Source organism: Rhizobium sp. BK529 (assembly GCF_014194105.1).
In the GTDB taxonomy this organism is placed as follows: Bacteria; Pseudomonadota; Alphaproteobacteria; order Rhizobiales; family Rhizobiaceae; genus Rhizobium.
Window position 1 is genome coordinate 393,611 of sequence record NZ_JACIAU010000001.1, and the last position, 888,175, is coordinate 1,281,785.

Annotated in this window: 915 protein-coding genes, 2 tRNA genes, 2 other RNA genes, 14 pseudogenes and 3 riboswitches (2 of these 936 cut by a window edge); of the genes and pseudogenes, 518 read left to right on the forward strand and 415 right to left on the reverse strand. The window is 60.8% G+C overall.

Annotation, left to right across the window (positions count from 1 at the left end; translation table 11 throughout):
- The 4 genes in view from FHX08_RS01920 to FHX08_RS01935 are tightly spaced (at most 13 nt apart) and all read right to left on the reverse strand, a layout consistent with a single transcriptional unit that may run on beyond the window.
- On the reverse strand, positions 1 to 1,503 hold the 5' portion of the coding sequence (locus FHX08_RS01920; protein ID WP_132653624.1) for a hypothetical protein. It extends 570 nt beyond the left edge of the window; only the first 1,503 of its 2,073 coding nucleotides appear in the window; its start codon is at positions 1,501 to 1,503; its stop codon lies beyond the left edge, outside the window.
- A gap of 1 nt (position 1,504) precedes the next feature.
- Complete coding sequence (locus tag FHX08_RS01925; RefSeq protein WP_132653625.1) at positions 1,505 to 4,318, reverse strand: DUF4159 domain-containing protein; 2,814 nt, start codon at positions 4,316 to 4,318, stop codon at positions 1,505 to 1,507.
- Positions 4,315 to 5,235, reverse strand: a complete 921-nt coding sequence (locus tag FHX08_RS01930; RefSeq protein WP_132653626.1) for a DUF58 domain-containing protein — start codon at positions 5,233 to 5,235, stop codon at positions 4,315 to 4,317. Before FHX08_RS01930 ends, FHX08_RS01925 begins: the two co-directional genes overlap by 4 nt.
- A gap of 13 nt (positions 5,236 to 5,248) precedes the next feature.
- Positions 5,249 to 6,259 (reverse strand): AAA family ATPase, encoded by a 1,011-nt coding sequence (locus FHX08_RS01935; protein ID WP_132653627.1) that lies wholly within the window; start codon positions 6,257 to 6,259, stop codon positions 5,249 to 5,251.
- A 160-nt stretch (positions 6,260 to 6,419) separates the two neighbouring features.
- Between FHX08_RS01935 and FHX08_RS01940 the strand changes: the two genes are divergently transcribed.
- The 3 genes from FHX08_RS01940 to FHX08_RS01950 are packed head-to-tail and all read left to right on the forward strand — an operon-like array spanning position 6,420 to position 8,940.
- Entirely contained in the window at positions 6,420 to 7,043 is a 624-nt protein-coding gene (locus FHX08_RS01940) for a DUF1285 domain-containing protein (protein WP_132653628.1), read from the forward strand.
- Positions 7,040 to 7,690 carry a CoA pyrophosphatase gene (locus FHX08_RS01945; protein WP_132653629.1) on the forward strand — a complete coding sequence of 217 codons (651 nt, stop codon included), beginning with the start codon at positions 7,040 to 7,042 and terminating at the stop codon, positions 7,688 to 7,690. Before FHX08_RS01940 ends, FHX08_RS01945 begins: the two co-directional genes overlap by 4 nt.
- The gene (locus tag FHX08_RS01950; protein ID WP_132653630.1) at positions 7,687 to 8,940 is read left to right on the forward strand and encodes a CCA tRNA nucleotidyltransferase; all 1,254 of its coding nucleotides are present in this window, start codon (positions 7,687 to 7,689) and stop codon (positions 8,938 to 8,940) included. The genes FHX08_RS01945 and FHX08_RS01950 overlap by 4 nt, the downstream gene beginning before the upstream one ends.
- Before the next feature lie 2 nt (positions 8,941 to 8,942).
- Here the strand turns inward: FHX08_RS01950 and FHX08_RS01955 are convergent, their stop codons facing one another.
- From FHX08_RS01955 to hemF, 3 genes are all read right to left on the reverse strand, one after another.
- Positions 8,943 to 9,128 (reverse strand): DUF1059 domain-containing protein, encoded by a 186-nt coding sequence (locus tag FHX08_RS01955; protein ID WP_132653631.1) that lies wholly within the window; start codon positions 9,126 to 9,128, stop codon positions 8,943 to 8,945.
- 125 nt (positions 9,129 to 9,253) lie between these two features.
- Positions 9,254 to 9,529, reverse strand: a complete 276-nt coding sequence (locus FHX08_RS01960) for a hypothetical protein (protein ID WP_132653632.1) — start codon at positions 9,527 to 9,529, stop codon at positions 9,254 to 9,256.
- A 186-nt stretch (positions 9,530 to 9,715) separates the two neighbouring features.
- Entirely contained in the window at positions 9,716 to 10,627 is a 912-nt protein-coding gene (gene hemF, locus FHX08_RS01965; protein WP_132653633.1) for an oxygen-dependent coproporphyrinogen oxidase, read from the reverse strand.
- A gap of 133 nt (positions 10,628 to 10,760) precedes the next feature.
- Between hemF and FHX08_RS01970 the strand changes: the two genes are divergently transcribed.
- Positions 10,761 to 11,021, forward strand: a complete 261-nt coding sequence (locus tag FHX08_RS01970; RefSeq protein ID WP_132653634.1) for a hypothetical protein — start codon at positions 10,761 to 10,763, stop codon at positions 11,019 to 11,021.
- A 2-nt stretch (positions 11,022 to 11,023) separates the two neighbouring features.
- Here the strand turns inward: FHX08_RS01970 and FHX08_RS01975 are convergent, their stop codons facing one another.
- Together FHX08_RS01975 and FHX08_RS01980 are read right to left on the reverse strand one after the other, a co-directional pair.
- Positions 11,024 to 12,670 (reverse strand): Na/Pi cotransporter family protein, encoded by a 1,647-nt coding sequence (locus FHX08_RS01975; RefSeq protein WP_132653635.1) that lies wholly within the window; start codon positions 12,668 to 12,670, stop codon positions 11,024 to 11,026.
- A gap of 188 nt (positions 12,671 to 12,858) precedes the next feature.
- On the reverse strand, positions 12,859 to 13,320 hold the full coding sequence (locus FHX08_RS01980) for a tRNA (cytidine(34)-2'-O)-methyltransferase (protein ID WP_132653636.1): 462 nt from the start codon (positions 13,318 to 13,320) through the stop codon (positions 12,859 to 12,861).
- A 379-nt stretch (positions 13,321 to 13,699) separates the two neighbouring features.
- Between FHX08_RS01980 and FHX08_RS01985 the strand changes: the two genes are divergently transcribed.
- The gene (locus FHX08_RS01985) at positions 13,700 to 15,556 is read left to right on the forward strand and encodes an ABC transporter ATP-binding protein (RefSeq protein ID WP_132653637.1); all 1,857 of its coding nucleotides are present in this window, start codon (positions 13,700 to 13,702) and stop codon (positions 15,554 to 15,556) included.
- A gap of 61 nt (positions 15,557 to 15,617) precedes the next feature.
- Here the strand turns inward: FHX08_RS01985 and FHX08_RS01990 are convergent, their stop codons facing one another.
- Entirely contained in the window at positions 15,618 to 15,869 is a 252-nt protein-coding gene (locus FHX08_RS01990; protein ID WP_132653638.1) for a CopG family ribbon-helix-helix protein, read from the reverse strand.
- A 162-nt stretch (positions 15,870 to 16,031) separates the two neighbouring features.
- Between FHX08_RS01990 and FHX08_RS01995 the strand changes: the two genes are divergently transcribed.
- Positions 16,032 to 17,930, forward strand: coding sequence for an ABC transporter ATP-binding protein (locus tag FHX08_RS01995; protein WP_132654298.1), 1,899 nt, complete (start codon positions 16,032 to 16,034; stop codon positions 17,928 to 17,930).
- On the opposite strand, the gene FHX08_RS02000 is transcribed toward FHX08_RS01995, so the two are convergent.
- Positions 17,901 to 18,830: an endonuclease/exonuclease/phosphatase family protein gene (locus FHX08_RS02000; RefSeq protein WP_132653639.1), complete on the reverse strand. Its 930-nt coding sequence runs from the start codon at positions 18,828 to 18,830 to the stop codon at positions 17,901 to 17,903. The genes FHX08_RS01995 and FHX08_RS02000 overlap by 30 nt on opposite strands.
- Before the next feature lie 287 nt (positions 18,831 to 19,117).
- On the opposite strand from FHX08_RS02000, the gene petA reads away from it, so the two are divergent.
- The 4 genes from petA (at position 19,118) to FHX08_RS02020 (ending at position 22,546) form a co-directional block, all read left to right on the forward strand.
- On the forward strand, positions 19,118 to 19,693 hold the full coding sequence (petA, locus tag FHX08_RS02005; RefSeq protein ID WP_132653640.1) for a ubiquinol-cytochrome c reductase iron-sulfur subunit: 576 nt from the start codon (positions 19,118 to 19,120) through the stop codon (positions 19,691 to 19,693).
- 14 nt (positions 19,694 to 19,707) lie between these two features.
- Positions 19,708 to 20,994, forward strand: coding sequence for a cytochrome b (locus tag FHX08_RS02010; RefSeq protein ID WP_184326825.1), 1,287 nt, complete (start codon positions 19,708 to 19,710; stop codon positions 20,992 to 20,994).
- A 25-nt stretch (positions 20,995 to 21,019) separates the two neighbouring features.
- The gene (locus FHX08_RS02015) at positions 21,020 to 21,889 is read left to right on the forward strand and encodes a cytochrome c1 (protein WP_132653642.1); all 870 of its coding nucleotides are present in this window, start codon (positions 21,020 to 21,022) and stop codon (positions 21,887 to 21,889) included.
- A 114-nt stretch (positions 21,890 to 22,003) separates the two neighbouring features.
- Positions 22,004 to 22,546 (forward strand): adenine phosphoribosyltransferase, encoded by a 543-nt coding sequence (locus tag FHX08_RS02020; RefSeq protein WP_132653643.1) that lies wholly within the window; start codon positions 22,004 to 22,006, stop codon positions 22,544 to 22,546.
- Between the two features lie 9 nt (positions 22,547 to 22,555).
- On the opposite strand, the gene FHX08_RS02025 is transcribed toward FHX08_RS02020, so the two are convergent.
- Entirely contained in the window at positions 22,556 to 23,023 is a 468-nt protein-coding gene (locus tag FHX08_RS02025; RefSeq protein ID WP_132653644.1) for a MaoC family dehydratase, read from the reverse strand.
- A complete protein-coding gene (locus FHX08_RS02030; RefSeq protein ID WP_132654300.1) occupies positions 23,020 to 23,490 on the reverse strand; it encodes a MaoC family dehydratase in 471 nt (156 codons plus the stop codon). The genes FHX08_RS02025 and FHX08_RS02030 overlap by 4 nt, the downstream gene beginning before the upstream one ends.
- Before the next feature lie 80 nt (positions 23,491 to 23,570).
- Here FHX08_RS02030 and FHX08_RS02035 point away from each other — a divergent pair, with 80 nt between their 5' ends.
- Positions 23,571 to 24,641, forward strand: a complete 1,071-nt coding sequence (locus tag FHX08_RS02035; RefSeq protein WP_184326826.1) for a hypothetical protein — start codon at positions 23,571 to 23,573, stop codon at positions 24,639 to 24,641.
- Between the two features lie 78 nt (positions 24,642 to 24,719).
- Here FHX08_RS02035 and ychF read toward each other — a convergent pair whose 3' ends face one another.
- Positions 24,720 to 25,823, reverse strand: coding sequence for a redox-regulated ATPase YchF (gene ychF, locus FHX08_RS02040; RefSeq protein ID WP_132653645.1), 1,104 nt, complete (start codon positions 25,821 to 25,823; stop codon positions 24,720 to 24,722).
- 228 nt (positions 25,824 to 26,051) lie between these two features.
- Between ychF and clpS the strand changes: the two genes are divergently transcribed.
- Complete coding sequence (gene clpS / locus FHX08_RS02045; RefSeq protein ID WP_132653646.1) at positions 26,052 to 26,363, forward strand: ATP-dependent Clp protease adapter ClpS; 312 nt, start codon at positions 26,052 to 26,054, stop codon at positions 26,361 to 26,363.
- A gap of 19 nt (positions 26,364 to 26,382) precedes the next feature.
- Here the strand turns inward: clpS and FHX08_RS02050 are convergent, their stop codons facing one another.
- The 5 genes from FHX08_RS02050 to FHX08_RS02070 form a co-directional block, all read right to left on the reverse strand.
- The gene (locus FHX08_RS02050; RefSeq protein WP_132653647.1) at positions 26,383 to 26,838 is read right to left on the reverse strand and encodes a GNAT family N-acetyltransferase; all 456 of its coding nucleotides are present in this window, start codon (positions 26,836 to 26,838) and stop codon (positions 26,383 to 26,385) included.
- A 5-nt stretch (positions 26,839 to 26,843) separates the two neighbouring features.
- Positions 26,844 to 27,560 carry an aminoacyl-tRNA hydrolase gene (gene pth / locus FHX08_RS02055; RefSeq protein ID WP_184326827.1) on the reverse strand — a complete coding sequence of 239 codons (717 nt, stop codon included), beginning with the start codon at positions 27,558 to 27,560 and terminating at the stop codon, positions 26,844 to 26,846.
- 94 nt (positions 27,561 to 27,654) lie between these two features.
- A complete protein-coding gene (locus tag FHX08_RS02060) occupies positions 27,655 to 28,377 on the reverse strand; it encodes an ABC transporter substrate-binding protein (protein WP_132653649.1) in 723 nt (240 codons plus the stop codon).
- A gap of 26 nt (positions 28,378 to 28,403) precedes the next feature.
- Positions 28,404 to 30,761: an EAL domain-containing protein gene (locus FHX08_RS02065; RefSeq protein WP_132653650.1), complete on the reverse strand. Its 2,358-nt coding sequence runs from the start codon at positions 30,759 to 30,761 to the stop codon at positions 28,404 to 28,406.
- A gap of 186 nt (positions 30,762 to 30,947) precedes the next feature.
- Complete coding sequence (locus FHX08_RS02070; RefSeq protein WP_184326828.1) at positions 30,948 to 31,565, reverse strand: 50S ribosomal protein L25/general stress protein Ctc; 618 nt, start codon at positions 31,563 to 31,565, stop codon at positions 30,948 to 30,950.
- Between the two features lie 417 nt (positions 31,566 to 31,982).
- Between FHX08_RS02070 and FHX08_RS02075 the strand changes: the two genes are divergently transcribed.
- Complete coding sequence (locus FHX08_RS02075; RefSeq protein ID WP_132653652.1) at positions 31,983 to 34,772, forward strand: EAL domain-containing protein; 2,790 nt, start codon at positions 31,983 to 31,985, stop codon at positions 34,770 to 34,772.
- Between the two features lie 164 nt (positions 34,773 to 34,936).
- Positions 34,937 to 36,484: a hypothetical protein gene (locus FHX08_RS02080; RefSeq protein ID WP_132653653.1), complete on the forward strand. Its 1,548-nt coding sequence runs from the start codon at positions 34,937 to 34,939 to the stop codon at positions 36,482 to 36,484.
- Positions 36,485 to 36,625: 141 nt separating this feature from the next.
- On the opposite strand, the gene FHX08_RS02085 is transcribed toward FHX08_RS02080, so the two are convergent.
- From FHX08_RS02085 to lgt, 6 genes are all read right to left on the reverse strand, one after another.
- Positions 36,626 to 37,558 (reverse strand): ribose-phosphate pyrophosphokinase, encoded by a 933-nt coding sequence (locus tag FHX08_RS02085; protein WP_132653654.1) that lies wholly within the window; start codon positions 37,556 to 37,558, stop codon positions 36,626 to 36,628.
- Between the two features lie 105 nt (positions 37,559 to 37,663).
- Positions 37,664 to 38,515, reverse strand: a complete 852-nt coding sequence (locus FHX08_RS02090) for a hypothetical protein (RefSeq protein WP_132653655.1) — start codon at positions 38,513 to 38,515, stop codon at positions 37,664 to 37,666.
- Between the two features lie 101 nt (positions 38,516 to 38,616).
- Complete coding sequence (locus FHX08_RS02095) at positions 38,617 to 39,768, reverse strand: Xaa-Pro peptidase family protein (RefSeq protein WP_132653656.1); 1,152 nt, start codon at positions 39,766 to 39,768, stop codon at positions 38,617 to 38,619.
- A 5-nt stretch (positions 39,769 to 39,773) separates the two neighbouring features.
- Complete coding sequence (pgeF, locus tag FHX08_RS02100; protein WP_132653657.1) at positions 39,774 to 40,568, reverse strand: peptidoglycan editing factor PgeF; 795 nt, start codon at positions 40,566 to 40,568, stop codon at positions 39,774 to 39,776.
- 106 nt (positions 40,569 to 40,674) lie between these two features.
- Positions 40,675 to 41,775 carry a class I SAM-dependent methyltransferase gene (locus FHX08_RS02105; RefSeq protein WP_132653658.1) on the reverse strand — a complete coding sequence of 367 codons (1,101 nt, stop codon included), beginning with the start codon at positions 41,773 to 41,775 and terminating at the stop codon, positions 40,675 to 40,677.
- A 19-nt stretch (positions 41,776 to 41,794) separates the two neighbouring features.
- The gene (gene lgt, locus FHX08_RS02110) at positions 41,795 to 42,649 is read right to left on the reverse strand and encodes a prolipoprotein diacylglyceryl transferase (RefSeq protein ID WP_132653659.1); all 855 of its coding nucleotides are present in this window, start codon (positions 42,647 to 42,649) and stop codon (positions 41,795 to 41,797) included.
- A 192-nt stretch (positions 42,650 to 42,841) separates the two neighbouring features.
- On the opposite strand from lgt, the gene FHX08_RS02115 reads away from it, so the two are divergent.
- The 4 genes from FHX08_RS02115 (at position 42,842) to FHX08_RS02130 (ending at position 45,186) form a co-directional block, all read left to right on the forward strand.
- Entirely contained in the window at positions 42,842 to 43,102 is a 261-nt protein-coding gene (locus FHX08_RS02115; RefSeq protein WP_132653660.1) for an accessory factor UbiK family protein, read from the forward strand.
- Between the two features lie 401 nt (positions 43,103 to 43,503).
- Positions 43,504 to 44,004, forward strand: coding sequence for a YbjN domain-containing protein (locus tag FHX08_RS02120; RefSeq protein WP_132653661.1), 501 nt, complete (start codon positions 43,504 to 43,506; stop codon positions 44,002 to 44,004).
- A gap of 1 nt (position 44,005) precedes the next feature.
- On the forward strand, positions 44,006 to 44,833 hold the full coding sequence (gene proC / locus FHX08_RS02125) for a pyrroline-5-carboxylate reductase (RefSeq protein WP_132653662.1): 828 nt from the start codon (positions 44,006 to 44,008) through the stop codon (positions 44,831 to 44,833).
- An 11-nt stretch (positions 44,834 to 44,844) separates the two neighbouring features.
- Positions 44,845 to 45,186 carry a tRNA-binding protein gene (locus FHX08_RS02130; protein WP_132653663.1) on the forward strand — a complete coding sequence of 114 codons (342 nt, stop codon included), beginning with the start codon at positions 44,845 to 44,847 and terminating at the stop codon, positions 45,184 to 45,186.
- Positions 45,187 to 45,226: 40 nt separating this feature from the next.
- Here FHX08_RS02130 and FHX08_RS02135 read toward each other — a convergent pair whose 3' ends face one another.
- Together FHX08_RS02135 and FHX08_RS02140 are read right to left on the reverse strand one after the other, a co-directional pair.
- Positions 45,227 to 45,796, reverse strand: coding sequence for a DUF1349 domain-containing protein (locus FHX08_RS02135; RefSeq protein ID WP_132653664.1), 570 nt, complete (start codon positions 45,794 to 45,796; stop codon positions 45,227 to 45,229).
- Positions 45,797 to 45,798: 2 nt separating this feature from the next.
- Positions 45,799 to 46,443 (reverse strand): MBL fold metallo-hydrolase, encoded by a 645-nt coding sequence (locus tag FHX08_RS02140; protein ID WP_132653665.1) that lies wholly within the window; start codon positions 46,441 to 46,443, stop codon positions 45,799 to 45,801.
- A 278-nt stretch (positions 46,444 to 46,721) separates the two neighbouring features.
- Here FHX08_RS02140 and FHX08_RS02145 point away from each other — a divergent pair, with 278 nt between their 5' ends.
- The 5 genes from FHX08_RS02145 to FHX08_RS02165 all read left to right on the forward strand — a co-directional run bounded on the left by FHX08_RS02145 (position 46,722) and on the right by FHX08_RS02165 (position 51,135).
- On the forward strand, positions 46,722 to 47,339 hold the full coding sequence (locus FHX08_RS02145; protein ID WP_132653666.1) for a DUF1236 domain-containing protein: 618 nt from the start codon (positions 46,722 to 46,724) through the stop codon (positions 47,337 to 47,339).
- Between the two features lie 279 nt (positions 47,340 to 47,618).
- Positions 47,619 to 47,885: a hypothetical protein gene (locus FHX08_RS02150; RefSeq protein WP_132653667.1), complete on the forward strand. Its 267-nt coding sequence runs from the start codon at positions 47,619 to 47,621 to the stop codon at positions 47,883 to 47,885.
- Positions 47,886 to 48,539: 654 nt separating this feature from the next.
- On the forward strand, positions 48,540 to 49,031 hold the full coding sequence (locus FHX08_RS02155) for a MarR family winged helix-turn-helix transcriptional regulator (RefSeq protein WP_132653668.1): 492 nt from the start codon (positions 48,540 to 48,542) through the stop codon (positions 49,029 to 49,031).
- On the forward strand, positions 49,032 to 49,733 hold the full coding sequence (locus FHX08_RS02160; protein ID WP_113428340.1) for a response regulator: 702 nt from the start codon (positions 49,032 to 49,034) through the stop codon (positions 49,731 to 49,733).
- A gap of 25 nt (positions 49,734 to 49,758) precedes the next feature.
- Positions 49,759 to 51,135: an ATP-binding protein gene (locus FHX08_RS02165; protein WP_132653669.1), complete on the forward strand. Its 1,377-nt coding sequence runs from the start codon at positions 49,759 to 49,761 to the stop codon at positions 51,133 to 51,135.
- Here FHX08_RS02165 and FHX08_RS02170 read toward each other — a convergent pair.
- Positions 51,132 to 51,509, reverse strand: coding sequence for a winged helix-turn-helix transcriptional regulator (locus FHX08_RS02170; protein WP_245508264.1), 378 nt, complete (start codon positions 51,507 to 51,509; stop codon positions 51,132 to 51,134). The genes FHX08_RS02165 and FHX08_RS02170 overlap by 4 nt on opposite strands.
- Before the next feature lie 98 nt (positions 51,510 to 51,607).
- On the opposite strand from FHX08_RS02170, the gene FHX08_RS02175 reads away from it, so the two are divergent.
- Positions 51,608 to 52,480, forward strand: a complete 873-nt coding sequence (locus FHX08_RS02175; protein WP_132653671.1) for an oxidoreductase — start codon at positions 51,608 to 51,610, stop codon at positions 52,478 to 52,480.
- A gap of 68 nt (positions 52,481 to 52,548) precedes the next feature.
- Here the strand turns inward: FHX08_RS02175 and FHX08_RS02180 are convergent, their stop codons facing one another.
- The 3 genes from FHX08_RS02180 to FHX08_RS02190 form a co-directional block, all read right to left on the reverse strand.
- A complete protein-coding gene (locus tag FHX08_RS02180; RefSeq protein WP_132653672.1) occupies positions 52,549 to 53,022 on the reverse strand; it encodes a BA14K family protein in 474 nt (157 codons plus the stop codon).
- Positions 53,023 to 53,166: 144 nt separating this feature from the next.
- Positions 53,167 to 53,382: a cold-shock protein gene (locus tag FHX08_RS02185; RefSeq protein WP_007824341.1), complete on the reverse strand. Its 216-nt coding sequence runs from the start codon at positions 53,380 to 53,382 to the stop codon at positions 53,167 to 53,169.
- 489 nt (positions 53,383 to 53,871) lie between these two features.
- Entirely contained in the window at positions 53,872 to 54,762 is an 891-nt protein-coding gene (locus tag FHX08_RS02190) for a DMT family transporter (protein WP_132653673.1), read from the reverse strand.
- A gap of 121 nt (positions 54,763 to 54,883) precedes the next feature.
- Between FHX08_RS02190 and FHX08_RS02195 the strand changes: the two genes are divergently transcribed.
- Together FHX08_RS02195 and FHX08_RS02200 are read left to right on the forward strand one after the other, a co-directional pair.
- Positions 54,884 to 55,429, forward strand: coding sequence for a DUF1176 domain-containing protein (locus FHX08_RS02195; RefSeq protein WP_132653674.1), 546 nt, complete (start codon positions 54,884 to 54,886; stop codon positions 55,427 to 55,429).
- Positions 55,369 to 55,851, forward strand: coding sequence for a DUF3052 domain-containing protein (locus FHX08_RS02200; RefSeq protein WP_132653675.1), 483 nt, complete (start codon positions 55,369 to 55,371; stop codon positions 55,849 to 55,851). Before FHX08_RS02195 ends, FHX08_RS02200 begins: the two co-directional genes overlap by 61 nt.
- On the opposite strand, the gene FHX08_RS02205 is transcribed toward FHX08_RS02200, so the two are convergent.
- The 3 genes from FHX08_RS02205 to FHX08_RS02215 all read right to left on the reverse strand — a co-directional run bounded on the left by FHX08_RS02205 (position 55,848) and on the right by FHX08_RS02215 (position 57,730).
- Positions 55,848 to 57,002 (reverse strand): PQQ-dependent sugar dehydrogenase, encoded by a 1,155-nt coding sequence (locus FHX08_RS02205; protein ID WP_132653676.1) that lies wholly within the window; start codon positions 57,000 to 57,002, stop codon positions 55,848 to 55,850. The genes FHX08_RS02200 and FHX08_RS02205 overlap by 4 nt on opposite strands.
- An 88-nt stretch (positions 57,003 to 57,090) precedes the next feature.
- Entirely contained in the window at positions 57,091 to 57,441 is a 351-nt protein-coding gene (locus FHX08_RS02210) for a hypothetical protein (protein WP_132653677.1), read from the reverse strand.
- On the reverse strand, positions 57,431 to 57,730 hold the full coding sequence (locus FHX08_RS02215; RefSeq protein WP_132653678.1) for a hypothetical protein: 300 nt from the start codon (positions 57,728 to 57,730) through the stop codon (positions 57,431 to 57,433). The genes FHX08_RS02210 and FHX08_RS02215 overlap by 11 nt, the downstream gene beginning before the upstream one ends.
- 385 nt (positions 57,731 to 58,115) lie before the next feature.
- On the opposite strand from FHX08_RS02215, the gene FHX08_RS02220 reads away from it, so the two are divergent.
- Positions 58,116 to 59,318 (forward strand): pyridoxal phosphate-dependent aminotransferase, encoded by a 1,203-nt coding sequence (locus FHX08_RS02220; protein WP_132653679.1) that lies wholly within the window; start codon positions 58,116 to 58,118, stop codon positions 59,316 to 59,318.
- Positions 59,319 to 59,441: 123 nt separating this feature from the next.
- Here FHX08_RS02220 and FHX08_RS02225 read toward each other — a convergent pair whose 3' ends face one another.
- Positions 59,442 to 60,539: a calcium:proton antiporter gene (locus tag FHX08_RS02225; RefSeq protein ID WP_132653680.1), complete on the reverse strand. Its 1,098-nt coding sequence runs from the start codon at positions 60,537 to 60,539 to the stop codon at positions 59,442 to 59,444.
- Between the two features lie 237 nt (positions 60,540 to 60,776).
- On the opposite strand from FHX08_RS02225, the gene FHX08_RS02230 reads away from it, so the two are divergent.
- Complete coding sequence (locus FHX08_RS02230) at positions 60,777 to 61,058, forward strand: DUF2188 domain-containing protein (protein WP_132653681.1); 282 nt, start codon at positions 60,777 to 60,779, stop codon at positions 61,056 to 61,058.
- 34 nt (positions 61,059 to 61,092) lie between these two features.
- On the opposite strand, the gene FHX08_RS02235 is transcribed toward FHX08_RS02230, so the two are convergent.
- Positions 61,093 to 62,001, reverse strand: coding sequence for a LysR family transcriptional regulator (locus FHX08_RS02235; RefSeq protein ID WP_132653682.1), 909 nt, complete (start codon positions 61,999 to 62,001; stop codon positions 61,093 to 61,095).
- 89 nt (positions 62,002 to 62,090) lie between these two features.
- On the opposite strand from FHX08_RS02235, the gene FHX08_RS02240 reads away from it, so the two are divergent.
- Positions 62,091 to 63,110 (forward strand): NAD(P)H-binding protein, encoded by a 1,020-nt coding sequence (locus FHX08_RS02240; RefSeq protein ID WP_132653683.1) that lies wholly within the window; start codon positions 62,091 to 62,093, stop codon positions 63,108 to 63,110.
- On the opposite strand, the gene FHX08_RS02245 is transcribed toward FHX08_RS02240, so the two are convergent.
- The 6 genes from FHX08_RS02245 to trxB form a co-directional block, all read right to left on the reverse strand.
- Positions 63,107 to 63,904 carry an aminoglycoside phosphotransferase family protein gene (locus FHX08_RS02245; RefSeq protein WP_132653684.1) on the reverse strand — a complete coding sequence of 266 codons (798 nt, stop codon included), beginning with the start codon at positions 63,902 to 63,904 and terminating at the stop codon, positions 63,107 to 63,109. The genes FHX08_RS02240 and FHX08_RS02245 overlap by 4 nt on opposite strands.
- A gap of 73 nt (positions 63,905 to 63,977) precedes the next feature.
- Positions 63,978 to 65,102 carry an alkene reductase gene (locus tag FHX08_RS02250; protein WP_132653685.1) on the reverse strand — a complete coding sequence of 375 codons (1,125 nt, stop codon included), beginning with the start codon at positions 65,100 to 65,102 and terminating at the stop codon, positions 63,978 to 63,980.
- A gap of 24 nt (positions 65,103 to 65,126) precedes the next feature.
- Positions 65,127 to 66,293, reverse strand: a complete 1,167-nt coding sequence (locus tag FHX08_RS02255; RefSeq protein ID WP_184326829.1) for an MFS transporter — start codon at positions 66,291 to 66,293, stop codon at positions 65,127 to 65,129.
- Positions 66,294 to 66,296: 3 nt separating this feature from the next.
- Positions 66,297 to 66,590 carry a helix-turn-helix transcriptional regulator gene (locus FHX08_RS02260; protein ID WP_184326830.1) on the reverse strand — a complete coding sequence of 98 codons (294 nt, stop codon included), beginning with the start codon at positions 66,588 to 66,590 and terminating at the stop codon, positions 66,297 to 66,299.
- Positions 66,591 to 67,160: 570 nt separating this feature from the next.
- Positions 67,161 to 68,057 carry a LysR family transcriptional regulator VtlR gene (locus FHX08_RS02265; RefSeq protein WP_132653687.1) on the reverse strand — a complete coding sequence of 299 codons (897 nt, stop codon included), beginning with the start codon at positions 68,055 to 68,057 and terminating at the stop codon, positions 67,161 to 67,163.
- 22 nt (positions 68,058 to 68,079) lie between these two features.
- Positions 68,080 to 69,054, reverse strand: coding sequence for a thioredoxin-disulfide reductase (trxB, locus tag FHX08_RS02270; protein WP_184326831.1), 975 nt, complete (start codon positions 69,052 to 69,054; stop codon positions 68,080 to 68,082).
- Positions 69,055 to 69,284: 230 nt separating this feature from the next.
- Here trxB and FHX08_RS02275 point away from each other — a divergent pair, with 230 nt between their 5' ends.
- On the forward strand, positions 69,285 to 69,752 hold the full coding sequence (locus FHX08_RS02275; RefSeq protein WP_112564538.1) for an Lrp/AsnC family transcriptional regulator: 468 nt from the start codon (positions 69,285 to 69,287) through the stop codon (positions 69,750 to 69,752).
- Positions 69,753 to 69,810: 58 nt separating this feature from the next.
- Here the strand turns inward: FHX08_RS02275 and FHX08_RS02280 are convergent, their stop codons facing one another.
- From FHX08_RS02280 to greA, 3 genes are read right to left on the reverse strand one after another with little or no spacing between them, the layout of a single operon-like run.
- Positions 69,811 to 70,605 carry a hypothetical protein gene (locus FHX08_RS02280; RefSeq protein ID WP_184326832.1) on the reverse strand — a complete coding sequence of 265 codons (795 nt, stop codon included), beginning with the start codon at positions 70,603 to 70,605 and terminating at the stop codon, positions 69,811 to 69,813.
- 53 nt (positions 70,606 to 70,658) lie between these two features.
- Positions 70,659 to 71,708: a glycosyltransferase family 4 protein gene (locus tag FHX08_RS02285; protein WP_184326833.1), complete on the reverse strand. Its 1,050-nt coding sequence runs from the start codon at positions 71,706 to 71,708 to the stop codon at positions 70,659 to 70,661.
- Between the two features lie 31 nt (positions 71,709 to 71,739).
- Positions 71,740 to 72,216 carry a transcription elongation factor GreA gene (greA, locus tag FHX08_RS02290; protein ID WP_132653691.1) on the reverse strand — a complete coding sequence of 159 codons (477 nt, stop codon included), beginning with the start codon at positions 72,214 to 72,216 and terminating at the stop codon, positions 71,740 to 71,742.
- A 249-nt stretch (positions 72,217 to 72,465) separates the two neighbouring features.
- On the opposite strand from greA, the gene FHX08_RS02295 reads away from it, so the two are divergent.
- A complete protein-coding gene (locus tag FHX08_RS02295) occupies positions 72,466 to 73,698 on the forward strand; it encodes a putative DNA modification/repair radical SAM protein (protein ID WP_184326834.1) in 1,233 nt (410 codons plus the stop codon).
- Entirely contained in the window at positions 73,698 to 75,143 is a 1,446-nt protein-coding gene (locus FHX08_RS02300) for a UdgX family uracil-DNA binding protein (RefSeq protein ID WP_184327347.1), read from the forward strand. The genes FHX08_RS02295 and FHX08_RS02300 overlap by 1 nt, the downstream gene beginning before the upstream one ends.
- Before the next feature lie 122 nt (positions 75,144 to 75,265).
- Here the strand turns inward: FHX08_RS02300 and carB are convergent, their stop codons facing one another.
- From carB to FHX08_RS02315, 3 genes are all read right to left on the reverse strand, one after another.
- Complete coding sequence (gene carB / locus FHX08_RS02305; RefSeq protein ID WP_184326835.1) at positions 75,266 to 78,751, reverse strand: carbamoyl-phosphate synthase large subunit; 3,486 nt, start codon at positions 78,749 to 78,751, stop codon at positions 75,266 to 75,268.
- 172 nt (positions 78,752 to 78,923) lie between these two features.
- The gene (locus tag FHX08_RS02310) at positions 78,924 to 79,949 is read right to left on the reverse strand and encodes a zinc-dependent alcohol dehydrogenase family protein (protein ID WP_132653694.1); all 1,026 of its coding nucleotides are present in this window, start codon (positions 79,947 to 79,949) and stop codon (positions 78,924 to 78,926) included.
- Positions 79,950 to 80,027: 78 nt separating this feature from the next.
- The gene (locus FHX08_RS02315) at positions 80,028 to 80,798 is read right to left on the reverse strand and encodes a LytTR family DNA-binding domain-containing protein (protein WP_132653695.1); all 771 of its coding nucleotides are present in this window, start codon (positions 80,796 to 80,798) and stop codon (positions 80,028 to 80,030) included.
- An 85-nt stretch (positions 80,799 to 80,883) separates the two neighbouring features.
- Between FHX08_RS02315 and FHX08_RS02320 the strand changes: the two genes are divergently transcribed.
- Together FHX08_RS02320 and FHX08_RS02325 are read left to right on the forward strand one after the other, a co-directional pair.
- Complete coding sequence (locus FHX08_RS02320) at positions 80,884 to 81,372, forward strand: DUF2306 domain-containing protein (RefSeq protein ID WP_184326836.1); 489 nt, start codon at positions 80,884 to 80,886, stop codon at positions 81,370 to 81,372.
- A gap of 84 nt (positions 81,373 to 81,456) precedes the next feature.
- A complete protein-coding gene (locus FHX08_RS02325) occupies positions 81,457 to 82,380 on the forward strand; it encodes a neutral zinc metallopeptidase (RefSeq protein ID WP_132653697.1) in 924 nt (307 codons plus the stop codon).
- Positions 82,381 to 82,432: 52 nt separating this feature from the next.
- On the opposite strand, the gene FHX08_RS02330 is transcribed toward FHX08_RS02325, so the two are convergent.
- Positions 82,433 to 83,425: an aldo/keto reductase gene (locus FHX08_RS02330; RefSeq protein ID WP_132653698.1), complete on the reverse strand. Its 993-nt coding sequence runs from the start codon at positions 83,423 to 83,425 to the stop codon at positions 82,433 to 82,435.
- Positions 83,426 to 83,534: 109 nt separating this feature from the next.
- Here FHX08_RS02330 and FHX08_RS02335 point away from each other — a divergent pair, with 109 nt between their 5' ends.
- The 3 genes from FHX08_RS02335 to FHX08_RS02345 all read left to right on the forward strand — a co-directional run bounded on the left by FHX08_RS02335 (position 83,535) and on the right by FHX08_RS02345 (position 87,366).
- Positions 83,535 to 84,440, forward strand: coding sequence for a LysR family transcriptional regulator (locus tag FHX08_RS02335; RefSeq protein WP_132653699.1), 906 nt, complete (start codon positions 83,535 to 83,537; stop codon positions 84,438 to 84,440).
- 133 nt (positions 84,441 to 84,573) lie between these two features.
- Positions 84,574 to 85,821, forward strand: coding sequence for a TCR/Tet family MFS transporter (locus FHX08_RS02340; protein ID WP_132653700.1), 1,248 nt, complete (start codon positions 84,574 to 84,576; stop codon positions 85,819 to 85,821).
- A 141-nt stretch (positions 85,822 to 85,962) separates the two neighbouring features.
- Positions 85,963 to 87,366 (forward strand): MATE family efflux transporter, encoded by a 1,404-nt coding sequence (locus FHX08_RS02345; RefSeq protein WP_132653701.1) that lies wholly within the window; start codon positions 85,963 to 85,965, stop codon positions 87,364 to 87,366.
- Positions 87,367 to 87,391: 25 nt separating this feature from the next.
- Here the strand turns inward: FHX08_RS02345 and FHX08_RS02350 are convergent, their stop codons facing one another.
- Both FHX08_RS02350 and carA read right to left on the reverse strand, forming a co-directional pair.
- Entirely contained in the window at positions 87,392 to 87,712 is a 321-nt protein-coding gene (locus FHX08_RS02350; RefSeq protein ID WP_132653702.1) for an antibiotic biosynthesis monooxygenase, read from the reverse strand.
- Between the two features lie 129 nt (positions 87,713 to 87,841).
- Positions 87,842 to 89,047, reverse strand: a complete 1,206-nt coding sequence (carA, locus tag FHX08_RS02355; RefSeq protein ID WP_132654304.1) for a glutamine-hydrolyzing carbamoyl-phosphate synthase small subunit — start codon at positions 89,045 to 89,047, stop codon at positions 87,842 to 87,844.
- Between the two features lie 271 nt (positions 89,048 to 89,318).
- On the opposite strand from carA, the gene FHX08_RS02360 reads away from it, so the two are divergent.
- On the forward strand, positions 89,319 to 89,771 hold the full coding sequence (locus tag FHX08_RS02360; protein WP_132653703.1) for a GatB/YqeY domain-containing protein: 453 nt from the start codon (positions 89,319 to 89,321) through the stop codon (positions 89,769 to 89,771).
- On the opposite strand, the gene FHX08_RS02365 is transcribed toward FHX08_RS02360, so the two are convergent.
- Positions 89,752 to 90,648 (reverse strand): hypothetical protein, encoded by an 897-nt coding sequence (locus FHX08_RS02365; protein ID WP_132653704.1) that lies wholly within the window; start codon positions 90,646 to 90,648, stop codon positions 89,752 to 89,754. The genes FHX08_RS02360 and FHX08_RS02365 overlap by 20 nt on opposite strands.
- A gap of 725 nt (positions 90,649 to 91,373) precedes the next feature.
- Between FHX08_RS02365 and dnaG the strand changes: the two genes are divergently transcribed.
- From dnaG to FHX08_RS02400, 7 genes and pseudogenes are all read left to right on the forward strand, one after another.
- Positions 91,374 to 93,350, forward strand: a complete 1,977-nt coding sequence (gene dnaG / locus FHX08_RS02370) for a DNA primase (RefSeq protein WP_132653705.1) — start codon at positions 91,374 to 91,376, stop codon at positions 93,348 to 93,350.
- Positions 93,350 to 95,215 carry a DNA helicase RecQ gene (gene recQ / locus FHX08_RS02375; protein WP_132653706.1) on the forward strand — a complete coding sequence of 622 codons (1,866 nt, stop codon included), beginning with the start codon at positions 93,350 to 93,352 and terminating at the stop codon, positions 95,213 to 95,215. Before dnaG ends, recQ begins: the two co-directional genes overlap by 1 nt.
- 74 nt (positions 95,216 to 95,289) lie before the next feature.
- Positions 95,290 to 95,750 (forward strand): annotated as a pseudogene (locus FHX08_RS02380) (cupin domain-containing protein).
- Positions 95,751 to 95,811: 61 nt separating this feature from the next.
- A complete protein-coding gene (locus FHX08_RS02385; RefSeq protein ID WP_132653707.1) occupies positions 95,812 to 96,540 on the forward strand; it encodes a class I SAM-dependent methyltransferase in 729 nt (242 codons plus the stop codon).
- Positions 96,541 to 96,607: 67 nt separating this feature from the next.
- Complete coding sequence (locus tag FHX08_RS02390) at positions 96,608 to 97,795, forward strand: glycine C-acetyltransferase (protein WP_132653708.1); 1,188 nt, start codon at positions 96,608 to 96,610, stop codon at positions 97,793 to 97,795.
- A gap of 21 nt (positions 97,796 to 97,816) precedes the next feature.
- Positions 97,817 to 98,854, forward strand: coding sequence for an L-threonine 3-dehydrogenase (gene tdh / locus FHX08_RS02395; protein WP_132653709.1), 1,038 nt, complete (start codon positions 97,817 to 97,819; stop codon positions 98,852 to 98,854).
- Positions 98,855 to 98,864: 10 nt separating this feature from the next.
- Positions 98,865 to 99,212: a GFA family protein gene (locus tag FHX08_RS02400; protein ID WP_132653710.1), complete on the forward strand. Its 348-nt coding sequence runs from the start codon at positions 98,865 to 98,867 to the stop codon at positions 99,210 to 99,212.
- A 9-nt stretch (positions 99,213 to 99,221) separates the two neighbouring features.
- Here FHX08_RS02400 and FHX08_RS02405 read toward each other — a convergent pair whose 3' ends face one another.
- Positions 99,222 to 99,764 (reverse strand): murein L,D-transpeptidase family protein, encoded by a 543-nt coding sequence (locus tag FHX08_RS02405; protein WP_132653711.1) that lies wholly within the window; start codon positions 99,762 to 99,764, stop codon positions 99,222 to 99,224.
- A gap of 501 nt (positions 99,765 to 100,265) precedes the next feature.
- On the opposite strand from FHX08_RS02405, the gene rpoD reads away from it, so the two are divergent.
- From rpoD to FHX08_RS02445, 8 genes are all read left to right on the forward strand, one after another.
- The gene (rpoD, locus tag FHX08_RS02410; protein WP_132653712.1) at positions 100,266 to 102,320 is read left to right on the forward strand and encodes an RNA polymerase sigma factor RpoD; all 2,055 of its coding nucleotides are present in this window, start codon (positions 100,266 to 100,268) and stop codon (positions 102,318 to 102,320) included.
- 270 nt (positions 102,321 to 102,590) lie between these two features.
- Complete coding sequence (locus tag FHX08_RS02415) at positions 102,591 to 102,884, forward strand: GYD domain-containing protein (protein WP_132653713.1); 294 nt, start codon at positions 102,591 to 102,593, stop codon at positions 102,882 to 102,884.
- 105 nt (positions 102,885 to 102,989) lie between these two features.
- The gene (locus FHX08_RS02420) at positions 102,990 to 103,703 is read left to right on the forward strand and encodes a DUF930 domain-containing protein (RefSeq protein ID WP_132653714.1); all 714 of its coding nucleotides are present in this window, start codon (positions 102,990 to 102,992) and stop codon (positions 103,701 to 103,703) included.
- A 47-nt stretch (positions 103,704 to 103,750) separates the two neighbouring features.
- Positions 103,751 to 104,848, forward strand: coding sequence for a DUF930 domain-containing protein (locus FHX08_RS02425; RefSeq protein WP_132653715.1), 1,098 nt, complete (start codon positions 103,751 to 103,753; stop codon positions 104,846 to 104,848).
- Between the two features lie 97 nt (positions 104,849 to 104,945).
- A complete protein-coding gene (locus tag FHX08_RS02430) occupies positions 104,946 to 105,107 on the forward strand; it encodes a hypothetical protein (protein ID WP_165911888.1) in 162 nt (53 codons plus the stop codon).
- 48 nt (positions 105,108 to 105,155) lie between these two features.
- Positions 105,156 to 105,953 (forward strand): APH(3')-II family aminoglycoside O-phosphotransferase, encoded by a 798-nt coding sequence (locus FHX08_RS02435; RefSeq protein ID WP_132653716.1) that lies wholly within the window; start codon positions 105,156 to 105,158, stop codon positions 105,951 to 105,953.
- Between the two features lie 53 nt (positions 105,954 to 106,006).
- A complete protein-coding gene (locus tag FHX08_RS02440; protein ID WP_132653717.1) occupies positions 106,007 to 106,807 on the forward strand; it encodes an AraC family transcriptional regulator in 801 nt (266 codons plus the stop codon).
- Positions 106,808 to 106,887: 80 nt separating this feature from the next.
- The gene (locus FHX08_RS02445) at positions 106,888 to 107,769 is read left to right on the forward strand and encodes a DMT family transporter (RefSeq protein ID WP_132653718.1); all 882 of its coding nucleotides are present in this window, start codon (positions 106,888 to 106,890) and stop codon (positions 107,767 to 107,769) included.
- On the opposite strand, the gene FHX08_RS02450 is transcribed toward FHX08_RS02445, so the two are convergent.
- Positions 107,766 to 108,629 carry an AraC family transcriptional regulator gene (locus tag FHX08_RS02450; protein WP_132653719.1) on the reverse strand — a complete coding sequence of 288 codons (864 nt, stop codon included), beginning with the start codon at positions 108,627 to 108,629 and terminating at the stop codon, positions 107,766 to 107,768. The genes FHX08_RS02445 and FHX08_RS02450 overlap by 4 nt on opposite strands.
- A gap of 135 nt (positions 108,630 to 108,764) precedes the next feature.
- On the opposite strand from FHX08_RS02450, the gene FHX08_RS02455 reads away from it, so the two are divergent.
- The 8 genes from FHX08_RS02455 (at position 108,765) to FHX08_RS02490 (ending at position 114,386) form a co-directional block, all read left to right on the forward strand.
- A complete protein-coding gene (locus FHX08_RS02455) occupies positions 108,765 to 109,700 on the forward strand; it encodes a phytanoyl-CoA dioxygenase family protein (RefSeq protein WP_132653720.1) in 936 nt (311 codons plus the stop codon).
- A 208-nt stretch (positions 109,701 to 109,908) separates the two neighbouring features.
- Complete coding sequence (locus FHX08_RS02460; RefSeq protein ID WP_132653721.1) at positions 109,909 to 110,307, forward strand: DUF427 domain-containing protein; 399 nt, start codon at positions 109,909 to 109,911, stop codon at positions 110,305 to 110,307.
- Positions 110,308 to 110,444: 137 nt separating this feature from the next.
- Positions 110,445 to 111,101: a hypothetical protein gene (locus FHX08_RS02465; RefSeq protein ID WP_246698278.1), complete on the forward strand. Its 657-nt coding sequence runs from the start codon at positions 110,445 to 110,447 to the stop codon at positions 111,099 to 111,101.
- A gap of 123 nt (positions 111,102 to 111,224) precedes the next feature.
- A complete protein-coding gene (locus FHX08_RS02470; protein ID WP_184326838.1) occupies positions 111,225 to 112,448 on the forward strand; it encodes an MFS transporter in 1,224 nt (407 codons plus the stop codon).
- Between the two features lie 107 nt (positions 112,449 to 112,555).
- Positions 112,556 to 112,909 (forward strand): DUF1428 domain-containing protein, encoded by a 354-nt coding sequence (locus FHX08_RS02475; RefSeq protein ID WP_132653724.1) that lies wholly within the window; start codon positions 112,556 to 112,558, stop codon positions 112,907 to 112,909.
- Between the two features lie 72 nt (positions 112,910 to 112,981).
- On the forward strand, positions 112,982 to 113,404 hold the full coding sequence (locus FHX08_RS02480) for a secondary thiamine-phosphate synthase enzyme YjbQ (protein WP_132653725.1): 423 nt from the start codon (positions 112,982 to 112,984) through the stop codon (positions 113,402 to 113,404).
- Between the two features lie 158 nt (positions 113,405 to 113,562).
- Complete coding sequence (locus tag FHX08_RS02485) at positions 113,563 to 113,871, forward strand: hypothetical protein (protein WP_132653726.1); 309 nt, start codon at positions 113,563 to 113,565, stop codon at positions 113,869 to 113,871.
- Positions 113,872 to 114,023: 152 nt separating this feature from the next.
- A complete protein-coding gene (locus FHX08_RS02490) occupies positions 114,024 to 114,386 on the forward strand; it encodes a hypothetical protein (protein WP_132653727.1) in 363 nt (120 codons plus the stop codon).
- Positions 114,387 to 114,491: 105 nt separating this feature from the next.
- Here FHX08_RS02490 and FHX08_RS02495 read toward each other — a convergent pair whose 3' ends face one another.
- Positions 114,492 to 115,235, reverse strand: coding sequence for an SIMPL domain-containing protein (locus FHX08_RS02495; protein WP_132653728.1), 744 nt, complete (start codon positions 115,233 to 115,235; stop codon positions 114,492 to 114,494).
- Between the two features lie 231 nt (positions 115,236 to 115,466).
- Here FHX08_RS02495 and FHX08_RS02500 point away from each other — a divergent pair, with 231 nt between their 5' ends.
- From FHX08_RS02500 to FHX08_RS02510, 3 genes are all read left to right on the forward strand, one after another.
- Positions 115,467 to 116,204 carry a glycosyltransferase family 25 protein gene (locus tag FHX08_RS02500; RefSeq protein WP_132653729.1) on the forward strand — a complete coding sequence of 246 codons (738 nt, stop codon included), beginning with the start codon at positions 115,467 to 115,469 and terminating at the stop codon, positions 116,202 to 116,204.
- Entirely contained in the window at positions 116,198 to 117,541 is a 1,344-nt protein-coding gene (locus FHX08_RS02505) for an O-antigen ligase family protein (protein WP_132653730.1), read from the forward strand. The genes FHX08_RS02500 and FHX08_RS02505 overlap by 7 nt, the downstream gene beginning before the upstream one ends.
- A gap of 606 nt (positions 117,542 to 118,147) precedes the next feature.
- The gene (locus tag FHX08_RS02510) at positions 118,148 to 118,846 is read left to right on the forward strand and encodes a hypothetical protein (RefSeq protein ID WP_184326839.1); all 699 of its coding nucleotides are present in this window, start codon (positions 118,148 to 118,150) and stop codon (positions 118,844 to 118,846) included.
- A gap of 60 nt (positions 118,847 to 118,906) precedes the next feature.
- On the opposite strand, the gene FHX08_RS02515 is transcribed toward FHX08_RS02510, so the two are convergent.
- A tRNA-Ile gene (locus FHX08_RS02515) sits at positions 118,907 to 118,982 on the reverse strand.
- 192 nt (positions 118,983 to 119,174) lie between these two features.
- Here FHX08_RS02515 and FHX08_RS02520 point away from each other — a divergent pair.
- Positions 119,175 to 119,543 carry a response regulator gene (locus FHX08_RS02520; protein WP_132653731.1) on the forward strand — a complete coding sequence of 123 codons (369 nt, stop codon included), beginning with the start codon at positions 119,175 to 119,177 and terminating at the stop codon, positions 119,541 to 119,543.
- Positions 119,544 to 119,555: 12 nt separating this feature from the next.
- On the opposite strand, the gene FHX08_RS02525 is transcribed toward FHX08_RS02520, so the two are convergent.
- From FHX08_RS02525 to FHX08_RS02540, 4 genes are all read right to left on the reverse strand, one after another.
- Positions 119,556 to 119,780 carry a DUF2934 domain-containing protein gene (locus FHX08_RS02525; RefSeq protein WP_132653732.1) on the reverse strand — a complete coding sequence of 75 codons (225 nt, stop codon included), beginning with the start codon at positions 119,778 to 119,780 and terminating at the stop codon, positions 119,556 to 119,558.
- A gap of 140 nt (positions 119,781 to 119,920) precedes the next feature.
- A complete protein-coding gene (locus tag FHX08_RS02530) occupies positions 119,921 to 120,112 on the reverse strand; it encodes a hypothetical protein (RefSeq protein ID WP_132653733.1) in 192 nt (63 codons plus the stop codon).
- Complete coding sequence (locus tag FHX08_RS02535) at positions 120,109 to 120,774, reverse strand: acyl-homoserine-lactone synthase (protein WP_132653734.1); 666 nt, start codon at positions 120,772 to 120,774, stop codon at positions 120,109 to 120,111. Before FHX08_RS02535 ends, FHX08_RS02530 begins: the two co-directional genes overlap by 4 nt.
- 265 nt (positions 120,775 to 121,039) lie before the next feature.
- On the reverse strand, positions 121,040 to 121,765 hold the full coding sequence (locus tag FHX08_RS02540) for a LuxR family transcriptional regulator (RefSeq protein ID WP_132653735.1): 726 nt from the start codon (positions 121,763 to 121,765) through the stop codon (positions 121,040 to 121,042).
- A 126-nt stretch (positions 121,766 to 121,891) separates the two neighbouring features.
- Here FHX08_RS02540 and FHX08_RS02545 point away from each other — a divergent pair, with 126 nt between their 5' ends.
- Positions 121,892 to 122,077, forward strand: coding sequence for a hypothetical protein (locus FHX08_RS02545; protein WP_113300036.1), 186 nt, complete (start codon positions 121,892 to 121,894; stop codon positions 122,075 to 122,077).
- Between the two features lie 19 nt (positions 122,078 to 122,096).
- Here FHX08_RS02545 and FHX08_RS02550 read toward each other — a convergent pair whose 3' ends face one another.
- Positions 122,097 to 122,417 (reverse strand): hypothetical protein, encoded by a 321-nt coding sequence (locus FHX08_RS02550; protein ID WP_132653736.1) that lies wholly within the window; start codon positions 122,415 to 122,417, stop codon positions 122,097 to 122,099.
- Between the two features lie 373 nt (positions 122,418 to 122,790).
- Between FHX08_RS02550 and FHX08_RS02555 the strand changes: the two genes are divergently transcribed.
- Positions 122,791 to 124,719: a DUF5054 domain-containing protein gene (locus FHX08_RS02555; RefSeq protein ID WP_184326840.1), complete on the forward strand. Its 1,929-nt coding sequence runs from the start codon at positions 122,791 to 122,793 to the stop codon at positions 124,717 to 124,719.
- A gap of 8 nt (positions 124,720 to 124,727) precedes the next feature.
- Here FHX08_RS02555 and FHX08_RS02560 read toward each other — a convergent pair whose 3' ends face one another.
- The 3 genes from FHX08_RS02560 to FHX08_RS02570 all read right to left on the reverse strand — a co-directional run bounded on the left by FHX08_RS02560 (position 124,728) and on the right by FHX08_RS02570 (position 125,630).
- Entirely contained in the window at positions 124,728 to 124,976 is a 249-nt protein-coding gene (locus tag FHX08_RS02560; protein WP_132654306.1) for a DUF2934 domain-containing protein, read from the reverse strand.
- Between the two features lie 222 nt (positions 124,977 to 125,198).
- On the reverse strand, positions 125,199 to 125,414 hold the full coding sequence (locus tag FHX08_RS02565; protein ID WP_132653738.1) for a hypothetical protein: 216 nt from the start codon (positions 125,412 to 125,414) through the stop codon (positions 125,199 to 125,201).
- A gap of 9 nt (positions 125,415 to 125,423) precedes the next feature.
- Complete coding sequence (locus FHX08_RS02570) at positions 125,424 to 125,630, reverse strand: hypothetical protein (protein ID WP_132653739.1); 207 nt, start codon at positions 125,628 to 125,630, stop codon at positions 125,424 to 125,426.
- Between the two features lie 319 nt (positions 125,631 to 125,949).
- Between FHX08_RS02570 and FHX08_RS02575 the strand changes: the two genes are divergently transcribed.
- Positions 125,950 to 126,333, forward strand: a complete 384-nt coding sequence (locus FHX08_RS02575; protein ID WP_184326841.1) for a hypothetical protein — start codon at positions 125,950 to 125,952, stop codon at positions 126,331 to 126,333.
- A 95-nt stretch (positions 126,334 to 126,428) separates the two neighbouring features.
- On the forward strand, positions 126,429 to 126,833 hold the full coding sequence (locus FHX08_RS02580) for a DUF4174 domain-containing protein (RefSeq protein ID WP_132653741.1): 405 nt from the start codon (positions 126,429 to 126,431) through the stop codon (positions 126,831 to 126,833).
- On the opposite strand, the gene FHX08_RS02585 is transcribed toward FHX08_RS02580, so the two are convergent.
- Positions 126,830 to 127,540 (reverse strand): GntR family transcriptional regulator, encoded by a 711-nt coding sequence (locus FHX08_RS02585; protein ID WP_132653742.1) that lies wholly within the window; start codon positions 127,538 to 127,540, stop codon positions 126,830 to 126,832. The two genes, FHX08_RS02580 and FHX08_RS02585, sit on opposite strands and share 4 nt — an antisense overlap.
- Before the next feature lie 265 nt (positions 127,541 to 127,805).
- Between FHX08_RS02585 and FHX08_RS02590 the strand changes: the two genes are divergently transcribed.
- The 8 genes from FHX08_RS02590 to FHX08_RS02625 all read left to right on the forward strand — a co-directional run bounded on the left by FHX08_RS02590 (position 127,806) and on the right by FHX08_RS02625 (position 134,805).
- Entirely contained in the window at positions 127,806 to 128,894 is a 1,089-nt protein-coding gene (locus tag FHX08_RS02590; RefSeq protein WP_132653743.1) for an ABC transporter ATP-binding protein, read from the forward strand.
- 29 nt (positions 128,895 to 128,923) lie between these two features.
- Entirely contained in the window at positions 128,924 to 130,222 is a 1,299-nt protein-coding gene (locus FHX08_RS02595) for a PotD/PotF family extracellular solute-binding protein (protein WP_132653744.1), read from the forward strand.
- A gap of 165 nt (positions 130,223 to 130,387) precedes the next feature.
- The gene (locus FHX08_RS02600) at positions 130,388 to 131,299 is read left to right on the forward strand and encodes an ABC transporter permease (protein ID WP_132653745.1); all 912 of its coding nucleotides are present in this window, start codon (positions 130,388 to 130,390) and stop codon (positions 131,297 to 131,299) included.
- 1 nt (position 131,300) lies between these two features.
- Positions 131,301 to 132,122 (forward strand): ABC transporter permease, encoded by an 822-nt coding sequence (locus FHX08_RS02605; protein WP_132653746.1) that lies wholly within the window; start codon positions 131,301 to 131,303, stop codon positions 132,120 to 132,122.
- 1 nt (position 132,123) lies between these two features.
- Positions 132,124 to 132,867 carry an aspartate/glutamate racemase family protein gene (locus FHX08_RS02610; protein WP_132653747.1) on the forward strand — a complete coding sequence of 248 codons (744 nt, stop codon included), beginning with the start codon at positions 132,124 to 132,126 and terminating at the stop codon, positions 132,865 to 132,867.
- Positions 132,868 to 132,869: 2 nt separating this feature from the next.
- Positions 132,870 to 133,481: a flavin reductase family protein gene (locus tag FHX08_RS02615; protein ID WP_132653748.1), complete on the forward strand. Its 612-nt coding sequence runs from the start codon at positions 132,870 to 132,872 to the stop codon at positions 133,479 to 133,481.
- An 89-nt stretch (positions 133,482 to 133,570) separates the two neighbouring features.
- Entirely contained in the window at positions 133,571 to 134,059 is a 489-nt protein-coding gene (locus FHX08_RS02620; RefSeq protein WP_132653749.1) for a heme-degrading domain-containing protein, read from the forward strand.
- A gap of 122 nt (positions 134,060 to 134,181) precedes the next feature.
- Positions 134,182 to 134,805, forward strand: a complete 624-nt coding sequence (locus tag FHX08_RS02625; protein WP_184326842.1) for a DUF2799 domain-containing protein — start codon at positions 134,182 to 134,184, stop codon at positions 134,803 to 134,805.
- Positions 134,806 to 134,815: 10 nt separating this feature from the next.
- Here the strand turns inward: FHX08_RS02625 and FHX08_RS02630 are convergent, their stop codons facing one another.
- Positions 134,816 to 136,060 (reverse strand): AGE family epimerase/isomerase, encoded by a 1,245-nt coding sequence (locus FHX08_RS02630; RefSeq protein WP_132653751.1) that lies wholly within the window; start codon positions 136,058 to 136,060, stop codon positions 134,816 to 134,818.
- 171 nt (positions 136,061 to 136,231) lie between these two features.
- On the opposite strand from FHX08_RS02630, the gene metH reads away from it, so the two are divergent.
- Entirely contained in the window at positions 136,232 to 140,005 is a 3,774-nt protein-coding gene (metH, locus tag FHX08_RS02635; RefSeq protein ID WP_132653752.1) for a methionine synthase, read from the forward strand.
- Between the two features lie 113 nt (positions 140,006 to 140,118).
- Here metH and FHX08_RS02640 read toward each other — a convergent pair whose 3' ends face one another.
- Positions 140,119 to 140,883, reverse strand: coding sequence for a GntR family transcriptional regulator (locus FHX08_RS02640; protein WP_132653753.1), 765 nt, complete (start codon positions 140,881 to 140,883; stop codon positions 140,119 to 140,121).
- Positions 140,880 to 141,764 carry an N-acetylglucosamine kinase gene (locus FHX08_RS02645; protein WP_184326843.1) on the reverse strand — a complete coding sequence of 295 codons (885 nt, stop codon included), beginning with the start codon at positions 141,762 to 141,764 and terminating at the stop codon, positions 140,880 to 140,882. The genes FHX08_RS02640 and FHX08_RS02645 overlap by 4 nt, the downstream gene beginning before the upstream one ends.
- 531 nt (positions 141,765 to 142,295) lie before the next feature.
- On the opposite strand from FHX08_RS02645, the gene FHX08_RS02650 reads away from it, so the two are divergent.
- The 5 genes from FHX08_RS02650 to FHX08_RS02670 all read left to right on the forward strand — a co-directional run bounded on the left by FHX08_RS02650 (position 142,296) and on the right by FHX08_RS02670 (position 147,652).
- Complete coding sequence (locus FHX08_RS02650; protein ID WP_132653755.1) at positions 142,296 to 143,555, forward strand: ABC transporter substrate-binding protein; 1,260 nt, start codon at positions 142,296 to 142,298, stop codon at positions 143,553 to 143,555.
- A 217-nt stretch (positions 143,556 to 143,772) separates the two neighbouring features.
- Positions 143,773 to 144,720: a carbohydrate ABC transporter permease gene (locus FHX08_RS02655; RefSeq protein ID WP_132653756.1), complete on the forward strand. Its 948-nt coding sequence runs from the start codon at positions 143,773 to 143,775 to the stop codon at positions 144,718 to 144,720.
- Between the two features lie 13 nt (positions 144,721 to 144,733).
- Entirely contained in the window at positions 144,734 to 145,576 is an 843-nt protein-coding gene (locus FHX08_RS02660) for a carbohydrate ABC transporter permease (RefSeq protein ID WP_132653757.1), read from the forward strand.
- On the forward strand, positions 145,573 to 146,640 hold the full coding sequence (locus FHX08_RS02665; protein ID WP_132653758.1) for a Gfo/Idh/MocA family protein: 1,068 nt from the start codon (positions 145,573 to 145,575) through the stop codon (positions 146,638 to 146,640). Before FHX08_RS02660 ends, FHX08_RS02665 begins: the two co-directional genes overlap by 4 nt.
- Positions 146,641 to 146,650: 10 nt before the next feature.
- On the forward strand, positions 146,651 to 147,652 hold the full coding sequence (locus FHX08_RS02670; protein WP_132653759.1) for an ABC transporter ATP-binding protein: 1,002 nt from the start codon (positions 146,651 to 146,653) through the stop codon (positions 147,650 to 147,652).
- 52 nt (positions 147,653 to 147,704) lie between these two features.
- Here FHX08_RS02670 and FHX08_RS02675 read toward each other — a convergent pair whose 3' ends face one another.
- The 6 genes from FHX08_RS02675 to FHX08_RS02700 form a co-directional block, all read right to left on the reverse strand.
- Positions 147,705 to 148,010, reverse strand: a complete 306-nt coding sequence (locus FHX08_RS02675) for an NIPSNAP family protein (protein WP_132653760.1) — start codon at positions 148,008 to 148,010, stop codon at positions 147,705 to 147,707.
- Between the two features lie 163 nt (positions 148,011 to 148,173).
- On the reverse strand, positions 148,174 to 149,235 hold the full coding sequence (locus FHX08_RS02680) for an ABC transporter ATP-binding protein (protein WP_132653761.1): 1,062 nt from the start codon (positions 149,233 to 149,235) through the stop codon (positions 148,174 to 148,176).
- A gap of 12 nt (positions 149,236 to 149,247) precedes the next feature.
- A complete protein-coding gene (locus FHX08_RS02685; RefSeq protein WP_132653762.1) occupies positions 149,248 to 150,036 on the reverse strand; it encodes an ABC transporter permease in 789 nt (262 codons plus the stop codon).
- Positions 150,033 to 150,926, reverse strand: a complete 894-nt coding sequence (locus tag FHX08_RS02690) for an ABC transporter permease subunit (RefSeq protein ID WP_132653763.1) — start codon at positions 150,924 to 150,926, stop codon at positions 150,033 to 150,035. Before FHX08_RS02690 ends, FHX08_RS02685 begins: the two co-directional genes overlap by 4 nt.
- Positions 150,927 to 151,002: 76 nt before the next feature.
- A complete protein-coding gene (locus FHX08_RS02695) occupies positions 151,003 to 152,106 on the reverse strand; it encodes an ABC transporter substrate-binding protein (RefSeq protein ID WP_132653764.1) in 1,104 nt (367 codons plus the stop codon).
- Positions 152,107 to 152,296: 190 nt separating this feature from the next.
- On the reverse strand, positions 152,297 to 153,169 hold the full coding sequence (locus FHX08_RS02700; RefSeq protein WP_132653765.1) for a MurR/RpiR family transcriptional regulator: 873 nt from the start codon (positions 153,167 to 153,169) through the stop codon (positions 152,297 to 152,299).
- 177 nt (positions 153,170 to 153,346) lie between these two features.
- On the opposite strand from FHX08_RS02700, the gene FHX08_RS02705 reads away from it, so the two are divergent.
- The 6 genes from FHX08_RS02705 (at position 153,347) to FHX08_RS02730 (ending at position 160,882) form a co-directional block, all read left to right on the forward strand.
- Entirely contained in the window at positions 153,347 to 154,117 is a 771-nt protein-coding gene (locus FHX08_RS02705) for an N-formylglutamate amidohydrolase (protein ID WP_132654308.1), read from the forward strand.
- 117 nt (positions 154,118 to 154,234) lie between these two features.
- Positions 154,235 to 155,782: an amino acid permease gene (locus tag FHX08_RS02710; protein WP_184326844.1), complete on the forward strand. Its 1,548-nt coding sequence runs from the start codon at positions 154,235 to 154,237 to the stop codon at positions 155,780 to 155,782.
- Positions 155,783 to 155,926: 144 nt separating this feature from the next.
- A complete protein-coding gene (locus tag FHX08_RS02715) occupies positions 155,927 to 157,291 on the forward strand; it encodes a glutamine synthetase family protein (RefSeq protein WP_132653767.1) in 1,365 nt (454 codons plus the stop codon).
- 97 nt (positions 157,292 to 157,388) lie between these two features.
- Positions 157,389 to 158,774, forward strand: a complete 1,386-nt coding sequence (locus FHX08_RS02720; protein WP_132653768.1) for an aldehyde dehydrogenase family protein — start codon at positions 157,389 to 157,391, stop codon at positions 158,772 to 158,774.
- Positions 158,771 to 159,925, forward strand: coding sequence for an iron-containing alcohol dehydrogenase (locus FHX08_RS02725; RefSeq protein WP_132653769.1), 1,155 nt, complete (start codon positions 158,771 to 158,773; stop codon positions 159,923 to 159,925). Before FHX08_RS02720 ends, FHX08_RS02725 begins: the two co-directional genes overlap by 4 nt.
- Before the next feature lie 246 nt (positions 159,926 to 160,171).
- Positions 160,172 to 160,882, forward strand: coding sequence for a ParA family protein (locus FHX08_RS02730; protein ID WP_165911889.1), 711 nt, complete (start codon positions 160,172 to 160,174; stop codon positions 160,880 to 160,882).
- Positions 160,883 to 160,999: 117 nt separating this feature from the next.
- Here the strand turns inward: FHX08_RS02730 and FHX08_RS02735 are convergent, their stop codons facing one another.
- Entirely contained in the window at positions 161,000 to 162,385 is a 1,386-nt protein-coding gene (locus tag FHX08_RS02735) for a L,D-transpeptidase (protein ID WP_132653771.1), read from the reverse strand.
- Between the two features lie 257 nt (positions 162,386 to 162,642).
- On the opposite strand from FHX08_RS02735, the gene FHX08_RS02740 reads away from it, so the two are divergent.
- From FHX08_RS02740 to FHX08_RS02750, 3 genes are all read left to right on the forward strand, one after another.
- Positions 162,643 to 163,479 carry a DUF4432 family protein gene (locus tag FHX08_RS02740; protein WP_132653772.1) on the forward strand — a complete coding sequence of 279 codons (837 nt, stop codon included), beginning with the start codon at positions 162,643 to 162,645 and terminating at the stop codon, positions 163,477 to 163,479.
- A gap of 102 nt (positions 163,480 to 163,581) precedes the next feature.
- On the forward strand, positions 163,582 to 163,920 hold the full coding sequence (locus FHX08_RS02745; protein WP_132653773.1) for a TIGR01244 family sulfur transferase: 339 nt from the start codon (positions 163,582 to 163,584) through the stop codon (positions 163,918 to 163,920).
- Positions 163,921 to 164,089: 169 nt separating this feature from the next.
- On the forward strand, positions 164,090 to 164,434 hold the full coding sequence (locus FHX08_RS02750; RefSeq protein WP_132654310.1) for a RidA family protein: 345 nt from the start codon (positions 164,090 to 164,092) through the stop codon (positions 164,432 to 164,434).
- Positions 164,435 to 164,493: 59 nt separating this feature from the next.
- Here FHX08_RS02750 and FHX08_RS02755 read toward each other — a convergent pair whose 3' ends face one another.
- The 4 genes from FHX08_RS02755 to FHX08_RS02770 are packed head-to-tail and all read right to left on the reverse strand — an operon-like array spanning position 164,494 to position 169,314.
- Positions 164,494 to 166,152: a thiamine pyrophosphate-binding protein gene (locus tag FHX08_RS02755; protein ID WP_132653774.1), complete on the reverse strand. Its 1,659-nt coding sequence runs from the start codon at positions 166,150 to 166,152 to the stop codon at positions 164,494 to 164,496.
- A 13-nt stretch (positions 166,153 to 166,165) separates the two neighbouring features.
- Positions 166,166 to 167,365 (reverse strand): CaiB/BaiF CoA-transferase family protein, encoded by a 1,200-nt coding sequence (locus FHX08_RS02760; protein ID WP_132653775.1) that lies wholly within the window; start codon positions 167,363 to 167,365, stop codon positions 166,166 to 166,168.
- Between the two features lie 46 nt (positions 167,366 to 167,411).
- On the reverse strand, positions 167,412 to 168,368 hold the full coding sequence (locus FHX08_RS02765) for a DMT family transporter (protein ID WP_132653776.1): 957 nt from the start codon (positions 168,366 to 168,368) through the stop codon (positions 167,412 to 167,414).
- A 1-nt stretch (position 168,369) separates the two neighbouring features.
- Positions 168,370 to 169,314 carry an alpha/beta fold hydrolase gene (locus FHX08_RS02770; protein ID WP_132653777.1) on the reverse strand — a complete coding sequence of 315 codons (945 nt, stop codon included), beginning with the start codon at positions 169,312 to 169,314 and terminating at the stop codon, positions 168,370 to 168,372.
- Positions 169,315 to 169,471: 157 nt separating this feature from the next.
- Here FHX08_RS02770 and FHX08_RS02775 point away from each other — a divergent pair, with 157 nt between their 5' ends.
- The 4 genes from FHX08_RS02775 (at position 169,472) to metF (ending at position 174,054) form a co-directional block, all read left to right on the forward strand.
- Positions 169,472 to 170,209 (forward strand): ribonuclease T2 family protein, encoded by a 738-nt coding sequence (locus FHX08_RS02775; protein ID WP_132653778.1) that lies wholly within the window; start codon positions 169,472 to 169,474, stop codon positions 170,207 to 170,209.
- A gap of 109 nt (positions 170,210 to 170,318) precedes the next feature.
- Positions 170,319 to 171,968, forward strand: a complete 1,650-nt coding sequence (gene ettA, locus FHX08_RS02780; protein ID WP_132653779.1) for an energy-dependent translational throttle protein EttA — start codon at positions 170,319 to 170,321, stop codon at positions 171,966 to 171,968.
- Between the two features lie 157 nt (positions 171,969 to 172,125).
- Entirely contained in the window at positions 172,126 to 173,151 is a 1,026-nt protein-coding gene (locus FHX08_RS02785) for a metalloregulator ArsR/SmtB family transcription factor (protein ID WP_132653780.1), read from the forward strand.
- Positions 173,152 to 174,054 (forward strand): methylenetetrahydrofolate reductase [NAD(P)H], encoded by a 903-nt coding sequence (gene metF, locus FHX08_RS02790; protein WP_132653781.1) that lies wholly within the window; start codon positions 173,152 to 173,154, stop codon positions 174,052 to 174,054.
- Between the two features lie 428 nt (positions 174,055 to 174,482).
- Here metF and FHX08_RS02795 read toward each other — a convergent pair whose 3' ends face one another.
- The 5 genes from FHX08_RS02795 to FHX08_RS02815 all read right to left on the reverse strand — a co-directional run bounded on the left by FHX08_RS02795 (position 174,483) and on the right by FHX08_RS02815 (position 179,690).
- The gene (locus FHX08_RS02795; RefSeq protein ID WP_132653782.1) at positions 174,483 to 175,388 is read right to left on the reverse strand and encodes a DMT family transporter; all 906 of its coding nucleotides are present in this window, start codon (positions 175,386 to 175,388) and stop codon (positions 174,483 to 174,485) included.
- A 155-nt stretch (positions 175,389 to 175,543) separates the two neighbouring features.
- Positions 175,544 to 176,770, reverse strand: a complete 1,227-nt coding sequence (locus FHX08_RS02800) for a lytic murein transglycosylase (protein ID WP_132653783.1) — start codon at positions 176,768 to 176,770, stop codon at positions 175,544 to 175,546.
- A gap of 83 nt (positions 176,771 to 176,853) precedes the next feature.
- Positions 176,854 to 177,651: a GH25 family lysozyme gene (locus tag FHX08_RS02805; protein WP_132653784.1), complete on the reverse strand. Its 798-nt coding sequence runs from the start codon at positions 177,649 to 177,651 to the stop codon at positions 176,854 to 176,856.
- Positions 177,652 to 177,777: 126 nt separating this feature from the next.
- Complete coding sequence (locus FHX08_RS02810; protein WP_132654312.1) at positions 177,778 to 178,431, reverse strand: class I SAM-dependent methyltransferase; 654 nt, start codon at positions 178,429 to 178,431, stop codon at positions 177,778 to 177,780.
- Positions 178,432 to 178,445: 14 nt separating this feature from the next.
- Positions 178,446 to 179,690: a DUF3419 family protein gene (locus FHX08_RS02815; RefSeq protein ID WP_132653785.1), complete on the reverse strand. Its 1,245-nt coding sequence runs from the start codon at positions 179,688 to 179,690 to the stop codon at positions 178,446 to 178,448.
- A 195-nt stretch (positions 179,691 to 179,885) separates the two neighbouring features.
- Here FHX08_RS02815 and FHX08_RS02820 point away from each other — a divergent pair, with 195 nt between their 5' ends.
- Positions 179,886 to 181,277, forward strand: a complete 1,392-nt coding sequence (locus FHX08_RS02820) for a serine hydrolase (protein WP_132653786.1) — start codon at positions 179,886 to 179,888, stop codon at positions 181,275 to 181,277.
- Positions 181,278 to 181,302: 25 nt separating this feature from the next.
- On the opposite strand, the gene FHX08_RS02825 is transcribed toward FHX08_RS02820, so the two are convergent.
- The 3 genes from FHX08_RS02825 to FHX08_RS02835 form a co-directional block, all read right to left on the reverse strand.
- Positions 181,303 to 182,271 (reverse strand): lytic transglycosylase domain-containing protein, encoded by a 969-nt coding sequence (locus FHX08_RS02825; protein WP_132653787.1) that lies wholly within the window; start codon positions 182,269 to 182,271, stop codon positions 181,303 to 181,305.
- Positions 182,272 to 182,386: 115 nt separating this feature from the next.
- Positions 182,387 to 183,022 carry a LysE family translocator gene (locus FHX08_RS02830; protein ID WP_132653788.1) on the reverse strand — a complete coding sequence of 212 codons (636 nt, stop codon included), beginning with the start codon at positions 183,020 to 183,022 and terminating at the stop codon, positions 182,387 to 182,389.
- Between the two features lie 57 nt (positions 183,023 to 183,079).
- On the reverse strand, positions 183,080 to 184,291 hold the full coding sequence (locus FHX08_RS02835; RefSeq protein WP_132653789.1) for a pyrophosphate--fructose-6-phosphate 1-phosphotransferase: 1,212 nt from the start codon (positions 184,289 to 184,291) through the stop codon (positions 183,080 to 183,082).
- 374 nt (positions 184,292 to 184,665) lie between these two features.
- On the opposite strand from FHX08_RS02835, the gene FHX08_RS02840 reads away from it, so the two are divergent.
- The 17 genes from FHX08_RS02840 (at position 184,666) to murB (ending at position 202,932) form a co-directional block, all read left to right on the forward strand.
- Positions 184,666 to 185,373, forward strand: a complete 708-nt coding sequence (locus FHX08_RS02840) for a DnaJ family molecular chaperone (protein WP_132653790.1) — start codon at positions 184,666 to 184,668, stop codon at positions 185,371 to 185,373.
- Positions 185,370 to 186,131 carry an N-acetylmuramoyl-L-alanine amidase gene (locus FHX08_RS02845; protein WP_132653791.1) on the forward strand — a complete coding sequence of 254 codons (762 nt, stop codon included), beginning with the start codon at positions 185,370 to 185,372 and terminating at the stop codon, positions 186,129 to 186,131. Before FHX08_RS02840 ends, FHX08_RS02845 begins: the two co-directional genes overlap by 4 nt.
- Before the next feature lie 261 nt (positions 186,132 to 186,392).
- Positions 186,393 to 186,968 carry a lytic transglycosylase domain-containing protein gene (locus tag FHX08_RS02850; RefSeq protein ID WP_132653792.1) on the forward strand — a complete coding sequence of 192 codons (576 nt, stop codon included), beginning with the start codon at positions 186,393 to 186,395 and terminating at the stop codon, positions 186,966 to 186,968.
- An 80-nt stretch (positions 186,969 to 187,048) separates the two neighbouring features.
- On the forward strand, positions 187,049 to 188,224 hold the full coding sequence (locus FHX08_RS02855) for an NAD(P)/FAD-dependent oxidoreductase (RefSeq protein WP_132653793.1): 1,176 nt from the start codon (positions 187,049 to 187,051) through the stop codon (positions 188,222 to 188,224).
- A 56-nt stretch (positions 188,225 to 188,280) separates the two neighbouring features.
- Positions 188,281 to 188,675: RNase P RNA component class A (gene rnpB, locus FHX08_RS02860), an RNA gene on the forward strand.
- A 430-nt stretch (positions 188,676 to 189,105) separates the two neighbouring features.
- Positions 189,106 to 189,543, forward strand: a complete 438-nt coding sequence (mraZ, locus tag FHX08_RS02865; protein WP_165911890.1) for a division/cell wall cluster transcriptional repressor MraZ — start codon at positions 189,106 to 189,108, stop codon at positions 189,541 to 189,543.
- Positions 189,544 to 189,560: 17 nt separating this feature from the next.
- Positions 189,561 to 190,586 carry a 16S rRNA (cytosine(1402)-N(4))-methyltransferase RsmH gene (gene rsmH, locus FHX08_RS02870; protein WP_132654314.1) on the forward strand — a complete coding sequence of 342 codons (1,026 nt, stop codon included), beginning with the start codon at positions 189,561 to 189,563 and terminating at the stop codon, positions 190,584 to 190,586.
- A 1-nt stretch (position 190,587) separates the two neighbouring features.
- Positions 190,588 to 191,019, forward strand: coding sequence for a hypothetical protein (locus FHX08_RS02875; RefSeq protein WP_132653795.1), 432 nt, complete (start codon positions 190,588 to 190,590; stop codon positions 191,017 to 191,019).
- On the forward strand, positions 191,019 to 192,767 hold the full coding sequence (locus FHX08_RS02880; RefSeq protein WP_132653796.1) for a penicillin-binding protein 2: 1,749 nt from the start codon (positions 191,019 to 191,021) through the stop codon (positions 192,765 to 192,767). The genes FHX08_RS02875 and FHX08_RS02880 overlap by 1 nt, the downstream gene beginning before the upstream one ends.
- Before the next feature lie 64 nt (positions 192,768 to 192,831).
- On the forward strand, positions 192,832 to 194,292 hold the full coding sequence (locus FHX08_RS02885) for a UDP-N-acetylmuramoyl-L-alanyl-D-glutamate--2,6-diaminopimelate ligase (protein ID WP_132653797.1): 1,461 nt from the start codon (positions 192,832 to 192,834) through the stop codon (positions 194,290 to 194,292).
- Positions 194,289 to 195,722 (forward strand): UDP-N-acetylmuramoylalanyl-D-glutamyl-2,6-diaminopimelate--D-alanyl-D-alanine ligase, encoded by a 1,434-nt coding sequence (locus FHX08_RS02890; protein ID WP_132653798.1) that lies wholly within the window; start codon positions 194,289 to 194,291, stop codon positions 195,720 to 195,722. The genes FHX08_RS02885 and FHX08_RS02890 overlap by 4 nt, the downstream gene beginning before the upstream one ends.
- A 19-nt stretch (positions 195,723 to 195,741) precedes the next feature.
- Positions 195,742 to 196,842, forward strand: coding sequence for a phospho-N-acetylmuramoyl-pentapeptide-transferase (mraY, locus tag FHX08_RS02895; protein WP_132653799.1), 1,101 nt, complete (start codon positions 195,742 to 195,744; stop codon positions 196,840 to 196,842).
- A gap of 7 nt (positions 196,843 to 196,849) precedes the next feature.
- On the forward strand, positions 196,850 to 198,262 hold the full coding sequence (gene murD, locus FHX08_RS02900; protein ID WP_132653800.1) for a UDP-N-acetylmuramoyl-L-alanine--D-glutamate ligase: 1,413 nt from the start codon (positions 196,850 to 196,852) through the stop codon (positions 198,260 to 198,262).
- Between the two features lies 1 nt (position 198,263).
- The gene (gene ftsW / locus FHX08_RS02905; protein ID WP_132653801.1) at positions 198,264 to 199,418 is read left to right on the forward strand and encodes a putative lipid II flippase FtsW; all 1,155 of its coding nucleotides are present in this window, start codon (positions 198,264 to 198,266) and stop codon (positions 199,416 to 199,418) included.
- Positions 199,419 to 199,424: 6 nt separating this feature from the next.
- A complete protein-coding gene (gene murG / locus FHX08_RS02910) occupies positions 199,425 to 200,549 on the forward strand; it encodes an undecaprenyldiphospho-muramoylpentapeptide beta-N-acetylglucosaminyltransferase (RefSeq protein WP_132653802.1) in 1,125 nt (374 codons plus the stop codon).
- Positions 200,546 to 201,961: a UDP-N-acetylmuramate--L-alanine ligase gene (gene murC / locus FHX08_RS02915; protein ID WP_132653803.1), complete on the forward strand. Its 1,416-nt coding sequence runs from the start codon at positions 200,546 to 200,548 to the stop codon at positions 201,959 to 201,961. Before murG ends, murC begins: the two co-directional genes overlap by 4 nt.
- Entirely contained in the window at positions 201,958 to 202,932 is a 975-nt protein-coding gene (gene murB, locus FHX08_RS02920) for a UDP-N-acetylmuramate dehydrogenase (RefSeq protein ID WP_132653804.1), read from the forward strand. The genes murC and murB overlap by 4 nt, the downstream gene beginning before the upstream one ends.
- Here murB and FHX08_RS02925 read toward each other — a convergent pair.
- Positions 202,919 to 203,860 carry an NAD-dependent epimerase/dehydratase family protein gene (locus FHX08_RS02925; protein ID WP_132653805.1) on the reverse strand — a complete coding sequence of 314 codons (942 nt, stop codon included), beginning with the start codon at positions 203,858 to 203,860 and terminating at the stop codon, positions 202,919 to 202,921. The two genes, murB and FHX08_RS02925, sit on opposite strands and share 14 nt — an antisense overlap.
- A 115-nt stretch (positions 203,861 to 203,975) precedes the next feature.
- Positions 203,976 to 205,271, reverse strand: a complete 1,296-nt coding sequence (locus tag FHX08_RS02930) for an MFS transporter (protein ID WP_132653806.1) — start codon at positions 205,269 to 205,271, stop codon at positions 203,976 to 203,978.
- A 259-nt stretch (positions 205,272 to 205,530) separates the two neighbouring features.
- Between FHX08_RS02930 and aqpZ the strand changes: the two genes are divergently transcribed.
- The 10 genes from aqpZ to ligA all read left to right on the forward strand — a co-directional run bounded on the left by aqpZ (position 205,531) and on the right by ligA (position 218,279).
- A complete protein-coding gene (aqpZ, locus tag FHX08_RS02935; protein ID WP_132653807.1) occupies positions 205,531 to 206,217 on the forward strand; it encodes an aquaporin Z in 687 nt (228 codons plus the stop codon).
- Positions 206,218 to 206,490: 273 nt separating this feature from the next.
- The gene (locus FHX08_RS02940) at positions 206,491 to 207,417 is read left to right on the forward strand and encodes a D-alanine--D-alanine ligase (protein WP_184326845.1); all 927 of its coding nucleotides are present in this window, start codon (positions 206,491 to 206,493) and stop codon (positions 207,415 to 207,417) included.
- Entirely contained in the window at positions 207,405 to 208,337 is a 933-nt protein-coding gene (locus FHX08_RS02945; RefSeq protein WP_132653809.1) for a cell division protein FtsQ/DivIB, read from the forward strand. The genes FHX08_RS02940 and FHX08_RS02945 overlap by 13 nt, the downstream gene beginning before the upstream one ends.
- The gene (ftsA, locus tag FHX08_RS02950; protein ID WP_132653810.1) at positions 208,334 to 209,665 is read left to right on the forward strand and encodes a cell division protein FtsA; all 1,332 of its coding nucleotides are present in this window, start codon (positions 208,334 to 208,336) and stop codon (positions 209,663 to 209,665) included. The genes FHX08_RS02945 and ftsA overlap by 4 nt, the downstream gene beginning before the upstream one ends.
- A 56-nt stretch (positions 209,666 to 209,721) precedes the next feature.
- On the forward strand, positions 209,722 to 211,434 hold the full coding sequence (gene ftsZ, locus FHX08_RS02955) for a cell division protein FtsZ (RefSeq protein WP_132653811.1): 1,713 nt from the start codon (positions 209,722 to 209,724) through the stop codon (positions 211,432 to 211,434).
- A 262-nt stretch (positions 211,435 to 211,696) separates the two neighbouring features.
- Positions 211,697 to 212,653: a UDP-3-O-acyl-N-acetylglucosamine deacetylase gene (gene lpxC, locus FHX08_RS02960; RefSeq protein WP_132653812.1), complete on the forward strand. Its 957-nt coding sequence runs from the start codon at positions 211,697 to 211,699 to the stop codon at positions 212,651 to 212,653.
- A gap of 272 nt (positions 212,654 to 212,925) precedes the next feature.
- Positions 212,926 to 213,795, forward strand: a complete 870-nt coding sequence (locus FHX08_RS02965; RefSeq protein WP_184326846.1) for an outer membrane protein assembly factor BamD — start codon at positions 212,926 to 212,928, stop codon at positions 213,793 to 213,795.
- A 5-nt stretch (positions 213,796 to 213,800) separates the two neighbouring features.
- Entirely contained in the window at positions 213,801 to 215,474 is a 1,674-nt protein-coding gene (gene recN, locus FHX08_RS02970; protein ID WP_132653813.1) for a DNA repair protein RecN, read from the forward strand.
- A 195-nt stretch (positions 215,475 to 215,669) separates the two neighbouring features.
- Complete coding sequence (locus FHX08_RS32015) at positions 215,670 to 215,828, forward strand: DUF6886 family protein (RefSeq protein WP_409527401.1); 159 nt, start codon at positions 215,670 to 215,672, stop codon at positions 215,826 to 215,828.
- Positions 215,829 to 216,122: 294 nt separating this feature from the next.
- Entirely contained in the window at positions 216,123 to 218,279 is a 2,157-nt protein-coding gene (gene ligA, locus FHX08_RS02975) for an NAD-dependent DNA ligase LigA (protein WP_132653814.1), read from the forward strand.
- A 155-nt stretch (positions 218,280 to 218,434) separates the two neighbouring features.
- On the opposite strand, the gene FHX08_RS02980 is transcribed toward ligA, so the two are convergent.
- Positions 218,435 to 218,965 (reverse strand): GNAT family N-acetyltransferase, encoded by a 531-nt coding sequence (locus FHX08_RS02980; RefSeq protein ID WP_132653815.1) that lies wholly within the window; start codon positions 218,963 to 218,965, stop codon positions 218,435 to 218,437.
- Between the two features lie 268 nt (positions 218,966 to 219,233).
- Between FHX08_RS02980 and FHX08_RS02985 the strand changes: the two genes are divergently transcribed.
- Positions 219,234 to 219,824 carry a 3'-5' exonuclease gene (locus tag FHX08_RS02985; RefSeq protein WP_132653816.1) on the forward strand — a complete coding sequence of 197 codons (591 nt, stop codon included), beginning with the start codon at positions 219,234 to 219,236 and terminating at the stop codon, positions 219,822 to 219,824.
- Between the two features lie 63 nt (positions 219,825 to 219,887).
- Positions 219,888 to 220,376, forward strand: a complete 489-nt coding sequence (locus FHX08_RS02990) for a CreA family protein (RefSeq protein WP_132653817.1) — start codon at positions 219,888 to 219,890, stop codon at positions 220,374 to 220,376.
- A 216-nt stretch (positions 220,377 to 220,592) separates the two neighbouring features.
- On the opposite strand, the gene FHX08_RS02995 is transcribed toward FHX08_RS02990, so the two are convergent.
- Together FHX08_RS02995 and FHX08_RS03000 are read right to left on the reverse strand one after the other, a co-directional pair.
- Positions 220,593 to 221,060: a chemotaxis protein CheW gene (locus FHX08_RS02995; RefSeq protein ID WP_112568976.1), complete on the reverse strand. Its 468-nt coding sequence runs from the start codon at positions 221,058 to 221,060 to the stop codon at positions 220,593 to 220,595.
- Between the two features lie 2 nt (positions 221,061 to 221,062).
- Positions 221,063 to 223,030, reverse strand: a complete 1,968-nt coding sequence (locus FHX08_RS03000) for a methyl-accepting chemotaxis protein (RefSeq protein WP_132653818.1) — start codon at positions 223,028 to 223,030, stop codon at positions 221,063 to 221,065.
- 430 nt (positions 223,031 to 223,460) lie between these two features.
- Here FHX08_RS03000 and FHX08_RS03005 point away from each other — a divergent pair, with 430 nt between their 5' ends.
- Together FHX08_RS03005 and FHX08_RS03010 are read left to right on the forward strand one after the other, a co-directional pair.
- On the forward strand, positions 223,461 to 224,063 hold the full coding sequence (locus tag FHX08_RS03005; RefSeq protein ID WP_184326847.1) for an SCO family protein: 603 nt from the start codon (positions 223,461 to 223,463) through the stop codon (positions 224,061 to 224,063).
- 59 nt (positions 224,064 to 224,122) lie between these two features.
- On the forward strand, positions 224,123 to 225,001 hold the full coding sequence (locus FHX08_RS03010) for a 50S ribosomal protein L11 methyltransferase (protein ID WP_132653820.1): 879 nt from the start codon (positions 224,123 to 224,125) through the stop codon (positions 224,999 to 225,001).
- 188 nt (positions 225,002 to 225,189) lie between these two features.
- Here the strand turns inward: FHX08_RS03010 and FHX08_RS03015 are convergent, their stop codons facing one another.
- Together FHX08_RS03015 and FHX08_RS03020 are read right to left on the reverse strand one after the other, a co-directional pair.
- Positions 225,190 to 225,363 (reverse strand): hypothetical protein, encoded by a 174-nt coding sequence (locus FHX08_RS03015; protein WP_007814367.1) that lies wholly within the window; start codon positions 225,361 to 225,363, stop codon positions 225,190 to 225,192.
- A gap of 88 nt (positions 225,364 to 225,451) precedes the next feature.
- Complete coding sequence (locus FHX08_RS03020; protein ID WP_184326848.1) at positions 225,452 to 225,628, reverse strand: hypothetical protein; 177 nt, start codon at positions 225,626 to 225,628, stop codon at positions 225,452 to 225,454.
- 13 nt (positions 225,629 to 225,641) lie between these two features.
- Between FHX08_RS03020 and FHX08_RS03025 the strand changes: the two genes are divergently transcribed.
- Positions 225,642 to 227,477, forward strand: a complete 1,836-nt coding sequence (locus FHX08_RS03025; RefSeq protein WP_132653821.1) for an aminopeptidase P family protein — start codon at positions 225,642 to 225,644, stop codon at positions 227,475 to 227,477.
- A gap of 24 nt (positions 227,478 to 227,501) precedes the next feature.
- Here FHX08_RS03025 and FHX08_RS03030 read toward each other — a convergent pair whose 3' ends face one another.
- Positions 227,502 to 227,810, reverse strand: coding sequence for an AzlD family protein (locus FHX08_RS03030; RefSeq protein ID WP_132653822.1), 309 nt, complete (start codon positions 227,808 to 227,810; stop codon positions 227,502 to 227,504).
- 1 nt (position 227,811) lies between these two features.
- Positions 227,812 to 228,543, reverse strand: coding sequence for an AzlC family ABC transporter permease (locus FHX08_RS03035; protein WP_132653823.1), 732 nt, complete (start codon positions 228,541 to 228,543; stop codon positions 227,812 to 227,814).
- A 132-nt stretch (positions 228,544 to 228,675) separates the two neighbouring features.
- Between FHX08_RS03035 and FHX08_RS03040 the strand changes: the two genes are divergently transcribed.
- Positions 228,676 to 228,921, forward strand: coding sequence for a DUF2164 domain-containing protein (locus tag FHX08_RS03040; protein ID WP_132653824.1), 246 nt, complete (start codon positions 228,676 to 228,678; stop codon positions 228,919 to 228,921).
- A 98-nt stretch (positions 228,922 to 229,019) separates the two neighbouring features.
- Entirely contained in the window at positions 229,020 to 230,612 is a 1,593-nt protein-coding gene (locus FHX08_RS03045) for a hypothetical protein (protein ID WP_184326849.1), read from the forward strand.
- A 16-nt stretch (positions 230,613 to 230,628) separates the two neighbouring features.
- Here the strand turns inward: FHX08_RS03045 and pncA are convergent, their stop codons facing one another.
- The 3 genes from pncA to FHX08_RS03060 form a co-directional block, all read right to left on the reverse strand.
- Positions 230,629 to 231,255, reverse strand: a complete 627-nt coding sequence (gene pncA, locus FHX08_RS03050) for a bifunctional nicotinamidase/pyrazinamidase (protein WP_132653826.1) — start codon at positions 231,253 to 231,255, stop codon at positions 230,629 to 230,631.
- A 366-nt stretch (positions 231,256 to 231,621) separates the two neighbouring features.
- The gene (locus tag FHX08_RS03055; RefSeq protein ID WP_132653827.1) at positions 231,622 to 232,119 is read right to left on the reverse strand and encodes a hypothetical protein; all 498 of its coding nucleotides are present in this window, start codon (positions 232,117 to 232,119) and stop codon (positions 231,622 to 231,624) included.
- Between the two features lie 161 nt (positions 232,120 to 232,280).
- Positions 232,281 to 234,776, reverse strand: coding sequence for an ATP-dependent helicase (locus tag FHX08_RS03060; protein ID WP_132653828.1), 2,496 nt, complete (start codon positions 234,774 to 234,776; stop codon positions 232,281 to 232,283).
- A 171-nt stretch (positions 234,777 to 234,947) separates the two neighbouring features.
- On the opposite strand from FHX08_RS03060, the gene FHX08_RS03065 reads away from it, so the two are divergent.
- Positions 234,948 to 235,217: a hypothetical protein gene (locus FHX08_RS03065; RefSeq protein WP_132653829.1), complete on the forward strand. Its 270-nt coding sequence runs from the start codon at positions 234,948 to 234,950 to the stop codon at positions 235,215 to 235,217.
- A 9-nt stretch (positions 235,218 to 235,226) separates the two neighbouring features.
- Here FHX08_RS03065 and FHX08_RS03070 read toward each other — a convergent pair whose 3' ends face one another.
- The 6 genes from FHX08_RS03070 to FHX08_RS03095 form a co-directional block, all read right to left on the reverse strand.
- Entirely contained in the window at positions 235,227 to 235,904 is a 678-nt protein-coding gene (locus FHX08_RS03070; protein WP_132654318.1) for a YoaK family protein, read from the reverse strand.
- 155 nt (positions 235,905 to 236,059) lie between these two features.
- The gene (locus FHX08_RS03075) at positions 236,060 to 236,881 is read right to left on the reverse strand and encodes an alpha/beta fold hydrolase (RefSeq protein WP_132653830.1); all 822 of its coding nucleotides are present in this window, start codon (positions 236,879 to 236,881) and stop codon (positions 236,060 to 236,062) included.
- A gap of 130 nt (positions 236,882 to 237,011) precedes the next feature.
- On the reverse strand, positions 237,012 to 237,440 hold the full coding sequence (locus tag FHX08_RS03080) for a DoxX family protein (protein WP_184326850.1): 429 nt from the start codon (positions 237,438 to 237,440) through the stop codon (positions 237,012 to 237,014).
- Positions 237,441 to 237,450: 10 nt separating this feature from the next.
- Entirely contained in the window at positions 237,451 to 239,337 is a 1,887-nt protein-coding gene (locus FHX08_RS03085; RefSeq protein WP_132653832.1) for an amidohydrolase, read from the reverse strand.
- A gap of 27 nt (positions 239,338 to 239,364) precedes the next feature.
- Positions 239,365 to 239,634: a XapX domain-containing protein gene (locus FHX08_RS03090; protein ID WP_132653833.1), complete on the reverse strand. Its 270-nt coding sequence runs from the start codon at positions 239,632 to 239,634 to the stop codon at positions 239,365 to 239,367.
- A gap of 67 nt (positions 239,635 to 239,701) precedes the next feature.
- Positions 239,702 to 240,391 carry a hydrolase gene (locus FHX08_RS03095; protein WP_132653834.1) on the reverse strand — a complete coding sequence of 230 codons (690 nt, stop codon included), beginning with the start codon at positions 240,389 to 240,391 and terminating at the stop codon, positions 239,702 to 239,704.
- A gap of 308 nt (positions 240,392 to 240,699) precedes the next feature.
- Here FHX08_RS03095 and FHX08_RS03100 point away from each other — a divergent pair, with 308 nt between their 5' ends.
- The 5 genes from FHX08_RS03100 to FHX08_RS03120 all read left to right on the forward strand — a co-directional run bounded on the left by FHX08_RS03100 (position 240,700) and on the right by FHX08_RS03120 (position 248,072).
- Positions 240,700 to 241,182 carry a VOC family protein gene (locus FHX08_RS03100; protein ID WP_132653835.1) on the forward strand — a complete coding sequence of 161 codons (483 nt, stop codon included), beginning with the start codon at positions 240,700 to 240,702 and terminating at the stop codon, positions 241,180 to 241,182.
- Between the two features lie 192 nt (positions 241,183 to 241,374).
- Positions 241,375 to 242,163, forward strand: a complete 789-nt coding sequence (locus FHX08_RS03105; RefSeq protein WP_132653836.1) for an AraC family transcriptional regulator — start codon at positions 241,375 to 241,377, stop codon at positions 242,161 to 242,163.
- A gap of 244 nt (positions 242,164 to 242,407) precedes the next feature.
- Positions 242,408 to 243,640, forward strand: coding sequence for an efflux RND transporter periplasmic adaptor subunit (locus tag FHX08_RS03110; RefSeq protein ID WP_132653837.1), 1,233 nt, complete (start codon positions 242,408 to 242,410; stop codon positions 243,638 to 243,640).
- Positions 243,637 to 246,792: an efflux RND transporter permease subunit gene (locus tag FHX08_RS03115; RefSeq protein ID WP_132653838.1), complete on the forward strand. Its 3,156-nt coding sequence runs from the start codon at positions 243,637 to 243,639 to the stop codon at positions 246,790 to 246,792. Before FHX08_RS03110 ends, FHX08_RS03115 begins: the two co-directional genes overlap by 4 nt.
- Positions 246,793 to 247,073: 281 nt before the next feature.
- Positions 247,074 to 248,072 carry a flagellin gene (locus tag FHX08_RS03120; RefSeq protein ID WP_132653839.1) on the forward strand — a complete coding sequence of 333 codons (999 nt, stop codon included), beginning with the start codon at positions 247,074 to 247,076 and terminating at the stop codon, positions 248,070 to 248,072.
- A 58-nt stretch (positions 248,073 to 248,130) separates the two neighbouring features.
- Here the strand turns inward: FHX08_RS03120 and FHX08_RS03125 are convergent, their stop codons facing one another.
- Positions 248,131 to 248,724: an NADPH-dependent FMN reductase gene (locus tag FHX08_RS03125; protein WP_132653840.1), complete on the reverse strand. Its 594-nt coding sequence runs from the start codon at positions 248,722 to 248,724 to the stop codon at positions 248,131 to 248,133.
- 77 nt (positions 248,725 to 248,801) lie between these two features.
- On the opposite strand from FHX08_RS03125, the gene FHX08_RS03130 reads away from it, so the two are divergent.
- Together FHX08_RS03130 and FHX08_RS03135 are read left to right on the forward strand one after the other, a co-directional pair.
- Positions 248,802 to 249,212: a helix-turn-helix domain-containing protein gene (locus FHX08_RS03130; RefSeq protein ID WP_132653841.1), complete on the forward strand. Its 411-nt coding sequence runs from the start codon at positions 248,802 to 248,804 to the stop codon at positions 249,210 to 249,212.
- Positions 249,213 to 249,368: 156 nt separating this feature from the next.
- Positions 249,369 to 250,034, forward strand: coding sequence for an OmpA family protein (locus FHX08_RS03135; protein ID WP_132653842.1), 666 nt, complete (start codon positions 249,369 to 249,371; stop codon positions 250,032 to 250,034).
- Positions 250,035 to 250,099: 65 nt separating this feature from the next.
- Here FHX08_RS03135 and FHX08_RS03140 read toward each other — a convergent pair whose 3' ends face one another.
- Positions 250,100 to 250,507 (reverse strand): DUF2000 family protein, encoded by a 408-nt coding sequence (locus FHX08_RS03140; RefSeq protein WP_112541292.1) that lies wholly within the window; start codon positions 250,505 to 250,507, stop codon positions 250,100 to 250,102.
- 32 nt (positions 250,508 to 250,539) lie between these two features.
- Here FHX08_RS03140 and FHX08_RS03145 point away from each other — a divergent pair, with 32 nt between their 5' ends.
- Together FHX08_RS03145 and FHX08_RS03150 are read left to right on the forward strand one after the other, a co-directional pair.
- Positions 250,540 to 251,457 (forward strand): AraC family transcriptional regulator, encoded by a 918-nt coding sequence (locus FHX08_RS03145; protein WP_132653843.1) that lies wholly within the window; start codon positions 250,540 to 250,542, stop codon positions 251,455 to 251,457.
- A gap of 222 nt (positions 251,458 to 251,679) precedes the next feature.
- Complete coding sequence (locus FHX08_RS03150; protein ID WP_132653844.1) at positions 251,680 to 252,633, forward strand: NmrA/HSCARG family protein; 954 nt, start codon at positions 251,680 to 251,682, stop codon at positions 252,631 to 252,633.
- A 294-nt stretch (positions 252,634 to 252,927) separates the two neighbouring features.
- Here the strand turns inward: FHX08_RS03150 and FHX08_RS03155 are convergent, their stop codons facing one another.
- Positions 252,928 to 253,848: a LysR family transcriptional regulator gene (locus FHX08_RS03155; RefSeq protein WP_132653845.1), complete on the reverse strand. Its 921-nt coding sequence runs from the start codon at positions 253,846 to 253,848 to the stop codon at positions 252,928 to 252,930.
- Positions 253,849 to 254,423: 575 nt separating this feature from the next.
- On the opposite strand from FHX08_RS03155, the gene FHX08_RS03160 reads away from it, so the two are divergent.
- A complete protein-coding gene (locus FHX08_RS03160) occupies positions 254,424 to 256,214 on the forward strand; it encodes an ABC transporter ATP-binding protein (RefSeq protein WP_184326851.1) in 1,791 nt (596 codons plus the stop codon).
- 151 nt (positions 256,215 to 256,365) lie between these two features.
- On the opposite strand, the gene FHX08_RS03165 is transcribed toward FHX08_RS03160, so the two are convergent.
- Together FHX08_RS03165 and FHX08_RS03170 are read right to left on the reverse strand one after the other, a co-directional pair.
- Positions 256,366 to 257,451, reverse strand: a complete 1,086-nt coding sequence (locus FHX08_RS03165) for an AbrB family transcriptional regulator (protein WP_184326852.1) — start codon at positions 257,449 to 257,451, stop codon at positions 256,366 to 256,368.
- Between the two features lie 161 nt (positions 257,452 to 257,612).
- Entirely contained in the window at positions 257,613 to 258,515 is a 903-nt protein-coding gene (locus tag FHX08_RS03170; RefSeq protein ID WP_132653848.1) for a LysR family transcriptional regulator, read from the reverse strand.
- A gap of 93 nt (positions 258,516 to 258,608) precedes the next feature.
- Between FHX08_RS03170 and FHX08_RS03175 the strand changes: the two genes are divergently transcribed.
- The 3 genes from FHX08_RS03175 (at position 258,609) to FHX08_RS03185 (ending at position 264,980) form a co-directional block, all read left to right on the forward strand.
- Positions 258,609 to 259,661: an aldo/keto reductase gene (locus tag FHX08_RS03175; protein ID WP_132653849.1), complete on the forward strand. Its 1,053-nt coding sequence runs from the start codon at positions 258,609 to 258,611 to the stop codon at positions 259,659 to 259,661.
- A gap of 100 nt (positions 259,662 to 259,761) precedes the next feature.
- Complete coding sequence (locus FHX08_RS03180) at positions 259,762 to 261,174, forward strand: FAD-binding oxidoreductase (RefSeq protein WP_184326853.1); 1,413 nt, start codon at positions 259,762 to 259,764, stop codon at positions 261,172 to 261,174.
- A gap of 89 nt (positions 261,175 to 261,263) precedes the next feature.
- On the forward strand, positions 261,264 to 264,980 hold the full coding sequence (locus FHX08_RS03185) for an AsmA family protein (RefSeq protein ID WP_184326854.1): 3,717 nt from the start codon (positions 261,264 to 261,266) through the stop codon (positions 264,978 to 264,980).
- An 8-nt stretch (positions 264,981 to 264,988) separates the two neighbouring features.
- Here FHX08_RS03185 and FHX08_RS03190 read toward each other — a convergent pair whose 3' ends face one another.
- From FHX08_RS03190 to ssrA, 4 genes are all read right to left on the reverse strand, one after another.
- Entirely contained in the window at positions 264,989 to 265,237 is a 249-nt protein-coding gene (locus FHX08_RS03190; RefSeq protein WP_132653852.1) for a ribbon-helix-helix domain-containing protein, read from the reverse strand.
- 82 nt (positions 265,238 to 265,319) lie between these two features.
- Positions 265,320 to 265,508, reverse strand: coding sequence for a DUF4169 family protein (locus FHX08_RS03195; RefSeq protein WP_184326855.1), 189 nt, complete (start codon positions 265,506 to 265,508; stop codon positions 265,320 to 265,322).
- Between the two features lie 47 nt (positions 265,509 to 265,555).
- Complete coding sequence (locus FHX08_RS03200; protein WP_184326856.1) at positions 265,556 to 266,068, reverse strand: SspB family protein; 513 nt, start codon at positions 266,066 to 266,068, stop codon at positions 265,556 to 265,558.
- 131 nt (positions 266,069 to 266,199) lie between these two features.
- Positions 266,200 to 266,577: a transfer-messenger RNA gene (gene ssrA / locus FHX08_RS03205) on the reverse strand.
- A 114-nt stretch (positions 266,578 to 266,691) separates the two neighbouring features.
- On the opposite strand from ssrA, the gene FHX08_RS03210 reads away from it, so the two are divergent.
- From FHX08_RS03210 to FHX08_RS03235, 6 genes are all read left to right on the forward strand, one after another.
- Positions 266,692 to 267,486, forward strand: coding sequence for a thymidylate synthase (locus tag FHX08_RS03210; RefSeq protein ID WP_184326857.1), 795 nt, complete (start codon positions 266,692 to 266,694; stop codon positions 267,484 to 267,486).
- A gap of 114 nt (positions 267,487 to 267,600) precedes the next feature.
- Positions 267,601 to 268,122: a dihydrofolate reductase gene (locus tag FHX08_RS03215; protein ID WP_184326858.1), complete on the forward strand. Its 522-nt coding sequence runs from the start codon at positions 267,601 to 267,603 to the stop codon at positions 268,120 to 268,122.
- A gap of 145 nt (positions 268,123 to 268,267) precedes the next feature.
- On the forward strand, positions 268,268 to 269,338 hold the full coding sequence (gene hflK, locus FHX08_RS03220) for an FtsH protease activity modulator HflK (protein ID WP_184326859.1): 1,071 nt from the start codon (positions 268,268 to 268,270) through the stop codon (positions 269,336 to 269,338).
- Between the two features lie 8 nt (positions 269,339 to 269,346).
- The gene (gene hflC, locus FHX08_RS03225) at positions 269,347 to 270,306 is read left to right on the forward strand and encodes a protease modulator HflC (RefSeq protein WP_184326860.1); all 960 of its coding nucleotides are present in this window, start codon (positions 269,347 to 269,349) and stop codon (positions 270,304 to 270,306) included.
- An 11-nt stretch (positions 270,307 to 270,317) separates the two neighbouring features.
- Entirely contained in the window at positions 270,318 to 270,503 is a 186-nt protein-coding gene (locus FHX08_RS03230; RefSeq protein WP_184326861.1) for a DUF2065 domain-containing protein, read from the forward strand.
- A gap of 103 nt (positions 270,504 to 270,606) precedes the next feature.
- The gene (locus FHX08_RS03235; RefSeq protein WP_184326862.1) at positions 270,607 to 272,373 is read left to right on the forward strand and encodes a Do family serine endopeptidase; all 1,767 of its coding nucleotides are present in this window, start codon (positions 270,607 to 270,609) and stop codon (positions 272,371 to 272,373) included.
- Positions 272,374 to 272,449: 76 nt separating this feature from the next.
- Here FHX08_RS03235 and serB read toward each other — a convergent pair whose 3' ends face one another.
- Positions 272,450 to 273,340 carry a phosphoserine phosphatase SerB gene (gene serB, locus FHX08_RS03240; protein WP_132653861.1) on the reverse strand — a complete coding sequence of 297 codons (891 nt, stop codon included), beginning with the start codon at positions 273,338 to 273,340 and terminating at the stop codon, positions 272,450 to 272,452.
- Between serB and miaA the strand changes: the two genes are divergently transcribed.
- Positions 273,339 to 274,235: a tRNA (adenosine(37)-N6)-dimethylallyltransferase MiaA gene (gene miaA, locus FHX08_RS03245; protein ID WP_184326863.1), complete on the forward strand. Its 897-nt coding sequence runs from the start codon at positions 273,339 to 273,341 to the stop codon at positions 274,233 to 274,235. The two genes, serB and miaA, sit on opposite strands and share 2 nt — an antisense overlap.
- A 76-nt stretch (positions 274,236 to 274,311) precedes the next feature.
- Positions 274,312 to 274,569 carry a hypothetical protein gene (locus tag FHX08_RS03250; RefSeq protein ID WP_132653863.1) on the forward strand — a complete coding sequence of 86 codons (258 nt, stop codon included), beginning with the start codon at positions 274,312 to 274,314 and terminating at the stop codon, positions 274,567 to 274,569.
- 7 nt (positions 274,570 to 274,576) lie between these two features.
- On the opposite strand, the gene FHX08_RS03255 is transcribed toward FHX08_RS03250, so the two are convergent.
- Positions 274,577 to 276,634: an ATP-binding protein gene (locus tag FHX08_RS03255; protein ID WP_132653864.1), complete on the reverse strand. Its 2,058-nt coding sequence runs from the start codon at positions 276,632 to 276,634 to the stop codon at positions 274,577 to 274,579.
- A gap of 342 nt (positions 276,635 to 276,976) precedes the next feature.
- Between FHX08_RS03255 and FHX08_RS03260 the strand changes: the two genes are divergently transcribed.
- Both FHX08_RS03260 and ilvN read left to right on the forward strand, forming a co-directional pair.
- Entirely contained in the window at positions 276,977 to 278,770 is a 1,794-nt protein-coding gene (locus tag FHX08_RS03260; protein ID WP_132653865.1) for an acetolactate synthase 3 large subunit, read from the forward strand.
- Between the two features lie 26 nt (positions 278,771 to 278,796).
- Complete coding sequence (gene ilvN, locus FHX08_RS03265) at positions 278,797 to 279,369, forward strand: acetolactate synthase small subunit (protein WP_132653866.1); 573 nt, start codon at positions 278,797 to 278,799, stop codon at positions 279,367 to 279,369.
- Positions 279,370 to 279,404: 35 nt separating this feature from the next.
- On the opposite strand, the gene FHX08_RS03270 is transcribed toward ilvN, so the two are convergent.
- Entirely contained in the window at positions 279,405 to 280,250 is an 846-nt protein-coding gene (locus FHX08_RS03270; protein WP_132653867.1) for an aldo/keto reductase, read from the reverse strand.
- A 151-nt stretch (positions 280,251 to 280,401) separates the two neighbouring features.
- Between FHX08_RS03270 and FHX08_RS03275 the strand changes: the two genes are divergently transcribed.
- Entirely contained in the window at positions 280,402 to 280,995 is a 594-nt protein-coding gene (locus FHX08_RS03275; RefSeq protein ID WP_132653868.1) for a LysE family translocator, read from the forward strand.
- Here FHX08_RS03275 and FHX08_RS03280 read toward each other — a convergent pair.
- Both FHX08_RS03280 and FHX08_RS03285 read right to left on the reverse strand, forming a co-directional pair.
- Positions 280,987 to 281,457, reverse strand: a complete 471-nt coding sequence (locus FHX08_RS03280) for a DUF2269 family protein (RefSeq protein ID WP_132653869.1) — start codon at positions 281,455 to 281,457, stop codon at positions 280,987 to 280,989. The two genes, FHX08_RS03275 and FHX08_RS03280, sit on opposite strands and share 9 nt — an antisense overlap.
- Positions 281,457 to 282,737 carry an SDR family oxidoreductase gene (locus tag FHX08_RS03285; RefSeq protein WP_132653870.1) on the reverse strand — a complete coding sequence of 427 codons (1,281 nt, stop codon included), beginning with the start codon at positions 282,735 to 282,737 and terminating at the stop codon, positions 281,457 to 281,459. Before FHX08_RS03285 ends, FHX08_RS03280 begins: the two co-directional genes overlap by 1 nt.
- A 261-nt stretch (positions 282,738 to 282,998) precedes the next feature.
- Here FHX08_RS03285 and nthA point away from each other — a divergent pair, with 261 nt between their 5' ends.
- Genes nthA through FHX08_RS03300 form a run of 3 tightly spaced genes read left to right on the forward strand, consistent with a single transcriptional unit; the run spans position 282,999 to position 284,585 of the window.
- The gene (nthA, locus tag FHX08_RS03290) at positions 282,999 to 283,571 is read left to right on the forward strand and encodes a nitrile hydratase subunit alpha (RefSeq protein WP_132654320.1); all 573 of its coding nucleotides are present in this window, start codon (positions 282,999 to 283,001) and stop codon (positions 283,569 to 283,571) included.
- Positions 283,568 to 284,227 (forward strand): nitrile hydratase subunit beta, encoded by a 660-nt coding sequence (nthB, locus tag FHX08_RS03295; protein WP_132653871.1) that lies wholly within the window; start codon positions 283,568 to 283,570, stop codon positions 284,225 to 284,227. The genes nthA and nthB overlap by 4 nt, the downstream gene beginning before the upstream one ends.
- Complete coding sequence (locus FHX08_RS03300; protein WP_184326865.1) at positions 284,196 to 284,585, forward strand: nitrile hydratase accessory protein; 390 nt, start codon at positions 284,196 to 284,198, stop codon at positions 284,583 to 284,585. The genes nthB and FHX08_RS03300 overlap by 32 nt, the downstream gene beginning before the upstream one ends.
- Positions 284,586 to 284,600: 15 nt before the next feature.
- Here the strand turns inward: FHX08_RS03300 and FHX08_RS03305 are convergent, their stop codons facing one another.
- From FHX08_RS03305 to FHX08_RS03315, 3 genes are read right to left on the reverse strand one after another with little or no spacing between them, the layout of a single operon-like run.
- Positions 284,601 to 285,386: an anti-sigma factor gene (locus tag FHX08_RS03305; protein WP_132653873.1), complete on the reverse strand. Its 786-nt coding sequence runs from the start codon at positions 285,384 to 285,386 to the stop codon at positions 284,601 to 284,603.
- The gene (locus FHX08_RS03310) at positions 285,383 to 285,898 is read right to left on the reverse strand and encodes an RNA polymerase sigma factor (protein ID WP_132653874.1); all 516 of its coding nucleotides are present in this window, start codon (positions 285,896 to 285,898) and stop codon (positions 285,383 to 285,385) included. The genes FHX08_RS03305 and FHX08_RS03310 overlap by 4 nt, the downstream gene beginning before the upstream one ends.
- A gap of 10 nt (positions 285,899 to 285,908) precedes the next feature.
- Positions 285,909 to 286,289, reverse strand: coding sequence for a hypothetical protein (locus FHX08_RS03315; protein WP_132653875.1), 381 nt, complete (start codon positions 286,287 to 286,289; stop codon positions 285,909 to 285,911).
- Positions 286,290 to 286,514: 225 nt separating this feature from the next.
- Positions 286,515 to 286,595, forward strand: a riboswitch (ZMP/ZTP riboswitch).
- A 21-nt stretch (positions 286,596 to 286,616) separates the two neighbouring features.
- Between FHX08_RS03315 and FHX08_RS03320 the strand changes: the two genes are divergently transcribed.
- The 3 genes from FHX08_RS03320 to FHX08_RS03330 all read left to right on the forward strand — a co-directional run bounded on the left by FHX08_RS03320 (position 286,617) and on the right by FHX08_RS03330 (position 290,088).
- Complete coding sequence (locus tag FHX08_RS03320; RefSeq protein WP_312862099.1) at positions 286,617 to 287,918, forward strand: glutamate ligase domain-containing protein; 1,302 nt, start codon at positions 286,617 to 286,619, stop codon at positions 287,916 to 287,918.
- A 155-nt stretch (positions 287,919 to 288,073) separates the two neighbouring features.
- On the forward strand, positions 288,074 to 288,835 hold the full coding sequence (locus FHX08_RS03325) for an alpha/beta fold hydrolase (protein WP_409527402.1): 762 nt from the start codon (positions 288,074 to 288,076) through the stop codon (positions 288,833 to 288,835).
- A gap of 125 nt (positions 288,836 to 288,960) precedes the next feature.
- Positions 288,961 to 290,088 carry an ATP-dependent RecD-like DNA helicase gene (locus tag FHX08_RS03330; protein ID WP_132653878.1) on the forward strand — a complete coding sequence of 376 codons (1,128 nt, stop codon included), beginning with the start codon at positions 288,961 to 288,963 and terminating at the stop codon, positions 290,086 to 290,088.
- A gap of 45 nt (positions 290,089 to 290,133) precedes the next feature.
- Here the strand turns inward: FHX08_RS03330 and FHX08_RS03335 are convergent, their stop codons facing one another.
- On the reverse strand, positions 290,134 to 290,826 hold the full coding sequence (locus tag FHX08_RS03335; protein ID WP_132653879.1) for a MerR family transcriptional regulator: 693 nt from the start codon (positions 290,824 to 290,826) through the stop codon (positions 290,134 to 290,136).
- A gap of 447 nt (positions 290,827 to 291,273) precedes the next feature.
- On the opposite strand from FHX08_RS03335, the gene FHX08_RS03340 reads away from it, so the two are divergent.
- On the forward strand, positions 291,274 to 292,026 hold the full coding sequence (locus FHX08_RS03340) for a pyridoxine 5'-phosphate synthase (RefSeq protein ID WP_132653880.1): 753 nt from the start codon (positions 291,274 to 291,276) through the stop codon (positions 292,024 to 292,026).
- Positions 292,027 to 292,087: 61 nt separating this feature from the next.
- Here FHX08_RS03340 and FHX08_RS03345 read toward each other — a convergent pair whose 3' ends face one another.
- Positions 292,088 to 292,969, reverse strand: a complete 882-nt coding sequence (locus FHX08_RS03345; protein ID WP_184326866.1) for an SDR family oxidoreductase — start codon at positions 292,967 to 292,969, stop codon at positions 292,088 to 292,090.
- Positions 292,970 to 293,088: 119 nt separating this feature from the next.
- On the opposite strand from FHX08_RS03345, the gene FHX08_RS03350 reads away from it, so the two are divergent.
- On the forward strand, positions 293,089 to 293,502 hold the full coding sequence (locus tag FHX08_RS03350; protein WP_132653882.1) for a winged helix-turn-helix transcriptional regulator: 414 nt from the start codon (positions 293,089 to 293,091) through the stop codon (positions 293,500 to 293,502).
- A gap of 41 nt (positions 293,503 to 293,543) precedes the next feature.
- Here the strand turns inward: FHX08_RS03350 and FHX08_RS03355 are convergent, their stop codons facing one another.
- From FHX08_RS03355 to FHX08_RS03370, 4 genes are all read right to left on the reverse strand, one after another.
- Complete coding sequence (locus FHX08_RS03355) at positions 293,544 to 294,752, reverse strand: MFS transporter (protein WP_184326867.1); 1,209 nt, start codon at positions 294,750 to 294,752, stop codon at positions 293,544 to 293,546.
- Positions 294,753 to 294,845: 93 nt separating this feature from the next.
- Positions 294,846 to 295,472, reverse strand: a complete 627-nt coding sequence (locus FHX08_RS03360) for a TetR/AcrR family transcriptional regulator (protein WP_132654322.1) — start codon at positions 295,470 to 295,472, stop codon at positions 294,846 to 294,848.
- 60 nt (positions 295,473 to 295,532) lie between these two features.
- On the reverse strand, positions 295,533 to 296,450 hold the full coding sequence (locus FHX08_RS03365) for a helix-turn-helix domain-containing GNAT family N-acetyltransferase (RefSeq protein ID WP_132653884.1): 918 nt from the start codon (positions 296,448 to 296,450) through the stop codon (positions 295,533 to 295,535).
- 62 nt (positions 296,451 to 296,512) lie between these two features.
- Positions 296,513 to 297,235: an aspartate/glutamate racemase family protein gene (locus FHX08_RS03370; RefSeq protein ID WP_132653885.1), complete on the reverse strand. Its 723-nt coding sequence runs from the start codon at positions 297,233 to 297,235 to the stop codon at positions 296,513 to 296,515.
- A 154-nt stretch (positions 297,236 to 297,389) separates the two neighbouring features.
- Between FHX08_RS03370 and FHX08_RS03375 the strand changes: the two genes are divergently transcribed.
- Positions 297,390 to 297,851: an Lrp/AsnC family transcriptional regulator gene (locus tag FHX08_RS03375; protein WP_132653886.1), complete on the forward strand. Its 462-nt coding sequence runs from the start codon at positions 297,390 to 297,392 to the stop codon at positions 297,849 to 297,851.
- Between the two features lie 88 nt (positions 297,852 to 297,939).
- The gene (locus tag FHX08_RS03380) at positions 297,940 to 299,205 is read left to right on the forward strand and encodes an NAD(P)/FAD-dependent oxidoreductase (RefSeq protein ID WP_132653887.1); all 1,266 of its coding nucleotides are present in this window, start codon (positions 297,940 to 297,942) and stop codon (positions 299,203 to 299,205) included.
- Between the two features lie 56 nt (positions 299,206 to 299,261).
- Here the strand turns inward: FHX08_RS03380 and FHX08_RS03385 are convergent, their stop codons facing one another.
- On the reverse strand, positions 299,262 to 300,308 hold the full coding sequence (locus FHX08_RS03385; RefSeq protein WP_132653888.1) for an NAD(P)-dependent alcohol dehydrogenase: 1,047 nt from the start codon (positions 300,306 to 300,308) through the stop codon (positions 299,262 to 299,264).
- 199 nt (positions 300,309 to 300,507) lie between these two features.
- Between FHX08_RS03385 and FHX08_RS03390 the strand changes: the two genes are divergently transcribed.
- Positions 300,508 to 301,416, forward strand: a complete 909-nt coding sequence (locus tag FHX08_RS03390) for an AraC family transcriptional regulator (protein WP_132653889.1) — start codon at positions 300,508 to 300,510, stop codon at positions 301,414 to 301,416.
- Between the two features lie 2 nt (positions 301,417 to 301,418).
- Here FHX08_RS03390 and FHX08_RS03395 read toward each other — a convergent pair whose 3' ends face one another.
- A complete protein-coding gene (locus tag FHX08_RS03395; RefSeq protein WP_132653890.1) occupies positions 301,419 to 301,775 on the reverse strand; it encodes a DUF4087 domain-containing protein in 357 nt (118 codons plus the stop codon).
- Positions 301,776 to 301,948: 173 nt separating this feature from the next.
- On the opposite strand from FHX08_RS03395, the gene FHX08_RS03400 reads away from it, so the two are divergent.
- The 4 genes from FHX08_RS03400 (at position 301,949) to FHX08_RS03415 (ending at position 304,454) form a co-directional block, all read left to right on the forward strand.
- Complete coding sequence (locus FHX08_RS03400) at positions 301,949 to 302,614, forward strand: TetR/AcrR family transcriptional regulator (protein ID WP_132653891.1); 666 nt, start codon at positions 301,949 to 301,951, stop codon at positions 302,612 to 302,614.
- Between the two features lie 46 nt (positions 302,615 to 302,660).
- Positions 302,661 to 303,680, forward strand: a complete 1,020-nt coding sequence (gene ilvC, locus FHX08_RS03405; protein WP_132653892.1) for a ketol-acid reductoisomerase — start codon at positions 302,661 to 302,663, stop codon at positions 303,678 to 303,680.
- A gap of 100 nt (positions 303,681 to 303,780) precedes the next feature.
- Positions 303,781 to 304,038 carry a type II toxin-antitoxin system Phd/YefM family antitoxin gene (locus FHX08_RS03410; RefSeq protein WP_132653893.1) on the forward strand — a complete coding sequence of 86 codons (258 nt, stop codon included), beginning with the start codon at positions 303,781 to 303,783 and terminating at the stop codon, positions 304,036 to 304,038.
- Positions 304,038 to 304,454 carry a type II toxin-antitoxin system VapC family toxin gene (locus tag FHX08_RS03415; RefSeq protein WP_132653894.1) on the forward strand — a complete coding sequence of 139 codons (417 nt, stop codon included), beginning with the start codon at positions 304,038 to 304,040 and terminating at the stop codon, positions 304,452 to 304,454. The genes FHX08_RS03410 and FHX08_RS03415 overlap by 1 nt, the downstream gene beginning before the upstream one ends.
- A 51-nt stretch (positions 304,455 to 304,505) precedes the next feature.
- Here FHX08_RS03415 and FHX08_RS03420 read toward each other — a convergent pair whose 3' ends face one another.
- From FHX08_RS03420 to FHX08_RS03435, 4 genes are all read right to left on the reverse strand, one after another.
- Positions 304,506 to 305,093, reverse strand: a complete 588-nt coding sequence (locus tag FHX08_RS03420; RefSeq protein ID WP_132653895.1) for a bifunctional 2-polyprenyl-6-hydroxyphenol methylase/3-demethylubiquinol 3-O-methyltransferase UbiG — start codon at positions 305,091 to 305,093, stop codon at positions 304,506 to 304,508.
- 20 nt (positions 305,094 to 305,113) lie between these two features.
- A complete protein-coding gene (locus FHX08_RS03425; RefSeq protein ID WP_132653896.1) occupies positions 305,114 to 305,416 on the reverse strand; it encodes a type II toxin-antitoxin system RelE/ParE family toxin in 303 nt (100 codons plus the stop codon).
- Positions 305,403 to 305,651, reverse strand: coding sequence for a type II toxin-antitoxin system ParD family antitoxin (locus FHX08_RS03430; RefSeq protein WP_132653897.1), 249 nt, complete (start codon positions 305,649 to 305,651; stop codon positions 305,403 to 305,405). The genes FHX08_RS03425 and FHX08_RS03430 overlap by 14 nt, the downstream gene beginning before the upstream one ends.
- 201 nt (positions 305,652 to 305,852) lie before the next feature.
- On the reverse strand, positions 305,853 to 306,950 hold the full coding sequence (locus tag FHX08_RS03435) for a branched-chain amino acid aminotransferase (RefSeq protein WP_132653898.1): 1,098 nt from the start codon (positions 306,948 to 306,950) through the stop codon (positions 305,853 to 305,855).
- Positions 306,951 to 307,263: 313 nt separating this feature from the next.
- Between FHX08_RS03435 and FHX08_RS03440 the strand changes: the two genes are divergently transcribed.
- On the forward strand, positions 307,264 to 308,481 hold the full coding sequence (locus FHX08_RS03440; protein ID WP_132653899.1) for a PLP-dependent aminotransferase family protein: 1,218 nt from the start codon (positions 307,264 to 307,266) through the stop codon (positions 308,479 to 308,481).
- A gap of 23 nt (positions 308,482 to 308,504) precedes the next feature.
- Here the strand turns inward: FHX08_RS03440 and FHX08_RS03445 are convergent, their stop codons facing one another.
- From FHX08_RS03445 to FHX08_RS03455, 3 genes are all read right to left on the reverse strand, one after another.
- Positions 308,505 to 309,548, reverse strand: coding sequence for a DUF2278 family protein (locus FHX08_RS03445; RefSeq protein WP_132653900.1), 1,044 nt, complete (start codon positions 309,546 to 309,548; stop codon positions 308,505 to 308,507).
- 95 nt (positions 309,549 to 309,643) lie between these two features.
- Positions 309,644 to 310,702 (reverse strand): aldo/keto reductase, encoded by a 1,059-nt coding sequence (locus FHX08_RS03450; RefSeq protein WP_132653901.1) that lies wholly within the window; start codon positions 310,700 to 310,702, stop codon positions 309,644 to 309,646.
- A 167-nt stretch (positions 310,703 to 310,869) separates the two neighbouring features.
- Entirely contained in the window at positions 310,870 to 311,208 is a 339-nt protein-coding gene (locus FHX08_RS03455) for a hypothetical protein (protein WP_132653902.1), read from the reverse strand.
- Positions 311,209 to 311,444: 236 nt separating this feature from the next.
- Between FHX08_RS03455 and FHX08_RS03460 the strand changes: the two genes are divergently transcribed.
- The 9 genes from FHX08_RS03460 to FHX08_RS03500 all read left to right on the forward strand — a co-directional run bounded on the left by FHX08_RS03460 (position 311,445) and on the right by FHX08_RS03500 (position 319,166).
- Positions 311,445 to 312,422, forward strand: coding sequence for an ABC transporter substrate-binding protein (locus FHX08_RS03460; protein ID WP_132653903.1), 978 nt, complete (start codon positions 311,445 to 311,447; stop codon positions 312,420 to 312,422).
- 7 nt (positions 312,423 to 312,429) lie between these two features.
- A complete protein-coding gene (locus tag FHX08_RS03465; RefSeq protein ID WP_132653904.1) occupies positions 312,430 to 314,124 on the forward strand; it encodes an iron ABC transporter permease in 1,695 nt (564 codons plus the stop codon).
- Entirely contained in the window at positions 314,112 to 315,131 is a 1,020-nt protein-coding gene (locus FHX08_RS03470; RefSeq protein ID WP_132653905.1) for an ABC transporter ATP-binding protein, read from the forward strand. Before FHX08_RS03465 ends, FHX08_RS03470 begins: the two co-directional genes overlap by 13 nt.
- A gap of 129 nt (positions 315,132 to 315,260) precedes the next feature.
- Positions 315,261 to 316,370 carry an endonuclease/exonuclease/phosphatase family protein gene (locus FHX08_RS03475; RefSeq protein ID WP_132653906.1) on the forward strand — a complete coding sequence of 370 codons (1,110 nt, stop codon included), beginning with the start codon at positions 315,261 to 315,263 and terminating at the stop codon, positions 316,368 to 316,370.
- Positions 316,367 to 317,101, forward strand: a complete 735-nt coding sequence (locus tag FHX08_RS03480; protein ID WP_184326868.1) for an NUDIX hydrolase — start codon at positions 316,367 to 316,369, stop codon at positions 317,099 to 317,101. Before FHX08_RS03475 ends, FHX08_RS03480 begins: the two co-directional genes overlap by 4 nt.
- A 63-nt stretch (positions 317,102 to 317,164) precedes the next feature.
- Positions 317,165 to 318,076: a PhzF family phenazine biosynthesis protein gene (locus tag FHX08_RS03485; RefSeq protein WP_132653908.1), complete on the forward strand. Its 912-nt coding sequence runs from the start codon at positions 317,165 to 317,167 to the stop codon at positions 318,074 to 318,076.
- Between the two features lie 126 nt (positions 318,077 to 318,202).
- Positions 318,203 to 318,278 (forward strand) — tRNA-Lys (locus FHX08_RS03490).
- Between the two features lie 18 nt (positions 318,279 to 318,296).
- Positions 318,297 to 318,440, forward strand: a complete 144-nt coding sequence (locus FHX08_RS03495; protein WP_165911891.1) for a hypothetical protein — start codon at positions 318,297 to 318,299, stop codon at positions 318,438 to 318,440.
- Between the two features lie 111 nt (positions 318,441 to 318,551).
- On the forward strand, positions 318,552 to 319,166 hold the full coding sequence (locus FHX08_RS03500) for an O-methyltransferase (RefSeq protein ID WP_207896876.1): 615 nt from the start codon (positions 318,552 to 318,554) through the stop codon (positions 319,164 to 319,166).
- 13 nt (positions 319,167 to 319,179) lie between these two features.
- On the opposite strand, the gene FHX08_RS03505 is transcribed toward FHX08_RS03500, so the two are convergent.
- Positions 319,180 to 319,869: a methyltransferase family protein gene (locus FHX08_RS03505; RefSeq protein WP_132653910.1), complete on the reverse strand. Its 690-nt coding sequence runs from the start codon at positions 319,867 to 319,869 to the stop codon at positions 319,180 to 319,182.
- Positions 319,870 to 320,053: 184 nt separating this feature from the next.
- On the opposite strand from FHX08_RS03505, the gene FHX08_RS03510 reads away from it, so the two are divergent.
- The 9 genes from FHX08_RS03510 to FHX08_RS03550 all read left to right on the forward strand — a co-directional run bounded on the left by FHX08_RS03510 (position 320,054) and on the right by FHX08_RS03550 (position 332,960).
- Entirely contained in the window at positions 320,054 to 321,133 is a 1,080-nt protein-coding gene (locus FHX08_RS03510; protein WP_132653911.1) for a glycosyltransferase family 2 protein, read from the forward strand.
- A gap of 165 nt (positions 321,134 to 321,298) precedes the next feature.
- Positions 321,299 to 322,744 carry an MFS transporter gene (locus FHX08_RS03515; protein ID WP_132653912.1) on the forward strand — a complete coding sequence of 482 codons (1,446 nt, stop codon included), beginning with the start codon at positions 321,299 to 321,301 and terminating at the stop codon, positions 322,742 to 322,744.
- Between the two features lie 265 nt (positions 322,745 to 323,009).
- Complete coding sequence (locus tag FHX08_RS03520; protein ID WP_184326869.1) at positions 323,010 to 324,065, forward strand: sensor histidine kinase; 1,056 nt, start codon at positions 323,010 to 323,012, stop codon at positions 324,063 to 324,065.
- A gap of 18 nt (positions 324,066 to 324,083) precedes the next feature.
- Positions 324,084 to 324,641, forward strand: coding sequence for a DUF924 family protein (locus FHX08_RS03525; protein WP_132653914.1), 558 nt, complete (start codon positions 324,084 to 324,086; stop codon positions 324,639 to 324,641).
- Between the two features lie 90 nt (positions 324,642 to 324,731).
- Positions 324,732 to 327,320: a mechanosensitive ion channel family protein gene (locus FHX08_RS03530; RefSeq protein ID WP_132653915.1), complete on the forward strand. Its 2,589-nt coding sequence runs from the start codon at positions 324,732 to 324,734 to the stop codon at positions 327,318 to 327,320.
- A 103-nt stretch (positions 327,321 to 327,423) separates the two neighbouring features.
- Positions 327,424 to 327,699 carry a hypothetical protein gene (locus tag FHX08_RS03535; RefSeq protein ID WP_132653916.1) on the forward strand — a complete coding sequence of 92 codons (276 nt, stop codon included), beginning with the start codon at positions 327,424 to 327,426 and terminating at the stop codon, positions 327,697 to 327,699.
- 234 nt (positions 327,700 to 327,933) lie between these two features.
- Complete coding sequence (locus FHX08_RS03540) at positions 327,934 to 330,447, forward strand: FAD-dependent oxidoreductase (RefSeq protein WP_132653917.1); 2,514 nt, start codon at positions 327,934 to 327,936, stop codon at positions 330,445 to 330,447.
- Between the two features lie 146 nt (positions 330,448 to 330,593).
- On the forward strand, positions 330,594 to 331,424 hold the full coding sequence (locus FHX08_RS03545; RefSeq protein WP_132653918.1) for a response regulator: 831 nt from the start codon (positions 330,594 to 330,596) through the stop codon (positions 331,422 to 331,424).
- 204 nt (positions 331,425 to 331,628) lie between these two features.
- Positions 331,629 to 332,960, forward strand: coding sequence for a diguanylate cyclase (locus tag FHX08_RS03550; RefSeq protein WP_132653919.1), 1,332 nt, complete (start codon positions 331,629 to 331,631; stop codon positions 332,958 to 332,960).
- Between the two features lie 108 nt (positions 332,961 to 333,068).
- Here the strand turns inward: FHX08_RS03550 and FHX08_RS32020 are convergent, their stop codons facing one another.
- From FHX08_RS32020 to FHX08_RS03575, 5 genes are all read right to left on the reverse strand, one after another.
- Positions 333,069 to 334,091 carry a GlxA family transcriptional regulator gene (locus FHX08_RS32020; protein WP_132653920.1) on the reverse strand — a complete coding sequence of 341 codons (1,023 nt, stop codon included), beginning with the start codon at positions 334,089 to 334,091 and terminating at the stop codon, positions 333,069 to 333,071.
- A 301-nt stretch (positions 334,092 to 334,392) separates the two neighbouring features.
- Positions 334,393 to 334,596, reverse strand: coding sequence for a hypothetical protein (locus FHX08_RS03560; protein ID WP_132653921.1), 204 nt, complete (start codon positions 334,594 to 334,596; stop codon positions 334,393 to 334,395).
- A 116-nt stretch (positions 334,597 to 334,712) separates the two neighbouring features.
- The gene (locus FHX08_RS03565) at positions 334,713 to 334,880 is read right to left on the reverse strand and encodes a hypothetical protein (RefSeq protein WP_165911892.1); all 168 of its coding nucleotides are present in this window, start codon (positions 334,878 to 334,880) and stop codon (positions 334,713 to 334,715) included.
- 128 nt (positions 334,881 to 335,008) lie between these two features.
- On the reverse strand, positions 335,009 to 336,910 hold the full coding sequence (locus FHX08_RS03570) for a potassium transporter Kup (protein ID WP_132653922.1): 1,902 nt from the start codon (positions 336,908 to 336,910) through the stop codon (positions 335,009 to 335,011).
- Positions 336,911 to 337,056: 146 nt separating this feature from the next.
- The gene (locus FHX08_RS03575) at positions 337,057 to 338,361 is read right to left on the reverse strand and encodes a hemolysin family protein (protein ID WP_132653923.1); all 1,305 of its coding nucleotides are present in this window, start codon (positions 338,359 to 338,361) and stop codon (positions 337,057 to 337,059) included.
- 286 nt (positions 338,362 to 338,647) lie between these two features.
- Here FHX08_RS03575 and FHX08_RS03580 point away from each other — a divergent pair, with 286 nt between their 5' ends.
- The 3 genes from FHX08_RS03580 (at position 338,648) to FHX08_RS03590 (ending at position 341,295) form a co-directional block, all read left to right on the forward strand.
- Positions 338,648 to 340,018: a DUF882 domain-containing protein gene (locus tag FHX08_RS03580; protein WP_245508267.1), complete on the forward strand. Its 1,371-nt coding sequence runs from the start codon at positions 338,648 to 338,650 to the stop codon at positions 340,016 to 340,018.
- An 84-nt stretch (positions 340,019 to 340,102) separates the two neighbouring features.
- Complete coding sequence (locus tag FHX08_RS03585; RefSeq protein ID WP_409527387.1) at positions 340,103 to 341,044, forward strand: LysR family transcriptional regulator; 942 nt, start codon at positions 340,103 to 340,105, stop codon at positions 341,042 to 341,044.
- Between the two features lie 95 nt (positions 341,045 to 341,139).
- On the forward strand, positions 341,140 to 341,295 hold the full coding sequence (locus tag FHX08_RS03590) for an entericidin A/B family lipoprotein (RefSeq protein ID WP_007813980.1): 156 nt from the start codon (positions 341,140 to 341,142) through the stop codon (positions 341,293 to 341,295).
- 6 nt (positions 341,296 to 341,301) lie between these two features.
- Here the strand turns inward: FHX08_RS03590 and FHX08_RS03595 are convergent, their stop codons facing one another.
- Positions 341,302 to 341,652: a hypothetical protein gene (locus FHX08_RS03595; protein WP_184326870.1), complete on the reverse strand. Its 351-nt coding sequence runs from the start codon at positions 341,650 to 341,652 to the stop codon at positions 341,302 to 341,304.
- A 33-nt stretch (positions 341,653 to 341,685) separates the two neighbouring features.
- Complete coding sequence (locus FHX08_RS03600) at positions 341,686 to 342,684, reverse strand: glycine betaine ABC transporter substrate-binding protein (RefSeq protein WP_132653926.1); 999 nt, start codon at positions 342,682 to 342,684, stop codon at positions 341,686 to 341,688.
- Between the two features lie 659 nt (positions 342,685 to 343,343).
- Between FHX08_RS03600 and FHX08_RS03605 the strand changes: the two genes are divergently transcribed.
- Positions 343,344 to 344,801 (forward strand): cobyric acid synthase, encoded by a 1,458-nt coding sequence (locus tag FHX08_RS03605; RefSeq protein WP_132653927.1) that lies wholly within the window; start codon positions 343,344 to 343,346, stop codon positions 344,799 to 344,801.
- Here the strand turns inward: FHX08_RS03605 and FHX08_RS03610 are convergent.
- Complete coding sequence (locus tag FHX08_RS03610; RefSeq protein ID WP_132654326.1) at positions 344,798 to 346,588, reverse strand: chloride channel protein; 1,791 nt, start codon at positions 346,586 to 346,588, stop codon at positions 344,798 to 344,800. The genes FHX08_RS03605 and FHX08_RS03610 overlap by 4 nt on opposite strands.
- A 207-nt stretch (positions 346,589 to 346,795) precedes the next feature.
- Positions 346,796 to 347,189, forward strand: a riboswitch (cobalamin riboswitch).
- Positions 347,190 to 347,533: 344 nt separating this feature from the next.
- On the opposite strand from FHX08_RS03610, the gene cobU reads away from it, so the two are divergent.
- From cobU to cobO, 4 genes are read left to right on the forward strand one after another with little or no spacing between them, the layout of a single operon-like run.
- Complete coding sequence (cobU, locus tag FHX08_RS03615; RefSeq protein WP_132653928.1) at positions 347,534 to 348,043, forward strand: bifunctional adenosylcobinamide kinase/adenosylcobinamide-phosphate guanylyltransferase; 510 nt, start codon at positions 347,534 to 347,536, stop codon at positions 348,041 to 348,043.
- 4 nt (positions 348,044 to 348,047) lie between these two features.
- Complete coding sequence (gene cobW / locus FHX08_RS03620; RefSeq protein ID WP_132653929.1) at positions 348,048 to 349,094, forward strand: cobalamin biosynthesis protein CobW; 1,047 nt, start codon at positions 348,048 to 348,050, stop codon at positions 349,092 to 349,094.
- Between the two features lie 9 nt (positions 349,095 to 349,103).
- Positions 349,104 to 353,225 carry a cobaltochelatase subunit CobN gene (gene cobN, locus FHX08_RS03625; protein ID WP_184326871.1) on the forward strand — a complete coding sequence of 1,374 codons (4,122 nt, stop codon included), beginning with the start codon at positions 349,104 to 349,106 and terminating at the stop codon, positions 353,223 to 353,225.
- Complete coding sequence (gene cobO / locus FHX08_RS03630; protein ID WP_132653931.1) at positions 353,188 to 353,820, forward strand: cob(I)yrinic acid a,c-diamide adenosyltransferase; 633 nt, start codon at positions 353,188 to 353,190, stop codon at positions 353,818 to 353,820. Before cobN ends, cobO begins: the two co-directional genes overlap by 38 nt.
- A gap of 93 nt (positions 353,821 to 353,913) precedes the next feature.
- Here the strand turns inward: cobO and FHX08_RS03635 are convergent, their stop codons facing one another.
- Both FHX08_RS03635 and FHX08_RS03640 read right to left on the reverse strand, forming a co-directional pair.
- Positions 353,914 to 354,708 (reverse strand): helix-turn-helix domain-containing protein, encoded by a 795-nt coding sequence (locus tag FHX08_RS03635; protein WP_132654328.1) that lies wholly within the window; start codon positions 354,706 to 354,708, stop codon positions 353,914 to 353,916.
- Positions 354,708 to 355,073 carry a nuclear transport factor 2 family protein gene (locus tag FHX08_RS03640; RefSeq protein ID WP_132653932.1) on the reverse strand — a complete coding sequence of 122 codons (366 nt, stop codon included), beginning with the start codon at positions 355,071 to 355,073 and terminating at the stop codon, positions 354,708 to 354,710. Before FHX08_RS03640 ends, FHX08_RS03635 begins: the two co-directional genes overlap by 1 nt.
- Before the next feature lie 199 nt (positions 355,074 to 355,272).
- On the opposite strand from FHX08_RS03640, the gene FHX08_RS03645 reads away from it, so the two are divergent.
- Positions 355,273 to 355,926 carry a cysteine hydrolase family protein gene (locus tag FHX08_RS03645; protein ID WP_132653933.1) on the forward strand — a complete coding sequence of 218 codons (654 nt, stop codon included), beginning with the start codon at positions 355,273 to 355,275 and terminating at the stop codon, positions 355,924 to 355,926.
- Between the two features lie 99 nt (positions 355,927 to 356,025).
- Here the strand turns inward: FHX08_RS03645 and FHX08_RS03650 are convergent, their stop codons facing one another.
- Both FHX08_RS03650 and FHX08_RS03655 read right to left on the reverse strand, forming a co-directional pair.
- Positions 356,026 to 359,892, reverse strand: coding sequence for a hypothetical protein (locus FHX08_RS03650; protein ID WP_132653934.1), 3,867 nt, complete (start codon positions 359,890 to 359,892; stop codon positions 356,026 to 356,028).
- Positions 359,893 to 360,226: 334 nt separating this feature from the next.
- Positions 360,227 to 361,012 (reverse strand): TSUP family transporter, encoded by a 786-nt coding sequence (locus FHX08_RS03655; RefSeq protein ID WP_132653935.1) that lies wholly within the window; start codon positions 361,010 to 361,012, stop codon positions 360,227 to 360,229.
- A gap of 122 nt (positions 361,013 to 361,134) precedes the next feature.
- Between FHX08_RS03655 and FHX08_RS03660 the strand changes: the two genes are divergently transcribed.
- From FHX08_RS03660 to cbiB, 7 genes are all read left to right on the forward strand, one after another.
- Positions 361,135 to 361,545 (forward strand): cobalamin biosynthesis protein, encoded by a 411-nt coding sequence (locus tag FHX08_RS03660; protein WP_132653936.1) that lies wholly within the window; start codon positions 361,135 to 361,137, stop codon positions 361,543 to 361,545.
- Between the two features lie 86 nt (positions 361,546 to 361,631).
- Positions 361,632 to 362,618, forward strand: a complete 987-nt coding sequence (locus FHX08_RS03665; protein WP_132653937.1) for a nitrilase family protein — start codon at positions 361,632 to 361,634, stop codon at positions 362,616 to 362,618.
- Between the two features lie 166 nt (positions 362,619 to 362,784).
- The gene (locus FHX08_RS03670; protein ID WP_132653938.1) at positions 362,785 to 363,735 is read left to right on the forward strand and encodes a nucleoside hydrolase; all 951 of its coding nucleotides are present in this window, start codon (positions 362,785 to 362,787) and stop codon (positions 363,733 to 363,735) included.
- A 194-nt stretch (positions 363,736 to 363,929) separates the two neighbouring features.
- Entirely contained in the window at positions 363,930 to 364,778 is an 849-nt protein-coding gene (gene cobA / locus FHX08_RS03675) for a uroporphyrinogen-III C-methyltransferase (RefSeq protein ID WP_132653939.1), read from the forward strand.
- Complete coding sequence (locus FHX08_RS03680; protein ID WP_132653940.1) at positions 364,775 to 366,082, forward strand: cobyrinate a,c-diamide synthase; 1,308 nt, start codon at positions 364,775 to 364,777, stop codon at positions 366,080 to 366,082. Before cobA ends, FHX08_RS03680 begins: the two co-directional genes overlap by 4 nt.
- Complete coding sequence (cobD, locus tag FHX08_RS03685; protein WP_132653941.1) at positions 366,079 to 367,080, forward strand: threonine-phosphate decarboxylase CobD; 1,002 nt, start codon at positions 366,079 to 366,081, stop codon at positions 367,078 to 367,080. The genes FHX08_RS03680 and cobD overlap by 4 nt, the downstream gene beginning before the upstream one ends.
- Complete coding sequence (cbiB, locus tag FHX08_RS03690) at positions 367,077 to 368,057, forward strand: adenosylcobinamide-phosphate synthase CbiB (protein WP_132653942.1); 981 nt, start codon at positions 367,077 to 367,079, stop codon at positions 368,055 to 368,057. The genes cobD and cbiB overlap by 4 nt, the downstream gene beginning before the upstream one ends.
- On the opposite strand, the gene FHX08_RS03695 is transcribed toward cbiB, so the two are convergent.
- Entirely contained in the window at positions 368,054 to 369,262 is a 1,209-nt protein-coding gene (locus FHX08_RS03695) for an MFS transporter (protein ID WP_132653943.1), read from the reverse strand. The two genes, cbiB and FHX08_RS03695, sit on opposite strands and share 4 nt — an antisense overlap.
- 14 nt (positions 369,263 to 369,276) lie before the next feature.
- Positions 369,277 to 369,501 (reverse strand): DUF1127 domain-containing protein, encoded by a 225-nt coding sequence (locus FHX08_RS03700; RefSeq protein WP_245508268.1) that lies wholly within the window; start codon positions 369,499 to 369,501, stop codon positions 369,277 to 369,279.
- 184 nt (positions 369,502 to 369,685) lie between these two features.
- Here FHX08_RS03700 and FHX08_RS03705 point away from each other — a divergent pair, with 184 nt between their 5' ends.
- The 5 genes and pseudogenes from FHX08_RS03705 (at position 369,686) to FHX08_RS03725 (ending at position 373,547) form a co-directional block, all read left to right on the forward strand.
- Entirely contained in the window at positions 369,686 to 370,012 is a 327-nt protein-coding gene (locus FHX08_RS03705; protein WP_132653944.1) for an ArsR/SmtB family transcription factor, read from the forward strand.
- A complete protein-coding gene (locus tag FHX08_RS03710) occupies positions 369,975 to 370,469 on the forward strand; it encodes an SRPBCC domain-containing protein (RefSeq protein ID WP_165911893.1) in 495 nt (164 codons plus the stop codon). The genes FHX08_RS03705 and FHX08_RS03710 overlap by 38 nt, the downstream gene beginning before the upstream one ends.
- A 19-nt stretch (positions 370,470 to 370,488) precedes the next feature.
- Positions 370,489 to 371,400, forward strand: coding sequence for an agmatinase (locus FHX08_RS03715; protein WP_132653946.1), 912 nt, complete (start codon positions 370,489 to 370,491; stop codon positions 371,398 to 371,400).
- Positions 371,401 to 371,481: 81 nt separating this feature from the next.
- A pseudogene (locus FHX08_RS03720) lies at positions 371,482 to 372,984 on the forward strand (winged helix-turn-helix domain-containing tetratricopeptide repeat protein).
- Between the two features lie 134 nt (positions 372,985 to 373,118).
- Entirely contained in the window at positions 373,119 to 373,547 is a 429-nt protein-coding gene (locus FHX08_RS03725; RefSeq protein WP_132653948.1) for a L,D-transpeptidase, read from the forward strand.
- A 5-nt stretch (positions 373,548 to 373,552) separates the two neighbouring features.
- Here the strand turns inward: FHX08_RS03725 and FHX08_RS03730 are convergent, their stop codons facing one another.
- Positions 373,553 to 374,275 carry a Crp/Fnr family transcriptional regulator gene (locus FHX08_RS03730; RefSeq protein WP_132653949.1) on the reverse strand — a complete coding sequence of 241 codons (723 nt, stop codon included), beginning with the start codon at positions 374,273 to 374,275 and terminating at the stop codon, positions 373,553 to 373,555.
- A gap of 115 nt (positions 374,276 to 374,390) precedes the next feature.
- Here FHX08_RS03730 and FHX08_RS03735 point away from each other — a divergent pair, with 115 nt between their 5' ends.
- From FHX08_RS03735 to FHX08_RS03770, 8 genes are all read left to right on the forward strand, one after another.
- Positions 374,391 to 374,561, forward strand: coding sequence for a hypothetical protein (locus tag FHX08_RS03735; RefSeq protein ID WP_165911894.1), 171 nt, complete (start codon positions 374,391 to 374,393; stop codon positions 374,559 to 374,561).
- A gap of 106 nt (positions 374,562 to 374,667) precedes the next feature.
- Entirely contained in the window at positions 374,668 to 374,946 is a 279-nt protein-coding gene (locus FHX08_RS03740) for an acyl carrier protein (RefSeq protein WP_007814022.1), read from the forward strand.
- A gap of 113 nt (positions 374,947 to 375,059) precedes the next feature.
- Entirely contained in the window at positions 375,060 to 375,554 is a 495-nt protein-coding gene (locus tag FHX08_RS03745; protein ID WP_184326872.1) for a 3-hydroxyacyl-ACP dehydratase FabZ family protein, read from the forward strand.
- Positions 375,555 to 376,760, forward strand: coding sequence for a beta-ketoacyl-ACP synthase (locus tag FHX08_RS03750; protein ID WP_132653951.1), 1,206 nt, complete (start codon positions 375,555 to 375,557; stop codon positions 376,758 to 376,760). It abuts the gene before it with no gap.
- Positions 376,761 to 376,772: 12 nt separating this feature from the next.
- Positions 376,773 to 378,059 (forward strand): beta-ketoacyl-ACP synthase, encoded by a 1,287-nt coding sequence (locus FHX08_RS03755; protein WP_132653952.1) that lies wholly within the window; start codon positions 376,773 to 376,775, stop codon positions 378,057 to 378,059.
- 56 nt (positions 378,060 to 378,115) lie between these two features.
- The gene (locus FHX08_RS03760) at positions 378,116 to 379,144 is read left to right on the forward strand and encodes a zinc-binding dehydrogenase (protein ID WP_132653953.1); all 1,029 of its coding nucleotides are present in this window, start codon (positions 378,116 to 378,118) and stop codon (positions 379,142 to 379,144) included.
- 5 nt (positions 379,145 to 379,149) lie between these two features.
- Positions 379,150 to 380,085 (forward strand): lipid A biosynthesis lauroyl acyltransferase, encoded by a 936-nt coding sequence (locus tag FHX08_RS03765; RefSeq protein ID WP_132653954.1) that lies wholly within the window; start codon positions 379,150 to 379,152, stop codon positions 380,083 to 380,085.
- A 196-nt stretch (positions 380,086 to 380,281) separates the two neighbouring features.
- Positions 380,282 to 381,073 (forward strand): PAS domain-containing protein, encoded by a 792-nt coding sequence (locus FHX08_RS03770; protein WP_132653955.1) that lies wholly within the window; start codon positions 380,282 to 380,284, stop codon positions 381,071 to 381,073.
- Here the strand turns inward: FHX08_RS03770 and FHX08_RS03775 are convergent.
- Genes FHX08_RS03775 through FHX08_RS03785 form a run of 3 tightly spaced genes read right to left on the reverse strand, consistent with a single transcriptional unit; the run spans position 380,994 to position 382,615 of the window.
- The gene (locus tag FHX08_RS03775; RefSeq protein WP_132653956.1) at positions 380,994 to 381,356 is read right to left on the reverse strand and encodes a VOC family protein; all 363 of its coding nucleotides are present in this window, start codon (positions 381,354 to 381,356) and stop codon (positions 380,994 to 380,996) included. The two genes, FHX08_RS03770 and FHX08_RS03775, sit on opposite strands and share 80 nt — an antisense overlap.
- A 1-nt stretch (position 381,357) precedes the next feature.
- Positions 381,358 to 381,756: an SRPBCC family protein gene (locus FHX08_RS03780; protein WP_132653957.1), complete on the reverse strand. Its 399-nt coding sequence runs from the start codon at positions 381,754 to 381,756 to the stop codon at positions 381,358 to 381,360.
- Complete coding sequence (locus tag FHX08_RS03785; protein WP_246698279.1) at positions 381,713 to 382,615, reverse strand: helix-turn-helix domain-containing protein; 903 nt, start codon at positions 382,613 to 382,615, stop codon at positions 381,713 to 381,715. The genes FHX08_RS03780 and FHX08_RS03785 overlap by 44 nt, the downstream gene beginning before the upstream one ends.
- A gap of 154 nt (positions 382,616 to 382,769) precedes the next feature.
- Between FHX08_RS03785 and gndA the strand changes: the two genes are divergently transcribed.
- Both gndA and FHX08_RS03795 read left to right on the forward strand, forming a co-directional pair.
- Positions 382,770 to 384,200: an NADP-dependent phosphogluconate dehydrogenase gene (gene gndA / locus FHX08_RS03790; protein ID WP_132653958.1), complete on the forward strand. Its 1,431-nt coding sequence runs from the start codon at positions 382,770 to 382,772 to the stop codon at positions 384,198 to 384,200.
- Positions 384,201 to 384,284: 84 nt separating this feature from the next.
- A complete protein-coding gene (locus FHX08_RS03795) occupies positions 384,285 to 384,683 on the forward strand; it encodes a VOC family protein (RefSeq protein WP_132653959.1) in 399 nt (132 codons plus the stop codon).
- A 175-nt stretch (positions 384,684 to 384,858) separates the two neighbouring features.
- Here the strand turns inward: FHX08_RS03795 and FHX08_RS03800 are convergent, their stop codons facing one another.
- Both FHX08_RS03800 and FHX08_RS03805 read right to left on the reverse strand, forming a co-directional pair.
- Complete coding sequence (locus FHX08_RS03800) at positions 384,859 to 385,368, reverse strand: GNAT family N-acetyltransferase (protein ID WP_132653960.1); 510 nt, start codon at positions 385,366 to 385,368, stop codon at positions 384,859 to 384,861.
- 39 nt (positions 385,369 to 385,407) lie between these two features.
- Entirely contained in the window at positions 385,408 to 386,448 is a 1,041-nt protein-coding gene (locus FHX08_RS03805; RefSeq protein ID WP_132653961.1) for a LacI family transcriptional regulator, read from the reverse strand.
- Between the two features lie 455 nt (positions 386,449 to 386,903).
- Between FHX08_RS03805 and FHX08_RS03810 the strand changes: the two genes are divergently transcribed.
- The 11 genes from FHX08_RS03810 (at position 386,904) to FHX08_RS03860 (ending at position 400,069) form a co-directional block, all read left to right on the forward strand.
- Positions 386,904 to 388,139 carry an ABC transporter substrate-binding protein gene (locus tag FHX08_RS03810; protein WP_132653962.1) on the forward strand — a complete coding sequence of 412 codons (1,236 nt, stop codon included), beginning with the start codon at positions 386,904 to 386,906 and terminating at the stop codon, positions 388,137 to 388,139.
- A gap of 170 nt (positions 388,140 to 388,309) precedes the next feature.
- Positions 388,310 to 389,215 carry a carbohydrate ABC transporter permease gene (locus FHX08_RS03815; RefSeq protein WP_132653963.1) on the forward strand — a complete coding sequence of 302 codons (906 nt, stop codon included), beginning with the start codon at positions 388,310 to 388,312 and terminating at the stop codon, positions 389,213 to 389,215.
- On the forward strand, positions 389,208 to 390,152 hold the full coding sequence (locus FHX08_RS03820; RefSeq protein WP_132653964.1) for a carbohydrate ABC transporter permease: 945 nt from the start codon (positions 389,208 to 389,210) through the stop codon (positions 390,150 to 390,152). The genes FHX08_RS03815 and FHX08_RS03820 overlap by 8 nt, the downstream gene beginning before the upstream one ends.
- A 4-nt stretch (positions 390,153 to 390,156) precedes the next feature.
- Positions 390,157 to 391,263, forward strand: coding sequence for an ABC transporter ATP-binding protein (locus FHX08_RS03825; RefSeq protein ID WP_132653965.1), 1,107 nt, complete (start codon positions 390,157 to 390,159; stop codon positions 391,261 to 391,263).
- Positions 391,264 to 391,498: 235 nt separating this feature from the next.
- The gene (locus tag FHX08_RS03830; RefSeq protein ID WP_132653966.1) at positions 391,499 to 393,955 is read left to right on the forward strand and encodes a glycosyl hydrolase 2 galactose-binding domain-containing protein; all 2,457 of its coding nucleotides are present in this window, start codon (positions 391,499 to 391,501) and stop codon (positions 393,953 to 393,955) included.
- A 39-nt stretch (positions 393,956 to 393,994) separates the two neighbouring features.
- On the forward strand, positions 393,995 to 394,759 hold the full coding sequence (locus FHX08_RS03835; protein ID WP_132653967.1) for a sugar phosphate isomerase/epimerase: 765 nt from the start codon (positions 393,995 to 393,997) through the stop codon (positions 394,757 to 394,759).
- Positions 394,760 to 394,767: 8 nt separating this feature from the next.
- On the forward strand, positions 394,768 to 395,901 hold the full coding sequence (locus FHX08_RS03840) for a Gfo/Idh/MocA family protein (protein WP_132653968.1): 1,134 nt from the start codon (positions 394,768 to 394,770) through the stop codon (positions 395,899 to 395,901).
- A gap of 351 nt (positions 395,902 to 396,252) precedes the next feature.
- The gene (gene mgrA, locus FHX08_RS03845; protein WP_132653969.1) at positions 396,253 to 397,284 is read left to right on the forward strand and encodes an L-glyceraldehyde 3-phosphate reductase; all 1,032 of its coding nucleotides are present in this window, start codon (positions 396,253 to 396,255) and stop codon (positions 397,282 to 397,284) included.
- A 90-nt stretch (positions 397,285 to 397,374) separates the two neighbouring features.
- Complete coding sequence (locus FHX08_RS03850) at positions 397,375 to 398,988, forward strand: glycoside hydrolase family 43 protein (RefSeq protein ID WP_132653970.1); 1,614 nt, start codon at positions 397,375 to 397,377, stop codon at positions 398,986 to 398,988.
- Positions 398,989 to 398,996: 8 nt separating this feature from the next.
- The gene (locus FHX08_RS03855; protein ID WP_132653971.1) at positions 398,997 to 399,494 is read left to right on the forward strand and encodes a GNAT family N-acetyltransferase; all 498 of its coding nucleotides are present in this window, start codon (positions 398,997 to 398,999) and stop codon (positions 399,492 to 399,494) included.
- Between the two features lie 242 nt (positions 399,495 to 399,736).
- Positions 399,737 to 400,069, forward strand: coding sequence for an RcnB family protein (locus FHX08_RS03860; RefSeq protein ID WP_132653972.1), 333 nt, complete (start codon positions 399,737 to 399,739; stop codon positions 400,067 to 400,069).
- Between the two features lie 259 nt (positions 400,070 to 400,328).
- Here FHX08_RS03860 and FHX08_RS03865 read toward each other — a convergent pair whose 3' ends face one another.
- Complete coding sequence (locus FHX08_RS03865; RefSeq protein ID WP_132653973.1) at positions 400,329 to 400,970, reverse strand: dihydrofolate reductase family protein; 642 nt, start codon at positions 400,968 to 400,970, stop codon at positions 400,329 to 400,331.
- Between the two features lie 126 nt (positions 400,971 to 401,096).
- Here FHX08_RS03865 and FHX08_RS03870 point away from each other — a divergent pair, with 126 nt between their 5' ends.
- The 5 genes from FHX08_RS03870 to FHX08_RS03890 all read left to right on the forward strand — a co-directional run bounded on the left by FHX08_RS03870 (position 401,097) and on the right by FHX08_RS03890 (position 404,888).
- A complete protein-coding gene (locus tag FHX08_RS03870; protein ID WP_132653974.1) occupies positions 401,097 to 401,453 on the forward strand; it encodes an ArsR/SmtB family transcription factor in 357 nt (118 codons plus the stop codon).
- Complete coding sequence (locus FHX08_RS03875) at positions 401,428 to 401,916, forward strand: SRPBCC family protein (RefSeq protein WP_184327349.1); 489 nt, start codon at positions 401,428 to 401,430, stop codon at positions 401,914 to 401,916. The genes FHX08_RS03870 and FHX08_RS03875 overlap by 26 nt, the downstream gene beginning before the upstream one ends.
- 191 nt (positions 401,917 to 402,107) lie before the next feature.
- The gene (locus FHX08_RS03880; RefSeq protein ID WP_132654334.1) at positions 402,108 to 402,668 is read left to right on the forward strand and encodes an NADPH-dependent FMN reductase; all 561 of its coding nucleotides are present in this window, start codon (positions 402,108 to 402,110) and stop codon (positions 402,666 to 402,668) included.
- A 153-nt stretch (positions 402,669 to 402,821) separates the two neighbouring features.
- Positions 402,822 to 403,718 carry a LysR substrate-binding domain-containing protein gene (locus FHX08_RS03885; protein WP_132653976.1) on the forward strand — a complete coding sequence of 299 codons (897 nt, stop codon included), beginning with the start codon at positions 402,822 to 402,824 and terminating at the stop codon, positions 403,716 to 403,718.
- 45 nt (positions 403,719 to 403,763) lie between these two features.
- Positions 403,764 to 404,888 carry an HPP family protein gene (locus FHX08_RS03890; protein ID WP_132653977.1) on the forward strand — a complete coding sequence of 375 codons (1,125 nt, stop codon included), beginning with the start codon at positions 403,764 to 403,766 and terminating at the stop codon, positions 404,886 to 404,888.
- Here the strand turns inward: FHX08_RS03890 and FHX08_RS03895 are convergent.
- The 3 genes from FHX08_RS03895 to znuA form a co-directional block, all read right to left on the reverse strand.
- Entirely contained in the window at positions 404,885 to 405,184 is a 300-nt protein-coding gene (locus tag FHX08_RS03895) for a hypothetical protein (RefSeq protein WP_132653978.1), read from the reverse strand. The two genes, FHX08_RS03890 and FHX08_RS03895, sit on opposite strands and share 4 nt — an antisense overlap.
- A 383-nt stretch (positions 405,185 to 405,567) precedes the next feature.
- Complete coding sequence (gene zigA, locus FHX08_RS03900) at positions 405,568 to 406,773, reverse strand: zinc metallochaperone GTPase ZigA (RefSeq protein ID WP_132653979.1); 1,206 nt, start codon at positions 406,771 to 406,773, stop codon at positions 405,568 to 405,570.
- A gap of 173 nt (positions 406,774 to 406,946) precedes the next feature.
- Complete coding sequence (gene znuA, locus FHX08_RS03905; RefSeq protein WP_184326873.1) at positions 406,947 to 407,930, reverse strand: zinc ABC transporter substrate-binding protein ZnuA; 984 nt, start codon at positions 407,928 to 407,930, stop codon at positions 406,947 to 406,949.
- 102 nt (positions 407,931 to 408,032) lie between these two features.
- Here znuA and znuC point away from each other — a divergent pair, with 102 nt between their 5' ends.
- From znuC to FHX08_RS03920, 3 genes are read left to right on the forward strand one after another with little or no spacing between them, the layout of a single operon-like run.
- Positions 408,033 to 409,031: a zinc ABC transporter ATP-binding protein ZnuC gene (gene znuC, locus FHX08_RS03910; protein ID WP_165911895.1), complete on the forward strand. Its 999-nt coding sequence runs from the start codon at positions 408,033 to 408,035 to the stop codon at positions 409,029 to 409,031.
- Positions 409,024 to 409,839 carry a zinc ABC transporter permease subunit ZnuB gene (gene znuB, locus FHX08_RS03915; protein WP_132653981.1) on the forward strand — a complete coding sequence of 272 codons (816 nt, stop codon included), beginning with the start codon at positions 409,024 to 409,026 and terminating at the stop codon, positions 409,837 to 409,839. Before znuC ends, znuB begins: the two co-directional genes overlap by 8 nt.
- A complete protein-coding gene (locus FHX08_RS03920) occupies positions 409,836 to 410,234 on the forward strand; it encodes a Fur family transcriptional regulator (RefSeq protein ID WP_132653982.1) in 399 nt (132 codons plus the stop codon). Before znuB ends, FHX08_RS03920 begins: the two co-directional genes overlap by 4 nt.
- A 168-nt stretch (positions 410,235 to 410,402) precedes the next feature.
- Here FHX08_RS03920 and FHX08_RS03925 read toward each other — a convergent pair whose 3' ends face one another.
- Positions 410,403 to 411,149, reverse strand: coding sequence for a phosphotransferase family protein (locus FHX08_RS03925; protein ID WP_132653983.1), 747 nt, complete (start codon positions 411,147 to 411,149; stop codon positions 410,403 to 410,405).
- Between the two features lie 225 nt (positions 411,150 to 411,374).
- Between FHX08_RS03925 and FHX08_RS03930 the strand changes: the two genes are divergently transcribed.
- Positions 411,375 to 412,115 carry a gamma-glutamylcyclotransferase gene (locus tag FHX08_RS03930; RefSeq protein WP_132653984.1) on the forward strand — a complete coding sequence of 247 codons (741 nt, stop codon included), beginning with the start codon at positions 411,375 to 411,377 and terminating at the stop codon, positions 412,113 to 412,115.
- Positions 412,116 to 412,246: 131 nt separating this feature from the next.
- On the opposite strand, the gene FHX08_RS03935 is transcribed toward FHX08_RS03930, so the two are convergent.
- On the reverse strand, positions 412,247 to 413,278 hold the full coding sequence (locus FHX08_RS03935) for an aldo/keto reductase (protein ID WP_132653985.1): 1,032 nt from the start codon (positions 413,276 to 413,278) through the stop codon (positions 412,247 to 412,249).
- Between the two features lie 175 nt (positions 413,279 to 413,453).
- Here FHX08_RS03935 and FHX08_RS03940 point away from each other — a divergent pair, with 175 nt between their 5' ends.
- Positions 413,454 to 414,071: a TetR/AcrR family transcriptional regulator gene (locus tag FHX08_RS03940; RefSeq protein WP_132654336.1), complete on the forward strand. Its 618-nt coding sequence runs from the start codon at positions 413,454 to 413,456 to the stop codon at positions 414,069 to 414,071.
- Between the two features lie 18 nt (positions 414,072 to 414,089).
- Here FHX08_RS03940 and FHX08_RS03945 read toward each other — a convergent pair.
- The 3 genes and pseudogenes from FHX08_RS03945 to FHX08_RS03955 form a co-directional block, all read right to left on the reverse strand.
- Positions 414,090 to 415,057: pseudogene (locus tag FHX08_RS03945) on the reverse strand (DMT family transporter).
- A gap of 55 nt (positions 415,058 to 415,112) precedes the next feature.
- Entirely contained in the window at positions 415,113 to 416,597 is a 1,485-nt protein-coding gene (locus FHX08_RS03950) for a murein L,D-transpeptidase (protein WP_132653986.1), read from the reverse strand.
- A 243-nt stretch (positions 416,598 to 416,840) separates the two neighbouring features.
- Positions 416,841 to 417,494 carry a dihydrofolate reductase family protein gene (locus FHX08_RS03955; RefSeq protein ID WP_132653987.1) on the reverse strand — a complete coding sequence of 218 codons (654 nt, stop codon included), beginning with the start codon at positions 417,492 to 417,494 and terminating at the stop codon, positions 416,841 to 416,843.
- Positions 417,495 to 417,685: 191 nt separating this feature from the next.
- On the opposite strand from FHX08_RS03955, the gene FHX08_RS03960 reads away from it, so the two are divergent.
- Entirely contained in the window at positions 417,686 to 418,435 is a 750-nt protein-coding gene (locus FHX08_RS03960; RefSeq protein ID WP_184326874.1) for a prolyl oligopeptidase family serine peptidase, read from the forward strand.
- A 16-nt stretch (positions 418,436 to 418,451) separates the two neighbouring features.
- Here the strand turns inward: FHX08_RS03960 and FHX08_RS03965 are convergent, their stop codons facing one another.
- The 3 genes from FHX08_RS03965 to FHX08_RS03975 all read right to left on the reverse strand — a co-directional run bounded on the left by FHX08_RS03965 (position 418,452) and on the right by FHX08_RS03975 (position 421,199).
- A complete protein-coding gene (locus FHX08_RS03965) occupies positions 418,452 to 419,954 on the reverse strand; it encodes a DHA2 family efflux MFS transporter permease subunit (protein WP_132653989.1) in 1,503 nt (500 codons plus the stop codon).
- 211 nt (positions 419,955 to 420,165) lie between these two features.
- Positions 420,166 to 420,429: a DUF982 domain-containing protein gene (locus FHX08_RS03970; RefSeq protein WP_132653990.1), complete on the reverse strand. Its 264-nt coding sequence runs from the start codon at positions 420,427 to 420,429 to the stop codon at positions 420,166 to 420,168.
- 569 nt (positions 420,430 to 420,998) lie between these two features.
- On the reverse strand, positions 420,999 to 421,199 hold the full coding sequence (locus FHX08_RS03975; protein WP_132653991.1) for a hypothetical protein: 201 nt from the start codon (positions 421,197 to 421,199) through the stop codon (positions 420,999 to 421,001).
- A 190-nt stretch (positions 421,200 to 421,389) separates the two neighbouring features.
- Here FHX08_RS03975 and FHX08_RS03980 point away from each other — a divergent pair, with 190 nt between their 5' ends.
- Both FHX08_RS03980 and FHX08_RS03985 read left to right on the forward strand, forming a co-directional pair.
- Positions 421,390 to 421,575, forward strand: a complete 186-nt coding sequence (locus tag FHX08_RS03980) for a hypothetical protein (protein ID WP_132653992.1) — start codon at positions 421,390 to 421,392, stop codon at positions 421,573 to 421,575.
- 131 nt (positions 421,576 to 421,706) lie between these two features.
- A complete protein-coding gene (locus tag FHX08_RS03985; protein WP_132653993.1) occupies positions 421,707 to 421,937 on the forward strand; it encodes a hypothetical protein in 231 nt (76 codons plus the stop codon).
- A gap of 288 nt (positions 421,938 to 422,225) precedes the next feature.
- Here FHX08_RS03985 and FHX08_RS03990 read toward each other — a convergent pair whose 3' ends face one another.
- The 7 genes and pseudogenes from FHX08_RS03990 to FHX08_RS04020 form a co-directional block, all read right to left on the reverse strand.
- Positions 422,226 to 422,861 (reverse strand): NrsF family protein, encoded by a 636-nt coding sequence (locus tag FHX08_RS03990; protein WP_184326875.1) that lies wholly within the window; start codon positions 422,859 to 422,861, stop codon positions 422,226 to 422,228.
- Positions 422,848 to 423,414, reverse strand: a complete 567-nt coding sequence (locus FHX08_RS03995) for a sigma-70 family RNA polymerase sigma factor (RefSeq protein ID WP_132653995.1) — start codon at positions 423,412 to 423,414, stop codon at positions 422,848 to 422,850. The genes FHX08_RS03990 and FHX08_RS03995 overlap by 14 nt, the downstream gene beginning before the upstream one ends.
- Positions 423,415 to 423,625: 211 nt before the next feature.
- A complete protein-coding gene (locus tag FHX08_RS04000) occupies positions 423,626 to 424,153 on the reverse strand; it encodes a DoxX family protein (RefSeq protein WP_132653996.1) in 528 nt (175 codons plus the stop codon).
- Positions 424,146 to 424,949 (reverse strand): DNA-binding domain-containing protein, encoded by an 804-nt coding sequence (locus FHX08_RS04005; RefSeq protein WP_132653997.1) that lies wholly within the window; start codon positions 424,947 to 424,949, stop codon positions 424,146 to 424,148. Before FHX08_RS04005 ends, FHX08_RS04000 begins: the two co-directional genes overlap by 8 nt.
- Positions 424,936 to 425,877 carry a DUF692 domain-containing protein gene (locus FHX08_RS04010; RefSeq protein ID WP_132653998.1) on the reverse strand — a complete coding sequence of 314 codons (942 nt, stop codon included), beginning with the start codon at positions 425,875 to 425,877 and terminating at the stop codon, positions 424,936 to 424,938. The genes FHX08_RS04005 and FHX08_RS04010 overlap by 14 nt, the downstream gene beginning before the upstream one ends.
- Positions 425,878 to 425,916: 39 nt before the next feature.
- The gene (locus FHX08_RS04015) at positions 425,917 to 426,231 is read right to left on the reverse strand and encodes a DUF2282 domain-containing protein (protein ID WP_132653999.1); all 315 of its coding nucleotides are present in this window, start codon (positions 426,229 to 426,231) and stop codon (positions 425,917 to 425,919) included.
- A gap of 272 nt (positions 426,232 to 426,503) precedes the next feature.
- Positions 426,504 to 427,243, reverse strand: a pseudogene (locus tag FHX08_RS04020) (carbon-nitrogen hydrolase family protein).
- 402 nt (positions 427,244 to 427,645) lie between these two features.
- Here FHX08_RS04020 and FHX08_RS04025 point away from each other — a divergent pair.
- Positions 427,646 to 428,269 carry a hypothetical protein gene (locus FHX08_RS04025; protein WP_132654000.1) on the forward strand — a complete coding sequence of 208 codons (624 nt, stop codon included), beginning with the start codon at positions 427,646 to 427,648 and terminating at the stop codon, positions 428,267 to 428,269.
- 114 nt (positions 428,270 to 428,383) lie between these two features.
- Here FHX08_RS04025 and FHX08_RS04030 read toward each other — a convergent pair whose 3' ends face one another.
- Genes FHX08_RS04030 through FHX08_RS04040 form a run of 3 tightly spaced genes read right to left on the reverse strand, consistent with a single transcriptional unit; the run spans position 428,384 to position 431,342 of the window.
- Complete coding sequence (locus FHX08_RS04030) at positions 428,384 to 429,136, reverse strand: ABC transporter ATP-binding protein (protein ID WP_132654001.1); 753 nt, start codon at positions 429,134 to 429,136, stop codon at positions 428,384 to 428,386.
- On the reverse strand, positions 429,130 to 430,200 hold the full coding sequence (locus FHX08_RS04035; protein WP_132654002.1) for a FecCD family ABC transporter permease: 1,071 nt from the start codon (positions 430,198 to 430,200) through the stop codon (positions 429,130 to 429,132). The genes FHX08_RS04030 and FHX08_RS04035 overlap by 7 nt, the downstream gene beginning before the upstream one ends.
- A 5-nt stretch (positions 430,201 to 430,205) precedes the next feature.
- Entirely contained in the window at positions 430,206 to 431,342 is a 1,137-nt protein-coding gene (locus tag FHX08_RS04040; RefSeq protein WP_132654003.1) for an ABC transporter substrate-binding protein, read from the reverse strand.
- Positions 431,343 to 431,457: 115 nt separating this feature from the next.
- Between FHX08_RS04040 and FHX08_RS04045 the strand changes: the two genes are divergently transcribed.
- The 4 genes from FHX08_RS04045 (at position 431,458) to FHX08_RS04060 (ending at position 434,162) form a co-directional block, all read left to right on the forward strand.
- Complete coding sequence (locus tag FHX08_RS04045; protein WP_132654338.1) at positions 431,458 to 432,246, forward strand: methyltransferase domain-containing protein; 789 nt, start codon at positions 431,458 to 431,460, stop codon at positions 432,244 to 432,246.
- Between the two features lie 205 nt (positions 432,247 to 432,451).
- Positions 432,452 to 432,586, forward strand: coding sequence for a hypothetical protein (locus FHX08_RS31330; RefSeq protein ID WP_245508270.1), 135 nt, complete (start codon positions 432,452 to 432,454; stop codon positions 432,584 to 432,586).
- 84 nt (positions 432,587 to 432,670) lie between these two features.
- Positions 432,671 to 433,060 (forward strand): response regulator, encoded by a 390-nt coding sequence (locus tag FHX08_RS04055; protein ID WP_165911896.1) that lies wholly within the window; start codon positions 432,671 to 432,673, stop codon positions 433,058 to 433,060.
- Positions 433,061 to 433,280: 220 nt separating this feature from the next.
- Positions 433,281 to 434,162 carry a hypothetical protein gene (locus FHX08_RS04060; protein WP_245508271.1) on the forward strand — a complete coding sequence of 294 codons (882 nt, stop codon included), beginning with the start codon at positions 433,281 to 433,283 and terminating at the stop codon, positions 434,160 to 434,162.
- A 24-nt stretch (positions 434,163 to 434,186) separates the two neighbouring features.
- Here FHX08_RS04060 and FHX08_RS04065 read toward each other — a convergent pair whose 3' ends face one another.
- A complete protein-coding gene (locus FHX08_RS04065; protein WP_132654004.1) occupies positions 434,187 to 436,055 on the reverse strand; it encodes an ABC transporter ATP-binding protein in 1,869 nt (622 codons plus the stop codon).
- Between the two features lie 179 nt (positions 436,056 to 436,234).
- The gene (locus FHX08_RS04070; protein ID WP_132654005.1) at positions 436,235 to 437,134 is read right to left on the reverse strand and encodes a LysR family transcriptional regulator; all 900 of its coding nucleotides are present in this window, start codon (positions 437,132 to 437,134) and stop codon (positions 436,235 to 436,237) included.
- 119 nt (positions 437,135 to 437,253) lie between these two features.
- Between FHX08_RS04070 and FHX08_RS04075 the strand changes: the two genes are divergently transcribed.
- Positions 437,254 to 438,648: an MFS transporter gene (locus FHX08_RS04075; RefSeq protein WP_184326876.1), complete on the forward strand. Its 1,395-nt coding sequence runs from the start codon at positions 437,254 to 437,256 to the stop codon at positions 438,646 to 438,648.
- Between the two features lie 105 nt (positions 438,649 to 438,753).
- Here FHX08_RS04075 and FHX08_RS04080 read toward each other — a convergent pair whose 3' ends face one another.
- Positions 438,754 to 439,173 carry a GFA family protein gene (locus FHX08_RS04080; RefSeq protein WP_132654006.1) on the reverse strand — a complete coding sequence of 140 codons (420 nt, stop codon included), beginning with the start codon at positions 439,171 to 439,173 and terminating at the stop codon, positions 438,754 to 438,756.
- Between the two features lie 18 nt (positions 439,174 to 439,191).
- On the opposite strand from FHX08_RS04080, the gene FHX08_RS31260 reads away from it, so the two are divergent.
- Positions 439,192 to 439,374, forward strand: coding sequence for a hypothetical protein (locus tag FHX08_RS31260; RefSeq protein WP_165911897.1), 183 nt, complete (start codon positions 439,192 to 439,194; stop codon positions 439,372 to 439,374).
- A 182-nt stretch (positions 439,375 to 439,556) separates the two neighbouring features.
- Here the strand turns inward: FHX08_RS31260 and FHX08_RS04085 are convergent, their stop codons facing one another.
- From FHX08_RS04085 to FHX08_RS04115, 7 genes are all read right to left on the reverse strand, one after another.
- Positions 439,557 to 440,030, reverse strand: a complete 474-nt coding sequence (locus FHX08_RS04085; protein ID WP_132654007.1) for a VOC family protein — start codon at positions 440,028 to 440,030, stop codon at positions 439,557 to 439,559.
- A 188-nt stretch (positions 440,031 to 440,218) separates the two neighbouring features.
- Positions 440,219 to 441,199 carry an SDR family oxidoreductase gene (locus FHX08_RS04090; RefSeq protein WP_132654008.1) on the reverse strand — a complete coding sequence of 327 codons (981 nt, stop codon included), beginning with the start codon at positions 441,197 to 441,199 and terminating at the stop codon, positions 440,219 to 440,221.
- Positions 441,200 to 441,289: 90 nt separating this feature from the next.
- A complete protein-coding gene (locus FHX08_RS04095) occupies positions 441,290 to 443,407 on the reverse strand; it encodes a hybrid sensor histidine kinase/response regulator (RefSeq protein WP_132654009.1) in 2,118 nt (705 codons plus the stop codon).
- Complete coding sequence (locus FHX08_RS04100) at positions 443,376 to 444,884, reverse strand: ATPase domain-containing protein (protein ID WP_132654010.1); 1,509 nt, start codon at positions 444,882 to 444,884, stop codon at positions 443,376 to 443,378. Before FHX08_RS04100 ends, FHX08_RS04095 begins: the two co-directional genes overlap by 32 nt.
- Before the next feature lie 106 nt (positions 444,885 to 444,990).
- Positions 444,991 to 446,154, reverse strand: coding sequence for a M20 aminoacylase family protein (locus tag FHX08_RS04105; protein WP_132654011.1), 1,164 nt, complete (start codon positions 446,152 to 446,154; stop codon positions 444,991 to 444,993).
- Positions 446,155 to 446,157: 3 nt separating this feature from the next.
- On the reverse strand, positions 446,158 to 447,396 hold the full coding sequence (locus tag FHX08_RS04110; protein ID WP_132654012.1) for a Zn-dependent hydrolase: 1,239 nt from the start codon (positions 447,394 to 447,396) through the stop codon (positions 446,158 to 446,160).
- Positions 447,393 to 448,592, reverse strand: coding sequence for a diaminopropionate ammonia-lyase (locus tag FHX08_RS04115; RefSeq protein ID WP_132654013.1), 1,200 nt, complete (start codon positions 448,590 to 448,592; stop codon positions 447,393 to 447,395). The genes FHX08_RS04110 and FHX08_RS04115 overlap by 4 nt, the downstream gene beginning before the upstream one ends.
- A 102-nt stretch (positions 448,593 to 448,694) precedes the next feature.
- On the opposite strand from FHX08_RS04115, the gene FHX08_RS04120 reads away from it, so the two are divergent.
- The 3 genes and pseudogenes from FHX08_RS04120 (at position 448,695) to FHX08_RS04130 (ending at position 450,165) form a co-directional block, all read left to right on the forward strand.
- Positions 448,695 to 449,159 (forward strand): Lrp/AsnC family transcriptional regulator, encoded by a 465-nt coding sequence (locus FHX08_RS04120; protein ID WP_132654014.1) that lies wholly within the window; start codon positions 448,695 to 448,697, stop codon positions 449,157 to 449,159.
- 27 nt (positions 449,160 to 449,186) lie between these two features.
- Positions 449,187 to 449,252, forward strand: a pseudogene (locus FHX08_RS04125) (adenylyl-sulfate kinase); the annotation flags it as partial.
- 91 nt (positions 449,253 to 449,343) lie between these two features.
- The gene (locus FHX08_RS04130; protein WP_132654015.1) at positions 449,344 to 450,165 is read left to right on the forward strand and encodes a trans-aconitate 2-methyltransferase; all 822 of its coding nucleotides are present in this window, start codon (positions 449,344 to 449,346) and stop codon (positions 450,163 to 450,165) included.
- A gap of 20 nt (positions 450,166 to 450,185) precedes the next feature.
- Here the strand turns inward: FHX08_RS04130 and FHX08_RS04135 are convergent, their stop codons facing one another.
- Complete coding sequence (locus FHX08_RS04135; RefSeq protein WP_132654016.1) at positions 450,186 to 451,529, reverse strand: NAD(P)/FAD-dependent oxidoreductase; 1,344 nt, start codon at positions 451,527 to 451,529, stop codon at positions 450,186 to 450,188.
- A 253-nt stretch (positions 451,530 to 451,782) separates the two neighbouring features.
- On the opposite strand from FHX08_RS04135, the gene FHX08_RS04140 reads away from it, so the two are divergent.
- The 5 genes from FHX08_RS04140 to FHX08_RS04160 all read left to right on the forward strand — a co-directional run bounded on the left by FHX08_RS04140 (position 451,783) and on the right by FHX08_RS04160 (position 457,138).
- The gene (locus tag FHX08_RS04140; protein ID WP_184326877.1) at positions 451,783 to 452,517 is read left to right on the forward strand and encodes a glycosyltransferase family 25 protein; all 735 of its coding nucleotides are present in this window, start codon (positions 451,783 to 451,785) and stop codon (positions 452,515 to 452,517) included.
- A gap of 306 nt (positions 452,518 to 452,823) precedes the next feature.
- Entirely contained in the window at positions 452,824 to 453,966 is a 1,143-nt protein-coding gene (locus tag FHX08_RS04145; protein WP_245508272.1) for a glycosyltransferase family 4 protein, read from the forward strand.
- Positions 453,944 to 454,873, forward strand: coding sequence for a glycosyl hydrolase family 43 (locus FHX08_RS04150; RefSeq protein ID WP_132654018.1), 930 nt, complete (start codon positions 453,944 to 453,946; stop codon positions 454,871 to 454,873). The genes FHX08_RS04145 and FHX08_RS04150 overlap by 23 nt, the downstream gene beginning before the upstream one ends.
- 98 nt (positions 454,874 to 454,971) lie before the next feature.
- A complete protein-coding gene (locus tag FHX08_RS04155; protein WP_245508273.1) occupies positions 454,972 to 455,745 on the forward strand; it encodes a sugar phosphate isomerase/epimerase family protein in 774 nt (257 codons plus the stop codon).
- Positions 455,746 to 455,890: 145 nt separating this feature from the next.
- Positions 455,891 to 457,138 carry a glycosyltransferase gene (locus tag FHX08_RS04160; RefSeq protein ID WP_132654019.1) on the forward strand — a complete coding sequence of 416 codons (1,248 nt, stop codon included), beginning with the start codon at positions 455,891 to 455,893 and terminating at the stop codon, positions 457,136 to 457,138.
- Between the two features lie 11 nt (positions 457,139 to 457,149).
- Here the strand turns inward: FHX08_RS04160 and FHX08_RS04165 are convergent, their stop codons facing one another.
- Both FHX08_RS04165 and FHX08_RS04170 read right to left on the reverse strand, forming a co-directional pair.
- Complete coding sequence (locus tag FHX08_RS04165) at positions 457,150 to 457,416, reverse strand: hypothetical protein (protein WP_132654020.1); 267 nt, start codon at positions 457,414 to 457,416, stop codon at positions 457,150 to 457,152.
- On the reverse strand, positions 457,413 to 457,682 hold the full coding sequence (locus FHX08_RS04170) for a hypothetical protein (RefSeq protein ID WP_132654021.1): 270 nt from the start codon (positions 457,680 to 457,682) through the stop codon (positions 457,413 to 457,415). The genes FHX08_RS04165 and FHX08_RS04170 overlap by 4 nt, the downstream gene beginning before the upstream one ends.
- Positions 457,683 to 457,910: 228 nt before the next feature.
- Here FHX08_RS04170 and FHX08_RS31265 point away from each other — a divergent pair.
- Both FHX08_RS31265 and FHX08_RS04175 read left to right on the forward strand, forming a co-directional pair.
- A pseudogene (locus FHX08_RS31265) lies at positions 457,911 to 458,048 on the forward strand (GFA family protein); the annotation flags it as partial.
- Between the two features lie 527 nt (positions 458,049 to 458,575).
- Positions 458,576 to 458,776: a hypothetical protein gene (locus tag FHX08_RS04175; protein ID WP_132654022.1), complete on the forward strand. Its 201-nt coding sequence runs from the start codon at positions 458,576 to 458,578 to the stop codon at positions 458,774 to 458,776.
- 212 nt (positions 458,777 to 458,988) lie between these two features.
- Here FHX08_RS04175 and FHX08_RS04180 read toward each other — a convergent pair whose 3' ends face one another.
- Positions 458,989 to 459,780 (reverse strand): class I SAM-dependent methyltransferase, encoded by a 792-nt coding sequence (locus tag FHX08_RS04180; RefSeq protein ID WP_132654023.1) that lies wholly within the window; start codon positions 459,778 to 459,780, stop codon positions 458,989 to 458,991.
- Between the two features lie 188 nt (positions 459,781 to 459,968).
- On the opposite strand from FHX08_RS04180, the gene FHX08_RS04185 reads away from it, so the two are divergent.
- Positions 459,969 to 460,271, forward strand: a complete 303-nt coding sequence (locus tag FHX08_RS04185) for a UBP-type zinc finger domain-containing protein (RefSeq protein ID WP_132654024.1) — start codon at positions 459,969 to 459,971, stop codon at positions 460,269 to 460,271.
- Between the two features lie 8 nt (positions 460,272 to 460,279).
- Positions 460,280 to 461,977, forward strand: a complete 1,698-nt coding sequence (locus FHX08_RS04190; RefSeq protein ID WP_132654025.1) for an FAD-dependent oxidoreductase — start codon at positions 460,280 to 460,282, stop codon at positions 461,975 to 461,977.
- Here the strand turns inward: FHX08_RS04190 and FHX08_RS04195 are convergent.
- A complete protein-coding gene (locus FHX08_RS04195) occupies positions 461,967 to 462,893 on the reverse strand; it encodes a LysR family transcriptional regulator (protein ID WP_132654026.1) in 927 nt (308 codons plus the stop codon). The two genes, FHX08_RS04190 and FHX08_RS04195, sit on opposite strands and share 11 nt — an antisense overlap.
- Before the next feature lie 207 nt (positions 462,894 to 463,100).
- On the opposite strand from FHX08_RS04195, the gene FHX08_RS04200 reads away from it, so the two are divergent.
- Entirely contained in the window at positions 463,101 to 464,264 is a 1,164-nt protein-coding gene (locus tag FHX08_RS04200; RefSeq protein ID WP_132654027.1) for a mandelate racemase/muconate lactonizing enzyme family protein, read from the forward strand.
- Here FHX08_RS04200 and FHX08_RS04205 read toward each other — a convergent pair.
- The gene (locus FHX08_RS04205) at positions 464,236 to 465,090 is read right to left on the reverse strand and encodes an FkbM family methyltransferase (protein WP_132654028.1); all 855 of its coding nucleotides are present in this window, start codon (positions 465,088 to 465,090) and stop codon (positions 464,236 to 464,238) included. The genes FHX08_RS04200 and FHX08_RS04205 overlap by 29 nt on opposite strands.
- Positions 465,091 to 465,456: 366 nt before the next feature.
- On the opposite strand from FHX08_RS04205, the gene FHX08_RS04210 reads away from it, so the two are divergent.
- Positions 465,457 to 467,274 (forward strand): acetolactate synthase 3 large subunit, encoded by a 1,818-nt coding sequence (locus tag FHX08_RS04210; RefSeq protein ID WP_132654029.1) that lies wholly within the window; start codon positions 465,457 to 465,459, stop codon positions 467,272 to 467,274.
- Positions 467,275 to 467,324: 50 nt separating this feature from the next.
- Here the strand turns inward: FHX08_RS04210 and FHX08_RS04215 are convergent, their stop codons facing one another.
- Positions 467,325 to 467,966: a dihydrofolate reductase family protein gene (locus FHX08_RS04215; protein ID WP_132654030.1), complete on the reverse strand. Its 642-nt coding sequence runs from the start codon at positions 467,964 to 467,966 to the stop codon at positions 467,325 to 467,327.
- 89 nt (positions 467,967 to 468,055) lie between these two features.
- Between FHX08_RS04215 and FHX08_RS04220 the strand changes: the two genes are divergently transcribed.
- On the forward strand, positions 468,056 to 468,577 hold the full coding sequence (locus FHX08_RS04220; protein ID WP_132654031.1) for a helix-turn-helix domain-containing protein: 522 nt from the start codon (positions 468,056 to 468,058) through the stop codon (positions 468,575 to 468,577).
- 17 nt (positions 468,578 to 468,594) lie between these two features.
- Here FHX08_RS04220 and FHX08_RS04225 read toward each other — a convergent pair whose 3' ends face one another.
- Positions 468,595 to 469,185: a TetR/AcrR family transcriptional regulator gene (locus FHX08_RS04225; RefSeq protein WP_132654032.1), complete on the reverse strand. Its 591-nt coding sequence runs from the start codon at positions 469,183 to 469,185 to the stop codon at positions 468,595 to 468,597.
- A 160-nt stretch (positions 469,186 to 469,345) separates the two neighbouring features.
- On the opposite strand from FHX08_RS04225, the gene FHX08_RS04230 reads away from it, so the two are divergent.
- Positions 469,346 to 470,101 (forward strand): SDR family NAD(P)-dependent oxidoreductase, encoded by a 756-nt coding sequence (locus tag FHX08_RS04230; RefSeq protein ID WP_132654033.1) that lies wholly within the window; start codon positions 469,346 to 469,348, stop codon positions 470,099 to 470,101.
- 64 nt (positions 470,102 to 470,165) lie between these two features.
- On the opposite strand, the gene FHX08_RS04235 is transcribed toward FHX08_RS04230, so the two are convergent.
- A complete protein-coding gene (locus tag FHX08_RS04235; protein WP_132654034.1) occupies positions 470,166 to 471,065 on the reverse strand; it encodes an SDR family oxidoreductase in 900 nt (299 codons plus the stop codon).
- A 97-nt stretch (positions 471,066 to 471,162) separates the two neighbouring features.
- On the opposite strand from FHX08_RS04235, the gene FHX08_RS04240 reads away from it, so the two are divergent.
- Entirely contained in the window at positions 471,163 to 471,999 is an 837-nt protein-coding gene (locus FHX08_RS04240) for a helix-turn-helix transcriptional regulator (RefSeq protein ID WP_132654035.1), read from the forward strand.
- 75 nt (positions 472,000 to 472,074) lie between these two features.
- Here the strand turns inward: FHX08_RS04240 and FHX08_RS04245 are convergent, their stop codons facing one another.
- Positions 472,075 to 473,193 carry a metallophosphoesterase gene (locus FHX08_RS04245; RefSeq protein WP_132654036.1) on the reverse strand — a complete coding sequence of 373 codons (1,119 nt, stop codon included), beginning with the start codon at positions 473,191 to 473,193 and terminating at the stop codon, positions 472,075 to 472,077.
- 200 nt (positions 473,194 to 473,393) lie between these two features.
- Positions 473,394 to 474,287, reverse strand: a complete 894-nt coding sequence (gene gcvA / locus FHX08_RS04250) for a transcriptional regulator GcvA (RefSeq protein WP_132654037.1) — start codon at positions 474,285 to 474,287, stop codon at positions 473,394 to 473,396.
- 135 nt (positions 474,288 to 474,422) lie between these two features.
- On the opposite strand from gcvA (FHX08_RS04250), the gene FHX08_RS04255 reads away from it, so the two are divergent.
- Together FHX08_RS04255 and FHX08_RS04260 are read left to right on the forward strand one after the other, a co-directional pair.
- A complete protein-coding gene (locus FHX08_RS04255) occupies positions 474,423 to 475,127 on the forward strand; it encodes an SDR family oxidoreductase (protein WP_132654038.1) in 705 nt (234 codons plus the stop codon).
- Between the two features lie 97 nt (positions 475,128 to 475,224).
- A complete protein-coding gene (locus FHX08_RS04260) occupies positions 475,225 to 475,440 on the forward strand; it encodes a hypothetical protein (protein ID WP_132654039.1) in 216 nt (71 codons plus the stop codon).
- 19 nt (positions 475,441 to 475,459) lie between these two features.
- Here FHX08_RS04260 and FHX08_RS04265 read toward each other — a convergent pair whose 3' ends face one another.
- Positions 475,460 to 476,533: a transporter substrate-binding domain-containing protein gene (locus tag FHX08_RS04265; protein WP_165911913.1), complete on the reverse strand. Its 1,074-nt coding sequence runs from the start codon at positions 476,531 to 476,533 to the stop codon at positions 475,460 to 475,462.
- A gap of 390 nt (positions 476,534 to 476,923) precedes the next feature.
- On the opposite strand from FHX08_RS04265, the gene FHX08_RS04270 reads away from it, so the two are divergent.
- Positions 476,924 to 477,982 (forward strand): NAD(P)-dependent alcohol dehydrogenase, encoded by a 1,059-nt coding sequence (locus FHX08_RS04270; protein ID WP_132654041.1) that lies wholly within the window; start codon positions 476,924 to 476,926, stop codon positions 477,980 to 477,982.
- Between the two features lie 13 nt (positions 477,983 to 477,995).
- On the opposite strand, the gene FHX08_RS04275 is transcribed toward FHX08_RS04270, so the two are convergent.
- Complete coding sequence (locus FHX08_RS04275; RefSeq protein ID WP_132654042.1) at positions 477,996 to 478,904, reverse strand: LysR family transcriptional regulator; 909 nt, start codon at positions 478,902 to 478,904, stop codon at positions 477,996 to 477,998.
- Positions 478,905 to 479,086: 182 nt separating this feature from the next.
- On the opposite strand from FHX08_RS04275, the gene FHX08_RS04280 reads away from it, so the two are divergent.
- Together FHX08_RS04280 and FHX08_RS04285 are read left to right on the forward strand one after the other, a co-directional pair.
- Positions 479,087 to 479,440 (forward strand): YidB family protein, encoded by a 354-nt coding sequence (locus tag FHX08_RS04280; protein WP_132654043.1) that lies wholly within the window; start codon positions 479,087 to 479,089, stop codon positions 479,438 to 479,440.
- Between the two features lie 37 nt (positions 479,441 to 479,477).
- Positions 479,478 to 479,936, forward strand: coding sequence for a hypothetical protein (locus FHX08_RS04285; RefSeq protein ID WP_132654044.1), 459 nt, complete (start codon positions 479,478 to 479,480; stop codon positions 479,934 to 479,936).
- A gap of 129 nt (positions 479,937 to 480,065) precedes the next feature.
- Here FHX08_RS04285 and FHX08_RS04290 read toward each other — a convergent pair whose 3' ends face one another.
- The 4 genes from FHX08_RS04290 to FHX08_RS04305 form a co-directional block, all read right to left on the reverse strand.
- Positions 480,066 to 480,686: an ATP-dependent Clp protease proteolytic subunit gene (locus tag FHX08_RS04290; RefSeq protein WP_184326878.1), complete on the reverse strand. Its 621-nt coding sequence runs from the start codon at positions 480,684 to 480,686 to the stop codon at positions 480,066 to 480,068.
- Between the two features lie 46 nt (positions 480,687 to 480,732).
- The gene (locus tag FHX08_RS04295) at positions 480,733 to 481,104 is read right to left on the reverse strand and encodes an SRPBCC domain-containing protein (protein WP_132654046.1); all 372 of its coding nucleotides are present in this window, start codon (positions 481,102 to 481,104) and stop codon (positions 480,733 to 480,735) included.
- Positions 481,101 to 481,415 carry a helix-turn-helix transcriptional regulator gene (locus FHX08_RS04300; protein ID WP_132654047.1) on the reverse strand — a complete coding sequence of 105 codons (315 nt, stop codon included), beginning with the start codon at positions 481,413 to 481,415 and terminating at the stop codon, positions 481,101 to 481,103. Before FHX08_RS04300 ends, FHX08_RS04295 begins: the two co-directional genes overlap by 4 nt.
- 130 nt (positions 481,416 to 481,545) lie before the next feature.
- Entirely contained in the window at positions 481,546 to 482,064 is a 519-nt protein-coding gene (locus FHX08_RS04305) for a NuoB/complex I 20 kDa subunit family protein (protein ID WP_132654048.1), read from the reverse strand.
- A gap of 127 nt (positions 482,065 to 482,191) precedes the next feature.
- On the opposite strand from FHX08_RS04305, the gene FHX08_RS04310 reads away from it, so the two are divergent.
- From FHX08_RS04310 to FHX08_RS04350, 9 genes are all read left to right on the forward strand, one after another.
- Complete coding sequence (locus tag FHX08_RS04310; protein ID WP_165911899.1) at positions 482,192 to 482,368, forward strand: hypothetical protein; 177 nt, start codon at positions 482,192 to 482,194, stop codon at positions 482,366 to 482,368.
- 188 nt (positions 482,369 to 482,556) lie between these two features.
- Positions 482,557 to 482,832, forward strand: coding sequence for a hypothetical protein (locus FHX08_RS04315; protein WP_165911900.1), 276 nt, complete (start codon positions 482,557 to 482,559; stop codon positions 482,830 to 482,832).
- A 428-nt stretch (positions 482,833 to 483,260) separates the two neighbouring features.
- Complete coding sequence (locus FHX08_RS04320) at positions 483,261 to 483,668, forward strand: hypothetical protein (RefSeq protein WP_132654049.1); 408 nt, start codon at positions 483,261 to 483,263, stop codon at positions 483,666 to 483,668.
- 89 nt (positions 483,669 to 483,757) lie between these two features.
- Positions 483,758 to 485,131: a PepSY domain-containing protein gene (locus FHX08_RS04325; RefSeq protein WP_132654050.1), complete on the forward strand. Its 1,374-nt coding sequence runs from the start codon at positions 483,758 to 483,760 to the stop codon at positions 485,129 to 485,131.
- A gap of 7 nt (positions 485,132 to 485,138) precedes the next feature.
- Positions 485,139 to 486,080 carry a copper uptake system-associated protein gene (locus tag FHX08_RS04330; RefSeq protein ID WP_245508274.1) on the forward strand — a complete coding sequence of 314 codons (942 nt, stop codon included), beginning with the start codon at positions 485,139 to 485,141 and terminating at the stop codon, positions 486,078 to 486,080.
- Complete coding sequence (locus FHX08_RS04335) at positions 486,077 to 486,667, forward strand: SCO family protein (protein ID WP_132654051.1); 591 nt, start codon at positions 486,077 to 486,079, stop codon at positions 486,665 to 486,667. Before FHX08_RS04330 ends, FHX08_RS04335 begins: the two co-directional genes overlap by 4 nt.
- Positions 486,668 to 486,813: 146 nt before the next feature.
- On the forward strand, positions 486,814 to 487,179 hold the full coding sequence (copC, locus tag FHX08_RS04340) for a copper homeostasis periplasmic binding protein CopC (protein WP_132654052.1): 366 nt from the start codon (positions 486,814 to 486,816) through the stop codon (positions 487,177 to 487,179).
- A 13-nt stretch (positions 487,180 to 487,192) separates the two neighbouring features.
- A complete protein-coding gene (gene copD, locus FHX08_RS04345) occupies positions 487,193 to 488,080 on the forward strand; it encodes a copper homeostasis membrane protein CopD (RefSeq protein ID WP_132654352.1) in 888 nt (295 codons plus the stop codon).
- A gap of 207 nt (positions 488,081 to 488,287) precedes the next feature.
- On the forward strand, positions 488,288 to 489,229 hold the full coding sequence (locus FHX08_RS04350; RefSeq protein WP_132654053.1) for an MBL fold metallo-hydrolase: 942 nt from the start codon (positions 488,288 to 488,290) through the stop codon (positions 489,227 to 489,229).
- Positions 489,230 to 489,319: 90 nt separating this feature from the next.
- Here FHX08_RS04350 and FHX08_RS04355 read toward each other — a convergent pair whose 3' ends face one another.
- Together FHX08_RS04355 and FHX08_RS04360 are read right to left on the reverse strand one after the other, a co-directional pair.
- Positions 489,320 to 489,952, reverse strand: coding sequence for a DapH/DapD/GlmU-related protein (locus tag FHX08_RS04355; protein WP_132654054.1), 633 nt, complete (start codon positions 489,950 to 489,952; stop codon positions 489,320 to 489,322).
- 90 nt (positions 489,953 to 490,042) lie between these two features.
- Entirely contained in the window at positions 490,043 to 490,705 is a 663-nt protein-coding gene (locus FHX08_RS04360) for a LysE family translocator (RefSeq protein WP_132654055.1), read from the reverse strand.
- A gap of 213 nt (positions 490,706 to 490,918) precedes the next feature.
- Here FHX08_RS04360 and FHX08_RS04365 point away from each other — a divergent pair, with 213 nt between their 5' ends.
- Positions 490,919 to 492,682, forward strand: coding sequence for an adenylate/guanylate cyclase domain-containing protein (locus tag FHX08_RS04365; RefSeq protein WP_245508275.1), 1,764 nt, complete (start codon positions 490,919 to 490,921; stop codon positions 492,680 to 492,682).
- Positions 492,683 to 492,717: 35 nt separating this feature from the next.
- On the opposite strand, the gene FHX08_RS04370 is transcribed toward FHX08_RS04365, so the two are convergent.
- Positions 492,718 to 493,926 (reverse strand): TCR/Tet family MFS transporter, encoded by a 1,209-nt coding sequence (locus FHX08_RS04370; RefSeq protein ID WP_132654057.1) that lies wholly within the window; start codon positions 493,924 to 493,926, stop codon positions 492,718 to 492,720.
- 250 nt (positions 493,927 to 494,176) lie between these two features.
- Between FHX08_RS04370 and FHX08_RS04375 the strand changes: the two genes are divergently transcribed.
- The 3 genes from FHX08_RS04375 to FHX08_RS04385 all read left to right on the forward strand — a co-directional run bounded on the left by FHX08_RS04375 (position 494,177) and on the right by FHX08_RS04385 (position 496,882).
- Entirely contained in the window at positions 494,177 to 494,827 is a 651-nt protein-coding gene (locus tag FHX08_RS04375) for a TetR/AcrR family transcriptional regulator (RefSeq protein WP_184327351.1), read from the forward strand.
- 127 nt (positions 494,828 to 494,954) lie between these two features.
- Positions 494,955 to 495,203 carry a hypothetical protein gene (locus FHX08_RS04380; protein WP_207896873.1) on the forward strand — a complete coding sequence of 83 codons (249 nt, stop codon included), beginning with the start codon at positions 494,955 to 494,957 and terminating at the stop codon, positions 495,201 to 495,203.
- A gap of 131 nt (positions 495,204 to 495,334) precedes the next feature.
- Complete coding sequence (locus FHX08_RS04385; RefSeq protein ID WP_132654059.1) at positions 495,335 to 496,882, forward strand: DHA2 family efflux MFS transporter permease subunit; 1,548 nt, start codon at positions 495,335 to 495,337, stop codon at positions 496,880 to 496,882.
- A gap of 24 nt (positions 496,883 to 496,906) precedes the next feature.
- Here the strand turns inward: FHX08_RS04385 and FHX08_RS04390 are convergent, their stop codons facing one another.
- Positions 496,907 to 497,356: a MarR family winged helix-turn-helix transcriptional regulator gene (locus FHX08_RS04390; protein ID WP_132654060.1), complete on the reverse strand. Its 450-nt coding sequence runs from the start codon at positions 497,354 to 497,356 to the stop codon at positions 496,907 to 496,909.
- Between the two features lie 122 nt (positions 497,357 to 497,478).
- Between FHX08_RS04390 and FHX08_RS04395 the strand changes: the two genes are divergently transcribed.
- From FHX08_RS04395 to FHX08_RS04405, 3 genes are all read left to right on the forward strand, one after another.
- Positions 497,479 to 497,856, forward strand: coding sequence for a nuclear transport factor 2 family protein (locus FHX08_RS04395; RefSeq protein ID WP_132654061.1), 378 nt, complete (start codon positions 497,479 to 497,481; stop codon positions 497,854 to 497,856).
- Between the two features lie 118 nt (positions 497,857 to 497,974).
- Complete coding sequence (locus FHX08_RS04400; protein ID WP_132654062.1) at positions 497,975 to 498,352, forward strand: GFA family protein; 378 nt, start codon at positions 497,975 to 497,977, stop codon at positions 498,350 to 498,352.
- A 258-nt stretch (positions 498,353 to 498,610) separates the two neighbouring features.
- Positions 498,611 to 500,140: a hypothetical protein gene (locus FHX08_RS04405; protein ID WP_132654063.1), complete on the forward strand. Its 1,530-nt coding sequence runs from the start codon at positions 498,611 to 498,613 to the stop codon at positions 500,138 to 500,140.
- Between the two features lie 136 nt (positions 500,141 to 500,276).
- Here the strand turns inward: FHX08_RS04405 and FHX08_RS04410 are convergent, their stop codons facing one another.
- From FHX08_RS04410 to FHX08_RS04425, 4 genes are all read right to left on the reverse strand, one after another.
- Positions 500,277 to 500,807: a gamma carbonic anhydrase family protein gene (locus FHX08_RS04410; RefSeq protein ID WP_184326879.1), complete on the reverse strand. Its 531-nt coding sequence runs from the start codon at positions 500,805 to 500,807 to the stop codon at positions 500,277 to 500,279.
- Between the two features lie 8 nt (positions 500,808 to 500,815).
- The gene (locus FHX08_RS04415) at positions 500,816 to 501,508 is read right to left on the reverse strand and encodes a fumarylacetoacetate hydrolase family protein (protein WP_184326880.1); all 693 of its coding nucleotides are present in this window, start codon (positions 501,506 to 501,508) and stop codon (positions 500,816 to 500,818) included.
- A 133-nt stretch (positions 501,509 to 501,641) separates the two neighbouring features.
- Entirely contained in the window at positions 501,642 to 503,669 is a 2,028-nt protein-coding gene (locus tag FHX08_RS04420; RefSeq protein WP_246698280.1) for an adenylate/guanylate cyclase domain-containing protein, read from the reverse strand.
- Positions 503,669 to 507,376, reverse strand: coding sequence for a FecR domain-containing protein (locus FHX08_RS04425; RefSeq protein ID WP_184326881.1), 3,708 nt, complete (start codon positions 507,374 to 507,376; stop codon positions 503,669 to 503,671). Before FHX08_RS04425 ends, FHX08_RS04420 begins: the two co-directional genes overlap by 1 nt.
- A gap of 131 nt (positions 507,377 to 507,507) precedes the next feature.
- Here FHX08_RS04425 and FHX08_RS04430 point away from each other — a divergent pair, with 131 nt between their 5' ends.
- A complete protein-coding gene (locus FHX08_RS04430) occupies positions 507,508 to 508,047 on the forward strand; it encodes a Pycsar system effector family protein (protein WP_132654068.1) in 540 nt (179 codons plus the stop codon).
- A gap of 33 nt (positions 508,048 to 508,080) precedes the next feature.
- Here the strand turns inward: FHX08_RS04430 and FHX08_RS04435 are convergent, their stop codons facing one another.
- The 4 genes from FHX08_RS04435 to dusA form a co-directional block, all read right to left on the reverse strand.
- On the reverse strand, positions 508,081 to 508,920 hold the full coding sequence (locus tag FHX08_RS04435; RefSeq protein ID WP_184326882.1) for an SDR family NAD(P)-dependent oxidoreductase: 840 nt from the start codon (positions 508,918 to 508,920) through the stop codon (positions 508,081 to 508,083).
- A gap of 25 nt (positions 508,921 to 508,945) precedes the next feature.
- The gene (locus FHX08_RS04440; RefSeq protein WP_132654070.1) at positions 508,946 to 509,449 is read right to left on the reverse strand and encodes a GNAT family N-acetyltransferase; all 504 of its coding nucleotides are present in this window, start codon (positions 509,447 to 509,449) and stop codon (positions 508,946 to 508,948) included.
- A gap of 168 nt (positions 509,450 to 509,617) precedes the next feature.
- Positions 509,618 to 510,139, reverse strand: a complete 522-nt coding sequence (locus FHX08_RS04445; RefSeq protein ID WP_132654071.1) for a DUF992 domain-containing protein — start codon at positions 510,137 to 510,139, stop codon at positions 509,618 to 509,620.
- 103 nt (positions 510,140 to 510,242) lie between these two features.
- Positions 510,243 to 511,280 carry a tRNA dihydrouridine(20/20a) synthase DusA gene (gene dusA / locus FHX08_RS04450; RefSeq protein ID WP_184326883.1) on the reverse strand — a complete coding sequence of 346 codons (1,038 nt, stop codon included), beginning with the start codon at positions 511,278 to 511,280 and terminating at the stop codon, positions 510,243 to 510,245.
- Positions 511,281 to 511,568: 288 nt separating this feature from the next.
- Here dusA and FHX08_RS04455 point away from each other — a divergent pair, with 288 nt between their 5' ends.
- From FHX08_RS04455 to FHX08_RS04465, 3 genes are all read left to right on the forward strand, one after another.
- Positions 511,569 to 511,772, forward strand: coding sequence for a hypothetical protein (locus FHX08_RS04455; RefSeq protein WP_132654073.1), 204 nt, complete (start codon positions 511,569 to 511,571; stop codon positions 511,770 to 511,772).
- 325 nt (positions 511,773 to 512,097) lie between these two features.
- Positions 512,098 to 512,292 carry a hypothetical protein gene (locus tag FHX08_RS04460; protein ID WP_112706271.1) on the forward strand — a complete coding sequence of 65 codons (195 nt, stop codon included), beginning with the start codon at positions 512,098 to 512,100 and terminating at the stop codon, positions 512,290 to 512,292.
- Positions 512,293 to 512,960: 668 nt separating this feature from the next.
- A complete protein-coding gene (locus tag FHX08_RS04465; RefSeq protein ID WP_184326884.1) occupies positions 512,961 to 513,833 on the forward strand; it encodes a hypothetical protein in 873 nt (290 codons plus the stop codon).
- Between the two features lie 89 nt (positions 513,834 to 513,922).
- Here FHX08_RS04465 and FHX08_RS04470 read toward each other — a convergent pair whose 3' ends face one another.
- The 5 genes from FHX08_RS04470 to FHX08_RS04490 all read right to left on the reverse strand — a co-directional run bounded on the left by FHX08_RS04470 (position 513,923) and on the right by FHX08_RS04490 (position 518,996).
- Positions 513,923 to 514,264, reverse strand: a complete 342-nt coding sequence (locus tag FHX08_RS04470; protein WP_184326885.1) for a hypothetical protein — start codon at positions 514,262 to 514,264, stop codon at positions 513,923 to 513,925.
- Positions 514,265 to 514,517: 253 nt separating this feature from the next.
- Positions 514,518 to 515,309: a glycoside hydrolase family 108 protein gene (locus FHX08_RS04475; protein WP_184326886.1), complete on the reverse strand. Its 792-nt coding sequence runs from the start codon at positions 515,307 to 515,309 to the stop codon at positions 514,518 to 514,520.
- A 305-nt stretch (positions 515,310 to 515,614) separates the two neighbouring features.
- Positions 515,615 to 518,131 carry a CHC2 zinc finger domain-containing protein gene (locus tag FHX08_RS04480; RefSeq protein ID WP_184326887.1) on the reverse strand — a complete coding sequence of 839 codons (2,517 nt, stop codon included), beginning with the start codon at positions 518,129 to 518,131 and terminating at the stop codon, positions 515,615 to 515,617.
- 93 nt (positions 518,132 to 518,224) lie between these two features.
- Positions 518,225 to 518,626, reverse strand: coding sequence for a helix-turn-helix domain-containing protein (locus FHX08_RS04485; RefSeq protein ID WP_132654078.1), 402 nt, complete (start codon positions 518,624 to 518,626; stop codon positions 518,225 to 518,227).
- A 94-nt stretch (positions 518,627 to 518,720) separates the two neighbouring features.
- Positions 518,721 to 518,996, reverse strand: coding sequence for a hypothetical protein (locus tag FHX08_RS04490; RefSeq protein WP_132654079.1), 276 nt, complete (start codon positions 518,994 to 518,996; stop codon positions 518,721 to 518,723).
- Between the two features lie 273 nt (positions 518,997 to 519,269).
- Between FHX08_RS04490 and FHX08_RS04495 the strand changes: the two genes are divergently transcribed.
- On the forward strand, positions 519,270 to 519,890 hold the full coding sequence (locus tag FHX08_RS04495) for a helix-turn-helix domain-containing protein (RefSeq protein WP_132654080.1): 621 nt from the start codon (positions 519,270 to 519,272) through the stop codon (positions 519,888 to 519,890).
- 338 nt (positions 519,891 to 520,228) lie between these two features.
- Here the strand turns inward: FHX08_RS04495 and FHX08_RS04500 are convergent, their stop codons facing one another.
- Positions 520,229 to 520,762, reverse strand: a complete 534-nt coding sequence (locus FHX08_RS04500; RefSeq protein WP_132654081.1) for a DUF1269 domain-containing protein — start codon at positions 520,760 to 520,762, stop codon at positions 520,229 to 520,231.
- Between the two features lie 258 nt (positions 520,763 to 521,020).
- Between FHX08_RS04500 and FHX08_RS04505 the strand changes: the two genes are divergently transcribed.
- The 6 genes from FHX08_RS04505 (at position 521,021) to FHX08_RS04530 (ending at position 526,337) form a co-directional block, all read left to right on the forward strand.
- Complete coding sequence (locus tag FHX08_RS04505; RefSeq protein WP_132654354.1) at positions 521,021 to 521,653, forward strand: CatB-related O-acetyltransferase; 633 nt, start codon at positions 521,021 to 521,023, stop codon at positions 521,651 to 521,653.
- Between the two features lie 219 nt (positions 521,654 to 521,872).
- A complete protein-coding gene (locus FHX08_RS04510) occupies positions 521,873 to 524,770 on the forward strand; it encodes a PAS domain-containing protein (RefSeq protein WP_246698281.1) in 2,898 nt (965 codons plus the stop codon).
- A 184-nt stretch (positions 524,771 to 524,954) separates the two neighbouring features.
- The gene (locus tag FHX08_RS04515) at positions 524,955 to 525,197 is read left to right on the forward strand and encodes a DUF1902 domain-containing protein (RefSeq protein ID WP_132654082.1); all 243 of its coding nucleotides are present in this window, start codon (positions 524,955 to 524,957) and stop codon (positions 525,195 to 525,197) included.
- Positions 525,198 to 525,201: 4 nt separating this feature from the next.
- Positions 525,202 to 525,396 (forward strand): type II toxin-antitoxin system HicA family toxin, encoded by a 195-nt coding sequence (locus FHX08_RS04520; RefSeq protein ID WP_132654083.1) that lies wholly within the window; start codon positions 525,202 to 525,204, stop codon positions 525,394 to 525,396.
- 334 nt (positions 525,397 to 525,730) lie between these two features.
- A complete protein-coding gene (locus tag FHX08_RS04525) occupies positions 525,731 to 526,012 on the forward strand; it encodes a type II toxin-antitoxin system RelB/DinJ family antitoxin (RefSeq protein WP_132654084.1) in 282 nt (93 codons plus the stop codon).
- Entirely contained in the window at positions 526,002 to 526,337 is a 336-nt protein-coding gene (locus tag FHX08_RS04530) for a type II toxin-antitoxin system YafQ family toxin (protein WP_132654085.1), read from the forward strand. The genes FHX08_RS04525 and FHX08_RS04530 overlap by 11 nt, the downstream gene beginning before the upstream one ends.
- Positions 526,338 to 526,353: 16 nt before the next feature.
- Here the strand turns inward: FHX08_RS04530 and FHX08_RS04535 are convergent, their stop codons facing one another.
- The 3 genes from FHX08_RS04535 to FHX08_RS04545 all read right to left on the reverse strand — a co-directional run bounded on the left by FHX08_RS04535 (position 526,354) and on the right by FHX08_RS04545 (position 527,090).
- On the reverse strand, positions 526,354 to 526,551 hold the full coding sequence (locus tag FHX08_RS04535) for a hypothetical protein (RefSeq protein ID WP_132654086.1): 198 nt from the start codon (positions 526,549 to 526,551) through the stop codon (positions 526,354 to 526,356).
- A gap of 63 nt (positions 526,552 to 526,614) precedes the next feature.
- Positions 526,615 to 526,752, reverse strand: a complete 138-nt coding sequence (locus FHX08_RS04540; protein WP_165911902.1) for a hypothetical protein — start codon at positions 526,750 to 526,752, stop codon at positions 526,615 to 526,617.
- A gap of 47 nt (positions 526,753 to 526,799) precedes the next feature.
- Positions 526,800 to 527,090 carry a hypothetical protein gene (locus tag FHX08_RS04545; protein ID WP_132654087.1) on the reverse strand — a complete coding sequence of 97 codons (291 nt, stop codon included), beginning with the start codon at positions 527,088 to 527,090 and terminating at the stop codon, positions 526,800 to 526,802.
- A 239-nt stretch (positions 527,091 to 527,329) separates the two neighbouring features.
- Here FHX08_RS04545 and FHX08_RS04550 point away from each other — a divergent pair, with 239 nt between their 5' ends.
- From FHX08_RS04550 to FHX08_RS04575, 6 genes are all read left to right on the forward strand, one after another.
- A complete protein-coding gene (locus FHX08_RS04550) occupies positions 527,330 to 527,953 on the forward strand; it encodes a LysE family translocator (RefSeq protein ID WP_132654088.1) in 624 nt (207 codons plus the stop codon).
- Positions 527,954 to 528,000: 47 nt separating this feature from the next.
- The gene (locus tag FHX08_RS04555) at positions 528,001 to 528,813 is read left to right on the forward strand and encodes a phosphate/phosphite/phosphonate ABC transporter substrate-binding protein (RefSeq protein WP_132654089.1); all 813 of its coding nucleotides are present in this window, start codon (positions 528,001 to 528,003) and stop codon (positions 528,811 to 528,813) included.
- Between the two features lie 110 nt (positions 528,814 to 528,923).
- On the forward strand, positions 528,924 to 529,649 hold the full coding sequence (gene queC, locus FHX08_RS04560) for a 7-cyano-7-deazaguanine synthase QueC (protein WP_132654090.1): 726 nt from the start codon (positions 528,924 to 528,926) through the stop codon (positions 529,647 to 529,649).
- Positions 529,649 to 530,005, forward strand: a complete 357-nt coding sequence (gene queD, locus FHX08_RS04565; RefSeq protein WP_132654091.1) for a 6-carboxytetrahydropterin synthase QueD — start codon at positions 529,649 to 529,651, stop codon at positions 530,003 to 530,005. The genes queC and queD overlap by 1 nt, the downstream gene beginning before the upstream one ends.
- A complete protein-coding gene (queE, locus tag FHX08_RS04570) occupies positions 530,002 to 530,748 on the forward strand; it encodes a 7-carboxy-7-deazaguanine synthase QueE (RefSeq protein WP_245508277.1) in 747 nt (248 codons plus the stop codon). Before queD ends, queE begins: the two co-directional genes overlap by 4 nt.
- Positions 530,749 to 531,043: 295 nt before the next feature.
- Positions 531,044 to 531,610: a hypothetical protein gene (locus FHX08_RS04575; protein WP_132654093.1), complete on the forward strand. Its 567-nt coding sequence runs from the start codon at positions 531,044 to 531,046 to the stop codon at positions 531,608 to 531,610.
- Between the two features lie 70 nt (positions 531,611 to 531,680).
- Here the strand turns inward: FHX08_RS04575 and FHX08_RS04580 are convergent, their stop codons facing one another.
- On the reverse strand, positions 531,681 to 532,064 hold the full coding sequence (locus FHX08_RS04580) for a limonene-1,2-epoxide hydrolase family protein (protein WP_132654094.1): 384 nt from the start codon (positions 532,062 to 532,064) through the stop codon (positions 531,681 to 531,683).
- 12 nt (positions 532,065 to 532,076) lie between these two features.
- Positions 532,077 to 532,676, reverse strand: coding sequence for an NADPH-dependent F420 reductase (locus FHX08_RS04585; RefSeq protein WP_132654095.1), 600 nt, complete (start codon positions 532,674 to 532,676; stop codon positions 532,077 to 532,079).
- Between the two features lie 139 nt (positions 532,677 to 532,815).
- On the opposite strand from FHX08_RS04585, the gene FHX08_RS04590 reads away from it, so the two are divergent.
- The gene (locus FHX08_RS04590; RefSeq protein ID WP_132654096.1) at positions 532,816 to 533,745 is read left to right on the forward strand and encodes a LysR family transcriptional regulator; all 930 of its coding nucleotides are present in this window, start codon (positions 532,816 to 532,818) and stop codon (positions 533,743 to 533,745) included.
- On the opposite strand, the gene FHX08_RS04595 is transcribed toward FHX08_RS04590, so the two are convergent.
- From FHX08_RS04595 to FHX08_RS04645, 11 genes are all read right to left on the reverse strand, one after another.
- A complete protein-coding gene (locus FHX08_RS04595; RefSeq protein ID WP_132654097.1) occupies positions 533,706 to 534,017 on the reverse strand; it encodes a hypothetical protein in 312 nt (103 codons plus the stop codon). The genes FHX08_RS04590 and FHX08_RS04595 overlap by 40 nt on opposite strands.
- 22 nt (positions 534,018 to 534,039) lie before the next feature.
- Positions 534,040 to 534,264 carry a hypothetical protein gene (locus FHX08_RS04600; RefSeq protein WP_245508278.1) on the reverse strand — a complete coding sequence of 75 codons (225 nt, stop codon included), beginning with the start codon at positions 534,262 to 534,264 and terminating at the stop codon, positions 534,040 to 534,042.
- Between the two features lie 56 nt (positions 534,265 to 534,320).
- A complete protein-coding gene (locus tag FHX08_RS04605) occupies positions 534,321 to 535,547 on the reverse strand; it encodes an HlyD family secretion protein (RefSeq protein ID WP_132654098.1) in 1,227 nt (408 codons plus the stop codon).
- Positions 535,548 to 535,549: 2 nt separating this feature from the next.
- Positions 535,550 to 536,197 carry a hypothetical protein gene (locus tag FHX08_RS32025; RefSeq protein ID WP_184326888.1) on the reverse strand — a complete coding sequence of 216 codons (648 nt, stop codon included), beginning with the start codon at positions 536,195 to 536,197 and terminating at the stop codon, positions 535,550 to 535,552.
- A 732-nt stretch (positions 536,198 to 536,929) separates the two neighbouring features.
- Positions 536,930 to 537,964 (reverse strand): aliphatic sulfonate ABC transporter substrate-binding protein, encoded by a 1,035-nt coding sequence (locus FHX08_RS04615; RefSeq protein WP_184326889.1) that lies wholly within the window; start codon positions 537,962 to 537,964, stop codon positions 536,930 to 536,932.
- A 30-nt stretch (positions 537,965 to 537,994) separates the two neighbouring features.
- Complete coding sequence (locus FHX08_RS04620; RefSeq protein WP_132654100.1) at positions 537,995 to 538,852, reverse strand: ABC transporter permease; 858 nt, start codon at positions 538,850 to 538,852, stop codon at positions 537,995 to 537,997.
- A gap of 15 nt (positions 538,853 to 538,867) precedes the next feature.
- Entirely contained in the window at positions 538,868 to 539,704 is an 837-nt protein-coding gene (locus FHX08_RS04625; RefSeq protein ID WP_132654101.1) for an ABC transporter ATP-binding protein, read from the reverse strand.
- Positions 539,705 to 539,717: 13 nt separating this feature from the next.
- Positions 539,718 to 540,044 (reverse strand): 4Fe-4S binding protein, encoded by a 327-nt coding sequence (locus tag FHX08_RS04630; protein WP_132654102.1) that lies wholly within the window; start codon positions 540,042 to 540,044, stop codon positions 539,718 to 539,720.
- A complete protein-coding gene (locus tag FHX08_RS04635) occupies positions 540,041 to 541,672 on the reverse strand; it encodes an FAD-dependent oxidoreductase (protein ID WP_132654103.1) in 1,632 nt (543 codons plus the stop codon). Before FHX08_RS04635 ends, FHX08_RS04630 begins: the two co-directional genes overlap by 4 nt.
- Positions 541,673 to 541,732: 60 nt before the next feature.
- Positions 541,733 to 542,320, reverse strand: coding sequence for a thioredoxin family protein (locus tag FHX08_RS04640; protein WP_184326890.1), 588 nt, complete (start codon positions 542,318 to 542,320; stop codon positions 541,733 to 541,735).
- A gap of 264 nt (positions 542,321 to 542,584) precedes the next feature.
- Positions 542,585 to 543,400 (reverse strand): hypothetical protein, encoded by an 816-nt coding sequence (locus tag FHX08_RS04645; RefSeq protein ID WP_132654105.1) that lies wholly within the window; start codon positions 543,398 to 543,400, stop codon positions 542,585 to 542,587.
- 217 nt (positions 543,401 to 543,617) lie between these two features.
- On the opposite strand from FHX08_RS04645, the pseudogene FHX08_RS04650 reads away from it, so the two are divergent.
- Positions 543,618 to 543,857: pseudogene (locus FHX08_RS04650) on the forward strand (AhpC/TSA family protein); the annotation flags it as partial.
- Positions 543,858 to 543,988: 131 nt separating this feature from the next.
- On the opposite strand, the gene FHX08_RS04655 reads toward FHX08_RS04650, so the two are convergent.
- The 5 genes from FHX08_RS04655 to FHX08_RS04675 all read right to left on the reverse strand — a co-directional run bounded on the left by FHX08_RS04655 (position 543,989) and on the right by FHX08_RS04675 (position 551,601).
- Positions 543,989 to 544,384: a hypothetical protein gene (locus tag FHX08_RS04655; protein ID WP_132654106.1), complete on the reverse strand. Its 396-nt coding sequence runs from the start codon at positions 544,382 to 544,384 to the stop codon at positions 543,989 to 543,991.
- Positions 544,381 to 544,584 carry a hypothetical protein gene (locus FHX08_RS04660; protein WP_132654107.1) on the reverse strand — a complete coding sequence of 68 codons (204 nt, stop codon included), beginning with the start codon at positions 544,582 to 544,584 and terminating at the stop codon, positions 544,381 to 544,383. Before FHX08_RS04660 ends, FHX08_RS04655 begins: the two co-directional genes overlap by 4 nt.
- 225 nt (positions 544,585 to 544,809) lie before the next feature.
- The gene (locus FHX08_RS04665) at positions 544,810 to 545,061 is read right to left on the reverse strand and encodes a hypothetical protein (protein WP_132654108.1); all 252 of its coding nucleotides are present in this window, start codon (positions 545,059 to 545,061) and stop codon (positions 544,810 to 544,812) included.
- A 55-nt stretch (positions 545,062 to 545,116) separates the two neighbouring features.
- Entirely contained in the window at positions 545,117 to 548,875 is a 3,759-nt protein-coding gene (locus tag FHX08_RS04670) for a hypothetical protein (RefSeq protein ID WP_132654109.1), read from the reverse strand.
- Positions 548,876 to 548,976: 101 nt separating this feature from the next.
- On the reverse strand, positions 548,977 to 551,601 hold the full coding sequence (locus FHX08_RS04675) for a hypothetical protein (RefSeq protein WP_184326891.1): 2,625 nt from the start codon (positions 551,599 to 551,601) through the stop codon (positions 548,977 to 548,979).
- A gap of 75 nt (positions 551,602 to 551,676) precedes the next feature.
- Between FHX08_RS04675 and FHX08_RS04680 the strand changes: the two genes are divergently transcribed.
- Both FHX08_RS04680 and FHX08_RS04685 read left to right on the forward strand, forming a co-directional pair.
- The gene (locus FHX08_RS04680; protein ID WP_132654113.1) at positions 551,677 to 552,291 is read left to right on the forward strand and encodes a hypothetical protein; all 615 of its coding nucleotides are present in this window, start codon (positions 551,677 to 551,679) and stop codon (positions 552,289 to 552,291) included.
- 237 nt (positions 552,292 to 552,528) lie between these two features.
- On the forward strand, positions 552,529 to 553,137 hold the full coding sequence (locus FHX08_RS04685; protein ID WP_132654114.1) for a hypothetical protein: 609 nt from the start codon (positions 552,529 to 552,531) through the stop codon (positions 553,135 to 553,137).
- 165 nt (positions 553,138 to 553,302) lie between these two features.
- Here FHX08_RS04685 and FHX08_RS04690 read toward each other — a convergent pair whose 3' ends face one another.
- A complete protein-coding gene (locus FHX08_RS04690; protein WP_184326892.1) occupies positions 553,303 to 554,181 on the reverse strand; it encodes an aldo/keto reductase family oxidoreductase in 879 nt (292 codons plus the stop codon).
- A gap of 118 nt (positions 554,182 to 554,299) precedes the next feature.
- Here FHX08_RS04690 and FHX08_RS04695 point away from each other — a divergent pair, with 118 nt between their 5' ends.
- Positions 554,300 to 555,217, forward strand: a complete 918-nt coding sequence (locus tag FHX08_RS04695) for a LysR family transcriptional regulator (RefSeq protein WP_184326893.1) — start codon at positions 554,300 to 554,302, stop codon at positions 555,215 to 555,217.
- A 109-nt stretch (positions 555,218 to 555,326) separates the two neighbouring features.
- Positions 555,327 to 555,998, forward strand: coding sequence for a VOC family protein (locus tag FHX08_RS04700; protein ID WP_132654117.1), 672 nt, complete (start codon positions 555,327 to 555,329; stop codon positions 555,996 to 555,998).
- A gap of 58 nt (positions 555,999 to 556,056) precedes the next feature.
- Here the strand turns inward: FHX08_RS04700 and FHX08_RS04705 are convergent, their stop codons facing one another.
- The 3 genes from FHX08_RS04705 to FHX08_RS04715 form a co-directional block, all read right to left on the reverse strand.
- Positions 556,057 to 556,470: a hypothetical protein gene (locus tag FHX08_RS04705; RefSeq protein WP_132654118.1), complete on the reverse strand. Its 414-nt coding sequence runs from the start codon at positions 556,468 to 556,470 to the stop codon at positions 556,057 to 556,059.
- Positions 556,467 to 558,065, reverse strand: a complete 1,599-nt coding sequence (locus FHX08_RS04710) for a hypothetical protein (RefSeq protein WP_132654119.1) — start codon at positions 558,063 to 558,065, stop codon at positions 556,467 to 556,469. The genes FHX08_RS04705 and FHX08_RS04710 overlap by 4 nt, the downstream gene beginning before the upstream one ends.
- A gap of 206 nt (positions 558,066 to 558,271) precedes the next feature.
- Positions 558,272 to 559,198 (reverse strand): class I SAM-dependent methyltransferase, encoded by a 927-nt coding sequence (locus FHX08_RS04715; RefSeq protein WP_132654120.1) that lies wholly within the window; start codon positions 559,196 to 559,198, stop codon positions 558,272 to 558,274.
- A 313-nt stretch (positions 559,199 to 559,511) separates the two neighbouring features.
- On the opposite strand from FHX08_RS04715, the gene FHX08_RS04720 reads away from it, so the two are divergent.
- Complete coding sequence (locus FHX08_RS04720; RefSeq protein WP_184326894.1) at positions 559,512 to 560,306, forward strand: class I SAM-dependent methyltransferase; 795 nt, start codon at positions 559,512 to 559,514, stop codon at positions 560,304 to 560,306.
- Between the two features lie 332 nt (positions 560,307 to 560,638).
- Positions 560,639 to 562,303 (forward strand): alpha/beta hydrolase, encoded by a 1,665-nt coding sequence (locus FHX08_RS04725; RefSeq protein ID WP_132654364.1) that lies wholly within the window; start codon positions 560,639 to 560,641, stop codon positions 562,301 to 562,303.
- A gap of 40 nt (positions 562,304 to 562,343) precedes the next feature.
- On the opposite strand, the gene FHX08_RS04730 is transcribed toward FHX08_RS04725, so the two are convergent.
- From FHX08_RS04730 to FHX08_RS04765, 8 genes are all read right to left on the reverse strand, one after another.
- Positions 562,344 to 564,860, reverse strand: coding sequence for a hypothetical protein (locus FHX08_RS04730; protein ID WP_184326895.1), 2,517 nt, complete (start codon positions 564,858 to 564,860; stop codon positions 562,344 to 562,346).
- Positions 564,861 to 564,868: 8 nt separating this feature from the next.
- Positions 564,869 to 565,381, reverse strand: coding sequence for a hypothetical protein (locus FHX08_RS04735; protein ID WP_132654123.1), 513 nt, complete (start codon positions 565,379 to 565,381; stop codon positions 564,869 to 564,871).
- The gene (locus tag FHX08_RS04740; protein ID WP_132654124.1) at positions 565,374 to 565,850 is read right to left on the reverse strand and encodes a hypothetical protein; all 477 of its coding nucleotides are present in this window, start codon (positions 565,848 to 565,850) and stop codon (positions 565,374 to 565,376) included. The genes FHX08_RS04735 and FHX08_RS04740 overlap by 8 nt, the downstream gene beginning before the upstream one ends.
- Positions 565,831 to 567,924 carry a hypothetical protein gene (locus tag FHX08_RS04745; protein ID WP_132654125.1) on the reverse strand — a complete coding sequence of 698 codons (2,094 nt, stop codon included), beginning with the start codon at positions 567,922 to 567,924 and terminating at the stop codon, positions 565,831 to 565,833. Before FHX08_RS04745 ends, FHX08_RS04740 begins: the two co-directional genes overlap by 20 nt.
- Entirely contained in the window at positions 567,917 to 568,552 is a 636-nt protein-coding gene (locus FHX08_RS04750; RefSeq protein ID WP_132654126.1) for a hypothetical protein, read from the reverse strand. The genes FHX08_RS04745 and FHX08_RS04750 overlap by 8 nt, the downstream gene beginning before the upstream one ends.
- 331 nt (positions 568,553 to 568,883) lie before the next feature.
- On the reverse strand, positions 568,884 to 569,447 hold the full coding sequence (locus FHX08_RS04755; protein ID WP_132654127.1) for a hypothetical protein: 564 nt from the start codon (positions 569,445 to 569,447) through the stop codon (positions 568,884 to 568,886).
- A 140-nt stretch (positions 569,448 to 569,587) separates the two neighbouring features.
- Entirely contained in the window at positions 569,588 to 570,385 is a 798-nt protein-coding gene (locus tag FHX08_RS04760) for a class I SAM-dependent methyltransferase (RefSeq protein ID WP_132654128.1), read from the reverse strand.
- Positions 570,386 to 570,496: 111 nt separating this feature from the next.
- On the reverse strand, positions 570,497 to 571,453 hold the full coding sequence (locus FHX08_RS04765) for a LysR family transcriptional regulator (protein ID WP_132654129.1): 957 nt from the start codon (positions 571,451 to 571,453) through the stop codon (positions 570,497 to 570,499).
- Positions 571,454 to 571,584: 131 nt separating this feature from the next.
- On the opposite strand from FHX08_RS04765, the gene FHX08_RS04770 reads away from it, so the two are divergent.
- From FHX08_RS04770 to FHX08_RS04785, 4 genes are read left to right on the forward strand one after another with little or no spacing between them, the layout of a single operon-like run.
- Positions 571,585 to 572,283 carry a nitroreductase gene (locus FHX08_RS04770; protein WP_132654130.1) on the forward strand — a complete coding sequence of 233 codons (699 nt, stop codon included), beginning with the start codon at positions 571,585 to 571,587 and terminating at the stop codon, positions 572,281 to 572,283.
- 17 nt (positions 572,284 to 572,300) lie between these two features.
- Positions 572,301 to 572,831, forward strand: coding sequence for a DUF4863 family protein (locus tag FHX08_RS04775; RefSeq protein ID WP_132654131.1), 531 nt, complete (start codon positions 572,301 to 572,303; stop codon positions 572,829 to 572,831).
- A 19-nt stretch (positions 572,832 to 572,850) separates the two neighbouring features.
- Positions 572,851 to 573,312 (forward strand): carboxymuconolactone decarboxylase family protein, encoded by a 462-nt coding sequence (locus FHX08_RS04780; protein WP_184326896.1) that lies wholly within the window; start codon positions 572,851 to 572,853, stop codon positions 573,310 to 573,312.
- A gap of 7 nt (positions 573,313 to 573,319) precedes the next feature.
- Entirely contained in the window at positions 573,320 to 573,970 is a 651-nt protein-coding gene (locus tag FHX08_RS04785; protein ID WP_132654133.1) for an HD domain-containing protein, read from the forward strand.
- 214 nt (positions 573,971 to 574,184) lie between these two features.
- On the opposite strand, the gene FHX08_RS04790 is transcribed toward FHX08_RS04785, so the two are convergent.
- Positions 574,185 to 575,126, reverse strand: coding sequence for an AEC family transporter (locus tag FHX08_RS04790; protein ID WP_132654134.1), 942 nt, complete (start codon positions 575,124 to 575,126; stop codon positions 574,185 to 574,187).
- Positions 575,127 to 575,244: 118 nt separating this feature from the next.
- Here FHX08_RS04790 and FHX08_RS04795 point away from each other — a divergent pair, with 118 nt between their 5' ends.
- Positions 575,245 to 576,213, forward strand: a complete 969-nt coding sequence (locus FHX08_RS04795; protein ID WP_245508281.1) for a LysR family transcriptional regulator — start codon at positions 575,245 to 575,247, stop codon at positions 576,211 to 576,213.
- Positions 576,214 to 576,302: 89 nt separating this feature from the next.
- Here FHX08_RS04795 and FHX08_RS31820 read toward each other — a convergent pair whose 3' ends face one another.
- Positions 576,303 to 578,891, reverse strand: coding sequence for an AAA family ATPase (locus tag FHX08_RS31820; protein ID WP_132654135.1), 2,589 nt, complete (start codon positions 578,889 to 578,891; stop codon positions 576,303 to 576,305).
- Positions 578,892 to 579,060: 169 nt separating this feature from the next.
- On the opposite strand from FHX08_RS31820, the gene FHX08_RS04805 reads away from it, so the two are divergent.
- Positions 579,061 to 579,336 (forward strand): DUF4242 domain-containing protein, encoded by a 276-nt coding sequence (locus tag FHX08_RS04805; RefSeq protein ID WP_132654136.1) that lies wholly within the window; start codon positions 579,061 to 579,063, stop codon positions 579,334 to 579,336.
- 223 nt (positions 579,337 to 579,559) lie between these two features.
- Here FHX08_RS04805 and FHX08_RS04810 read toward each other — a convergent pair whose 3' ends face one another.
- From FHX08_RS04810 to FHX08_RS04820, 3 genes are all read right to left on the reverse strand, one after another.
- Complete coding sequence (locus FHX08_RS04810) at positions 579,560 to 579,847, reverse strand: hypothetical protein (RefSeq protein ID WP_132654137.1); 288 nt, start codon at positions 579,845 to 579,847, stop codon at positions 579,560 to 579,562.
- Between the two features lie 81 nt (positions 579,848 to 579,928).
- Positions 579,929 to 580,150 carry a BON domain-containing protein gene (locus FHX08_RS04815; protein ID WP_165911904.1) on the reverse strand — a complete coding sequence of 74 codons (222 nt, stop codon included), beginning with the start codon at positions 580,148 to 580,150 and terminating at the stop codon, positions 579,929 to 579,931.
- 17 nt (positions 580,151 to 580,167) lie between these two features.
- Positions 580,168 to 580,494, reverse strand: a complete 327-nt coding sequence (locus FHX08_RS04820; protein ID WP_132654139.1) for a hypothetical protein — start codon at positions 580,492 to 580,494, stop codon at positions 580,168 to 580,170.
- A 305-nt stretch (positions 580,495 to 580,799) separates the two neighbouring features.
- On the opposite strand from FHX08_RS04820, the gene FHX08_RS04825 reads away from it, so the two are divergent.
- From FHX08_RS04825 to crcB, 3 genes are all read left to right on the forward strand, one after another.
- Positions 580,800 to 581,009, forward strand: a complete 210-nt coding sequence (locus tag FHX08_RS04825; protein ID WP_132654140.1) for a cold-shock protein — start codon at positions 580,800 to 580,802, stop codon at positions 581,007 to 581,009.
- A gap of 124 nt (positions 581,010 to 581,133) precedes the next feature.
- The gene (locus FHX08_RS04830; RefSeq protein WP_165911905.1) at positions 581,134 to 581,304 is read left to right on the forward strand and encodes a hypothetical protein; all 171 of its coding nucleotides are present in this window, start codon (positions 581,134 to 581,136) and stop codon (positions 581,302 to 581,304) included.
- A gap of 57 nt (positions 581,305 to 581,361) precedes the next feature.
- Positions 581,362 to 581,423: riboswitch (Fluoride riboswitch) on the forward strand.
- 76 nt (positions 581,424 to 581,499) lie between these two features.
- Positions 581,500 to 581,931 (forward strand): fluoride efflux transporter CrcB, encoded by a 432-nt coding sequence (crcB, locus tag FHX08_RS04835; RefSeq protein ID WP_184326897.1) that lies wholly within the window; start codon positions 581,500 to 581,502, stop codon positions 581,929 to 581,931.
- A gap of 549 nt (positions 581,932 to 582,480) precedes the next feature.
- Here the strand turns inward: crcB and FHX08_RS04840 are convergent.
- On the reverse strand, positions 582,481 to 583,143 hold the full coding sequence (locus tag FHX08_RS04840; RefSeq protein ID WP_184326898.1) for a hypothetical protein: 663 nt from the start codon (positions 583,141 to 583,143) through the stop codon (positions 582,481 to 582,483).
- Between the two features lie 281 nt (positions 583,144 to 583,424).
- Here FHX08_RS04840 and FHX08_RS04845 point away from each other — a divergent pair, with 281 nt between their 5' ends.
- The gene (locus tag FHX08_RS04845) at positions 583,425 to 584,183 is read left to right on the forward strand and encodes an SDR family oxidoreductase (protein ID WP_132654142.1); all 759 of its coding nucleotides are present in this window, start codon (positions 583,425 to 583,427) and stop codon (positions 584,181 to 584,183) included.
- 139 nt (positions 584,184 to 584,322) lie between these two features.
- Positions 584,323 to 584,649 carry a hypothetical protein gene (locus FHX08_RS04850; RefSeq protein WP_132654143.1) on the forward strand — a complete coding sequence of 109 codons (327 nt, stop codon included), beginning with the start codon at positions 584,323 to 584,325 and terminating at the stop codon, positions 584,647 to 584,649.
- Positions 584,650 to 584,687: 38 nt separating this feature from the next.
- Here the strand turns inward: FHX08_RS04850 and FHX08_RS04855 are convergent, their stop codons facing one another.
- The 8 genes from FHX08_RS04855 to FHX08_RS04890 form a co-directional block, all read right to left on the reverse strand.
- Positions 584,688 to 585,020, reverse strand: coding sequence for an HNH endonuclease (locus FHX08_RS04855; protein ID WP_184326899.1), 333 nt, complete (start codon positions 585,018 to 585,020; stop codon positions 584,688 to 584,690).
- A gap of 107 nt (positions 585,021 to 585,127) precedes the next feature.
- Positions 585,128 to 586,063, reverse strand: coding sequence for a sialate O-acetylesterase (locus FHX08_RS04860; RefSeq protein ID WP_184326900.1), 936 nt, complete (start codon positions 586,061 to 586,063; stop codon positions 585,128 to 585,130).
- A 384-nt stretch (positions 586,064 to 586,447) separates the two neighbouring features.
- Positions 586,448 to 586,885, reverse strand: coding sequence for a VOC family protein (locus tag FHX08_RS04865; protein WP_132654146.1), 438 nt, complete (start codon positions 586,883 to 586,885; stop codon positions 586,448 to 586,450).
- 157 nt (positions 586,886 to 587,042) lie between these two features.
- A complete protein-coding gene (locus FHX08_RS04870; protein WP_184326901.1) occupies positions 587,043 to 588,251 on the reverse strand; it encodes a glycoside hydrolase family 172 protein in 1,209 nt (402 codons plus the stop codon).
- A 19-nt stretch (positions 588,252 to 588,270) separates the two neighbouring features.
- On the reverse strand, positions 588,271 to 589,119 hold the full coding sequence (locus tag FHX08_RS04875; RefSeq protein ID WP_184326902.1) for a carbohydrate ABC transporter permease: 849 nt from the start codon (positions 589,117 to 589,119) through the stop codon (positions 588,271 to 588,273).
- Positions 589,112 to 590,065, reverse strand: a complete 954-nt coding sequence (locus FHX08_RS04880; protein WP_245508282.1) for a carbohydrate ABC transporter permease — start codon at positions 590,063 to 590,065, stop codon at positions 589,112 to 589,114. Before FHX08_RS04880 ends, FHX08_RS04875 begins: the two co-directional genes overlap by 8 nt.
- A gap of 98 nt (positions 590,066 to 590,163) precedes the next feature.
- Positions 590,164 to 591,525, reverse strand: a complete 1,362-nt coding sequence (locus FHX08_RS04885) for a sugar ABC transporter substrate-binding protein (protein WP_184326903.1) — start codon at positions 591,523 to 591,525, stop codon at positions 590,164 to 590,166.
- A 65-nt stretch (positions 591,526 to 591,590) separates the two neighbouring features.
- Complete coding sequence (locus FHX08_RS04890) at positions 591,591 to 592,595, reverse strand: LacI family DNA-binding transcriptional regulator (protein ID WP_184326904.1); 1,005 nt, start codon at positions 592,593 to 592,595, stop codon at positions 591,591 to 591,593.
- Positions 592,596 to 592,795: 200 nt separating this feature from the next.
- Between FHX08_RS04890 and FHX08_RS04895 the strand changes: the two genes are divergently transcribed.
- From FHX08_RS04895 to FHX08_RS04915, 5 genes are all read left to right on the forward strand, one after another.
- The gene (locus tag FHX08_RS04895; RefSeq protein ID WP_184326905.1) at positions 592,796 to 593,239 is read left to right on the forward strand and encodes an SRPBCC family protein; all 444 of its coding nucleotides are present in this window, start codon (positions 592,796 to 592,798) and stop codon (positions 593,237 to 593,239) included.
- 135 nt (positions 593,240 to 593,374) lie between these two features.
- The gene (locus FHX08_RS04900) at positions 593,375 to 595,012 is read left to right on the forward strand and encodes a PAS domain-containing sensor histidine kinase (protein ID WP_184326906.1); all 1,638 of its coding nucleotides are present in this window, start codon (positions 593,375 to 593,377) and stop codon (positions 595,010 to 595,012) included.
- A gap of 9 nt (positions 595,013 to 595,021) precedes the next feature.
- Entirely contained in the window at positions 595,022 to 595,423 is a 402-nt protein-coding gene (locus FHX08_RS04905) for a PleD family two-component system response regulator (RefSeq protein ID WP_184326907.1), read from the forward strand.
- A gap of 171 nt (positions 595,424 to 595,594) precedes the next feature.
- Complete coding sequence (locus FHX08_RS04910; protein WP_184326908.1) at positions 595,595 to 596,116, forward strand: cytochrome P460 family protein; 522 nt, start codon at positions 595,595 to 595,597, stop codon at positions 596,114 to 596,116.
- Between the two features lie 195 nt (positions 596,117 to 596,311).
- On the forward strand, positions 596,312 to 597,718 hold the full coding sequence (locus tag FHX08_RS04915; protein WP_184326909.1) for an adenylate/guanylate cyclase domain-containing protein: 1,407 nt from the start codon (positions 596,312 to 596,314) through the stop codon (positions 597,716 to 597,718).
- 128 nt (positions 597,719 to 597,846) lie between these two features.
- On the opposite strand, the gene FHX08_RS04920 is transcribed toward FHX08_RS04915, so the two are convergent.
- A complete protein-coding gene (locus tag FHX08_RS04920; RefSeq protein WP_184326910.1) occupies positions 597,847 to 598,056 on the reverse strand; it encodes a hypothetical protein in 210 nt (69 codons plus the stop codon).
- Between the two features lie 665 nt (positions 598,057 to 598,721).
- Here FHX08_RS04920 and FHX08_RS04925 point away from each other — a divergent pair.
- The 10 genes from FHX08_RS04925 (at position 598,722) to FHX08_RS04970 (ending at position 607,017) form a co-directional block, all read left to right on the forward strand.
- Entirely contained in the window at positions 598,722 to 599,156 is a 435-nt protein-coding gene (locus FHX08_RS04925) for a DUF805 domain-containing protein (protein ID WP_132654157.1), read from the forward strand.
- A 326-nt stretch (positions 599,157 to 599,482) separates the two neighbouring features.
- Positions 599,483 to 599,926, forward strand: coding sequence for a DUF805 domain-containing protein (locus FHX08_RS04930; RefSeq protein WP_132654158.1), 444 nt, complete (start codon positions 599,483 to 599,485; stop codon positions 599,924 to 599,926).
- Positions 599,927 to 599,931: 5 nt separating this feature from the next.
- Positions 599,932 to 600,687, forward strand: a complete 756-nt coding sequence (locus FHX08_RS04935) for a hypothetical protein (RefSeq protein WP_132654368.1) — start codon at positions 599,932 to 599,934, stop codon at positions 600,685 to 600,687.
- Entirely contained in the window at positions 600,680 to 601,954 is a 1,275-nt protein-coding gene (locus FHX08_RS04940; protein ID WP_132654159.1) for a DUF4350 domain-containing protein, read from the forward strand. Before FHX08_RS04935 ends, FHX08_RS04940 begins: the two co-directional genes overlap by 8 nt.
- Positions 601,941 to 602,897: an AAA family ATPase gene (locus tag FHX08_RS04945; RefSeq protein ID WP_184326911.1), complete on the forward strand. Its 957-nt coding sequence runs from the start codon at positions 601,941 to 601,943 to the stop codon at positions 602,895 to 602,897. Before FHX08_RS04940 ends, FHX08_RS04945 begins: the two co-directional genes overlap by 14 nt.
- Positions 602,898 to 604,217, forward strand: coding sequence for a DUF58 domain-containing protein (locus FHX08_RS04950; RefSeq protein WP_184326912.1), 1,320 nt, complete (start codon positions 602,898 to 602,900; stop codon positions 604,215 to 604,217).
- Positions 604,214 to 605,293 carry a stage II sporulation protein M gene (locus FHX08_RS04955; RefSeq protein ID WP_132654162.1) on the forward strand — a complete coding sequence of 360 codons (1,080 nt, stop codon included), beginning with the start codon at positions 604,214 to 604,216 and terminating at the stop codon, positions 605,291 to 605,293. The genes FHX08_RS04950 and FHX08_RS04955 overlap by 4 nt, the downstream gene beginning before the upstream one ends.
- Positions 605,290 to 606,204 carry an RDD family protein gene (locus tag FHX08_RS04960; RefSeq protein ID WP_132654163.1) on the forward strand — a complete coding sequence of 305 codons (915 nt, stop codon included), beginning with the start codon at positions 605,290 to 605,292 and terminating at the stop codon, positions 606,202 to 606,204. The genes FHX08_RS04955 and FHX08_RS04960 overlap by 4 nt, the downstream gene beginning before the upstream one ends.
- A 127-nt stretch (positions 606,205 to 606,331) precedes the next feature.
- Positions 606,332 to 606,685 carry a type II toxin-antitoxin system RelE/ParE family toxin gene (locus FHX08_RS04965; RefSeq protein ID WP_184326913.1) on the forward strand — a complete coding sequence of 118 codons (354 nt, stop codon included), beginning with the start codon at positions 606,332 to 606,334 and terminating at the stop codon, positions 606,683 to 606,685.
- On the forward strand, positions 606,682 to 607,017 hold the full coding sequence (locus tag FHX08_RS04970; protein ID WP_132654164.1) for a helix-turn-helix domain-containing protein: 336 nt from the start codon (positions 606,682 to 606,684) through the stop codon (positions 607,015 to 607,017). The genes FHX08_RS04965 and FHX08_RS04970 overlap by 4 nt, the downstream gene beginning before the upstream one ends.
- A gap of 251 nt (positions 607,018 to 607,268) precedes the next feature.
- Here the strand turns inward: FHX08_RS04970 and FHX08_RS04975 are convergent, their stop codons facing one another.
- From FHX08_RS04975 to FHX08_RS04985, 3 genes are all read right to left on the reverse strand, one after another.
- On the reverse strand, positions 607,269 to 609,176 hold the full coding sequence (locus FHX08_RS04975; protein WP_132654165.1) for an adenylate/guanylate cyclase domain-containing protein: 1,908 nt from the start codon (positions 609,174 to 609,176) through the stop codon (positions 607,269 to 607,271).
- A gap of 345 nt (positions 609,177 to 609,521) precedes the next feature.
- Positions 609,522 to 610,316: a metallophosphoesterase gene (locus FHX08_RS04980; protein WP_132654166.1), complete on the reverse strand. Its 795-nt coding sequence runs from the start codon at positions 610,314 to 610,316 to the stop codon at positions 609,522 to 609,524.
- A 333-nt stretch (positions 610,317 to 610,649) separates the two neighbouring features.
- Entirely contained in the window at positions 610,650 to 611,780 is a 1,131-nt protein-coding gene (locus FHX08_RS04985) for an acyltransferase family protein (RefSeq protein ID WP_184326914.1), read from the reverse strand.
- Between the two features lie 329 nt (positions 611,781 to 612,109).
- On the opposite strand from FHX08_RS04985, the gene FHX08_RS04990 reads away from it, so the two are divergent.
- Positions 612,110 to 612,370, forward strand: a complete 261-nt coding sequence (locus tag FHX08_RS04990) for a KTSC domain-containing protein (protein ID WP_132654168.1) — start codon at positions 612,110 to 612,112, stop codon at positions 612,368 to 612,370.
- Between the two features lie 133 nt (positions 612,371 to 612,503).
- On the opposite strand, the gene FHX08_RS04995 is transcribed toward FHX08_RS04990, so the two are convergent.
- Together FHX08_RS04995 and FHX08_RS05000 are read right to left on the reverse strand one after the other, a co-directional pair.
- Positions 612,504 to 614,132, reverse strand: coding sequence for a hypothetical protein (locus FHX08_RS04995; RefSeq protein ID WP_132654169.1), 1,629 nt, complete (start codon positions 614,130 to 614,132; stop codon positions 612,504 to 612,506).
- A 66-nt stretch (positions 614,133 to 614,198) separates the two neighbouring features.
- Entirely contained in the window at positions 614,199 to 614,501 is a 303-nt protein-coding gene (locus FHX08_RS05000) for a hypothetical protein (protein WP_132654170.1), read from the reverse strand.
- Positions 614,502 to 614,671: 170 nt separating this feature from the next.
- Between FHX08_RS05000 and FHX08_RS05005 the strand changes: the two genes are divergently transcribed.
- Positions 614,672 to 615,202, forward strand: a complete 531-nt coding sequence (locus tag FHX08_RS05005; RefSeq protein ID WP_245508283.1) for a hypothetical protein — start codon at positions 614,672 to 614,674, stop codon at positions 615,200 to 615,202.
- Positions 615,203 to 615,255: 53 nt separating this feature from the next.
- Entirely contained in the window at positions 615,256 to 615,762 is a 507-nt protein-coding gene (locus FHX08_RS05010; RefSeq protein ID WP_132654171.1) for a hypothetical protein, read from the forward strand.
- 192 nt (positions 615,763 to 615,954) lie between these two features.
- On the opposite strand, the gene FHX08_RS05015 is transcribed toward FHX08_RS05010, so the two are convergent.
- Positions 615,955 to 616,164 carry a hypothetical protein gene (locus FHX08_RS05015; protein WP_132654172.1) on the reverse strand — a complete coding sequence of 70 codons (210 nt, stop codon included), beginning with the start codon at positions 616,162 to 616,164 and terminating at the stop codon, positions 615,955 to 615,957.
- A gap of 237 nt (positions 616,165 to 616,401) precedes the next feature.
- A complete protein-coding gene (locus FHX08_RS05020) occupies positions 616,402 to 617,004 on the reverse strand; it encodes a serine O-acetyltransferase (protein ID WP_246698282.1) in 603 nt (200 codons plus the stop codon).
- Positions 617,005 to 617,338: 334 nt separating this feature from the next.
- On the opposite strand from FHX08_RS05020, the gene FHX08_RS05025 reads away from it, so the two are divergent.
- The 4 genes from FHX08_RS05025 to FHX08_RS05040 all read left to right on the forward strand — a co-directional run bounded on the left by FHX08_RS05025 (position 617,339) and on the right by FHX08_RS05040 (position 620,681).
- On the forward strand, positions 617,339 to 617,602 hold the full coding sequence (locus FHX08_RS05025) for a hypothetical protein (protein WP_184326915.1): 264 nt from the start codon (positions 617,339 to 617,341) through the stop codon (positions 617,600 to 617,602).
- A gap of 284 nt (positions 617,603 to 617,886) precedes the next feature.
- Positions 617,887 to 618,939, forward strand: a complete 1,053-nt coding sequence (locus FHX08_RS05030; protein WP_184326916.1) for an acyltransferase — start codon at positions 617,887 to 617,889, stop codon at positions 618,937 to 618,939.
- A 317-nt stretch (positions 618,940 to 619,256) separates the two neighbouring features.
- The gene (locus tag FHX08_RS05035) at positions 619,257 to 619,406 is read left to right on the forward strand and encodes a hypothetical protein (RefSeq protein WP_184326917.1); all 150 of its coding nucleotides are present in this window, start codon (positions 619,257 to 619,259) and stop codon (positions 619,404 to 619,406) included.
- A gap of 135 nt (positions 619,407 to 619,541) precedes the next feature.
- Complete coding sequence (locus FHX08_RS05040) at positions 619,542 to 620,681, forward strand: acyltransferase (RefSeq protein ID WP_184326918.1); 1,140 nt, start codon at positions 619,542 to 619,544, stop codon at positions 620,679 to 620,681.
- A gap of 9 nt (positions 620,682 to 620,690) precedes the next feature.
- Here FHX08_RS05040 and FHX08_RS31345 read toward each other — a convergent pair whose 3' ends face one another.
- The 8 genes from FHX08_RS31345 to FHX08_RS05080 all read right to left on the reverse strand — a co-directional run bounded on the left by FHX08_RS31345 (position 620,691) and on the right by FHX08_RS05080 (position 627,559).
- Positions 620,691 to 622,508, reverse strand: coding sequence for a hypothetical protein (locus tag FHX08_RS31345; protein ID WP_246698283.1), 1,818 nt, complete (start codon positions 622,506 to 622,508; stop codon positions 620,691 to 620,693).
- A gap of 175 nt (positions 622,509 to 622,683) precedes the next feature.
- Complete coding sequence (locus FHX08_RS05050) at positions 622,684 to 623,016, reverse strand: hypothetical protein (RefSeq protein ID WP_184326919.1); 333 nt, start codon at positions 623,014 to 623,016, stop codon at positions 622,684 to 622,686.
- Positions 623,009 to 623,419, reverse strand: a complete 411-nt coding sequence (locus FHX08_RS05055; RefSeq protein ID WP_184326920.1) for a Bbp16 family capsid cement protein — start codon at positions 623,417 to 623,419, stop codon at positions 623,009 to 623,011. The genes FHX08_RS05050 and FHX08_RS05055 overlap by 8 nt, the downstream gene beginning before the upstream one ends.
- A 106-nt stretch (positions 623,420 to 623,525) precedes the next feature.
- Positions 623,526 to 624,560, reverse strand: coding sequence for a major capsid protein (locus FHX08_RS05060; RefSeq protein ID WP_184326921.1), 1,035 nt, complete (start codon positions 624,558 to 624,560; stop codon positions 623,526 to 623,528).
- A gap of 6 nt (positions 624,561 to 624,566) precedes the next feature.
- Complete coding sequence (locus tag FHX08_RS05065; RefSeq protein ID WP_184326922.1) at positions 624,567 to 625,274, reverse strand: hypothetical protein; 708 nt, start codon at positions 625,272 to 625,274, stop codon at positions 624,567 to 624,569.
- Positions 625,258 to 625,611: a hypothetical protein gene (locus FHX08_RS05070; protein ID WP_184326923.1), complete on the reverse strand. Its 354-nt coding sequence runs from the start codon at positions 625,609 to 625,611 to the stop codon at positions 625,258 to 625,260. The genes FHX08_RS05065 and FHX08_RS05070 overlap by 17 nt, the downstream gene beginning before the upstream one ends.
- Positions 625,611 to 627,296 carry a portal protein gene (locus tag FHX08_RS05075; protein ID WP_184326924.1) on the reverse strand — a complete coding sequence of 562 codons (1,686 nt, stop codon included), beginning with the start codon at positions 627,294 to 627,296 and terminating at the stop codon, positions 625,611 to 625,613. Before FHX08_RS05075 ends, FHX08_RS05070 begins: the two co-directional genes overlap by 1 nt.
- Before the next feature lie 14 nt (positions 627,297 to 627,310).
- Entirely contained in the window at positions 627,311 to 627,559 is a 249-nt protein-coding gene (locus FHX08_RS05080; RefSeq protein ID WP_245508286.1) for a hypothetical protein, read from the reverse strand.
- A gap of 284 nt (positions 627,560 to 627,843) precedes the next feature.
- Here FHX08_RS05080 and FHX08_RS05085 point away from each other — a divergent pair.
- Positions 627,844 to 628,053, forward strand: a pseudogene (locus FHX08_RS05085) (GIY-YIG nuclease family protein); the annotation flags it as partial.
- Positions 628,054 to 628,334: 281 nt separating this feature from the next.
- On the opposite strand, the gene FHX08_RS05090 reads toward FHX08_RS05085, so the two are convergent.
- Together FHX08_RS05090 and FHX08_RS05095 are read right to left on the reverse strand one after the other, a co-directional pair.
- A complete protein-coding gene (locus tag FHX08_RS05090) occupies positions 628,335 to 628,655 on the reverse strand; it encodes a cupredoxin domain-containing protein (protein WP_184326925.1) in 321 nt (106 codons plus the stop codon).
- The gene (locus FHX08_RS05095; RefSeq protein ID WP_132654200.1) at positions 628,652 to 629,173 is read right to left on the reverse strand and encodes a DUF4142 domain-containing protein; all 522 of its coding nucleotides are present in this window, start codon (positions 629,171 to 629,173) and stop codon (positions 628,652 to 628,654) included. The genes FHX08_RS05090 and FHX08_RS05095 overlap by 4 nt, the downstream gene beginning before the upstream one ends.
- 188 nt (positions 629,174 to 629,361) lie before the next feature.
- On the opposite strand from FHX08_RS05095, the gene FHX08_RS05100 reads away from it, so the two are divergent.
- Positions 629,362 to 630,036, forward strand: a complete 675-nt coding sequence (locus FHX08_RS05100) for an RNA polymerase sigma factor (protein WP_184326926.1) — start codon at positions 629,362 to 629,364, stop codon at positions 630,034 to 630,036.
- Positions 630,037 to 630,042: 6 nt separating this feature from the next.
- On the opposite strand, the gene FHX08_RS31825 is transcribed toward FHX08_RS05100, so the two are convergent.
- The 3 genes from FHX08_RS31825 to FHX08_RS05110 form a co-directional block, all read right to left on the reverse strand.
- Positions 630,043 to 630,168 carry a hypothetical protein gene (locus FHX08_RS31825; protein ID WP_281412331.1) on the reverse strand — a complete coding sequence of 42 codons (126 nt, stop codon included), beginning with the start codon at positions 630,166 to 630,168 and terminating at the stop codon, positions 630,043 to 630,045.
- Positions 630,169 to 630,286: 118 nt separating this feature from the next.
- Positions 630,287 to 630,643, reverse strand: coding sequence for a type II toxin-antitoxin system PemK/MazF family toxin (locus tag FHX08_RS05105; RefSeq protein ID WP_132654204.1), 357 nt, complete (start codon positions 630,641 to 630,643; stop codon positions 630,287 to 630,289).
- Positions 630,640 to 630,864, reverse strand: coding sequence for an antitoxin MazE family protein (locus FHX08_RS05110; RefSeq protein WP_132654206.1), 225 nt, complete (start codon positions 630,862 to 630,864; stop codon positions 630,640 to 630,642). Before FHX08_RS05110 ends, FHX08_RS05105 begins: the two co-directional genes overlap by 4 nt.
- A 156-nt stretch (positions 630,865 to 631,020) precedes the next feature.
- On the opposite strand from FHX08_RS05110, the gene FHX08_RS05115 reads away from it, so the two are divergent.
- Positions 631,021 to 631,224: a hypothetical protein gene (locus tag FHX08_RS05115; RefSeq protein WP_184326927.1), complete on the forward strand. Its 204-nt coding sequence runs from the start codon at positions 631,021 to 631,023 to the stop codon at positions 631,222 to 631,224.
- Between the two features lie 7 nt (positions 631,225 to 631,231).
- Here the strand turns inward: FHX08_RS05115 and FHX08_RS05120 are convergent, their stop codons facing one another.
- Positions 631,232 to 632,098: a LysR family transcriptional regulator gene (locus FHX08_RS05120; RefSeq protein ID WP_184326928.1), complete on the reverse strand. Its 867-nt coding sequence runs from the start codon at positions 632,096 to 632,098 to the stop codon at positions 631,232 to 631,234.
- 612 nt (positions 632,099 to 632,710) lie between these two features.
- Between FHX08_RS05120 and FHX08_RS05125 the strand changes: the two genes are divergently transcribed.
- Positions 632,711 to 633,607, forward strand: a complete 897-nt coding sequence (locus FHX08_RS05125; RefSeq protein ID WP_132654376.1) for a hypothetical protein — start codon at positions 632,711 to 632,713, stop codon at positions 633,605 to 633,607.
- Positions 633,608 to 633,718: 111 nt separating this feature from the next.
- Here the strand turns inward: FHX08_RS05125 and FHX08_RS05130 are convergent, their stop codons facing one another.
- The 4 genes and pseudogenes from FHX08_RS05130 to FHX08_RS05145 form a co-directional block, all read right to left on the reverse strand.
- Positions 633,719 to 634,099 (reverse strand): hypothetical protein, encoded by a 381-nt coding sequence (locus tag FHX08_RS05130; RefSeq protein ID WP_184326929.1) that lies wholly within the window; start codon positions 634,097 to 634,099, stop codon positions 633,719 to 633,721.
- A gap of 298 nt (positions 634,100 to 634,397) precedes the next feature.
- Positions 634,398 to 634,541 (reverse strand): annotated as a pseudogene (locus FHX08_RS05135) (nucleoside recognition protein); the annotation flags it as partial.
- A gap of 376 nt (positions 634,542 to 634,917) precedes the next feature.
- Positions 634,918 to 635,262: a hypothetical protein gene (locus tag FHX08_RS05140; protein WP_184326930.1), complete on the reverse strand. Its 345-nt coding sequence runs from the start codon at positions 635,260 to 635,262 to the stop codon at positions 634,918 to 634,920.
- A gap of 142 nt (positions 635,263 to 635,404) precedes the next feature.
- Positions 635,405 to 635,719, reverse strand: a pseudogene (locus FHX08_RS05145) (nucleoside recognition protein); the annotation flags it as partial.
- Between FHX08_RS05145 and FHX08_RS05150 the strand changes: the two are divergent.
- Both FHX08_RS05150 and FHX08_RS05155 read left to right on the forward strand, forming a co-directional pair.
- Positions 635,712 to 636,013: pseudogene (locus FHX08_RS05150) on the forward strand (Lrp/AsnC family transcriptional regulator); the annotation flags it as partial. The pseudogenes FHX08_RS05145 and FHX08_RS05150 overlap by 8 nt on opposite strands.
- Before the next feature lie 347 nt (positions 636,014 to 636,360).
- Positions 636,361 to 637,068 carry a phosphatase PAP2 family protein gene (locus FHX08_RS05155; protein WP_132654220.1) on the forward strand — a complete coding sequence of 236 codons (708 nt, stop codon included), beginning with the start codon at positions 636,361 to 636,363 and terminating at the stop codon, positions 637,066 to 637,068.
- A 19-nt stretch (positions 637,069 to 637,087) separates the two neighbouring features.
- On the opposite strand, the gene FHX08_RS05160 is transcribed toward FHX08_RS05155, so the two are convergent.
- Entirely contained in the window at positions 637,088 to 638,437 is a 1,350-nt protein-coding gene (locus FHX08_RS05160) for a chloride channel protein (protein WP_184326931.1), read from the reverse strand.
- Positions 638,438 to 639,096: 659 nt separating this feature from the next.
- Here FHX08_RS05160 and FHX08_RS05165 point away from each other — a divergent pair.
- Both FHX08_RS05165 and FHX08_RS05170 read left to right on the forward strand, forming a co-directional pair.
- Entirely contained in the window at positions 639,097 to 639,387 is a 291-nt protein-coding gene (locus tag FHX08_RS05165; protein WP_184326932.1) for a GIY-YIG nuclease family protein, read from the forward strand.
- Positions 639,388 to 639,942: 555 nt separating this feature from the next.
- Positions 639,943 to 641,013, forward strand: a complete 1,071-nt coding sequence (locus tag FHX08_RS05170) for a cyclic nucleotide-binding domain-containing protein (protein ID WP_184326933.1) — start codon at positions 639,943 to 639,945, stop codon at positions 641,011 to 641,013.
- An 894-nt stretch (positions 641,014 to 641,907) separates the two neighbouring features.
- On the opposite strand, the gene FHX08_RS05175 is transcribed toward FHX08_RS05170, so the two are convergent.
- The 4 genes from FHX08_RS05175 to FHX08_RS05190 all read right to left on the reverse strand — a co-directional run bounded on the left by FHX08_RS05175 (position 641,908) and on the right by FHX08_RS05190 (position 645,390).
- Positions 641,908 to 642,558 (reverse strand): dual specificity protein phosphatase family protein, encoded by a 651-nt coding sequence (locus tag FHX08_RS05175; RefSeq protein WP_246698284.1) that lies wholly within the window; start codon positions 642,556 to 642,558, stop codon positions 641,908 to 641,910.
- Positions 642,555 to 643,940 (reverse strand): HAMP domain-containing sensor histidine kinase, encoded by a 1,386-nt coding sequence (locus FHX08_RS05180; protein WP_184326934.1) that lies wholly within the window; start codon positions 643,938 to 643,940, stop codon positions 642,555 to 642,557. The genes FHX08_RS05175 and FHX08_RS05180 overlap by 4 nt, the downstream gene beginning before the upstream one ends.
- Before the next feature lie 162 nt (positions 643,941 to 644,102).
- Positions 644,103 to 644,780: a winged helix-turn-helix domain-containing protein gene (locus tag FHX08_RS05185; RefSeq protein ID WP_184326935.1), complete on the reverse strand. Its 678-nt coding sequence runs from the start codon at positions 644,778 to 644,780 to the stop codon at positions 644,103 to 644,105.
- Positions 644,781 to 645,123: 343 nt separating this feature from the next.
- The gene (locus FHX08_RS05190) at positions 645,124 to 645,390 is read right to left on the reverse strand and encodes a DUF2277 domain-containing protein (protein ID WP_184327355.1); all 267 of its coding nucleotides are present in this window, start codon (positions 645,388 to 645,390) and stop codon (positions 645,124 to 645,126) included.
- Positions 645,391 to 645,591: 201 nt separating this feature from the next.
- Here FHX08_RS05190 and FHX08_RS31830 point away from each other — a divergent pair, with 201 nt between their 5' ends.
- The 4 genes from FHX08_RS31830 (at position 645,592) to FHX08_RS05205 (ending at position 647,547) form a co-directional block, all read left to right on the forward strand.
- A complete protein-coding gene (locus FHX08_RS31830; protein ID WP_312862108.1) occupies positions 645,592 to 646,242 on the forward strand; it encodes an arginase family protein in 651 nt (216 codons plus the stop codon).
- Positions 646,220 to 646,411: a hypothetical protein gene (locus FHX08_RS31835; protein ID WP_312862109.1), complete on the forward strand. Its 192-nt coding sequence runs from the start codon at positions 646,220 to 646,222 to the stop codon at positions 646,409 to 646,411. Before FHX08_RS31830 ends, FHX08_RS31835 begins: the two co-directional genes overlap by 23 nt.
- A 165-nt stretch (positions 646,412 to 646,576) precedes the next feature.
- Positions 646,577 to 647,332, forward strand: coding sequence for a COG4280 domain-containing protein (locus FHX08_RS05200; RefSeq protein WP_184326936.1), 756 nt, complete (start codon positions 646,577 to 646,579; stop codon positions 647,330 to 647,332).
- Positions 647,329 to 647,547 carry a hypothetical protein gene (locus FHX08_RS05205; RefSeq protein ID WP_184326937.1) on the forward strand — a complete coding sequence of 73 codons (219 nt, stop codon included), beginning with the start codon at positions 647,329 to 647,331 and terminating at the stop codon, positions 647,545 to 647,547. Before FHX08_RS05200 ends, FHX08_RS05205 begins: the two co-directional genes overlap by 4 nt.
- Positions 647,548 to 647,982: 435 nt before the next feature.
- Here FHX08_RS05205 and FHX08_RS05210 read toward each other — a convergent pair whose 3' ends face one another.
- The 3 genes from FHX08_RS05210 to FHX08_RS05220 all read right to left on the reverse strand — a co-directional run bounded on the left by FHX08_RS05210 (position 647,983) and on the right by FHX08_RS05220 (position 650,176).
- A complete protein-coding gene (locus FHX08_RS05210) occupies positions 647,983 to 648,462 on the reverse strand; it encodes a hypothetical protein (protein ID WP_246698285.1) in 480 nt (159 codons plus the stop codon).
- A gap of 372 nt (positions 648,463 to 648,834) precedes the next feature.
- Positions 648,835 to 649,317: a DUF3597 domain-containing protein gene (locus tag FHX08_RS05215; RefSeq protein ID WP_184326938.1), complete on the reverse strand. Its 483-nt coding sequence runs from the start codon at positions 649,315 to 649,317 to the stop codon at positions 648,835 to 648,837.
- 289 nt (positions 649,318 to 649,606) lie between these two features.
- Positions 649,607 to 650,176, reverse strand: a complete 570-nt coding sequence (locus FHX08_RS05220) for a transglutaminase-like cysteine peptidase (RefSeq protein WP_184326939.1) — start codon at positions 650,174 to 650,176, stop codon at positions 649,607 to 649,609.
- Between the two features lie 190 nt (positions 650,177 to 650,366).
- Between FHX08_RS05220 and FHX08_RS05225 the strand changes: the two genes are divergently transcribed.
- Positions 650,367 to 651,548 (forward strand): hypothetical protein, encoded by a 1,182-nt coding sequence (locus FHX08_RS05225; RefSeq protein WP_184326940.1) that lies wholly within the window; start codon positions 650,367 to 650,369, stop codon positions 651,546 to 651,548.
- A gap of 447 nt (positions 651,549 to 651,995) precedes the next feature.
- On the opposite strand, the gene FHX08_RS05230 is transcribed toward FHX08_RS05225, so the two are convergent.
- The 4 genes from FHX08_RS05230 to FHX08_RS05245 all read right to left on the reverse strand — a co-directional run bounded on the left by FHX08_RS05230 (position 651,996) and on the right by FHX08_RS05245 (position 655,642).
- Entirely contained in the window at positions 651,996 to 652,724 is a 729-nt protein-coding gene (locus FHX08_RS05230; protein ID WP_132654238.1) for an SOS response-associated peptidase, read from the reverse strand.
- A 122-nt stretch (positions 652,725 to 652,846) separates the two neighbouring features.
- Positions 652,847 to 653,134: a hypothetical protein gene (locus FHX08_RS05235; RefSeq protein ID WP_132654240.1), complete on the reverse strand. Its 288-nt coding sequence runs from the start codon at positions 653,132 to 653,134 to the stop codon at positions 652,847 to 652,849.
- Positions 653,135 to 653,567: 433 nt separating this feature from the next.
- Positions 653,568 to 655,064 (reverse strand): terminase, encoded by a 1,497-nt coding sequence (locus FHX08_RS05240; RefSeq protein WP_132654242.1) that lies wholly within the window; start codon positions 655,062 to 655,064, stop codon positions 653,568 to 653,570.
- Between the two features lie 20 nt (positions 655,065 to 655,084).
- Positions 655,085 to 655,642, reverse strand: a complete 558-nt coding sequence (locus FHX08_RS05245; protein WP_132654244.1) for a terminase small subunit — start codon at positions 655,640 to 655,642, stop codon at positions 655,085 to 655,087.
- A 304-nt stretch (positions 655,643 to 655,946) separates the two neighbouring features.
- Here FHX08_RS05245 and FHX08_RS05250 point away from each other — a divergent pair, with 304 nt between their 5' ends.
- Both FHX08_RS05250 and FHX08_RS05255 read left to right on the forward strand, forming a co-directional pair.
- Entirely contained in the window at positions 655,947 to 656,393 is a 447-nt protein-coding gene (locus FHX08_RS05250) for a hypothetical protein (protein ID WP_312862111.1), read from the forward strand.
- 42 nt (positions 656,394 to 656,435) lie between these two features.
- A complete protein-coding gene (locus FHX08_RS05255; protein WP_132654246.1) occupies positions 656,436 to 656,777 on the forward strand; it encodes a KTSC domain-containing protein in 342 nt (113 codons plus the stop codon).
- Between the two features lie 162 nt (positions 656,778 to 656,939).
- Here FHX08_RS05255 and FHX08_RS05260 read toward each other — a convergent pair whose 3' ends face one another.
- The gene (locus tag FHX08_RS05260) at positions 656,940 to 657,131 is read right to left on the reverse strand and encodes a hypothetical protein (RefSeq protein ID WP_132654248.1); all 192 of its coding nucleotides are present in this window, start codon (positions 657,129 to 657,131) and stop codon (positions 656,940 to 656,942) included.
- 251 nt (positions 657,132 to 657,382) lie between these two features.
- Between FHX08_RS05260 and FHX08_RS05265 the strand changes: the two genes are divergently transcribed.
- The 3 genes and pseudogenes from FHX08_RS05265 (at position 657,383) to FHX08_RS05275 (ending at position 658,851) form a co-directional block, all read left to right on the forward strand.
- A complete protein-coding gene (locus FHX08_RS05265) occupies positions 657,383 to 657,613 on the forward strand; it encodes a hypothetical protein (RefSeq protein WP_132654250.1) in 231 nt (76 codons plus the stop codon).
- A 154-nt stretch (positions 657,614 to 657,767) separates the two neighbouring features.
- Positions 657,768 to 658,298: pseudogene (locus FHX08_RS05270) on the forward strand (dihydrofolate reductase family protein).
- A 391-nt stretch (positions 658,299 to 658,689) separates the two neighbouring features.
- Positions 658,690 to 658,851, forward strand: coding sequence for a hypothetical protein (locus tag FHX08_RS05275; protein ID WP_165911843.1), 162 nt, complete (start codon positions 658,690 to 658,692; stop codon positions 658,849 to 658,851).
- 282 nt (positions 658,852 to 659,133) lie between these two features.
- Here FHX08_RS05275 and FHX08_RS05280 read toward each other — a convergent pair whose 3' ends face one another.
- The 3 genes from FHX08_RS05280 to FHX08_RS05290 all read right to left on the reverse strand — a co-directional run bounded on the left by FHX08_RS05280 (position 659,134) and on the right by FHX08_RS05290 (position 663,563).
- Complete coding sequence (locus FHX08_RS05280; RefSeq protein ID WP_132651962.1) at positions 659,134 to 660,243, reverse strand: sulfite oxidase; 1,110 nt, start codon at positions 660,241 to 660,243, stop codon at positions 659,134 to 659,136.
- A gap of 488 nt (positions 660,244 to 660,731) precedes the next feature.
- Positions 660,732 to 662,438, reverse strand: coding sequence for an adenylate/guanylate cyclase domain-containing protein (locus FHX08_RS05285; RefSeq protein ID WP_132651961.1), 1,707 nt, complete (start codon positions 662,436 to 662,438; stop codon positions 660,732 to 660,734).
- A 189-nt stretch (positions 662,439 to 662,627) separates the two neighbouring features.
- Positions 662,628 to 663,563 carry a sugar-binding transcriptional regulator gene (locus tag FHX08_RS05290; RefSeq protein ID WP_132651960.1) on the reverse strand — a complete coding sequence of 312 codons (936 nt, stop codon included), beginning with the start codon at positions 663,561 to 663,563 and terminating at the stop codon, positions 662,628 to 662,630.
- Between the two features lie 85 nt (positions 663,564 to 663,648).
- Between FHX08_RS05290 and FHX08_RS05295 the strand changes: the two genes are divergently transcribed.
- The 8 genes from FHX08_RS05295 (at position 663,649) to FHX08_RS05330 (ending at position 672,265) form a co-directional block, all read left to right on the forward strand.
- Positions 663,649 to 664,368 carry an HAD family hydrolase gene (locus FHX08_RS05295; protein ID WP_184326941.1) on the forward strand — a complete coding sequence of 240 codons (720 nt, stop codon included), beginning with the start codon at positions 663,649 to 663,651 and terminating at the stop codon, positions 664,366 to 664,368.
- A 169-nt stretch (positions 664,369 to 664,537) separates the two neighbouring features.
- Entirely contained in the window at positions 664,538 to 666,172 is a 1,635-nt protein-coding gene (locus tag FHX08_RS05300; protein WP_132651958.1) for an ABC transporter substrate-binding protein, read from the forward strand.
- Positions 666,173 to 666,252: 80 nt separating this feature from the next.
- Positions 666,253 to 667,269, forward strand: a complete 1,017-nt coding sequence (locus FHX08_RS05305; RefSeq protein ID WP_132651957.1) for an ABC transporter ATP-binding protein — start codon at positions 666,253 to 666,255, stop codon at positions 667,267 to 667,269.
- Positions 667,266 to 668,249, forward strand: coding sequence for an ABC transporter ATP-binding protein (locus tag FHX08_RS05310; protein ID WP_132651956.1), 984 nt, complete (start codon positions 667,266 to 667,268; stop codon positions 668,247 to 668,249). Before FHX08_RS05305 ends, FHX08_RS05310 begins: the two co-directional genes overlap by 4 nt.
- Positions 668,250 to 668,260: 11 nt before the next feature.
- The gene (locus FHX08_RS05315) at positions 668,261 to 669,190 is read left to right on the forward strand and encodes an ABC transporter permease (protein WP_132651955.1); all 930 of its coding nucleotides are present in this window, start codon (positions 668,261 to 668,263) and stop codon (positions 669,188 to 669,190) included.
- A gap of 111 nt (positions 669,191 to 669,301) precedes the next feature.
- Positions 669,302 to 670,180: an ABC transporter permease gene (locus FHX08_RS05320; RefSeq protein ID WP_132651954.1), complete on the forward strand. Its 879-nt coding sequence runs from the start codon at positions 669,302 to 669,304 to the stop codon at positions 670,178 to 670,180.
- Positions 670,181 to 670,212: 32 nt separating this feature from the next.
- Positions 670,213 to 670,956, forward strand: coding sequence for a glycerophosphodiester phosphodiesterase family protein (locus FHX08_RS05325; RefSeq protein ID WP_132651953.1), 744 nt, complete (start codon positions 670,213 to 670,215; stop codon positions 670,954 to 670,956).
- 241 nt (positions 670,957 to 671,197) lie between these two features.
- Complete coding sequence (locus FHX08_RS05330; RefSeq protein ID WP_132651952.1) at positions 671,198 to 672,265, forward strand: alpha/beta hydrolase family protein; 1,068 nt, start codon at positions 671,198 to 671,200, stop codon at positions 672,263 to 672,265.
- A 16-nt stretch (positions 672,266 to 672,281) separates the two neighbouring features.
- Here FHX08_RS05330 and FHX08_RS05335 read toward each other — a convergent pair whose 3' ends face one another.
- Complete coding sequence (locus tag FHX08_RS05335; protein ID WP_132651951.1) at positions 672,282 to 672,473, reverse strand: hypothetical protein; 192 nt, start codon at positions 672,471 to 672,473, stop codon at positions 672,282 to 672,284.
- A 113-nt stretch (positions 672,474 to 672,586) separates the two neighbouring features.
- Positions 672,587 to 673,129, reverse strand: coding sequence for a DUF982 domain-containing protein (locus FHX08_RS05340; RefSeq protein WP_312862114.1), 543 nt, complete (start codon positions 673,127 to 673,129; stop codon positions 672,587 to 672,589).
- A 182-nt stretch (positions 673,130 to 673,311) separates the two neighbouring features.
- Here FHX08_RS05340 and FHX08_RS05345 point away from each other — a divergent pair, with 182 nt between their 5' ends.
- The 5 genes from FHX08_RS05345 to FHX08_RS05365 all read left to right on the forward strand — a co-directional run bounded on the left by FHX08_RS05345 (position 673,312) and on the right by FHX08_RS05365 (position 684,072).
- Positions 673,312 to 678,606: a DUF4082 domain-containing protein gene (locus tag FHX08_RS05345; protein WP_184326942.1), complete on the forward strand. Its 5,295-nt coding sequence runs from the start codon at positions 673,312 to 673,314 to the stop codon at positions 678,604 to 678,606.
- 126 nt (positions 678,607 to 678,732) lie between these two features.
- Complete coding sequence (locus FHX08_RS05350; protein WP_184326943.1) at positions 678,733 to 679,965, forward strand: GTP-binding protein; 1,233 nt, start codon at positions 678,733 to 678,735, stop codon at positions 679,963 to 679,965.
- A 73-nt stretch (positions 679,966 to 680,038) separates the two neighbouring features.
- Positions 680,039 to 680,347 (forward strand): hypothetical protein, encoded by a 309-nt coding sequence (locus tag FHX08_RS05355; protein ID WP_184326944.1) that lies wholly within the window; start codon positions 680,039 to 680,041, stop codon positions 680,345 to 680,347.
- Positions 680,348 to 680,467: 120 nt separating this feature from the next.
- The gene (locus FHX08_RS05360) at positions 680,468 to 682,612 is read left to right on the forward strand and encodes a peptidase domain-containing ABC transporter (RefSeq protein ID WP_184326945.1); all 2,145 of its coding nucleotides are present in this window, start codon (positions 680,468 to 680,470) and stop codon (positions 682,610 to 682,612) included.
- A complete protein-coding gene (locus FHX08_RS05365; protein ID WP_184326946.1) occupies positions 682,609 to 684,072 on the forward strand; it encodes an HlyD family type I secretion periplasmic adaptor subunit in 1,464 nt (487 codons plus the stop codon). Before FHX08_RS05360 ends, FHX08_RS05365 begins: the two co-directional genes overlap by 4 nt.
- 118 nt (positions 684,073 to 684,190) lie before the next feature.
- Here the strand turns inward: FHX08_RS05365 and FHX08_RS05370 are convergent, their stop codons facing one another.
- Together FHX08_RS05370 and FHX08_RS05375 are read right to left on the reverse strand one after the other, a co-directional pair.
- A complete protein-coding gene (locus FHX08_RS05370) occupies positions 684,191 to 684,817 on the reverse strand; it encodes a bifunctional 2-polyprenyl-6-hydroxyphenol methylase/3-demethylubiquinol 3-O-methyltransferase UbiG (protein ID WP_184326947.1) in 627 nt (208 codons plus the stop codon).
- A gap of 303 nt (positions 684,818 to 685,120) precedes the next feature.
- Complete coding sequence (locus FHX08_RS05375) at positions 685,121 to 685,981, reverse strand: NAD(P)H-binding protein (RefSeq protein WP_184326948.1); 861 nt, start codon at positions 685,979 to 685,981, stop codon at positions 685,121 to 685,123.
- A gap of 56 nt (positions 685,982 to 686,037) precedes the next feature.
- On the opposite strand from FHX08_RS05375, the gene FHX08_RS05380 reads away from it, so the two are divergent.
- Together FHX08_RS05380 and FHX08_RS05385 are read left to right on the forward strand one after the other, a co-directional pair.
- Complete coding sequence (locus FHX08_RS05380) at positions 686,038 to 687,000, forward strand: LysR family transcriptional regulator (protein WP_246698286.1); 963 nt, start codon at positions 686,038 to 686,040, stop codon at positions 686,998 to 687,000.
- A 247-nt stretch (positions 687,001 to 687,247) separates the two neighbouring features.
- A complete protein-coding gene (locus FHX08_RS05385; protein ID WP_132651936.1) occupies positions 687,248 to 687,439 on the forward strand; it encodes a DUF6494 family protein in 192 nt (63 codons plus the stop codon).
- 61 nt (positions 687,440 to 687,500) lie between these two features.
- On the opposite strand, the gene FHX08_RS05390 is transcribed toward FHX08_RS05385, so the two are convergent.
- Together FHX08_RS05390 and FHX08_RS05395 are read right to left on the reverse strand one after the other, a co-directional pair.
- A complete protein-coding gene (locus tag FHX08_RS05390; protein WP_184326949.1) occupies positions 687,501 to 688,007 on the reverse strand; it encodes a BA14K family protein in 507 nt (168 codons plus the stop codon).
- A gap of 200 nt (positions 688,008 to 688,207) precedes the next feature.
- Positions 688,208 to 688,594 carry an oxidoreductase gene (locus FHX08_RS05395; protein WP_184326950.1) on the reverse strand — a complete coding sequence of 129 codons (387 nt, stop codon included), beginning with the start codon at positions 688,592 to 688,594 and terminating at the stop codon, positions 688,208 to 688,210.
- 337 nt (positions 688,595 to 688,931) lie between these two features.
- Between FHX08_RS05395 and FHX08_RS05400 the strand changes: the two genes are divergently transcribed.
- The 3 genes from FHX08_RS05400 (at position 688,932) to FHX08_RS05410 (ending at position 691,251) form a co-directional block, all read left to right on the forward strand.
- Entirely contained in the window at positions 688,932 to 689,840 is a 909-nt protein-coding gene (locus tag FHX08_RS05400) for a DUF1003 domain-containing protein (protein WP_132651933.1), read from the forward strand.
- 138 nt (positions 689,841 to 689,978) lie between these two features.
- Complete coding sequence (locus FHX08_RS05405) at positions 689,979 to 690,527, forward strand: isochorismatase family protein (RefSeq protein WP_132651932.1); 549 nt, start codon at positions 689,979 to 689,981, stop codon at positions 690,525 to 690,527.
- Between the two features lie 463 nt (positions 690,528 to 690,990).
- Entirely contained in the window at positions 690,991 to 691,251 is a 261-nt protein-coding gene (locus FHX08_RS05410) for a YMGG-like glycine zipper-containing protein (RefSeq protein WP_184326951.1), read from the forward strand.
- 91 nt (positions 691,252 to 691,342) lie between these two features.
- On the opposite strand, the gene FHX08_RS05415 is transcribed toward FHX08_RS05410, so the two are convergent.
- From FHX08_RS05415 to FHX08_RS31355, 3 genes are all read right to left on the reverse strand, one after another.
- On the reverse strand, positions 691,343 to 692,137 hold the full coding sequence (locus FHX08_RS05415; protein WP_132651930.1) for a phosphodiester glycosidase family protein: 795 nt from the start codon (positions 692,135 to 692,137) through the stop codon (positions 691,343 to 691,345).
- 314 nt (positions 692,138 to 692,451) lie between these two features.
- Complete coding sequence (locus tag FHX08_RS05420) at positions 692,452 to 692,826, reverse strand: hypothetical protein (RefSeq protein WP_132651929.1); 375 nt, start codon at positions 692,824 to 692,826, stop codon at positions 692,452 to 692,454.
- A gap of 207 nt (positions 692,827 to 693,033) precedes the next feature.
- Entirely contained in the window at positions 693,034 to 693,288 is a 255-nt protein-coding gene (locus tag FHX08_RS31355; protein WP_245508222.1) for a hypothetical protein, read from the reverse strand.
- Positions 693,289 to 693,749: 461 nt separating this feature from the next.
- Here FHX08_RS31355 and FHX08_RS05430 point away from each other — a divergent pair, with 461 nt between their 5' ends.
- Entirely contained in the window at positions 693,750 to 694,163 is a 414-nt protein-coding gene (locus FHX08_RS05430; RefSeq protein ID WP_245508221.1) for a hypothetical protein, read from the forward strand.
- A gap of 21 nt (positions 694,164 to 694,184) precedes the next feature.
- On the opposite strand, the gene FHX08_RS05435 is transcribed toward FHX08_RS05430, so the two are convergent.
- Positions 694,185 to 694,697 carry a GNAT family N-acetyltransferase gene (locus FHX08_RS05435; RefSeq protein WP_132651928.1) on the reverse strand — a complete coding sequence of 171 codons (513 nt, stop codon included), beginning with the start codon at positions 694,695 to 694,697 and terminating at the stop codon, positions 694,185 to 694,187.
- Positions 694,698 to 695,111: 414 nt separating this feature from the next.
- On the opposite strand from FHX08_RS05435, the gene FHX08_RS05440 reads away from it, so the two are divergent.
- The 4 genes from FHX08_RS05440 to FHX08_RS05455 all read left to right on the forward strand — a co-directional run bounded on the left by FHX08_RS05440 (position 695,112) and on the right by FHX08_RS05455 (position 696,261).
- Positions 695,112 to 695,321 (forward strand): cold-shock protein, encoded by a 210-nt coding sequence (locus FHX08_RS05440; RefSeq protein WP_132651927.1) that lies wholly within the window; start codon positions 695,112 to 695,114, stop codon positions 695,319 to 695,321.
- Positions 695,322 to 695,454: 133 nt separating this feature from the next.
- On the forward strand, positions 695,455 to 695,745 hold the full coding sequence (locus tag FHX08_RS05445) for a cold-shock protein (protein WP_132651926.1): 291 nt from the start codon (positions 695,455 to 695,457) through the stop codon (positions 695,743 to 695,745).
- Between the two features lie 28 nt (positions 695,746 to 695,773).
- Positions 695,774 to 696,016, forward strand: coding sequence for a 30S ribosomal protein S21 (gene rpsU, locus FHX08_RS05450; protein ID WP_132651925.1), 243 nt, complete (start codon positions 695,774 to 695,776; stop codon positions 696,014 to 696,016).
- A 38-nt stretch (positions 696,017 to 696,054) separates the two neighbouring features.
- A complete protein-coding gene (locus FHX08_RS05455) occupies positions 696,055 to 696,261 on the forward strand; it encodes a hypothetical protein (RefSeq protein ID WP_132651924.1) in 207 nt (68 codons plus the stop codon).
- A 152-nt stretch (positions 696,262 to 696,413) separates the two neighbouring features.
- On the opposite strand, the gene FHX08_RS05460 is transcribed toward FHX08_RS05455, so the two are convergent.
- Positions 696,414 to 696,617, reverse strand: coding sequence for a hypothetical protein (locus FHX08_RS05460; RefSeq protein ID WP_132651923.1), 204 nt, complete (start codon positions 696,615 to 696,617; stop codon positions 696,414 to 696,416).
- A gap of 184 nt (positions 696,618 to 696,801) precedes the next feature.
- Between FHX08_RS05460 and FHX08_RS05465 the strand changes: the two genes are divergently transcribed.
- On the forward strand, positions 696,802 to 697,521 hold the full coding sequence (locus tag FHX08_RS05465; protein ID WP_132651922.1) for a DUF1236 domain-containing protein: 720 nt from the start codon (positions 696,802 to 696,804) through the stop codon (positions 697,519 to 697,521).
- A 392-nt stretch (positions 697,522 to 697,913) separates the two neighbouring features.
- On the opposite strand, the gene FHX08_RS05470 is transcribed toward FHX08_RS05465, so the two are convergent.
- A complete protein-coding gene (locus FHX08_RS05470; RefSeq protein ID WP_132652025.1) occupies positions 697,914 to 698,975 on the reverse strand; it encodes a class I SAM-dependent methyltransferase in 1,062 nt (353 codons plus the stop codon).
- Positions 698,976 to 699,297: 322 nt separating this feature from the next.
- Here FHX08_RS05470 and FHX08_RS05475 point away from each other — a divergent pair, with 322 nt between their 5' ends.
- Entirely contained in the window at positions 699,298 to 699,738 is a 441-nt protein-coding gene (locus tag FHX08_RS05475) for a hypothetical protein (protein WP_184326952.1), read from the forward strand.
- A gap of 189 nt (positions 699,739 to 699,927) precedes the next feature.
- The gene (locus FHX08_RS05480) at positions 699,928 to 701,130 is read left to right on the forward strand and encodes an MFS transporter (RefSeq protein WP_184326953.1); all 1,203 of its coding nucleotides are present in this window, start codon (positions 699,928 to 699,930) and stop codon (positions 701,128 to 701,130) included.
- Positions 701,131 to 701,201: 71 nt separating this feature from the next.
- On the opposite strand, the gene FHX08_RS05485 is transcribed toward FHX08_RS05480, so the two are convergent.
- Positions 701,202 to 702,086 (reverse strand): GyrI-like domain-containing protein, encoded by an 885-nt coding sequence (locus FHX08_RS05485; protein WP_184326954.1) that lies wholly within the window; start codon positions 702,084 to 702,086, stop codon positions 701,202 to 701,204.
- Positions 702,087 to 702,333: 247 nt separating this feature from the next.
- Positions 702,334 to 703,284, reverse strand: a complete 951-nt coding sequence (locus FHX08_RS05490) for an alpha/beta hydrolase family esterase (RefSeq protein WP_184326955.1) — start codon at positions 703,282 to 703,284, stop codon at positions 702,334 to 702,336.
- 235 nt (positions 703,285 to 703,519) lie between these two features.
- Between FHX08_RS05490 and FHX08_RS05495 the strand changes: the two genes are divergently transcribed.
- A complete protein-coding gene (locus FHX08_RS05495) occupies positions 703,520 to 703,858 on the forward strand; it encodes a hypothetical protein (RefSeq protein ID WP_184326956.1) in 339 nt (112 codons plus the stop codon).
- Positions 703,859 to 703,992: 134 nt separating this feature from the next.
- Here the strand turns inward: FHX08_RS05495 and FHX08_RS05500 are convergent, their stop codons facing one another.
- The gene (locus tag FHX08_RS05500) at positions 703,993 to 706,116 is read right to left on the reverse strand and encodes a M10 family metallopeptidase C-terminal domain-containing protein (RefSeq protein WP_132651920.1); all 2,124 of its coding nucleotides are present in this window, start codon (positions 706,114 to 706,116) and stop codon (positions 703,993 to 703,995) included.
- Positions 706,117 to 706,417: 301 nt separating this feature from the next.
- Between FHX08_RS05500 and FHX08_RS05505 the strand changes: the two genes are divergently transcribed.
- The gene (locus tag FHX08_RS05505; RefSeq protein ID WP_132651919.1) at positions 706,418 to 706,831 is read left to right on the forward strand and encodes a hypothetical protein; all 414 of its coding nucleotides are present in this window, start codon (positions 706,418 to 706,420) and stop codon (positions 706,829 to 706,831) included.
- The gene (locus FHX08_RS05510; protein WP_184326957.1) at positions 706,810 to 708,048 is read left to right on the forward strand and encodes an alpha-D-ribose 1-methylphosphonate 5-triphosphate diphosphatase; all 1,239 of its coding nucleotides are present in this window, start codon (positions 706,810 to 706,812) and stop codon (positions 708,046 to 708,048) included. The genes FHX08_RS05505 and FHX08_RS05510 overlap by 22 nt, the downstream gene beginning before the upstream one ends.
- A gap of 112 nt (positions 708,049 to 708,160) precedes the next feature.
- Here FHX08_RS05510 and FHX08_RS05515 read toward each other — a convergent pair whose 3' ends face one another.
- Entirely contained in the window at positions 708,161 to 708,541 is a 381-nt protein-coding gene (locus tag FHX08_RS05515; protein WP_132651917.1) for a winged helix-turn-helix transcriptional regulator, read from the reverse strand.
- A 113-nt stretch (positions 708,542 to 708,654) separates the two neighbouring features.
- Between FHX08_RS05515 and FHX08_RS05520 the strand changes: the two genes are divergently transcribed.
- The 6 genes from FHX08_RS05520 to FHX08_RS05545 all read left to right on the forward strand — a co-directional run bounded on the left by FHX08_RS05520 (position 708,655) and on the right by FHX08_RS05545 (position 712,930).
- A complete protein-coding gene (locus FHX08_RS05520; RefSeq protein WP_132651916.1) occupies positions 708,655 to 709,239 on the forward strand; it encodes a glutathione binding-like protein in 585 nt (194 codons plus the stop codon).
- Positions 709,240 to 709,327: 88 nt separating this feature from the next.
- On the forward strand, positions 709,328 to 709,855 hold the full coding sequence (locus FHX08_RS05525) for a DUF4142 domain-containing protein (protein ID WP_132651915.1): 528 nt from the start codon (positions 709,328 to 709,330) through the stop codon (positions 709,853 to 709,855).
- A gap of 201 nt (positions 709,856 to 710,056) precedes the next feature.
- Positions 710,057 to 710,461, forward strand: coding sequence for a PAS domain-containing protein (locus tag FHX08_RS05530; RefSeq protein ID WP_132651914.1), 405 nt, complete (start codon positions 710,057 to 710,059; stop codon positions 710,459 to 710,461).
- A 214-nt stretch (positions 710,462 to 710,675) separates the two neighbouring features.
- On the forward strand, positions 710,676 to 711,527 hold the full coding sequence (locus FHX08_RS05535) for a transglutaminase domain-containing protein (protein ID WP_132651913.1): 852 nt from the start codon (positions 710,676 to 710,678) through the stop codon (positions 711,525 to 711,527).
- A 39-nt stretch (positions 711,528 to 711,566) separates the two neighbouring features.
- The gene (locus FHX08_RS05540) at positions 711,567 to 712,079 is read left to right on the forward strand and encodes a GFA family protein (protein ID WP_132651912.1); all 513 of its coding nucleotides are present in this window, start codon (positions 711,567 to 711,569) and stop codon (positions 712,077 to 712,079) included.
- 377 nt (positions 712,080 to 712,456) lie between these two features.
- On the forward strand, positions 712,457 to 712,930 hold the full coding sequence (locus FHX08_RS05545) for a hypothetical protein (RefSeq protein WP_132651911.1): 474 nt from the start codon (positions 712,457 to 712,459) through the stop codon (positions 712,928 to 712,930).
- Between the two features lie 36 nt (positions 712,931 to 712,966).
- On the opposite strand, the gene FHX08_RS05550 is transcribed toward FHX08_RS05545, so the two are convergent.
- Positions 712,967 to 713,623: a glutathione S-transferase family protein gene (locus FHX08_RS05550; protein ID WP_132651910.1), complete on the reverse strand. Its 657-nt coding sequence runs from the start codon at positions 713,621 to 713,623 to the stop codon at positions 712,967 to 712,969.
- A gap of 307 nt (positions 713,624 to 713,930) precedes the next feature.
- On the opposite strand from FHX08_RS05550, the gene napE reads away from it, so the two are divergent.
- The 7 genes from napE (at position 713,931) to FHX08_RS05585 (ending at position 719,656) form a co-directional block, all read left to right on the forward strand.
- Positions 713,931 to 714,140: a periplasmic nitrate reductase, NapE protein gene (gene napE, locus FHX08_RS05555; RefSeq protein ID WP_132651909.1), complete on the forward strand. Its 210-nt coding sequence runs from the start codon at positions 713,931 to 713,933 to the stop codon at positions 714,138 to 714,140.
- Positions 714,141 to 714,149: 9 nt separating this feature from the next.
- Complete coding sequence (locus tag FHX08_RS05560) at positions 714,150 to 714,668, forward strand: ferredoxin-type protein NapF (protein ID WP_132651908.1); 519 nt, start codon at positions 714,150 to 714,152, stop codon at positions 714,666 to 714,668.
- The gene (locus FHX08_RS05565; protein WP_132651907.1) at positions 714,661 to 714,942 is read left to right on the forward strand and encodes a chaperone NapD; all 282 of its coding nucleotides are present in this window, start codon (positions 714,661 to 714,663) and stop codon (positions 714,940 to 714,942) included. Before FHX08_RS05560 ends, FHX08_RS05565 begins: the two co-directional genes overlap by 8 nt.
- The gene (napA, locus tag FHX08_RS05570) at positions 714,917 to 717,421 is read left to right on the forward strand and encodes a periplasmic nitrate reductase subunit alpha (protein ID WP_132651906.1); all 2,505 of its coding nucleotides are present in this window, start codon (positions 714,917 to 714,919) and stop codon (positions 717,419 to 717,421) included. The genes FHX08_RS05565 and napA overlap by 26 nt, the downstream gene beginning before the upstream one ends.
- 71 nt (positions 717,422 to 717,492) lie before the next feature.
- Positions 717,493 to 717,915 carry a nitrate reductase cytochrome c-type subunit gene (locus FHX08_RS05575; protein ID WP_132652022.1) on the forward strand — a complete coding sequence of 141 codons (423 nt, stop codon included), beginning with the start codon at positions 717,493 to 717,495 and terminating at the stop codon, positions 717,913 to 717,915.
- Positions 717,912 to 718,619, forward strand: coding sequence for a NapC/NirT family cytochrome c (locus tag FHX08_RS05580; protein WP_132651905.1), 708 nt, complete (start codon positions 717,912 to 717,914; stop codon positions 718,617 to 718,619). Before FHX08_RS05575 ends, FHX08_RS05580 begins: the two co-directional genes overlap by 4 nt.
- 209 nt (positions 718,620 to 718,828) lie before the next feature.
- The gene (locus FHX08_RS05585) at positions 718,829 to 719,656 is read left to right on the forward strand and encodes an alpha/beta fold hydrolase (protein WP_245508220.1); all 828 of its coding nucleotides are present in this window, start codon (positions 718,829 to 718,831) and stop codon (positions 719,654 to 719,656) included.
- A gap of 75 nt (positions 719,657 to 719,731) precedes the next feature.
- Here FHX08_RS05585 and FHX08_RS05590 read toward each other — a convergent pair whose 3' ends face one another.
- Positions 719,732 to 719,932 (reverse strand): hypothetical protein, encoded by a 201-nt coding sequence (locus FHX08_RS05590; RefSeq protein WP_132651903.1) that lies wholly within the window; start codon positions 719,930 to 719,932, stop codon positions 719,732 to 719,734.
- Positions 719,933 to 720,372: 440 nt separating this feature from the next.
- On the opposite strand from FHX08_RS05590, the gene FHX08_RS05595 reads away from it, so the two are divergent.
- Positions 720,373 to 720,672, forward strand: coding sequence for an MliC family protein (locus FHX08_RS05595; RefSeq protein WP_245508232.1), 300 nt, complete (start codon positions 720,373 to 720,375; stop codon positions 720,670 to 720,672).
- 639 nt (positions 720,673 to 721,311) lie between these two features.
- Complete coding sequence (locus tag FHX08_RS05600; RefSeq protein ID WP_132651901.1) at positions 721,312 to 721,809, forward strand: YqhA family protein; 498 nt, start codon at positions 721,312 to 721,314, stop codon at positions 721,807 to 721,809.
- A gap of 39 nt (positions 721,810 to 721,848) precedes the next feature.
- Here the strand turns inward: FHX08_RS05600 and FHX08_RS05605 are convergent, their stop codons facing one another.
- Positions 721,849 to 722,703 carry a LysR family transcriptional regulator gene (locus FHX08_RS05605; protein WP_184326958.1) on the reverse strand — a complete coding sequence of 285 codons (855 nt, stop codon included), beginning with the start codon at positions 722,701 to 722,703 and terminating at the stop codon, positions 721,849 to 721,851.
- Positions 722,704 to 722,785: 82 nt separating this feature from the next.
- Between FHX08_RS05605 and FHX08_RS05610 the strand changes: the two genes are divergently transcribed.
- Positions 722,786 to 723,757 (forward strand): quinone oxidoreductase family protein, encoded by a 972-nt coding sequence (locus tag FHX08_RS05610; RefSeq protein WP_132651899.1) that lies wholly within the window; start codon positions 722,786 to 722,788, stop codon positions 723,755 to 723,757.
- A gap of 115 nt (positions 723,758 to 723,872) precedes the next feature.
- On the opposite strand, the gene FHX08_RS31840 is transcribed toward FHX08_RS05610, so the two are convergent.
- The 3 genes and pseudogenes from FHX08_RS31840 to FHX08_RS05620 form a co-directional block, all read right to left on the reverse strand.
- Positions 723,873 to 724,142, reverse strand: a complete 270-nt coding sequence (locus FHX08_RS31840) for a nuclear transport factor 2 family protein (protein WP_281026253.1) — start codon at positions 724,140 to 724,142, stop codon at positions 723,873 to 723,875.
- Positions 724,076 to 724,309, reverse strand: coding sequence for a nuclear transport factor 2 family protein (locus FHX08_RS31845; RefSeq protein ID WP_312862116.1), 234 nt, complete (start codon positions 724,307 to 724,309; stop codon positions 724,076 to 724,078). The genes FHX08_RS31840 and FHX08_RS31845 overlap by 67 nt, the downstream gene beginning before the upstream one ends.
- 451 nt (positions 724,310 to 724,760) lie before the next feature.
- A pseudogene (locus FHX08_RS05620) lies at positions 724,761 to 725,186 on the reverse strand (RBBP9/YdeN family alpha/beta hydrolase); the annotation flags it as partial.
- Between the two features lie 426 nt (positions 725,187 to 725,612).
- On the opposite strand from FHX08_RS05620, the gene FHX08_RS05625 reads away from it, so the two are divergent.
- From FHX08_RS05625 to FHX08_RS05635, 3 genes are all read left to right on the forward strand, one after another.
- On the forward strand, positions 725,613 to 726,062 hold the full coding sequence (locus FHX08_RS05625; protein ID WP_132652021.1) for a DUF4168 domain-containing protein: 450 nt from the start codon (positions 725,613 to 725,615) through the stop codon (positions 726,060 to 726,062).
- Between the two features lie 236 nt (positions 726,063 to 726,298).
- On the forward strand, positions 726,299 to 726,652 hold the full coding sequence (locus FHX08_RS05630) for an ArsR/SmtB family transcription factor (RefSeq protein WP_132651897.1): 354 nt from the start codon (positions 726,299 to 726,301) through the stop codon (positions 726,650 to 726,652).
- Entirely contained in the window at positions 726,642 to 727,130 is a 489-nt protein-coding gene (locus tag FHX08_RS05635; protein ID WP_132651896.1) for an SRPBCC family protein, read from the forward strand. Before FHX08_RS05630 ends, FHX08_RS05635 begins: the two co-directional genes overlap by 11 nt.
- A 59-nt stretch (positions 727,131 to 727,189) precedes the next feature.
- Here FHX08_RS05635 and FHX08_RS05640 read toward each other — a convergent pair whose 3' ends face one another.
- The gene (locus tag FHX08_RS05640) at positions 727,190 to 727,936 is read right to left on the reverse strand and encodes a glucose 1-dehydrogenase (RefSeq protein WP_132651895.1); all 747 of its coding nucleotides are present in this window, start codon (positions 727,934 to 727,936) and stop codon (positions 727,190 to 727,192) included.
- Between the two features lie 107 nt (positions 727,937 to 728,043).
- Between FHX08_RS05640 and FHX08_RS05645 the strand changes: the two genes are divergently transcribed.
- Positions 728,044 to 728,388 carry a helix-turn-helix transcriptional regulator gene (locus tag FHX08_RS05645; protein WP_132651894.1) on the forward strand — a complete coding sequence of 115 codons (345 nt, stop codon included), beginning with the start codon at positions 728,044 to 728,046 and terminating at the stop codon, positions 728,386 to 728,388.
- A 323-nt stretch (positions 728,389 to 728,711) separates the two neighbouring features.
- A complete protein-coding gene (locus tag FHX08_RS05650) occupies positions 728,712 to 730,529 on the forward strand; it encodes a methyl-accepting chemotaxis protein (protein WP_132651893.1) in 1,818 nt (605 codons plus the stop codon).
- 218 nt (positions 730,530 to 730,747) lie between these two features.
- Here the strand turns inward: FHX08_RS05650 and FHX08_RS05655 are convergent, their stop codons facing one another.
- Positions 730,748 to 731,131, reverse strand: a complete 384-nt coding sequence (locus tag FHX08_RS05655) for a VOC family protein (RefSeq protein ID WP_132651892.1) — start codon at positions 731,129 to 731,131, stop codon at positions 730,748 to 730,750.
- Positions 731,132 to 731,386: 255 nt separating this feature from the next.
- On the opposite strand from FHX08_RS05655, the gene FHX08_RS05660 reads away from it, so the two are divergent.
- Positions 731,387 to 731,596 (forward strand): hypothetical protein, encoded by a 210-nt coding sequence (locus FHX08_RS05660; RefSeq protein ID WP_132651891.1) that lies wholly within the window; start codon positions 731,387 to 731,389, stop codon positions 731,594 to 731,596.
- An 82-nt stretch (positions 731,597 to 731,678) separates the two neighbouring features.
- Here FHX08_RS05660 and FHX08_RS05665 read toward each other — a convergent pair whose 3' ends face one another.
- Together FHX08_RS05665 and FHX08_RS32030 are read right to left on the reverse strand one after the other, a co-directional pair.
- On the reverse strand, positions 731,679 to 732,710 hold the full coding sequence (locus tag FHX08_RS05665; protein ID WP_132651890.1) for a DUF1214 domain-containing protein: 1,032 nt from the start codon (positions 732,708 to 732,710) through the stop codon (positions 731,679 to 731,681).
- Between the two features lie 12 nt (positions 732,711 to 732,722).
- Positions 732,723 to 732,845, reverse strand: a complete 123-nt coding sequence (locus tag FHX08_RS32030; protein WP_409527388.1) for a DUF1214 domain-containing protein — start codon at positions 732,843 to 732,845, stop codon at positions 732,723 to 732,725.
- A 442-nt stretch (positions 732,846 to 733,287) separates the two neighbouring features.
- On the opposite strand from FHX08_RS32030, the gene FHX08_RS31360 reads away from it, so the two are divergent.
- Together FHX08_RS31360 and FHX08_RS05675 are read left to right on the forward strand one after the other, a co-directional pair.
- Entirely contained in the window at positions 733,288 to 733,473 is a 186-nt protein-coding gene (locus FHX08_RS31360) for a hypothetical protein (RefSeq protein WP_246698287.1), read from the forward strand.
- Positions 733,470 to 734,000, forward strand: coding sequence for a DJ-1/PfpI family protein (locus FHX08_RS05675; RefSeq protein WP_246698288.1), 531 nt, complete (start codon positions 733,470 to 733,472; stop codon positions 733,998 to 734,000). Before FHX08_RS31360 ends, FHX08_RS05675 begins: the two co-directional genes overlap by 4 nt.
- 50 nt (positions 734,001 to 734,050) lie before the next feature.
- Here the strand turns inward: FHX08_RS05675 and FHX08_RS05680 are convergent, their stop codons facing one another.
- Together FHX08_RS05680 and FHX08_RS05685 are read right to left on the reverse strand one after the other, a co-directional pair.
- On the reverse strand, positions 734,051 to 735,118 hold the full coding sequence (locus FHX08_RS05680) for a D-alanine--D-alanine ligase family protein (protein ID WP_184326959.1): 1,068 nt from the start codon (positions 735,116 to 735,118) through the stop codon (positions 734,051 to 734,053).
- Between the two features lie 16 nt (positions 735,119 to 735,134).
- Positions 735,135 to 735,755, reverse strand: a complete 621-nt coding sequence (locus tag FHX08_RS05685) for a C39 family peptidase (RefSeq protein ID WP_184326960.1) — start codon at positions 735,753 to 735,755, stop codon at positions 735,135 to 735,137.
- Positions 735,756 to 735,926: 171 nt separating this feature from the next.
- Between FHX08_RS05685 and FHX08_RS05690 the strand changes: the two genes are divergently transcribed.
- The 4 genes from FHX08_RS05690 (at position 735,927) to FHX08_RS05705 (ending at position 738,747) form a co-directional block, all read left to right on the forward strand.
- Positions 735,927 to 737,426 (forward strand): PLP-dependent aminotransferase family protein, encoded by a 1,500-nt coding sequence (locus FHX08_RS05690; protein WP_184326961.1) that lies wholly within the window; start codon positions 735,927 to 735,929, stop codon positions 737,424 to 737,426.
- 100 nt (positions 737,427 to 737,526) lie between these two features.
- Positions 737,527 to 737,760 (forward strand): AbrB/MazE/SpoVT family DNA-binding domain-containing protein, encoded by a 234-nt coding sequence (locus tag FHX08_RS05695; RefSeq protein WP_132651885.1) that lies wholly within the window; start codon positions 737,527 to 737,529, stop codon positions 737,758 to 737,760.
- Entirely contained in the window at positions 737,757 to 738,161 is a 405-nt protein-coding gene (locus FHX08_RS05700; RefSeq protein WP_184326962.1) for a type II toxin-antitoxin system VapC family toxin, read from the forward strand. Before FHX08_RS05695 ends, FHX08_RS05700 begins: the two co-directional genes overlap by 4 nt.
- Before the next feature lie 34 nt (positions 738,162 to 738,195).
- Positions 738,196 to 738,747: an AAA family ATPase gene (locus tag FHX08_RS05705; RefSeq protein WP_184326963.1), complete on the forward strand. Its 552-nt coding sequence runs from the start codon at positions 738,196 to 738,198 to the stop codon at positions 738,745 to 738,747.
- Between the two features lie 15 nt (positions 738,748 to 738,762).
- On the opposite strand, the gene FHX08_RS05710 is transcribed toward FHX08_RS05705, so the two are convergent.
- Positions 738,763 to 739,113 carry a DUF2200 domain-containing protein gene (locus tag FHX08_RS05710; RefSeq protein WP_184326964.1) on the reverse strand — a complete coding sequence of 117 codons (351 nt, stop codon included), beginning with the start codon at positions 739,111 to 739,113 and terminating at the stop codon, positions 738,763 to 738,765.
- A gap of 59 nt (positions 739,114 to 739,172) precedes the next feature.
- Positions 739,173 to 739,685 carry a GNAT family N-acetyltransferase gene (locus FHX08_RS05715; protein ID WP_184326965.1) on the reverse strand — a complete coding sequence of 171 codons (513 nt, stop codon included), beginning with the start codon at positions 739,683 to 739,685 and terminating at the stop codon, positions 739,173 to 739,175.
- Between the two features lie 190 nt (positions 739,686 to 739,875).
- Here FHX08_RS05715 and FHX08_RS05720 point away from each other — a divergent pair, with 190 nt between their 5' ends.
- From FHX08_RS05720 to FHX08_RS05730, 3 genes are all read left to right on the forward strand, one after another.
- Positions 739,876 to 740,619: an SDR family oxidoreductase gene (locus FHX08_RS05720; RefSeq protein WP_184326966.1), complete on the forward strand. Its 744-nt coding sequence runs from the start codon at positions 739,876 to 739,878 to the stop codon at positions 740,617 to 740,619.
- On the forward strand, positions 740,616 to 741,524 hold the full coding sequence (locus tag FHX08_RS05725; protein ID WP_184326967.1) for a sigma-70 family RNA polymerase sigma factor: 909 nt from the start codon (positions 740,616 to 740,618) through the stop codon (positions 741,522 to 741,524). The genes FHX08_RS05720 and FHX08_RS05725 overlap by 4 nt, the downstream gene beginning before the upstream one ends.
- Before the next feature lie 106 nt (positions 741,525 to 741,630).
- A complete protein-coding gene (locus FHX08_RS05730) occupies positions 741,631 to 743,625 on the forward strand; it encodes an ABC transporter ATP-binding protein/permease (protein ID WP_184326968.1) in 1,995 nt (664 codons plus the stop codon).
- Positions 743,626 to 743,696: 71 nt separating this feature from the next.
- Here FHX08_RS05730 and FHX08_RS05735 read toward each other — a convergent pair whose 3' ends face one another.
- The 3 genes from FHX08_RS05735 to FHX08_RS05745 form a co-directional block, all read right to left on the reverse strand.
- Entirely contained in the window at positions 743,697 to 744,323 is a 627-nt protein-coding gene (locus FHX08_RS05735) for a cysteine hydrolase (protein WP_184326969.1), read from the reverse strand.
- Positions 744,324 to 744,487: 164 nt separating this feature from the next.
- Entirely contained in the window at positions 744,488 to 744,940 is a 453-nt protein-coding gene (locus FHX08_RS05740) for a VOC family protein (RefSeq protein WP_184326970.1), read from the reverse strand.
- 12 nt (positions 744,941 to 744,952) lie between these two features.
- Positions 744,953 to 745,213, reverse strand: a complete 261-nt coding sequence (locus tag FHX08_RS05745) for a hypothetical protein (protein WP_312862117.1) — start codon at positions 745,211 to 745,213, stop codon at positions 744,953 to 744,955.
- A gap of 136 nt (positions 745,214 to 745,349) precedes the next feature.
- Between FHX08_RS05745 and gcvA (FHX08_RS05750) the strand changes: the two genes are divergently transcribed.
- A complete protein-coding gene (gene gcvA / locus FHX08_RS05750) occupies positions 745,350 to 746,237 on the forward strand; it encodes a transcriptional regulator GcvA (RefSeq protein ID WP_184326971.1) in 888 nt (295 codons plus the stop codon).
- Positions 746,238 to 746,271: 34 nt separating this feature from the next.
- On the opposite strand, the gene FHX08_RS05755 is transcribed toward gcvA (FHX08_RS05750), so the two are convergent.
- Positions 746,272 to 746,790: a DUF6428 family protein gene (locus FHX08_RS05755; protein ID WP_184326972.1), complete on the reverse strand. Its 519-nt coding sequence runs from the start codon at positions 746,788 to 746,790 to the stop codon at positions 746,272 to 746,274.
- Between the two features lie 42 nt (positions 746,791 to 746,832).
- On the opposite strand from FHX08_RS05755, the gene FHX08_RS05760 reads away from it, so the two are divergent.
- From FHX08_RS05760 to arsK, 6 genes are read left to right on the forward strand one after another with little or no spacing between them, the layout of a single operon-like run.
- Positions 746,833 to 747,189 carry a helix-turn-helix transcriptional regulator gene (locus tag FHX08_RS05760; protein WP_132651873.1) on the forward strand — a complete coding sequence of 119 codons (357 nt, stop codon included), beginning with the start codon at positions 746,833 to 746,835 and terminating at the stop codon, positions 747,187 to 747,189.
- Complete coding sequence (locus FHX08_RS05765) at positions 747,186 to 747,716, forward strand: arsenate reductase ArsC (protein ID WP_184326973.1); 531 nt, start codon at positions 747,186 to 747,188, stop codon at positions 747,714 to 747,716. The genes FHX08_RS05760 and FHX08_RS05765 overlap by 4 nt, the downstream gene beginning before the upstream one ends.
- A complete protein-coding gene (gene arsN2, locus FHX08_RS05770; RefSeq protein WP_184326974.1) occupies positions 747,716 to 748,159 on the forward strand; it encodes an arsenic resistance N-acetyltransferase ArsN2 in 444 nt (147 codons plus the stop codon). Before FHX08_RS05765 ends, arsN2 begins: the two co-directional genes overlap by 1 nt.
- Positions 748,156 to 748,860, forward strand: coding sequence for an MIP/aquaporin family protein (locus FHX08_RS05775; protein ID WP_184326975.1), 705 nt, complete (start codon positions 748,156 to 748,158; stop codon positions 748,858 to 748,860). The genes arsN2 and FHX08_RS05775 overlap by 4 nt, the downstream gene beginning before the upstream one ends.
- Positions 748,857 to 749,285, forward strand: coding sequence for an arsenate reductase (glutaredoxin) (gene arsC / locus FHX08_RS05780; RefSeq protein ID WP_132651869.1), 429 nt, complete (start codon positions 748,857 to 748,859; stop codon positions 749,283 to 749,285). Before FHX08_RS05775 ends, arsC begins: the two co-directional genes overlap by 4 nt.
- Positions 749,278 to 750,450, forward strand: a complete 1,173-nt coding sequence (arsK, locus tag FHX08_RS05785; RefSeq protein ID WP_132651868.1) for an arsenite efflux MFS transporter ArsK — start codon at positions 749,278 to 749,280, stop codon at positions 750,448 to 750,450. The genes arsC and arsK overlap by 8 nt, the downstream gene beginning before the upstream one ends.
- Before the next feature lie 197 nt (positions 750,451 to 750,647).
- Here arsK and FHX08_RS05790 read toward each other — a convergent pair whose 3' ends face one another.
- Together FHX08_RS05790 and FHX08_RS05795 are read right to left on the reverse strand one after the other, a co-directional pair.
- The gene (locus FHX08_RS05790; RefSeq protein WP_165911839.1) at positions 750,648 to 750,794 is read right to left on the reverse strand and encodes a hypothetical protein; all 147 of its coding nucleotides are present in this window, start codon (positions 750,792 to 750,794) and stop codon (positions 750,648 to 750,650) included.
- A 29-nt stretch (positions 750,795 to 750,823) separates the two neighbouring features.
- Positions 750,824 to 753,295 carry an autotransporter domain-containing protein gene (locus tag FHX08_RS05795; protein WP_184326976.1) on the reverse strand — a complete coding sequence of 824 codons (2,472 nt, stop codon included), beginning with the start codon at positions 753,293 to 753,295 and terminating at the stop codon, positions 750,824 to 750,826.
- Positions 753,296 to 753,600: 305 nt separating this feature from the next.
- Here FHX08_RS05795 and FHX08_RS05800 point away from each other — a divergent pair, with 305 nt between their 5' ends.
- Positions 753,601 to 754,029 carry a hypothetical protein gene (locus tag FHX08_RS05800; protein WP_132651866.1) on the forward strand — a complete coding sequence of 143 codons (429 nt, stop codon included), beginning with the start codon at positions 753,601 to 753,603 and terminating at the stop codon, positions 754,027 to 754,029.
- Positions 754,030 to 754,207: 178 nt separating this feature from the next.
- Here the strand turns inward: FHX08_RS05800 and FHX08_RS05805 are convergent, their stop codons facing one another.
- From FHX08_RS05805 to FHX08_RS05815, 3 genes are all read right to left on the reverse strand, one after another.
- Positions 754,208 to 754,693 (reverse strand): SRPBCC family protein, encoded by a 486-nt coding sequence (locus tag FHX08_RS05805; RefSeq protein ID WP_184326977.1) that lies wholly within the window; start codon positions 754,691 to 754,693, stop codon positions 754,208 to 754,210.
- A 2-nt stretch (positions 754,694 to 754,695) separates the two neighbouring features.
- A complete protein-coding gene (locus FHX08_RS05810) occupies positions 754,696 to 755,007 on the reverse strand; it encodes a helix-turn-helix transcriptional regulator (RefSeq protein ID WP_207896868.1) in 312 nt (103 codons plus the stop codon).
- Positions 755,008 to 755,674: 667 nt separating this feature from the next.
- A complete protein-coding gene (locus FHX08_RS05815) occupies positions 755,675 to 756,382 on the reverse strand; it encodes a hypothetical protein (protein ID WP_132651862.1) in 708 nt (235 codons plus the stop codon).
- Between the two features lie 209 nt (positions 756,383 to 756,591).
- Here FHX08_RS05815 and FHX08_RS05820 point away from each other — a divergent pair, with 209 nt between their 5' ends.
- The 5 genes from FHX08_RS05820 to FHX08_RS05840 all read left to right on the forward strand — a co-directional run bounded on the left by FHX08_RS05820 (position 756,592) and on the right by FHX08_RS05840 (position 761,631).
- Positions 756,592 to 757,026 carry a hypothetical protein gene (locus FHX08_RS05820; RefSeq protein WP_245508218.1) on the forward strand — a complete coding sequence of 145 codons (435 nt, stop codon included), beginning with the start codon at positions 756,592 to 756,594 and terminating at the stop codon, positions 757,024 to 757,026.
- Complete coding sequence (locus FHX08_RS05825; protein ID WP_132651860.1) at positions 757,023 to 758,369, forward strand: GAF domain-containing protein; 1,347 nt, start codon at positions 757,023 to 757,025, stop codon at positions 758,367 to 758,369. The genes FHX08_RS05820 and FHX08_RS05825 overlap by 4 nt, the downstream gene beginning before the upstream one ends.
- Before the next feature lie 99 nt (positions 758,370 to 758,468).
- Entirely contained in the window at positions 758,469 to 759,731 is a 1,263-nt protein-coding gene (gene lysA / locus FHX08_RS05830) for a diaminopimelate decarboxylase (RefSeq protein WP_132651859.1), read from the forward strand.
- Between the two features lie 96 nt (positions 759,732 to 759,827).
- Positions 759,828 to 760,664 carry a universal stress protein gene (locus FHX08_RS05835; protein WP_132651858.1) on the forward strand — a complete coding sequence of 279 codons (837 nt, stop codon included), beginning with the start codon at positions 759,828 to 759,830 and terminating at the stop codon, positions 760,662 to 760,664.
- Between the two features lie 493 nt (positions 760,665 to 761,157).
- Positions 761,158 to 761,631, forward strand: coding sequence for a nucleoside deaminase (locus FHX08_RS05840; protein WP_132651857.1), 474 nt, complete (start codon positions 761,158 to 761,160; stop codon positions 761,629 to 761,631).
- 21 nt (positions 761,632 to 761,652) lie between these two features.
- Here FHX08_RS05840 and FHX08_RS05845 read toward each other — a convergent pair whose 3' ends face one another.
- From FHX08_RS05845 to FHX08_RS05855, 3 genes are all read right to left on the reverse strand, one after another.
- Complete coding sequence (locus tag FHX08_RS05845) at positions 761,653 to 763,458, reverse strand: heavy metal translocating P-type ATPase (protein ID WP_245508231.1); 1,806 nt, start codon at positions 763,456 to 763,458, stop codon at positions 761,653 to 761,655.
- Between the two features lie 282 nt (positions 763,459 to 763,740).
- Positions 763,741 to 764,151, reverse strand: a complete 411-nt coding sequence (locus FHX08_RS05850; RefSeq protein WP_132651855.1) for a hypothetical protein — start codon at positions 764,149 to 764,151, stop codon at positions 763,741 to 763,743.
- 126 nt (positions 764,152 to 764,277) lie between these two features.
- Positions 764,278 to 764,850 (reverse strand): TetR/AcrR family transcriptional regulator, encoded by a 573-nt coding sequence (locus FHX08_RS05855; RefSeq protein ID WP_132651854.1) that lies wholly within the window; start codon positions 764,848 to 764,850, stop codon positions 764,278 to 764,280.
- Positions 764,851 to 764,997: 147 nt separating this feature from the next.
- Between FHX08_RS05855 and FHX08_RS05860 the strand changes: the two genes are divergently transcribed.
- Positions 764,998 to 765,567, forward strand: a complete 570-nt coding sequence (locus FHX08_RS05860) for a DUF308 domain-containing protein (protein ID WP_132652019.1) — start codon at positions 764,998 to 765,000, stop codon at positions 765,565 to 765,567.
- A 119-nt stretch (positions 765,568 to 765,686) separates the two neighbouring features.
- On the opposite strand, the gene FHX08_RS05865 is transcribed toward FHX08_RS05860, so the two are convergent.
- A complete protein-coding gene (locus FHX08_RS05865) occupies positions 765,687 to 766,604 on the reverse strand; it encodes a DMT family transporter (protein WP_132651853.1) in 918 nt (305 codons plus the stop codon).
- A gap of 90 nt (positions 766,605 to 766,694) precedes the next feature.
- Between FHX08_RS05865 and FHX08_RS05870 the strand changes: the two genes are divergently transcribed.
- Positions 766,695 to 767,138, forward strand: coding sequence for an Rrf2 family transcriptional regulator (locus FHX08_RS05870; protein ID WP_132651852.1), 444 nt, complete (start codon positions 766,695 to 766,697; stop codon positions 767,136 to 767,138).
- A gap of 293 nt (positions 767,139 to 767,431) precedes the next feature.
- Entirely contained in the window at positions 767,432 to 768,595 is a 1,164-nt protein-coding gene (locus FHX08_RS05875; protein WP_165911837.1) for a M20 aminoacylase family protein, read from the forward strand.
- A 131-nt stretch (positions 768,596 to 768,726) separates the two neighbouring features.
- Here the strand turns inward: FHX08_RS05875 and FHX08_RS05880 are convergent, their stop codons facing one another.
- A complete protein-coding gene (locus tag FHX08_RS05880) occupies positions 768,727 to 770,037 on the reverse strand; it encodes a sensor histidine kinase (protein ID WP_132651850.1) in 1,311 nt (436 codons plus the stop codon).
- A 283-nt stretch (positions 770,038 to 770,320) separates the two neighbouring features.
- Between FHX08_RS05880 and FHX08_RS05885 the strand changes: the two genes are divergently transcribed.
- Positions 770,321 to 771,262, forward strand: a complete 942-nt coding sequence (locus tag FHX08_RS05885) for a LysR family transcriptional regulator (protein WP_132651849.1) — start codon at positions 770,321 to 770,323, stop codon at positions 771,260 to 771,262.
- A 5-nt stretch (positions 771,263 to 771,267) separates the two neighbouring features.
- Here FHX08_RS05885 and FHX08_RS05890 read toward each other — a convergent pair whose 3' ends face one another.
- The 3 genes from FHX08_RS05890 to FHX08_RS05900 are packed head-to-tail and all read right to left on the reverse strand — an operon-like array spanning position 771,268 to position 773,212.
- Positions 771,268 to 771,588: a hypothetical protein gene (locus tag FHX08_RS05890; protein ID WP_132651848.1), complete on the reverse strand. Its 321-nt coding sequence runs from the start codon at positions 771,586 to 771,588 to the stop codon at positions 771,268 to 771,270.
- Between the two features lie 14 nt (positions 771,589 to 771,602).
- Positions 771,603 to 772,274, reverse strand: coding sequence for a L,D-transpeptidase (locus FHX08_RS05895; RefSeq protein WP_132651847.1), 672 nt, complete (start codon positions 772,272 to 772,274; stop codon positions 771,603 to 771,605).
- Entirely contained in the window at positions 772,271 to 773,212 is a 942-nt protein-coding gene (locus FHX08_RS05900; RefSeq protein ID WP_165911850.1) for a glycine betaine ABC transporter substrate-binding protein, read from the reverse strand. Before FHX08_RS05900 ends, FHX08_RS05895 begins: the two co-directional genes overlap by 4 nt.
- Positions 773,213 to 773,514: 302 nt before the next feature.
- Between FHX08_RS05900 and FHX08_RS05905 the strand changes: the two genes are divergently transcribed.
- Complete coding sequence (locus tag FHX08_RS05905; RefSeq protein WP_132652018.1) at positions 773,515 to 774,300, forward strand: YdcF family protein; 786 nt, start codon at positions 773,515 to 773,517, stop codon at positions 774,298 to 774,300.
- Between the two features lie 96 nt (positions 774,301 to 774,396).
- Positions 774,397 to 775,194 carry a glycosyltransferase family 25 protein gene (locus FHX08_RS05910; protein WP_132651845.1) on the forward strand — a complete coding sequence of 266 codons (798 nt, stop codon included), beginning with the start codon at positions 774,397 to 774,399 and terminating at the stop codon, positions 775,192 to 775,194.
- Between the two features lie 41 nt (positions 775,195 to 775,235).
- Here the strand turns inward: FHX08_RS05910 and FHX08_RS05915 are convergent, their stop codons facing one another.
- Both FHX08_RS05915 and FHX08_RS05920 read right to left on the reverse strand, forming a co-directional pair.
- Positions 775,236 to 775,595 (reverse strand): type II toxin-antitoxin system PemK/MazF family toxin, encoded by a 360-nt coding sequence (locus FHX08_RS05915; RefSeq protein WP_132651844.1) that lies wholly within the window; start codon positions 775,593 to 775,595, stop codon positions 775,236 to 775,238.
- Positions 775,595 to 775,858, reverse strand: a complete 264-nt coding sequence (locus tag FHX08_RS05920; RefSeq protein ID WP_132651843.1) for a PbsX family transcriptional regulator — start codon at positions 775,856 to 775,858, stop codon at positions 775,595 to 775,597. Before FHX08_RS05920 ends, FHX08_RS05915 begins: the two co-directional genes overlap by 1 nt.
- A 302-nt stretch (positions 775,859 to 776,160) precedes the next feature.
- Between FHX08_RS05920 and FHX08_RS05925 the strand changes: the two genes are divergently transcribed.
- The 6 genes from FHX08_RS05925 to FHX08_RS05950 all read left to right on the forward strand — a co-directional run bounded on the left by FHX08_RS05925 (position 776,161) and on the right by FHX08_RS05950 (position 779,408).
- Positions 776,161 to 777,348 (forward strand): arabinose transporter, encoded by a 1,188-nt coding sequence (locus tag FHX08_RS05925; protein WP_132651842.1) that lies wholly within the window; start codon positions 776,161 to 776,163, stop codon positions 777,346 to 777,348.
- 138 nt (positions 777,349 to 777,486) lie between these two features.
- Positions 777,487 to 778,041 (forward strand): alpha/beta fold hydrolase, encoded by a 555-nt coding sequence (locus tag FHX08_RS05930; protein WP_132651841.1) that lies wholly within the window; start codon positions 777,487 to 777,489, stop codon positions 778,039 to 778,041.
- 103 nt (positions 778,042 to 778,144) lie between these two features.
- Entirely contained in the window at positions 778,145 to 778,354 is a 210-nt protein-coding gene (locus FHX08_RS05935; protein WP_132651840.1) for a hypothetical protein, read from the forward strand.
- Positions 778,351 to 778,668 carry a hypothetical protein gene (locus FHX08_RS05940; protein WP_132651839.1) on the forward strand — a complete coding sequence of 106 codons (318 nt, stop codon included), beginning with the start codon at positions 778,351 to 778,353 and terminating at the stop codon, positions 778,666 to 778,668. The genes FHX08_RS05935 and FHX08_RS05940 overlap by 4 nt, the downstream gene beginning before the upstream one ends.
- 234 nt (positions 778,669 to 778,902) lie before the next feature.
- Positions 778,903 to 779,115 (forward strand): hypothetical protein, encoded by a 213-nt coding sequence (locus tag FHX08_RS05945; protein ID WP_132651838.1) that lies wholly within the window; start codon positions 778,903 to 778,905, stop codon positions 779,113 to 779,115.
- Complete coding sequence (locus FHX08_RS05950) at positions 779,115 to 779,408, forward strand: hypothetical protein (RefSeq protein ID WP_132651837.1); 294 nt, start codon at positions 779,115 to 779,117, stop codon at positions 779,406 to 779,408. The genes FHX08_RS05945 and FHX08_RS05950 overlap by 1 nt, the downstream gene beginning before the upstream one ends.
- Positions 779,409 to 779,511: 103 nt before the next feature.
- Here the strand turns inward: FHX08_RS05950 and FHX08_RS05955 are convergent, their stop codons facing one another.
- A complete protein-coding gene (locus tag FHX08_RS05955) occupies positions 779,512 to 780,321 on the reverse strand; it encodes an SDR family NAD(P)-dependent oxidoreductase (protein WP_132651836.1) in 810 nt (269 codons plus the stop codon).
- A gap of 47 nt (positions 780,322 to 780,368) precedes the next feature.
- On the opposite strand from FHX08_RS05955, the gene FHX08_RS05960 reads away from it, so the two are divergent.
- On the forward strand, positions 780,369 to 780,749 hold the full coding sequence (locus FHX08_RS05960) for a helix-turn-helix domain-containing protein (RefSeq protein WP_132651835.1): 381 nt from the start codon (positions 780,369 to 780,371) through the stop codon (positions 780,747 to 780,749).
- A gap of 256 nt (positions 780,750 to 781,005) precedes the next feature.
- Here the strand turns inward: FHX08_RS05960 and FHX08_RS05965 are convergent, their stop codons facing one another.
- Positions 781,006 to 781,218 (reverse strand): cold-shock protein, encoded by a 213-nt coding sequence (locus FHX08_RS05965; protein ID WP_007818490.1) that lies wholly within the window; start codon positions 781,216 to 781,218, stop codon positions 781,006 to 781,008.
- A 666-nt stretch (positions 781,219 to 781,884) separates the two neighbouring features.
- Here FHX08_RS05965 and FHX08_RS05970 point away from each other — a divergent pair.
- Positions 781,885 to 782,493 (forward strand): J domain-containing protein, encoded by a 609-nt coding sequence (locus FHX08_RS05970; RefSeq protein ID WP_132652017.1) that lies wholly within the window; start codon positions 781,885 to 781,887, stop codon positions 782,491 to 782,493.
- 310 nt (positions 782,494 to 782,803) lie between these two features.
- Positions 782,804 to 783,133, forward strand: coding sequence for a hypothetical protein (locus tag FHX08_RS05975; protein ID WP_132651834.1), 330 nt, complete (start codon positions 782,804 to 782,806; stop codon positions 783,131 to 783,133).
- Between the two features lie 138 nt (positions 783,134 to 783,271).
- Here the strand turns inward: FHX08_RS05975 and FHX08_RS05980 are convergent, their stop codons facing one another.
- Complete coding sequence (locus tag FHX08_RS05980) at positions 783,272 to 783,562, reverse strand: GIY-YIG nuclease family protein (RefSeq protein WP_184326978.1); 291 nt, start codon at positions 783,560 to 783,562, stop codon at positions 783,272 to 783,274.
- A gap of 229 nt (positions 783,563 to 783,791) precedes the next feature.
- On the opposite strand from FHX08_RS05980, the gene FHX08_RS05985 reads away from it, so the two are divergent.
- Positions 783,792 to 784,400 carry a DNA polymerase III subunit epsilon gene (locus FHX08_RS05985; RefSeq protein WP_184326979.1) on the forward strand — a complete coding sequence of 203 codons (609 nt, stop codon included), beginning with the start codon at positions 783,792 to 783,794 and terminating at the stop codon, positions 784,398 to 784,400.
- Positions 784,401 to 784,411: 11 nt separating this feature from the next.
- Here the strand turns inward: FHX08_RS05985 and FHX08_RS05990 are convergent, their stop codons facing one another.
- On the reverse strand, positions 784,412 to 784,798 hold the full coding sequence (locus FHX08_RS05990; RefSeq protein WP_184326980.1) for a GNAT family N-acetyltransferase: 387 nt from the start codon (positions 784,796 to 784,798) through the stop codon (positions 784,412 to 784,414).
- A gap of 702 nt (positions 784,799 to 785,500) precedes the next feature.
- Here FHX08_RS05990 and FHX08_RS05995 point away from each other — a divergent pair.
- From FHX08_RS05995 to FHX08_RS06005, 3 genes are read left to right on the forward strand one after another with little or no spacing between them, the layout of a single operon-like run.
- Positions 785,501 to 785,986 carry a hypothetical protein gene (locus FHX08_RS05995; RefSeq protein WP_210288174.1) on the forward strand — a complete coding sequence of 162 codons (486 nt, stop codon included), beginning with the start codon at positions 785,501 to 785,503 and terminating at the stop codon, positions 785,984 to 785,986.
- An 8-nt stretch (positions 785,987 to 785,994) separates the two neighbouring features.
- A complete protein-coding gene (locus FHX08_RS06000) occupies positions 785,995 to 786,363 on the forward strand; it encodes an STAS-like domain-containing protein (RefSeq protein ID WP_184326982.1) in 369 nt (122 codons plus the stop codon).
- Positions 786,350 to 786,916 carry a hypothetical protein gene (locus FHX08_RS06005; RefSeq protein ID WP_184326983.1) on the forward strand — a complete coding sequence of 189 codons (567 nt, stop codon included), beginning with the start codon at positions 786,350 to 786,352 and terminating at the stop codon, positions 786,914 to 786,916. The genes FHX08_RS06000 and FHX08_RS06005 overlap by 14 nt, the downstream gene beginning before the upstream one ends.
- 10 nt (positions 786,917 to 786,926) lie before the next feature.
- Here the strand turns inward: FHX08_RS06005 and uvrB are convergent, their stop codons facing one another.
- From uvrB to FHX08_RS06030, 5 genes are all read right to left on the reverse strand, one after another.
- Positions 786,927 to 789,911 (reverse strand): excinuclease ABC subunit UvrB, encoded by a 2,985-nt coding sequence (uvrB, locus tag FHX08_RS06010; protein ID WP_184326984.1) that lies wholly within the window; start codon positions 789,909 to 789,911, stop codon positions 786,927 to 786,929.
- 279 nt (positions 789,912 to 790,190) lie between these two features.
- Positions 790,191 to 791,981: a glycoside hydrolase family 15 protein gene (locus tag FHX08_RS06015; protein WP_184326985.1), complete on the reverse strand. Its 1,791-nt coding sequence runs from the start codon at positions 791,979 to 791,981 to the stop codon at positions 790,191 to 790,193.
- A 436-nt stretch (positions 791,982 to 792,417) separates the two neighbouring features.
- Positions 792,418 to 793,764 (reverse strand): hypothetical protein, encoded by a 1,347-nt coding sequence (locus FHX08_RS06020; RefSeq protein WP_184326986.1) that lies wholly within the window; start codon positions 793,762 to 793,764, stop codon positions 792,418 to 792,420.
- Positions 793,694 to 794,692, reverse strand: coding sequence for a nucleoid-associated protein (locus FHX08_RS06025; RefSeq protein WP_184326987.1), 999 nt, complete (start codon positions 794,690 to 794,692; stop codon positions 793,694 to 793,696). Before FHX08_RS06025 ends, FHX08_RS06020 begins: the two co-directional genes overlap by 71 nt.
- Positions 794,693 to 795,130: 438 nt before the next feature.
- Positions 795,131 to 795,331 carry a hypothetical protein gene (locus FHX08_RS06030; protein ID WP_132651826.1) on the reverse strand — a complete coding sequence of 67 codons (201 nt, stop codon included), beginning with the start codon at positions 795,329 to 795,331 and terminating at the stop codon, positions 795,131 to 795,133.
- Positions 795,332 to 796,032: 701 nt separating this feature from the next.
- Here FHX08_RS06030 and FHX08_RS06035 point away from each other — a divergent pair.
- Positions 796,033 to 797,070 carry an MBL fold metallo-hydrolase gene (locus FHX08_RS06035; protein ID WP_132651825.1) on the forward strand — a complete coding sequence of 346 codons (1,038 nt, stop codon included), beginning with the start codon at positions 796,033 to 796,035 and terminating at the stop codon, positions 797,068 to 797,070.
- A 109-nt stretch (positions 797,071 to 797,179) separates the two neighbouring features.
- On the opposite strand, the gene FHX08_RS06040 is transcribed toward FHX08_RS06035, so the two are convergent.
- Entirely contained in the window at positions 797,180 to 797,842 is a 663-nt protein-coding gene (locus FHX08_RS06040) for a hypothetical protein (protein WP_132651824.1), read from the reverse strand.
- Positions 797,843 to 798,106: 264 nt separating this feature from the next.
- Between FHX08_RS06040 and FHX08_RS06045 the strand changes: the two genes are divergently transcribed.
- From FHX08_RS06045 to FHX08_RS06055, 3 genes are all read left to right on the forward strand, one after another.
- Positions 798,107 to 799,006, forward strand: a complete 900-nt coding sequence (locus tag FHX08_RS06045) for a helix-turn-helix domain-containing protein (protein ID WP_132651823.1) — start codon at positions 798,107 to 798,109, stop codon at positions 799,004 to 799,006.
- A gap of 176 nt (positions 799,007 to 799,182) precedes the next feature.
- Positions 799,183 to 799,929, forward strand: a complete 747-nt coding sequence (locus tag FHX08_RS06050; RefSeq protein ID WP_132651822.1) for an SDR family oxidoreductase — start codon at positions 799,183 to 799,185, stop codon at positions 799,927 to 799,929.
- A 149-nt stretch (positions 799,930 to 800,078) separates the two neighbouring features.
- Entirely contained in the window at positions 800,079 to 800,456 is a 378-nt protein-coding gene (locus FHX08_RS06055) for a hypothetical protein (protein WP_132651821.1), read from the forward strand.
- Positions 800,457 to 800,504: 48 nt separating this feature from the next.
- Here FHX08_RS06055 and FHX08_RS06060 read toward each other — a convergent pair whose 3' ends face one another.
- From FHX08_RS06060 to FHX08_RS06075, 4 genes are all read right to left on the reverse strand, one after another.
- A complete protein-coding gene (locus FHX08_RS06060) occupies positions 800,505 to 801,302 on the reverse strand; it encodes a class I SAM-dependent methyltransferase (protein ID WP_132651820.1) in 798 nt (265 codons plus the stop codon).
- A 372-nt stretch (positions 801,303 to 801,674) separates the two neighbouring features.
- Positions 801,675 to 804,833 carry an efflux RND transporter permease subunit gene (locus FHX08_RS06065; RefSeq protein WP_132651818.1) on the reverse strand — a complete coding sequence of 1,053 codons (3,159 nt, stop codon included), beginning with the start codon at positions 804,831 to 804,833 and terminating at the stop codon, positions 801,675 to 801,677.
- 6 nt (positions 804,834 to 804,839) lie between these two features.
- Entirely contained in the window at positions 804,840 to 806,042 is a 1,203-nt protein-coding gene (locus tag FHX08_RS06070) for an efflux RND transporter periplasmic adaptor subunit (RefSeq protein ID WP_184326988.1), read from the reverse strand.
- A gap of 71 nt (positions 806,043 to 806,113) precedes the next feature.
- Positions 806,114 to 806,683, reverse strand: coding sequence for a TetR/AcrR family transcriptional regulator (locus FHX08_RS06075; RefSeq protein WP_184326989.1), 570 nt, complete (start codon positions 806,681 to 806,683; stop codon positions 806,114 to 806,116).
- A 149-nt stretch (positions 806,684 to 806,832) separates the two neighbouring features.
- On the opposite strand from FHX08_RS06075, the gene FHX08_RS06080 reads away from it, so the two are divergent.
- Complete coding sequence (locus FHX08_RS06080; protein WP_184326990.1) at positions 806,833 to 807,693, forward strand: hypothetical protein; 861 nt, start codon at positions 806,833 to 806,835, stop codon at positions 807,691 to 807,693.
- Between the two features lie 45 nt (positions 807,694 to 807,738).
- Here the strand turns inward: FHX08_RS06080 and FHX08_RS06085 are convergent, their stop codons facing one another.
- Positions 807,739 to 808,494, reverse strand: a complete 756-nt coding sequence (locus FHX08_RS06085) for an adenylate/guanylate cyclase domain-containing protein (RefSeq protein ID WP_184326991.1) — start codon at positions 808,492 to 808,494, stop codon at positions 807,739 to 807,741.
- Positions 808,495 to 808,562: 68 nt separating this feature from the next.
- Positions 808,563 to 809,480 (reverse strand): LysR family transcriptional regulator, encoded by a 918-nt coding sequence (locus tag FHX08_RS06090; RefSeq protein ID WP_184326992.1) that lies wholly within the window; start codon positions 809,478 to 809,480, stop codon positions 808,563 to 808,565.
- A 138-nt stretch (positions 809,481 to 809,618) separates the two neighbouring features.
- On the opposite strand from FHX08_RS06090, the gene FHX08_RS06095 reads away from it, so the two are divergent.
- The 3 genes from FHX08_RS06095 to FHX08_RS06105 all read left to right on the forward strand — a co-directional run bounded on the left by FHX08_RS06095 (position 809,619) and on the right by FHX08_RS06105 (position 811,955).
- Complete coding sequence (locus FHX08_RS06095; protein ID WP_184326993.1) at positions 809,619 to 810,494, forward strand: NmrA/HSCARG family protein; 876 nt, start codon at positions 809,619 to 809,621, stop codon at positions 810,492 to 810,494.
- 117 nt (positions 810,495 to 810,611) lie between these two features.
- Positions 810,612 to 811,064: a TspO/MBR family protein gene (locus FHX08_RS06100; RefSeq protein WP_245508217.1), complete on the forward strand. Its 453-nt coding sequence runs from the start codon at positions 810,612 to 810,614 to the stop codon at positions 811,062 to 811,064.
- A gap of 87 nt (positions 811,065 to 811,151) precedes the next feature.
- Positions 811,152 to 811,955 (forward strand): class I SAM-dependent methyltransferase, encoded by an 804-nt coding sequence (locus tag FHX08_RS06105; protein ID WP_184326994.1) that lies wholly within the window; start codon positions 811,152 to 811,154, stop codon positions 811,953 to 811,955.
- A 60-nt stretch (positions 811,956 to 812,015) separates the two neighbouring features.
- Here FHX08_RS06105 and FHX08_RS06110 read toward each other — a convergent pair whose 3' ends face one another.
- Together FHX08_RS06110 and FHX08_RS06115 are read right to left on the reverse strand one after the other, a co-directional pair.
- Positions 812,016 to 812,831: a hypothetical protein gene (locus tag FHX08_RS06110; protein ID WP_132651810.1), complete on the reverse strand. Its 816-nt coding sequence runs from the start codon at positions 812,829 to 812,831 to the stop codon at positions 812,016 to 812,018.
- Between the two features lie 136 nt (positions 812,832 to 812,967).
- The gene (locus FHX08_RS06115) at positions 812,968 to 813,216 is read right to left on the reverse strand and encodes a hypothetical protein (RefSeq protein WP_132651809.1); all 249 of its coding nucleotides are present in this window, start codon (positions 813,214 to 813,216) and stop codon (positions 812,968 to 812,970) included.
- 94 nt (positions 813,217 to 813,310) lie between these two features.
- Here FHX08_RS06115 and FHX08_RS06120 point away from each other — a divergent pair, with 94 nt between their 5' ends.
- Together FHX08_RS06120 and FHX08_RS06125 are read left to right on the forward strand one after the other, a co-directional pair.
- Positions 813,311 to 813,535, forward strand: coding sequence for a hypothetical protein (locus FHX08_RS06120; RefSeq protein ID WP_132651808.1), 225 nt, complete (start codon positions 813,311 to 813,313; stop codon positions 813,533 to 813,535).
- 174 nt (positions 813,536 to 813,709) lie between these two features.
- Positions 813,710 to 814,399, forward strand: coding sequence for a type 1 glutamine amidotransferase domain-containing protein (locus FHX08_RS06125; protein WP_184326995.1), 690 nt, complete (start codon positions 813,710 to 813,712; stop codon positions 814,397 to 814,399).
- Positions 814,400 to 814,439: 40 nt separating this feature from the next.
- Here FHX08_RS06125 and FHX08_RS06130 read toward each other — a convergent pair whose 3' ends face one another.
- Positions 814,440 to 815,072 (reverse strand): DUF5074 domain-containing protein, encoded by a 633-nt coding sequence (locus FHX08_RS06130; RefSeq protein WP_184326996.1) that lies wholly within the window; start codon positions 815,070 to 815,072, stop codon positions 814,440 to 814,442.
- Between the two features lie 27 nt (positions 815,073 to 815,099).
- Entirely contained in the window at positions 815,100 to 816,320 is a 1,221-nt protein-coding gene (locus FHX08_RS06135) for a helix-turn-helix domain-containing protein (protein ID WP_184326997.1), read from the reverse strand.
- 117 nt (positions 816,321 to 816,437) lie between these two features.
- Between FHX08_RS06135 and FHX08_RS06140 the strand changes: the two genes are divergently transcribed.
- From FHX08_RS06140 to FHX08_RS06170, 7 genes are all read left to right on the forward strand, one after another.
- Positions 816,438 to 817,220, forward strand: coding sequence for a thioredoxin family protein (locus FHX08_RS06140; protein WP_184326998.1), 783 nt, complete (start codon positions 816,438 to 816,440; stop codon positions 817,218 to 817,220).
- Positions 817,220 to 817,504, forward strand: coding sequence for a hypothetical protein (locus tag FHX08_RS06145; RefSeq protein ID WP_184326999.1), 285 nt, complete (start codon positions 817,220 to 817,222; stop codon positions 817,502 to 817,504). The genes FHX08_RS06140 and FHX08_RS06145 overlap by 1 nt, the downstream gene beginning before the upstream one ends.
- Before the next feature lie 332 nt (positions 817,505 to 817,836).
- A complete protein-coding gene (locus tag FHX08_RS06150) occupies positions 817,837 to 819,093 on the forward strand; it encodes an MFS transporter (protein ID WP_184327000.1) in 1,257 nt (418 codons plus the stop codon).
- 179 nt (positions 819,094 to 819,272) lie between these two features.
- Positions 819,273 to 820,475, forward strand: coding sequence for a GGDEF domain-containing protein (locus tag FHX08_RS06155; protein ID WP_184327001.1), 1,203 nt, complete (start codon positions 819,273 to 819,275; stop codon positions 820,473 to 820,475).
- 90 nt (positions 820,476 to 820,565) lie between these two features.
- A complete protein-coding gene (locus FHX08_RS06160; RefSeq protein ID WP_132651801.1) occupies positions 820,566 to 820,919 on the forward strand; it encodes a DMT family protein in 354 nt (117 codons plus the stop codon).
- Between the two features lie 120 nt (positions 820,920 to 821,039).
- Positions 821,040 to 822,593 carry a DUF1800 family protein gene (locus FHX08_RS06165; RefSeq protein WP_184327002.1) on the forward strand — a complete coding sequence of 518 codons (1,554 nt, stop codon included), beginning with the start codon at positions 821,040 to 821,042 and terminating at the stop codon, positions 822,591 to 822,593.
- Between the two features lie 68 nt (positions 822,594 to 822,661).
- Positions 822,662 to 823,834 carry a DUF1501 domain-containing protein gene (locus FHX08_RS06170; RefSeq protein ID WP_184327003.1) on the forward strand — a complete coding sequence of 391 codons (1,173 nt, stop codon included), beginning with the start codon at positions 822,662 to 822,664 and terminating at the stop codon, positions 823,832 to 823,834.
- 237 nt (positions 823,835 to 824,071) lie between these two features.
- On the opposite strand, the gene FHX08_RS06175 is transcribed toward FHX08_RS06170, so the two are convergent.
- From FHX08_RS06175 to FHX08_RS06185, 3 genes are all read right to left on the reverse strand, one after another.
- A complete protein-coding gene (locus FHX08_RS06175) occupies positions 824,072 to 824,563 on the reverse strand; it encodes a hypothetical protein (protein ID WP_184327004.1) in 492 nt (163 codons plus the stop codon).
- Between the two features lie 274 nt (positions 824,564 to 824,837).
- The gene (locus tag FHX08_RS06180) at positions 824,838 to 825,422 is read right to left on the reverse strand and encodes a hypothetical protein (RefSeq protein WP_184327358.1); all 585 of its coding nucleotides are present in this window, start codon (positions 825,420 to 825,422) and stop codon (positions 824,838 to 824,840) included.
- Between the two features lies 1 nt (position 825,423).
- Positions 825,424 to 825,810, reverse strand: a complete 387-nt coding sequence (locus FHX08_RS06185; RefSeq protein WP_184327005.1) for an acyl-CoA thioesterase — start codon at positions 825,808 to 825,810, stop codon at positions 825,424 to 825,426.
- Positions 825,811 to 826,108: 298 nt separating this feature from the next.
- On the opposite strand from FHX08_RS06185, the pseudogene FHX08_RS06190 reads away from it, so the two are divergent.
- The 4 genes and pseudogenes from FHX08_RS06190 to FHX08_RS06205 all read left to right on the forward strand — a co-directional run bounded on the left by FHX08_RS06190 (position 826,109) and on the right by FHX08_RS06205 (position 830,910).
- Positions 826,109 to 827,928: pseudogene (locus FHX08_RS06190) on the forward strand (methyl-accepting chemotaxis protein).
- A 242-nt stretch (positions 827,929 to 828,170) separates the two neighbouring features.
- A complete protein-coding gene (locus FHX08_RS06195) occupies positions 828,171 to 829,517 on the forward strand; it encodes an extensin family protein (RefSeq protein WP_184327006.1) in 1,347 nt (448 codons plus the stop codon).
- 348 nt (positions 829,518 to 829,865) lie between these two features.
- A complete protein-coding gene (locus FHX08_RS06200; RefSeq protein WP_184327007.1) occupies positions 829,866 to 830,249 on the forward strand; it encodes a response regulator in 384 nt (127 codons plus the stop codon).
- 166 nt (positions 830,250 to 830,415) lie between these two features.
- Positions 830,416 to 830,910 carry a sigma-70 family RNA polymerase sigma factor gene (locus tag FHX08_RS06205; RefSeq protein WP_184327008.1) on the forward strand — a complete coding sequence of 165 codons (495 nt, stop codon included), beginning with the start codon at positions 830,416 to 830,418 and terminating at the stop codon, positions 830,908 to 830,910.
- Positions 830,911 to 830,936: 26 nt separating this feature from the next.
- On the opposite strand, the gene FHX08_RS06210 is transcribed toward FHX08_RS06205, so the two are convergent.
- Positions 830,937 to 831,668, reverse strand: coding sequence for a Crp/Fnr family transcriptional regulator (locus FHX08_RS06210; RefSeq protein ID WP_312862118.1), 732 nt, complete (start codon positions 831,666 to 831,668; stop codon positions 830,937 to 830,939).
- Between the two features lie 189 nt (positions 831,669 to 831,857).
- Here FHX08_RS06210 and FHX08_RS06215 point away from each other — a divergent pair, with 189 nt between their 5' ends.
- Complete coding sequence (locus tag FHX08_RS06215) at positions 831,858 to 832,106, forward strand: DUF982 domain-containing protein (protein WP_132651792.1); 249 nt, start codon at positions 831,858 to 831,860, stop codon at positions 832,104 to 832,106.
- Between the two features lie 6 nt (positions 832,107 to 832,112).
- Here the strand turns inward: FHX08_RS06215 and FHX08_RS06220 are convergent, their stop codons facing one another.
- Both FHX08_RS06220 and FHX08_RS06225 read right to left on the reverse strand, forming a co-directional pair.
- Positions 832,113 to 832,634: a DUF1772 domain-containing protein gene (locus FHX08_RS06220; RefSeq protein ID WP_184327009.1), complete on the reverse strand. Its 522-nt coding sequence runs from the start codon at positions 832,632 to 832,634 to the stop codon at positions 832,113 to 832,115.
- Positions 832,621 to 832,797 (reverse strand): peptide ABC transporter permease, encoded by a 177-nt coding sequence (locus FHX08_RS06225; RefSeq protein WP_132651790.1) that lies wholly within the window; start codon positions 832,795 to 832,797, stop codon positions 832,621 to 832,623. The genes FHX08_RS06220 and FHX08_RS06225 overlap by 14 nt, the downstream gene beginning before the upstream one ends.
- 433 nt (positions 832,798 to 833,230) lie before the next feature.
- Here FHX08_RS06225 and FHX08_RS06230 point away from each other — a divergent pair, with 433 nt between their 5' ends.
- The 7 genes from FHX08_RS06230 (at position 833,231) to FHX08_RS06260 (ending at position 838,190) form a co-directional block, all read left to right on the forward strand.
- A complete protein-coding gene (locus tag FHX08_RS06230) occupies positions 833,231 to 833,464 on the forward strand; it encodes a hypothetical protein (protein ID WP_132651789.1) in 234 nt (77 codons plus the stop codon).
- Between the two features lie 7 nt (positions 833,465 to 833,471).
- On the forward strand, positions 833,472 to 833,762 hold the full coding sequence (locus FHX08_RS06235) for a hypothetical protein (protein ID WP_184327010.1): 291 nt from the start codon (positions 833,472 to 833,474) through the stop codon (positions 833,760 to 833,762).
- Between the two features lie 91 nt (positions 833,763 to 833,853).
- Positions 833,854 to 834,336, forward strand: a complete 483-nt coding sequence (locus FHX08_RS06240) for a GNAT family N-acetyltransferase (RefSeq protein ID WP_184327011.1) — start codon at positions 833,854 to 833,856, stop codon at positions 834,334 to 834,336.
- 184 nt (positions 834,337 to 834,520) lie between these two features.
- Positions 834,521 to 835,102, forward strand: coding sequence for a cation transporter (locus FHX08_RS06245; RefSeq protein ID WP_184327012.1), 582 nt, complete (start codon positions 834,521 to 834,523; stop codon positions 835,100 to 835,102).
- Between the two features lie 451 nt (positions 835,103 to 835,553).
- Positions 835,554 to 836,480 (forward strand): ABC transporter ATP-binding protein, encoded by a 927-nt coding sequence (locus FHX08_RS06250; RefSeq protein ID WP_184327013.1) that lies wholly within the window; start codon positions 835,554 to 835,556, stop codon positions 836,478 to 836,480.
- Positions 836,477 to 837,238, forward strand: a complete 762-nt coding sequence (locus FHX08_RS06255; RefSeq protein ID WP_184327014.1) for an ABC transporter permease — start codon at positions 836,477 to 836,479, stop codon at positions 837,236 to 837,238. Before FHX08_RS06250 ends, FHX08_RS06255 begins: the two co-directional genes overlap by 4 nt.
- Positions 837,239 to 837,377: 139 nt before the next feature.
- Entirely contained in the window at positions 837,378 to 838,190 is an 813-nt protein-coding gene (locus FHX08_RS06260; protein ID WP_184327360.1) for an oxaloacetate decarboxylase, read from the forward strand.
- 9 nt (positions 838,191 to 838,199) lie between these two features.
- Here the strand turns inward: FHX08_RS06260 and FHX08_RS06265 are convergent, their stop codons facing one another.
- Positions 838,200 to 838,754, reverse strand: coding sequence for an NUDIX hydrolase (locus FHX08_RS06265; protein ID WP_184327015.1), 555 nt, complete (start codon positions 838,752 to 838,754; stop codon positions 838,200 to 838,202).
- 112 nt (positions 838,755 to 838,866) lie between these two features.
- Between FHX08_RS06265 and FHX08_RS06270 the strand changes: the two genes are divergently transcribed.
- The 3 genes from FHX08_RS06270 to FHX08_RS06280 all read left to right on the forward strand — a co-directional run bounded on the left by FHX08_RS06270 (position 838,867) and on the right by FHX08_RS06280 (position 841,183).
- Positions 838,867 to 839,511, forward strand: a complete 645-nt coding sequence (locus FHX08_RS06270) for a DUF47 domain-containing protein (RefSeq protein WP_132651781.1) — start codon at positions 838,867 to 838,869, stop codon at positions 839,509 to 839,511.
- Positions 839,511 to 840,515 (forward strand): inorganic phosphate transporter, encoded by a 1,005-nt coding sequence (locus FHX08_RS06275; RefSeq protein ID WP_132651780.1) that lies wholly within the window; start codon positions 839,511 to 839,513, stop codon positions 840,513 to 840,515. The genes FHX08_RS06270 and FHX08_RS06275 overlap by 1 nt, the downstream gene beginning before the upstream one ends.
- 146 nt (positions 840,516 to 840,661) lie before the next feature.
- On the forward strand, positions 840,662 to 841,183 hold the full coding sequence (locus tag FHX08_RS06280; protein ID WP_281026252.1) for an NUDIX hydrolase: 522 nt from the start codon (positions 840,662 to 840,664) through the stop codon (positions 841,181 to 841,183).
- A 67-nt stretch (positions 841,184 to 841,250) separates the two neighbouring features.
- Here FHX08_RS06280 and FHX08_RS06285 read toward each other — a convergent pair whose 3' ends face one another.
- The 3 genes from FHX08_RS06285 to FHX08_RS06295 all read right to left on the reverse strand — a co-directional run bounded on the left by FHX08_RS06285 (position 841,251) and on the right by FHX08_RS06295 (position 843,485).
- Positions 841,251 to 841,886: a DUF1062 domain-containing protein gene (locus FHX08_RS06285; protein WP_132651778.1), complete on the reverse strand. Its 636-nt coding sequence runs from the start codon at positions 841,884 to 841,886 to the stop codon at positions 841,251 to 841,253.
- A 419-nt stretch (positions 841,887 to 842,305) separates the two neighbouring features.
- Positions 842,306 to 843,016, reverse strand: a complete 711-nt coding sequence (locus FHX08_RS06290) for a DNA helicase (protein ID WP_132651777.1) — start codon at positions 843,014 to 843,016, stop codon at positions 842,306 to 842,308.
- Positions 843,017 to 843,269: 253 nt separating this feature from the next.
- A complete protein-coding gene (locus FHX08_RS06295; RefSeq protein ID WP_132651776.1) occupies positions 843,270 to 843,485 on the reverse strand; it encodes a hypothetical protein in 216 nt (71 codons plus the stop codon).
- Positions 843,486 to 843,532: 47 nt separating this feature from the next.
- Between FHX08_RS06295 and FHX08_RS06300 the strand changes: the two genes are divergently transcribed.
- The 7 genes from FHX08_RS06300 to FHX08_RS06330 all read left to right on the forward strand — a co-directional run bounded on the left by FHX08_RS06300 (position 843,533) and on the right by FHX08_RS06330 (position 848,393).
- Positions 843,533 to 843,904, forward strand: a complete 372-nt coding sequence (locus FHX08_RS06300; RefSeq protein ID WP_165911836.1) for an NIPSNAP family protein — start codon at positions 843,533 to 843,535, stop codon at positions 843,902 to 843,904.
- Between the two features lie 97 nt (positions 843,905 to 844,001).
- Complete coding sequence (locus FHX08_RS06305) at positions 844,002 to 844,268, forward strand: PepSY domain-containing protein (protein ID WP_132651774.1); 267 nt, start codon at positions 844,002 to 844,004, stop codon at positions 844,266 to 844,268.
- Positions 844,269 to 844,271: 3 nt separating this feature from the next.
- Positions 844,272 to 844,838, forward strand: coding sequence for a cytochrome b/b6 domain-containing protein (locus FHX08_RS06310; protein WP_132651773.1), 567 nt, complete (start codon positions 844,272 to 844,274; stop codon positions 844,836 to 844,838).
- Complete coding sequence (locus FHX08_RS06315) at positions 844,835 to 845,512, forward strand: response regulator transcription factor (RefSeq protein WP_132651772.1); 678 nt, start codon at positions 844,835 to 844,837, stop codon at positions 845,510 to 845,512. Before FHX08_RS06310 ends, FHX08_RS06315 begins: the two co-directional genes overlap by 4 nt.
- Positions 845,509 to 846,831 (forward strand): ATP-binding protein, encoded by a 1,323-nt coding sequence (locus tag FHX08_RS06320; protein ID WP_132651771.1) that lies wholly within the window; start codon positions 845,509 to 845,511, stop codon positions 846,829 to 846,831. Before FHX08_RS06315 ends, FHX08_RS06320 begins: the two co-directional genes overlap by 4 nt.
- Before the next feature lie 51 nt (positions 846,832 to 846,882).
- The gene (locus tag FHX08_RS06325; protein ID WP_132651770.1) at positions 846,883 to 847,413 is read left to right on the forward strand and encodes an AAA family ATPase; all 531 of its coding nucleotides are present in this window, start codon (positions 846,883 to 846,885) and stop codon (positions 847,411 to 847,413) included.
- Positions 847,414 to 847,655: 242 nt separating this feature from the next.
- Positions 847,656 to 848,393 (forward strand): SDR family oxidoreductase, encoded by a 738-nt coding sequence (locus tag FHX08_RS06330; RefSeq protein WP_132651769.1) that lies wholly within the window; start codon positions 847,656 to 847,658, stop codon positions 848,391 to 848,393.
- On the opposite strand, the gene FHX08_RS06335 is transcribed toward FHX08_RS06330, so the two are convergent.
- Positions 848,356 to 849,279 (reverse strand): LysR family transcriptional regulator, encoded by a 924-nt coding sequence (locus FHX08_RS06335; protein WP_132651768.1) that lies wholly within the window; start codon positions 849,277 to 849,279, stop codon positions 848,356 to 848,358. The two genes, FHX08_RS06330 and FHX08_RS06335, sit on opposite strands and share 38 nt — an antisense overlap.
- A 330-nt stretch (positions 849,280 to 849,609) precedes the next feature.
- Here FHX08_RS06335 and FHX08_RS06340 point away from each other — a divergent pair, with 330 nt between their 5' ends.
- The gene (locus FHX08_RS06340) at positions 849,610 to 850,575 is read left to right on the forward strand and encodes a squalene cyclase (RefSeq protein ID WP_184327016.1); all 966 of its coding nucleotides are present in this window, start codon (positions 849,610 to 849,612) and stop codon (positions 850,573 to 850,575) included.
- Between the two features lie 58 nt (positions 850,576 to 850,633).
- Here FHX08_RS06340 and FHX08_RS06345 read toward each other — a convergent pair whose 3' ends face one another.
- The 3 genes from FHX08_RS06345 to FHX08_RS06355 all read right to left on the reverse strand — a co-directional run bounded on the left by FHX08_RS06345 (position 850,634) and on the right by FHX08_RS06355 (position 852,297).
- Positions 850,634 to 851,014, reverse strand: a complete 381-nt coding sequence (locus FHX08_RS06345; protein ID WP_184327017.1) for a DUF4180 domain-containing protein — start codon at positions 851,012 to 851,014, stop codon at positions 850,634 to 850,636.
- 250 nt (positions 851,015 to 851,264) lie between these two features.
- Positions 851,265 to 851,702 carry an EamA family transporter gene (locus FHX08_RS06350; protein ID WP_184327018.1) on the reverse strand — a complete coding sequence of 146 codons (438 nt, stop codon included), beginning with the start codon at positions 851,700 to 851,702 and terminating at the stop codon, positions 851,265 to 851,267.
- A gap of 157 nt (positions 851,703 to 851,859) precedes the next feature.
- Positions 851,860 to 852,297 (reverse strand): Rrf2 family transcriptional regulator, encoded by a 438-nt coding sequence (locus FHX08_RS06355; RefSeq protein WP_184327019.1) that lies wholly within the window; start codon positions 852,295 to 852,297, stop codon positions 851,860 to 851,862.
- Positions 852,298 to 852,441: 144 nt separating this feature from the next.
- On the opposite strand from FHX08_RS06355, the gene FHX08_RS06360 reads away from it, so the two are divergent.
- A complete protein-coding gene (locus FHX08_RS06360) occupies positions 852,442 to 853,422 on the forward strand; it encodes an alpha/beta fold hydrolase (protein WP_184327020.1) in 981 nt (326 codons plus the stop codon).
- Here FHX08_RS06360 and FHX08_RS06365 read toward each other — a convergent pair.
- The 4 genes from FHX08_RS06365 to FHX08_RS06380 form a co-directional block, all read right to left on the reverse strand.
- On the reverse strand, positions 853,419 to 854,264 hold the full coding sequence (locus FHX08_RS06365) for an NAD(P)-dependent oxidoreductase (protein ID WP_184327021.1): 846 nt from the start codon (positions 854,262 to 854,264) through the stop codon (positions 853,419 to 853,421). The two genes, FHX08_RS06360 and FHX08_RS06365, sit on opposite strands and share 4 nt — an antisense overlap.
- A 77-nt stretch (positions 854,265 to 854,341) precedes the next feature.
- Complete coding sequence (locus tag FHX08_RS06370; RefSeq protein WP_409527389.1) at positions 854,342 to 855,040, reverse strand: TIGR02281 family clan AA aspartic protease; 699 nt, start codon at positions 855,038 to 855,040, stop codon at positions 854,342 to 854,344.
- A complete protein-coding gene (locus FHX08_RS06375) occupies positions 855,040 to 855,237 on the reverse strand; it encodes a DUF1289 domain-containing protein (RefSeq protein ID WP_184327022.1) in 198 nt (65 codons plus the stop codon). Before FHX08_RS06375 ends, FHX08_RS06370 begins: the two co-directional genes overlap by 1 nt.
- Positions 855,238 to 855,255: 18 nt before the next feature.
- Positions 855,256 to 856,035 (reverse strand): adenosylcobinamide-GDP ribazoletransferase, encoded by a 780-nt coding sequence (locus tag FHX08_RS06380; RefSeq protein ID WP_184327023.1) that lies wholly within the window; start codon positions 856,033 to 856,035, stop codon positions 855,256 to 855,258.
- 145 nt (positions 856,036 to 856,180) lie between these two features.
- On the opposite strand from FHX08_RS06380, the gene cobT reads away from it, so the two are divergent.
- The 4 genes from cobT (at position 856,181) to FHX08_RS06400 (ending at position 858,776) form a co-directional block, all read left to right on the forward strand.
- The gene (gene cobT, locus FHX08_RS06385; RefSeq protein WP_132651758.1) at positions 856,181 to 857,197 is read left to right on the forward strand and encodes a nicotinate-nucleotide--dimethylbenzimidazole phosphoribosyltransferase; all 1,017 of its coding nucleotides are present in this window, start codon (positions 856,181 to 856,183) and stop codon (positions 857,195 to 857,197) included.
- A 375-nt stretch (positions 857,198 to 857,572) separates the two neighbouring features.
- Entirely contained in the window at positions 857,573 to 857,677 is a 105-nt protein-coding gene (locus FHX08_RS06390) for a twin-arginine translocation signal domain-containing protein (RefSeq protein WP_184327024.1), read from the forward strand.
- Positions 857,678 to 857,752: 75 nt separating this feature from the next.
- Positions 857,753 to 858,205: an EF-hand domain-containing protein gene (locus FHX08_RS06395; protein ID WP_184327362.1), complete on the forward strand. Its 453-nt coding sequence runs from the start codon at positions 857,753 to 857,755 to the stop codon at positions 858,203 to 858,205.
- A gap of 190 nt (positions 858,206 to 858,395) precedes the next feature.
- On the forward strand, positions 858,396 to 858,776 hold the full coding sequence (locus FHX08_RS06400; protein ID WP_184327025.1) for a diacylglycerol kinase: 381 nt from the start codon (positions 858,396 to 858,398) through the stop codon (positions 858,774 to 858,776).
- 13 nt (positions 858,777 to 858,789) lie between these two features.
- Here the strand turns inward: FHX08_RS06400 and FHX08_RS06405 are convergent, their stop codons facing one another.
- Positions 858,790 to 860,325 (reverse strand): HAMP domain-containing sensor histidine kinase, encoded by a 1,536-nt coding sequence (locus tag FHX08_RS06405; protein ID WP_184327363.1) that lies wholly within the window; start codon positions 860,323 to 860,325, stop codon positions 858,790 to 858,792.
- Between the two features lie 106 nt (positions 860,326 to 860,431).
- Here FHX08_RS06405 and FHX08_RS06410 point away from each other — a divergent pair, with 106 nt between their 5' ends.
- From FHX08_RS06410 to FHX08_RS06430, 5 genes are all read left to right on the forward strand, one after another.
- On the forward strand, positions 860,432 to 860,980 hold the full coding sequence (locus tag FHX08_RS06410; RefSeq protein WP_184327026.1) for a thermonuclease family protein: 549 nt from the start codon (positions 860,432 to 860,434) through the stop codon (positions 860,978 to 860,980).
- Entirely contained in the window at positions 860,977 to 861,618 is a 642-nt protein-coding gene (locus tag FHX08_RS06415) for a uracil-DNA glycosylase family protein (protein WP_184327027.1), read from the forward strand. Before FHX08_RS06410 ends, FHX08_RS06415 begins: the two co-directional genes overlap by 4 nt.
- Before the next feature lie 70 nt (positions 861,619 to 861,688).
- Complete coding sequence (locus FHX08_RS06420) at positions 861,689 to 862,177, forward strand: Lrp/AsnC family transcriptional regulator (protein WP_132651753.1); 489 nt, start codon at positions 861,689 to 861,691, stop codon at positions 862,175 to 862,177.
- Between the two features lie 840 nt (positions 862,178 to 863,017).
- On the forward strand, positions 863,018 to 864,046 hold the full coding sequence (locus FHX08_RS06425; RefSeq protein WP_132651752.1) for a porin: 1,029 nt from the start codon (positions 863,018 to 863,020) through the stop codon (positions 864,044 to 864,046).
- A gap of 433 nt (positions 864,047 to 864,479) precedes the next feature.
- On the forward strand, positions 864,480 to 865,412 hold the full coding sequence (locus FHX08_RS06430) for a LysR substrate-binding domain-containing protein (protein ID WP_184327028.1): 933 nt from the start codon (positions 864,480 to 864,482) through the stop codon (positions 865,410 to 865,412).
- A gap of 2 nt (positions 865,413 to 865,414) precedes the next feature.
- Here the strand turns inward: FHX08_RS06430 and FHX08_RS06435 are convergent, their stop codons facing one another.
- Together FHX08_RS06435 and FHX08_RS06440 are read right to left on the reverse strand one after the other, a co-directional pair.
- A complete protein-coding gene (locus FHX08_RS06435; RefSeq protein ID WP_184327029.1) occupies positions 865,415 to 866,092 on the reverse strand; it encodes a DNA alkylation repair protein in 678 nt (225 codons plus the stop codon).
- A gap of 13 nt (positions 866,093 to 866,105) precedes the next feature.
- Complete coding sequence (locus tag FHX08_RS06440; RefSeq protein WP_281412335.1) at positions 866,106 to 866,990, reverse strand: NAD(P)-dependent oxidoreductase; 885 nt, start codon at positions 866,988 to 866,990, stop codon at positions 866,106 to 866,108.
- Between the two features lie 247 nt (positions 866,991 to 867,237).
- Between FHX08_RS06440 and FHX08_RS06445 the strand changes: the two genes are divergently transcribed.
- From FHX08_RS06445 to FHX08_RS06460, 4 genes are all read left to right on the forward strand, one after another.
- Positions 867,238 to 868,203 carry an aliphatic sulfonate ABC transporter substrate-binding protein gene (locus FHX08_RS06445; protein WP_132651748.1) on the forward strand — a complete coding sequence of 322 codons (966 nt, stop codon included), beginning with the start codon at positions 867,238 to 867,240 and terminating at the stop codon, positions 868,201 to 868,203.
- 203 nt (positions 868,204 to 868,406) lie between these two features.
- Complete coding sequence (gene ssuD / locus FHX08_RS06450) at positions 868,407 to 869,582, forward strand: FMNH2-dependent alkanesulfonate monooxygenase (protein WP_184327031.1); 1,176 nt, start codon at positions 868,407 to 868,409, stop codon at positions 869,580 to 869,582.
- An 88-nt stretch (positions 869,583 to 869,670) separates the two neighbouring features.
- Positions 869,671 to 870,519, forward strand: a complete 849-nt coding sequence (ssuC, locus tag FHX08_RS06455; protein WP_132651746.1) for an aliphatic sulfonate ABC transporter permease SsuC — start codon at positions 869,671 to 869,673, stop codon at positions 870,517 to 870,519.
- Positions 870,520 to 870,585: 66 nt separating this feature from the next.
- Positions 870,586 to 871,407, forward strand: a complete 822-nt coding sequence (locus FHX08_RS06460) for an ABC transporter ATP-binding protein (RefSeq protein ID WP_132651745.1) — start codon at positions 870,586 to 870,588, stop codon at positions 871,405 to 871,407.
- Positions 871,408 to 871,484: 77 nt separating this feature from the next.
- Here the strand turns inward: FHX08_RS06460 and FHX08_RS06465 are convergent, their stop codons facing one another.
- The 6 genes from FHX08_RS06465 to FHX08_RS06490 all read right to left on the reverse strand — a co-directional run bounded on the left by FHX08_RS06465 (position 871,485) and on the right by FHX08_RS06490 (position 876,044).
- Complete coding sequence (locus FHX08_RS06465; RefSeq protein ID WP_132651744.1) at positions 871,485 to 872,162, reverse strand: glutathione S-transferase family protein; 678 nt, start codon at positions 872,160 to 872,162, stop codon at positions 871,485 to 871,487.
- A 68-nt stretch (positions 872,163 to 872,230) separates the two neighbouring features.
- The gene (locus FHX08_RS06470) at positions 872,231 to 873,052 is read right to left on the reverse strand and encodes a class I SAM-dependent DNA methyltransferase (protein ID WP_132651743.1); all 822 of its coding nucleotides are present in this window, start codon (positions 873,050 to 873,052) and stop codon (positions 872,231 to 872,233) included.
- 43 nt (positions 873,053 to 873,095) lie between these two features.
- A complete protein-coding gene (locus FHX08_RS06475; protein WP_132651742.1) occupies positions 873,096 to 873,362 on the reverse strand; it encodes an usg protein in 267 nt (88 codons plus the stop codon).
- Positions 873,363 to 873,523: 161 nt separating this feature from the next.
- Entirely contained in the window at positions 873,524 to 874,354 is an 831-nt protein-coding gene (locus FHX08_RS06480) for an ABC transporter permease (protein ID WP_132651741.1), read from the reverse strand.
- Positions 874,351 to 875,157: an ABC transporter permease gene (locus FHX08_RS06485; RefSeq protein WP_132651740.1), complete on the reverse strand. Its 807-nt coding sequence runs from the start codon at positions 875,155 to 875,157 to the stop codon at positions 874,351 to 874,353. The genes FHX08_RS06480 and FHX08_RS06485 overlap by 4 nt, the downstream gene beginning before the upstream one ends.
- A 113-nt stretch (positions 875,158 to 875,270) precedes the next feature.
- Positions 875,271 to 876,044 carry a transporter substrate-binding domain-containing protein gene (locus tag FHX08_RS06490; RefSeq protein WP_132651739.1) on the reverse strand — a complete coding sequence of 258 codons (774 nt, stop codon included), beginning with the start codon at positions 876,042 to 876,044 and terminating at the stop codon, positions 875,271 to 875,273.
- 337 nt (positions 876,045 to 876,381) lie between these two features.
- Here FHX08_RS06490 and FHX08_RS06495 point away from each other — a divergent pair, with 337 nt between their 5' ends.
- Positions 876,382 to 878,640 (forward strand): OmpA family protein, encoded by a 2,259-nt coding sequence (locus tag FHX08_RS06495; protein ID WP_132651738.1) that lies wholly within the window; start codon positions 876,382 to 876,384, stop codon positions 878,638 to 878,640.
- Positions 878,641 to 878,773: 133 nt separating this feature from the next.
- On the opposite strand, the gene mobB is transcribed toward FHX08_RS06495, so the two are convergent.
- From mobB to FHX08_RS06510, 3 genes are read right to left on the reverse strand one after another with little or no spacing between them, the layout of a single operon-like run.
- Positions 878,774 to 879,298 (reverse strand): molybdopterin-guanine dinucleotide biosynthesis protein B, encoded by a 525-nt coding sequence (mobB, locus tag FHX08_RS06500; protein ID WP_132651737.1) that lies wholly within the window; start codon positions 879,296 to 879,298, stop codon positions 878,774 to 878,776.
- Positions 879,299 to 879,329: 31 nt separating this feature from the next.
- Entirely contained in the window at positions 879,330 to 879,959 is a 630-nt protein-coding gene (gene mobA, locus FHX08_RS06505) for a molybdenum cofactor guanylyltransferase MobA (RefSeq protein WP_132651736.1), read from the reverse strand.
- Between the two features lie 31 nt (positions 879,960 to 879,990).
- The gene (locus FHX08_RS06510; RefSeq protein WP_184327032.1) at positions 879,991 to 880,899 is read right to left on the reverse strand and encodes a DMT family transporter; all 909 of its coding nucleotides are present in this window, start codon (positions 880,897 to 880,899) and stop codon (positions 879,991 to 879,993) included.
- A gap of 299 nt (positions 880,900 to 881,198) precedes the next feature.
- On the opposite strand from FHX08_RS06510, the gene FHX08_RS06515 reads away from it, so the two are divergent.
- Positions 881,199 to 883,745: a methyl-accepting chemotaxis protein gene (locus FHX08_RS06515; RefSeq protein ID WP_184327033.1), complete on the forward strand. Its 2,547-nt coding sequence runs from the start codon at positions 881,199 to 881,201 to the stop codon at positions 883,743 to 883,745.
- Positions 883,746 to 883,862: 117 nt separating this feature from the next.
- Positions 883,863 to 884,069, forward strand: coding sequence for a CsbD family protein (locus tag FHX08_RS06520; protein ID WP_132652011.1), 207 nt, complete (start codon positions 883,863 to 883,865; stop codon positions 884,067 to 884,069).
- 111 nt (positions 884,070 to 884,180) lie between these two features.
- Here FHX08_RS06520 and moaA read toward each other — a convergent pair whose 3' ends face one another.
- Positions 884,181 to 885,227 (reverse strand): GTP 3',8-cyclase MoaA, encoded by a 1,047-nt coding sequence (gene moaA, locus FHX08_RS06525; protein WP_184327034.1) that lies wholly within the window; start codon positions 885,225 to 885,227, stop codon positions 884,181 to 884,183.
- A 135-nt stretch (positions 885,228 to 885,362) separates the two neighbouring features.
- Between moaA and FHX08_RS06530 the strand changes: the two genes are divergently transcribed.
- Both FHX08_RS06530 and FHX08_RS06535 read left to right on the forward strand, forming a co-directional pair.
- A complete protein-coding gene (locus FHX08_RS06530) occupies positions 885,363 to 885,737 on the forward strand; it encodes a gamma-butyrobetaine hydroxylase-like domain-containing protein (RefSeq protein WP_184327364.1) in 375 nt (124 codons plus the stop codon).
- Between the two features lie 31 nt (positions 885,738 to 885,768).
- Complete coding sequence (locus tag FHX08_RS06535; RefSeq protein ID WP_184327035.1) at positions 885,769 to 886,956, forward strand: low temperature requirement protein A; 1,188 nt, start codon at positions 885,769 to 885,771, stop codon at positions 886,954 to 886,956.
- A gap of 177 nt (positions 886,957 to 887,133) precedes the next feature.
- Here the strand turns inward: FHX08_RS06535 and FHX08_RS06540 are convergent, their stop codons facing one another.
- Positions 887,134 to 887,316 carry a hypothetical protein gene (locus tag FHX08_RS06540; RefSeq protein ID WP_165911834.1) on the reverse strand — a complete coding sequence of 61 codons (183 nt, stop codon included), beginning with the start codon at positions 887,314 to 887,316 and terminating at the stop codon, positions 887,134 to 887,136.
- A gap of 207 nt (positions 887,317 to 887,523) precedes the next feature.
- Between FHX08_RS06540 and FHX08_RS06545 the strand changes: the two genes are divergently transcribed.
- A protein-coding gene (locus FHX08_RS06545) for a LysR family transcriptional regulator (RefSeq protein ID WP_184327036.1) crosses the window boundary here: on the forward strand, positions 887,524 to 888,175 show its 5' portion. 254 nt of this gene lie beyond the right edge of the window; 652 of the gene's 906 nt are visible here — the first part of the coding sequence; the start codon lies at positions 887,524 to 887,526; the stop codon falls past the right edge of the window.

Here is an 888,175-nt window from a genome sequence, read left to right on the forward strand (position 1 = left end):
GAGGGAAACATGCGGACCACCGCCCTCGAAGCCGCGCGCCCAGAGCCAGCCCTGGTCGGAGAGCAGCATGGCAACACGGCCCTGGCCGGCACGGTTCAAAACGAGCAGAGGATGATTATCGGCGCCGACCATGACAGTCTGGCCCTGCGGTCTGCCGACATCGACGCTGCGGAACCAGCGGCCCCAATGCGGCGGTTCGTCGGCAGAACCATCGAGCCCGCGGGTGACGGGATGCTTGCGACCCTGTTCGGAAAGGCGGGGGTAGAAGGCCTGTTCGATCATCCGTCCGGTCGGCTCGGCCGGCAGCACGGAGGCGAGCGGCGTCATGGCGATCGATTCCGGGCTCGCGTGTTCGGGACCGGCCGCAATCAGCAATGCGCCGCCATTTTCCACATACTGGGCGATGTTGTCGTAATAGAGCATCGGCAGCACATTGGCGCGATCCTGATAGCGGTCGAAGATGATCAGGTCGAAATCCTTGATCTTGTCGACGAAGAGCTCTCGCGTCGGGAAGGCGATCAGCGACAGCTCGTTAATCGGCGTGCCGTCCTGCTTTTCAGGCGGTCGCAGGATGGTGAAATGTACGAGATCGACGGACGCATCCGATTTCAGGAGATTGCGCCAGGCGCGTTCGCCCGCATGCGGCTCGCCCGAGACGAGGAGAACGCGCAGGTTTTGGCGAATGCCGTCGATAATGTGGACGGCGCGGTTATTGGCGTCCGTCACCTCGCCGGGGATGCCGGCAACAGAGAATTCCAGGACATTCGCGCCGCCGCGCGTCACCTTGAAGGAGAAGGGCGTATCCTGGCCGGGCGTTGCCTGGAGCGTGGCGATCTCGTCGCCGTTGAGACGTACCGTCACGGTTGCCGCGCCGCCAGGGCTCGGGCCGTCGTCGAAGACACGCAGCATAAGCTGCTGCTCCTCGTTGACGATGCCGAAGCGAGGCGCCTTGATGACTTCAATGCGACGGTCGAACTCGTTCGGTTTGCCGGTAATCAGGCCATGGATCGGTGCGTCGAAGCCCAGTGCCTGATTGACGCCGGGCACGTCATGCACCTCGCCATCCGTCAGCATGATCGCCCCACCGACCCGCGAAGGGGGTACATCGGCGATGGAAGCGGCCAAGGCCTCGAAGAGGCGGGTGGAAGGCATATCGGAATTGCGGTCCTCGTTCACGTCGACGAAGCGGGGCTCGATCTGCGGGAAGCGGGCGAGCTGGGTCTTCAGCGAAGCAAGCGCGTCATCCGTCATCGTCATACGATCGGCTGTCTGCTGGCTCTGGCTGCGGTCGACGATGACGGGCACGATGGTGGAAAGCGGATCGCGGTCTTCCTGCAGCAGCACGGGATTGGCGAGTGCGGCGAGCAGTGCAAGCGCTGCCAGCGTGCGGATCCATGCGCCGCGCATGCCGCGCCAGATCGCGAAGGCGGCGATCAGCAGCACGATGGCAGTCAGTACCGCTAAATAGGGCCAGGGCAAGAAGGGCGAATAATCAAGCGTCATGTCACTGTCCCAGCCGTTCGAGCAGGTCGGGCACGTGGACCTGATCGGTCTTGTAGTTGCCGGTCAGCATGTACATCATGATGTTGACGCCGGCGCGGAAGGCATATTCGCGCTGCGTTTCATCCGGCGGCACGGTCGGAAGCACCGGCATTTCATTCTCGTCGATGGCCCAGGCACCGGCAAAGTCGTTTGCCGTGATCAGGATCGGCGAAACGCCATCCGCGGCGGCGGCCGGCTTGTTGCTGTTGCTCTGGCCGTTCTGCCGCGCCTCGATCCAGAGCGGGCTGCCGGTGTAACGGCCAGGGAAGCTCGATAGAAGATAAAAGGACTTGGTCAGCACGTGGTCGTGCGGAACAGGCTCGAGCGGCGGAATGTCCAGATTGGCAAGGATCTCTTGCAGACGCTGGCCGTTGGCGGTCGTGTCGTTGCTGCCTTCGAGCGAGTCCATTTGGTCGCGCGTATCGAACAGCACCGTGCCGCCATTGCGCATATAGGCGTCGATGCGGCTGATGGCGGCGTTCGACGGCATGGGCGCGGTTGCCGAAATCGGCCAGTAGATGATCGGATAGAAGGCAAGTTCGTCCTTGTTGAGATCGATGCCAACGGGTGGGGCCGGCTCCAGCGTCGTGCGGTAGGTCAGGAATTTCGTCAGCCCATCGAGCCCCTGCTCGGAAATATTGTCCACATCCTGTTCGCCGGTTACGACATAGGCGAGATGGGTATTATCGAGCCGCTGCAGGATGATGTCGTCACCGGGCTGGGTATCGTTGGCATGCATGATATCCGGTCGCAGCATGAGGCCGGCCGCGAGGGCAACGGCGATCGTTGCTGCAGTGCGGGCGCGCGGGCGCATGCGGGAGAAAGCGCCATTCATGAAGAGTACGATCAGGCTGTCGGCGAGAAGCAGCAGGAAGGCGATGAAGAACAGTGCCGGCTTGGCCGACCAGCTTTCGCCACCGATAAGGCCGGCACGCACGACATTGACGCCGCTCGTATCGAGCGGTTTCAGGTCAGCATTTTCGGGGAGCACGTTCAGTGCAGCAAAACCGTCCTCGGAGCCGTAGAGGCCGGGCGGATTGTCAAAATTGGCAATGGGCGCTGCCTTGGCATTCGGGATCAGCGGACGGGCATTGCCGGTTTCGGTAACCAGCGTGCCTTTGGCCGTCAGCATTCGGAAGGGTGGCAGGGTTTCGGCAATGCGCGCGCTGCCCGATGATTCCGAGGTCACACCGCCGGAGCGCGAGATCTGGATGAGGTGTCGCAACATTTCAACGAAGGTGCCCGAAATCGGCAGGTTCGACCAGGTCGCCTCGGCGCTCACATGAAAGAGCACGATCTGGCCGGCATTCATCTTGTTCATGGTCACGAGCGGCGTACCGTCAGTGAGGCTTGCCCAGGTACGCTCCGCGAGATCCGGTGTTGGCTCGGCCAGCACCTGGCGGTTGACCGTCACGTCGGTCGGCCGCGGTATGCCGGCAAAGGGGCTGAAGCTCGGAAATTCTGCCAGCGCCTGCGGTTCGCTCCAAGACAGGCTGCCGCCGAGGGCGCGTTCGCCCTGGCGTAGAATGACCGGGATCAGCGGATCCTCGGCCGGTGCGGCGGCAAGGCGCGGACCGGCGAAACGCAAGAGCATACCGCCATTCGATATCCAGCGCTGCAGTGGCGCGTAGGTATCCTCCGGCAGGCGGCCGATATCGGCCATGATGATAACAGAGGGATTGTTGGCGAGCAGCTTTGGAATGGCGACCGAGAGATTGGCATCGTTTGGGCGCACCAGATCTGCATAGGGTTCCAGCGCCCGCTGGATGTAATAGAGCGGCGACAACAGCGGCTGGAATTCATCGCCGCTTTCGCCCGAGAGAAGCACGACCCGGCGGCGCTTGAAGGCATCGTCGAGCAGATGCACTGCGCCTGCGGTGGCGCCGGTGTTGATGCTGACGCGGGCAAAATCGTTGCGCATTTCGAAGGGGGCCGAAATGCCGGCATTGACACTGGTTTGGCCGGGCGCAAAGTCGGCCCTGCCGGTGGCGATCACGCGTCCCTGCGCATCCTGTGCGTTGATCGGGACGGAGACCGCGCCACTGGGGCTGAGGCGGGTGACCTTCACCGTCATCGCATCTGCCGTATTGGTGGCGCCTGAAATGGCGACCGTCTGGGCTGCATCGCCTTCGATAAGGCGTAGTTCTGCGGGCTGGAGCTCGGAGAGTTGACGTACAGTGGCATCGTTGTCGCGGCTTACCGTACCATCGGTGAGGAAGGCCAGCGTGCCGGGACGGGCGCCGTTGAGAGCCGAGCGCAGAGCTTCGAATGCGCGCTGGCGATCCGGAACGAGCGGCTTCGGTTCGGCCGCGCGAAGCTTTTCGCGGGCGGCCGAGGCGGTCCCGGGTGTCGCATCATTTGTGGGATCGGCGGTGAATGCAATGGAGACGACTGCGCCGGCGGACTCGGCATCGGCAATCAGAGCGTCGGCCGTCTGGACACGGCGCTCCCAGTCGGGCGCCGAAGCCCAGCTATTGTCGACGAAGAGGACGAGCGGACCACCGGATGCGACCGTGCCGGTACGCGGATTGACGACCGGATCGGCGATCGCGAAGATGATGGCGGCTGCGAGCAACATGCGCAGCAACGTAAGCCACCAGGGGGTCTGTGCCGGCGTTTCCTCGCGCCGCAGCACTGTCGCAAGGATTTTCAGCGGCGGGAAAACTTCCGCCTGCGGGCGCGGCGGTGTCAACCGCAACAGCCACCAGATAACGGGAAGGGCAATCAGCGCGCCGAGGATGGCGGGGTAGGCGAAGGCAAAGGGAAGCGCGCTCAAAACTGTCCTCCATGCGTTGCCTTTGCCGGCATGCCGGAAAGATACATATGGACAGCGACCAGCGCTTCGGATGCCAGATGATCGGTACGATGGCTGACGAAGGTCCAGCCGAGATGGCGCAACGACTGGCCGAGATTTTCGCGGCGGGCGAGGTAGGCGTTGCGATAGGCCTCACGCAGGCTCTCGGCCCGACCTGATGTCAGCCGTTCGCCGGTCTCGGGATCGGTGAATTCGGTGCGGCCGTTATAGGGAAAGATTTCCTCGGCCGGATCGGCGATCTCGACGACGTGGCCGCGCAGACCACGGCGGGCAAGCGGGCCGAGGCGGGCCATAATGGAGGGCGCGTCATCAAGGAAGTCGCCGATGAGGATGAGATCGCTCCAGCCGCGCACCATGACGGTTTCCGGCAGGCCGCCAGTCAGCGGGGCGTGCATCAGGGCAGCAGCAAGCCGCTCGGCAGCATTGCGGGCAGAGATCGGTTCCATGACACCGGGGCAGCCGATACGCTCGCCGGAACGGGCAAGAATTTCGGCAAGCGCCAGCATGATGACGAGCGCGCGGCTTTCCTTTGACGCGCTGCCATAGGTCGACTGGTACATCATCGACGGCGACATGTCGGCCCAGAGCCAGATCGTGTGGGCGGCTTCCCATTCACGGTCGCGCACATAGGTATGGTCGTCGCGAGCGGAGCGGCGCCAGTCGATGCGCGACAGGCTTTCGCCTTCGCTATAGGGGCGGAACTGCCAGAAATTCTCGCCGATACCGCGTTTGCGGCGGCCATGCCAGCCGGCAATCACGGTATTGGCGATGCGTTTGGCTTCGACCAGACAATCCGGCACGAGGGAGGCCCGCTGTCTTGCGCGGGGGAGGGCATCGCTGCCGGGTGTCGGATTGACGATCTGTCCGATAGATGCCACGCGCAGCGCTTCCTTATCCCTTTGCCTGCTTCACCAGTCCGGCGATCACGTCTCGCACCGACATGCCCTCGGCACGGGCAGCGAACGTCAGCGCCATGCGGTGCTCGAGAACGGGCTCGGCGAGTGCATAGATATCGTCGAGCGAGGGCGCCAGGCGACCTTCATAGAGGGCGCGGGCGCGGGCGCAGAGCATCATCGCCTGGCCGGCGCGTGGGCCAGGACCCCAGGCGACATGCTTGTCGGTGGAGGCATTTCCCTGACCCGGACGGGCGGAGCGCACCAGCGAAAGGATGGCGTCGACAACCGTGTCGCTGACCGGCATCTGGCGCACGAGCGTCTGGATTTCTATCAGACGTGCGGCGTTGATGACCGGCTCGGGCTTGGCTTCGGTGAGACCGGTGGTCTCCAGCAGGATTTGACGTTCGGCCGCAAGCTCCGGATAGTGGACATCGACCTGCAGAAGGAAGCGATCGAGCTGAGCTTCGGGAAGCGGATAGGTGCCTTCCTGCTCCAGCGGGTTCTGCGTCGCCAGAACGTGGAAGGGTGATGGCAGGTCATAACGCTGGCCGGCGATGGTGATATGATATTCCTGCATCGCCTGCAGCAGCGCCGACTGGGTGCGCGGCGAGGCGCGGTTGATTTCGTCGGCCATCAGAAGCTGGGCGAAGACCGGACCCTTGACGAAACGGAAGGAGCGGCGACCGTTCTCGTCCTGGTCCATTACTTCGGAACCGAGAATATCTGATGGCATCAGGTCGGGCGTGAACTGGATGCGGTTTGCAGCAAGGCCCAACACTTCGCCTAGCGTCGTCACCAGCCTCGTCTTGGCGAGACCAGGGACACCGACGAGAAGGGCATGACCACCGGAAAGGACGGCGAGAAGCGTGTTTTCAACCACGCTTTCCTGACCGAAGATGACCTTGGAAACTTCCGCGCGGACGGCGGCGATATCGGATAGCGCTCTTTCTGCGGCGGCGACAATCGCCTGTTCATCGAGGCTGGCTTCGGTCTTGATCATACCCATGGGCATCTCCAACGGCTGAAATCATTCGGCTGCGAATCGTCTGACTTTAATAGGCGTGCCTCATACCCGATACAGTTATGAAGATGTTGCGGGCTGACAAGTTTGTTCCAAATGACTATCTCGTGACTGTATTTTGTTAAGAGCAAACCGAGACGGAAGAATGGCAGCCGAGGAAATGAGGCATAGCGCGGATGCAGCGGGACTTGCCGCGCTTATTTCGCGCGCCTCCGAGGCGAAATCCGGCAAAAAGCGCGGGTTACCGCCCGTAGACAAGTGGAATCCGCCTTTTTGCGGCGATATCGACATGGAGATCCGGGCGGATGGCACGTGGTTTTACATGGGCACGCCGATCGGCCGGCAGCCGCTGGTCCAGCTCTTTTCGACCGTCTTGAGGAAAGACGAAGACGGGAAAACCTATCTCGTAACTCCTGTGGAAAAGGTCGGCATCAGGGTCATCGACGCGCCCTTTGTCGCCGTCGAGATGAATGCAAGCGAGCGGGATGGGCAGCAGGTTCTGACGTTCCGCACCAATGTCGGCGACGTCATAGAGGCCGGCAAGGATCACCCTTTACGCTTCCCGAGGCATGCGAAAGATAGTGAACTGAAGCCATACCTGCATGTGCGGGGGCGGCTCGAAGCATTGGTTTCGCGCGCCGTGATGTATGAACTGGTCGAACTCGGCGAAGTGGCCGAGGTCGCCGGCCGGGAAATGTTCGTCGTTCGCTCCGGCAGCGGGACCTTTCCGATCATGCCGGCCGACGAACTGGAAGCTGCCTCCCGATGAGTGACGCGATCAGCACGACCTACCCCTTATTTTCGGCTGCCGAGTTCCGCCGGCGCGCGCTCCACCAGATCGGCGCACCCATCGATCATGCCTGGCGTGACCATGGCGATCATGCGCTCAATCCCGATATCGTTGCGCTGGTCGAGACCTTCAAGCTGCGCGACGCGGCCGTACTGGTGCCTGTCATCGATGATGGCGATGAGGCAAAGGTGATCTTCACCAAACGCACGGCGACGCTGCGCAAGCATTCCGGCCAGATTGCCTTTCCCGGCGGCTCGATCGATCCCGACGATGTCTCCCCCGAGATGGCGGCGATCCGCGAAACCGAGGAGGAGATCGGTCTTGCTGGCGGTTTCGTCGAGACGGTCGGGCGGCTGCCCAACTACCTGTCGTCCACCGGGTTCCGGATCACGCCCGTTCTCGGCGTCGTACGACGCGGCTTTTCGCTGCAACTCAATCCGACCGAAGTGGACGATGTTTTCGAGGTGCCGCTTTCCTTCCTGATGGACCCGGCCAACCATACGCGAGACAAGCGCATGGTCGACGGTATCGACCGGCATTTCTACCGCATGCCGTACAAAACACGAATGATCTGGGGCATCACTGCGGGTATCGTCCGCACGCTCTATGAAAGGCTTTATGCATGACTTCAGTCGCCGATCAGGCATGGTTTCAGGATCCGGCGCTCGGCCAGGTCTTTGCGCTCCTGAACGCCGATGGCGGGGAAGGGCGTGTGGTCGGGGGGGCGGTGCGCAACAGCCTGATGGGGCTGGCAGTCGCTGATATCGATATTGCCACCACATTGCTACCGGAGGTGGTGATGGAGCGGGCGCAAGCTGCTGGTGTCAAGGCGGTGCCGACAGGAGTTGCCCATGGCACGGTAACGCTCGTCATCGATGGCCGGCCCTTCGAGGTGACGACGCTGCGTACGGACGTGGAGACGGACGGTCGTCGTGCCAAGGTGGCTTTCAGCACGGACTGGCAATCCGATGCCGAGCGGCGCGACCTTACGATCAATGCGCTCTACGCAAATGCTGCGGGCGAGGTGATCGATCTCGTGGGCGGGCTTGCTGATATAGAGAAGCGTAATATCCGCTTCATTGGTGATGCGGCGACAAGGATTGCCGAGGATTATCTGCGTATCCTGCGGTTCTTCCGCTTCTTTGCCTGGTACGGCTCCGGCCGGCCTGACGCGGAAGGCCTGAAAGCTTCGTCGGCTGCGCGCTCGAAGCTCAAAACGCTGTCGGCCGAGCGGGTCTGGTCCGAACTCAGGAAGCTCCTGTCGGCGGAAGATCCGGGGCGTGCGCTTCTGTGGATGCGGCAGGTTGCGGTTTTGACGGAAATCCTGCCGGAAACCGAGAAATGGGGCATCGACACCATTCCGGCGCTTGTTGCGACCGAAAAGGCGCTCGGTTGGGCGCCTGATCCGTTGTTACGACTTGCTTCGATCATCCCGCCCGATCCGACGCGTGTGGAGGCGCTGGCCTCGCGGTTGAAAGTTTCGAATGCGGAGGCGAGCTATTTCAAGGAGTGGGTTAAGGCTGCACCCGTCAACGACGAGATTTCCGCTGCCGCTTTCGAACGGCTGCTTTATCGCAATGGTACCGACGGGATCATCGTACGGCTGAAGCTGGCCCTTAGCATCGCTCGCGGCAAGGCGGAGGGCAGTTTCGAGGAGATGAGCCGTTCGGCGCGGCTTTCAAAGCTTCTGGACCATGCACGTGCTTGGAAGAAGCCGCAGTTTCCGCTGAACGGCGGGGATGTAGTGGCTACGGGCATACAGGCCGGACCGAAGGTCGGCGAAATACTCTCGACCTTGGAAAACCAGTGGGTGGAAGAGAATTTCTTCGCCGACCGGGCGACGCTGCTCGCCCGGCTTTCGGAGATTACCAGATAAGATCAGGCCGCGTTCGCTTCGTCGCGGATGCGTGCCTTGATATTGTCCACCATGTTTTCGCGAATGATCGTTTCACCGTGCGTGGTTCTCATATGCTCGACGGCGCGGCGAACGACTTCAGCATCATTATCGGCCCTGGTGTGCCAGTCGCACCCGGGAACGAGTGTACCGCATTCGAAAAGTCGCATGGTCTTCTCCTGTCTCTGGAACGCCAAACAACCGCGCTTTCGCGCGATTGACGAATGTGCGGCAATGGAGAAGGTTCCGAGGAGGAAAAACTTCGGCCGACTGGACATCGGCCGAAAGGCTCTGCTTATGGGTGGGGCATTGCCCAGGCCATGTAGGTGTCCGAAAGGTGAGCGGGCATGTTGCTGTTGGCAGCACGTGTTGCCTGCTCTTGAATTTCTTCCGGAGTCTTGCCGCCTGCGAGCTGCAATTTCACCTGCTGGATAAAGCAGGAAAGCGGCAGGTCGGAGCCGCTTTTCGCTCTTAGGTCTTCGGCAATGCGCGTTAGAAACTCGGGCGCGTCGACTGCGCGGGACGTTTCCTGAATATCTGCAGAAGCAGACGAGCCGCTTTGTACCGTCATGACAATCCTCCTCCGATTGTAACGCACAGAGACTAACTTAGGACGCACTCAGCTCTGATGAAGGCCTTTCAACGCGATTTTACCGGATTAGTATTTCATTTTTATCGGCACGCCGCGCGCCAACTCGGAATGTGGCGCGACTATTGCAGAGCACATGCACCCTTAAATCTGTTTGTGCGCCGTGCCTTAGGGCCAGCGCACGACGGGCGGCAGGGACGAGAGAATGGATTCGACATTGCCGCCGGTTTTCAGGCCGAAGATCGTTCCCCGGTCATAAAGCAGATTAAACTCCACATAGCGGCCACGGCGAATCAATTGTTCGTCACGATCGGCTTCGGTCCACTCCTTGTTGAAGTTTGAGCGAACGATCTTGGGATAGACCATGGAAAAGGCCCGGCCGACATCGCGGGTGAAGGCAAAATCGGCATCCCAGCCGCCGGCTTCCTCGCTAGAATGCAGCCAGTCGTAGAAGATGCCGCCGACGCCGCGCGCTTCATTGCGATGCTTGAGGAAGAAATAGTCGTCGCACCATTTCTTGTAGACGTCATAATCGGCGACCGCATGGTTTCGGCAGGTGATCTCCATGGCTTTGTGGAAGAGCTGTGTGTCTTCATCTTCCTGCGTGCGGCGGCGTCCGAGTACCGGCGTCAGATCGGCGCCGCCGCCGAACCAGCGGCTGGTGGTGACGACCATACGGGTATTCATGTGAACGGCCGGCACGTTGGGATTGACGGGGTGGGCGATCAGCGAAATGCCTGATGCCCAGAAGCGCGGATCCTCATTGGCGCCCGGTATCTGCGCCCGAAAGTCGGGGGCGAATTCGCCGTAGACGGTGGAGGTGTGGACGCCGACCTTCTCGAAGACACGGCCCTCCATCATGGACATGCGGCCACCGCCGCCGGCGCCGTTTTCGCGCGACCAGTCTTTGGCGACGAAACGGCCGGGCTCCTGATCGGAGAGAGGGCCTTCGAGTTCATCTTCCAGCGTTTCGAAGGAGGCGCAGATCGTATTACGCAGCCCTTCGAACCATGTTCGGGCGGCGGCTTTCTTGTCCTCGATGTCTTCGGGCAGGCCGATCGGCAGTTCCGGTCTTTCCATGCGATTCGCTCTTTCCTGATTTCAACATTGGTTTAGCAGGTGAGGCAGAGGGCCGCCAGCAGAGGAGGCACGTGCAAGATTCGACTCGCAAAGGCTGAATTTCGATACTACCTTCCATCCAGAGGTAGGTTTCATGGCGAAAATTCCAGGGCCTCCGCCCTTTGAAGGCTTGAAGCGCAGGATCGCAAGGCATCGGGCAGAAGCGTCCGCCCGGCAGAAGGATCATTTCATCCGCGAAACCTACAGGATGGGGCTGACCGAAGCCCGTGCCAAGGCGCGCGAATGGTTCGACGAGTATCCGAAAGCCGCCTACTGGACTGAAGTCGAGAGCTGGCGCCAGCTCGAAGGCGACCAGATCGAATTCACCATGCGCCGCCTGCCATCTGCCGACTGAACCTATTCCGCCGCATCACGCAGACGGCTTTCGATCAGTAAGCCGCTTTCGTCGAGAATCGGATGTGCTACTGAAACGATGTGCGCATTGATGCGCTTCAGGTCGCGTAGCATGTCGAGATGCAGCGAACTCGTCTGCAAGCTGTCGGTCCGACCGTCGCGCAGGCGCTCCAAATGTCGTTCGGCCGATTGCTTCTCCATGTGACGCACCTCGACCTTCACTTCCATCATCTGCCGGGCCAGATTGAAATCGCGGGTGACAAAGATCGTCTGTGCCACACGCAGATTGTCGACCGTCAGATCGAACAGCTTCCGCAATTCGCTGTAGCCGTCTTCGGAGAATTTCAGGCCGAGCGAGGCCTTCTTGCCGACCTGCTGCAGCAGGCCTTTTTCGATGATGTCACCGATATGTTCCAGGTTGATCGCATAGTCGATGATGACGATGGAGCGGCGCGCATTCTCATCGCTCAGACCGCCACGTCCGAGCTTGGAAAGGTAGACCTTCACTTCCTGCTGCAACAGGTCGACTCTTTTTTCGAGCGCGGGAATTTCGGCGAGCATGGACATGTCGTTGTGTTTGAAAGCGTCCGAGGCGCGCAGCAGCATGCGTTCGATGATGTCGCCGACGCCGAGCACTTCACGCGTCGCATTCGCAAGCGCCACGACGGGCGTCGACAATTGCTGCATGTCGAGGAATTTCGGTCCCTGGTCCAGTTGCGCATCATCGGGCACGAGGCGGGCGGTCAGGGTCGAGAGTGCTCGGGAGAAAGGCCAGGCGAGGGCGGCGAGCAGGATGTTGAACATAAGATGCGTATCGACCGGCAGTTTCGCCGGGCCGAAAGGCAGCATCTGCAGGAGCGGTGCAGCGTAACCGGCAAGCGGCAGCGCGATCAGGCAGCCCACGGTTCGCACGATCAGATTGCCGAGTGTGACGCGCCTTGCTGAGGCGGGGCCGGAGAGGGTGGCGACGACAGGCGGGATCGCGCCGCCTATGTTGGCGCCGAGGACGAGAACGATGATGAGTTCCGGCGATACGATGCCTGTCGCGGCAAGCGAGAGGACCAGGACGACCACCGCGAGGCTGGACGACGAGATGAAGGCAAGTGCTGCCGAAAGAGCGAGGGCAACGGGCCACGCGTCACCGAGCAGCCCAATGAAGGCAGCCAGCGCCGGTGAATTGCGCATCGGCTCCGTCGCACTGCCGAGCAGATAGAGGGAGAGCAGCATCAGGCCAATGCCGATCAACGCCGTGCCGCCGCCATGGCGGGCGCTGGAGTTTCCTCGGTAGAGCACCATGCCGGCGAGGATGAGGAGAGGCGAAAGCCATTCAATGCCCGTGGCGACGATCCAGGCGGTCACCGCGGTGCCGACATTGGCGCCGAGCAGCACAATCTGAGCCATGCGCGGCTTGATGAGATCGCGTTCCACGAAAGAGGCTGTCATCAGGGCTGTGGCGGTCGAGCTCTGAAGGGCGATCGTTGCCAGGAAGCCCGACAATATCGAGCGCGGCCCGGTTGCCGTACCGGTTGCCAGGCCGGTCCTCAGGCGTGCTCCAAAGGCGCGCGTGACGCCGTCCTTGACCTGCGCGAGGCCGAAGAGCAGCAGCGCTATCGCGCCGAACAGGTTGATCATGACGATCGTGGATTCCATAGCCTTGTTTTTTTCTTCTTCTTGAGAACATTTACTCAACTATTCGTTTTCGTAGTCGAGTAAATCGTTGGAATCTCACTGCTTGTGCAGATTTATTGATTGCTTGGCTAATTAATATAGCGCTTTTTCGCCAATTCAAAGCCGCGTCTGCGACATATTATGCGTCGAGGATCGGCATAAGGGCCGGTTCACGCCCAGACTATCTGCCTCATCGCCTCGCCAACGATCATCGCGGCGGAGACAGCAAGGTTGATCGAGCGCTGGCCTTCCACCATCGGGATCAGGATGCGCCCGTCCGCGCGCTCGTGGACGTGATCGGGCGCGCCGGCGCTTTCGCGGCCGAACAACAGGATGTCGTCGGGATGGAAGGTGAAATCCGTATAGCGCTGTGATGCTTTTGTTGTGGCAAGGATCAGGCGGCGGTCGGTTCCGGCACGCCATTCTTCGAAACGCTCCCAGTTGACATGGCGGGTGAAAGCGGCGGCGGCCAGATAATCCATGCCCGCGCGCTTCAGGTTTCGGTCCGAAATGTCAAATCCGGCGGGCTCGATGATATCGACCGCAAAGCCCAGGCAGGCGGCAAGGCGCAGGATTGTGCCGGTATTGCCCGGAATATCGGGCTGGTAGAGCGCCAGTCTAAGGGCTGCCATGACAGGTTGTCCGTTGCGATAGTGCGAAAATGACCTATCCGAACTGTGATTTTGACGCAACAAGACGATTTTTGAATATTCAATAGTCACTTTCCGTGTGATAGGGCTGGAAATTCTGGCATTTTCGCGTTATCGGTGCATATCTTCAATCGCCAACAGGGAGCGCCGACATGGATATATTTGTGCTGATGCGCCTCCCGCCCGTGATACGACGCTTGGCGATCTGGCGCGTGTAAGGCGCTTTTCTTCCCCATTGCCCATTTGATCATTGCGCGGCCGCTACGGCCTCGCCCCTTGAACTTCCGGTTCCCATATGTGCTTGCATGTGCCTTTGAGGTGCGAAGCTGGGGCCGGAACGCGGAGTTCCGGAGCGATTTTCATGTTTAGCTGGTTTGAACAGCGACTTAATCCCTTTCCGAGCGAGGAGCCCGTTGCTCCCCCGAAGGGTCTTTTTGCCTTCTGCTGGCATTATACAAAGCCGGCGGCGGGATGGCTTGCGCTCATGGCGTTTCTGACGGCGCTGATTGCCGTCGGCGAAGTGGCACTTTTCCAGTTTCTCGGCGACATCGTCGACTGGCTGACGAACGCCGACCGCGCGACCTTTCTGCAAAATGAAGGCTATAAGCTCGTTTGGATGGGCGCCCTGGTGCTGATCGGCCTGCCGCTCGTTGCCGGTCTCGATTCGCTTATCATGCACCAGATGATGCTCGGAAATTATCCGATGATTGCGCGCTGGCAGATGCACCGCTTCCTTCTGCGCCACAGCATGACCTTCTTTGCCAATGAGTTTGCCGGACGTGTTGCCACCAAGGTCATGCAGACGTCGCTTGCCGTGCGCGAAACGGTCATGAAGATCCTCGACGTCTTCGTCTATGTCGTGACCTATTTCCTGTCGATGATAGTCATTATCGCGGCTGCCGACTGGCGACTTATGCTGCCGATCCTTGTCTGGCTCGGCGTCTATATCGGCATTGTCGCCTATTTCGTGCCGCGGCTTCGCAAGATCGCTGCCCAACAGGCGGATGCGCGCTCGCTGATGACGGGCCGCGTGGTCGACAGCTACACGAACATTGCCACCGTAAAGCTGTTTTCTCATGCAGGCCGTGAGGAAGTCTATGCCAGGGAAAGCATGGATAGCTTTCTGGATACGGTGCACAGCCAGATGCGCAAGGTGACGCTCTTCCATATGAGCGTCTACATGAACAACTGCATCTCGCTGTTCATCATTTCCAGCCTATCCATCTATCTGTGGCTGAACGGTACGATCTCGGTCGGCGCAATTTCCATCGCTATCGGCCTTGCGATGCGCGTCAACGGCATGTCTCAATGGATCATGTGGGAAGTTTCGGCGCTCTTTGAGAACATCGGCACGGTCTATGACGGCATGGAGATGATGTCGAAGCAGCACGATATCGTCGACAAGCCGGGGGCGCTGCAACTGACGGCGAAGAAGGGTGCGATTCATTATGAACGCGTCGGCTTCCACTACGGAAAGGGCAAAGGCGTCGTTGACAACCTGTCGCTCGACATCGAGGCCGGCGAGAAGGTCGGTCTCGTCGGGCGCTCAGGTGCGGGCAAGACGACCTTGATGAACCTGCTGCTGCGCTTCTACGACCTGGAGGCCGGCCGCATCACAATCGACGGCCAGGATATTTCCGAGGTGTCGCAGGACAGCCTTCGTGCGCTGATCGGAGTGGTAACGCAAGATACGTCGCTCTTGCACCGCTCTATCCGCGACAACATCGCCTATGGGCGTCCTGATGCGACGGATGAGGAAGTCATCGAGGCGGCAAGGCGGGCGAATGCCTGGGAGTTCATCGAAGGGCTTGTCGACATGCAGGGTCGCAAGGGGCTCGACGCGCAGGTCGGTGAGCGTGGCGTAAAGCTCTCCGGCGGCCAGCGGCAGCGTATCGCGATCGCCCGCGTCTTCCTGAAGGATGCGCCGATCCTGGTGCTCGACGAGGCGACCTCGGCGCTCGATTCCGAAGTGGAAGCGGCGATCCAGGAGAACCTCTTTGCGCTGATGGAAGGCAAGACGGTGATCGCGATCGCCCACCGCCTGTCGACCTTGACCGAGATGGACCGGCTAATCGTGCTCGACAAGGGCCGCATTATTGAAAGCGGCACGCATAGCGAGCTGGTGAGCCACGGCGGCATCTATGCCGACCTCTGGAACCGCCAGTCCGGCGGCTTCCTCGCCGATCACGAGGAAGAGGCCGAGGTGGCGGCCCAATAACAAAAAAGCCTTCCCCGCAGGAGTGGGGAGGGCTTTATTCGGCTGAAACATGAACTGCTGTTCAGAGCGCGCGGCCCCGATCGGCGCAGAGGCTGTCGGCCCAGTCGATGACGCGATGATGCTCCACGACGATAATCGAGTTGGACGCGAGCGATTGCAGCGTGAAGATGCGCTGCCGCTCTTCACGTTCGATCCAGCTTGCTATGGCTTCCGTCACGATGCTGTCGCGCGGCACGTCCAGCGCGTCTGCCAGAGCGTCGAGCTTTTCCGCAAGGGAAAGCGGAAGATGCGCCTTGAGCGTTTTCGTTTCCATATCTGCGGTCTCCGGTAAGACGCGATCATGGCACGAGATTGTAGCCGCTTCTACCCGTATCAAGACAGATGACGCCGATATTACCGATCATTACGAAAATATTAGGTTGCGTCCGCCCTATGGTCCCTTTGCCGCAATTCTGAACGGGCCTATATCGCCGTGATGCTGCTCACTCCGATCCTTCGCCTGTTTGAAACCTGGATAGATCCGTTCCGCGCCCGCGACAATATTCAACCGCCGCGCAACACACTGGGATTCATTTGGTTCTACATCGGCCAAGCCAAGTGGCCTTTTATCGCGATGCTGGTGCTCGGCGGCATGTCGGCGGCGATCGAGGCGGCCCTCTTCTGGTTCGTCGGGCGGCTGGTCGACATCCTCAGCACGATCAAGCCCGGGGCCGGCTGGAGCACGCTTCTTGCCGCACATGGAGGTGAGCTTTTCGGCATGCTGGCGCTGATTGGCATCGTCCGTTTCGTTGTCGCCTTTCTGATCGCGCTGATCGACCAGCAGGTCATCACGCCGGGTTTTTATAACCTGGCGCGCTGGCAGTCCTATCTGCACGTGTCGCGCCAGTCGCTTGCGTTCTTCCAGAGCGACTTTTCCGGCCGCATCGTCACCAAGGTCTGGTCAGCCGGGCAGGCGACGGGCGATCTTGTGACGTCGCTGATGGAAAGCGTCTGGTTCGTTGGCATCTATGCCGCCACTACGCTCGTTCTGGTCGGGCAGCTCGATTTCTCACTGGCGGCGGTCGTTCTCTTCTGGCTGGCGGCCTTCAGCGTACTTGCCCGCTATTTTGTACCGCGCATCCGCTATCACTCGCGCGAAACTGCAGAAGCAGCCTCTCTGCTCAATGGCCGCATCGTCGATGCCTATAGCAATATCCAGACGCTGAAGCTCTTCGCCCGCGACGAAGAAAGCGATCGCTATATGCTTCACGGCTTCAACACCTATCAGGACACGGTGTTGCAGTTCACGCGCTTCATCACCGGTGTGCGCGCATCGATGGCGCTGCTGTCGGGTCTGATGATCGTCACCATGGGAGGGATCAGCGTCGATTTGTGGCTACGCGGCCTGATCAGCTCGGGCGGGGTCGCCTTTTCGCTGACGCTGGTCCTGAGGCTGAACTTCCTGCTCGGGCGGCTGATGACCCAGTTCAATGGCATCATGCGCAATCTTGGTACCATTCAGAACGCGGCCGAGCTGATTTCGCAGCCTCTGCATCTCGTCAATCGCCCCGATGCGACGGAACTCGTCGTCAAGCAGCCGGGGATTCGCTTCGAGAATGTGTCCTTCGATTATGGCAAGGAAAACGCGGTCATCGACAATTTTTCGCTGACGATCCGTCCTGGCGAAAAGGTCGGCATCATCGGCCGCTCCGGCGCTGGCAAATCGACGCTCGCGCATATTCTCCTGCGCCTCTACGATCTTCAAAGCGGACGCATCCTCATTGACGGTCAGGATATCGCTGCCGTCACGCAGGAATCGCTGCGCATGCAGATCGGCATGGTCAGCCAGGATACGTCGCTGCTGCATCGATCCGTGCGCGACAATATCCTGTTCGGCCGGCCGGATGCGGGTGAGGGGCGGCTTATCGAAGCGGCCAGGCGCGCCGAGGCCCTCGATTTCATCGAGCAATTACGGGATCAGCAGGGGCGCAAGGGTTTCGATGCCCATGTCGGCGAACGCGGCGTCAAGCTCTCGGGCGGCCAACGCCAGCGCATCGCCATTGCGCGCGTGATGCTCAAAGATGCGCCGATCCTCGTTCTCGACGAGGCGACGTCGGCGCTCGATTCGGAAGTGGAAGAGGCGATCCAGTCGAACCTCAACCGTGTGATGGAAGGCAAGACAGTTCTTGCGATCGCCCATCGGCTTTCGACGATTGCGGCACTCGACAGACTTGTCGTGATCGATCGCGGCAAGGTCATCGAGGAAGGCACGCATGATGCGCTCCTCAAGCAAGGCGGGCTTTATGCCGAGCTCTGGGCGCGTCAGTCAGGCGGTTTCCTTGCTTCCGATGACAACGATACCCGCTCAGTACTCGCGAACGAAATCGCTGATTAGGCCGTAGTGGTTCGAGCCGAGACTGTCTTCCAGCCGGCTCGTCGAGCGGATGAGCAGTGGCGGTCTCGCGAAAATATGGTCAATGCTGATACCGAACGGCCCGGCAGCAACCGGCCACGACGTCGGCTCGGGGAAGGCTGTGGTAAGGCCGGTGCCGCGCAGCAGTTTTTGGATGGTCGGTGCGATGATCGACGAGTTGAAGTCCCCGGAAACGACCAATGCACCCGTGTGGCTTTGCATGGCAGTTTTCAAATCGTCGAGCTCTTCATTCTGAAAATCATCGAAATAGGGCTTGGTGAGGTGCGCAAACAGGAAATCGACGGGCGTTCCGTCGAAATCGATCGTCGCCGACACGAGCCGCCGCTTCCAGAGATTGCCGAGGTCCTGAAATTCATAGTGCGTAAAAGGACGTTTTGACAGGATCAGCGTATCGCAGATCTCGATCGTGTCGCAGCCGATGCGGTAAGGATAGATCTGCTGCAGCCGTGGCAGCTGCGGGGAGATCGGCACCGCTTCCATGAGGTCGACGACGTCAGCGCCCGATGCCAGCACGGCATCGGCAATTTTTTCGTTATTGATCCAATTGTCGATCTCGACATTGAAGGACATTAGCCGGAAAAGCCGGGGGGCATCCTGTGCAGGCGTCCTGCCGGCGAATTCGTGCAGCATGATGACGCCGTGGATATTCAGAAGGGTCGCCACCGCCAGCGTCAGGAAGCCGTACCAGTGCCGCTTGACGAACAGAGCAATGACCGCGGCCACGGCACAGATGAGGCTCAGATGGATCTGGAAGCTGTAAACGAAGGAAAGCAGCCAGAAATCGGTGACATACCGGAGCGAAACGAGGGCCAGGATTATCGTGATGAGGACGCTCAATACGCAGAAAACTGTATGCCTCATCGGCGCAAATCCAAATTCGTATGGCAGACTTACCAGCGCCTAACACGGGCCTTGGTTTGTTGCAATGCAGCAAAGCCGCAAGCCAGTGATTGCCTTAAAAAATTCACTGAAAATTCCCGCGACATTGTGCCCTCGTCCCCTTGTCAAGGCTGGACATAATTTGCGATCAAGCATAGAACGCGCCGGATTGGTGGGGAATCTATGGCCGAAATATGTTGTGATAGATTCGTCGCCTCTGGAGGGGCAGGGCGGATTTCCGCGACAATTGCGCAGAGGATGGTTAAGCCGTGAGCGAACACGTAACGACAAGCGAGGCCTCAGAGCCCACTCGCCGTGATTTCCTTTATCTCACTACTGGTATGGCGGGTGCCGTCGGGGCCGTTTCGTTTGCCTGGCCGTTTATCGACCAGATGCGTCCGGACGCTTCGACGCTGGCACTGGCTTCCATCGAAGTCGATGTCGCGAGCCTCGAGCCCGGTATGTCGCTGACGGTCAAGTGGCGCGGTAAGCCGATCTTCATCCGCAACCGTACGCCGGAAGAAGTGAAGGCCGCGGCTGACGTTCAGCTCTCGGAACTCAAGGATCCAATCGCCCGCAATGCAAACCTTCCTGCTGACGCTCCGGCAACCGGTGCCGACCGCTCTGGCGGCCAGGGCAAAGAAAATTGGATCGTCATGATCGGCACCTGCACCCATCTCGGCTGCGTTCCGCTCGGTCAGGCTGGCGAGTACAATGGTTGGTTCTGTCCCTGCCATGGCTCGGTCTACGATACGGCCGGCCGCATCCGCAAAGGTCCGGCGCCGCAGAACCTGGCGATCCCGACCTTTTCATTCGTGTCCGATACCAAGATCAAGATCGGTTGAGGGGAGACTGATTTATGAGTGGCCATTCCAGCTACGAACCATCAACCGGCTTGGAAAAATGGGTCGATGCGCGCCTTCCGCTGCCGCGCATGGTCTATGACAGCTTCGTTGCCTATCCGGTTCCGCGGAACCTGAACTATGCATACACGTTTGGTGCCATGCTCGCGGTCATGCTGATCGTGCAGATCCTGACGGGCGTCACGCTCGCCATGCACTATGCCGCCGACACGACGATCGCTTTCAATTCCGTCGAAAAGATCATGCGCGATGTCAATCATGGTTGGCTGCTGCGCTACCTGCATGCCAACGGCGCATCCTTCTTCTTCGTCGCCGTCTACCTTCACATCGCCCGCGGCCTCTACTACGGCTCCTACAAGGCGCCGCGCGAAATCCTCTGGATTCTCGGCGTGGTCATCTATCTCCTGATGATGGCGACCGGCTTCATGGGTTACGTTCTGCCCTGGGGTCAGATGTCCTTCTGGGGCGCGACGGTTATCACCGGCTTCTTCTCGGCATTCCCGCTGGTCGGCGAATGGGTCCAGCAGTTCCTGCTCGGTGGTTTTGCCGTCGATCAGCCGACGCTGAACCGCTTCTTCTCGCTGCATTACCTGCTGCCCTTCATGATCGCCGGCGTCGTCGTCCTGCATATCTGGGCTCTGCACGTGACCGGCCAGACGAACCCGACGGGCGTCGAGGTCAAGACGAAGACGGATACGGTTCGTTTCACGCCTTACGCAACGCTCAAGGATGCGCTCGGCGTTTCAGTCTTCCTGATCGTTTATGCTTACTTCGTCTTCTACCTGCCGAACTATCTCGGCCACGCCGACAACTACATTCCGGCTGATCCGCTGAAGACCCCGGCTCACATCGTTCCGGAATGGTACTTCCTGCCGTTCTACGCCATGTTGCGCTCGATCACCTTCAACGTCGGCCCGATCGACTCCAAGCTCGGCGGCGTCCTGGTCATGTTCGGGGCCATCATCGTGCTGTTCTTCCTGCCCTGGCTCGACACTTCGAAGGTCCGCTCGGCGGTCTACCGTCCCTGGTACAAGCTGTTCTACTGGCTGTTCGTGATCAATGCGATCGTCCTCGGCTGGCTCGGTTCGCAGCCTGCTGAAGGCATCTACGTCATGATCTCGCAGTTTTGTACGCTCCTCTACTTCGCCTTCTTCCTGGTTGCTATGCCGGTTCTTGGTCTGGTGGAAACGCCGCGCCGCATTCCGAACTCGATCACCGACGCGGTGCTCGAAAAGCGCAACAAGACGGCAGCGGCCAAGGCCACTGCAGAGGTCAAGGCCTGAGCGAGCGGACGGGAAGGATAGAAATATGAAAAAGCTTGTTACAAGCATTCTCTCGCTCGCTGTCGTTGTTGGCCTTAGCGGCGTGGCTTTCGCCCAGGAAGCAGCGGCTCCGGCCGCTCATCAGGAAAGTGCCACCCCGCACTATCCGCTAAAGGAGCCGAAGGAACTCGACTGGACCTTTGCCGGTCCGTTCGGCCATTACGACAAGGGCCAGCTGCAGCGCGGCCTGAAGGTCTATACAGAAGTCTGTTCCGCCTGCCACTCGATGAACCTCGTGCCCTTCCGCACGCTGGGCGATCTCGGCTATTCGGATGCGCAGATCAAGGCGTTCGCTGCCAACTATGAAGTCCAGGACGGCCCGGACGCGAGCGGCGAAATGTTCACCCGCAAGGCGGTTCCGTCCGACCACTTCCCATCACCCTATCCGAATGCGGAAGCAGCTGCTGCCGCCAATAACGGTGCGGCTCCGCCGGATATGTCGCTGCTCGCCAAGGCACGCGAAGTCGAGCGCGGCTTCCCACGGTTCGTCTTTGATATTTTCACTCAGTACCAGGAAAGCGGTCCGGATTATATCTACTCGCTGCTGACCGGATATGAGGATGCACCGGCCGGTTTCCAGGTTCCGGCAGGCGCTCACTACAATCCGTATTTCCACGCTGCTGCAGCTTTTGCCATGCCGAAGCCGCTCTCCGACGGTCAGGTCACCTATGACGATGGTTCGCCGCAGACGGTCGATCAGTATGCCAAGGACGTCGCTTCGTTCCTGATGTGGGCGTCGGAGCCGCATCTCGAAGCTCGCAAGCGGACCGGCTTCATGGTCATGGTCTTCCTGCTGATCTTCACGGTGCTGATCTATCTGACCAAGCGTTCGATCTACTCGCGAATCGACCACTAAGCGACCTTATATCTCTACGGAAAAGGCGGCTTCCTAGCCGCCTTTTTATTTGGTTTGATGCGGCGCAATTGATAGTGTGCGCGGGTTTAATACGCTCGCAGATACGGATTTTCGATGAACCATACGCTTTCTGAGCTTGCGGCCAGCATCCGCTCCATTCCGGATTACCCCAAGCCCGGCATCATCTTTCGCGACATCACAACATTGCTTGGCAATCCGCGTGCCTTTCGCCGTGCGGTCGATGAGCTCGTGCAGCCCTATGCGGGCCTGAAGGTCGATAAGATCGCCGGTATGGAAGCGCGCGGCTTCATCATCGGCGGCGCGGTCGCGCATCAGCTATCCTCGGGCTTCGTGCCTATCCGCAAGAAGGGCAAGTTGCCGCACGAGACCGTGCGTATCGCCTACAGCCTGGAATATGGCGTGGACGAGATGGAGATGCACCGCGACGCCGTCAAGCCGGGCGAGAAGGTGATCCTCGTCGACGATCTGATCGCCACGGGCGGGACGGCTATCGGCGCAACGCGGCTTCTTCGTCAGATCGGCGCGGAAGTCGTCGGCGCCTGCTTCGTCATCGACCTGCCGGATCTCGGCGGCCGCAAGAAACTGGAGGATCTCGGCGTCGATGTTCACACACTGGTGGAATTCGCCGGCCATTGAGCGTGCCAGCTATTCGAATTCCAGTACGCTGCTCTCGAAGCGGATGACTGCAACGTCATCCTGATTGATACCTTCACAGAGGATGGCATTGAGATACCAGCCCGGTCGTGACACAAGCGGCCGGCTGGAGACAAAGGCCACAGTATAAGCGATCGTCTCATCGACGAAGACTGGCTTCAGCCATTGCAGCTTCTGGAAGCCAGGCGAGGGGCCAAGATTTGGCGGCTCCAAGCCCTGTTCCGATAGCCGGCGCGTTTCTGCCATCCAATAATCCAGAAAGCAGCGCATCCAGGCCGCCACCGTATGCCAGCCGGAAGCGCAAAGCGCGCCGAACATAGTGTCCCGAGCGGCTTCCTTGTCGATATGGAAGCGCTGCGGGTCGTATTTCCTGGCGAAGCGGAGGATGTTTTCCTCAGTGAAAACGTAGCTGCCGATCTCGGTCTTTTCGCCGACGGCATAGAGTTCGGACATTCTCATATGCCAGGCTCCTGCTTGTCACGCATGCCGAAGATGACGGAATTCTCCGACAGGCAGACCAGTTCGCCGCGCTGGTTTTCCACCTCATGGCGAAACTTGACGATGCCGAGGCCGGGACGCGAGCGCATCGGGCGCGCCTCCAGGACCATCGAATGGCCGGAGAGCGTGTCGCCTGCCAGCACCGGCTTACGCCACTCCATGAAGTCGACGCCGGGCGCACCTTCACATAGCGAATTCAGCACATAGCTGTCGGCCATCATGCGCATGAACATCGCCGAAGTGTGCCAACCAGACGCCGCAAGCCCGCCGAGGATGCTGGCACGGCCGGCAGCCTCATCCAGATGCATTGGCTGCGGGTCGAACTCCGCGGCAAATTCGATGATTTCGGGTGCCGTTACAGCTTTCGGACCGAGAGGAAAGCGTCGACCCGGCTGGAAATCCTCATAGGCGAGCTTTTCTGCAGGCATCATGGTCTCCCATCATAGGCAGGCCCCATTGCTTACAATAGCATCCGCGCGGGCTCAATGATTCCGTGGGGGTAAACGGCATGGCTGAACTAAGGGCGATACTCGACGAAGCTGCGCGCGAAGGGTTGATCACCGTCGAAGCCGGCGAGCGGCTGGCGCAGTTCCTTGCTGAGCGTGGCGTCGTCGTCGAGCAGCATACGACAGCAGGTTCCGAGCCAGCCTGGTCGGATACCGAGACGCCGCGTTTCGTGCGCGGCTTCCACGACGTGCTGATCACTATCGGCATTCTGATTGCGCTTGCAGGCCTCTGGGGGCTCACGTCGCTTCATGCGGTACTGCCGGCAATCCTGGTGCTGGCGGAAATCCTGGTGAAGCGTCAGCGCCTTGCACTGCCGGCCGTCGTGCTGACGCTGGCTGCCTTTGCCTGGACTTTCCGGATGATGCTGTCGATCTATCCACCCAATGCCGATCTATGGGTCACGGGCGATGGTATTGACGGTTTCATCGTCGCATTCCCCGTTGTCATGGGGCTTTTCTATGTGCGCTACCGTGTGCCGCTTGCGCTCGCGCTCGCAATATTCGCGGCTCTCGCGCTTGTCCTTGCGCTCGTCTTCCGCCTGTTGCAATGGGTGAGCGGAGACGATGCCTTCATCCTCAACCATCCCACGCTGGTCTCCTTCATCCTGTTTGCCTGTGCCGTCGGTCTGTTTATCGCTGCACTCGGCTTCGATCTCAGCGACAGGTTCCGCCGGACGACGCGATCGGATGTCGCCTTCTGGCTTCATCTTGTTGCGGCGCCGGCGCTGCTTTACAGCATCCGGATATTGCTCTCACTCGACGGGGGCTGGCTGGAGATCATGGACCCCAACTCCTTCAAGACGCCAGTCGTCGTTGTCATCGTCGGCCTGCTGATGCTGATCGGCCTGATCATCGACAGGCGTGCTTTCGTTACGTCTGGTCTGCTGACGCTGGGCTTGGCGATCTACGGGATATTCAGGCAGGGGAGCGCGACCATCGATACCTATATCTTCGGGACGCTCATTATCGTCGGCGTGATCGTGCTCGTCATTGGTACGGGCTGGATACCGCTTCGGCGCATCGTGCTGGGCGCTTTGCCGTCAATCGTTGTGGAAAGGTTGCCGCCCGCGTGAGCGGCAACTTTGGTTTTTGTTTGATGCATGTCGTTATCGCAAAACCGCTGCATACTTTTGCGCGACATGCTTTGTGCGTTAGGTATTGAAGCGGAAATGGATGACGTCGCCGTCCTGGACGACATATTCCTTGCCTTCGTCGCGCGCCTTGCCGGCTTCCTTGGCACCGACTTCGCCGCCGAACTGGATGTAGTCATCATAGGCGATGGTGTTGGCGCGGATGAAGCCGCGCTCGAAATCCGAGTGGATCACGCCGGCTGCCTGCGGTGCCTTGGTGCCGCGCTCGATCGTCCAGGCGCGCGTTTCCTTCGGGCCGACGGTGAAATAGGTGATGAGGTGGAGCAGCTTGTAGCCAGCGCGGATCAGGCGATCGAGTCCCGCTTCGTCAAGACCTAGAGCCGAGAGGAATTCCTTGGCTTCCTCATCGGGAAGCTGGGCGACTTCCGACTCGATCGCAGCCGAGATGATCACTGTTTCCGCACCCTGTGCCTTCGCCATGGCGGCAACGGCCTCGGTATATTTGTTGCCCGTCGCCGCGTCGCCTTCCGCGACGTTACAAACATAGAGAACCGGATGCGAGGTCAGGAGGTTGAGGCCCTTCAGGATACGGGTTTCTTCGGCGTCGAGCTTGGAAAGCAGGGTGCGGACAGGCTTGCCGTCCTGCAGCAGCGCCAGCGAGGCTTCCATGATCGGCAGCATGGCCATGGAATCCTTGTCCTTGCCGGTAGCGCGCTTGCGGGTTTGTTCGGTGCGGCGCTCGAGGCTGTCGAGATCGGCAAGCATTAGTTCGGTCTCGATCGTTTCGGCATCTGCAACGGGATCGATACGGCCTTCCACGTGGGTGATATCGCCGTCTTCGAAGCAGCGCAGCACATGCACGATGGCATCGACTTCGCGGATGTTGGCAAGGAACTGATTGCCGAGGCCTTCGCCCTTCGACGCGCCGCGCACGAGGCCGGCAATATCGACGAAGTTGATGCGGGTCGGGATGATTTCTTTCGACTTCGCGATATCCGCAAGCTTGCGCATGCGTTCATCCGGTACAGCGACTTCGCCTGTGTTCGGTTCGATCGTGCAGAAAGGATAGTTTGCCGCCTGCGCTGCCGCCGTCTTGGTGAGCGCATTGAAAAGGGTCGATTTGCCGACATTCGGCAGGCCGACGATACCGCATTTGAAGCCCATGGCTGAAACCTGCTGTTCTCTGGAATTCCTTGGCCGTGGCTATGGGATAAAGGAGGGGAGCGGTCAAGTCTCGGCGACCTTTTCTTGCAGCTCCCTTGCCGATAGGGCGTAGTGGTTCTATTCTTACGGCAGTGGAATTTCCCTCCGCGCGAGGTGTCGGAATTCTGCAATCGAAAAAGCTTAGTTAGTACGAAACCCCTTCCCATGTCATCAACGGGCGGATTTCCGATGGTTGACAACGATATTGCCTTAAAACCCAAGACCAAAACGAAGCCCAAGCTGGACAAGCCGAAGCTTTACAAGGTGATTCTCGTCAATGACGATTACACACCGCGGGAATTCGTCATCATGGTGCTGAGGGCCGTGTTCCGCATGAGCGAGGATGCGGGCTACCGCGTGATGATGACGGCACACAAGCTCGGCTCTTGCGTGGTCGTCGTCTGCACCAAGGATATCGCCGAGACAAAGGCGAAGGAGGCCATCGATCTTGCCAAGGAGATGGGCTTTCCGCTGATGTTCACCACTGAGCCCGAGGAATAGGACAGGGTCTGTTCCAAATCTAGGATTGCCGGCGGATCTGGTAACCGGTCTTGTCCTGCAGGAAGCCGCAATTTTCATAGAAACGCAGCGTTGCCGGATCTTTCGATCCAGTCAGCAGCATCACTTTATAGCAGCCGGTATCCCACGCTTGCGTAATCGCATGGTGGATGACCTTGCCGGCATAGCCCTGTCTGCGATGATCGGCATGGGTGACGACGTTTTCTATAAGCGCATAGGAAGCGCCGTTGCGTGTCAGGTTGGGTATGACGATCAGCGTTACCGTCGACGCTGCGATCTCGTCGATAAAGCCAATAAAAACCGTCATACCCGGCTGGGCGAGAATGGCAGAGAAGCGTTCCTCCGCGAGTTCAGGAGCAAGTGGCCGATCGGAGGAGTTGAGGTGGCCGTAAAGGGTAAGCAGGTTCTGCAGGTCGGCGGAAGCTGCTCGCCGGATGCTAAGATTCCCGCTTGCCATCGCACTCAGTCGCTCTTGTTGCCGAACATCTTCTTCAGCATCTCGGCCATGGGACCGGTTGCCGGAAGCTTCTGGTGGCCGTGGTTGCGGGCCTGATGGATATGAGACTTTCCTGTTGGCTTCTTCTCCGACTTCGGCTTCTCCTCGTCCGCCTTTCTGCCGAGCGCCAGTGCGAGCTTGTTCATGAGCTGGGAATCCTCGTTGCGGACCAGCATCTCGGCATTGTCTGCGAGCGTATCCAGCAGCGGCTCCAGCCACGCGTTGTCCGCCTTGGCGAAGTCGCCGAGCACGTGGTTATGCACGAGCTCCTTGACGCCGGGATGGCCGATGCCGATGCGCAGGCGGCGGTATTCCTTGCCGCAATGGGCGTCGAGCGACTTGATGCCGTTGTGGCCGCCGTGGCCGCCGCCGGTCTTCAGCCGCGTCTTGCCGGCGGGTAGATCGAGCTCGTCATAGATCGCCACGAGATCGGAAGGCTGCAGTTTATAGAAGCGCATGGCTTCCCCCACCGCTTCGCCCGAGAGGTTCATGAAGGTCTGCGGCTTGATCAGCAGCACTTTCTCGCCGGCAAGCTCGCCTTCTGATATCTCGGCTTTGAATTTCTTAGACCAGGGCGAAAAGCTATGGCGGCGATAGATGGCATCCACCGCCATGAAGCCGACATTGTGGCGGTTGCCGGCATATTTTGCGCCGGGATTGCCGAGACCCGCGATGATCAGCATGGCCTGTCTTCCTTGCAAGAGCTGTTGCCGTTCACGACAGCGAAACGGCGGCAAAGTCAAGTGGGAAAGCCTCGGAAGAAAACCGGGCCGCTGATCAATTCTGCAGATGAAGCCCGTATTTCAGGAATATCTGCTTCTGCTCGCCGCTTGCAATCAGCTTGTCGAGCGAGGTCTGCATACGTGCCAGAAGGTCGTCCGGAAAATTCTTCTCGCAGGCAATACCCATCGGCTGAGAGGAGAGAACGGTCACCATTTCCAGCGGCTTGTCGGTCTTCAGCTTGTCGAAATAGAGTTCGGAGATCGGCATCATGTCGATGCGTCCGCCGAGCAGCTTGCGCAGCGTCGCGTTGAAATCGCTGGCGACATCGAGTTTGGAGAAGCCCTTCTCCTTCAGCGTCACTTCGGTATAGTCGTCGCGCTGCACGCCGATCACATATTTCTTTGCCTCTTCCAGATTTGCGGCCGAGACGCCAGATCCCTTGCGAGCGATCAGGATGTTGCGGTCGACGAGCAGCGGTTCCACCCATTTGAACAGGCCGTCACGCGAAGCGTTATGTGCGGTGGCAAAAACACAGGTCATTGGTGTCGAGCGGGCGAGGCTGAAGGCGCGAGCCCAGGGCATCACGTCGAGCGTATAACCGACACCAATATCGGCCATGATCTTCTCCACCTGTTCGACGGTCGCGCCCTTGATGACCTTTCCCTCGCGGTAGTTGAAGGGGGCGTATTCCTCGGTCACGAAGGCTACCGTCTGGGCTGAGGCGGATGTCGCTAAGCAGGGCAGGATAAGAAGAGCAAGAAGCAGCAGCTTTTTCATTGCGATACCTCCCATATCTCGTCAGTTCATGAAGCGCGCGTCACGTTCGGTTGCGCGCTGCTCAGTTCCTCGATCAGCTTGGCGGCATTTTGCGGACGGTGGAACAGATAACCCTGGCCATAGTCGAGGCCCATTTGATACAGCGTTCCGCATTCCTCTTCCGTTTCGATCCCTTCGGCGATCACGGTGCAGTTCATCTTGTGCGACAGCGTGGTGATGCCTTCGATCAGCATGCGGCTCTTCTGGCGCACGTCATCGTCAGCATCATTGATGGCGCGGGTGAAGGATTGATCGATCTTGATGATGTCGACCGGGAAGCGATTGAGATAGCTCAGCGACGAGTAGCCGGTCCCGAAATCGTCGAGGGCAATGCGGCAGCCGAAACGGCGCAGTTCCGTCACGACCATGCGGATCTGAGGGTTATCGTGCATCAGCACCGCTTCGGTGATCTCGACGACGATACGATCCGGCAGGATGCCGTGGCGGCCGAGGATGGCTGCGAGGCGGGCAGCGAGCGCCGGCTCAAACTGAAGCGGCGAGAAATTGATCGCGAGATAGGTGTCCTGCATGCCTGGGAGGCGGGAGATCTTTGCCAGATTGGCGATTGCCTTTTCCATGATGACGTTGCCGACACGCACGATCTTGGCGGTCTCTTCGGCGACACTGATGATTTCGGCGGGCGGCATGAGGCCTTTCTGCGGGTGGTTGAGGCGCATCAGCGCTTCGAAGCCGGCAACGTTGCGGCCGTTCAGATTGACGATCGGCTGGAGATAGGCCTCGAACCAATCGTCGGCGAGGCCGGCCTCGATATGAGCTTCGATCTCGGCGCGTCGACGGGCATGATCGAGCATGCCGTTATCGAAGATTTGCGCGCCGTTCTTGCCGTCGCGCTTTTTGGCGTACATGGCCATATCGGACTTCTGCAGCAATTCCGCGGCGGTTGCGGCATGGCGAGGATAGATGGCGATGCCGACGGAGGCGCTGAGATGCATGTCCGGGCCGAACGGCGTCTCGAAGATCGAGGCAATCTGGTCGCACATGGCGCGGGCGCGCTTTTCGGCATTTTTGGCCGGTAGCAGGATAGCAAATTCATCGCCGCCGAGACGAGCGGCTTCATCGGAAGGGGCAAGGAGGGTCTTCAGCCGTTCGACAAGTTCGATGAGGGCCGCGTCACCTGCGGCATGGCCCATGTTGTCGTTGATCCATTTGAAGCGGTCGAGGTCGACGAATAGGCAGGCTAGCTCCTGACCGGCAGCGTCGGCGGACGCGATTTTGTTGTCGAGCACGGCCTCAAAACCCTGGCGATTCAGCAGACCGGTCAGGTGGTCAGTAATCGCTAGACGGTGGTTGCGGTCTTCGGAGGCCTTCAGCTCCGTCACGTCGGTCATGACGGAAAGTGACTGACCTTCCTGTCCCTGGGTCGTCAGCGCCGATTCCATGATGAGGACGTCCATGATGCGGCCGTCCATGCAGACGAACTTGACAGTCACATCTCCGGTGCCGTTCTCACGCTGGCTCTTGCGCTTGATGAACTTCTCACGGGTGGAGGGGGTGACCAGATCGGAGAAGTTCCGGCCGATGACGGCGACGCGGTGATAACCGGTCGCAAGCAGCCAATAGTCGCTGACGGCGGTGATCCGGTCTTCCTCGTCGAGCGAGAAGAGCATGGCGGGCGTCAGGTTGTAGATGTCGGTAGTGCGCCGATGCGCAAGCTTCAGTTCTGTTTCCTCGTTTTCCAGCTTCGTCTGCATTTCGTTGAAGCTCTGGGCAAGGCGGCCCATCTCGTCGTTCGACTGCCAGTCGACATGGTGGCGGGAGCCGAGCTGGCGCGTCGCCTCGATTGCGGCCGTCAGGCGCATCAGAGGCTTGATGACGAAGATGCGATTGCCGATAAGCGCGGTTGCAAAAACAGCCAGCACCGCGAAAATGAAGATCGAGATAAAGACGACCTCTTCCTGCTTCAGGCCGGAAAACAGGCCGAGTGCCGGATAGAAGACGGAGATGCTGCCAAGGTTTTTTGGGCCATCGACGGTGTTGTAGATGATGGCGCGGGAGACCTGAACCAGCTTGCCGTTGAACGACCTCGGGATGGTCGACTGGCTGACGTCGAGTTGGCCGGACTGGTCGCGAACTTCCACCTTGACGATGGCGCCTTGCGAGACGACCGTCGCGCTGATCTGTGTCACGCTATCGGCATCAAGATCCCAAAGCGGCTTGGCGAGCGCCTGGGCATTTGCCACAAGAAGAACGGAAATATGGTCACGTATTTCCTTGTCGGCGCGTTCAGAGGAAAGGAAAAGAAAAAGAACAAATAGGGGGGCTACAAAAACAAGTAGCGCGCCGCAAACAATCGCAAAAAATCTGTTCTCAACGGAATTATTCATGGTTCCGTTTGCTCCATCGGGTCGGAATATTTTGCGGTCACGCAGCAACGCGGGAACTTCGCAACCAGCCGGAGCATGCTTCCATGAATGTGTTAAATGTTGCTGAAATAAGCCTTTTTTGCCAATGAAAAAGCCCGTCTCCAAAAATGAAAACGGGCTTTATGCTTTACAAATTGGTAGAAGCTATCAGGCTTCTGCTTCGCCTTCACCTTCGGCAGCGGCATCGTCGACACCGGCGGCCGGAGCAATGATCGTCGCGATCGTGAAGTCGCGATCAGCGATGACGGGCGTTACGCCCTTCGGCAGCGTGATTTCCGAAATATGGATGCTGTCGCCGATCTTGTGGCCGGAGAGGTCAACGGTGAAGAATTCCGGGATCGCGTTAGCCGGGCAGTGAACTTCGACTTCGTGGCGAACGATGTTCAGGACGCCGCCGACCTTGAGGCCCGGGGACTTTTCTTCGTTGACGAAGTGAACCGGGATTTCAACGGTGACCTGGGTGTTGCCGGATACGCGCAGGAAATCGACGTGCATCGTGAAGTCGCGAACCGGATCGAGCTGATAGTCCTTCGGCAGAACCTGGTACTTCTTGCCATCGACGTCGATGGTCGCAACGGTGGTCATGAAACCACCGGCATGAATACGCTTCGTCACCTCATTGGTGTTGATAGCGATGGAAATCGGGGCCTGCTTGTCACCATAGATGACAGCGGGAATAAAGCCGTTGCGGCGGAGTTCACGGGCGGACCCCTTACCAACCCGTTCGCGCGCCTCGGCCTTGAGCTCGTACGTTTCGTGGCTCATGGCTAGTCCTTTCGAGGTTATTTGGAGAGCCCGCGGCGGGCTTGAAGCCTTGTGCCTCGGACTGGAGGCGGATCGTAGTATCCGTCCTCATCCGCGTTGCCTCCAAGGGTGTCTACGCGGACGCGTGGCCTATAATATAAGTGTCATCCAAACGCAAGCAGCGAAACCCGGCGTCTCGTCACGTAAAGACCAATCGGACAGGCGGAGTTACACGCTTCGTTGGCGTTACACCCAAAATCTTGCGGAGTGCAATCGTTGGTACTCTTCAGGTGGCGTCAAAACTGCTGATAAGCCTTCATTGTTCGCGCGTTAATCACAAAGTCGAACAGAAGGTTCCACTTTAGCAGCCAAAGCCGCTGATTATCGCTTCTTTAACGTCGGCAGATCGATGTCGGACATGAAAAGAATGGGCTTCTCATGTTCGCGATCGTATCCTGCCTGACATATCAACATGACCTGACACTCGTTTTGTTGGCTGCTGCGCTATGCCTAGTGTCCAATCTCGGAACGATCCTGTTCCTGAGAAGCGCCGGCAAGTCGAAAGGCGCGCCGCGCTGGATCTGGCTCTCCGTCGCGGGCGCGGCCGGCGGCTTCGGCATCTGGTCGACGCATTTCGTCGCCATGCTGGCTTATGATCCTGGCATGATCGTCGGCTATGATCGCGATTTGACGCTGATTTCGCTTGGCGCAGCTTTTGCCTCCACCTTTGTCGCCGGCATGGCAGCCGTGTCCCTTTCGGGTTCTCAGGCCAATATTGCCGCCGGCCTAGTTTTCGGTGTCGGCGTTGCAGCCATGCATTTCACCGGCATGGCCGGTCTGCAGGTTCCCGGGACGGTCGTCTGGGACCAGCATCTTGTTGCGTCCGCGCTGATCATATCGGTTGTGATGGCGACATGGGGATTTGCGCTCACAAAGAACTGTAAAGGTTCGAACTGGAACGTTCTCGCCGCTGCCTCTGCGCTGTCGCTTGGCATCGTGTTGATGCATTTCACGGCAATGGGTGCGTTGTCCTTTGTCGAAGGGGGTGGGAGAGCGATAGAACCGCAGGCACTGTCGAAGCCGGTCCTGTTGGTGACCATTCTCGTCGTGTCGATTTCAATGCTCGCCTCGGGTATTTCGGCATCGATCATCGCGTTTCGCGCAGCCAGGCAGACGAGCGCGAGCGAGACCAAGTTTGAGTTGCTCGTGCAGGGTGTGACGGACTACGCAATCTATATGCTCGATCCTACAGGCGTCGTAACGAACTGGAATGCGGGAGCCGAACGGGCGAAAGGTTATAGCGCCGCTGAGATTGTCGGAGAGAATTTCGCCCGGTTTTATTCCGCCGAAGATCAGCAGAAGGCGCTTCCGCAGCAGGCTCTTCAATCCGCTCTCGCCAATGGCAGGTTTGAGGCCGAGGGACTTCGTTTCCGCAAGGACGGATCCTCGTTCTGGGCCCATGTCGTCATCCAGCCCGTCTATGACGACGGCCGCAAACTTGTCGGATACGCGAAGATCATCCGGGATATCACCCAGACAAAGATCGACCGTGATCGCATCGACGAAGTATCGCGAAACCTCGATCTGGCTCTGGAGAATATGAGCCAGGGCATCTCGATGTTCGACAGCAATGAGCGCCTGATCCTCGCAAACGCTCGCTATAGCCAGCTTTTCGGTTTTCCTGAGAATTTCATTCGCCCGGGTCTTACCTATTCCGAGATCGTGCGCAGCGGCTATCAGATCATCCTTGGCGACAACGATAATGCCGATTCAAGGGCAACGGATCACTACCGCCGGCATATGGCCACCATGCGCTCAGGTCAGAAGACCCTGGTGCATCAGACGATGAAAGGCCGGTCCATTCTTGCGACGTTCAACGTTCTGGCGGATGGTGGCTGGGTTACGACATTCGAAGACATTACCGAACGGCTGGCGCGCGAAGAGAAAATCGCATTCATGGCCAAGCACGATGCTTTGACCGGTCTACCGAACCGTCCGACCTTCAATGACTATCTGTCGCATCAGCTGGCAATCGCCAAAAGGCTGTCCAGCAAGGTTGCAGTCATTGGCATCGATCTGGATAGATTTAAGGAAATCAATGACCAGATGGGGCATCTGGCAGGCGATTTCGTGTTGAGCATCTTGGCCGCACGATTGAATGGCATCCTGCGTGACGAGGAGTTCGTCGCTCGGCTGGGGGGAGACGAATTCGCGGCTGTAAAGCGGTTCAACGGCAGGGCTGAGCTTGACGATTTCGTTGCGCGGCTGGAAGCCGTCCTCACGGAGAAGATGGATTTCGAGGGGCATCACATCGTCCCCGGCGCGAGTCTTGGCGTTGCACTTTACCCCGAAGCCGGAGACAAGGCGGAAACGCTTCTCGCGAATGCTGATCTCGCTATGTATCGGGCAAAGCATGAAGTCGGGCACAACGTCTGTTTCTACGAGGAATCCATGGACGAAGCGTCGCGGGACAGGAGAAAACTGGCCCGTGACCTGTGGGCCGCGATCGAACGCGATCAGATGTACCTTCATTATCAGGTTCAGAAGTCGGTTCCGACCGGCAAGACGACCGGTTACGAAGTGCTGCTCAGATGGAACCATCCCGAACGCGGGAACATTCCGCCTGTCGATTTCATTCCGATTGCCGAGGAGTGCGGTGCGATTGTGCCTATCGGCGAATGGGTGCTTCGTGAAGCATGCAGAGAGGCAGTCAGCTGGAAGAACGACATCAAGATCGCCGTCAATATTTCGCCCATCCAGATCGCCCATGCAAACATCGCGGAGCTGGTTCGCTCGGTCCTTGACGAAACTGGTCTGCCGGCATCACGGCTCGAACTGGAGATTACCGAGTCGTCGATCATCGTCGACAAGAACAAGGCGCTGGTCGCTATGCGTGCGCTGAAGCAGCAGGGCGTTGCCATTGCCATAGACGATTTCGGAACGGGCTATTCTTCGCTTGAAACCCTTCGCTCGTTCCCCTTCGACAAGATCAAGCTCGATCGCAGCTTCATGAATGAGGTCGAGACCAGCCAGGAAGCAAAGGCGGTTATTCGCTCCATCCTGGCGCTAGGACGCGGCTTGTCGATCCCCGTGCTTGCCGAAGGCGTCGAAACGCTGAGCCAACTCGAACTGCTGACATCCGAAGGCTGCGACGAGGCTCAAGGCTACTATTTCGGCCGTCCGGCACGAATGGAAAAACAACGGCTTGCGCTCAACACAGCGGCTTGACCGGAGGGCGCGATCAGGATCGGAGGCACGGCAAACTTCGGCAGGGCAGACCGGTCTCATGGGGCCGAATTGCAAAATACATCCGTTCAAGCGTGCTGGGTTGACACCGGAAGCTATCCGATCTTCCTATGGCCGCATCCAAAGCGGCTGAGGAGAGTGCGGATATGCGTCTCAAACTTATAACGACGACGAGCCTTGTTGCCCTATCGCTGTTCGGGGCAGCGCATGGGGCTGAGATCAATCAGGACGGAGCGAACAAGCTTCGCGATAGTCTGGCGAAAGTGTTGCCAGACGATATTGCCAAAAGCGGGTTTGTAACCGTCAACCCGGCGGGCAACCGCTACGAGGTCATTTATGATCTTGCTAAACTGCTTTCGAAAGTGGACCCGACCAAGGTTGTAGTGAACGGACTGGCGCCCTGGTCGGTCTTCGCCACGCCGCTCGACAATGGGTTCTGGAACCTCGAAGGCAACAACAGCTTCAATATTTCCGGCAATTTCAAGGGTCCGGACGATAAGGCCACGGATTTCACCTATTCCATTGCATCGCTTGTCTATAACGGCGTCTTCGATCCAGCGATCGCCTATCTGCGTTCAGGCGATTTCAAGGCCAGCGACATCCGGGTCACCTCGAAGTCCGATACAGACCAGGTCGATGCGAGTTTTGCCGGCATGTATTACAGGCTTGATTCCGCCGACAGTGCCAGCGGTAACGGCCGGCTGGATTTCAAGGGGAACGGGTCGCTTTCGGCGATGTCGGAGACGGTTACCGGCCCGCAGATGCCACCCGTCAACATCAAGGCGGATTCGATAGACTTCAATGCCAGTGTCGTCAGCCTGCCGGCGAAAGAAATCCGCGATATCGTCTTCTTCGTTCTCGACCATCTCAATGAGAAGAATCTGAGCAAGGAAGATGGCGACAAGCTGAAATCGGTCCTCAAGGCATCCTTCCCGCTGTTCTCGTCGGCCAACGAGACAATTACGGCGAATAACCTCACTATCGCCACGGTTACCGGCAGCGGCGGAGCCAAGGCCTTCGGCTATAATTTTTCCATCGACGGTCCAAGTGACGCAGTCCGGTTTGCTTTCGGCATGAATACCAAGGAAGTGACGCTCGACAGCCCGATCGTACCGGCGAGCTACCATGCCTTCCTACCGAAGAGTGTCGATCTGCAGATTGCGGTTCCCGACATGGATTTCGCCGCTTTCAGCGACGAATTCATGAAGATCGATTTCTCGAGCGGCGACAATTCGGAAGAAAGCGGCAAGCAGGCTGCCGAGAAGCTCTTCCATGACGGTGTCTTCGTCGTGGATCTTCCGAAGTTCACCGCTGTCTCCGATGTTTACGATATCGACGTCACCGGGAAGCTGCAGGGCCGCGTCGATGCGCAGAAGGATTATTCACTCCAGGCATCGATTTTGGCCCGCGATCTCGACAAGTCGATTGCTGCCATTCAGGAGCTTGCCAAGAGCGACCCCAACCTCCAGCAAGTGTCCTTCGGCATGATGATGGCCAAGGGTTTTGCCAAGACGGACCCGGATGGTCGCTCGCGCTGGGATATCAGCATGGCAGGCGACGGTTCGGTGGCGATCAATGGTCAGCAGATCAAGGGGCCGGATACCGAGGAACCGGATCAGGATCAAGGGCAGGAGCCGGAACAGGGACTGGAACCGGACCAGGATCAGGACCAGGCGCCGCAGCAGCAGCCCTGAGCGTCTCACGTGCATCGGAAAAAAAAGCCGGCCTTGCGCCGGCTTTTTGGTCCTGTCGCGCGACTCCAGAGGCCCGATAATTCGGAATAGAAGAACCAGAAGTAGTCTGAAATCGAAAGAGCCGGTTAAATGCCGGCTCTTTTAGTCGAAGAGACTGGAGACGGACTCTTCCTGAGCCGTGCGGCTGATGGCTTCGCCGATCAGCGGCGCCGTCGTCACGACGCGGATGTTGTGGGCGGAGAGCACAGCGGTCGTCGGCTGGATCGAATCCGTGATGACGAGTTCGCGCAGCTTTGAGGAGGTGACACGCGTAACCGCGCCGCCGGAGAGTACGCCGTGCGTGATATAGGCGGTGACGCTGGACGCGCCCTTTGCAAGCATCGCATCGGCTGCGTTGCAGAGCGTGCCGCCGGAATCGACGATGTCGTCGATCAGCAGGCAGTCCTTGCCTGTGACATCGCCGATGATGTTCATGACTTCGGATTCACCGGGCCGCTCGCGACGCTTGTCGACGATGGCCAGGAGACAGTCCAGGCGCTTGGCGAGCGCGCGGGCGCGAACCACGCCGCCGACGTCGGGCGAGACGACCATGACGTTGCTGAGGTCATAGTGGCTTTTGATGTCGCGCGTCAGCACAGGCATGGCGAAGAGGTTGTCCGTCGGTATATCGAAGAATCCCTGGATCTGACCGGCGTGGAGATCGAGCGTCATGACGCGGTCGGCGCCGGCTTCGGTGATCAGGTTTGCAACGAGCTTGGCGGAGATCGGTGTGCGGCCGGAGGCGCGGCGGTCCTGGCGGGCATAACCGAAATAGGGAAGGACGGCGGTGATGCGGCGGGCTGACGAACGACGCATGGCGTCAATCATGATCAGCAATTCCATCAGGTGGTCATTGGTCGGGAAGGAGGTGGGCTGCACGAGGAAAACGTCCTCGCCGCGCACATTTTCCTGAATTTCCACGAAGATTTCCTGGTCGGCAAACCTTCGGACACTGGCTTTCCCTAAGGGAACATTGAGATAGTTGCAGATCGCTTCGGCGAGTTGCCGGTTCGAATTGCCTGCGAAAACCTTCATCTTGGTCCGCCTGTTATGCGCTGATAGCCGCGCTTTTTAGCCAGCTTCCCGGTGAATGCAAGGGCTAAGGCGTCACATACTTTTATATTTATAAAAAGCTTGTGACTAACCGCCCTGGCTCTGCCGCCAGGATGTAAATTCCGAGATCGTCTTGGAGGCGATCTGCTGCATCACGGAAGCAGGCACGCCAGCCCAGGGATCCGCCGCTGCCGTCGGCACGCTTTCCTGTCCTTGGATGCGATGCAGCCGAGCGCCGGCATTGTCGAGTACATCCCAGACATAGACTACGGTAACCTTGCCCTCGTCGCTGAAAGCGGAGAGATAGCCCTTCAGAATGTAATCGCTGCTTGTGTCGTTGGAGCTCTTGATGGCGAGGCCGTGCGCGCGGGCTTCCGCGCCCAGCTGGCGTGACAGCGGGGTGACAGCCTGGACCGGCGCACCAATGATCGGCAGGAAGCGTACGGTATTGCCGCGGATCGACGTCGATGAAGAGATAGAGGGATCGAGTGCGGCCGTCTGTGTTGGCTGCTGTTGCGGGGCGGTCGGCTGCCCGGCTGCCGAGGAAGGCGGAGGCAAGGATTGTCCCTCGATCGGTCCCGAGGCGGCTGGCGAAGAGCCGTTGCGGGTGAGCGCATCGGCCTGAGCCTGCATCGTCGTCGGCGGAGCGCCAGTGCCGGGCCGGTAGGCCTGTGCCGAATAGTTCGGCCGGGTCGGACTCGTTTGCTGGCTATAGCTCGGCGTATAACCGTTCCGGCGGGGACTGGCCGGAAAGGTCTGCTGCGGCTCTCCGGCCATGCGTTCCGCCTCGCTTTGCGTCACGGGCGTGGACGAGCGTTGAGCCACCGAGGAGTCGCCGATCTCCATCGGCGGTGTCAGGTTTAGCGCATCGGTCGTGTTGCAGGCAGAAAGCAAGGCGAGACAGATCAGGAGCGTGGGCGCAGTCGCAACTCGCGTCATCCCTCGGTTCGTCCTTCCCACAATTGCATCAGCCCCAGCGAATTTATGCGGGTGGGGGGACCTGTCTGTCAATTCCGGATTCTTGCCGATGATTGCACTGCTTAGACGCCGATGAAATCCAGTGGATGACGCGAAAGCGTACGGGGTGCTTCCCCCGTGGTCAGATAGGTCTGGCCGAGGGTCATTGCCGTACCGGTATCGGAATCGGCAATGATCATATGCACGAAGAGCGACATGTTCGGCTCGATCGGCTGAGGATTGCCGGCATGGAACATCTGATGTTCCATCCAGGAGGGGGAGAAGCGCGCGCCGAGAGAGTAGCCGCAGGCATTGAGGCGATGGCGGGCGAGGCCGCGTTCGTCCATGATTCTGGCATGCATATCGAAGACATCGCCGAAGGTGTGGCCGGGTTTCAGTACGGTCTCGATCGCCTGGATCGTCTCGAGACAAGCATTATAGAGTTCACGCTGACGGTGCGTCGGCTCGCCGAGGACGATCGTACGCATCATCGCGGCATGATAATGCGCATAGGTGCCGGCCCATTCGAGGGTCAGTTGGTCATTCGCGTCGAGCTTGCGGCGGCCGGCCTTGTAGCGGCAGAGCAGGGCATCGGCTCCGGAGCCAATGATAAATTCGTTGGCCGGATAGTCGCCTCCGCCGGCGAAGATGGCGCCCTGCATGGCGGCGAGAATATCGGCTTCGTCGGCGCCGGGCTTGGTCAATCGCATCGCCGCGTCCAGCGCATCATCCGCCAGCACGGCGGCATGCTCGATATAGGCGACCTCGGTCGGGCTCTTGATGAGGCGTAGTCGGCTGACGAGGTAGGAGGCGTCACTGATCTGGCCGAAAGTCGTCAGTTGCGCATCAAGCAGCCGTGCGACCCGGCCCGTCATGCCGTGTGTGTCATATTCGACGCCGATGCGGGCGCCGAGCAGGTCCATCTCGACAAGCAGATTCTTGAGGTCCATTGTCGGATCGGCATTGACGCGATCGACCCAGATATGAATGTCTTCAATAATGGAAGTGTGCCGGGCCTGACGCAAGTCGGCCGAACGGGTGAGGAGGGCCATGGTTCCGTCGGACTTGACGACCAGCGTCTGGAAGAAGCAGTAGCCGAAGCTGTCGTAGCCGGTCAGCCAGTACATGCTCTCTTGCGCGAAAAGCAGCAGGGCATCGAGCTTTTCTTCCTTCATCCTGTCTGTCAGGCGTGCGAGCCGGCTCGCAAATTCAGCTCGTTCGAAATGGAGTGCCATACCGGTTACATCTCCCTGATGCTGATCGCCGAAATCTGCCGGCCGTAGTCCGGTTCTTTTTTATGTGTGGTCCGGCGATAGGAAAAAAAGCGCTCGCTGTCTGGATAGGTGCAAAGGCCGAGGCTTTCGGCGCGCACGCCTGCGTTTTTCAGTCGCTCGACGGTCAGTCCCGGCAGATCAAACATGGCATGGCCAGATGTCCGGGAGGGGATGAAATAACGTTCATAGGCCGGATCGTAGGCAAGAAAGCGCTCGATGAATTCAGGGCCGACTTCATAACTTGCCTGGCTGATCGAGGGGCCGAGGCAGGCGACGATATTATCCTTGCTGGCGCCAAGCGCCTCCATCGCACCGATAGTGTTTTCAAGTACACCGGTCAGGGCGCCTTTCCAACCGGCATGGGCGGCGCCGATCACGCGGTTTTCCGGATCGGCAAAGAGGATCGGACCGCAATCGGCGGCCAGCACACCCAATACGATGCCAGGCGTTGTCGTAACCATCGCGTCCGCCTGAGGCCTGGAACCGTCGTAATCGGGCCCGACGGTGACGACGTCGGGGGAGTGGACCTGATGGACTGTCGCCAGCCGGTCGACCGGCAGGTCGAACCAGGCGGCGACGCGCCTGCGGTTTTCCTGTACATTTTCACGCTCGTCATTTGAGCCGAGGCCGACATTGAGGCCGCGATAGATGCCTTCGGATACTCCGCCAGCGCGGGTGAAATAGCCGTGGCGGATCACGCCGCCGGCCACTTCGTTCAGCAGCGCGCTTTCGATCGGTGCTGGAGAGGCCGAATCTGTCATGCGATATTCCGGGTCTTTTTGGAGGGGATCGACGTCATCGTCGCCGAATCTCGTCCGGCGAAGCATGCCATTTTGCGGCGGATGTTGGCGAGCGTCGGGCCGCCTGTCAATCCACCGGACGGAACGGCATCAGGTCGATCGCCGGATAAGAGACGGCGAGCACCTTGAAGAGTTCGCCCATGCGACCTTCTCCCGCGCCGGCCAACCGATCGACGGCGCTCTGGATGATCTGCTGCGTATGCGGTTCCCGGTCGCGGCCAAGAGCGGCTGCGCGTTCCAGAATGCCAAGGCCGGTCAGGAAATCACCTTGATGGAGCGCGCCGTTGATGTGGATCTCGGCAGAAGCCGCCGTTTCCGCAAGCTGCTGGAAATCGACATGGCTCGTCAGGTCCGCTTCGCCGGGATGGGCGAGCGGCGGATCGAATTCGTGCATGCGCACGGCTTGCAGCGTGTCGCCAAAACCGGTGACGAGGTGTCCGTAGTCGATTACGAGCGCGGTGCCGCTGAAGGCCCGCAGCCTTTCGCAGATGGCACTCATGACTGCCTGGCGCGCGGGCGAGATCTCGAACAGTGTGCCGACAGGGACGTTCTGCGCGGGCTCAGGCAGTAGCGCCGGATCTATGCCGGCGACACCAGCCGCAAACATCAGTTCGCCATCGGCATCGAGGCCGACCATGCGCTCGCGAAAGCCGGTCGGAGTGCGTATGAACTGTCGGATCGGGATCGCGTCGAAGAGCTCGTTGGCGACGATCAGCGTGAAGCCGGGCGGTACCTCGTCGAAGCCGGAATGCCAGCTGACCTTGCCGTCATACGGCTCGAGCGTCTGGCCCTGGATATCGCGCAGGCGTTCACTCGTTTCGACCAGATGGATCGTCATATTGTCGAAGAGCGGCGGGGCGATGCGCGCAATCACCCGCAACATATCCGACATCATCGTGCCGCGGCCGGGGCCGATTTCGACGAGGCGAACGCCAGCGGCCATGTCGTGACGCTGCCATGCGTGGACCACGAAGACGCCAATCATTTCGCCGAAGAGCTGGCTGACCTCGGGCGCGGTCACGAAATCGCCCGAACGGCCGAAGGGCTCGCGGGTGCGGTAATAGCCGTATTCGGGATCAGCAAGGCACAGCGAGAAATAGTCGGTGACACTGATCGGTCCGTTTGCCTGGATGATCGTCTTGATCTTTTCGCCTAATGCGGTGGTCATGGCGGCAGTCCCGGTGTCTTCAGTGCTGCTGCAAAGCAGCAGCCTGACGGCGGGCGCGGAAGATCGCCCAGAGGCCGAGCAGGATCATGGGGAAGGACAGAACCATGCCCATCGTCAGCCAACTTGTGCCGAGCAGATAGCCGAGCTGCGCATCCGGCTCCCGGAAGAATTCCACAAGGATGCGCGACAGCGCATAGCCGCAGACGAAGACGCCAGTGATGAGGCCCGGGCTCTTCAGAGCCTTGGCGCCAAAGACGAGGGCAGCAAGAACGAGCAGCAAGACGATGCCTTCCAGACCGGCTTCGTAAAGCTGGCTCGGATGGCGGGCAAAGGGGCCGCCAGTCGGGAAGACGACTGCCCAGGGCATGTCCGTCAGCCGGCCCCAGAGCTCGCCGTTGATGAAGTTGGCAATACGGCCGAAGAACAAGCCGCAGGGTACGACTGTTGCGACGATGTCGAACAGGCTCCAGATCGGGATATGGTTGCGGCGGGCAAAGAGGATCATGGCGATCGTGGTCCCGGTCAGGCCGCCATGGAAGGACATGCCGCCATTCCAGATCTGCACGGCGCGGATCGGATTTTCGACGATGGCGCCGAGATCATAGAAGAGAATGTAGCCGATGCGACCGCCCAGCACGATGCCGAGGGCTGCCCAGACGATGAAGTCGTCGAGCTGGGTCCTTGTAATGGGCGAGCTATCGTTCGGCCAAAGCGCATCGTTTGCGGCAAGGCGGCGGGCATAGGCCCAGCCGAGCAGGATGCCGGCGACATAGGCCAGACCATACCAGTGAATCGCCAGCGGGCCGATCGAAAAAGCGATCGGGTCGATATTAGGGAAAGGCATTATAGCAAGAAGATCAGCGGCTATCGGCAAGGTTTTCCCACCCGTTGAGATGCGCGGAACATGGCTCCGCGATGTCTGACGGTCAAGTGCATTGTTCGTCACGGGGCCTAGCGTAAGGGCTTATCCCGCGCAAAGCGCTTGCATCCTTAACGGCGAAGCCCTACCTCCATTTCAGCGGCCGCAAGGCCTGACAATCACGTCGTGCGAAGGGAGAAATACGCCATGACGACCGGAACGAACCGCATCATGGATGAATTCGCCAAGCTGATGACCGATGCCGCCGGTGCAGCGCAGGGCGTGCGCAAGGAGATCGAGACGGCGTTCAACGCGCAAGCCGAGCGCTGGCTGAACAGCATGGATGTCGTCAAGCGTGAGGAATTCGAAGCCGTGCGCGAAATGGCTATCAAGGCCCGCGACGAAAACGAGGTGCTCGCTGCCCGTATTGCTGCGCTCGAAGCGAAGCTTGCCGCAAAGGGCAAGTGATATCAGCAAAGATAAGTTGCTGTATAAGGTGCGGCGTGGCCCATGTGCTACATGCCGCATCTTCGATAAAAAAATCAGGTATGCTTTTCCACCTGTGGACACTGCCAAAAAATCCAATGAGCAGAGTCTTTTACCTCCCCCGTTGAATCTGATTCCCTAAGTGCTTTCCACAACCGGCCCGGCCAAATTTCCGCTCGGGGGGCTGGCAGGCCGCCAGGGGCATTATACACTGATTTTAAATGATGATTCGAAGCGAATGGTAAGCTCCGGGCAGGTTCACTGCGTTAGTCTGGCAGCGGTTCAGCGATCATCCCGAGTGGTGGTTTCCGGTATTGCGTGTGTCTTGTTTTGTGTTTTTTCACGAAGTTGGGCCGCATTCATTCCGGTCAAGAAGGTGCTGCATGAGCCTTATGGAATTGGAAGTCGAACGCCAGTCAAACCCGGTCGACATGATCGAGTACGTGGCCTCAAATAATGACTGGTCATTCGAGCGCTCCGGCGAAGACGAAATTGCAATGACTGTAGAAGGCCGCTGGGCCGACTATCATGTCTCTTTTTCCTGGATGGAGGAATTTGAAGCGCTGCATCTCGGCTGCGCCTTCGACATCAAGGTTCCTGAAGTCAGGGTCAACGAAGTGGTGAAGCTGCTCTCGGCGATCAACGGGCAGGTGCTGATGGGGCACTTCGACCTGTGGCGTCAGGAAGATGTTGTCATCTTCCGTCAGTCGCTGCTGCTTGCCGGCGGGGCCGAGCCGACCAATCGCCAGGTCGAAGTGCTGCTGTCCAGTGCGCTCGATACCTGCGAAGCCTATTATCAAGCTTTCCAATTCGTCGTATGGTCCGGCATGGAAGCCAACAAGGCGATGGAGGCGGTCCTTTTTGAAACCGTCGGTGAGGCATAACATGCCTGCGACCATTTTTTCGGCGGCCAATCCGGTCGTTCTCATCGGTGCCGGCAATATGGGCGGTGCCATGCTTTCCGGATGGCTGAAGAGCGGAGTTCCGGGTTCTGCAGTGGTGGTGGTCGATCCCGGTCCGTCGTCAGCGATGATGTCGACTATCGCCGATGCCGGTGCCACGCATGTCACAGCGGCTCCTGCCGATCTCAAGGCCGGTGTTCTGTTCCTTGCGGTGAAGCCGCAGGTGATGGACGCCGTGCTTCCCACCATCAAGAGCGTCGTCGGATCGCAGACGGTGGTTGTTTCGGTCGCTGCCGGCAAGACGCTTGCCTTTCTCGAAAAACATCTCGGCGAGGCGGCCATGGTGCGTGCTATGCCGAACACGCCTGCGATGATCGGACGTGGTGTAACTGGTGCCTATGCCAATACGCGCGTCAGCGTTGCGCAACGCGACGGCGTCAATGCCCTTCTTCGTGTCTCTGGCCCGGTCGAATGGGTACCTGCAGAATCCGATATCGATTCCGTCACGGCGCTCTCGGGCAGCGGGCCTGCCTATGTGTTCTATCTCGTCGAGTGTATGGCAGAAGCAGGCCGTAAACTTGGCCTGCAGGCGGACCTTGCCATGCGTCTTGCGCGGGAAACTGTCGCGGGGGCTGGTGAGTTGCTGCACCAGTCCCCCGATGACGCGGCTCGCCTGCGCCAGAACGTGACCTCTCCTGGCGGGACGACCGCGGCAGCACTTTCCGTTCTGATGGCCGAAGAGGGCATGCAGCCGTTGTTCGACAGAGCGCTCGCGGCTGCCCGCAAGCGTGCCGAAGAACTCGCCAGCTGAGAACGCCAATCATGGCCGAAGAGATTACCTTTGCCGATTTCGAGCGCGTCGATATTCGTATCGGCACCGTCATCGAGGCCAGCCCGTTTCCGGAAGCCCGCAAGCCGGCGATCAAGCTCTTGATCGATTTCGGATCAGAGATTGGCGTCAAGAAATCCTCGGCGCAGATCACGGTGCATTATTCGCCGGAGCGGCTTGTCGGACGGCAGGTGATGGCCGTCGTCAACTTTCCGCCGCGTCAGATCGGGCCGTTTCGATCGGAAGTGCTGACACTCGGTTTTGCGGACGAGAAGGGCGACATCGTGCTTGCGGCGGTCGAGCGGCCGGTTCCGAATGGACAGAAGCTGATGTAGGCCAGCCAGACCTATCCGGGTCGGCCAACCCGGATGGGTCTCAGTGGATATCGCGCGACAGCGGATCACTCAATGTAAAATCGTGGAAGACGGCTTCGAAACCGGCGCGTTGCGGCGAACAGAAGACGGGGCCGACCAGTACCTCCTCGAAAGCCGGATCGAACCAGGCGAGGCGGGCCATGCGCCATTCGTCCATCGTATCCGTGCTGTACTGGATGAACAGGGCGTCGCCGTTGCGTGTGGCGCGCACCGAAATCGCATCGAAATCATGGCCGATGCGAAAGGCCGACCAGTCGGAATTGCCGTTGGTAACCACGGTGCTGAAATGTCTGGCCCCATCGGTATATTCGATGCCACACTTCATCCAGTGCTTTTCATCAACGCGGATCATCAAGCCGGCTTGATCATAGAGCGCTTCGTAATTGGCGGAGAAGGTGACTTCGGCGGTGAAATCGCCCTTGCGGCTTTCATGCAGAAAGTGGCCATCGTCGCGGTGGAAGCCGTAATAGGTGCCCTGCCAGAAATCGGTCTTTTCGCCGGAGCGGACGTGAAGGGCGCCGTCGCGTTCCTCGAAGAAGGGCGGTGCGTTCAGCCAAGCCATGTGTTTCATGCTCAGGTCTCTCGCAAGAAGGGATTTTCACGGCGTTCGTCGCCGATGCGACTGCCGGGCCCGTGACCGCAGATGAAGCCGACGTCGTCGCCGAGCGGCAGTACCTTGTCTCGGATGGAATCGAGAAGTTGACGATGGTTTCCGCCGGGCAGGTCGGTCCGGCCGATCGAGCCATTGAAGAGCACGTCGCCGAGATGGGCGAATTTCTGCGCGCGGTTGAAGTAGATCACGTGGCCCGGCGCATGGCCTGGTGTGTGGTAGACCTCGAATTTGTGGGCACCAAACGAGACCGTGTCGCCATCCTTCAGCCAGCGGTCGGGTGTGACGTTCTGCAGGCCCTGTACGCCATATTTCTCGGCCTGGGTTTCGATGCGCTGCAGGAGCGGCAGATCGTCCTCATGCGGGCCAACGATATCGACTCCGAGCTTCTCCTTGAGTTCCTTGGCGCCGCCGGCATGATCGAGATGGCCGTGGGTAAGCCAGATTTCCTTGATCTCGAGGCCGTGCTCCTCGATCACGCCTGCAATGACAGAGACATCGCCACCGGGATCGACGACTACGCCTTCCTTCGTGTCCGGATCGAAGAGAATGGTGCAGTTCTGCTGGAAGGGTGTCACCGGAATGATTCCGGCCTGGAGCATGCCCATGAATGCCTCACTTCGCGTCTTCAATGTCCTATCTCTATAGGCGCAAATGCAGTCGAAGGCAGCCGGAATTTTCGGCAGGCTCACGCGGAAAAGACAGGCTGCAACAGGAATTTATTGATCATTCAAGCGGCAGGTCGCCACGCTATCAGGCGCGTTTGCGATGCTTTTTCAATGGCTTATCCAAGGTTTCCCGATGCCGTTTTCGGCTCGACCGTGCGGAGAGGAACATCCTGGCAACCCACGCGTTGTCAGCCCATGGCAACAAGGGAGATATTACAATGACCCTGAAGAGAAACCTTCTGCTGGCAGGCGCCTTTCTGGCCGTAAGCGCCGGCTTTGCCCAGGCGGACATGGTAGCGACATCCATCAGCGACCTGAACATCCGCTCAGGCCCTGGTCCGCAATATCCTTCCGTCGGCGTCGCCATGCGAGGCTCGACTGCCGTGCTTGATGGCTGCATCGAAGGCAGCCGCTGGTGCCGTGTCGACGTGAGCGGCGTGCGCGGCTGGGTCTATGCCCAGTATCTGCAGGTCGATCAGGGCGGCTCGCCCGTCATCGTCGAGCAGCATCGCGCCGAACTCGGCGTGCCTGTCGTGACCTATGAGACGACTGGCAGCGTCGTGCCGGTACAGCCAATGCCGGCGCCGGGCGACGAACTGATCGGCCCGGTTGGCTCGGTCGAGGCCATTACGCCGCCGGACGAAGTGCTCACCTATATCGACACGACCCCGACACAAACCGTGCGGCTTGGTGGCGATGTGGTCGTCGGTGCCGAAGTTCCTGCGGATGTGACCTTCCAGACGATTCCGGATTATCAGTATCGCTATGTCCGCATCAACAATCGGCCGGTGCTGGTCGACCCGGGCACGCGCCGCATCGTCTATGTCTATCAATGAGCTCAGTAGAGAGGCGGCCATGCGGCCGCCTTGGGCTTATTGAGAACTACGCCAGCCGCTCGGCGTCTCCATCGGTTCGATCTCATGCCTGGTATCTGCTGCCTATCGGTGGCGGCAGATCGCCGAACGAGCAGCGACGCTCGCCCGAGGCAGTCTTCATAAGCTCCCGCGTGGGTTGCCAGAATTCTCTATTTCTCCTCTGAAATATGCTAATATCCAAATGTGCCATCCGGCGATGGCATGAGTCGGTGATCGGGGAGATCGCCAGAGGAGGGAATTATGGAAGCGCTACTTCCGCTCATCACACAATTGATTGCGGGTGCTGTTGGCGGCAATGTCGCAAGCGCTGCGCTCAAGCAGCAGGCGATCAACGTCGTTGCCCGCACAATCGCGGGTGCTATCGGTGGTATCGGTGGCGGTATGCTGCTCAGCATGGTCGGCGGTGAAGCCGCAATGACTGGGCTGATTGCCGACGGCATCGGCGGACTGATCGGTGGCGGCATTCTTTCGACGCTTGCTGGCCTGGTCATGGCCAAGGCACGCTGAAGGTTCAGGCGCGCTGGGCGAAGAAACGGAGCGGCAGACACAAGCGTCTGGTCGGCGCCATGACTGGTTGAGGTCTTATTCGGCGGCGATTGCAGCGGCCGGATCGGTTCTCTCATGTAGTCGTTCATTGGCGTCAAAAGCTGTCGCATTGTGCAGCGATTAAGCCCGGTTTCGGAAACTAGGTGATTTGCCCGGACGAACCGCTCAAAAGGCATTCGGAAAAGCTCTTCAGCTCTTCCGGGCGCTTGTTGAGCGACTTCGATACTGCGTCGTTTGGCCGGTTCGATTTCCGTCTGCGGGTGATGCCGTTCAGGAAGCGATCCCCGCGTGAGCGTGTGAATAACGCCATCCTTGATAGAGAAGATACCGGCGCCGATCGCCTCCGCCGTCTGGCCGCGAGCATCGCTGGGCATTGCCTCTCCTGCGCGCTTGCGCCATGTCTGTTGATTGTTGCCCTCATTACGTTCTATCCACTGGCGCAAGGGGAAATTGCGCGTTGCGCTGGAGATTTGCCGGTCCGGTTTTAGTTTCCAGATGGAACAGTCCTTTCAGCCTTCCGCAAGATTCGGAAAGTTCTTGGCAAAAAGTACGTCAGCAAGCTGACATATTTTTGCTTAGGTTTCGCTGACAGCGCGCCGAGAGAAAGGAAACAGAGTGCCACGACAGACCAGCTCGAAAGCAGGCAAACTTGAGCCGCTGACCGCTCCGATGGAGGATGTCGGCACTATTGATTTCGAGATTATCGAGCTGTTCTTCTTCGCTTATCGCGATTTCGTTTCAGACCCCGATGCCATTCTCGAAAAGAGCGGTTTCGGGCGGGCGCATCACCGCGTCGTGCACTTCGTCAACCGCAATCCAGGCATGACCGTCGCGGATCTGCTCGAGACGCTGAAGATCACCAAGCAAAGCCTTGCAAGAGTACTGAAACAACTGATCGATTCAGGCTATATTCGGCAAGTGGCAGGCCCGGAGGATCGCCGTCAGCGCAAGCTCTATCCTACCAAATCGGGCAGGGAGCTGGCGCTTGCGCTTGCCGAGCCGCAATCACGCCGTATTGAACGGGCATTCGAAGGAGCTTCCCCGGAGGCGCGGGAGGGCGTAAAGGCGTTTCTCAGAGGCATGAGAAACAGACAGAAGGCGAATTAAATGGCGGTGAAAACAGGCATTTCCGATGACGCGGCGCACCTTCTCGTTGTCGATGACGACACCCGTATTCGCGCACTCCTGAACCGCTACCTGACGGAAAATGGTTTTCGCGTGACCGTCGCTTCCGATGGAGCCGAAGCGCAGCGCAAACTCGCGGGGCTCGATTTTGACCTCATCATCATGGACGTGATGATGCCAGGCGAATCCGGAATCGACGTCACGCGCGGGCTCAGAGCCGTGAAGAACGTGCCGATCATCATGCTGACGGCGCTTGCCGAATCCGGCAACCGCATCGCCGGTCTCGAGGCGGGTGCCGACGATTACCTTTCCAAGCCTTTCGACCCGCGTGAACTGGTCCTGCGCGTCAACAACATCCTGCGCCGCAACAGCGGCGGTGATACGCCGAAGATCGAGCAGATCATGTTCGGCCCCTACACGTTCTCGCTCACCCGCAAGGAGTTGAAGAAGGCGGCCGAAGTGATCCGTCTGACGGACCGCGAACAGGAGATCATGCTCCTGTTTGCCCGGCGGGCCGGCGATACGATCCCCCGGCACGAGTTGATCGGAGACGACGCGGAAGTCGGTGAACGCACCATCGACGTTCAGATCAACCGCCTGCGCCGCAAGATCGAAGACGATCCTGCCAATCCGGTCTGGCTGCAGACCGTGCGCGGTATCGGATACAGGCTGAGCATCGACTGAAAGGACAGGTTCGGGACCGGCGCAAATGGTGACATTCGACAGCTTGCGGCGGGAAGACCGCTCTCCGGCACCGGGCTGGCGCTGGTTCATCCGCTGGCTGCGGCGGCGGCTGCCGACAGGCCTCTATACGCGTTCGCTCCTCATCATCATCATTCCGATGGTGCTTCTGCAATCGGTCGTCGCTGCCGTGTTCATGGAGCGTCACTGGCAGATGGTGACCGAGCGGCTGTCGCTTGGCGTTACCCGCGATATTGCCGCCATCATCGAGGTCATCAATACCTATCCGCAAGATGCGGACTATAGCGAAATCATCCGCATTGCTCGCGATCAGCTCAACCTGCAGATTTCGATCGAGCCGGATGGAGATTTGCCACCGCCGCGAGACAAGCCGTTCTTCTCGATCCTCGATAGCATTCTGAGCGACGAAATCACTGATGAAATCCGCCGGCCGTTCTGGATTGATACGGTCGGCAATTCCAACCTCATCGAGATCCGCATCAAGCTCGACAACCGCATCCTGCGCGTCATCACAAAACGCAGCCAGGCCTATGCGTCGAACACGCATATCTTCATTCTCTGGATGGTCGGCGCGTCGCTGGTGCTGATCGCAATCTCGATCCTCTTCCTGCGCGGCCAGATCCGGCCGATCCTCAATCTGGCGCGGGCAGCCGAGAGTTTCGGCAAGGGGCAGAAGGCCGACAATTTCTATCCGCGCGGCGCCGATGAAGTTCGTCGCGCTGGCCTTGCCTTCATCCTCATGCGCGAGCGCATCGAGCGGCAGATCGAGCAGCGAACGGCGATGCTCTCAGGCGTCAGCCATGACCTCAGGACTATCCTGACGCGCTTCAAGCTGCAGCTGGCGCTTGCCGGCGACAATCCCGATCTCGCCGGTCTGAATGAAGACGTCAATGACATGCAGACGATGCTTGAAGCCTATATGGCTTTCGCCAAGGGCGAGGTCGAGGAGGATGTCGGCGAGCTGAAGCTCAGCGAGATTTTCGAGAAGCTCGAAGCCGATTTCGAACTGCACGGCAAGGTGCTGACCTATTCCATCGACGGCGAGGACGATATCTCGGTGCGGCCGAATGCCTTCACGCGGCTTGTGACAAATCTCGCCTCCAATGCAAGGCGCTATGCAGGCACGCTGAACATCGAGGCGAAGCACGGGGCAAAGTGGCTGACCATTATCTTCGACGACGATGGCCCAGGCATCCCTGAGAAGTATCGGGAAGACGTGTTCAAGCCATTCTTCCGCCTGGACACCGCACGCAATCTCGATGCGTCCGGGACTGGCCTCGGGCTTGCGATCGTCAGAGACATTGCGCGCAGCCATGGCGGAAACATCACGCTCAGCGACAGTCCGCTTGGCGGATTAAGGGCGACGGTGAGGATTCCGGCCTAGCGCTCGCTCGCCGGTTTGGCGTCGAATTCATTCAGATGGATGACGATCCAGCGCCAGAGCGAGACGACCTGGGTCAAGAGCTCGCGGCCAAGCGGGGTCAGCGCATATTCGACGCGTGGCGGTACCTGCGGATAGAGCGTACGGATGACGAGACCGTCGCTTTCGAGCGTGCGCAGCGTCTGTGTCAGCACCTTCTGGCTGATATCCTCGACCCGTTCCAGCACCCTTGAAAACCGCAGGGGACCATCGGCTTCCGACAGCACGTGAAGGACGCGCAGCGGCCATTTTGCCGCGGCGCGCTCCAGCAGTTGGCGTGCCCTGGCATCCTGCTCATCGCTCATATTGGAGCAGAAGTCGAAGATATCATCTTTCATCGTAGTTACTTTCAGGTGTGTATAGATCTCTAAGGTACCTTCTTTCCATCTGAAACAACAGATCCTAGATGAACCGGAAACCGAAAAAGGAGGTTTCCATGTCGAAGGTTTGGTTGATTACGGGAAGTTCGCGCGGCCTCGGCCGGGCGCTGGCCACTGCGGTGCTCGAAGCTGGCGACAGACTGGTGGCAACGGCACGCGATCCCGGGCAGCTTGCGGGTCTTGTCAAGGCATTTGGTTCGCGCGTTCTGGCGCTGCCGCTTGACGTGACCGATGAGGCTGCCGCGAGCGCGGCGGTGAAGACGGCAGTCGAAACATTTGGCAGGCTCGATGTGCTTGTCAACAATGCCGGCTACGGCAACGTCGCGCCGATCGAGGATACGAGTCTTGCGGATTTCCGTGCACAGATCGAGACCAATCTCTTCGGCACCGTTATCATGACCAAGGCGGCGATCCCGATCATGCGCGGGCAGGGGGCAGGGCATATCATCCAATTCTCTTCCGTCGGCGGAAGGATCGGGCCTGTGGGTCGTGCGCCCTATGCCGCGGCGAAATGGGGCGTCGAAGGCTTTTCCGAAGTGCTGTCCAAAGAGGTTGGGCCGCTTGGTATCAAGGTGACGGTCATCGAACCAGGCGGCTTCCGCACGGATTTTGCCGGTTCGTCGACGGCGATTTATGGAGGCCGCCCGGAATATGCCGAAACGGTCGGCGCCATGGCGGAGTACCAGCGCAACTACAACGGTCGCCAACCCGGCGATCCGGATAAGGCCGCTGCCGTGGTGCTGCACATTGCTTCACTCGATGTACCACCATTACGCCTGCTGCTTGGCAGTGATGCGGCCGCAGCGGTGGAAAAGGCAGATGCTGCGCGAATGGAGGCCGATCGTACCTGGCGTGCCGTCAGCCTATCGACTGATTTCGAGCCGGGCGGAGGGGCTGTCCGTATGCCGTGGGATAAGAAAGCCGGTTAAGACTATCTGCCACAAATGAAAAGCGCCGCTCGGAGGCGGCGCTTTTCATTCAAAGTATTATCGGACTATCAGCTCGCGACGCAAAAGTGCTCGCGGCCGTCATTGCCGATGTAGGTACCGCTCTGCGGATCGAAGCTACGGTAGCGGTAGGAGCAATAGCGCTGCCATTGGGCGCTCCAGGGCTCCATGGCGCCGACGGGACGACCATAGACGGGACGGCCATAGACTGGCTCGGAATAGACGGGTTCGGAATATACCGGACGAGCACGGTAAACCGGCGGCGGAGCATATTCCGGCTCATAGACCGGCGGATCGATGTAGCGGCGCTCTTCGTAAACCGGGCCGTTATTGGCATTGGCGATGGCGGACCCGACGATTAGGCCGGTGGCAAGGCCGACAGCGCCACCAACCCACGCGTCGTTGCCATGGTGGCTGTGCCCATGACGCCAGTAGCGGTCGTCGGCGGAAGCTTCGCCGATAGCCGAGAGGGTCAGAGCAGCGGCGGTTGCCGTCAGAAGAATGGTCTTTGTAAGCCTGTTCATCGCGTAAAATCCCGGTATCGGGAACCGGAAGCGGTCCCTTCTCTATGGTTCTGAAGGTAGCGGCGTCATGCTGAACGAAGGCTGAACGACAAAACCCGGCATCACTGCCGGGCTTCAACTCGAATTCCACGCCTATGCGAAGGTTCAGCCTGAAATCTGCAGATTGACGGCCTTCGGGCCCTTGCCGCGGCGATCCGGCTCCGTGTCGAAGCTTACTTTCTGATTTTCCGTCAGACCGGCCAGGCCGGAAGCCTGAACGGCAGAAATGTGAACGAAGATATCGGCGCCGCCCTTGTCCGGCTTGATAAAGCCGAAGCCCTTGTCGGTATTGAAGAATTTTACAGTGCCAGTCTCGGCCATGCCTCAGGTCCTTTTGTCTCCGCCCGCCATCCACACGGGCAGCATTACAGTATTGCCTTCTTGCGAAGACTCCGACAGGCAAATCTTGAAATGTGAGAAAAAGGTCCCCTCTACCTCCGCCGGCTCCAGACAGGATTTAAAACCTGCATTTTTTTGGAACCGGCTGACCGGAATATTAGCGTTTCCGGCGCGCAAATTCTTAAGGACTTCCCATGCTCGCAAAATGCCCGAACGCGCGAAGAGTGCTGCGTTTGGCGGATTTTGGCAAGCAAAAGTTTTTTAACGTGTTCCTAAGAACACACTCGCAAATGTGGCCTGTTTTCGCGAAAACGCAAAAAATCCTCCATCAGTAGCAAATGATTAACGTTTTATATCGTCTGCAATATAAGTTCCGGGCAGATTTTACCAAAAATGCAACGATAGCGCGTCCCTCCGCGTGCTTAAAAAAATTTTTGAAAAGCCTTAAATAGCCCACAAATGGACGCGTGTTCACACTGTCTGCGCACGTCGGCGGGTCATTTCGGGGACAAGCTCGACTACAAGCATAGCGGTAAACATAAGCGCGCAACCGATGTAACCAAGTGGCGGCATGCTTTCGCCGAGGAGAAGGGCTGCGAGCGTGGCGCCGAACAAGGCCTCGGCGGACAGGAAGATCGCCGCCTGCGACGGCGTCGTATAGCGCTGGGCGACGACCTGCAGCACGAAAGCGACGCCGGAAGAGAAGATGCCGACGTAGAGGATTTGGGGCGCTGCCGCGCGGATATCTGCCAGACTGATCGGCTCGCATATGGCGGCGACGATGAGTGCGCAGGCCGCCGTGATTGCGAACTGGGTGCTGGACAGGGCAAGCGGCCGGCCGGTTTCGCCTACTGTTGTTCCGGCGAGCGTGATCTGTACCGACCAGAAGACAGCGCAGACGACCGTCAGCAGATCGCCGATCGTGAGGGCCGAGAGCTGACCGCCGGAGAGAAGATAGATGCCAGCCACGGCCATGATTGCACCCGGCCAGATGATCCAGTGCGGCGAACGGCGCAGCACGAAGACGGCGATTAGCGGCACGAAGATGACGTAGAGGCCGGTGATGAAGCTGGAATTCGTGACGGTCGTCGTCTGCAGGCCGATCTGCTGTGTCGATGCGCCACCGAAGAGCGCCAGGCCGATCAGCAGGTAGAGGCCGAGATGTCTGCGGCTGGTTGCAGCCTGTGCCTTGCGCGCTTCGAGGAGCGTGAAGGGCAAGGTGGCAAGCGCAGCGATGGCAAAACGCAGGCCGATGAACCAGAAGGGGCCAATCGCCTTCATTGCCGTCGACTGGGCGACGAAGCCTCCGCCCCAAATGGCAGCAGCGAGCAATAGAAGGAGGTTCGCCTGAACGCGCGTCATTTCACCCTCGATGTTGGGAAGCGTCTAAGAGTTAGGCTGACGGGTTAGCAGTTGCATTTCTTTTCGGCAAGGATGAGGATTCCTCAAATGGTCCGGAGGTATCTGATGAGGAGGCGATTGATTGCTGTCACGGTGGCGGCTTCTGGTGGGGCTTGGGTGCGCTTCGGCGCTGGCTGCCTCTTCCGTCCGTCCGATTTTGCGTTTTGCCGATCTGCCGCAGTCCGTGCGGGCAGACATCGAGCCTTACAACGGCGATTGCCATATCGAAGAACAGCGTCTTGCCGATGGTGATGCCTTCGAGGTCGTCAGTGAGACAGGGATGCGACTGATCATCGTGCCCTGCGGCCAGACCGGTGCCTACAACATGCCCTTTGCGATCTATGGCGGTTATGGCAGCCGGATTTCCCGAACGGCCTTTCCACTGAAGTTTTCCGAAACGATCGGCGATACGGCTTTCAACGTCCGCTATGATGAGCTGGAAATGCGCTTCACCTCCTTTGCAAAGGGGCGGGGCATGGGCGATTGCGGCAGTTATTATGCGTGGCGTGCTGCCGAACCGGGGCGTATGGGTTTCCTTGTTCTTGAGGAAGTGCGCATCAAGGAAGAATGCGAAGCCAGAGCCGACGGCGGTCCGGCAACATGGCCGCTCGTGTGGAAGCGCCAATGACGACAGGATATTCCGGCACTCCGCTCGCAAAGAAGCTGGGACTTAAATCGGGGCAGACGGCCTTGCTCGTCAATGTTCCCGTTGCGCTTGGCTACATCGGCACATTCGAGGGTTTTGCTTCGGTTCAGCGCGTCTTGCCGACGGTTTCTGCCCGGCAATTTGATTACGTCCATATCTTCGAAACGCGGCGCGCGGTGCTGGAAGAGATAGCGGCGGCCCTGTTTTGCGCAATCAAGCCGGATGGCATGATCTGGATATCGTGGCCGAAGAAGAGTTCGAAGGTGCCGACCAGCATCACCGAAGATGCATTGCGCGAGATCCTGCTGCCGACCGGTCTCGTCGACGTCAAGGTCTGCGCCGTGGACGAGACTTGGTCGGGGCTGAAATTCATGATCCGCAGGGAATTGCGAGGCTTACTTTAGCCAGCGCTGTCGTCGGCGCGAGAAACTCGAAGCAACGCACCGTCATCCTCGTCGGTCACCATCAGCAGCGCGCCGTCGGGAGCGACGATGACATCGCGGATGCGTCCATAATCGCCTTCGAACATGCGTTCCTCGGTCGTGAAGGCGCCAGTTGAATCCCGCTGCATGCGCGACAGCAATTGGAATTTCAGGGCTGCTACCATGAAGTTGCCGTTCCATTCCGGGAACATCTTGCCGCGATAGACGACGAGAGCGCCTGGAGCGATCGACGGATCCCAATAATGCAGCGGCTGTTCCAGGCCTTCCTTGGCGGTTCCTTCTCCGATCTTGGCACCGGAATAGTCGCGGCCATAGGTGATGATCGGCCAGCCGTAATTTTTGCCGGGCTCGGGATTGTTGATCTCATCGCCGCCGCGCGCGCCATGCTCGACGGTGTAGAGTTTGCCGTCGGCGCTATCGAAGGTGATGCCCTGCGGGTTGCGATGACCCTTGGACCAGATTTCCGGCAGGGCCTTGCCGCCGTGCTTGAAGGGATTATCGGCGGGGATGCTGCCATCGGCGTTGAGATGGACGATGGAGCCGGCATCATCCTTCCAGTCCTGCGAACGGTCACGATCGCCGCGGTCACCGACACTAATGAACAGCGAGCCGTCGGGTGCGATGGCAATACGCGACCCGTACTGGATGTTGCCGCGGGTAAAACGCCGCATGGTGAAAATCGGCGTGACGTTTTCGAGGCGCTTTTCATCTGATGACAGCGTGGCGCTGAAGGCTTCCGTACCAGAGCCCCTGTTATTGGTGGTCGCGGCAGTCAGATAGAGTTTGCGGCTGGTGGCAAAATCGGGAGCGAGCGCAATATCCATAAGGCCGCCCTGACCGCGGGCGTTGACCTCGGGCACGCCGCCAACCGGATCGGAGATCTTGCCATCGCGGATAATGCGCAGTCGTCCCGGCCGCTCCGTGACGATATAACTGCCATCAGGCAGGACCTCGACTGCCCAGGGGTGCTCCAGTCCCTCAGCGAGCTTCTCGACACGAACCGAGACTTCCTGCGTCTTGATGATACCCCCGCTTTGGGCAAGGGCGGGACCTGCCAAAGCACCTACGCCTGCGAGCAGGGCGGCGAAACGGAATGTTGAAATGGCGTCCATCCTAGTCCCCATCGTGAGTTTCGGGGAAAGGTGGCGCGGGTATGGGGCGCTTCAACCATGTTCGGCGCTCCATAACGGTTTTGTGTTCTCAGGCTGAAAGGAGGTCGTCAGTTGATCTTGCGGGGAGGGTGCGAATGTCGAAGTCGGCATATTGCAGACCAGCGCTCATCATCGGCCGGGTCATGAAGCCTGTGCGCTTTGCTTCGGCTTTCAAGAAGAGCCCGCAACCGATCAGTGCCATGCCGTAAAAGGCGAGGCAGACAATCCCGACGGCGACCACTTTTTCGACGACCGAAAGCCCGGGCAGACGAGGTGTTTGCGTGGCCGGCGGTGCGTCATGGGCAGACGCTGCGGCCATGGCAAGCTCCATGTAGGTCGGCAGCGGCTCGTAGGTTTCCGTTTCCTCGCTCCAGCCGGAGCTTTGCGGTTTAGCGGCCATCGCGCCGGCCTCCCGAGAGGACGAGACCCTTAATGCGGCGCAGCCAGATCGCAAGCCCATTTGCCGCGACGAATGCGGCGAAAAGCATCGCTACGCCGTCCGTGATCTTTTGGTCGGCATGGGTTGTTTGGAGAGAGCTGGAAGCCATTGCCGGCCCCGCCTCGGCGACCGAAAGGAGGCCAAACGTCACCACGACGCAGCATGCAAAAGCCACGACTGCGACCATCAGCGATAAAGAAATCCGGCCTGCGCGCAGGCGTCCCGCCACGCGCTCGTCTTCCAGAAACATGGTATGCCCTCAATAACCAGTGTCGGATGGCGGAAGAATACCGTTTCCATCTCGGCGCTCTGACGACCGAATTGCGGCACGCCGCGGCATTTGTTGCGGCTTATTCGTGGCAAATGGTAAACGGGCGATAACCTTGATTTTTAGGGATAAAATGAGGCCGGCTTCAGAAACTGATTCAGCTTCCCGTAAGGCTGGATCGGCTGCTTGCATTGCCCCGTCGAAGCTTGGTTCAAAATTCCAGGCGCAGCTGCGGCAATTGATCAATAAGAATCATTGTCGCCATCACGCCTTTGCGCTTGAAATGATGTCATACATTGGACATAGAGCTTAGCGCAGAACTCCGGTCCCGGCCTTCTGCCCGTTTCAACCTTGTAGGACCGATATTATGGCCTTCCTTGCCGATGCCCTTTCCCGTGTGAAGCCTTCAGCCACCATCGCCGTCGCTCAGAAAGCGCGCGAGCTGAAAGCCAAAGGACGTGACGTGATCGGGCTAGGTGCCGGTGAGCCGGATTTCGATACGCCGGATAATATCAAGGAAGCGGCAATCGATGCGATCCGCCGCGGCGAAACCAAGTACACGCCGATTTCCGGCATTCCGGAACTGCGTAAGGCGATTGCCGCCAAGTTCAAGCGCGAGAACAATCTCGACTACACTTGGGAACAGACGATCGTCGGTACCGGCGGCAAGCACATTCTGTTCAACGCCTTCATGGCGACGCTGAATGCCGGCGACGAAGTGATCATCCCGACACCCTATTGGGTTTCCTATCCCGAGATCGTCGCCCTTTGCGGCGGCACGCCGGTGTTCGTTGCGACGACGCAGGAGAATAATTTCAAGCTTCAGCCCGCCGATCTCGAAAAGGCGATCACGCCGAAGACCAAGTGGTTCATGTTCAACTCGCCGTCCAACCCGTCGGGCGCTGCCTATACGCATGACGAGCTGAAGGGGCTGACGGACGTGCTCGTCAAGCATCCGCATGTCTGGGTGCTGACCGACGACATGTACGAGCATCTGACCTATGGCGACTTCAAGTTTGCCACGCCGGTCGAAGTCGAGCCGTCGCTGTATGACCGCACGCTGACGATGAACGGCGTGTCCAAGGCCTATGCCATGACCGGCTGGCGTATCGGCTATGCGGCCGGCCCGATCCAGCTCATCAAGGCGATGGACATGATCCAGGGCCAGCAGACTTCGGGTACGACCTCGATTGCCCAGTGGGCAGCCGTTGAAGCGCTCAACGGTACGCAAGATTTCATTCCGAAGAACAAGAAGATCTTCGAAGGCCGCCGCGATCTCGTCGTATCCATGCTGAACCAGGCCAAGGGCATTTCCTGCCCGGTCCCGGAAGGGGCCTTCTACGTCTATCCGTCATGCAAGGGCCTGATCGGCAAGACCGCTCCGTCGGGCAAGGTTATCGAGAATGATGAGGACTTCGTCACGGAGCTCCTGGAATCGGAGGGCGTAGCCGTCGTTCATGGCTCGGCCTTCGGTCTTGGGCCGAACTTCCGCATTTCCTATGCGACGTCTGAAGAGCTGCTCGAAGAAGCTTGCCGCCGTATCCAGCGCTTCTGCGCAGCCTGCAAGTAATCGGCGGCATCAGCCCCATTCGAAGAGCTCGCCAGAGATGGCGGGCTTTTTTGTTGTCTCGTTTTCACTTCAACGTGCTGCGAAAATGATTCCGCTTTTGCCGCCAAGTCGCTGATTTCAGATTCAAAGTCCGATCGCGGTCAGCATGATGAAGGTGGCGAAGAGGATGAAATGCGTCATGCCCTCGATGGCGTTCGTCTCACCGTCATTGAGGTTGATGGCTGCTGCAATCAGCGTGATCGCAACCATCACCGTCTGAACCGGCGACATGGCCATGATGAACGGTTGGCCGGTATAGAGCGCGATACCCTCCATGACCGGCACCGTAAGAATGACCGTCGAGAGAGAGGCGCCCATGGCGATGTTGACGGTTGCCTGCATGCGGTTGCGCAAAGCTGCCCTCAGAGCGGTCAGGATTTCCGGTGCGGCAGAGATCGCGGCAACCACGATCGCGGTCACGGCTACGGGAGCGCCACTGTCGCGCAGGCCCTCGCTCATGAAGCCTGACATGAATTCGGCGAGCGCGCCGATGATGACCACGCCGATGAGAATGATTGCGATCGAGGTCGAGACCGATCCCTCCTCGTGGTGGTGTTTGTCGGGATGTTCCTTCTGCCGCTCCGAGCGCGGATAGCTGTAGGAGAAGAAGTAGCTGTGCTGACCGACCTGCATGCGCAGGAAGAGGCCGTAGAGGGCGATCATCGCGATGATGGTGAAGCCGGAATAATAGTGCCATTTGTCCCTGGGCACGAATTCCGGCACGATCATCGAGATGCCCATGGCCGTCAGGATCATCACGCCATAGGTCTTGCCGGAATTGTCGTTATACGGCTGCTCACCGTGTTTCAGGCCGCCGAGGAGGGCGGCGAGGCCGAGGATGCCGTTGATGTCGAGCATGAGCGCCGAATAGATGGTGTCGCGCACCAGCGTAGGCGAGGTTTCCTCGCCGCCCATCATGATGGCGAGGATGATGACTTCGACGGCGACGGCAGAAAGTGTCAGGATCATCGTGCCATAGGGGTCGCCAACCTTGACGGCCAGCAGTTCGGCATGATGGGCGACACGCATGGAGGCGAGCACGATGGTCACGATCAGGGCGGCGGCCGCGACAAGGGCCATCCCCCGGCCGGCCTCCATGACCGAATGTTCCGTCAAATAGGCGATGATCGCGACGACGAACGCCACGATCAAGAATTTTTCTTCCTTAAGATGCGATGTCATACCTGCTACCAGCCGCGATTTTGATTCCTTCGGGACTCTAAGCCGATGATTTTTCTGTGCAAGCGGACTCGCCGCTGATGAAATTTGCAGTCTGTGGCGATTAATGGAATACTGCTTTTCATACGGCAGCCGGAACCCAGATCGCGGCGTCCTCGAAATCTTCTCAAGCGGCCCGCGCTGAACCGGACATGAGCCGGAAGCCTACGGATGCGCAAGGAGAAGAAGAGGAGATATTGCATGGTCAAGGTGGTCTACGAAGTCGTACCGCATGACGGCGGCTGGGCCTACAAGCTTGGAGACGTTTATTCCGAGGCATTTCCGACCCACTCCGAAGCGCTCGAAGCAGCCCGTATCGTTGCAGCCGAACAGCAGGTTGGCGGCGATTCCGCCGAGATCAGCTGGCAGGATGCGCAAGGCAAGTGGCACGAGGAATATGCAGAAGGTGGCGATCGTCCCGAGACCGAAGTCGTGGACGGATTTACCAAGGGCCGTTCGCCCGAGGTTTCCCCGGAGCCCTGATTTCCGCCGGCTTTCCTTCGTCTTCAGCGCGTCGTCAGGCGCGCGTTCCCTTGCATGATTTGATGTAGTTCAGCAGACCCTTGACGAGTGCGTCGAAGGTGACGCGGCAGCGCGGCGAGGTCTTTAGGCTTTCGTGCATGGCGACCCACGTACCGAGCGGGATTTCGAATTCATTTGCCAGAATGTGGATGAGATCGGGATTCGGGCGAGCAAGTCCGGTCTGGCAGATTCCGATGCCTATGCCTGCACGGATAGCCGTGTAATGGGCCAGATGATTGCTGGTGCGGAAGGTTGCAGTGAGTTCGTCAACGGCGGGGTAGCGTTTTCGCATCATGCGGATATAGGCCGTCTGCCGGTCAAAGCCGATGATGCGGTGGGCGGCAAGATCGGCCAGGGTTTGTGGCGTACCGTGGCGTTCCAGATAGCGACGATGGGCATGGAAGCCGAGCGGGATATCGCCGAGGCGACGCACGACCAGCGCATCCTGCTGCGGCTCGGTCATACGCACGGCAATATCCGCTTCCCGGTTCATGAGATCTTCCAGCGTATCGGAAGCAGACAATTCCACCTGCAAACCGGGATGAGCCTCCTGCAGATCGGCAATGATCGGCGGCAGCACTTCCACGCCGACCACTTCGCTGGCGCTGATGCGCACGGTACCTTCGACCTTGTCTCGCCGGCTGGAGGCCGTGCGCAGGAAAGCCGCGGCCGTCGTTGCCAGTGTCTCGGCATAGGGCTGCAGATCGAGCGCCACATCGGTCGGCAGCAGGCCGTTTGAAGAGCGGATGAAAAGCTCTGCTCTGACAGCCTCTTCGAGCGCATCGATATGGCGCCCGATCGTGGGCTGCGTCAGGCCGAGTTCGCGAGCGGCGGCAGAGAGCGATCCGTGGCGCAGCACGGTGAGGAAGGAACGGTAGAAATCCCAACTCGGTTCTATATCCATATATTTATGTATAGCGATGGAACTTATTTCGTCAATTTTGTTTATCTCCCGCTCAGGTCATAGTCGTCTCATCGAACAAGGAGATGATCATGAGCAGCGAATATCAGGACAAGAAACAGGCGCTCGTTCTCGGCGCGACCGGTGGCATCGGCGGCGCGGTTGCCCGCAAGCTGCAGGCACGCGGCTGGACGATCAGGGCGCTCAATCGCAATGCTGCCAAGGCATCCGCGAGCGGGCAGGGCTTCGAGTGGGTGCGGGGAGACGCGATGAATGCAGCCGATGTCCGCAAGGCGGCGGAAGGTGCCGATCTCGTCGTTCACGCCGTCAATCCACCCGGCTATCGCGATTGGGAGAAGCTGGTTCTGCCGATGCTGGATAATACGATTGCCGCGGCTCGCGCCGTCGGGGCGCGCATCCTGCTGCCGGGTACCGTCTATAATTTCGGGCCAGACGCCTTTCCAGTCGTGACGGAAGATAGTCCGCAGCGTCCGGTGACGAAAAAGGGCAACATCCGTGTCGAGATGGAGAAGCGCCTGAAGGCTGCTTCCGAGACCGGAACCGGCGTTATCATCGTCCGCGCAGGCGATTTCTTCGGACCAGGCGCCACCAGCAATAGCTGGTTCTCAGCCGCTTTCGCCACCCCGGGCAAGCCAGTTGATACGATCAGAAATCCGGCGCTGCCCGGTATCGGGCACCATTGGGCCTATCTGCCCGATGTCGCCGAGACGATGGTGCAGCTCGTCGAGCGGGCCGAGCGGCTGCCGGCGTTCGCCTGCTATCACATGAACGGCTTCTGGGATGGCGATGGCCGGCAGATGGCCGAGGCGGTCCGGCGTGTTTCCGGCGGCAAGGCGAAGATCGGCCTCTTCCCTTGGTTCATCGTGCCGTTGCTTGCTCCTTTCATGACGCTGATGCGGGAGATGAAAGAGATGCGCTATCTCTGGAAAGTGCCGTTGCGCATGAAGAATGACAGGCTGGTGGCCGAACTCGGAACCGAGCCGCATACGCCGATCGACGAGGCCGTGCGTGCGACTTTGATAGCGCAGGACTCGCTGCCGGAGATGCATGGCTCGGCAGTGCCTCTCGCCAAGGCTCTAAATGCAGATTAGGCAAGCTCTGCGAGCGCGATACGGGCGACCGTCAGAGGCTTTTCCGCGGAGGCATGGTCGCCATCTTCAAGAAACCAGGCGGACGAGAGGCCGGAATAGGCGGCGATCCACTTCAACAGCCTTGACGGCTCGATATCCGCTTCCTTGGAGACGATCGGAAGCTGACGCTGGAGGCGTTTGGGATCCGTCGTCGTCGGCAGATCTTCATTAGCGAAGATATTGGCAAAGTCATAGCCGCGTTCGCCATAGATCCGCTTGGGATCGATCGCCAGCCAGCCTCGGTCGCCGAAATCGAGGATGTTGCGGTGATGGATGTCGCCGTGCAGTATGCTGAGCTGCTGTGGCGCAGCGAGCAGGGTGCTTGCTATCTTCCAGCAATCGGTAAAGGTGCCGCCATGGTTACGTGCTGCCGGCTCCAGACCGCGGAACCAGCGCTCAAGCGTTGGCGAATCGTGAAGAGGCGTGGGGCGTGGCGCGTGCAACCTTGCTGCAGTGCGCACCATGATGCGGCTTGCCTCATCGTCCTCGCCGTTCAGCGCCATTTCCAGCAGTGAGTATTTGTCCACTGCACGCTCCAGAAGGATAGCGTCATTTTCCTGCGCATAAACGCGGGCGGCGCCGTCGCCATCCCACCATTTCATCAGCAAGGCGCCTTCGCGCTCGCTGCTGTCGGTTGCGACTTTCAGCATGGCCGGTTTGTCCTGCCAGGTGACCGGCAGGAGGCGGCTTGAATGGGTGATGATCGGTTCGCCGTCCGATGTCAGCGACCAGCGTTCGAGATAGGGCGAGAACATGGGCCTATGCTAGCGGCAATGCCCTGAAATGGAAATCCCGCCGGATGGCGGGATTTCTGTTTGCTGAAAATGATCAGGCGACCTTTTCGAGGGTCGGATAATCGACATAGCCTTTTGCGTTACCACCATAGAAAGTGGATTGATCCGGCGTGTTGAGCGCCAGGTTCTTTTCCAGTCGCTCGACGAGATCCGGATTGGAGATGAAGGGCTTGCCGAAGGCAACGAGATCGGCGCAGCCGCTTTCGACGGCTTCGATCGCCATGTCTCTGTTGTAGCCGTTGTTGACCATCCAGGCAGCCTTGCCGCCTGCCTTCTCATAGGCTGCGCGCAGTGCTTTGTAATCGAAGGACGGGTTGTCGCCCTGGCGATAATCGCGCTCGCCACCGGTCTGGCCTTCAACGATGTGAATATAAGCGAGATCGTACTTTGCGAGGCCTTCTACGACATGCGTGAAGAGCGCCTGCGGGTTGGAATCATAGGATTCGCCCGAGGGGGTGACCGGCGAAATGCGGATTGCGGTGCGACGGGCGCCGATTTCCCTTGTTACCGCTTCGACGACCTGGAAGGTGAAGCGAGCGCGGTTTTCGATCGAGCCGCCATATTCGTCGGTGCGGTCGTTGACGCCGTCGCGCATGAACTGGTCGAGCAGGTAACCATTGGCGCCGTGGATTTCGACACCGTCGAAGCCTGCGTCGATCGCTGCGCGTGCGGCCTTTCGGTAATCCTCGACGATCCCGGGAATCTCGAAAGTTTCGAGCGCGCGCGGCTCGGAGGTGTCGGTAAAGGCGCCAGTGCCGTCAGGGTTGACGAGATAGGTCTTGGCCTTGGCGATGCGGTTGGTCGAGGAGACCGGCTTACCGCCGTTCGGCTGCAATTCGGTGTGGGAGATACGGCCGACATGCCACATCTGCACGACGATCTTGCCGCCTTCGGCGTGAACGGCGTCCGTCACTCGCTTCCAGCCATCGAGGGCTTCCTTGCTGTAGAGGCCGGGAACGTTGGCATAACCTTGGCCCTGATGCGTGATGGCGGTTGCTTCGGTGATGATGAGGCCGGCCGTAGCGCGCTGGCGATAATATTCGACGTTGAGATCGTTCGGGATCGCGCCCGGTGAACGATTCCGGGTGAGCGGCGCCATGACGATATGGTTCTTCAGAGCGATATCGCCGATCTGCGTTGGCTGGAAAAGCTTGCCCATAAAAGGTCCTTTCTGCTTGGAGGATCACTCGGCGGCAGTGGGAGCAGTCTGCACCCGACCGGAGAGATAGGTGAGTGCCGTGGCGGCAAGGCCGATCAGGGCCATGGCAGCTCCGGCGAGGGGAACGCGGTCAAGATTGAACCCGGCATCGATGACTATGCCGCCGACCCAGGCGCCCAGCGCATTGCCAGTATTGAACGCGCCGATGTTGATGGTCGAGACGAGGTTCGGAGCATCCTTGCCGAAGCTGACGACACCGACCTGCAGGGCGGGAACCGCGGCGAAAGTTGCGGCTGCCCACAGGAACAGGGTGATCTCGGCGGGGATGAAGAAGCGGCTCGTATAGAAGAAGATCGCCGAGGTCAGCGCGATCGCTGCGAATACGCCGGCGAGTGTCGTGCCGAGGCGCCAGTCGGCGAGCTTGCCGCCGATCAAGTTTCCGACCGTGAGGCCGATGCCGATCAGGAACAGTGTCCAGGTGACGCCTTCTGGTGAGATGCCCGTCACATCACGCAGCAGCGGGGCGATGTAAGTGAAGAGAGTGAACATCGAGGCTGAGAAGAAGACGGTGACCGACAGCGCCATCCAGAGGCGTGCGTTCCTCAATGCCGCGATCTCGCGCAGCATGCTGCTTGGCTTTTCCTGTCTATCCCGTGGCAGGATGGCGATCAGGCCCGCAATAGTGATGACGCCGATCGCAGTGACCACCCAGAAGGTGGAGCGCCAGCCGAAAACCTGGCCGATGGCGGTGCCGAGAGGCACCCCGAGCACGTTTGCGAGCGTCAGGCCGGTGAACATCAGGGCGACGGCGCGGGCCTTGCGATCCTCGCTGACGAGATTGGCGGCAACAACCGAGCCGATGCCGAAGAAGGCGCCATGGCAAAGGGCGGTGACAATGCGGGCGATCATCAGTACCCAATAGTTCGGGGCGATGGCGCAAAGCAGGTTGCCGGCAATGAAGAAGGCCATCAGCATGATAAGGGCGGAGCGACGCTTCAGCTTGGCGGTCGAGACTGCCATGATGGGAGCGCCGAGCGCGACAGCCAGCGCATAACCTGTGACCAGCCAGCCCGCCTGAGGGATCGTGACGGAGAGATCGGCTGCGACTTCGGGCAGGAGGCCCATGATGACGAATTCGGTGGTGCCTATCGCAAAAGAGCTCAAGGCGAGAACGACCAGGGCAAGGGGCATGGTTTAAAGATCCTGCGTTAGCTGCTGGAGGAAGGCAGCGATCGTTTCTTCGTTACGCTTGTAGAAGATCCACTGACCGACGCGCTTGCTGGTGACGAGGCCGGCGCGGTGAAGGGTGCCGAGATGGGCGGAAACGGTGGATTGGGAGAGGCCGCAGCGTTCGAACTGGCTGGCGCAGACGCCCATCTCAAATGGGTGCTCCTGCGTCGGAAAATGTTTTTCCGGGTTCTTCAGCCAGTTGAGGATGTCCATCCGGGCAGGATTGGCCAGCGCCTTGAGAATCTCGTCTTTGTCCATCGTCGTTCATCGAACTATAAATCGAATTTTTTCGATATATAGTTTTCGATATGCAAATCACGGAGGCGTGAGGGGCGGCGCTTTTCATTCCGCTTAAAGTTTAAGCAAAAAAAGAGGGCCGCTGGAAAACCAGGGCCCTATAAGTGTGAAGGTCAAAAAAACCTCCAGAGGGGAACAGCCAACGCGGTGGCACTGGGAGAGAAGCCACGAAATGCATCAGCTGAAGTTGATATGGTGCTTCTTTGTGCAGCTTTCAATAGTTTTTTGTGCATGTCAGCCATGCACTGCACAAAAATATACCGCATTGCGGTATCTGCCGATAAAGTTCAGGCAAAGAAGCAAAATTCGGGCAAAAAAAGAGGGCCACCGGAAAAACCAGGGCCCTTATAAGTGTGAAGGTCAAAAACCTCCAGAGGGGAACAGCTAATGCGGTGGAACTGGGAGGAAAAGCCACCGTGTGCATCAGCTATGTGCGATATGGTGCTTTAATGAGCAAACGGCAACCCTTTTTTGTGCATGTCAGTCATGCGTGGGCTGCATGATTTGAAATTCATTCTATAAAAATGGAGATCAGAAGTTCCAATTGCGGGCCTTGCTGACGATGAAATCGCGGAAGGCTTTCAGCTTGGCGGCATTCTTGATCTCGTCCGGATAGCAGAAATAAGTATCGAAGGAGGGGACGTCAGCGTTGATCGCAAGCTGGATCAGACCCGGGTCGCGGCCGACGATATAGTCGGGCAGGCAGGCGATACCGATGCCGAGCAGGCATGCGCGCTTGATCGACGTCTGGCTGTTGATCTGCAGATGTGGAATGCGCTTGTTATCCGACGAGCGGCCGGCGATTTCCAGCCAGTTGACGTCGAGCAGATAACTCGGCGCCGGTTCGCCGAAGGTGATGATGCGGTGGTTGTCGAGATCCTCCATCGTCTGCGGCTCGCCATGGCGGTTGATGTAGGAGGGAGCCGCGTAGACGTGCATATGCACGGTGAAGAGCTTGCGCTGGATGAGGTCGGACTGCTGCGGCTGGCGAAGGCGAATGGCGCAATCGGCATGGCGCATGTTCACATCCACTTCCTCGTTGTCGAGGATGAGTTGGATCTGGACGTCAGGATAGAGCTGCAGAAATTCCTGGATCTTGTCGGTCAGCCAGCCCTGGCCGAGGCCGACGGTGGTTGTGACGCGCAGCTTGCCGGACGGCGTTTCCGTCGTCTCGGTCAGCTGCATCTTTACGGTTTCGAGCTTCAGCAGCACGTCATGCGCGGTACGGTAAAGCAGCTCACCCTGCTCGGTGAGGATCAGGCCGCGCGCATGGCGGTGGAAGAGCTTTGTGCCCACATCCTGCTCGAGCGCGCTGACCTGACGGCTGATGGCCGACTGGGACAGATGCAGCTTGTCGGCCGCATGCGTAAATGATCCGGCTTCGGCAGCTGCGTGGAAAATACGCAGCTTATCCCAGTCCAATGGCATTCCCCCACCCCTCATGCCACGATTACTCCGCTGCTACGGCAACGGGCATGTGGCCCGTCAGATAGCGTTCTGCCTCGAGGGCGGCCATGCACCCCATGCCTGCGGCAGTGATCGCCTGGCGGAACGTATCGTCCGTCACGTCGCCTGCGGCATAGACTCCCTCTAGGCTGGTCGCAGTCGAATCCGGTGCTGTCCAGAGATAGCCATTGTCCTTCAGCTTCAGCTTGCCCTTGAAAAGTTCGGTTGCCGGCGCGTGGCCGATTGCTACGAAGACGCCGTCAATGGCGACATCAGTGATGGCGCCGGTGCGCGTATCGCGCAGGCGGGCGCCGGAAACGGACGGCGGCATGGGGGGCTTTGCCGGCGTACCCGTGATTTCGGCGACCTCAGTGTTCCAGAGAACCTTGACGTTCTCCTTGGCGAAGAGACGTTCCTGCAGGATTTTTTCCGCGCGGAATTCATTGCGGCGATGCACGACGGTGACCGACTTCGCGATGTTGGAGAGATAAAGCGCTTCCTCGACCGCGCTGTTGCCGCCGCCGACTACGATCACATCCTTGTTACGATAGAAGAAGCCGTCGCAGGTGGCGCAGGCAGAGACACCGAACCCCTGGAAATGCTGCTCGCTTTCGATGCCTAGCCACTTTGCCTTGGCGCCGGTCGCGATGATCAGCGTATCGGCGGTCCAGACCTGGCCGCTATCGGTGCGGGCGATGAAGGGGCGCTGATTGAGGTCGACTTCGGTCACGAGGTCGTTGACGATTTCGGCGCCGACATGCTGGGCCTGCTGCAGCATCTGATCCATCAGCCAAGGGCCCTGAATCGGATCGGCAAAGCCCGGATAGTTCTCGACATCGGTGGTGATCATGAGCTGGCCGCCCTGCTCCAGACCGGCGATCAAAACCGGTTTCAGCATGGCGCGCGCGGCATAGACCGCTGCCGTATAGCCGGCAGGTCCGGAACCGATAATGAGCACCTTGGTGTGGCGGGCAGACATAGAATTTCCTTTCGACTGGCAGGATGCGGCGGCTAAGAGGCGAATGAGGCCGTTTCGCGATCCCTGCGCCATTTATGAACGACCAATGCTTTTATTCAAGGGCAGCCTTGCATTACCAACAAGGCAAATGCAGCCGCTGTGCAAGATTCCGTCATCCGACTGAAACTTTCTTGCGTATTCCGTGGCTTTATATAGAAGCTGCCCGCGGGGAATTAAAGAAAGGCCTAAGCGTGGTTCGCGCTGAACTTGACGTTATCGACATAAAGATATTGCGGGAACTGCAGGCAGACGGCCGCATGACCAATGTGGAGCTTGCCGACCGGGTGGGAATTTCTGCGCCCCCTTGCCTGCGCCGGGTGCGCAAGCTCGAAGAGGCCGGCGTCATCGAAGGCTACCATGCGATGCTGAACAGCCCGAAGCTCGGGCTCGATCTCGTCGCCTTCTGCATGGTCGGCCTGAAGCACCAGTCGGAAGCCAATCTGAAGGCCTTTGCCGCCGCCACCGCCGAGTGGCCGCTGGTGCGTCAGGCATGGATGGTATCCGGCGACAGCGATTTCCTGCTGCATTGCGTGGCTCAGAACCTTACCCGCTTCCAGGACTTCGTCATCGAAGTGCTGACCGCCAACGAGCATGTCGATACCGTTCGCACCATGCTGACGATCCGTCAGGTGAAGAAGCTCGGGCTGGTCGAACTCTAGAAGCATTTCCAGGAAAAGTGTGAAGCAGTTTTCCGTCCGGAATGCTGGTGAGGACAGTTTATTCGCGCCAGGCCTTGCTCAGCCATTCCGTGTTGCCGATGCGGCGATACCATTTCTGCCCACCGCCTTCGAAAACCTCGCTCATTTTCGGATTGCCGGCGAAGACCACGATCTTTGCTTCCGGCGGCAGTTCGGGATCGCGCCAGAAGCTCCTGATATGGCGGGGCACGCAGGCGTTCTTGAAGCTCACGCACCATTCGCGCGGCCAGTATTGCAGGTGTCCATGCGCTTCCAGCTGCGCGCTCTGAAACTGCTGGGAGATCTCGTATTTTGACATGGCGGCCACCGGATCGGCGACATAGGCGTCCAGAATATAGGCGTGCGCGCCGATCTCATAGCGGAAGACCGAACTGTTGCCGACCGAGGCCAGGAATTTGTCGCGAGAAGGGTTGATCTTGCGCAGCGGCTTCGGGCGGAAGAGATCGTCGTCGCGGATGATGAGGAACTTGCCGGGGTGCTGGAAAAGCGGTTCCAGATCATCGACGATGACGAGGTCGAGATCGAGGAAGAGGCCAATGCCCTTGAGATCGGCAAGCTCGCGGCGGAAAAGTGCAAGTTTCTGCCAGCGACGGTCCTTGGATCCGGCCGGCAGACCGAGCTCGGGCAGAGGGAGGGTTTCGATACCCTCGTCAAGGCCTGCCGCGTTGTCGGTGAAGCAGACGAAACGATGCGGGCGCTTCAGGTGCCGTTTGACGCCTCGGTAGAGGTTGTTGACATATTCGGGGCCATAGAGCGTTCCCCATTTCATGCAGAGCACGTTGACCAAGTTTTCGTTGTTGTTTGCGGTCGACATCTATGTGTCTCTGCCTTCGCTGTATGGTCGCTGCGATCGCCCGACGAACGGGCTTACGTTCCGAGGAGCTGCTGGTAAACGCAGTTGATCGCCATTGCTTCCTTTTCCAGCGCGAAATTTTCCCGCACGTGCCGCAGGGCCGTTTCGCCCTGTGCTGATGTCAGCGCAGGATCGGCAAGATAGGTAGCAATCGCTGCCGTCAGCGCGTCGTCATCGCCTGTCGGCACAATAATTCCATTCTCGCCGGGGACTATCATCTCCGCATAGGCACCGGCGTCGGATGCCACTACCGGTGTTTTCGAAGCCATGGCCTCAAGCGGTGTCAGGCCGAAACCCTCGTTGCGAGATGGGGCGACATAGAGTGTCAGGCGGCGGTACCAGATCTTGATATCGGGTACTTCGCCAATGAAGACGATCCGGTCGGTGAGGCCGGCGGCAGCGATATCAGCCTTCAGCTTGTCGGCAAATGCGGTATGTTCAGGCGTGACGCGACCGGAAATGACAGCGGTCCAGTCCGGATGCTGCGGCAAAAGCGCAATCATTGCCCGAACGAAGAGGTCGGTGCCCTTCTGGTGGCGGACGCGGCCGAAGCAGCCGACGAGATAGCGGCCAGGCAGGCCGGTTGCGGCGATCGTATCGTCAGGCCCTTCGGGCGGATGAAAAAGCTCAAGATCGACGCCGTGCTGGATAACCGTATGCGGCACCTTGAGGAAGGAGCCAGAGCGGCTGCTGGTTGCGATCACGGCATCCATCCGGCGGATAAGCCAGCGCGTGTAAGACGTGTGACGACGCTGGGCAGCCGAGGTGAAAACGAGCTTCAGCGGCATGCGCAACACTTGGCGCAGAAGGATGCCCGTCGCCATTTCATTGTTGCGGCGCGCGTGCCAGACACGATGGCGACGTCCGGCCGGCGGGCGCCAGAGGCCGGCGAGCTGTGGCCATTTCAAGCGCGGAAGTTCCGGCGGGAGGCCAGGGCCGAAGGCAGCGATCCTGACCCCTAACCGAATCTGACAGGGGATAAGCTGGACGATCGTGGACGTGACGCCGGAGAGCCGGCGTTTCAGATTGGGCGCGATGATCTCGACGTCACGGGTGTCCGGCACTGGCTGCTCTTTTTAAGAGAGGTGCGGGCGATCAGCCCCAGGAAACGGAAAGGATTTCGTAAGCCTTCGAACCGCCGGGCGCGATGACTTCGATGGAGTCGCCGACTTCCTTGCCGATCAGCGCACGGGCGATCGGGGAGGAGATGGAGATGCGGCCCTGCTTCACGTCGGCTTCCTGATCGCCGACGATCTGGTAGGTTCGTTCCTCTTCGGTGTCCTCGTCGACGAGCTTCACCTTGGCGCCGAACTTGACCTTGTCGCCCGACATCTTGCTGAGGTCGATAACTTCGGCGCGTGCCGTCAAGTCTTCGAGCTCGGTGATGCGGCCTTCATTGTGGCTCTGCGCTTCCTTGGCGGCATGGTACTCGGCATTTTCGGAGAGGTCGCCATGAGCGCGCGCTTCCGCAATTGCCTCGATGATTCGCGGGCGCTCTTCCTGCTGACGCCAGCGCAGTTCTTCCTGCAGCTTGACGAAACCACCCTGTGTCATCGGTACCTTATCAACCATTTTTTCGTCCTTCTCTCCCTGTATCCGCAGTTCGCGCAGACACAAAAGAAAACAGGTCCCGAAGGGGAACTTCGGAACCGTGTTACAATCCTAGTTCATTGCTTATAGCAGATCGACCCGCGCAATTTCCATAAAATTCGTAACGATGCTTTTTACATCCCGTTGAAGTGCCTGCTTTTGAAGGGAAGTTGCATGGAGAACTAATTCTTCATCTTGATTTTGCCGCAGTGAACATTTAGTGAACATATTATGAAGAAGTCGCTTAAGGAACGGTTGGCGATCCTCTCCGACGCCGCAAAGTATGATGCCTCCTGCGCCTCCAGCGGGACCATCAAACGGGATTCGGCAGGCTTCGGCGGATTGGGTTCGACCGAGGGTTCAGGCATCTGCCATGCCTATGCGCCGGATGGCCGATGCATCTCGCTTCTGAAAATCCTGCTCACCAATTTCTGCATCTACGATTGCGCCTATTGCATCAACCGATCGTCGAGCAATGTCGAACGCGCTCGTTTCACGCCGGAGGAAGTCGTCTGGCTGACGCTGGAGTTTTACCGGCGCAACTATATCGAGGGGCTGTTTCTCTCCTCCGGCATCATCCGCTCTTCCGATCACACGATGGAGGAGATGGTGCGGATCGTGCGGGAGCTGCGGATCTCGCATAATTTCCGAGGCTATATCCATCTGAAGTCCATTCCCGAGGCTTCGCCGCATCTGATCGAAGAGGCGGGGCTTTATGCGGACCGTCTGTCGCTCAACATTGAACTTCCCACCGACAGCGGCATCAGCCGGTTCGCGCCCGAGAAAAAGCCGGCCAGCATTCGCCGCTCGATGGGCGATCTCCGGCTGAAGATCGAGGCGGCCCAGGAGCCGACGCTGCAGACGAAGAAGCGTAAGCGCTTCGTGCCGGCAGGCCAGAGCACGCAGATGATCGTGGGTGCCGATGGGTCCAATGATGCAACGATTTTGTCGACCAGCGGCCAGCTTTACAGCAGCTATGGCTTGAAGCGTGTCTACTATTCCGCCTTCAGCCCGATTCCGGACAGTTCGAAGAACCTGCCGCTCATCAAGCCACCGCTGATGCGCGAGCACCGGCTCTATCAGGCCGACTGGCTCTATCGTTTTTATGGGTTCGGCATCGATGAGATCACTGCAACGCAGGAGGGAGGCATGCTGGATCTCAATCTCGATCCCAAGCTCGCCTGGGCGCTCGGCCATCGCGGCGACTTTCCTGTCGACGTCAACCGCGCCGATCGTGAGAAGCTGTTGCGCGTGCCAGGGCTTGGCACGAAGTCGGTGAAGGCGATCCTGACCGAGCGGCGGCAACGCCGGCTACGGCTCGAGGACCTGTCGCGGCTTGGCGTTTCCATCCGCAAAGTGCAGGCCTTCGTCAGCGCCGAGGGCTGGACGCCGCATCGGCTTGTAGACCGGCCGGATTTGCGCGCCATGTTCGAACCGCAGCCCGAACAATTGTCCTTGTTATGATGCGCCGCGTGGTTCTGGAGGGCAGGGGGAATTTTGAGGAGTGGCGCAGGGCGGCCCGCGCCTTCGCTGCGGCCGGAATTCTGCCTGATGAGATCGACTGGCACGAAAAGAGCCGCGAGCCCGGCTTTGCCTTCCAGCGCGATGCCTTGCCGCCCGATCCGTCCGCCGGCGCCAGGCAGATGAGCGTTCCGGCTGATTTCATGGCATTGGCCGAGGCGGTGATCTGCCATAGCGATCCCAGGCGCTTTTCGCTGCTCTACAGCCTGCTCTGGCGGCTGCAGGAAAATCGCAACCTGCTGGATCTGGCCTCTGACGAAGAAGTATCGCGGGCGCGACTGATGCAGAAGAGCGTGCATCGCGATGCGCACAAGATGACGGCCTTCGTGCGTTTCAAGGAGCTCGCGGCTCCTGCTGGCGGGCGGCGAAAGTTCATCGCGTGGTTCGAGCCGGACCACTATATCGTCGCCCGCAAGGCGCCCTTCTTCCAGCGCCGCTTCACCGATATGGACTGGCTGATCGCAACGCCCAAGGGCTCCGCTGCCTGGGACGGTGAGCGGCTGACGCTCAGCAGTGCGCCGTGTGAGAAGCCCGATATCAGTGATGCGACCGACGATCTTTGGCGCATCTACTATGCCAGCATCTTCAATCCTGCACGGCTGAAAGTGAAAGCGATGCAGGCCGAGATGCCGAAGAAATACTGGAAGAACCTGCCAGAAGCCGATCTCATTCCGGGGCTGATCGCCGAGGCCGAGGCGAAGATGCTCGCCATGGCCGAGCGGGAGGCAACAACGCCGCTGCCGTATCACTGCAGGATACAGGAAGCGGCTGCCCGCATTCCGGCTCCGAAGCTGGCGCCGGCCGGGACGCTGGAGGCGTTGCGACAGGAAGCGGCCACTTGCAGCCAATGCCCGCTACATGCGAAGGCGACGCAGACCGTGTTCGGCGAGGGGCCCGCCGACGCGGAGATCGTGTTTGTCGGCGAGCAACCGGGCGATCAAGAGGATCTTGCCGGACGTCCCTTCGTAGGCCCGGCCGGTAAGGTCTTTGATGAAGCGATCGCGCAGGCGGGAATCAATCGATCGAGGCTCTATATCACCAACGCCGTGAAGCATTTCAAATACGAGCCGCGCGGCAAGCGGCGTATCCACCAGAAGCCCAATCTCGGCGAAGTGCAGCATTGCCGCTGGTGGCTCAAGCGGGAGCTCGATCTCATAAAGCCGAAGCTGATCGTGGCGATGGGGGCGACAGCGCTCTACTCATTGACCGGCGAGAAGCAAAAGCTGGAGGGGCTGCGCGGACGTCCGATTGCGATGGAAGAGGGGCGATCGCTTTTCGTGACGGTGCATCCCTCTTATTTGCTGCGGATCCCGGATGAGCGGAGGAAAGCGCAGGAGCTTGCCCGGTTCCGGCAAGACATGAATCTGATCAGGGGGTTGACGGCCTGAGTGCAGAAATCGATTCAGCGCGTTGGATCATTGTCGACAATAATCGCGATACTGCTCCCATCAGGGAGCAGCTGAGATCGAGATATGAGCAGAGCCAGGAGGCAAGACCTCTTCGTTAACGATCAGAAGTAGCTCTGCAGCGGACGGACTTCGAGGTTGCCGGCCTTGAGTGCCTTGATCGCTTGGGCGGCGGCTTCGGCGCCGGCCATCGTGGTGTAGTAGGGCACCTTCTGCATCAGCGTGGCGCGGCGCAGCGACTTGGAGTCCGAGATCGCCTTATTGCCGTCGGTCGTATTGATGACGAGCTGGACCTGGCGGTTGCGGATGGCATCCTCGATGTGCGGACGACCTTCCAGAACCTTATTGATCTTGGCCGCCTCGATGCCATTTTCGCCAAGGAAACGAGCGGTGCCGCCTGTTGCCAGCACCTTGAAGCCTTGTTCGACGAGGATGCGGATCGCGGGCAGAACGCGAGGCTTATCGGCATCGCGTACGGAAACGAAGACGGTGCCCTCACGCGGCAGTTCGACGCCGGCGCCGAGCTGCGACTTGGCAAAGGCCAGCGCGAAATCGCTGTCGAGGCCGATCACTTCGCCGGTGGAGCGCATTTCCGGGCCGAGCAGCGTATCGACGCCCGGGAAGCGGGCAAAGGGGAAAACGGCTTCCTTGACGGCGATGTGCTTGAGCGCCCGCGGATCAGGCTTGTTGCCGTAGGCGGCGAAGGTCGCGTCCAGCTTTTCGCCGGCCATGACGCGGGCCGCGATCTTGGCAATCGGCGCGCCGATGGTCTTGGCGACGAAGGGAACCGTACGCGAGGCGCGCGGATTGACTTCCAGCACGTAGACCGTGCCGTCCTTGATGGCGAACTGAACATTCATCAGGCCGCCGACATTCAGCGCCGTTGCCATAGCCTTGGCCTGGCGCTCCAGTTCGTCGAGCATCTCGCGAGACAATGTGCGCGGCGGCAGCGAGCAGGCGCTATCACCGGAGTGGATGCCAGCTTCTTCGATATGTTCCATGATGCCGGCGACATAGACATCGGTGCCGTCCGAGAGGCAGTCAACGTCGACTTCGATGGCGTTTGTCAGGTAGCTGTCGAAGAGGAGCGGGTTCTTGCCAAGCAGCGTGTTGATCTGGCCGGTCTTGTCGTTCGGATAGCGCGCCTTGATATCCTCGGGCACGAGTTCCGGAACGGTGTCGAGCAAGTAGGTCTGCAGCTGGCTCTCGGCATGGATGATCTGCATGGCGCGGCCGCCGAGCACGTAGGACGGGCGAACGACCAAAGGAAAGCCGATTTCGGCGGCAACGAGACGGGCCTGCTCGACCGAGTAGGCAATACCGTTGTTGGGCTGGTTGAGGTCGAGCTTCATCAGAAGCTTCTGGAAGCGGTCGCGGTCTTCGGCAAGGTCGATCGCGTCGGGCGCAGTGCCGAGGATCGGGATGCCGTTCTTTTCCAGCGCTTCTGCAAGCTTCAGCGGCGTCTGGCCGCCGAACTGGACGACGACGCCGACGACTTCGCCCTTTTCCTGCTCGGCGCGCAGGATTTCGATTACGTCTTCTGCCGTCAGCGGCTCGAAATAGAGGCGATCGGACGTGTCGTAATCGGTCGAAACCGTTTCCGGATTGCAGTTGATCATGATCGCTTCATAGCCGGCATCCTTCAGTGCGAAGGCGGCATGGCAGCAGCAATAGTCGAATTCGATACCCTGGCCGATGCGGTTCGGACCGCCGCCGAGGATGACGATCTTCTTGCGGTCGGAGACTTGAGCTTCGGAGCGGGCGGCGCCGACAAAAGGCGTCTCATAGGTCGAGTACATATAGGCCGTCGGCGAGGCGAATTCGGCGGCGCAAGTGTCGATGCGCTTGAAGACCGGGCGGACGTTGAGCGAGTTGCGAAGCTCTGCCACTTCCTTTGGGCGCTTGCCGGTCAGTGTTGCAAGGCGAGCGTCGGAGAAGCCCATGGCCTTCAGCATGCGCAGGTTGGCGGCATCGGTCGGCAGGCCGTGCTCGCGGATGCGAGCTTCCATGTCGATGATGTTCTTGAGCTGGGCGATGAACCACGGGTCGATCTTGCAGCCTTCATGCACCTCTTCAATGCTGAGGCCCATGCGCAGCGCCTGAGCGACCATGCGCAGGCGGTCCGGCGTCGGCGTGCCGATGGCGGCGCGGATGGCGTTGTGGCTGGATTCGCCTTCTTCGGAATCAGGGACTTCGATTTCGTCGAGGCCGGTCAGGCCGGTTTCGAGGCCGCGCAGCGCCTTCTGCAGAGATTCCGCAAAGGTGCGGCCGATCGCCATGACTTCACCGACCGACTTCATGGCTGTGGTCAGCACCGGCGAGGCGCCGGGGAATTTTTCGAAGGCGAAGCGCGGGATCTTGGTGACGACATAGTCGATCGACGGTTCGAAAGAAGCAGGCGTCGCGCCGCCGGTAATGTCGTTTTCGAGTTCGTCGAGCGTGTAGCCAATGGCGAGCTTGGCAGCGACCTTGGCGATCGGGAAGCCGGTGGCCTTCGAAGCGAGCGCAGAGGAGCGCGACACGCGCGGGTTCATTTCGATGACGACGAGGCGACCGTCCTTGGGATTGACGGCGAACTGCACGTTCGAGCCGCCGGTCTCCACGCCGATCTCGCGCAGCACCGCAATCGAGGCGTTGCGCATGATCTGATATTCCTTGTCCGTCAGCGTCAAGGCAGGTGCAACCGTGATCGAGTCGCCGGTATGGACGCCCATCGGATCGATGTTTTCGATCGAGCAGATGATGATGCAATTGTCCGCCTTGTCGCGGACGACCTCCATCTCATACTCCTTCCAACCGAGCACCGATTCTTCGATCAGCACTTCGGTCGTCGGCGAGGCATCGAGACCGCCGCCGACGATTTCGAAGAATTCCGAGCGGTTGTAGGCGATTCCGCCGCCGGTGCCGCCGAGCGTGAAGGACGGACGGATAATGGCGGGCAGGCCGACATGATCGAGCGCCTGGGCGGCGATCGCCATGGCATGGTTCATGTAGCGCTGCTTGCGATCGCTCTCGCCGAGGTTCCACTGGTTTTCCAGTTCGTCCAGCGCCTTGTCGAGATCCGCGCCGGAGAGACTTTCGCGCAGCTTGGTGCGCTCGGCCTCATGAGTCTTGCGGTCGAGATCCTTGATGTCCGTGGCGTTCGCCAGCATGGAGCGCGGGGTTTCGAGGCCGATTTTGGCCATGGCCTCGCGGAAGAGCGCGCGGTCTTCGGCCTTGTCGATGGCGGCAGGCTTGGCGCCGATCATCTCGACATTGTAGCGGTCGAGCACACCCATACGCTTCAGCGAAAGCGCGGTATTCAGCGCCGTCTGGCCGCCCATGGTCGGCAGTAGCGCATCCGGGCGCTCCTTGGCGATGATTTTGGCGACGACTTCAGGGGTAATCGGCTCGACGTAAGTTGCATCGGCGAGGCCCGGATCGGTCATGATCGTGGCCGGGTTGGAGTTGACGAGGATGACGCGGTAGCCTTCCTCCTTCAGCGCCTTGCAGGCCTGGGTGCCGGAATAGTCGAATTCGCAAGCCTGGCCAATGACGATCGGTCCCGCGCCGATGATGAGGATCGATTTGATGTCTTGGCGCTTCGGCATGGGCGATATCCGTTTCTAGCTGCGCAAAAAGCCGGCCAGGGTGGGAGGTCACCAGGTCGGGTCGCGCATTGAGGGTCTTTTCAGGCTAGAAGCGGCTTATAGGCAAATGTTTTTGCAAACGGAACCCCATAAATCATGGAATCGACAGGAATCCGGATCGGCTTTTGAAAGCCTATTGCCTCGCGGGTATCACCAGCGCGCGAATCTCGCCATTCGGCGCCGGATTGGTGATCACCTCCGGGGCCTGTTCCAGTGTGATCCGGCGCGAAATCAGCGGCTCGACTTTGATCGCACCCGAGGCGATGAGATCTGTAGCCCGCTGGTGCGTGAACGGATTGATGAAAGAGCCGATGAGACTCACTTCCCGGAAGAGCAGATCGAAGGGCTCGATCTCGATTTTCGAGCCTTGCGGCATGACGCCGAGGATGACGGCCGTGCCGCCGCTCTTTGCAAGCCTCGGCGCCTGCATCATCGTTTCCGGCACACCGGCGCATTCGAAGACGATGTCCGCGCCACCGGGCAGCATCCCGCCGTCATCGATGATCCTGAAGACATCCGAATGTGAAGGGTCGAAGGTGGTTGTCGCGCCAAGCTTTTCGGCAAGTGCCCGTTTCTCGGCATTGCGGGTAACGAGAAGAACGCGCGTCGCGCCGGCGAGCCGGGCAAGCTGAATGGTCAGCAGGCCGATCACGCCACCGCCGAGCACGATGACGGAAGAGCCGGTCTTTATATTGGCGAGATCGACGCCATGCAGGCAGCAGGCGAGTGGCTCGCAAAAGGCGCCATGCAACGGATCGAGCTCAAGGGGCAGTTCAAAAGCCTGTTTCTGCGGTACGATGACATAATCGGCAAAACCGCCATCGCGGTGAATGCCGATCGCTCGTAGGTTCCGGCAGAGATTGACGCGGCCATTGTGGCATTGCTCGCAACGGCCGCAAGCGATGTTCGGATCGCAGGTCACGCGCATGCCGGGCTGGAAGCCGATGACTTCGGGGCCGACGGTTTCGATGATGCCGGCGAATTCGTGGCCAAGCGTCAGCGGCGGGCGGGAAGGGAATTCGCCGTGAAAGAGATGTCGATCGGTGCCGCAGATACCGCAGGCCTCTATGCGGACAAGCAGGTCGCCCGGTCCAGGCTCCGGCTTTTCAACCTCGCGCAGGAACAATTTTCCAGTCGCTTCCAAGCGCACGGCTTTCATCGGCAGTTTCCTCCAGGTCTCCTCACCACTCAGGAAGGGGGAAAGCAGGAGTCAGGTCAAGCATTTGCTGGTATTTCTTCAGCCGAAGCGGCGGCGAACCTGCTCAACAAAGCTGCGGCTGACCGGGATCTGCGTGCCATCGCGCATAAGGATGAGAATCTTGCCGTTATCGCGTTTCAGCGACGCGACATGAGCGTCGGCGACCCAATGCGACCGGTGGACCTGAAGGCCGGGCGTCCCTCCAATTTCGCGGAGCGCATCGGAAAAACGCAGCAGCACGAGCTCGCGGCCGCGGCTTGTTACGACCTCCGTGTAGTGATCCTTCACGGAGAGACGCAGGAGGGTGCCGCGATTCTGCGGCTTCAGGCGATCGAGGATTGAGGTTGATAGACGGAGTTCCGCTGTTCCCTGTTCGATCTGGCGATGCATCGTGAGATAGGTGAGGAAGCAGAAGAGGGCGCAGAGCGGTAGTGCGAAGACGGCTCTGTAAAGGCTGCTGTCAATCGAGATCGGATCGCCCATGAAGGCATAGTCGACGAGACCGATTGCAAAGCCGATCGGCAAGGCTGCGACCAGCGAGCCGATCATCATGCGCCAGAACATCCGGTCCAGCGACTTGCGCAGCAGGGCGTCGGCGAAGACCGAAAACAGAATGGCAATCGACCACGCGACGGCGTGCAGGATCAACCAGTAGGCGAAGCGCTTGCCGGTCGGCATGCTTTCCATCGTGCCGTACGGGCCGGTCACCACGAAGATCAGGACGATGGCTAGAAAGGTTCCCCAGAAGCGCGGAGAGCGCCAAAAGACATGCAATTCGCGAAGCGTGGATTGCAAGGATGAGTGATCCACGAAGTTTTCCTGCCGTTTACGCCATCTTTGTTGAAAGGAATGCAGTCATGCCGGAAACAAGGGGCGAATTCAACCGGAGCCGACCATGAGCCTCGAGCCACTGTTCAATGCGCCTCTTGCCATTCAGATCCATGTTCTCGCCGTCGTGCCGGCAGCAATCCTTGGCGCTTATCTGCTCGCCTGGCCGAAGGGGACGCCGAGGCACCGGCTGCTCGGCAAGTTCTGGATGGCGCTAATGGTCATGACGGCGCTCTCGAGCTTCTTCATCCATCGCATCAATCTGGCCTATGGCTTCAGCCCGATCCACCTACTTTCCGTCATGGTGCTTGTCGGAAGCTGGCGGGCTATTCTTGCTGCGGGGCGGCACGACATACGCACGCATCTCCGGGTCGTATCGGGCATGTATTTCGGCGGTATCGTCGTTGCCGGCCTTGCCACGCTGCTGCCGGGTCGGTTGATGAATGCCGTCGCCTTCTCCGGCAACGGTTGGGTGGGCTTAGCGGTGCTCGGGCTGGTTGCCGCCGCGACCGTCGGCACCATCCGATTTCGGCCGCGGCGCAGCCGGGCGGCGTGAGGAAGCGGCTGGAATTAACCCTCGCACCGGATATATAACTGACTCCTGAGAGCATGCTTGAGCGCATCGCCGGGGAGATCGAAGATGGAATGGAAAGGACGGCGTCAGTCCGACAATATCGAGGATCGTCGCGGCGATCCGTCCGGTGGCGGCGATTCCTTTGGCCGCGGCGGCGGCTTCAGCTTCCCGTCGGGCGGCGGCGTTGGCCGTCGCGGTGGCGGGCTCAGCATCGGCACGATCATCTTCCTCGTCGTCATCTACCTGATCTTCAAGGCGATGGGCATCGACCTGATTCAGGTGATGGATGGCGGCGGCCAGATAGGCGGCTCCGGCTATTCGCAGAGCGAATCCTCTTCGCAGGCGCCCGCCAATGACGAGATGACCGCCTTCGTGCGCACGGTTCTCGCCGAAACCGAAGATACCTGGCACGGCATCTTTCAGTCGCAGGGCAAGGATTATGAGGAACCGCGCCTCGTTCTCTTCTCCGGGCAGACACAGTCGGCCTGCGGATTTGCCTCTGCCGCCACCGGGCCCTTCTATTGTCCCGGTGATCACAAGGTCTATCTCGACACGGCCTTCTTCCAGCAGCTTTCCGACCAGTTCGGCGCATCCGGCGATTTCGCCGAAGCCTATGTGGTTGCCCATGAGGTCGGCCATCATGTGCAGAACCTGCTCGGCATTCTGCCGAAATTCAACGAGGCCCGTCAGCGCATGAGCGAGGCTGACGCCAACAAGATGTCGGTGCGGGTCGAGCTGCAAGCGGATTGCTTTGCAGGTATCTGGGGCAAGTTTACGCAGCAGAAAGGCATTCTCGACCCTGGCGATCTGGAGGAAGCGCTGAACGCCGCCCAGCAGATCGGCGACGATACGCTGCAGAAGCGTTCGCAGGGCTATGTCGTTCCGGAAAGTTTCAATCACGGTACGTCGGCACAGCGCGTGCGCTGGTTCAAGCGCGGCTTCGACAGCGGCCAGCTTTCGGCCTGCGATACATTCTCCAATCCGATCTGAACGCGTGTCCGGCGCCCAACCTGAAGGGCAGGGTGCCGGTCGTCGCGAGAGCTTACTTTTCACTGTCCATATGCTTGAGCTGGGCTTCCGGATAACGAGCGCCCTTAGCGGCACCTTTCGGCACGGCGTGTTCGATGGCGGAGAGATCGTCTGCGCTTAGCTCAACGGCGCGGGAACCGAGTGCCTCCGTCAGGCGATCGCGGTGGCGAGCGCCGACCAGCGGCACGATATCCTGACCTTGTGCCGCCACCCAGGCGATGGCGATTTGCGCGACCGAGGCCCCCTTGAGAATGGCGATCTTCCGGAGTTCTTCGACCAGCGCAAGGTTCTCATCGACATTGCCTTCCTGGAACCGCGGGCTGAAGGCGCGGAAATCGCCCGCGCCATGCTGGCCCTTCTGCCAGTGGCCGCTAATGAGGCCGCGCGACAGCACGCCATAGGCGGTGATGGAAATGCCGAGCTCGCGGGTGGTCGGCAGGATCTCATCCTCGATGCCGCGGGAGATCAGCGAATATTCGATCTGCAGGTCGGCGATCGGTGCGACGGCGGCAGCCCGGCGGATCGTGTCGGCGCCGACTTCGGAAAGGCCGACATGGCGGACATAGCCAGCCTTGATGAGATCGGCGATGGCGCCCACGGTGTCCTCGATCGGCACGTTCGGATCGAGGCGGGCAGGGCGGTAGATGTCGATATAGTCGACGCCGAGGCGCTGCAGCGTATAGGCGAGGAAATTCTTTATGGCGATTGGGCGTGCGTCATAGCCGTTCCAGCCGTTCGCGGGATCGCGCAGCGCGCCGAATTTGACGCTGATAACAGCATTTTCGCGCTTGCGGCCCTTAAGCGCTTCGCCGATCAGCATTTCATTATGGCCCATGCCATAGAAATCGCCAGTGTCGAGCAGGTTGATACCGGCATCGAGCGCGGCATGGATGGTAGCGATGCTTTCAGCGCGGTCGGACGGCCCGTACATGCCCGACATGCCCATGCAGCCGAGGCCAATGACCGAGACTTCCGGGCCGATCTTTCCCAAACGATAGGTCTGCATCTTCTTCTCCTTCAGTGGCACCGATGGCGCTCTCGGACGCCGTTTTACCGCGGCTGAGTCTGTGCGATAATCCGGATACTCTCGAACGGGCCGTACGGAAAAATGCACAATGGATGACCTTCCCCTCAGTGATCTGGATGCCTTCGCAGCAATTGCAAGGGAACGCAGTTTTCGCTCCGCAGCCCGCAAGCGCGGGGTTTCGGCGTCGTCCCTGAGCGATTCGCTGCGGCGGCTGGAAGAAAGGCTCGGTGTCCGGCTTCTGAACCGCACGACGCGCTCCGTCACGCCGACCGCGGCGGGTGAGAGATTGCTCGAAAGGCTTTCGCCGGCGCTTTCGGAAGTGGCCGCTGCACTCGGTCAGCTCGATAGTTTTCGTGACAGTCCGGCGGGCATGCTCAGGCTCAACGTGCCGAGTATCGCCGTGAAGCTTTTCATGGCCGATCTTGCTGCGCGGTTTCTGACGCTCTATCCGCAAATCACATTGGAAATCATTGCCGAAGATACATTCATCGATGTCCTGGCTGCCGGCTTCGATGCCGGCATCCGATACGACGAGAGGCTGGAGCGCGACATGATCGCCGTGCCGATCGGCCCACGCCGGCAGCGCTATGTTACGGCAGCCGCTCCCGCCTATCTTGACAGGCGAGGCGTGCCGCAGCATCCGCGGGATCTGCTGGCGCATAGCTGTATCCGCCATCGCTTCCTCAGCGGAGCCTCTCTTCCTTGGGAATTCGAACGTGGAGAAGAGGTCGTAGTCATCACGCCGTCGGGCCCTGTCATCGCCAACGCGGTGGAAATGGAAATCGAGGCCGCGCTTGCCGGGCTCGGCGTTATCAGAACCTTCGAAGAACTGCTTGCGCCCCGCATTGCGGAAGGCCGCCTGGTGCCGATCCTGAGCGAATGGGACAGCGATTTTTCCGGTCCGTTCCTCTATTATCCGAGCCGCAATCACATGCCCGCGCCCCTGCGGGCTTTTGTGGATTTCGTGCGGATGGAGCAGCGAAAGAGCGTCTGAAGCATCGATTTTGGCCGTCCTGCCGTCAGAACATTGAAATGTTCACGGATTGTTTCGGACGTTTCAATGGGCTATGTCACATATCCGGCGACGAGGTCGTCTTTTCAGAAAATATCAGCTGTAGAGATGCTTCATGCTTGATCCGAAATTCGTTCACCGCGGCCTTTTCCTGGTCTTCATCATCCTGTTTCTGGATGTCATCGGCATTGCCATCATCATGCCGGTCTTGCCGGTCTATCTGGAGCAGTTGACTGGCGGCACAGTCAGCGATGCCGCAGTCGACGGCGGCTGGCTGATGCTCATTTATTCGCTGATGCAGTTTCTGTTTGCGCCGCTGCTCGGCAACTTGAGCGACCGCTTCGGGCGTCGTCCGATCCTCCTGCTTTCGGTGCTGACCTTCGCTTTCGACAATTTTATCTGTGCGATTGCCACGAGCTACTGGATGCTGTTCGTTGGCCGTGTACTTGCCGGCATCAGCGGCGGCAGCTTTGCCACCTGTTCCGCTTATATTGCTGACATCAGCAATGAGCAGAACCGCGCAAAGAATTTCGGCCTGATCGGTATTGCCTTTGGCGTTGGTTTCACTATTGGCCCGGTTATTGGCGGCTTTCTCGGCGAGTTTGGGCCGCGCGTGCCATTCTACGGTGCGGCCGCACTTTCTTTAGTTAATTTCATTGCGGCCTGTTTCCTGCTGCCGGAAACGCTTGATGCAAAGAACCGCCGCAGGTTCGAGTGGAAACGTTCAAACCCGCTCGGCGCTTTGCGGCAGATGCGACACTATCCCGGCATCGGCTGGGTTTGCATCGTGATGTTCCTGTTTTTCCTCGCCCATGCCGTCTATCCCTCGGTCTGGTCCTTCGTCACGACCTTCCGATATGGATGGAGCGAAGGTGAGATCGGCCTGTCACTCGGCATCTACGGCATTGGCGCCGCACTGGTCATGGGGCTCATACTGCCGCGCGTCGTGCCTGTTCTCGGTGAATGGAAGACGGCGCTTCTCGGCCTGTGCTTCTCGATGGCCGCCCTCACAGGGTATGCCTTCGCCTGGGAGGGCTGGGTCGTCTACACGGTGATCGTGTTGACTGTCATGGAGAATGTTGCCGATCCGCCATTGCGCAGCATCGCCGCCGGCAAAGTGCCGCCTTCGGCGCAGGGCGAACTGCAGGGCGCGCTCACCAGCATCAGCAGTATCACGACAATCATCGGCCCGCTGATCTTCACTCAGATGTTCGGCTATTTCACCAAGCCAGACGCGCCGGTCACCTTCGCCGGTGCGCCCTTTCTCCTGGCGGCATTTTTTATTCTCGTCTCCGCGGTTGTATTCCTGACGCGGGTGAGGACATCGGAGGCGCCGGCCAGAGTCTTCAACGCGGCGGAATGATCCATCAAAAACAGTGAAGCTGTGATGAATTTTTCAGCATCTGCCTCTTTTGGGGTGGTTCTTTGCGCTGCTTTACTCTAAGTCGACATGATATTTTGCCGCACTGCGGCCCGTGATCGATTCAACCCTAGGAACAGTGTCATGGACACGCCGATCGACGTGCGCACCATTGCGCCTGCAACCGACAACCGCTGGTCTGCGCATTTCCGCGCCACGCTGATGCTCGGCGTGCCGCTGATCGGCGCTCAGCTTGCGCAATTCGGCATCGGCATGACTGACGTGATGATCGTCGGCCAGCTCGGGGCAGAAAATCTCGCAGCCATGGTGCTTTCGGCGCAGTTCCTGTTCACGATCCTGATCTTCGGCTCGGGCTTTGCCATTGCCGTCATTCCGATGGTGGCGCATGCTTATGGCAGCGGCGACGTGGTGACGGTGCGCCGGTCGCTGCGCATGGGTATCTGGGTCGTCATCTGCTACTGGCTGCTGATGCAGCCGGCTTTCTATAATTCCGAGACGATCCTTCGCTATTTCGGCCAGAAGCCCGATGTGGCGAAGCTCGCTCACGGCTACATCATCATCGGTCAGTTCGGCGTGCTGCCGGGCCTGCTTTATAATGTCATGCGCGCGCTCGTCAGTGCCATCGGCAAGGCTGGTGTCATTCTGCAGGTCACCATCGCCATGCTGGTGTTGAATGCGATTGGCGCCTACATCCTCGTGCTCGGTCATTTCGGTTTCCCCGTCATGGGACTGGAGGGCGCCGCAATCGTATCCGTCGCGGTACAGACGGCGGGCTTCCTGTTCATCCTAGCTTTCGTGCAGGGTAGGGAGGAGACGCGGCGTTACGAGATCTTCGTGCGTTTCTGGAAGCCGGACTGGCATGCTTTCTTCGAAGTCATCCGTCTCGGCCTGCCGATCAGCATCACCATCCTCGCCGAGGTCAGCCTCTTCACGGCAGCCTCGCTGCTGATGGGCCACATCGGCACGATAGAGCTCGCGGCGCATGGCATCGCGTTGCAGTGGGCTTCAATGGCCTTCATGATCCCACTCGGCCTCGGCCAGGCTGCAACCGTTCGGGTTGGTGTCGCTCACGGGCAGGGCGATCATATCGGGCTGGTGCGGGCTGCGATCACCGTTCTGATCATCGCCAGTGCCGCCGCCATCGTCGGCAGCATCATCTTTGCGACCGTGCCGCAGGTTCTGGCGCGCCTGTTCCTCGATGTCAGCCTGCCGGAGGCTCCCCAGGTGCTCGCTTATGCCGGTCCGCTGATCGTCGTTGCCGGGCTCTTCCAGTTCGTCGATGGCCTGCAGGCGATTGCCAGCGGCCTGCTGCGCGGGCTGAAGGATGCGCGCGTGCCGATGATCATGGCGCTGATCGCCTATTGGCCGATCGGCTTCTTTCTTGCCTGGGCCTTCGCCTTCCCGCTGGGATTCGGCGGTCTCGGAATCTGGTTCGGCTTTCTCGTAGGGCTTGCCGCGGCCGCTGCCATGCTCTGCGCGCGCTTCTACATTCTGGTTCGTCGGGAAGGGGCGACGGCCGGCGCCTAAGTCTGCCATCTTATCCGTCTTGCCATCAAGCTGCGACAGGCTTGTAGCTGGCGATATCGGCGCGAATGCCGAGGCGCGCGAACATCTCCTGCGGATCGAAATTGGCGGCGCTGTGGGCTGCTGCAACGGCCGCCTTCACATGTTCGACGACATCGGCGCTTTCCCACCGGGCAATCGTGACGAAATTGAATTCGCCGGGACCAGCGATCTGCTCCAGCACCTCGTGACCGATAAAGCCGGCCTGTGCCTCCAGCACCTTATGGGTCATCATGACGTTGACCAGAAATTCCTCGCGCGCCGCAGCCGGCACGACGAATTTGTCTATCCTATAGAAAGTTCCGCTCATCCAGTTTTCTCCTGCATCTGATGTTCGCAGGCAGTTCTGTAATTCCTCAACTTAACTTGAGGTCAATACGCGGGCAAAAGAAAAAGGCCCGCATCGAGCGAGCCTTGATCTGAATCGAGGTTTGGCAGATCAGCGTTCGGCCAGTGCCGGCTCGCCCTTCTTTTCGCGCACCATGTTGATGAAGCGGCGGAAGAGATAGTGGCTGTCCTGCGGGCCGGGCGAGGCTTCCGGGTGGTGCTGGACGGAGAAGACCGACTTGCCGAGAACGCGCAGGCCGCAATTGCTGCCGTCGAAGAGCGATACGTGAGTCTCTTCAACGCCTTCCGGCAGCGACTTCGTGTCGACCGCGAAGCCGTGGTTCATCGAGACGATCTCGACCTTGCCGGTCGTGTGGTCTTTAACCGGATGATTGGCGCCGTGGTGCCCCTGGTGCATCTTCTCGGTCTTGGCACCGAGTGCCAGGCCGAGCATCTGGTGGCCGAGGCAGATGCCGAAAACGGGGATATCGGTGCGAATGAGCTCCTTGATGACCGGCACGGCATATTCGCCTGTGGCAGCCGGGTCGCCCGGGCCGTTCGACAGGAAGATGCCGTCGGGCTGCAGGGCGAGCACGTCCTCAGCGTTCGTCGTTGCCGGCATGACAGTGACCTTGCAGTCGAGGCCGGCGAAGAGGCGCAGGATGTTGCGCTTCACGCCGTAATCCAGGCAGACGACATGGTATTTCGCGTCGGAGGCGCCGAGTTCGCCGTAGCCCTCGTTCCAGATCCAGGGGGTCTGCGACCATTGCGAGGACTGGCCGGAGGAAGCGACCTTGGCGAGGTCAAGGCCTTCGAGGCCGCTCCATGCCTTGGCTTCCGCCTTCAGTGCCTCGACGTCGAAATTGCCTGCTGGGTCATGGGCGATGACGGCATTTGGCGAACCGTTCTCGCGGATCCAGGCGGTCAGCGCGCGGGTGTCGATGCCGCAGAGGCCTATGATGCCGCGAGCCTTCAGCCAGGCGTCGAGATGCTTGACAGCACGATAATTCGAGGGCTCGGTGATGTCGGCCTTGAAGATCACGCCGACCGCGCCATGGCGGGCTGCCGGCGTCAGGTCTTCGATATCTTCCTCGTTGGTGCCGATATTGCCGATATGGGGGAAGGTGAAGGTGACGATCTGGCCGAGATAGGAGGGGTCGGTGAGGATTTCCTCGTACCCCGTCAGCGCCGTATTGAAGACTGCTTCGGCCTGGACCTTGCCGGTTGCGCCGATACCCTTGCCTTCGATGACGGTGCCGTCGGCAAGAACGAGCAGGGCTGTCGGCTTTTCGGTTGTCCAGGGTGCTGTTGCGGTCATCTTCATCCCGTTTCCGGCGGGCTTCTGCGTTGGGATACGCGAGCCGGCCTTTTGATCTCGCAGGCGCAGGCGCGCGACTTTGGCCGCGTTTGACGCCTGATCACGAATTTTGGTGCAGGTGGCGGTAGATAGCCATGCTCTTTGTCTAGGTCAATCTTTGTACCGCAGATTGCGGCACTTTTCCTGCTGATATAGGCCGGATTCTCGCAATTTATTTGATCCCACGCATCAGCCTGGTTTATGAAAGCGCCATTTTAAAAGGAGTAGTGACATGTTGCGCGACCAACTCGCCACCGAGCTTAAAGAGGCCATGAAGGCGAAAAAGATGGACCGACTCGGCACCATCCGCCTCATCCAGGCCGCGATCAAGGATCGCGACATCGCAAATCGCGGCGCCGGCAAGGAAGAGGCTGGCGATGAGGAAGTGCTGCAGATCCTGGCCAAGATGGTCAAGCAGCGCGATGAGTCGGCCAAGATCTACGAAGAGAATGCCCGTCCGGAGCTAGCTGCGAAGGAACGCGCCGAAATCGCCGTCATCCAAGATTTTCTGCCGAAGCAGCTGTCGGATGATGAAGTGCGTGCCAATATTGCAGGCATCATCAAGGAAGTTGGCGCAGAAGGGCCGAAGGACATGGGCAAGATCATGGCTGCGCTCAAAGAACGTTATGCCGGGCAGATGGATTTCGCCAAGGCTTCCGGCACCGTCAAAGAGCTCTTGAAATAAGACGCCTTGCCTGCGGTTGCTCTTCGACCGCAGGCCCAAGCACCGCTTCGGCGGAGGCATCGACAATGGCGAATTTCTCCGCCTGATAGTTCCAGTATTCGAGCACGAAGCCGCGGGAGAGCCAGAAATTGCCCTTTCTTGGCGGTTCGGTCCAGCCCACGCTTCCCATATTCGCCGCCTGCGTGAGCAGGCGCTTCAGATGCGTATTGGAAATCATGAACTGATCGCGAATCTCACGCAGCGACAACGGGCCGACGACGACGCGATCCGTGGAAGTCGGAAAGCCCGGCAGGCGCGAAATCAGATAATCCATGACGAGGCCGCCGGAATTGGCCCAGTTGAAGAGATTGAAAGTGGCGCCGGGATCGCGCACCGCTTCTGTTTCGATGATTTTCTTTGCGATGAGGGGCTGCAGGCGAGCGATCAACTTGGGATCAGCCGTCACCTTTTCTGCGCGGCCGCCGCAATCGAGGCTGTCCAGAATCATCAGGTGGGCGACCAGCCACTTGGTAAAATGATGTTCTGCCATCTCGGTTGGCTCAAGATAGCGGGTGCGCTTGTCGTCACCCGGAACAGGCCGCAGGAAGCGATAGGCCAGCATTTCCTGAACGAAGGCGGCTGCCGTGTTGCGGCTGGCGATTTTGTGCTGGATGACGAAATCGATGAACCGCCCGGAATAAAGGCCGCGCTTCTCATCGTTCGGATAGCCGTAATAGAGTCCAAAACCTGCATGCGCCATCAACCAGCGCTGCTGCGCAGCAAATATCGATGCAATACGCGGGCTCTCACGGTAGATCGCGAGCATCTGATTGGCACAATGAAGAATTGCAGCAAGAAAATTATCATCGGCTGCAAGCTTTTCTGCGGTGTAGGCCATAGCGCTGTCCAGGAGTTTCGCGCATTCATTTGCCACGTCTATTGCAAGTGTCAATGCTTTTGTATTTTGGCAGTTAACCGGCAAGGTTAAACGTAATAAAGGTGCGACGCCAAGGCGCTGGTCATTTCCGTTTTCCAGGAAATTCCGGGGCCGTTGCACAGTTTTGTCGGAGTTGCCCCAAAATAAGAAGGCAGGAGCTGGGGGCGCTCCTGCCTTCTTGCTCTTTGCTTCCGTCAGCGACGCAGGGTCGAAACCCATGCCGGCGGGTATTTGCAAAGGCACCCTTGCGAGGCGGCGCCGGGGGTAGGGATGGTGCCTCGCCTGGGGATCGCTTTTCTGAGAAAGAACTTATTGCCAGGCCCCAGCTTATTCAAATTACAAAAATATAATAATCCCGGATTCGGCTTTCCGGATTGTGATTTTATAGTCGCGCGTGGCGCTGTCCCGAGAGAAGATTAGGTTGGCTGCATCTTCCATAACCGGTTGTTTTTGCTTCTTCTATCCAAGGAGCGCGTTTTCGCGGAGCGGAAGATGTCGGGACTCAGAAAGTTGAGATATGTCAAAAATGTCGCACCCCATGCCAGACCTCGATAACGTGTTGTTGAGTGGCGTTTGCGGGCGTTCGTGACAGTGTCTCCCGCCCTGTGAAAAGCGGGATTTACGGCGGAAGTTTCGTGGCGTGGCGCGGCAAAGCTGCTTATATGGAGGTTCTGCAAGAGGTAGAGATGCGCTTTTCCCCCACCTTCCTGGACGATATCCGCGACCGCGTTCCCATATCGAACGTGATTGCGCGGCGCGTGAGCTGGGACAAGCGCAAGACCAACATGTCGCGCGGCGACTATTGGGCTTGCTGCCCGTTTCATGGCGAGAAGTCGCCGAGCTTCCATTGCGAGGACCGCAAGGGGCGCTACCACTGTTTCGGCTGCGGCGTGACTGGCGACCATTTCCGCTTCCTGACCGAACTCGAAGGCCTGAGTTTTCCAGAGGCGGTGCAGACGATTGCCGACATGGCAGGCGTACCGATGCCGGTCGCCGATCCGCAGATGGAAAAGCGCGAGAAGGAGCGCACCTCGCTGCTCGACGTCATGGAAATGGCGACGCAATTCTTTCAGGATCAGTTGCAGACGGCCAATGGCGCGAGGGCGCGCGCCTATTTGCGCGACCGCGGGCTGACGGGACGCACGATCGAGACCTTCCGGCTGGGTTTTGCGCCTGACAGCCGCAATGCGCTGAAAGAATTCCTGGCCGGCAAGGGCGTGACCAAGGAGCAGATCGAAGCTTGCGGTCTTGTCGTGCATGAGAATGTGCCGGTCTCCTACGACCGGTTCCGCGACCGCATCATGTTCCCGATCCTCTCCTCCCGTGAGAAGGTCATTGCCTTCGGCGGTCGCGCCATGTCGCCGGATGCGCCGGCAAAGTACCTCAATTCCAACGAGACCGAGCTCTTCCACAAGGGCAATGTGCTCTACAATTTCGCCCGTGCGCGCCGCGCGATGCAGGGGGCGAATGGCGAAGGCACAATCATTGCCGTCGAGGGGTATATGGATGTCATCGCGCTGTATCAGGCAGGCATCGAAAATGCCGTCGCACCGCTCGGCACGGCGCTGACCGAAAACCAGCTCGACCTGCTCTGGAAGATGACGTCGCAGCCGGTGCTCTGCTTCGATGGCGACGGCGCCGGCATTCGTGCGGCCAACCGTGCCGCCGATCTGGCGCTGCCGCATCTGAAGCCGGGGCGCAGCGTGCGTTTTGCGCTGTTGCCCGATGGTAAGGACCCCGACGATCTCGTCAAGCACGAGGGAAGGGCACCGTTCGACAAGGTCATGGCGCAGGCAAAGCCGCTCTCGGAAATGCTCTGGGACCGCGAGGCGAGAGCAGGCAAGTTCGATACCCCGGAAGCGCGGGCCGAACTAGAAGCGCGGCTGAGGCAACTCGTCGCCGTCATCGCCGACGAGAATGTGCGGCGCCATTACCAGCAGGACATGCGCGACCGGCTGAACAGCTTCTTCCAGCCGCAGTTCCAGAACCGCGGAGGAAATGAGCGGCGCAATTTCGGTAGCAGCAATTTCCGCAGTCAAAAAGGTGGTGCTCCCGGAGGGCCTCGAACCCCCGTTACCGCGTCGGACCGTCTGACCCGTTCTAGCCTTGTGCGTGGCCATCAGGGCAATACCGCACTGAGAGAATGTGTGCTGGCGCTTACCGTGATCAATCACCCCGCCTTGATGCTCGACGACTACGACGAAATCGCTTCCATAGAATATGACAATCGCGAACTGCAGAAACTCTGGTCCGAGATGCTGGGTGCGGCCGCGGTCGTTGCCGGACCGCATCTGACGCGCGACTATCTGCTGGAATGCCTTGATGTCGCGGGTTTCGGCCCGCTGCTCAAGAGCCTTGATCAGCAGGTGCGCAATGCCCGGCTCTGGACGGCGACCGAGGAGGCAGCGATGGAGGATGCGCGAGAAGGCTATCGCCAGGCACTTGCTTTCCACAAGCGCGCCAAGGATCTGCGCTGGCAGAAGATCGAACTGGAGCGCGATATCGCGCAGGCGACGGAGGCCGGTGACGATGCCGAGATCGACCGGCTGATGCGCGCGTCGCAGGAAGTGCAATACGAGGCGTTGCGGCTGGAAAACCAGGAAGCCATCATCGATGGCTTCGGTGTGCTCTCTGGCCGCGTCAAGGGCGCTGCGAGCCACTGATGTCGCAGGCCGAACACGACGAACCGCCGTTTTCCCCATCCGACGCGCTGTTTGCGGGTGCTGCCCAGCCGCTCGATGTGCTGAAACGCGTCTATGGGTATTCCGTCTTTCGCGGGCGGCAGCAGGAGGTGGTGGAGCATGTCGTTGCCGGCGGCGATGCCGTCGTGCTCTTCCCGACTGGTGCCGGCAAGTCGCTTTGCTTCCAGATCCCGGCCCTTTGCCGCCAGGGGCTCGGCATTGTCGTTTCGCCGCTGATTGCCCTGATGCGCGATCAGGTGGAGGCGATGAAGCAGCTCGGCATCCGTGCGGCCGCCCTCAATTCCTCGATATCGCGTGAGGAATATGTCGCGATCCGCCGGGCCATTTCCTCAGACAATCTCGATTTGCTCTACGTCACGCCGGAACGTATCCTGATGGATGGATTCCGCGAGATTATCGGCAATGCGAAAATCGCGCTGTTTGCCATTGATGAGGCCCATTGCGTCTCTCAATGGGGCCATGATTTCCGGCCCGAATATCGCGAGCTTGGAAGGCTGGCAGAACAATATCCCGGCGTGCCGCGCATTGCACTGACGGCGACTGCCGATCCGCATACGCGGGAGGATATTATCGAGCGGCTGATGCTCGACAATGCCGCGGTCTTCACAACGAGCTTCGACCGGCCGAACATTTCCTACGAGATTGTCGAGCGGGACCAGCCGCGCCAGCAGCTCCTGCGTTTTCTCTCCGGCCACAAGGGCAATAGCGGCATCGTCTATTGCCTGTCGCGCGCCAAGGTGGAGGAAACGGCAGACTGGCTGAACAATCAGGGGATTCGGGCGCTACCCTATCACGCCGGTATGGACCGTGCGCTGCGCGATGCCAATCAGGACGCTTTTCTGAAGGAAGAAGAGCTTTGCCTCGTCGCCACCGTCGCCTTCGGCATGGGTATCGACAAACCGAATGTGCGCTATGTCGCCCATCTCGATCTGCCGGGTTCGGTCGAGGCCTATTATCAGGAAACGGGCCGTGCGGGACGTGACGGCCTGCCATCCGAAGTCTGGATGGCCTATGGCATGGCGGATGTCATCCAGCGCCGACGGATGATTGACGAAGGCAACGCGGCAGACGAGATCAAGCGCATCGAGCGCGGCAAGCTGAATGCGCTGCTGGCGATCTGCGAGACGGCATCCTGCCGGCGCCAGGCAATCCTGGCGCATTTCGGCGAGGCGCATGGCGGCAAGTGCGGCAGCTGCGATACCTGCCTGAAGCCGATCGAAACCTGGGATGGGACGGAAGCGGCGATCAAGGCACTGGCCGCCGTCTACCGCACTGGCGAGCGTTTCGGTGCAGGCCATGTCATCGACGTGCTCGTGGGCAACGTCAACGAAAAGACCGAACGCTTCCGACACGTGGATATGCCAGTCTTCGGCGCGGGCAAGGATATTCCTGTTCGTACCTGGCAATCCGTCTACCGCCAGCTTCTGGCGATGGGGCTGATCCGCATCGACCATGATGCCTTTGGGGCGATAAAGCTGGAGCCTGAAGCGCGCGCCGTCTTCAGGCGCGAACGCGAGGTCTTTTTCCGCAAGGATCGCGCGCCTTCCGAACGAAGGGCGAAAAAGACCGAGCGTGCGGAGCGCAGGACGGGGCTTTCGGGTGCGGATGGCGCGCTCTTCGAGGCACTCAGGGCCGAGCGCATGTCGATTGCCAAATCGCTCGGTGTGCCGCCCTATGTCGTATTCCCTGACACGACGCTGATTGCCTTTGCTACAGAGCGGCCGCGCAGCCGCAAGGAATTGCTCGGTATTTCCGGCGTTGGCCAGTCCAAGCTCGAGCGCTACGGCGACGCTTTCCTCGATATCATCCTCTCGCACGACGAATGATGCGGTTGCACAAGCCTTCCGCTGCAATCGGCGCAGATTTCTGCTAGGGTTCCCGCAGAGTTGGGGGAACTTCAATGGCACAGTTCCATAGAGCGGTAGCGTCACTGCCCGGACGCGAGCGGATTGCGAGGCATCCGCATGGCGGGCAGGTCTTCATTCATGCAACGGCAGAGGAAACGGGTGGTGCCTATGGCATCTGGGAAACTTTCTCGGCGCCCGGCACCGGCCGTCGCGGCATATGCATACCAGGGAAACCGAGGTCTTTCGGGTCATCGAGGGAAGCTATCGTTTCTGGTGCGGTGACGAAATGATCGAGGCGGCAGTCGGATCTGTCGTCGTCCTGCCGCCGAACGTGCCGCATCACTGGCGCAATGTCGGAGACAGCATGGGGCGGATGATGGGCTTTGTCACGCCCGGCGGGTTCGAGCATTTTTTCATGGACCTGGAACGGGCGGACGCCAGGACGCCCGAAGCTATCCTGCCGATCCAGGAGCGTTTCGGCCTCGTGGAGATTGGTGACGGTTCGGATCCCTGAGGCATCAGATCCTTGAGATGCTGATGGGTGCTGTCCTATAAGGACCATTCGGAGGATCGTCATGAGCCAGAATATCTACGATACGGCGGAATTCTTCGCCGGATACAGCGCCATGCGCCGCTCGATCGAAGGGCTTGAGGGTGCGGCCGAATGGCCGGCAGTTCGGGCGCAGCTAACCGATCTCGCGGGCAAGCGGGTGGTCGATCTGGGCTGTGGCTTTGGCTGGTTTGCCCGTCATGCCCGCTCCGCAGGTGCTGCAAGCGTGCTCGGGCTCGATATTTCGCAAAACATGATCGCTCGGGCGAAAGCGGATACGCAGGATGATGCGATCACCTATGGGATTGCCGATCTCGAGGAACTGGAGCTTCCTGTTGCTTCGTTCGATTTCGCCCATAGTTCGCTTGCTTTTCACTATATCGAGAATTTCGAACGGCTTGTCACCATGGTGCACCGGGCGCTCGTTCCCGGCTCGCGTTTCGTCTTTACGATCGAACATCCGATCTTCATGGCGCCGCGCAATCCCGGCTGGAGCGCTGATGCCGATGGGCGGCGGATATGGCCGCTCGACAGCTATGCCCTCGAGGGGCGTCGCACGACGGATTGGCTTGCCAAGGGCGTCGTCAAATACCATCGCCGGCTGAGTACGACGATCAATGCGCTGGTTTCCGCCGGTTTTGCCATCTGCCATGTCGAAGAATGGGCGCCGAGCGAGCAGGATCTGGCTAATCATTCCGAATGGGCCGAGGAACTCGACCGGCCGACCTTTCTGCTTGTTGCGGCCGAGCGTTGAGCAAGACAAGCCGGTGGCGATGTGCTAACCGACGCTCAGACGGGAAACATCAAGAGAAGGGCCCTCAATGACCTCGAATTTCCTCTCGCATCTGCGCGGCGAACTGGCTGCGCTGAAGGATGCCGGCCTCTACAAGTCCGAACGCGTGATCATGTCGAAACAGGCCGGCGAAATCGCCGTGGCCTCCGGTGAACGCGTGCTGAATTTCTGTGCCAACAACTATCTCGGGCTTGCCGATAATGAGGAACTGGCGGAAGCCGGCAAGAAGGCGCTCGACCGTTATGGCTATGGGATGGCCTCGGTCCGCTTCATCTGCGGCACGCAGGAAGAGCACAAGCAACTCGAAGCGCGCATCTCCTCCTTCCTCGGCATGGAAGACACGATCCTCTATTCCTCCTGCTTCGATGCCAATGGCGGCCTGTTCGAGACGCTGTTGTCCGAAGAGGACGCGATCATTTCCGACGCACTGAACCACGCTTCCATCATTGACGGCGTTCGCCTCTCCAAGGCTAAGCGCTTCCGCTACGCCAATAACGACATGACGGCGCTGGAGGAGGAACTGAAGAAGGCCGAAGGCAGCCGTTTCAAGATGATCGCGACCGATGGCGTCTTCTCGATGGACGGCATCATCGCCAATCTGCAAGGCGTGTGCGATCTTGCTGAGAAATACGGTGCGATGGTCATGGTGGACGATAGCCATGCCGTCGGTTTCGTAGGTCAACATGGCCGCGGCTCGCCGGAACATTGCGGCGTCGAGGGCCGTGTCGATATCATCACCGGCACACTCGGCAAGGCGCTTGGAGGTGCCTCGGGTGGTTACACCTCTGCGAAGGCGGAGATCGTCGAGTGGCTGCGGCAGCGCTCGCGTCCCTACCTCTTCTCCAATACGCTGGCTCCGATCATCGCGGCTGCATCGCTGAAGGTCTTCGATCTCATCGAAAATGGCGATGCGCTGCGCGAACGGCTGTCGACCAATGCGGCGCTTTTCCGCTCCGAGATGACCAAACTCGGCTTTACGCTTGCCGGCGAGGGGCATCCGATCATTCCCGTCATGCTGGGCGACGCAAAGCTTGCGCAGGATATGGCGGCGTTGATGCTGAAAAAGGGCGTCTATGTAATTGGCTTCTCCTTCCCTGTCGTGCCGAAGGGACAGGCCCGCATCCGCACGCAGATGTCGGCAGCGCATTCAAAGGCGGATGTCGAGCGGGCGATTGCCGCCTTTGCCGAAGCCGGCCGCGAACTCGGCATCATCTAGGGCCTTGAGGAGAAGAAGATCATGTCCAACATGATGAAAGCACTGGTCAAGGCGAAGCCGGAAGTCGGCCTCTGGATGGAACATGTGCCGGTACCGGAAGTCGGTCCGAACGACGTGCTGATCCGCGTGAAGAAATCGGCGATCTGCGGCACAGACGTGCATATCTGGAACTGGGACCAGTGGGCGCAGAAGACTATTCCAGTGCCAATGGTGGTCGGTCACGAATTCTCCGGCGAGATTGCCGAGATCGGTTCTGCCGTTACCAAATACCATGTCGGCGAACGTGTGTCGGGCGAGGGTCATATCGTTTGCGGCAAGTGCCGCAACTGCCGCGCGGGCAGGGGGCATCTCTGCCGCAATACACTCGGCGTCGGCGTCAATCGGCCGGGCTCCTTCGGCGAGTTCGTCTGCATTCCCGAAGCCAATGTCGTTGCCATCCCTGACGATATTCCGGATGAGATCGCAGCGATTTTCGATCCGTTCGGCAATGCCGTTCACACGGCGCTCTCCTTCGATCTCGTCGGCGAGGATGTGCTTGTGACGGGTGCGGGGCCGATCGGCATTATGGGCGCGCTCGTTGCCAAACGCTCCGGGGCGCGCAAGGTCGTCATCACCGACATCAACCCGCATCGTCTCGATCTCGCCCGCGAGCTCGGCATCGATCACGTCGTGGACGCCTCGAAGGAAAATCTTGCCGATGTGATGAAGTCGATCGGCATGACCGAGGGCTTCGATGTCGGACTTGAAATGTCGGGCGCCGCACCCGCCTTCCGCGACATGATCGACAAGATGAACAATGGCGGCAAGATCGCCATTTTGGGTATCGCTCCAGCCGGTTTCGAGATCGACTGGAACAAGGTCATCTTCAAGATGCTGAACCTCAAGGGAATCTACGGCCGCGAAATGTTCGAGACCTGGTACAAGATGATCGCCTTCGTGCAGGGCGGGTTGGATCTGTCGCCGCTCATCACGCATCGCATCAAGATCGACGATTTCCGCGATGGCTTCGAGGCAATGCGCTCGGGCAATTCGGGCAAGGTCGTGATGGACTGGATGTGAGGAGCGGGTGATGATCTACGAGGGGAGCTGCCACTGCGGCAATATTGCCTTCACGGTCGAGGGTTCGTTTACCGAAGCGGTCGACTGCAACTGCTCGCTCTGCCGCCGGCGCGGCGGATTGCTCAGTTTCGTGCCGCGCGAGAAACTGCGCCTGACGGTTCCGGAGGAAAACCTGTCGACCTATACGTTCAACACGCACGCCATCAAACACCACTTCTGCGCCAAGTGCGGTATCGCGCCTTTCGGTGAAGCGAGGGCGCCCAATGGCATGGAGATGGCGTCCGTCAATTTGCGCTGCATCCCGGTGCTCGATCTGTCGGCCCTGACGGTGAATGCGTATGACGGGTTGTCACGTTAGGACGGCAGCTCAGGGCACGATCTCTATAGGCGTATGATCGGGGACGCGCGCCCAGATATCGCGCATCTCCTGATCGGTGACGGCAATGCAGCCATCCGTCCAGTCCCAAAGCAGGTGCATGGTCTGAAGGAAGCCCCAGCCGTTGGGCAGGCCATGGATCATGATATCGCCGCCGGGAGAATAGCCCTTCAATTCAGCGTTCTGCCGATCGGCCGGACTGGGGTAGGAGATATGCAGACTGAGATGCGCCATGGACCTGGAATTTCGCCAGTCAATCTCATAGCGGCCTTCCGGGGTCTTCTCGTCGCCCTCTCGCTGCTTTGGTCCCTCATCGGCCGCACTTCCAAGAGAAATCCGATATGTCGAAAGGGCTGTTTCGCCTCGCAGGAGAACCATGCGGCGTTCGGATTTATAAACGCGAATGAGGCTGGCTTGTTGCTCCAAGGGCGCATTCGCAGGCGGCGAACCTGAACCGATCTTGGCCATGACTTTCGTATAGCCAAACGCGCCGACGGCGATGGTGGCCAGAAGGATCAACCTATTTCTCGTCATGATCCTTGCCACCGAGATTCCCCATAACCGTGTACATCTTGTTTTCACAATTCATGTTAGTGGTTTGCGAAGAATCTATGGCGTACCGTCGGAGCGAGTTGCCGTTCTCTTAGTGTTTGTGCAAAAGCCCTTGTCTTTTGCCGGTGACATACTAGATAAGCTTCGCAATCGCTGGCGCGGTTCAAAGCCTGTGGATAAGGCTTTTTCCGGGTTTTCGATGGCTTTTTTTCTGGAAAAGCTTGACGAGAACAAATTTTGTGGGAATCACCGTTCCACTTGAGCGGTGAACTGGGTCAAGGCGGATCGCACAACCATGGCCGGAAATCCAATGGCAATTGACTTTTGCTGTCCGATGCCGGCGAACGTGGTTAATCAGGCTTTAAATGTCATCCCGTTAGGTGGGTATAGGTGATTCGAGGCCGGTGCGCACGCACGCGCCGGGCGACGAGACGGCCATTCACCACAGCGAGTATGAATAGCGTCAGGAAGGCGACGATATAAATGGCAACGAAGGTCAAAGAGAACGAAGACCAGGAAGTCGAACGCGACGGCGCAAGCGACGGCCCTCTTCTCGATCTTTCCGATGACGCGGTCAAGAAGATGATCAAGGCCGCCAAGAAGCGCGGCTATGTGACGATGGACGAGCTCAACGCCGTCCTGCCTTCCGAGGAAGTGACGTCCGAACAGATCGAAGACACGATGGCGATGCTCTCCGATATGGGCATCAACGTCATCGAGGACGAGGAAGCCGAGGAAGCCGGCGCTTCCGGCGGCGATGACGACGACAGCTCCGGTGACGACGAGGGCGAGGGCGGCGAACTTGCGCCTTCCGGCGGCACCGCGCTTGCGACCACCAAGAAAAAAGAACCGACCGACCGTACCGACGATCCGGTGCGCATGTATCTGCGCGAAATGGGTTCTGTCGAGCTTCTGTCGCGCGAAGGCGAAATCGCCATCGCAAAGCGCATCGAAGCCGGCCGCGAAACGATGATCGCAGGCCTGTGTGAGAGCCCGCTGACGTTCCAGGCGCTGATTATCTGGCGCGACGAACTGAACGAAGGTACCACGCTGCTGCGCGAGATCATCGATCTCGAAACCACCTATTCCGGTCCGGAAGCCAAGGCTGCTCCGCAGTTCCAGAGCCCCGAGAAGATCGAGGCCGACCGCAAGGCTGCCGAGGAGAAGGAAAAGACCCGGCGCGCCCGCTCCGGTGACGACGACATTACCGATGTCGGCGGTGAAGGCATGCCTCCGGAAGAGGAAGAAGAGGACGAGGACGAATCCAACCTCTCGCTTGCCGCGATGGAAGCCGAACTGCGTCCGCAGGTCATGGAAACGCTCGACATCATTGCCGAAACCTACAAGAAGCTGCGCAAGCTGCAGGACCAGCAGGTCGAGCAGCGCCTCGCCGCCACCGGCACGCTGTCTTCCGCTCAGGAGCGCCGCTACAAAGAGCTCAAGGACGAGCTGATCAAGGCGGTGAAGTCGCTGTCGCTCAACCAGAACCGCATCGATGCGCTGGTCGAGCAGCTCTACGACATCAACAAGCGCCTCGTGCAGAATGAAGGCCGTCTGCTGCGTCTGGCCGAATCCTATGGCGTCAAGCGCGACTCGTTCCTGGAACAGTATCAGGGTGCCGAGCTCGATCCGAACTGGATGAAGTCGATCGGCAATCTGGCCGCCCGCGGCTGGAAGGAATTCGCCAAGAGCGAAAACACGACGATCCGCGATATCCGCCAGGAGATCCAGAATCTCGCCACGGAAACCGGTATTTCGATCTCGGAATTCCGCCGCATCGTGCACATGGTGCAGAAGGGTGAGCGCGAAGCGCGCATCGCCAAGAAGGAAATGGTCGAAGCCAACCTTCGCCTCGTCATCTCCATCGCCAAGAAGTACACGAACCGCGGCCTGCAGTTCCTCGATCTCATTCAGGAAGGCAATATCGGCTTGATGAAGGCGGTCGACAAGTTCGAATACCGCCGCGGTTACAAGTTTTCGACCTACGCGACATGGTGGATTCGTCAGGCGATCACTCGCTCGATCGCCGACCAGGCCCGCACGATCCGTATTCCGGTGCACATGATCGAAACGATCAACAAGATCGTTCGGACCTCGCGCCAGATGCTGCATGAAATCGGCCGCGAGCCGACGCCGGAAGAACTGGCTGAAAAGCTCGCCATGCCGCTCGAAAAGGTCCGCAAGGTCCTGAAGATCGCCAAGGAACCGATCTCCCTCGAAACCCCCGTGGGCGACGAAGAAGATTCACATCTTGGCGATTTCATCGAAGACAAGAATGCGCTGTTGCCGATCGACGCCGCCATCCAGGCGAACCTGCGCGAGACGACGACCCGTGTTCTGGCATCGCTGACGCCGCGCGAAGAGCGCGTGCTGCGCATGCGCTTCGGCATCGGCATGAACACCGACCATACACTCGAAGAAGTTGGCCAGCAGTTCTCGGTCACCCGCGAACGTATCCGCCAGATCGAGGCGAAGGCACTGCGCAAGCTCAAGCATCCGAGCCGCTCCAGAAAGCTGAGAAGCTTTCTGGACAGCTAAGAACTGCAAGCTGCGTTCGTTCCTCCACAGCTAAGAGCTTCGAGGACGATCGAAATCGGAACCCGGTCAGCCTGCTGGCCGGGTTTTTCTTTGTCTGCGAGGCGTGCTGGATTAGCCCATCGGGACATATCTAGCCCGATTGATGGTTCCCGCATTGCTTGTCCCCTTGAAGTGACAGGCTTATAATTTCGGTTGCGGGGAGAAGAGCGGTCGCGGCGTGCGAACGGTATCATGCGCCGCGTGATCGTGGCCTCCGCCGGGAGGTGCAGCATGACCACGTACATTCTGCTGATAAACTGGACCGATCAGGGCATCCGGAGTGCGAAGGACTCCCCCAAGCGGCTGGATGCGGCAAGAAACCTGCTCGGAAACATGGGCGGTTCCTTCGACAAGTTTTATCTTACGATGGGCGAGTACGACATGGTGGCCGTCTGCGAGGCGCCTGATGATCGGGTGATGGCGCGCTTCACGCTGTCTCTTGCCTCGGCGGGCAATGTGCGCACGCAAACCCTGAGGGCATTTCCGGAAGTGAATTATCGCGATATCATCGCGTCGCTCGCATAGGTCAGAATGGCGATAACTGGTGATGAACCGGATGCGGCGTTGCGGTTATTCCGCAGCGCTGGCAGTGTCGCTGCGCCTTGAAATCAGAGCATGGACTAGCCTTCGATGGAACATGCCGGCCTGTTGCAGAGAGGAAAGTTCGATCCGGCATTGCCGGTATCACTCTTCCTGCATCTGTCCATCGGCGTGCTCTTGCTCGCTTTCCTGCCTGACGTGGAGCCGGTCCACGCGCCGCCAGAAGACAGTGTTGATGTGGAAGTTGTCATACCGCCGGCGACTATCGCGACATCGCCACCGCCTGCCGTCCGGTCGCTACCGGACAGGCGTCAAGACAATGCCAATGCCGCGGCAGATGCGGCAGCACAGACAGCATCAAGAGAGACGCTTCCGCCACTGCCGAAGCCGGTGATACCGGAACCGCAACTGACCCAAGCAAACGAACTGTTTTCGGCAAAGACACTTGCCAGCCCACGCAGTCGTAAGGCGCGGGAAATGCTTGCCACGTTATCGGGCGGAGAGCGCAACCTGCAACTCTGCAATCTTGAGGCGTTAGAGCAGATCGACCGATCTCGCCCCGGCTTGAAGGCTGATCTCGTCGCGCCCTATGCCATGAAGCCGGAAAAGGTCAGCGGCGGTAGTGTCGAAGTCGAGGGCGGGGCTTTTCGCAGCAAGCGGAACTGGTTCAACATCCGATTCCACTGCGAAGTCGACCCCGCCGGCAAAGTGGTCGCCTTTGCCTTTGCGATCGGCGATGCCCTTCCCAAGGACATCTGGCAGGAGCACAATCTGGTTGCAGATGACGGCAAGGCCGACCAATAGCTCGGGGTGACGGTGCCGAGGGGGAAAGATCACGAGGTTTTTTCGACTTGTGGCTTGATGCTGCCGGTTTTAAAGGCCACATCGCTGCTGTGGCAGAAGAAGACGTCGAACCGGCAGATACCGATCATGAGACGGAGCACCAGGAGCCTCGGGCCCGCTGGGGTGTTGTTGCGTCCGTGCTTCTGCATGTTCCTGTCGTCGCGCTGTTGATTTTCGGCCTTCCGAAGATCCAGGCGAAACCCGCCGAAGACGAGAGCGTGAAGGTCGAACTCGTCCCGCCGCCGGAGGAAAAGAAGCCGGAGGAAAAGCCGAAAGAGGAAGAGAAGCCGAAGGAGCAAGCAAAAGCCGAGCCGCCTCCACCGCCACCTCGGCCACCGCAATCACCTCCGCCTGCCGCGGACACGGCAGAGCGAACGAAGCGGACGCCTATGCCGCCCATGCGCGCTGTCACGGAGTTTGGCGATAAGGACAGCGGTCCCAAAAAATCGTTGACGGGCAATTCGTCCGAAGGTGAAGCAAAGCCGGCAACAACGCCGCCGAAGCACGACGTTGCGCCGGAGCAAACGCCCACAGAGGCGGCCGTAGAAAAAGCTAAAACCGAAGCGCCTCCATCAAAGCCTGTTCCGAATGATGTAAAGCTTCCGGAGGTTGCGGTGGCCGATGCTTCTCCGGAGCCCAACAGATCGTCAGCGGACATGTCCGATAAAGCCGTAACGAGTATTGAACAGGCCAAGCCGCCGGAGCAGAGAACTCCTGAGAAGCCCAAAGAGGTGGCGAAGAACAGTGATCTGACGAACGCCCAGACTCTGTTTTCCTCCACGGAGGATGGAAACTCCATCGCGCAGGCTGCGGTCGATGGTCTTCCGCGAAACAAGAGAGTTGCCGTTCTTTGCGCCAGCGAGCTTCGAGCGCAGCTTGCTTATGGTTCTCCGAGTTATCAGCCTTACGCATTGCCGCAATATGGATTACGGGCAGGAACCCTACTCAATATCGACGACGCGGCCTTTGGCACAGCCAAAGGCTGGTATCATGTTCGCTTCCGTTGTGAGGTGGATGCCAATGCGATGAAAGTCGTTTCGTTTGCCCATGAGGTGGGGGGGCTGATCCCTCGCAGCCAATATGGCAAATACGATATTCGCGACTAGTCGGCGCATTCGCTCGCGGAACAAGCCACGCACAAGGAGCCATCTCTATCGTTTCCCCATGGCCGTGATGGTTACGGTGGATAAGGGGACAAATGATATGTCGAACGAGATCGAGCACTTCTTCGAGCGCCAGGAAGAATCCGTCAGCCTGATGTTTCTGGAAAACAAAGCAGACGAGCTGACCGATATTCTGGTTGCGGCTCTGGAAGAAGCTTTCGAAATTCTTCTGGAAAGCGCGCCGGCAGAAACCTTCCATTAACGCGCCGATACGAAGCTTCCGGATTGAGCTTCTTTTTCTGGGATATCAATGGTCGTTCCGCTTCAGGAGGATGGCAGGCTTCCGGTTTCGCTCCGGAGCCATCTTGGCGGCTATCAGTGGCGGCGCGACGCTCTCGGCCGGTCATCGGCCTGTGTTTTTCGCCTGGAAGGCGAGGGGCGTCCCGGGCTTTACCTGAAGGGCGAGGAGGCGGGGCCGTTTTGTGAACTCGCCGATGAGGCCGAGAGGCTCGTGTGGCTTCGCAGTCAAGGTCTCGATTGCCCTGAGGTTATCGCCTATGAGAGCGATGGCGAGCGCAGCTTCCTGCTGATGACTGCACTGCCGGGCGCCGATCTCGTCACTGCTGCGGTGCTGCTGCCGGAAGAACGCGTCGAGATTCTTGCTTCCGCTCTCAGCACTCTCCACAACCTCGATGTCAACGCCTGCCCGTTCGATCATCGTCTGGAAAACCGTCTTCTGACTGCTGAGGCGCGGATGCGGGCCGGACTGGTTGACGAGACGGATTTCGATGAGAAGCGGCTCGGCAAAAGCGCCTTCTTCCTCTTTGGCGAATTGCAGCGGCTGCGGCCCGATAGCGAAAATCTCGTCGTTGCGCATGGCGATGCCTGCCTGCCGAATTTCATGGCGGCTGGAGGGCGGTTTGCCGGCTATATCGACTGCTGCCGGCTCGGCGTCGCCGACCGCTATCAGGATATCGCGCTGGCCTGTCGCAGCATCGCCCATAATTTCGGCGGGGAATTCGTGCGGCTGTTTCTCAATGCCTATGGCCTTTCCATCATCGACCCCGAGAGGATCGAGTTTTATCAGCTTCTCGACGAATTCTTCTGATTGCTTGCCCGGTTTGCTGTCTGCTGGCAAAGTCGGCTGCGAAGGAGATTGTTATGGCCGCCAGCCAGTTCAGGATGCTGCGCTCGTCCGTAGCGGGCGTGGAGGCCGTGGCGGCGACGTCAGGCCACCGTTTCGCGCGCCATACGCATGAGCAGTTCGGCATCGGCCTGATCTTTTCCGGCGCGCAAAAGTCGCTGAGCGGGCGCGGCATGGTCGAGGCGGAGGCCGGCGATCTCATCACCGTCAATCCGAATGAGGTGCATGACGGGGCGCCGATCAGTGAGGCGCGATCCTGGAGCATTCTCTATTTTGACCCCTCCGTAATGGTCGGTCTTGCGCGCGAGTCGGCAGAGGGTGGTTCCAGCCGCTCTGAGATTCCGCGGCCTGTCATTAAGGACAGGTTGCTTGGTGACCGGTTCCGGGCATTGTTTTCTGCCGTTACGGGCAACGAGGAGCGGCTGCGCTGCGAAGAGTTGCTGCTCTCGGTCGCTGCCGATGCGATGCGCGAAGCGGCGATGCAGGAAGAGCCCGCGTCGGCACCGCGTTCCATTGTCCATGCGCGCAGCCTGATCGACGACGATCCGGCAGCCGAAATCTCACTCGCCGATCTGGCACGCGAAAGCGGCCTTAGTCGGTTTCAGGTGCTGCGCGCCTTTGCCAGGGCAACGGGATTTACGCCGCATGCCTATCTCGTTCAGGCTCGCGTGCATCTTGCCCGACGGCTGATCGCCGGCGGTGCGCCGCTGGCGGAAGCGGCTTTCGAAAGCGGCTTTGCCGACCAGAGCCACATGACGCGCGCCTTCGTTTCCCGCTATGGCCTGACGCCCGGCGTCTATGCGCGCGGTCATTCCTGAACGCTCGCTCCCTTGCAATTTCGTTCAAGACGTCAGGCCTCTGAACCTGTTTGCTTCCGCCGTCTCGAAAGGAGCAGCAGATGAGCAGGGAATTTCAAGGTTATATCTATCTTACTTTGGCGATGACGACTGTCGGCAGTACCGTTATCGCCAGCAAGCTCATTGCTTCCGGATTGCCACCCTTCACGGCTACGGCCTTGCGTTTTGCGGTGGCCTTTCCCTTCTTCCTCTTCCTTATGCGCTGGACAGGGTCGCGGTCGCCTCGGCTTTCTGCGCGGGACCGACTGATCCTTCTCACGCAGGCCGGTGCTGGAAGTGTCGGTTATACGACGCTGTTGATCTCGGGCCTGTCACTAACGTCGGCGGCCAATGCCGGTGTCATCATCGGTACGCTGCCGGTCGTGTCAGCGGCAATCTCCATCCTCGTGCTCGGCGAGAGGCCGCAGCGTTTCCTGCTTCTGGCGATCGGGCTGGCGGCTGCAGGCGTCTTCTCTATTGCTTTTTCGCCGGCTGCCGGTCGTGGGTCGCTTGTTGGCGACATCATGATTTTCGGCGCAGTCATCTGCGAGGGGCTGTTCATCCTGCTCAACAAGCGGCTCGGCACGTCGATTCCGCCATTGACGCAGTCGGCGTTGATGACGGCCATCGGCTTTGTCGTTGCGGGTGTGCCCGCCTTGTTTGAACATCATGATATCGGCACCGCTTCGCAACCGGCTTTGCTTGCGGTCGTCTATTACGCGCTGGTGCCGACTGTGGGTGGCTTCATTCTCTGGTATGCGGGAGCGGAACGCGTCAGCGGCGCGGAGGCCTCTCTTTTTACCGCTGTTGCACCGACAACCTCTGTTATTTTCGCCTTTGTTGTTCTCGGCGAGGCGATCGCTTTCAACCAGATTTTCGGGATTGCCTGCGTTCTGGCAGCTGTCATAGGCCTCGGCTTCGCCAGCCGGACGGCGAGAAGCTAGGCGCGGCGGAAGACGTTGCGATATTCTCGTGGCGTCATGCCGGTCTGCGCCCTGAATTGCCTGTTGAAGTTTGCAAGCGAACCGTAGCCTACGGCATCGGAAATGTGGCCGACGGGCTGGCTTGTGGCGGAGAGGCGGGCGCAGGCATCGCCGATGCGCATGCGGATCAGATAATCGGAGACTGTTGTGCCCGTGTGGCGGCGAAAGAGGCGGTGCAGGCCCGAGACACTGAGGGCCGCGATATCGGCGAGTTCCTCCAGGCCAATCGGGCGGGCGTAATGCAGATGCAGGTGGGTGAGCACTCGGTCGATCCGTTCGCGGCTTTCCTGCAATTCCGGACTCTGGCCGGGCGTGCTGGCAAGCGCGAATGCCTGCCGATCTGTCGCAATGCGTCCGAGGATGCTCAAAAGGGACAGCAGCCGTTCGGCTGGCGGCTTTGAAAAGATCGCCTCGATCTCACTGCGCACAGCGTCCGCCGTTTCCTTGGAAAACTGCAGTCCCCGGTCGGCGCGCGACAGCATGGCTTCGATCGGGGCGAGCTCGACTGCGCCTGCTGTCACCCGACGGATCCAGTCCGGGTGAAACCACAAAACCAGAGCGACATGCGGGCTCGCTTCCTCATATTTTGCCCTCGACACCCAGGTGTGGGGAAGGTTGGGGCCGACAAGCACGAGGTCGCCGTCCTGATATTCGCCGGTATGGTCGCCGATGAAGCGCTGGCCGATAGAGTTCAGTGTCAGTGTCAGCTCGAATTCGGGATGGTGATGCCATTGAAAAGGGATCGCCTCGTCAAGCCGCCGGTTCAGCATGCTCCAGGACGCATCGGCATGGCGTGGCAGGATTTCGAGATAAGGCCTCATGAGGCGCCTTCTAGACCATTGACGCCAGAATAGTATCATAATCTGCCAAGCTGGCACAACATGGACCGCGATGCCAGGTTACACTCCCATCATTGCCTGAAACGACAGGAATGGATCGAATAATGGGAGGATCTCATGGAACTGGCAGTGAAACGCGACGCGCATCCGACGGCCTCGTCGGTCACCACGCAGCTCAAGGACATCAAGAAGAAGCTGCCGCTGCGGGTGCTCTCGGAAGCGGACTGGCAGCACTGGACAAAGAAGGGCTATGTCATCGTTCGTCAGGCCGTTCCTGCGGCGAATGTCGAGCGGCTTGTGGAGGTGCTCTGGCGTTTTGACGAGAAGGATCCGAACGACCCTTCGACCTGGTATGCGCCGCAGCGCCGTGAGCACAAGATGAAAGAGCTCAACAATACCGGCATGCTTGAGATCTACAATCACCAGGCGCTCTGGGATAACCGGATGGAACAGCGCGTCTATGACGTCTTCGTCGATATCTGGGACCGCGAAGACCTGTGGGTGACGATCGACCGCGCCAACCTCAACCCGCCGAAGAAGGTGAAGGGCAACCCGAACGGTTTCATCCACTGGGATGTCGATACGTCGATCCGGCCGCTGCCGATCGGCGTGCAGGGCGTCCTGAGCCTGAAGAAGCAGGATGGCGATGTCGGTGGCTTCCAGTGTGTGCCCTACCTCTTCGAGCATTTCGAGGAATGGGTGAAGACGCAGCCCGAGGATCGCGATCCGATGCATCCCGATATGACCGGCCTTTCCGTCGTCAATATCGACATGGAGCCAGGCGACCTGATGATCTTCAATTCACTTCTCGCCCACGGCGTTCGTCCCAACCATTCGGATAACCGTGTACGCATGGCGCAATATATTTCTATGCATCCGGCCGAATACGACAATGCCGAGGAGCGTGAAGAGCGTATCCGCTTGTGGCGTGAGCTCGATCATCCGAAACGCGATGCCTTCCCCGGCGATCCGCGCGAATGGGAAAAGCACAATGCCAGGACTGCGGAACTGACGCCGCTTGGCCGCAAGCTGCTCGGCCTCGACCGCTGGTAAGACGATAGAAGATCACAAGCCGCGGAGAAGAACTCTTCCGCGGCTTTTTTGCCTTGATGCAGAAGCGACGCATTCGCGTCATGATGCCGCCGGCCGGCTCGCCCCTCACGATTTCGCTGTTGCGCGATATCGAAGCTGCTGACCCCTTGGGATGGCCGCTTCGGCACCCTATGTCTTCGGAAGAGACATCCATTCGGAGATGACATCCATGTCAGGCAAGCCGATCAAGATTCCCGGACCGGATCATCCGATCACTGTCGAACACAATCCTTCCCGCGTCGTCGTCAAGCTCGGCGGCCGCGTGATCGCCGATACGCACGATGCGCTGACGCTGCGCGAGGCTTCCTATCCGCCGGTGCAATATATTCCGCGCAAGGATGTGGATATGTCGTCGCTGGAGCGCACCGACCACGAGAGCCATTGCCCCTATAAGGGGGATGCCTCCTATTACAGCATTCCCGCTGGCGGCGAGCGTTCGAAGAATGCGATCTGGACGTATGAGACGCCCAATCCCGCCGTTGCCAACATCAAGGGCTATATGGCCTTTTACCCTGACAGGGTCGATTCCATCGAGGAGTTGCCGTCTCCCGAGGCGGGGCAGTTCTAAGGGCTAACTAGCCTCCTTCTTCCGATCAATCGCACCGGCAAGGTGGGCCGGATGCGTAAGCGTTTTGGGCTAATATGAAACTCCCTCAGGTCGCAGTATCTTCGCCACGCGCAAGGATTATGCAGGCCGGGAACCTCATGAAACTGGATCAAGTGGAACTTCGCTCCGAAGTGTTGGATATTCGTATTATAGAAAGCATCGGCGATGGTTCTTTCAATCACGAATTCGACGTCTCTCGCGATAATGGATACGTTCTGATCCTTCTGGAAATACTGGCGGGAAGGGGCGATTTCCTTGTTCAGGGTTTCGATGAGGAAAATAGTGCCGCTGCGTCACTCCGGGGCCGCCAAAGAGTCTATATTGTGAGACCTGCCGAAGCTGCCCGGAGGATTGCGGTCGGCATGTTTGCGGCCGTCAACAGCAAGGTCCGGGCGACGATCGCCTGCTTCAAGCGGAAGATCGCCGTTACATCAGGGGAACTATCGGGGCCGATGTCCCGGGCGCTCTCCAAATTGCTGGTTGCTTCAGCACTTGCCTGGATGGGCATTCCGTCTCCGGACGTTCTGAACACGGTCGGGATTACCACCACTCCCTCTGCCGAGCAGATGAAGAAACTTTTGAGCAGTACGGCGACCATAGGCAGTTCTCAGAATGAACTACTGGCCCTTGTCGATCCGGATCTGCGTTCGGCAATCCTGGATATTATAGAAGAGACCATGTGGCTGCTCGCCATGCGCGACCAGCTCCATTATGCCGCCTGCGAGATGGTCGCCTGCAGTCAGCCAGCAAATTGATGCGGCAATTGCGCGCCGGAGCACATTCGGGTTGACATCAATCATTTTCCAGCAGAACACCGTTCCGCTTTTATAAGATTCCAATAAGTGCCTGTGGCTGGGCCGCACGCCGGTGATTGAACAATGGACATATCAGTGAAAGAGCGGGAAAGCGTTCTGCGTCATCCCGGCTATCTGAACTTCGCCGCCTCCCGAGTCTTCTCTTCGCTTTCCTTTCAGGCCGTGGCTATCGCCATGGGATGGATGATTTACGAACAGACGCACAGCGCCTTTGCGCTTGCGCTCGTCGGCTTCTGCCAGTTTCTGCCGATGGCCGTGCTGACCTTCGTCGTCGGCCATGTCGCCGATCGGTTCGATCGCCGACGGATTGGACTTGTCTGCCAGCTCATCGAAGCGATTACCTCGCTGGTTCTGGCGATAGCAACCTGGCAGCAGTGGCTTTCGCCGATTGGAATGCTTGTTGCGGTCACTATCATGGGCGCGGTTGTCGCCTTCGAAAGGCCGACCATGGCGGCACTCTTGCCGAATATCATGCCGGCCTCGATGCTGCAGCGCGCCGTTGCTACCTCGACCTCGATGATGCAGACGGCGCTGATCATCGGCCCGTCGCTCGGCGGTCTTCTCTATGGCGTGAGTCCCATAGCCCCCTTCGCGATGTCGGCTGTGCTCTTTGCTGTGGCGAGCTTCAACGTGATCTCGATCCGCATGGAGTGGACGCCATCGAAGCGCGAGCCGGTGACCTTGTCGTCCGTCTTCGCCGGGGTTTCCTTCATTCGCAGCCGGCCGGTAATGCTCGGCACGATCTCGCTCGATCTGTTTGCAGTCCTGCTTGGCGGCGCCACGGCGCTGCTGCCGATGTTTGCCAGCGACATCCTGCATGCTGGTCCGTGGGGGCTCGGCATGCTGCGCGCTGCCCCCGCCATCGGTGCGCTTTGCATGTCGATTGTGCTTGCCCGACGGCCGCTGACAGCAGATGTCGGTCGCAAGATGTTGCTGGCCGTCCCAGTCTTCGGCGTGGCCACCATCATCTTCTCGCTTTCCACCAACATTGCGCTCTCCGTCGTCGCGCTGCTCGTCGTCGGGGCCTCGGATACCGTGAGCGTTGTGGTTCGCAGCTCGCTGGTGCAGCTTCTGACGCCGGACGAAATGCGCGGGCGCGTCAATGCCGTCAATTCGCTCTTCATCGGCACCTCGAACCAGCTCGGCGAATTCGAATCCGGCATGCTTGCCGGCGTGCTCGGGCCGGTCGTGGCGGGCATTGTCGGTGGAGTGGGCACGATCGCAGTCGTGCTCATGTGGACGCGGTTTTTCCCCGATCTTCTCAAGGTGAAGACGCTGCAGGGCTGATGGGCTCTCACCTTGCCGCATCGGCGGCGGGCGTTAATTGACGTGGCAATGTCGGATGTGGGCTGCGCCGAACGTCCTGCGGACGTTAACGCAAGAGGAGAAGTGCAATGTCCTATGTTGATGGTTTCATCGTCGCCGTTCCCCGCGAGAATGTCGATGCCTATAAGGAGTTTTCGGCTTATGCCGGATCGATCTGGAAAGAATACGGCGCGCTCGAATATGTTGAATGCCTTGGCAATGACGTGCCCTATGGCGAATTGACCTCGTTTCCTCGCGCCGTCATGGCCAAGGACGACGAGGTGGTGGTCTTTTCCTGGATTCTCTACGGATCCAAGGAGAAGCGTGACGAGATCAATTCGAAGGTCATGGCCGATCCGCGCCTTTCGAGCGACAAATGGAAAATGCCATTTGATGGCAAGCGCATGATCTATGGCGGTTTCGAGGAATTGCTGCGACTCTGATATCGTGACCGTGCCATTGACTTCGAAGGCAAGGCGCGCCACCTCGCACAGACAGTTGCGACGGAGACCGCCTTGCCCCAGACAATAGTAACGCTTTCCACGCGCGGCCAGGGCCTCTACGAATTCACCGATCAGGCCAATGCCTTCGTGCGCCAGTCTAGTATGCAGGAGGGGCTGCTGACGATATTCGTGCGCCATACCTCCTGTTCGCTGCTCATCCAGGAAAATGCCGATCCTGATGTGAAGACTGACCTCAACAATTTCTTCCGCCGTCTCGTGCCGCCGTCTTCCGACCCGTCTATGCGTTGGGTCGTTCACACGACGGAAGGGCCGGACGACATGCCGGCGCATATTAAGGCGGCGCTGACGCAGGTTTCGATCGGCATCCCCGTCAGCAACAGCCGGCTGGTACTCGGCACCTGGCAGGGCATCTATCTCTTCGAGCACCGTGACAGGCCGCATCGACGCGATGTCGTCCTGCATCTCAGCGGATAATTGGTCTAACCAAATCTGGGCGAAACCAGCTGCCGCGTCATTAACCGTTCTGAATGTCAACTGAATGGGCGGTTCGAACGGCATTCAGCTTCACGCGTTTAGTCTCGAGACAATCCCAGAAGGGGAGATCGAGGAACTATTCACGAGGAGACCATCCCATGTCGCATTTTCTTGCCAAGGCTTCGCTTGCCGCGCTGATCGCTCTCAGTTCCATCCCGCTTGCGGGCTCTGCCGCTTTCGCGGCGCCGCAGACGGATTTCGTCGTCAAGGCACAGTACTACCACCGTCCGCCGGTTCGTGGCTGCTCGCCTGTGGAAGCCATCCGCAAAGCCCGCTATTCCGGCCTTCGTGACGTGCGCATTTCCAATATCACGCCGCGCCGCGTCGTCGTTGCCGGCCGGTATCGCCATGGCTGGGACCGCATGACTTTTGCTAATGTGCGCGGCTGCCCGCTCATGTACCGCTAATTCCTTCGGTTCGTAGGCAGGAAAATCCGGCTTTGGAGCACTTTGCCTTGACCGCGACACGTTCACCGGTCTTCTGTCGGAACTGTATGTCAGTGATTCCGAAATAGGCGTCGGCATTGCCCACGCGGCTACTAAACACGAGGATCTTTTTCATGATGCAGTTTCTGGCGAAGGCGGGGCTTGCCGCCCTTCTTTCCGCAGCTGCGCTGGCCGGCACGGTTGCGCCGGCTGCCGCACAGGTGAATATCATTATCGGCGAACCTGACCGTCGTCCGCCACCGCCTCCAGGCTACGGCCGTCCGCCACTGCCACCGCCGGGCTACGGTTATGGCCGTCCGCCGCGTGGCGGTTGTGATCCGCGCATGGCGGAAAATATCGCCCAGGATTACGGCCTGCGCCGCACGCGTATCGTCGATGTCTCGCCCCGCCGTGTCGTGGTGCAGGGCTGGAGCCGTCGTGGTCCCGACCAGATGGTCTTCGGCAACGTTCGCGGGTGCCCGATGATGCGTCGATAATCAAGCGCTATCGTTTATTACAAAACCGCCCTTGCAGTCTGCAGGGGCGGTTTTCTTTTGAATAGGGTACGGGCGTGGGACAGGGCGCCGAAGCGCCCTGTCGCTTTACTGCTCGATCGCGAATGTCATGTTGACGGTGACATTATAGTTGTTTTCGCCCCCCTGAACCGGCACGGCCGCAACATCGGATGCTTCCTTCATCATCGCTGCACGATAAACCGGCTGTGGCATCGGACGCATGACGTTTTCGGTGATCTCGATGATCCGGCCGACCTTGACGCCGGCGGCTTCACTCAGCGTCCTTGCCTTCTTGACGGCGTTGGCGACGGCGTTCTTGCGAGCTGCCTCGAGGGCTGCTTCCGGCTTATCGTTGGTGAACTGGATGTCGCCGCCCTGATTGATGCCGAGAGTGACGGACTGGTCGATGATCTCCCCGAGCTTGGAAAGGTCGCGGACGCGCACGGTGACCGAATTGCTGGTCTGGTAGCCGATCAGCTCAGGCGGCTGCGGCTGGTTATCGATCGGCTGCGGATAATTGTACTGCGGCTGGATCGAAAAGCCTGACGTCTGCAGATCGCGCTCGGCAATGCCGCTTTTCTTCAGGGCAGCCAAAACCTCGTTCATGGCCTTGTTGTTCTCATCGAGTGCCTCGCGGGCAGTTTTTGCCTGTTTGACCACGGAGAGATTGACGACGGCCATATCGGGAGCCAGTGCCGATTCGCCTTCTGCGGACACGTTGATGACCGCTTCGCGCGGCCGATTCTCCTGCGCCAGAAGTGGAGCGGCTGCTGCAAGCGGCAGGCTCAGAAAGGCTGTCAGAAGGGCAGTCTTGGTGTAGTTCGGCGCCATGTTCGTTCCTCGGCTGTTTGCGTCCCTGCGAGCTTTGTGTCTGCTGATTGTGAAGCTATTGCGGCAGAAACCGGTAAGCGAAATACTTTACTGTGGGCGAGTATTTTCGACTAAAGGATGTATGGGGGCAATCAACGCATGGTAGGTAATACGGGCTTATGGCTGTTGCCCGGGCTTAAGCCTCGACTTATAAAGAACCGCATTTCTGTCTCATGCTGAAGTTTAGCCTTTATGAAAATCGGTGCCTATGTCATCAACCTGAACCGGTCGGTCACCCGGTGGGAAGGGCTTTCGCAGAAGGCTAACTCGCTGGCGCTCAAAGTCGTCAGGATATCGGGAGTGGATGGCTCCGAGATCCAGCCGCACGACAAGGCGGATATTGACAAGCGGCAGTTTCTTCTTCGCAATGGCAGGAACTATCTGCCAGGCGAGCACGGCTGCTATCGCAGCCACGTCAAGGCGCTCGCGGAATTTCTCGACAGCAGCAACGATGCGGCAATCATCATGGAAGATGACGTGGAGCTTCGGGCCGATCTGATAGAACGGGCAGAGGCTGTGCTGATCGCGGTCCCCAAAGCGGAACTGGTCAAGCTCCTGAACCATCGGTCCAAGGGCTTCCTGCAGAAGGCGACGACGAAATTCGGCGATGCGGTGGGCCGCTGCATCCACGGGCCACAAGGTTCGGCCGCCTGTTATCTGGTCACCCGCTCCGGCGCAAAGAAGCTACTGCGGAGCATGGCCGTCATGGTCTATCCCTTCGATGTGGCGTTAGAGCGCGGCTGGTCGACCGAGGTTAATACCTTTACGGTCAGGGACAATCTGATAGAGCTAGGGCCGAACAGTCACGAAACGGCGATCGCGACGAAGCTCGATTACAGACGGCAGAAATTCAAGGGACTGCGCCGCTCCGTCACGCATCTGCTTCGCGCCGCTGATTATGCTAGAAGGGTACAGTATTCTCTATGGTAGCGAGCGAAGAGCCGATTGCCACGCCCCCACGCCTCAAGCCCGTCCTTGTCATCCTGTGGCTGCTGTTGATATCGGCTCCCATTGTGGAAAGCGATACCTATCGCTATGCCGCACTGCTGCTGATCGGCACGACTTTCGCGTTTTTTAAGCCGAATTATCAGCTGCTGAAGCGTGACTGGCTGGCGAACGCCTGCGTTGCATGGGGCACTTATGCGCTGCTGCGCTTCCTTTTTGGCCTGATCGTCTACGGCGAGAAGGGAGCATCCGACTGGCTCTACGCCTTTCCGCTGTTCTTTCCAGCTGTCGGAATCGCGCTTTATTGCAGCCGGAAGCATATCGAAACGGTCTTTGCGATCTATTTCCCTGTGGCGCTTGCCGCCTTGCTGATCTCCACCGACTACCGGCTGATCCTTGCAGGCAACGACCGTATTTCGCCGCTTTACCACAACAACCTGATCCATGGCGCGATTGGTTGCGGCTTCCTGACGATCGGCGCCTTTTACTGGCTGCTGCACGCCTGGGAGACTGGCAAGCTCGCGCGCCGTTCCGGCAGCTGGATCATAGCTGTCGCGACGCTCGTCATCGCGCTCTGCCTTTTCAATATATATGGCTCCAAGGCGAAAGGCGTCTGGCTGAGCCTCGTCCTCGTCGGGCCTCTCATGCTCGCCTCGCTGCTGCTTTATGCAGACAGACGCCGGGCTGCGCTAGTGGGAACTGCTGTCGTCGCTCTCATCGCAGCCGCACTTTTTGTCGGTGGCGACGATATCTGGCGGTTTGCCGGCCCAACCTACGAGGCAACAGCACGGATCGAGACCGAAATCTCGGCGCATGGTGTATGGAATGCGGTCGCTGATGCGATTGCGTCGAAAGATACGCCGGAATCGATGAGTGAACGGCTGCAACTCTGGGCGAATGCTTCGGAAGTGATTGCCCAGGCACCTCTCTTTGGGGCCGGCAATCACTGGCTTACGATCTGGGGCTCGACCACCTATGCCAGCGTGCCCTATACGCTGCTTCACAACGGCTACTTCGAAATGCTTGTCCGCCACGGGCTCTTTGGCATCATCGTTTTCAGCGTTCTGGCGGTCGCCATGTATAGACGGGTGCTGGCCGCCAGGAAGGAAAAGCTAATCAGCCTCAGCGCATTACTGGCCTACACCATGGTCACGCTGTTTTTCCTCGGAACGATCCTGTCCAACTCTAACAACCGGCTGGCGATCGGCGAATCGTTCTTCTTCGTGTTCTCCGCTGTCGCATTTGCCTGCGGGCTTATGCTGAAGAAGGGGGAGATCAAGCAAGGGGCCAACATGATCGTGGGTGATCAAAAAGCCGCGTGAGGGGGCAGAAACTCAGCCCAAGAGGGACTGCCGAGCGCTCCCAAGTTGGAGCGCCCGCGTTGTCAGATGCCGAAATCGTCCAGAAACGAAGGATGGATGGCAGTCTTCCTTGCCTCGCGCGCATCACGATAGCGCTGCTGGGCAGAACCGATTCCATTAACAAGTCGTCTCATAAGGCCGCCTTTGCGGCGTTTAAAAATCAAGGGCATAGCAAGCTCACTTTTTTTATTTTTGTTAGCTGGCGAGCATATAATTTGTGCGTGATGCTGCAACAATGGGCATTTTAGCATGCCACCTATGCATAATGTGACAGTGATATGACATTAGCGCGGTTTCGCGTTTCGCCGACGTGCGACGCTTCCTCCTGTGCCCGATGGTATCGGCCATAGCGGTACTGTAAGATGCCGCTGTCGTCCTTTCGGAGGGCCGACTTGCAGCCGTTCTGATTGCCGATGTCGTGAGCTATGGCCGTCTAAGCGAGGAACTGCCGTTTTCAGTGATTTCCAGAGCTCGAAAGCCCCTTTTTATTCCACGGGGGATAGCAGCATCCTTGGATGCATGCTTAGATTGAAAGGGGGCTAGCGTTTCGGGGGAAGGGCTGTCGGGATGATCCGCAACCTATTTTTAAGTCTGGCCACAATGGCCATGGTGCTGGCGAGCGGAGCCTCCCAGGCTGCGGTGGACACAATACCCTATTGGGGTAACGGCCGCTGGAAAGTTGAGGCCATACCAGCGACCCGAAAATGCCTGGCAGACGTGACCTATACTTCAAAGCGCGGACAGCTCTTCAACTTGGCCTTTGATGCTTACATCGACGGCAGCGCTGAGCTTCTGGTTTTTTCCCCGCCGTGGGCGAATCTGTACACGGAAGGCCGCAAGTACTGGGTCAATGTCAGCTTCGATAACGGCAAACCAAACCGTCTGCTGGCGGTTGCTTATTCCGATGGTGGGCTGGCATTTTCAGATCTGTCGCCGGACGCCATCATGGCCATTGCCAAGAGCAGTTCAATCTCGTTTGGATACCAGGGAAATATTCTGGCCACGCTCAATCTGCCGGGGTCCTATGACGCATTGGACAAAGCAATCGAGTGCGCGAACAAACTTAAAAGCGTGCTGCAAAATGATGGAACCGGGCCGGCAGACGAGACTGGTCCAGCTGACGGAACGGGGCCTGCAGATGGAGCGCCAACCATAACACTCGGGCCACTTCAACAGCAGCCTTCAGTTCCGGCAAGCCCAGCACCACCGACTCCGGCGCCTGCCGAGCCAACGCGGAATAAGAGTCCAACACGGCTTGATCTTTAACTGCGTGCCAGATCTTCTGGGCGCGCTACAGTTTATCAGGTTTTTCGCTTTGGAAGGAGATGGTGGGCCCGGAGGGACTCGAACCCCCAACCAAGCGGTTATGAGCCGCCGGCTCTAACCATTGAGCTACAGGCCCGGCACCTAAGGTGCTGTCAGCCGGGGCAATGGCACCCGCGGCTTTTGTCCGCTTAACGCAAATTTAGGGCGGTCACAAGCCATGAGCGCAAGCATCTGTGGACGATGCATATTTGCTGGTTGCCCTATGGAACCTTCGCACGCCGGCCACATTTACAGCTGTCAGACTAGATCTGAAGAGGGCGATCGCAGAATGGTGGCTTCCCAGGGTGCCGTGGTGCTCATTGTCGAAGATGAGCCGCTGATCAGATTCAATATTCTGGATGTGCTCGAGGAGGTAGGGCACGTGGCGCTCGAAGCCGGAAACGCTGACGAAGCACTGGTGCTTTTGAAAGCGCGCAGCGATGTCGATGTCCTCTTCACGGATGTCAACATGGCCGGTTCGATGGACGGCATCCAGCTTGCCAAACGGGTGAGGGCGATGCGGCCGAATATTGGTATTATCATCACCTCGGGCCTGGTGCGGCTCGATCCTCTTTCGCTGCCTGCCAACGCGACTTTCCTGCCGAAACCCTATCAGCACGAGGCTTTGATTTCGGCGATCGCGTCCATGATCCGGTAGTGCCCTCAGGGTCTAATCAGGGCTTGCCAGCGACGGTGGCGGGACAGGAACGCCCGTAGCCCTGGTCGCGGCTTCGGTTTCTTCAATTTGCTTGCGGGCTTGTTCATTTGTCGTTTCGCCGCGCAATTCAGCTTCGGCAGCACTCCAGTGGCGCAAATCTTCGCCATCCGGCCTGCCTTCCTTTTCCCATATTGCATAGGCGCGCTCGCGCACGCGGTCCTCGTTTCGGTCCGTCATGTGTGCCTCCCGTGGCTTTCCGAATACCGATAAACCGGCCGAGAAGTGGAATGTTCCGGCCGGAAATCGGAGATTTGAACGGCGCAGCCGGGCCCGAAGGGGAGGTCTGCTTCTGGCCCGGCCGCTGCCTCGGGAAACCGTCAATTATAGCTGCTCTTCAGCAGCTCGGTTTCCTGATGCGCCTTCTTCTCGTAGATCGTGAAGAGAGCCATCGAGAGCAGATAGGAGAGGAAGGGGTCTCCCATCTGTGTCGCGATATCGCGGGAAGCCAGGATATGTTTTTCCAACGCGCCGATCTCTTTTTGGACTGCGGTTTCACTCAAGCGGTTCATGCTGCCATCTCCAGGAATTGGGTCACGACGGAACGCGTCGGGACGTAGCGGATGTAGAGGGGGGTGTCGATGCCAAGGGAAGCGCGCATCCTGTCCAGCACGCGCTCGGAAACTTCGAAGGCGCCGCAGCAGACTGGATACTTGCCGTAGCCATCGGCGCGGCCGAGTTCTTCAACCTCGGCACCGGCGCGCTTGTAGATGCGCTTCAAATGGGGTTCGTAATTGGAGATCATGGTGTGAATGCCGTGATCGAGGGCGCATTCGCAGAGTGCCAGAAGCAGCATCGAGAAGGCGCGACCGGCATCGACATCGGGGAAATCGGCTGCGATCGCCTCCTCGTCGATGCACATGCGGGTGCCTTCCCAGATGCCGGGGGCGACGAGATCGGCTGCCTGCGGGAAAGTTTCCCGGAAGACGTCGTAAAGGAGGGTCGGTCCGGTCGTCGGCATCAGGCGCATACCGCCATAAAGGCGGGTACGGGTTTCGTTGCACCAGACGAGATAGGCCGGGCAGAGCGAGTCGTAGCTGTCGCGCTCGAAGGGGCCGATTACCGGAACGTTCCAGCCAAGCTTGTCCGCGAAGACTTTCTTACGCAGGCGGAACATCTGGTCGAGTATGAAAGCGTATTTTTGATACTCATGAGCCTGAATGATAACGAACATTTTTCCCTCCAGCGTGTTGGGTTCGTGAGGGCAGAATGGTTCAGGAAGGCGGTGTCGGAAATTCCCTCATATGGGCGCCTACAGATGAGCCCCCGCATATGAGGGGGGGCGTTTTCTTGTCAGCTCAAGTCATTCTGTTGGCTGAACCGGGCCGTCTGATCGACCGGCCGGGCCGGCCGTAGGCCTCGGCTACGACGTGCACCGGCCGGACGAGCATCCGACTCCGCTTGCGCCCCAGAATGATTGGAGCTGTCGAGGAAGAGCTTTAGGGATTAATGATGCGCAGCTGCACGGCTCGCGAGGCGGCCGCGGAAATGGTGGCGCAGCCGAGCTTGAAGCGGGCGGTTTTCAGGTAATCGCGGGTTGTATGCTCGGAAATGCCGAGGATGACGGCGATGTCCTTGTAGTCCTTGCCGAGTGCCGTCCAGTGCAGGCATTCGATTTCGCGCGGGGAAAGTGTCGGAACCGGGTCGTTCTCGCCATGCAGCTCGTAGATGGCCTTTCGATGGACGAGGTGGGCGATCTCGATCCACTCATTGCGATAGGTCTTGACCATGGTGTTCCAATCATCGAGCGGAATACGGGCGTTGATTGAAAGCAGCGCCCGCCGTTGCGCCTTGTCGGCAATCGGGATCGAATAGCCGTTTCCGCCAATCCCGTGCTTCTGGGCGTCGACCAGCATGGCATAGGCTTCGGGCGTCGGTTCCACCTCGCTCCAGTCGAAAGGCAGCTGGCGTTCGAAGCCCTGTTTGACGATCGGATCGACCTTCACATAGCTGTTGAGCAGGTAGCGCGACACCCAGGCATCGGGATAGGTCGTGCGCACGAAGGGGGAATCGATCTTTGCCGCAATGGTCTGTGCGAGGTGATAGGTGACGTAGTCGACGGCGTATCCCGCTTGGAAAATGCGGATGGAAGCATCGACATTTTCCGCAGCCTTGATCTGTTCGAAAACGGCTTCGAATTTTTGCGAATGGCTATTTTCCGTCATCGTGCCGCCTGCCTTAAATCGTTCAATTTTATCGCGAGTAATGTCAACAATACAAGGCATCCCCACATATGCGGGGAATGACTTTTCCAGATCCGTCTGTTAGCGCCTTTTTCGAGGAGGCTCCAGATGGATAGCAAGAGAACGTTCGACATCGCCGAATGCCATCAGGCAGCCAAAGGGCTGAAATCAAGCTGGCAGGATATGGCCGGCTCCGAGGCGCTGATCCGCGCGCTCGTCGCTGAACGCAACGGCGATACGTTGCTTGCCTTGTTCTGGACAGAGGTTCACCGGACGCTCTGCGAAGAGAAATAATCGCTCCTTTATCATTACATCAGTCACGAATTCCTTCTGTATAGATGGGATTGCTGAGCGCTCGGATCGGCTGCTGCGCCGGTTCGAAGCCGGCGCGCCCTTGCGCACGGGCAGGGTGAGCACCGGCTGCGGCCGCAGCTCGCGAGGGCTCGCGTCGTGAGCGAGCGTCAGCACAATGTCGGCGCCTGACGATGCCGAGGTCGATGATGCAATCCTCGGCCTTTTCATAGTCCGTCGTCACGTGGAGGCGGGTGGTACCTTCGGACATATCGAAGTGCACGTAGAAATAGGGATCGTTCACCTGGTCGGCACGTGTGACATGGACGGTGAGTTCGGTCATCGAAAAGCCCATCGGCAAGGTTCGGATACGTCGTGTAAAGCAGCAAGATGACAGGCATATCGCGAACGTATCGCATCGGCCATCCGAGCAAAATGGCGTATGAACACGTCTTCACTTTCGGCCGTCAATTAATGAAGGTCTCATATTCCAAGCAAGACATGCGAGGGCAGGACGGACAAAATATCCAGCCTATTCCGATATCTCTCTCAATTATGCTTGACGGATCGTTACCGCGAAGCGCAAAGGTGCTTGTGGAAACGATTACACAGCCGCAGTTGTATCATATCGGGAGGGATGGCTGGTCCTGCGTTGGGATGCACGGCGCCTTACGTGAGCCGCAGGGTGGCGGCAGGAACGGCCCAATGGAATGGAAATGACCGAAAAGCGCGTGCATCTGGTCTTTAAGACTCATCTCGACATCGGCTTTACCGATCATGCCAAAAAAGTTCGCCGCCAATATCACGAACGCTTTATCCCGCAGGCGATCGAGACTGGTGCGCATTTCTATGCCGAAAATTCTGAAGAGCCGAAGTTCATCTGGACGACGGGCGCCTGGCTGATCTGGGATCATCTAAATTCGCGTTCGCCTGCCGAGGTCGCAGCACTTGAGCAGGCGATCGAACGCGGGCTAATCCGCTGGCACGGCCTGCCTTTCACCACCCACACCGAACTGATGTCGCCTGACCTGTTCCGCGCCGGTCTTTCCTATTCGCAGGAGTTGGACCGCCGTTTCGGCAAAAAGACGATTGCGGCGAAGATGACCGACGTTCCTGGCCACACACTTGGCATGGTGCCGCTGCTGGCAGAGGCCGGCATCCGCTTCCTGCATCTCGGCGTCAACACTGCTTCCCCGCCGCCTGATGTACCCGATGTTTTCCGCTGGCGCGCGCCTGATGGCGCTGAAGTCGTCGTCATGTATCAGCGCTCCTATGGCGAGACCTATTTCCCCGAAGGTTTCGACGACGGGCTGAGCTTTGCGCATACGCAAGACAATATCGGTCCGCAGAGCGTGCCGCAGACTGCGGAAGCCTATCGGGACATGCGTCGCCTCGAGCCTGGTGCAATCATCCGCGCGGCGACACTGGAAGATTATGGCGCGCTCCTTTGGGAGCAGCGGGAACGTTTTCCGGTGCTGGAGCTGGAACTGGGCGATAGCTGGATTCATGGCAGCGCCACCGATCCCTTAAAGACGGCGAAGTTTCTGGCGCTACAGCGGCTCTATGATCGTTTTGCAGGCGAAGGGCTCAACAAGCGCCGGCTCGCCTTCGGCCGCGGGCTCGCCATGGTGGCGGAGCATACATGCGGAGTGGATATCAAATCCTATCTGCGCGATGACAAGGCTTGGGCAAGGGCCGATTTCGAAGCCGCGCGCAAAACGGATTACCGGTTCGCCTATACCGAGGCATCGTGGGACGAGCAACGGGGCTATATAGATCAGGCTGTTGCCGAACTCGATGCCGACGATCAGCGGCAAGCACAGGCCGAGCTCGTGCAGCTTTTCGCGCCGGCGCTCGTCGATCGCACGCGTCGCGAGACCCGTCTCAGTGCCGGCGGTTGGTCGATCGAGTTGAATGACGTGACGGGCGATATCACGGCGCTTGCATCACCGCAGGGCCGTCGGATCGCCGGCCGCGCCGGCTCCTTGATTGCCTATCGTTATGAGAGCTATGACGCGGCCGACGTCAACAGGCATTTGGACAGTTATCTCACGCATCGCCAGGAATGGGCTGTGCTGGATCACGACAAGCCGGGGCTTGGCGGTTCGGGCGCTGCGTTCTCCAATATTTTCGCGCCCGATCTCGAGAGTGCCGGCGAGGACGGGATTCTGCTTTCCATGCCCGCCGAAGCCGTCGAGCGGTTCGGCGCACCGCGCCAACTCGCCATCCAATTTTCGGCCGATGGCGATGCCTTGCAACTGCGCCTTTCGCTGCACGAGAAGCCGGCGAATCGCATGCCGGAAGCGAGTTTCCTTTCCTTTACGCCCGAGATCGCTGGGGATTGGGCCTTCAAGAAGATGGGTCTCTGGCACCAATCTGGAGATTTCGCCAGGTCCGGTGGTGCACAGCTTCAGGCCGTCACTGCGGTTCGCGGCGATTTCGGTAACGCAGGGGCGCTCGTCGTTGTGCCCCTGGACACGCCGCTGGTCGCGCCGCAGGGCTGGGATTTCATGCGCTTCTGCAAAAGCTTGCCTTCTTTTGAAGAGGGTATCCGCTTCAACCTGCACAACAATAAATGGGGAACCAACTTCCCCCTGTGGTGGGAAGGTGATTTCTCGGCCCGTTTCCGGATCAATCTGGAATAGCGGTGCGTTCAACCTGCTTGCGACAGCTTTTGGCGATGGTTGCCAAGCGCGGCCGGCTTGCGTGGTTTCGGCGCTTTCGGGCGAAATTTGATGAGAACTTCATTGCCATCCGTTGAGGCACGCGTGCGTTCCAGCCTCTCGCGTTCGGCTACTGCCTGCAGCCAATGTTCGGCGTCGCGGCCATGCGGCCTGCCTTCCGCTTCCCAGATCGCATAGGCTCGCTTGCATATCCACTCATGCCGGGAGGTGTTGCTCATTGTTCCGTCCTTCTTGCGCCGATCTTCTTCCCCGCGATCGATTCCACACGACTGGCCTTCCGCCACGGGCGGTACCTCGAGCTGATCTTGTAATAGGAGCCGGTAATATGCCGGCATTTCGATGGGGGCCGCACGGCGTGTTGCCATGCTCACCGGAAGAACGATTTCACCTGATATGTGTTCCCGACATATTGTGTGAAATTTCGCTCCAAGGAGGAGCGGTCACGCTGGGCGTGACCGCTCGCTGTTGGCTTCGTCATGTTTGACGCTCCAGTCCTTGTGTGATTTCTCGCCGGGCGGTGTGCGATGGATGGTGGCGTCATCGGAATGAGTGATGTCGCGGGGCTTAGCGCCGGAGACGCCGCTGTTGCGGCGGCCCTCGTCCGTACGGGCGAATTGTCCTTCGGCATCTTTGCGGATTTTGTCTTTATCGCTCATGATCCTGTCCTACTCGCGAACCTGATCGGGCCGAACAGGGGGACGACGCTTGGCGGCCATCAGCAAGTCCAGTTCGATGGAAGACGGACCGAAGCGGGTAAAAAGGCTTTCTGCCTGCTCGTCCTTAAGGCCGTATTTGGCTGCGAACTCGCGAAGGCTGTAAGGACGGCCACGCAGAGTGCGGCTGCGTCGTTCAGGTTGGTGAATGTGCGTCATTGCTGATCTCCCCAGACTGCTTGCGGGGGCAAAACCGGCCAACGCGCTAAAGGTTCCAAAACTGGCCTTCTGATACCGTCTTACAGGCGAAAACGCTGACGAGCCTAGCTCAACGGCAAAAAAATGCTGACAAGTCTCAATGAATTTCAATCGGTTAGATGTTCAGGCCGACTGAGGAGGCAGAAATGGCTTTATCACGCGTGTGTTACTCTATAAAATGAATCGTGTATCCGGTCCGAAGGAGGAGCCGAGCTTTTGTTTCCGCGTTGATCCGGGCCGGGTCTGAGGAAGCTGGCTTAATCCATCAGAGGAGACAGACATGATGAATGCACTGCCGCCACTTCACAACGGACATGCCCCGTTTACCCTGCAACAGCTGTTCCGTGAGGCTCTTTATGCCTATGAGGAATGGGACGGCGAGCTGACGGAGCCGATTGTCACCCATGAAGGCAGGGTCATTCCGATCAGCTTCGTTTTTGAAGCAATGCGTGAATGCACCGATATCGTCCCGGCCAATATTGTCGGTGCCGTCACCGAACGTCTGACTAAACCCTGGGAAGGCGAGGGGCCGCTGGACCAGATGACTTTTTCCACGGCAGCGCGCGTCCTGCGCGTTCTGGTGCGCAAGCGCCTTCTTGCCAACGGCACGCCTGACATCGTCGCACTTTCGGCGCGAGCATCCGAAGCTGAAGCCCGCGAATAGACATGCGGGATCGCGGCACCAGTCGCGATCCTATTCTACTTCTGGGAACCCCGCTCATTTCCAGCCGTTGAAAAGGCAGAGAAGGAATGAGCACCATGTTGAGATCCATTTTACACGAAATCATGGGAACGGGTCGCGAGCCTCATCTGCCGCGATCGCTCGAGCAGTTTCTTGGCGAGAAGAACGTCTTGATCGTCTTCGCGGATTCTGAGGATGACAGGCCGATCATTCAGGACGAACTGCTGCGTAAGTCGCAGATGCGGCTGATCGAGGACGATATCGAGGTCTTCACCATCGCCGGTGGCGGAGCGTTTTCCCTGTTCGAGGATGGATATGATCTCGATGCCGACGATGTGCGCGAACAGCTTCAGGGGCCGATCAGCGGCGAATTCGGACTGGTACTGATCGGCACTGACGGCAAGATCAAACTGCGGTCAAGCGAACCAATGAGCGCAGAAGAAATCAGCCGCGCTGCCGATATCTCTTCGCCCAGTCATTAAAGCTCGAATGCTTCCCTGAGGCCGAAGCTTTTGCGTTCGCGCAGGTCGAGGTCAGCCTCGATATGGGCGATGTGATGCAGCATCAATTGGCAGGCGCGATCGAGTTCCTTGCGCTCGATCGCCTCGATAATGTCACCGTGTTCGGCGTGTCCGCAGCTTGAGACCGTCGATTGACCGTAAAGAGCGATCACCAGGGAGGAGCGGGCGACGAGTTCTTCCATGAAACGCTGCATGATCGCATTCCCGGATATGGCTGCGAGCGTCAGGTGGAAATCGCCCGATGCCTTGATCTCCGCGCGTCTGGCCGTCTGGCCGCGCTCGCCCATCAGCCGGCCTTCTTCCAAAAGCAGCTGCTTCAAGTGCTGAATGTCCGACGACGTCATACGGTCGGCCGCCTCCCGCAGAATGCCAGGCTCGACCAGCCTTCGGGCGGCGAAGATCTGCCGGGCTTCTTCCGGGGAGGGGTAGGCGACAAAGGCGCCGCGGTTTTTCTCGACGCTGACGAGACCTTCATAGGAAAGCGCCTGCAGGGCAGCGCGCGCCAGCGTGCGGCTGACATTGAAGAGATTGCCGACGTCGCTTTCTGACAGTTTCGTGCCGGGTGATAGCCGCCGCTCGACGATAGCGTCCCTGATCGCATCGCGGATCTGCGGGACGCCCGTTTCCTGGGTGTCGTCGTGTCTCATGGCGCTGGCAGCGGATTTCATGAAATCGGTTCCTTGGTGTCAGCAAACAATAGCTGCCTTCGTCTCAAAAGTTAAATGATTTTGCGCGCATAAAGCAGCTCTTATTGTATACGATCTTCTGCACAAATTGAGCACGAAAGCTCATTTTGTGTGCAGCGCGAAAAATGCTCTACCTTTCGCCAATGTGCATCATGTCATGAAAAGCTCATGATTTGTAAGGGCTTGGAGCGCTGCCTGCGAACTGGCACGGCGGATGCATCGTCTTTCTCGAACAGGGGAAGACACGATGTCGAAAGCGGCAGAGATCGATATAGCATCCGTTTCGAAGGTCTATGGCGCGACCACGGCGGTCCATGCCATCAGCCTGAAAATCCCGGCCGGCTCCTATTGCTGCTTCCTGGGGCCGTCAGGGTGCGGCAAGACCTCGACGCTGCGCATGATCGCCGGTCACGAGAGCATCTCGTCGGGCGACATCCGTCTCGGCAATGTCGTCGTCACCGATTTCCCGCCGGCAAAACGCGGCACGGCGATGATGTTCCAATCCTATGCGCTGTTTCCGCATCTCGACCTCGTCGACAACGTCGCCTTCAGTCTAAAGATGAAGGGCGTCGACAAGGATGAGCGCCGCTCCAAGGCGCTGGAGATGCTGAAGCTGATGCAAATGGATGCCTATGCATCCCGTCGGCCGGCGCAGCTTTCTGGCGGCCAGCAGCAGCGTGTCGCCCTGGCGCGTGCGCTGATCACCGGTCCGGAAGCACTGCTGCTAGACGAGCCGCTGTCTGCACTCGATCCCTTCCTGAAGATCCGCATGCGGGCGGAACTGAAGAAACTGCAGAAGACACTCGGCATCACCTTCGTACATGTGACGCACAGCCAGGAAGAGGCGATGGCGCTTGCCGATCTCATCGTCATCATGAACGACGGGCGGATCGAACAGGCCGCTTCGCCGCGTCAGGTCTTCGAAAAGCCGGCGACCGCTTTTGTCGCCCGGTTCATGGGCGATCACAATGTTCTCTCCGGCCGCGTCACATCGAGCGAAGGCGGCATTCTCACGCTGGTCGTGCCGGAGGGACAAAGTTTCTCGGTGCGCGGGACGGGCAGGGAGGTCGGCGAAGCTGTCGATATCGGCATCCGCACCGATCGCGTCCGCCTGACGGCCGCCGAGGACAAGACGCTCGGTTTCTCCGGTATCGTTTCCAACATTGAATATCGCGGCTCCTCGGTGAAAATCACCGTTTTCGGCGCCGGCAGCGACGACTTCACCGTCATCGCAAGTGACAGCGATTACTTCGCAAAGCCGGTCTCGGTCGGCGATGCGGTATCTCTGAGTTGGGCTCTGGAGGATGCCGTCCTCCTTGGCCGCGTTTCCGCATGACCTTCAGCATCAAAAAAAGGGGAACTGCCATGACGACTGAAACGAATACCACCAAAGCGGAAAAGGGTATTTCCCGCCGCTCGCTTCTGAAGACTGGGGCTGCCGCCGTCGGCGCCATTGCCGGCTCGGGCGCCATCACCGGCTTCCCGACCATCTGGGCGCAGTCCAACATCACGCTTCGCCAGTTCGGCACCGGCGTTTCGAACATCAATGCCATCGCCGAGAAGTGCAAGCAGGATCTCGGCATCACGCTGGAGATGACGGCGACCGATTCCGACGCTGCCGCTCAGCGCGCCGTGACCCAGCCCGACAGCTACGATATTGCCGATATCGAATACTGGATCTGCAAGAAGGTCTTCCCGACCGGTGTTCTGCAGCCGATGGACGTCAAGAAGCTCAAGTATTTTGACAAGGTCGTGCCGATCTTCACGACCGGAAAGCTGAAGGCCGACAGCACGATCGCGCAGGGGACGGCGCCGCATACGGTCGGCTTCGTCGAGGCGCAGGACTCCAAGAAGTTCGCGAAGGAACCGACCCAGTGGTTCACGATGATGCCGACCATCTACAATGCCGATACGCTCGGCATTCGTCCTGATCTGACCGGCCGCGACATCACCTCCTGGGCCGACATTCTCGATCCGGCCTACAAGGGCAAGACGGCAATCATCAACGTGCCGTCGATCGGCATCATGGATGCAGCGATGATTGCCGAAGCTTCCGGCAAGATCAAATATGCCGACAAGGGCAATATGACCAAGGAAGAGATCGACAAGACGATCGAATTCCTGATCAAGACCAAGGGTGACGGCCAGTTCCGCGCCTTCTGGAAGAGCTTCGATGAGTCCGTCAATCTGATGGCATCGGGCGAAGTCGTCATCCAGTCCATGTGGTCGCCGGCCGTCGCCGCCGTCCGCTCGAAGGGCATCGCCTGCCGATTCCAGCCGCTGAAGGAAGGCTATCGCGCCTGGGGCGGCGGTCTCGGCCTTGCGGCGCATCTCAAGGGTGCGCAGCTCGATGCAGCCTACGAGTATATCAACTGGTACACGTCCGGCTGGGTCGGCGCCTATCTCAACCGGCAAGGCTACTATTCGGCATGCCTTGAAACCGCCAAGGGATTCATGACTGCCGACGAGTGGGGCTACTGGATGGAAGGCAAAGCCGCTCAGGGCGATATCCTCTCGCCGGAAGGCAAGGTCATGGAGAAGGCCGGCTCGGTTCGTGACGGCGGCTCCTTCGAAGACCGTATCGGTCATATCGCCTGCTGGAACTCCGTCATGGACGAAGACCGTTACATGGTTCGCCGCTGGAACGAGTTCATCGCGGCGTAAGGCAGATCGGCGTTTGCCGTTTTTCCCTCCCTAACCCTCCCCACAAGGGGAAAGGAACCTATCGAGGGTACGGTACCGTTCTCCCTCCCCCTTGTGGGGAGGGTTGGGGAGGGGTCTTTTGATCCCTCTCTATTCGGACAAGGACAGATTTCCGAAGGGGGAAGAATGGCCACGATCGCTTCAGAGCAGACGATACCGGCAGCGGAGACGCCCAAACGCGCCTTCCGGCTTGCGCCATGGGCGATCTCCTACCTGCAGGCTGCGCCACTCATCGCCATTCTCGGCTTCTTCTTCATCCTGCCGATCGCCATGATCGCGGTCGTCAGCTTCTGGGACTATGACTTTGCCGGCCTCTATCCCGACTTCCTGACCATGAACTATACCGACACGATCGGTTCGTGGGTCACGTGGAAAACCTATCTCAACACTTTGAAGTTCACCGTTGTCGTCTGGGCGCTGACGCTCTTCATCGGTTTCTGGGTCGCCTATTTTCTCGCCTTCCATATCCGCAGGACCTCGACGCAGATGATCCTCTTTCTTGTCTGCACCGTGCCCTTCATGACCTCGAACATCATCCGCATGATCTCGTGGATTCCGGTGCTCGGCCGTAACGGCCTCGTCAACTCGGCGCTGGTAGAGATGGGCATCGTGCCGCAACCGGTGGAATGGCTGCTCTATTCGGATTTTGCCGTGGTTCTCGCCATGGTGCATCTCTACACGCTTTTCATGGTGACGCCGATCTTCAACACGCTCATGCGCATCGATCGCTCGCTGTTCGAGGCGGCGCGCGATGCCGGGGCCTCCGGCTGGCAGGTACTGTGGAATGTCATCATTCCGCTCGCCAAGCCCGGCATGGCGATCGGCACGATCTTCGTCGTCACCCTGGTCATGGCCGATTTTTCCACCGTGCAGGTCATGTCCGGCGGCCAGAGCGCCTCGGTGGCGCTGATGATGAAGAACCAGATGTCGCTGCTGCAATATCCGGCCGCTGCCGCCAATGCGGTCGTGCTTTTGGTCGTCGTGCTGATGATGGTTGCCGCGATCCTGCGCGTCGTCGATATCCGCAAGGAGCTTTAGGATGTACCGCGAAAAACGCTCCCGCGAATTCTACGTGCTCGCCGTCTTCTTCGCGATCTTCGTGCTCTTTCTTTACGGGCCACTCTCGGCGATCGTAATTCTTTCCTTCCAGGGGCCGGACGGTGGCCTGACCTTTCCGCTGAACGGCGTTTCGCTGCACTGGTTTTTCAACCTCTTCGAGAAGCAGGCGGTCGGCGACTTCGGCGCCTCCTTCCAGCGCTCCTTCATCCTCGGCCTGATGGTGATGGTCGTCACGGTGGTGGTCTCGCTGATGGCGGGCCTTGCCTTCCGCCGGCGTTTCCGCGGTTCGTCGGTGCTGTTCTACGCGACGGTCGCGAGCCTCGTCGTACCGTCGATCATCATCTCACTCGGCATCGGTGTGGTCTTCCAGCAAGGCGGCCTGCGGCCCGCCTGGTATTCCTCGGCCTTCGGGGCGCATCTGACTTGGACGTTGCCTTTCGGCGTGCTGATCATGTTTGCCGTCTTCAACCGTTTCTCGCCGGCATACGAGGAGGCCGCGCGCGATCTTGGCGCAACGTCGTGGCAAACCTTCCGCCATGTCGTGCTACCGATGATCGCGCCCAGTCTCATCGGCGTTGGCCTGTTCGGGTTCACGCTCTCCTATGACGAATTCGCCCGCACGCTGATGACGTCTGGCACCTACAATACGCTGCCGCTCGAAATCTACGGCATGACCACGAACGTAACGACGCCTGTGCTCTATGCGCTCGGCACGGTCACCACGCTCTTCTCCTTCACCATCATTCTCGTCGCGCTCGGCATTATGACGATGCTCGGCCGGCGGCAGGCAAAGACCAGCTGACATGCGCATATTGATCATCAATCCCAATACGACCGCCTCCATGACCGAGAAAGCGGCAGCCGCTGCCAGTGCGGTTGCCGCCGCCGGCACCGAGATCATTGCAGCCACCTCACGCATGGGGCCCGTCTCAATTGAGGGACATTATGACGGGGCGCTAGCTATCCCCGGTCTGCTGACGGAGCTGAGAGAGCGGCAGGCGGCAGGTTATGATGCCGCGATTGTCGCCTGTTTCGACGATACCGGGCTCGATGCAGCGCGTACCTTTGCAAATGTTCCGGTTCTCGGACTTTGTGAATCCGCTGTCGCTACCGCGGGCTTCCTCGCCCAGCGCTTTACGGTCGTGACCACTCTGGAGCGCTCCCGTGTGCTCATCGACAATCTCGTGCGCCGCTATGGCATGGGCGGGCGGGCGAAGGTGCGGGCATCGGATATTCCGGTGCTGGAACTCGAAGACGAAACATCAGGGGCGATCGGCAAACTGAAAGCGGAAATCGAGCGGGCGCTTTCGGAGGATGGTGCGGAAGCCGTCGTGCTCGGCTGTGCCGGCATGACCGCTCTGGCGCGCGAATTGCAGGAGCTCTATGGCGTGCCCGTCATCGATGGTGTGGCGGCAGCGGTCAAGCAGGCTGAAGCGCTGGTTTCGCTTGGTCTTTCCACGAGCAAGCGTGGCTCCTATGCCTCGCCGCTGCCGAAGGCTTTCACGGGCGCGATGAGCGGCTTTGCACCGATCCGGGCGGTTGGCTGAGCATGGCCGTTTCCTTCGATTTCGCCGCCCTCAGCGAACGCGAACGCTACAAGCTGATGATTGGCACGATCATTCCCCGGCCGATCGCGCTGGTAACGACTGTTGATGAGGAGGGGCGCGTCAATGCCGCACCCTTCTCCTTCTTCAACTGCCTGTCGGCCGATCCGCCGATCCTGGCCATCGGCGTCGAAAACCACCCGGATATGTCGTTCAAGGATACCGGCCATAATATCCGCATAACCGAGGTTTTCACGGTCAATATCGTCTCCTTCGCGATCGCCAAGGCCATGCATATTTGCGGCGCCAAATATCCGCGTGGCGTCAACGAGTTGAAGGAGGCAGGACTGACGGCGATGCCGGGCGTGAAGGTCGCATCGCCCTGGATCGAGGAGGCGCCGGCGGCCTTCGAATGCCGTCGGCATGTGACGCTCGAACTCGGCAAATCGCGGCAGATCATCATGGGCGAGATCGTCTATGCACATTACCGCGACGGGGTGGTCGATCCCGAGCGGCTGCATGTGGATCCAGCCATGGTCGATGCCATCGCACGGCTTGGCGGCGATACCTGCTCGACCATCCGCGACCGCTTCGAGATGCTGACGCCGAAACTCTAAGCCGTGCAAAGCGCCAAGTTTTGACTTTACTTTTTCCCTTCGCGTGAGAATGGTCACAGCCGATCATCGCGCCAGAGGAGGGCCGTGCCATGTCTATCGACGAGGATTTGATCCGTATCGCCGAGCAGGAAAAGGCTTTGAGCTTCGATGCGTTCGATCTGACGACTGCATGGCAGCTCGGCAAGCTCCTGCAGGAGTTGGCCACCGAACGCGGCCTCGGCATTGCGATCGATATCACGCTGCATTCCATGCCCGTCTTCTATGCGGCGCTGCCGGGTGTCACGCCTGACAACGTCAACTGGGTGCGTCGAAAGCGCAATATGGTCTTCCGCTATTTTCGCAGCAGCTATGCCTCCGGCCTGAAGCTGCAGAAGGAAGGTAAGACGGTGGAGGACAACGGTCTTTCTGCCGCCGATTATGCGCCGCATGGCGGGAGCTTCCCAATCAATGTCAGAGGCACGGGCTGTGTCGGTGCCGTCACCGTTTCCGGTCTACCGCAGCGGGACGATCATAATCTCGCTGTCGAGGCGCTGGCGCTGATCCTGGCGAAGGATCTCGATATGTTGCGGCTTGCATAAAGCCGCCTCTTTGTTGACAAATAAAGGCCACGGAATCTTCAAAATCGCGGTCCGTTCTCGGTGACCCTTGTATTTCGTGACGATAAGGTGCGCCCGGTTTTGTGACTTGCCGCCGGGACACCATGTTACGTTTGCTCTTTGCCTTTGCTGCTACTGGTCTCAGTCTTTTCCTCGTCTCCTGCAATACGCTCTCGAAGGAAGAATGCGTCGCCGCCGATTGGCGGGTGATCGGTCAATCCGATGGCGCTGCCGGTTACGAGCCGCAGGAGCGTTTTGCCGCCCACGCCAAGTCCTGCGAGCGGATAAAGATCGTGCCCGATCAGACCATCTGGTATCAGGGCTATCAGGCGGGCCTCGTGCGCTATTGTACGCCGATGAGCGGTCTGATGCATGGGCAGGCGGGTCACGGCTACTCCAATGTCTGCCCGCCCGAAACGGCACCCGGTTTCCTGCGCGGCTATACGCTCGGCAACCGTCAGAACTCGCAGCAGTCGCGGCTGAACTCGCTACAGAGCGACTATATGTCGAAGGAAACCGAGATCGACGACCTGTCACGCAAGCTCAAAGATGCTCCGGATGCGAACCGGCGCGATATCCGTCGGCGGATTGACGATCTTGAAGACGATCTGCGCCGCATTCGCCGCGAGCAGCGAGATGTGCAGGACGAACTCGACAATACCAGCGCCGAGGTGCAGTGGTTCCAGCAGAACCCGAACGCCGCGCCGCCGGTCATGCCAGGCTACTGAGGCTTTCGCCTCAGAGCTTGCCGCCGGCTTCGATAATACCCTTGGTCAGGCTGCCCGTTGCCGGGAAGAGCGGGATGAGGCAGGCCTGCAGGGCATGGTAGATGTCGCCCTTGCCGGGAAAGAGCGAGTGTGAGGGCACCAGATCTTCCGTCAGTTCCTCATGCCAGCCGCCATTCTTGTGGTCGATAAACGCGCGCTCGATCACGTTCCAGATCTTGCGGTAGCATTCCTCGTGATAATCGCTCGGCAGGTGCTCGTTGAGGAAATGCGCGGCCGCGGCACCCTCGCAGGCGGGCCACCAGAGTTTGTTGCGCTTGGCGGGCTTGTCGGCCCAATCGAGCGTGTAGAAGAAGCCGCCCTTGTCATTATCCCAGCCGAGAACCATAGATTGCTCGAAAAGGGCCTTGGCGGCATCCGGCATCCATTCGATTTTCTTGCCGCCGAGCGCCCAGAGCTGCAGGATCAGGCGGGTCCATTCCAGCCAATGACCCGGCGTTGTGCCGGCCGGGCGGAACATTTCGTTCGGATGATAGTAATCCTTATCGAGGTTCCATTCGGCATCGAAATGTTCGGCGACACGCCAGTCGACGGAACCAGCCGAACGGCGAATGACGAGATCGGCAATGCTCTCGGCCTTGGTCAGATACTCCCGATCGCCGGTCGCTTCGAAGGCAGCCATCAGCGCTTCGGTGAGATGCATGTTGGAGTTCTGGCCGCGATAGGTGCCGCCGTCGAGCGGTTGCCAGTCGGCGGTGAATTCTTCCGCAATGGCGCCGTGCTTGGCTTCCCAGAATTTTGTGTTCAGAACCTCGGTAATATCGGCGAGCATGCCATCGGCGAGCGGGTGGCCGATCGTCTTGGCTGAGGACGCAGCAAGGAGAACGAAGGCATGGCCGTAGCCCTGCTTGTTGGAATCGACGGGACCGTTGTTATTCACTGACCAGACGTAACCGCCATTCTTGCGGTCGCGGTGTTGGTTCCAGATGTAGTTCATGCCGTGATCGACGACATCGGCCGCACCCGGGCGGCCGAGCAGCGTGCCGATCGAGAAGCAGTGGACGGCGCGTGAAGCGATATGGAGTGGGCGCACCTGGCCTTCGGCATCGAGCGGCTTGCCAGCGTCGTCGAGGTCGTAGAAGCCGCCATTGGGATTAATGGAATTGTGCTGGAAGAAATCGAAGAGACCGTTGGCCTGCGAAAGCAGCCAGTCTCGGTGATAGGTGCGGGTGGACCAGTTGCCGAGTGCAGATGCCATGATACTCCTCCGAATTCGTGCACAATGCCTTGGGAAACGCCTATATAGGGGTCAGGCGAGTCTGTCATCCGCCAAGGCTTGCAATGCTCTAAAGCAATCGGCATATGTTGACATAAAGATATCTTTATGTGATTTGTCGTTTCCGATCTTATGACGTCAAGGAGCCTTCCCGTGTTCGACAATCTCTTTGGTCCCGAAGGGGGCAAGCGTGATGGCAGTGAAGTTTTTGCGGCGCTGAAGAACGCTGCCAGCGAACGCATCCTCGTTCTTGACGGCGCCATGGGCACGCAGATCCAGGGCCTGGGCTTCGATGAAGACCATTTTCGCGGCGACCGCTTCATCGGCTGTGCCTGCCATCAGAAGGGCAATAATGACCTGCTGATCCTGTCGCAGCCGGATGCGATCGAGGAAATCCACTATAAATACGCCAAGGCCGGTGCCGATATCCTCGAAACCAACACCTTCTCCTCGACCCGCATCGCGCAGGCCGATTACCAGATGGAAGGCGAGGTCTATGCGCTGAACAAGGAAGGGGCCGAGATCGTGCGCCGCGCCGCCCAGCGGGCGGAGCGCGAAGACGGCAAGCGCCGTTTCGTTGCCGGTGCCATCGGCCCCACGAACCGCACGGCCTCCATCTCGCCTGACGTCAACAATCCGGGCTTCCGCGCCGTCACCTTCGATGACCTGCGCGAAGCCTATGCCGAGCAGATCGACGGCCTGATCGATGGTGGCGCCGATATCATCCTGATCGAGACAATCTTCGACACGCTGAACGCCAAGGCGGCAATCTTCGCCTGCGAGGAGCGTTTCGAGGCCAAGGGCATTCGTCTGCCTGTCATGATCTCCGGTACGATCACCGACCTTTCGGGCCGCACGCTGTCCGGCCAGACGCCGAGCGCTTTCTGGAATTCGGTGCGTCACGCCAACCCGTTCACGATCGGATTGAACTGTGCGCTTGGCGCCAATGCGATGCGCCCGCATCTGCAGGAGCTTTCAGGTGTCGCCGACACGTTCGTCTGCGCCTATCCGAACGCTGGCCTGCCGAACGAATTCGGCCAGTATGATGAAACGCCGGAATCCATGTCGGCTCAGATCGAGGGCTTTGCCCGCGACGGTCTCGTCAACATCGTCGGCGGCTGCTGCGGCTCGACGCCGGACCATATCCGTGCCATCGCGCAGGCCGTTTCCAAGTACAAGCCGCGCCCGATCCCGGAACACAAGCCGCTGATGTCGCTGTCGGGTCTCGAGCCCTTTCAGCTCACCAAGGACATTCCCTTCGTCAATGTCGGCGAGCGTACCAACGTCACCGGCTCGGCCAAGTTCCGCAAGCTGATCACCAACGCCGATTTCACGGCAGCGCTCGATGTCGCCCGCGACCAGGTCGAGAACGGCGCGCAGGTCATCGACATCAACATGGACGAGGGCCTGATCGATTCCGAGAAGGCGATGGTCGAGTTCCTGAACCTGATCGCCGCCGAGCCGGATATCGCCCGCGTGCCTGTGATGATCGATAGTTCGAAGTTCTCGATCATCGAATCCGGCCTGAAACGCGTCCAGGGCAAGCCGATCGTCAACTCGATCTCACTGAAGGAAGGCGAGGAGAACTTTCTCGCCCAGGCGCGCCTGCTGCGCAATTATGGCGCGGCCGTCGTCGTCATGGCTTTCGATGAGACGGGGCAGGCGGACAGCTACGAGCGCAAGGTCGAGATTTGCACGCGCGCCTATAAGCTGCTGACGGAAAAGGTCGGCTTTCCGCCAGAAGATATCATCTTTGATCCGAACATCTTCGCGGTCGCGACCGGTATCGAAGAACACAATAATTACGGCGTCGACTTCATCGAGGCCACGCGCACGATCCGAAAGACCATGCCGCTCGTGCATATTTCCGGCGGCGTGTCGAACCTTTCCTTCTCCTTCCGCGGCAACGAGCCGGTGCGCGAGGCGATGCACGCCGTCTTCCTCTACCACGCCATTCAGGCGGGCATGGACATGGGCATCGTCAATGCCGGACAGTTGGCCGTCTACGACCAGATCGATCCGGAACTGCGCGAGGCCTGCGAAGACGTGGTGCTGAACCGCCGCGCCGACGCGACCGAGAGGTTGCTCGAGGTTGCCGAACGCTTCCGCGGCGCCGGCGCCAAGGAAGCCAAGGCGCAGGATCTTTCCTGGCGCGAGTGGAGCGTCGAAAAACGTCTCGAACACGCGCTTGTCAACGGTATTACCGAATATATCGAAGCCGATACCGAAGAAGCTCGCCAGCAGGCCGCGCGCCCGTTGCACGTCATCGAAGGCCCGCTGATGGCCGGCATGAATGTCGTCGGCGACCTCTTCGGCTCTGGCAAGATGTTCCTGCCGCAGGTGGTCAAGTCCGCCCGGGTCATGAAGCAGGCCGTTGCCGTTCTTCTTCCCTATATGGAAGAAGAGAAGCGCCAGAATGGCGGCGATGAACGTCAGTCCGCAGGCAAGATTCTGATGGCGACCGTCAAGGGCGACGTGCACGATATCGGCAAGAACATCGTCGGCGTCGTGCTCGCCTGCAACAATTACGAGATCATCGACCTCGGCGTCATGGTGCCGGCGACGAAGATCTTGGAAACGGCGGTTGCCGAGAAGGTCGATGTCATCGGTCTCTCGGGCCTCATCACGCCATCGCTCGACGAGATGGTGCATGTCGCGGCCGAAATGGAGCGGCAGGGCCTCGATATTCCGCTTCTGATCGGCGGCGCCACAACCAGCCGCGTGCACACGGCCGTCAAGATACATCCAGGCTATAACAAGGGCCAGACGGTCTATGTGACGGATGCGAGCCGCGCCGTCGGTGTTGTCTCGTCGCTGCTGTCGCCGGAGGGCCGCCAGACCTATATCGATGAGATCAAGGCGGAATATGCCAAGGTCGCCGCCGCCCATGCGCGCAGCGAAGCCGAGAAGGTGCGCCTGCCGCTCGCGCGTGCTCGCGAGAATGCGCAGAAGATCGACTGGACGGCTTACAAGCCAACCACGCCGAGCTTCCTTGGAAGCAAGGTATTCGAAGATTACGATCTGGCAGAGCTTGCGAAATACATCGACTGGACGCCGTTCTTCCAGACTTGGGAGCTGCGCGGCCGCTACCCGGCGATCCTCGAGGATGAGAAACAGGGCGAAGCAGCACGCGCCCTCTGGGCCGACGCTCAGGCGATGCTGAAGAAGATCATCGACGAGAAGTGGTTCCGTCCCCGCGCCGTTATCGGCTTTTGGCCGGCCGGCACTGTCGGCGACGATATCCGCCTCTTCAAGGATGATGCCCGCAAGGAGAAACTGGCTACCTTCTACACGTTGCGCCAGCAGCTTTCGAAGCGCGACGGCCGTCCGAATGTAGCGTTGTCGGACTTCGTAGCGCCCGTCGATAGCGGCGTGCAGGATTATGTCGGCGGCTTCGTCGTGACCGCCGGCTTCGAGGAGATCGCCATTGCCGAGCGTTTCGAGCGCTCGAATGACGACTATTCCTCGATTCTGGTCAAGGCGCTTGCCGACCGCTTCGCTGAAGCCTTCGCCGAATGCATGCACGAACGTGTGCGCCGCGAGTATTGGGGCTATGCCAGGGATGAGCACCTCTCCAACGAGGAGCTCATCACCGAGGCCTATGCCGGTATCCGTCCGGCGCCCGGCTATCCCGCGCAGCCCGATCACACTGAGAAGAAGACGCTGTTTTCCCTTCTCGACGCAGAGAACACTGCCGGCGTGAAGCTGACGGAGAGCTATGCGATGTGGCCGGGCTCCTCGGTTTCCGGCATCTATATCGCCCACCCCGACTCCTATTATTTCGGCGTCGCCAAGGTCGAGCGCGATCAGGTGGAAGACTATGCCAAGCGTAAGGGCATGGAGATATCCGAGGTCGAGCGCTGGCTCGGACCGGTTCTCAATTATGTGCCGCGTAAGGCCGATGAGGATATCGAAGACGCGGCCTGATTGCCGAATCTATTCCGTCACTTCAGGCTAGGCGCTCAGTGATCGATCTAATGAACGGAAAAGCCGGAAAGTGATTCACTTTCCGGCTTTAACTTTTTGAAGTGAATGAGATTTCAGTTGGCCCCGATCGTCAGTTCGGCCACAAAATCATAGGCATCGCCGCGATAGAGTGAGCGCGTGAATTCCACCGCGCGGCCGGAGCCGAGATAGGAAATACGCTCAATGGAAAGCCCGGCCTGGCCGACGGGGACGCCGAGCAAATGGGCGTCGGCTTCCTTCATGTTGGTCGCGGAAATGCGCTGGACAGCGCGGACGGGACGCACGCCGAGGCGCTCCAGCTCGGCATAGAGCGAGTTGCCGACGGCGGAAGGATCGGGCAGGAATTCGCCTGACACGCTCGCATTTTCGATCGCCAGGGGCTGGTCGTCGGCGATGCGCAGGCGCGAGAGGCGTGAGACCTTGATGTCGGTGCCGAGGCCGAGGATCATCATTTCATCGGGCGAGGGCGTATGGACGCCCTTATGCAGCCATTCAGAGCGGGCGGTCATGCCGCGCCGGGCCATATCTTCGGTGAAAGAAGTGAGTTGCGACAGGCGCTGCTCGACCTTGGATACCGGCTTTGTGACGAAGGTGCCTGAGCCGTGGCGGCGTACCAGCAGGCCGTCGGCCACAAGCTCGTCGATCGCCTTGCGCACAGTGACGCGGCTGACAGCGGCGAATTCGGCGATGTCGCGTTCGGGCGGCAAGGCGTCGCCATAGGCGAGGGTTCCGGTGCGGACAGCGTCTTCCAACGTGCGGCGCAGCTTCACATAAAGTGGACCGGTGCCGCCGGCCTGAAGGCGTTCGGGGGAGAGAATAGAGGCGAGATCATCGGTCATGCCGCGCCTCTCTGCTGTTCGTTCAAGAGTTTGACTGCGAGATCGACGGCACCCTGCAGCGCATCTGCCTTCGGCTCCGACAGCAATGCCTTGTGTCGATCAGCGATCCAGGGATGATAGGCTTTGGCAAGGCCGCCGAGCAGGCAGACCGATGGGCATCTCGGCCAAGTGAGCACATCGAGGCTTTGATCGATGGCAAGCGCTGCATCCTTGATAATCTCGATTGCGGTGGCGTCGCCGGCCGCAGCACCTTCGAAGACGGCGGGAGCATAACGAGCGAAATCGGTGGGCCGGGCCGTATGGGCGAATTCGACGAGCCGTTCCGGATCATTGCCGTATTCGGCCATGACTTTGATCGTTAGGGGGGAGGCGGGGCGAACCTCGTCATAGGCGAGGAGAGATTTTTCCAGGAGGTCGCGACCGAGACGGGCGCCGCTCGCCTGATCGCCGACGATTGAGCCCCAGCCGCCAATGCCACGAAGCTTGCCGTCCCGTCGCGCATAATAGACGGAGCCGGTACCGAAGGCGCCGACGACGCCATCGGCGTCGCCGAGCGCGCCCTGCAGTGAAATAAGCGCATCGGTAACCACGCGGCCGTTTTTGAAGGGCAGAGCCTTTTCGATCCGCTTGCCGTAGTCGCCGACATTCGCGCCGGCAACGCCGAGCACGGCAGAGACCGTGGAAACGGCTTCACTTTTGAATCCTGCATCGCGCAGGGCCGCACGGGCAGATTCGACGATGTTGATCAGAGAGTTTTCCAGATCGGAAAGGATATTAGCAGGGCCAGCCTTGCCGTGACCGATGACCTTACCCATTCTGTCCGCAACTGCGGCCCGGCAGCTTGTTCCGCCGCCGTCTATGCCGATTGCAAGCTCCGTCATCGGACCTCCGGATACGCCGTTCCCTTGTGTTTTTAGTACAATACCAAAAAAATACCATTTACCAAGTGGAAATGATCGCGAAATGTGGTCTTTTTATCTTATTGATTTTGCGTGATAAAATTTTTTAATCAATTTTCTCTGGCCCAAAAGTTAATTTCGGCTGGACAATTGGTATTTTTTTGGCCTTAATTCCGAAAAAGGGAACAGCGTATCGAGGCATGTAGAAACCGGCAAAGAAAAACAAGGCCGGACAGGTTTCGAGGAAGGTGCAGACAGCGATCCGCAGGGCCGGCTCGGCTCATGGATGCGCAAGCCATCTCTCCACGCTTTTTCTTTATTTTTCAGCGCCCGGTTCAGCGTATCGGGAGGGCGCGCCATCCGACCGGAGACGCCAGTTTCCGCGTCGGTCGAGCTTCGGGGCCGGCAATCCTGGCGGCTCCAAAAAGGGGCGTTGGGTGTTTCCTCAGGCACGCCAACTGCTTGTTTCAGACCGAAAACAGCGCCTAGCGGCGCTCAAAACAGGAGAGGGAAATGAAAAACACTGCTCTGAAAAGCTTGCTGCTTGCCTCCAGCCTGCTGTCGTCAGCCGGCCTCGTACATGCCGCTGACGTGACGCTCACAGTCGAAAGCTGGCGTAACGACGACCTGCAGATCTGGCAGGAAAAGATCATCCCGGCTTTCGAAGCCAAGAACCCGGGCATCAAGATCGTCTTCTCGCCAACCGCTCCGACTGAATATAACGCTTCGCTGAACGCCAAACTCGATGCCGGCTCTGCAGGCGACATCATCACCTGCCGTCCATTCGACGCTTCGCTCGAACTCTTCAACAAGAAGCAGCTTGCCGACCTTACCAGCCTGTCCGGCATGGAAAACTTCTCGCCGGTCGCCAAGGCTGCCTGGTCGACGGATGACGGCAAGTCGACCTTCTGCGTGCCGATGGCTTCGGTCATTCACGGCTTCATCTACAATAAGGATGCCTTCGACAAGCTCGGTATTGCTGTTCCGAAGACGGAAGACGAATTCTTCGCAGCCCTCGACAAGATCAAGGCTGACGGTACCTACATTCCGCTCGCCATGGGCACGAAGGATCTCTGGGAAGCCGCAACCATGGGCTACCAGAATATCGGTCCGAACTACTGGAAAGGTGAAGAGGGCCGCTTAGCGCTGATCGCTGGCAAGCAGAAGCTGACGGATCCCGCCTGGGTCAAGCCCTTCGAGGAACTTGCCAAGTGGAAGCCCTATCTCGGTGACGGTTTCGAAGCCCAGACCTACTCGGACAGTCAGAACCTCTTCACGCTCGGCCGCGCCGCAATCTACCCGGCCGGTTCATGGGAAATCGCCCTGTTCAACACGCAGGCCCAGTTCAAGATGGGTGCCTTCCCGCCGCCGGTTCCGAAGTCTGGCGACCAGGGCTACATCTCCGATCATCCGGATATCGGCGTCGGCCTGAACACCAAGAGCACGCACCAGGAGGAAGCCAAGAAGTTCCTCACCTGGGTCGCTTCACCCGAGTTCGCAGACATTTATGCGAATGCGCTACCGGGCTTCTTCAGCCTGAACTCCAACCCGGTCAAGATGAGCGATCCGCTCGCTCAGGAGTTCGTTTCCTGGCGCGGCCCGTACAAGTCGACCGTCCGCTCCACCTATCAAATCCTGTCGCGCGGCACGCCGAACCTTGAAAACGAGACTTGGGTTGAATCGGCAAACGTCATCAACGGCACGGATACGCCGGCCGCTGCTGCCGAGAAGCTGCAGAAGGGCCTCGACAGCTGGTACAAGCCAGGCAAGTAAGCCTGTCATTCAAGGTAAGGGGCGGCTTCAAGCCGGCCCTTACCGGCCTGCCGGCCATCTTGTCTCGCAAGGGCAGGAGACTCGCAGCCGCCTCTTGGCCCGTTGTTTTCAGGTATGGGCCCGATCCTGCTCTCCGGACAGAGTGAGGAGGAGTGAGGGGCAAGATTTTCACCTGAGCTGCGCCTGTCGGCCCAGCCAATAAGAACAGGCAAAAGCCATGAGCGAAGCCGACAACGCAGTCGACGTGATCCCGATCAAGCGTCCCATACGCTGGCATATCGGCATCTTCCTTCTTCCGGCATTCATCGTCTATTCGGCGATCATGATCCTGCCGCTGATCGAAACGCTCCGGCTTTCCTTCTACAATACGGTTGATGGCGCCCCGGCCTTCGTCGGCTTCGCCAATTATCAAGTTCTCTTCGGCGATCCGCGGTGGGTGCATGACTTCTGGAATGCGCTGCGCAACAATGTGATCTTTTTCATCATCCATATGTGCGTGCAGAATCCGATCGGCATTGCGCTGGCTGCGCTTCTGTCGACGCCGCGGCTGCGTTTTGTCGCCTTCTATCGCACTGCAATCTTCCTGCCGACGCTGCTCTCCTTCGTCATCGTCGGCTTTATCTGGAAGCTGATCCTTTCGCCGATCTGGGGCGTGGCACCCTGGCTGATGAGCTTCGTCGGTTTGAAATGGGCATTTGCGCCCTGGCTCGGCCAGTCCGGTCCTGCGCTGATCGCCGTGTCGCTGATCTCCAACTGGCAATATATCGGCATCCCGATGATGCTGATCTATGCGGCGCTTCTGAGCATCCCTGAGGAGGTGATCGAGGCTGCGGAATGCGACGGCATTACCGGCTGGGCGCAGTTCTGGAAGATCAAGCTGCCGCTGGTGCTGCCGGCAATCGGTATCATCTCGATCCTGACCTTCGTCGGCAATTTCAACGCCTTTGACCTGATCTATACGGTCCAGGGCGCGCTTGCCGGCCCCGATATGTCAACGGATATTCTGGGTACGCTGCTCTATCGCACCTTCTTCGGTTTCCAGCTCCAGCTCGGCGACCGGTCCATGGGTGCGACTATCGCAACGGTCATGTTCCTGATCATCCTTGCCGGCGTCTCCTTCTACCTTTTCGCCATCCAGCGGCGCATGCGCCGCTATCAGTTCTGAGGAGTGTGAGCCCATGTCGAACAGAGCGCGCACATCCCCCATTCGCACCGGCCTCGTGCATCTGGCGCTGATCGCCTATACGCTGATTGCGATCTTCCCGGTGTTCCTGACGATCGTGAATTCGTTCAAGGACCGCAATGCGATCTTCCGCTCGCCGCTGCAGGTGCCCACACCTTCGACTTTCAGCCTGATCGGCTATCAGACTGTGCTGGGGCAGGGTGACTTCGCCACCTATTTCCAGAACAGCTTTATTGTGACGATCGTGGCGATCTTCCTCGTGCTGCTGTTCGGAGCTATGGCCGCCTTCGCGCTGTCGGAATATCGCTTCAAGGGCAATACCTTGATGGGCCTCTATATGGCGATCGGAATCATGATCCCGATCCGCCTCGGCACGGTCGCCATCCTGCAGGGCATGGTCGCGACCGGTCTCGTCAACACGCTGACGGCGCTGATCCTCGTCTATACGGCGCAGGGCATTCCGCTCGCGATCTTCATCCTGTCGGAATTCATGCGCACCGTTTCCGACGACCTGAAGAATGCCGGGCGGATCGACGGACTCTCGGAATATGCGATCTTCTTCCGCCTCGTGCTGCCGCTGGTGCGGCCGGCTATGGCGACGGTCGCCGTCTTCACAATGATCCCGATCTGGAACGACCTCTGGTTCCCGCTGATCCTGGCGCCGTCCGAAGCTACGAAGACCGTAACGCTCGGCTCGCAGATCTTCATCGGCCAATTCGTCACCAACTGGAATGCGGTTCTGGCAGCGCTGTCGCTGGCGATCCTGCCGATCCTCGTCCTCTATGTCATCTTCTCGCGGCAACTGATCCGCGGCATTACCTCGGGAGCCGTCAAGTGAGCCAATCCGACAAGCCGATCCGCGTCCTCGTTGCAGGACTTGGCAATATGGGCCGCAGCCATGCGCTCGCCTATCACAACAATCCTGGCTACGAGATCGTCGGTCTCGTCAACCGCTCCAAACCGGCGCATCTGGCGCCGGAACTGGAGCAATATACGATCCATCCCGATTTCATGACGGCGCTTGCCGACTTGAAGCCGGATCTCTGCTCGATCAATACCTATTCGGACAGCCATGCCGATTACGCCGTTGCCGCCTTCGAGGCCGGCTGTGATGTGTTCGTCGAAAAGCCGTTGGCAACAACGGTTGCCGATGCCGAGCGCGTCGTGGCGGCGGCTAAGAAGGCCGGCAAGAAGCTGGTCATCGGTTACATCCTCCGCCACCACCCTTCCTGGAAGAAGCTGATCGAGGAAGCGCGGAAGCTCGGCGGCCCCTATGTTTTCCGCATGAACCTCAATCAGCAGTCCAGCGGCCCGACCTGGGATACGCACCAGGCTTTGATGCAAACGACCTCGCCGATCGTCGATTGCGGCGTCCACTATGTCGACGTCATGTGCCAGATCACCGATGCCAAGGCCATCGAAGTTCGCGGCATGGGCCTGCGCCTGTCGAATGAGATCGCGCCAGACATGTATAATTACGGCCATCTGCAGGTGCTCTATGAAGACGGTTCCGTCGGTTGGTACGAGGCCGGCTGGGGGCCGATGATTTCCGAAACTGCCTTCTTCGTGAAGGACGTCATGTCGCCGAATGGCGCTGTCTCGATCGTCATGGATCCGACGGCCAAGTCCGACGATATCGACACTCACACCAAAACTTCAGTCATTCGCCTTCATTCGGCAGAGACCGGGCCAGACGGCAAGTTCATCCGTCCCGATCAGGACATGACCATGGCGGGCGAGCCGGGCCATCAAGAGCTTTGCGACCTAGAGCAGGCCTTCATGCTGCGTGCTGTCCGTGAGGATCTGGACCTTACCCGCCATATGGATGATGCCGTGGCCTCGCTGCGCATCTGCCTTGCCGCTGACGAAAGCGTGCGCACCGGCCGACCGGTTAGACTATAAGGAAAGACTAGTGGGATCGCTTCAACTCAAATCCATCCGCAAGGCCTATGGCACTCATGACGTGCTGAAGGGCATCGACCTTGAGGTCAAGGACGGCGAATTCGTCATCTTCGTCGGCCCCTCAGGGTGCGGGAAATCGACCCTGCTGCGCAGCATTGCCGGCCTGGAAGACGTCACCTCGGGCGCCGTCATCATCAACGGCCGCGACGAGACGCTGACGCCGCCTGCCAAGCGCGGCATCGCCATGGTCTTCCAGTCCTACGCGCTCTATCCCCACCTGACGGTGAAGGACAATATGGGGCTTGGCCTCAAGCAGGCGGGTACTGCGAAGGACGAGATCGAAAAGCGCGTCACCAAGGCATCGTCGATGCTCTCGCTGGAACAATATCTCGCCCGCCGCCCGTCCGAACTTTCGGGCGGCCAGCGCCAGCGTGTGGCGATCGGCCGCGCCATCGTGCGTGAGCCGGAACTCTTTCTGTTCGACGAGCCGCTCTCCAACCTGGATGCGGCGCTGCGCGTGCAGACGCGTCTGGAAATCGCCCGTCTGCATCGCAGCCTGAAGGCGACGATGATCTACGTCACCCACGACCAAGTGGAAGCGATGACGCTTGCCGACAAGATCGTGGTACTGAATGCCGGTGCAATCGAGCAGATCGGCTCGCCGATGGAACTCTACAATCGCCCAGCCAATGTCTTCGTCGCCGGTTTCATCGGTTCGCCGCAGATGAACTTCATCCCCGGTGACAAGCTCGGTGATGCCAATGCAAAGACGGTCGGCATCCGCCCCGAGCATCTGACGCTGTCCCGCGACAGCGGCACGTGGAAGGCGAAGACCGTGCATGTCGAACATCTCGGTGCCGACACCATCGTCTATCTGGAATCAGAGCAGTGCGGCCTCGTCACAGCGCGTCTCTTCGGCGAACATAAGTATGAGCCGGACGAGATCGTCTATGCGACTCCGGATGGCACGCATATCCATCGCTTCGATGCCAACGGCAAGGCGATCCGCTGACCGTCGATCGAACGAAAAAGCGGGGCCCTTGGTTTCCGGCTAGAGAATATCTTCAGCCGAGAACCGGTCGCATGAAGCTGCGCTCGTAGCTGACGATGCTGCGATTGCGTTTGTCGAGTTCGAAAGCGGCCTGGCATTCCGGATCGCTTGCCATTCGCGTCCTGTAGTCCTCGTAGGCTGCAAGGCTCGGGAAGGAAAACAGTGCGACGGCAATGTTGTTGGCGCCTTCCGACGGCAGGAAATAGCCGTGATGGGTACCGCCCATCCTGTTGACGATGGGAATCCAGAGCCGGGCATATTCTTCGAATTCGGCGAGCTTATAGGGATCGATCACATAGCGCAGATAGCAGGTAATCATCGACATGTCCGTTTGTAGTGGCGGGCCTGTTTCTATGCGGCGCGTTCCGTCCCTTCAAGCCGAGCTTGCTGATGGCGCGATCACGATTGCTGATGATCTCCCGGCTGAAACGAAAAAGGCGCCGCATCGCCGGCGCCTTTCTGACGAATTCAATTGCCACCAGTCAGTCGCGGATGACGAGCAGATCGGCGGCCATGAAGCGAAGCGTGACGGTTTCGCCCGCGGATGGCGGGGTGATGCCGGGGCTGTTGAACATGTCGAAGGAGATCACGTTGCCGCCGACATCCATACGGGTGCGAATGACCGAACCCAGGAAGTGTGCGGAGACGACCTGACCGGTCAGTGCGGTATCGCTGCGAGCGCCTTCAGCCAGCGATCCGGCTTCCGGACGAAGCGCGAGCTGTACGGTGTCGCCGGCCTTGTAGGCCTGAACTGATTGCTTCAGTGTGACACTCTGATCGCCGATCTGGATGCGGTTGCTGTCGGGATCGACCACCTTGGCTTCGATGAGGTTCAGCGTGCCGACGAAGGAGGCGACGAAGCGCGTTGCCGGCGTGTTGTAGATCTCGAAGGGCGTGCCGATTTGGTCGGCCTTGCCGGCGTTCATGACGACGATGCGGTCGGAGATCGACAGCGCTTCTTCCTGGTCGTGCGTGACGAAAACGGTGGTGATGCCGAGCGACTGCTGGATCTGGCGGATTTCCTCGCGCAGTGAAACGCGGATCTTAGCGTCGAGAGCAGACAGCGGCTCGTCGAGCAGCAGAACCTGCGGCTTGACGGCAAGGGCGCGGGCGAGTGCTACGCGCTGCTGCTGGCCGCCTGACATCTGGTAGGGGAAGCGGTCGGCCAGATGCTCGAGCTTGATGAGGCCGAGCATTTCCTTGACGCGCTTGTCGATCTCAGGCTTCGGCGCACCTGCGACCTTCAGGCCGAAGGCAACATTGTCATGCACCGTCATGTTCGGGAAGAGGGCGTAGGCCTGGAAGACCATGCCGATATTGCGCTGGTTCGGCTTCAGCGCGCGCTGGTCCTTGCCGTTGATCGTCAGCGTGCCGCCGGTCGGCGCTTCGAAGCCAGCGATCATGCGCAGAACCGTCGTCTTGCCGCAGCCAGACGGGCCGAGGAAGGAGACGAATTCCCCTTTCTCGATGTCCATGTTGAAGTTCTTGACGACCTGGGTTTGGCCGAAAGATTTCTGAATATTGGTCAGGGTAAGAAAAGACATGAGCCAAATACCTTATGCTTTAGCCGGGCGGGCTTTGCCAAAGCGCGAAACGAGGTTGAGCAGGCCCATGCTGAGCCATGTGATCGAGAATGCGATAACCGCGAGCGCGGACGGCTCATAGGCCTTGTTCGCACCGACGAGCTGCAGGTAGGGGCCGAAGGCCGGGCGGTTCAGCAGGGCTGCGAAGGTAAACTCACCCATGACGATCGCGAGCGTTATGAAGGCACCCGAAAGCACGCCGCTCATGACGTTCGGAAAGATGCACTTGAACATGATCGTCGGCCAGCTGGCACCGAGGCTCTCAGCTGCTTCCGTCAGCGTTCGCACGTCAATCGCGCGCATGGCGGTATCGACGGAGCGGTACATGTAGGGCAGCGCAAGCGTCATATAGGAGATGACGAGCAAGATGTTCGTACCGGTCGTAAAGCCCGTCAGCGGTAGGATCGACGATGAGTTGTACATGCGCAGATAGCCGAACACGATGACGATCGCCGGAATGACGAGCGGTAGCAGCGTGATGAATTCGACGATCTGACGCATCTGCGGCACGCGCAGGCGCACCCAATAAGCCGTCGGCACGACGAGCAGCATGCCGAAGACAATGGTGAGGAGCGCCATCAGCATTGAATAGCCGAAGGTTGCCTGGAAGTCTGGATCGGAGAAGACTGAGCGGTAAGCATCGAAGCTGTAGACACCGCGGCGCATGCGCAGCGAGAATTCCAGCGTACCCAGCAGAGGCACGAAGAAGTAGATCGCGCCGATAATGATGGCGATCCAGGCGCCGATACGTTGTCCCGTCATTTCTGCCACCGTTCAGCGCGCATGCGCAGCATGAGATAGAGAACGTTCGATACGCCAGTAATGACGATCATGCCGAGCGCGATCGCGTAACCGAGGTTCGCATTGTGAAGAACATCGCCGCGGATCTGAGCGTAGAGCAGGATCGGCACGATGTTTAGCGATGAACCGGTCAGCGCATACGCGGTGGCGATGGCACCGAAAGCGTTGGCGAAGAGCAGAAGCGTCGTGCCAAGCAGGCTCGGCCACAGGATCGGCAAGGCGACCATGGTCCAGTACTGACGGTTGGTGGCGCCGAGGATCTGGGAAGCCTCACGCCATTCCTTCTTCATGCCGTCAAGAGCCGGCGTCAGGATCAGCACCATCAGCGGGATCTGAAAATACATGTAGGTGATGGTCAGGCCGGTGAAGGACAGCAGGTTGAAGCCCGTGGCGTAGAGATTGATGCCGAACCAGTCACGCAAGAATATGGTCACGAGGCCGGTGCGGCCCAGTGTCGCCAGGAACGAGAAAGCGAGCGGGATGCCGGCGAAATTCGAGGCGACACCGGAGAAGGTGAGCAGCGTGGAGCGGACCCAGGTCGGCAGGCCGCCGAGCACCACGGCCCAGGCGAGGAAGAAGCCGATCAGCGCACCGCCGAGAGCGGAGGCGACGGAAACACGGATACTGATCCAGTAAGCGCTCAGGATCGACGGCGTAAAAAGGTCGGCGATGTTCTGGAACGTGAATTGTCCGTCGGGCGTAAAGAACGCGCCCACGACCAGGTAGAGCGTCGGTATGATCAGGAATAACAGCGAAAATATAATGAAAGGCGCAATGCCCAGCCAGTCGATCACTTTATCTTTGTTGATCAAGGGCATGGCGCTGACCATTGGCGTTGAAACTGTGCTCATGGAAAAGCTCTTCCTGGGGCCAAGGAACGAGAAAGGCCTCTCCGTCGATTAGAGACGGAGAGGCCGGGTCAGTCAATTACTTGACGTTGGCGCCAACGACGCTGTCCCACTGCTTGGTGATGACGGCAGCGCCAGCGTTCTGTTCTTCAACAGACGGGAATACAGCCTTTGCATAGCCTTCGGCCGGCGGCAGCTTGTCGAGCAGCTCCTTCGGAACCTTGCCCTTCTGGGCGAGGTCGTTGAAGCGAATCGGGTGGCAGTAGCCCTTCAACCAGGCGATCTGACCTTCGTCCGAGTACAGGTACTCCATCCAGAGCTTGGCAGCGTTCGGATGCGGAGCGAAAGCGGAGATTGCCTGGACGTAAACGCCGGCGACAACGCCCGTCTGCGGAACGACGACTTCAACCGGCGGGTTGCCGTTGAGGCTGTCGCGCCATGCGAGGCCGTTGTAGTCCCAGCCGATGACGATCGGGGTGGAGCCCTGAGCAAGCGAAGCGGACTTGCCGATAACCGGAACGAGGTTGCCGGCCTTGTTGAGGTCGCCAAAGAACTTCAGACCAGCTTCACCAGCCTTGGCGGCCTCCTTTTCGCCAGCTGCGAGGCCAGCGGCATAAACAGCCTGATAAGCCTGGTTGGAAACGCGCGGGTCGCCAGCGAGCGAAACGGTGTTTGCGTATTCCGGCTTCTTCAGGTCGGCCCAGTCCTTCGGGACGTTCTTGACGATGTCCGTGTTCACGACAAAAGTCAGAGCGCCGTAGTAATCGCCGTACCAGTAGCCTTCAGCGTCCTTTGCAGAGTCCGGAATGGAATCCCAGGTGGAAACCTTATAGGGCTGGAGCAAGCCATCCTTCTTGGCGGACGGGCCGAAGGAAAGGCCAACGTCGACGACGTCAGGAGCCTGCGGGCCGGTGTTGCCCTTGTTTGCCTTAATGGCTTCGATTTCGTCGCCCGAACCGGCATCCGGGTTCAGTTCGTTGACTTCGATACCGTACTTTGCCTTGAAAGCGGAGATCAGGTCGCCGTAACCGCACCAGCTGTGCGGCAGAGCGATTGTCGTCAGCGTGCCTTCCTTCTTGGCGGCTGCGATAAGATCGGCGCTCGGCTCAGCGGCTGCGATCGCAGTCGAAGCAACGATCATCGCAGTAGAAAGCGAGAGCAGTCGAGAAATGTTAGAGATCACTGTTGTTCTCCTTCGGGTTTTCAGTGTCCGATGTGCTGTTACTGGCGTTAGATGAAGCTTGTATGACAGTTGGATGACGCTAATTTTGCCATGAATAGCGGGCGTTAGCTGCAGATGTTTCGTTTGCGACAGGCTATTCTGTTTCCGCGTGATCCGTCGTTGTTTTTGCCCTTATTTTTACTGGTCCCTCCTAGCCGGGTTTGCGGAAAAGCCGCGTCTGTTCGAACAGCCCTTCCAGCGTTTTCATGCGCTCCTTCGTCTCGTCCCAGGTCGAGTTCTGCACGGCTTCGATCAGTGCTTCGACGATGAAGAGCGTGACGACGGAGGAGTCCCATGCTGACGGCGCCTCGATCTGCACGCGAAAGGCGTGACGGGCGAGCTTGGCGGCGGGCGAGCCCCATTGGTCGGTGAAGACGATGATTTCGGCTCCGCGCTTGCGGGCTGCAGTGGCAAGGCTCGCCATTTCCTGCTCGTATCGGCGGATATCGAAGATGATCAGCAGGTCGCCCGGATTCATATTGAGAACATATTGCGGCCAACTCGACGAATTGGACGAGAGTAACGCGGTGTTCGGACGAATGACCTGCATATGGGTAAAGAAGTATTCAGCGAGCGCGCCGGTGATGCGCCCACCGACGAAATAAAGCGTGCGCTTGCGGTCGGAGAGCAGGGCCGCGACATTATCGAAGGTAGCGGTATCGAGATCTGTCAGCGTCTGGCGCAGATTGCCCATGATGGCATCGGCGAAGCGGTTCAATATATGCGTGCCCGGCGCATTCTGGGCCCAGCGGTCATGTTTGGCGATCGGGTTGGAGATCGTCGCCTCGACTTCCTGATGCAGATGCTGCTGGAAATCCGGATAGCCCTTGTAGCCGAGCTTCTGGACCATGCGCACGACTGTCGGCGTGGAGACGCCGGCATTCTCGGCGATGGTGGTGATGCTGCCGAGACCGGAGACGGGATAGTTATCGAGCAGGCTTTCGGCCAACTGCCTTTCGGCGCGCGTGAGCACGCCTAAATGCGAATGAATGACATCCGAAACGGTCTTAGCCGCGACACTCACTTGATTTTGCTCCCCGGGATGGTCTGGCGCCACTTTCCCATCGAAAGTTAACAACGCTGTCACAATCCATGTCAATGACTGTCATGAAAAGAAATTTTCAGAGCGAGCTTGACACTGCGATGAAGCTGAAGAATTCTTTTCTTATAAAGGATTTATTAAGCGATGGGGGAAGCGCCTTTGGTGCTGGCTCAGGCCCAAATTCTCAGCGAGGCAGACGGCGATTGCGTCGCAATCGATCGCGTCGACGGCAAGAGCCCCGTGCTCCTTATCTGCGAGCACGCATCCCGCACGCTTCCCCGACATTTCGGTAATCTCGGCCTTTCCGAAGAAGCGCTTTCGAGCCATATTGCCTGGGATCCTGGCGCACTGGCCGTTGCCCGCAATATCTCGGCGGCTCTGGATGCGACGCTCATCTACCAGCGGTTCTCGCGGCTGATATATGACTGCAACCGGCCGCCAAACTCGCCGGGCGCAATGCCTGAGGTCAGCGAGATCTACTCGATTCCCGGCAACAAGGATTTGACGGAAGGCGAGCGCAATGCCCGCACGGAAGCGCTCTACCTGCCGTTCCATGATGAGGTGCGCCGCCTGATCCGCGAGCGGCAGGCGAGGGGGCAGGATAGCGTCATCGTGACGATCCACAGTTTCACGCCGGTCTATAATGGCTGGCAGCGGACCGTGGAGCTCGGCATCCTCCATGATGAGGACAGCCGTCTTGCCGACCGCATGCTGGGTTTTGCTGCCAACGCGCCGCTCTACCGTACCGAACGCAACGAACCCTATGGTCCTGCCGACGGCGTGACGCACACGCTGATCCTGCATGGCATTTCCAACGGGCTTCGCAATGTTATGATCGAGGTCCGCAACGACCTCATCGCAGACGATACCGGCCAAGGGGTCGTGGCCGACTATCTCACAAGGCTTCTCCAGCAAAGTCTGGATGGCTGAATAAAAAGACCCCGGGGAGCAGTTTAACTGCGAACAGTCCGCAAGGCGAAAAGCCGCGGGCACTATTGGCACAGGATCGACCGCAATCCCGCGGGCGATTGTCAACAGGGGGAAGTCATGTCGGACTATTCCGAAAGTGATAAGAAGCAGGATATGAGTATCCTGCATTCCATGGGCTATGCCCAGGAACTTGAACGGCGAATGAGCTCGTTCTCGAACTTTGCCGTTTCCTTCTCAATCATCTGCATCCTGTCGGGTGGGATCAACTCGCTCGCGCAAGCAACCGCAGGTGCAGGCGGTGCCGCGATCGGCATCGGCTGGCCGCTAGGTTGCTTCGTCTCGCTCGTCTTCGCGGTCGCGATGGCGCAGATCAGCTCCGCATATCCGACGGCCGGCGGCCTCTACCATTGGGGCTCGATCCTCGGCAACCGCTTCACCGGCTGGCTGACTGCCTGGTTCAACCTGCTCGGTCTCGTCACCGTTCTCGGCGCCATCAATGTCGGCACCTATTACTTCTTCATGGGTGCCTTCGGGACGAGCTATCTCGGCCTGACGGACACGACGACGGTGCGTATCATCTTCCTGGTGATCATCACCGGCGCGCAGGCGCTCGTGAACCACATGGGCATCGGCCTGACTGCCAAGCTCACGGACTGTTCGGGCTATCTGATCTTCGCAACCTCGATCGCGCTCGCGGCCGTATGTCTGCTGTCAGCTCCGTCCTATGAGTTCGGACGGCTCTTCACCTTCGCCAATTATTCCGGCGAAGCCGGCGGCAACGTCTGGCCGTCGACATCGGGCATTTGGGTATTTCTGCTCGGTCTGCTGCTGCCGATCTACACGATAACGGGCTATGACGCTTCCGCCCATACATCGGAAGAAACGGTCAAGGCAGCGCATTCCGTACCGCGCGGCATGGTCTCCTCCGTGCTCTGGTCGGCGCTCTTCGGCTACATTATGCTGTGCGCTTTCGTGCTCATGCTGCCGAACATGGACGATGCGGCAAAGCAGGGCTGGAACGTATTCTTCTGGGCGATGGATACGCAGGTCAATTCGGTCGTGAAGGATATCCTTTACCTCGCGATCCTCGTCAGCCAGTGGTTATGCGGGCTTGCGACCGTCACCTCGGTCTCGCGCATGATCTTTGCCTTCTCGCGCGATGGTGGCCTGCCGGCTTCCAAGGCGCTGTCGAAGGTCAGCCCTAAGCATCGCACGCCGGTTGCGGCTATCTGGACGGGTTCGATCCTTTCGGTGCTCTTCGTCTGGGGTTCTTCGCTCGTTTCTATCGGCGAGACGCCGGTTTACACGATCGTCGTATCGTGCACGGTCATCTTCCTGTTCTTCTCCTTCGCGATCCCGATCACGCTCGGCCTCTTAGCCTGGGGGACATCGAAGTGGGACAAGATGGGTCCGTGGAATCTTGGCGAGGGCACGTTCAAGCTCTTCGCGGTTCTCTCGATCCTTGCAATGATCCTGATCTTCGTCCTCGGTATCCAGCCGCCGAACGACTGGGCGCTTTACATCACCGTCGGTTTCCTGGTGCTGACGGGCATCGTCTGGTTCGGCTTCGAAAGCCGCCGCTTCAAGGGGCCGCCGATTGGCGACGAAGTGGCAAGGCGCCAGGCCGAAATCGCAGCGGCTGAAAGGGCTGTCGGCGAACGCTGAACATCGAGGCTTCCCTCTCAATGGCGGGGCCGCACCATGCGGCCCCCTCACGGTTCAATGAAAGGGTATGGTCGGGTCGGTCCCGGTGGTCGCATGTCGTTTCGTTGTCCCGATTTCCCGGTTTCACTTTCAGGCGGATAAATCATGAGCAGCTACACTCTCGACGATCTCAGACAGGACGTTGCCGACGGGCGCATCGATACGGTGCTAGCCTGCCAGGTGGACATGCAGGGGCGCCTGATGGGCAAACGTTTCCAGGCTGAATATTTCCTCGAAAGCGCCTGGAAGGAGACGCACAGCTGCAACTATCTGCAGGCGACGGACATGGAGATGGAAACCGTCTCCGGCTACAAGGCGACGAGTTGGGAGAAGGGGTACGGCGACTATACGATGAAGCCGGATCTTTCGACGCTCCGGCTCATTCCTTGGCTCGAAGGCACCGCGCTCGTGCTCTGCGACGTGCTCGATCATCATACGCATGAGGAAGTGGCCCATTCGCCGCGCGCGATCCTGAAAAAGCAGGTGAAGCGGCTGGAGGCGATGGGCATGAAAGCCTACATGGCTTCGGAGCTCGAATTCTTCCTCTTCGACCAGAGCTATGATGCCGCGCAGGCTTCCGGCTATCGCAATCTCAAGCTCGCGAGCGCCTATAATGAAGATTACCACATCTTCCAGACGACCAAGGAAGAAGAGGTGATGCGGGCAATTCGCAAGGGTCTGCAGGGTGCGGGCATTCCGGTCGAAAACTCCAAGGGCGAGGCATCCGCTGGTCAGGAAGAAATCAACGTGCGCTACGCCGATGCGTTGACGATGGCGGACCGCCACGCGATCATCAAGAACGGCTGCAAGGAAATTGCGTGGTCGAAGGGCAAGGCGATCACTTTCCTTGCCAAGTGGCATTACAATGCTGCCGGCAGCTCCTCGCATATCCATCAATCGCTCTGGAGCCTGGAAGAAAAGCCGCTCTTCTTCGATCATACCGGCCATTACGGCATGTCTCCGCTGATGCAAAATTATATTGCCGGGCTGCTCAGCCATGCGAGCGAGATCACCTATTTCCTGGCGCCCTACATCAATTCCTACAAGCGGTTTATGGCCGGCACCTTTGCGCCGACCAAGGCCATCTGGAGCAAGGACAACCGTACGGCGGGTTATCGCCTCTGCGGTGAGGAGACCAAGGCGATCCGCATCGAATGCCGTGTCGGCGGCTCCGATCTCAATCCGTATCTTGCCTTCGCAGCACTGATCGCTGCCGGCATCGACGGCATTGAGAAGAAGCTGGAACTGGAAGCGCCTTATGTGGGCGACGCCTATTTCGGCAAGGATATTCGCGAAATTCCGCGCACGCTGCGCGCTGCAACGAAGGCAATGACGGAATCGGAGATGCTGCGCGCGGCCTTCGGCGACGAGGTGATCGACCACTATACACGCGCCGCCGAATGGGAGCAGGAAGAATACGACCGCCGCGTGACGGATTGGGAAGTGGCGCGCGGCTTCGAGAGAGCTTAAGAACATATCCGAAGCGGAAGGCCGGCGACTGGTTCTCCTACGGAGGGCGAGTCGCGGCGTCTTTCCCTGCGGCTCAGAAGAAAACAGGATTCAGATCATGACAATGATCCAATGCATTTCGCCGGTTGACGGCTCGGTTTATGCGGAGCGTCCGGCGCTTTCGCTCGAAGCGGCCAAGGAAGCCGTGGCGCGTGCACGCAAGGCGCAGAAACCCTGGGCCAGGCGCCCGCTCGAAGATCGTGTTCAACTGGTGCTGAAGGGTGTCGCCCGTCTCAATGAGATGTCCGATGTCGTCGTGCCCGAGCTTGCCTGGCAGATGGGCCGGCCGATCAAGTATGGCGGCGAATATCGCGGCTTCAACGAGCGCTCCAACTATGTTGCCTCGATCGCCGCGGATGCGCTGGCGCCGCTCGTCGTCGAGGAGAGCGACAAGTTCGAACGCCGCATCGAGCGCGAAGCGCATGGCGTCGTCTTCGTCGTGGCGCCTTGGAACTATCCCTATATGACGGCGATCAATACGATTGCTCCCGCCTTGATGGCCGGTAACACCGTCGTGCTCAAGCATGCATCGCAGACGCTGCTCGTCGGCGAGCGGCTGGTGCAGGCCTTCGTCGAGGCGGGTGTGCCCGAGGATGTGTTCCAGAACGTCTTCCTCGATCATGAGACGACCTCGGCGCTGATCGCCGCCGGCAGTTTCAACTTCATCAATTTCACCGGTTCGGTCGAAGGCGGCCGCTCGATGGAGCGCGCTGCTGCCGGCACCTTCACCGGGCTCGGCCTCGAGCTCGGCGGCAAGGACCCCGGCTATGTGATGGACGATGCCGATCTCGATGCTGCCGTCGATACGCTGATGGATGGCGCGACCTATAATTCCGGCCAGTGCTGCTGCGGCATCGAGCGCATCTATGTGCATGAATCGCTCTACGACGCCTTCGTCGAAAAGTCGGTGGCCTGGGTTTCGAACTACAAGCTCGGCAATCCGCTTGATCCGGAAACATCGCTCGGGCCGATGGCACACAAGCGTTTCGCCAAGGTGGTGCGCGAGCAGGTCGCCGATGCAGTTGCCAAGGGCGCCAAGGCGCTCGTCGATCCGAAGCTTTTTCCGGCCGATGACGGCGGCGCCTATCTCGCCCCGCAGATCCTCGTCAATGTCGATCATTCCATGGCTTTCATGCGCGAAGAAACCTTCGGCCCGGCCGTCGGTATCATGAAGGTCAAGAACGACGATGAAGCGCTGGCGCTGATGAACGACAGCCAGTACGGACTCACCGCCTCGCTCTGGACCAAGGATGCGGAGCGGGCAGGGCGGCTCGGCCGCGAAATCGAAACCGGCACCGTCTTCATGAATCGCGCCGATTATCTCGATCCAGCCCTGTGCTGGACCGGCGTCAAGGAAACCGGCCGCGGCGGCTCGCTGTCGATCATCGGCTTCCACAATCTGACGCGCCCGAAATCCTACCATCTCAAGAAGGTTACAGCATGAGCAGCGCCAACATCACCGCCAACTGGAGCTATCCGACATCGGTCAAGCTCGGCCGGGGCCGCATCAAGGAACTGGCCGACGCCTGCAAGAGCCTCGGCATGAAAAAGCCGCTGCTCGTCACCGACCGCGGCCTCGCCGCGATGGCTATCACCAAGAATGCGTTCGACATTCTCGAAGACGCCGGCCTCGGTCGGGCGATCTTTGCCGATGTCGATCCGAACCCGAACGAGAAGAACCTCGAAGCGGGCATTAAGGCCTTCCGCGATGGCGGCCATGACGGCGTGGTCGCCTTCGGCGGTGGCTCGGGCCTCGACCTCGGTAAATGCGTTGCCTTCATGGTCGGTCAGACGCGACCGGTGTGGGATTTCGAGGATATCGGCGACTGGTGGACACGGGCGAGCATTGAAGGCATCGCGCCGATCGTTGCCGTGCCGACGACGGCCGGCACGGGCTCGGAAGTCGGTCGCGCCAGCGTCATCACCAATTCCGTGACGCACGTGAAGAAGATCATTTTCCATCCGAAGTTCCTGCCGGGTGTCGTCATCGCCGATCCGGAGCTGACGGTCGGCATGCCGAAGATCATCACTGCCGGCACCGGCATGGATGCCTTTGCCCATTGCCTGGAAGCCTATTCCTCGCCCTTCTATCATCCGATGTCGGCCGGCATCGCGCTGGAGGGCATGCGTCTCGTCAAGGAATTCCTGCCCCGCGCTTACCGTGAAGGCACGGACCTGGAAGCCCGCGCCAACATGATGTCGGCAGCCGCCATGGGCGCTGTCGCCTTCCAGAAGGGCCTCGGCGCCATCCATGCGCTCTCGCACCCGATCGGCGCCGTCTACAACACGCATCATGGCATGACCAATGCCGTCGTCATGCCGGCTGTCCTGCGCTTCAACCGCTCGGCCATCGAAGAGAAGATCGCCCGTGCGGCTGCCTATCTCGGAATTTCTGGCGGTTTTGACGGTTTCTACGATTACGTCCTGAAGCTGCGTTCCGAACTCAACGTCCCCGACAATCTGACGGCGATGGGAATCACCCCGGATCGGATCGACGAACTGGCGGCGATGGCGATTGAAGACCCGAGCGCCGGCGGTAACCCGGTGGCAATGACGCTCGAAAATACCAAGGCCCTGTTTAAGGATTGCTTCTGATCAGATAAAGGCGGACCTATCAATTTGCCCGGAAAACTCTGGTTTTCCGGGCTTTCTTTTTGGCTTTGGATTTTCGGGCATCCTTATTTCTGATGATGCGAAAAATGCAGGCCGCATTTTGAGCAGGTGCGTTTAACAATTTGTTAACCACGATTGGAAAGGATGGGTTAACCGCACAATGCTCCGACGGTGCGATTAACACGAGCGATGCCGGCTCGCGCGCCATTCTCCTTCGAGGATCCAGATATGCCAGTCATCACATTCGCAAATACCAAGGGCGGCGCCGGCAAGACCACAGCCGTATTGCTGCTTGCTACCGAGCTTGCCCGTCAGGGCTATCGGGTCACCATCCTCGACGCCGATCCGCAGCACTGGATCTCGCGCTGGCACGAAATCTCCGGTCATGTGGAAAATATCAGCGTCATCGATTTCGTAACGACGGCCTCACTACCGCAGCACATTAGCGAAAACAGGCAAAATACCGATTACTTCATCATCGATCTGCCGGGCGCGCGTAATCCGCTGCTGGCAACGGCCGTCGGACTCTCCGATCATGTGCTGATTCCGATCCAGGGCTGTGCCATGGATGCCCGCGGCGGTGCTCAGGTTCTCGAACTCCTGCAGTATCTGGAAGAGAAAGCCGGCATCAAGATCGGCCATTCGGTCGTCCTGACGCGTGTCAATTCCATGGTCACCACGCGCGCGCTGCAGATCGTCAAGGCGTTGCTCAACGAGCGCCACGTGCCGGTTCTCGATACGGCTATTATCGAACGGTCGGCCTTCCGCGACATTTTCGATTGCGGCGGCACGCTGCATACGATGGATCCGATGCGCGTCAGCAACCTGGACAAGGCCCGTGAAAATGCCCTCCGTTTCGCAGAGGAAATCATGCTCAAGGTCCCGGGCCGGCTTCCGGTCGCCGTTCGGCTGGCAAACGCGATACGGAGCGCTGCCTGATCGCAACATCTTAATGAAGAAATTGATGCCTCGGCTTGCGCCGGGGCATTTTTCTATGAAGCCAGCGCTGAGAAGCAGGTGAACAACCCGGCGGAGGCGCCGAGCCAATAGACATCCTCAATCGACGAATTCGACCGTCACGCCCGGCTTGACCATCTTCGCAAGTTCCGTCGCGTCCCAGTTCGTCAGGCGGATGCAGCCGTGGCTCTGCGTGCGACCGATCCTCGACGGGTCGGGCGTGCCGTGGATGCCGTAGGTGGGTTTTGAAAGAGCCATCCAGACGGTGCCAACCGGGCCGTTCGGGCCGGGCGGAATGTCAAGGATCTTGTCGTTGGCGCCCTGCTGGAAATTGATCTTCGGATTATAGGTGTAGCCCGGATTGAAGGCGACGCGCTCGACCGTCACCGTGCCCGACGGCGAAGGCGTGTCGGTGGAGCCGATCGAGGCGGGGTAGGCGGCGACGAGGTTGCCGGCATCGTCATAAGCGAAAACCTGCTTGCGGGCCTTGTCCGCGAGGATTTTCGCGACGGTGCCGGTCTTGTTCTGGCCGGGATTGACGACCTTGATCACGGTACCCGGAATGGTGAAATCTGCGCCGGGGTTCATTTCCTTCAGGAAATTCTCATCCATGTGGAAACGTTCGGCTAAGGCTTCGGTCACCGATGTATAGGCGAGGGAGGGCAGCAGCGCCTTCTGCGAGTAGTCTTCCGGGATCTGCGCGACATAGGGGCCGGCCGCATCCGCATCCGTAATCGTATAATTGACGACCGGCAGCCCGCCATTCATGCGCAGTTCTTCAAGGATCGCGTCCGTATTGTTCGGGTCGAGCTTGGTACCGGTCATCTGCTCGTAGGCGTAGATCGCCTTGGTGACGTTGGAGCCCATATGGCCGTCGATGACGCCGGGCGAAACGCCTGCGCGATCCAGAAACACCTGAAGGGCCACGATCTCCGGCTTGGATTTGTCCTTGAGCGTGATGACGGGTTCCTGCGGTGCCGGGCGGGGCTCGTCGGCCGGCGGAAACTGTTGGTCGGGCTCGACCGCTGCGTAATCATCCTGAACCTGCGGATCGCCTGGATAGGGCTGATCCTCGAGCGGCTGGCGCTCGATAGCAATGTCACGCGGGATGGCGCCCGTTACCGGGCCGCGCTCGGAATAGCGCGTATCGCCATAGGGGTTCTGGTCGCGGGAATAGGGATCGTTGTAGGCGTCGTTATAGACTTCGCGGTTCGTACGCGGCGAATAGTAGCCACGGGCGCGCATTTCGGTCGCGACGACGTTTCCGTAACGATCGATCAGCACGCGGTTGCCGCTATAGTCACGGGCATAGACGAAGCCGCGGCCCGGCGGGACATAATCAAGGATTTCGCCGCTCGGGGTCACCAGCACGATATCGCTTCTGTTGCGGCCATATTGCTGCGCATCGGCCTGCTGCGGTGTGAAGGCAGCGAGCGCCAAAAGCATGGCCGAAAGGGAAAAGGCCGATTTCATAAAGCGATTCACGACTCACACCTCGATCAGTGGCTCGGCAGACACACACCTGCTAATTTTGACGCTAGTGTGGAATTTCTTAAGCCATGCTGAACAAAAGATAAAAACGCTGGCATTTTGCCTTTAGTCGTAAACGCTTGCGCCAAGGTGACGTTCCCGTGAAGTCGCGGGTTGCGGTCGTACATGCCGCCATTCCTGTCCTCTGATTGACGAGGGTGGCGAGGCGTCCTAACCCTACGGCAACCGAGATTCCGGGGGAGGATAATCCGATGATTGAATTTGCCGCCACGCGCGGGCCGCGCCTGATGCTGGACGAAACATCGGTGCTGGATATAGGCGGCTGCATCGTCGAGGGCGTCGATATCGCGCCCAAGCGCGCCATTCCTGACGATGGCGATCCGCGAATCGATCATTCGCTGGAGGGCTTTCTCTTTACCTGCGGCCCGGATCATATCCGCCATCGTCAGCCAATTCCCGGCACGGACGGCAAGATCTATCCGCTGCACGGTTCGGCCTCCGGCCATGCGGCCAAGATCCTCTGGACGACCTTCGAGAACGGCAACGCCGAATGCCGCGCCGATATCGATATCACCACCGTCGAAGGTCTGCCGCAGCGTATCGAGCGGCTTTGGCGGATCGAAGGGGCCACCGGTGAAGTTTCGCTGGACGATCGCATCGTCAATACGAGCAACAAGACCGTGCCGATCTTCCTGATGTACCATATGAATACCGGCGGCAGATGGCTGGACGCGGGAACGCGGCTTGAAGGCCGGATGCTGGAAGGCGGCGGTTTTCCCTGGACTTTCGGCGAGGAGCCGGGCGGCATTTTCTGCGTCGAGTCTCCTGCTACTGAGGATGGTTTTGCAGAGGTCCGGCTCGGGCCGGTGGCAGCCATCAATGGCAAGACGCTGAGGGTGCGCTTCCGCGCCAATACACTGCCGTATCTGCAGATCTGGCGAAACCAGAAGGCGCCGGCCCACATCATCGGCATCGAGCCCGTATCGCACCGCTGGGTATTGCGCGATGAATTGGAAGCGGCCGGCGAATTCAACTGGCTGAAGCCGGGTGAAAGCCGCAGCTACGGCCTGCGTTTCGCGTTCGTTTAAGCTTTGCCTGGTCTATTCCGGAGCGATCGGGCGAAGACGTGTTGACGCTAGTCAGGGCGCGTCGTAGACCTTCAGCCCACCATTTTCGAGGAGATTGAGACGATGGATATCCGCCAGATCGACGATGAATACTCCGTTTCCGGCCAGATCACGGTTGACGAGCTCGACCAGATCAAGGCACTCGGCTTCAAGTCCATCGTCTGCCATCGTCCGGATGGCGAAAGCCCGGACCAGACGCCCTTTGCCGTGATCGAAGCTCGTGCCAAGGAGCTTGGCCTCCAGATCAGCCATGTGCCTGTCGGCCCTATGGGCGTGACCGAAGAAGCCGTGCAGGGCATGGTCGACGCGCTCGATGAATTCGATCGCCCGATGCTCGGCTATTGCCGCTCCGGCGCACGGTCGACGGCGATCTATCAGAAGACGCACCACATCCGCGCCTGATCCGGCTTGGCCCGGACATAATCAAACGTCGGCCGCGGTGGGAAGAAAACGGAATCACCTCCGCCGCTTCAGCTTTTCTGTTCAAGCATCGGATTACCCGAAAACCGCTCCATAATTTCGGTCCGATGCTCTCAAGCGGCGTCTTTCATTTGATCAACAGGAGAACATGATGAGCATCAAGCGTATCGACATAGGCGCCCGCATGAGCGGTGCCGTTATTCACGGCAACACCGTCTATCTCGCAGGTCAGGTCGGTGAAGGCGAAAGTGTTACCGATCAGTGCAAGTCGGCACTCGGCGAAGTTGACCGTCTGTTGGCTGCTGTCGGCAGCAACAAGTCGAAGATCTTGCAGACGATCATCTATCTCTCCGACATCGCTTACTTCGCAGAGATGAACGCCGTCTGGGAAGGCTGGATTGATCCGGCAAACCCGCCGGCCCGTGCCACGAGCGAAGCCAAGCTCGCCGCGCCGAAGTACAAGGTTGAGTTCATCGTTACGGCTGCTCTCGACTAACAGCACCCTGTAGCGAAAAATCGAAGCCGGTGAGTGGTGAATTGGACTAGTTCACGTACTCACCGGCTTTTTGTTTGTGCGATTTCCGAGAGCGTCCGGGTCGGTGTGATCGCTTCCGGATCGAGCTTGATTTCGATGATCGCCGGCTTGCCGCTGTCGCGCGCCCGTTCGAAGGCGGATGGGAATTCCTCGGTCTTTTGCACCGTCTCGCCGTGGCCGCCATAGGCGCGTGCAAGGGCAGCAAAATCCGGATTGGTGAGGTCGGTTGCGCTGACGCGGCCAGGATATTCACGCTCCTGATGCATGCGTATCGTGCCGTAGATGCCGTTATTGACGACAATGGTAATGATCGGCAGGGTGTAGCGCACGGCAGTGGCAAACTCCTGCCCATGCATCATGAAGCAGCCGTCGCCGGCAAAGCAGATGACCTCCCTGTCGGGAAAGAGCCGCTTGGCGGCGACTGCGGCCGGCAGGCCATAGCCCATGGAGCCTGAGGTTGGGGCCGCCTGTGTATTGAAGCGGCGGAAGCGGTGGAAGCGGTGCACCCAGGTGGCATAATTCCCGGCGCCATTGGTGAAGATCGTGTCCGGCTTGGTGTTGGCCTCCAGCCATTCCATGATCGGTCCCATCAGCACCGCGCCCGGTCCTGTGGCCGGCGGCTTCGACCAGGCGAGATAGGCCTGGTGCATGCGCTCGGTACGTTCGGCACAGCGCGGTTCGGCCGGCGCTTCGAGATCGGCGAGTGCCCTGACGAAATCGGCGGGGCTGGCGCAGATGGCGAGGTCAGGACGATAAACGCGACCGAGTTCGGACGGATCCGGATGGATATGGACGAGGGACTGTGCCGGGTAGGGGATGTCGAGCAGCGTATAGCCCGAGGAGGGCATTTCCGACATGCGGCTGCCGAGCAGGATCAGCAGGTCGGCTTCCTTGATCTCTTTCGCCAGCGCCGGATTGATGCTGATGCCGACGTCGCCGGCGTAACAGGGATGCAAGTGATCGAATAGCATCTGGCGGCGGAAGGAGCAGCCGACAGGCAGGCTGAAACGTTCTGCGAAGGTCTGGAAATCGGCGACCGCATCAGCATCCCAGCGGGTGCCACCGAGGATGAGCATTGGCCGCTCGGCCTTCAGAAGGCGCAGGTAGAGATCGTCGATCTGGCTGCGGCCAGGATGGGCCTCGACTTGGGTGTAACGTTTCGCCTTGGGGGCTTCGACCTCGTCGCGCAGCATGTCTTCGGGTGATGTCAGCACGACTGGGCCGGGGCGGCCGGATGTGGCAATCGCAAAGGCGCGGGTCACAAATTCCGGAATGCGGGCGGCGTCATCAATTTCGCCGACCCATTTGGCGAATTCGGTGAAGGCGCGGCGGAACTCGACTTCCTGGAAGGCTTCGCGCTCGCGTGCCTCGCGCTGCACCTGGCCGATGAAGAGGATCATCGGGATCGAATCCTGCCTGGCAATGTGCAGGCCGGCGGAGGCGTTGGTGGCGCCGGGGCCGCGGGTGACCATACAGATCCCGGGTTCGCCGGTCAGCCGGCCCCAGCAATCGGCGATCATGGCAGCACCACCTTCCTGACGACAGACGATTACATCGATATCGCTGTCATGCAGGGCGTCGAGCACCGCGAGAAAGCTCTCTCCCGGTACGCAGGAAAGACGCTTGACTCCGTTCGCCTTGAGCGCCTCGACGATCAATTGTCCTCCCGTCCTCTTCATAGCCCCATCCCTTTCATGGCGATGTCTTCCTCTCCCATTGCTCAAGTTCGGCCAGAACTTCGGCATTGTGTTCGCCGAGGCGCGGGCTCGGCCGTTCGTAGCGCAGCGGCGTCTTGGACAGCATGACCGGGGTGCGCACACCGGGGATCATCGTGCCGGCTGCATCCGGAAGATCGACGCGCAAGCCGCGTGCGACGATTTGCGGATCGGCAAACATTTCCTCGATCGTATTGATGGCGCCTGCCGGCACGGCATTGTCCTCGCAGGCCTTCAAGAGATCGGCCTTCTGCCATTTCAGCGTTTCGGTCGAGACGAGACGGCGCACTGCATCTCTGTTGGCGACGCGGGCCTTGTTGGTCGCAAAGTTCTCGTCATCACCGATGACGAGGCCGAGGATCGCGCAGAGGCGGCGGAATTGGCCGTCATTGCCGATGGCAAGGATGAGATAACCGTCAGCCGTCGGCACGACCTCATAGGGAGAGATATTCGGATGGGCATTGCCGAGTCGAACGGGCGCGCGGCCGGAAACGAGGTAATTCATGTTCTGGTTGGCGAGTACGGCAGATTGCACATCGAGCAGCGCCATGTCGATCAACTGACCTTCGCCGGTCTTCAGTGCGTGGATGAGGGCGGCTTCGATGGCCGATACAGCGTAGATGCCGGTGAAGATATCGGCAATCGCCACGCCTGCCTTCATCGGCTGGCCATTCGGCTCGCCTGTGATCGACATGAAACCCGACATGCCTTGGACGATATAATCGTAACCGGCAAGGTTCGCGTAAGGGCCGGTCTGGCCGAAGCCGGTAATGGAGCAATAGACGAGGCGCGGATTGACGGCCCTCAGGCTCTCATAATCGAGCCCATATTTCACGAGGCCTCCGAGCTTGAAGTTCTCGATCAGCACATCGGCTGTGGCGGCAAGGCGACGCACCAGCGACTGGCCTTCATCGCTTTTCAGGTCTGCGGTGATTGAGCGCTTCCCGCGATTGGCGGAGTGGTAATAGGCGGCCGAGAGGTTTTCTCCGTCAGCGCCTTCCACGAACGGTGGTCCCCAGTGCCTCGTGTCGTCGCCACCATCAGGATTTTCCACCTTGATGACATCGGCGCCGAGATCGGCCAGCATCTGCCCCGCCCAGGGGCCGGCTAGGACGCGCGCAAGCTCGATGACCCTGATGCCCGCAAGCGGCGGCTTCTTCTGCAGGTCTTGCGTCATATTCCTCCCAAGTCCCTCCCAAACTCCTCCTGCGGGCGGCGGATTTTCAGGGTGCCCGCGTTACTTCAGATGTATCGGATACAGGTTTGGAAGCAAAGCGTTGCTCGCGCCAGATGATGTAGAGGCCGGACGCGATGACGATGAGGATGCCAAGCCATTTCAGCGCATCCGGAAAGTCGCTGAAGACCAGCCAGGCGAAGACCGTGGCCGAGACGATTTCCAGATATTGCAGTGGAGCAAGCGTCGAGGCCGGGGCGGCGCGATAGGCGTAGGCCGCGAGAATGCCGGTGATTGCGGCGGCAATACCGGTGCCGAGCAGATAACCGAAGGCGGAGAGATCGGGCATGGCCGTACCGATAATGTCGGAGCCGCTGCCATAGCCGACGTACAGGATGACCGCGCAGAAGAAGATACCCCAGAGGCCGGTTTGGAACTGCATGGCCCAGGGATCTTCCCGATGCGATAGCACGCGTGTCATCAGCGCGAAGACGGCGATGCAGAAGGCGCTGACGACGGGCAAAAGAGCGACGTAGCCGACCTGTTCGAAGCTCGGCTGAATGATTAGCATGGCGCCTAGGAAGCCGACGGCACAGGCGGCGTAGCGGCGCCAGCCGATCGTTTCCTTCAGGAAGATGCTGCCGAGGATCGTCAGGATGATCGGCTCGACGAAGAAGATGGCGATAGCATCGGCAACGGCCATGACCTTCAGCGTGGTGACGAAGCAGATCATCGAGATGGTAACCATCGCGCCACGGACGGCGTGATACCAGCTCTGCTTGAGCGAAAACTGGATCTTTGCGCCGCGCAGGAAGATGAAAGGCAGCATGGTGAGCGCCTGGATCACGAAGCGGAAGCCGGCCACTTCGGTGGAGGAGATTGTTGCCGTCGCAAGCTTCGAGAAGATGTCGATCAGCGGCGAGATCAGCACCGAGAGCAGCATGAAGAGCAGGCCGAACGTCACCTCGGCAGCAGCGGGATGGCGTGTGGAACTCATGCTCGTCATCTCAGGTCCTTTCGCTAGGGACCGTGCGGAGGGCCTCGTCGCACCAGCCGGCGAAATCCGAGATTGCCGATTGCGCGCCGATCTCGTTCAGGGTTTCGTGCCGCATGTCCTGATATATCTCCGTGCTGATACGAGAGAAGCCCCGGCTTTTCAAATGCTTTGACAGCCAGAGAATGGCTTTTCCCTTAGATGTTGCCGGATCCTTGCCGCCGCCGACCAGGTGGATCGGCAGCTCTTTCGGCAGCTTTTCAAGCTGTTCCTTCTCGATGCCGCGGAAGGTGAGGGCAAAGACGTCGAGCCAGAGCGACACGGACGCATCAAAGCCGCAGAGCGGATCGGCAATATAGGCATCGACCTCGGCTGGATTGCACGACAGCCAATCGAATTCCGTGCGGTGATCGGAAATGGATTTGCCCCAGGCGGAAAATGTCAGCCTTGGCAGCATGTCGCTCGGCACATCCGAGCCCTTCAGCATGCGCTCTCCAAGCAGGATCGCCTGTGCGAGGCGACCGGAAAGACCAACCGCGAAATTCGAATTCCAGACGGCAAGCGCTGCGAAGCGGCCGGGAAGATCGGCCGCGGCATTCAGCGCGATCAGGCCGCCCATGGAATGGCCAAGGAGGATGACCGGAAGGCCGGGATGGCGGGACGTGACAAAGTCGTGTACCGCGGCGATATCGCTGACGACGTGCTCGATGCCATCCCGTCTCGCGAAGCGGCCGAGTGGCGCGTCGGCTGCGGTCGTCTCGCCATGGCCGCGATGATCATGCGCATAGACGTGACAGCCTCTTGCGGCCATGGCTTCGGCAAAGCGCCAGTAGCGACGGGAATGTTCGGCAAGCCCGTGCGAAATCATCAGGATAGCCCGCGCTAGTCCCTCCGCGGGCTGATGATGACAGGCAAGCGAAGCCCCGGCGTTTTCAAGCCGCAACGTCTCGGAAAACATGCATTCCTCCTCCGCCCAAAAAGACCAGATATCCAGGCAAATGCAACATTGTGGTTTCGCTCATGCATGAAAGCGTGTTTTTACCTACGATTCAGGGTTGCGTATTCTTCGGCTTCATGCTTGTTTGTTCCTGTAATGTTCTTTGTCGGGGCTATCAATGGGCAAGTTATTTCTCTCGGTTTCCATCCTGTTTCTCTCGCTGTCGTCAATCGGTTCCGTTTCCGCGCAGGAAAGCGGGCGCACACGCTTCATCCTTGCTGCAAGCTGGCAGCCGGCATTCTGCCAGACCAACCAGAAGAAGGCCGAATGCGCCACCCAGAGCGGTGACCGCTATGATGCCACCAATTTTTCCCTCCACGGCCTCTGGCCGATGCGCCAGGACTATTGCGGCGTACCTGATGATCAGAAGGCTGCCGATAAGGACAGCGACTGGAAGAGCCTGCCGGCCGTGACGCTCTCGGCCGAGACGAAGGCTGCGCTCGACAAGGCGATGCCGGGTACGCAATCGGGGCTCGAGCGGCATGAATGGATTAAGCACGGCACGTGCACGAAGATGAGTGCCGACGACTATTTCGCCACCGCCGTTCACCTGATCGACGATCTTAATGCTTCGGCAGTGCGCGATCTATTTGCCGCCAATGTCGGCAAGGTGCTGAAGGCCGACGCGATAAAGGCGGCCTTCGACAAAAGCTTTGGCGCCGGCGCCAGCGAGCGTGTGAAGATGAGCTGCCGCCGCGTCGGCAACAAGCGCGTGATCAGCGAGTTGACGATCGGGCTTTCGCAGGATGCCGTTTCAGCCTCTGCGAACGAGGAGGGGCTGGGCGGCCTGATCCAGGGAGCGGGACAGACTTCCTTCGGCTGCGACGAAGGCCTGGTGGACGCTGCCGGTTTCTGACGGGAAACATGCCGAAATCCTGACGAAACAGGGTTTCGGCGTTGCCCGCGGGCGTGGTTTCGCCTACATAGCGGCCACGATTTGAAGTTTCCGCCCGGAGCACCCCAGTATGGCACGTCAGTTCATCTACCACATGTCCGGCCTCAACAAGGCCTATGGCAACAAGAAGATCCTCGAGAACATCCATCTTTCCTTCTATCCCGATGCCAAGATCGGTATTCTGGGTCCGAACGGTGCGGGTAAGTCCACCGTGCTGCGCATCATCGCCGGCCGGGACAAGGAATATACGGGTGAAGCCTGGCTCGCCGAAGGCGCGACGGTCGGCTACCTCGAGCAGGAACCGCAGCTCGATCCGAACAAGACTGTGTTCGAAAACGTCATGGAAGGCGTCGCCTCCAAGACGGCGATCGTGGATCGCTATAACGAGCTGATGATGAACTATTCCGACGAGACGGCGGAAGAGGGCGCAAAGCTTCAGGACATCATCGACAGCCAGAACCTGTGGGATCTGGAAAGCCAGGTCGAAATGGCCATGGAAGCCCTGCGCTGCCCTCCGCGCGATGCCGATGTCACGACGCTGTCGGGTGGTGAGCGTCGCCGTGTCGCGCTTTGCCGTCTGCTGCTGTCGCAGCCGGATCTGCTGCTGCTTGACGAACCGACCAACCATCTGGACGCCGAAACCATCGCCTGGCTCGAAAAGCACCTGCGCGACTATCCGGGCGCCGTGATGATGATCACCCACGACCGCTACTTCCTGGATAACGTCACCGGCTGGATCCTGGAGCTCGACCGCGGCCGCGGCATTCCTTACGAAGGAAACTACTCGGCTTATCTGCAGGCGAAGGCCAAGCGCATGCTGCAGGAAAACCGCGAAGAAGCATCACGCCAGAAGGCGATCAGCCGCGAACAGGAATGGATCGCTTCGAGCCCGAAGGCTCGTCAGGCCAAGTCTAAGGCGCGTATCAAGTCCTACGAGCAGCTGGTAGAAGCCGCCGAAAAGCAGCGTCCCGGCGACGCTCAGATCATCATCCCGGTCAGCGAGCGTCTCGGCCAGGTGGTCATCGAGATGGAAGGCATCACCAAGGGCTTCGAAGGTCGCACGCTGATCAACGATCTGTCGATCAAGCTGCCGCCGGGCGGCATCGTTGGCATCATCGGCCCGAACGGCGCTGGCAAGACGACGCTGTTCAAGATGATCACCGGCCAGGAAAAGCCGGACGCCGGCTCGATCCGCATCGGCGAGACCGTGCATCTCGGCTATGTCGACCAGAGCCGTGATGCGCTGGACGGCAGCAAGACGGTCTGGGAGGAAATCTCCGGTGGTGCCGAAGTGATCAAACTCGGCAAGTTCGACATGAACTCGCGTGCTTATTGCGGCGCCTTCAACTTCAAGGGCGGTGATCAGCAGCAGAAGGTCGCCAATCTCTCGGGCGGGCAGCGCAACCGCGTGCACCTTGCCAAGATGCTGAAGGCCGGCGGCAACGTCCTGCTGCTCGACGAACCGACCAACGACCTCGATACCGAGACGCTGGGTGCGCTTGAAAGCGCGCTGGAGAATTTCGCCGGCTGCGCCATTATCATCAGCCATGATCGCATGTTCCTCGACCGTCTGGCCACCCACATCCTCGCCTTTGAAGGTGAGGGGCATGTCGAGTGGTTCGAAGGCAATTTCGAAGATTATGAACAGGACAAGATCCGCCGACTCGGTCCTGACGCACTGAACCCGGGCAGTCAGGCTCACAAGCGCCTGACGCGCTGATCGGCTTTTCATGCTTTTCGCAAGCCCCGGCTCGTCCGGGGCTTTTTGCTGCCTGCTGTCGTTTTCACCACAGGCAAGTTCGCAAAGTGTTGAAATGCCGCTTGCTTCAGCTACCCAAATCACATAAAGATATCTTTATATCTTGATTGGGTAGAGTATGAGCGAACCCTTAAGGCTTGGACTGGATGCGCTGGTGGACGTCTTGAAGGCGGCCGGCGAACCGACGCGCCTGCGGCTGCTGGCGCTGCTGGCGGCGGGCGATCTCACCGTCACCGATCTTACGGAAATTCTCGGTCAATCCCAACCCCGCATCTCCCGGCACCTGAAGCTGCTCGGCGAAGCGGAACTGATCGACCGCTATCAGGAAGGCGCTTGGGCCTATTTCCGGCTGGCGCATGAAGGCAAGGCTGCCGCTGTCGTGCGGGTTTTGTTGAAGCATGTCTCGGAAAACGACCCCGTGGTCCAGCGTGACGGCGAGCGTCTTGCCGCCGTCAAACGCCAACGCGCCGAACGAGCTCAGGCCTATTTCAGCCGCAACGCGGCCGAATGGGACGAGCTTCGTCGCCTGCACGCAGCAGACGAAGAGGTGGATGCTGCCATCATCAGGCTGCTCGGCGCCAACCCGATCGATTCCCTGCTTGACCTGGGCACCGGTACCGGCCGCATGCTGGAGCTTCTCTCCGGCCGTTATCGCCGGGCGATCGGTGTGGATGCCAGCCGTGACATGCTGAGCGTCGCGCGCGCCAATCTCGATAAGGCCCATATCACCACGGCTTCGGTGCGCCATGCCGATATCCTGAACCTGCCTTTCGAGGGACAGGATTTCGATCTGGTGACGATCCATCAGGTGCTGCATTTCTTCGATCAGCCTGAAATCGCCATTGCGGAGGCAGCGCGCATGCTGCGGCCGGGCGGGCGTCTCGTCATCATCGACCTCGCGCCGCACAGCCTCGAATATCTTCGCGACGAACATGCCCATGTCCGTCTCGGCTTCTCGCACCAGGCCATGTCTGACTGGGTGCGCAAGGCGGGGCTGGATGTCGAGCAGGTCGTCGATCTTCATCCGGGTCAGCAAGGCGAGAAGGGCCTCACGGTTACGATCTGGCTCGCGCGCGACCCGAAGCGCCTCATGGCCACGCTGGAGAGCGAAGGCGCCGTACCTACATTTGCCGGGAGAGAATAAATGAGCCAGACAAACGACGCTCGCCGCCGCGATATCAGGATCTCCTTCGAATTCTTCCCGCCGAAGTCCGAGGAGATGGAGGGGCAGCTCTGGAACACAGTCCGCGATCTGCAGGACTGGAATCCGGAATTCGTGTCCGTGACCTATGGTGCCGGCGGCACCACCAAGGCGCCGACGCTGTCCACGGTCACGCGTTTCCTGACCGATACGCCGCTTGCGACCGCCTCGCATCTCACCTGCGTCAGTGCCACGAAGGAGGAGACGCATCAGGTCGTCGACAGCTTCCGCAAGGCGGGTGTCACGCATTTCGTGGCTTTGAGAGGCGATGCCCCCGGCGGCGTTGGTGCGCCTTACCAGCCTCATCCTGGCGGTTATGCCAATGCGGCGGAACTGGTGGCCGGTCTCAAGCAGATCGGCGATTTCGAGATCTCCGTATCGGCCTATCCGGAAAAGCATCCGGAAAGTCGTGATCAGGCTGCCGATATCGACATGCTGAAGCAGAAGGCAGAGAACGGTGCCGACCGTGCGCTGACGCAGTTCTTCTTCGACAACGACAATTTTGAGCGCTATCTTGAGAAGGTGCGCGCCGCTGGTGTCAGAATTCCGATTGTGCCGGGCATCATGCCCGTCCAGAACCTGACGCAGCTGAAGCGCTTTGCCGGCGCCTGCGGCACGGTCATTCCCGCTTTCCTCGATGAGCGTTTCGCCGGATATGACGACAAGCCGGAAGAGCGCGCCAAGGTTGCCGCCGAGGTTGCCGCCGAGCAGATCGAGGATCTCATCCGCCGGGGCCTCCACGAGTTCCATCTCTATACGATGAACCGTGCGCCGCTGGTTTCGGCAGTTCTCGACAATCTCGGCCTCTCGCGCCAAGGCGCCAGACGGGCCGGCGCGGCTGCCTGAGTCGACACCGACTTCGAGAAAAGAAAAGCGCATGGCCGGGCGGGGCATGCGCTTTTCAGTGTTCGGGGTTATTCGTTATTCCGGAGTGTAGGTATCTCAGTTCTTGACACTTCGCATCGGCTCAAATGAAGAGCATGGACAAGACGAATGCGAACGCTGCACTGACCAACAGGACATTCAAGGATTGCGTAAGTCCCATGTCTGTCTCCTCGCGTTAACCGGCTAATAATATGTCGGAAATGTGTTCGTTGGGAAGTACTTCTTGTGCTGCGCCGCCGAAGAGGGCAGTGGATAAGTCTGGCGACCATTCTGTAAGCTTCTGAAATAAAATCGGAAAATAAATTTCACAGAATTTAACGATTCGTTACAGTCCGGTGGCCGCGATTCACGCTTTCGGCAGAAGGATGGCGCACCGCAGCATAATCATTTCAGGCTATCGCGCTGGAGCGGCGGTAGATGCGGCCATCCAATATGACGAGCCCCGCGCCGATCAGTGCCATACCGGCAATCTCGGCCACTTCCAGTGCCTCGCCCAGAAACAGGAAGCCGAGGAGGATCGCGCTCGGCGGCACGAGCAGGGTCACCAGCGAGGCATTGGTCGCACCGGCTGCGGCCATGATACGGAAATAGAGAATATAGCCGAAGGCGGTGGAAAGCAGAGCAATCGCCAGAATGGCCGCGATGGAATTGATCGACGGCGTGGCAAGCGCCCAGGGGTGATCGAGGACGAGTGATAGCGGCAGCGTGACGAGCGAGGATGCCGTCAATTGGCCGGCAGCAATGATGGGCGGCGCCACACCCTTGAAACGTTTGCCGTAGGTTGCTGCAAATCCATAGGAGACCGCGGCGATCACGGGCAGGACGAGCGCCCAGAGGGGCAGGTTCCTGCTATCGGTGATGCTCGGGCCGATGAGAACGACGGTGCCGAGAAGGCCAGTGAGGCAGCCGATGAGTTTCGCTGAGGAGAGTTTCTCGTCCGCTGTCAGGTAATTGGCGATCAGCACCGTCCAGATCGGCGTCGTGGCGTTGAGAATCGAGGCGAGGCCGGCGCCGATGCGCGTCTGGCCAAAGAAGATCAAGGCATGGGGCAGGGCGTTGTTGAGGATGCCGAGAACGAGGAATTCGCGCCAGCGGCTCTTCAGCAACGGGTAGATGCCGAAACGTCCACCGATATAGACATGAAGCGCAAGAGCCGCGATGGAAAGGCGCAGGAATACGAGGGTGAGCGGCGGCACCTCGGCAACAGCGACGCGGGCAAAGAAGAAGGAGCCGCCCCAGATCAGACCGAGGAGGACAAGCAGCCCCCAGGTCAACGCGCTCATTCTCTGTTCCATGCCGCTTTCTCCTGCCGTTGAGGAAAGTTTTATCCTATCGGCAGGGAGCCGCCACCCGATTTATGCAGCCGGGTGGCGGGAGAGCAATTGCCTATGTTTCTTCGACGGTTCCGTGCACAAACCCTTGTGCACTTTTGATGGAATGGTGCCGGGAATTAGAGTGCGTTCAGCAGGGCGGGAGTTGCCCAGCCGTCGGCCGGTATGCCAAGACGAAGCTGCTCCTTCTGGATCGCGACACGGGTGCCGGAGCCGAGGATGCCATCGATCTCGCCGACATCATGGCCGAGCGAATCGAGCTTGGTCTGCAGTTGCTTCATCTCTTCATTGGAAAGGCCCTGTTCAGGTGTGCCCTTCAGATAGGTCGGGGCGCCGGAAAGGCGGGTCGCGAAATAGGCGGCTGACGTCGTGTAGATGAACGACTTGTTCCATTCGAGATAGATCTTGAAATTCGGGTAGGCGATGAAGGCCGGTCCGAGCCGGCCCTGCGGCAACACGAGATCGCCTTGGAGATTGGCAAAGCCGGTATTGCCGTCGCGCGGCTTGACACCGAGGTTGAACCACTCGCCTGCGGTCATGGCGCCGCCGAGCCCGGATTTCTCCCAAGGCAGGTTATCCGGCACGGTGACTTCCTGCAGCCAGGGCTGGCCACGCTCGAAGCCGAGATGCTGGATGAATTTGGCGGCTGTCAGGATCGCATCCGGGCCGCTCTGCTTGAGGCGCACATGGCCGTCGCCATCGCCATCCATGCCGTAGGCGATGATATCGCGCGGCAGCATCTGAACCTGGCCGATTTCGCCGGCCCAGGCGCCAGTATTAGTCTGCGGATCGAGGTCGCCATGCTGCACCATTTCGATGAGGGCGATCAGCTGTGGGCGGAACAATTCCGGGCGGCGGCAGTCGTGGGAAAGCGTAACAAGCGCGTTGCGCGTGTTGAAATCGCCCTGCACGGCTCCGAAATCCGTTTCCATTGCCCAGAAGGCAGTGATGACGCCGGCGGGTACGCCGAATTCCTGTTCGGCGCGAGCGAAGACATCGGCATACTGCTTCATCTTCTGGCGGCCGATATCGAGGCGGGCTTGGCTGACGGTGCGCTGCGAGAATTCGAGGAAAGTCTGGCGGAAGACACCCTGGGCGCGGTCACGGCTGATGACCTTGGGATCGATCTGCGCACCGGCGAGTGCCTGTTCTGCTGCTTCGGCGCTCGCGCCGGCCGCAATGGCGTCCTTCTTGACGCCCTCAAGAAAGGCGGAGAGATCGCCTCCGCAGGGGGCTGTCGGGGCCGAAGCTGCCGCATCCGGGGCCTGTTGGGCGGCAGCACCTGTTGCAATGGCGCAGGCAAACAGAAAAGCAAGTGCAGAGCGGCCTTTAAGCGGGCGGTGCATGAAACAATCCTCGTAAAATCACATAGAATTTCGTTGCTTTCCCAAAGGAATGTGACGGAAGCAAGAAAGATCGGGGCACGTTACTAAGAATTTCTATCCTTGGAAACGTCAGCCACCCAGTTGTTCCAGTTTTTGGCCGAACCGGCGAAGACATTGATATCGGTCGGACCCTGAATGCCGGGGACCACGCCTGTCGATGTGTACTGCCAGAAGGCCCAGCGGCGGTCAGCATAGGTCACGTCGGGATGTTTGGCGGTGGAGCGGACCCAGAAATGGTAGTCCTGAAAGTAACCAGCGAGGTTGTCGCGGTGGAAATCGACTGACGTATAGATGATTGGCCGTTTGCCGTAATAGGCTTCCAGCCGATCCATGAAGCGCTTCATTTCGGAACGGACCGTTGCGGGATCGGGGCGGAAGTGACAGGTCTTCGATTCTGCATTCCATTCCACATCCAGCACCGGCGGAAGGCGCATGGATTCCCTGGGAACGTTGCGGATGAACCAGTCGGCCTGCTCGTCGGCGGAAGAGCAGAAATAATAGAAGTGATAGGGTGCATGCGGGATGCCTGATGCAGATGCCTCGCGCCAGTATTCGTCAAAGCGAGGATCGATCCTGTCCTTGCCTTCGGTCGCCTTGATGAAGGCAAAGGCGACGCCCGACTTGCGCACAGTCTGCCAGTCAATATCGCCCTGCCATTTGGAGATGTCGATACCGTGGATTGCATTTTGCTGCGGCTGCTTGGATCCGAAATCCTGCGGATCGGTATCCTTGAATCGGCTCTTCGGCTTTACGGAAGCGGTTTCGAGATAATCATAACCCGTGGAACTGCAACCGGCGAGCATCAGGGCAAGCGGCAGGACGCAATACAGAAGCCGACGCATGAACGTTCCGTCGTGAACCGAATGATGGATCTGCCCCACAGCCTGACCTTCGAAAACACGCGCCCAGCAGAGGGAATGACCCTCTTTTCTAATATCAACGTAAAAAAAACGTTATTTACAAGCGAATTATGAGCGCTTGCTGATAATCGCGGCCCGCCAAGCGTAACCGCCGCCGATCGTTTCGAACGACAATCTGGCATTGTTTTCAGTAGCTTGCGCTTCCAAAACCTCGCGCAGATTGGCGCGGGGCGTGACGTGGAATTTGGCAAGCCAGGCGTGCAGCAGGCTGCCGAACCAAGCCGGCAGGCCTTCCTGCTGGCCGAAATCGATGATGTGGAGCTGGCCGCCGGGATTGAGTGCGGCGATGGATGCATCCACCGCACGTTCCCAATCCGGGATCATTGACAGTGCATAGGAAATGAGGATGCGGTCAAAGCCGGTGGTGCCGAATTCGCGCGGCGTGTAGGAAGTGGCGTCCGCCACGCGAAAGTCCGGGATCGTCGCCTTTGTGGCAAAAGTCTTGCGAGCGGAAATCAGCATTTCCTGGGAAATGTCGAGGCCGTAGAGCCTGGCGGTCGGGAAGTGCTTGTGCGCGAGCGCCATGTTGCGGCCGGTGCCGCAACCGACTTCAAGCAGCGTGCCGCCCTGGGGAACGTCGAGGTTGCGGATCGTGCGATCCCGGCCGAGAAGATAGTATTTGCGGGTCAGATCGTAGAAATGGCGTTGGTAGCGGTACATGCCATCCATCAGGTCGGCATGTTCCTCGCTCTTGACGGTCATCTCGCTGGCTTCGCTCACGCTTTCTTCCCGTAAATGTGGAAGCCGCCGTAAATCGCCGAGCGGTCCTGGGTGGTCATTTCACGCGACTGGTCTTCGAAATAGTGCCACTGGTCGCGAATTTCAGGCGCGAGGCGACCTTCGATGATGCTCTTTTCGGCTGCCGTGCGGAAGATAACGCGGGCGCCTTCGCGGGCCGTGCGGGTGATCTCGCGCCAGACATCGTTGAGCTGCTGGTCGGTCATCCAGTCCTGTGCGTCGAGCAGGATGTAACGGTCGCGCGAGGCGGCAGGCTCGCCGGCCAGAAGCTCAGTGAAGCTTGCATGATGGACATTGACGCGGTCGACATTGGCGCGGATCACTTCGTAGTGCTCCGGCTTCAGATAGGTCGGCAGCGGGCCTTCCTCACCATCCGCATAGCGGCGTGCGAAAGCCTGCCAGGCGAAGTAATTGTCGCGCATCGGGAAATGACAGGCGAGTTTTTCCAGACGGTGCTTCAGAACCGGCGCGATGGAATTGTCGGCGGCAAGACTTGCCAGCTCGTCATATTGCTGCGGCGGGATGCCGAGGCCGAAGAGCGAGCTCTTGCGGTTGGTGATCCAGCGAACAACCGGCTTTTCGAAGAGAGGAGCGATCTGGTCGTCGAAGAACTGCCGCTGCTCCCGGATCGACCGGGTCTTGGTCATTTCCTGCAGCTTCACGCCGTGCAGGCGGGCGAGCAGGTGAGCAGCACCGATGAACCGGCCGAGCAGGCCGGTTTCATAGATGTTACGGTTGAAGACGGTGACGCGACGGCGGCCGAACTTGCGGGTGTTCCAGTAAGCGCGGGTGGTCTCATCGAGATTGGACGACAGAAGGCTGTCGAAAAGCCTGCTGTTCGACTTCTCGTTCGGCATTGCCAGGAAGCGCACGAGATCGGAATGGCTTGGCAAGTTCTTGAAGGCGGCAAGCTTCAACTTGTTCAACGCAATGTGGTGCGGATTGAGGTCGACCACGTCGATCGAAGCTGGCGCCTTGGAAAGGTAGGCGAGCATATTGCAGCCGCCGGAGCCGATCGTGACGATACGGTGATTGGGCTTCAGCTCCATCGCCTGCATATCGAGATCCGGATCTTCCCAGATCTGCGGATAGACGAGGCCGGAAAAGAGAAGCCCGAAGAGGCGCTCGGAGAAGCCTTCCTTGGAAAAAGCCTTGTGGCGGAGAAGCGCTGCCTTGAGTTTCCGGTTCTTGCGGAAGCCGGTATCCGGTGCAAATTCCGACATGAGTCTGTCACCTTTTTAGCGTTCAGGGCGTGTAACGCGCCTCTGCTACAGTTTGATGACGGGCCCTGTGGGCCAAGGCTTCCGGGAGAGCGGCGGGGATTTCAGCGAAATTTGAAGTGGATCGAAACGCTTCTTTTCGCTTCTCTCTTTTCGCGGAGCGCGTTTCCTGCTTCTCTCCATTGCGTGGAGGATTGCATGCGAGTTGTTCTGCGTATCTTCAAGAGCTTGGCCCTGCTCGTCATTCTCGTCGCCATTAGCGGTGGCGCATGGCTCTCCGTCAGCCCGCCGGAACTCCTGAGGGTGGGCAATGGCTATGCCGCCAAGATCGTCTGCTCCAATGTCTTCATCGCCGGCCGTGATCCCGACGCCGTGCTCTATGACGATGTTCAGGCGCCCGGAAACCCATTGCTGCGGCTGCTGCGCGTCGAGGTCGATCGCGACAGCGGACGGGTGACCTCACGCTTCATGGGCTTGTTTGCAGCAAGCTACGCGCTTTATCGCGGTGCATTCGGTTGCACCAGCGTACCTGATGGCGATTTCGACGCCGCAGCCAAGGCCGTGCCGCTTCTGCCGGCGCCGCGGGTGGACGACAACGACGCAGTCTGGCCTGATGGAGAAGGCGTCGATCAAGCAACCGGCAATGCGAAGATTGCAGCACTTCTGGCCGATGCCAGGCTTGCCGGGCCGGCGATGCGGGCGATGGTGGTCGTACAGGACGGCCATATCATCGCCGAGAGCTACGCACCGGGTTTCAGTGCCAGCACGCCACTCATCGGCTGGTCGATGACGAAGACGGTCAATGCAGCGCTGATCGGCCGGCTGATGCTGTCAGGCAAGATTTCCTATGATGACACACATCTTTTGCCGCAATGGGCGAACGATCCACGCGGTAACATCAGGCTTTCCGACCTGATGGGCATGGAAAGCGGACTCGCTTTCAACGAAGACTACGGCGCCGTCGCCGATGTGACACGCATGCTCTATCTCGATCCCGATATGGTTTCGCTGCCGGCGAGCGCGCCTCTCGTGGCCGCACCGGGCACGAATTTCCATTATTCCAGCGGTACGGCCCTGCTTCTGTCGCGCATCTGGATGAACAAGGTCGGCGATCCACGGGCCGCCCTTGATTATCCCCGCGATGCGCTTTTCGGTCCGCTCGGCATGAGCAGCGCCGTTTTCGAGGCCGATGAACGGGGGACATTTGCCGGCAGTTCCTATCTCTATGCCACGGCACACGATTGGGCACGCTTCGGCCAGTTCCTGTTGCAGGATGGCGTATGGAACGGGCAGAGGCTGCTGCCCGAGGGGTTTGTTGCGATGATGCGGACGCCAACTGGGAGTTCCGGCGGGCAATATACGCAAGGTCAGGCCTGGCTTGCCGGGCCGGGCGGCGGCACGAGCGCGGAGTTCGGATTGCCGCAGGATACGTTCTGGCTGCAGGGCCACGACGGGCAGACGGTCGCGATCGTTCCTTCGGCCAATCTCGTCTTCGTCCGCATGGGACTGACGCCGAGCTGGCTGCGTTACCGGCCGCAGGTGATGTTGAAGGAAATTCTCAATACGCTTCAGTCGGCAAAAGCCGGCTGAGGTCTTTCACTGATGATGTTGTGATTCAGTAATTGCCCTGGGCGATGTCGGTCATGCCCTTGCGCTTGGCATCGTAATAATAGCCGCGCGCGTAAAGGCGAACGGCGTCGTCTTCCTTCTTGTCGGAGACCTGCCAGGCGCCCTGCAGGTATTTGCCGGCATATTTGATATTGGTCTCTGCGTCGAAGAGGCCGGCGGGGTTGCCGTCGTAGCCCATCGACTTTGCGGTGTTGTACTTGATCTGCATGAGACCAAAGTAGCCGCGCTTGTTGTAGGCCTTGGAATTGTAACGGCTCTCGCGATGGACGACGCGATGGAGCAGTGATTCCGGAATTTCGTAAAGTTTGGAATATTTGGTGATGAGCTTGCTGACGACGCTCTTTTCGACGGTCGGCGCATCGTCGCCGTCGTCATCGCTGAACATTGGCGGGGCTGCCGGCGGATCGATCGGTCCGGATTCGTCGAAGCCGTAATCCATGGTGAAGCGCGGAGTGGTGTCGACAGCGGCAAGGGCTGCTAGCGCGCCATTCTGCGGCGTCGTGGCTGCGAAAGCGAGCTGCGTCGAGGGGCTTGCGGGTGTGGCCGGACGCGGCGTTGGAATGACGGACTGGATCGCCGTCATCTCGGGCGTCAGCGGAATGGGAGCATAGCCGTTGATGGCAACCTGTTGGACGCCAGTCTGCATCGCTAGGCGGCCCGCCTGTTGCTGGACTGGCGAGACAACGGTCGGCATGGCTGTGCCCGTCAGAACGGGGGAGGCGGCCTGCGGCTGCGATGCGATCATGGCGACGGCCGGGCCGCTTACGCCTTCGGCGGTCGGGATAGCAGCCAGCGTCGCGTCCTCACCCGGCTTCGGCATGGGAATGACGGTTTGTGCTGCAGTCAATTCTGCCTGAGAGGTGTATTCGACGCTCGCGCATCCGGAAATGATGCCGCAGAGCATGGTAGAGACCATGAAACCGCGCTTTAGGCCGGAAAATCCGATCGCTACCATTCTCTCACTTTCGTGACTCGCGCCGCCCCGGCAGCGTCTTAAAAGTTATCAAATACCTTAAGCCCGAGGATAGCCATTAACTTATTCGTGGCTTTCCGGCAACCACGGATTATTACTAAGCTGCAATACGGCGATATCCGGCGGTTACGGCGCCTGCTGCGATGAGCAGAGTACCGCCGGTGCGGTTGACCGCGCGCTGAATACTTGCCTTGCGAATCAGGCCGCGAGCGGCATGGGCGGCCAGCGCGTAGCAGGAAGCGTTGATGGTGGCGAGCACGAGGAATGTCGCCTCCATGATCAGCATCTGGTTGAAGAAGGGAAGGGCCGGGTTAAGGAACTGCGGCACGAAGGCGACAAAGAAGACGATGCTCTTCGGGTTCAGCGCCGTCACTACATAGGCATGCAGGAAAATCCGCAGGGACTTTTCTTCCGGCAAGTTATCATTATCGGCGATATGGCCGCCGACAATCGGTGCCCGCCAGAGCTTGATTCCAAGCCAAATCAGGTAGGCACCGCCAATCCACTTCAGCACGGTAAACAGCGTCGCGGAGGCGGCGAGCAGGGCGCCGAGGCCGAAAAGCGATGCGGTCATGGCCGTGAAATCGCCGAGCGCCACGCCCGAAACGGTCGCAAGCGCCGTCTTCCGGCCATGGCCAAGCGCATAAGAAACGACCAGAAGAATGGTCGGTCCCGGTATGGCGAGCATGATGGCGGATGCGGCCGCAAAAGCGAACCAGGCTTCGAGCGACATGGAATCTCCTCCTATTCCCAGAGAATAAGCAAAGACACCATATTAACCATCCGTCAATCAGGCGGCCCTGTATTTTTGCCCGATCTGACTCATTACTTCGCCAAACCATCCGGTTGAAAGATCAAACGGCTTGCCACCCTTGATGCGCGGAAATTCTATTGTGCGCAACTTGCCATTCTGCGCTTCATCGTGGCCGGTAACACCCGAAACCTTGTTGAGGGCGCTTTCGACGGCGAGGTCGACCATGCTCTGGATCAGACGCAGATCTTCGCCGTTTGCCGGCGCTGAGCGGGCGAAATAGCCTGATTTCTGGACAAGCGAGCGCTCGGCGCCGAGCAGGCTTGCGAACTGCTTCTGAAACCATGCGCCGACATTGATCGTGTCGATCTTCACATGACCGAAGGCGTCGCGCTTGATCGTTTCGCCGGCGGCTTCGCGCTCGGCGACGATGGCGTCGAGGCAGGCGCCTTCCGACACGAAGATCGTGGCATGGCCGGTGCGATCCATGATTTCCTTAAGGCGCGCAGCTTCGACATCGAGGTCGAAGGCCATTTCCGGCAGGTAGACGGCATCGATGCTCTTCGTATGCTCGTTCATCATCAGGCCATCGACATATTCATTGCCTTTGGTGCGCTGAAGATAGGCACGGGCGGTGGCAGCCGTCAGCCAGCCGCAGTGGCGGCCCATGACCTCGTGGATGACGAGCGTGCGCGGAGCGGCAGTCTGCTCGTTGCTGACATTGTCGAAGAAGTGCGCGCCGACCTCGGCAGCCGTCCAGGCGCCGAGCGACTGGCGGATCGGTACGACGTCGTTATCAACAGTCTTCGGCAGACCGACGACGGTCAGGTCGTAGCCGTTTGCTGCGAGATAGGCGGCCAGATCCGCGGCTGTAGTATTGGTGTCGTCACCACCAATCGTGTGGAGGATGGTGACGCCGTCATTGGCAAGCCGTTCAGCGGCCACCCGCAGCGGGTTTTCGCCTTCCTTGACCAGACCGCGCTTCACGCAGTCGGCGGCGTTGGTGAGCTTGACGCGGCTGTTGCCGATCGGCGATCCGCCGTAGCGGTGCAGGAGCGGTGCCTTCTCGCGCATCTGAGCATCGATCTGAACGCTGTCGCCGAGCAATACGCCCTGATAACCCGACTTGTAAGCGATGAGTTCAATATCGGGAGCGATGTCGCTATAGCGCTCTATGAGGCCGCCGACGGCAGACGAGAGGCAGGGCGCCAGGCCTCCAGCGGTCAGCATTGCGACTTTCTGTTTGGCCATAATCCCTCCTTTGGCGCCTGATGCGCGACTAAGTGCAGCTTAGGTAACGCATGGATGCGGCAGGGAAAGTGCCCTGTAAAGTAAAGAATTTACGAAAAACGCGCCTTTCGGCGGAATGGGAGCCGGAAGTGCGGATATAATCGTTTCAATGCCTGTCCACCCATCCATAAGTATTGTGGAAATCGCATGGCCCCATGTGGGATAGTGCTGGAGATGGCGGACACGGCGGACACAACGGATGGTCACGCTCATGCGGCTGTTGCCGAATTGTGAAAACTGTTTTCAAACTTACGACCAATAGTCGCCTTGCAATGGCAACGATTATTTGGTCAAGGTGTTTCTTCCAAAACTTGCTGCATTGCGAGAAGATGACGATGTCTTTCTGGGAAAAACTGGTGAATGCCATTGGCAATACCGCGGGCAATGCGCTCTCCGCGGTGGTCGAGGCTATTCGCACGGTTTTCGAAGGTGATCCGGAGACACGCCGCAAGGTTGCCTTTTCGGTGGCCGTCATTGCGCTGTCTGCCAAAATGGCGAAGGCTGACGGCATTGTCAGCGAGAAGGAAGTGCAGGCCTTCCGCGATATCTTCGAGTTTCCTCCAAGCGAAGCAAAGAATGTCGCGCGCCTTTATAATCTTGCGCGCCAGGATGTTGCCGGTTACGAGGCCTATGCCGCGAAGCTGTCGACCCTCTGCTCGACCTGCGCCGCCAATTGCCCGGTACTGGAAGATGTGCTGGACGGTCTGTTCCATATCGCCAAGGCGGATGGGCTGATCCATGAGAAGGAAATGAATTTCCTGCGTCATATCGCCGAGATCTTCCAGATGAGCGGGGCCCGCTTCGATCAGATCGCTGCACGCCACGTTTCTGATGGTCGCGACCCCTACAAGGTTCTCGGCGTTTCGCCGGCAGATGATTTCCCAACGATTCGCCGCCATTACCATGTGCTAGTGAGCGAGCATCATCCGGATCGGCTGATTTCGCGCGGCGTGCCGGAAGAGTTCCATGCGATCGCCAATGAACGCATGGCAGCGCTGAATGACGCCTATGCCGCGATCGAAAAGGAACGTCGCGCCGCATGACCTCATTCGAGGCCGACTACAGCAAGGCGCGCGTCCAACCCTCGCCGAACCATGGCGAACGCGCAGACGGCCGTCAGCCCGATATGATCCTGCTGCATTATACCGGCATGCCGAGCCCCGAAGGCGCGCTCGACTGGCTCTGTCGCGACGAGAGCCAGGTTTCCAGTCATTATTTCGTCCACACGAACGGCGAGGTCGTGCAGCTCGTGCCGGAGAGCCGACGCGCCTGGCACGCAGGCAAGAGTTTCTGGCACGGCGAGACGGACATCAACTCGCTTTCGATCGGCATCGAGATCGCCAATGCCGGCCATCCAGGCGGGCTTCCGGACTACCCGAAAGAGCAGATCGCTGCGGTGATCGAATTATGTCGCGATTGCGGCGATCGCTGGTCAATCGCGCCCGAAAGGGTGCTTGGCCACTCCGATGTCGCCCCGGTCCGCAAGGTCGATCCGGGTGAGAAATTCCCCTGGCGCGCCCTGCATCAAGCGGGCGTCGGCCATTGGGTGGAGCCGGCTGCCATTACCGGCGGGCGCTTCTTCCAGCGCGGTGACCGCGGTCAGCCGATCGAGGCGTTGCAGTCCATGCTGTCGCTTTATGGTTACAGTACTGAAATCACGGGTGAATTCAGCGACAAGACGGCTGGCGATGTCGAAGCTTTCCAGCGCCATTTCCGCCCCGAGCGGGTGGACGGGATCGCGGATTTCTCGACGATCGATACGTTGCATCGCCTCCTGTCTGCGCTGCCGCGTTATTCCTGATCTTTCGTCGTTTCCGCCATTACCGATTTTTCACACTTGGAGTGAAATTCGGCCTGCCACATCATTTCCCTATTATCTCCTCATTACGATGGTCTAAGAGCTCCCGTTAAACGGCGCCTGAGGTTGTTCCCAAGTCAAATCGCAGGCGTCATGTGAAACGATAAGAATTGCTGCGAAGCCTGATCAGTCCTTGATCAGGGTTTTTCCAGGACGCGAGGCGCGCAGTCCGGCAGTTCTTTGGGTCGGAGTGTTCAAGACTACATGAGAAAACTGATTATTGTTGCTGCAGCATGCGTTAGCATGGTGCTGGCGGGAAATAGCTTTGCCTTCGCAAATGATTGGGGTGTACGAGCCGATGCGCCCGTCAAGAAAGTGGAGCGCCCTGTCAAGGTGCAGCCCCCGGTGAAAACGGCACAGCGCCCGCTAAAGCCAGTTGAGCGCCAGAGCGGCTATCCCGTCGCCAATGTTTCCGGCAACTCCTATTCCGCACTGATCAGCAAATATGCCCGGCAATACAACGTGCCGGTGGCTCTTGCGACTGCGGTCATCCGCGTCGAAAGCAATTTCAATCCGATGGCACGCGGCAGCCATGGCGAAATCGGCCTGATGCAGATCAAGCCTGCCACGGCCCGCATGATGGGCTATACGGGCAGCGCCAAGGGCCTGTTCGATCCGGAAACCAACATCAAGTTCGGCATGAAATACCTGGCGGCCGCCCATGATCTCGGCGGTGGCGAGACCTGCAATACGATCCTGAAATACAATGCCGGCCATGGCGCAACGCGTATGAACCCGGTCTCCAAGTCCTATTGCGGCAAGGTTCTTGCGATGCTCTGAGCGGCGATCGCTTTCCCTGAGAATAGCTGGATGATTCAGCGTGATTGCCATGTTATCGCTAGTCTCAAGCGAGGTGGGATATGGCAGTCGATTTCAGGTTCATCGTTATCGGCCGCGGCATGATGGGTGCTGCGGCCGCAAAATATCTGGCACGCCAGACGGATGGCGTCGCGGTCATCGGCCCGGACGAGCCAGGTGACCGTAAGGCGCACGAAGGCGTTTTCGCCAGCCATTATGATGAGGGCCGCATCACCCGCACCATCGATCCGGATCGCGACTGGGCCTTGCTCGCCAATCGCTCGATCGCGCGATATGGCGAGATCGCCAGGGAAAGCGGCGTCGACTTCTATACGGAAGCAGGCTGCGTCGGCGTGGCGCCCGCCGAGAGCGATTATCTCAACGCTACACGCCAGGCTGCTGCCTCGCTTGGTGTCGAGACGGCACCCTTCGACGAAGCCGGATTGAAGTCGCGATTTCCGTATTTCGCATTTCCTTCCGGCAGCGCCGGGATTTTCGAGGCGAAAGGGGCGGGGCACATCAGGCCACGCAAACTGGTGAGGGCGCAGTCGCTACTTGCGGAAAAGGCTGGCGCGACTGTCATCCGCGATCATGTCGTCTCGGCCCGCGAAGAAGGCGGGGCGGCTGTCGTCACGACGGCGGGCGGTGAGATCTATCGCGCCGAGAAAGCGCTGCTCGCGGCTGGCGGTTTTTCCATTTCGCAGAATCTCTTGCCGCAATCCGTTGATATGACGGTTTATGGGCGCACGGTTGCCCTCGTTGAAGTGGCGGAAGAGGATGCCGATCGCTTTGCCGGCATGCCGTCGCTCATCCTCGATGCGCCCGGCATCGACATTTATCTGCTGCCGCCGATCCGCTATCCCGATGGCAAGCTTTATCTGAAAATCGGCGGTGATCCCGATAACCTCGTGCTGAACAACGATACGGAGATGCGCGCCTGGTTTCGGACCGACGGACGCGAGGTTGCGCGCGACTATCTGAAGCGCATCGTCGATCGCATTGTGCCGGAGCTCCGAGCGCGATCCATTTCTTCCACATCCTGTGTCGTCTCCTACACGAAGAGCCGTTATCCGATGATCGGCTACACGGCTTCGCCGCTTATTGCCGTGCTCACCGGCTGCATGGGAACATCTGCCAAGAGCTCCGATGAAATCGGCAGACTGGGAGCTGAACTCATTCTGGCAGGCAGAATCGAGGACCAGGGCTATTCCACGGATTTCACACCTTATTTCCGTTAAGCCTGCCGCCTATATTTTATTGGCTTTTGCGGGCTTCCTCGTTTAAGGGAGCCCTGCCAGTTGGCCGGGCAGCCGCGCTTTACCAATGCCGAAAGGCGGTAAGGTGAGGAAAGTCCGGGCTCCACGGAAACACGGTGCCGGATAACGTCCGGCGAGGGCGACCTCAGGGAAAGTGCCACAGAAAGCAAACCGCCTGTCATGACAGGTAAGGGTGAAAGGGTGGGGTAAGAGCCCACCGCATCTCCGGCAACGGATATGGCACGGTAAACCCCACCGGGAGCAAAACCGAATAGGGATGACGCGGCGGGCGAAAGCCTTGCCGGCCGGTTTCCAGGCCAGTCATCCGGGTGGGTTGCGTGAGGCAGCGTGCAAGCGTTGTCCCAGATGAATGGCTGCCACGTTCCGGTTCGCCGGAGCCATACAGAACCCGGCTTACAGGCCAACTGGCTATTAATCCTCAGCGATATCCGCATAGCAGAGGAATTCTCTTTTCCTTCCTCGCAAGCCGTTGAAATGGCGTCAATATAGGCAAGGTTTCGTGGATCTCGCCTGACCGGATTTCCTGTCCCCATGGGGTGTTCAGACGGCGCCGGAGAATCGCTTTCCTAACCCTTTGTTAAACTTAACAGCTTATAAATGTTTGATACTGTGCCCACCTCAAATGGGCTCATCCCATTGACGCCCATATGGTCCCATGCTATCCCAAATGCGCACTGCATCAGGGCAATCATCTGCCCATCAATCGCAAAGCGAAGGCGCCTTCCGGATCGGAAGCGTCGGAGGGACTTTGGTTCTTTCGGCTTGCGATGCTGTGCCTGATTTTGAGGGTTTCGGGCGGCAAAAAGCTCTCCGGGCTCTTTCGGAAACGGATGTTTCGTGTCATGAGCCGCTTCCTTTCGAATGCGACCAACAGGATCGATGCCAAGGGACGGGTTTCCGTGCCAGCGGCGTTTCGTTCCGTGCTGGCGCAGCGCAGTATCCCGGAGCTTTATTGCTTCCAGGATTTTGTGTTTCCGGCGATCAGCGTCGGCGGTCCGGATCTTCTGGAAAGATTCGAGCGGCAGATTGCTGCGGAAGATCCGTTTTCGCCGGATGCGAACGAGATGTCGCTCCTCATTCATGGGGGTGGGGTCTTCATGAAGCTCGATGCGGAGGGTCGGTTGATGGTCACGGATTTCATCCGCGACTTTACCGGCATCACGGACGAGGTGGCCTTCGTCGGTCGGGCGGATCATTTTCAGCTCTGGCAGCCGCAAGCATTCGCGGCCGCGCAGGCGCAGGCACGAGAGGAGCGCAGGCTGGCGGGCAGGCGTTCCTGAGAGAACGAGGGAGCGGAATTGTGGCGAATCCTGGCGGAGGTTCAACTGAAGCCGGTGGCGGACCGGTTCGCCACATTCCGGTTCTTCTCAAAGAGGTGCTTGCGGCGCTGGAGCCTTCTTCCGGCAAAGTCATCCTTGATGGTACTTTTGGTGCGGGCGGTTACACCTCCGCCATTCTCGCTGCCGGCGCGGATGTGATTGCGCTCGATCGCGATCCGACGGCGATTGCCGCCGGTCAGGCGCTGGTCGCGGCCCATGGCGGCCATCTCAAGCTCGTCCATTCGCAGTTTTCGCAACTTGCCGATCATGCGCCTGATGGCGGGCTCGATGGCGTCGTGCTCGATATCGGCGTTTCTTCGATGCAGATCGATGAAGCCGATCGCGGCTTCTCGTTCCAGAAGGACGGTCCGCTCGACATGCGCATGTCGGCTGCAGGCGTTTCGGCTGCCGATGTCGTCAATCGCGCCAAGGTCGCCGATCTCATTCGCATTTTTCATTATCTCGGCGAGGAAAATCAGGCGCCGCGCATTGCCCATGCGATCGAAAAGCATCGCGCCGAAAAGCCGTTTGAAACGACGCGCGATCTCGCCGGGCTGATCGAGCTCGTGACGCCGCGCAAGATGAAGGACAAGATCCATCCTGCAACGCGCGTCTTCCAGGCGCTACGCATCTTCGTCAATGATGAGCTAGGGGAGTTGGCGCATGCGCTGTTTGCAGCCGAGCGGGCGTTGAAGCCTGGCGGCCGCCTCGTCGTTGTCACTTTCCATTCGCTGGAAGATCGTATCGTCAAGAAATTCTTCTCCGACCGCGCCGGCAAGGCTTCCGGTTCCCGCCACCTGCCCGTTGCCCACGAGCGGGCCGCGACTTTCGAGCCGGTTGGAAGGTCGATGGTGTCTGTCAGCGAGGAAGAGGCCCAGGCCAATCCGCGCGCCCGTTCCGCCAAGCTCCGCGCTGGTCAGCGTACCCTTGCTCCCGCTGAAGCCGACGACATGTCGCTCTTCGGATTCCCGAATCTTGCCAGCCTCGGAAAGCTTGGAGGTTGATATGCTGAGAACGTTCGATCTTGTGCTCATCGGCGTCATGACGGCGGCAGCCGCTGTTACCTACACGATCAAGCACCGCGCCGAGCTGAAGTTCGAGGAGGTTCGTCGCCTCGAAGCGGAGATCAAGCTGGAAAAGGATACGATCGACCTCCTGAAGGCCGACTGGGCCCTGCAGTCGCAGCCGAACCGGCTGGAGCGCCTCGTTAATGCCTACAATAGCGAATTGCAGCTGCAGCCGACGGATTCGACGGCGCTTGCCCACGCACGCGAGCTGCCGATGCTGAAATCGCAGGTGCCCCCGCCTGATGTCACCGAAGCCAAGGCCGGCGCCAAGCCTGGCGCGAGTGTTGCTGCCAAGGGCCAGCCGATTCCGAAGCCGGCGCCACGCGAGGTTGAAGACGACGACCAGATCGAAACGGGGGCGCTGGAATAATGTCTTTTCTTTCCCGCATCATGGTGCTGAAGAGCCAGGCGCATTTTTCCGCCGGCGTCTACAACCGTTTCGGGGCTCCCTCCGGCATGGCGATCGAAGGCTCGCGCAAGCGTAAGTCGGGGCAGGCGCGCAGCCGCGTCGGTCTGCTGATCATCGGCTTTACCGCCCTCTATGCCGTCATTGGCGGACGTCTCGTCGAATATGCGATGAAGGAGCCGGAATCGGTCTCCTCCATCCTGCCGCCCGACCGGCTGATGGCCTCGCGCCCCGATATTATCGACCGCAATGGTGAAGTGTTGGCGACCGATATCCGCACCGTCTCACTGTTTGCCGAGCCGAACAAGATCGTCGATCCCGATGAGGCGGTCGAGAAGCTCCAGACGGTGCTTGCCGATCTCGATGCGAAAGACACCTACAAGAAACTCGCGAACCGCACCTCGCATTTTGCCTGGCTGCGCCGCCAGCTGACGCCGAAACAGCAGAGCCAGATCCTGGCGCTCGGCATTCCCGGCATCGGCTTCCGTCCGGAGAAGCGCCGCTTTTATCCGGGTGGTCCGACAGCCGCGCATATCCTCGGCTACGTCAATATCGACAACCGCGGCGTTGCCGGCATGGAGAAATATATCGACGATCAGGGGCTTGCCGATCTCGCTTCTGTCGGCATGACGAGCGACCAGCCGCTGGAGCCGGTGCGCCTTTCGATCGATGTACGCGTGCAGGCGATCGTGCGCGATGTCGTTGCCAATGCCGTCGTCAACTACAAGGCCAAGGGCGCGGGTGCCGTCGTTCTCGATGCACATACGGGCGAAGTGATCGCCATGGCGTCCGCGCCGGACTTCGATCCGAACAATCCGCAGGAAGGCTCCAAGGACGGCTGGCTGAACCGCATGTCGAACGGCACGTTCGAAATGGGCTCCACCTTCAAGACCTTCTCCACCGCGATGGCGATCGACAGCGGCAAGGTTTCTCTGAAGGACAGTTTCGATGCCACCAACCCGATCCGCATTGGTGGTTTCACCATTCACGATTTCCACGGTCAACGCCGCTGGCTGACGGTTCCGGAAATCTTCGAATATTCCTCCAATATCGGCACGGCGAGAATGATCGATATCGTCGGCATGGAGCTGCAGAAGGACTATCTGACCCGCCTCGGCTTGCTCACCAAGATGCAGACCGAGCTGCCGGAAGTGAAGATGCCGAGCCAGCCGCGTGTCTGGAAGAAGATCAACTCCATCACGATTTCCTTCGGCCACGGTGTCGCTACCACGCCGCTGCAGACGGCCGTTGCCGGTGCTGCGCTCATCAATGGCGGCAAGCTGATCGAGCCGACATTCCTGCCGCGCAGCCGCGAACAGGCTGACGAAGTGGCCGAAGTCGTCGTCAAGAAAAGCACCAGCGACGATATCCGCTATCTCTTCAAGCTGAACGGCAAAAAGGGTTCCGGCCGCAATGCCGACGTGCCGGGCTTCAATGTCGGCGGCAAGACCGGCACGGCCGACAAGGTCGTCAACGGCCGTTACGCCAGCAATCTGAATTTCAACGCGTTTCTGGCGGCCTTCCCGATCGATAATCCGAAATATGTAGTGCTGACCTTCTGCGACGAACCGCTTGACGGCGAGCAGCATCAGCGCATCGCCGCTTATACGGCGGCGCCCATGGTCAAGAATATCGTACGCCGCGCTGCACCCATCCTCGGTGTCGAACCGGAATTTGGCGAAGACGGTTCGGCCTTGTTGGTGTCTTATTGAGTGTGAATCAATATCAGCGTCGATTCGTAAGGGGCGATCGACCTGAACCAGAGAAGTGCATTCGATGAAATTGCGGGACCTCGCCGGAGATACGTTTCCGGAACTCAAAGCTGAACTCGAAGGACTGGCCGGCGCGCTGGAGATAGCAGGATTGTCTTCGGACAGCCGCAAGATCGCGCCCGGCATGGCATTCATCGCGATTGCCGGTTCCAAGGCTGATGGCGCGGGCTTCATTGCCGATGCGGTTGCTAAAGGTGCTGCCGTCGTCATCGCGGCCCACGCAACCGAAACCTCTGTGCCGGTTCTTGTCGTTGCAGAGCCGCGGCGTTTCCTTTCCGTCGCGGCTTCGCGCTTCTATGGCCGTCAACCGGCGACGATGGTCGCGGTGACGGGTACGGCCGGCAAGACGTCGGTTGCCTCCTTCACGCGACAGATCTGGGCGCATGCCGGCCATGCCGCCGCGATGATCGGCACGACCGGCGTCATCTCGCCTACGCGCAACGAATATGGTTCGCTGACGACGCCCGATCCGGTTTCGCTGCACAAGCTGCTGTCGGAACTTGCCGATGAAGGCGTCACGCATGCGTCGATGGAAGCCTCCAGCCACGGGCTCGACCAGTATCGCCTCGATGGCGTGACGCTCGCGGCTGCTGCCTTCACCAATCTCGGCCGCGATCATATGGATTACCACCCGACGGTCGAAGACTATATGGCCGCCAAAATGCACCTCTTCGACCGGGTGCTGCCGAAGGGTTCGCCAGCCGTCATCTTTGCGGATGATCCCTGGTCGGAACAGGCAATCAAGGCTGCGACAGCTGCAGGTCACGATGTGCGCACGGTCGGGCGCAAGGGCACCTATCTCTCGTTGAAGCGGGTCGAGCATTTCCGTCACAAGCAGGTTGCGGAAATCCATGTGGAAGGCGAGATCTTCGAGGTCGATATTCCGCTTGCCGGCGATTTCCAGATCGCCAATGCGCTGGTTGCCGCAGCGCTTGCCATGTCGACGGGCGTTTCGGCAAACCTCGCGATGGCAGCGCTCGAAAAGCTGCAGGGGGCTTCCGGCCGTCTCGAACTCGTCGGCCATACGAAAGATGGCGCGCTCGCCTATGTCGATTATGCCCACAAGCCGGATGCCCTGGAAAACGTGCTAAACTCGGTGCGTCCGTTCACGACGGGCCGGGTCATCGTCGTCTTCGGCTGCGGCGGCGACCGTGATCGCGGCAAGCGGCCGATCATGGGTGAAATTGCCTGCCGGCTCGCCGATGTCGTCATTGTCACAGACGATAATCCGCGCTCGGAGGAGCCGACTGCGATCCGCGCCGAGATCATGGCGGCCGCGAAATGCGCTTCCGAGATCGGCGACCGCGCTCAAGCGATCCGCGAGGCGGTTCTGCAGCTGAAATCCGGCGATACTCTGATCGTTGCCGGCAAGGGACATGAAGAGGGGCAGACGATCGGGAGCGTCACACTGCCGTTTTCCGATCATGCAGAAGTGCGCAAGGCTTTGGAGGAGCGGGTACCGTGAACTGGCTCTGGACCACTGAGGACATGATTGCTGCGATGGCGGGCCGTCCGTTCGGCTCGCTGCCGCAGGGTATCACTGGCATTTCCATCGACAGCCGTTCGATTGCCCCTGGTGAAGCGTTCTTCGCCATCAAAGGCGACCGTGTCGACGGGCATGACTTCGCCTCCATGGCCGTCGCCAACGGTGCGTCTCTGCTGGTCGTCAGCGAGGCCCGCCTGCCGGCCATGGGGCGCCTGACGGTGCCGATGATTGTGGTCGAGGACGTGCTTGCAGCCCTCGGTAAGCTGGGGCAGGCTTCCCGCGATCGTTCGCGCGCTAAAATCATTGCCGTCACCGGTTCGGTCGGCAAGACGACGACAAAGGAGATGCTACGGCATGTGCTGTCGCCCTCGGGCAAGGTGCATGCGTCGGTGGCCTCCTTCAACAATCACTGGGGCGTGCCGCTGACGCTCGCACGCATGCCGATCGATACCTATTTCGGCGTCTTCGAAGTCGGAATGAACCATCCGGATGAGATCCGGCCGCTGGTCAAGATGATCCGTCCGCATGTCGCTGTCATCACAACGATCGCACCCGCCCATCTCGGCAATTTCAAACGTATCGAGGAAATCGCTGCCGCCAAGGCCGAAATTTTCGAAGGGCTGGAGCCCGGTGGCGATGTTGTCCTCAACCGCGACAATGATCAGTTCGCTTTGCTGGAGCAGACCGCCCAGGCGCTCGGCATCACCAGGATCCATTCCTTCGGGCAGCATGCCAAGGCGGAATTCCGTCTTGCGGAATTCAACGGCTCGGACGAAAGCTCGACCCTGTGGATGACGGTTCGGGGCGAGACCAAGGAAGTGCGCATCGGTGCGCCCGGCCGTCACATCGCTGAAAATGCGCTCGCCGCATTGGGCGTCGTGACGATCGTGGGCGCCAGCCTCGACAAGGCCATCGAGGCGCTGGCGACACTGAAGCCGGAAAAGGGCAGGGGCAAGCGCTATACGCTGCCGATCGGCAATGGCAGCTTCACACTGATCGATGAAAGCTACAACGCCAATCCGGCCTCCATGCGCGCGGCAATCGCGCTCTTGGCGACAGCCGAGCCAACCGGCCGGGGGCGCCGCATCGCCGTGCTCGGCGACATGCTGGAAATGGGTGAATTTGCTCCACAGGTTCACGCGGATCTCGCCGGGCCGCTGCTGGCGGCCGGCCTCGAACATGTGTGGCTTGCGGGGCCCGAGATGGTGGCGCTGCAAGAATCGCTTCCCGACAGCGTCGCGGTCGAGCATCGCGAGAAAACAGAAGAATTATTGGAATTCGTATTGAACTCGGTCGCACCTGGCGACGTGTTGATGGTGAAGTCGTCCCTGGGGATCGGTTTCGGCAAGATTGTCGCCGCGCTCCTTGACAAGTACCCCCCAGTTTCAGACACGCAACGCGAACTATGATCGGGTAAAGGGGCCCTGAATGCTGATTTGGCTAGTCGAACTATCGGAATATTTCAAATTTCTGAATTTGTTCAGGTACATTACCTTCCGGGCGGGCGCCGCTCTTTTCACCTCCGCTCTCATTGTTTTCCTTTTTGGGCCGACCATCATCAATTCGCTGCGCATCCGGCAAGGCAAAGGCCAACCGATCCGCGCCGACGGACCGCAGACGCACTTCAAGAAGGCCGGTACGCCGACCATGGGCGGGTTGATGATCCTTGCCGGCATCGTCGGGGCTTCGCTGCTCTGGGCCGATCTTTCCAACGTCTATGTGGTGGCGACGCTGCTCGTGACGCTCGGCTTCGGCGCCATCGGCTTCTATGACGATTATCTCAAGGTCACCAAGCAGAGCCACAAGGGCTTTTCGGGCAAGGCGCGCCTCGGCATCGAGTTCATCATCGCCGGCATCGCCGTCTATTTCATGATGCGGGCAGCACTTGCCTCCGGTCCCGCCGGCTCGACTTTCGGCTCCTCGATCGCTTTTCCCTTCTTCAAGGACTTCCTGATCAATATCGGCATCATGTTCGTCGTCTTCGGCGGTTTCGTCATCGTCGGCGCCGGCAATGCCGTGAACCTGACCGACGGGCTCGACGGGCTTGCCATCGTGCCGGTCATGATTGCGGCTGCCGCATTCGGCATCATCGCCTATCTCGCCGGTAACGTGGTCTTTGCGAATTACCTGCAGATCAATTTCGTGCCCGGTACCGGCGAGCTTGCCGTCGTGCTCGGCGCTGTCATCGGCGCAGGTCTCGGCTTTTTGTGGTTCAATGCGCCACCGGCCGCCATCTTCATGGGCGATACGGGTTCGCTGGCGCTCGGCGGCACGATCGGTACGGTTGCCGTTGCCACCAAGCACGAGATCGTTATGGCGATTATCGGCGGCCTCTTCGTCATGGAGACGCTCTCGGTCATTATTCAGGTCGGCTTCTTCAAGATGACCGGCCGGCGCGTTTTCCTCATGGCGCCGATTCACCACCATTTCGAGAAGAAGGGTTGGACGGAAAGCCAAGTAGTGATCCGTTTCTGGATTATTGCCGTCGGCCTTGCGATGATCGGCCTTTCCACCCTGAAGCTGCGGTGAGGCGATCATGATTCCGGTCACGACGCTTGCAGGAAAAAAAGTCACTCTCTTCGGTCTCGGTGGTTCCGGCCTGGCAACGGCCAAGGCATTGGTCGCCGGTGGCACCGATGTCGTGGCCTGGGACGACAATCCTGACAGCATCGCCAAGGCATCGGCAGAGGGCATCACCACTGCCGATCTGCATGGCATCGACTGGAGCGCTCAGGCGCTCTTCGTGCTTTCGCCCGGTGTGCCGCTCACCCACCCGAAACCCCATTGGACAGTTGATCTTGCGCGCGCTGCCGGCGTCGATATTGTTGGCGACGTCGAACTCTTCGTGCGTGAGCGCCGCGCTCATGCGCCCGATTGCCCCTTCATTGCGATCACCGGCACCAACGGCAAATCGACGACGACCGCGCTGATTGCCCATATCCTGAAATCGAGCGGCCGTGACACGCAGCTCGGCGGCAACATCGGCACGGCCGTGCTGACGCTCGATCCGCCGAAGGCCGAACGTTATTTCGTCGTCGAGTGCTCTTCTTACCAAATCGACCTCGCGCCGACGCTCAATCCGTCCGCCGGTATTCTTCTCAACCTGACGCCGGATCATCTCGATCGCCATGGCACGATGCAGCATTATGCCGACGTGAAAGAGCGGTTGGTGGCCGGCAGCAATATTGCAATCGTCGGCATCGATGACAGCCATTCGGCGCTGATTGCCGACCGCATCGAGCGGGCAGGGGTGAAGGTTATCAGGATCTCCCGCAGAAACGTGTTGGCCGACGGTATCTATGCCGAGGGCACGAAGCTCATCCACGCGGCAAGTGGGGCGATGCTACCCTTTGTCGATCTCGACGGTATCCAGACGCTGCGCGGCAGCCACAATGCGCAGAATGCTGCTGCCGCAGTCGCCGCCTGCCTTGCTGTTGGCGTGTCGGCTGAGGATATTCGCGCAGGTCTTGCATCATTCCCCGGCCTCAAGCATCGCATGCAGCCGGTCGGCCGGCGTGGCAACGTCGTCTTCGTCAATGATTCCAAGGCAACCAATGCGGATGCCGCGGCACCGGCGCTGTCGAGCTATGACCGCATCTACTGGATTGCCGGCGGCTTGCCGAAGGCTGGCGGCATCACGACGCTTGCGCCCTATTTCCCGCGTATTGCCAAGGCCTATCTGATCGGCGAGGCGGCAGCGGAATTTGCTGCGACGCTCGGTGAGGCAGCACCCTACGAAATATCAGGCACGTTGGAACGGGCTGTGGCGCATGCGGCAGCTGATGCCGAAAAGGATGAGACCGGTCCGGTGGCCGTGATGTTATCCCCGGCTTGCGCAAGCTTCGACCAGTACAAGAATTTTGAAGTCAGGGGTGATGCCTTTGTCAGCCATGTGGCTGCCCTTGACGGTGTGACGATGCTGATCAACTCGGCAACAGGAGGCAAATGACATGGTGAGCCGCGCGGAACGTGGAGCCTTGGCCGATTGGTTCTGGACCATCGACCGCTTTTTCCTGGCCTTGTTCCTCTTCCTGATGGGCATCGGCTTCATGCTGTCCTTTGCGGCTTCGCCGGCAGTTGCCGAGCGCATCGGCCTCGAACCCTTCCATTTCGTCAAGCGACACGCCGCTTTCATGATCCCGTCGATCGCGGTCATGCTCGGCCTATCCTTCCTGACGCCGCGCCAGGTGCGACGCACAGCAATCATCCTGCTGATCGTGGCGCTCGCGATGATGCTTCTGGCGCTGTTCTTCGGTGTCGAGGTCAAGGGTTCTCGCCGTTGGGTGACACTAGCCGGCATCTCCATCCAGCCCTCCGAATTCATGAAGCCGGCCTTCGTCGTCGTCTGTGCCTGGCTCTTTTCCGAACATGCCCGTCAGCCGGAAATCCCGGGTAATCTCTTTGCCATCATTCTGTTCGGCATGGTCGCCTCTCTTCTGGTGGCGCAGCCCGACCTTGGCCAGACGATCCTGACGACGGCCGTCTGGGGCGGCATGTTCTTCATGGCCGGCATGCCATGGCTCTGGATCATCGTCCTCGGCGTCGGCGGGGCAGGCGGCCTCGTGACCGCCTATTATGTTTTCCCGCACGTGGCCGGCCGAATAGACAAGTTCCTCACCGGCGAAGGCGACACGTTCCAGATCGATACCGCCCGCGAGGCGATCATCCGCGGCGACTGGTTCGGGCAGGGACCGGGCGAAGGCATCGTCAAGCGCATTATTCCGGACGCCCATACCGACTTCATCTTCTCGGTCGCGGCCGAGGAGTTCGGCATCGTCTTCTGCATCGCACTCGTCGCCATCTTTACGGTGCTGGTTCTGCGCGGCCTGTCGCACGCCTATCGCGAACGCAACGACTTCAATCGCTTTGCCGTCGCCGGCCTCGTGCTGCAGATGGGCATCCAGTCGATCATCAATATCGGTGTCAATCTCGAACTGCTGCCGGCCAAGGGCATGACGCTGCCGCTGATTTCCTATGGTGGTTCGTCGATGGTGGCGATTTGCGTGACGGCTGGCTTCATTCTGGCGCTGACCCGCCATCGCCCGGAAAAGCGTGCGCAGGACCGGAGCCTTTTCCGGGTGCCGCACGGCATGCCGGCGGAGTGAGGAATTATGAGCAAGGGCGTCGTCCTTCTTGCCGCCGGGGGAACCGGCGGCCACGTCTTTCCGGCGGAGGCGCTGGCCTTCAAGCTGAGGGAGCGTGGTTATTCCGTGCATCTCGTGACCGACAGCCGTGCGGAACGTTATGCCGGCAAATTTCCTGCCGATGAAATCCATGTCGTACCGTCGGCGACGATCGGTTCCAAGAACCCAGTCGCTGTCGCCCGCTCGCTCTGGAAGCTCTGGTCGGGTATGCGCGTCGCAAAGCGGCTGATCCAACGCCTGAAGCCGGTTATCGTCGTCGGTTTCGGCGGTTATCCGACCGTGCCGCCGCTGTTGGCCGCCACGCGCCTTGGAGTTCCCTCCATGCTGCACGAGCAGAATGCCGTGATGGGCCGTGCCAACAAGGCGCTCGCATCACGCGTCAGGGCTATTGCAGGCGGCTTCCTGCCGGAAAGCGGCGGGCCATTTTCGAACAAGACGGTTGCGACCGGTAATCCGGTGCGTCCGGCGATCCTTGCCGCAGCCGAGCAGCCTTACGTGCCCTCGCGTCCGGGCGAGGATTTCAATCTCGTGGTCTTCGGCGGCAGCCAGGGCGCACAATATTTTTCCAAGGCGATGCCGACGGCAATCAGCCTGCTAGACGATGCGCTGCGTGCACGGCTGCGGGTGACCCAGCAGGTTCGCGCCGAGGATATGGCGATGGTGCGCGACTGCGTGGTGCAGTTGCAGATGGGCGCGGATATCGCACCGTTTTTCAACGACATGGCGGAGCGCCTTGCCAAGGCACATCTGGTGATCTGCCGCTCCGGCGCCTCGACGGTTTCGGAAATCTCGGTCATCGGCCGTCCGGCCGTGCTGGTGCCTTATCCGCATGCGCTCGACCATGATCAGGCGGCCAATGCGGCCGCGCTTGCGGCAACCGGCGGCGCCAAGGTAATCGCGCAGTCGGAGCTGTCGCCCGAGCGCATCGCCTCTATCCTGACGCATGTAATGAACGATCCGCAAAAGCTCGCCGAGATGGCGGCTGCGGCCAAGCTTGCGGGAAAACCTGACGCAGCGAACTTGCTTGCCGACATGGTTGAGGCTATTGCCGCCGGCAAGACAGTTGCAGAATTCAAGGGGGCACGCGCATGAAGCTGCCGAAGGCGATCGGTCTCGTCCATTTCATCGGCATTGGCGGTATCGGTATGAGCGGTATCGCGGAGGTGCTGCACAATCTCGGCCACAGGGTGCAGGGATCGGATCAATCCGACAGCGCCAATGTCCAGCGCCTGCGTGACAAGGGCATCGAGGTCTTCGTCGGCCACAAGGCGGAAAACCTCGGCGATGCCGAAGTCGTCGTGGTCTCGACGGCGATCAAGAAGAGCAATCCGGAGCTCATTGCCGCGCGCGAAAAACTTCTGCCTGTGGTGCGCCGCGCCGAAATGCTGGCCGAATTAATGCGCTTCCGTAATGCGATTGCCATCGGCGGCACGCACGGCAAGACGACGACGACCTCGCTCGTCGCCACACTACTCGAAGCCGGCGGGCTCGATCCGACCGTTATCAACGGCGGCATCATCAATGCCTATGGCACGAATGCGCGCATGGGCGAGGGCGAGTGGATGGTGGTCGAGGCGGATGAATCCGACGGCACCTTCCTGAAGCTGCCGGCCGACGTGGCCGTCGTGACCAATATCGATCCCGAACATCTCGACCATTACGGCAATTTCGATGCCGTTCGCGCCGCCTTCCGGCAGTTCGTCGAAAACGTGCCTTTCTATGGCTTCGGCGTCATGTGCCTCGATCATCCCGAGGTGCAGGCGCTCGTCAGCCGCATCGAGGATCGCAAGGTCATCACATACGGCGAGAATCCGCAGGCCGACGTGCGCTTCATGAATGTGCGCATCGAAGGTACGCGATCGATCTTTGATGTGGAGATTCGCCGTCGCCGCACGGGCGAAGTCATCCGGCTCGACAATCTCGTCATGCCGATGCCCGGCCGCCACAATATCTCGAACGCCACTGCGGCCGTTGCCGTCGCCAACCGGCTCGGCATTTCCAAGGAAGATATCGCCAAGGGGCTTGCCTCCTTCGGCGGCGTGAAGCGTCGCTTCACGCTGACAGGCGAATGGAACGGCGTCCAGATTTTCGACGATTACGGTCATCACCCGGTTGAGATCAAGGCGGTGCTGCGCGCCGCCCGCGAGGCCTGCAAGGGCCGGATCATCGCCGTGCACCAGCCGCACCGTTATACGCGCCTGTCGAGCCTCTTCGAGGAATTCGCGGCCTGCTTCAACGATGCAGACAGCATTTTCATCGCCCCGGTCTATGCCGCCGGCGAGGATGCAATTGAGGGGGCCGACTCAGAATCGCTGGTTTCCCGGATTAAATCGGGTGGCCATCGTGACGCCCGCTTCCTTCCTTCGGCGGAAGCTCTACCGCAGATGGTAGCAGAGATTGCAAAACCCGGGGACTTTGTGGTTCTTCTGGGTGCTGGTAGCATTACATATTGGGCAGCGGCGCTGCCGAAGCAGTTGGAAGACCTTTCAGGAAAATCCGCATGAAACAGGTTAATGGGGAAAAGCTTCTTGCCTCTCTCGGAGATGGCGTAAAGGACATTCGCGGCCGACTGACGCCGGATGCCCCCATGGATCGAGTCACCTGGTTCCGCGCCGGCGGCCTTGCCGAACTGATGTTTCAGCCGCATGACGAGGAAGATCTCGTCGCTTTCCTTAAGATATTGCCGGACGAAGTGCCGCTGACGGTGGTCGGCGTCGGCTCGAATATCCTGGTGCGTGATGGCGGTATCCCCGGTGTCGTGCTGCGCCTATCGGCCAAGGGCTTCGGTTCTGTCGAGCTTACCGGCGAAAACCGCATTCTCGCCGGCGCCATCTGCCCGGACAAGCATGTGGCGGCGATGGCGATGGATAACGGCATCGGCGGTTTCGCCTTCTATTACGGCATTCCCGGCGGCATCGGCGGTGCTGCCCGCATGAATGCCGGCGCCAATGGCTCCGAGACCAAGGACCGCGTTGTCGAGGTGAGGGCGATCGACCGCAAGGGCAACAAACATGTGCTGTCGAATGCCCAGATGGGCTATACCTATCGCCACTCCGATGCCGCTGACGATCTGATCTTCACCTCGGTGCTGTTCGAGGGTTATTCTGATGACCGGGCCAAGATCCGCGCCGAGATGGATGCTGTGCGCAATCACCGCGAGACGGTACAGCCGATTCGCGAAAAGACTGGCGGTTCGACCTTCAAGAATCCGGAGGGGCATTCGGCCTGGAAGCTGATCGATGAAGCGGGCTGCCGTGGTCTCGTTATCGGCGGCGCGCAGATGTCGGCGCTTCACTGCAACTTCATGATCAATATGGGGCAGGCGACGGGCTACGATCTCGAATATCTGGGCGAGGAAGTGCGCCGCAAGGTATTCGAGATGGCCGGCATTAAGCTCGAGTGGGAAATCAAGCGTCTCGGCCTCTTCATGCCAGACCGTGAGGTCCATCCTTTCCAGGGCGTCACTTCAGAATAGGCGTTACTGCAAGCCTCAGGCCTTCGCGCGGCGTGATGGCGGGCGACCAGCCGAGCACGTCGCGGGCGTGGGAAATGTCGACCTGCAGCGAGCCGCAAAGGCGGTCGAATAGGTCCTGCTTGCCGGCGATGGCAAGTGCTCCTCGCAGGATCGAGACGGGGAAGGGGTAGAGGGCAGGCTTGATGCCAAGACCATCGGCGATAGCGCGGATCAGGTCGGGCGTGGAAAGGTCCTCGGCATCCCCTGCCAAAAAAACTTCGCCGGCTGCGGCTGGGTGCCGCATGCAGAGAGCGATCAAATCCACCAGGTTGGCAAGAGCCACCAGGGTTCGGCGGTTCCTCACAGAGCCGAGCGGCAGCGGAAGCCGCTTGAGCACGAGGTTCACTAGTCTTGCGAAATTGCCCGGCGCATTAGGCCCATAGACCAATGGCGGGCGGATGATCACAAGCTCCATTCTTGTCCTTCCGGCAACGGCCTTGAGCGCAATCTCGCTTTCATGTTTTGAAATCGCATAGGGTTCCGTTGGGGCGGGTGGATCATCGTGCCGGAAGGGGCGAATGCTCTGCATACCGTTGACGCCGATCGAACTGATGAAGACCAGTCGCTTGACACCGGCTTTTGCAGCCTGTTCCGCCAGGTTCAGTGCCGATGCGGTATTCTCGCTTCGAAACACGGCAAGAGGATCGGCGGAATCGTCCTTCAGGACATGCGCGCGAGCGGCGAGATGCACGACGACGTCGACGGATTTTAACGCTTCGGACCAATCGGTTTCCGGCGTGATTGCCACGGGAAGATGCACGATACCTTCAGGAAAAATCCTATCGTTTGAGCGGGTTACTGTCGTCAGCGTAACATCGCCGTCGTCGCGCAATTTTTCTACAAGGGCGTTACCTATAAAGCCGGACGCTCCCGTAATCAGGCAGTGCATGTTACATTCCCCGTTCAATCGGCCAGGTAGTCTGGCTAGCCGGAAGTGTCGATCGCATCAATAAAAAAAGCCGCGACGGGTTGCGTCGCGGCTTTCTTATCCAGCTGGCAAAGTCTCAGACTTCTTCGTGACCCGACAGCAGGATACAGATCAGCGAGATCGCAGCGGAGGCGGCGAGGTAGTAGCCGACAAAGTCGAGGCTGTAGTTGGTCGCAAGCCAGGTGGCGATATAGGGCGCAAGCGATGCTCCGAAGATGCCGCCGAGGTTGAAGGTCATCGAGGCGCCGGTGTAGCGCACCATGGTCGGGAAGGGGGCCGCAAGTGCAGCGCCGATCGGACCGTAGGTGAAACCCATCAGTGCAAGGCCGATGATGGAGCACAGGACAGCGCCCGTGAGGCCTGCAGTCAGCAGGCTTGCATAGAAGAAGCCGAAGATAGCGATGGCGATCGTCGTCAGGATCAGGATCAGGCGACGCGAATAGCGGTCCGACAGCCAGCCGGAAAGCGGGATCGTCAGGCCGAAGAAGACGACGCCGACGAGCTGGATGATCAGGAACTGCTCACGCGTAAAGCCGAGTTTCGTGGTGCCCCAGGACAGCGTGAAGACTGTCATCAGGTAGAAGAGTACGAAGGTGGCGACCGCGATGAAGGTGCCGAGGATGAGGCTGCGCAGGTGGCCGCGGAAGACGGTCGCGACCGGGACGGCGACGCGCTCGTGCTTTTCGACAGCTTTCTGGAATTCCGGCGTTTCGGCGATCTTCAGCCGGACATACAGGCCGACGGCGACCAGCGCTAGGCTGGCAATGAAGGGAATGCGCCAACCATAGGCGAGGAAATCCTCGTTGCTCATGGTTTCCGCCAGGATCAGAAAGAAGCCGGAGGAGAGGATGAAACCGATGGGCGCACCGAGTTGCGGGAACATGGCATACCAGCTGCGCTTGCCGGGAGGAGCATTTTCGGTTGCGAGCAGCACGGCGCCGCCCCATTCGCCGCCGAGGCCGAGACCCTGGCCGAAGCGGCACAGCGCAAGCAGCAGCGGAGCGGCGATGCCGATCGCGTCATAGCCGGGCAGGATGCCGATCACGACGGTCGAGAGGCCCATCGTCATCAGCGCCGCCACCAGCGTCGCCTTGCGGCCGATCTTGTCGCCGAAATGGCCGAAGACCACGGCGCCGAAGGGGCGGGCGAAGAAGGCGATCGAGAAGGTAACCAGCGACTGGAGGAGGGCTGAGGTCGGATCACTCGATGGGAAGAAGAGGTGCGGGAAAACAATGACGGCTGCCGTCGCGTAGACGTAGAAGTCGAAGAATTCGATGGTGGTGCCGATGAGGCTGGCGATCAGGACGCGTGCGGGAGAATTGACTTGCGTGCTGCTCGAAGGGCTCGGCGATACGGAGATCGCTTCTGTCATGTTCATTCCAATCAGTATTTTTATCGATTTCCTTGGGAGGCTGCCGCTCTTAACGTAATTTTAAGGCTGAGAAAATGCCCGCCACGCAAGAATATGGCGCAAACGAGATTATCCGCCGGTGTGGCGGCTGTCTTGATGCGGGTATCCGTCTCTCAGGCTTGTCGTGGGGCCGGCGGCGAACTTGACGGGAATCAAATTGTATTTGATCTCTAAAGAACTCTCTGGTTGAGAGAGTGGAGGGACACATATGCAAATACCTATGCAAAAAAGTCTTGCTGCCGAGCTTTTCGGCACGTTCTGGCTGGTTTTCGGCGGATGCGGCAGTGCTGTGTTCGCGGCCGCTTATCCTGAACTCGGCATCGGTTTTGTCGGCGTGGCGCTGGCGTTTGGTTTGACGGTCCTCACCATGGCATATGCCGTGGGCGGTATTTCAGGCGGTCATTTCAATCCGGCCGTCTCTCTCGGCCTCGTTGTTGCGGGACGTTTTCCCGCTGCACGCCTCATTCCCTATATTATTGTGCAGGTGATCGGTGCGATCGTCGCCGCAGCGGCACTCTATTTCATCGCCAGCGGCAAGGCGGGTTTCGAACTCGGCGGGTTTGCCGCCAACGGATATGGCGAACATTCTCCGGGCGGTTATTCACTGCTTTCGGCGCTGCTGATCGAAGTTCTGCTGACCATGTTCTTTCTGATCATCATCCTGGGATCGACCGGCAGCAGGGTGCCCGCCGGCTTTGCGCCGCTTGCGATCGGCCTTGGGTTGACACTGATTCACCTCGTCGCGATTCCCGTGACGAACACTTCGGTCAATCCGGCGCGTTCGACCGGGCAGGCGCTTTTCGTCGGCGGTTGGGCCCTGCAGCAACTCTGGCTGTTCTGGATCGCGCCGCTTGTGGGCGGGGCGATCGGCGGCCTCGTCTGGAAATTCTTCGGTGATAAGGACTGACTGCAAGACATTGTGGCATGTCATTGAACCCGCGTGGTTTTTCCACGCGGGTTTTTCGTTTTCCATGGTGCTTGCGTCCTGTTCGTTGCGATATTCCTGCAGCCGCAAGGGCAGAAAATGAAGCAAGCGGCAAGGCAGAGTTAACGAAAGTAAACGGTTCGTTAACCATAATGATGTTCTAATGCACCCAGATCAGACAAAGGCCGCAACCTGCGGAGACAGCTCCGCGCAAGCCTCGGTTCTGCAGAGTGAAAGTTATTTTTGGGGGTGTTGATGAGTCGTGAGCACGTTGCTGTCCTGATGGGCGGGTTTTCCTCGGAAAGGCCTGTCAGCCTTTCCTCGGGAAAGGCGTGCGCCGATACGCTCGAGGCTGAAGGTTTCAAGGTGACGCGTATCGATGTCGAGCGCGACGTTTCCGAAAAGCTCTCGGCCGTGAAGCCGGATGTTGTCTTCAATGCACTGCATGGGCCTTTTGGCGAAGATGGCACCATCCAGGGCATCCTCGAATATCTGCAGATCCCCTATACGCATTCGGGCGTGCTTGCCTCTGCGCTCGCCATGGACAAGAGCAGGGCGAAGCGCGTCGCCGCTGCCGCCGGCGTTCCGGTTGCCGAATCGCAGGTTCTGAACCGCTTCTCTTTTCCATCGGAACATCCGATGAAGGTGCCCTACGTGGTCAAGCCCGTGCGCGAAGGCTCCAGCTTCGGTGTTGTCATCGTTGGTGAGGATCAGACCCATCCGCCGCAGGTCATCAGTTCTGCCGAGTGGCGCTATGGCGAGGAGGTCATCGTTGAGCGCTATATCCATGGTCGTGAACTGACTTGCGGCGTCATGGGCGATCAACCCATGGATGTCATCGAGGTGGTGCCGCAGGGACACAATTTCTATGATTACGACTCCAAGTATGCGGCCGGTGGATCAAAACATGTCTTGCCGGCTAAAATTTCACCGAAAATTTACCAAAAAATACAAACATTGGCGTTAAGGGCGCATCAAGCAATTGGTTGCCGTGGCGTCAGTCGCTCCGACTTTCGTTATGACGATCGTTTCTCCGAAGATGGCGAGCTTATCTGGCTGGAGGTCAATACCCAGCCAGGCATGACGCCGACCTCCCTTGTGCCCGAAATGGCCGGCCATGCCGGGTATTCCTTTGGTGCATTTCTCCGGTGGATGGTGGAGGACGCTTCTTGTTTGCGTTGACGGTCAAAAGGATAGGGCGCCCCAGCCGTTATGCCGAGCTTCCTGCTTCGGAAGCCGACGAACGCCGCGTTCTGCCGCGTCCGTTGCGCCGTGTCGTCCGCTTCCTCGTCAGTCTCGGTACGGGCCGTATCCATATCCCGGCCCATACGGGCACGGTTTCGGCGTTCGGCTTCCTGGCTGCGACCGGGCTTTATGGCATGTCGCTGGGCGGACACACGGAAGCTGTCGCCCAAGCAACGACTAGTGCGGTCGGTTTTGCTATCGAGGACGTGAAGGTTTCCGGCAACAACCAGACCTCCGAAATCGAAATCCTGCAGCTTCTCGGTCTCGATGGTGCGACGTCGCTCGTCTCCCTCGATGTCGATGCCGCACGCCAGAAGATTGCGCGCCTTCCCTGGGTCGAGAACGTCGAAGTCCGCAAGGTCTATCCGAAAACGATCGAGGTGAAGCTCTCGGAACGTGCCGCCTATGCGATCTGGCAGCACGGCCAGGAGCTTTCGCTCATCGAGAAGAACGGCAGCGTGATCGCGCCGCTTCGCGACAACAAGTATTCGACTCTGCCGCTCGTCGTCGGTCGTGATGCCGAAACGGCTGCGGCCTCGCTTCAGGACGTCTTCGCCAAGTGGCCCGACATCAAGGCGCGCGTGAAGGCTTATGTCTGGGTTTCCAGCCGTCGCTGGGATCTGCACATGGATAACGGCGTTGTGGTCAAGCTGCCGGAAGACGATGTCGACCAGGCACTCGCAACGCTTTCGAAATTCAATAAAGAACAACAGCTTCTGGAGCGCGATATCGCTGCAGTCGATCTCAGGCTGCCGGATCGCACGACGATCCAGCTGACCCCGGAGGCGGCAGCTCGCCGGCAGGCGGTGGTCGCGACGCGCACCAAGGAATTGAAGAAGGCGGGGCAGAATATATGAGCTTGTTCGGTTCATCCCATTTCGGATTGCCGCGCCTGAAGCCGCTTTCGTCGAAGCGGTCGCATATCGTTTCGGTGCTCGACATCGGCTCGACCAAGGTCGTCTGCATGATCGGCCGGCTGACGCCGCGCGAGGAAAGCCAGATTCTGCCTGGCCGCACGCACAATATCGAGATCATCGGCATCGGCCATCAGCGTTCGCGTGGTATCAAGACCGGTGTCATTGCCGATCTCGACGCGCTCGAAAGCGTCATCCGTCTCGCCGTCGATGCGGCCGAGCGCATGGCAGGCCTTACCGTCGAAAGCCTGATCGTCAACCTGACGGCAGGCCGCCTCGGCAGCGACATTTACACGGCGACCATCGATCTTGGTGGCCAGGAAGTCGAGCTGAATGACCTGAAGAAGGTGCTGTCGGCAGCCTGCCAGCAGTCTCTGCGCCAGGACCGTGCTGTCCTGCATTCGCTGGCGACCGGGTTCTCGCTCGACGGCGAGCGCGGCATCCGCGATCCGCTGGCCATGTATGGCGATACGCTCGGTGTCGACATGCATGTGGTGACGGCGGAACGCTCGGCGCTCAAAAATCTCGAGCTCAGCGTCAACAGGGCGCATCTTTCGGTGGAAGGAATCGTTGCGACACCTTATGCATCGGGTCTTGCCGCACTCGTCGACGATGAAGTCGAACTTGGCTGTGCGGCCATCGACATGGGCGGCGGCACGACGACGATTTCGGTCTTTGCCGAAGGCAAGCTTGTCCATACCGATGCTGTCGGCCTCGGCGGTCATCACGTGACGACCGACCTCGCACGCGGCCTTTCCACACGGATCGAGGATGCTGAACGTTTGAAGGTGGTCCACGCTTCGGCGCTGACCAACTCTTCCGACGAGCGCGAACTGATCTCCATTCCGCCGATCGGCGAGGATGACCGCGATCAGCCGACGCAAGTGCCGCGGGCTCTGGTCTCGCGCATCGTTTCGGCGCGTATCGAGGAAACGATGGAATTGATTCGCGACCGCATCCAGCGTTCGGGCTTCAGCCCGATCGTCGGCAAGCGTGTCGTTCTGACGGGCGGCGCAAGCCAGCTCACCGGCCTTGCCGAAGTGGCGCGGCGCATTCTTGCCCGCAACGTCCGCATCGGCCGTCCGATGGGTGTCTCGGGTCTGCCGACGGCTGCCAAGGGACCGGCCTTTTCGACGGCCGTGGGTTTGATGATCTATCCGCAGGTCGCGGACATGGAAACACATGCGTCACAGAGCAGCCTGCTCATGTCGCTTGGGGGTAATAACAGCCGCATCGCCCGCATGGGCCAGTGGCTGAAGGAAAGCTTTTGAAATTGAGTGAATTGGCCGGCGTGGCGATGCGGCCATAAAGAGAAGGAACAGGTACCATGACTATCAAGCTGCAGAAGCCTGACATCACCGAATTGAAGCCGCGCATCACCGTATTCGGCGTCGGCGGCGGCGGCGGCAATGCCGTCAATAACATGATTTCGGCCGGCCTCCAGGGCGTCGACTTCGTCGTTGCCAACACGGATGCCCAGGCATTGACGATGACGAAGGCAGAACGGGTCATCCAGCTCGGAGCCAACGTCACCGAGGGGCTCGGCGCCGGTTCGCAGCCGGAAGTCGGCCGTGCGGCTGCCGAAGAGTGCATCGACGAGATCATCGATCACCTGAACGGCACGCATATGTGCTTCGTCACCGCCGGCATGGGCGGCGGCACCGGCACTGGTGCTGCTCCCGTCGTCGCACAGGCCGCCCGCAACAAGGGCATCCTGACGGTCGGCGTCGTCACCAAGCCGTTCCACTTCGAAGGCGGACGCCGCATGCGTCTGGCTGAATCCGGCATTCAGGAACTGCAGAAGTCTGTCGATACGCTCATCGTCATTCCGAACCAGAACCTCTTCCGTATCGCCAACGACAAGACGACCTTCGCCGACGCCTTCGCCATGGCCGACCAAGTTCTCTACTCGGGCGTTGCCTGCATCACCGACCTGATGGTGAAGGAAGGTCTCATCAACCTCGACTTCGCCGACGTCCGCTCGGTCATGCGCGAAATGGGCCGTGCGATGATGGGCACCGGCGAAGCTTCCGGTTCGGGCCGCGCCATGCAGGCAGCCGAAGCGGCGATCGCCAACCCGCTGCTCGACGAAACCTCGATGAAGGGTGCACAGGGCTTGCTGATCTCCATCACCGGCGGTCGCGACCTGACACTTTTTGAAGTCGACGAAGCTGCGACCCGCATCCGCGAAGAAGTCGATCCGGATGCCAACATCATCCTCGGCGCAACCTTCGACGAATCGCTCGAAGGCATCATCCGCGTCTCGGTCGTCGCCACCGGCATCGACCGTGCCATGGGTGAGGGCACCGACCGTGTATTCCAGCCCGCAGCAAAGCCGGCGATCCGTCCCTCCGCGGCCGTTGCTCCGGCACCGGCCGCAGTTCAGCCTGCTCCGGTAATGCAGGCACCGAAGGCCGATCACATCGCGCAGACCATCCGTCAGGCTGAAGTCGAGATGGAACGTGAACTGGAAATCCAGACCCTGCGTGCTGCTGCTCCCGCCCCACAGCAGCCGGTGATGCAGGAAACCTTCCGCCCGCAGAGCAAGATTTTCGCTCCTGCGCCGGAAGCAACCCCGGTCATCCGCCCGGCTCCAGTCCAGCAGCAGGCTCCCGTCATGCACCAGCCGGCTCCGCAGCCGGTCATGCAGCAACCGGTCCGTCATGAGCCCGTCATCCGTCAGGCTCCTGAGCAGGTCCGTATGCCGAAGGTCGAGGATTTTCCGCCGGTCGTGCAGGCTGAGATCGACCATCGCACGCAGCCTGCTGCGGCACATGTGCAGGAAGAGCGCGGCCCGATGGGGCTTTTGAAGCGAATCACCAATTCGCTCGGCCGTCGCGAAGAGGAAGTCGCTCCGGAAATGACGTCTGCCCCGGCCGCGGCCTCGCAGCAGCGCCGTCCGCTGTCGCCGGAAGCAAGTCTCTATGCACCGCGCCGCGGCAACCTCGATGACCAGGGCCGTACCGTCCCGCAGGCCCGCATGATGCAGGAAGACGATCAGCTGGAAATCCCGGCCTTCTTGCGCCGTCAGTCGAACTGAGAAGGTGGCTTCTCCACAGAAAACGCCCGGGACCGAAATCCCGGGCGTTTGCATTTCTATATGCTTGAATTCTAAATGCTTTTGTCCTTGCGGATTTCGTAACAAACCGAAACGAACAGTGATTTGGATTGCAGCGCCGGTCCACGTAAGTATGAAGCAAGCGAACTGCCCTATGAGTCCGCTTCGGGCGGCTTGGGCAGTGCAGAAGATGAGACCCGGCCGCTTGGCAGCAACGGGTACGGTAGAATAAAGGCAGAATTTTATGGGACTTGGCTTGCTGGGCTTTCAAACGACGGTATCACGTCCGGTGACACTTTCGGGCATCGGCGTGCATTCGGGTGCCGACGTTTCGATCACCTTCAATCCGGCCGAAGCCGGCACGGGCGTTATTTTCCAGCGTGTCCATGAAAACGGTGACATTACCGAGCTGAAAGCCGTTTCCTCGCAGGTCGGCAACACCGATCTCTGCACCGTTCTCGGCTTCTCGCCGGCACATTCCGTCGCGACGATCGAACATGTGATGGCAGCAGTTTATGCTCTCGGCCTCGACAATGTCGTGATCGAAGTCAACGGCGCCGAAATGCCGATCATGGATGGCAGCTCGGTTCCCTTCGTCGAAGCCATCGAGCAGGTCGGCCTCGTTTCCCTCGGCGTCAAGCGCCGCTACATCCGCATCACCAAGCCGGTTCGTATCGAGCATGGCGGCTCCTGGAGCGAGTTCCGCCCTTATGACGGCACGCGCTTCGAAGTCGAGATCGATTTCGAATGCCCGCTGATCGGCCGCCAGAAGTGGGAAGGCAATCTCACGGCCGCCGTTTTCAAGACCGAGCTGTCGCGTGCGCGTACCTTCGGTTTCATGCGCGATGTCGAGCGTCTCTGGGCTTCTGGCCATGCCCTCGGCTCATCGCTGGAAAATTCCGTCGTCATCTCCGACGACAACACCGTCATCAATGTCGAAGGCCTGCGCTACGCTAAGGACGAGTTCGTCCGTCACAAGACGCTCGATGCCGTCGGCGATCTGGCGCTTGCCGGCGCACAGTTCATCGGCTGCTACCGTTCCTATCGCGGCGGTCATAAGATGAACGCCAACGCCCTCAAGGCGCTGCTCAGCGACCCGACCGCCTATGAAGTGGTCGAGACGTCGACGCCGCGCCAGCGCGTTACAGTTCGTGAATTCATTGCAGTCAACGCTCCGGAATTCGCCCCCTGGTCGGCATGACCTCCAGTATACCAATTAAGGCCAGGGCCGCCTCCCAACGGGGGCGGTTTTTTTATGGGAAGGGGCGGATGGCACGCCGATAGATGTGTTGCGGCATATATTTAGCCACAGCAGGTTAGAATGGCGTTGAAAAGCCCGACATTCTCGGCCGTGCTGCCACAAAAATGCGTTAATGCATGATCATTGCGTTGCTCTCGATGCACATTTGTGGATAGAAACGCCAGCTAGGCATGGCTGCTGTGGAGTGGACGGCGGCGGTGGGATTCTTTCGAATGGCTTATGCAAGGTCTGACATGATGATGAAGACAGCGCGCGCTTTGCTCGCATCCGTGATGGTGCTGAGCGCAGGCGCCTTGATTTCCGGCTGCCAGTCGGACCCTGATATCGACATCACCAAGCTCGGCCTGGAGACTGATCCGCCTGACGTGCTCTACACGCAGGGCCTCGCGAACATGAAGGCCGGCAACATGGCCGAGGCGGCGCGAAAGTTCGATGCGATCGATGCACAGAATCCCTTCTCGGAATGGGCGCGCAAGGCGCTTGTGATGAGTACCTTCGTCAAGTACCGCCAGGGCCGCTTCGACGATGCGCTCACATCGGGCAACCGCTATATGGCGCAGTATCCGAAATCGAAGGATGCCGCTTACGTGCAATATCTCGTAGGCCTGACCTATTCCAAGCAGATCGTCGACGTGACGCAGGACCAGCGCGCGGCGCAGAAGACGATCGATGCCATGCAGGCCGTCGTCGACAATTATCCTGATTCCGAATATGTCGACGATGCGCAGGCCAAGATCCGCTTTGCGCGCGACCAGCTCGCCGGCAAAGAAATGCAGGTCGGCCGCTACTACATGGAGCGCAAGGAGTATCTCGCCGCGATCTCGCGTTTCCGCATCGTCGTCGAGAAGTATCCGAACACGAATCAAATCGAAGAGGCGCTCGCCCGTCTCGTCGAGGCCTATTATGCGATGGGCATCGTCGACGAAGCGCAGACCGCTGCTGCCGTTCTCGGTCACAATTATCCCGACAGCCAGTGGTATGCCGATTCTTATAAGCTACTGCAGTCGGGTGGCGCGGAGCCTCGTGAGAACAAGGGTTCGTGGATCGCCGCAGCGGGCAAGAAACTCCTTCTCGGTTCCTGAGGCCAATGCTGATCCAGCTTTCGATCCGCGATATCGTTCTGATCGAGCGGCTGGATCTCGCCTTCGAGACCGGCCTCTCCGTGCTGACGGGTGAGACGGGCGCTGGCAAATCCATCCTGCTCGACAGTCTTTCGCTGGCCCTTGGCGGGCGCGGCGATGGTGGTCTCGTGCGCCACGGCGAGGACAAGGGGCAGGTGACGGCCGTCTTCGATGTCGGCATGGATCACGGCGCCCGCAAACTTCTGCGCGAAAACGGTATCGACGACGAAGGCGACCTGATCTTCCGCCGCCAGCAGTCCTCTGACGGGCGCACCAAGGCCTATGTGAACGACCAGCCGGTGAGCGTGCAGCTCATGCGCCAGGCCGGTCAGATGCTGGTCGAGATCCACGGCCAGCACGACGATCGGGCGCTTGTCGATACCAATGCCCACAGGACGCTGCTGGACGCCTTCGCCGGTATCGGCGAGGATGTACAGGCTGTGGCCACGCTTTATCGCCAGTGGCGCGATAATGAGCGTACGCTGAAGAAACATCGCGAGAGGGTGGAGGCTGCCGCCCGCGAGGCGGATTACCTGCGGTCATCCGTCGACGAACTCGAAAAGCTCTCGCCGCGTGACGGCGAAGAGGATGAGCTCGCCGACCGCCGCCAAAAGATGATGAAGGCGGAGCGCATTGCCGGCGATATTGCCGAGGCTTCGGAATTCCTGAACGGCAATGCCTCTCCCGTGCCCCATATCGCCTCGCTGGTGCGCCGTCTGGAGCGCAAAAGCCACGAGGCGCCCGGCCTGCTGGAAGATACTGTAGCGCTGCTAGATGCCGCGCTGGACCAGCTTTCCAACGCGCAGATGGAAGTGGAAGCAGCCCTGCGCAAGACCGAATATGATCCGAAGGAACTGGAGCGCGTCGAAGAGCGTCTCTTTGCACTGCGCGCGGCCTCCCGAAAATATTCCGTTCCCGTCACCGAGCTGCCCGCACTTGCCGTGCGCATGATCAACGATCTTGCCGATCTTGATGCAGGTGAAGAACGGTTGTCGAAGCTTGAGGCGGAAGTCGGTGTTGCCAAGGCGAAGTATGATACGGCGGCTCGCTCGCTCTCCGAGAAACGGCACCATGCCGGCGACGCGCTGGCGCAGGCCGTGATGGCCGAGCTGCCGGCGCTGAAGCTCGAGCGCGCCCGCTTCATGGTGGAAATCACCACGGATGTGGAGGAGCCGACAGCCGAAGGCATCGACATCGTCGAATTTCACGTTCAGACCAATCCGGGAACACGGCCGGGCTCGATCATGAAGGTCGCCTCGGGCGGCGAACTCTCGCGCTTCCTGCTGGCGCTCAAGGTGGCGCTTGCCGACCGCGGTTCGGCGCCGACGCTCGTTTTCGACGAAATCGACACCGGTGTCGGCGGCGCCGTGGCGGATGCGATCGGCCAGCGGCTGAAGCGGCTCTCCGAGCGTGTGCAGGTTCTCTCCGTCACCCATGCTCCACAGGTGGCGGCACGAGCTGCCACGCATCTCCTGATCTCCAAGGGACCGTCCGGCGACGGCTCCGACAAGATCGCCACGCGCGTTGCCACCATGGCCCAGAAGGACCGCACGGAAGAGATAGCCCGCATGCTTGCCGGTGCTTCCGTGACGGAAGAGGCGAGGGCGGCGGCGGCTCGGCTACTGGCCGGAAACGGCTAGGGGTTTGCTGGCGGTGACAAGCGGCAGGTGTTGCGCTATCTGACTTGGCTCGCCGGCGAGGTCGATCCATGAGACTTTTTCATTTCAGCGATAATCCCGCCATTGCCGTCCTGTTCGCATTCCGTCCGAACGCCCCCGGGTCGGGAATGGCTGAACGGGCCGCTCGTCTGGGCGATCGATGACATCCACGACTTCATGTATCTCTTCCCGCGCGATTGCCCGCGCATCCTTGTTTGGGCAAAACCGGAGACATCGCAGGAGGATCGCCGCCGGCTCGGGGACTGGCGCGGGTTTCGCCTATATCGAGCGTGCTTGATTGGAGCGACTGCGGGCCGAGACCATCCACCGCTATGAGATGCCGACGGAATGTTTCGAGGATCTGCAGGACGCGTGAATGTGGGTGTCGCGAAGGAATGTCGTACCACTAGCGCTCACGGCTCTGTTTGAGCTCGACCGAGAATTTGCCTCACGCGGTATCGAGCTTAAGGCGTCGACAGTCTTACGCCGGTGAAGGCCCTGCAGCATACGACATTACATGTGAGCGCCATCAGACTCCGCAACGCCCGGCCATAAATTCAAAACGTCGGTACTATTTCAATCGCCGAATTTTGCTCTAAAACCATTGCAGATTCTCTGGAGTGAAGCTGCATGTCGACCGAATCCGTCGCTGTTGAGGACTTGACGCTTGAAGATGCCGCTGCCGAACTGAGGCGGCTTTCCAAAGAAATCGCGCACCATGACGCGCTGTACCACGGTAAAGACCAGCCGGAGATTTCGGACGCGGACTACGACGCGCTGAAGCGGCGCAACGATGCGATCGAAGCGCGCTTTCCAGAGCTGATTCGTGAAGACAGCCCATCGCGCCACGTGGGCGCCGCGCCGTCGGCCACCTTCGCGCCGGTTGTCCATTCAAGGCCGATGCTGTCGCTCGACAATACGTTCTCACAGGAGGACGTGCGCGACTTCGTGGCCAGCGTCTATCGCTTCCTCGGTCGCCTGCCGGACAACTCCATCGCGTTCACGGCCGAGCCGAAGATCGACGGGCTTTCGATGTCGATCCGCTATGAGAACGGCAAGCTGGTGACGGCCGCGACCCGCGGCGACGGTACGACCGGCGAGAATGTCACAGCCAATATCCGCACCATCAAGGAAATTCCGAACGAGCTGCCGAAGGGAGCTCCATCCATCGTTGAAGTACGCGGCGAAGTCTATATGGCCAAAAGCGACTTCATGGCACTCAACGCGCAGATGGAGGCCGAAGGCAAGCAAACCTATGTCAATCCGCGCAATACTGCCGCTGGGTCATTGCGGCAGCTCGACGCGAAGGTGACGGCAAGCCGTAAGCTGAGATTCTTCGCCTATGCCTGGGGTGAGATGTCGGACATGCCCGCTGATACACAGATGGGCATGGTCGAGACCTTTAAGAGCTGGGGCTTCCCCGTCAATCCGCTGATGAAGCGGCTGAGTTCGGTCGACGATATTCTTGCCCATTACAGCGAGATCGGTCTTGAGCGGCCCGACCTCGATTACGATATCGATGGCGTCGTCTATAAGGTCGACAGCCTTGAGCTGCAGCAGCGTCTCGGGTTCCGCTCGCGCAGTCCGCGCTGGGCGACCGCGCACAAATTCCCGGCCGAGCAGGCTTTCACCGTCGTCGAAAATATCGACATTCAAGTCGGACGTACCGGGGCGCTGACGCCGGTCGCCCGGCTGACGCCAATCACCGTCGGCGGCGTCGTCGTCACCAATGCGACGCTGCATAACGAGGATTACATCAAGGGCATCGGCAATAGCGGCGAACGCATCCGCGAGGAGGAGCACGATATCCGCATCGGCGATACGGTCATCGTGCAGCGCGCCGGCGACGTGATCCCGCAGGTGCTCGATGTCGTCATGGAAAAGCGCCCTGTCGATGCGCAACCCTATCAGTTTCCGAAAGTGTGCCCAGTCTGCGGTTCGCATGCCGTACGCGAACGCCACGAAAAGACCGGCAAGCTCGATTCGGTCACCCGGTGCACCGGCGGCTTCATCTGCCGCGCGCAAGCGACGGAAGAGCTGAAGCATTTCGTCTCGCGCAATGCTTTTGATATCGAAGGGCTCGGTTCCAAGCAGATCGACTTCTTCTTCGAAAGCGACGATCCGGCGCTGCAGATCCGCACAGCACCTGACATCTTCACGCTGGAGAAGCGTCAGCAGCAGTCGATCACCAAGCTGGAAAACATCGACGGCTTCGGCAAGGTGAGCGTCGGCAAGCTCTATGCGGCGATCAACGAGCGGCGCAGCATTGCGCTCCACCGCTTCATCTATGCGCTCGGCATTCGCCATGTGGGCGAGACGATGGCGAAGCTGCTGGCGCGCTCCTACAATAGCTACGAGGCCTTTGCGACTGCGATGAAGGAAGCGGCAACGCTTTCCGGTGACGCCTGGAACGATCTCAACGCCATCGAGGGTATCGGCGAAGTCGTGGCGCGCGCCATCGTCGAATTCTACAAGGAGCCGCGCAATATCGAGGTGATCGGCCGCCTGCTCGACGAGGTGACACCACAGGAGGCCGAGCGGCCGGTCACGACAGGCAGCCCGGTTGTCGGCAAGACCGTTGTCTTTACCGGCTCGCTGGAGAAATTTACCCGTGAAGAAGCCAAGGCGCGTGCCGAAAGCCTCGGCGCCAAGGTAGCTGGCTCCGTCTCCAAGAAGACCGATATCGTTGTTGCTGGCCCCGGCGCAGGCTCTAAGCTCGACAAGGCCCGCGAACTCGGCGTCCAGACGATGGACGAGGACGAGTGGCTGGCGCTGATTGGTGGGTAAGGGAGCCTTGCGCTAGACATCGCGTTTCTGTTTTTTTCGACAGCTTGCCTTTCACTCGGCGTCATATCAGGGCTTGTCCCGAGCATCTGCCACGTATCAATATACAAATGGCAGCAGATCCTCGGGACAAGCCCTGATATGACGGAGGAGAGATTTCATGCCCTCAGTCGCGCCATCGTGTAGGCGTCCACATATTGCCCGTCGCGATAGCCGTAGGACCTGAACAGGCCTTCCTTCTCGAAGCCGAATTTCTCGTAGAGGCGGATGGCTGCGTCATTGTCCGTGTAGACGGTCAGTTCCATGCGCTTGATGTCGTGCCAATTATCGGCGGCGTCAAGCATGGCGGCCAACAGGAAGGTTCCGATGCCGCGGCCGGTGAAATCGTCGTGTACACCCATGCCGAGATTTGCGGCATGCTGGCGCCGTCCTTCGAAGCGGGTCATGCCGCCATTGGCGACAAGCTTGCCGTCGAGTTCGACGACGAGATTGAGCGCTTCGGGCGAGGGGTTTTCCATGCGCTTGCGCACCGTGTCGATGCTTTGAAAGGGCGGCCGCAGCGTGCCGGCGCGGTAGCCCGGCAGGTTCATCAGCTCGGTGACGGCTTCGGCATCGCTCATACGCAAGGCGCGAACGGTGAGCCCCTGCAAAGAAGGCTTTTCGGGTGGGGTATCCTGATTGGCTGGCATTACGCTCTCCTTGTGTTTCTAGAGGAGAGCGGAGTTCCGAAACCCTGCTTTCCTCGGCAGGGTTGTCGGGATGATCGGACTGCTAGTGACGCACCATCGCTCCCGCGTACCCTGCAAGGGTCGTGGCAATAAGATGCATATTGTGGTTCACAGAGCTGATCATGGGTGGAAGTTTCGCCATTCGCGTGCAGATGTCAACAGGCCAGAATTTGCCTTCGGATGCGGCTATCTTTATTCCGGTAAGGGTAGACGATTCGGATATTTGCCCGTGAAGACAATCGCGATCGATTTCGAGACAGCCAACGAACAGCGCGGCAGCGCCTGTTCGGTCGGTCTTGCCTGGATCGAGGACGGCCGGGTGACGCGGGTGGAGGAGCGGCTGATCCGGCCGCGCGATATGCGCTTCTCCGGCATGAATATCGCGATCCACGGTATTCGCCCCGAGCATGTGGAGGATGCGCCGGAATTTCCCGAGGTCATGGACGAGTTCCATGAGGACTTCCGGGGCGCGACGATGATCGCCCATAATGCCGCCTTCGACTTCAGCGTCTGGCGGGCGAGCCTCGATCTCTATCGGCAGTCCTATCCGGAGCTCACCTATCTCTGCAGCCTGAAAATGGCGCAACGCATCTGGCCGCACTTCCTGTCGCACCGGCTGAACCTGATTGCCGAGCATCTCGGCCTGCGTTTCCTCCATCACAATGCGGCCGAAGACGCCGCCGTCTGTGCCTCAGCGGCAATCGAGATGGCGAGGGCGGTCAAGGCTGCAACGGTCGCCGCCATTCCTGATGTCATCGGCATGAAGCCAGGCAGGTTGACACCAAGCGGCTACGAGCCTTGCACCTGCCGCAAAGCCTGAGTCCCGTGTTGTAAAGATCCAGGCCATTCTTATCTTAGCTTCCGGATTAACACGGGAGTTGCCATGTCCACGTTCCGCAATCTTTTTCTTGGCTCAGCATTCCTTGCCGCATCCGCAGGCGTGACATCAGCGGAGGTCGTCGGCAAGGTCGGGGTCGACTGGATCGGGAATGACATCATCGTCGAGGCGGTATCGGACCCCGAGGTGAAAGGCATCACCTGCCATGTCACCTATTTCGACCGCAGCCTGATCGACCGCTTCAAGAACGGCAACTGGTTCGAAGATCCTTCCAACAACTCCATCGCCTGCCGCCAGACGGGGCCGATCGAGATCGGCAATATTGATATGTCCAAGGATGGCAGCGAAGTGTTCCGGCAGGGCATGTCGCTGATCTGGAAGGTGCTTGCGGTCAACCGCATCTACGACAAGACCAACAATACGCTGATCTATCTCGCCCATTCGCGGCAGGTGACGGATGGTTCGGCGAAGATGTCGATTTCGACCATTCCGCTCTATGGGCAGGATGTGGTGTGGAAAAATGGGAAGCCTTGAGGGCTTTTGAGCCGTGATGAAGCCCCCCAAACCCAGCCGATCCTGCTCTCGACATCTTCAGCGTTTTGAACGGAACGGAGCGTTGCAGCGGGTTAGCCCCGCCCCCTTGTGGCGAGGGGTCGGGGAGCGGTTTTTACGGTAAGCTTGAAATCATGCCGTCCAAAACGAGAAAGGCCCGGACAAGCCGGGCCTCCACATTCCAGATTTCAAAATCTATCAAGCAGCTTCGCGCGCCAGTTCGTCGGCGATGACCGTATCGAGGTTGAGGAAGCAGACCATAGTCTTTTCCAGTGCCACGATGCCGCGGCAGAAGGCGCGCTGGGCTTCCGGGATGATTTCTGGCGGCGGCTGCAGGTCTTCGCTCTTGATGGTCATCATGTCCGAGACCTGTTCGACCAGCAGGCCGACCAACTTGCCGGCGATGTCGGTAACGATGATGGCGGAACGCTCGGATGGTTCCGTCATCTTCATGCCGAGGCGGCAGGCCATGTCGATGACCGGGATCACGGCGCCGCGCAGGTTGATGAGGCCGAGGACGTAGGGCGGGGTATGCGGCATCGGGGTTACCGGCGCCCAGCCGCGGATTTCGCGGATCGCCATGATATCGATGCAGAACTCCTGGTCGCCCAGGTGGAACGAGACGATTTCGAGGTAGGCGCCCGACTGCTTGATGGCGTTGCTCATGATCAGAATTCTTCCCAGTTGTCTCCGGCCGGAGAGGAGGCGATTGTCCTGGCGGCAGTGCCGCCCGTGAATGCGCCCGCGACCTTGCCAATCAGGCTTCGTGCGGGTGAGGGTTTCGGATGCGAGGCTGCGGAGGCTTCTCGCGGCGTTGGACGGGCGCTCATGCCCTCGCCGATATTGAACTGCCGAACCAGTTTCGTCAGGCTTTCTGCGTCCGTTGCGAGAGTGTGGCTGGCGGCGTTCGTTTCTTCCACCATGGCCGCATTCTTCTGCGTCACCTGATCCATCTGGCTGATGGCTGTATTGATCTCGTTCAGTCCAACCGATTGTTCGCGCGCAGAGGTTACGATTGATTTAACATGGCCATCGATGCGCAGAACATCCTCGCCTATCTGACGCAAAGCCTCGCCGGCTGCCGTCACCAATTCACCACCAGTCTTTACTTCGGCGCCGGATTTGCTGATCAAGGCCTTGATATCCTTGGCTGCTCCGGCCGCGCGGCCAGCGAGTTCGCGCACTTCCTGGGCGACGACCGCAAAGCCCTTGCCGGCTTCGCCCGCACGCGCTGCTTCGACGCCAGCGTTCAGCGCCAAGAGATTCGTCTGGAAAGCGATCTCATCGATGACGTTGATGATGGTGCCGATCTCGCGGGAGGCGTTTTCGATTCGCTCCATCGCGGCCATCGCATCGCCGACGATGGCATCGGATTTCTCGGTATTCTGGCGGGTATGAGCGACCATCTGGCCGACTTCCTCGGCGCGGCTGGTGGCGTTGCGGACAGTGGAGGTAATTTCGTCCAGAGCCGCTGATGTCTCCTCCAGCGAGGCGGCCTGCTGCTCGGTGCGCTTGGCAAGGTCGTCGGCGGCGGCACGCATCTGGTGGCTGTTGGCTTGGATCGAGGTGCTGTTCTGGGCAATGTCCTTCATCGCATTGCACAGGCGCATGGCCGTCTGGTTGAAATCCTGACGCAGCCTTTCCAGCTCTTCGCGGAAGGGCTGGTCGATGCTTGCCGTCAGATCGCCATTGGCAAGGCGGGTGAGACCCTGCGCAAGCGCCATGACGGCGGCGCTCAGCGCTTCAGCGTCTGCGAGCTTGGCGGCTTCGCGCTCGCGGCGCTCGGCATCGCTGCGCTGGCGGTCGGTTTCGGTGCGAGCTTCCAGATCGATCTTTTCGATGGCGGCAAGACGGAAGCTCTCGGCAGCACGGGCCATTTCGCCGATCTCATCACCACGTTCCTTGCCGGTGACGTTGCTTGTAAGATCGCCGTTCAGAATGCGCAGCATGCTTTCGCGCACGGCGGCGATGCCGCGGCGGATGGAACCGCCGTGGACATATTGCAGCACGGCCATGGTGAGAATGGCGATGATGCCGAGAGCGATCTGGATAAGCAGAGAGTTGTGCGAGATTTCATCGGCGTGTTCGACGCGCCGACGGGCGACGTCCGTGCCATCATTGGCGAATTTGTCGAGGGTTGCAGTGAGCTTGTCACCGGCAGCGTCGATGCGATCGTCGATCTTGTCGAATTCGGCATCCGGCGCACCCTGTTCGACGAGCGCCTTGAGGTCCACCTGGATGGCTTGGCGAAGTGCGGCGACATCGGCATCGTAGCTCTTCAAGAGATCGCCGGCCTTCAGTTCCTCGGCCAGCATGGCCATTTCCTTCGAGCCGCTGGAGAGGGCGGCAACGGAGTCGGCAACGAGCTTCAGGCGGTCGGGCTGGACGGTCTTCTCATCCTTGTCGACGATCGTGTCCATGGCGGCGAGGACGAGGGTCAGATTGGCAAGGCGCATATCGTTGATGCGATTGACGCTCTGCTGGATCTCGTCAGCGCGGCGCAAGCCGGTGTCGACCTGCATATTCTCGTACCAACCGATCGCGAGCATCGAGCCGAAACCGATGAATGCCGCACCGCCCAGCGTCCAAAGCCGCTGGCCGACTGAAAGATTCCTGCGAACCGTCGAATTTGTCATAAAGCCACCCTCCGCCCCAGGCGGTTGCGTTCCCTCGATTTTCAGGCTGATCCGGTTCATGGCCCGGCCGACGTCATGTCAGGACAGCGCCGAAGCACTGTGTGCATTACTAAATATAGATATCCGCGCTTAAGCCTTTCCTAACGATGTATTTCTTGGCGTTGCATCGCATCGCTCGGAGCAAGCCTTTAGAAAAGCGGGCTAATTCCATTTTCCGCGACTTTTTCCGATGGCGGTGGCCGGCATTTGGCGTTCATCAAGCTGGGGCAATTAATCACGGGTGAGAAAACGCATTCTTGAATTGCGCACTCGCGATCGCGACTATAATCACCTGATCGAACGGATGGGGCATCCGCGCTTTTGTTTTTACGCAATTCTGGACGCAAAACGCTCAAGCATTATTGCCGGAATTGCTTGTAGGGATCACGCAATGAAAAATTTCCGTATCGCTGTCTGGATCGCAGTGTTAGCGCTTGCCGGCGTGCTCGGATGGTTCACGCTGGACCAGAGCCGGACGAGGAACGTAGTGGCCGAGGGGCCTTTCGGCGTGCCGTTCACGCTGGTATCGCAGACGGGGCAGCCGATCACGGAGCAGGCGCTGCTCGGCAAGCCCACCGCCTTGTTCTTCGGCTTCACACATTGCCCCGAAGTCTGCCCGACGACGCTTTTCGAGCTCAACGGCTGGATGGAAAAGGTCGATCCTCAGGGTAACAAGCTGCAGGCCTATTTCGTCACCGTCGATCCCGAGCGCGATACGCCCGAAATCATGAACGAGTATGTCTCCAACGTTTCAAAGCGCATAACCGGCATTTCCGGCCCGCCGGACAAGATTGCCGACGTCATCAAGGGCTTCCGCGTCTACGCGAAGAAGGTGCCTGTCGACGAGAAAAATCCTGATGGGGATTACACGATGGACCACACGGCCTCGGTCTTCCTTCTCGATTCAGCCGGGCGTTTTGCCGGAACGATCTCCTATGGCGAAAACCCGGATACGGCGATAAAGAAGCTTGAGAATCTCGTCGCCAAGGGATGACCGGCCATTAAAGATATTGGAACCGGTCGCGGCCGACGCAACCGGAAAGATCGCCTATCGTGAGTGAAATCCGCCTTTATGTGTCGACGACTGAAAAGCAGGCCGAGGAAATCCTCGATCTCCTGAGCGAGGTCTTCGGCGAAGAAGATTTTGCCATCGGCACAACCGAGATCGACGAAAAGAACGATGTCTGGGAAGCCTCCGTCTATATGATGGCGGAGGACGAGGTTGATGTGCGCTCGCGCGTGGCGGCGGCGCTGAAGCAAACGTTTCCCGATGCCGTGCTGTCGCGGGAGGTCATTCCGGATGTGGATTGGGTAGTCAAGTCGCTGGAGGGGCTGAAGCCCGTCAGGGCAGGGCGCTTCCTCGTGCACGGTTCGCATGATCGCGATAAGGTCCGGATCGGCGATATTGCGATCGAGATCGATGCCGGCCAGGCCTTCGGTACCGGCCATCACGGCACGACGGCCGGTTGCCTCGAAGTCATCGACCGGGTGCTAAGAGCACGCACGGTGCGCAATGCGCTCGATCTCGGGACGGGCAGCGGTGTCTTGGCAATTGCCGTGCGCAAGCTACGCAATATTCCGATCCTGGCGACCGATATCGACCCGATCGCCATTCGCGTCGCAGCCGAAAACGTGCGCCGCAATGGCATTGCCACCGGCATCGCCACGGTAACGGCACCGGGCTTCCACTCTACCGCTTTTTCCGAGCATGGGCCATTCGACCTTATCATCGCCAACATCCTGGCGCGGCCACTGATCAAGATGGCGCCGCAGCTTGTGACCAATCTGGCGCCGGGCGGATCAGTGATCCTCTCCGGCATTCTGGCCGCGCAGCGCTGGAAGGTACTCGCCGCGTATAATGGTGCGAAGCTGCGCCATGTGCGCACGATCTGGCGCAATGGCTGGGTGACGATCCACCTCGACCGTCCGTAATTTTCCCAGGCTACAGATAAGGAAAAGGGATACAGGCAAGAAAAAAGGCGGTGCCAATGGCACCGCCCTTGGACCGGCGTTTAATTCCGGTCATGCCCGCGAGCCGAAGGAGGAGGTGCTCAAGCGGGCTCTACTTCATTCCGATAGGCCGGTCCGGTGGAGGGAGGAGGAGCGGACAGGCTTTAAGCTCAGAATGCGTAGCTCGGTGCGCCCTTGTGGCGCGTGGAACGCTGGCCGGCTGCGAGCACCTTGAGGCTGTCCTCATTCTGCGGGCGGCGGGCGCCGATGACATGACGCACAGTCTGGCGTTCGCCAGCCTGTACCGGGCTGCTGTAAGCGAAGCGCGAGAGAGAGGCGGTCATTTCAAAAAATCCTTTGTTAATGGCTCGTCGTGAACCGTTCGATGCGCCCTATATAGCTATTCCGGCATGCAGCGGCAGAGGGTTTGTTTCATTGCAGCCATGCGTGCAATGCATGAAGCGTGCCAGTTTCCCACATCGAGACATATTCCTGCCAAATTATTGGGCTGCTGGAGCCTTCCAGACGCTTCGCGTCGCTTTTTCTCCCCAATGACTGAAATTTCGCTAACATGGCCGCTATCCCATTAACCGGATTCGTTTCACTCATTCGGGTTTCCAGCATGTTCCAGTCTTTCGAAGTCACCTCCACGCCACAGTTCGGCAGGGAACGGGTTTCCGCGCTTCGCGCCAGTTTCGACGCGCTCGGCATCGATGCGTTCCTCGTGCCACGCGCCGATGAATTCAACGGCGAATACGTGCCGGCTTGCGCGGAGCGGCTGTCATGGCTGACGGGCTTTACCGGCTCGGCGGGCGTTGCACTGATTACCCGCACGGAGGCGATCGTCTATGTGGACGGACGTTACGTCACGCAGTTGGCCGAGCAGGTGGACGGTTCGGTCTTTACCGGCGGCGATCTCGTGAACGAACCGCCGCATGTCTGGCTGCCGGCGCATGGCAAGAAGGGGCTGAAGCTCGGCATCGATCCGTGGCTGCATACGGGTGCCGAAGTGCGCAAGCTCGAAAAGGCGCTTGACGAGATCGGCGGTGCGTTGGTTTTTCTGCCGCACAATCCGCTTGATAAGCTCTGGGTCGATCGACCCGCTGAACCGCTTGGCGCCGTCACCATTCAGAACGTGGCCCAGGCCGGTGTCCTCGCCAAGGACAAGATCGCAGCCATCGCGGCCGATCTCGGCAAGAAAAACCTGAGGGCCGTGCTGATCGCCGATCCGTCCTCGATTGCCTGGATCTTCAATATTCGCGGCGCCGACGTGCCGCATACACCACATCCGCTGGCGCGCGCCATCATTCACGCCGACGGCAGGGCCGAACTTTTCCTCGACAAGCGCAAGACCGGTATCGAGCTGGAAGCCTATCTGGCGCAGATTGCCAACCAGCTTGCGCCGTCGCTGCTCGACGAGAAGCTTGCGGCGGTGGCCAAAGATGGCGGCCGTATCCTCATCGATCCCGATATCGCCTCCTATGCGCTTGCCGAGATCATCCGCAAGGCGGGTGGCGAAGTGGTCGAGGGCGCCGATCCGGCAAAGCTGCCGCGGGCAGTGAAGAACAATGTCGAGATCAACGGTTCGGCGGCTGCGCATCTGCAGGATGGCGCGGCGATGGTGGAATTCCTCTATTGGCTGTCGCAGAGCAAGCCCGGCACGATCACCGAGATCGGTGCTGCCGAGCGACTGGAATCGGCCCGCGCCAAGGTCGGCCAGAGCATGCAGAATCCGCTGAAGGACATTTCCTTCGATACGATCTCCGGCGCAGGTGAACACGCTGCCATCATGCACTACCGGGTGACCACGGCGACCGACCGGCATATCCAGCCGGGCGAGCTCTTCCTGATCGATTCCGGCGCGCAGTATGTCAACGGCACGACCGACATCACCCGCACGGTCGGCATCGGCGCCGTTACGGAAGAGCACAAGCGCTTCTTCACGCTGGTGCTGAAGGGTATGATCCAGATCAGCACGGCGCGCTTCCCCAAGGGTACGCGCGGTTGCGACCTCGATCCGCTGGCGCGCATCGCGCTGTGGCGGGCAGGAGCCGATTTCGCCCATGGCACGGGCCATGGCGTCGGCTCCTATCTCTCGGTTCATGAGGGGCCGCAACGCATCTCACGGCTGTCGACTCAAGAATTGCTGCCGGGCATGATCCTCTCCAATGAGCCGGGCTATTACCGGCCCGGCCATTTCGGCATCCGCATCGAGAACCTGATCTATGTACGGGAGGCCGAAGACATCGAGGGCGGGGACATGCCGATGTTCGGCTTCGAGACGCTGACCTTCTGCCCGATTGACCGCAGTCTTGTCATCCCCGAACTGCTGACGCATGACGAACTGCACTGGTTCAACGATTACCATCACCGCACGCGCGAAGCGCTGATGCCGCTGATCCACGACCATGACGTCAAGGCATGGCTGGAGAATGCGACGCTGCCGCTGGAATACTGAGCCGAGGGATAACGGGATTCTGGTTTAAAGACCGATCGTGTGCCGCCAGATCATCACGATGATCCAGGCGGCAACGAGCATCCACGTATGCGAGAAGCGCAGGCCGATGATGAGGGCGACGGCGAGCGCCAGCTTCGAATCCCAGCCGCCGATGAAGAAGGCGGGTGCGACGAGCGTCGTCAGTACCGCGGCCGGCACGGCATTCAGTGCCGCTTCCATGCGCGGGGGAATGCGCTTCATCTTGGTGATCATGATGTAGCCGCCGATGCGGGTCGCGTAGGTCGCGACCGCGGCGGCAAGGATCACGAGAGCCATGTGGAGATCGAATTCCATCTCAGACCTCGTGGTTTTCGGTGTTGAGGGCGTCGGCTTCGAGGTCCGGCTCCTCCGCGGGCAGGGGCATTAGCGCAGCAAGGATGATCCCGGCCGCAGCACCCAGGCTCACGTGCCAGGGGGAACCAACGAAGTGATAGGCAACGACCGAGGCGATGGCACTCGTCAGCGCCACGGACAGGAAATTGTCACGCTTGCGGAAGCCGAGCACGATGCCGAGGAAATAGGCCGGCAGCAGGATGTCGAGGCCGATGGTCTTCGGATCCCCAATGAGGGACCCGAGCATGCCGCCGATCAGGCTGATGATGACCCAGGGAATATAGATGACGATGCCGAAGCCGAGATACCAGATGAAGGTGACGCGCTGACCTGCCTCACCGCGTTTGACGGTTTCGGCAAATTGCGGATCGACCAGCAGGAAGAAGGTGAAGAACTTCTGGAGGGCGGTGAAATGCCCGATGTACCGGGCGATTGCCGCCGAATAAAGCACATGCCGAAAATTCACAGCGAGGATCGACAGGACGATGATCCAGGCCTGCACATTGTGGCCGAATAGCTCGATGCCGACCAACTGGCTGGCGCCTGCATAGACGGTCGCGCTCATGAAGGTGATCTCCGGGAGCGACATGCCCTGTTCGGCTGCCAGGGCGCCGAACAGGGCTCCGAAGGGGGCAGAGGCAAGCGCCACGGTAAAGCCGCCTCGCAAACCTTCGACAAAGTCGGCGCGATTCATGGGATTAATCCTGTTGGAATTGAAATTTCCCTCTATGGTGTCTCACTTGCTGCGGCAATTGAATTTCCTTGATTCACCAATCGATTTTGCTGAAGCGTTACCGGTTTACGTCACCGCCAAGACGAGGGAGCCATGAAGAAGATCGAATTTTCGAAAGAGGAAAAGGCGGAAATCGTTTCACACATCCGCCAGTATTTCGATCGCGAACTCGACCCGATCGGCATGCTGCCGGCCGAATTCCTGCTCGATTTCTTCGCCGAGAAGATTGGGCCGTACTTCTACAATCGAGGCATCAGAGATGCGCAGGCCGCATTTCTGAAGAGGATGGAAGATGTGGCCGACGACATTCACCTTCTCGAGAGGGAGGAGAAGTTTTAGATTGGCCAAAGGCTGCTTGGGTCTGCTTTTCACTTAACGCTAAATTATCGCCGCAACAGTATCGTGCCAGCGCATTCGTTCATTGGGTTTCGGGTTGTTTGGCTGCGATTGTCTCCGATATCGACGGTTCCCGCTCAGCCACAGTCGGCAAGGCTGTGATCTTTGTCGTCTGGTTTGCGTTGGCGTCAACGCTTTGCTGGTCCGAAGTCGTGTGGCGCGATGAGGTTCGCGCATTGTCTTTTGCCCTTCAGGGCGAGAACTTGCTCGGCATGCTTCGCCAAGTACGCGGTGACGGACATCCCGCACTCTGGCATATCCTGCTGCGTGCCGGTTATAGCATAGGTGGCTCACCTATCATCCTGAAGATTCTCGCGCTGACGATTGCGACGATTTCCAGCTATCTCCTTGTTTTTAGGCTGGAACTTCCGCTTCCGATGATGCTGCTTGCATTGTTCGGAAACTTTTCGATTTTCGAGTATGCGGCGATGTCGCGAAATTACGGCATCAGCATGCTCTTCGTCTTCCTGATTGCAGTGAGCTGGGAGAAGGGAAAGAGCAACGGAATATTGCTCGGTCTATTATTTGCTTTGCTGGCGAACACCAATGTCCATTCAGTCATCCTGATTGGCGGTTTTTTCGCCTGCTGGTTTTTCGAGCTCGTTCAGCAGCGGCAAGGGTCTACATCAACGGACCGCCGGGCCTTCGCAGCAAGTGTTGCAATTGCCACCGTCGGTGTCATCCTATGCATCTTGACGGTCTATCCGACGTTCAACGATGCCGCGGCGATTGATCTCGATGGACAGAATCTCGTCTCGCTCGCCCTTGGGGATATCGTCGCACCCGGCTCAAATTTTATGGCGTTTTATCCCGCCTTTGTTTTGGATCTGATGCGTGCGCACCCGACGCTCTACGGCATTTTCGTATCGTTGATGTCCGTCCTCCTCTATGGCAGCTTGTTGGGACTGGCGAACCGGCTACCGGCGATGATAGCCTCGGGGCTTGTGCTGCTCGGACTTTGCCTGCTTTTTACCTTCGTCTATCCAGGCGGATACAGGCATCAGGCGCTCTGGCTGGTTTTCACGATCGCGATAACCGCCTTGACTTCAAGCTCGCCGCTCAGGACGTCGGGCGTTGCCGGCAACGACGCAGCTAGCCGGATCGCAAGGATCGGGCAGCTGTGCTTTCTGATATTGCTGTCGCTGCAGGTCATATCCGGTTTCGAAAAGATCTATCAAACCGTTATCACTGACACACCATTAAGCCGAAGCAAGGATTTCGGCGCGTTCATGCAATCGCGCCCCGATCTCAGGGATGCGATTGTGATCGCGGATCCTGATTACCTTGTGGAACCCTTGCCCTATTACATCTCCAATCGCACCTATCTCATGCGTGAACAGCGTTTCGGCAACACCGTGCGATTTACCCGCAACGCACGCCTGTCGCTCAGCCTTGCCGATATACTGCAGACGGCCAGCCACTTGCGTCAAAGTGAGGGTGTGCCTGTCGTCATCCTTCTTTCGCAACGGCTTGACCAGGTTGCTGCGCCGACCTCAGTCCTGGAAAGCTACGTCTGGGAATTGTCTTTCACGCCGGAGAATATTTTTGCTTTTCAGGATGCGACAAGCCTGCTGAAGCGCTTCGGACCGACTGCCGGAAGCGATGAGACATTCGACGCCTATCTGCTGAAATAGGGCGATGACGAACCGCTTATTCGCTTAAAACGTCCGTACTTTTGACGATATCGATGCCGTGTCCGCGCATCTCATCGATGGCGGCGGCAACACCTTCAGGTGTGATGCCGCGGCTTGCATCCTCGATGAAGCGGACTTTGACGCCCGGGATCATGGCCAGTGCATCGAGGGCGGAAAATTTCACGCAATAATCAGTTGCAAGCCCGCAGACGTCGAGCTCGGTCACACCTTGGCCCTCTAGAAAATCGGCAAGGCCGGTCGCGGCATACTGATCATTGTCACGGAAGGCGGAGTAGCTGTCGACGCTCTTGTCCTCACCCTTCTGCTGGATGAGGTCGATCTGCGCCGAGCGAAGATCGGGGTGCAGCTCGGCGTCGCGTGTGTATTGCACACAATGATCCGGCCACATCATCTGCGGCTTGCCCGACAGCACGCCCATTTCGAAGGGTTTTTTGCCGGGATGGGATGAGGCGAAGCTGCCGTGGCCGGGCGGGTGCCAATCCTGCGAAGCGACGATGAGATCGTACCTGCCGCTGTCGATCAGGCTGTTTGCCACAGGGACGACTTTGTCGCCATCGGGAACCGGCAGGTTACCTCCGGGACAGAAACCGTTCTGAATATCGACCAGCAGCAACGCCTTCATCACGTTATCCCTTACGCATGTCGCACCGCAAAATGCCAACCGATGTCAGCGCTATCAACTAGTGGATTTCCGGGGGGCAAGGCGCAAGTACTATTTCTCGTATGGAGAGTGGCAAATGGCAGCATCGGCATATTTTTCCGCTGGCGTTCATCCTATGCGGGAGTAGCGCGAGTATCTCACCCATCCTATACGGATTCGTGCAAGGCTATCGGATCGGGTGCCTGAAAACCAGATCGTCGAGATCACCGTCCTGGCGTGCTGCAGTTGCGTCCGGCACGGCGCCAGCACAAGCAGCGGCGAAGGGAGGGGCTTTGTGAGCGATTAAGCGGTCTGTCATCGAGGCTCCCCCGGCGGAGCCTCATGAGATCAGGCCGTCTGGTCGCTGTCGCCGGTGGCGGCAGGCGAAGTGCCATAGGTGGTCTGGTATGCACGAAGCGCAGTCTGCATGTCGGTCATCACTTTGGCCATCAGGCCGCCGTCATCGTCGCCGCCGCCGGCGGCGGCAATTTTCTGCGGGTCGGCGGACAGGATTTCCGACGTGGTCAACTTGCCGTCGCCATTTGAATCCAGGGCAGAAAGCGCGCCCTTGGCATTGTCGCCATTGGCATCGGTGCCGGATTGGCTGTCGCTGTCATCGGTTTTCTGGAGCGAGAGCATGAGCGCCAGAATATCGGCTGCGATCTTCCGGACGACATCGGCGCCCGAGGAATCGTCGTCGCCGGTGGACGAGTTACTCGCCGTCGAGGACTGTGAGGCGGCAGCGAGCTCGTCCGCCGAGACGACGCCGTCACCGTTCTTATCGAGTGGATTGAGGGGGGCTTGATACTGGGTCAGCGTGCTGCCCAGGGTCGAAACACTGGTCACTTGAACCTCCTTTGAAGGTCTTGTGAAGCCCACCTTTCATGGGCGGGCATTGACCGGGCTAGGCCGATTTGTGAGTCGGGTCAAAGCGGCGTTTTGTCATCTGGGGAAGTGCATGTGGCTGGGCCTGCGATTCCTGACGACGGGCCAAGACAGTGGAGCGGTCAGACCCGCTCCACAAACCCGTCGAGCACGCGTTTCTGGCCGGCGCGGTCGAAATCGATCGTCAGCTTATTGCCTTCGATGCCTGATATGGAGCCGTTGCCGAATTTGATGTGGAAGACGCGGTCGCCGATGGAGAATCGGGAGGGTTCGGTCGCGGTGGATTTGGCCACCAGCTCGCCCTCGATGGTGCGGCCGCGCGGGCCGCTTTCGCCGTAGCCGATGCGTTCCACGGCGTGGCCGGAGCGGGTGCCCCAATTGTCGCGGGTGGCGTCGGTCTTGTTCTGCTGGGCGCGTTTCCAGCCGGGGGTGGAATAGGAGTTGGAGAAGGGGTCGGCCTTGTCGAAGCGCGATTGGCCGTAACCGCCGCCGCGGCCGTAGCCACCATAATTCTGCTCCATCTCGGCGACTTCCACATGGGTTTCCGGCAGTTCATCGAGAAAGCGCGAGGGAATGGTAGACTGCCAAAGGCCGTGGATGCGGCGATTGGAGACGAACCAGATGTGGCAATGGTGCTTGGCGCGGGTGATGCCGACATAGGCGAGGCGACGTTCTTCCTCGAGGCCGGCGCGGCCGGATTCATCGAGGGAGCGCTGATGCGGGAAGAGGCCTTCTTCCCAACCGGGCAGGAAGACGGTGTCGAATTCCAGACCCTTGGCCGAGTGCAGTGTCATGATGGAGACGGCGTCGAGATCCTCGTTCTGCTCGGCATCCATGACCAGCGAGACATGCTCCAGGAAGCCGCGCATGGATTCGAAGCTTTCCATGGAACGGATCAGTTCCTTGAGGTTTTCAAGCCGGCCTGGCGCTTCCGCCGTCTTGTCGTTCTTCCACATGTCGGTGTAGCCGGACTCTTCCAGGATCTGCTCCGCAAGCTCGATATGCGGTGTGTTTTCAAGCAGTTCCTGCCATCGGCGGAAAGATTGAACCACGTCGAAAAGGGCCTTGCGGGCCTTCGGCTTCAGCTCGTCCGTCTCGATCATATCCGCGGCGGCCGCCAGCATCGGGATGTCGCGGGCGCGCGCATAATCGTGGAGCGCGCGCACCGTCGTATCGCCGAGGCCGCGCTTCGGTGTGTTGATGATGCGTTCGAAGGCGAGGTCGTCGGCGGGCTGGGCGACGAGGCGGAAATAGGCCATGGCATCGCGGATTTCGAGGCGCTCATAGAAGCGCGGGCCGCCGATGACGCGGTAGTTCAGGCCGAGCGTGACGAATCGATCTTCGAATTCGCGCATCTGGAAGGAGGCGCGCACCAGGATCGCCATGTCGTTCAGCAAATGCTTCTTGCCGTCGGCATCGCCGCGCTGCAAGCGCTCGATTTCCTCGCCGATGGCGCGGGCTTCCTCCTCGGAATCCCATGATGCATGGACCTGCACCTTGACGTCGTCAGGGTCGGATCGATCGGTGAAGAGCGTCTTGCCGAGACGGCCTTCATTATAGGTGATGAGATGGGCGGCGGCACCGAGGATATGGGCCGTCGAGCGATAGTTGCGCTCCAGCTTGATCACCTTGGCGCCCGGAAAATCCTTCTCGAAGCGCAGGATATTGTCCACTTCCGCGCCGCGCCAGCCATAGATCGACTGGTCGTCGTCGCCGACGCAGCAGACATTCTGCGGCTCGCCCTTGGGGCGCTGGGCGAGAAGCCGCAGCCACATATATTGGGTGGTGTTGGTGTCCTGATACTCATCGACGAGGATATAGCGGAACTTTTGGTGATATTCCTTGAGCAGATCCGGCTGCTTGCGGAAGATCGCGATCGGATGCATGAGGAGATCGCCGAAATCGCAGGCGTTCAGCGTCGAAAGGCGGCTCTGATAGGCGAAATAGAGATCGCGACCGCGGCCATTGGCGAAGGCGCGTGCATCGCCTTCCGGAATATCGGCGGGGCCGAGGCCCTTGTTCTTCCAGGTATCGATCATGCCGGCGAACTGCTTGGCCGACCAGCGCTTGTCGTCGAGGCCTTCGGCCTGGATCAGTTGCTTGATGAGGCGGATCACGTCGTCGGTATCGAGAATGGTGAAATCGGAGCGCAGGCCGACGAGTTCGGCATGGCGGCGCAAGAGCTTGACACCGATGGAGTGGAACGTACCGAGCCAGGGCATGCCTTCGACGGCGCCGCCGACGAGAAGCGCGATGCGCTCCTTCATCTCGCGGGCGGCCTTGTTGGTGAAGGTCACCGCAAGGATCTGCGACGGGAAGGCGCGGCCGGTTGAGAGGATATGGGCGATACGGGTGGTGAGTACGCGCGTCTTGCCGGTGCCGGCACCGGCGAGCACGAGGACCGGGCCTTCCAGAGTCTCGACCGCTTCGCGCTGTTCCGGATTGAGGCCGGCGAGATAATCGGGGCGGGCACCATCACGGGCCGCCATGGCGCGGGCGGCAATACCGCCGCCGGCAGCGGGCGCCCTTGGGGCAGGTGCCACAGGCTGCTGCGGCTTACGCGGCGCTTCGCCCGGTTCTTCGTCGAAGAAGGGCATATCGTCGAAACTATTGCTCATGGCGCGTAATGTAGTGATTCGGGAAGGAAAGACCAGAAAGTTGTTCTGCTTTCATTCCCGGCGGCTCAGCTATCCTCAGGCGGTTTGCCTAGCCTAATCTGAACTCCGCCTTGGAGTTGTGGTCATACCGGACCTCAATTATGGTCTCGCGCCAGCCTCGGGGGGAGCTCTATGCATATCATCGCCATTCTTGCCAACCTGATTCTCATGGTCGTCGTTATGACGTTGGTCGCAGGCAACGGCTTGCCGGACGGTGGAGCAGGGCTCGGAATCCTTGCGGCTGCCATTGCGGCTCCTGTCTTGAGCATAGTCGCATTGCTGCGACGCAATGGATCGATTTCGGAACTCATTTCGCTTGAGATCCAAGCCCGGAAGATGACGCTGCGGCAGCGTATTGCCGAGGCGGAGGCCAAGGCCGCCGGCAATGACGTCAGCGGCTAGGCGCTGCTTTCAAGCGGCCTGCGGGCCGGCGAAAGCGAGACAGACTGACACGAGCGCAAAGAGCGGCGGTAGCGCGAAGCACCAGGTGCCGACGGTGGCATAGAGCAGGGCGGCAAGGCCGCAGCCGAGCGCAAAGGCGAATACAGCAACCGCCATGCGCGACAGGCGGGTCCTTATTGGCTTTGCCTGGTCGCCGGCGCTGCCATGGGCAAGATCGGCAAGGTCGATCATGATCTGCGTCGTGGTACCGGTCATGAGCGTGCTCGGAGGTGCCGCGCCGAGATGGATGCGGTGAGCGGCGTTCTGGATCGCCATGGCGATGACGAGCAGCATGCCGGTCGCGACCAGAGGCAGACCATCCGGGTTGGTAAAGGGCGAAAGCCAGATGGCGCAGGCACCGCCGGCAATCAGGAAGACAAGCTTGATCACGAGCAGGATGCGCAGGCCTTTCTCGTCGCCCGGCGGCACATTGTGGGTGAGGTAACGCAGTGCAAGGATCGTCAGGCAGAAGACCGGCAGCGCCAGAAGCTTGGCGATGATACCTGATGTGCCGTGGGTCAGTGCTGCACCGAGGGTCACGAAGTTGCCGGTGACATGGGCGGGGAAGAGGCCGCCAAGCGCCAGGAAGCCTGCCGTATCGACATAACCACCGGTAAGGCTCAGAAGCACGGGCAGGGCTGGGCGCATCATCTTTTCTCCTTTTGTTGGCCGCTTGGCTCACTCTGCCGCGACGGCGTGGATTTCGGCAATATGGCGGCCGTGCAATTCCATCACGGCAGGTCCGCGTCGTCCAAGGCGGCGCGGACCTGGTAAGTCGAAGGAGACGCCAAGACCGGCGGTGTTTACGCCTTGATAAAAGCAAGAACGTCGGCGTTGAACTTATCGGCCTCTGTCTGGGCGAGGCCGTGCGGGGCGCCCGGATAGACCTTCAGCGTGCCGTTCTTCAGGAGTTTGATGCCCTTTTCGGCGGCCGCCTTGATCGGCACGATCTGGTCGTCATCGCCATGGATGAGCAGGGCCGGAACGTCGATCTTCTTGAGATCTTCGCTGTAATCGATCTCGGAAAATTCATGGATGCAGTCGTAATGGCCCTTGATGCCGCCGGCCATGCCCATCAGCCAGAAGGTTTCACGCAGACCTTCGTTGACCTTGGCGCCATCGCGGTTGAAGCCGTAGAAGGGCATGGTCAGATCGCGGTAGAATTGCGAGCGGTCGCCGGCTGTGCCTTTGCGGATGCCGTCGAAGACTTCGATCGGCGTGCCCTCGGGATTGGCGGGCGTCTTCAGCATCAGCGGCGGCACGGCGCCGACGAGCACGACTTTGGCGACGCGGCTGGTGCCATGGCGGCCGATATAATGAGCGACTTCGCCGCCGCCCGTGGAATGACCGACCATGATGAGGTTCTTGAGATCGAGCTTCTCGATCAACCCCGCGAGGTCATCGGCATATTGATCCATATTGTTGCCGTTCCACGGCTGCGAGGACCGGCCATGGCCGCGGCGGTCATGGGCGATGACGCGGTAGCCCTGCTGAGCGAAATAGAGCATCTGCACTTCCCAAGCATCGCCCGACAGAGGCCAGCCGTGGGAGAAGAGGATCGGCTGACCGCTGCCCCAATCCTGATAGTAAATTGTTGTTCCGTCTTTGGTAGTGATGGTCGGCATTGAAATTGTCCTATGCTGGGGGTTGGCAGGGTCTGCGCCCTGGAGGCGGATGGGTTGCACCGTGGTGCTGGCAGGGGCAGGAAACATTTTTGCCGGTGTCAGCGTAAGTGATGCTTAGGTGCAGGTTGCCCTATGCTTTTTCCCTGAGATCGAGCCAGGCGACGAGCAGGAAGCCGCCGACGAGGCCCAGATGTTCGAAGAAGGAATTGGCGGCCATGAAGCGCTCCATTCCCGTGGGCAACTCCCAGAACCGCAGCGCGAGGAAGGTTGCAAGCAGCGTGAAGCCGCCGAGCGCGAGCGCACCGAGCCAGCGGAAAAACCCGGCGAGAATCATGAGCGAGGCGGCAAGCTCCAGGGCGATGACGATCATCGCAAAGACTGGCGCGGGCGAGAGGCCGAAATGGGGCATTTCGCCGATCGCGCCGGCAAAATCCGTTGCCTTGTTGAGGCCGCCCTGCAGATAGGCGGCGCAGAGGCCGAGATAGGCGATGAAGCGCACAAAGGCCGCGCCAAAGAGAGGGCGGGCGAGGGACGCAAGTCGGATTTCAAGGGCATGCATGCATCTATCCTCAGACGGCCCAGCAGGCGCAGCCGAGCGCACCCCAGAAGCTCTTGAGATCGGAGACGGGCGCCTTCGAACTCCAGGCATTGGCGTGCGCATGGCCGTGGACATTGCAATCGTTGGCGCATCCGCAGGAAGAGATCAGGCGGCGGTGCAGCGAGTTCTTGCCCGCTCCTTCAGGTTCGCCCCAGGCGGCATAACCCTTGAAACTGCGCACCGGCGACCAGTCGGGCATGGCGGGCGGGACTGGGTTTTCGTCGAAACTCGCGAAGGTGCCTGATCCATAGACGATCTTGCCGCCGACCATTGTGAGCTCCGAGGTGAGGAACGAGATTTCTTCTTCGGCGCAGGCGAAGAAATCCTTGTCGGGCACGATGAGATCGGCGAACTGGCCCTTCTCGATGCGGCCCTTCTTGCCTTCCTCGTTGGAGAACCAGGTAACATTCTCGGTCCACATGCGTAGCGCCGTCTCCCGGTCGAGGCAGTTACGGCGCGGATAGATCGCCATGCCGCCGACAGTACGGCCGGTGATCATCCAGGAGAGCGAGACCCACGGATTATAGGAGGCCACACGGGTGGCATCGGTGCCGGCGGAAACCTTTACGCCCTTTTCCAGCATACGGGCGACGGGCGGGGTCGCTTCGGCCGCACCCACGCCATAACGCTCGACAAAATATTCGCCCTGATAGGCCATGCGGTGCTGTACGGCGATGCCGCCGCCGAGCGCGGCGATACGGTCGATCGACCGTTCGGAAATCGTCTCGGCATGGTCGAAGAACCAGTTGAGGCCTTCGAGCGGGATATCCTGGTTGACCTTTTCGAAGACATCCAGAGCGCGGCTGATCGTCTCGTCATAGGTGGCGTGCAGGCGCCAGGGCCAGCGGTTTTCCGCAAGCACGCGCACGACCTCTTCCAGCTCGCCTTCCATTTCCGGCGGCATGTCGGGGCGCGGCTGGCGGAAATCCTCGAAGTCGGCAGCGGAAAAGACCAGCATTTCGCCGGCGCCGTTGTGGCGAAAGTAATCCGTGCCCTGCTTGTACTTCACCGAAGACGTCCAGTTCAGGAAGTCTTCCTTCTCCTGTTTCGGCTTCTGAGTGAAAAGATTGTAGGCGAGGCGCACGGTCATCTGGCCATCATCGGCGAGTTTCTGGATGACGGCATAATCATCAGGATAGTTCTGGAAGCCGCCGCCGGCGTCGATGACGCCTGTTACCCCGAGGCGATTCAGTTCGCGCATGAAGTGGCGGGTGGAATTGACCTGATAGTCGAAGGGCAGTTTCGGACCTTTGGCAAGTGTCGAATAGAGAATGCCGGCATTCGGTTTGGCAAGCAGTAGGCCGGTCGGGTTGCCGTTCGCATCGCGGGTGATCTCGCCGCCGGGCGGGTTCGGCGTGTCCTTCGTGTAGCCGACGGCACGCAGCGCGGCGCCATTCAGCAGCGCGCGGTCGTAGAGATGCAGGATGAAGACCGGGGTGTCGGGGGCGACCGCATTGATCTCCTCAATGGTCGGCAAGCGCTTTTCGGCGAACTGATGTTCCGTGAAGCCGCCGACGACGCGGACCCATTGCGGCGGCGGTGTAATGGCCACCTGGCGCTTCAGCATGTCCATGGCGTCGGCAAGCGAGCGCACACCATCCCAGCGCAGTTCCATGTTGAAGTTCAAGCCACCGCGCACGACGTGGGTGTGATTGTCGATCAGGCCGGGAAGGACGCGCCTGCCCTTGAGATCAATGACCTTCGTATCCGGGCCCTTGAGCGCCATGATCTCGGCGTCGTGGCCGACGGCGAGGAACTTTCCGTCCTTGATTGCGACGGCGCTGGCAGCCGGCTTGGAACGGTCGAGCGTGGTGATCAGGCCGTGATGCAAGATGAGGTCGGCGGTCGTATTTTCCATTGTCTTCGTCCTCGAGCGCGAGCGGTATCAGACCTTGTCGGAAGGCTTGACTTCGGAGGGGGCGTTGCCCTTCGGCAGATGGCCGAACATATGCGGCTTTATCTGGTTCAGCCATGAGACGGCTGCCGGCTCCCTGTTGATCAAGGTCTTCGCGAACGGGATGACCTGTTCGCCGACCAGGATGCCGAGAAGGCCGACGAGCGCCACGACCGGCGGGGCCGGCGAGCGGACGTTGAGCAGGCTGTAAACAATGCCGACGAGAAGGCCGGCTCCGAGGGAGAGGAGATAGATTTTCATTTGGGGCCTCGATTCATTGCGGCATGCAGGAGAGCGGAAGCGGCTGCGCCGCTCTCGCCGATCAGGCTTACTTGGCGGGGTTCGGGCCGATGCGCTCGCCATGTTTGACGCGTTCGGGTGCCTTGTGGACATGGGTATAGGCGTAATCCACGCCCATGCCGTAGGCGCCGGAATGTTCCTTCACGATTGTCGTCACGGCGTCATAGGTTTCGCGGCGTGCCCAGTCGCGCTGCCATTCCAGCAGCACCTGCTGCCAAGTGACGGGAACGCAACCGGCCTGCACCATGCGATCCATCGCATATTTATGAGCATCGACCGATGTGCCGCCCGAGGCATCGGCGACCATGTAGATCTCATAGTCGGTGTCGTGCATGCAGGAGAGTGCGAATGTCGTGTTGCAGACTTCCGTCCAGAGGCCTGACACGACGACCTTTTTGCGGCCGCTGGCGGCATTCTTCGCCAGGGCATCGCGGACGTTCTGATCGTCCCAGGAATTCATCGAGGAGCGCTCGAGAATGGTGTTTTCCGGGAAGACGGCCAGCAGTTCCGGATAGGTATGGCCGGAGAAGGCCTCGGTCTCGACCGTGGTGATCGTTGTCGGCACCTTGAACGTCTTGGCAGCTTTGGCGAGACCGACCACGTTGTTCTTCAAGGTCTGGCGGTCGATGGACTGCACGCCGAAGGCCATCTGCGGCTGCTGGTCGATGAAGATCAGCTGGCTGTTCTGCGGTGTGAGGACTTCAAGATATTTCGACATTCTCGTTCTCCCTAGTCATGAGGCCTTGAAGGCAAGGATTGGACCGTCAAGCGCCGCTTCGGAAGCTTGCGGTGAATCGCTTTCCCCGACGTGCGAGGCCGCGATTTGACGGGAACCTACTTGGCAAAAGCCAAATCAGATTGTCGGTTCTCACCCTCTTTTGTCAAAAATTGCTTCCAGGTGCAGAGGTGGCAGGCAGGTATCGGAGCAGCCAAAGAGCCACCCAGAAATTTTTGCGCGGCGCTGTCGGGGTGGTCAGCGTTCGCGCGTCCTAGAGGCATGAACGACGACCAAAAGGAGGATGTTTCATGGTCAAGGTCATATCGCATCTCTGGTTTGCCGAAGGTGCCCGCGAGGCGGTGGAATTCTATGTTTCGCTGGTTCCCAATTCAGCAATCGGCGACATCACCACCGTGCCGGCGGAAACGCCGAGCGGCCCTCCAGGCAGTGTCGAAATTGTGGAGTTCACGCTCGGTGGCCAGAATTTCATCGCCATGCAGGCAGGGCCGTTCGAGCCGTTCAACCATGCCTATTCCGTGCAGATCATCTGCGAAGATCAGGCGGAGGTCGATCGTATCTGGAATGGGTTCATCGGCAACGGAGGTACGGCAGAACAATGCGGCTGGCTTAGGGATCGCTGGGGTCTTTCCTGGCAGATCGTGCCCAAGGCGCTAGCCGAGATGATGAGCGGCGCGCGCAAAGGCAATGCCAAGAAGATGACCGAGGCAATGCTGCAGATGGTCAAGCTCGATGTCGCAACGTTGGAAAAGGCCTTCCAGGAAGCGGCCTGAATCCCGTAAAGCAGAATGAACAGAGCGGACGGCGGCCCCGGAGAGGGGCTGCCGGTTTAATTCTCCCAGTGGATTTTGAGGGGAAATGATGTCATTGGGACAGCGGGAGGCAATTCGAAAACGGGGGTGATTGAATTGGCGTCTCGGCCACAGGTTTCATTGCTTCAAGCCGGTGCGGTGTCGATTGTGCGCATGCGCAGCAACAGCGCCGATCATGACGAGAGCGGGCCGATTCCCCAGGCCGATGCCTTTAGCGTCATCGCGCAGCTGAAGCCGTTCGACAACCATCGTCTGTGGCGCCGCGGCAAGCTCATCCATGACGGCGGCCATCCGGCAGGTGCGCTGGCGATCACCGATCTCGCAGAGGAATGGCGCTGCCATCATCGCTCCTCTTTCGATAACATGCGCTTCAATATATCTCGGCAAGGGCTTTCCGATTTCAGCTACGAGGCGGGGCGTTCCGGCTTTAGCGGGCTCGATTGCGGGCAGGGCCAGCTCGATCCGGTCGTGCAGGGGCTAGCCATGGCACTTCTGCCGGCGCTCAGCCAGCCAGCGCATGCCAGCGCGCTTTTCGTCGATCACGTCCTGCTGGCGCTGCAGGCGCATCTGGTAACGCGCTACGGCAAGGTCAACCTGCCCACCGAGCGCAGCGGCGGGCTTTCGGCACGCCAGCTCAACACGGCGACCGCCTTCCTTGCCTCGCTGACGGCGCGGGAGGCGACGATATCGGATGTCGCTGCGCAATGCGGCTTGTCGACCAGCTATTTCATCCGCGCCTTCAAAAAATCGACGGGCCGCACGCCGCATCGCTGGCTCATGGAATACCGGGCGGAGAAGGCGCGGCAGATGCTGCTTGGCACGGCGTCAATCGCCGAGATCGCGGTTGCCTGCGGTTTTGCCGACCAGAGCCATTTGACACGCATTTTTACGGCGCTGAATGGTGTTTCGCCGGGAACGTGGCGCCGGGAGCGCCGCATCTAGAGCATTTCCGTATTCGCTCGATCGGAGCACGGTTGCTGGAACTGGCCCCCAGCATTGCTCAAGTAAAAGTGAGCAGACGGGTTATTTTCAAAGTTTGCTGATATTACAAATCTGTAATGACGGGTGGTTACGCTTGCTGCCGGCCGGGTAAAGATGCGATATTGTCGCACCAGGCGAGACTCTTTGTCTCGCACGCCTCTCTCGACCGACCCTGGACAACCTCAAGTCCCTCCCGGAGACGTGAATGCCCTTTTGGAAGCAGTTTGTACTTTGCATCGTCGCGATTGTCGCCGGCTTTGCCGCGTGGGTTTATTTTGTGCCTGGTGCTGGCGAAACGATGCGTAATGCCGGAATTCCCGACAATATCGTTTCCATGATCGCGCCCACGGCTGAAGAAACGGCCGATGCCGGCGCGCAAGGCCAGGGCGGACAAAACCAGGGTGGACAAAACCAGGGTGGGCAGGGGCAGAACCGTCGCAGTGGCGGAGGCAACGGCGCAGGCGGCGGCCGCAATTCGGCTGTTCTCGTCGTCACACAGGCCGTGGTGCAGGGCACCGTCAACGATCGGCTGAACGCGATCGGCACGGGCGATGCGATCCGCTCCGTCGCGGTTACGCCGCAGGCAACCGGCACGATCCGCGAAATCCTCATCAAGTCGGGCAATACGGTCAAGCAGGGCCAGGTTCTCGCCAAGCTCGACAGCGAAGAGCAGGTGATCGCCCAGGGTCAGGCGCAGGTGGCGCTGAACAGTGCGCTTGAGAAGTCCAACCTCTATCACAACATCAAGTCCAGTGTGTCGCGCATGGACGTATTTGATTCCGAGATCGCCGAGCAGAATGCAAGGCTGCAGTTGCAGGCTGCCGACCTCAATCTCCAGCGCCGCAATATCGTGGCGCCGATCGACGGCATCGTCGGCATCGTGCCAGTCAATATCGGCGACAATGTCACGACTTCGACGCCGATCGTGACGCTTGATGACCGCACGGAAATCCTCGTCGACTTCTGGGTGCCGGAGCGCTTCGCCAATACAGTTTCCGTCGGTCAGGCGGTCGAGGCCACTTCGGTGGCCCGGCCGGGCAAGATCTTCTCCGGCGTGCTGGAGGCGGTCGATAACCGCATCGACTCCGCGAGCCGCACGTTGCGCCTGCGCGGACGTATCGACAATAGTTCGGATGAACTGCGCGCTGGCATGTCCTTTGCCGTCAGCATGAAATTCGCTGGTGACAAGTACCCGGCCGTCAATCCGCTGTCGGTGCAGTGGGATTCGCAAGGCTCCTTCGTCTGGCGGGTGACCGATGACAAGTCGCACAAGGTTCGTGTCACCGTCGTGCAGCGCAATCCGGACTACGTGCTGGTCAAGGCTGACTTGAAGGATGGCGATCAGATCGTCACGCAGGGTCTGCAGCGCGTGCGCGAGAACGGCGCGGTGCGGGTGGCGACCGACGTCGCCTCCAACGACAAGGTCAGCGCCCAATGAGCGTGACCGAGATCCACCCCGGCAAGCCAGAATCCAACAAGGCGACCTTCACCGCGCTTTTCGTGCGGCGCCCGATCCTGGCGCTCGTCTTCAACACGCTGATGGTGGTGGCAGGTCTCGCAGCCTATGTCGGCGTCGAAGTGCGTGAGCTGCCTGACGTCGACCGGCCTGTCGTGACGGTTCGTACCACCTTCGACGGCGCTTCGCCGCAGACGATCGACCAGGAGCTGACCAAGGTCATCGAAGGCGCTGTTGCTCGTGTCAGCGGTCTCAAGTCCATTTCGTCCAGCTCTTCGTTCGGTCAGAGCCGCGTGACGCTGGAATTCTCCGATTCCATCGATCTGGCGGTTGCCGCCAACGACGTGCGCGACGCGATCGGCCGCATCACTCAGAACCTGCCTGACGAGGCGGATGCGCCGCAGATCGTCAAGGCGGATTCTGATTCCTCGGCGATCATGCGCCTTGCGGTGACGTCCGATACGCTCAACATGGACGACCTGACGCAGCTCGTCGAAAACGAGGTGGTGGACCGTCTCGCCTCCGTCGACGGCGTTGCCGATGTCGAGGAATATGGCGATCAGGAAAAGGTCTTCCGTGTCGATGTCGATCAGGGCGCGCTCGCCAGCCGCGGTCTGACCGTCGGGGATCTGACCAAGGCACTCTCCAATGCGGCGCTCGACGTGCCGGCCGGATCGCTGAAGAGCATGATGCAGGATATCGTGGTGCGCGCCACTGCGAGCCTGCAGACTCCGGAAGATTTTCAGAACGTCATCCTGCAGGACAATGTGCGTCTTGGCGACGTTGCGACCGTAACGCTCGGGCCACGAGACGGCGAAACGGCGCTGCGTTCCAACGGCAAGCCGGGCATCGGTCTCGGCATCATCCGCCAGGCGCAGTCGAATACGCTGAATATTTCCGCCGGCATTCACGCTGCCGTCGACCAGCTTTCCAAGACGCTGCCGAAGGGCACGACGATCGCGATTACCAGTGACGACGCCGTGTTCATTCAGGGCGCGATCCACGAAGTGGTACTGGCGCTGCTGCTCTCTGCCGTCATCGTCACGGTTGTCATCTATCTCTTCCTGCGCGACTGGCGCGCCACGCTGATTCCATCGGTCTCCATGCCGGTGGCGCTGATCGGTACACTTGCCGCCATCTACATGGTCGGGTTCTCGATCAACATCCTGACGCTGCTTGCCATCGTGCTTGCAACCGGCCTCGTGGTCGACGACGCCATTGTCGTTCTCGAAAACATCGTGCGCAGGCGTTCCGAGGGCATGGGGCCGCGTGCGGCGGCCGTGCTCGGTACGCGCGAGGTGTTCTTCGCTGTTATCGCGACGACGGCCACCCTTGCTGCCGTTTTCATCCCGCTCTCCTTCCTGCCGGGGCAGGTGGGGGGCCTCTTCCGCGAATTCGGCTTCGTGCTTGCCTTCTCGGTCGGCCTGTCGTCGATCGTCGCGCTGACGCTGTGTCCAATGCTTGCCTCGCGGATGCTGACCAAGCCGATGATCGAGGATCACGGTTTGCTCGGCCGCTTTGGCGGGGCTTTCGCCGGCGCCTATAAATGGGCGCTGCATGCCTGTCTGAACGCCCCCGTCGTCGTCATCGTCTTCTCGCTCATCTTCGGCGGCGCTGCGGTAATCGCTTTCGGTACGGTCAAGAGCGAGCTGACGCCAGAGGAAGACCGCGCCATGGTAATGATGCGGCTGACGACGCCGCAGGGCTCCAGCCTCGAATATACGCGCGACAAGATGCAGCTGGTGGAAGAATATCTGCAGCCGCTCGTCGATAGCGGCGAGATCCGTAACGTCTTCTCGATCTCCGGCCAGGGCGGCTCGTCCAATAGCGGCTTCATGGTGCTGACGCTGGCGCCCTGGGGCGAACGTCACCGCACGCAAGCCGATATCGTGCGTGATATCAACCAGGCGGCTTTCAAGGTGCCAGCACTGCGCGGCAACGCGATCTCCTCGAACAGCCTGCGCATCCGCGGGGCCGGCAGCGGCTTGCAGATGGCGCTGATCGGCAACGATCACGAGGCACTGACGGCGGCGGCTGCTAGGCTCGTGCAACAACTCGATGCGAGCGGCCAGTATGATACGCCGCGCCTCAGCAACGAGCCGTCGCAGGCGCAGGTTTCCGTCGCTATCGACCGCGAACGGGCCTCCGATCTCGGAATCGACATTACCGGGCTTTCCACCGCCATTCAGTCGCTGCTCGAGGGACGCTCTGTGGTCGACGTCTTCGTCAACGGCGAATCCTATCCGGTGCTGTTGACCTCGACGATGCGGCCGATCGACGATCCGACCGATCTCGAAAACGTCTTCCTGAAAACCGGCGACGGCAAGATCGTGCCGATGTCGGTTATCGCCTCGTTGAAGGAAGGCTCGGTTGCGCCGCAGCTGAACCGCGAGCAGCAGCTCGCTTCCGTCGCGATCACTGCCGGCCTCAAGAACGGCATGTCGCTCGGCGATGCGGTGAAGAACGTCACGCAGGTGGCAGCGCCGCTGCTGCCGCCCGGCGCCCGCCTGCTGCCGCTCGCCGAAGCCGCGACGCTGGAGGAGAATTCGAGCGGCATGGCGCTCACCTTCGGCTTTGCGATCGTCATCATCTTCCTGGTGCTCGCCGCTCAGTTTGAAAGCGTGCTGTCGTCGCTGATCATCATGTCGACGGTGCCGCTCGGTCTTGCCTGCGCCGTCTTCGCGCTTGTCATCACCGGGTCCAGCCTCAACATCTACAGCCAGATCGGCCTCGTGCTGCTTGTCGGCGTCATGGCGAAGAACGGTATCCTGATCGTGGAATTCGCCAACCAGCTGCGCGATCATGGCGAGGATGTGCGCTCTTCGATCGAGAAGGCCTGCGCGCTTCGCCTGCGCCCGGTCATGATGACGATGATCGCCACCATCCTTGGCGGTGTTCCGCTGGTCTTTGCCCATGGTGCCGGTGCGGAAGCGCGTGTGGCACTCGGCTGGGTCATCGTTGGCGGCCTCGGCTTTGCAACGCTTGTGACGCTGTTCATCACGCCCGTCGCCTATCTGCTGATTGCCCGCTTCGCCAAGCCGCATGCCCATGAGGAAGCCCGCCTGCACGAGGAAATGACGCATGCGACGCGCCCGAAACCGGTGTCGGAGGAACAGCTTCAGGCTGCTGAGTAAGAGGGGCGAGTAAGCCTTTTCAATATTCTCGAAAAGCCCGACCGGATATCTCCGGCGGGTTTTTTATGGTGAATGAAGTCTTGTGGAATAAGATAAATTACTTCTGAACTTTAGCCGTTTGTTAAGCGTAACAGGCAATGATTGCGCTCAGTAACCGGTCGGTCTTCTCCAGTTTTCCGAAGGCCATTGCGCCGATTTTCCGGCGACGGCGGACATGAATGTCCGCGTGATTTCGGTACATCCTGTTTAGTTGCGTCCTGTTGTGTTTTGGAGTTCGTACCGTGAGTATTTATCAGCGCACCTCCGTGGATGCGGCGCTTTATGTGTTGCGTGACATTAATCGGAATATGACGGTGACGCAGAACCACGTTACGACGGGTCTGCGCGTCGAAAAGGCCCAGGACAATGCTGCTTATTGGTCGGTCGCAACGACAGCGCGTTCCGACAACAAGGCCCTGTCTGCCGTTCAGGATGCTCTCGGCATGGCGGCGGCCACGATGGGAACGGCGTCCGCCGGCGTCGATAGCGTCATTGACGTCGTCACCGAGATCAAGGCAAAGCTTGTCGCCGCGACGGAGCAGGGCGTCGACAAGACCAAGGTCGGCGAAGAGCTGGAACAGTTGAAAGCGCAGCTACGCAGCGTTTCCGAAGGCGCGGGCTTCAACAACGACAACTGGATCATCCTCGACAATACCACCACGCCGACGCAGCCGCGCCAGATCCCGGCCTCCTTCATCCGCAATTCGGACGGCACGGTATCCGTCGGCATGCTGAGCTACCATATCGACATCCCGCCGAGCGGCGCGACCTCTTCTAAGGATGCGCGCTATGTGATCGACGACCGGGCAGGCGGTACCGGCGAATATGGTGTGCTGACGTCCGCCTATTTCGCCACCGAACTCGGCACGACGCAGACTTGGGTGCTGACGAAGAGCAAGAACGGCAATACCGCCGGCCAGACGGAAATCGGCCTCACCGCGACGACCAGCAAACAGGATTTGAACGACATGATCAGCGTCGTCGATGCGGCGCTCGGACAACTGACGACCGTCGGCTCGGCCTTCGGCGCGCTCGAAAAGCGCATCAGCATACAGGACGACTTCGCCAAGAACCTGTCCGACAATATCACCTCGGGTATCGGCCGCCTCGTGGATGCCGATATGGAAGCCGAATCAAGCAAGCTCAAAGCATTGCAGACCCAGCAGCAGCTCGGCCTCCAGGCGCTGAATATCGCCAACGCCTCTTACGACAAGGTTCGCCAGCTCTTCCAGAACTTCTAATCCCGGTTCAATCCTGTAACCGCGCGGTGGGTCATGCCTGCCGCGCGGTTTTCCTGGCTCAGGCCTCGGCGGCCTTGGCAGCCATCGTCGCCTTTGCCCACCATGCCAGTTCGTCGAGGGCGGTCTTTGCCGTCTGGAGGAGGTTTGCTTCGATCTCGCTGATCGGCTTGTTGCCGAAGGCCGGATGCACAGCCATGAAATCGCCGCCGCCGATATGAACGGCAGCACGGGTGGAGACCATCTGCAGTTCCACGCCGATTCCTCGGAGATGTTCGACGGCGCGCGTCGCTCCGGTGCCGCCATAGCCGATGGCGGTGAAAGGCTTGCGGTTCCATTCCTTATAGGCCTGGTCGAGCGCATTCTTCAGGGAGGCCGTGATCGAGTGGTTATATTCGGCAACGACGAAGATGTAACCGTCGAAGCGACCAACCGTCTGCTGCCAGCGCACTGCTTCCGGGTTCTGGCTCGGCATCCACAGGTTCGATGCCATTTCGTCGAAGAAGGGGAGCGGATGATCGCGCAGGTCGATCAGTTCAACATCGAGATCTTCGCGGGCCTGGGCCTGTTTCAATATCCATTGTGCCGGGGCATCGGCAAATCGGGTGGGGCGGGTAGAGCCGATAATAACGGCGATGCGGGGCTTAGAATTCAAAGTAACCTCCTGTATGCTGGTTTCCAACGGTAACCAGATTACGGATGGTTTGCGGAATCGCACAAGGAGGCACTTTATTGAAACCAGATAACCGCGAGGAAACCGCCGCTTGCGAGGACATCGGCGATTGCGAACAGGTCCACGCCTGCGATCACATTAGTCGCCTGCTGGCACGTATCAGTGACAAGTGGAGTCTGCTGGTGGTGCGCGTGCTGGGTCATGGGCCTCTGCGCTTCAACGCCTTGCGCCGCGAAGTCGGCGAAATCAGCCAGAAGGTTCTGGCATCGACATTGCGGGAGCTGGAGGAGAACGGCTTCGTTTCCCGGACCGTCACGCCCACAACGCCGCCGCAGGTCGAATATGCGCTGACGGATCTCGGCCGGGAGTTCCTGGACCCGGTCCGGGGGCTTGCCGAATGGGTCGTTGCAAACTCGGCACGCATGGACGAGGCGCGGGCTGCCTATGCCAAGCGTCGCGGGCTCGGGTAGCGCATTCCTGACAAGAAAGCTGGTGATATCGGGGCACGGCTGCAACAGGCCGATGTTTCCTATGGGGAATTTGGATTATCAGATTAGTGTCTTCATCTTGTTGCCGCATTCCTTAATATCTGCTCGCACCAGCTTCGAACGGAGAACCTCCTGTCCATGATTAAGAAATTTATCCTTCTGGCCGTTGCGGCGAGCTACCTCTCAGCCTGCACGACGACCGATCCCTATACTGGTGAGCAGAAGGTATCGAACACCGCCGGCGGTGCTGCCCTTGGCGCGCTCGGCGGCGCTCTCGTCGGTGTCGCTGTCGGTGGCGGCGGCCACGGCAAGCGCAATGCGGCGCTGATCGGCGCCGGCATCGGCGCGCTCGCCGGCGGCGCGATCGGCAATTACATGGACCAGCAGGAAGCCGAGCTTCGCGCCCAGCTCGAAGGCACGGGCATTTCGGTCACCCGCCAGGGTGACAACATCATCCTCAACATGCCGTCGAACATCACCTTCGACGTCGACCAGGATGCGGTGAAACCCGGCTTCTATCCGACGCTGAATTCGGTGGCAATCGTGCTGCGCAAGTTCAACCGCACGCTCATCGACATCAACGGCCATACGGATTCGACGGGCAGCCTGCAGCATAATCAGGATCTCTCGGAACGCCGCGCTTCGTCGGTTGCCAGCTATCTGCAGGGCCAGGGCATCGATGGCCGCCGCGTTTCGGCCGTCGGTTTCGGCCCATCGCAGCCGATCGCTTCCAACGCATCCGAAGCCGGTCGCGCCCAGAACCGCCGCGTCGAAATCCAGATCGCGCCGATCACCCAGGGTTGATCGGCTACTTCCAGGCAACAGGAGGCCGGGCAATTGCCCGGCCTTTTTGTTTCGGCGAATTCGTCTCAATGCTGCATCGTCGCGCCCTTGGTGATCTTGTCGACGATCTTCTTGTCGGCCCTGAGCGCAATGCCGACGACCTTGGCGTCATCGGGGGCGTATTCGGCGAAGACGGCGCGATTGGCTGCGTCATGGCCGGTTGCAAACATTTCTTCAATGAAGACGGAGGAGGTCACGTCGCGCTCCAGCGCGCGGCGATGGATCGTCGATATCGTCGCTTCGTCGGCCGACAAGACGATGATCGGCTGGATGGATAGCGGGTTGTAGAGGTTGCCGGCGCGGTCCTTGTAGGGCTCGCCGATGATCTCAGGATATTGTCCGGCAATGCCTGTCGAGAGGAAAGCGGTGACATTCAGCTTCTGCCAGCCGGCAAGATTGTTTCGCAGGACGATCGCAATTTTGGTATCAAACATTTCAGTCTCTTTCATCAGGTAGTGACAGGGCATTGAGCCAGGATCTAACGTCACAGGTCTTCGAGGGTCTTGAACGTTTGTGCGAGCCGCAGGCGGGCACTGGCATCCTGACTGCGCCTGCCTTTCCCGGTATCGAGCGCATCGAGGCGCAATTTTCAGGCAATATGTTCGAGCCGCACCGGCATGATACCTATGCGCTGGGTGTGACGCTGCATGGCGTGCAGACCTTCACCTATCGCGGCGAACGGCGCTTCAGCATGCCGGGCCAGGTGATCGTGCTGCATCCCGACGAGGAGCATGATGGCGGGGCGGCCACCGAGGACGGGCTGCATTACCGCATGCTCTACATGGAGCCGGCGCTTTTGATGGAATGTCTGGCGGCGGAGAAGATCGGCTTGCCCTTTGTCGACCAGCCCGTCATTGACGATGGGGCGCTGGCGCAGGTGCTGCTCGCCGCCCTCGGCGAGCTCGACCGGGAGCTGGACGAGCTATTCGTCGACGATTTCGTCAGCCGTGTCGCGGGCGGCCTGTCGCGGCATTCACAGGTGCGCAGGCGGGCGCTGGGCACTGTTGCCTGGAAGCAGGTGCGGGCGGCACGTGATTATCTCGAGGCGCATGCGCTGAGGCCCGTGCGCTCCGGCGAACTGGAGAATATTACCGGCCTCGATCGTTTCACCCTGTCACGGCATTTCCGCTTGGCTTTCGCTACCAGCCCGCACCGCTACATGCTGATGCGACGGCTGCAGCAGGCGAAGGCGCTGATGGGCGAGGGGGAGAGTTTTGCTGATGTGGCCGCGGCGACGGGCTTTGCCGACCAGGCGCATTTCATCCGGCATTTCAAGAAGGCCTATGGCGTGACGCCTGGTCGCTGGGTGGGGCTTCAGCGATTTAATGCGGTGAATGCCCGCGATGGCGGGCTGTCACAGTCCTCGTTCGGAGAGCGGACTTAAACAGAAGCCCAATCCGTGGTCCGACGTGATCTCGTTTCCTACGTGGAGTTTGATCCCGTCCGCGCTCAGCGGCGCGTACATTTATCCATAAAATGGCATTATCATATGCATTTCCCATGCCTACAGCAATTAAGTTTGATGGAATAACCTGCTTTCAGGCATCGGCCGAATGGCTACGCGGCGGCGCCGGTCAGTGATAGGAAAAAGGTTCAAGGTACAACTATGTCTGCAAATGATAAGCCACTTATCGCAATTGTCGGCGCAACCAGCAAACAGGGTCGCAGCGTTGCAGCGACGCTCCTTCGCAGCGGACGTTTCCGCGTGCGCGCCCTGACCCGGAAAAAGGATTCACCCGAGGCTGTAAATCTGGAGAAACTTGGAGCCGAGATTGTCACCGTCCCTCTCCAGCTCGGCTACCGGAAGGATCTCGTTACCGCTTTCGAAGGCGCGGACGGGGCATTTCTGATGACGCCGCCCGTCATGCCGCCGGAGACAATAGAGGCTCCTATCGGCCGCCAACTTGCGGATGCGGCGGTCGAGGCAGGCGTCGGACATATTGTTTTCAGCACACTCGAGAATGTCGACGCCATCTCCGGCGGAACGAAGTTTGCTCCGCATTTCACCGACAAAGCGCGCGTTGCAGACTATATTCGCGGTCTGCCGATCTCTCATTCCTTCGTCATGCTGGCATTCTTCTACACGAATCTTCTCGAATATTATCCGCCGCGCATGGAAGACGACACGCTCGTGTTGCCGATCTATCTTCCCGCGGATTTTCGAGCGCCTTTTGTCGATCCACTGACGGCGACCGGGCCGGCCGTGCTCGAAATTTTCTCAAATCCCGAGCGCTACAACGGGAAAACGCTACCGATCGTCGGCGATGTCATCTCTCCGCGCGAGATGGTCGAAACTTTCCGAGAGGTAACCGGCCTCAAGGCAGAATATCGAAATGCTTTCACCAAGGGTGGCCTGCTGCAGTATTTTCCGGAGTTCGCCGCCAACGAGCTTTTCGTGCAAGAACTTCTGGGGATGGTCGAGTACGCTGTAGAATATGGTTTTTTCGGTAGGGAGCATGATCTGGAATGGAGCCGTCGCCTGAATCCTGACACGCTCGACTGGGAACAGTATCTTCGGACGACGGGCTGGCGCGGCGACAAGCGATCTTTCGGGCTCTAGAGCCTTTCCTGGTTAGATTGAAGCATTCTGCCGGAGCAGGTTTGTGTCAGGGCAAAGGCAATTGGCGAAAGGCGTACCCAAGGTACGTCCGAGCCGATCGCTTTTGATCCTGGCGCAAAGATGCCCGGCCCTAGCTGGTTTGCAAGCAAACCACCGGGGTTGGCCGAAACGGGCCGCCTGATCGACCGGCCGGCTTGGCCGTAGATCTGGGCTACGACGCGCGCCGGCCGGTTGACCGTTCGACTCCGTTTGAGCCAACAGAATGCTTCAATCTGACCGGGAAAGGCTCTAAAGTCAGGATGGCCGGATCCCCGGCAGTTTGGAAACCTCGGCGACAAGGAAGTCGGTAAGGAGACGAACGCGGGCAATGGCGGAGCGCTCGGGCACGATGAGCAAGCTCAGCGGGACCGGCGATGGACGATAGTCTTCGAGCACGGCTTCGAGCCGACCGTTTTCCAAGAGATCGTGAACCAGCCAAAGGTGGGCGGGACCAATGCCGCGTCCTGCGGCCAAGGCTTCGCGCGCCGCGAGCCCGTGATCGACGCGCAGCTTCCCATTGACTGAAACCGTCAAATTCGCGCCATGGACGGAGGAGAGAGCGATCTGATCGCTCCCGGCCACATTGGACATTATGACGGTTTCGTATCGCGAGAGATCGTCCGGGCACTCCGGCCGCCCGTGGACGGAGAAATAAGCCGGAGCGCCGACCAGCAGCCGGTGGCTTTTTCCGAGCGCATGAAGCTTCATCGAGCTGTCGGCGAGAGGTCCGAGCCGGAGTGCCAGGTCAACGCCTTCACGAACCAGGTCGATGCGCTCGTCGGTCAAGTTGAGATCGACGCTGATGTCCGGATGCTGGTCCTGAAACTCGAAGATGAGTCGCGTGATGTGCATCACGCCAAGCGCTGCAGTACAGGAAATCCTGACAGCGCCCGCGGCCGCACGACGGGCATTTCTGGCTTCCTCGGTAGCCTGTTCGACCAGGCGTAATACCTGAAGGCAGTTGGCATAATAGCGGCTGCCTTCGTCGGTGAGGGTCACGCGACGCGTGGTTCGACTGAGGAGAGGCACACCGACTGCGCCCTCGAGTTCGTTGAGGTGCCGTGTCACGGTCGATTGACCGACGCCGAGTTCCATTGCCACCGTAGATAGGTTGCCTCGTTCGGCAACGCGAACAAAAGTGCGCATTCTGTCGAGAGACAGCCCGGTATTATCCATTTTTCAGTACAATGATATTCATTAGGTCAATGTAGGGGATAACTGAGCCTGCGGCTAGCCAAGCGTGGCCAGAACGGCGGAGATTCTTCCGGTGGTCCCGCATGTGATCATTCCCGATTTAAGTGGAATTTGCGAGGCCTGGCTGTGATTTTTACGCGGTAAGGCGAATAAAAACATGCCGTTACACGCCTGATTTCAGGAGCGGACCCAAGCAAGGCGGGTGATCGACGCGGCTCTTTTTGAGCCGAGTTGTTGTGTCATTCGCGCATCATTCTCCGCAAAGTAGAAAACATCGGTTGGCAAAGTTGAATTTGTCCGGTACAAAAACTCCACCGCTGCAGATCAATCAAAGGAGGCGTTGTATGACATCAGCATTCATCGAAGTCCTCCCGTCTGGAATGATGCGACACTAGGTCATTCCAATTCGCGGCCCTCCAGGGGAGCGCGAGATGCGGTTTTAATTTCTTTCACAGTTCGACCGATCTGCCGAGACGAATCCGTCTCCCGTTCCGACTGTGTTCATCAACTCTTCATTTTGGGGCCGGCTGCCGAAACACGGGGTCGGACTGGTTAAAATGGCTCGCAAAAAGCTCGATTTCCGTGCCGATGCGTATCGCAACGTACTCGGCTTTGTTTTTCGTCAATGGACCCATCGGCCCGCACTGGTGGGCGTCATTATCCTGCTGGTGATCGCCAGCACGCTGGCCGAAGTCATGGTGCCGGTGTTTTCCGGTGAGATCGTCGACGCGATTGCCGGCGGCAATGCGGCTGGCGGTGCCATCAGGGCTTTCGCTGTCGTCGTGGTCCTTGGCCTGACCAGCGTTGCCCTGCGCTGGTTTATCTTCGGCGGGATCATCCGGCTGACACTGCGCATCATGGCTGACGTCGTCAATAACGGCTTCCATAAGGTGCAGCGCTTCTCGACCGACTGGCACGCCAATAGTTTTGCCGGCTCGACGGTCCGCAAGATCACCCGCGGCATGTGGGCGCTTGACGCGCTCAACGACCTGCTTCTCATCGCCTTGCTGCCGTCTGTCGTCATGCTGGTGGGTGCCAGCATCGTGCTCGGCACCTATTGGCCGATCATGGGCCTGATCGTGGCTGCGGGATCGCTTGTTTATATCGGAGTGACCGTCCTGCTTTCCATCGGTTTCGTGTCGCCGGCGGCGAAACTTGCCAATGCCTGGGACACCAAGCTCGGCGGCGCGCTGGCTGATGCCATCAGCTGCAACTCCGTGGTGAAAGCGTTCGGTGCCGAAAGGCGCGAGGAGGAGCGCTTGCGCCATGTGCTCGCCAAATGGGACAGCCGCACGCGGCGGACGTGGAAACGCGGGACATTGAACGGCACGATCCAGGGCTTCATGATGGTTTCCATGCAGGCCGGCATTCTCGGCACAGGCCTCATCATGTGGCAGCAAGGGCTTGCGACGCCTGGCGACATCACATTCGTGCTGGCGATGTTCTTCGTCCTGCAGGGGTATCTGCGCTCGGTCGGCCAGGATATCAGAAACCTGCAGCGCGCCGTCAACGACATGGAAGAACTCGTGCTGCTCGACAAGACGCCGCTCGGCATCGAGGATAAGCCGAATGCGAAGGCCATCGCGATCGGCGAGGGCGAGATCGTGTTCGACCGCGTCACCTTCCAGTATGGTGCTCATCCGACTCCGCTCTATGAGGATTTCTCGGTCACCATCAAACCGGGGGAGCGGGTCGGACTGGTCGGGCATTCCGGTTCGGGCAAGACCACTTTCGTCAAGCTCATCCAGCGTCTTTATGACGTGAATTCGGGTTCGATCCGGATTGACGGACAGGATATCGCTGACGTCAGGCAATCGAGCCTGCGCAGCCAGATCGCCATCGTGCAGCAGGAGCCCATCCTGTTTCACCGCACGCTCGCCGAAAATATCGCCTATGGCCGGCCGAATGCGTCCAGGCGCGAGATCGAGAACGCGGCAAAACAGGCCAGCGCGCACGGCTTCATCAAGGATCTGCCGAAGGGTTATGAGACGATGGTGGGCGAGCGTGGCGTCAAGCTATCGGGCGGTGAACGTCAGCGTGTCGCCATCGCCCGCGCTTTCCTGGCCGATGCGCCGGTTCTGATCCTGGATGAGGCGACCTCCAGCCTCGACAGCGAAAGCGAGGTGCAGATCCAGCAGGCCATGGAGCGCCTGATGGACGGCCGCACGACGCTGGTCATCGCCCACCGCCTGTCGACGGTGCGAGCGCTGGATCGATTGCTGGTCTTCGACAGGGGCATGATCGTCGAAGAAGGCGACCATCAAGCGCTCATCCGGCTCAACAACGGCATCTATCGCCGGCTGTTCGAGCGGCAGGCGCTCGAACTGACAAAGGGTCTGGTGGCATGAGCCGAGGCACCGGGGCGCTGAGGCTCCGGTGCTTCTCTTCGCTTGCCCCGCGTAATTTTTGCTGAGCAAGGGGCGGCTTATGGCCGTGAGTCATTGCCCTCAGGCAGGGTTCATGGTGGCGAATATGCGGTCATAGCTATTGGCGCATTAGCTAAGCAGCGTTTTCCGTAAGGCCGGAGCGGCGGGCGATGAGGCGGGCGAGTGCCGGGCCGATCAGCAATATGATCAGGAAACGGCCGGTCTGCATGGCCATGACGAAGGGCACGTCGACATCACTCGAGGCTGCAATAATAGCGACAGAATCGGCGCCGCCGGGGCTGGTGGCGAGATAGGCGGTCAGTGGGTCGATGCCGGCGAATGCGTGAAGGGCGAATGCCATGCAGCCGCAGAGCGCCATCAGAATGATGATGGAGGCTGAGACGCGCGGCAGGGCGCGGGCGGCATGTTTGAGGATCGAGCGGGTGAAGCGCAGGCCGATGCTCCAGCCGATCAGCGCGTAGCTCAGCGCCAGGATCCAGGTTGGCAACTCGATCTTCAAGAGACCGAAGCCCTGCAGCAGGGCTCCGACAAAAAGCGGCACCACGATATTGCCGCCCTGGATGCGGAAGCGGAAGACGGTGTAGCAGCAGAGGGCGGCGAAGATGACCGTCATGGCGAAAGCCGGCCAATCGACCGGCGGGAAGAAAATGACCGGCGGCGGCGTCTCGCCATCGGCGGCGACCCAGAGGCGCGAGATGACCGAAGCGCCGACCGCTACGAAGACGACGCGCAGATATTGCATGAAGGCGACCAGGCGCGCATCGGCCCCATAGGCCTCCGACATGATGACCATGGCCGAGGCGCCGCCGGGCGTGGAGCCCCAGACCGCCGTCGTGCCGGGCAGCACCTGCCAGCGTGTCAAAAGCCAGCCGAGGCCGGCGGCAATGGCGATGACCGAGAAAATGAAGAGGATGAAGAGGGGCGCGTCCTTGGCCATGGTGCCGAGGATATCGGGCGTGATATTGCGAGCCATCAGGAGACCGACCAGCACCTGGCCGAATTGCAGCGGCCAGTAGGGTACGCGCAGCTGACCTTTGCCGATGGTGAGCGCCAGTATGATGGCCGCGACCATCGGGCCGATCAGCAGCGAGGCGGGCAGGGCGAAGAGTTCGAGGAAAAGGACTGATATGGCCGACAAGGCGAGCAGCAATGCCCATTTGGGCAGGCTCGCTTTTTGAAGGAAGCTGCTTGCGTCCAAAACTGTAGTCCCCGAACTTTTCGACCGGAGCAGGCCCGAAGGCAAAGGTGGGAGGAGGCCCCGGTATGAATGAAGAGGCCGGCTGCGAGGGCCGGCAGGCGCAGATCCGGTATAGGCGTGCTGATGGCATTGGGTCAATTGTGGAATCTGACCTAATCGATCTAAAGCCTGACGTGTTTCGCAAGGAAATCAAGCAGGGCGCGAACACGCGCCGGCAGTGGTCCGCCCTGGCCGATATAGACGGCGTAAAATTCTTCGAGGTCGCCGGGATTGAGCGCTTCGAGCACCGGAACGAGCCGCCCAGCGGCGATATCGGCGCGCACGGTGAATTCCGTCATGCGGGCGAGGCCGGCGCCTGAGAGCGCCAGATAACGCATGGCCTCGCCATCGCCGACCTGCAAGCCGGGCGTGAGCGGAATGGTGATCTCCACGCCGTTCTCCAGGATCGGCCAGCCCTCCAGCGCCCGGGCATAGGAAAAGCCTATGCGGCGATGGTCATGGAGTTCGGCGGCCGAATGCGGTTCGCCATATTGCGCGAGATAATCGGGCGACGCGACGATGATCTTCCTGGCGGCGCCGAGCTTGCGGGCGATCAGGCTCGATGTCTTCAGCGGGCCGGCGCGGATCGCCACATCGGCACGCTCTTCCAGCAGGTCGATGACCTTGTCCGTGTGGGTGATATCGAGTGTCACGCCCGGGTGCTCGGCCATGAAGGCGGGGACGAGCGGGGCCAGAACATGATTGCCGAAGGAGCCGCTGGTATTGATGCTGATGCGGCCCGCCGCCTGTTCTCCTGCCGAAGCGAAACGCTCCGCCTCCGATATGTTGGCAAGGATAGCGACACTGCGCTCATAGAAGGCGCAGCCCTCCGGTGTGAGCTGCAGCTTGCGCGTCGAGCGGTTGACGAGGCGCGCGCCGAGCCTTGTCTCCAGCCGGGCGACCAGCTTGCTGACGGCCGACGGCGTCATGCGTCGCGCTTGCGCGGCAGCGGAAAAACCGCCGCGCTCGACGACGCTGACGAAAACTTCCATTTCTCCGGATCGATTGATGTCCTGACGGCTCACGATGAATTTAAATCACAGATGATATGATCTTAGGCAATCTATATCATCGTAGCGGCTGGGTCTATCTCTCCTTGGAGAACAGGAGTTTGGATCATGGAATACAGAAATCTCGGTGCATCGGGCCTTAGGGTGCCGGTGCTGAGCTTCGGGGCCGGCACTTTCGGCGGCAGCGGGCCGTTGTTCGGCGCTTGGGGCACGACGGATGCGCAGGAAGCGCGGCGCATGGTGGATATCTGCCTGGAGGCGGGTTGCACTTTGTTCGATACGGCTGACGTCTATTCGGCCGGTGCCTCCGAGGAGGTGCTGGGGCAGGCGATCTCGGGCCGGCGCGATGCCGTGCTGATCTCGACCAAGACGGCTCTGCCGATGGGCGAGGGGCCGAATGACTGGGGCACGTCACGAGCGCGGCTGATCCGCGCCACCGATGATGCGCTGCGCCGGCTCGCCACAGATTATATCGATCTGCTGCAGCTTCACGCCTTCGATGCCTCGACGCCGGTGGAGGAGGTGCTTTCGGCGCTCGATGGGCTCGTTGCCGCCGGCAAGGTGCGTTATGTTGGCGTTTCCAATTTCTCTGGCTGGCAGCTGATGAAATCGCTCGGGATTTCCGAACGCTACGGTTATCCGCGTTATATCGCCCATCAGGTCTATTATTCGCTCGCCGGGCGGGACTACGAATGGGAACTGATGCCACTTGCCGCCGACCAGAAGGTCGGTGCGCTGGTCTGGAGCCCGCTTGCCTGGGGCAGGCTGACGGGCAAGATCCGCCGCGGTGCGCCCCTGCCGGAGGGAAGTCGGCTGCATCAGACGGCCGAATACGGTCCGCCCGTCGATAACGAGAAGCTCTTCGATATCGTCGATGTGCTGGGCGAAATTGCCGCCGAGACTGGCAAAACCGTGCCGCAGATCGCCATCAACTGGCTGATCGGCCGGCCGACCGTTTCAAGCGTCATCATCGGCGCGCGCAACGAGGAGCAGCTCAGGCAAAATCTCGGTGCCGTCGGTTGGAGCCTGACGCAGGAGCAGATCGAGCGGCTCGATGCCGTTAGTGCCGTGACGCCGCCCTACCCCTATTTCCCCTATTATCGGCAGGAGGGCTTTGCGCGGCTCAATGCGCCGGCGGTTCCTGCAATAAAGATGGGATGAAATCTTCCCGAATCTTGGCTGGACAGCCGCTTTGACTTGCCTCATACCCGGCCTGCTACAGATGCTGTAGCAGGCTGTGGAATGCAGGGAGATCAAGGGCATGGCACTGCGCGACGCAAAGGCTGGAGTGCGAAACGAAGCGGGGATCGAAGCGGTTACCGGCATTTTGAAGCAGCGCTTCGGCGAGCGGTTCCAAACGGGTCAGTCCTTTCGCGCCCAGCATGCGCACACGACCACCTACATTCCTGCACAGTTGCCCGATGGCGTGCTGTTTGCCGAGACGGCCGACGATGTGAAGACCGTCGTCCGGGCGTGTGCCGATCACAAGGTGCCGGTCATCGGCTTCGGCACCGGCTCCTCGCTCGAGGGGCAGGTCAATGCGCCGAACGGCGGCATTTCCATCGATTTCAGCCGGATGAACAAAGTGATCGAGGTCAATCCCGAGGATCTCGACTGCACGGTCGAGCCGGGCATCACGCGGGAGGAGTTGAACACCTATCTGCGCGATACCGGTCTGTTTTTCCCGATCGATCCCGGCGCCAATGCCTCGATCGGCGGCATGACCTCGACGCGGGCTTCCGGCACCAACGCCGTTCGATACGGCACGATGAAAGACAATGTGCTTGCCGTCACGGCAGTCACCGCATCGGGCGAGGAAATCCGTACGGCGCGGCGCGCCCGCAAGTCTTCGGCCGGTTACGACCTGACGCGGCTCTTCGTCGGGGCGGAGGGTACGCTCGGCATCCTGACCTCGGTGACACTGCGCCTGCACGGTATTCCGCAGAAGATTGCTGGCGGGGTCTGTGCCTTCCCGAGTGTGAAAGCTGCCTGCGACGCGGTCATCATGACGATCCAGATGGGCATTCCGGTCGCCCGCATCGAGCTCGTCGATGCGCTGCAGATGCGGGCCAGCATCGCCTACGCCAATCTGCCCTATGAGGAGAGCCCGGCACTCTTCCTCGAGTTCCACGGCACGGATGAGACGGTAGCGCTGCAATCGGCCGCCTTTGCCGAAATCGCGGCCGAATGCGGCGGCGGCGAATTCAAGTGGACGGCAAGCCCGGAGGAGCGCACCAAGCTCTGGAAAGCCCGCCATGATGCCTATTGGTCGGTGCGGGCACTGGCGCCCGGCCTTGCCGTACTTTCGACCGATGTTTGTGTTCCAATATCACGGCTCGCGGATTGTGTTGCCGAAACGCAGGCCGATATCGAAGCAAACGGTTTGCTGGCGCCAATCGTCGGCCATGCGGGCGACGGGAACTTCCATGTGCAGCTGTTGTTTGACGACAAGAGTGCCGCGGGAATTGCCACGGCAGAAGAGTTCGTCGCCCGATTGAATGCGCGAGCACTCGCCATGGATGGCACATGCACCGGCGAACACGGGATCGGGCAGGGGAAGATGGCATTTCTGGAGCAGGAACTCGGGGGTACGGTGGATCTGATGCGTCAGATCAAGCGGTCGCTCGATCCGGACAATATCTTCAATCCCGGCAAGATTTTTCACCTGGGCTGAAAATGGAACAATCTCATGATCTTGGCCCTTGCCCCCAGCATGAATAGCGCTAGTGTCGGCAACAGAATTCCGAATGGAGAATCCCTGATTTGATAGGCCGGTTCCTCGTCTTTCTAGGAGGACTGATCGTCGTAGTGCTCTTCGTGGCGCTACTGGCTCCGCTATTCATTGACTGGACGGATTTCCGCAAGAATTTCGAGGATCAGGCAAGCCGCATCATCGGCAAGAAGGTGACGGTGCATGGCACGGTCGACGCGCGGCTTCTGCCGTTTCCGTCCGTGACGCTGCATGACGTGCGCGTCGGCCAGGAGGAAGACGGCAAGCCGATCGTGCAGGTCGAGCAGTTCTCCATGGACGCCGAGCTTGCGCCGTTCCTTTCGGGCGAAGCGCTGATTTTTGACATGCGTGTCGTCAATCCGAAGGTGCGGCTGCGGCTTCTCAAGGACGGATCGCTGGACTGGATGCGCGGCAGCCAGCCGGTAATTCCGGCCCGGAACGTGGTTCTCGAAAATGTGCATGTCAATGGCGGTGAGATCGAGTTCGTCGACGACCAGTCCGGCCGTTCCCGGCATGTGACGGGGCTCAACGCCGAGATGTCGGCGAAGTCGCTCGCCGGTCCATGGCGCATCGAAGGCGACGGCGCGCTCGACGGCGAACATGGCAGCTTTTCGATCTCCAGCAATCAGCCTGATGAGAACGGCGTGTTGCGCATGCGCACCCGGCTTGCTCCGGAAAGACATCCTGTCACCGTCGATCTCGACGGCGAGCTGAAGCTGGTCGATAGCCGACCAAACTATCAGGGGACATTGTCTGCGGCGATCGAAAATCGTGGGGGCAAGACCGAAAAGGGCGAGGCGCCGCCGCCACGCCTCAAGGGCCGTTTCGAGCTTACGAACGACCGCATCCGCATTCCCGAATATCGAATGGAAGTCGGCTCCACCGACGACCCCTATGTGATCACGGGCGAGGCGACACTCGATACCGGCACGGCGCCGGAATTCCTGCTGACTGCCGATGGCCAACAGATCGATGTCAACCGTATCGGCAACCAGGGGGCGGCCGGCAAGACCAACCGCGACCCGGCGGTTTCGGCGCGCCAGCGGCTGAATTCGCTGATCGAGATCGTCGGCCAGGTGCCGATTCCGCAGGTCCCGGGCAAGGCGACCGTGCGCCTGCCTGCTATCGTTGCCGGAGATACGACGATCCGCGACGTGGCATTGGAACTACGGCCTGCCGGCAATGGCTGGATGATCGACAATGCCGTCGGCACACTGCCAGGCCGCACGCAGGTGGAAGGCAAGGGCAAGCTGACGCTGCAGGGGGAACCCTCCTTCAATGGCCAGATGGTCGTTGCCTCCAACCAGCCGACCGGGCTTGCGTCCTGGCTATCCGGCTCGGTCGATCCGGCGATCCGCCAGCTGCGGCAGGCGGGCTTTTCGGCCAATGTCAGCCTGACGCATGATCTGCAACGCTTCGAGAATCTGGAGATCGCGATTGGTGCGGCAACGCTGAAAGGCCGGTTGGAGCGGCAGACGACCAACGGCCAGACGCCGTCGCTGTCCGTCGCGCTTGCCGGCGACGCGCTGGACCTCGATGCGCTGCGCGCCCTGACCGGCCTCTTTACCGGCCAGGATGCCGGCGACAACGTGCTCGACCACAAGATCGCCGCACAGCTCAGAGCGGATAAGTTCACTGCTTTCGGCGTGCAGGCCGACAATGTCGAAACGACCTTCACGCTCGCGGATGGCGCACTTTCCGTCGACCATCTGTCGATCAAGAATCTTGCGGGCGCCGAACTGACGGCGACGGGCAAGGCCGAGGGATCGTTGCTTGATTATAAGGGCACTGGCGAGATCACCTTCAAGGCGGCCGATCCCGGCCCCTTCTTCGCCATGCTGCGCGAGCATCTGCCGCATCACCCTGTGATGGACCGGTTGGTGCGCAATGCCGGCTGGTATGGCAATACGGCGCTGCGCGGTGCGTTGACGCTCGGCGGCGACGACGGCAATGCGCTGGCAGTGACGCTGGCAGGCGTTTCCAACGGTAGCCGCGTCAATCTCGATTACCGCATGTCCGACCTTCTGGCGCTGACCGGCAACGGCACGACGACGCTGGAGGCGACACTCGACAATGCCGTTCCGTCGATCCTCTTCGGCCAGGCGGGACTCGATCCGCTGCCGGTCGATGCCGGCGCCAACGGCCGCATGACGCTGAAGGTGACGGCGGCAGGCAACGATCCTGCCGATGCCGCACTGACCTTCGCGACCGACCGCACCTCGTTTACCGCAAATGGCAAGGTTGACGTACGGCCCGACACGTTCATGGACGGTAATGTCGCGGTCTCGCTAGAGAGTACCGATCTCGACCCGTATCTCGTCATGAACGGCATCGCGCTCCCGGAACTCGGCACCGGGCTGCCGTTCAAGCTGCAGACTAATGCGACCATCGATGCCGACAAGGTGGTGCTGGCCGATCTCAACGGGCACGCGGCCGACAATGAATTCAAGGGTGCTCTAACCTTCGACCGCAAGGCGGCAAAGACAGCGGCAAGCGGCACGCTTGCGCTTTCCCAGGCCGATCTCGGCTGGCTTGGCGAGGCTGTATTCGGGCAGATCAAAGACCCCGCCAACGGCCAGCTGACGACGGCTGCACTCGGCCAGCCGCTCTTTCGTGATCTCGATGTCAATCTGAAGCTCACCGCCAAGCAGTTCTGGCCGGGGCTTTTCAACACGGCGGTCAATGACTTCACCTCCGATGTTGCCTACAAGGGCGACGAACTGCAGCTCAACAACATGGCTGGCAATTGGGACGGAGGCGCGCTTTCGGGCAATATGCTCTTTACCAATGCCAATGGCACGGGCTTCATGCAGACGCGACTGACGCTTGCCGATTCCGATCTCGGCGGCGTCGTCTGGCCGCGCGACGGTGCGCCCGTCGCCAATGGCAAGTTCGGCATGTCGCTTTCGCTCGAAGCCTCGGGCAAGACGGTTGCGGAGATTGCGAGCTCGCTGAACGGCTCGGGCGAGATTCAGCTCGGCGAGACGAGCGTTCGCGGGCTGAACCTCGCGATCCTGGCGCCGCTGCTGGCTGCCACCGATCCGATGCAGGAGCAGATCAATGCCGGCAAGATACATCCGATCGTCGAGACACTGCTGAACAATGGTGAGGCGAAGCTGCCACCGCTTGGCATTCCCTTCAACGTGACGGATGGCACGCTTAGGTTCCAGAATGTCAGCGTCGCCAATGACCTGGCGCACCTGACCGCCGATGCGCAGATCGAGCTGCCGCAGCAACGCATCAGCGCCACGCTCGGAATCGGGCTCAATCCCGGCGCGGAAGCGCTGCCGGGTGCGGAGCCCGGCATCCGCCTGAACTTCTCCGGCTTGCTGGCTTCGCCCGGCAAGACGATGGATGTGACCGATATCACCAGCTTCCTCTCGCTGCGCGCCTTTGAGCGCGAGCGGCGGCGCGTCGAACGGCTGCAGACCAATGTGCTGGAAAAGCAGCGGCTGCGGCGCGAGGTGGCGCTCTACCGTTTCAACGATGCCGAACGCGCTAAAGCCGCCGAGATCGAGCGGCAGCGGCAGGCCGAGGAGGAGCGGCTGAGGGTGCTGGCGCAAGAGGCAGCTCAGCGCAAAGCGGAAGCCGAGGCGAAGGCGGCTGCCGAAGCGGAAGCAAGCGCCAAGGCTGAGGCCGAGGCACGGGCCAAGGCTGCTGCAGAGGCTGAAGCTGCGCGGCGAGCAGAGCAACCCCTGCCGCCCGCACAGCTCAATTTCAACCAGGTGCCTGGCGTCCGCGCTCAGTGAAAGGGTCGTTACTTGGTCAGGCTCCTGGACGCTTGATCAGCTGTGGCGATGCCGCTTTTCAGCCAGCGGAGCACATGCAGGCGTAGCGCCGAAGAGAGGTTGCTCCCCGGCGGCCGATCATCGTCTATTTCGGAAATCAGGGTTGCTAGCGGTATGCCGCGGCACGCGGCAATAGACTTCAGCTCGATCCAGAATTCGTCTTCCAAAGAGAAGCTGGTTCGGTGCCCATGCAATGTCGCCGAATGTTTACGGATCATCGGGCTGCTTCTTCGTCGTTGAGAAAGCGATTCAAGCAGGAGTTTCAGCTGCTTGATCGCGAAAGCTTTTATATCGGCGCGATCAAGTCTCGTCCTTCTCGAGCCTGCCTTGATCGAGCGCCTTTTCGGCCTTCTCGTTGCGGGCTTTGGTCAATTGCTTTTCGGCCTTGGTACGGCCGTGAGAGATGCGATTCTGCTCGGCCTGCTTTTCCTTTTCGGAACGGGCCTGCTGCTTTCGAAACTGACGCAAATTGACGATTTCGGCGCTCACGCGGTTGCCTCCATCATGAAAAAAGGAGGCTTTCGCCTCCTCCGACACTACTGTTTTTTGCGGAAGGAATCGAGCGAGACAACGGAGCCTGGCTTCTTTTCCTCACCTTCTGCGGGTGGTTTTGCAGCCGCCTCCTCCGTCTTGACGGCATCAACGGGATAGGCCGTGATCTCGGCAGCCGGCTGCTCTTCGCCGTCGCTCAGCGGCACATCGAACTCCAGCTCGAAATTGACCGAGGGGTCATAGAAGCCTCTGATGGCATTGAAGGGGATGACAAGCTTTTCAGGCACGTCGGAGAAGGACAGCCCGATCTCGAAATGAGATTCGGTGATCTTCAGGTCCCAGAACTGGTGCTGGATGACGATGGTCATCTGTTCGGGATATTTCGACTTCAGGTGCTGCGAGATGCGCACACCGGGAGCGCCCGTGAGAAACGTGATGAAGAAGTGATGGTCGCCGGGCAGTCGGCCCGTCGTTGCGACTTCGGCCAAGACCTTGCGGATCACGCCGCGCAGCGCGTCCTGTGCCAGAATGTCGTAGCGGATGTGATCCTGCCCCATGCTTTTCCTGTCTTTCGTCGGTTTAGAAGTCTTTTCACGAACTTGTATGGCACGTCCGGGCGCTTTGTGAAAGGCGCAAGCCGATTCATGCGTTTATCGAGCATACATGATTTCGTCGAGAAAGGGGAGAAGGTGAAGGCTTCTGTTGCCAGGTGCCTTCGGACCCCGCCTTACGGGGCTAGCCGTAAGGACTTAGAGCGGAATTCCCGCACCGCCATTAGGCAGCGAGAGCGTATTCCTTAGCGTTGTTGTCGTTTGCAACTACACTTGTGACCCGATAACGGCGGTATCATGCCGAGCGAAAAGTCGATCTTTACACCCTTGTCGATCCTATTTCGCCCCCATCAAAAGCAGGCCGTTTCCCTCGAAAGAGGTAGGCCTGTTTTTGGTGGAGGCGCCGGGTACCGCCCCCGGGTCCAATAGGTTTATTCCATCGCCCGTTTATCGCCATAGCCGGCCCGAAAGCCGGCAAGAGGGATATAGTGTTTTTGTGATCGCAAGGGAAGGGGATACGTCATAAAAGCGTCGTGGTCATCGCCAGTTTTGGTTGGATAATCAGCCGCAAGCATTGGTTTTGAACCGCTTTGGCCTTAAATTAGCGGCAAAAGGAATCAGCTGACGCCATGAAGCAGTATCTCGACCTCTTGAGCCATGTGATGGAAAACGGCACCGATCGCGGCGACCGCACCGGTACCGGCACGCGCTCTGTCTTCGGCCACCAGATGCGCTTCGATCTCGATGCCGGTTTTCCGGTGCTGACAACGAAGAAGCTGCACCTGCGCTCGATCATCCATGAGCTGCTCTGGTTCCTGAAGGGCGAAACCAATATCCGCTATCTGCACGAGAATGGTGTGTCCATCTGGGACGAATGGGCCGACGAAAACGGCGATCTCGGCCCGGTCTATGGAGCGCAGTGGCGCTCCTGGCCGGCACCCGATGGCGGGCATATCGATCAGATCGACAATCTCGTGAAGGGCATCGTCAAGAACCCGAATTCCCGCCGCCACATCGTCTCGGCCTGGAACCCGGCTGAGGTCGATAATATGGCGCTGCCGCCCTGCCATTGCCTATTCCAGTTTTATGTGGCCGACGGCAAGCTCTCCTGCCAGCTCTACCAGCGCTCGGCCGATATTTTCCTTGGGGTGCCCTTCAACATCGCTTCTTATGCGCTCTTGACGATGATGGTGGCGCAGGTGACCGGGCTGAAATATGGCGACTTCGTCCATACGCTCGGCGATGCGCACCTCTACCATAATCATTTCGAACAGGCGAAGCTGCAGCTGACACGCCAGCCGAAGCCTTTGCCGCGCATGCTGATCAAGCGTGACGTGAAGGATATATTCGACTTCGTCTACGAGGATTTCGAACTCGTGGGATACGACGCCGATGCCAATATCAAGGCGCCGATCGCCGTCTAAAGTGCGTTGCGATCTCCAAGATTCGCTCGCCACGTTTTAACTTTTATTTCGCATGTTGTTATCGCAAAAACCGCTGCACAGTTTTGCGCGACATGCTTTAAGACCGGAAGCCTGATGTCCGATATCCGCAAGACCATTTTTGCCGCCGTTGCCCGCAACGGTATTATCGGCCGTGACGGCGATATGCCTTGGCGGCTTTCGACTGATCTCAAGCGCTTCAAGGCGATGACGGTTGGCAAACCGGTTATCGTTGGCCGCAAGACATTCGAAAGCTTCGGCGGCAAGCCGCTGCCCGGACGCCAGCATGTGGTGATTTCGCGCGGTGCCGATATCGATCACCCCGACGTGCATATGGCCCGTTCACTGGACGAGGCAATTGGCATGGCGGAGAAACTTGCTCGCAAGCAGGGCGAGAACGAGATTTCCGTCCTTGGCGGCGGACAGATCTATGCGCAGGCGATGGGTTTTGTCGACCGCATGTGCATCACGCATGTGGAAGCTGATGTGGATGGTGACACCGCTTTTCCCGACATCGATCCGACCATCTGGGTGGCAACTGAGACCCTCGATATTCCTTCAGGGGAAAAGGATACCTATCCCACCCGTTTCGTCGTTTACGAACGTCGAGACGCCTGAAAAGGAACTATTTTCCAATTATATTGACCAAGTTCCTGACACCGCGTTGAAAGCCGGTGCGGCGATACCTATAACGGTCGGATCGCATCCGCCGGCAGCCCCCACGGCGGTCGGATGTGTGGAGCTAACGAACAACGAGGTTTTGATGCCCTGGAGTAATCAGAATGGCGGCGGCGGCCCTTGGGGCGGCGGCGGTAACAATCAGGGGCCATGGGGGCAGGGGCCGAACCGCCCACGCGGCGGCAAAGGGGGACCGCCCGACCTAGAAGATATCATCCGGCGCGGGCAGGATCAGTTGCGCGGTTTCATTCCCGGCGGGTTCAACGGCGGTGTGGTTGCGATTATCGTCGCGATCATTGCGATCTTCTGGCTGTTCCAGTGCATTTACGTTGTCCAGCCGGACGAGCGCGGCGTGGAGCTGCGCTTCGGTAATCCTAAGCAAGAAATTTCCATGCCGGGCCTGCATTTTCATTTCTGGCCGTTCGAGACCGTCGAGACCGTCAAGGTGACGGTGCAGCAGCAGAACATCGGCGCAACCTCGGCAGGATCGTCCAGCGGGCTGATGCTGTCGGGTGACAGGAGCGTCATCAACGTGCAGTTTGCGGTCTTCTATACAATCAGCGATCCGAAGGCTTATCTCTTCGGCGTGGAAAATCCAGCGGAGACGCTGCAGCAGGTTTCCGACAGCGCTATGCGTGAGATTGTCGGCCGCCGTCCTGCACAGGACGCCTTCCGCAGCAATCGTCAGCCGATCGAGACGCAGGTTCTCAACATCGTTCAGGATACGATGAATCGTTATGGCGCGGGCATTACCGTGACTGGTGTGACGATCCAGAACGTGGCGCCGCCGCGTGAGGTCGCCGATGCCTTCGAAGAAGTGCAGCGTGCCGGACGTGACCGCGACAGCACTATCGAGGACGCCAATCGCTATACGAACCAGAAGCTCGGCCAGGCGCGAGGCGATGCCGCCCGCATCCGTGAAGATGCCGCCGCCTACAAGGATCGCGTCGTCAAGGAAGCGGAAGGCGAGGCCCAGCGCTTCAGCGCCATCAACGACGAATATTCAAAGGCTCCCGATGTGACGCGCAAGCGCCTGTTCCTGGAAACGATGGAGCAGGTCCTGAGGAACTCCAAGAAGGTCGTGATCGACGAGAAGCAGGGCGTCGTGCCATACCTGCCGCTCAATGAGATCGGCAAGTCGGCGCAGCAGCGGTGAGGTTGACAATGGTATCGAACAGACTTCCCGTAATCCTGATCGCCTTTGCGATCCTTCTCCTCATCCTTTACTCGTCGGTTTTCGTGGTCAATGCACGTGAACAGGCGATCGTCGTGCGTTTCGGTCAGATCCAGTCGGTGAAGAGCGAGCCGGGCATCTATTTCAAGCTGCCATTCGGCTTCATGGATGCCGACCGTGTGCAGTTCGTGGAACGGCGGGCGCTGAGGCTCGACCTCGACAATATCCGTGTTCAGGTTCAGGACGGCCAGACCTTCGATGTCGACGCCTTCGTGATCTATAATATCGCGGATGTGCGCCGTTTCCGCGAAACGGTGTCGGGCGATCGCGATGCTGCCGAGGCACGACTGCGTGCGCAGCTCGATTCCTCGCTCCGCCGTGTCTACGGTTTGCGTGACTATAACGCAGCGCTTTCGGAAGAGCGCGTGGCGATGATGCTCGAAATCCGCGACGATCTGCGCACAGATGCCGAAAACCTCGGCCTGCATATCGATGACGTCCGTATCCGTCGGACGGATCTGTCGCCGGAAGTGGCTCCGAATACCTACAACGCCATGCGCTCCGAGCGTCTGGCCGAGGCCGAGCGCATCCGCGCCGAAGGTAACGAAGAAGGCCAGCGTCGCCGGGCTGTTGCCGACCGCCAGGTCGTCGAAATCACTGCCGATGCGCAGCGCGATTCCGAAATCCTGCGCGGCCAGGGTGACGCAGAACGCAACCGTATCTTCGCCGACGCCTTCGGTAAGGATCCGGCGTTCTTCGAGTTCTACCGCTCGATGTCAGCTTATTCCTCGGCTCTCTCCTCGCAGGATACGACGCTGGTTCTGTCGCCGACCTCGCAGTTCTTCCGCTACTTCGAGAATGCGAACGGCAATCAACCTGCGCCCGGCCAGACCGGTGGCCTCGTGCCGCCGGCGGTGCAGCCCGCACCTGCGGCTCCGGCAGCGAACTGACGGCAGGACGAATGCAGGATTTCCTCACCGGGCTTGCATTCTTCCTCATCATCAAGGGGCTCTTTTATGCACTAGCCCCTCGTTTTCTTATCGAGATGGCGAAGGTTCTTCCGACTGTCCCGGAGCGCCAACTCAGGACCTTCGGACTTGTGGCAATGGCACTTGGTGCCGGAGGTGTCTGGCTTTTGCGAGCCTAGATCACATTCGCACGGGGATTTCTCGAAAAGGTGATTTCGCCCTCCATCATTCCGCCTTATGCTGGTGTTGTATGTGCGTTTTTATCCCAGACGAGGAAGCTTGATGGCCCCCACGAATCGCTCGCCCTTCAGACGAACGCTCGCGCTTTTGGCCGGCACAGCCCTCCTGGCGAATGTCGGCGCAGGCGGTATTGCGCATGCGCAAACCACCCCGGCGCCCGCTGTACCTGAACAGGCGGCACCGGCCCCTGCAGCGCCTCAACCGACGCCGCTTTCTCCGGCTGCAGTCGCGCCTGCGGCTCCGCCCCTGCAGATGACGGCTCCGACCAATGGTCCGGCTTCGGTTGCCGATCTCGCCGAAGGGCTGCTCGATGCCGTGGTCAATATCTCGACCTCGCAGAATGTGAAGGATGACGAGGGCGCAGGCCCGGCGCCACGCGCTCCCGACGGCTCGCCCTTCCAGGAATTCTTCAACGATTTCTTCAACAAGCAGCAGGGCAATCGCGCGCCGAACCACAATGTCAGCTCGCTCGGCTCCGGCTTCGTCATCGATCCCTCTGGGTATATCGTCACGAACAACCACGTGATCGAGGGCGCCGATGATATCGAGGTCAATTTCGCCAATGGCACTAAGCTCAAGGCCAAGCTGATCGGCACCGATACCAAGACCGACCTTTCGGTGCTCAAGGTGGAGCCGAAGCAGCCGCTGAAATCTGTCAAGTTCGGCGATTCCAGCGTCATGCGCATTGGCGATTGGGTGATGGCGATCGGCAATCCGTTCGGTTTCGGCGGTTCAGTGACGGTCGGCATTATTTCGGGGCGCGGGCGTAACATCAATGCCGGCCCCTATGACAACTTCATCCAGACGGATGCTGCCATCAACAAGGGCAATTCCGGCGGACCGCTTTTCAACATGAAGGGCGAGGTGATCGGCATCAACACCGCGATCATTTCTCCATCGGGCGGTTCGATCGGCATCGGCTTCGCGGTGCCCTCGGAACTTGCGTCCGGCGTTGTCGAGCAGTTGCGCGAATATGGCGAGACGCGCCGCGGCTGGCTCGGCGTGCGCATCCAGCCCGTCACCGACGAAGTGGCCGACAGCCTCGGCCTCGACAGCGCCAGAGGCGCGCTCGTCGCCGGCGTCATCAAGGGCGGACCGGTCGATGACGGCTCGATCAAGGCGGGCGACGTCATCCTGAAATTCGACGGCAAGCCCGTCAGCGAGATGCGCGACCTGCCGCGCGTGGTCGCCGAGAGCCCTGTTGGCAAGCAAGTCGACGTGGTGGTGCTGCGCGACGGCAAGGAGCAGACCGTCAAGGTGACGCTCGGCCGTCTCGAGGATAGCGACCAGGCTGCGGCCGGGGACAATTCAGACGATGACGGCGTCATCAATCCCGATCCCGGCGAGAACAACGATATGGACCAGCCGGATCAGGACGGCGATCAGGGCCAGACCGCGCCTGATGGACAGGGTCCGCAGCAGCAGGATCAAGGTCAAAATCATCAGGGCCCGAACCAGCATGGCCAGAGCCAGCAGGGACAGGATAAGGCGACGACGGATCAGGCCATGCCCAAGCATGTGCTTGGTCTTTCGCTCTCGCTGCTCAGCCCCGAAACCCGCAAAACCTTCGGCATTGCCGAAAGCGTCGATGGCGTGGTCGTGACTGAAGTCGCGCCGGGTTCGGCAGCCGCGGAAAAGGGTCTGAAGCCCGGCGACGTGATCGTCGAAGTGGCACAGGAATTCATGAAATCGCCGGATGCTGTTGCCAGCAAGGTGCAGTCGCTGAAGCAGGAAGGCCGGCGTAATGCGCAGATGATGGTCGCTGCGGCGAACGGCGACCTGCGGTTCGTTGCTGTGCCGATGGAATGACAGCCGTCAACCTGGGGCGCAAAAACAAAAGGAGCGGCTAGCCGCTCCTTTCTTCATTTCAACAGTGCTCGAAACTTTAGGCGGTCACGAAATCCGTTTTGCGATAACCTTGGATATAGAGCAGCGCCGTGAGGTCGCCGTGGTTGATCTGCATGTCGGCTTCGGCGGCCACAGTCGGCTTCGCGTGAAGGGCGACGCCGGAGCCGGCCAGATGCAGCATGCCGAGGTCATTGGCGCCGTCGCCGACAGCGATGGCGTCTTCAGGGGAGATGCCTAGCCGGGCGGCGATGTCGTTGAGGGCGTCCACCTTGGCCTGCTTGCCGAGGATCGGCTCGGCGACGTGGCCAGACAGAAGGCCGTCTTCTTCCAGCAGGACATTGGCGCGGTTTTCGTCGAAGCCGATGACGGCAGCGATGCGGCTCGTGAAGACCGTGAATCCGCCGGAGACAAGGGCGGTGTAGTAACCCTTGGACTTCATGGTGGCGATCAGTTCGGGGCCGCCCGGGGTGAGCGTGATGCGCTTGGAAATGACTTCGTCGACGACGGAGATCGGCAGACCTTTCAGGAGGGCGACGCGTTCACGCAGCGCCGGCTCGAAGGCGATCTCGCCGTTCATGGCGCGGGCGGTGATCGCGGCAACCTTTTCTTTCAGGCCAACTTCGGCGGCGAGTTCGTCGATGCATTCCTGACCGATCATGGTGGAATCCATGTCTGCGATCAGCAGCTTCTTGCGGCGGGTTTCCTGTTCCTGGATGACAAGATCGATCGGGCCATCTGCGATGACGGCAAGCAGATTGGCCTCGGCCGCCTGTCTGTCGGAGCCGTCGGCGAGCACGATATCGCAGGCAATGCCGTCTGCCAGCCAGTACAGCCCGGATGCCCTGACGGCGTCCGCCGCACGTTCGGCGATCGCAGGCGAAAGAACGGGGTTTGACGGATTGGCAACAAGCGTGGCAACGAGGGCCATGATGGAAAACCTTCTGAGCTCTGTGAACGCGATCCTGATAACCGGGCCGACCGCCAGCGGCAAGTCCGCGCTCGCGGTGGAATTGGCTAAGCAGCATGGCGGGGTGGTGGTCAATGCCGACAGCATGCAGGTCTATGACACATTGCGGGTGCTGACGGCTCGGCCTTCGCAGGAAGATATGGGAGGCGTGCCGCATCACCTTTACGGCCACGTGCCGGCGGGAGCGGCCTATTCGACGGGCGCCTGGCTGCGGGATGTGACCGCGCTCCTGCCGCGCATCCGCGCCGAAGGAAAGCTGCCTGTCTTCGTCGGCGGCACGGGTCTCTATTTCAAGGCGCTGACGGGTGGGCTTTCGGAAATGCCCGTCATCCCCGAAGAGATCCGCCAGCGGTTGCGGGCGCGACTGCTGGAAGAGGGCTCGGAGCGCCTGCATGCGGAGCTTGCCAGGGCTGATCCCGCCGTCGCCGGAAGCCTCAACCCGCAAGACGGGCAAAGGATCGTGCGTGCGCTCGAAGTATTCGGGGCGACAGGCCAGTCGATCGCAGAATTCCAGGGGCAGGCGGGGCCTGTGATCGTCGATCCCGAAACCGCACGCAAGATCGTTGTGCTGCCGGATCGCGCCGTGCTGCATCAGCGCATCAACGGGCGTTTCGAGAAGATGCTGGAGCAGGGGGCGGAAGAGGAGGTGAAGGCGCTGTTGGCGCTTGATCTCTCCCCTGAAATGCCGGTCATGAAGGCGATCGGCGTATCACAGATTACCGCCATGCTGCGTGGCGAAATGAGCCGGCAAGAGGTGATCGAGCGTGGCGCGGCGGCGACGCGGCAATATGCCAAGCGGCAGATGACGTGGTTCCGCAATCAGATGGATGAAAGCTGGGAGAGGCTTTCTTCCTGACAAGGCGCCAGCAGCGCCCTGGCCTGCAAGGCGCTAGAATGATTTCGAATCATAGCTAGCGGAGCTTCGGGGCGGCATGAACAATTTTCTCGCCAAGACACTTTCTTCCATCAACGCACTGATTGCGATCGTCATCCTTGCCTTTTTCACGCTTTCGGGCGCGACCGGAGCGTCGGTGCAGGGCGGATCAGGAATGTTCGTGATCGGTGCGATCCTGGGTGCCATTGCTGGCATCGTCGTTGCGGCGCTCATCTGCGGCACGGTTGCATTCCTGACGCTGATCGAGCGTCATCTCGCGGAAATAGCGGCGGCAACGCGCCAGCCGCGTTCATGAGCGGCCCTCAATCCTTCTTATAGAGGCTGCTCAGCGGCTTCTTGAGGATACTTTCACGCAGTGACATTCCACCCTCGCGGCGTGGCTGTGATATCTGCTCACCGAAGGCCGGTTTCGGCTGATCATCGCGGCGCATTTCGCGGCGGAGGGCCTCGAGTCGTGCGTCGATCGAGGTCTGCGGCGAGAGCGGCGGCGGCTCGGGCACGACACGGTTTTGTGAAAGCTCGGCTTGCTGTGGGCGGCTCTGCGGCAGGAGGTCAGGATGATAGGGTTCGAGCGCCGCCGATGCCGGCGAGACGATGCGAAACGGATCGGCTGCTTCGTCGGCAAAATCGTCTTGCGGCTCATGACTGTCTGTCATGGCCGACGTGTAGCTCTGCTGAAACGTGGAGATATCGGGACCTGACGTGATCGCCCGCATACGGGTGACGATGCGGCGCAGATCGACGGTATCGGGATCTTCCTCGGCATGTATGCTGATGGCGCTATGGGCCTTCGGCAGCAGACTTTCATCGACGCGCAGGAAGCGCATGCGCATCGGCACGCGGATCGCTTCGCCGAAGGCAATCGCTTCTCCGTTACCGATCGAGGAGATGAAGCTCGTCGTCGAGATCGAGGAATTGGGAATGGCGGAGCGGATGATTTCCTGGTCGCGGTCATTGGCAAGGCGCATCGCAAAGAGCGTCGAGCACTGCGAGAGGATCGTCTGGTCGAGTTCACCAGGGCGCTGGGTGATGATGCCGAGCGAAACGCCGTATTTGCGGCCTTCCTTGGCAATGCGGGCGATCGCCTGCCGCGTGGGCACGAAACCTAAGGTCGGGTCAGAGGGAATGTAGCGGTGGGCTTCCTCGCAGACGACCAGCATGTGGATGGCGCCCTCGCTCCATAGCGCGATTTCGAAGGCCATGCGGCAGAGCACCGAGGCGACGGAATTGACGACCTCCGAGGGTATGCCGGCAAGCTGGAAGGTGCAGATCGGCCTGTTGTCGCCGGGGATGCGGAAGATCTGCGCAATCGTATCTGTGATCGTGTCGCTGATCGTATTGTTGGAGAACATGAAGTGATAGCGCGGATCGTTGATCGCGGCGATGATGCGCATCTTCAAGGAGCGCAGGGATGGTTTTTCGGCGCGGCCCTCCAGCCTGCCGATGCGCTCATCGATGAGGGCGAGCAGATCGGCGATGCGGTAGGGTACCGGCGTATCCGCCGTTATCGAGCTCTTTTCCGTCGCGCGGCGCACAAGCGAACTGTCGCTGCCGCGGAAAGCGCGTTTGGCCTCCGGCAGGATATCGCGCAACATGTCGAGCTCTTCCGGCACCGGTGGGCGGCCGCGGAAGACGACCTCGGCGAATTCTTCGAGCCGCATCAGCCAGAAGGGCAGATCGAGCGTATCGGTATCGATGGTGACGGCGTGTTTCGGAAAGGCGGCGGCAAATTCATTGTGTGGATCGAGGATCAGCACGCGCAGCTTCGGATCGGCCTCGATCGCCTTATGCAAGAGCAGTGAGACGGCGGTCGATTTACCGACGCCGGTGGAGCCGACCACGGCGAAATGCTTCGACAGCATCGAGGGCACGTGGATCGCCGCGTCGATGCTTTCATCCTGTGTCAGGGTGCCGATGACGGCGGTGGCGCCCTTGCCGGCATCATAGATGCGCATCAGGTCGGCAGCGCGGATGCGGTGGGCGATGGCGCCGAGATAGGGGTAGCGCGAAATGCCGGTCGAGAATTCCTCGCGGCCGTCTTCATCGACGCGGACTTCGCCAAGCAGTTCGGTCTCGATGCGGAAGATATTATCCTGACCTTCGCCCCAGCCCTGGTTGCCGGTATTCATGGAGAAGACGAGGGCGACTACGCGGTTCCTGCCGACGCTGATGGAAATCAAGCGGCCGACGGACCACAATTCCGTGAGGTCGGTGCCGCCGGCTTCCGCCACAGCTGCAATGGTTGCGCGCGATCCGCTGCATGCAACGACGCGCCCGAGAAACCTGTTCCCTGGCGTAAGGCTGTCGCGGCGATCCTGTTCGCCCGCCCTGCCGGACGTTCTCATGTCGTTATCGAGCAAAGGGCTACTCCCTGCATTAAACTGCAGAATATGACTGATCCTTTAACAAAACCTTCAATCCGAGATTTGGGCGATGCGACGTGTTGTCGGCCACGTTTCCAGGCCCCGTGGAATTTTTATTGCGGACTGCGTTGACGCTGCGAAATTTTCTGTCTATCACTTCCGCCCATGATAATTTCGAACGTTCTTATCGTGGTGGGAAAGCGCATGGGCAGGATGGTGTAACCATCCGGCGATAGCCACCCATGCGCTAGACGAAGGCTCCTCAGGGGCCTTTTTTTATGCCCGAAATCAGGGCTTCCGGCCACAAACTCAAATCCCCAGCATCAACGGAACAGACACATGGCGAGCACGGATAATCAAGCGGACAGCAATCGGATGACGGGAGCGGAAATCGTACTCCGCGCGCTGAAGGACAATGGCGTCGAGCATGTCTTCGGCTATCCCGGCGGCGCTGTTCTGCCAATCTATGACGAGATCTTCCAGCAGGACGATATCAAGCACATCCTCGTTCGCCATGAGCAGGGCGCCGGTCACGCGGCCGAAGGGTATGCGCGCTCCACCGGCAAGGTCGGCGTCATGCTGGTAACCTCGGGTCCGGGTGCTACCAATGCGGTCACGCCGCTGCAGGATGCGCTGATGGATTCCATTCCGCTCGTCTGCCTCTCCGGCCAGGTTCCGACCACGCTCATCGGTTCGGACGCCTTCCAAGAATGCGACACCGTCGGTATCACGCGCCCCTGCACCAAGCACAACTGGCTGGTCAAGGATGTCAACGAGCTCGCCGCCGTCATCCATGAAGCCTTCCGCATTGCGCAGTCCGGTCGTCCGGGCCCTGTCGTCGTCGATATTCCGAAAGATGTTCAGTTTGCCACCGGCACCTACACGCCGCCGGCCGATCACGCGATCCAGAAGAGCTACCAGCCGAAGGTTGAGGGTGATCTGAACCAGATCCATGCGGCGATCGAACTGATGGCGAATGCGCGCAAGCCGATCTTCTATACCGGCGGCGGCGTCGTCAATTCCGGCCCGGAAGCTTCCCGCATGCTGCGCGAGCTGGTCGAGCTCACCGATTTCCCGATCACCTCGACGCTGATGGGGTTGGGCGCCTATCCGGCCTCCGGCAAGAACTGGCTGAAGATGCTCGGAATGCACGGCTCCTATGAAGCCAACATGGCGATGCATGACTGCGACGTCATGGTGTGCATCGGCGCCCGTTTCGACGACCGTATTACCGGCCGCCTCAACGCCTTCTCGCCGAATTCCAAGAAGATCCATATCGATATCGATCCGTCCTCGATCAACAAGAACGTTCGTGTCGATCTCGGCATTCGCGGCGATGTCGGCCACATCCTGGAAGACATGATCCGCCTGTGGCGGGCACTCCCGAAGAAGCCGGAGAAGGGGCGCCTGGACGCGTGGTGGGGCGATATCGCCCGCTGGCGCGCGCGCAACTCCTTTGCCTATACCAAGAGCAATGACGTGATCATGCCGCAATATGCGCTGGAGCGTCTCTATGAGCTGACCAAGGATCGCGACACCTACATCACCACCGAAGTCGGCCAGCACCAGATGTGGGCGGCACAGTTCTACGGCTTCGAACGGCCGAACCGCTGGATGACCTCGGGTGGCCTGGGCACGATGGGCTACGGCCTGCCGGCAGCGCTCGGCGTGCAGATCGCGCATCCGGAAAGTCTTGTCATCGATATTGCCGGCGACGCCTCGATCCAGATGTGCATCCAGGAAATGTCGGCGGCGATCCAGCACAATGCGCCTATCAAGATCTTCATCATGAACAACCAGTATATGGGCATGGTGCGCCAGTGGCAGCAGCTCCTGCACGGCAACCGCCTGTCCAACTCCTATACGGAAGCGATGCCCGACTTCGTGAAGCTCGCCGAAGCCTACGGTGCGGTCGGTCTGCGCTGCGAGAAGCCTGACGATCTCGATGCGACTATCCAGGAGATGATCGACGTCAAGAAGCCCGTCATCTTCGATTGCCGCGTTGCCAATCTCGCCAACTGCTTCCCGATGATCCCCTCAGGCAAGGCCCATAACGAAATGCTGCTGCCGGATGAAGCCACGGACGAGGCGGTCGCCAATGCGATCGACGCCAAGGGCCGTCAGCTAGTATAATTATAGATAGGTAGGAACCCAGGATCATGAACGCACACCTTCAACCCACCGGCTCTGCCTACTTCATCTCTCCGGAAACGGCAGCCGTCGAGAGCCATACGCTCTCGGTGCTGGTCGATAACGAGCCGGGCGTTCTCGCCCGCGTCATCGGCCTGTTTTCCGGCCGCGGCTACAATATCGAAAGCCTCACGGTTTCGGAAACGGAGCATCAGGCGCATTTGTCGCGCATTACCATTGTCACCCGCGGCACGCCGCAGGTGCTGGAGCAGATCAAGGCGCAGCTCGAGCGTATCGTGCCCGTTCACCGCGTCGTGGATCTGACGGTGCGCGCCCGCGAACTCGGCCAGGACCGGCCGATCGAGCGGGAGGTGGCGCTCTTGAAGGTGATCGGCAACGGCGAAACGCGGGCGGAAACGCTGCGTCTTGCCGACGCCTTCCACGCCAAGGTGGTTGATGCGACGGTCGATCACTTCATTCTGGAGATCACCGGCAAATCCTCCAAGATCGATCAGTTCATCGCGATTATGAAGCCGCTCGGTCTCATCGAAGTCTGCCGCACCGGCATAGCCGCGATGAACCGCGGCGCGCAGGGCATGTAATATTCATAGTGCAAAACAGTTTGCGCCGCCGGGGGTCAGAGCATCTCCAGCGGCGTTTTCTTTGCCGGCGGCGGGAAGACCTCGTCGAGGGCTTCCCAATCCTCGTCGGTAATGTCGAGTGAGACGCAGCCGCGGTTCTCGCGGGCGCGTTCGATGTTCGACGTCTTGGGGATGACGAAGACACCTTCGCGTTCGAGCAGGAAGGCAAGCGCCAGCTGCGCCGGTGTGGCCTGATAGGCCTTTGCCATGTGGATCAGGTCGGGATGGTGCAGGACCCGGCCCTGTTCGATGGGCGAATAGGCCATGATCGGGATGTTGCGGCTCTGGCACCAGGGCAGGAGATCATATTCGATGCCGCGGCGGGAAATATTGTAGAGAACCTGATTGGCGGCGACATTCTGCCCGCCAGGCACGGAAAGCAGTTCTTGCATGTCGTCGACATCGAAATTGGAGACGCCCCAGGCGCGGATCTTGCCGGCGGCCTTGAGCTGCTCGAAGGCCCCGACCGTCTCGGCGAGCGGATAGTTGCCGCGCCAATGAAGGAGATAGAGATCGATGTGGTCGGTGCCGAGGCGCTCGAGACTGCCTTCGCAGGCTGCGATCGTACCCTTGCGGCTGGCATTCCAGGGATAGACCTTGCTGACGATGAAGGTCTCGTCGCGGCGCCCTTTGATCGCTCGACCGACGATTTCTTCGGCACCGCCGTCTCCATACATTTCGGCGGTATCGATCATCGTCATGCCGAGATCGAGGCCGGCCTGGAGGGCGGCGATCTCTTGGCTCGCATGGCCGGCATCCTCGCCCATGCCCCAGGTGCCCTGGCCGAGCGCGGGGACTTCGGTGCCATTGCGGAAGGTGATGATGGGGATCGGATCGTCCATGGCAGTTCTGGTCCTTTGCGTGCTCCGCAGACTATCAGGTAATCCTGTCACCATGACAATCATGTTATGGCGGCGGCAGTTTAGGGCAATTATGCTGACCCAATTCCAATGAGCCGCAACATCATCAATACAGTCAGTCTGGGGAGGTTTCATGCCGCTGGATACGTTTCTGGCACTGCTGCTCTTTGCCTTCACGACTTCGATCACGCCGGGGCCGAACAATATGATGCTGTTTGCGTCGGGCGTGAATTTCGGTTTCCGCCGCACGATCCCGCATATGATCGGCATCGGGGCGGGGTTCCTGTCGCTGCTGCTCGGCGTCGGGCTCGGGCTGGGCGCGCTGTTGCACACGATGCCGGCGGTCTATACGGCGCTGAAATTCGCGGGTGGGGCCTATCTCGTCTGGATCGCGTGGAAGATTGCGAGTTCGCGGTCGCTCAGCGAAGGAAAGAGCGGCGTGAAGCCCATGTCGTTTCTCGGCGCTGCCGCTTTCCAATGGGTCAATCCGAAGGCCTGGGTGATGGCGATCACGGCCATGGCGACCTATACCAATCCGCAGCTCTATATGATCAGTGTGCTGCTGGTCGGACTTGCCTTTGCGGCGGTCAATGTTCCCTCGGTTTCCACCTGGGCAGGCTTCGGTTCGGCTCTCAGGGAATGGCTGTCCGACCCGGTGCGCCTAAAATGGTTCAACATCACCATGGCGCTGCTGCTCGTTCTCAGCCTCTGGCCGATGCTAAAATAATGTCGGCTTTGTGAGCATCAGCCAAAGAATGCCAAGGACTGAGAAGAAAGCCGGGAAGCCGAAGGCGAACCAGACACGGTAGAGGCTGAAATAGGCCGGCGGCAGGCCTGTACCCGAAGCGGCAGCGGCGCGCGCCAGATTGCGAAGCCGGATCTGGATCGAAACGACCGGCAGCCAGAAAATGCCAGTCACCACATAGAGCACCAGCGATAGCGCAATCCAGCTTTCCCTCAGTTCCCAGCCGATGATCCTGGCAAGCAGATAGCCTGTCACCGGCTGGAGAATAGCTGCTGTGGCGGTGAAGATCGTATCGGCGATGACGACCGTGCCGGCGACATGAGCAATCAGCACGGGATTGCCGGTTCGGTGCGCCATGACCATGAAGAAGGCGATGCCGGCGCCGGTGCCGAAGAGCACGGTCGCGCCGACCACATGAGCAAGTAATAGCAATTCGGCGAGCATCAGCGTTCATCCAGAATCGCAAGGGCGGCGAGTGTCAGAAGCAGCGACGGTAGCACCTTGACGAATGGACCGAGCGGATCGAGCCAGAGGGCGGGCTCCAGGATTGTGCCACCCGCTAGATAGGCGAGCGAGACGGCAATCATGCCGACGAGGGCGCGGCGGGCGAAGGGCCGGAAAAGCACAGAGGCGCCGAGCGCTATATCGATCAGGCAGGTTGTCATTGTCAGTGTCATGGCCGCGCCCGCGGGCATGAAGGGCAGGAAATGGGCGCTTGCCCGGCCCGGAGCGAGAAGTGGGATCAGGCCTGACAGGAGCCAGAAGAGCGACAGGCCAGCGATAACGGGCGCCTTCAAGAGATAGAGGCGAGCGAACCACAGATCCTGAACGCCGGAGGGATTGGCCGCGAGCGTTGCGGCGGCTGAAAGGATCGGGAGGCCTGATGGCGTCGAGCTGTTCATGCTGACCCCTTCGGACATGATGGTCATGGCAGTGGAGCGCAGCGGAGAGCGCCAGCCGAGATGGCCGGCGATATCGGCAAGCCATGTGACCGGCCTTGCCAGGACAGGGGGAATGGGCAAGACCGGAGCATCGGGCAAGCCGAGCCAGGCGCGGTGCAATCTGACGAGGCTCGCGAGCGTGTGCCGTTCCTCGGCCGCCAGTTCGATATCGCTGCCGGAGGGGAGTGAGCCTGAGATTGCGGCCGAGACGGCGGCGGCGACATCTTCAGCGGCGACGGTCTCGATCGAGCTGTCGGCGTGGATGAGCGGCAGGACGAAGGGAAAGGCTGAGAGTGCGCGCAACAGCGCCGTGCCGCCATGGGCATTGCGGCCGAGGACGAGAGAGGGGCGCAAGATCACGTAAGGCAAGCCCGACGATGCAAGTGCGGTATCGGCGGCGCGTTTGGTGGCGAGGAAGGGGAGATGGCTGCCGGCGCCGTCCGTTCGAGCGGAGATCTGGACGATGAGTATCGAGGAAGGTTTTGCTGCGGCGTGGAGGGCGAGCATAGCCTCGGTTTGCGTTGCCGAGAGATCGTCCGAGAGGCCATCTTGAAGTGCGCCGGCGCAGTTGACGACGGCGTGCTGGCCTTTGAGGATATCGCGCCAGTCATCAGGTCGGGTCATCTGGGAGAGATCGGCGCGGCGCCATTGGATTGCTGGTTGCTTGATTGCGGCACGGGCGGCGTTGCGTCCAAGGCCGGTGACGACGTGGCCTTCGACGGCGAGACGCGCCGCGATGACGGAACCGATAAAACCTGTAGCGCCAAGAATCAGGATGTTCATGGGTCGAGCCTAGCGCAGAATGCTTAAGGGCTTGGCGGCTTTCTGACATATGTTTAAAACTGTTGCCGACGCTTCGAGCCACTAACCGGAGTTGAGCCACTGGCCTCAACCCGTCCTTCGGACCCGCGCCGGGGAGAAGGGGAGGAGGACATTAGTTTGCACGACCACGACGACGATCATCACCACGATCACGACGACGACGATCATCACCACGATCACGGCCATAGCCACGATCACCACCACGACAACCACTATTCCGACATGCAGGCGCGCGTCAAAGCGCTGGAAACGCTGCTGACGGAAAAGGGGCTGATCGACCCGGCGGCGATCGATGCGATCGTCGAGACCTATGAGACGAAGGTCGGGCCGCGCAACGGCGCGCGTGTCGTCGCCAAGGCCTGGAGCGATCCGGACTTCGCCGAATGGCTGAAGCGGGATGCGACGGAGGCAATCGCCAGTCTTGGCTATACGGGCCGACAGGGCGAGCATATGCGCGCCGTCTTCAATACGCCCGAAACGCATAATCTCATCGTCTGCACACTTTGCTCCTGCTATCCGTGGTCGGTGCTCGGTCTGCCGCCGGTCTGGTACAAGGCGCCGGCTTATCGCTCGCGCGCCGTCATTGATCCGCGCGGCGTGCTTGCCGAATTCGGGCTGACGCTGCCGGAAGGCAAGAAGGTGCGCGTGTGGGATTCGACGGCGGAGCTTCGCTATCTCGTCATTCCGGAGCGGCCCGAGGGCACTGAAGGCCTGGATGAGGAGGCGCTTGCCGATCTCGTCAGCCGCGACGCGATGATCGGCACGGCAATTGCCGGCACAAAGGTGCCGACGTGAACGGGCCGCACGATCTCGGGGGACAGATGGGTTTCGGCCCAGTCGCGCCTGAAAGGAACGAGCCCTATTTCCATGCCGAATGGGAAAAGCGGGCGCTCGGAATCACGCTCTCCTGCGGCGCTTTCGGCGCCTGGACGATCGACGAAAGCCGGCATGCGCGGGAGAACATCCCGCCAGCCGATTACCTTGCGGCAAGCTATTATGAGATCTGGATCCGCGGCATCGACATGCTGCTGGAGCGCCATGGCTTCGCGACGCACGAAGAGCTGCTCTCCGGCCATAAGCTGCAGGATGGGGCGGTGCCGAAGCGGGTGCTGAAGGCGGAGATGGTGCCCGGCGTGCTTGCCAAGGGCGGTCCCTGCGACCGGCCGGTCGAGACTGCGCCGCTCTTCGTCGTCGGGGAGACGGTGAAGACGAAGAATTTCAACCTGACCACCCATACGCGGCTGCCGCGTTATGCGCGCGCCAAGCCCGGCGTCATCGAGGCGGTGCAGGGCTCTTTCGTCTTTCCTGACGATAATGCCCACGGCAAGGGTGAGAATCCGCAATGGCTCTATACCGTCGTCCTTGATGGGAGAGAAATATGGGGCGAAGGGGCCGATCCAACGCTGACGGTCTCGATCGATGCGTGGGAGAGCTATCTTGAGCGTATGTGAGGCGCGTTTCCAACTGGCTCAATCGCCCGGTCTGCCGAAGTCACCGAAGGGTGACCCGATCTTTCCGGAACCTTGGGCTGCCGAGGCTTTCGCCATGACCGTACACCTTCATGAGAAGGGTCTGTTTGCCTGGGGCGAATGGGCGGAAACCCTGTCGAAGGAGTTGCATAAGCCGGGCCGGGCCGAGGATGGCAGCGACTATTTCGACTGCTGGGTGGCCGCCCTTTCGGATCTGCTCGTCAATCGAGGTGTGGCGGATGCCGCCGTTATTTTCGAGCTGCAGAAGAGCTGGCAGCGGGCGGCTGAGGCGACGCCGCACGGCAAGCCGATCGAGCTCGCCAACGGTCCGCTGCGCTGAGTCGACCGTGTCCCCTCACCAGGACGGGAACTGCCGGTAACATTCCTCCGCCACCTTGCGCAGCATATCGCGGGAGATTTCACCTGTTACCGCATAGCCGAGTTCGCCATCGATCCAGTAGAAGGTCTCGACATCTTTGGCGGAGGCGAAGCGGAAGCTCGTGGTTTTGTTTTCCTTGTTGCGGCCGACGATGACGGTGAGCCGCTCGCCGCCCTGATCCTCATACATGAACATGGCGCCGGGCCTGCCATCGACCGGCAGCAGGCGGCCGCCGACGAGGTGGAAGCCGAGGGATTTGAGGTCCGGCACCTTGAGATCGGGGATTGCCAGCCGCCTGCCGAGCCAGGTGGCGAGATGGGCCTCCTCATTGGCGAAGACTTCGACCGGGTGGCGCACTTCGCTGGCATAGACGAGGAAGGCGGTTTCGGCCTGTTTCGGCAGCGTTTCAGTTTCGGCAAGCTGCAGCGGCGGACGTTCGAAGAGCGGCGGGATCAACCGGTCGCTGACGGCGCCGAGCGCGAAGAGTGCGACAGCGGCGGCAGCAAACGCGGAGCGCATCTTCCAGGGGGAGGCCGGCTCTTCCGGTGTCACCAGTTGGAGATCGGTGTCGCGGCTCTTCTCGTAGCTTGCAAACAGGGATCTGATGCCGGCATTCTGGATCTGCCAGCCGGCGACCGCGGTAGCTTCATCAGGGTTTTCGGCTAGGTAGGCTTCTACGCGGGCGCGGGCTGCCTCCGGCAATTGCCCATCGGCGTAAGCGTGCAGGTCCGCTTCGGTCACGGTGGGGTTGGTCTCGTTCATTTCGGTCTCCGAAGCGCAATCACATTATCGGCTTTCATATGCTCGCTCATGCGCTGGCGGGCGCGCGACAGGCGCGACATGACGGTGCCGATCGGTATTTCCAGCATGGCGGCCACTTCGCCATAGCTATAGCCCTCGATGACGACGAGCATCAGCACAGAGCGGTGTTCTTCCGACAGGCTGTCGAGCGCCTGTTCCAGACGCAGGCGCTCCAGCGGATCGGCTTGAGCTTCCGGAACGGCCATCTTTTCGGCGGCATCGAGCTCGACCATCCTGTCGCGGGGGCTTGCGCGGCGGTTATTGCGGTAGAGATTGGTCATCGTCGTCAGCACCCAGCCGCGCAGATTGAGGCCGCGCCACTGGCCGCGCCGGGCCAGAACCTTTTCCACGCAATCCTGCAGCAGATCCTCACCTTCGGCATCCGAACGAGTGAGACTGCGGGAATAGCGGCGGAGCGAGGGAAGGAGGGCCAGGATCTGGCCCTCGAACGTATCGGGTGGAGGCGTCTTCACGCTTGCCTCATCAGGGCTTTGCGACCTCCCATGAACCGCCGACGCCGTCGCCGGTGGTGTCGCCGGACTTGGTGTCCTTTACCCAGTAATAGAGCGGCATGCCGTCCTTTGCCCACTGCTTCTTTCCATCCTTGCGTTCGACGAGCGAGTATGCACCTTCGGCCTTGGCGTCGCTAGGGGCGAGGAAGGGCGGCCAATTGGTGGCGCACTTGTCGTAGCAATTCGAGACGCCCTTTTCGTCTTTCTTGTAGGTATAGAGCGTCATGCCCTTTTCGCCGGCAAGAACCTTGCCCTTGGCCGTTTCGACGGTGGTAACGGCAGGCGCGGCGAAGGCTGCAGTGGCGGTGGCAGCAACAACTGCCAGCACGGACAGGAATTTCACGGACTTCATGGTCTCTCTCCTCGGTTAGGCACGCATTTTTGCGATACCGGACATGAGACACGGCAGCCGTTTGTTTTATTCCCGTTTCCTTTGACCATTCTCAGCTTCCGGCGAAACCCTATAGCAACGCGGCCTTCGGGTGTCGTCATGACGGGCGGCATCGAGCGAGTCGTGGCGGAGTGGTTTCGATGACGCTTCGAAGGCTAGGCAGAGCCTCGGAATATGCTAGTGTCTCGCGGCCTGCGTGACTGGCGAGACAGATGGAGAACCATCGCGAAGCGCAGGCTGCCGATGCCGCTCGCCTGGGCACAAAATGAACCCCGATACCCGTGTGCCATGCCCATGCAAAACCAGAATCCCCGCCTTATCGAAGCCCTTTCGCAGCTTGATCAGCTCACCAACTGGGAACAGCGTCCGCGCGGCGAAATGCGCGTGGGGCTGGAGCCGATTCTCGATCTTTCCGCCCGTCTCGGCAATCCACATCGGGCCTTTCGCTCGATCCATGTTGCGGGCACCAAGGGCAAGAGCTCGACCTCCGCACTGCTCGAAGCGGGTCTGCGCCATGCCGGCATTTCCGTCGGGCGTTATGCTTCGCCGCATGTGGAGCACATTTCCGAGCGTGTCAGCATCAACGGCCGGCCCGTCGAGGAGGCTGCACTGGCCGAGGCGCTCTTCCTGGCGCTCGATGCCTTGCGCGCCGCAAGGACGGAGGGGTCAGCGGCGGAGGCTGCGACATGGTTCGACATGCTGACGGCGGCCGGCTTCCTGATCTTCCGGGACGCGGGCTTACAATGGGCCGTGGTCGAGACGGGTCTCGGCGGGCGGCTGGATTCCACCAATATCGTTGCGAGCGACGTTTCCATCATCACGAATATCGGCCTGGAACATACGGAGATATTGGGCAAGACGCGGGCTGCCATCGCCTTCGAAAAGGCCGGCATCATCAAGCCACATTCGACCGTTGTGACACCGCTTGAGGCCGACGACGAGGCGGGCGCGGTCATTGCCAAGCGCGCTGCGGAAATCGAAGCGCGGCTTGTCCGACCGGATTTTTCCGGGCTGAAAACGATTGCCGAGCGCAACGTCGCGGTTGCGGGTGCCGCACTCGACGTGCTCCGCGAACTCGGTGTCGAAGGGCAGGACGGCCGGAAGGTTGGAGGATGGCTGATCGACAGGGCAGCCGAGCAGGAATCGCAATTGCCGGGACGGCTGGAGCGCTTCGTCGTGCCCGTCGCGGGCAGGGGCGTTTCCGTCGCGCTCGATGGGGCGCATGTGCCCTTCAACCTCGAAGCCGTACTCGACGATCTCTCCGGCATGGATGGGTTTGCCGGACCGGGCATCGCGGTCGTTGCGATTGCGGCGGATAAGGATGCGGCTGGGCTCCTCGAGGTGATGGGCCGTTACGGTGTTTCGCCGATCTTCACCTCGGTTTCGGACCGTTTCCGCTCGCCTGCCGAATTGCGGAAGCTTGCCGATACGATCGGTCTTTCCTGCGACGTGATCGAAGATCCGCAGAAAGCTTATGAGAAAGCGCTCGAGCGGGCTGCCGCCGCCGGCGCCTGGGTGATCCTAACGGGTTCGCTTTATCTCGTCGGGTTGTTGCGCGAGCGGATCATCAGAGAAGCCGCCAAAGGCTAGCTCAACGAAATCGAAGGGATTGCTATCCTTCATTCAGATCTCACGGAAGAGTGAAGCCCTGGTTCGTTTCAATTTAATTGCGCACAATTAAATTGTGTATTATTGAACTCGCCATTGGTAATCGAAAGGAACACAACATGCGTAATTTTCTGAAGATGGCACTGGTTGCCGGCGCAGTTTCGGCAATGGCTTATCCCTCGTTCTCGGCAGATTCGAAGCCAACCGTAGTGTTGGTGCATGGCGCTTTCGCCGATGCGTCGAGCTGGAACGGCGTCATCGAGAAGCTGGAAAAGGATGGTTATCCTGTCATCGCCGTCGCCAATCCGCTTCGCGGAGTCAAGTCCGATGGCGACTATGTGAGGCGCGTCGTTGCGGGTGTCAAAACGTCTGTCGTTCTCGTCGGGCACTCCTATGGCGGCTCTGTGATCACGGAGGCTGCCTCTTCGGCAAACAATGTGAAATCCCTGGTCTATGTGGCCGCATTTGCACCGGATAGCGGGGAAACGGCTGCATCGCTGTCGGGCAAATTTCCGGGAGGCACGCTGGCTTCCGCGCTTGCCGAACCCGTTGCGCTCGATAGCGGCGTCAAGGACCTCTATATCGATCAGACCAAGTTCCATGATCAGTTCGCAGCCGATGTGCCGGAAGACGAGGCCCGGCTGATGGCGGCGACGCAGCGTCCGATCACCGATGCGGCGCTCAATGAGGCAAGTGACAAGGCCGCCTGGAAGACGATCCCGGCCTATTTCGTCTACGGCGATGCGGACAAGAACATTCCCGCAAAGGCCCTGCAGTGGATGGCCGACCGCGCTCACTCGAAGGACACGGTCGTCGTGCCTGGCGCATCCCACGTCGTCATGGTCTCGCATCCCGACAAGGTCGCGGAGCTGATCGAAAAGGCAGCTGCAAGCAACTAGTCAATGATGCGGCTCGCATGAGCCAGATCGAATCGAGACGTGCCGGACTTTCCGCTCCGGCACGTCAGCGGTAGCGGTGAATTTCCGCCTTGCCTATGCGAGGCGAATCCTGCCAAGTCGCTTTCATGCAATTCGCCCCTCAACAGGATGAAGCCCTGAAGGCCGTTTCGAACTGGCTGAAGGAGGGCAGGTCGCCGCTCTTCCGTCTGTTCGGCTATGCCGGAACGGGCAAGACGACGCTTGCCAAGCATTTTGCCGAGCATGTGGATGGCGACGTGCTGTTCGCCGCCTTCACCGGCAAGGCCGCACAGGTGCTGCGCTCCCGCGGGGCATCGAATGCGAAGACCATCCATTCGCTGATCTACCGGCCACGTGGCGAGGAAGAGGTGGAGGACGAGGAGACCGGCAAGACCTCGATTGCGCCGATGTTTTCGATTAACCGCCAAAGCCCGGTCGCCAAAGCGGCGCTCATCATCGTCGACGAATGCTCGATGGTCGACGAGGCGCTGGGCAAGGACCTGATGAGCTTCGGCACACCAATCCTCGTGCTCGGCGATCCCGGCCAGCTGCCGCCGGTATCGGGCGGCGGCTACTTCACCAATCAGGAGCCGGATTATCTGTTGACCGATATCCACCGGCAGGCGCGAGATAATCCGATCATCCAGCTTGCCATGCAGGTGCGTGAGGGTAACGAGATCATGTATGGCGATTACGGCACGGCGCAGGTGATTTCGAAAAACGAGGTGACGCAGCCGCTCGTCATGGATGCCGACCAGGTGCTCGTCGGCACCAACAAGACACGCCGCCGCTATAATCAGCGCCTGCGCGAGCTGAAGGGCTTTACCACCGAGTATCCGCAGACGGGCGACAAGCTGGTCTGTCTGCGCAACGATCCAGCCAAGGGCCTCCTCAACGGTTCGCTCTGGCAGGTCATGACCTCTTCGAAGGAAACGACGAAGCCCGGCATCAATCTGCTTGTTCGCCCCGAAGACGATGACATGGATCGAGGTGCCGCCAAGATCAAGCTGCTCAAGCAGGCTTTCGAAAATGTCGAAGGCGAGATCCCCTGGAATACTCGCAAGCGCTATGACGAATTCGATTACGGCTATGCGCTGACGGTCCACAAGGCGCAGGGTTCGCAGTGGAACAATGTCGTGCTGTTCGACGAAAGCTGGGCCTTCCGAGATACACGCGAGCGCTGGCTCTATACGGCGATCACACGTGCGGCGGAGACGCTGACGATCGTCCGTTGAGTATTTCTGCTCCCGCGCGCAGGCAACCGGTGGCGGCCGGGGAGATCAGGCCTGCACGACGCCGAGGAGAACCGCCTTGGCAATTGCCTGGAAGCGGTTGTTGGCGTGGAACTTCAGGATGATATCAGCTTCCAGAGCACGCGCTTCCTCATGCTTGAGGTCGAGCGCGCGGGCGATGCGCGGCGTTGAATATCCCTCGGCCATCAGCTCCAGGCACTGACGCTCCTGATCGGTCAGGTTTGCCGGATCCCTGTTGTCGTTGATCGGCGGCAGGTCGAGGCTGGCGTCGTAGTCGAGAAGGTCGCTCACCTGCTGCAGCTGCCGGTGCAGCGTCGACATTTCGGCCGTCAGCTCCCGCTTGCGTTGGGAAAGGGCGTCATGGAAAATCGATTCGGCCTCTTCCTGTGAGGCTGCACCGCGCAAAACGTCCATCAATTCCTGGATGACGGCGATCGGCATGCCGGTTTCGCGGCAGACGGTGATGACCGCCATGCGCATGACGTCATCCTGATCGTAAACGCGCATCAGGCCGATGCGGTTTGCGGAAATCAGGCCTTTTTCCTCGTAGAAATGCAACGTCCGGTGGGTGACACCGAAAGCATTTGCCATGTCGGCGATGGGCACTTGACCTTGTGGGAGATCCGGCGGCAAAGCGGCCGAAGGCAGGAACCGGTATTTCGACCGGGCCTCCGAAGCGATACCGGCGGCAGCAAACAGGCGTTTGGAACCGTCTGGCATGAACCCTCCTGGGGCAGCTAGTTGCACCTCATGCGGTTTGCCAATTGCTTCCGGAGCGCAGCGAGTGGGGTTTCCTCAAGCGTTCTTAATTCTTGGAAGAAGCAGGACTCGGCGTACTTACTCGTTACGCAGCGCCCACACTATGCGCGGACGGTCTCTTTTATAAGTGCTAAAAATAACCGTTTTTAAATGGGATAGCAACGTTCTGACGCCTCCATCCATCCCCTCGTCTGACATGTGGTATAGACGCACCATATGGTTTGCCGCCGCTGACGGATGATCTTCGCAGCAAACGGGAATTATTGTTTCCGGTACGCATGTGACGCGAGTGGCTATGAAGGGCGCAGCCATTACCGTTCGGCGTGGATGCATGTGCGAATCTCATTGGCCTTCACAGGCGGCTTGGCTTAAAAGCAGGCTCAGTCTCCACCGCTGATGGATCATGCCATGCCTGCCAAACTTTCCGTGAACCTCAATGCCATCGCCATGCTGCGCAACCGTCGCGATCTGCCCTGGCCGAGCGTGGAAGGGCTCGGGCGCATCGCGCTCCAGGCGGGGGCCTCAGGTCTAACCGTGCATCCGCGGCCGGATCAGCGGCATATCCGCTTTTCCGACCTGCCTGTGATCCGCAACCTGATCGACGACGAATTCCCGGAAGCCGAATTCAATATCGAGGGCTATCCGACCGAGGAGTTTCTGGAGCTTTGCGCTGCTGCTGCGCCGGAGCAGGTGACGCTGGTACCCGATGATCCCTCGCAGGCGACCTCCGACCACGGCTGGGATTTTCGCAAGCATCAGGCGTTCCTCACCGATGTCGTGTCGCGGCTGAAGAAGATGGGATGCCGCGTTTCGCTCTTTGCCGATGGTGACGGCGACGCAGAGGCGGTGAAGCTCGCGAAGGCGACGGGTGCCGATCGAATCGAGCTATATACCGGGCCCTATGGCGGCTGCTATGATGCGCCCGAAAGGGTTGGGCCGATCCTCGATGGGCTCGGTAAGACTGCAGATGCGGCGATTGCCTTGGGACTGGCGGTGAATGCCGGCCATGACCTGACGGTGGCAAACCTGCCTGCGCTGGTGAAGCGTATTCCCGGCCTTGCGGAAGTATCGATCGGCCACGGGCTGACGGCCGATGCGCTGGAATACGGCATGGCGGAAACGGTGCGCCGCTTCTGCCGGGCCTGCGGCCAGAAAATCTGAAAGAAGAGGCCTGCCGCGGTGGATGCAGGGCAGGCCCAAAGTCACCTCGGGCGGGGTCGGCTCAGGCTGACAGCGCGGCCTTGTTGGCGACGAAATAATCCTTGAGCGTCTGAGGCTCTCTGCCCGTCAGCCTCGTGAAATCGTCGGTGACGATATCGAATTTGCCGGCGCGGATATTGGCGTCGGCGGAGACCAGCATGTCGGCTACGAAGCCCGGCAGGCCGGCACCGCGCATGCCCTGGCCGAGCTGCTCGTCGTTTACGGGAACGACGTCCAGCGGCTTGCCGGTGGCTTCGGTGGCGATCGCGGCGATTTCCTTTGGAGTCAGCGACTGCTTGCCCGTCAGCGTATAGATGCCGGTGCTTCCGGCGGCGAGGACCGAGGCGATGGCGAGCGCGCAGTCATCACGCGAGATGGTCGAGATTTTGCCGTCGCCGGCCGAGGTGAACCATTTTCCGGCCTGCAGATTGTGCGGCATGCTGTGCAGGTAGTTATCGTGATACCAGGCGTCGCGGACGATCGCGTAAGGGATGCCGCTCTCCTTGATGGCGTTTTCGGTGCCGAGATGGTCGGGCGCGAAGGTGACGAGCGAATTATCCGGGGAAGGCATGGAAGTGTAGGCGATGTGCTTCACGCCGGCCTTCACGGCAGCGGCAACGGCTGCCTTGTGCTGCGTCAGGCGCTTGCCGGGCGTATCCAGCGCATCGGTGCTGATGATCAGCAGGCGGTCGACGCCGGCAAAGGCTGCTTCGAGACTGGCGGCGTCATCAAAATCCGCTTTTCGGGTGATGACCCCTTTGGCGGCGAGGGTGGCGAGCTTCTCCGGGCTGCGGGTCGCGGCGACGATATTGGCCGGGGCGACCCTGTAGTTTTCGATCAGGTGATGGATGACGCGCTGGCCGAGCTGGCCTGCAGCGCCGGTGACGAGAATGGTTTCGCTCATAGTATCCTCTAGTGGTTGATAGGTGGTCTCAAAAAGAGAGTAGCACTAGAATAGGAATTGACTTCAGCCTGTAAAGAAGGCAGTTTTTCGGGAGTTCGTTACTAAAAAGGAACCAGCTCGTGGCCGGAACCATTCTCAATCTCAAGGCGAGAACGTCGGGTGCGCGGCGCGAAATCGACCTTGCCGGTCTGGATTTTACTAATTGCCCTGTCAGAGACGTGTTGCAGAAGATTGGCGGCAAATGGTCGACGCTGCTGCTCGAGGCGCTGGCCAAGCAGCCCTATCGTTTCGGGGAATTGCGCCGGATGATCCCGGATATTTCCCAGCGCATGCTGACGCAGTCTCTGCGCGACCTGCAGCGGGACGGCTATATCGAGCGGGAGGTTTTTCCGACGAAGCCGCCGAGTGTCGAATACCGGATGACCGAGCTTGGGCGGTCGCTCTACACAGTGCTGTCGCAGCTTCTGAACTGGGCGGAGGCGAACCATGACGAGGTTCGCGCCGCACGGCTGCGGTTCGACTCAGAAGAATGAGAGACCGGATCAGGCGGGCATTCCGCCTGATCCGGATTTGATTACTTCTCGCGGCCTTCCGTCAGGAAGAATAGGAAGGCGATGGCCGGGAAGCAGAAGCCGATCCACGCTGCCATGTTCCATCCACCGGTTGCATAAGCCCAGCCGCCGAGTGCAGAGCCAATCGCGCCCCCGGTGAAGAAAGTCGCCATGAACAGACCGTTCAGGCGGCCGCGATGTTCCGGGCTCAGCCCGTAGATGGCGCGCTGGCCGCAGACGAGGTTGGTCGTCACACCGAAATCCAGAAGGATCGCAGCAGCCGTCAGCAGGACCAGCGCCATCAGTGAGCCGTCGGTGGCGAACTGGCTGATGAGGAAGGACCCCATGCCAAGCAGCATCGCGAGCGTGGAGGCGACTTTCGTCAGGCCTCGATCGGCCAGGCGGCCGGCGATCGGCGAGGCGATGGCGCCGGCAGCGCCCGCCAGAGCGAAGAGGGCTATGCCACTCTGCGATATGCCGAAAGCGGGGCTTGCGAGCAGCAGTGGTGCGGTCGTCCAGAACAGACTGAAAGCGCCGAACATGCCTGCCTGATAGAGAGCACGGCGCTGCAGCACGCGTGAGTTCAGCGCCAGATGGCCCATTGAGGCCAGCAGTTCACCATAACGCAGCTTGGTATGGGGGATGCGGACCGGCAGGTTGGCGCGCAGGACGATGCTGAGCGCAATCATGACGGCGGCGGTGACGTAATAGACCATGTGCCAGGACGAGGCTTCGGCAACGAGGCTGGCAAAGGGGCGGGCGAGCATGATGCCACAGAGCAGGCCGCTCATGACATTGCCGACGACCTGGCCGCGTGTCGCATCCGGCGCCATGCTGGCGGCGAAGGGAACGAGGACCTGCGCTGCGACCGAGGCGAGGCCGATACAAAGCGACGCTGTCAGGAACATGCCGGGCGTGGAGGAGAAGGCCGCACCGATGAGCGCAAGTGCGGAGCCGACCGTCAGCGTCAGGATGAGACGGCGATTTTCAAAGAGGTCGGCAAGCGGCACCAGAAGCAGAAGGCCGAGACCGTAGCCGATCTGCGTCAGCGTGACGATCAGGCCGGTTGCGGCAGGCGAGAAGCCGAGATCGGCGCTGATCAGGCCAGCAAGCGGCTGGCCGTAATAGAGGTTGGCGGCCACGAAGCCGCACGAGGCTGCAAAAAGGAAGGTTAGCCAGGGGGATAGGGCTCGGGGCATGGCCGCATCCGGCGTGGTGGCTGAAACACTCATCAGAAACTCCAATAGGCAATGATCGGGAGGATTGAATGCAATTTAATCGTCTGTCGCCACCCGATCCCTGATCGGATGCCGATATTTATGTCGTCACGTCACGAGCCGCATCGCAGCTTCGGCCGCAGCCATCATCTCTTCCTCGCCGCGTCCCGTCCTCCCGATGACGCGGAAGCCCTTGGTAAGGCAGAGAAAGGTGAGGGCCGTGGCATCTGCGTCCACGCCAAGCGGAATGGTGCCATCGGCTTGACCGATGCGGATGAGATCGGCCATCAGCTTTTCGTCTGCGGAAAAGGCGGCGGCCACGTGCTCCGCCGTGTCCTGGTCCAGCAGGGAAATATCGTTCGCACCGCCGACGACGAGACAGCCCTTGAGGCCGGCTTCGCCATGGGAAAGCTCGGCATAATACAGCACCATCTGGAAAACCTTTTCGCGGCCGGTCTTTGCGGCTGCAATCCTGGCTTCCAGGCGGCCACGGCCGAGCTGACGATAGCGCTTGAAGGCGGCAAGGAAGATACCGCGTTTGTCCTTGAACGCCTTATAGACACTGCCTGAGGCAAGGCCCATGGCTTCGGTGAGTTCGCTGATGGAGGCAGCATGATAGCCGCGCTCTGAGAAGACGCGCAGCGCAGCATCGAGTGCAGCGTCCATGTCGAACGCGCGCGGGCGGCCACGGCTGCGGGTTTTGGTGTCGGGTGTCGTAGGGTCGGCAAGTGTCATGCCGATCAATTAGGAAATGATCGTTTCCAAATCAAGTGAAATTTTCGCGACGCAGCAAAATCAGAGATCGAGCACCCAGGTTTGGCCGTTGGCCTCCGGACCGAACATCCTGTGTCTCTCCTCGGAGACAAGCCGGAAACCGGCTTTCTGGTAGATGGCGCGGGCCGCATGCAGGATGTCGTTGGTCCAGAGCGAAATCTGCCGGTAGCCTTTGCGGCGCGAGAAGGCGATGCATTCATCGACGAGTTGCCTGCCGAGGCCAAGACCACGGGCGGCCTTGTCGACATAGAGCAGCCGGAGTTTAGCAACGCCGTCGCCGCCATTGGTGATCAGCACGGAGCCGAGATTGATGCCGCCGCGCTCGGCGATCCAGCAATATTCCATCTCGGGATCGAAATTTGCGAGGAACTTGCCGGCGACTTCGGCGACCAGCCCTTCGAAGCGCAGGTCCCAACCATATTCCTCGGCATAGAAACGCCCTTGGCTCTGGACGATCCAGCCGATGTCGCCGGCGCGATGCGGGCGGATGATCGCGGCGGCGGGTTTTGCCTGCGGATCCAGGATAGAACGGATGGTCCGCATGGCGGCAACGGCTGCCTGCGCTTCGCCATCGGCCAAAGTGTCGAAACGGGCGGCGATCTGGGCATTGGAGCGCTGGCCAAGCTCTTCGAACTGGGCGCGTCCCTTGCCGGTGACAGTGATGATCTGGCTGCGCTGGTCGGTCGGATCGGGCGATGTCTCGATGAAATCTTCTTCACGGAAGCGCTTGAGAATACGGCTCAGATAGGCGGGGTCGAGGTGCAGGTCCCGGGCGAGCAAACCGGCATTGACGCCGTCATGCGAGCCGATCTCGAAGAGCACGCGGGCATCGGTGAGCGTGAAGGGCGTGTCGAGATAGGCCTTGTTCAAGAGGCCGAGGAAGTTCGTGTAGAAGCGGTTGAAATCTCGGGCGGATTCGATGAGGGCGAGTTGGGTCATGGCAGGGTCTCCTGATAGATACCCTGCCGCTTTTAATTGACTGAGTCAACTAATTTGATGACTTAGGCTGCATCCTCTTCATCCTCGGTCATCTCGCTTTCGAGTGCGAAATCGACGGCGGCGCAGGCATGGATCGCCGTCGTGTCGAAGCCGGGCAGGGGCAGGTGGTCGGGATCGAGGATCAGGCAGATCTCCGTGCAGCCGAGGATGATGCTGTCGGCACCCTTGGAACGGGCGCGTTCGATCACGGCCATCAGCTTCTCGCGCGAGCTGTCGAGCACCTTGCCGGCGCAGAGCTCGTTGAAGATGATGTCGTGGACCGTCGTGCGGTCGGCGGCATCAGGCACGACGATGTCGAGGCCGAGGCTCTTCATGCGACCGCTATAGAAGCCGTGCTCCATTGTGTAGCGCGTGGCGAGCAGCAGCGGGCGCTTGCAGCCGGCGGCGTGGATCGTCTTCGCGGTCTCGTCGATGATGTGGATCAGCGGCACGGAGATATGTGTAGCAACTTCCGGCGCGATCAGGTGCATTGTGTTGGTACAGATCAGCACGCAATCGGCGCCGCCGATCTGCAGGCGCAGTGCGATGTCGCCGAGGCGCGAAGCGGCCATATCCCAGGCGCCGGCCTTCTGCAGGGCGACAATCTCCTCGAAATTCACCGAATGCATGGTCAGTTCGGCGGAAGCGAGACCGCCCAGGCGCTCGCGCACCATTTCGTTGATGAGGCGGTAATAGACTGCCGAACTCTCAAAGCTCATGCCGCCGATCAGGCCGATTGTTTTCATGGATGGTCGCTCCCTCTGGTGTTCTAAGATGCGCTGATGATGCGGTAAATCGGGCGCCGTTTGTTTGCAAAGTTTGTGCTCTTATCGCGATATATGCTAATGTTTCGCGTCGTTTTTCGGTATCTCGCAAATTTCGGGCGTGAGGAGTGCAATCATGATCGACGATCGCGACAGGCGGATTCTCGATATGCTGCAGGAGAATGCAGGCATCTCCGTGACCGATCTTGCCGAACAGGTGGCGCTTTCGGTTTCGGCCTGCTCGCGGCGTATCCAGCGGCTGGAGGAGACCGGTCATATAGCGCGACGCATCGTCGTGCTGGACCGGGAGCGCATGGGCGTGCCGACGACAGTTTTCGCGCTCGTCAAGACGGCGCATCATTCCGACGAATGGACGGAGAGCTTCCGGCGGGCGATCAGCGATATACCCGAGATCGTCGAAGCGCACCGGCTGACTGGCAATTACGATTACATCTTGAAGGTCGTGCTGCCGCGCGTCGAGCATTACGATGTCATCTACAAACGGATCGTGCGGCGGATCGAGCTTTTCGACGTGTCGGCTTCGATCTCTATGGAACTCCTGAAACAGGGTACGTCCATACCCGTTTCCTATGCCTGACGCTGTGGGCAGACATGCCGAAACGGTGGTTGAATCCTTCGTTCGAAAGGCGACATTTGTTGCAGCGCAATGACGAAAGGGTAGGGTCATGAGCGAACATCACGTCGTCGTTGTCGGCGGCGGTTTTGGCGGGCTGCAGCTCGTCAACGGATTGAAAGGTGCGGGCGTGAGGATCACGCTCATCGACCGGCGTAACCACCATCTCTTCCAGCCGCTTCTTTATCAGGTGGCAACGACCATTCTGTCCACGTCCGAGATCGCCTGGCCGATCCGCCATCTCTATGCCGACCGGCCCGAAGTGACCGTGCTGCTCGGCGAAGTCAATGGCGTCGACCCGCAAGCAAAGAGTGTTTCGCTGCGCAGCGGCATGGTGCTGAACTACGATACGTTGGTGCTGGCGACCGGCGCCACGCATGCCTATTTCGGCCATGACGAATGGGAGCCCGTCGCGCCCGGCCTGAAAACACTCGAAGATGCGACAACGATCCGGCGTCGTGTACTGCTCGCCTTCGAGCGGGCGGAAGTGGAAAGCGATCCGGCCGTGCGCGATGCATACCTGACCTTCTCCATCGTCGGCGCAGGCCCGACAGGCGTCGAACTTGCGGGCATCATCGCCGAACTTGCGCATTTCACGCTGCCAAAAGAATTCCGTAACATCGACACGCGCAAGACTCGCGTCGTGCTGATCGAGGCAGGCGCCCGCGTCCTGCCGGCCTTTGCCGAGGAGCTTTCGGCCTATGCGCGAGCAGCCTTGGAAAAGCTCGGCGTCGAGGTGCTGACGGGAACGCCGGTGACGCAATGCACCGTCGATGGCGTGACTGTTGGCGAGACCTTCATTCCAAGCCGGACGATTGTTTGGGCGGCGGGCGTGCAGGCCTCACATGCAGCGCGGTGGCTCGGTGTGCCGGCCGATCGGGCAGGGCGAACCATTGTCGAGAAGGATCTGACGGCGCCCGGTCTGCCGGATGTGTTCGTGATCGGCGATACCGCCTCCGTGACCCAGGAGAACGGCAAGCCGGTGCCGGGCATTGCGCCGGCCGCCAAGCAGCAGGGCGCTTATGTTGCAAAGGTGATCCGCGCCCGCATATCGGGCAAGCCGGCGCCGGCGCCGTTCAAATATTTTCATCAAGGGAGCCTGGCGACGATCGGCAAGAGTGCTGCGATCATCGATTTCGGCCGGATCAAGCTCAAGGGTTGGATCGCCTGGTGGATCTGGGGCCTTGCGCATATCTACTTCCTGATCGGCACGCGCTCGCGCTTCACGGTCGCCTGGAATTGGCTGTGGATCTATCTCAGCGGCCAGCACAGCGCCCGTCTGATCACCCAGCGCGAGACGATGCGCGACGACGGGTAGGGCGCGAATGAGCTGTAAAGAAAAAGGGCGGCCCGGGAGCCGCCCTCTCTGTTTCGTTACGCTGCCAGTGAGGCGATATCGATGACAAAGCGGTAGCGCACGTCGCTCTTCAGCACGCGCTCGTAGGCTTCATTGACTTGCTGGATGTTGATCTTCTCGATTTCGGAGACGATGTTGTGCTCGCCGCAGAAGTCGAGCATTTCCTGGGTTTCCTTGATCGAGCCAATCATCGAGCCGGAAATGCTCTTGCGGCCGGGAACCAGCGAGAAAGCGTGGACCGGGATCGCATTCTCGGGAATGCCGACCACGACGAGGGCGCCATCCACCTTCAGGAGACGGAGATAGGCATTCCAGTCGATCTCGGCGCTGACCGTGCAGATAATGAGGTCGAACGTGCCGGCGAGCTTCGTGAAGGTTTCCGCGTCGTTGGTGGCGTAATATTCCTTGGCGCCGAGCTTCAGGCCGTCTTCCTTCTTGGAGAGGGTCTGGGAGAGGACGGTGATATCAGCGCCCATGGCGGCACCGAGCTTGACGCCCATATGGCCGAGGCCGCCCATGCCGACGATCGCGACCTTCTTGCCGGGGCCGGCCTTCCAGTGGCGCAGTGGCGAATAGAGCGTGATCCCGGCGCAGAGCAGCGGTGCGGACGCATCGAGCGGAAGGTTGTCCGGAATGGACATGACATAGCCTTCCTTGACGACGATCGAGTCGGAATAGCCGCCCTGGGTGCGGGTCTTGCCGTCGGCTTCGAACTCGTTGTAGGTGCCGACGAGGCCCGGCATATACTGCTCCAGATCGACGTCGCGCGAGGCGCAGCCGACGCAGCTGTCGACGAAGCAGCCGACGCCGACCCGGTCGCCGACCTTGAACTTGGTCACTTCGGAACCGACGGCAGTCACGATGCCGGCGATCTCATGGCCCGGTACGATCGGATAAACGGCGTTCTTCCACTCGTTGCGGACGGTGTGGATGTCCGAATGGCAGATGCCGGCAAACTTGATGGAGATGACGACATCATCCGGATTTGGATCGCGGCGTTCGAAGGTGAAGGGCGTCAGCGGCTTGGAAGCGTCAGTCGCGGCGTAGCCTCTAGCGATAGGCATGGGAACCATCCTTTTTCGATTTGGGAGGGGTGGGTGAGAGGGTGAGCGGACTATCGCGCCGAACGACGTCAAAGCGTTAGAGCGATACTCTCAGCTTTTTGCACGATCCTGCAAAAGTGAGCCGGACACCTGTTTGCGAAATGAAAAAGCGTCTTTACATAGAGACGGTATCGCTGGCGCCAGACAGAAAGAATTGCCGATGACATTGCCTTTCAATCCCTATCGGGAAATCGTCGATATCGCGATGCGCTTTGCGCCCGGCGATGGCGAGTTTCGGACCGCAATCGGCAATCTCCACATCAGCCGGCGCTCGAACCCGAGCGATCCGCTGCACAGCAGCTACAAGCCCTGCTTTGCCTTTGTGCTGCAGGGCGCCAAGAGCCTGCGCCTCGGGAATGAATTCATCAGTTACGGAACCGGAGACTATCTTCTGACCTCGCTCGATCTGCCGGTCGCCTGGCGCATCGCCGAAGCAAGCCCGGAAGTGCCGCATCTCTGTCTGGGGCTCGCGATCGACTCCGAAAAGCTGCTGGAGCTCTTGAGCCGCATTGATATTCCGCGCCCAGCGTCCCACACCGACGGCCAGCGCGGCATGACCGTCAACGTCGCGCCGCCGGAGCTGCTGGACGCTGCCCTGCGCCTGTTGCGCTTGCTCGATCGTCCAAATGACATTCCGGCCATGGCGCCGCTGATCGAGCAGGAAATCCTCTATCGGATACTGACCGGGCCCGATGGCGAGCGGCTGATCAACATCGCGACGGCCGACAGCCACAGCAACAGGATCGCGCGCGCCGTCGCCTGGCTGAAGGAAAACTTCGCCCGACCGCTGCGCATCGAGGATCTTGCCGATCACGTCAGCATGAGTGCGTCCTCCTTCCATCACCACTTCAAGTCGGTGACGGCAATGACGCCGATGCAGTATCAGAAGCAGCTTCGCCTGCACGAGGCGCGGCGGCTGATGCTGGTGGAACGGCTCGATGCGGGTACGGCCGGCCATCAGGTCGGCTATCAGAGCCCGTCACAGTTCAGCCGCGAATATAGTCGCCTCTATGGCGCATCGCCGGCGCGCGATGTCGACGGCGCGCGAGACGCCATCGCTGCAGAATAGGCTCAGCCCGGAAATTTCAGCGCCTTGTCGTTGCGGCACTTGGCAAGTGCCAGCTGGCGGAAGGAGAGGATGCGGGTGATGCGTTCCTTGCCGTCTGTCTCGACGCTCAGGCAGGCGCAGGCATAGCCGTAATTGCCGTTGGTGCGCACATAGTCGTGCTCGGAAATATCAGGGATCAGGTCCATGCCCTGGGGCTCGTCGTCGGCTCCCTGCGTCATGATCGTCCAGGTGTTTTCCGCGTCGTCCAGCCACCAGTTGGCAGGCGTCGGGTTCTCGAGCCAGCCGCAGCGCGTCTCGGCGGCAATAGCCGGAACGGCGAGGGCGAGCGACAAGGCGGCGGCAAATGCTGTTCTCTTCATGGCGATTCTCCTTGAGGCCGAATGCTCACCCATTTGCTCGCCTTCGAACAGTCGAATTCCGCTGTTTCATATGAGATGAAAAAATCTGCTGATGCTTCTTGACGGGAGCCTGCGTTCTGGCGCATAAACGCCACGAACCGTACCGTACGGTACGTAAATGGGGAGTTGGAACCGTGTCAGTCGATGTCGCAGAGCCAAGCGAGTTTTCGCCACGCCAGAACGCTGTTCTGGAGCAGGCGCTGCAGCTACTCGTCGATGGCGGCGAGAAGGCGCTGACGACCTCGGGTGTGGCGCGCGCTGCCAACTGCTCCAAGGAAAGTCTCTACAAGTGGTTCGGCGATCGTGACGGTCTGCTGTCGGCGATGATCGCCTATCAGGCGAGCAAGGTGCGCACCTTCGAGCGCAGCGGCGAGCGGCTGACCTATACGAGCCTGCACGACCATCTCGTGATTTTCGCCCGTGACCTGCTCGAAGTTCTCGCCGGCGACGTGTCGCTGGCGCTGAACCGGCTGGCGATCGGCCAAATCAACAAGACGGAGGCGCATCGCGACGGCTCCAAGCTCGGCAAGCTCCTGCTCGAGCGCGGCCGCCGGCAGATCGACCGCCGTGCCATGGCGCTGATCGATGCCGGCAAGAGGGCAGGGTTGTTGCGTTTCATGGATGCCGACGAAGCCTACCATACGCTTTACGGTCTCGTCGTTTCCGATCTGCATGTACGCATGCTGCTCGGCGAGCCGGGCCTGAAGGATACCGCGCGTCAGGCGGAGAAGGCAGTGACCGCTTTCCTGCGCCTATACGGTACGGAAAAGGTTTTGGCGGAGATGCCGATCCTCGGCTGACCCGTTTTATACAGTCAACAAGACAAGCAAAAGGGAAGGAATTTCAATGCGCGTCTATTACGATCGTGATGCCGATCTCAACCTCATCAAGTCGAAGAAGGTCGCCGTCATCGGCTATGGTTCGCAGGGTCGCGCACATGCGCTGAACCTCAAGGATTCCGGCGCCCAGAACGTCGTCATCGCACTCAAGGCCGGTTCGCCGACGGTCAAGAAGGCCGAAGCCGACGGCTTCAAGGTCATGACGGTTGCCGAAGCTGCCGCCTGGGCGGACCTGATGATGATGGCAACCCCGGACGAACTGCAGGCCGACATTTACAAGGCCGATATCGCTCCGAACATTCGCGACGGCGCTGCCATCGCCTTCGCACACGGCCTCAACGTTCACTTCGGCCTCATTGAGCCGAAGGCTTCGGTCGACGTCGTCATGATCGCCCCGAAGGGCCCGGGCCACACCGTTCGCGGTGAATACCAGAAGGGCGGCGGCGTTCCCTGCCTCGTTGCCGTTCACCAGAACGCTTCCGGCAATGCACTTGAACTCGCCCTCTCCTACGCCTGCGGCGTCGGCGGCGGCCGTTCGGGCATCATCGAAACCAACTTCCGCGAAGAGTGCGAAACCGACCTCTTCGGCGAACAGGTCGTTCTCTGCGGCGGTCTCGTCGAGCTCATCCGCGCCGGTTTCGAAACGCTTGTTGAAGCCGGTTACGCGCCGGAAATGGCCTATTTCGAATGCCTGCACGAAGTGAAGCTGATCGTCGATCTGATCTACGAAGGCGGCATCGCCAATATGAACTACTCGATCTCCAACACGGCCGAGTGGGGCGAATACGTCACCGGTCCGCGCATCATCACCGAAGAAACCAAGGCCGAGATGAAGCGCGTGCTGAAGGACATTCAGACCGGCAAGTTCACCTCCGAGTGGATGCAGGAATACCGTTCCGGCATGGCCCGCTTCAAGGGCATCCGCCGCAACAACGACGCTCACCAGATCGAAGAAGTCGGCGCCAAGCTGCGCGGCATGATGCCGTGGATCGGCAAGAACAAGCTGGTCGACAAGGCTGTCAACTAAGCGGTTCTCGGACTGTGCTTGCGAGAGGCCGGGGCGAAAGCTCCGGCCTTGTTATTTGGCCGCTAAAAGACTAGGTTTCTGACTAGTCAGGAGAAAGTCGATGCGTCAATGGCAGGTGCAGGATGCGAAGGCGCGTTTCAGCGAAATGCTGGATGCCTCGCTTGAAGAGGGACCGCAGCTCGTTTCCAAGCGTGGCGAGCCGAAGGCTGTGCTGATCTCGGTCGACGAATGGGAAAGGCTCAAGCAAAGGGCAAGGCCGACGGCGAAAGAGGTGCTTCTTGCACCGGAGCCGAGATTTGAACTCGATATTCCACCGAGAGGCGGTCTGAAGCGGCGCAAGCCTGTCGTATTCGAGTAATGTATATCCTCGACACCAATGTCATATCTGAACTTCGGCGCAGGAAGCCGCACGGGGCTGTTTTGAGCTGGTTCAACGGTCTTGCGGAAGGAAGCTTTCATATTGCGGCGGTCACTGCTGGCGAAATCCAGGCCGGCATCGAGATGACGCGCCGGCAGGATGCCGCGAAGGCTCGAGAAATTGAGGCGTGGTTGGACGGCCTGCTGCTTTCCCTGCCGGTCTTGCCTGCTACCGCGGCTGTCTTCCGAAAATGGGCCGAGTTGATGGATCGGTCGTCGGACGACTTGATCGAGGATTGTCTGATCGCTGCAACGGCGATTGTGCACAATATGACCGTAGCGACCCGGAATACCCGTGATTTCGAGGCCTTTCCTGTCCAGGTTTTCAACCCATTCGACTATAGAGACGTCAATTAACTGGTTCTCATAGTGGCATTGCGAAAGGCCGGGGCGAAAGCTCCGGCCTTTTCATTTACGGGCGGCAAGATATAGCCAGCGGGTCGGCTTACCGTCGTAACCGCCGCCATCCGCTTCGTTGATCGTGACGTCTCTCCAGCCGCCGGCAACGAGTAAGTCCTGCAGCCATTCCCTTGAAGGATAGTTGTAGTAACGCCCGAAACCATCATGGCCTTCGGCGGTGCCGGCCTTGAAGCTCGCATGAAAGATGCCGTCTTCCTTCAGAGCGTTGCGGATGAGGGCAAGAACGCCGGCGAGGTCGGCGCGGGGTACATGCAGGAGGCTCGCTTCGGCCCAAACGCCGTCGAATTCTTCGTATGCGGCAAGCTCCTCGAAGCCCATGACCTTCACCGGCCTGCCGATCAGTTTTTCGGCTTGCCGGGCAAGCTCGGCCGAGCCGTCGGTCGGTGTTACTTCGAAGCCCTTCGACAGCATGTAGGCGCAGTCCTGTCCGCCGCCGCAGCCGAGTTCGAGAATGCGCGCCTGCTCGGGGAGGGCAGCGAGGAAGGCGTCGAGCCTTGTTGTGGGTGGCTTACGATCGCGCGTCGCGTAAGTTTCCGCATTGTCGTGGTAGAAAGCGGACGTATCATTGTTGGACATGAGAAAAATATCGATCCTAATTATTGGTCGGGCCGAAGATGTTTTTCTGGGAGCTGGTCAGCTCCGATAATATAGACGATGAGCACGCCTTCCGGCATTATGCGATAGAAGGCGACATGCCGTCTATGAAGGATGCGGCGAAGGCCGGTGCCGAGTTCGCTGCAGTCTCTTCCCATGAAAGGCGTTTCTGCGAGAAGTTCGAAAATCCTGTGCAGGTCAATCAAATAGGCGTCGGCCTGCGCTTCGCCGAAGGTGAGATGGGAATATTCGTAAATGCCTGAAAGCCTGGCGTCTGCGGTTTGAGTAAGCCTATATGCGGCCACGCAACTTTGCCTTCTTGTCTGCCAGAATGTCCGGAATGCGTCTATCGCTCCGGCCGCTCTGCTCGGCCTTCTTCAGGATGTCTCGCAGTTCGTCATCATCGAACTTGTGGTTTTCCTGATCGCGGAGGACGAGATCGCGAAAAAACGCGCTGGCGTCGCTGTACTTACCGCTGGTCACACGGACAGCGATGTAGTCTGCCAGACTATCCGGAAGTGAAATCGTCATCTTCGTCATTGAATCGATACCGTCAGTAAGTTCCAGTGCGAGCTATCCCGGGAGGAAACTAGCATTTCTCAAGCTCCGATTGAAGCAAGAGCTTCCTGGCTTTCGTAGGATCTCTTACCGCAAAAAAACCGGGCAGTACGCCCGGTTTCAAGATATCTTTTTAGAGTCAAGTCTGTGTCGCCATCGCGATCCCGCTATCCGGAGTTCAGATCACAGAACGCGGCGCGTCCAGCCGCGCTCGTCATTCGTGATGCCCTTCTGCAGGCTGACGAGCTGCTGGCGCAGATCCGTGGTCAGCTTGCCGGTCTGTCCGTCGCCGACCTTGAACTCGCCGCCGGCGTGGCGCACGAGACCGATGCCGGCGAGCACCGCGGCCGTACCGCAGGCGAAGGCTTCGACCAGCTTGCCGCTGGCAGCATCTGCCTGCCATTCCTCGAAGGAGTAGGGGCGTTCCTCGATGCGCAGGCCTTTTTCCTTGGCGAGCACGATCACCGAGGCGCGGGTGATGCCCGGCAGGATCGTGCCGCCGAGCGGCGGAGTAACGACCGATCCGTCATTCATGACAAAGAAGACGTTCATTCCGCCGAGTTCCTCGACCCAGCGATGCTCGGCAGCATCTAGGAAGACGACCTGGTCGCAATCCTTCTTTGCTGCTTCTGCCTGTGCGACGAGGCTGGCTGCATAGTTGCCGCCGCACTTGGCAGCGCCCGTGCCGCCGGCGGCTGCGCGGGTATACGTGGTCTCGACCCAGAGCGAGACGGCCTTGGCGCCGCCCTTGAAATAGGCGCCGACCGGGGAGGCGATGATGCAGAAGATATATTCCTGGGCCGGGCGAACGCCGAGGAATGCCTCGTTGGCGAACATGAAGGGGCGCAGGTAGAGGCTGGCGTCGCCGGAGGGAATCCAGTTCTTGTCGACGCGAACAAGCTCTTCGACCGCCTTCAGGAAAAGGTCTTCCGGCACTTCAGGCATTGCCATGCGGGCAGCCGATTTCGCGAAGCGGCGGGCATTCTCTTCAGGTCGGAAGAGCAGGATCCGACCATCGTCTGCCTTGTAGGCTTTCATGCCTTCGAAGATTTCCTGGGCATAGTGGAGCACGGCGCTCGCGGGATCGAGCTCCAGAGGACGCCTCGGCGTAACCTTCGCATCGTGCCAGCCTTTGTCGGCCGTCCACCGTGCCAAAACCATGTGATCGGTGAAGATCTTGCCGAAGCCGGGCGTTTCCAGTGCCTTGATGCGGTCGGCGTCGGGGACGGGAGACTTGTGGAATTCGATTGTGATTTCAGGAGAGGTCGACGTCGCGGTCATTGCTGGCACCTTGATAGTCCATTGAATAATGGCCGGCACACTACTGCCGCCGGGCCGGTTTTGGAAAGGTCTGAATCAGCCGGTTTCGGCTTTTTGATCAGAGGAATAAACGCCTGATGTGGCGAACCTTCACAAGCGAGGCAAGCCATTCGATCTGGTTGGGTGAAATCTCCGATGTCAGCCCGATCGGCCTCAAGGCTTTCAATTATAGGATCCTAAACTTGTCACAGTGAAAAGAAAATAGGTCAGTATTATTGACATAATTTCTCCCCCATGGCGAGCTGCAGGCATTACAAAAAATGAGGAAACATCCATGCTGAACTGGGACGCAATGTTTGCGACGCGCTCTTCGAGGATGCGCGCTTCGGAGATCCGCGAGCTCCTGAAACTTCTCGACCGGCCTGACATCATCTCCTTTGCCGGCGGTATTCCGGATCCGGCGCTGTTTCCGGACAAGGAGTTCAAGCAGGCCTATGCGGAGATTTTCGACAGTTCGGCCGTCAACTCTGCTCTGCAATATTCGGTTTCCGAAGGCTACAAGCCGTTGCGGGAATGGCTCGTCAAGCAGATGGCCGCTCTCGGCATTCCCTGCGGGCTCGACAATGTCTTCATCGTTTCCGGTTCGCAGCAGGGCCTCGATTATTTCGGCAAGCTCTTCCTCTCGCCCAACGATACGGCACTCGTCACCTGGCCGACCTATCTCGGCGCGCTGCAGGCCTTCAATGCCTATGAGCCTGCCTATGACCAGCTGACGCCCGGCGGCAACCGCACGCCGGCCTCCTACCGCGAAGCCGCCGCCCAGAAGGGCGGCAAGGTAAAGTTCGCCTATCTTTCGGCAGACTTCTCCAATCCGACCGGCGAAACCGTCGACCGCGATGGCCGCGAAAAGCTCCTGAAGCTTGCTGAAGAGCTCGACATCGCGGTCATCGAAGATGCGGCCTACCAGTCGCTGCGCTACGATGGCGATCCGATCCCGCCGATCCTCGCGCTGGAGATTGTCGAGAAGGGCCATATCAACAATACGCGCACGATCTATTGCGGCAGCTTCTCCAAGACGCTGGCGCCTGGCCTTCGGGTCGGTTTCATCGTCGCCAACGCGCCCGTGATCCGCAAACTGGTGCTGATGAAACAGGCAGCCGACCTGCACTCCTCGACCATCAACCAGATGGCGATTGCGGAAGTCGCCGAGCGCGGTTTCGATGCGCAGGTCGCCAAGATCAGGGCCGCCTACAGCCATCGCCGCAACTGCATGCTGGCAGCCCTCGAAAGATACATGCCTGCGGGCACAAGCTGGACGAAGCCGGAAGGCGGCATGTTCATCTGGGTCACGCTGCCCAAGGGCATGGACGGTGCCGAGCTGCTTGCGAAGTCCCTCGAAAGCGCCAAGGTCGCCTTCGTCCCGGGCAAGGCCTTCTTTGCCGATGGTTCGGGCGCCAACACATTCCGCGTCAGCTTCTCCTGCGCCAACGAAAAGATGATCGACGAGGGCATCAGCCGTCTCGGCAAACTGATTGCCAGCGAGATCGGCTGATATAATTCAAGAATGGGCGGCGATCAGAAAATCGTCGTCCAGCCTTCATTCGCGGTTTCGCTCTTGCCGTAGCCGACACGGTCGGCGACCGCGCCATCGGCATTGATGAGGATGATATCGCCGCCCTTGTTGGCGAGTTGCGGACCGCCATTTTCCGGGTCGAGTGTGATCGTGCGGAATTCGCCTGGAGCGAGCGAACCCGAGAGCTTCTGGCGGCGGCCTTCGCCATCTTCCAGCGACCAGCCTTCGATCGATGTCGTAACGTCGGAGCGATTGACCAGCGTCACCGTCTCATCTTCGGTGCCGTCGGGATGGTTCACCGGATTGATCATCGCAGCGACGATGCGCAGCGACGAAGCGACGATCGGCTGCGGACGGCGGGTGCCTTCGCCGCGGCCCTGACCGCCTCTGTTGTCGCCGACGGGGCGGCCTGTATTGGCGTCGGTATTCCAGTTCTGCGATTGGAAGCCGAGGAAGATCGCTGCCCAATGGTCTTCATCGGAAAACTGGATCAGCAGCGCCCCGTCCTGATTGGGGCCGCTGGTCGCGCTGAAGCTGCCGCTGTCACCCTGGTTCATATGGATGTCGTGGATGCCGTTGCCGGGCTCGAAGCCGAAATATTCATCCGGCTTGTTCTGCTCCGGCCCCCAGGCTTCGCCGAAAGCATAGAAGTGGATGGATTTGTCGGCGATGCCCTCCTGCACGATCGGCTCGATGAAATCGCGCAGGTCGTTCTTCGGCCCGTCGAGCTGGAACGGGGCGACATTCATGTCCTCGCGCTCGATCATGCCGCCGCGCACATAGTCGATAGCGAGATCCTTGCGGTCTCCCCTGATGTCCGTAAGACCCATCGGCAGGGCGGCAAGCTCTGCGGTCAGCTCCGCGTGCTGGAAATCCGTGACATTGGCGTAAAGCAAGTCGTGCGGCGATTCCTTCGAGCGCACGTTGAGGGCGATGCGATAGCTTGTGCCGCCGGCCTCGATGCGGATTTCGATATGAGGATCGTTGTCGTCGTCAAGGGCGAGCGCCGAAGCCGTGCCCTTCAGCACCTTGTAATTCCGGAGCATGGTGAACTCGTGGTGGGGGGACGAGGTGCCACGATAGCATGGCGAAACGCAGCTTTTGTGACGCTGGTTTTCCGCCATGCAACGCTTTAGAGAATTTACTTCTTCACGTGCGGCGCAAAGAGTTCCATGTCGGCTTCGCTCAGTCTGTCGTTTGCCGTGTTCAGTTGATGCCAGTAGGGGTAGATCACCGGCGGTACGCTGACATCGTCGAGGCGCTTGCGCTCCTCATCCGAGAGTTTCAGGTCGGCGGCGGCAAGATTGTCCTTGAACTGCGCCTCGGTGCGACCGCCGATGATGACCGATGTGACCGCCCTGCGGCCGATCAGCCAAGCAAGTGCGACCTGTGCTGCCGAAACACCGCGTTCCCGACCGATCGCCACCAGCGTCTCGACGATATTCCAGAGACGATTTTCGTCGCGGATCGGCGGTTCGGTCCAGCCGGCGAACTGGCGGGTACCTTCGGGGGCTACGGCATTGCGGCGATGCTTGCCGGAGAGAAGGCCGCCGGCGAGCGGGCTCCAGACGAGCACGCCGAGGCCCTGGTCTATAGAGATCGGCAGCAACTCATATTCGGCGTCGCGGGCTTCCAGCGTGTAGTGGATCTGCTGGCTGACGAAGCGCTGGTATTTGTATTCGTTGGCGATGCCGAGCGCCTTCATGATGTGCCAGCCGGAATAATTCGAGCAGCCGACATAACGCACCTTGCCCTGCCTGATCAGGGTATCGAGCGCTTCCATCGTCTCTTCGAGCGGCGTTTCACCATCCCATTCATGGACCTGATAGAGATCGATGACATCGGTCTTCATGCGCTGGAGGCTCGCCTCGCACTCGCGGATCAGATGGTAGCGCGACAGGCCGCGGTCGTTCGGGCCATCGCCCATGCCGAAGCGAGCTTTGGTCGCGAGCAGCACGCCGTTCGGGCGCTTGCCGCCGAGCACTTCGCCGATGATGCGCTCCGATTCGCCATCGGAATAAACATTGGCCGTATCGATCAGGTTGACGCCGGCATCGAGGCAGATATCGACCATGCGGCGGGCTTCCTGCACGCCGAGGTCACCGACGGTCTTTGCCCAGCCGACGCCGCCGAAGGTCATCGTGCCCATGGTCACGGTGGAAACTTTAAGGCCGGATCGGCCGAGCAAACGATATTCCATTGAAATTCCTCCTCATGAAAATGGCCTGACTGACGTACCGCAACGCAATGCCGAGGCAAGCTCGATGCCGTTCACGCCTGCGTATTTACGCCTTTGCCGACGCCTGTGCGAGGATATTAGACAATGGGTTTCTATGCGAGCGCGACGTATGTAGCCCGTAACAAGCGCTATTTCTTTGTCCTCAAAGCGATGATCATATCCGCTGCAACGAGCGGTTGGCTTCGCTCCATCCTGCGCGACAATTCGCGGACGAAGCCCGGGCTTTCATTTTTGCTGACGGCGTCGAGCAAGGCCTGACGTGAAGAACTGCAGGAGTTGGCAGCGATCAATCCCAATTCCAATGGCGAGCCGCTCTGCGGGGCATACGCAACTGCGCGCGACAAGAGGCAGTCGTTGTAGGCGACACCCTCGGGATAATCCTTCAAATCTTTGGACGGTTTACCGGCTGTCGTCTGACATGCGGCGAGACTCGCGCAGGCAAGCAGGGTCACAATTCGGATCTTCATGCAAACTCCAGGATAGTGAAAATGGATCGGCGTTGCAGAGGTAAATGATACAATCTTAAGTTAATATGGTTTTGGTTTAAACCCTACCGGGAAAGTACGCATTTTTGTCGGAAAGAAAGATGGGAAGGTATGGCCAATCAATGGCATCGTCGGCCAGATCGAAGCTACCGTTCCCTGTCACACCGCTGTAAAACACCCCGAATAAGGAGGGGCATCACCATCCGAGGATACCTTCCATGAAAACTCTAGTTTCTGCCGCTGCACTGCTCGCCGCGAGCCTTCTCGCGATCCCGGCTTCCGCTGCCAGCCTCGTCCTCTACACCAGCCAGCCGAATGAAGATGCGCAGGCGACCGTTGACGGCTTCATGGCCGCCAATCCCGATATCAAGGTCGATTGGGTGCGCGACGGTACGCCGAAGATCATGGCGAAGCTGCAGGCTGAAATCCAGGCGGGCAACCCGGTTGCCGACGTTCTCCTGATCGCCGATGTCGTGACGCTCGAGCGCCTCAAGGAAGACGGCAAGCTGCTCGCCTACAAGTCGCCGGAAGCAGCCAATTACGACGCCGCTCTCTACGACGCCGACGGCTACTACTATTCCACGAAGCTGATCACGACCGGCATCATGTACAACACCTCGGCTGCCATGAAGCCGACGAGCTGGAAGGATCTTGCCAAGCCGGAAGCCAAGGGCCTCGTCACCATGCCGAGCCCGCTTGCTTCGGGTGCCGCTCTCATCCACGCCCAGACGCTTGCTGCCGTTCCGGGGCTCGGCTGGGATTTCTACAAGTCGCTCGCCGATAACGGCGCTGTCGCTTCCGGCGGCAACGGCGTCGTCCTGAAGTCCGTCGCTTCGGGCGAGAAGGCTTACGGTATGGTCGTCGATTACCTGCCGATCCGCGAAAAGGCCAAGGGCGCTCCGCTCGAGTTCGTCTTCCCGAGCGAAGGCGTTTCGGCCGTCACCGAGCCGGTCGGCATTCTCGCCAGCGCCAAGAATGTCGACGCCGCCAAGAAGTTCGTCGATTACGTGCTCTCCGAAAAGGGCCAGGAAGGCTTCCTGAAACTCGGCTACATCCCGGCCCGCAACGGCATGAAGCTGCCCGATGGCTTCCCGGCACGTGACACGATCAAGGTTCTGCCGGTCAATGCTGCCCAAGCGCTAGAGAATACCGACAAGGATCTGAAGACCTTTACGGATCTGTTCGGTTCGAAATAATAGACCCATGCAGGGCTATGTACGTCCAGGAAACAGTCAGCCCGTCTGGCTGTTTCCTTTTATTGTTTGTGTGGTGCTTTTCCTCAGCGTGCTGCCTTTGGCGCGGCTCGCGATCGTCGGCATTTCCGCTTTTGCCAATGGCGGTGTCATGGTGGTTCTGTCCGATCCCATGGTCTGGTCGGCCGTCTATTACACCATCCTTACGGCGATCCTGGGTACCATCATTTCGCTCTTCATAGGCTGCGCCTTTGCCTATCTGCTGACGCTGACCGATATACCGGCCAAGGGGCCGCTCAGTTTCTTCTTCGTGCTGCCGATGATGATCCCGCCGCAGGTCACCGCGCTTGCCTGGGTGCAGATGTCAGGGCCGTCGAGCCCGCTTCTGAAGGCGCTGCATATCGCCCCGCCGATGGGATCGCCGCAGCCGCTTTATTCGGTCGGCGGCATTGCGCTGCTTTATGGCGTGCAGCACGCGCCTCTCGTCTATCTGGCGCTGAGGGCAGGGCTGATGACCCTGCCGCGCGACGGGGTGGAGGCGGCGCGGCTGTCGGGTGCGTCGAGCCTTCGGGTGTTCCGCGATATTATCCTGCCGCTGTCGCTGCCGGGCATCATTGCGGGTGCGGCCATCTCCTTTGTCTCATGCACCGGCAATTTCGGAATTCCCGCCATTCTCGGCATCCCGGCTTCGATCTTCACCCTGCCGACGCTGATCTTTTCCAAGTTCACCGCCTTCTCCAGCCGCACCTTTGGCGATGTGGCGCTGCTGTCGGCGATCATCGCACTGATCTCTGTCGCCGGGCTAGCTATTCAGGACCGGGCGCTGCGCGGGCGCGACTATCGCGTCATTGGTCTTTCAGGCGCCGCGGCCGCCTTCGAGCTCGGCCGGTGGAAGCTTTTCTTTGCACCACTCCTCTGGATCATCCTATTCTTCATGCTGGCGGCACCTTTCTTTGCGCTCGTCGCAGGTGCCTTGGTGCCGGCCTATGGCGTGCCGCTCACCTTCAAGACCATGACGTTCCATGCCTTCGAGGAAATCCTCTTCCGGCAGGCGGTGACGCGCACCGCCTTTATCAATTCGCTGTCTCTCGCAAGCGGCGCGGCGGTCGGCCTGCTCTGCGTGACGGTACTGGCGGCTTATGCATTGACGCGGCGCAGAGACAGGCTGTCGCGCATCGTCTCCAGCCTAGTCGAAATACCCTATTCGCTGCCGGGCATCGTCGTGGCAGTCTGCTTCATCCTTGTGTTCGCAGCTCCGATCCCGGTGCTGAACGTGACGCTTTACGGCACGGTCTGGATCATTCTCGTCGCCTATTTCTCCTCTTTCTTCGCCGTCAGCCTGAAGCCTGTGGTCAGTGCCTTTCACCAGCTCGATCCGGCATTGGAGGAGGCGGCTCGGCTTTCGGGCGCTGGCTTCTTCCGGCGGCTGAAGGATATTATCGTGCCGCTGATCGCGCCGGCGGCAGGCGCATCCGTGATCCTCGTTTTCCTGATTGCCTGCAATGAGCTGACAATTTCAGCGCTGCTCTGGTCGGCAGGCACTCAGACGCTCGGAGTCGCCATCTATAATCTCGATGACAGCGGCAGTTCCGATCTTGCCTCGGCGCTCTCCGTCCTTGTCGTCTTCATGGTCGTCGCCATGATGCTGCTTCTGGAGCTTCTGGCGAAACATCTGCCCAAGGGAGTGGTGCCGTGGCGAAGCTGATCCTCAATCAGGTGGCCAAGGATTTCGGCACGGGCAGGGCTGTTGTCAGTGGCTTTTCGCTCGATGTGCGCGAAGGCGGTTTCCTGGCGCTGCTTGGTCCCTCCGGCTGCGGCAAGACCACGGTGCTGCGCATGATCGCCGGTTTTGAGACGCCGAGCGACGGCTCCATCCATCTCGGCGAGCGGCTGCTGGCAGACGCTTCACGATCGCTGCCGCCGGAAAAACGCAACATGGCGATGGTTTTCCAGTCCTATGCGCTCTGGCCGCATATGAGTGTGGCCGATAATGTCGGCTATCCCTTAAAGGTGCGCGGCATCTCCGGCGAGGCCTACAAGATCAAGGTGCGTAGGGCGCTGTCGACTGTGCGCCTCGCCGATTATGCCGAGCGGCGACCGGCCGATCTCTCCGGCGGCCAGAGGCAGCGTGTGGCGCTCGCCCGCTGCCTGGTGACATCGCCGGATGTCGTGCTGCTCGACGAGCCGCTCGCCAATCTCGACCGGCACCTGAAGCAGGAGATGGAGGAGACGTTCCGCGAGTTCCATCAGCGCTCCGGTGCCACGATGATCTATGTGACGCATGATCAGAGCGAGGCAATGGCGCTCGCGACCGATGTCGCGGTCATGTCCGAGGGGCGGCTGTTGCAGGTGGCGCCGCCGGCGGAAATCTATGCGCGGCCGGAGGGGCCCATGGTCGGCGGTCTGATCGGCCGCGGCGCGATCATCACGCTGCCGGTCATGGGCGGCGAGCGCCAGCTGGAGTGGGACGAGCTGGAGGGAGCGCTGCATGCTGCCAATGTTGATGGCGTCGATATTCTTGTTCGGCCGGAAGACGTTGTCATCGGCGGCGAGGGAGTTCCTGCGACCGTTCAATCCGTGCTCTTCGAAGGTGAGCGTTACGCGGTGAAGCTGGCGCTCGGCAACGGTCAGATGTTGCGCGCCTACAGCCGTGTGGCGGTCGTGCCTGATGAGGCGGTGCACGTCGTCATCCGCGCCGGCTGGCGGCTATGAGGGACAAACGGCTTTGCAAAGCGCCTGTTCGTCTTCTGGAATGCTCACGCAATTGCGGACGCAAAAACCGCTGCACACTTTTGCTGGAATTGCTTTAGTAATGGCGCTGATGCCAACCGGGAATGCCTGATGTCGCTTCGCCTTGCCACCTTCAATGTCGAGAACCTGCTGACCCGCTTCGATTTCACAGGCTATCGCAACCAGCTCCGGCAGGACCGTGTCATCAAGCTCTTCGAAGTCAATAACGAGGGGGTCTACCAGCAGCTGGAGCAGGCGCGGGTGATCGCATCGACCGACGATACGAGGCAGATGACGGCGCTCGCCATTGCCGATGCGGACGCGGATATTCTCTGCCTGCAGGAAATCGACAGTATGGCGGCACTTCAGGCCTTTGAATATGGCTATCTCTACCGCATGGTCGGCAACGGCTACCGGCAGAAATACCTCGTCGAAGGCAATGACAGCCGCGGCATCGATGTCGCCGTTCTGATGCGCGAGGAGACGCGCGACGGACAGAAGATCGATCTGAAGGACATCAAGAGCCATGCGATGTTGACCTATCGCGATTTCGGTCTTTTCGACGACGATATCGCCAAGACCAACCGGCTCGACGACAAGATCTTCAAGCGCGACTGCCTGGAACTGGACTTGAGGATCGGCGGCGTGCCGTTGACGCTCTATGTCGTGCATTTCAAATCGATGGGTGGCGCGCATGACGGGCTCGATGGACGGCAATCGACCTTGCCGATCCGCAGGGCGGAGGCGCGAGCCGTTCGCCGTATCATTGAAGATCGATTCGGCGCAGGCCATACCGCGAAGAAAAACTTCGTCATCTGCGGCGATATGAACGATTATCAGGAGCGTGTCGATGTGATCGGCCGGCGTGGCACCGGCTACCGGTTCGAGCATCGGGACGAGGACGAGAGCGCCCTCGATGTCTTCAGCCATGACGGATTTGCCGAAAACGTCGTGCGCCGGCGCCCCCCGCTCGACCGCTGGACGCTCTATCATGCGCGCGGCCCGGAGGAGCAGTGGCTCTGCCAACTCGATTATCTCTTGATATCGCCGGCTCTTGCCGCCGCCAATGCCAAGCGCATCCCCGAAATCATCCGCTTCGGACAACCCTACCGCACGATATTCCCGCCGGGGCAGGAGGTGGAGCGCTACCCACGCACCGGCTGGGACAGGCCGAAGGCATCCGATCATTGCCCCGTTGTCATGACACTGGATCTCTTATGACCTCAGATTTTTCAGAGGACCTTTCAGCCTTTCCGCCGGAACAGACGGTTTTTCCGATCGCCGGCACGGATCTGCGCGTGCTTGACGGCGATCATCCGCTGCTGACGGCCAACCGGACATCGATCCGCGAGAATTGGGAAAGGGAAATCGCCGCCAACCCGGCGCTCTTCGACGGCCGCATGGTGCTACAGCATCGGCTGAAGCTTTCCGAAGAAGGGATTGTGAGCGAGGCCCACACCGTTCCCTTCTCGACCTTCATGTGGTGGCGCAGGCAGCCGGAGCGGAAGGGCGCCATCCATCTTTTTGCCTATCCGGTGCTGGAATCATCCGACGGCCCGCTGGTTGCGATTCGCATGGGCGCGCATACAGCCAATGCCGGCCAGGTCTATTTCGCCGCCGGCTCGCTGGAGCCCGATGATGTCGTTGATGGACGTTGCGATATCCACGGTAACATGGCCCGCGAGGTGATGGAGGAGACCGGACTCGATCTCGCCGATGCCGTTGCAGGCGAGGGGCTTCATGCCAGCCACATCCGCCGGTCGGTTTCGATTTTCAAGCTGTTCCGTTTCGATATGACGGCAGATGACATGGTCGATTTCATTAGCCGGCATATGCTGGTTGCCGATGACAAGGAAATATCGGGCGCTGTCGCAATTCGTTCTGCCGATCCGGCTGCGCAGCCTTACAACGTCGCTATGCTTCCAATCATCGACTGGTATTTCAACAGGTAATCTTGCACTCCGGCGTCCTGTCGGGCAGGTTGGCTCTTCGATGACCGATTCAGGGAGGCCAATGTGGCGTTGAGCTACAGCGTCTATGACGTGTTCACCGACACCAAGCTTGCCGGCAATCCGCTGGCAGTGATCTTCGACGGCGAAGGACTTGGCGACGCCGCCATGCAGGCGATCGCTCGCGAGACGAACCTGTCCGAAACGGTTTTCGTGCAGCCGGCCGACAATCCGGCCTATACGGCTCGTATCCGCATCTTCACGCCCGGTCGTGAATTGCCCTTTGCCGGCCATCCGACCGTCGGTACCGCGATTGCGTTGGCGGAAAAGGCACACCCGGCGGGGACACTCGACCTCGTTTCGGTGCTGGAGGAAAATGTCGGGCCGGTGCGCTGCGCCGTCAGGCTTCGGGAAGGCGAGGCGAGCTTTGCCGAATTCGACCTGCCGCGCAAATCCCAGCAGATCCACCTGTCGCTCGACAAAGCCGGCATCGCCGACGCGCTGTCGCTGAAGGCGACGGAAATCGGCTTCGAGAATCACGTGCCGTCGATCTGGAGCGCCGGCGTTCCCTTCCTCATGGTACCGGTTCACGATGTCGGCGCGGCGAGGCGTATGGAATTCGATCCGCAGCTCTGGGAAAAGACCGTTCCCTTCGTCGATGGCGCGCTCGCCTCGGCCTATGTCTACTGTCGCGGCGGCGTCAACCATGTCGCGAAGTTCCATGCCCGCATGTTTGCAAGCGGCATGGGCATTTCCGAGGACCCGGCGACAGGCTCTGCAGCCGCCGCTCTCTCCGGCGCAATCAACCATTTCGACCGGCTGACGGACGGGCATCACCCTGTTCTCATCGAGCAGGGCGTGGAAATGGGCCGGCCGTCCTTCATCCACCTGCATATGGATATCGAAGGCGGGGCCATCTCGAACGCCCGGATCGGCGGTCAGGCGGTGCGGATAGCAACCGGCACGCTCGACCTTTGATTTCATTGGATTTCCGGCACCTGACAAAAAAACTTTGCAATTAACCAAAGAATTTTCGACAGGGCGCTAGACAAGCCGGACGATCCTATTTATATGCCCCGTCACACCGCGCAGCCAAGCGCGGACGGGTGATTAGCTCAGTTGGTAGAGCAGCTGACTCTTAATCAGCGGGTCGTAGGTTCGAGCCCTACATCACCCACCAATTTCTCCTTCAATGAGAATGAACGTCGCAGATAAAGCCTTTGATATCCGGGGCTTGTCGGCTTTTTCTGTTTTTTCGATTCCGCTGATTCCGCCAGCGGGAATCATCGGCGGCCTTGCCCTCATCATTCTGCGCTTGCCGGAAATCTCGCTCGGTATTTAACTCGTGGGCCGAGGTCATTGCCGCGGCATCTGCCGCCGCTGGCCAAACCCTGGAGGAGTGTCGATGCGCAATGATAAGCAGGACCATCCCACCTTGGTCGACGAACATCGGCTGGATGAGAAAGTTCTCGATGTTCTGCATTCCTACCACCGGCGAATCGATGAGGAGCGCCGCAGTTCGCGCCAGGATGCGCCGGGAGGACGCGATGGGGGGCAGGATCAGCGGATGCGAGCTGTCGGTCCTGAAACCGGCCGATTTCTCAACATTCTCGTCCGCGGTCTGACGGCGCCGACCATTCTCGAACTAGGCACGTCCTTCGGCTATTCCGGTATCTGGCTTGCCGAGGCCGCGCGGGCGACCGGCGGGCGGCTGATCACCATGGAAGTGCATGGCTATAAATCCGCCTACGCGCAGGCGATGGCCGAAAAGGCCGGGCTTGCCGAGCATATCGATTTCCGGGTGGGAGATGCGGTCGCCATGATCCGCGAATTGCGAGGCAAGGTGGATTTCGTGCTCGTCGATCTCTGGAAGGATCTCTATCTGCCTTGCCTCGAAGCCTTCTATCCGAAGCTCAATACGGGCGCTGTCATCGTTGCCGACAACATGATTTATCCTGTCACTGAAGATGTGAGGATCTATGCCCGGGCCATCAGAGGCAAGCCCGGCATTACCAGCGTGCTTTTGCCGGTCGGATCGGGGCTGGAGATCAGCCGTTACGAACCGTGAGCCCGATCGTCTGTCACCAGATGCCGGGAAACAGCCGGTATCTCACCTTAAGGCAATAATCCTCGTAGCCGGGTAGGTTCCGGCGTAACTGGCCTTCCTCGTCGAGGAGTCGCAGGATCAGGCCGGCGAAAATCAGTGGCACGAAGAGAAGGCCCCACACGGAGGCTAACGCCAGCGGGATGCCAGATGCGAGCGGCAGGACGCCGGCATACATGGGGTGGCGTACAAACGCGTAAGGGCCGGTGGAGACGACCTTTTGGCCTTCGGAGACCTCGATTGTGGCCGAGGCAAAGGTATTTTCCCGCAGGACGATAACGACGAACAGGAAACCTGCGGCGATCAGCAGATTGCCTGCAATGACCGCCCATAAAGGAACGGCCGACCAGTGGAAGCGGTAATCCAGTACCGAGACGATGATAAGTGCGACCATGACGATGCTGGTGAAAATCTGGATGCGTTTCTGCACCGGTTCGGTTTCGGCGGCCGGCCCGCCGCGCATGCGCTTTTCCAGAAGTGCCGGGTCGCGATAATAGAAATAGATCGAGGTGCCAGCCGCCCAGGCGGCAAAATGGGCGACGAAGAGCCAGCCTTGCCAGTACGCGAGCGTACCCGCCGCCAGGAAGACCATGACGGCGAGGGCCACGAGAAACTTGGCATTGGCTTCGGCGGCCCTGCGGCCGAGATCGGGTGCTACAGTCTGCATGACTCCTCCCTCCGCTCACGCTCTGCAATCCATTTACCGCTTTGCCTTTAGGATATGCAAAGCAGGCGCATGATATCAAACCATTGCCGGCGGCGCGGGTTCTGCCTTCGAGGCCAGGGCTCTGCTTGTGTGCCATCCGGCGATTGGGCATGCTTTCCTGCGGGGATTGGGAGATTCGGTGGAAATGGGCAAATCCGTTGATGACGGCGATGTGACGACGAAGCTTTCCATCGTGGCGCCCTGCTACAATGAGGCCCTGGGGCTGAACGAGTTCTGCCGGCGCGCGCGGGCAGCGGCGGAGGCAGTTGTCGGCCGATCCTTTGAGATCATCCTCGTCGATGACGGCTCCAGCGATGATACCTGGGACGTCATATCGGCGCTTGCGGCAGACATTCCACAGGTGCTCGGCGTCAAGCTTCTGCGCAATCACGGCCACCAGCTCGCGGCGACTTCGGGCCTTGCGGTGGCGCGGGGCGAACGTGTCCTACTTATCGATGCCGACCTGCAGGATCCGCCGGAGCTGCTGGCTCAGATGATGGCGATCATGGATCAGGGCGCCGATGTCGTTTACGGGCAGCGGAACGAGCGCAAAGGCGAGACCCGATTCAAGCTCATCACCGCCTCCGTTTTCTATCGGCTGCTGACGCGGCTGACATCCATTTCGATCCCGCAGGACACCGGCGATTTCCGGCTGATGAAGGCGCGCATCGTTCATATCCTGCTCAACATGCCGGAGCGGCATCGTTTCATCCGCGGCATGGTGAGCTGGATCGGCGGCAGGCAGGTGGCGCTGCGTTATACGCGAGACGCCCGTTATGCCGGCTCGACGAAATATCCGTTGAAGAAGATGATCCGTTTTGCGATCGATGCGATTACCAGTTTCTCCATCATTCCGCTGCGGGTCAGCGCCTGGATGGGGCTCGTCGCCGCCGTCTTTGCGGTGGGGCTGCTGATCTATACGCTCGTGCAATGGTTCGAGGGTAATGTCGTCACCGGCTGGTCGAGCATCATGGCGGCGATTTCCGCCTTGAGTGCGATCCAGCTCATCGCGCTCGGCACGCTCGGCGAATATGTCGGCCGCCTCGTACAGGAGCACAAGCGCCGGCCGATGTTCATGATCGACTGTGTGGTGCAGGGCGAATTTACATCCGAATTGCCCGACGATTTCTCCGAGCTCGATACGGCCAGACGCAGATCCGAGCTCGGCAAGCTTCCGCAAGCAGGCGTGATTGCAAGGCCGACCGAGGCCGCTGTTGGCCGCTGATATCGGATTGCTGCCGAACATGTTGACAAAAGATTCGACTTCTGCGGCATTTGACCTTTCCGATCCGGGATAAGCGGCGTATGCAGGCTGCATATCCCTTCGCGCGGTTTGCCCTTCAACTCTCCCGCCTTTGCCCGCGCACCCGAAATTCGCATTGGCAGATCGATGACCGCAGTTCAGACGAGTAACAAGACAGATGAGGCGGCAGGCGCCCGCCAGGCAAAGATCGTAGCGCTGGTCGTTGCCGTTTCCTTCTTCATGCAGATTCTCGACGGGACGATCGTCACAACCTCGTTGCCGCAGATGGCGACGACTTTCGGCGTACAGCCGGTCGCCATGAGCATTGGCATCACTGTCTACATGCTGACCATGTCGGCCTTCATTCCGCTTTCGGGCTGGCTCGGAGACCGGTTTGGGGCGCGGCGCGTCTTCCTCCTGTCGATCGCCATCTTCACAGGAGCGTCGCTGTTTTGCGGCCTGTCGGGAAGCCTCACCGAATTCGTTATCGCGCGAGCGGTGCAGGGCGTCGGCAGTGCGCTGATGACGCCGGTCGGGCGCATCATCGTGTTGAAAAATGCCCGCAAGTCCGAGCTGGTACAGGCGATTGCTCTGATCACCTGGCCGGCGCTGACTGCCCCGGTCGTCGGCCCGGTGCTCGGCAGCTTCATCACCACCTATGCCAGCTGGCATTGGAACTTCCTGATCAATATTCCGATCGGCCTTGTCGGCATCGCGCTGGTATTGCGCTTCGTACCGGAGCAGCGCGAGGAACGCGTCGGGCCGCTCGATATCAAGGGATTTTTCCTGAGCGCCGCAGGGCTGACCTTTCTGCTTGCCGGGCTCGAACTATCGGTCAAATGGCAGGGTGGCTTCCTGCCGCTCCTGGTCATGCTTGCCGCAGGCCTGGTGCTTTCCGTCATGGCGACGCGGCACTTTCTGCGGGTCGACAATCCGCTGCTCGATCTCGCCGCCTTCAAGGTGCAGACATTCTCGATGACGACGCTTTCGGCGGGTACGGCCTGCCGCGTCTCGATCAATGCGACGCCCTTCCTCCTGCCGCTGCTCTTCCAGCTCGGCTTCGGCCTGAGCTCGATTGCCGCCGGCACCTATCTGCTGGTCTATTTTCTTGGCAATCTCGGCATGAAGGTGGTTACGACGCCGCTTTTGCGCTTCTTCGGCTTCCGCAACGTGCTCTTCTTCAACGGGCTCATCGCCGCCGGCTCGATTGTCGCCTGCGGTTTTCTGACGCCGCAAACGCCTGAAGTCGTCATCTCGGCGCTGCTCCTCATTGCAGGCCTCTCGCGATCGATGGAATTCACCGCGCTCAATACGCTATCCTTTGCCGATATCGGCCCGTCGCAGAGGAGTTCGGCCTCGACATTGTCCAGCATGCTGCAACAGATTTCCATGCTGCTCGGCGTTGCGGTTGCGGCGGCAGTGCTCAACATTTCCTCCGGGCTTCGCGGGGCTGCGGACCCGATGCTCGGTGATTTCCGCTGGGCCTTCTTCGTGGTCGGCATGATCGGCTTTTTATCCTGCCTGCGCTTCCTGCAGCTTGCTACCGATGCGGGTGCTGAAGTTTCTCATCACCGGCGCTTTCAAAAAAGTTGACTGACCGCGGAACCATTTGCACTCCCCTGCGTTAACGCATGAATTTCAGTATCCGTGTTCACAATTTTTAGAGGGGTTCCGGCTGCAGCCGGGAAGGGGCGATATTCTCGATGCTACTCTCCTTCGATCTGCCTATCATTTGGCGTCTTCTCATGCCAAATGATAGGTGTAGTCTACGTGCGCCTGTCCATGTACGACAGTTTCATGCAGAAGGAATCGGCGGCCTCGCAGCCGGTATTGCTGCGGAAACAAGCCCGGAGGCAGAATGAGCGGGTCCAGCGGCAATACGGGCGATCCCATCCGTATCCTCTATATAGACGATGACGAAGCGCTGGCGCTGCTGATGCAGGAAAATCTCGGCAGGCGCGGCTTTACGCTCGAATGGGCGAGCGACGGGGCGTCCGCCCTTGCGCTGCTCGCCGAAGGAGGTATCGAAGCCGTCATTCTCGAACATTCCCTGAAGACTGAAACCGGGCTCGATATCCTGCCGCGCATCGTGGCGATGCCGGATCATCCGCCCGTCATCTATGCCACCGGCTCGGACGATACGAGCGTTGCGGTCGCAGCGCTGAAAGCCGGCGCCGACGACTATGTCCTCAAGGGCGTTTCGCCCGATTATTTTGATCTTCTGGCCGCTGCCCTCGAACAGGGGCTGGAGCGCGCTCGTTTCCTGCGGGACACGGCACAGGCGCAGGAGGTGATCCGCCAGCAGCGCGACCATGCAGAGATGCTGCTTGCCGAAGTTAATCATCGCATCGCCAACAGCCTCGGCCTCGTCGGCGCACTGATCCGCATGCAGTCCTCCGTGACGAGGGATCAGGTGGCGATCGACGCGCTGCAGGAAACGCAGATGCGCATCAATGCGATCGCCAGCGTCCACCGCCGTCTCTACACCAACCGGCAGGTCGGCATGGTGCAGATAGATGAGTATCTGAGTAGCCTGCTGACCGAGCTGGAAGCCTCGATGCGAGACGAAAAACGGCCGCATCACGTGGTATTGACCGCCCAGCCGACCAATCTTGCGACAGATAAGGTCATCACGCTCGGCCTGATCGTCAGCGAACTCGTCACCAACGCTTTCAAATATGCTTATCCGGAGGGCAACCCGGGCGAGATCAAGGTCATCGCCGAGCAGGAAGGTGATGTGCTCAGGGTCACTGTGGAAGATAGTGGCCAGGGCTTCGACCCATCGGATTCGGCGAAGGGAACCGGTCTCGGCACGAGGATATTGAACGCTATGGCCGGCAGTCTGAAATCTGAACTTACATATGATCCGGAGCATCGCGGCACGAAGGCGATACTGGTTTTTTCCGTGAGCTGACGCGTCGGAAGGAGCATCATGAATAGCGATGTCGTCTGCACGCCCGGGGAGGTCCATGATTTCTGGTTCGTCCGCTGCGGCCGGAAGGAATGGTTCGAATCGACTGCCGAGTTGGACGAGGAAATCCGGGCACGATTTCGTGCAACCCACCTCGCGCTTGCCCGCGGCGTGACCGAGGAATGGCGCTCCAGCCCCGAGAGCCGGCTTGCAGCCGTCATCGTGCTCGACCAGTTTCCGCGCAATATCTATCGGGCCACGCCGCTTGCCTTTGCGACCGACGGGCTGGCGTTGCGCGAGGCGAAAATGGCGCTTGCCGTTGGCGCCGATCACGCCGTCGACGGCATCCAGAAGACCTTTTTCTACATGCCGTTCGAGCATGCGGAAGACCTCGTCGAGCAGGACCGCTCGGTGGCGCTCTTTACGGCGCTCGGCGACGAAGAGTTCCGTGACTACGCGCTTCGCCACCGCCAGGTGATCGCGACTTACGGGCGTTTTCCGCATCGCAACGCCATTGTCGGGCGGGAGTCCAGCGAGGCCGAACTTGCCTATCTGGCGCTTCCCGGCTCAGGTTTCTGAGCTGCCGTCCGGAAATTCCGCCTTTCTGTCGCCTTTCTTTCCTATAAAAGCGGTCATCTAAATGATGAGACGAATCCACGCGGGGGCTTCTTGCGCTTGATACACTGGCTGCTTCGCACCGTTCTTCTGCTGTCGCTGGCTATTGCCGGCCTGCATCTCGATGGAAACGCCGCTTTCGCGCAGGCCCCGCAGCCGGCGGGTCAGGCCCAGACGCAGCCTGTGCAGACGCAGGCAGCTCCGTCCGAGGCACCGCTTGCCAACAGCACGCTCGACCAGGCGCTGAAGGATATCGACAAGGCAAAGAACCAGCTTGTCTCCCTGCAGGACCGCGTCAAGCAGAACGCCGACAATGACGACGCCCTCGTGGAGCTTGCCGGCCAGGCGGACGAGCTCGGCCGCGGCGTTATCGCGACATCCGTCAGCCTTCGCCCGCGTTTCGACCAGATCAAGAACCGTCTTGCCGAACTTGGCGAGCCGCCGAAGGACGGCCAGCCCCCGGAAGCGCAGATCGTCACTGACGAGCGCAATGCGCTGACGGCGGAACGCTCGCAGATCAATGCCGTCACGGGGGATGCGGAAAACCTGTCGATCGCGATCACCAAGCTTTCCAACGTGATTACGGCGACGCGGCGCCAGCTCTTTGCCGATACGCTGTTCCGGCGCACTGAAATTTCCATCTCTGTCATCGACGATGCGGCGGGCGCTTTTGTCCAGGAGGCGAGCGAGTTTTCGCAGACGCTTTCAAGCTGGATCACCTTCGTCTGGAAGTTCAAGAGCCTGCAGCTGTTTGCAGCGATCTTCCTGTCGCTCGCAACGGCCCTGATCCTGCTCTCCGGCGGCTACCGGCTTTTCGGCCAGTATCTACGGCGCGATGTCCATGTCGAGGAGCCCTCCTATATCAGCCGCCTTTCCTTTGCCTTCTGGTCGACGCTGATCCGAACGGCCTCACTCGACGTGCTGCTGGTGACGTCGCTGATCTTTCTCGACGGCTTCAATGTGCTGAGGAGCGACATCACGCCTGTCGTTACTGCGCTCTTCGGTTCGATCGGCCTCGTCTACTTCGTGGGCCGCTTCGTCAATGCGGTCTTTGCGCCGAATGATCCGTCCTGGCGTCTGGTGCGCCTCTCCAATCTCGGCGCTCGGTCGGTCGGCTACTGCCTGATTGCCATGGCCGTCGTCAACGCGCTCGACTATCTCTTTGGCGCCATCGGCGAGGCGATGGGGTCACCGCTGGTTCTGACGGTGGTGCGCAGCCTGCTTGCGGCGCTGATCATCGGTGTCATTCTGATTGCCGGATCCTTCGGCAAACCGATGCTGGCCAGGAATGGCGATCCGGATGCACCGGGCCGCCACTGGCCGCGCGGTATGGCGATCCTGCTGCGTGTCTTCGGCGCGGGGCTGATCCTTGCGGCGCTGTCGGGTTATGTCGGCCTGGCGCGCTTCGTTGCGACGCAGCTCATCATCACCAGTGCTATCATCGTCACCACCTATATCGGCCTGCTGCTCGGCAAGGCGGTCTCGCGTCAGGACAACTTTGGCGAAACTTTCCTCGGGCGCTTCCTGCGCAGCCGCTTCAACCTCGGCGATGTTGCAATCGACCAGGTCGGCCTGGTCGTCGGGCTGCTGATCTATGCGGTGGCGCTTTTGACCGGCATCCCGCTCATCCTGCTGCTTTGGGGCTTCCATGTGCAGGACCTGCAGCTGCTCGCCTACCGACTGTTCACCGAGGTGCGGCTCGGCGGCATCAGCATTTCGCTGCTCGGCATCTTCACGGGCATTCTGCTCTTTGCCGGCGGTTATCTGGCGACGCGCTGGGTGCAGAAGTGGCTGGACAGCAATGTCATGGCGCGCAGCCATGTCGATCTTGGCGTACGCAACTCTGTCAAGACCGGGATCGGCTATCTCGGCGTCGGTGTGGCCGCCATCTTCGGCATTTCGGCAGCAGGCATCGACCTTTCCAACCTCGCGCTCGTCGCTTCGGCACTGTCGGTCGGTATCGGTTTCGGCCTGCAGAATATCGTGTCCAACTTCGTTTCCGGCCTGATCCTGCTGGTGGAACGCCCCTTTAAGGTGGGCGACCATGTCGTTTCGGGAACGGCCGAAGGCATCGTCAAACGCATCTCAGTGCGCGCCACCGAAATCGAGACCTTTCGCAAGCAGTCGATCATCGTACCGAACTCGGAGCTCATCAACGGGCTCGTCGGCAACTGGACGCATCGCAATAAGCTGGGGCGTTCAGAAATCCCGGTTTCCGTCAGCTACGAGGCCGACCCGCGCAAAGTGATGAGTATCCTGCTGGAACTGGCGGCGGCCGTACCGCTTATCCTGCGCAATCCGGAACCGCATGTGGAATTTCTGCGCTTCGGGCCTTACTCGCTCGATTTCGAGCTGCGCTTCTTCCTCGCCGACATGGGCGATGGGCTCACGGTGCGCAACGATCTGAGGATCGAGATCCTCAAGCGCTTCAGGGCTGAGGGCATCGAGATCCCGCTGCCGCAGAGCGATCTGACCATCCACCGACAGGCGAACGCCGACATGGAGAAGGTGCTCGTCGAAAAGCCGACAGAGCCCGAGGATGCCTCGGCTGAAGATGAAACCAGGGACAATGAAATGGTTGACGACGAGCAGCCGGTGCGCCAGTTGCGCGGCAGGACGGCAGACGGCAAGCTCAAAGGCTGAACGGATCATTCAGCACTCATTCACGGCTATCGCGCTATAACTTCATGCAATCGATCGCTGCCGGGTGGCGGCGACGAGCGCTTGAGGGGAGGGCGTAAAGCCCATGTCGCATACCGTGGCACGTTCTGCAGTCGCATTTCTTCTTCTCCTTTCCGCCGCACCTTCAGCACTGGCGGCCTCCGTCACGAATAAGGATGGGGCACCCGTCGTACTGACCGTTACGGAAGGTGGCAATCGCGTGGAAGTCGTCGTCGATGCCGGTGCATCCGAACCGGTCTGCCCCTCCGGCTGCTTCATGACGACGCCCGATGGCGACCGCATCGGGCTTTCCGGCGACGAGACGATCGAGATCGTCAAGGGTTCCGCCGTCATCAAGTGACGGCGCTTCAGGCCCGCTATCGCCGATTTTCATGAATTTTCGCGCCTCACGGCTTTTGACGCTTGTCTATTTGCGCCTCGTCGCGTCAAGCTTTTCCCATGTCGTAAACAGGCCTCTCATGACGCAGGCCTCGCTGCATATTTCATGACAAGAGTTCGTCCGGCGTAAACCGCCGGATATCGGGAGTTCGTCCGGTTGGCTGCCGGACATCAGATAAAAGAGGGTATTTTCTCCATGAAGTCACATGCGCGGGCAGTGGTCATCGGCGGCGGCGTGGTTGGCGTTTCGACGCTCTATCATCTTGCGAAGAAGGGATGGGGTGACAGCGTGCTCATTGAGCGCAAGGAGCTGACCTCTGGCTCCACATGGCATGCGGCGGGTCTGCTGCCGCTCTTCAACATGAGCTACTCGGTCGGCCAGATCCATAAATATTCCGTGCGCTTCTATCAGGAACTGCAGGAGGAAACCGGCATGAATGTCGGTTTCAGCCAGGTTTCCAATATCCGTCTGGCTCGCACCAGGGATCGCTGGGACGAGTACATGTATTATGCCGGCATTGCCGAGACGATCGGCGTGAAGGTCAATATCCTCACCCCCGAACAGGTGAAGGAGATCTGGCCGCTCTGTGAGACGGACGGCCTGCTTGGCGCCATTCAGCATCCGGACGATGGTTATATCCAGCCGGCGGACCTCACCCAGGCGCTTGCCAAGGGCGCGCGAGACCGTGGTGCCACCATCTATCGTAATACGACCGTGACCGCGATCGAGCAGCAGGCGGACGGGCTCTGGAAGGTGACGACCGACAAGGGCGAGATCACTGCCGAACACGTCATTTCCTGCACCGGCAATTTTGCCCGCAAGACCGGCGAGATGGTCGGCATCAACATTCCGGTCATCCCGGTCGAGCATCAGTATATCGTCACCGAGCCGCATCCCGACATTCTCGCCCGCAAGGCCAAGGGCCTGCCGGAAATGGGAGTCTTACGCGAATCCGACAGCGCCTGGTACATGCGCGAGGAGAATGGCGGCCTGCTGCTTGGCCCTTACGAGCATGGCGCACCGGTCTGTTATGTCAACGGTCCGTCCGACGACAGCGAATACGAGCTTTTCCAGGAAGAGCTGGAGCGCCTGATGCCGCATATCGAAACCGCGATCGCCCGCGTGCCGGCCTTTGGCGAAGTTGGCATCAAAAAGGTTTATAACGGCGCTATCGCCTATACGCCTGATGGCAATCCGATTGTCGGTCCCGCACCGGGCTTGAAGAACTTCTGGCTCAACGAAGGCCATTCTTTCGGCATCACGGCTGCCGGTGGTGCTGGCTGGCAGCTTGCCGAATGGATCGTCGATGGCGAGCCGACGGTCGACATGATGGGCGTCGATCCGCGTCGCTTCGGCCCTTACGCGAAGGAGGGCTACCTCATCGCCAAGAACGAGGAAGCTTATGCCAACGTCTTCACCATGCATTATCCGGACGAGGAGCGCGCTGCTGCCCGTCCGCTGAAGACGACGCCCGTCTATGACCGGCTGAAGAAGCTGGGCGCCGTCTTTGGCTCAGTCTATGGCTGGGAGCGTGCCAACTGGTTTGCGCCCGAAGGCTACGATTTGCCGAAGGACCAGATCGGCGTTGGAGCGGACGTCCTGACCAACCACAATCACTCGGAGCCGACCGAAGACGGACGCATCCTGGAAAAGTGGTCCTTCCGCCGCTCGAACTATTTCGAGCATGTCGGCAATGAAGTCATGAACGTTCATAAGAATGTAGGCGTGCTCGACATGTCGGCCTTCGCCAAGGCGTTGGTGACCGGTCCCGGCGCGCGCGAATGGTTGGATTCGATCTTCGCCAATGCCATTCCGAAGAAGCGCGGCCGCATCGCGCTCTGCCATATGCTGACCAAGGAAGGCGGCGTGCGCTCGGAATTCACCGTTTACGAAAGCGCGCCCGGCACCTTCTACCTCGTCTCGGCCGGAGCCTATGAAGCGCATGACCATGACTATATGCGCAAGCTGCTGCCCTCAGACGGCAGCGTGAAGTTCACTCCGATTACCCAGGCCTATGGCGTGCTGGTTCTCGCCGGACCGAAATCGCGCGACGTCTTGAAGAAGCTGACGCGCACCAGCCTGGAGAACAAGGATTTCCCCTGGCTTTCGGGCAAGGAGATCTCCGTCGGTGCGGCCAATGCCCACGCGCTGCGCGTCAACTTCGTCGGCGAGCTCGGCTGGGAGCTGCATCACCCGATCGAGATGCAGAACTACATCTTCGATAAGCTGATGGAAGCTGGCGCCGAATTCGGCATCAAGCCTTTCGGCATCCGCGCCATGCTCTCCATGTCGGTGGAAAAATCCTACCGCCTGATCCCGCGCGAAATGTCGATCGAATACAATGCCTATGAATCCGGGCTCGACCGCTTCATCAAGCCGGAGAAGGAATTCCTCGGTCGCGAAGGCCTGCTTTCCTACAAGGAAAAGGGTCTGAAGTGGAACTTCGCGACACTCGTCGTCGAAACCGGCAACGATGTCGATGCGCGTGGTTCGGAGGCGATCTACAACGAGGCCGGCGAGCTTGTCGGACGCGCCACCAACGGCACGTTCGGCTTCCGCGTCAACCGCTCGCTGGCGCTTGCCATGCTACGCCCCGATTACGCCAAGGAAGGCACCAAGCTGAAGATCAAGATCCTCGGCACGACCTACAACGCGACCGTCGTCGGCGAGAGCCCGTTCGATGCCGAAAACGCCGCGCTTCGTGCCTGATTTTTTAAGCATATTGTCAAGAAAGAGGCGGCCGCACCACCGGCCGCCTTTTTGATAGCTGCCTACGGCTTGCCGATTAATAATTATGCAAATGAATTCATGTAACCGTTTCGTTCGGGGGCACAATTTCCATTTAAAGGTTTGTCATGGCGTTTCTAGGTATTTCGGGAATGCAATATTCCGGAGAAATGTTTGCCGGCGCGCGTATTATCCTCGCTGAAGATTCAAACGTCTTCACCTCGATGATCGGAAAGCGGCTCAAGGAACTCTTCGATATCGACGTCGAGATCTGCCGTACCTTCGAAGATCTGCAGCTATCCTACGACAAGTCTTCCGATCCGATTACGCTGGCGATTTCCAACATCAACCTGCCGGGCGCCGAAAACGGCGAGGCGCTGGAATATCTGGTCGACCTGTCGATCCCGACGATCGTCTTCACCGGCACGTTCCAGGAAGGCATGCGCGACAAGCTGCTCGCGAAGGATATCGTCGACTATATCCTCAAGGACAATGTCTTTGCCGTCGACCTCCTTGCTGAATCGATCTGCCGCTTCCTGACCAACCATCGCCATCACGTACTGATCGTCGATGATAGCGCCACGGCCCGCGCGCTGCTGTCGAGCCGTCTGAAGCGCTATAATTTCCGCGTCAGCACCGCGGAGAGTGGCGCAAAGGCACTGGAGATCCTCAAGGCCAACAGAGATATCGGCCTTGTCGTCACCGACTATAACATGCCCGATATTGATGGTTTCGAGCTGACGCGCCGTATCCGTGCCTCGATCGGCTCACACGAGCTGCGCATTATCGGCGTTTCCTCCTCTTCCAACCGCTTGCTTTCGGCGCGATTCCTGAAGGCCGGCGGCAACGACTTCATGCTGCGGCCGTTCATCGACGAAGAGTTCTATTGCCGCGTCAACCAGAACCTGGATACGCTCCTGCAGATCCAGTCGATGCGCAGGGAACGGGCAGTTGCCTGACCCGGCCGCGAAGATCGGGTGGGGGGAAGCACCTCCGTGATCGGCGTACACCGAAAAAATATGACGGAACATCATATTTTTGCAATCACAGGTGTTGTTTCCGCCATTCGCCCCTTCACGGAAGGGAAGGCCTCGGTTATCGTCCGGCACACTGCAGCAGGGGGCGAGTCGACCCCCTCGGGCATGTGGGGGGGATAGACAGCTGTGACATTCCAGGCGGATTTTCAGCGGGAGAACGCAGGTCCTCGGTTCGGAGGAGTCCGCATACTTCTGGTTGAGGATTCCCGGATGTTTTCGGCCGTGCTCTGCCATCGGTTCCAAACGGAACTCAACCTCAGCGTTGTCTGCTGCTCTTCGCTGAAGGCGCTTCGTGCGGAACTCTCGCGGGAAGGTCATGGCTACGGCATCGCTGTCGTCGATCTGAACCTGCCGGATTCACCCTATGGCGAGGCGCTCGACTGCACGATCGAGCACGATATTCCGACTATCGTCTTCACCGCGACCTTCGATCTCAACACGCGGTCCCGCATCCTCGAGCGCAATGTCATCGACTATGTGCTGAAGGACAATGAATTCGCGCTCGACAATCTGGTCGCAACCGTGCGCCGGGCGATCATGAACCGCAAGACGCGGGTGCTCGTCGTCGATGACGTGCCGTCTGCCCGCCAGGTGCTGGTCGATCTCCTGAAGGCCCAGCAATATCTGGTGGTCGAAGCGAATTCCGGCCTGGAGGCGCTCGCGGCGCTGGAAGCCTTCGGCGATATCGAACTCGTCGTCACCGATCATCACATGCCCGACATGAGCGGTTATGAGCTGACGCGGCGCATCCGCCACCGGTTCGGCTCGGACAAGATGCGCGTCATTGGCGTCTCCTCCTCGAATGACCGCATGCTGTCGGCAAGTTTCCTGAAGGCCGGCGCCAGCGATTTCGTTTACCGGCCCTTCGTCGCCGAAGAGCTGCAATGCCGTATCGCCAACAATGTAGAGACGCTGACGCAGATGAAGCAACTGCGCGCTGCAGCGGCCTGCGATTACCTGACCGGCCTTTATAATCGCCGCTATTTCTACGATAACGGCCCGAAGCTGGTGAACGAGTGCCTGCGGCTGAAGATGCCGAGCGCTGTCGCCATTCTCGATATTGACCATTTCAAGCGGCTGAACGACACATATGGCCATGAGATCGGCGACAGGGTGCTGAAGGCCGTCGCAGACAGGCTGCACACGATCTTCGAAGGCAGCGACAATCTTCTCTCACGCCTTGGCGGCGAGGAATTCGCCATTCTCTTTCCGCAAATGGATTCGCTGGCCGCCACCAAGCTTTGCGACGAGATCCGCTCGGATATATCGCGACTGAGAGTGACGGCCGACGACGAGGAACTGGCGGTGACAGTGTCGATCGGCGTGGCCGAGATCGCCGGTTATGAGACGTTCGAGAACTATCTGAATGCGGCGGACCAGTTCCTCTATATGGCCAAGCACAAAGGACGAAATTTGGTCTATTCGGATGCCAAGATGACGGAGGAGGCGGCGCAGTAGAACCGCTCTGTCGTCATCCTCCGGCCTGTTCCCCGAGGATCTACACATATCAAAACAAGACCGGCGGCAGATGCTCGGGATAAGCCCGAGCATGGCGGAAGTGACGGCTCAAGCCGCAACTGCCTGCTGGCGGGCCGTCGCCATGGTCATCTTGCGATCGGCGCGCTCCTGCTGCGGTGAGCGATGGTAGAGTTCGCGATAACACTTGGAGAAGTGCGAGGCAGAGACGAAGCCGCAGGCGACGGCCACTTCCACGACCGGCATAGCGGACTGAACCAGCAGGTGGCGGGCGCGATCGAGGCGGATTTCCAGATAGTAGCGGGCAGGGGACCTGCCCATTTCCTGGCGGAAGAGGCGCTCGATCTGGCGGCGCGACAGGCCGGCACCTTCGGCGATCTCCAGGAGCGACAGCGGCTCGGAGAGATTGCCTTCCATCAGCTCGATGATCGAGAGCACCTTGGCGTTCTGGACGCCGAGGCGCGCACGCAGAGGCAGGCGCTGGCGGTCATGCGGGTTGCGCACGCGGTCGGTCAGATGCTGCTCGCAGATGCGGTTGACGAGGCTTTCACCGAAATCCTCGCCGACGAGGTTCAGCATCATGTCAAGCGAGGCCGTGCCGCCAGCGCAGGTGTAGAGATTGTTGTCGACCTCATAGAGATCGGCATAGACCTCGGCCTGCGGGAAGGCCTCGGAGAAGCCCGGCAGGTTTTCCCAGTGGATCGCACAGCGCTTGCCGTTCAGGAGACCCGCCTGAGCAAGCACGTGGGCGCCCGTACAGAGCGAACCGACGGCAACGCCGCGATTGTAGGATTCGCGGAGCCACGCATTGACGGATTTGTTGTTGAAGGTCTCGACATCGATGCCGGAACAGACGAGCACCATGCCCGGGCGGTTTTCGCCGGCGAGATGCCGGCGTTCTTCGGCGAGCGAGGAATTGGCCTCCACGCCGATGCCGCAGGAGGAATAGACCTTTTCGCCGTCGACGGAGCTCAGGCGCCATGTATAGGCCTGATAGCCGAGCATGCGGTTTGCGATACGCAACGTATCCACTGCCGCCGAAAACGGCAGCATGGTGAATTGCGGAACCATGAAGAAGACTACGGAACGTTTCTTGAGCTGCATCTTGTTCATTGGAAAATCCATGCTCGAGGGCGACGCCATATTCGTTGCTTGGAAAGCGTCGTTCCGATGTTCTAAAAGCGACATTGGCATGGATAAATGCGGCTAGGAAGAGCAAATCTGCGACATTGTTCGTGATTTGCGGCGCGCGAGGAGCGACAGATGTCGCTGCGGTGCGGAAGTTCGACGAAATTTAATGGGGAAAAAGCATGTGGCGGATATGAAAAAGGCGGTGCTGCGTGGGGCAGGCACCGCCTTAGCTTGGGAGGTATGTCGCATTCATTGCATATATTTGCATCAAGGAGCCCTGTCTTTAGTGAGCTCTGTTCTTGCCGGTCTCATCGGCGCTCGGCCAGCCGATATCCTTGCGGATGTCGAGGGGCATGGATTCGATCTGTCGCTCCGTCTGCCAGCGGCGCCATGCGCGCACGAGCTTGTCGGCATAGGAACCGAGCGAAAGATGTCTGCCATAGGATGACAGGCTCTTGCCGCCATCTCTGTAGGTCATTGAGGTCATTGCCGTTTCCTTTCCTGGCAGGACACGGGATTCCCGTATCCTTGAGATGAAATATGCGCTTGCGGCACTCATCATTCAAACGAATAGATTTTATGAGTACCATAAGCGGTTTTGAACTATCGCTGCTGCTCGTCGAGAGCGGGCAGGGCGCAGATATCGGCCGCAAGATGCGGCGGATAATGCTTCATTTCCTGCCTGATCCGTTCGCGTGCCGCCACCCGAAACATGCGTGCGCGAAACGCGAAGAAAGCCTGGAGGATGTTGAAGCCTGCTACTTGCGACATGTTCGGCCTCCTTTTTCTCAGCCTCATCGTCACAAGATAAATATAGGTCCGCAGGTTGATTCAAACAAATGAAATGAACTGGCCTTTAGATTCAGCGAAATTGAAAGTAGAGGGCGCGGGGCGCAGTCTCAAATTACCATCTGCTCGCCAAGCTCCACCACGCGGTTGTTGGGAAGCTGGAAATAATCCGAGGGATCGATGGCGAAGCTTGCCATCGCGATGAAGAGCCGGTCTTGCCAGGCGGGAAGGCCGACATTCGGGTCACTGATCAGCTTGCGCCTGCCGACATAAAAGGAGGTCGACATGATCTCGAAATCGAAGCCCGCCTTGCGGCAGAGCGGCAGGGCTTTGGTAACGTCGTGATCCTCCATGAAGCCGAAGAGGAGCTGGATCTTGATGAAGCGCTCCGAGAGCTTTTCGATCGTCACGCGTTCCGTCTCCACCACATAGGGGCGCGGCGCGGTTTTCACGGTGAGAATGACATTATGGGCGTGCAGGACGCGATTGTGCTTCAGGTTATGCAGAAGCACGCCCGGGACGCTATCGGGAAGGCTGGTCAGGAAGACTGCCGTGCCCGGGACCTCGGTAGGCGCGTGATCCGATGGCCGTTCGATCGACCTCAGGAACGGTATCAGCGGTATGTCGTTTCTCGACGACCTGTCGCGGATGAGCAGGGTTCCCTTCTTCCAGGTCCACATCATTATCATCAGCGCGCCGGCGATCAGCACGGGGACGTAGCCGCCGTCGTGGATCTTCAGGAGGTTGGCACCGAGAAAGACGCCCTCGAGCACGAAGAGCGGCAGGAGAACGGCAAGGGCGCTCATCACCGTCCAGCCCCAGACGACGCGGAGAAACTGGAAGGACAGGATCGTCGTGACGACCATTGCACCCGTGACCGAAATTCCATAGGCCGTTGCAAGGGCTTCGGAAGAACCGAAGGCGAAGATCAGGGCAAGAACGCCGAACAGGAGCGCCATATTCACCGCCGGCACATAAATCTGGCCGGTGTTGGCGGCAGAGGTGAAGCAGATCTCCAGCCGCGGAAGGAAGCCGAGATGGATCGCCTGACGGGCAAGCGAGAACGCCCCGGTGATGACCGCCTGGCTGGCGATGATCGTGGCAGCCGTGGCAAGGAGGACCACTGGAAGGATCGCCCATTCCGGAAACAGCAGGAAGAACGGATCGGACGCGGCCCGGGGGTTGGCGAGCACCAGCGCGCCCTGGCCGAGATAGTTCAACAGAAGGGAGGGGAAAATCACTACGAACCAGGCGGCCTGGATCGGCTTCCTGCCAAAATGGCCGAGGTCGGCATAGAGCGCCTCTGCGCCCGTCACGGTCAGGAAGACGGCACCGAGGACCACCAGACCGACCAGGCCGGCATGGGTGATGAAGTTGAACGCGTAGAGTGGATTGAGCGCGGCGAAAATCGCGGGATCGTCTGCGATGTGGACCAACCCGCCAATGCCCATTACCACGAACCAAAGGAGCGTTATCGGGCCGAAGAGCTTCGATACTGATGCGGTGCCGACCGACTGTATCAGGAACAGGACCAGCATGATCGCGACGGCGATTGGCAGGACATAGGGCGTGAAAACAGGGGTTACGAGCTTCAGCCCTTCGAGCGCCGACAGCACCGACAAGGCAGGTGTGATCATCGCGTCGCCGATGAACAGCGCGGCACCAATGATGCCTGCGAAGAAGAAGATGGTAGCGTGCCGGCTGGTCTTCTTCATGAGAAGGGCGAGCAGGGAAAGGGTTCCGCCTTCGCCTTCGTTGTCTGCCCTCAGAAGAAACAGCACGTATTTGAACGTTACGATGAACGTCAGCGTCCAGATCATCAGGGAGATCAGTCCGATGATTTCCTGCGGCGTCACGCCGTCATGGACGAAGGGGCGAAGCGCTTCGCGGAAGGCATAGAGCGGGCTTGTGCCGATATCTCCATAGACCACACCGATCGCCCCGAGCACGAGGGCGGCAAACTTTTGCTGGCCTGGATGGAACCGGTCTGCGTCGTGAGCGGTTGCGGACATGGACGCTTCCTGATCGTTGTGGGCACTGATTGTTGTCTGGCCTGGATTGCTGCTCGGAATGAAAGATATGGGGCACAACCTGAGAATGGCACGTCGGACGCAAGCCGGGGGCGCAAGGGCCGGGGCCGGACACATCCGGTCTCCAATCAGGTTTCCGCCCGCGCTTCATCCTTTGTCAGGGCGCTGACCAGCAGCTTGTCGACGCGCCGCCCGTCGAGATCGATCACCTCGAATTTCCAGTCGTTCTTGACGAAGGTCTCTCCAAGTTCGGGCAGATGCTTCAACTCTTCCAGAACGAGGCCGGCGACAGTCTGATATTCGACGTCCTCGTCGAGCGGAAAATTCATGAATTCGGAAAACTCGTCGATCGGCGTCCATCCGGAAACGAGGTAGGAGCCATCGTCGCGTCGCTTGATCGCCGGCTCCTCGCCGGAGGCCGCTTCGCCGAAGACGCCCATGATCGATTCCAGAATGTCGCCTGAGGTGATCACACCCTCGAAATGACCATATTCGTCGTAAACCAGAACCATATGCTGCGGCGACTTGCGGATCGCGTCGATCACCGAGGAGGCGGGAGCGAGGTCCGAGATGATCGGAACCTCCTGCACAAGCGTCATAATGTCGACCGATCGGCTGGCAGCGAGGGCGTCGTAGTAATTCTTGACGGCGAGAACGCCGAGAACCTCGTCGGAGCTGCCCTTGCGGGCTGGCAGTCGCGTCCGCGACGTCGACTGGATGGTCTTGCGGATCTCTTCAGCGGAATCCTCGATATCGACCAGCTCGACATCGCGCCGTGGCGTCATGAGCGCGCGCGCCGTTCTATCGGCAAGGCGCATGACGCCGGTGATCATGGCGGATTCGCCGCTCTCGATCACGCCGGCGCTCTGGGCTTCGGCAAGAACCGTCTTGATCTCCTCATCGGTGACGCCATCGGCGTTCTTTCCGGACTGACCGAGTAGGGCGAGAATGAGTTTGCCCGAGCCGTCGAGCAGCCAGACGAGCGGCAGTGCAGCCTTCGACAGATAGGTCATCGTCGGAGCGACCCTGGCGGCGAGCGCTTCGGGCGCGCGCAGCGCCATCTGCTTGGGCACCAGCTCGCCGATGATGAGGGAGAGATAGGTGATGATCACGACGACCGAACCGACGCCGAGCCCGTCTGCCCAGGCATTGGGAAGCCCCTGTGCCAGGAGCCAGGCGGAGAATCGCGCACCCAGCGTCGCACCGGAAAAAGCGCCGGAGAGGACGCCGACGAGGGTGATGCCGATCTGCACCGTCGACAGGAACCGGCCCGGGTCTTCGGCAAGCCGCAGGGCCAGTCGCGCTCCTCTGCTTCCCTGGTCCGCCAGGACCTTGAGGCGTGCCGGGCGGGCGGAGACGATCGCGAGCTCCGACATGGCAAGGACGCCGTTGAGAATGGTGAGAAGGACGACGATGGCTATTTCGGTATACAAACTTTGGCCTGTTTCGCTGATAATGCTGCATCGAAACTATGCGATCTCGTCTCGCTTTGCGAGGGTTCCTGTCGAAGATCATGCCCGTGAGCGAGTTAATTACGGCAAAACTTCTCCCGGCCGGAATGGCCTGAGAATTTGCACGCCGCCCCTTCCGTCCCGGTGCTTGCTAGTATCTGGGGCTCATAAACCCCCTCTTAAGAATCTGTTGACCATAATGAAGGCTTAACGCCGCCGCGTATGCGGTGCCTGTGATGTTTTCGTGTCTCGCCCAAGGACGAAGCCTGTGTCCCTTCATCAAGCCATCGCCGCCATTCCGGCGACCGCGTCAGCCTGGTTTCTGTCTTTCGTCGCCCATCGCATGGCACTTGCCGTGGCGTTTGTTTTCGCCATCATTGCCGGATCGAGCGAGGCAACGGCGGAGGATCGGGCGCTGAAGCTCTTCTTCACGCATACGGGGGAGCGGGCGACGATCGTTTTCAAGCGCAACGGCAGGTACGATCAGCGCGGGCTCGCCCAGATCAATCGCTTCCTGCGCGACTGGCGGCGTAACGAGCCCGCCAAAATGGACCCGCGCCTGCTCGATCTCGTGTGGGAAGTCTATCGCAAGAGCGGGGCGAAGGAGACGATCCACGTTGTCTCAGCCTATCGTTCGCCGGCGACCAACAATATGCTGCGCACCCGCTCGCGCAATACCGGTGTTGCCAAACATAGCCAGCACATGCTCGGCAAGGCGATGGATTTCTATATTCCGGGCGTCAAGCTCGCGACGCTGCGCGCGATTGCCATGCAAATGCAGGTGGGCGGCGTCGGCTATTACCCGACATCGGGCTCACCCTTCGTGCATCTCGATGTCGGCAATGTGCGCGCCTGGCCGCGCATGTCGCGCCAGGAACTGGCGCGACTGTTCCCGGATGGACGTACCATCCATCTGCCGGCGGATGGACGTCCGCTGCCGGGTTATCAGCAGGCGCTTGCCGAACGCAAGAAGGGCATTCGCTCCGCGCCGATCCTGATTGCCGCCAACGAGGAAGAGGACGACGACGCGCCCGCCGCGGTCAAGAAGCCGGACCCTGTCGTCACCGGAAGCCTGGTCACGGCCATGTTGCCGACGCCGCAGAAACGGGCCGATCTCGGACTGACGCGGCAATTGGCCAAACCGGAGGACCAGGAGGCGGCCGATCGCGGCTTTGCCGATCTCGCCTCGCTTACCGTTCCGCTTCCCGCGCTGCGGCCCGTTGACAGCGAGGCCATCGAGAGCGAGACGCCAATACCAGCCCTTGCGCCGGTTCCTGCAATTGCACCGGCGTCGGCATCCGTCCAGCGGGCTCAGGCCGACTTCACGCGCTTCGTCATCGGCCGCAAGCCCGCCAATGCTGCGCTCGTTGCCGACAGGCTCATCCATCCGGCGCCGACGGCGGAGCAGATCGCGGTGCTGCCGGTCTCCGCGTCGCGGCATGTCTCGGGCGGCGTCGGCGAGATGTCTGCACGGGCGCTGATCGCATGGGCCGTACGATCTCCGGAGGCCACGGTCGAGCTGACGGCGCCGGCCATGATCGGCACGACCTATCCTGATAGCCGCGGCGAGGGCAGGGCGGTTGCGGCCGGCGCTGCCGGAAAGAGCTTTAAGACCAGCCGTTTCGGCACCGAGGGATGATTCAGCAAGAGAGATGAGATCAGGCGACATCGCAATGATCGCCCCTCCAAAAACAGGGGTTCGGTTGACTTTCAATCAAATAGAATGATAATGCTTTGTCATTCAGAAAAATTGAAAGATGTGACGATGACCATCCCGTTTCGCCGTCCCATTCCGTTGCTCGACAATGACGTGCTGCGCACCTTCGTCGCCATCGCAGAAACCGGAAATTTTTCGACCGCAGCCGAAACCGTCTTTCGCACGCCGTCCGCGGTTTCCATGCAGATCAAGAAACTGGAAGAACAGCTCGGCGTGACGCTGTTTCGCCGCGATGCGCGCTCTGTGACGCTGACGCAGCATGGCGAAATGCTGCTGTCCTATGCGCGTAACATCCTGGCGCTCTCCAACGAGGCGGTATCGCGCTTTATCATGCCCGAGCTCAGTGGCGTTGTGCGGCTCGGCGCGCCCGAGGATATTGGCGAACGACTGCTGCCGCAGATCCTGAAGAGTTTCGCAGAGACCTATCCGGGCATCATGGTCGACGTGACGATCGACATGAGCATCGGCCTGAAAAAGCGGATGGAGGAGCAGCGCCTCGATCTCGCACTCATCAACTGCGCGACGCGGCCGTTCCCGACCAATGGCGAGGTCGTCTATCGTGAGCGGCTCGTCTGGGCAGGCGCCAAGTGCGGTTCGGCCCATCGCCGCGATCCGCTGCCGATCTCGATCTGGGAAGACGGCTGCATCTGGCGGCAGGAAGCGATCACCCAGCTCGAGCGCAATAAGCGGCCCTATCGTGTGGCCTATCTCAGCGCCCACACGATGGCGCAGCGCGCCGCCGTGGTCTCCGATCTCGCCATCGCGCCTCTGCCGCTCTCTTATGTCAGCGATGACATGGCGATCCTCGGCATCCAGGAAGGGCTTCCGGAACTGGGCTCGTTCGATATCCAGCTGCTGACGGCATCGCAGATGACGGGGCCGATCGAGACGGTCGCCGACAGCATCCGCGCATCCTTCGCAGAGAGGTCTAAAGCAGCGGCTGCCTGATTTCGCTTAGCCGGTGAACTTTTCGCTCACGAATGCGTTATCCCGCCCGGGCGGCTTCAGCCGTTCGGGCTTGATTTCAAAAAAGGATTTCGCACATGACGACCACGGGTAAAATAGCATCCGCCTTGATGATCCTTCTTGCGCTTTCTTCTTGCGCCAACACGATCCGTGGCGTGGGCAGGGATACGGCAAATGCCGTCAATGCCACACAGGATGCTGGCCGCAGTGTCGATCGGGCCGCGAAGAGGTAATCGATTTCAGATCTTCGAAGCAGGATAGGCTTTTTCCAGCCCGCCGGATCGGGTCAGCCCGGTCCGGAATGCGGCATAGGCCGGGTGCTGGCTGGAACGCGCCGCTTCCATTAGCCTGATCTGCAGCCGGGCAGGTGCAGCTTCCCCGAGCCACTTACCGAGGGTTTCGAGCTTCAGCGAATTGAGGAAGCGAGAGGTAGAGGCAAGGTCCAGATGACGGTGCAGGCCCTCCAGCAGGTTATCGTCCTGAACAGGATTTTCCATCAGCAGCGACAGATAGGATGTGTCGGCTTCGGAAAGCGCCGCAAGTTTTTCCGCGACGGTATCGCGATCGGGGAAGGGTACCGTGCCAGTCATAACGAATCGTCCAATTCTTGTTGCCGGGACGGTTTATAGACTGGCCTTGACCTTCTCGGCTACATCGGCCGGAACCCAGCGGCTCCAGAGTTCCTCGTAATTCTGCAGGAAATAAAGGGCGGCATTTTCGTTGTTCTCTCCGTTTTCGTCCTGCCAGGCCAGCACCTGGCTAATGGTTTCGTTATCCCAGCTGCGCGCCTTCAGGTAGTTCATGACGGGGCCGGCGCGGTCGGCAAAGGACCGGGTCATCAGCGTGAAGGCCTGCGACACCGGATAGGCGTTCACCTTGGGATTGGCGCAACCGCGAACAGAGGTGCAGGCGTCCCATTCGGCCTGGTCATGCGGCACGCCGAAACCGAGTTTCTTCAAGTCATACTTGCCGATGACTGCTGTTGGCGACCAGTAATAGCCGAGCCAGCCAACCTTGTTGTCGAAGGCGCGGGCAATTGAATCGTTAAAATCGTCGGGGGTGCGGCTGTCGACCAGCGCAAACCCCAGCTTGCCGGCATTGAGTGCCTTGAAGAGGTTGCGGGTCGAGATCTCGCAGGCCCAGGATCCCGGACAATTATGGACGACGGCGTGTGAGGGATCGTCGATATCGGGAAAAAGTTCCGGATGCTTCAGTGCATCTTGTACCGAGCCGATATCGGGATTGGCATCGGCGATGAATTTGGGAATGTACCAGCCTTCGATCGCCCCGTCGGCAAGGATTTCGGCGCCCTCTACCAGCCGGCCCTCCTTGATGGCGGTATCGAGCTGCGGCTGGACGGCCTTTGTCCAGAATTCCGAGGCGATATCGGGGGTGCCCGTGCCATTCATGGAGGCGAAAGTCGGCAGCGTGTCACCGTCGACGATCGAGACCGAGCAGCCGTAGCCTTTCTCGAGGATGAACTTGTCGAAGCTCGCGGCAATGCCCGCGGAGCCCCATCTCATTTCGGCAATCGAGACCTTGCCGCATTCGGCAGCCTGCGCCTCACCAGTTCCCGCATAAAGACAGACGGCAAGGATGAGCGACGTGAAAAATGTCTTCATTATAAGTCCCCGAAATTTTATAGGATCGAACGTGCATGCACCGGGGGCAATTAGCCGACAAATCTCTCCGCCGCTTCAGGTGCCCATCGCCCGGCCGGAACATGCTCGGCGGGCCTTCCTGTCTGCGGCGCCGTTCGTCTGGTTTTCCGGCGGCTCGTCGCTGGCCATTTCTATCGATGGTTGATTATGAGCAAGCCTAAGGATTTACGATAAGAAATCAACTCCCTTTTCTGTCTTCCCTCAGTCACTAAATTATTGAATCCGAAGAATTTATGCCGGCATCCATGGCGGTGCGACCCTATACGCGACGGAGGCAGATGCGCCCCTCGGGATGAGCTGAAAGCGGTTTCAAATGAGAGAAATTAGAAAAAGTGCAAAAAAGGTCGAAATTCGCGTTAAGGCGGGCGTTCAATAACCATCCAGTAAGAATGTGCCGTTATCACTTGTGACGCGGCGGGGGACAACCGCTGCTTCTCCGGATCAGGTAGAGCGTCCCGGAGAAAGCGAGCTTCATCGCGTAATGGTGAGGGCGTCAGCGTTTTATGGCAAACCGCGTTGGGCTTATGGCCTGATCGCGGTTTTCGCATTTCTGGCTCTCTGTTGACCGGTCCGCAACGCTCATTGTAGGCCTGCGGGAAACGCTTCACGGATAGACCTCAATGACCAGAGCCATCATGCTGCAGGGAACCGGCTCGGATGTCGGCAAGACGGTGTTGGTGGCGGGCCTTTGCCGGCTGGCTGCCAATCGCGGGCTGAAAGTGCGCCCCTTCAAGCCGCAGAACATGTCGAACAACGCGGCAGTTTCCGACGACGGCGGCGAGATCGGCCGGGCGCAGTGGCTGCAGTCGCTGGCCGCGCGGACACCTTCCTCGGTGCATATGAACCCGGTGCTGCTGAAACCGCAGTCGGAGAATGGCAGCCAGATCATCGTGCAGGGCAGAGTCTTCGGGCAGGCGAAGGGGCGCGATTATCAGCGGCTGAAGCCGCAGCTCCTCTCTTCCGTGCTGGAGAGTTTCGCCAGGGTGTCGGAAGATGCCGACCTCGTCATCGTCGAAGGGGCGGGATCGCCGGCCGAGATCAATCTCCGGGCCGGCGATATCGCCAATATGGGCTTTGCGACGCGCGTGAACGTGCCGGTCGTACTCGTGGGGGATATCGACCGCGGCGGGGTGATCGCTTCGCTCGTCGGCACCCATGCGATCCTGACGGAAGAGGACCGGCGGATGATATCAGGCTATATCATCAACAAGTTCCGCGGCGATGTGAGCCTGTTCGACGACGGGATCGCGTCGATCAGGGCGTTTACCGGCTGGCCCTGCTTCGGCGTCGTGCCCTGGCTGAAGGCGGCTGGGCGGCTGCCGGCTGAGGATTCCGTTGTGTTGGAGCGGCTTGCAAAAGGACCAGCTGGCGCGCTGAAGATCGCCGTGCCTGTTCTGCCCCGCATTGCCAACTTCGACGATCTCGATCCGTTGCGCACCGAGCCTGATATCGAACTCGTCTTCGTGCGATCAGGCGAGCGGCTGCCAGGCGATGCCGGGCTCATCATCCTGCCAGGCTCGAAATCGACGATATCGGATCTCAGTGATCTCAGGGCGCAGGGATGGGATCGTGACCTTGCCGCGCATGTCAGGCGCGGCGGCCGGGTGATCGGCATTTGCGGCGGCTACCAGATGCTCGGCCAAAGGGTGCGCGATCCGCTAGGCATCGAAGGGGCGGTAACTGATATCGAAGGGCTTGGCCTGCTCGATGTCGATACAGAGATGGCGCCGGAAAAGACCGTGCGTAACAGCAGCGCACGCTCTTGCCAGTATGAGGTGCCGCTCTCGGGTTATCAGATCCACCTCGGCATCACACGAGGCACGGATTGCGAGCGCCCGGCGGTTATTGTCGATGGCCTGCCTGATGGGGCGGTTTCGGCGGACGGGCGTATCATGGGCACCTATCTGCACGGGCTGTTCGGTTCGGATGCCTATCGGGCCAGGCTTCTGGAAAGCTTCGGGCTTTCGGGGGAGCGGGCGAATTATCGCCAAAGCGTCGATCAGGCACTGGACGAGGTTGCTGGCGAGCTGGAACACGCCCTCGATGAGCGTTTTCTTGCCGGCCTCCTCGGCGACTAGATTTCCCCCGAAACTTCGCGGCGGCGGCGGTCGAGCTCTTCGCTGTAGCGACGCAGCGTGTGGCTTTCGCTGAGCTGGCCGATCACCTTGCGCTCGATCAGATTGTTGACGACTGCGAGCGCTTCGCTTTCGGTCTTGTCGAAAATCGCGGCCGCTTGCTTGGCATTCATCTGCGGCTGCAGGAAGTCGTTTTTGTAGCGGATGAAATCAGCAAGGTTCTGGGCTTCGTCCTGCGAACTGGTGGGATTGGCGTAGATTTCCGGGACGAGCACGAGACCCGCATATTTGTCGCTGTCGTCAACGAGGATGACGCGCTGCGTCGACCCGATCGGGTAGGCCGCCTTGAAGTCGTCGAGCGTCATGCTTTTTTTGGCCGTCTTCACATCGGCGCGCATCAGCTTGTCGACGGTCAGGTTTCTGATCCAGCCGACATCATGGGCGCTGCGAATGCTCTCACCCCGCAGGTGGAAGCGCCATGTGGCGAAGGAGTAGCCGAATGTGGTGCGCACCACGAGCGATGACGTGATCACAGCCGCGAGCACCAAGGCGGTGATCGGAAAGTCGCCGGTGATCTCCAGCGCCAGGAAGGTCATGGTCAGCGGTCCCCCGATGACGGCAACGGCGAGCGAGCTCATGCCGACGACAGCGTAGATGACCGGCGTCAGCGTCGCATCGGCGAAATAGGGGGCCGAATAAGCAAAGAGCTTGCCGAGCAGGGCGCCCATGAAGAGCGAGGCGAAGAAGAGGCCGCCTCTGAAGCCGGAGCCGATCGAGACGGCGGACGCGATCGATTTCAAAAGGAACAGGCCGACGAGCGCGGGGATCGTCACTTCATTAGCGAGGTTCAGATGCAGCGCGCCATGGCCGGCGGCCAGAACCTGCGGTGAAATCAGCGCCAGCAGGCCGACGACGATGCCACCAAGCGCCGGGCGGAAGGGCAGCGGGACGGAGCTCTTGCGCGCCAGTTCCTCGACGAAGGCGACGCCCTGCATGAGGAGGATACCAATGCCGGCGCAGAAGGCGCCAAGGGCGATCGCCGGCACGTAATCGGCCGGCTGGACAGCGCCGAAACTGCCGACATCGATGACGAAATCGCTGCCGGCCAGCAGGCGGGCAACCAGCGTGGCGACGAGGGCTGCGACGACGACCGGCGTCAGCGAGACGATGGCATAGGTGCCGATGATGAGTTCGAACGCGTAGAAGGCGCCGGTCAGGGGCGCATTGAAGGCGGCGGCGATGGCGCCGGCCGCACCGCAGCCGACGAGAATGCGAAGATCCGCTCGGCGAAGCTGCAGCTTCAGTCCGAATTTCGAGGCGATGCCGGCGGCAAGCTGCGTATAGCCGGCTTCGAGACCGACGGAGGCGCCGAAGCCGTTGGAGACGACGTTCTGGACGGCCACGAGGATGCTGTCGGTCAGCGACAAGCGGCCGCCATGCAGCGCATTGGCCTCGATCGGGTCGACCATCGGCTTCTTGCGCCACTTGGCGAGAATGAAGATCAAGAGGCCAAGCAGGATGCCGCCTGCGAAAGGCGCCGTCATCAGCAGAAACTGATTGTCGATCTGCGAAGCGCTGAGCCGGGTCTCGGTCGCGATCCCGAAGATCAGCTTGTGCATCTCCTCGGAGATAAAACTCATGGCGCTGACCGCCAGTCCTGCAGCGATGCCAACCAGCGCGCCAGCAAAGACCAAGCCCATTTCGCTTTGTCTTACGAGGGCACGCAGACGCCCCAAATCGAAAATGGTGGTGAGGGGCCGGAAGCGGCGGATATCCATTCGGGAGAGCATCATAGGAGAACTAGGCGGCAGGAGGAACGGTCAAGGTGACGGGCGGCATCCGCATGCTTGCCAATTGCGGCAAAATACCGGCCGAGCAGTAAAGTTTTTATGACGTAAGTTTTTGAATAAACACGATAATCTTGGTAGTGTAAGTCGAGATGAACGGCTTTGGCTCGTTGCACGGCAATTGACATGGGGGTTGCACGCGCCTAACCATGAAACCACATAATGGATGGTTCCGGATCGGCCTTACGCCTTCCGGATGAAAAGGGAATGTGACGGGGCGGACCCAAGCCGGGCGCCTTCATCACAGCCGACCCCGCGACTGTAGAGCAGTCAGGGTCTTCCGGCCGGCATTTGGGCCGTTAAGCTGACAGCCTGCGTGGTGCAGGCGGGCAGAGCGGGCAAGTGCCGGAAAAGCCACTGGAAATGCATCGTGATCAGCCGAGGCAGGACGCCTCTATTTCTACGAATCGTCCGCCTTTTCACGAGACGCAGCCGGGAAGGCGAGGCAGATCCGCTGGCACGATCAGGGGCGACCGCATCAGGTCGCCCCGGTCGCGGCCGATAACTGCGAGCCAGGAGACCTGCCATCTGTGCCGGGCATCAAGCCCAAATTGGGCATTTGCCCGCTGCCAGCACGGAGGTTGTCTTGGCTGAAGGATATGGTTCGGCACTGCGTCGTGTGGTGCGCATGGGTTTCCCCTTCTCCCCCGCGGGTAGAAGGTGGCCCGAAGGGCCGGATGAGGGGACCTCGGGACGTGTTGTTTTCTCCCCCCTCGTTCCTGTGCTTGCAGGAATACAGCCACCGCGCGTCTGCGCCGTGAATGAATCAGCGCTATCGCAGAATGAGTCTCTCCCGCCCAAGGACTTGGGCAGGCTGGATTCCTGTGACAAGCACAGGAATGAGGGGTGTGGGGAAGGCCGTGCCCATCCTCAACGGTCGGTGTCGTTATGACCGTCACCTTCATCCTCGGCGGCGCACGCTCCGGCAAATCCCGTTTCGCCGAAAACCTCATCACCACAGGTGGCCTCGAGCGCCATTACATTGCCACCGGTCGCGCCTGGGACGAAGAGATGCAGGCACGCATCATCAAGCACAAGGCCGATCGCGGCCCGTCCTGGACTACGCATGAAGAGCCGCTCGATCTCGCCGAGCGCCTTGCGGCCATCGATGCAGAGGGCAGGGCAATCCTCGTCGATTGCCTGACTTTATGGCTTACCAATCTGATGATGGACGGGCGCGATATCGCCGCCCAGTCTGCCGCGCTTGCCGCATTTCTTCCCACGGCAAGGGCACAGCTCGTCATCGTTTCCAATGAAGTCGGGCTCGGCATCGTGCCTGACAATCGCATGGCGCGGGAGTTTCGCGACCATGCCGGCCGATTGCACCAGATGATCGCGGCTTCGGCCACAGATGTTTATTTTATCGCAGCGGGTCTGCCGCTGAAAATGAAGGGTTAGTTCCATGCAGCAGAAGATTCCCGCAACCGTCATCACCGGCTTTCTCGGCGCCGGCAAGACGACCATGATCCGCAACCTGCTCACCAATGCCGGCGGCAAGAAGATCGCGCTCATCATCAATGAGTTCGGCGATCTCGGCGTCGATGGCGACGTGCTGAAGGGCTGCGGCGCGGAGAACTGCACCGAGGACGACATTATCGAGCTCACCAATGGCTGCATCTGCTGCACGGTCGCCGACGATTTCATTCCGACCATGACCAAGCTTCTGGAGCGCGACCAACGCCCCGACCATATCGTCATCGAAACGTCGGGCCTCGCTTTGCCGCAGCCGCTGGTCGCCGCCTTCAACTGGCCGGATATCAGAAGCGAAGTCACCGTCGACGGCGTCATCACGGTGGTCGATAGCGCGGCTGTTGCCGCCGGCCGTTTTGCCGACGATCACGATGCCGTCGATGCGCGCCGTGTCGAGGATGAATCGCTCGATCACGAAAGCCCGATCGAGGAGCTCTTCGAGGATCAGCTGACCTGTGCCGATCTGATCGTGCTCAACAAGACCGATCTCATCGACGCCGACGGCCTCGGCCGCGTGAAGAGCGAAGTCGCCTCGCGCATTGCCCGCAAGCCCGTGATGATCGAAGCCAGGAACGGCGAGGTGCCGGCAAGCGTGCTGCTCGGCCTCGGTATCGGCACGGAAGAGGATATCGTCAACCGCAAATCCCATCACGAGCTGGAGCATGAGGATGGCGAGCCGCACGACCACGATGAATTCGACAGTTTCGTCATCGAGCTTGGCGCTGTCTCGGATACCGCCGGTTTCGTCGAGAAGCTGAAGGGTATCATTGCCGAACACGACGTGCTGCGCTTGAAAGGCTTCATCGACGTTTCGGGCAAGCCCATGCGCCTGCAGCTGCAGGCCGTGGGTGCCCGCATCGACCAGTATTTCGACCGCGCCTGGGCCCCGGGCGAAGCGCGCAACACGCGCCTCGTCGTCATCGGTCTGCACGAGATGGATCAGGACGCGATGCGCAAGGCGATCGAGGCGCTCATCTGAGGACATCGAATGCATCTGCTTCTCGCCCAGCAGGGAACGATCAGCGACGGGGAAGAGGCGATCGACCTCGGCCAGTCGCCGGGCGACATCCTGTTCCTGTCGGCTGCCGACACCGAACTCGCGTCGATTGCCGCGGCTCATGCCGGCGGAGCGACGGGGCTTACGCTCCGGCTTGCGAGCCTGATGAGCCTGAAGCATCCAATGTCGGTCGACACCTATGCGGAGCGGACCGCGCGGCATGCGAAGCTGATCATCGTGCGGGCGCTCGGCGGGGCGAGCTATTTTCACTATGCGCTGGAGGCACTGCATGCGGTTGCGGCACGCAATGGGGCGCTGATTGCGGTGCTGCCGGGCGATGCCAAGCCGGATGCGGGCTTGACACCGTTTTCCAATGTGGCGCTCGACGATCTCAACGCGCTCTGGAGATACCTGATCGAGGGCGGGGACGCCAATGCGCGGGGCTTTCTGGCCTATGCGGCAGCGATGCTCTCGGGAGCGGAGAAGCCCGCACCGGCCGCGCCGCTGATGAAAGCCGGAATATGGTGGCCGGGGCGGGGGCTTGTCGGAGTTGAGGAGTGGCGGCGGCTTGTTTCGGGCGTTTATTCCGTAGCCAGTGAAAGCGTGGCACCCCCCTCTGTCCTGCCGGACATCTCCCCCACAAGGGGGGAGATCGGCAAGCGGCAGGACCATCGCCCTACGTCGGTTGTTTGGGGAGAAGCCCTCCACGATTCGATCTCCCCCCTTGTGGGGGAGATGTCCGGCAGGGCAGAGGGGGGTATGGTAGCGGAGGAGGGGTTTGAACCCCCAGTCGTCGCCATCGCTTTCTATCGTGCCCTTGTCCAAAGCGGCGAAACCCGCCCTGTCGAAGCCCTAATCGAAGCCTTGCAGGCGCAAGGCCTGCGCCCGCTGCCGGTCTTCGCCTACAGCCTCAAGGACCCGGTCTCCAAAGGCATCCTCGAATCCATCTTCGCCGAACTCAAGCCAGATATCGTCATCAACACGACAGGCTTTGCCGTTTCCGCACCCGGCGCCGATCGCGAACCGACCGTGCTGGAGGCGAATGACGCCATCGTGCTGCAGGCGATCTTTTCCGCTTCGTCGCGAGATGCGTGGGCTGCCTCGTCCCAAGGGCTCTCGGCCCGCGATCTCGGCATGAATGTCGCGCTGCCGGAGGTGGATGGCCGCGTGCTATCGCGCGCCGTCTCTTTCAAGGCGGCGGCGCGTTACGATGCTGCGGTTGAAACCAATATTGTTTCCAGCGAACCGGATGCCGGGCGCATGACATACGTGGCCGCACTTGCCGCCAACTGGGCACGGCTGCGGCGGAAAGTGACAGCGGAGCGCCGCATCGCGCTCGTCATAGCAAATTACCCGAATCGTGACGGACGGCTCGGCAATGGCGTCGGGCTCGATACGCCCGCCGGGACGATCGAGGTGATGCGGGCGATGGAGAAGGCCGGTTATTCGGTCGCCGATATTCCCGCCGATGGCGATCACCTGATGCGGCATCTGATGGCGGGGCCGACCAATTCCGGTTTCGAAGGCAAGGTGGTGCGCGAGACGCTTTCCTTGAGTCGATACAAGCGCTTCTTCGCCTCTCTTCCCGTTAAGATTCAGGATGAGGTGACGGCCCGCTGGGGCGATCCCGAGGCCGATCCTTATGTGCGCGAGGGCAGTTTCGCGCTGTCCTTTGCCCGGTTCGGCGGCTTGCTCGTCGGTATCCAGCCGGCGCGGGGCTATAATATCGATCCCAAGGAAAGCTATCACTCGCCCGATCTCGTGCCGCCGCACGGCTATTTCGCCTTCTACGCTTTTCTCCGCCGGGAGTTCAGTGCCGATGCCGTCATTCACATGGGCAAGCATGGCAATCTGGAATGGCTGCCGGGCAAGGCGCTGGCACTGTCGGAAGCCTGCTATCCGGAGGCCATTCTAGGGCCGTTGCCGCATCTTTATCCCTTCATTGTCAACGATCCGGGCGAGGGCACGCAGGCCAAGCGCCGTACCGCTGCCGTCATCATCGATCATTTGACGCCGCCGCTGACGCGGGCCGAAAGCTATGGGCCGCTCAAGGATCTGGAGGCGCTGGTCGATGAATATTACGAGGCTTCCGGCGGCGATCCCAGGCGCATCCGATTGCTGTCCCGGCAGATCCTGGAGCTTGTTACCGATATCGGGCTGGATCGGGATGCGGGGATTGCCCAGGGCGAGGCCGAAGGCGAGGCGCTGAAGAAGCTTGATGCCTATCTTTGCGATCTCAAGGAAATGCAGATCCGTGATGGGCTGCATGTATTCGGAGTGTCGCCAGAGGGGCGGTTGTTGACGGATCTCACCGTGGCGCTGGCCCGCGTGCCGCGCGGGCTTGGCGAGGGTGGGGATGCGAGTTTGCAGCGGGCGATTGCGGGGGATGTGTTGAAAAAACCCTCCCCAACCCCTCCCCACAAGGGGGAGGGACTTACCGTTGAGCTTACGGCCGTCGCCGAGATCAAAGCCGACGGCGCAACGGTGCGCCCAGCAAGCCCCTCCCACCTGTGGGGAGGGGTTGGGGAGGGGTCTTCTTTTGACCCTCTCAATTGCGACATGGCTGCCCCCTGGATTGGCCCACGCCCGGCTATCCTCGCAGATATCATTGATGCCCCCTGGCGCACGAACGGCGACACGGTAGAGCGCATCGAGCTGCTCGCAGCAAAACTGGTTTCCGGTGAACTCGCCTGCCCAACCCTCTGGTCCCGAACCAGATGCGTGCTCGATGAAATCGAAGGCCGCCTCAAGCCCTCCATCCTTGCCTGCGGCCCGGCCGAAATCGCCAGCCTGCTGCGTGGCCTCGATGGCCGTTTTGTGCCGCCCGGTCCATCGGGGGCGCCGACGCGCGGGCGGCCCGATGTCTTGCCGACGGGGCGAAATTTCTACTCCGTGGACAGCCGCGCGGTGCCGACGCCGGCGGCCTACGAGCTCGGCCGGAAATCCGCGGAACTGCTGATCCGCCGTTACGCACAGGATCACGGCGAATGGCCCGTCTCATTCGGGCTGACGGCCTGGGGAACCTCCAACATGCGCACTGGCGGCGACGACATCGCCCAGGCGCTGGCGCTGATCGGCGTCAAACCTGTGTGGGACATGGCTTCGCGGCGCGTCACGGGCTACGAGATCATCCCACCGGCTATGCTGCGGCGGCCGCGAGTGGACGTGACATTGCGTATTTCCGGCTTTTTCCGTGACGCTTTTCCCGAGCAGATCGCCCTATTCGACAAGGCGATCCGCGCTGTTGGCGCCTTGGATGAGGATGCGGCCGACAATCCGATAGCCGGGCGCATGCGTGGCGAGGCGGCGCGGCTTGCCGAGGCCGGGCTCGATGAGAAGGCGGCGGCGAAGCGGGCGGGTTATCGTATCTTCGGTTCCAAGCCCGGTGCCTATGGTGCGGGTCTGCAGGCGCTGATCGACGAGAAGGGATGGGAGCGGCGGGCTGATCTTGCCGAAGCCTATCTCGTCTGGGGCAGTTATGCCTATGGTGCGGGCGAGGAAGGGCGGGCCGAGCGCGGCGTCTTCGAGGAGCGGCTGCGTTCCATCCAGGCCGTCGTACAGAACCAGGACAATCGCGAACACGACCTGCTCGATAGCGACGACTACTACCAGTTCGAAGGCGGCATGGCGGCGGCGGCCGAAGAACTCGGCGGTGAGCGGCTGGCGATCTACCACAATGATCATTCACGGCCGGAAAAGCCGGTCATTCGTTCGCTCGAAGAAGAAATCGGGCGGGTGGTGCGCGGGCGCGTCGTCAATCCGAAATGGATCGAGGGCGTCATGCGCCACGGTTACAAGGGTGCCTTCGAGATTGCGGCGACCGTCGATTATCTCTTTGCCTTTGCGGCGACGACCGGTGCCGTCGGCAATCATCATTTCGAAGCGGTCTATCAGGCCTTCCTCGCCGATCCCAAGGTGCGCGATTTCATGGCCGAGAAGAACCCGGCCGCGCTTTCCGAAATGAAGGAGCGGCTGATGGAGGCGATCGAGCGCAAGCTCTGGACGCCGCGCAGCAACTCGGCGCAATTCGATCTTACTGACATCAACGAACCAAGAAAAGAGCAGGCAGCCTATCATGAGCGAAGAGCCCGTCGTACCAGCCGAAAAGGATGATGCCCGTCACGCCGAGAAGATGGCGAAGAAGAAGGCCGCCCGCGACAAGATCATGGCGACCAAGACGGACGAGAAGGGGCTCGTCATCGTCCATACCGGCAAGGGCAAGGGCAAGTCGTCTGCCGCTTTCGGCATGATCTTCCGGCATATCGCCCACGGCAAGCCTTCTGCCGTCGTGCAATTCATCAAGGGCGCCATGTGGACCGGCGAGCGCGATCTGATCGAGAAGCATTTCTCCGACGTCTGCCAGTTCCATACGATGGGCGAGGGTTTCACCTGGGAGACGCAGGACCGGGCGCGGGATGTGGCGGCTGCCCGCACTGCCTGGGAAAAGGCCAAGGAGCTGATCCGCGACGAGCGCAATTCCATGGTGCTGCTCGACGAGATCAATATCGCGCTGCGCTATGACTATCTCGACATCAATGAGGTGGTGGAATTCCTGAAGAGCGAGAAGCCCTACATGACGCATGTCGTGCTGACGGGTCGCAATGCCAAGGAAGAGCTGATCGAGATCGCCGATCTGGTGACCGAGATGGAACTGATCAAACATCCCTTCCGCTCCGGTATCAAGGGGCAGCCGGGCGTGGAGTTCTAAAGCAATTCCAGCAAAAGTGCGTGGCTGTTTGCGTCCGGACTTGTGTGAAAGAAGAGCAGTTTCAGCATCCGGAATTGCGGAGAAACAAAGCCCTTAGTTCAGTGCAAGGCTGCGCAGGATCGCGGCGGTTTCCTCGTCGGCCGGGAAGAAGGATTCGATCGCCAGTTCCGACAGCGTGATATCGACGGGCGTGCCGAAGACCGTGGTCGTCGAGATCAGGGAAAGCAGGCCGGCCCTGGTCGAAAGCTTCAGGGGAACGGCGATGCCGGCGTGGTCGGCATGGGTCTCCCCAGTATCTTCGGGCGCGGCGTAGGAGAGCAGTTCCTTCAGCAGCTTTTCCAGTACGGGGTCGCCCGAGGCTGAAATCTGTTGGCGCAGCCGGTCGATGAGGTGGGTGCGCCACTCCGCGAGATTGACGGTGTGGGGCGCCAGGCCCCGTGGGTGCAGCCCGAGGCGCAGCACATTGACTGGCGGTTCCAACAGCGCTGGATCGGCAACGCCTGTGATGAGAGGTGCCAGCGCTGCATTGGCGGCAATCAGCGTCCAGTGGCGATCGACGGCAAGCGCCGGGAAGGGCTCGTGGCCTTTCAGCACCATATCGATGGCGCGGCGCGCCGGCTCAAGGGCGGGATCGTCGAGCTTGCGTTCGGCAAAGACGGGGGCGAAACCCGCCGCCAGCAATAGCGGGTTCCGGTCACGCAGGGGGACGCCGAGGCGTTCGGCCAGATGCAGAAGCATCTCGCGGCTCGGGGTCGAGCGCCCGCTCTCGATGAAGCTCAGGTGCCGTTGCGAGATATCGGCTTCCAGCGCGAGGTCCAGCTGGCTCATGCGGCGGCGCTGGCGCCATTCGCGCAGGCAATCTCCAAGAGAGCGGGCGGTCGGCGTCATCACGCGGCTTCCGGCAGCTGATCGATGAAGCCGCGGACGGATTTCAGCCTGCCGCCTTCGAGTTCGGCAAAATCCGTGCCCTTGATCAGTGCTTCGCCATTCTCAGGGCCGAGGCCCCAGGAGAAGCGCAGGACATCACCGTAGCCATCCGCCGTGCCGATCAGTTCGAAGCGAAAGCCGGGGAAGCGGTTCTGCACGGCCTCGACCAGCGAGTTGATCTGCTCATGGCCTTCGCCGCGCATCAGCGGATCGATATAGGTAGCGTCCTCCGTCCAGCTCTCGGCGATGAGAGCGCGGCGGCGGGCGGTATCCGTCTCGTTCCAGATGGCGAGATAGAGCTTGGCGTTGGTATTTGCGTCGTTCATCGGGTCATCTCCTTTTGATCGCCGGTCAATTCCAGGCAGGGCGATCATGGGCGAATGCGGTGCAGCCTATCAATTACGCCGGAGGTAATGGAAGCCTGATCCGTTCGAGATCAAGTTCAGGTCGCGCCTTGGTGATTTGACAGGCGGAGAGGGAGCCCGGAGATTTGCGGCGACCCTTTTGCTTCGGAGGAGACATGCCATGAAAACCCGTAGGTACAAAGCCTTTGCCGCCCTGGCTGTCGCCATCCTCGGCGCATCTGCGGCGCAGGCAACCGTTATCGACGAATGGAATACGATCAAGGCCCCTGCTGCACCAGTGCTGAAGCCGGTTAGGGTGAATACATTGGATACGGCGCTGCTGCTCCTCGATTTCAACGGTGCGCAGGACCCGTCGAAGGGACCGTGCAACACGAAGAACAAGCCGCGCTGCATTGCCTCGCTGCCGAAAGTGGAGAAGCTGATGGAAGAGGCGCGCAAGAGCGGCGTGCCCGTCGTCTACAGCATCACGGGCGGCGCGACGAAGGGTGATATCGCCAGCGTGCTCGCGCCGAAAGAGGGCGATGCCGTCGTGCAGTCGGGCGCCAATAAGTTCATCAATACCGATCTCGAAAGGATCCTGGCGGAGAAGCACATCAAGACCGTGATCGTCACTGGCACGGCGTCGGAAGGCGCGGTGCTGAACACGGCGGCTTACGCGGCGCTGAAAGGCATGAACGTCATTCTGCCCGTCGATGGCATGTCCTCGACCGATCCTTATGCCGAGCAGTATGTCGCCTGGCACTTTGCGAATGCGCCGGGTGTTTCGGCCAAGACGACGCTGACCTCGATCGATGAGATCAAGTTCGGCAAGTGATGCTCCGGAGCGGACATGGCGATGTTACGAGTTGCCCCGAACCGTGTCGCGAGTACCGGGATTTACTGGCCGCGCTTCAGTCTTTTTGCGTGACATGCTTTAGTGGCTTGTGATCGAGAGCTTGTAGGTCTGGGTCGGCACATTGAAGGAATAGGATTTTTCCTCTTCGGTCGTGTGCTCGATCTTGTTCTTCTTCTCATAATCGGCGACAATCTTGGCAGCGACGGTCTTGTCGACCCCGAGTTCGACGCCCCACTTGTTCATCAGCTCGTCTACGGCGCCATTGGTCGATTTCGCCTTGAAGGAGACGGCCATGGCGTCCTGCTTCAACAGCAGGTCTACGGTCTTGTGGGATTTGCCCACTTCATAGGAATTTCCTTCGTTGGTGATTGATATGGCCGGCATGCTGAGATCGATGTCGCCGAATTTCAGATTGAAGGCGGCGCGTATCGCACGAGCGTTGATGACCGGCGTTGCCGTCGAGAAGGTGACAGATTTGGCGCCGTAGCTCACTACCTTGTCGCCATTAATGATCGGCATATTGCCCACTTCGTGGACGTAAAGCGAGAATTCGCCTGGGATGTCCTGACCGTCAAAGGCTTTGGTCTTGAAAACGACGACCTTGGTCTTCGTCGGATTTCCCGCAAGGGTGGCGGCGGAATCCGCGTAGATCGGCGCCCGATAGGCTTTCGGCACGTCTTTGGCGGCATCGGCCTGTTTGGAGGCGGCTTCCACGGTGGCTTTCTTGGCTTCTGCCTCGTCTTTCGCTGCCTGTGCATCGGCCGACTTGGCCTTTGCCATCTGAACCTGAGCATCCGCTTCTATGGCTTTGCCCTCCGTTTCCGCCGCGGCCTTCGTTACCCCAAGATCGTAATCCTTCTGCTGCTTGTCGAGATCGGTCCCATATTTGGCCTGAATTTCGCGCGCCTTGTTGGCCGCTTCGGCGATGCTGATCGAGTTGTCCGACAGTTTCTTCAGGAGATCGGCGACCTCCTGCCGGCCGGACATGTCGCGGAAGAGGTTGGGCGTAGCGAGCAGGTTGAGCGCTGCGCCGAGGCCCGTCGGGTCCGGAACCGGAGAGGGGGTGACGATATTGATGAGCGATTGCGGGAATGGCGTCGGCGTCGGATTGACCGCCTGCGGTGTCGGCTGCACCGGCGTGACGGTTCCGATCTCGGGCGCCTCAATCGGTATCGGATGTTCTTCCCATTTCCAGAAACGGGTGTTGTCGATCTCTTCGGAAATGTTGCAATGGCCAAGTTTGCCTTCCGCGAAGACGCCGCGGGTCGGCAGGGTGATCAGCCGTTCGGATTTGGCCGAGGCAAGCGCTATTCCCTCGAGCGCTTTCGCGCGGTCGTCCTCGTTCATGGCCGCGAGCTTGTCCTGGACCCATTTCTGGCGTGCAGGGTCGCCGCTGTTGATTGCTGCAGCAAGATCGACGTAAAGCGCATCGTTTGCCGCATCGGCGGGCCGGGCCAGCGGATAGGCGACATAGCTGCCAAACAGTTCGAGCGGTGTCGGATCGGCGTGATCGGCCATATTCTGTCCCGGCGTGGTCCAGGCCTTTCCCTCGAACTGGATAGCGAGTTCGCTTTCGTCGGTCGTCAGCGCGATAACACGATTGTAATAGGCGTTGTTCTTCTCGAAATGGTTCGAAAGCCGCTTTGCCGCGCCGAGTTCTTCCAGCGTAAGGCTCTGCTCCGGCCCGACGACCGGTGGCAATCCGGCCGGCCGCGGCCCCGGCCTGTTCAGCCAGGTGAAGCTTTGCGAGGAGGGTTCTTCTCCCCGGAAATAAAGATCGACATCCCGTAATCCCTCGGGGGAGGTCAGCCAGCGGCAGATGCCGTTCTGCCCGAAGGCGTTGATGCACAGGGCGTCGATGCGCCAGTCGTCATCGCCCCATTTTTCGAACTGGAAGCCGATGATATCTTTCCATTTGACGGTTGTGCCTTTCCCCGTGATCTGATCGAAGATCTTGCAGAAAGTCCACTGAACGGAACCTTTCTCGCCGAAGCGTTCGCCGCTGTTCACGTTGTGAAATTGATTTTCACCTTCACCCATATGGCCGCCGCGATAGACATAGTGCAGCTCGTGGCGTTTCTCCTGCACCCATTCGTCCGACGTGATCACGTAAATGACGATAGTCGAATCCGAGAGATCGCTCTCGGTCGTCTTTATGCCGATTTCGAAGGTTGTGAACTCCTCATCGCCCTCCCAGGGCGGGAAGGTCCAGACATTGCCGGGCACGATGTTCTGAGTGGTTTGATAATCGCGCAGCGATTCCTGCTTGGCAAGCGCGTCGAACCCGGGCTTCAGGCTTGCATCCAGCAGATTGGCTTCCAGCACCGAACGATAGGCGAGCAGGGTCTTGGCGTCGAAGGTGGCGATACGTGCGGGGATCTTCGCCAGTACCGCGGCCCGCCGGCGCATCCATTCCACGGTGACGCGGTAGTGCCGGAGAACCTGGTAATAGAGAATGGTCAGCGTGTGGCTGTGATTGTAATTGGTGAAGGTGCGGGTCTGGATGCTCTCCTTCTCCTCCTGCCGGGCCTGGATGACGACAGTGGAGGTCAGCTCCCGCACGGCCGAAGAGGCTTGGGAAAAGCTGTCGTTGATGCGCTGCACATTGTCGGCGGCGAGATCACGGCTGCCTTCGCTGCTTGCCGTCGAGCCGCCAAGCGCCATGGTATTGCCGGCAGCCGCACCGACGCCGACAATGCCCAGATTGGCGCCGAAGCTGCCGCCGACGGAATTGGCCGTGCCGGCCATGAAGGAGGAGCCGTGCTGAAGTTCTTTCACGCCCGCCTTGACGACTTCGGAAATGAGCCGGTCGCGATGGGTCTGGTGCAGCAGGTTCTCCGTCAGCTTCGTGTCCTCCTGCCGCTCTGTGAGGCTGTCCCATGACCAGTCGATGACGGCGAGCTTGACCGTTTCGGCCGGCGCGAGCGGCAGGCTGTAGAGAATTTCGCCGAGGGAATGACCGATCGAGAACCAGGAAACCTTGTAGTCGTCGACATAGGCGAAGCGCGTATCCGCGGGCAGATTCTGCCCTGCGGGCGGGTCGGCCACGCGGACCACCTGCCGCAGCATGAATTCCTGCAGCGCGAGATTTGCAGGCAGGAGCTGCTCGCAGCCGTCTTCGCCAAGCAACGATTTCGGACTGGCCGCAAAGGAGGCAGGCGAGAGCTGCCAGTCGGTCAGGCCTGGATTTTGAAGCGCGCGGCCGCCCATGTTGACGAGCGCCGCGGGCAGGTCCGCTTTGGGAGCCATGACGCGGCCGACGATAGCGTTTGCGGCAAAGCGGGCTTGGCCGAAGACGTCGACGGCGGCTTCCTGCCCGAAGGGTTGGACCAGGATCTGCACCTTCTGCGGTGCGTTTTTATCGGCGCGCCGCTCAGCCATTGCAAGGGAGAGCATGAGGCGCGATTGAGGCTGAAGCCGCATGAGATCGAAGGACAGATAGCCGACATGATCGGTGGTGAGGATGCCGAGCGGCTCGGCGTAGACGACCTCCTGCGGTTCCGCTTCCGCTGCGAGTTCCAGATCGTGTTCTTCGGCAACGTCTTTCATGCCTTGCTTGATGAGGACGCTGAGTTTGGCCTGCGTTATATCCTGCAGGCTGTCGACGCCGGCCGTGTCGAATACGCGTTTCAGCACAGCGTAAACCAGCTCGCGCGCTTCGTTGGGATCGGCCGCAAGCGATAATTCTGCCTCTTCCGTGAGGATCGATGCCAGCGCGGCAAGTATCATGTCCACTATCCGGGCACGTTCCGCCTCTGGAATGGAATCGTCGAAATTGGTGACCGCAGAAAAGACCGGCTCCCGCAGCCGGCGACTGGGTGCCCGTGCCGCCGGCGTGAAGGGCACGATGAGTTCGGCGTAGACTGGGAGCCCTGATGTAGGGCGTCCGCTTACCGGATCTGTTATGAAAAGGCTCAAATAGGAAGGTTCGTCAATGCCAGTCATACCCCACCTGCTTCCGGATTGAGGAACTGATCAGTAAAAACGTTCTGCTGTCGGTAGTACGGCTATGATGGATATGCTTTACAGGACGGGCGTATTTCCGCTCTTCTTCAAATCGCGAAAATGCTCCATCTCTTTGTTTTAAGCAGTTTCAGGCGCAAAACCGCTGGGCGCTTTTGCTGAATGCCCGATGCCGTGGTGCGATTTCGATCGCCGTCTGCCGTTTTATCTAAGCGGGTTTTGATTTGCCGGGCAAGATAGGTCCCGCCAAGATTGTGTGCGCTTCCTTAATCGCCTTTAAGGAGAGTGACGGTATTCGATTTCTGATGTGCCGGAATTAAACGCCAAGCGAGACGCGCAGCGGGTTTGCCGGGTCGGAAAGCAGCTTCACCGCAAAGGCGATGCAGACGATGACGAGCAGCGGCTTGATGAGCTTTGCGCCAATGCGCATGGCAAGCCGGGAACCGAGTTGCGCGCCGAGGAACTGGCAGGCGCCCATCAGGAGGCCGATCTTCCAGAGGGTCGCGCCGAAGCTCGCGAAGACGACGAGTGCGCCGAAGTTCGAGCCGAGATTGAGAAGCTTGGTGTGAGCCGTCGCCTTCAGCATGCCGAAGCCTGCGAGTGTGACGAAAGCCAGCATGAAGAAGGAGCCGGTGCCGGGGCCGAAGACGCCGTCGTAGAAGCCGATGACCGGAACCAGCGTCAGGCCGAAAAGGGAGGGCGTCATCCGGCGGTGCGTATCAGAATCGTTGAGGTTCGGCTTGACGGCGAAAAAGATGGCGATCGCCACCAACAGCACCGGCATGACGGCCTGCAGCACCTGGCCGGGAACGAGCGTGGCAAGGGCCGCACCCAGCGACCCGCCCAAGACGGCCATCAGCGCCATCGGCAATTGTTCCGAAAGCTTCACATGGCCCTTGCGGGCATAAGCGATGGTTGCCGAAGCGGCGCCGAAGAGCGATTGCACCTTGTTGGTGCCGAGCGTCTGCAGCGGCGGGATGCCTGCGATCAACATGGCGGGGACGGTGATGAGGCCGCCGCCGCCGGCAATGGAATCGACGAAACCGGCAAAGAAGGCGGCCGCGCAGAGCAGCAGAAGCAGATGGAAGGCAATGTCAGGCAAGATGCTAGTCCGGGAGGAGCATTCGAGGGCGAGTGCGGGGGCGTTCGGGCGGCCTTGTTGCATTTCCCGCCACAAGCTGCAATGGCTCCGAAGAAACAGCGGGGCCTATTCAACAGATGGGAATGAGCGAGATCACTTTCGATGGCGCAAGACGGCATGTGCTCGGGCTCGGCTGCGAGCGCGGCGCGCTGCCTGCCGAGGTTCTGGCGCTTGCCATCGAGGCGCTGGAGGCGGCCGGCATAAAGAGCGCGGAGCTTGCCGCCATTGGCTCGATCGACAGCCGCAGGCAGGAACCGGCCATTCTCGCCGTTGCGGAGCATTTCGACGTTCCGGCAGTCTTCTTTGACGCATCAAGGCTGGAAGAGGAAACGCCGCGGCTGAAAAATCCCTCCGAGATCGTCTTTGCCCGCGTCGGCTGCCATGGAGTGGCGGAATCGGCGGCGCTTGCGGCTATCGGAGCAGAGGCACAGCTGATGCTCTGCAAGATCAAATCCGCACATGCGACAGCGGCAATAGCCCGCATCGGTTCGTAACAGGCGTGACGTACCGGGCTCACTGTGGCAGCAATGACCTGTCTCGGATTGAAGGCCCAGCCGGATCATAAAGGAGGATCGGTGCGATGAAAAATGTGCTTCGTGTCGCCAGCGTTCAGTTTCAGCACAGGGCGAGCGACAAGGCCTATAATATGGGCAGGATAGAGGCCTATGCCGCGAAGGCGGCAGAAGAGGGGGCGGCGCTGATCGCGATGCCCGAAATGTGCATCACCGGCTACTGGCATGTGCCCGGCTTGAGCGTGAACGAACTGGAGGCATTGAGCGAGGCCTTGCCTGACGGTCCCTCCTGCCGTCATGTCCGCCAGCTTGCGGCCGATCTCGGCATCGGCATCGGGGCAGGGCTCATTGAGCGCTCGGAGAATGGAAAACTCTACAACAGCTACTTCGTGGCGCTACCGGACGGCACCGTTCACGTTCACCGGAAACTGCATGCGTTCGAACACGATGCGATCCTGAGTGGCGACAGATATACAGTCTTCGATACGCCCTGGGGCGTGCGCATCGGTATTCTGATCTGCTACGACAACAACATCCTCGAAAATGCCCGGGCAACGGCCCTGATGGGAGCCGACATCCTGCTTGCCCCTCATCAGACTGGCGGCTGCCATTCGGCCAGTCCGCATGCACTGGGCCTGATCGATGTCGATATCTGGCGGAACCGCGAGCGCGATCCCGAAGCGATCGAAAAGGAAATCCTGGGGCCGAAGGGGCGCGAATGGCTGATGCGCTGGCTTCCTTCGCGCGCCCGCGACAACGGGATGTTCGTCGTTTTCAGCAACGGCATCGGCGAGGACAATGGCGAAGTGCGCACCGGCAACGCCATGATCATCGATCCCTACGGACGCGTTCTGACCGAGACATGGGCGGCCCGCGACGAGATGGTGGTTGCCGATATGGACCTGGACCTGCTGCCCATGAGCCAGGGGCGGCGGTGGCTCAGGGTAAGGCGGCCCGATCTGTACGAAATTATCGTCCAGCCGCAGGCTGACGCCGCTTCCACGCGTGAAGTCCGCTTCTCATATGCGCCGCCCGAAAAGACCGGCAGTGCCTGATCGCCCGGCTTGAAAGCCGGCGCACCACATTGCTCGCGAGGCAGAAGGACCGATAAGGTTGACATTGTCACTTTATCAGCGTTCTCAGTGGCATGGGCAAGAACCCCCACGTTCAGATCGTGATCTGAATTTGCTCCATTTCATAATCCACATCCAGAGGAAACACATGCACAAGGTCATTTATGACACGGATCCGGGCGTCGATGACGCCATGGCGCTTCTCTTCCTGCATCGCCATCCGGAGATCGACCTGATCGGTATCACCACTGTCTTCGGCAATGCTTCGGTTGAAACGACGACGCGCAATGCGCTGTTCCTGAAGCGGGAGTGGGATATTGCGGCACCGGTCGCCAAGGGCGCCAGTGTCACCATCGACCCGTCGCGCCACGAGCGCCCGTGGCCGACCATGGTGCATGGCGATAACGGCCTCGGCAACATGCCGGTGCCTGACACAATCGACCTGCCGCTCGACCCGCGTCCGGCGCATCGCTTCATCATTGACACAGTGCGCGCCAATCCGGGCGAGGTGACGCTGGTTGCTGTCGGCCGCATGACGAACCTGGCGTTGGCGCTGAAGGAAGATCCGGAGATTGCGGGCCTGGTGAAGGAAGTCGTCATCATGGGCGGCAACTTTTATCTGCCGGGCAACGTCTCGCCGGTTGCCGAAGCCAATATTCATGGCGATCCGGAAGCGGCCGATATTATCATGACCGCGCCGTGGAAGGTGGTCGTCATCGGCCTCGATGTCACGGCGATCACGACGATGAGCCGCGGCTATCTGCGCGACATGGCCGCCAAGGGCGACAAGGCTGTCAAGCAGCTCGACGAGCTCTCGCAGTTCTACATCGATTTCTACAAGCATGCGGTCGAGGACGGCATGATGGTGCATGACAGCTGCGCTTGCGTCTATGTCGTAGCGCCCGAACTGTTCACCACGATCACGGGTGCAGTGCGCGTCGTCTGCGGCGGCATTGCCGATGGCCAGACGATCGTCAAGCCGGATGGCCGCCGCTTCCCGCCAGGGCATTGGGATGGCTTGCCGAGTCAGGTCGTTGCCACCGGCATCGAGTCGGAAAAGGTGATCGACCTGATCCGTGATACGCTTCTGCGCGCCTGATCGTTTCAACGGGCCGGCATTACACCTCGCTGTCGGCCCGTTCCGTATTTTGGAATCCAATCAATCTGTTGAGTGCATTTTCTTCGAAAGAAATTCCGGTTCTTGCGAAGTTGATTCAAGTCGATTTCGTCAAGTTCCAGTGCACGGCAAGCGAGAGCGTTGACCTCGTCTATTAGCGGGCCTAGATCAGCGGAATGATCGACAGCACATTCTCACATCTGCCGGCGCTGGAGCCGGGCAGCGTCTGGCTCGTTGGCGCCGGTCCGGGTGATCCTGGTCTGCTGACGCTGCTTGCTGCCAAGGGGCTCGCCGAGGCCGATGTGATCGTCCATGACGCGCTGGTCAACGAGGACTGTCTGAAGCTTGCGCGCTCCGGCGCCGAGCTTGAATATGCCGGTAAACGCGGCGGTAAGCCCTCCGCCAAGCAGCGGGATATTTCGCTGAGACTGGTGGAGCTGGCGCGGGCCGGCAAGCGCGTGCTGCGGCTGAAGGGCGGCGATCCCTTCGTCTTCGGGCGAGGCGGGGAAGAGGCGCTGACGCTGGTCGAGCATAATATTCCTTTCCGCATCGTGCCGGGCATTACCGCCGGCATCGGCGGGCTTGCCTATGCCGGCATTCCGGTGACCCATCGCGAGATCAATCATGCCGTGACCTTCCTCACCGGACATGACTCTTCCGGCATCGTGCCCGATGCGATCAACTGGGAAGCGATCGGCAAGGGTTCGCCCGTCATCGTCATGTATATGGCGATGAAGCATATCGCCCAGATCAGCGCCAATCTCATTGCCTCCGGCCGTTCGGCATCCGAACCCGTGGCGTTCGTTTGCAATGCGGCGACCGGCGCGCAGCAGGTGCTGGAGACGACGCTCGGGCAGGCGACCGAGGCCGTTGCGGCCTCCGGGCTGGAGCCGCCGGCGGTCGTCGTGGTCGGTGAGGTGGTGCGGCTGCGCGGCTCGCTCGACTGGCTGGGTGCGCTTGGCGGGCGGCGCCTGCAGCCCGATCCCTTCAAGCATGCGGAAGGTCGGGGAAAGGAGACGGCATGAGCGGACTTCTGATCGCCGCACCGTCTTCCGGGTCCGGCAAGACCACCGTTACCCTGGGGCTGCTGCGGGCATTGCGACGGCGCGGTATTGGTGTGGCCCCCGGCAAGACGGGGCCTGACTATATCGATCCAGCCTTTCATGCGGCGGCAAGCGGCGCGCTCTGCCTCAATTTCGATCCCTGGGGCATGCGGCCGGAGCTGATTTCGGCCAATGCGACGTTGCACCGTTCCGGCGACCGGATCCTGCTGATCGAGGGCATGATGGGCCTGTTCGATGGCGCTGCGGACGGGCGTGGCACGGCGGCGGAACTGGCAGCGCAGCTCGGGCTTTCCGTCGTTCTCGTCGTCGATGCCTCGCGCCTGTCGCAATCCGTTGCGCCGCTTGTCAGCGGTTTTGCCGGTTTCCGCGCCGATGTGCGCATTGCCGGTGTCATCCTGAACAAAGTCGGCAGCGACCGGCATGAGGCGATGTTGCGGCAGGCACTGGACAAGATCCGCATGCCTGTCGTCGCCGTCATCCGCAAGGATGCGATGCTCGCCCTGCCGGAGCGACATCTCGGGCTGGTGCAGGCGGGCGAACATGCGGCGCTCGAGGAATTCATCGATTACGCCGCGGATGCCGTCTCCGAAGAGTGCAATTTCGAATTCCTGATGCGCATCGCACGCCAGGGGCTGAACCGGCCGTCGGCCGCCAATATCGCCCGGCTGATGCCCTTCGGCAGCCGTATTGCCGTTGCCCGCGATATCGCCTTTGCCTTCTGCTACGAGCATATGCTGCTCGGCTGGCGACGGCGCGGCGCGGAGATTTCGTTCTTTTCGCCGCTGGCCGATGAAGCGCCGGCAGCGGATGCCGATGCGATCTATCTGCCGGGCGGTTATCCCGAGCTGCATGCGGGCAGGCTGTCGGCGGCGCAGAATTTTGCCGCGGCGATGAAGGCTGCGGCAGCACGCGGCGTGCGCATCTATGGCGAATGCGGCGGCTACATGGTGCTCGGCGACGGGCTGATCGACGCGGGAGGCGCGCGCCATGAAATGCTCGGCCTCTTGCCTGTCGTCACCAGCTACCAGGCGCGGCAGCGGCATCTCGGCTATCGCCGCGTGACGCCACTTGAGGGCGCCTTCTTCGACAAGGTGATGACGGCGCACGAGTTTCATTATTCCACCATCGTCTCCGAAGGCGAGGCCGATCGGCTCTTTGCCGCCGAGGATGCGCTCGGCAACGATCTCGGCCAGGCAGGCCTGCGGCGCGGGCAGGTGGCCGGCTCCTATATGCATCTGATCGACCTTGCGGGAGCCGCATCGTGAATGCGCCGATCATTCATGGCGGCGGCATTACCGCGGCGGCGGCGACCTTTGGCGGACGCGTGGAAGACTGGCTCGACCTTTCGACCGGTATCAATCCCAATCCGGTTTCGCTGCCGGAGATCCCGACGAGGGTCTGGCAGCGGCTGCCGGACCGGCATCTGGTCGAGACGGCGCGCTATGCTGCGCGCGATCATTATCGCAGCGGCGCGATCCTGCCGCTTCCGGTTCCCGGCACGCAGTCCGTGATCCAGCTTCTGCCGCGGCTCCCGCAGCCGGGCAGGCGGGTGGCGATCCTGTCTCCGACCTATGGAGAATATGCACGGGCCTTCGGCGCCGCGGGTTTTGCCGTCGATACGGTCAGCGATATCGATGATATCGGCCCGGAGCATGGGCTTGCCGTGGTGGTCAATCCAAACAATCCTGATGGCCGGGTCTATACTGCCGGCCGGCTGGAGGCGCTGCACGAGCGGCTCAAGGCAAATGGCGGCTTTCTCGTGGTCGACGAGGCTTTCGGCGATACGAGCCCGGAAACGAGCCTCGCGCCGCGAGCGGCTGCGCTTTCCAACCTCATCATCCTCCGCTCCTTCGGCAAATTCTTCGGGCTTGCGGGGCTGAGGCTCGGCTTTGCCATTGCGCGGAGCGATATTCTTGCGCGTTTCGAGGACTGGCTCGGCCCCTGGGCCGTGTCGGGGCCGGCGCTTTTTCTTGCCGGTTCGCTGCTGAATTCGGATGTTTCCGCTATTCTCCGCTCGATCGCCGAGCGGCAGGCTGCCCTTCATGCCGTGCTAGTCGACGCCGGCCTTACGGTGGCAGGCGGCACGCCGCTTTTCACTCTTGTTGTCGACGGCAGAGCCCCCGGCATTTACACGACTCTTTGCCGCAATCATATTCTCGTCCGCCGGTTCGACTACGCGCCGGATTGGCTGCGCTTCGGCCTTGCGCCGGACGCCGCTGACGACGCGAGACTGGCTGCGGCCCTTCGGAGCTTTGATCGATGAATTTGGACGAACATTCTCTCGTGTTGGTTCTGGCCTTGCTGCTTGATCGCATCATCGGCGATCCGCAATGGCTGTGGGTGCGCGTGCCGCATCCAGTTGCCATCTTCGGCCGGGCGATCGGCTATTTCGATCAGCATTTCAATCGCGAGAGCCTGAGCAAGGCGCAGCGCAAACAGAATGGCGTCGTGGCGATCCTGGCGCTTTCGGTGCTCGCCGTCGTCACTGGGCTGGTGCTGCACTGGTTCTTCATGCTCTTCGGCCCCCTTGGTATTCTGCTCGAAGTTTTCTGCGTGGCGATCTTCCTGGCGCAGAAGAGCTTGTCGGATCATGTCGCGGCGGTGGCAACGGCGCTGAGGGCCGAAGGTCTCGTCGGTGGGCGCAAGGCGGTGTCGCGGATCGTCGGACGTGACCCGGAAACATTAGATGAGCCGGGTGTCTGCCGCGCGGCGATCGAGAGCCTTGCGGAAAACTTCTCCGATGGCGTGGTGGCGCCGGCTCTCTGGTATGCGATTTTCGGCCTGCCGGGCCTGTTCTTCTACAAGATGCTGAATACGGCGGATTCGATGATCGGCCACCGCTCGGAGAAATATGTCGATTTCGGCTGGGCTTCGGCCCGGCTGGACGATATCGCCAACTGGCCGGCGGCGCGCCTGTCGATCCTGCTGATCGCCATGGGCGCCGGCATCCGCCGCGGCACGACCGCCTTCAGCGATTCCTTCCGTGTAGGCCTGCGTGACGGCAAGCTGCATCGCTCGCCGAATTCCGGCCGTCCGGAAGCGGCCATGGCCGGCGCGCTCGACCTGCAGCTGGCCGGCCCACGCGTCTATTCGGGTGTCGTCGTGCGCGAGCCGATGATCAACGGCACCGGCCGGGATGTGGCGACGGCAGGTGATGTCGAGGACGGGATTTCGGTCTTCCAGGCCAGCTGTATGTCGCTGACCCTGCTTGCCTTCGTGGCCTTTGTCTGCCTGCTCTAGGCTAGCCGTCTCTCCACCATCAACAATACCGTAAGGGTTAAGCTCAGCAGGCCAAGCGATAGCGGCAGACCGTGATGGCCGATCATCTGCATCGCCATGCCCGTCGCGGGCGAGCCAAGGATGCCGCCGAGGCCCCAGACGAAGGCGAAGGCGGCGTTGCCGGCGATGAGGGACGGGCCTGTGAAGCGCTCGCCGAGTTGGATCAGCGACAGGGTGTAAAGGCCGAAGGAGACGCCGCCCCAAGCGAAGAACAGTGGCCAGATCAGCCACGTGTCGAAGCTTGGCGAAAGCAGCAGGCAGGCAGCGAGACAGGTGAGGACGCAGAAGAGCAGGGTTCGCCGCGAGCCGAACCGTTCAACCATACGGCCAAGCAGGACCTGCAGGATTGCATTGCCAGTGATGAAACAGGTGATGAGGGAGGCAATCCGCTGTTCATCGCTGCCGAATGCTGCGCCATAAACCGCAAACAGCGAGAGCAGAACTTGCTCGAAAGCGGCAGCGGTGAAGACTGCAAACAGGAGGAGCGGCGCAAGCGCGAAAAAGCTGATGACCGAGATTGCCTCTCTCTCCTGCGGCATGGCGGGCAGGCGTGCGACGACTGCGAGCACGATCAGGCCGCAGAAGAGGAAGGCGGCGATGCCGATCAGGAAGGGCGGCCAGCCTTCGGTGCCGGCGAGGCCAAGGGATAGCGGGCCGAGCGCGAAGCCTGCCGAAACGATCGACGAATAGAGGCCCATGATGCGGCCCCGGTACAACGCCGGCGTGAGCGAGACCAGCCAGGTCTCGCTGATCACGTAAAGCGGATTGGCGAAGACGCCGAGCAGGAGGCGCAGCGGCATCCAGGCCCAGACATTCTGCATCGAGGCAATGGCGGCGAGGGTGAGGGCGGCAAGGACAGAACAGAGAACCGCCAGCCGCGCTGCGCCGATGTGCCCTGAGAGTGCGGGAACGAGTGGCGCCGAGACGATGAAACCGAATGGTGTCATCGCGGCCGACAGGCCGATCAGCCCCGATGTCGTGCCCCGCCGCTCCAGGATGAAGCTCAGCAGCGGATAGGTCAGCCCCTGCGCCACAGCAAAGACCGTGACCGTCGTGATGATGCCCGCCATTGCTGCCCAGGGGACAGGGGCTCCTTGCGGTGATGTCGTACTGTGCACGGGCTGGTGAAGCGCCGCGGCAGACTGGAACTGGCGATCGTCCGTCATTGTTTCGTCCGCCTTCACACGTGCCAGAAGAATCCGGCTGTTTCGCTCCCGGCCTGCTGTTCCGTCAGGCCGAGATCATCGATCAGGACGGGGCTGATCTTCGATCTTTGCTTCCGCTCCCGACGGATACGGATGCGCCAGAACCAGCGTGCAATCACGCTTCGCAGGACGATCAGGCCGTGATGCCGGTGTGATGGTCTGCGATGTGAGACGCGTGCAGGGGCGCAGCAATCGCTCATGATGACCTCCATTGGGTTGAAATTTCGGGACCTTCGACATCGAACGAGCCCGGAGTCTGGAGGAGGAGGCGAGCGCGGTACTTAAGCGCTTCCAAAAAGTTCTCAATTATTTCCAAAGCGAGCGAAAGGTATCCATTTGGCTACCTATCTTGACGGCGGGGTGCTTCTGTGGTCAGGTAGCCATATGGCTACGTATGAACCAAGCCTGCCGCGCATCTTTGGCGCTCTCTCAGACCCGACGCGTCTCGCGGTCGTCGAAAGGCTCGTGAAAGGGCCCGCGTCGGTTTCGGAGTTGTCCGAACCCTTTGATCTGGCGCGTCCTTCGTTTCTCAAGCACCTGCGGATTCTCGAGGAGGCCGAGCTTGTCACATCCGTCAAATCGGGCAGGGTTCGAACCGTCAGCCTCGCGCCGGATGCACTGGGTTGGGTCGAGTCATGGGTGCACGAGCACCGCCGGGCCCTGGAAGGCAGCCTTGATCGCCTGGCAACGTTTCTTAATCAGGAGCAATGAGATGACAAATCCAAAGCAAGTTCACGAAACGATCGTGATCGAACGCATCCTGCCGAATTGTCGCGACCATGTCTGGTCTGCCTGGGCGTTGATGGAAAAGAAGAAAGCGTGGCTCGGCCAAGGCATGACCAAACTGGAGTTCTGGCCAGGCGGGGCTGAGCATCTCACGCACGTCTCCGATATGGGCACGCACACGAACGAAACCCGGTATTTCGAGATCAAGGACCGTGAACGGATCGTCTTTGCCTATTCAATGGCGCTGAATGGAAGAATTCACTCGGTTTCGCTCGCCACCGTCGTCTTTGCGGATCATGGCGGCGGTACCCGACTGACCTATACCGAACAAATGTGTGTCATTCCTCCAAGTGACGGTGCCGAAGGCCGCAAGCACGGATGGACGGCATTGCTCAAGGCGCTGGAGGACTTTCTGGCGACGGATACCAAACTAACGGCGTGATTCATCAGGACAACAGGATATGACCGGCTCGCTTTCCTTTCTCGGCCTTCCCGATCGCCTCGCCGACGGCCGCACGCCGCAAGCGGTGATCTTCTCGGCAGCTCACGGCAGCACCTATCCCGGCAAGGACAGCAGCGGCTATGCGCTCGCCGCAAATGCCATTCGCGCCGCGAGCCGGGAGGATGCCGATCTGATCGAGCATTGGGATTTCGATCTCGGTGGTCCGGTCTTTGCCGGCGGGCCGGTCTCCTGCGTCGATGCGGGCGAGATCGAGACCACCATGCATGACAATGAAGGCAACCGGGCGCGGATCGAGGCGAAGACGCGTGAGGTGCTGGCCTTGTCGTCTGTACCGATCCTGCTCGGCGGCGATGATTCCGTGCCCATTCCCTTTCTTGCCGGCTTTGCGGATCATGGGCCGGTCTGGGTCCTGCAGATCGATGCCCATATCGACTGGCGCGACGAACTCCACGGGGAGCGCTACGGCTATTCGAATCCGATGCGGCGGGTCAGCGAGATGCCGCATGTCGCCGGCATCGTGCAGGTTGGTATGCGCGGCGTCGGCAGCGCGCGCCTGAGCGAGATCGAAGCCGCGCTGCGCTATGGCAGCCATCTCGTTACCGCCCGCGAAATCCGCGCCGCCGGCGTCGAAGCCGCCTTGCTGCATATTCCTGAGGGCGCGCGCGTGGTCGTCACTCTCGATTGCGACGGCCTCGATCCCTCCATCATGCCGGGGGTGGCAGCGCGCACACCGGGCGGGCTCACCTACACGCAGGTGATCGACCTGATCGCCGGCCTTGGCAGGCGGGCGCGCATTGCCGGCTTCGACCTCGTGGAGCTCTATCCTCAGGCCGACATTGACGGCCTGTCGGCGCTGACGGCATCCCGCCTGCTCGTCAATGCGATCGGCGCCATCGTCCGGCAGGACTGAGACCAGGTGTTCTCTTGAGGCATTTACCACTTCGCCGCCGCAAGGTTTCAACCGCATCTGAAAATCTCTAGGATGCGCGCCATGCAGGGAGCGCGCTTCGCCTTTGGTCCGTTTGTGCTTGATCCGAAAGCGGGAACGCTGCTTCGGGATGATGATCCCGTTGGCGTCGGTCATCGCGGGATAAAGCTGCTTGCCGCGCTCGTCGGGCGGCCCGGCGAAATCCTCGGCAAGGCCGAGTTGATGGACGCGGCCTAGCCGGGCATGGCTGTCGAAGAAGGCAACCTCACCGTCCAGATCGCTCAGCTGCGCAAGCTTCTGGGGCCTGCCGAGAATGGTGGGGAATGGATTTCCACGGTTCCGCGCATCGGTTATCGCTTCACCGGGACGATCAGGCAGCTTGCCGAAGCAAAGCGAAAATCCCTGCCGCTGCCCGACAAGCCGTCGATTGCGGTGCTGCCCTTCATTGGCAGCGATCCCGAGCAGAACTTCTTTGCGGACGGGCTAACCGAGGATCTGATCACCGATCTCTCGCGCATATCGGGCCTGTTCGTCATCGCCCGCAATTCGGCCTTTGCCTATAAGGGGAAGGCGATGGATGTGCGTGATATCGCTGAGGAGCTTGGCGTGCGCTACCTGCTCGACGGCAGCGCAAGGCGCGCGGCCGGACGTGTGCGTATCAATGCCCGGCTGGTCGACGCGCGCACGGGCGAGCATCTCTGGGCAGAGCGTTATGATCGCAGCCTGGACGATATATTTGCCGTCCAGGACGAGGTGACCGGCAGGATCGTCGAGGCACTGCTAGGGCGGCTGCGTCCGCTGCCGCCCCGCAATCGACCCAAGAACCTCGAAGCTTATGATCTCTGCGTACGGGCACGCACGCTGATGGACGATGCGCCGCAGACCGCGCGGGAAACGCAGCTGATGTTGACGCGGGCGATTACGCTCGATCCCGATTATGCCGAGGCCCATCGCTGGCTTGCGCTGAACCAGTGGATGGGCTGGGTGCATTCCGGCGGGCCATCGCAGGCCGATCGCGGGACAGCGCTGGAATTGGCGCGAAAGGCTGTCGCGCTTGATCCCAACGATGCCGGCTGCCGCTGGGTTCTGGCTTACCTGCTTGCCTATGAGCGCCATTTTGCCGAGGCCGATGCGGAATTTGAAAAAGCCATCGAACTCGATCCAAACGAGGCCGATACCTGGGCGGCCATGTCGGACATCGCGGTGCTCGCCGGGCGGATCGATGAGGGCCTTGCACATATCGGCAAGGCCTTCCGGCTGAACCCGTTTCCGGCCAGCTGGTATTACCTGACGCTCGGACAGGCGCAATATGCCGCCCGCGACTACGAAGCCGTTGTGGAGACGCTGCGTCGAGAGGAGACCTATCGTACGAGTTCACGCCGGTTCCTGGCAGCCGGCCTTGCGCAGCTCGGCCGGTTTGACGAGGCGCGCGTGGAGGCGGATCTGTTCCTCGTTGCCAATCCGCAATTTTCGATCAGCCATTGGGCTGAGATGGAACCATTCCGCGACGCTGCAACCCTTGCGCATTTCGTCGACGGATACCGCAAGGCCGGTTTTCCGGAGTGACATTTCGTGCCGCAGTTCGCCCTCATCTTTAAAAATGTGATTACCATTCGTCTTAAAACAAAATAGGAAGTATTGCCGTAGTCTCTTCTCGTTGGCGAAAACAAGCCTTTTAAAGATTCGACAAAGGGACGATCATGAAGACGTTTTTAGCGGCTGCGACCGCAGTATTATTATTGCAGTTTTCTCCCGTTGCTGCCGAGGCGGCAACGCTGGTCGCCAATATCAGCCTCAGCAAGCAGACGATGACCGTTACCGAGGACGGCTGGGTGAAATATCGCTGGAAGGTCTCGACGGCGCGCAAGGGTTACTACACGCCGACCGGTTCGTGGGGTGCGAAGTGGCTGTCGCGCGATCACCGCTCCAGGAAATACGACAATGCGCCGATGCCCTTCGCCGTCTTCTTCAACGGCGGTTATGCCGTGCACGGCACCTTCGACCGCAAGCGGCTCGGCACGCCGGCTTCGCATGGCTGTGTTCGTCTCGATCCCAATAATGCGGCGCAATTCTTCTCGCTGACGCAGGAAAACGGCCTTGCCAATACCCGCGTTGTGATCACGCAGTGATCAAATCACATGGTAATCAGGCGCTCCAGGTCATCCATGTCGGGCACGACGATATGACGGTTATGCTCAATGCGGATGATGCCAAGCTTGCGCAGCTTCGTCATCTGGCGGCTGACGGTCTCGATCGTCAGCCCCAGGAAATCGGCGATTTCGGCGCGTGAGAGTGGCAGGTCGAAGGCGGTGCCGTAGGTCGTTTCCGGCTCTGCATTCGTGGCGATGAGAAAAAGAAGGCTTGCGACCTTTTCCTGGGCCGTGCGGCGGCCGAGCGTCAGCATCCATTCCCGGGCAGCATCCAGCTCCTTCAGCGCCTGAGCATGCAGGTTATGCTGCAGGTCGGGCGTATCCGCTATCATCCGGTCAAGCAGCCGGCGAGGGAAGACGCAGATTTCGGTCGGCGTGGCGGCTTCGGCAGACAGTGTGCTCTCATGGACGAAGGGACGGCCGATGAAATCGGGGGCAAATTGAAGGCCGACGATCTGCTGGCGCCCGTCCGGCATCACCTTGCAGAGCTTCACCACCCCGTTCACGATGTTGGAATAGGAGGAGACATCTTCGCCTTGGGCAAGGATCTCGCTGCCGGCGTCGAGCTTTCGGCGCATCGAATGCCTGCAGAGCTCGCGCAGCTGTGCCGACGTCAGCGCGCTGCAGACGACGCCATGACGCGCCTCGCAAATGCGGCAGGTCGCCGGAATTGTAATGTCAGGATCTTCACTGCGCGCGATATCCATGTTCGATGCCTCTATCCCATATGGCCTGCCTGCGTGTTACGCCGCGGCCCTGTCGTCATCTATCCCGATTTCTTGCGTTGCATCTTGATGTTTATCAATTTCGACGGAAGCCAGTTTGATCCAGATCAAACTGGCTTCCGATATCAGAGGCGCGCAACGTTGCAGTCTGGATCAGGGCGGTCTCGGCGCCATCGAGGAGGCCGCAAAAGCCTTTAGCCGGGTGGTCGCTTCGCGCTTCGATGCCTATCTGGTGCGGGCCAAAGGGCGTCATTCCATTGCTGTTTAGGCAACACTTTCGCGCCAATTTGGCTTGCAAGCGGGACGAAAGCATTGGCTTTTGAAATGGATTTGCCTATGAGGGGGAGAATCTTCATTTCCAAGAGGTAGAGCGAGTGACCGCTACATTCGATAAAGTTGCCGACATCATTGCTGAAACCAGCGAGATCGACCGCGCAACGATCACGCCGGAAAGCCATACGATCGACGACCTCGGTATCGACAGCCTCGACTTCCTCGATATCGTTTTTGCCATCGACAAGGAATTCGGCATCAAGATTCCGCTCGAGAAGTGGACGCAGGAAGTCAACGAGGGCAAGGTTTCCACCGAAGAGTATTTCGTGCTGAAGAACCTCTGTGCCAAGATCGACGAGCTGCGCGCCGCAAAGGCTTGAAGCAACATCATCGGTTTTTTTCACGCCCTGCCGCCGTTGATATGGCGGCCGGGCGATTTTGTTCCTAAGTAGGCCTTCCGACGGGCTTTTGCGCGTCGCGCCGGAGAAGACTGATGCTGCTGGAATATTTCCAGATGATTGACCGCGTCGAGGCGGTGGACCTCGAGAAGCGCACGCTGGTTGCGCGCTCGGTCGTGCCGGCCAAGAGCCCCGTTTTCGAGGGGCATTTTCCAGGCATGCCGCTCGTTCCCGGCGTGCTTCTTATCGAAACCATGGCGCAGGCCTCCGGCATGCTGGTGCTGGCGGCGACCGATTTTACATCCATGCCCTTCCTGATGTCGGTCGATGGCGCCAAGATGCGCACCTTCGTCGAGCCGGAAGCGGTGCTCGACATCGAGGCTTTTCTCGAACACGACGGCTCCGGTTTTGCCGTCACCAAGGCAAAGATTACCAGCGGCGGCAAGAAGGTTTGCGATGCGCAGCTCAAGCTGCGCACCATGCCTTTCAGTGAGATTCCGCTCGGCGATATCGTTAGGAAACGTGCTGAAGAGGTGGGCCTCATGGCCGCCATCGCTCAGCAGGGGGCCAAGGCCCAGGGGAGTGAATAGATGAGCAAGGCCGCCAATGACGTCGTCATCACCGGCATCGGCATCGTGACCTGTCAGGGTGTCGGCAAGGATGCGCATATCGCGCTACTGACAGCCGATGCCGCGCCGAAGCCTGTCGTCGAAACCGAGAAATTCAAGCCCTATCCTGTTCATCCGCTGCCTGAGATCGACTGGTCGCAGCAGATCGCCAAGCGTGGCGACCAGCGCCAGATGGAAAACTGGCAGCGCATCGGCGTTTTCGCAGCCGGTCTGGCGCTCGACGATGCCGGCTTCAAGGACGATCTGGAAGCCTGCGGCACGATGGACATGATCGTGGCGGCCGGCGGCGGCGAGCGCGACATCAATGTCGATACGCTGATCGTCGACGAGGGCCTGAAGCGCAATGACCGCGAACTGCTGCTGAATGAGAAACTGACGACGGAACTGCGTCCGACGCTGTTCCTAGCGCAGCTGTCCAACCTGCTCGCAGGCAATATTTCCATCGTTCACAAGGTCACCGGCTCCTCGCGCACCTTCATGGGTGAAGAAGCCTCCGGCGTTTCCGCCGTCGAGACGGCTTTCTGGCGCATCAAGTCCGGTGAATCCACCCATGCGCTTGTCGGAGGTGCCTTTGCTGCCGAGCGTCCGGACATGATCCTGCTGACGGAAGCAATCGGCGCCCATACGCGCGGCGACTGGGCGCCACTCTGGTCGCGCTCCGGCCTCGAAGGCGGCGGCATGATCACCGGTTCGGCCGGCGCCTTTCTGGTGCTGGAATCGCGCAAGCATGCTGAAGAGCGCGGCGCGCATATCTATGCGACAATCGACGCTGTCGAGGGCGATCGCGGCAATCGCGGCGCTGGGAATTTCGAAAAGCGCATGGAGCGGCTTCTGAAGCCTGCCGCCGACCTTGCGGCTGAAACCACGGCGATCTTCTCCGGCTCGACCGGCATGCATGAGATTGCGGCCCGTGAAAAGGCGGTGCTGGAGCATCAGCTTCCGGGAGCTGCGATCCGCGGCTTCGGCGGCGTTTCCGGCCACACGATCGAGGCGCAGTTCACGCTTGGTCTCGCGCTGGCAGCCCTTGCCGTTGATGTCGCGGCCAAGGTTCCGCCCTTCGATGCCGCGAGTGAGGCACCGATGACGGCCGGCGCGAAGGCCGCCGTCGTCACGACCGTTGGCCATCAGCGCGGCGAAGGCGTCGCCGTTCTTTCCGCAGAAGCGTGAGGAGTGACTGAAATGACAGCGTCCGCTTACAGGGATCATCTCGGCCGGCCAATCGTTGCGGTCACCGGCATGGGCATCATTACTTCGCTCGGTCAGGGCTTGAAGGACAATTGGGCAGCTCTTTCGTCCGGCACGTCCGGCATCCATGAGATCAGCCGCTTCCCGACCGAGGGGCTTTCGACGCGCATCGCCGGCACGGTCGATTTCATCGACATTCCCGCGCCGAACGCCGTCGAGCGGTCCTATGCCTTTGCCCGCGAAACAACGATCGAAGCGCTCGCCGATGCCGGAATTTCCGGCGATTTCAACGGCCCGCTGTTCCTGGCCGCACCGCCGATCGAGCCGGAATGGAGCGCTCGTTTCGAACTTGCCGACCGTTCGCCGGCCGCCGACCATCCGGGCGATGCCTATGAGCGGTTCCTGGCTGCCATGCGCCAGCGTCCCGATCCCGCTTTCCATGAGGCAGCACTTTTCGGCGCGATCTCCGAGCGTCTGTCCGACCGTTTCGGCACGCGTGGCCTGCCGGTCACACTGTCGACGGCCTGCGCATCGGGTGTGACGGCGATTCAGCTCGGCATCGAGGCGATCCGCCAGGGCCGCACCGACCGGGCGCTGACGGTTGCGACCGATGGTTCGCTGAGCGCGGAAGCGCTGATCCGCTTTTCGCTGCTGTCTGCTCTCTCCACGCAGAACGATCCGCCGACCAAGGCCTCCAAGCCTTTCAGCAAGGATCGCGACGGCTTCGTCATCGCCGAGGGCGCGGCGACGCTGGTGCTGGAATCGCTGGAATCGGCAATTGCCCGCGGCGCCAAGGTGCTCGGCATCATGAAGGGGGCAGGCGACAAGGCCGATAGCTTCCACCGCACGCGTTCTTCGCCCGACGGCGGTCCAGCGATTGCGACGATCCGCGCGGCGCTTGCCGATGCCGGCATGAGCGAGGACGATATCGGCTATATCAATGCGCACGGCACCTCGACGCCCGAGAACGATAAGATGGAATATGGTTCCATGTCTGCCGTTTTCGGTGAGAAGCTGGTCGGCATCCCAGTCTCCTCGAACAAGTCGATGATCGGCCATACGCTGACGGCGGCAGGAGCCGTCGAGGCCGTCTTTTCGCTGCAGACGATGCTGACCGGCACGCTGCCGCCGACGATCAACTACAACAATCCCGACCCGTCGATCGTTCTCGATGTCGTGCCGAACAAGAAACGGGAAACCCAGGTTTCGGCCGTGCTTTCCAACTCTTTCGGCTTCGGCGGACAGAACGCCAGCCTTGTCATGGCGCTCGAACCGGCATAAGCGGTTCCCGACAACACTGAGACAAAAAGAACGCCTTCAAGGCGAGAGGTTTTGCCATGCGCGCTTTGCAACTGATCGATGACCGCAAGCTTGAGATCACCGACCTGCCGGAACCGGAGGCGCCTGCCGCCGGCGAAGTGACGCTGCGCGTCAAGGCGGTTGCGCTGAACCATATCGATGTCTGGGGCTGGCGCGGCATGGCTTTCGCCAAGCGCAAGATGCCGCTCGTCATCGGTGCCGAAGCCTCCGGCGTGGTCGAAGCGATTGGTCCCGGCGTGGCGAACGTTCTGCCCGGGCAGCTCGTGTCGATCTATGGCGCGCGCACCTGCGGCCTCTGCCGTCCGTGCCGCGAAGGCCGCGACAATCTCTGCGAACATGTCTCCGGCGTACACGGCTTCCATCTGGATGGCTTTGCGCAGGAGAAGGTGAACCTGCCGGCGCGGCTGCTCGTCCCGGCTCCTCCCGGCGTCGATGCGATCGGTGCAGCACTTGCGCCGGTCACCTTCGGCACGGTCGAACATATGCTCTTCGACAACGCCAAGCTCGAGCCCGGTGAAACCATTCTCGTGCATGCCGGCGGCTCCGGCATTGGCACGGCAGCGATCCAGCTTGCCAAGAAGATCGGCTGCACCGTGATCACCACCGTCGGCTCCGACGACAAGATCGAAAAGGCGAAGGCGCTCGGCGCCGATCACGTCATCAATTACCGCACCGACCGCTTCGAGGGCGTGGTGCGCAAGCTCACCAAGAAGAAGGGCGTCGACGTCGTCTTCGAACACGTGGGCAAGGATACCTGGGCAGGCTCGATGCTCTGCATGAAGCGGGGCGGGCGTCTCGTCACCTGCGGTTCGACCTCTGGTGTCTCTACCGAGATGAACCTGATGATGCTTTTCCAACAGCAGTTGAAGCTGCTCGGCTCCTTCGGCTGCCGCATGGAGAACATGGCTGACGCCATGCAGAAGATGGGCCGTGGCCTCGTTCATCCCGTCATCGATACGGAAGTCGGCTTCGACGATATCGACCGCGCGCTGGAGCGCATGGAAGGCCGGCAAATCTTCGGCAAGATCATCCTGAAGATGGACTGATCGGCGTGAAGCTTTTCATTACCAGGATCGTTCTGGCGCTGCGCCATTTCCAGCAATGGCTGGTGGCGCAGCTGATGTTCGGCTTCCTGAACTTCCTGAAGCTGTTTCCGGCCGATGGCGCTATGCGCTTCGCCGACTGGATGACGCGCCAGATTGGCAAGCGGCTGAAGCGCCACAAGCTGATGCTCTATAATCTGCGCCGGGCTTTCCCGGAAAAGAGCGATGCCGAGCTGGAAGAGATTGCGCTGGAGAGTTGGGGCAATATGGGCCGGCTTGCGGCCGAATATGTCTTCCTCGACCAGCTCTTCGATTTCGATCCTGAAAGCTCCGAGCCGGGCAGGGTGGAAGTGTCCGGCATTCCGATCTTCCTGGAGCTGCGCGACAATCCGCGCCCCTTCATCGTCTTTACCGGCCATACCGGCAATTTCGAGCTGCTGCCGGTTGCGGGCAATGCCTTCGGTCTCAGCGTGACTGTGCTCTTCCGGCCGCCGAACAATCCTTACGTGGCCCAGAAGGTCTTCGATTTCCGCAGCGGCCGTATGGGCAAGCTGGTACCCTCGCATGCGGGTTCTTCCTTTGCGCTGGCGCGGCAGCTCGAGGTAGGGCAGGGCGTCGGCGTGCTCGTCGACCAGAAGTTTGGCCGCGGATTGAAGACGACGTTCTTCGGGCTCGACACCAAAACCAACCCGCTGCTGCCAAAGTTGGTGCGGCAATTCAATTGCGAGGTCTATCCGGCCCGCTGCATCCGTTTGCCCGGCAATCGTTATCGGCTGGAGATCGAGCCGAAGATGGAGATGCCGCGCGACGCGAAGGGCAATCTGGACCTTACCGCCACGGCGCAGATGATGAATGACAAGGTGGAAAGCTGGGTGCGCGAATACCCGGCTCAATGGCTGTGGTATCACGACCGTTGGGATATCAAGCGTTCCGTCAGCCTATAAGATTGTGCCTGCAAGATTTTGCTCCCGATTTATGATCGGTGAAAAGCGACAGGTCTGCTTTGGTTGAAACGATTAGCAGTCCATGTTACGCGTCTCTACTAGGGCGCGCAAAGCGTCAACCGTAAGGCGTAATCTTGTTAAGCATAGGCCTCGACCGGTTTCGGAACGTTTCTCAGGAAATGGATATGGGGGTATCTTGCTTGAGCTGTTCAGGGCCTTTTCCTTGCGCTGTGCGCAGATTGAGGAAGCGATAAGGCTAGGGGATGATGAGCGCGTGGCGGCGCTCGACGGCGATATCCAGCCGTTGGTCGAGGCGATTCTCGCATGCAGGGCGTCCAGCCTCGTTGAAGTATATATGCAGCTTCAATTTGTAAGCTACCTCATCGGCCAGGATGCCGATGACGGGGCTTTCGTGGCGCAATATGCCGCTGTGCTCTCCTACCTGCTCGATCGTTATTTCGGCGCCCATGCACCGGACTGGCGCGTGCCGTTGCCGGACATGAAGCTCAGGCAGCCGCCCGCCTATATTCCCGACACCGATAACGGTCAGTTCCTCAATGCGGCGATCCTGCAGACGCTGCCGGATCGCGTGGCGGTGCTGACGAAGGATTATCGTTATCTCTATTCCAATCCCGCCAATTGCGCCCATCTCGGCAAGAATGCCATGCAGCTCATCGGCCGCCATATCGTCGAATTCATCGGCGAAAAGCGCTTTGCCGACGGGGTGAAGGAAAAGCTCGATGCCTGTTTTGGCGGAGCGGCGATCGATTACGTCTACGAGCACAATGAGCGGCGTAACCGCTGCCGTATGGTGCCGCTCAACGACGCATCGAACAAGGTGCTGGGAGCGCTCATCACCATCCAGATTTCGGCGGCCCGGCAGCGGCTGACGCCTGACCGGGGAGGTTCTAATCCTTGCTCCAGACGGCGAGCTCGTAGCCGTCCTTGTCCAGGAAATGGAAGCGGCGGCCGCCGGGGAAGGGCGTGATCGGCTTGGCGATCGTGCCGCCGGCTTTTTCGACGCCCGCAAGAACGTCTTCCAGCTTCTCCGCGTAGAGGATGACGAGCGGGCCGCCCGATGTGCGCACCGGGCCGAGGGTGGTGAAGCCGCCTTTCAGCCTGCCATCGTCGAACTCGCAGTATTCCTCGCCATAATCGGTGAAGCGCCAGCCGAAGGCAGCGCCATAAAAGGCCTTGGTTGCGGCGATATCGCTAACGTTAAACTCGACATAGTCGATACGGCGGTCATTTTCAGCGTCGTTGCTGGCCATCTTATTTCTCCATCATCGATTTCAGCGTCGCCAGGTCCTTCTGCACATGGGCGGCATCGGCGGCGAATTGATCGTCGGTCATGCCGGGTAGGCGAAGCAGCGTGAACATCACCTCGCAGCCATCGCCATTCGGCACGATACGCAGTGCGTTATAGACGCGCAGGCCGGATTCGATCATCACGGTATGGTCGATAATGCCGAACTCGTTTGCCGGTACGAAACTCACACGGATCGTGCCGAGAGGCCCTTCGGCAATCCAGTCCTCACCGTCAGGTTTGAGGCCGGTCGCAAGGCCGGATGCCCAGAGCGGCATGTTTTCCGGTCTGCCGGCGAAGTCATAGACATCGCGCCAGTCTCTATCGATCGAGATGTGAACGATACGGGCGGGCATTGTGGTCATCGGTCTGTCCCTTATTCTGTGCCAGACTAGCAGGCCCGTTCCTTGCGTCTTGAACGAAACGGTCAGCGGCCGGACAGTTGCCAATCAGTTGATTATGCATGGCGGCGGGCGTCAACGTCGTCAGGTCGGCGATCTCACGAGTCATGTGCGCCTGATCGGAAAAGCCGGCTTCGAGGGCGAGGACGGCGAGCGGCAGGCTCTTGTCAGCCCGGCAGAGCGCCATGAAACGCTGCAGGCGGCGCACGCGCTCCAGCGTCTTGATGCCATAGCCGAAATGATGGTGGGCGCGACGGCGCAATTGCCGCTCGCCGATATCGAGCCTCTGCTGCAGATCCCGTATGCGGCCCGCTCCGCTATCGGCAGCGGCAAAGATCAGGCGAGCTTCGGGCTCGGCTTCTCTTTCATCTCGTGCCAGCTCGGTCAGCAGGCTGGCGAAGAGCGAACGCGCTGCGGCTCCATCCACACAGTCGGACAGGCGCGATTCGAGAAAGACGGCCTTTTCAGGCGCGAGATCACGCAAGGGAATGGAGAGGCCGGTGATTTCGGAGAGCGGGACCGTCAGCCAGTTGGCACCGGCACCCGGCGCAAAACGGGCACCAAGAACATGCATGCCCGGCGCAATCGGGGGAAAGGCAGCCGTGCGATCCGGTCCGGCAACATATATCCTGCCATCGACGAGGAGCAGATCGCAATAGCCGTCCGGGACGATGGCGAGCGGGCCTGCTGTCAGCAGCTCGTGTGACCAGAGACAGCGAAAATGCGGAGCAAGGGCGGACGAAGGCGCGTATTCGCGGTAGCGCCCGGCTGTCTTTGCCAAGAGCGGCCTGATATCGCTTTGCATGGCAGTGCTGACCGTCATTCCGGCCTCCCAAACTGCATCATATGGTGCTGTGAAGGCCATTCGAAAAGCCTGTTCCGACTGCCTTTTTCGACCCGAATCGCCATTGGCGACCTTGCCGTTTGGCCGAGAGAGTGCCACAACATCGCACCATTTCACTCATCGGAGGTTTGTCGTGGAAAAGGCAGAAATCGGACTGATCGGCCTTGCCGTCATGGGTTCCAACCTGGCGCTCAATATTGCGGAAAAAGGCAACAAGATCGCGGTTTTCAACCGCACTCCTGAAAAAACGGATGAATTCTACGAAAGCGCCGGCGATCTGAAGAAACAGATCATTCCCTGCAAGACGATCGAGGAGTTCGTCGAGGCGATCCGCCCGCCGCGTCCGATCATCATCATGATCAAGGCCGGCGATCCGGTTGACCAGCAGATGGAGGCGCTGCGCCCGCATCTGGAAAAGAACGACATCATGATCGATGCCGGCAATGCCAACTTCCGCGATACGGTTGCCCGCTTCGACCGCCTCAAGGATACGGGCCTGACCTTCATCGGCATGGGTGTTTCCGGCGGTGAGGAAGGTGCCCGCCACGGTCCGTCGATCATGGTCGGCGGCACGGAAGAGTCCTGGAAGCGCGTCGAGAAGGTTCTGACCTCGATCGCCGCCAAGTACAATGGCGATCCCTGCGTCGCCTGGCTCGGCAATGACGGCGCTGGGCACTTCGTCAAGACGATCCATAATGGCATCGAATATGCCGACATGCAGATGATCGCCGAAATTTACGGCATCCTGCGCGATGGCCTCGGCAAGAGCGCTTCGGAAATCTCCGGCATCTTCGGCGAATGGAACAAGGGCCGCCTGAACTCCTACCTGATCGAAATCTCAGAGAAGGTTCTGGCCGCCACCGATCCGATCTCCAAAACGCCGATGGTCGACATGATCCTCGACAAGGCCGGCCAGAAGGGCACCGGCAAGTGGTCGGCGATCGAAGCGCAGAACATGGGCATTCCGGCAACCGGCATCGAAGCCGCGGTTGCCGCCCGCAGCCTGTCGTCGATGAAGGAACAGCGCGAAGCCGCCCAGAAGATCTTCGGCGATCTTGGTGCGGCTTTTCCCGTCGCCTATGGCCCTGACTTCAACAAGGATCTGGAACTGGCGCTCTTTGCCGGCAAGATCGGCGCCTATGCGCAGGGCTTTGCTGTCATGGCCGAAGCCTCCAAGGAGTTCAACTGGTCGCTGCCGATGCCGACGATCGCCCGCATCTGGCGTGCCGGCTGCATCATCCGCTCGCAGTTCCTCGACGAGATCACCAAGGCGTTCACCGATGCGCCCGATGCGGCAAACCTCATCGTCACGCCGGCCTTCTCTTCTATGGTCAAGGAATCGATCCCGGCGCTTCGCCGCGTCGTGACTGCAGCGCTTACCGCCGGCCTGCCGGTTCCGGCGCTGACCTCGGCGCTCACCTATTTCGACGCCTACCGCCAGGCCCGCGGCACTGCCAACCTGATTCAGGCGCAGCGCGACTTCTTCGGCGCCCATGGCTTCGACCGCCTCGACGGCAAGGACTTCCACCACGGCCCGTGGGGCAGCGGTGCATCGACCTTCTGAGGTTTGCGATAATGGAGATGAAGAGCCCGGCCATAGTGTCGGGCTTTTTGTTATAAGGCTAATGGCGAACGGGAGGTTTTCGACATGCTTCACCACGCTTCCTTCGGGGTGACCGATATCGAGCGGGCGGCACGGTTTTACGATGCTGCGCTTGGCGCGCTCGGCTATATCAGAGTCTGGGAGGATCTGCGGCCGGGCGAGACCGGACAGGCTGTTGGTTATGGACCGCCGGGTGGCGGAGACAAGCTGGCGATCAAGTTGGTCGAGGCGGGCCAGGCAGCACCGGGTGCAGGTTTTCACCTTGCCTTTGCGGCGCCTGACCGGCAGTCGGTGATTGGATTTCATGCGGCGGCGCTTGCGCATGACGGTGTCGACAATGGTGCGCCGGGGCTGAGGCAGCATTATGGACCGAACTATTTTGCAGCTTTCGTCATCGATCCGGATGGGTATCGGATCGAGGCGGCATTCAATCAGGCGATCTGAGTAAAGTTGACTCTGGAGAACAGGCCCCTCGGGCACCTTCTCCTCGCTGGCGAGAAAGCGTATGCAGCGAGTGTCTCCGCAATCTCAAAGATCTCGTGCGGAAAGTCCCCTCTCTACCGGGCGGGGAGGGGTTAGGGGTGCACGCACTCAAGCGCCTCGCCCCGAGAACACCCGTTCACGGCAAGATCGGCGGAATGTGATAGACGACGCAACCATATTTAGGCTTCTGGCGGCGTTCTTTGACCTCGCCGCCGTAAGCCTCGGCAATCCGCCTGCTGGCAACGTTTTCCTCGGCAACCGGATATTCGAAATATCGGACCGGCTGCGTCTTGCTCACCCATCTCGCCACGGCACCGATCAGCTCATGGCCGAACCGCTTGCCATGCACATCGCGGCGCAGCCAGATTCCAAGCTCTGGGGTCTCGGAGTTGATGGCGTGCACGCCGAGAATGCCAAGGCACCGGCGATCATCACGGCTGCGGGGGACGAGCGTGAGTTCCGATCCATCTTCCATTGCAGGCAGCCAGTTTTGCCAGACTTCGGCAAAGGCTTCCTCGCTCGTTGGCGCCTTCCAGGCGGTGAAGCGGGTGATCTCGGGGGAGATGCAGGCAAAGACTTCGCTGGCATCCTCCGGCCTGAAGGAGCGGAGGATCGTGCGTGCCGTCGGTATTTCGATTTCCCGCATGTGTTCTCGCGCTTGAACGCCAAACGGCAGTTCGGATGCTTACCGCCCCGCAGGCCATTCCGGTTTGCTGATACTCTGTAGCAGCTCCGCATCCACCCCATCGATCCGCGCGATCACCTGTTTTGCCATCTCGCGGCCGGCGTGGCGCACGTCTTCGTAGGCGGCGATGATTTCCGGGCGAATCCAGTTGAGAATCGGGGCGGATTGTTTGGAGACGAGATCGACGTCATGGCCGAGGCGCTTGCCGGCGGCCTCGATGCCGGCGTTGACGGCGATGGTGGCGCTGCCAGCGGACGAGACGATACCGTCAGGCGCACCCGGCGAGCGCATCAGCTGCTCTACGGCGTCACGGATTTCGGCAAGCGGAGCATCGATGTTGACGCGCAGCGGCACTTCTTCCGCGCCGTAGTCATGCAAGCCAGTCTGAAAGCCGATGCGGGTATGGGTGTAGTAGGTGAGTTTGCTTGGCGGCTGGAGCAGAGCGACACGCTTACGGCCGCGGTTGACGAGCTTTTCCACTGCCTGATGGGCGTAAGCCTCGTTGTCGAAGTCGTGATAGGGGTGCGAGAGCCCGCCATCGGTGCGGCCGTGGGTGGTGAACGGCATGCCGCTCTCGGCAAGCAGGCGCACGCGCGGATCGTCGGGCTCGACGCGCGAGATGATAACGCCGTCGGCCGAACCCGTTTCCAGGATATAGCGCACCGGCAGCATGGGATCCTTGCTGTGTGAATGCGGGGTGACGACGATATGGTAGGGCGTGCCGGTCAGAACTTCCGAAATGCCGAAGACCATCTGGCTGGAAAAGCCCATGATCTCCTCGTCGATGCTGAGGACCAGCGCAATGACGTTGGTCTTGCCGGTTCTGAGGCGTACGCCGGCCCTGTTCGGCTGATAGCCGAGCTGACGGGCGACCATGCGCACCCGTTCCTTCGTTTCAGCGCCAATATCCGGTGCATCTTTCAGTGCCCGCGACACTGTCGTCACGCCAAGGCCGGTCATGAAGGCAATCGTCTTCAATGTCGGGCGCTCGCGTTGAATGGAACCGGACGCCGCTCCCCCGAAATTTCCGTTGTTTTCCATCCCTCTAGGCCTGCCTCGCGCGATTTGCTTCGCCTTATAGAAGCTTTTTGGTGCGCTGTAAGTACGCCGGCGCCGAAAAAGCTCTCCTCCCTAAGCGAGCCAATCTGTAACGATACAGGATAAATGTCGAGCCTTTTTTCTGGCCGGGATTGCTTAGCAACCCTCTGCGGTTGAATCGTCAATCCGGCTGACGATTTTTTGCAATTGCGAAATTTACGAAGATTGAAATTGTCGGATTGATTGAAAATTAATCCGCGAAAACAGGCATATAGATAAAAATGGCAGTTGCAAAACCGCTTGCTTGTACTTCTCTTATTGAGCAAAGATGGAACAGATGATTACCCGCAAAGGCTGCAATGCCGCCTTTCGAAGAAAATTTTGCGAGCGGGCGGTTGCGCGGATAAATCGATTGCTCTAAGTTTTTCCGGCAACGTTTCAGTGAGGGAGGAGAACTCATGAAAATTCGTATGATGGCGGCCGTGCTTGCCGCTTCCGTCGCGCTTCCGTTCGGCGCCGCCAACTCTACCGATCTCGAAGTCACACACTGGTGGACCTCGGGCGGTGAATCCGCTGCAGTCGCCGAGCTGGCAAAGGCATTCGACGCCACCGGCAACCACTGGGTCGATGGCGCTATCGCCGGTTCCGGGGGCACCGCCCGCCCGATCATGATCAGCCGCATCACCGGCGGCGATCCAATGGGCGCCACCCAGTTCAACCATGGCCGCCAGGCCGAGGAACTCGTCCAGGCTGGCCTGATGCGCGACCTGACCGACGTGGCGACCGCAGAGCACTGGAAGGACATTGTTCGTCCGTCGAGCCTGCTCGATTCCTGCACCATCGATGGCAAGATCTATTGCGCGCCGGTGAACATCCACTCCTGGCAGTGGCTGTGGCTTTCGAATGCGGCCTTCAAGAAGGCTGGCGTTGAAGTTCCGAAAAACTGGGACGAGTTCGTCGCCGCTGCTCCGGCTCTCGAAAAGGCAGGCATCATTCCTCTCGCAGTGGGCGGTCAGCCCTGGCAGGCCGCTGGTGCCTTTGACGTGCTGATGGTTGCCATTGCGGGCAAAGATACCTTCAACAAGGTCTTCAAGGACAAGGATGCGGAAGCTGCCGCCGGTCCCGAGATCGCCAAGGTCTTCAAGGCTGCCGACGATGCCCGCCGCATGTCCAAGGGCAGCAACGTTCAGGATTGGAACCAGGCGACCAACCTCGTCATCACGGGCAAGGCCGGCGGCCAGATCATGGGTGACTGGGCGCAAGGCGAATTCGCGCTTGCCGGGCAAAAGGCTGGCACTGACTATACCTGCCTGCCCGGCCTCGGTGTGAACGAGATCATCTCGACCGGCGGCGATGCCTTCTATTTCCCGCTCCTGAAGGACGCGGAGAAGTCCAAGGCTCAGGCCGTGCTCGCCAAGACCCTGCTCGATCCCAAGACCCAGGTTGCCTTCAACCTGAAAAAAGGCTCTCTGCCGGTTCGCGGCGACGTCGATCTTGCTGCCGCCAACGACTGCATGAAGAAGGGTCTCGATATCCTGGCGAAGGGCAACGTCATCGAGGGCACCGATCAGCTGCTCTCGGCCGACAGCCAGAAGCAGAAGGAGGATCTCTTCTCCGAATTCTTCGCTAATCCGTCGATGACGCCGGAAGCTGCGCAGAAGCGTTTCGCCGAGATCATCGCTTCGGCTGACTGATCGATAGATTCGCTGCCTTTGCGATCCGGCTCCGCAAGAGCCGGATCCTTCCCGATGAATGGGCGGATGGCGGCGTCTCTGCGGCGTCCCGGTAAATCCGGGGCAGGGATGGCAGACGGCCTCATGCCGTTCTGCCGCGGGTCGCAGTTGCGATTTGAGGAGAAGTGTTCATGACGGGTCAAGCGCAAGCAGGCCGGCCAATCAAGTTACTGCGCAATCTGAATGCCAAGATTGCATCCATACCGATGATCCTGACAGCGCTGGTGATTTTTGTCGGCGGCACGTTGTGGACGGTCGTTTATTCCTTCACCAATTCCAAGCTGCTTCCACGGTTGAGCTTCGTCGGTCTCGACCAGTATCATCGTCTCTGGGCAGCGCCCCGCTGGGTGACGGCGATCGAGAACCTCGCCGTTTACGGCATTCTCTCCCTGATCTTCAGCCTGGTCATCGGTTTCGTGCTCGCTGCGCTGATGGATCAGAAGATCCGTTTCGAAAACACTTTCCGCACTATCTTCCTTTACCCTTTCGCGCTGTCCTTCATCGTGACTGGCCTTGTCTGGCAGTGGGTTCTGAACCCGGAATTCGGCATTCAGTCGGTGGTGCGCTCGCTCGGCTGGACGAGCTTTACCTTCAATCCGCTCTATACGCCCGAAATCGTCATCTACGGCATTCTGATCGCGGCGCTGTGGCAGGGAACCGGGCTCGTGATGTGCCTGATGCTTGCCGGCCTGCGCGGCATCGACGAGGATATCTGGAAAGCAGCGCGCGTCGATGGAATCCCGATGTGGAAGACGTATCTGCTCGTCGTCATTCCGATGATGCGGCCGGTCTTCATCACGACGATCGTCATCATCGCTTCCGGGATCGTCAAGGTTTACGACCTCGTCGTGGCGCAGACATCGGGCGGCCCCGGTATCTCGTCGGAAGTGCCAGCAAAATACGTCTACGACTACATGTTCCAGGCGCAGAATCTGGGTCAGGGCTTCGCCGCATCGACAATGATGCTCGTTACGGTCGCGATCATTGTCGTTCCCTGGGCCTACCTGGAATTCGGAGGAGGGCGCAAGCGTGGCTAATATAGGAACTCTCAACACTACCGCCGCCGGCATCGATGCGGTCTCGTCAAGGCTCGGCGATGGCCCGAGCGGGCCGAAGCCGCGCCCGACGCTGTCGGCACGCAATATCATGCTCTACGGAACGTTGATCGTCGCGGCGCTCTATTACCTGCTGCCGCTCTACGTGATGGTCGTGACATCGCTGAAGGGCATGCCGGAGATCCGCCTCGGCAACATTTTCTCGCCGCCGATGGAGATCACTTTCGAACCTTGGGTGAAAGCCTGGGCTGAAGCCTGCACCGGGCTCAATTGCGACGGCCTGTCGCGTGGGTTCTGGAATTCGGTGCGCATTACCGTGCCGTCGGTGATCATCTCGATCGCCATCGCCTCGGTGAACGGCTATGCGCTTGCAAACTGGCGCTTCAAGGGATCCGAGTTTTTCTTCTCTATCCTCATCATCGGCGCGTTCATTCCGTATCAGGTGATGATCTATCCGATCGTCATCATCCTGCGCGAGATCGGCATCTACGGCACGCTGACCGGCCTCGTCATCGTCCATTCGATCTTCGGCATGCCGATCCTGACGCTGCTCTTCCGCAACTATTTCGTCTCGCTGCCGGAGGAACTGTTCAAGGCGGCGCGCGTCGACGGGGCGGGCTTCTGGCAGATCTTCCTGAAGATCATGCTGCCTATGTCTCTGCCGATCTTCGTCGTGGCGATGATCCTGCAGGTGACCGGCATCTGGAATGACTTCCTGTTCGGCGTGGTCTTCACCCGGCCGGATACCTACCCAATGACCGTGCAGCTCAACAACATCGTCAATTCCGTCCAGGGTGTGAAGGAATACAACGTCAACATGGCAGCAACGATCCTTACCGGCCTGGTGCCGCTGATCGTCTATTTCGTCTCCGGGCGGCTTTTCGTTCGCGGTATCGCCGCCGGCGCAGTGAAGGGGTGATCACATGAACATGAATTCAACTGTCTCCAATTCGAGCGTCTCCATCAAGGATCTATCGCTGAATTTCGGATCGGTCAGCGTGCTGAAGGATCTCAACCTCGACATCAACGACGGCGAATTCCTGGTGTTGCTCGGCTCCTCCGGCTGTGGCAAGTCGACCTTGCTCAACTGCATCGCCGGCCTGCTCGATGCTTCTGAAGGCCAGATCTTCATCAAGGGCAAGAACGTCACCTGGGAGGAGCCGAAGGACCGCGGCATCGGCATGGTCTTCCAGTCCTACGCGCTCTATCCTCAGATGACCGTCGAAAAGAACCTCTCCTTCGGGCTTCGCGTCGCCAAGGTGCCGCAGGCCGAGATCGACAAGCGGGTGGCGCGTGCCTCCGAGATCCTGCAGATCCAGCCGCTTCTGAAGCGCAAGCCGGCCGAGCTTTCCGGCGGTCAGCGCCAGCGTGTGGCGATCGGCCGTGCCCTCGTGCGCGATGTCGACGTCTTCCTCTTCGACGAGCCGCTGTCGAACCTCGACGCCAAGCTGCGCTCGGAATTGCGCGTCGAAATCAAGCGTCTGCACCAGTCGCTGAAGAACACCATGATCTATGTCACGCACGACCAGATCGAGGCACTGACGCTTGCTGACCGTATCGCCATCATGAAGAGCGGCATCATTCAGCAGCTCGACGATCCGACGACGATCTACAACAGGCCGCGCAATCTGTTCGTCGCCGGCTTCATCGGCTCGCCGTCGATGAACTTCCTGCGCGGCGAATTGGTCAGCATGGGCGGCGGGATGGCCTTTACGGCCAACGGCGTCAATTTCTCGCTCGCCGGCTACGACGCCGGTGAAACGCTGCAGCCCGGCCGCAAGGTGGTGCTCGGCGTTCGCCCCGAGCACATCAAGGTCAACGAGAATACGGGTGGTGAAGAACATGATGCCACCGTCGATATCGAGGAACCCATGGGCGCGGATAATCTGCTCTGGCTGAAGCACGCCGGCCACACGATGTCGGTGCGCGTCAACGGTGCGCGACGCTTCAATGTCGGCGCCAAGGTGAAGCTCAATTTCGACATGTCGCTTGCGTCACTTTTCGACGCGACGACGGAAAACCGCATCTGAGACCTTGACCAGAGCCTAGTGAAGGCGAGGGTGGTGGCATCTTCGCCTGAGTCCGCCGACACTGCCCGGCCTGGCGGCAACGCAGAATGAAAAGACCATCCTCTCCCCACCGGCCTATGCCGGCTCACGGGGAGGGGCAGGGTGCGGGACTTGCTCCGGCACCGGCGGGGACATCCTCTGTTCCGGCTCAATCATCAGGAGGGCGCCGTCCCTCGTCCAAGATCGAGATCAAGCAATGACCCAGTCCACGACCTCCATTGACCTATCTGGCTCCTGGCAACTCTCTTCCGGCGACGGCGAAGCGAAATGCGCGATCACGCTTCCGGGCGACGTGCATACGGCGCTGCACCGGGCCAATCTCATTCCCGATCCCTATTTCGGGCGCAATGAGCAGGTGGTCCAATGGGTGGCGCATCGCGAATGGATCGTCGAGCGGAACTTTACGCTTGTTGATGCAGAGGGTGACTGGTATCTCGACATCGACTATCTCGACACGGTCGCCAGCGTCTACGTCAACGGCTTTCTGGCGCTCGAAGCCGATAACAGCTTCCGTCGCTACCGGCCCGATGTGTCGAGCATGCTGAAATCAGGCGACAATTCGATACGCATCGTCTTTGCCTCGAACGTTGCCGTTGGTGCTGCGCGGCAGAAGCAGCAGCCTTTCTACATTCCCTACAGCACGGGTAACTCGCCGATCCCTGATGGTAACATGCTGCGCAAGCCGCAGTGCCATTTCGGTTGGGACTGGAATATCGCCATTGCGCCGCTCGGCCTTTACGGCACGATTGCGGTGAAGAAGCTGGAAACGGCGCGCATCGAGCATGTGCTGACGCGCCAGACGCATAATGCCGACGGTTCGGTAGAGCTACAGGTCACGGCAACGCTCTTTGCTAGGGATCCCGGCATCGCCCAGCTGCATTTCGATCTCGATGGCGAGCGCGTGCGGCTCGATGTCGGCGTCGCTACTGGCGAGACGAATGTCAATCACGTCTTCCAGATCGATAATCCGCGCCTCTGGTGGCCTTCGGGCAGCGGCGAGCAGGCGCTCTACACGCTGACCGTGGAACTGCCGTCCGACAGCGTGACGAAGCAGATCGGCCTCAGGACCATCGAACTCATCACCACGCCGGACGCTGCCGGCAGTCGTTTTGCCTTCAAGGTCAACGGACACGAAATCTTCTGCCGCGGCGCCAACTGGATCCCGGCCGATGCGCTCTTCTCGCTATCGTCTCAGGAAAAGACCGAGGATCTGCTGCAGTCGGCCAAGGCCGCCAACATGAACATGATCCGTGTCTGGGGCGGCGGGTTCTACGAGCACGACTGGTTCTACGATATCTGCGACCGGCTCGGCCTGATGGTCTGGCAGGACTTCATGTTCGCCTGCAACCTCTATCCCTCGACCGACGACTTCCTGGAGAATGTTGCCGTCGAGGTGGATTACCAGGTTCGCCGCTTGTCCTCGCATGCCTCGATCGCGCTCTGGTGCGGCGATAACGAGCTGGTCGGCGCGCTGACATGGTTCGAGGAGTCCCGTAGGGATCGCGATCGCTATCTCGTTTCCTACGACCGCCTGAACCGCACGATCGAACAGGCGGTGAAGAAGGCGCTGCCGGGCGCCATCTGGTGGCCGTCCAGCCCGGCTTCCGGCTATCTCGATTTCGGCGATGCCTGGCATGCCGATGGTTCCGGCGACATGCACTACTGGTCGGTTTGGCACGAAAACAAGTCGTTCGACAATTACCGCTCGGTGCGTCCGCGCTTCTGCTCGGAATTCGGCTTCCAGTCCTATACGTCGTTGCCGGTCATCAAGACCTATGCCGACCCGAAGGACATGAACGTGGCATCGCCCGTCATGGAATTGCACCAGAAGAACGCCGGCGGCAATGAGCGCATTGCCGGCACGATGTTCCGCTACTTCCGCTTCCCCAAGGATTTTCCGAATTTCGTCTATCTCTCTCAGATCCAGCAGGGCCTGGCGATCAAGACGGCCGTGGAATATTGGCGATCGCTCAAACCCCATTGCATGGGCACGATCTACTGGCAGCTCAACGATACCTGGCCGGTCGCCTCCTGGTCGAGCCTCGATTACGGCGGTCGCTGGAAGGCGATGCACTATCTCGTCAAGCGCTTCTTCCAGCCGGTGGCAGTTGCCGCGATCCCCTCCGATGACGGCAAGTCGATCCGCTTCTCGCTGGTCAACGATACGCTTGCCGATGTCAGCGTCGATCTCGCAATTTCCATCCTGACGATGAAGGGCGAGCGCAAGCATCTGAAGAACGTCCAGGCCATGTGCGCGCCGGATGCGGCTTGCACTGCAGCGACGCTCGACATGTCCGAGATACCCGAGGGCACGCTGCTTGCCTGGCACTTCACCGCGTCCAACGGCATGGGCGGCGAGGGACATTATGTCAACGGCACCTACAAGGCTCTGGAACTGGAGCCGGCGGGTCTCTCGGTGATCCGCGAATTTGTCGAGGAGAACGGCTCAGTCGATCTCACCGTCACCGCTAAGGGACTGGCGCTCTTCGTGATGATCGAGACCGATACGGACGGCAAATATTCCGACAATGCTTTCGACCTTGCGGCGGGCGAAAGCCGCCGCATCACCTTTACCCCGGCAAAGCCCCTAGAGGGGGATAAGCTGCCGGAATTCCGCTTCTACGACCTGCATTCCTGCCAGTCGGCAGATTGATCTTACGTGAGAACGGGCACGAGGCCCGAGGAGGATGACATGACCAAGCTCAGCTATCAGCTCTATAGCGCCCGCAATTTCCCGCCGCTGTCGGCGATTTTCGAAAAGCTCGGCAAGGCCGGTTATGCCGAAGTCGAAGGTTTCGGCGGCATCTATGCCGAACTGGACGAGGCCGGCCTGAAGGGCCTGCGCGCGGATCTCGACAAGAACGGCCTCGTGATGGCAACCGGCCATTTCAGCCCCGACTTCCTCGAGGGCAGCGTCGAGAAGTCGCTGCAGATTGCCAAGATTCTCGGCATGGATTCGATTTATGCGCCGCACCTGATGCCCGACCAGCGCCCGACGGATGCGGCCGGCTGGCTCGCCTTTGGCAAGCGCCTGCAGGAAATGAGCAAGCCCTACAAGGATGCGGGTTATGAGTTCGGCTGGCACAATCACGACTTCGAATTCGTGAAGCTCTCCGACGGGTCGCTGCCGATCGAGCGCATCTTCGAGGGCGCGCCGGATATTTCCTGGGAAGCGGATATCGCCTGGGTCGTTCGCGGCGGTGCGGACCCCTATGCATGGGTCGAGAAGCTTGGGCCCCGCATCAGCGCAGTCCACGTCAAGGACATCGCGCCGGCAGGCGAAGCGACCGACGAAGGCGGCTGGGCCGATGTGGGCCACGGCACGATCGGCTGGGCGAAACTGCTTCCGGTGGTCAAGGCAAAGACTAAGGCCCGGCATTTCGTCGTCGAGCACGACAATCCCAACGATATCGACCGTAACATCACGCGCTCGATCGCTTCCTTCAAGAGCTACTGAGGCAGACCATGACCAAGGAACTTGGCGTCGGCATCATTGGATGCGGCAATATCTCCACCACCTATTTTTCGCTGGCACCGCTCTTCAAGGGGCTGAAGGTGCTCGCCTGCGCCGATATCAACGCGCAGGCAGCCAAGCTTCGCGCCGAAGAATATGGCGTGACGGCACAGACGATTGAAGAGCTTCTTGCTAATGACGAGATCGACGTCGTCGTCAACCTGACGATCCCGGACGCGCATTATCCGGTATCGAAAGCAGCGCTCGAAGCCGGCAAGCACGTCTATTCGGAAAAGCCGCTCGTACTGTCGCTGGAGCAGGGCGAAGACCTTCGCCGCATCGCGAAGGAAAAGGGGCTCGCCGTCGGCTGCGCGCCGGATACTTTCCTCGGCGGCGCGCATCAGCTTGCCCGCAAGTTCGTCGATGACGGCGGTATCGGCCGCATCACGTCTGGCGCCTGCTATGTCATGGGTCCGGGCATGGAAATGTGGCACCCGAACCCTGACTTCTTCTTCCTGCCGGGCGGCGGCCCGATTCTCGACATGGGTCCCTATTACATCGCCAACCTGATCAACCTGATCGGACCGGTGAAGCGCGTCGGCGCCATGACCTCGATGGCGTCGGAAACCCGCACCATCACCAGCCAGCCGCGCAACGGCGAGGTGATCCCGGTCAAGACGCCGACGACGATCCAGGCGCTGCTCGAATTCGTCTCGGGCGCCACGGTCACGCTGACGGCGAGCTGGGATGTCTGGTCACACCGCCATGCCAATATGGAGCTCTACGGCACCGATGGTTCTCTCTACGTGCCGGACCCGAACTTTTTCGGCGGTGTCGTCGAGGCCAGCGGCCGCAACAAGGACATCAAAGAGGTCACTGGCTGGGATCACCCCTTCGGCAAGTTCAACCAGGAAAGCCCAAATGGCCCGCGCGCCAATTACCGCACGGCCGGTCTTGCCGACATGGCCATGTCGCTGATCGAGGGCCGCGATGCACGCTGCTCGCTCGACCGTACGCTTCATGGCGTCGATATCATGACCTCGATCCTGAAGTCGGGCGCGGAAGGCCGGTTCGTCGATCTGACGACCACCTGCACGCAGCCGGCCGCTCTCGGTATCGAAGAGGCTCTGGCGCTGTTGAAGTAAGGCGAGGAGTGCGCCGTATGCTTGTCGTGCGGCGCGCTTGCTCAATGGTCTCGTCATCCTCGGGCTTGTCTTTGACATCTGCCGAGGGCTCAGCACATGCTCGGCACAGGGCCGAGCATGACGGCATATGCGGACAGGGCTTGCCCAGACATGACGGCGTGTGAGGGCAGGGCCCAACGTCTTACGTGAAGTCGTCGAGAACACGCGCTACGCGCTTGCCGTATCGGCGTGCTTGATCCAATAGTGCCGTCGCGCCCGGCCCCACACGAGGGGCAGCGACGTTTTCAGCTTTCGACCGCCGCCCCGCGCGGATACGGAAGAGAAGCACTTTATAGGTTGAGGAGACCTAAGATGAGCTGGCAACCCGCCGAAGACCGCTATTCGAAGATGAAGTATAATCGCACGGGCCGTTCCGGCCTGAAGCTGCCGGCCGTTTCCCTCGGCCTCTGGCACAATTTCGGCGGCGACACGCCGCATGACCGCAAGGTCGACATGTGCCGCACGGCCTTCGATCTCGGCATCACCCATTTCGATCTCGCCAATAATTACGGCCCGCCTCCCGGCAGCGCCGAGACTGCCTTCGGCGAAATCCTGCGCACCGATTTTGCCGGGTTGCGTGACGAGCTGATCATCTCCTCCAAGGCGGGTTACGATATGTGGCCGGGTCCTTACGGCGAGTGGGGCAGCCGCAAGTATCTCGTCGCTTCCTGCGACCAGAGCTTGGAACGCATGGGCCTCGACTATGTCGATATCTTCTATTCGCACCGTTTCGATCCGGACACCCCGCTCGAAGAAACCTGCGGCGCGCTCGACTATATCGTACGCTCCGGCCGCGCGCTCTATGTCGGCATTTCCTCCTATAATTCGCAGCGCACCCGCGAAGCAGCCGCGATTTTGAAGGATCTCGGCACGCCGTGCCTCATTCACCAGCCGAGCTATTCCATGCTCAACCGCTGGGTCGAGGACGACAAGCTGCTCGATACGCTTGACGAAGTCGGCATGGGCTCGATCGTCTTCTCGCCGCTTGCCCAGGGCATGCTGACGACGAAATATCTCGGCGGCATTCCCTCCGACAGCCGCGCGGCGCAGAACCACTTCCTCAAGAAGGATTTCATTCGCTCCGCGATCATCGACAATATCAGGAAGCTCAACGAGATCGCCGAAAAGCGCGGCCAGACGCTGGCGCAGATGGCGATCGCCTGGGTGCTGCGCGGCGGGCGCGTGACGTCGGCGCTGATCGGCGCCAGCCGTTCCTCGCAGATCGTCGATTGCGTTGCAGCGCTCGACAATCTCAATTTCACCGCCGAGGAGCTCAAGGAAATCGATGTCTACGCCAAGGAAGCCGACATCAATCTCTGGGCCAAGTCGGCTGAGCTGGAATGAGTTTCAACGCCCGGGGCAAAACCCCGGGCGTTTTCCAGGTATAATTTGATGTACGTGCAGCAGAAACTGTTGCTCAGAGGAGGAGCCGCCATGATCCGCAATCCCATCTTGCCCGGATTCAACCCCGATCCGTCCATTTGCCGCGTCGGCGATGATTATTACATCGCGACTTCCACCTTCGAATGGTATCCTGGCGTGCAGATCCATCATTCGCGCGATCTGGTGAACTGGAAGCTGGTGCGCCGGCCGCTGGAGCGCGCTTCGCAGCTCGACATGCGCGGCAACCCCGACAGCTGCGGCATCTGGGCGCCATGTCTTTCCTATGCGGACGGACAGTTCTGGCTGGTCTATACCGACGTGAAGCGTTTCGACGGCAACTTCAAGGATGCGCATAATTACATCGTGACCTCGCCCACTATCGAGGGTGAATGGTCGGAGCCGGTCTATGTCAATTCCTCGGGCTTCGACCCGTCGCTCTTCCATGACGATGACGGGCGCAAATGGTTCATTAACATGCAGTGGAACCACCGCACGGAAAGCTATGGCGGCTCGCCGAAGTCGCCGGCTTTCGACGGCATCCTCCTGCAGGAATGGGATGCTCAGACAAAGTCGCTGAAAGGCCCGATCAAGAACATCTTCGCCGGCAGCCCGCTCGGTCTCGTCGAAGGCCCGCATCTGTTCAAGAAGAACGGCTGGTACTACCTGACGACCGCCGAAGGCGGCACCGGCTACGACCACGCAGTCACGATGGCGCGCTCCCGCAATATCGACGGCCCCTATGAACTGCATCCGAACCGGCATCTGATCACCTCAAAAGATCATCCGGAAGCGGTGCTGCAGCGGGCAGGGCATGGGCAATATGTCGAGACGCCCGATGGCCAGGTCTATCACACGCATCTCTGCGGCCGGCCGCTGCCGCCGAAGCGCCGCTGCACGCTGGGGCGCGAAACCGCGCTGCAGAAGTGTCAGTGGCGCGAGGATGGGTGGCTCTATCTGGAAAACGGAACTGTTGTTCCCGATGTCGAGGTGCCGGGTCTCGGCGGTGCCGAGCGGACCGAAAAGCCTGTTCGCAGCGAGTATAATTTCGATGGCGGCACGCTGCCGGCCGATTTCCAGTGGCTGCGCACGCCGCAGCCCGAGCGCATCTTCAACCTGACGGAGCGTCCCGGCCACCTGCGCCTGATCGGCCGTGAAAGCATCGGCTCCTGGTTCGAACAGGCGCTGGTCGCCCGCCGGCAGGAACACCACAGTTTCCGTGCCGAGACGGTGGTCGAGTTCACGCCGGATACCTATCAGCAGGTGGCCGGCCTGACACATTACTATAATCGCCACAAGTTCCATGCCGTCGTCGTGACGCTGCATGAGAAGCTCGGCCGCTGTGTCACGATCTTCTCCTGCGATGGCGACTATCCGAACGGACGGATGACCTTTCCGGCGGATGCCGGCGTGGCGATCCCGGCCGATGGCCGCGTGCAGCTGGCCATGGAAATCCGCGACAACGACCTGCAATTCTTCTGGCAGACGGAGGGCAAGGGCGCCTGGCAGCCGATCGGCCCGGTGCTCGACGCCGGCGTCGTCTCGGATGAGGGCGGGCGCGGCGAGCATGGCTCGTTTACCGGCGCCTTTGCCGGCGTCTTCGCCTTCGATACGTCGGGCCGGGCAAGGACGGCCGATTTCGACTGGTTCAACTACGAGGAACTGTGAGAAGGGCGATGGACGATATCCGTATCGAGCGGATGACCGAAGCACATATCGAGAGCTTTCACCGGGCTCTCGATATCGTAGCGCGGGAGCGGAAATACCTGACCCTGCTGGAAGCCCCGCCGCTTGAGGACACACGCAAGTTCGCGTTGTCGTCGATGGCGAACGGCAACGTGCATCTCGTCGCTCTCGATGGCGACGCGCTGGTCGGCTGGTGCGATATCCGCCGGCATTTCTTTCCCTCGCGTGCCCATTGCGGCTCTCTCGGCATGGGCTTGCTGTCGGATTATCGCGAGAAAGGGCTCGGCCGGCGGCTGATCGAGGCGGCGATAGAGGCGGCGCGGGAAGCAGGTATGATCCGCATCGAATTGGGCGTGCATGCGGATAATGTGCGGGCAATCCGGCTCTATGAGAGGGTGGGTTTCGTGCGGGAAGGGGTGAGCCGCGATGCTTTCTGCGTCGAGGGGCACTATACCGACGTCATCAATATGGCGATGATCTTTTGGTGATCTCCCTTCTCCCCGCTGGGGAGAAGGGACGCTGCGCCGCCTCTGTCGAATCCTCATCACGACCAATTACGCAGATGTGATCCCCGATGCCATGATGTCACCACGCTTCGTTAGCCCGCGATTATAACTTTAGAAAATAGTAATAAGATACCGATTCTGTTACATATTTTTAATTTTATTTTCAGTTTTCGTTCATTTTCGTAGGCGTAATTTCGGGCTGTGTTCAACACGAGGAACCCCTCATGAAAAAGATTTTTGCAGCTCTTCTTTCCGCTTCTTTCCTGCTCTCGCCGATTATCGCATCGCAGGCCAGCGCCGCCGATCATCATCGTCCGCCGGTCGTGGTCCACAAGAAGGTCGTCCATGAGAAGGTCGTGGTCCGTCCGCATCATTGGTCGAAGGGCTACCGCATGTCGGCTGCCGAGCGCGGCCGCTACGGCGAAGTTCGCGACTACCGTCGCTACCGCCTGGCACCGCCGCCGCGCGGCTATCATTGGGTGAAGGCCGATAACGACTATCTTCTCGTCGGCGTCGCCACCGGCCTGATCACCAGCATCATCGCCGCCAATCACTGATCTCACGCGAGACCCGGAGAGGGCGGGTACGGCCGCCCTTTGGCCCGCCGGTCCGACCGGCAGGGCGACAGATCCGGGCTCGGCAGTTCGAAGGGTACCGGCCGGAGGTCTCGGGGTTTCCCGAACCGAAATAATAGCCGACGATGGTGCCGAAGACGCCGAGCAGCAGCGAGAGCACTTCCTTCGCCCGCTGGAAGCGCTCGAGACGCCGAGATCATGGACCACTTGTCGACAGTCCATGATCTCAGCAAGTCACGGGTTAGCGTTGGAAGGTAATGTGGATGACGCCGCTCGGCGCCGTTTCCGATCTGACTGTGTAGCCAATTTCCAAGCCACGCAGATCGTTCCACAGGCATATGCCGCGCCCAAGCAGAATCGGCGTGATTGCAACATGCAGGCGGTCGACAAGACCTGCTTTCAGAAAATCGCGAACGACTGTTGGGCCGCCGCCAATGCGCACGTCTTTGCCGCCCGCCACTTTAGCAGCCTGTTGCAGCGCCTCAGCCGGAGTGGTGTTGATGAAATGGAAAGTCGTGCCACCAGCCATCTCTATGGAGGGGCGAGCTTTATGGGTGAGAACGAAGACCGGAACCCGAAAGGGCGGCTCTTCGCCCCACCATCCGCGCCAGTTCGGATCGTCGGGGAAATTGTGGAGGCCAAACATGCCGGCGCCCATGATCTCGGCACCCACATTAGCGAAGTAGTCTCTCGCGTAATCGTCATCGAGACCGGTGGTCCCAGCCCTGCTGGTATCCTTGAATACCCGCTCCCGGAACGTTCGCGTTGCGACATAGGCACCGACGAGACGCGGCCAATCCTCGCCGAACGGGACTTCAGGGGTCTGGTCCGTCGTTGTTGCGAAACCATCGAGCGAAATCATTAGATCAACACGTACTGCCATTGAAACTCTCCTTAGGAGGGTTGGTCGGGGTCGATACTAAGGTAAGTGCCTTTATATCGAGTTTCGACACTAAGGCAACTACCTTATTGTCCTTGACCCGCGGCTGAACTCGTTTTAATAGATCACATGCCTCACCACTCGACTCCCCTCGACCTTGCCTTTCATGCTCTTAGCGACCCGACCCGCCGCGCGGTGGTGTCGCGGCTGGCTGAGGGCGAGGTGCCGGTCAGCGTCCTGGCCGAGCCTTTCGACATGGCGCTGCCCTCCTTCGCCCAGCATCTCAAGGTGCTGGAGGACTGCGGGCTGATCGCCAGCGAGAAGCGCGGACGTAGCCGCTGGTGCCGGCTGGTGCAGGCGCGATTCGACGAGGCGGCGGACTGGATGCTAGCGGAGCGGCGGCGCTGGACCGAGCGGCTGGATCGGCTGGAAGCCTATCTGGACAAGACCGAAGAGGATGATGAAGGACATGGCAAACCTGTTTGACACCTGGTCGCTCGATCGCGAGATCGTGCTGGTCAAGCTGCTGAATCACCCACGCGAGAAGGTTTTCGCGGCCTGGATGGATCCCAAGGCGCTTGCCGAATGGTACGGCCCGACCGGCCTTGGAATCGAGAGCCACGAAGCCGATATCCGCGAAGGTGGGATCTGGCGCTTCGATATGGTGGGCGTGTTCGAGGGCCAGGAGAGGCGCTTCCCGAACCTCATGCGCTTTCGGGAGATCGTGCCGAACGAGCGGATCGTGATGGACTATGGCACGCCCGATCCCAACGACCCCGACCGTTTCCGTGTCACGGTCACTTTCGATGAGCAGTCCGACGGCAAGACGGTGCTGACCATGCGCCAGCTTCATCCCAGCCCCGAGCGGCGCCGGTTCGTCATCGGCTTCGGCGCGGTCGAATACGGGCTGCAGACGCTGGATGGCCTCGAAGCTTGGCTGGATTGCTGACTGCCCCAATCCGCTGCGCGCAGTTGGTGATGGCTGCGGCGGAGAGAAGCTTCCTCGCCGTCATCTCCGTCGACGCAACACAGCCAGATCCAATGTTGGGAAAATCAGGAGTTTTGCGGCAGTCGCCGAGAATTCTGGCAATCGCGAAACGACGGATTGCCGGTGTATACCCGGGGCGCTAACGTCACATGATGAAGATACTTGCGATTTCCGGCAGTGCGCGACACGCGTCCACCAACACGGCATTGTTGAGGGCAATGCAAACCATTGCCCCTGACGACATCACCATCGATGTTTTCGACGGTGTCGGCGATTTGCCCGTGTTTTCGCCTGATCTGGAAGGACCCGATCTGCCCGACAGCGTTCGGACCTTCATGCGAATGATTTCCGACTGTGACGGACTTCTCATCTCCAGCCCCGAATATGTTCGCAGCATTCCCGGCGGTCTGAAAAATGCGATTGACTGGCTCGTTTCCGGAGATCAGGTCGTGGGCAAGCCGATCGCTCTCGCGCACGCCTCCCACCGGGGAGACGACATGCTGACCATTCTGCGAACCGTGCTTTCGACCATCAGCGCCAATTTCAACGAAAACCTGTTCTTCCGACTTCCCGTCATGAACGAGACGCCGGAATCGATCCGGGAGATTCTAAATCGTCCCGCCAACCGGTACGCCGCCGAACGCTTCCTCCGGGATTTCGTTTCCTTCTGTCGAACGCAGGGAAACGACCGGCCGGATTCCATCGTCCTCTAAGCCCATATTCAAGGCGTCTGGTTCGTCTTTCTGCATCCGGCTGCTTGACCGGAAGAAGTTTTCACTTCCTGCGACGATTTTGAACGCTTCCGCGATTGCGATCATTCTCCATTTTGGAATATTGGATGAATTCGTTCATCAAGCGAGATCGATGTGGATCTGTCTTCCCTGGAAATTTTCCTTGTCGTTGCCGAAGAGGCCAGCGTCACGCGCGCGGCCAAGCGGCTTTCGCGTGCGCCGTCCAATGTGACGACCCGTATTCAGGCCCTGGAAGGGCAGATGCATGCCGTGCTCTTCAGCCGCGATGGCAAGCGCATGACGTTGACGCCCGAAGGGCAGCTCTTCCTCTCCTATGCGAAGCGGCTGACGGCGCTGGCGGAAGAAGCGCGGCTTGCCCTGAAGAGCGCCCGCCCGCAGCCGATCTTACGTCTCGGCACGATGGAAAGCACGGCGGCGAGCCGGCTTCCGCCCGTGCTTGCCCGCTTCAACGACGAGAACCCCGATATTTCCCTGAAGCTCACACTCGGCGCCACGCGGGAGCTGACAAAAGCCGTCATATCCGGCGAGCTCGATTGCGCGCTGATTGCGACACCACAGGGCGAGCCCGGCTGGCTATCGTCTGCCGGGGTCGACGCCGATGACCTGCATCGGGCGCGCGTCTGCGAGGAGGATCTGCTGCTCGTGCTGCCGCCGCATCATGCCTCCGTCGCCGCACCGCAGGATATCCGTCTTCCGGCGCTTGCAGCGCTCGAGCCTGGCTGCACCTACCGGCAGATTGCCGAGCGATGGATCAGGGCCGGCGCGAGCCTGCCGACGGTGGAAATGACCTCCTATCATGCGATCCTGGCGCAAGTCGTCGCCGGCAATGCCGTCGGCGTCATGCCGCGCTCGGTGCTCGACATGCTGCCCTGGAGAGCCGAGGTCACGATTCATCGGCTCGGTCCCGTCGATACTCTGCTGATTTCCCGACGCGAGCGGCGATCCAAGCCGCTGCAGGTCTTCGAGCAGATCATGCTCATGTCCGCCAATCCTCCCGCCACGCTGCAATAGCGGCGTCCTCCATCCGCCTCCCTAGCCGACTTCAAAGAGTTCTTCATGCGCATACCAAATCCAGACGAGACGCCCCGCCGGCTCTCCATCTCGCGGCTGTTTCATCCGATCCTTGCGGGCGCGACGCTGCGCGACCGGCTGCTCGCCTGTCTCGGCGCGCTCGTTTCCATTGCGCTGACCGGCTTGCTATGCGGCGCGCTCTTTGGCGAGGGTTCACATCTGCCGCTGATCGTGGCGCCCATGGGGGCTTCGGCCGTGTTGCTCTTTGCGGTGCCGGCAAGCCCGCTCGCGCAGCCCTGGTCGATCATCGGCGGCAATACGATTTCGGCGATCATGGGCGTTGCGGCGGCAAGCCTGATCCATGATCCGATTATTGCGACCGGGGTTGGCGTATCGCTGGCGATTGCCGCCATGTCCTTTACCCGCTGCCTGCATCCTCCGGGCGGGGCGGCGGCGCTGACCGCCGTGCTCGGCGGCCCTGTCGTCGCCAGCTGGGGCATGCTCTTTCCCTTCGTGCCGGTGGCGCTCAATTCCTGCCTGCTGGTGGCGCTCGGCCTCGTCTTCCACAAGCTGTCGCGGCACAATTATCCGCATGTGGCGGCAGCGCCCGTCAACACGCACCAGACGGCGGACCGACCGCCGACTGAACGCGTCGGTTTCCAGGAAGAGGATCTCGATGCGGCACTCGCCAAGTTCAACGAGACGTTCGATATCGACCGCGCCGATCTCGCCCGGCTGTTGCGCCAGGTGGAATTTGAGGCTGTAGCGCGCTCGAATGCCGAGATTCGCTGCGCCGATATCATGTCGCGTGATGTGATCGCCATCGATGCCGATGCGACGGTTGAGCAGGCGCGTTGGCTGCTGTTGAATCACAACATAAGGACTTTGCCGGTTCGCGATGAGGCCGGAAAGCTGATCGGTACGGTGGGCTTGAGAGAGCTTGCGCTTGCCTCGGGCTCGGTGGAGCGGCTGGTCTCGCCGGCGACGACGGCCCATGCTGATGACGTGGCGATGGGACTGCTGCCGGATCTGACGGACGGGCGCACGCATGCAGTCATTATCGTCGATGAGGAGAGGCGAATCCGGGGGGTAATTTCGCAGACGGATCTGCTAAGCGCTGTTGCGCGCGCATTGCCGAAGAGCGGCAAGCGGGAGGATGCCGCAGCTTAGCGCATACTCAGGTACGCGAGAAGGCAGGCGGCTGCGGCGGCAACGGCGAGCTTTGGCCATCTGTCGTCAAGGATGAAGGCCAGCAACGCTCCACCCGTGAGCGTGACCGCCGCGCTCCAGAATGTCTTGTCCGAGCAGGTGAGCGCGAGTGCGGCGAGAAACACTGCGCTTGCGACCATTGTCACCGGGGCTGAAGCCCTGACGATGTCATCCTCCACCACATAAGGAAGGATGAAGCGCCGCAGGCTGAGCGCGAGGGTGGCTGCGAGCAGGAGATCAGTGAGGATAGGCGGCATGGTGCATCCGGTGGTTTTCGGTGAAACCGGTGCAAGCGGTATGCCAGTCGCGGGAATTGCAGGGGAACCCTGTGATTGCAGGAGATCGGGCCGGCGAGGCATTGGGCTTCGTCTCGCCTTGCCCATTTATTGAATTCCGGATGATGAAAAAAAGATCATCAAGCAGAGCTGCATAAAGATTCATCTCGAGAGCGGTTGGGCCGCAATTTCTTAGTCTCGCCCTCGCGACGTTACCCGCGCGGCGATAACAGCAAGAAAGCCCTTCGGTTTGCGCGCTTCATCCTGCCTCTCATCTCCATAGGTCAAAGGATGCAGCCCCTCGATCGGCGGCAGGGGCTCGCACTCTATGCAGAGGCACCGGTAGGGTCGGATCGTTATCGCCTTCATGCCGCTTGTCGGCTCCAGCTGACGAAGGGGTCATGCAGGTTACGCCAGCGCTCGGGCGTGAATGCATCGGCTTCCACCAGACAAGCGTCGAGCTCCGCGTGGATCCAGCTTTCGTCCATCGGATCAGCGCCGATGAAGACGATTTCCTGGCGGCGGTCGCCCCAGATGGGGTCGAGATAGGGATCGATGGCGCTGAGGAAGCCGGGCGCGTCTGGCCATTGATTCCGCGGCACGGCAGTCCACCAGAGGCCCATCTTGCCGGTGCGGACGATGGGGCCGGCCTGGCTGATCTCGCCGACATAATGGGGGCGGGTTGCGAGCCAGAAGAAACCTTTGGCGCGCACCACGCCCGGCCAGCTCTTGTCGAGGAAGGTCTGCAGTCTTGCCGGGTGGAAGGGACGCCTTTCGCGGTAGACGAAGGAGCGGATGCCGTATTCCTCGGTTTCCGGAACATGGTCCCTGAAGCCGTGCAGTTCCTTGTACCAGAGCGGATGCGTCTCGGCCCTTTCGATATCGAAGCTGTTGGTGCCGAGCACGTCCTTCAGCGCCACCATGCCGAAATCGGTCTCGATGATGCGGGCATCCGGGTTGAGGCCGGTGATGATCCTCCGGGCGGCGGCGTGCTGGTCTTCGCTCGCGGTGCTGACCTTGTTCAGCACGACGATATCGGCGAACTCGATCTGTTCGACGAGGAGATCGACGATGGTTCTGTTGTCGCCGTCGCCGGCGATTTCGCCGCGGTCGGCAAGGAAATCGGCGGAAGCATAATCGGCGAGCAGGTTGGCCGCATCGACGACGGTGACCATCGTATCGAGGCGAGCGATGTCGGAGAGGCTGTGGCCATTCTCATCTCGGAATTCGAACGTGGTGGCAACGGGCAGCGGCTCGGCAATACCAGTGGATTCGATCAGCAGGTAGTCGAAGCGGCCCTGTTCGACGAGCTGGCGCACTTCCTTCAACAGATCATCGCGCAGCGTGCAGCAGATGCAGCCATTGGTCATTTCCACCAGCTGCTCTTCGGTGCGCGAGAGATTGGCGCCGCCATCGCGCACGAGCGCCGCATCGATATTCACCTCGCTCATGTCGTTGACGATGACGGCGACGCGCAGACCTTCGCGGTTGGAGAGGACGTGGTTGAGCAGCGTCGTCTTGCCGGCGCCGAGGAAGCCGGAGAGGACGGTGACGGGAAGTCGCTTATCCATGATATGCTCCTATTATGTTATAACGTAACATGCTTATTTGACAAAAAAGGCGGTACGGGGGTGTCACCGCCTTCTTTCGCCGCAGCGCTCGCGGGGAGGCTGCAAGTTCGGCAGGTCGCGCCGAGGCATCCTCGCCAACTGGTGCCGGCTCCTTTCGGAAAACCGGCCTCCGATCAGGCAGCCCTGGAGAGGCAATCCTTCATGCTGGCGGCAATGCCACGCATGAGGGTGAAATAGAGATCCGGGCCGGCGGGCAGGGTGGCGGCTTCCGGGTCCAGCACGCCCGACTTGGCCTTGGTGCCCTCGATGACGACGTTGACGAGGCGTGGTTGGAATTGCGGTTCGGCAAAGACGCAGGTCGCGCCGAGATCGCCGATCTTCTTGTGGATTTCCGAGACGCGCTCGGCGCCCGGAATGGTCTCGGGACTGACGGTGATCGAGCCGGCGACGCGGATATGGTAGCGGTGCTCGAAATATTGATAGGCATCATGGAAGACGACAAAGGGCTTGTCCTTCACCGGTGACACGGTGGCGGCGATTTCCTTGTCGAGCGCGTCGAGCCTGTCATCCAGCGCCTTGGCATTGGCCTCATAGGTCAGCGCATTCTCCGGGTCGGCGGCGACCAGCGTCGTGGTGATCTCGGTTGCCATCGCCTTGGCATTCATGGGGTCGAGCCAGAGATGAGTGTCGAAGGCGCCGTGCTCATGATCGTGGTCATGTCCGGCTTCGGCCGTTTCATGATCGTGATCGTGATCGGCCTCAGCATGTTCATCGGCATCATCATGAGCCTCGAAAGCCCCGCCTTCGCGGAAGGGCAGCTTCACCAGACCCGGGGCTTCGTCGAGCCGAGCGACAATCGCGTCGGAACCCAGCGATTGCAGCGGTTTTTCGAGGAAGGCTTCGAGGCCCGGGCCGACCCAGAAAATGACCTTGGCATCCTGCAGGGCGCGGGCATTGGAGGGTTTCAGATTATAAGTGTGCGGGGAGGCGGCGCCATCGACGATCAGTTCCGGCTTGCCAACGCCTTCCATGATGGCTGAGACCAGCGAATGGACCGGCTTAATCGAGGTGACGACGACAGGGGCATCGGCCGCCTGGAGAGACCCGGCGAAAAGAAGAGCCGGAATTGCGAGGGTAAGGCCCGTCGCCAGTTTCATCAGAATGCTCCGCTTGAATTGCAGTCGTTATGTTATTACATCAATTGCGTTATGCTATAACGTGTGCAATAGCAGGACGCAACAGCACTTTCGGAAAATTTGATGCTCTCTCCCGCAAATAGTCCCGACAATAGCAGGGCCGAAACGCTGGTTTCGCTCGAGAATGTCGGTGTGCGCCGCGGTGGCCGCTGGCTGGTGCGCGGTGTGGATTTCTCCGTTTCGCGCGGCGAGATCGTCACGCTGATCGGCCCGAACGGTTCCGGCAAATCGACGAGTGCGAAAGCCGCGATCGGCGTGTTGAAGGCCGATGAGGGCAAGGTGATGAGAAAGGCCGGCCTCAAGGTCGGTTATGTGCCGCAGAAGCTCGCGATCGACTGGACTTTGCCGCTTTCCGTGCGCCGGCTGATGACGCTGACCGGGCCGCTGCCCGAGGCGGATATCATGGCGGCACTCGAAGCGTCCGGTATGGCGCATATGCTGGATGCCCAGGTGCAGCACCTCTCCGGTGGCGAATTCCAGCGGGCGCTGATGGCGCGCGCCATTGCTCGCAAGCCGGATCTTCTGGTTCTCGACGAGCCGGTGCAGGGCGTGGATTTTGCCGGCGAGATCGCGCTCTATGACCTCATCAAGTCGATCCGCAATACGACCGGCTGCGGCATCCTGCTGATCTCGCACGACCTGCATGTGGTGATGGCCGAGACGGATACCGTCATCTGTCTCAATGGCCATGTCTGCTGCCGCGGCACACCGCAGACGGTGAGCCAGAGCCCGGAATATGTCCGCCTTTTCGGCAGCCGCGCGGCGCAGACGCTTGCGGTCTACAGCCACCATCACGACCATACGCATCTGCCCGACGGGCGCGTGCTGCATGAAGATGGATCGGTGACCGATCATTGCCATCCCGAGGATGGGCATCACCACGATCACGATCACGATCATGAACATGATCACCCGCATGCGCATGCGCACGATCATGCCGAGGCCCATGCTCGCGCTGATGCCGACGTCAATCATTCCGAGCATGCGCATGCAGAAGCGCACGCCCATACGCACACGCATTTCCAGAGCGGGGCCAAAAGCGGGGAGGACAGTCGTGCTTGACGATTTCTTCGTGCGCGCGATCCTCGCCGGCGTCGGCCTGGCTCTAACGACGGGGCCGCTCGGCTGCTTCATCATCTGGCGGCGCATGGCCTATTTCGGCGATACGATCGCCCATTCGGCATTGCTGGGCGTGGCGCTTTCATTGCTCTTTGAACTCAACTTGACGCTGGCCGTCTTCGTCGTTGCGGCTGTTGTCTCGATCCTGCTGCTCTTCCTGCAGAAGCGTCAGGCGCTATCGGCCGATGCGCTGCTCGGCATTCTCTCGCATGCGACGCTGGCGATCGGTCTCGTCATGGTCGCCTTCATGACCTGGGTGCGCATCGATCTCATTGCCTTCCTGTTCGGCGATATCCTCGCCGTCTCGACAACCGATATCGCGCTCATCTGGGGCGGCGGCATCTTCGTACTGGCGGCGATCGCCTGGCTGTGGCGGCCGCTGCTGGCCGCCACCGTCAATCCGGAACTCGCCGAAGCCGAAGGCTTGCGGCCGGAGCGGGCGCGGCTGTTCTTCATGCTTCTGATGGCCGTCGTCATCGCCATTGCCATGAAGATCGTCGGCATCATGTTGATCACATCGCTTCTCATCATTCCGGCAGCGACCGCCCGGCGCTTCTCCTCGACGCCGGAGCTGATGGCCGTGCTCGCTTCGCTGATCGGCGCGGTTGCCGTTGTCGGCGGGCTGTTCGGCTCGCTGACCTATGATACGCCCTCCGGCCCGTCGATCGTGGTGGCCGCCCTCATTCTCTTCATTCTGAGCCTGCTTCCCGCCTGGCGCGGGCGCAGGAACCTGCAAGGACAAGGCTCATGAACGCACCTCAACTCACTCGCAATCAGGCGCTCGTTTTCGATGTGCTGGAGAAAGCCGAGGGGCCGCTCAGCGCCTACACGATCCTCGACAAATTGCGCGACCAGGGTTTTCGCGCACCGCTGCAGGTCTACCGGGCGCTGGACAAGCTGCTGGAATATGGCGTCGTGCATCGGCTGGAAAGCATCAACTCCTTCGTCGCCTGCGCCCATCCGGGCGAAGACTGCCACAGCCACGGCATCGTTGCCTTCGCGATCTGCGAAAGCTGCGGACAGGTGATCGAATTCCACGATCATGAAGTGGATCACCGCCTGATGGGCTGGGTGCGCAGCCAAAAGTTCAAGCCGGCGAAGACGACGATCGAAATCCGCGGCACCTGCGAAGCTTGTGCGGCTTGACGCTGTTCCGCGTTGTTATCGCCTAGTGCGCTCGTCGAGTTCAAGTTTCTGGCCTATGCCGCCGCCCAGAAGATATTGTCGGCAGTATTCGATCTTCTCAAGACAGCTATCAAGAATGTAACCGGCCTCAGTCTTGCATTCTGACCAAATTCGGAAGCGACGATCTGCCTATCCGCAAGCGGGCGCCAGCGCCGCAAGGTGCAGCAGGTCCTCGTTTTCCTCAGGCACATTCTCGGCAAGGCGGGCGGCGGCGATGACCGGCAACCAGGTGAAGATCTCGTCCGAGGTCAACTCGGCCGCCTTGGCATAAGTGACGACATAGGCTTCGGCGATTGCCGGCAGCACACGGCGCATCAGGAGATAGGTGCGGCAGACATCGGCGGCAGGGTTGCCGCTGCAGGCATCCAGCCAGTCGACGATCACAGTGTCTTGGCCGGAGCCGAGGATATTCCAGGGGTGGAAATCGCCGTGGCAGACGCAGTTGTCATCAGGCAGGGCGGCAAGTGTCAGAAGCAGCCGGTCGCGCAGGTCCGATGACAGGACTTCGGCGCTTTCGATATTGGCCGATAGTCTCGATTTCAGCGAGGGCAGGCCGGTGCCCGGTTCGCGGTGCAGGCGCAGGTGGAGGGCGGCCATCTCCTTGATGGCGGTGAGCGGCGGTTCCGGCGTCATCTCATCGGCAAGGCTCGAGCCGGTCGCGCGGTCCATCAGCAGGCCCCAGCGGCCGTGGTAATCGCCGACGACGTGAATCCGGGGCGCGGGTAGGGAAAGCCGCTCGACGATTGCCAGATTGGCGGCCTCGCGGAAGGCCGGGGCCTTCGGCCGGCCAGGCCTGTAAAGCTTCAGCGCCAGCGTCCCATGTTCATAGACTTCCGCTTCCTTGCCGGCGCCGAGCAGACGGCCGATTTCGCTCATGTCAGTTCCCCCGCCTCATGGTTGTATTCAGAGCGATGTGGTGCTGATTTCGGGAACGGAAAGTGTAGCCGCCTGCTCAGGAACGACAAGATCATCGGACCCGATTGTTCCGGTAATGGAGACAGTGTGTCCGTGGCGGCCGGCTTTATTCCGCGCGCGAGGCATGGATGATGGCGGCAGAACGGAGCCATGGCTGATGTCCCTGGCCCAGGGAATCGGAGTGTCATGACCGTCAATACCAAAACCTGCGATGCCATCGCCTGCTGCGGCGAGGAAATCCTTTCACGTGAGCTGCTGCTGAGCGGCACCTTTGCCGGCTTGCTTGCCACGGAAGCGCCGACGCTCCGCCTGTTGAGTGACGAGGAGCGACAGGCATCCCTCGCATCGATACTTGCCGAACGGCCGGCGGGCGATGTCTGGATTTTTGCGTATGGGTCGCTGATCTGGAATCCGATCATTCTCAGCGTGGAGAGCCGGAAAGCCCGCATCGAGGGCTGGAGCCGGTCCTTCTGCCTGACCACCGTTTCCGGGAGGGGTTCGCCGGACAATCCAGGTCTCGTGCTCGGGCTTGATGCCGGCGGGAGCTGTGATGGCGTTGCCCTGCGCCTGGAAGAGGAGGGTCTTCTGCACGAACTCGAGCTGCTGTGGCGGCGGGAGATGGTGGCCGAGGCCTATATTCCCCGTTGGGTCGATTTGCTTGATCAGGAGGGCGCGCCTTTTGGACGGGGCATCACGTTCACCATGAACCCGCTTGCAAATACCTATGCCGGCGGGCTTTCCCGGGAGGTGATCATTCAACGGCTTGCCACGGCTTCGGGCAGCATCGGCAGTTCGGCCGACTACCTGTTTCGGACTCGAGAAGGCTTGAGGGCGCTCGATATGTGGGACGAGCGCCTGGAAGAACTCGCCACCGAGGTGGAGGAGGCGCAACGCAAGCTGCAGCGATTGACTGGCGAAGGGGCTTGATTCGCCATCCTCGGCAGAAGCCGCTTCCCCGGACCCGCTCGGCTCCCGAAGAGGCGTATTGGTCTCGACTATGTTGCCGATGTGCTGAAGGCCCCGCGGGAATAGCGGCGCCTTCGATGCTGTCTTGCCGATCAGGCGGCGGCGCGCTCGGCGGGCGGGCGGCGGCGCAAGCTCGCGGTTTGGATTGCCGGGGGCCGGTAGTTGGCCTCCAGCGGGCCGGTCTCGGTGCCTGGCGGCACGATGGCGTCGATGGCATCGAGCAGTTCGTCGCTCAGCCGCACCTGCGCGCCGGCCAGGAGATCATCGAGCTGTTCCATGGTGCGCGGCCCAAGGATGGCCGACGTGACGCCCGGATGTGCAATGACGAAGGCAAGCGCCATGTGGGTGAGCGAGATGCCGGCGCCTTCCGCGATCGGGATGAGCTGCTCAACGGCATCGAGACTGTTTTCGTTCGACATCTGCTTCGGGAAATAGGCAACGCGGCCGCTCTCGGGGAGTGCTGCATTGCGGCGATAGCGGCCGGTGAGCATGCCCATGGCAAGCGGGCTCCAGACCAGCGCGCCCATGCCGTAGCGTTCGAGGGCCGGCAGGACTTCGCGTTCGATGCCACGGTGCAGGATGGAATAGGGGGGCTGCTCGGTGCGGAAGCGGGCGAGCCCGCGCTTTTCGGCCACCCATTGCGCCTCGATGATCTCGGAGACAGGGAAGGTGGAGGAGCCGATAGCGCGGATCTTGCCCTGGCGCATCAGGTCTGTCAGCGCCGACAGCGTTTCCTCGATATCGGTATCGGGGGCGGGGCGATGCATCTGGAAGAGATCGATATAATCGGTCTGCAGACGGCGCAATGAGTCCTCGACCGCGCGATAGATCCAGCGGCGCGAGCTGCCCTGCTGGTTCGGATCCTGGCCCATTGGGATGAAGCATTTGGTGGCGAGCACGACATTGTCGCGCCGGCCCTTTAGCGCCTTGCCGACGATTTCCTCGGATTCGCCGTGGCTATACATGTCGGCGGTGTCGATGAAGTTGATGCCGGTATCAAGTGCCTTATGGATGATGCGGATGGAATCGTCATGATCGGCATTGCCGATCGCGCCGAACATCATGGCGCCAAGGCAATAGGGGCTGACCTTGATGCCAGTGCGGCCAAGGGGACGGTATTGCATCTTCGTTTCCTTTTGAACGCGCTACCCTCGCGGGCAGGTTTTTGAATCGGGTAAAAGCCCCGGCGGACAGGCCTTGCCACTGGCAAAGACCTGCCGAACAGGGTATAAAAGCGCATCCGGAACGCGGTTCCGTTTATACGGAACAATGTTCCGCTTTGCAAGGGGTGTTGATGTGATGGACGGGATGGACAGCCCGGGCGAGGCGCGTGAGGCCGATGGCGGCCATGAAAGGCCGGTGCGGGCGGATGCGCGGCGCAATCTGGATCTGCTCTTGAAGGCCGCCCTGGCGGTATTTGCGACATCGGGCGTGGATGCGCCGGTGCGCGAGATCGCGGAGAAAGCCGGCGTCGGCGTCGGCACGGTCTACCGCCACTTTCCGCAGCGCTCCGATCTCATCAAGGCGGTAATGCGCAACGAGGTGGATGCCTGCGCCGATGCAGCTACGACGCTTGCGGCCGAACATGAGCCCGGCGAGGCGCTGTCGCGCTGGATGCAGCGCTTTGCCGATTTCATCATGGCCAAGCGCGGCCTTGCCGCGGCACTCCACTCCGGCGATCCGGCCTATCAGGCGCTGCCGGCCTATTTTGATGAGCGCATGATCCCCGCCTTGCAGGGACTGCTGGATCGAGCCGTTGCGGCTGGATCTGCACGCGGCGATGTGGAGGCGAGCGAACTCTTGCGCGCCGGCGCGCAGCTTTCCAATCTCGGGCAGGGGGATGATCCGGCGACGACGCGGCGGATGATCGCGCTCCTGGTGGACGGGCTGCGTTATGGGGCGGGGGCGAAAGACTAGGGTTTGCGCGCGCCGCCTTCAGGCGGCGGCTGCGGCCTTCGTCTTCGGCTTCAGCAGAATAATCAGCAGCAGTCCGGCGATGATGAGGACCGCACCTTCGAGGTGGTAGGTCTGCAGCTTTTCACCGAGGATGAAATAGGCGAGCACGGCAATAAAGATCGTCTGGATGTAGAGCAGCACGCCGGCGCGGGCGGCACCAAGCGCCTCGATGCTGCGATTGAAGAGGTAATACATCAGCGCGCCGCCGGGGATCGCGACGTAGGCGAGTGCGATGAGGCCGCCGGCGTTGAGCGTCGAGCGTTCGTCGGAGGCGAGTTCGTAGAGATAGAAGGGAAGAGCAGTCACTGCGGCGGCGCCGAGAAGCAGGCCAGCAGGGCCAGGCGATTCAGATCGAACTTCGCGCGGCGCAGCAGCACGGTGTAGAGGCTGAAGCAGAAGGCGCCGGCGACGATCCAGAGTTCGCCGGGATTGAGATCGAGGCGCAGCAACACGTCCGGGCTGCCCTTGACGATGATGACGACGATGCCGAGGAAGGCGAGGATCGAGCCAGCCACCTGCCAGCTTCCCATCGGCTCTGAGAGCATCAGGCGAGCGAGGATCATGGTGATGATCGGGATCAGCGCGATGATGATGCCGGCGGTGGTGGCATCGGCATGCTGGAGGCCGACGAAGATCAGGCCCTGGCAGACGGCCAGGCCCATGCCACCGATAAAAAGCAGCTCCAGGCCGCGGTTTCGCACCAGCGCAAGCATATCGGAAAAATGGTGATGCACGATCGGCAGCAGGATTGCGAAGGCGATCAGTACGCGCCAGAAGCAGAGCGCCCAGGGCGGCATTTCTGCGGAAACCCATTTGGCGGCGATGTAAACCCCGGCCGACAGCAGCCAACAGAGGACACCTACGGAATAGGCTCCTGCAAGCGAACCGCCTGCCGCCTGTTCCGTCCCGACAGTATCACGATGGACTGCCAAGACATGGATCGCCATTGGCTAGTTATGCCACAGTTTTCGGGCGCCGCACAGGTGAGGGTTCCGTCTAAGATTACGTCCGGCTCGCGGTCGTTGCCGAAATCGCGTTCAGCGTCTGCGCATCGCGGCCATAGATATCGTCGAAATAGTGGATGACGCCGTCATCCGTCGGCCAGGCGGTGAAATAGGAGACGTAGACAGGCACCTCTTCCGGCACCGGCATGTCCTTCTTGACGCCATCGGAGATCTGCTGATCGACGAATTCGACCGGAGCCTTCAGAACCGCAGCGGCCATGGCCTTCGGATTCTCCAGGCGCACGCATCCGTGGCTGAACATGCGGTCCTGCGAGGCGAACTTACCGCGTGCCGGTGTATCGTGCATGTAGATGTCGTGCGAATTCGGGAAGAGGATCTTCAACTGGCCGAGCGCATTGTCCGGGCCTGGGGGCTGGACGACGCCGATATTCTCAAGCGGCTGCGACCAGTCCACCTTGGCTGACGGCATGGTCTTGCCCTTGACCGAGACGACGTAGCCTTCCTTGTCCAGATAGGCGGGGTCGCGCTTCAGATGCGGCAGCATCTCGTTACGGATGATCGATTGCGGCACGCCCCAGTCCGGATTGAATTCCACCGTCTTGATCGAGGCGTCGAAGAAATTCGTCTGGTGGTCCTGCTGGCCGATCACGGCCTTCATCGAGAGCGTCAGCGTACCGTTTTCATAATAATAGGCCATGTAGGCCGGCTGGTTGATGAAGACGTATCGCTCCGGAAATTCCTGCGGCAGCCAGCGCATTTCCTCCATCGCCACGATCACCTTGTTGATATTGGCGGAGTTACCGCCGCCCTGGCCTGACGTGCGCAGGTAGTGCAGTTCGGCGGCGAGCTGGGCGAATTTCGGGTTGCTCGGCAGCAGGCGGTCGAAGACCACCATCAAGTCCGGCGTGGCGGCGAGCTGGGCAATGGTGCCCTTCAGGTCGACCGGCTTGCGCTTGAAATCATAGTAGTTGGAGAGCTTGTTGGGATCGATGCGGCCCCGGAAATTATCCTGAAGGAACATCAGCATCTTGCTGGAAAGAGACACTTCGAACGCAGCGAGAGCCTTGCCGCGGTCGCCTCCCTGAGGAGGGGCAACGGCGTAATCGCCGGCATTCAATCCCCAGTCATCGGCCTGTTTCAGGAGGTCGAGGGCCTGTGCGGCCTTCGCTGTCGGCCCCTTACCATTGACCCAGATGAGCTTCGCTTTAGGCTGGGCATAATAAGCCTCGACCGCCTCGGCGATGTCGTTGTTCATCGAGATCTGGAGGCTGTCCATTTCGTTCAGCACTTTGGCCTGATTGCCGCTGGCTGAATCAAAAAAAGCCGACAGCGACGTGCCCGTATCCTGTCGGACGATATGGACGGGGCGACGGGCGGGAACCGTGTAGCCGGGCTTCGGGCTTGCCTGAGTGACCGGTGGGGCCGCCGGCTGCGGCTCGGCGCGCACGGCAATTGCACTCCCCGAGAGCACCAGAAGACCGGCCAGCGGCGCAATCCAGCGGGAAGATGGTCTAAGCGGCATTCTGATGTCCTCGAAACTCGATAAAAATACTGTCGCGGCGCGCATTTTGCCCGGTGTGGGCAATCCTTGTGGGTGAAGCCCGACTAGAACCCCAACATTCGGGCAGAAGATGGGCATTCATCGTCTCTGGCAAGCCCACGGATGACAGAAGCTGTTGGAACGAAATCACTTTTTCGACAGCAGTGGCATCATTCCGACAGCGGCGGGATCGAGCTACCCGCCGCTGCTGCGATCAGGGCATGGCTAGTGCCAGTTCCGACGGCGTTCGAGTTCGGCCTCGGACGGCTGATCATCGGCAAACGAACCCGTCGGCACTTCGCCGTTCCGCTCATAGGTCGCGACGATGACGCCCTTGCTCGATATCAGCGATCTGGTGAGATGGAGCGCGCGCGGCATCGCGCTGCCGTCGGCAAACAGCCGTTTGCCCTTGCCGAGGAGCAGCGGAAAGGTCAGCACGGTCATTTCGTCGATCAGATCATTGGCAAGCAGGGTCTGGATGAGATCGCCGGAGCCCTGGATCAGCAGGTCAGGCCCGTTTTCCTGTTTTATTTTCTTGAGACTTGCGACGATGTCGGGGCCGAGCGCATGGCTGTTCTGCCAGGTCAGCGAGTCCGGGCGGTGTGTTGCCACATATTTCGTTGCCGGATTGAAGGCCTTGGCGATGTCGTCGTTCTGATAGGGCCAGTAGGCGGCGAAGATGTCGTAGGTTCTGCGGCCGAGCAGCAGGGCAAAGGGCTTTGCGAAGAGCTCGTTGATCACGGCTCCCGTTGCCTCGTCCCAGTAGTGGAATACCCAGCCACCGAACCTGAAACCGTTGACGGGATCCTCGTGAGGGCCGCCGGGTGCCTGCATGACGCCGTCGAGGCTGACGAACGTGGAGGCGATGATCTTTCTCATGGATGTTTCTCCTCTTGGCGATCCGCGCCATCAGGGCTGGATCTCGACCTGAGGACGAAGCACGCGACAGTATGCCGACAAATTCCCAGGGAATTTATGGAAGACTTGCCGGTTTCGACGTGCGATTTTCTCCAATCTGGAGGGAGGAGAGGCTGGCCGGTGGCGCGCCTCCTGCCTGAGATGCGAAGGATGTGACGCGACATCTCATCGACAGGGGCGACGGGGCGAGTGTGGAGCTTTTTCAAGCGCGGCCTGAGAGTGAAACGCCGGTTGGAGCGATCCTCTTTGTCCACGGCAATCAGGGCGGTCGGCTCATTGGCGCGAAGGAGGCCGTCGATGCTGGCGCGCTGGTTCGGTTCTGCTCCGGTTTGAAGATTACCGCGGCGGCGGTCTCGCAACCGGGTTTCGGAGGTTCTGATGGACCGGCGGATTTCTGCGGCCCGGACACGCAGCGGGCGATCGTCGCGGCGCTCTCCTTCCTGCGGGAGCAGCCTGCTGTCGATCCGTCCCGCATCGTTCTCTACGGCAACAGCAGGGGAGCGGTCGCTTCGGCAATGGTGGCGACCCAGGCTCCCGATCTCAGGGCCGTCATTCTGCGCAGCGGCGTCTACGATCTCAAGGCTGCCTATGAGACCGGTTCGAAAGGTCTGCGGTGGGCGATCGAGCAGGAAGCCGGTCTTACGAGCGACGCCTTTCTCGCCCGCTCGGCCCTGCATCACGCACAGAGGATGCGGGCAGAAACCCTGTTGCTGCACGGCAGGCTCGACGAGCGAGCGCCCGTTGCCCAGGCCGAACGGTTCTCGGATGCGCTCTCTGAGGCCGGAGTGCCGGTGACGCTCCACGTGTTCGAATGCGGGCACGACATTCCCCGGGAATATGCGCAGATGGCGCAGCGCTCCTTTCTGCAAAGGATGTTCGATCCCATCGTGACATTCCACTAAGCCAGCGTGATGGGCCTCAATGGCCGAGTGGCTGCCCCTCGGGCTGGCTGGGCTGGCTGGGCTGGCTGGGCGGGCGGCGGACGTAGAAGGATGCGACAACGGCCGCCAGCGAAATCAGCGCGCCGACGAAGAAGGCGGACTGCATGCCGCCGACGGTTGCCGTTGCGGCATCTGCTTTCCCTTGAGTCAGGATTCCGGCACGCCAGGTCATGATGGCGACATAGAGCGTCGTGCCGGCGGCGCCGGCGACCTGTTGGGTGGTGCCGATGATGGCGCTGCCGTGGGAATAGAGTTTCGGCGGCAGCGAGCCGAGGCTGACGGTAAAGAGCGGCGTGAACATCAGCGCAAGGCCGATGCTGAGCACGATGTGGATGGCGAGGACCATCCAGACCGGGGTCGTCGTGGAGATGAAGGTCAGGCTCCACATGACGCCGCTGAAGAGGACGGCGCCGGGAATGACGAGGCGGGCAGGCCCGTAGCGGTCGAAGAGCCTGCCGACGAAGGGGGCGCAGAGGCCCATGATGAGGCCGCCCGGCAGCAGGAGGAGGCCGGTCGTGAGCGTCGTCTGGCCGAGCACCGACAGAAGATAAATCGGCAGCAGGATGAAGACCCCGAACATCGACATCATCAGGATCGCCATCATGCCCGCAGCGATCGTGAAGGTCTTCGTCTGCAGGGTGCGCAGATCGAGCAGTGCCCGCTCACGCTTCTGCAGATGGATCTGCCGCCAGACGAAGATGGCGATAACGGCGGCACCGGCAAGAAGCATGACGCGCGGATCGAATGGCGTCGCACCCGCTTCGGGCGGGGCGCCGAGTTCGCTGACGCCGAAGACGAAACTGCCGAAGCCGATGGCCGACAGCACGACGGAGACAACATCGAGCGGCGCCTTTGACGGCACGGTGACGTTTTCGATTTTCGCCGCACCAAGCGCAAGGGCCGCAAGCGCGATCGGCAGCACCAGAAGGAAGAGCCAGCGCCAGTCGAGCGTGGAGAGGATGAGGCCGGAGATCGTCGGGCCGATGGCAGGCGCCACCGAGATGACGATGGAGATATTGCCCATTGTCCGGCCGCGCGAATGCGGCGGAACGAGATTCATGATTGTCGTCATCAGGAGCGGCATCATGATCGCCGTGCCGGATGCCTGGACAATGCGGCCGACGACCAAGAAGGGAAAGCCGGGAGCGAGGGCGGAGACCAGCGTACCGGCGGAAAAGAGCGACATGGCGAGGATGAAGACCGGCCGCGTGTTCAGCCGCTGCAAGAGAAAGCCCGTCACGGGTATGACGACGGCCATTGTCAGCATGAAGGCGGAGGTCAGCCATTGGGCGGAGCTAGCCGGAATCTTCAGATCGTTCATCAGGTGCGGGATCGCCACACCCATGATGGTTTCGTTGAGAATGACCACGAAGGCGGAGACGAGCAGCAGGCCGATCACCAGCCGGTTACGGGCGCTATGGTCTTCGACCGGCAGTTCGGCCTGTTCTTCAATCTCTGAAAGCAAGGGTTCACTGGTCATGGTGTTCCTGTATCCATGTCTGAAAGAAGTGGTTCTGCCTTAAGACGAACGTGCCGCGCCTTTTGCGACAGGCGGCATGGTTATTTTCTATGTCTTCATGCGGTCGGTAGGATGCAAGGCGATTTTTGCGGGGAGGCACGGAAAATGGGTGCGTTCGCGCCGCCGGAGATGGAGGCTTCGCCCGGAAATTACCGCAGCTATGCCTTTGGCTTCAATGAACGATGGTCAACGCGGCAATGCCCGCCTCATCGGCGGCGCGCAAAAATGCCTCACGGAACTTCTCCGGGGCAACCTCTCCGGTGATGGCGTCGATACACGCCTTGACGGCGATCATATATTCTTCTCCGTCATCAAAAGGCCAGTCCTTTATCAGCAGATATGCCGCATCGCCGAGCGTACGCACGACCGTGTGCGTTTCCCGACCGCGCAAAACCAGCCCGACCGGCGCGAATGCCGACGATGTGTTCCAGCTCATTGTCCTGGACCCCTCAAGGCACGGAGATTAAGACCCGTAAACACACTATACGCGCGAATTATGAAATTCGGAATTGCGGAATGCGTGAATGTTGAGCAAGTGACTTATTTGTTCCTGCGGACGGCGGGCGGCTGGACCCGAGGATGGTATCTGGAACGAAATGGCAACCTCCGACGCCAAATTGCGCCTCCACGGATTTCGATCCACACTATTTCCACAGGTTATCCACAGGTATTGCTGAATTCTCCCCCAACGCTTTCAACGACATATGCTTCTAAGTGGTCGGTCTGCCCCAGATGGGTGATGTGACCGCCCGATGACACCAGGGATATCTTCCGGGAAACTGACCTAACGGCCACAATGCCCGGCTATCTTGTCCCTCCCTCCTTGAGCGCTGGGCGGCGGACGCTCGGAGGTGGGAGGCGGCAGGCATTCATGAGGGCCTGCCGCCTTCATCGCCCGGAATGAAAGGCAAATCGGCAGCTGGCGTTCTCTCCAACAAAAAGGACCCGCTCACCAGGGAGCGGGCCTCAGGGGTGCCCGGAGTCGGACGGGCATAGGAAAAACGCTTAGATATGGGCCGCCGCATCAAGGTTCCAGCTGTCCGGCCTCTTCGGGAGCGCAAAGCTCCTGTCGCTTGCTGGACGGGCGTTCTGACGGACCGCCGTGTCGAGCAGGTTCGCAAATGAGGCCAGGCTGACCTTGTCGGCATGAAGCATCTGGCGGATCAACGGATCTCTCAGCATTTCCGATGGGGTCATCTCGTGCATGGTTGTCCTCCGGTGACTGGTTTCCGACGCTTGCGGTACTTTACATCTGTAATGCTATGAATGCATGTCGCGGCGATGGCGAAAAGACGGCAAACGAGGTTCATTCGGGCTAGCTCCAATGTGGCATTGGCCTGCCAATTTATCGGATGCTAGCCTGACAGCCGGGAGAACCACAGCGGAGGACGGGCAGATGGAAGCCAGAATGTTCGACGAGATCACGGTGGAGCCGGCCGCGCTCAAAGCCGAGATTGCCGCGATCAACGCCCGGCCGCTGCCTCTCATGGACCTGAAATATGCGCAGGCAGAACTGAAGGCCAGGCCGGGCAAGATCCGCAAGCATTTCGGCAAGACGAGAGCGACGAAACCGGATGTGTAATATCAGGCTTGGCAACGCTATTTTGACCATGACTGCATTTTCTGACGTTTGCTCACATTTTGCCGATTGCATGTGAATGAGAAAGCCGCTCTTTTGTCGTCCATATCCCTAATTTAGAGATCCTGACCGCCATGAACCGTTACGACATCGAGCGCCGGAACGAAGACGACTGGATTGTGATCGACCGCCAGACCGGCGCGCCCGTGCCGCATCTGCCGGAAAAACTCGGAAGCAGGCTCGAAGCCCAGGCACTTGCCGATTTCCGCAACCGGCTCGCCATCCCGCAACAGGAGCGCATTCGCTCCCGCCTCGATACGCTGCGGTTTGCCTGGCAGGCGCTGACGGGAAAGCGGACGCGCTAAAGCGTGTCGCGATCGCCAGGTCTTTGTGTCGACATGATTGCGCATGGGCTCCGGTCACAGAGGCAAAAAGGCCCGCCGAAGCGGGCCAAATTGCTGTTTTTTGGGTAATACAGGCTGGACCGCATGACGCGCCGTGAGGTGCATGGTTCCGTCAAAGGAAGTGCGCCGTACGGTCCGCATGCCAGACTGAAATCGAGATCAAAAGTTCCCGCAGCCTGATGAATATTCTGCTCTTGTTCCGCCGGCTTCCTCCTGGGCGGGGAATATCGATATCGGCGATAACCGGCGCTACCAGCGAAGGATTTTTCGGCCAAGGAGAAATCCCGCCGCGGTCGCGACCAATATGCCGATCGAATACCATGTCGCCAGAAACAACGGGCTGTCGTCCGGGCAGTGCCAGGCGTAGATGGCGGCTGCAATACCACCGGCGGCAAGGCCCGCGACAGCACCTGCCGTGCCCGGATTTTCCGGGGCGCCCTGGCGGACGGAATAGAGGATCGCCGCAAGCGGGGCAATCGACAGCGTGGGGACGAAGAACAGGCAGAAGGCGGAGAAATGGCCCTCCATGCTGCTTGCCCAGGCTGCCTGGGGCACGACGAGCAGTTCGGTGGCGATGCCGATGACCAGAATCGCCAGCGGCAGGGCGAGCGTCATGGCCGCCGAGCGCAGCGACACGCCGGGCTTGCCGATCAGGAAGGCGAGGCGGGTGGCTGATATGGCGAGCAACAGGGTGATGCCGAGCTTGAAGAGGACGCGCGGCGTCTCGATCATTTCGGCCATATTTCTGCGAATGCCGATGGTGGAGAGCAGCAGGCCGGCGGAGAACACCACGCCGATGGCAAGCGCGATCAGAAAGACGCGACCGAAGCGGACGCGCACGCGCGCATCTTTTGTCAGCAGGTTGATCAGGTCATCCGTTTTCACGCGTATTGCTCCGATAGAGGGCCGCCAATCCTTTGAGTGCCCTGTGCAGCGCCACTCGCACGGCGCCTTCCGTCATATGTAACTTCTCGGCGGTTTCGCGGATACCGGCGCCGCCGAGCGAGATCGAGCGGACGATTTCGCGCTGCGGATCGCGCAGGCCTTCCAGCATGCGGTCGACATCGATCCGATCGGCGCCGTCTTCCTGGCGGTCGGCTTCCAGCGTTTCCATCACGTCCTCGATCGGCACGCTGACATGACGGCCGCGCCGGCGCAGGCTGTCGATCAGCTTGTTGCGCACGATGGTCGAAAGCCACGGGCCGATCGGCCGGGACATATCCCAGGTGCCGCGCTTCAGGTGCACAGCCAGCAGAACTTCCTGCACCACGTCTTCCACCTCGCTCGGCGGGGCACCGAACTGGTCGCAGCGCCGGCGCGCGATCGACCGCAGATAGGGTGTCACGGCCTTCAGGAAACGGTCATAGGCCAGCGCGTCGCCGGCGATTGCCGCGCGCATCCAGGCCGCCCATTCCTCTTCGCGGGCCGAATATTTCATCCGCCACTATCCTCTACGCACGGACCCACGTGTTTATTACCGTCATCCTGAGAATTTTGATGACGCGGCACGTGAGGCAAGGCCGGCGTCGGCGCCTATTGAGCGCATCGGCGGGCAAACGGCAAGAGTAGTGCGGCAACAAAGCGCAAAAGCCGCCCGGCTCGATGCGGAGCCGGGCGGGCGTTCGTGTCGATGACTGCTGCTATGTGTTCTAGCGGTTGGCAGCGCCTGACATCCGCGCAATCAGATGGTCGAGCGATAGGCGGCCCGGCCCATAGCGCATGATGGCAAGTGCCATCGCCGCCCAGGTGATGTGGATGGGCCAGCCATCGGGCACGGTGAGTTCCACGATGAGCGTCATGAAGAGCAGGCCGAGACCGGCAAAACGGGTGGCGAGACCGAGCACAAGAAGGATCGGAAAGGTGATCTCGCCGCAGCCGGAGAGGAAGGCCATCACCGCCGGCATGGGGAAGGGATAGGGGCCGCCCGGCAGATGCAGCATGAATTCCTGCGTGAAGAGATCGATCGCCGTATCATTGAGCTGCAGGAAGCCATCCCATTTCAGGATGCCTGAGCGCCAGAAGGGAACGGCGAGCGCCACGCGGATGACGGCCTGGACGAAATCGGGTTGGGCGACGGCGCGGACAAGTCCGTCAGCCGCCGCCACAAGCCTCGCGAGCGGGGAGAGAGCGCCGTTGCGAGGCCCATTGCGAGGTACGGAGTCGAGCATATCAGACATTGGAAATCTCCGGTTCGATAGCGGAACAGGCGCCCGATGCGATCATCTCGCCGATGGCGGCTGAGAGATCGAATGCGGGGCAGGTGTCGAGCCCGGCTGCGACGGCGGCGGCAAGGCATTCGCCTGACAGAAGCGCGTTGAAGAAAGCGGCTCCGCCAGGCGGCAGGAGGCGCACCGTGACCTCGTCGTCGGCGCGAGTGATCAGTCCGTCTTCAGGGCGATCCTCGACGCGACCGATTGGGCCTGGGCCGCGATTCATGGCGAAGATAGTGACGGCGGGATGGTCAGATGAAATCACCCGCGTCGCCGGGTGCGGGCGGAAGATCACCGCACCGAGATCTTCCTGCGGCACGGCGGCGAGCGCTTCGGCGCGGAAGGCCGGTGCATCGGCCGCGTGATAGGCGTCCAGCCAGGCACGCTCGATCCTCGCCACATCCGAAAGCCAGGGCATATCGGCGGCATATTCGTAACGGTCGATGAAATCGGCGAAGTCGCGTCCGTATTCGAAGAGGAGCGGCGAGGCAGGCGGCGTCTCGCGCACGTGGAAACGGGCCATGGCGCGAAAGAAATCCGTGCCCGTAATGCGCTCGACTGCCGGGAAGATCGAAGAAAGCGCCGCAATCAGGCTGACGGTGACATTATTGCGGTAGACATTGTAGCGCTTCTCGGCCCGCTTGCCGCGCGGGCCGGTTACCAGATCAGGGGCGGGGGCATCGGGGGAAAGCAGGGCTGCGGAAAATTGCCCGGCGAAATTTGATGCCATTGGCCGGATCGGCAGGATGTCAGCCGAGTGCATGGGATGTCTTCCTGTCGCTCGCATGGCGATCGAGAATGGCTTGCGCCGCCAGCGCTTCGGCGCGCAGCACCGGCCAGTCGGGAATCTTGCTGTCCCATTCGATCAGCGTCGGGATCGGGCCACAGCGGGCGATCACGATCTTATAGAGCTGCCAGACGGCATCGGCGACCGGGCCGTCATGGCTGTCGATCAACAGCAGCTCGCCTTCGTCATCCTCCTGTTCGGCATGGCCGGCGAGATGGATCTCGCCGACTTTCGCCAGGGGAAAATCGCGCAGATATTCCAGCGCCGAGAAGCCGTGATTGGTGGCGGAAACAAAGACATTGTTGATGTCGAGCAGCAAACCGCAGCCCGTACGTCTCGATATCTCGCGGATGAAATCCGTCTCACTGATGGAGGATTCCGCAAAGAGCACATAGGTGGAGGGATTTTCGAGCAGGATCGGCCGGCCGATGGCATTCTGCATCTCGTCGATGTGATCGCAGACATGGGCCAGTGTCGCCGCCGTATAGGGCAATGGCAGCAGGTCGTTCAGATAGGTATCGACATGGGTCGACCAGGCGAGATGTTCGGAGACCAGCGCCGGCTCATAGCGGTCGACGAGGCTTTTGAAACGCCCGAGATGCTCGCGGTCGAGCGGCTGCGGGCCGCCGAGCGACATGCACACGCCATGCAGAGAAATCGGGTGGTCGCGGCGCACGCGTTCCAGCGCGCGATGCGGCGGGCCGCCGGCGCCCATATAATTTTCGGCGTGGATTTCGAAGAAATTCCGGGGACCCAATGCTTGGGGCCCGGTCTGCGCAGCAATGGCCGCCAGATGCTCCGGCTTGAAGCTGGTGCCGGCCTGGCCGGCGAGTGAATATGTCGGGAAGCGGAGGGTGCTTTCCGTCTCCATCAGAAGGTTGGTCGTCAAGGTGACGTTTGCCATAGGCGCCTCCGCTTTCCTGATATCAGCCCGATTTTCGGCTTAGATGTCGCGCGTCAGCGGCTTCAGCGAGCCGTGACGGCCGCCCGGCAGCTCAAGCGAGGCGCAGGTGCCGCCCTGGACGAATTTCCAGGAATTGCCCTGGAAGTCCTTCACGGAGGTTCCCTGGCAGGTCGTGCCCGGGCCGGCGGCGCAATCGTTCTGGCCCTTCAGTGCGACGCCGAAGCACTTTTCCTTGTGGGCGGCGATGGCAGCATTGGCCTCGGCCTTGGTCAGCGGGGCGGCACTTGCCATCGTGGCAAGAGCGGATGTGATTGCGCCGGCAAGAAGGGCGGTGCTGATGGAAGTCTTCAACATTGGTAGTCTCCGTTGCTTGAAACGCCCCTGTTTCAGCGGGGCACGTCGGGTATTCGCAACGGGAAAGCGGGTTGTTACAGACGTGGTGGTAACGAAGGCGTGATGGAGATTGGAGACAGAAGACCCCACCCCAACCCCTCCCCACAAGGGGAGGGGCTTAACCTGCCGCGCCTGGCTTTCCAGATCTTCGATGTTTCAAAAGGAGCGAGGTGGTGCTCCAGCTTAGGCCCTCCCTCTTTGGAGAGGGGTTTATTGCCCTCAGCCACTGCGATTTACCGTTCAATCGCCATATCAAACACCAGCAACCCCGGCACTTCCAACGGCAACTGCGCCACCACTTCTCCCGCCGGGTTCAACACCGCCGTCGGCCCCCAGGAAATGCGGCCCTCGCGTTCTCCCGTCACATCGGCCGATATCAGCCACAGACCGTCTCCCGGCAGCGTTCGCCTCTCGCAGCATTGTGTATGTCCCTGAATTCCTCGGCATTGGCGCGCGGCATCATGTTGTTGGCGCAGCAGACGAGCAGGGATGCGCCTGTGAGTGCGACCTTGCGGGCGGCCTCGGGGAAGCCGGTGTCGTAGCAGATGTTGATGCCGAAGCGCAGGCCATCGACCGTGAAGACTGGCGTCTCGGTTCCCGGCTGGAAGAAACTTTCTCCCTTGAGCAGATGCGCCTTGCGATATCGGCCGATCAGCTTGCCTTTTTCGATGACGACGGCGGTGTTGAACAGTGCTTCGCCTTCAGCCTCGATCATGCCCATGACGATCATGGGGGCGGCATCGGCGAGCCGGCTTTTGACGGCGGCGAATGCCAGGGATCCGAGATCCATGGCGGCTCTTCGTGCCGCTCCGGCCTCCGTCAGATAACCCTGCAGAAAACCTTCGGGAAAGATGAGGAGGCGGGCGCCTTCAGCTTCGGCGTGACGGATCACATCGAGCGCGTATGTCAGGGCGGCCTCGACATTTTCGCGATATTCCAAGGTCTGGGCGGCGGCGATGCGGACGGTTTTCATTCAGGGTTCCGGTTATTGTCGCTATTGTCCGTGTCCAAAAGGCAATATCCGTCGGCCGTATCATCGATGACCACCTCATCGAGATAAACCCCGCTCCCGATCACGACGGCTCTGCAGGCCTTCGGTGTGGAGATTTACACCGTCATTCGACTCGGATCACCTCCCAGCATGCGGAGGCCGGTGAGATTGTCCAGCTGCTGATATCGCCAGGCGCGGCGGCGCTCTTGAGGGCCGAGGGCATCGATATCGATGCGGAGGGCCGATCCAGTTTCTTGTCACCCGCTTTCCGGGGGATCGAGTGGAACTGCTCGTCTGAGCAGCATTTTGACGGCTGCGGGTATCATCGGGAACCTCGGGCTTCTTCGTCCGTTTGCGGAGAGGATGACATCGAGGAGGAGTCCCATGAGCAATCTCCATAACGACAGCGCCCCCGAATTTTCAGGCGGCGAGGGCCGCAGCACGCTGACTGCTTTCTTCGACAGCCGTGATGATGCGGAGAATGCTATCGACCGGCTGAGGAATTTGGGCATCACCAGCGTCAGAATGATGCCGGGATATGAGGCGGATAGCGACAAGGCCGGTGTTGCCGGCGACGACCGTGGCGGTTTCTGGGCGAAGCTGGAGGATTGGCTTTTTCCGGATGAGGACCGCTCTGTATATGCCGAAGGCCTGCGCCGTGGCGGCTTTCTGATCTCCGTCGAGGTCGACGACGCGACCTACGGCATCGCCCATGACATTCTCGACGACGAAGGCTCGATCGACATGGACGAGCGTGCAGACCTCTGGCGGGCGGAGGGCTGGGATGCCCGGAAGTCGAACGAAGCTCTCGCAGCATCGCGATATAGAACTCGTGGCTACGATCTCGATGAGGAGCCGCTGCTCGATCCGGAACTGCGTGACGATATCCTGCCGACCGGCCACCACCGCACGGTGGACGAAGCCAACGAAGATGCCGAGCGGGAGCTCCGTCGGGCACAAGATGTCGACGCGATGAAGCAGGACCAGACTATACCGCGTGGCCGATAACGGGCTGAAATCAGCAACGGTATGAAACAGAGGCGTCGGGGCCTCCGGCGCTTCAGGTTTTTATCGAGCATCGGATGCTCCGCCAAACCGCGGCACATTTTTGCGCGACATGCTTTAATGCGCCGTGCTGTCGACGATGACGTGGTCATAATCCATAGAGCATTTCTCGATACGAGCGTGGATTCTGTAGACCTCGCGCAGCATGTCGACGGTGACGACATCGCGCGGCTTGCCGCAGGCGCGCATGCGGCCGTTCTGGATCACCAGCACCTTGTCTGCGAAACGCAGCGCCTGGTTCAGGTCGTGGATGGCAATCAGCACGATCATGCCGCGCTTGCGGGCTTGGCGCTGCATGAAATCCAAAACCTCCACCTGGCGGTGAAGATCGAGCGCGCTGGTCGGCTCGTCCATCAGCATGATCTCGGGCTCGCGCACCAGCGCCTGGGCGATGGAGACGAGCTGGCGCTGGCCGCCCGAGAGCGCGCCGAGATCGCGGAAGGCGATCGCCTCGATGTTCAGCGCCTTCATGATATCGTCGATCAGCCTGAGATCCTGATCGCCGACGCCCCAGGACTGGCCCTGCTTGCGGGCAAGCAGGATCGATTCATAGACCGTCAGCACGGCGTTGGCCGAAGTATCCTGCGGCATGTAGCTGATGGCGTTTCTGGTCTTCGCGCCCTCGACCAGCACGTTTCCCGGGCCTTTCAGGAGGCCGGTAATGCGCTTGAAGAGGGTGGACTTGCCGGCGGCGTTGGGGCCAATGACGGCGACGAGCTCGCCGGCACTCAGTTTCGGGGTCGATACGCCTTCGACGAAGAGCTTGCGGCCGTGATAGGCACCGACCGATTGCAGCTGAAGCGCTACCATGAGCGGCTCCTGTTCGAGAGGATGAGCGAGAAGAAGAAGGGCACGCCGACGAGCGCGGTGATGATGCCGATCGGGAAAACGACGCCCGGAATGATCGACTTCGAGACGACCGAGGTCAGCGAGAGCAGCAGCGCGCCCGAAAGGATCGAGCCGGGCAGGAAGAAGCGCTGGTCTTCGCCGAGGATCATTCGGGCGATATGGGGGCCGACGAGGCCGACGAAGCCAATCGTGCCAACGAAACTGACGGGAACGGCTGCCAGCAGCGAGATGATCAGCATGGTCTCCAGCCGGATGCGGCGCACGTTGACGCCGAAGCTTGCCGCCTTGTCCTCGCCGAGGCGGATTGCCGTCAGCGCCCAGGCGTGGCGGGCAAACAGCGGCAGGGAAATCAGGAGCACGGTAAGCGTGATCCAGATCTTCGGCCAGGTGGCCTTGGTCAGGCTGCCCATGGTCCAGAAGACGACGGCCGAAAGTGCCTGTTCGGAGGCGAGATATTGCAGGAAGGCGAGAGCCGCATTGAAGGTGAAGACCAGCGCGATGCCGAGCAGCACGACCGTCTGCACCGAAACGCCGCGCGCCTGCGAGATGAAATGGATGAAGAGGGTGGCGATCAGCGCCATGACGAAGGCGTTGACCGGTACCAGCAGGCCGGCGGCGACGGGCAGGATCGGCACGCTGGTGACGATCGCAAGGGCCGCGCCGAAGCTTGCGGCGGCGGAAATGCCTAAGGTGAAGGGGCTTGCCAGCGGATTGGCAAGGATCGTCTGCATCTGCGCGCCGGCAACGGAGAGCGAGGCGCCGACGACGATCGCCATGACGGCGACCGGCATGCGAATATCCCAGACGACGGCGCGGATCTGCGCCGAGACGGAGTCGGGATCGAAGAGGGCCGTGACGACCTCGTCGAGGCCGTAGCGGGCCGGCCCCCAGGCGAGATCGACGGCGAAGGACAGGCAGAGCGCTGCCGTCATGGCAAAGAGAATCACAAGCTTGCGGCGGGCGAGGGCGCGATAGCGCGCCCTGCCTTCCTCGGCTTCGATCGGCATGGCGGCGATCTCTGCCATTGATCTTACTTTCCAGCCTTGGCGTCGACCCAGTAACCCGGCTGATAGGCGACGGGCAGGAATTTTTCGTGGAATTCCTTGAAGGTGGCATCCGGGTCGAGGTCGGCAAAGAGATCCGGGTGGAACCACTTGGCCAGTTGCTGGACGGCGACGAACTGGTAGGGGCTTGTGTAGAACTGGTGCCAGATCGCATGCACATTGCCATCGGCAACGGCCTCGGAGCCGGTGAAGGCCGGGTTCTGCATCAGCGCATCGAGCGCCTTGCGGCTGTCGTCGATCGTGCCAGCGGCAGCGGGGCCGACATTGACATAGTCCTTGGCGTCCTTGGTCTGGCTCCAGTTCGAGCCTGTCACGACGACGACATCGGGATTGGAGGCGACGACCTGTTCGGCATTGATCGAGCCGGTATAGCCCGGCAGGAAATCGGAGCCGAGATTGTGGCCGCCGGCCCAATCCACCATCAGGCCGAAATTATCAGGGCCGAAGGTACCGCAGCATTCGACGAGGCCGGCGGCGCGATACATGAAGACGTTTGGTTTCCTGGGGTTGGCTTCCTTCAGCTTGTCGGTAACGCGCGCCATCTGCTCTTTCCAATAGGCGGCGACGGCTTCGGCGCGGTCTTCGTGGCCGAAGAGCTTGCCGAGGATTTTCAGGCTCGGCTCGGTATTGGCGAGAATGTGCTCGCGGAAATCGATATAGACGATCTTCACGTCGATCTTGTTCAGCATGTCCTCGAGCTTCACCTCGTCGGCGGCCTGTTTGTTGCCGATCGGCAGCAGCATGAGGTCGGGGTGGAGTGCTACGACCGTTTCGGTCTGCAGCGTGCCATCGGTCAGGTTGCCGAGGAAGGGTAGGTCCTTGGCCTTGGGAAACTTTTCGACATAGGCGTTGAAACCGTCCTTGTCGGTCGTCCAGAGGTCGTTGCGCCAACCGACGATCTTGGCGAAGGGATCATCCTTCTCGATCGGGGCGACGGCATAGAGCATGCGGCCTTCGCCGAGAATCACGCGCTCGACCGGCTTCTCGAAAGTCACTTCGCGGCCGGCGACATCCTTGATGGTGAAGGGATCGGCAGAGACCGAGAACGGCAACAGTACCGCAACTGCGGCGGCGATTAGCGCAAGCAATTTCATAAAATTCATCTGGAAACTCTCCCCGTCCTCGGTTATTTCCCGAGGCATAGAAAAACTGAGTTTTGGAATCAAGTTTTATGTTTTAGAGCTTTTCCAAAGTAAGTCTGGTGCCGGGGTGAAGATGATGAATACGATGAACACGAATTACTCCATTCGCGATGAAATCCGGGATTTCTGGTCGGAAAGGGCGGCGACGTTCGACGAGAGTGTCGGCCACGAAATATTTTCCGAAGCGGAACGAAAAGGCTGGCAGCGCCTGATCCGCAAGCATCTCGGCGAGGGACAGGGGCGTGCGGCGCTCGATCTTGCTTGTGGCACGGCGGTCATTTCCCATCTCATGAATGGAGCAGGCTTCAAGGTGACGGGGCTCGACTGGTCGGATGCGATGCTGGCGCAGGCGCGCGCCAAGGCGAAGAAGCGCGGCACCGATATCCGCTTCGTCTCAGGCGATGCGGAAAACACCATGGAGCCGAAAGAAAGCTACGACGTGATCACCAACCGGCACCTCGTCTGGACGCTGGTCGATCCGCCCTCGGCCTTCCGCGAATGGTTTTCCGTGCTGAAGCCCGGCGGCAAGGTGCTGATCGTCGACGGCAACATGGGCAAGGAGACCTGGGTGAAGGGATTGCAGAAGCTCTGGACGAAGCTGACGGGCAAGGCGCCAGCGAGCCACATGAAGCCGGAGATGATGGCCCGCCATCAGGCCATTCGCTCGCGCGTCTATTTCTCCGACCAGATGCCGGCCGAAGCGATCGTCGAGCTGCTGCGGCAGGCCGGCTTCGACAATATCGTCGTCGACCGCAAGCTCTCGGATATCCATTGGGCGCAGGCGCGCAAGATGCCTTTCCTGCGCGGACTGGAGCGGATGGTGCAGGATCGTTTTGCGATCTGTGCGACGAAGCCTCTGGCTTAGGTTTTCCGCTGAAGGCGCGGAACTGCGTTACCCGCGCCCGCGGTCATCGAAGTGCCTGATGCCCCTTGAGGCTTGCGAGCAATCCGGCTATTTCGCGGGAATCGGCAGGCTTTGATGCCAGCGGCACCTTTGAGAGACGCGACCGACACGCAGCGCGTCTTGGGGCTGCGCAACGGGCGAGGAAGTCTACTCGATCGCCATTTTCATGGGCGAGCACATGGAGAGACTGTCACGGCTACCGAGAGTAAAGATATTTGCAACCGATAGCAGTCCGACTGTCAAGAAACCGCAGGCGGATGGAATGTCCTTGATGCCCGGGGAAATTGGTTCGGCTCGGTGAACAGGTTGAAACTAATTTCGCTACCGCCGGTTTGACCGTCAATCTCTCTTTCCCGGTCAACTAGCAACTAGGTGGAATGAGCCGTTGAAATCCAGCTTTCCCCACAGTTCCCTCTTTGCCGGAAAGCGCGTGCTCGTCGTCGAGGATGAGTTTCTGCTCGCAGAGGAAGCCCGCGCGGAGCTTACGAAGCTCGGCGCGATCGTGATCGGTCCGACACCACGCGTCGACCATGCGCTCTCCCTGATCGAAGATGAGCAGATCGACGCTGCCATCCTCGATGTTTTCTTGTCAGACACGCTGGTATTTCCCGTGGCAGAGCGCCTCCAAGAGCTCGACATACCCTTCGTGTTCGCCACCGCTTACGATCCCTCCGTCATCCCGGGGCGGTTCGGCGGCTATATTCTCTGCGAAAAACCGATCGAGCTGGAGAATATCGCTCAGGGCCTTTTCGGCCCGCCGGCATCGGATGCGTGATCGCCGAATTGCCGCGGCATGATGCAGGACCGCTTCGCGATCTGCGCGACAGAGCCTCCGGCTTAGGGTTTTGCGGAGGCTTTCGCCCCGTTGCAATTCTATTTTAAGAGACATAGTGCAGATCGCTCAGGCCGTAGCTTGCTTAATTCAACCTTGCCTGGAGAGATCCGTGACCTCCATATCAACCGCAATGCGTTTCGCCCCGGATGCAGCGAAGGTTTTGACCGTCGAAGCCATTGTGGAAAATCGCCTTTATGCGTTCGCCTTAAGGGATGCCGCGCTGAAGCTCATTGCCATGCACGACGCCGCGCCTCGTATCGTCCGCTATACCGCAGATATGAAACGATGGCTGCTGACGCAGTCGATTGTGGCTTTTCATTTTCAGCGCGTTACATCGCCGTCTCATCCGGGCCTTACGGCCGCCAAGCTGAACGCCCTCATCGCCGAGAGCGAAGTTGCCTCAAAGAACACGGCGTTCGCGCATCTCGCAGAGATGCGCAATTACGGTCTCCTGGTTGATACTCATGAAAGCGGAGACAGGCGCGTTCGCCAGCTCAGAATTTCCGACACCGCCGAAGCCTTGATCCGCGAATGGTTCGACGAACATCTGAAATCACTCGACATGCTCGATCGGGGCACGCGATTCTCACGATCATCGGCCGATCGGCGCCTGCTCTGGTATGCGCAGCCAAGAATGTCGGAGAGCCTCTTTCACGATCCAGACTGGGCCAGCCCGCCGCAAACGGTGGATGCTTTCGTTCGAACTGCTTCCGGCAGCAACATCCTGCACGATCTGATGTCTCGAGTTTCGCCGGAGCAAGAGCTGGAAACGCGCATGTCTGTTGGCCCTTTGCGCATCGGAGAATTCTTCAAGCGATACGCCATCTCCCGAACCCACGCGCGGCGCCTTTTCGATCGCGCTCAGCTGCTTGAGGCTTGTGGATGGGACCTCGCCGGTGAGCGCAGTGGTTTCTGGATTGGGGCAGGGCTGATCCGTGACTATCGACATTGGCAGGCGGTCAAGTTTGCCGCCATCGACGAAGCGTTCGAATGGGCCTGTCGTCAAGTATCCGAGCCGGCCGGTCGGCAACGAGAGGCTTGATCCCCCGGCGTCCGCTGCCATGTGCTAACCCGGCGGATCCTCTTCAATCTCCTCCGGGATAAACCCACCCGTCTGCCGCCGCCACAGGCGCGCGAACAGGCCGTCGCCTTCGATCAGGTCTTCCGGCCGGCCTTCCTCGATGATGCGGCCGTGGTCGAGCACGACGATGCGGTCCATGCTGGAAATTGTGGAGAGCCGGTGGGCGATGGCGATGACGGTTTTTCCTTCCATCACCAGGTTCAGCCGTTCCTGGATGGCGGCTTCGGATTCGCTGTCGAGCGCCGATGTAGCCTCGTCGAGCACGAGGATCGGCGCGTTCTTGAGGAGTACGCGGGCGATCGCCACGCGCTGGCGCTGGCCGCCCGACAGCTTGATGCCGCGGTCGCCGACATAGGCCTCGTAGCCCTTGCGGCCTTCGCTATCGGCGAGATCGGCGATGAAGAGATCGGCGCTCGCCATCTTCGCCACGCTCTCAATCTCCTCCTGTGTCGCCTCCGGCCGGCCGTAGCGGATGTTGTCGCCGACCGAGCGGTGCAGGAGCGCCACATCCTGGGCGATGACGCCGATGGCGCGGCGCAGGCTCGACTGGGTCACAGTGCGGATATCCTGGCCGTCGATGAGGATGGCACCGTCCTTGATGTCGTAGAAGCGCAGAAGCAGATTGGCGAGTGTCGTCTTGCCCGCACCGGAGAGGCCGACGAGCCCAACTTTTTCGCCGGGCCGGATCGTCAGCGACAGATTGTCGATGACGGACTTGCCGGACTTGTAGGCGAAGCTGACGTGCTCGAAGCAGATTTCCCCCGATGGCACGGCAAGCTCTCTCGCATCCGGCCGGTCGATAATGGTCGGCGGCGTCGTCATGACCGGCATGGCGTCCTTGATGGTGCCGATCGCCTGGAAGATTTGCTGGCCCATCTGCAGGAAAGTGAAGGTGTGGCCGGACAAGCGGTTCAGAACGTAGACCGCACCGGTGAACTCGCCGATCGTGACGAACCCGTCGACAAGCCCCGTAAAGCCGATCGACAGGATTGCCAGCCAGTGCATCATATTGAGGACGACAACGGTCAGTTCCGCCGTGCGATAGATGCGCTGTTCGCTTTGCTGTGCCTTGATCGCTTTGCCGATGATGCCGCGGATGGCGCCGGCTTCGCTGTCTTCGGCGGCAAATTGCTTCACCATCTGCATATTGGCGTAGAGATCGGTGATCGCGCCGGAAATCAGGCTGCGTCGTTTGGCGGAGCGGCGCGAGCGCTCGGTGAAGACCGGAGCCAGCCTGACGGCAAGCAGGATATTGAGCGTGATCCAAACGATGGACGGCAGGGCCAGCGGCCAAGATAGCGCGCTCAGAAGGATGACGGAGCCGACCATCTGCATCACGAAGCGCGGAATGGACTGGAACGCTGAAATGACCTGCTGCTGGACGGCTGTAGCCACCTGCTGCAGGCGCGAGGCAACCTGTCCGGCATAGAGATCGTGGAAGAAGGCGAGATCCTGGCGCTCTACGGCCCTGTGGCCCTGCCACTGAATGGCTGCGGGCATGCCGATGCCGAGCGTGTGCGAAGTCAGCGTGTTGACCAGGAAGGAGGTTATTGGAATGCCGGGAAAGAGCAGCAGGCCGAGAAAAGTCAGCAGCGGCCATTCGTTGTGCAGGAAAGCAGGTGCGCCCTGCTGCGTTACGCCATCAACGATGACCGTCAGCCCCCAGACGATTGTCAGATTCATGGCCTCGATCGCCATAGTTGAAAGCGCGAGCGCAATCAGCACGCCACGGAACATCGAGATGAAGTGCAGGAGCACCGTCAAAGGCCCCTTCGACGGCAGCGGCCGGTAGGGAATATCGAGCGGCCGGATCAGCGTTTCGAAGGGACGGTAGATCGCATCTGAAATCGACATGATCGACTTGAGCCTCTCGGATCGGAAATCGGGAAGGTGGAGGACTCGGCTACGCGGACTGCATGGAATCACCTTCCGGCTGCAATCTCAATTAGAAATTTTGGAGATCTCCCTGCGCTCCGGTAACGCGATCTGGCCGCGATACGCCAGAGCGGCCATTCTTCGATCAGAACGTGCATTCAGTTCATTGTCTTGAACGTTTCAAAAATCAGCGCTCTCAGCCAGCGATGAACAGGATCTGCGTCCATTCGAGGATGCCACGCCTGTACGACGTTGAAACCAGGCACGGCGACCGGCAGGTCAAATGTCTCGATCTGGTTTGTCTCGACGGATTTGCGATAGGAATTCGGAATCGCGCCGATCAAATCGGAAGCCGCCGCAACCGCGATGACAGCTGGAAAGCTTGGCACGATCAATCTGACATCGCGGTAAACGCCGAGTTCGGCGAGCGCCCTATCAACCGGACCGGCGAAATCCGCTTGCGGTGAGAAGAGGACATGGCCCCATGCGGCATAGTTTTCGACCGTGATCTGATCGGCGTCGAAAATCGGATGTCCCACCCTCGCGAGACCGACATATCGATCTTCAAAAAGGGTCTGGCAACGCAGTTCCCCGCTGTTCGTCGGCAGGACGCCGATATCCAGATCCACGGCCGCGTCTCTCAAGGATTGAACATCCTTGTCGGATCTCGGCGCGAACCGAAGCCTTATCCCTGGCGCCGCGTTCGCGACGGCGGCGCTCAGGCGCGCGGCAAAGATAAGTACGAATGCCTCATTGGCACGGATCGTGAAATCACGCTGGACCTGGCCGATTTCTACTGATGACGGCGGACTGAGCACCGCCTTCACAGCCTCGTTCAACGAATGCACTTCCTGGGCAATCGCTAGGGCGTGCGGAGTGGCGACCATGCCGCGCCCGGCCGGCACAAGGATGGGATCGCCGAGTGCGATCCTCAAGCGCGACAGCGTCCGGCTCATGGCGGAGGTGCTAAGGCCAAGACGGCGCGCGGCGCCAGATACGCTTCTCTCGCGCAGCAGCGCATCCAGCGCCACCAGAAGGTTGAGATCGAGATCGGACATGACTTTCTTGTATCATGTGTGGCGTTACGCGCAATAGTCAGTTGATTCTGTTGCGTCTGGCGCGGTTATCAGGAAGAGTCTACCTATTCGGCCGTCCGACAATTATTGGGAGTTTCTCAATGTCCCTTGCTTCCACCGCACCGATCTCTGAGGACGGCCTGGCATCGCCTCGACGGTATCTGGCCATCGCACTCATACTTTCGACAATCGTTCTCGTCGTTCTGGACGGAGCGATCGCCAACGTCGCCTTGCCGTCGATCGCGCTCTCGCTGCATGCGGAAGCCGGCAGCACCGTATGGGTCGTCTCTGCCTATCAGCTGGCCGTGCTGGTCGCCCTTCTGCCGTGCGGCGCGCTCGGGGAAATCTATGGCGCGCGGCGGGTCTTTCTGATCGGCGTCGCGCTGTTCACCGCGGCTTCAGCTGCCTGCGCCTTCGCGGGCGACCTCTCCTTGCTGATCCTTGCCCGTTTCATGCAGGGCCTTGGCGCGGGTGCGATCATGGCGCTTGCGATGATGAACCTGCGCTCAGCCTTGCCGCAGCACATGCTCGGTCCGATCATCGGCGTCAATGCCATGGTCATCGCCATTTCTTCCGCTGCCGGCCCCGGCATTGCAGGCGCGATCCTTTCAGTCACGAGCTGGCCCTGGCTGTTTGCGGTCAATATACCGCTCGGCATCATTGTCTTGCTCAGCGGCGGCCTGCTGGGCAAGGTGCAGGGCACGAACCGGAAGCTGAACGCCAAGGCCTTGCTGGCCAACACGTTGATGTTCATCCTCTTCTTCTGCGGCACCGACCAGATAGCCAATGCGCCGGCAGTTGGCACGGTCCTCATCGCTGCATCGATCGTTTGCCTTTTCATCCTGCTGCGCCTGGAACGCAACAGCGCTGCCCCGATCATTCCGACGGATCTGCTGGCGGCACCGGCATTCCGCGTGGCGGTCATTGCCTCCATATCCTGCTTCTGCGGCCAGATGCTGAGCTACATCGCGCTGCCGTTTTATCTTCAACACAGGTTGCACATGACACCGGTTCTGGCCGGTCTCTACATGATGCCCTGGCCTGTTGCGACCGCGATCATCGCGCCGGTTTCGGGACGTCTGGCAAACCGCGTCAAGACAGCATGGCTTTGCGCCACAGGCGGCGCACTGTTAAGTGCCGGCCTGCTTGTGGCCGTTCTCGGCCCGGCCGATCCTAGAGGCATCGCGTTTGTAGCCGGCACTGTCATCGCCGGCCTGGGTTTCGGACTGTTCCAGACGCCGAACAACCGTATTCTGCTTCTGTCGGCACCGAAAGCCAGAAGCGGCGCGGCAGGCGCGGTGCAGGGCACGGCGCGACTTCTCGGCCAGGCTCTGGGCGGAATCTCGATGTCAATCATCTTCGCAACGCTGCCGCTCTCCGCCGCGCCCGAATTTGCAGTGGTCATCTCCGCCGGCTGCGCGGCGATTGCAAGTCTGGTCAGCCTGAGCCGTGCCCGTTACGAGCTGATGGGGGCTTCAGGAAATAGCTCTCGATAAGCGCCCTGTCCCGCGAAGGGGCGATTGCGGTGATATTGGGCCTGTACCGAACCGTGTGAGGTGCAGGCCAGTTCCGCTTTCAAGGCGGGTAAGGATGGCGAGGCTTCAATCTGCGTGCCTGATAACGCTGCCCTGCTGAAAATGCTCGCCGGCGTCTTCGATCCGCACCCAATGGTGCTTCGACCGCTCGAAGATCGATTTGGCGGGAACAGGCAGCAGGCTGGTATTATCCAGCGCTCCGAGCGCCACGCCGATCATCGTCGGAAGATTGTCCGTTTTCCAACAAACCGATGAGCCACAGTCCGGGCAGAAATAGGAATGCACCTTTCCGCCGCTCGCCGCATCGCGCGTGTATTGCCTGGCCGTTCCCGAGATGGTGACGGCTTCGGCTGGGTAGAAGGCGCCGGCGCCGAAGGGGGCGCCTGTTCGCCTCTGGCATTCGATGCAGTGACAGGCGATCACCGCTTTTGGTTCGTCCGGCAGCGTCAATCTGAGTGCACCGCAGCTGCATCGGGCATTGGCCATCGGGATACTCCTTTTGCGATGGGGGAAGATTTCGGGATTTTATGGAAGATGCCGGGCGCCCAACCGGATACGCACGCCTTGAAACGACGGCGGTTGCTATCAGCTGCGGCTATTCTTGAAGGTGCCGCGAAAGATCCAGCTGAACATGCCGTGAAAGGATATGCCGAAGCGATTACCTGCTGCTCAAATTATCAGGAGTAGAACCGGACGGCAAAATCTAAATTTCTCTCAGCGATTGACTTTAAAACGCGGAAATCGACGAAGTTTGAAGAATTGTCGGCTCTAGCGAAAAGCCGGCACCTGTGGAACAGGTCCGGCTGTTTTCGAAGGATCGGACCGATCGGCTGCCCGAGTGCCGCGATCTATTGCAAGGACCCGCTGCCTCAGCCGCGGCGGGCCGCTTCGATCGCTGCAACGTCGATCTTGCGCATGGTCATCATCGCGTCGAAGGCCCGCTTTGACGCAGGCCCACCGGCGGCAAGCGCTTCCATCAGGACACGCGGGGTGATCTGCCAGGAGACGCCCCATTTATCCTTACACCAGCCGCAGGCGCTTTCCTCGCCGCCATTATTGACGATGGCGTTCCAGTAGCGGTCGGTTTCCTCCTGAGTTTCCGTCGAGATCTGGAAGGAGAAGGCTTCATTGTGCTTGATCTCAGGTCCGCCATTCAGGCCGATGCAGGCAACGCCGCAGACCGTGAAATGGACAACCAGAACGTCTCCCTGCTGGCCGGCCGGATAGTCGCCGGGGGCTCGATGAATGGCGCCGACGCTGCTGTCCGGAAAGGTTTCGGCGTAAAAGCGGGCTGCTTCCTCGGCGTGCTTGTCATACCAGACGCAGATCGTGTTCTTTTGCATGGTGCGGTCCTTTGCCGTTTGTCTCGTCCCGCAGTGACATAAGGGGTGAACCGGTTTTCGCCAGCCCCGGCGCGCTATTTAAAGCCCAGCGGCCGCTATCCCCAGAACCACGACTTGTTGACCTCGGTCCTCGCCGCCGCGACAAACGTCTGACGAAGGGACTGCGCGAGGTCATGAAGTGCCTTCGGTTAGCCCAGCGCGCTTTGTTCGGCGCAGATGCGGTCGATCAGGGCATCGAACGCGCCCTTCGGCGGACGACCTTTGGCGAAACGCTGTTTGAGATGCATGATCGGCTCGGCGAGGATTTCGTCGAGGCTTTCGGCGCAGGTGAAGTCGCCGGCGACGCTCTTGACCTTGGAATTATCGAAAATCGCCGTCCAGGCCTTGTCACCGGTCAACGGGCCGATCCATTCCGGATTGTATTTGACCAGCGTATCCGTCGGCACATGCACGATCTTTGCCTCGACGCCGAGCAGGCGGGCGATCGCCTTCTGGATATCGTCCCAGATGTGGGCACGATCATTGGTGATGTGGAAAATGTCCTGCAGCGCCTTCTGCTTGCCGAACAGGCCGACGAAGGGCACGGCGAAATCCGCCGAGCGGGTCAATGTCCAGGGGGTGTGGCCGTCGCCGGCCACGATGGTTGGCTCGCCATCCAGCATACGCCGCGCCATGATATCGCTATCGCCCATCATGATCGGCAGGCCGGTGCGGACGGTGTGGCTGGGGCGCACGATCGTCCAGGCGAGATTATCGGCCTTCTTCAGCAATTCTTCGCAGGCAATCTTGGCCTGGCTATAGGGCCAGTAGGGGTTGATCGCCGGCGTTTCCTCGGTGATCACGTAATGGCGTGCCGGTTTTTCATAGACCGAGGCCGAGGATATGAAGATGTACTGGCCGCAATGGCCCGAGAAGATCTCGATGTCGCGGGCAATCTGGTCGGGCGTGAAGGCGATGAACTGGGCGACGACGTCGTAATTGGCTTTGGCGAGATCGGCATAGGCTGATGATCCAAGCTCGCCGACAATCGAGGTGACACCCGCGGGCAGCGGATCGCCTCTCAGGCCGCGGTTGAAGACGCTGACATCATGGCCCTCGGCGACGGCGCGCTCGACGCAGGGGTAGGAAATCTGGCCGGTGCCGCCAATGAAAAGGATTTTCAGAGCCATGTGGGAGACCTCGGTTCGGAAGTGGCGGAATTATCGATAATCTTCATAGCGCGAAAGAGATGGGGCGTCTCGCGGAAAATAACCGATAGGCTAAGACAACGGGTGTGGGTCTGCCGGCGGCCGGGCAGGACTCGATTTAGGCGCGACCATCAGTTTGCCGATTTCCAGAGCCAGCTGATCCTGGGTGTAGGGCTTTCCAAGCTTGGCGACGTCGAGGTCCAGCCCGGGCGGGAGTTCGGCATATCCTGAGGCAATGAGGATAGGCAAGCCGGGTGCGATCCTACGGGCGGCTTTGGCGAGGTCTCCACCGGTCATGCCGGGCATGGAGTAATCGGTGATCATCAGGTCGAAGTTCCCACCGTTGCCGAGGCACTCGAGCGCTTCTCTTGCCGAGTGAGCCTCGACCACTTCATGGCCGAGATCGGTGAGCATGTCGGCCGAGCTCATAGCGATGAGAACGTCGTCGTCGACGAGCAGAATGCGCTTCGGGCTTTGGACCTTGTCAGCGTCAGCCGGCAGCGGATGATCAGATTCGGTACGGGCTCGGGCCGATGTGGAGACGGGGATCCAGAGTTCGGCCGTCGTGCCCTTGCCCGGGGCGCTTTCCAGTTTGAGGTCACCCTTCAATTGCAGGGCGAGGCCATGGATCATGGAGAGCCCGAGGCCCGTTCCCTTGCCCAATTCCTTTGTCGAGAAGAAAGGCTCTATGGCCCTTTGCAGCGTTTCCTTGTCCATGCCATGCCCTTGGTCGGCCACGGTCAGGACGACGTAGCTGCCGGCGGCGAGTTCATCGGTCGGTGCAGTCTGCTTCTCCTGCCTCAGCGCAATGCGGATCGTGCCGCCATCAGGCATTGCATCGCGAGCGTTGACGGCAAGATTGAGCAGGGCCAACTCGACCTGGTTGGCGTCTGCCGACACCAGAGGAAGATCATCGGGAACCGTGGTTTCGATCATGATGGTCGAGCCGACGGAGCGCTTCAAGAGGTCCGTCATGCCGAGCACGAGCGCGCGCAGGTCGACCGGATCGATGTGCAGGTCCTGTCGCCGCGCAAAGGCGAGCAGCCTCTGAGTGAGAGAGGCACCGCGCTTGGCCCCCTGCAGAGCGCCATCGATGAGGCGGCAGGCCTTGGGGTCGTTTCCGACATACTTGCGCAGCAGTTCGAGATTGCCGAGCACGGCCATCAAGAGATTATTGAAGTCGTGCGCCACGCCACCGGTGAGCTGGCCGATCGCCTCCATCTTCTGGGCCTGGCGGAGCTGCTCTTCGGCACGTTCGCGCTGGCTGACTTCCGCCATGACCGCGGCGTGTGCCCGTTCCAGCTCGCGCGTGCGTTCGGCGACCTTTTCCTCGAGGATTTCATTGAGCTGGCGCTGGTGTTCCTCGGCTTGCAGCCGAGCGGTAATATCGGCTGAGACGCCAACCAGCTTGATGCCTTTTCCCGACCGGTCCCTGTGGAGCTGCGCCCGCATTTCGGCCCAATGAACAGAGCCGTCCCTCCAGACCGTCCGGTATTCGACGGAATAGTCCGCGCCGGTTTCGACAGTCGCGTCCATTGCAGCCTGCACACGTATCCGGTCATCAGAGTGAACAGACCGCTGCAGATCCTCATAGGTAAAGGGTTCTTCGGGGCGCCGGCCGAAAATGGTCCTGCAGGTTGCCGAGGTCGTCAGCATTCCCGTCGCAAGATCAAGTTCCCAGGCGCCGAGCCGCCCTGCTTCCAGGGCGGTCTGAAGCCGGCGCTCGCCTTCATCGAGGGCCTCGATATGCAACCGGGCCTCGTATTGACGCCGCCGTCCGCGCATGGCGGAACGAGCCACGCTGACAAACGTCGTCGCATGGAACGGCCGTTCGATGAAGCTGACATTGCCCAGGACTTCGGAAAGCCTGGCGGCTGCGGGATTGCGTTCCGGGCCACCGCCTCTGTTGGTCAGAACAATGAAAGGCAGGTCGGACCAGCTCGGCTGCTGCTCGATCCAGGCGGAGATAGCGCGCAGATCGGCCGATCGCAACGCCTCCTCGGTGACGACGGCAAACGCAACGTCGTCATTAAGGGCTTCGGCGAAAGAGGAGAGATCCGGCGCTGTTTTTGTCGGTATGCCCACTTCCCGCAGAAGCGACGCGGCGATCTGCGCATCGCGGCCGATCGGGGCATGGATCAGGCCGATGGCGTTTCTGTTAGGAATTGTCTCTATCCTCTTCTGACACATCAAGAAGCGGTCGTTTTTCATCGACGAATGTCGGAACGCCGCGAAGCACACCCTGGAATCCGGAAAGCGGCTCACCGAGCGTCAGCCCGGCATTTGTGATCCGGAACTCCCTAATGGTCTCCTCATGACCGCCGGTTCGTTTCTTGACCACGGAAATCGCTCGGCGCACTTTTCCTAGCGCCTCGAAATATCGCAGAAGGATGACGGTGTCGGCGAGATAGGTGACATCGATCGGTGCCTTCATGTCTCCGACGAGGCCATGCTGCGCGACGGTGAGAAAGGTATTTGTGCCCTGGCGATTCAGATATTGAAGAAGCTCGTGCATGTGCAGGATAAGAGCATTCTCCTCCGGCATCGATGCCTGATAACCATTGATGCTGTCGATGACGACGGTCTTGGCGTCGTAGCTTGCGACCCGATCCCTGACGCGCTGAGCAAATTCGCCGGGGGACAGCTCGGCCGCATCCAGCTGCTCGATGTGGATCAGCCCTTCATCGCTCATTTTCTCCAGATTAATGCCCAGCGATTTCGTCCGCGTAAACAACAGTCCAAGCTCTTCATCGAAGATGAAAATAGCCGCCTTTTCGCCACGCTTGACTGCAGCATAGGCAAATTGCAGGGCGAACAGGCTCTTGCCGGTGCCGGCTGGGCCGATCAGCAGCGTGCTGGAGCCACGCTCGATTCCGCCGCCCAGAAGATGGTCCAATTCCTCGATGCCACTTGAAAGTGTCGATCTGTCAAAGCCCTTCTTGTGCTCGATCGCCCGTAACCGCGGAAAGACAGACACGCCGCCGGTTTTGATGACGAAATCGTGGTAGCCGCCACGAAAGGATTGGCCACGATACTTGACGACCCGCAGTCGCCGACGCTCCGAGCCGTAATTCGGTGCAAGCTGTTCGAGGTGGATCACCCCATGAACGACGCTGTGGACGGTCTTGTCGAGAATATCCGAGGTCATGTCGTCGAGGAGCAGGACCGTAGCATCCGACCGGGCGAAGAAATGCTTCAGCGCAAGGATCTGCCGGCGATAACGCAGCGAGCTTTGGGCAAGCAGCCTGATTTCAGAGAGGCTGTCAATGACGACCCTCTGCGGTTTTGCCCGCTCGAAAGCTTCGAAGATCAGCTTGGTGGTTTCGCCCAACTCAAGATCGGAGGAATAAAGAAGGCTCTGCTGCTGATCTGCATCGAGCAGGCTTTCAGGGGGCACGAGCTCGAAGATTTCGATGCGGTCGCCGAGCTTCATTCCGTGCGAGGCGGCGCTATCGCGCAGCTCTTCCTCGGTTTCGGAAAGACTTATATAGAGACAGCGCTCATTCAGAGCTGCGCCTTCAAACAAAAATTGCAGGGCAATGGTGGTTTTTCCAGTGCCGGGCGAGCCTTCCACCAGGAATACATGCCGGCGTGTAAACCCTCCGAATAATACATCGTCCAAACCGGCTATACCGGTTTCGGCTTTCTTGCTCAGAACTTTATCCATACTGCCTCCATAGTCGTCCAAGAATTAGGGCAGGAGGTTTCGGGAGCAAGACTGCCGCCGACCTGGATTTAGCCGATGTCGAGCAATCTGAAGCGGGCCTGTCGTTTCAACTCGCAGTCACCAGCGGAAGCCGCCGGCGTACGATGCTGGCGTGGAACTTCGCTCCATGGAGCAACCCGTCATCGTTGAAATCGAAGGTTGGGTTATGCAGCGGCGCCGAATCCTTTCCGTTGCCGAGAAAGACGTAGCAGCCGGGCTTCAGAGCAAGGAAGCGGGCGAAATCCTCCGATGCTGTCATCGGCTGCTTGCGGATCTCGATGCTCTCGGGCGCGAAGATGTCGCGAGCAGCTGCGAAGGCTTCTTCGGTCAGGGCGGGATCGTTCAGAAGGGGCACGAATTCCCTGGTATAGGTGACCTCGCTTGAGAGATTGTAGGTGAGCGCGGTGCCCTCGGCGATGACGCGCATCTGCTTTTCGATCTCGGCGCTGACATCGGGGTGGAAGCTCCTGCAATCGCCAAGGATGCGGGCGAGGCCTGGCAGCGCATTGCGGGTCCCGTCGGTCAGGAGTTCTGTGACGGAGACGACGCCGATAGCGGTTGGATCGAGGCGGCGGGCGGCGATGGTCTGCAGGTTCATGACCAGTGCGCAGGCGGCGACCAGGACTTCGTTCGTCGCATGCGGGCGGGCGGCGTGGCCGCCGATGCCCTTGAGCACGATTTCGAAATTATCCTCCGCAGACATAAGCGCACCGGCGCGCGTTTGGAAATGGCCTGTCGGCAGGCCGGGCAGATTGTGAATGCCGTAGATCTCGTCGAAGGGAAAGCGTTCGAAAATGCCGTCTTCGATCATGGCGAGTGCGCCCTTGCCCCATTCCTCGGCGGGCTGGAAGACGAAGCGCACCGTGCCGTCGAAGCCGCCGTCTTCGGCGAGCATCCTGGCGGCACCGAGCAGCATGGCGGTGTGGCCGTCATGTCCGCAGGCATGCATGATGCCGGGGTTGCGCGAGGCGTAGGGCCGGTCGGCTTGTTCGGGAATGCGCAGCGCGTCCATATCGGCTCTGAGCGCAACCGAGCGATTGCCGCTGCCGCGCTTCAGCGTGCCGACGACACCGGTGCCGCCGACGCTTTCCGCGACATCGTCCAGGCCGAATTCGCGCAGCTTATCGGCGACGAAGGCGGCCGTCTGCCGTTCTTCGAAACCGAATTCCGGATGGGCGTGCAGGTGGCGGCGCCAGCCGCGCATCTCGCAGACCAGGCGATCGAGATCCATCGGCTATTCCTCCCGCGTCAGGCTGTTCGCCACATCGAGCAGGATGTTCGCGCCGGCGATCATATCATCATCGGCAGTGAATTCCCTGGGGTTGTGGCTGATGCCGGCCTGGCTCGGCACGAAGATCATCGCTGCCGGGGCGATGCGGGCGATCATCTGGGCATCGTGACCGGCGCCGGAGGTCATGCGCCGGCAGGGGAGCGCACGCGCCCTGGCGGCTCTCTCGATCTCCGTGACGATGCGCTCGTCGAACGTAACGGGTTCGAAGCGGGCCAGGCGCTCCACCGAGATTGTCACATCCTCTTCGACGGCGAGTGTTTCCAGGAAGCGGGCGAGGGCAGCCTCTTCCTGCTTGAGCCTGATCTCGTCGGGATCGCGCAGATCGACGGTGAAGATTGCCTTCGAGGGGATGACGTTGATGGCGTTCGGCTGGAATTCCATGCAGCCGACGGTCGCGACCGTCGGCGTGTTCGAGGCCTTGGCGCGCTCACGCAGGAAGGTGATGACGCGGGCAGCCGCGTGGCCGGCATCGCGGCGCATGGAGATCGGCGTCGTGCCGGCGTGATTGGCATCGCCTTCGATCGTCACTTTCTGCCAGGAAATGCCCTGCAGGTTTTCGACGGCGCCGAGGGGAATGCCCTCGCGCTCCAGCACCGGGCCTTGCTCGATATGCAGTTCGATATAGGCGTGCGGCGTCAGGAAACCGGGCTGTTTCTCGCCGGCATAGCCGATGCGCCCAAGCTCATCACCGAGCAGTGACCCGTCGGTTCCAATGGTCGCAAGCGCTACATCGATATCGAGCCCGCCGGCATAGACCAGCGAGCCCATCATGTCGGGTGCATAACGAACGCCTTCCTCATTGGTGAAGGCGGCAAGGACGATCGGGCGGGCGGGCGCGAAGCCAGCCTCCTTCAGCGTTTCCAGGACTTCGAGGCCGGAGAGCACGCCGTAACAGCCGTCATAGATGCCGGCATTGATGACGGTGTCGATATGCGAACCGAGCATCAGCGGCGCACGGCCTTCCGTGCCATCGGGCGTCCAGATGCCGAACATATTGCCGATCTGGTCTATCGCGAGTTCGAGGCCTGCCGCCCTGATCCAGGCGGCGAGCCGGTCGCGGCCCTCCCTATCCGTATCGGATGCGGCAAGGCGGGTGAGGCGGCCTTCGGCATCGCGGCCGATCGCGCCAAGTTCACGGAGCCGGCCGAGCAGCCGCGCGCTGTCTATCGAAAGATTGTTCACGCTGCACCTCGCGACAGGACGTCTTCGGGCGAGAGCCCGACAATATCGCGATATTTGCCGGGATCGGTGGCGCCCTCGGTGTTGACGACGAAGATGCGGGACGACGGATCGATGGAAAGGGCCGCCTTTATCTCGGGGTCGGCAACGGCCTTCAGGAGGCCGGCAAGACCGACGCCGCCGCTTTCGCCTGATATGACGGCGGGATCATTGCCGACCGGGTTGGCAAGGCGCTTCATGATGGCAATGGCATCCTCCTCGTCAACGGTCATGAAGGCATCAGCGGCGCGCGAGAGGATGCGCCAGGCGACCAGCGACGGCTCGTAGCATTCGAGCATCGCCATGACGGTCGGTTCGGCATGCGGCACGGTGACCGGATGGCCGGCGCGGGCCGTCTCGAACAGGCAGGCGGCGCGGGCGGGATCGACGACCGTGAAGATCGGACGCTGCGCCCCAAGCGCGATTGCCAGATGGCCGGCGACGGCAGCGGCAATGCCGCCGACGCCGGACTGGATGAAGACATGTGTCGGCGGGGCGGGCAACTGCCTCAACGCCTCGCGCACCAGCACCGTGTAACCCTGCATGACAAGGCCGGGGATGCGCTCGTAACCCGGCCAGGACGTATCGGAGACGATGGTCCAGCCGCGCTCTTTGGCGACGCGCGCGGCCTCCCGCACCGAGTCATCGTAGCTTCCGGCGACGCGGATTATCTCGGCGCCGAAGCGGGCGATGGCCGCGACGCGTTCGTCGCTGACGCCGGCATGCACGAAGATCGCCGCCCGCGCGCCGATGAGGCCGGCGCCTTGGGCGACCGAGCGACCGTGATTGCCATCGGTGGCGCAGGCAAAACACATGGTTTCGGCGATCTTCCTAATATCGGTCGCGTGCAGTTCGGCCATGTCGACTGGCCGCCCGAGCCTAACTTCGGCCTCTTCGAGGACAATGCGGATGACGGCATAGGCGCCACCCAGCGCCTTGAAACTGCCGAGACCGAGGCGCTTTCCCTCATCCTTCACATGGATGGCGGCCACGCCGGATGCGGCGGCAAGGCCGGGCAGGGAGATCAGCGGGGTTTCGGCATGGTTTTCGCGGTAGCGCAGGTGGTGCTCCACGCCTTCGGCTGCGGCCAGCCCAAGCGTTTCCGCATCGCCCGGCGTGAGCGGCTGCCTGTAATCTGCATTGCTGTTGAGGATGAACATTTGCGCCTCGTTTGCTGTCTGGCGGAAAGATATTGCAGCGTGCACGAAAAAAGGCGCTGATATTTGACCGTTGTTTTGCAAGTTTGTTTCGCGGAGCCCCTCATGCCGGCACAACTCGATGCTTTCGACCGCAAGATCCTCGAGATCCTGCAGCGCGACAATACCACGCCGCAGCGCACGATCGGCGAGGCCGTCAATCTCTCGGCCCCGGCGGTGCAGCGGCGCATCAAGCGCATGACGGAAGAGGGCGTCATCCGGGAAAATATCGCGGTCGTCGATCCCGCCGCCGTCGGCCAGGCGATCACCATATTCGTGGAGGTGGAGGTCATCAGCGAGACAGCGGAGCAGATCGAGCAGGCCAAGCGCGAATTCGCTGCGGCGCCGGAAATCCAGCAATGCTATTACGTGACAGGGGAGGCCGATTTCGTGCTCGTCATCATCGTGCCTTCGATGGCCGATTACGAAGCGCTGACGCGGCGCCTGTTCTTCGGCAACAACAATGTGAAGCGGTTTCGAACATTCGTTGCCATGGACAGGATCAAGGTGGGGCTCTGCGTTCCGATCTAAGCGCGGTTTTGAGGGAGGCGCCTGTTCATGCTGATCATTTTCGGCGGTTTGCCGGGCAGTGGGAAGACGACGATTGCGCGGGCCTTAGCTGATGTGACTGGCTGCGGCATAGTCGGTGAAACAGGGATGCTTGTTGAGTGCGGCAATCGCGGCTAGGTCTGGGCCGATCAGCACGGAGATCGTCATGTCCGGTGAGACGCTTGCCCGATCGTTTGGTCGGAAAGCTTTTGGGCTCAGTCCAGAAAATTATCACCTGGCCCGACCGGCCTATCCGCCGGCGGTTTGGGAGCTCTTGCGGCGGCGGGCCGGATTGCGAGCCGGCATCTCGGTATTGGAGATCGGCGCAGGCACGGGTCTCGCCACCGAACATCTTCTGGCGCATGACCCGCAACGGCTTCTGGCCGTCGAACCGGATTCTCGGCTTGCCGAATTTCTGCGCGCCCGGTTGCTTTGCCCCGAACTCGAAGTGATCGAGCAGCCCTTCGAAGAGCTGAACGAGGCTCCGCAATCCTACGATCTGGTCGTCAGCGCCACTGCATTTCACTGGCTCGATGCCATCCCGGCGCTGCGGCGCATCCATGCTCTGCTTCGCGATGGCGGCGCTGTCGCCTTGATCTGGAACGTTTTTGGCGACAACAGCAGGCCTGATCCATTTCATGAGGCGAGTGCGCATTTATTCGCCGGGCATCGCCCAAGCCCGTCCGGCGGAGGAACGACGCAGACGCCCTACGGGCTCGATAGCGAGGCGCGGCTCAGGGATTTCGAGGCGGCTTCATTCCAGTGCGAGCCGCCCTCTATGTTCGAGTGGACGCTGACACTCGATCCGCCCGCAGTGCGGCGGCTCTATGCGACCTATTCGAATGTCGTGGCATTGGAGGCGGGGAAGCGTGAGAAATTGCTGGACGCGCTGGAAGATCTGGCAAGGGACGATTTCGGCGGCATCGTCACCAGGAACATGACGACGTCGGTTTTTGTCGCGAGGCGCAGGCGGGCGGACGCCCCATAAGGGAGCGGGTTTCGCGCCCCCTAGATCGCCGGCCCCGGCCGAATGCGGCTGCCGTCGTTGAAGCGCGACAGCCGGAAACGGTTGAGGTCGTGGCCGGGGGCGTTGCCCTGGATGAGATCGGAGACCACACGGCCGATGCCCGGGCCGATGCCGAAGCCGTGGCCGCTCAGGCCGGTGGCGACGAAGAGGCCGGGGATTGTCTGTGCGCGATCGACGATCGGTACGATGTCGGGCATGGCGTCGATCATGCCGGCCCAGCTCGCCTTCAGCCGAACGGTTTCGAATTGCGGAAACAGGCGTTTGAAACCGCGTTCGATCGCTGCGAGGCCGGATTTCTCCGGCGCAGGGTTGAGGACGCGCATCCGTTCGAACGGGCTCTCAGCATCCGCCGTCCAGTGGCGCGGGGTCGACCAGCTGTCGGGAAAGCCTTCGGGGGCTGCAAGCGAATAGTGCGTGCCGAGGGGGTGAGCCATGAGCGCCGGCAGGTATTTTGTGGCGTGGCGGAAGGCGTCGGGGCCCAGATGGAGGCGGTGGCTTCCCGGCGCCAGCGTATAGCCGCCGTCCTGCCTGCGGCGGAAGGCGACCTCCGCTCCGGCGGCAGCGCCGCCATGGACTTCGGCCATGGGCTCGGTTGCGGCGACGGTGGCGCGGACGGCGAGCTGCGGGATGGAGATGCCGTGGTTTCTGAGAAAGAGCGACGACCAGGCGCCGCCTGCGACGAGAACGGTCGAAGTTTCGATGCGGCCTGCCTCGGTCCACACACCGCTTACCTTGCCGGCGGAGATATCGAGGGTTCGGGCGGCGCAATTTTCGACGATCGTGACGCCCAGGCGGGCGGCCAGTCGGCCAAGAGCGGGGACTGCGAGCCAAGGCTCGGCGCGCATATCGGACGGCGTGGTCATGGCGCCGGTGAATTTACGGGAGATACCCTTGAAGAGCGCCGAGGTCTGCCCGCTGTCGAGCAGGCGGGTGTCGAGATTGTAGGCGCCGGCGAGCTTCATGAAGGTTTCGAAGCCGGCCATCTCCCTGTCCGAGTTGGCGAGATAGGTGACGCCGGTCTGGTTCAGACCGATGTCCTCGCCGCATTCTTCCGCCAGCTCTTTCCAGAGGCGGCAGGCTTCGATGACGATGGGAAGCTCGTCGGCATCGCGGCCCTGCTTACGGATCCAGCCCCAGTTGCGGGAGGACTGTTCGGCCGCGATACGTCCCTTCTCGACGAGCGTCACGGAGATCCTGCGCTTCGCCAGAAACAGCGCCGTCGTCACGCCGATGACGCCGGCGCCGACGATCACGACGTCGGAAGTTTTCGGAAGCGGGCCATGATGCTGAATGGGATCGTTCAAGGAGAAGGGGAAGGCGGGCAAGCTTGTGAGTCCTGAAGTCTGATCGGCAGGTTACGAGTGCTAGAGGCTCCGGGCCGGCAATTCAAGGTGATATGAGCGGGTTGTCGACCAAGCTACGGACTGAAGAAAATTTTGCCCGGTAACGCTGCGATGCCGAGACAGCAGGTTGCACAGCCGCCGGGGGAAGTGCTAGGCGAGCGTTTTTCGATGGGATGCGCAATCCCGATGCAAGGTGCCCATGGCGGCCTCGAGCAGCAGAAACCCTGGTTGGACGATGAGCATCAGCATTTATGTGATCAATCTCGACCGGTCTGCTGACCGGTGGAAGGCGCTTTCCGATCAGGCCAAAGCCTTGCAGTTCGATCTCGTTCGCATTGCCGGCGTCGATGGGCGAGAGGTTCCCGCAGATCAGCGCAGCGGATTGGATGAGCGTGCCTTTCAGCGCAACAATGGGCGCACCCTGCTGGCGGGAGAATATGGCTGCTACCGGAGCCATCTGAAGGCGCTTGCAGCCTTTCTGGAAACGGGCGCGGCCGCCTGCATCATCGTCGAGGACGATATTGTGCTCAGCGCCGATCTCGTTGCGCGCTCCGAGGCGGCACTTGCAGCCGTGCCCGGCGCCGATGTGATCAAGCTCGTCAACCACCGCATCGTCGGCTTCAGGGCTGTCGCCACCTCCCACGCCGGCGATAAAATCGGCCGGGCGACGCATGGTCCGCAAGGGTCGGCCGCCTGCTATGCTGTGACGCGGATCGGAGCGCTGAAGCTCCTCAAGCAGATGGCCGTCATGCGGTTTCCCTGGGATATGGAACTGGAGCGGGGCTGGGCATCGCGTGCGCAGATCTATACGACGCGCCGGAACGTGACCGATATAAACGAGGGCAGCTCCAATATCGGTACGCGATCCGTTTACAAGGCCACCAAATTTCCCTGGTGGAGGCGGTTGCCGACCTATGCAATCCGCATCACCGAGACGATCAGACGGATCAACTACGCGTTGAAAAGCTGATGTTCCCCGCCAGGGTGCCTGCTCGTGAAGAGGAGCGGCTTGTCTGTCGCCGGCCAAGTCCGGCTCAAGACTTATTGCGGCACTTTCGCGAGCTGTTTCAGTATTGCCTGATCCTGCTGCAATTTTTCGAGAGCTACTTCAGAAAGTTACCTCAAAGATGTTCTTTCTGTGACGTAAAACCTTACGATTCCGTATAGTTATGCAGTCTTGTCCGCGACTGTCCGGCGATGTAGACCATGGCCAGAAGCTATCGAGCAGTGTTTTTGCAACATCTCAACTCGATCGGCCATTGGTCTGAGGTGTATCTTGAGCGCTCGAAATCATTTCGTGGGTGATGAGCACCCGCGTGCCTATGAGGCTGCCCATCCGGCAGCTCTTCATAAGTTGAAAATTCTGCATGTCTTATTCTCTTCCAGAGTTGCGGGATCGGAACGGTACTGCGTCGATCTCGCCAACGGGCAGGCGGCTCTCGGGCACGAGGTGCATGTCGCTGGACGATACGGCTCGCCGATGGCGAAACTGCTCTCCCGAGAGGTTATTTTCCATGGCTTTGGCGTGCCGTTTCTACGCGGTCTCAGGCTGCGGCGACTGGCGGTGCGGGAGGGAATCGAGGTCGCGCATGGGCATCTCAGCCATGGCTGCAAGGCGCTTGCCATGACGCCCGACAACGTCGCCAGGATCGCTACGCTTCATGTCGGGTACAAGACCAGGCAGCACGCCTGCCTCGACGGGGTGATCTGCGTCAACTCCGCTCAGGCAACGCGGCTCGGCACATATGACGGCCAGTCGGCGCTGATTTCCAACTGGCTGCCCGATGTCAAATCCGCCGAAAGCTTCGACCTGCGTGCGCAGCTGAATTTGCCGCGCGACACACGGCTTATCGGCAGCGTCGGGCGTCTGCATCTCAGCAAAGGTTATGACGTGCTGGTGTCGGCCTTCCGGCAGACGGCGCCCGATAATGCCGCTCTCGTCATCGCCGGCGAGGGGCCGCATCGCGCTGCGCTGGAAAAGCTTGCCAAGGGTGATAGCCGCATCCATCTGCCCGGCCATTGCAACAACGTGCCGGGGTTCCTGCGGAACCTGGATCTCTTCGTGTCTCCCTCGCGTGAGGAATCGGCAGGCCTTGCCATTCTCGAAGCCATGCATGAGGGGCTGCCGATCATCGCCACGGCCGCCGAGGGACCCTCGGAATATCTCAGTCGCCACCCGGTGACATTGGTCGAGCCCGGCTCGGTCGAGAAGCTGTCGGCCGCACTTGCCGACGTGCTGAGGGAAGAGTCTGTTGTCCGTCTGTCGCGCGTAAGCTACGACTTGGCTCCCTTCTCTCGATCGGCGGGTATCGGCAATGTTCTGGATTTCTATTCCCGGGTTCTGGCCGGGGCCGCAGGACAGACCGCTACTGCCATCGGCCAGCCACGGTTGATCTATGCGACTAAGGCCCAAGAGTGATTTCTGGCAGGTCGGCATCGTGCCGGCGCCGGCCGAAGCGCTGCTCGATGCCGAGACGCTTGCCGATTGCGCCCGCCGTATCACATGGCTGCCCGATCCCGGCCCGTGGCGCTACCTCGCCGATCCCTTCGCCGTGAAAAGGGGCGAGAACCTGCATGTCTTCGTCGAGGCCTATGACTATCGCACCAAGCATGGCTTCATCGAGCGCCATGAACTGGGGCCGGATCTCGGCTGGCGCGGCAAGGCGGCAGCACTTTCGCGGCCTTTCCATCTCTCCTATCCGTTCCTGATCGAGCGGGAAGGTGAGGTGCTGATGATGCCGGAAAGCCATAAGGCGGGTGAAGTGGCGCTTTACCGGGCGCGCGCCTTTCCGGACGACTGGGTGCGCGAGACCGTGCTTCTGCGGGATATTCCCGCGGCTGAGGCCTGCCTTGTCGAGTATCAGGGCAAATGGTGGATGTTCTACACGGTGGTCGGTTCCGGCGCGCGAGACCAGCGCGAGCTGCATGTCGCCTTTGCCGACAGCCTGACCGGCCCGTGGAAAACTCATCCGCAAAATCCTGTTCTCGTCGATCGCTCCGGCGCCCGGCCGGGCGGCACGCCTTTTGTCGATGCCTGCGGCAAGATCGTGCTGCCGGTTCAGGATTGCAGCATCACTTATGGCGGCAGCCTGCGCTTCCTGCGTTTTGACTTGCTCAGTGAAACGCATGTGATTTCAGAGCATCTGCCGGTGCAGCTGACGGGGGATCTGGCCGCTGCCGATTATCCTGACGGGCTGCACACATTTTCCACCTGCGGCGACCTGACGCTCATCGACGTGAAGCGCATCGACAGATCTTTCGGCCGCCATATCGTCAACCTGAAGCGCAAGCTGCTGCCGAAAGGCGCCCTGCCGGCATCGGGTTGAGGCGACATCGATCGCTGCACCGAGAAAATCCGGTCATTCAATGCTATAGGGGATTCGAGCCGCCTGCGATGGCGGCAATGGCATGATGTGAGCGGCTGATGACAATGACGACCAAGCCGATGCTTTCGCTGCAACTCTTCTCGATGCGCGGCCTTGGAGATTTCGGCACGCAGCTTGAAAAGGCCGCAAGCGCCGGATTTGGCGCGGTCGAGCCGCTCGAGGGGCATCTGCGGGATGTCGATACTCTGCGGGCCGGGCTTGCCGCGAACGGGCTGACGGCACCGTCGGCGCATGTCGGGCTGGAGGCGCTGCGCAGGGAGCGGCAACGCTTTGTCGAGGCTTGCGAGCAGTGCGGTATCGGTCAGCTGTTCGTTCCGCATCCGGGGCCTTCGCTGGTGAAGGATACGAAAGCGGGATGGCAGCGGGTCGGCCATGAACTCGGCGCGCTCGCCGAGCGGATGAAAGCCGATGGCATCGTGCTCGGTTATCACAATATGATGGCGGGCTTCAATCGCACCATCGGCGGGCGCTACGGTTTCGAGCTGATGTTCGAGGCAGCGAGGGGCAGCCCGCTCGTCTGGCAGGCGGATATTGCCTGGCTGGCCCGCGCCCAGCCGAATGCCGGCGAATGGATCAGACACTATGCCGGCGTGCTCACTTCGGTGCATGTGAAAGATCAGGCGCCCGACGACAGGGATCCGCAAGAGGGTGGCTGGGCGAATGTCGGCTCCGGTGTGCTCCTCTGGCCCTCGCTCTGGCGGGCGGCGGTTGCAAGCGGAGTGCGGCTCTTCGTCGTCGAACACGACAATCCGAGGCAACCCTTCGAATTTGCGGCGCGCAGTTATGCCTATCTCAGCAGGTTTTTGACCTGAAACCTGTGGCGCGATGAGAGGTGATTTCGGGTGTGAACCATCACGCCCCTGCTATGCCTTTAGATATGGCGCAGGGGGGACTTGCGGCAAGACCCGGTTCGAGGCGTAGAACGCTTATCCTGATCAACAGCATCGGGAGAAGAGCATGCGTGTATTATTGTCCACATACGGGTCGCGGGGAGACGTACAGCCGCTGGTCGCGCTGGCTGTGGCTTTGAGGGCAACGGGCGCAGAGGCGATCGTGTGCGCGCCGCCGGATGAGGAATTTGCAGCCTTGCTCGACCGTTTCGGGGTGCCGCTGGCGGCAGCCAATGCGCCGGTGCGGCAGTGGGTCAGCGAGGTGATGAAGAGGAGCGCTGCGGGCGACACGCGCGAGCGTTCCGCCGAAGGCATTTCGGAACGGGCGGCGGGGATCATGGCAGGGCAGGTCGAAGCCCTTTCGGCGGCTGCGGAAAGCTGCGACCTGATTGTCGCGGCGGGTCTCTTTCCCTCGATGGCGGCGGCGCGGCTGGTGGCGGACAGGGCGGGTATCGGCTATTTCGGCGCCGCCTTCTGCCCAATTTTCCTGCCGTCCGAGCATCACAAGCCGCATGCGTTTCCCGGCCGGCCGCATCCGCCAGGGGTGACGGAGAACCGGGCGCTCTGGGATTATGATATCGAAACCAAGAACGTGATGTTCGGCGGAACTTTCAATCGTCTGCGCAGCTCCATGGGCATGGCGCCGGTGGAGAATGTGCGCGATCTCGTTCTGACCCGCCGGCCCCTGCTTGCGGCCGATCCGGTGCTTGGGCCATTGCTGAAGACGGATCTGATCGATGCGGTGCAGACTGGGGCGTGGATGCTTGATGACGATCGGCGGCTGCCACCGGCGCTGGAAGCCTTTCTCGATGCCGGCGACCCACCGGTCTATGTCGGTTTCGGCAGTATGCCGATGCATGCGTTGAGGGATGCCGTCAGTCTGATCCTGTCTGCTATCCGCGAGCAGGGGCGGCGGGCGGTCCTGTCGCAAGGCTGGGCCGGCCTGCTGCCGGACGACGACGGCAGCGATTGTTTCGTCATTGACGAGGCCAATCATCAGGCGCTGTTCACGCGGGTCGCTGCCGTCGTCCATCATGGCGGGGCAGGAACGACGGCAGCAGCCGGGCGGGCTGGCGTACCGCAGGTGGTGGTGCCGCAGATCGCCGACCAGCCTTATTGGGCTGGCCGCGTTGCCGCGCTCGGTATCGGCGTGGCGCATGAAGGGGCTACGCCGACGCTTGAAAGCTTTTCCGGTGCGCTTGCGGCAGCACTCGCACCCGAGATCTGTCAGCGCGCGTCATCCGTCAGCCGGATGATCCGGACGGACGGGGCGATGGTGACCGCAAGGCAGCTTGTTGCGGCAGCCGGTTCGTAACCGGGCCATCGTCAATCCCGCGGCAGCTTGCCGATCAGCAGCTGGTTTGTCCTGCGGTTGCCGCAGCTCTTGCATATCAGGCGGATGCCGATCCTCGCCAGTATCAGATTCTTGCCATAGTGGTAGGCGAGCTCCCGCCGGTCGAGCATCGCCTGGCGCTGGCAGGCCGGGCAGCGGGCGTGAAGCACGTACCATTGCGGCAGGGACGCGAGTGTTTCCCTGTCGGTTGCCACGGCCTCATGGCTGGCGACGAGATCGATGCTGCGGCGGTGTTTCATCTGTTTTCGACAGGGAGATGCTCGATGAGGGGCCGTTCAAGCAGGGAGCGTTCGAAGGCAGGGCGCCAGCCGCGCACCATGCCGCGGCTCATCGCGCCCTCGGCAAGAGCCAGCTGGGCGCGCAGGTGGCGGCAGTCTTGCAGCAGCGTGGCGATGGCGGCCTTGGCATCCTCGTCATGCCAGGAGAGCACGGCCTCGACTTCCCAGCTCAGGTCTTCGTTTTCGATCGTTGGGTTTGATGTCTTCGGGGCCAATTGCGGACGCATGTTCTCATTCTCCTTGCAGAGCACTTCAGTTTCAGATTGTCGGGATGGCGGCCGCCGCGCCACGAATGTTCCTATTATGTTCTCATTTTGGAGAGAGTCAAGCGCAGTGGGAAGGGACTTGCTTCGGAACGCCAGTGGGGCAAGATGGCTCGTCGGAACAGGCGGGATAAGATGGTGCGCTGATGCTGATCGGCTCATGTCATTGCGGCAAGGCGGGCTGGACGCTGGCGCCGGCGCATGGCAGTCAATTTGCGACTGGCGCCGCCGGACCTCGTGGCCGACCTGCCGATCGATCATTTCGACGGGCTGGATACATTCGACGACCTTCCCTCCAAGGGGCGGTGCGTGCGCGATCTCTGGTTCTGACGGTCTGAGATGATTTCATATCTCTTATGATAGCCACCTGACCGATGTCCTCTGGGACCACGTCTCGGGGCGGCGCTCCTGATGTTTCGGCAATGAAAAGACGAGCCTTTGCGCCCAGTCGTAAGTATAGTTCTTTTTATAGCTCGCAATTTCACCCATTCGGGTTATCGTTTCACCTTTTATGTCGTGACGGCTATAATAGTAAAGCGATAAATTTTGAGATATAGAAGATATTCTGAGATTAAGTACAAGTGTGCTGCAGATTAAGTTTGAACTTTTGGCACTTTCAAGCACTAGCCGGAAGGGAAGTTCGTGAGGATCTACTTGTTTTTCATCGCGTGTCAGGTCAGCCTGCTGATGTGGGGTAGCGCCTATTATAGTGCCCGGGAAATCTATCAGACCTTGGATGCTTCCCGGCCGGTCGAGACATCCGTCATTCCACGGGAGATGCCTGGCAAGCGGCACTGACATCCGATCACGATAATTTCCACCCAGGCATAATTGCCGCATTGATCCTAGGAAGAGCCGTGAAACCTGAAACCACCACCACCGCGAAACCGCTACATTCCCTCCTGATCGTCTACCTTGGTCCGCCGCTGCTTGCCGTTGCGGCTCTTTTGATCATCATGTCGTGGCTCCATGCCGAGCAATCCGACCCGCGGCCTGTCGCGACGATCGGCGTAAAAAAAGGCGGCAGGATCGGCAGCGAGACGTCAATGTTCCGCTGAACAGGGTTCCGCTAGACAATATTGAGAGAGAATAAGAAGGGCCACCAAGTGGGGCCCGGCGACCCTTCTCCTGCTGGTAGGTGCAGCATCCAGCGAGGGCAAAATACACGCAGTGGATGCTCCGGGTAGTGACCGTGGTCACAGCATGCCAATATTTTCTAGCGGAAGCTGAACAAGTTCACGTTATCATCGATAGAGCTCGTGGAATCCATCTAGGGGCGCTCGGCCATGACGAGCAGGAGGAAGGCGGCAAGGTCGCGCCAGCGGGCAAAGCGCGGCGAGGCTTCGCAGATCTCGCTGCTCGGCTGCGGTTCGCCGATCTTGCGGATGCGGAAACCGGCAGCGGCAATCGCGTTCAGATAATCGGACATGGTGCGGGGGAAACGCGGGACGGCAAAGAGCTTGACCTCTTCGTCTGCCGGACGGCTGCCGAAACGCCATTCTTCGGTGAAACTCGCGTGGTCGAAATAGCGCGAGACGCAGAGGGCGGTGGCAATGCCGGTCTCATTCCTCTGCCAGGCAAGGCCGGGCGTGATGAAGCAGGGATGGAGCACGCTGAAGGCGAGGAAGCCGCCCGGGCGGGTGAGGCGGAAAGCCTGCCGCATGGCGCCCTCGAAATCCGGGCCATCCATCAGCGCCATGGTGGAGACAACCGCATCGAAAGAACCTTCCGCGAAACCTGTGTCGGCGCTGTAGGAGGCCACCTTGTAGGCGATGCCGAGGGGATTCTCCTCCTCGGCCTTGCGGGCGTGGCCGATCATGCGTTCGGAAAGATCGATGCCGGTCATGCGTGCGCCCATCTGCGCGAAGAGACGGGTGTTCGTTCCTTCGCCGCAGCCGAAATCGATCACATCGAGCCCGGCCAGCGGCGGCAGGAAATCGATGAAAGCGGGGAAGGTGAAGAGCTCGCGATAGGTGTCATAGCCATTGCGCACGTCATGGGCCCACTGATCGGCATTGTCATCCCACCGCGCCGCTACGTCCTGTAATGTGTCGTCGGTCATTCCTGCCTCGCATTCGTCTTCGCCGATTCACGCTATGAGAAAATAAGCCGGTTTACGGGGGGACGGGAACGGTTTGATTGCATCGAGCGCGAACGTGGGTTTCTATCCTTGCGTATAGATGGAGAAGATCGCCTCGTGATCTATGTTCACCCGGCATGAATAAACTTCAATCACCACCGGAGATTCAGATGTCGGGATGTAAGCATGTCGCAAGTGTTCGATCCGTCACGCCACGGACACTTGGTTGCGAAGAGTGCCTGGAGATTGGCCAGGAGTGGGTGCATCTTCGCCTTTGCCGGGAATGCGGCCATGTCGGATGCTGCGATCAATCGATAGGCAAGCATGCGACGGCGCATTTCCACGCCACCCGACATCCGATCATCGAGGGCTATGATCCGCCTGAAGGCTGGGGCTGGTGCTATCTCGACGAGATAATGGTGGAGCTTCCCGATCAGACGCCGCAGCGCGGCCCGATCCCACATTATTACTGAGAGCACCCATGAGCGCCGATAATCTGGAATCCCGCCGCTATCAGATGTTTCCGGTGCTGAGTGCCGCGCAGGTTCAGATGGCGAGGCGCTTTGCCAGCGGCGGGCCGCACAGCTTTGCCCCCGGCGAGCTTGTCTACCAGATCGGTGACCGGAATGCGCCCGCATGGCTGGTCCTTTCCGGCCGTCTGGATGCTTTCAGGCATGACGGATTGTCGATGCCGGAAGCCCTGATTACCAGCCATGGTGAGGGGCAGTTTTCGGGAGAGGTCAGCCAGCTCTCCGGGAGGCCGCTGCTTGCCGGCGGGCGTGCGGGGCCGGAAGGATGTGTGGCGCTGGCCTTCGATGCCGCCCATCTGAAGGCGTTGATCATCGGTTCGGCCGAGATCGGCGAGATCATCATGCGCGCCTACATCCTGCGGCGCGTGGAACTGATCCAGTTCGGCGGCGCCGGCTCGACCCTGATCGGCCATCCCGGCGAGCGCGATCTCACGCGGCTTCAGGGTTTTCTGTCCCGGAGCGGCTATCCGCATGTCGTGCTCGACGCCGCCTCGGACCATGAGGGCCGGGCATTGGTGGGGAGGCTCGGCATCTTGCCCGACGAGCTGCCGCTGATGGTTTGCCCCAACGGCAGCGTACTCAAACACCCAACCGATGCGGAAGCCGCCTGCTGCCTCGGCATCATGCCGGAGCTCGATCCGGCCATCCTCTACGATGTGGCGATCGTGGGCGCCGGACCGTCGGGGCTTGCGGCCGCCGTCTATGCCGCCTCCGAAGGGCTGCGCGTCATCGCCATCGATGCCCGCGCAATTGGCGGGCAGGCCGGCAGTTCCTCGCGCATCGAAAACTATCTCGGCTTTCCGACCGGAATTTCGGGCCAGGCGCTCGCCGGCCGCGCCTTCAATCAGGCGCTCAAGTTCGGCGCGGAGATCGCGCTGCCGCTCGATGTCAGCGAGCTGGTCCCTGCGCCAGCAGACCGGCTGGGAATCGATCCGATAATGCTGCGTCTCGATGGAGACAGGACGGTGAAGGCGCGAACCGTCGTCATCGCGTCGGGCGCCCGATATCGCAGGCCCGCCATTCCCAACATCGCCCGTTTCGAAGGAGCTGGCATTTCCTATTGGGCCTCGGCAATCGAAGCGAAGCTTTGCGAAAATGACGATATCGCGCTCGTCGGCGGCGGCAATTCGGCCGGCCAGGCCGTCGCCTTTCTGGCACCGCGGGTGCGGCACCTGCATCTGGTGATCCGCCGAAGCCTGGTGGAGACCATGTCCACCTATCTCATCGAACGCATAGCCGCGCTGCCAAATGTGGAAATGCATGTGGGGTGCGAGCTGACGGCGCTCTCCGAGGGCCAGAATGGCCGCCTGACGGCCACGGTCACGAACTTTCAGCAGCGAAGCGAGACAACCTACGACCTTCGCAAGGTCTTCATGTTCATCGGCGCCGACCCCAATACCGACTGGATCAAGTGCCGCATCAAGACGGATGACAAGGGCTTCATCAGGACCGGCGCGGGTTTTGCTCCCGATGTGGAAATGGAACTCGGGCGGGCCTCGCTCGCGCTTGAAACCAGCGTGCCGAACGTCTTTGCGATCGGCGACGTGCGCGCCGGGTCGACGAAACGGGTTGCGGCGGCGGTCGGCGAGGGTGCTGCCGTCGTCAGCGATATCCACGCCGCGTTGAGACAGTCCGCGCTCATGAAATAGTGGCCGGCATCTGGGCCGCGGCGGTTTGCGCCAGGCTCCAGAAGCTCTCCGCAATGTCCGTCATGCGCGCTCGCGGTCTGATCAGGACGATGCTGACATCGATGGCCCAATCGTCCGGTCCGGCCGAGGCCAGTCTTCCAGCCGGCCCCATCTCGCCGGCCGCGAGGCTTTCCGGTATCCAGGCGATGCCTTTACCGTCAATCGCAAGCGCCTTGAGCGCCATTGCCAGATGCGAGGTGAAGACCGTCGAGAGGTGCAGCTGATGTGCGCGGGCGGCAAGCGCCGATGACAGGATGCGGCCCATGCCGGATGTTTCCTCGAAGGCGAGATGCGGGACTGCGCGGTCGGCCGCTTCGGAAATACTGTGGAGCGGCTGGCCGCCCTGGTCGCGCCCGCTGACGGGGATCAGGCGGTCGGTTGCAAGCCGCAGCTGCCGGTAGGCGGTCCTGTCCAGGCGGATCCTGCTGTCATGATGGTCGTGGCAGAGCAGGAATTGGGCGCGGCCTTCCGTCATGATCCGCTCGCATTCGTTCATATTGTCGGAGAGCAGGCGGATCGGCATCGTCGATGCCTCGTGGCCGAGAGCCTGAATCCAGCCGGGGAAGAAGATGAAGGAGAGCGCGTGGGTGGCGGCGAAGGTCACGGTCGAGGTCGCCGTGCGCATCTGCTCGAGATCCCGACTGACGCGCTCCAGCCTTGCGACGATATCGTCTGCCGCCTCCAGCATGGTTTCGCCGGCAGGCGTCAGCTTCAATCGATGCGTCGAGCGGTCGACGAGTTCTGAACCACACCAGTCTTCGAGCGACTTGATGCGACGGCCGAAGGCCGGTTGGGTGATGTGGCGCTTCTCTGCGGCCCGCGAAAAATTCAGCGTTTCCGCGAGCGCCTTGAGATCGGAGAGCCAGGCCGTTTCCACGATATTTCACCTCGTATCACAATGCCTTGAAGGCATTGAGAAAACGGTATCTCCTTTGCAATTTCAAGATGTTTAGCCGGAAATCGAGGAATTGACTATGCTGATACGGCATTCAATGAGCCCGGAACGGCATTGGACGGCCGGGGCGGATTTTTCTAGGACAGGATCATGCGAGGCAGTGGCCTCAGGCCCGGAATGGAGACGACAATGCGTATCATCGATGTCTGCGAAGTCACAAAGCCGATCGCTTCGCCGATCCGCAACGCCTATATCGACTTCAGCAAGATGACGGCGAGCCTGGTGGCCGTCGTCACCGATGTCGTGAAAGACGGCCGCCGCGTGGTCGGTTACGGCTTCAATTCCAATGGCCGTTACGGGCAGGGCGGTCTCATCCGCGAGCGTTTCCGGGATCGCATTCTGGAGGCGGCACCGGAAGGCCTCGTCAATGATGCCGGCACTAATCTCGATCCGCACCGGGTCTGGGCGGCGATGATGAAGAATGAGAAACCCGGCGGTCATGGCGAGCGCTCGGTTGCGGTCGGCACGATCGACATGGCGGTCTGGGACGCCGTTGCCAAGATCGAGGGCAAGCCGCTCTTCCGGCTGCTCGCCGAGATGAAGGGCAGGGAGGCCGATCCCAAAGTCTTCGTTTACGCTGCCGGCGGCTATTATTATCCCGGCAAAGACAATAGCGCGCTGCGCAAAGAGATGCGCACCTATCTCGACCGCGGCTATACCGTGGTCAAGATGAAGATCGGCGGGGCTTCGATCGATGAGGATCGCGGCCGCATCGAATCCGTGCTGGAGGAGATCGGCTCTCAAGCGCAGCTCGCCGTCGATGCCAATGGTCGTTTCGATCTGGAGACCGGCATCGCCTATGCCAAGATGCTGCGCGACTATCCGCTCTTCTGGTACGAGGAGATCGGCGATCCCTTGGATTATTCGCTGCAGGCGGCGATCTCGGAATTCTACGATGCGCCGATGGCAACCGGCGAGAACCTCTTCTCGCATCAGGATGCCCGAAACCTTTTGCGCTATGGCGGCATGCGCGCCGACCGCGACTATCTGCAATTCGACTGCGCGCTCTCCTATGGTCTCGTCGAATATTTGCGCACGCTCGATGTGCTGCGCCAGTTCGGCTGGTCGCCCTCGCGCTGCATTCCGCATGGCGGCCACCAGATGTCGCTCAATATCGCCGCCGGCCTCGGCCTTGGCGGCAATGAGAGCTATCCGGATCTCTTCCAGCCCTATGGTGGCTTCCCTGATGGCGTTGCCGTGATCGACGGGCACATTACGATGCCGGAGCTGCCGGGCATCGGCTTCGAGGGCAAGTCCGATCTCATCAAGGTGATGCGGGAACTGGCGGAGTGAGGCGGTGAGCCGAAGCCCGGTGGCGAGGCACGAACAACAAGTGCGGACGCCCATTGAGCTGTGTCCTACCGGCGAGGGGTTCGACTGCTACTCCGTCATGCGGCTGGATCCAGGCCTCGTATTTTGAGAGGTCGATGAGTTTCCAGATTTCTTCGGGCGTTGCGCCGAACTCGCCGACGATATTGCAGTGAACCTCGGCGAAGACGGTTGGCGTCCTCTCCAGAACTTTCCTGGCGCCGCGCAGAACCTCGAACTCGTAGCCCTCCACATCGATCTTGATCAGATCAGGCCATATGCCGTTCGCTTCTGCCCATTCATCCAGGGTGACGACCGGGACTTCAATTCCGCCGTTATGCGAGACTTTCGCGTTCGAACGGGATTTTATGGAAAGCGAGCCGGGCTTCGACCCGACAGCGGCGTTGACCGCGATCACATTTTGCAGGCGATTGAGCTCCACATTCCGCCGTAGCACGCGAATATTGTCCGGATGCGGCTCAAAGCTGATGATGCGACCCTCGGGCCCGACGATCTTCGCCAGCAGCGTGCAATCGCGACCATGGTGAGCGCCGCATTCGAAAACCGTTGCGCCCTTCAGGCCAAGTGCCATCAATGCATCGAGTTCGTGGGAATGATCATTCTCTCTTTGTGCGTACCAGTTTTTCGCAAGGGGCGTTGTTACCGCAAAGATGAACGATATATCATTGACCGCCAGTTTCGCCTCATAAGGTTGAAATCCGAACGAGGTTACTGCGTCTTTCCACCTCGAATACAGAGCGGCTTTCCACCATTGCTTATCAAAATACTTTGATCTTGAAGATATAGGCATCGAGACTTCCTCCAGGGCTCGGCAATTTTCGGTTGCTCTAGCAGGGAAGAACACGCAGGAAAATTACTCAGATAGTTGTAGCGCATCCTTTAGTTGTAGTTGCGCCTGTTTTGCCTGTGATTACCGCGATTCCCGTGTCGGGAGATTTTGGCCGGGTGCAGGGACGCGATTGACGGCCCGCAAAATTGCGGCTAGCTCTACCGCCCATGAAAATCGCAATGGTTCTCGTCGTGGTGATATCGCGCATGGGCAGGACGGTGTAACCGTCCGGCAATAGCCACCCATGCGCCGAACACAGGTCCCTGACGGGGCCTTTTTTTATGCCCCGTCGCACCCAATCACCCCATCAACGACGGAACAATTGCTATGACCGGCGATAAGGCTAGCTTTACCCGAAATTCCCCTAATCCTTCTTCTTTCGGCCTTCTGATGAACGGCGGCGAAATCGTGCTGCGGGCGCTGCGCGACAATGGTGTCGAGCATATTTTCGGCTATCCGGGCGCTGCCGTGCTGCCGATCTATGACGAAATCTTTCAGCAGGACGAGATCAGGCATCTCCTGGTTCGCCACGAGCAGGGCGCCGGACATGCGGCCGAAGGGTATGCGCGGGCAACCGGCAAGGTCGGCGTCATGCTGGTCACGTCAGGGCCAGGTGTCACCAATGCGGTGACGGCGCTGCAGGATGCGCTGATGGATTCCATTCCGCTCGTCTGCCTGACGGGGCAGGTGCCGACGACGCTGATCGGCACGGATGCCTTTCAGGAATGCGATACCGTCGGTATCACGCGACCCTGCACCAAGCATAATTTCCTCGTCAGCCATATCGACGATCTGGCGAGGACAATCCATCTCGCTTTCCGGATCGCCACATCGGGGAGGCCGGGGCCCGTTCTGGTCGATATGCCGAAGGATGTGCTGTTTGCGAGCGGTGTCTATATCGGTCCAGAGGAGGTTTCGATGCCGGCGCGCTTCCAGCCACGGCGGGGTGTTGATCGCGAGGCGATTGCGGCGGCGGTCGGGCTGATGGCGCAGGCTGAACGCCCGGTCCTCTACACCGGCGGCGGCATCATCAATTCGGGGCCGGAGGCGTCGCGCCTGCTGCGGGAACTCGTGGGACTGACGGGCTTCCCGGTTACCTCCACGCTGATGGGGCTCGGAGCCTATCCGGCGAGCGGGCCGAACTGGCTGAAGATGTCAGGCATGCATGGCTCCTACGAGGCCAATATGGCGATGCATGATTGCGACCTGATGATCGCGATCGGTGCGCGTTTCGACGATCGCGTCACCTCGCGCACCGACAAGTTCTCGCCGGGCTCGAGGAAGATCCATATCGATATCGATCCGTCCTCGATCAACAAGAATGTCGCTGTCGATATCGGTATCACGGGTGATGCCGCTGCGGTCCTTGCGGAGATGATCGAGGCATGGCGGGCGCTGCCCGAGGCGCCGCAGCGGAAACGGCTCGATGCATGGTGGGCGGAGATCGAGGGGTGGAGGGCGCGAAAATCCTTTGCCTATGAGATGCGCCGGGACGAGATCATGCCGCAGTATGCGCTGGAACGGCTGCATGCGCTGACGACCGATCTGGATCCAATCGTCACGACCGATGTCGGCCAGCATCAGATGTGGGCGGCGCAGCTCTTCGGCATCGAGGGGCCGAACCGGTGGCTGACATCAGGCGGGCTCGGAACGATGGGATACGGTTTGCCGGCGGCAATCGGGGCGCAGATCGCCCATCCCGGACGGCTGGTTCTCGGCATTGTCGGCGATGGCTCGGTACAGATGACGCTGAAGGAGCTTTCGGCGGCGATGCAGCATCAGGCGCCGGTCAAGATCTTCATCCTCAATAATGCGCAGCTCGGGATGATCCGGCAATGGCAGCAGATCCTGCATGGCAACCGCCGGGACCGATCCTACTCCGCCTCCCTGCCGGATTTCGTCAGACTGGCGGAAGCCTACGGGGCGGTTGGCATCCGGTGCGAGAAACCGGATGAACTGGATGCGAAGATCCGGGAGATGATCGCGATCGACCGGCCGGTGCTTTTCGATTGCCGGGTCGCGGCGCTCGAAAATGTCTATCCGATGGTCCGCAGCGGCCGGCCGCATAATGACATGCTGTTCGGCGAGGATGTGCGTGCGGCGGAAGCGGAAGGCGTATTCGGCTTCAGCCAGGGGCTGGTCTGAGCGTCGGTCCGATTGGCCGGTGTCGGGGACATCGGCCAATCATGCGGGCCTTATTTCGACAGAATAATATGCGCTGCCAGTTCGGTCATCTCGTGGGATTTGACGGAGAAGCCGAGCGCCGGCAGGTCGATGCCTTCGAACATGGCTTCGCCCTTTCCGAGGACAACGGGGGAGATCGCGAATTGCATTTCGTCGATCAGGCCGGCTTTCAGATATTGGCGCACGGTGCTGACGCCGCCACCGATCTTGACGTCCTTGTCGCCGGCTGCGGCCTTCGCCTTTTCCAGCGCTTCCTCAATGCCGCCGGTGATGAAATGAAAGGTGGTGCCGCCCTCCATGACGATGGGCTCGCGGGCATAGTGGGTGAGGATGAAGGTCGGCGCGTGATAGGGCGGGTTCGGCCCCCACCAGCCTTTCCACTCTTCATCCGGCCATTCGCCCCTGATCGGGCCAAACATGTTGCGGCCGAGGATGAAGGCGCCGAAGCCGGTATTGCCGGCAGAGGCATATTTCTCATCGACGCCGGTCGAACCGCCGTCCTTGCCGATCATGGTGCGGAAGGTGCGCGTGCCGAAGAACCACTGGTGCAGTTCCATGCCGCGTTTGCCCAGGGGATCGTTGATGCTCTGGTCGGGGCCGGCGCCGAAACCATCGATCGAAAGAGAAAATGCAGCGACGCGTACACGGGTCATATCAGCCTCCATCTGATTGCGTTTTGAAACTAGTTGAGTTGTTGCATTACCGATCCTATAATGCAACTGGTTTTCGTGCGGAGTCGGATATGGATATCGAAATACGGTCGGGCTGCCCGATCAACCTGACGATGGAGGTGCTGGGCGACCGATGGAGCCTCGTCATCATCAGGGATATCATGTTCGGCAACCGGCGTCATTTTCGCGAACTTCTGAACCGGTCGGAGGAAGGCATTGCCTCCAACATTCTGGCGGCACGGCTGAAGCGGCTGATGTCCTACGGGCTGATCAGCAAACTCGACGATCCCTCCCATAGCCAGAAGGCGATCTACAGCTTGACGGAAGCCTCCATCCAGCTCGTGCCCATGTTCGCGATGATCGGCGCCTGGGGCCGCCGGCACCTGCCGGTCAGCGAGGATCTAAGCATCCGCGCCGAGTTGCTGGAAGAGGGCGGGCAGCCGCTCTGGGACGAGTTCATGGCGGACCTGCGTCGGATCCATATCGAGGATCCGATCGGCGGGGCGAATGGCACGGTCAAATCGCCGGTTCTGGCGCGGCTGACGGCGGCGTTTCTGGAAGTGCGGGCGAAGATGGATGCGCCGGCGAGCTAAATTCTGGCTGCTGAAGCTCAGGAAGATTTCGAAGGCCAAGTCGAAAGCGCCTGTTCGGCAACGGCCTCCAGCATCTCGCGGCTGAAACCGGCCTTGGCCTGCACGGCCATGCCGTGTCCGACTGCCAACAGGAATGCCGCCAGCGCAGCGGGCTTGGCGGTCTCGGGCAGGTCGCCTTCGGTCTTTGCCCGTTCGAAACGCTCACGAAGCTGTCTTTCGCCGACCGCACGGGCCTCGATCAGGGCCTGCCGCACCGGTTCGGATTCATCCGATCCCGCCAGCACGCCATTGATGCCGAGGCAGCCCCTGTGGGTGGGAAAACGCGTGTGGAGATCAATCGCGTTGGATAGGATGAACGCAGCGACCTCCCGCGATGTCGGCAGCTCCAATGCTTTCGGGATATAATCCAGGTACCGCTCGTAATAACGATCCAGCACCTGGCGGAAGAGCGCTTCCTTGTTGCCGAAGGCGGAATAGAGCGCCGGCCGTTCGACGCCGGTCGCCTCGGTCAGATCTGCATAGGACGCGCCTTCATAGCCCTTGCGCCAGAAGACGCAAAGCGCGGCATCGAGCGCTTTTTCCACATCAAACTCGCGATGGCGTCCCATCAGATCGACTCAAATGAATTTCATAATGATCGTTATTAAACTACTTGACAGCCTTTGTCCAGATTTCATACCAATCGTTATCGTAACGATCGTTACGAAATTAGCGCCCTGCCGGACAGTAGGGTCCCGTGGTGGCTCGATGGGTATGGAAAGGACTGATATGTCTGACATTTTGAAGGGAAAGGTCGCACTCGTGACCGGCGGTTCGCGCGGGCTGGGTGCTGCTGCGGCAGAGGCGCTGGCGGAGCAGGGGGCGGATGTCGCGATCAGCTATGTCGCCTCGGCCGAGAAGGCGGAAGCTGTCGTCGGAAAGCTGCGGGCGAGGGGTGTGCGGGCGCTGGCGATCCAGAGCGATCAGGCGGATATGGCAGCGGCCAAGCCGCTGGTCGGCAAGGTCCTCGCCTATTTCGGCAGGCTCGACATCCTCGTCAACAACGCGGCGATTGCCGTGCAGGGCCGGACGGTCGACGATCCCGAGCTCGATACGGTCAATCTCGATCGCCAGTGGCAGGTCAACGTCATGGGTGCGGTGGCGACGACGCGGGCAGCAGCACAGGTGATCTCCGATGGCGGGCGGATCATCTTCATCGGCTCGCTGCTCGGCAGCCGCGTGCCGTTCTCGGGAGTTGCCGATTATGCGGGAACGAAGGCTGCGATTTCAGGCTATGCGAAGGGTGTGGCGCGTGATCTCGGCCGGCGCAACATTACCGTCAACGTCGTTCAGCCCGGCATCATGCCGACGGATATGGCGGCCGATGTGCGCGACAATCTGCCTGACGCGGTCATGGACCTGCATCCGATCCGGCGCATCGCGACGCTGGAGGAAGTCTCGGCGGCCATCGGTTTCCTGGCCGGGCCGAATGGCGGCTATATCAGCGGCGGCGTGATCGACATTTCCGGCGGGCTGCAGGTCTGAAATCAAAACGGCCTGCCGCCTGCGGAGCTGAGAAATTCCGCAGGCGGCCGTCTTGTGAGACCGGTCAGGCCGCAAGGCTGCCGTAGTCCATCGCGTCGAGATCGGCGATCAGGCCGGGTCCGGTTGGGTGCCAGCCGAGGATGCGGCGGGTCTTTTCGCTCGATGCCGGGAAGTCGAGACCGGCAAACATTGCCATCCAGCCGAAATGTTCGGCTGCCTTTTCCGGCTCAAGCGAGATAACGGGCAGTTTCAGGCCGCGGCCCAGCGCCTCGGCGATCTCGCGCATCGTCACACCTTCCTCGTCGACGGCATTGTAGCGGGCACCAGGTTCGCCGCGTTCGATCGCAAGGCGATAGAGCAGGGCGACATCGAGCAGATGGGCTGCCGGGAAGCGGTTGCGGCCTTCGCCGACATAGGCGGATGCGCCCTTGGCTCTCGATATTTCGATGAGCGGCGAGACGAGGCCCTGCTTGAACGTGTTGTGGACCTGCGGAAGGCGCATGACGGAGACGTTGACGCCCTGATCAAGCAGGGCATTGCCGGCAAGCTCGGAAGCGATGCGCGGGTTCGGATGCTCGATGTTGAAGACATCCTCGCTCGCCGGTTCGCCGAGATGGGCATTGCCGATGCCGGTGCCGGAGGTGATGAGGAGGGGGCGGTTCGAGCCTTTCAGGGCCTCGCCCATCGCCGCGATGACGCGACCGTCCTTCTGGCAATTCTCGACGAAGCGGGAAAAATCATGGTCGAAGGCCGTATGGATGACGGCATCGGCCTTCTCGACGCCGGCTCGCACGCTTTCGGGCTCTTCCAGCACGCCGCGGTGGACCTCGACGCCGGCTGCTTCGAGCGTTTTCGCGCCGGCGTCGGAACGGGTCATGCCGATGACATGATGGCCTGCCTTCTGGAGTTCCGGCACGATGGCCGAGCCGATGAAGCCGGTGGCGCCGGTGAGGAATATGCGCATGTCGTGTCTCCTTATTGCGAGGAAGCCCACTATTGCGCTATGTTTTATGCTGTTAAAGTAGTGACTTTATCCTATTATAATGGCTAACAGGAACAGTATGAGCACTGACGCCAACGCTCTTGGCACCTTCCTTCGCGACCGCCGCACGCGCCTCGATCCGGCCGTATTCGGTTTTTCCGGGCGCCGGCGCACGCCGGGCTTGAGGCGGGAAGAGGTGGCACAGCGCGCCAATATCAGCCCGACCTGGTACACATGGCTGGAGCAGGGACGGGGCGGAGCGCCATCGGCCGACGTCCTGAACCGGATCGCCAATGGCCTGATGCTGACCGAGCCGGAGCGCGAGCATCTCTTCATCCTCGGCCTCGGCCGGCCGCCCGAGGTGCGCTACCGCGCGGTGGAGGGCATCAGCCCACGCCTGCAGCGTCTCATCGATACGCTGGAGGTGAGCCCGGCGCTGGTGCGCACGCCCGCCTGGGACATCGTTGCCTGGAACCGGGCGGCGACCGTCGTCATGACCGATTACGGCAAGCTTGCACCCGAAGACCGCAACGTCCTGCGTCTGCTCTTCTGCAACCCCAATGTCCGCAACGTCCAGCATGACTGGGAAACCATGGCCCGCTTCGTCGTCGGCGCCTTTCGGGCGGATGCAGCGCGCGCCGGCGCGACCTCGGAGATATCAGCGCTGGTCGAGGAGCTCAGCCTCGCCAGTCCCGAATTCAAGAGGATCTGGCAGGAGAACGACGTGATCTCCCATGGCGAGGGTACCAAACGGCTGAGACATCCCGTTCTTGGCGATATCGCGCTGGAATATTCGAGCTTTGCCATCGACGGCCGGCCGGATCTCAATATGGTCGTCTACAATCCCGTCGATCCCGATGTCGCCAAGCGCATTCGCAAGCTGGTCGCGGAGGAGAAAGACCGCGGGGCGCTTTAGAGCCTTTCCTGGTTAGATTGCGGCATTCTGGCGAGCATCTTTGCGCCAGGATCAAAGGCGATCGGCTCGGACGTACTAGGCACGCCTGCGCAGCGTGAACACCGTCAGTTCCGAAGGCCGGCCGAGCCGCAGCGCAAAGCCGGGCCAAAGTGCAGTTCCATTATTCACGTAGAGATACATGCCGCCGACCTCGTAGAGGCCGGAGACGAAGCCTCCATTGGCGCGGGCGACCAGGCGATCGAGGCCGAGGATCATGCCGCCATGGGTATGGCCGGACAGTTGCAGCGCGATGCCTCGCTTTGCCGTTTCAGCTGCCATTCTCGGCTGATGATCGAGGAGAATGACCGGGGCTCCGGGCGGAGCGCCGTTCAATGCCGCCGCAAGATCGGGATTCGGCATGATTCTCCCGAAAGCCGCAAGATCCGTCACGCCGGCAATGACGATGCGATCAGCACCGCGCGCGATGACCGCATGTTCATTCGTCAGCATGCGCATGCCAAGGCTGGCGTTGTGCTCTATCCAGTCGTCATAGCCGAAATAATATTCGTGATTGCCGGGGATGGCGAAAATGCCGTCGGGTGCCTGGAGCCTCGCCAGCGGGGCGATATCGCCGCGGCGCCTCTCCAGGCGGCCGTCGATGAAATCGCCGGTCACGACAATCAGATCGGCGTCCAGCTCATTGGCTTTCTTCACGACAGTTTCCGCCCAGGAGACCGGAAAGAGGCGGCTGAGGTGGAGGTCGGTCAATTGCAGGACGCGGTAGCCGTCAAAACTTTCGGGGAGATCCTTGATTGGTATCTCGACATTCTTCACGGGCGGAATGCGCACGGCTCCAGCGACGCCGAAAGCGGCCAGGCCAAAGGCCGCGAGCCCGATGCCATAGCGGATCTCGGGGGGCACTGCCGGCAATTGCCCCTCCACGAGAGCAAGGACGAGTGAGGCGGCATCGAGCGCGATCTGGAAGACTGCCAGCAGGAGCGTCGCGCCGAAGAGGAAATTCAGCACGATAATCAGCGGGCGCGGATATTCGGGCGCGAAGACGGAACCTGACGAGATACGGTTCAGCAGGACCTGCTGGGAGCCGACTAGGAGCACTCCGGCAGCGAGGACCTTGGCGGGCCATATCCAAGGCAGGGGCAGAAGAAAGCGGAGAACGACCAACAGCCAGGGGAGCCCGAGGACAACATGAAACATGTAAATATGCCTGTGATTATCCTGGGTTACGGGCCGGAGTGAAGAGAATGAATCCGATGATTTGGGGAATGTGGGTGTCTAGAGCCGGCTGCGCAAGGACCTTTCTGAGACCTCGGAGCGCCACATGCAAGCGAGGCTTTTTGTCAGGTATTCCGGGGCTCGCTGTCTCCAACATATCCTTCGCGCCGGAACCGATGGGTTCAGCCTTGCTTCTGCGCCTCGATGAGCAGCCAGTCTATGACGGTATCGAGGGCCGGGGATTTCCGGTAGCGAGGCCAGACGAGATAGAAGTCCGATGGACCGCGCAGCGTGCCTTCGAAGACGCGCTGCAACCGGCCTTTCTCAAGATCGTCGGCGACGAATCCGCGGTTTGCAAGGGCGATGCCCTGGCCGGCAATGGCCGCTTCGATCGCGTGTGAGGTTTGTGAAAAGCTGATGCCCTTGAAGTAAGGGCTTTTGCTGTTGGCGAAGTAGCGTTCGACGAATTCCGGCCAGAAATTATGAGCGTCATGCAGCAGCGGATAGGCAGCCAGTTCTTCCCCCGTGCGCGGCGCCGGCCTTCCGGCAAGCAGCAGGGGGCTGCAGACGGCGACGATCTCCTGCTCGAAGAGAAGCTCGGCGTTGAGACCCGGTCCGAAGGGCGGGCGGCCATAGCGCACTGCAAGATCCACCCCATCGACCTGAAAGTTCGAGAGGCGCTCGACAGCGAGGATGTGAAGGTCAAGATCGGGGTGCAGAGCGGTGAAATCGGGCAGACGCGGGATCAGCCATTTGGAGGCGAAGGTCGGCGTCGTGCTGATCGTCAGCTTGATCGCCTGCGGTTTCAATTCGCCGGTTGCCCGCGCGATGATCTCGAAGGCGCGCCTGATATCGGCAATATAGCGGCGGCCTTCTGATGTCAGCGCCAGCGTGCGCGGCAGGCGTTCGAAGAGGTTCATTCCGAGCTGTGCTTCGAGACCGCGAACCTGCTGGGCGACAGCACCCTGGGTGACGCCGAGTTCCTCGGCTGCCAGCCGGAAGTTCAGGTGGCGCGCGGCGACCTCGAAAGCCTTAAGGCCGTTGAGGGAGGGAAGATTTCCGATGACATCGCTCATTCGATATTCTTGTCGTTAGGGATAGTTTTTCTACTGGTAAAGAGAAGGAGAACTGTTTCGTCGATGTGTTACGGACATGGTACCTTGCTGCTTTCCAGCGATCAATCAAGGTCGCGAATCGTGGAGGGCATCTGCATGTCAGTAGAAAAAGTGGCTATTATCACCGCAGGCGGCAGCGGCATGGGGGCCGAGAGCGCAAGGCGTCTTGCAGCCGATGGCTACAAGGTCGCGATCCTGTCCTCGTCGGGCAAGGGGGAGGCGCTTTCGAAGGAACTCGGCGGTGTCGGCGTGACCGGCTCCAACCAGTCGAATGACGACCTGAAACGGCTGGTCGATGCGGCCATGAAGGAATGGGGGCGCATCGACGTTCTCGTCAACAGCGCCGGCCACGGGCCGCGCGCACCGCTGAATGAGATCACCGACGAGCAGTGGCATACGGCCATGGATGTCTACCTGATGAACGTCATCCGTCCGGTGCGGCTGGTGACGCCGATCATGCAGGCGCAGAAAAAGGGCGCGATCGTCAATATCTCGACGGCCTGGGTCTTCGAGCCGTCGACGATGTTCCCGACCTCGGCGGTCTTTCGTGCCGGCCTTGCCGCCTATACAAAGCTCTTTGCCGACACCTATGCGGCCGAAAATATTCGCATGAACAACGTGCTGCCCGGCTGGATCGACAGCCTGCCGGCAACCGAGGAGCGGCGCGAGAACGTGCCGATGAAGCGTTATGGAACGAGTGCCGAAGTGGCGGCCACGATTGCTTTTCTGGTGTCGGACGGGGCGGGCTACATTACCGGGCAGAGCCTGAAGGTGGACGGCGGGTTGATGCGGTCGGTTTGAAACGGGCCGGTCGGGCGGCTGGGCGCGACGGCTTGAACTCTTTCGCTCTCAGCCTATTGTCCGGCTGTGAACGCGACGATCGAGAAGGCTAGATGCCATGCACAAATTCACTGTGTCCATCACCCGAGAGATCGAGGCCGATACCGCGGAGGAAGCCGCGCTTCTCCTCTATCAGGAGCTCGCCAGGGAAGCGCCGCCCCTTCACTACCTGATCATGGACGAGACGAAGAGGGCAACCGGCCTGACGCTGGATCGGGAAAAGGCAGATGAATTTGCCGCTGCCGATCACACCGCTGATCCTGGTAATTGGTAGGCCGGCCGGGCGGTATCCATCACTTTTTCTCGCCCAGATATCGGAACAGGGTCTCTTTCCACGCGTCGTCATGGATCGCTTCGAGAATGGCGACATCGATCGCCTTGCGGTAGCGACTGCCGGCCGGCATGGCCATGCCGTGGTTTTGCGGTTCGAAGACCGTGTCCAGCACCTTAACGCTTCCGGCAAACTCTTGCGCGGCCGTCCAGGCCAACAGCGGCTTGTCGTAGACGAAGGCGTCGATGGAACCGGAGGCGAGAGCCCTGAAGCCGTCCTGCACCTTGTCGAAATCCCGGTGCCGGATGCGTTCGCCGTCGAGATATCCCGTCGTTGCCGATCCCGCGACCGCGCCGACGCGCACCCTTGGCAGATCCTCGACGCCATTCACCAGTCCCCTGATCTGACGCGTGGTCAGCGCTGATGTAACGCTTGCGGTAAAGACCGCGATGGTGATGATCGAGACGACCATCCAGATAATCGCCAACATGCGTCCGGCAAGTGTCTTCGGCCCGCGATGGCCGGTGCTTGCCTGCGTCATCGCTTCGGCGGACCACCAGATGCTGGCGCCGAGGCCCCGGGCCGCGCCGCCGCCGAAATCCTCGTTGTGGCGGTGCTCGAACAGCCAGATCAAGGCTCCCACGGCCAGCGAAATGCCGATCAGGGCGCCAACCGCCTGCAAGAAGCCGAGCGAGGTCATCGTCCGGATGATCTCGTGCCAGACGGAAATGCTCTGGACGGAGACGGCTATGCCGAGGCCGGTGTCGTAGAAGGGCTGCGAGAAATCGACATTGCGCTCCCGTTCGGCGGTGATGGTGATGGCCGCGACCGAGACGTCATAGTCGCCGCGCTTCGTCGCATCGAGAAGGCTCTGGACGGAGGGCTCCTCGACCAGCCGGTATTTGACGCCGAGCTTGCCGGCGACCTGTTGCCATAGATCGATCGAAAGGCCCGTCCAGGCGCCATCCGGCCCCTTGATCGCGAAGGGCGGGGCTTGCTTGGTGCCGATTACCAGTTCGCGGTCCGGAAACTCGGCCGGGGCGGCAGGGGCACTGCGGGGAAGACATGCAGGCAAACAGATGAGAAAGACCGCCATGACAGCCGTCAGCCTGCCGTGCTTCTTCCTGCCTGGCGGGTGCGGAGTATTCGCTGTCATGAACCCTTCCCCGTCTTATGGCTCCGGTATTCAGAGGCTGCCGTACGATCGCCGCCTGCTCGTCTCGCCGCTGATGCAGACGCAGAACCTGCCGATGGTGAACTGCTCGCGCGGGTTTACGATCATCCTGGACGGCGCAGGCATCCGGCAAGTACGCAACTGTAAATGTAACGTTCGTTCCCGATTACAAGCGCCGGACAATTCCTGAGCCCAACTCACAAGCCTTTCCGGCATTCGGCCGCTAATCCGGATAATCCGGCGGCGCTATATCCCCGTCGGCGCGGCCTCCCGCGCTCTCTGTTTCCAACAGCTTCTGCAAGGGACAAGCCATTGAGAACCTCAGGATATGCCGCAACCGATGCGAATACGCCGCTGCAACCTTTCTCCTTCGATCGCCGGGAATTGCGTCCCGAGGACGTGGCGATCGACATCCTCTATTGCGGGGTCTGCCACACGGACCTGCACATGACCCGCAACGACTGGGGCTTTTCAGCCTATCCGGTCGTGCCGGGGCATGAGATCGTCGGGCGTGTTTCGGCCGTCGGCAGTGCTGTGTCGCGCTTCAGGGCGGGCGATAATGTCGCTGTCGGCACCATCGTCGACAGCTGCATGGAGTGCCCCAACTGCCGGCGCAATGAAGAACAGATGTGCTACAAGGGCGTCACTGTCACCTATAACGGCCGGGATCGGGTGACGGGCGAGACCACCTATGGCGGCTATTCCGATCATATCGTCGTGCGCGAGGAATTCGTGCTCAGGGTGCCGGATGGGCTGGATCTTGCGCGCGTCGGGCCGCTGCTCTGCGCGGGGATCACCACCTATTCGCCGCTGCGCACGTGGAATGTCGGCCCGGGCAGCCGGGTGGGCGTGATCGGGCTTGGCGGGCTCGGGCATCTGGCGGTGAAATTCGCCTCTGCACTGGGCGCCGAAGTGACGGTGCTGACGCGCTCGGAGGGCAAGATCGGCACGGCGCGCGCACTCGGCGCCGACAAGGTGCTGCTGTCGACCGATGCGGCGCAGATGGAGGCGGCCGCCTTTGCCTTCGACGTGATCATCGATACCGTGCCCTATGAGCATGATCTCGGCCCCTATCTCAACCTGCTCGATTCGGACGGAACGCTTGTCATTGCCGGCTCGCTGGTCGATACGCCCAAATTCAGCAACCTGCCGCTGATCAAGGGGCGCCGGCGCATCGCGGGCACGCCGAGCGGCGGGATCAAAGAGACGCAAGAGATGCTGGATTTCTGCGGCCGCAGAAATATCCTGCCGGAATGCGAGATGATCGCCATGGGCGATATCGCCAGAGCCTTCGAACGGCTGGAGCGGGGCGATGTGCGCTACCGTTTCGTCATCGACATGGCGACGATGCCGGCTGCACAGGCCGCCTGATCTCCCAAAATTGCTAATCTGGGTGGCGTTTCGGGATGGCCCGCAGCGCCTCGACGAAGACCGAAAGGGCCGGCGGCATCTGTCGCCGGCTCGGATAATAGATGGAATAGCCGGTAAACGGCTTGCAGTAGTCCTCGAGCACGCGGATCAGCCGACCGCTTTTGATATGTTCGGCGGCGAAATCCTCGAAGACATAGACGAGGCCCGAACCGGCAAGGGCCGCCTCGATCATCATCTCGGAATCATTGACCATGAAGCTGCCCGAGACCTTCACCTCGATGTCGCGGCCATTCTCCTCGAATTCCCAGGCATAGGGTCCGCCCATCGAGGCCATGTAATAGGTAACGCAATCATGGTCGGCGAGATCGGCAGGCCGTTTCGGCAGCGGATAGCGGGCGAAATAATCGGGCGAGCCGACGATCGCCGCGCGGATATCGGGGCCGATGCGCAAGCCCACCATATCCTTGTCGATGCGCTCGCCGAAACGGATGCCGGCATCGAAGCGCGAGGCGACGATATCCTCGAAACGGTCGCCGACGATGAGCTCCACACGGATATCGGGATAGGTGCGGTGAAATTCCGGCAAGATGGGCATGACGAGCGAGGCGGCGGCATGTTTGCCTGCCGTGATGCGCACGGTCCCGGAGGGTCTTTCTCTGAAATTGCCGAGTTCCTGCAGGCCGCGGTTGATCTCGGCGAAGGCCGGCTGGAGGGTGAGCAGAAGGCGTTCGCCGGCCTCTGTCGTCGCCACACTGCGGGTGGTGCGGGCAAGCAGGCGCATGCCGAGCCGCTCCTCCAGCTGACGCATCATGTGGCTCAAGCCCGAGGAGGAAATGCCAAGCCGGGCGGCGGCGCGGGTGAAGCTCTTCTCCTCGGCGACGATGACGAAGGCGGCGAGATCATCGAAATCGTGACGTTTCATTTCTGACCTGCCTTCATGAATGGTTTGACCGCTGTGATGCGCCGTTCACATATCTAAGGCAGGGTAAAGGGTGCTCGCAAGATGGGTGCCGATTGCGGTGGCAACGCCTTCGCTTTCGCAAATCAGCGATGACACGAATTTGACTTCGTGCTAAATGGATATCCACTGGTGGAGGAGAGACTATGAGTATTTTCGACGGCTTAGGCAGTGTTCTCTCGGATGTGCTTGCCGGCAGGCAAGTCGATTACGTCGCAGTCGCGACCCGAATATTCGACAATGCCGGCGGGCTGCAGGGCATTGTTTCCCAGCTCAATTCGGCCGGCCTCGGTGAGCAGGTCTCATCCTGGATCGGCACCGGCCACAATCTTCCCGTATCGGCAGAGCAGATCGAGCAAGCCTTGTCCTCGGATCAACTCCGCGATCTCGCCGCCAAGTTCGGCGTCAATACCGACGACGTGGCCAAGTTGCTCGCCGAGCATCTGCCGAAAGCGGTCGATGCCGCGACGCCTGGCGGAACCCTTTCGCAAGCCTCTTAGACGTGCATGCCTTGACTGCCCCAACCGAGGATATCCCATGATTGCAAAATTGCTTGTGCCAGCATCCGTCGGAGCGCTGATTGCTGCCGCCGCCTTCGTTTCTCCGGCCTCCGCGCTGACCATGAAGGAATGCAGCGCCAAATATCAGACGGCCAAGGCCGATGGTTCGGCCAAGGACATGAAGTGGAACGACTTCCGGGCGAAGTTCTGCGGCGCCGATGCTGCCGCCGAAGACGCCGCCGATGACAAGGCCGTTGCCGCGACGACGGAAAAGGAACCCGAAAAGCCGACGATCAAGGCTCCCAAGAGCGTGACCATGCCGAAGGCGATCGACAAGAAATATGCGAACGAAACGCCCGCCAAGGGCCGCCTGCATACCTGCGTCGACAGCTATCATGCCAACAAGGATGCAGGCACGCTCAGCGATCTGAAATGGATCCAGAAGGGCGGCGGTTTCTGGAGCCTTTGCAATACGGCGCTCAAGGCCGGTGGCTGAGGCGTAAGCCAGCCCTGCCTGTTATCCGCGAATTGAGCCGCGGCCCTAATCTCACACGGAGCGGAGAGGGCCGCGGACATGATTTCCCTGGATGCGCTGTCCGCCGACCGCCGGCGACCTTGACGAGATCTAGTACGAGATAGCGTCTTCCATTTCTTCCCGACCCTGCAGGATGCGGTCGATCAGCCCCCATTCCAAGGCCTCCTCGACTGTCATGAAACGGTCGCGATCCATCGCCCGCTCGAACTCGTCGTAGGATCGGCCGCAATGCTCGGCATAGAGGCTCGTCATGCGCTGCTTGGTCTTGCGGATCTCCTCGGCGTGGATGAGCATATCCGAGGCCTGGCCCTGGAAGCCGCCGAGCGGCTGGTGGATGAGGATGCTGGCGTTCGGCAGGGCATAGCGCTCTCCGGGCTGGCCCGCCATCAGCAGGAACGAGCCCATCGAGCGGGCCGTTCCCATGCAGAGCGTGTGCACCGGCGCGCGGATGAAGCGCATCGTGTCATACATGGCAAACCCGCTGGTCACGACGCCGCCCGGCGAATTCATGTAGAGATTGATCGGTTTTTTCGGGTTTTCGGCTTCGAGAAACAGAAGCTGGGCGCAGACGAGGGCGGAAACCGTATCGTTGATCTCGCCGTTCAGAAAGATGATCCGCTCGCGCAGGAGGCGGGAATAGATATCGAAAGAGCGCTCCCCTCTTGAGGATTGCTCTACGACCATGGGGACGAGCTGCATCGCTTCGCGCATTGGCGAACTCCAATCTTCCAGTTTTTGACAGGGACAGGCTGCCGCCTCAGGCGGCGAGCATGAGCGTCGGGCTGTTGCTGTTGGCGACCGTTTTTGAAAGCCGCTCGAAGGTGGCGCCGGTCAGCTCGTGGATGATCCGCAGGCTGGTGCCGCCCGATGCATTCGGCGCGATCGCGAAGGTGACGGTGCTTTCGAGATAGGGCGGAGTATCGTCGCGCAGCTTGTAGCGGATTTCCCGGCCCGGCATCTCGGATAGTGACTGCGCCTCGGCCAGCGCTTCCTTCGGCAGCCACTTTTCCCGGAACTCGGCGATGCTGATTGCCCGCCAGACCTTTTCCGGCGGAGCATCCAGCTCGTACGTCTGTTCGAAGCCGCTTTGTTGTTGCCTGGCCTGCACTTTGGCCTTCACGTCGTTCATTGGTCCATATCCTTCAGCAAGAGCCTGAGAGCGTCGATGCGGGCAGGCCAGTAGGCGCGATATTTCGCCAGCCATTCCGCGATGAGGGCAAGCCCGTCCGGATCGACTTCGTAATTCACGAAACGGCCCTCCTTCTGCTCGCGCACCAGCCCTGCTGCCCGCAACACGGCGAGATGCTGGGACATGGCCGGCTGGCTGATGTCCATGCCCTGGCGCAGCGCGCTGGCATTCATGCTGCCGGCCGCCAGCTTCTCGAAGATCGTGCGGCGGGTCGGGTCGGCGAGCGCGCGGAAAATATCGTGTTCCATCATGAATAACACATAAGCACAGACTTATGTGATTCGCAAGAGTTGATGAAGGACGAAGCTATGCGCTCGGAAAGAATGATTGGGAGAGAGGGGTGACGATACACACTGGACGTTCGACGCGCTCGCTGCCGGCCTAGCGTTCGATCGACCCCTGGCGGCGGATCTTTTTCTGCAGCAGGAGTACGCCATAAAGCAGCGCCTCGGCAGTCGGCGGACAGCCGGGGACGTAGATGTCTACCGGGATGACGCGGTCGCAGCCGCGCACGACCGAGTAGGAATAGTGGTAATAGCCGCCGCCGTTGGCGCAGGAGCCCATGGAAATGACGTAGCGGGGCTCCGGCATCTGGTCGTAGACCTTGCGCAGCGCCGGCGCCATCTTGTTGCAGAGCGTGCCGGCGACGATCATCAGATCGGACTGACGCGGGCTTGCGCGGGGTGCGACGCCGAAGCGCTCCATATCGTAACGGGGCATGGCGACCTGCATCATCTCGATGGCGCAGCAGGCGAGCCCGAAGGTCATCCACATCAGCGAACCGGTGCGTGCCCAGGTGATGAGATCGTCTGCCGACGTCACGATGAAGCCGCGATCGGCAAGCTCGTCGTTCATGTCCTGAAAATTGGCAGGCATCAGGATTTGGGATCGATCCGGCATGATTTTCCCTTTCGAAGAGACTTTCAAACCTGATGTGAGCGCCAAGGTTCCCGCCGGCGGGAAAAAGGTTTTGTCTCTGGAACATTGCTGGTCCGGGCTCGTTGAGTTTCCTCAGGAGGACAAGACCATGACACGTCCTGTTGCAGCGATCAGGATCCTGGCGCCCGAACCTCCGTCGGTGCCCGTTCCGCCGCCTGGAAAACCCGCTCCGCCCGTGAAGGAGCCGATGCCCGACAAGCAGGGCAGCGACGAGCCGGCGCCTGATCCTGGCGAAGACGAGATTCCTCCGGAGGCCGCGCCGTGACGCCGGCGACGAAATACCAGGTCAAGTACATGTCGATCTATATCGGCCTGATATTGCTTGTCGCCGTGATCATCACGGTCGGATCTCTCGTCGCCGCACGGTGACAGGCTTCCGGCGGCGACGGGCTTCGGGAACAAAGGCGTAACGAGGCGGTTCGAAACGTCATCATCAGCAGCTGGAGCAAAGCCATGACTGGACGTCAGGAAGGCGCGAATTTCGCGCTTGTGCCGTCAGGCGAGCCGAATGTTTTCCACCTGACCGTCGACGGCAAATATGTCGGAACCATTGCCAGCGATGGCGACACCCTATCGGCGGCAAAACCCTGGGGATGGCGGCTGCAGATTGGCGACGGCACGCTGGGCGATACGCCGCTGGCAGGCCGGTCGCATAGTATCGACGAGGCGCTGGCCGAGGCACGACACGCTTACGAACGGCATCAGCACACGCTCTCGCATCGCATGTGAACAGTGTCCTCGTCTGCGGGATGACAGATCCTGCACCGTGCCGGCGTGATCCGCTGGACGATGCACTGCGATCGACAACTGTCAAGCAAGGTTTCACCCCCCCCTCTGCCCTGCCGGGCATCTCCCCCACAAGGAGGGAGATTGGCTGGGGGCGCCGGTTTCCCCAAACAACTGATGTTACAATCTGCGCGCCGTCAGAGATGTGCGAAGCTCGTGCCTCTAGCCGATCTCCCTCCTTGTGGGGGAGATGTCCGGCAGGACAGAGGGGGGTGAACCTTGCTCGACTCCAGACGGCCCGGCAGAGCAGCGCAGGGGCGGGCTCAGCCTCATGCCAAGCGTGGGCGAACGAATGTCGCATTGAGCTTTGGTCGAGATGCCGCTATCACGGATTCGATGCTGAGGCACGGGTCTTGGGCCGCTGGGGAAAGATGCAACACCGTCTTGATAGAATCGAGCAATTGATCGTGCGCATTCTGTGCGCCATCGCGCTCGTCTTCGTCGGCTTTGCGCATCAGGTTCCGGCGGCAGCCGAGGACGCTCTCAGCCCTGCCGCATTTGCCCAATACGTGCTGCCTGACGGCACGCTGCCGACGCTCTGCGTTACCGTTGTCGACGACAGCGGCAAGGAACATGGCAAGATCGCGCATCTCAATCCGTGCGAAGCCTGCCGCATCAGCGCCGCCGTGGTGCTGCCGCAGCCGGCCGATATCACCGGTGCGCGGATCGGCTTTGCGGTTGCCGCCCTGCTGCCGCGCCGCGCCGAAGCCTTCCACCGCCAGCTTTTCCCGCCGAATACGGGGCCGCGCGCTCCGCCTGCCACACCGACCCTTACCTGAACCCGCATTGCGGCGAGGCGCCGTGATGCGTCTTGCAATCGTGGCCGGGCTGCATTGCCGCTGCCGGCCGGGGATTCGGATCCAGTTTCATGTCTACCACCATTGCCGCCGAACCGGCGGAGAGCGCCGTAACAGGCGTTTCGCTTTATCGCGCCATCTGGCGCTGGCACTTCTTTGCCGGCCTGCTCATCATTCCCTTCCTGCTCAATCTCGCAATCACCGGCTCGCTCTATCTCTTCAAGGACGAGATCAACGATACGGTCTTTGCCTATCGCTATCATGTTCAGCCGTCGGGCGAGCCGCTTTCGCCGCAAAAGATTGCCGATGTTGCAGCCGCTGCCGTGCCGGGCTCCGTCGCGAGTTCCTACAAGGATCCCGCCGGGCTCGACCGCTCGGCAATCGTGACCGTCTCCACCGATGCCGGCGCGAGCCTGGTTTTCGTCAATCCCTATGACGGCAAGGTGCTCGATACGGTGGGCACGACCGACGAGTTCAACTATGTCATCAAGCGTATCCATAGCCTGGCGCTCTTCGGCGATATCACCAACAAGCTGATCGAGATTACCGGCGGCTTTGCCATGGTGCTGGTCGTGACCGGCATCTATCTCTGGTGGCCGCGGCGGCAGGCGGGCGGCGTCGTGACCGTGCGCAGCACGCCGGCGCGACGCATCTTCTGGCGCGACCTGCATGCGGTGACGGGCGCGTTTGCCGGTATCCTAATATTCTTCATGGCGATCACGGGCATGCCCTGGTCGGGATATTGGGGCGCGAATGTCAATGCATGGCTGACAAGCCATGATCTCGGCTATCCCGCGCAGCTCTGGGACGCGGTGCCGAAATCGCAGAAGGTGACGGACGATATCTTGCCGAAAACCGGCTGGATCGTCGAGAAGGCGCCGGTGCCGCTGTCGGAGATCGCAGAGGCGCAATCGAAGAAGCCGATCGGACTTAATCGTGCGGTGGAGATTGCGAGGGGACTCGGCATGGCGCCGGGCTTCGATCTCGCCATTCCCGGCAGCGAGACGGGCGTCTATACGGCGGCTGTTTATCCCGACGATCTCGCCAAAGAGCGCACTCTCCATATCGACCAATATTCCGGCAAGCCGCTGATCGATCTCTCCTTCGGGCAATATCCGTTCCTCGGCCAGGCGATCGAATGGGGCATCAATGTGCATCAGGGGCAGGAGTTCGGGCGTGTCAACCAGCTGCTGATGCTGGCGACCTGCCTGGCGGTCATCCTTTCCTGTGTGACCGGTATCGTCATGTGGTGGAAGCGGCGGCCCGCGGGGCGGATCGGTGTGCCGCCGATGCCGCCGCGGCGTTCGGTCTATCTCGGGCTCTGGACCATCGTTCTCGCCTTCGCCGTCGCCTTCCCGATGAGCGGGCTCACGATCCTGCTGATGATCGCCGTCGACCAGATGGTGATCCGTTTCGTGCCGCCGCTGAAGCGCGCCTTTGCCTGAGGAGGGGATGATGAAGACGATTATCACGCTTTTTGTCGGCCTGCTGATCGCGACGGCTGCGGCAGCGCAGGACACGATCCGCATCGATCATGCCGCCTCGCATTCTATGGTGCCGGGCGCCAAGGTCGGCGACGGCTACCTTGTCATCACCAATACGGGCAGCGAGCCGGACCGGCTGGTGGGCGCGCGCTCGGAGCGGGCGGGGAAGGTGCAGCTGCATCAGATGAGCATGGACAATGGCATCATGACCATGCGTGAGCTGAAGGGCGGGCTTGCCATTCCCGCCGGGCAGACGGTGACGCTTGAACCCAACTACCACCTGATGTTCCAGGATGTGAGCAAGCCCTTCCAGCAGGGCGAGACGATCCGGGCGGTGCTGAGCTTCGAGAAGGCCGGCGAGGTCACAGTGGATTTTACCGTCGGCAGGATCGCCGGGCCGCTCGATGATGTCGGCGGAGCCGGTGGCAGCATGGATCATGGCGCTATGGGTCACAGCTCCATGGATCATGGCGCGATGGAGACGCCCGGCATGCAGGGGATGGACATGGATATGTCCGGGCCGCCGCCGGAAGAGGCGATACCTGCAACGCTGAAGACCATGTTCGAGACGCCGGAAAAGCCGCTGACCATTCTGCCGGTCGTGGTGCAGAACGATTGGGCGATTGCCGGCTGGCAGCAGGATGGCCGTGGCGGGCGGGCGCTCCTCAAGAAGAACCATCATGGCTGGAGCATCGTGCTCTGCAGCGGCGATGGGATCAGGGAGGCGGCGGCCCTGGAAAAGGCCGGGCTTTCGGCTGAGGATGCCAGCGTGCTGGCGGCAGAACTGGCGAAGGTCGAAGCCGGGCTCGACCCGAACGTGCTGGCGCGTTTTGCGAGCTTCGAGGGCACCGTCATGATGGCGGGAGAGGCTGGTGGCGGGCACGGCGGCCATGAGGGGCATGGCCAATGAGAACGCGCACCCTTGCCATTTCAGGCTTTGCGGCAAGTGCCGTCTTCGTCGGCGCGCTGATCGCTCTGATGATCTCGCTCTATCTTTCGCAGCCGCGCCCCGGGCCGTTCGATACGCAGTTCTCGCTCGTCGACGACCGGGGGAATGGTGTCGACCAGTCGATCTTCCGGGGACATCCGGCACTCGTCTATTTCGGCTACACCCATTGCCCTGAGGCCTGCCCGACGACGCTTTACGAGGTGGCGGACTGGCTGACGACGCTCGGCGATCAGGGCAGGGCGCTAAAGGCTTATTTCTTCTCGATCGATCCTGAGCGCGACACGCGGGAGGTGATGCATGATTACGTCACCGCCTTCTCCAGCCGCATCACCGGCATTACCGGCGATCCGGCAGAGATGAAGAAGGTCGCCGACGGCTGGTTCATCCATGCGGCCAGGTTGCCTTCGGAAGACGGCAATTATCACATGAGCCATACGGTCTCGCTGCTGCTCATCGACGCCGACGGGCGGCTGAAGGGGCTGATTCCCTACGGCGCGGATCGTGACGCCGCACTCGCGAAGATCCGCGATGTATTGCTGGGCGGATGACGAGGGAGGCAGATGACCCAGCGCAATGAGCGAAGCCCGCCACTGAATTACGAGAGGGCGCGGAATAATTCCGCTTTCCGACTGTCTAATCAAGCGACGGCCAGATGCGCCATCGCCCGTCCCAATGAACCGAAAGGCATGATCTGATGTCCCCGACGATCCGCATTCTCTCCGTCACCGCCCTTGCCAGCATCGCCCTTGCCGGCCAGGCCTTCGCCCATGCGCATCTGAAAAGCTCCGAGCCGGCCGACAAGGCCGCTGTCGCTGCGCCCACCGAACTCGATCTCACCTTTACCGAAGAGGTGAACCTCAAGTTCAGCGGCGTCGCCATGACCGGTCCGGACAAGCAGCAGATCAAGCTCGGCGAGGGCATGCTGATGGAAGGAAACAAGGAGCTGATGGTGCCGGTCTCGGGCAAGCTGGCCCCTGGCAGCTATACAGTCGACTGGTATGTGCTCTCGACGGACGGGCACAAGTCCAACGGCACATTCAGCTTTACCGTCAACCCCTGATAGTTTGGCCGTGATGACACCGGATACGGCTTTCATCCTTTGCCGCTTCGTCTTTGATGGGGCTGCCCTGTTTCTCTGGGGCAGCGCCGTCTATTTGTGGCTGCTCGTACCAAGGGGATTGAGCAGCCATATCGCGGCGAAACTCCGGCGGGCGCATGCCGTCGCCGTCGTGCTGGCGGTGATCGCCACCGCAGCACTTCTGCCGGTGCGCAGCGCCATGCTCGGCAATGGCTGGGCGGACGGGCTGGATGCGGAAACGACGATCGCCGTGCTGACGGGGACTTCCATCGGCACTGCCTGGGCATGGCAGGCCGCGTTATCAGCTGTTCTCCTGGCGGTGACATGGATGCCGGTCCGGCGGAAAATGGCGGCGACCGCCATCATCTCCGGCCTGCTGCTCTGCGGGCTGGCGTTGACCGGCCATGCGGCGATGAACGATGGCGGGCTGGGTTTGCTGCACCGGGCAAACGATATGGTGCATGTGCTTGCCGGCGGCGCATGGATCGGGGCGCTCGCTCCCGTGGCGCTCGTGCTTTCCCGGCTTGGCGATCGCACTGAAGGCGCCGAGGCACTGATGGCGCTCATCCGCTTTTCGAGGGCAGGGCATGTCGCTGTTGCGCTGGTCATTCTCTCCGGGCTCACCAACAGCCTGCTGATAACGGGCGGTCTGCCGCTCGACTGGAGCGTGCCTTATCAGCGGCTGCTTTCGCTGAAGATCTGCCTTGTCGCGATCATGGTGCTGATGGCGATCTTCAACCGCTACGAGCTGGTGCCGCGCATAGGCCGCTCGCCCACCGCCGACAGGGCATTGGCCGCCGGAACCGTCGCGGAAATGATCGTCGCCACCGGTATTATCGCGCTCGTTGCCTGGCTCGGCACGCTGGAGCCGTTTCCGGGTTAGGCCGTTCGAACGGCGTCGGCAGCCCATAGAACCTATGTTTGGATTACCGGCGGTCGCTGGTGGCTGTACTCCTTCAGCGCCGCCACCAAAGAGGCGCTCGAGCATTGAAACATGATGTTCGGGCGCGGTTCCATGACGGTCTGCAACGTCAGTGCAAGACCGAATGGAAAGTGGCGGGCTGGTGTCCACGCAACACAGGAGCGCGTCATGTCGCAGTTAGAAACCAAAATCCGTCCCCCAGAGAATAGTTCACACTCCGGTAGATCAGGCCCCGAAGAATTGGTTCCGTCGCGTTATGCAGTGCAGGTCGGCGATATCGAGGTGCTGATCATCAGCGATGGCGTGTTGCCGCTTCCGACGAAGATGCTCGGACACAATGCCGCCGAGGCCGACCGGGCAGCCTGGCTGGGCGATATGTTCCTGCCGCAGGACGCTTTCGACTGGGCGCTGAATGTTGTGCTGGTGCGCAGCGGCGGGCAAACCATCCTCGTCGACGCCGGGCTCGGCCTGGATCCGGACCTGAACCTGCCGCGGGCCGGTCAGCTGATCAAGCGACTGGAGGCTGCCGGCATCGATCTTGGCTCGGTCACCGACGTGGTGCTGACCCACATGCATATGGACCATATCGGCGGGCTGCTCGTCGACGGCGTGAAGGAGCGGCTGCGTCCGGACCTGCGGATCCACGCGGCGGCGGCCGAAGCCAAGTTCTGGGAAGCGCCCGATTTCAGCCACGTCGCCATGCCGCCGGGCTTTCCCGACGCGCTTCGGGCGACCGCAAAGCGGTTCCTCGCCGAATACGGCAGCCATCTGCGGCTGTTCGATGATGAATACGAGCTGGCGCCGGGCGTGATTGTCCGTCGCACCGGCGGCCACACGCCCGGGCACAGCGTGGTCCGCCTGGCCTCGCGTGGCGAGAAGCTGACATTCGCCGGCGATGCCGTGTTCGCGGTCGGATTCGAGCATCCGGACTGGTTCAACGGGTTCGAACACGACCCCGAGGAAGCGGCCCGCGTCCGCATCAATCTCTTGCGCGAGCTGGCGGCGAACGGCGAACAGCTGGTGGCGACCCATCTGCCGTTTCCCTCCGTCGGCCGGGTGGCGGTCGATGGCGACAGCTTTCGCTGGGTGCCGGTCTTCTGGGACTACTGACCGCAATCGGGCTAGCCCTGAAGCACGCCCGCTCGCGTCAAGCGAGCCGGGCCTCGTTTTCCGTCGTCAATGGGGCCGATGCGGGCTGGATCAGGACCAGCGCTCGCAGAAGGCCTCGATGTCACTGGACTGAAAGTCGGCGAGCCGCGCCATGATGGTCTCGAAGGGCCAATCCCACCAGGCGATGGAGGCAAGCTTTTGCGCGATATCCCGCGAGAAACGCTCGCGCAGGACTTTGGCGGGAACGCCGCCGACAATGGTGTACGGCTCGACATCCTTGGTGACGACAGCGCCGGCGGCAAGCACGGCACCATCTCCAACCGTGACACCCGGAAGCACGATGACGCCGTGACCGATCCAGACGTCATTGCCGATGATGGCGCGATCGGCCTTTCGATCGGCGAAAAAGGCATGGTCGCGCACGGCATCTTCAGAATAATATTCCGGGCAGTAGGTGAAGCGATGCATGGACGGGCGGTCCATCGGGTGATTGGGCGCGCCGATCCTGACCTCTGCGGCAATGGCGCAGAATTTTCCGATCTTTGCATCGCCGACGATGCAGCGCTGGCCGAGATAGGAGTAATCGCCGAGCTCGACCGTGTGCAGCGAAGTATTCTCCAGGATTTCGCAGCATTTGCCGATGCTGGAATCCCTCAGGCTCGCCGTCGGATGGATAACGGTTTCGGCGATCTTGGGGCGGTTTGGCTGGGGGGCCGAGTGCATGTTCAGTCTCCGGGTTTCGGCCTGCCTAACGGAGGAGGGTGAAGGATATGTGACGCATTTTGGCTCATCGCGCGATGGCCGAAAGCTTCCTTATCGAGCCACTGCCGGCGCGGGCGCAGGATTGCCGGAGATGAGCAGCCTGATGCCGAGACCGATCAGGACGAACCCGGTAAAGCGCTCCTGCCATGCAAGCAATTTCGGCCAGCGATGCAGGAACTGACCCACCGAGCCGGATGCCAGAGCGACTCCACCAAGCGAGATGATGCCGGTCAGTTTCTGGATCGAACCCAGCACCAGAAGCTGAAGCCAGACCGGGCCTGCATTGGGATCGACGAAGAGCGGAAGAAAGGTGAACATGAAGAGAAGCGACTTAGGGTTCGTCAGATTGTTGAGCGCGCCCTCGCGCACCGCCGTCCATCCCGAAACAGGCTTTGTCTTCAAACCGCCGTCCCGTTGATGCCGGAAGCTTGCCCGGATCATCCTGGCGCCGAGATAGAGAAGGTAAGCCGCTCCCGCCCATTGAATGACGATCAGAGCCGACGGATAGGCTTTGAGAAAAGACGCCAGCCCGAGAACCAGAAGGCCGATCTGGACCACGCCAGCCACAAGAACCATGCCCACTACTGTGAGCAAGGCAATCCTGCGCCCCTGTCCCACGCCGCGAGCGATGATGAGCATCATGTCCGGCCCTGGCGTTATGTCGAGAACGGCGAGTGCGACGAAAAAAGTCAGGAAGGTTGAAGCATCGGGCATAGGGATACGAGACGTGGGTGCGTATCCCGCCTGTTATCACGAAGCGATTGGACTTGCCACTGAATGCCCGCTCCACGTGCTTTCGGCGCCGCGACCGCGGATTGTACCAAAGGCGGTCGTTCATCCGTTCCGCTGCGACAAAACCCTATGAATTTGTCAGAATCCGCGCATATTCATGCAAGGTTATTCCATGCCGCAGGAGCAACCACCGCCGTGGATCGAAAGCTCGCAGCCATCCTTTCCGCCGATGTTGCCGGTTTCAGCCGCCTTGCGGCGCTGGACGAGGAGGGCACGATTCATGCTCTCAACCTGTGCCTCAGCCAGATCGGCGACATCGTGCGCGAGCATGACGGCCGCATCTTCGGCACCTCGGGTGACGGCTTCGTCGCCGAGTTCGCAAGCGCTGTTCAGGCTACGAGGTGCGCTGTCGAAATCCAGCGCCGCCTCTCCGGCAATCCGGAAGATACCCTCCAGGATCGCGGCCTTGAGTTCCGCATCGGCGTCAATCTGGGCGACGTCATCGTGTCGGGCGACGATCTGCTAGGCGACGGCGTCAATATCGCCGCGCGCCTGCAGGCGATGGCGCCCCCGTCAGGCATCTGCATTTCCGGGTCGGTGCGCGAGCACCTCTATGGGAAGGTGCCGTTTGCGCTGACCAGCCTCGGCGAACGAGAATTGAAGAATATCCCGAGGCCGATTTCCGTCTTTCGGGTCGACTGGCGGCAGGAGGCGCCGGAAAAGGCGGATGCCGGGCCGGCGCCATCGCCTGGCGACCGCTTCGGCAGAGACGAGCCGTCGATCGTGGTGATGCCCTTCGACAATCTCAGCGGTCAGGGCGACGAGTATTTCGTCGATGGCGTCGTGGAGGAGATCACTGCGGCCCTCTCGCGCGTCCGGGAGTTCTTCGTCATCGCGCGGCAGTCCGCCTTTACCTACAAGGGCCGTTTTGTCGACGTGCGTGATGTCGGCAAGGAATTCGGCGTCAATTATGTCGTCCAGGGGACCGTTCGCCGCGGAGGAGACCGGCTGCGGATTTCCGTGCAACTGGTGGATGCCGAGACACGCACGCAATTCTGGTCCGAGCGTTATGAAGGAGCGGCCGAGGACATATTCGAGCTTCAGGACAGGATTGCGGCGCAGGTTGCCGGCGCAATCCATCCAGCCATCCGCAGCGCCGAAATCGAGCTGTCGATGTGCAAGCCGCCAAACAGCCTGCGGGCCTATGATCTCGTCATGCGCGCTTACCCTTATCTCTGGGGACAGAGCAAGGCGACCAACGAGCGGGCAATACCATTGCTTCAGGATGCCATCGCGATCGACCCTGCCTATGGCCGGGCTCACGCATTTCTGGCATGGTGTTACGCACAGCACCTCGGCTACATCTGGACCGAAGAACCGGAGCGGTACCTGGAACTGGTCTTGCGCTCGGTCGAGGCTGCGGCGGGTCGCATCGATGATGATCCGACCGCATTGACGGCTGTCGGCGGCGCCTTGAGCCATTGTGGCGATCAGGAGCGTGCGGCCGCCTATCTCGAGCGCGCTTTGGCGCTCGATCCGAACAATGCCTGGGCATGGGCGCGCTACGGCTGGGTTGCGAGCTACAAGGGTGAGACTGGTGCCACGGAGCGGTTCGAGCGGGCGCTGATGCTCAGCCCGGCCGACCCGCTGGCATTCAATATGAGAATGGGCATGGCCCTTTCGCTGGCCATGGCAGGTTCCCTTTCCGAGGCTGTTGCTATCGCCCGGGAGGTCATCAACAAACATCCTGATGTCACCTGGCCCTATCGAATGACGGCTGCCTGGGCGGCGATGAATGGCGACCTGGAGACGGCGCGATGGGCTGCGCGGAAGCTCATGCAGATTGAGCCAAACTTTACGATCGAGCGGTATCTGGCGAGACCGGTGTTTCAAGGTGTTCCGGAATGGGCAGCCCGAACTGCCGAGGGCCTGCGGCAGGCGGGACTGCCCCAGCGCTGACGGCAGTTCGAGGAGATGCAATGTTCGCGGGACCTCTAGGCGCTTGCGGTCTGTACGTTGCCACGGGTTCTCGTGCTTATCAGCACCAATGGCACCGCAAGCGCATAAAGCGCAATCACCGAAAGCCAGATGCCGCCCGGCCAGTTCTCCCGCGTGACGAAATAGAGGGATGAGAAGGCTAGCGGCGCGATGATGGAGGCGAGGCTGATGGTGGAGGCGAGCAGGCCCTGCAGTTCGCCCTGCCGATCGGGGGCGACCTTGCTTGTGGCGAGCGCCTGGAAGGCGGGATTGCCGATGCCGACGAGCGTGAAGACCGGCATGACGGCGAAGATCATCCAGCCCTGATTTGCGAAGGCCATGACTGTCAAAGCTGTCGCGGCGGCGGCGATGCCTGTCATGACCGACCAGCGCTCGCCGAGCAGGCGAGTTGCGGGGCCGGGCAGGAACGCTTGGCAAACGGTCTGGCATATGCCGAAGGCGCCGAGCGACAGGCCGATCCAGAAGCCGTTCCAGCCGAATGTGTCGAAGCCCCAGAGCGCCCAGCAGGTGCCGTAGGATTCGCCGGCAGCGCTGAAGACGAAATAGACCAGCACGATCGGCATGAGCGCCTTCATCGAGACGAGCCATTTGAAGGGCTCAAGCGGATTGAGGGCGGCGAAGTTTATCTTCCGTCGGGACGGCATTCGGGATTCGGGCAGAATGAAGAGGGCGAGCAGCAGGTTTGCGGCGTTGAGCACGGCTGCGGCGATAAAGGGCAGGCGCAGCCAGTAATCGCCGAGCAGGCCGCCGAGCACAGGGCCGATGATAAAGCCGGCGCCGAACATGGCGTTGAACAGGCCGAAGCGGCGGGCTCGCTGATCGGCGGCCGAAATATCGGTGATATAGGCAGAGGCGACCGACATGTTGGCGCTGGTGAGGCCGGCAATGGCTCGGCCGACAAAGAGCAGCAAGAGGGAAGGCGCAAAGGCCATGATGACGTAATTGACCGCCGCGCCGGCGAGCGACATCAAAAGTACGGGACGGCGACCGATATTGTCGCTGAGCGCACCAAGCACCGGGGCGAAGACGAATTGCATGGCGGCATAGAGCGCCGTCATGAGGCCGATATAGACGGCGATGTCGGCGGCGTGTGTCACCTCCTGCAGCAGGCGCGGAAGGATGGGGAAGATCAAGCCGATGCCGACGGCATCGAGGCAGATCGCAATGAAGATGACGATCAAGGGTTTGTTGGTGGCAAGAGCCATCGGCTTTTCCTTTTGGGGGCGAGTGGGGATAGTGGCGCAAAGCCGTGCCGTTCGCGGCCACGGGCGGGCAGCCCGGTTCCACGGCGGCATTTGCAGATTTTTCGGACTTAATCCAAATTTATACTCAGTACAGTAATATGCAAGTGGGTGCTGTCTGTCAACATCGGTGTACTCAGTACATGAATCCTGCTATTCAAGCGGCATGTCTAAACACAAGGACGAAACAGTAGCGGGCGCAACGCCTTCGGAGATGGAAACGGCGGATGCCGCTCCGCTCGACCGGCGTGCCCGAAAGCGCCTTGCCACGCGCCGCGCCATCTCGCTTGCCGCCGATCGTCTGTTTTTCGAGAAGGGGTTCGAGAATGTGACCGTCGATGAGATTGCGGCGGCGGCCGATGTCGGGAGGATGACGGTGTTCAACCACTTCCCGCGCAAGGAGGATATGTTCTTCGATCGGGACAAGGAGGCGCGCGAGACGCTGCGCGAAGCCCTGCGGCAGCGCGATCCCGAGGTTTCGCCCATCGAGACATTGCGGCTGCTGGCGCATCAGCTCGTCAGGCAGCAGACGCCTTACCTCCTGTTTTCCACGGTGAGCGAGGTCTTTTTCGAGACCGTGGAGAATAGCGAGACGCTGAAGGCGAGGGCGCGGGCAATCCGGGACGAGATTGCGGGGGAACTGGCGGTGGCGCTTGCCGAAAGCGCAGGGCAGGACGCTGACGATCCCAAGGCGAAGCTTGCGGCCGCCATGCTGCTCGCAAGCTGGAGCGTCGCCTTCATCGAGGCGCACCGGAGCTTCCGGCAGGGGCGGGATGCGGAGAAGGCGAAGTCCGTCTTCCTTGCGCTCGTCGATCGGGGAAGTCTGGGTGTGAAGGCGGCGATGGCGGGCACGGCTTACGCCTGAAAAGGCGGAATCAAAAGGGCGCTCGACCCTTGCGGGGAGCGCCCTTGTCCTGTGAAGCTCGAACGCGGCTCGACCAACGTCGATACCAAGCGCAAGTTCGTTTTCAGGTGAAGCCGTGATATGATGCGTGTCGGCCCGGATTGCAAGAGGCGAGATCGAGAATCTGCGATATTTCGTTTCTCCGACGGGGGGCGCATTTTCCCTTGAAGATGTGGGGCGACACGACGCCTTTTTCGACCTCAGGGAAACCCTGTCCTGGATCGAGGCGCTGCCGAGAATGGAAGCGCCTATCCTCGATGGCGGGCATTTCCTGCTCGAAACGCATGCGGCCGTGGCAACGCGGCTGATCGCTGAATTTCTCATCCGTACTGCGTGATTGCTCGCTGCGGCGCTCTCCTGCCATTGTGTTTTGGCAGGCTGCGCCATGCCCTGCTATTGTCGCCTGCCACGCGTCGATTCCGGCCATCCCGGTCGCGTCTCAGAACGTCGCTCTCGCAGGACCATTCCATGCCCGACCAGTCTGAACCCGTTTCGTCAGCAGTTGCGCCAGAGCGCAGATGGATCGGCTTTCTGGCGATGTGCCTCGGCATGTTCATGGCGATCCTCGACGTGCAGATCGTCGCGACCTCGCTTCCAACCATCCAGTCAGCGCTCGATATTCATCCGGATCAGATGAGCTGGGTGCAGACCGCCTATCTCATCGCCGAGGTGGTGGCGATCCCGCTGACGGGTTTTCTGACCCGGCTGCTGACGATGCGCTGGCTTTTCGTCGCCTCGCTCCTGCTGTTCGTGACCGCTTCTGCGGGCTGCGCTGCGAGCGGCAGTTTCGGCGAGCTCGTTGCCTGGCGCGTCGTCCAGGGCTTTTCCGGCGGCACGCTGATCCCCTCGGTGTTTTCGGCAGTCTTCATCCTGTTTGCGGATAAGCGGCAGGCGCTTGCCACGACGATCGCCGGTGTTCTCGCCGTGCTTGCGCCGACCATCGGACCGATCGTCGGCGGTTGGCTGACGGCGACCTATTCGTGGCACTGGCTGTTCCTGATCAATATCGTGCCCGGCATTCTGGCCGCGCTCGTTGCCATGCGCTCGCTTCCCCGAGAGAGCGTCAACCTCGCCGAACTCTGGCATCTGGATATCATCTCCCTGCTGCTGATGGCGGTAAGCCTTGCCGCATTGGAGATCGGCCTGAAGGAGGCGCCGACGAGCGGCTGGACTTCACTCATCGTCACCGGCCTGCTCGGCCTGTTCCTGATTTGCGGATGCGCGTTTGCCTGGCGGACATTGCACAGGGCAATGCCTGTGGTCGAGCTCGCCAATTTCGGTGACAGGAACTTTTTGGCCGGCTCGGCGATGAGCTTCATTCTCGGCATCGGCCTTTTCGGCTCCGTCTATCTCATGCCCGTCTTCCTCGCCTTCGTGCGCGGACACGATGCGCTGGAGATCGGCATGACGATGCTGGTGACGGGCATTGCCCAGCTCATCACCGCGCCGATTGCGGTGGCGCTCGAAAAGCGGACGGATGCGCGATGGCTCTCTGCCGCCGGCTTTGCGCTCTTTGCCGTTGGTATCGGCATGAGCGCCTTTCAGGACCCGCAGACCGATTATGATGCGATGTTCTGGCCGCAGGTCATTCGCGGCAGTGCCATCATGTTCTGCCTGCTGCCGCCGACGCGGCTGGCGCTCGGCACCTTGCCGCCGGAGCATATTCCCGATGCGAGCGGTCTGTTCAATCTGATGCGCAATCTCGGCGGCGCGATCGGCATCGCGCTCATCGACACCGTCATCTACACCCGCTCGGACCCACTCGGCCAAGGTATCTGGGACCGGCTGAAGGCGGGGGATGTGGATATTGCCGCCTTCGTCGGCGCGCCGCTGCAGGCGATTGCCGGGTATCAGGGCGAATTCGACGCGGACACGACGGCGATGCTCGATCCGCTGGTGCAGACTGCCGCGACGGTTCAGGCGATCAACGAGGCATGGATGGTGGTTGCGGTGCTGACGGGGTGCGCGCTGCTATGGGTGCCGTTTGCGCGGAAGGTGGAGACAACGACGCGCTGAGGATCTTGATGACGGTACGAATGATCACGGCGGATCGGCAGCGGCGATTTTATCCAGATTTACGATCAATCGCGCCAGCATGGCGACGAATTGCTCCGCTTCTGATGGTGTGAAGCCATCCAAGGCTTCGCGGTTGCCCTGAAACAAGGTTGCTATCGCCTCGGGCATGCGTGTCTGCGCGTCCTCGGTCAACACGATGCGGCTGCTTCGGCGGTCGGCAGGGTCGGGTGTACGCCGGATCAAGCCATCCCGCTCCATGCGGGCGAGCATCTGCGCCATTGGCGGCTGTTCCACCTTCGCGAAGCGGGCGAGATCGCGTTGCGTGCTTGCCTTGCCATTTTTCAGCGCCACCAGAACCGGCAATTGCCCGACGCCGAAGCCGAGCGGTTTGAGACGTGACTCGCTGAGGCGGGCGAAGCCTCGCGCTGCGAGGCTGATGAGATGCCCCGGCGTGGAAAGCACGTCTTCACTCATTCCATTTGCTCGTTGCCTGCCATTGACTAAGTTACATATGTACGTATGTATCTATAGCTGTGGTGTTGGTCAATGCCGGCCCGACCCGCTCAAACGGCTTTAAACCATGGTAAGGAAACAGCATGTCGGAAAAACAGACGCAAATTATCGAGCGCATCTATGAGCGCTTCAATGCGCGCGATATTGATGGGGTACTTGCCGTGCTCGCCGATGATGTCACCTGGGCGAATGGCATGGAAGGCGGCCATGTCCATGGCCGTGAGGCGGTTCGGGATTACTGGACCCGCCAATGGGCGATCATCAGCCCGCATGTCGAACCGGTGGCATTTCGCCATGCGCCAGACGGCGCCATCGAAGTCGAGGTGATCCAGAGGGTCTTTGATCTGAATGGCCAGCCGCTGAAGGGGCAAGATCATGGCCTGAAGGATAAGACAGTGACGCATATCTTCCGTATGGAAGCCGACAAGATCGTGCGTTTTGATATCGGCGATGCAGGTTAGAGGGCAGGCTCATCTCAACACCCGGTTTGCCGCCTGTTCATTGTGTCATAGCGCCATAAGGACAGCCGGGTATCATGCGTCTGCGGCGATCTGATGCAGGTCTCAGGGAGAGGTAAAGATGGAGCGTTCGGCGAAATGCTCTTGCGGCAGCCTGTCGGCCATTGCGAGCGGTCCGCCGCTGAAAGTGTCGGCCTGCCATTGCAAATCCTGTCAGCGCCGCACCGGCTCGGCATTCGGAGTTGCGGTATTTTTTAACGCTGCAGAAGTCGCTTACGCGGGAGAATCCTCCACCTATGTGCGCGTTGGGGACAGCGGCAAGGATCTGACCTTTTATTTCTGTCCGTCATGCGGCTCGACCGTTTACTGGATGCCAGGCTTTCGGCCGGGCCTAGTGGCGATTGCATTGGGCTGCTTTGACGACGTCACCGATCTTGCGCCCAGCCAAAGCGTCTATAACGACGCCGCGCATTCCTGGGTGAGCTTGCGGCTCGAATAATTTCCGGTCGACGCTGTTTGATCCGGTCGTCGCCGTGCCACTGCAGGTGGTTGCCCGTTCCGATGCTACCGCGTTGGGTGCATAGCAGCGGCCGTTCAGGCAATCTGTGGTAGGGCGGCACCAAGAGGCAATACACGTTTTTCTGGAATTTATCAGCAGTACATGCTATCTGTGCATTAGCATCCAATTGCATTCGTCCATTCAAAGCATCCGATGAGCCAATCAAGCCGCAGAGCGTGTCTGCGAAAGGTGTTTGCTATGCGACCGGCAGAAATCGACGTCACTTTCGCTCTTTTTCAGATGGACGTCCGCGCCACCGAGGACTCCGGCGGTGACGAGCCCTACATGTGGATTCTCGGTTTCAAGGCCGACGCGGATACGATCACTGCGCCGCCGCCCGGCAGCCTCTTGCCTTCGATCGGGGTAAAGACGTTCGAAGGCGGCGCTCCGGCGAGCCCCTGGCTGCTTGGGTCCCGCGACGTGGATGCACCGGCTACGCTGCCGATTCCGGCAGCGCTGGGGACGCGTTCGTTCCGCCTTCGGCCGGCCTTGCTGGAAATAGGGGGATGGTTTCCAGGCCTGGGGGGAATGGTCGCGCTGCTTTGGGATCAGGACGCATTCTCGCCCAGTACTTCGGAAGCAGGACAGAAGAAGTTCAATAAGGTATTCGGGCCTGCGCTATCCGTCGAGTTGACGAAGCTGATCAATGGCGGGTACGACAACGAATTATCGCGCGATGCGAACGACATGGTGGTCGCGCCAATAGACAACATCCAGACGCGCCTCGACCGGCTGGGCGATGCGGCCGCACGCAAGAACGCGGTCAAGGCAATCACCAACTCGGTGAAGGACGCAATCTCCGGCCAACTGCGCGACGCGCTGGCCGATGCCGCCGGCCTGGATGAGATCATCGATCCCGACGACCTGCTCGGCATCGACGCTGTGGTTTTCCTCGGAAACGAGTTGAGCGCGGCCGCGCGTGATTTCGAGATGAAGTTTACCGACGACGAGGCCGACTATCTGGCAAAGGGCCACGCCTCGGCCACGCCGGTCAATCTGGCCAAACTGGGTTCGGCTGTGATCGGTGTCGAGCGGCGGCTCGATCGCCAGGGTGCCGTCAAAATGCGTGTCTGCTGGTTTCCCGAGAAAGAGTACAACGCGTTCGCGTTCCGGCTGAAGACGACGACGCGCTATGCCCTTAATCTGCTGAAGGGCGGCCCAATCGCCGAAGTGCGATGGCTGATTGACAACCATATGCTCAATGATGGCGAGGGCAGCGTCACTGTCATGTTCGAACCGGTGGATGACTATTTCGGCCCGCCGCAGGACGACCTGCTATCGAGATTCTACACCGGCGGCAGCGGAACGCTGAAGTACCGTACCGCCGGTCCTGTCCTGGAGGTGTGGAACGAGGATGGTAACGGCATTTACTTTGGCGAGGTGCGTGCCGTCTTTACCTTCGTGGGCGATCCGCCGCTGGCGCCGCAGAACCCTTCGCCGGAGCCGGAAGACTGGATTCGCCGCGGCTACGATCAGACGGAAGACCTCAGCGTCATGGCAGTCGAGCTGGTCATGGACGACGCCTACGAAGCCGACGTGAGGCAGTGCAAACGGATCGCGGGAGAGATTGACCGCAAGCACATTGCGGTCAACTTCGGCAAACTGTTCGTCAATCCAGGCGATCCCCCGCCTTTCCGCCAGAGCCTGCTCGATCGGGTGGCCGCGCAAGCGAGGGTTACGAATGCGGCAGGCGTGGAAATCATCGCGCGTCCAAAACTACAGCGGTGAGGCCAAAAACCAACGAACAATGCGTGCCAGACATCGTAAGGTGTCAAGGCTGGCAGCGCCAGCCGTCGCTGTCGCCACACTCCATTTAGTCGATTCGCCCGCGGCTGACGTCAGTCGATCCGCTCGTGGTCGAGTTTCAATCGATCCGCACCAGATCCCGCGCAAAGCGCTGCCAATTGCCGACATAGTTTCTTGCAGACTGGGTGATCCTGGCGACCGCCTCATCGTCCAGCGTGCGGATCGCCTTGGCAGGCGACCCGACAACAAGGGAATTGTCGGGGAACTCCTTGCCTTCGGTGACGAGCGAATTGGCGCCGACGAGGCAGTTGTTGCCGATTTTTGCGCCGTTCAAGACGGTTGCGCCCATGCCGATGAGTGAATTGTTGCCGATCGTGCAGCCGTGGATGATGGCGTGGTGGCCGATGGTGCAATTTTCGCCGACGCTGACGGGAAAGCCGGGGTCGGTGTGGACTAATACGCCTTCCTGCAGGTTGGTGGCCTTGCCGATCGATATCGGTTCGTTATCGCCGCGCAGCACGGCGCCGAACCAGATGCCGACCTCTTCGGCGAGTTCCACATTGCCGATGACATGCGCGTCGGAGGCGATCCAGAAGGTGCCAGACGAAGGCAGTTTCGGTTTCAAAGCTCCGAGCGCATAGGTCGCCATGGTGTTCCTCAAATCACTTTGAGCGAGAGCGTTGCTACGCCATCGACGCCGCAGGAAATGCTGTCGCCCTTGCTGATGGCGGCAACACCTGATGGCGTGCCGGTCATGATGACATCGCCGGGCGCGAGAACGAAGAGTTTCGAAAGTTCTGCAATGATTTCCGGAACTTTCCAGATCATCTGGTTTAAGTCGCCATTCTGCTTCTTGACGCCATTCACCTCTAGCCAAACGCGGCCGGCGGTGGGATGGCCGATGCGGCTTGCCGGCACGATCGGCGAGACCGGGGCGGAATGTTCGAAGGCCTTGGCGAGCTCCCAAGGACGGCCGAGCTTCTTGGCTTCCGCCTGCAGGTCGCGGCGGGTGAAATCGATGCCGACGCCATAGCCATAGATGCAATCGAGCGCCTTATCGGCCGGAATATCTTCGCCGCCGGCCTTCAGCGCCAGCACGCATTCGACCTCGAAATGCACGTCGTTCGACAGCGGCGGATAGGGGAAATCGTTGCCTGCGAAGAGATTGTCGGGGTTCTTCTGGAAGAAGAAGGGCGGCTCGCGGTTGGGGTCGTGGCCCATTTCGATGGCGTGGTCGGCATAGTTGCGGCCGACGCAATAGACGCGGCGCACGGGGAAGGCATCTGCGCTGCCTTCGACGGGCAGGAGAACGGGCTGCGGCAGGGGAATGACGGTGGCGGGAAAGGACATGGCGAGGCTTCTTGGCTGATTGACGAGTCTGTCGATATCCTAGACGCAAAAGGCGGCGGGGGGAAAGTGCGCTATGTTTTTGTCTGACGCAGTTCCGGACGCAAGGCCGCTCCCCACCTTTGCTGGAAATGCTTTACAGGGCTGCGTCGTGTTGTGCGAGGCTGCCGCGCATCAAAGCATAATAGGCTGAGAGCTCCGGGATGGCTTTCGGCAGGGTCTCGAAGGCCGGATCTGCTATGGTGAGCGTGCCCGCATATTTGGCTTCCAGGAAGGCGTTATGCTCCGGCAGTGCCGCGCGGTGCGAACCGTAGAGCACGGTGAAGATCGGCGAGGGAATGGTGCGGCCCTTGACGGTGATGCGGTCGAGCTCGACCACGGTATAGCGGTCGGCGACGAGGCGGGCGGTTTCCTCGCCGAGCAGCAGGGCTACACCGTAATTCTTCGAGGTGCCTTCGAGGCGCGAGGCGAGGTTGACGCTATCGCCGAGGCAGGAATAGTCGAAGCGGCGGGTGGAGCCCATATTGCCGACGATGCATTCGCCGGTGTTGATGCCGACACCCATTTTGAGGACATGCAGCGGCCGGCCGGTGGTGGCTGCCTCACGCTCCAGTTCGCGGTTCAGTGTGCCGATCGCATCCTGCATGGCAATCGAGGCCTTCACGGCATGCAGCGCATGGTCGGGGTCATCGAGCGGCGCGTTCCAGAAGGCCATGATGCAATCGCCCATATATTTGTCGATGGTGCCGCCATGATCCATCACGACATCCGAGAGCGGCGTCAGCAGGCGGTTGATCAGCGTCGTCAGCTGCTCGGGATCGTCCTTCATCGTCTCGGCGATGGTGGTGAAGCCGCGCACGTCTGAAAACAGGACGGTCAGCGTGCGCCGCTCGCCGCCGAGCTTCAGCTGCGAGGGATCGTTGGAGAGGCGGCGGACGAGATCGGGCGAGATATATTGGGCGAAGGCGCGGGTGATCTGGCGCTTCTGATGCCGCTCCTGCGCGTAATCGAAGGCCGCCTGGCCGAAGGCGACGGCGACGAAGGCGACGGTCGGCCCAAGCGGCGAGACGAAGATATGGGTAAAGCGGATGCCGGCATAACTTGCCGCCGCGAAGGCCAGCACGGCAGTAGCGGTTGCGACCAGCGTGCGCCAGCTCGTGGCCTTCCAGACAGTGGCTGCAGCGAGGGCGACCGCAATGAGGATGCAGATCGCGACGACCGGCAGGCCGGCTTCGGAAATCGCCAGGCCGTGGACGATATTGTCGTAGATGGTGGCCTGCACTTCGACACCGGAAATCAGCTTGCCGGTGTGAACGGTATAGGGGGTGGCATAGGCATCGACGCCACCCTGATCGATCTCGGGGGCGTTCTGCAGGCTGAGGCCAACGAGAACGACGCGATCCTTGAAGATATCGGGCGGCAGGAAATTTTTCGGATCGAGCGCCTGATAGTAGGAGACCGTCGGGTAGCTGCGGGCCGGGCCGAAGGACTGAATAAGCGACCCTGCCGGCAGATGCGGCGCCTTGATGCCCGTAGCCTTCGCAAGCTCCATGGCAAAGCCATCCTCATAGGATGGAACGTTGCGAAAGACGCCGTCGCCATTCAGCGTGATGGAGGCGATGCCGGTGCGCGCGCCGGCCTCGGTCATCTGCGGCAGCGGCGTGGTGCGCAACAACTGATCGGCTTGCGGCGTCTTGATCAGCGTCTCGTCGCCGGCGAGCACGACATCCGGGCCAACGACCGATGATATCGCCTGGTCGTTCTCGGGCGTCGAGGGCTCGGCCATGATGATATCGAGGGCGATGGCTTTTGCGCCGGCGGCGCGCAGCTGGCGGACGAGCTCGGCGTGCAGGCTGCGCGGCCAGGGCCATTGCGCATTGATATCGGCAAGTGAGGGCTCGTCGATCGCCACGATGATCGGCCCGCCATCGGGCGGAGACGGGTCGTCGACGGTGGAGAGATAGTCGAAGGTGCGCAGCTCCGTCAGCGTCCAGGCGGGCAGGCGCGAGATCAGCGAGATCGTCACCAAGGTGATCAGCGCCAGCACCAGAAGACGGATGCCGCGGCTGGAGAAAGGCCAGCCGGGCGGGCGACCAGCCTCAAGGCGCGGCTGATCCGGGCGCTCTGCCTGAAGGCGTTTCAGGGCAGCCGGGCGCGCCATCATCAGAAGCGGATCTTCAGGCTGCCCTTGAAGGCGCGGCCCCAGCCTGGCACGCCGGGCGTTATCTCGAATTCCTGGTCGAGCAGGTTATACGCGGCGGCTTCCAGCGCGATGCGCTTGTCGAAGGGTTCCCAGATCAGGTGCGCGTCGAGGCTCCAATAGTCATCGAGTTTGGTGCCGAATTCATCATTGCGTTCGCCGATATAATTGGCGGCAAGGGTAGTCTTGACCTTGGCTTCATTGACCCAGGTGAGGGCGATCTGGCCCGAATTCTGCGGTATGAAGGGTAGATCATCGCCGTAGTTCGGCGCCAACGGGTCCTTGTTTTCCGAATCCATATAGGCGTATGTGGCGGAAAGGCCAAAGCCATTGCCGAGGGCGACGTTGCCGGTAACGGCGGCGCGGTCGATTCTGCCACGCGAGAGCGACATGCTTTCGACGGCCGGAAGGGCGATCAGCGGCAGATCGATCGAGAAATCATGCAGTTCCTGATGCTGGTATTCGACCGATGTAAAGAAACGGTCGGTCCATTCCGCATCCCACTGCAGGGCGATGGTATCGGCATAACCCTCCGCACCCACTGAGAACTGGTTGGACTGCAGGCCGAGAATGCCGATCGGGGCCAGCGTGGGCACGCCAATATCGAGACTCTGGCGCATGAAGGCGGCTCGCAGCCATTGGCTCTGGGTCGGCGCCCAAGCCAAGCCAAAACGCGGTTCGAGCCGGCTGACATCGACGCCATCGCCTTCGAGGCGGGTGGCAAACAGTGCGTATTCGCCTTTAAGGTCGGGTGTGATGTCGTGCAGCACGTCGACATAGGCGCGGCCGATATCGATGGTTTTCTCAGTGGGATCGGGCGGAGCTGGCAAGCCCAGAAACGTTGTGTTGACTATGCTGTCGGCATCTGTCCAGCCACCTTCGATACCGTAGCGGAACGTCAAAGCTCCGGCACCTATGGAATGGCTTAACGCGCCGATATAGGTGTTGGATTCAGTCTCTTGGGTCGTATCGGTAAAGGGAATGATGAAGGGCGCCCCTATCCCGATCAGCGGGTCCAGATCGACATCGAGCGTGGTGCTCGTCGTCGATTTTGTCCCCGAATAAAGCAGGGCTCCATTCAGGATGTTTTCATAGCCAAATGTGTGGCTCCAGCCGATGCCGGCATTCGTAATTTCGTTAACGGTGTCTTGCGCGGTGTAGAGGGGCAAAGGGAAAGGAACGCCGAATAGAAGGTCCGCGAATCCAGTATTTTCCGACAAGGCGTTCAGCGTTCCGTCATTCTTGGCGTGATTGACGTAGGCCACGATCCGGTCATCCGGTGTCACCGTTGCCGTCAGATAGCCGTTGCCAGTGAGTAGCTTGTTCTCCGTCGTGTAACCACCGAAATCGCGGTAGTCGCCATCCAGCGCCAGCTCTTCCCAACTCAGGTTGCCGTAGAAACTGATCGGGAAGGTAGCGTTCGAATAGCCCTGGATTTCCGCTTCGCCGGTGCGGCGCGTATGGCCGTCGACGCTGTTGATGCCGCCGCCGAGCGAGCCTTCGATGAAGGGCACGTCGAACAGCGTCGCCGCGCGCGAACGGCCGGACAGCATGTGCGGGGAGAGCAGCAGACCCTGGATGAAGGATGAATAGCTCGACGCATTGTTGCGGTACTGGATGACATTGTCATCGCTGAAGCTCGTCGCATTGACGAATGGGAAGATGCTGCCCTTGATCGACTGATCGATATAACCGCTGCCTTTGAAGGGATCGAAGACGGCATCGCCATAATAGCGGCCCCAGGCATCCAGTCCCTGCAGGCGGAAAGCGTTGTTCAGGGTCGAGCCGGCGCTTTGATTGGCGCCGAGCCCGCTGAAATCACCGCCGCGGGCGCGCGAGCGGCGCAGGAATTCCTGCGCGTTGGCGATTGCGCCATCGGCATTGTAGTCGTCGATATCGACGGCGGTGCGGAAGGCTGAGATGACCGGATCGTTGTCATCCAGGCGGTTGGCATTGTCGAGCGCCTGTTCCGAGGGCAGGCGATCGCCCTTTTCGTAATGGGCGGCGGCAAGCATCAGCTGCGATTGCGAGTGACCCGGATTGGCGGTGCTTGCGGCCAGCAGATCTTCCAGCGCCTTGTCGCGCTCGCCGGTCTGCAGATAGTAGCGACCGCGGGCGAGCAGGGCGATATCGAAGGATGGATCGAGCGCGATTGCCGTATCGATCTCGCGCTTGGCTTCCTTCATGCGCCCCTGGTCGAGATAGAGGATGGCTAGATTGGCATGCGCTACCGGATCTTGGGGATCGAGCTCGATCGCCTTCTTGAACGCTTCTTCCGCCTCGCGATTGGCATCGCGCGAACTCTGCAGCAGGCCGAGCGAATTCAGCGTGCCGGATGCGCCGGGTGCCAGCTCGATGGCGCGGTTCAGGTCCGCCAGCGCGCCGTTGATATCGCTCTCATAGGCAGCCTTGTAGCCGGCGCGGGCGGCGAGCGCCATTGGATGATCGGGGTCGAGCGCCAGCGAGCGTTCATATGCTTCCTTCATCTGCTTGCGGTCATCGACGAGCTGCGCGAGCTGGGCGCGGATCGCCGGCAGGGTCGGATCATCGGGATAGCGCTGTTCCGCCTTCTTGATGATGTCGAGGGCTGCGCGCGGGTTTTCCAGGAAGCCTGCCGTATAGGCCTGCATGATTGCGCCATAGGGTCCGGCGGTATTTGCTGGCGGCTGTTCGGCATGAGTGGGATCGGCCAGCGAGCGGGCAAAATAGCCGCCATATTGCGCCATGTTGCGGCGTGTCGGATCGAGATGCGGCAGGGCTTTTTCGAAGAGTTTCGCGGCATCGCCATAGCGCTTTTCGGAGCCGGCGATGGTCGCATCAAGCAGGTCGACGCGCGCCTGTTGGGCTACTGTCAGCTTGCGGCCGCGGATATTTTGCAACGTTGCAGCAGCGGCTTGACGCCCGTCGAAGGCGCTCTGTACTTCGGCAAGTTCCAGCCAGTCTTCCGTCGTGCGGCGTTCGGGCGGCAGTGCCAGCAGCCGGCGGCGCTCTGTCGCCATGCGGTCGGCGCGCAGCGGCGAGGTCGGCATCAGGCCGAAGCCATCGCGCAAGTCCAGATAGAAGAGCATCTGCTCGCGGTCGTCAGGATTGACGCTGATAATTTTGTGCGGCGCCTGCCCGATAGTAGCGACAGCGCCTTCGCCTTCGTTGACGTCGACGCTGCCCTGCGGATTGGTGAGCGAAACGCGGCCTTCGAGCACGATCATCGAGGTCTTGGCGCCTTCGACAGTCATGGTCCAGTCCGTGCCGCGGATAGCGGCGGCGGCGGCAGGCGTCTCGACCGTCAGGCCCTGGCCGCCGCGCTGGGCGCGCGCCCAGATGGTACCGGATTGCAGGTTGAGGATCGTGTCGCCCGTCGCAGACATTTTCTTGACCTGCAGCGCGGAATTGCGGCCGAGGCGAATCTGCGTGTGATCGGAAAAGAGGATGGCGAGCTGACCGGTGGCATTGGTGCGCAGCACGTCACCATCGAGCAGGTCCTGATTGAGATCGACGACGCGCCAGTTGGTGACATCGACGAAGCGCACTTCCTCGCCGGCCTTGCGGGCAATGACGGAGCCTGCAACGGGCGTCGGGCGCTGCAACGGCTCGGCCGCAACGGGAAATGCAAATAGAAACGATGTGATCGCAAGAGACGTACTTGCGCTCAGAAAAGACTGCCACCCCGACATTCCAGATACCCCCGCATCCTTTTCCCCTTTGGCCAAGCAGGGTTTAAAAGTCAAGCCGGATGCACACGTGTTCTTGCTTTAAGCTTCGAGTGTATTATTAGGGAAACACTATTGCAGGCCGGGGGATTTAAGTGAGCGAGTTCGAGATTTATGCGGAATTGCCCTCCGCTTCTCCATCAAGCGAGGATATCGGTTCGGAATATTTCGACCATATCAAGAAAATCAACGACATATTCTACGATCAGATCAAGATATCGGATCAGAAGGCGGCGTATATCTTTACTTTCATGCTCGCCTTTCTTGTGAGCTCCGCCGAGGTCAGGGCGGTTTTTACCTTTGCACGCTATGCGCAGGGCACGCCGCAGGCCATTCTCTTTTCCGGGCTGCTGGCGGCGGCCTCGGTCTTCTCGATTCTCTCGGCCATCCTCGTCGTGCTGCCGCGGCGGCTCGATCGCTCCACCTCAATGTTCTGGGGTGCCTGGCCTAGACACCGCGACACTTTCTTCGAGGCAGCCATCCGCCGCGACGAGCGCTATCTCTTCGATCAATATCTGGAAAATGCCGACATTCTCTCGCATATCGCCCGCAGCAAATACCGCTTCGTGACGATTGCGTTCCGTGGGCTGATGGTAACGGTCGTGGCTTATGTGCTGCTGCTGGTGATGGCTTAAATACGTATCCGGCCTCAAAAAGGCCCGGTGAATTCAGCTCTTCGCAAAATCCGCCGCTGTGAGGGGAACAGGCCGGTAGCCGTCGATATCGACGATGTCATATTCCCGAGCAAGCTCAGCCGCGATCAGCACCTGCCCGGATTTCGACATCAGCGCAGGGTCTCGCCAGAGCCCGGCAATGACGTGGCCGATGAATTGCGGGGATTCGGAATTGGACAGGTCGAAATATTCGGCGTTCTGCATGACGGCTTCGGTGCGCACCAGGCCGGGATAGAGGGCGACGGCGGCGACATGGTGCGGACGCAGATCATGCGCGAAGTCTGCGGCCATCTTGTCGGCGGCGGCTTTCGCAGTGCCGTAGATCGCGTTGCCGTCGTAGAATTGCGCTGCCCAGAACGAGATATTGACGATTAGGCCGCGCTCGGCCGAGACCATGACGGGTGCAACCGCACGCGACATCATAAAAGCCGCCCTGAGCGCGGTGCCGATCATTGCATCCCACCGCCACACAGGCTGCTCCCAGAAAGCGCGAGGCCAAGTGAAATCGCCGTCCTCAACCATGTTTTCATAGCCGGGCCACGCATTGTTCACCAGAATGTCCAGCCTGCCGCCGGCCCTGATCTCTGCGGCGACCTGCTCGGTTTCAGCATCGTTGCTGTGATCGCAAGGATGAACGACGAGGCGTCCGGGCAGGTTCGCAGCCTCAAGCGCGAGCCCTTCCAGCGAGCCTGTGCGTTTGCTCCCGTTTGCTTCCGCCTCCGAACGCGTCCTTCCGGTCACATGGACCGTGGCGCCCTCGGCGAGCAAGGCAAGCGCAATCCCGCGGCCGACACCGCGGCTTGCGCCGGTTACCAGGGCCAGCACGTCTTCCATGCTGATGGCCTCCTATATGTCGGTATCAGAACGACAGGACCATACCAATGCGGCGGAACGGGTCGAGGCCTTTTTCGGCTTCGGAAGTAAGGATTGCCTGCAGACGCGGGGAGCATTCGTCTTTTTCGAGGAGCCGAAAGCCAAGCGACACGTAGAAAGGAGCGTTGAAGGGGGCAAAACGATCTGTCGTCAGCGTCGCTTCCGCGAGCTTCCGCGAGCGGCCCTCAGCAAGGAGCGTTTCCATGAGCCTGCGGCCGAGGCCTTTTTTCTGAAAGTCCGGATGGACGTCCATTTCGCCGATGTGCAGGGACTTTTCCGCGACATAGGCTCCGGCATAGCCGACCGGCAGGTCGCTATGATCGCAGGCGGCGTAGAGGAGGGCGTGTTCTAGATAATGCTGTAGTTCCTCGTCGCTGCTGGCTTCAGGCTCCCCGCTGACGGCGCCTGCGGCGCGCAGCGTTTCGAACGAGGCCAGCTCTATCGATCGCAAGGCGTCGAAATCGTCCCGGGTTGCCTGTCTGATCCGCATGTTCGTTTCCGCGTGAGGTCGTGCACCGGATTACGACAATTCCTGTGAAAGGCCAATGGAATTGGGGCGTGACGGCTTGCCCGGGGTGAAACGCGCGACGAGCATTATCTGGGCTGGCAATCGGGAAGAATACCGGCGGCGACAGGGGTGGGCCGCCGCCGGCAGGATTTAACGCGTCGCTCTCAGCTCTAGGCGGGAGACGCCGGCGGCTACATTCACGCCGGTTCCGGTTTCGCCGCTGAGCGGCTGCAATGCGAAATTCTTCGAATTTCCGCCCACCAGGGCGTTCGCTCCGAGGCCGACGCCGACAGCAGCATTGGCGGAGGCGCCGACATAGGTGCCGGCGAGAGCGCCATCGCCGACGCGTGTGGGGGCGGTGTTGAGGACGATCCAGCTGAGGTAGGATTTGCCGGTGACGCCGATATCGAGACCGAGCTTGCCGATCGAGCCCGTGTAGTGTTCGACCCTGCCGGTTTTCTGCTTGAAGCTGCAATCGACCGCCTTATTCGAGCCGATGATCATGCCGGCTCCGCCCGCGACTTCGCAGGAGAGGGTACCGAGACGTTGCCTCGGTTCGTTGGCGACCACTTGCTGGGCGGCATGTTTGGGTTGCTTGTGCTGACTCGCGGCCTCGGCCACGGGAACAAAACCGAGGGAGGCGGCAGCGGCGATAATCATGAGGTTCTTCATGAGCGTTTCCTTTCCTATTCCTTCCTGGAGATAGTCATAAACGCGTTCGATCGAACTTCGTTCAAACACGGAAAGGAACGGAGCGGATTGCCCCTATGTCGCCTCAGGCGCTGACGGCTTCCGCCGTGCCTGCGAAATCCACGGCTGCGAAGGCTGCAGCGATCACTTCCGGGCCAGCATTGGGTTTTGCGGCGTCGGTCGACAGGATCTGGCGGTAGCGGCGTGCGCCGGGCAGGCCCGTGAAGAGGCCGACCATGTGGCGGGCGATATGCTGCAGGCGGCCGCCACTGGCGATATGGCGCTGAGCATAGGCGATCATGCGGTCGCGCAAGGCGTTCCAGTCCGGCTCTGCGGCAGCGGCGCCAAAGAAGCGGTGATCGACGTCAGCGAGAATAGCGGCATTCTGATAGGCGGCGCGACCGAGCATGACGCCATCGACATGCGCAAGATGGCTTTCTGCCTCGTCCAGCGTCTGAATGCCGCCGTTGATGCCGATGAAGACATGCGGGAAGCGGGCCTTCATGCGGTAGACGATCTCGTAATCGAGCGGTGGGATCTCGCGGTTTTCCTTCGGCGACAGGCCCTTCAGCCAGGCCTTGCGGGCATGGATCCAGATCGCGTCGGCGCCGGCTTCCAGCACCTGGGTCATCAGGCTGGGCAATGCCACTTCCGGATCCTGCTCGTCGATGCCGATGCGGCATTTGACCGTAACCGGAACCTTGGCGACTTTCTTCATGGCGGCGATGCATTCGGCAACCGTCTCCGGCGTCTGCATCAGGCAGGCGCCGAAGGTGCCGGACTGGACGCGATCCGACGGGCAGCCGACATTGAGGTTGATCTCGTCATAACCATAGGGCTCGGCAATGCGCACGGCCTCGGCCAGCTTGGCCGGATCGGAACCGCCGAGCTGCAGGGCGACGGGATGTTCAGCAGTATCGAAGGAGAGCAGGCGCTCGCGCGGGCCGTGGATGATGGCGTCGGCCACGACCATTTCCGTATAGAGCAGGGCGTTACGGCTGATCTGGCGGTGAAAGTAGCGGCAGTGGCGATCCGTCCAGTCGATCATAGGCGCAACGGCGAAAACCGGCGCCTTGAAATAGCGCTGGTTCGTCTCTGCTGCAGCCGTCTTCGCCGTGGTCATGATCTCTATTCTTCTTTCGTGCAATCATCTGGTCCCGTGGCCTCATGTCGTGGCGGAGGCCCGATCCTGCAAGCCCGCCCAGGCGAAAGGCCGCAGCGGGGCTTGGCAATGGGACGAGGGCTTATACATGAGAGCTGGGGATAAAGCGAGATGGGCGTTCGACGGCGCGGCCGCCACCCGCCGGGAGCAATTTCGCGCACTTGACCCACCCGTTGTTTTACAGGAAGGCAACGCCGGACGATCCCCCATCCTCCCGATCTCGGGATCGAGCAAAGGAGTGCGAGCCTGATGGCCGACGATAGCGCAGGGATCAAGGCATTGCTCGCCATGCCCAGGCGAGACAATAGCGCCTATCTGGAAACGCTCCGGCTGGTGCGGGAGGCTTTCGCCGAGGCGGAGGCGGAATTTGACGGCAAGGTGATCGCCACGACAGACAGCGCTCGAGACGAAGCCGGCAATATCGTCATCATGACGGTGATCAGGCCAGCGTAGATGGGCGAACCGCCTGACATAAAGGGCGATTGAACCAAAATCCTTCTGCCGCGTTTTTGCCATAAACAGGAGGATTTCGATGGACAGCCTGCTTCTGATCGCCATCCTTTGCGGTCTCATGTCTTTCGCCATGGTCTGGATTCAGTCGAGAGGATAGTCTGCTGCGCCAAAGACATGGCGCTTTCCCCTCTTTAGCCGGCACCGCTTATCCTTTGTCGAAAACTCACCTTGTTATCGCTCTGAAACGATACTCTTGACTTATCCAGAAAAGAGAACAAAATGAGAACAAATAAACGTTCTCATCTATGTTCTGATGGAGAGTTCGATGGCAGCAAGCCCGAGTTATTCAGGAGCAGCAGACAAGGCCATGGCCTTTGCCGCGCAGCTGCGCGCAGACCGCGAGCGCCACGAGGCGCGTCGGCGGGAAGAACAGCGGCGCATCGAAGCGATGCGGCCGATCAACAAACATGTACTGAAGGTTTTCGGCGGGCAGCAGCTGGCGCTGAAGCTGGATAGCTGAGCCCACAACTCACGCCCAGCGGCAGTGATGAGCTGCCGATATTAGGTTCGGCGTGGCTGACGCTACGTGATACCGGAGGTGCCGCTTGTGACGGTGCGTCGGTTATTCCTCTGATATTTTTACCAGTTTTTGAATGGGTCGTAGACGGCCTTGAATTTCAAACATAGAAGATTTGCAACTAATCGGGGTGGGGTTTCATGAAAAAGTTATTGTCGCTGTTGGCTGCGATCACAGTCTTCGCATCCGGCGCAATTGCGCAAGATGCCAAGGAAGATCCCCTGGATACAGTGATCCGATTGACCGGACGGATAGATCCTTTTCTGCAGGCCATTTACCGGGATCACGGGGATGTCGCGCTGAAAGTCTATGCGGAGGCGTCCCATCAAAAATGGGTTGAACAGAGGAAAACCCTTGCGGCTGTCATCGCCACGTATGGCACTCCTGCCCTCTCTCGCGCAGGCGATAGCGCCGTGATTGCAATCATGAACAAGACGGCCGCGCTTGCAGATATCGTGGCCGCTAAATATCCTGAAGGCTGCGAATATTTCTTCACCAACAATATGCCTGACTGGTATTCCGTTGTCGAAGTCAGAAATGGTCGCATGGATGATCTGCGAGCGAAAACCTATGCTTATGAGGATGGGAAATTCCGAGCTCCGATTGCCTTGATGTCCGGCAAGGAGCGGTACCACGTCATGAAGCGGTACCTGGGGATGACCGGGGGTGAGATACACAAGGCGCTGAAGGCTCCTGCCGGGGTGAGCGACCAAGACATGTGCTCGATCGCAAAGAAACTCTATAACGTGAGTGCTTTGCCGAAAGAGCTACAGGGCGATTGGGGCAGGGCATTGCTCTCGCTCGGTCCGTCCCCGGAGAAGCAAAAGCCTGCCGCAGGTGCGAAGCCCGCATCGGGCGCGGCTGCACAGGAAACGAAGGCCGGCTCGTTCGAAAAGGAGATGAGGGTCCTCGCCGGCATCAATCCTTTCGTTCACGCGGTCTTCATGGATCACGAAGATAAAACGCGGCAGTTGTTTGCCCAGGCGCAAGCCTCGGGAGGCAAGATCGATCCGCGAGCACAAGCGGCCGCGATGGTGGCGAAATATGGCAATCCTGCGCTGTCGCGGGCAAACGATGCCATTGCGATCGATGTCTTGAAGAAGACGGCTGCGCTCAACGAGGCTCTTGCGCGATATTATCCGCAGGGCTGCAAGGATCTTATGAGTATGCGGGTGTCTCAGGCCGCACAGGCCATTCCCCAGATCAAAGAGAGCTATTGGCAAGTTATGGAAGCCAAACGCCTGGCCTACGAGGACGGCAAGTCCCGCCCGCCCGCCGCAGTGAAGCTGACCGCGCAGGATATCTCGCAAATGATCACACAGCACCTGCGTGTGACCGCAGCGGAGGTGCAAAAGCTGACGAATCTTGCCGAACTCAGCGACGAAGAGGCTTGCTCGATAACGATGCGGCTCAATGCGATAGATCCCGTGCCGGAGGCGCAGCGCGGCATCTGGGCGAGGACCGCCATGTCATGGGCCGGTTGATTGCTGCCGATCCGGCGAATTCCCGGTATTCGGCCGCCCGCCTTTCCATTCGCAAGGGCGGGCGCATAAAGACATTCAATACGTCCGCCTCAACCGCCCCGGAAGATCTTGATCAGCTTTGGGGTGTAGCGGTGATTTTTTATGTCGAGTGTATCCTGATAGGTTATGTCGCCGGAAACGATCGCATTTGTGTATCGGCTGCAGAAAGCCTTCGGAGCGTCCTTGTCTGCCACATTCAGTGCGACAGCGGCGTTATGGCGGGCCTTCTTGTCGGAAAAGCCGACCTGTCTGATGCACTCGTCCAAAAGCCCGTTTCTCTGACTCTCGCTGCCTCGCACCACCCTGACAGCTGCATCATATTGTTTCTCGGTCGGAACACAGCCGGTGAGCAACCCGGTGGCGATCAATGTCAATGAAATATAGGCGCGCATGATTATTCCTCAATTGTGCTGCTGACAGCGTGTTATGCTGTGACTGGCGAGGTATCTTTATTTTGATTCTCGCGCAGCGGGAAATATGTTCTTTAAGGTATTTGTTTCTTCTGCATTAGGTTGAAAATCGCATCGTTGGATGACTTGTGTGGCAGCCGGCGACGCCCTTGTCGCGGAGGCAACCAAGGGAGATAAAGTGGATGGGCTGATCGGTGAACCAGCGTTCATATTCGAGGCGGACCAGCTTCCGTCGTTACCGCCCGGCCGCCCGATATGCCTCTGCGCGTTCTTTCTCTCTTACGGCCTTGACGACCACCACACCCGCCACGACCAGCCCGGCCAGCATCAGCCCACCAAGCAGCAGCAAATTCGGCTCGGCCGGCAGTGCGGCGCCCGTACCAGCCCCACCTGAGGTGGTCACCGCAATCGCTGCGCCTGCTTTCTGCAGCGTGCCGGCCGTCTTCTCGGCCTTCATTGCCTCATTCGCCAGCGCCGCCTTCGCATCCACGCCAGGTTGGGCGCGCAGGACCATCGCCACGGCCTTTGCCTCGATCTTCGCCACACGTGCCGACCAGCCTTTGCGGTAGGTCTTCCAGATCGCCAGGCTTTGCATGAAGTTCAGCCGTTTGGCGCAGAGGGCCTTGATTTCCTTGATGCCGGCACTTGCGGCGTGCAAGCGGGTAACGGGGCCGAATTTGCCGTCGGCGGGGACACCGATCACGGCCTGCGCGTCGCGCAGTGCGCGGGCGGGGCCGGAGTTGACGGCATAGTCGAAGGTGGCGAGATCGAGGCCGGGGGGCAGTGCATCGCCGCCGATTTCGTCCCAGTATCTCGCCTTGTAGATCGGCCTGACGTCGTCGAGTGTCAGGTTGCGGATGTCGATGTTAGGGAAGGCGGCGGCCGAGATGCCGTATTTGGTGCCTTTCAGCGTGCCCTTGCCGATCTTGCCGCCGGTCCAGTTGCCGGGGTCGGTGCGCTCGGTGGAAAGGCTGCCTTCGGATGCAAGCGTTATGGAAAGGCATTCGGGGAAATTGGTGCTGGCCATGCCGCGGTCCTTGTCGATGGGATCGCAGCAACTTTTCATTCGCAACAGTTGAGCCTGTCACATGATGGCCGGTCAGGGGCGGGATTCAGGCAGGGGCGATGAGGCCCCGGGACGGGGACCGCCGCCTCCGCAACAGGAGGGCGGAGTGGGGCGCGGCGGCCGGCCTTCGAAGGCCGGCTTAACAACTGCGATCCTGCAAAATCGTTCCGCGATGGTTCCTAATCATTTTGGGCTAGTTCCGGTGTCGCCGTTGGCTTGTGCGAAGAGAGCGGAAGCCCGAAATTTCACCCAGCGGCAGCAGAGGCTTAGAACACGTCGGCATAACTCACCGCAGGAGTAGACGCGCTTTCCTTCAGCATGACGCCCTGCGCCACTGTACCGTCCGCAAACCGCACCAGGCGCACATCGGGCATGGCTTTCAGGCGCTGGGAGAAGGTGTTGACGGGCGGCAGGAAGCTTTCGCGGTAGCCCTGATCGATCGCCCATTTGCGGAAATCTTCAAACAATTTTGCGGTGCGAAGCCAGCCGCCGAATGGTTCGGCTTCTGCGGGCACGACGCGAATGTCGAACCATTCGTTCAGCGGATCGAGCAGCAGCCAGGAATTCAGCGCTTCCTTGGAGCTTTCGGGGATGGTGTAGCTGCCCTTGCGCTTCAGCCGCTGGGCGCCGGCCACAGCAAGGCCGAGCAGCAGTTCGAGCTCCTCTTCGGCAATGCGCTCGGCAATATCGGGGATGACCTCGTTATCAGGAATGGAGCGGTTGAACTGGATGACGACGAGGCGGCGGCGCAGGCCGCGGTCGATGCCGCCGTTGAAGCGCGGCAGGGTGTTGGTGGTGAAGCAGTGCAGCGCGCGCGGGATGAAGCTTTCGACATTCCTGTAGAGGCTGCGGCCTTCGAGCGGGTTGCCGGTGACGGCGGCCTTGAATTCCTCGCCGGCGATCGCCGCCCCGCTCAGTTCGTCGGCGACATTCGCGGCCTTGCCGGCGAGATTGACGATGCGCTTCTCATCATTGAAGAAGGCCGGCGAGACTGAGGAGACCGAGCCTTCCGGCAAGAGCGCGCGAAAAAGCGAGGCGATGGTAGATTTGCCGTTTCTGGCGGTCTCGCCGAGCAGGATGAAGGCTTTCGGCTGGCGCAGGCGCGTGGCAAGGCCGAAGGCGGCGGCACCCAGCATCTCGGCAACGAGGTCGATCTTGTCGGCGGCATCGGGATCGTCGCGAAAGGCGCCGTAAAGCAGCTTGTGCAGCAGCGATCCCTCAGGCGGGTGGCTCTCGGTATGCAGGTTGTAATCGGCCGATATGGTGAAGCGGAAACGATCGTCAGGGTCATGCTCGCGACAGATCACCTTGCCCTTGTCATCGAGGATGATGGTGCAGTTCCGCGCATTGAGGCCGATGACGGGATTGGCGAAGAAACCGGCATCGGTGACGCGCGTGCCGAGCTCATTGACGATGCCGTCGATCATGTGCCGGCCGAGTTTCAGCGGCTTTTCCTTCGGGCCTATGCCGACGGCATCGAAGGCATGTATGGCAAGGCGGATCTTTTGCTCGGGGATGGGCCGCCAGGCGGAGGGGCCGTAGGCCCAGAATTTGCCGTCGGCGCGCACGATCCGCCCGCCGCAGGCCTGCTCCAGATGCTCGTTGAAGATGCGCGCCAGCCAGACTTCGGAGCCGAAAGGCTGACTCGGAAACCATTCCGGCATGCGGTCAATGCCATCGGCGCCCGGCGGCGGCGTCTTCGGCCCCGGCTTGCCCGGCTTTTCGGCCGGTGGTGATCCGGCCGGGGCGGGTGCGCAGCGGCGGATGGTGGCGCGCATGAAGGCATCGAGCTCCAGGCGCGTCCACCCGGCATCGATCGCATCGGCGCAATCCCAGCCGCGGTCGGGAGAGTGGCCCCCCTGCCAGTCGCGGTAGGTGAAGGGTTTGAGATCGGACGCGGCCCCGGCATCTGCAAAACCTGTCAGGCGCACGCGCGCGCCGAGGCCGGAGAGGATCGCTGCGATCTCGTCTGCCGTCGCAAGGCCGGGCACATCGAAATCCGGCCAGATCACCACATCGCGGCCTGATAGCGGCGACCAGTCGGTGTGCTTGACGCCCTGCGTGCCTCCGGCCCAGGACAGCACGGTGCGGCCGGTTTTCTCAGCCAGCCTGTCACGGCATTTTTCGCCCTCGACGACGATCACCTGCTTCGTCTTGCCGAGCGTCTGCAGACCATAGAGCGGGCGCGGCTTGGGAAGGGGATAGCGGCACCAGGTCTCGCTGCCGTCGGGCAGACGGGCGAACATGACCATCGGCGTTTCCTTGCCCCCATCGGCAAGATCGTGGCGCAGCACGTAGCCGGTCAGCGCGCCATCGGCCCCGCGATAGGGAAAGACCATGGATGGAGCGAATGAGCCCCATTCGGAGCGTTCGCCCTTGCGCTTGGGATTATAGAGGCGGATGCGGATGCCCGGCTTGATCGGCTCGGAGGGCGGCGCGACCGGAGTGATGCCCTCATAGGGGTCGCGCGCCGGCTGCCTGCGCGGGGCGATGTTCGGGCTGATATGGCTGTTGCCATCGAGGATGCGGATTGCTTCCGCCAGATCGACGCCCTTGATCTGCTGCACGAAATCCAGGATATCGCCGCTTGCACCGCAGCCGAAGCAATGGAAGCGCTCGATGCCATCCTGCGCTCTGAAGATCGTGAAGGACGGCGTCTTCTCGGCGTGGAAGGGGCAGCAGGCCTGATATTCATGCCCATTCCCTTGCAGCCTGCAGCCATAATGCGCCGCTGTCTCGGACAGCGACACATCGCGGCGAAGCCGTTCGAGATCTGATGGCATGTTGCGGCTCTTGCAATGGATGTTGTAATTATCGCAACACGGCCGGCGCGGTGCGGGCGGCGGCCATGGTTATCGTGTCTTTTCGCGGGAGTTTCAGGGGGCCGTGGCGCTCGGAAACTTGCCCTCCAGCACCAGCCGGTAGCCGCGGCGATAGCCGACATTGGCAATGCCGATGCCGGAGCCTTCCAGCTTCTGGCGCAGGTGGCAGAGCGCCACCTTGAAGGCGAGGTACATCTTGTCCGGCGAGGGGCCGCCATCGGGATCGTCGATATACATGGCGGTGAAGATACGCTCGGTGATGACGGGCAGGCCCTTGCCCTTCCAGACCGTTTGGAAGATGCGGCCTTCCATCGGCGTCAATCCATATTGATCGATGACGATCTCGGGCTGCGGCGTGGTGACCGGCTGCTTGCAACAGGGGCAGAGCAGGGGCTTGGTGATGGCAAGCGGGGCGGGCGCTGCCGATGGGGTCGGGCGTGTCGTGATCGTCTGCATATCGGTCCTCACATGTTTGGAGCGCGCGCCGTCCGATCGGGCGGCCGCCTGATGTCTTCTGTGTTGAGATTGCGGTTCCGGGCGCGGCCGAGCCTTAAGGCGCGGCCATCATCATCGCCCGGATGCGGTCTTCGAAAAGCGCAAGGCGGCGCAGCCGGTTGGCAAGCTGCAAGAGGTCGTCGACGGCCTCCTTGTCGATCACCAGCAGTGTTTCGCCGGCCAACTCGCCGCCGCGCATGACGCAGCGCCCGATCAGCGCATCGATCAGATCCGATTGCGCCAGCATGGAAAGCGGCTCCTTACGCATTCGCTCCTCCGGCATCGGGTGCGAGGGGGCGATCGTCTGCCGCGGCATTCCCGCCTTTGCCATGCCGATCCTTCCCTCCCGCCTTGCGTCTCTTGTTGTTGGAGTTGAGATTATGTTGTCGAAATCGCATCGTCAATCCAAAATAGGAAAAAATACCTATCTTTTGCATCCGAGTGCCAAAAGGCCTGTTTTCCGGGCACAGCAGCGGATGACGGTGCAACCACAGCGGATCAACCATGTGAAAGGTTGACGGTAAAAAGCCCGGTGCGGTTGCTTGCATGGCGTTGCGTTTTTTGCAACAAATCAGCAACGCTGCATATAGGCATGGGGACGCTGATGGCTGAGATCGATGGCGACTGGTTTCATCGCCAGCTGGAGGGCAAGGGCCAGTCGCTGCGCGCGCTCGCCCGCCATCTCGGCAAGGATGCCTCCGCAGTTTCCCGCACCTTCTCGGGCAAACGCCGCATGACGATGGAGGAGGCGGCCGAGATCGCAGCCTTCCTCGGCGTTTCCGTCACCGACGTCATGCACCACGCCGGCATCACCGCGGATCGCGAAGGCCTGGGGCCAAGGATCCCGCTGTCCGCCACGATCGGCGAGGATGGCGAAGTCCGCCCGCTTCCCGAGTCGCAGCCCTTGCCGCAGGCGGTGCTCGACAGGGCGCTGCCCGCCATCGGCGCCAGCCGCCATCACACCATCATCGCCGCCCAGGTGCGCGCCTCTTCCGGTCCGCTTTCGATCTGGGACGATGCCGTGCTGTTCTTCGCGGCAAGCGACGGCATCGAGCCAGGTGCAATCGGGGCGCTCTCCATCTGCGGGCTGAAGGGCGGCAAACAGATCCTCGCCAAGCTCGACCGCGCCCGCAAGACGGGCGAGGCGAGGGTAGTTTCCCCGGCGGGGAAGAGCGAGGAGGTGACGCTGGTGATGGGGGCGCCGGTTCTGGTGGTGATACCGTAGCGACTACGGTGGTGGGCTGGCAGACGAGAAAGTGCACTGATCAGATTACGCAGGAACCTCTCTTGTGGCACCAACGCTTCCTCCCCACTCCGTCATTCCTGTGCTTGTCACAGGAATCCAGCCTGCCCAAGTCCTTGGGCAGGAGAGACTTTTTCCTCTGCGGCAAGCGAGTCATTCACCGCGCGGACGCGTGTGGCTAGATTCCTGTGACAAGCACAGGAGTGACGGAGGGGAAGTATTCGTCGAATTTAGACTGTAGGCGCCGCACTGCATTGACCGACACCTCAATCTGGAGACAGAAGTGCCGGGCGCAAGCTTTGCGCCCGGCATCAGCTTGCTCACGCCGCAGGCATCGTAGCAGCGGCTTCGTTTGCCAGCGCCTTGCGCAGCTGCTCTTCCTGCTCCGGCGAGAGCGAGGTGCGCAGGAGGGTGGCGTGCTCGCCCTTGAATTCGGCCAGAACCTTTTCCGGCTGTACCTTGCGGATCAGCAGGAATAGGGCGGAGCTGTTGATGGGGATGGTGTCTGCCAGCTTCTTGATGAGATCGTCATCGATGCCGTAGTCGGTCATCGTGCCGGCGAGCGCACCAGAGCCGGCACCAACCGCCCCACCGACAACCATGCCGGCCAGCGGATTGAGGAAGAGCAGGCCGACGAGCGTGCCCCAGATCGCGCCGGAGAGGCCGCCGCTTGCAGCACCCGCTGCGGTAAGATTGACGCTCTGCTTGAGGCGCACCTTGCCGGAAGCATCGCGCACGGCGATGACGGCATCCTCGAGATCGACGAGATATTCCTTTTCAAGCTGGACGAGTCGGTTGAGCACGGCATCCGCCTTGTCGGCAGTATCGAAACCAAGCACTACAAGTTCTGACATTGCTTTCCCTCCAGTTGGATTTACAGATGCGGCAGATAGGCGTCGGCGGCGCTCTGTCCATAAGGCGGCCGCCATTTGCTTTGCTACCACCGGCATATGAGAGGGCGATGAAGGGCCGAAGGCAGCGAGCCTCAGTTGCCGACGTGAATCTCGACCGGTGCGGCAGGCGGTGCTGGCCTTGAGAGATTTTGGATACTGCAGATGGATCGGGTATACGGAATCCCGCCTCCGGATTCCCTTCTCAGCAAAGGTCTCTTCATGCCGCTTCTCGATGCGAATCTTGCCTTTCCGGTCACCCATCCCGATGGCCGGGTTTCGAAGACGACGATGTATCTGAAGAATGTCATCGATCATCCGCGTATGGAGATCGGCGATTACAGCTATTTCACCCATTACGGAAAGCTGGAGGAGACGGCCGAGATCCTCGCGCCCTATCTGGGGCCGGGCTGCCGCGAGAAGCTCATCATCGGCAAGTTCGTGCAGATCGCCCGCGGCAGCTATTTCATCACCAGTTCGGCCAACCACCCGATGGGCGGCATCACCACCTATCCGTTCCGCATCTTCAAGCCGGAAACCTTCGGCTACAAGGATCTGCCGGTGAAGGATACGGTGGTCGAGAACGATGTCTGGATCGGCCATGATGCCGTCATCATGCCCGGTGTCCGGATCGGTGCGGGCGCGATCGTCGCTGCCGCATCGGTCGTCACTCGCGATGTGCCGCCCTATGCCGTCGTCGGCGGAAATCCGGCTGCGATCATCCGCATGCGCTTTTCCGTCGAGGTCATCAGCGAGATCCTCGACCTTGCCTGGTGGGACTGGCCGATCGACAAGATCGAGGCCAATCTGCCGGCGCTGGAGAGCGGCGATCTTGCAGCCCTCAAGCGGGCCTGAACCGGTGCCGGACGGGGTCTTGCGGGCCGCAATGCCTGCGACGGCCGGTGCTCTTCCAATTGCGTCCGGCGGCGCTATCCTCGACAAAGACAGGGTATTCTAATCTTCTGACATGATGGGATCAGGTCGAACCATGCCTCCATGCGACCGGACGCCAGCGGCCGATAGCGGCCGCGCCGCCAATCGTTTTCAGCCTCTGCCCGATGGCGGGATGGGCCCATGCTGATGGCGGATCTCTCTCACCGGCGTCTTGGGCTTGCGGTCACCGCCTGCCTCGTCGGCCTTGCGGTGTCCTGGCTGACATTGTCGCCGCTTGGGCTCATCGGTCCTGTCGTCGCGGCTTTTCTGTATGCGCGCGGCCGTGTCGTCAGGCCGGTTTACGTCATGCTGGCGGCGGGTCTCGGGGGCGCGCTTCTGGCAGCCGTGCTTGATGCCGGAATGCGCGAGGCTGCCCTGGCATGGGCGGCTTTCTGTGCGCTTTCGCTGTCTCTCGGGCCGATCTTTTCCGGCAGGATGGCGGAGAGGCTGGATGCCGATGCCGTGCGGGCGGCGAAATCGGTGGAGCGGCTGACGGGCATTGCCTGGGCTACCGATGCCGCCGGAGCCTTCCTCTACGTGACGCCGAGCGTCCTTGCCTTTCTGGGGCTTACCCTGGAAGACTTCAATGCGCCGCTGGCCAACAAGGAATTCGGATGGAAGCGGGCCATCCATCCCGACGATTACGAGGTTGCCGCAGCGCTGTGGCGACGCTGCCTGCAGACGGGCGAGCATTACAGCGTTGACAGTCGCATGCTGCGCCCCACCGGCGGCTATGGCTGGACGCGCAGCACGGGACAGCCGCTGCGCGACGGCAACGGCGTCATCACCGGATGGTACGGTACCGTCATCGATACCGAAATCGCGCCTCCGCGCAACGAACTCGCTGCGGACGATCCCGGTGTTTCTGCCGCCGATATGACGGCATCAGACACCTTGCCGCCAATGGCAGAGGTTCACCCGCATGACAGGGCGACGGTGGAGCAGGCGCGTGCGCGAGCTTTCTTCCACGGCATTCCGCAGGTCAGCAGCTTCCGCAAGCTTCAGCCGGATGGCAGCTACCAATGGGTCGAGTTCCGGGTGGAGCCGAAATATGGCACCAGCGTCGCGGTCGATCCGGCCGTCGCGCGGCAGGACGAGCGGTGGACGACGGCGAGCGAGCTCGGCGAGACCGGCGAGGCGGTGCGCGCCGCACTCGCCATCGAGAACCTTTATGGCGGCGCCTGGGCGATGGATGCATCCGGGCAATTCACCTATGCGACACCGACGGCGCAGACCTCGATTGCCATGGCGCTCGAAGATCTGAACCTGTTGCTCGACGGCAAGCCCTTCATCGAGGGCGGGCGGCAGGGCTGGCAGCGCGGCGTGCACCCCGATGACAGTGAGGAGGCCGCCGCGACGCTGCGCCATGCGCTGAAGACCGGCGAGCACTGGAATTTCGAATACCGGGTGCTGCGCGCCAATGGCGCCTATGTCTGGCACCGCGCCGCAGCGCGGCCGACACGCGACGGGCAGGGGCGCATTACCGGATGGTATGGCGTGACTGTCGATATCGACGCCTACAAGCGCACCGAGGCAGCGCTGCGCGAGCGCGAGCGGCAGCTGCAGCAGCTCATCGACACCGTGCCGGCGCTGATCTGGAGCACGTCGGCGGACGGGCGGCCGATCTATGTCAACAAGCCCTTCATCGAGGTGACGGGCGCAACGCTCGAAGAGATGATTGGGCCCGACGGATTGCCGTCGCTCAGCGTCATCCATCCTGACGATCGGGAGGCGGCGCGGCGGGCGATCCGGCATTCCTTCACCACGGGTGAACCCTATTCCCAGAGATACCGCCAGGCCCGCGCCGATGGCAGTTATCGCTGGACCGACACCAGAGCGCAGCCGCTGAGGGACGAGGCCGGCACCATCCTTCGCTGGTATGGTGTAAGCACCGATATCCATGACATGGTCACCACCCAGGAGGCCCTCAGCGAAAGCGAGCGGTTCCTGCGTCAGCTGGTGGAAACCCTGCCGGCGATGATCGATTGCGCCGATCCCAAGGGCGAGCCGATCTTCCGCAGCCAGCGGCTGCGCGAATTCCTCGGCTATGATCTGGAGGCGCTGGACGGGAGCGGAAAATCCCGGCTGGCCGGCACGCTCGATGCCGGCATCCACCCTGATGAAGTCGCTGATGTAAAGGAGCGTTATGCTCATGCGCTTGCCACCGGCGAACCCTATGCCCGACGGCATCGGCTGCGCCGTTTCGATGGCGAATATCGCTGGGTGGAGACACGCGCGGCACCGATGCGCGACGCCGAAGGCGCTATCGTGCAATGGAACGTCGTCTGCCTCGATATCGATGGCGAGGTGCGGGCACAGGAAAAGCTGCTGGCGGCGCAGGAAAGTCTGGCGCGCGCCAGCCAGGCGGCGAGCCTCGCGGAACTTTCGGCCTCCATCGCGCATGAGGTCAATCAGCCGCTTTCGGCCATTCTGAGCTCTTCGGACGCCTGCCGGCGCTGGCTGATGACGGAGCCGCCGAATTTAGAGCGGGCGCAGAAAACCCTGGAGCGCATCATCATCAGCGCCAATTCGGCAAGCGATGTCGTCAAGCGCGTCCGCGCCCTGTTCAAGCGTGCCGAAGACAAGCGCGATTGCGTCACGCTCGGCCGCGTCATCGTCGAGACTGGCGATCTGCTCGCCGAGGAGGCCGCGCGGCGCGGTATTCGCTTCGATATCGACAGCGACGACATCGTTCTGCAGGTTCCTTTCGACCGGGTGCAGATCCAGCAGGTCCTCATCAACCTCATGCGCAACGGCATGGATGCGATGGAAGCCGTTGCCGGAGACAAGCTGCTTGGCGTGCGGGTGCGCAAGGCCGACGGCATGATGCGCATCGAAGTCAGCGACCGGGGCGCCGGCATCGAATTTCCGGACAAGATATTCGAGCCGTTCTTTTCGACGAAAGAGCAGGGGATGGGCATGGGGCTCGCGATCTGCCGCTCGATCGTCGAGGCGCATGGCGGGCAGCTCTGGGCGGAAACGAACGAGCCGCGCGGGACCACTTTCATCTTCACCCTGCCGGCTGAGGCAGAGGCGTGAGGGGTGGGCCTTCGGCGTTCCGGGCGAAGAAAGCCGGGTTTGCCCGGAGATCACGACCGCGGACATCGCTCTACTAAAAATTCACTTTCTTTCCGCTACATATGTGCACATGACACCAGAGCGAGCCACACCGGTGGCGCGTGTACGTGTCGGACAATCCTGTCCGATTTGGAGAACTCATCGTATGAAGCACGTATCGATCATTGTGCGCGCCGAGTGGGATGAAGAGGCTGCCGTCTGGATCGCCAGCAGTAACGACATCGATGGACTGGCCGTCGAGGCCAATAGCCTGGAAGCTCTCGAGCCCAAGGTTATCGCTGCCATAACGGATCTTTTGGAACTGAACGGATTTACGTCTGACCTACCGGAAATCCCTGTCCATATCATGGCTGAGCAGCTCGTTCGCATTCCCAATCCCACCTACTGACCGCATGGCCGGCTATCTCAAGGAACTTAAAGAGTTACTTTTGAAAGCCGGCTGCAAATATGTTCGGCCGGGAAAAGGCGACCATGAAATTTGGTTCAGTCCGATTTCAGATCGCCATTTCACGTTCGATCATGGTGTCAAATCCCGGCACACGGCCAATGAAACGCTGAAGCAAGCGGGTCTTCCAAAAGCGTTCTGAGTTAGACGCTTTCTAGCTGCGGATGGCGGCCGTGTCGCGGCGGCTCAGTCCACGCCTGCCGGCATGGGTAAACCTTCGCTGGATGGGGGGTTGGCTCGCGCAGCCTTATCCTCAGTGACAAATTTCGTGCGGGATTTCGGCGAACGTCTCCTGCCCGGTTATGCGGTTCCGACATCCTCGGTCGATCTTGTCGCGCAGGCGCCTTTTGAAGAGTGAGGGAAATCCAAGGGCGAGGTGAACACATCGTCGGTGAACCGGACTTCGTCGATTATCGTTTCTTGAATATGTTGCTCAATTGGGCTACATACAGATCGAAATGATAAGGAGGCTGAAGATGGCCGCAAACGCGTATGTTCGTGCCCGTATCGACTCTTCCGTGAAGGATGATGCCGCCCTGGTCCTTGATAGCCTTGGGTTGACCACCTCTGATATCATCCGCATCGTCTTGACCAGAATTGCCCGAGATAAGGCTCTTCCGGTCGAGTTGACTCGACCGAACGCCAGGACGATCGCTGCCATGGAAGAAGCAAGAGCAATCAAGGCGGGCCATGGCAAGCACTTCGATAGTGCCGAGGAGCTGATTCAGTCGCTCGAGGGCAGCAAGCTTGCGAAGTGATAAGGACCGAGCGAAGCCCGCCTCCACCAAGCGGGCTTCGATACCGCGACAATCAAACCATACCAAGCAATTTCAAAAGGATTGGGAGCGACTCTCCAGATCCGGCCGATATGACATGGTCGCACTGAAGAGGGTCATTGGTTTGATCGTCGGCAACGATGGCCCACTGCCTGCCGAGATGAAGGACCACGAACTGACGGGTGATTGGAAAGATCATCGAGAATGTCATATCGGCGGCGACTTTCTTCTCATCTACACCGTGGACGAAAGGAAGAACCTGGTGGTGTTCGTTACTGCCGGTACCCACGCCGAACTCTTTGAATGAAGCGTGGTAGACAATTTCAGGACGAGGCGGCGGGCGGTGTCGCTCGCGTTTTCTGGCGCTCGCGGCGTTCGTCCTGCCTGATTTCGCGCTGTCTCAGGCGCAGCCGCTTGCGGATATCCTGAAGCTTTTCGGCATCGGAGGCTTTTTCGGGCGAGGCTCTTTTAGGCTTTGGCGCGCGGAAGAGATTTTCCGCTGCGCGCTTGTCGGCGGTCATGTTGCTATCCTTCCGGGTGTTCGCGGGACGGCCGGAGGGCCGTCGCGCCGGAGCGGGTCGGCACTATTTCTTCTTGTCGCTACTGCTGCTGCTTGCCATCTTGACCTGCATGCCGTGGGCTGCGGCGGGTGCCGCTGCGGCAGAGCGGTCTTTTTTCGGCTTGCGGACTTCGCGGTGGCTACGGATCTGGCCTTTCGCCATGGTTTCCTCCTGATGTGCTGATGCGGGACGGATCTGATATTGCGGCATCAAATGGGAGGGAGTTCGATGCCGGAATGCTTGTCCAGAGAGGCTGCCAATGCGTGACGCGGTTGCCCTTGTGGCAATCCTGGGGAGCGGGTGCGCAGCGCATTCGGGCCGTGGCTGAAATCGGGAAAAGCCGTGAAGGTTCCGGAGGCTCCGAAACTCTGGCCCGGCCGCCCGGCGGCTGCCACTTCGGCACGATCGAGAATGCCGAGCGCCACATTTTCACGGTAACCGGCTGCGCCGGTCCGGATGAGATTGCGCGACAGGCTTGGCGGATAAAAGTCGGAAGACATCGCCTCCTCCTTTCGTTGGGGCCAGGACATGCATTCTGAACCGGCAGCGTCCTGAACCGGCAGCGCCCTTGAAGTGGCTGCCGGCAATCGAATCCTGCGCTCATTCCCTGCTGTGCGCAAGGGTGTTGTCGCGGGAGCCGGGGTCCCGGTGGCCGTCGCGGCGTAAATTTATGAAATATTGCGCTTCCGGCCGAAGCCGTTAATCTGAAAGTGGATATTTCAGGCAATGGAAGGTAAAGATGAGTATTGCTGTTTTGACGACCTATATTTTCGTCGTCCTCGGGCTGATGGTGATTCCCGGCCCGGCGACGCTCCTGGTTCTCGCCCGATCGGTCAGCGGCGGCCGGCGGGCCGGCATTGCAACGGGGCTTGGCATTGCGGCCGGCGACCTCATCCATTCCACCATGGCGACCTTCGGCCTTTCTGCCTTGCTTGCGACTTCGGCGCTCGCCTTCGAAGTGGTCAAATATATCGGCGTGGCCTACCTCATCTATCTCGGATACCGTGCCTTCATCGAAAAGTCCAGCAATCTCGATCTGGCGGCGGCACCCGAGATCAGCCCCGGCAAGGCCTTCCGGCAGGGGATATTCACGGAAATCCTGAACCCGAAGACGGCGCTGTTCTTCCTCGCCTTCCTGCCGCAGTTCATCCATCCGGAGAGCGGATCGGTGATTGGGCAATTCGCGCTGCTCGGCATCATCTTCGTCGTGTTCAGCATCGGCGTGACCTCGGCGCTTGCCTTGGGCGCCGGCTCGGTGCGCGGCTGGCTCGCCAGGAACCGGACGATCGGCCGCTGGCAGGGCAAGGTGATCGGCTCGATCTATATGGCGCTCGGCGTGCGACTGGCGTTGCAGCAGCAGTGAATGCGGCTGAGCGACCCCTGCGGACCGGGACAGAGGTTGGAAACGGCGTGTCTCTCGCCAGCATGGCGATGTATGTCACACCGCCGCCGCTTGCGGCTGCCACTGCCGATCTCTGGGCGTTTCTTCGCGGGGAGCTGGCAGCGGCAGGGGTTGTCGATTTGCCCGAAGCTCTCGATACCGATCTCGCTCATGACGAAGCGTGGTTCCAGCCCAATCTCCTGCTCTCGCAGACCTGCGGTTATCCCTATGTAAAAACCTTGCGGGGCAGGGTGCAGCTCGTGGCAACGCCGGTCTATTGCCATCCCGGTTGCGACGGGCCGTTCATGCGCAGCTTCATCATCCTCAGCAGTAAAAACGCAGCCGGCTCATTGGCGGATCTGCGCGGCGGCATTGCCGCCATCAACAGTCGCGACAGTAATTCCGGCTGCAATCTCTTTCGGGCATCCGTGGCGCCGCTTGCCAAAGATGGCCGGTTCTTCGCCAGCGTCATCGAGACCGGCAGCCATGGGGCGAGCATCGACGCGGTCTCGGAAGGAAGGGCGGATTGCGCGGCGATCGACTGCATCACCTTCGGGAATATCCAGCGTTTCGATCCTGAGCGGCTCTGCGGCGTGCGCATCCTCGCCGAGACTGTTTCCGGGCCGGGATTGCCCTTCATCACGGCGGCGGACGCATCCGGCGAGCGGCTGACGCAGTTGCGGCAGGCGCTTGCTGCGGCCATTGCGGAGCCCGCGCTCGCAGCCGTGCGCGACACGCTGGGACTTATCCGTTTCGAAGTGCTTTCCGATGACGATTACGAACCGCTGTTGAGGCTCGCCGAAGAGGCGATTGCCGGCGGCTACGACGAATTCGGAGCGTAGATATGAAACCTCTCGATGTTTCATATCTGGACATGGCCCCTCCGCGCGTCTAGAAGATGCCCGCTAACCGGTCGCAGCCCACCCGGTTCAACAAAACAAGGGATCCTGACATGAAAGTACTTGTCGTCTGCTCCGGCGGACTCGACTCCGTTTCGCTCGCCTATGCCATGGCGGCGGAGCACCAGCTTATCGGCCTCATCTCCTTCAATTACGGCCAGCGGCACGTCAAGGAGCTGGAATTTGCGGCTCTGTGCGCCCGCAGGCTCAACGTGCCGCACGATATCATCGACATCTCCGGCATCGGCAAGCACCTAACCGGCTCGGCGCTCACGGACGACATCCAGGTGCCGGACGGACACTATGCCGAGGAGACGATGAAGGCGACGGTGGTGCCGAACCGCAATGCCATCATGCTGTCCATCGCCTTCGGGCTTGCCGCCGCGCGCCAGGCCGATGCCGTGGCGATCGCGGTCCATGGGGGCGACCACTTCATCTATCCCGACTGCCGACCGGGCTTCATTTCGGCCTTCGAGACGATGCAGCGCCATGCCCTCGAAGGCTATGCCGATGTGACGCTGCTCGCGCCCTATGTGAACGCGACCAAGGCCGACATCGTCGCCGACGGTTTCAAACACCAGACGCCGTTCGGCGAGACCTGGTCCTGCTACAAGGGAGGGGCTGCCCATTGCGGGCGATGCGGGACATGCGTCGAGCGCCGCGAGGCCTTCCATCTCGCGGGTGTTGCGGACCCCACTATTTACGAAGATCCGGATTTCTGGGTCGCCGCCACTGCCGATTTCAGGGGCGGCGGCTTCAAGGCAGAGGAGGCGAAGTGATGTACCGCATCACCAAGGAATTTCATTTCTCCGCCTCTCACCAGCTTTCGCATCTTCCCGAGGGGCATCAGTGCAAGCGCCTGCACGGGCATAACTATATCGTCGTCGTCGAGCTTGCGGCTGCCGAGCTGAACGAGGACGGGTTCGTGCGCGACTATCATGAGCTTGCGCCGCTCAAGCGCTATATCGACGACAATTTCGACCACAGGCACCTGAACGAGGCGCTCGGCCATGACAGGGTAACGTCGGAATGGCTCGCCCGGCATTTTTACGACTGGTGCAAGCAGCGCCTGCCGGAAACTTCCGCCGTCAGGGTCAGCGAAACGCCGAAGACATGGGCGGAGTACCGGGCATGACCGGCCTGGAAAACACTGATGGGCGGGAGCAGAAGATCCGCATCAGCGAAATCTTCGGGCCGACGATCCAGGGCGAGGGGCCACTTTCGGGGCTTCCGACCGTCTTCGTGCGGACGGGCGGCTGCGACTATCGCTGTTCGTGGTGCGACACGCTGCACGCCGTCGACAGCGCCTATCGCGACGAATGGCTGCCGATGGCGGTGGACGAGATCTGGGCGAAGGTGGAGACGCTGTCCGGGTGCTGTGCGCTCACGGTTTCTCTGTCCGGCGGCAACCCGGCCATCCAGCCGCTGGGACCGCTGATCGAGCGGGGCAAGCGGGACGGCTATCGGTTCGCGCTGGAAACGCAGGGCTCGATCGCCAAGGACTGGTTTGCGCGGCTCGATCACCTCATCCTCAGCCCGAAACCGCCCTCCAGCCACATGGCCTTCGATGTGGCGGCTTTAAGGGACTGCGTGAAGGCAGCCGGCGATGGCCCTGACATCGCGATGAAGATCGTCATCTTCGACGAAGACGATTATGCCTTCGCCAAGTCCGTCGCCGGAGCGTTCGACACGCTGCCGATCTTCCTGCAGCCCGGCAATCATACACCGCCGGTGAACGACAACGATAGGATTGATCTCGACGGTATCCTGAACCGAATGCGCTGGCTGGTCGACAGGGTTACGTCGGACCGCTGGTTCAGCGCCCGGGTTCTGCCGCAACTGCATGTGCTGCTGTGGGGGAACATGCGTGGGGTGTGAGGAGCGGGCTTGGCCGCAGTATCGGCATTTCGCAAAAGGGTATGTCTCCGAAGCGCCGGCCATGTTCATTATCTAGCGTCTCCATGACATGGGAGACGGCGCTGGATCCTCGATGTGCTGGCAACTGTTCCCCCCTTCCGGTGTGGGGAAACACCACGGTTTGAATATTAATACATCTTTCGCTAGAAGTTAATGCGTGGCGGCCCGTCCTCGTCTGTTGGCCCATTCCTGACTTTCGCTCCTCATCGCTCATTCTGGCATCCGAGAACATAAAAATGAACACGGAGATATAGGCTTGCTGTCTTTATTGAGATGTTCACAGGCGGTCCACGGTTTGATGCTTGCCGGCTTGGTGACGGCTATCTGCTTCGCGCTCGCGGGATGCTCGTATAATTTTGTCCGTGGTGTCGAGGGAAGCTATCTCGCAACGGGCACTCCGGTGCTCGGAAAGGTGACCGCGCACAACGAGAGTGAGCAGATGGGGGGAACGATTGAGATCGGCTCGGCCAAAAGCCAGCAATGCAGGGGGCGCTATAGCGTGTCGGAGGTGAAGACGAATTTCTGGAAGCTGGAAACCGGCGAGCGAATCTATCACGGGAAGATCTACTGTCTGGATGGTCGGACAGGGGCGTTTGAACTCATATCGAAGGATAAAGGGAAAACCGGCTCGATCACCGGTGAGATCAATGGCGAGGCATTTCAACTCGATGTGTACGAATCGAAGAGCCGTGGGTGCATGACGGACGAATGCAGATGGGGTTTGAAGTGGACTTACGAGAAAGAGCGCGAGAACATGCGTACCTATTACAGGGTTGTGACTGAACACGAGCCCGGTTCAATGGCTTTAAGGGTGCTCTATTAAATCTGCCCCTATTCCGCGTGCCGGTGATCCGGGTCCCAGGCTCTCCCATCGAATGAGGGCGGCGCCGCAGTTACCGTTTGATCGCCGCCAGCTGCCGCTCGAAGCTGCCAAGGTCAAAATAGTCGCGCCAGACGGTGATCTTGCCGTTTTCGACCGTCAGCGTGCCCATGACCGGCAGGGTGATCTGGCCGCCATTCTCATGGGTGAAGATATCGATGCGCTCATTCAGCACGACATTGCCCGAGACTGCGATCCCGGTAATTTTCCAATCCACCTTGAAGGCGGTGCCGATGCCGAAGTCCGTCTGGAACTTCCGGACGTTTTCGCGACCCACGATATCGGGCAGGGGCACGTTGTCGTAGAGCACATCATCGCTCAGCATGGCGACGGCTTCGTCGATGCGGTTGGCGCTCCAGTGGGCGAAGAAGGTCTGCGCCGTTTCGAGAGGTGACATGGCGCGTCTCCCTCAGCCAAACTTGACGAGGTTCAGCGCCGCCAGCGGGCCGCCGGGGAACTGCGTCAGGGCGCCGCCCACTTTCAGCGGGCCGAGATCGACGCCGGCAAAGCCGAGGCGGGTGATGATATCAGCGACTTGCGACTTCGCCTCGATATCGTCTCCCGAATAAAAGAGCACACGGTTGCCGCCTTCGGCTTTCGGATCGCCCGAGACGAGGTTTGCGAAGAGGTGGTTGAAGGCTTTCACGAGGCGGGCGCCGGGCACGAGATCGGCGACGATTTCGCTCGACAGACGGCCGCCGAGCTCGGCCGGCTTGAAGAGCGGCGCCTCGATCGGGTTATTGGCATCGATCACGATGCGGCCGGCCCAATGCGGCAAGCCTGACAGGGCTGCCGGCAGCTTCGACCAGGGCACGGCGACGAGGACGATATCGGCGCTGGCGGCCTCCGTAATCGTCGCGGCGGTGAGGTGCGGGGCGAGTTCGGCAGACAGCTCGCCGAGCGTTTCAGGGCCGCGGCTGTTGGCGATGGTGGCGGCAATGCCGTTCCTGGCAAGCGCGCGGGCAAAGGCTGCGCCAATATTGCCGGCGCCGATGATACCGATGGACATGGCAAGTTTCCTTTCTGCATGTCGTGTTCGTTTCGATGGAGTGAATATCGTGCCGGCATTCCTCTTTGATTAGCCTGTAATCCGCGCTATCAGCTTCAAGTGTTTCTTGAAGATGGCGGCTGATGAAAAGGCTTTTTGGATGGAGAGTTTGGCCAACCTGGAATGTTTCGTGCGCAGCGCCGAGCTCGGCAGTTTTTCGGGAGCTGCACGGCGCCTCGGCCTGACGCCGGCGGCAGTCAGCCGCAATGTGGCGGCGCTTGAGGCCAATCTGAAGATCAGGCTCTTTTACCGCAGCACCCGCAGCCTGACGCTGACGGAGGCGGGCGAGCGTTTCCTTCTGTCGGTGCGCGATCATCTGGAAGGGCTGCAGGGGGCGATATCAGGGATTTCCAGCGAGCAGGCAGAGCCGGCAGGTGTCCTGAAGGTCAGCCTGCCGCCAACTTTCGGCATCGGCTATATCCTGCCGCTGCTGCCGGAATTCATGGCGCGCTATCCGCTGGTGCAGCCGGAATGGATGTTCGAGGGCCGGCCGGTCGATCTCATCGCCGAGGGTTATGATGCAGCTGTTGGAGGCGGCTTCGAGCTCGCCCCCGGCTTGGTGGCGCGTGCACTGGCGCCGGCCCATCTCGTGGTGGTGGCGTCACCGGCCTATATGCGGGGGCGCGTGCCGCCGGCCGATCCGGCCGGGCTTTCAGCTTTCGACGGTATCGTCATGAAATCATTGCGCACGGGGCGCATGACGCAGCGGCAGATGCGCAATGCCGCGGGCGAGGAGCGGCCCGTCGACCTGCCGGCAAGGATCGTCGTCAACGATCCCGTCGCCATGCGCGCTGCCGCCCTTCTCGGGCTCGGGGTGACGCTGCTCGTAAAGGCCGATGCGCTGCCCTATCTCGACAGCGGCGAACTGATCCGCCTCGTGCCGTCATGGTATGTCGATATCGGGCCGATCTCCGTCTACTACGCCAACAGGACGCTGCTTCCCTTGAAGACGCGGGTATTCGTCGATTTCGTGGTCGAGGCGTTTCAGCGTCAGCGGTGGTCCGAGCGCTTTGCCGGCAGCATCGGCTGATCCTTGTCGGGCCGGTAGCCGTGTACGAAGGTGATGACTTTCGCGGACGACATTTCGCAGGGTTTCAGCGTGCTGCCGCTCGCCTCCAGCAGATAGAGGTTGAAGCTGACGATATCGCTGCCGGCGAGATCCTCGGCATAGAGCCAGATGCGCTTGCCGTCAGGCGAACGTTTGACGGTGACGCCCCAACGGCCGGCTTCGAAGCTGCCTTCGCTGTAGCCTTCCGGGATGAGGGCAAGCGCCTGAGAGAAATCGTCGTCTGCGGGGTTCATCTGATGCCTGATGCCGGGGCCGCTAAACCAGTGTGATGCCGTGACCGTATTCTTCGGTCAACTCCTCGATCAGAAGCTTCTCATGAGGGGTCAGTTTGCCGCGATCGACGAAACGCCAGTTCCGCTCATAGAGCGCAAAGGCTTCGCCGGCAGCAATGGGACGCGCGGGACTGCTGTTCCATGCGAGCATTTTCAGCTCGGGAAATTCCGCTGGAACGATCTCGTTTCCAAAATGAGTCATGCCCATGTGGTAGCTCGACAGCGCCTTGCTATCAATTGCGGCGCTGCCGAATAGGACCCTCCTCAATGCCCTGTCAGCACGAGCGTCTGCACCGGCAGCAACAGCGCCTGCATGCGCAGGATCATCGCATGCACCAGGCCGACGGTGTCGATCACATGCAGGCCGATCGATTTGAAGGTGCCGATATTGGGGTCGGCGAGCGCATCGTGGTTGTTGGTATAGGCATTGGCGATGCAGCTGCCGCCCGGGGGCACGCCATCAAGGCCGCCGGGGAAGAGGGGCTGCAGGAAGACGGTCAGCGTGCCGGGGCTTGCCAGCTGCGAGACATCGAGAAGCTGGTCGGTCGGGCGCAGCTGGCCGGCGGCGATCACATCCTGAACCTCGGTGACGACAAGGGGAATGATGGCGAAGGGTTTGCCGACGCAGGTCGCTTCGGCCACCATGCCGGGCTTCATCACCTGCGCCTCGATCTGGCCGAAGCCGGCAATCAGCGTGCCGCGGCCGGCCTCGCTCGGCACCAGCACGCCGGCCGGGCGCAGCATGGTGTTCAGCACGTCACCCGGGCGCAGCGTGAACTGCTGGACGGTGCCGGCGACGCCGGCTCTGACCACCGTCTTGTCGAGTTCCACCTGGGCCTGGGCGAGGGCTGCCTCGGCACTTGCCTTCTGCGCCGGCAGGAGCACGGCGAGCTTGGTCTGCAGCGTTTCCTTGGCGGCATACGCGGCGCTGACCATGCCTCGCTGGCTTTCGACAGTGTTGGTGAGCCGGTCCACCTCGCGTCGGGCAACAGCATCATTTTTCAGAAGCTGGGTCTTCATCTGCAGTTCGTCGATCGAGACCTGCAAGGCGCCTTCGGCCTGGCGAATCTGGCCGTCTGCGCTGGCAAGCTCGCTCTGGGCCACCTTGGTCTGGGCCTCGACCTCGGCGATCTGCTTGTGCGCCACATCGAGCGCGGCCCTTTGGGCGGAATCGTCGAGGCGGAAGAGCGGCGCGCCGGCCTCGACCTTCTGGTTGATGCCGACGAAGACCTCATCGACGCGGCCGATGCTTTCCGGAAGGATGGTGACGGTGCGGAAGACGGCGGTGACGGATTTTGTCGAGGGGTGGAAATAGAAGATCATGGTGATCAGTGAGATCGTCAGGATCAAGCAGGCCGAGATGCCCCAGCGCAATTCGTACCACATGCTGTAGAGGGTGATCTCCTGGCCGATGCGCTTGCCCTGCACATAGCGGCGGAAGAGATAATCGGGGAAAATGGTCAGCATCGAGCAGAGGATCAGTTCCAGCATGGTCAGATACCTTCTCTCTGGGTGCCGGTCTTGACGATCTGCTGCACGGGCTGCGGATGCGGCGCCGGGCCAGGAGCGGTCGGTGCGCCGGCGGGAGCGCCGGTTGCCGCATGATATGGGGTTGTCGTAGCCGGAGATTCCTTAAGGTCTTCAGCCGGATGGGCTTCAGTCGAAGGAACGGGGGCGCCCAGAGAGACGCCAGCTTCGGGACTTCGGTTCGCGAGCCTCGCGATCGACCGCGCGATGGAATAAAGCGGCGTCGAAAAATCGGGAATGCGGACCATGGCCAGGAGCAGGCCGATGATCCAGTAGATATGATTGTGGGTGAAGAGGGAGATCAGCGCCAGTACGGCGACGACCTCCAGTTGCGCCTTGTTGGCCCGGTGCGCGATGCGCTCGGGAACGGCATGGAGCTGGAAGTAGAAATTGCCGATCGCGAGGATGATCAGCAGGATCAGCACGATGACGGCAATGAAGAGATAGTCGGTCTGCCCGGGCGCGGTGATGAAGCCGGGCACATGATCGGTCAGCGCGGCGTGATAGGGCTGGCTCGCTGCGTCATCCGCCGCCGTTGCGGTTTGAGCGACAAGGCACGCCGTTCCGCTGGTGACCCCGATGGCGGTCCAGTGACGGCTGCGCGGCCTCGTCATTCTGCTTAGATCTCCCATGCCAATCATGCCATGCTCTCCCGGGACGGCATTCAAGTGTCGACTGAATTTTAAGCGCTTCGGGCATAGCGCGTAAGTACGCAACAGTAACCTACGGCGTAAATACGGGGAACGTCGATGCCCCCGATGTCGCTGCTGCCTGCCTTTTCCTTACGAAACCCAAACACTTGCCATGCTCATACCTTCTGGATGTGAAATTAAAATTCCAATTGAATCCGTAGAACATGTAGATGTTAGTGTATTTCTCCGATTCTAACTACAGGTTGAAATGAGTTAATCATGATTTATCCTTCCCCGCAGCATTTTTCGGGGAGGCGACAACGGCCCATCACGAGGCCGGCAGAACCGTGCAGCCGATCAAGGAATGGGGCGGCAATTCCTTTTTAAGATGTATGATCCGCAGGAGCAGTGGCCGGATGTGGCAAGACGCCTCGGCAACACGCAGCCCGGCGACGGCGTGCGATTCTGCGGTCGCGGCTATGTGCAGCTACACGACCTGAGACTGACGAAATCAACGGCTATTTCAGCGAGCGCAGTGCGGATATAGCGGCTGCGCACGCCGTGGAGCGGCAGAGGGTCGAGGACGAGAGCGAGCTCGCCAACGATCCGGACGCCGCAGGACCGCACGCTGCTCTCTGACGCGCTGAGCCATCTCAAGGAGGACAAGCCCGAGCATGACGGAAGAGTTTGGTCGGCTCGCTTACGAGGCTTAGCTCAATTCGACTGCTCGGCGTCGACTTCCTTGTAGGCGGCGTCGAGGAAGCTGGTGTCGATCCACTTGTCGTAGTCGACCGAGCCTTTCAGCAGTTTGGCGTCGGCCATGAACTGTTCTTCGCTCTTCAGCGAAGCGAGCGCCTCAGGCGTGATCTTCGGATCCTGATAGAAGACGTTATCGTGATAGGTCTGGCGAACGGACTTTTCCGAAGACTTGGTCTCGTCAACGAAGATCTTGATCGTGTCTTCCGGGTGGGCATCGGCCCAGCGTGCGGTTTCGATATCGACCTTCAGCAGGCGCTTGACGAGATCGGGATATTTGCGCACGAACTCGCCATTGGCGGAGATCAGGAAGGGGGCCGACCATTCCGGATGCGATGACGCGTCGAGGATGACGCGGGCCTGGCCGGTTTCGACGAGCTTGGCGGCGACATCGCCGCTTTCGACGACGGCATCGACATCGCCGCGCACCAGCGCCGGGCCGGACGCGTCGAAAGCGAGGTTGAGGGATTCGATGTCGTTAAGCGACAGGCCGACGGATTTCAGCGCCTTGGCGAAGGTGGAGTGGCGCACGGTGCCGGCGAGATAGGCGACCTTCTTGCCCTTGAGATCGGCGATCGACTTGATCGGCGAATCTGCCTTCACGATGATGGCCGAGCCGTTTTCCTTGACGAAGCTGGAGAGGCCGATGGCTTTCACGTCAGCACCGGCGGCGGCGACGCGCAGCGCGGGGTTGTTGCCGGTATAGATGAATTCGACAGCACCCGTGGCAAGCGCGGTCGTTGCTTCCGAGCCGCCATTGGTAAAGGCGATGAATTCGACCTTGATGCCGTCCTTTTCGAATTCCTTGGCGAGCGAGCCGCTATGGCGCTCGAGGATGAATTTCAGGTGGCCGGGGGCGGTGCTGCCGATGCGGATCACATCAGGCTTGTCTTCGGCGAGGGCCGGGCCGGTGAGGGCGGCGCTGCCGAGCGCGAGGGCCGCAATGCCCGATAGCAGCGTGCGGCGCAGGATGGATGGGTTGAAGCGTGCCATGTCGTGTCCCCTTCAGAAACGGTATTGCATTCAGTTGTGAGAGATTTCGGAGCTGCCCTTCCAGGCGGTGGCCCAGCGCTCGAACCAGACGAGCAGGTAGTTCACGAGCAGGCCGATCGCGGTCATGGTGATGATGCCGGCATACATGTCGGCCGTTTCCATCATCAGCTGCGACTGCTGGATCAGGAATCCGAGGCCGGATTTGGCGGCGAGCATTTCGGCGCCGATGACGGCGAAGATCGAGGATTTGACGGCAAGGCGCATGCCCGAGACGATCGAAGGAATACTCGCCGGCAGGATGACCTTGCGGAACATGTCGAAATCCGACGTGCCCATGGAGCGGGCGGCCTTCAAAAGCAGCGGATCGACGGACTTAACGCCCGAGATCGTATTGATCAGCAGGAAGAAGACCGACGAATAGAAGCAGATGGCGATCTTCGAGGCCTCGCCGATGCCGAGCAGCAGGATGAAGACCGGCAGCAGGGCGAATTGCGAGGTGTTGCGCAGCGTCTGCACGAGCAGGTCGGAGACCTTTTCAAACAGCGTATAGCGCCCCATCAGGAAGCCGAGTGGAACGGCGACCACGACGGCAAGCAGGAAGCCGATTGCGGCACGCTGCAGGCTGATGCCGATATTGGCCGAAAGCGTGCCGTCGAGCAGCATCGCATACCAGGCTTCCAGCACGTCGCTGAGCGGCGGGAAGAAGATGCGGTTCAGCCAGCCGAGACGCGGCGCGATTTCCCAGAGGCCGAAGAAGACGACCATCAGCGGCAGGCCATAGGTGGCAGCGCCGAATTCGATGCGGCGTTTTGCGCGCGGGCTGCTGCGCTTCGGACGGGCAGGAGAAAGCTCGGCGCCGAGGACGGTCTTGTCGGTTACATAGGCCATAGTAATTCTCCGGTTTCAGTGGGCGTAAGCCGGTGAAAGCGCCCAGTTCTTCTGCGCCTTGTTCACTTCGTCGCGCAGCGCTTCCCAGACACGGCCGCGATGGGCGTTGAACACGGCGCTGGCCCGGATATCGCCATCGCGCGGGCGCGGCAGGTCGACATCGATGATTTGCTTTACCGTGCCGGGACGTGCCGTCATGACGACGATGCGGTCGGCGAGGTAGATCGCCTCGTCGATCGAGTGGGTGACGAAGACGACGGTCGTGTTGATCTTTTCCCAGATGCGCAAAAGCTCGGTTTGCAGGATTTCGCGGGTCTGGGCGTCGAGGGCGGCGAAAGGCTCGTCCATCAGCAGGACTTCGGGATCGGTCGCAAGCGCGCGGGCGATCGCCACGCGCTGCTGCATGCCGCCGGAGAGCTGGTTGGGGAAACGATCCTCGAAGCCGGAGAGGCCGAAGAGGGAGAGGAAATAGCGCGCCCTCTCGGTGCGCTCGCGCTTGGGAACGCCATGGACCTCAAGTGCATATTCGATATTGGCGAGCGCCGTGCGCCAGGGAAACAGCGCATATTGCTGGAAGACGTAGCCGGTTTTCGGGTCCGGCTTGACGATACGCTTGCCATCGATACTGACGACGCCCTCAGAGGCTTCCGTCAGCCCGCCGATAATATCGAGCAGCACGGATTTGCCGCTGCCGCTCGGACCGACCAGCGTGATGAACTCGCCCTTGCGGATGGAAAGATCGACGCCGTTCAAGACCGTGACGCGGTTGGAGGGGCGGCCATCGGTCGTTACCGTCTGGCCGGGCTTCAGCTGAAAGGTCTTGCGGACATCGGTGACGGTGATGCGGTTCATGAACTTCTCCAATTCAGACTTGCGCGACGCGGATGCGGTGGGTGGGATCGAATTGCGATCCGCCCGGTTTGCCGCGCCTCCAGCCGAGCGCGCGGGCATAGCTGCCGAAGAGATTGCGCTCCTCGACCTCTTCTTCCGTGATGGCGAGAGGGCCGTCGGCGCGCTCGGCGACATAGAGCGCGTCGGTCGGACAGTAGATCTCGCAGAGGAAGCAGGTCTGGCAGTCATCCTGGCGGGCGATGACCGGAACGCCGCCGGTCGCGTCGAAGACATTGGCCGGGCAGACCTTCACGCAGATATCGCATTCCACGCAGCGGCTTTCGGAGACGACTTCGATCATGATGCGATCTCCTGGCGGGCTTCCGGTTGTGCCGCGACCACGATGTCATTGACGCCGCGCACGATGATGGAATGGGCAAAGGCCGGGTCGTTGCTCTTGAAATCCGAACGGCGGTGCATGCCGCGGCTTTCCTTGCGGGCGAGTGCGGAAGCGAGCGACCAGCGGCCCGAGGCGGCGATGGCTGCTGCCTCGCGCGCTTTCAGCTTGTGGACGCCGGAGCCTACGAGGTGGTTTGCGACATCGACCCAGAGGGCGTCGAGCTTCTCCTGGCTCGCCTGCAGGCGAGCGCCCTCGCGGAAATAGTTCTTTTCCAGCGGGATGACTTCGGCGCGCACGCTGTCGATGACATCCTTGGGCGTCAGCGACGGCTTTGCCGTGCCGCCGGGGCGCAGACCCGCTCGGCCGAGAGGGCTGGAATTAGCGCGAAACGCCTTGTCGCCACGGCGTTTGCTGTGGGAGGCCGCACCCTGTCCGGACCACCAGCCACTGGCGATGGCCCATGAGGAATTTGGGCCACCGCCGCCCGACGTGGCGCCGGCAAGCGGTTCGCGACTGGCGGCGTCACCCGCAACGTAGAGGCCGGGTACATCGGTGCCGCAATCGGACGTGGCGATGCGGATGCCCCCGGTGCCGCGCACCGTGCCTTCGGCGCGGAAGGTGACGCGGAACATCTGGGTGAAGGGATCGACCGGGGTGCGGTCATAAGGCACGAAACAGTTGGGTTGGCCGCGGCGCAGCCAATCCTGCAGTGCGGATTCAGCCTGATCGAGCACGGCATAGACGGGAGCTTCGATCATGGCTTTGGCGATTTCCCTTTCGCGCTCGCCGATACCGTTCTGCAGATGGTTGCCGTCGCTGTCGAGGATCGGCGTGCCGTCCTCGCGGAAGAAGGAAGCCCAGCGGAAGGGCAGGCCCTTGTTGAGCGAGGAGCCATAGGGGGCGAGCGTATATTTGCCGGTGAATTCCATGCCGGAGAGGCTGGCGCCGGCTTCGACCGCCATGAGGTGTCCGTCGCCGGTCAGCGCCGCAGCCCCGAGGATGCGCTCATGGAAGGCGCAGCCGCCGGTTGCCAGCACCACGGCGCCGGCATCGACGCGCCAGTCGCGATCACGCTGGCGGTCGATGCCGGCAGCGCCGGTGACGGCTTCGCCATCGAAATAGAGTTCGAGCGCAGGGTGGTGATCGAGAACGGTGATGCCGGCCTTGAGTACACGCCGGCGCATGAAGGCCATGTAGTCTGGTCCGCGCAGGTTGGCGATATAGAGCTTGCCATCCTCGTCATCGGGGAAGGGATAGCCCCATTCGGCAAGCTTTAGGAGGTTTTCATAGGCCTGATCGACGGTGCGCAGCATCCAGCGCTGATCGGCAAGATTTGCGGTGCGCTGCCAGCGGCGCTCAACGATCTGGGCGCGGCTTTCGCCTGGAGGCACCAGCCAGGTGCCTGTGTTCGACGGGGCAGTTGCGCCGCTGGTGCCAAGATAGCCCTTGTCGGCCAGCACCACGCGGGCGCCATTTTGCGCAGCCGAAAGGGCCGCCCAGGCGCCGGCCGGCCCGCCGCCGAGGACGAGCACGTCCGTCTGCAGATGCAACGGGCCGCTGCCCGCCAAGTCTTTACGCTTCAGCGACATCAGGAAATCTCGGGGTCATGTAACAAAAGCGCGGCAGCCGCAGGGCCGCCGCGCTGGACATCAGGCCGCGCTGGAGAACCAGGAGGGTTCGTTGCCCGCGGTCCATTTAATGTTGCAGCCAATGGATGGAGTCTGCTCCAGAGAGGGTTTGGCTCCGGCGAGGACGGCGTCCGCTGCAGCGCGCAAATCCTTGCCGGTGACCGGTTTGCCATTGCCGGGGCGGGCATCATCGAACTGGCCGTGATAGGCGAGCTTCCTGCTGCCATCGAAAAGGAAGAGATCCGGCGTGCAGGCCGCACCATAGGCCTTGGCAACCGCCTGGGCCTCGTCCTTCAGATAGGGGAAGGTGTAGCCGACCGCTTCGACCTCCTGGCCGATCGCCGCAAGGCATTCTTCCGGATGCGCCTCAGCATCGTTGCTGTTGATTGCGATGATGCGCAGGCCTTTCGCTTCGTATTCCCTCGCGAAAGCGGCGAGGTCATTGCGGATCAACTGTACGAAGGGGCAGCGGTTGGAAATGAAAGCGACGAGCAGGGCAGGCGTGCCGTCGAAATCCGAGAGCTTGTGAAGCACGCCCTTGGCATCCGGCAGGATGAAGTCCGCGGCCTTGGTGCCGAGCTCGATGGAATTGGACGCTGTTTTGGGCATGAATATCCTCCTGATAGTTTCGAAGATATAATCTATAAATTTCATGAAGTTTGAACCCGAGGAAATTTGCTTCGAACGGGCTTTAGCGAAATAGCTTTTTGTCTAAGAGGGGGATGTTGGAAAAATCGTTGGGTGAGGCCGCAGGGAAAGCGGACGGTGGGAGGAAGGAGTCTGGTGATTTTGGCCGACAAGAAGAGGGAGGCCGCACGACACCAAGTACGCGTGGTGGCCGGAGACGTCTCTTTCAGTCAGCCGCCGACAGCATCACCGTCCATCATCCTCCAGCCTATGCCGCATCCAGATATTCGGCTCTTCATAGAGGCCGATTCCGCTCGCGCAATCCGCCATCAGCGGCGCCAAGCCGCCTTCCACATGATACGGACCGGACACTGGAAAACGCAGCCCGCTCCATTCCGTCCATTGCGACAGCGGCGCCTCGACCCGCATCGAACGCGGCGCTGTCTTCACGAGTCTCGCGCCGAGCTGCCAATGTTTGCGCACCCAGGGATCGAAGGGCGCGCCTGACGGCGTCGACCAGGCTGCGTAATCCTTAAAGGAGGTCAGCGGATAAGCTGCCTTCTTCGTCGGGCGCACGGGTGCGACGAGAGCCTGAAAACCATGTTTTCTGGCATCCGCCTTCATGTTGGCAATCAGCCGCTCGGCGAGATCCGAGCCGCGCATGGCACGCGAGACGACGATGGCAAGCGCAGAAAGGGCATTGGGTTTCTGGCCTGCCGCGAGGGTATGCGCGCCGGCGGCGAGAACGGCATCCCATCCGCCATCGGGCAGGGAAGTATCCTCGTCGGGCGCGGCCCAGGCGAAGGGGATGCTGTTCGACGTTGCCAGAACCCGTTCGTTTCCGTCGCGGTCAGTGCTGAGGGCAAGAAACTGATGGCGGCGCAGGTTTTCCGAAAAGAGGCTGTCCCAGTAATTGACGGCGACAGCGTCGCCGCTGATGAATTTCGGCCAGACGGCGGCGCCGAGTTCGGCGAAGGCCAGAATGAGATCAGGTCTTTCCTCGGCCGAGACCAGGGTGACCAGGCTATCGGCTTCTTGCCCTGCGGCCAGACTGGCAGACATATTCGCTTCGCTTTCTTTCGATCCCCGAGCGGCAGTTCGCAAATCCTATACGCCAGCTGACATGTCCTCCGGAAGAGGCGTTCCGATCGTGCCTGACATCGCCGGGCACGATCGGATAAGTCGCTGATGATGTCAGGCGGCGTCGCGCGGCGGGACTCGTGCAAAGAGCGGGCCGAGGCCTTCGGCGATGGTCAGGTGGGCGATGACGGCGTCGCGCAGTTTCCGGCTGCGTTTCCACCTGCCGGATTATCTCGTCGATCTCTACAAGAGCCTGAAGAACGATCTGCCATCATTCAACGACGATCCGAGCTGGACCCTGCCAATGCCCGGCCGGTTCGTGATAGACCAGGACGGCGTCATTCTCTATGCCGAGGTCAACCCGGATTATACGCGACGCCCCGAACCGGAAGACATGCTGCCGGTGCTCCGGGACGCCGCCCTGCGGCGGGTTGCCTGAGAACAGGTATCAAGAGAGCGCCTGGCTCCGGCCGAAGGCGTTTCGCAAGGTCACCGGAGGAATTCGGCCCCCAACCCAGCGCTCTCTTGATGCTGCGATGATCTCACTGAACAGTTGAGGCGTTCTCCCGCCTAACGTTTCAGCCGCCGTGCAAGCAGAGCGCCGGCATCGCCGATGAGGATGGCGGGGATCAGCACCAGTGCCATGTCATTGATGCGCGGCGGCACGTCGATGACGACGAAATCGAGGCCGAACCAGGGATTGAGGATCTGCACCATGTAGATCGCCGCCCACCAGAGGCCGAAGGGGATAACGATGAGCAGGCGACCAAGGCGGGTGGCGCTCCAGCGGTCGGCGGCTTCCGCGACCGCAATATCGCGGGCGGCTTCGATGCCGCGGATTGCTTCTTCGGCGGCAAGTTTCTGCTGGTCGGTTTCGGCTGCGAGTTTCGCCTGATAGGCAGCCAGAAGCGGACCGGTGAATTTCTCGATGATGCCGCCGAGAAGAAGGTCGGCGAGCCACTTCATTTCGCCCATCCGAAGCGATGCGCCAGATAATACCAGCCTTCGGCGAAGCCGGCGATGAGCGCGCCGGAGGCGACCTGAAGCGCCATGGCGACATCGGGATCGCGCGAGATCATCTCGCCGAGATCGGGCGCGATCAGCCCGCGGGTGATGAGGATGGCGGCGAGGTAACGCAAGAGAATGCGGATAAAGACGAGGGTCATGTCTGCTGCCCGTGATGAGAATGGAGAGCGGCAGGATGGAGCGAGGATAGTTGTTTGGGTGAATTCCAGGGTGATCGCACTTTTGCTGGAATGCCCCCGACAGCGCCTTCTCTCGGCGGACGCATGCCGCTCACGCAACGTCATCCTTGGCCTCTCCCGAGGATGACGGAGGACCGGAGGCAGGCATCCCCAACGCAAAATCGCGCCCATGTTCGCAGAAACCGATTAAAGAAACCGCGCAAGCGCGCCCGAAGCAATTGCCTTGATCAGCAGGCCGGCAAGCGGAGTCAGCACGATGGCGACGACGGCCCACAGCGCCTTGCCGATGCGGTTTGCCAGCTTTTCGACGCTGCCTTCGATGCGCAGCAACGCCGCATTGATATGCGGCTGTTGCGCTTCGAGCGAGACGACCCGCTCCTTCAAATCGCTGATCCTGCCATGGAGCTTTTCGAGCTCGTTGCGGGTTGCCTCATCCATGATGCCATTCCTTGTTTGACATCATGGATAGGGAACGAAGAGTTGAAATCGAAAATCATGGCTGACCGATCTGCTTTAGGCCGGCATCTACCTTGCGGGCAATCTCGTCGGCTGGTTCTGCCGCAGCAAGACCGGTGGCGGCGAGGATATCGGTTACATGCTGGTGGACGATGTCTACGTCGCCTGACAAGCGGATGGCATTTGCAAGTGCTCTTACCTCGCCATCGGCGCCGGCAGATGGACCCCTTGAGTCGCGTATCGCGGGCAGGGCGGCCATGACGGAGTAGCCGGTCTGCTGTGCCAGGAAGGCCGGCCATGTGGGGTCTTTATGCTGCCCGCCGATGGCGGCGGCAAACATCATATCCGTCATGGCGAGCGCGGTCAGATCCATGGCGAGCGAGATGCCCTGCCGGGCGGCCGTGGCCGCATCCGCTGCTTCGGCAGCGGCATCGAACTTCGCGGCGAGATGCGAGCCGAGGGACGTGAAAAGCCGCAGGGTTTCGCTTCTGCCGGGGCTGAAGGGGTCCGTTATCGCCTGTTTCATGCACGCGTCTGCATGAGCAATGGCGCTCGCTTCGTCCGTGCCGCGCTGGGTGAGGCCCTTGTGATAGTGGGCGAGCCACGCCGGTATATCGATAAGGCGATATTGCAGCGTCTGCGCAAGCCAATTGGCCATCCTCTCCCATGCCGTCCCGGCATCGGGCAAAGGCTGGTGCCGGCGCTGGGCCATGACGGGCGAGCGGCTGACAATCTCCTCCACGATGCCGGGCCGGGAGGCATTTCGCAACCCGGCCGCGAAATCGCCTCTGCCTGCCGCCGCGATGATTTCGGCGAGCCGAGAGCGGCGCGAGAACGCAGCCGCCAGATCATTCGCCATGTTGACGGCGGTGACATTTTTTCTCGTCAGGCGAGCCATGCGACCAATACGATCGGCGGAGCGCAATTCGCCGGCAGCCTCTTCGCTCAGCCAGGCCTGCAGGATCTCCAGTTCGGCGCTACGGCCGGTCTCCTCGAAGGCCGACTTGAGGCTGACATCGTCAAGCAGGCGCTTTGCATTCGAGAGCGGTTCGCTGAATTCCAGGTCGTAGATGAGATGATTGACGTGCCGGTGCAGCACGGCGATGTCGAGATCGAGCGGCCGGGCGGCGAGGTCGACGCGGGACCGGCCATGACCGGCCTCGGTCGCGGATTTGACGAAACGGCCGGCAGCAAGGGCCTGCGCGAGGTCCTGGGCGGCATCGGCGGCATCATAGGCCAGCGGATAATAGCCGCCTTTCAGCACCTTGCCGCCAATGCTGACTGAGAGGGGCTGTACCCATTGCGGCGCGATGCCGGTCACGCGCTTTTCGCGCGCGGCGATATCCGGCCCGAAGGCGGCGAGATAATCCCAGACGGATTGCACGAAGCCGGCATCGCGCGCATCGAGCGAGGCGAGCACCGCGGCGAGTCCGGCTTCGTCCAGGGCGCCTTCGATGCGGCTATCCGTCAGGCGCCGGCGATTGGCCTCGTTGCCCGCATTCAGGGCAATGGCGATGGCCTCCCATTTCGATAGGGACTGGCCGAGAGCCGGAAGATAGCGGCGGCTCGCCATCTGGCGGCGCTCTTCGCCGGAATAGACATCGTAGAGCGCTTCCAGATCAGCGGCGGCCTTTTGTTTGCGCAGCGCCAGACGGTTTGCGGCGGCATCAATCGGCGCCTTGATGGCCCGGTGGGCTGGGCCGGCGGCGGCGGTGTCGAGCTCAAGCAGCAGGGCATCCATCGCCCGGGTCGGATCGAGGGGAGTACGTTCGTCTTTGGCCGGGCCAGGTGGTCGCGGCCTTTTCACGGCGCCGATGAGGCTCGCAACGATCTGCTCGACATCGGCTTCATGGTCTGCATCGATCAGCTTACCGGCGCGCCTTGCCGCATGTTCGAGATTCTTCAGCGCCGCGATGACGGCGCGGAAGCGCTCCAGCGTGATCTCCTTATAGGACTGGCGGCCGGAGCCGATCAGCACACTATCGGGAATGGCAAGCTCGTTTTCCCGGCCTGCCGACTTCATGGCGAGACTATAGTTTCTGAGGGCGACGCGCGGACCATCCTGTCCGCCCGTCTGACCTCCGGCCTGACGATCTGCCCGGCCGCTGAGACCGTAGCGGTCGAGCAGGGCATCGATCGCGCCGAGGTAATCGATGCGGCCATTGTCACGAAGGACGGCTGCGGCGAGTTTTTCCCGCGCGGGACCGCTTGCGAGGCTTTCCGCTTCGGCCTCGAATTTTTCAACCTTGCCGATAATGTCGAGGCTTTCGGCATAGATCGCGTGATTGAGAAGCTGGCGGCGCTTGGCCGTGATCAGCCTGGTGACGCGTTCGTCATGTCCGTGAGGGGCGGCGTCTGCATCGCCGGCAGCCTTTCGGCTTGCCCTCGCGCGCCAGGCCTCATCCTGCGCCAGTTCGTCACCCAGCCTGTTTGCTTCGATGGCGGTGCGCCGGCCCGCCGCGAGAAAGCGCGCGCCGTCCATGGCATCGGCCACCTCCATGCCCGCGGTTGCCGAGAGCGCATAGGCCTTCGCCTCACTCGCCGTCAGCCCGTCGCCTGAGCCGGCAACCTCGATGAGGGCCGCAAGCTCGGCCGCCAGCCATTCGGCCCGCCTGTCATTATGCACGGCCGCGATTGCGCGTTCCTCGGCGGAACCATCGATCAGCATGTCGCCATGGCGCTGGAGCATGACGCGCTCGACCTCGAAGGTGATCGCATCGTCGCGGCTCGGCGCCAGCGCCATGGCCGCCACCATCTCATCGCCGGAGCCGAGGCCGAAGAGATCGGCGACGATATCCGGATCGAGCCCGCCGTTATCGGCATAGAGAGAGTGCTTGCCGCGGGGCAAAGCGCCAAGAATGCCCGCGCCATAACGCGCCTCAAGGGCTGCCTTGTCGAAACGGATGTCACCGGATGGTGCGGGATTTTCCTTATCCAGCCAGCGGCTGTTGGCCATCCATTCGATGGCGCGGTAGAGGCCGGTGGCTTCAATCTCCTTCTCCACCGCGCGCCGCACGGCAGCCTTCTCCACCTTGTAAGCCTTTCGCCTCTCTCGCCGTATCGGCTCCATCATCTGCCGCAGAAGACGGGCTTTTGCTTCCTGGGAGGCGAGCGCACGCAGCTTCAGCAGCCGATCGTAGTGCGGCTGCGTCAGGCCGGCGGCTTGCGCATTGGCAAAGACGGGCTCATCGCCGCCGACATCCTGCTGGGCCATCTCGATCGCAGTGTCGCAGGCGAGCATGCGGAAGAAGATGGCGGCGACGTCTGGGGCGAGAGAAACATCGAGGGCGACGAGGCGGCGGTAGATCGACAGTAACCAGTCGTGGAACTGCTCGAAGACGCCGCGCATATCGAGTGAAGGCGCCTTGCCCTCGATCAGATAGGTTTCGGCGGCGCGGGCAAAGAAGGATTGCATGGCGGCATCGACTGCCGCGTCTTTGCGGGGATTGCCGGTAGTGCCGCGATCGAGCGCTGCGAGCACGTCCTTGGCAGTGATCTTGACGCCGGGTTTGGCGCGCACTCCATCAGCTGCGACGGCCTTCGCTTCCTCGCGCCACCAGCTTTCGAGATGGGCGAAACTTTCGCCGGCCGCGCGAACGCCACGGCCCGCCATGTCCTGCATGATATCGAGGAAATGGCGGCTCGCTCCTTGCAGCAGCGCGGAGAAATTTGGCTTGCGGAAGATGTCGAGGATGGTCTCGGTGCCGGCGGGGATACGGAGTGGGCTGTCGGGTGAGACCGCCGGGTTTCGGAACAACCGCGGCGACGTCCCGGATGTGAGGTTATTGGCCTTCATCACCGCGTTTCCAGATGGAGGTTGGGCGGACAGGGTTGTCGTGTCGACGGAACGATTGGTCGGATTTTTCAAGTTGAATTCCTCGGGAAATCGCTTGCCGGTCAGGGCTGCGGATAGAGCTTCAGATATTCATCGAGGCTGCGGCCCTCCGAGTGCGCCAAGGCGGACGTGAAGGCGGAATGACTCATGGCGAAATGGGATACGGTCTCGGCAGGATGTCCGGCGATGGCAGAGCGCAACACTGCGAGATTGTGAATTCGTTGTTCAGCGGCACGGTCGATGATGGGGGAGGAGAAGGCGGGGTTGGCCCGCGGATTCAGCGCGCGGTTATACGCATCGGCCTGCTCGCCCCTCAGATTGGAAGCATTGGATTGCTCAAAGAGCCGTGGCGATTTTGCTTCAGAGGTCGTCGGGGTGCGGGGATCAAAGCTTGAATTTTCCTGGAGGAATGCATCGAACTTTCCGCCAGCGTGGTCTGTGGCATAGGCGGCTGCAGAAAGTTTGACGGCACTGCCGGTCGCCAACGCCACCAACACATCATGAGTGCTCATGCCGCGAGTGCTGGCGGCAAATTTACTCAGATCGGTACGGTGTGTTTTGAGTTGTTCAGCCAAGCCATCGACGGGGATGTGAAGGTTCTCGGTAGTGGTACCTTTCAGCATGGCGGTCATAAGGCGATAAAACTCACCGTCAGAGCGGCTGCGCAGCAACGAGTTTGCCGATGCCTTGGAAATGCTCTGTATTAGATTACGATCGGTTTTTATCGTTGGAGCAACAGGCGTCGTGGCCACGAGAACTGGAGTCGCTGGCGTTGTCGTCGTGGGTGTTGTGGCCGGAGGTGATGGAGTTGCGGACGATGCAGGCGTTGCGGCCGCTGATGTTGTGGCCGTAGAAACTTGAGCTGTCTCTGGTGGGGCTGTCTGTGATGCTGGCGTGGGTGCTGCTATTGCAGGTACTGTGGGTGCTGTAGTCACAGGTGCAGGATCTGCGGATGATGTCGGGGCCGGAGCTGCTGGCGGTATGACTGCAGGGGCTGAAGCTGTATCGGGCGTAGCCGCGGGGGGTAGAGCTGCAGATGTTGTCGCTGCGGTGGTTGTGGGCGTGAGCGCTGGAGTGGCCGCCGCTGCGTCTTGCCCCTCTCGCCGGGCCTCAAAGGCGGTCAACGCCGCATCGGCGGGGAGGGTGCCTACGCTGGACAGGCTCTGCTTGAGAACCTTGTTCCAGTCTGTATCATCACCTGCGAGTTTTTGTGCCGTTAATTCACCGGCACCGCTGGTGATCGCTGCCTGCATGGTGTCCACGGCCAGTTGACCAACGCGATTGCCAACCCCCAGTCTCTCGGCCAGTCCGCCTGAGACTGCATCGAATGCAGTGACCGTCAGGGCGCGAATAACACCTCTTTCGCTTGCTTCTTTGAGCACGGCCGGGTCATGCAGCAGGCGCTCGATATCTTTGGGCTTAGTGAGATCAAAGCCCTTTTTTTCGAAGAAATCTGCCGGTGACGTGTAGCGTTCGGTCACGTACGTCGCGCCGCGCGCGACGATAAATGGGATCGCCGGATTGTGGGTTGCGACCGTGGCTGCCGTAACGGCAGCTATTTGAGGGGCGGTTTCACCTGTCGTCTCCAAAACCCAGGCTAGAACACCGGTGGGATTTGCTTTGATTGCAGCGCCGATATTATTGATTGTCTCCTGGAAACCCGCTCCATCGACGAACATCGCATTTTCGGCGGCCGTCGCCATCGCCGATTTAGGTAGTGCCTTTATGGCCGCGATGTTCTTCCCTAGCGCCTGAGCATATTCCTGCGAACTCGCCTCGTCGTCAGTTTTGATGAGGTCTGCATACCGAGCGTCGAGCCAGCGGGTACTTGCGAAGAAATATTCTACCGGTGAGAGCGGGGGTATGATTTTCCCCTGCCGTGTAACGATTGGTTCACGTTGCGATTCAAGGAGTTCATTGAAACTCATTTTGCGGTCCCGCGCGCGGGCCTCAGTCTGTTCCATCATATACTGATTGAATATCTGGGCTACGCCATAGCCGCCACGAAGTAAGGAGTTCCACTGTCCGATTCGCCAATCGGCAAATGACCCCGGCGTTGGTGTGTCATTGTCCGGCGGTGGAGTAGCAGGCATCCACCTCCCGCGCTCAAGGGGGGCGATTCCGTTTAGGAAACTGTCAAGTGCGTCGAGGCGATCGGCATTGTCAGACCAGTTTTGAGCGACGGTTTTCCGCTTTTGCGTCGCTGACATCTCTGTTGGAGTAGTGGACTCCGCAAAAGGTTTGTCTGGCCACGCAGGCTGACTTGCTGGCGGTCGAGAGAAGGGAACTGCAAGCGGCACCGGGAGGACGGCAGGTTGACGAGCGGGCGATTGCGGATTCGTCTGCGCCAGCCTTTCCAAAGCTGAAAGGTTGTGAAGATCGTCTTTCGCTAGCGGTGCCGTTGCTGCATTTTCACTCAGCCAGCGCGCAAGGCGCGGTGAAGAGGAGAGGATCTTCTTATTGCGGACGTCATCGATCAACCGTTGCAGAGGGTCGCGGTTATCCTTGACCATCGGCAGGGGCGGGATAAGGTTTCCTGTAGTTGCTGCGAACTCCCGCGCGAAATTAAGATTATCCGCAACCTCATCTGGATTTTCATCCGAGGATTGAATAACGCTGCTCGCTGCGGCCGCATCCTGCTGGCGCCGTTTGCGCGACCAGACGTCATAGTCCGACATCATATCCATGGCTTCTCTCCCGTTCGGCCGAGAGACAGGGGTAGGTGCGGAAGGGTTGATTTATAAATCGAGGGAGGGGGAGCGATGCCTGGGGTTTTTGCGGCTGCGATGTTTGCCGCATGGTTGGGGGCGAAATATTGGAGCGAGATGCTGCCGGAAGGCTGCAGGCAGGCGTGGCGGGTTTTCGTCTACGCCTTGATCGGCGCCTGGCCCACCTATCTCGCCTGCGTTCTGCTGGTCTGGTTCCGCGATCCGGGGCAGTCCAATGCCACGGCGGCGGCCTTCGTCGCGGACAGGTTATACGGGCTGGCTATTGTCGCAGTGGTGACCGGTATTGCAGTCTATCGATTTCGTCTTACGCACTACGAGCCTGACGAAGCCGATCGGGCGGCCCATATGTCTGCCGGCATGAAGAACAGCATCTCATTGCTGGTCATTCTCTCCTTCGTCAGTTTCCTTTGTGTCAGCGTGACGGCGGGCGGGCGCATGCCGGATTATCCGGGCGGGACAGGCCGCTTCTTGGGAGAGTTCCTTGGCGGAACTCTTTTAATCGTCATCCTCGCGCTCATCGGCTTTTTCGTCACTCGTTTTGCTAGAAGAAAGCGGGACGCCTATGCCGGGCTGATGGGGGGAACCGTTGTCGCGCTCGCGATGAGCGGGCTCGCCTATCTCGGCATGCTCAAACATCTCAATGGCTGAGCGTAGCGGAGAGGCTTTGCCGGGTCGATTTTTGTCCCTGGCTCTCGTGGATCGCGAGAAAATTCGCGCGCATCTCTCTGGATTTTCAGCCGTGGATTGAATAATGGTTTTTTGCTGGCGTTCTGCGGGCGGCGTTTCCTTACGTTTGCGTGAAATTCGGCGGTTTATCCGTGACCTGCTCCGTCTTATGCGAAGCGGCCGGGGAGCGCGGTTCTATTTTAGATTGGGAGGATATCGATGCCGGTAGTTTTTGGGTTTGCGGTGATTGCGACATGGCTTGGAGCCATGCATTGGAGCCTGATGCTTCCTGAAGGCGGCCGCCAACCGTGGCGCGTCTTCATCTATGCGCTGATCGGCGTTCCCGTCGTTGCGCTGTTGTCTGCCTTCTGCCTGTGGCTGGTGGATCCGACGCATACTAATGCATCCTTCGCCTCCTACCTAGCAGCCAGTTGGCTTCACCTCTTCATTATCGCCCTGGTTGGCGCCATCGCAGCCTATCGCTATCGGATGAGGTTCTATCCGCCGCGAAATGTCGCCCGCGCCGCGCAGATGTCTGATGGACTGATAAGCAGCCTTGTCCTGCTGGCCGCGCTCGCGCTCGCCGGCAGCCTTTGCGTTACCTTCGCAATCGCCGCGCACGCGCCGGATTATCAGGATGGAACGACGGCCTGGAGCAGCGGCGTCCTAGGCACTGCCATCGTCATTCTGATATTTAGCCTGCTTGCGTTTTTCATCATTCGTGACCTGAAGGGCGGAGATCGGGATCCTCACGCGGGCCTGATGGCCGGAAGCTTTGCCTGTCTTGTGGTGGCTGGGCTCAGCTATCTTGGCGCGCTCAATCACTGACGACCGATGTAGCAAGAGGCCTCCGCATCTGCGGATGCGGTAGCTACGGACTGGTGGCAGCGTGATGTGGCCTGTGAAGCGCGGCAGGCGATCCGCCGCGTTTCGTTCCTACTTCTGTCTTAGGCACGTGCTTATCGCAAAACCTTCTTCGCGACAGGCTTAGAGTCAGGCGCCGTTCGCACCGGCAATGCGATCGAGCTGCGCCATCGCCTCGGGCGACAATTCGATATCGGCCACTGCGAGGTTTTCCCGCAGGTGGCCACGCGAGGATGTGCCGGGGATCAGGAGGATATTCGGCGCGCGTTTCAGGAGCCAGGCGAGCGCCACCTGGAGGGTCGTGGCACCCAAACGGGTGGCGACCTCAGAGAGCGTTGAAGATTGTAGCGGCGAGAAGCCGCCGAGCGGGAAGAAGGGCACGTAAGCCGTGCCTTCTGCTGCAAGCTTGTCGATCAGCGCGTCGTCATGGCGATTAGCGAGGTTATACTGGTTCTGGACGCAGACGATCTCGGTAATCCTGCGGCCGTCATCCACCTGTTTTGCTGTAGCATTCGACAGGCCGATATGTTTGATCAGCCCCTGCTGCTGCAGCTCGGCCAGAACCGTGAGCGGCGCTTCGAGCGAGCCTTCGGCGGGGCCATGCACATCGAACATGGCGCGCAGGTTCACCACCTCGATGACGTCGAGGCTAAGGTTTTTCAGGTTGCTGTGGATCGCCGCGGTCAGCTCTTCTTTCGAGAAGGCGGGGTTCCAGGAGGCGTCGGCCCCACGCAGCGCGCCGACTTTGGTAACGATGACGAGATCATCGGGATAGGGGTGAAGCGCTTCCCTGATGATCTCATTGGTGACGTAGGGTCCGTAAAAATCGCTGGTGTCGATATGATTGACGCCGCTTTCGACGGCTTCGCGCAGCACGGCGATGGCTTCGTTTCGATCCAGCGGCGGGCCGAAGACACCCTTGCCGGCAAGCTGCATGGCGCCGTAGCCGAGCCGTTTCACCACGCGGTCGCCGAGCTTGAATGTTCCGGATTTTTCGACAGTAGACATGAGATTTCATCTCCGATTGAAGGCGCAGAGGAGATAGGCCTGTATCGCTGTCCGGACAATCGGCTATAATCCGGACGGGCCGTCCGGATTTCAGGACAATAAACGAGGGGCTGGGAATATGAAGCTGGGGTCGCCCGAGATCAGCGATGTCAGTGCCTTTCTCGTCGTGGCGCGGGCCGGCGGTTTTCGCGAGGCGGCGCGGGTGAGCCATATGAGCTCTTCGGCACTCAGCGATGCGGTGCGCCGGCTGGAGGCGGAGCTCGGGGTGCGGCTCTTCAACCGCACGACGCGCAGCGTGGTGCCGACGGAGGCCGGCCGCGGCTTGATGGAGCGGCTGGGCCCTGCCTTCAGCGAGATCGATGCGGCGCTCGACTTCGTGAAGGATTTTCGCGATCGGCCGGCCGGCTCGCTGAAACTCAACGTGCCGGTCAGCGCAGCGAGGCTGGTGCTGCCGGGCATCGTGCCGCCGTTTCTGAAGCGCTATCCGGATATCCGGCTGGAAATCGTCACGGAAGAAAATTTCGTCAATATCATCGCCGGCGGCTGCGATGCTGGCATCCGCTATGACGAGCGGCTGGAGCAGGACATGATCGCCGTGCCGATCGGCCCGCGCCGCCAGCGTTTTGCCGGGGGTGCATCGTCCGCCTATCTCGCCGAACACGGGCGGCCGCAGCATCCGCGCGATCTGCTGCAACATGCGTGCATCCGCGGGCGGTTTGCCGGTCGCGCCATCCCGGTCTGGGAATTCGAGCGCAATGGCGAGATCGTCAGGGTCGATCCGCCGAGCCCTCTGATCGTCCAAAATGGCGGCGGCACGGATCTCGCCATCGATGCGGCGGTCGCCGGAACCGGCGTCGTTTTCACCTTCGAGGACTGGCTCAGGCCCTATTTCAAAAGCGGCGCGCTCGAGCCGGTGCTGGAGGACTGGTGGGAAAGCTTTTCCGGCCCCTTCCTCTATTATCCCGGGCGGCGGCTGGTGCCTGCACCGCTGCGCGCCTTCATCGATTTCATCAAGGCGATGCCGCGAGAAGGGTGAACAGCGATTACCGGCCCGCAACGTGGTAGAGTGGCCGCGGGCGATGCATTCGCCGCATCGCCATCATCATCAACATCACCATCGTCGTGACGATGAGAGGGGGAAGATCATGAGCAGCGCAAGCACTATGACCGGCAACGGCACGAGCGAGATGAAACTGGAGATCATCGTCGTGCCCGTTTCGGATGTCGACCGGGCCAAGGCCTTTTACGGCGGGCTCGGCTGGCGCCTCGATGCCGATTATTCCTCTGATGATAACTACCGGGTGATCCAGTTCACCCCTCCGGGCTCGAATGCATCCATCATCTTCGGGAAAAACGTGACGCCGGCGGCACCCGGCTCCGCGCAGGGCCTCTATCTCATCGTGTCCGATATCGAGGCGGCACGAAAGGAGCTCCGGGAGCGCGGTGTCGAGGTCAGCGAGGTCTTTCATCCTGAAGGCGAGGTCTATAGCGGGCCCGATGTGCCCTATCTTTTCGGCCGGCGCCGGGTCAGCGGGCCCGATCCCGACCGCAGCAGCTACCGCTCCTTTGCGGCCTTCAGCGACCCTGACGGCAATGGCTGGCTTTTCCAGGAAATCACCACCCGCCTGCCCGGTCGGATCACCTCCGACCTCGCCGCTTTCCGCACGGCGAAAGACCTTGCCGCAGGGCTTCGCCGGGCGGCCGCTGCACATGGCGAGCACGAGAAGCGCAACGGCGGAAAGCACGACGAGAACTGGCCGGACTGGTATGCCGAGTATATGATGGCCGAGCAGACGGGCAGGCCGCTGCCGTTGTGATCCCCAGGCGGGACCGGCTGGACGAGCCGATCCCGCCTGCTGCTCACGCACGTGGGAATCACACAGGTTCGATCTGGGCCGCCCACCTCCATAAGTCGTCCATCTGGTTCGGCGGAATGCCCATGGCCACAGCGAGCAGATCGATGCGGGGGTCTTCACGGGAATATTCCTGCGCATCGTCGATCATGATGCGGACGGTTTCTTTGTCCTTGGTCGACATATTCGGCATGCTGTCGATCGTGGCCAAGACATCCGCCTTGAAAATCGGCGGTCCCAGTTCGAGCGCGGCGAGCCAGAGTTGCCACTTCCGGAGGGTGGGGAAGCGATCTTCCGATCCCGTGGGGTCGCGGAGGTATTTTGCGATTGCAGGCTCTTGGTCGTCATGAGGGGTGAGATCCAAATTGGGCTGATCGCGGGTGAATATTTCAAGGATCGTCCCAGCGCTATCGTAGCGAACGTATACAGTTGTCATGCAAAGAGCCTCCTGCAGGTGTAGTCATGCCAGCCGCAGACGAAGAAGGAGGCTGCGGCGGCCGTGCTCGTCACCGCAGCGTACCTCCAGAGCTGGCCATTAACATTGCTGCGTGCCTTACCCGCAGCCGCGCTTTGATCGGGATAATCATTGCCCGAGCGTGACCGGCACCGCACCTGATGGGCGGCACTGGAGGTGTAGTTGGCGACGGCAGCATCCGAGATGATTCCGATGCAATCCTGCCCGGTGGCTGCGACAACGGTGTCGATCAGGACCGAAACGTCGACGCTCAATCCCACGGGGATATTGCTCGGTATTGCCAGGCCCTGCACATTGGTGTTGGCGACGAACCACGCGTAGGTATCGGTGTTGACCTCATTGCCGGTCTGCCAGAATGGGACGACGTTTCCCGATGCGTTGGTGAGGATTAGGCCAACGCGGCTTCCGGACAGGCATTCCCAGCCGGCCGGCTTGATGACACCTGACTCTGATGTCGAGAGCGACATCATGAAATCCGTCGTGCCGTCTGTTGTCTTCCTGATGGCATAGAGAAAATATGTCTTCGATGGCTGTATAGATCCGGTATCGAGGAGCTGAGCAAGCGTTTTAGGCGTGGCAATAGCGGTCTGGTGCTTCTTGCCGCCAAACCAGCCAACGCCTGGGCCGATGGTTACAGATGCAACTCCGGCGTAGGCCGGGATAAATCCTGTAAAGAAATCAAAGCCGGTGGCAACGCAGACATATTTGACAACACTGCTCGCCAGGACCTTTTTCAGGGTCCAGCCGTCGGTGCTGTCAGCCATAGCGAATTCGTCGCTATCCGCGATATCCGCTTTTGCGGCTGAGCTGTGAAACATTCCGGCGATGCCGGCGGCAACCGAACCGTAGAGTGCGAGTGTTTTTCGATACCAGTGAAAGGAGGAGAAAAGACCGCCTGTGCCCGGGATCTGGACATCCTCGGGATTGGTCGCATAGGCGGCCGAGAGATTTGTGCTTGTATTGGCGGCTATCGCCGATTGCGCAGCTTCGCTCGCTTTCTGCGTGGCAATCTGCGTCAGGTCTGCAACGGCTGGAATATCATCAGCGATATCGGCGATCGTTTTCAGATATTGTGCCACAGCCGCGACGGCTTCGATGGCTGCTCCTTTGTCGCTCAGCGCCAGCACATTGGAAATAAGCTGGTCGATGGTCGCGGAATCGTAACTCGGTGGAATGGTAATGGCGCGGGCCGCCCGTTCCTTCAGTTGCTGAAGCCGCATCACGATCAGGTCGAGCGCCTGCTCGACGGTCTCGGCGTAATAGGCGCCCTGGTTCTCTAAGTCGGTTTCTTGGGTAAAAGGCACGTCCAGCAACAGCGTTATCCGGCTATCTTTGGCGGGGGCACGGGTGATGAGCGCACTGCCGCCGCCATCATTGCCAACGCCGGTTACTGAGTAGTCGGCATCCAGTACAAGGATCGTATCCGTGCCTGAGGCATCCGTGTGGATCACCTGCAGATGTTGAGGTTCAAGGATCTTGAATTTGTATTCGAAGGCCGTGGTGGTGCCGTCCCCGCTATAGGGGCCGGACCGATTTGTCTCGCTTGAAATTGTCATAGATCACGCCTCTAGTTTTGGTGACTATAGGCGCAAGAAGGTTGTTGGGCTGATGTGGTGATTAGAGACCGACGCCATCGGGCGCGTGATCCTGGACTCCGTATCTCGTAGCCGGGGCCGCTGTGTTATTCCCGCTACAAAGAACAAGCCGCTCGAAAGGTGGCTTGATCTGAGCACACCTGTATGCAAGCCGATTGGTGTAACCGCTACCTTGTGAGGGTGTAGCAGTGGAAGGCGTTGGCGGGATTATCGCGGACCTCGGTAGCGGCAAATGGTACGGCGAATCTCTTCAGGGATTCCACCCATTCAGTTTTCACGTCAGCAAGTTTGTCGGCGGGGATGGCTTCAACAGCTTTCAGGAACGCGGGGAACATTGGCCGGAAGCCAATATCCCAAGCCTGAATGATGTGTTTCGACAGGTGTTGAGAGTGATGATGTACTTTCAATCCCGAGGCATCAAAAAGGTGCCGCCACTGCTCGTCGCTGGCAGACTGTTTGATGTTGTCGCTCAGTCGACCACGATCAATTCCGTCAAGCCAACTCCATGCTGGATCCTTAGTCTGTGCAAATAAGCGGTTGAAGAAGCTATATTCGGGAAGCGTCGCGTTTGGCAGCATGAGGCACAGCCGCCCGCCGGGTCGTAGTATTCTAGAAAGCTCGTCAAGTACTTTCGCTGGGTCTTCCAGCCAGTAGACGATGTTAGAAAAGATTGTATCGAAACTTTCGTCCTCAAAAGCCAGAGACTCGTTGCCGTCGCCGGCCACCGTCTCAGTGTAAAGACCCAATCCGGCCGCCTTTTTCAACAGATTTGGCTTATGATCGAAGCCGACAGAGATTTGGTAACCAGGTGGTTTGATCACCAACGGCGTGTAGCTGCCATCGTAGGCGTCGAATACGTCGATTTTCTCATAGAAGCGATCAAGATTGGCGGTCTTCTGAAAAGCATCAAAGAGCGGATCGAACTGTCCACCGGCCCTGATGAAAGAGAACAAACCGTCACCGCACCCGAAGTCGAGCGAGCGGCCAGCGAACTCAAAGTCGCGCATTGCTTTGATATCTAGGTATCGCCAGAGCGCGGTCTCCGGCCGAAGCCAGAATATATTCAGCAGTTGATTGAAGCTTTCGTTCAACATATGGCGCTCATTGGAGACGAATTTTTCATCAGTCTGAAATCCCTATTTCATTGGTGCATGTTCGGACAGAGAAAAGACCGAAAGCATGTCATGACATAATATATCTCCCACGCTTGGGGCGTCATCATGTCGGAGCCTTCCGCTAGAAATATTGGATCGAGGATTTGCTTCCTCCTCGTTTCAGTTTCCCTCTCGTCTTCCCGCCGATTTGAGCTTTGGATTCCACGACGATCGCTCGTTGAAAGCACCAAACTACTGTTGTGTATTGGCTTTCTCATGAATGGCAATGTCTTCTAATGGGTAAGGGGAATGGATGGATTACAACAGGCACAACGCAGCTTCTGCATGGAAGCATCTGACGATCAGGCATCCGGATGTGCTTGTAGTGGGGGCCAACACCGGCAACGATTGTTCATATTTTGTCGAGTTTGGGGCCAAGTCGGTTTTGGGCCTTGATGTAATCGAAGAAGTCGGAAGCGAGTTCTTGCATCCGAAAGTTAGATATCTCTGCGAGAGCGCGGAAAACATGCGTTCGATCGCAGATGAATCGTTCGATCTCGTGTACTGCTATGCGACGATGGAACACGTCCCCAATGTGGAGGCGGCATTCTCCGAAATGGCGCGAGTGGCGCGCAAGGGTGGCATCATATATTCTCTCGCATCGCCGCTTTGGCAGTCGCCCGGTGGTCACCATATGGGTGAGTTCGTCAAATGGCCCTGGATCCACCTTGTGAAATCTCCGGACGAGATTGCCGAGATAGCGATCAATAACAATCTCTATTCCTCGGAAGAACTTGCCAGGGCAAAGGTCGAGTACATGCTCAATCCGTCCTTTTTCAACATGCGCCCTTCGACGGATTACATAAGGGCCTGCGCGAAACTGGCAGGCTTGCGCGTTCTTCGAAGTGAAATCTTGAAGGAAGATGCGAATTTGCTGGGCCACCCATTTGGGGCCGCGGCTATTGCGAGGGGCATGTCTCAAGAGAACTTGCTCGGCGTAACCCACCAATTGATAGCTCGGAAGAGAGGCTCCTGGAGCATGGCATCAGTCGTTCTCGACACGGCATACCTGCTGAAGCAGAGGCTTTCCCGGTTGGTCAGACATTGAATTGACCAGGAGATCCGGCGAGCACGAGGGATCGCGGGTCTGCCACTCATTTCAATGAGCGTAATGCCGAAGATGGCGCGGACCACGTGCTCGGTCTGCGTCGGTTGATCGACGATGAGTGTGCTCATGGCCGCCATTTTTCCGCTCGCACTGGACGCGGGGCCGGTGTGAGATAAGGAGGCGAGATATAGATTGTGTGATGCTGCTTCAGGCATATCAGCCTGCCGTCATCAGACAAATCCTAGGATCTGCGTTCCCACATCGCGTCTAGATCGTATGCAGCGTCTGTCATAAAACAGGCTTGCAGCATTCGGCATGGTGCGAGGGCAATGATGCGATATCAGACGATCGTTTCCGTCAGGCCGCTTTCGTGGCCGGGTCTTTTCTTCGCGCTGCTTTGCCTGTGCCTGTCGCTCACGCCTAGCCTCATGCCCCGGTCGTGGTTCGTGCAGGGGGCTCTGTCGGGCACGAGTGCTGCGGTCGGTTATTTCTGCGGCGTCGTCCTCCAATGGCTCTGGATCTATCTCGAGATCCCGCCGTTCCGCTTCAGCCCTGGATGGGTCGTGCGATCGGTGGCTATCTTGGTTGGTGCGGCCATCGCCGCCGTGTTCGTGTGGCAGTCGTCATCCTGGCAGAATTCCGTTCGGGCACTGATGCAGCTTCCTCCCAATGCCACGATCGAGCCCTTCCTGCTGATCTTCACCGCAGCCGTCGTCTTCATCCTGCTCGTCGCGATCGGCCGGCTTTTCAAGATGATGGTGCTTGCGAGTTACGCTCGCGCCAGCCGCCTCGTTCCAAACAGGATCGCCGCCGTTGCCGCAATCGTGATTTCGGTCTTCGCCTTCTGGACGGTCGTCGACGGCGTGCTGTTCCATGTCGCGCTGCGGGTCGTCGATTCCTCCTTCCGGGAGGCCGATGCGCTGATTGACGACGATACGCCGATGCCCGACGATCCGGCCAAAACGGGCAGTGCGGCCTCGCTCGTCAACTGGGAGGAACTCGGACGGCGGGGCCGTCATTTCGTCGCTTCAGGTCCGACGCGGGAGCAGATCGGCGCATTCCTGAATTCACCCGCAAATGATCCCATACGGGTCTATGTCGGCCTCAACAGCGCAGACAGTGCAGAGGCGCGGGCAAGCCTGGCGCTCGCCGAGCTGAAACGCCAGGGCGCATTCGAGCGACCCTTCCTGATCATCGTCGTGCCGACGGGAACCGGCTGGGTCGATCCGCAAGCCCTGGATACGGTCGAATATCTGCTCCGCGGCGATGTGGCGAGCGTCGCGATCCAGTATTCCTATCTCAGCAGTTGGCTGTCACTGATGGTCGAGCCGGAATACGGGTCCGATACGGCAAGGGCGCTGTTTCGAGAAATCTACGGCTATTGGCGCACGCTGCCTCGCGATCATCGCCCGAAACTCTATCTGCACGGCCTCAGCCTCGGGGCGCTGAATTCCCAGTCCTCCGTCAATCTTTTCGAGGTATTTGACGATCCGTTCCAGGGGGCGCTGTGGAGCGGGCCGCCCTTTGCGAGTGGCACATGGTCCTATCTGACCGCAAATCGCAATCCGGGATCACCGGCCTGGCTGCCGCAATTTCGCGATGGCAGCATGATCCGGTTTTCCAATCAGTGGACGTCTGCCACCACTGCCGGTGCCGCCTGGGGGCCGGTGCGCATCGTTTTCCTGCAATATGCCAGCGATCCCGTAACCTTCTTCGACTGGCGGGCGCTTTATCGGGAGCCGGACTGGATGAAGGGGCATCGCGGCCCGGACGTGTCACCGCATTTTCAATGGTTTCCGATCGTCACCGCCCTGCAGCTTGGCTTCGACGCCATGATCGCCACCACGTCGCCCATGGGTTTCGGCCATGTCTATGCGCCGCAGCACTATATCGATGCCTGGCTGGCGGTCACGGACCCGCCGGGCTGGTCGCTTGAGGAGATCGAGCGGCTGAAGCGGCACTTCGAGAGCGCTCCGCCGATCGAAGTGAGCGATTGATCGAGACGGGTATTACCCGATGTTTTTCTAATGCATCAGCTCAGCGATTGAGCATAAATTGCTCATATTCATTCGCAATTTCGTCAGGCGTTGGCTGCTTGCCGTTACGTTTCTTCAGGTCCGCTTCGATCGCCAACCTCAAATCCCGCGGAATATCCTTGTACTGCACGGTGATGTCGTAGGTCGCGTCGTTGGCGCGGCTATTGGCTTCGAAGAAGTAGCCCGGCTGCTCGCTCGCCGGCAGGCCGCGGCCATGGGCGGGCGTGCTGATGACGATCGGCAGCAGCAGGCGGTTGATCATTTTCTGGATGTCGCTCTGGCTCGGATTCTGGCCCTTGTTGATCGTCTTGAACTCGTCCATCTGGTCGACCAGCATGGTCTGGAATTGGGCGGCGCGGCGGGGGGCATCCGCGGATGAGAAGAAGCCGGGATTGGGGTTGATGAGGCCGAGGCCTTCCAACTGCGGGCGGGCGAGCTCGAAGGCGGTCCTGAGGTCGAGGCTTTCGAGGCGGGCCTTGCGCTGGTCGGTAAGTGCCATCTGCCGCCAGCCCATGACCTTTTCCCAGTCCTTGTCGGAGAGCTTGGCGCGGTATTCGAAGAGGTCGGTGCCTGCGAAAGCAGCGGGATCGGTGGCGAATTGCGTCTGGAGATCGTAGAGGGTGTGTGGGTCCGTGGTCGGCTGGCCGTAGGCGTGGACCTTTTCCTTGTAGTCGAGAAGTGTCGTCATGCCGGCCGGGCCGAGGGTCTGTCGGATGTGGAGCGGCAGCTTCGTCGGGTCGAAATTGGGATCCGATATGACCTGGTTGTTGGCCCATTCCTGTACCTGGATGCGCTGAGCGTCGATCGCCTTCTTCTGCGAGATCACATAGCCGCTGAGCTGCGCTTCGGTGGCGGCGCGCAGGGCGGGGTCGGTGATCCGGTTGAGGCCCTCTTCGATCATGCGCAGGCCGTCGGGATTGTAGTTCGGCAAGGCCATCGTCTTGGCATCGACGATGCCGGATGTGCGGAAGCCGCTGACGCGGTTCGGGGCGTGGGCGGAAAGCGCGATTTCCCCCGCATGCCTGGGGTCGGGGCCGAAAAAGAGGATGTTGCCGTCGGCATCGTAGCCGCGGAAGAAGCCGATAAGGCTCTTGTCGTCACTACCTTTGCCGCCATCGTTTGCGGCGCCACCTTGCTGTACCGGGCGGAGGACGACGATGTCGCCGGCGCGGGGTGTTTCGGTCGGCAGGCCGAAGCGGCGGAAGCTGTCGGCGTCAGCAGCAGCGCCTCTGATGGGACTGGTAAGCGCCGTCGTCGTGCCGAGGATGGCGCCGGCGACATGGGAAAGCCAGGGTTTGAGCGCGGGATCGACGGATGTGCCGGCGGCGTTCCTCACGAAGCCTGCGAGCGCGACATCGTCCTTCGCCTTGCCGGGAAAGGTGATTGCGCTTGCGACAGTGCGGAAATTTTCAGGGCCGCTCGGTTGGCGGGACGGACCTTCAGAGCCGGTGATTTGAGGTGCGGCGGCCGGTTGAGTGCCAGCAGCCTTGTTGCCACCGCTTGCGGCAGCCTTGGTCTCGAGGCCGCTGGTTTGTGGAGTGTTCGCTTTTGTGCCGGTATCGGCGGGATGGCTGGCGTTTCGCGCCTCGGTTTGAGGCGGGCGCTCGCCCGCCTCGCCGTTGCCTGCCTGCGCCTGCGGGGCGTCGGGCGAGGGCGCGGCGGCAGTGTTGGTATCCGGCGCGCCGGTATAGGTCGGCGGAAGATTGGCAATGATGTCTTCCGCGTTGCGCTTCGCCCGCTCGTCGGTGACGGCGGATTTCAGCGTGGCCAGCAGTTCGGTGCGGGCGGCGGGCAACAGCCTGTCGCCGGCGGCATTGACATATTGCTCGGCCTTGATAGGGCTTTCGGCCGCCAGCTTCAGTGCGATTTTCTTCGTCGTGTCGGAGATATATTGCGCAGTGTTCAGGTCGAGCTTCTCCTTGCTCAGGCCCTGCATCCGGCCGGCGTGCTGTATTTCGGTGACGCCCTTCTGGATGGCGGCATCGACCTTGGCCGGATCGTTGTAGACGGCGACGGCATCCTCGGCTGAGGACTTGATGCTCTTGCTGGACGTCTCGGCAAACCAGGCCTTGCGCTGGTCGAATGTGTGGCGGATCGTGCTGTCCAGCAGGGTTTTCATGCTGGCGCGGCTGGTCTCTTCATAGGTTCGGGCTGCACCCGGCGTCAGGCCCTTGCCGAATTCCGCGCGTTTCTGCTCGGCAAGCTTTTCGAAGGCGGCGCGGCCTTCCACGGCGGCGCGGCCGGTCAGCGTCAGAAAGCCGCTCTTGCCGTAGAGACCCTCGCGCTGCCAGTCGTCGAATTTCGTCTGGGCATCCTTGGCGGCGTTGGCATTGTCAAGTTCCTCGACTTTTACGACTGCATCGCCTAGCGTGCCCATGCCGCTGGCAAGGCCCTGCATGCCCTTGCCGATCGCAGCGCCGAAGGCTTCGGCATCGGCCTGCACGGTGAAGCCTTCGGTATATTCCGGGCGGAGCGCGACGTGCTGCTGCGTGTCCTGATAGGTCGGAACAGTCGGCATTCTTCACCTCACTTGATGTATCCAAGCGTTTTCGCCTGGGTGTAAACCTTGCCCGAGCCGCCGAGGATCGTGCCGACGGCATCGAGATAACCGCCCTTGACGGCGGCGTCGGCGCGCATGCGGTCCAGCTTGGCGCTCGCCAGCTGGTTGGTACCCTGCACCTTGTAGCCATAGGCTTCGCGATAGGCATTGGTGCGCACGTTCAGCGCATCGATCTCGCCCATCTTGGCAGTGTCGACGATCGTGTCGAGTGGCGAGCCGAAGGTGAGGTCCACGCCATTTGCGGCGATCGCGGCGCGCTGGCGGCCTTCGAGCTGCGCCGTCTGCAGGCGCTTTTGCTGCTCTTCCTGCTTGCCGCGCTCGATCGCGTCCTTTGCCTGCTTGTCGGCAATCTGCGCATTCATTTCGGCGACCTGGGCGTTGTATTTGTTCGCCTCCGCCGTCGCCTTCGCCTGCTGCACCTGGCCGGCGGCGCCGAGCAGCGTCGAGCCCAATGTCAGCGCCAGACCAAGATCACACATAGATTTCTCCCATCTCGAAGAGCCGGAATGGATGGCCGTTGATCTCCACCGGCTCGAACAGCCGAAAACCCAGCCATTCGAGCCAGCGGAGCGAGACCGTGTTGCGTGCATCCACGAAGTTTCTGAGCAAGCGATAGCGGCTCAACAGTTGAGCCGGCCAATCGCGCGATATCCGCAGGAAGGCGCGGAAGCTCTCCTCGACCGCATCCGTGCCGAGCAGCCAGGGGGCGCCGATGCCGGTCAGGATATTGATATCGCCGACACCCCACATCACTTCCGGCCGGCCATCGAAAAGAGCCGTCCAGGCAAGCGAGGAATGGCGGTGGGAGAAGGAAAGGGCAGACAGTGGCGAGCGACCCGAGGCGGCGAAGACTTCTTCGCGGTCGGCCTGGCGCATGCGTTCGGCGATGGTGCGGATATGGCCGGGTCTCGCAGGAATGATCGCAATCTCAGCGGCCAAGGGTGACATCCGGCATGATGGAGAGGATGGTCATCGGCAAGGGGTCGAACTGCTTCACCCACATGGCGCCGCTCGTGCTCCAGTCCCAATAGGGGGTGATGGTCAGATCGCCGGTATAGAGGCTGATCGCTTCGTTCCAGTTTTCGTTGCGGCGCTGCTTGTATTCCACCAGCACATTGCTGTCTCGCTCGCCATCGGCAGGACCGGTGAAGATGCCGCGGGTATTTTCTACCCGGAATGTCACTTCCGAGACGGATTTGGTGCGGCCCTGCACGGTGCCGAGACCCTGAATCTGCCCGACATCGAGATCGAGCGTTTCGATGGCCGCCGTCACCGGCAGGCCGATATGGATTTTCGAGGCGGCGTTCTGCAGGTTCACGCTGCCGCCGGATACGGTGAGATTGCGCACGACATTGCCGTCGGCGAGCGCCACGAGTGTTTGTCCTTCGAGATGGCCGAGGCCGGAGATGGTGGTGGCCGGCGGGCCGGAATAGGTCAGCCCGCAATCGACGAAGAAGGCGTCCTCGACATCATCGAAACCGCGGCTGTGCAGCCGTTCGATATAGCGCTTCTGAGTGCCGTTGATCGTGCGGCGGACGATGAAATACGGCACGTCCTCGCCATTCTCTTCGATAACGGTCACATCCTCGAAGAAGGCATCGGCACCGCTTTCATGGCGAGTCCAGGCCCAGACATCCTGCTCCTTCATGTAGGTGAGGGAGACCAGCGCACCGTCATCGAGCACCACCCAGACGACGGAATCAGGCGCCTGCGCATAATCCCAGGCCGATATCTCTCGGCCCTTGAAGAGGTGGCGAGCAAGGATGGTCAGATCCTTCCCCACATAGCTGTCCTGCGTATAGTCATAGGAGAAATCGCGCACCACGCCGCCAAGGCGCTGCGCAAAAAGTACGGTATTGCCGACGACGATCGGCTGCACGCGCGCCGCACCACGATAGCCCTGGTTGTCGAGCTTGATGGCGGAGGGCGAAATGGCATCCGCGGCCGAGCCGCCGGTGACGATCCATTCGGAACCTGATGTCAGCAGCAGCAGGCCGCGCACCGAGATCATCGAGCGGATCTCGTTCACCTGCCGAGCGCGGATGCGGAAGGTGACGGCATCGCTCGCCTTGGCGGGTGAAGAGACGCCGAAATTCTCGTAATTGGCGGATTGGCTCAGCCACACGGCCTGCGGATCGTTCAGTGTCGAGGCGAAGGCAAGCCGCTGCTCAATGAAGGTGACGCAGCGCGGATAGTTGCCCGCCGCATTGAACGGATTGCGGCCGCTCTGCGGCGTGTCGGAGAGATCGGGCGTGATGTTCTCGTCGTCGAAGGTGAGACCCGTCGTGCCGCCGACATAGCCGAAAATGCCGTTGTCATCACGATAGACGATGTAACGCGCCGCACCCGATACCGCCGCCCAGGTGACACGGTTGATGCCGCCCTGAATGGCGAGGTCGTTGACGACGGCGCCGGCGTTGGACGGCAGGCTTTCCTCGCCGCTGTCGGCGACGGCCGAGACGCAGTAACGGTACGTGGTGGCGACATAGCCGGTCTTGCCCGCGGTATCTCCGGGCTTGGTGACAACCGGTGTACCGGCCGGCGGATTGATCAGCGGCTTGAAGAGGACCGTCGTCAGCGTCCAGTTGTTGTCGGCGAGGCGGCCGAGTTTGCGCACGGGATGCTTGACGTGGCAGAGATAGAGAACATCGGCTTCCTGCACGAAGACGAGGTCCCGCAGGTCGTCGCCGGTATAGGCAGTCGCGACCTCGTAGGGTGCAGAGCCCGAGAGCACCAGCCCGCCGTCGCGGAAGATACGGATATATTGGTGGCCGAATTCGAGGATATAGGTCTGCTCGGTATTGAACTGGAAGCGGATCAGCCGGGCCTGTTTCGAACTGTCCTTGATCTCATGGATGAATTGCAGCCCCGCGCGGTTCGAGACACCGCCATGGGGATGGACGAAGACGTTCAGCGCCGTGCGCAAGCCGCTCTGGTATTTGGTGAGATCGACGCGGGCGCCGAGGGCCGGCGAGAGTTCACCGGCGGTGAAGGAGGGCTGGTAGGCGCGGAAATCAGCCATGGGCGCGCACCGCAATCAGCTCGCTGACGAAATTCTCGCTCGTGTGCCTCACCTGATTGGCTTCGGCCTGTTCGGCCGCCCGCTGGCTGCTCTCGGCAAGCGCCATCGCATCGGCGCGGATTTTCGGATCGCGGGTCAGCGGCATGGCGAGACGGACGGCGAGATGCCAGGAGAGCGCCTCGACGAAAAGCGGCGGATATTTCGTCGGGTCGGTCAGGCGGCAGGTATAGCGCAGCAGTGCCGGCGAGAGATCGCAATAGAGCCGGTCGCCCTCGAGCGCATAAGGGTATTGCATTTCGCGCCCCGCCTCGTCGAGATCGGGGTTGAGCGTTTCCGAGGGGATGGCTGTCTTTGCGGAATAGCGCGGCCTGATCCAGCGGATCTGCAGGCAATCGGCCGGCCGCGCATAGGAATGGCGCCAGACGCCGGGCTTGTCATTTTCCAGAGCGCCGAGCGCCAGCGTCTTGCCGGCCGCAGCCCAAGGAAAGGATTGCAACAGCACATCGCGGGTCTGCGCATAGAACTGATTGCAGGCGCGCGCTTCGGCGCTCTTCTCGGTGAGATCGTTGATATTGTCCTTGCCGATATTGGAAAGGGCGAGATTGCAGATAGAGACGACGGTAGCCATGAACCAACCTCTTGAGTTGGAGTAGGGCTAGCGTGCGGATGGTTGTTGGGGTGAAGTGGGGCGGAGGCGGGGAGCGGGTAGGCGAGGGCGCCGCGCACTGTACCGGGCGATGTGGCACACGCCCCAACCTCCCTCATTTCTGTGCTTGTCACAGGGATCAGCCGGTTTGCGCCCGTAAGCCGAAGGGCTATTTGGCGGAGCGGCAACCACCACAGTGATTGATTGCATCTCCTAAGGAAGAAAGTTTTTCCCGCCCAAGGGCTTGGGCGGGTCGGATTCCTATGACAAGCACGGGAATTGTGAGGAGAGAAGGGGCGGCCTCCCACTCAATTCATAGATAATCCCTCATGCGGCAAGTATATTTGCTGTAGGTGCCGTAATCCGTGATCCAGCCGTCGTCTTCTAGGTCCACACTCCGCCCAGATTCGGAAATGACTTCGAGATTCTTGCCGGTACGCTGCAGGATATTGTCGTGCACCGTCTTCGCCTTTTCCGGGAAGGTGAAGCTGTAGTGGAAATCGGACATACAGCCGCCGCCGGCCTTGAGGGCGTAGATCGGCAGGGTGAACTGGTTGAACCTGCTTCCGAAATATTCCCCGACCGTATTGACGACGACCGGTGGCCCTTCGTTTGAGGTGCAGGTCGCCGATATCCTGCTTTCCATGGCCTTCAAGCTTTGCCTCGTCGCGTCGGGCAGGGCGAGGTTGTTGATGAGCATTTCCTTGTCATCGGCATTGTAGGAAAGGCCGCCTTCGCCAAAGGAGCAATTGACAGGGTCGGGAAAGAGTGTTTCCGCCCATTTGTCCACGGCAATTCTCGACGTCGGAAGAAGAGCTGCAGTCGAGAAAAGCATTGCGACTGAAATGCCCTGAAGATTGAAAAGCAGTGACAACATCTATATTCACTCCGAGCCCCACATGCAGGTTGCACGACAGGCGCGAATATTCAACATGGATTTTCCAGCAAAGTGTCGGGAACTGATTTCCGTTGCGATGGTGCTCCAAACTTGTTGGGTGTCAGTGAAGGAGAGACCGCTCATCCCATCTTTCGGCTGATGAACAACCCCGTCTCCTTACCCACCTCAAGCACACCCCCGCCCGCCCGAAATGCCTCTGATATCGCCGCCCGAAATGCGGCAAGCTCCGCTTCGTTCGCCCGATCCCCCGGCGGATAGGAGGTCAGCGCCAGGAACACGTCCTCCGGCTCCGTGATCCGCATATGCGCCGGGTGCTCGGTCATGGTGACATTACCGAACTGCGCCTGCATCAGCCGTTCCGCCGTCTCATAGCCGAAGGCAGCACCCGCCGGGTCGTAGGGCGGGCTGCCGAACACCGTCGTCAGTTCGTACATGCCCCGCATATTGCCGGCCCCATTGGTGGTCACCGCAAGGTGACCGCCGGGCTTCAGCACGCGGTGCATTTCGGCAAGCGCCTGGGCCTGGTCGGCCACATGGTAGAGCATGTGCATGGCGATGACGGTATCGAAGGAAGCGTCTTCGAAGGGCAGGGCCGTGGCGTCGGCCTGCTGGCCCGTCACACCTGCGAAGCAGAGCGAGTGACAGCGTTCGAGCGCTTCCTGCAGCATGCCGGGAGAGAGATCGGCGAGTGTGAGGGCGAGATCGTCGGGAAGTTCATTCACCACAGAAGCCCAGAACCAGCCGGGGCCGCAGCCGACATCCAGCACTCGGTCGCCCGATTTGAGAAGCAGCTGCCTTGCCACCCAGGGAAACCAGCCGGTTTCGGCGATCGTATATTCCCGGTTCAGCCACCCGCGGGCGGCGAGTTTCTTGCTGTCGCTATATTGCTGCTCATTGCCTGTGGTGATGGATGACATGATCGGCTCCCCCCGCTTCCATCAATAGCAGATCAACGAATGCGGCGGGACGATCCTGCACCTTTATGGTGTGGCGGACAACTGCGATATCTCGCCTCTACAGCCGAGCTCCTAGAACGTGCTCACCGCCCGCGCGGCATCCTCAAGCTGAGCCCGTAACCAGACATGACCCGGCTCATGCCCAAGCCTGTTGTGCCACACCATCTGCACCGGCGTCGGCGGCGCGCTCCAGGGCAGTTCGGAAACTGCCACCGTGCCGGACCGCCGGAAGAGATCGGCAAGCCTGGCGGGGGCAATGGCGGCTGCGGAGGTTCCGGCCAGCAGCGCGGGCAGGGCGAGGAAATGCGGTTGGATGACCCTCAGATTGGGCGTCGCGCCGATTTTCGCGAGTTCGGCAACGAGCATAGCCCGGTCGAACATTTCCATGCGCCTTGTGAGGCCGCGTTCGGAAATCTGCCCGTCCTCGATGCCGCCGGCGGCCACGGCGAAAAGCGGCAGGGCTGCGAGCTCTTCGGCCGCGATGGGCCGGCCGGCCAAGGGGTGGTCGGGGGCGACGACGAGCACATCCCTCTCTTCGAACAGCAGCTGGGCGCGCAGGCGATAGGGAATGTCGAGGAAGGAGCCGAGCGCGACGTCGACGCGGCCGACATCGATCTGGGCGGTGAGATCGATGCGCGTCGCGGGCAGGATGGTCACGCCGGCATGCGGTGCAAGCGATGAGAGCGTGCGCAGGAAATGCGGCACCACGACCGCGGTCATATAGTCGGTCGCCGCGATGCAGAACTGCCGGGTAGAGGTCTCGGGCTTGAACTCCGGCGGGCCGATGGCGCGTTCGGCCGCGACCAGCGCATCGCGCACCAGCGGTGCCATCTCCGCTGCGCGTGCCGTCGGCACCATGCCGGCGGCGGTGCGCACGAAGAGCTCGTCGTTCAACAGCGCCCGCAGGCGCGCCAAGGCATGGCTGACCGCAGAGGGGCTCAGCGCAATCGCCTGGCCGGCGCGCAGCACGTTTCGCTCCCGCATGACGGCATCGAAGACGAGGAGAAGATTGAGGTCCAGGTTTTTCATCAGTCGCGTCCGGTGGAGAGCCGATGCGGCCATAATGCATGCCATGCATTTTCATATTGTCAACATTGCACTTCCTGAAACGGCTCCCGCGGCGGATGATCCCGCATGAAGAGAGTGATGGAGGCCTGGTGATGAGCCGCGACCCAGCCAATACAATCCTGACCGTCGATCGCGTCATGCGTGGGCGCTTTGCCAATCGGTTCTTTCTCGACCGTTCGGTCGAGCTTGAGACGGTGCGGCAGATCATCGAGGTCGCACGCCATGCCGGAACGGGTGCCAACGTGCAGCCCTGGCATGTGCATCTCGTGGCCGGCCAGGTGAAGGCATCGCTCATCGAGGCGCTCGGCCATGCGCATGAGACGGAGGCGCACGCCCATACGCCCGAATACAAATACCTGCCCGACGATCTGCCGGAGCCTTATGCCTCGCGCCGGCGGGAATTCGGGGCCGTCTTCTACGGCTCGCTCGGCATCGCGCCCGACGACAATGCCGCGCGCGCCAGGAATACCGCCCGGAACTACCGGTTTTTCGATGCGCCTGTCGGCCTGATCTTCACGATCGACCGGCGGCTGGAGAAGGGAAGCTGGCTCGATCTCGGCATGTTCATCCAGAACATCATGCTGGCGGCGGGTGCGCGCGGCCTCGATACGTGCGCGCAGGAATTCTTCTCCCGCTATCACGCCGTCATCCGCCGAGAGCTTTCGCTCAGCGCCGAGGCCATGGTCGTCTGCGGCATGTCGATGGGTTTTGGCGATCCGCAATGGGCAGACCGGCGCCCGCATATGCCGAAGGCCGATGTCGATGACATCGCCTCGTTTCACGGCTTCTGAACACAGGAGGAATTTCCATGACCGAACGTGATGCATTGATCGACACGGCAATCCGTTTCATCGAGGAGATCAAGGACAAGACGCCGGGCGCTGCAATGGAGCGCTGGCTGAACGAGACGCACGGGCCGGGCAGCCCGCTCTATGAAGATCTGGCGCGCCGCGTGCGCCGCGGCGTCGAAGAGGGCTGGGCCGCCAATATCGAGATTGCAGGACGGCACTACCGCCGCAGCCGGTTGCTCGAGCCCTGCGAGCGCTCGCATTATTTCAGCCTGACGACCGTCTATATGGACAGCCGCGCCGGAACTCCGGAACCCGAAAGGGTCTTCAGGGGCGATTATCACCTGCATCCCTATGGCGAATTCAATCTCGTCGTGCCGCTGGAAGCCGGCGCCGAGCTGATGGGGCCGCTCGGCTGGCGTCATGCCGGATGGACTGCGCCGGCACCCGGCAGCCATCACTATCCCGAGGCAAGGGGTGGAGCGCTGATCGCCTTCTTCTTCCTGCCGTCGGGGCGCATTTCCTACGACATCGAAGCGCCGCGCGCATGAGCACAAGAGGAGAATATCGATGACACAAAGACTGGATTACAACGCGGCCTCGCCTGCCGGGGTCAAGACGCTCGCCGGCGTTTACGGTTATATTTCCCGCTCCGGATTGGCGAAATCGCTTATCGATCTCGTCTACCTGCGCGTCTCGCAGATCAATGGCTGCGCCTATTGCATCGACATGCATTCCCGCGATCTGCTGAAGGAGGGGCTCGATATCGAAAAGCTGGTCCTGCTGCCGGTCTGGCGAGAGGGCGGGGCCTTGTTCACCGATCGGGAGCGTGCCGCGCTCGCATGGGCCGAAACGGTCACTCGCGTGGCGGAGACCGGTGTTCCCGAGGCGGAATATGCGGCAGCCGCAGCCGTTTTCGATGGTCAGCAGCTGACCGATCTCACGATCGCGATCGGCCTGATGAACGCCTATAATCGGATGGCAATCAGTTTTCGCGCACCGCCTGCCGCGGTCGCTGCCTTGAAGGGCTGATCCAGCCATGAGCGATATTTCCGGAGTAAAGATCCCCGACAGCAAGCTGGCGCGCGATGTCACGCAGTTCATCCGCGACACCGAAGACGACCTGCTGTTCTTCCACTCCAGCCGGGTGTTCTTCTGGGGTGCGCTGACGGGGGAGCAGAAGAAGCTGCCATTCGATGCCGAACTGCTCTACGTCGCCTCGATGTTCCACGATCTCGGTCTCACCGCAGGCTATCGCGACAGCAAGTTTCGCTTCGAGGTCGATGGCGCCAATGCCGCGCGGGATTTCCTGCGCGCCTATGACATTGCGCAGGCCGATATCGACAAGGTCTGGAACGCGGTGGCGCTGCATACGACGCCTGGCATTCCCGAACATATGCAGGCGGAAATATTCCTGGTGCAGGCCGGTGCCGGCATGGATGTCGCCGGCCGGGGATATGAAGGCTTCACCGATCGGCAGCGCGAGGCGGTCATCCGCACATATCCGCGCGGCGCCGGTTTCGAACATGCCATGATCGATGCCTTCTACGACGCCATGAAAGAGCGGCCGATGACGACCTTCGGCACGTTTAACGATGATTTCCTGGCCTTCAAGGACCCGCATTTTCAGCGTGGGGATCTCTGCTCGATCATCCTTCATTCGCCGTGGCAGCATTGCGACGCACATTGACACGCGCTTCCGGTGGGTGATTGTCCCTGCTGCCGCCAGCTGCTAGGTCACCCTCTCGGCCATTACCGGCTCTGAAGGAGACATCGTGAAGAACCCGATCTTTCTCGTCATCATGAGCATTTTCCTGCTGGTGGCGATTGCCGGCCTTGCCATTAGTTCCGCCCGGCTGATCGGGCTGTTCTAGGCTAAGCACAACCAGTTTTTCCCCATAGGCTCAGTGCCCGGCCACGGCGAGATAGGCCGAGATCGTCAGTACCGAAAGCATGGTGGAGGCAAGCACGACGCGGCCGGTCAGGCTTGCTTCGCGGCCATAAAATTCCGCCAGCATGAAGGGGCCGGTGCCGGTGGGCAGGGCTGCGAGCAGCACGGCGGTGTGGGTTGCGGAAGCCGGCAGGTTGAGAAGCGGGGCGGCGATGAGCCAGGTGACGACGGGCTGAGCGATCAGCTTCAAGCCGACCAGTATGCTTGTGGTCGTCGCCCGCGCGCTTGCCTCGCCGGCCTTGGTTCCGGCCAGAAACAGGCCGAGCGCGATCAGTGCGCAGGGCGAGGCGGCGCCGCCCAAGAGCTTCAGGAAGGCATGCGCGGGCGCAGGCAGCGAAACGCCCGAGAGCATGACCAATGCGCCGAGGGCGGGTGCGACGAGCAGCGGGTTTTTGGCGAGCGAGCGGGTGGTCTTGAGGGCGATGTCGCGCCGCCGGGTTTCGGATTGCAGCCCGCCTTCGATGAGGATTATGGCGACGGCGAAGAGCACGCAGACGGTGAGAATGGTGGAGATCAGCGTCGGCGCCATGCCGGTGTCGCCGATCAGTGACAGGACGAGCGGAAAGCCGATGAAGCCGGTATTGGCATAGCTCGCGTTCAGCCCGTCGATCGCCGCATCGGCGAGATGCCGGCCTTTGGCGACTCGCCAGCAGAGCGTGGCGCCGAAGATGACCGCGCAGCCGGCGGTAAACGCCAGAATGAAGCCCGGCTGCCAGATCTCGGCGGGCCTGGCATTGGCCATGATGTCAAAGAGCAGCGCCGGCAGGGCAAGATAGACGACCAGCCGGTTGACCTCGCGCGTGGCGTTTTCGCCAAGCGCCCCGGTCTTCCGGGCAATCCAGCCGGCGAGGATGAGGGCAAAGATCGGCAGGACAATCGAGAAGTTCGTCAGCATTCGGGGAAACTCGGGCAATTCGGCGCGGCTCGCGATCGGGAGCGATCCTTGCCTAGATCATGCGATCAAGATAATCCAATGTCATCTGGGATGCTGATTGATACTTCTGAGGTATCGAGTGGATACACGCCACATGCGCTATTTCGTGGCGCTTGCCGAGACGCTGCATTTCGGCCACGCGGCAGCGCGCATGAACATGAGCCAGCCGCCCTTTAGCCGGCAGATATCGGCCATCGAGAAGCGGCTCGGGGTCAGGCTCGTCGAGCGCAACTCGCGCAGTGTGGCGCTCACGCCGGCGGGGCAGCATTTTCTTGCCGATTGTCGCGCCGTGCTGGAACGGTTCGATGCCGCCTGCCGCGATGTGCAGCTGGTTGCCAGCGGCATGAAGGGCGAACTGAAGTTCGGCTTCATGATGCATGCCGCCCATAGCGTCGTCCCGGCGCTGGTGCGGCTTTACTCTCAGGCGCGGCCGGATGTGCGGCTGATCCTGGAGGAGCGCATACCCACCGATATCGAGGAGATGCTGACGGAGGGAAAGCTCGATGCCGCCGTCACCTTCGGCGGCGGCCCGGCGCCGCATCTGCGGACATTGCTGCTTGCCCGCGACCGGCTGTGCCTGATCGTGCCGGCAGGCCATCCGCTGGCTAAGGCCGAGGGCATCGGCCCGCAGGCTCTCGCCGGCGAAAAGCTGATTGCCGCGCCAGCCACGGTGGCGCCGACCTTGCGCTCGGCAATTGCCACTTACTGCGCTGCTGGCGATGTCATCCCGCATTTCGCCTTCGAGCCGCGCCTGCAGCACACGATCATCCGGCTGGTGCAGGAGGGTCTGGGGGTGGCGCTGATCCCGCAATCGCTGTGCAGCGATCTGGCCGAACGGGTGGTTGCGCGGGCGATTGAGGATGCGCCCGAGTTTGATGTCGTGCTTTGTGCCTCACGGACGGCGAGGAGCCCCGCGGTGCCGGAATTGTTCGAGGTGGCGGGGCGGGCGATCAAAGACCCCGCCCCAAAGGGGGAGGGGCTTAATCCGCCGCACCGGCTTTGCAGAACTTCGACGTTTCGGGAAAAGCAAGGCGGCGCCCCAGGTTAGTCCCTCCCCCTTGTGGGGAGGGGTGGGGAGGGGTCTTTGCTCGCTTTCCTCATGAACTGCCATGATGAGGAAAACGGTCATCGCCCAATCTACCCAAGCAACCCCAGCCTTCGTCCCTCGGCAGCCGCCTGGCCCCTGGATTTCGCGTTCAGCTTCGCCAGGATCGAGGAAATATGGTGATCCACCGTTTTTGCCGAGACGAACAGCTGCGCGCCGATTTCGGCATTCGACCTGCCTTCGTCGATCAGCCGCAGCACGTCCATTTCCCGTGTCGTGAGGCCGGCGGCGTTGGCCTGGGTGCTGGCTCTCGGGCCGCGCGTGGCGAGCCGGCCGCTGCGTTTGCGGATCATGTCCTTCACGTGGGTGACGACGGTGGTGGCGCCGAGGGTTTCCAGCGTCGCCAAGGCCCGGTAGAGCGCGTCGCTGTCGCCGTCGAGCAGGGCGAGCGCAGCCAGATAGGGCGCGCGGCGATCCGTCCAGATATCGGCGGCTTCCTGCCATCGGCCTTCGAGCATGGCGGTCACGGCGGCGTCGCCATTCCTATTGTCAGGCGCAAGGCCGGGTTCGCCGAGAATATGCGCCCAGAAGCCGATCGTCGAACCGGGCGCATCGTCGCTGCAGAGGGAGGCTGCCTGCCGCAGGGCGGCCAGCGCCGCATCACGGTCGGCGAGGCCGAGCCAGGCGCGCTCGGCCATCAGCGCGGCATGGGCCGACAGGCGCTGAAATTCGAACGTGTTTGCCAGGAATTTTTCCATTTCCTGCAGCAGCGCGTCCGCGGGTTCGCCGCGCCGGGTGCGGAGTGTCGCCAGCGCAACGAGCGAGGGATAGCGCGACAGGGCCGGGGCGTTCTGATTGTCGACCACGGCTTGCGCTGCTGCGGCTGCCTCTTCCCAGCGGCCGAGGAAGGTCAGAAGTTCGGCAAGCTCGCCGCGCATATAATCGCGCCACGTATCCAGGTCGTGCTCGATGCAATAGGCAATGCCGCGCGTCAGCACGTCTTCGGCGGCAGCGGCCGCATGAAGCTGGATTTCCACCCAGGCGCGGTTGGTGAAGGCGCGGGCGATATGTTCCTGAAAGCCGTGATCGAGGGCGATCGCTAAGGCCTCTTCCAGCGTCTGCCGGGCGCGGTCGGGATCGCGCCAGCAGATGGCGGTGCCGACATTGTTGAGCGCATGGCAGAGCACCTCGGGCCGGGCAACATCTTCCGCCGTCATCAGGGCGATGGCGCGCTCGCCGTAGAAGGTGGCCGTTTCGGCATCACCTGCCAGCATGCCGAGCTGCGACAGGTTGGAATAGCCCATAGCGAGCTCGGCAGGGGCGTTCGCCTGCTCCAGCACCTCGACTGCCTCGCGGCCGAAGGCATCGGCGCCCTTGCGGTCTCCGGCGAGGTAGCTCAGTCGTGACAGCCAGCGCATGTTGTCGCCGATATGCCTGATATCACCGAGGGACCGGTAGAGCGAAAGCGCGCTCGTCTGCGCGGCAATGGCGCGCTCCATCTGGCCGGTCAGGTGGCATTCGAAGGCATAACCCTCATAGAGGCAGGCGCGCGCGGCATCGCCCAACGCACCGGCATGGGCGAGCGCCAGTTCGTAGTGGCGAATGGCCTGCCGGTGGGCACCCAGCCTTCCGGCCTCGGCTGCCGCCTTCGGTGCGAGTTCCGAGATCGCAGCGATGTCCTGCGCCTCGTTGGCATGGTGGACCATACGCGCCACGGACGCATCGCCGCTTTGACGGAAATAGGCGAGCGCCCGTTCGTTCAGCCCACGGCGGCGAAGCGGCGGCAGCGATTGCTCGATCGCCTGTCTGGCGATCTCGTGGCGGAACATGAACAGGTCACCAGCCGGGACCAGAAGTCCGCAGGCGACGCAGGCCTCCAGTGCCCTGCGGGCGTTTTCGCCGCAGATCGCTTCGATCAGCTCAGGGGCGAAGGCATCGGGCGAGGTGGAGGCCGCACACAGCACCGCCCTGTCTGCCTCCGAAAGCGTATCGGCCCGCGCCAGCACGGCATCGCGGATGGTTGTCGGCAGCCGGTCGCGGCTGGCGGCATCGACGAGTTCGCTGACGAAATAGGCGTTGCCGCCGGTGGCGGAAAAAATCGCCTCGCCATCGAGGCCTTCCTGCTGTGCCAGCTCCAGCACGGAGGCTTTCGAAAGCGGCGGCACGTCGATGCGCAGCCAATGGGCCGGCGGGATGTCGGCAAGCAGCCGGCGCAATCGCGTCTGGCCCGGCGTATCGTCGTTGCGCGCTGTGAGGACCGGCAGAAGACAGGTGTTGCGGATGCGGCGGCCGATATAGCGGATCAGGTTCAGCGTGGCGTCATCCGCCCAGTGAATATCCTCGATGACGAGCAATGTCGGCTGGCGATCGGCTGTCAGGAGATCGAGCACTTCGGAGAAGAGGGAAATCCAGTTGCCGGCCGACACGCGCGTCAGCTTCCAGCGCGCCTCCCGCGCAATGTCGCGCCAGGGGCCGAGCGGCTCGGCTGTGCCGAAATTCTCGCACGCACCTGATAGCACGCGTGTACCCTCGGGCACGGCGCGGGAAAAGGCTGCCGCGAGCGAGGACTTGCCGGCGCCTGCTTCCCCTTCGAGCAGGACGACGCGGCTCTCGCCGTCGGCGGCTTCGCGCAACAACGACTGCAGATGATCGAGAATGGGCGCGCGCTCGATTAGTCGCATCGCGGATTATTGCCAGCATCCCCAGCGGCTGGAAATAGCAGCGTGCCAAAATAGGGCAGCGAGGCCTAAGAAAATGGGGAGATATCCCGATGTGCAGACCGGCTCGCAGGCATAGCGTGCATCCCGTCAATGCCAATGCCAACGAGGCCAGAGCGAACAGGAGGTCGCCATGCCGAAATATCTCATCGAACGGAACGTTCCCGGTGCAGCCAAACTCACGCCCGAGCAGCTGCGGGAGATTTCCGCCACGTCCAACAAGGTCGTCGCCGGCCTCGACCGTCCCTATAACTGGATCACCAGCTATGTCGCCGGCGACAAGATCTATTGCGTGCACGAAGCCGACAGTGCCGAAACCGTTTACCGCCACGCCCGCGAGGGCGGCTTTCCAGCCGATCTGGTGACGGAGATTGCCTCGGAGATCGGCCCGCAAACCGCACGCGCCTGAATACACGCGCCTGATTACCCGCGCTTGGCCGTTTGCGAGGGGCAGCGACCGGCGCTCGCCTCGTTCCCTCCTCGGACGAGTTCGGGGAGGGGATGGGGGAAGGGCTTTGCGACGGCGGCTTTTGGGGCACGCGACACGCAGCAAGTTCTGTGATTGTGAGCGCAGGTTTGATCTCATGCAGGTCATCGATGTGATGCAGTGCCGGCTGGCTTAAGATCCAATGTCAGCAGAAGTCCGTGCGGGCAGATGCTGTGGCGCCTGGAGATCGGGATTGCAGGCGGGAGAGCAGGCGCAGCGCCGCGGAGACGGCGAGATTGGCGAACGCCGTGTCGCTGGCGGAAATCTGTTCGCGGCAGGTCTTCAGCTGTCCCGAGATTTCGCCGATTTCGGCATGCAATGAGGCATTGCCGGCGGTGGCCGCGTTGGATGAGGCCACGGCAAGGTGTGCGATCAGCAGATCGACGATGGTGAGGCGTTCTTCCTGCGGGATGGATTCGAATGGTACCGGCATGGTGTTTCTCTGTGCTGAGGAAAGATGCTGCGCCGAGCCGGCCAGGTCAGAGCGAACAGGAGAGTTCGTTTAAAACGTGCCTCACGCCACCGACGCCCCATGCACGTCCGCCGCCCGCTCGATCTGGGTGTAGAGCGGCACCCATCCTGCAAGGGTGACGTCGCCGTCATGCGCCGATACGAAGATATAGGTCGCATCTATATCGCCTGCGCGGTGAAGCGATGCCGAGACTTCGGATTCCAGATCGGCCGCATTGGCCGGCCTCGAATGCACAAGCTGCAAATGCCTTTCACGCACGGGCATATCCGTCCTCCTGCGCATCACACTGCCGGCGCGGTGTTGCCCGGCGGCAGGCCTTGGATCGCAAAGCGGCGCTTGACGAATGGATCGGCGACGCCGGGATAGTCGCCGGCGTTCTGAAGCGCTGCCATGAGGATCGTTTCATGGCGGATGCCGCTATCGAACAGCGAAAGGAGTTGTGCTGCAGCGTGCCCGAACAATTTCGGCTCGGCAGCCTGGTCATATCCGGCTCGATCGAGCATACGGATCAGCAGGTTCACATCGTCGTTATCAGGCACGGTTTCGTCGGCCGAAGATATCGGGATTGGGGACATCGGAACTGGATTTAGCGGGGTCGCGGAAGACATTCAGTCCTCCTTCCGGTCGGGGCCAGGGTGTGGATGCCCTTAACCAACAGCGCCCGTGAAAATGGCTGCTGACACGGGCACCATGCGCCCTTTTGCGCGCCTCCACAATAGCCGCCAAATTAATAAAAATAAAATATACCTTGTTCTGAACACAAATGATCCCTATGTTCTGCAAATCGAATTTGCTTCGTCAGCTTCGTTTCTGCGCAAAATGCGCATTGGCTAATCTTTCCTCTCAAGCTCGACCACTTTATCGCCTGCACATAGCGGGCTTGGTAATTCTTTGCGATTGAAAGGAAATCGTTATGAATACTGGTATCGTTAAATTCTTCAACACGGCCAAGGGCTTTGGTTTCATTTCGCTGGTCGACGGCTCGCCGGACGTGTTCGTTCACATTTCGGCTGTCGAACAGTCCGGCATGACCTTCCTGCGTGAAGGCCAGTCGGTCAGTTTCGACCTGGTGCGGGATTCCCGCAGCGGCAAGAACGCCGCGCAGAACCTCGCTTCTGCATAATCAATTGGTTCGCACCTCGCTTTGACCACGGATGTACTGGCACTGCGGTTATGCGAACCCTGGAAAGGTCGGGCTTGCCCCGGCCTTTTTGTTTTCAAGCCCCGTTCTGTTCTGGAGAAAAACAATGACAAAGACAGATGCTGCGACAATTCTTAGACGTGCCGCGCGCCAGGTGGTCAACACCAGCGGCGGCGGACACCTGGGAGGCACCAATTTCGGCCAGGCCTTCGACGCGAAGACATCTTCCGCCAAAGACAAGAGCGACAGAACCCGCAGGCCGCCGCGCGGGAAATAACAGCCTGAGGGGTGGTCGCTCTCCCCTTGCCATTCCACGGCAGTTTGCGCTATAGATCACCCCGATGGGGATGGAGTACCCCCGAAACCGCCCTCAAGGCTGATGACTCCTACCGTGTGCAACCGCGGTGGGAATCTGTCCGAAACCCGCTGCAGGCGGGTTTTTTGTTGCCCGCCCGAGATTTTTGGAGCGAGCATGTCATTTTATACTTGTCTCATCGTCATGGCCGGCGGCGCGCTCGGCACTTTCGCCCGCTACGCCGTCTCTATTCTTGCTATACCCATCAGCCGGGGTTTGCCCTGGGGCACGATCATCATCAATATTACAGGTTCGCTGATGATCGGTTTTTTCAGCACGCTGACACTCGCCAGTGGTCGCTTCCCGATCTCCGATAACATGCGCCTTTTCGTGATCGTGGGCTTCTGCGGCGGCTATACGACCTTCTCTTCCTTCAGCCTGCAGACGCTCGAGCTGTTGCGAATGGGTTCCGTCGTGCGGGCCTGCATCAACGTCGCGGCTTCGATCGTGCTCTGCATCGGGGCAGTGGCCGTCGGCCATTTCGTCGCGACGTGGATCAACAGCGGCGCACCTGATGTGGCGCAGGCGGTGATCGAGGAGCAGGCCTGAGATCAGGGGGAAACAGGCCGACGATCAAGCCGGTCTGTCCTTCCAGCCGGGAAAGATATCGTCATCGACCGAAAGGCACGGGACGCAGATGCAATCGATCCGCCGGGTATGGCGGTCCGGCGGATCGAGCGGCCGTTAATCCCTGTCGCGGTCGGGGCGAGCTACGACAAGGGTTCACGGATTCTATCGATTTTCCGTCGGCATCTCTGCCTGCGGGAAAACCCATGACAGGAGCGATCGATCCACCGGGTATGGCGTCCCGGCGGATCGACCGACCGTTAAATCCCGGTCGTGGTCAGGGCTGAGTGCGACAGGGGTTCACGGATCTCATCAATTTTACCGTCGGCATCACCGACGCCGAGGTGGTCTTGGCCTCGGCGAAGACTACCGAGCTCCGACGGCCAGTATGAGTGCAGACGCCAGCGCAATTTTTCGTTTCGGCGTGCGGATGGCGTCGTGCGGAGGGAAAGAAACTGTTCTGCCCGTGGAAAAGTCCATGACAGGTACATCGATCCGCCGGGTATGGCGGCCCGGCGGATCGAGCGGCCGTCAATTCCCTGCCGTTGTCGGGGCTGTGTGCGACAGGGATTCACGGATCTCGTCGATTTTTCCATCGGCATCACCGACGCCGAGGATGGCCTTGGCTTTATCGAAGGCTGCCGGGCTCAGTTCGCCGGTGCGCGTGGCCGACTCCAGCGCTTTCTCCAGTGCCGCATCGCCCAGGACCGGATCATCGGGTGCGGGTGCGACGCCGTTATCGATTTCAAACTGGGCATAGGCCACGGCATAGGCCGAGATCGCGGTCATCTTCGGATCGGACGTGTTCAAATAGGCCTTATAGCTGCGGTTGAGTGAATTCAGCCCGGCGAGCTCGGCGCGAACGTTCTTTTGCCTGATATCGTCGGTGGTCTTTTTCGCGGTCAGCGATTTCTCGCTGTTCTCTCGGGATTTGCCCTTGCTTTCGCTCTGAAGCGTCGAGCCCCCGGAATGGTCGCCACTTTTTCCGTGACTGCCGCTCTGTCCCCCGCCATTGCTGCTGCCATGCCCGCCGCCGTTTCCTCCACCGTTTCCTCCACCGTTGCCGCCGCCGTTACCGCCGCCATTGCCGCCGTCCTTTGCGAATGCGGCCATATCGAAGCCGGAAATCGTTGCGGGGCTTGAAGCGATGATCATGGAAAGGGCGGCTAGGGACGCCAAGGTTGTTATACGCATCTGTTTCTCCGTCTCGGGGACAGGTTTCGTTTCGTGACGCCGGATTGCCGAATCTCGGAGGCAATCAGGATGAGGAGAATAGTAGCGGGGGAATGCGCCGATAACATCGGACCATGGTCCGGCCGCGGCTGGACTAAGGTCCGTGACGGTATCGAGGCCGAACGAGGAGGGGCGCTCTCACATCGTGTTTGCTTGATTACCTCCAGCCGATCCGGAATCGGGTGGCTGCCGCTTCTCATATTTCCTACCCCTCCGTGATCATCAAAACAGGAGGCTCGGACATGGAACTGGAAGACAAGGTCATCATCATCTCTGGCGCAAGCAGCGGCATCGGCGCCGCCGCTGCCCGGCTGTTTGCGGCCGGCGGCGCGAAGCTCGTGCTCGGCGCACGGCGAGCGCCGAACCTCGCGGCGCTCGTTTCCGAGATCATTGAAAGCGGCGGCACGGCCGTGTCCCTGGCCGGTGATGTGCGCGAGGGCGCCTATGCGCAGGCGCTGGTCGATCGGGCGCTCGATGCCTATGGCAGGCTCGACGGCGCGTTCAACAATGCCGGCGTCGTCGGCGAGATGGGCGCGTTTTCGCAGATGAGTGCCGACAACTGGGAGACGGTGATTTCGACGAACCTGACAAGCGCCTTCTTTGCGCTGAAGGCGCAGCTGCCGGTCATGAAAGCACAGCGCAGCGGCTCGATCGTCTTCACCTCGTCCTTCGTCGGCTATAGCAATGGCGGCTTGCCCGGCATGGGTGCCTATGCAGCTTCCAAGGCTGGACTGATCGGCCTCGTGCAATCGGTCGCCGCCGATCATGCGGCTGACGGCATCAGGATCAACAGCCTGCTGCCCGGCGGAACCATCACACCCGCCGGCGGGGAGAACAACCCTGAATTCCTCGACTATATTTCCGGCCTGCATCCGATGAAGCGGATGGCGGCGGCCGAAGAGATCGCAAAGGCCGCGCTCTTTCTGCTGTCGGACCAGTCAAGCTTCATGACTGGCAGCCCAATGATCGTCGATGGCGGCATGTCGGTGCGGCTGCTCTAGCGGACCTAGCCCCGGGTAGCGTTGTGCCGCCCGGGGATGAGAGTTGGCGGCCGTTCCCAGAGGTCGCCAGCGCTTCACGCCGCGCCCAATTCCTGACATATTTGCGGAAGGACAGCCAACCGTTCGTGGATATTGGGTCATGAACTCGCAAACACGTGAAAAAAGCAACATGCGCGCCCCTACCGGGTCCGTTACAGGGCTTTGCTCTGCGTCCGCCACCATGTTTGCAGTAGGGATGGCCTTTCTGGGTTATTGGGGAGTGTATGAACAGGGGCGCTGGAGTCCGATCGATTATCTTGTGATGGTTGTCGCTATCCTCGGATTTGCCGCACTTGGCTGCGTGCCCTGGATTGTAACGACACCTGTCGCGGAGGAGGAGGCAGACAAAGTCGCCGTCGCCAGGCGAGCGATGGCATTGGGAACGGCGCTCATCTGGATGGCCGTCTGTATTACCGTATTTGCCTGACTTACCCTGCGCGGCGAGTAAGCCAATTCGATCGCCGCTCACTCCCGCCGCCGCTTGCTGGGCTGCGTGCCGTCATAAAAGCCAGGCGGCTTCTTCTTCACCCAGGCGACGAAGGTCTGGATGGCCGGGTGGGTCAGCAGGGCCTCGATCGTGGCATAGGATTGTTCCAGCTCCGCCTCGGAAAACTGCGCATGGATCTGGCGATGGCAGATGCGGTGCAGAACCTGTGTCTCGCGTCCGCCCCGGCTCTTCGGCACGAGGTGATGCTCGTCCCTCTGGTCGGCCGGGACGATCCGGCCGCAGAGCGGGCAGATATCAGGCTCGGGCGCATGATACCATGAGGTGATATCCTGGTTTCGTTTTCGCACCATAGGCGGAGACTAACCGCCGGCCAGGCGGGCGGCAATATCTGCTCACGCCAGCCGTCGCCGTCGGAGGGGCGAAGCTCGCGCAGGCGTGAAAACCGGTTCAGGCAAGACTATCGCGAGGTTTCCAGGCGATCGCCGCGCAGAAGGCTCAGCCAAGCCTGCGACACCTTCTCCGCGCCTGAGCCTCCGATATGGCAATCGTCATAGCGGTCGTCTCCATCGAGCAACGCGTCGGAATTTGCGCCTTCTCGGATACCGTGGCCGCTTTTCGACAGGGCCATCTGCGCCCTTACGATCGCATTGTCCGGGATATGCTCCTTGAAGCCGCCGTTGCTCGGTTCGAGGCATTTCGATGCGATTGAGATATACACGGGTGCCTCGACGCCGTGCTGACGCAACGTGTCGACCATCGACAGGAAACGCTCCTGATAGGCATCCGCAGTGGTGCCGATGACGAGGTCCTTCTCTCCCTGCACCCAGAGGACGCTGGTTATCCGATAACCGGAGTCCTGAAGCTGTTTCACCGTATCGACCAGCACGGGATTGATGTCACCGCCTGCCGCCCATCGTGCGACCTCAGATCCGGAATATGCGAGGGGGGCAATGATGACGCTGTCATTTTGTCCGGATGCGATCAATTTGTTCCCAAGAAGCGTCCAGTACTCTCCCTTGGTATCGGTCGATCCAAGGAGTGGCGAGGCGGCGACGAAGCACCGTTTTCCGAAGGCGTTTACAACACGAGCGCCATAATTCGACCGGTGCCGTTGTCCACCGTCGTTGGCCGCATTCGATTGGCCAAGAACAAGCAAGACGGCCGTTCGGTCAGTTTGAGGCGGGCAGGGCACAGGCGTTTTCGATTCATCGCCGATGAGCCGTTCCTTGTCGTCGAAAGTATAACGGCTTGGAGCCGGCGCCTTCTCTGCACCAGCCATTTTCTTGAGCGCGGAAAGTTGCGGCCAAGGAAAGATCTCATGTCTCGCGCTCATGCCGCCGAGAACGTACATAGCGATCAGGGCGCCCAGGCCGACTGCTATTGTTTTACGCATGTCGTCAACTCGGAAACTCCATCCGGTGACATGGAGCCTACGGACCGATCAAGGCTGCTCCAGCCATGAACGTTCGTTTACGCCAGCCACATCTGCTTGCTCGGGCATGCTCTTCAAAAAAGAGTTCGTCGCGAAGATCGAGCCCCAATCGACGACTATTTCACGTGGGGTCGCCGAAACCCGCTCTAAACTATAGTCCGGACCAGTGATTGCAATCATCCGGATGGGTTAGAGATCGCGCCCGTTTGCAGCAGCAGTTCCATGAAGAATACTCCCGTTGCTGGCTTATGGGCCGACGACCACAGGGCCAGGGAGGCGAGGACAAGGCGGGAGCGGAACGCCGGTTACGGTCGGGGACACCGAGTACCCCGACCGGTCTCGCGCTCAGCCAAGTTCCTCGGCGAGCCCGAGGAGAATGCCTTCCGGCCCACGGATGTAGCAGAGCCGATATACGTCCTGATACTGGACCACTTCGCCGACGAGCTGAGCGCCGCGCGCACGCAGCCTTTGAAGCATCTCGTTGAGATCACTGACCGCGAACATGACACGGAGGTAGCCGAGCGCGTTGACGGGGGCGTTGCGGTGATCTGCGACGACATCGGGGGCGAGGAAGCGGGAGAGCTCGAGCCGGCCGTGTCCGTCCGGTGTGCGCATCATGGCAACCTCGACATGCTGATTGCCCAGCCCGGTGACACGTCCGGCCCATTCTCCCTCGATCGTGGCCCGCCCTTCGAGTTCGAGGCCGAGTTCGCGAAAGAAATCAATCGTCACGTCCAGGTCTTCGACGACGATTCCTACGTTGTGCATCTGCTTGAGCGCCATGTTTCCAATCTCCAAAGTATCGCTTCGATCTACGAGGTGTCGCCTCGTTCCGCAAAGAACGTTCGAGGCAGGCCAATACCGACAGCCATCCACACTTGATCAGCTGCTTTCCACTTCAGAAGCTTGAATCATACACCGCCCCCCGTTTCGAAAAGTCTTAGGAAGCACCGCCCTTCTTTGCGGCCGCTGCAGCGGCATTCCAGTTCTGGTAGGGGCGGCGGAAGGTCGGAATGCGGTCTTCCATCGCGGGCAGGGGATCGAAGGGTTTGTGGGGCTCGGCCTGATACCAGAAGGCGACGGAGGAAATGTCGTCGGAACGGCGGTTGGCGTGGCCGTGCTCGATCGTCACGCGGATGCGCTTTCGGAAGATGGCGGGGTCTTCGAGATGCCAGCGGTAGAGGGTAACCGGCTCGGTCCAGTTCGGGCCGCCAGCTGCGATGATGCCGTGGTAGGGGCCGCTATAATCCTGTGTCGGGCACCAGGCGGTGTTGAAATAGTCCTCGGTGCCGGTGCCGTGCAGGGTGGGAGGCCAGGCGTCGTTGGCGCCCGGGCTGCTTTCGCCGCGCGGCTCGATCAGCGCCGCCTTCGGGCCGATGCGCGGATCGGGTTTTCGCACCGTATCGGGCACGGAAAGACCCGGCTCGCCGTCGATGAAGATCATGTCGTCGCCTTCGCCGTACCAGTCCCAGACATCGGAGCGGCGCCGCGAATAGACGGAAAAGAGCACGCCGACATAGTGGCCGTGGCCTTCGGCTTCGAGGATCGTGTAGTTCTCCTTGCCGTCGGTGGTCTCGCCGCCGAAGAGGAACTGTTCGTTGGTCAGGCCCGCTTCGCTTTGACCCTTGGGGCGCGCCTGGCGGTACTGCGCGTGGAAGCGGCCGAGCCCGTCTTCCAGCCGGTCATGCAGTTCGAGATCGACATAGTAGTAGAAGAGCAGGTCGTGCTCGGCCTCATTGGTGATGGTGAAGCGCATGTGGCTGGCAAAGGGCATCGGGAAATAGCAGTTAAAGGCCTTGCCGTCCTCTGGGCTCGCCTGCATCGGCAGGCTGGCATAATTGCCCGTTTGCGCGTGGCCCATGCCGAAGAAATCGCCGATCGGGGCCTCGATGCTCGGATTGTCCTCGCCATCCCAATAAGCGCGCAGCACGATCTTGCGCAGGAAGCTCTCGCTCTCGCAGGCAAGCGTCGCCCAGATATGAGTGACGATGCCCGCACCCGCATGCTCGGCGATGACGACGGTCTTTCCGGGTTCGATATGCAGCCTGTCGTCATTGCCGCCGGTGCGGTCGTAGCTGGAAAAACGGCGGGTCTTTGCCGTCCTCAGTGTCGCAAGCCCGCGCAGCGGCGATATGCCAGCCTGGGTCATCAATTTCTCCTCTTCGATGTTATTTGAGACCGCTGGTTTTCAGCGAATCCATGATCTGGCGCTGGAAGATGATGAAGAGCACGAGCGTCGGGATGGCGACGATCGTGGAGGCCGCCATCATGTAGTTCCACGAGGCGGAATACTGGCTCTTGAAATTGGCAATCCCGACCTGCACGACCCAGAGGTCGGCCTTGGAGGCGACGGTCAGCGGCCAGAGAAAGGCATTCCAGTTTGCCAGGAAGAACAGGATGGCGAGGGCCGACATGATCGGTCGGCTGAGCGGCAGGATGATGCTCCAGTAGATGCGCCAGTAGCCGGCGCCATCGACGATCGCCGCTTCCTCGATCTCGCGCGGCAGCGACAGGTAATATTGGCGCAGCAGGAAGATCCCGAAGGCATTGAAGATCGACGGCACGATCAGCCCGGCATAGGTGTTCAGCATGCCCATGGCGCGCACGATGACGAAGAGCGGCACGATGATGACGGGTAGCGACACGAGGAATGTGGAGAAGATCGCCAGGAAGATGATCTCGCGGCCGGGAAAGCGCAGGCGCGCCAGCGCATAACCCGCCATCGTATGGAAGAACAGGGCGATGATCGTCACGCTCGCCGACACGAAGAAGCTGTTGGCCATGTAGCGGATGAAGGGCACGCCGGTCAGCACATATTCGAAGTTCTCCAGCGTCGGCTCCGAGGGGATCAGGTTGGGGGAGAAGGCTTCGGCCTGCGTCTTGAAGGCGATCGACACCATCCACAGAAGCGGGAAAAGGATCATCAGCGCCAGGATCGCCGTGATCAGCATCCAGAGGATGCGCACGATCGTCAGCTGCGAGGACGAGGGATAGGCGGAAGAGGGGACGTTACTCATAGTTGAAGCGGCCTCCCTTGGTCATGACGAAGAAGAGCGCGGTCACCAGCATCAGCACGATGACCAGCACCGAGGACATGGCGGCGGCATAACCGAAGGCGCCGAAGGAAAAGGCCTGCTGATAGATGTAGACGATCAGCACCGCGGTGGAGTTGGCAGGGCCGCCCTTGGTCATCACGTAGATGATGTCGAAGGCCTGCGCGCCGGCGACGGCCGCCACCATCGAGACCATCAGCACGAAGAAGCTCGTCGGTTTCAGAAGCGGCAGGGTGATGTACCAGAAGCAGTGGAAGGGGCTCGCGCCATCGATCTTGGCTGCCTCGTAATATTCCTTGGGAATGTCCTGCAGACCGCCGAGAAAGATCAGCATGTAAAAGCCCATCAGGAACCAGAGGCTGACGAAGACCACCGTCAGCAGGGCAAATTGCGGATCGCCGAGGAAGGATATGCCTGACATGCCGAGGAAGGGCGTCAGCTTATTGATGACGCCGATCTTGTCGACCACCATGAACTGCCAGACGACGGCGACGACGACGAGGCTGACCATATGCGGGGCAAAGAACATCGCCCGCATGACCGCGTTGAAGCGGTTGGTCTTCTGCACGAGCAGCGCCAGTCCCAACCCGCAGACATAGAGAAGCGGCACGAGCAGCACGGCATAAAGGGCGGTGACGCGGGCGGCCTGCCAGAAGAGCGGGTCCTTGCCCATGCGCACGAAATTCGCCATGCCGACGAAACGATAGCCGCCGAAGCCATTGACCTCGAAGACCGCCAGCACCAGCGACAGCACCATCGGCAGGCCGAGGAAGATCAAGAGCCCGATCGCATCCGGCAGGACGAAGAGGTAGCCCGCCACCCATTCGCGATGTTTGGCCGACAGGCCCCTCTGCCTGACGGGCTTGCCTTGGTCCGGCTTGTTCTGGTGTGGCCTCATACCCGTGTCCATGTGCAACTCCCTGCCGTGCCGCATCTGTCTTAAGATGCGGCACGGTCATTGTAAGAACAACGCACTAGGTCACTTCCTTCATGTAAAGAAAGAAGCGACTAGAGGATCGGCGCGCCGCTGTAGGAGGCGAGGAACGCGTCGAGCTGCTGGGATGCTGCGGTCGCCGTCTGTTGCGGATCGGCGCCGCCGAGCTGCGTCTGCTGGATGGCATCGGAGATGATCTTGTAGACCTCCGGCGGCACCCGCGGTTCAGCTCTTGTGCCGGGGTGAATATCCTTGGCGAAGGTGCCGATATTCCCCTGTTTGAAAGCATCGCCGCCGGCCTGGAGCGCGCTGTTGCGCGGCGGCATGTCCGACTTTGCCTTGGTGCACCAATCGGCGACGCGCTGGACGGAACCCTTGTCCATCGAGGCGAGCGCCCAGGCGCAGAATTCGGCCGCCGCATCCGGGCTCTTGCCCTTGGCATTGGCAACGAAGGCCCAGCCGCCGCCGACGGTCACGTATTTGCCGTTGGCCGGTGTCGGCAGCTTGAAGACGCCGTATTTGAAATCCTTGGCATTGCCCGCAAGTTGCGAGATGCCCCAGATGCCGACATTCTGGATGGCGCAGTAACCGGCGGCGAGGTTTGCCACCGTGTCGTTGGCGCCATTGCCGAGCACCTGTCGCGGGGCCGCACCGCTTTTGACGGCATCCTGCCAGAATTTCAGGGCCTGGACGGTGGCCGGCGAATCGAAGGCACTCTTGCCGTCCTTGGTCTGGAATTCGCCGCCGCCCTGCCAGAGGAAGGGATACCAGGTGAAGTTCTGGTAATAGCCCGGCGTCGTTTCGAAGAGCACGCCATAGCGGTTCGGCGTCGTCAGCTTCTTGGCGACTTCGAGAAGCTCGTCCCAGGTCTTGGGAACATCGTTCTCGTTGAGGCCGGCTTCCTCGAAGGCCTTGACCGAATAATACATGGCCATCGGCTCGACTTCCATCGGAATGCCGTAGATCTTGCCGTCGACCATGCGGTTGGCAATGACGCTTTCGGGGAAGTCCGCCTTGGTCGCATCGTCGATATGCGGCGTCAGGTCCTGCAGCACGCCGCCATTATAGTAGCGCAGGAAATCGCCCGGCGAGATCAGGAAGATATCGGGGCCTTCGCCTGACGCGAAGGAGGTCGCAAGCTTCGGACCGTTGATATATTCGGTATTCGGAATGTATTCCAGCTCGACCTTCTGGTCGTGGCTGTCGTTCCAGTCGCCGATCATCTTGGTGAACCAGTCGACCTGGCTTTTGACCTGGCCGCCCGGCGCATAGAACTGCCAGAATTTCAATGGCGCGCCTTGGGCGCGCACGGCCATCCGGTTGATATAGGGAAAGCCGGTCAGCCCGGCGGCCATGCCGGCGCCGGTCAAAAGGGCGCCTTTCCGGATCAGTTGTCTGCGGGAAATGCCATTTCCAGGTGTCTTGATATCGGTCATGATTTCCTCCCATTTTGATTGACCTCACAGACCGGCTCCTCTTCCGGCTGCAGGCGGTTTGACATTCATGCGGTGTCGAAAGGCTGCAAGTTGCAGGAGATGATTTCCGAACGCGGCGGTCCGTCGTAGCGTCCCGAAAGACGCTCGAGCAGCATGGCGGTGGCGCGCTCGGCAAGGGCTGCCGGCGGGCGTCCGACGCGGGTCAGGCGCGGGCGCACATATTCGAGCTGCGTCTGGTCGCCGAAGACTGATACCGCCATATCCTGCGGTATCCTGATGCCGCGATCGTAGAATTCGGCAAGGGCGCCCGAGGCCATCAGGAAGTTGGCGAAGAATACCACGGAGGGCAGGGCGTCTTTATGGCGCTCGAGCAGCCATTCCACCGATGCCTGGCCCGACGGGCCGAGATAGCTACCCTCGAAGCGCAGATCCGGATCGGGCTCGACGCCACAATCGCGCAAACCCTGTTCGAAACCTGCCGCACGCGCCATCGCTTCGGCGAAGAAGGACGGGCCGGTGACATGGGCGACGCGTTTGTGGCCCTTCGATGCCAGATATTGCCCCATCAGCCGGCCGCCGCCGAAATCGTCGATCTTCAGGCTGTCGACTGCCTTGTTCGGCAGGTCGCCGATGAAGACGGTCGGCAGGTCGATATCGAGCAGCGCGTCGTGCATGCCATGCAAAGCGAAATCACCGACGATCAGCCCGTCGATGCGGCGGTTGCGGATCTGGCGCAGATATTCGCGCCCATGCTCCTGCGAATGGCCGCCCGGCACGTCGGTATTGAAGATCAGCATGTCGAGGCCGGCCGCCTCCATCTCCGACTGCGCCGTCTTGACGAGCTCGGGATAGAAGGGGTTGCGGATATCTGGGATCAGCATGGCGACCAGATTGGTCTTTCCGGTGCGCAGGCTCTGGGCCTGCGGGTTCGGCACATAGCCAAGCTCCTCGACCGCCGCGAGCACCTTTTCCCGGAGCGCCTGCGACACCCGATCGGCATGATTGAGCACATGCGAGACTGTCGTCCGCGATACGCCTGCCCGTTCTGCCACCTTTGATATCGTGCTCATGTCTGCATCAAAACATACAAAAAATCGATTTGCAAATCGATTTGCAAAATAAAAACGCCTTTGTCATCGTCGCGTTTTCGGGTGTGGGTTTATGATCGGCGAGAGGGCGGCGGCAAAAATTTTCGATTGCCGTGTCGGATCGGCAAGATCAGGTCCGTCCTGGAGGCATTGCCAGACATCAATCCCAAGGAGGAATCATCATGCCGAGTACAATTCGCCTTCACCGCGTCCTGGCGACCTCTCCGGACAAGGTCTATCGCGCTTTCCTGGAAGCCGATGCCGTCGCCAAGTGGCTGCCACCGAACGGTTTTACCTGCACGGTTCATCAGCTGGAGCCAAAGGTCGGCGGGACGCACAGGATGTCTTTCCGCAACTTCACGACCGGCCACAGCCATTCCTTCGGCGGCGAGTATCTCGAACTCGTTCCCGGCGAGAAACTTCACTACACCGACCGGTTCGACGATGCCAATCTGCCCGGCCAGATGGACGTTACCGTGACGCTGACGAAGGTCTCCGTCGGCACCGAACTCCATGTGGTGCAGGCCGGCATCCCGGATCTCATTCCGCCGGAAGCCTGCTATCTCGGCTGGCAGGAATCGCTGCGCAACCTTGCTCGTCTGGTCGAGCCGGAAATCAATCAGTAACCCTCGGCTCGCCGGAGGCGACGAAAGCACCGATGCGCGGGACGAGTTCTATGAAGGAGCTAAAATGCAGCCGCCGCTTCAGTATTCGGTAACGCTCTGGTTGTAAATTCCCCCAATTGAAAAGGGGCGCGCATCGTGAACAGCTTCGAAATGGACCGTGACTTGTCCAGCAGGCCTAGTCTGCAAGTGCCGCATCGTGATCTGTTGAGAGACCTGTTCGAGGATGCGGCAAGGCCGACGATCATCAAGGACGATCAATCGCGCTTCCTTTTCATCAACAGCAAGGCGTGCGAGATGTTCGGCCTCAGGCTCGACGAGATCCTCGGCCGCACGGACGACGACTTCTTGCCGGCCGATGAGGCGGCGCGGGTGCGGGAAGCGGATGCACAGGTACTGGCGACAGGCAAGGCATGCCTGATCGAGGAGGAGATCACGGCGCCGGATGGATCGATCCGGACGTTCCAAACTCATAAGCGGCGGTCCTTCATTCCCACGTCCGAAGGGAAGAAGCCGATCGTCGTCGTCGTTATCTACGATCTTACAGAACTTCGTCACGCCGAGCAGGTTTTAAGGGCCAGCGAGGAACATTACCGGTCGCTGATCGAGCTTCATCCCCAGATACCCTGGGTGGCCGACGCGGAGGGAAACGTCATCGAAGTCGGGCCGGGCTGGCAGGATGCTTCAGGACGCGACGTCGACGAGGCGATGGGGCAGGGATGGCACAGAACCCTGCATCCGGACGACTTGCCTGACGTCGTGAAGACATGGGAGGCGGCGGTCAGGTCCGGGGCGCTATTCGACATGATCTACCGCATCGGAACGACCAAAGGGCGGTATCGGTGGTATCGCAACCGTGCCGCGCCCCGGCGCGATGCCGAGGGCAGGGTTGTTCGATGGTACGGCCTCCTCGAAGACGTCCACGACCGCCAGCTCGCCCTCAAGGCGCTTGAGACCAGCGAGCGCAAGGTGCGCCAGCATCGCGACGAGCTCGAGAAGGTCGTGCAGATAAGAACGGCGGAGGTTCGAGAGAAGAACATCGAGCTCGACCGCCTTCTCCAGCACGAGCGGGAGATCAATGCCCTGCAGCGCCGCTTCGTGGCGATGATCTCGCACGAGTTCAGGACACCGCTGGCCGTCATCGACGGAGCGGCGCAGCGGCTGACGCGGACGAAAGCCGCCGTCACGTCCCAGTTCCTGGAAGACAAGGCCGTGCAGATCAAGGGAGCAGTGGCACGGATGGTAGAGCTGATGGAAAGCATCCTTGCGGCCGGGCGGCTGGAGAAGGGAACCATTGCCATCAACAAGGAGGCCGGCTCGTTGAGTGCCGTGCTTCGCCAATGTATCGCCAGCCGGGCGGAGATCAGCAAGAGCCACACGATCAGCCATGATCTCGGCGCACTGCCGGAGCTGCAGATGATCGACCAGGCGGCGATCGAAAGGGTCTTTTCCAATCTGCTGTCGAACGCGGTGAAATATTCGCCCGCCGGTTCGACCATCCGCGTCACCGGATGGAGGGACGGCAGGCAGGTTCGCGTCAGCGTTTCCGATGCGGGCATCGGAGTCGATGCGGATGATCTGCCGAAACTGTTTGAGCCTTATTTCCGCGCCCGCAGCGCCACCGGGATCGCCGGAACGGGAATCGGCCTCAACATCGTGAAGGAGATCATCGAACTGCACGGCGGATCGATCTCCGTCGAGAGTACGCTGGGGCGCGGCACGACCTTCACGGTCGAGCTGCCGTTCGACGAATGTATTGAAAAACAGTCGGCATAAGAGGAAACAATGATCAGCATTCTCTGTATCGATGACGAGACGGAACTTCGACAGATCCTGGTGGAGGAACTGGAGGATGCCGGCTTCAAGACGCTGCAAGCTTCGAACGGCAGGGAGGGGCTTGAAATGATCGTCTCTCACTGGCCCGATCTCGTCATCTGCGATATTTCCATGCCCGTCATGAGCGGTCATGAACTTCTGGCCGAACTCCAGGTGAACTATCCGGAACTCGCGCGAACGCCGTTCATCATGCTGACGGCGCTGGCCGATCGGGATAATATGCTGTCGGGCCTGCAGGCCGGAGCGGAAGCCTATTTTACGAAGCCGATCGACTTCGATCTCCTGATGGCAAAAATTTCCGGTTGCATCACACGCATCGAAAACGAACGCAGGCTGGGGCAGGGCCTGTAGGGCCTGCCGGTCGGGGTCCACCATATCAAAGTATGATTTCGCCTGCCGGAATATCTGCGAGGATCGCCTCATCGATTACTGCATCGGCCCGAAAATCGGAATCGATTTCGGAAGGCCTGATGCGTTGATTGAAGAGTTAGAGCACGGCGCTCTGATGGCAGGAGAATTTCGATGAAGCGGATTATCGTGGTGTCGCTGGCCGTTGGTCTGGTTACCGGTCTGGTCGGTTACAATGCCGCCGCATCCGGAGGGGCCGATGAGGGGCGCGCGCCGGCCCTGTCTGAACTGCCTGCCGGCTACCGCGACTGGCCGCTGATCACCGTGGCGCACGAGGAAGGCAAGCTCAACGATATCAGAGCCATCCTCGGGAACGATATCGCGATCAAGGCTTTCCGGGAAGGGCCCACTACCTATCCCGACGGCACCATCATCGGACGCCTTGCCTGGGATTATCACCCGCTGGAGGAGAGCAAGGCGGCCTTCGGCGCTCCCCAGTCCTTCGTCGCAGGATTACCCAAGAACGGCGTGCAGTTCATGGTCAAGGATGCAAAGAAGTTCGCCTCGACCGGCGGCTGGGGATATGTCGAGTTCGACAACGGCAAACCCTCCGCGAAAGCAATGCCCGAAGCATGCTTTTCCTGTCACTCCGTCGTCAAGGACCGCGACTTCGTGTTCAGCCGGTACGCACCATGACGGATGGCCGCGAGCGACAGGCTTTTGTTACTGATGCCTTTTTCGGGATGCGGTTTGCGCGTGAAGAACGCGGGGAGGCGCCAGGCGTCATCCTCAACCGCTTCGTTGTTCACGGCGATGTCTATCAGCGAATTCCGTGCTATAATTGCTGCAGGCGTCGTCCGGCAGGGCGTTGCGCCCACAGAGGCTTGTCCGATGAGCGAAATGGACGTTCTTTTTGCAGCCTTGCGGCAGGCGGCCGACCCTGAGACGGTCGATTGCATCGAAAATGTCGTCAGGCATGGCGCCGATCGCGATCTCAACCGCATCAATGCGCTGGCCTTCGCTGAGGCGCATCAGCTCGATGAAGAGAAGGTGATTGCGGCGTTTCTCCATGCGGCCCGCATGGGGGCTTTCGAGATGACCTGGAATGTGCTTTGCCCCGGATGCGGCGGCGTGCTCGACAGCGGCGCGACGCTCAAAACCGTCGATCGGGAATGCTATCACTGCGCGCTCTGTGCTGCCGGTTACGAGCCGACTCTCGACGAGATGGTGGAAGTCACCTTCACCGTCAGTCCGCGGGTGCGCAGGATCGCCGCCCACGATCCCGACCGGTTGCCTTCGCTCGAATATTACCGCCAGATCTTTTTCAGCACCGGCGTCGATCTGCCCGACAATCTCGAAGAAAGGTTCGCACACGTTCTTCTGGAAGAGGTCGAACTGGAGCCGGGCGAGAGGGCTCTTGTCTCGTTGCAGCTGCCGGCGGCGTTCGTCATCATCTTTGATGCGGTGACCCATTCGGCGCAGTTCATCGACGTGCAGGGCGAACCGACGGACGAACGGCAGACCCTCTCGATGGTTCTCAGCAACGGACATGCGCCGAACGAAACGCTTGTCCTGCGACCGGGCCCGCTGCGGCTGACGCTGGAAAACCACACCGATCGCAGGGTGCTGCCGAATGTCTGCGTCGCGGGAGACGAGCTGCACGACATATTGGGCCACAGGCGGCCGTTCCTGACGGCCAAGCGGCTCCTGACGAACCAGAGCTTTCGCGACATCTACCGGACGGATACGCTCGATGTCGATCAGCGCCTGAAGATCACCAGCCTGACCTTCCTCTTCACCGACCTGCGCGGCTCCACCGCGCTTTACGAGCGCGTCGGCGATCTCTCGGCCTTCGATCTGGTGCGCACGCATTTCCGGGTTCTGCACGAGATCGTCGCGGGCGAAGCCGGCGCGGTCGTGAAAACCATCGGCGACGCCGTGATGGCGACCTTCCCGAGCCCGGACCGGGCGGTGGCGGCGGCGCTGAGGATGCGCGAAGCGATGCTGCAGCTGAATACCGAACGCGGCAGCGAGGATCTTCTCCTCAAGATCGGCATCCATGAAGGACCGTGTCTTGCCGTCAACATGAACGACCGGCAGGATTATTTCGGCCAGACCGTTAACATCGCCTCGCGCGTGCAGGAGCTGGCCGAACCGCATGTGATCCTCACGACGGAGGCAGTGGTCGACAACGAGCAGGTTTCGGAGATCCTGCGCGACGGCGGCATCAGCTCGGTGTCGCGGATGGAGGAGCTTCACGGCATCGGGAGGGAAGTGCGGATTTTCGCGCTGTCGTAAGCCCGCTTCGCCACCCACCATTTGATGAGGGCGGTGAGTATCTGACTATATCGAGGACCGCCTACTCAAACACTTTGCTATGAGCCATGTGAGAAACGGTGTCTTTTGATCCCTGCGGCAGCCACCAGTCAGAACAGTCCACCAGCAGCAATGCCGCATACAGCTATTTCTGCGAGCAATTCGACGGCTTCCAGGAATCCCCGCCATGTCATCATTCCGTTTTGGAAGGTGACGTGGTCATCAGTAGAAGCCTGATCCGGGCCGGAAAATAGGACCAGGCATATCCAGGGGAAGGTTGCCACAAAGGCCCCAGCCATCACACAATTTTTAAGGGACATGTGTCCCCTTATGAGTGATCTATCTGGTACCGGCGGTGAAACTGTAATCCGTCCCGTCACTCAGCATCCAGATTGTTCCTCTGATTATTCCCGCCCACATGATGAGCGAGACGGCGACTGCAAGTAGTAAATATTTCAGGCGATTCGACATGCCTCATTTAAGCTGCATCGCTACGTCCGAACTCGCCGCCGCGCGGATGGCCGTTAATATACAAACAACCGATCGCGCCGGGATGTTCGAAACTGACACAAGCTGATGACGTGTCGGACTTTAGTCCGATTGAAGGCGGTGATCAGGCCGCTAGTTTTTGTTGTGCTGATGACTCCAGAGTCAGCACGAAAAGGGTGTCCATTCTTGAGTCGGAACACCCTTTTCAACCCCTCTAGCCGCCAACGCCCTTGGCGGCTTCTTTCTGTATTCCCATGCTTCGAACAGCTTTGGCCGATTATGGGCGGCGGTTTAAGCCGCTGGTTCCCAAGCAGTTCCTGGGCTGTCGATCTGGCAGATGATCGGCAGGCATGATGAAAAATTCAACGTGCAATCGCAACGCGCTTATCGCAATTTCTACGTTTGAATTGTAGCTCTTTCTCATCCGAAACTGCTGTCGATCCGAGGCTATTGAGGTCATCGCCACGCTGGCAGCAAGCAGAAATGGGGGCATTCGATGGGGTTTACTGAGGCTGTTCGGACGGTTTTGACGCAGAAATATATAACCTTCTCCGGCCGGGCCTCCCGCTCGGAGTTTTGGTGGTTTCAGTTGTTCAATTGGCTGGTCGGGGGCCTATTTTCAATCCTGGGCATTTTGACGGGTGCGAACGGCGCCCCATGGTCGTCGACCAACATTTTCTCGATCATCGGTGGATTATACGCACTTGCCACGCTGTTGCCGATGATAGCTCTCCTAGTCCGCCGTTTTCATGATCGCAACATTTCCGGTTGGTGGGTCCTCGGCCTTTTCGTCGTGTGTTTCATTCCCCTTGTCGGGCTAATCGCAGCCATTGCATTTCTCGTGATCTGCGTGCTCAGGGGCACGGAAGGTCCGAACAGGTTCGGTCCGGATCCGTTGCGTCCCGAGGCGAGAGCGGAGGTCTTTGCCTGAGCCGCATGGCGATCCCATCCTGAAACCTCGCCTGCCAGCTCACGCGGTTGTCACAATCCTGGCAATTCCAGGAGGTTGGGTTCTGCTTGGGCAGCGTTCCCGCCCGAGCGGTGCTTTCAGCCTTGAGAGGATCGGATGCGCGAACTTAGGCGGAGATAAAAATTCAATGCAGAATCGTTATTTCTTTGAATCATGCGCCGTTACAACTGGGACATTGCAATCTCCGCGTTTGAATTGTAGCTCTTTTCTCATCCGGTACTACTGTCACTTAAAAGTAATGATTGGGCCGAGACTGTATTCGCAGCAAGCAGAAATGGGGGCATTTCATGGGGTTTACTGAAGCTGTTCGGACCGTTTTGACGCAAAAATATGCGACCTTCTCCGGTCGGGCCTCCCGCTCGGAGTGCTGGTGGTTTCAGCTTTTCTACTGCCTAGTGCTGATCGGACTTGGAATTTTGGCTGCTTTGGCCGCCGGTTCCGATGGTCAGGATGGACCTTCATCACTGCTTATTGCCATCGGGGTCATCGCCGGACTGTTTGTGCTCGCAATGATGTTGCCGCAGATGTCCCTCACGGTTCGCCGTTTCCATGATCGCAACATCTCGGGCTGGTGGTATCTCGCGATTTTTATCGCGAACTTCATTCCCTACCTCAATGTTGTTGCAGGCCTCGCGGGCCTCGTCATTACCGTGCTGAGGGGCACGGAAGGTCCGAACAAGTTCGGGCCGGACCCGCTGCGGCCGGAAGCGAGAGCGGAGGTCTTTGCCTGAGCCGCATAGTCATCCGTCACGCCGGCTTGCTGGTGGCTCTATCACTGGCCGCCTCGGCCCAGTTTTATCCTGCGCTGGCGCAGGGCAGCAGCCAGCAGGGCGGGACGGGCGACCGGCCGCTCAGCGTCGTCGGCAGCGAATATGCTGCGCAATGCGCACTGAATGGTGTGCGCTGCAAGCTCACCTATCGCGATGGCGCTGAAAAGTCGAAGCGTGTGCCGGATGCGACCCTGTCGCCGAATAAGCGATCTTTTTCTTCGCAGGAGCCAGCGCCAGCCATCGACGGCCCTCTGGCCGTCATCCTCGTGCTCGTCGCTCTGGCTGCCGTCATCGGCCTTGCCCTGTACTTCGGCAATGGCGGCGTGCTGCTGTCGTCTGTGCCGCGTGACGTGAAGAAGCGCCAAGGGGAGGCGCCGGAGAGCTGGCGCACATCGGATGCGGGGACCGAGGAAAGGCCCAGTGATTTCCTGCGGCGGATTGCCAGCATGGAAGATCGCCGGCAGGCGCTCGTGCTCCTGCTCAGGCATTGCCTGCTGCATGCCGCCGATGTGACGGGAACGCGGCTTTTCCGCTCGGACACGGAGCGCGCGGTTCTTGCCCGGCTGCCGGTCCATATGCCTGACCGCGAGCGGCTGGAACATCTGCTGACCGAGACGGAGCTCGTTCATTATGGCGGCCGCCCGGTCGCAGAAAGCCATTTCGGCGCGCTTCTGGTCAGCGCGCGAAGCCTGCTGTCGATCGGCAGATTGTCCCATGCGTAACGCAGGCCCCATCCTGATCCTGGCAGCCTTGCTCGGGCTGGCCGCGCTGGCGCTCTTCGCGCTGCCGCGGGAGAATGATTTCGACCATTCGCCGCTCGGCAGCAGGGGGCTGCAGGTCTGGCTGGAAGCCAACGGTATTCCCGTTATCCGCTCCGATCCGCATTTCGTCAGGGCGCGGGCGGAGATCTCCATGCGCGTCCTTTCCCTGCCGGTAGAGAAAGACGAAGCTGCCGCTTCTGAAACAGATGAGGAAGCTGAGGGTGCTAGACCGGAAAGTTGGGGAAGCGATTCACGACGCTATGGGCTTCCGACGCTGATTATCATGCCGAAATGGCGCGGTAGTCTGTTGAGGGACGGGATTGCACGGCAGGCCGATTTGCTGCCTCTCGAAGAGGTTCAAGAAGAATTGCGCAGGATCGCGCCTGCAGACTTACGTCTCAATCGGAATGATCCAGGATTTACAGAGGCGCATCCGGGCACGAGCTGGGGGGAACCGGCTCGGATCGCCCTGTATCAGGCGCAGACCTTCGATTTGGCAAGCCTGCCGCGCGCCTGCAAGGAGCTCGTAGGCACCCAGACGGGTGCGCTGATCGTTCAATGCCAAAACTATCATCAAGTCTATCTGCTATCGGACCCTGACTTACTGAATAATCATGGCTTGGCTCTCGCCGAGAACGCGGCTTTTGCAGTGTCGCTGATTCGGCGATTGCGTGGTATCGACGAGGGGCGGCCGGTTTATCTGGATACAGCAGGCAATCCACTAGAAGCCAGGAAACCCGCGGACGAAGGCCGCACTTATGAACGGTCCGGCTCCGATCTCAAGCGCTTCTTCGCCTATCCGCTCTCCGCCATCTGGGGAACCCTGTTCGTCGTCATGGCGATCTGCTTCTGGCGTGGGTTCCTGCGGTTCGGGCCGCCGGTGAAGGATGCGTCGGGAAATATTGAGCTGTCGAAGTCTGCGGCGATCGAAGCAACCGCCCGCCTGCTTCGCCTGTCAGGCAATGACGGGCGGATGGTGTCGCAGTTCGTGCTCCATCTGCTTGCCGACAAGGCGCAGTTGCTATTTGGCCCCGGAGCCGGAAACGAGGCGGGCATAGATCGGCTGTTCAAACGCATGGCGCGCCGCGATCGCGAGGCGGCCCAGGCACTGCACTCGTCGGCTCAGGCGCTGATTGACCGCGGGCATTTGATGAGACGGGCGGATCTGCACCGCAATCTCGAGACATTCAGGAAATCGCTAGGGAGCATAGACTTTGGATCTGGGTGAATTTCGCAATCTCGTTGCCGCGGTTCGCGGAGAGATCGGCAAGGCGGTGCAGGGACAGGATGCGATCATCGACCTCGTGCTGATCTCGATATTCTCGGGCGGGCACTGCCTCGTCGAGGGGCCTCCCGGAACGGCAAAGACGCTGCTCGCCCGTTCGGTTTCGGCCGCCATGGCGCTCGATTATCGCCGCATCCAGTTCACGCCCGATCTGATGCCGGGCGATGTGCTCGGGGTCAATCTCTTCAATTTCCAAACCAACCAGTTTCATCTCACCAAGGGGCCGGTCTTTACCGACATTCTGCTGGCCGACGAGATCAACCGCGCACCGCCGAAGACGCAATCGGCGCTCTTGCAGGCGATGAACGAGCGGATGGTGACGATCGACGGCAAGGACTATTCGCTGGGCTCGGATTTCTTCGTGCTCGCCACGCAGAACCCGATCGAGCAGCAGGGCACCTATCCCTTGCCGGAAGCGCAGCTCGACCGCTTCCTGTTCAAGCTCGTGGTCGATTTTCCCGACCGCGATACCGAAATTGCGATCCTTTCCCGGCATGCCGATCAGGCGTTGAAAGCCGATGTCCGCAGTGCCGGCATCCGTCCGCTGGTCACCAGCGAGGCGCTTGCCGAAGGCCGGGCGCTGATCGACGCGATTCATCTCGACAAGACAATCCTGACCTATGTCGTCGACCTCGTGCGCGCCACGCGCTCCGATCCCGATATTCTCTATGGCGCTTCGACCCGCGCAGCCGATGCCCTTGCGGCGGCCGTGCGCGTGCGTGCGGCTTTCGAGGGCCGGGATTATGGCCTGCCCGACGATGTTCAGGCCCTGCTGACGCCGGCACTTCGCCATCGCATCGTGCTTTCGCCGTCGGCAGAAATCGACGGGCGCACGCCGGATGATGTGTTGCGCAGCATCAGGAACCGTGTGGACGCGCCCCGTTAAATGCGACCGTCCTCGTCCCTGATCTCGCTCGTTCTTGGCCTCGCAGCGGTGACGGTGTTCGTCAGCGTCTGGTGGCGTGACATGGGCATGCCGCTGATCGGCCTATGGGCCGTGCTCGCGGCCGTGACGGCGGGCGATCTGGCGCTGTCGGCCCTCTCGGGCCGGATTGCGGTCGATTTCGATCTGCCGCCGCAGGGCTTCGTCGGCCATACCGCCGCCTTCACGGTCGACATCAGCCCGCAGAAGGGCAGGCTGCCGGAGAAGTTCGACATCCGCCTCGATCTCGCGCCCGAACTCGTCATCGGGGAAGGCCGGATGCCGGGTACGGCGTCGGGTATCGGGGAGAAGCAGGGCAGGGCTTCGATCGACGTGCATCTGACCCGGCGGGGGCAATTTGCCGTTCATAATCTCTGGCTGAAATGGCCGTCGCGCCTGAAGCTTCTGGAAGTGATCGCGCGCTTGCCGGTCGGCAAGGAAATCGCCGTTCTGCCCGACATATCGCCTGTTCTCTCAGGGGCGATCAGGACCGAGATTCTGCCGCTGGAAGCCGGCCAGAAGGATTTGCGGCTGCGCGGCGAGGGGTCGGAATTCCACCAGCTGCGCGAATTTGCCCATGGCATGGACCCGCGCAGCATCGACTGGAAGCGCTCGGCGCGCATGCGCAATCTCGTCGTGCGCGAGATGCGGGCGGAGCGAAACCACCAGGTGATCCTCTGCATCGATTCCGGGCGGCTGATGGCCGAACAGCTCGGCGGTTTCACCAAGCTCGATCGCGCCATCAATGCGGCCCTTGCCATGTGCTGGGGGGCGGGGCTCGCCGGTGATCTCGTGGGCTTCTACAGCTTCGACAGCCGGCCGCGCCTCTTCGTGCCGGCTCTGCCGGGGCGGACAGCCTTTCCGCGGCTGCAAACCGTCTGCGCCGAGCTGCGTTACGAGACGCAGGAGACCAACCATACGCTCGGCCTGACGCATCTCTCCTCGCGCCTAAAGCGGCGCTCGCTGATCGTGATCTTCTCCGATTTCGTCGATAGCATCACGGCGGAACTGATGATCGAGAATATACAGGTGCTCGCCCGCCATCATTTCATCGTCTATGTGGCGCTGCGCGATCCGATGCTCGCGAAACTGATGGAAGCCGAGGAGACGACGCTTGATGCCATCGCCCGCTCGGTCGCAGCCCGCCAAATCCTGCAGGAGCGGCGCGCCGTCATGGAAAAGCTCGCCCGTCTCGGAGTCCTCTGCCTCGACAGCACGCCGGAAGCTCTGACCTCCGATCTCATTGCCCGCTACATCGAAATCAAATCCCGCGAGATGATATGAGCGACATCCGTATCGATGACAGGATAGACGGCGGCGAAGGGTTCAAGGCGGGTGCTGCGCCGAACGATCTATTGCGCTCGGCGCGCTTCCGGCTGGAGCGCGAGGTGCACTGGCGTCAGCTGGACGAGCTGGTGAGCCGGGCGGAGAAGGGCGGTGCGGCAACACTCAGCTATAACGAGGTGCGCAATCTCGCCAGCGGCTACAGGCAGGCGATGAATTCGCTCTCCGTGGCCCGCGACATTTCCCTCGATCGGGCGCTGATCGCCTATCTGGAAAGCCTCTGCGCGCGCGCCTATCTCGTCGTCTACGCACCGCAGGAAAGCCTCGGCGGCCTGATGTCCCGGGTGCTGCTCAAGGGCATTCCGCAGGCGGTGCGCCGCTCGGCCCTGCCGCTGTTCATCGGTTTTCTCGCGCTCGTTCTCGGCGCTTTTGCCGGGTACCGGCTCTGCAGCAGCGATCCAGGCTGGTTCTACACCTTCGTGCCGCCCGAAATGGCCGATCAGCGCACGCCGGATGCCTCTGCCGATTACCTGCGCTCGACGATCTACGGCAATGAACGGCATGAGAGCGACGGGTTGGCTGCCTTTTCGGCCTATCTCTTTTCCCACAATACAGGGATTGCGGTGCTGATCTTTGCGCTCGGCGTCTTCCTGTCGGTGCCGAGCTTCGTCCTGACCTTCTACAATGGCCTTATCCTCGGCGCGTTCTTCGCGATGTTCCATCGCAAGGGGCTGGGTTTCGACGTTTTCGGCTGGCTCTCGATCCACGGCGTCACCGAGCTTGCAGCGATCTCCATTGCCTGCGCCGGCGGGGCGGGGCTCGGGCTCGCCGTGCTCCTGCCGGGCGGGCGAACGCGCCGGGAGGCCTTGCGTCATCAGGGGCATGATGCCGTCAAACTCGCGATCCTCGCGGCCTTGATGCTCGTCGTGGCGGCCTTTATCGAAGGTTTCCTGCGCCAGTTGGTACAGGATACAATCTGGCGGCTCGTCATCGGCTGGGGCATGGGCCTCTTTTGGGTGAGTTGGCTGCTGCTGGCCGGCCGCGAAGGCAAGTCCGAACGTGAGCCTGCGCGATGAAACAGCCGAAACAGTCAGTCCAGGACACCAAGGACAGCAGGCGCGTCGAGCAGTTCATCCCGCCGGAAGGTGTTCCGATCACTTTCGCGATCGCCTCGCTCGGAAGCCGTGTCGGCGCGCAGATCCTCGATATCATCTTCATCTTCGTTGTTTTCTTCATCGTCGGGGTCGTCGTCTATGCAGCAGGGTTGGCTTCCACGGGCACGCAGACGCTGTTCCTGTTGCTGGGCTTTTTGCTGCGCGCCCCCTATTACGCGTTGTCGGAGCTCATCTGGAACGGACGCACACTTGGTAAACGGGTAACGGGCATTCGCGTCATCAATGCTGATGGCCGGCGCTTGACCCCACATCAGGTGACAGCCCGCAACCTGATGAAAGAGGTGGAGATATTTACGCCGGCTGTGCTCCTATTTTCGATCGGCTCGCAATCGTCATGGGAAGACGGTCTGACGGCGCTCTGGCTGCTGGTCGTCGTCATCGTCCCGCTTGCCAATCGGCGCAGGCAACGCATCGGCGACATGATCGCGGGCACGATCGTGGTCGACAATCCGCGCTCGGTGCTGCTCTCCGACCTTGTGGTGTCTTCGCCATCGACCCGATTGTTGGAGGGGACCTTCGAATTCCATCCTGAACATCTCGATATCTACGGGAGATATGAGCTGCAGACGCTGGAGGACGTGCTTCGCGATACGACGAAGACCTCCGGCGACGAAGAGATCGTCAAAATTGTGCGCACGATTACGCGAAGGATCCGCTACGAAGATCCGGTCAAGAGCGGCCAGGAGCTCATCTTCCTGAAAGACTTCTATCGCGCCCAGCGCGAGCATCTGGAGAGCCTGAAGCTGTTCGGAAAGGCGCGTGAGAACAAGTTTCACGAGCATACGACAACAGAGGCGAAGAGGCTTGTATGAGATGGTGTAAGTGGATTTTGCCTGCTGAACCAGTCATTACGCCCCCCAGACCCTGCAGTTCGTGTATCGCCGCCTGATAAACCTTGACTTCGAAATGTGAGTGTATAAGTACTTATACGGAGCTTTGGTGAGTAAAGACATCATCTGGATGGGGTCGTCATTCGAGGACATCAAGGAGTTCCCGAAGGGTGCCCGCAAGCAGGCAGGTCACGACCTCAACCGTATTAAGGCCGGTTTGCCTCCTAACGACTGGAAAACTTTCTCCACGGTCGGGCCAGGTACCGCAGAGATAAGGATTAAGGACGAAGGAAACCAGTATCGAGTGTTCTACGTCGCGAAGTTTGATGACGGGATCTTCGTGTTGCATTGCTTCTCGAAGACCACCCAAAAGACCTCGCAGCATGACATTGATGTCGGCAAGAGCCGCTATAAGGCAATGAAAAAGCAAATAAGCGATAAAGCGAAAGGGAAAACGAGATGAAACCGAAGGACGACGAGATCGGTCACGTTACCCTGGCTGGTGCCAATATTTTTGAAGATCTTGGTTTTGATTCTGACGAGGCAACATCTCTTCAGGCGGAATCTGATGCCCAGATCGCTGCCTTGGTCGAAATCAAAGAAAATCTCATGACTGAAATCTCCGATTGGATTGCTGCAAGCCAGCTCAAACAGTCGGAAGCGGCGGAGAGACTGCACGTCTCTCGCCCGCGTGTGTCCGATGTGGTGAACAAGAAGGTTTCCAAATTCACTGTAGACACGCTTATCGAGATGGTTCAGCGCATCGGTAAGAAAGTACAGGTTGCGGTTGTCTAGGCGAGTTGCGCCGGTCCCCGCGGGAGGGCTTCCTGCTGCTGCCGCTCGCGCTGGAAATCGCAGTCCCGTTAGTTATCGATCTTCTGGCATTGGCAGGATTGCTCGTCGGCTGCTTTATCGGGCCGAGCACCTCTAGATCTCGCTCGTAAGATGTGCTGCGGGCGAAGGGACGTGCCATACCAAACTGTTGAGGAGGCCGAGGCACCGCGGTGTCCATCTTCTCCTCAGCAAGGAGAGGGTGGCCACGATGCCTAGCCACTGTCCCCAAGCAGCTCCCAAAGATTCACCTTCTCCGCGCGCCCTTTCACCTGCACCAGTCCCAGCGGCCGAAAGTTGAACCGGTCTGCGACTGCACCGTGGATCGCCGCACTTCCCAGGATCGACGTGCCGAATTCCTTGTTCAATCCTTCCAGCCGCGAGGCGACGTTGATCGTGTCGCCCATGGCCGTGTATTGCTGGCGCGAGATTGCGCCGAAACTGCCGACGACGGCCGGGCCTGTGTGGAGGCCGAAGCGGGTGACGAGTTCGGGGTGGCCGTTCTCTCTGTTTTCCTCGTTCAGGCCGTCGACAGCCGCCTTCATGGCGAGCGCGCAGCGGCAGCCGTGTTCGGCGTGGTCAGCATCTTCGACCGGGGCGTTCCACATGACGAAGATCGAGTCGCCAAGATATTGAACGACGGTGCCGCCATGGCGTTCGGCGATGGTGTTGAGCAGCTCGAAATAGGCTGACAACGTATCGACCACGTCTTCGGGCGAATGCTGCTCGGATATGGTGGTGAAATCCCTGATATCGGTGAAGAGCACGGTCACTTCCTGCCGCCTTGCCTTGACCGCCTGTCCCTCGGGATTAACGATCCGCCGGACGACTTCGCGCGGCACATAGAGGGCAAACTGGCTGATGGCGTGGCGGCTCGCGGCAAGCGCTGTCGCCAGCGTGTTGATCTCGGAGATCCAGGAATGGGCCACGGGCTTTTCGCCGAAATCGAGATCGCCGATCCGGCGAGCCTCGCCCGCAAGCCGGTAGAGAGAGCGGCTGACCATGCGGGACAAGGCGAGCGATGCGACGACGCCGGCGATCAGGAAGGCGCTCGCAATCAGCAGATTGCGGATGAGCTGCCGGTTGGCTTCCGCCACCAGATCTTCCATAGGCACGATGATGGCGGCGGCACTTCCCTTGAACAGGCCGTCGACGCTGACAGGGGCGATCTGCACGAGATGGGGCTCGCCATCGAGCGCGATGCGCGCGAGCCCGCCATTGGCAAAGGCCGGATCCTGCCGCAGCCCGTTCACGGTTTGAAGGCTCGTGTCGAAGCCGTTCGCCGTCGCCTGCATGGCGCCAGCGCGTCTCGACCAGATATCGATGATCCTGCTCATGATGTCGGGGTCGGAATGGGCGACGAGCTCGCCGCCGGCATCGATGATATAGGCGCGGGCGCGCGGCGAGATGGCGCGCGCGTCAAGTAAGTGGCTCACGGTCAGCAGGTGTATATTGATGCCGACGATGACCTTGTTATCGTCTTTCATCGGGGCTGCGATCGTCAGCGTCGGAACACTCAGCGTTCCGGCGACATAGGGGCCGACAGAAACCGGCACGCCATCCTGAACGGCGGCCTGATACCAGGGGCGTTGGCGCGGATCGAAGGAGGCATATTCGACATCGCGCTTTTCGATGAGGCTCGCCTTGTCATCGAGAAACTCAAACGTCGAGACGGCATCCGCGCTGTCTCTGCGGGCAATCGTGCGGATGGCGAAAGACGTGCCATCGGGTGCGGCAAGGGTGCGCCTGACATCCTGTCTTTCGGTGTTGATGACCTGCAGATAGGAGCCGTCGGGATAGCCGGCATAGACGCTCGTGGCGTTCGGCACATTGCGCAGGACTTGCAGGAAGAACTCCCGTTTTGCCTTGATATCCTGCGGTGGCGGGGAGGTGAGCTGCGGCAGGGCGGAGGCGAAGGCCACCGCCTCCATGCCGCCTTGCAGCGTATTGCGGTATCCCTCGATCAGCAGCAGGCTCATCTCGCGCATCTGCCGCGCGCCGACCTGAATGGCTGCATCGCTTCCGTGCCGAAAGGCCAACCAGATGATCGGCGTCGACGTGCACAGCAGCGATGCCACGACCAGCACGCCGAGATGCAGCCTCAGGGGTTTTGACCAGTGCACGCGATTTCCCTCGAAATGCGGACGCGTTCGACGCCGTATCATTTGCCCTGACCTATCCGGGCTTTCCGGCCGCGCCGGATGCGCGTTCGCAACTGTTGCAGCTAACTGCTTTTTGCGACGTCGCACAAGCGATGCTTGTGGGGGACGCCGATGCGGGGCGGGCCTCACGAACTAAGTCGAAAAGGGGGGCGGCGCAGAAGAATTCTTCTGTGGTTGTTCTTGCGCGTTACTCGCGCCAGGCGGGCAGCAATGCTAGAGATCGGTGGCCAAAACCAACGGCACCCGCCAGACTGTCAGCGCCCGCCGAGGGAGTCACAGCACGCGACCTCGTCATTCTGCGACATTCTAATCCAGCCTGTCCGGATCGTCGTGAGACAAATATAACGGGTCGCCCTCTCCGAACTGGTACGCGCCCGGATGAATCTCCGCCACCTGCAGCACGGCGACATCCCCTGATGGCTTGATGTGAAGGGCGGAGAGGATGTTTGTCGCGAAGGCGCCTGTGTCTATCGCGATGCGGTTCGGGAAAATCTCGACGCGTCCGCTTGCCGTAATCGTATGCCCGTGGACGACGACCTTGCCGAAGGATTCCGGCGAATTGAGGAACTCGTCGCGGATCCACATCAGCGAATGAGAATCCTGCTCGTTCAATGGAATCCCGGGCTTCAGACCGGCATGGACGAGGATGTGGTGGTCGAGTTCGACATAGCGCTCGGCAGCGCGCAGGCAGGCTAGGTGCTCGTCGTCCATCCGGCGCCGGATCTCGTTCGGGGTGATAGGGGCTCCCCAGGGCAGGCCGTAGGAGGCCATCGTTTCGCCGCCGCCGAGATCCCACCAGTGCGCGGCGAGGGTCGCCTGGGTGGCGGGGTCGGGCTCGCCAAGCAATCGTAGGGGTATCGCATCGTGGTTGCCACGGATCAGTTTCGATACCGGTATCTCCCGCAACGTCCTGATGACGAGATCCATCGCCGCGCGGCTTTCCGGCCCCCGGTCCATGATGTCGCCGAGGAAGACGATCCGATGCCGGATCCCTTCCTGGCGCACCTTATCGGCGATCCCTGCCAGCATCTCGCGGAGCAGGTCGGCGCGGCCATGCACATCGCCGATGGCGAATGTATGGAGTGAACCGTTTTCGGTCATCGACACCTCCATGATGATGCCTGGTACGCGACGAGGTGTTATCAGATTCTCCGGGCATTCATCGAATAAGAAAGGGCGGCTGATTGCCGGCCTCACCATCTTCGTCTCAGTGTCCTCATGCTAGCACAAGGGGTGTCCCGGAGATGCAGCCATCGCGCCTCCGCGAGGGAAAATGACGCATGTGCCGAGAGGGAAATAATCTCGCCGGCCCAGGGACTTGGCGGACCGGATTGCTCTGATGATCCCCGGAACACGTCCGAGGACAGGAATGAGGGAGCTAGGGGCGTCTTCAATATTTCCTGACGGCGTACCGATCGGCGCCGCTGCTTCCCCTCACGCGGAAGCGCGCGGCTTCGTCAGGCCCTTGCCGATATTCTGCCCCGGCATTTCGATGAGATTATATCCGACCCAGGCCAGCGCGTAGACGATCGGCACGGTGATGGCGAGCGTCAGGGCCCAGCGCACCGGATCGGAGACGTCGGTTGTGCGGATCAGGTAGGCGATGACCGGCTGCATGACCATCAGATGGATGAGATAGGCGCCGAAGGACAGTTCGCCGAGATTGTGGAAGAAGCCGTTGCCCAGAAAGGCGCCGATCGGCCTCAATCGTCTGGCGATCGGTTCCGGCAGGCGGTGGGTGTGGATGAAGGCGAAGAAGATCAGGACCAGTGTGACCCGCACGGTTTCATGCATCAGGTCGCGTTCGCCGCCGACAGGCGCCAGCACCAGCATAATGGCGATCGCCGCGAACTGGTAGGCGCGCGCCCTGTCGGTCCGCAGCGCGCCGGCCAGCAACATACCGGCGGCAAAGACGTGCATTTTCAAGGGCAGGAAGGTCGGCATCGGAAAATTGATGCCGATCCGGTTGAGGCCGGAGGCAATCACCAACCCGATGGCGGTGACGGCGACAATGCCCTTGAGCCAGCCGATGCGGCCGATCACGATCACGATGAAGGGCAGGGCGGCATAGAACTGCATTTCGAGGCCGATGCTCCAGTCGGGCAGCGCCGTCCTGTAAGCGAAATGCGGGCTGAAGCCGAAGAGGAAGGTCAGGTGCGCAAGATAATTCGCCAGGCTGCTGTCCAGATAGCGCTCGGCGAGCTGCGGTCTGACGCCGTTGAAGCCATCGATCGCCATGCGGGCGTCGTAAAGCATGGGGCCGAGCGTCAGGGCGGCGACGAGCATCACGTAGTAGAGTGGTGCAATGCGAAAAAAGCGCCGGACCCAGAAGGTGATCCAGGTGCTGCTCGCCTCCCATGGCTCCCGGTCGCGCCGGCGCTGATAGTGGAAGACCATCAGGAAACCAGAGAGCATGATGAAGAGATCAACGCCGAGATCGGGATCGCCTATGACGGGCACCGAGAAACGGGTGAGGAGATGAGCATGACCCACAAGGACCCATAGAGCAGCCAAGCCACGCAGGCCGTCGAGGCAATCGACTCGATCGCCGACAACACTCTTCATGAGCAAATTCCTCTGCGTAAGGTTATGGAATTTGAGTATTTACGCGTTAAAGTAGGCGGAATGGACCATCTTTCGAGCGGTAGCACAAGTTTTTTATTGCGCTGCGGCAAGAAAAGGTGAAGCCCGAAGCGGGTGTGGACGCCGCTTTCAACCGCGATCCGATCTCTTGCATTGAAATGCGTTCGCTTCATGTTTTCCCGGGCAAAACAGCCGCATTCGCGCACGGAAATGTGAAGACAGGCGACGATCTTGCCGGGGATGAGACATAGATATGCTTGACTATGTCAGTAGGAATGTTTCCATTGTGCGACGCACCATAGGGAGCAACAATGGAACTCTCGTCAAAGCTCGTGAAATCCGTTGCCTACGACCCGTCGACCGGCGTGCTCGATATCGAGATTCGCCTCAAGGGACATCGCCGTTATTTCAACGTTCCGCCTTCCGTGTATGAGAACCTGATCACGGCTACGTCGCCCGGCTGGTATTACACACGCCATATCCGGGATGCGTTTCCGCGTTCGGCCGCCGGCGCGGAGGGCCGCCTCCGAGCACTCAAGACGATTCTCGGCCGTCGCGACCAATTTTCCTGATTGCGGATAGATGGACGGAGCAGGGTATTGCCGCCCCGTCGGGAAGAACGGCTGCTCGGGCCATCGGGAAACAGCCGGATTTCACGCTGGCGTTTCCGACAGCGTGAAATCCCTGCTTTGGGCGGTTTAGCTATCACCCGATGACGGCTGATAGCGGTTCGGTGGCGAGCGTCGCTTTTTGCGACTGCGGCAGGCGCGGAACGATCCAATGATCGATATAGCCGGGCTGCGGATGGATGCCTTCGGAGCTGATCGCCCAGAAGGTCGCGGCATTGGCCTGGAAGACCGTTGCCGAGTTCGAGGTGAAGCCGGCATTGTAGGTGCCGTTTCCATTGTCGACAACGGCATTGATGGTGCGCACGCCATAGGTTGCCGGCTGGTACTCCACGACAATGACGTCGCCAACCCTGGGAACGAAGCCGCCGAGGACACCCGAGCTCAGGACGCTTGCGCCATCACCCGGCGTATAGGACAGCATCGTGCCGATCTGGCCGAGATCCGTCGCCGCGCGAAATTTATCCGGGTTGGCAGGGTTATCGGTCCAGGCCAGGTCGACGTCGATATAGCCGTCATGGCCGAAGCCATTATTGCTGCGGATATCGGCGTTGATGCTATTGCGCCCGGTGACCCAGATTGCGGCGTTGACGGAGATGCCCGCCGAAATCGCGAAAGCCGTCGAGGAGCTGTTCTGCGGCGGAATGGTGCACTGGATCACCTTCATGTCGCTGCCGAGACGCGCCTTGATACGCGAAATCAGGCTCGTGATACGCGACTTCCAGGTGGCAGTCGTCGCGTTGTTGTCATTCGTGCCCATCTGGTTGAGAACGACGGTGAACGGGTATTTGCCGCCGTTGAAGGCCTTGATGTCGTCGAGGATATCCCAGCGCAGAAAGGCGCTCGTCGTCAGTTCCCGTGCCGATTGGGCCGAGGGGCAGCCGATGATCATATGGGGGATGCGGCCGAGATCGCCGTCGGCATCGAGCCATTTGCTTTCCCAGCCGAGATTGCCTCTGGCATCGGCAGTCGCCGAGACTTCCTGGCGGCCGTAGCCGATGCTGTCGGCAGGGCTCAGAACCACCGGCCGGCCATCCCATTCGCCCTTGGCCACCATCATATCCGGGCCGTAGCAGATCTGCTGAGAATTGCTCTGGTTGCCCGCCGGGATAGCGTAGAAGACATCGAGCGAGGGCGTGACCGGAGCGTCGGCGCTGATTAATGCTGCAAGCGCCGTCGGATCGGCGGCGGCCCAGAATTTTTCGCCGCGATGTTTCTGGATGCGGTAAGGCCCGACGAAGTTCTGGCCGGCATTGACATGCCACCGGGTGATGACGACGAAATCCGCTTCCGCATCGATATCGGGCGCGGTCGGGAAATCGCACCATGCGCCTTTCGCACCCGAGGCAATGGTAACGCCGGGGTTGGAGCCGAAAACGGCCGGGTAGGCCACGCCGCCGATGATGAGATCGACGCCGTCGATCACGACGTCATTGCCGGGCAGGATCGTTTCTTGAGGGCCGAGGCCCTCATTCATGGCAAAGCCCGAGAAGTGAAAGCGGAAGCCGCGCGTCTTGTAGGGCGCGTTTCCGAATTTCAGCTTGCTTGCGAAGTAATTGAGGCCGCTTGCCGCGGGCATCGTAAAGCCTGAGGGCATGCGGGTGCGGGAGGCGAAGAACATGTAGCGGTTGGGTTCAACCCCGCCGCCTCCACCGTTCGACGTGTTGGTGGATGTCCCGAGAGACAAGCCAAGAGAAAGGCCAAGCATGGTGAATGCTCTCCTCGTTAACAGCTGTTTTGAAAGAGACGGCGAGATGCCCACGATCCCCAGGGGTCAGGCGAGCACGATGGACGGCGACTGGCCGATCCGGGCGCCGAAATAGCGCGTTTCGCCGGCATGAACCAGCCAGCCGGTGGTGGCGGTGACGGGCGTGCGGAAGTCGACGCGGATTGCGGCGTCGGTGGCCGTCACGGTCCAGAACTGCTCGTCGCTGACGGCTTCGACCGGTACTGCGAGCGCCGTTGCGGTCGCATCCGCATTATAGTGGCCCTCGATATCGGCCAGCGAAATCGGCAGGCTCGCGCCGGAGATTGCATTCGTGCCGCTGCGGCTCAGGTAGATGTCGAACTTGCTCATCGATTTTTCCCTTCGTGTTCGCACCAGGTTCAGTGCATGCCGCGAAGTTGGAGCCGGGATGGTTGAAAGCTAAATGTGAGGCTGGCACATCTCGATGGGCGTTTTCAACCCTCCTGGCCGACGTTTGATCTTGCGTTGCATTGCGAATCGAAGCCAGTCTGGGCGATTGGATGGGGGATATCTTGGCCTGTCGTTTCAAATCCGGCCCTTTGGCCGCAAGCCTCACGATCGCTTCTGCGGGCCTCGCCACGGCAGAGGAGATACCGGCTTCCTGGAAGAAATCCATGACCGGCGATCCGGCAACGAACCACTACATCGCCAAGGCGATGAAGCCGCTCGACAATGCGGATGCCCAGACATTGCGGGTCCTGAAGCTGGCCGATACGCTCGCCACTCTCTGCAGCGGTACCGAGCTCGATAAGAAGGCACTCTACGCCTTTATGACTGAGACGCGCTTTGCAGACATCAGGGGCAAGGCCTATAACGAGGCCGCCTTCCTTGCCGACAGCACCTTCCGCTATTTCGATTATCGCGCGCTTGCCCATCTCTGTGCGGGGAGCGGTTATCTGTTCGGCCCGGAAGGCCATCTTGCGCCGGGATTGCTGAGGAGCGGCAAGACCGGCAAGAGGGGCGGGCCGAAGATGAGCTACGATTCCGAAAACCCCTTCGTTCCCCTGCCGCCACTGGCGCGGAAATCCTGATCGAAGGCCGGCGCATGCCTTGCGCGCTGCAGCAAATTTAGACAGCATCGGGCATGCCGACTCTCAAGCAGCTCTCGATTGCCCTGGGCCTTCTCACCAGCGACCGGTCCCCCCTTCCCAATGAGGACGGCTGGATGAACTATGTCTGGCGGGTTCGCGCGGCGCAGCAATGCCTTGATGTCGAGAACGGATATTGCAAGCTCGTCGAGGACAAATGGGACTGGAAGCGGCCACAATATTACAGTTTCTCATTCCGCACGGACCCGACGACCAATTCCGTCCTGTCCCGTATCTCGCTGCGAAACGAAGACCCTAAAGACGACGATCAGGTCTGCATCGTCGCCAGTTTCCTCAATGCGGCAGGGGAAGAGATCGGCATTTTCTATGCCAACTGGCGCGCGCTGCCCCGCCGTTCCTATACCCGTGAGGCGCCGATCTGGCTCAGCACCGATGTGCGGGAGATCGCAACAGTGGCCGTCGGCACCAAGCAATGCGACGTGAAGGCCAAACCGGACGCGCAGAATTTTTACAGGATCCGGCTCGCGCTGAACCAGCGCTGACCGCATCTGATCCAAAGCTATTTACAGGATGAGCGTCCTGCAGCCCCAAGTATATGACCGCTTGGCTTACGAGATTACAGTGGTCCATTCCGAGAAGCGGCAATGCGATATAAAAGCGAAAACGGACCTGCAGAATCCTTACAGGGATCCGGCCTGCACCGAAGCCGCGGGGAGTTCACGCGCTCGGCAATTCTATTGAAAGTCGGGCCGGATCGCCGGAGGCGGAGGCGTACGGGACGGGCTGCCGATCCTGTCGCCCTTTTTGACGCCGATCGTTCCGGTCGGTCGCGGGTCCGACTGCTCTGCATGGAACGACAATGCGATAATGATAATAATCCCGACCGCGAGCGCGATGAGCGGCGGCACAGCGAAGATGATCAGGAGGTAATGCAGCGGTTTCATCTTATGTCGTAAGCAGGCGAGCTTTCGCCTGAGCGGCTGCTTCCTTCATTCGTTTGCAATGTGCGAGTTCCAGTGGATCTTCCTGCCGTCCACTCTCGCTTGCCTGCTAGCGCTGCAAATTTCAGCAGGAAATATACCTGATCTTTCCCGACTTTCCTAATGCGGCTTTCCGCCAAAAGATATAACGGCCGTCACATCGTAGAAACGGGAACATAATGCGTAGTGCTGTCTCCGCAGCTATAGCGGCTTATCCACGCGCACGCCGTCCTGGCGGACGATTTTTGCCGGGACCCCGGCGACGGTGCAGTGCGGCGGTACGTCCTTTACGACAACAGCATTGGCGCCGATCGCCACATCATCACCGACGGTGATCTTGCCGATGACCTTTGCCCCGGCGCGTATTTTGACGCCGTCGCCTATGACAGGCCGGCGGCCCTTGCCGGAGTGCCCTACGGTTACCTGCTGATTGATCCAGCAATCTCTCCCGATCTTTTCGGCATTGATGATCGTCGCGAAGCCATGCTGGATGAACAGGCCGCCGCCGATTTCGGGTGTCTGGAGATGTAGGGTCGGTTCTTCCCGGCAAAACAGCGAAAACCATCTGGCTTTCGGCACCCTGAAATAATAGAGGTTTCGAAATTCCTTGTAATCGTTCAGCAATTTCAAAAGGGCGCTGAAGTCACTCTTCGGTTTTTCGTCGAATACGATGCCGCCCCATTTTTCAATGTCAGCCTCCACTTCCGACCTGTGATCGGAACGAAAGTAAGGGATCGCCACGGGAACGACGCCCGCATATCGGCATACCCGCAACATACGTTTCACCAGTCGAGATATTGTCATGTGCCATCCCCTGAGAATACCCCGCTTGCCGTGAGGTCAAGCAATCTGCGCCCGGTCGCAGGCGTATGGCGCTCATAAAGGAGATGTCGGTCGATAATGGGGCACCGGGTGAAACTTGTTCGATTCCCGCCGTTAACGTTGCCCAAATGGCACTTGGAAGTCCTCGCAAAGGGGATGTTCTCGCTTCTTAGGTTGGGAACCTGAAGGCGTACGAGTATCTTTCATGCTGCGTGATCGGGTGGTGGGTAACCAAGGTCACAAAAGTCCAAAAATGGTTCTTGCGTGGTTCTCGCGCATGAGATGTAGAGTTCCATCATTGGTTGGGGAACCTTTCATGCGCGTAAGTACCGTCGGCAAGACCGCCAAAGATCTTTTTCATTTGCTGTCGGCAGGTCTCAAACGGATGTCGATGATCTATCTAACTGGCGGTCATGAAGGCGAGTGGGGCTATGCTCGCGTGACCGGAGAGGTCGTCGACATTAATACGAAGATGCCGATCCGTGGTCATGTCATGCGCAAAATCATCGGCGGTCAATGGGTTTACCGGCAGATGACCGAGGAAGAACGCGAAGACTTCGACGCCAGCCGCCGCTGGTAGTCGAGCCTGAATTGGTTGCCCGGCGGTCGACAACGATAATGAAACTCCGAACAGGGTAACGCGTGCACGCACCCGCTCAATGACGGGTGTGCGATCAGGAATGACAACTCCGCTTTGCCATTCCGCTTTATTTTTGTTGCGGTGCAGCGTAGTCTCCGGATGAAACTTGTCCATATTTGAGACATTTGATGGCTGCAAACAAACTTTGCGAGGACATGGAATGAATGCGTGCCGTCACCGTCCCGGCATCATCCGATAATTCCAGCTTTTTAAGTGAGATTTCGATGAAGAACAGGTCATACTTCGATGCGCTTGACGGGTTGCGAGGCATCGCGGCATTTCTCGTCCTCTATCATCACCTTGAAAGCACTTCGGTCAGCGGAACTCACTATGCCCGCATCGGCTTCCTGGCCGTCGATCTTTTCTTCATCCTGAGCGGCTTCGTCATTGCGTTCTCATACGAGGATGCCCTGCGAAAAGGGCTGTCTTTCTGGGCCTTCACCAAAAGGCGGCTGATCCGCCTCTATCCGCTGATCTTGCTCGGCATTATTCTGACCGCCCTGGTGATCGGCCCGTCATACCAGGTGGCGCAGTCGGTTGTCCTGAACGCGCTGTTCGTTCCTGAGCTCTGGAAGCAGGGGAATGCCTATAGCGTCAATGCGATCCAATGGACCCTGTTCTTCGAGCTGTTTGCCAACCTTCTCTATGCGGCTGCCATTCCCTTGCTGAGGAGCAGGACGGTCGCGGTTCTCATCGGCATCTCGGCCGTTGCGCTTTATATGGTCGGGCAAAGCTACGGCACGCTCGGACTTGGCTGGGGCACGGATAATTTCGCCGCAGGTTTTCCCCGCGTCGGCTTCGGATTCTTCACTGGCGTTCTTCTCTATCGGCTGTGGCGATGGCATGGTGACAGGCTGCCCACGCTGCAGCTTTCGGGCTGGGTGCCGGTCGCCTGTTTTCTCGCGGTCATCCTCGTTCCCGAGCTTCTCCATTTCCAAACCTGGCGCGTACAGTTTCTCGACGTGTGCCTGGTGTTCCCGATTTTGATCTGGCTTGGCGCGAGCGCTAGCTATGGCGAAGTGTCGGGGCGTGTTTTCAGCTGGCTCGGGCGCGTGTCTTTCCCGATCTACGCTCTCCAAGGCCCTGTTCGGGATATTGCCGAGCCGGCCATCCGGGCCCTGCCGATCAACGTCTTCGTCGCAAACCTTGTCCTGATGGGCATCGTGACCCTGGCGTCCTGGCTGGCGCTCATATGGATCGATGAACCGCTGCGGCGCTATCTCTCATCGAGGTTCATATCTAGAAGACCAGCGCTCAATCCGGCGACGGCGCCTTGAGATGATGGCGCGGCTGGTGACGAGGTTTTGAGCCCGGGAAGGGCGAATCGTAGCGCCGGCGCGAATATTACCAGATGATGACAGGGCGGGTTCAGCCCCCATTTTATACGCGTAAGAAGTTGCAGATTGCGAGCTGCACCAACTCACAAGATATTGATTGTGCCTATGAATGTTTCTGCCCGGATTGGGGGCCTCGCGCATCTGCGAGGCCTTTTTCCGTTTCGGGGGACAGGTGGTGGTCGATGCCCGTCAGGTAGAGCTCGCCAACCCCACCGCCCTGATGAAAGCGGCGGGGTGGCTTAGGCGACGGATGGACCATGAGAGACACGGTCCGCCTGACAGCAAGGTCGCGGGTCAAGATGGGCCTGCCGCCAATCATCAAAAAGCCGACAATGGCCGCGGTCGGCCTGCGCGCAGCGCTGGTTGCCGTTGGAAAGCTGTTCGGCGCCTCACGACCGCAAACCTAGATCTCACCACACTGTAGATCCACGCCGGGATCGGCACCTATCCCCTTACCCAATCAGCCACGACATCCATCATCCGTGCCCCAAGCACGGTCGTAGGATGTGCCACGTAACTGTGAACAGGTCTCGGGGATTTTCATGCAGCCTGGAAAACTCTACTCCATTCAGGTCCTCAGGGCCGTCGCTGCCCTCATCGTTGTACTATCACACTCCATCAGGGCCTACACGATCAACGCACCGGGTTACATGCAGGGGCTGCCGCAATCATGGCTGTCATCGCCATGGTTCCGCGATGGCATGGCGGTCGGTGTCGATATTTTCTTTGTGATCAGCGGATTTATCATGGTCCACGTTTCGGAGGACTATGCCGAAGGAAGAAAGACACCCGGCAATTTCTTTCTTCAGCGCGTCGAGCGTATCTATCCGCCATACATCGTCGCGACGCTTGTCCTGATGGGGCTGACGATTGCGTGGGTGCACTCCATTCCAGCCGATTTCACGCCTTCGCGGATCGTTGCATCCATGGCTCTCATCCCATCCTTTGATAGCGCAGGACTTGTTCAGCCCATTCTCGGCGTCGGATGGACGCTGTCTTATGAAATGTACTTCTACCTGGCTTTTGCCGCCGCCTTGGCAATCGGCAGGAGGCAGTATCTTCCCGTATTGATGGGAACGATCATTGCCGTCTGGTTCATTGCCACGATAATATCCAGCCGGTCTGCCGTCGGGATATTCTTCAGTAGCCCCATCGTCTTCGAGTTCCTGTTCGGGTGCCTTGTTGCCCGACTTTACAACACCGGCAAACTACCCTCGCTTCCGCTTTACTCGCTGGTGCCAGCGGTCGCGATCATGGCGGTCGCTTCCTATTTTCACGAGGCCGATACGTTATCCGAGGCATGGCGGTTTGCGTATTGGGGCATCCCTGCAGCGATCGTTGTTGCGACGGTGCTCCCTCTACAGGTGCGCGGAAGCATCGGAGAGGCGCTGCGATTTCTCGGCGACGCCTCCTACTCAATCTACCTTATCCATGTCGTCATCATCTATAACGTCCTGGCGCGGTTCTACCCGAAACTCATCAGCTACGGTCTGGTGAGATTCATCGACCAGGCCGTAGCAATGACCTTCATTGTTGCCGTCGCTGGTGGTGTCATGTTCCATTTGATTGTGGAGAGGCCGTTCAACGATTGGCGCAAGCGCTCACGGAAGCGTGCGGCAGCAAATCGGATCGGCGCTCAAGGGGCTGCGAGCGCCACGGATGTCCCCACGCCCTCCGACTGAGCACCACACTCACCCCACCAACTTCCCCTTATCCGCCTGCGCCAATCTCGGCACGATCCAGTGGTCGATATAGCCCGGCTGCGGGTGAATGCCGTCCGGGCTGACCGCCCAATAGACCTTCGCATTGGCCTGAAATACCGTGTTGTAGGTATTGGCGAAGGTCACGAGATAGGTTCCGTCGCCGTTGGCGGTGGCGTCGATCACCACCCGGTTGGCGTAAAGTCCCGGCTGGTATTCGATGAGTAGGGTATCGCCGATCTTCGGCTGGAAATCGGCCGTTGCCGTGGGGTGCGTGGTGGCGCCGTCGCCCGGCGTGACGGAGAGCAGGGTGCCGATCTGGCCGATATCCACGGCGGCGCGGAATTTGTCGGGGTTGGCGGGATAGTCCGTCCAAGCCTGGTCGACATCGAGATAGCCGTCGTGGCCGAAGCCGTTGTTGGTGCGGATATCGTCGTTGATGCTCGCGCGGCCCGTCGTCCAGACGGGGGCGCTGACGGTGATGGCGGCCGCGGTGGAATAGGCGGCGGTGGAGCCGTTCTGCGGCGGGATGGTGCACTGGATGACCTTCATGTCGGCTCCGAGCCGCGTCTTGATGCGCGAAATCAGGCTGACGAGGCGGGATTTCCAGGTCGAGGTCGTGGTGTTGGCGTCGTTGGTGCCCATCTGGTTGATGACGATGGTGAAGGGGTATTTGCCGCCGTTGAATGCCTTGATGTCGTCAAGGATATCCCAGCGCAGGAGCGCGCTGGTCGCAAGCTCGCGGGCGGATTGGGCCGAGGGGCAGCCGATGAAGAGATGGGGGATGCGGCCGGGGCCGCCGTCGAGGTCCAGCCATTTGCTTTCCCATCCGAGATTGCCCCTGAGATCGGCAGAGGCGGAGACTTCCTGGCGGCCGTAGCCGATGCTGTCGCCGGTGCCGAGAACGACCGGCCTGCCATCCCAGCCGCCTTTGGCGAGCATTAGATCCGGCCCGTAGCAGATGAGCTGGCTGTTCGTCTGGTTGCCGGGGGCGACGGCATAGAAATTGTCGAGAACGGCCGTCGTCGGCGCGTCGGCGGCGATGAGGGCGGCAAGCGCGGATGCGTCGGCGGCGGCCCAGTATTTCTCGCCGCGGTGTTTCTGGATGCGGGCGGGGCCGATGAATTTCTGGCCGACGGAGGCAATGTGCCAGCGGGTGACGACGAGAAAATCCTCGAGCGGGTCGAGCTCGCCGGTGAAGGTGGGGAAATCGCAGAAAGCGCCCTTGGCGCCGGAGGCGATGGTCACGCCCGGAGTACCGGAAAAGTCCGACAGGTAGGTGATGCCCCTGACGATGAGGTCCACGCCATCGATGACGACATCGTTGCCGGCTGCGATCGTTTCCTGCGGGCCGAAACCCTCGTTCATGGCAAAGCCCGAGAAGTGGAAGCGCGGCGCCTTCGTCCTGTAGGGCGCATTGCCGAATTTCAGCCTGCTCGCAAAGTAGGTGAGGCCGATGCTGGTCGTATCGACGGCATAGCCGGAGGGCATGCGGGAGCCCCGGGAGGCGAAGAACATATAGCGGTCGGGGTCGACGGGTTCTCCGCTGCTCTTGACCGCGATGACGGGCGCATTGCCATAGAGGCTGCGCCCATCCGATATCCTGACAGCGCCGAGCACGGGCAGGCCGTTATAGAGGGTCGCGCCGTCGCTGATGACGTCGACACCCAGCACAGGCCTGTTGTCGACGAAGAGCGTGGCATCGCCCACATCGCGGATGCCGATGACCGGGCGGTTGTTGAACATGCGCGTGCCGTCGGGAACGATCACCACACCCTGGACGGGCTGCATATTGTAGAGTTTCGCCATCGGTGCGTCTTCCTCGCTCATCAAGAAAAAGAGCGGCCGAAGCCGCTGCAGCATCGGCCCGAAAATCGAAGTCGATTTTCGGAAGCCTGATGCGTCGATTCAAAGTGCTGGAGTGTCCTTCGTGTATCCGAACGGACGCACGAAGCTCCAGTCGGTGGCCTGTCAACCGGGGGTATCAGTCGTCAGGCTGGGAGGCGTTCTGGGGGTCCGGCGGCAGCCAGTCCGGGGCGGGGCCGCCGAGCTCTTGCTGCACGCCGTTACCTGCTGGCTCTAAAGGCATGGCAGGATCGGAAGGCGCGGGGGATTTGGCGGGTTTTGCAGCAGGCCGTTTGTCTGCCGCATCCGCTTCGCCCTTGCCGATCGCCTTGTCGCCCTGCCTTGCAAGGCGCACCCATTTCGGGCGGCGCTTTTCGTCCTTCCAGAGCGCGTCGGCCAAACTGAAGCGCTCGCCGGGATCGCGTCTGGCGCCGCCGTAATAGCCACGCTCGGTGGCGACGACTTCAACCATGCGAGGGAACCCCAGCCGTGAAGCCGGCGGTGATCTTGCCCGTGGTCGGGGCCGTGCCGGTCACCGTGTAGAGCAGGCGGAGATAGAGCTCGTCCGTGCCGCGCGGAATATGGCTCGGCGGGATGATCTTGCCGGCCTTGAGATCGGCAAGGTTGAGCGTGGTGGTGATGACCGCCTTCGGCGAGGAGAAGGCCTCGTTGTCGTCCACCTGAATGGTGACGGCGAGCGAGGTCAGGTTGTTGAAGCTTTCCACCACCTGCATGAGGAAGGGGATCGGTTCGCCCTTGCCGATATCGCGGGTGAGCCCCGTCCGGATCGGGCCGAGATTGATGACATTGGTGCTGGGGCCGGTTGCGGTGATTGCCTGCGCGTCCGAAAGCAGCGTCTGCCGGTCGAAAATCATCTGTGTGTACCTTTCGTGATTGGATCGCCCGCCGCCTCAAGACGGCGGGACTTATTCAGGAGAGGGTCGCCCGCCGTCCGATGACGGCGGGACTGGGTGGAGACGATCAGGCGAGCGCCGGAACGGCGGCTTCGGTGTTGAGGATCGCGTCCGTCTCGCGGATCGGAATGCCGCGATAGAACTTCACTTCCTGGCCCTCGACGAACTGCGTGGTCAGGTGCACCGTGTTCTGCCGGTCGGAGGTCAGCGCGCGGTCTGACGACTGCACGTCGAGCACTTCGAGCACATCCTTGTTCATGTAGATGGCGATGCGGCTTGCCTTGGCGTTCAGCCGGCGCGACTGCAGGCGGTAATAGCCCTTGCGCAAGAGCGACCAGAGATCGACGGTTCCGGCCAGCATGTCGGAGACGTCGATATTGGCGACGCGGGCATTGTAGCGCCAGTCCTTCACGGCAGCACCAATATGCCAGGTGTAGAGCGTTTCCTTGGCATAGTAGGGGTCGCCATTGGCATCCAGCACGCGCTGTTCGCCCTTGTCGTCGATCTTGACGCCCGCTTTGGTGCCCTTGGGGTAGAGAAGGTGGGTGGCGTGGTCGCCCCAGGTGACGAACCAGATCGAGGTATTGTCGTTGCCCGTGCCGCCGCCGTTGACCACCTGGTTGGCGATGTTCGGCTGCGCCACGTTCGGCAGGTTCGGATTATAGGCGGAGTAGCGGGCAGACAGGCCCTTGAACTTCTCCGGCGTCGTTGCCGTATCGTGGTAGAAGAGGCCGGATGCCATTTCTTGGCTCAGCGACTCGATGAAGGGCATCGTGTCGACGAGGCGGGCCTTTGCCTTGTCGGGCGCGAGATCCAAGAGGCGCATGTCGATTTCCGAGCGGGCATGCACGAAGCCCGTCGTGTCGTCCACCTGCTGCATCGTGGCCTTGGATTGCTTGATGCCCTGGTAGAGCCGGCCCCAGGAGACGGAGGGCAGGCCGGTGCGCACCATGTGGCGGTGCACGGCATCCATATTGCACTCGACGGCCATCGCGTCGTCGAGGATCGGGTTCTGCTGCGAGAGAAGCTCGATGACGGCGCCTTCGGCAGAGCCTTTGTATGCGTCAACGAGGTTGGGGTAGTAGCTGCCAATGGTGGCCATGTCTTATCAGCCCTTCGGTGCGTCTTTGGGAAACATCAGGTGCGCGGTTTCGGCTTTCCTGCCGTTTCCGCCCGCGCCGCCATTCGGTGGGTTATCCTCCTGGATCATCGATCCGACCTTTGCGAAAATTCTGATCATCTCGGGGTGGTTGCCGCCGCCGCTGGTATTGAGGTATTCGCGCAGCGCCGGCGTGCCGAGCCGCGAGAGCGCGCGCTGGGCGGAGCCCACGGTGCCGGCCCATTTCGCGCCGCCGATCTCGCGGTCCTTGCGCGCCTCGTCGGCCCAGCCCTGCACGCGGCCGGCCCAGGCTTCGGAAGCCGCCCTGCCGCGCCGGCCCTGGATCTCGATGAAACGGTCGGCGAGCTGCTGCGCCTGGCGGTTGGTGAGGCCGAGATTGTGGAAATCGGGGCCGAGCGCATCGATCAGTTCCTGATCCACCTCGATGCCCTCGGGCATGGTCAGCGTATAGCGGCCATCGTCGGGCACACGGTCGGCGGGGTCGTCGTCCTTGGTGTCGTCGGGCTTGCCGGCATCGTGATCGGCAAGGTCGTCGCCGTTATGGCTGCCGTTGTCACCGTCCGGTGATGCTGCGTCATCCGGAAACAGAATGTTCTCGGGCGAAGCGCTCGCGCCTGCATCGCCGCCACCGCTGCCGCTACCTTCGGCGCTGCGCAGTACTGCCGGAAAAAGGTGCCTGCTAAGCATCGCTGTCATGGTCTTCGCCTTCCTCTGATTTCGCGCGGCTTTGCGCCGCTGCCTTGTCCGTTGCCCTGAGATCGGCGATCGCCAGCAGCAGGCGCGGATAGAGCGTGGGGTCGATGCGATCGAGCTCGGCGATCAGCCGCCGGCCCACGCCCTGTTTTCCGAGCGTGTAATGCGTCGCGTTGCCGAGTTCGCCTGCATAGGCCTCCTGGTAAACGGCGCATTGTTCCAGCATCCAGAACAGCACGCGCTTTCCGGAGGCGGTCGCGAAGACCTCGCGAAACGCCGTCGTGATTTCGTCTCGTGCGACGCTATCGGGGGTGAAAGGTTGATCCTTAAAATGATCCATCAGGCGAGCCCCAGCTGGCGCAGAAGGGCCGCGCCGTTCGGGTTGTCATTGGCATCGGCCAGAACCTGCGCGGCCTTGGCGCCCTGGTTCAGCGCGGGTGCAACCTGTGCTGCCATCTGCGCCGTCTGCGCCGCCTGCATCTGCTGGGCGCGCTGCGAGCGCAGATCTTCCACCTTGTCATCCGCAAGGATCATCGAGGGCGGCGCGCCGATCGCATCGAAATAGAGATCGATCGCCTCGTCGACATCAAGCTTGTCCAGGGCTTCCGGCTTGACGGCCGAGACCTGCCCCATGAAGGCGACACCGCGTTCGATGGCGCCCGTGGCGACCGCCTGCTGCGCCTGGGCCAACGTGGAAATATATTCCACCTTCAGCTCGGTGCCCTGCAGCTCCGGCGGGGGCGGGGGCAGCTCGTCGCGTGCCGCCAGAATATCGAAAGTGCGGTCGATCGTCGGACCCAGCTGATCGCCGAACACGTTTTCGAGCACGGGGCCGAGCTGCAGAAGCTGCTCTTCCTTGCGCTGGGTCAGCTCGAACTGGTTGCGCGGCTGCACGCCTTCCATATTGGTGATGGCGAAGAAGAGATCGGCAAAGAAGGTCTTTTCGATGCGGTTCTGCACTTCCTGTATGTCTTCGCGCAGTTCCGCGAGGCTGAGGTTCACCTCCATGGCCGGACGGAAACCCTTGCCTGTGGGGTCGTCGACATAGTTGACCGCGCCCGGCAGCAGCGAGGCGGGGCTGTTCTGCATCGAGGTCGGCGCGTTCATTGGCGGGCGCACCTTCTTGTCGATGCCTTCGAGCTTTCGCGTCTGTTCGAGCTGCAGCATCCTGATATCGCCGAGCGCCTTCTGGCCGGGCGAGAGCGCGTAGTGATCGTCTTCGGACAGTTCCCAGGCGGGCGCGATGATCGGATTGCTGTCGAAGCCGCTTTCTTCCAAGAGATCGCCGCCGAGCTCGTCGATCCAGTAATTGGAGAGGAAGGCCTTGTTGCGCTTGTCGATCAGTCTGGGGTCGCGGTCGTAGCGCGGTTCGATGGCGTGATAGACATCGAAACAGTCGCCATATTTCGACGAGTCATAGAGGCTCCTTACCCGCTCCGGCACGTTGTCGTAGCCGAAGCGCTCGATGATGCGCTGCACGGACCAGCGGAAGGTGCGGTAGAGCGTGGTGGCCTTACCCTTGTGGTCGCGGGCCAGCCAGAAGCGGCCATGCACCAGCTGCTGGACGCGGATCACCGTCTCCTGATCCTCGACGAGGATCGCCACCGACTGGCCGAACTGGCCAAGATCGCCATAGCCGATGTGGAAGGCGCGGTAGAGATTGGAGGCGGCAAAGACCTCGCGCATCTTGTCCTGCACGGCGGCGAGATAAACCTTGACGGAATCCCGCTTCTTCAGGTCCGGATCAAAGGTCGTCAGCCGAAACCAGGGGCGGGCGGGCGAGGTCAGGCCCGAATGCATGCCGGATTTCAGCGTCTCGTAGGCATGGGTGCCGGTGCTGTCTATGATCTTGTCGCGCGAGCGCGGGCCTTCCCTTTCGGCTTGAAGGCGCAGCCGCGTCGGCTCGATATAATCGGCAAGCGTGCGCCATTCGGCCTCCCATGGCTGGCGCACCTGTTTCAGCTCTTCGAGCCTGCGGCGGTGATAGGCGATCTGCGTCTCGTTGGCGCGACGGGGATTGTCCATTTGATATCTCCGCCTTACTGCCCGAGCAGCGTCTTCTTGAGCGTATTGCCCGAAAGCGCCGGCGATTGCGTATCGGCGAGAACGGGAGCGCCCGAAGGCGAGGTAAGGATGGTGGAGGGCGCACCCTTCACCTTGTCGGAAGCGCGACGCGCGGCCGTGGACTGGGCGGCGGCATAATCCGGCGTCTTCTGCTGGGCGTATTCCGGCGGCGCCTGTGGCGGCTCGGCTTTCGGCGGGGAGGAGAACATGCACATCTGGCTCATCCGATCCTGGTGGCGGTGTTGGCGCAGGCCGGGACGGACGATCACCCTCCATCCGGCCGATTGGCTTTGATGGTGGGAGGGTGAGGGATGAATGGTTGAGGGGGTGAAATGGGGTGGGGAGGATTTAATGAAATCCGAACTATCGCAGCGATTTTCATCCACCACCGCTGACTTGGCGGGCTGACGTTTGCCTCCCCTCCGTCATCCCTGTGCTTGTCACAGGGATCCAGCCGGCTTGCGTCTGCAAGCCGAAAAGACTCTTGAAAAGCAACACTCGGACGGTCCGCACTTTAGAGCATCAGAGCGAACTGACGCTCGGTTTCACTTCCCGATATGGTGTGAAGACGTTGGGCTGGTTCAAGGAATATGACCTCGTAACGACGACCATCACACGCGAGAAGACAATCGAGAAATGACCAATGCAGTGGAAACTCAATCTGATCGAGGAGAATAATCCTGAATGGGATATTTCTTGGCACCTGATGGGGTTGTGAAATTGCCGTACTGGTACGAGTCCTCTCGGCTTGCGGACGCAAGCCGGCTGGATTCCTGTGACAAGCACAGGAATGACGGGAGAGAAGGGCTGGTCGCTGCCACAAGATAGCTTTGCACCAAGATCGGCGACCATGTCGAGGATGGGGCGATCCCCGGCAGCGGCCATTTCCTGCCAGAGGAGGTCCCTGACGATCTCGCTGCCGCCGTCACCGGCTTCTGGCAGAGGAATCCCTGATCGACCGGCCGTGGACAGGCGGGCGGGCGATAGCCGCCCCAGCCGTTATCGGGAGACCTCTATCCGCCCCTTCATATTCGGATGATAACGGCAGATATAATCCACCGCCCCATCCCCCTTGACCACGGTCGAACCCGACTTGCCGGCGGGTATCACCACATCGAAATTGCCTTTCGACGTCGCGGTGTGATCGATCATGTCCTTGTTGCGCCAGACGATCGTATCGCCCGGATGCGCCGTGACCACCGCCGGGTTGAACCCCAGTTTCTCCATGGTGACCTCGATCGTGGCAGCACTTGCGGCCGTTCCCATAAAGGAAAGGCCGGCCGCAAGGCAGAGTCTCGGCAGGAGCGCCATGGCCGTCATTTCATCATCGAGGCAACATGCTCGGCATGCTGCTCATGGCCCTGGAACATCTTCAGGCCGGTTTCGAGCAGGGACTTCAGGTCCGGGTTCTGCGCGGCCGGGATCAGCGTCGTCTGCAGGGCATCGTTGACCTTCTTGTGGTAGGCGACTTCATTGTCGATATAGGCCTTGTCGAAGGCCGCACCCTTCAGCTTGGACAGCTTCTTCAACTCGGCTTTGGCATCCGATGTCAGCGATTTGCTGGTATCGTTGTCCTCGGGCTTCACGTTGAGCTTCTTGAGGAGATCGGTTGCCTGCTTGTTGACGGCCTCGTGGTCGCGCATCATATCCTTGGCAAAGGCGACGACCTCCTTGTCCTTGGATTTCTGGACCGCCAACTTGGCCGCGTCGATATCGATGACGCCGGCCGTATAGGCGATATGGGCGATCTGCGGATCGGTGGGTGCCGCGCCGGCGGCAAAGGCCGCAGGCGCGGAGAGCGCGAAAGCGGCAAGGGCGGCGATAAGGTGTTTGTGCATCTCAGTCCTCCATCCGGCGACACGGCGCCGGTCGATGTTTTCGACGCAGAATTGGACTCCGGGATTGCGCAAACGTTCCCGTCTTGGGCAGTGGACAGAAAAGATTTTTCCCTCCTTTTTCGGGAGCCCCGGATTTTTCGGGAACCTTTGCGGTCAGCCGGCATCCAATGCGGGAAAAAGGATGAGCCATGGCGCAGCAGGCCGAGATTTCGATAACAGAGAAAAGCGACCCCGAACTGGTGGCGATGGCGCTGGCGCGCGACGCCGAAGGTTTTCGCGCCATCATGCGGCGCTATAACCGGCGGCTGTTTCGCATCGCGCGGGGCATATTGCGCGATGATGCGATGGCCGAGGATGCGCTGCAGGAGGCCTATCTCAAGGCCTTCCGCCACCTTGGCGATTTCCAGGGCGCCAGCGCCTTTTCTACCTGGCTGACGCGCATCGTCATGAACGAGGCGCTCGCCCGGCTTCGCAAGGTGCGCCGAATGCCGGAGGTGCCCGTCGATACGATGCAAGGCCGCATCCTCGATTTCCCAACCGGTTCGCCCATCGACAACCCCGAGACCACTATGGCGCAGCGACAGATCCTGAAACTCGTGGAAGAGGCGACCGACAAGCTGCCAGAGGAATTCCGCCTCGTCTTCATTGCCCGGGTGATCGAGGAGATGAGCGTCGAGGAAACCGCCGAGCTTCTCGACTTGAAGCCGGAAACGGTGCGTAGCCGGCTGCACCGCGCCCGCGCGCTGCTTCGCCGCGAGCTCGACCAGCTGATCGGGCCGATCGCGCTCGATGCCTTCCCCTTTGCCGGCTGGAAATGCGATCGCCTGACGGATAAGGTGATGGGCGAGCTGATGGGGCCGTGAGAGGCTCTATTTCGGCTCCGGCTGCTGGATGACGGGCGGCGGCGTCTTGCTCTTGGTGCCGCTGCCGTCGAACATTTTCACCGCCAATATGCCGACGACCGATGCGATCATCGCTGCCAGGATTATCATCATCAATAGTCGCATGAGCGATTCGCTTCTGAAATTGTTGGTCGGGCTCTAAGGCCTAGAGTTCCTGTCCGGGGTTGGGGACTGTGGTGCTATGTTGGAGATGATGCGGAGCCCTTTCCCATCATTCTTCTTCTCGGCCAAATCTCGGGGAGGCAGCCAGTCCGAGAAAAACTGTTACAGCCCGATTGAACCGAACCACGTCTTCATCGTCGAGCCGCCCGAGCTGGTCGCCGACCTTGGATTTGGGGACCGTCGTGATCTTGTCTACCATCAACCGTGAGGGAGAGCGCAGGCCATTTCGCTCATTCGGCTCGACCGGGAGCCGGAACAGCGGTGCGTCGGTCGGGTCGGTGGTGAAGGCGCAAATCGTGATCGAGTCCGTAGCGTCGAAGCTATCGTCCTGTACGACGACGACGGGGCGGGGTTTGCCGGCATAATCCTTGCCGCCGGCGACGGTCCAAATCTCTCCGCGCTTCATTCATCGTCCCAGTCTGAGACCGCGTCGATGAATGCCTGATCCTCGTGGGCACGGGCACTGGCGGCCACCGCCAGAGACTGGCGGTGCGCCTCCGACTTGAACGATGATGCGCGCACATCCGGCACCCAGATCTGGATCGGGCGCAGACCTTGCGATCGCAGACGCTCACGATGTTCGCGCACCTTCTCGCGTGAGGACTTTGGACTTGATACTCCAGCCATGACAATGCTCCAGCAGGGTTACATGTAACCTACCATGAGATGGATGCTATTGCCAGCGCTTTCCAGAAAGGCATCGCTGCCTGTGTCAGGAAAAGATGCCTATCCATCCTCGAACTTTCTTTGATCCTCGGCGTTCCCGGATCAAAGGAGCCCATCATGTCCAGACGCAAATTCAAGAGGCTGACTAGGCGGCTGATGGGTCGGTTCGATGACGTTCAGACCCTGCTCGACGAGATCGAAGGCAGTGCGATAAAACTCCAGGCGAGCTGCGACGAGGATGCCGAAGGCGAGGGCATCGCGAACCCCACCGTGCAGCTGCCGCAATGGCCGAGGCGTGGCGCGGAGCCGGCCGCCCTCTAACACCTCTTCAGACCCGCTCGCATCTGCCGGCAAACAGATGGGCATGGGCGGCAAACAACGCGGCCAGCCGGTCGATCACCGTGCGCACTTCCGGGCGCTGGCGCTCATCTTCGTGAACGGTGATCCAGATATCGTAAGTCAGGCTGTCGATGACAGGCCCGGCGCGGACGAGGCCGGGCTCGGCATCGCCCATGAAGCAGGGCAGCAGGCCGCGGCCGGCGCCGCCGCGGATGAGGTGCAGCAGCATCAGCGGCGTGTTTGTCCAGCTGGTGATCCAGTGGTCGGGCTGCTCGAAGGTCCATTTGTCGGCCGGTGTTACCGCAATCTCCGTTCCGAGCGAAATCCAGTTGTGATTGGCGGCATCGAAGGTGCTGGCCTGATAGGCCGCATGGGCAACGGAGACGGAGCGGCGCGTGGCGAAATTGCCGCGCTCCGGCCGGCCGTGCATGATGGCGAGATGGGCCTCGCGATAGGTGAGATCGAGGCCGGTATCGAGCGCCTTGTAGCACATGCGGAACCTGTCTTGCGGCTGCCAGACGGCGGGCAGGTGGCCGGCGATGAACCATAACATCCAGGCATCCGCCCCGGTGGAGACGATCGGCAGGGTCAGGACGTCGCCGCGCCAGTCGGCGATCGTTTCGGCCGCCTGCTGCATGACCTGAACGCGCTCGAACAGCGTCTCGCCATCCGTGGCCAGAAGATAGCCGGTCGGGCCGCGCCGGAAGAGCGTGCGCCCGGTTGCCCGCTCCAGCGCCAGCATGCGCCTGCCGATGGTAGGCGCGCTGAGACCCGTCCGTGCCGCCGCACCGGTCAGGCCGCCTGACGTCGCGACATGGAAGAAGAGCTGCAGATCGTCCCAGCTGGCCTCTTTCATCTGTGAAAACCCCCTTTTATCCGCGCGTCTACCTTTGCGGGTGAGCGCGCCTTAGGTCAGTTGCATCTGACATAGATGGAGGCAGGACGATGCTTCTCAACTGGATCATGCTTTCAAACGAGCTTCACGGAAAATGCCGCCAGCAGAGACGAGACCCGCTCGCCGATCCGCTCGATGCGCCCGAATGGGATGGCCTGCGCTGGGCCTTGCCGCTGCTTGGGTGGATGGCGCGAAGGTCTTTCGGGGCCGGCCGAGCAAAACAGGTGCCGCGACCAAAGCCGGGGATCGAGCTTTCACCGGGAGCCAAAGCTAAGTCCTGTGAAAGGCCGGATGGACGCTTCGCCTCAAATCTATCGCGGTGAGATTGCAATGTTGTCCCGCGCCACACCCGCCCGGAACAAACAGCGTGCACCGGCGTTCGATCCCCGCGAACACATTCAATTCACGGAGGATTTTCAAATGGGTCGCGGTATTCTTCTCTGGCTTCTGGGTATCCCGTTGCCGCTCGTCATTCTGCTCGTTCTCTTCACGCGATAGGAGGCTGCCATGTCTCTTGCTGAAGACAGGCCCGTTGCCGAAGGCTCCGGCCTCGGAAGCGGGCGGGCCGGCGTGATGCCGGTCGAATCGTCGAAGTCGGCCATCGCCTGGGGGCCCGTCATCGGCGGCGCCGTGGCGGCGACGGGCATCACGCTCATCCTCCTGCTGCTCGGCTCCGGCGTCGGGCTGACGATGGTTTCCCCCTGGTCGGGGCAAAGCAGTTCGGCCGCAACCGTCGGCGTCACCGCGGCGATCTGGCTGGTCGTCGTGCAGTGGCTGTCGTCCGCGATGGGCGGATATCTGACCGGGCGCCTGAGGACGAAATGGGCGGCGATCCACACCGACGAGGTCTTCTTCCGCGATACCGCGCACGGCTTCCTGAGTTGGGCGCTGGCGACCGTCTTCGTCGCCGGCTTCCTGGCATCGTCGTTGACCTCGCTCGCCGGCGCCGGGGCGAGTGCTGCCGGCCAGGCCGCGATGGCGGCCGGCGTCGCCGGAAGTTCCGCTGCCGCTGCCTCGGCTTCGGACACGAATTCGACGGGTCCGGGCCTATCCACCGCCTATTTCACCGACGCGCTGCTGCGGCCACAGAATATCGCCAATCGCGCCAACGAGGATAATGGTGCGGCCGCTGCCGAGATCTCCCGCATCCTGCTGCAGGGGGCGGCGAACGGCTCGGTGCCGGACGGCGACAAGACCTATATCGCCGGCATCGTTTCGGCCCGAACGGGGCTTTCCGAGGCCGATGCCCGCGCCAGGGTCGATACCGTGCTGAAGCAGATCGACGACGCCAAGACTGCAGCACAGGCTGCCGCCGACAAGGCCCGCAAGGCAGCTGCGACGTCGGCATTGATCGGCTCGCTGTCGCTCATCGTCGGCGCCTTCATCGCTGCTGCGGCTGCCGCATTCGGCGGGCATCAGCGCGATGAGGAAGAGGATCTCGTTGCGACCAGCCGTGGCCCGCTGGTGTAAACCGTCATTCCGAACAGGGGCGCTGCCTCTGTCTCTTATGGTCTACCGCATGGTCACCCCCTCTGTCTGGCAGAAAGAGGGGGTGACGCAGCCGCCGGTGCGGCCCCGACATCATGGCCTGGCGAGATGCCAAACGCCTTCGGCCCCGTCGCCGTGGATATCCCCACGCTTGGAATCGAAGTGATAAGTGTAGAGCGGCGAGCCCTTGTAGGCCCATTGCTTTACCCCGGTCGATCGCGCGACGACGCTCCAGGGGCCGGAAGCCTTGGCACCTGCCGGCGCCACGAAGGGAGGCCAGGCGACAGCGCAGAGCAGAGTACAGTTGGACTTTCCAGGCTGATCCTTATCGAACGTGTAGAGCGACCGGCCGTCAGCATCGGCCAGCAGCTTCTGCTGTCCACTGGTAACGACGGTGGCGGGCGAGATCGGCTTTGCCTCTGCAAGCGATGCAGACATCAGGGCGAAGCCGAGTGATACTATGAGGGTTTTCATGGTTCCAGACATTGCTGGTCCTTTCTGCCGCTCCTTGATACCTGGACAGGAGGGGTTCCTGCCGGCCGCAGGCGGCATTCAGTCTATATTGGTAAAGAGCGATGTTTCGGCCACATCAGGATCATCGGCTTAGCCAGGATTTGTAACTGTACGAAGGTCGGGAGAGCGGTAGGCGAAGAGGTGAGGACGAGTTTCGGTGAGCCGACGCGCCGTCATGACGGGGCGGTGCCGTCGCCAGTCTGGCGCCGCTGGGGGCCCATATGTCTCAGCCGGTGCCTGGTCCGGCAGGAGGGCCGCAAATAACCGCGCATGCCGCAACCGCGAAGACGAGCCGGCCGGTGAGCACGCCATGCAGATCGGCGCCGAGCGACATCACCACGATCGTGTCTTCGATAACGCTATGCGCGAAGCCCATGAATATGCAGGAGAGGAAGATCTGGCGACTGAGCGAGGAGATGGGCGACATGTCGGAGGTCCAGGTTGAACTTTGCTGCCTCCGATCAAGAGAAGGATAGCTCGAAGTCACACGGCTTTCGTTCGATAGACATGAATTGATTGTGCCAAAGCCTTCCTTTTGGCTTTCGCGGTCGTGGCAGGACAGAGGGGTGCGGCACGGCACGCGCCTTCATCGCTGCTGTTTGGCGGGCATCAGCGCGACGAGGAAGAGGATCTGGTTGCACCGAGCAGTCGGACCGCCGGTGTAGCGGTGATTTTGAGGAGAGGGTGATGCATGACGTTGCGAAAGACCTGCCCCAAGCACTGCCCTTGGTCGAGCTACAGGTCTCGACCGTCCTTCGGACCACCACAAGGGAAGGCATTCAATTTTCACTCTCGATAAGACCCTTTTCAATACGCTGAAACATTTCTTCCGCAACGTCCGGAGCGAACGTCATGAGCCCCCGCTCCAATAAAAAGTCGTGAAATAGTGGGAATATCTTCCTTCCCATTGCGATTTCTTCGTCTTCCGAAAGGGACGATGTCTCTGAATTTCTGATTAGTTCTATATATTTATTCATAATATATACGAGTTCACCGTTTTTCGAGAAATGATTTATTATTGAATCTAGTTCTTGAAATGATATTTCCATCTCCACCAACCCGCTCTCAGTGAGAACTTTCTTTTTAAAGCGTGGTGTGAATGAGCCGTTGCTTGACTGGTACATGCCTCAAATCTCAAGGGTGGGGAAATAACTCTTTTACGGTTCCCGTTGACGCTGCCATTTTGAGTTGAACGCGTCAATCATCTGGGGTCACCGGGTTGCCGGAATTTGTAACTATACGAGAGCGTAATCCTTTGCACCGCTGCTATGGTCGTTCGACTTCCATATGTCTCAGCCGGAACATTTGCGCAAAGAACACCTCGTCCGGCAGACGGCGAAGCAGGGCTGCGATCGCCGCGCATGCCGCAACCGCGAAGACGAGACGGCCGGTGAGCACGCCGTGCAGATCGGCGCCGAGCGACATCACCACGATCGTGTCTTCGATGACGCTGTGCGCGAAGCCCATGAATATGCAGGACAGAAAGATCTGGCGCGGCGATACCGCGCCCGATTGCGCCTCGCGGATCAGGAGGCCCGCGCCATAGGAAATGCCCAGAAACAGGCCAATTGCCGTGAGATTCCTCAATCCGGCAAAGGCCGGACGTGGGATCAAGGCGCTGGTGACCGTGGAGCGGAAGCTGCACGGCGAAGCGCATATGCGCCGCTTTCTCGACATCGCCATCGCCGAGGAGGCCGTTTCGCAAGCCTAGCCGTTACCGGCGAAACCGATGTCGTCCTGATGTTGCGCCTGCGCGACATGGAGGAATTCGACGCGCTCAGCGAACGTCTTTTCCGCGATGAAAACAATGTCGCCCGCTATTTCACCATGATCGTCATCCGCACAGCGAAAGACGAGACCGCCATCCGGCTTTGATGGAGTTTGCTGGCGGTGAGGGTGTCACATGACGCTGGGAAGAAAGACCCCGCCCCAAACCCCTCCCCACAAGGGGGAGGGGCTTAACCTGCCGTACCCGCACTTCAATCCTTTGACGTTGCGGGCGGAATGAGGCGATGCCGCCCGGAGTCCCTCCCCCTTGTGGGGAGGGGTTGGGGAGGGGTTTTCCGCTCCATTTAATCACCTATCTCCCTGAACCAGCAGAGGAACATTTGCGAACAGATCTCAGATAATCCACCCCTTGCAAAATCAAGGTGCAGCACACAGTTGATGAAGTCAGCAAGCCGGGACCTTTCCGGAAGACCATACCAGCCGATGGGAGAAGAATGCAGCGTATCAAGACCTGGCTGAACCAGTATGAGCCGATGACGCTCATCACCTTCGCCTGCCTGGCTGGCGGCCTCTTCCTGCTGCAGCGGCTGACGAGCGAGGTGATGGAGGGCGAGACGCTGGGTTTCGACAGGACGATCCTGCTCTGGCTGCGCGAGCCAGGCAATCTCGCCCAGCCGATCGGCCCGCACTGGCTGACGCATGCGATCGGCGACATTACCAGCCTTGGCGGCATCACCGTGCTGTCGATCCTGACGCTGCTCGCAACCATCTACCTTTTGCTCGACCGCCGGACGGCCATCGCCGCCTTCCTGTTCCTGTCGGTCCTTAGCGGCTGGCTGGCGAGCACGGGGCTGAAGATCCTCATTGCCCGCGCCAGGCCGGATATCGTTCCGCATCTCGTCGACGTCAACGATCTGAGTTTCCCGAGCGGCCATGCGATGGTCTCGGCCGTCACCTACCTCACGCTCGGGGCGCTGCTGGCGCGCACGCAGCGCTACCGGGCGACACGCATCTTCGTCATGGGCGCAGGCATCTTTCTCGCCGTCATCATCGGCCTCAGCCGCGTCTATCTCGGCGTGCACTACCCGACGGATGTGCTGGCCGGCTGGGTCGCCGGTTCGCTCTGGGCGCTGTTGTGCTGGCTGGTCTCGAAGCGCTTCATCGCTCGGACCGCTGGTGAGGCGGAGAGCGAGAGGCGGTGACAGTCCGGCTTCGAGGCTGCTAGACCGGAGCCTCTTCGCGTTCCATCGCCCGCCGTGCTCTGACGGCCGCGGCGATGAAGACACGGGAGAGGCCGTGGTAGAGCGGTTCGCGCGAGAGGATGCGCGAGGTGACATAGCCGAGCATGGCGACAGCCATGATCGGGATGACCGCCTGATGGTCACCGGTCATTTCCAGGATGATGACGAAGGCCGTCATCGGTGCCTGCACGACGCCGGAGAAATAGCCGGTCATGCCGAGGATGGCTGACAGTGCTATGCTGGTGCCGAGAAGCGAGCCGACGGTGCTGCCGAAGCCGGCGCCGACGGCAAGCGACGGAGCGAAGATGCCGCCTGGAATGCCTGAGAGCATCGACAGGAAACCGGCCGCCAGCTTTTCGATGAAGAAGAAGAGCGGCAGCGCATGGCCTTCGACCGCGCCTTTTGCCTGATCATAGCCGGTGCCGAAGGTCGTGCCGCCGGAGGCGATGCCGATGGCGGCCACCGCCAGCCCGCAGATGCCGGCAAGCATGACCATGCGCGCGAGCGGTTGCGGCTGCGCCCAGCGGCGGATGCGCTGGCCGAAATGCAGGGCAAAGCCGCTGAAGCCGGCGCCGAGCGCGCCGCCGCCAATGCCGCAGACGATCACCAGACCCCAGTCGCTCAAGCCCGCCGGCGCAACGGACGCCTCGCCGAAATAGTTATAACTGCCGGCAAGGCCGAGGGCGGCAAGCCCCGAGAGGATGACGGCGGTCAGCACCAGGCCATTGGCGCGCGACTCATAGGTGCGGCTCATCTCCTCGATGGCAAAGACGATGCCGGCGAGCGGCGTGTTGAAGGCGGCGGCGATACCGGCGGCCGAACCTGCCAGGATCAGGCCGCGCGCCTGCGCCATGCCGCCAAAGCGGGCAACGGCCAGCATGATCGAGGCGCCGACCTGCACCGTCGGTCCTTCGCGGCCGATCGAGGCGCCGCAGAAGAGCCCGAGAACGGTAAGCGCAATCTTGCCGGCGGCGATCCGCAGGGAGAGCAGCCGCGTGCGGTCTTCCTCGTGGCGCAGATGGCGGGCGGCGATCGCCTGCGGAATGCCGCTGCCCTGCGAATTGGGAAACAGTTTTGCTGCAAGCCAGGCCGACAGCATGAAGCCGAGCGGGCTGAGGACCAGCGGCAGCAGGAACGACCATTCGCTTGAGGACGTCAGCCCGGCAAAGGCCTTCTGCGCCAGATCGGCGAGCCTGGCGAAACCGACGCTGACCAGCCCGATCGCCAGCGCCCCGCACCAGAAGACCAACCGCGGCCGCCACAGCGAAAAGGATCCCCAGATGACACGGGAGCGGCGAAGCAGCCTGGAATTGCGATAGGGAAGGGGCATGGCGGACTCGGATGCGCGGGGCTGGGGTTGGTCCGGTATAACCGCAAACGATGCCGCAGATCATCTGTTGATTTGGGAAATGTGCGGAATGGGTAGTGCCGGCTTCTCCATCGGCACACCTGGCACTCCACGGAACGGTGTGCCGCGCTAGACCTACCTGTCGCCAAGGCTCGCTTGAGGCACTGGCGCGCTCCCTTCTCTCCGTCATTCCTGTGCTTGTCACAGGAATCCAGCCGGCTTGCGTCGGCAAGCCGAAAAGACTCTTGAAAAACAGCGATGACGCAGATCCAGAATTGAGGATATTTCCTGTCATCTGATGATGCACTGAGATGATCGCAAACATCAGAGTCTCTGGCCGCGTGGACACGCGGCCGCTGGATTCCTGTGACAAGCACAGGAATGACGGGAGAAGGGGCAGCGTCGGTGCCACAAGAGAGCTCTGAGGGAGAGGCAGGCCCTGGGGCATACGGCACGGCCCCTCCTGGCACTGGATAGAAGTGTGCCGCGTGAAACCTGCTTCCCGCCCAACGTTCTCTTTTGGCAGCGGCGCCACCCCAACCTCCGTCATTCCTGTGCTTGTCACAGGAATCCAGCCGGCTTGCGTCTGCAAGCCGAAAAGACTCTTGAAAAACAGCGCCAGAAGACGCCACTCTTCAACTATGAAAGGTTACGTCTACATCCTCGCGTCAAAAAGAAACGGCACGCTCTATACCGGCGTGACAAGCGATTTGCCCGGCCGGCTGTTCGAACACCAGAACGAGCTGACGCCCGGTTTCACCTCCCGCTACGGCGTCAAGACGCTCGTCTGGTTCGAGGAATACGACCTCGTCACGACGGCAATCACCCGCGAGAAGACGATCAAGAAATGGCCGCGGCAATGGAAGCTCAATCTCATCGAGGAGAATAATCCGGAGTGGGAGGATATTTCGTGGCATCTGATGGGGGTGTGAGACTGCGGCAAGTGTAAGAGTCTTCCGCCGCGTGGACACGCGGCTGCTGGATTCCTGTGACAAGCACAGGAATGACGGATGTTGGGGACTCCACCTCCTTTCTCCATCACTGTTCCAGGCACTGTATAGCCTGGGTACAAGTGTCCGCAGACCTGCCTCCCGCTCAACATCTCTTTGGGCAGCGGCGCCACCCCAACCTCCGTCATTCCCTCCTCGTGCTGGCACGAGGGACGTCACAGGAATCCAGCCGGGTTGCGTCTGCAAGCCGAAAAGACTCTTGAAAAACAGCAACAACAATGATCCGGAATGAGAGGATATTCCTGGCATCTAACGGGACTGCGAAATTGCCGCATGCGTAAGAGTCTCCTGCCGCGTAAACACGCGGCTGCTGGATTCCCCGGAACGAGTCCGAGGACAGGAATGACGGAGAGTGAGGAAGCGCGGCGCCCCAAGAGAGCTCTGAGTAGAAGGCAGGCCCGGCGCGCACACATAGTCGCTTGCGTGTGGCCCGAAGCTATCTATTGTCGTCGAATGCCGGGCGGTTGGGAGTGTCTAATGTCGGCAGTGCCTTTCTCAAAGATTTCGACGCCGCTCAACGCGCTGCTCGCGACAATCGGTCTCCTGGTCGTTGCCGCGCTGACGGCGCAGGGCCTTGCGGAACAGGAGAGGCTTGTCCTTGAGCTGCTACTTGCGGCGATTTGGCTGGCCTATGCGCTCCAATTGGGCGGCACATTGTTTTCACGGCGCCACCGCTTGTCGGAAGGGATGCCGGCCCTCGTGATCGATTTGCTCGCGGTTCTGGTTCCGGCTGCTGCATTCTTGTTCGCGGGGTCCCGCGATCGAAATCTCTATTGCGCCATATGGCTTCTCAAGCCTTTGCGGGACTCGACCTTTTTCAGGCTGCTGGCAAAGGTGGTCGCGAATGAATCGCGCAATCTGCTTGGCGTGACATCGGTGTTCGGCATCGTTCTTTTTGGCGCTGCGCTGGCCGGTTATATCATCGAGCGAGACGTCCAGCCCGACAGGTTCGGCAGCATTCCGCAGGCGATGTGGTGGGCGGTCGTGACGCTGTCGACGACCGGCTACGGTAACGAGATTCCGCAGAGCCTCGCAGGTCGCGTTCTGGCCGGATTGGTGATGATGAGCGGGATCGGTATTTTTGCGCTTTGGGCCGGCATCCTCGCCACCGGCTTTTACGAAGAGGTTCGCCGCCAGGACTTCGTTCGCAACTGGCAACTGGTCGCTGCCGTACCCCTGTTCCAGAAGCTTGGTCCCGCCGCACTGATCGAAATTGTTCGTGCGTTGCGGCCGCGCATTGTCCCCGCAGGCGCCGTGATCTGCCGCAAGGGCGATGTCGGCGATCAGATGTTCTTCATTGTCGAGGGGCGGGTCACCGTGGCGACGTCAGACCATCCGGTGGAGCTCGGTGCCGGAAATTTCTTTGGCGAGATGGCGCTGATCAGCGGCGAACCCCGCTCGGCAACGGTCAGCGCAGCAACCGAGGTATCGCTGCTGTCGCTCTATGCCGTCGATTTCCAGATGTTGTCGAGCAGCAGTCCGGAGATTGCCGAGACCATCCGCAAGACGGCGCTGGAGCGGCGGGGCGGGCCGCCGCCGAAGGAATGATCCAGGCCGGCCGGTATGCGTTGACCGGCTCATGGCGCAGGATACCTGCGCCGGCCGCGGTCGTGCCTGGAGCGCGGATAGAAGAGGCGGCGAGCGCTACTTCTCCCGTCATTCCTGTGACAAGCACAGGAATGACGGGAGAAGGGGAGGCGTCGGTGCCACAAGAGAGCGCTGAGTGGGATGGGCATGCGGCATGACTCGTCCGGGCACTGGATGGACAGAGTGTATCGCGTATCCCGAAACCCGCCTCCCGCTCAACGTTCTCTTTTGGCAGCGGCGCCACCCCAACCTCCGTCATTCCTGTGCTTGTCACAGGAATCCAGCCGGCTTGCGTCTGCAAGCCGAAAGGACTCTTGAAAAACAGCGATGATGCAGATCCAGAATTGAGGATATCTCCTGTCATCTGATGATGCACCGAGATGACCGCAAACATCAGAGTCTTTCGCCGCGTGGACACGCGGCCGCTGGATTCCTGTGACAAGCACAGGAATGACGGGAGAGGGGGAGGCGTCGGTGCCACAAGAGAGCTCTGAGGGAGAGGCAGGCCCTGGGGCATACGGCACGGCCCCTCCTGGCACTGGATAGAAAGTGTGCCGCGTGAAACCTGCTTCCCGCCCAACGTTCTCTTTTGGCAGCGGCGCCACCCCACCCTCCGTCATTCCTGTGCTTGTCACAGGAATCCAGCCAGCTTGCGTCTGCAAGCCGAAAGGACTCTTGAAAAACAGCGATGACGCAGATCCAGAAATAAGGATATTTCCTGTCATCTGATGATGCACCGAGATGACCGCAAACATCAGAGTCTCTCGCCGCGTAGACACGCGGCCGCTGGATTCCTGTGACAAGCACAGGAATGACGGGAGAAGGGGCAGCGTCGGTGCCCCAAGAAAACAAACCCTAGCTATCGATCCCGAAAACCTTCTCGAGCTTTTCCCAGCTTATATCCATGGCGAAGGCTGCCGAGAGATAGGGGATGCCGATATGGCCGTAGCGGACCGAGAGTTGCCTCTCTGCCGTCTCCTCGTCGAGGCCGGCGATCTGCTGCAGGTAGAGGAGCGAGACGAGGCCGGTGCGGTCGGCGCCGGCCTGGCAGTGGATGAGGATCGGTTTTTGGGCATTGCGCAGCAGCGCGAGCAGTTCGAGCGCCTGTTCGTGCGTCACTTCCTTGGAGGCGGAAAGCCCGTAGTCGATGTGGGTGATGCCGGCCTTTTTCGCTGCCTCGGTTTCCTTGAGGTACCAGTCGGCGCTATCTTCGCCGCGCAGGTTGAGGATGGTCTTGATGCCGTAGCGGGCGGCATATTTGTCGATATCGGCGGGAGAGGGCTGGGCCGAGCGGTAGAGCTCGCCCGGCAGCACTTCATGGAAATTGCCCGATAGCTGCAGCCCGCCGAGATAGAGGCCGAAAAGCAGCGCAGCGGCGCCGAACGCTGCGAACGCACGTCCGTAGATCCGGACGCGCTTTCGCTTTTTCTCGTCAGGCCGTTTCGGCCGCATAACCGCTGCACAGATTCGCTGGAATTGCTCCAGTCTATTCCAGCGTCCTCTCATGTCCCCTGTCCTTGTTGCTGGGCGGGAAAGCGCATGATCACGCCGAGGCCGGGGTGCCGGTCGCCAAGCGTGATTTGGGCGCCGTGCAGATCGGCGATTGCCTTGACGAGGCTCAAGCCCAGGCCGCTACCTGGCGTCGTGCGGCTCTTGTCGAGGCGGTAGAGGCGGCGGAAAACCAGTTCGCGCTCCGCCTCGGGAATGCCGGGGCCGTCATCGGCAACGGTGGCGGTAAAGCTGCCGTCGCCGGCCTCAAGAGCGAGCGTGATCGATGTCATCGGCGGGCAATGGGTGATGGCGTTTTCCACGAGGTTGACGAAGAGCTGGGTCAGAAGCTCGCGGTCGCCATTGACCATGCAGGGGGAGGCCGGCCGGGTGGCGAAGGCGAGCGACTGGCCGTTGTCCTCGGCGACGCCGCCGTAGATTTCGGCGACCGAACTCATGATATCAGCGAGATCGACCGGCAGGAAACGCGCCTTCCTGGCGCCGGCTTCGATCTGGGAGATGCGCAGCAGCGCCTCGAAGGTGGCGCTGATGCGGTCGCTCTCCTCGCGGGCATCGAGCAGAAAGGGCTGGACGTCAACGCCGCGCCCGCTCTGCTGCATCGCCTGTTCGATCGTCATGCGCAGCCGGTTGAGCGGCGTCTTCAGGTCGTGGGCGATATCGGCGCTCACCTGCCGCATGCCTTCGACAAGAGCCGACAGCCGGTCCAGCGCCTCGTTCATCTGGCCCGCGACGACATCGATATCGTCGCCATTGCCTTCGAGCGGAATGCGCCGGGCAAGGTTGCCGGCAGACACATCGCTCATCGCGCGCTCGATTCCGTCGAGCCGCCGCTGGGCGCGGGCGGCGAAAAAGGCGCCGCCGCCGCAGGCGAGGATGACGATGACGCCGGACGCCCAGACGAAGCTCATCAGGGCGATGCGTTCCAGATCGTTGGTGTCGGAATAGCTCTCGCCGACGATCAGCCGGTTGCCACCGACTGTGCCCGCCTGGATGCGGATGCGGTCATCGCCTTTCACGCCGATATCGCCGGCCTCGATCGTCGACAGGCCGTCCTTTGCCATAAACACGGAAACATTGCCGGCAAGCCGCTCGCCCTTTTCATTGACCAGCAGGAAGATGCTGTCTTCGGGGTTGTTGAGGCGGGCATAGGTTGCCACGGCGGCAACGAAGTCTTCCTCTTCCTCTTCGGAGGAATAGGTGGCGGCGACGATCGAATAGGTGTCGCGCACGGAATCGTCGAGCGCCTGCGCCAGATCGCGTTTCAGCAGCTGATAGGTGATGATGTCAGCCACCAGAAAGGCGAGGATGAAGAGCAGCCCGAAAGCGAGAGCCAGCCGGAAGGGCGTGCTTCGCAATAATCTCAGTCTTTTCTTCAGCATCGGATCATCCGAAAGCCGTTCCACGCTTTTCGGTCCGATGGATTGTTCTGCGTGAAGCATCGGATCATCCGAAAACCGCTATACACTTTTCGGTCCGATGCTTTGTTCTGCCTGAAGCATCGGATTATCCGAAAACCGCTCCACACTTTTCGGTCCGATGCTTTAGCGCGGCGCATGCAGGCTGTATCCGGTATTGCGCACGGTATGAAGAAGCGGCACGTCGAACGGCCTGTCGATCTTGGCGCGCAGACGGCTGATATGGGTTTCGACGACGCTGGTCTTCGGGTCGAAATGGAAATCCCAGACTCGTTCGAGCAGCATGGTGCGCGTCAGCACGCGGCCTTCGTCACGCATCAGGACTTCGAGCAGGGTGAATTCGCGCGGCTGCAGCTCGATCGTCTGGCCCTGCCGCGTCACCTGCCGCCGGATCATGTCGAGTTCGAGATCGGCGACACGCAGCACGGTCTTTTCGTCCCGGACGGGCGGGCGGCGCGCCAGCGCATTGACGCGGGCGAGAAGTTCGGAAAAGGCGAAAGGCTTGGTGAGATAATCGTCGCCGCCGGCTTCCAGCCCCTCGACGCGATCGTCGACGCCGCTGATGGAGGTGAGGAAGATCGCCGGCGTGCCGATCTTGGCGGCGCGCACCGCCTTGATCAGCGACAGGCCGTCGAGGCCTGGCAGCATGCGGTCGACGACAAGCACGTCATATTGTTCGCGCGTCGCCTGGTGGAGCCCGTCGCGTCCGTCCCCGACGATGTCGCAGACGTGGCCTGCCTCCATCATGCCCTGCGTGACATAATCGGCCGTCTTTTTATCGTCCTCGACGACGAGAATGCGCATGCCCGGTCCAAATCCCCGTTTCCAAATCCTGTCTGTGGAGCATTTCGGTCTTCTGCCGAGCCCGGACATGTGACGTCGTACAATTGGCGCGGAATTGTGTCGTCTACCTTAGCGAATTCTTACGGATTTGTAAGGCGCGGCCGTGCCGCCGGCTTTCCGTCCTCAAGCCATACTTACGAAATCGTAGCGTTCCGGCAAGACCAGCATATGGGGCGGCGGCCAGAAGCGGCGGCATGGCGACGGAAAGGCGCTCGTCGGCGTGCTCCGAGATCAGTAGCGAGGTTGGGCCGAAAGCGGCCCATTGCACCGACAGAGAACGAGATCTCCAGAGGGCAGGGCATTCTTATGCGAACCGGGCTGCCGACCGTGCCCGCGCCTTGGCAGCGACTTCCTCGCGGTCGCGAGGCGGTTGAGACGTCTCCAGCGAATTGAGCAAGTCTTGGGCGCATTTCGCGATCGACGAGACGGCTTTCTCGAACGCGGCCTCGTTGCGTTTCGATGGCCTGGTCGTGCCGCTCAATTTACGCACAAACTGCAGAGCCGCATCGTGGATTTCCTCGTCGGTTGCCGGCGGATCGAAATTGAACAGGGGTTTTATGTTTCGGCACATGCGTTGCTTCCCTTCATCGTCTTTCCGTGGCGGAGAGGTGCGTGGCGTCATGTGGAATTTAGTCACGGCAGTACCAATTGCAACGGACGGCAAAGCGAACCGAGTTTCGCAAAGATTCGGAATTCCGGGCAAATAAGACACCCTCGCTTTGCAGCAGAGAACCGGCTAGAAGACCACGAGATATGTTCGGAGGTATTGGCTGTGGCAAAACTGACTGAATATACCGTTTTTCAAGGCCGGGCCGGCGATCACAACGATCTGGCGATACCAGGCGCCCTGGCGATAGGCGAAGAGCTTTCGCGTCGCTCCGGCATTTCCCCTTATATTATCGGAATACCGGAGCCTGCGACGAATTCCGGCTGGCGCGAGGAGCTGGACGCGGCCCTGCCGGCGCTCAGGGAGATGCAATCGCGGCTGGACGATGTCTTTGCCCGCGGCGCTGTTTCCATCGCCGCAACGAGCCGGTGCGCCGTCTCGCTCGCAACGCTTCCGGCCGTCGCAAGGCATAATCCTTCCGTCTGCATTGTCTGGTTCGATGCCCATGCCGACCTGAACCCGCCTGAAGCCAGCATGTCAGGATATCTCGGCGGGCTGGCATTGGCAGGACCTGCCGGTCTCTGGGATTCAGGTCTCGGCGTCGGTTTGCGTCTGGATCAGATCGTTCTGGTGGGAGAGCGCGACCTCGATCCCTATGAGGTCGAGCTGATTGCGCAACACCGCATTCCGCACATCAAGCCGGAAGACGATCTGGCGAAGGCGCTCAGGAGCGCAATTGCCGGTCGCCCCCGTTTACGTGCATCTCGATTGCGACGTGCTGGAGCCGGGCATCGTGCCGACCGATTATCGATGTGAAGGCGGCCTGTCGCTTGATGATCTCAAGGCCTGCTGCGAGGTCATTGCGGACCATGAGTTCGTCGGCATCGAAATCGCCGAGTTTCAAAACGCGTGGGAGCCCGACGGCCCGCCCGTCTCCCCTGACCCCTTGCTCGACGCGCTGCGCCCGCTGCTGGCGCAACGATAAGCCCCGGGGAATTGCGTCTCTATGTCGAAGGGATATCCGCTCGATGCGCTTCAATGGGGGATTGAGATCGAAGCAGCCAGGCGACCGTCGCCATCCTCCGGCAAATTCCGCCTTCGGCTATATCTGAATTCCATTGCCCTTTCGAAATGACCGCGGACAAGCATCATGACCACAATAACAAGCATAACTTCCACGGTGACGGCCTCTTTTCTCGGCTCCTTCGTGGAAGTCGTGGAGGCCTTCACCATCATCCTTGCCGTCGGCGTCACGCAGAGCTGGCGGCCGGCCTTCATCGGCACCGGGCTGGCGCTAGCCGTGCTTGCAGTGCTGGTGCTGGTCTTCGGACCACTGCTCGCGCTGATCCCGATCGAAATCCTGCAATTCTTCATCGGAACTCTGCTGATCCTGTTCGGCATGCGGTGGCTCAGAAAAGCGATCCTCAGGGCCTCGGGCCTCATTGCGCTGCATGACGAGGAAAGGGCCTTTGCAGCCGAGACCGATGCGCTGGCGCGCCGGTCGGCCGACCGGCGGGCAGATTTCCTGGCGGGCACGGCGGCTTTCAAAGCCGTGTTGCTGGAAGGCGTCGAAGTGGTGTTCATCGTCATCGCCACCGGCGCCAGGCCTGGCATGCTGCCCTTCGCGGCCATCGGCGCGCTGATTGCCTGCATCGCCGTGCTCGCCATCGGTATGCTTGTCCACAAGCCGCTGTCGTCAGTGCCGGAAAACACGCTGAAATTCATCGTCGGACTGATGCTGACGGCCTTCGGCATCTTCTGGGTCGGCGAGGGTCTCGGCACCGAGTGGCCGGGCGAGGACCTGTCGCTGCCGGCGATCTTCGCCCTTCTTGCCGCCTTCTCCTTCATCGCCGTCAAATGGCTGCGGCAATATTACGACACGCATATGGAGCCCGTCGCCCGATGAACATTCTCAAGATCGCCTTCAAGGAATTGACCGGTATGTTCATCGATGACGGGGCGCTGGCGCTTTTGAGCCTGCTGCTCGTGCTCGGCGTCGGGTTCGCGGTCAAATCCGGGCTCATCGGCCCGATGGCAGGGGCTGTGGTGCTCATTGCCGGCTGTCTCGCCATTCTCGCGGAGAGTGTGACACGTGCCGCAAGGCGGAAGGTTCGTCGGTAGGGTAAGGGCTCTTGGGTCAGGCGCTGGCGCCCGAAGCCCCCTCATCCGCCCTTCGGGCACCTTCTCCCCGCTGGGGAGAAGGGGTGTGGCCGCAATGCTTTGCTCCTATCGAAGCGCTCAATGATGCGGTAGGCCGTGCCGCGGCCTCCTCCTTCTCCCCACGGGGGAGAAGGTGGCCCGCAGGGTCGGATGAGGGGGCTCCGGGCGCAAACCTAACCCCATCGCAATCCAATCCCTACCTCCCGCGCCGCACTTCCTACGCCATCAAACCGCCATTACGGGAATGCCGGGGTGCCTGGCGCGCAGCCGTTCGTATTTTCGGCAAGGCGGTTCTGCTGCTCGACTTCCTGTTCGACGATCGCCTTGCCGGCATGCAGCGCGCGAAATGCCGCCATCTGGAGCAGGGCGGCGGCAGGCAGCGGGGAAAAGACGGTCTTACCGGTCTCTTTGGCGTGCGGCCAGAATGAGCGGCGCCATCGCCGTTGCCAGCGAGCCGAAGGGCAACCGCTGCAAGGCCCTGCCGACCAGGAAGGCGGCGGCCATGGCGCTGGAGAGTTTCAGCCAGGGATAATCGCCAAGCTGGGCATGCGCGCTCGCATTCGCCCAGCGCAGATTTTCTTCCACGACGTTGCCCGCCCGATGGCGGATGACGTGAAGCCGGGCACGCAGATTGTTGATCTCCTGGCGCACATCCTCGATCTGCCGCTCCAGTTCCTCGCGCGAAGCGGCACGCTCGACATCGACGATGACTTCCTCGATCGGGGCATCCTCGGCAACTGCATCGAGATAGTCCTCATAGGCCTGCTCGCTCGCAAAGCCCTCGGCCCTCGCTTGCTCATCGGCCGGGGTGGGCGTGGTTTCGTCGAGGCTGTCTTTCCTGCGGTCGGTATCGTCCCTGCCGTCGGTCCCTGGCATTGCGGTCTCCTCCTTGGCTGCAGCAGATCAAACGTATGAGGGAGCAAAAGGATGCATGGGCTTGTGAGAGATGCGAAGCGGTGGCCGAAGCCCGGTCATCGCCTTCCGACAGCGTCGAGATGCGCAGGCGGTCGGCGCGGAATAATCGTGGACGACATCTGGAAGACGCTGGCGAGCAGCCTCTGTCTGTCCAATTCATCGGTTCTCGGCGGATGCTCCACACGATGGTGAGTCTTCGCGCTGCGACCCGCTGTTCCGTCATGCTCGGGCTTGTCCCGAGCATGACGCCGGTAAAAGGGTGGCGCTGCAACAAGCCAAACCGGGAATTTGGCAAGCGGCCTTTCAGCCGTGCGTGGACAGGCTTGGTGGCTCTCAATCCAGGAGATCGGCGGGCACCTTGCCGCCGTTTTCCGAGAGTTTCTTCATGAGCGCCTTGTGCAGGAAGACGTTCATCTTGGCGCTGTCATTGGTGTCGCCGGTATAGCCGAGTTCGCCAGCCAATTCTTTGCGCTCCGCCATGCTGGCATCCATTCCGAGCGCCTTCATCAGGTCGACGATCGAGTGGCGCCAGTCGAGCTTCTGGCCGGATTTCTTGACGGCCGCGTTCAGAATCTGCTCGATGTCGGCATTACTGGTTTGAGCAGGGCCGGTTTGAGCAGGGCTGGATTGAGCCGGTGGCGGCGCGCCGGTTGCGGGCTCCGTGACAGGCGGAGCCTTCGCTGCTGGTGCGGGAGATGCCGGCTGGGCGGGGGCACTGGCGCTTTGCGGGGCGGCGGGTGCGGCCGAGGGCTCTGGAACAGGTGCAGCCTGCGCTTTGCCAAAGATCGCGTTCTTGATGCGGTCGAAGACGCTCACGGAAATCCTCCTCGTGTGGTTAGGCCGGGAACGCCTCTCGCGAGAGGAGCTCCAGCCGCTGACCGGAAGAGAAGTAGGGTGGAGAAGCGATCCGCAAAGCCCTCCGATGGGAATCATCGTGGGTGTGGCTGGTGAGGCATGACCTACCGCTTCCGTGCCCTCAAAGGCACCGATGCTTTGATCTCGATCTCCCCTTATGAGGACGGCTGTGGAGCGTTCTCCATGAAATCGAGAGCTTCGAGGGCGAGTTCGCACGCGTTTGGCAGCCATGGCAGGCTGCCTGGTTCCATTACGAAAACTCGTTCGCCCTCGGGCCGGCGAGCGTCACGCGCCAGGTCGAGCGTTTGAGGAAATCCTGGGTCGCCAGAAATGTATAGGGCGTGGCTCGCCAGGGTTTTACTGCATTGTTGAGGTTGTCGAGCACGTAATCGCCATCGTCCATGCGGGCGATCAGCACGACGTGGTTTTCGTTGCGCGGGCCAATCACCACCGAGAGCGCCAGGCGGTGCGCCGGAAAGCCGGCGTCGATGAGATCCTTCATCTTCTGCAGGGCGTAATCTTCACAATCGCCCCGTCCGCCGACAGGCAAAGTCCAGTCATCGCCATTGGGTGACTGATCTTCCACCGATCTGACGCGCCCGTTGACGGCGCGGGTGACCTTGCGCAGCAGCGGCATGCCGACCTCGGTCGACACCCCTTGACCTGACGTTTCATGGCAGAGCCAGCGATATCGAGCGCAGGCGGATGCGAATCCCACCGGCGCGCCGATGCTTCGGGTGACGGGTAAAGCTTGCCCGGCAAATGCCTGAAATTGCGTGGGAAAGAAAACAAGCGAAACAAGACAAACAAGCCACCGCATGAATCACCCTTCTATTGCTCGGCGGGACTGTAACACAGTTTATACTAAAACTTTAATAAAATTTATTACTTACGAAATTAACTATAGATTAAGAGGTTGTGCCATTATCCACGATTTATTCTTGGAATTAACAGTTCGCTAATATAAAAACTCTCCTCATTAACGGTTTATTAACTTTGGGAGAGATTAGATGATCCGCAAAGCAGCGAAGTATAGCGTCGCCGTTGCTTTCCTTCTGGCAAGCAGCAGCCTCACGATGGCCGCACCGGCAGTTGTCAACTGCTCCGCAGCCAAGCCCGGCTCGATCGAGGCCCGGCTGTGCCTGCCGACGAAATCCATCCGCACCGATAACGACAGCCGCACGGTCAATAACGACAGCAGCGGCAACCGCTTCGGCCGGGACAATCAGGCTTCGAGCCGCAACTCCTCCAGCAATCGTGGGGATCAGGGCAGCTCCGGCTCCGGTAATACCGGCGGCTCCGGCTCGGGTAACGGCGGCGGCACGGGCCCCGGCAATGGCGGTGGCGCTGGCCCTGGTGACGGCGGTGGCGCAGGCCCTGGTGACGGTGGCGGTGCAGGCCCTGGTGACGGTGGTGGCGCTGGACCCGGCGACGGTGGCGGTGCAGGCCCTGGTGATGGCGATCATCATGGCGGCGGCAAGGGCCACGGCCACGGTGGCGGCAAAGACCATGATCACGGCGGCGGCAAGGGCCACGGCCACGGTGGTGGCAAGGACCATGACCATGGCGGCGGCAAGGGCCACGGCCACGGTGGTGACAAGGACCATGACCACGGCGGCGGCAAGGATCACGGCAACGGCGGCGGCAAGGATCACGACAACGGCGGCGGCAAGGATCACGACAACGGCGGTGGCAACGGTCACGACAACGGCGGCAGCAGCAACGGCAACAGCGGAGGCAACAGCGGCGGCAATGGCGGCGGCAACAGCGGCGGCAACAGCGGCGGCAGCAGCGGCGGTAACAGCGGCGGCAGCAGCGGCGGCAATAGCGGCGGCAACAGCGGCGGCAACAGCGGCGGCAATAGCGATGGCAATAGCGGCGGCAACAGCGGCGGTAATAGCGGTGGCAACAGCGGCGGCAATAGCGGCGGTAACAGCGGCGGCAATAGCGGCGGCAATAGCGGCGGCAACAGCGGCGGCAACAGCGGTGGCAATAGCGGTGGCAATAGCGGCGGCAACAGCGGCGGTAACAGCGGCGGCAATAGCGGCGGCAACAGTGGCGGCAATAGCGGCGGCAACAGCGGCGGCAACAGCGGTGGCAACAGCGGCGGCAATAGCGGCGGCAACAGCGGTGGCAATAGCGGCGGCAGCAGCAACGGCAACAGCGGTGGCAACGGTAACGGCCATAAGTGATCGGGCCGGGTCCGGCCTGATCTTCAGAACGGAAGGAGGGGCTTCAGAGAGGCCCTTCTTTCAAAAGCATAACGGAATGCGGCCCGGTGGCGGCATCAGCCGCCAGCATTTGCCGGGCGCATACCCTTTCCTCCCTCGTTCCTGTGTCGGCGTGCTGGCGTAAGATATGTCACAGGAATCCGGTTGATGGCTCGCATGTATAGCGTAGGAGCCATCTGCGCCGAGAGGTGTCGGGCGCGCCGGGTCTCTGGGGCATCGGGCTGGGCCGAGGCCGCAGAGATGAGGGAGGAGGGGTCTGCATGACGATCCAAGATCGGCATAAGCCGGCATATGCAAGCAAAATCAGGGCTCCAGCGATGGAGCCCTTTTTTTATGGAATGCGGGTCGGAATGGTGTTCGCTGATCTACGATCCTCGATATGCGAGACGCCCGCTCACACCGGTGAAATCAGATCAGCGTCGGCTGCTGCTCGTCGCCCTCATCAACTTCCTCGATTATCTCCGGACCGTCATTCCTGGGCGATCCAACGCCTTTGCCGATTTTCCACATCGTCATCAATTCGGCCGGGAATGGCTTCATCAGGTCGCTGGGGTCGGGCTCGGCCGAGAGCCAGCGCTCGTAATCCGCCCGGTGCAGGATGACAGGCATGCGGTTATGGATTGTCGCCATCATCTCGTTAGGCTCGCATGTGATGATGGTGAAGCTCTTGAGGTCGATACCGGTCTCAGGATCCGTCCAGATCTCCCAGAGTCCGGCGAGGGCGAAGGGGGAATCGTCCTTCATCGCGATGGCATAGGGCTGCTTGTTCTTGCCCGTGCCGAAGATGTCCTTCCATTCGAAGAAGCCGTTGATCGGCACGAGGCAGCGGCGCGACCTGTAGGCGTTCTTGAACATCGGTTTCGTTGAAACGTCTTCGCACCTCGCGTTGAATGGCGCCGGCATGCCGGTTTTCCAGAAGCGGGGCTTCAGCCCCCAGCTCGCGGCTTCAAAGATATGCCCGAACGTATCCGGCTCGCGGACCAGCGCTCTGATGACAACAGGGTAATCCTGCGTCGGCGCGCCGTTCCAGCGCGGGAAGCGATTGCCGAGAGCATCGATATCTCCGCCCTTTACGGCGAATGCAAAATTGCTGATCAGCTCTTCGAGTGTGGTTTTGACGTAAATGCGTCCGCACATGCCCCAGCCTCCGCTGTTTTCGATTGGTCACGGCGGGCGGTCGAGTCAACGAGTCGTATGAGCTGCATCTCAAATGCGAACTCAACGAGTGAAAGGCGGCGCAAGGCGCACGACCGCCACCGTCAATCCCGGTCACCATTTCGCAGGAATTGCCACTCGATACCGGTAATCCGCGTCGGCTTGACGATGTGCATGCGCGCCTGCAGCAGCCGGAGGGTTGGAACGAGCTTTTGGGGATCAGCGATCTCTGCGGGGACGGGCCTGCCCATCTCTTGATAGTGCAATTCCATTTCTTCCCGAAAGTCTCTGATATCGAACGTGTCTACTCCTGCATTGAACCAGTCTACCAGGATGACATCGCATACAATATCAAGGCTGCTCGGGTCGTCGGCATCGAGCAATGGCGGCATTGGCGGACCTTCTGAAGATGGAGCTCATCCTTAAGCGTCCCTCCCGCGGCAATCTTTTCTGGCGCAATTTCGTGGGATGGCTGGTGAAAATATTGGGGGCTCGCCACCCAGCACAAAGACGAGCCCCAGCCCCGGTGCTTGTCTCATCTGCGCCCTCCACCGCGGCATTTTTGATTAGACCCCCGTGCGTGTGAGGCAGCAATTCAACCAGTTGGGTTAGTTCGGCTTTCTGCACCAGGGAGGTCCTGTTTTTGCGGGTTTTTTCCGCGGTAAACACAGAAATAAATCTGTGGATAAACTCGGGGCCGTGCATTGGGATTAGCCTGCCGCGGGCACCGGTCTCACTCTGGTGACGTAAGCACCACATTCCGATGGAGGCGGGGGTCTCCCCCAAGGAAGATCTAAGCGGCAGGCAGAGTCCGGACGTGCAGCCCTAACCATAGGGGTCATAGTCCACGGCCGCCTTCACGCCTGTCCCCGCCCGGTGACGAACCTTCTTCGCCACCGGCTGCGCAAAGGTCAGCGCCAGCGCATCGCCCTCGTTCGGCGAGGGCAGGCCGCGCTCCTTCATGTCTTCCTTGCTCTCAAGCTGGATCTTGCCATCGAGTCGCGCCACGGTCTCCGGCCCGACGAGATCCTGGTAGAGAACCTCATTGGCGGGGTCGATCGCGCCGCCGGCCTTCAGCCAGCGTTTCATCTGGCCCCAGATATAGGCGCGCATATTGTAATAGCCGGGGTCGATCACCTTGGTGGAGCCGAACCAGACGAGCTGCCAGGCGCGGCCCATGACCGTGCCGGCGCTGACGATGCCGGTGCCGTAGCCGGCGTCCATGAAGACCGCATCCGCCTCGTATTCGTCCTCCAGCCGGGCAATGAGATTGGCGACCTCGATATCGTTGTCGTTGCGGGGGATGGTGGCGAGGCGCTTCGAATAGAGCCCCTGGCGCAGCATGATGACTGTCGGGTCATCGCCCGTCCAGGCTGGGTCGACGCCGATGATGACGGGGGCGAAGCCATATTGTTCCGGCCGGAGATGCTGGGATCGCGCCCGGTCGGCATCGTCGGCGGAAATGAACTGCAGGGCAGACTGGCTCGGGAACTGGCCGCGCACGCGCACTTTGACGATATCGCTATCCTCGCCGTGATCGTCCACCAGCCGCTGCAGGAACTGCTTGTTGGTGCCCGGCACCGAGCGGCTGTCGATCTGCCTGGTAATCCAGCGGTGGCGGAAGCGGCGGAAACATTCGCGGAAACGGCCGCTGTTCCTGGTCGGATTGCCGAAGACGATCCAGATGATGACGGTATCCTCGTCCGTCAGCGCGCCCTCGGCCACTTCCCAGACCTTGTCATGGATCTTCGAGGCCTCGTCGAAGAGCAGGAGGATGATCCTGCCCTTGTTGTGCAGGCCGGCGAAGGCTTCGGTATTGTGCTCGCTCCAGGAGATGAAATCCTGCCGCCAGCTTTCGCTGCGCTCGGGATCGCGCGACTTGATGGACATGGCCTGCACATCGAACCAGTGGGCGGTGATGGAGAGGCGGAACCACTTGCCGATCTCGGGCGCCGTCTTTGTGCGCAGCTGGCCCTCGGTATTGGCAGTCGTCACCACCTTGCAATCGGCAAAACAGGACATGGCCCAGTTGGACAACATGCCCATTTCGGCAGATTTGCCGATGCCGTGGCCCGAGGCGACGGATATCTGCAGCGGTTGGTAGCGGGTTTCGGGGTTCGCCAGATGGGTGCCGATCAGCTCGTTGATCTCATCCTGCCAGGGGCGGGGGCCGTCATAACCGGCGAGTTCGCCGACACCCCAGTCCCAGGCAAGCCGGCTCCAGCGCTTCGGGCTGAAGCGGCAGGAAGCGGCGAGCTCGATGATATCGTCGTTGGGATCGCGGCTTTCGTCCGGCGCGGGCGGGGATTTTTGAGACGTCATGGGCTTAAGCATCGCGGGTTCTATTTCGCCCCGCCATCATTCTGTTCCTCGCTGCGCTTCTGCGCCCGCTCCAGCCGTTCGGCGAGCGCGCCGAGGCCCTTGTGCTCGACGATCTCCTTGAAGGCATTGATGCGGATATGTTTGCCGATCAGCTCCAGCCGGCGCAGCCGCTCGGCGAATTTCACCTTCTTCACATGGCCGACTTGCCTGCGCTCCTTGCCGGTGCCCTCATAGAGCGCGGAGATTTCGACATCCGTCACCAGCCCCTGCCGCCAGATGGCGGGCCAGTCCTTGATCGGCTTGAAATCGCCGTTCTCGTCATAGAGATCGCCGAGATCGGCTTCCGCTTCGGCCGCAAGCCGCGTCAGCAGCCAGTCGGCATCGATCTTGGTGCGCTCGGCGCGCTCCGCCTTCGCCGTTTCGATGGCTGCGACGACGGCCGGTTTCTGCAGGAGTCGCCAGGCCCTCTCTTTGGCCCCGCGCGGGGAATAGCCGGCCCTTATCGCCGCCTGCGATCCGACAGGATCGACGAGATATTCTTCCACGAAGCGCTGTTGCCGCGCCGTCAATTCCGTCATGCGATCGGCTCCCGGTTTGTGGGCAGGCATAGCCGGGAAAGGGTTGTCGACGCGAATATCAGACCAAAGTCCCATGCCGGAACTTTTTCGAACACCTGGCGTTTTGCGCTTCTGCCAGACCTCGTGTCCTGCGTTCTGGCCTCACCAAAACAGGCTCGCGGGCGCGTCTGCAACGGATGCGCCCGCCTCCCGGCACGGACCGGGATCGCGGCCGGAGGGAAATAAGCGCTGCTTATAAATGAATGAAAAGCTTCAGGTGCATTGAGAATCAGTTTGACAATACTGCACGGAGAAGGAGAGGGTATTGGCAATGCTTGAAAAACTGAGAAAAGCTCTCGGTTTGTCCGAGAAGATCCGCCGTGAACGAGAGATTACCTGGATCGGTTACAGCGAACAACCTTCCCGGCTGGTGATTGAATTTAGCGATGGCAGCACGCGTACTCATCTCAATGTCATTCCCGGCCATATCGTCGGCCTCAGAGTGGCAGCGGACAAGCTGGATTATTACGAGACCCAGATCGCGCCGTCCAATCTCGCCCTTGAAATCGCCGGCGCAAGAGCCATTGCAAATACGAGCACGAGAGCGAGCATCCATATTCGGCCGGGCACGGGCCCCGGAGCACTAGGCCTGGGGGCAATGAGCGCGGGGGCTCACATGCAGGCCCAAAGCATGAAGGCAATGAGTGTGAGGAGCATGAATGTGGGAGCAAGGGTGGCGGCTGCTCCCGAAAAGCGAAGGGCGCAGTTCTGAGATCTCATCCGGGATCCCTGCACCCGCTTGTGGGTGGCGACAATGGAAATCTCATCACGACTGATCAAGGAGATCATCTATAATCCGAGGACGCGGATCCTCGATGTCGAGCTGCGCCTGAAAGGCCGTCGCCGCTATTTCAACGTGCCGCCCGGCATCGTCAAGAACCTGGTCACCGCGCCATCGCCGGGCTGGTATTACACGCAGCACATCCACAGCGTTTTCCCGCGCACCGACGTCGTACCCCGCAGCCGCTTTGCCTTTCCCTGGCTTCGCCCCCGCGGCGATCTCGAGGCACAACAGCCGAGCCTCCACCACGCGCCGCCGCACCAGCATCACGGTGCCGGCCTGCCGGCATGGCTGCAAAAATGGCTAAGTCCTTGATCCTGAATAAGTGACGCATCCGGACGAAAAAACTTTTATATTTTTTTGTCGTTCGGCGCTCTTTCCTGAATCGAATTTCTTTACGCGTATTTTGGGAGGTAAGTGAATCACTTATTCAGAATCAATGACTTAGCCGGAATTTTGGGCGTTTTTGCCGTGTTTTTAGAAATACTTATTCAGGATCAATGGGTTATCGGCGAGGACAGAAGAGTGCAGAGATAGCGGGCCTCTCTTGCCGGCATTCGTCTCTTCCTCGAATTCCTTGCGCAGGCGGCTTTCGAACGTATCGCCGATCTCATATTCGCCGCCGACGAAGGCATGGCAGGATGTCGGGGTCGTCGGCAGGCTGCTCACAGCTACTGTGCCAATCTCGCACAGGTCAAGATTGCACGGTAATGGAAGTCCACGGCAAGGTCGTAATAATCAAGCTTTCTCAGGAAAAAAATCTGCCTGCGGGGCCGGCCAATTCTTGCAATCAGCAGGGGTGGTGCTGCCATTATTGTCGCGATAAGATCAACCTGATCCTTCGCGTCGGGTCTCGACTTGGAACTTGTTGCAGGCCCAACGTTTTGTTTAGGCGTTGTTGTAGCGATCGAGGAATAAAAATGTCTTCAGAATCCACGCGTCTCACGTCCGAGGCAATTACACTATCGGCCGCCGCCGTTCTGAACGCACTCATCTCCGTGCTTGGCAACAAGGGCTTGCTTTCCGCTGACGAGGAGCGGGAAGTCTATCAGGCCGCCGCCGAGCTGATCGATGCGGCCTCCGGCGACGACGAAGACGGAACCTACGAACTGGCGCGTGAACTGATCGAGCTGAGGATGGCCGATATCTAGAACCTGTCGGCAGGTTTGCCGTTGAGATGTTTCGATGCGTCAGCCTTCGTGCTTATCTGAATAGCCGATTGCAATTTGAAACTGGTCTGGTTATTCTGCGACTGATTGCATCATGCAATCAGATGCGCCGGAGCGCGGCGCGGAGGAAGAGCGCATGGCCAAGCTTGTCTTCGGAATGAACGTATCACTGGACGGCTATGTCGACCATCAGGCGTTCGGGCCTGGCCCAACACTTTTCCGTCACTTCATCGAGCAGGTGGGCAGCGCGCCGGGCAGTGTCTACGGCCGGCGCATGTACGAGATCATGCGTTACTGGGACGAAGACCGCGATGACTGGGACGCCGCGGCACGCGAATTCGCGGCCGCGTGGCGGCAGCAGACGAAGTGGGTCGTATCACGCACGATGACCTCGGTCGGCCCCAACGCCAGGCTTGTCGAAGGTGATCTGGAGACGGCAATCCGCGAGATATAGGCGCGGGTCGTCGGGGAGATCGGCGTCGGCGGAACAGTCATGGCACAAAGCCTTGGCGATCTTGGGCTGATCGATGAATATCGGCTCTATCTCCACCCGGTCGTGCTCGGTCACGGCACGCCATTCTTCGTCGGCCCCCGGCCGCGGCTGCACCTTGCGGCCAGCGAGCGTATCGACGAGGACGTGATCCGGCTGACCTACGTTCCCACCTGATCGCACAACTGCCGATAGCGGGGCATGTTTGCCTCCATAAGCCTGGAGCGTCGGCCCGTGCATCGGCACCGTTCCCGGCGTCATCCCGTTGACGTCCTCTGCACCGCGGCGCACTTCTGGCACTTTATCGAAAAGCCCGTTCTGTCGCGGCGGTGCTGTGCGCTGACGATGACGCTTTGGCGTTTGCGAAGGCCGATACGTCAAACCCATCCAAAACTGAACTCCACATCCGCTCGCCTAGTAAAGATCTGTTCTTTGGCGCAGACAACTTGAATGGTAAGCAGGATGATGGCGGCTATGGCACCGGGGGGGCTGGAGACGGCGGCGGCAAGAAGCGATATCCAGGCCGAAGGCGTCTGGAACAAACAGGTTCAAACCGTGTTGCAAGCGCATGAACGATACAGAGCAAAAAGCCAGCAATGGCATGATCCGGTACGTGCTGACGATATTCGTCATCGGGGTCATTCTTGCCGTCGCGTATCTGACCTTCTTTACGCCTGGCGAGGTGGAGACAACGCCTAGGGCGTCGGGTGTCAACGAGAGCGGCCGGTAACTGCGACGAATGGCCTTAGTATCGGGATTACGACCGGACGCATCTCTTCCATCATGCGGATTGCTGCTTATCCGCATGGACTGCCTTGCGACCCTCGGCGTGGATATCAGTCCATATATCTCGACGCTCGCAATCCCTATGCGCATTATGCGCTGGCGATCGTGTCGGCCTATATGGGCAGGGCCGGCCAGGCGATTCTGGCGGCCGAGCTGTCCATCGAGCTCGGCCCGAGCTTCGCCCTCAGGCAGTTGCGCCAAGTCGCCATTCCGCCCCATGCGGGGATCAGATCACGAATTCCTCCTCGTACGTCTGTGGCTCGGGAACGACCGTAACCTCCACCGGAACGATCCAGTTGGCCACGTAGCTCTCGCAGTCGGAACGCTGGTGGTCGGGCTGCACGCAGCCCGCCGCATCGGTTGCGCGGCATCGCAGTGTATATTGCCCCACTTCTTCAGGGGTCCACATGTACTCCCACAAGCGCCATGCAAAGGGACGTTCTGTTTCGAGGAGCCTTCCCTCGCGCCAGCCCCTGCCATCTCCAGTACAGACCTGCACCTGCCGGATAGCAGCCTCTCCGCTCCAGGCGGCTCCGAAAATCCGGTACGGTTGGCCGACGACGAGTTGCGCTCCCTGTACGGGACGCGCGATCTGCGATTTGACCTCCATCTGCGCAAGGGGGACGAGCGTGGGTTCCCCGAGGCTGCGCTCCCAACGGAAATAGTCGCGCGCCTGCCAGTAGCCAAGGAACGGTTGCTCCACAACCGTGATATGCGTGATCCACTTGACCCAGGCCATGCCGAACCAGCCACCCACGACCGCGCGCAGCGGATAGCCGTGATCGCGCGTCAACGGCTCGTCATTCATCGAATAGGCAAGGATCGTGCTGTCGGCAATGGCCTTCTCAAGCGGCAAACTGCGCGCAAACGCGATGGGGCCGGGAGAAGCCGTTTTCTTGTTCGAGTCGACGACGCCGCTGTCGGCGCCTGTGAGCAGAACCTCGCATGCGGTTGGCTTGACGCCCGCCATTTCCAAAATCTCGCGCAGGAGAACACCTGTCCACGCAGCATTGCCGACGGCTCCGTTTTGCCACTGCAACCCCTCCCGCGGCGGCTCATAGTAGACGCGCCCGTTGCCTGCGCACTCGACGACGGCGGTCAAAGTCGTGCTCCGCATCGCCTTGATGCTGTCGAGGTCAAGTTCGATCGGCCGCTCCACCGCCCCGCCAACGCGCAATTTCCAGTCTCGCGCATCGAGGTTGGGCGACGGGAAATGGTTTCGCACGAAGAACAGTTCGGTTGGGATCAGCCAATCGGAGAGCGAAGCAAACGGAAACTCGATGTTTTGTGGGGATTTCTGTCGAACTATCAGACCGGGTTGCTGTGGTGTCGGCATCTTCCTCGTCTTCCCTTTCGGGCTCTACCTAGATCTGGGGGATTTGGGGTCAGGTCAGCAATTAACCGAAGCCATCGCTCTGCCCGAACGACTTCTTGATTAGATTGAATTTCTCACGTGGAGTCAGTGCTGGCGGATACTTCCGTCCTTCGCGCTTCGGATCCTTAGCATCGGCCCTCGCGATCTCGTCACGGGCCATGATGGCGCCACCACATGCAACTCACTGAGAACAAAGCCAATCAGATTAGGCTGCCAGATTATCGGAATGCCGGCGAACCGAAAAGAGGGAATGCCGCACCGCTCCTTCGTTCGCGAGTTGGACCAAGGCAGCGAACTTGGCGAGGACGCCGTGCCTGTAGCGCGGTTTCGGCTGGCTCCAGAGGCTTCGCGTCTCGCAATCTCCTCATCGGGACGTCGAGCTGCAGAAGTTGCCGACGGGCATCGATGGTGATTTGGTCGCCGTCCTCACAGGCGCGATTGTTCCCCTGTCACATCTCCGGCAGGCCGGCCTTTCGGAAGCCGTCGACAAAGTGGTCGCGTACGGATGCATCGCGCAGCGGCTGGGAGCTGACCCAGTGGCCGATCGTGAAATGAGGGTGGGCGATCAGGAACAGTTCCGCTTCTCGCCGCGCTTCGTCATGGTGGCCCAACTGCGCAAGCGTCGCAGCCAGGAATTTGCGGGAGTTGGTGCGATAGGTGTCTTCCCTGCGGAGTGTCGCTTTCGCCGCCTCATAGTCACGCGCAGCGTATTGCGCCTGCCCGAGATGACAAAGATACCAGCAGGCTGGATAGGGATTGAGCCGCAGAGCTTTTTCGATCTGCGCCAGTCCGTCGGCAATCCTGCCGGCCAGCACGGACACGTCCGACATGGCGGCCCAGGTGTCGGCGTGGTTGGGGTCCAGCTCCAGGGCTGTGGAGAAGGCGGCCTCAGATTCCTCCCATCGCCGCTCATAGGCCAGAATGGTCCCCAGCACGTAACGGCAGCCGGCATCGTTGGGGTCGAGCTCGACTGCCTTCTGCGCCGATGTCACCGCCATCTGACGGTTCGGATCTTCGGGCTCGCCGAAATGCGTCCAGGCCAGCCAGCGGTTATAGGCGAGCAGGCCGAGCGCCTCGGCATAGGATGGCTCGAGCTGAACCGCGCGCTGGAGCAGCATATAGGCCTCACGCTCGGTCTGCGGCGACTCTTCCGTCAGGAGGCGGGCGCGTACACACAGATCGTATGCCTCAAAGTTCTTCGGCCGATTGCGCTGAACCGGGATGGTCAGCCGGCCGACGAGGGCCTCGACGATCTTGGCGTTGACTTCATCCTGCAACTCGAAAACATCTTCCACCGTCCTGTCGAACCGCTCGGCCCACAAGTGCCGGCCGCCAAGCGTGTCGACCAATTGGGCATTGATGCGGACACGGCCCATTGCGCGTCTGGCGCTTCCCTCGAGGACGTAGCGGACGCCGAGTTCCTGGGCGACCAGCTTTACGTCGACCGCCTTGCCCTTGTAGCCGTATACGGAATTGCGCGCGATGACGAACAGGCCGGCCGTACGGGAAAGATCGGTGATCAGGTCGTCGGTCAAGCCGTCGACGAAAGGCGCGTCCGTCTCATCCCCGCTCATATTCGTGAACGGCAATACAGCGATCGAGGGACATTCGGGCAGCGGCAATGTGCTCTCCAGCGCATCCGGCCAATGCCACAGGTGGACCGGGCGAGTCAGGTTCTTCAGGTAGCGTTCGCCTGCATCGAAGAACCGGTCGTCGATCTTGCCGACGATCTCGCCGTGAACGCTGGCTGAGATGCAGATGCCTCCCGGGGCGGCCTGTCTTTCGAGGCGCGCCGCGACATTGACCCCGTCGCCGAGGACGTCCGAGCCGTCGTCGATGACATCTCCCAGGTTGACGCCTATACGCAAAAGCAGGCGCCGGTCTTCGGAAGCCTCGACAGCTGCGGTGGCCCGTTGCATTTCCAACGCTGCGGCCACCGCTTCCACCGCGCTGCCGAATTCGATCAGGAATCCGTCGCCCATGACCTTGAAGATGCGACCTTTGTGGCGCGCCACGGCCGGCTCGATAATGTCAGCACGCAGTTCCCTGAGGTTATCAAGCGTTGCGACTTCATCAGCCTCCATCAGGCGCGAATATCCCACCACATCGGCAACGACGATGGCGGCAAGGCGACGCTGAAGAGATTGATCCGTCATGTGAGGACAAGCCCAACGACCAAATTAGCAAGTTATTGTTCAACCGCGGGTGAGTCAACAAGTGGTAAGAGGCCGCATCCGATTCCCATATTGGCCACGGCCGGGGGCTTGGCGAATGTCTCTGATTGGCGCAAAGCGGGCGATGCGCGGCCCGCCGCCATCATCCTACGGCGGGCACATCCCACCCCATCAGCCCGCCAGCAGCGCCCTCGCGCTCTCTTCGTCCGTCACCAGCGCGGTCGCCAGTCCCGACCGCAACGTGGCGCTGAGGATGGCGTGTTTGTGGGCGCCGCCGGAGGCGACGATGCGGCAGGGGATCTTGCGGTAGTCGGAAAGTTCGGGGGCGAGCACCTGGGCGTTCAGCGGATGGGCGACGAGGCGGCCCTCGGCGTCGATATAGCGGCCGAGCAGATCGCCGACGGCGCCGACGGCGATGAGGTCGCTGACATCGGTTCCGGGCGGCAGGCCGTAGCGCACCTGGAGGGATTGGCGTGTCACGTCGCCGACGCTGAGAAAGGAAATATCCACCTCGCAGGTCTGCCGGAAGATCCGCTCGAAAACCGATTGCGAGATGATCGCCTCGCGCGATTGCGGGCTCTCGGCATAGATCGGTGCTGCGAAATAATGGCATTGCGCCTTCAGGACCTGCGCGAAGGCGCGCACGATCTCGAACGTGTTGATCTCCGAACCGCGCGTCAGCCCACCCATCATCGAACGCACCTCGATGTCAGGCTCGCTTGCAGGTGTCATATGGGTGACGGTTTCCCTCAGCGTCGCGCCCCAGCCGACGCCGATCGAGCGGGGCCTGCGGGCCGCAATCAGCCGGTCGAGATAGGCGGCGGCACCACGGCCGAGCGCCTGGTGCAGAAGCTGCGGATCGGCAGGGGTCGGAACGACGATCGCCGCCTCCAGTCCGAAACGCTCCTGCAGGCGCGATTCGAGCTCCACCCCGGCGGCAAGCGGGGAGGCGAAGCTCACCCTGACGATGCCTTCCTCCAGGGCGGCGGCGAGATATTCGTTCACCCTGCGGCGGGTGAGGTTCATGCGCTCAGCGATCTGCGCCTGCGTCAGTCCCTCCACGTGGTAGAGCCATGCCGCCCGGATTTTCAGCTCGTGGGATTCCATAAATTCCTGTCCTGAATGCGCCACAAAATGCAGTGGCGTTACAAACATCACATAGGTGTAACAAATGTAACGTAATGCGCTGAGCATGACGATAGAACTTCTGATCTTCGATTGCGATGGCGTATTGATCGACAGCGAGCCGGTGGCCAGCGGCACGCTGGCGCAGGCCCTGCAACGCGCCGGTATTCCCCTGAGCCATGCCGAGGTCCACCGCCGCTTCACCGGTCTTTCGGGGGAGGAGGGCCGGCGCCTCTGCAGGGAAGAACTCGGCCTTGCCGATCCCGACCGCGTCTTTGCCGATGCCAAAAGCGCGCTCTACGAGGAATTCTCCCGCTCGCTGCAGCCGATGGCCGGCATGGAAAAGCTGGTGCGGGATCTCAAGCAGCGCAAATGCGTCGCATCCAACAGCGACATGGAGCGGCTGCGCCGCAGCCTAGGCCTATTCGACCTCTGGACGGAGTTCTCCCCGCATATCTACAGCGCCGAGATGGTGGCGAGACCGAAGCCCGCTCCGGATCTCTTCCTGCTCTGCGCCGAAAATCTCGGCGTCGAACCGCGCCGCTGCCTCGTGATCGATGACAGCGCACTCGGAATCGCGGGTGCGGTTGCAGCCGGCATGGCGGCGGTCGGCTTCGTCGATCCGGCCGATCCGCGCAGCGGACGGCATGAGGCGCTGAAGGCGGCCGGCGCTCTGCAGACGGTCGAGGGAGCAGGGGAACTGGCGATCGCGCTCAAGGGGCTTTTGCCCCCTGAAAAGGAGCGGGCGTCTTCCGAAAGAAAACCGGCGGTGGAGACCACTGGCTGATCTCGCGCGGGCCGAGGTTTTCGCGCGCTGGACTGGCTCTTCGCGGCACCCGCGAAGGGCAGATGTAACCGAAACTTCATGAAGCCGTCGTTCGGGCGACATGGAGCTGATCCTAAGAACCAAGGCCGCGAGCCGGGGGGCCCGCCGGTCAAGACACAAGGAGTTTCCGATGCTTTCGATCAATCGACGCGGCGCGCTCGGCCTTCTCGGCGCCACCGCCGGTACGCTCATTCTGCCGCGCATGGCCTTCAGCCAGGCCAAACGTCCTTCCATCACCATCGCGGTGCAGAAGATTACCAACAACAATTCGCTTGACGTCTATCACGAGCAGTCCAATGTCGGCGAGCGCATCTTCTATCCGAACCTCTGGGAAGGTCTCATCCTGCGCGACTGGATGGGCAACCAGGGTCCGGTTCCGGGTCTTGCCACCGAATGGAAGCGCATCGACGACAAGACGCTCGAACTGAAGCTGCGCCAGGGCGTCAAGTTCCACAACGGCGACGAAATGACCGCCGAGGATGTCGCCTTCTCCTTCTCCAGGGAGCGTGTGTTCGGGAATACCGAACCTGCCGGCGGCAAGACGATTTTCGAATCCGATCACAAGCCTGCGACCGCCAAGGAACTGCCGGCGACCGTGCCCGGCGTCGGCCGTCGCCTGTGGCCGGCGCTTGCCGGCATCGAGATCGTCGACAAGTATACCGTGCGTCTGCACAACACGACGCCTGACGTGACGCTGGAAGGCCGCCTCTATTCCGGCGGCAGCCAGATCACCAACCGCCGCGCCTGGGATGAGGCCGCAAGCTTTACCGAATGGTCGCGCAAGCCGATCACGACCGGCCCCTACATGGTCGGCGAATACAAGCCCGACGTTTCGCTGACGCTCCTCGCCTTCGACGAATATTGGGGCGGCCGCCCGCCGCTCGAGCAGATCCGCTTCGTGGAAGTTCCCGAGGTCGCCTCGCGCGTCAACGGCCTCTTGTCCGGCGAATACGACTTCGCCTGCGACCTGCCGCCGGATCAGATTGCCGCCGTCCAGGCCGCTCCGGGCTATGAAGTCCAGAACTCGACGATCTGGAACCACCGCATCTCCGTCTTCAACACCCAGAACCAGATCCTCGCCAATCCGCTGGTTCGCCGCGCCATGACCCATGCCATCGACCGTCAGGCGATCGTCGATGCGCTGTGGGGCGGCAAGACGGTCATCCCGGCCGGCCTGCAGTTCGAATCCTTCCGCGGCTCCGACATGTTCATCGAAGGCTGGGCGCCTCCGGCTTACGATCCCAATCTCGCCAAGGACCTCTTGAAGCAGGCCAATTACAAGGGCGATGCGATCCCTTACCGCCTGCTCAACAACTACTACACGAACCAGACGGCCAACGGCCAGATCATGGTCGAGATGTGGAAGCAGGTCGGCCTCAATGTCGAGATCGAGATGAAGGAAAACTGGGCGCAGATCCACGACCCGGCCGGTGTCAAGGGCGTGCGCGACTGGTCGGCCTCCAACACGATCAACGACCCGATCACGCCGATGGTCGTGCAGTTCGGCCCGAATGGCGAAGTGCAGCAGAAGAAGGACTGGACGAACGAGGAGATGAACAAGCTCGCCGTCGTCATGGAAACCTCGACCGACCGGGCGCTGCGCAAGAAGGCCATCGCCCGCATGCTTGACATCGCCGAGCGCGAAGACCCGGTCTATCAGGTCCTGCACCAGAATGCCGTCTTCACCGGCATGAAGTCGTCGCTGAAGTGGAAGGCCGCTCCGGCCTTCGCCATGGACTTCCGCGCCGCCAACTGGTCGATCTGATCGGCTCGTCACTCGGTCTCCGGCGCCTGAAGGGCTGCCGGAGATCCTGTTTTTGATGCAACGAAGAGCGGGGATGAAAAATGGGCGCGACCGGCTCCAATCTCGTGGAACTGCGTGACCTGACGGTCGCCTTCGACGGCGTGCAGGTTCTCCACGGCATCGATCTCGACGTCGCCAAAGGCGAGGCGCTCGGCCTCGTCGGCGAATCCGGCTGCGGCAAGTCGGTCACGTGGCTTGCGGCCCTCGGTCTGCTGCCGGGCAAGGCCAGTGTTTCCGGCTCGGTGAAGCTGGAAGGCAGCGAGCTCGTCGGCGGATCGCGCACCGTGCTCGAAAGCGTGCGCGGCAGCCGCATCGCCATGATCTTCCAGGATCCGTCCAGCTCGCTCAATCCGGTACTGCGCATCGGCCGGCAGATTTCCGAGGCGCTGTCGGTCCATCGCGGGCTCAGGGGCGACGCGGCAAAGGCCGAGGCGCTCAGGCTGATCGACATGGTCGGCATTCCCGATGCGCGCCGCCGCTTCGATCTCTACCCGCACGAGTTTTCCGGCGGCCAGTGCCAGCGCCTGATGATCGCCATGGCGCTCGCCGGCGAGCCCGACCTTCTGATCGCCGACGAGCCGACCACCGCGCTCGATGCGACGATCCAGGCGCAGATCCTCGATCTCCTGATCCGCCTTCGCGCCGAAACCGGCATGGCGACCGTTTTCATCAGCCACGATCTCGGCGCCGTCAGCCAGGTCTGCGAGCGCGTCTGCGTCATGTATGCCGGGCGCATCGTCGAAGAGGGCAGTGTCGAACAGCTGTTCTCCGAGCCGCGCCACCCCTATACCCGCGGCCTGTTCGACGCCATTCCCCGCCTTGATGGCGGCCGCGAACGGCTGATCCCCATTCCCGGCACCGTTCCCAATCCGAAAGATCTGCCGGCGGGCTGTTCCTTCTCGCCGCGCTGTTCGCGCGCCGTGGAGGCCTGCGGGAGCGAGCGCCCGCCGCTCGTTTCGCTCGAGGGCGGCCGCAAGCTCGCCTGCATAAGGCCGGTGCCGGTCGCAGCTGCCGCCGAGACACTGACCTCCCGTATCACTGAGGGCCTGCTGCAATGACGCCGCTCATCGAAGCCCGGGATCTCGTCCGCATCTATCAGATCCGCCGCGGCCTCTTCGGCCGGCCGACGCCGGTGCGCGCCGTCGACGGCGTCTCGCTCCAGGTCGCGCCGGGCGAAACGCTCGGCATCGTCGGCGAATCCGGCTCCGGCAAATCGACGCTCGGGCGCATGCTGCTCGGCATCGACGATGCGCAGGAAGGCAGCGTGCGCTTCCAGGGACATCCGATGCCGGCGCGCAGCACGGGGGAATGGCGCGCGCTGCGCGCAAAAATGCAGCTCGTCTTCCAGGACCCGCTCGCCGCACTCGACCGCCGCGTGACGATAGCGAAGCAGATCGCCGAGCCGCTCGATATCCACAAGCTCATCCCAAGAGCGCATCAGGCTGACCGGGTGACGGAACTGATGCGGGCCGTCGGCCTGCGCGCCGACCAGGCCGACCGTTATCCGCACGAGCTTTCAGGCGGCCAGCGCCAGCGTGTGGTGATCGCCCGGGCGCTCGCCTCGCGGCCGAAGCTCATCGTCTGCGACGAGCCGGTTTCAGCGCTCGATGTCTCCATCCAGGCGCAGGTGGTCAACATGATGCGCGACCTGCAGGAGAAAAACGGCATCGCCATGGTGTTCATCAGCCACGACCTGAAGGTGGTGCGCAATATCGCCGACCGTGTCGCGGTCATGTATCTCGGCCGCATCGTCGAGGAGGCTTCCTCCGACGCCATCTTCCGGGCGCCGCAGCACCCCTACACGAAGGCGTTGGTGTCCAGCGTGCCCATCCCCGGCAAACGGCTCGAAGGCCGCGTGATCCTGCAGGGCGAGCCGCCGAACCCGGCGAACCGCCCCTCCGGCTGCGCCTTCCACCCCCGCTGTCCGCTGGCGCGCGAGATCTGCCGTTCCGTCGTGCCGGAACTTGTCGGCATCGGCGAGGGCCGTACCGCCGCCTGCCATGTCGTGGCGGGCGAAACCAGGCCGGTCGCGGCATAGGGGAGGGTTCCATGATCCGTTTCGTTCTCGTGCGCCTGTTCCGTGCAATCCTCACCATCATGGCGGTCGTCACTTTCGCCTTCGTCGTACTGCGCATGTCGGGTGATCCCGCGACCGTCATGCTCGGGCCTGACGTGCCGAAGGAGGCGGTCGATGCCTTCCGCAAGGCATGGGGCCTCGACCAGCCGCTCTGGATTCAATATCTCGCCTATATCAGGTCGATCTTCACGGGCGATTTCGGCGTCTCGATGCGCGACAAGGCTTCGGCGCTCGATCTGGTGCTGGAACGCGTGCCGGCGACGCTGCAGCTGACGGTGCCGGCGCTTATCCTCAAGCTCGTCTTCGGCATTCCCTCAGGCGTCTATGCGGCGCTGCACCGGCAGAGCTTTTCGGACCGCGGCGTCATCCTGCTCGCCGTTCTCGGCTTCACCATTCCATCCTTCGTCATGGGCCTGGTGCTCGTGCTGATCTTCTCGGTCATCCTCGGCTGGCTGCCGTCCGGCGGGCAGGATACCTGGGTGCACGGCATCCTGCCGACGCTGACGCTCAGCATCGGCGGCATCGGCATCCTCGCCCGCTTTTCGCGCAGCGCCATGATCGAGGTGATGGGCCAGCCCTATATTCGCACCGCCTCGGCCAAGGGGCTGACCTGGCGCGACGTGGTCTGGAACCATGCATTGCCCAATGCGGCGGTGCCGATCGTCACGATCGTCGGCTTCATGGTCGGCTCGCTGATTGCCGGTGCGGTCGTGGTGGAATCGATCTTTTCCTGGCCGGGCATCGGTCGCCTGCTGGTGGTCTCGGTCACCAATCGCGACCTTGCCGTCGTCCAGTGCATCCTGCTGATCATCGCCGTCGCCATGGTCGTCTCGAACCTCGTCGTCGATCTGCTCTACGGCTGGCTCGATCCGCGCCTTCGCTCGCACGCGGCCGGACATTAGAGCATTTCCGTTTTTCTTCGAATGGCGAAATGCTCTACCTCTTTGTTTTTACGCAATTCCGGACGCAAAGCCGCTGCACACTTTTGCTGGAATTGCTCTAGGAGAAAACCGATGGCAACTGTCGATCTCGCCGCCACGCCGGCTTCCGCAAAGCCCAACCGCCTCGTCTCCCTCCTGCGCCGCAACCTGCCGCTGTCGGTGGCGTTCGGCCTGCTGTGGCTTGCGGCAATGGTCCTGACCGCCGTCTTTGCTGATTATATCCGTCCGTTCAACATCACGGCCATGGATCTCAGCAGCCGGCTTTCGGCGCCGGGCGGGTTCAAGCATCTGCTCGGCACGGACGAACTCGGCCGCGACGTGCTTTCGCGCCTCATCCAGTCGATCCGCGTGTCGCTCGTCATCGCCTTTGGCGCGACGATCCTCTCGGCCGTCTTCGGCACGCTGCTCGGGTTCCTGGCGGCGCGGTTCCGCGGCTTCGTGGAACATCTCGTGCTGATGCTCGCCGATTTCCAGGCGGCGCTGCCTTTCCTCATCATGTCGCTGGCGGTGCTCGCCTTCTTCGGCTCCTCCATGCTGCTGCTCGTCTGCCTCATGGGTTTCTACGGCTGGGAGCGCTATGCGCGCATCGCCCGCGGCCTTGCGATTTCCGCCGGCGCGCAGGGTTATGCGGCGGCAGTGGTGCAGCTTGGCGCCACGCCTGCGCGCGTCTACCTGCATCATATCCTGCCGAATGTCGCCTCGACGCTGATCGTCTCCATGACGCTGACTTTCCCCGAGATCATCCTGATGGAAAGCGGTCTCTCCTTCCTCGGCCTCGGGGTGCAGCCGCCGGAAACCAGCCTCGGCAACATGGTGGGCTTCGGGCGCGAATATCTGACGCGCGCGCCCTGGATCATGCTGGCTCCATCCGTCGTCATCATGCTGACGACGCTGTCGATCTCGCTCGTCGGCGACTGGCTGCGCGACAAGCTCGACCCGACCATCCGCTAATGCCTTGAAATCGATATAGTGAAGGATATTCCATGACTGATATCACCGGCCATCGCGGCGCCCGCAACCTCTGGCCCGAAAACTCGCTCACCGGCTTCCGCAACGCCATCATGCTCGGTGTCGACGCCATCGAGTTCGACGTACACCTGACGCGCGCGGGCGAACTCGTCGTCATCCACGATGCCACACTGGAGCGCACCGCCGAAGGCTCAGGCCCCGTGCAGGATCTTTCGGTCGAGGCCCGCAAGGCGACCCTGCTGAAAGGCACTGATGAGGCGATCCCGACGCTTGCCGAAGTGCTCGGGGTGCTTGCCGCAAACAGGGACATCGACCTGCATGTCGAGATCAAGATCGACGAGACCGGCACGCCTTATCCCGAGATCGCCGCGCGCGTCGCAGCCGAGCTTGCCCGCTTCGGTGTCGGCGAGCGTTCCTATCTGACGTCCTTCGACACGTCGGTTCTGGAGGATTGCCGCCGCCATGCGCCCGAGGTTTCACGCCTCGTCTCCGTCAATGCCGCCTGGGCCGAGAAACAGGGCGGGCTTGCCGCCTTCATCGACCGCGTGGACGGGCTGGTGGAGATCGTCGCCATCCATCACGAGCTGATGGAGGCGGAATGGGACATGATCCGCAGCCGGCTGCCGATGGAGCGGCTCTGTGTGTGGACGCTCAACGACGAGGCCGGCATCCGCCATTGGCTCGCGCGCGGCATCGGCAGCCTGACCTCCGACAGTCCGGACCTCGCCCTAAACCTGCGCGCCGGCCTCGCTGCCTGAGCGGATGCGAGATTGCCTTCTCCCGCAGGGCGGGAGGAGGGCGAGGCATGCATCATCGCGCAGCTACCGCCACCCGCTCTGAATGACGATGCCTTGTCGTCGGGTCGCCGCCGCCGTGCTGTCTGCCCAGCCATCGGCCGACCTCAATCGTGATCCTGGACGTTCGAAATCGTGATTCAGGGCGTGTCGCTCCTCGATCCGCGACAAGCTGGGGCATAACCCACCGATACGAGGAGATTCGATGAAAGCGTTGATCAAAATCGCTGCAATGGTCTGTGCCGGCATCCTTCCCGCAGCGATGGCGCAGCATTCAGCCGCTGCGAGTGATTTTGTCGGCGTGCGGCAGACCACGGCGCCTTCCAAAGAGCGAGGCACAGATGTCCCTGTGATCGTTTGGTATCCGGCAGATGCCGGCGGCAAGCCTGTCACGCTCGGCGAAAGTCGATTTTTTGTCGGAACGGACGCCATGCTCGACGCGCCTGTCGCGCACGCAAGATATCCCGTGATCTTGCTCTCTCATGGCGCTGGTTTGGGGGGAACTCCTGAAGCCATGAGCTGGATTGCAACGCCATTGGCAAGGCAGGGGTTCATCGTGGCAGCGCCTGTTCATGTCGGAAACGGAGGGGCCCACAGGTCGGCAGCCGAAACGATGAAGCTCTGGCTAAGGCCTGCCGATATCAGTGCAACATTGGACGCGCTGGAAAAGCAGCCGCTTTTCGGGGATCACATCGAGCCGGGAAGGACAGGTGTGCTTGGGCTTTCGATGGGCGGCAATACAGCCCTGGCTTTGGCTGGCGGTCGTATCGATCCAATCCGTCTGGCGGGTTACTGTGACGACGGCGCTCGGAATCCTTCGCTTTGCGGATGGGTAAAGCAAAGTGGCGTCGATCTTCATGCCATGGATATGAAACTCGCCGATCGCGACAATCGGGACAAGCGGATCGAGTTTGCGATGGCAATCGACCCAGCGCCGGTCGATGTCTTTCAGACAGAACCATTTTCCAAGGTTTCGATCCCCGTCGAGATCGTAAACCTTGGCAAGCCCGGAGCGATCCCCCTGACCGTACTCGCCTCGGGAATTGCAAAGGCAATTCCGAAGGGCATGTATTCCGTAGTAGGGAATGCAAGCCACTATAGCATCTTCGGAATGTGCAAACCCGATGCGGCCGAGATGGCCAAATCCGCAGATATCGACGAGCCCATTTGCTCAGACAGCGATGGGCGCTCGCGCCTCGAAATCCATCGAGAATTGATCGATATGGTCATCAAGGCCTTCGATCAAAGGCTTAAAACATCGCCAGGTCGCTGAGGGATCGCAGGAGCGGTTACTTTGAAGCAGGTCCTTTGTCTTCCCGCTCCTTCACCCTGACGCCGGGCTTGCCCACCGGCATAAGGAGATCCTTGTCATTGATGTCGGGTCGGATCGCTTCCTGTTCGCTCGATTGACGGATCCGCGCGGGCTTGGAGTGCGGGTCGGTGCCGACCGTGTTGTCGGATGTGTTGTCTTTGCTTGCCATGTGAGTGCCTTTCCTTTTAACGAGGCGCCATGACCGTCTCGCCGGGACAATGGCAAATAGGTTTCAGGCCTTAGGGCATCGGATAACCCTCGGCGTCGGCGCGGTTCATCGCATCACGCCAACACGTCCGCCTCGGACGCCGCCGCAATGAATGCGTCCCTGGCGGCCTCTGCGTGCTCCATCTGGTTCATGGCCTCCACGCATCGTCGTCTCGCAACGTCCAGACATGGGCCTGATACCGCCGGCCACCGGCCTTCGAGGTAGCGAATTGCTTCGAGCGGGCCGTGGACGAATTCGGACGGAGCGCTGCCAATTCGAACGGCGACCGGAACCGACCACGTTATAGCGTCGGCGGGGGACTGTATCCTTCGTTCTCGTATCGCCCGATCCTGGCCTTTTCCATTGCGAAGAGCCTCAAAGCCTCGCTGGGCGCAGGCCCGTGCTTCCTCGCGATCACGGTCGGCCTCGGGCGTGTCGGCGCAACGCGCATCATCCGAACCAGGTACCGGCGATGAATGATGTTGAGAGATCATCTGCCGCCTCCTCATGCTGAGTTGTGATCTTACGGAATCAAACCGGACATTCGGCCCGAAGTTCCACTGACGGCGATGGATTCTTGTTCGGGCGGTCTGCCGGCAGGCGGATGAGGGGGCCATACGGCACGGGTTTCACCACCCTTTATTGCGGCGGCGACCGCGCCGAGGAAAGGCCGTATGCGGAGCGCTTCATCATATGGGCGTAGGGGGTACCACCCCCATACCCCAGATTGCTGTCGTCCGTTTTCTCGCGAAAGGTGCAAGAATGAAGGTCTTGTAATAACGGCCGAAAAGAGCCGGAGTTGCGGAAGGGGAGGGCGTCCTTGAAGCGTAGAATTCAGGTCACGAATGACTCGTATCTCAGTACCGTTGGCGGAATTCTGAGCGTAAGTCCGGCTCCAGCCACCTGGAGCGCAGTGATAGGAACCGCCGCTTTCGTCTCCTCGACGGGCATTGGCGGCGGTTCGCAGAGTTTTGCCAGCCAGGGCGGCGCGCTACCGTTATCCTCCTCAATCGATACGGTCACGTCGCCCATTTCCCTGCTGTCACCGGGCGCCGGGCTGTCGGGAAGCGGGCAATCGTCCTCCGCACCCTCGACGGCGACACCGGCGCCGGCGACCGATGGCGTTCTGCAGACTGCGTCGGCCACATCGCTGCTGCAGGCACCTGTCACGACATTGCAGCGCACCGTGCTCGGCCCCGATCCGGCCCAGGAGGCCGCGACGCTGCCTGCCGCCCCCACGCTGACGAATACCGGGACCGATACGAGTAGCGGTACCAATACCGGTACCCAGACCGTGGCGCCGCTCAGCCTTTCCACCGGCACGACACCGCTCGCCCTTCAGACCTCGATCGCGTCCATCTCGCTGGAGCCGAACCTCAGCACGTCCGTCGCGACACCGGTGGCCACGGCGACGCTCAATACGACGACGACGCCTGCGGCTGCGCCCACGCTCAACAAGATCGCGCTCGAAAACATGAAGACGGGCAACCCGATCAGCGAGTGGGGCCTGGAGGGCGACGGCAACGGCACCATTCAGGGCTTTGCCACCGAAATCAGCACGAATATCGGCGGGACGGTCGATTTCAAGATCGCCACGGATTCCACCCATTACCGCATCGACATCTACCGCATGGGCTATTACGGCGGGGCAGGCGCGCGCAAGGTCGACTCGATCGAGCAGCAGCTGACCACGGCGCAGATCCAGCCGCATCCGATCGTCGACATGTCGCTCGGCCTCATCGACTGCGGCAACTGGTCGGTCTCGGCAAGCTGGCAGATTCCCGACGATGCCGTCTCGGGCGTCTATTTCGCCAAGCTGGTGCGCGAGGATGGCACCGAGGATGCCAGCATCATCCCCTTCGTCGTGCGCGACGACTCCTCGCACAGCGATATCGTCTTCCAGACCTCGGATACGACCTGGCAGGCCTATAATGCCTGGGGCGGCGCCAGCCTCTATTACGGCGATGTCCCCGTCGATCCCGCAAACATGATCGGCTACCTGCCGCCGAACTGCAGCTGCGGCCTGCAGGCCATCGGCCGGGCCTCGGCGATCAGCTACAACCGCCCGATCATCACCAATACGAGCCCGGTCGGCGGCTCGCACGATTTCGTCTTCGGCGTCGAACATTCGGCCATTCAGTGGCTGGAGCAGAACGGCTACGACGTTTCCTATATTTCCGGCGTCGATGCGACGCGCAGCGGCAACCTCTTGCTCAACCATCAGGCCTTCCTGTCCGTCGGCCATGACGAATACTGGTCGGCCGAGCAGCGCACCAATGTGGAAGCCGCGCGCGATGCCGGCGTGAACCTCGCCTTCTGGAGCGGTAACGAGGTTTACTGGAAAGTCCGCTGGGAAAGCAGCATCGACGGCAGCGGCCAGGCCTACCGCACCATGGTCTGCTACAAGGAGACCTACGGCACGAGCACGGACCCGAGCAATGTGGGCACCGGCACCTGGCGCGATCCGCGTTATGCCGATCCGGGGCAGGAGCCGGAAAATTCGCTGACGGGCACGATGTTCCAGGTGGACAGCTACCGCCAGGATACGATCTCCATCCCCTACGACTATTCGAACCTGCGCTTCTGGCGCAACACCGATGTCGCAGAGCTTCAGCCGGGCGAGACCTACAATCTGGTGCAGAACCTGCTCGGCTACGAATGGGATTCCGATGTCGAGAACGGATTCCGTCCGGCTGGACTGATCAACCTGTCTCTCTCCTCGGTCGCGGTCAACACCTATCTGCGCGATTATGGCTCGACGGTCGGCGATGCGGTGGCGACCCACAGCCTCACCATGTACCGGGCGGCAAGCGGCGCGCTCGTCTTCGGCGCCGGCACCGTCTTCTGGTCCTGGGGGCTGAACGATCAGCATCAGGGGCCGGCAACGCCGACCGATCGCAACGTGCAGCAGGCGATGGTCAACATGTTCGCGGACATGGGCATCCAGCCGACGACGCTCGATGCGAGCCTGATCCTCGCCACGCAATCGACCGATACGCTGAAGCCAACCTCCTCGATTACCTCGCCCATCGTCGGCGCAAGCTTCCTCGAAGGGCAGCATGTGACGATCACGGGCACGGCGCAGGATTTCGGCGGCGGCATCATTGCCGGCGTCGAGGTCTCCACCGATGGCGGCCAGCACTGGTTCAAGGCGACGGGCCGCGAGAACTGGAGCTATAACTGGGTCGTCCAGGCAAGCGGCACCTATACGATCCTGTCGCGCGCCGTCGACGATAGCGTCAATATGGAGGCGCCGTCGGCCGGCAAGCAGGTGACCGTCACGCTGCCCGACACGCAGGGACTCTGGACGCTGGCGGAAAAGCCTGCGGTCGAAACGGCTGTCGATCGCGATTCCGTCGAGCTCGGCCTGCGCTTCCAGGCGACGAAGGCAGGCCTGGTGGAGGGGATCCGCTTCTACAAGGGCTTCTATAATATCGGCGAACATGTCGTCAGCCTCTGGACCAGCACCGGGACGCTGCTGGCGACCGGGGTATCGACAGGGGAATCGCTGTCGGGCTGGCAGACCGTGATGTTCTCCAGCCCGATCCAGATTCAGGCCGGCACGACCTATGTCGCTTCCTATCACAGCAACGGCTACTATTCGCTCAGCCAGAACTATTTCACCGAGCCCTATGCCAGCGGCCAGCTGAAGGCCGTCGATGGCGGCGGCGTCTTCGCCTACGGCACCACGCCTGGCACATTCCCCGGCCAGAGCCCCGGCGGCACCAATTACTGGGTGGACGTGGTCTTCGATGCCGGCCCGAACAGCCAGCCGGTCGCGACCGCCGACAGCGGCTTCGTGATTTCCCACGACGGGACCCTCGTCGTCTCCATCGCCGCGCTGCTGGCAAACGATGCGGATGCCGATGGCGATGCGCTGACCATCACCGGTGTCGGCAATGCGCTGCACGGCACGGTCGCTCTCGACAAGCAGAACGGAACGGTCATCTTCACGCCGAGCGCCAGCTATACCGGCCCGGCAAGCTTCACCTATACGCTGTCGGACGGACGCGGCGGCACGGCGCAGGGCAATGTCAGCCTCACCGTCCAGCAGGGACCGACCGGCGAGACGGTGTTTACATCAGGCGAGGGGCCGACGGGGGGCGGCTTCAACGACAATACGCCGATGGAACTCGGCATGAAGTTCGTCGCCTCCGCAAACGGCACGATCTCGGGCATCCGCTTCTACAAGGCTGCCGGCGATACCGGCGTGCATACCGGCTCTCTGTGGAGGGCCGATGGCACGCTGGTGGCCACCGTCACCTTCACCAACGAGTCGCTCTCCGGCTGGCAGACCGCGACCTTCGCGAGCCCGCTGCAGATCACGGCGGGCACGACCTATGTCGCCTCCTACCACACGACCGGCAGCTATGTGGCGACGCCAAACTACTTCACCACGGATCATACCAACGGCTCGCTGACCGCACTTGCCGGCAGCAACGGCGTCTACGCGGTGGGCGGCACGGCCTTCCCGACATCGACCTACCAGTCGACGAATTACTGGGTCGATGTCGTCTACAGCAAGTCGACGGGCAACGCGGTGCCCGTCGCGGCCAATGACAATGGCTATACCACCTATACCAACACGGCGCTGTCGATCGCCGCAGCCAGCCTGCTGGCAAACGATACTGATGCCGATGGCGACCCGCTCAGCATCACCGGCGTCAACGGGGCGGTGCACGGAACGGTGACGTTCAACAGCCAGACCAATACCGTCACCTTCACGCCGACGACCGGCTATACGGGCGCGGCAAGCTTCTCCTATTCGATCTCGGACGGACATGGCGGCACGGCGTCGGCCACCGTCAGCCTCAATGTCGGGGCGCAGCCCGGCGGTTCCGGCCTGTTTGCGACCTCCGATGCGCCGGCGTCTGCCTCCGCCGACAATTCGTCCGTCGAGCTCGGCGTCAAGTTCATCGCGTCCGCCCGCGGCGAGATCACCGGCCTGCGCTATTACAAGAGCGCGCAGGATACCGGCACGCATGTCGGCTCGCTCTGGACCGCGAGCGGCCAGCTCTTGGCGCAGGCAACCTTCACCGCCGAAACGGGAAGCGGCTGGCAGACGGTGACTTTTGCGCAGCCGATCACCGTTTCGGCCGGCGTCACCTATGTGGCGAGCTACCATTCCAACGGCTTCTATTCGGCAACGGCCAACTATTTCAGCACGGATCACACGAACGGTTCGCTGACGGCGCCGTCGAGCGCTTCGAGCGGCGGCAACGGCCTCTATGCCTATGGTTCTAGCAGCCTCTTCCCGACCGCCTCCTACAATGCCACCAACTACTGGGTCGACGTGGTCTATCAGGTCAAGCAGAACGTCGCTCCGGTCGCGGCCAATGACGGCGGCTTCTCGACGAACAAAGGCGTGCCGATCACCATCCAGGCCTCGGCGCTCCTTGCCAACGACACGGATGCCGACGGCGATCCGCTCACGATCACCGGCGCCAGCGGCGGGGTCAACGGAACGGTGACGTTCAACAGCCAGGCGCAGACCATCACCTTTACGCCGAACGCCGGATATTCCGGGCCGGCGAGCTTCAGCTATTCCATCGCCGACGGCCAGGGCGGCACGGCATCGGCCCAGGTCTCGCTCACCGTCAACGATCCGGCGGCCGAGCAGAACCTCTTTGCCGCCAATGCGACGCCTGATATCGTCGCTACCAACGACAACCAGCCGATCAATCTCGGCATGAAATTCCAGGCCGACACGGCCGGTTGGATCACCGGCATCCGCTTCTACAAGGGTGCCGACAATACGGGTCCGCACAACGGTTATCTCTGGACCGCTTCGGGCACGCTTCTCGGCAGCGTCACATTCAGCAATGAAACGGCCAGCGGCTGGCAGACTGCGTCACTTTCCCAGCAAGTGGCGATCCAGGCGGATACGACCTACGTCGTCTCCTATTCGACGAACGGCAACTATTCGGCGACCGGCAACTACTTCGCCAGCGATGTGACCAATGGCGATCTCAAGGCGCCTGCCGGCAATAACGGCGTCTATGCCTACGGGTCGGCCGGGCTGTTCCCGACCGCCAGTTACAACAACACCAACTACTATGTGGATGTAGCGTTCAAACCGCAGCTCGCGGCCTAGAGCATTCCAGCAAAAGCGCGTCGCGGTTTTGCGTCCGGAATTGCACGAAAACAATGGAGCGCCGTGCGGCGCTCCAGAGGCCGCGAGGATGTAAGGCCAAGCATCGAGTAATGAGTGAGAGTATCGATGGCGCGTGCAGACAACAGATTGCCGGTAACGGTTCTCGCCGGGTTCCTCGGCGCCGGCAAGACGACTGTGCTCAATCATGTACTGAGTAATCGAGAGGGTCGTCGGGTTGCAGTCATCGTCAACGATATGAGCGAGGTCAACATCGATGCGGATCTCGTGCGCGAGGGGGGTGCAGACCTCTCGCGCACGGACGAGACGCTGGTAGAACTCACCAATGGATGCATCTGTTGCACGCTGCGCGACGATCTCCTGAGCGAAGTCCGGCGGCTCTCTGCCGCCGGCCGTTTCGACTATCTCCTGATCGAGGGCACCGGCATCGCCGAGCCGCTGCCCATCGCAGCCACATTCTCCTTCCGTGACGAGAGCGGGGCGGCCCTTTGCGATGTCGCGCGGCTCGACACGATGGTCTGCGTCGTCGACGCGGTCAATCTTCTCGCCGATTACCAGAGCGCCGAGTTTCTTGCCGATCGCGGTGAACGACGGGACGGGGACGACGAGCGCAAGCTCGTGGAACTGCTGGTCGAGCAGATCGAATTTGCCGATGTCGTCATCGTCAACAAGGCAGGCGATGTGTCCTGCGCCGAGCTTGCCGAGGTTCGCCGGGTCGTTGCGGCGCTCAATCCGGATGCCCGCGTCATCGAGGCGGTCTTCGGCCAGGTGCCGCTGGATGCGATCATGGATACCGGCCTCTTCAGCGAGGCGAAGGCAGCCCGCCATCCGTTCTGGCACAAGGAGCTTTACGGTTGGGGCGACCATGTGCCGGAGACCGAGGAATACGGCATATCAAGCTTCGTCTATCGCAGCCGCCGGCCCTTCGAGCCCTCGAGGCTGAAGGAATTCCTCGACCGGAAATGGGCGGGCCTCATCCGCGCCAAGGGCCATTTCTGGCTGGCGACGAGGCCGGACGAGATCGGCCTGCTGTCGATCGCCGGCACCCAATGCCGCATCGAGACCAGGGGATATTGGTGGGCCTCGGTGCCGAAGGTGCAATGGCCGCGCTTTCCGCAGTTCCGCCAGCTCATCGACCGGCATTGGGACGATGTCTGGGGCGACCGCCGCCAGGAGCTGGTCTTCATCGGCTCCGGCTTCGACAGGCAGGCGATCAGCGCCGCGCTCGACGATTGCCTGACCGGGGAGGAAACAGGCTTCGATCCGCAGACCGCCGTCGGCCTTCGCGACCCGTTTCCGGCGTGGCGGCACGATATGCACGTATCGGTCCGAAAGGCGTGAAGCGATTTTCGGATAGCCCGACGCGTCGGCTCAAGGGTGAACGTGTTTTGCTTATCAACCAGAGGAGAGAACAATGAGCAGCGAACTTTATGCAGATGGCATCGGTGAAATCACCATCACGGGAACGATCGTGCGCATCGACCTGATGTCGCTTTCGGCGACCGAGCGCGACGCCAGCAACAATCCGAAGCCGGTTTTCCGCCAGCGCATCATCATGCCGGTGGATGCCTTCGCCAATGCGGTCGATCTCATGCAGAAGGCGCTCGGCGGGCTGGTCGAGGCGGGTGCGGTTCGCCGCATCGGCGATATGTCGGCCGCTGCCGCTTCCGATATTCAGGCGACGCAGGCCGGCGCTTCGAACGCTTCGCCGAACTTCAACTGACAGCAGCTGTGGGCGCGCGCGGCGCCCATGGGAGCGTCGTGCGTCCATTCGGACGCGCGAGGAGCGACGCTCCGGTGCTTTTGAATCCAAGCCTCGGTCTCGTATTGTTTCGGGTGGGCCATGAGTGGTTTTCTGCATACCAATCTGCACTGTCTCGCACTCGTCGCGCGTCATCACGGCGTCGATCTTTCGCCTGAGCGATTGCAGCACGATTATGCCGTCGGCAACGATCCGGTGGCCGTGCGGCAATTGCTGCGCATGGCCAAGGATGCCAATCTCAGGGCCACGCATCTGAAGATCACCTGGCGCGAGCTGATGGCGCTCGGCCAGGCGTTTCCGGCCCTTGCCGAGCTCGACAACGGCAACTGGGTGGTGATTGCCGGCGCCCAGGGAAGCGGGGAGGAGGAGCGGATCCGCATCCTCGATCCGCTCGCCGAGCGCCCGGAGATCATGCTGCTCAACGAGGAGCAGTTCTGCAAGGCCTGGCTCGGATCGGTGGTGTTGCTGAAGCGGAACTTCCGCATGTCGGACGAGGACCGGCCCTTCGGCTTCCGCTGGTTCATTCCCGAAATCATCCGGCAGCGCAGCTTCTTCCGCGATGTCGCGCTCGCAGCCTTCGTGCTCTATGGGCTCGGGCTGACGACGCCGATGTTCTTCCAGCTCGTCATCGACAAGGTGCTGGTGCATCAGAGTTATGCGACGCTGACGGTTCTGACGATCGGTATCGCCGTAGCGCTCGTCTTCGACGCGACCTTCAGCTTCCTGCGCCGCTATCTGCTGCTCTACGCTACCAACAGGATCGACATCCGCGTGGCGACGCGCACCTTCGGCCATCTGCTCAACCTGCCGATCGCGCTTTTCGAGCAGGCGTCCGCGGGCGTTCTCGTCAAGCATATGCAGCAGACGGGGCGTATCCGCGAGTTCCTGACCGGCCGGCTGTTCCTGACGCTTCTCGATGGCGTATCGCTCTTCGTCTTCGTGCCGATCCTGCTACTTTACAGCGTCAAGCTGACGCTGGTGGTGCTCGGTTTCGCTGCTCTCGTCGGGCTTGTCGTGATGCTGCTCGTCGGGCCGTTCCAGCGCCGCCTGCAGGCGCTCTATCAGGCCGAAGGCGACCGGCAGGCTCTGCTCGTCGAAACTGTGCACGGCATGCGCACCGTCAAATCGCTGGCGCTGGAGCCGCGCCAGCGCAAGGTGTGGGACGATTATTCGGCCCAGTCGATCTCGGTGCGTTTCCGGGTCGAGAAGATCTCGACAATCGCCCAGTCGCTGACCGGGCTTCTGGAAAAGCTGATGAGCGTGGCGATCATCGGGCTCGGCGCACTCGACGTCTTCAGCGGTTCGATGACGATCGGCGCGCTGGTGGCCTTCAACATGCTTGCCGGCCGTGTCTCGGGGCCGCTGGTGCAGATCGTCACCATGGTGCACGAATATCAGGAAGTGGCGCTTTCCGTGCGCATGCTCGGCGAGATCATGAACCAGCGGCCGGAACAGGCCGGGCGCGGGCGAGGGGTGCGGCCGCATCTGCATGGCCGCATCGAGTTCGACCGGGTCACCTTCCGGTATGCTCCGGACGGGCCGCCGGCGCTCGACAATGTCTCCTTCGCCATTCCGGCAGGCTCGGTCTTCGGCGTTGTCGGCAAGAGCGGCTCGGGCAAGACGACCATTACCCGGCTCATCCAGGGGCTCTATCAGAGCCAGGAAGGGCTGGTGCGCATGGACGGCTATGACAGCCGCGAGATCGACCTCGTGCATCTGAGAACCAGCATCGGCGTCGTGCTGCAGGATAATTTCCTGTTCCGCGGCACAGTGCGCGACAATATCGCCGCCGCCAAGCCCGATGCCAGCATCGAGGAGATCATGGAGGTCGCCCGCATCGCCGGTGCCGAGGAATTCATCGAGCGGCTGCCGCGCGGCTTCGACACGATGCTCGAAGAAAATGCCGCCAACCTTTCCGGCGGGCAGAAGCAGCGGCTGGCAATCGCCCGCGCACTGATCACCGATCCGAAGCTTCTGATCTTCGACGAGGCGACAAGCGCGCTCGATCCCGACAGCGAGGCAATCATCCGCGAGAACCTCAGCCGCATCGCCGCCGGGCGCACCGTCGTCATCGTCTCGCACCGGCTTTCGACGCTGGTCGATGCCGATGCCATTCTCGTCGTCGAACGCGGCAAGGTCGCCGATATCGGCCGGCACGACCAGCTCGTGTCGCGCTGCATGACCTACCGCCATCTCTGGGCACAACAGATGAGGCAGGTCGCATGAACGCGCACGTCAGAAAATCCAGCGAAAACCTGCCCGCAGCCCCAGACAATGGTCCCTCGGGCAAGGGCGCTTCTGACAGGGGGGCGCAGGGCAGGAGCGGGCAGCTCGTCGCCCGCCTGCCGCTGCCGCCTGTCATCGCCGAATTCCAGTCCGATGCCGTCGAGCTGGAAGAACGCGCCCCGCCGCGCATTGCGCGCATAACGCTCTATTGCGTGACGGCGCTGATTGCTTCCGTCATCATCTGGGCCTCCGTCTCCGATATAGACGAGGTGGTGATCGCGCCCGGCAAGCTCGTCACCACCCAGCCGACCATCGTCGTCCAGCCGCTGGAAACCTCGATCATCCGCACGATCGACGTGAAGGCCGGCGAGGTGGTGCATGCCGGCCAGACGCTGGCGACGCTCGACGCAACCTTCAGCCAGGCCGATGTCGATCAGCAGCACGCGAAATTCGTGGCACTCGATGCCCAGGTGAAGCGCATCGAGGCAGAACTTGCCGGCAACGACTACACTGTCCTGGCCGGCAATACGGCCGACGAGATGCTGCAGGTGCAGCTTTTTACCCAGCGGCACGCCTTCTACACGGCGCAGCTGCAGAATTTCGACCAGCAGATCGCCGGCCAGTCTGCGGCGCTAACCGCCGCCAAGAACCAGGAGGCCGTGCTCGTCGACCGGCGCGACACGCTCTCGCAGATCGAGGGCGCCCGCACGCGGCTCTACGACAAGCAGAGCGGCTCGCTGATCACCATGCTCGGCTCGCGCGACGCCCGCCTCGACGTCGAATCCGATCTGACCGCCGTGCGCGGCAAGGCCGACGAGGCCGCGCACGCCTATGCCAAGCTGCGCGCCGACCGCCAGGCCTTCATCGAGGATTTCCGCCGTGCCGCCATGGAACAGCTGGTGGAGCTGCGCGGACAGCGCGACATGGCGGATGAAGAGCTGAAGAAGATGGAGCTGCGCCGCAACATGGTGTCGCTGACGGCACCCGCCGACGCCGTCGTGCTGGATCTTGCCCAGCGCTCCATCGGTTCCGTCGTGCGCGAAGCCGAACCGATCGTCACGCTGGTACCGATCAACGTGCCGCTCGAAGCGGAAGTGTCGATCAACACCCGCGACATCGGCCGCATCGCCGTCGGCAAGGAAGCCCGCATCAAGCTCGATGCCTATCCCTTCCAGAAATATGGCACCGCCTCCGGCGAGGTGAGGACCATCAGCCAAGACACGTTCATGTCCGGCCAGCAGCAGGAACAGACCGCCACGCCCAGCCAGCCGGCCGCGCCCTTCTTCAAGGCTCGCATCCTGCTCGCGGACACGAGGCTGAACGCTTCGGACGTGCCGGTAAGGCTGCTGCCGGGCATGACCGTGTCGACGGAAATCAAGGTCGGCAAGCGGACGGTGATGTCGTACTTCCTCTATCCGCTCCTGCGCGGGCTGGACGATGCGATCCGGGAGCCGAACTGAGGGGGGCCGCCGGCGACGTGCAGGCGAGGGGCAACCTGCACACGCCAAGGGATGGGGGCGCGCTGTCAACGGCGGCGCCCCCAGACCTGTTTTTGGGGGGATTCAGGATCTGCGGGCGTCACGCCCGGCTCGCCCGAACGCTCAGCCACCAATCATTGGGCTTTCCGACACACCGGCGAATCTCGCTGACGATCCAGCCGGCGTCCGTGAGTGCGGATCGCAGGGCGGGCTCGCGCCAGTAGGTCTCGACGTAGCGGCGAGGCGCTGAAGCGCCGCCGTGGGTGGACACGTCCTCGCCATCGCCCTCTCTCACCGAGGCGTGCAGCCGGCCGCCGGCGCGGGTCGCCTCGGCAAGCCGTCGAAGCACCGTGCCTAAATCGTCGCGGGCCACGTGAATGAGACAGGCGCAAGCCCAGATCCCGTCGTACCGCATGCCGGGACGCTGCGGGTCGGCCAGGTCGTCGGTCAGCGGGTCGAGCAGGTCGGCCTCGAAGCCACTCTCGCGAAGCAATTCGATAAAACCCTTCGAAATGTCGGTGCGCCGGACGCTGATGCCCCGCTTCTCAAGCTCAAGTGCATCGCGCCCGCCACCGCTTCCGATCTCCAGCACTCTGCCTGAGCCACCCAGCCCGGCCACGAACGCATCGATCTCGGTGGCGACCCACTCGGGCATCGCGGCAGCCTCGGCAGCGTACTGCGCCGCGACTGCATCATAGGAGTGCACGGTATCCCGGTCGGTGCTCATCGTAGCGCTCCTCCTTCAAGACAAGCGGCCCGATGAGCGAGAGGCCCATCAGCCGGCTGCGCCCTTCACACTTTCGGCAGTCGTAACATTGCGGGCGAATTTGCGTTCCGACTTTAGCAGAAATGATCGGAGACACGACCACCGATTGCCATGCAGCCGGGTGGCAACGCGATCCATTCGGCCTCCGCCTTGAGGCCGCGTTTCCCACTTGCCTGGAAGCGGACACCGTCCCAGCGGCGCCGTCACGTCATTGATGCGCCTATACCGCAGGTAACGAGCAGTCGGTCGGGGAACGAAACCTCGCTAAAGGTTTGCCTTCAGGAACTCCCTCATGGTCTCGGGTGCCCGTCCTAGTATCCTGGCAAGTGCCGGATCGGTGGCTGCGAATTCTCCCGCACGGGCCGCGCGGTAATATCCCAGCATTACAGCGACTGTCCCGTGATGTGCGCCTGCGGCATACGCTCTGGTTTTCACGGTCTCTTCGCTCACGATCGTTCTTGATACAGGCCTACCCAGAAGCTCTCCGGCTACTTCCGCAAGACCGGCAAGGTCAAGGGTCTCGCTTCCCGTCAGGGGCGGCGTCGGGCCATCAATATCCTCCCTCCCGACCAGCAGCGCTGCGTCTGCAGCAGCGAGATCATCGTGAGTTACCCATGCAACCGGGCCATCTTCTGGTCCTTCCAGAGAGCCGGCTTCGAAGCCGCGCTTGTTCATCATCAGCGCACTTTCGGCATAAAAGCCGTGCCGCATGGCAGTCCAGGCCAATCCTGACCGTGCTAGCATCTCTTCCGTCGCTGCGTGGCATCTGCCGGGTGGAAATTGAGAGCTCGCAGCGCTCGATATCTGGCTGGTGTAGAAGATGCGCTCGACGCCGATTTCTCGCGCTACGCGGATGGCAGTCGCGTGCTGCTCCAACGGGTCGCCACCTGTTGCGGCGGCATTGGAGGAAATCAGGAGAAGTCGCCTGGCCCCTGCCCAGGCGTCGCGCAGGCCCTCGGCATCGCTGAAATCGCCTTGCTGCACACGCACGCCCCTTGCTTTGATATCTGCCACCTTCGACGGGTCACGGACGCTTGCTCCAATGCTTGTGGCAGGCACGTGAAGCAAAAGGTTTTCAATAATCTTGCGGCCGAGTTTGCCGGAAGCGCCCGTGACGATGAACATGGCATATTTCCCCTTGTTGACGCACCTGCCGGATAGCGGGCACGGGAGGAACTTAATTGGTACTCCTTTCGTTGATAATCCGCTCGATTTCGAATAGCCTGTTCTGCATGAAGAACAATGTGTCGCCGAACGATCTCCAGGTCTTTCTCACCGTGTTGAACGAGGGCGGCTTCCGCGCAGCGGCGAAGCGACTGGGCATTGCACCTTCGAAAGTCAGCACCACGGTTTCGCGGATCGAGAAGCAACTCGGCGTGCCGCTTCTCTTGCGTACGACCCGAAGTCTCCGGGCCACGGACCAAGGTCACAGGCTGGCGGAACGCATTCGGCCCCTGATGACCGAAATGGACGCAGCTTGTTTCGAGGCGGCGAATTCGGCCGACCACATACAGGGCCACTTGAGACTTAACGTTCCAGGTGCGGTTGTTCCGGACATCCTCCCGCCGCTGATCGTTGAATTGCAGCGAAGGCACCCGAAGGTACAGGTCGAGATCGTAGTGGAGAACAGCCTTGTCGACATCATCGCGGCGGGATGTGATGCAGGCATCCGTTATGGCGATTCCATCCAAAAGGACATGATTACCCTCCCGATCGGTCCTCGCCTGCAGCAGATCGCGCTTGCCGCGTCGCCCTCCTATGTGAAGCAGCACGGACTGCCTAGAGACCCGCAGGAGCTGACCGACCATCGTGCGATCAGATATCGACTGCCCGACGGGATGCTCATTCCCTGGTCGTTGCGGCGTGGGGACGAAACGGCAAACATAGTAGAGTTTACGACCTCCCTTGTTCTAAGCGTCAACGCGTTGAACGCGGGATTGAACTACGTGCGAGCAGGACTGGGCATCATCGGCACTTTCCGCAACTGGCTTGAAAGCGACTTCCGGGCCGGAACGCTCACTCCTGTACTGCCCGACTGGTGGGCTGAGCTGGAGGGGCCTCGGCTATATTATCCGAGCCGTTTCACTTCCTCGGCGCTACGTGCGTTTATCGATGTCTGTCGCAGCGAGGCCACGACGGTCTGAATGGGGACGCCGCGTCCGCTTCGGTCAACAGCGCAATTGCATTCCGCTTGCGCTGACGATCCAGCCGGCGACGTACAGGCGAGGGGCAACCTGCGCACGCCAAGGGATGGGGCGCGCTGTCAACGGCGGCACCCCCAGACCTGTTGGAGATTCGGCGAGTCGATTATTCGCACCGCACGCCCCATCCAGCTTTCCCGACTGCGCGCCTTCGCTTACAATATCCCTTCCGGATGCAGAGGGTTTCACCATGAGCGAAGACGCCTTCAACATGTCGATCCGCAAGTTCCTGAAGGAAGTCGGCGTGACCTCACAGCGCAAGATCGAGGAGACGGTGCGCGACGGGGACATCAGAGGCAAAAAGCTGAAGGTCCGCATGACGCTGACGGCCGAAAGCACCGGCCTCAACCACGTGGTGGACGGTGAAATCGAACTTCCCTAGGGCAAGCGAAGCGATCACGCGGCGTGTCCCGCCGTGACGCAATGATCGGTCCCTGCGGGCATCAATAGTAAGGCGAGGCGCACTCCTGTCGCGGGCCGTAATAGGGCTGGAACGTGTTGTCATAAGCCCTGTAGGACCGGTAGCGCGCATAGTACCAGCGCGTATGTGCATCATCGCCGCCATAATAGGTCGGGCGATAGTAATAGCGTCGCGCGTAATATAGCGTCGAGCCGTAGTAGTACGGACCCTCGAAATACGGACCTTCGTAGTAGCCGGGGCTATAATATCCGGAGCCGTAATATCCGGGCTGCGCGAGCAGTCCGCCAACGATCGCGCCTGCGGCCAGGCCGCCGAGCGCCCAGCCCCAGCCGTCGCCACCATGATGGTGATAATATCCGCCGTAATAGCCGCCATAATAACCGCCACGGTAGCGCACGGGCTGGGCCTGCAGTGGCCGGGCCTGTTGTGCTACGACATCAGGGGCGGCAATGGCGGGAAACGCCAGGGCCGGCGGGGCGCTCGTCAGCGCCGTCGCGAGCGACAAGGCAACGATTGCCAACCTCTTCATTGGCTTCACCTTTTTCGTCTACATCGCAGGCGATCATTATAGCGCGGAACAGGCGACGTGGCACTCGATTTCCGCGGCTGACGGCGTGTTCCGGGAGGGCGCATGTCGATTGCCGCCGCCCTTTGCCACCAGCTCAGATGCACACCGGCTCGCAGCAAAGTCTCATCTGCTGCGAGCCGGTGGCCGCTGCCGAGGGAGGATCAGCAGGCGTTGGCGGCGTCGGGCTGGATCGAGTTGACCGAAGGTGTCGGCGCAGGGTTGCCGGTGCCGCTGTTGGTGGTGCGCTGGCAGTCATTCGGGTCGCCGCCGGAAGCGCCGGGAGTCCTGGTGCCGCTGGAGGGATTGCCCGCGCCGTTGACCGAGCCGGTCGCGTTCTTGTCCGTCGCGCTGCCATTGGTGCCGCTGCCGTTCATGTTGCTGCCGGTGCCGTTGCTGTTGCCATTGGTGGTGCCGCTGCTGCCCGAGGTGCCGCTGCTGCCCGATGTGCCGCTGCCGGACGTGCCGCCGGAGGTGCCGAAGCTCTGTGCGATGGCCGAGGTCGCCAGGGCCAGGGCAAGGGCCGAGGTTGCGAGAATTCTTGAGATCATTGGCTTCCGCCTTTGCTGTTGGACGTTGGTGATAGAGCCATCAACCTGATGGGGTTGCCGATGTTCCGTTTTTTTTGCGGGCCGGGCGGGAAGGGTGCGCTACCGTACAGAGATGAGGGGGGCCGAACGCGCGGACTCGTCGTCCTGTGACCCTTCTTCGGCGCGTCCCCGGTTGACACATGCCGCGCGTCTCATCGCCATTGATGCCGGTGCCGCCAGGCCTTTTCCTGCTCGGGCGGAGCGGCCATCACGCCTCTCAATTTGCGGCGAAATCCATGTCACAATCCTGTTCGAATTGATGGCTAAACGGGCCAAAATCGGCAGCGAGGATCAGCAGATGGCAGAAGAGAAGCCCCTGGATTTGACGGGTGAAATCGTCGACTTCGATGCCGGCCACGGCGAGGCCGCCACGGTCGAGATGGACGACTATTCCAAGAGCCTGGCGCAGGCCAAGGCAAAGTCCGTCAAGCTGGTGGATGCGATCACAGGCCACACACTGAAGAAGAAGGACGCCATCCATTTCGACGATCTGCGCCCGGCGCTTGCCGATTTCGTGCGGCAGAAACATCCCGGCATCCGCTCGGACGACTATATCAGCCGCAAGACGATCGACGACTATCGCGGCCAGTACATCGCCGAATTGCTGCGCGACGAACGCGGCGAGCTCTCCAACCTCGAGGATGAGGTCGTCGAGAGCCTGAAAAGCCACGACACGCTTGCCGAAAACATCGAAGAGGATTACGAGGAACACCGCTCGCTCGGCGATCGTATCGCCGATATCGTCGCGGCCTTCGGCGGAAGCTGGACCTTCATCATCTCCTTCTGCCTGTTCCTCGCCGTCTGGATGGGGATCAACCTTGTTCTCGGCGAGAAGAACGCCTTCGACGTCTATCCCTTCATCCTGCTGAACCTCATCCTGTCCACCATCGCCGCCCTGCAGGCGCCGATCATCATGATGAGCCAGCGCCGCCAGGAAGCGAAAGACCGGCTCAGGGCGCTCAACGACTACAAGGTCAACCTCAAGGCGGAACTGGAAATCCGCCACCTGCATGAAAAGGTCGATCACCTCCTGAACCGGCAGTGGGAAAGGCTGACCGAGATCCAGCAGATCCAGATCGAAATGATGCTGGAACAGGCCAAGGCCGCCAATCGGGCGCTGAAGCTCAGCAAGGCGCAGAAATCCAAGACCAATGCGCTGAAGAACCTCTTCAGCGGCAAGCCTGCGGCGGAGGAGACGGAAGGATAGTGGATGGCGGCTGCGTCGATCACAACCGCATTACCTCAGCCCCTGGCGATATTTCGGGAGGGACTTGCTGCGCTGCAAATGGTAAAGCTGAAATTACATTACGAGAGCGTCAGCCACCGAACCTGAAGGGCATCGACCATGACGACTGCACTCCTCATCATCGACATGCAGATGGTCATGCAGGAACGGCTCGATGCCGGCCGCGAGCGTGTGAACGGCGAGGCGGGGGAGAATATCGCCGCGCTCATTGCCGCCTTCCGCGCCGCCCGCAAGCCGGTCATCCATATCAGGCATGTCGACGCCGATCCGGCATCGGCGCTCCACAAGGATGCGCCGGGATGCCGGCCGATGCCTTGCGCCGAAGCGCGGGATAACGAGCCTGTCTTCATCAAATCCACCTCGTCGGCCTTTGCCTCCACGGAGCTCGAAGGCTATCTGCGCGAGGTCGGCATCACGGACCTGGTGGTGGTCGGCGCGGTCGCCGGCTTCTGCGTCAATACGACGGTGCGGGCGGGCTCCGATCTCGGCTTCAGGATGAGCGTCGTCAGGGACGCCGTGCTCGGTTTCGACCTGCCGGATGCCGATCTTTCGGCCCGGACGATCTTCGACGTGACGATGGCGCATCTCAAATCCGATTTCGCCGAGATCGTCGAGACGCGGCAACTGGTGGCGATGCAGCCTGCCTGACGTTGGGTAAGGCTTGGCGCATTTCAGATCACGAAAATGCTAGATCTCATTGTTTTTACGCGTTTGTGAACGCAAAGCCGGTGCACGCTTCTGGTGGATTGCTCTGGAAAGGGCCGACTTTGCCATACGACGGCTAATTGATTGTCACGCCGTTAGTCGACGTCGACAAGGGCTCATCCCTGCCATCCAAGAGTCTATCGCTCTGAACATCAGTAAGTTGCTCCATTGAATGGCCAAAATCGACCCGATGCCGGGGATTTCGATAGTAGAGTGCCGCAAAATGCAACGAAAGGTAGTCTGCCCCTCTGGACGTGGTCGAGACCGGCTCTATTTCGATATGCGGTCGATCAAGCAGGAATTATGTCTGAACTCATAGTGCTTGGTTTCGATAAAGCTGATGCAGCAGATGCGATACTTTGCGCTTTCACCCCTATCAACGGCGTAAACCTGGAAGGAAAAAGCGATGCGTTATGTTTCAACTTTTTTGCTTCTTAGCGGGGCAATCATTGCAGGCTGCACTCCAACACAGCAAGGCGCCGGAATCGGTGCTGCCACAGGCGCCGTGGTTGGCGGCGCGGTGACAAATAACGTGCGTGGCGCCGCTGTCGGGGCGGCAATCGGCGGTGCTGCAGGCGCTGTGATTGGCAATGTCGCGGGGCAACCCGGACAGTGTTATTATCGGGATCGGTATGGTCGACGTTTCGTCGCGGCTTGCCCTCGATAAACTGCGAATGCGCTGCTTTGAAAACGGCCGTCGACGACGCGTTTCAGAGCGATACCCTTACAAAACCACTCTGGACCTGCGCTGGAGCCGCCTAGTCCTCCACCAGCCCCAGGATCGGCCCGTAGCCGCCGTGCCAGGATGTGTCGTTGCGGCCGAGGGCCGGATTGTAGAGCCCGGTGCCGTTTCCCCCGTCGAGGAAGAGGGCGTTTTCGCATCTCAGCTCGTCACGGAAGAGCCTTGCGAAATCGTGGAAGTTTACGCTGTCCTCGCTGATGACGAAGCGGAGCGTGCCATCGCTTGACAGGCCGACGCCGTTGCGGCGCGTGCGGTCGGTCGAGCCGAGTATGAAGATCGGGTTGATCTTGCCTTCTACGACCAGCATCGGGCCTGATTGCGTGGCAAGGCGCGTATTCGGCTTCTGCTTCAGGAAATCCGCAGTCGGGATAATGCGGGCGCCGGTCTCGTCGAGATAGAATATGCCGTTCGGTTGCTTGAAGAAGTTCGGCACGGGACCGGAAACCTTCGGCGGCGCCTCCCTGTTGACCGGTATCAGCGCCTCGCCATCTTCGACGTAAAGCCCCATCGGCGTGAAATCCTCGCGGTACATGCCGGCATTCATGGCGAAGATGAGCCGATGTCCTTGCCCGGTGACTGCAGCGGCGAGATTTGAGAAGCCACGGTAGGGTTTTCCCGCGGCATCCTTCCAGAACAGGCGCAGATCCGCCTTTGCGGGATCGACGCTGCAGACGATATAGGCGGCGCCTTCGAAGGTTTGGCGGGTACAGGGCTGGGAAGGGGCGGGCGCGCTGCCGGCATCCGCGGCCTGCGCTTCGGCGGCGAAGGTGCCGGCGAGCAGCAGGATGAGGGCGAATAGGTTGCGAGGCATGGATTCTCCTGACGGCGTGACGTTACAGGCAAGGGGGCTGCATGCACAACGCTCTTCGGCTTAAGATATCGCCGCAAACCCCTCCCCAACCGTGACCGGGATCGAGCCACGGGTCTCGATCCGTCCTTCGGACCCCCACAAGGGGGAGGGGCTTAACCTGCCGCACCCGCTCACAGTCATTTCGACGCTTCGGAAGGAGCGGGGGCAGCGCGTCGGGTTAGCCCCTCCCACCTGTGGGGAGGGGTTGGGGAGGGGGGTTGCGAGACGCGACCGACCGCGTCGTGTGCGATCTTTGCTGATCACGCGCACGAGAACTACTTTGCCTGAACGCCCAGCAGGTCGAACTCGTCGAGCAGGCCCACCACTTTCTCGCCGTCGAACGTCTCGGCGCCGATGATGCTCTTGCCATCATATTTCTCGGCCTGCAGGATGATCACATATTTGTTTTCCTGGCGGAAATAGCCGTATTGCGGGATTTCGATACCGAGGGGTTTTCCGTAGGCTTCGCCATCCTGGCCGGTGGCAAAGACCGCGGTGCCGTTATCGACATCTTCGGGTGCGGCACCCCGGCCGGTGAGGTAGCCCGAGCTTGGCAGGGCGGGCCATTTGGCGGCGCCGCCGAAGAGCAGGGCGGCGCTCAGCGCAATGGCGAGCGCCCGGATGGCCTTGAACTCAATTACCTTTGCCATGGTCCACTCCTGCCATATGAGGAAGGGGCGAGGGGTGCGTCATCCTATGAATTCTCCATGCAGCCGGAGGTTCCCTAAAATCGCCAACCGGAGGCAAGAGCAAGGCGCGAAAGCACCACTGCACAATTTTATTCGCAATGGCGCATATAGGCGAGCGTCCGGATGCCGCAGACCGGTAGCGTGATACCGGTAGAGGGCGCCGGAGGTTCACTTCTGCTTCGGTGTGGGCGGTTTCATGTATTCGCAGATGCTGGTGGAATAATAGGTCTGCCCGTCATAGTCGGTTTTCGATAGGCCAAATTCCCAGACGGCGAATTTGTCGTCATGGTAATAGATGGCAGCACCCAGGAACGCGTCGAGCCGGCCGCAATCGCCCATGCCGGTGCCCGTGTAGATGGATAGGGTCTTGTCCTTGAACTTCCCCTTCACCACCTTCTCGATCTCGAAATCGCCGCGTGTCATCCTTGGTGGCGGCGCTCGCCCTTGGGAGCCGGCAGCTCGACGCCGTAAGTCACCAGCTTCATGCGGCCTCTCACCACGAGATCGGCGTCGGAGTATTGTTGCTCTTCAGACATTTTAGCGCAACTGCAAGCGAGAGCCTCCGAGGCTGTCAGCTCCAGGAAAAGCGATGCAAAGACTGCGGCTGCAACATGACATGACTTCATCGAAAACCCATTTGAAAGAATGCACCAATCCGGCCGCTTCTAGGCATGATTGCAGAAAATGGCGGGTCGATGGCGGAAGAGGCCGCCCGGCTGATCTTTCTGAAGGGGCTGTCTTACTGGCCGTTACTTTGCTGTAACAGCTGTCTTCTTTCGCTCCGGCTGAATCTGCGACATTACGGCAAGTCGCAATTTCACAATTCAGAATTGACTTTCCCTAGGGTTCGGCTACGCCAGTGGCCACACGCAGGAGAAGATATCGTGAAGAAGTTCATTGCAACTCTGGCTCTCGTTTCTTTGGCCGCAAGCGCGTCCGGTCCGGCGGAGGCGGCCGACAGCTATCAACGGCAATCCGTATCCAGAACGGTCATGACGGGGGTGCGGTCGAAGCTCGGTCAGCACTGGCACATCAAAAATAACTGCAAGCTGGCAGATGTGCCGGTCACCCGCATCGTCGAGGCTCCGAAGCACGGTCGTGTCGAGATTGCGCGTGAGCGTATATTTCCAGATGCGAGCGGATCGTATGCCCACTGCCGGAATGTCGAGGTACCGGGTCTCGTTCTCTATTACACCGCCAAGGGCGGATATACCGGCAAAGACAAGTTTGTCCTGCGGGCTCCTCACGGCGACGGGTTGATCAAGGACACCACGTTCAATGTACTGGTGCTGAACTAGGCGGTTAGGGCGGGCGGGCGTTTAGCCGGCCGCCTCATCCGCTTCGCGGGTCATCTCGATCATCGTCGGGCGGAAGCCTATGGCGGCAAAGAGGCTGCGGGCGGTCTCGTTGCGGTGGGCGGTCGAGAGCACGAAGCGGTCGGCGCCGAGGGATTGCAGCCTGGCCATCGCCGCTTCGAGCAGCATTCTGCCCACGCCTTCGCGCCGGCGGCCCGGATCGACGAAGAGATCGTGGATGACGCCGGCCGGTCCGCGCAGGGCCATGTAGTCGAAGCCTTCCAGCTCCGCATAGGCATAGCCGAGCAGGGCGCCGTTCTCTTCGGCGACCATGACGATGACCTCGGGCCGGGCGAGCTGGCTTTCAAGGAAATGCGCATAACGCGCGGGCGTGCTTTTTGCCGCCTCGATGAAGCGCTTGCTGTCCAGTTTGTGATGGAGCGCCACGAGCATGGCGCCGAAGCTGCCGAGGATTTCCATGTCGCCTGATATGGCAGGGCGGATCTTGACTGCGTGTTCAACCGGCTTCGTCGGCATGGTGGTTCCAGTGGCTTGCGATCGTGGCGCCCGAGGGCGCAGATGCTTTCTACATCGCCGCCGGGTGTAAGGCCATATGCTGTGCGAGCGGCGAGCTGCCGGCAGGGGTGATCGGTCTTTATGGTTGTGCTGCGCGGGGATATAATGGGACACACCGGCCGCCGCCGCTCGTCTTGCGCGAATAATTCAACCCGAAAAATCAGTCATTTATAGAAAAAACCTACAGCCGATTCGAAGTTTTTCCGCTTACGTCTGTTGCCAAATCTAAAATTGACCTTATATTGTGCTGATCGACCATTGCTTGTGACGTCATTCAAGAGCGTTTTGCTCTCGTCAGATTTCCTTCCAAATAATCGACCCCAAGCTCGCAGGGTATCGCGGGAATTTAAACGGTTGCTTTGAAAGGAGATCGTTATGAATACAGGTACAGTCAAGTGGTTCAATGCTACCAAGGGTTTTGGTTTCATCCAGCCTGACAATGGTGGCACGGACGTTTTCGTCCATGTTTCCGCAGTCGAACGCGCAGGCATGCGCTCGCTGGCCGATGGCCAGAAGATCACCTACGACATCGTGCAGGATCGCCGCTCGGGCAAGAGCTCGGCCGACAACCTGCGGGCTGTCTGAGGATAAGTCACGGTTTCGCGCGACCACGGATGTACTGGCGCGCAGAGGCCGATGACGAGGGCCAGGTGCTGGCCGGGAAAGGTCGGGAGCAGTCCCGGCCTTTTATTTTTCATTTCACGAGGAATAGGACGACATGACATATCGTCGTTACGGGCCGGGTGATACAGTCGTGCTGAAGCATGGCGTACTGGGCAGCGCCCAGCCCTCCGGCTCCGGCAAGGTCCTATCCATTCTGCCGGCTGCGCAGGGCTTCGTCCATTATCGCGTCCGGTTCCAGAGCGAGAATTTCGAGCGCAGCATCCGCCAGGATGATATAGACGGGCTTGCATCGCCTTCGTCGTCCCCGCCATCCCAGGCGCGGGCGGCACCCGAGAGTTCGACATCGAGCTGGATCAATTCGAATTCGATCCGCACCAGGAAGTAACAGCAACAGCGCTGATTAAGGAGAAAACTTGCAGGTACTCGTCCGAGACAACAACGTCGAGCAGGCGCTGCGCGTGCTCAAGAAGAAGCTGCAGCGCGAAGGCGTGTTCCGGGAAATGAAGGAACGCAGCGCCTATGAGAAGCCGTCGGAAAAGCGCGCCCGCGAAAAGGGCGAAGCCATCCGTCGCGCCCGTAAGCTCGCCCGCAAACAGGCGCAGCGCGAAGGCCTGCTGCCGGCGCCGAAGAAGAAGGTGATTGCGCGCGGCCGCTGAGGCTTTCCCGGTCAGGGATCCGTTGAAAAGGAGGCGACATGACCGAGACGAAAAACACATTCTTCAAGCCCGAGAAGCTTTCGCCGCAGGCGAAGGCCGATCAGACGACCTCGGTTGCCAGGGACATCCTCGCCAGCGAAGTTGCCGCCCGGCAGAAGAAGACGGAAAAGCTGCGCGCCCTAAGGCTCGCCCAGCCGGTTCCCGAGGCACCGGTGAAAAAGGTCAAGGCAGCGAAGAAGCGCTAGCTAGCCGGGTGAGGCACTGCGGCCTTGCCGCGGCGCGTATCTTGCTCGTCTTCGGACTGACGAGGCCGGAGGATGGGTCGGGGCCTCTCACACCATTGCAATCGCAGAAAGGCCGGGTTTCATAGCCCCGGCCTTTTTTCTGTCTGTTGATTTCAATGCAGGGTGACCGCACGCTCCGGCACCGAGATTTCCTCCTCTGCAAGGCCGCTGAGGGCGACGACAACCTCATCAAGGGACCAACCGACGCTGAGGGCATGATCGATCATCAGATGAAATTCGTCTCCGAGGTATTCCTTGCAGTCGTCAAGACGATCTGACGAGATAATGATCGGGCGTGAATGTAGGACCTTTGTCATGGCCTTATCCTTTGCTGCGATTATAACCGGCATGACTGATCATTGTTCCCTCGTTGCAGTTTAATATTGGAAGAAGACTTAAGTTCTTTCGAATTAGTTCCCGGCGTCGGGAACAGTTGCTCTGCTTTTCGGTTTGGTGACGACGCGGATGGTATGGCGCGCCCGTACTCCGAGGAGATTCAGCATGAAAACCACTCATCTGACCATGATGCTGGCGGCCCTGTCGATCAGCGTGTCGCCGCTTGCCGCATTCCCGACCTCGGCCCAGCAGAACATGCAGGGCGGCGGCCAGCCGCAATCCGATCCCGGGCAGTCGCAATCCGGTCAGCCGCAGTCGGGCACGACGGCTTGCCCGACACCCGATGCATCGGGCGGCTGCCCGACACCCGAGAAGGGCAAACAGGTACAGCAGAATTCGGGCAAGGGCACGGAGATGCAGCAGAACGCGCAGCAGCCCCCGAAAACCAATCCCTCGGCCGGCGGAACCATCACAGGCCAGGCATCGGGTGAAACCACGATAAAAAAACCCGGATCGCAACAGAATTCCGGCAGCTCGATGACGCAGCAGAAGTCGACCACGCAGCCCAGCGGTGAAACGACGGGCAGCACCACGACCAAGAACCAGACGTCGAACACCACGGCGAATGTCAACATCACGACGGAACAGCAGACCGAAATTCGCCAGAGCCTGAAGGACGTTCACGTCGCCCCCGTCAAGGAGACGGATTTCGACATCGCCGTCGGAACAGCGGTGCCGAAGAAGGTCCACCTTGCGACCCTGCCGGCGCGCATCGTCAAGATCGTGCCGGAGTACAAGGGCTATCGCTACTTCGTGCTGGCGGACGGCCGGATCGTCATCGTCGATCCGAGCAGTCTGCAGATCGTCTATATCATCGCGGCTTAGGTCGACCGCAGATGAAAATGACAAAAGGAAGACCCCTCCCCAACCCCTCCCCAAACCCCTCCCCAAAACCCCTCCCCAAACCCCTCCCCACAAGGGGGAGGGACCTAACCTGCTGCACCCGTTTCGCCGTATTCGACATTTCCGAAGGAGCGAAGTGGTGCTCCGGGTTAGTCCCTCCCCCTTGTGGGGAGGGGTTGGGGAGGGGTCTTCACGACGGTCCACACTACTTTTCGGGCTTCGTATCTATGCGAGCCGGCGGCGCGAAGGATGACTCACGGAAACGAAGAATCTTTCCTGCCCGAGGAGTTGGGCAGGCTAGATTCCTCTGACAAGCACAGGAGTGAGGGAGTCAAGATGACCGCGCCCTACTATCTTCGATCCAAACTCCCAACTCAGTTCCGAACCTCGAAGATCATGTTGAACGGCGTCTCGCTCGCGCGGCGGAAGTGGTGATAGCCGGCATCCATCGCCACCTTGCGCAGTTTCATCTCGCCCGCCTGCGCGCCGAGCCCGAGGCCGACTTCCTGGGCCATCGATGCCGGGGTGCAGATCATCGCCGAGGCGCCGTAATAGACGCGGCCGACGGGATTGAGATTATCCTTCAGCCCGTCATGGGCGAAGGGCTCGACGATCATCCAGGTGCCGTCCTCGGCCATGGTCTCGCGGATATGCTGGCCGGCGCCGACAGGGTCGCCCATGTCGTGCAGGCAGTCGAACATGGCGACGAGATCGTAATTGCCGGCCGGGAATTCCTTGGCCGAGGCCTTTTCGAAGCTCACCCGGTCTTCGACGCCTGCCTCCTTGGCGGCCAGCCTGGCGCGCTCGATCGAGGGGCCATGATAATCGAAGCCGTGGAAATGCGAGTTCGGGAAGGCCTTCGCCATGAGGATGGTCGAGGCGCCGTGGCCGCAGCCGATATCGGCGACTTCAGCGCCGCGTTCCAGCTTTTCCTTGACACCCTGCAGCGAGGGGATCCATTCCTCGACGAGATGGCTGTTGTAGCCGGGCCGGAAGAAGCGCTCCGTGCCGCGGAAGAGGCAGGTGCTGTGCTCATGCCAGCCGAGGCCCTTGCCGGTGCGGAAGGCGTCTTCCACCTTCGGCTCGTCCATCCACATCGACTGGACGATTTCGAAGGCGCCGCCGAAGAAGGCGGGGCTGTCTTCATTGGCAAAGACCAGCGCCTGTTCAGGCGTCATGGCGAATTTGTTCGAGGCCTCGTGATAGGTGATGTAATCGGCAGCCGCCATCGCCGCCAGCCATTCGCGCACATTGCGCTCGGTGAGCCCCGTCGTTTCCGCAAGCTCCATCGAGGAGCGCGGCCGGCCGTCCATCATCGCCCTGAACAGGCCGAGATGATCGCCGAGCACGACGAGCACGCCGGATACGCTGGCGCCGAGATCGCCCACCAGACGGCCGACGAGTGCATCGACTTTCTGCATGTCAGGCTGCTGCATTTCAGGTTTCTGCCTATCGGAATTCTGCATGGCACCCTCCATAGATGCGCGCGCCCCAGCCCGATGGATCGACCTGCGCGGATTTTAGGCCGGGGCGGGGGACAGTCAATCATGCATTCGGGTGAGGGCGGGGACGCGGGTGATTGGAAAGACGCGACCTCCGGCTTTCGAAAGCCCTTAACGACATGACGGGAAACGGTCGGTGAGCCGTCTCCCTGTACCTTGGAACTAATGACGTGCGAGGCTGTTCGAGCTATGACATCGAGTTGACGCTGAGTCCCGGCTGACTGGGCAAGCGGTGCTTTTTGAGGAGCCTGTCATCATGAAGATTTCGTCCAGATTTCGTTCAGCAGCCATTGCCGCTATCGCCGCCGCGGGAGTTGGCTTTGCCGGCGCCGCGCATGCCGATAGCGGTACGATCCGCTTTTCCGTCTACAAGGCTGCCTTCTTTGTCGGCGGCTCCGGCGGCGACGGTACGCTGACTTTCCATGGTCGCCGATATCCGATCACGATCGGCGGCATCTCGGGCGGCCTCGCCTTCGGTGCTTCCAAGACCTATTTCCAGGGTACCGTGCGCAACATTCGCCGCGCCCAGGATGTGACGGGTGTCTACGGTGCGGCGGGCGGTGGCGGCGCGGTCGGCAAAGGAGCCCAGGTGATCGTCATGACCAATAACAAGGGCGCCCAACTCGAACTGACGGGCAGGCAGGTCGGCCTGCAAGTCAACGCCGATATCAGCGGTATGAGCATCAGCGTGAAGTAAGGCCGCCGCTCGGCCTTGCAGCAGGGACGGTCTGCGGCGAGTTGATATCACCGACGCCCCGTTCCTGCGAAAGGCCGTACAGAATAAACCCTCAAAACCGGTCCTCATCAGTGCATGGCGAACCCGCTGTCATAAAACCGTCGCGGGCTTCTTGCTAGTGATTTGCAATTGCAAATCAGGAATGGATTCATGGATAAATCAGGATCGGAACGGGGCATATTGCTGCCCCTGATCGTGCTTTCGGTCGCCCAATTGATAGGTTGGGGGGCGGTCAGTTTTTCGGCGGTCGTCAGCCGGGACATGGCGCAGGATCTCAACATCGACATATCCTCGGTCTTTGCGGGAACCACCGTCTTCTACGTTACGATGGGTGCCTGTGCGCCGTTCCTCTCACGCCTTTTTACCAGTATCGGAGCGCGTCCGGTCATGATCGGCGGGACGGTGGTGTCGGCTGGGGGCCTCGTGCTCGTTTCGTCGTCGCATTCACTAGCGGCCTATTTCCTGGGCTGGCTGGTTCTCGGCGCCGGCGGAAGCGCCAGCCTCACCACGCCGGCGCATATCCTTCTCAATGAGATTGCCGGCCGGAATGCCGCGCGGGCGATCGCAGGCCTGGCGCTGGTTTCCGGCTTGTTCGGCACGGTATTCTGGCCCCTGACGTCATTCCTGTCGGCTGAAATCGGGTGGCGCGGCACGTGTGAAACCTATGCTGCGGTCATGATCCTGGTCTGCCTGCCGCTCTACGTCTTCGGCCTGCCGCGTAAGGGCAAAGCTGTGGTGGATGTCAAGGAAAGGGCATTTCAGGGCTCGGCAAGGTCCTTTGACCGGACATTCTATCTCATCGTCGCTGCCATCGCGCTCAATGCCTTCATCACCTTCGGCTTCAGCTCCATCCTGATCGAGCTCCTGAAGGCCGAGGGGCTGAGCCCGGCGCAGGCGCTCGCTTACGGCTCCGCGCTCGGTATCGTGCAGATCTTCGCCCGGGGGCTGAACCTCATCGGAGAGAAACGTTGGGACGGGGTGAGTGTCGGGGTCGCCTCCTCGGCGGGCCTCTGCCTGTCGCTCGTCATTCTCTTCGGGGCGGAGGGTTCGCCTGTCGTCGTCGCCGTTTTCCTGGTGCTCTATGGCATCAGCAGCGGGGCGCTTGCCGTCGCAAGGTCGACCATTCCGCTCGTCTTCTATGACAAGGGGGAGTTCGCAAAGGCGCTCTCGCGGATCGCCCTGCCATTGAACTGGATCTCGGCCATCTCTCCTCCGGTCCTGATTTCCCTGATGACCAGTCTCGGGAGCAGGGCTGTGCTGATCCTGTGCCTGCTTTGCTCCTGCAGCGCCATTCTCGTCCTGCTCTTGCTGAGGAGCCGTCGCCCGATGAGCCAGGCGATCGTGAACCCCTAAGACCGGGACCGGGTGGGAGGGCGGCTCGTTCGTTTCCCCGAGATCGGAAGGGACAAGCCGCCGTCCAAGGCCTATTTCAGCGGCAGAAACAATTCCACGACCACCTCATGGACCGGCACATCAGGAAAGAAGGAAAAATGCCGCTGGCAGTAGATCGGGAAATCGCGGGCTTCCTCGCCGCTCGCCGGCAGCCAGTCCCGATAGAGATAGAGTGCGGCAGGCTCCAGATTGTGGGTGTCGTGAACCACACGGATGACCGCGCAGCGCCCGCCCGGGATGACGCCTGATTTCATCACTTCGTCGTCTGCATCGATCGGCCGATCGGTCCCCACGCACAGGTCCATGCTGTAGTCGGCCGGATTGGCGGGGGTTCTCGCAGACCGGAAGATATTGAAGGTGGGGCTCGTCTCGGGCGAGAGGCCGGCGGCCTTGCGCCAGGCGATGAACCGCTCGATGCTGGCGCCGAGGTTGGCGCGGTCACCCCGATGTTCCAGGATTGCCACCGGCGTTTCGGGCACATTGCGGATCGTCACGTCGTCTTCTTCGTAGATTATCTGCATCAGCTTGCTCCTTGCGTTTTCGAGAGGCCCGAAGGCCGCAAGCCACGGAGCCCAGTCGGGCGATTTCCGGAACGATGACGGCGATTGCCCCAACCGTTGCCGAAAGGCGCGGGCAAAGGCATCGGGCGCATCGTAACCGGCATCCATCGCGATCTCGGTGACGCTCCGGTCGTCCCTTGCGGCAAGCCGGTGCGAAGCGCGCTTCAAACGGGCGAGCTGGACATAGCGATGCACCGACAGGCCGAAGGTTGCCGAGAACTGCCGGTGAAAATGAAACTTCGAGAAGGCTGCGATGCCGCTTAACGCATCGAGGTCCAGATCGTCATCCAGATGCTGGTCTATGTAATCCAGCACCCGCTGCATCCGGGCATGGTAGTTTCGAAGCGCCGCCTTCATCGTTTCCTGTCCTCCGTGGCGGCATCAACTAAGCGCGGGCAGAGGCGAGGCGCTCGACCGATCTTGCTGTTTTGCTACAGGATCGAGCCGAAATCGGGAATCGGTTCTCGCGGGCCGATGCTTCGGTTCAAACGGTTAGAGTGTGCATTGCGCGTCCGAACGAACGCGCTGCGCTGTGAGGCCCGCGGTGATCGCTTAGCATGTAAACCAGGCAATATAAGCGGCGAGTTTCATCCCGATGTCTCGATCATGCGCCGTGATACTGTCTGAAGAAGTTCCATACTTCGACCGCCGTCTCGATATCGCCGCTGCATCCCCCGAAACGGGGGCCATCGGCCGGATCGTCGTTGCCGGCGCCGGTATCGGATTTCGCGAGACGGGGCCAGCAATGGCCGCCGTTTTCGATGCGATACAGTTGAACCGCGGTCCCGGCCCGGCAGCCGGTCCACTGGACGAGGCTCGCGCGGGTCAGGTCATGCGGGTTGAGATGCGGCAGCGGTGTGACATTTTCCCCGGTGCATCCGTCGATCCGCCGCCAGTATTCCGTCGCCTCCGGCACTGACAGCAGTCTTCCGAAGGACCGGATATAGCCATCGTAGCGCTGCACGTCGTCGCTCGTGCCGTTCACCATCATGACCGGCATGGGGTGACCCGGCTTGCAGTCTTCGACTTGTCTCTCGTTGATCGCGCTGGCGACGGGCGCAATCGCCGATATCCTGTCAGGAAGCGCGCAGGCGAGCGTATAGGTCATCAGCGCGCCGAAGGAGAAGCCGGTGGCATAGATCCTTGTCCCGTCGGCAATCTTCCGGTTCACCAGATCGTCGATCATGGTGCGGAAAAAGCCGATGTCGTCGACGGGCTCGCCATTGATGACAGGCCTCCCGGATTTGATGTTCCAGGCGCCATCGATCGCTTCTGGATAAAGGGTGATGAAATCATCGCGATCGGCGACCGCATCAAATCCGCTGTTTTTCTGGAAATTGACGGCCTTGTCGTCGGACCCGTACATGACGATGACAACAGGGGCAGGGCGACCGGCCGCGCCCTTGGGAATATGCAGGATCGCCGTACGGTCTGCTCCCTGCCAACTGTAAGTCAGGATTTCATCGGCATGAGCGGCCGTCAGGCCGAGGAGAAATGTCCAGCCGAGGAGAGAGAGGAAGGCGGCAAATGGCAGGCGTCGCAATGCGCAGAACATTGGATGTCACCGCTTTCTGATGAAAATACAGCGGCGGAGCATAAGTCATTCCGCGCCGCTGGCAATGATCGAAAGAAGCCATTCCCATAGGTGTGATGTCACTACCGGCGTAGAGCGGATATTGAAGTCCGGATCATTGAATGATGGTTTTGCGCGGTCAGAAGCGGTTATGTATCGTGGCCGGTTCGGACGCGACATTTAAGCTGACACCCATTAACGATCGTAGAGGTGACGCATGCCCCGTTTCCTTGCCGTTTATACCATGAAGTCCAAAGACCTTGCGTCTTTTCGAAGCCTGCCTAAAGCCGAGCAGGATGCTGTCGATGCCATCGGCATCGCACAGTGGACGGCCTGGGAGGAAAGAAACGCTGCGTTTATCCTTGATCGGGGCGGCATGGTGGGAAAGACAACGCGCGTCACCAAGGATGGCGTCGCTGAAGCTGTAAACCAATTCTGCGGCTATCTGGTGGTTGAGGCGGAAACCGCCGATGCCGCCGCGCGGCTTTTCATCGACCACCCCCACATTACCGTCTTTCCCGGCGACGGCGTGGATATCATGCCCTTTTTGACCTGATCCCTCGGCAAGGCTTCCGGGAGTCCGTCAGGGGCTTTATCCGGGTGGAACCAAAAGCAAGTGCGGTCCCACCCGGATAACAGAACAGTCTTGGAAGTGTCGTGGCGATCGGACGACCGCCACAACGGCTATGATTACAGGAGAAAATCGCCTGACCCCAGGTGCACGAGGCCGTGCAGCTGAATCTCGAAGTCATGAACGCCGTCGCCGTTCAGGTCGCCCTGGACGATGGTAGAGTCGTTCGAGGTTCCAGCCCTGTCGTCATAGTGCCAGGCGAGCGCGCCAGCCTTATGGTCGAACGTGGCGTTTTCCTGCGCCTGGAAATGGAAGGCTCCGTCGCCCTTCGCAGAGCCGTTCGCATCGATCGCCGAGAGGTCGATCTTATCGACGCCGTGCCGGAAGTCGGTGATGAAGTCTCGGGTCGCTCCGCGGCCGGCTTCAGACGATGCCTTGAAGGCAAATACATCCGAGCCGGAGCCGCCGGTCATGACGTCCCTTCCGGCACCACCAACGATGACATCAGCACCGGCGCCGCCGTCCAGCTTGTCCGCGCCGGCTCCGCCATTGAGAACGTTGTGGCCGGTATTGCCGGTCAGCACGTCGGCGTAGCTGGAGCCAGTCAGGTTCTCGATGCTGACGAACTTGTCGCCGGCGGCATGCCCGCCCGATGCAGCTCCAGTCGCCAGGTTGACCTTGACCGCAGCGGAGCCCGCATAGGTGGCCGTGTCGCTGCCGCTACCGCCGTCGAGCAGGTCCGCGCCGGCGCCGCCCTTCAACACGTCGTTACCGCCGAGACCCTTCCAGGTTTCATTGCCGCCATTGGCCTGGCCCGTATGCGGCATGGTGTCGTTGCCGCTGGTGCCGGTATAGACCTTCGTCCCCGTGGTCGGCGTGCTCGGCTGAGACGGCGTGGACGGCGTTCCCGAAGTCGGGGGCGTGGACGGCGTTCCCGACGTCGGCGGTGTGGTTGGTTCACCCGAAGTCGGCGGTGTGGTTGGCGTTCCCGACGTCGGTGGCGTGGTTGGCGTACCCGAAGTCGGCGGCGTGGTTGGCGTCGACGGTGCCGAGCTGGAGCCCGACTCGTAGGCACCCATATCGACGGTTCCTACGACGCGATGGTCGCCGTCGAGGTCGACCGAGCTGACGCCGTACTTGCTGGTTCCGTGGTCGATCGCCGCCGAACCGGAGGCGAGGTGGAAGTCGCCGTTCGCTGCGCCTACGAATTTCGGGTCAACGCCGAGCTGGTTGCCGTTTGCCGTGCTTGGCATCGCGTTGCCGCCGTCGGTCTTGACCGAAGCCTGGCCGGCGGTGCCGTTGTAGGTGGTGTTGTTGGCCCAGACGACGTTGCTGTTGACGTAGCCGTTGGTCGACGTGTTATCGATCGCCGTGTTGTTCTTGTTCACCGACGGGTCGGCTACGGCAATGTTGTTGACCCAGGTGTTGTTGCTCGACGCCGAGTTGCTGAGTTCGCCGCGCCAGGTGCCGGTGTTCTGCGGGTCCTGATTGTTGTGGTACGCGGTGTTGTTCGACACAGTGACGGAGTCGCTCCAGGTTACCTGGATGCCTTTGCCGCCGTTCCCGTAGACGAGGTTGTTGTCGACCAGGGTCTTGAACGTGTAGTTCGGATGACCGCTCGTCTGGGTGCTCTGGAAATCATCGATGATGATGCCGTTGCCATCGGTGTGCTCGCCCGACTTCGTGACGTTGTCGTGCGAAATGTTGTTGCGCACGATGTTCCGGTAGCCGGTGTTCGAGGTATCGCCGGTAAGGTTCCGGTTCTCGTAGAGCGAGATGCCGGAGAACCAGCCCGATGACGCGTTATGGTAGGTCTCGTTCCCTTCGACCCTGACGAAGTCTGCTCCGTTGAACTGAATGCCAGACTCTCCGGCATCGTGAACCTTGTTGTTGAGCACGGAGACGTGATGGACGTTGTTCGCTTCGATGCCGTCGCCGGGGCCACCCTTGATGTCGAAGCCGTCGATCGTCACGTAATTGGCGTTGACGCTGATTGCGTTGTACGAGCCTGCGGGCGGCCGGATCAGCGCCCCACCGGGCACTTCCGAGCGCAGCGTGATGTCGCCTGCCGCCGAGCCGCTCTTATCGATGTTGATGCTCTCGTTGTATGTCCCCGCCTTCACCACGACCTCATCGCCGGGCTTCAGGTTAGCCGACATCGCCTCGCTGATAGTGCGGAAGGGAGACGAGGTACTGCCGTTGCCGCCGCTACTGCCGGCCGTTGATACGTAGTATGTCGTCATGTTCTTGTTCCTCAACCTTAGCGTTGTGTTTGCTGATTAGTATTTTTGGTTAATCAGTCGTTACGGCGGCGGTTTATAGGGCGACAATTTCGAGGGCGCAACAGCAACGGGGCAGTAAGTGCTTGAGAAATCATAGCCTTATTGCTGCCACATTATCCAAATCACTCCGAAGTTACGTTTTGAAATATTTGCGGAAATTGGACTTGCCCAAAATGGGGCAGTATAAATGTCTCGTACTCCGCGAATTAATCTTTTCGCAACTATTGCGACAAGCGTCCGTTGAAAACATTAGGAAAATCTGATGGGCGCGACCGGATTTCTCACGCCAAATGAGGAATCGACATTTTTTCAGATTTTTAACAATTTTGGGCAGCCTCGCCTTACGATAGGCACCAATCGAGACGGCAATGGAGGGGCATTGATCGTCGCACGGAACGAATCACTGCGCTCGGATTACCCGTCAAATTGCTCTCCCCGCTCAACCCATCCGGCAAGCGCCGCGCCGGCCTCGAAAGGTCACTGTCGCCGCCGATTTTTCCAAACTCCCGGTCTTTCCAAATCAATGTCCATCCATGCACAGCAACGTTCGCAAATTTGTCATATGGGCTGGTTAGAAGCGGGCGCCGGCGCAGCCGGTCAGCGGCGTCTCGGCGGATATGGCTGCCCGCATCTCTCTTTTCTGGAACCAGACCCATGCAGAACAACAGGCCAGTGATCATCGAGGGCGCCACCGTGGTATTCGGCGATCGTCTGGAAGCCGCCTCCGTGCGCGTCGAAGACGGGCGGATCTCCGCGATCGACGGCGCGCGCGACGGAGCCGATATCGTCGACGGACGCGGCCATCTGCTCGGGCCGGCTTTCGTGGATATTCATGGCGACGCCTTCGAGCGGCAGGTCATGCCGCGGCCGGGCACCATGCTGCCGGTCGCTGCCGCGCTGCTCGAAACCGACCGCCAGCTTGCCGCCAACGGCATTGCCACCGCCTATCATGCGCTGACGCTGAGCTGGGAGCCGGGGCTGCGCTCGGTCGAAACCGGTTATGCCATCGTGCGGGCGCTCGATGCGCTGACCCCGCGGCTGACGGTGGACAATCGCGTGCAGCTGCGCTGGGAAACCTTCTGCTTCGAGGCGATCGACCTCATTCGCGAGGCGCTTGCCGGTCCGCGCCTGCCGTCGATCGCCTTCAACGACCACACGTCGATGGTGATGCTGCATCCCTCGATACCATTGCAGGAACGGCCCTTCGACCTCGATCCGGCCTTCCCGACAGTCGATCCGACAACGCCTGCCTTCGCCGAGAAGATGGGCGAGCGGGCCAAACGGGCGAAAATCCCGGTCGCCGACATGGTGGCGCTGGTGCGGGACATGTGGGCGCTCCGCCCGCAGGTGCCCGAGGCGATCGAAGAGGTGGCCGCGCTTGGAAAGGCTGCCGGCGCGCCGATGCTCTCGCATGACGACAGCCAGATCGAAACGCGCGATTTCTTCCGCCAGCGCGGGGCGCGGATCTCGGAATTCCCGATGAACCGGCGGGTGGCGCGGGCCGCGCGCGATGCCGGCGATTTCATCGTCTTCGGCGCACCGAACGCCACGCGCGGCGGCAGTCATCTCGCCTCGATCGGGGCGGCCGACATGATCCGCGAAGGGCTCTGCGACATTCTCGCCTCCGACTATTATTATCCGGCCATGCTGCTTGGCCTCGCACGGCTGAAGGCCGATGGCGTGGCGCCGCTCCATGCGCTCTGGCCGCTCGTCTCAGGCAATCCGGCGCTCGCTTCCGGCCTTACCGATCGCGGCGTGATCGAAGTCGGCAAGCGGGCGGATCTGGTGCTGGTCGACTGGCCGGAGGGTGGCGCGCCTGCCGTTCGCCGCACCTGGGTCGGCGGCCGCGAAGCCTATCGCGCTGCGCCCGCCGGCGAGCCGGCAATGGCCTGATAGCGGCGACGAAGCGCCAGGATTCGTTTCCGGTCGCGACGGTCTCGCAGCGATGCGTGAGCCTGTCCGGCTGGCAATCGTCACGCAGGCGGCGTCAGCCGTCGCGGACCGCTCATGCTTGATCGGCGGCGTGGTCGGTGTCGTAGCGCAGGCGGTTGTCTTCAATATTTCCCCGGTTTTCAGCCGCCCAGTCGGCAAGCTGCCGCACGGTTTCCGACAGGGAGTGCCCGAGCGGCGTCAGCCTGTATTCGACCTGCGGCGGGGTGCTGGGGCGGACGGTTCTTTCGATCATGCCGTCGCGTTCCAGCGTCTTCAGCGTGCGCGTCAGCATTTGTTGGGAGATGCCGCTCACCTGCCGCTTGAGCCCGTTGAACCTTTGAGCGTCCCGGCGAAGCACGACCACCACCTGGATAGTCCACTTGTCGCCGACCCGGCTCAGAATTTCGCTGACGCCTTTGCAGTCGGTTGCCGTCGGCCTGCCAGTCATATCCATCTGACCAACTCCCAAAGATATGCTTTTGACGGGCATTTTTAGGTCACATAAATGGCTGTGGTCAACAATCCGGACCTGGTCTCGCCGAGACGGGTCACCACCGGGAGACCACCATGAACCTCATCTATTATCCGGGCGCCTGCAGCCTTGCCGATCATATCGCGCTCATCGAGGCCGGGCTTTCGTACCGGCTCATCAGCATCAATCATGGGAAGAAGACGCAGGACGGCCGCGATTTCCTCTCGATCAATCCGAAAGGCTATATTCCTGCCCTCGAGCTGGAGGACGGAACGGTCCTGACCGAGAACCAGGTCATCCTCAACTATATCGCCGAGACGAGCGGCAGGCTCTTGCCTGAAGATCGTCTTCTTCGATGGCGGGTGCTGGAAGCGCTTGCCTTCATGTCATCCGAGATCCATCCCCGCTACCAGCCGTTCTTCAGGGATTTCCCGGAGCCGGAGAAGGCGCGTGCCCGCGAAAAGCTCGCGCAGGCCTTCGCCATCCTCGCCGATCAGATGGGTGACAGGACATTCCTCGTCGGCGACGAGTTGACGATCGCCGATTGTTATCTGTTCTGGGTGCTGATGGTTGCACCGAGGAGCGGCGTCGAGCTGCCGGACAGGCTTCGCAGGTCTCTCGACCGCATGCGGGCACTGCCCTCCGTGATCCAGGCCCTTGCCGAGGAAGGGCTCGGCTGAGTGCGGAGATTTCCGGCATTTGCAGACATGAGGAACTTTTGCTCGCGTGGATTGTTGGCTTGACGGCGCGCCCATCAGGAGAACAATCATGAAGCCTATCATTCTTGCCGGACTTGTCATGCTCGTCGCATCCCCCGTTCTTGCGCAGACGGCGGCGGAAAAAACCGGTGTCAATTCCGTCCTCGGCGTCGCGCCGAAGACGGAGGATTTCGTGGCAGAGGCCGCGACATCCGACATGTTCGAGATCGAATCCAGCAAGCTTGCGATCGAGCGCGCCGATGCGCCGACCAAGGCTTTCGCAGAGCAGATGGTCAAGGATCATCAGAAAACGACGGAGGAATTGAAGGCGCTGGTTTCCGGCGGCAAGGTGAATGCGACGATCCCGCCGACGATGACATCGGGGCAGCAGTCGATGCTCGACAAGCTCAAGAGCCTGCAGGGCGACGACTTCACCAAGCAATATCACTCCGACCAGGAAGACGCCCATGAGGACGCCGTCGATCTCTTCAAGCGCTATGGCGATGAGGGCGAGAATGCGGAGCTGAAGGCCTGGGCCGCCAAAACGCGCCCGGCGCTGGAACATCACCTGCAGATGGCGAAGGATTTGAACAAGTAAAGCATGAGGTGAGGGGCCGGGATAGAGATCCGGCCCTAATCCTTCCCGCCCCGTACCCTTCTCGCTCGTGAAGAGAGACCGCGCCGAGCTGTCGTCGGTCTGCCGGCGACTTCGGCCGTTGTGTATTGCGGTCAATACTAGGTTGAAGTTACCCGGCAAATCTTTAGGCTTCGCTGAAATAAAAGCGGAGACACGCAGATAATGATTGGCGACGCCGTTTCTTCGTTCGAGACCTTCGAAGACGTTGCCAGCGATGCGGGGATTTATACCTGGGATATTGTCAGGAACCTCGTCTTCGCAGACAGCGCGCTCGCCGAGCTTTTCGGCCTCGATCCCAACGCCACGGTGCGCGGCCTGCCGCTGGAAGACTATCTTGCGCGTGTGCACCCCGACGACCGGCCGGGATTGGCAAAGAAGATTTCGGAGGTGCTCGTCGCCGATATCGCGCAGCAGAGCACCTATCGCGTCCTGGGCAGGGACGGTCGGTACCGGATGGTAGCGGCTTTCGGCCGGGCCTTTCGCGATCAGAGCGGATCACCCGTGCTCTATTCCGGCATTGTCGTGCCGGCGGCCGAGCACGAGGATAAGGGACCGTTCGCGCATTAAAGCGCGTCGCGGTTCTTCATATCCGCTCTACGCTTTAAGCCATTGTCTCTTTGCGTTTATCATCGCAGAACCGCTGCTCACGTTTGCGCGATATGCGGTCGCCGACGATAAACAATAACATGCGGCAATGTGGCCGAATTGCCCGTTTCCCGGCCTTGCCGGCGGCCTCCTGATGGATTTGGCTGGTGCCGTATCCATCAACCGGAGCGCCAGCATGACCAGCCTTGACCGATGGATTGCTCATACGCCGATGTCCGACCCCGGCCATCACGCTGATATCATCGCCTCTTTTCCCGACGAGGTCGGGCATCTCGCCGGCATCGTACAGGGCCTCCTGGTGCATTCCAGCTGGCTCGCGGATTATGGTCTCGACGCGTCGAAGCTCGGGCCGTCCGCGCGGCAGACCCTGCCGATCGCCGAACGGCTTGCCGACATCCTGCAGCGTGACGACCGGCCCCTTGCACAGGCGCGACCGGCCGACAGGCGTTCCGTCGGAACATGCCGGGATTTCGCGCTCCTGCTCTGCGCCTTCCTGCGGGGCAAGGACGTTCCCGCCCGCGTGCGCTGCGGTTTCGCATCCTATTTTTCGATCGGATGGGAGGATCACTGGATCTGCGAATATCGCGACGGCAGATCCGGTGCCTGGAAGCTCGCCGACGCACAGATAGACGCGATGCTGAGAGACAAAAGACACATCGAATTCGACGCTGCCGACATGCCGCGCGACGTTTTTCTTATGGCGGGGGAGGCCTGGCTGAAGTGCCGGCGCGGGGAGGCGGAGCCTGCAAGCTTCGGGCATGGCAGCACGACGGGCCTGTGGTTCCTGAAGGTCAACGTCCTGCGCGACCACCACGTCCTGAACGGCCGCGTGACATCCGACTGGGATCGCTGGCGCGAGGCGCCCCAGGCAAGCCGGCAGGTACCGCAGGATGAGCTGGCATGGCTCGACGACCTCGCCGCCCGCCCAGAGCAGCCGCTGGTGGCGCGCAAGCCGGACTGGCTGGTCCAGGCAGACCGGTGGCTGGAGATACCGGCGGCGCTGGACGATCAAAAGACGAGAACCTAAAAGAGGTGACCCAAACCTGCCTTTCCACGGAGGAGAAAAATGAAACGTATCGAGATGGAGGTCAGCGGCGGCTGCCAGTGCGGCGCGGTGCGCTACCACGCAACCGCCATGCTCGACAATTCGCATCTCTGCCATTGCCGCATGTGCCAGAAAGCCTCGGGCAACATCTTTGCCGCGCTCGTCGCCGCGCCCGATGACGCGCTCACCTGGACACGCGGCAAACCGGATGTCTGGAAGAGCTCAGAGCTTGTCGAGCGCGGCTTCTGCGCCAATTGCGGCACACCATTGTTCTTCCACCACCTCGAAAACGGCCGCACCAACCTGATGATCGGTTCGCTCGACAATCCGCACGCCTTTCCGCCGCTCGCCAATACCTGCACCGAAAACATGGTGGCATGGTTCGATACGATCACGGGGATAGAAAATACCGGCCGGACCGAAGACAACGGCGCTGACTGGGCCGCGGCGATCAAGGAGAGCAGCAACCAGCACCCCGATCACGACACCACCTCATGGATGGTCAAGGGGGCGGCGGTGAGGGGGCGTGATTGAACCTCGGCCTCCAACTCTGATCGCATTGAATGACGCCAGAGCGATCGGCGGCGTGGGGCGGTTATCGGCCGCCCGAAGGAGATATCGAACCTCCTGTCCAATCAATGGGCATGACGAGCCGAGATAAGCGGTGAACTTTCAGATCGCTTCACCCAAGGGTCTCATCATCTCCACTCACATCAGCGCGCGTTGCCCACTGGCCGTAACCCATGACTATGTCGCTTCCGGCGCGCCTCCAGATCCGTCGTTCGTCTGCCACCACCTCAACTGAGTCTATGCACAAGGTACTGCCGTGCGCTTTGTGAAAAGCGGCCGGAAAGTGAAAACGACAAAGGTGAAACGCTCGCCTTGTATGTCAGACAATCGGGGAGGGCCTCATGGACAGCTACCGGAAATTGCTCGTTTTAGGGATGAACGATGCGATCAAGCAGGGCAGGATATCCCTTGCTGCCCCGCCCGGTAATGGTCCAACCGACGAGGATGGCCACCTGTTTGCCGATATTGCCGGATATCCGTCGGTGGTACTCTGGCAAAGCATCAGCTACGGCGAGCTGCGCGTTTCGGTCTGGTGGAACTACGACCATTCGAAACACCCTCAGGCCGAAGCCTCAGGGAACCAACGCGAGCGGTTCACGCTCACTATGCCTTTAGCCAACAGAGTCCGGTACCGGAAATTTGTAGGCGCGACCGCTAGCGCCTGGCTCGAGCGGCAAACCGCCAAGCATCTTATGGGTCATGGAAGACGCTTTGTATTCGACACCTATCTTCGGGCTGACATGAAGGAAAAACTTCATGCTCTTCCCGTTCCGAAACCGGAAGGCTATGAAGCCGAGGGGAAATTTTTCCTGTAGATTTCGCCGCGCCCGCGGATATCAACCCTGTCAGGACTATTGCCCGCCGGCAGATACGGCCAGAAACACCGCCCTCTGCGCCTCGAAGGCGCGCTGGTAAGCCGGGCGCGCTTGCCCGCGTGCGATATAGCCGCAGAGGTTTGGATATTCCGCCAGCAGGGCCGATCCTTCCATCCTCAAGAGCACCGAGATCATCAGCAGGTCGCCGGCGCTGAATGTTCCGTCCAGCCAGTCGGCATCGCCAAGCCGCCTGGAGAGTTCGCCGAGCCGCTTGCGGATGCGCCTTTCGACATGGGCCAGGCGCTCGTCGTACCAGCTCTCCGTGCCCTCTTCGAATCTGGCGGTTTCACGGTCGACGATGACGGGTTCCATCGTGGAGACGGCGGCGAAGATCCAGGCGATGGCGCGGGCGCGGGCGTTGGCATCGTCGGGCAACAGGCCCGGATGGCGCTCGGCGATGTGCAGGATGATTGCGCCGGATTCGAAGAGGGCAAGACCGCCTTCCTCATAGGTCGGGATCTGCCCGAAAGGCTGAAGCGCCAGATGAGCGGGCTGCTTCATCTCCTTGAAAGAGACGAGGCGGACCTCATAAGGCAGCCCCACTTCTTCGAGCGCCCAGCGAACGCGCATGTCGCGCGCCAGACCTCTGCCGCGGTCGGGCGAGTTTTCGAATGCGGTAATGGTAATCGTCATGATCGTTCTCCTCGGCCTGTCTGTCTCCTAGACGGGCGGGTGGGCCGGAATCCGACAGCCGATGCCCGAAATAATCCCCGCCCGGGTTCAAGCGGAGCGGCCCCGGTCACCCTTGCGACGGTTGCCGGAAGGGGCACTGCTGCGGCAGTGGATTCAGTATCTTCGGCTACCTGCTTTGATCTGTGTCAAGGACCACCGGGCGAGCGTGCGATACATATTCTCCAACCGACTCCGCCATGCGGTCGCGATGGCGGATGGACACACATGAGGGGTTGTGGCAATCTGATCCGCAACTCTAGGAGGACTTTTGGCTCAAATCACGGATTCTGTCGCAGAGTTCAGGAGGAAGCGCAGGCGCGAGCTGCTGACCTTCGCCGTGCTCGCTTTCGGAATCTGGCCGGTGGTCGCCGTCGGGGTCGTCGGCGGTTACGGTTTTGCGGTCTGGATGTACCAGATCGTGTACGGGCCGCCAGGACCTCATGACGTCAAGGCCGCGCCTCCAGGCTCGGCAGAGTGAGGATCTCCAATGGTTCTCTCGACTCGCACTCGGCGCGGTTTTCTCACAGGCAGTTCCTCGGACGATCCGGCCGCGATCTTCCCTCCCGAGAGGATGCTTCCTCCCGGAGCGACTGAAACATCCGTTCGAAGCTGTTCGGGCTGCGGCGCCTGCGTCGAAGCCTGCCCCACGAAGATCATTTCGATCCGGTCGGGCGCTCCCACCGTGGATTTCCGGCTTGGGGAATGCACCTTTTGCGGCCAGTGCGCGGAACGATGTCCCGAGGATGTCTTTCCGGCCGGTACCGCCGACAGCTTTGCCCATCATGCTGTTATCGATGACGGGTGCCTCGCCAATAATTATGTCGACTGTCAGGCCTGCCGCGACAGCTGTCCGGTCGGCGCCATCCGGTTCTGGCCGCGGCTCGGCGGGCCGTTCGTTCCCGAGCTCGATGCGCATGCCTGTACGGGATGCGGCGCCTGCATTTCGGTCTGTCCGGCCGATGCAATCGCGATGAAACCCCGCCATCGGGAGGCAACCCATGTCTGACAGCCGCCATCACGTCTCCAGCGCCGTCGTCGTCACCCGTCCGGAACTGACCGAAGATGTCGCAGCGCGTCTGGCGGCAATCGAGGGGGTGGAGGTTCACGCTACGGGAGCGGGCAAGATCGTCATTGTGATCGAAGGGCCGCATTCCAGCGTGCTCGGGGAAACGCTCATCGGCATCTCGGCAATGGACGGCGTGCTCGCCGCCCATATGGTTTTCGAACAGGCATTGGAAATGAAGGAGACGATCGATGACGACCGAACTCACGCGGCGTGATCTCCTGAAGGCGCAGGCCGCGGCGATCGCGGCTGCGACCGCCGGTATCGCCGCGCCCGCTTCGGCCCAGTCGGTGCCCGGCGGGGTGGCGGCGCTGGAGATCAAATGGTCCAAGGCGCCTTGCCGCTTCTGCGGCACCGGCTGCGGCGTCATGGTGGGCGTGAAGGAGAACCAGGTCGTCGCGACCCATGGCGACATGGAGGCGGAGGTCAACAGGGGCCTCAACTGCGTCAAGGGCTATTTCCTCTCCAAGATTATGTACGGCAAGGACCGGCTGACGAGCCCGCTGCTGCGCAAGCGGGACGGCATCTATGCCAAGGACGGCGAGTTCGAACCCGTCACCTGGGAAGAAGCCTTCGACGTGATGGCGGCGCAGGCCAAGCGCGTGCTGAAGGAAAAGGGGCCGACGGCGCTCGGCATGTTCGGCTCCGGCCAGTGGACGATTTTCGAAGGCTATGCCGCCACAAAACTGATGCGGGCTGGCTTCCGCTCCAACAATCTCGATCCCAACGCGCGCCACTGCATGGCTTCGGCGGCGGTCGCCTTCATGCGCACCTTCGGCATGGACGAGCCGATGGGATGCTACGACGATTTCGAAAACGCCGACGCCTTCGTGCTCTGGGGCTCGAACATGGCGGAGATGCATCCGATCCTCTGGACGCGCGTCGCCGACCGGCGGCTGGGGCACGAGCATGTCAAGGTCGCGGTGCTCTCCACCTTCACGCATCGCAGCATGGATCTCGCCGACATTCCCCTGATCTTCAAGCCGGGGACGGACCTCGCGATCCTGAACTACATCGCCAACCACATCATCCAGACCGGCCGCGTCAACCAGGATTTCGTGGACAAGCATGCGAAGTTCATGAAAGGCACGACCGATATCGGCTATGGCCTGCGTCCCGACAACCCGCTGGAAATGAAGGCCAAGGGTGTCGCCGACGCCGCCAAGATGGAGCCGATCGATTTCGAGGCCTTCAAGGCCATGGTCTCCGAATATACGCTCGAAAAGGCGGTCGAGCTTTCGGGCGTCGACAGCGCCTTCCTGGAACAGCTCGCGGAACTCTACGCCGATCCCAAAACCAAGGTCATGTCGCTCTGGACCATGGGCTTCAACCAGCATGTGCGCGGCGTGTGGGCGAACCAGATGGTCTATAATCTGCACCTGCTCACGGGCAAGATTTCGGAGCCCGGCAACAGCCCGTTTTCGCTGACGGGACAGCCGTCGGCCTGCGGCACGGCCCGCGAGGTCGGTACCTTTGCCCACCGGCTGCCGGCCGACATGGTCGTCACCAATCCGGAGCATCGCAAGCACGCCGAGGAAATATGGAAGCTGCCGGACGGGCTGCTGCCGGACAAGCCCGGTTATCATGCCGTCGAGCAGGATCGCATGCTGCATGACGGCAAGCTGAATTTCTACTGGGTGCAGGTCAACAACAACGTCCAGGCCGCGCCGAACACCAGCAATGAGACCTATAAGGGATATCGCAATCCCGACAATTTCATCGTCGTCTCGGACGCCTATCCGACCGTGACCGCCATGAGCGCCGATCTGGTTCTGCCGGCGGCCATGTGGGTGGAGAAGGAGGGCGCCTACGGCAATGCCGAACGGCGCACGCATGTCTGGCACCAGCTGGTCAACGCGCCGGGCGAGGCCCGCTCGGACCTCTGGCAGCTGGTGGAGTTTTCCAAGCGCTTCACCACCGATGAGGTCTGGCCCGCCGACATCCTCGATAAGAACCCGGACTACAAGGGCAAGACGCTCTACCAGGTGCTCTTCCAGAACGGGAAGGTGGACGAATTCCCCTTGTCGGACGTCTCGCCGGACTATGAGAACCGGGAGGCCAAGGCCTTCGGTTTCTACATCCAGAAGGGGCTGTTCGAGGAATATGCCGAGTTCGGCCGCGGGCATGGGCATGATCTGGCGCCTTACGATATGTACCATCAGGTGCGCGGCCTGCGCTGGCCGGTGGTCGACGGCAAGGAGACGCGGTGGCGCTATCGCGAAGGCTACGATCCCTATGTCAAGCCAGGCGAGGGGCTGAAATTCTACGGGCAGAAGGACGGCCGCGCGGTCATCCTGGCGGTGCCCTACGAGCCGCCTGCGGAGTCGCCCGATGACGAGTTTAATTTCTGGCTCGTGACCGGCCGCGTCCTCGAACACTGGCATTCGGGTTCGATGACGATGCGCGTTCCCGAGCTCTACAGGGCGTTTCCCGGCGCGCGCTGTTTCATGAATGGTGATGACGCCCGGAAGATGGGCTTCAATCAGGGGGCGGAGGTGCGCATCCAGTCCCGGCGCGGCGAGATCATCAGCCGCGTGGAAATCCGCGGGCGCAACCGGATGCCGCATGGCGTGATCTTCGTCCCGTGGTTCGACGCCAGCCAGCTGATCAATAAGGTCACGCTCGACGCGACCGACCCCATCTCCAAGCAGACGGATTTCAAAAAATGCGCAGTCAAGCTTCTTCCCGTTGTCTGACCCGTCGCCGCTTGATCATGGCGCGCCTGATCACGAGGCGCGTCTGGGCAATCGCAGCCGTCGCCCTTCTCATGCTCACCGGCACCGTCACGCTGGCGCAGATGGTGCCCTCCCTGTCGGGCAGCGAGAACCCGATGGAGAACAAGGAGGCGAAGCCGGTTCCCAAATGGGTCGTCGATGACGTCAGGAAGATGCGGAACTATCCGGACCAGCCGCCGATCATCCCCCATTCGATCGAGGGCTATCAGCTGACGGTGAATGCCAATCGCTGCCTGTCCTGCCATCGCCGCGAGCTGACCGAAGGCTCGGGCGCGCCGATGATCAGCGTCACCCATTACATGACCCGCGAAGGGCAGATGCTGGCCGACGTCTCGCCCAGGCGGTATTTCTGCACCGCCTGCCACGTGCCCCAGGCGGATGCGAAGCCGCTGGTGCCGAACACCTTCAAGGACATGAGCGAGCTGGGCTTCAAGCCTGCGGGAAGCGAGCAATGACCGGCAGGATCAAGGCGATAGTCCTCTGGTGCTGGCGCTTGCTGCGTACGCCGGCGGCGACACTCAGCCTGGCTTTCCTGACGCTCGGCGGCTTCGTCGGCGGCGTCATGTTCTGGGGCGCATTCAATACCGCGCTCGAGATGACCAATACCGAAGCCTTCTGCACCAGCTGCCATGAAATGCGGACGAACGTCTACGAGGAGCTGAGCCGCACGGTTCACTTCTCCAACCGCTCGGGCGTTCGCGCCACGTGCCCCGACTGCCATGTGCCGCACCAATGGACCAATAAGATCGCCCGCAAGATGCAGGCGTCGAAGGAAGTCTGGGGCAAGATATTCGGGACGATCAACACGCGCGAGAAATTCCTCGACAAGCGGCTGGAACTCGCCGAGCACGAATGGGCGCGGCTGAAGGCCAATGACAGCCTGGAATGCCGCAACTGCCACTCGATGGGCGCCATGGACCTGACGAAACAAACGGTGCGCGCGGCCGAGATCCACACGCGTTACCTGCTGCCGGGCAAGGCGACCTGCATCGATTGCCACAAGGGCATCGCCCATGAGCTACCGAACATGGAAGGCGTCGATCCGGGCTGGAAGGTGCCGGCGGAACTGATGGGCAAGACGGCCGATCTTGGATGGCATGACCGGGCCAAGCTCGCGGCCTATCTCGGCACAGCCGATGCGGTGGCCGTCAACGACTGAGGGCTGCCGCCTTTGCCGGAAATTCCCGGGGAGGGCAGGGCATGCGTCATGCCCTAACCGTCTGAAAGCGGACGAATTTCTGCTGGTGAGCGGAACGTTTTGCCCCGCACCTGCGTTTCGGCGCCATGAAGTACGGGCAGCCTCTCCCTCCGCCGGCCGTTTCCCCGCAGGTCGGCAAAATCATCGAAACCGGTCGCGAGCAGATCCATATGCTCGAAAGCGGAAGCGCAGATGGAAATCCCGTCGTGCTGCTGCACGGCTGCGGCAGTATCGCCGAGGAGGTGATGATGCCGTTTGCCGAGAGCGGCTTCAATATCATCGCGCCCGACAGGCCGGGTTACGGTTTTAGCCAGTCATTGCCGGCCGGCGAGCGCGGTCCGCTTGGCCAGTCCTTCTGGCTCCAACGCTTCCTGGAGGCGCTGGATCATGAAAAGGTCGTGCTCGCCGCCCATTCGATCGGCTGCGCGCCGGCGCTGCATCTTTCGGTCCGCAGGCCGGATCTCGTGAAAGGGCTGTTGCTGATTTCGCCGTGCTGCCGGCCGGTTCCCTTCAAGCCGTTCATCGTGCTGCGCAGTGCCATGGCGCCATTCGTCGGCTCGGTCATCCGCCAGCATGTGATCGCCCGCTGGTCGTCCTATTTCCTCGAGCGCGGCCTGCGCGCCTCTTCCTGTCCCAATCCGGTGACATCGGAGCTTTCTTCCCTGCCGGCCATGCATATGGTCAATGCCGCCTCGGTCGCCACCATGGCCGAGGAGCTCTGGGCCTTCAACGGCGACATGGAGCCGCTTGAAAACCTGCCGGCCGATCTGCCGCTCTCCATCCTCTTCGGACGCGAAGACCGGGTCATCGAGCCCCGCTGGCATCTCGACTGGCTCCGCGAGAGGCATCCCGCGGCAAAGATCGAACTGCTCGATGGTGTCGGCCATATGCCGCACCATGTCTCGCGCGATCTGGCGTTGACGATGCTGGGTGATCTCGCAGGCAGGGCGCCGGCCGAAACAGGCGAGGGCGTCCTGTCTGTCAATGTAGTCGTTTAGGCCAAAAGGCAGGGTGCAAAAAAGACCCGCCGCGAGGCGGGCCGGGAGTGCCTGCCTGTGTCGGGCGTCAGGATGTCAAAGGGCGGAGAGAGCCTCGCCGTCAAAGGCCTGCGGAGCTGCGGGTCGTGCAGGAGCGCTTTCGGGGTCGCGCCGGGCTTGACGCCGGCTTGCGGAATCGAGGAGCGCGGCGAAAGAGGCAAGGCTGATCCTGTCGGCGCGCAGCATCTGGCGGATCAGCGGATCCTTCAGCATGTCCGATGCGGTCATCTCATTCATAGCAGGTCCTCCATGTCCGAACCTATGGTAGGCGTCATTTGTAAAGAATACATGTCAGGGTGGTGACGAAAGCAAGGCAAGGGCCGCGAGCGTTCGAAGGCGGCAATGGAAATCGTCATGGCTGTTCTCCTTGACCTCTCTGTCAAGAAGACGCGCGAGCGGGCGAGAATTCGACATCAGGTGCCATTTTTCGCTATCGCTCACGCAGCAAAACAACCGTCAGCCCCTAGGCGCCGAGCCGGGTCGCAGCCCGCCATGGCTCTGGCCGGGGCCATACCGCAGCTGCCGGTGCTGCGCGCAGAGCGCAACGCGTGATATGCTGCCGGATGAAGGTTCGTGGGCGGATGAGGGTTCGACTCACCGCGGAGATCGGCAAGGCCGTTGATCTCATCGGCTGTTAGCGTGGCATTTTCCAACAGAGGGAGACAGGCGTGAGCAGGATGAAGGCGGGTGTGTTTGGATTGGCGGGTGCGGCGCTGCTAATGGGGCTTGCCCCTCTCCGGGCTGAGGACAAAACGGGGATTATCTATCGCTGTGACGACGGCAAGGGGGTCACCGCCAGCTTCCTGTCCGCAAGCAACGAGGCGCTGATCACGACGGACGGTCAGAGCTTCCGCCTGCCGCAGGGCATGTCCGGTTCAGGCGCGCGTTATACCGATGGCATGGTGGTGTTCTGGATCAAGGGCAACGATGCGCAGCTGGAAGCGCCGGGCCGGTCGACCAGCTGCCACGTGCAGTAATCCGGCATTCGACCGAATGGCCGGGGGGCGCATTTGCGGGGCCGGCAATGAAATAGATACGCTCAGAGACGATGGGCAAACCGGGTGGTGGGATTGGTCTTCCGGCGTCGAGGAAAGACCCCTCCCCAACCCCTCCCCACAAGGGGGAGGGACTAGCCGCGGCACGACCTTCCCCCTCCTGAGACGTCGGAGGCTTGGAAAGCGCTGGCGGCAGATCAAGCCCCTCCCCCTTGTGGGGAGGGGTTGGGGAGGGGCGTTGACACGACGCAGGCCGGGTGGACGTGAGGATGTTCCTGTTGCGAAATCGCTGCATTTCAAGAGTCGTCTTTCAGTGCCTCTAGCACCACCCGATGTCGGCACATCGTTGAGCTTGGCGCAGCTGATTTGGCGTGGATAGCTCGTTTCAGCCCTTCAAAAGGAGATGCCGTTCCTGGCTGCAATCTCAGAAAGCGCACGAGGTACAGCGTTGGATGAACGGTCTGTGGTAGTCTCCCCTAACTTGTGGGTGCAATTTGTGCTACCACTCGGAAAACGAATGGGACCTCTGCGGCAAGTCGCATCAGCCTTGTGCGGAAAGCAATCAGCACCCTCAATCTGTTTTGACTTGATCCGGAAGCCTTGAGCCCGATCGGAGAGACGATGATAAATATCCTGCTGAAGCTGCGTTTCGTCGTGGCGCTTGCATCCATAGGCGTCATCGCCGCCGCGGGCCTGATGTTCTGGGAAGGCCTGCTGACATTGTGGGATGCCTTCGCCTATGTGAGAACCGATCCGGACCTTGCCGTCATTGCCGCCGTCATGCGGGCGACCGACAAGCTGCTGTTCGCCATCGTCCTCGTCATCTTCGGCTGCGCCATCACCCTTGGTTTCCTCGTCGATCTGTCGCCCGAGCAACGCGCCGCGCTGCCTGACTGGATGATCATCGACAGCGTCGCCGAACTCAAAAATCTCTTCATCCAGATGATCATCCTTTACCTGGTGGTGCATTTTGCCACGCTCGTCGCCGAGACGGATGAGATGCTGCAGTGGAACGCGCTGGTCCTGCCCGTCTCGATCCTGCTATTGGCCGGGGCGATGAGATTGATCGCCAGTGCGCCTGGCCATGCCGGTCGCGCCGGTCACGATGAGTCCGGCTAGCTTCCCCCGGGGCGAGGCGTGCTTCCATACTGTCTCATCTCAAAAGGCGGCTTTCAGCGCCTCCATCACCACCCTGATGGCCGGCACATCCCGGATCTCCGCATGGACGACCAGCCACACGTCCCGCGTCAGAGGCGTTTCATCCTCGATACGCTCCAGGCCCTCCGACGCCGCGAAATCGGGCAGCATGACGACACCGCCGCCGAGCCTTGCAGCGGCCGCCTGGAACTCCAGAACGGAGGAGCGGATAGCGATCGGCCGGCCGGCGGCGAGCTCGAAGAGGCGCAGTTGCTGCGGCGAGGCGTTCATGCCCTCGTCATAGCCGATGAAGGTCCATTGCGCCTCTGGCACGCTGTCGAGATAGGCCTTCGATGCATAGAGGTGGAAGGCGATCTGTCCGATCTTGGCGATGGCATAATCGCCATCGTCGGGGCGCGACAGCCGCACGGCGATATCCGCCTCCCGTCGGTTCAGCGAGGCGAGCCGCTTTTCGCCCGCCAGCGTGATCTCGATGCCCGGATGCTGCCGCCGGATCGCGGTGACGGGTTCTGCAAGGAGCACGCTCGAGAGTGCTGGCGGGGCGCTGATCCGCACATGGCCGCGCATGTCGGTGGCGCTCGTGCGGCCAAGCTGCTCGATAACAGCCGTCTGCTGGGCGATGGAGGCTGCGTGTCTCGCCACTTCTTCGCCATCAGCGGTCAGGATGACGCGCCGCCCGCGGCGGTCGACGAGCTTGCGCCCGAGGGTTTTCTCAAGTGCGGTTATGCGCCGGCTGACCGTCGCGTGTTCGACGCCGATCTGTCTTGCCGCACCGAGAAAGGTGCCTGCCTGTACCAGCGCCAGGAAATGCCTGATATCGTCCCAGTCGATCTGTGTGAATTCTTTCCCAACCATTGTGCGACTATAGGGAATTTTCACACATAGGACCAGCGGGCTAGTCTCTCCCCATCAAGAAGCTTCCACAAAGGAAATCGAGATGACCGACAAGATCGTCCTGCTGAATGCCCCCGGCGATGTCTCCCAGTTCCGGCTGCGGGATCAGCCCTGCCAATCCCCTGGTGCGGACGAGATCAAGATCCGCCATCAGGCCGTCGGTACCAATTTCCTCGATGTCTATCACCGCAAGGGTCTCTACGCGCTGCCATCCTATCCCGCCGTCATCGGCGTGGAGGCGGCGGGTGTCGTGGAAGAGGTCGGCGCCGATGTCTCCGGCTTCAAGCCTGGCGACCGCGTCGCTTATGGCGGGCCGCCGGCCGGCGCCTATTCCACGACCCGGATCGTCGCGGCCGACAGGGTGATCCGGCTTCCCGATGGAGTCTCCGCGAAGGTGGCCGCAAGTTCGCTGCTCAAGGGTATGACGGCCTATATGCTTCTGAAGAAGGTGACCAATGTCGCCGACGGCAGCACCGTGCTGATTCATGCGGCCGCGGGCGGGCTCGGCAGCATCCTCGTGCGCTGGGCCAAATCGCTTAATGCCACCGTGATCGGCACGGTGAGTTCGCCGGAAAAGGCTGATCTTGCCACCTCCTATGGCGCCGATCACCTGATCGTCGGGCGAAAGGCCGATATCGTCGCCGAAGTGCAACGGATAACGGGCGGGAAGGGCGTCGATGTCGCTTATGACGGGATCGGCGGCGACATGCTGTTGAAGAGCATCCGCGCCGTGCGCCCCTTCGGCACCGCCGTCAGCATCGGCCAGGCCGCGGGACCCATTCCGCCCGTTGACGTGGAAGAGCTTCGGCCGGGCAAATCGCTCACGTATCCGAGCATCATGGCCTGGTGCGCCGATCTCGGGCGCTACCGCGAGGCTGCCGAGACGGCCATCAGCGCCATGGAAAGGGGTATCGTTTGCGAGATTGCTGCGGAATACAGGCTGGCGGAGGTGGCGAAGGCGCATGAGGATATGGAGTCGGGGCGGGCGGCCGGCAGCATATTGCTCGTGCCGTGATTGGTGACAGAGAGAGCAGATGCTCGATCGATAGTCGGACTTTTAGGAAGGGCGGCTTCAGGCGACGCCGTATCGGATCATGGGTGCAGGCCGAGCCTCGCCCAATACCAGAGCGTCAGGGGACAAGGCCCATCAGCACACTCCCGCTCCTGAAATCGACAGGCAGGGAAATATGTTCGTGTGTGATCAGCCATTTGTCGTTGGACCGTTGGCAGCAGACGGTTGAACGCAGCCAGAACCCGCGCTCGCGCTGCTCCTCGGGTAAATTGGCATTTCCTTTGTCCAGGTGGAGCATATGCGCGAACGCAACGTCGCCGTTCATCGCAATATCCAATTCGCGGGTTTCCAGGCCGATTGGCCCTTCATATTCCTTGAACCACCGCACGAAATTGCCCGGACCGCATCGGTTCCGATGAAGCGGAGAGGGGGTACGACATCGAAGTAGACGATATCGGGTGAATAAAGCGACATGAGCCGATCGATGTCCTTTGCCCGACATGCCTCTGTCCGATGGTCCAAGAGCGCTCTGACGTCCTGTTGTGCTGAAGCCATTGCGTTCTCCTTTGTTGAAAACGAAGCGACTGCGCATGCGCCGGAAATGGTCTGCGGCTGTCTCGCGGGCTGATGAGAGTTCCGAGCCTCGGTATTGTCGGGTTTTCACTGACAGCTCTTGCGCTCTAAACCCAAAGCGGTTCCCCGACCGGACTACACCCGAACGCCTGCGACGCCGAAAAGTTCGCAAGTTCTTTCTGCCGCACTAACGCTGCTGCGCTCCTCTGATTCTCTGAATCGCGCCGGTCAGCCCCGAGGCATCGCAACGGATCTTGGCGCCGAGGCGATAAAAAAAACCCTCCCCAACCCTCCCCACAAGGGGGAGGGGCTTAACCTGCGGCGCCCGCTTCCCCACATTCGACGGCGCGGAAGGTGCGAGGCGGTGCCTCCGGGTTAGCCCCTCCCACCTGTGGGGAGGGGTTGGGGAGGGGCTTTTCGCCGGCAACGCGGGCTACAGACGGTTGAGGAAGTTTCTCAATAGCGCCAGACCTTCTGGCCAATCGCCCAGTTCGCTTTGGCCGTTGATGGGGCCAGCCGCGCCGATTACCTTCAACTCGCTTCCCCATTGCTCGGCCCGTGTCTCGACATAGGGCAACGAACCATAGGGATCATCGATGCTTGCCACGATGAGAGACGGAAATCGAAATCGCTTCCGAGGCACGTCCGCAAAGCCTGACGCCTGTGAAGGAAAGGCCGGAGAGGCCGGGTCCGGCACGGCCACCAGCATTGCCCCCTTTACCGGAAGATCGGAAACCTGATGCCAATGTGCGACGAGCAGGCAGGCTAGGCTATGAGCCACGAGAACGGGTGGCGTTCGCGCCGCACGCACGGCCTCTTCCAGTGCCGCAATCCAGTCGGAAAGATCCGGTTGGTCCCAGCCTCCAAACAGATCGGCCGCGAGCTCATGATGAAGGGCTGATTTCGCGATGATCGCGATAGAGTGCCGTGGCTGGGGCTGTGACGATGAGGCATATGGCGTTGCCCCGCCAGTATTCTGGTCTATTCCGCCCTCATTCGGGAATTGACCTTGCCTGTTTAAATACAGCTATGGGACGCGATAGTCTTTATCCGCGCGCCCTGAAACTTATCGCTCCGTACATCTCTGCTCGAAAGCCCGCCCTCGACATCTTGCGCAGGCGGCGGTCACAAAGCTGCCGCTCAATCGTCAGCAAATTGCCCCGCCACCGCCGCACCGTGCCCTCTTGACGGTCCATCGTTGCGACCTCGCCAGCCTGCAGTGGTTGAGCGATCGACCGAGGCGGTCCTGCTGCCGATCAAATCATGCACGTGAAAAGGAATGACTATGATCACTCGTTACACACCCGTCGCAACGATGACCGCTGCGGTCTTCAGCCTATTTGCTCTCAGCCCGGCATTCGCCGTGGACTTGGCCCAGGCCCAACAGCAGCCGCCGGCGCAGGGCCAGGCGCCGATGCAGGGGCAGACTGGCGGCAATGGTGCAGCCGCCCCTGTCAGCGATCAGAAAATCGAGGCCTTTGCCGTTGCCTATAAGCAGGTCGACAAGGTCAGGCAGGAATATTCGGCCAAAATCAGCGCGACGAAGGACGAGGCTGCGAAGCAAAAGCTGCAGGAAGAAGCCAAGAAGCAGATGGTCGACACCGTCGAAGCCTCCAACGGCATCTCTGTCGAGGAATACTCTTCGATCCTGACAGCCGCACAGAGCGACCCGGCTCTCGCCAAGAAGGTTCTGGAAAAGATCGGCACCCCGCCGCCGGCGCAGCAGCAGCAATAAGGCTGCGCGCTTCTGCATAATCCTCACATCGGAGAGGATTACAGCTCGATCACCGGGTCAGGACCATCCTGGCCCGGCTCCCTCGAATTGGCCGAATGCTCCGAAATAGCCCAAACCCGGCTGGATAAAATGGCTGTGTGAGGCCGACGCCAAGGGAAAGGGCGTTCGGCCGAAGTCACAAGGCAGCGTTCGGTTCCCTTGCGTATCGCTCATTTCAGCTTTATATACTGAACCACATGGTTCAGTATTCGACAGCCCGTCTCGATGCCTCGTTCGCCGCGCTCTCGGACGCCACCCGGCGCGGTGTTCTGGAGCAGCTCGGGCGCGCGGATGCTTCGATCACGGACCTTGCGGAAAAATTCCACATGACCCTGACGGGCATGAAGAAGCATGTCGGCATTTTGGAGCAGGCGGGGTTCGTCACCACTGAGAAGGTTGGGCGCGTGCGCACCTGCAGGCTCGGCCTGCGCCGGCTGGAGGAGGAGGCGGCCTGGATCGAGCGCTACCGCCAACTCTGGGACGCCCGCTTCGACGCGCTGGACAATCTTGTCGAGGAACTGAAACGGAAGGAGAAGGACGATGGAGAGTAAGCCTGCCCCGATGAAGAACCCCACGACCGTGGAGCGCAAGTCCGAGCGCGAGCTGGTCGTTACACGAACCTTCAATGCTCCTGCGCGCATCGTGTTCAAGGCGTGGACGACGCCCGAACTGTTCATGCGGTGGTGGGCACCGAAGTCGATAGGAGTGCCCCTGCTTTCCTGTGACATGGATGTTCGCACCGGCGGCACATACCGTCTCGAGTTCGGACAGGATGCGTCGAACTCCATGGCATTCTTCGGCAAGTATCTCGAAGTGATACCGAACGCGCGGCTCGTCTGGACCAACGAGGAAAGTGAAGACGGTGCCGTCACCACTGTCACTTTCGAGGAAAAGGACGGCAAGACGCTGCTCACGCTGCACGAACTCTATCCCTCGAAGGAAGCGTTCGACGCCAATTCCGGTGCGGAGGGCGGGATGCCCGAGCAGTTCGAGCAACTGGACGAGCTTCTCGTTACGCTTGGGGCGTGAAGGGCAACCGGGGCAGCGTGCGTGCCCAGTGAAAGAGCACGCACGATATCAATCGGCAATCAGTGGAAACCGCCGGCGGCAGTCACTCGCTCGCCGGTCAGCCAGCCGGCGTCGTCGGAAGCGAGGAAGACTGCGATCTTGGCGATATCATCGGGTTGGCCGATACGCCCAAGCGGGGTCTGAGCCACGGCCGTGCGCTCGAAATCGGAGCCGATGACGCCTATCGTGTGCGCGCCTTCGGTCTCGACAATGCCAGGGAGGATGGCGTTGACGCGGATTTTGCGCGGACCGAGCTCCTTGGCAAGCACGCCGGTGATGCCGTCCACCGCTCCCTTGGTCCCGGTATAGACGGCGGTGGCGGGCGGGGCGAGGCTGGTCACCACGGAGGAAATGTTGATGACGCTGCCGCCCTCGCCAATATGCTTGACGGCGGCCTGGGTGGTCAGCAGGAGGCCCAGAACGTTGACGTTGAACTGGCGGTGATAATGTTCCTCGGTGATCTCGCCGATCGCAGCGAATTCATAGACGCCGGAATTGTTGACCAGCACGTCGAGACGGCCGAATTCCCTGATCGCGGCGTCGACCAGGCCCTGCGCCTGATCCGCCTTCGAAACATCGCTCTGGACCGCAATCGCCTTGCCGCCGGCGGCGGTGATCGCTTCGACGACGGCGTCCGCGCCGGCCCTGCTCGAAGCGTAGTTGACCACCACTTTTGCACCTTCGGTGGCGAGCGCCTTGGCAATGGCAGCGCCGATGCCCTTGGAGGCTCCCGTCACGAGAGCGACTTTTCCAGCAAGCTTAGACATATCAGTTCCTTTCGACTCGGAGTGCCGCCGGGAGTAGCGGCTTTGTTCCGTAGTTCAGAAATTCGGAACTGTTGATCGAGATATCAAGTAGCCCTATATAAAAATTCATGAGACCGCTCTTTCACCCAGCCGTCGAAGATTTGAAGCCAGAGGCGATCCTCTATGCGCTCTCCGATCCGGAGCGCGTGGCGATCTTCGCGCAGATCGCGGGCCTCGGTTCCAGCGGCACATGCGCCGCGCTTTCCAATCTCGGCGGGCGTGTCATTCCCAAGTCGTCGCTGTCGCAGCATATGAAGGTGCTGCGTGAGGCCGGGCTAATCAGGGGCGAGCGTCACGGCGTGGAGATGCGCAACCATTCGCGTTGCCAGGAAGTGGATAGCCGCTTCCCCGGTCTGATCGCGGCCATCCTGAATGCTTACGGACGGTCGCCGGACCAGTCGGACGCGGACTGACCGGCCGGGACCTCTCACCGGCGCCTTCCCATGCTCATCGACCCAGGCAATCTCGAGCGCAAGCTCATTGAGCACGGCGCGGGCGAGTTCCGTCTCCGGCCCGCTTTCGCGGGCGCATCAAGTATGATTTGCCTTGATCGAAGAAAGAGCGCCTGTATCTGCTCCGGAACTGACGAATAATATTTTTGGTACTCCCGGTGCTAAAGATAAAGGCGGGTTATAGAGCATTTATTTACCATACAATATTAAAGTCCGCGGAGGTGTTCGCTCGGGAGGTGCATCGAGCGCGCAAACGGCGACTTGCCGCATCTCGGGGATCGATAATGAAGCTCACCATTGCCAGAAATCTCGCCGTCGTGGGCATTGCCGTTTCCGTCGGCATGTTCGCTTCCTTCGGGCTGCAGCAGGCCGCGCTCGAACGGCTCAAGGTCAACGGACCGATCTACGAGCAGATCGTCTATGGCAAGGACCTGATTGCCGATATTCTCCCGCCGCCGCTCTTCGTGGTCGAATCCTATATGCTGTCGCATGAGGCCAACGACTTTCCCGATCTGATCGATGCCAACCTTGCCAAGATCGCGACGCTGAAGGCGGCCTATGACGATCGCCGCGCCTATTGGCGGACGACCCGCCTGCCGCAGTCGCTCAAGGACGAACTCGACAAGGATGTGCTGGCCAAGGGCGACATTTTCTGGAAGGTGATGGAGGAGGATGTCATCCCGGCGCTCAAGGCCAGGAAGGATGGCGCCGCGAGCGGATCGATGGTGAAGCTGAGGACCGCTTTCCACGAACATCAGGATGCGGTCGAAAAGCTCGTGGTCAATTCCGATACCTATCTCAAGGGGCAGGAGAAGAATGCTGCCGATGAGATCATGACATGGACCTCGGCTGCCGCAGCGGCGGCGCTCGCTTCCTTCCTGCTGCTGCTTGGCGGCCTCTATTTCTTCCGCCGCCGCGCCATCCTGCCGATCGATGGCATGAAGCGCTATATGAGCGGCCTTGCCAATGGCGACTTTTCCGAGGACGTGCCCTTTGCCGAGCGCAGCGACGAGATTGGCCAGATGGCGCAGGCCGTCGTCGTCTTCCGCACCAATTCGCTCGAACGCCGCGAAGCGCACCTGCGCGAGGCGGGGGCCAAGGAAGCAGAAATTGCTAGGGAACGCCAGCTGGCCTCCGAGCGCGCTTCCGAAGAAGCCGCGCGTGACGCGGTGATCCAGTCACTCACCCAGGGGCTCGATGAACTGTCGCGCGGCAATCTCGGTTTTCGCATCGATACCAGGTTCCCATCCGCCTACGAGGAGCTCCGCGCCGCCTTCAATTCCAGCGTCGACACGTTGTCCAGCTCGATCGACGCCGTTTCCGGCGCCACCAGCACGCTGCGCCATTCGTCACAGGATATCGCCGGCGCCATGGAAGCGCTGGCGAAGCGGACCGAGCAGCAGGCGGCGACCATCGAAGAAACATCGGCCGCACTGACTGAAATCACGTCGGCCGTCGGCAATTCCTCGTCACAATCGGCCGAGGCAAGCCGGATGACGGGCGAGACCAGCAAGGCCGCGCTGCAATGCGCCGAGCTGATGCGCGAAGCCATCGCGGCGATGCAGCGGATCGAGGGGTCGTCGGACCAGATCGGCTCGATCATCAACGTCATCGACGACATCGCCTTCCAGACCAACCTTCTGGCGCTCAATGCCGGTGTCGAGGCGGCTCGGGCGGGCGAGGCCGGCAAGGGTTTTGCCGTCGTGGCGCAGGAAGTGCGCGAACTTGCCTCCCGCTCGGCCAATGCCGCCAAGGAGATCAAGGTTCTGGTCTCGACATCTTCGGATCAGGTCGGCGCGGGCGTGGCGCTCGTCAATCGCACCGGCGAAGCGCTCTCGGACATCGAAACCGGGGTGCAGCATGTCGGGCGCCTGATCGACGCGGTGGTCACGTCCTTGAACGCGCAGTCCTCGGCGATCGGCGAAATCAACGGCTCTATTCACGCGATGGACGAAGTGACCCAGCGTAATTCCGCCATGGCGACAGAAACCAGTTCGGCCTGCAAAGGGCTCAACGAGCAGGTCCTGGCGCTGGAGGAGATTGTTTCGCGCTTCCGGATCGCCGCGGTGCGTCCTGGCGTTACCGCAAGCCGTGCCGCCTGAGCCGGACGTAAAAACCGCTACGCACTTTTGCTGGAATTGCTCTCTTGTTTGACGCAATTCCGGACGCAAAAACCGCTATGCACTTTTGCTGGAATTGCTTTCTTGTTTGACGCAATTCCCGGCGCAAAAACCGCTATGCACTTTTGCTGGAATTGCTCTCTTGTTTGACGCAATTCCGGACGCAAAACCGCTATGCACTTTTGCTGGAATTGCTTCGGCTACTTCTTGGGCGGTTCGAACAATTCGATGGCATTGCCTGAGGGGTCCTCGACGAGAACCTGCTTGCCGCCAATTCCGGCCACGATGTCGTTGCGAAATCTGGCGCCTGACGTGCGCAGGCGTGCGACCTCGGCTTCGATATCATCGACCTCCAGCTGGATGCGGTTCCATCCGCCGGGCTCGGGCCGGCGTCCGTCCGGCATGGGCTGGGACGCGCCGCCTGGCCCAGTCGTTGCGTTCACCAGCAGGCGAAGATCCCCTCTGGTGAGCATGGCGAAGCTCGGCGCCGGATGCATGGTGAGAGTGAAACCGAGCGACTGCGTATAGAAGGCAATCGCTGCATCGACGTCTTCGACGATATAGCGGACGCTGACAGTAGCCATAACAATTCCTCCTCCGGATTAGGCAGGTAAGGTAGGGTGGCAGTGGCTGCTGCAAAGACCTCGGCAGGTGAGCAATGCCGCTGCTCGACTGCTTATTCATGAATTGCTTGCGCCGGCAACGTCTTCAGCCGCGTCCGGTGGCGCGGTGATATGCCTCTTTTCTTATCGGGAACCGCGATTGGAGGTGAGGAGTTCGGCCTGCAATCGCCATACGGATTGGCGGTTATCGAAACACGAACCATGAGGAGAATACCGATGGTCAGTGAAACCGATAGTGATCCGCGTCACCATACGCAGAAAATGCAGATGCGCCTCCAGGACATGATGGACCATTTGCGGTCAGACATCGAGATGGTCGACGAGCCGCAACTGAAGGCCATGTTCGAGACCGCAGCCGAAGTGCTGGGCGGACTGCAGAAGGCGTTTGGCGACTATGAGAAGAAAAACGAGCCGGCGTGGAAGTAGAGGGCGAGTGCAGGGCGGTGCCGGGGTGCGTAACGACTCCGCCCGTGTCGCTGCCGCTTGGATGCGGCGGCATCGCTGCCGTTCAATCCACCGGCTGCGGCGCGGGGAATGTCCAGCTTCCGTCCAGAATGTTCTGGTGCGGCCGGTAAAGGCGAACGGTGTAGTTCCAGCCGGCCTCGATCGGCAGGCAGTTCGCAATCTTGCCGTCGCAGCCGCCGAACTGGATGTCGACGGAGTCGTCCTTGCCCTTGTCGGCGGTGATATTGTTGACCGAATAGGCGTTGAACGGGTTCTCGACGAAATAGCCTGACGCGTCATAGCGGCTGATCGACCAGAAGCCGTCCACCGGCACGTCGCCGGGAACATGCAGCTTGTAGACCGTCTTGCCGTCGTTCCGCTGCGGCGTGACGCTCAGATAGGTGGCTTCGCTGTCCGGATTGCCGCCCCAGCCTGCGGCCGTGCCGATCAGGTGGTGAACGGGGTCGACCTCGCCCTTCCTGCCGAAGGCCTTGTTGAAACTTCCCATGGTCGCATTGAGCGCCAGCAGCGCATTACGCACGGTATCCTGGCTCGTCTTGTCCCAGACGGGCATGTCCAGCGTACCCGGCCCGTCGGGCTGATCGACCTTGATCGCATCCTGCAGCCTGTGCACCTCGTCGGCATCGCCTGCTTTGGTCGGATCGATCAACGTGCGAACCCCGACGAAGACATAGCGCGTGCCGATGCCATCCTTGGTCAGCGTGTGGCTGCCGGCGCCGTGGAAGACATCGATAACATAGTGATCCTCGTTGATGACCATCAGCGACATGAAGCGTTTGCCGGCATCCGGCATCGTGATCGTCACCGGCCCGGCATCCAGATCGAAGACGGCGCTGGAATAGAGCGTATCGCGATTGCCGCGGATGACCGTCTGGTGTTTCACGTCGAAAGGCTCTCGGTAATGGAAAAGCTTTCCGAGCCCGGCTTCCCCGGCCGAGACCGTCATGTACATGTCGGTTTCGGCGCGCGCGAAATTATCCGGCGTGACCTTGATGGCGTCAGAGCCGGATGCTGCGCCCGACATGAGGAGCAGAGCCACCGACGCAGTGGTGAGAATTGTCTTCTTCGCGGTCATAATCTGATCTCCTCACAACGGTTCGACATCCGCCAGCATCCAAGCCTTGTCGAAGAGGCGCTGGGTCGGTGCATAAAGGCGGAACATAAGCTCGAACCGGCGGCCGGGAATGGTCGGCACCCAGTTCGTTTCCATGCCTTCGGTCCGAAATAGATGTCCACCGATCCGTCGGCATTTTTCTTGACCTCGGCTGCGTTGGAGGCGCGGCTGGCGCGACCGGCACCTTCAGAAGCGCGGCAGCCGCAGTCGCCGACAGCAGGCCGATCGTCGACGCGAATACCAGGCGCAACATGCATCACCTCCAGCCCAGAGCTCCAAGGCCGAAAAGGTGTCACGGCTGAAACCGCCGGCGGAAGTACGCAACGGTAAATGCTGACGTAAATCGGATCGGTAGCGCGCGGCCCACGCGCTTCCCAGATCCTCGACACTTCTGGCGATGTCCTCTGATACCCCTCGGGCAGCTCCTGCTCGAGAAGTGGATCGCGCAGGGCCGCCCGCAGCAGCTCACCATTGCAGCCACCGGCCGCAAATGCGATGATCGCCAGGCAATCGCATGCATCATTTCTGGGGGAGTGGCATGGCTGATTTCAACCTTGGTTTCGTGATCTTTCCAGGCATCACCCAGCTCGATTTCACCGGGCCGTACGAGGTGCTGAGCCGGCTTTCAACGCCGCCGTCGGTTTCGGCTCCATCGCGCTTTCCGGATGTCAAAACCCATGTTATCGCCAAAGCCTGCAGCCGGTGGCTAGCGATCGGGGTTTGAGCTTCCTTCCGGGGCAGAGTTTCGAGACCTGCCCGGCGCTCGACCTGATCTGCGTTCCTGGCGGCGCCGGTGTCGTCGATGCGCTTGGCGATGCCGAGACGGTGGATTTCATCGGCCATCAGGGGCGACAGGCGCAATATGCGACATCCGTGTGCACCGGGGCCTTCCTGCTCGGGGCCGCCGGCCTGCTCAGGGGCCGGCGGGCGACGACGCATTGGGCCTATACCGATCTGCTGCCGCTTGTCGGCGCGACATATGAGAAGGCGCGCACCGTGCGCGACGGCAATATCATCACCTCCGGCGGGGTAACCGCCGGCATCGATTTCGCCTTTACCATCATCGCCGAACTTGCCGGTGACGATGTCGCCCGGGCAATCCAGCTCGGTATCGAATATGATCCCGCGCCACCCTTCGATGGCGGCGATCCCGACAAGGCGGGCGAGGCGGCGAGGGCGCTGATGTTGCAGCGCAATGGCGCGGCCCATGGCGGGATGCGGGCGGCGCTGGAGATGCTGGCTTTGAGGTGAATGGTCTGCTTCCCCTTCCTTGCGATGCGGAGAAGGGGAAGGGCAGGCTTTCACGCCCCTCTGGCCAGCCCATGCTCCACCAGCCTGTCGATGACCTCGGCATAGGCCACACCGCTTGCGGCCATCGCCTTGGAATACATGCTGATATCGGTGAAGCCCGGAATGGTGTTCACCTCGTTGACGACGAAGCGCATGTCTTCCATCAGGAAGAAATCGACGCGGGCCATGCCGTCGCAGCCGAGCGCGCGGAAGGCGCGGGCGGCCATGTCGCGGATCTTGCTTTCGACTTCGGCGGGAAGCTCGGCGGGCACCTTGAGGGCGGCGCCGTTCTCATCGAGATATTTGGCGGTGTAGCTGTAGAAGCCGTGGCTTTCGGCGGGCGCGATCTCGCCGGGGCGGGAGACGAAAAGGCCGCCGCTGACATCCTCCAGCACGCTGCACTCGATCTCGCGGCCGGCGATGAATTCTTCCGCGAGCAGCTTTCGGTCATGGCTGAAGGCCTCGGCAAGGGCAGGCGCGAATTCCTGGCTGCCGGAGACTTTTCGCACGCCGACGGAGGAGCCCTGGCGGGCGGGCTTGATGAAGAGCGGCAGGCCAAGCGCGGCTTCCAGCGTTTCGAGCGCCGGGGGTGTTTCCTGATCGAGCGTGACCGAGCGGGCCACCGGCAGGCCGGCCGCCTTCAGGAGCTGCTTGGCAATATCCTTGTCCAGCGCCGTTGCCGAGCCGAGGATGCCGCAGCCGGCAAGCGGCACGCGCGCCACCTGGCAAAGCCCCTGAACCGCGCCATCCTCGCCATGCAGGCCATGCAGGACCGGAAAGACGATATCGATCTTGCCGCCTTCGGTCGCCTTTCCATCCGGCGCGATCGCCAGCAAGCGACCGTGCCCGCCGGGCACGAGGCAGAGTTCGGTGCCGAAGGAGAGGGTGTCGAGTTCGCCATTGGCAAAGCGGCTTTGCAGCCAGCGTCCATCTTTCGTGACGAAGACGGGCAGGGCATCATACCGCTCCGGATCGAGGGCGCGCATGACGTTGGTGGCCGACATGATGGAAACGTCGTGCTCGCTGGAGCGGCCGCCGAAAAGCACGGCGATGCGCAGCCTGGTCTGGGAAGGGCTCATTGGAGTTCTCCTATTTTCAGAAGTTGACCGCGATGCCTCGGTTGGCGAAGAAGCGGTCGAACGTGGCAAGCGGCAGGATGACATCGGCCTGGGTGGCGCGCTCATGGCCGGACGGATTGTGGAAGCGCACGCTCTCCTCATCGGCGGCCGTTACCAGCACCAGATGGCCGCCCTTACCGGACGGCTCGCGCTCCGGCCAGCGGATCGCGCTGCTGACCGAGGCCATGAAGAAGCGATGGGTCGCGAGGATTCCGGGTATGGCTTCTGTCGAAAGCCCGGTACGCACATCGGCGGCAAGGCCGAAGCGCTCGCGCACGAAGGTGACGAAGGGCGCATAGATCAGCCCCTTGATCGAGGCGTCCGCTTCGTTGACGACATAGCCGCCGTAGCTGGTGCAGGCGCGCGCCAGCGAGATGATCGGATGCGCCTCGCCGCGGGCGGCCAGGATCATCTTCAGGCAGGCCATGCCGCAGATATTCACCGCCCAGCGCGCATATTCCTCGACCGTCTCAGCGCCCGAATTCTTCCAATTGACGTCGCGGTGCAGGGCGATCGCCCCCTCCGCCAGCACCGGCAGCGTCATCTCGGGCGTTTCCCACTGGCTGAAATAGGGCACGTCGAGCGCTCGATGATCCATGTCGTCTCCGTCAGGCAATGCAATGCGAATCCTGTTAGAAAGTGGCTCACATTTGATTCGATTATGATCCATTTGACAGAGCCACTTGACCGTGATTCTGTGGGCCACTTGGATCGCGTATGGTGAGACGAAACACGCGAATGAACCGCTGGAATGGCTGCGGGAGAGCTGATGACTTCTATGAGACGACGCGAAGCGCCATCAGCAGCGTTCCGGCCCGAGATTGACCCCTCGTCATCGGCACCCTTGCCGCGACAGCTTTACCTCTCGCTACGGAATGCCGTAGCGGAAGGGCGGCTTTCGAGCGGGCAGCGGCTGCTCTCGACACGGCTTGCCGCAACGGAATGGGGCATTTCACGCGGCGTCATCGCAGAGGCCTATGAGATTCTGATGTCCGAGGGTTTTGCGGTCGCCCGGCATGGCTCGGGCACCTATATCGCCTCGGCGATCCCCGAAGGCGTGTCCCGCGTCAGTGACATCAACGGGAAAGGTGTGCCGCCCGTCCGCCGCGGCGTGTCGGCCGCCGCCACTGCGATCCTCACGCGCGGACCTAGCCTCGAGCCGCAGAAGACCCTGCCGTTCGTCACCGGCCGCATCGCCCATGACGAGCGGACGGCCAGGCTTTTGAACCGCATCGCCATCCGCCACATGAACTATGCCTTCGAAGGTTATGGCGATATCCAGGGCGACTTGCGGCTCAGGGCCGCGATCAGCGCCCATCTCGCCGTCTCGCGCGGGGTGCGCTGCGCGTCCGACCAGATCTTCATCACGGCGGGAACGCAGCAGGCGCTCGACCTTGCCTTTCGCGTACTGATGACGCCGGGCGACAGAGCCGTCGTCGAGGACCCGTGCTATCCGCCGGCCCGGCAGTGCCTTGCCCTGAACGGTATCGAGGTGATCGGCCTTCCGGTCGATCGCGATGGGATCGATATTGCCAAGCTGCTCGATGGCAAGATCGCCCCGCCGGCTGCCTTCTACGTCACGCCCTCCAACCAGTATCCTGTTGGTTCCGTGCTGTCGCTCCCGCGCCGGCTCGGGCTGCTTTCCTATGCCGAGGAAAACAATTGCTGGATCATCGAGGATGATTACGACAGCGAATTCCGCTACCACGGCCATCCGATCGCCTCGCTGCATGGGCTGGATAAGGCGAGCCGCGTTCTCTACACCGGCACGTTCAGCAAGGCGCTGTTGCCGAGCCTGCGCATCGGTTATCTCGTGGTGCCCGCCGATCTCGTGCCCGCCTTCCGCGCCGTGCGCCCGGCCGTCGACCGCTGCCCGCCGAGCTTCCAGCAGCGCGTCATCGCCGATTTTCTGGAAGAGGGCTATTTTCCGGCGCATCTGCGGCGGCTGAGGGAAAGGCTCAGGGCCTCGCGCGACATGCTGGCCGGCTATCTGCTGGAACGCCTCAGCGACCATATGGAGGTGGTGCTGCCGGATCAGGGCATCAATCTGACGGTTCGCAGCCGGGGCGGCTGGAACGACGATACCGCCGTTTCCGCCGCAGCGCTGAAGAAGGGCGTCGTGGTGATGCCGCTATCGCGGATGAACGTGGTTTCCACCGATCGCTCCCGGCTGCTGCTCGGGTTCTCCGGGCTTTCGGAGGCCGACGCGGATATGGGGACGCGGGTGCTTGTGGAGGTATTAGAGAGTGGGGAGTTTGTTGGCGGGTAGAGCCGGGCGACTCCTGCAGATGGCCCTTCGACGACCCGAGCTTGAAACCTCGGACAAAAGGTAATACCTGATTGCAGATCGGTATTACAGGATTGCGATCATGACGACAACGGTGACGGCAAAGGGGCAGGTGACGATCCCGAAAGCGGTTCGCGAGTTCTTGGGCATCGCGCCTGGAAGCAAGGTCGATTTTCATCGGGCTGCAGATGGCAGCGTGGTGCTGACGCGGGCTGACGAGAAAAAGCCAGCCAGCCGCTTTGAGCAGCTTCGGGGACATGCCGGAAAGGGCCTCACCACGGATGCGATCATGGCGCTCACCCGTGGTGATGCGTGACGCTCGTCGATACCAATGTCCTGCTCGACCTCGTAACGAACGACCCGGTCTTGGCCGACTGGTCGATAGCCCAACTCGAAGCGGCCAGTCTCACGGGACCATTGCTCATCAACGATATCATCTATGCGGAGCTCGCCGTCCGCTATGAACGCATCGAGGAACTCGACGGGTTCATCGATGAAGCGGAGCTGATCCTGGCGCCCTTTCCGAGGGCTGCTCTATTTCTGGCGGGAAAAGCATTTACGCAGTATCGCCGCGCCGGTGGGTCTCGTACCGGTGTTCTGCCGGATTTTCTGATCGGCGCGCATGCCGCGGTTCAGACGCTGCCGGTGCTGACGCGCGATGTCGGCCGGTATCACTCCTACTTCCCGACCATCGAGTTGATATCACCAGCTCGATGATTGAAGACTGTGCGGTTCATCCGATGGGAGCGACATGGGCATCAGGAATTATTTGATCGAAGGGGTTTCCGGCACGGGCAAGACCTCGGTCGCCACGGAATTGCAGCGGCGCGGCTATCACGTCATTCATGGCGACCGCGAACTGGCCTATCAGGGCGATCCGCTGACGGGTGAGCGGCTGGACGAGGCCGCGCTTCGGCAGAATGGCCAGGATGTCAATTTCAGGCACAGGCATCATATCTGGAATGTCGGCAGGGTCAGGTCGGCCTGTGCCGACCGCAGCCATCCGATCACCTTCTTCTGCGGCGGTTCGCGGAATTCCGGTCGGTTCATCGATCTGTTCGATGCGGTTTTCGTTCTGGAGATCGATTTGGAGACGCTGAAGGGGCGGCTTGCAGGCAGGGCCGACGACGAGTTTGGCGGCAAACCGGCCGAGCTGAATGTGGTTTTGCGCGCGCATGCGACAAGGGAAGACCTGCCGGATGATGCCATTGGTATCGATGCGACGCAGCCGCTTGGCTCAGTCGTCGACGATATCCTCTGGAGATGCGGCGAGGGCGATCGCGCCGGCACGGGGAGGGAATGAGGGCCGGGTGAGCGCCTATCCGCGCAGGATCTTCTCCATCGCCTTTCCCTTGGCAAGCTCGTCGATCAGCTTGTCCAGATAGCGGATCTCCCGCATGGTCGGCTCCTCGATCTCTTCGACGCGCACGCCGCAGACGACGCCTGTTATCAGCGACCGGGAAGGGTTCATCGCCGGTGCCTGCGCAAAGAAACCCTCCAAGCTGGTTTTCTGTGTCAGCTGATCGTCCAGGCTCTCCGGGCTGTGGCCCGTCAGCCAGCAAATGATCTCGTCGACCTCCGCCTTGCTGCGCCCCTTCTTCTCGGCCTTGGCGATATAGTGCGGGTAAACGCTTGCCAGGCTGATCGAATAGATACGATGCTTCGCCATGCCGCCTCCCTGACGTTGCGGATATTTCCCGGGAGAGGATAGCCGGGAACTGTGTCATGTCATGTTTTCCAAACGAACCCGACCTGGGAGTAAGACTCGTTACCGAGTTGAATGTCTGGCGCGTTCACTTCGCGACCGCCCATCGAATGGTAGAATTGGCGGTTCGGATTTGCGGAGAGCACAGTGAGGTAGAAGCCCTCGGGGCTGGCCTCAGTCAGCTTTGTTGTGACGGCCCCAAACAAGGCGCTGCCGATACCTTGCCGTTCGAACTCTGGTCGAAGGTAGATGGCATAGAGTTCTGCTCCTTCGAAGAATTCTGTTTGACGACTTGGACCTCCGGACGCGAAGCCAACAATGCCGGAGCCTTCTATGGTCGCAACGCGATAAACGACTCCAGCCTTAGAAAAGATCCGGCTGTGGCGGGAGGCTTGGCGTTCGGCTGATAGCGATGACAGAAATTCAGACGATACAAGCCCGGTAAATGTGTGACGCCAGGAGGTTGCTACGATCTCCCCGATCGTTGCCATGTCGCCAGGAAACGCTGTTCGGATCTTCAAGCCTTCTTGTGCCATGCTTTAGTTTGTCCCACGTTGCAGGCGAACCGCAATGGCGCCGGCTGCAATCACTGTCGCATTCGGTCGACACTGATTTTTGACCCGAATCCCACAAATCGCAGATGCCGTGACTCTTTTCACCTCGCTGGAACGTCGTAGTTGCGACCGTCGTCGAGCGGTCGGATCCGACGCGAATGAGGACTAAGAGATGGATCTGGAAGGAAAGCGTATCGTTGTTGTCGGCGGCAGCCGCGGCCTGGGGAAGGGGCTGGTCGAGGCCTTTGTGGCGCGCGCGGCCGACGTCACCGTGGTTGCCCGAAACACCGATGCCGTGCAGGGAGCGGGCGAGCAAACGGCCGTCACCGCCATATCGGCCGATGCAACCGATGCCGACGCCGCATGGCGGATCATGGATCAGACGCGACCCGATATCGTCATCATGAATGCCGGTGCCGAACCGCCGATGGAACGGATCGACCGGATCAGTTGGGAGGCGTTCACGACCAACTGGAATGTGGACGTCAAGGCCGCGCTGCACTGGGTGCAGGCTGCCCTGACATTGCCGATGACGCCGGGCGGAATTGTCGTCCTCGTCTCAAGCGGCGCAGCCGTGCAGGGCTCACCACTATCGGGAGGTTATGCGGGCGCCAAGCGGGCGCAGTGGTTCATCGCGAAATATGCCGAGGCCTTGTCGGAGAAACTCGGCCTGGGTCTGCGGTTCCGGGTCATCGTTCCCCGGCAGATGTTTGCCGGAACCGGTGTGGGCGATACCGGCATTACCGCCTATGCCGCTGCGGCGGGCCGGACATATGCCGAACAGGCCGCCACATGGCCGGACATGACGCCGCGCGCTTTTGGCGATACAGTCGCCGACCTGATCGGCAAGACCGATCTCGCCGAGGCCATGGTCTATGCGGTGCGCGGAGATACGGGTGTGACGGTCATCGAATGACCCAGGACGCTGCTCTCGAAGCTGAAGAGAGGAAAAATCTGCTCGCAGCCCTGGCGGGCGAAGCGGATGCCCTTCGCCCCGAACTGCATCGCTATGCCGCTCGTCTCGTGGGGTCGGTGATCGACGGCGAGGACGTGATTCAGGATGCCTTTGCCAGGGTGTTTGCGACAGTTGGCTCGATCCCGCCGGACACGCCGCTCAGACCCTGGCTGTTTCGCATTGTGCATAACAGAGCCATCGATGCCCTGCGCCAGCGCAGTACGCGCCGGTCGGAGCCCATCGAGGCGGTCTTCGATCTGGCCGATGCCAGCGCCGTCGGCCCGGAGGACGCGCTGATCCGGCAGGATACGGTGCGGCTTGCGCTCAGCCATTTTGCAGAATTGCCGGTGCCGCAGCGCAGCGCCGTCATCCTCAAGGATGTATTGGGAGAGTCGCTTGCCGATATTGCAGCGCTGCTGGAGCTGAGCGTCGACGCCGTCAAGGCGCATCTTGCGCGCGGCCGGGCGCGATTGCGGGCCATCTCCGACGTGCGGTCCGAGGTTGCGCCATCAGCCACTCCCGAGGTCCTGAACTTCGCAGCGCTCTTCAATGCCCGGGACTGGGACGCCTTGCGCAGCCTGCTTGCCGATGACGTCCGGCTTCGCCAGGCGCGGCGACCGGAAATCTCGGGTGCTGCCGATGTCGGCCGATTTTTCACCTATTATGCCGAATATCCGCCGGTCAGGCTGGAACCCGCCTGGCTGGAAGGCCGGGAAATATTGCTGGTATCGACCGAGCCGTCGGGCGCTCCTTCCTATTTCATGCTGCTCGAATGGCGGGGGCAGAAGATCAGCCTGATCCGCGACCATCGTTACGCGACCTATGTCATTGATGGTGCTGATGTCGTGCCGGCCGCGCCGCGGTGACAGGCATTGATCAGGACGCATTCAGCTTCGATCTCCGCTCCTTCCGGCAAGGACCAAGCTTGCCGCGATCGTGAAACCTTTCGATTTCTGATCCGTTTTCGGTGGCATGACCGACGCTAAAATCCGTCCGAAATCGGTCGACGGCGCCAGAGCCGGTGGTGCCGAGGAGAGGCGCCAGGGGAAGGCATCGACCGGCGAGGTCGCGCCGCCGCCAGAGGTTGCCGAACCCGATCCGGCCCTGACGCCCGAGGAGGCGGAGCGGGTACGCAAGAAATATTTGCTGAAGCGTTTCTGGATCAGCGCGCGGGGTTACTGGTCGCGCCGCGGCGATGGTTTTGCCTGGCCCTGCACGATCGGGCTCCTCATTCTCATCGGCGCCAATGTCGGCTTCCAGTACGGGATCAATATCTGGAACCGCAAAATTTTCGACGCGATAGAGCGGCATGATGCCGGCGTCGTCTATTATCTGACTGCCGTCTTCCCGCCGCTCGTGCTCGGCAGTGTGGCGCTCGTCACCACGCAGGTCTATGTCCGCATGATGATCCAGCGGCGCTGGCGCAAGTGGCTGACGACGGCGCTGATCGCCCGCTGGCTGGCAAACGGGCGTTACTACCAGCTGAACCTCATCGGCGGCGACCACAAGAACCCCGAGGCGCGTATTTCGGAGGATATGCGGATAGCCACGGAATCGCCCGTCGATTTCGTCGCCGGCGTCATCTCGGCCTTCGTGTCGGCCTCGACCTTCATCGTCGTACTGTGGACGATCGGCGGGGCGCTCAGCCTGCCGATTGGCGAGATGACCATCACCATTCCCGGTTTTCTCGTCGTCACGGCTGTGCTCTACGCCGTCATCATATCGACCACGATCGCCGTCATCGGCCGGCATTTCGTGCAGGTTTCCGAGGTCAAGAACCAGGTGGAAGCCGAGTTTCGCTATACGCTGACGCATGTGCGCGAAAACGGCGAGAGCATCGCGTTGCTCGGCGGCGAAGAGGAGGAGCGCAGCGACCTCGACAAGACCTTCGGCAATGTGTTGAGGCAATGGGCGCTGCTTGCGCACCAGTATATGCGCACGACCTTCGTATCGCACGGGTCGATGCTGTTTGCCCCTGTCGTGCCGGTGCTGCTCTGCGCGCCGAAATTCCTGGCAGGCAACATGACGCTGGGGGAGGTGATGCAGGCGGCCTCGGCCTTCGCCATCGTTCAGACCGCCTTCGGATGGTTGGTCGATAACTATCCGCGCCTTGCCGACTGGAATGCCTGCGCACGGCGCGTCGCCTCGCTGATGATGTCGCTCGACGGGCTGGAGCGCGCCGAACAGAGCGATGCTCTGGGGCGCATCCAGCATGGCGAAACGAAGAGCGAGGCGATGCTGAGCCTCAACGATCTCTCAGTGTCGCTGGATGACGGTACGGCCGTCGTCAAGGAAACGCAGGTCGAGATCGATGCGGGCGAGCGGGTGCTCGTGGCCGGAGAATCCGGCTCGGGCAAGAGCACGCTGGTGCGCGCCATTTCAGGTCTCTGGCCCTGGGGCCACGGCAGCGTCGATTTCCACCCCGGCAGGCGGTTGTTCATGCTGCCGCAGCGGCCTTACATACCCTCGGGCACGCTGCGGCGTGCCGTCGCCTATCCCAATGCCGCGGACGGCTGGCCGTCGGATGAGATCAAGGCCGCTCTCAAGAAGGTTGGGCTTGATTATCTCCAGGAGAAGCTCGAGGAAGAGGCGCCCTGGGACCAGATCCTGTCGGGCGGCGAAAAGCAGCGGCTCGCCTTTGCGCGCCTGCTCCTGCACCAGCCCGATATCATCGTGTTCGACGAGGCCACCTCGGCGCTCGATGAGAAGAGCCAGGACAGGATGATGGAGATGGTGATCGAGGAGTTGCCCAAGGTCACGATCGTCAGCGTCGCGCACCGCGCCGAGCTCGAAGCTTACCATAGCCGCAAGATCACCCTGGAGCGGCGGGAGGGCGGCGCAAAGCTTGTGAGCGACATCGATCTCATTCCGCGCAGGAGGAAAGGGAACATGCTGTCGCGCCTCCTGGATACGCGGCCGACGGACAGCAGACGTTCGAACAAGGCGGCGGCGCGGAAGAAAATCTGAAGAGCGCCCGGTGGGACCTTTACATCGCAGCCTTCGGAGGCAGGTTGCTGGAACTCCGCGTTGGGCTGGCCCTACTTTGGGCGAGCGACCGCCGACAGGAATTCCTGCGTATTCGACAGGATCGTGTCGCCCATGAAGCGAAGGGAGTCGACGGAGCGTCTGGCGGCGTCCGCATCTCCATAGCCGCAGGCATCTTCGATCAGGATCGGCACGATGCCGAGATCGGCGGCGTGGCGGCAGGTCGGCTCTATGCCGATCTCCATCGCAATGCCGCAGATGGCGAGCGCCGAAAGGCCGGCATCCCGCAAGGCGAGTTCCAGCGGCGTTCCTTCGAAAGCCGACATGCCGAGCTTGTCGAAGACGAAATCCTGCTCTTGGGGCTGGAGCTCCGGAATGATTTGAACGGCATCGCTGCCGCGCAGGAACCAGGGCTTTACATCATCGGCATCATCGGTGCGCTGCCATGCCATGGCCATGCGGGTTGCAAAGAGCCCCATCCAAGATTTCGGCAGCGAAAGATGGCGGCAGAAGGCAATCCGCATTCCCGCACCTCTGGCGGCGGCGATGATGTCGGCGATGCGACGGCTCGTTTCCTCCGCTCCCGGAACCTGCCTGATAATGCCGACCTGCATGTCGTAGACCAGCAGGGCGGTACGATCAGGAGAAAGCCAGTCTGCAAGTGTCGTGGGTATCGTCATGGGCTCGATATTCCGGACAATGGTGACCGCCTTTAGTTAGGGCACGGGCGGCCATTTGAACAGCGATCCGATGCTCGCACGCTGCAATCGGCGGCTCGCCAGTCTCTGAGCGGCACATGACCGCAAGGCTCCGCCGCCAATCCGGAATATGGATCCCACGGCAGCTAGCCGCGGTAGGCGCGCTCGAGGTCGGCGATGACGATCTTCTTCATCTTGTACATTGCCTGCAGCACGCGGGCCGCCTTCTCCTTGTCCGGATCAGCGATCATCTGCAGCAAGGCCGTCGGCGTGACCTGCCAGTAGACACCGAACTTGTCCGTCAGCCATCCGCATGGCTGCTCCTTGCCGCCACCTGATGTCAGGGCATTCCAGTAATAGTCGGTTTCAGCCTGGTCGCCGGTCTCGATGAGGAAGGAAAAGGCCTCGTTATAGGGCACGCGCGAGTGGGCGTTGAGGGCGGCGACAGGCAGGCCGGCCAACTCGAAACGGACGACCGATAACTCGGGATCGGGAAGATCGATATGGCCGACGACCTTCGAGTCTTTGAAGACGGACGTGTAAAACTCCATCGCTTCCTCGGCCTCGGATGCGAACCAGAGATGGGGATAGACTTTCATTCCACTTCTCCTTCAGCGACCGCAGCGAGCCGCTATCGATCGGCCCTTGGTCCAATTGACGGACCCGTCCCAATCGCGCTCGAAGCCGATGTCGTGCAGCCGATGATCGGAAAAGCGGGCAATTCGCTGCATCGTCCACTGCTGTTGCAGGGCTGCAAACAGGTGTGCGGTTCGCTCGCGGATCGCGGTGATGAGCCCTGTCATGTTCGCGGCGGGCCGACGCAGGGGTGCCGGGGCGATGCATGGTCCGTCATAAGTATGAGAGATAGTCACAGGAACCTCCAGTTGCTTCGTGTCCTTCTTTCAGGGGCTTGATGGCCTCGCTGATATGGCGAAGATGCGCCGATCAAGGCTGGACGACAACCGAATATTCCTGCAGTATTTGTGAGCAACAGTCACAGGTAAGACGATGGCACGCCGACTTCCCCCGCTCACCACGCTCCCCGCTTTCGACGCCGCGGCCCGCCACCTGAGCTTTACGAAGGCTGCAGCCGAACTCCATGTGACGCATGGGGCCGTCAGCCGCGCCATCCGCAATCTCGAAGAGCAGCTCGGCACGCGGCTCTTCGAGAGAGGAACCCGGTCCGTTCAGCTTACGCCGGCCGGGGCCGCCTATGCCGCCGACATCGGTGCTGCGCTCGATCGAATCGGCGCTGCGACGGTCGCCGCCGCGGCGCCGCGCTCGTCCGGTATCCTCAATGTCAGCACATCGGACGGTTTTGCCGGTCGCTGGCTCGTGCCGCGGCTCAATCGGTTCCACCGCTCGCACCGCGACATCGACGTGCGGCTCTCGACATCAGGCCTGTTTGCGGATTTCCTCCGGGACGGGATCGACATCGCGATCCGCTTCGGCGCCGGCGACTATGAGGGCGTCGTATCGGAGTTTCTTGCCGATGAAGAGGTCTTTCCTGTCTGCAGCCCGGAACTGGCTGAGGGCGAGCATCCTCTGCGGTCGGCGGCCGATCTGAAGTTTCACCGGCTCATCCATGATAATTTCCGCATCGACTGGGCGATCTGGCTCCAGGCCGCCGGCCTTGATGATGTCGATCCCAGCGGCGGCTTGAGGTTCGATTCGGCCGCTTACGCCGTCGAGGCTGCCGTGCAAGGCGAGGGCGTGCTGCTCGGCAGAAGCGCGCTCGTCTCCGCCGACCTTGCGGCAGGGCGCCTCATACGCCCCTTTGATCTCGGCCTGAAGTCCAGATGGAAATATTACGTCGTCTATCCTGAGGGCGCCCTGCGGCAGAGGAAAGTCAGGGCATTCCGCGATTGGCTGTTCAGCGAAATGGCGGAAGGATAGGGCTTGCCTTCCGGCCGGAGGGAAGGCTCTGCGTCTAGCCGCAGCACCTAGCGGAAGTCGCAGGCCCGCAGCAGGCGGCAGCCTGCGCCTGCTCGGCAAGCCACCGGTCACGCGGCTTGCAGCTTGCGGCACGCGGGGAAAGTTCGACATGCACGGCGCCGGCGCGCAGTGTCGGCATTGCCGCGCAATACAGCTGCATCGGCCGCGCGCCGTCGCTGACTTCGAATGTGAGCTTGGCCGTATCGTCGAGTTTCACATGCTCGGTGACCTTGCGAATGATCGCGTGGAATTTGCCTGATGGCATATGGGTGCGGTCATCCTCTTCGATATCCCAAATCTGAATGAAGATCTCGCTCCAGGCTTCCGGATTGGCGCCGCAATCGAGCGCCTGGAACTGTCCGGCCTTGACTTCGGTGACGTGATAGCCCGGCTTCACCGGACGGCCATCATAATAAAAGATCAGCGGCGAATCCTTGGCACCGGCGAGAATGGTCATGAGCTCGCCGAGGGCGATGTCTTCCTTCTGCATTTTGCTGTTGTCGATCGCGTTCATCTGCGTTATTCCACATTTCAACGATTCAAGGATTGTTGAAATATGGATCAGCGTCAAGCCCTCATCGCATTCGGTGCGCTCTCCCAGGAAACCCGATTGCACATTATCCGCATGCTGGTCGTCGCCGGCCCTGACGGCTTGGCCGCAGGCGCGATTGCCGAAAAGGCCGAGGTGTCCCCGTCAAACGTCTCCTTCCATCTGAAGGAACTCGAGCGCTCCGGGCTGATCGCCCAGCAGCGGGAATCCCGGTCGATCATCTACACGGCGAATTACGAAGCGCTCGGCGGTCTCGTGCGCTTCCTGATGGAAGACTGTTGCGTGGGCCATCCGGAAATCTGTGCGCCTGCCGCGGAGGTTGCGGCCTGCTGCGCCCCTAAAATGGAGGAGAAACTGCAATGACCACCGATCGCATCTATAACGTGCTATTTCTCTGCACCGGCAATTCGGCCCGCTCGATTCTGGCTGAATCCATTCTCAATGCGGAAGGCAAAGGCCGGTTCAAGGCCTATTCCGCCGGCAGCCAGCCGAAGGGCGAGGTCAATCTGCTGGCGCTGAAGGAACTCGCATTGCTCGGTTATCCGACAGAGGGCTTCCGCTCGAAAAGCTGGGACGAGTTCGCCGAACCGGGCGCGCCGGAAATGGACTTCATCTTCACAGTCTGTGACAGCGCCGCAGGCGAGGCCTGTCCCGTCTGGATCGGCCATCCGATGACGGCCCATTGGGGCGTCGAAGACCCCGCCGCCGTCGAGGGCAGCGAATTGGAGAAGGGGCGCGCCTTCGCCCAGGCAGCCCGCTTCCTCAAGAACCGCATCATGGCCTTTCTCAGCCTGCCGATTGCGTCTATCGACAAGCTGGCGCTGGAATCGCATCTGCGCCAGATCGGCATGATGGACGGCGCCAGCGTGATTCAGCCAAAGGCAAGCTGATGGACGTCGCCCTTCACCAACAGCCTGTGGAAGGCCATGACGCCGGCCTGCGCGCGGCGCTTGCCGGCGCCGGGCTTCCGGTCGATGATCTCTCGGATGCCGGCCGAAGCTTCTTCCGGTTTTCGCGCGAGGGCGAGACGGTCGGCTTCGGCGGACTGGAACTTTATGGCGAGGCAGCATTGCTGCGCTCCATCGTGGTCCTGCCTGATCGGCAAGGTTTCGGTTTCGGCCATGCCATCACCCTTGGCCTGCTGGATGAAGCTCGCGGGAAGGGCGCTGGCGCCGCCTATCTGCTGACGGAGTCGGCCGCTCCCTTCTTCCAGTCGCTCGGCTTCCGGGCGATCGCCCGCGATGAAGCGCCGGCCGCCATTCTGACGACGCGGCAAGCCGCGAGCCTGTGCCCCGCATCGGCTGTCATGATGGTGCGGAGCCTGCCGACATGAACGACGTATTTCCTCTCTCGCGGCGACTGGCTGCCGAGGCCCTCGGCACTCTGTTGCTGGTCGCAACGGTCGTCGGGTCGGGCATCATGAGCGACAAGCTTACGGATGACACGGCGATGGCATTGCTCGGCAACACTATCCCGACAGGCGCGATCCTTGTCGTCCTGATCACGCTGCTCGGGCCGATTTCCGGCGCGCATTTCAATCCGGTCGTGACACTCATATTCGCCCTGCGCCGCTCGCTCCTTGCCGGCGACGCCGTGGCCTATGGGATCGCGCAGATTGTCGGCGGCATCATCGGCACGCTTCTCGCCCATGCGATGTTCGATTTGACGCTGTTTCAGGTATCGTCCACCGTGCGTACCGGCGGCGGTCAGTGGCTGGCCGAAGCGACAGCAAGTTTCGGCCTCGTCTTCACCATTCTCGCCGGCATTCGTTTCCGGCAGGATGCCGTGCCGTGGCTGGTGGCACTCTATATCACCGCTGCCTACTGGTTTACCGCTTCTACCTCATTCGCCAATCCGGCCGTCGCGATTGCACGTTCGCTGACGGATACGTTTTCCGGCATCCGCCCGGTCGACCTGCCGGGCTTCATCGTCGCGGAACTCGTCGGCGCATTGCTGGCGCTGATGCTTGCCGGATGGCTGCTGATGGAAGAACGAAATCCTCAAACTCTCGCTGAGACGGAACCCACCCCATGAGCATGAACGTCACTATCTATCACAACCCGGACTGCGGCACGTCGCGCAATACGCTTGCGATGATCCGCAATGCCGGCATTGAGCCCGAAATCATCGAATATCTGAAAAACCCGCCATCGCGCGACGAGCTGATGAAAATGATCGCCGATGCCGGTTTGAGCGTTCGCGAGGCAATCCGCGAGAAGGGGACACCTTATGCCGAACGCGGGCTCGACAATCCGGACCTGAGCGACGATCAGCTGCTGGACGCGATGTTGAAAGAACCGATCCTGATCAACCGGCCCTTCGTCATCTCGCCGCTCGGCACCCGGCTGGCCCGGCCTTCGGAGCTTGTTCTGGATATCCTGCCTGATACGCATAAAGGTCCGTTTGCCAAAGAAGACGGCGAGCAGGTTCTGGACGCCGAAGGCAAACGCCTTGTCTGAACGGGTGCCGCTTCTTGCCGTGCTTGCGCTCGGCATCACGCAGATCATCGGCTACGGCACCCTCTATTACAGCTTCAGCATCCTAGCCCCCGACATGGCCGCGCAATTTGCGTGGTCGAGCGAATGGGTCTTCGGCGCGCTGTCTGCCGCACTTCTCATCGGCGGCCTCACGGCGCCCTGGCTGGGTGTGCTGTTCGACAGGATCGGGGCGGGCAGGGTGATGACTTCAGGCTCCTTTGCGGCGGCGGCCGCTCTGACTGCCTGTGCCTTCGCCCCCAACAGGGCAGCTTACGTCGTCGCATTGATCGCTGTCGAAGTCGCTGCCAATCTCGTCCAGTATGGTGCGGCCTTCGCCCTGCTTGTGCAAATCCGCCCACAGGTCGCTTCGCGCAGCATCACCTATCTGACGCTGATTGCCGGCTTCGCCTCGACGATCTTCTGGCCGATCACCACGGCCCTGCATGCGCATCTGAACTGGCAGAACGTCTATCTTGTCTTCGCCGCTCTCAATCTTACGATCTGCCTGCCGATCCATGCCTGGCTATCGCATGGCGGCAGCATGCGCCGAGCAGCCGCGTCGACCGCCGCCCCGCGCGTGGAGGGACGTTTGCCGCCTCAGCGGCGCCGGCTGGGCTTTGCCATCATGGTCACCGGCTTTTCGCTCATGTCGCTTTCGAGCTCCGCCGTCCTGGTGCATCTGGTGCCGCTGCTCTCAGGTCTCGGGCTTGGCGCGACCGCCGCCCTCGTCGGCACGCTGTTCGGGCCCTCACAAGTCAGCAGCCGCCTGATCAACATGATCTTCGGCAAGAACCTGCCGCCGCTCCATCTCGCCGTCATCGCGGCGATGCTCATTCCGGGCGGCGTGCTGGTGCTTCTCTTCTCGGCCCCATCCGTACCGGGGGCGATGATCTTTGCTGTCATTTTCGGCATGGGCAACGGTCTGCTCAGCATCGTTACCGGTACTCTGCCGCTCAATCTCTTCGGCAGTGAAGGTTACGGCAAGCTGCAGGGCAAGATGATGGCGGCGCGACTGATCCTGTCGGCGCTTGCGCCCTTCGTGCTGGCTTTTGCGATGGAGAATCTGGGCATCATGTCGTCGCTCGGCATCACCGCCGCGCTTGGCGGACTTTCCATCATCGCCTTGATGTCAATAGCGGTATTGTAATGCCTGTTCCAGGCGCGTGTCTGTCCCGCTGCATATTGAATTATAGCAATATATTGAATATAAGTCATTATTAACTGCTAATAATAAAGCATTCACCGATTTACATTATCTAGGGAGATACACGAGAGAGGGAGGGACCTCTGTTTATAGTATCTGTATTGGATGAGGGTGAAGAAAGAAACTTCGTTGCCGTAGGCTTACACATCAGCGGCGGCGAAATCTATATCGATGTCGGCGGCGTCGAGCACCGTTTCAGACTTGCTGACCTGATCGACATTCTCTCGATCGAAGATCGCCGCCCTCGGGCGATCCAAGGACGCCCGCGCATGGCTGCGCTCTGCCATTGACCACGGTTTTGCACAGCAGGAATCCGCTAGAATTGGCTGCTGACCCGGATGCCGACGGCATGGTCCTGCCTGCCGCTGCCGATGGAAGCGCGGTATTCCACGCCGACTGCCCAATTGTTCAGGAGGGCCGCATCGAGCGAGAGCCCGAGCGACGCATAGTCATCCCCCGAGTCCTCCGCTTCGAATTCGTAGGGAAGAGTGCCGGTATCGGCATATCCGAGCTGCATCCGGCTGGAACCGGCGAAATCATGGGTATATTCCGCCCGCGCGCCCGGCGTCAGCATTCCCCAGTCCGTCATGAGTGTGTAGCTCAGGCGCAGGCCAATGACGCCCGCGGCCGTATCGACAGTCTGATTGCCGTAGGTCAGGTCGTAGATGCCCCCGCCGCTCTCGGTGAACCCGTCGAGCCATGATCTGGACAGCTCGAATCGGCCATAGGGAGAGACGAGCCAGGTTCTGTTACGGAATTCGTAAGCTGCTGTGAGGGAGGCGAACATCTGCCGTCCGTCCCTGGTGGCCTCGGCAAAATCCCCTGATGAGCTGATGTAGCGGCTTGAATCGAAATCAAGCCGGCTTGCGCCGACCAGGCCGTCGAGGAACAGGTTATCGGCGGCTTTGAAGGAGCCGTAGATCGCAGCGCTATAAGCGGCGCCACGGCTTTCCGTGCCGTCATCTCCGACATCGCTCTTGTCATGCCCGTAGCCGAGGCCGAAGCCGGCGACGAAGCGATCGGAGAATCGGTAATCGACGCCGGCGCTCACGCCGACCGTGGTCGAGCCGATATCCGGACCGCTATTGCCGGTATCCGCGAAATCGACGAAGCCTCCGGACCAGACTGCAAAGGGTCCGGGATCCATCCCCTGTATCCCCGTGCTGTCGCCTTGCCGGCGGGATAGGGCGGGATTGACAAGATCGGGGGCGCTGCCGCCCGGCCAGCCGAACTGGCGCTCGGCATTGGCAATGCCGCCATTGGGGCCGCCATTGGGGCCGCCACTGGAGCCGCCGTTGTCGGAGCGGCGAAGCCCGAGGCGGATATCGAATGACCGGCGCTGTCGCTCGCCTTCATCGTGCAGCTGCTCCAAACGGTTGTTGAAGTTGCGCGTCTGATATTGGGCAAAGTCCCTGGCGGCATCCGCCTGTGCATTGAGAAGGCCGATCACATCGGAATCCTCAGTCGGATCGGGACGGGCGGCAACGGCAAATGTGATCGTCGCCTGCGCCGACGTTCCGGACGCATTCGAAAGCGTAAAACCGACCTGTGTCGAGCCTGCGAACGAAGGGCTCGCCGTGAAGGAGAGCCGCTTCTGCGCCGCGTCGAAATACAGCTTTCCTGCTTCCGGGTTCGGCAGGAAGGTGAGCGCGGCTGCGGTGAAGGGCGCCCCGGTCGCGCCCGCCGTCAGATCGACTGCGACCGTCGTTCCCGCCATCACCGTGACCGTGCGGGACGCTGCCGTGACCCCCAGAGCGGACCTGATGACATCGACATTATAGGTCTTCATCGTGCCATCCTGTGCGGTGACGACGACAGGGATCGCCGTGGAACCCACCGCAAGGGAAACGGACATGCTGGCACTGCCGGAAGCGACGGGTGAACCGTTGACCGTGACGGTCGCGTTCGACTCGGAGACGACGGGTGTCAAGGTGATGGCGGTTACGTTGTGGGGCACCGAGATCGAATAGGACAGCGTATTCGCGCTGAAAGCCGGGCTGAGGCTGCCCTGGCTGGGCTGCAGCTGCGACAGATCGGCATTGGATGAGGCGCCGACGGTCCAGGGCGCGGAGGCCGCTGCCAGGTTGCCGTTGCCCGCATTGTTTTGAGCCGAATTTGCGGGGACATCGAGACGGAGTGTGCCTGAACCGGAAATGGCCTGGGCGAGAACCGTATACGTGATGTTGTCGGAGGTCTGGAGCGAGGTCAGTGTGGCGCTTGCGGTTCCTGTCGCGGTCAGGACCATGTCGCTCAATGTGAAGCCGGTCACGGCCTCCGAAAAGACGATTTGGAACGTCACCTGCGTCGCGTTTGAGGGCGGATTGCCGAGGACGGCGGCCGCGACGCTGGGCTGCTGCGTGTTGACGAAGACATTGCTCGTCGAAGCGACGTTATTAAGCGTGGTGTCGGCCGCTTCACCTCCGGCATTTTCGATCGTGCCGCCGTTCAGGTTGATCATGGCCCCGAGCGACACGCCGTCCAGGTCCATGTCGCCGGGCTGAACTGTGTATCCGAACGCAAGGGCACTCGTGCCGCTTCCTCCTAAATAGTTTGCCGCACGCGACGAGCTGCCGATCACCACTGAAAGGCTCGGTGTGCCGGTGACCGTTACGTTCTCGCTGAAATGGACCATAAAGGTCAGGTTGTCACCAGCCCTGTAATATCCATTCGCAGGGACCGAAACGGCGGCAACGACAGGGGCGGCTTGCGCCGAAGCGGTCGCCGCGGCCAGCAGCGCGACGACAGAGAGAAGAATCAGGGAAAGCGGGCCGAACATGAACTGGCGCATGGACGTCCTGCCGGGAAACAACCTGTGACTCCAGTGGCTTCCACCGGTTTTCGGCGTCCCAAACGATCCCCGAAACGTTGGCGCAGGACGGTGGGACAGGGACGTTGCCATGAAAAAAGCTCGCAGTGGTTTTAGAAATCTTAGGAAAACGAAAATTCTTTACACGCAAAGGACGTCTGAGGAAATGTCTTCCACGCATCAGAACAGGCATATCGACAAGGTCGAAACTTATTCGTGATGAGCGGAACCTCGCGCTGTGCCTCAAGTTTTCCCTGATGAAACCAATGAAGCACATGGAGGTATTCATGCTTCAGAAGCTCATCACGGTATCCATCCTTTCTATCGGGCTTTCCACTTCGGCGATGGCGCAGTCGACGGGTGTCGGCGGTGGCGCGGGCGGTGCGGGAAGCAGCACAGGCGGCGCCTCCGGAGGCACTGTGATCGCGCCCGGGACCTCCGGTGGCGTCGGGGCAGGGAACGGCACGGGCACTGGAACCGGAACTGGAACTGGAACTGGTACGGGCATCGGCAATACGATGGCGCCGGACACAAACACCACCAACAGTATCGTGCCCAACCCGAACACCACGAATCCTAACGTGCGCGGCCTGTCCGGGACCGGCAATGGGATGAGCCGTGGAACACCCGATTGCAACGGCATGTCCGGCACCGGCCCGTCGGCGGGACTTCCCGGATCGGATTCGTCCGCACAGATACGGCCGAACTGCCAGTAAACTCAGAAAGTAGAATACGACGGGAGGCAGAGGCGGTGTCCGCCCCTGCCGCGGGCAAGGCGGGCGCTTGCCGGTTTTCGACCGGCAGCGCGGGCGTCAGCCTGTCGATATGTGCAGGCCGACCGCCAGCAGGCTGGCGGCAGCTGTATAGATCGACGAGCTCCTTTGAATCAGATCTTCAGGCTTGGCGCGATATGAGCTCGGCATAGCGCCGCAGGTAGAGCGGCCAGCCCTGATCTCCACCCACGCCGCCGCGCACGGCTTCCCAGCCGTCGCCGTGGCGATCGAGCTTGCGGTGCTGGATTTCGACCCTGGTGCGATTGGCCGCCTCGGCGATGAAGCGCGCCTCCCATTCGCTGGTCTTTTCCGGATCCGTTTCGAGCTGCCATCGCGGGCTGATGTCCCAGCTCAGCACAACGCGGTACGGCGGCTCGTAGGCGAGCACGCGCGCCCAGCGGCACTCGCTGCCATCGACGCCGCGATCATAAAGAAAGCCGCCGACGCGGGGCTCGAACACCGTCTCCGCGATGGCGACGGCGAGCAGATTGTGCTCTCTCGGTTTGAAATCACCGAAATTCTCGGTGAACACCTTGAATGCACGCTCGATCGGCGCTTCGACAGTGACGGAATGGGTGATGGATGTTGCGGACGGGTCTGCACTCATTTTCACGTCTCCGGTGGTTTTTCCACGGCAGCCTTGTAGGCCGCCAGTGTCTTGCTCCAGAAGCTGTCGAGTTCGGCGCGAAGCGCCTCCAATCCCGCGGGATCGATGCGGTAGATGCGATGCTTGCCGGCGGGCGTATCGACCACGAGCCCGACCTGCTTCAGAACCTTGAGGTGCTGCGATACCGCCGGCCGGCTGATCGGCAGCGCACTTGCTATGTCTCCGACCGAACACGGCTGCTCGACGAGCCGTTCGAGGATCGCACGCCTCATCGGCTCGGCCAGGGCTGTCCAGCCGTTGTTCGGGTAAGTCATCATTAACGCGTTCGTTTAGACTAACGCGTTCGGGATGTCAATGGGGAGCAGGCGGGGTGGCGATAACGTGATTGGAGTGGTTTGCATGGGCTGGCGGTGATTGGCGCGGTGAGGGCGCTGGCAGGAATGTAGAACAGGGTGCCAGTAATGTGGCGCAGGCCCCAACCTCCGTCATCCTGTGTCCTCGCGCGAGCGCGAGGGATGTCACAGGAAGCCAGCCACCGCGCGTCGGCGCGGTCAATGACGCACCACCAGCAGCAATCAAAATAGTCTCTCCTGCCCAGGACTTGGGCAGGCTGGATCCCTGTGACGAGCACATGGATGAGGGAAGTTCGGGGGATGTCGGTGTCCTAAGCAAGGTTGTGCAGCTGGATTTATCCCGCCGGCAAGGCGCGCTTATAAGGCGCCGTGGCCAGCTGCGGGCGCGGGCGCAGGGACGAGGGAAAAGGCGGGGACTCGGATGCCTTTCGATCCTCCAGCAGGCCATCCCAGAAATCAGCAGCACGCGAACAGCCGCGACAATCGCCGCGGCGCGGACAGTCGGCCGGGATGCCGGCCTCGCCGTTTGGTTTGCACATGGTTCTTCTCCGGAAGTTTCGGCGATGCTACGGGCGGAGCCTCGATCCTCCGCCCGTAGCCGTCTTCACCGGCGCACACTTGCTGCCGTTCAGGCCGCCAGCTTCAGGGCGTCGGCAAGCTTGGCGAAGTCGCCGGCCGAAAGCCCCGGACGGACGGCGAAGTCGATGACGGCCTGGAAGATTTCCGGCGGCGCATTCCGCTTCATGGCGCCGAGCATCGCCGCGCGCTCCGCCGGATTGATCGCCGGGATCATGATGCGCATGAAGGCCATGCTTTTTTCCGGCGGCAGCGAGCCGATGATGCGCATCTCGATGCCGAGCATTTCGTCGTCGGTGAAGTTGCGCCACAGGAGAGGGCCGGTCACCGCCTCTTCCTCATGCATATGCGCGAAGTCATCGGCGATATAGGCTGCAAAGGCGAGATAAAGCTTGCGGCCGCAAGCCGCCTTGTGCAGCGGCCAGGCGTTTTCCCAGGCGACGATCAATTCCTCCAGTTCGCGGAAGGCGGTGCGATGATCGTCGTGCTGCTCGTCCAGCGTGACGGTCGAGACGCCCTTGTCGGCCAGCGCCGTATGGATGTTGTCGTCTTCGTGCGTGACGTGGGAGGCGGCAAGCATCAGGTAATGGCGCAGGTCGCCGATCAGGAAGACCGTCTCCTCAACGTTCTGGAAATCGGCCGTGCCGAGGCGTCCGAGCAGGTCGCAGCCGGCCTTGCGCAGGCCCTTATGAACAGCGCCGTAAATGTCGTAACGGCCGTTGAGATCGGGGATGCTGGTAAGCGAGAATTCGTGGCTCATAATGGTTTTCCTCTCGTTGGCCGGCGTCTCTTTCCGTGCGCCGGGCTGATGAGCGGGAGATAGCCGAGGCCTTTGCGAGGCGCTTCCTAAAACCATCCTAAGCAATTGGAACGATTGCTAAGAATATCCTAACTAACTATCATCGCCTGGTATCGTGGAGAGAAGCATTGCTCGGGCCGGAACTGGTGGAATTTATAGAAAGTCCCGTCATGATACTGTTTGCGACGCGCGACGAAGCCGGCCGGCCGATGATTGGCCGGGGCTCGGGGGTGCGCGTCGACCGGCAGAGCGGGCACCTCCACTTTCTCGCCTCCCGCAGCCAATGGCCGAGAGCGGTCGGCGAAGCGCTGGTGGGCCGGCCGATTGCCACGACCTATGTACGGGCCACCGATTACAAGGCCTGCCAGATCAAGGGCCGGATCTTAGAGGCAGGGCCGGCTGATGAGGCCCACCGGGCACGGGGCGAGGCCTATGTCGCAGAGCAGTTGGCGCGGATGATGGCGCTCGGGGTTACCCGCATGCAGCTTTCCAGCACGCTGTCGGACCAGGACCTCGTCTGCCTGACGATCGAGCCGCAGGCGATCTTCGAGCAGACGCCGGGGCCGGGCGCCGGACGTAGGCTGACGCCGGAAGCTGCTGCATGATTCCGCTCGAAAGGCTGCGGGACAGTTTCGAGGGCGTCATTCCTTCCGTCATCGCCACCACCGATGCCGACGGAATGCCGAATATTTCCTACCTTTCGCACGTGCATTACGTCGACGAGACGCATGTGGCGCTCTCCAACCAGTTCTTCTCGAAAACCGCCGCCAATGTGGCGCGCAACGGGCTTGCGACCGTGATGGTGGTCGATGGCTATAGCGGCCAGCAGCACGTGCTCGACCTGACCTTCGAACGCTCGGAGACTGAGGGCGAGACATTCGAGCGAGTGGCGATCCATCTGGCGATCCTGGAAAGCCGGATGAGCGGGATCATGAAGCTGCGCGCCGTCGACATTTATCGGGTCGAAGACTGCCAGGCCGTGCCGGCAGCCCATCCGCTGGTCGAGCCGGAGCCGCTCTTTCTGCCCGATCTGATGGGCAAGGTGGCGCGCCTGACGGCACGCATATCTGATTGCAGCGATCCTGAAACGCTGCTCGACGCCACGCTCGAGGGCTTGGGCGAGCTTTTCGGCTACAGCCATTCCATGGTGCTGGTGCCGGACGGAGAACGCGGCGGCCTGACGACGATCGCCAGCCGGGGCTACGACCAGTTCGGCTTCGGCGCCGAGGTTCCGGCCGGGCGCGGCATTATCGGCGTTGCGGCCGAGCGGCGGCGCAATGTGCGGATCACCGATCTCAGCCGCGGCCAGCGCTACGTACAGGCGGTGCGGGCGATGGCGGGTGTCGAGGACGCGGCGCCGATTCCGCTTCCGGCCCTCGACAAGCCGCTCAGCCAGATCGCGCTGCCGCTCGTGGCGCGGGGCAGGCTCGTCGGCGTGCTGTTTTCGGAATCGACCGAGCGGTTCACCTTCCGCCATCGGGACGAGGAAGCGCTGAACGTGATCGCGGCGCATCTCGCCACTGCGCTCTCCTTCCTGTCCGAGGAACGCGAGCGGGCGGAGACGAACGGGCGGGAAAAGGCCGACGCGCCGGCCGGCCAGACCGGAAGCGGGCCTGCCGGCCGGCGCATCGCCGTGCGCTTCTATCCGCGTGACGGCTCGCTCTTCGTCGATGACGACTATCTCATCCGCGGCGTGCCGGGCCGGCTGCTGCTGCATTTCCTCGAAGACTATGTGCGCACCGGCAAGCAGGATTTTCAGAACCGCGAGATCCGCCGCGACCGGCGCCTGCAGCTGCCCGACTTCAAGGATAATCTGGAAACCCGGCTGATCCTCCTGCGCCGGCGGCTGGAGGAAAAGGCAGGCCCGATCATGCTCGAACGCGCCGACCGGGGGCGGTTAAGGCTGACGCTCGCGGGGCGGCCGGAGATCGAGGTGGTGGAAGAGTGAGCGGAGGTGCACGACCTCGCAAAGGAAATTGTGGTTTCTCGACAGCCGGGAATGTCATAAACACGGGGTCCTCCATTCCTGACAGAAGACAATTTTCCGATGAGACCAGAATTTCTGCGATCCGAGCTGATCGATGCCGCGCTCACCTCCGTCCGGGCCGTGGGCACGCCGCTCTGGCTCTATGAGGCCGAGTCGATCCGGGAGCGGGTCCGGCAATTGTCGATGTTCGAGTGCGTACGTTTTGCCCAGAAGGCCAATAGCAACACGCACATCCTGCGGCTCCTGCGCTCCATGGGCGTCGCGGTCGACGCCGTATCGTTCGGCGAGATCGAACGGGCGCTCCGGGCAGGCTACGTGCCGGGAACGGATGCGCATGAGATCGTCTTTACCGCCGATATCATCGACGAGGAGACGCTGGCGCGCGTCGTCGCGCTGAAGATCCCAGTCAATTGCGGTTCGCCCGACATGATCCGCCAGATCGGACGGGCAGGGCGGGGCCATCCGGTCTGGCTTCGCATCAATCCGGGTTTCGGCCATGGCCATAACCGGAAGACCAATACGGGCGGGCCATCGAGCAAGCACGGCATCTGGCATGAGGAATTCGAGGACAGCCTGCGTCTCGTCGATGAATACGGGCTCACCCTGATCGGCCTTCACATGCATATCGGCTCGGGGGTCGATTACCGGCATCTGCATCGCGTCTGCCACAGCATGCTGGATGCCGTGCGCCGCGCCAACCGGCCGCTCAAGGCCATCTCGGCCGGCGGCGGGCTCTCGCTTCCCTATCGACAGGGCGAGCCGGAGATCGATATCGCGGAATATTATGACGCGTGGAACAGGACGCGGCTGGAGGCCGAAAAGATCACCGGCGGGCCTCTGCGGCTCGAACTTGAGCCGGGCCGCTATCTCGTCGGCAATGCCGGGGTTCTCGTCGCCGAGGTTCGTGCGGTCAAGACAGTCGCCGACAAGCATTTCGTCCTGATCGACGCGGGCTTCAACGATCTCGCCCGGCCGATCCTCTATGGCAGCCATCACGACATCGTCTTCGTGACGCCCGAGGGAGCGCCGGTCGCCGGGCCGCTTTCGCCTATTGCCGTTGCCGGGCCGCTCTGCGAAGCGGGCGATGTCTTCACCCAGCAGGATGGCGGTTTTGTCGAGTTCCGCGAGCTTGCGCTGCCGAAGGTCGGCGATTTCGCTATTCTGCGCGATACCGGCGCCTATGGCGCGACCATGTCTTCAAATTACAACTCGCGGCCGCTGGCGCCGGAGGTTATGCTGGATGCGGGCAAGCTCACGCTCATCCGCAAGCGTCAGTCGATCGAGCAGCTGCTCGCGCTCGAGGCCGATCCGGGACCGCTCTGACGGTCCTGGTGCTGCACGGACGATCTTGATACGGGTCAAAGACCGCAGCCGGCCGGATTGCTAATGTTGCGACATCCAATCACGGAGGCAGCCATCATGGCCATCAAGACAGTTTTGAGCATCCTCAAGAGCAGCAAATTCGAGCAGGATCTGAAAGGCGCGGCAGACTTGTGCGCGGCCCAGGGAGCCCATCTGACCGCGCTTGCCGTTTCCATCGGCGCGCCGCCGATGCTGGGGGAATATGACGCCGCGCTCTCGACCGTCTGGATCGATCAGCGGCAGCGGCAGATCGAGGATCTCATCGGGACGGCCGCGAAAATCAAGGAGACACTTTCCCAGAGCGATCTCTCGTTCGAGGTGCAGGATCTCTACACGGAATATGCGTGGGCCGATCAGGATTTTGCCGAGCGTGCGCTTTATGCCGATATCGTGCTGCTCGGCCCTGACGTGGTCGAGGATACAGGCCTTAAGAAGCGGATCTTCGACGGCGCGCTTTTCCAGACGCCGACGCCGATCGTGATCAACCGCGGGCGAAAGGCAAGCGTCACCTCACCGAAAAATATAGTGCTGGCCTGGGATTCCAGCGACGAGGCAGCGCGCGCTGCCCGCGAGTCGCTCGATCTTCTGCAGAAGGCCGAGATCGTGCATGTGACGATGGTCGATCCGGAAGCGCGCATGGCGGTCAACGGCGAGGAGCCGGGAGCCGATATTGCAGCCTACCTTGCCCGCCATGGCGTCAAGGTCCAGGTCGATCGTCTTTCGGGCGAAGGCAAGAGCCCCGACCAGATCATCGTCAGGCACGCGGTGGATATGGGCTCGGACCTTATCGTCATGGGGGCCTACAATCATCCAAGATGGCAGCAGAGTCTGTTCGGCGGCGTCACCCGCAGGATGATCGAGGAGTGCCAGCTGCCGCTGTTCCTCGCCCATTGAGCGGGGCCGTCGAGACTAAAGGCCGCGATCGGGTGGATCGCGGCCTGCCCATTCCCCAGCACGTTTCAAATTACGGAATTCCCCTCGGCCCCTGACCCTCGGATTGCCCCAGAACCTGCGGAGTGGCCCGCAGATCGATGGTATTGGGCTTCCGACCCGGCTGCCAGGAAAACCAGATAGCGATCGGGCACCGGTAATGCCTGTTCAGGGCGTCGGCCGCATCCTTCTCGAAGCGCGTCCGTTCTTTCGGACTGTCGATTACGCTACGCCTTTCGTAGATCACAATTTCCTCCCCGGCGTTGCGATCCAGCTGCGGATCATGCGCGCAAACGCGCCTGCCTGATACGGACTAAGGTCTGAACGGTGGACGGAAAAGAGGAAGGCGGGCGAGCGGCGATATGGATAGCCGACCTGGACCTCATTTGCAGCCCCTTGGAAATCTGCCGGATCTAAGACAAAATCATCCGGCTTTGGCTCTTGGGGAGAGAGGCTGATGGACAATCACGAGCCGTTTTTACGCGAGGCGATTGCGCTCTCGAAATCTGCGATGGAACACGGCGACGAACCGTTTGGCGCGCTGCTGGTGAGGGACGGGGAGGTCATCCTGCGCGCCGAAAACAGCGTCTTCACCGGCCACGATATGACGAACCACGCCGAGCTGAATCTGATCAAACTGGCGGCACAGCAGTACGACACCGTATTTCTGGCCGACTGCACGCTCTATACCAGCACGGAGCCGTGCGCCATGTGCTCCGGGGCGATTTACTGGTCGGGCATCGGGCGCATGGTGTTTGCATGTTCCGAAACGCGGCTTGGCGAGATCGCCGGGATCGGGTTGAACGTACCGAGCCGGGCGGTGCTGCAAACCGGCGCGCGCATCGTCACCGTCGACGGGCCGACGAACCTCGAAGAGGAGGCCGCCGCAGTCCACCAGGAATTCTGGCCGAAACATTTGGGCAGGGCCTAGAGTCTAAGACATATCGGTTGGCTAGCGCAGCGCCCTGAGCGCATTCAGGATCACGGCCACATCGATCACTTCCTGCAGCATGGCGCCGGTGACCGGCGGCAGGAGGCCGGCGCCGGCAAAGATCATGGCGACGAGCGAGAGGCCGATGCCGGCGAAAATACTCTGGACGGCGATGGCGCGCGAACGTCTCGCGATATCTATCGCGGCGGCGATCCTGTTCAAATCATTGCGGATCAGGACGATATCGGCCGCTTCTGCCGCAGCCGCGAGATTGGTAGCACCGACGGCAATGCCAACATCGGCGGCGGCGAGCGCCGGAGCGTCGTTGACGCCGTCGCCGACCATCATGACCCTTCCTGCGGCGCGTTCCCTGGTGATGACCTGGACTTTCTCGACGGGCGAGAGCCGCGCCTCGACCGCATCCAGCGACAGCGAGCCGGCAATGGCGGCGGCGACGCTGCGTTCGTCGCCGCTCGCAAGCACGATGCGGCCGAAACCGATCTTCCGCAGTTTACCGACGAGCGCGATGGCATCGTCGCGCAAGCGATCTTCGAAGCCGATTTCGCCGGCAAGCTCTCCGTCGAAGAAGACCTTTGCCTGCATCCTGCCTTTCTTTCCGGCAGGGCGAGAGGGCTTGCCATCCGGGGTAAAGTAATTGTCGCCGCCGACGCTCACCCTGATGCCGTCGACAAGTCCGGAAATGCCGGCGCCTGCAAGCTCCGATACGTCCGTCGGCCGCGACAGCAGCAGTCCGCGCCTCTGTGCCTCCTTGACGATCGCGCGGCCGACGACATGCGACGAGGCCTGATCGAGCGAGGCGGCGAGACGCAGGAGCCTGTCCTGGCCTACAGGCGCTTCGATCGAGACGACTTCGGGATCGCCCGCCGTCAGCGTGCCGGTCTTGTCAAAGACCGCGACGGAGGCGTCGGCCAGCACTTCCAGCGGACCTGCGCCTTTCACCAGTACGCCAACCTTTGCCGCCTTCGAGGTTCCGGCCGCAAGGGCGACGGGAACGGCAAGGATGAGCGGGCACGGGGTTGCGACGACGAGAACCGCGACGATCCGGGCCATATCACCAGACAGGATGGCGGCGCCGGCCGCGATTGCCAGCGTCAGGAGGAGAAAGGCGATTGCGTATCGATCGGCAAGACGCGCTATCCGCGCCTTGGACTGCCGGGATGCCTCGACCAGCTTGACGATACCGGAATAGGTGCTGTCTTCGGCACGGCTTTCCACCCGGAGCTCTATCGCGTCTCCCGCGTTCGTCGCGCCGCTCTCGATCCGCGCGCCCTTGGCGAGGTGCACCGGAAAGGCTTCGCCGGTCAGGACGGATTGATCGATCGATGCATTCTCCGAGATCAGCGTGCCATCCGCCGGCACGACATCGCCCCTGCGGATCATCAGCATATCGCCGATCGCGATATCGGGAATGGGGACTTCCTCCAGCCCGTCTTCCAGGAGGCGAAGGGCCGTTCGCGGCACCTGCGCCAGGAGGGCCGACATGCCTTCGTCGGCGCGCCGATGCGCATAGGCTTCCAGAAACTGGCCGCCGGCATACATGAGGGCAACGATCGCCCCGGCCAGATATTCCCCGAACCAGAGGGTCGAGCCCATGGCGAGGGCGGCGATCAGATCGAGACCAAAATCACCGTTCCTGAGCTTGTCGACGATGTCGATCAACAGGAAGGCAAGGGCAACGCCGGTGCTAGCCGCAAGCGCAAGCCGGCTCGCAGATCTCAAATCCAAGAGGAAAAGCACGAAAGCGCCCGCCAGACCCAGCACTGCTGCCGCCGCCATGACGGTCGAGCGCAGGCCGATGTCGGGCATCCATGCGCGTGGTTCACCGAGACTGCGAATTCGGGGCTGAACCTTTGATTCGTCCAGAACGCTCATGGCCGCACGCCTCCCATTTCCCGTCGGGCGCTCCGCGCCGGTGCTTGAACTCGTGGCCCGGCGCCCGCTATGCGTGCAGGAATTTGGCACAATCACAGGATTTCTCCTAGAGCTCTCCCGGGCCGGGCCGACTCCTCAGGAGCGGATCGGGTGTTTCCCTCGGTTTTACTGGCGCAGGCCGAGAACTCTCTGGCGAATCCGCATTGGTTTCGAGCTCTATGCCAGACGTTCCGAGAGTGCGAACAATTCGTCGGCATTCGGACAGAAGGCTTGCATCCGCTCCGGTGCATTGCCGTCGGCGAGCGCCCGGCGGCAGGCCCTTTTCGCATTGCATTGCGCGCAGGTCGCTTGAAAGTCGTTCATCAGGTGCGGGAAGCCAGCCTCCACCTTCAGGACCTCGATGCCGAGAGCGGCCATCAGCCTTTCCATTTCGACGGATGCCTTCGGGCCGGCTGCAACCAGCCTCTCCAGCTGGGTTGCCGTCAGGCGGAGCTCGTCGGCGACACGTTGGCGTTCTTCCGGAGGTAGCGCCCATAATTCGCTGCGACGACGGTGCCTGTCCGCCAGAGTATGAAATCCGTTGATGATGTCGGCGGAGCATTGCCGCAGCGATGAAGCGATTGTCATGCCTATACCTCCTGATATGGCTATCGTCGCATCATCTCCGCCGTCGTCATTGCTCCAGGTCAAATTTCCCTGATACGCCGACTGCCCCGCGGCCGCGAAACGGTCGCTTCTATCCCTTGAGTGCTTCTAGGCCTTGAGCCTGGCGACCTGCGGGCCGACGATTGCGGCAAAGAGGGCGGGCTCGCCAAGCGCGCGGGCCGATAGCATGGCGCCGTGGACGATCGCCATCAGGATCTGCGCTTCCCCCTCGGGCGAACCGTTCAACCGGAAGAGTTTCTGCTCGGCGCCGGCTTTCAGCACCGATGTCAGCCACTCGGTCAGGTTCTCGAAATGCCGTCGCACGTGTGATGCCACGGTGTCGGGCAGCATCTGCATTTCGCAGGCGAGCATGGCGCAGACGCAGAAAGGCTCCGTCGCATCGAGGATGCATTTCTGCCAGTAGCCCAGATAGGCCTGCAGTTGCTCGGCAGGGTCTGGCACGTGTTCGCGAAGCGCGTTCAGGCCGGCCTCGGCGCGCTGCGTATACCGGTCGACAAGGACCTGCACCAGTTCGGCCTTGGTGGGGAAATGGTGGTGAATGCTCGCCTTGCGGATGCCGATCGCGTCGGAAATATCGGCATAGCTGAAGCCGTTATAACCGCCCGCCACGACGAGAGACTGTGCCACATCGAGGATTTTTTCCGAGGTCGTCTGTTCCATAGCTCCGGCCTACCTGCTGGTAGGGAGGCTGTCAAGCGCGTGGATTTGGCCCGATTTCACGAACCTGTGTTGGTGTCGGAGTCCCACTCGGATTGACTCTTTAAATTTGTCTACCTACTAGTAGGGTGGCAAACCAAGGAGTCTATGATGGCAAGTCAAACCTCACCGCAATCGAGCTGGTTGCGATCCTATTATTTCGTCCGTGCGCTGTTTTCGATCGGCTGGATCATCGCCGCCATTCTCGTTAGCGGGCAGGCGGCACTCGCCTCCGTGCTGCTCGTCATCTATCCGGCCTGGGATGCGGTGGCGAACCTCGTCGATGCCAGGGTCAATGGCGGCCTGAAGGCCAATCCCGCCCAGTCGCTCAACGTCGTCGTCAGCACGATCACGACGCTTGCGGTCATCCTAGCCGCGCTCAACAGCACCTATGCGGTGCTTGCCGTCTTCGGCGTCTGGGCCATTCTCTCCGGCCTGCTGCAGCTTTCCGCCGCCGTACGGCGCTGGCGCATCTATGGTGCGCAATGGGTGATGATCCTCAGCGGCGCACAATCGACGCTCGCCGGCGCTTTCATGATCAGCCGCTCGTTCGCAGACGTGCCGCCCGGCATTCTCGACATTGCGCCCTACGCAGGGTTCGGTGCCTTCTACTTCCTGCTGTCGGCCGTGTGGATGACGGTTGCAGCCTATCGCAAGGCAGGTGTGAAAAGCACCGGCTAGTCTGCCGCTGCGTCTCATGCAACCGCACGCCCGCGTCCGCAAAGGGCTGCATGAGATCGATAAAACCCGGCCGGGCCTGCGGGCCCGACGCGGGCTGCGCTCGGGCTTCACCCGTCTTTTCAGCCGGCGGCAGATCGCGCCCGCAGCAGCGCAAGCAGGCCGGGAAGGGCGGTTCCTGCGATGATCATCGCCACGCCGCCCGCCGTTCTCACCCCGAAGGGACTGTCGAAGATCACTGCCGCCGCCGCGGCGCCGGCTGCCGGGCCGATGGAGGAGATCAGCCCGAGCTGCAGCACCGGCATCTTCGACAGCGCGAAATTATAGGCGAAGTAGCCGCCGGCAGTGGCGACAAGCCCGATATAGCAAAACGCCATCCAGTGCTCGCCGATATCATCGGCGCCGATCCCGAGGCCTGACACGATTGCAACGACCCAGGCGACGACAGCCGCTGCCGTGAGCTGCATGGTCGCCACGACAGTCCACGGCACGCTCGAGCGGGTGTGCAGCGCCCGACCCAGCAGCTGGCCGCAGGCAGCAAGGCAGAGCGCTAGCAGCGCCGTGACATAGCCTGCGAGCGAGCTTTCTCCCGTCATCTGCCGTTCGGAAATGACGAGCAGCAGGCCGGCAAAACCGACGCCCATGCCGATAAAGGTCGTGGCCTTCAGCGGCTCCCCAAGGAACACCCGGGCTGCCAGGCCGACGACGGCAGGCATGAAGGCGCTGAGCAGGATCAGCGTGACGCCATCCAGGCTGCGGCTCGCCATGGTGAAGGTGATCATGAAGATACCGGGATGGATGATGCCGACGGCAAAGGGCTTCAGCCTGTCGGAGAGCGAAACGCGCTGCCACGGCAGAAGCAGCATCACCGCCCAGAGCGCGGCCGCGCCGATCGTCATCTGTACAGCGATGATGGATGCCGGGCTGAACCAGGCCGTCAGGTATTTCTGGATGGCGAAGCCGACCGGGCCGGCGCTGAAGCAAAAGAGTGCCGCCAGCACTGCGGCCGGCGATTTCGGGCTGTTTGCGATCGAGGCCATGACAATCCTCCAGATGATGTTATCATGTAACTACACAGGTTGCGTCAATCATGCAACATTGAGAGTTACATATTTAGAGGATCTTCCTGCATGAAGCGAAACAGCCGGTTTTCCCTGGCGCTGCACACGCTGGCGCATCTGGCGGCACTGACCCCGGCGCGGCCGCTGACCTCCGGCGAGATCGGCGACCATAGCGGCACCAACCCCGTGGTCGTGCGCCGGACGCTCGGGCTCTTGCGGGAGGCCGGCCTCGTGTCCTCCGAAAAGGGCCATTCCGGCGGCTGGCTGTTGGCGCGCCCGCCGGAAGAGATCACGCTTGCCGATGTCTATGCGGCGCTCGGCGAGCGGTTCCTGCGCATGGAGATCGAGGGCGAGGAAAACCCGCCAGGCTGTGCCATCGAACACGCATTGCTCGGCAGCGTGGAGGCGGCGCTCGACGATGCAGAGGCACTGCTGGTTAGCCGGCTATCGAAGACGGCGCTGGCGGATATTCTCAAGCGGATTCCGAAGCCGGTGCCGATTTCGGGGATTTGAGGGGCAGGCTGCTGAGCTGGTCAATAAAGACCCCGCCCCAAACCCCTCCCCACAAGGGGGAGGGGCTTAACCTTCCGCGCTAGCTTTTCAAAATCCCAACGTTTCGAACGGAGTGAGGCGGATGCCCGGTTAGCTCCTCCCCTTGTGGAGGTCTCTTGGGCTCATCCGACACTTCGCCCCACCACCCACCATTGCCCGTTGGCAAACCACCGCCATGCGCCTAGTCTCGCGCCACTCCATCCCAGCCGCGTCGCAACCATCCGCGCCCGGCCACCCATCACGAGGATACCATCATGAGCACTATCGAAGCCGTTGCCGAAGAGGCCAAGGGCTGGCGCCGTCATATCCACCAGAATCCGGAGCTGCTTTTCGACCTGCCGGAGACGGCGGCTTTCGTGGCGGGCAAGCTTGCCGAATTCGGCTGCGATGACGTCACGACAGGACTTGCGAAGACCGGCGTCGTTGCCGTCATCGAGGGCACCAAGGGCCCCGGCAAGACGATCGCGCTTCGCTGCGACATGGATGCGCTGCCGATGTCGGAGCAGACCAATCTTCCTTATGCCTCCAGAAATGCCAACCGCATGCATGCCTGCGGCCATGACGGACACACCGCCATGCTGCTTGCCACCGCTAAATGCCTTATCGAAGACAGGGATTTTGCCGGCAAGGTCGTGCTGATCTTCCAGCCGGCGGAAGAAGGCGGCGGCGGTGCGCGGGTGATGATCGAGGAGGGGCTGCTCGAAAGCTTCGGGATCGACGAGGTTTACGGCATGCATAACGAACCGGGCCTGGAGATCGGTTCCTTTGCCACGCGTGCGGGCCCGTTCATGGCGGGTGCCGACCGTTTCGTCATCACCATCAATGGCAAGGGCGGGCATGCGGCCTCGCCGAACATGACGCGCGATCCTGTTCTCGTCAGCGCCCATATGGTAACCGCGCTGCAATCGATCGCCTCGCGCTTCACCGATCCGTTCGATCCGGTCGTCGTCTCCGTCACCTTCTGCGAAGCCGGCAACGATAAGGCGTTGAACGTCATTCCCGCCTCCGTGCGCCTGGGCGGCACGATCCGGACCATGCAGACGGAAACGAGAAAGGCCGTGGAGCAGCGGTTCCGCGACATCGTGCATGGGACTGCGAAGCTCTTCGAGACCGAAGCCGAGATCGACTGGCGGCCAGGCTATCCGGTCACGGTCAACGACGCCGGCAGGACGTCAGCTGTCGTTGCTGCGGCTCGGCGCGTGGCGGGCGAGGGCCAGGTGGATGCGGCTTATGAGCCGTCGATGGGCGCGGAGGATTTTTCCTATATGCTGGAAAAGCGGCCTGGCGCGATGATCCTCATCGGCAATGGAGACAGCGCCGGCCTGCATCACCCGGCCTATGATTTCAACGACAAGGCGATTGCGCATGGGGTACGCTATTGGCTGTCGCTGGTCGGGCAGGAGCTTGGCGGGAAGTAGGCGATGATCGTTGTTGGCAGAGGAGGGTGCCACAGCACGCTAGGCAATGGTATCAAACACCTGACAGCCAAGTATATACCCTGCCGCCGGCTGAAATTCCGGCGGGAATAGCGTTCGCCTTCGACGACGCCTTACCGATCGCGCTCAGTCTCGGCCACCAGCAGCGAGAAGCGGAAGAGGGCGCCGCCGTCGTCGGCATTGGTGGCATTCATGTCGCCGCCGTGGTCGTGGATGATCGACCGGCAGATGGAAAGGCCGACGCCGACGCCGTCGGGTTTCGTCGTGTAGAAGCGATCGAAGATCCGGCCAAGATCGGCGGTCGGAATGCCATCACCGCTATCGTGGATGGAGAATTGAATCCTCTGCCCGGTCAGGCAGGTGGCGATCTCGATGCGGCGCGGTCGCTTCGCACTGCAGACGGCGGCCTCGATGGCATTGACGAGCAGGTTGACGACGACCTGCTGCATCTGAATGCGGTCTCCGAGAAAGGCGGGCAAGCCCGGCTCGCAGGCGACCGAAACACAGATCGCGTGCGTATCGGTCTCATTGCGGACGAAGGACAGCCCATCGACGACGATGTCGTTCAGATCGAGGGCCACGCGCGTGTTTGACTGGCTCGCCATGCCCCGCACCCGCTTGACGATTTCGCTCGCCCTATGGGCACTCGCCGCCATGCGCGCGGCAAGCTCGCGGAGTTTGGCGAGGTTCGGCTCGTCGCGCGACAGATGCAGCATGGTTGTTTCGCAGTCCGTCACGATCGCAGCCAGCGGCTGGTTCACCTCATGGGCGATCGAAGTCGCAAGCCTGCCGAGAGTGGAGAGCCGCGCCGCATGCAGCGGGTCGACCTCATGCTCGTCAGGCTGGCGCTGCCCGGTCATATCCTGCAGCACGACGAGCAATGGTTCGAGACTGTCGGCCGGGGGGAAGGTAACCGAGAGTTTGACATCCAGGAGGGCGCCTTTGACGCTGCGCATCGTCATCGGTTCCGAAAAGTTTTTTTCTCCGTCGAACCAGGCGCGCATAAGCCTTGCGACGGTTTGCGGCGATGCTGCAAAGAGATAGCCCGCCGGCCCCGTCAGGTCGTCGCTTGATGATGCCTGCAGAAGGGAGGCGGCCAACTCGTTGGCATCGGCGACGAAAAGGCCGGCCTGCGGCAGCCCTCCGTGCCACATGGCTTTCGCCAGCAGGTCCTCGGCATTGCCCCTGGCTTTCGACAGGGCAAAGAGCGCCTTGAGCCTGGCCGCGTTGAGCTGTAGCACCGGAACCGGAAGCTGATGGATGGAGACCTCATCGCGGGCCTCGCCACGCGGGCGTCTTGCCGGTGCTTCGCCTTCGACGCCGCCCTTGATGACGACGATCGGAGCCTGCCCGGCAGAGCGCTCGTTCCGCCTGGCGTCGTTCCATCGAGCAGCAAAATTCCTCGCGATCGGCGTATCGGCCATTTGCTCTTCCTATGCTGCAGCCGATATGGTTCGGCCCATATGTTTCAGGCCACAGGTTTCATTCCCCCGTTACAGGGAGGCAACGCTTGTCCGGCACAATATCTCCTCGTCGCGGCGCGCGGCGTTTTCAGGCGCGCATCCCACCTTGCGGCCGCCACTGGCGACACCGTGTCCGTCATGATAGTAGCCATCAGGCTCTGTGAGTCACTGAAAGCTAGGGCAGTGGATAGGTGAGCACAATGCCCGCTTTCGACAACAGGGTGTTGCGCTCAGTGGAACGCAGATGATCGACCTGGATGACATCAGAAGCTTCGTGGCGGTGGTCGATAGCGGCGGCTTCAACCGTGCAGCCCAACTGCTCGGCGTCTCGAAATCGATCGTCAGCCGGCGTATCGCGCGCATGGAAACGGATCTCGGCGCGAGACTGATCAACCGCAGCACACGGGGCATCAGCGCAACGGAGGCCGGCCTTGAATTCAAGGCACGCTGCGGGCGCATTCTCGCCGAACTCGAGGACGCGCGCGATGCTGTCGCCACCTATGCCGGCGGCCATGTCACCGGCCGTCTGAGGCTCGCCGCACCGCTCGCTTTCGGCCAGCGCTATCTCGGGCCCATCCTGACCGAGCTTGCCGGCCGTCATCCGCGCCTAGAACTGGAGGTATCGTTCTCCGACCGGGCCGTCGATCTCATTGGCGAGCATTATGACGCGGCGATCCGGCTCTTCGAACTGCGCGATCCCTCGCTGATTGCGCGGCGTATTGCGCCGGTCAGGCCCTTCATCATCGCCAGCCCCGATTATATCGCCCGCAACGGCCGTCCGGAGCGGCCCGAGGACCTGCTGTCGCATGACTGCATCATCTATTCCGGACGCCACATTCCTGAGTGGACGTTCCGTGCCGGCAAACGCATGGTGTCGATTCGACCGAACGGGCGGCTGTTCACCGACAATGCCGAGGTGCATCTGAGCTGGACGCTCGCCGGGCTCGGCGTGGCGGAACTGCCGTCCTTCATCGTCGCCGAGGATATCCGCAAGGGCACGCTCATACCGCTGCTGACGGACTATTATCTGGATGAGGGCGCGATCTATGTCGTGCGCCCGCCCGGACCGCATGTGCCCGCCAAGGTGCGGGCGCTGATCGAGATCCTGTTGGAACGGCTCGGCGGGGAGGACGGCGCTGCCTATCCCTCGCTTGTCCATTCCCTGGTTCATCAGCCGGGAGAATAGCGGCGTTAGGCGGGCAGAACGCTCCGCACCACCCCCGTCCTGTCGATGACGCAGGCGAATTTGCGGCCGGAGGCATCGAGATCGACGCTGAAGCCGCCGGCCTCTACCGGGCGCGAGCCTGTCGGCAGGATTTTCGCCCGGTCGAGGCCGGCCTGTTTGGCGGCCGCATCGGCGCAGAGCAGTTGCAGGTCGGCGGGCGCGGTCTCCACCGTGTTGCGCGACATCTGGTCGGGTGTCGGCGGCGCCGAGGACTGGCAGGCGGCAAGTGCCGATAGCGACGAAAGGAGCAGGGCCGGAAGCGGCCGGCTCTTCAGTGAAATGCGCATGTCTTTCCCCCGTTTCAGACGCCCTTATAGAGGGCCGCGCCCTGCATCAGGACGATGACCTTGGCGCCGATCTTCACCCGCGAATGCAGGTCAATGATGTCGTCATTGTTCATGCGAATGCAGCCCGAGGACACGTCGAGGCCGATGGTCCAGGATTCCGGCGTGCCGTGGATGCGGTAGATCGTGTCGGCATCACCCGCATAAAGATAGAGCGCGCGGGCGCCGAGCGGATTGTCGGGGCCGCCTGGCTGGCCGGCCGCCCATTTGGCGGCATTCGGATCTCGGGCCACCATCTCGGCGGGCGGGGTCCAGGTCGGCCATTCGGCCGTGCGGCCGACGCGCACGATGCCGGCCCAGCCGAAGCCTTCGCGGCCGACCCCGATGCCATAGCGGATCGCCTGGCCGCCGGGCTGTACGAGGTAGAGAAAATGCTGGTTGCCGTCGATGATGATCGTGCCGGGCTCCTCCGCCGTGCGGAAGGTGACGACCTGGCGGCGGAAGGCATCCGGAACCTGTTTGTTGCGGGCGTAATATTTGCGGGCCGTGTTCTTGTCGTAATCGACCCATTGCCGGGTCTTCGGATCGTAGATCTGCGTCTGGGCTGCCAGCGCCACGAAGGCGGACAGCGTGACGGCGAGCGAGATTGCGAGCGAGGCGGGGGCTGAGATCTTGAACGTCCGGTTCATGGCTTGGCCCACCCATCGATGCGGGCGGCGTGATCGGCCACCCATTTTTCCGCATAATCGGCAGGCGGTATTCTCTCCACCTGCAGCGCATAGGTCATCTTTGTCACCTCCTGCGGCGTCAAATCCACCTTGTCGAGAAAGGCGGCGACATCCGCATGTTTGGCGCCGAAGGAGGCCGACCATGCGATATTGAACGAGGAGGGCGGCCAGGCGACATCGGCCTTCGAATGCTCGACCCAAAGAGGATCGCTGCCGGCGACGATCTTCCATCTGGCCGGATCGTAGGCCGGCTCCTCCAGCCGCGTCACCTTGTGCAGTTCGAAGACATTGTGCGGCGCGTAGCAGGCAAAGACCATCGGGCGGCCTGTGGCGACAGCGGCATCGACGGCGGCCATGCCGACATCCTCTTCCGCCTCGACCAGCGCGAGATTGCCGGCATAACCGAAGCTATTGGCCCGCACCCGCTCGATTGCCGTCGAGGTCCAGGTTTCGGCGCCGATCCAAAGCTCGCCGCGGCCATCGCCATCGGTGTCGAGAAGCGCGCCCTTCTTCGGGTCCGACAGATCCTTGATATCTTTGATGCCGGCCTTTTCCGCCTCTTCGGTGGCGCAGAGGCCCTGCCAGGCGGCAACGGCGCGTTTGGCGAGAACGACGGCCTTTTTCTCATCCACATATTTGGCAACGGCTGCATCGAGGTTCGGCCGCCAGACTTCCGGATGGATATCGACCTCGCCGGCTTCCAGCCCTGCGAACGCGTTGAGCTCTCCCATCTCGCGCAGATCGGCCTTGAGGCCGAATGTCTTGCCGATCGCGACCTTCAGGATATTGGCCGTTGCCTGACCCGACGGCCAGTTCGGCACGGCGATGACGAGATCGGCCGCCTCTGCTTTTTGAGCGGTGACCGATGCGGTGAAGATGCCCGAGGCGATGAAGGTCATCGCGGCAAAGATTGCGCGCGCGTGAACGCCGTGCCGTTGCGGATTGTCTTCCTGGCGATGTCTCACAGAAACTCCTCCGGTTCCGCTCCCCAGCTGGTTGAGTGCTAAACACATTACGCGCATGCGGGGAAGTACGTTACAGTAAACTCCGGGGTAAATTCGTGGGGCGAAATCGAAGGAGGAGGGTACAAGCTGCTGTTGTGATTTCCTCCTTCACTCCTGTGTCGCCTTAAAAACCAGACTTGCCCCGAATCCGCGAATAGGCTTTCGTGGCCGCGTTTCAGCAGGACCCCAGCGTGCCCATGTTTTTCTTTGCGAAGATTTTCTGGATCATTTCCCAGCCGGTGGCGATCTCATTCCTTCTGATGGCGGCGAGCGTGGTCCTGATGCTCTTTTCCTTCCGGCGGCTCGCCATCGCCGCCGGGCTGGTGTCGCTCACGCTCTTCTTCCTGATCTTCTACACGACCGCGGGTGCGCTGGTCGTGCAGGAGCTCGAAGATCGCTTTCCGCGGCCGGCCGCGCCCGCCGACGTCGCCTGCGTCATCGTGCTCGGCGGCGGCATCCCGACGCTGGTCGATGGCGCGCGCGGCGGCTACGATCTCGATGACGGCGGCGACCGCTATATTGAGACGGTACGGCTTGCGGGCCTCTATCCCGATGCCAAGATCATCATGTCCGGCGGCGATGGCAGCCTCGAAGGCATTGCCATGAAGGAAGCGGATGTGATCCGGCGGATGTTCAACGATTTCCACATCGACCCGGCCCGGATCGAATATGACGCGGAGTCGCGCGATACCTATGAAAACGCCATCAATGTCAGGCTCATCCTGCAGCGGCTGAACCTTTCCCATTGCCTGCTCGTGACGTCGGGCTTCCACATGCCGCGTGCCGTGGCGATCTTCCGCAATCTCGGCATGGAGGTGACCCCCTGGGTTTCCGATTACCGGACGACAGGCAAGGAGAGGCTGAGGTTGTCGGTCGCCTTGCCGCTCATCAATGCCGGGCTGCTCAGCACCGGCGTGCGCGAATGGATCGGCATCGTCGCCTATTACTTCGCCGGGCGCGTCTCGACCCTTTATCCGCAGTGAGCGGCGGCCGACCTGCATCGGAGCGCTCTTGCTCGCGTCGGAACACGGCTATATGTCTGCGCTGACATGCCAGGCATCGAGAGCAAGGGAGCTCACTTGAGAATATTGATCATCAGCCGCAAGGCGGACGAGGTTCGGCGGAGCTTCCAGACCCGGCAACTGGCTGCACTCGGCCTCACCTTCGAATTTTTCGATGCATTCGAAGCCGCAGACCTGTCGGCCGAGGAGTGCCAGACGGCGGCCAGCAATTGGCCGAGCCCGACGCGGCGGCAGGATATCGGTTGTTTCCTGTCCCACCGCAAGGCGTGGCAGACGGTGATCGAGCATGGCGCAAAGACACTCATTCTCGAGGACGATGCGGTGCTGTCAGACGATATCGCGGCCGTTCTCGCTGCTATCGAGGCCCGCAAGGATGCCTGGAACAGTGTCTACGACCTCGAATTCGCCCCGCGCCGCCATATCCTGAACCGCAAACGCGCCTGGCAGGACGCGGCCGGCCGTTTCGGCGCGACCCGCGTCTATCAAAACCGGGTAGGGACCGCGGGCTATGTCATCGGCCCCGAGGCGGCAAAACGCGCGCTGGCCGACACCACAAGCTATTCGCTGCTCGATGCGCATTTCTGGCACCGCTCCTGGCTCGCGGCGTATCAGATCGAGCCGGCGCCGGTCATCCAGCAGCGATTTTTGGAAGGTGAGACCGAGAGCGCGGATTTCGTGCGCCCGGAAAAGGACCAGGTCTTCCTGCCGCTCAGCAAGCTGCGCAAGCTCGCGCGCCGGCTGGAGCTCGAAAGCATCAAGGCGAGGAATCTCATTCTTGGCTTCTTCGTGGGGCAGAAGCGAGATGTCATCGTCGATCGCTCCAGGTTCCAAGCATGCGTGGCGAAATCGGCTTAGCTGAGCCGAAGCCGGCGTAATGTCATCGCGCGATCGATGCATTACGCGGGGTCGATCATACTTACCACTCTGGCTGCAATTTCATCTGTCGTACAGGTATCGAGGGTCTCCACGAAACGGGCGGTCTTATTTCTCACCCTTTCGGCGATGTCCAATCCTCTCACCTGGTTACAGAGCGCAACACCTGTTGTCTTATCGCCCGAGATGTTTACGGCCAATCCAGCCTTTCGAGCAAATACACCTCCCGTTGTGATCGGCACAACGAGGCAGATGCCAACTGCATTGATTTCGCGAGGTGTGATGACAACGCAACGATGTTCATCCTTCATCTCGTTCCCCACAACCGGGTTGAGATCGACGATGAAGACGTCGCCGCGTTTAGGAACGTTGCTTCGAACCATCAGAATGATTCATAGCCGACACGTGCGCCGCCCTGCCACGCGTTCGCCTGCTTGTTCAAGGCGGCCATCTCATCGGCACCTTCCAAAAGCTGCGCCAACGTATACCTTTTTTGGGGCAGAGCAGGTGTTGCGATAAGCGAACCGTTGTCTACAACCAAGGTCAATTCCGTTCCGACTTCCGCGCCCAGCATCTTCAGCAGCGCGGGAGGAATACTAAATACTGTTGCACCGCCTTGACGGCGAATTTTCACGGTATTGGTCATCTGACGTCCTTCAGTTTTGTGCTACATAAATAGCACATGTTCGCGATGTCGCAAGGTATCCGAAGGTGACGATTTTCTCGGCGACATCTGTTTTTCAATTCGCCTTGCGGGCGTCAAGGATCTCATCGACGGGGCATCTAGAAGCACCCACCGTTGACACCCGCCCGCATAGCCCGTATCTGCCGGCCCATGCCAGTGTTCTGGCCGTAAGCGTCTGACGTCAAGCAACGCACTTATCGATCCTCGCCGGTCGGAGTGCGTTTTTTTGTGCCCGTCGGCGGGGGAACAGCCAGGAGGTTTTCATGGCTTTCCGTCTTACTGGTGATCGCGAGCAAGCCCGGCTTTATCTGCTGACCGCGATCCTTTTCATGTCCTATCTCTGCGTGGCAATTGCGCTTCCGGTCGTGCCGGTGTTCGTGACGGGCACGCTTGGTCTCAGCAATGGCTGGGCGGGTCTCGGCGTCGGCATCGCCTTTCTCGCCACCATTCTCACGCGCGGCTATGCCGGCGGGCTTGCCGATGGCAGGGGCGCCAGGTTCGCCGCGCAGCGGGGCCTCGTCTTGTACATGGCAGGCGCGCTGATCTCGCTTGCCGCGGGGCTCTTGCAGCAGGCGCCTGCAGCGGCTTTCGCCGTTCTCGTCGCCGGCCGGCTTCTGATCGGGCTTGGCGAAAGCCTCGTTGCCGTCGGCATCATTGCCTGGGGCATCGCGTTCGTCGGGCCGCAGCGTTCCGGCCGGGTGCTGGCGCTCATCGGCGCTGCGATCTACGGCGCGTTGGGTCTCGGCGGGCCTCTCGGACTCTTGCTGCTCGATAATTTCGGTTTTGCCGGCACGATGGCCGTCAGCGCCGGGCTGCCCGTGCTGGGGCTTGCCGCAATCCGCAGCGTGCCCGCCGTTGCTGCCCATCCGGACAGGGAGCGGCCGCCGCTTGCTGCCGTCATCGGCCGCATCTGGGTGCATGGGCTGATCGTCTGCCTGCAAGGCATGGGCTTTGCCGCGATCGGCTCCTTCTTCACCCTCTATTTCCGCGATCTCGGCTGGGATCATGCCGGCCTCGGCCTGACCGCCTTCGGCTGCGGCTTCGTGCTGGTGCGCCTCGTCTGCGGCCACCTGCCGGATCGCTACGGCGGGCTGACGGTCGCCGTCGTCTCGCTCGCGGTCGAAGCGATCGGCCAGGTGCTGATCTGGAGCGCTGCCGATCCAAGCGTTGCGTTGATCGGCGCCTTCATGACGGGGCTCGGCTGCTCGATGATCTTCCCGGCTATGGGGCGTGAAGTCGTGCATCTCGTCGCACCCCATCTGCGCGGCACGGCGCTCGGGGGATTTTCGGCCTTTCAGGATGTGGCCTATGGGCTGACCGGGCCGCTGGCGGGCATGCTCGCCGATCGGGCAGGCTACGGCAGCGTGTTTCTCGTCGGCGGGGCGACGGCGGTCTGCGGGTTTATGATCGCTGTCGTGCTGCGGCGAGGGAAGGTTGTCGCGGCAGAGTGATGATCGCAGGGGACGGTGCAATCGGACACCGTCCCCGCTTCCATCCAGCGAAACAACGGAGGAGGAGTGCCCACCACCCTTGTCCCGCTCTCACCGCGACCCATCTCCCTGATGGCTTCAATCGGAAAACGACGACACATGCCAGGACAAATCCTCTTCATTCAGGGTGCCGGCGAAACGGCGCATGACGCATGGGACAACAAGCTCGTCGACAGTCTCGCCCGCGAACTCGGCGAGGATTATGCCATCCGGTATCCGCGCATGCCCAACGAGGCCGATCCGCATTATCAGGCCTGGAAGGCCGCATTGCTTAAGGAGTTCGAAACGCTCGAAGATGGCGCCATCCTGATCGGCCATTCGCTCGGCGGCACGATCCTTCTCCACACGCTTGCCGAGGAATGGCCGGCATTCGAGCCCGGCGCCGTCATTCTCATCGCGCCGCCCTATATCGGCGAGGGCGGGTGGGAGAGCGATGAAATCACCGCAGCCGACGACTTTTCCGAGAGCCTGCCGGAGGGGCTGCCGGTGCTCATCTATCACGGCAGCGATGATGACACCGTGCCCTTTGCACATATCGAGCTCTACGCCATGGCAATCCCCGAGGCGGTCGTCTGCGCGCTGCCGGGGCGCGATCACCAGCTCGACAATGATCTCGCCGATATCGCCAAGGATATTCGATCGCTGGCGGCCTAGCGCGCCGCCTCCGACCTTCGCCCGCCGGGCCATTTCATCGCTCAACCATTGGCATCGCATCCTCCCGCATCGCTGAACCCAAAGGCTATGCAGGAGCTGCCGCATGATCTCAAACCATTCCGGAGGAGGGGACTACGCGCTCTTCCGCACGCCCACACGGGGGCACGGCGCCTGCCGCCCCGATGCTATCGGCATGGTCCAGCCGCTTGCCGCTTTCCTCCTCGCCGCCGGCTTCGTGCTCTCGCTTGCCGGCCGGTATGAGGGGCAGCTCATCCGTGCGGAGCGCATCCACCAGGAGGTCGCCGACCGATGAGCGCCTTCAGCCTGCGCTTCGATTTCGACGAACTCACCATCGCCATCCTCGGCCGGAATGACAATGGCCTGCTGCTTTACGGCGCAGCCGAGCTCTCGGGCGATCATGAAGGGTTCAGCGTCGAGGCCATCCATCTCGCCGAGGGCACAGTGCTGCGTGCGGCCGGCAATGCCGAATTCGGCAGACCGTCGACCTTTGCCGATGAGCTTTTCCGGCGCATCGCCGCCGTCATCGAAAATGACAAGACGGTGCTCGGGCGCCACGCAGCGATGGAGTGGGCCGAGCACGTCGAGCGTCATAGCGAGGCGGCTTGAGCCTGGATTCCGAGACCCGCCAAGTCCCTGAAAACCTTATTCTGTGTGGTTTGTTACCGAGGATAGGAATAATTTCCTTGATTGTTGTCGATGATGACGAGTACAACCGTATGACGGCAGCGAGATTGTAACAGGAGAGTTTTGCATGCATGCCTGCCCGCTCGAACCGAGCGACACCACCCTCATCCAGACGCGTGCCGGCAGCGCCCCATGTGGGCGCAAGGGGTGGCGCGCTTGAACGATATTCCCGAAGACCTGCTGCCGCTGGTGCGGGCCGCGCAGCTTTCGGGCGGCTTTTGCCAGGAGCGGGCGATTGCCTCGGCGATCGGCCGGGAGCGTGCGCGATGCCGTCAGGCCGTCGAAGATTGGCGGGCAGGGCTTTTACTCGGCGAGGCATTCGCGGGCCCGATCGACCTTTTGCTTGCCCGCATCGAGGGGCGAGGCTGATGCGCGAGCAAGCGGCCTCCGCGCTGGAAGATGACGCCGTGCTCGTTGCGCTCAGCCGCGATCTGCACGAGGCCGCAAGGCTTGCGCACCAGCGCCTGAAATCGCTGCCCGACTATCAAACCATTGCCGAGGAAGCGGCTGCCATCGAGGCAATCCTGCAGCCGGGCGAAGAAATTGCCGATCGCATCCTGTGTCTCAATGCGGTGACATCGGAAGGTATCGAGGCCCGGGAGCATGCCGGCCTCTGGAAACAGGGCGATTATATCTCGGCTTATTTCGGCGTGGTCCTGTGATCAGCCGGGGCGACGATCGTCGCCGGACATAGAAGTGCAGGGTTGTTTTCCGCCCGCACGAAATCGGTGCGCGGCACAATCGTATGACCATGCCGGCATCTGGCTAGATTGCCGGAAGCATTCCGCCATCGATCCGCAGATTGACACCGGTAATATAGCCGGCGCGCGGACTGGCGAGGAAAGAGACGGCGTCGGCGATCTCCTCCAGTGTGCCGACGCGACCGAGCGGCACCGCGGCAAAGAGCGGCAGCACGGCGCGTTCGATCGTTTCCCACGCCGCATCTTCGGCGATGCCGCGCTCGGCGGCAACTTCTCGGAAGCGGGCGTCCAGCCGGGCGCTGCGGATCGTACCCGGCGAAATCGTATTGACCGTCACGCCCTCGGCCGCCACCGCCTTGGCCATGGAAGAGGTCATGGCGTTGATGGCGGCCTTGCAGGCGGCGTAATCCGGACGTCCGGCCGGCGGCATCAGGCCGGCGAGGCTGGAAATGTTGATGATGCGGCCCCAGCCTGCCTCGCGCATGGCCGGCAGCAGCCGCGTGGTGACCCTGACGGCAGCGAGGACATTGCGGTCATAAGCCGACGCCCATGTGGCGGGCCGGCTGTTCGTCCAGTCCTCCGGCTCGCCCGAGCCGCCGGCATTGTTGACGACGATATCGATCCGGCCTGCCAGCGCCTGCGCTTCACCGATCAGGCGCTCCACCTCGTCGTCGATGGTGAGATCGCCGGTCACGGGATGGGCGCGGCCGCCTTCCGCGACGATCTCCTGGGCCACGCGCTGCGTCTTGCCCCTGTCGCGGCCGTGAACGATGACGGTGGCCCCTTCGCGGGCGAGCCCTCTGGCGATTGCTTCGCCGATACCCTTGCTGCTGCCGGTGACGAGCGCCGTCTTGCCGTCGAGTTTCAAATCCATCGCCGTGTCCCTATCTTGAAGCGGATGCGACACAAAAGAACAGGACGATGCTCGACACAATTACGCACTTAAAAGTGCCTATAGACCAGGAAGACCGCACCGCCTGCCTCGGCCCCGATGGCTCCGTCGCGCATGTGACGCGGGTCATGCGGATGATCAGCGGCCGCTGGAAGCTGCCGATCCTCTTTCGCCTGTTTGCCGAGCCTTCGATGCGCACCCTGCAATTGAAGCGGGACATGCCGGGCATTTCGCAGAAGATGCTGACACAGCATCTGCGCGAACTGGAACAGGACGGGCTCGTCGCGAGGCGGGATTTCGGCGAGCAGCCGCCGCGTGTGGAGTATCGGCTGACGGAAGCGGGCCGGGCGCTGATGCCGGTGCTGATGGCGGCGCGGGAGTTTTCGCGGGGGTATGCGGGCGAGGGCTGACGGAGCGATGAAAACCCCTCCCCAACCCCTCCCCACAAGGGGGAGGGACTAACCCCGAAGGCGCCGCCTCACTCCTCCAGTTACGGACGGGATTTGGAAGGCGGGCGCTGCAAGTTAAGCCCCTCCCACTTGTGGGGAGGGGTTGGGGAGGGGTCTTTTTCGACGTATGGACGGATCCGCATCTTCCGCACCATCCAAAAACAAAAACGGCGCCCCTTGCGGAGCGCCGTCGCCTGCCTGAAGCAGTGAAGTCAGATCAGAAGGCCTGGATGTTGACAGCCTTCGGGCCCTTGCCCATGCGATCCGGCTCGGTGTCGAAAGAAACCTGCTGGCCTTCGCGCAGCGACTGGATGCCGGAAGCCTGGAGAGCGGAGATGTGGACGAAAACGTCCTTGGCGCCGCCTTCCGGCGTGATGAAACCAAAACCCTTGTCCTGGTTGAAGAATTTTACGGTGCCCTTGGTGGCCATGGGGATAGTCCTTTTCCCATTGGTAGTTAGTTTATCCGCACCCCCGGCGGAGGGGAGGCGGACGGCTTTAGCTTTCGCGTTTCGGCCCTGGAGCCGGACGCGAAGGGTCAGTCGAGACGTCACGTACGGGGAAAGAACATCTACGCGCATGGGTGTCACCCATACCGCCCTACCGGAATTGGCGCTCCGCCAGGGCATTACCACTTCAGTCCAGTCACCGGCATGCGAAATGCCCGAGTGTTGCAGTTCGTGCCAGCATTTCGGGCAAAAAGCAAGCGGCAATATTGTGGCATGGCTTTTTGCGTCGCCGGAAATGGTGATGATTCAAATGGTTGCCGGAGTGTTCGAATAGAATGATGGACGTGTGTCAAAACGGGACAGGTGGGGGCTACAACTTTTAGGCGATGGGCCGCCACTTCCAGCTTAGGGGCGTGCAGGACGGCTCGAGGACAGGAATGAGGGAGGAGAGAAATCCGCCCGGCACCGGAAATCGCAGCACCTTAACCTTTCATCTGTGGGAAAATCCGCCCGCTTCCACAATTTCGTCCCGAGCGGCCGCAATTATGGCAGGGTATTCGGGGCTTGATGCGGTGGCCGCCTGCGGTTAGGTCTCGGAGGGGCGAAGCAGTGAATGAAGGAAGTGCCGGCGTGATCGATCCCTATGCCATGCTTGGACTGGAACGCGACGCCAGTGGCGAGGCGATCAAGCTTGCCTGGCGCAAGGCCGCCAAGGGCGCGCATCCGGACGCCGGCGGCGATTCCGATCATTTCAACCGGCTGCAGATCGCCTACGAGCTCTTGCAGGACCCGGTGCGCCGGCGCGTTTATGACGATACGGGCTACGACCCGCAGCTCGCCGACCCCAAGGATCTCGAAGGCGTGCTGATGCTGGAATCGCTCGTCAACGAGGTGATCCTCGACGAGCGCGAACCCGGCAGCTTCGATCCCGTCGCCGCCATGCGCCGCAAACTCTCCGACGATATCGTGAAAAGCCGCTTCCATATCCTGGAGCTCGAACGCCACCGTGCCCGCGTGCGCAAACACATAGACCGCCTCGGCCGCCGCCCGGAAACCGACGTGCTCGGCTCCATGATGCGTGCCCGCAGCGAAGCCATCGCCGACGCCATCCGCAAGACGGAAAAGCAGATCGAGACGATCGAGCATACCTATACGATGCTCGAGGGGTACTCGTATGAGGTGGAAGCTCCGGCGCCGCTGGAAGAGGTGGAGATGATGGACGTGGTTGAGCCACAGCGCGGGGAGGCTGCGGAGTAGGGGCTGACACATCTTCCCGTGTCGTACTGGCTTCGGACTGAAGGAGAGCCTAGCCCCAAGAAAAGAGCCCGGTGGGGTTTCCGGGCTCGAGATCCGATGAAGGGCATGGCGGCTCGTTTCCGCCCACCTCCTTACGCGGCCGTCTCCTCCTCCGGCGCGTGCAATTCCGGCAATATAGCTTGATTGAAACCTGCAGCACAGCTCGCCCCGGTCATTGAGCTGGGGAAAAGCTGTGGAAATGCGAGTGGAACAATCAGCGTCATCAGGGGTTCCGTAAGCACCGATCAACTGATCTACCTGGGAGAAACCCATGCGTATGAAAATTGTCGCAGCATCACTTCTCGCCCTCGGCATGGCCACATCTGCCTTTGCGCAGTCCAACCCGGCCCCGACGGGCGCAACCATGGACAAGAACACCGTCGATACCGGCGGCGGCGCCGGCGTCAAGGCCAAGAAGCCCATGGCGACGGACAAGATGAAGACCGGCAGCACGAAGAAGATGACCAGCACGAAGACGCATAAGCTCCGCTGCCCCGACCACGCCAGCAGCAGCGGCACCGGCCGCGGCAAGCTGCAGACCCAGGGCGGCACCAGCAACGCCACCCCGATGGACGAAGCCTGCGCAGCGCATAATAACTGATCGCAGTGCGGGGCGAGAGGATGCCCGGTCGTTGTGTGGCCGGGCGTTACCCTCTCCTCCGTCATTCCTGCGCCTGTCACAGGAGTCCAGCCGGCTTGCGTCTGCAAGCCGAGAAGACTATTATCGGGTGCGGCAATCTCATAGTCCCATCAAGTGCCAGGAGATATCCTCCCATTTCGGATTATTCTCCTCGATGAGAGTGAGCCTCCACTGTCGCGGCCATTTCTCGATTGTCTTCTCCCGCGTGATGGCTGTCGTGACGAGATCATATTTCTCGAACCAGACGAGCGTCTTGACGCCGTAGCGGGAGGTGAAGCCGGGCATCAGCTCGTTCTGGTGCTCGAACAGCCGGCCGGGTAAATCACTCGTCATGCCAGTGGTGAGCGTGCCATTTCTTTTTGACGCGAGGATGTAGACATAACCCTTCATAGTTGAAGAGTGGCCTGTCTCGGCACTACTTTTCGAGAGTCTTTTCGGCTTGCAGACGCAAGCCGGCTGGATTCCTGTGACAAGCACAGGAATGACGGAGGTTAGGGTGGTGCCGCCCCATCATCTCTCGACGCCGTGTACCCCTTCACAAACCACGCAGCCCCCATGGCAACCCGCAAATATCCCGCTATGCTCTCCCGATACCAAAACACCGGGGAGCAGGACAGGCGTGCCGCATATCTACATCGTCACCGATTGCGAATTCGACGGCCCCATTCCGGGCGCTCATTCGATGCTCTCCTTCGCCTCCGTCGCCGTCACCGAGACTGGCCTCCTCGCGGGCGAATTCGAAGCCGTGCTGCAGCCGCTGGAGGAGGCGGTGCGCGACCCGCAGACTTCGGCCTTCTGGCAGGCCCATCCGCAGGCCTTCGCGGCGGCGACCGACAGGCCCGAACCCGCAGCCGAAGTCATGGCCCGCTTCGTCACCTGGGTAAAATCCTTCGGCGCCGAGCAGATCTTCGCCGCCCATCCGCTTGCGCTCGACGGTCCCTGGATCGATCATTACCTGAAGCGTTTTACCGGCCGGCCGCTGTTCGAAGGGCCATGGATTGCCGATCGGCTGTTCCGCCATCCGCCGCTCTGCCTCCTGTCGATGGTGGCGGGTGCGACGGGACGCAAGCCGTGGGAATGCGATATCGCCCATTATCCGTCAGAATGGCTCGGCCATGTCGAGCACACGCATCGCGCCATCGACGATGCCCGCGGCTATGCCAATCTCCTGCATTTCTTCCTGACGCGGCGCGAAGCCGGCGGCGGCTACCGGCCTCTGCTGTCGTAAGCTCTCCCCATCTAGGCAAGCCGGATCAGCCCTGCCTCGGTCGGCCTGAAGCCGCAGGCGCGGTAAAAACCACTCAGATGCGGCTCGAAATCGACATGCAGCCACTCGGCGCCGCGCTCGCGCGCCACCCGCACCGCCTCCTTGACCAGTGCGGTCGCAATGCCCCGCCGGCGCAGATCCGGATGCACCGAGGTATCGAGGAGGAAGGCGTGGATGCCGCCATCCCAGGCGACATTGACGAAGCCGATCAGCCGCCCGTCCGCATAGGCGCCGATATGGGCAAGGCTGCGCGGCAGGATGCGGGCGAAATCCGGCGCCTGCGATGAGCCCCAGGCGGCGGTCCATAGCGTGGCGAATTCGGCGTGCGAGGGGAAGGGGTCGATGCGGATGTCTGGCATGGTGGGGGTCCGGGTGTGGTTTTTGGCTGCCGGCGGATGATTATCGCGCGCCTCGCTCGATGATCCGCATGACGTTATCCCGATAGGATGCCGGATAGACCTCAGCGAATCCATCCCGGCCGGATGATTGCATAGTCGCTGGCCGGCTCAAGACCCGATTGTTTTGGCGCGTCGATCGCATCACAGCGATCGGCGGGCTTCCGCCTTTCCAAGATGACGGACTCGGTACCGGGTTTGACGCTGCCCTTCAAAAGAAGCGCGACAGGCAGTTAAAAGCAATGATATAGAACCAATTCAATCTTAGCTTGCTTTAATGGATGGTCGATGCCACTTATTGTTCCACTCACTGACTTAAGTACAAACTCCCGAAGTTTCGATCAGATTTCCAATATCTTTTATCGATGCAGGAATACTACAGACGCTGAAGTTCACATAGATCTTCGAAGTGTTGGGTGGATTGATGCCCATCTTTCGGCCGCTATTATGTGCGTAATTCGGAAGATACAATTGAATAGAAATAGGGTGATATTTGTAAATTCACGGCCAAGGGTGACGGAGATACTGCAACGAAATGGACTATTTCAATCGGAGCGGCGAACGGAGACTGGAACTGTCATACCATTGACGCCATTTAACGCTGACCAAGGTATCGACTATTCTAACTTTATCCGTCGACATTTAAGCCGCATGAAATTTCCGCAGATGACAGAGGCTCTGAGAGGGAAGATTTATGAAGGCTTGGACGAGGTGTTTATGAATGCATCCATCCATTCAAACTCTTCCACTGCGATCTTTGCGTGCGGTCAATTTTTCCCAAAGTATGAGCGAATCGATTTTTCGATTACAGATGGTGGCATTGGTATAAGTGGTGCTTATAAGCAAGCTTTCTCTAGGGATATCAGTGCGCTTGACGCGATTGAATGGGCTATGACTGAAGGTAGCACGACACGTGTGGGCGACATCCCTGGTGGACTTGGATTGAAAATTTTGAGGCGCTTTATACGTCTCAACTGTGGGCGCTTTATCGTAGTGTCTAGAGATGGCTATTGGACAGAGCAGGGTGGGGTTGCAGAAAAAAAGCAGCTTTCGCTCGATTTTCCGGGTACTGTAGTCACGATTGAGGTCAATACCGCAGATACAAGGGCCTATGACTTTGTATCAGTTCCAAATCCTCAAGAACTTTGGTGAGAGCTGCTATGGCGGACATTGTGATAAGACTGTCGAAGATAACAGGCTCTGGTGTATGCGTAACCAGTCAAGACGGGCAGCGAGTTTATGCCCACTTGTATGATGCGCTGACTGCCGGTCACCGGGTTGCCCTGTCATTTTCGGGAGTAACCAGGATGACGACCGCATTCTTGAACGCTGCTGTGGGTCAGCTCTATGGCGAATTTCCACCTGAAGAGATCCGAAAGAAAATGCTGGCGCCTGTGGATGCAGAGGCATGGCATCTTGCGCGGTTGAAGATGGTGAATGATCGTGCGAAGCAGTATTTTTCAAATAAAGATGCTTATAACCGCATCATAGAAATGGAAATGGGCTCCGGAAAAGATGAGCATCTTTGATCTTGGGGCGGCGGCCAAGTTGGTCGGTCAGGAAATATTTGTTGATACAAATATACTTATTTTTGTTGATGGTGCCCATTCTTTTGATGAGAAGCAAAAAATTTACTCAAATCTCTATTTTGAGCTTAAGAAGAATAACAAGCTGTACACATCTGAAAAGTGTCTCGGAGAATTTTCTAATAGGTTAACCGCATTATATTACAATCTAGATCGGGAAGAAGATAAAAACATTGATAGCTTCAAAAAATATAGAAAATCTGAAGCATTTTCTACGTCTATGCAGTGCATATACGATGCCACGTGCCAGTTTCTGAATGATATGGAAGTTATAAAAGATTATAGAACTCTGGATATTGCTCGCGCTTTCGACGATGTGAGGTCTGGTCTTATTGATTATTGCGACTTGGTCTCTGCCAGAATTTGCCTGGAGAGGGATATGTACTTCTTTTCAGATGATGGCGATTCTCTTTATTGTAAGGGATTGAAAATAATAACGAATAATTCTTGGATGCTGCGAAACTCGGAGAAGCGGGGCGAGCTCGCTGTTCTCTAATGAGGCAGAATCAACGCCCCGGCCGCCCCGTCTTATTCTTCGTCCGCCCCTTGCGCCTTTGCTCGCCCGGATCCTCATAGCTCCCGACACCCGTCTTGCCGCGCACCAGCGGGCGCACGTCGTCGCGTTCCGGCTGGCCCTCAAGCAACGGCGAAAACCGCTTCGTGCCCTTGGCGGCTTCCGGCTTTTCCGGCACATGCCCGGTCACCGGCTTTTCCGTCCGGCCGACGGTCATCTCGTCCAGCGTGTTGCGGCGGAAAAGGCTCTTGCCGTCCGCCGGGGTGGCGACGTGGCGGCCCATTTCGTCGAGGTGGGGTTTGGCGAAGTAGGTGGGTGTGGCACCCCCCTCTGTCCTGCCGGACATCTCCCCCACGAGGGGGGAGATCGATTTGCCGCGCCCTTTGCCTTCCATCGACTTGGCTTCCTCGCGCGCCAGCGGGTCGTCCATGGCGGCGAGTTCGACGGCCTTGAGGCGTTTGATTTCGTCGCGCAGGCGGGCGGCTTTTTCGAAGTCGAGGTCGGCGGCGGCGTCGCGCATGCTCTTTTCCAGCGCGTTGAGATGAGCCTGCAGGTTGTTGCCGACGAGGTTGCCGCCATCGGCAAAACCCTTGCCGGAGGCGCCGGAGATATCGGCGCGGACGTGGTCGCGCTCGTAGACCGAGTCGAGGATATCGGAGATCTTGGCCTTGACGCTTTCGGGCGTGATGCCGTGCTCCTGGTTATAGGCCATCTGCTTTTCGCGGCGGCGGGCCGTCTCGTCCATGGCGCGCTGCATGGAGCCGGTGATGGTGTCGGCATAGAGGATGACCTTGCCGTCGACGTTACGCGCCGCACGACCAATGGTCTGGATCAGCGAGGTCTCGGAGCGCAGGAAGCCTTCCTTGTCGGCATCGAGAATGGCGACGAAGCCGCATTCGGGAATATCCAGGCCCTCGCGCAGCAGGTTGATGCCGACGAGCACGTCGAATGCGCCGAGGCGCAGGTCGCGGATGATCTCGATGCGCTCCAGCGTGTCGATGTCCGAGTGCATGTAGCGGACGCGCACGCCCTGTTCATGCAGATATTCGGTCAGGTCCTCGGCCATGCGCTTGGTCAGCACGGTGCAGAGGGTACGGTAGCCCTTGGCGGCCGTCTCGCGGATTTCGCCGAGCACGTCGTCCACCTGGCTGCGGGCGGAGCGCACTTCGACGGGCGGATCGATGAGGCCCGTGGGTCGGATGACCTGTTCGGCGAAGACGCCGCCGGATTGTTCCAGCTCCCAGCTGCCGGGGGTTGCCGAGACGGCGATCGTGTCCGGGCGCATGGCGTCCCATTCCTCGAAGCGCAGCGGGCGGTTGTCCATGCAGGAGGGCAGGCGGAAGCCATATTCGGCGAGCGTCGCCTTGCGCCGGAAGTCGCCGCGATACATGCCGCCGATCTGCGGAATGGTGACATGGCTTTCGTCGATGAAGACGATGGCATTGTCGGGCACATATTCGAAGAGCGTCGGCGGCGGATCGCCGGGGTCGCGGCCGGTGAGGTAACGCGAATAGTTCTCGATGCCCTGGCAGGAGCCGGTCGCTTCCAGCATCTCAATGTCGTAGCGGGTGCGCTGTTCCAGGCGCTGGGCCTCCAGCAGACGGCCGGCCTTCTCCAGTTCGGCAAGGCGAAGCTTGAGCTCTTCCTTGATGGATTTGATCGCGGCATTCAGCGTCGGGCGCGGCGTGACATAGTGCGAGTTGGCGTAGATCTTCACCGATTTCAGGTCGCCGGTCTTCTGGCCGGTCAGCGGGTCGAATTCGGTGATGGCGTCGATCTCGTCGCCGAACATGCTGATGCGCCAGGCGGCATCTTCCAGGTGGGCGGGGAAGATTTCGATCGTATCGCCGCGCACGCGGAAGGAGCCGCGCTGGAAGTCCATGTCGCGGCGCTTGTATTGCTGAGCCACGAGATCGGCCAGCAGCTGGCGCTGGTCCAGTCGGTCGCCGACATTCATCTGGAAGGTCATGGCCGTATAGGTTTCGACCGAGCCGATACCATAGATACAGGAGACGGAGGCGACGATGATGCAATCGTCGCGTTCCAAGAGCGAGCGCGTCGCCGAGTGGCGCATGCGGTCGATCTGCTCGTTGATGGAGCTTTCCTTCTCGATATAGGTGTCGGAGCGCGGCACATAGGCTTCCGGCTGGTAATAATCGTAGTAGGAAACGAAATATTCCACCGCATTGTCGGGGAAGAAATTCTTGAATTCGGAATAGAGCTGGGCGGCCAGCGTCTTGTTCGGCGCCAGAATGAGCGCCGGGCGCTGCGTTTCCTCGATCACCTTGGCCATGGTGAAGGTCTTGCCCGAGCCGGTGACGCCGAGAAGAACCTGGCTGCGCTCGCCGCTCTCCAGCCCGCTGACGAGATCGCGGATCGCCGTTGGCTGGTCGCCGGCGGGCTTGTATTCCGAGGCCATGCGGATGGTGATGCCGCCTTCGGATTTATCCGGCCGGGCAGGGCGGTGCGGCGTCCAGATCTTGCCGTTCTTGTGCAGCGGGTTGCCGCTCTCGATCAGCTTGGAGAGAGCTTCGACCGTGGCGGTAACGCCGCCGGGCGAGATCTTGTCGGCATCTTCCAGCGAAATATCGAGACCGGCGACCGGGTTCAGGCCGGCCGCGGCACGCGTCTTCGGGTCGGTGGACCCGCCGATGGAAACGCCGCGCGCCGTCTTGCTGACCGTCGCCTTCTTGTTGACGCTGACGGCCTCGGTGTGCTTGCGCGCCTCGTTCTCCACCCTCTTGCGGTGCTTGCCCGCCTTGGAGGCGATTTCGCGCTGGCTTTCGATGCCGGCGGCCTCCGCATCCGCCTCGAGCTGCTTCACCCAGTCGGCGACGCTGCCGGACAGGGGAGCGGAGTTTTCTGCCGGGACTCGCTTATCCTTCTCGTTCCACTCGAAGGGCGTCCCGGTAAAAGACGATTGGGGGGCTTCCTCGAAACCGGTCGAGGCGGGGGATTTCTTCGGAGATTTTGCCATGGGCGGAATATGGCTGTTGTGACAGGGAAATGGAAGGGGTTGAGAGTACAAAAGGGAAACGAATGAATCGTTCGGATTTTTGGAATAGTTTCTCTGCCGCGTGATCAAAAGACCCCGCCCCAAACCCCTCCCCACAAGGGGGAGGGGCTTAAACTGCCGCACCCTGCCTTCCACATCCTCAACGTTTCGAAAGAGGGAAGGAGGGAGCCCCAGGTTAGCCCCTCCCCCTTGTGGGGAGGGGTTGGGGAGGGGTTTTTCTTCAGCGGTTTCTCCACCCCATCACGCCGAGCGCTGATCCGCCGGCCCTTCCGCCCGTGCAAGGTTCAAGGCACTGTTGATCAACCCGACATGGCTGAACGCCTGCGGGAAATTCCCCAGCATGCGGCCGGCGGCAGGATCGTATTCCTCCGCCAGCAGCCCGACATCGTTGCAGATGTCAAGCAGCCGCTCAAACAGGCGCAGCGCGTCCTCCCGGCGGCCGATCATGTTGAGGGCGTCGACGAGCCAGAAGCTGCAGGCGAGGAAGGCGCCTTCGCCCGGTGGCAGTCCGTCGTCCACCTCCCGGGTCTCGTAGCGCAGCAGCAGGCCGTCGCGCATCAGCCTGCGCTCGATAGCCTCGACGGTCGCGACATAGCGCGGATCGTCCGGCGCGATGAAGCCGACCATGCCGAGATGCAGCAGGCTGGCATCCATCGCCTTGGAGCCGTAGGCCTGGGTGAAGCAGCCGAGCTCGGCGTCGAAGCCCTTTGTGCAGACTTCGGCATGGATGCGATCGGCGAGCGCGCGCCAGCGGGCGGCGGCCTCCGGCTCGCCGTCCTCCTCGGCGATCTTGACGGCGCGGTCGAAGGCTACCCAGGCCATGACCTTGGAATAGGTGAAATGCTGGCGCTCGCCGCGCACCTCCCATATGCCCTCATCGGGCTGCCCCCAGGCTTTTGCGAGGAAGGGCAGGATGACGGTCGCGAGCTCGCGGGTGCGATGATGCGGCGGCAGGCCGCCCTTGCGCGCCTGCAGCATGGCGTCGGCCACCTCGCCATAAACATCGAGCTGCACCTGTTCGGCGGCGGCATTGCCGATGCGCACGGGCCTCGAGCCTTCATAGCCCGTCAGCCAGGGCACCTGCCATTCGAGCAGATTGCGCTCGCCGGCCACGCCATACATGATCTGCATCTGCTCCGGCGAGCCGGCGACCGCGCGCAGCAGCCAGTTGCGCCAGGCATGGGCCTCCTCGTAATAGCCGAGCTTCATCAGGGCGAGCAGGGTCAGCGTCGCGTCCCGCAGCCAGCAATAGCGATAGTCCCAGTTGCGCGGCCCGCCGATCTTTTCCGGCAGGGAGGTGGTTGCCGCAGCCACGATGCCGCCCGTCGGCATGTAGGTGAGCGCCTTCAGGGTGATGAGGGAGCGCTTCACCTGCTGCGTCCAGCGGCCGACGGGCGGGCAGGATTTGGCAAAGGATAACCAGAATTCCTCCGTGTCCGGCAGCGCATATTCCACCTGCCGCAGGGCCGGCTTCGGCAGATGCGAGGGAGACCAGGTGAGGGTGAAGACCTGGCTTTCGCCGGCCGCAACCTGGAAGGAGCCGACCGTGCTCAAGCCGCGGCCTTCGAGCGGCACGGCGCAATTCAGCGTCAGCCTGTCCGGGCCGGCAATGGCGGTGATGCCGCCGTCTTCGCCATGCGTGACCCAGGGAACGGTCCGGCCGTAATCGAAGCGAAGGTTGAGTTCCATGTCGAAGGCGACGCTGCCGCTCCTGCCCTCGACGATGCGCATCAGATCGCTCGTGTTGTCGCGCAGCGGCATGAAGTCGATGAGAACCGCAGTGCCGGTCTCGGTCCGGAATTCGGTTTCGAGAATGAGCGTGTCGTCGCGGTAGCGGCGCGTGGCGGTCACATTTTCACCAGACGGTGACAGCGACCAGAAGCCGTTATCCTTCGTGCCGAGCAGGGCGGCAAAACATGCGGGGGAATCGAAGCGCGGAAAACAGAGCCAGTCGATCGAGCCGTTTTTAGAGACGAGGGCGGCGGTTTCGCAATCGCCGATGAGCGCGTAGTCCTCGATCAATACCGACACCGGAGCCTCCTTCGTGTAGCAGCCGGGCTTTTAAGGTAGAGGCCGTATGCGGAGGTCAAGCGGGGAGATTGTATAGGTGCGCACGTGCGGGCCAAACTGTAATCGACACGGTACGCCTTTTCTGTGGTCGGCACGGCCCGAACTTCTCCGTGGTGGGCGCGGCCCCCCAACCTCCGTCATCCCTGTGCTTGTCACAGGGATCCAGCTACCGCGCGTCCGCGCGGTGAATGACTCACTTGCCGCAAGAACAGGAGTCTCTCCTGCCCAAGGACTTGGCAGGCTGGATCCCTGTGACAAGCACAGGGATGACGGGAGACTGAGGTGGGGCTCGGTGCCCCAAGCGAGGTTGAGCCAGGAGTGGTCTCTGCTTAATTTTTCGAGAGGCGGCCACTAAACCGCCGCTCCATAAAGTACCCAGCGTAGCGTCATCGGCACCTCAAGCACTCGCAATCTTGAACAGAGCCACCAGCGAAATCACCATCATCAGTATCCCCGCCGCGGCCACGCCCCAGAAGGCGGTTTCGGCGCGGCGGACGGGCACTTCGACGAGGCGTTTGTAATCGTCGTCGGAGAGGAACTTGTAGAGGCTGCCGCGCCACTCGTTGCGCAGATAGGTCTGCACCCAGATATAGTGCACGCCGCTGCCGATGACCGAGAGGACATAGATGGCGAGCACGATGCCGACGAGCATGGCCGCCGGGCCGACGAACTTGGCGTTTGTCTGCAGCGTCGTCCGGGCGACGATGAGGCCGATATTGGCGAAGACGGCGCCGGCGACGGCGGTGCCGAGCGTTCGCATGATCTCGGAAAGTTTCGCCGTGTCTTCGGAAACCGCCTTGCGCAGGTCGCCGAGCGCCCGCAGCGTATCCTTGTTCTGCTGAGTGACACCGAAATTATAGGCGATGCGCGCGCCTTCGAGCGCCAGCCGCAGCGTGCTTGCCAGATCCATGGCGCTGCCGCCGCGTGTGGCGGTTCGGGCGATTTCGGCGGCCAGCAGGCCGTGGCGGTTCTCCAATTCGCGCTCGTTTTCCAATAGCCATGTGGCTACCGACTGAAGGGTGGCGAAGAGGTCTGCGGTCAGATCCTCCTCATCCCCGACGGTGAACCGCGTCGGCGGAGGCCCCTTGAACAGCAGCCTGTTATCCGGCTCGATTTCCTGCGCCATGGCGCGCAGCAGCCGCGAAGCCGCCCGCAGGCGCCACGGCTCGATCGCCGCCTGATGAACCGGCGTGGCGGCCGCTTTCAGGAGCCAGCGGCCGAGGTGGTCGCCCGGTCCCTTCCTGCCGAGCAGGCGGTTGACCTTGGCAACGCTTTCGGCGCCGGCTTGGGGTTGGAACTCGCCCTCATGCCACCAGGGGCAATAGCGGACGGATCTCGTATCGATGACATCGCTCAGGCCTTCGATCCAGACGATTGCCGATGCCGGCGGCCTGTCCAGCAGGGCCTCGAAGCCGCTGCGCGTCAGGATCGCTTCGATGCCTTCGGGTATTGCCGGTCTGCTGGCCGTGATCGTCAGGCCTTTGCCATTGCCGGCGATCAGATGGCGAGGGATCGAACCGGCCTGATCTTCGGCCGTGATCCCGGTCCATCCAGCCTCTTCGAACAGGGTGTAGAGCCTGTCGGCATCGGGGCCGTCGAGTTCGTTGACGGCGATGCCGGCAGGCGTTTCGGTAACGGCGGCGTTCCTGCCGGCGATCAGGGTGTTCAGCGCTTCAGCGAGTTTTGACTGGGAGGGTGCCATCTTCCACCAGGTTTCGCGTGCGAACGGTAAAGATCGTCTCATCGCCATCCGTCTCGCGGGTGACGCTGCGGCCCAGTTCTTCGCCGGGAAATTCCAGCCGCACCCGTTCTGCCGTGCGCACGATCAGCCGCGGCTGCATTTCCAGCGTGGCGCGGTCGGGGCGAAATTCCACATCCTGAAGCTGCTGGTTTTTCAGCTTGCGGCGCGCCACCGTATCGAGCCGGGCAAGCAGGTTCTCGTCGGCGGGACGGCCGGCGGCGTGCCTGACGGCATCGACGACATCGGCGTTGGAGACCGTGGCGCGGCCCTGAAGCGCGAGCTTGGCCTTCGACATGGCGGCGCCGATATCGGCTTCGGGCAGGATATCCCTGATCTCCTGCAGCGTGCCGCGCAGCACCTCGTTCAGCCGGCTCGACAGTTCCGCATTGCTCTTGGCGCGTCGCACGCCGAGATAGCGCTCGAAATAATCGGTCAGATCGGGCGATTCCTTCATGCGGTCGGAGGCGCAGACCATGTCGTCGGCCACGCCGTTTCTGACGCGGATCAGGCAGAATTTCTGCACCGCCTGCCGCTCCTTGACGAAGGCCTGGACGATGGCGCGCAGGATGCTCTGGCCATTCGCGTCCGAAAGCTCCACCGCCTCGCGGTAATCATATTTGATGAGCGCATAGAGCAGGGTATCCGCGACGGCCGGAGCCAGCTGCAGCACGAAGAAGGCGCCGGCGACGCTCTGGCGGACGTGCAGCTCGAAGAAGCGGCGCGCCAGCGCCTGCCCACCCTCGGTGAAATTCATCCGGCCGCTGGCGATGGCCTCCATCAGCCGGCGCACCTCGGAGCCGGCAACGAAGGAATGCACGCCGTCTCCCGCCTCGTTCTGAATGCGGGCGCGGAAGAATTCCTCCTGCTGGACATCGATCTCGCTGCGCGGCTGAAACGGTTCGCCCGGCTTGCCGACCAGATGGATGATCATCCGCTCCACCCGCAGGCGGGCAAGTTCTTCGTCGGTCAGGTAACCTAATACTCTCCCTCCCGGTCAGGATCAGATCGTCGGACTAGAGTGACGTGGCGGCATTTCGGCAGGGTCTTGCGGGCATTGGCCCAGGGCAGAGTCGAGCCCAGGCCAGGCAAGGCGGACCCGGCGCGGTCGGCGCTTTGGCGCTCTGGAAATCGGCTCGGTCTGGTGGCGTCAGCTTACTCTGCAACCGAGACGGAACTCAAGCTGCGGGAGGGGATTAATGCTGTTATATCCAGTTCGGTGGAGATTACCGTCGCGGCATATCTAAACCTCCGTCATTCCTATGCTTGTCACAGGAATGACGGAAGAAGAGGACGGCTCGCTACCAAAGCAGACCTCACAGGGCGGGGCGCTGCATTGCACCTGCCTGCGCTTCCAGGGAAAGCCGCGCACCTACAGCAACAGCCGCTCCAGACTCCCCTGATCCTTCACGCCATGCTGGTAGAAATGCAGAATCTGGATTGCCAGTTCCTCGCGTTCGCCATCGGTTGCGATATGCCTTGCTTCGCAGATACGGTCATAGACGCGCTGACAAACGGCGACATCCTCTTCCTGCATCGGCGTCTGACTCGCCGACATTTTCTCTCTGATCATCGACATTCCCTCAAACGTCCCCCGAACGTTGTAGGGCGCAGATTGCGTTCTTCAATGAAACGGAGATCACGTCATCGTGCAGCCCCGGTTTCGCCCGGAGATTTTCGTCATGCAGATGCACAATGTTACGCGTGTAACAGAAACTTGCCGGCGCTTGCGATAAGAAGGAGAAAGGCAGCCCGCTTAGGAGTCCAGGCAGCCCTTCTCCACTGGTTTTGCAGCATCCAGCGTGGAGTATTGTAGGCCGGAATAATGTAAACGCCATTTCACTTTTTGAATCGCGGCGAATTATTTGAGGCAATGCTTAACAGGTGCCCGGCCATGCTTTGCGGCCGGGCATTTGCATAATTTTTGCACACTAAAAATGCCGGCTTGGCCGAGTTTCGAGGAGTTCGACCGGCGCTCCGTTCATCCGGTTCGATCACCGCGCCCGATCCGGCGGTGACCGGGTTCCTCATGGCAGGCGGCGGCCTCCCGCAAAGGCGGCGCCGGCCTGGCTTGTCGTTCCGCGCCCCCGCTTCCGGGCTGCCGGAACTGAGGGCCGCGATACCAAGATTGGATGAGGGCAGCTCTGCCATCTTCCGCCGGCCGCTTCTTCCGCTTTTTCCAGCGCAATATTATGATCGGCCGATAGACCCGAGGCGGCGCGCAGCCGAGGTTTGCGGCACCGGCGCCCGAGCCGAAACTCGATGGAGGGGACCATGCTTTTCCGCCAGCTTTTCGACAGTGTTTCCGGCACCTATACCTATCTCATCGCCTCCAGGCGCGGCGGCGAGGCGCTGATCATCGATCCCGTGCTGGAAAAGGTTGATCGCTACATGCAGCTCGTGCGCGAGCTGGACCTGAAGCTGGTCAAGGCCGTCGATACGCATCTCCATGCCGACCACATTACCGGGCTCGGCGCGCTGCGCGACCAGACGCATTGCATCACCGTGATGGGCGAGCAGACCAAGGCCGATGTCGTGGCCATGCGCGTTGCGGAAGGCGACCGCGTCACCATCGAGGGGCTCAGCCTCGACGTGCTCTATACGCCCGGCCATACGGACGATTCCTATTCCTACCTGATGGGCGACCGCATCTTCACCGGCGACACGCTGCTCATCCGCGGCACCGGTCGCACCGATTTCCAGAATGGTGATCCGCGCGCCCAATATGACTCGATCTTCAATAAGCTGCTCCGCCTGCCGGAGGAAACGCTGCTCTTCCCCGCCCACGACTACAAGGGCGACACGGTCTCCACCATTGGCGAGGAAAAACGCTTCAACCCGCGCCTGCAGGTCAAATCGATCGACGAATATGTCGAGCTGATGAACAACCTGCACCTGCCCAATCCCAAGATGATGGACGTCGCCGTCCCCGCCAACATCCATGTCGGCCTTCACCAGGACGAGATTGCGCGGAAGGGCTGGGCGGTGAGCGCGAAGGATGCGCTTGATCTGCGCGGACGCAGCGATGTCGTCATCGTCGACCTGCGCGAGAGGAGCGAGCGGGAGCGGCACGGCGTGATCCCGGGCTCGCTGCATGCGCCCTATGCGGATCTGCAGGAGAACCTGTCAGAGGGCGGGATGCTGCATGAGCTGGCGGTGGCGACGGGCAAGAGGGTGGTGTTTTACTGCGCGTTCGGGGAGCGCTCGGCGATGGCCGTGCAGGCGGCGCAGGATGTTGGGATGGGGACGGCGTGCCATATTGAGGGTGGGATTGATGCCTGGAAGAAGGCCGGAGGGGTGGTGGGGGAATAAGCAACAGCTAGCTACGCTGAGATCGTTTCAATGCAGAATGAGCCAGTTAAGTGGCCGCAAGCGATGAAAGGTGCTACGCCTTCTCCACGCGTTGCAAGGAAATGCTGCCTTAGAATAGACCTTTGATCTTGTCTATAAAGCCCGACCCAACGGCCCCGACCGCCAAGCCAACCAGCCCGGTAATCGCTGAAACGGCGATAGTTTCGATGTTCCTCCTAAAGAAACCATCGACAGGTCGATAGTAAACAACCTTTCTGAAGAAGGCGGAGTAACCTGCCCACAAATGCTTCGTCACGAACATGGCAAAATAACCCATGAATATAATGTCTAATGTATAATTAACGTTATCTCCAATATCTAACTTCGCTGCAATCGGTTTCCAAAACCAGCCGAAGGCGATAAATATTAACACATATGTCCATCCGAATATTCTTGATTCCGAAAACCTGTCGAGAGGAGATTTATACATAATCAACTCTTCAAAAACTGATTTCGCAAAACTGGAACCGTTTGGTTGGTCTCCTCTTGGGGAGACCGCACCCCAACCGCGTTCAAAAGAAATAATCGCTTCTTCTAAGTATATCCGGGGTTGGCCGGCCAGAAGAGCTTTGTTAGTTTTTATATCATCGAGGCTATCAAACTCTACAGTATCTGTCTTGGCTGTGGCGTTTTTCACTCCCTTGGACTCAAGCAATTTTATTAGATCATCTACAGAAATTGATATGAGGCCGAGCTTATATCGAATATTCTCGCGTGAAATATCTCTAACCACGTTGACCTCGATTGAACTAAAATCATTCCCTACAAATTTCGCTCATCTTGAACGTGGCGATTCCTAGTCCTCATTTTCAACTGTGAAGCGATAAAAGAAAAGCCAGTTCTTCATACGGTAGACGTCATAAGCTCCCGTTCCTATTCGAAGCGCTGTCATAGCATTGATCTTCGGCTGCACCCGAATCCGAGCATGGACATCAATCGTTGCGAGGGTTTTATAACCTGCCACTGCTCTTGCAGTGGCTATGCGAGACAACCTCCAATGCCCCCGAAATCCACCCCCGAAGCCCTGAGCCAGCGTATCCACGCCCGCCTTCTCGCCCGCAGCCAAGGCCCGGCATGGAGCACCATCTCCGTCCACCTTCTCTCCCACCAGCCGCTGGAAACCAATCTCCTCGTGCCCGCTGTCGCCGAACCGCTCGTGGTTTGGATCGTCTCCGGTTCCGCTCGCATCGAGGAGCGGGATATCGGCGGGGAGTGGATGCCGGTGGAAGTCTCGGCGGGGGATTTTTATCTGACGCAGAGTGAGACGCCCTATGAGCTGAGGTGGGAGACGAGCGCCGGCGAGGCGCTTTGCGTCATGCATCTCTATCTCGGGCTGCCGATCTACCAGCGGGCGGTAGCGGAGGTTTGGAGCGCCGACAGCGCGGAGCGGTTTCGGCTGGCGGATGTTTCCGGGGCGCGGGACGAGGCGATTTCGGGGTTGATGGGGATGATCCTGAAAGAGTTGACGGAGGCTGCCGAGCCCAGCGAAATGGCGGTGCAGGGCATTGCGCAGGCGCTCGCCGTCCATCTCGTGCGGCATTACGGCAGGCGGGGTGGCGTAGCATCCGCCCGGCGCGGGGCGCTGCCGGCCTTCAAGCTGCAGAAGGTGGTGCGGATGATGGAGGCGGGGCTCGACCGGGCCTTCAATCTCGAAAGCCTTGCGGCCGAGGCCGAGCTCAGCGCCTTTCATTTTTCCCGCGTCTTCAAGCAATCGACCGGTTCTTCGCCATCGGATTATTTCATCCAGCTGAAGATGGCCGAGGCGCGCCGGCTGCTGCGCGAGACGGATCGGAGCATCATCCGGATCGCGCTCGATCTCGGCTATTCCAGCCCCAGCCATTTCGCGCAGGTGTTCCGCCGGCAGGTCGGCGTCAGCCCGCGCGACTATCGCGGGTAGACTCTTTTGCGCAATTTCTGACGCAAAACCGCTGCACAGTTTTGCTGGAATTGCTTTCTTTCACAGCAAATCCGCGACAGTTTCAGCAAGCGGCCGAGCGAAGGCGCGCGGGCGTTTTTCTAGTCTGTTCCCGTCGAAACCAACCGTCTCAAGGACGGCAACGAAAGGGAAAGACCATGTCTATCGAAGGAAAAATCGCCCTCGTCACCGGCGCGTCGAGCGGGATCGGCGCGGCCACGGCCCTGAAGCTTGCGGCCAATGGCGCAAAGGTGGGGCTTGCCGCGCGCCGCACCGAGCGGCTGGAAGAACTCGTCTCCCGGATCGAAAAGGCAGGCGGGCAGGGCATGGCATTGGAAATGGATGTCGTCGATGCCGCTTCCGTCGAAGCCGGCGTCTCCAGGCTCGCGCAGGCATTCGGCGGTGTCGATATCCTCTTCAACAATGCCGGCCTGATGCCGCTATCGGATATGGAGGCGCTCAAGGTGGAGGAGTGGCACCGGATGGTGGACGTCAATATCAAGGGCGTGCTGAACACCACCGCCGCCGTGCTGCCGCATATGATCCGGCAGAAATCCGGCCATATCGTCAACACGTCATCGATCGCCGGCCGCAAGGTCTTTGCGGGGCTTACGGTCTATTGCGCGACGAAACATGCGATCACGGCGCTGTCGGATGGCATGCGCATGGAGCTCGGCAAGAAGCACAATATCCGCGTGACCTGCGTGCAGCCGGGTGCGGTCGAGACCGAGCTTTACGAGCAGATCTCCGATCCTGACGTGCGCCGGCAGATGGAGGAGCTGAAGACGCAGATGGAATTCCTCAAGGCCGAGGATATTGCCGAAACGGTGCTGTTCGCGGTTCAGTCACCGGGTCATATGGATATTGCCGAGGTGTTCGTGATGCCGACGCAACAGGCGTGGTGAGGTTCGGGCGTATTCTTGACCTTTGCACAAAGTCGGTGTCGCGGTTCGCGGCATCGGCTGTGGATGATCGTGTATTGCGGATATTATTCTCGTAATATTTGTAGGAAATATTGTGCGCCTTATGCTTTGCCTTTGGGAGATTCAACTGAATGAGGACGACTGTACTTCTCTGTGCCGCCGCGATGACACTGGCCGGCTGTCAGACTCCGACACCGCAATCCGTCATGGATTCGCAGCGTCCTCCGTCCAGCTCGGTAAAACGCGAGTATGTGGACGCCTTGCGCGGCACCATAAAACCGGGGAATTTCGTGACGGCCGAGATTTCGAGCGTGGTGCTGCTTGATCCTGAAAAGCAGGTCTACGGTTATTGCACGCGGACGACGGAACGGGCCAACCCGAACTGGTCCTATATCGATCTTACTTTAGAACAGAATATGATCATGGGCGTCTCAAAGAATGACTACCGCTGCCGCGACAAGCGGCTGCGCTACTACGATTTTCCTGAGTTGCTGAACATGAAGTCCTGACGGAGCCGGGTTCAGTCATCAATAGGGGCAGGCGGCGCTAAACCCGTCCTACGCGCTGCCTCGCACCGCCCAGGCCAAACTCTCAAACCTGCGCGGTCCATCTCCGCGCCTGCCATCCAGGTAAGCCGCCTTCAACGCCTCTCGCAGCCGCTCTTGTCTCGCTTCCGGCAATCCCTCGAAAAACGCCGAGAAGCGTCCTTGCCCATAGACCTTCGGCAGGTAGAAATCGTCGAAATCGCTGTAGTCCATCATGATCGTCAGAGTTGCCTCGGTGACATCGGCAAAGCCGGCGCCGGCAAACTGCGCCCGCAACTCGCCCTCTGATGTCATCGGCCGCGGGCCGGAAGGGATGCCGTTGCCTTCGGCTTCGGGTTCGACGGCGCGGATCGTGTTCCAGAAGAGGCGCCAGCTCGGCATGCCGTCATGGGACCAGACGGCGGCGGCGGCGATGGCGCCCGGTTTCAGGACGCGGCGCATTTCGGTGATGGCCTTGTTGGCGTCGGAGACAAAGTGGAGGACGAGGAGGGAATAGGCTGCGTCGAAGCTCTTGTCTTCATAGGGAAGGGCGCAGACGTCGCCCTGGCGGGCGCTTACCCTTGGGTCTTCGGTGCGGGCGCGCAGCGCCGCCACGAAATTTTCCTCGAAATCCAGGGCTTCGATGGCGGTGAGTTCGGGTTGGGTTGAGAGCGCCAGTGTCAGGCTGCCGGTGCCGCAGCCGGCGTCCAGCACGCGGCCATATGCGGGTATGCCGGCGAAGGCGAGAAACGGGTCTGCGAGCTTGCGGCTCCAGCGACCCATGGCGGCTTCATAGGCGTCTGCGCCCCTGGCGATGAAGGTGGATGGCATGTGGAGCCTCGGCGGTTGTGCTTGTGCCGGGCGGATATAGGGCGGATGGATGGGGTGTCTATTGCGTGGGGGCGTTCGGTTGGCATTGAATTACGTGGCACCCCCTTCTGCCCTGCCGCGCATCTCCCCCACAAGGGTGGAGATTGGCTGGGCGAACGGGTTTCCCCAAACAATCGACGTTGCAAGCTGCGCAACGTTAGTGAGACGCGAAGGTCAGGCCACTTGTGAATCTCCCCACCTGTGGGGGAGATGCCTGGCAGGGCAGAGGGGGTGTCCCACGGCACAGCGCTTCGATTGGCTTCGCATAACTCCAAAAACAAAGCCCCCCGAGCTCCTTTCGAAGCCCGGGAGGCATGACACACCGGCCGTAGGTCAGGAGTGGGTGGCTGGGGCGGTCGGTGGTGTCTCGGGTGCGGCTGGCATTTGCTCCTCAGTGACCGGCCGCTTCGTCCTCATCAGCTTCAGCACGAAGACGAAGAACGCCGGGACGAAGAAGATCGCCAGCACCGTCGCCGAGATCATGCCGCCGAGGACGCCGGTGCCGATGGCGTTCTGGCTTGCCGCACTCGGGCCGGTCGCGATCGCCAGCGGCACGACGCCGAGGGTAAACGCCAGCGAGGTCATGATGATCGGGCGGAAGCGGACGCGGGCGGCTTCGATCGCCGCATCGAGCAGCGACCTGCCTTCGGCGTAATAATCCTTGGCGAATTCCACGATCAGGATGGCGTTCTTGGCTGAGAGGCCGATGATGGCGATGAGGCCCACCTTGAAATAGATGTCGTTGGGCATATCGCGGATCATCACCGCCAGCATCGAGCCGATGACGCCGAGCGGAACCACCAGCATGACCGAGAGCGGGATTGACCAGCTTTCGTAGAGACCGGCCAGAAGCAGGAAGACGAAGAGAATCGACAGGCCGAAGAGGAAGGGCGCCTGGCTGCCGGAGGTGATTTCCTCCGCCGACTGGCCGGACCATTCGAAGCCGAAACCTTCCGGCAGCTGCGAAGCCAGACGCTCCATTTCGGCGATCGCCGCGCCTGATGATTGGCCAGGCGCCGGCGCGCCGGAGATGCGCACGGTCGGATAGCCGTTATAGCCGACGATCTGCGGCGCGCCCTTCTGCCATTGGGCAATGGCGAAGGAGGAGAGCGGCACCATGCCGCCGCTCGCATTGCGCACGTTGATCTTCATCACGTCGTCGATCTGCAGGCGGGCGCGGTCATCGGCCTGGACGATGACGCGCTGCATGCGGCCGGTATTCGGATAGTCGTTGATATAGGACGACCCGAGATTGGCGGTAATCGCGTTGTTGATGTCGGCGAAGGAGATGCCGAAGGTGTTGGCCTTTTCGCGGTCGATCACCATCAGAACCTGGGCGGCATCCGGCATGCCTTCGATGCGCATGCCCGTCAGGACAGGGCTCTTGCCCGCCATCTGCATCAGCTGGCCGGCCGCCTCGACGAGCGCCGTCTGGCCCTTGCCGCCGCGGTCCTGCAGGCGGAAGGAGAAGCCGCCGGTGGCGCCGAAGCCTTCGATCGGCGGCGGCGAGAGCGCAAACGTGGTGGCGTCCTTCAGGGCAAAGAGCTGGCCGTTCACGCGGTTGGCGATTTCCTGCACGGTATTGCCGGGGCCGCGCTCGGCCCAGTCCTTCAGCGTCACGAAGGCGAGAGCGGCATTGGCGCCGTTGCCCGAGAAAGAGAAGCCCTGGATCGCCACGATATTCTCGACGGCGGATTCGGTGCGGAAGATCTTTTCCACCTGCTTTATGGATTCGATGGTGCGGTTGGCGCTCGCTTCCGGCGGGCCCTGGATATCGACGATCAGGAAGCCCTGGTCTTCATCCGGCACGAAAGCCGTCGGCAGGTTGATGAAGAGATAGCCGAGGCCGACGACGAGGGCGAGATAGACGATCATCATGCGCCCGGCGCGGCGCGCCATGCCGGTGACGGTCTTGGAGTAGCCGGATGTGATGCGCTCGAAATTGCGGTTGAACCAGCCGCCGATGCCGCGCTTGTGGTGATGGCCCTGCTTGATCGGCTTCAGGAAGGTGGCGCAGAGCGCGGGCGTCAGCGACAGCGCCAGGAAGGCCGAGAACAGGATCGAGACGACCATGGTCAGCGAGAACTGGCGGTAGATGATGCCGGTCGAGCCGGGGAAGAAGGCCATGGGAATGAAGACGCAGGAGAGAACCAGCGTGATGCCGAGAATGGCGCCGGTGATCTGGCCCATCGCCTTCTGGGCGGCCGCCTTTGGCGAGAGCCCTTCCTCGGCCATGATGCGCTCGACATTTTCGACGACGACGATCGCGTCATCGACGAGGATGCCGATCGCCAAGACCATGGCGAACATGGTGAGCACGTTGATGGAGAATCCGGTCGCATACATGACCGCGCAGGTGCCGAGCAGCGCCACCGGCACGACGAGCGTCGGGATCACCGTGTAGCGGAAATTCTGCAGGAAGATGAACATGACTACGAAGACGAGGGCGACGGCCTCGACCAGCGTGTGAATGACCTTCTCGATCGAAGCCGAAACGAAGGGGCTGGTATCGTAGGGCACGGAATATTCGATGCCGGACGGGAAGAAGCGGGAAAGCTCCTTCATCTTCGCGTTAACGGCATTGGAGACCGCCACGGCGTTACCGGTGGACGAGAGCTGGATGGCGATCGCAGCACTCGGCTGGCCGTTGAGGCGGCTGGTAAAGTTATAGGATTCCGCGCCCTGCTCGACGCGGGCGACATCCTTCAGCCGCACGGTGGAGCCATCGGCATTGGCGCGCAGGATGATCTCGCCGAATTGCTGCGGCGTGGAAAGCTGGCCCTGCACGAGCACGGTCGCCGTCAGATCCTGGGTGACCGGGTTCGGCTTGGCGCCGATCTGGCCGGCCGCGACCTGGGCATTCTGGGCGGTGATGGCGGCGTTGATATCGTCGGTCGTGAGATTGAGGCCGACCATCTTGTCCGGGTCGATCCAGACGCGCAGCGCCCGCTGAGCGGCAAAGAGCTGGGCGCGGCCCACACCATCGATGCGGCGCAGTTCGCCGATGATGTTGCGGGTGATGTAATCGCCAAGCGCCACTTCATCGCGCGTGCCGTCTGTCGAGGTCAGCGCGATGAACATCAGGAAGCCGGAGCTTGCCTCTTCCACATTGATGCCCTGTGAGCGCACGGTGGCGGGCAGACGGGCTTCGACGCGGCGGATGGCGTTCTGCACGTCGACCGAGGCCTGGTCGATATCGGTGCCGGCGCGGAAGGTGGCGTTGATGCTGACCGAGCCGGAATTATCCGAGGTCGACTCGAAATACATCAGCCCCTCGACGCCGTTCAGCTCATCTTCGATCTGGCGGGTGACGCCTTGATAGATTTCCTGCGGGGAAGCGCCCGGATAGGAGGTGGAGATCGAAAGCTGCGGCGGGGCGACCTTCGGATATTGCGACACGGGCAGGAAGGGGATCGCCAGGATACCGGCAATCGAAATGAACAATGCGAAGACCCAGGCCAGGATCGGCCTGCGAATGAAGAATTGTGCCATGAGCTCTTACTCCGCAGGCTTTGCAGGAGCGGCCGGCGAAGCCGAAGCATCCGCCGTCGCGTCCGGCTTCCAGGGCTCGGGCGTAACGGTCGCGCCCGGCTTTACCTTCTGCACGCCATCGGCGATGACTTTCTCGCCATCCTTCAGGCCTTGCTCCACCACCCACTCGGAGTCGAGCGTCTGGCCGAGCGTGACGGGGCGCAGCTCCGCCTTGTTGCCTTCCGAGAGCACATAGACCTGCGCCTGGCCGGCTTCGTTTCTGATAACGGCGCGCTGCGGCACGGTCAGTGCATCCTGGCGCACGGCCTGTTCGATGCGCACGCGCACATACATGCCGGGCAGCAGATCGCCGTGCTTGTTGGGGAATTCGGCGCGCAGCGTCACCTGTCCGGTATTGGGATCGACATTGGCGCTGGCAAAGAGCAGCCGGCCGGGCTCGGCATAGAGGCTGCCATCGTCGAAGACGAGTTCGACGCGGGCTTCGCCGGGTGCGGCACTCGCGAGCTTGCCTTCGGCAACGGCGCGCTTGAGATTGAGAAGATCCTGGGCGGACTGGGTGAAGTCGGCATAGACGGGATCGATCTGTTGGATCAGCGCCAGATTGGAGGTGCCATCGGCGGTGACAAGGGCGCCTTCGGTGACCAGGGCCGCGCCGATGATGCCGGTGATCGGCGCGCGGACTTCGGTGTAATCGAGATTGATCTTGGCTTCGTCGAGGCCGGCTTGCGCACTCGCGACATCGGCATCGGCCTGGGCAAGATTGACGGCCGCCGTATCGTAATCGACGCCGGTCGCGATATTGCGCTCCTTTAGGCTCTGCTGCCGCTCCAGCTGCAGGCGGGCATTCTGCTGCGTGGCTTTGGCCCGCTGCAGCGCGGCTTCGGCGCTTGCAACGCGCACCTGGAAGAGCCGCGGATCGATGCGGTAGAGCACGTCGCCTTCCTTGACCAGCGTGCCCTGCTGGAACACGCGCTCCTGCAGGATGCCGGACACGCGGGCGCGCACTTCCGACACACGGGTGGCGGCAATGCGGCCCGGCAGTTCGTTGACCACGGGCACGGCATGAGCCTTCATCTCAACCACGCCGACGGCAGCCGGCGGCATCTGCATTCCCCCTTCTTGAGCGAAGGTCTGTCCGGCCGTCAGTGCCAGAAGTGTCGTGGCTGCCATCGTCGCCTTCAGGCGCGGCAGTCTGGTATTGCGCAACATGATATATCCCTTTTTGGCCGCCCCCGCGGCTTTCTGAGGTTCTTACTTTGGTTTGTCTTTCAGGTTCCCGATCAGGTCTTCGTTTCAGGCGGCTCGGGAAAGGTCGCGTAGACCTTGCGGATATCCTCGAGCAGTTCCTGTCGTTTCGTGCCGCTCCAGCGGTGGAAATCGAAGAGTTCGGTACAGTAAAAGCCGGTCAGCGCCAGATAGGCCATCAACGCTGCTCGCGGCTTCAGCCCGGCGGCCATCGCCGCCAGATCGTCGAGCACCCATTTGCGGATGATCTGCTGCAGATTTTCCTCGCTCGACATGGAGGCGCTGATCGCCATCGCCACGGCGCGGTCGGTATCGTCGAGCGCCTTGTCGGCGGCAGCGATGCGGCCGTAAAGCTCCGGGTGAGGGGTGTCGGCATTCGCGTCAACGCATTCCTGCATATGGGCGATATCGGCCCCGACGCGGCGGTCGACCAACGCTTCCAGAAGCGCGCTCTTGGTCTTGTGGTCATAGACGACGCGCGACTTGCTGACGCCGGCTTCCTTGGCCACCGCATCAATCGACAGCCCGGCCGCACCTGATCGTACGACGACGCGCTCGGCAGCGTCGAGAATATCATCAGTGGTGATCTTGCGCGTTCGCGTCACGGGTATGGTTTCCAGTTTTGACGGATAAAAATACGAACGTTCGGATTTAAATGCAAGCGGTTTTGTTTTTGAATATGGGAGCGCCGATGGGCATGGCTTTTCGCGGTGCCGGTCTTTATGGTCGCGGGCCGTGAACACAGGGGGAACATGTGCGAATCAATCTAGTCCAAGCTCAGCGCTATGCCTGCATCGGAACGGCGTGGGTGATCGTCCTTATTCAGCTGTTGTCATTTGCCCAGAGCGGCATTTATGGGAGCGACTGGGTCTTTTCCTTCATCGTGGCTGCGGTGTTCGGATTGTTGGGTACGCGGCGGATCACGGGAGCGTCGGGGCCCGAAAGCTCGACATCTGGGACCACGGTGGCTCAAAGGCCTGTCGCCGAAAGCAGCACAAGCCATTCGGACGCCTTGTTCAACACCGCTCCAAATAAACCCAAGACGCTCGAAGAGCATTGGCTTTTGTTTCAGAACGGCGAGGCTCTCGGGATAGAAATTCAGTGGCGGGCAGAAGAGATCATGTCTTTGATCCCGAAGCCCTTCTTTACCAAGCCGGAGAGCGAGACCGAAGGAGGCATGTGGGCGAACAGGGAAGCTTTTGTGAACTATTGGTTCCTTAGGGAAAGGGCATGGCTGCTGACCGTGGGTCTCGTTGCGATCCGCAGGGCTCAGAGCGACGCCAACTATGTCGGATCAGTCGAGTATATAGAATTGAGGCACCGGGTTTTTCTCTACCTTGCCGACGAGTTCAATCGTGCCTGCAAAGTTCTGGGCTGGCCCGTGGAACTCGAAGCACTGACGGTGCGCCTGAGCAATGATCTGGACGCTGTCAGCAGCTTTGTCGCCGATGCCGCGCGGGCTGCGGTGTCTGGTGAACCGGGCCGTGCAAAGCCGTTTATTGAATGGATCAAGGAGCAGGGGCTCGATGTGTCCGACGAGGGCTTGGTCAAGAACGCCCTGAGGACGCCAGAGGAATGGAAATCCGATTTACCCGTGTCCGCCTATCCGGCGTAGAACATGCATCGAGACATGGGCAGTGCGTTTCCTGCAAATAGGCGCTCAGCCGATCCGCAAAACCCGCGCCTCCACCGGCTGCCCGATGCCCTTCAGCGACAGCATCCGCACCTCGCCATCGTCCACAAGCCGCGGCGCCTGAAGCGCGGTTTCGGCCGAAATCAGGATTTCGCCCGGTGCTGCCTGCGATTCCAGTCTGGCGGCTTGGTTCACCACGCCGCCGATCGCGGTGAAGTCGCTGTGGAAGCTGGAGAATTCGCCGATCTGTACATCGCCTGTATGGATGCCGACCCCGACGCCGAGCGGTTCTCCGACGTCGACCTCGGCGAGCGCTTCGGCGCAGGAGCGCTGGATTTCGCGGGCTGCCATGATGGCGGCTGCGGCATGGTCCCTACGGATGATCGGGAAATTGAAGATCGCCATCAGCCCGTCACCCATCTGCTTGTTGACGATACCGTCATTGGCCCAGATCGCGCCTGCCGAACGGTCCTGGAACAGGCTGACGATATGGCTCAGTTCGACGGCACCAACGCGTTCGGAAAGGCCGGTATAGTTCCTGATATCGGCGAAAAGGATGGTAGCCGAAGTGATGTGGCGCTGTTTCTTCACGTATTGGAAGGAGCGTTCGCAGATCGTGCAGATATCGGGGTTCATTTTGCTTCTGGTGATGCCGAAAGCGCGCAGCGGCAGGGAGAGCGGGCCCCCGATTGGGATCGGCATGTGCATCTGGTCCCAGCAGCCGCGGCAGATGCCTGCGGTGCCTAGTCTTGCCGGATGCCTGATCGCTGTCGTGGTCGTCATGGCCGCAATTCCCTTGACATGGCAGCTTCCGCCAGTCCGGCGTATTTGGCAACAGGGAATGCGTCCGCTCAAGCGACGGTAGGCAGGACGTTGCGCGCATCTGCCTCATGCAGGCGCTGTTCGGCGAGCGCGATGAAGGCGCGCACCAGCGGCGAGAGATGTTTGCTGCTGGGATAGACAACATGCAGCCCGCCCGCCGGCGTCGTATAGTTTTCCAGCACGCGTTGCAGCCTGCCATCGGCGATGCCGGCGAAGGCGATGCCATAGGGCAGTTGGGCAATACCATAGCCGGCAAGGGCGGCGGCCATGACGGCCTGCATTTCGTTGGCGGCGAAGCGACCCGAGACGGTGACGGACTCTTCGCCCTTTTCTCCCCGCAGCACCCATAGCGCCTGGGCGGCGGACGGTCCGGCGATGACGCATTGATGAGTAGCGAGATCGGCTGGTGTTGCGGGTGTGCCTGCACGCGCGAGATAGGCCGGGCTGGCGCAAAGCAGGCGATAGGTGGGGCCGAGCCTGCGGGCGATCAGGGTGGAATCCTCGAGCGTCCCGGTGCGGAAGGCAAGGTCGATGCTATTGTCGATCAGGTTCAGTTTCTCGTCGGTCAGGCGCAGTTCGACCCTGGATTTCTCGTAGGTCGCCATGAACTCGAAGATCGTATCGGCCAGGAAATGGCTGACGAAGCCGACCGGGGCGGAAATGCGGATCGTGCCGGCAGGCTCGGCGCGGGCTTCGGCCAGGCGGATATTGGCTTCTTCGATGCGGCGCAGTGCCTGGCTCGCCTCTTCGTAGTAGAGACGCCCGGCATCGGTCATGCCGAGGCTGCGGGTCGTGCGCTGCAGGAGGCGCACGCCGAGTTCGCGCTCCAGAGCGGCGACGCGGCGGCTGACCGTCGTCTTCGGCATGGCCATGAGTCTGGCGGCAGCCGTGAAGCTGCCGGCTTCGATGACACGGGCGAAGATCGCGATATCGTTCAGATCGATCATTGATGCTTCCAATGGGACGATGTTTTGCATTTGTAGCCCATTATGGCTCAATGCAACAATGCCCAATTCTGCTTCGTTAGCAACGATCCCCCAGATCAGTTTTTCTGAGGGGATCACCAAGCGATCAAGGAGCTTGAGATGAGCAATAGCAGAACCATTCTCGTCACCGGGGCAACCGGCCATCAGGGTGGCGCCGTCGCCCGGGCGCTCGCCTCGCGCGGCCACCGCGTCAAGGGGCTGACCCGCAGACCCGACAGCGATGCCGCCCGAGAGCTTGCCGCATCCGGCATCGAGATTGTCGCGGGCGATCTCAACGACAAGGCCTCTGTCGTTGCGGCAGCTCGTGGCGTCGACACCATGTTTTTGATGGGCAACAGCTATGAGGCGGGCGTCGAAGCGGAAACGCGACAGGGCATTGCGGCTGCCGATGCGGCCAAGGAGGCCGGAGTGGGCCACCTGATCTATTCCTCGGTATCGGATGCCGACAGGAAGACCGGAATCCCGCATTTCGACAGCAAATATCTCGTCGAACAGCATGTGGCCGGGCTCGGCATACCCTACACGATCTCGGCCCCGGTCGCCTTCATGGAGAACACGGTAGCGCCTTGGGCAATCGGCGGCCTGAAACAGGGCGTCTATGCCGCAGCGCTGCCGCCCGCCCGCATATTGCAGCAGATCGCGACAGACGATATCGGCCATTTCGTCGCCGCCCTTGCGGAGCGTCGCGAGCAGGTTTTCGGCAAGCGCTTCAATATTGCCGGCGACGAGCTGTCGGGTGAGCAGCAGGCGAAGATCCTTTCGGACGCCATCGGCCGACCGATCCGTTTCCAGGAGCTGCCGGTCTCGGCGTTGCGCCAGCAGAGCGAGGATATGGCGCTGATGTATGAGTGGTTCGACAAGGTCGGGTATTCCGCCGATATCGCGGCCCTGCGCCGGGATTTCCCCGAGGTCGCCTGGCATAGTTATGCCGACTGGGCGAAGGGCTTTGACTGGAGCATTCTCGACAAGGAATGAGGTTTCACGGGCTGCGGCGCTGACCGCCGCAGTCCGTCATCATCGGGCTGATCTGCGACGCTCTTGACGGCAGCCGGGCGAGCACCACTTCAACCGTCACTGAAAGCGGGGGGCCCGGTGCATCGGTTCGATCATTATCTGGTTTTCATCCTGCTGGCGCTCGGCGGCGGGCTTCTGATCGGCATTATGAGCCCGTCGGGCGAATGGTATGACACGCTCGCCAAACCCTGGTTCACGCCGCCGAACTGGCTCTTCGGTCCGGCCTGGACGATCCTCTACTTCCTGATCGGCATTGCCGGCGCGCGGACCTTCGAGCACAGCAGGAATTCACCTGTCATGATGGTCTGGATTGTCCAGCTCGCCTTGAACTTTGCCTGGTCGCCGGCCTTCTTCGGCCTGCAGCTTCCCGCACTCGGCCTCGTCATCATCATCGCCCTGCTGGTGCTGATCTTCGTCTTTATCGGGTTGTCGTGGCGGCGGGATCGGCTGGCATCGGTGCTGTTTATTCCCTACGGCTTCTGGGTCGCCTATGCCACCGCGCTCAATGCCGCTGTTGTCGCGATGAATTAGGGGCTCGTACCGCTTGCCGCAGTGTCCGCGAGCCCTAAAAATAAAGGGGCATTGTCCTGTTTATGTCGCTTCTTGGGGGAGGCTGCGATGGCGTCGAGTTTCAATGTCGAAAGTGCAGAGGGTTACGAGCGGCTGATGGGGCGCTGGAGCAAGAGGCTCGCGCCTGGCTTCATCGATTTCGCCGGGCTTGCCGATGGCGAGAGCGTCCTCGATGTCGGCTGCGGCACGGGAAGCCTGACCTTCACGCTGGCGGAAAGGCCTGGTCTCAAATCGATCACGGCCATCGATTTTTCGCCCGTCTTCGTGGAGGCGGCCGGTCAACACAACACCGATCCGCGCATCACGATTCAGGAGGCCGATGCCTGCGCGCTGCCCTTCGAGGATGAAAACTTCGACCGGGCATTCTCGCTGCTCGTCCTGCATTTCGTGCCGGAGGCCGGCAGGGCGATAGCCGAGATGCGGCGCGTCGTGCGGCCGGGCGGCACCGTGGCCGCTGCCGTCTGGGATCATTATGGCGGCATGTCTGGCATGCGCATGATGTGGGATACGGTCGCCATGATCGACAGCAATGCGCGGGCGATGCGCCACCGCTATTCATTCCAGCCGATGATGCGGCCAGGGGAAATGAAGGCAAGCTTCCTCGGCAACGGCCTTGTCGATGTCGAGGAGACGTCGCTGACAATCCGCATGGATTACGATTCCTTCGACGATTACTGGGCGCCGATCGCCGCCGGCGAAGGCCCGCTCGGCAAATATGTGACGGGGCTGGATGCCTATACGCGCACGAGGGTCGATACGGCGGTGCGGGATGCCTATGAGGCGGGAGAGCCGGACGGTCCGCGCTCCTTCGCCTCGGTCGCCTGGGCCTGCCGGGGCAGGGCGCCCGACTGAGGTTGGGGACGGCATCTGGCAGGGTGACAGCAGCCGGCTGCCGTCACCGGTTGGAGGCTCTCAAGTCCGGCGAGAACCCTGCGACTGGTTCTGGCCGTCGCCGCTCTGCGACTGCGACTGGCCGCCGTCACGCTCCGCCATCATCCTGCGGGCGCTGCCTTCGATCGTCTCGCTGCCGTGTGGTGCCGTTTTCGGGACGCCGACCTCGGGCTCATCGGTGGTCGCAGGCTGTCCTGTCGTATAGGCGCGTACGCGTGGCGAGCCGGTGTTGAGGTCGCGCTTGCCGACACGGAGCTTCTGCGGCTCGGATGGGGCTGTCTCGTCCGATACGGTGGAGGATTCCATTGCGCGCTCCGTAGCGCTCCTGTCCGGGGCGAAGGCGTCTTCCGTTACCGTCAGATCGTCCTCGGCGGCGGCGCGGCGGCGATCATGCGTGGGACTGGCAGCGGTCTGCCGCGAGGACCTTGCCTCCCAGCCTTCGCGCCGCCAATGGTCGGCGCGCTCATCCATGTCGATAGAGCCTTCATCGTCCAGAATGTCGTGTGCGGTCTCGTAGCTGGCATCGTCAACCTGCACGGAGACAAGGAAACCGCCACGGCGCAGGCCTTCGGCATAGGCGGCGCGGTCTTCATCGGGAAAGAGCCAGTCCTCCAGCTTCCACCAGAAGCCGGGACGGTCGTCGCTCGCGACATCGGCGCCGTTCGCATCGGCCTCATAGCCGGGCAGAAAACGGATCGAATCCGCCGGGATACCTGCATCCTCAAGCCGTGCGACGGCCTGTTCGGCGTCGTCGCGGCGGTCGAAAAGGGCAGTAAGCGTGCTCACTTGCGTGCCTGCGGCAGAGGTCGGGATGTTCTCGTTGCGGAGATTGGCCATGTGAATGACTCCCTTGGCTTCGCTTCACTGAATGCGCGCGAGGGCCGGCTCATGTCGAGAGAGGGCCCGGCTGCTCATAAGGTGAGAACAGCCACGATTCCCGAAGGTTCCATGACAAAAGCTCTTGTTTCGCAGGTTAGCGGCGGTGCGCGGATTTGCGGCGGAAATCGACGGTAATGACATTGAGGCCGGCGGGGTCCTGACCGGCCGGCGGAATGTCTCCCGGCTCCTTGGCGGCCGCTGGAATTGGCGCCTTTTGCATCTCGCCAGCCGTTCGCAGATCCCGCACGGTGCCATAGAGCTGCGCCACCAGCTTGCGATAATAATCGACGATGCGCTGATGCTCCTCGCGTGAAATGTAGCGTTCCTCAAACCACTGGATCATGACGGTCACCCGATTGGCTGAATGAAGGGAACGCTCGACCACGTGCAGCGGTTTCAGCGGGATCCAGATACGGTTAGTGCTTCATGAATGGAAATTGGGGCCGACCCGCCGCCGTTTATCCCAGCGTCGCCAGCACATTCGCCGCCGCTCTCAGATCCGGCGTGTCGCGCCCTTCCGTGAAGCGCTCGAAGACCGGCCGCAGCAGCGCCTCGGTGTCCGCCTTGCGATCCTGCCCGGCCCAAAGCAGGGCAAGGTCGGTGGCGGTGCGGATTTCCCAGGCTTTGGCGCCCTGGGCGCGGCTCCCTCTTTCGCCCGATAGCGGTATTCCCTTGTCACTCTTCTCCGCTACTTCCGCTCCAGACCTAAAACTTCTGGCAATTGCGCATCATTGATGCCGTCATGTGCGTGACGGCGGATCATCGGTTTCAGTGCTCATCAATGCGGCCCCGGCCAATCCCCAAGACTCAGCCAATCCCAAGGGAAGGAGAGTATCATGAAAGTTCTGATCGTATTGACCTCGCATGATCAGCTCGGCAATACCGGCAAAAAGACGGGCTTCTGGCTCGAGGAACTCGCCGCTCCCTACTATGCATTCCAGGACGCCGGCGCCAAAATGACGCTTGCTTCGCCGAAAGGCGGCCAGCCGCCGCTCGATCCCAAGAGCGACGAGCCTGACTTTCAAACCGAGCTGACCCGGCGTTTCAATGCGGACGAGGCGGCCAAGGCACGGCTTGCCAATACGGTGCGGCTCGACAGCGTCAATCAGGCTGACTACGACACCATCTTCTATCCCGGTGGCCACGGCCCGATGTGGGATCTGGCCGAAGACCCGCATTCCATCCGACTGATCGAATCCTTCATTGCAGCCGGCAAGACCATTGCTCTCGTCTGCCATGCGCCGGGTGTGCTGCATCGTGTCAAGAATGCCGATGGAACGCCATTTGTCGCCGGCTGGCATGTGACCGGCTTTACCAACGGCGAAGAGGAAGGCGTCGGCCTGACGAAGGTCGTTCCGTTCCTCGTCGAGGATGAGTTGCTGAGCCTTGGGGCGACCTTTTCCAAGGTCAAGGATTGGGGCGTTCACACAGTGACTGACGGCCAGCTGATCACCGGCCAGAATCCCGCATCGTCAGGCCCCGCAGCGCGCGTTCTGATCGACGCGCTGCGCAGACAGGGCAAGTAAACCGCTCGGTGAGACAGGCGCCTCGGGTGAAGCGCCTGTCTCACCGAGGCCGCCTGATTGCCCGCACCGTGGCGGCTCCACCGGTGCCGGCATAAAACAGATCGCCGCCGTCGGATTCCAGCCCCGAAACACCGTCTCCTTCAGGCATGTCCAGCCGCTCCAGCACTTCGCCGGTCTTAGGGTCGATGCGGCGCACGTCGCTCGCGTCGTCCTCCCATGTGGCGTGCCACAGCTCGCCATCAACCCAGGTGACACCCGTTACGTGCCGTTTGGATTCGATCGTGCGCAGGATCTTGCCCGTGTCCGGGTCGATCTCGTGGATGCAGCGGTCGCGGTACTGGCCGACCCAGAGGCTGCCCTCGCACCAGGCAAGGCCGGAATCGCCGCCATTGCCAGGGGCAGGGATGGTGGCGACGACGGTGCCGGTTTCGGGGTCGATCTTGCGGATCTTGTCCTCACCGATCTGAAAGAGATAGCGCCCGTCGAAGGCGGTACCGGCATGGGCGGCGACATCGATGGCGCGGGTTTCTGTCCCGCTCTCGGGGTCGAGCGCATGCAGCTTGTCGCCCGAGGCGAACCAGACATGCCGGCCATCATAGCTGACGCCGTTGACACGCGGTGCGTCCTCAAAGGGGCCGTATTCGCGGATGATCTCTGCCTTTGCCGTCTTCATGGGTTCATCCTCTCTTTCGGACCGATGTTAGTCGCTCGGCAGCGGGCCGGGGAGTAACAATGTTGTCGGGAAGCCGACGACCGGCGGCATCATCCAGCGCCGCGCGCGACCATTGCCGAAGAACTGTACCTTGCCGGCTTCGCCAAGGGCGTCCAGCGCCCGCTGCACCGTGCGCGGGCTGGTGGAAAGCGCGATCGAAAGCGCCGTGCTGGACCAGGATTCGCCATCGGCAAGAAGAGCGAGCAGCGACGCATGTTCCTCCTCGACCGGCGGGGCGAGCACGACGACCTTGCGCCCATCGAGCGGGGTGAGCGCGAAGCCGAGGCTCGTCGCCTTGACCTCGGCAAGGCTTGCAAAGGCGGCACGCAGCCGACCGATCTCGACGCGCAGCCGCGCGCGATGAGATTCATCGGCATGGCGGGCGCGAAAGGCGCGGGCAAGGAGCTGGGAGCGGGAGACATCTTCTGGTGCGGCCTCGGCAAGCGTGCGCGCCAATGCGAAGAGAACCGGGCGGCTGGCGAGCGGGACGATCTCGGCGCCGGCTCGCACCACGTTGCGGCAGGCATCGACGACGAGCACGCCGGACCCGAGCAGCGCCTCGACCTCTTCGAGCTGCAGCAGGCGTTCGGCGCCGTCGGTAATCAGCCGGGCGGCCGGCGCGTCCAGAACCTTTGCCGCATCGCGCACTTCGACGGCAAGCGCGGGTATACCAGCCTTCGACGCCGCTTCGGCCGCCCTTGCCAGGGCCTCGCGGGCCTGTCCGGTGCGCAGCCGGCGAATTGCGACGCCGGCAACAGCGAGCTCATGGCCGGCGCGGGCGGCCGGCGGCAGCGGCGAGGGGTCGAGATCGGCAAGCAGCTTTTCGGCAGCATCGAGATGGCCGATCAGAAGCAGGCGGCGGATCTGCAGATTGCGGGCATGGGCGGCATTGACGCGATCGCCGCGTCTTGAGAGCGTGGCGCGGGCTGCTTCCAGCGCCTTTTCCGGCCAGGCGAGATCGCGCGAAACAAGGGCGATTTCGGCTTCCGCGACGATGCAGCGGGCGCGCGCCACCGCTTCCCGCGGGCCGAAGGTTTTGGTGGCACTTTTGAGCAGCGCCTTGGCGCGGCCGAGATCGCCGAGCTGGGCCATGGCAATGCCGCGCAGCGCCAGCGCCGGCGGGTCGTCGCGCAGCGCCACGCGCTTCATCGCCCCGATCGGATCGCCCTTGGCGAGCGCCTGGGCGGCCGCTGTTATCAGCGAGTCCATCGGAATCCCGTCACACTTGTAACTCCCACCCCTCGTCTATCAAGACCTAAGTTATTCCTCATCGGCAGGCAACGGCCCGCCGTCACGCATGTTTCAAAGCAAGTGAGGAGAAGAACCATGATGATGCACAAGACCGGAACACGGGAAGACTGGCTCAAGGCGCGGCTGGCGCTGCTCGAAGAGGAAAAGGCGCTGACGCGCCGCAGCGACGAGATCGCCGCCAAGCGTCGGGAACTGCCTTGGGTGAAGATCGAGAAGGATTACCACTTGGAGACGGAAGCCGGCATGGTGCCGCTGTCGGCGCTCTTCAAGGGCCGTTCGCAGCTCTTGATCTACCATTTCATGTTCGGCCCCGACTATACCGCCGGCTGCCCATCCTGCTCGTCGATCGCCGACGGCTTCAACGGCGTCACCGTGCATCTTGAAAATCACGATGTCGCCTTCAGCGCCGTTTCCCGGGCGCCGTTTGCCAAGCTTCTCGACTTCAAGAAGCGCATGGGCTGGAGCTTCGATTGGGCCTCGTCCGAGCGTAGCGATTTCAACCGCGACTTCAATGTATGGTTCACGCCGGAAGAACAGCAGAGCGGCGGCATCGAATATAACTTCCGCCGCGAACCGCCGATCCCCAATGTGCTGCAGAAGCAGGAACCGGGCGCCGAACAGAGCCCTGCCGATCTCATCGCCTCGATGACCGGTACGGATATCAACACGTTCGCCCGCGAGCGCCCAGGCCTTAGCTCCTTCATCATGCAGAACGGCGACATTTACCACACCTATTCCTCCTATGCCCGCGGGCTGGATGGCGTCTGGGCCATGTACCAGTGGCTCGACCGCGCACCGCTGGGGCGCAACGAGGAGGGCGTCTGGTGGCGCCACCACGATCGCTACGAGGCAGCCTGATGCGCCCGTCAGCATCCGTATCAGAGGCCGGCAATTCTGCCGGCTTCCACCTGCCATCGGCCATCGCGGGGGGCCTATCCTTCGCGGCGGCCCCGACCTTTGCGGCCATGGCAGCGCTTTCGGCGAGCGAGCCGTCGGCCGACATGATCTGCTCGATGGGCGGCATGCCGATGGATGGAGCGTCGCTTTTCGGCGGGATGGTGCCGATGTATCTGCTGATGAGCCTGTTTCACGTCGGGCCGTGGCTCAGGTGGATGGGCGGCGAGGGAGGCTTTTCCCACTGAAGACCCCGCCCCAAACCCCTCCCCACAAGGGGGAGGGGCTTAACCTGCTGCGCTCGCTTTCCAAATCTTCGGCGTTTCGAAAGTAGTGAGACGGTGCCGCGGGCCAGTCCCTCCCCCTTGTGGGGAGGGGTTGGGGAGGGGTTTTAACGGCAGCCAGCACCCAGATATCTTAAACAAACCACCCCCCAATCGCGCCAACGTGATGGAACCCGGTCAGCAACCCTGACGTTTCCGAGGCGCTGTCTTCCGACAGCACGCTCACCCTGACACCCCTTCCGACGGCACCCGGAATTGCCCCGCTTTGCCGCCGCTTTCGGACGGAGGAAATGCATATGTCCGCATTGGCAAACCTGCGCGCGCTCACGCCGCAGCAGCGCAACGCCGTTATCGCCAGCTATCTCGGCTGGACGCTCGACGCTTTCGATTTCTTCATTCTCGTCTTCGTTCTCAAATATATCGCCGAGGAGTTTCATACCGACGTTCCCACTGTTTCCGTAGCAATCTTTCTCACCCTTGCCATGCGGGCGCTCGGCGCCCTGATCTTCGGGCTCGCGGCAGACCGCTACGGGCGGCGTATCACGCTGATGGTAAACGTGCTCGCCTATTCGCTCTTCGAGTTCCTCACCGGTTTTTCGACCGGGCTCACCATGTTCCTGGTGCTGCGCGCCCTCTATGGTATCGCCATGGGCGGAGAGTGGGGTGTGGGCGCCTCGCTCGTCATGGAGACCGTGCCGGGAGACAGCCGCGGCATTGTCTCGGGCATCCTGCAGGCGGGTTATCCCTCCGGCTATCTGCTTGCTTCGCTCCTGTTCTTCCTGCTGTTTCCGGTCATCGGCTGGCGCGGCATGTTCTTCGTCGGCGTGCTGCCGGCGCTGCTGGTCGTCTACATCCGCAGCCATGTTCAGGAGAGCCCGGCCTTCGTGAAACGCCAGCAGCAAGGCCGGGGCCGGCCGTTCCTGACGGTGTTGCGCGGCAACATTCCGCTCTTCATCTGGGCGGTGTTGCTGATGACTGCCTTCAACTTCTTCAGCCACGGAACGCAGGATATCTACCCGACCTTCCTCGAAAGCCAGCGCAACTATTCGAGCTGTACGGTCGGCGCGATCGCCATTGTCTATAATATCGGTGCCATCGTGGGCGGGCTGTTCTTCGGCGCCCTGTCGCAGCGCATCGGGCGCAAGCGGGCAATCGTCATTGCGGCACTGGTCGCCGTGCCGGTGGCGCCCCTTTGGGCCTATGCGCCGGGGCCGGTGCTGCTGGCGACCGGCGCTTTCCTGATGCAGTTCTTCGTGCAGGGCGCCTGGGGCATCGTGCCGGTGCATCTGAACGAGCTTTCGCCTGACGAAGTGCGCGGCACATTCCCCGGCTTCGCCTACCAGCTCGGCAATCTGCTGGCCTCGGGCAATGCAACGATGCAGGCGGGGCTCGCGGCCCGCTGGAATGGAGATTACGCGACCGCTTTGGTCATTGTGGCCGTGATCGTCGCCGTCATCGTCGCGGCGCTTTCGGGCTTCGGTTATGAGAAGAAGGATGTGCGCTTCGGCACGGAGGAAGCGGAAGCACCCGATGGCGCGATGCATCGCGCCTGACTTCTTCTCGATGGAGGCCGCGCCCGGTGCGCGGCCTTCTCCATTTTCGCGGTCGGACGGGCTCTTGGTCCATGCCGTTTCGATCCCGTACAAAGAAATCTTCCCCTAGGTCTTTCTTAACGCAATCAGTCTAATTTCATATCGCGCCGGCTATATATTGCATCCCGCCGCGAGGGTTCATGGATAGTAATTTCGCCTTCCTGCTGCCGGTCATGATGCTGATTTTCGGCAGCACGTTTCTGATCGTCGGCCGGTTTGGATCGCGCGAGGCGAAACTCTGGGGACCGGGTTATCTCTTTGCTGCGGCCGCCTTCGGCGTTCCGCTGATCGATGGTTTCGTCGCCGACCGCACGGCCTCGCTGATTGCAGATGCGCTGTTTCTGATATCGTTCATTTTCTATTCCGGTGCGTTGCTTTGCCGTTTTGGCCGTCCTTCCTATCTGCTGCCGCGCTTGGTTTTCACCGGAGTGATGTATGCGGGCATCCTCTACGCGGCGCTGGTGGCCGAGAGCACGCCGATCGAATTCCTGCTCGATGATCTCGGTTGCGTGTTGCTGCTCACCTTTGCCATTGTCATGAGCCTGCGGCGCGTGCGCCATGTGGCCGACAGGGCATTGCTGGTGGCAGCGACGCTCGTGGTCGCCGAGACGGTTATCCGCAATGTTGCTTTCGTTTTCATTGCACCCTCCTATGGCGGGCCGGACGGCTTTCTCGCCTCGAACTATGCCTTCGCCATGCAGGCCGGAGCCTCCATTCTGGCGCTCGTCTTTGCGCTATCGGCGCTTGCGGCCGCAACGCTCGACACGATTATCGCCCATCGCGACGCAGCTGAACGCGATCCGCTGACCGGCATGCTGAACCGGCGCGGCTTCGACCGTATGATCGAGGAAAGCAGGGGCGTGGAAGGCGCCGTCATCATCTGCGACATCGACAATTTCAAATGGGTGAACGACACGTTCGGCCACGGACCCGGCGACGAGGTGATCCGCGCCTTTGCGGAGATGCTGCAGGCGCGGTTGCCGGAAGGCGGCTTTGCGGCGCGTTTCGGCGGCGAGGAATTCGTGATCGTCCTGCCTTCGGCGCCGTTGATGGCGGGTGCCGATTTCGCCAACCGGGTGCGGCTTGCCTTTGCCGCCATTGACCGCACGGCGATCGGCTTCGACGGCGGGCCGATCGGTTTCGACGGCGGGATCACCGCCAGCTTCGGCGTTGCCGGCGCCGATGCTGCCGATCGTTCTCTCTACGAGCAGATCGCACGGGCCGATAAAGCGCTCTATGCCGCCAAGGAGGCCGGGCGCAACAGGGTGATGGTCGAGGGCGAGCCGCCAAGCGACATGTCCGGGCCGCGTCTTTATTACGCATCCGAGAAATACGGCTGTTGAGCGAATATTAGCCAATCGTGACTTGATTGGCCGAAAGCCGCTGTTAAACGTGCGCCCTCTATTCGTTTGGGTTCAGTCATAGGATCAACAATGCCCTTTTCCCTCAACCCGGCAGCCTTCTGGCCGGTGATCATGCTCTTTGCTTCCAATATCTTCATGACCTTTGCCTGGTACGGGCACCTGAAGCATAAGGGCAGCGCAATCTTCCTCGCCATCATCGCCAGCTGGGGCATCGCCTTTTTCGAATATTGCCTGGCGGTGCCGGCGAACCGCATCGGCTCGTCCGTCTATTCGACGGCGCAGCTGAAGACGATGCAGGAGGTCATCACCCTACTGGTGTTCTCGGGTTTCTCGATCTTCTGGCTCGGCGAGAATCTAACCTGGAACCATGCGATAGGCTTCGCTCTGATCGCGGTTGGTGCTTCGTTCATTTTCCGTGCATGATCTCAACGATTTCAACAGATTACAAATCGTCCATGTCGGCAAATTGCCGCAATTCCTACAGATTGCCGTCGTAATTCACTGAGACCTTATCACCATCTGACGATGAAGAGGTGAGCGGTCATGAGCCTGTCTTTTCCGACGATGGCGGCGATCCGGTTCGGTTACGGGTTGCGGCCGGGCGAGGCGCCGCCGCAGACCAAGGATGATCTGATCGGGCAGGTGACGCGCGGTGCTGACATCGTGCCGGCCTTTCCCGTCGGCGGGATCGAGGCGCGGCATACGCAGATCCTCGACCTGCAGGACAGGCTCAGGCAGATCAGACAGGCCGACGGCGACGATCTTGCCCGCCGACAGCAGCGGCGCCTGCTGCAGCGCCGGGCGCAGGTGCTCTTTCAGATGGATGCCAATGCGCGGCTGCTGCAGGCAGTGCTTTCGCCTAATGGTTTCAACGAGCGACTTGCCACCTTCTGGACCAACCATTTCTCCACCAGTGCGGCGAAGAGCCTGCCGATGCGGCTGATCGTGCCGCTTTACGAGGCCGAAGCGATACGGCCCTATATGGGCGGCAAGTTTGCGACGCTATTGCGCAGCGCCACCGAACATCCTTCCATGCTGATCTATCTCGATCAGGCGCAGTCGCTGGGACCGGATTCGAAGGGTGGCATGCGGCGCAACAAGGGGCTCAACGAAAATCTCGGCCGCGAGCTTCTGGAACTGCACACGCTGGGTGCGGGCAGCGGTTATACGCAGGCCGACGTGCGCGCTGCGGCGATGGTGCTGACGGGCTTGACGATCGACCCGAAGGAAATGGAGACAGCCTTTCGCCCGCAGATCTCCGAACCAGGCGAATATCAAGTGCTCGGTGTCAGCTATGGCGGGGCGAAGCGCACGCGCAAGGACTACCTTGCCATGCTCGACGATCTTGCCGCCCATCCGAAGACGGCTGAGCATATCAGCCGCAAGCTCGCGGTGCATTTCATCTCCGACCAGCCGCCGCAGGAGATGATCCAGGTCATGAGCGAGACGTGGAAGAAGACCGATGGCGAACTCTCCGCCGTCTACCGCGCCATGCTCGATCACCCAGCCGCCTGGGCCGACGAAGGCGCCAAGGCGCGCCAGCCTTTCGATTATATCGTCACCGGCTTGCGGGCGCTGAACAGCGGTTCGGGTACGGGAGATGTCGCGGCCTTCATGCAGGCCCATCAGAGGGATGGCGCCACCGACGACGATGCGATGGCGCAAGCCATGTCACCTGACAAAGACATGGCACCAAACAAGAATGCGGCCCCCGACGCCGATATGCAGGCGATGAAGGCGCCGCCGAGCCCGGACGACGAGGCGCGCATCAAGCGGCGCAAGGCGTTCCAGATGGCACGCGCGCTCGGGCAGGGCGCTCTTCGCCGCATGGGCCAGCCGACATGGCTGCCGCCGAGCCCGGCCGGTTTCGAGGAGAGTTTTTCGGCCTGGATTACCGCCAGCCAGCTCTCTGAGCGGCTTGCCTGGGCCAGACGCGCCAGCGCTCAGTTCGGTAGGGACGTCGATCCGCGCGAATTCTTGAAGGCGACGCTGGCGGACGCCGCCCGCGACGAGACGATCCGCGTCGTCTCGCAGGCGCCGAACAAGATCAGCGGGCTGACGCTGGTTCTGGCGTCTCCCGAATTCAATCGTCGATAGAGTCTGTTTTCACGCAATTTCGCCCGCAAAACGCTCAAGCACCTGCTGGAATTGCCTAGGAGCCCGCCATGACAGAGTTTACGCTTTCCCGCCGCGGTTTTCTGACATCGGCTTGCTGCCTTGCCGCAGCCCCCATTTTTACGCCGGTTACCTTCGCGGCCATGCCAGGCGACAACCGCTTCGTGACGATCGTACTGCGCGGGGCGATGGACGGGCTCGATCTGGTGCAGCCTTACGGAGATGCCGGTTTTGCCGCCTTGCGGCCGACGCTGTCGCTGACGCCGGATAAGGGGCTCATCGATCTCGACGGGCATTTCGGGCTCAATCCGGCAGCGGCCGATCTGATGCCGCTCTGGAAGGCGAGGGAGCTTTCTTTCGTTCATGCCGTCTCCACGCCCTATCGCGACCAGCGCAGCCATTTCGATGGGCAGGACATGCTCGAATCCGGCGGCGAGCATGTGGCCGAGGAAAAGACGGGCTGGCTGAACCGGGCGCTCGCCGTCATTCCGCGTTCGGATGCGAGGAAGGCGATCGACGTCAACACCTCGACCGAGCTGATCCTGACCGGGCCGAACAATGTCGATGTCTGGGCCTCCGATTCCAATCTGGGGCCGGCCAAGGACGAGATGCAGTTTCTCATGCGGCTCTATGCCGGCGATCCGCCCTTTGCGAAGGCGATGGAAGACGCGACCCGCGCCAACAGCGCGTCGATGATGGCCGAACCTTCCGGCCAGCGCGGCGAGAAGATCACCGATGTCGCCGCCCTTGCCGGCAGCATGCTGAAGGGCGACTACCGCATCGCCAGCTTCTCGATCACAGGCTGGGATACGCATGTCGGCCAACGTGGCCAATTCAAGCGGCCAGTGCAGGATCTGGCGCAGGCGATCACGACGCTGAAGGCCACGATGGGCGCCGATCTCTGGTCGAAGACGGTGGTGCTGGCCATGACGGAGTTCGGCCGCACGGTGCGGGAGAACGGTTCTGCCGGCACGGACCACGGCACGGGCGGCTGCGCTGTGCTGGCGGGTGGTGCCGTCGATGGCGGGCGCATTCTCGGCAAATGGCCGGGGCTTGGCGATGGCGCGCTGCTCGATGACCGCGACCTGATGCCGACGGCGGATGTGCGGGAACTGGCGGCGGCGATGCTGTACCGGCAATTCGATGTCTCGGTGGAAGACCTGACGGGGAAGATTTTCCCGGGGCTGAGTTTTGATGGGGGGTCGCAGTTTTTGCGGGGTTAATGGGAGAGGCTGCGCGTCCACCGCCATTGCGGCTTCGCGACGGCCTCGACGCGGCGAAAAGACCCCGCCCCAAACCCCTCCCCACAAGGGGGAGGGGCTTAAGTTGCCGCGCTCGCTTCCCATAGGGCGAACGTTTCGGGAAGTGCGGGCGGTGCCACAGGTTAGTCCCTCCCCCTTGTGGGGAGGGGTTTTGACTTGGAGTTGCGTTCAACGAGATCAAGCAACGCGCAACACCGATCAAACAGCCTCATCCTCAACCGCGCCATTCACCTGCAGGCTGTTCAGCACAGAGAGAATGCCCTGCCAGCTCTGATAACCCGATGTCGGATCGCCGGCGCGGCCCTGTGATTCGATGTCGTCCATCGCGTTGCTGGCAATGCCGAGGAAATCCTGCGAGCTATTGTCATAGGCGGATTTTTCAGCGTCCGAGAAAGGGATCAGGCTGCCGTTCGGCCCGACCTTGCCGAGCGGCACGCCGGACAGTTGCAGCTGCAGCACCTGAGCGAGGTCGAGATCGCCGGAATCATAGAGATCGCCGGTCAGATCGCGCATTTCGGCCGGTGTCATATGGGTGAAATCGTAGGAGCCGCCTTCTTCGTCGCCCGAGCTATCGGCATCGATAGGCTGGTCGAAATCGTCGAGGCTGTCGGAAAAGGCCGAGCCGGTTGTCGTGCTCTTCTTCTGGGTCGAAAAGATAGAGTAATTCGCGGTGCTTCCATCGACGCGCATTGATAGTCTCCTGATCGGGATCATCCTGATGGGACGGACAATGCTTGCCTGTACTTGCGCGAGGCTGGTCGATGGGTGCGTCTGTTCTTTCAACGTTCCAATGAAGATCCCGCCCCAAACCCCTCCCACAAGGGGGAGGGGCTTAATCTGCCGCGCCCGCTTTCCAAGTTTCGACGTTTCCATAGGAGAGAGGCGCTGCCCCGAGGTTAGTCCCTCCTCCTTGTGGGGAGGGGTTGGGGAGGGGCCTTGCGACGGAAAAACCGTTCAAGTGCGTTCAAATCAAATCATAAAGCCGGAAAATCCAGGTGATTTGATAGAGCAGTCCCGCGCTCACGAACACCGCATGAAACCGCCGGTTCGCCGTCCGGGCTGCAACAATGCACAGCACTATATATACCGCATTGCGCAGCGGATATTCCCACCCGAGTGCGGCTAGATACGCCTTGCCCTTCAACAGCGTATCGAGAAAATCCACCACATAGGTCACGGCCAGCATGCCGAAGAACCAGCCGCGCCGCGAGATATAATATTCCTCGTAGCCGCCGTATTCCTCCAGTGTTGTCGGGAAAAGCAGAACGCAGAGGAAGAAGAAAAGGCAGCAGAAGCTGATCAGAAACAGATAGACGCCGAAGGAGATGACGGCGAGCGACTGCAGGCGATATTCCCACCACCAGAAATGGATGATGAAGAGGAACATCGAGGCGACCCAGCCGAGATGCACCCAATAGACCCTGAACTTGCCGGGAGACTGCACGATGCCGCCGAGGCCGGTGAGCAGCCGGGCGAGCGAGAGGCCGATCACCATCGACATGACGGTGCGGATATAGACATAGACCTCCGGTGTCGCCGCCTGCATAATGTCACTCCTGCGGGACGACCTTGGGTTTGCCTTCCTCGTCCAGAGCCACCATGATGAAGGTGCCGGCGGTGACCTTTTCCTGCTGGTTATAGCGAGAGCGATGCGCCCAGGCTTCGACCCTGAGCGTGATCGAGGTGCGGCCGACGCGCTCCACATGGGTATAGATGGAAAGCGTATCGCCGATCTTGACCGGCAGTTCGAAAGCCATTTCCTTGACTGCCGCCGTCACCACGCGGCCCCTTGCGCGCTCGGCGGCGCGGATGCCCGATGCCAAGTCCATCTGCGCCATGACCCAGCCGCCGAAAATATCGCCGGCCGGATTGGCGTCTCCCGGCATGGCAAGCGTACGCAAGGTGAGTTCGCCTGTCGGCTTGGCGGCATCGGTCATCAAGGGCTCCTTATCTCGCCGGTGATTCATCTGGAATCACCGTAATGCAAAGGCCAAGCGGTGCGAAGGCCCGTAAAAATCGGATTCTCAGTGGCATTGCGGCCAGAAGGGCGCCTATTGCCTAAAATTTTCATCAAGTGAAATTCCGTTCAGATTCAGTTATTTGATCTTTCTGACGATCCTCGTTCAATTGCCTCACGTAACGTTATTTAATGATATTCTAATCAAGTTTTACCGTCCGGTAAGCGGCTCATATGAGTATTTGATGATTGTCACATATGAGAGCCGCCGGAACCCCATGCGCAACATCAGGATTTCAACTCGCCTCTACGGCCTCGTCGCCTTTGCACTTGCGGTGCTTGCCGCGACGATGATCTTCTTTCTCAACTATTCCTATTCCGAGCTGGAAGCCGAGCGCAAAGCCGGCCTGGCGCAGATGGATGCGACGGCGCTTGCCATCTTCGACAAATATTACAAGCTGGAGCAGGCGGGCACGATGACCCGCGAACAGGCACAGACGGCGGCCAAGGAAGTGATCGCTTCCATGCGTTATGGCAACGGCACCGGCTATTTCTGGATCAACGACATGCATCCAACATGGTGATGCACCCGGTCAAGCCGGAGCTGAACGGCACGGATCTTTCGCAAAACAAGGATCCGAAGGGCAAGTTCCTCTTCGTGGAATTCGTCAACACGGTGAAGGCGAGCGGGCAGGGCTTCGTTGACTATTACTGGCCGAAGCCGGGCGCCGATCAGCCTGTGTTGAAATATTCGCATGTGGCGGGCTTCCAGCCCTGGGGCTGGATCGTCGGCACCGGCGTTTATGCGGACGACCTTGCCGCGCTTTATCGCCAGAATGCGATCTGGGCCGTGGTTCTCTGTCTGCTCGGCGCCGCCGCTACGCTTTCCATCGCCTATGCGATCGTGCATAGCGTCACCGCGCCAGTCGCCCGCCTGAAAGCGGCGATGAATGCGATAGCCGACGAGAATGCTTCCATCGAAATCACAGATGCCGACCGGCGCGACGAGATCGGCCAGATGGCGAAATCACTGATCGTGCTGCGCGATTCTGTCGCTGAGCGCGCCGAGCTGCGCGTCCGCGAAGATGAACGCCAGCGGGAGATCGAGAGCGAGCGGCGCGGCAACGAGGCGAGCCTGCGTTCGTCTTCCGAACGCCAGAGCGCGGCGATGCGGGCGCTTGGGGCCGGCCTCGAGCGGTTGGCTGCCGGCGATCTGACCGTTGTGATCGACGATCTCGGCCAGGATTATGCGAAACTCCGCTCCGACTTCAATGCCGCCGTCGATGCGCTCAACGGCGTCATCCACGCGATCGCGGAATCGAGCCATATCGTCAACGACAGCGCCCGAGATATCAGCGAGGCGACGGGCAATCTCTCCAAGCGCACGGAACAGCAGGCCGCCGCACTGGAAGAAACGGCCGCCGCGCTCGATGAGATCACCGCCACGGTCCGCATTGCTTCCGAACGCGCAAACGAGGCACGCAGCATGGTGGCGGAGACGAAAACGAGCGCCGGCAAATCCGGCGAGATCGTCCGCAACGCCGTCTCGGCGATGAGCCGCATCGAAGACTCCTCCAGCCGCATCAACCAGATCATCGGCGTGATCGATGAGATCGCCTTCCAGACTAACCTGCTGGCGCTGAATGCCGGCGTCGAAGCGGCACGTGCCGGCGAAGCGGGCCGCGGCTTTGCGGTCGTGGCGCAGGAGGTGCGTGAACTGGCACAGCGTTCGGCCAATGCCGCCAAGGAAATCAAGGCGCTGATTTCGAGCTCGGCTGCCGAAGTCGAGGGCGGCGTGGCACTGGTGCGCTCCACCGGTGACGCGCTGGTCGAGATCGAGGCGCTGGTCAACCGGGTCAATGCTCATGTCGATTCCATTGCAACGGCCGCCCGCGAACAGGCGACCGGGCTGCAGGAGATCAACACCTCGGTCAACCAAATGGACCAGATGACCCAGCAGAATGCGGCCATGGTGGAAGAGACGACCGCTGCCAGCCAGACGCTGGCGGAGGAAAGCCAGCAGTTGCGGGCGCTTTTGTCGAAATTCCGGCTGCGTGGGCAGGCGGGGCAGGATGTGCGATACGGTCGGGCTGCCTGACCGCCGTTGATGATCTGACGAACAAAGGGCCGCGGCAGCGCGGCCCTTTGTTTTTCCACCGAAGTCAGATGAGGCTTCCGGTAGGCGTCTGGTTGTGGGTAATCAGGCAGTGGCTGTTTGCCGCCGGAAACAGCGAGCGCCGCACGCGTAAAGCTTTCATTCACCGTTTTTAATTAAATTTGAATCGAGGTTTTCAGATCACAGGCCGCCCTCAATAAGAATGGAACGCGGAAGCGATAAGTATGGCGTTTGTCTCCCTTCTCCAGCGTACCGCCCTGCCGCTCCTGCTTTCTGCGGCATTGACGACCTGTTCGATCAGCGACGGGCTGGTGCCGCCTGAAAATGTCGATAGCAGCACGCGCGTCAGCTCGATTTCACCGGCACGCGGCGGGGCCGCGCGCATGGCGCCGGTCCAGAGCCAGCAGCCCTATCCCGTCACCAGCGCGCCGGTCGGCAATACGCAAGGGCAGATCGACTATCTCAACACGCCGAACCTTGCCGGAACGGGGACGCGGCAATCAGCGCCTATGAGCACGCCGCAACAGGGGCAGCGGCGTCTGCCGATGATCGACAGCGACGAGGCGCTCGCGCAACAACAGGGGCAGGGCCGGCAGGTCGCCTCGAACGGCAATTGGGGCGGCGTGAAGCCGCTCGCCATTCCGCAAGGCGGCGTCAATATGGATGAGGAGCTCGGCGCCGGGGCGGGCAATGAGCCGGTCGTCGGGCTGGCGCAGGACGAACAGCAGCAGATCGCCGAGGGCAATGCCACCGAGCCAGTCATCGATGGCATCGGCACGGATAGTCCGAGGCAGCTCAACCAGCGATCCATGCCGCAGCCGGTCGCAGCCAGCCAGATGAGCCGCGCGCCTATGCGGGCAGCCGGCAATCGCGCCCAGACCTGGAGTGACGGCAGCCCTGTCGTGGCGCCGGCGCGTGTGCCTGAAGAGGATGAGCCGGAACAGGTCGCCATGCTCAGGCCGAACAATCCCATGATGAGCGAGCCGGCGGTCCCCGTCGACCCCCGCGTCATGCCGGCCTCCGAGCTTGCCTGCCGGCGTGAGCTGAAGCGCATGGGCGTGATCTTCGAGGACCGGCCGCCGATCTCCAACGGTCCGGCCTGCCAGGTGCCTTATCCTGTGTCGCTGAAGGGCCTTTCCGGCAATATCGGCGTCAAGCCGGCGGTGGTCCTGAACTGTCAGGTGACGCTCGCCTTCGCCAAATGGGTGAAGAACGAGCTCGCCCCCTCGGCCCGCTTCCGCTATTGGACCGGCATCCAGACCATCGAGCCGCTCGGCGGCTACTCCTGCCGGCGCATGAACAACAGCCTGCAGAGATACAATCCGATTTCCGAACATGCGAAGGGCAATGCGATCGATGTCGGCAAGTTCGTGCTGAAGGACGGCCATGAGATCGACGTGCGCAAGAAGGGGCTGTTCTCCTTCCGTGAGGGCCGGCTGCTGAAGGCGGTGCGCAGCGACAGTTGCGCCTATTTCACGACCGTGCTCGGCCCGGGCTACAATCCGGAGCACTGGAACCATTTCCACTTCGATCTGATGTCGCGCCGAGGCGGGAAGACTGTCTGCAAGTAGGCCGATCAAGGGAAACTATCAGTTACCTCGATCATTGGTTGCCCGCGTAGATCAATTGATATTCTCAGAGCGTCTCGACATGACCGGCATCTTCCGCCGCTCGTCGGCTTTCCCGGCACCGGCAAGTTTACCATTGCCAAACACCTGAGCCCGCTGTTTTCGGCTGGTGGCCAGCCGAACGTAATGTGCGTGCCGGCAGTTCACCAGGCTTGCAATCGTCGTCCTGGCGAAAGAGACCGCTTTTATCCGTCCGTCGCGGCCGGCCGAGATCTTGCGCGGGAAACAATTGGTGCGGTGAGCAGTTAGGATACGCAACCTGATCCCGGGATCAGGTGATTGCGGGGATGGATGGAGATCGGCGGCCTCGGGCTCCTGGCGGAAAAGCATCTGCTCATTGTGGAAGGCGGCGACCTGATCGCCGACGCAGTGCGGCTTGCTCTGGAGCGGGCCGGGGTCATTATCGTCGGGCCTGCGTCATCGGTTGAAATCGGGCTGGCGCTGTTGGAAATTGCCAGGATCGATGGCGCCATTATGGATATCCGCATCGAAGCTGAAACGGTGTTTCCGCTCGTCGAGCGGCTGCAGGATGCGAGGATTCCCTTTGTTTTCGCTATATCGCACGCCGATGCTGATGTTGCCACGCCATACGGCGGTTACCGGCTGAGCGAGAGCCCCGCCGCCCTGGCCGAGATCGCCAGGGCGCTCTTCGGGCCGCCCGAGGACGCCGGCTAAGACCGGTCATTCAGATCCCGCATACCTGCCGATTGTGCGATATCGTACCAAGGCCTCTGTTTATGGAACGAACAGAAGGCTGCCCACTTTCCCTGAAGATCGAAGGCCCTCGATATCCGGGGGTCTCAAATCGAGGCCCTCCATATCAGGGTCGGGGAGCTGGGAGATGAAGCATTCCGACGGCATTCTTCAAGAGGAAGTGGTCAATCTCATTCCGGCGCTCAGGGCCTTTGCCCGCACCTTTTATCGCTCGCCCGCAGATGCAGACGATCTCGTGCAGGAAACGCTCGTCAGGGCGCTCGGCAATATCGAGCAGTTCAAGCAGGGTACAAGGATGAAATCCTGGCTGTTCACGATCATGCGCAATGCCTTCTGCACGCGCTTCCGCCTCAGACAGCGCGAGCCGCTTGGTGCGGAGGAATGCGTCTCATTAGGGGGCAGCGTGCCTGCCGATCAGGAATGGCATCTGCGCGGCCATGAGCTGGAAGCTGCTTGTGGACGCCTGCCGGAGCCTTATCGCGCCGCCTTCGCTTACATTTTCGTGGACGGACGCTCCTATGAGGAGGCGGCAGTGCATTTCCATTGCCCGATCGGCACCATCAAGAGCCGGGTGAACCGCGCACGCCAGCGCATTGCGCATGACATAGGCTATTATCAGTAGGTGGATCGCGCTGGTCCGAACGAACGCTAAACGGTATCCGGCTGCCTGAGTTCGCCGATCAGACGGCGATATTCCTGCTCGGCGCGACCGTAGGAGTCGCCGGCAAATTCTTCAAGGCCCGTCCGGTCGCGAACAGTGACCATGCTACGCTCCGACCAGATGAGCAGCCTGCCTTCGAGCCCATGCAGCGCGGTGGTGATGCTGGCGCGCCTGACGGACAGCATGAGAGCCAGGAACTCGTGCGTCAGGTCGATACGGTCGCCGTCGATGCGGTCGTGGCACATCAGAATCCAGCGCGCCAGCCGTGGCTCGATGGAATGATTGGCATTGGCAAGCGCGGTGAAAGCCGTCTGGACGATGAATGTCTGGACATAGCGGTTCAAGAGCCTGCGCAGCGACGGCGCGGCCCTCATGGCTTCCTGCAGCGGCTCCACGGCGATGCGAGAACCGTGCCCTTCCACCTGCATGAAAGCCTCGAAGGACGCCTGCGTGCCGTCGAGGATCGGCATCAGCGGCACGATGCCTTCTCGCCCGACGACGCCAACCTCGCTCGATAGTTTGTCCGCCGACTTCGCGATGATCGAGGCGATGCCGTCTTCGATGAAGTAACAATGTTTCACCAGATCGCCTGATGTCGACAACGCGAGGCCGCGGGGCAGGGCAAACGGCTCCAGGTGGGGGGCCAGATGCCGTCTCGCCTCGTCGTCCATCCTTCCGAGCAATATATTATGGCCGGTTGCGTAGAAGGTCTTGTCCACGATTTTCCTCTTCGTGAAACAGACGCGGAGAACAGCATATAGTTCCCGGTTGCGATCGATTTCGGTGGGCGATCCTGCGGCTCCGGCCTGTCACCAAATGGTGATCCTGGTTGGGACATTCTGCGGGAACTTTGTGCTGATCTTCGCGTTTGGGCAAACGATCGATACCGGGCGGCGGCGCTATTCATCATGCCAGATTGGACAACACCCCTGCAAATCCGGCTCCCAGGCCAGGAGAGCCTCATCACCGTGCGTGGAACGGGCCACGCGGCAGCACTTCTCGCCGAAAAATGGCCCGTCACCCACGGTCTTGCCTTCGAGCGTGCGCTCGCTTCTTTTGCTGCCGTCACCGAAGGCCAGCTTCGGCCCGACGAGGCGCGGGAAGCCTTCATCGATGCGGCGGATGCCGCCGGCGTCCGCTGGTTGAGCGATGCCTGATCGCCGTCATGCGTCATGCCGCTGGGGCATGAGCAACGCCGCCGTGAGGAACAGGAAGCCGAATCCCTTCAGCGCCGCCACCACCATGTGACCCGTTTCCCAGCGGTGGCGCACCGCCTCGAAATCCGGGGGCAACGGCCCGGCCGTCCAGAGGGACAGGATGGCGTTCATGGGGGCAACGAGCACGAACCATGCCGTAAGCGCTGCGGCAAAAAGGGCTGTCCCGCAGAGAGCGAGCGCGAAGGCCGGTCGCTCGTCATAAAGCAGGAAGGCAAGCAGGACGCTGCAGAGAATTGCCGCAACATCGACCGGTGCGCCGAGGAGGGCGAAATATTCGAACTGGCCGTTGAAGACAGTCGCTTCCCGCCAGAGCTCTGGCGACCAGACTGCAAGCCGCGGGCCAGCTTCCAGAACATGGGCGTAGGATGGGCCGAGGCTGAGGGCGGCGAGAAACAGCGTTGCAATGCCGAGGCCGGGAATGAACCGCTCTTTACCGGATGCGCCTGCGCGAGCTTCACGTAAAGACATAGAGCACCAACCCCAGCAGGACACAGCCGGCAAGGCCGGCGATGAAGATTACGCGCCGCGTTCTCGTCCGCAGGATGATTTCACCGCCGCGCGCATCCTGTGCGGAAAAGACCCTGTCTTCGGTATCACCGCTGTCGGCAGAAGCGGATTTTTCCTCTGTCATGGCCATGCCTTTCCTTTCCCGATCACGACCGAACATTGGGCGCGCTCGCAGGTTCCAGCGCGCAAGGAAAGGATCGGGTGAGGGCAGATCTTTTGGCGTCCTGTCGCTGTTTCGCGGTTGAAAGGACGCCGCAGCAAGGGTTTGCGAGGCAGGGAACCCCATATGGGAAGGGACGGGGCGGGTTCCCTGCCGTCCTGGCGGGCGACGGCGCGGGACGAGCGCCGCCTGCAGGATGTTGCCGAACAACGGTGGAGCAAAAAAGTTTCAAACGCGTATGTTTTTTCTCTCGCCGACGACGGGAGGCGCGCTTGCAGGCCCTGAGCTTGGGTATATGACAGATAGGGAAAAAATTTTTGCGTTCTGCATTTTGCATGGAACTCTCTGGTCCTTCGCGCGTTTGGCAGCATCTTCAAGGAGCGATCGGGAGGAAACAATGCAGCCGAATATCAGAACGGATGCGCCTGACCGCTGGATTGGTGCCGTGGAGCTTGCGATCGTGCAGAAGGCCTTCAACAGGCTTTGTGCGGAGCGGGGTCTGTCGCGCGACTGCAAGGAAGCGCGTGAACTCGCTCGTGTAACCATCGACCTTTACCGGCAGGGCGCCGACAGCGAGTACAAGCTGCACACCATGCTGTCAGGTTCCGATTTCAAGACACCGGCCCTGTGAGGGGCGAATGGGCAATATCGTCACATTTCCGCGCCGAAACCTGCGGACGCCACGTCCATCTTATGTCGGCTCGGCAAGGCAGGTAGAAGGAAGGATCGCCATTCTGGAGACGATCGCGAAGATCGCCGTTCGCGATAGCGCCTTCACTCCCTATGAACAGGCGGCGCTGCTGGCAAAGCTGAGGACCGCCATCCGGTCGGAATGCGTTACCCATAAGCTGTCGCCGGAAGAGCAGTTCGAAACGATCCGCTATGCCGAGCGGCTTCTCCACGATATCCTCGATAGCCTCAACGACTGAACAACTCCTTCAACGCCGTCTTATTTCGTCCTGACGCTTGCGGGTGCCATTGCAGTTGCGGAGCGCCATCGGCTCATGCAAACATGCGGCCATGCTGATCCGACCTGCCAGAGCGGAAGACCGCAGCGCCATCTGGATGATCCTGGAGCCTGTCATCCGGGCAGGCGAAACCTATACGCTCGATCGCGACATGAACGAGGCCGATGCGCTCGACTATTGGCTCGGCGCAGACAAGGAAACCTTTGTCGCCGATGACGGCGGCAGCATCATCGGCACCTATTATATCAGGGCCAATCAGGCGGGTGGCGGCGATCATGTCTGCAATTGCGGCTATATGACCGCGCCGGCAGCAGCGGGGCAGGGTGTCGCGCGCATCATGCATCAGCACTCGCTTGCCCATGCCCGCCAGCGGGGCTTCCGGGCCATGCAGTTCAATTTCGTCGTCAGTTCCAACGAGCGAGCGGTGCGGCTCTGGCAATCGCTCGATTTTCAGGTGGTCGGCCGGCTTCCGGGAGCGTTTCGGCATCCGACGCTCGGATTTGTCGATGCGCTTGTGATGTTCAGGGAACTATAGGGTGCTGAGTTAAGGCCCGCCCCACAACGGGAAGGGCTTAACCTGCCGCACCTGCTTTCTAAATCCTCGACGTTTCAGGATGATCGAGGCCATGCCACGAGGAGGCCCGACCCCTTGTGGGGAGGAGTTGGGAAGGGTATTCAAAAACACCAAGCCAGCGGGATTCGGGTAGGTGGTCGACAACATGGAGCAGGCTCTTCGGCGCACCGTCTTGACGGTCGCGCTTCTGAATCTCGGTTATTTCGGTGTGGAATTTGCCGTAGCGCTGGCGATCGGCTCCGTCTCGCTGCTCGCCGACAGCGTCGATTTCCTCGAAGATGCGTCGGTCAATCTGCTGATCTTCTTTGCCATGGCATGGTCGGTGAAAAGCCGGGCGCGGGTCGGCATGGGCATGGCAGGCATCCTGCTGGTACCGGCGCTCGCCTTTCTGCTGACGGCATGGGGCAAGATCGTCCATCCGGTGCCGCCGCTGCCCTTGCCGCTGTCGCTTGCGGGGCTTGGTGCGCTCGCGGTCAATCTCTTCTGCGCCTATATTCTTGCAGTCCACCGTCATGTCGGCGGCTCGCTGACGCGGGCTGCATTTTTATCGGCCCGCAACGATGCGGCCGCCAATGTCGCTATCATCGCCGCTGGTCTGGTAACGGCCTATCTCTGGCATTCGATCTGGCCCGACCTCATCGTCGGGCTTGCCATTGCGTTGATGAACCTCGATGCGGCGAGGGAAGTCTGGGAGGCGGCTCGGGAGGAGCATGCGGGGGTGCCTTAGGCTGCGTTTTTTCGGACGAAGCAGCCGACACCAGAAAAAGAAAGCCGGCACAGGGCCGGCTTAGACGAACGCGGCTGAACAGGGGATACTGGCCGGTTCCAGGCATTTCGTGACTGACAATAAATTTCACTACAACGCCGAGGCCAGCGGAGAAGGCGCAACGAGATCGCCATGAGGGCGGCTCCGCAAAGGGGTGGGCGGCGGGCGGATGCCGGTGCTGTCCTCGGGTGTGTTTATGAGGGACGAACATCACCGATTGATGACATCGGCAAGGGAGAGATGATTTTCTTTTCATCAGCCGATTTGCCGTGTGGATAGGCATCCGATACCGGCTATGGTCGGCGGAAAGCGCGATGGTGTGAATTCTGTGTTCAGCCCCCTTGGGATGTCAAAGGTTCACAAAGGGGCTATATAGCGGGCGAAATTCGATCTGATATCCGCGAAGAGCCCCATGGCACCAATCATTTCCGTTAAAAACCTCATGAAAACCTATTCGAATGGCTTTCAGGCGCTGAAGGGCGTCAACCTCGAAATCGAGCGCGGCGAAATCCTGGCGCTGCTCGGGCCGAACGGGGCAGGCAAGACGACGCTGATCTCGATCATCTGCGGCATCGCCAATCCGAGCGGCGGCACCGTCACGGTCGACGGCCACGATGTGGTCAGGGATTTTCGCGCCACGCGCGCGATGATCGGCCTCGTGCCGCAGGAGCTGACGACCGATCAGTTCGAGACGGTGTGGAACACGGTCAGCTTTTCGCGCGGCCTGCACGGCAAGAGGCCAAACCCCGCCCATATCGAGAAGGTGCTGCGCGCCTTGTCGCTCTGGGACAAGAAGGACAATACGCTGCGCCAGCTTTCGGGCGGCATGAAGCGGCGCGTGCTGATCGCCAAGGCGCTGTCGCACGAGCCGACAATCCTCTTCCTCGACGAGCCGACGGCGGGCGTTGACGTGACGCTGCGCAAGGACATGTGGCATGTCGTCGAGCAGCTGCGGGCCTCGGGCGTCACCATCATTCTGACGACGCACTATATCGAAGAGGCGGAAGAGATCGCCGATCGCGTCGGCGTCATCAATGGCGGCGAGCTCTTGCTCGTCGAGGACAAGGTGGCGCTGATGGCCAAGCTCGGCCGCAAGCAGCTGATCCTCGAGCTCAACGATCCCCTGGATAAACTCCCCGACTGTTTTGCCGGCAACGGCCTGTCGATCGAGGCGGAAGGTAACAGGCTCGTTTATGAGTTCGATACGCGCAACGAGCACGAAAGCGTCGCCTCGCTGCTGACGCGGCTTGGCCAGAACAACATCAATTTCCGGGATCTTTCGACGCGCCAGAGCTCGCTCGAAGACATCTTCGTATCGCTGGTGGGAGCGGCAAAATGAACTTCGAAGCGATCAAGTCGATCTATTTCTTCGAGATGGCGCGCACGCGGCGCACGCTCCTGCAGAGCGTCGTTTCACCCGTTATTTCCACTTCGCTCTATTTCATCGTCTTCGGGGCTGCCGTCGGCTCACGTATCCAGGAAGTGGAGGGGGTTTCCTACGGCGCCTTCATCACGCCCGGCCTCATTATGCTGACGCTGCTCGGCCAGTGCATCGGCAACGGCTCCTTCGGCATCTATTTCCCGAAATTCACCGGCACGATCTATGAGATCCTGTCGGCTCCCGTCGCCATGGTGGAAATCCTGATCGGCTATGTGGGGGCGGCGGCCACCAAGGGACTGATCATCGGCGTCATCATCCTCCTGACCGCTAATCTTTTCGTCGATATCAGGATCGAGCATCCCTTCATGATGGTGCTGTTCTTCCTGCTGACGGCGATCAGCTTCAGCCTGTTCGGCTTCATGATCGGCATCTGGGCGACGAATTTCGAGCAGCTCAACCTCATCCCCATGCTCGTCGTGCCGCCGCTGACCTTCCTTGGCGGCAGCTTCTACTCGATCAACATGCTGCCGCCCTTCTGGCAGGCAGTCAGCCATTTCAACCCGGTGCTCTACCTCGTCAGCGGCTTCCGCTGGAGCTTCTTCGGCATTGCCGACGTCAACCCGCTGATCAGCCTTGGCATGATCTCGCTGTTTCTGGTGATATGCCTCACGACGCTCGGATGGATTTTCAAGACGGGATACAGGCTGCGCAACTGACGCATGGCGACGGCCAGCGGTGAAATCCGCTAAAGCAGCATTTGTTTGTTCATATTCTGTTCTTAGCTGCTAGGCTGTCTCTCACTGTCATTTGCAGAGGAGGAGAGTCGTGGCAGAACAGCAGGTGAAGTTCGAGTGACTGAAGGCATTGCATCAACGGAGCGAGGCATTCGTCATGCCGAACCCGTGGGATGCAGGCTCGGCTCGAATTCTGGCTAACCTTGGTTTTGAGGCCTTGGCGACAACCAGCGCCGGTTACGCCTTTTCGAAGGGCAAGCGGGATTCCTTTGCGAGCCTGACGCGCAGCGAGATCCTCGACAACGCTGCCGAGATCGTCGGGGCAAGCGATCTTCCGGTGTCTGCCGATCTCGAAGACGGATTTGGCGCGGCACCCGAGATCTGCGCCGAGACGATCCGGCTTGCTTCCGCGATCGGACTGGTCGGCGGATCGATCGAAGACGCCACCGGCGATCCGTCAAGGCCTATTTATGATCTCGCGCAGGCCGTCGAGCGCGTGCAGGCCGCGGCGGAGGCGTCGCGGAAACTGCCTTTCCTGCTGACGGCGAGGGCGGAGAATTTTCTTTGGGAGCGGCCCGATCTCGACGACACGATCCAGCGGCTGCAGGCTTTCTCGGCAGCCGGCTCGGATGTGCTCTATGCGCCCGGCCTGCCTGACATCGACACCATCCGAACGGTCTGCGCGGCTGTCGACAAACCCGTCAATGTGGTGATGGGGCTGAAGGGGCCGCGCTACAGCGTTGCCGAACTCTCGGCGGCAGGTGTGCGCCGGGTAAGTGTGGGCGGATCCTTTGCGCGCGCCGCACTTGGCGCGCTGCTGCGGGCGGCCGAGGAAGTGAAGTCGTCGGGCACCTTCACTTATGCCGCCGATGCGATCCCGGCGGCCACCCTCAGCCGGCTCATGTCGCAGGAGAAGCAGGTCGACCGGGAGTAGGGCTGCTCATCAGCCCTTCTTCTTGCGCTGCCCCTTGCCGTGCCGGGGGTGGAAATCGACGAGCAGGGATTTTAGCTCGAGTTCGCGCACGCGCCGGGCCGCTTCGTCCGGGCTCACCCAGTCGAGCACGCGCTGGCCGACTTCCCTGAATTGGCTCTGTGCGGCCTCCACCTCGATCTGGAAGATATCGACGATACAGGGAACAACGTCGCCGTCATCCAGTTCCTTGAGGTAGGTGTAGCGGCCGACCGGCTGTTTTCTGACGGTTCCGCGCACGCCGGCTTCCTCCCAGGCCTCTATGGCGGCTGCCTCATGCGGCTTCTTCTTTTTCATCGGCCAGCCCTTGGGAATGATCCAGCGGCCGCTGTCGCGCGTGGTGACGACGAGGACTTCGATTTCGGGGTAATCGGTCTCCGGACCGCCTTTCCTGTAGCGGAAGCAGAGCGCGCCATATTGCTGGCGAAAGGCGCCGGAGAACAGCTTCTCCGGTCGTTCTGCAAGCTGCTTCAGCAGGGGGCTTGATGAACCGGCGCGAGACTTTGCGCCTTTTTTACTGGATTTCATGACATCCAGCATTGCCAATTTTTACTTTTTCGATCAATTGCCTGCGACGGTTTATGACACATTTATGACATTCCCTCATGACCGTCGTGCACACAGGGAAGGATCGCCTGAGATGATGAGCGTGTTTCGCAAGATGATGCCGCGGGAGGACCGCTTCTACGAGATGTTCTGCAGGCATGCGAAAACCGTCGTAGCGGCAGCCGAAGCGATGGAGAAGCTCCTGAGAGGCGAGGCGGTCGAGGAGAATTGCGATCGCATCATCGCGCTGGAAGACGAGGCTGACCAGATTACCCGCGAGGTGCTGCTTGCCATCCGCCGCAGCTTCATCACGCCCTTCGACCGCGGCGATATCAAGGATCTGATCCAGTCCATGGATGATGCGATCGACATGATGCACAAGACCGTGAAGATCATTCGCCTCTTCGAGCAATCGCGTTTCGATCCGCTGATGCAGCAACTCGGCGGCGAGATCGTCAAGGCGGCGGCCCTGATGCAACAGGCGATAGGCCTGCTCGACAAGATCGGCGCCAATGCCTCGCGGCTTTCGACCATCGCCGAGGAGATCACACGAGTGGAAGGCCGCGCCGACGAGCTGCATGACGAAGGGCTGAAGGAGCTCTATCACCGCCATGGCGCCAGCGGCAATGCCATGGCCTATATGATCGGCAGCGAGATCTACTCCAATCTGGAAAAGATCGTCGACCGGTTCGAGGACGTCGCCAATGAAATCAGCGGCGTCGTCATCGAGAACGTCTGATGGAAGCCTCTCTTTCCCTTCCGCTGCTGATCGCTCTCGTCGGTGTGGCGCTGTTCTTCGATTTCCTCAACGGGCTCCATGATGCGGCAAATTCGATTGCGACCATCGTTTCCACCCGGGTTCTGCGGCCGCATTACGCCGTCGGCTGGGCGGCTTTCTTCAATTTCATCGCCTTCCTGTTTTTCGGCCTGCATGTCGCCGAAACGCTCGGCACCGGCATCATCGATCCCTCGATCGTTTCCCCGCAGGTGATTTTTGCGGCGCTGATGGGAGCGATCGTCTGGAACATCGTCACCTGGCTGTTCGGCATTCCCTCGTCTTCGTCGCATGCGCTGGTCGGCGGGCTTGTCGGGGCGGGATGGGCAAAGGTGGGCTTCAGCTCCATCGTCTGGGGCGGGTTGTTGAAGACGGTCGGCGCGATCGTCATGTCGCCGGCAATCGGTTTTCTGCTCGCGCTGTTCTTCGTCCTCGTCGTCTCCTGGCTCTTCGTGCGCCAGACACCCTTTGCGGTCGACCGCACCTTTCGCTTCATGCAGTTCATCTCAGCCTCGCTCTATTCGCTCGGCCATGGCGGCAACGATGCGCAGAAGACAATGGGCATCATCGCCGTTTTGCTCTTCAGCCAGGGGCAGCTCGGTCCGAGCTTCCATGTGCCGCTCTGGGTGGTCATATCCTGCCAGTCGGCCATGGCGCTGGGTACGCTCTTCGGCGGCTGGCGGATCGTTCACACGATGGGCTCGAAGATCACGAGGCTCAATCCGATGCAGGGCTTTTGTGCCGAAACCGGCGGGGCGCTGACGCTGTTCGGCGCGACATGGCTCGGTATTCCCGTGTCGACGACCCATACGATCACTGGAGCGATCATCGGCGTCGGCGCCGCGCGGCGTCTTTCGGCCGTGCGATGGGGGATAGCCGGCAATATCGTGATTGCCTGGGTCATCACCATGCCGGCTGCCGCTGCCATTGCCGCCGCCTGCTATGGCATTGCAAGCCTGTTTGCCTGACAGCGGGGGCGTTCGATGCGCTCATACCCTAATTTTGCGGGTCGCTATTTTCGATTTTCTGTTGCGCTCTATTCTCTATGCAAGGAAAGGGAGAAACCGAGCGGCCTATGCATCCACCCAGGCATCCACCTGAATTGAACGCGAAAATGCCGGCGAGCGCGGGTGGCCGCAAGGTCGACCAGAGTGGCGCCATCTGCTGCCGGGTCGAGAGGGGCGGAAAGTTGAGTGTTTTGCTCCTCACCAGCCGGGATACCGGACGATGGGTGATCCCGAAGGGCTATCTGCAGAGGAAGGAAAAGCCCTATCGCTGCGCCCAGCGCGAAGCATTCGAAGAAGCGGGTATCATCGGCAAGGTCAGGAAGAGGCCCCTTGGCTACTACACCTACCTGAAGGATCAGGAGACATCGCTGGCGGTTTCGGTCCACCTGCTGCGGTTCAAAGAGGAAAGCGACCGCTTTCCGGAATGCACCCAGAGGCGGAAGATCTGGATTGCTCCGGCAGAGGCGGCTCTGCTCGTCGAGGAGCCCGAGCTGCAGGCGCTCTTCCGCTTGATCGATGCGGACAATCCGCTTACGTCGCAGGACAGGCTGAAGCCGCGCCGGATTGCCGGGCGGCGGCCAACGGCCGACGCGGCAGTCTCGCTCGCCACGTTGCCGAGCTCGCACTGACAGCATTCGACCGATGCGGAATGCGCATTGGAGTGACGAAGGCCCGACATGCGGGCCTTCGATTGTTTTACCGGGGGCTGCCTGTCGCCAAAGGTCCCCAGGAGAGCTTCCGATCCGCTGTCGTCGCAAGGTCGATCGTCACCTCGGTACCGCTCCTGATACGCCGCCGCAGGATATCGGCGCGATCAGGACTGACCTGTAGCAGGCCTTTCTCGTGGAGCGTCTGGAGCCGCGTACGCGAAAACTTGAGCTCGCATGCCAGCAGACGGTCGAGGCGTATGCTCGCAGGCAACGGCACCAGCAGTTCGATTTCCAGCCGCGTCCAGCCGACAGCTTCTCGCATCACCTGCCTGGCGATGTCGAATTCAGGGAATTCGTCGATGCGCTGCGATTTGCGTTTCAAGGCATCGAGGTTGAAGCTCTCCATCCGGATCCATTCGACATCGTTGGACTGCAGCGCTTCCAGAGTGGCCGGATCGATATCGCGGACGTTCTGGCGCTCGAAGAGCGGCCGGTTCCACGTCTTGTCGCAGGTAAGGCATTTATAGATCAGCCAGGCATCCAGCTTGCGGCCGTTGGCATTGAGCCGGGTCTTGCCGCTAGATTGAAAGGCTCTCAATCCGCCGCATCCGCCGCACGCTATCCAGGGTTGGGGAGCAGTTTTCGGCGTAACAGTCCATCGAACCCGTAAAGTATCGCACATAAGCCTTGGTCTTCCGTTCGGAAGTCCACCAAGATGGCGCGAGAGAATACCTTGAGGGCGCGGTGTGGCGATGCCTTGGGTGGTTGAAGAGCAGACACAGCGGGGCTGCACTGGCGATCGGAACAATGCCAAACCGGTCTCTTGCCACCACCCGATGAACGCATTCATACGCCGACAGCTGTCGCTGTCAGGCCGTACGGGTGAAACTGGATTGAGACCGGTTCTTACTTAGGCAAAGTCTACCTCGATGCGCCAATGCTCTTCGACAGCAGGGATAGCAAATGGTTTGGCTGAATGGGAGCGTCATATCGCAGCTCCGGCGCGGGAGCTGCGATATGCGGCATTTATGCAACTTTGTGCTGAAGGTGCGTGCGTTGCAGCCGAGAGCCGGCGCCCAAGCGAGGCCGGCCCCTTTGGTTTTAAGCGACGTGCTGAAGCTGGACTTCGCGATCGTGCAGGAAGCAGGCCTTGGTGAAGAGCCTGAGATCAAGCTGGTTCGGCAGGCGGATATCGGTCAGATCCGGTAAGCCCTTGCTCTCGGCCTCGAAAGACCGGTCGATCTGCGAGATGAAGGCCAGCACGATACCGGTTTCGCGGGCAAAGCTTCTGATGGCGGTCACTTGTTCCGAAAGGCTCGGCTTGATGCGCTGCTGGTCGAGGATCTGCAGATAGTCAATGACAGCGACCGTTCCCCGTGGGGCATCGGCGAGATGGCGCATGATGTAATCGGCGCTGATCTCGTCCGAGGTGACGATCTCCACCTTATCGCCAAGCGCTTCCCCTTCGGGCAGGGCGTGGATGCGCTTCATGGTCTGCTTTTCGGTGTATTCGAGCGTGAAGAAGGTCGCCCTTCGCTCCTTTGCGACGGCATCGAGCAGAAGCTGCAGGCCAAGCAGGGTCTTGCCGTGGCCTGGACGGGCGGCGATCAGCAACAGGTCGCCATCCGCAAGCTGTGACAGCATGGATGTTGTCGATCCCTCGATTTCATAGCGCGAGGCAAGCAGGCTCCAGGCCGGAAAACCTTCTTCCTCCGCGATACGGTCCAGCGCCTGATGGAGCGGAATCGTATCGGTCCGCGCCAGCACTTTCGCCCGGCGCTTCAATTGATAGATGGGTGCAGACAATTTCATTGAAACCTCCATTGCGAGCCGGAAACGCAACCCCTCCTTATGCGGTGCTCGAACAGATGGTTCTGTCGTGGATTACCCCGCATGGACGATGCTTCCCGGATGGAGGGAGGAGGCTTGGGTGGAGCCTTGCTCAAGAGGTAGCGGGATCAGCGATTCGCGACAAGCGGGAAATGACGGGAGGCGGCAGGGGCTGGGGCTGACGCCGATATTGCGCCTGTTGCGCCTCCCTGAGGAGCGGCCGCCAGGACCGGCATCAATCCGTCACACCTGCAATATCCTCCTGAATAAACTTGATCAGCATCAGGCTCGCGCATTGACTGAGCAGGCGGTCCCGTTCGTCGGCGAGATCGTCCTCGAAACGCCGGCAAAGCCGCTCATAGCTCTGCCGGAGCGGCGAGGCGGGCAGGTATTTCGCTTCCATGCGCAGCCGCGTTTGCTGCAATTCCGTCAGATCTGGCACTGTGCGCATGGCCGGCGTCCTCTTATGAGCTATATGCTGACATGGGAGGAATATCCTTGAAGTCGACCATACCCGTCACCTGCGAGGTGCGCTATCGCCTCGATCCGAAGAAACGCACTGAATTCGAAGCCTATGCCGAGATCTGGGTCCGGCTGATCGAACGCTATGGCGGAACGCATCACGGCTATTTCATGCCGCGAGAGAAGCCTCATGGGGCGGGCTTGAGCTTTCCCGGCGCCGGGGTGGATGGGGCGGGCAATATTGCAATCGCTCTTTTCACATTCCCGGACGAGGAGACCTACCTCGGCTACCGCGCCAGTGTTGCGACCGACCCGGACAGCATCGCGGCCAATGCGCGCTTCGGGGCCGATCCGCCATTCAAAAGTTACGAGCGCCTGTTCCTGCGACCGTTACCGCGCGGCGACTAGACGACAGCCAGCTGCCGACATAGACAGCAAACAGACAGCTTCGCCGCGCTACCCCTCTGCCGTCGCCCGACATGGGCAGCAGCAAAAGGGTCAAATCATGAAGCTGAAACTGATCGCCGCTCTTACCATCCTGTCGCTCTCGCCGGCCTTGGCGTTTGCAAGTCCAAGCTGCACGAAGGAGCCGAAATCCAAGTGGATGCCGGAGGCTTCCATGAAGGCGAAGATCGAAGCCATGGGCTACAAGGTCAAGACCTTCGAGGTCACCGGCAATTGCTACGAGATCTACGGCAAGGATAAGGACGGCGAACGCGCCGAGGTCTATTTCAACCCGGTCTCCGGCGACATCGTCCAGAAGGGCGATTGAGCCATGACGGTCATCTCGTCGAAGAAGGAGGGCCTCGAGCCCTCCGATACCGTCCGCAGGACGATCAGGGTGTGGGATCCGGTCGTCAGGCTGTTTCACTGGACTATCGTCATGGCTTGCGTGCTCAATCTCTTCATCCTCGAGGAGGGCAAATACTGGCACCGCATCACGGGTTATGTCGTCGCTGTGGCAATTGTCATTCGCATCCTCTGGGGTTTCGTCGGTACAAAATACGCTCGCTTTTCCGATTTTCTGCCAACGCCGCGCAGGGTGAGGGATCAGATTCTGGACATGATCGACGGCAGCGAGAAACGTTACCTGGGTCACAACCCCTTGGCATCGGTGATGATGCTTGCGCTGATGGCATTGCTGGCGGCAACGGCCCTGACCGGCTGGATGACGACGCTTGACGCCTTCTGGGGCGAAAAGTGGCTGGAGAAACTGCACGGCACTATTGCAAATGGTATCATGGTGCTTGCCTTCGCTCATGCGGGAGCCGCCATCATCGAAAGCTGGAGACACAGGGAAAATCTCGTCTGGTCGATGGTCACGGGTCGAAAGAAGGCATGAGGATACTGCTGATCGAGGATAGTTCCCGGCTTCGCGAGCTGCTTTGCGAAGCCATCCGCGATGCCGGCTGGAAGATCGACGCTTTCGCGTTGGCGCAGGAGGGGCGGCTTGCCCTTGCGGGAACGGACTACGATCTGCTGCTTCTCGACCTCGGTCTGCCCGATGAGGACGGGGTCACATTTTTGCGGTCGCTCAGGGCCGCCAAGGTCCAGATGCCCGTTCTGGTGCTGACGGCGCGCGGCGCGGTTGACGAACGCATCGCCGGGCTCGATGCCGGCGCCGACGACTATCTCGTCAAACCCTTTCACAATGGCGAGCTGATCGCCCGCATCCGGGCGCTGACCCGGCGCGCGCCGGTCACCGCCATGCCGGTCCTGGAATTCGCAGCGCTGCAATATGATGTCGCGTCGCGGCGGGTGACCTGCGGCGACGCCGAGATCGCGCTCGCACCTTCCGAAAAGGGTCTGCTTGAACTTCTGATGCGCAATGGCGGTCAGGTGGTGCCCAAGCCGAAGATCGAGCATGCCTTTTCGGAATTCGGCGACGAGCGCAGCAGCAATGCGGTGGAGCTTGCGGTTTCGAGACTGCGCAGGAAGCTTGACGGACACCCGACCAAGGCGCTGATCGAGACCGTAAGGGGCGTCGGCTATATGATGCGGGAGGCGCGTGGTTGAGCCTGAAATCACCGACATTGGGCGCAATCCTGACGCGGCGCATCGCTTTCTTTGCGGTGCTGGCGATGGTCGTGCAGCTCGCCGTGATCTTCTCCGACTATTACTGGAATGTCGGCGAGCTTTCGCGCCTCTTCGTGGAGCAGGAGACCGAGCGGCTCGCCGCCGGCATCACGGCGGAGGAGAACGACACTGTGCGCTACCGGCTTCCCGATAGTGTGCAGGGGCGCTATGGGCAGGCGCAGACCGGCTACGTGGCGCGTATCCGCGGGGCCGATGGCGAGCTGGTGTTCCAGTCATGCGATGCGGCCTGCGAAAGCCGTTTCCTGCCGCCCGATGTGAACCCGCCGGATTTCTGGCTGCGGTCGCTTTCACCGGGCAAGCCGCTGACACTGGTCGGAGGGCGGGCCTTCACGGTCGGCGGTCAGCATTTCTTCGTCGATGTCGCGACGATGGGCGATCTCCAGGATGTCATATCGGATGTCCTCTGGAACGAAGTGATCGCCCATATGATCGTGCCGATGAGCATCCTTCTGGTGCTGGTGCTCGGTGCCACGCTGCTCTCCGTACGCCAGGCGCTGAAGCCCGTGCGGATCGCGGCCGAGGCGGCGGAACGGATGGATCCGATGGATTCGCGCTCGCATCTGCAATTCCAGGACATGCCGCGGGAAGTCGCCCATCTCGCCGAGGCGGTCAACCGGGCCTTCGAGCGTGTCGGCGAGCTGATGAAATCCCAGAAGATCCTAACGTCGGGCATTGCGCATGAGGTGCGAACGCCGCTTGCGGCGATCAAGCTGGAGCTCGGCCATATCGACCATCCGCGGGCACGCAAGGCGGAGGCCGATCTCGACGATCTCGTGCGCTTCGTCAGCCAGATCACCGCGCTTGCGAGGCTCGATACGTTCGATCACGGCATGTTCGAGGAAATCGACCTCGTCGAACTTTCATCCGATGTCGTCAAGCAGCTGGCTCCCTGGGTCTATGAGAACGACCATTCGCTGGAACTCTCCGCGCAGGTCGATTCGGCTATCGTCCAGGGTGTGCCGGCCCTGCTGAAGGATGCCGTGCGCAACCTGATCGACAATGCCGTTCGCCACACGCCGGCACATACCGCCATCGTCGTGCGCGTGAGCCACAATCTGATCCGTATCGAGGATAGGTGTCCGGAGGGCATCCGGCAGGGCGCCGATCTCCCTGCCCATGCCGATGGAATGGGGATCGGCCTCAAGATCGTGGAGCGCATCGCCGCAATACACAGGGGTTCGCTTCGTTGCTCCGCCTACAGGCAGGGTCACGCCTTCGATCTGGAAATCGGCACATAGCCGCGTCTGCGCCGCGCCTCCTTTCGCATCATCTGTCCTTCGGAGAGTTCCATGATCAAATCCGTCGTCATTACCGGCTGCTCGGGCGGTGGGAAATCCACGCTGCTCGAAAAACTTTCCCGACGCGGTTACGCCACCGTCGAAGAGCCGGGACGCCGGATCGTGACGGAGGAGCTGGCCGGGCAGGGCGCGGCCTTGCCGTGGGTCGATCCGGTGGCCTTTGCCAGAAGGGCAATGGCGATGGCGCTCGAGGATCAGAGGCTGGCAGAGAGGCAGGCGGGCTGGACGTTTTTCGACCGCGGTCTGATCGATGCCGCCTCTGCGCTTCAGGCCTTTACGGGAGAGGCGACGCTGGAGACGCTGCGGGACCGGCACCGCTATCACCAGACGGTTTTTCTGACGCCGCCCTGGCCGGAGATCTATATCAACGATCCCGAGCGGCGGCATGGATTTGAAGAAGCGGTTGCCGAATATGAGCGATTGATCGCGGCCTATCCCGAAATCGGCTACGAAATCGTCATCCTGCCGAAGGTCGATGTCGCAGCGCGTGCAGATTTTTTGCTGAGCCGGCTGCCGGCCTGATGACTTTCCGGAACCAGATGTGACGCGGCTCGTTTTTACCGTACGTGGTGACCGCTCGAGAAGGTCGAACATCACTGGCGATCGCCGCGTTGATCCTGCAACTGAAGGCCCTCGGCTCTACTGCTGAACCGAGGGCTTCTTTCTCGGTGCCGCCGGATTTTCCGATGGCACCATCGGTTTCTCCCGTTTTTCTTCCAGTCCGGCGTCGGGCATCAACTCTCCCAGTCAAGAAGGAGACGCAGATGACGGATATCAGAATTGAAGGCGCCGAGATCACCATCGTGGGCGGCAGTTCCGGTATGGGCCTGGGGCTGGCACAGCGGCTACTCGATGAAGGGGCGCGCGTGACGATTGCAGGGCGCAATGAGAAAAAGCTCGCATCGGCGCGAGAGGCACTCGGCGATCACGGGAGGCTTCGGACCGCTGTCCTCGACCTGACACGGGAAGAAGAGGTCGCGGCTTTCTTCGGCGATCGCGGGCCGGTCGATCATATCGTCAGCACGGCGGCGGATATCGAGGGGGCTTATCAGCTTCTGCCGGATATCGAGCTTGGCGCGGCACAACGGGTGGTCGAGAGCAAGTTCTACGGGCCGCTGCTGCTCGCCAAATATGGCGCGTCCTGCCTGCGGCCATCGGGCTCGATCACCTATACGTCGGGTGTCGCGGCCTATCGGCCGGCGGCGCGGGGTACCGTGGTCGCGGCGGTCAATGCAGCGCTCGAAGGGCTGGTGCGCGCGTTGGCCGTGGAACTCGCACCCATTCGTATCAATGCCGTGTCACCGGGCTGGGTTGATACGCCGATCTGGCGTTTCGTCGCCGGCGACGCCAGGCAGGCGACGCTTGAGGCGATGGCGAAGCGCCTGCCGGTGGGCCGTGTCGGCAGATCCGAGGACATTGCCGATGCGATCCGCTTCCTGATCGGAAACGGTTTTACCACAGGCACTATCCTGCACGTCGAGGGCGGGCATCGGCTGGTCTGACCGGTCGCAGATCTTCGCTGACCGCGGTAAGCAGCAGGGAGAGCGCCGACGGCTGGACCCGCCGGCGGCGCCACAGCACGATCAGGGAGGCTGCCGGCGGATTGCCAGGCCAGGGTAATTCCGTGATGTCGCTGTGTTTCGCATCCGCGCCAAGTGCGAGGCGTGGAACGAGGCCATAACCGGCACCCGATGCGACGAGGCGGATGATCGTCGCGATACTGTCGGCCTGGGTTACGATCCGGGGCCTTGCAATACCCGTTTCGGCAAAGGCGGTCTCGAAGAGGCGGCGATAGACGCAACCGGTTTCGGTGGCAATGAAGGATAGATGACTGATCTCCACGAGACTTTTGGGGGGCTCTGCCTCCACAGCGCGGCCCGATATCAGCACCAGCGGTTCGCGCGAGACCAGCCGGCTGACGAAGCGCTCGTCCCGATCTCCGCGATCGAAGGTGAAGGCGATGTCGATTGAGCCGTCTTCCAGCCGGTGCTGCAATTCACCGCTGCCGCCGATCTTTAAAGTCAGACCGATATCGGCATGGGCCTGGCGAAAGCGCGACAGGAAGGGCGCAAGCTTTTCCGTCGCAATGGTTTCGAGTGTGCCTATCGTAAGTATCTGCTCGCCAATGCCGGCAGCAGTGCGAACCGCTGCCATGGCTTCGTCGTTCAGCGCTAGGATCTCTTCCGCATAAGCCTTCAGCATATCACCGGGTGGTGTCAGCGAAACACCCTGACGCGAGCGCTCGAAAAGCTGGACACCCAATTCCTCTTCCAGCGCCTGCATCTGATCGCTGAGGCTCGACTGGGCGAGGTGCGCCTCACTGGCGGCGCGGGTGAAATTGCCGTGCCTTGCGACAGCAAGGAAGGTTTTCAATTGGCGTGGGTTCATTCTGGGCTCCAGTTGCGGCCAGCAACGGTCGTCACCATGCTCGGGTTATCGCGGAATTCAGTCTGTTGATTGACCCAGATTAACCGGAGTAGGTGAGGATTGCGATCTCTTTACTGGGCAGGACGATCAGTTGGGCTTCAGGGACTGCCTGAAAACCGTTATTCCGGAAGACAATTGCATAGACGATTTTGAACGGCAACTATCGGATGCAGCTTCAAGGAGGAGCTGGCTCCAAGAAACGTCGTTCCACCGCCGGCTTTGTGATGTTGACGGCAGTCGCCGGCTTGGTCAAGCTGCAGCGGTGTTTGCAAGCGACAGGGAGCCTTGCCGATGCCGTCAGAGACATCCGTGATCGACTGGCTGCTCGCCTCCGATCCAGCCATCCGCTGGCAAGTGCTGCGCGATCTCCTGGATGCGCCCGAACCCGTCTGGTCTGCCGAGCGGCAGAAGGTCGAGACCGAGGGATGGGGCGCACGGCTGCTCTCCTATCAGGATGAGGACGGGCAATGGGCGGGCGGCTCTTTTGTGCCCAGCGATTTTACGCGGGAAGAGTGGCAGGCGACCGGTCAACCATGGACGGCGACGAATTTTTCGCTGACGCAGCTGCGCGAATTCGGGCTCGATCCGAAATCCGGGCGGGCGAAGGCGACTGTCGCGCTCGTCGGCGCCAATTGCCGCTGGGATGAGGGCGGCCAGCCCTTCTGGGAGGGCGAGGTCGAGGAATGCATCAATGGACGCACGGTGGGTGACGGCGCCTATTTCGGTGTCGATGTCTCGCCCATCGTCGAGAGATTGCTCGGTGAGCGGCAGGCCGACGGCGGCTGGAACTGCGAGCGGGCGCGAGGCTCGGTGCGCTCCTCATTTCATACGACGATCAATGTGCTGGAGGGGCTTTTGGAGTTTGAGCGGGCGACCGGCGGCACGGCGCAATCGCGGGAGGCGCGGCACTCGGGCGAGGAATATTTGCTGGCGCGACATCTGATGCGGCGGCTCAGCACCGGCGAACTGGTCGATGAGACATTCCTGCAGTTCCTGCATCCGAACCGCTGGCGCTTCGATGTGCTGCGGGCCCTCGACTATTTCCGCGCCTCGGCGATGCTGACGGGCGTCGCACCCGATCCGCGTCTGACGGAGGCAACTGAATACCTCCTCTCCCGCCGGCTTGAGGATGGACGCTGGCCGCTCGACTGGCGCGCATCCGGCCGGACATGGTTCGTGATGGATGACGGTGAGGGAGAGCCCTCACGCTGGGTGACCCTGCGGGCGCTGCGTGTGCTGAAATGGTGGGATGACTGAAGGCTGCCGTTGCGTTATGCTTATTACGGATTTCACATTGTCGCAGTAAAACCGTGGCTTAGGCCGGTGTGCTGAAAGCCGAGAGCCTCGCCTCGAACTCTTCCATTGTATCGAGAAACCAGCAATCCGTGCCGCAATTGGCTTCAAGAACAAAGTTTTGCAGCGCCTTGCTGGCGGCCAACGGGTCATCGATCCAGCCGATGATGGCGACGCGCAGCCGGTAGTTCACGAATTTCTGGATCGTCGCGCCGGCAATGCCGGACCGGAGCGTTAGGAAACCGTCTGGCAATCGAGCGATTGGCAGCACCACCCAATCGACGGCTTCCCTGAGTGCGTGACGGATAAGGTCGTCAATGCCGCTCGCGGCCGCAAGCTGTTTGCTGTCGGGGTCGCAAACAAGTACGCGAAAGCCGTGCAGAAGCCTGATATCGTTGCTCATAGAATCCCCTCCTGTCATCGGCGGTCTGTCTTCAAAAAACCGTCGAAGCTGTTCGACGGTTCCGCTATATCCGGCGGCGTGCCGATCAGCACGAGCTTCTCACGGGTCTGGGACCCGGGGTTTTCCCGCCACTATGCGTCAATCCGGGTGCGGGTCGCTGCCGTCTTGCTTCGTCATCGAAGGACGAAGAGGACGGCCCTGCTGATGACCGTCATCTCTCCCGCCGCTACAATTGCCGGGCGGAACAGGCTCAGGCATTGCCGACGAGGATCGCGCCGCCGATGATGAGCAGGGTGCCAACCGACAATTTCAGGAGATCGACCTGCGAGGCCTCGCCCAGAAACACCGCCCCCACAGCCAGTGTCACCAACACGTTGCAGCTCCATATCGGCGCGAGCTTCGAAACCGGCACGCCATAGGAAAAGAGTGCATAGCTGATGAGGCCGGTGCCGAGCGCAAAGCAGATGCCGGCAAGGGCGGCGAAGCCGATGCCATCAGGTGTCCACGGTGCCGGACGCCAGAGCAATGCGGCGATCGCGCCTGCGATGGCGAGCGTCAGCCCGAAAGTAATGAGATAGACGGAAGAGCCGGCGCCGGCCACCGCACTCTGCTTCTGAAAAATGGCGGTGATGCCCCAGAAGATGGCGGGAGCCACGCCGCCGACGAACAAGGGCCAGAATGCATTCATCGTCAAACTCCTGTCGCACCGGACACGCCAAGCCTTTGGAAAAGGCGATTGGGATTGGGTGCCACCAGATTAGGAGTTTCTTCTTGTTCTTTGTGGTCTTGTTGTTTTGCTGAAAATTGGCAGATTCACCGGCCATCTGCAAGCGCACCGGTGGGCGTCAGCCAGCCTTTTCGGCTCTGGCCGAAGCCATGGCGATCTCGCCGATTTCGGCGAGCGTCACCTTCTGGAATTCCCGCTCCAGAGTCTGTTCGGCACTTTCAAAGGCGTACTGCAGTTTGGCATTGGCGGCGCGCTCGACAGGGCAAGACGGATGATCGTTAGAAAGCGGCGCATCGAGAATCGTTTCACCTTGCAGGGCGCGTTGCACATCCAGAATGGTGATATCCGCGAGTGGTTTTGTCAGCGACCAGCCGCCGCCGGGGCCACCTTCCGATTCGACGATGCCGTATTGGCGCAGCGACGCCATGGTGCGGCGAACGACAACGGGGTTGGTGTTTAGCATCTGGGCAATGCGTTCGCTCGTTTCCCGGCCGCCCAGCAACCCCATATGGACGAGAACATGGATCATCCGTGCCAGTCTTCCGTCTTGCCGCATCTGTGCCTCTCGATAGCGTAACAAATGATATTACGGTCTATTGACTCCTGTTTTCTGTAACGTAAAAAGATACGGAATGAAAGATTCAACATTTCCCGCAGGCGATTTTTCCGGGTGCGACGGCCCTGGTATGAGGAGGCAGAGATGCAGCAGCGCGTGATTGAAACCGCAACCTTGAGGATGAATATCACAGAGGCCGGCGAAGGGCCGCTGGTGCTGCTCTGCCACGGGTTTCCGGAGACCTCACATGCCTGGCGCCATCAAATCAGCGCACTTGCCGAGGCGGGCTTCCATGCGGTAGCGCCCGATATGCGCGGTTATGGCCGTACCGAAAGCCCCCGCGAGACCGGCGTCTATACGATCGTCGATCTCGTGGCCGATATGGTCGCGCTCCTCGACGCGCTCGGCGAGGAAAAGGCTGTCATCGTCGGCAATGACTGGGGTGCAACGGTCGCGTGGCAGGCGGCGCTGATGCGCCCGGACCGGTTCCGCGGCATCGTCGCCATAAGCGTTCCCCTGATGGGCCAGCCACCCGTGCCGCCGACGAAAATCTTTCCGGCGACGCCGGATCACCTGCTCTATGTGCTCTATTTCCAGGAGCCGGGAGTGGCAGAAGCCGAGTTCGAACGGGATGTGGACGTCACGCTGCGCAAGATCTACAGCGCGGCCAGCGGTGACGCCGGTCCGCGGTTGCCGGGTGACCGAACGCCCAATCCGTTCGGGATGGTGTCGCGCGCCTCCGGTCTGCTCGCCGATCTGCCGGAAAGCGAAAGCCTTCCCGGCTGGCTGCCGCAGTCCGATCTTCAAGTCTTTGTCGATGCGTTCGAGGCATCGGGTTTTCGAGGCGGCCTGAATTATTATCGCAATCTCGACCGGAACTGGGAATTGCAGAAAGCTTTTGCAGGCAGGAAGGTCGAGATCCCGGCGCTGTTCATGACCGGCGAACGCGATACCGGCCTTGCTATTCCCGGCATGCGGGAGATCATCGCGGCGATGCCGGCGCTCGCGCCTCGCCTGCGGACGACGCAGTTCGTGCCCGGTGTGGGCCATTGGTTGCCGCAGGAACAGCCGGAGATCGTGAGCTGCGCGATTGTGGATTTCATGCGGGGCTTGTCACCGGTCTAATGCCGGTTCTCCAGCATCCGGTCGAGCGTGGCGATCAGTTCCCGACTCTCGGTCCGGTCCTCGGCGATCGCTTGGAAGACCCCCGCCATGCCCTTGAAGATGAGGGCAGCGGGATTGTCTGCGCCGAGGAATTCGGAGATTTCCTCCATTTCCGCCACCCAGCGATAGGCCTTAGGATACATGTCCGGAATTGAGTGGCGCAGGCGCTGCAAATGCTCGGCCTGGCTTTCGGCCAGTTCTACCTTCAGCGCCTCGCTCGCCCCGTTGCGGGCAGCCGCAAGCAGCATCGCGGCAGACAAGCCGGTGATGCCCTTGTTGATGCCGGCGTAACACATCTTCAGGGCCGAGGCGGCACCGACTGGGCCTTTTACCGGGCGGATCTTCAAGCCGAAACGGCAGAGCAGGTCGGGCTCGCCGGCGAGTTCGCCGCTGAGGCAGATGACCGGACCGGCCTTGCCCGATACCGGCGGGCCGCCGATGATCGAACCGTCGATGATTCTGACGCCTGACGGCGCGAGTTTTGCCGCAAGCGCTTCCATCGTCTTCGGACTGATGGCATTGAGATCGACGAAGGCCGGTTTCTTCACGGATTCCTGCAGCACTGGAGCCACGAGATCCGCCACCTTCTGTGCTTCGGCCGGCGGAACGATCGAGAGGATGATATCGGCCTCGGCAAAGGCCGAAAGCGGCACAGCCACGAGGCCAGCGGCGCGGGCGCGCTCGATTGTCGCTTCGCTGCGGCCCTCCAGAAAAGTGATGACCTCGGCGCCGGACTCGGCGAGACGGCGGCCGACGGCGCTACCCATGGCGCCGGCGCCGAATAATGCGATGGTGGTGGACATTGGCGGATGAGACCTCTTTGGCGGAGATCGGCGGAGGTTAGGGCGGCTTGGTCGCTCCCGCAAGGCGGATGCGGCCGTTAGTCCCGCATCCTCAGCTCATCCGTCTGCATCTGCAGCGAGCCCAGGGTTTCGAGGAAGCTCATTCCGAGCAGGCTCTGGTCAAGCCTGCCGTCCTCAGCAACGGTTGCAGCAACATTGCTGCGCAGGATCGGGCCGATCGCCACCTGATCGAGGGTAACGGGTGCTGCGCGGGCGCGGCCATTGGCGGTCATGACAGTCATGGAATAGGTGAGTTGCTTCGGATCTATGCCGATGCGCTGCGCATCCTCATGAGAGAGAGCAACCATGCTGGCGCCGGTATCGACCAGCATCGGCACAGACTGGCCATTGATCGAGACTTCGGCCTGGAAATGGCCGTTCAGCATCTTGTGCACGATGACCTCCTGGCCGCCTTCGCTCGTCGTGACGACGACAGCGCGGCCGGGCATGAGGCCGGCGAGCAGACGATTGCCGACAGCACTCGCATCCTGGCGGTAAAGATAGGCGGTGGCCAGCGCCAGGATGATGACGAGCCAGATCATCAGCTGCCGCATGGTCTGGCCGATATTGCGGCGGCTGCCCCAGATGCCGGCGGCCAGCATCAGAGAGATGGGCAGCAGGTAGACGAAGCGGCCGAAATCATCGCTCTCCAATCCGAAAATCCGGCTCTGATCACTGTTGAAGAGCAGGATAGCAAGGCCGATGCCGATGACGGCAAGCAGGAGGATGAGGCGCATCAGCCCGCCGCCTCCAGCGTTCTCATCGGTTCGGACGTTAGGGCGGCGAGGCGAGCCGGCAGGTTCTGCATGATGGCTTCGCGCTCTTCATCCGACATGCGCATCCAGCCGGCGATTTCACGTGTTGTGCGGCCGCATCCGGTGCAAAGACCAGTGAGAGGATCCAGGCAGCATACGCGGATGCAGGGTGTTCGCATGGACGATATATCGGGATTTCAGAGGGCCATGGCAAGTGCGCAGAAGGCTGCGAGCTCGCAAATCTGCTGAGTGGCTCCGAGCGTGTCGCCGGTATGGCCGCCGAGCCTGCGACGGATGAACCAGGTGAAGGCAAGCGTGGAGATGCCAGCGCCAAGAAGGGCGGCGACGAGCGGCTGAAGACCGAGCGCCGGCCAGACGAGCATTGCCGTCGCAAAACCCGCGGACACGAGGGCGATCTGCATCGCCGGCTCGGCGGGGCTTCCGGCGGAGGCAGCGAGCCCATCCGACTTTGCGGGAGGAAGGCGCTGCCAGTGCCAGGTGATCGCCCCGCGGCTGAGGGCGGCGACGGCCGGAATGGCAAGTGCGGCAGCAAGGGGCGGGGCTTCACGGGCAACCGCTGCGAGCGCGGAAGCCCTGAGTGCGAAGGAAAGGATGAGGGCAATTGCACCGTAACTGCCGATGCGGCTGTCCTTCATGATGATCAGGCTCTGTTCGCGCGATTTGCCGCCGCCTATCCCGTCCGCCGTATCGGCAAGCCCGTCCTCATGGAGCGCACCGGTCAGGATCGTCTGCACGGCAAGCGCCACGAAGGCCGCCATCAGGCGGTCGGCATGAAACACGAGCATGAAGAGGAAGACGAGAGCGGGCAGGGCGCCGATGACGAGACCGGCGAGCGGGAAGACACGCACGAGCCGGCCAAGCTTGCCGTCATATCCGGCAAACAGCCATGGCGGTAAGGGAATGCGGCTCAGGAAAGCCACGGCGCGGGCGGTATCGAGCACTGTATTCTTGATCATTCTCTGCAGTCCCCGCTCTCACCAGCGCTTTTGTCATTACGCGGCTTTTTGACATTGTGAGCCCGAGCCGGTCGCTTTAAGAGAGTCGCCAAGCAAAGAACCCGATTTGCCGGGAAAAGACAAGAATACAAGGAAAGCCATTCAGATGAGCGTTTCAGGCCTGCCGTTCGACGATTTTCGCGCCCTTCTTCGTGACCTGCCAGGACCGGACGCCCGCGCGCTGGTCGCCGCCCGGGAACGCGACGCGCAACTGACGAAGCCGCCGGGTGCGCTTGGCCGTCTGGAGGAAATCGCTTTCTGGCTCGCCGCCTGGACGGGCCGGTCGCCCGCCGTCAACCGGCCGCTGGTGGCGATCTTCGCCGGCAATCACGGCGTCGTGCGGCAGGGCATCACGCCGTTCCCCCCGGAAGTCACGCAGCAGATGGTGGAGAATTTTGCCGCCGGCGGGGCGGCGATCAACCAGATCTGCGTCGCCAATGATCTCGGCCTCAAGGTCTTCGACCTGGCGCTCGATTACCCGACCGGTGACATCACTCAGGAAGCGGCCCTTTCCGAGCGCGATTGCGCTGCCACCATGGCTTTCGGCATGGAAGCGATTGCCGGCGGCACGGACCTGCTCTGCATCGGCGAAATGGGCATCGGCAATACGACGATCGCAGCCGCGATCAATTATGCGCTTTACGGCGGAACGGCGCGCGACTGGGTCGGTCCGGGCACGGGCTCGGAAGGCGAGATGCTGGAGCGCAAGATCGATGCCGTCGAGCGTGCCGTGGAACTGCACAGCGATCACCTGGGCGATCCGTTTGAGATCATGCGCCGGCTTGGCGGGCGCGAGATCGCAGCGATGGCCGGCGCCATCCTTGCGGCGCGCATGGAGCGTATTCCGGTGCTGATCGATGGTTATACTGCGACCGCTGCCGGCGCGATCCTGCGGGCGGCCAATCCTTCCGCGCTCGACCACTGCCTGATCGGCCACGTGTCGGCTGAGCCCGGCCATCTGCGGGCCATCGAACAGCTCGGCAAGACGCCGCTTCTGGCGCTCGGCATGCGGCTTGGCGAAGGCACGGGTGCCGCCCTTGCCGCCGGCATCGTCAAGGCGGCGGCCGCCTGCCATTCCGGCATGGCGACGTTCAGCCAGGCCGGCGTTACCGGCAAACACTAAGGGTCGAATTCCCTTCGGAATCGGGAGTGAAGTCCGTCGGATCGCTCCCGCCGCACCGCTCCACGCAGGTGGATTCGGGCGGCGCCAATCAGGCGAGATGACCGGTATCGTTACGGCATTGTTGACCTGAATCAAGTATGATCGGCAAGAAACCGTCTACCGTCAGACGTGTCGTCTTGGTCGCATGGACAGTTTCAATGATCGCAACTATCTTCGATTTCATCGGCCGGCGCTTCGGCTGAGCAGGGGAACGGAGCCGCAAGCATAGCGGCGGTGCCTGAGGCCGCTGATCCCGGCATTCGGCCGGTTCGACGGGCGCCGCAGGCAGCCCAAGACAAAGGTCGGCTCGCCGACCGGAAGCTAGGATCAAATACAATGGACCGCCGTGATTTTCTGAACGGCCTGACAGTCGGCGCAGCAGCGCTCGGCTTGTCGGCTGCGCTGCGTCCACGGGCCGGCGGCACGTCCGCCTGCCGCTGACATGACATTCGCATCCGTCCTGTTCCGCTTCAGGAAACAGGCGTGGGTACTGACCAGAGCCAAAGGAGAAACGACATGAGAATGACGAGCATTCCAAACGCGATCCTGCTGGCCGCGCTGATCGCGACCGGCGGAGCCGGTTGCGCTTTCGCGCAGACGAACGAGACGGATCCCCATCATCCCTTGAATATGTCGCAAGCGGCCCCGCAATCGGGAATGGGAGGCATGATGGGACAAGGCCAGGGGGCAATGCCGGAAGGACAGGGCATGATGTATGGCGGAATGACGGGCGGGAACATGATGGAGCCCGGCATGATGGGTGGGCACATGATGCAACCGGGTGGCGGGATGCCGATGATGCGCGGGTTTATGATGAAAGTCATGTTCGCGATTGCCGATACCGATGAGGATGGCGCTCTGTCGTTCGAGGAAGTGACGGCTATCCATAAGCGGATATTCGACGCCGTGGACGCGAACAATGATGGCAAGGTTACGCCGGAAGAGATACGGGCGTTCTGGCTGCAATAGGTCCCGGGTCCGGATCGATAATCCCCAGGCTTTACGGGAAAATGCGTCGGAGGTTATCCGCCGCTCTCGGGCAGGAATCGAAGCCCGGCCGGCGCATTGCTTGCGCTGAGACCGGGGAAGCGATATCTGCGTATCCGCTCATGAATGAAAGCGTCGGCAACAAGGCCGGCCTGGAGGAAACGAGGCGCCGTTGACGCAACCTGCCGTGACCAAGGAAACGGGATTTCGCCACTTCATAGCCGCGGCCGGCTATTCCTGGGCGGGGTTCCTGCGGGTCTTCAAGGAAGCGGCCTTCAGGCAGGAACTCGGCTTTTTCGTCGTGGCACTGATCGTGCTTTTCCTCATCCGCGCCGATGCTGCCGAATTCGTCGTCACGACGCTGCTTTTCCTCGGGCTCTTTTCCATCGAGGCGATGAATACGGCTGTCGAGGAAGTGATCGACCGAATTTCACCTGAAATTTCCATCGTCGGCAAACATGCCAAGGATCTCGGCTCTTTCGCCGTGACCTGCATGATTGCCGCCTGCTGCCTTTATCTCGGCTTCGTCATCGTAAGGCACCTGTTCTTCTGAACGAGTGCGTTGACTAGGCGAAGCTGCGGCGCTTCTTGGTGACCGGCTGCGCCTCTTCCACGGCCGGGATGCTCTGCAACACGCGCTTCGCCGGCAGGATGGCGATGACTTCGGTGCCTTCGCGCAGCTTGGATTTCAGGACGAACTGGCCGTCATGCTTGGCGAGGATCGCCTGGACGATCGGCAGGCCGAGGCCTGTGCCCTGTTCGGCGCTCTTGATGGCGATCGAACCCTGGCCGAAGGCAGAGAGCACAATCGGGATTTCATCTTCGGGAATGCCGGGGCCGTTATCCCTGATTGAAACGTACTGGCCGCCGCCGGCAGTCCAGCCGACCTTGACGTTGATTTCTCCACCCTGGGGCGTGAATTTCACGGCATTGGAGAGGAGATTAAGCACGACCTGGCGTATGGATTTCTCATCCGCCCAGATTGCTGGAAGCTGGCGTTCGACCTGATCGTGAATGGTGATGTTCTTGGCCCGCGCCCGAAGTTGCACCATACCGATGCAGTCTTCGGCAATATCGAGCAGCGAGACCGCTTCTTCGCTCAACTCATACTTGCCGGCTTCGATGCGCGAGAGGTCGAGGATTTCGTTGATGAGATCGAGCAGATGCTGGCCGGAACGATGGATATCGCCGGCATATTCCTTATAGGTCGGATTTGCGAGCGGCCCCATGACCTCCGCCGACATGACTTCGGAGAAGCCAAGAATGGCATTCAGCGGCGTGCGAAGCTCATGCGACATCGAGGCGAGGAAGCGCGACTTGGCGAGGTTTGCTTCCTCGGCGCGGCGCCGCGCCTCGTCCGACATGGATTTTGCCACTTCCAGCTCGGCGATCAGATCGTCCTTTTCTGACTGGAAGGAGAGGATCTTCAGACTGGACTGAAAAAGCCGATCGCTGATGTAATTGAAGAAGACCACTGTCGTGGTGAAGACAGCGGCCAGACAGACTTCCAGAATGTCGCGTGACAGGCCGCTTTTTGCGGCGAGCGCCACGACCGCGGGCGCAAAGCCGACGAGCACGGCTGGGGTCAGCATGAAATTCGACATCGTGGTGACCGACAGCGCGATCAACAGCGTGGCGCCCTTATAGAGCGTGAAGCTGGAGGGTTCGCAGGCCGAGCAGCCCTGCAGGGCAAAGATTGCCCAGCAGCATCCGATCAGGAACTGCCCGGCAAGCAATAGTTTGCGCCAGCGCCGCACGCTATCTGCAGTAATTTCCTGCTTCCTGGCGCGACGCGCCAGAAGAATATTGACGGCATGAAAGGTCAGCGTCAGCAACGCCCAGAAAAAAAGGCTCGTATCCTCGGTGAAATAGGTACCGAGTGCCGCGACGATGATGACGAAGAGCGGCATGATCGCCGCGCCCTGCAACACAGCGGCAATATACATCTTCAGAACGTCGCGATCGAAAACAGAGCTGGAAGCCTGGCCGGATTGCAGGCGTTCGCGCGTCTGCCGCACGGCCCTGGATACCGCCTTGTTGCGGTGGCCGCGCGATTTATCGACAATAATCTTGTCGGTTGATGTGCTGACGCCGGTACTCATGTGCACGTTGAAACTTTTCCTGCAGATGAATAAGAGCTTAACCGGAAATTCTTAAGAAGATGTTTGCCATCTTTGCCAAGGGTTTGTTTTTCAAGGAGGCAAAAGCGTGGCACGGCTATTCTCGTTGATCCGAGACGGGACGATCGCACTCGCTTTTCTTGTTCTCGTTGCATTAATTGCCGCCAAGCTGAACGACAGGCCCGACATCCAGCATCAAGGCGCCTTCCGCGCGGTTGATGGCGACAGCCTCGTTCTTGATGGCGAGCGCATGCGGCTCAAAGGCATCGATGCGCCGGAACTGACGCAGACATGCGAGCGGGCGGGGCAGGAATGGCCCTGCGGCAGGCTGGCGCAGCATACGCTGCAGCAGCTCGTCTCGGATGATGATACGCAATGCGGTGGAAGCGAGCGCGACCGTTACGACCGGCTTCTGGTAATTTGCCGCAGTCGTGCCGGCGATATCAATGCGCATATGGTGGCCGGCGGCATGGCGGTTTCCTATGGCGGCTATCGGCGCGAGGAGGAGCAGGCGAGGGTGCAGAAGCTTGGGCTTTGGGCCGGTCGTTTCGAGATGCCGCGTGACGTCAGGGATCAGGCTCGGCATGAAAACTCCGGCTTGCAACGGTTGATCGGCAAATGGACAGGATGGGAATGATAGATAGTGAGCCTGATGACGGGCTGGATGTATTGCGCCACGACATCGCCGCCTGTCGGATCTGTCGCGATGCGCCGATCCGCGGCATCGAGGATCGCTTGCCGCACGAGCCTCGACCGGTTGCCGTTCTTTCGAGACGCGCCCGTGTGCTGATCGCCGGCCAGGCGCCGGGGCTGCGCGTCCATGAAAGCGGCCTGCCATTCGACGATGCCTCGGGGGACCGGCTGCGCCAATGGCTGCAGGTGGACCGGCCGGCCTTCTACGACCGGGATCGATTCGCGATCGTGCCGATGGGTTTCTGCTTTCCAGGTTACGATGCCAAAGGCAGCGACCTGCCGCCGCGCCGGGAATGTGCGCCCGTCTGGCAGGGCCGCGTGCTCTCGGTCATGCCGCAGATCGAACTGGTGCTGGCTGTCGGCGGCTATGCGCAGGCCTGGCATATGGGGAAAATGCGACGCGAGAACATGACAGAGACGGTGCGGGCCTGGCGGGACAGTCTTGCCATGCCGGGCAAACCGGCAGTTCTTCCGCTGCCGCATCCGAGCTGGCGCAACACCGGCTGGATAAAACGGCATCCGTGGTTCGAAGAAGAACTGCTCCCCGAACTGCGCCAGCGAATCAAAATGCTTGCTTCCTGAAACAAAATTCTTTTCGTTGGCCGGAATCGCGCTATACAGAGAAAATAATTCGAAAGGGACTTATTTTCGCATGGACCGCCTCGACCGAAAGATACTGCGCCTGCTCCAGGAAGATTCGACGCTCGCCGTTGCAGACCTCGCCAAGAAGGTGGGCCTTTCGACGACGCCCTGCTGGCGGCGGATCCAGAAGATGGAGGAAGACGGTGTCATCAAGCGCCGGGTGGCGATCCTCGATCCGGAGAAGGTCAACACCAAGGTCACGGTTTTCGTGTCTATCCGCACAGCGACCCATTCCATCGAGTGGCTGCGCCGATTCTCGGAGGTCGTGGCGGACTTTCCCGAAGTCGTCGAATTCTATCGCATGAGCGGCGATGTGGACTATCTGCTGCGCGTTGTCGTGCCCGACATTGCCGCCTATGACGCCTTCTACAAGCGGATGATCGCCAAGATCGAGATTCGCGATGTTTCGTCTGCCTTCGCGATGGAGCAGATCAAGTATTCGACACAGCTGCCGCTCGACTACATGCTTCTCGAAAACGCCAAGTCCAACGAGGACTGAATTGGGCAGGCGCGCCTTCATACGGCGCTAACGACTCCTAGCAGGCGCGAACGAATCGTGCCTGCTGAACAGGAGAGCGGATGCGCTTCCGCAGACGAGGCGACTCAGAGTTCATCCGTGATTTCTAAGCCCGCTCGTGAAGCGCCAGGGCCTTGACGGCGGTGCAAAACCTTTCCAAATTGTAATCTTCCTGTCATGGAACTATGCGATCCACGCGGTCATGAGCTGGCCGCACGTTGGGAGGCATGAGTACCGGCTCAGGACGTGGTCCCGGGGGTTCCAGGAACACTGAATCAATGCCGGTGCGGCGCAATATCGCGCGATGCACGATTTTTTATGCATTTGGCGAAGCGTTTAATCGACGTCAAATTGCGGACCTGCGGTTGTTTCTACAACAATAAGTAGGCTTCAAATCGATTAATGGTCGCGATCCGCACCATTAGGTTCGATTTCAGAACATCATGTCCTAAATTTCGGTCTTTATATGGTCTTTAGCCGGCGCTACAGTTCGGTTGCTTCGCAAATCGTTTGAGCTCTGCTCCATTTTGCGGTGCCTGGGAGGACGATTTCAGCCGCCTGCGAAAACCACGGGTTATCGCGGCGGTATTTGCGCGTCAATCATCCAACTTATTGAAATTGTTGTATAAAAATCACGCTCCATGCAGAAAGCATGTGCGCGGTGAGCGTTGGCTCCCTTCACGAATTGCTACGGTCTGATGTCTGTGGAATGAACGTTTGGCGGTTCGATCGATCCGCACGCCGTGAGGCTGTTCAAACGGGTCGGCTTTGTCTCTTCGGAGACAGAGAAAGCCCCGATCGACAAAGGAGTGGAATTCTACAATGAACATCAAGATGGTATTGCTTGCGTCGGCAGCAGCATTTGCTGCATCGACCCCGGTACTTGCAGCAGACGCAATCGTTGCTGCCGAGCCGGAGCCGGTTGAGTACGTTCGCGTCTGCGACGCTTACGGCACCGGCTACTTCTACATCCCGGGCACGGAAACCTGCCTGAAGATCGAAGGCTACATCCGTTTCCAGGTTAACGTCGGCGAAAACGTTGGCGGCGACTCGGATTGGGATGCTGTAACCCGTGGTCAGGTTCAGTTCACCGCCAAGAGCGACACCGAATACGGCCCGCTCACCGGCGTTATCGTTCTCCAGGCCAATGCCGACAACGCATCGACCCAGGAAACGAAGCTCGACTCCGCTTACCTCGACGTCGCGGGCTTCCGCGCTGGTCTCTTCTACTCCTGGTGGGACGATGGTCTCTCTGGCGAAACGGACGATATCGGTTCTGTCGAAACGCTGCATAACTCCATCCGTTATCAGTACGAGACCGGTTCCTTCTACGCCGGCCTCAGCGTCGACGAACTGGAAGACGGCGTCTTCAAGACTGACGAAGCTCCGAACAACGTCGGCGTAGCCTTCGGCATCGGCGGCACAGCTGGCGCCTTCAGCTATCAGGTCACCGGCGGCTGGGACTTCGACAACGAAGACGGCGCAATCCGCGCAATGGGTACGGCTGAACTCGGCCCGGGCACGCTCGGCCTCGCAGCCGTCTACTCCAGCGGCCCGAACTCCTACTACTCGCAGGCTGAATGGGCAGTTGCTGCCGAATACGCCATCAAGGCTACCGACAAGCTGAAGATCACTCCCGGTGTTCAGTACTACGGTAACTACTGGGGCACCCCGGCCAAGCTTGGCGCTCCTGACGACTTCGATGGTCTCGGCGATGCCTGGAAGGTCGGTCTGACGGTTGACTACCAGATCGTTGACAATTTCTACGCCAAGGCTTCCGTCCAGTACCTGGATCCGGAAGATGGCGACGACGTCACGACCGGTTACTTCCGTCTGCAGCGCTCGTTCTAATTTAAACGACGGAACCCCCGGCCTCGTGCCGGGGGTCTCCTAATCCCAAGAGTTTCTGATCAGAATGACCTCCGATCAGTAACGAGGGACTGGTCCGGTTTTCCCTGCTGGGCCAGTCCTTTGCAGTTCAGAACCGGCATGAAGCCAAGAGCGCCGCCACGCTTACCGGTTTTGTTGGTCAACAGGTTTTCCTCCGGAATTTCTCCTGATTTCGAGCACATTTCAAAACTATCAGCGCATTCATTGCCTTGGTTGATTGCGCCATATTTCGTTGTGCGGCATGCACCTCGCGGTTGCGTTATCCCGTCCGGCAAGCTTCGCGTCAGGCCAGGTTCTATCCTCCCGGATCTGATGCCAATAATGTGACTGTAACGTCACAGGTGGAACATCCTAGGGGCTGGCATTCATTACTACTCTCGGGTAGGTTTCGATTATGGACGATCTTAACGATTACTTCTATTTTGCTGCCGTCGTCTCCAGCGGTGGCTTTGCCTCCGCAAGTAGAACTTTGAAAATACCTCGGTCCAAGCTCAGCAGACGTGTCAGCCGTCTGGAGGAGTGTCTTGGGGCGAGGCTGATCGAGCGATCCACACGTCACTTCCGGGTGACGGAGATCGGTCAGGCCTTCTACGAGCAGTGCCAGACGATTCTCCGTGAAGCCGATCGTGCCAAGTCGATCGTCACGGAAGCTCAATCCGATCCGCAGGGGATCGTGCGCATGGGTTGCCCGCTCGGTCTTGTCGATAACTCACTCGGCGCGGTTCTGCCTGAATTTCTGGAGCGCTATCCCAAGATCAAGCTGCAGATCATCGGCTCCGATCGGCGTACCGACCTCATCAACGAGCGAATCGATGTCGAAGTGCGGGCAGCAAGCGAGCCGGAAACGCAAACGAGCCTGGTGATGCGCAAGCTCGACCGGGCGCGACGCATTCTCGTTGCCAGCCCCTCGCTGGTTGAGCGCATGGGTGAACTCAGCTATGTCGATGATCTCGCCAACGGACCGACGCTCGCCATGTCCACCTGGATGTCCTTCCATACCTGGGAGCTGGTCGGTCCCAACGGGGAGAAGAAGGTCGTGCGACATCAGCCGCGGCTGACCTGCCGCAGCATGACGGCAATCCTCGATGCGGCCCGTGCCGGTGTCGGTTACGGCCTCATCCTCGAACGTGCATGCGCGGAGGATATTCAGTCTGGCCGCTTGGTTCGCGTGCTGCCGGACTGGCAGACGGCGGAGAGCCAGTTCTATCTGGTCTTCACGACGACTAAGGGCATGCCGCCGGCGGTGCGCGCACTGATCGATTTCCTCGTCGAGAAATCCAAGCAGCATCAGATCGTTCCAACGAGCGCAGCGATCGCGGCGCAATAAGGTTAGAGCCGGGCGAGCAGCTTTTCGCTCGTCAATTCCCTGACCGCATCCTTGCCGATCCAGCGTGCAGTCTTATCGGCACTTGCGGCAAGGCGTTCGGCAAGGGCCAGCGCCGGAGCGTGGCAGGCGCGGCTGCGCTTTCCGATATTGCGCAGCGCCCAATTGACGGCCTTGCGGACGAAATTGCGCGGGTCCGTCGCGTGGGCTTCGATCAGCGGCAAGTAGCTAAGCAGGCTTTCATCCGGGTCCTTCTTCCGGTGCACGGCTGCACCGGCGATCATGGCGAACGCGGTTCGCCGGACGAATTCACGCTCGTCGGCTGCAAAGTCTGCGATCAGCTTATCAAGGCCGGCTTCGACGAAAAGATCGGCAGCACAATCGACGATTTCCCAGGAATTGAAGTCCGCGGCCAGTGTTCTGGCCTCGGCTGGCGTCAGACTTTTCGGGTCGAACGTGTAAAGCGCCAGCATTCGCGCTTCGCGGATGCCGCTTGCCCAAAGCTCTTTCGCCCTGACGTGATCCTTCCTGGCGAGCCGGGCGATCTTCTGCAGGACGGGATTGGAGATGCCGATGGCGGTTTCGGTCACGATGCCGAAACGCGCCATGCCGGCGATATTGTCTTCGGAGCGTAGCGTCTGCAGATGCGCGATTAGCTCAGTTGCGCTCGAAGAGGGGCTCATATTCCTGGGCCAATCACTTCTCGAGGCGGGCGAGCAGCGAGGACGTATCCCACCTGTTGCCGCCGAGCGCCTGGATATCGCCGTAGAACTGGTCGACGAGGGCTGTCAGCGGCAGCTTGGCGCCATTCTGCCGGGCTTCCGTCAGGACGATGCCAAGATCCTTGCGCATCCAGTCGACGGCAAAGCCAAAATCATACTTGCCCTGGTTCATGGTCTTGTGGCGGTTTTCCATCTGCCAGGAGCCAGCGGCCCCCTTGGAGATGACATCGACCACCTTTTCGATGTCGAGGCCGGCGCGTTTGCCGAAATGCACGGCTTCGGCAAGGCCCTGGACGATGCCGGCGATGCAGATCTGGTTCATCATCTTGGTGAGCTGGCCGGAACCTGCCGGTCCCATGAGGCCGACCATGCGGGCATAGGCATCGATGACGGGACGTGCCTTTTCGAAGACGGCTTCATCGCCGCCGCACATGACGGTCAGCACGCCGTTTTCGGCACCCGCCTGACCACCTGAGACGGGCGCGTCGATGAAATCGACGCCCTTCGCCTTGGCCGCCGCATAGAGTTCGCGGGCGACTTCGGCGCTTGCCGTTGTGTTGTCGATCAGCACGGAACCGGGTTTCATGCTCTTCAGCACGCCGTTTTCGCCTGATGTCACCGAGCGGAGATCATCGTCATTGCCGACGCAGACGAAGACGAAATCGCAGCCATCGGCAGCTTCGGCCGGGGTAGGGGCGGACGTGCCGGAGAATTTTTCCGCCCAGGCGGCGGCCTTTTCGGCCGTGCGGTTATAGACGGTGACATCATGGCCGCCCTTTGTTTTCAGATGGCCCGCCATCGGGAAACCCATAACGCCGAGACCGATGAAAGCGACTTTCGCCATATATTTGTCCTCCATAACTGCTTGCAAACAGGCTCAGAGGATTAAAGGAAACAGCCAGGGACGGAAAGCCATGGCAGCGGTGGAAGTGGCCTGCCTTGGAACAAAATTTCTTCAATCTGCGAAAATCGGGGTTGGGAAAGTTTCAGATTCCGCGAATATGATAAATTCTGTTGTCGATCTAATTTATAGAAATCATCATAAATCCATCGAAGGGTCGAGCGGGGCAGCAGGAGCACCCGCCAGCCAAAGGAAGGGGATAGAGATGATTACACGCCGACAGACACTGGGACTTTTCGGGGCAGCGGCCGCCACCACCATTCTGCCATCCGTCCGTGCGGCGCGAGCCGCGGCAACAGAGTTTCGCATCGGCTGGCAGAAGAACGGCGTGTTGGCACTTGCCAAGCGACGCAGCGCTCTCGAAAAGCGGCTTGCCGATCAGGGAATTACGGTCAGCTGGTCAGAATTCACGTCAGGCCCGCCGCTTCTGGAAGCACTTGGCGCCGGTGCGCTCGATTTTGGCGCCACGGGCGATGTGCCGCCGCTCTTTGCCCAGGCGGCCGGCGGGGCGCTCTATTATGTTGGCGTCTACAAGGGTAGCCCGGCTGGCTCAGCCATTCTCGTGCGCAAGGATTCGCCAATTAAGACGCTGGAAGACCTGAAGGGCAAGAAGGTGGCCTTCAAGCGCGGCTCCAGCGCCCACAACGTAACGGTCAAGGTCTTGCGCAAGGCGGGGCTGAAGCCCGACGATGTCCAGCAGATCGATCTCGCGCCGCCGGATGCAGCGGCCGCCTTCAAGAATGGCAGCATTGATGCCTGGTCGATCTGGGATCCGTATCTCGCCATCGCCGAGGCCGATCCTGATACGCGCATCCTGACGACGGCCGAAGGCATCGTCGATTACTACAGCTTCTTCCTCGCCAACAAAGATTTCACCGATCAGAGCGGCACCGTCATCGTCAGTGTACTCGACGAGCTCGCCAAGGTGGGGCGCGCAGCACAGGACAATCTCGATGCGACGGTCAAGGAGCTCTCGGAAATTACCGGCGTCCCTGAAAACATCACGCGAGTGACGCTGCAGCGGCCCGGCGCCGATCTCGGTAGCGTGACGACCGTCACCGATGCGGCCGCAAGCTATCAGCAGGCGCTAGCTGACGAGTTCTACAATCTCGGCATCGTGCCGAAGAAGCTCACCACCGGCGATATCGTTTGGCGGCCGAAGGCGAGCTGACGCCGTCAGCTCTTGGCGCCTACACCTTGGGGCAGAGGTCTGCGGGCCGCGGCATGGGAGCGTGGCCATGCCGCGGAACCGGGCAAAATTATTCTCCACACCAAGCCAGAATCGCAAATTGATATTGTCGATATAATTTGTGGTCTATGTCACGATATGCCCAGTGAAGCTGATTTCAGATATCCATAAGAAGGAACGCGCTTATGACCGCCTCATCCGATCCGATCAATTTCCTCTGGTTCATCCCGACGTCCGGTGACGGAACCTATCTCGGCTCCACCGATCTCAATCGCGCTCCCGAAATCGGCTATCTGACGCAAATCGCCCAGGCGGTGGATCGCCTCGGCTACTCCGGCGTGCTGCTGCCGACTGGTGTCGCCTGCGAGGAATCCTTCGTGATGGCATCGGCGCTGGCGACCCAGACCGAGAAGCTTCAGTTCCTCGTGGCGATCCGTCCGGGCACAGCGTCTCCGGCCTATTATGCGCGCCTTGCCACGACGCTCGACCGCATCTCCAATGGACGCCTGTTGCTCAACATCGTTGTTGGCGGCAGCCCGGCGGAGCTTGCCGGCGACGGCATTCATCTCAAGCATGACGAGCGTTACGCCCATGCCGACGAGTTCTTCCATGTCTTCGAAGAACTGCTCGAAAAGGGCGTGGCGAGCTATGACGGCAAATATATCAAGGCGACCGAAGCACGCCTCGGCTTCCCCTCGGTGCAGTCGCCGCGCCCGCCGCTCTATTTCGGCGGCTCCTCGGATGCCGGCATCGATTTCGCCGTTGGCCGCGTCGACAAGTATCTGACCTGGGGCGAGCCGCCGGCGCAGGTTGCCGAAAAGGTGCAGAAAGTGCGCGCAGCCGCCGCCGGCAAGGGCCGCGAGGTTTCCTTCGGTATCCGCCTGCATTTCATCGTCCGCGAAACGGACGAGGAAGCGTGGGAAGCCGCCGATCGCCTGATCCGTCATCTCGATGACGAGACGATCGCCGAAGCGCAGGAGCGTTTCGTCAAGGAATCCGACTCCGTCGGTCAGAAGCGGATGGCGGCCCTGCATGGCGGCCGCCGCGACAAGCTCGAAGTGTCGCCGAACCTCTGGGCCGGCATCGGCCTGGTGCGTGCCGGTGCGGGCACCGCGCTCGTCGGCTCGCCGAAGACGGTGGCAGCGCGCCTGCGCGAATATCAGGAGGTCGGCATCGATACGGTGATCGGCTCCGGCTATCCGCATCTGGAAGAGGCCTATCGCGTCGCCGAACTGCTCTTCCCGGAACTCGGCATCACGAGGGACGAACAGCGGCTCAGCTTCAACAACGAGTTCGGCCGCAAGAAGGTTTTTGCCGGCGGCAGCCATGGCGGCAACCTGAAGGTCGTTTCCGGCTCCTGATCGAGGCCGCTTACCAACGCAATTCCGGACACGAAGCTTCGCACAGTTTCCCGGAATTCCCCAGAACTGAAGCGCGAGGAAGATATCCATGTCGACTTTCGATACGTTTGCGCGGGCTGCCGCCGCGACGCGCAAGGCAGGTGTCAGAGGGGGCAGGGCGGGTTTCCGCCTGCCGCTGCCCGGCAGCGATAAGCTTTTGCCCTACCTGGTGCCGGTTGCGATCATCACGCTCTGGCAGCTCGGCTGTTCGGTCGGCTGGATTTCCTCGCGCATCATGCCGTCGCCCGCCGATGTCGCCTCGGCCTTCTGGACAACGACGATATCAGGGCAATTGCCTGAGGACGTACTGGTCAGCGCCGCGCGCGCTTTTGCCGGCCTTCTCGTCGGCGGGTCGATCGGCTTCCTTATCGGAATCGCCAATGGCGTATCGAAGCTCTCGGAGCAATTGACGGATACGACGTTGCAGATGCTGCGCACCATTCCGCACTTGGCGATGATCCCGCTTGTCATCCTTTGGTTCGGCATTGGTGAAGAATCGAAACTGTTTCTCACTTCGCTCGGCGTGCTCTTTCCCGTCTACCTCAACACCTATCATGGCGTGCGCAACGTCGACCGCGACCTGATCGAGATGGGCAAGGTTTATGGCATGAGCGGCTGGACGCTGTTTCGCAAGGTGATCTTCCCCGGCGCGCTGCCATCGATCTTCGTCGGCCTGCGTTATGCACTCGGCATCATGTGGCTGACGCTGATCGTCTCGGAGTCGATCGCCGCCTCCTCGGGTATCGGCCATATGGCCAACAATGCCCGCGAATTCATGATGACCGATGTCGTGGTGCTGGCGCTCGTCATCTATGCAGTACTCGGCAAGCTTGCCGACGTTGTTGCCCGCGCGCTGGAGCGCCAGACGCTGAAGTGGAACCCGGCCTACGCGAACTAGAACAATCCGGCAAAAGTGTGCAGCGGTTTTGCCTCGGAATTGCGCGAAAATAGAGAAAGACAAGCCATGACCGTCATCACACATGAGCGTTTCCACGCCTCCGAAGAAGTGGAATTCGGCGAGGGGCCAGCCGCTGCGGCAGGTACCGGTGCTGCGGCCATTACACTTTCCGGCCTCGAAAAGAGCTTCGGCGCCAACCGGGTGCTGCGTGGCATCAATCTCCATATTCCAGCCGGACAGTTTGTCGCCGTTATCGGCAAGAGCGGCTGCGGCAAGAGCACACTGCTGCGCATCCTGATTGGTCTCGACGGGCCGACATCGGGCGAACTCAGTTTCGAAGGTGCCGACGGCAGAGAAATCGAGCCCAACGCACGCATCGTCTTCCAGGAGCCGCGGCTTCTGCCCTGGCTCAGCGTCGCCGACAATGTCGTGGTCGGTCTTGGGGAAGGTATCGAAAAGAAGCAGGCGCTTGCGGAAGCGAAAGCCGTGCTCGACGAGGTGCAGCTCACCGAAAAGGCCGATGAATGGCCGACACGCCTTTCCGGCGGCCAGCGCCAGCGCGTGGCGCTGGCGCGCGCGCTTGTCAGCAAACCTGGTGTTCTGGCCCTTGACGAACCGCTCGGCGCGCTCGATGCTTTGACGCGCATCAGCATGCAGCAATTGCTGAACCGCGTCTGGCGCGAACTCGGCTGCACCACCGTACTCGTCACCCACGACGTCAGCGAAGCGGTGCATCTCGCCGACCGGGTAATCGTGCTGGAGGAGGGCCGTGTCGCGCTCGATCTCGCCATTCCCTATCCGCACCCGCGCCGCCATGGCAATCCAGCGCTGGCGGAGCTGGAGGGCAGGCTGCTGTCGGCGATTCTTGGCAGCGATGGCGGACATTGACGCATTATGTTCGCTCGCCCTTATGGTCAGCGGATTTCCGGGATGCAATCGATCTTGATAGGGCCGGAGAAAACATACTATGGCCGAAACTCTTCCGGCAGATCTTCCTTGTAGGGATAGAACTTGAAATAGGGCAGCGCCTCTCTTAGCACGCGGGCGAAGGAAGGGCGCTCCAGCAGGCGGCGGTAATAGGCTTCGAGGCCTGGGCGCTTCTCGGTGAAGGGTACCAGCGTGCGGGCATAGAAGAGGGCAGGAGCGGCGGCGCAATCGGCCATGGTGAAGGCGTCGCCAGTGATCCAGGCTTTGCCTTCGATCTGTTTCTCCACCATATCGTAGGCGAGCGACAGCATGTCGCGCGCCTCGTTGACGCCATGCGGGTCGGCCGAGCCTTCCGGGCGCAGGCGGTCGATGACGATCTTCTGCATCGGCACCTGCACATAGAGATCGAAGAAACGGTCCCAGAGGCGCACCTGCAGGGCGGCGTTGGTTTCCTCCGGCACGAGCGGCACGGGGCCGGGATAGTGCCGGTCGAGGTACTCGATCATGATGCTGGTTTCAGGAACGGTGCTGTCGCGCGTCTCGTCGCGCAGAAGCGGGATCTTGCCGACCGGCCAGAAGCGCAGGAGATCCGCGCTCGATTGTTCGTCGGCGAGATCGACGAAGCGGTTTTCGAAGGGCGTGCCGTTTTCGTAGAGCGCGATCAGCACCTTGTGGCAGAAGGAGGCAAGCGGATGCTGGTAAAGAACGAGCGCCATGCGTTGACCTTTCCTGAAGAGATCAGGTCAGGAAACTAGTAAGACGCCCGCAAAATGCCAGATGGCCTTCAGCCCGTGTAGCGCGCCGTCACCAGATGGCCCGGGCTCGGCTGTCCTTCCTGCATGCGCACGTTGATTTCGAGCATCTCGAGGAGTTCAAAGCCGGTGGCGGCCAGTCGCTCGCGGATATAGGTCTCGGTGTGGATGAAGCGTTGGTGCGGGCCGACCATGTAGGGGCGGCCGTCCGCCAGCTTTTCGGGCAGGGTTTCCGAGGAGAAGACGAAGATGCCGCCGGGGTTCATATTCTCGGCGGCGCCGAAGAAGAGCGGTTCCAGTGCGCCGAGATAGGGCAGAACGTCGGTGGCGGTGATGAGGTCGAAGGGCTCCTCGTCATTGTCATCGAGGAAATCCTCGACCTCGGCGACGAAAAGCGTTTCATAGACTTCCTTCTCGTCGGCGATGACGACCATGTTTTCGGAAATATCGATGCCGACCATTTCGTCGCAAAGATCGTTGAGCGCGCTGCCGGTAAGGCCCGTGCCGCAGCCGAGATCGAGCATGCGCTTGAAGGGGCCCAGTTTCAGATCCTGCAGGCGCTGGCGCACGAGCATCGGCACGTGATAGCCGAGCTGTTCCACCAGCACGTCCTCGAAGACTTCGGCATGCTGGTCGAAGAGGGTTTCGACATAGGCGTCCGGTGCGCGAACAGGCGTTTCGCCGCGGCCCATGGAGGCGATCCGGACGGCCGCGCCGCCGTGATCGTCGGGATCGATTGCCAGGACTTCCTGATAGGCGTCCACGGCTGCATCGATATCACCGGACTTTTCAAGCGCAAGAGCGCGATTATAGGCTTCCGCGAGAGCCTCTTCGTCGATCTTCTTTTTGTTCATGCGGGCGTTTTAGAGCCCGCAGCTTACCATCGCAACTGCAATCTCAGTGCAATATGAATTCGCCCTTAAGGGAGCGCCACTCGGTTGCCGAAATGAGCCTGCGGTGGGTATAGCGGACCGAATGCAGCGGCCCGTCCAGTTTCTCTTGCCAGAATTTTAAAAAGCCGCGCATCTCCGGAAAATCCGGGGCGAGGTCGTAGTCCTGCCAGATATAAGTCTGGAGAAGGGCCGGGTGATCCGGCATGCGGTAGAGGATCTGGGCGGTTGTCAGTCCATAACCCTGAAGCTGCTTTTCGATATCCTTGTGCATTTTGTCTCACTTCTTCTTGTTCCCACTCCGCGCTTATTAGCGCAGCATGATATGAAATCATGCCGTGGTTAACCGAAGCTTGACAGATGCGAAGCAAAAGAGCCATTTATTTTTGATTTCAAGGACTTGGCAGCAGCAATGGGAGAGTGCTGCCAAATCTTTCAGCGCTTCAGATGGCGCGTCAGGCGTCGCTCGATGGCAGCCCATATATGGCGAAGCGCCTCCACGATCGTCAGGTAGAAGATCGCAGCCCAGAGATAGGTCTGGTAATCGAAGGTGCGTGAGAAGGCATAGCGGGTCTCGCCCATCAGGTCGAGAACGGTGATGATGGCAACGACCGCCGAGCCCTTGATGAGCAGGATGATCTCATTGCCATAGGGACGCAGCGCCACGATGAAGGCCTGCGGCAAGACGATCTTACGAAAGGCAATAGCCTTGTGGATGCCGAGAGCTGCGGCTGCCTCACGCTGGCCATGCGGGACGCTTTCGATTGCGCCGCGCAGGATTTCCGCCTGGTAGGCAGCCGTATTGATGGTCATGGCGAAGACGCCGCAATACCACGCGTCCCGGAAAAACCACCATATGCCGATGGCTTCCAGCTGCGGGCGGAACACGCCGAGCCCGTAATAGACGAGGAAGAGCTGGGCGAGCAGCGGCGTGCCGCGGAAGAAATAGATATAGCAATAGGCCAGCCAGTTCAGCAACCGGTTGTTCGACAGGCGTGCCATGGCGAGCGGCAGCGACAGAATGGCGCCGAAGAAGACAGACAGTGCAACGATGCTGAGCGTCACCCAGAGGCCATGCAGATAACGCGGCCCGTAGCGCGTGAACTTGTCCGGATCCCAGCCGGCAATGACGGTGTAGACCAGCAGCGCGGCAAGCAGTGCCCAGAAGGCGACGAGCATGTAGCCGCCGAGGCGGGAGGCCGTCATTGGCTTGGCGATTGCGCGGGGTGCGGGCTGCGGCGGGATCAAAGTTTCGGCATAACTCATCGGCGGACCTCCGAACGCTTGGCCCAGCGGTCGATATAGACGAGCGCGAAGGAAGAGAGGATGGCGAGCACCAGATAGAGAACGCAGGCGATGCCATAGAAGAAGAAGGGTTCCTTCGTGACGCGCACGGCGACACTGGTTTGGCGCAGGATATCGGCAAGGCTGATAATCGAGACGTAGGATGTGTCCTTCAGCAGCACCATCCAGAGGTTCGTCAGGCCGGGCAGCGCAATCCGGATGAGCTGCGGTAGAACGATGAGGCGCAGAGTGCGGGAGCGATGCAAACCCAGCGAATCTCCCGCCTCATATTGTCCCTTTGGGATGGCGCGGAAGGCAGACAGCAGCACTTCCGAACAGTAAGCGGAAAAGACGACCGAGAGCGCGATCACGCCGGCGAGGAAGGCATTAATCTCGACCGGCGGGCCTTCATAGCCGGCGAGATCCAGCAGATACTGGATGAGGATCTGCATGCCGTAATAGATGATGAAGAGCGTCAGAAGCTCCGGCAGGCCGCGAAAGATCGTCGTGTAGATGCCGGCTGCCAGCCTCAGGGACTTTTCCTCCGATTGCTGGCCTAGCGCCACGAGGAAACCGATGACGAGACCGATCGGCAAGGTGACGATCGCCACCGATACGGTGACCTGCAGACCGAGCGCGATCTCATCGCCCCAGCCGCTATCGCCACAGGCAAGAATCGTCGACTGACCAAACCAGGTGAAGAGGCCGACGGGTCCGCACAGTGGATCGAAAATGTGCACCAGTAAGCTCCAGAAGGAGCCGAGCGCGGAAAACAATCCGCCCATGCCAGAAGTCCCCTCACGGCTTTTGCCGTTTTGATCTTGCCACCTTTGTCAAACAAAAATGGCGGAAGAGCAAGCCTTCCGCCATTTCCTTCATCGGCCAGATAGCGAATTTATCATTCGCCGTAAACGTCGAAATCGAAGTACTTGTCCTGGATCTTCTTGTACTCGCCGCTGGCGCGGATTGCAGCGATCGCAGTGTTCAGCTTCTCCTTCAGCGGATCGCCCTTGCGGATGGCGATACCCGCGCCGTTGCCGTTGATTTCCTTGTCGACCGGCAGGGTCGTCAGGATCTTGCAGCAGGAGCCGGCGTCGGACTTGACCCATTCGGAGAGAACGACGACATCGTCGATGACGGCGTCGACGCGGCCGCTGGAAACGTCGAGCTTGTATTCGTCAGCCGTCGGGTAGAGTTTCAGCTCGGTGTCGGCGAGATGCTTCTCGGCATAGTTGGCGTGCGTCGTTGAGGTCTGCGCACCGATCACCTTGCCCTTGAGGCCGGCGACGTCTGTGATCTTGGAGTCCTTCGGCACGGCGATTGCCGGCGGGGTGTTGTAGTACTTGTTGGAGAAGTCGACGAGTTTCAGGCGCTCCGGGGTGATCGACATCGACGAGACGATCATATCGAACTTCTTGGCGTTCAGCGCCGGGATGATGCCGTCCCAGTCGGTGGACACGAAGGAGCATTCGGCCTTCATTTCGGCGCAGAGTGCCTTGGCGATATCGATGTCGAAGCCCTGAATGGTGCCACTGGCATCGACGAATTCGAACGGCGGGTAGGTCGAGTCCGTGCCGATCACATATTTTTCACCGTCGGCGAGAGCCGCGCCGGCGAAGAGAGACATTGCTGCGAGCGAGGCTGCAGCAAGGAGCTTGGTGGAAATGCGCATGAGGATCCTCTCTGTTGGTGGCGCCGGGTCTTTTTGTTGTTCGCCGGCGACCGCACACCTCGACGGTGCCACCACCGTCTTGCGGCGATAATCAAACTTTTTTTCACAAAATTGCAACAGGAATCCCGCCGCAATTGTGCGGTGCAACCGATGGCCGGGCTGAGACCGACATGAATGTCACCCGACTGCGATGTTCAGGTGAGGTTAATCGCGCTTTTCCTAGCCTTCGGAACAAACCGGCATTTTACCAAGTTGGGCTTTGCTTGGTGCACAAAAAGCCGTGATTGCCGGGCAGTCAGCCCCGGTTGACGTTGAGACAAGAAAGAGGAAATCCCTGATGGGCATGAAATCCAGACTGTTTGCCAGTGCAGCCTTTCCGCTACTTTCCCTTGCCCTTGCGATGCCGCCAATGGGCGCTTACGCCGCAGTCAGCGGAGGGGTGCAAGGCGCAGTCCAACCCGTTGTCCAAGGAAGCTACGAGGTGGCGCAGGATGCGCCATCGGAAGAGGAGCTTCTGAAAAAGAAGAAGAAGCTGGAAGAGCAGCAGCAACAGCAGAAGGAGGCGCCAGCGGAAAAGCCCAGGCAGAGCGAAGCGCCTCAGGAAAAGCCGCAGATGCGTGAGGCACCTGCCGAGAACGCTCCGGAACAGAAACCCAAGCGTCAACGCGAGCCCGAACCGCAGGCCGCACCGGAGGCACAGCCGCCTGCCGCTGAAGAACCCGCCCGTCCGCGCAAGCGCCAGGCACAGCCTGAACAAGCAGCACCCGAGCAGCAGGCACCTGCCGCTGAGGAGCCGCAACGTCCGCGCCGCCAAAAGCAGGCACAGCCTGAGCCTCAGGCAGTACAGCCGCAAACCGAACAACAACCCCAAGCCGAGCAACCGAAGGCAGAACAGCCGAAGCGCCAGCGCGACCGTAAGCAGAACACCGAGCAGGCCGCGCCGGAAGCACAACCGCCGGCCGAACAAGCCCCGACAGCGGGCGAAGCTCAGCAGCCCGCTGAAAAGCCGCGCCAGCGCCAGAAGCCCACAACCGCCGAACAGCCGGCAGAGCAGACCCCGCAACAGTCTGCCGAGCCGCCGCAAGGTGGCAAGCAGGCGGCGCCCGGCGGCAAGAAGCTGCCTGCCACCGAGCAGCAGTCGGCACCATCAGGTGAGGCGCCCAAGCCGGCCGAGAAACCCGCAACGGCTGAACAGCCGGCCCCGGCGGAGAAGCCTGCGACAGCCGAAAAACCCGCCCCCGCTGAAAAACCTGCGACTGCCGAGAAGCCTGCCGCTGGCGAACAGCCGGCCACCGGTCAGGCCGTGCAGCCGGCACCCGGCCAGCAGCCGACAGCAATTGCGCCTCAGCCGGGAGAACAGCCGGCCGCCGGCGCGCCTCAGCAGACCGAACAGGCAATTCCAGCGCCCGAAAAGATCACGCCGCAGGAACTGCAGCGCCGCAAGGAGATCGCCAAGGATCCGGCCAAGAGCAACGAGACGATCGTTCTGCCGGTTGAGAACGGTGCCGCTGTTCTTGACAGCGACAAGGATGCCGATCGCAGCCAGGGCCAGCAAGGCCGCCGCAACCGCGACCGCCAGCGCGCCCAAAGCCAGGAAGTGCCACTGCCCAAATCGGATGCCCAGGCCCAAGTGTTCAGTGGCGAAGCGCAGCGTGCGCCGGTGCAGATGGAAGCCGTCACGCGTGAGGAGGGCCGTCGTATCGACAGCCGCCCGCAGTTCGCCCGGCCGGAAGGCGCAAATTACGGCGAGCAAACCAACGATAACCGTGTCATCATCCAGTTCGGCGACCGCACCGTGGTTCGCAGCGATGACGACCGCCGCTTCCTGCGCGACGGTGAACGGCCGACCTACGAGGAACTTTCGGGTGACCGCTACCGCGAGACGATCATCCGGCCCGAGGGCTATCGTATTGTGACGATTCGCAACCGCTACGGCGACATCATTCAGCGCTCGCGCATCGATGCCCGCGGCCGGGAAGACGTGCTCTACTACTCGCCCGAGCTCTACGAGGATCCGAATCGTGACTACTTCGAAGATCCGGGTGCAGACCTGCCGCCGATGCGCCTCAGCGTGCCGCTGGACGACTATATCATCGACACCAGCACCGAGCCGGATCGCGACTATTACGAGTTCCTGAGCGAGCCGCCGGTGGAGCCCGTCGAGCGTATCTATTCGCTGAATGAGGTGAAATATTCCGCTCGTATCCGCGACAAGGTGCGCCGTATCGATCTGGACACGATAACCTTCGCAACCGGCAGCGCGGAAGTTCCGATGAGCCAGGCCCGCACGCTGCGCAAGGTGGCCGATGCGATTAAGGAGATCCTCGACAAGAATGCCAGCGAGACCTTCCTGATCGAAGGCCACACGGATGCCGTGGGTTCGGCCCAGAGCAACCTGATCCTGTCCGACCAGCGCGCGGAATCAGTCGCCAATGTCCTGACGGATGTCTATGGCATTCCGGCTGAGAACCTTGCGACCCAGGGTTACGGCGAGCAGTATCTGAAGGTGAACACGCTGGGGCCGAACCAGGAGAACCGGCGCGTGACCATCCGGCGTGTGACGCCGCTGGTACGGCCGGTAGCGCAGAACAGGTAAGAATACCGATAAGTCGTGAGGGGCGGGGTCGTGAGGCCCCGCCCTTTTTTTTGGATTCTCTGGAAAGAGGCGAGGCTATGGCGTGAACAGAAAACGACACAGCCGATTCCGGAGGCCGTCTCACACCTGTCTCTCAAACACCAACCGGAGCCCCAAGCCCGACCATACGCGTCACGAAATCCGCGATCCCAACCGTATCATCGAGATCGAACACGGCCAGCTCGCCAGCATCTTCCACGGCATGATCTGCGGCAATCGCTACGATATGCGGATCCTCAGGCGCCAGAGGATCGCGCCTTGCCGCCTCCAGCCGTCGGGCCTCGATCTTCGGGATCGGCTCGCGCTTATAGCCTTCGATCAGCACGAGATCACACGGCGCCAGCCGGGCTAATATCTCCTCGCAGCTCGGTTCCGGCTCCCCGCGCAGCTCGTGCATGATGGCATAGCGGGTGCCGGAGACGATCGTCACCTCATGGGCGCCGGCCTGGCGGTGGCGGTAACTGTCGGCGCCGACCTTGTCTATGTCGAAATCGTGGTGGGCGTGCTTGATGGTGGAGATGCGATAGCCGCGGCGGGTGAACTCCTCGACGAGGCGGACCGCAAGGCCGGTCTTGCCGGAATTCTTCCAGCCGGCGATGCCGAAGATCTTATGTGCCATCCGCCCATCCTCCCTCATATGCCCATCTTCGTTATCCTCCGAGTGCCTCCAGCCAGCGTTCCGCCTCCATTAAATCATCCGGCGTGTTGATGTTGAAGAAGGGATCGAGAAGGCTGGCGCGGGTCGGATGCAGCGGGAAGGGTACTTCCGTGGCGTGATGACGTAAGAGGAAGTCGCGAACGCGGCGTTTGCCGTCATTCTCCACCCATTCTTCCAAATCGGTGGCGAGCGCGGTCGGCCAGAGGCCAAAGATCGGATGGCTGCGGCCCTCGGAAGCGGCAATGGCGATCTGCTCCGGATGATCGATGGCAGCGGCAAGCCGGCTGACGAGATCGGCCGGGAAGAAGGGGCAATCGACTGAGACAGTAACGACATGGGTGGCGGGGAGGCCTGACCCATAGACCATCGCAGCATGAATGCCGGCCATCGGCCCAGCCTTGCCGGGAATGCGGTCGGAGATGACAGGCAGGCCGTGGCCAGCGTCGTCATCGGCATTGATGGCGATGTGGGCCGCCTGTGGCGAAAGGCGGGAGACGACATGATCGAGCAGGCTGCGACCGCCGAGTATCACGGCTGCCTTATCGCGGCCCATGCGGGAGGAGCGGCCGCCTGCCAGCACGACGCCCGGAATGGCCGATCTGTCGAGCGTAAAATCAGTCATGGCGATACCTCGATCCTACACGGGCGACATCTCATACAGGCGAGCGGGGCGCCGATTCCTGGGCGACCGGCGGCACGTGGCGCTTGGCCTCACGATAGAATGTATAGAGGCCGGAGGCGATAACGATGGCGGCACCGACAAGCGTCCAGAAATCAGGCACTTCCGCAAAGAAGAAAAAGCCGAGCAAAGCCGAGAAGATCAGACTCGTATAACGGAAGGGCGCCACAAAAGAGATTTCGCCGGTGCGCATGGCAACGATGACCGACTGGTAGCCGACGAGCACGAGCACGGAGGCAAGAAGCAGATGCGACAGCGAGGTGGCGCTGACCGGCTCCCAGCCGCCGAGGAAGGGTATCATCAGCGCGCCGAATATCCCGACCGATATGGCCGTCACCGTCGTGATCATCAGCGAGGGGATGTCCTTGCTGATGCTGCGGGTAGCGAGATCGCGGCCAGCCGTCGAAGCCACACTGCCGACGCAGAGCAGCGCGGCGGCGGTAAAACCTTCCGGTCCGGGGCGAATGATGATCATGACGCCGACGAGGCCGACGAGGATCGCCATCCAGCGCCGCCAGCCCACCGGCTCCTTGAAGAAGAGCGCAGCGCCGAAAGTGACGACCAGCGGCAGGGATTGCAGGATCGCCGAGGCATTGGCGATCGGCATCATGCCGAGCGCGGTAATGTAGGTGACGGCAGCGATGATCTCGCAGGCGATGCGCAGCGCAATCACCGGTTTGACCATGATGCGCCAGGGACGCAACGCGCCGAGCTTCCAGGCGATGAGATAGACGAGGATGCTGGTGAAGAGGCCGCGCAGGAACATGATCTCGCCGGCATTCATATAGGCTATGACGGATTTGGAAAGTGCGTCGCTCGAGGAGAAGCCCGCCATCGCCATGCTCATAAAGATGGCGCCTTCGGTATTGCGTGATCGCGGCATGCTGGAGAATCCCTTACCTTACAGGCTCTTTTAGAAGGGAACGACGGCCAAGGGAATCGGAGGAATGCCACACCTGAAATAATTCGTTGCTGCAGTGCGGTGCAACCGAACGTGAGGGAAAGCAGATGCGGCAAATATTAGAAAAATAAGGATGATTCCCAGATCTGTCGGTTGCGGATTAAGGTTGTATCAACCGATTCAGCCAAAGATACGACCACTCTCCATGATGGAGTGTGCCGCCGAGCCATCCGGAATGATTGTGGAATGGACGGTACCATCGTTTCAAGGCGCCGCTCCCCATGCACTTCATCGACCGTCTCCTGCAAAGCCGTCGTATCGTCACCAAGGTCCTGCTCTTCGTCATCCCGCTCGTCGTGCTGATCGCCGGCGTCGGTATCCTTGGTTACCACACGGCCAATATCCTGAACGGTCATATGACGGTGACCCGCGCAACGATCGAAAACATTTCCGATTTCGAGAACCTCCAGGCCGCGCTGCAGGAATTCGTCTCCGATCCCTCGGATGCGAGCAAGGCCGATTTCGGCAAGGCGATCGATGCGCAGGAAAACGGCGTGGTGCGCCTGAACGGCCTCCTAAAGACCGACGACCAGCGCAGCCAGCTGACCGAAGTCAGCGGTCTTGCATCGGCTATGCGCAGGCAGCAGGAGACGCTGTGGAGTCTGCGCCAGAGTGAGGATGCGAGTGTTGCGGCCATCACTGGGACGCTGCAGACAATCTCGGCTGCAGCCGACGAAGCCGGCGGACAGGCCGATATCGTGCGCAAGGATTTTACCGACAAGGAAGTCTTCGCCAAGGCGCTGCTTTACGATACCGCCGCCTTCAAGTCGCTGACCGACATCATGGGCGCGATGCGCGTCGATATCCAGATGGGCTTCACGCCCGACGAGCAGGTGGAGGCAGCCCAGCAGCATATGGCCGAGATCCGGAAACAGCTCGGTGTCGCAAGCGGCATGGTCTCCAAGGACGGCATGCCGCTGATCGAGCAGCTCACCAGTACCGCGGACAAGCTCGATGCGCTGCTGAAGGGCAATGGCACGCCGGATGAGAAGGCGACAAGCATGGCGCCGCTGCTTACCGGCTTCGTCAATACCGAAGGGCAGATGACGCTGCAGTCGGCCAAGAACAGCGATACGGCGTCCGCCCGCTTCGTCAGCCTCGACAAGAGCATTGCCGCACAACGCGAATTGCTGAACGCGGTCGATCAGGTGCGCGACATCGCCGATCGTCTGCAGGTGCATGTGAGTCAGATGCTGAGCGCGCGTGTCGGTGCTTCGCGTGATGTGGTTCTCGCCGATCTCAAGGCGCTCACCGAAACCGCAAAGAAGATTTCCGCGCTCGGCGCCAAGGACAACGTGCTGAAAGCCTTCGCCGACAAGATCGCCCCGGCCGCCGCCTCGCTGACCTCAGGTTCGGCCGACATGCTGAAAGCAGCAGCCGACTGGAAGGCTGCCCGCCAGCAATCCTCCGAAATCCTCTCCGGCGCCATGGCCTCGCTGCGCCAGTTCGTCAGCCAGGCGCAGGAGCTCGGCAAGGAAGACAGCGAGCGTTCGGCCCAGGTTTCCGTCTTTGCAATGATCCTTGGGACGCTGCTTGCGATCGTCGGCGGCCTAATGCTGGTCGAGACGCTGCGCGGCCCGCTGAAGCGCGTTTCCGACGTGATGACGCGGCTTGCCGATGGCGATCTCGAAGTCGCCATCGAAGGCCGCAACCGCGGTGATGAAATCGGCGACATGGTGCGCTCGGTCGCCGTTTTCCGCGATGCGGCGGTCGAAAATGTCAGGCTTGAGAAGGAAGCCGAAAGCGCGCGTGCATTGTCTGCCGACGAGGCCAACAGCCGCGCCGCCGAGCGCGCCCGCATCGAGGCCGAACAGAAGCACGCGTTGAACGCGCTCTCCGACGTGCTTCACCAGCTTGCCCAAGGCAATCTGGAAACCGGCATGCGCAACGATCTTGCCGCTGATTTCGTCGAGATGGCCGATACCTATAACCACGCTGTCGAGGCGCTGCGCCAGACACTGTCGGATGTTCGCTCCGCGACCGTCGAGATCAAGGGCGGCACGGGCAACCTGGCATCCTCGGCTGACGATCTTGCCCGCCGGACCGAACAGCAGGCGGCAGCATTGGAAGAAAGCTCACGGGCGCTGCGTCACCTGAGCGATGTCGTGCGCTCCACCGCCGACCGCGCCAAGCAGACGGCGCAGTCCGTCGATGCGACCCAGGCTTTCGCCAGCCGCTCCGGCGAGATTGTCGCCAAGGCGGTCGATGCCATGGGCGAGATCAACCGCTCCTCGGAAAAGATCGCGACCATTATCGGTGTGATCGACGAGATCGCCTTCCAGACGAACCTTCTGGCGCTGAATGCCGGCGTCGAAGCAGCGCGCGCCGGCGAGGCGGGCCGCGGCTTTGCGGTCGTAGCACAGGAAGTGCGGGAACTGGCGCAACGCTGCGCCAAGGCCGCCCGCGAGATCAAGGAACTCATTTCGGCAAGCTCCGGCCAGGTTCAGAGCGGCGTGCAGCTCGTCGAGGAAACCGGCCAGGCGCTCGCCGAAATCATCGCCCATGTCGGCGGCGTGCAGCGGCTCGTCGCCGAGATTTCGGCGGCCACCGGCGAACAGTCGACCGGTCTGCATGAAGTCAGCAAGGCGGTTCATGACGTCGAGCTCATCACCCAGCAGAATGCAGCGATGGTGGAAGAGAACAATGCCGAGATCCAGGGCCTGCGCCATCGCGTCGACATGCTCTCGGAAAAGGTCGACCGCTTCCGCACCGGCGATGACGGCGAGGTGCATGGCAATAGGGGCCGCTGGTCGGGCCGGGCTGCGTAAGCAGTCGCGTCAGGAATGATATCCGAGAACCCGCGGTGCTCGCATCGCGGGTTTTCTTTTGAACAATTAGGCGGTCCGGTCGTTTTCAGATCATGTCCAACGAAGGAGAAGACCGTGATGGATTGGAACCGTGTTGAAGGCAACTGGAAGCAGATGAAGGGCAAGGTCAAGGAACAGTGGGGCAGGCTTACTGACGATGACCTCGACCAGATCAACGGGCGTCGCGAGCAGCTCGAAGGCAAGCTGCAGGAACGCTATGGCTACGAAAAGGACCGCGTCCGCAGTGATGTGGACAGCTGGTACAGCCGCCAGACCTGGCACTGATACGATCAGATTTTCAGAAGAACCCCATCTGTATAATCTGGCCCCGCTTTTTTGCGGGGCCTTTTTTGTGGAAGACAGAGCGCCAAAACCAGGGGGTCGCTCTGCCATCAATCAGCCCCCGGTCACACTCATATGCCGGGCGACAGCGGGCCGCTTGTGGGTGCGGTCGATAATGAAATCGTGGCCTTTGGGCTTGCGGGTGATCGCCTCGTCGATCGCCGCATGCAGCAGGCCATCGTCTTCGGTGGCGCGCAGCGCCGATCGCAGGTCGGCGGCGTCGTTCTGGCCGAGGCACATGTAGAGCGTGCCGGTGCAGGTCAGCCGTACCCGATTGCAGCTCTCGCAGAAATTATGGGTAAGCGGGGTGATGAAGCCGAGCCGGCCGCCGGTTTCCGCGACCCTCACATACCGGGCAGGGCCGCCGGTCTGGTAGTCGATATCGGCGAGGGTGAACTGCTGTTCCAGATCGGCCCTGAGTTTCGACAGCGGCAGGTATTGGTCGGTGCGGTCTTCCTCGATCTCGCCCATCGGCATTGTTTCGATAACGGTCAGATCCATGCCGCGGCCATGCGCGAAACGCAGCATGGCGGGTATTTCCGTCTCGTTAAAATCTTTCAGCGCCACGGCATTGAGCTTGATCTTCAAGCCCGCCTTCTGGGCGGCATCGATGCCTTCCATCACCTTGGCGAAATCGCCCCAGCGAGTGATCTTGCGGAATTTGTCCGGATCGAGCGTGTCGAGCGAAACATTGATGCGGCGCACGCCGCACTCATAGAGTTCTTCGGCATGACGGGCGAGCTGCGAGCCGTTGGTGGTGAGCGTCAGCTCGTCGAGGCCCGAACCAATCTGGCGGCCGAGCTGACGTACCAGATACATGATGTTCTTGCGCACCAGGGGCTCGCCGCCGGTCAACCGGATCTTGCGTACACCCTTGGCGATGAAGGCGGAACAGAGCCGGTCGAGCTCTTCCAGCGTGAGCAGATCCTTCTTCGGCAGGAAGGTCATGTTTTCCGCCATGCAATAGGTGCAGCGGAAATCGCAGCGGTCGGTGACAGAGACGCGCAGATAGGTGACCGCACGTCCGAAGGGGTCGATCATCGGAGTTTTATCCGAAACCAGCGCGGCGGCATCACCAATCGTTCCGACACTCGTATTCACGTCCGTCTCCATACTCATTTCAATGTGGCATATGCTATTGTGGCGTCAAGGGAAACAGGCCGCGGGGCCAAGCCAAATTGAGCTTGCGCTGAAAAAGATCAACGCCTACTCCTCGCATGAGAAGAGGACATAATGATGAGCGATATCTGGCCGACCGAAATCAGGGTTTCGAAAGACCGCCAGAGGCTGGTGGTAAGCTTCAACGACGGGCAAAGCTTTCATCTTTCGGCTGAGCTTCTGCGCGTCTTGTCGCCGTCCGCCGAAGTGCAGGGCCACGGGCCAGGGCAGAAAGTCACGGTGCCGGGCAAGCGCAACGTCACCATCATCTCCGTCGTACCCACAGGCAATTATGCCGTGCGCATCGGCTTCGACGACATGCACGATACCGGCATCTATACGTGGAACTATCTGCGCGAACTCGGCGAGCGCGCATTCGAGCTCTTTTCAGCTTACGAGGAAGAGCTGAAGGCAAAGGGGATGAGCCGGGACGTGGCGGAAAAGCCGCGCTGATATCAACTGGCACGACGGGGGCAAACGGGGCATGACGGAAACGCACAAAGAGAGCTGGCTGAGAGCCCATGGGCATACCGGCAGCAGGGTCACATTCCTGGAACTCTTCTTCGATCTCGTTTTCGTCTTTTCCGTCTCCCAGCTCTCGCATGCGCTATTTGCGCATTACACGCTGCTCGGCGCCGTCGAAGCGGCTCTGATGATGTTTGCCGTCTGGTGGGTCTGGATCTTCACCGCATGGGTGACGAACTGGCTCGACCCGGAACGCATGCCAGTGCGATCCATGTTGATCGTGCTGATGCTGCTCGGCCTTGTTCTCTCGGCCTCCATTCCGGAGGCCTTCGGCGATAAGGGCCTGCTTTTCGCCTCGGCCTATGTGCTGATGCAGGTCGGCCGCTCGGCCTTCACCACCTATGCGATGCGGGCCGCAGGCCGCTCGGCCACGATCAACTTCGTGCGCATCACCACCTACCTTGCCGTAGCCGGCGTGTTCTGGATATCAGGCGGGCTTCTGGAGCACGAGGCGCGGCTGACCTGCTGGGTGATCGCGCTTCTGATCGAATATTGCGGCCCAGCCTTCGGCTTTGCTGTGCCGGGCCTCGGCAAGTCGAAGACCGAGGAATGGGACGTTTCCGGTGCGCATATGGCGGAGCGCTGCGCGCTCTTCATCATCATCTGCCTCGGCGAAGCGATCCTGGTGTCCGGCCGCACCTTCTCCGAAATGGAATTCTCGGTCATGACCGGCGTCGTCTTCCTGATCGGCTTCGTCGGCACGGTCGCCATGTGGTGGCTCTATTTCCGCTTCGGCCATCAGCGGGCGGCCCACCGCATCGAACATGCCGATACACCGGGAAGCCTTGCGCGGCAGGCCTTCACCTATGCGCATATCCCGATCCTGGCCGGCATCATCGTCCATGCGGTGGCGGTGGAGTTCATGTTCGAACATCCGCATGAGACCGGCAATCTCGCGATCGCCGCCTCCGTGCTCGGCGGCTCCGGACTCTTTCTGATCGGTAATCTCTGGTTCAAGGGGGCGACCAGCGGACGGATGCCGCTCTCGCATCTCGCCGGCATCGTCATCCTGATCCTCTGCGCCTTCGCGGCTCCGTTCGTGCAGGTCTATGTGATGGGCATTCTGGCGGCGCTGGTGCTGATCATCGTAGCCGCTTGGGAATACCGATCGCTGACACGCGGTCCGGCCGGACCGGTGCTGCACTAGGGTTCGGCGTCCCGAACCGGGCTTGCCACCCGAACGATGCAGGCGACAAGCCCATCGGCGAAGCGTGGTATCGCTACAGCATCGGCCCGAAAATCGGAACCGATTTCGGATTCAAAGACTTAGAGTATCCTTTCTGCATCCAAATGGACGCATGGCGCGCTAAGTCTCGACGCATTCCTATTTGAATTCGCCATATGTGTAGGCTTCCTCGTAGATGTCGGGACTGGAGGAATCGACCATCTCCCGCAGTTTCTCGATGTGGCTCCGCAATTCGGCGCTTCCCATGATTGCTTCCTGGGCTTCGACCGATTCAAATTGGCTGACCAGGACCGCCTTCGTGCCTTCCCGGTTGCGATACATCCGGCCTCCCACGAGGCCGGCCAAGCATCGCGACATTACGAACTCTCTCTGCAGGGAAATGAACTCGTCCATCCGCCCCGATTTGATTCCGAATGTCCCAATCGTAGCAACTCTTGTCATATTCGCCTCCATGCTCTTGCGAACATACAGTGCAGCATCACATTCGTTCTTGCCAGTTATGTTTCATGAGGGATATGCTCACCAACCGTGAGCTTAACCCATATCGATCTCAACCTTCTCGTCACTCTTGACGCGGTGCTTACCGAAGGCAGCGTGGCGCGCGCCGCAGAGCGCCTGCATGTGACTCCCTCGGCAGTCAGCAACGCGCTCGCCAGATTGCGAACATTCATTGGCGATCCGCTCGTTGTCCGCAGCGGGCGTGGGGTTGTGGCGACGCCGCGTGGTTTGGAGCTTGCGCCTGCACTCAAGAGCGCGCTTGAGGAGCTTAAACGCGCGGTACAGAGCCAGGCCTTCGATCCGGCGACAACCACACGTCAGTTCACAATCGCAGTTTCCGATGCCGGGCAGATTTCTTGGCTTCCTGCTTTCGGTCGACTGATGTCCTCCGAAATGCCTCGTGCCCGACTTCGTATCGTCGGCATCGACACCTACCTGTCCCTTGGCGGCCCTCCAAGCACCGAGGTAGACGTTGCGATTGCCGCTATTGAAGACACGGCGCCAGGGGTTCACATCTCGCCCCTTCGCAGCGAGACAAGCGTGCTCGTAGCGCGGCGCAGCCATCCGAGCGCAGGAGAACGCATCACCAAGGCTCGGTTGTCGAAGCTCGAGCATGTCGAGGTACAGGTGGCGCCGGGTCGCGGTTACCGCGGACTGGCACGACTTTATGCCGATGCCGGCA

Bases quoted from the DNA above. Each gene is read 5' to 3' on its own strand.
- FHX08_RS03090 (WP_132653833.1), bottom strand. From the start codon at position 239,634: ATGAAAATCTATCTCCTCTCCCTCGGAGCCGGCCTTCTCGTCGGCATT.
- FHX08_RS02875 (WP_132653795.1), top strand. From the start codon at position 190,588: ATGCTGAGAACGTTCGATCTTGTGCTCATCGGCGTCATGACGGCGGCA.
- FHX08_RS03135 (WP_132653842.1), top strand. From the start codon at position 249,369: ATGATTAAGAAATTTATCCTTCTGGCCGTTGCGGCGAGCTACCTCTCA.
- FHX08_RS02475 (WP_132653724.1), top strand. From the start codon at position 112,556: ATGTCCTATGTTGATGGTTTCATCGTCGCCGTTCCCCGCGAGAATGTC.
- FHX08_RS04305 (WP_132654048.1), bottom strand. From the start codon at position 482,064: ATGCCGGATCGATCCCAAATCCTGATGCCTGCCAATTTTCAGGACATG.
- FHX08_RS06485 (WP_132651740.1), bottom strand. From the start codon at position 875,157: ATGGGCGGATTGTTTTCCGCGCTCGGCTCCTTCTGGAGCTTACTGGTG.
- FHX08_RS06375 (WP_184327022.1), bottom strand. From the start codon at position 855,237: ATGCGAACACCCTGCATCCGCGTATGCTGCCTGGATCCTCTCACTGGT.
- FHX08_RS02925 (WP_132653805.1), bottom strand. From the start codon at position 203,860: ATGCACTGCCTGATTACGGGAGCGTCCGGCTTTATAGGTAACGCCCTT.
- FHX08_RS05980 (WP_184326978.1), bottom strand. From the start codon at position 783,562: ATGAAGGGTTATGTCTACATCCTCGCGTCAAAAAGAAATGGCACGCTC.
- FHX08_RS05330 (WP_132651952.1), top strand. From the start codon at position 671,198: ATGAAAGCGTTGATCAAAATCGCTGCAATGGTCTGTGCCGGCATCCTT.
- FHX08_RS04160 (WP_132654019.1), top strand. From the start codon at position 455,891: ATGCGTGTATTATTGTCCACATACGGGTCGCGGGGAGACGTACAGCCG.
- FHX08_RS04295 (WP_132654046.1), bottom strand. From the start codon at position 481,104: ATGAACGACGTGAAGGCCAAAGTGCAGGCCAGGCAACAACAAAGCGGC.
- FHX08_RS02645 (WP_184326843.1), bottom strand. From the start codon at position 141,764: ATGACGGAGCTTGCAATCGGCATAGACGGCGGCGGAACAAGCTGCCGG.
- FHX08_RS03435 (WP_132653898.1), bottom strand. From the start codon at position 306,950: ATGACCGCGACGTCGACCTCTCCTGAAATCACAATCGAATTCCACAAG.
- FHX08_RS04310 (WP_165911899.1), top strand. From the start codon at position 482,192: ATGACACGTCCTGTTGCAGCGATCAGGATCCTGGCGCCCGAACCTCCG.
- FHX08_RS05895 (WP_132651847.1), bottom strand. From the start codon at position 772,274: ATGAACCGGACGTTCAAGATCTCAGCCCCCGCCTCGCTCGCAATCTCG.
- aqpZ (WP_132653807.1), top strand. From the start codon at position 205,531: ATGCAAAAAAGTCTTGCTGCCGAGCTTTTCGGCACGTTCTGGCTGGTT.
- FHX08_RS06295 (WP_132651776.1), bottom strand. From the start codon at position 843,485: ATGCGCACAGTGCCAGATCTGACGGAATTGCAGCAAACGCGGCTGCGC.
- FHX08_RS04805 (WP_132654136.1), top strand. From the start codon at position 579,061: ATGCCGAAATATCTCATCGAACGGAACGTTCCCGGTGCAGCCAAACTC.
- FHX08_RS02365 (WP_132653704.1), bottom strand. From the start codon at position 90,648: ATGGCCTACACCGCAGAAAAGCTTGCAGCCGATGATAATTTTCTTGCT.
- murC (WP_132653803.1), top strand. From the start codon at position 200,546: ATGAAGCTGCCGAAGGCGATCGGTCTCGTCCATTTCATCGGCATTGGC.
- proC (WP_132653662.1), top strand. From the start codon at position 44,006: ATGCCTGCGACCATTTTTTCGGCGGCCAATCCGGTCGTTCTCATCGGT.
- FHX08_RS03925 (WP_132653983.1), bottom strand. From the start codon at position 411,149: ATGAGCGAAATCGGCCGTCTGCTCGGCGCCGGCAAGGAAGCGGAAGTC.
- FHX08_RS02490 (WP_132653727.1), top strand. From the start codon at position 114,024: ATGATGCAGTTTCTGGCGAAGGCGGGGCTTGCCGCCCTTCTTTCCGCA.
- FHX08_RS03755 (WP_132653952.1), top strand. From the start codon at position 376,773: ATGACAGCGTCCGCTTACAGGGATCATCTCGGCCGGCCAATCGTTGCG.
- FHX08_RS02825 (WP_132653787.1), bottom strand. From the start codon at position 182,271: ATGGTAGCGATCGGATTTTCCGGCCTAAAGCGCGGTTTCATGGTCTCT.
- FHX08_RS05030 (WP_184326916.1), top strand. From the start codon at position 617,887: ATGAAGAACAGGTCATACTTCGATGCGCTTGACGGGTTGCGAGGCATC.
- FHX08_RS04435 (WP_184326882.1), bottom strand. From the start codon at position 508,920: ATGGAAGACGTGCTGGCCCTGGTAACCGGCGCAAGCCGCGGTGTCGGC.
- FHX08_RS06145 (WP_184326999.1), top strand. From the start codon at position 817,220: ATGCGCCCGTCAGCATCCGTATCAGAGGCCGGCAATTCTGCCGGCTTC.
- FHX08_RS04350 (WP_132654053.1), top strand. From the start codon at position 488,288: ATGTCGCAGTTAGAAACCAAAATCCGTCCCCCAGAGAATAGTTCACAC.
- FHX08_RS02330 (WP_132653698.1), bottom strand. From the start codon at position 83,425: ATGCAGACCTATCGTTTGGGAAAGATCGGCCCGGAAGTCTCGGTCATT.
- FHX08_RS06200 (WP_184327007.1), top strand. From the start codon at position 829,866: ATGGAGATCGGCGGCCTCGGGCTCCTGGCGGAAAAGCATCTGCTCATT.
- FHX08_RS02190 (WP_132653673.1), bottom strand. From the start codon at position 54,762: ATGACGCGCGTTCAGGCGAACCTCCTTCTATTGCTCGCTGCTGCCATT.
- FHX08_RS04255 (WP_132654038.1), top strand. From the start codon at position 474,423: ATGTCAGTAGAAAAAGTGGCTATTATCACCGCAGGCGGCAGCGGCATG.
- FHX08_RS02520 (WP_132653731.1), top strand. From the start codon at position 119,175: ATGGTGGCTTCCCAGGGTGCCGTGGTGCTCATTGTCGAAGATGAGCCG.
- FHX08_RS02340 (WP_132653700.1), top strand. From the start codon at position 84,574: ATGCTTGATCCGAAATTCGTTCACCGCGGCCTTTTCCTGGTCTTCATC.
- FHX08_RS05460 (WP_132651923.1), bottom strand. From the start codon at position 696,617: ATGACAAAGGTCCTACATTCACGCCCGATCATTATCTCGTCAGATCGT.
- FHX08_RS03355 (WP_184326867.1), bottom strand. From the start codon at position 294,752: ATGAGTGTTTCAGCCACCACGCCGGATGCGGCCATGCCCCGAGCCCTA.
- hemF (WP_132653633.1), bottom strand. From the start codon at position 10,627: ATGGAAAGACCGGAACTGCCGATCGGCCTGCCCGAAGACATCGAGGAC.
- FHX08_RS04875 (WP_184326902.1), bottom strand. From the start codon at position 589,119: ATGAGTAACGTCCCCTCTTCCGCCTATCCCTCGTCCTCGCAGCTGACG.
- FHX08_RS02550 (WP_132653736.1), bottom strand. From the start codon at position 122,417: ATGACCGAACTCACCGTCCATGTCACACGTGCCGACCAGGTGAACGAT.
- FHX08_RS02435 (WP_132653716.1), top strand. From the start codon at position 105,156: ATGGTCGTTCCGCTTCAGGAGGATGGCAGGCTTCCGGTTTCGCTCCGG.
- FHX08_RS03780 (WP_132653957.1), bottom strand. From the start codon at position 381,756: ATGACCACAATGCCCGCCCGTATCGTTCACATCTCGATCGATAGAGAC.
- FHX08_RS06085 (WP_184326991.1), bottom strand. From the start codon at position 808,494: ATGACGACCACGACAGCGATCAGGCATCCGGCAAGACTAGGCACCGCA.
- FHX08_RS04785 (WP_132654133.1), top strand. From the start codon at position 573,320: ATGAGCGATATTTCCGGAGTAAAGATCCCCGACAGCAAGCTGGCGCGC.
- FHX08_RS05295 (WP_184326941.1), top strand. From the start codon at position 663,649: ATGACGATAGAACTTCTGATCTTCGATTGCGATGGCGTATTGATCGAC.
- FHX08_RS03540 (WP_132653917.1), top strand. From the start codon at position 327,934: ATGAAGTCACATGCGCGGGCAGTGGTCATCGGCGGCGGCGTGGTTGGC.
- FHX08_RS03360 (WP_132654322.1), bottom strand. From the start codon at position 295,472: ATGACACTTGCCGACCCTACGACACCCGACACCAAAACCCGCAGCCGT.
- FHX08_RS03430 (WP_132653897.1), bottom strand. From the start codon at position 305,651: ATGACGAAGATGACGATTTCACTTCCGGATAGTCTGGCAGACTACATC.
- FHX08_RS04325 (WP_132654050.1), top strand. From the start codon at position 483,758: ATGTCTACCACCATTGCCGCCGAACCGGCGGAGAGCGCCGTAACAGGC.
- FHX08_RS02150 (WP_132653667.1), top strand. From the start codon at position 47,619: ATGGAAGCGCTACTTCCGCTCATCACACAATTGATTGCGGGTGCTGTT.
- FHX08_RS02815 (WP_132653785.1), bottom strand. From the start codon at position 179,690: ATGTCGGAATTTGCACCGGATACCGGCTTCCGCAAGAACCGGAAACTC.
- FHX08_RS06055 (WP_132651821.1), top strand. From the start codon at position 800,079: ATGAGGACGACTGTACTTCTCTGTGCCGCCGCGATGACACTGGCCGGC.
- FHX08_RS06230 (WP_132651789.1), top strand. From the start codon at position 833,231: ATGCAGCCGAATATCAGAACGGATGCGCCTGACCGCTGGATTGGTGCC.
- FHX08_RS04480 (WP_184326887.1), bottom strand. From the start codon at position 518,131: ATGCCATCAGATCTCGAACGGCTTCGCCGCGATGTGTCGCTGTCCGAG.
- FHX08_RS06130 (WP_184326996.1), bottom strand. From the start codon at position 815,072: ATGAAGACGGCAAAGGCAGAGATCATCCGCGAATACGGCCCCTTTGAG.
- FHX08_RS06020 (WP_184326986.1), bottom strand. From the start codon at position 793,764: ATGAGACGATCTTTACCGTTCGCACGCGAAACCTGGTGGAAGATGGCA.
- FHX08_RS06345 (WP_184327017.1), bottom strand. From the start codon at position 851,014: ATGAGCAACGATATCAGGCTTCTGCACGGCTTTCGCGTACTTGTTTGC.
- FHX08_RS04825 (WP_132654140.1), top strand. From the start codon at position 580,800: ATGAATACTGGTATCGTTAAATTCTTCAACACGGCCAAGGGCTTTGGT.
- FHX08_RS04025 (WP_132654000.1), top strand. From the start codon at position 427,646: ATGAGCAATCTCCATAACGACAGCGCCCCCGAATTTTCAGGCGGCGAG.
- FHX08_RS05105 (WP_132654204.1), bottom strand. From the start codon at position 630,643: ATGAAGCGCGGAGAGATTTGGACCGTCGCCGGCGGCAAGGATTATGCC.
- FHX08_RS02850 (WP_132653792.1), top strand. From the start codon at position 186,393: ATGAGAAAACTGATTATTGTTGCTGCAGCATGCGTTAGCATGGTGCTG.
- FHX08_RS04410 (WP_184326879.1), bottom strand. From the start codon at position 500,807: ATGGCGACCTATGCGCTCGGAGCTTTGAAACCGAAACTGCCTTCGTCT.
- FHX08_RS06060 (WP_132651820.1), bottom strand. From the start codon at position 801,302: ATGCCATCCACCTTCATCGCCAGGGGCGCAGACGCCTATGAAGCCGCC.
- FHX08_RS05810 (WP_207896868.1), bottom strand. From the start codon at position 755,007: ATGACTTACCCGAACAACGGCTGGACAGCCCTGGCCGAGCCGATGAGG.
- FHX08_RS04075 (WP_184326876.1), top strand. From the start codon at position 437,254: ATGTCCCTTGCTTCCACCGCACCGATCTCTGAGGACGGCCTGGCATCG.
- cobU (WP_132653928.1), top strand. From the start codon at position 347,534: ATGACCGTCACCTTCATCCTCGGCGGCGCACGCTCCGGCAAATCCCGT.
- FHX08_RS05765 (WP_184326973.1), top strand. From the start codon at position 747,186: ATGACCACCGATCGCATCTATAACGTGCTATTTCTCTGCACCGGCAAT.
- FHX08_RS06435 (WP_184327029.1), bottom strand. From the start codon at position 866,092: ATGAGCCCCTCTTCGAGCGCAACTGAGCTAATCGCGCATCTGCAGACG.
- FHX08_RS01970 (WP_132653634.1), top strand. From the start codon at position 10,761: ATGGCGAAAATTCCAGGGCCTCCGCCCTTTGAAGGCTTGAAGCGCAGG.
- FHX08_RS03180 (WP_184326853.1), top strand. From the start codon at position 259,762: ATGGCACTGCGCGACGCAAAGGCTGGAGTGCGAAACGAAGCGGGGATC.
- FHX08_RS03445 (WP_132653900.1), bottom strand. From the start codon at position 309,548: ATGCTCCGGAATTACAAGGTGCTGAAGGGCACGGCTTCGGCGCTCGCC.
- FHX08_RS03375 (WP_132653886.1), top strand. From the start codon at position 297,390: ATGATCGACGATCGCGACAGGCGGATTCTCGATATGCTGCAGGAGAAT.
- FHX08_RS02605 (WP_132653746.1), top strand. From the start codon at position 131,301: ATGTACCGCGAAAAACGCTCCCGCGAATTCTACGTGCTCGCCGTCTTC.
- FHX08_RS04845 (WP_132654142.1), top strand. From the start codon at position 583,425: ATGGAACTGGAAGACAAGGTCATCATCATCTCTGGCGCAAGCAGCGGC.
- FHX08_RS04635 (WP_132654103.1), bottom strand. From the start codon at position 541,672: ATGTCGCTGAAGCGTAAAGACTTGGCGGGCAGCGGCCCGTTGCATCTG.
- FHX08_RS04995 (WP_132654169.1), bottom strand. From the start codon at position 614,132: ATGCTTGGCCTTTCTCTTGGCTTGTCTCTCGGGACATCCACCAACACG.
- FHX08_RS31820 (WP_132654135.1), bottom strand. From the start codon at position 578,891: ATGCGACTAATCGAGCGCGCGCCCATTCTCGATCATCTGCAGTCGTTG.
- FHX08_RS02230 (WP_132653681.1), top strand. From the start codon at position 60,777: ATGGTCAAGGTGGTCTACGAAGTCGTACCGCATGACGGCGGCTGGGCC.
- FHX08_RS05605 (WP_184326958.1), bottom strand. From the start codon at position 722,703: ATGGTTGGGAAAGAATTCACACAGATCGACTGGGACGATATCAGGCAT.
- FHX08_RS05510 (WP_184326957.1), top strand. From the start codon at position 706,810: ATGCAGAACAACAGGCCAGTGATCATCGAGGGCGCCACCGTGGTATTC.
- recN (WP_132653813.1), top strand. From the start codon at position 213,801: ATGCTGATCCAGCTTTCGATCCGCGATATCGTTCTGATCGAGCGGCTG.
- FHX08_RS02500 (WP_132653729.1), top strand. From the start codon at position 115,467: ATGAAAATCGGTGCCTATGTCATCAACCTGAACCGGTCGGTCACCCGG.
- FHX08_RS03745 (WP_184326872.1), top strand. From the start codon at position 375,060: ATGCTGCTGGAATATTTCCAGATGATTGACCGCGTCGAGGCGGTGGAC.
- FHX08_RS05535 (WP_132651913.1), top strand. From the start codon at position 710,676: ATGACCAGCCTTGACCGATGGATTGCTCATACGCCGATGTCCGACCCC.
- FHX08_RS02130 (WP_132653663.1), top strand. From the start codon at position 44,845: ATGGCCGAAGAGATTACCTTTGCCGATTTCGAGCGCGTCGATATTCGT.
- FHX08_RS06445 (WP_132651748.1), top strand. From the start codon at position 867,238: ATGATTACACGCCGACAGACACTGGGACTTTTCGGGGCAGCGGCCGCC.
- FHX08_RS05130 (WP_184326929.1), bottom strand. From the start codon at position 634,099: ATGAAAACCCTCATAGTATCACTCGGCTTCGCCCTGATGTCTGCATCG.
- FHX08_RS05335 (WP_132651951.1), bottom strand. From the start codon at position 672,473: ATGGCAAGCAAAGACAACACATCCGACAACACGGTCGGCACCGACCCG.
- FHX08_RS03440 (WP_132653899.1), top strand. From the start codon at position 307,264: ATGCTGAACTGGGACGCAATGTTTGCGACGCGCTCTTCGAGGATGCGC.
- FHX08_RS06160 (WP_132651801.1), top strand. From the start codon at position 820,566: ATGCCCTTTTCCCTCAACCCGGCAGCCTTCTGGCCGGTGATCATGCTC.
- FHX08_RS05955 (WP_132651836.1), bottom strand. From the start codon at position 780,321: ATGGATTTGAAACTCGACGGCAAGACGGCGCTCGTCACCGGCAGCAGC.
- FHX08_RS04640 (WP_184326890.1), bottom strand. From the start codon at position 542,320: ATGCCCAAAACAGCGTCCAATTCCATCGAGCTCGGCACCAAGGCCGCG.
- FHX08_RS06195 (WP_184327006.1), top strand. From the start codon at position 828,171: ATGGCGTTTGTCTCCCTTCTCCAGCGTACCGCCCTGCCGCTCCTGCTT.
- FHX08_RS02755 (WP_132653774.1), bottom strand. From the start codon at position 166,152: ATGAAGAGGACGGGAGGACAATTGATCGTCGAGGCGCTCAAGGCGAAC.
- FHX08_RS03370 (WP_132653885.1), bottom strand. From the start codon at position 297,235: ATGAAAACAATCGGCCTGATCGGCGGCATGAGCTTTGAGAGTTCGGCA.
- FHX08_RS31825 (WP_281412331.1), bottom strand. From the start codon at position 630,168: ATGATGATAATCCTGGCAGCGATGATCGCATCGGTCGTCGGCATATTG.
- FHX08_RS02260 (WP_184326830.1), bottom strand. From the start codon at position 66,590: ATGGACAAAGACGAGATTCTCAAGGCGCTGGCCAATCCTGCCCGGATG.
- FHX08_RS05550 (WP_132651910.1), bottom strand. From the start codon at position 713,623: ATGACGATTACCATTACCGCATTCGAAAACTCGCCCGACCGCGGCAGA.
- FHX08_RS06140 (WP_184326998.1), top strand. From the start codon at position 816,438: ATGATGATGCACAAGACCGGAACACGGGAAGACTGGCTCAAGGCGCGG.
- FHX08_RS04065 (WP_132654004.1), bottom strand. From the start codon at position 436,055: ATGTCGATTTCAGATGCGATCTACCGTCCCTTCGAAACGCTGATCCGG.
- mobB (WP_132651737.1), bottom strand. From the start codon at position 879,298: ATGGCACATAAGATCTTCGGCATCGCCGGCTGGAAGAATTCCGGCAAG.
- FHX08_RS06390 (WP_184327024.1), top strand. From the start codon at position 857,573: ATGGACCGCCGTGATTTTCTGAACGGCCTGACAGTCGGCGCAGCAGCG.
- FHX08_RS03420 (WP_132653895.1), bottom strand. From the start codon at position 305,093: ATGTCCAACAATGATACGTCCGCTTTCTACCACGACAATGCGGAAACT.
- FHX08_RS06515 (WP_184327033.1), top strand. From the start codon at position 881,199: ATGCACTTCATCGACCGTCTCCTGCAAAGCCGTCGTATCGTCACCAAG.
- FHX08_RS03800 (WP_132653960.1), bottom strand. From the start codon at position 385,368: ATGCGGGAAATCGAAATACCGACGGCACGCACGATCCTCCGCTCCTTC.
- FHX08_RS05730 (WP_184326968.1), top strand. From the start codon at position 741,631: ATGACCGACGCTAAAATCCGTCCGAAATCGGTCGACGGCGCCAGAGCC.
- FHX08_RS06355 (WP_184327019.1), bottom strand. From the start codon at position 852,297: ATGCGGCAAGACGGAAGACTGGCACGGATGATCCATGTTCTCGTCCAT.
- FHX08_RS02430 (WP_165911888.1), top strand. From the start codon at position 104,946: ATGTCGAACGAGATCGAGCACTTCTTCGAGCGCCAGGAAGAATCCGTC.
- FHX08_RS05520 (WP_132651916.1), top strand. From the start codon at position 708,655: ATGAACCTCATCTATTATCCGGGCGCCTGCAGCCTTGCCGATCATATC.
- FHX08_RS05515 (WP_132651917.1), bottom strand. From the start codon at position 708,541: ATGGATATGACTGGCAGGCCGACGGCAACCGACTGCAAAGGCGTCAGC.
- FHX08_RS03890 (WP_132653977.1), top strand. From the start codon at position 403,764: ATGCGCATACCAAATCCAGACGAGACGCCCCGCCGGCTCTCCATCTCG.
- crcB (WP_184326897.1), top strand. From the start codon at position 581,500: ATGTCATTTTATACTTGTCTCATCGTCATGGCCGGCGGCGCGCTCGGC.
- FHX08_RS04095 (WP_132654009.1), bottom strand. From the start codon at position 443,407: ATGTGTCAGAAGAGGATAGAGACAATTCCTAACAGAAACGCCATCGGC.
- FHX08_RS03095 (WP_132653834.1), bottom strand. From the start codon at position 240,391: ATGTCGAAATATCTTGAAGTCCTCACACCGCAGAACAGCCAGCTGATC.
- FHX08_RS06255 (WP_184327014.1), top strand. From the start codon at position 836,477: ATGAACTTCGAAGCGATCAAGTCGATCTATTTCTTCGAGATGGCGCGC.
- FHX08_RS03545 (WP_132653918.1), top strand. From the start codon at position 330,594: ATGGCGTTTCTAGGTATTTCGGGAATGCAATATTCCGGAGAAATGTTT.
- FHX08_RS03390 (WP_132653889.1), top strand. From the start codon at position 300,508: ATGACATTGCCTTTCAATCCCTATCGGGAAATCGTCGATATCGCGATG.
- FHX08_RS03560 (WP_132653921.1), bottom strand. From the start codon at position 334,596: ATGACCTCAATGACCTACAGAGATGGCGGCAAGAGCCTGTCATCCTAT.
- FHX08_RS04955 (WP_132654162.1), top strand. From the start codon at position 604,214: ATGAGCGACATCCGTATCGATGACAGGATAGACGGCGGCGAAGGGTTC.
- FHX08_RS04525 (WP_132654084.1), top strand. From the start codon at position 525,731: ATGGCCGCAAACGCGTATGTTCGTGCCCGTATCGACTCTTCCGTGAAG.
- FHX08_RS04370 (WP_132654057.1), bottom strand. From the start codon at position 493,926: ATGGCTCTTGCCACCAACAAACCCTTGATCGTCATCTTCATTGCGATC.
- FHX08_RS05160 (WP_184326931.1), bottom strand. From the start codon at position 638,437: ATGCCCCTTCCCTATCGCAATTCCAGGCTGCTTCGCCGCTCCCGTGTC.
- murD (WP_132653800.1), top strand. From the start codon at position 196,850: ATGATTCCGGTCACGACGCTTGCAGGAAAAAAAGTCACTCTCTTCGGT.
- FHX08_RS06285 (WP_132651778.1), bottom strand. From the start codon at position 841,886: ATGTGCGATACTTTACGGGTTCGATGGACTGTTACGCCGAAAACTGCT.
- FHX08_RS03345 (WP_184326866.1), bottom strand. From the start codon at position 292,969: ATGAGCGAAACCATTCTCGTCACCGGCGCTGCAGGCCAGCTCGGCCAG.
- FHX08_RS04405 (WP_132654063.1), top strand. From the start codon at position 498,611: ATGCGACCGGCAGAAATCGACGTCACTTTCGCTCTTTTTCAGATGGAC.
- FHX08_RS03930 (WP_132653984.1), top strand. From the start codon at position 411,375: ATGACCGTCAATACCAAAACCTGCGATGCCATCGCCTGCTGCGGCGAG.
- FHX08_RS05490 (WP_184326955.1), bottom strand. From the start codon at position 703,284: ATGTTCTGCGCATTGCGACGCCTGCCATTTGCCGCCTTCCTCTCTCTC.
- FHX08_RS02020 (WP_132653643.1), top strand. From the start codon at position 22,004: ATGAACCATACGCTTTCTGAGCTTGCGGCCAGCATCCGCTCCATTCCG.
- FHX08_RS31845 (WP_312862116.1), bottom strand. From the start codon at position 724,309: ATGGCTTCAGCACAACAGGACGTCAGAGCGCTCTTGGACCATCGGACA.
- FHX08_RS03750 (WP_132653951.1), top strand. From the start codon at position 375,555: ATGAGCAAGGCCGCCAATGACGTCGTCATCACCGGCATCGGCATCGTG.
- FHX08_RS04535 (WP_132654086.1), bottom strand. From the start codon at position 526,551: ATGACCGCCGACAAGCGCGCAGCGGAAAATCTCTTCCGCGCGCCAAAG.
- FHX08_RS05860 (WP_132652019.1), top strand. From the start codon at position 764,998: ATGGCAAGTCAAACCTCACCGCAATCGAGCTGGTTGCGATCCTATTAT.
- FHX08_RS32020 (WP_132653920.1), bottom strand. From the start codon at position 334,091: ATGAACAAGATGCAGCTCAAGAAACGTTCCGTAGTCTTCTTCATGGTT.
- FHX08_RS06155 (WP_184327001.1), top strand. From the start codon at position 819,273: ATGGATAGTAATTTCGCCTTCCTGCTGCCGGTCATGATGCTGATTTTC.
- FHX08_RS04720 (WP_184326894.1), top strand. From the start codon at position 559,512: ATGGATTACAACAGGCACAACGCAGCTTCTGCATGGAAGCATCTGACG.
- FHX08_RS05725 (WP_184326967.1), top strand. From the start codon at position 740,616: ATGACCCAGGACGCTGCTCTCGAAGCTGAAGAGAGGAAAAATCTGCTC.
- FHX08_RS02300 (WP_184327347.1), top strand. From the start codon at position 73,698: ATGCGCCGCGTGGTTCTGGAGGGCAGGGGGAATTTTGAGGAGTGGCGC.
- FHX08_RS06420 (WP_132651753.1), top strand. From the start codon at position 861,689: ATGGACCGCCTCGACCGAAAGATACTGCGCCTGCTCCAGGAAGATTCG.
- FHX08_RS05930 (WP_132651841.1), top strand. From the start codon at position 777,487: ATGCCAGGACAAATCCTCTTCATTCAGGGTGCCGGCGAAACGGCGCAT.
- FHX08_RS04915 (WP_184326909.1), top strand. From the start codon at position 596,312: ATGAGCGAAATGGACGTTCTTTTTGCAGCCTTGCGGCAGGCGGCCGAC.
- FHX08_RS03600 (WP_132653926.1), bottom strand. From the start codon at position 342,684: ATGAAGACATTTTTCACGTCGCTCATCCTTGCCGTCTGTCTTTATGCG.
- FHX08_RS05495 (WP_184326956.1), top strand. From the start codon at position 703,520: ATGCCCCGTTTCCTTGCCGTTTATACCATGAAGTCCAAAGACCTTGCG.
- FHX08_RS05265 (WP_132654250.1), top strand. From the start codon at position 657,383: ATGTCTTCAGAATCCACGCGTCTCACGTCCGAGGCAATTACACTATCG.
- FHX08_RS04925 (WP_132654157.1), top strand. From the start codon at position 598,722: ATGGGGTTTACTGAGGCTGTTCGGACGGTTTTGACGCAGAAATATATA.
- FHX08_RS06495 (WP_132651738.1), top strand. From the start codon at position 876,382: ATGGGCATGAAATCCAGACTGTTTGCCAGTGCAGCCTTTCCGCTACTT.
- FHX08_RS05165 (WP_184326932.1), top strand. From the start codon at position 639,097: ATGAAAGGTTACGTCTACATCCTCGCGTCAAAAAGAAACGGCACGCTC.
- FHX08_RS04245 (WP_132654036.1), bottom strand. From the start codon at position 473,193: ATGTTTCATGTTGTCCTCGGGCTCCCCTGGCTGTTGGTCGTTCTCCGC.
- FHX08_RS05110 (WP_132654206.1), bottom strand. From the start codon at position 630,864: ATGGCTGGAGTATCAAGTCCAAAGTCCTCACGCGAGAAGGTGCGCGAA.
- FHX08_RS06510 (WP_184327032.1), bottom strand. From the start codon at position 880,899: ATGCCGCGATCACGCAATACCGAAGGCGCCATCTTTATGAGCATGGCG.
- FHX08_RS05090 (WP_184326925.1), bottom strand. From the start codon at position 628,655: ATGACGGCCATGGCGCTCCTGCCGAGACTCTGCCTTGCGGCCGGCCTT.
- FHX08_RS04115 (WP_132654013.1), bottom strand. From the start codon at position 448,592: ATGTTCATCCTCAACAGCAATGCAGATTACAGGCAGCCGCTCACGCCG.
- FHX08_RS04735 (WP_132654123.1), bottom strand. From the start codon at position 565,381: ATGTGTGATCTTGGTCTGGCGCTGACATTGGGCTCGACGCTGCTCGGC.
- FHX08_RS02855 (WP_132653793.1), top strand. From the start codon at position 187,049: ATGGCAGTCGATTTCAGGTTCATCGTTATCGGCCGCGGCATGATGGGT.
- FHX08_RS02765 (WP_132653776.1), bottom strand. From the start codon at position 168,368: ATGACGAGCATGAGTTCCACACGCCATCCCGCTGCTGCCGAGGTGACG.
- ftsA (WP_132653810.1), top strand. From the start codon at position 208,334: ATGAGCTTGTTCGGTTCATCCCATTTCGGATTGCCGCGCCTGAAGCCG.
- FHX08_RS03955 (WP_132653987.1), bottom strand. From the start codon at position 417,494: ATGAGAAAGATCATCGCCTCCACGTTCGTCAGCCTCGACGGCGTCATG.
- FHX08_RS06535 (WP_184327035.1), top strand. From the start codon at position 885,769: ATGACGGAAACGCACAAAGAGAGCTGGCTGAGAGCCCATGGGCATACC.
- FHX08_RS02540 (WP_132653735.1), bottom strand. From the start codon at position 121,765: ATGACGGAAAATAGCCATTCGCAAAAATTCGAAGCCGTTTTCGAACAG.
- FHX08_RS02025 (WP_132653644.1), bottom strand. From the start codon at position 23,023: ATGAGAATGTCCGAACTCTATGCCGTCGGCGAAAAGACCGAGATCGGC.
- FHX08_RS02460 (WP_132653721.1), top strand. From the start codon at position 109,909: ATGTCAGGCAAGCCGATCAAGATTCCCGGACCGGATCATCCGATCACT.
- FHX08_RS01995 (WP_132654298.1), top strand. From the start codon at position 16,032: ATGCTGCTCACTCCGATCCTTCGCCTGTTTGAAACCTGGATAGATCCG.
- FHX08_RS05905 (WP_132652018.1), top strand. From the start codon at position 773,515: ATGTTTTTCTTTGCGAAGATTTTCTGGATCATTTCCCAGCCGGTGGCG.
- FHX08_RS04275 (WP_132654042.1), bottom strand. From the start codon at position 478,904: ATGAAACGTCACGATTTCGATGATCTCGCCGCCTTCGTCATCGTCGCC.
- FHX08_RS03795 (WP_132653959.1), top strand. From the start codon at position 384,285: ATGCTTCACCACGCTTCCTTCGGGGTGACCGATATCGAGCGGGCGGCA.
- FHX08_RS05815 (WP_132651862.1), bottom strand. From the start codon at position 756,382: ATGAGCCACGAATTCTCGCTTACCAGCATCCCCGATCTCAACGGCCGT.
- FHX08_RS05710 (WP_184326964.1), bottom strand. From the start codon at position 739,113: ATGGCGAAGCATCGTATCTATTCGATCAGCCTGGCAAGCGTTTACCCG.
- FHX08_RS02385 (WP_132653707.1), top strand. From the start codon at position 95,812: ATGAGCCAGAATATCTACGATACGGCGGAATTCTTCGCCGGATACAGC.
- carA (WP_132654304.1), bottom strand. From the start codon at position 89,047: ATGACCGCAACAGCACCCTGGACAACCGAAAAGCCGACAGCCCTGCTC.
- FHX08_RS04330 (WP_245508274.1), top strand. From the start codon at position 485,139: ATGATGAAGACGATTATCACGCTTTTTGTCGGCCTGCTGATCGCGACG.
- FHX08_RS02250 (WP_132653685.1), bottom strand. From the start codon at position 65,102: ATGGGCAAGCTTTTCCAGCCAACGCAGATCGGCGATATCGCTCTGAAG.
- FHX08_RS05655 (WP_132651892.1), bottom strand. From the start codon at position 731,131: ATGGCTACTGTCAGCGTCCGCTATATCGTCGAAGACGTCGATGCAGCG.
- mraZ (WP_165911890.1), top strand. From the start codon at position 189,106: ATGAGCCGCTTCCTTTCGAATGCGACCAACAGGATCGATGCCAAGGGA.
- FHX08_RS02085 (WP_132653654.1), bottom strand. From the start codon at position 37,558: ATGAAGGTTTTCGCAGGCAATTCGAACCGGCAACTCGCCGAAGCGATC.
- FHX08_RS06415 (WP_184327027.1), top strand. From the start codon at position 860,977: ATGATAGATAGTGAGCCTGATGACGGGCTGGATGTATTGCGCCACGAC.
- queD (WP_132654091.1), top strand. From the start codon at position 529,649: ATGTACCGCATCACCAAGGAATTTCATTTCTCCGCCTCTCACCAGCTT.
- FHX08_RS06280 (WP_281026252.1), top strand. From the start codon at position 840,662: ATGCCGGCGAGCGCGGGTGGCCGCAAGGTCGACCAGAGTGGCGCCATC.
- FHX08_RS03100 (WP_132653835.1), top strand. From the start codon at position 240,700: ATGGTCAAGGTCATATCGCATCTCTGGTTTGCCGAAGGTGCCCGCGAG.
- FHX08_RS06335 (WP_132651768.1), bottom strand. From the start codon at position 849,279: ATGAACCCACGCCAATTGAAAACCTTCCTTGCTGTCGCAAGGCACGGC.
- FHX08_RS03460 (WP_132653903.1), top strand. From the start codon at position 311,445: ATGAAAACTCTAGTTTCTGCCGCTGCACTGCTCGCCGCGAGCCTTCTC.
- FHX08_RS03085 (WP_132653832.1), bottom strand. From the start codon at position 239,337: ATGGAAAATACGACCGCCGACCTCATCTTGCATCACGGCCTGATCACC.
- FHX08_RS04040 (WP_132654003.1), bottom strand. From the start codon at position 431,342: ATGAATTTTATGAAATTGCTTGCGCTAATCGCCGCCGCAGTTGCGGTA.
- FHX08_RS03815 (WP_132653963.1), top strand. From the start codon at position 388,310: ATGACGGGTCAAGCGCAAGCAGGCCGGCCAATCAAGTTACTGCGCAAT.
- FHX08_RS05240 (WP_132654242.1), bottom strand. From the start codon at position 655,064: ATGACGTCTCAAAAATCCCCGCCCGCGCCGGACGAAAGCCGCGATCCC.
- FHX08_RS31330 (WP_245508270.1), top strand. From the start codon at position 432,452: ATGGGCGAGCACATGGAGAGACTGTCACGGCTACCGAGAGTAAAGATA.
- FHX08_RS03535 (WP_132653916.1), top strand. From the start codon at position 327,424: ATGTCGCATACCGTGGCACGTTCTGCAGTCGCATTTCTTCTTCTCCTT.
- FHX08_RS03395 (WP_132653890.1), bottom strand. From the start codon at position 301,775: ATGAAGAGAACAGCATTTGCCGCCGCCTTGTCGCTCGCCCTCGCCGTT.
- FHX08_RS04930 (WP_132654158.1), top strand. From the start codon at position 599,483: ATGGGGTTTACTGAAGCTGTTCGGACCGTTTTGACGCAAAAATATGCG.
- FHX08_RS02470 (WP_184326838.1), top strand. From the start codon at position 111,225: ATGGACATATCAGTGAAAGAGCGGGAAAGCGTTCTGCGTCATCCCGGC.
- FHX08_RS06215 (WP_132651792.1), top strand. From the start codon at position 831,858: ATGCCAGATTGGACAACACCCCTGCAAATCCGGCTCCCAGGCCAGGAG.
- FHX08_RS02740 (WP_132653772.1), top strand. From the start codon at position 162,643: ATGATTGAATTTGCCGCCACGCGCGGGCCGCGCCTGATGCTGGACGAA.
- FHX08_RS06030 (WP_132651826.1), bottom strand. From the start codon at position 795,331: ATGATCAGAGAGAAAATGTCGGCGAGTCAGACGCCGATGCAGGAAGAG.
- FHX08_RS02485 (WP_132653726.1), top strand. From the start codon at position 113,563: ATGTCGCATTTTCTTGCCAAGGCTTCGCTTGCCGCGCTGATCGCTCTC.
- FHX08_RS03995 (WP_132653995.1), bottom strand. From the start codon at position 423,414: ATGAAATATTCGGCCCGCGAAGAGGAATGGGCGGCCTGGATGCGCGCG.
- FHX08_RS02770 (WP_132653777.1), bottom strand. From the start codon at position 169,314: ATGTTTTCCGAGACGTTGCGGCTTGAAAACGCCGGGGCTTCGCTTGCC.
- FHX08_RS02660 (WP_132653757.1), top strand. From the start codon at position 144,734: ATGTCGAACAGAGCGCGCACATCCCCCATTCGCACCGGCCTCGTGCAT.
- FHX08_RS06240 (WP_184327011.1), top strand. From the start codon at position 833,854: ATGCTGATCCGACCTGCCAGAGCGGAAGACCGCAGCGCCATCTGGATG.
- FHX08_RS06465 (WP_132651744.1), bottom strand. From the start codon at position 872,162: ATGGCGCTCGTTCTTTACCAGCATCCGCTTGCCTCCTTCTGCCACAAG.
- FHX08_RS03305 (WP_132653873.1), bottom strand. From the start codon at position 285,386: ATGAACGAGACCAACCCCACCGTGACCGAAGCGGACCTGCACGCTTAC.
- FHX08_RS03970 (WP_132653990.1), bottom strand. From the start codon at position 420,429: ATGAGCTGGAACACATCGTCGGCATTCGCGCCGGTCGGGCTGGTTTTG.
- FHX08_RS03590 (WP_007813980.1), top strand. From the start codon at position 341,140: ATGACGACCACGGGTAAAATAGCATCCGCCTTGATGATCCTTCTTGCG.
- FHX08_RS04940 (WP_132654159.1), top strand. From the start codon at position 600,680: ATGCGTAACGCAGGCCCCATCCTGATCCTGGCAGCCTTGCTCGGGCTG.
- FHX08_RS03260 (WP_132653865.1), top strand. From the start codon at position 276,977: ATGGCGAGCACGGATAATCAAGCGGACAGCAATCGGATGACGGGAGCG.
- FHX08_RS06245 (WP_184327012.1), top strand. From the start codon at position 834,521: ATGGAGCAGGCTCTTCGGCGCACCGTCTTGACGGTCGCGCTTCTGAAT.
- FHX08_RS02050 (WP_132653647.1), bottom strand. From the start codon at position 26,838: ATGGCAAGCGGGAATCTTAGCATCCGGCGAGCAGCTTCCGCCGACCTG.
- FHX08_RS03005 (WP_184326847.1), top strand. From the start codon at position 223,461: ATGAAAAATTTCCGTATCGCTGTCTGGATCGCAGTGTTAGCGCTTGCC.
- FHX08_RS05915 (WP_132651844.1), bottom strand. From the start codon at position 775,595: ATGGTTCGAAGCAACGTTCCTAAACGCGGCGACGTCTTCATCGTCGAT.
- FHX08_RS04740 (WP_132654124.1), bottom strand. From the start codon at position 565,850: ATGTCACCCTTGGCCGCTGAGATTGCGATCATTCCTGCGAGACCCGGC.
- FHX08_RS02335 (WP_132653699.1), top strand. From the start codon at position 83,535: ATGGATGACCTTCCCCTCAGTGATCTGGATGCCTTCGCAGCAATTGCA.
- FHX08_RS04615 (WP_184326889.1), bottom strand. From the start codon at position 537,964: ATGGCACGCTTCAACCCATCCATCCTGCGCCGCACGCTGCTATCGGGC.
- FHX08_RS05070 (WP_184326923.1), bottom strand. From the start codon at position 625,611: ATGGATCATTTTAAGGATCAACCTTTCACCCCCGATAGCGTCGCACGA.
- trxB (WP_184326831.1), bottom strand. From the start codon at position 69,054: ATGTCTGCCCGCCACACCAAGGTGCTCATTATCGGTTCCGGACCTGCC.
- FHX08_RS03825 (WP_132653965.1), top strand. From the start codon at position 390,157: ATGAACATGAATTCAACTGTCTCCAATTCGAGCGTCTCCATCAAGGAT.
- FHX08_RS05840 (WP_132651857.1), top strand. From the start codon at position 761,158: ATGGACAATCACGAGCCGTTTTTACGCGAGGCGATTGCGCTCTCGAAA.
- FHX08_RS03215 (WP_184326858.1), top strand. From the start codon at position 267,601: ATGTCCGATATCCGCAAGACCATTTTTGCCGCCGTTGCCCGCAACGGT.
- FHX08_RS02105 (WP_132653658.1), bottom strand. From the start codon at position 41,775: ATGACCACCGCATTAGGCGAAAAGATCAAGACGATCATCCAGGCAAAC.
- FHX08_RS05175 (WP_246698284.1), bottom strand. From the start codon at position 642,558: ATGAGAGGACGCTGGAATAGACTGGAGCAATTCCAGCGAATCTGTGCA.
- FHX08_RS05095 (WP_132654200.1), bottom strand. From the start codon at position 629,173: ATGCACAAACACCTTATCGCCGCCCTTGCCGCTTTCGCGCTCTCCGCG.
- FHX08_RS02405 (WP_132653711.1), bottom strand. From the start codon at position 99,764: ATGACGAGAAATAGGTTGATCCTTCTGGCCACCATCGCCGTCGGCGCG.
- FHX08_RS04400 (WP_132654062.1), top strand. From the start codon at position 497,975: ATGGAGCGTTCGGCGAAATGCTCTTGCGGCAGCCTGTCGGCCATTGCG.
- FHX08_RS04620 (WP_132654100.1), bottom strand. From the start codon at position 538,852: ATGGCCTATGTAACCGACAAGACCGTCCTCGGCGCCGAGCTTTCTCCT.
- FHX08_RS04820 (WP_132654139.1), bottom strand. From the start codon at position 580,494: ATGTCTTCCGCGACCCCGCTAAATCCAGTTCCGATGTCCCCAATCCCG.
- FHX08_RS06475 (WP_132651742.1), bottom strand. From the start codon at position 873,362: ATGCACAAGGATATCGAAAAGCAGCTTCAGGGTTATGGACTGACAACC.
- FHX08_RS31345 (WP_246698283.1), bottom strand. From the start codon at position 622,508: ATGGCGAAACTCTACAATATGCAGCCCGTCCAGGGTGTGGTGATCGTT.
- FHX08_RS04485 (WP_132654078.1), bottom strand. From the start codon at position 518,626: ATGCAGACGATCACGACACGCCCGACCCCATCGGCAGCGCCCGCCCCG.
- FHX08_RS05060 (WP_184326921.1), bottom strand. From the start codon at position 624,560: ATGGCCACCATTGGCAGCTACTACCCCAACCTCGTTGACGCATACAAA.
- FHX08_RS03285 (WP_132653870.1), bottom strand. From the start codon at position 282,737: ATGAACATCCTGATTCTTGGCGCTACAGGTTTTATCGGTTCCGTCATC.
- FHX08_RS04495 (WP_132654080.1), top strand. From the start codon at position 519,270: ATGGCTGAGATCGATGGCGACTGGTTTCATCGCCAGCTGGAGGGCAAG.
- pncA (WP_132653826.1), bottom strand. From the start codon at position 231,255: ATGAAGGCGTTGCTGCTGGTCGATATTCAGAACGGTTTCTGTCCCGGA.
- FHX08_RS04695 (WP_184326893.1), top strand. From the start codon at position 554,300: ATGAAGCTGGGGTCGCCCGAGATCAGCGATGTCAGTGCCTTTCTCGTC.
- FHX08_RS03040 (WP_132653824.1), top strand. From the start codon at position 228,676: ATGAAGAAGATCGAATTTTCGAAAGAGGAAAAGGCGGAAATCGTTTCA.
- FHX08_RS06035 (WP_132651825.1), top strand. From the start codon at position 796,033: ATGCTTTTCCGCCAGCTTTTCGACAGTGTTTCCGGCACCTATACCTAT.
- mgrA (WP_132653969.1), top strand. From the start codon at position 396,253: ATGAGCTGGCAACCCGCCGAAGACCGCTATTCGAAGATGAAGTATAAT.
- FHX08_RS05320 (WP_132651954.1), top strand. From the start codon at position 669,302: ATGGCAACTGTCGATCTCGCCGCCACGCCGGCTTCCGCAAAGCCCAAC.
- FHX08_RS04190 (WP_132654025.1), top strand. From the start codon at position 460,280: ATGAGCGCCGATAATCTGGAATCCCGCCGCTATCAGATGTTTCCGGTG.
- FHX08_RS02610 (WP_132653747.1), top strand. From the start codon at position 132,124: ATGCGCATATTGATCATCAATCCCAATACGACCGCCTCCATGACCGAG.
- FHX08_RS02835 (WP_132653789.1), bottom strand. From the start codon at position 184,291: ATGGCCAAACAGAAAGTCGCAATGCTGACCGCTGGAGGCCTGGCGCCC.
- FHX08_RS06270 (WP_132651781.1), top strand. From the start codon at position 838,867: ATGATGAGCGTGTTTCGCAAGATGATGCCGCGGGAGGACCGCTTCTAC.
- FHX08_RS04130 (WP_132654015.1), top strand. From the start codon at position 449,344: ATGTCCGGTGAGACGCTTGCCCGATCGTTTGGTCGGAAAGCTTTTGGG.
- FHX08_RS05100 (WP_184326926.1), top strand. From the start codon at position 629,362: ATGGCGCAGCAGGCCGAGATTTCGATAACAGAGAAAAGCGACCCCGAA.
- FHX08_RS05365 (WP_184326946.1), top strand. From the start codon at position 682,609: ATGAACGCGCACGTCAGAAAATCCAGCGAAAACCTGCCCGCAGCCCCA.
- FHX08_RS05445 (WP_132651926.1), top strand. From the start codon at position 695,455: ATGACATATCGTCGTTACGGGCCGGGTGATACAGTCGTGCTGAAGCAT.
- FHX08_RS02745 (WP_132653773.1), top strand. From the start codon at position 163,582: ATGGATATCCGCCAGATCGACGATGAATACTCCGTTTCCGGCCAGATC.
- copD (WP_132654352.1), top strand. From the start codon at position 487,193: ATGACACCGGATACGGCTTTCATCCTTTGCCGCTTCGTCTTTGATGGG.
- FHX08_RS04520 (WP_132654083.1), top strand. From the start codon at position 525,202: ATGGCCGGCTATCTCAAGGAACTTAAAGAGTTACTTTTGAAAGCCGGC.
- FHX08_RS04895 (WP_184326905.1), top strand. From the start codon at position 592,796: ATGCCGAGTACAATTCGCCTTCACCGCGTCCTGGCGACCTCTCCGGAC.
- FHX08_RS02545 (WP_113300036.1), top strand. From the start codon at position 121,892: ATGGATAGCAAGAGAACGTTCGACATCGCCGAATGCCATCAGGCAGCC.
- FHX08_RS04265 (WP_165911913.1), bottom strand. From the start codon at position 476,533: ATGGCGGTCTTTCTCATCTGTTTGCCTGCATGTCTTCCCCGCAGTGCC.
- FHX08_RS03210 (WP_184326857.1), top strand. From the start codon at position 266,692: ATGAAGCAGTATCTCGACCTCTTGAGCCATGTGATGGAAAACGGCACC.
- FHX08_RS04490 (WP_132654079.1), bottom strand. From the start codon at position 518,996: ATGGCAAAGGCGGGAATGCCGCGGCAGACGATCGCCCCCTCGCACCCG.
- FHX08_RS02465 (WP_246698278.1), top strand. From the start codon at position 110,445: ATGAAACTGGATCAAGTGGAACTTCGCTCCGAAGTGTTGGATATTCGT.
- FHX08_RS04415 (WP_184326880.1), bottom strand. From the start codon at position 501,508: ATGTCCTTTCCCGCCACCGTCATTCCCCTGCCGCAGCCCGTTCTCCTG.
- cobA (WP_132653939.1), top strand. From the start codon at position 363,930: ATGATCGACAGCACATTCTCACATCTGCCGGCGCTGGAGCCGGGCAGC.
- FHX08_RS04590 (WP_132654096.1), top strand. From the start codon at position 532,816: ATGGAGAGTTTGGCCAACCTGGAATGTTTCGTGCGCAGCGCCGAGCTC.
- FHX08_RS05575 (WP_132652022.1), top strand. From the start codon at position 717,493: ATGCTCACCGGCACCGTCACGCTGGCGCAGATGGTGCCCTCCCTGTCG.
- FHX08_RS05140 (WP_184326930.1), bottom strand. From the start codon at position 635,262: ATGTACCAGTCAAGCAACGGCTCATTCACACCACGCTTTAAAAAGAAA.
- FHX08_RS06265 (WP_184327015.1), bottom strand. From the start codon at position 838,754: ATGAAATCCAGTAAAAAAGGCGCAAAGTCTCGCGCCGGTTCATCAAGC.
- FHX08_RS03570 (WP_132653922.1), bottom strand. From the start codon at position 336,910: ATGTCCGCAACCGCTCACGACGCAGACCGGTTCCATCCAGGCCAGCAA.
- FHX08_RS03565 (WP_165911892.1), bottom strand. From the start codon at position 334,880: ATGTCGCAAGTAGCAGGCTTCAACATCCTCCAGGCTTTCTTCGCGTTT.
- FHX08_RS05255 (WP_132654246.1), top strand. From the start codon at position 656,436: ATGGAAATCTCATCACGACTGATCAAGGAGATCATCTATAATCCGAGG.
- FHX08_RS05590 (WP_132651903.1), bottom strand. From the start codon at position 719,932: ATGAATGAGATGACCGCATCGGACATGCTGAAGGATCCGCTGATCCGC.
- FHX08_RS04770 (WP_132654130.1), top strand. From the start codon at position 571,585: ATGAGCCGCGACCCAGCCAATACAATCCTGACCGTCGATCGCGTCATG.
- FHX08_RS06325 (WP_132651770.1), top strand. From the start codon at position 846,883: ATGATCAAATCCGTCGTCATTACCGGCTGCTCGGGCGGTGGGAAATCC.
- lysA (WP_132651859.1), top strand. From the start codon at position 758,469: ATGAGACCAGAATTTCTGCGATCCGAGCTGATCGATGCCGCGCTCACC.
- FHX08_RS04170 (WP_132654021.1), bottom strand. From the start codon at position 457,682: ATGCGTCCGCAATTGGCCCCGAAGACATCAAACCCAACGATCGAAAAC.
- FHX08_RS04315 (WP_165911900.1), top strand. From the start codon at position 482,557: ATGACTGGACGTCAGGAAGGCGCGAATTTCGCGCTTGTGCCGTCAGGC.
- FHX08_RS04550 (WP_132654088.1), top strand. From the start codon at position 527,330: ATGAGTATTGCTGTTTTGACGACCTATATTTTCGTCGTCCTCGGGCTG.
- FHX08_RS02295 (WP_184326834.1), top strand. From the start codon at position 72,466: ATGAAGAAGTCGCTTAAGGAACGGTTGGCGATCCTCTCCGACGCCGCA.
- FHX08_RS04680 (WP_132654113.1), top strand. From the start codon at position 551,677: ATGCCTGGGGTTTTTGCGGCTGCGATGTTTGCCGCATGGTTGGGGGCG.
- FHX08_RS03855 (WP_132653971.1), top strand. From the start codon at position 398,997: ATGGACGATATCCGTATCGAGCGGATGACCGAAGCACATATCGAGAGC.
- FHX08_RS05485 (WP_184326954.1), bottom strand. From the start codon at position 702,086: ATGAAGGCGGCGCTTCGAAACTACCATGCCCGGATGCAGCGGGTGCTG.
- FHX08_RS04865 (WP_132654146.1), bottom strand. From the start codon at position 586,885: ATGGCGCTCAAGCAGATGCACAACGTAGGAATCGTCGTCGAAGACCTG.
- FHX08_RS04985 (WP_184326914.1), bottom strand. From the start codon at position 611,780: ATGAAGAGTGTTGTCGGCGATCGAGTCGATTGCCTCGACGGCCTGCGT.
- znuC (WP_165911895.1), top strand. From the start codon at position 408,033: ATGCTCTCTCCCGCAAATAGTCCCGACAATAGCAGGGCCGAAACGCTG.
- recQ (WP_132653706.1), top strand. From the start codon at position 93,350: ATGTCGCAGGCCGAACACGACGAACCGCCGTTTTCCCCATCCGACGCG.
- FHX08_RS05355 (WP_184326944.1), top strand. From the start codon at position 680,039: ATGAGCAGCGAACTTTATGCAGATGGCATCGGTGAAATCACCATCACG.
- FHX08_RS05415 (WP_132651930.1), bottom strand. From the start codon at position 692,137: ATGCCTCGCAACCTATTCGCCCTCATCCTGCTGCTCGCCGGCACCTTC.
- FHX08_RS05695 (WP_132651885.1), top strand. From the start codon at position 737,527: ATGACGACAACGGTGACGGCAAAGGGGCAGGTGACGATCCCGAAAGCG.
- FHX08_RS05800 (WP_132651866.1), top strand. From the start codon at position 753,601: ATGCTTCAGAAGCTCATCACGGTATCCATCCTTTCTATCGGGCTTTCC.
- FHX08_RS05400 (WP_132651933.1), top strand. From the start codon at position 688,932: ATGGCAGAAGAGAAGCCCCTGGATTTGACGGGTGAAATCGTCGACTTC.
- cobT (WP_132651758.1), top strand. From the start codon at position 856,181: ATGAGCGTTTCAGGCCTGCCGTTCGACGATTTTCGCGCCCTTCTTCGT.
- FHX08_RS05735 (WP_184326969.1), bottom strand. From the start codon at position 744,323: ATGACGATACCCACGACACTTGCAGACTGGCTTTCTCCTGATCGTACC.
- FHX08_RS05600 (WP_132651901.1), top strand. From the start codon at position 721,312: ATGATAAATATCCTGCTGAAGCTGCGTTTCGTCGTGGCGCTTGCATCC.
- FHX08_RS06330 (WP_132651769.1), top strand. From the start codon at position 847,656: ATGACGGATATCAGAATTGAAGGCGCCGAGATCACCATCGTGGGCGGC.
- FHX08_RS05835 (WP_132651858.1), top strand. From the start codon at position 759,828: ATGGCCATCAAGACAGTTTTGAGCATCCTCAAGAGCAGCAAATTCGAG.
- FHX08_RS02715 (WP_132653767.1), top strand. From the start codon at position 155,927: ATGAGCAGCTACACTCTCGACGATCTCAGACAGGACGTTGCCGACGGG.
- FHX08_RS06360 (WP_184327020.1), top strand. From the start codon at position 852,442: ATGCAGCAGCGCGTGATTGAAACCGCAACCTTGAGGATGAATATCACA.
- FHX08_RS04810 (WP_132654137.1), bottom strand. From the start codon at position 579,847: ATGCCGGTACCATTCGAATCCATCCCGCAGGAAGAACGCCTCACCATC.
- FHX08_RS05455 (WP_132651924.1), top strand. From the start codon at position 696,055: ATGACCGAGACGAAAAACACATTCTTCAAGCCCGAGAAGCTTTCGCCG.
- ssuD (WP_184327031.1), top strand. From the start codon at position 868,407: ATGACCGCCTCATCCGATCCGATCAATTTCCTCTGGTTCATCCCGACG.
- FHX08_RS06290 (WP_132651777.1), bottom strand. From the start codon at position 843,016: ATGAAATTGTCTGCACCCATCTATCAATTGAAGCGCCGGGCGAAAGTG.
- FHX08_RS02505 (WP_132653730.1), top strand. From the start codon at position 116,198: ATGGTAGCGAGCGAAGAGCCGATTGCCACGCCCCCACGCCTCAAGCCC.
- FHX08_RS02525 (WP_132653732.1), bottom strand. From the start codon at position 119,780: ATGACGGACCGAAACGAGGACCGCGTGCGCGAGCGCGCCTATGCAATA.
- FHX08_RS06310 (WP_132651773.1), top strand. From the start codon at position 844,272: ATGACGGTCATCTCGTCGAAGAAGGAGGGCCTCGAGCCCTCCGATACC.
- FHX08_RS02730 (WP_165911889.1), top strand. From the start codon at position 160,172: ATGCCAGTCATCACATTCGCAAATACCAAGGGCGGCGCCGGCAAGACC.
- FHX08_RS05635 (WP_132651896.1), top strand. From the start codon at position 726,642: ATGGAGAGTAAGCCTGCCCCGATGAAGAACCCCACGACCGTGGAGCGC.
- FHX08_RS04670 (WP_132654109.1), bottom strand. From the start codon at position 548,875: ATGAAGGCCAATAACCTCACATCCGGGACGTCGCCGCGGTTGTTCCGA.
- FHX08_RS04745 (WP_132654125.1), bottom strand. From the start codon at position 567,924: ATGGCTGATTTCCGCGCCTACCAGCCCTCCTTCACCGCCGGTGAACTC.
- FHX08_RS04830 (WP_165911905.1), top strand. From the start codon at position 581,134: ATGACAAAGACAGATGCTGCGACAATTCTTAGACGTGCCGCGCGCCAG.
- FHX08_RS02620 (WP_132653749.1), top strand. From the start codon at position 133,571: ATGTCTATCGACGAGGATTTGATCCGTATCGCCGAGCAGGAAAAGGCT.
- FHX08_RS04970 (WP_132654164.1), top strand. From the start codon at position 606,682: ATGAAACCGAAGGACGACGAGATCGGTCACGTTACCCTGGCTGGTGCC.
- FHX08_RS05340 (WP_312862114.1), bottom strand. From the start codon at position 673,129: ATGGCCCCCTCATCCGCCTGCCGGCAGACCGCCCGAACAAGAATCCAT.
- FHX08_RS02065 (WP_132653650.1), bottom strand. From the start codon at position 30,761: ATGAATAATTCCGTTGAGAACAGATTTTTTGCGATTGTTTGCGGCGCG.
- FHX08_RS03985 (WP_132653993.1), top strand. From the start codon at position 421,707: ATGAACCGTTACGACATCGAGCGCCGGAACGAAGACGACTGGATTGTG.
- FHX08_RS05200 (WP_184326936.1), top strand. From the start codon at position 646,577: ATGACCACAATAACAAGCATAACTTCCACGGTGACGGCCTCTTTTCTC.
- FHX08_RS04005 (WP_132653997.1), bottom strand. From the start codon at position 424,949: ATGCACTCGGCTGACATCCTGCCGATCCGGCCAATGGCATCAAATTTC.
- FHX08_RS04890 (WP_184326904.1), bottom strand. From the start codon at position 592,595: ATGAGCACGATATCAAAGGTGGCAGAACGGGCAGGCGTATCGCGGACG.
- FHX08_RS03335 (WP_132653879.1), bottom strand. From the start codon at position 290,826: ATGCCAGACGGTTCCAAACGCCTGTTTGCTGCCGCCGGTATCGCTTCG.
- FHX08_RS06380 (WP_184327023.1), bottom strand. From the start codon at position 856,035: ATGATCAAGAATACAGTGCTCGATACCGCCCGCGCCGTGGCTTTCCTG.
- FHX08_RS05990 (WP_184326980.1), bottom strand. From the start codon at position 784,798: ATGCCAGACATCCGCATCGACCCCTTCCCCTCGCACGCCGAATTCGCC.
- FHX08_RS04460 (WP_112706271.1), top strand. From the start codon at position 512,098: ATGGCAGCAAGCCCGAGTTATTCAGGAGCAGCAGACAAGGCCATGGCC.
- FHX08_RS02710 (WP_184326844.1), top strand. From the start codon at position 154,235: ATGTCGGACTATTCCGAAAGTGATAAGAAGCAGGATATGAGTATCCTG.
- FHX08_RS02940 (WP_184326845.1), top strand. From the start codon at position 206,491: ATGAGTCGTGAGCACGTTGCTGTCCTGATGGGCGGGTTTTCCTCGGAA.
- cbiB (WP_132653942.1), top strand. From the start codon at position 367,077: ATGAATTTGGACGAACATTCTCTCGTGTTGGTTCTGGCCTTGCTGCTT.
- FHX08_RS02310 (WP_132653694.1), bottom strand. From the start codon at position 79,949: ATGAAAGCCGTGCGCTTGGAAGCGACTGGAAAATTGTTCCTGCGCGAG.
- FHX08_RS02720 (WP_132653768.1), top strand. From the start codon at position 157,389: ATGACAATGATCCAATGCATTTCGCCGGTTGACGGCTCGGTTTATGCG.
- FHX08_RS05055 (WP_184326920.1), bottom strand. From the start codon at position 623,419: ATGATTTTCGACCGGCAGACGCTGCTTTCGGACGCGCAGGCAATCACC.
- FHX08_RS05235 (WP_132654240.1), bottom strand. From the start codon at position 653,134: ATGCCGCCATTGCTCGATGCCGACGACCCGAGCAGCCTTGATATTGTA.
- FHX08_RS05560 (WP_132651908.1), top strand. From the start codon at position 714,150: ATGGTTCTCTCGACTCGCACTCGGCGCGGTTTTCTCACAGGCAGTTCC.
- FHX08_RS04860 (WP_184326900.1), bottom strand. From the start codon at position 586,063: ATGCGTAAAACAATAGCAGTCGGCCTGGGCGCCCTGATCGCTATGTAC.
- FHX08_RS04850 (WP_132654143.1), top strand. From the start codon at position 584,323: ATGAACTCGCAAACACGTGAAAAAAGCAACATGCGCGCCCCTACCGGG.
- serB (WP_132653861.1), bottom strand. From the start codon at position 273,340: ATGGCCCTCGTTGCCACGCTTGTTGCCAATCCGTCAAACCCCGTTCTT.
- FHX08_RS03150 (WP_132653844.1), top strand. From the start codon at position 251,680: ATGTCTGCAAATGATAAGCCACTTATCGCAATTGTCGGCGCAACCAGC.
- FHX08_RS04035 (WP_132654002.1), bottom strand. From the start codon at position 430,200: ATGGCAGAGATCGCCGCCATGCCGATCGAAGCCGAGGAAGGCAGGGCG.
- FHX08_RS05115 (WP_184326927.1), top strand. From the start codon at position 631,021: ATGTCCAGACGCAAATTCAAGAGGCTGACTAGGCGGCTGATGGGTCGG.
- FHX08_RS03975 (WP_132653991.1), bottom strand. From the start codon at position 421,199: ATGCACGAGATGACCCCATCGGAAATGCTGAGAGATCCGTTGATCCGC.
- FHX08_RS03680 (WP_132653940.1), top strand. From the start codon at position 364,775: ATGAGCGGACTTCTGATCGCCGCACCGTCTTCCGGGTCCGGCAAGACC.
- FHX08_RS04990 (WP_132654168.1), top strand. From the start codon at position 612,110: ATGGAACTCTCGTCAAAGCTCGTGAAATCCGTTGCCTACGACCCGTCG.
- FHX08_RS04210 (WP_132654029.1), top strand. From the start codon at position 465,457: ATGACCGGCGATAAGGCTAGCTTTACCCGAAATTCCCCTAATCCTTCT.
- FHX08_RS03325 (WP_409527402.1), top strand. From the start codon at position 288,074: ATGGCACTGGTTGCCGGCGCAGTTTCGGCAATGGCTTATCCCTCGTTC.
- FHX08_RS03605 (WP_132653927.1), top strand. From the start codon at position 343,344: ATGACCAGAGCCATCATGCTGCAGGGAACCGGCTCGGATGTCGGCAAG.
- FHX08_RS04870 (WP_184326901.1), bottom strand. From the start codon at position 588,251: ATGACCCAGGCTGGCATATCGCCGCTGCGCGGGCTTGCGACACTGAGG.
- FHX08_RS04225 (WP_132654032.1), bottom strand. From the start codon at position 469,185: ATGGGACGCCATCGCGAGTTTGATGTGGAAAAAGCGCTCGATGCCGCG.
- FHX08_RS05180 (WP_184326934.1), bottom strand. From the start codon at position 643,940: ATGCTGAAGAAAAGACTGAGATTATTGCGAAGCACGCCCTTCCGGCTG.
- FHX08_RS02775 (WP_132653778.1), top strand. From the start codon at position 169,472: ATGGGCAAGTTATTTCTCTCGGTTTCCATCCTGTTTCTCTCGCTGTCG.
- FHX08_RS04425 (WP_184326881.1), bottom strand. From the start codon at position 507,376: ATGTCGGGGTGGCAGTCTTTTCTGAGCGCAAGTACGTCTCTTGCGATC.
- FHX08_RS05500 (WP_132651920.1), bottom strand. From the start codon at position 706,116: ATGACGACATACTACGTATCAACGGCCGGCAGTAGCGGCGGCAACGGC.
- FHX08_RS04285 (WP_132654044.1), top strand. From the start codon at position 479,478: ATGATTGCAAAATTGCTTGTGCCAGCATCCGTCGGAGCGCTGATTGCT.
- FHX08_RS03190 (WP_132653852.1), bottom strand. From the start codon at position 265,237: ATGATCCGTAAACATTCGGCGACATTGCATGGGCACCGAACCAGCTTC.
- FHX08_RS02690 (WP_132653763.1), bottom strand. From the start codon at position 150,926: ATGAGCACAGTTTCAACGCCAATGGTCAGCGCCATGCCCTTGATCAAC.
- FHX08_RS03830 (WP_132653966.1), top strand. From the start codon at position 391,499: ATGACCCAGTCCACGACCTCCATTGACCTATCTGGCTCCTGGCAACTC.
- FHX08_RS02495 (WP_132653728.1), bottom strand. From the start codon at position 115,235: ATGGCGCCGAACTACACCAAGACTGCCCTTCTGACAGCCTTTCTGAGC.
- FHX08_RS04790 (WP_132654134.1), bottom strand. From the start codon at position 575,126: ATGCTGACGAACTTCTCGATTGTCCTGCCGATCTTTGCCCTCATCCTC.
- FHX08_RS03810 (WP_132653962.1), top strand. From the start codon at position 386,904: ATGAAAATTCGTATGATGGCGGCCGTGCTTGCCGCTTCCGTCGCGCTT.
- cobO (WP_132653931.1), top strand. From the start codon at position 353,188: ATGAGCGAAGAGCCCGTCGTACCAGCCGAAAAGGATGATGCCCGTCAC.
- murB (WP_132653804.1), top strand. From the start codon at position 201,958: ATGAAACAGGTTAATGGGGAAAAGCTTCTTGCCTCTCTCGGAGATGGC.
- FHX08_RS03965 (WP_132653989.1), bottom strand. From the start codon at position 419,954: ATGACCAGTGAACCCTTGCTTTCAGAGATTGAAGAACAGGCCGAACTG.
- FHX08_RS03455 (WP_132653902.1), bottom strand. From the start codon at position 311,208: ATGAAGATCCGAATTGTGACCCTGCTTGCCTGCGCGAGTCTCGCCGCA.
- FHX08_RS05855 (WP_132651854.1), bottom strand. From the start codon at position 764,850: ATGGAACAGACGACCTCGGAAAAAATCCTCGATGTGGCACAGTCTCTC.
- FHX08_RS02075 (WP_132653652.1), top strand. From the start codon at position 31,983: ATGTTCGCGATCGTATCCTGCCTGACATATCAACATGACCTGACACTC.
- FHX08_RS02990 (WP_132653817.1), top strand. From the start codon at position 219,888: ATGTCCACGTTCCGCAATCTTTTTCTTGGCTCAGCATTCCTTGCCGCA.
- FHX08_RS02215 (WP_132653678.1), bottom strand. From the start codon at position 57,730: ATGTTTCTGGAAGACGAGCGCGTGGCGGGACGCCTGCGCGCAGGCCGG.
- FHX08_RS02325 (WP_132653697.1), top strand. From the start codon at position 81,457: ATGGAATGGAAAGGACGGCGTCAGTCCGACAATATCGAGGATCGTCGC.
- FHX08_RS05845 (WP_245508231.1), bottom strand. From the start codon at position 763,458: ATGCCCGACATCGGCCTGCGCTCGACCGTCATGGCGGCGGCAGCAGTG.
- FHX08_RS04355 (WP_132654054.1), bottom strand. From the start codon at position 489,952: ATGCACTCGGCCCCCCAGCCAAACCGCCCCAAGATCGCCGAAACCGTT.
- pth (WP_184326827.1), bottom strand. From the start codon at position 27,560: ATGCTGATCATCGCGGGTCTCGGCAATCCCGGCGCAAAATATGCCGGC.
- FHX08_RS04230 (WP_132654033.1), top strand. From the start codon at position 469,346: ATGTCTGACATTTTGAAGGGAAAGGTCGCACTCGTGACCGGCGGTTCG.
- FHX08_RS05585 (WP_245508220.1), top strand. From the start codon at position 718,829: ATGCTCGAAAGCGGAAGCGCAGATGGAAATCCCGTCGTGCTGCTGCAC.
- FHX08_RS04960 (WP_132654163.1), top strand. From the start codon at position 605,290: ATGAAACAGCCGAAACAGTCAGTCCAGGACACCAAGGACAGCAGGCGC.
- FHX08_RS05995 (WP_210288174.1), top strand. From the start codon at position 785,501: ATGACAGAGGCTCTGAGAGGGAAGATTTATGAAGGCTTGGACGAGGTG.
- FHX08_RS03640 (WP_132653932.1), bottom strand. From the start codon at position 355,073: ATGAACGACGCAAATACCAACGCCAAGCTCTATCTCGCCATCTGGAAC.
- FHX08_RS02400 (WP_132653710.1), top strand. From the start codon at position 98,865: ATGATCTACGAGGGGAGCTGCCACTGCGGCAATATTGCCTTCACGGTC.
- FHX08_RS03895 (WP_132653978.1), bottom strand. From the start codon at position 405,184: ATGCCGCCTATCCTCACTGATCTCCTGCTCGCAGCCACCCTCGCGCTC.
- FHX08_RS02200 (WP_132653675.1), top strand. From the start codon at position 55,369: ATGCGAAGCCAGAGCCGACGGCGGTCCGGCAACATGGCCGCTCGTGTG.
- FHX08_RS02220 (WP_132653679.1), top strand. From the start codon at position 58,116: ATGGCCTTCCTTGCCGATGCCCTTTCCCGTGTGAAGCCTTCAGCCACC.
- rpoD (WP_132653712.1), top strand. From the start codon at position 100,266: ATGGCAACGAAGGTCAAAGAGAACGAAGACCAGGAAGTCGAACGCGAC.
- FHX08_RS06070 (WP_184326988.1), bottom strand. From the start codon at position 806,042: ATGTTGCGCAATACCAGACTGCCGCGCCTGAAGGCGACGATGGCAGCC.
- FHX08_RS02595 (WP_132653744.1), top strand. From the start codon at position 128,924: ATGACGACTGAAACGAATACCACCAAAGCGGAAAAGGGTATTTCCCGC.
- FHX08_RS03940 (WP_132654336.1), top strand. From the start codon at position 413,454: ATGGACGGGATGGACAGCCCGGGCGAGGCGCGTGAGGCCGATGGCGGC.
- FHX08_RS05350 (WP_184326943.1), top strand. From the start codon at position 678,733: ATGGCGCGTGCAGACAACAGATTGCCGGTAACGGTTCTCGCCGGGTTC.
- FHX08_RS04545 (WP_132654087.1), bottom strand. From the start codon at position 527,090: ATGTCTTCCGACTTTTATCCGCCAAGCCTGTCGCGCAATCTCATCCGG.
- FHX08_RS04755 (WP_132654127.1), bottom strand. From the start codon at position 569,447: ATGTTGTCACTGCTTTTCAATCTTCAGGGCATTTCAGTCGCAATGCTT.
- FHX08_RS04725 (WP_132654364.1), top strand. From the start codon at position 560,639: ATGCGATATCAGACGATCGTTTCCGTCAGGCCGCTTTCGTGGCCGGGT.
- FHX08_RS05880 (WP_132651850.1), bottom strand. From the start codon at position 770,037: ATGGCCGATACGCCGATCGCGAGGAATTTTGCTGCTCGATGGAACGAC.
- FHX08_RS04645 (WP_132654105.1), bottom strand. From the start codon at position 543,400: ATGTCTGCCAGTCTGGCCGCAGGGCAAGAAGCCGATAGCCTGGTCACC.
- FHX08_RS02120 (WP_132653661.1), top strand. From the start codon at position 43,504: ATGAGCCTTATGGAATTGGAAGTCGAACGCCAGTCAAACCCGGTCGAC.
- FHX08_RS02570 (WP_132653739.1), bottom strand. From the start codon at position 125,630: ATGACGCACATTCACCAACCTGAACGACGCAGCCGCACTCTGCGTGGC.
- FHX08_RS05685 (WP_184326960.1), bottom strand. From the start codon at position 735,755: ATGGATCATCGAGCGCTCGACGTGCCCTATTTCAGCCAGTGGGAAACG.
- FHX08_RS05120 (WP_184326928.1), bottom strand. From the start codon at position 632,098: ATGAAAGAGGCCAGCTGGGACGATCTGCAGCTCTTCTTCCATGTCGCG.
- FHX08_RS04585 (WP_132654095.1), bottom strand. From the start codon at position 532,676: ATGTCCATCGGTATCATCGGCGCCGGCAATATTGGCGCAGCCTTTGCC.
- mraY (WP_132653799.1), top strand. From the start codon at position 195,742: ATGCTGATTTGGCTAGTCGAACTATCGGAATATTTCAAATTTCTGAAT.
- FHX08_RS06430 (WP_184327028.1), top strand. From the start codon at position 864,480: ATGGACGATCTTAACGATTACTTCTATTTTGCTGCCGTCGTCTCCAGC.
- FHX08_RS02560 (WP_132654306.1), bottom strand. From the start codon at position 124,976: ATGAGCAACACCTCCCGGCATGAGTGGATATGCAAGCGAGCCTATGCG.
- FHX08_RS05525 (WP_132651915.1), top strand. From the start codon at position 709,328: ATGAAGCCTATCATTCTTGCCGGACTTGTCATGCTCGTCGCATCCCCC.
- lpxC (WP_132653812.1), top strand. From the start codon at position 211,697: ATGGGACTTGGCTTGCTGGGCTTTCAAACGACGGTATCACGTCCGGTG.
- metF (WP_132653781.1), top strand. From the start codon at position 173,152: ATGAGCCAGACAAACGACGCTCGCCGCCGCGATATCAGGATCTCCTTC.
- FHX08_RS05970 (WP_132652017.1), top strand. From the start codon at position 781,885: ATGCTTGGACTGGAACGCGACGCCAGTGGCGAGGCGATCAAGCTTGCC.
- FHX08_RS02095 (WP_132653656.1), bottom strand. From the start codon at position 39,768: ATGGCACTCCATTTCGAACGAGCTGAATTTGCGAGCCGGCTCGCACGC.
- FHX08_RS06470 (WP_132651743.1), bottom strand. From the start codon at position 873,052: ATGAACAAAAAGAAGATCGACGAAGAGGCTCTCGCGGAAGCCTATAAT.
- dnaG (WP_132653705.1), top strand. From the start codon at position 91,374: ATGCGCTTTTCCCCCACCTTCCTGGACGATATCCGCGACCGCGTTCCC.
- FHX08_RS05740 (WP_184326970.1), bottom strand. From the start codon at position 744,940: ATGAAAGTCTATCCCCATCTCTGGTTCGCATCCGAGGCCGAGGAAGCG.
- FHX08_RS03160 (WP_184326851.1), top strand. From the start codon at position 254,424: ATGGCTCGCAAAAAGCTCGATTTCCGTGCCGATGCGTATCGCAACGTA.
- FHX08_RS06050 (WP_132651822.1), top strand. From the start codon at position 799,183: ATGTCTATCGAAGGAAAAATCGCCCTCGTCACCGGCGCGTCGAGCGGG.
- FHX08_RS02265 (WP_132653687.1), bottom strand. From the start codon at position 68,057: ATGCCATTGGACTGGGATAAGCTGCGTATTTTCCACGCAGCTGCCGAA.
- FHX08_RS03850 (WP_132653970.1), top strand. From the start codon at position 397,375: ATGATCCGCAATCCCATCTTGCCCGGATTCAACCCCGATCCGTCCATT.
- FHX08_RS04730 (WP_184326895.1), bottom strand. From the start codon at position 564,860: ATGCCGACTGTTCCGACCTATCAGGACACGCAGCAGCACGTCGCGCTC.
- FHX08_RS04600 (WP_245508278.1), bottom strand. From the start codon at position 534,264: ATGGGCATGACTCATTTTGGAAACGAGATCGTTCCAGCGGAATTTCCC.
- cobW (WP_132653929.1), top strand. From the start codon at position 348,048: ATGCAGCAGAAGATTCCCGCAACCGTCATCACCGGCTTTCTCGGCGCC.
- ftsZ (WP_132653811.1), top strand. From the start codon at position 209,722: ATGACTATCAAGCTGCAGAAGCCTGACATCACCGAATTGAAGCCGCGC.
- FHX08_RS04120 (WP_132654014.1), top strand. From the start codon at position 448,695: ATGCCGGCACAACTCGATGCTTTCGACCGCAAGATCCTCGAGATCCTG.
- FHX08_RS03495 (WP_165911891.1), top strand. From the start codon at position 318,297: ATGAACGTCGCAGATAAAGCCTTTGATATCCGGGGCTTGTCGGCTTTT.
- FHX08_RS05220 (WP_184326939.1), bottom strand. From the start codon at position 650,176: ATGCGGTGGCTTGTTTGTCTTGTTTCGCTTGTTTTCTTTCCCACGCAA.
- FHX08_RS05865 (WP_132651853.1), bottom strand. From the start codon at position 766,604: ATGGCCTCGATCGCAAACAGCCCGAAATCGCCGGCCGCAGTGCTGGCG.
- FHX08_RS02580 (WP_132653741.1), top strand. From the start codon at position 126,429: ATGTTGAGATCCATTTTACACGAAATCATGGGAACGGGTCGCGAGCCT.
- napA (WP_132651906.1), top strand. From the start codon at position 714,917: ATGACGACCGAACTCACGCGGCGTGATCTCCTGAAGGCGCAGGCCGCG.
- FHX08_RS06365 (WP_184327021.1), bottom strand. From the start codon at position 854,264: ATGTCCACCACCATCGCATTATTCGGCGCCGGCGCCATGGGTAGCGCC.
- FHX08_RS05020 (WP_246698282.1), bottom strand. From the start codon at position 617,004: ATGACAATATCTCGACTGGTGAAACGTATGTTGCGGGTATGCCGATAT.
- FHX08_RS04360 (WP_132654055.1), bottom strand. From the start codon at position 490,705: ATGCCCGATGCTTCAACCTTCCTGACTTTTTTCGTCGCACTCGCCGTT.
- FHX08_RS03730 (WP_132653949.1), bottom strand. From the start codon at position 374,275: ATGGATATCGCGCGCAGTGAAGATCCTGACATTACAATTCCGGCGACC.
- FHX08_RS01950 (WP_132653630.1), top strand. From the start codon at position 7,687: ATGACTTCAGTCGCCGATCAGGCATGGTTTCAGGATCCGGCGCTCGGC.
- FHX08_RS02210 (WP_132653677.1), bottom strand. From the start codon at position 57,441: ATGGCCGCTAAACCGCAAAGCTCCGGCTGGAGCGAGGAAACGGAAACC.
- FHX08_RS02205 (WP_132653676.1), bottom strand. From the start codon at position 57,002: ATGGACGCCATTTCAACATTCCGTTTCGCCGCCCTGCTCGCAGGCGTA.
- FHX08_RS06520 (WP_132652011.1), top strand. From the start codon at position 883,863: ATGGATTGGAACCGTGTTGAAGGCAACTGGAAGCAGATGAAGGGCAAG.
- FHX08_RS06115 (WP_132651809.1), bottom strand. From the start codon at position 813,216: ATGATCCAGTGGTTTGAGGAACGCTACATTTCACGCGAGGAGCATCAG.
- FHX08_RS02840 (WP_132653790.1), top strand. From the start codon at position 184,666: ATGTCTTTCTGGGAAAAACTGGTGAATGCCATTGGCAATACCGCGGGC.
- FHX08_RS03660 (WP_132653936.1), top strand. From the start codon at position 361,135: ATGAGCGAGATCACTTTCGATGGCGCAAGACGGCATGTGCTCGGGCTC.
- FHX08_RS05890 (WP_132651848.1), bottom strand. From the start codon at position 771,588: ATGCGCATTTCACTGAAGAGCCGGCCGCTTCCGGCCCTGCTCCTTTCG.
- FHX08_RS02880 (WP_132653796.1), top strand. From the start codon at position 191,019: ATGTCTTTTCTTTCCCGCATCATGGTGCTGAAGAGCCAGGCGCATTTT.
- FHX08_RS03860 (WP_132653972.1), top strand. From the start codon at position 399,737: ATGAAAAAGATTTTTGCAGCTCTTCTTTCCGCTTCTTTCCTGCTCTCG.
- pgeF (WP_132653657.1), bottom strand. From the start codon at position 40,568: ATGACAGATTCGGCCTCTCCAGCACCGATCGAAAGCGCGCTGCTGAAC.
- FHX08_RS02350 (WP_132653702.1), bottom strand. From the start codon at position 87,712: ATGAGCGGAACTTTCTATAGGATAGACAAATTCGTCGTGCCGGCTGCG.
- FHX08_RS06480 (WP_132651741.1), bottom strand. From the start codon at position 874,354: ATGAGTTATGCCGAAACTTTGATCCCGCCGCAGCCCGCACCCCGCGCA.
- FHX08_RS05435 (WP_132651928.1), bottom strand. From the start codon at position 694,697: ATGCCGACGAAGCCGGTTGAACACGCAGTCAAGATCCGCCCTGCCATA.
- FHX08_RS05885 (WP_132651849.1), top strand. From the start codon at position 770,321: ATGATCGACCTGGATGACATCAGAAGCTTCGTGGCGGTGGTCGATAGC.
- queE (WP_245508277.1), top strand. From the start codon at position 530,002: ATGACCGGCCTGGAAAACACTGATGGGCGGGAGCAGAAGATCCGCATC.
- FHX08_RS05205 (WP_184326937.1), top strand. From the start codon at position 647,329: ATGAACATTCTCAAGATCGCCTTCAAGGAATTGACCGGTATGTTCATC.
- FHX08_RS03200 (WP_184326856.1), bottom strand. From the start codon at position 266,068: ATGGGGCAGGATCACATCCGCTACGACATTCTGGCACAGGACGCGCTG.
- FHX08_RS04335 (WP_132654051.1), top strand. From the start codon at position 486,077: ATGAGAACGCGCACCCTTGCCATTTCAGGCTTTGCGGCAAGTGCCGTC.
- FHX08_RS04465 (WP_184326884.1), top strand. From the start codon at position 512,961: ATGTCCGGCAAGGAGCGGTACCACGTCATGAAGCGGTACCTGGGGATG.
- tdh (WP_132653709.1), top strand. From the start codon at position 97,817: ATGTCCAACATGATGAAAGCACTGGTCAAGGCGAAGCCGGAAGTCGGC.
- ilvN (WP_132653866.1), top strand. From the start codon at position 278,797: ATGAACGCACACCTTCAACCCACCGGCTCTGCCTACTTCATCTCTCCG.
- FHX08_RS02965 (WP_184326846.1), top strand. From the start codon at position 212,926: ATGGCTTATGCAAGGTCTGACATGATGATGAAGACAGCGCGCGCTTTG.
- FHX08_RS04185 (WP_132654024.1), top strand. From the start codon at position 459,969: ATGTCGGGATGTAAGCATGTCGCAAGTGTTCGATCCGTCACGCCACGG.
- FHX08_RS05795 (WP_184326976.1), bottom strand. From the start codon at position 753,295: ATGCGCCAGTTCATGTTCGGCCCGCTTTCCCTGATTCTTCTCTCTGTC.
- FHX08_RS05170 (WP_184326933.1), top strand. From the start codon at position 639,943: ATGTCGGCAGTGCCTTTCTCAAAGATTTCGACGCCGCTCAACGCGCTG.
- FHX08_RS03105 (WP_132653836.1), top strand. From the start codon at position 241,375: ATGCGCAGCAACAGCGCCGATCATGACGAGAGCGGGCCGATTCCCCAG.
- copC (WP_132654052.1), top strand. From the start codon at position 486,814: ATGTCCCCGACGATCCGCATTCTCTCCGTCACCGCCCTTGCCAGCATC.
- FHX08_RS03115 (WP_132653838.1), top strand. From the start codon at position 243,637: ATGAGCGTGACCGAGATCCACCCCGGCAAGCCAGAATCCAACAAGGCG.
- FHX08_RS05960 (WP_132651835.1), top strand. From the start codon at position 780,369: ATGCTCGACACAATTACGCACTTAAAAGTGCCTATAGACCAGGAAGAC.
- FHX08_RS05650 (WP_132651893.1), top strand. From the start codon at position 728,712: ATGAAGCTCACCATTGCCAGAAATCTCGCCGTCGTGGGCATTGCCGTT.
- FHX08_RS04750 (WP_132654126.1), bottom strand. From the start codon at position 568,552: ATGGCTACCGTCGTCTCTATCTGCAATCTCGCCCTTTCCAATATCGGC.
- FHX08_RS02440 (WP_132653717.1), top strand. From the start codon at position 106,007: ATGGCCGCCAGCCAGTTCAGGATGCTGCGCTCGTCCGTAGCGGGCGTG.
- FHX08_RS03510 (WP_132653911.1), top strand. From the start codon at position 320,054: ATGGGCAAATCCGTTGATGACGGCGATGTGACGACGAAGCTTTCCATC.
- FHX08_RS02455 (WP_132653720.1), top strand. From the start codon at position 108,765: ATGGAACTGGCAGTGAAACGCGACGCGCATCCGACGGCCTCGTCGGTC.
- FHX08_RS05275 (WP_165911843.1), top strand. From the start codon at position 658,690: ATGAACGATACAGAGCAAAAAGCCAGCAATGGCATGATCCGGTACGTG.
- FHX08_RS05705 (WP_184326963.1), top strand. From the start codon at position 738,196: ATGGGCATCAGGAATTATTTGATCGAAGGGGTTTCCGGCACGGGCAAG.
- FHX08_RS03080 (WP_184326850.1), bottom strand. From the start codon at position 237,440: ATGCATGCCCTTGAAATCCGACTTGCGTCCCTCGCCCGCCCTCTCTTT.
- FHX08_RS04470 (WP_184326885.1), bottom strand. From the start codon at position 514,264: ATGCGCGCCTATATTTCATTGACATTGATCGCCACCGGGTTGCTCACC.
- murG (WP_132653802.1), top strand. From the start codon at position 199,425: ATGAGCAAGGGCGTCGTCCTTCTTGCCGCCGGGGGAACCGGCGGCCAC.
- FHX08_RS05185 (WP_184326935.1), bottom strand. From the start codon at position 644,780: ATGCGCATTCTCGTCGTCGAGGACGATAAAAAGACGGCCGATTATGTC.
- FHX08_RS04660 (WP_132654107.1), bottom strand. From the start codon at position 544,584: ATGACCCTCGTCTTTATCCGCATTCTCTTGCGTTACCTCGCCGCCATC.
- FHX08_RS04150 (WP_132654018.1), top strand. From the start codon at position 453,944: ATGCGACTAAGGCCCAAGAGTGATTTCTGGCAGGTCGGCATCGTGCCG.
- FHX08_RS01985 (WP_132653637.1), top strand. From the start codon at position 13,700: ATGTTTAGCTGGTTTGAACAGCGACTTAATCCCTTTCCGAGCGAGGAG.
- FHX08_RS02885 (WP_132653797.1), top strand. From the start codon at position 192,832: ATGAAATTGCGGGACCTCGCCGGAGATACGTTTCCGGAACTCAAAGCT.
- FHX08_RS03035 (WP_132653823.1), bottom strand. From the start codon at position 228,543: ATGAATCGCGCCGACTTTGTCGAAGGTTTGCGAGGCGGCTTTACCGTG.
- FHX08_RS06135 (WP_184326997.1), bottom strand. From the start codon at position 816,320: ATGGACTCGCTGATAACAGCGGCCGCCCAGGCGCTCGCCAAGGGCGAT.
- FHX08_RS02115 (WP_132653660.1), top strand. From the start codon at position 42,842: ATGACGACCGGAACGAACCGCATCATGGATGAATTCGCCAAGCTGATG.
- FHX08_RS04475 (WP_184326886.1), bottom strand. From the start codon at position 515,309: ATGGCCAGCACCAATTTCCCCGAATGCCTTTCCATAACGCTTGCATCC.
- nthA (WP_132654320.1), top strand. From the start codon at position 282,999: ATGCAGGCGCGCGTCAAAGCGCTGGAAACGCTGCTGACGGAAAAGGGG.
- FHX08_RS04500 (WP_132654081.1), bottom strand. From the start codon at position 520,762: ATGTCAGAACTTGTAGTGCTTGGTTTCGATACTGCCGACAAGGCGGAT.
- FHX08_RS05530 (WP_132651914.1), top strand. From the start codon at position 710,057: ATGATTGGCGACGCCGTTTCTTCGTTCGAGACCTTCGAAGACGTTGCC.
- FHX08_RS05720 (WP_184326966.1), top strand. From the start codon at position 739,876: ATGGATCTGGAAGGAAAGCGTATCGTTGTTGTCGGCGGCAGCCGCGGC.
- FHX08_RS05050 (WP_184326919.1), bottom strand. From the start codon at position 623,016: ATGGTTGAAGTCGTCGCCACCGAGCGTGGCTATTACGGCGGCGCCAGA.
- FHX08_RS05210 (WP_246698285.1), bottom strand. From the start codon at position 648,462: ATGCCAGGGACCGACGGCAGGGACGATACCGACCGCAGGAAAGACAGC.
- FHX08_RS06370 (WP_409527389.1), bottom strand. From the start codon at position 855,040: ATGCGCCTCATCCTCCTGCTTGCCGTCATCGGCATCGGCCTTGCTATC.
- FHX08_RS04155 (WP_245508273.1), top strand. From the start codon at position 454,972: ATGACAATGACGACCAAGCCGATGCTTTCGCTGCAACTCTTCTCGATG.
- ligA (WP_132653814.1), top strand. From the start codon at position 216,123: ATGTCGACCGAATCCGTCGCTGTTGAGGACTTGACGCTTGAAGATGCC.
- FHX08_RS02760 (WP_132653775.1), bottom strand. From the start codon at position 167,365: ATGACGCAAGACCTGCAGAAGAAGCCGCCGCTTGCGGGCATCAGGGTC.
- FHX08_RS04220 (WP_132654031.1), top strand. From the start codon at position 468,056: ATGGATATCGAAATACGGTCGGGCTGCCCGATCAACCTGACGATGGAG.
- FHX08_RS04290 (WP_184326878.1), bottom strand. From the start codon at position 480,686: ATGCGCGAAGCGATGCAGCTCGTCCCCATGGTCGTAGAGCAATCCTCA.
- FHX08_RS02615 (WP_132653748.1), top strand. From the start codon at position 132,870: ATGGCCGTTTCCTTCGATTTCGCCGCCCTCAGCGAACGCGAACGCTAC.
- FHX08_RS03610 (WP_132654326.1), bottom strand. From the start codon at position 346,588: ATGCTCTCCCGAATGGATATCCGCCGCTTCCGGCCCCTCACCACCATT.
- FHX08_RS03000 (WP_132653818.1), bottom strand. From the start codon at position 223,030: ATGACAAATTCGACGGTTCGCAGGAATCTTTCAGTCGGCCAGCGGCTT.
- FHX08_RS02090 (WP_132653655.1), bottom strand. From the start codon at position 38,515: ATGACGCGAGTTGCGACTGCGCCCACGCTCCTGATCTGTCTCGCCTTG.
- FHX08_RS04780 (WP_184326896.1), top strand. From the start codon at position 572,851: ATGACACAAAGACTGGATTACAACGCGGCCTCGCCTGCCGGGGTCAAG.
- FHX08_RS03950 (WP_132653986.1), bottom strand. From the start codon at position 416,597: ATGCCGCTTAGACCATCTTCCCGCTGGATTGCGCCGCTGGCCGGTCTT.
- FHX08_RS05475 (WP_184326952.1), top strand. From the start codon at position 699,298: ATGAAGATTTCGTCCAGATTTCGTTCAGCAGCCATTGCCGCTATCGCC.
- FHX08_RS05390 (WP_184326949.1), bottom strand. From the start codon at position 688,007: ATGAAGAGGTTGGCAATCGTTGCCTTGTCGCTCGCGACGGCGCTGACG.
- FHX08_RS04180 (WP_132654023.1), bottom strand. From the start codon at position 459,780: ATGACCGACGACACATTACAGGACGTAGCGGCGCGGTGGGATGACAAT.
- FHX08_RS05580 (WP_132651905.1), top strand. From the start codon at position 717,912: ATGACCGGCAGGATCAAGGCGATAGTCCTCTGGTGCTGGCGCTTGCTG.
- FHX08_RS04595 (WP_132654097.1), bottom strand. From the start codon at position 534,017: ATGAACCCCGCAGACGACGATTTCTCTCAGGCGCTTGCCCTCATCCCG.
- FHX08_RS06350 (WP_184327018.1), bottom strand. From the start codon at position 851,702: ATGAATGCATTCTGGCCCTTGTTCGTCGGCGGCGTGGCTCCCGCCATC.
- FHX08_RS06225 (WP_132651790.1), bottom strand. From the start codon at position 832,797: ATGACAGAGGAAAAATCCGCTTCTGCCGACAGCGGTGATACCGAAGAC.
- FHX08_RS05680 (WP_184326959.1), bottom strand. From the start codon at position 735,118: ATGAGCCCTTCCCAGACCAGGCTGCGCATCGCCGTGCTTTTCGGCGGC.
- FHX08_RS05875 (WP_165911837.1), top strand. From the start codon at position 767,432: ATGAGCACTATCGAAGCCGTTGCCGAAGAGGCCAAGGGCTGGCGCCGT.
- FHX08_RS01935 (WP_132653627.1), bottom strand. From the start codon at position 6,259: ATGGGTATGATCAAGACCGAAGCCAGCCTCGATGAACAGGCGATTGTC.
- FHX08_RS03300 (WP_184326865.1), top strand. From the start codon at position 284,196: ATGCGTGGGAGAGCTATCTTGAGCGTATGTGAGGCGCGTTTCCAACTG.
- FHX08_RS02555 (WP_184326840.1), top strand. From the start codon at position 122,791: ATGACCGAAAAGCGCGTGCATCTGGTCTTTAAGACTCATCTCGACATC.
- FHX08_RS05790 (WP_165911839.1), bottom strand. From the start codon at position 750,794: ATGGCAGAGCGCAGCCATGCGCGGGCGTCCTTGGATCGCCCGAGGGCG.
- FHX08_RS05645 (WP_132651894.1), top strand. From the start codon at position 728,044: ATGAGACCGCTCTTTCACCCAGCCGTCGAAGATTTGAAGCCAGAGGCG.
- carB (WP_184326835.1), bottom strand. From the start codon at position 78,751: ATGCCGAAGCGCCAAGACATCAAATCGATCCTCATCATCGGCGCGGGA.
- FHX08_RS03280 (WP_132653869.1), bottom strand. From the start codon at position 281,457: ATGCTCGCCGAATTGCTATTACTTGCTCATGTGGTCGGCGCGACCGTG.
- FHX08_RS05035 (WP_184326917.1), top strand. From the start codon at position 619,257: ATGAGAGACACGGTCCGCCTGACAGCAAGGTCGCGGGTCAAGATGGGC.
- FHX08_RS02345 (WP_132653701.1), top strand. From the start codon at position 85,963: ATGGACACGCCGATCGACGTGCGCACCATTGCGCCTGCAACCGACAAC.
- FHX08_RS04395 (WP_132654061.1), top strand. From the start codon at position 497,479: ATGTCGGAAAAACAGACGCAAATTATCGAGCGCATCTATGAGCGCTTC.
- FHX08_RS04100 (WP_132654010.1), bottom strand. From the start codon at position 444,884: ATGGATAAAGTTCTGAGCAAGAAAGCCGAAACCGGTATAGCCGGTTTG.
- FHX08_RS04390 (WP_132654060.1), bottom strand. From the start codon at position 497,356: ATGAGTGAAGACGTGCTTTCCACGCCGGGGCATCTCATCAGCCTCGCA.
- FHX08_RS03785 (WP_246698279.1), bottom strand. From the start codon at position 382,615: ATGACGGTCAGCACTGCCATGCAAAGCGATATCAGGCCGCTCTTGGCA.
- FHX08_RS04260 (WP_132654039.1), top strand. From the start codon at position 475,225: ATGCACAAATTCACTGTGTCCATCACCCGAGAGATCGAGGCCGATACC.
- FHX08_RS03805 (WP_132653961.1), bottom strand. From the start codon at position 386,448: ATGGAAAACAACGGAAATTTCGGGGGAGCGGCGTCCGGTTCCATTCAA.
- FHX08_RS06235 (WP_184327010.1), top strand. From the start codon at position 833,472: ATGGGCAATATCGTCACATTTCCGCGCCGAAACCTGCGGACGCCACGT.
- FHX08_RS04980 (WP_132654166.1), bottom strand. From the start codon at position 610,316: ATGACCGAAAACGGTTCACTCCATACATTCGCCATCGGCGATGTGCAT.
- FHX08_RS06170 (WP_184327003.1), top strand. From the start codon at position 822,662: ATGACAGAGTTTACGCTTTCCCGCCGCGGTTTTCTGACATCGGCTTGC.
- FHX08_RS06105 (WP_184326994.1), top strand. From the start codon at position 811,152: ATGGCGTCGAGTTTCAATGTCGAAAGTGCAGAGGGTTACGAGCGGCTG.
- FHX08_RS04105 (WP_132654011.1), bottom strand. From the start codon at position 446,154: ATGGATCTCGATCGCCTGGTCTGCGAGATGCGCGGCTGGCGCCGCCAC.
- FHX08_RS02280 (WP_184326832.1), bottom strand. From the start codon at position 70,605: ATGTCGACCGCAAACAACAACGAAAACTTGGTCAACGTGCTCTGCATG.
- FHX08_RS04840 (WP_184326898.1), bottom strand. From the start codon at position 583,143: ATGCGTATAACAACCTTGGCGTCCCTAGCCGCCCTTTCCATGATCATC.
- FHX08_RS02145 (WP_132653666.1), top strand. From the start codon at position 46,722: ATGACCCTGAAGAGAAACCTTCTGCTGGCAGGCGCCTTTCTGGCCGTA.
- FHX08_RS04420 (WP_246698280.1), bottom strand. From the start codon at position 503,669: ATGATGGCGCGCCCGGCTGCCCTGAAACGCCTTCAGGCAGAGCGCCCG.
- FHX08_RS06185 (WP_184327005.1), bottom strand. From the start codon at position 825,810: ATGACCGATGCCGCCAAGCCGACAGGCGAACTCACCTTGCGTACGCTT.
- FHX08_RS03465 (WP_132653904.1), top strand. From the start codon at position 312,430: ATGCAGGGCTATGTACGTCCAGGAAACAGTCAGCCCGTCTGGCTGTTT.
- FHX08_RS03110 (WP_132653837.1), top strand. From the start codon at position 242,408: ATGCCCTTTTGGAAGCAGTTTGTACTTTGCATCGTCGCGATTGTCGCC.
- FHX08_RS04235 (WP_132654034.1), bottom strand. From the start codon at position 471,065: ATGCGCATATTCCTCACCGGCGCCACCGGCTTCATCGGCTCGGCCATC.
- FHX08_RS06250 (WP_184327013.1), top strand. From the start codon at position 835,554: ATGGCACCAATCATTTCCGTTAAAAACCTCATGAAAACCTATTCGAAT.
- FHX08_RS05545 (WP_132651911.1), top strand. From the start codon at position 712,457: ATGGACAGCTACCGGAAATTGCTCGTTTTAGGGATGAACGATGCGATC.
- FHX08_RS04905 (WP_184326907.1), top strand. From the start codon at position 595,022: ATGATCAGCATTCTCTGTATCGATGACGAGACGGAACTTCGACAGATC.
- FHX08_RS06205 (WP_184327008.1), top strand. From the start codon at position 830,416: ATGAAGCATTCCGACGGCATTCTTCAAGAGGAAGTGGTCAATCTCATT.
- FHX08_RS04080 (WP_132654006.1), bottom strand. From the start codon at position 439,173: ATGGCCAATGCCCGATGCAGCTGCGGTGCACTCAGATTGACGCTGCCG.
- FHX08_RS03935 (WP_132653985.1), bottom strand. From the start codon at position 413,278: ATGCAATACCGTCCCCTTGGCCGCACTGGCATCAAGGTCAGCCCCTAT.
- FHX08_RS02675 (WP_132653760.1), bottom strand. From the start codon at position 148,010: ATGATTACCTGCTATCTGCGCTATGTGATCGATCCCTATAAGCTCGCC.
- FHX08_RS32015 (WP_409527401.1), top strand. From the start codon at position 215,670: ATGTATCTCTTCCCGCGCGATTGCCCGCGCATCCTTGTTTGGGCAAAA.
- FHX08_RS01960 (WP_132653632.1), bottom strand. From the start codon at position 9,529: ATGACGGTACAAAGCGGCTCGTCTGCTTCTGCAGATATTCAGGAAACG.
- FHX08_RS02750 (WP_132654310.1), top strand. From the start codon at position 164,090: ATGAGCATCAAGCGTATCGACATAGGCGCCCGCATGAGCGGTGCCGTT.
- FHX08_RS02030 (WP_132654300.1), bottom strand. From the start codon at position 23,490: ATGCCTGCAGAAAAGCTCGCCTATGAGGATTTCCAGCCGGGTCGACGC.
- FHX08_RS05225 (WP_184326940.1), top strand. From the start codon at position 650,367: ATGATCCGCAAAGCAGCGAAGTATAGCGTCGCCGTTGCTTTCCTTCTG.
- FHX08_RS04070 (WP_132654005.1), bottom strand. From the start codon at position 437,134: ATGTCCGATCTCGATCTCAACCTTCTGGTGGCGCTGGATGCGCTGCTG.
- FHX08_RS05015 (WP_132654172.1), bottom strand. From the start codon at position 616,164: ATGAAACCGCTGCATTACCTCCTGATCATCTTCGCTGTGCCGCCGCTC.
- FHX08_RS05505 (WP_132651919.1), top strand. From the start codon at position 706,418: ATGGGCGCGACCGGATTTCTCACGCCAAATGAGGAATCGACATTTTTT.
- FHX08_RS04045 (WP_132654338.1), top strand. From the start codon at position 431,458: ATGAATACGATGAACACGAATTACTCCATTCGCGATGAAATCCGGGAT.
- FHX08_RS05155 (WP_132654220.1), top strand. From the start codon at position 636,361: ATGCAGCGTATCAAGACCTGGCTGAACCAGTATGAGCCGATGACGCTC.
- FHX08_RS03520 (WP_184326869.1), top strand. From the start codon at position 323,010: ATGAGCGGGTCCAGCGGCAATACGGGCGATCCCATCCGTATCCTCTAT.
- FHX08_RS04710 (WP_132654119.1), bottom strand. From the start codon at position 558,065: ATGACAATTTCAAGCGAGACAAATCGGTCCGGCCCCTATAGCGGGGAC.
- FHX08_RS04950 (WP_184326912.1), top strand. From the start codon at position 602,898: ATGCGACCGTCCTCGTCCCTGATCTCGCTCGTTCTTGGCCTCGCAGCG.
- FHX08_RS03505 (WP_132653910.1), bottom strand. From the start codon at position 319,869: ATGCAGACTGTAGCACCCGATCTCGGCCGCAGGGCCGCCGAAGCCAAT.
- FHX08_RS04760 (WP_132654128.1), bottom strand. From the start codon at position 570,385: ATGTCATCCATCACCACAGGCAATGAGCAGCAATATAGCGACAGCAAG.
- FHX08_RS04910 (WP_184326908.1), top strand. From the start codon at position 595,595: ATGAAGCGGATTATCGTGGTGTCGCTGGCCGTTGGTCTGGTTACCGGT.
- FHX08_RS02170 (WP_245508264.1), bottom strand. From the start codon at position 51,509: ATGAAAGATGATATCTTCGACTTCTGCTCCAATATGAGCGATGAGCAG.
- FHX08_RS03645 (WP_132653933.1), top strand. From the start codon at position 355,273: ATGAAAACCCGTAGGTACAAAGCCTTTGCCGCCCTGGCTGTCGCCATC.
- cobN (WP_184326871.1), top strand. From the start codon at position 349,104: ATGCATCTGCTTCTCGCCCAGCAGGGAACGATCAGCGACGGGGAAGAG.
- FHX08_RS04215 (WP_132654030.1), bottom strand. From the start codon at position 467,966: ATGACCCGTGTACGCGTCGCTGCATTTTCTCTTTCGATCGATGGTTTC.
- FHX08_RS02845 (WP_132653791.1), top strand. From the start codon at position 185,370: ATGACCTCATTCGAGGCCGACTACAGCAAGGCGCGCGTCCAACCCTCG.
- FHX08_RS02980 (WP_132653815.1), bottom strand. From the start codon at position 218,965: ATGCCAGCCAATCAGGATACCCCACCCGAAAAGCCTTCTTTGCAGGGG.
- FHX08_RS02535 (WP_132653734.1), bottom strand. From the start codon at position 120,774: ATGTTCGTTATCATTCAGGCTCATGAGTATCAAAAATACGCTTTCATA.
- FHX08_RS02785 (WP_132653780.1), top strand. From the start codon at position 172,126: ATGAGCGAACCCTTAAGGCTTGGACTGGATGCGCTGGTGGACGTCTTG.
- FHX08_RS03515 (WP_132653912.1), top strand. From the start codon at position 321,299: ATGACCGCAGTTCAGACGAGTAACAAGACAGATGAGGCGGCAGGCGCC.
- FHX08_RS04540 (WP_165911902.1), bottom strand. From the start codon at position 526,752: ATGGCGAAAGGCCAGATCCGTAGCCACCGCGAAGTCCGCAAGCCGAAA.
- FHX08_RS02995 (WP_112568976.1), bottom strand. From the start codon at position 221,060: ATGAGCAACGCCATCAAGCAGTCGGGCGCCTACCTCGAAATCGTCTCG.
- FHX08_RS02530 (WP_132653733.1), bottom strand. From the start codon at position 120,112: ATGAACCGCTTGAGTGAAACCGCAGTCCAAAAAGAGATCGGCGCGTTG.
- FHX08_RS02035 (WP_184326826.1), top strand. From the start codon at position 23,571: ATGGCTGAACTAAGGGCGATACTCGACGAAGCTGCGCGCGAAGGGTTG.
- arsN2 (WP_184326974.1), top strand. From the start codon at position 747,716: ATGGACGTCGCCCTTCACCAACAGCCTGTGGAAGGCCATGACGCCGGC.
- FHX08_RS05480 (WP_184326953.1), top strand. From the start codon at position 699,928: ATGGATAAATCAGGATCGGAACGGGGCATATTGCTGCCCCTGATCGTG.
- FHX08_RS04705 (WP_132654118.1), bottom strand. From the start codon at position 556,470: ATGACAACTGTATACGTTCGCTACGATAGCGCTGGGACGATCCTTGAA.
- FHX08_RS03700 (WP_245508268.1), bottom strand. From the start codon at position 369,501: ATGAGCGATTGCTGCGCCCCTGCACGCGTCTCACATCGCAGACCATCA.
- FHX08_RS06150 (WP_184327000.1), top strand. From the start codon at position 817,837: ATGTCCGCATTGGCAAACCTGCGCGCGCTCACGCCGCAGCAGCGCAAC.
- FHX08_RS02820 (WP_132653786.1), top strand. From the start codon at position 179,886: ATGCGAGTTGTTCTGCGTATCTTCAAGAGCTTGGCCCTGCTCGTCATT.
- FHX08_RS03065 (WP_132653829.1), top strand. From the start codon at position 234,948: ATGCATATCATCGCCATTCTTGCCAACCTGATTCTCATGGTCGTCGTT.
- FHX08_RS03875 (WP_184327349.1), top strand. From the start codon at position 401,428: ATGAAGGACATGGCAAACCTGTTTGACACCTGGTCGCTCGATCGCGAG.
- FHX08_RS05375 (WP_184326948.1), bottom strand. From the start codon at position 685,981: ATGTTCATCGTCACGGGCGCTTCCGGCAAACTCGGCCGCAAGATTATT.
- FHX08_RS05595 (WP_245508232.1), top strand. From the start codon at position 720,373: ATGAAGGCGGGTGTGTTTGGATTGGCGGGTGCGGCGCTGCTAATGGGG.
- FHX08_RS02360 (WP_132653703.1), top strand. From the start codon at position 89,319: ATGTTGCGCGACCAACTCGCCACCGAGCTTAAAGAGGCCATGAAGGCG.
- FHX08_RS03715 (WP_132653946.1), top strand. From the start codon at position 370,489: ATGACCGGCTCGCTTTCCTTTCTCGGCCTTCCCGATCGCCTCGCCGAC.
- FHX08_RS03270 (WP_132653867.1), bottom strand. From the start codon at position 280,250: ATGGACGATCCGATCCCCATCATCACCTTCCGCAATGGCACCGAAGTC.
- ilvC (WP_132653892.1), top strand. From the start codon at position 302,661: ATGCGCGTCTATTACGATCGTGATGCCGATCTCAACCTCATCAAGTCG.
- FHX08_RS05755 (WP_184326972.1), bottom strand. From the start codon at position 746,790: ATGAACGCGATCGACAACAGCAAAATGCAGAAGGAAGACATCGCCCTC.
- FHX08_RS03880 (WP_132654334.1), top strand. From the start codon at position 402,108: ATGAAGATACTTGCGATTTCCGGCAGTGCGCGACACGCGTCCACCAAC.
- FHX08_RS03525 (WP_132653914.1), top strand. From the start codon at position 324,084: ATGAATAGCGATGTCGTCTGCACGCCCGGGGAGGTCCATGATTTCTGG.
- FHX08_RS06090 (WP_184326992.1), bottom strand. From the start codon at position 809,480: ATGATCGATCTGAACGATATCGCGATCTTCGCCCGTGTCATCGAAGCC.
- FHX08_RS02390 (WP_132653708.1), top strand. From the start codon at position 96,608: ATGACCTCGAATTTCCTCTCGCATCTGCGCGGCGAACTGGCTGCGCTG.
- FHX08_RS02630 (WP_132653751.1), bottom strand. From the start codon at position 136,060: ATGGCATCTGCACTCGGCAACTGGTCCACCCGCACCTATCACCGAGAC.
- FHX08_RS05540 (WP_132651912.1), top strand. From the start codon at position 711,567: ATGAAACGTATCGAGATGGAGGTCAGCGGCGGCTGCCAGTGCGGCGCG.
- FHX08_RS03450 (WP_132653901.1), bottom strand. From the start codon at position 310,702: ATGGAATATCGTTTGCTCGGCCGATCCGGCCTTAAAGTTTCCACCGTG.
- FHX08_RS06045 (WP_132651823.1), top strand. From the start codon at position 798,107: ATGCCCCCGAAATCCACCCCCGAAGCCCTGAGCCAGCGTATCCACGCC.
- FHX08_RS05040 (WP_184326918.1), top strand. From the start codon at position 619,542: ATGCAGCCTGGAAAACTCTACTCCATTCAGGTCCTCAGGGCCGTCGCT.
- FHX08_RS05850 (WP_132651855.1), bottom strand. From the start codon at position 764,151: ATGACAATCGCTTCATCGCTGCGGCAATGCTCCGCCGACATCATCAAC.
- FHX08_RS04240 (WP_132654035.1), top strand. From the start codon at position 471,163: ATGAGCACTGACGCCAACGCTCTTGGCACCTTCCTTCGCGACCGCCGC.
- greA (WP_132653691.1), bottom strand. From the start codon at position 72,216: ATGGTTGATAAGGTACCGATGACACAGGGTGGTTTCGTCAAGCTGCAG.
- FHX08_RS05665 (WP_132651890.1), bottom strand. From the start codon at position 732,710: ATGACCGCGAAGAAGACAATTCTCACCACTGCGTCGGTGGCTCTGCTC.
- FHX08_RS04015 (WP_132653999.1), bottom strand. From the start codon at position 426,231: ATGTTGAAGACTTCCATCAGCACCGCCCTTCTTGCCGGCGCAATCACA.
- FHX08_RS03250 (WP_132653863.1), top strand. From the start codon at position 274,312: ATGAACAATTTTCTCGCCAAGACACTTTCTTCCATCAACGCACTGATT.
- FHX08_RS05940 (WP_132651839.1), top strand. From the start codon at position 778,351: ATGAGCGCCTTCAGCCTGCGCTTCGATTTCGACGAACTCACCATCGCC.
- FHX08_RS03635 (WP_132654328.1), bottom strand. From the start codon at position 354,708: ATGACGCCGACCGCCCGCTCTCTTGGAGATTGCCTGCGCGAATGGCGC.
- FHX08_RS02180 (WP_132653672.1), bottom strand. From the start codon at position 53,022: ATGAACAGGCTTACAAAGACCATTCTTCTGACGGCAACCGCCGCTGCT.
- FHX08_RS03705 (WP_132653944.1), top strand. From the start codon at position 369,686: ATGGCTACGTATGAACCAAGCCTGCCGCGCATCTTTGGCGCTCTCTCA.
- FHX08_RS02415 (WP_132653713.1), top strand. From the start codon at position 102,591: ATGACCACGTACATTCTGCTGATAAACTGGACCGATCAGGGCATCCGG.
- FHX08_RS04320 (WP_132654049.1), top strand. From the start codon at position 483,261: ATGCAACACCGTCTTGATAGAATCGAGCAATTGATCGTGCGCATTCTG.
- FHX08_RS06530 (WP_184327364.1), top strand. From the start codon at position 885,363: ATGAGCGATATCTGGCCGACCGAAATCAGGGTTTCGAAAGACCGCCAG.
- FHX08_RS05290 (WP_132651960.1), bottom strand. From the start codon at position 663,563: ATGGAATCCCACGAGCTGAAAATCCGGGCGGCATGGCTCTACCACGTG.
- FHX08_RS05920 (WP_132651843.1), bottom strand. From the start codon at position 775,858: ATGACCAATACCGTGAAAATTCGCCGTCAAGGCGGTGCAACAGTATTT.
- FHX08_RS04885 (WP_184326903.1), bottom strand. From the start codon at position 591,525: ATGACCGATATCAAGACACCTGGAAATGGCATTTCCCGCAGACAACTG.
- FHX08_RS04685 (WP_132654114.1), top strand. From the start codon at position 552,529: ATGCCGGTAGTTTTTGGGTTTGCGGTGATTGCGACATGGCTTGGAGCC.
- FHX08_RS02185 (WP_007824341.1), bottom strand. From the start codon at position 53,382: ATGGCCGAGACTGGCACTGTAAAATTCTTCAATACCGACAAGGGCTTC.
- hflK (WP_184326859.1), top strand. From the start codon at position 268,268: ATGCCCTGGAGTAATCAGAATGGCGGCGGCGGCCCTTGGGGCGGCGGC.
- FHX08_RS04675 (WP_184326891.1), bottom strand. From the start codon at position 551,601: ATGGATATGATGTCGGACTATGACGTCTGGTCGCGCAAACGGCGCCAG.
- FHX08_RS02600 (WP_132653745.1), top strand. From the start codon at position 130,388: ATGGCCACGATCGCTTCAGAGCAGACGATACCGGCAGCGGAGACGCCC.
- FHX08_RS04085 (WP_132654007.1), bottom strand. From the start codon at position 440,030: ATGCAAAAGAACACGATCTGCGTCTGGTATGACAAGCACGCCGAGGAA.
- FHX08_RS04765 (WP_132654129.1), bottom strand. From the start codon at position 571,453: ATGAAAAACCTGGACCTCAATCTTCTCCTCGTCTTCGATGCCGTCATG.
- FHX08_RS05005 (WP_245508283.1), top strand. From the start codon at position 614,672: ATGGGGGATATCTTGGCCTGTCGTTTCAAATCCGGCCCTTTGGCCGCA.
- FHX08_RS02235 (WP_132653682.1), bottom strand. From the start codon at position 62,001: ATGGATATAGAACCGAGTTGGGATTTCTACCGTTCCTTCCTCACCGTG.
- FHX08_RS02640 (WP_132653753.1), bottom strand. From the start codon at position 140,883: ATGACCGATGATCTCGCCTCTATTCTCTCCCCCGAACGCCTTCAGGCC.
- FHX08_RS03070 (WP_132654318.1), bottom strand. From the start codon at position 235,904: ATGCGCCCAGCCCTGCCCGTGCTTCTGAGCCTTACCGGTGGTTATGTC.
- FHX08_RS02165 (WP_132653669.1), top strand. From the start codon at position 49,759: ATGGTGACATTCGACAGCTTGCGGCGGGAAGACCGCTCTCCGGCACCG.
- FHX08_RS04375 (WP_184327351.1), top strand. From the start codon at position 494,177: ATGGAAACGGCGGATGCCGCTCCGCTCGACCGGCGTGCCCGAAAGCGC.
- FHX08_RS01955 (WP_132653631.1), bottom strand. From the start codon at position 9,128: ATGCGACTTTTCGAATGCGGTACACTCGTTCCCGGGTGCGACTGGCAC.
- FHX08_RS04165 (WP_132654020.1), bottom strand. From the start codon at position 457,416: ATGAAACACCGCCGCAGCATCGATCTCGTCGCCAGCCATGAGGCCGTG.
- FHX08_RS05285 (WP_132651961.1), bottom strand. From the start codon at position 662,438: ATGACGGATCAATCTCTTCAGCGTCGCCTTGCCGCCATCGTCGTTGCC.
- FHX08_RS04580 (WP_132654094.1), bottom strand. From the start codon at position 532,064: ATGTCACCTCTCGAAACGGCGCAGACCTTCTTCGCCCACTGGAGCGCC.
- FHX08_RS03330 (WP_132653878.1), top strand. From the start codon at position 288,961: ATGCAATTCGCCCCTCAACAGGATGAAGCCCTGAAGGCCGTTTCGAAC.
- FHX08_RS03415 (WP_132653894.1), top strand. From the start codon at position 304,038: ATGTATATCCTCGACACCAATGTCATATCTGAACTTCGGCGCAGGAAG.
- FHX08_RS03595 (WP_184326870.1), bottom strand. From the start codon at position 341,652: ATGACTGGCACGGTACCCTTCCCCGATCGCGATACCGTCGCGGAAAAA.
- FHX08_RS05010 (WP_132654171.1), top strand. From the start codon at position 615,256: ATGCCGACTCTCAAGCAGCTCTCGATTGCCCTGGGCCTTCTCACCAGC.
- FHX08_RS05410 (WP_184326951.1), top strand. From the start codon at position 690,991: ATGCGTTATGTTTCAACTTTTTTGCTTCTTAGCGGGGCAATCATTGCA.
- FHX08_RS06095 (WP_184326993.1), top strand. From the start codon at position 809,619: ATGAGCAATAGCAGAACCATTCTCGTCACCGGGGCAACCGGCCATCAG.
- FHX08_RS04690 (WP_184326892.1), bottom strand. From the start codon at position 554,181: ATGTCTACTGTCGAAAAATCCGGAACATTCAAGCTCGGCGACCGCGTG.
- FHX08_RS03025 (WP_132653821.1), top strand. From the start codon at position 225,642: ATGTTCCAGTCTTTCGAAGTCACCTCCACGCCACAGTTCGGCAGGGAA.
- FHX08_RS04000 (WP_132653996.1), bottom strand. From the start codon at position 424,153: ATGTCTGATATGCTCGACTCCGTACCTCGCAATGGGCCTCGCAACGGC.
- FHX08_RS06305 (WP_132651774.1), top strand. From the start codon at position 844,002: ATGAAGCTGAAACTGATCGCCGCTCTTACCATCCTGTCGCTCTCGCCG.
- FHX08_RS05760 (WP_132651873.1), top strand. From the start codon at position 746,833: ATGGATCAGCGTCAAGCCCTCATCGCATTCGGTGCGCTCTCCCAGGAA.
- FHX08_RS02135 (WP_132653664.1), bottom strand. From the start codon at position 45,796: ATGAAACACATGGCTTGGCTGAACGCACCGCCCTTCTTCGAGGAACGC.
- ssuC (WP_132651746.1), top strand. From the start codon at position 869,671: ATGTCGACTTTCGATACGTTTGCGCGGGCTGCCGCCGCGACGCGCAAG.
- FHX08_RS03155 (WP_132653845.1), bottom strand. From the start codon at position 253,848: ATGGATAATACCGGGCTGTCTCTCGACAGAATGCGCACTTTTGTTCGC.
- hflC (WP_184326860.1), top strand. From the start codon at position 269,347: ATGGTATCGAACAGACTTCCCGTAATCCTGATCGCCTTTGCGATCCTT.
- FHX08_RS04655 (WP_132654106.1), bottom strand. From the start codon at position 544,384: ATGAAGTGGCTCGCCGACCTTCTTCTCGGCGGCATCATCGAGAAATTC.
- FHX08_RS06275 (WP_132651780.1), top strand. From the start codon at position 839,511: ATGGAAGCCTCTCTTTCCCTTCCGCTGCTGATCGCTCTCGTCGGTGTG.
- FHX08_RS06395 (WP_184327362.1), top strand. From the start codon at position 857,753: ATGAGAATGACGAGCATTCCAAACGCGATCCTGCTGGCCGCGCTGATC.
- FHX08_RS03275 (WP_132653868.1), top strand. From the start codon at position 280,402: ATGCCGCTGGATACGTTTCTGGCACTGCTGCTCTTTGCCTTCACGACT.
- FHX08_RS02070 (WP_184326828.1), bottom strand. From the start codon at position 31,565: ATGAGCCACGAAACGTACGAGCTCAAGGCCGAGGCGCGCGAACGGGTT.
- FHX08_RS05395 (WP_184326950.1), bottom strand. From the start codon at position 688,594: ATGATCTCAAGAATTCTCGCAACCTCGGCCCTTGCCCTGGCCCTGGCG.
- FHX08_RS04630 (WP_132654102.1), bottom strand. From the start codon at position 540,044: ATGATCGAAGTCGTCTCCGAAAGCCGCTGCGTGGAATGCGATATCTGC.
- miaA (WP_184326863.1), top strand. From the start codon at position 273,339: ATGATGGAAAACCTTCTGAGCTCTGTGAACGCGATCCTGATAACCGGG.
- FHX08_RS01980 (WP_132653636.1), bottom strand. From the start codon at position 13,320: ATGGCAGCCCTTAGACTGGCGCTCTACCAGCCCGATATTCCGGGCAAT.
- FHX08_RS02140 (WP_132653665.1), bottom strand. From the start codon at position 46,443: ATGGGCATGCTCCAGGCCGGAATCATTCCGGTGACACCCTTCCAGCAG.
- FHX08_RS02585 (WP_132653742.1), bottom strand. From the start codon at position 127,540: ATGAAATCCGCTGCCAGCGCCATGAGACACGACGACACCCAGGAAACG.
- FHX08_RS02930 (WP_132653806.1), bottom strand. From the start codon at position 205,271: ATGACAGAAGCGATCTCCGTATCGCCGAGCCCTTCGAGCAGCACGCAA.
- FHX08_RS03075 (WP_132653830.1), bottom strand. From the start codon at position 236,881: ATGCCGACCATCACTACCAAAGACGGAACAACAATTTACTATCAGGAT.
- FHX08_RS06315 (WP_132651772.1), top strand. From the start codon at position 844,835: ATGAGGATACTGCTGATCGAGGATAGTTCCCGGCTTCGCGAGCTGCTT.
- FHX08_RS05900 (WP_165911850.1), bottom strand. From the start codon at position 773,212: ATGACCTTCATCGCCTCGGGCATCTTCACCGCATCGGTCACCGCTCAA.
- FHX08_RS05440 (WP_132651927.1), top strand. From the start codon at position 695,112: ATGAATACAGGTACAGTCAAGTGGTTCAATGCTACCAAGGGTTTTGGT.
- FHX08_RS05640 (WP_132651895.1), bottom strand. From the start codon at position 727,936: ATGTCTAAGCTTGCTGGAAAAGTCGCTCTCGTGACGGGAGCCTCCAAG.
- FHX08_RS05825 (WP_132651860.1), top strand. From the start codon at position 757,023: ATGATTCCGCTCGAAAGGCTGCGGGACAGTTTCGAGGGCGTCATTCCT.
- FHX08_RS03410 (WP_132653893.1), top strand. From the start codon at position 303,781: ATGCGTCAATGGCAGGTGCAGGATGCGAAGGCGCGTTTCAGCGAAATG.
- zigA (WP_132653979.1), bottom strand. From the start codon at position 406,773: ATGGATAAGCGACTTCCCGTCACCGTCCTCTCCGGCTTCCTCGGCGCC.
- FHX08_RS02450 (WP_132653719.1), bottom strand. From the start codon at position 108,629: ATGAGGCCTTATCTCGAAATCCTGCCACGCCATGCCGATGCGTCCTGG.
- FHX08_RS02225 (WP_132653680.1), bottom strand. From the start codon at position 60,539: ATGACATCGCATCTTAAGGAAGAAAAATTCTTGATCGTGGCGTTCGTC.
- FHX08_RS04815 (WP_165911904.1), bottom strand. From the start codon at position 580,150: ATGCCCGTGCGTGAAAGGCATTTGCAGCTTGTGCATTCGAGGCCGGCC.
- FHX08_RS03840 (WP_132653968.1), top strand. From the start codon at position 394,768: ATGACCAAGGAACTTGGCGTCGGCATCATTGGATGCGGCAATATCTCC.
- FHX08_RS02725 (WP_132653769.1), top strand. From the start codon at position 158,771: ATGAGCAGCGCCAACATCACCGCCAACTGGAGCTATCCGACATCGGTC.
- FHX08_RS05190 (WP_184327355.1), bottom strand. From the start codon at position 645,390: ATGTGCCGAAACATAAAACCCCTGTTCAATTTCGATCCGCCGGCAACC.
- FHX08_RS04775 (WP_132654131.1), top strand. From the start codon at position 572,301: ATGACCGAACGTGATGCATTGATCGACACGGCAATCCGTTTCATCGAG.
- FHX08_RS06065 (WP_132651818.1), bottom strand. From the start codon at position 804,833: ATGGCACAATTCTTCATTCGCAGGCCGATCCTGGCCTGGGTCTTCGCA.
- FHX08_RS03920 (WP_132653982.1), top strand. From the start codon at position 409,836: ATGAACGCACCTCAACTCACTCGCAATCAGGCGCTCGTTTTCGATGTG.
- FHX08_RS05630 (WP_132651897.1), top strand. From the start codon at position 726,299: ATGGTTCAGTATTCGACAGCCCGTCTCGATGCCTCGTTCGCCGCGCTC.
- FHX08_RS05660 (WP_132651891.1), top strand. From the start codon at position 731,387: ATGGTCAGTGAAACCGATAGTGATCCGCGTCACCATACGCAGAAAATG.
- FHX08_RS04205 (WP_132654028.1), bottom strand. From the start codon at position 465,090: ATGCCTATATCTTCAAGATCAAAGTATTTTGATAAGCAATGGTGGAAA.
- FHX08_RS04385 (WP_132654059.1), top strand. From the start codon at position 495,335: ATGCCCGACCAGTCTGAACCCGTTTCGTCAGCAGTTGCGCCAGAGCGC.
- FHX08_RS06405 (WP_184327363.1), bottom strand. From the start codon at position 860,325: ATGAGTACCGGCGTCAGCACATCAACCGACAAGATTATTGTCGATAAA.
- FHX08_RS02685 (WP_132653762.1), bottom strand. From the start codon at position 150,036: ATGACGGGACAACGTATCGGCGCCTGGATCGCCATCATTATCGGCGCG.
- FHX08_RS02810 (WP_132654312.1), bottom strand. From the start codon at position 178,431: ATGACCGTCAAGAGCGAGGAACATGCCGACCTGATGGATGGCATGTAC.
- FHX08_RS02650 (WP_132653755.1), top strand. From the start codon at position 142,296: ATGAAAAACACTGCTCTGAAAAGCTTGCTGCTTGCCTCCAGCCTGCTG.
- FHX08_RS06340 (WP_184327016.1), top strand. From the start codon at position 849,610: ATGCCGTCAGAGACATCCGTGATCGACTGGCTGCTCGCCTCCGATCCA.
- FHX08_RS05690 (WP_184326961.1), top strand. From the start codon at position 735,927: ATGACTTCTATGAGACGACGCGAAGCGCCATCAGCAGCGTTCCGGCCC.
- znuA (WP_184326873.1), bottom strand. From the start codon at position 407,930: ATGAAACTGGCGACGGGCCTTACCCTCGCAATTCCGGCTCTTCTTTTC.
- FHX08_RS03015 (WP_007814367.1), bottom strand. From the start codon at position 225,363: ATGACCGCCTCTCTCTCGCGCTTCGCTTACAGCAGCCCGGTACAGGCT.
- FHX08_RS31260 (WP_165911897.1), top strand. From the start codon at position 439,192: ATGGGGGAAGATTTCGGGATTTTATGGAAGATGCCGGGCGCCCAACCG.
- FHX08_RS05065 (WP_184326922.1), bottom strand. From the start codon at position 625,274: ATGACAGCGATGCTTAGCAGGCACCTTTTTCCGGCAGTACTGCGCAGC.
- FHX08_RS02625 (WP_184326842.1), top strand. From the start codon at position 134,182: ATGTTACGTTTGCTCTTTGCCTTTGCTGCTACTGGTCTCAGTCTTTTC.
- arsC (WP_132651869.1), top strand. From the start codon at position 748,857: ATGAGCATGAACGTCACTATCTATCACAACCCGGACTGCGGCACGTCG.
- FHX08_RS04510 (WP_246698281.1), top strand. From the start codon at position 521,873: ATGCTGATGGCGGATCTCTCTCACCGGCGTCTTGGGCTTGCGGTCACC.
- FHX08_RS05075 (WP_184326924.1), bottom strand. From the start codon at position 627,296: ATGGACAATCCCCGTCGCGCCAACGAGACGCAGATCGCCTATCACCGC.
- FHX08_RS05925 (WP_132651842.1), top strand. From the start codon at position 776,161: ATGGCTTTCCGTCTTACTGGTGATCGCGAGCAAGCCCGGCTTTATCTG.
- FHX08_RS02590 (WP_132653743.1), top strand. From the start codon at position 127,806: ATGTCGAAAGCGGCAGAGATCGATATAGCATCCGTTTCGAAGGTCTAT.
- FHX08_RS02160 (WP_113428340.1), top strand. From the start codon at position 49,032: ATGGCGGTGAAAACAGGCATTTCCGATGACGCGGCGCACCTTCTCGTT.
- FHX08_RS02805 (WP_132653784.1), bottom strand. From the start codon at position 177,651: ATGCGTCGGCTTCTGTATTGCGTCCTGCCGCTTGCCCTGATGCTCGCC.
- FHX08_RS01990 (WP_132653638.1), bottom strand. From the start codon at position 15,869: ATGGAAACGAAAACGCTCAAGGCGCATCTTCCGCTTTCCCTTGCGGAA.
- FHX08_RS03380 (WP_132653887.1), top strand. From the start codon at position 297,940: ATGAGCGAACATCACGTCGTCGTTGTCGGCGGCGGTTTTGGCGGGCTG.
- FHX08_RS01945 (WP_132653629.1), top strand. From the start codon at position 7,040: ATGAGTGACGCGATCAGCACGACCTACCCCTTATTTTCGGCTGCCGAG.
- FHX08_RS06000 (WP_184326982.1), top strand. From the start codon at position 785,995: ATGGCGGACATTGTGATAAGACTGTCGAAGATAACAGGCTCTGGTGTA.
- FHX08_RS02060 (WP_132653649.1), bottom strand. From the start codon at position 28,377: ATGAAAAAGCTGCTGCTTCTTGCTCTTCTTATCCTGCCCTGCTTAGCG.
- FHX08_RS02830 (WP_132653788.1), bottom strand. From the start codon at position 183,022: ATGTCGCTCGAAGCCTGGTTCGCTTTTGCGGCCGCATCCGCCATCATG.
- FHX08_RS02795 (WP_132653782.1), bottom strand. From the start codon at position 175,388: ATGGAACAGAGAATGAGCGCGTTGACCTGGGGGCTGCTTGTCCTCCTC.
- FHX08_RS04010 (WP_132653998.1), bottom strand. From the start codon at position 425,877: ATGGCAAACGTCACCTTGACGACCAACCTTCTGATGGAGACGGAAAGC.
- uvrB (WP_184326984.1), bottom strand. From the start codon at position 789,911: ATGGCAAAATCTCCGAAGAAATCCCCCGCCTCGACCGGTTTCGAGGAA.
- FHX08_RS04920 (WP_184326910.1), bottom strand. From the start codon at position 598,056: ATGTCCCTTAAAAATTGTGTGATGGCTGGGGCCTTTGTGGCAACCTTC.
- FHX08_RS05025 (WP_184326915.1), top strand. From the start codon at position 617,339: ATGCGCGTAAGTACCGTCGGCAAGACCGCCAAAGATCTTTTTCATTTG.
- FHX08_RS04625 (WP_132654101.1), bottom strand. From the start codon at position 539,704: ATGAACCGCATCACCGTCACCGATGTCCGCAAGACCTTTCAGCTGAAG.
- queC (WP_132654090.1), top strand. From the start codon at position 528,924: ATGAAAGTACTTGTCGTCTGCTCCGGCGGACTCGACTCCGTTTCGCTC.
- FHX08_RS03475 (WP_132653906.1), top strand. From the start codon at position 315,261: ATGTCGCTTCGCCTTGCCACCTTCAATGTCGAGAACCTGCTGACCCGC.
- FHX08_RS05405 (WP_132651932.1), top strand. From the start codon at position 689,979: ATGACGACTGCACTCCTCATCATCGACATGCAGATGGTCATGCAGGAA.
- FHX08_RS06440 (WP_281412335.1), bottom strand. From the start codon at position 866,990: ATGGAGGACAAATATATGGCGAAAGTCGCTTTCATCGGTCTCGGCGTT.
- FHX08_RS03585 (WP_409527387.1), top strand. From the start codon at position 340,103: ATGATAATGCTTTGTCATTCAGAAAAATTGAAAGATGTGACGATGACC.
- FHX08_RS05300 (WP_132651958.1), top strand. From the start codon at position 664,538: ATGCTTTCGATCAATCGACGCGGCGCGCTCGGCCTTCTCGGCGCCACC.
- FHX08_RS31360 (WP_246698287.1), top strand. From the start codon at position 733,288: ATGGCTGATTTCAACCTTGGTTTCGTGATCTTTCCAGGCATCACCCAG.
- FHX08_RS03760 (WP_132653953.1), top strand. From the start codon at position 378,116: ATGCGCGCTTTGCAACTGATCGATGACCGCAAGCTTGAGATCACCGAC.
- mobA (WP_132651736.1), bottom strand. From the start codon at position 879,959: ATGACTGATTTTACGCTCGACAGATCGGCCATTCCGGGCGTCGTGCTG.
- FHX08_RS05360 (WP_184326945.1), top strand. From the start codon at position 680,468: ATGAGTGGTTTTCTGCATACCAATCTGCACTGTCTCGCACTCGTCGCG.
- FHX08_RS05625 (WP_132652021.1), top strand. From the start codon at position 725,613: ATGATCACTCGTTACACACCCGTCGCAACGATGACCGCTGCGGTCTTC.
- FHX08_RS32025 (WP_184326888.1), bottom strand. From the start codon at position 536,197: ATGACGAGGCCGCGCAGCCGTCACTGGACCGCCATCGGGGTCACCAGC.
- FHX08_RS06025 (WP_184326987.1), bottom strand. From the start codon at position 794,692: ATGATCATCCATCTGGTCGGCAAGCCGGGCGAACCGTTTCAGCCGCGC.
- FHX08_RS03365 (WP_132653884.1), bottom strand. From the start codon at position 296,450: ATGACCCAACTCGCCCTCATCGAATCCGCCCGAGATTTCAACCGCTTC.
- FHX08_RS04505 (WP_132654354.1), top strand. From the start codon at position 521,021: ATGCCGCTTCTCGATGCGAATCTTGCCTTTCCGGTCACCCATCCCGAT.
- FHX08_RS03315 (WP_132653875.1), bottom strand. From the start codon at position 286,289: ATGAAGTCCGTGAAATTCCTGTCCGTGCTGGCAGTTGTTGCTGCCACC.
- FHX08_RS03665 (WP_132653937.1), top strand. From the start codon at position 361,632: ATGAAAAATGTGCTTCGTGTCGCCAGCGTTCAGTTTCAGCACAGGGCG.
- FHX08_RS05385 (WP_132651936.1), top strand. From the start codon at position 687,248: ATGAGCGAAGACGCCTTCAACATGTCGATCCGCAAGTTCCTGAAGGAA.
- FHX08_RS05305 (WP_132651957.1), top strand. From the start codon at position 666,253: ATGGGCGCGACCGGCTCCAATCTCGTGGAACTGCGTGACCTGACGGTC.
- FHX08_RS03775 (WP_132653956.1), bottom strand. From the start codon at position 381,356: ATGGCCAGCAACGACGCTGAAAATGACCGCCGTATCGACTATGTCGAG.
- FHX08_RS04030 (WP_132654001.1), bottom strand. From the start codon at position 429,136: ATGGTAGCGCTTCAGCTGCAATCGGTCGGTGCCTATCACGGCCGCAAG.
- FHX08_RS02240 (WP_132653683.1), top strand. From the start codon at position 62,091: ATGAGCAGCGAATATCAGGACAAGAAACAGGCGCTCGTTCTCGGCGCG.
- FHX08_RS04280 (WP_132654043.1), top strand. From the start codon at position 479,087: ATGAGTATTTTCGACGGCTTAGGCAGTGTTCTCTCGGATGTGCTTGCC.
- ftsW (WP_132653801.1), top strand. From the start codon at position 198,264: ATGGTGAGCCGCGCGGAACGTGGAGCCTTGGCCGATTGGTTCTGGACC.
- FHX08_RS05280 (WP_132651962.1), bottom strand. From the start codon at position 660,243: ATGCCGACACCACAGCAACCCGGTCTGATAGTTCGACAGAAATCCCCA.
- FHX08_RS04200 (WP_132654027.1), top strand. From the start codon at position 463,101: ATGCGTATCATCGATGTCTGCGAAGTCACAAAGCCGATCGCTTCGCCG.
- FHX08_RS06425 (WP_132651752.1), top strand. From the start codon at position 863,018: ATGAACATCAAGATGGTATTGCTTGCGTCGGCAGCAGCATTTGCTGCA.
- FHX08_RS05805 (WP_184326977.1), bottom strand. From the start codon at position 754,693: ATGAGTGCAGACCCGTCCGCAACATCCATCACCCATTCCGTCACTGTC.
- FHX08_RS04140 (WP_184326877.1), top strand. From the start codon at position 451,783: ATGAGCATCAGCATTTATGTGATCAATCTCGACCGGTCTGCTGACCGG.
- FHX08_RS05870 (WP_132651852.1), top strand. From the start codon at position 766,695: ATGAAGCGAAACAGCCGGTTTTCCCTGGCGCTGCACACGCTGGCGCAT.
- FHX08_RS02000 (WP_132653639.1), bottom strand. From the start codon at position 18,830: ATGAGGCATACAGTTTTCTGCGTATTGAGCGTCCTCATCACGATAATC.
- FHX08_RS05935 (WP_132651840.1), top strand. From the start codon at position 778,145: ATGATCTCAAACCATTCCGGAGGAGGGGACTACGCGCTCTTCCGCACG.
- FHX08_RS01975 (WP_132653635.1), bottom strand. From the start codon at position 12,670: ATGGAATCCACGATCGTCATGATCAACCTGTTCGGCGCGATAGCGCTG.
- FHX08_RS05610 (WP_132651899.1), top strand. From the start codon at position 722,786: ATGACCGACAAGATCGTCCTGCTGAATGCCCCCGGCGATGTCTCCCAG.
- FHX08_RS06460 (WP_132651745.1), top strand. From the start codon at position 870,586: ATGACCGTCATCACACATGAGCGTTTCCACGCCTCCGAAGAAGTGGAA.
- FHX08_RS05465 (WP_132651922.1), top strand. From the start codon at position 696,802: ATGAAAACCACTCATCTGACCATGATGCTGGCGGCCCTGTCGATCAGC.
- clpS (WP_132653646.1), top strand. From the start codon at position 26,052: ATGGTTGACAACGATATTGCCTTAAAACCCAAGACCAAAACGAAGCCC.
- FHX08_RS06540 (WP_165911834.1), bottom strand. From the start codon at position 887,316: ATGTATCGCAACCGGGAAGGCACGAAGGCGGTCCTGGTCAGCCAATTT.
- FHX08_RS02655 (WP_132653756.1), top strand. From the start codon at position 143,773: ATGAGCGAAGCCGACAACGCAGTCGACGTGATCCCGATCAAGCGTCCC.
- FHX08_RS05370 (WP_184326947.1), bottom strand. From the start codon at position 684,817: ATGAGCACCGACCGGGATACCGTGCACTCCTATGATGCAGTCGCGGCG.
- FHX08_RS05420 (WP_132651929.1), bottom strand. From the start codon at position 692,826: ATGGCAAAGGTAATTGAGTTCAAGGCCATCCGGGCGCTCGCCATTGCG.
- FHX08_RS06110 (WP_132651810.1), bottom strand. From the start codon at position 812,831: ATGGCCAATCTCCGCAACGAGAACATCCCGACCTCTGCCGCAGGCACG.
- FHX08_RS03230 (WP_184326861.1), top strand. From the start codon at position 270,318: ATGCAGGATTTCCTCACCGGGCTTGCATTCTTCCTCATCATCAAGGGG.
- FHX08_RS02245 (WP_132653684.1), bottom strand. From the start codon at position 63,904: ATGTTCTCGCCCTATCTCGAACGCTGGTCGCTGACATCGGACGGCGAA.
- FHX08_RS05325 (WP_132651953.1), top strand. From the start codon at position 670,213: ATGACTGATATCACCGGCCATCGCGGCGCCCGCAACCTCTGGCCCGAA.
- FHX08_RS04455 (WP_132654073.1), top strand. From the start codon at position 511,569: ATGGCCGACGATAGCGCAGGGATCAAGGCATTGCTCGCCATGCCCAGG.
- FHX08_RS03175 (WP_132653849.1), top strand. From the start codon at position 258,609: ATGGAATACAGAAATCTCGGTGCATCGGGCCTTAGGGTGCCGGTGCTG.
- FHX08_RS03650 (WP_132653934.1), bottom strand. From the start codon at position 359,892: ATGACTGGCATTGACGAACCTTCCTATTTGAGCCTTTTCATAACAGAT.
- FHX08_RS06490 (WP_132651739.1), bottom strand. From the start codon at position 876,044: ATGCGCATTTCCACCAAGCTCCTTGCTGCAGCCTCGCTCGCAGCAATG.
- FHX08_RS03695 (WP_132653943.1), bottom strand. From the start codon at position 369,262: ATGACGGACGATCGCCAGTTCCAGTCTGCCGCGGCGCTTCACCAGCCC.
- FHX08_RS03235 (WP_184326862.1), top strand. From the start codon at position 270,607: ATGGCCCCCACGAATCGCTCGCCCTTCAGACGAACGCTCGCGCTTTTG.
- FHX08_RS04665 (WP_132654108.1), bottom strand. From the start codon at position 545,061: ATGGATGAGGCAACCCGCAACGAGCTCGAAAAGCTCCATGGCAGGATC.
- FHX08_RS05315 (WP_132651955.1), top strand. From the start codon at position 668,261: ATGATCCGTTTCGTTCTCGTGCGCCTGTTCCGTGCAATCCTCACCATC.
- FHX08_RS04300 (WP_132654047.1), bottom strand. From the start codon at position 481,415: ATGATGGAACACGATATTTTCCGCGCGCTCGCCGACCCGACCCGCCGC.
- FHX08_RS02015 (WP_132653642.1), top strand. From the start codon at position 21,020: ATGAAAAAGCTTGTTACAAGCATTCTCTCGCTCGCTGTCGTTGTTGGC.
- FHX08_RS05775 (WP_184326975.1), top strand. From the start codon at position 748,156: ATGAACGACGTATTTCCTCTCTCGCGGCGACTGGCTGCCGAGGCCCTC.
- FHX08_RS03020 (WP_184326848.1), bottom strand. From the start codon at position 225,628: ATGAGTGAAACGAATCCGGTTAATGGGATAGCGGCCATGTTAGCGAAA.
- FHX08_RS03385 (WP_132653888.1), bottom strand. From the start codon at position 300,308: ATGCCTATCGCTAGAGGCTACGCCGCGACTGACGCTTCCAAGCCGCTG.
- FHX08_RS04515 (WP_132654082.1), top strand. From the start codon at position 524,955: ATGAAGCACGTATCGATCATTGTGCGCGCCGAGTGGGATGAAGAGGCT.
- FHX08_RS03340 (WP_132653880.1), top strand. From the start codon at position 291,274: ATGCCTGCCAAACTTTCCGTGAACCTCAATGCCATCGCCATGCTGCGC.
- FHX08_RS06005 (WP_184326983.1), top strand. From the start codon at position 786,350: ATGAGCATCTTTGATCTTGGGGCGGCGGCCAAGTTGGTCGGTCAGGAA.
- FHX08_RS03835 (WP_132653967.1), top strand. From the start codon at position 393,995: ATGACCAAGCTCAGCTATCAGCTCTATAGCGCCCGCAATTTCCCGCCG.
- FHX08_RS02680 (WP_132653761.1), bottom strand. From the start codon at position 149,235: ATGTCTTTTCTTACCCTGACCAATATTCAGAAATCTTTCGGCCAAACC.
- FHX08_RS03030 (WP_132653822.1), bottom strand. From the start codon at position 227,810: ATGGAATTCGATCTCCACATGGCTCTCGTGATCCTTGCCGCCGCGGTC.
- FHX08_RS04440 (WP_132654070.1), bottom strand. From the start codon at position 509,449: ATGCGGATCAGACAGGCAACCCGGGACGATTTCGACGCCTTGCGATCG.
- FHX08_RS03870 (WP_132653974.1), top strand. From the start codon at position 401,097: ATGCCTCACCACTCGACTCCCCTCGACCTTGCCTTTCATGCTCTTAGC.
- FHX08_RS02575 (WP_184326841.1), top strand. From the start codon at position 125,950: ATGATGAATGCACTGCCGCCACTTCACAACGGACATGCCCCGTTTACC.
- FHX08_RS05080 (WP_245508286.1), bottom strand. From the start codon at position 627,559: ATGAGCCAGATGTGCATGTTCTCCTCCCCGCCGAAAGCCGAGCCGCCA.
- FHX08_RS03480 (WP_184326868.1), top strand. From the start codon at position 316,367: ATGACCTCAGATTTTTCAGAGGACCTTTCAGCCTTTCCGCCGGAACAG.
- FHX08_RS04605 (WP_132654098.1), bottom strand. From the start codon at position 535,547: ATGCTGGAACTGATCCTCTGCTCGATGCTGACCATTTTCCCCGATTAT.
- FHX08_RS02080 (WP_132653653.1), top strand. From the start codon at position 34,937: ATGCGTCTCAAACTTATAACGACGACGAGCCTTGTTGCCCTATCGCTG.
- FHX08_RS02175 (WP_132653671.1), top strand. From the start codon at position 51,608: ATGTCGAAGGTTTGGTTGATTACGGGAAGTTCGCGCGGCCTCGGCCGG.
- FHX08_RS03980 (WP_132653992.1), top strand. From the start codon at position 421,390: ATGGAAGCCAGAATGTTCGACGAGATCACGGTGGAGCCGGCCGCGCTC.
- FHX08_RS02010 (WP_184326825.1), top strand. From the start codon at position 19,708: ATGAGTGGCCATTCCAGCTACGAACCATCAACCGGCTTGGAAAAATGG.
- FHX08_RS02800 (WP_132653783.1), bottom strand. From the start codon at position 176,770: ATGCACCGCCCGCTTAAAGGCCGCTCTGCACTTGCTTTTCTGTTTGCC.
- FHX08_RS05565 (WP_132651907.1), top strand. From the start codon at position 714,661: ATGTCTGACAGCCGCCATCACGTCTCCAGCGCCGTCGTCGTCACCCGT.
- FHX08_RS04090 (WP_132654008.1), bottom strand. From the start codon at position 441,199: ATGGCTCTGAAAATCCTTTTCATTGGCGGCACCGGCCAGATTTCCTAC.
- FHX08_RS05715 (WP_184326965.1), bottom strand. From the start codon at position 739,685: ATGGCACAAGAAGGCTTGAAGATCCGAACAGCGTTTCCTGGCGACATG.
- gcvA (WP_184326971.1), top strand. From the start codon at position 745,350: ATGGCACGCCGACTTCCCCCGCTCACCACGCTCCCCGCTTTCGACGCC.
- FHX08_RS04445 (WP_132654071.1), bottom strand. From the start codon at position 510,139: ATGAAGAACCTCATGATTATCGCCGCTGCCGCCTCCCTCGGTTTTGTT.
- FHX08_RS02445 (WP_132653718.1), top strand. From the start codon at position 106,888: ATGAGCAGGGAATTTCAAGGTTATATCTATCTTACTTTGGCGATGACG.
- FHX08_RS01940 (WP_132653628.1), top strand. From the start codon at position 6,420: ATGGCAGCCGAGGAAATGAGGCATAGCGCGGATGCAGCGGGACTTGCC.
- FHX08_RS03060 (WP_132653828.1), bottom strand. From the start codon at position 234,776: ATGAGCAATAGTTTCGACGATATGCCCTTCTTCGACGAAGAACCGGGC.
- FHX08_RS06165 (WP_184327002.1), top strand. From the start codon at position 821,040: ATGAGCCTGTCTTTTCCGACGATGGCGGCGATCCGGTTCGGTTACGGG.
- FHX08_RS04700 (WP_132654117.1), top strand. From the start codon at position 555,327: ATGAGCAGCGCAAGCACTATGACCGGCAACGGCACGAGCGAGATGAAA.
- FHX08_RS02255 (WP_184326829.1), bottom strand. From the start codon at position 66,293: ATGCCCCTTGCCCTGGTCGTTCTCGCCTTGAGCTCTTTTGCGATAGGC.
- FHX08_RS03320 (WP_312862099.1), top strand. From the start codon at position 286,617: ATGCCCATGCAAAACCAGAATCCCCGCCTTATCGAAGCCCTTTCGCAG.
- FHX08_RS02320 (WP_184326836.1), top strand. From the start codon at position 80,884: ATGAGCCTCGAGCCACTGTTCAATGCGCCTCTTGCCATTCAGATCCAT.
- FHX08_RS05230 (WP_132654238.1), bottom strand. From the start codon at position 652,724: ATGTGCGGACGCATTTACGTCAAAACCACACTCGAAGAGCTGATCAGC.
- gcvA (WP_132654037.1), bottom strand. From the start codon at position 474,287: ATGAGCGATGTCATCGGAAATCTTCCCTCCCTCAACGGCCTTAAGGCT.
- FHX08_RS04855 (WP_184326899.1), bottom strand. From the start codon at position 585,020: ATGGTGCGAAAACGAAACCAGGATATCACCTCATGGTATCATGCGCCC.
- FHX08_RS05245 (WP_132654244.1), bottom strand. From the start codon at position 655,642: ATGACGGAATTGACGGCGCGGCAACAGCGCTTCGTGGAAGAATATCTC.
- FHX08_RS02510 (WP_184326839.1), top strand. From the start codon at position 118,148: ATGATCCGCAACCTATTTTTAAGTCTGGCCACAATGGCCATGGTGCTG.
- FHX08_RS32030 (WP_409527388.1), bottom strand. From the start codon at position 732,845: ATGGAAACGAACTGGGTGCCGACCATTCCCGGCCGCCGGTTCGAGCTT.
- FHX08_RS05310 (WP_132651956.1), top strand. From the start codon at position 667,266: ATGACGCCGCTCATCGAAGCCCGGGATCTCGTCCGCATCTATCAGATC.
- FHX08_RS05470 (WP_132652025.1), bottom strand. From the start codon at position 698,975: ATGCAGCAGCCTGACATGCAGAAAGTCGATGCACTCGTCGGCCGTCTG.
- FHX08_RS05965 (WP_007818490.1), bottom strand. From the start codon at position 781,218: ATGGCCACCAAGGGCACCGTAAAATTCTTCAACCAGGACAAGGGTTTT.
- FHX08_RS05950 (WP_132651837.1), top strand. From the start codon at position 779,115: ATGCGCGAGCAAGCGGCCTCCGCGCTGGAAGATGACGCCGTGCTCGTT.
- ettA (WP_132653779.1), top strand. From the start codon at position 170,319: ATGGCACGTCAGTTCATCTACCACATGTCCGGCCTCAACAAGGCCTAT.
- FHX08_RS05820 (WP_245508218.1), top strand. From the start codon at position 756,592: ATGATACTGTTTGCGACGCGCGACGAAGCCGGCCGGCCGATGATTGGC.
- FHX08_RS06125 (WP_184326995.1), top strand. From the start codon at position 813,710: ATGAAAGTTCTGATCGTATTGACCTCGCATGATCAGCTCGGCAATACC.
- FHX08_RS03725 (WP_132653948.1), top strand. From the start codon at position 373,119: ATGAAGACGTTTTTAGCGGCTGCGACCGCAGTATTATTATTGCAGTTT.
- FHX08_RS04880 (WP_245508282.1), bottom strand. From the start codon at position 590,065: ATGGACACGGGTATGAGGCCACACCAGAACAAGCCGGACCAAGGCAAG.
- FHX08_RS31355 (WP_245508222.1), bottom strand. From the start codon at position 693,288: ATGACACGCGGCGATTTCGAGATCGAGAAGGTGGTGAAGGGGAAGTTC.
- FHX08_RS06220 (WP_184327009.1), bottom strand. From the start codon at position 832,634: ATGTCTTTACGTGAAGCTCGCGCAGGCGCATCCGGTAAAGAGCGGTTC.
- FHX08_RS02420 (WP_132653714.1), top strand. From the start codon at position 102,990: ATGGAACATGCCGGCCTGTTGCAGAGAGGAAAGTTCGATCCGGCATTG.
- FHX08_RS02565 (WP_132653738.1), bottom strand. From the start codon at position 125,414: ATGAGCGATAAAGACAAAATCCGCAAAGATGCCGAAGGACAATTCGCC.
- FHX08_RS03140 (WP_112541292.1), bottom strand. From the start codon at position 250,507: ATGTTTGATACCAAAATTGCGATCGTCCTGCGAAACAATCTTGCCGGC.
- FHX08_RS03670 (WP_132653938.1), top strand. From the start codon at position 362,785: ATGCACAAGGTCATTTATGACACGGATCCGGGCGTCGATGACGCCATG.
- FHX08_RS06175 (WP_184327004.1), bottom strand. From the start codon at position 824,563: ATGCGCGTCGATGGAAGCACCGCGAATTACTCTATCTTTTCGACCCAG.
- FHX08_RS04715 (WP_132654120.1), bottom strand. From the start codon at position 559,198: ATGTTGAACGAAAGCTTCAATCAACTGCTGAATATATTCTGGCTTCGG.
- FHX08_RS03865 (WP_132653973.1), bottom strand. From the start codon at position 400,970: ATGGCAGTACGTGTTGATCTAATGATTTCGCTCGATGGTTTCGCAACA.
- FHX08_RS05125 (WP_132654376.1), top strand. From the start codon at position 632,711: ATGCCGGTCGAATCGTCGAAGTCGGCCATCGCCTGGGGGCCCGTCATC.
- FHX08_RS05000 (WP_132654170.1), bottom strand. From the start codon at position 614,501: ATGAGCAAGTTCGACATCTACCTGAGCCGCAGCGGCACGAATGCAATC.
- FHX08_RS05975 (WP_132651834.1), top strand. From the start codon at position 782,804: ATGCGTATGAAAATTGTCGCAGCATCACTTCTCGCCCTCGGCATGGCC.
- ychF (WP_132653645.1), bottom strand. From the start codon at position 25,823: ATGGGCTTCAAATGCGGTATCGTCGGCCTGCCGAATGTCGGCAAATCG.
- dusA (WP_184326883.1), bottom strand. From the start codon at position 511,280: ATGACCACGGCGAAGACGGCTGCAGCAGAGACGAACCAGCGCTATTTC.